Annotated in this window: 792 protein-coding genes, 2 tRNA genes and 12 pseudogenes (2 of these 806 cut by a window edge); 337 read left to right on the forward strand and 469 right to left on the reverse strand. The window is 71.9% G+C overall.

Going from position 1 to position 922746, the window contains the following annotated elements; genetic code table 11:
• The 3 genes from ACN263_RS17580 to ACN263_RS17590 all read right to left on the reverse strand — a co-directional run.
• Positions 1-227 carry the 5' portion of a YciI family protein gene (locus ACN263_RS17580; protein WP_422735419.1) on the reverse strand. It extends 127 nt beyond the left edge of the window, so only the first 227 of its 354 coding nucleotides appear in the window; it begins with the start codon at positions 225-227; the stop codon falls past the left edge of the window.
• Between the two features lie 40 nt (positions 228-267).
• A complete protein-coding gene (locus ACN263_RS17585) occupies positions 268-681 on the reverse strand; it encodes a DUF6069 family protein (protein ID WP_422735420.1) in 414 nt (137 codons plus the stop codon).
• 104 nt (positions 682-785) lie between these two features.
• The gene (locus ACN263_RS17590) at positions 786-1427 is read right to left on the reverse strand and encodes a TMEM175 family protein (RefSeq protein WP_422735421.1); all 642 of its coding nucleotides are present in this window, start codon (positions 1425-1427) and stop codon (positions 786-788) included.
• Between the two features lie 188 nt (positions 1428-1615).
• Here ACN263_RS17590 and ACN263_RS17595 point away from each other — a divergent pair, with 188 nt between their 5' ends.
• Together ACN263_RS17595 and ACN263_RS17600 are read left to right on the forward strand one after the other, a co-directional pair.
• Positions 1616-3130 (forward strand): DUF1996 domain-containing protein, encoded by a 1515-nt coding sequence (locus ACN263_RS17595; protein ID WP_422735422.1) that lies wholly within the window; start codon positions 1616-1618, stop codon positions 3128-3130.
• Positions 3131-3290: 160 nt separating this feature from the next.
• On the forward strand, positions 3291-4376 hold the full coding sequence (locus tag ACN263_RS17600; protein WP_422735423.1) for a hypothetical protein: 1086 nt from the start codon (positions 3291-3293) through the stop codon (positions 4374-4376).
• A 73-nt stretch (positions 4377-4449) separates the two neighbouring features.
• Here ACN263_RS17600 and ACN263_RS17605 read toward each other — a convergent pair whose 3' ends face one another.
• Both ACN263_RS17605 and ACN263_RS17610 read right to left on the reverse strand, forming a co-directional pair.
• Positions 4450-6012: a hypothetical protein gene (locus ACN263_RS17605; RefSeq protein ID WP_422735424.1), complete on the reverse strand. Its 1563-nt coding sequence runs from the start codon at positions 6010-6012 to the stop codon at positions 4450-4452.
• Between the two features lie 178 nt (positions 6013-6190).
• A complete protein-coding gene (locus ACN263_RS17610; RefSeq protein WP_422735425.1) occupies positions 6191-6625 on the reverse strand; it encodes a glutaredoxin domain-containing protein in 435 nt (144 codons plus the stop codon).
• Positions 6626-6813: 188 nt separating this feature from the next.
• Between ACN263_RS17610 and ACN263_RS17615 the strand changes: the two genes are divergently transcribed.
• The 3 genes from ACN263_RS17615 (at position 6814) to ACN263_RS17625 (ending at position 9486) form a co-directional block, all read left to right on the forward strand.
• The gene (locus tag ACN263_RS17615; protein ID WP_422735426.1) at positions 6814-7989 is read left to right on the forward strand and encodes a hypothetical protein; all 1176 of its coding nucleotides are present in this window, start codon (positions 6814-6816) and stop codon (positions 7987-7989) included.
• 173 nt (positions 7990-8162) lie between these two features.
• Positions 8163-8792, forward strand: a complete 630-nt coding sequence (locus ACN263_RS17620; protein WP_422735427.1) for a response regulator transcription factor — start codon at positions 8163-8165, stop codon at positions 8790-8792.
• A gap of 109 nt (positions 8793-8901) precedes the next feature.
• A complete protein-coding gene (locus tag ACN263_RS17625) occupies positions 8902-9486 on the forward strand; it encodes a response regulator transcription factor (RefSeq protein WP_422735428.1) in 585 nt (194 codons plus the stop codon).
• 10 nt (positions 9487-9496) lie between these two features.
• On the opposite strand, the gene ACN263_RS17630 is transcribed toward ACN263_RS17625, so the two are convergent.
• The 6 genes from ACN263_RS17630 to ACN263_RS17655 all read right to left on the reverse strand — a co-directional run bounded on the left by ACN263_RS17630 (position 9497) and on the right by ACN263_RS17655 (position 18259).
• Positions 9497-11257: an ATP-binding cassette domain-containing protein gene (locus ACN263_RS17630; protein WP_422735430.1), complete on the reverse strand. Its 1761-nt coding sequence runs from the start codon at positions 11255-11257 to the stop codon at positions 9497-9499.
• Positions 11254-12981 carry an ATP-binding cassette domain-containing protein gene (locus ACN263_RS17635; protein WP_422735431.1) on the reverse strand — a complete coding sequence of 576 codons (1728 nt, stop codon included), beginning with the start codon at positions 12979-12981 and terminating at the stop codon, positions 11254-11256. Before ACN263_RS17635 ends, ACN263_RS17630 begins: the two co-directional genes overlap by 4 nt.
• A gap of 76 nt (positions 12982-13057) precedes the next feature.
• Complete coding sequence (locus ACN263_RS17640) at positions 13058-13177, reverse strand: SapB/AmfS family lanthipeptide (protein WP_013734295.1); 120 nt, start codon at positions 13175-13177, stop codon at positions 13058-13060.
• Between the two features lie 5 nt (positions 13178-13182).
• Positions 13183-15759 (reverse strand): class III lanthionine synthetase LanKC, encoded by a 2577-nt coding sequence (gene lanKC / locus ACN263_RS17645; protein WP_422735432.1) that lies wholly within the window; start codon positions 15757-15759, stop codon positions 13183-13185.
• 215 nt (positions 15760-15974) lie between these two features.
• Entirely contained in the window at positions 15975-17429 is a 1455-nt protein-coding gene (locus ACN263_RS17650) for an alkaline phosphatase PhoX (RefSeq protein WP_422735433.1), read from the reverse strand.
• A 113-nt stretch (positions 17430-17542) separates the two neighbouring features.
• Positions 17543-18259, reverse strand: a complete 717-nt coding sequence (locus ACN263_RS17655) for a TetR/AcrR family transcriptional regulator (protein WP_422735434.1) — start codon at positions 18257-18259, stop codon at positions 17543-17545.
• Positions 18260-18361: 102 nt separating this feature from the next.
• Here ACN263_RS17655 and ACN263_RS17660 point away from each other — a divergent pair, with 102 nt between their 5' ends.
• Entirely contained in the window at positions 18362-19345 is a 984-nt protein-coding gene (locus ACN263_RS17660; RefSeq protein ID WP_422735436.1) for an NAD(P)-dependent alcohol dehydrogenase, read from the forward strand.
• Positions 19346-19364: 19 nt separating this feature from the next.
• Here the strand turns inward: ACN263_RS17660 and ACN263_RS17665 are convergent, their stop codons facing one another.
• The 4 genes from ACN263_RS17665 to ACN263_RS17680 form a co-directional block, all read right to left on the reverse strand.
• Entirely contained in the window at positions 19365-20468 is a 1104-nt protein-coding gene (locus ACN263_RS17665; protein ID WP_422735437.1) for a Gfo/Idh/MocA family protein, read from the reverse strand.
• The gene (locus tag ACN263_RS17670) at positions 20438-21148 is read right to left on the reverse strand and encodes a ThuA domain-containing protein (RefSeq protein WP_422735438.1); all 711 of its coding nucleotides are present in this window, start codon (positions 21146-21148) and stop codon (positions 20438-20440) included. Before ACN263_RS17670 ends, ACN263_RS17665 begins: the two co-directional genes overlap by 31 nt.
• Positions 21149-21401: 253 nt before the next feature.
• Positions 21402-22277: an endonuclease/exonuclease/phosphatase family protein gene (locus ACN263_RS17675; protein ID WP_422735439.1), complete on the reverse strand. Its 876-nt coding sequence runs from the start codon at positions 22275-22277 to the stop codon at positions 21402-21404.
• 133 nt (positions 22278-22410) lie between these two features.
• On the reverse strand, positions 22411-22596 hold the full coding sequence (locus ACN263_RS17680; protein WP_422735440.1) for a DUF1737 domain-containing protein: 186 nt from the start codon (positions 22594-22596) through the stop codon (positions 22411-22413).
• 98 nt (positions 22597-22694) lie between these two features.
• Here ACN263_RS17680 and ACN263_RS17685 point away from each other — a divergent pair, with 98 nt between their 5' ends.
• Entirely contained in the window at positions 22695-23315 is a 621-nt protein-coding gene (locus tag ACN263_RS17685) for a TetR family transcriptional regulator (RefSeq protein ID WP_422735442.1), read from the forward strand.
• A gap of 122 nt (positions 23316-23437) precedes the next feature.
• Positions 23438-24937, forward strand: a complete 1500-nt coding sequence (locus ACN263_RS17690) for an FAD-dependent monooxygenase (RefSeq protein ID WP_422735443.1) — start codon at positions 23438-23440, stop codon at positions 24935-24937.
• A gap of 57 nt (positions 24938-24994) precedes the next feature.
• Here the strand turns inward: ACN263_RS17690 and ACN263_RS17695 are convergent, their stop codons facing one another.
• From ACN263_RS17695 to ACN263_RS17715, 5 genes are all read right to left on the reverse strand, one after another.
• Positions 24995-25141, reverse strand: coding sequence for a hypothetical protein (locus ACN263_RS17695; RefSeq protein WP_422735444.1), 147 nt, complete (start codon positions 25139-25141; stop codon positions 24995-24997).
• A 42-nt stretch (positions 25142-25183) separates the two neighbouring features.
• Entirely contained in the window at positions 25184-25567 is a 384-nt protein-coding gene (locus ACN263_RS17700) for a hypothetical protein (protein WP_422735446.1), read from the reverse strand.
• Between the two features lie 115 nt (positions 25568-25682).
• Positions 25683-26252: a GerMN domain-containing protein gene (locus tag ACN263_RS17705; RefSeq protein ID WP_422735447.1), complete on the reverse strand. Its 570-nt coding sequence runs from the start codon at positions 26250-26252 to the stop codon at positions 25683-25685.
• Positions 26249-27604 carry a sensor histidine kinase gene (locus ACN263_RS17710; protein ID WP_422735448.1) on the reverse strand — a complete coding sequence of 452 codons (1356 nt, stop codon included), beginning with the start codon at positions 27602-27604 and terminating at the stop codon, positions 26249-26251. Before ACN263_RS17710 ends, ACN263_RS17705 begins: the two co-directional genes overlap by 4 nt.
• The gene (locus ACN263_RS17715; RefSeq protein WP_422735449.1) at positions 27601-28290 is read right to left on the reverse strand and encodes a response regulator transcription factor; all 690 of its coding nucleotides are present in this window, start codon (positions 28288-28290) and stop codon (positions 27601-27603) included. The genes ACN263_RS17710 and ACN263_RS17715 overlap by 4 nt, the downstream gene beginning before the upstream one ends.
• 150 nt (positions 28291-28440) lie before the next feature.
• Between ACN263_RS17715 and ACN263_RS17720 the strand changes: the two genes are divergently transcribed.
• On the forward strand, positions 28441-28851 hold the full coding sequence (locus tag ACN263_RS17720; RefSeq protein ID WP_422735450.1) for an STAS domain-containing protein: 411 nt from the start codon (positions 28441-28443) through the stop codon (positions 28849-28851).
• 52 nt (positions 28852-28903) lie between these two features.
• Positions 28904-29509, forward strand: coding sequence for an STAS domain-containing protein (locus ACN263_RS17725; protein WP_422735451.1), 606 nt, complete (start codon positions 28904-28906; stop codon positions 29507-29509).
• Positions 29510-29528: 19 nt separating this feature from the next.
• Here ACN263_RS17725 and ACN263_RS17730 read toward each other — a convergent pair whose 3' ends face one another.
• From ACN263_RS17730 to ACN263_RS17760, 7 genes are read right to left on the reverse strand one after another with little or no spacing between them, the layout of a single operon-like run.
• The gene (locus ACN263_RS17730) at positions 29529-30524 is read right to left on the reverse strand and encodes a phosphatidylglycerol lysyltransferase domain-containing protein (protein ID WP_422735452.1); all 996 of its coding nucleotides are present in this window, start codon (positions 30522-30524) and stop codon (positions 29529-29531) included.
• A gap of 18 nt (positions 30525-30542) precedes the next feature.
• Positions 30543-33446, reverse strand: coding sequence for an FAD-dependent oxidoreductase (locus tag ACN263_RS17735; RefSeq protein WP_422735453.1), 2904 nt, complete (start codon positions 33444-33446; stop codon positions 30543-30545).
• A complete protein-coding gene (locus tag ACN263_RS17740; protein ID WP_422735454.1) occupies positions 33446-33961 on the reverse strand; it encodes a hypothetical protein in 516 nt (171 codons plus the stop codon). The genes ACN263_RS17735 and ACN263_RS17740 overlap by 1 nt, the downstream gene beginning before the upstream one ends.
• A gap of 2 nt (positions 33962-33963) precedes the next feature.
• Positions 33964-34452 (reverse strand): SRPBCC family protein, encoded by a 489-nt coding sequence (locus ACN263_RS17745; protein WP_422735455.1) that lies wholly within the window; start codon positions 34450-34452, stop codon positions 33964-33966.
• Position 34453: 1 nt separating this feature from the next.
• Positions 34454-35737 (reverse strand): aspartate aminotransferase family protein, encoded by a 1284-nt coding sequence (locus ACN263_RS17750; RefSeq protein WP_422735457.1) that lies wholly within the window; start codon positions 35735-35737, stop codon positions 34454-34456.
• A gap of 8 nt (positions 35738-35745) precedes the next feature.
• A complete protein-coding gene (locus tag ACN263_RS17755; RefSeq protein ID WP_422735459.1) occupies positions 35746-36876 on the reverse strand; it encodes an acyl-CoA dehydrogenase in 1131 nt (376 codons plus the stop codon).
• The gene (locus tag ACN263_RS17760) at positions 36873-38399 is read right to left on the reverse strand and encodes an aldehyde dehydrogenase family protein (RefSeq protein WP_422735461.1); all 1527 of its coding nucleotides are present in this window, start codon (positions 38397-38399) and stop codon (positions 36873-36875) included. Before ACN263_RS17760 ends, ACN263_RS17755 begins: the two co-directional genes overlap by 4 nt.
• A 270-nt stretch (positions 38400-38669) precedes the next feature.
• Between ACN263_RS17760 and ACN263_RS17765 the strand changes: the two genes are divergently transcribed.
• Entirely contained in the window at positions 38670-39095 is a 426-nt protein-coding gene (locus ACN263_RS17765) for a hypothetical protein (RefSeq protein ID WP_422735463.1), read from the forward strand.
• 299 nt (positions 39096-39394) lie between these two features.
• On the opposite strand, the gene ACN263_RS17770 is transcribed toward ACN263_RS17765, so the two are convergent.
• From ACN263_RS17770 to larE, 5 genes are all read right to left on the reverse strand, one after another.
• Positions 39395-40321 carry a lysophospholipid acyltransferase family protein gene (locus ACN263_RS17770; RefSeq protein ID WP_422735464.1) on the reverse strand — a complete coding sequence of 309 codons (927 nt, stop codon included), beginning with the start codon at positions 40319-40321 and terminating at the stop codon, positions 39395-39397.
• Positions 40322-40334: 13 nt separating this feature from the next.
• Positions 40335-41912 carry a lactate racemase domain-containing protein gene (locus tag ACN263_RS17775; protein WP_422735466.1) on the reverse strand — a complete coding sequence of 526 codons (1578 nt, stop codon included), beginning with the start codon at positions 41910-41912 and terminating at the stop codon, positions 40335-40337.
• A 49-nt stretch (positions 41913-41961) separates the two neighbouring features.
• Complete coding sequence (locus ACN263_RS17780) at positions 41962-43215, reverse strand: zinc-dependent alcohol dehydrogenase (RefSeq protein ID WP_422735468.1); 1254 nt, start codon at positions 43213-43215, stop codon at positions 41962-41964.
• Entirely contained in the window at positions 43212-45536 is a 2325-nt protein-coding gene (locus ACN263_RS17785; protein WP_422735469.1) for an HAD-IB family hydrolase, read from the reverse strand. Before ACN263_RS17785 ends, ACN263_RS17780 begins: the two co-directional genes overlap by 4 nt.
• Before the next feature lie 68 nt (positions 45537-45604).
• Positions 45605-46498, reverse strand: a complete 894-nt coding sequence (larE, locus tag ACN263_RS17790) for an ATP-dependent sacrificial sulfur transferase LarE (protein ID WP_422735470.1) — start codon at positions 46496-46498, stop codon at positions 45605-45607.
• A 19-nt stretch (positions 46499-46517) separates the two neighbouring features.
• On the opposite strand from larE, the gene larB reads away from it, so the two are divergent.
• Genes larB through ACN263_RS17805 form a run of 3 tightly spaced genes read left to right on the forward strand, consistent with a single transcriptional unit; the run spans position 46518 to position 49754 of the window.
• Positions 46518-47174 carry a nickel pincer cofactor biosynthesis protein LarB gene (gene larB / locus ACN263_RS17795; protein WP_422735472.1) on the forward strand — a complete coding sequence of 219 codons (657 nt, stop codon included), beginning with the start codon at positions 46518-46520 and terminating at the stop codon, positions 47172-47174.
• A complete protein-coding gene (larC, locus tag ACN263_RS17800) occupies positions 47167-48459 on the forward strand; it encodes a nickel pincer cofactor biosynthesis protein LarC (protein ID WP_422735474.1) in 1293 nt (430 codons plus the stop codon). Before larB ends, larC begins: the two co-directional genes overlap by 8 nt.
• An 8-nt stretch (positions 48460-48467) precedes the next feature.
• Positions 48468-49754: a glycosyltransferase gene (locus ACN263_RS17805; protein WP_422735475.1), complete on the forward strand. Its 1287-nt coding sequence runs from the start codon at positions 48468-48470 to the stop codon at positions 49752-49754.
• A 21-nt stretch (positions 49755-49775) separates the two neighbouring features.
• On the opposite strand, the gene ACN263_RS17810 is transcribed toward ACN263_RS17805, so the two are convergent.
• The 7 genes from ACN263_RS17810 to ACN263_RS17840 form a co-directional block, all read right to left on the reverse strand.
• Positions 49776-51128, reverse strand: a complete 1353-nt coding sequence (locus tag ACN263_RS17810) for a cation:proton antiporter (RefSeq protein ID WP_422735476.1) — start codon at positions 51126-51128, stop codon at positions 49776-49778.
• Positions 51125-52447, reverse strand: a complete 1323-nt coding sequence (locus ACN263_RS17815) for a PLP-dependent aminotransferase family protein (RefSeq protein ID WP_422735478.1) — start codon at positions 52445-52447, stop codon at positions 51125-51127. Before ACN263_RS17815 ends, ACN263_RS17810 begins: the two co-directional genes overlap by 4 nt.
• Positions 52444-53607: an alpha-hydroxy acid oxidase gene (locus ACN263_RS17820; RefSeq protein ID WP_422740732.1), complete on the reverse strand. Its 1164-nt coding sequence runs from the start codon at positions 53605-53607 to the stop codon at positions 52444-52446. Before ACN263_RS17820 ends, ACN263_RS17815 begins: the two co-directional genes overlap by 4 nt.
• Before the next feature lie 5 nt (positions 53608-53612).
• Positions 53613-54692 carry a 4-hydroxyphenylpyruvate dioxygenase gene (hppD, locus tag ACN263_RS17825; RefSeq protein WP_422735480.1) on the reverse strand — a complete coding sequence of 360 codons (1080 nt, stop codon included), beginning with the start codon at positions 54690-54692 and terminating at the stop codon, positions 53613-53615.
• A gap of 45 nt (positions 54693-54737) precedes the next feature.
• Entirely contained in the window at positions 54738-56093 is a 1356-nt protein-coding gene (locus ACN263_RS17830) for an NAD(P)/FAD-dependent oxidoreductase (protein WP_422735481.1), read from the reverse strand.
• A gap of 21 nt (positions 56094-56114) precedes the next feature.
• Positions 56115-56393, reverse strand: a complete 279-nt coding sequence (locus ACN263_RS17835; RefSeq protein ID WP_355047938.1) for a phosphopantetheine-binding protein — start codon at positions 56391-56393, stop codon at positions 56115-56117.
• 207 nt (positions 56394-56600) lie between these two features.
• Positions 56601-57155, reverse strand: a complete 555-nt coding sequence (locus ACN263_RS17840; protein WP_422735482.1) for a TetR family transcriptional regulator — start codon at positions 57153-57155, stop codon at positions 56601-56603.
• A gap of 362 nt (positions 57156-57517) precedes the next feature.
• Between ACN263_RS17840 and ACN263_RS17845 the strand changes: the two genes are divergently transcribed.
• Positions 57518-57907: a methyltransferase family protein gene (locus tag ACN263_RS17845; RefSeq protein WP_422735483.1), complete on the forward strand. Its 390-nt coding sequence runs from the start codon at positions 57518-57520 to the stop codon at positions 57905-57907.
• Positions 57908-58032: 125 nt separating this feature from the next.
• Here the strand turns inward: ACN263_RS17845 and ACN263_RS17850 are convergent, their stop codons facing one another.
• The 5 genes from ACN263_RS17850 to ACN263_RS17870 form a co-directional block, all read right to left on the reverse strand.
• Positions 58033-58446, reverse strand: coding sequence for a hypothetical protein (locus ACN263_RS17850; protein ID WP_422735484.1), 414 nt, complete (start codon positions 58444-58446; stop codon positions 58033-58035).
• A gap of 513 nt (positions 58447-58959) precedes the next feature.
• Positions 58960-60393 carry a DHA2 family efflux MFS transporter permease subunit gene (locus ACN263_RS17855; RefSeq protein ID WP_422735485.1) on the reverse strand — a complete coding sequence of 478 codons (1434 nt, stop codon included), beginning with the start codon at positions 60391-60393 and terminating at the stop codon, positions 58960-58962.
• Between the two features lie 9 nt (positions 60394-60402).
• Complete coding sequence (locus ACN263_RS17860) at positions 60403-60948, reverse strand: flavin reductase family protein (RefSeq protein WP_422735486.1); 546 nt, start codon at positions 60946-60948, stop codon at positions 60403-60405.
• Positions 60949-60953: 5 nt separating this feature from the next.
• Complete coding sequence (locus ACN263_RS17865; protein WP_422735487.1) at positions 60954-62528, reverse strand: amino acid adenylation domain-containing protein; 1575 nt, start codon at positions 62526-62528, stop codon at positions 60954-60956.
• Between the two features lie 10 nt (positions 62529-62538).
• Positions 62539-63675 (reverse strand): acyl-CoA dehydrogenase family protein, encoded by a 1137-nt coding sequence (locus tag ACN263_RS17870; protein ID WP_422735488.1) that lies wholly within the window; start codon positions 63673-63675, stop codon positions 62539-62541.
• A gap of 151 nt (positions 63676-63826) precedes the next feature.
• Here ACN263_RS17870 and ACN263_RS17875 point away from each other — a divergent pair, with 151 nt between their 5' ends.
• On the forward strand, positions 63827-64417 hold the full coding sequence (locus ACN263_RS17875; RefSeq protein WP_422735489.1) for a TetR family transcriptional regulator: 591 nt from the start codon (positions 63827-63829) through the stop codon (positions 64415-64417).
• On the opposite strand, the gene ACN263_RS17880 is transcribed toward ACN263_RS17875, so the two are convergent.
• From ACN263_RS17880 to ACN263_RS17905, 6 genes are read right to left on the reverse strand one after another with little or no spacing between them, the layout of a single operon-like run.
• A complete protein-coding gene (locus ACN263_RS17880) occupies positions 64395-66137 on the reverse strand; it encodes an NAD(P)/FAD-dependent oxidoreductase (protein ID WP_422735490.1) in 1743 nt (580 codons plus the stop codon). The genes ACN263_RS17875 and ACN263_RS17880 overlap by 23 nt on opposite strands.
• A gap of 8 nt (positions 66138-66145) precedes the next feature.
• Positions 66146-67813 carry an NAD(P)/FAD-dependent oxidoreductase gene (locus ACN263_RS17885; RefSeq protein ID WP_422735492.1) on the reverse strand — a complete coding sequence of 556 codons (1668 nt, stop codon included), beginning with the start codon at positions 67811-67813 and terminating at the stop codon, positions 66146-66148.
• 22 nt (positions 67814-67835) lie between these two features.
• Positions 67836-69596 carry an NAD(P)/FAD-dependent oxidoreductase gene (locus ACN263_RS17890; protein ID WP_422735493.1) on the reverse strand — a complete coding sequence of 587 codons (1761 nt, stop codon included), beginning with the start codon at positions 69594-69596 and terminating at the stop codon, positions 67836-67838.
• A gap of 23 nt (positions 69597-69619) precedes the next feature.
• On the reverse strand, positions 69620-71359 hold the full coding sequence (locus ACN263_RS17895) for an NAD(P)/FAD-dependent oxidoreductase (RefSeq protein ID WP_422735494.1): 1740 nt from the start codon (positions 71357-71359) through the stop codon (positions 69620-69622).
• Positions 71360-71364: 5 nt separating this feature from the next.
• Positions 71365-78027, reverse strand: coding sequence for a thioester reductase domain-containing protein (locus ACN263_RS17900; protein ID WP_422735495.1), 6663 nt, complete (start codon positions 78025-78027; stop codon positions 71365-71367).
• A 1-nt stretch (position 78028) separates the two neighbouring features.
• A complete protein-coding gene (locus ACN263_RS17905; protein ID WP_422735496.1) occupies positions 78029-86242 on the reverse strand; it encodes a beta-ketoacyl synthase N-terminal-like domain-containing protein in 8214 nt (2737 codons plus the stop codon).
• 179 nt (positions 86243-86421) lie between these two features.
• On the opposite strand from ACN263_RS17905, the gene ACN263_RS17910 reads away from it, so the two are divergent.
• On the forward strand, positions 86422-87141 hold the full coding sequence (locus ACN263_RS17910) for a thioesterase II family protein (RefSeq protein WP_422735498.1): 720 nt from the start codon (positions 86422-86424) through the stop codon (positions 87139-87141).
• On the opposite strand, the gene ACN263_RS17915 is transcribed toward ACN263_RS17910, so the two are convergent.
• From ACN263_RS17915 to ACN263_RS17945, 7 genes are read right to left on the reverse strand one after another with little or no spacing between them, the layout of a single operon-like run.
• On the reverse strand, positions 87062-88069 hold the full coding sequence (locus ACN263_RS17915) for a phosphatase PAP2 family protein (protein ID WP_422735500.1): 1008 nt from the start codon (positions 88067-88069) through the stop codon (positions 87062-87064). The genes ACN263_RS17910 and ACN263_RS17915 overlap by 80 nt on opposite strands.
• 20 nt (positions 88070-88089) lie before the next feature.
• Positions 88090-89019, reverse strand: a complete 930-nt coding sequence (locus tag ACN263_RS17920; RefSeq protein WP_422735501.1) for a phytanoyl-CoA dioxygenase family protein — start codon at positions 89017-89019, stop codon at positions 88090-88092.
• Between the two features lie 10 nt (positions 89020-89029).
• Positions 89030-90331: a beta-ketoacyl-[acyl-carrier-protein] synthase family protein gene (locus ACN263_RS17925; RefSeq protein ID WP_422735502.1), complete on the reverse strand. Its 1302-nt coding sequence runs from the start codon at positions 90329-90331 to the stop codon at positions 89030-89032.
• Position 90332: 1 nt separating this feature from the next.
• Positions 90333-90890: a beta-ketoacyl synthase chain length factor gene (locus ACN263_RS17930; protein ID WP_422735503.1), complete on the reverse strand. Its 558-nt coding sequence runs from the start codon at positions 90888-90890 to the stop codon at positions 90333-90335.
• Positions 90887-92002, reverse strand: a complete 1116-nt coding sequence (locus ACN263_RS17935; protein WP_422735504.1) for a beta-ketoacyl synthase N-terminal-like domain-containing protein — start codon at positions 92000-92002, stop codon at positions 90887-90889. Before ACN263_RS17935 ends, ACN263_RS17930 begins: the two co-directional genes overlap by 4 nt.
• Entirely contained in the window at positions 91999-92241 is a 243-nt protein-coding gene (locus ACN263_RS17940) for a hypothetical protein (RefSeq protein ID WP_421471758.1), read from the reverse strand. The genes ACN263_RS17935 and ACN263_RS17940 overlap by 4 nt, the downstream gene beginning before the upstream one ends.
• 2 nt (positions 92242-92243) lie before the next feature.
• On the reverse strand, positions 92244-92531 hold the full coding sequence (locus tag ACN263_RS17945; protein ID WP_422735505.1) for an acyl carrier protein: 288 nt from the start codon (positions 92529-92531) through the stop codon (positions 92244-92246).
• Positions 92532-92546: 15 nt separating this feature from the next.
• On the opposite strand from ACN263_RS17945, the gene ACN263_RS17950 reads away from it, so the two are divergent.
• The gene (locus ACN263_RS17950) at positions 92547-93176 is read left to right on the forward strand and encodes a 4'-phosphopantetheinyl transferase family protein (protein WP_422735506.1); all 630 of its coding nucleotides are present in this window, start codon (positions 92547-92549) and stop codon (positions 93174-93176) included.
• 46 nt (positions 93177-93222) lie between these two features.
• Here ACN263_RS17950 and ACN263_RS17955 read toward each other — a convergent pair whose 3' ends face one another.
• Complete coding sequence (locus tag ACN263_RS17955) at positions 93223-94644, reverse strand: class I adenylate-forming enzyme family protein (RefSeq protein WP_422740733.1); 1422 nt, start codon at positions 94642-94644, stop codon at positions 93223-93225.
• A 164-nt stretch (positions 94645-94808) separates the two neighbouring features.
• Here ACN263_RS17955 and ACN263_RS17960 point away from each other — a divergent pair, with 164 nt between their 5' ends.
• The 3 genes from ACN263_RS17960 to ACN263_RS17970 all read left to right on the forward strand — a co-directional run bounded on the left by ACN263_RS17960 (position 94809) and on the right by ACN263_RS17970 (position 98997).
• Complete coding sequence (locus tag ACN263_RS17960) at positions 94809-95972, forward strand: MFS transporter (protein ID WP_422735507.1); 1164 nt, start codon at positions 94809-94811, stop codon at positions 95970-95972.
• Between the two features lie 93 nt (positions 95973-96065).
• Positions 96066-97319 carry an MFS transporter gene (locus tag ACN263_RS17965; protein ID WP_422735508.1) on the forward strand — a complete coding sequence of 418 codons (1254 nt, stop codon included), beginning with the start codon at positions 96066-96068 and terminating at the stop codon, positions 97317-97319.
• A 64-nt stretch (positions 97320-97383) separates the two neighbouring features.
• A complete protein-coding gene (locus tag ACN263_RS17970) occupies positions 97384-98997 on the forward strand; it encodes an FAD-dependent oxidoreductase (protein WP_422735509.1) in 1614 nt (537 codons plus the stop codon).
• A gap of 70 nt (positions 98998-99067) precedes the next feature.
• Here the strand turns inward: ACN263_RS17970 and ACN263_RS17975 are convergent, their stop codons facing one another.
• Positions 99068-99760 (reverse strand): type 1 glutamine amidotransferase domain-containing protein, encoded by a 693-nt coding sequence (locus tag ACN263_RS17975; RefSeq protein WP_422735510.1) that lies wholly within the window; start codon positions 99758-99760, stop codon positions 99068-99070.
• Positions 99761-100061: 301 nt separating this feature from the next.
• Here ACN263_RS17975 and ACN263_RS17980 point away from each other — a divergent pair, with 301 nt between their 5' ends.
• Positions 100062-102416 (forward strand): AbfB domain-containing protein, encoded by a 2355-nt coding sequence (locus ACN263_RS17980; protein WP_422735511.1) that lies wholly within the window; start codon positions 100062-100064, stop codon positions 102414-102416.
• A gap of 63 nt (positions 102417-102479) precedes the next feature.
• On the opposite strand, the gene ACN263_RS17985 is transcribed toward ACN263_RS17980, so the two are convergent.
• Positions 102480-102944: a hypothetical protein gene (locus tag ACN263_RS17985; RefSeq protein WP_422735512.1), complete on the reverse strand. Its 465-nt coding sequence runs from the start codon at positions 102942-102944 to the stop codon at positions 102480-102482.
• Positions 102945-103358: 414 nt separating this feature from the next.
• Between ACN263_RS17985 and ACN263_RS17990 the strand changes: the two genes are divergently transcribed.
• Together ACN263_RS17990 and ACN263_RS17995 are read left to right on the forward strand one after the other, a co-directional pair.
• Positions 103359-104852: an endo-1,4-beta-xylanase gene (locus ACN263_RS17990; RefSeq protein ID WP_422735513.1), complete on the forward strand. Its 1494-nt coding sequence runs from the start codon at positions 103359-103361 to the stop codon at positions 104850-104852.
• A gap of 92 nt (positions 104853-104944) precedes the next feature.
• On the forward strand, positions 104945-106351 hold the full coding sequence (locus tag ACN263_RS17995) for a ricin-type beta-trefoil lectin domain protein (protein ID WP_422735514.1): 1407 nt from the start codon (positions 104945-104947) through the stop codon (positions 106349-106351).
• Positions 106352-106412: 61 nt separating this feature from the next.
• Here the strand turns inward: ACN263_RS17995 and ACN263_RS18000 are convergent, their stop codons facing one another.
• From ACN263_RS18000 to ACN263_RS18030, 7 genes are all read right to left on the reverse strand, one after another.
• Entirely contained in the window at positions 106413-107426 is a 1014-nt protein-coding gene (locus ACN263_RS18000) for a LacI family DNA-binding transcriptional regulator (RefSeq protein ID WP_422735515.1), read from the reverse strand.
• 77 nt (positions 107427-107503) lie between these two features.
• Positions 107504-109231, reverse strand: coding sequence for an IlvD/Edd family dehydratase (locus ACN263_RS18005; protein ID WP_422735516.1), 1728 nt, complete (start codon positions 109229-109231; stop codon positions 107504-107506).
• Positions 109232-109274: 43 nt separating this feature from the next.
• Positions 109275-110159, reverse strand: coding sequence for a carbohydrate ABC transporter permease (locus ACN263_RS18010; RefSeq protein ID WP_422735517.1), 885 nt, complete (start codon positions 110157-110159; stop codon positions 109275-109277).
• Positions 110160-111101, reverse strand: a complete 942-nt coding sequence (locus tag ACN263_RS18015; RefSeq protein ID WP_422735518.1) for a carbohydrate ABC transporter permease — start codon at positions 111099-111101, stop codon at positions 110160-110162.
• A 76-nt stretch (positions 111102-111177) separates the two neighbouring features.
• A complete protein-coding gene (locus ACN263_RS18020) occupies positions 111178-112518 on the reverse strand; it encodes an ABC transporter substrate-binding protein (protein WP_422735519.1) in 1341 nt (446 codons plus the stop codon).
• Between the two features lie 106 nt (positions 112519-112624).
• A complete protein-coding gene (locus tag ACN263_RS18025; protein WP_422735520.1) occupies positions 112625-114799 on the reverse strand; it encodes an alpha/beta hydrolase in 2175 nt (724 codons plus the stop codon).
• Positions 114800-114882: 83 nt separating this feature from the next.
• The gene (locus tag ACN263_RS18030) at positions 114883-115905 is read right to left on the reverse strand and encodes a LacI family DNA-binding transcriptional regulator (RefSeq protein WP_422735521.1); all 1023 of its coding nucleotides are present in this window, start codon (positions 115903-115905) and stop codon (positions 114883-114885) included.
• Positions 115906-116394: 489 nt separating this feature from the next.
• Between ACN263_RS18030 and ACN263_RS18035 the strand changes: the two genes are divergently transcribed.
• The gene (locus ACN263_RS18035) at positions 116395-117918 is read left to right on the forward strand and encodes an alpha-N-arabinofuranosidase (protein ID WP_422735522.1); all 1524 of its coding nucleotides are present in this window, start codon (positions 116395-116397) and stop codon (positions 117916-117918) included.
• A 244-nt stretch (positions 117919-118162) separates the two neighbouring features.
• Here ACN263_RS18035 and ACN263_RS18040 read toward each other — a convergent pair whose 3' ends face one another.
• A complete protein-coding gene (locus ACN263_RS18040) occupies positions 118163-119680 on the reverse strand; it encodes an aldehyde dehydrogenase family protein (protein WP_422735523.1) in 1518 nt (505 codons plus the stop codon).
• The gene (locus ACN263_RS18045) at positions 119677-120915 is read right to left on the reverse strand and encodes a fumarylacetoacetate hydrolase family protein (RefSeq protein ID WP_422735524.1); all 1239 of its coding nucleotides are present in this window, start codon (positions 120913-120915) and stop codon (positions 119677-119679) included. Before ACN263_RS18045 ends, ACN263_RS18040 begins: the two co-directional genes overlap by 4 nt.
• Before the next feature lie 217 nt (positions 120916-121132).
• On the opposite strand from ACN263_RS18045, the gene ACN263_RS18050 reads away from it, so the two are divergent.
• Entirely contained in the window at positions 121133-121921 is a 789-nt protein-coding gene (locus tag ACN263_RS18050) for an IclR family transcriptional regulator (protein ID WP_422735525.1), read from the forward strand.
• Here ACN263_RS18050 and ACN263_RS18055 read toward each other — a convergent pair.
• Positions 121870-122409, reverse strand: a complete 540-nt coding sequence (locus ACN263_RS18055) for a MarR family winged helix-turn-helix transcriptional regulator (RefSeq protein WP_422735527.1) — start codon at positions 122407-122409, stop codon at positions 121870-121872. The two genes, ACN263_RS18050 and ACN263_RS18055, sit on opposite strands and share 52 nt — an antisense overlap.
• A gap of 8 nt (positions 122410-122417) precedes the next feature.
• Positions 122418-123665, reverse strand: a complete 1248-nt coding sequence (locus ACN263_RS18060; protein WP_422735528.1) for an FAD-dependent oxidoreductase — start codon at positions 123663-123665, stop codon at positions 122418-122420.
• A 99-nt stretch (positions 123666-123764) separates the two neighbouring features.
• Here ACN263_RS18060 and ACN263_RS18065 point away from each other — a divergent pair, with 99 nt between their 5' ends.
• From ACN263_RS18065 to ACN263_RS18075, 3 genes are all read left to right on the forward strand, one after another.
• Complete coding sequence (locus ACN263_RS18065) at positions 123765-126719, forward strand: ATP-binding protein (protein WP_422735530.1); 2955 nt, start codon at positions 123765-123767, stop codon at positions 126717-126719.
• A gap of 81 nt (positions 126720-126800) precedes the next feature.
• Positions 126801-126962 (forward strand): hypothetical protein, encoded by a 162-nt coding sequence (locus ACN263_RS18070; protein WP_422735532.1) that lies wholly within the window; start codon positions 126801-126803, stop codon positions 126960-126962.
• Between the two features lie 13 nt (positions 126963-126975).
• The gene (locus ACN263_RS18075) at positions 126976-133164 is read left to right on the forward strand and encodes a S8 family serine peptidase (protein ID WP_422735534.1); all 6189 of its coding nucleotides are present in this window, start codon (positions 126976-126978) and stop codon (positions 133162-133164) included.
• Positions 133165-133224: 60 nt separating this feature from the next.
• Here the strand turns inward: ACN263_RS18075 and ACN263_RS18080 are convergent, their stop codons facing one another.
• A complete protein-coding gene (locus ACN263_RS18080; RefSeq protein ID WP_422735535.1) occupies positions 133225-133722 on the reverse strand; it encodes a hypothetical protein in 498 nt (165 codons plus the stop codon).
• Between the two features lie 138 nt (positions 133723-133860).
• Between ACN263_RS18080 and ACN263_RS18085 the strand changes: the two genes are divergently transcribed.
• From ACN263_RS18085 to ACN263_RS18125, 9 genes are all read left to right on the forward strand, one after another.
• Positions 133861-134478, forward strand: coding sequence for a TetR/AcrR family transcriptional regulator (locus ACN263_RS18085; RefSeq protein ID WP_422735536.1), 618 nt, complete (start codon positions 133861-133863; stop codon positions 134476-134478).
• Positions 134475-135146 carry a VC0807 family protein gene (locus ACN263_RS18090; RefSeq protein WP_422735538.1) on the forward strand — a complete coding sequence of 224 codons (672 nt, stop codon included), beginning with the start codon at positions 134475-134477 and terminating at the stop codon, positions 135144-135146. Before ACN263_RS18085 ends, ACN263_RS18090 begins: the two co-directional genes overlap by 4 nt.
• Entirely contained in the window at positions 135143-135991 is an 849-nt protein-coding gene (locus tag ACN263_RS18095; RefSeq protein ID WP_422735540.1) for a helix-turn-helix domain-containing protein, read from the forward strand. Before ACN263_RS18090 ends, ACN263_RS18095 begins: the two co-directional genes overlap by 4 nt.
• Positions 135992-136044: 53 nt before the next feature.
• A complete protein-coding gene (locus tag ACN263_RS18100) occupies positions 136045-137367 on the forward strand; it encodes an FAD-binding oxidoreductase (protein WP_422735541.1) in 1323 nt (440 codons plus the stop codon).
• A 49-nt stretch (positions 137368-137416) separates the two neighbouring features.
• Positions 137417-138010, forward strand: coding sequence for a dihydrofolate reductase family protein (locus tag ACN263_RS18105; RefSeq protein ID WP_422735542.1), 594 nt, complete (start codon positions 137417-137419; stop codon positions 138008-138010).
• Positions 138007-138927, forward strand: a complete 921-nt coding sequence (locus tag ACN263_RS18110; RefSeq protein WP_422735544.1) for an NAD-dependent epimerase/dehydratase family protein — start codon at positions 138007-138009, stop codon at positions 138925-138927. The genes ACN263_RS18105 and ACN263_RS18110 overlap by 4 nt, the downstream gene beginning before the upstream one ends.
• A 25-nt stretch (positions 138928-138952) precedes the next feature.
• Positions 138953-139336 carry a PPOX class F420-dependent oxidoreductase gene (locus ACN263_RS18115; RefSeq protein ID WP_422735546.1) on the forward strand — a complete coding sequence of 128 codons (384 nt, stop codon included), beginning with the start codon at positions 138953-138955 and terminating at the stop codon, positions 139334-139336.
• A gap of 465 nt (positions 139337-139801) precedes the next feature.
• The gene (locus tag ACN263_RS18120) at positions 139802-141103 is read left to right on the forward strand and encodes a ricin-type beta-trefoil lectin domain protein (RefSeq protein ID WP_422740734.1); all 1302 of its coding nucleotides are present in this window, start codon (positions 139802-139804) and stop codon (positions 141101-141103) included.
• 108 nt (positions 141104-141211) lie between these two features.
• A complete protein-coding gene (locus ACN263_RS18125; RefSeq protein ID WP_422735547.1) occupies positions 141212-141595 on the forward strand; it encodes a hypothetical protein in 384 nt (127 codons plus the stop codon).
• Here the strand turns inward: ACN263_RS18125 and ACN263_RS18130 are convergent.
• Positions 141555-142022: a response regulator transcription factor gene (locus ACN263_RS18130; protein WP_422735548.1), complete on the reverse strand. Its 468-nt coding sequence runs from the start codon at positions 142020-142022 to the stop codon at positions 141555-141557. The two genes, ACN263_RS18125 and ACN263_RS18130, sit on opposite strands and share 41 nt — an antisense overlap.
• A 55-nt stretch (positions 142023-142077) precedes the next feature.
• Positions 142078-144951, reverse strand: coding sequence for a BTAD domain-containing putative transcriptional regulator (locus tag ACN263_RS18135; RefSeq protein WP_422735550.1), 2874 nt, complete (start codon positions 144949-144951; stop codon positions 142078-142080).
• 208 nt (positions 144952-145159) lie between these two features.
• On the opposite strand from ACN263_RS18135, the gene ACN263_RS18140 reads away from it, so the two are divergent.
• Positions 145160-145993: an alpha/beta fold hydrolase gene (locus tag ACN263_RS18140; protein WP_422735552.1), complete on the forward strand. Its 834-nt coding sequence runs from the start codon at positions 145160-145162 to the stop codon at positions 145991-145993.
• 11 nt (positions 145994-146004) lie between these two features.
• A complete protein-coding gene (locus ACN263_RS18145) occupies positions 146005-146856 on the forward strand; it encodes an alpha/beta fold hydrolase (RefSeq protein ID WP_422735554.1) in 852 nt (283 codons plus the stop codon).
• A gap of 300 nt (positions 146857-147156) precedes the next feature.
• On the opposite strand, the gene ACN263_RS18150 is transcribed toward ACN263_RS18145, so the two are convergent.
• Together ACN263_RS18150 and ACN263_RS18155 are read right to left on the reverse strand one after the other, a co-directional pair.
• Positions 147157-147696: a TetR/AcrR family transcriptional regulator gene (locus tag ACN263_RS18150; protein ID WP_422735556.1), complete on the reverse strand. Its 540-nt coding sequence runs from the start codon at positions 147694-147696 to the stop codon at positions 147157-147159.
• Positions 147693-148061 carry a hypothetical protein gene (locus ACN263_RS18155; RefSeq protein ID WP_422735558.1) on the reverse strand — a complete coding sequence of 123 codons (369 nt, stop codon included), beginning with the start codon at positions 148059-148061 and terminating at the stop codon, positions 147693-147695. The genes ACN263_RS18150 and ACN263_RS18155 overlap by 4 nt, the downstream gene beginning before the upstream one ends.
• Before the next feature lie 207 nt (positions 148062-148268).
• Between ACN263_RS18155 and ACN263_RS18160 the strand changes: the two genes are divergently transcribed.
• Positions 148269-150026, forward strand: a complete 1758-nt coding sequence (locus ACN263_RS18160; RefSeq protein WP_422735560.1) for a DUF1996 domain-containing protein — start codon at positions 148269-148271, stop codon at positions 150024-150026.
• 79 nt (positions 150027-150105) lie between these two features.
• On the opposite strand, the gene ACN263_RS18165 is transcribed toward ACN263_RS18160, so the two are convergent.
• Positions 150106-150879: a hypothetical protein gene (locus ACN263_RS18165; RefSeq protein WP_422735561.1), complete on the reverse strand. Its 774-nt coding sequence runs from the start codon at positions 150877-150879 to the stop codon at positions 150106-150108.
• Positions 150880-151008: 129 nt separating this feature from the next.
• Positions 151009-152481 carry an endo-1,4-beta-xylanase gene (locus ACN263_RS18170; RefSeq protein ID WP_422735563.1) on the reverse strand — a complete coding sequence of 491 codons (1473 nt, stop codon included), beginning with the start codon at positions 152479-152481 and terminating at the stop codon, positions 151009-151011.
• Between the two features lie 399 nt (positions 152482-152880).
• Between ACN263_RS18170 and ACN263_RS18175 the strand changes: the two genes are divergently transcribed.
• Positions 152881-154125: a PQQ-dependent sugar dehydrogenase gene (locus tag ACN263_RS18175; RefSeq protein ID WP_422735565.1), complete on the forward strand. Its 1245-nt coding sequence runs from the start codon at positions 152881-152883 to the stop codon at positions 154123-154125.
• A 97-nt stretch (positions 154126-154222) separates the two neighbouring features.
• On the opposite strand, the gene ACN263_RS18180 is transcribed toward ACN263_RS18175, so the two are convergent.
• The 3 genes from ACN263_RS18180 to ACN263_RS18190 all read right to left on the reverse strand — a co-directional run bounded on the left by ACN263_RS18180 (position 154223) and on the right by ACN263_RS18190 (position 158612).
• Positions 154223-156958, reverse strand: a complete 2736-nt coding sequence (locus tag ACN263_RS18180) for an ATP-binding protein (protein WP_422735567.1) — start codon at positions 156956-156958, stop codon at positions 154223-154225.
• Positions 156959-157030: 72 nt separating this feature from the next.
• Positions 157031-157705: a TetR family transcriptional regulator gene (locus ACN263_RS18185; RefSeq protein ID WP_422735568.1), complete on the reverse strand. Its 675-nt coding sequence runs from the start codon at positions 157703-157705 to the stop codon at positions 157031-157033.
• Positions 157706-157781: 76 nt separating this feature from the next.
• Positions 157782-158612: an oxidoreductase gene (locus tag ACN263_RS18190; protein ID WP_422735570.1), complete on the reverse strand. Its 831-nt coding sequence runs from the start codon at positions 158610-158612 to the stop codon at positions 157782-157784.
• A gap of 268 nt (positions 158613-158880) precedes the next feature.
• Here ACN263_RS18190 and ACN263_RS18195 point away from each other — a divergent pair, with 268 nt between their 5' ends.
• A complete protein-coding gene (locus tag ACN263_RS18195) occupies positions 158881-159336 on the forward strand; it encodes an SRPBCC family protein (protein WP_422735572.1) in 456 nt (151 codons plus the stop codon).
• A 179-nt stretch (positions 159337-159515) separates the two neighbouring features.
• Positions 159516-161006 (forward strand): tannase/feruloyl esterase family alpha/beta hydrolase, encoded by a 1491-nt coding sequence (locus tag ACN263_RS18200; protein ID WP_422735574.1) that lies wholly within the window; start codon positions 159516-159518, stop codon positions 161004-161006.
• Between the two features lie 105 nt (positions 161007-161111).
• Here ACN263_RS18200 and ACN263_RS18205 read toward each other — a convergent pair whose 3' ends face one another.
• Entirely contained in the window at positions 161112-161783 is a 672-nt protein-coding gene (locus ACN263_RS18205) for a TetR/AcrR family transcriptional regulator (protein WP_422735576.1), read from the reverse strand.
• Between the two features lie 121 nt (positions 161784-161904).
• Between ACN263_RS18205 and ACN263_RS18210 the strand changes: the two genes are divergently transcribed.
• The 11 genes from ACN263_RS18210 to ACN263_RS18260 all read left to right on the forward strand — a co-directional run bounded on the left by ACN263_RS18210 (position 161905) and on the right by ACN263_RS18260 (position 175216).
• Positions 161905-162822: an NADP-dependent oxidoreductase gene (locus tag ACN263_RS18210; RefSeq protein ID WP_422735578.1), complete on the forward strand. Its 918-nt coding sequence runs from the start codon at positions 161905-161907 to the stop codon at positions 162820-162822.
• Positions 162823-162967: 145 nt separating this feature from the next.
• Positions 162968-165541: a bifunctional acetaldehyde-CoA/alcohol dehydrogenase gene (gene adhE / locus ACN263_RS18215; protein ID WP_422735580.1), complete on the forward strand. Its 2574-nt coding sequence runs from the start codon at positions 162968-162970 to the stop codon at positions 165539-165541.
• Positions 165538-166491 carry an Acg family FMN-binding oxidoreductase gene (locus ACN263_RS18220; protein ID WP_422735582.1) on the forward strand — a complete coding sequence of 318 codons (954 nt, stop codon included), beginning with the start codon at positions 165538-165540 and terminating at the stop codon, positions 166489-166491. Before adhE ends, ACN263_RS18220 begins: the two co-directional genes overlap by 4 nt.
• A 94-nt stretch (positions 166492-166585) precedes the next feature.
• The gene (gene ppdK / locus ACN263_RS18225; protein ID WP_422735584.1) at positions 166586-169243 is read left to right on the forward strand and encodes a pyruvate, phosphate dikinase; all 2658 of its coding nucleotides are present in this window, start codon (positions 166586-166588) and stop codon (positions 169241-169243) included.
• Between the two features lie 114 nt (positions 169244-169357).
• Positions 169358-171598, forward strand: a complete 2241-nt coding sequence (pflB, locus tag ACN263_RS18230) for a formate C-acetyltransferase (protein WP_422735585.1) — start codon at positions 169358-169360, stop codon at positions 171596-171598.
• The gene (gene pflA / locus ACN263_RS18235; protein WP_422735587.1) at positions 171592-172344 is read left to right on the forward strand and encodes a pyruvate formate-lyase-activating protein; all 753 of its coding nucleotides are present in this window, start codon (positions 171592-171594) and stop codon (positions 172342-172344) included. The genes pflB and pflA overlap by 7 nt, the downstream gene beginning before the upstream one ends.
• Positions 172345-172395: 51 nt before the next feature.
• The gene (locus tag ACN263_RS18240; protein ID WP_422735588.1) at positions 172396-172791 is read left to right on the forward strand and encodes a GntR family transcriptional regulator; all 396 of its coding nucleotides are present in this window, start codon (positions 172396-172398) and stop codon (positions 172789-172791) included.
• Positions 172788-173687, forward strand: coding sequence for an ABC transporter ATP-binding protein (locus ACN263_RS18245; protein ID WP_422735589.1), 900 nt, complete (start codon positions 172788-172790; stop codon positions 173685-173687). Before ACN263_RS18240 ends, ACN263_RS18245 begins: the two co-directional genes overlap by 4 nt.
• On the forward strand, positions 173684-174661 hold the full coding sequence (locus ACN263_RS18250; protein WP_422735591.1) for an ABC transporter permease subunit: 978 nt from the start codon (positions 173684-173686) through the stop codon (positions 174659-174661). The genes ACN263_RS18245 and ACN263_RS18250 overlap by 4 nt, the downstream gene beginning before the upstream one ends.
• A gap of 32 nt (positions 174662-174693) precedes the next feature.
• Positions 174694-174903, forward strand: a complete 210-nt coding sequence (locus ACN263_RS18255) for a hypothetical protein (protein ID WP_422735593.1) — start codon at positions 174694-174696, stop codon at positions 174901-174903.
• A 61-nt stretch (positions 174904-174964) separates the two neighbouring features.
• Positions 174965-175216: a potassium transporter TrkA gene (locus ACN263_RS18260; protein WP_422735595.1), complete on the forward strand. Its 252-nt coding sequence runs from the start codon at positions 174965-174967 to the stop codon at positions 175214-175216.
• A gap of 48 nt (positions 175217-175264) precedes the next feature.
• On the opposite strand, the gene ACN263_RS18265 is transcribed toward ACN263_RS18260, so the two are convergent.
• The 8 genes from ACN263_RS18265 to ACN263_RS18300 form a co-directional block, all read right to left on the reverse strand.
• Positions 175265-175594 carry a TraR/DksA family transcriptional regulator gene (locus ACN263_RS18265; protein ID WP_422735597.1) on the reverse strand — a complete coding sequence of 110 codons (330 nt, stop codon included), beginning with the start codon at positions 175592-175594 and terminating at the stop codon, positions 175265-175267.
• Between the two features lie 342 nt (positions 175595-175936).
• A complete protein-coding gene (locus ACN263_RS18270) occupies positions 175937-176164 on the reverse strand; it encodes a ferredoxin (RefSeq protein ID WP_422735599.1) in 228 nt (75 codons plus the stop codon).
• On the reverse strand, positions 176161-177390 hold the full coding sequence (locus ACN263_RS18275) for a cytochrome P450 (protein WP_422735600.1): 1230 nt from the start codon (positions 177388-177390) through the stop codon (positions 176161-176163). Before ACN263_RS18275 ends, ACN263_RS18270 begins: the two co-directional genes overlap by 4 nt.
• A 173-nt stretch (positions 177391-177563) precedes the next feature.
• Positions 177564-178682, reverse strand: coding sequence for a transporter substrate-binding domain-containing protein (locus ACN263_RS18280; protein WP_422735601.1), 1119 nt, complete (start codon positions 178680-178682; stop codon positions 177564-177566).
• Between the two features lie 264 nt (positions 178683-178946).
• Positions 178947-179816 carry a PhzF family phenazine biosynthesis protein gene (locus tag ACN263_RS18285; RefSeq protein WP_422735602.1) on the reverse strand — a complete coding sequence of 290 codons (870 nt, stop codon included), beginning with the start codon at positions 179814-179816 and terminating at the stop codon, positions 178947-178949.
• 46 nt (positions 179817-179862) lie between these two features.
• Entirely contained in the window at positions 179863-180675 is an 813-nt protein-coding gene (locus ACN263_RS18290; RefSeq protein WP_422735604.1) for an alpha/beta fold hydrolase, read from the reverse strand.
• Positions 180676-180694: 19 nt separating this feature from the next.
• Positions 180695-181264, reverse strand: coding sequence for a DJ-1/PfpI family protein (locus ACN263_RS18295; RefSeq protein WP_355047859.1), 570 nt, complete (start codon positions 181262-181264; stop codon positions 180695-180697).
• 88 nt (positions 181265-181352) lie between these two features.
• On the reverse strand, positions 181353-182099 hold the full coding sequence (locus ACN263_RS18300) for a GntR family transcriptional regulator (protein ID WP_422735606.1): 747 nt from the start codon (positions 182097-182099) through the stop codon (positions 181353-181355).
• Between the two features lie 244 nt (positions 182100-182343).
• Between ACN263_RS18300 and ACN263_RS18305 the strand changes: the two genes are divergently transcribed.
• The 7 genes from ACN263_RS18305 to ACN263_RS18335 all read left to right on the forward strand — a co-directional run bounded on the left by ACN263_RS18305 (position 182344) and on the right by ACN263_RS18335 (position 190651).
• Positions 182344-183777 carry an ABC transporter substrate-binding protein gene (locus ACN263_RS18305; protein WP_422735607.1) on the forward strand — a complete coding sequence of 478 codons (1434 nt, stop codon included), beginning with the start codon at positions 182344-182346 and terminating at the stop codon, positions 183775-183777.
• A gap of 47 nt (positions 183778-183824) precedes the next feature.
• The gene (locus ACN263_RS18310) at positions 183825-184724 is read left to right on the forward strand and encodes a carbohydrate ABC transporter permease (RefSeq protein WP_422735608.1); all 900 of its coding nucleotides are present in this window, start codon (positions 183825-183827) and stop codon (positions 184722-184724) included.
• A complete protein-coding gene (locus tag ACN263_RS18315) occupies positions 184724-185635 on the forward strand; it encodes a carbohydrate ABC transporter permease (RefSeq protein ID WP_422735609.1) in 912 nt (303 codons plus the stop codon). Before ACN263_RS18310 ends, ACN263_RS18315 begins: the two co-directional genes overlap by 1 nt.
• On the forward strand, positions 185635-186702 hold the full coding sequence (locus ACN263_RS18320) for an ABC transporter ATP-binding protein (protein ID WP_422735610.1): 1068 nt from the start codon (positions 185635-185637) through the stop codon (positions 186700-186702). Before ACN263_RS18315 ends, ACN263_RS18320 begins: the two co-directional genes overlap by 1 nt.
• Entirely contained in the window at positions 186702-187778 is a 1077-nt protein-coding gene (locus tag ACN263_RS18325; protein WP_422735611.1) for an ABC transporter ATP-binding protein, read from the forward strand. The genes ACN263_RS18320 and ACN263_RS18325 overlap by 1 nt, the downstream gene beginning before the upstream one ends.
• 47 nt (positions 187779-187825) lie before the next feature.
• The gene (locus tag ACN263_RS18330; protein ID WP_422735612.1) at positions 187826-189286 is read left to right on the forward strand and encodes an NAD-dependent succinate-semialdehyde dehydrogenase; all 1461 of its coding nucleotides are present in this window, start codon (positions 187826-187828) and stop codon (positions 189284-189286) included.
• A gap of 138 nt (positions 189287-189424) precedes the next feature.
• Positions 189425-190651 carry an iron-containing alcohol dehydrogenase gene (locus tag ACN263_RS18335; protein WP_422735613.1) on the forward strand — a complete coding sequence of 409 codons (1227 nt, stop codon included), beginning with the start codon at positions 189425-189427 and terminating at the stop codon, positions 190649-190651.
• Positions 190652-190665: 14 nt separating this feature from the next.
• On the opposite strand, the gene ACN263_RS18340 is transcribed toward ACN263_RS18335, so the two are convergent.
• Positions 190666-191487: a nucleotidyltransferase domain-containing protein gene (locus ACN263_RS18340; RefSeq protein WP_422735614.1), complete on the reverse strand. Its 822-nt coding sequence runs from the start codon at positions 191485-191487 to the stop codon at positions 190666-190668.
• Positions 191484-192158, reverse strand: coding sequence for a nucleotidyltransferase domain-containing protein (locus ACN263_RS18345; RefSeq protein ID WP_422735615.1), 675 nt, complete (start codon positions 192156-192158; stop codon positions 191484-191486). Before ACN263_RS18345 ends, ACN263_RS18340 begins: the two co-directional genes overlap by 4 nt.
• A gap of 160 nt (positions 192159-192318) precedes the next feature.
• Between ACN263_RS18345 and ACN263_RS18350 the strand changes: the two genes are divergently transcribed.
• A complete protein-coding gene (locus ACN263_RS18350) occupies positions 192319-193242 on the forward strand; it encodes an AEC family transporter (protein ID WP_422735616.1) in 924 nt (307 codons plus the stop codon).
• A 174-nt stretch (positions 193243-193416) separates the two neighbouring features.
• Positions 193417-193905: a hypothetical protein gene (locus ACN263_RS18355; protein ID WP_422735617.1), complete on the forward strand. Its 489-nt coding sequence runs from the start codon at positions 193417-193419 to the stop codon at positions 193903-193905.
• Between the two features lie 186 nt (positions 193906-194091).
• Here ACN263_RS18355 and ACN263_RS18360 read toward each other — a convergent pair whose 3' ends face one another.
• The gene (locus tag ACN263_RS18360) at positions 194092-195363 is read right to left on the reverse strand and encodes a CehA/McbA family metallohydrolase (protein ID WP_422735618.1); all 1272 of its coding nucleotides are present in this window, start codon (positions 195361-195363) and stop codon (positions 194092-194094) included.
• A gap of 204 nt (positions 195364-195567) precedes the next feature.
• Here ACN263_RS18360 and ACN263_RS18365 point away from each other — a divergent pair, with 204 nt between their 5' ends.
• On the forward strand, positions 195568-196575 hold the full coding sequence (locus ACN263_RS18365; protein WP_422735619.1) for an RNA polymerase subunit sigma-70: 1008 nt from the start codon (positions 195568-195570) through the stop codon (positions 196573-196575).
• Positions 196576-196765: 190 nt separating this feature from the next.
• Here the strand turns inward: ACN263_RS18365 and ACN263_RS18370 are convergent, their stop codons facing one another.
• The gene (locus ACN263_RS18370; protein WP_422735620.1) at positions 196766-197350 is read right to left on the reverse strand and encodes a dihydrofolate reductase family protein; all 585 of its coding nucleotides are present in this window, start codon (positions 197348-197350) and stop codon (positions 196766-196768) included.
• Between the two features lie 82 nt (positions 197351-197432).
• Positions 197433-197660, reverse strand: a complete 228-nt coding sequence (locus tag ACN263_RS18375; protein WP_422735621.1) for a hypothetical protein — start codon at positions 197658-197660, stop codon at positions 197433-197435.
• A gap of 412 nt (positions 197661-198072) precedes the next feature.
• Here ACN263_RS18375 and ACN263_RS18380 point away from each other — a divergent pair, with 412 nt between their 5' ends.
• From ACN263_RS18380 to ACN263_RS18395, 4 genes are all read left to right on the forward strand, one after another.
• Positions 198073-199071: an MFS transporter gene (locus tag ACN263_RS18380; RefSeq protein WP_422735622.1), complete on the forward strand. Its 999-nt coding sequence runs from the start codon at positions 198073-198075 to the stop codon at positions 199069-199071.
• A gap of 235 nt (positions 199072-199306) precedes the next feature.
• Positions 199307-199678 carry a hypothetical protein gene (locus ACN263_RS18385; RefSeq protein WP_422735623.1) on the forward strand — a complete coding sequence of 124 codons (372 nt, stop codon included), beginning with the start codon at positions 199307-199309 and terminating at the stop codon, positions 199676-199678.
• 105 nt (positions 199679-199783) lie between these two features.
• The gene (gene nhaA, locus ACN263_RS18390; RefSeq protein WP_422740735.1) at positions 199784-201070 is read left to right on the forward strand and encodes a Na+/H+ antiporter NhaA; all 1287 of its coding nucleotides are present in this window, start codon (positions 199784-199786) and stop codon (positions 201068-201070) included.
• A 61-nt stretch (positions 201071-201131) separates the two neighbouring features.
• A complete protein-coding gene (locus ACN263_RS18395; protein ID WP_422735624.1) occupies positions 201132-201578 on the forward strand; it encodes a CBS domain-containing protein in 447 nt (148 codons plus the stop codon).
• Positions 201579-201581: 3 nt separating this feature from the next.
• On the opposite strand, the gene ACN263_RS18400 is transcribed toward ACN263_RS18395, so the two are convergent.
• Together ACN263_RS18400 and ACN263_RS18405 are read right to left on the reverse strand one after the other, a co-directional pair.
• Entirely contained in the window at positions 201582-202871 is a 1290-nt protein-coding gene (locus tag ACN263_RS18400) for an SLC13 family permease (RefSeq protein WP_422735625.1), read from the reverse strand.
• Between the two features lie 201 nt (positions 202872-203072).
• Positions 203073-204368, reverse strand: a complete 1296-nt coding sequence (locus ACN263_RS18405) for a cation:proton antiporter (protein ID WP_422735626.1) — start codon at positions 204366-204368, stop codon at positions 203073-203075.
• A 307-nt stretch (positions 204369-204675) separates the two neighbouring features.
• On the opposite strand from ACN263_RS18405, the gene ACN263_RS18410 reads away from it, so the two are divergent.
• From ACN263_RS18410 to ACN263_RS18425, 4 genes are all read left to right on the forward strand, one after another.
• Positions 204676-205383, forward strand: a complete 708-nt coding sequence (locus ACN263_RS18410) for an SDR family oxidoreductase (protein ID WP_422735627.1) — start codon at positions 204676-204678, stop codon at positions 205381-205383.
• A gap of 107 nt (positions 205384-205490) precedes the next feature.
• Positions 205491-206039 carry a DM13 domain-containing protein gene (locus ACN263_RS18415; RefSeq protein WP_422735628.1) on the forward strand — a complete coding sequence of 183 codons (549 nt, stop codon included), beginning with the start codon at positions 205491-205493 and terminating at the stop codon, positions 206037-206039.
• 291 nt (positions 206040-206330) lie between these two features.
• On the forward strand, positions 206331-207956 hold the full coding sequence (locus tag ACN263_RS18420) for a hypothetical protein (protein ID WP_422735629.1): 1626 nt from the start codon (positions 206331-206333) through the stop codon (positions 207954-207956).
• 104 nt (positions 207957-208060) lie between these two features.
• Positions 208061-208450 carry an OsmC family protein gene (locus ACN263_RS18425; RefSeq protein ID WP_422735630.1) on the forward strand — a complete coding sequence of 130 codons (390 nt, stop codon included), beginning with the start codon at positions 208061-208063 and terminating at the stop codon, positions 208448-208450.
• Positions 208451-208517: 67 nt separating this feature from the next.
• On the opposite strand, the gene ACN263_RS18430 is transcribed toward ACN263_RS18425, so the two are convergent.
• On the reverse strand, positions 208518-209576 hold the full coding sequence (locus tag ACN263_RS18430) for an aldo/keto reductase (RefSeq protein ID WP_422735631.1): 1059 nt from the start codon (positions 209574-209576) through the stop codon (positions 208518-208520).
• Between ACN263_RS18430 and ACN263_RS18435 the strand changes: the two genes are divergently transcribed.
• A complete protein-coding gene (locus ACN263_RS18435; RefSeq protein ID WP_422735632.1) occupies positions 209575-210270 on the forward strand; it encodes a TetR/AcrR family transcriptional regulator in 696 nt (231 codons plus the stop codon). The genes ACN263_RS18430 and ACN263_RS18435 overlap by 2 nt on opposite strands.
• Positions 210271-210372: 102 nt before the next feature.
• Here ACN263_RS18435 and ACN263_RS18440 read toward each other — a convergent pair whose 3' ends face one another.
• The 3 genes from ACN263_RS18440 to ACN263_RS18450 form a co-directional block, all read right to left on the reverse strand.
• Positions 210373-211755, reverse strand: a complete 1383-nt coding sequence (locus ACN263_RS18440) for a hypothetical protein (protein ID WP_422735633.1) — start codon at positions 211753-211755, stop codon at positions 210373-210375.
• A 338-nt stretch (positions 211756-212093) separates the two neighbouring features.
• On the reverse strand, positions 212094-213173 hold the full coding sequence (locus tag ACN263_RS18445; RefSeq protein WP_422735634.1) for a hypothetical protein: 1080 nt from the start codon (positions 213171-213173) through the stop codon (positions 212094-212096).
• Positions 213174-213257: 84 nt separating this feature from the next.
• A complete protein-coding gene (locus ACN263_RS18450; RefSeq protein ID WP_422735635.1) occupies positions 213258-217292 on the reverse strand; it encodes a hypothetical protein in 4035 nt (1344 codons plus the stop codon).
• Positions 217293-217307: 15 nt separating this feature from the next.
• Here ACN263_RS18450 and ACN263_RS18455 point away from each other — a divergent pair, with 15 nt between their 5' ends.
• The 6 genes and pseudogenes from ACN263_RS18455 to ACN263_RS18480 all read left to right on the forward strand — a co-directional run bounded on the left by ACN263_RS18455 (position 217308) and on the right by ACN263_RS18480 (position 225240).
• Positions 217308-218051: a hypothetical protein gene (locus ACN263_RS18455; protein ID WP_422735636.1), complete on the forward strand. Its 744-nt coding sequence runs from the start codon at positions 217308-217310 to the stop codon at positions 218049-218051.
• A 154-nt stretch (positions 218052-218205) separates the two neighbouring features.
• Positions 218206-221448, forward strand: a complete 3243-nt coding sequence (locus ACN263_RS18460) for a BTAD domain-containing putative transcriptional regulator (RefSeq protein ID WP_422735637.1) — start codon at positions 218206-218208, stop codon at positions 221446-221448.
• Between the two features lie 179 nt (positions 221449-221627).
• Positions 221628-221843 (forward strand): annotated as a pseudogene (locus ACN263_RS18465) (AfsR/SARP family transcriptional regulator); the annotation flags it as partial.
• A 61-nt stretch (positions 221844-221904) separates the two neighbouring features.
• Complete coding sequence (locus tag ACN263_RS18470; RefSeq protein WP_422735638.1) at positions 221905-222459, forward strand: AfsR/SARP family transcriptional regulator; 555 nt, start codon at positions 221905-221907, stop codon at positions 222457-222459.
• Between the two features lie 325 nt (positions 222460-222784).
• Complete coding sequence (locus tag ACN263_RS18475; protein ID WP_422735639.1) at positions 222785-224032, forward strand: ATP-grasp domain-containing protein; 1248 nt, start codon at positions 222785-222787, stop codon at positions 224030-224032.
• A gap of 20 nt (positions 224033-224052) precedes the next feature.
• Positions 224053-225240 carry a hypothetical protein gene (locus ACN263_RS18480; protein WP_422735640.1) on the forward strand — a complete coding sequence of 396 codons (1188 nt, stop codon included), beginning with the start codon at positions 224053-224055 and terminating at the stop codon, positions 225238-225240.
• 80 nt (positions 225241-225320) lie between these two features.
• On the opposite strand, the gene ACN263_RS18485 is transcribed toward ACN263_RS18480, so the two are convergent.
• Positions 225321-228146 (reverse strand): BTAD domain-containing putative transcriptional regulator, encoded by a 2826-nt coding sequence (locus tag ACN263_RS18485; protein ID WP_422735641.1) that lies wholly within the window; start codon positions 228144-228146, stop codon positions 225321-225323.
• A gap of 249 nt (positions 228147-228395) precedes the next feature.
• On the opposite strand from ACN263_RS18485, the gene gntA reads away from it, so the two are divergent.
• Genes gntA through ACN263_RS18500 form a run of 3 tightly spaced genes read left to right on the forward strand, consistent with a single transcriptional unit; the run spans position 228396 to position 230396 of the window.
• Positions 228396-229100 carry a guanitoxin biosynthesis heme-dependent pre-guanitoxin N-hydroxylase GntA gene (gene gntA, locus ACN263_RS18490; protein ID WP_422735642.1) on the forward strand — a complete coding sequence of 235 codons (705 nt, stop codon included), beginning with the start codon at positions 228396-228398 and terminating at the stop codon, positions 229098-229100.
• On the forward strand, positions 229097-229564 hold the full coding sequence (locus ACN263_RS18495) for a GNAT family N-acetyltransferase (RefSeq protein ID WP_422735643.1): 468 nt from the start codon (positions 229097-229099) through the stop codon (positions 229562-229564). Before gntA ends, ACN263_RS18495 begins: the two co-directional genes overlap by 4 nt.
• A 58-nt stretch (positions 229565-229622) precedes the next feature.
• Positions 229623-230396 (forward strand): SDR family NAD(P)-dependent oxidoreductase, encoded by a 774-nt coding sequence (locus ACN263_RS18500; protein ID WP_422735644.1) that lies wholly within the window; start codon positions 229623-229625, stop codon positions 230394-230396.
• On the opposite strand, the gene ACN263_RS18505 is transcribed toward ACN263_RS18500, so the two are convergent.
• Complete coding sequence (locus ACN263_RS18505) at positions 230380-231576, reverse strand: IS110 family transposase (protein WP_422735073.1); 1197 nt, start codon at positions 231574-231576, stop codon at positions 230380-230382. The genes ACN263_RS18500 and ACN263_RS18505 overlap by 17 nt on opposite strands.
• 232 nt (positions 231577-231808) lie before the next feature.
• Here ACN263_RS18505 and ACN263_RS18510 point away from each other — a divergent pair, with 232 nt between their 5' ends.
• The 12 genes from ACN263_RS18510 (at position 231809) to ACN263_RS18565 (ending at position 245063) form a co-directional block, all read left to right on the forward strand.
• Complete coding sequence (locus ACN263_RS18510; RefSeq protein WP_422735645.1) at positions 231809-232843, forward strand: hypothetical protein; 1035 nt, start codon at positions 231809-231811, stop codon at positions 232841-232843.
• 52 nt (positions 232844-232895) lie between these two features.
• Positions 232896-233516 carry a LysE family translocator gene (locus tag ACN263_RS18515; protein WP_422735646.1) on the forward strand — a complete coding sequence of 207 codons (621 nt, stop codon included), beginning with the start codon at positions 232896-232898 and terminating at the stop codon, positions 233514-233516.
• A 44-nt stretch (positions 233517-233560) separates the two neighbouring features.
• Positions 233561-234271, forward strand: coding sequence for an MOSC domain-containing protein (locus ACN263_RS18520; protein ID WP_422735647.1), 711 nt, complete (start codon positions 233561-233563; stop codon positions 234269-234271).
• A 109-nt stretch (positions 234272-234380) separates the two neighbouring features.
• Positions 234381-235418: a hypothetical protein gene (locus ACN263_RS18525; protein WP_422735648.1), complete on the forward strand. Its 1038-nt coding sequence runs from the start codon at positions 234381-234383 to the stop codon at positions 235416-235418.
• Positions 235419-235706: 288 nt separating this feature from the next.
• A complete protein-coding gene (locus tag ACN263_RS18530; protein ID WP_422735649.1) occupies positions 235707-236408 on the forward strand; it encodes a 2OG-Fe dioxygenase family protein in 702 nt (233 codons plus the stop codon).
• A gap of 23 nt (positions 236409-236431) precedes the next feature.
• Complete coding sequence (locus ACN263_RS18535) at positions 236432-238510, forward strand: molybdopterin-containing oxidoreductase family protein (RefSeq protein ID WP_422735650.1); 2079 nt, start codon at positions 236432-236434, stop codon at positions 238508-238510.
• On the forward strand, positions 238474-239589 hold the full coding sequence (locus ACN263_RS18540) for an iron-containing redox enzyme family protein (RefSeq protein ID WP_422735651.1): 1116 nt from the start codon (positions 238474-238476) through the stop codon (positions 239587-239589). Before ACN263_RS18535 ends, ACN263_RS18540 begins: the two co-directional genes overlap by 37 nt.
• Positions 239586-240488, forward strand: a complete 903-nt coding sequence (gene dapF / locus ACN263_RS18545; RefSeq protein ID WP_422735652.1) for a diaminopimelate epimerase — start codon at positions 239586-239588, stop codon at positions 240486-240488. Before ACN263_RS18540 ends, dapF begins: the two co-directional genes overlap by 4 nt.
• A 104-nt stretch (positions 240489-240592) precedes the next feature.
• Complete coding sequence (locus ACN263_RS18550; protein ID WP_422735653.1) at positions 240593-241375, forward strand: enoyl-CoA hydratase/isomerase family protein; 783 nt, start codon at positions 240593-240595, stop codon at positions 241373-241375.
• A complete protein-coding gene (locus ACN263_RS18555; protein WP_422735654.1) occupies positions 241372-242790 on the forward strand; it encodes an asparagine synthase C-terminal domain-containing protein in 1419 nt (472 codons plus the stop codon). Before ACN263_RS18550 ends, ACN263_RS18555 begins: the two co-directional genes overlap by 4 nt.
• 14 nt (positions 242791-242804) lie before the next feature.
• On the forward strand, positions 242805-243614 hold the full coding sequence (locus tag ACN263_RS18560; protein WP_422735655.1) for a TauD/TfdA dioxygenase family protein: 810 nt from the start codon (positions 242805-242807) through the stop codon (positions 243612-243614).
• Positions 243615-243623: 9 nt separating this feature from the next.
• The gene (locus ACN263_RS18565; protein WP_422735656.1) at positions 243624-245063 is read left to right on the forward strand and encodes a class I adenylate-forming enzyme family protein; all 1440 of its coding nucleotides are present in this window, start codon (positions 243624-243626) and stop codon (positions 245061-245063) included.
• A gap of 124 nt (positions 245064-245187) precedes the next feature.
• Here ACN263_RS18565 and argJ read toward each other — a convergent pair whose 3' ends face one another.
• The gene (gene argJ / locus ACN263_RS18570; protein ID WP_422735657.1) at positions 245188-246435 is read right to left on the reverse strand and encodes a bifunctional glutamate N-acetyltransferase/amino-acid acetyltransferase ArgJ; all 1248 of its coding nucleotides are present in this window, start codon (positions 246433-246435) and stop codon (positions 245188-245190) included.
• 382 nt (positions 246436-246817) lie between these two features.
• Between argJ and ACN263_RS18575 the strand changes: the two genes are divergently transcribed.
• Entirely contained in the window at positions 246818-247198 is a 381-nt protein-coding gene (locus ACN263_RS18575; protein ID WP_422735658.1) for a hypothetical protein, read from the forward strand.
• A 94-nt stretch (positions 247199-247292) separates the two neighbouring features.
• Complete coding sequence (locus ACN263_RS18580) at positions 247293-249731, forward strand: tetratricopeptide repeat protein (protein ID WP_422735659.1); 2439 nt, start codon at positions 247293-247295, stop codon at positions 249729-249731.
• A 102-nt stretch (positions 249732-249833) separates the two neighbouring features.
• Here ACN263_RS18580 and ACN263_RS18585 read toward each other — a convergent pair whose 3' ends face one another.
• Together ACN263_RS18585 and ACN263_RS18590 are read right to left on the reverse strand one after the other, a co-directional pair.
• Positions 249834-251009, reverse strand: coding sequence for a hypothetical protein (locus tag ACN263_RS18585; RefSeq protein ID WP_422735660.1), 1176 nt, complete (start codon positions 251007-251009; stop codon positions 249834-249836).
• On the reverse strand, positions 251006-252127 hold the full coding sequence (locus ACN263_RS18590) for a HesA/MoeB/ThiF family protein (protein ID WP_422735661.1): 1122 nt from the start codon (positions 252125-252127) through the stop codon (positions 251006-251008). The genes ACN263_RS18585 and ACN263_RS18590 overlap by 4 nt, the downstream gene beginning before the upstream one ends.
• Before the next feature lie 289 nt (positions 252128-252416).
• On the opposite strand from ACN263_RS18590, the gene ACN263_RS18595 reads away from it, so the two are divergent.
• Entirely contained in the window at positions 252417-255227 is a 2811-nt protein-coding gene (locus tag ACN263_RS18595; RefSeq protein WP_422735662.1) for a tetratricopeptide repeat protein, read from the forward strand.
• A gap of 215 nt (positions 255228-255442) precedes the next feature.
• Here ACN263_RS18595 and ACN263_RS18600 read toward each other — a convergent pair.
• The 4 genes and pseudogenes from ACN263_RS18600 to ACN263_RS18615 form a co-directional block, all read right to left on the reverse strand.
• Positions 255443-256237 (reverse strand): annotated as a pseudogene (locus tag ACN263_RS18600) (CPBP family intramembrane glutamic endopeptidase); the annotation flags it as partial.
• A 217-nt stretch (positions 256238-256454) separates the two neighbouring features.
• Entirely contained in the window at positions 256455-257357 is a 903-nt protein-coding gene (gene bla, locus ACN263_RS18605; protein WP_422740736.1) for a class A beta-lactamase, read from the reverse strand.
• A 138-nt stretch (positions 257358-257495) separates the two neighbouring features.
• Positions 257496-258098, reverse strand: a complete 603-nt coding sequence (locus ACN263_RS18610; RefSeq protein ID WP_422735663.1) for a response regulator — start codon at positions 258096-258098, stop codon at positions 257496-257498.
• Entirely contained in the window at positions 258095-259237 is a 1143-nt protein-coding gene (locus ACN263_RS18615; RefSeq protein ID WP_422735664.1) for a sensor histidine kinase, read from the reverse strand. The genes ACN263_RS18610 and ACN263_RS18615 overlap by 4 nt, the downstream gene beginning before the upstream one ends.
• A 107-nt stretch (positions 259238-259344) precedes the next feature.
• Here ACN263_RS18615 and ACN263_RS18620 point away from each other — a divergent pair, with 107 nt between their 5' ends.
• The 3 genes from ACN263_RS18620 to ACN263_RS18630 are packed head-to-tail and all read left to right on the forward strand — an operon-like array spanning position 259345 to position 261651.
• Positions 259345-260226, forward strand: coding sequence for an ABC transporter ATP-binding protein (locus ACN263_RS18620; RefSeq protein WP_422735665.1), 882 nt, complete (start codon positions 259345-259347; stop codon positions 260224-260226).
• A gap of 28 nt (positions 260227-260254) precedes the next feature.
• The gene (locus ACN263_RS18625; protein WP_422735666.1) at positions 260255-260974 is read left to right on the forward strand and encodes an ABC transporter permease; all 720 of its coding nucleotides are present in this window, start codon (positions 260255-260257) and stop codon (positions 260972-260974) included.
• Positions 260971-261651 (forward strand): GOLPH3/VPS74 family protein, encoded by a 681-nt coding sequence (locus tag ACN263_RS18630; RefSeq protein ID WP_422735667.1) that lies wholly within the window; start codon positions 260971-260973, stop codon positions 261649-261651. Before ACN263_RS18625 ends, ACN263_RS18630 begins: the two co-directional genes overlap by 4 nt.
• A 101-nt stretch (positions 261652-261752) precedes the next feature.
• Here the strand turns inward: ACN263_RS18630 and ACN263_RS18635 are convergent, their stop codons facing one another.
• Positions 261753-262826, reverse strand: a complete 1074-nt coding sequence (locus tag ACN263_RS18635; protein ID WP_422735668.1) for an alpha/beta fold hydrolase — start codon at positions 262824-262826, stop codon at positions 261753-261755.
• Between the two features lie 136 nt (positions 262827-262962).
• Here ACN263_RS18635 and ACN263_RS18640 point away from each other — a divergent pair, with 136 nt between their 5' ends.
• Both ACN263_RS18640 and ACN263_RS18645 read left to right on the forward strand, forming a co-directional pair.
• Entirely contained in the window at positions 262963-263139 is a 177-nt protein-coding gene (locus tag ACN263_RS18640) for a hypothetical protein (RefSeq protein ID WP_422735669.1), read from the forward strand.
• Between the two features lie 23 nt (positions 263140-263162).
• Positions 263163-264977, forward strand: coding sequence for an HEXXH motif domain-containing protein (locus ACN263_RS18645; RefSeq protein ID WP_422735670.1), 1815 nt, complete (start codon positions 263163-263165; stop codon positions 264975-264977).
• A 12-nt stretch (positions 264978-264989) separates the two neighbouring features.
• Here the strand turns inward: ACN263_RS18645 and fxsT are convergent, their stop codons facing one another.
• The 3 genes from fxsT to ACN263_RS18660 all read right to left on the reverse strand — a co-directional run bounded on the left by fxsT (position 264990) and on the right by ACN263_RS18660 (position 271105).
• Positions 264990-268811, reverse strand: a complete 3822-nt coding sequence (gene fxsT, locus ACN263_RS18650; RefSeq protein WP_422735671.1) for an FxSxx-COOH system tetratricopeptide repeat protein — start codon at positions 268809-268811, stop codon at positions 264990-264992.
• Positions 268808-270310 carry an effector-associated domain 2-containing protein gene (locus ACN263_RS18655; protein WP_422735672.1) on the reverse strand — a complete coding sequence of 501 codons (1503 nt, stop codon included), beginning with the start codon at positions 270308-270310 and terminating at the stop codon, positions 268808-268810. The genes fxsT and ACN263_RS18655 overlap by 4 nt, the downstream gene beginning before the upstream one ends.
• A 300-nt stretch (positions 270311-270610) precedes the next feature.
• Positions 270611-271105 (reverse strand): lanthionine synthetase LanC family protein, encoded by a 495-nt coding sequence (locus ACN263_RS18660; protein ID WP_422735673.1) that lies wholly within the window; start codon positions 271103-271105, stop codon positions 270611-270613.
• Between the two features lie 591 nt (positions 271106-271696).
• Between ACN263_RS18660 and ACN263_RS18665 the strand changes: the two genes are divergently transcribed.
• Together ACN263_RS18665 and ACN263_RS18670 are read left to right on the forward strand one after the other, a co-directional pair.
• Positions 271697-272545 carry an alpha/beta fold hydrolase gene (locus ACN263_RS18665; RefSeq protein WP_422735674.1) on the forward strand — a complete coding sequence of 283 codons (849 nt, stop codon included), beginning with the start codon at positions 271697-271699 and terminating at the stop codon, positions 272543-272545.
• Between the two features lie 104 nt (positions 272546-272649).
• A complete protein-coding gene (locus ACN263_RS18670) occupies positions 272650-273180 on the forward strand; it encodes a VOC family protein (RefSeq protein ID WP_422735675.1) in 531 nt (176 codons plus the stop codon).
• A gap of 212 nt (positions 273181-273392) precedes the next feature.
• On the opposite strand, the gene ACN263_RS18675 is transcribed toward ACN263_RS18670, so the two are convergent.
• From ACN263_RS18675 to ACN263_RS18685, 3 genes are read right to left on the reverse strand one after another with little or no spacing between them, the layout of a single operon-like run.
• A complete protein-coding gene (locus ACN263_RS18675) occupies positions 273393-273698 on the reverse strand; it encodes a hypothetical protein (RefSeq protein WP_422735676.1) in 306 nt (101 codons plus the stop codon).
• 32 nt (positions 273699-273730) lie between these two features.
• Positions 273731-275152: a dihydrolipoyl dehydrogenase family protein gene (locus ACN263_RS18680; RefSeq protein ID WP_422735677.1), complete on the reverse strand. Its 1422-nt coding sequence runs from the start codon at positions 275150-275152 to the stop codon at positions 273731-273733.
• A 1-nt stretch (position 275153) separates the two neighbouring features.
• Positions 275154-275789: a hypothetical protein gene (locus ACN263_RS18685; protein ID WP_422740737.1), complete on the reverse strand. Its 636-nt coding sequence runs from the start codon at positions 275787-275789 to the stop codon at positions 275154-275156.
• Between the two features lie 94 nt (positions 275790-275883).
• Between ACN263_RS18685 and ACN263_RS18690 the strand changes: the two genes are divergently transcribed.
• From ACN263_RS18690 to zwf (ACN263_RS18705), 4 genes are all read left to right on the forward strand, one after another.
• Entirely contained in the window at positions 275884-276492 is a 609-nt protein-coding gene (locus tag ACN263_RS18690; protein WP_422735678.1) for a TetR/AcrR family transcriptional regulator, read from the forward strand.
• Positions 276493-276865: 373 nt separating this feature from the next.
• On the forward strand, positions 276866-277435 hold the full coding sequence (locus ACN263_RS18695) for a TetR/AcrR family transcriptional regulator (RefSeq protein ID WP_422735679.1): 570 nt from the start codon (positions 276866-276868) through the stop codon (positions 277433-277435).
• A gap of 75 nt (positions 277436-277510) precedes the next feature.
• Positions 277511-278689, forward strand: a complete 1179-nt coding sequence (locus ACN263_RS18700; RefSeq protein WP_422735680.1) for a GDSL-type esterase/lipase family protein — start codon at positions 277511-277513, stop codon at positions 278687-278689.
• Between the two features lie 428 nt (positions 278690-279117).
• A complete protein-coding gene (gene zwf, locus ACN263_RS18705) occupies positions 279118-280611 on the forward strand; it encodes a glucose-6-phosphate dehydrogenase (protein ID WP_422735681.1) in 1494 nt (497 codons plus the stop codon).
• Positions 280612-280737: 126 nt separating this feature from the next.
• Here the strand turns inward: zwf (ACN263_RS18705) and ACN263_RS18710 are convergent, their stop codons facing one another.
• The gene (locus ACN263_RS18710; protein WP_422735682.1) at positions 280738-281685 is read right to left on the reverse strand and encodes a helix-turn-helix domain-containing protein; all 948 of its coding nucleotides are present in this window, start codon (positions 281683-281685) and stop codon (positions 280738-280740) included.
• Positions 281686-281788: 103 nt separating this feature from the next.
• On the opposite strand from ACN263_RS18710, the gene ACN263_RS18715 reads away from it, so the two are divergent.
• Both ACN263_RS18715 and ACN263_RS18720 read left to right on the forward strand, forming a co-directional pair.
• The gene (locus ACN263_RS18715) at positions 281789-282871 is read left to right on the forward strand and encodes a saccharopine dehydrogenase NADP-binding domain-containing protein (RefSeq protein ID WP_422735683.1); all 1083 of its coding nucleotides are present in this window, start codon (positions 281789-281791) and stop codon (positions 282869-282871) included.
• A 141-nt stretch (positions 282872-283012) separates the two neighbouring features.
• Entirely contained in the window at positions 283013-286171 is a 3159-nt protein-coding gene (locus ACN263_RS18720; protein WP_422735684.1) for a BTAD domain-containing putative transcriptional regulator, read from the forward strand.
• A 73-nt stretch (positions 286172-286244) separates the two neighbouring features.
• Here the strand turns inward: ACN263_RS18720 and ACN263_RS18725 are convergent, their stop codons facing one another.
• Complete coding sequence (locus ACN263_RS18725; protein ID WP_422735685.1) at positions 286245-287141, reverse strand: hypothetical protein; 897 nt, start codon at positions 287139-287141, stop codon at positions 286245-286247.
• 189 nt (positions 287142-287330) lie between these two features.
• On the opposite strand from ACN263_RS18725, the gene ACN263_RS18730 reads away from it, so the two are divergent.
• Positions 287331-287840 carry a hypothetical protein gene (locus tag ACN263_RS18730; protein ID WP_422735686.1) on the forward strand — a complete coding sequence of 170 codons (510 nt, stop codon included), beginning with the start codon at positions 287331-287333 and terminating at the stop codon, positions 287838-287840.
• A gap of 120 nt (positions 287841-287960) precedes the next feature.
• On the opposite strand, the gene ACN263_RS18735 is transcribed toward ACN263_RS18730, so the two are convergent.
• The 3 genes from ACN263_RS18735 to ACN263_RS18745 form a co-directional block, all read right to left on the reverse strand.
• The gene (locus tag ACN263_RS18735; protein WP_422735687.1) at positions 287961-290840 is read right to left on the reverse strand and encodes an immunoglobulin-like domain-containing protein; all 2880 of its coding nucleotides are present in this window, start codon (positions 290838-290840) and stop codon (positions 287961-287963) included.
• Between the two features lie 267 nt (positions 290841-291107).
• Positions 291108-292256 carry a hypothetical protein gene (locus ACN263_RS18740; protein WP_422735688.1) on the reverse strand — a complete coding sequence of 383 codons (1149 nt, stop codon included), beginning with the start codon at positions 292254-292256 and terminating at the stop codon, positions 291108-291110.
• On the reverse strand, positions 292253-292825 hold the full coding sequence (locus ACN263_RS18745; protein WP_422735689.1) for an RNA polymerase sigma factor: 573 nt from the start codon (positions 292823-292825) through the stop codon (positions 292253-292255). The genes ACN263_RS18740 and ACN263_RS18745 overlap by 4 nt, the downstream gene beginning before the upstream one ends.
• A 141-nt stretch (positions 292826-292966) precedes the next feature.
• Here ACN263_RS18745 and ACN263_RS18750 point away from each other — a divergent pair, with 141 nt between their 5' ends.
• On the forward strand, positions 292967-293185 hold the full coding sequence (locus ACN263_RS18750) for a hypothetical protein (protein ID WP_422735690.1): 219 nt from the start codon (positions 292967-292969) through the stop codon (positions 293183-293185).
• A 69-nt stretch (positions 293186-293254) separates the two neighbouring features.
• A complete protein-coding gene (locus ACN263_RS18755) occupies positions 293255-293752 on the forward strand; it encodes a hypothetical protein (RefSeq protein WP_422735691.1) in 498 nt (165 codons plus the stop codon).
• 37 nt (positions 293753-293789) lie between these two features.
• Here the strand turns inward: ACN263_RS18755 and ACN263_RS18760 are convergent, their stop codons facing one another.
• The 4 genes from ACN263_RS18760 to ACN263_RS18775 all read right to left on the reverse strand — a co-directional run bounded on the left by ACN263_RS18760 (position 293790) and on the right by ACN263_RS18775 (position 296444).
• Entirely contained in the window at positions 293790-294068 is a 279-nt protein-coding gene (locus ACN263_RS18760; RefSeq protein WP_422735692.1) for a hypothetical protein, read from the reverse strand.
• A 179-nt stretch (positions 294069-294247) separates the two neighbouring features.
• The gene (locus tag ACN263_RS18765; protein ID WP_422735693.1) at positions 294248-294745 is read right to left on the reverse strand and encodes a DUF3237 domain-containing protein; all 498 of its coding nucleotides are present in this window, start codon (positions 294743-294745) and stop codon (positions 294248-294250) included.
• On the reverse strand, positions 294742-295209 hold the full coding sequence (locus tag ACN263_RS18770) for a MarR family winged helix-turn-helix transcriptional regulator (RefSeq protein WP_422735694.1): 468 nt from the start codon (positions 295207-295209) through the stop codon (positions 294742-294744). Before ACN263_RS18770 ends, ACN263_RS18765 begins: the two co-directional genes overlap by 4 nt.
• A complete protein-coding gene (locus ACN263_RS18775) occupies positions 295206-296444 on the reverse strand; it encodes a flavin-dependent oxidoreductase (protein ID WP_422735695.1) in 1239 nt (412 codons plus the stop codon). The genes ACN263_RS18770 and ACN263_RS18775 overlap by 4 nt, the downstream gene beginning before the upstream one ends.
• A 238-nt stretch (positions 296445-296682) precedes the next feature.
• On the opposite strand from ACN263_RS18775, the gene ACN263_RS18780 reads away from it, so the two are divergent.
• From ACN263_RS18780 to ACN263_RS18795, 4 genes are read left to right on the forward strand one after another with little or no spacing between them, the layout of a single operon-like run.
• Positions 296683-297660, forward strand: a complete 978-nt coding sequence (locus tag ACN263_RS18780) for an ABC transporter substrate-binding protein (RefSeq protein WP_422735696.1) — start codon at positions 296683-296685, stop codon at positions 297658-297660.
• Positions 297661-297667: 7 nt separating this feature from the next.
• Positions 297668-298438: an ABC transporter permease gene (locus ACN263_RS18785; protein WP_422735697.1), complete on the forward strand. Its 771-nt coding sequence runs from the start codon at positions 297668-297670 to the stop codon at positions 298436-298438.
• The gene (locus ACN263_RS18790) at positions 298435-299250 is read left to right on the forward strand and encodes an ABC transporter permease (RefSeq protein ID WP_422735698.1); all 816 of its coding nucleotides are present in this window, start codon (positions 298435-298437) and stop codon (positions 299248-299250) included. Before ACN263_RS18785 ends, ACN263_RS18790 begins: the two co-directional genes overlap by 4 nt.
• Positions 299243-300055: an ABC transporter ATP-binding protein gene (locus tag ACN263_RS18795; RefSeq protein ID WP_422735699.1), complete on the forward strand. Its 813-nt coding sequence runs from the start codon at positions 299243-299245 to the stop codon at positions 300053-300055. Before ACN263_RS18790 ends, ACN263_RS18795 begins: the two co-directional genes overlap by 8 nt.
• 109 nt (positions 300056-300164) lie before the next feature.
• On the opposite strand, the gene ACN263_RS18800 is transcribed toward ACN263_RS18795, so the two are convergent.
• Both ACN263_RS18800 and ACN263_RS18805 read right to left on the reverse strand, forming a co-directional pair.
• Positions 300165-301184: a hypothetical protein gene (locus ACN263_RS18800; RefSeq protein ID WP_422735700.1), complete on the reverse strand. Its 1020-nt coding sequence runs from the start codon at positions 301182-301184 to the stop codon at positions 300165-300167.
• Positions 301185-301387: 203 nt separating this feature from the next.
• Positions 301388-302941 (reverse strand): chitinase, encoded by a 1554-nt coding sequence (locus tag ACN263_RS18805; protein WP_422735701.1) that lies wholly within the window; start codon positions 302939-302941, stop codon positions 301388-301390.
• Positions 302942-303212: 271 nt separating this feature from the next.
• On the opposite strand from ACN263_RS18805, the gene ACN263_RS18810 reads away from it, so the two are divergent.
• The 3 genes from ACN263_RS18810 (at position 303213) to ACN263_RS18820 (ending at position 304677) form a co-directional block, all read left to right on the forward strand.
• Positions 303213-303533 carry a PadR family transcriptional regulator gene (locus tag ACN263_RS18810; protein WP_422740738.1) on the forward strand — a complete coding sequence of 107 codons (321 nt, stop codon included), beginning with the start codon at positions 303213-303215 and terminating at the stop codon, positions 303531-303533.
• A 31-nt stretch (positions 303534-303564) separates the two neighbouring features.
• Complete coding sequence (locus ACN263_RS18815) at positions 303565-304086, forward strand: hypothetical protein (RefSeq protein ID WP_422735702.1); 522 nt, start codon at positions 303565-303567, stop codon at positions 304084-304086.
• 123 nt (positions 304087-304209) lie between these two features.
• Positions 304210-304677, forward strand: coding sequence for a hypothetical protein (locus tag ACN263_RS18820; protein WP_422735703.1), 468 nt, complete (start codon positions 304210-304212; stop codon positions 304675-304677).
• A gap of 115 nt (positions 304678-304792) precedes the next feature.
• Here ACN263_RS18820 and ACN263_RS18825 read toward each other — a convergent pair whose 3' ends face one another.
• A complete protein-coding gene (locus ACN263_RS18825; protein ID WP_422735704.1) occupies positions 304793-305875 on the reverse strand; it encodes a cellulose binding domain-containing protein in 1083 nt (360 codons plus the stop codon).
• Between the two features lie 285 nt (positions 305876-306160).
• Positions 306161-308776: a CHAT domain-containing protein gene (locus tag ACN263_RS18830; RefSeq protein ID WP_422735705.1), complete on the reverse strand. Its 2616-nt coding sequence runs from the start codon at positions 308774-308776 to the stop codon at positions 306161-306163.
• A gap of 178 nt (positions 308777-308954) precedes the next feature.
• Between ACN263_RS18830 and ACN263_RS18835 the strand changes: the two genes are divergently transcribed.
• From ACN263_RS18835 to ACN263_RS18845, 3 genes are read left to right on the forward strand one after another with little or no spacing between them, the layout of a single operon-like run.
• Positions 308955-310265, forward strand: a complete 1311-nt coding sequence (locus ACN263_RS18835) for a S8 family peptidase (RefSeq protein WP_422735706.1) — start codon at positions 308955-308957, stop codon at positions 310263-310265.
• Positions 310266-310317: 52 nt separating this feature from the next.
• Positions 310318-310953 (forward strand): RNA polymerase sigma factor, encoded by a 636-nt coding sequence (locus tag ACN263_RS18840; protein ID WP_422735707.1) that lies wholly within the window; start codon positions 310318-310320, stop codon positions 310951-310953.
• Positions 310928-311389, forward strand: coding sequence for a hypothetical protein (locus ACN263_RS18845; RefSeq protein WP_422735708.1), 462 nt, complete (start codon positions 310928-310930; stop codon positions 311387-311389). Before ACN263_RS18840 ends, ACN263_RS18845 begins: the two co-directional genes overlap by 26 nt.
• Positions 311390-311503: 114 nt before the next feature.
• Here the strand turns inward: ACN263_RS18845 and ACN263_RS18850 are convergent, their stop codons facing one another.
• Complete coding sequence (locus ACN263_RS18850; RefSeq protein WP_422735709.1) at positions 311504-312532, reverse strand: hypothetical protein; 1029 nt, start codon at positions 312530-312532, stop codon at positions 311504-311506.
• A 474-nt stretch (positions 312533-313006) separates the two neighbouring features.
• On the reverse strand, positions 313007-313486 hold the full coding sequence (locus tag ACN263_RS18855) for a hypothetical protein (protein ID WP_422735710.1): 480 nt from the start codon (positions 313484-313486) through the stop codon (positions 313007-313009).
• A gap of 827 nt (positions 313487-314313) precedes the next feature.
• Between ACN263_RS18855 and ACN263_RS18860 the strand changes: the two genes are divergently transcribed.
• The gene (locus ACN263_RS18860; RefSeq protein WP_422740739.1) at positions 314314-314658 is read left to right on the forward strand and encodes a CPCC family cysteine-rich protein; all 345 of its coding nucleotides are present in this window, start codon (positions 314314-314316) and stop codon (positions 314656-314658) included.
• Between the two features lie 215 nt (positions 314659-314873).
• Positions 314874-315611, forward strand: a complete 738-nt coding sequence (locus tag ACN263_RS18865) for a zinc ribbon domain-containing protein (protein WP_422735711.1) — start codon at positions 314874-314876, stop codon at positions 315609-315611.
• A 233-nt stretch (positions 315612-315844) separates the two neighbouring features.
• On the opposite strand, the pseudogene ACN263_RS18870 reads toward ACN263_RS18865, so the two are convergent.
• From ACN263_RS18870 to ACN263_RS18885, 4 genes and pseudogenes are all read right to left on the reverse strand, one after another.
• A pseudogene (locus tag ACN263_RS18870) lies at positions 315845-316117 on the reverse strand (IS481 family transposase); the annotation flags it as partial.
• Between the two features lie 226 nt (positions 316118-316343).
• Positions 316344-317789: an aldehyde dehydrogenase gene (locus ACN263_RS18875; RefSeq protein ID WP_422735712.1), complete on the reverse strand. Its 1446-nt coding sequence runs from the start codon at positions 317787-317789 to the stop codon at positions 316344-316346.
• 61 nt (positions 317790-317850) lie between these two features.
• Complete coding sequence (locus ACN263_RS18880; RefSeq protein WP_357105606.1) at positions 317851-318732, reverse strand: SDR family NAD(P)-dependent oxidoreductase; 882 nt, start codon at positions 318730-318732, stop codon at positions 317851-317853.
• A gap of 97 nt (positions 318733-318829) precedes the next feature.
• A complete protein-coding gene (locus ACN263_RS18885) occupies positions 318830-319669 on the reverse strand; it encodes an oxidoreductase (RefSeq protein ID WP_422735713.1) in 840 nt (279 codons plus the stop codon).
• 169 nt (positions 319670-319838) lie between these two features.
• Between ACN263_RS18885 and ACN263_RS18890 the strand changes: the two genes are divergently transcribed.
• On the forward strand, positions 319839-320384 hold the full coding sequence (locus ACN263_RS18890) for a TetR/AcrR family transcriptional regulator (RefSeq protein ID WP_422735714.1): 546 nt from the start codon (positions 319839-319841) through the stop codon (positions 320382-320384).
• 34 nt (positions 320385-320418) lie between these two features.
• Here the strand turns inward: ACN263_RS18890 and ACN263_RS18895 are convergent.
• The 4 genes and pseudogenes from ACN263_RS18895 to ACN263_RS18910 all read right to left on the reverse strand — a co-directional run bounded on the left by ACN263_RS18895 (position 320419) and on the right by ACN263_RS18910 (position 324311).
• Positions 320419-321310, reverse strand: a pseudogene (locus ACN263_RS18895) (IS110 family transposase).
• Between the two features lie 675 nt (positions 321311-321985).
• On the reverse strand, positions 321986-322420 hold the full coding sequence (locus tag ACN263_RS18900) for a hypothetical protein (protein ID WP_422735715.1): 435 nt from the start codon (positions 322418-322420) through the stop codon (positions 321986-321988).
• A 1014-nt stretch (positions 322421-323434) separates the two neighbouring features.
• A complete protein-coding gene (locus tag ACN263_RS18905) occupies positions 323435-323620 on the reverse strand; it encodes a transposase (RefSeq protein WP_422740740.1) in 186 nt (61 codons plus the stop codon).
• A complete protein-coding gene (locus ACN263_RS18910) occupies positions 323601-324311 on the reverse strand; it encodes a protein kinase domain-containing protein (protein WP_422735716.1) in 711 nt (236 codons plus the stop codon). The genes ACN263_RS18905 and ACN263_RS18910 overlap by 20 nt, the downstream gene beginning before the upstream one ends.
• 419 nt (positions 324312-324730) lie before the next feature.
• On the opposite strand from ACN263_RS18910, the gene ACN263_RS18915 reads away from it, so the two are divergent.
• A complete protein-coding gene (locus ACN263_RS18915; protein WP_422735717.1) occupies positions 324731-324991 on the forward strand; it encodes a hypothetical protein in 261 nt (86 codons plus the stop codon).
• Between the two features lie 21 nt (positions 324992-325012).
• On the opposite strand, the gene ACN263_RS18920 is transcribed toward ACN263_RS18915, so the two are convergent.
• The 3 genes from ACN263_RS18920 to ACN263_RS18930 are packed head-to-tail and all read right to left on the reverse strand — an operon-like array spanning position 325013 to position 327614.
• Positions 325013-325576: a GerMN domain-containing protein gene (locus ACN263_RS18920; protein WP_422735718.1), complete on the reverse strand. Its 564-nt coding sequence runs from the start codon at positions 325574-325576 to the stop codon at positions 325013-325015.
• On the reverse strand, positions 325573-326928 hold the full coding sequence (locus ACN263_RS18925) for a sensor histidine kinase (protein ID WP_422735719.1): 1356 nt from the start codon (positions 326926-326928) through the stop codon (positions 325573-325575). Before ACN263_RS18925 ends, ACN263_RS18920 begins: the two co-directional genes overlap by 4 nt.
• Complete coding sequence (locus ACN263_RS18930) at positions 326925-327614, reverse strand: response regulator transcription factor (RefSeq protein ID WP_422735720.1); 690 nt, start codon at positions 327612-327614, stop codon at positions 326925-326927. Before ACN263_RS18930 ends, ACN263_RS18925 begins: the two co-directional genes overlap by 4 nt.
• 155 nt (positions 327615-327769) lie before the next feature.
• Between ACN263_RS18930 and ACN263_RS18935 the strand changes: the two genes are divergently transcribed.
• From ACN263_RS18935 to ACN263_RS18945, 3 genes are all read left to right on the forward strand, one after another.
• A complete protein-coding gene (locus ACN263_RS18935; protein WP_422735721.1) occupies positions 327770-328186 on the forward strand; it encodes an STAS domain-containing protein in 417 nt (138 codons plus the stop codon).
• A gap of 126 nt (positions 328187-328312) precedes the next feature.
• Complete coding sequence (locus ACN263_RS18940) at positions 328313-328930, forward strand: STAS domain-containing protein (protein ID WP_422735722.1); 618 nt, start codon at positions 328313-328315, stop codon at positions 328928-328930.
• Between the two features lie 112 nt (positions 328931-329042).
• Positions 329043-329336: a BON domain-containing protein gene (locus ACN263_RS18945; RefSeq protein WP_422740741.1), complete on the forward strand. Its 294-nt coding sequence runs from the start codon at positions 329043-329045 to the stop codon at positions 329334-329336.
• On the opposite strand, the gene ACN263_RS18950 is transcribed toward ACN263_RS18945, so the two are convergent.
• From ACN263_RS18950 to ACN263_RS18970, 5 genes are all read right to left on the reverse strand, one after another.
• Complete coding sequence (locus tag ACN263_RS18950; RefSeq protein WP_422735723.1) at positions 329333-330376, reverse strand: PucR family transcriptional regulator; 1044 nt, start codon at positions 330374-330376, stop codon at positions 329333-329335. The genes ACN263_RS18945 and ACN263_RS18950 overlap by 4 nt on opposite strands.
• Positions 330377-330436: 60 nt before the next feature.
• Positions 330437-331225, reverse strand: coding sequence for an ABC transporter permease subunit (locus ACN263_RS18955; RefSeq protein WP_422735724.1), 789 nt, complete (start codon positions 331223-331225; stop codon positions 330437-330439).
• Positions 331203-332129 carry an ABC transporter ATP-binding protein gene (locus ACN263_RS18960; protein WP_422735725.1) on the reverse strand — a complete coding sequence of 309 codons (927 nt, stop codon included), beginning with the start codon at positions 332127-332129 and terminating at the stop codon, positions 331203-331205. Before ACN263_RS18960 ends, ACN263_RS18955 begins: the two co-directional genes overlap by 23 nt.
• 377 nt (positions 332130-332506) lie before the next feature.
• Positions 332507-332785 carry a BON domain-containing protein gene (locus tag ACN263_RS18965; RefSeq protein WP_422735726.1) on the reverse strand — a complete coding sequence of 93 codons (279 nt, stop codon included), beginning with the start codon at positions 332783-332785 and terminating at the stop codon, positions 332507-332509.
• 77 nt (positions 332786-332862) lie between these two features.
• Positions 332863-333291, reverse strand: coding sequence for a PRC-barrel domain-containing protein (locus ACN263_RS18970; RefSeq protein WP_422735727.1), 429 nt, complete (start codon positions 333289-333291; stop codon positions 332863-332865).
• Positions 333292-333527: 236 nt separating this feature from the next.
• Here ACN263_RS18970 and ACN263_RS18975 point away from each other — a divergent pair, with 236 nt between their 5' ends.
• Positions 333528-335513, forward strand: coding sequence for an acyl-CoA dehydrogenase (locus tag ACN263_RS18975; RefSeq protein WP_422735728.1), 1986 nt, complete (start codon positions 333528-333530; stop codon positions 335511-335513).
• Positions 335514-335522: 9 nt separating this feature from the next.
• Here the strand turns inward: ACN263_RS18975 and ACN263_RS18980 are convergent, their stop codons facing one another.
• The 4 genes from ACN263_RS18980 to ACN263_RS18995 form a co-directional block, all read right to left on the reverse strand.
• Complete coding sequence (locus tag ACN263_RS18980; protein WP_422735729.1) at positions 335523-337076, reverse strand: metallophosphoesterase family protein; 1554 nt, start codon at positions 337074-337076, stop codon at positions 335523-335525.
• A 42-nt stretch (positions 337077-337118) separates the two neighbouring features.
• Positions 337119-337457 carry an STAS domain-containing protein gene (locus tag ACN263_RS18985; RefSeq protein ID WP_422735730.1) on the reverse strand — a complete coding sequence of 113 codons (339 nt, stop codon included), beginning with the start codon at positions 337455-337457 and terminating at the stop codon, positions 337119-337121.
• A 126-nt stretch (positions 337458-337583) separates the two neighbouring features.
• Entirely contained in the window at positions 337584-338627 is a 1044-nt protein-coding gene (locus ACN263_RS18990) for a PP2C family protein-serine/threonine phosphatase (protein ID WP_422735731.1), read from the reverse strand.
• A gap of 61 nt (positions 338628-338688) precedes the next feature.
• Entirely contained in the window at positions 338689-339480 is a 792-nt protein-coding gene (locus ACN263_RS18995) for a potassium channel family protein (protein ID WP_422735732.1), read from the reverse strand.
• A 48-nt stretch (positions 339481-339528) separates the two neighbouring features.
• Here ACN263_RS18995 and ACN263_RS19000 point away from each other — a divergent pair, with 48 nt between their 5' ends.
• The 6 genes from ACN263_RS19000 to ACN263_RS19025 all read left to right on the forward strand — a co-directional run bounded on the left by ACN263_RS19000 (position 339529) and on the right by ACN263_RS19025 (position 345038).
• A complete protein-coding gene (locus ACN263_RS19000; RefSeq protein ID WP_422735733.1) occupies positions 339529-340077 on the forward strand; it encodes a MarR family winged helix-turn-helix transcriptional regulator in 549 nt (182 codons plus the stop codon).
• 58 nt (positions 340078-340135) lie between these two features.
• Entirely contained in the window at positions 340136-341314 is a 1179-nt protein-coding gene (locus ACN263_RS19005; protein WP_422735734.1) for an FUSC family protein, read from the forward strand.
• A 268-nt stretch (positions 341315-341582) separates the two neighbouring features.
• Positions 341583-341846 carry a hypothetical protein gene (locus ACN263_RS19010; RefSeq protein WP_422735735.1) on the forward strand — a complete coding sequence of 88 codons (264 nt, stop codon included), beginning with the start codon at positions 341583-341585 and terminating at the stop codon, positions 341844-341846.
• 324 nt (positions 341847-342170) lie between these two features.
• Positions 342171-342566 carry a hypothetical protein gene (locus ACN263_RS19015; RefSeq protein ID WP_422735736.1) on the forward strand — a complete coding sequence of 132 codons (396 nt, stop codon included), beginning with the start codon at positions 342171-342173 and terminating at the stop codon, positions 342564-342566.
• Between the two features lie 210 nt (positions 342567-342776).
• Complete coding sequence (locus ACN263_RS19020; RefSeq protein WP_422735737.1) at positions 342777-343286, forward strand: DUF421 domain-containing protein; 510 nt, start codon at positions 342777-342779, stop codon at positions 343284-343286.
• A gap of 66 nt (positions 343287-343352) precedes the next feature.
• Positions 343353-345038, forward strand: a complete 1686-nt coding sequence (locus ACN263_RS19025) for a phytoene desaturase family protein (RefSeq protein WP_422735738.1) — start codon at positions 343353-343355, stop codon at positions 345036-345038.
• Here the strand turns inward: ACN263_RS19025 and ACN263_RS19030 are convergent, their stop codons facing one another.
• Entirely contained in the window at positions 345039-346052 is a 1014-nt protein-coding gene (locus ACN263_RS19030) for an SDR family oxidoreductase (RefSeq protein ID WP_422735739.1), read from the reverse strand.
• Positions 346053-346204: 152 nt separating this feature from the next.
• Here ACN263_RS19030 and ACN263_RS19035 point away from each other — a divergent pair, with 152 nt between their 5' ends.
• The gene (locus tag ACN263_RS19035) at positions 346205-347974 is read left to right on the forward strand and encodes a glycoside hydrolase family 15 protein (RefSeq protein WP_422735740.1); all 1770 of its coding nucleotides are present in this window, start codon (positions 346205-346207) and stop codon (positions 347972-347974) included.
• Between the two features lie 5 nt (positions 347975-347979).
• Here ACN263_RS19035 and ACN263_RS19040 read toward each other — a convergent pair whose 3' ends face one another.
• The 22 genes and pseudogenes from ACN263_RS19040 to ACN263_RS19145 all read right to left on the reverse strand — a co-directional run bounded on the left by ACN263_RS19040 (position 347980) and on the right by ACN263_RS19145 (position 372398).
• Positions 347980-348420 (reverse strand): PPC domain-containing DNA-binding protein, encoded by a 441-nt coding sequence (locus tag ACN263_RS19040; protein ID WP_422735741.1) that lies wholly within the window; start codon positions 348418-348420, stop codon positions 347980-347982.
• Positions 348417-348731: a hypothetical protein gene (locus ACN263_RS19045; protein ID WP_422735742.1), complete on the reverse strand. Its 315-nt coding sequence runs from the start codon at positions 348729-348731 to the stop codon at positions 348417-348419. Before ACN263_RS19045 ends, ACN263_RS19040 begins: the two co-directional genes overlap by 4 nt.
• A 55-nt stretch (positions 348732-348786) precedes the next feature.
• Entirely contained in the window at positions 348787-349875 is a 1089-nt protein-coding gene (locus ACN263_RS19050; RefSeq protein ID WP_422735743.1) for an enolase C-terminal domain-like protein, read from the reverse strand.
• Positions 349872-352949 (reverse strand): FAD-binding and (Fe-S)-binding domain-containing protein, encoded by a 3078-nt coding sequence (locus ACN263_RS19055; protein ID WP_422735744.1) that lies wholly within the window; start codon positions 352947-352949, stop codon positions 349872-349874. The genes ACN263_RS19050 and ACN263_RS19055 overlap by 4 nt, the downstream gene beginning before the upstream one ends.
• Positions 352946-354712 (reverse strand): thiamine pyrophosphate-dependent enzyme, encoded by a 1767-nt coding sequence (locus tag ACN263_RS19060; RefSeq protein ID WP_422735745.1) that lies wholly within the window; start codon positions 354710-354712, stop codon positions 352946-352948. Before ACN263_RS19060 ends, ACN263_RS19055 begins: the two co-directional genes overlap by 4 nt.
• A gap of 147 nt (positions 354713-354859) precedes the next feature.
• On the reverse strand, positions 354860-355351 hold the full coding sequence (locus tag ACN263_RS19065; RefSeq protein WP_422735746.1) for a DUF421 domain-containing protein: 492 nt from the start codon (positions 355349-355351) through the stop codon (positions 354860-354862).
• Positions 355352-355366: 15 nt separating this feature from the next.
• Complete coding sequence (locus ACN263_RS19070; protein WP_422735747.1) at positions 355367-355549, reverse strand: hypothetical protein; 183 nt, start codon at positions 355547-355549, stop codon at positions 355367-355369.
• Between the two features lie 55 nt (positions 355550-355604).
• Positions 355605-357059: a potassium/proton antiporter gene (locus ACN263_RS19075; protein WP_422735748.1), complete on the reverse strand. Its 1455-nt coding sequence runs from the start codon at positions 357057-357059 to the stop codon at positions 355605-355607.
• A gap of 98 nt (positions 357060-357157) precedes the next feature.
• On the reverse strand, positions 357158-358561 hold the full coding sequence (locus ACN263_RS19080) for an NADH-quinone oxidoreductase subunit N (RefSeq protein WP_422735749.1): 1404 nt from the start codon (positions 358559-358561) through the stop codon (positions 357158-357160).
• Positions 358558-360039, reverse strand: coding sequence for a complex I subunit 4 family protein (locus ACN263_RS19085; RefSeq protein ID WP_422735750.1), 1482 nt, complete (start codon positions 360037-360039; stop codon positions 358558-358560). Before ACN263_RS19085 ends, ACN263_RS19080 begins: the two co-directional genes overlap by 4 nt.
• Before the next feature lie 3 nt (positions 360040-360042).
• Positions 360043-361962, reverse strand: a complete 1920-nt coding sequence (locus tag ACN263_RS19090; protein ID WP_422735751.1) for a proton-conducting transporter membrane subunit — start codon at positions 361960-361962, stop codon at positions 360043-360045.
• Positions 361959-362252: an NADH-quinone oxidoreductase subunit NuoK gene (locus ACN263_RS19095; RefSeq protein WP_422740742.1), complete on the reverse strand. Its 294-nt coding sequence runs from the start codon at positions 362250-362252 to the stop codon at positions 361959-361961. Before ACN263_RS19095 ends, ACN263_RS19090 begins: the two co-directional genes overlap by 4 nt.
• A gap of 8 nt (positions 362253-362260) precedes the next feature.
• Positions 362261-362782: an NADH-quinone oxidoreductase subunit J gene (locus tag ACN263_RS19100; RefSeq protein WP_422735752.1), complete on the reverse strand. Its 522-nt coding sequence runs from the start codon at positions 362780-362782 to the stop codon at positions 362261-362263.
• Between the two features lies 1 nt (position 362783).
• Positions 362784-363665, reverse strand: coding sequence for a complex I subunit 1 family protein (locus tag ACN263_RS19105; protein ID WP_422740743.1), 882 nt, complete (start codon positions 363663-363665; stop codon positions 362784-362786).
• 38 nt (positions 363666-363703) lie between these two features.
• Positions 363704-364966: a hypothetical protein gene (locus ACN263_RS19110; RefSeq protein WP_422735753.1), complete on the reverse strand. Its 1263-nt coding sequence runs from the start codon at positions 364964-364966 to the stop codon at positions 363704-363706.
• Positions 364957-365277 (reverse strand): NADH-quinone oxidoreductase subunit A, encoded by a 321-nt coding sequence (locus ACN263_RS19115; RefSeq protein ID WP_422740744.1) that lies wholly within the window; start codon positions 365275-365277, stop codon positions 364957-364959. Before ACN263_RS19115 ends, ACN263_RS19110 begins: the two co-directional genes overlap by 10 nt.
• 93 nt (positions 365278-365370) lie before the next feature.
• On the reverse strand, positions 365371-367050 hold the full coding sequence (gene ctaD, locus ACN263_RS19120) for a cytochrome c oxidase subunit I (RefSeq protein WP_422735754.1): 1680 nt from the start codon (positions 367048-367050) through the stop codon (positions 365371-365373).
• Positions 367051-367235: 185 nt separating this feature from the next.
• A complete protein-coding gene (locus ACN263_RS19125; protein ID WP_422735755.1) occupies positions 367236-368732 on the reverse strand; it encodes an ANTAR domain-containing protein in 1497 nt (498 codons plus the stop codon).
• A gap of 598 nt (positions 368733-369330) precedes the next feature.
• A pseudogene (locus ACN263_RS19130) lies at positions 369331-370020 on the reverse strand (sigma-70 family RNA polymerase sigma factor); the annotation flags it as partial.
• A 215-nt stretch (positions 370021-370235) separates the two neighbouring features.
• Positions 370236-371450, reverse strand: coding sequence for a cation:proton antiporter (locus ACN263_RS19135; RefSeq protein ID WP_422735756.1), 1215 nt, complete (start codon positions 371448-371450; stop codon positions 370236-370238).
• Positions 371451-371505: 55 nt separating this feature from the next.
• Positions 371506-371940 (reverse strand): ChaB family protein, encoded by a 435-nt coding sequence (locus tag ACN263_RS19140; protein WP_422735757.1) that lies wholly within the window; start codon positions 371938-371940, stop codon positions 371506-371508.
• Positions 371941-371963: 23 nt separating this feature from the next.
• Entirely contained in the window at positions 371964-372398 is a 435-nt protein-coding gene (locus tag ACN263_RS19145; protein ID WP_422735758.1) for a phage holin family protein, read from the reverse strand.
• 136 nt (positions 372399-372534) lie between these two features.
• Between ACN263_RS19145 and ACN263_RS19150 the strand changes: the two genes are divergently transcribed.
• Positions 372535-373821 (forward strand): low temperature requirement protein A, encoded by a 1287-nt coding sequence (locus ACN263_RS19150; RefSeq protein ID WP_422735759.1) that lies wholly within the window; start codon positions 372535-372537, stop codon positions 373819-373821.
• A gap of 54 nt (positions 373822-373875) precedes the next feature.
• Entirely contained in the window at positions 373876-374556 is a 681-nt protein-coding gene (locus tag ACN263_RS19155; RefSeq protein WP_422735760.1) for a hypothetical protein, read from the forward strand.
• A gap of 9 nt (positions 374557-374565) precedes the next feature.
• On the opposite strand, the gene ACN263_RS19160 is transcribed toward ACN263_RS19155, so the two are convergent.
• Positions 374566-375405, reverse strand: a complete 840-nt coding sequence (locus ACN263_RS19160; RefSeq protein ID WP_422735761.1) for a L,D-transpeptidase family protein — start codon at positions 375403-375405, stop codon at positions 374566-374568.
• Between the two features lie 116 nt (positions 375406-375521).
• Between ACN263_RS19160 and ACN263_RS19165 the strand changes: the two genes are divergently transcribed.
• The gene (locus tag ACN263_RS19165) at positions 375522-376730 is read left to right on the forward strand and encodes a DUF2254 domain-containing protein (protein WP_422735762.1); all 1209 of its coding nucleotides are present in this window, start codon (positions 375522-375524) and stop codon (positions 376728-376730) included.
• Between the two features lie 276 nt (positions 376731-377006).
• Positions 377007-377408, forward strand: a complete 402-nt coding sequence (locus ACN263_RS19170; RefSeq protein ID WP_422735763.1) for a hypothetical protein — start codon at positions 377007-377009, stop codon at positions 377406-377408.
• An 87-nt stretch (positions 377409-377495) separates the two neighbouring features.
• On the opposite strand, the gene ACN263_RS19175 is transcribed toward ACN263_RS19170, so the two are convergent.
• The 6 genes from ACN263_RS19175 to ACN263_RS19200 all read right to left on the reverse strand — a co-directional run bounded on the left by ACN263_RS19175 (position 377496) and on the right by ACN263_RS19200 (position 383432).
• On the reverse strand, positions 377496-379148 hold the full coding sequence (locus ACN263_RS19175; RefSeq protein ID WP_422735764.1) for a serine/threonine-protein kinase: 1653 nt from the start codon (positions 379146-379148) through the stop codon (positions 377496-377498).
• A gap of 99 nt (positions 379149-379247) precedes the next feature.
• Entirely contained in the window at positions 379248-379976 is a 729-nt protein-coding gene (locus tag ACN263_RS19180) for an anti-sigma factor (RefSeq protein WP_422735765.1), read from the reverse strand.
• Positions 379973-380590 (reverse strand): sigma-70 family RNA polymerase sigma factor, encoded by a 618-nt coding sequence (locus ACN263_RS19185; RefSeq protein WP_422735766.1) that lies wholly within the window; start codon positions 380588-380590, stop codon positions 379973-379975. The genes ACN263_RS19180 and ACN263_RS19185 overlap by 4 nt, the downstream gene beginning before the upstream one ends.
• Before the next feature lie 53 nt (positions 380591-380643).
• Positions 380644-381333, reverse strand: a complete 690-nt coding sequence (locus ACN263_RS19190; protein ID WP_422735767.1) for a class F sortase — start codon at positions 381331-381333, stop codon at positions 380644-380646.
• Positions 381334-381346: 13 nt separating this feature from the next.
• Positions 381347-382135: a hypothetical protein gene (locus tag ACN263_RS19195; protein ID WP_422735768.1), complete on the reverse strand. Its 789-nt coding sequence runs from the start codon at positions 382133-382135 to the stop codon at positions 381347-381349.
• Positions 382136-383348: 1213 nt separating this feature from the next.
• Positions 383349-383432 (reverse strand) — tRNA-Leu (locus ACN263_RS19200).
• Positions 383433-383641: 209 nt separating this feature from the next.
• Between ACN263_RS19200 and ACN263_RS19205 the strand changes: the two genes are divergently transcribed.
• The 8 genes from ACN263_RS19205 to ACN263_RS19240 all read left to right on the forward strand — a co-directional run bounded on the left by ACN263_RS19205 (position 383642) and on the right by ACN263_RS19240 (position 396398).
• Complete coding sequence (locus tag ACN263_RS19205; RefSeq protein WP_422735769.1) at positions 383642-386500, forward strand: tetratricopeptide repeat protein; 2859 nt, start codon at positions 383642-383644, stop codon at positions 386498-386500.
• Positions 386501-386713: 213 nt separating this feature from the next.
• The gene (locus ACN263_RS19210) at positions 386714-389338 is read left to right on the forward strand and encodes a fibronectin type III domain-containing protein (RefSeq protein WP_422735770.1); all 2625 of its coding nucleotides are present in this window, start codon (positions 386714-386716) and stop codon (positions 389336-389338) included.
• A 27-nt stretch (positions 389339-389365) separates the two neighbouring features.
• Positions 389366-390361 (forward strand): AAA family ATPase, encoded by a 996-nt coding sequence (locus tag ACN263_RS19215; RefSeq protein WP_422735771.1) that lies wholly within the window; start codon positions 389366-389368, stop codon positions 390359-390361.
• Positions 390362-390374: 13 nt separating this feature from the next.
• Positions 390375-391529, forward strand: a complete 1155-nt coding sequence (locus ACN263_RS19220) for a DUF58 domain-containing protein (protein ID WP_422735772.1) — start codon at positions 390375-390377, stop codon at positions 391527-391529.
• The gene (locus ACN263_RS19225) at positions 391505-393877 is read left to right on the forward strand and encodes a transglutaminaseTgpA domain-containing protein (RefSeq protein WP_422735773.1); all 2373 of its coding nucleotides are present in this window, start codon (positions 391505-391507) and stop codon (positions 393875-393877) included. The genes ACN263_RS19220 and ACN263_RS19225 overlap by 25 nt, the downstream gene beginning before the upstream one ends.
• Before the next feature lie 157 nt (positions 393878-394034).
• A complete protein-coding gene (locus tag ACN263_RS19230) occupies positions 394035-394832 on the forward strand; it encodes an ABC transporter ATP-binding protein (protein WP_422735774.1) in 798 nt (265 codons plus the stop codon).
• Positions 394829-395590, forward strand: coding sequence for an ABC transporter permease (locus ACN263_RS19235; RefSeq protein ID WP_422735775.1), 762 nt, complete (start codon positions 394829-394831; stop codon positions 395588-395590). The genes ACN263_RS19230 and ACN263_RS19235 overlap by 4 nt, the downstream gene beginning before the upstream one ends.
• A 34-nt stretch (positions 395591-395624) precedes the next feature.
• Positions 395625-396398, forward strand: coding sequence for a MerR family transcriptional regulator (locus ACN263_RS19240; RefSeq protein ID WP_422735776.1), 774 nt, complete (start codon positions 395625-395627; stop codon positions 396396-396398).
• 36 nt (positions 396399-396434) lie between these two features.
• Here ACN263_RS19240 and ACN263_RS19245 read toward each other — a convergent pair.
• A pseudogene (locus tag ACN263_RS19245) lies at positions 396435-397226 on the reverse strand (SDR family oxidoreductase).
• Positions 397223-398206 (reverse strand): LLM class F420-dependent oxidoreductase, encoded by a 984-nt coding sequence (locus ACN263_RS19250; RefSeq protein ID WP_422740745.1) that lies wholly within the window; start codon positions 398204-398206, stop codon positions 397223-397225. The pseudogene ACN263_RS19245 and the gene ACN263_RS19250 overlap by 4 nt, the downstream one beginning before the upstream one ends.
• 153 nt (positions 398207-398359) lie before the next feature.
• Here ACN263_RS19250 and ACN263_RS19255 point away from each other — a divergent pair, with 153 nt between their 5' ends.
• Both ACN263_RS19255 and ACN263_RS19260 read left to right on the forward strand, forming a co-directional pair.
• Complete coding sequence (locus tag ACN263_RS19255) at positions 398360-399580, forward strand: low temperature requirement protein A (RefSeq protein ID WP_422735777.1); 1221 nt, start codon at positions 398360-398362, stop codon at positions 399578-399580.
• 39 nt (positions 399581-399619) lie between these two features.
• A complete protein-coding gene (locus ACN263_RS19260; RefSeq protein ID WP_422735778.1) occupies positions 399620-400483 on the forward strand; it encodes a DUF1028 domain-containing protein in 864 nt (287 codons plus the stop codon).
• Between the two features lie 20 nt (positions 400484-400503).
• Here the strand turns inward: ACN263_RS19260 and ACN263_RS19265 are convergent, their stop codons facing one another.
• Entirely contained in the window at positions 400504-401391 is an 888-nt protein-coding gene (locus tag ACN263_RS19265) for a phosphatase PAP2 family protein (RefSeq protein WP_422740746.1), read from the reverse strand.
• A 160-nt stretch (positions 401392-401551) separates the two neighbouring features.
• Between ACN263_RS19265 and ACN263_RS19270 the strand changes: the two genes are divergently transcribed.
• The gene (locus tag ACN263_RS19270) at positions 401552-402208 is read left to right on the forward strand and encodes a DUF3159 domain-containing protein (protein WP_422740748.1); all 657 of its coding nucleotides are present in this window, start codon (positions 401552-401554) and stop codon (positions 402206-402208) included.
• Positions 402209-402494: 286 nt separating this feature from the next.
• On the opposite strand, the gene ACN263_RS19275 is transcribed toward ACN263_RS19270, so the two are convergent.
• Complete coding sequence (locus ACN263_RS19275; RefSeq protein ID WP_422740749.1) at positions 402495-405392, reverse strand: glycoside hydrolase family 48 protein; 2898 nt, start codon at positions 405390-405392, stop codon at positions 402495-402497.
• Positions 405393-406238: 846 nt separating this feature from the next.
• Here ACN263_RS19275 and ACN263_RS19280 point away from each other — a divergent pair.
• Entirely contained in the window at positions 406239-407582 is a 1344-nt protein-coding gene (locus ACN263_RS19280) for a GH1 family beta-glucosidase (protein ID WP_422735779.1), read from the forward strand.
• A gap of 77 nt (positions 407583-407659) precedes the next feature.
• Here the strand turns inward: ACN263_RS19280 and ACN263_RS19285 are convergent, their stop codons facing one another.
• From ACN263_RS19285 to ACN263_RS19295, 3 genes are all read right to left on the reverse strand, one after another.
• The gene (locus ACN263_RS19285; protein ID WP_197281421.1) at positions 407660-408073 is read right to left on the reverse strand and encodes a roadblock/LC7 domain-containing protein; all 414 of its coding nucleotides are present in this window, start codon (positions 408071-408073) and stop codon (positions 407660-407662) included.
• A 5-nt stretch (positions 408074-408078) separates the two neighbouring features.
• The gene (locus ACN263_RS19290; protein WP_422735780.1) at positions 408079-410625 is read right to left on the reverse strand and encodes a nitrate- and nitrite sensing domain-containing protein; all 2547 of its coding nucleotides are present in this window, start codon (positions 410623-410625) and stop codon (positions 408079-408081) included.
• Between the two features lie 99 nt (positions 410626-410724).
• Positions 410725-412137 carry an FGGY family carbohydrate kinase gene (locus ACN263_RS19295; protein ID WP_422735781.1) on the reverse strand — a complete coding sequence of 471 codons (1413 nt, stop codon included), beginning with the start codon at positions 412135-412137 and terminating at the stop codon, positions 410725-410727.
• 263 nt (positions 412138-412400) lie between these two features.
• Here ACN263_RS19295 and ACN263_RS19300 point away from each other — a divergent pair, with 263 nt between their 5' ends.
• Positions 412401-414314, forward strand: coding sequence for an anthranilate synthase family protein (locus ACN263_RS19300; RefSeq protein ID WP_422735782.1), 1914 nt, complete (start codon positions 412401-412403; stop codon positions 414312-414314).
• Between the two features lie 108 nt (positions 414315-414422).
• On the opposite strand, the gene wrbA is transcribed toward ACN263_RS19300, so the two are convergent.
• The 4 genes from wrbA to ACN263_RS19320 all read right to left on the reverse strand — a co-directional run bounded on the left by wrbA (position 414423) and on the right by ACN263_RS19320 (position 416904).
• Complete coding sequence (gene wrbA / locus ACN263_RS19305) at positions 414423-415040, reverse strand: NAD(P)H:quinone oxidoreductase (protein ID WP_421472050.1); 618 nt, start codon at positions 415038-415040, stop codon at positions 414423-414425.
• Positions 415041-415364: 324 nt separating this feature from the next.
• Positions 415365-415733 (reverse strand): DUF3037 domain-containing protein, encoded by a 369-nt coding sequence (locus tag ACN263_RS19310; protein ID WP_422735783.1) that lies wholly within the window; start codon positions 415731-415733, stop codon positions 415365-415367.
• On the reverse strand, positions 415730-416488 hold the full coding sequence (locus tag ACN263_RS19315) for a HipA family kinase (protein WP_422735784.1): 759 nt from the start codon (positions 416486-416488) through the stop codon (positions 415730-415732). Before ACN263_RS19315 ends, ACN263_RS19310 begins: the two co-directional genes overlap by 4 nt.
• 59 nt (positions 416489-416547) lie before the next feature.
• Positions 416548-416904 (reverse strand): DUF4190 domain-containing protein, encoded by a 357-nt coding sequence (locus tag ACN263_RS19320; RefSeq protein WP_422735785.1) that lies wholly within the window; start codon positions 416902-416904, stop codon positions 416548-416550.
• A 160-nt stretch (positions 416905-417064) separates the two neighbouring features.
• Between ACN263_RS19320 and ACN263_RS19325 the strand changes: the two genes are divergently transcribed.
• Entirely contained in the window at positions 417065-418168 is a 1104-nt protein-coding gene (locus ACN263_RS19325) for a winged helix DNA-binding domain-containing protein (RefSeq protein WP_422735786.1), read from the forward strand.
• A gap of 6 nt (positions 418169-418174) precedes the next feature.
• Here the strand turns inward: ACN263_RS19325 and malQ are convergent, their stop codons facing one another.
• The 6 genes from malQ to ACN263_RS19355 form a co-directional block, all read right to left on the reverse strand.
• A complete protein-coding gene (gene malQ, locus ACN263_RS19330) occupies positions 418175-420391 on the reverse strand; it encodes a 4-alpha-glucanotransferase (RefSeq protein WP_422735787.1) in 2217 nt (738 codons plus the stop codon).
• Between the two features lie 202 nt (positions 420392-420593).
• Positions 420594-421781: an ABC transporter ATP-binding protein gene (locus tag ACN263_RS19335; RefSeq protein WP_422735788.1), complete on the reverse strand. Its 1188-nt coding sequence runs from the start codon at positions 421779-421781 to the stop codon at positions 420594-420596.
• Between the two features lie 10 nt (positions 421782-421791).
• Complete coding sequence (locus ACN263_RS19340; RefSeq protein WP_422735789.1) at positions 421792-422628, reverse strand: carbohydrate ABC transporter permease; 837 nt, start codon at positions 422626-422628, stop codon at positions 421792-421794.
• A gap of 1 nt (position 422629) precedes the next feature.
• Positions 422630-423586 (reverse strand): carbohydrate ABC transporter permease, encoded by a 957-nt coding sequence (locus ACN263_RS19345; RefSeq protein WP_422735790.1) that lies wholly within the window; start codon positions 423584-423586, stop codon positions 422630-422632.
• Positions 423583-424869: an ABC transporter substrate-binding protein gene (locus ACN263_RS19350; protein ID WP_422735791.1), complete on the reverse strand. Its 1287-nt coding sequence runs from the start codon at positions 424867-424869 to the stop codon at positions 423583-423585. Before ACN263_RS19350 ends, ACN263_RS19345 begins: the two co-directional genes overlap by 4 nt.
• 273 nt (positions 424870-425142) lie before the next feature.
• Positions 425143-425397 carry a flavin reductase gene (locus tag ACN263_RS19355; RefSeq protein WP_422735792.1) on the reverse strand — a complete coding sequence of 85 codons (255 nt, stop codon included), beginning with the start codon at positions 425395-425397 and terminating at the stop codon, positions 425143-425145.
• A gap of 275 nt (positions 425398-425672) precedes the next feature.
• On the opposite strand from ACN263_RS19355, the gene ACN263_RS19360 reads away from it, so the two are divergent.
• The 5 genes from ACN263_RS19360 (at position 425673) to ACN263_RS19380 (ending at position 428547) form a co-directional block, all read left to right on the forward strand.
• A complete protein-coding gene (locus tag ACN263_RS19360; protein WP_422735793.1) occupies positions 425673-426473 on the forward strand; it encodes a helix-turn-helix domain-containing protein in 801 nt (266 codons plus the stop codon).
• Positions 426461-426649, forward strand: a complete 189-nt coding sequence (locus ACN263_RS19365; protein ID WP_422735794.1) for a DUF397 domain-containing protein — start codon at positions 426461-426463, stop codon at positions 426647-426649. Before ACN263_RS19360 ends, ACN263_RS19365 begins: the two co-directional genes overlap by 13 nt.
• Positions 426650-426861: 212 nt before the next feature.
• Complete coding sequence (locus ACN263_RS19370) at positions 426862-427563, forward strand: VOC family protein (RefSeq protein ID WP_422735795.1); 702 nt, start codon at positions 426862-426864, stop codon at positions 427561-427563.
• 187 nt (positions 427564-427750) lie between these two features.
• Positions 427751-428182: a hypothetical protein gene (locus ACN263_RS19375; RefSeq protein ID WP_422735796.1), complete on the forward strand. Its 432-nt coding sequence runs from the start codon at positions 427751-427753 to the stop codon at positions 428180-428182.
• 47 nt (positions 428183-428229) lie between these two features.
• Positions 428230-428547, forward strand: coding sequence for a hypothetical protein (locus tag ACN263_RS19380; RefSeq protein ID WP_422735797.1), 318 nt, complete (start codon positions 428230-428232; stop codon positions 428545-428547).
• Between the two features lie 352 nt (positions 428548-428899).
• On the opposite strand, the gene ACN263_RS19385 is transcribed toward ACN263_RS19380, so the two are convergent.
• Together ACN263_RS19385 and ACN263_RS19390 are read right to left on the reverse strand one after the other, a co-directional pair.
• The gene (locus ACN263_RS19385; protein ID WP_422735798.1) at positions 428900-429610 is read right to left on the reverse strand and encodes an HAD family hydrolase; all 711 of its coding nucleotides are present in this window, start codon (positions 429608-429610) and stop codon (positions 428900-428902) included.
• A 41-nt stretch (positions 429611-429651) separates the two neighbouring features.
• Complete coding sequence (locus ACN263_RS19390) at positions 429652-430272, reverse strand: TetR/AcrR family transcriptional regulator (protein WP_422735799.1); 621 nt, start codon at positions 430270-430272, stop codon at positions 429652-429654.
• 178 nt (positions 430273-430450) lie between these two features.
• Between ACN263_RS19390 and ACN263_RS19395 the strand changes: the two genes are divergently transcribed.
• A complete protein-coding gene (locus ACN263_RS19395) occupies positions 430451-431644 on the forward strand; it encodes a low temperature requirement protein A (RefSeq protein WP_422740750.1) in 1194 nt (397 codons plus the stop codon).
• A gap of 13 nt (positions 431645-431657) precedes the next feature.
• Here ACN263_RS19395 and ACN263_RS19400 read toward each other — a convergent pair whose 3' ends face one another.
• Positions 431658-432533, reverse strand: a complete 876-nt coding sequence (locus ACN263_RS19400) for an RNA polymerase sigma-70 factor (RefSeq protein ID WP_422735800.1) — start codon at positions 432531-432533, stop codon at positions 431658-431660.
• A 158-nt stretch (positions 432534-432691) separates the two neighbouring features.
• Between ACN263_RS19400 and ACN263_RS19405 the strand changes: the two genes are divergently transcribed.
• Positions 432692-433075, forward strand: coding sequence for a DoxX family protein (locus tag ACN263_RS19405; RefSeq protein ID WP_422735801.1), 384 nt, complete (start codon positions 432692-432694; stop codon positions 433073-433075).
• 40 nt (positions 433076-433115) lie between these two features.
• Positions 433116-433484, forward strand: coding sequence for a hypothetical protein (locus tag ACN263_RS19410; protein ID WP_422735802.1), 369 nt, complete (start codon positions 433116-433118; stop codon positions 433482-433484).
• A gap of 290 nt (positions 433485-433774) precedes the next feature.
• Here the strand turns inward: ACN263_RS19410 and ACN263_RS19415 are convergent, their stop codons facing one another.
• Both ACN263_RS19415 and ACN263_RS19420 read right to left on the reverse strand, forming a co-directional pair.
• Positions 433775-434074, reverse strand: coding sequence for a ribosomal protein L7/L12 (locus ACN263_RS19415; protein ID WP_422735803.1), 300 nt, complete (start codon positions 434072-434074; stop codon positions 433775-433777).
• Positions 434075-434428: 354 nt separating this feature from the next.
• Positions 434429-437134: an MGH1-like glycoside hydrolase domain-containing protein gene (locus ACN263_RS19420; protein ID WP_422735804.1), complete on the reverse strand. Its 2706-nt coding sequence runs from the start codon at positions 437132-437134 to the stop codon at positions 434429-434431.
• A gap of 42 nt (positions 437135-437176) precedes the next feature.
• On the opposite strand from ACN263_RS19420, the gene ACN263_RS19425 reads away from it, so the two are divergent.
• The 14 genes and pseudogenes from ACN263_RS19425 (at position 437177) to ACN263_RS19490 (ending at position 455579) form a co-directional block, all read left to right on the forward strand.
• Complete coding sequence (locus ACN263_RS19425; RefSeq protein WP_422735805.1) at positions 437177-439120, forward strand: amylo-alpha-1,6-glucosidase; 1944 nt, start codon at positions 437177-437179, stop codon at positions 439118-439120.
• Between the two features lie 137 nt (positions 439121-439257).
• Positions 439258-440592, forward strand: a complete 1335-nt coding sequence (locus tag ACN263_RS19430; protein ID WP_422735806.1) for a glycosyltransferase family 4 protein — start codon at positions 439258-439260, stop codon at positions 440590-440592.
• 249 nt (positions 440593-440841) lie between these two features.
• Entirely contained in the window at positions 440842-442584 is a 1743-nt protein-coding gene (locus ACN263_RS19435; protein WP_422735807.1) for a serine/threonine-protein kinase, read from the forward strand.
• Between the two features lie 178 nt (positions 442585-442762).
• Positions 442763-443624: pseudogene (locus tag ACN263_RS19440) on the forward strand (serine/threonine-protein kinase); the annotation flags it as partial.
• An 11-nt stretch (positions 443625-443635) separates the two neighbouring features.
• Positions 443636-444325, forward strand: a complete 690-nt coding sequence (locus ACN263_RS19445) for a hypothetical protein (RefSeq protein WP_422735808.1) — start codon at positions 443636-443638, stop codon at positions 444323-444325.
• A 103-nt stretch (positions 444326-444428) separates the two neighbouring features.
• Positions 444429-445238 (forward strand): metal-dependent hydrolase, encoded by an 810-nt coding sequence (locus tag ACN263_RS19450; protein WP_422735809.1) that lies wholly within the window; start codon positions 444429-444431, stop codon positions 445236-445238.
• A gap of 666 nt (positions 445239-445904) precedes the next feature.
• Positions 445905-446930, forward strand: coding sequence for a LacI family DNA-binding transcriptional regulator (locus ACN263_RS19455; protein ID WP_422740751.1), 1026 nt, complete (start codon positions 445905-445907; stop codon positions 446928-446930).
• A gap of 86 nt (positions 446931-447016) precedes the next feature.
• Positions 447017-448321 (forward strand): ABC transporter substrate-binding protein, encoded by a 1305-nt coding sequence (locus ACN263_RS19460; RefSeq protein WP_422735810.1) that lies wholly within the window; start codon positions 447017-447019, stop codon positions 448319-448321.
• A 67-nt stretch (positions 448322-448388) separates the two neighbouring features.
• Entirely contained in the window at positions 448389-449357 is a 969-nt protein-coding gene (locus ACN263_RS19465; RefSeq protein ID WP_422735811.1) for a carbohydrate ABC transporter permease, read from the forward strand.
• Position 449358: 1 nt separating this feature from the next.
• Positions 449359-450240 (forward strand): carbohydrate ABC transporter permease, encoded by an 882-nt coding sequence (locus ACN263_RS19470; protein WP_422735812.1) that lies wholly within the window; start codon positions 449359-449361, stop codon positions 450238-450240.
• Complete coding sequence (gene yicI, locus ACN263_RS19475; RefSeq protein WP_422735813.1) at positions 450237-452477, forward strand: alpha-xylosidase; 2241 nt, start codon at positions 450237-450239, stop codon at positions 452475-452477. The genes ACN263_RS19470 and yicI overlap by 4 nt, the downstream gene beginning before the upstream one ends.
• Positions 452474-453871: a GH1 family beta-glucosidase gene (locus ACN263_RS19480; protein WP_422735814.1), complete on the forward strand. Its 1398-nt coding sequence runs from the start codon at positions 452474-452476 to the stop codon at positions 453869-453871. The genes yicI and ACN263_RS19480 overlap by 4 nt, the downstream gene beginning before the upstream one ends.
• Before the next feature lie 72 nt (positions 453872-453943).
• On the forward strand, positions 453944-454900 hold the full coding sequence (locus ACN263_RS19485; protein WP_422735815.1) for a GlxA family transcriptional regulator: 957 nt from the start codon (positions 453944-453946) through the stop codon (positions 454898-454900).
• A gap of 31 nt (positions 454901-454931) precedes the next feature.
• On the forward strand, positions 454932-455579 hold the full coding sequence (locus ACN263_RS19490; protein WP_422735816.1) for a DJ-1/PfpI family protein: 648 nt from the start codon (positions 454932-454934) through the stop codon (positions 455577-455579).
• Positions 455580-455603: 24 nt separating this feature from the next.
• On the opposite strand, the gene ACN263_RS19495 is transcribed toward ACN263_RS19490, so the two are convergent.
• A complete protein-coding gene (locus ACN263_RS19495; protein ID WP_422740752.1) occupies positions 455604-456197 on the reverse strand; it encodes a nucleotidyltransferase family protein in 594 nt (197 codons plus the stop codon).
• A gap of 507 nt (positions 456198-456704) precedes the next feature.
• Positions 456705-458414: a bifunctional 3'-5' exonuclease/DNA polymerase gene (locus ACN263_RS19500; RefSeq protein WP_422740753.1), complete on the reverse strand. Its 1710-nt coding sequence runs from the start codon at positions 458412-458414 to the stop codon at positions 456705-456707.
• A 99-nt stretch (positions 458415-458513) separates the two neighbouring features.
• Here ACN263_RS19500 and ACN263_RS19505 point away from each other — a divergent pair, with 99 nt between their 5' ends.
• A complete protein-coding gene (locus ACN263_RS19505) occupies positions 458514-460235 on the forward strand; it encodes an ABC transporter ATP-binding protein (protein ID WP_422740754.1) in 1722 nt (573 codons plus the stop codon).
• 50 nt (positions 460236-460285) lie between these two features.
• Positions 460286-461977 (forward strand): ABC transporter ATP-binding protein, encoded by a 1692-nt coding sequence (locus tag ACN263_RS19510; protein ID WP_422735817.1) that lies wholly within the window; start codon positions 460286-460288, stop codon positions 461975-461977.
• Positions 461978-461983: 6 nt separating this feature from the next.
• Here the strand turns inward: ACN263_RS19510 and ACN263_RS19515 are convergent, their stop codons facing one another.
• The 5 genes from ACN263_RS19515 to ACN263_RS19535 are packed head-to-tail and all read right to left on the reverse strand — an operon-like array spanning position 461984 to position 467005.
• Positions 461984-462913: a carbohydrate ABC transporter permease gene (locus ACN263_RS19515; RefSeq protein WP_422735818.1), complete on the reverse strand. Its 930-nt coding sequence runs from the start codon at positions 462911-462913 to the stop codon at positions 461984-461986.
• A complete protein-coding gene (locus tag ACN263_RS19520; RefSeq protein ID WP_422735819.1) occupies positions 462913-463821 on the reverse strand; it encodes a carbohydrate ABC transporter permease in 909 nt (302 codons plus the stop codon). Before ACN263_RS19520 ends, ACN263_RS19515 begins: the two co-directional genes overlap by 1 nt.
• 18 nt (positions 463822-463839) lie before the next feature.
• A complete protein-coding gene (gene ngcE, locus ACN263_RS19525) occupies positions 463840-465279 on the reverse strand; it encodes an N-acetylglucosamine/diacetylchitobiose ABC transporter substrate-binding protein (protein WP_422735820.1) in 1440 nt (479 codons plus the stop codon).
• A gap of 26 nt (positions 465280-465305) precedes the next feature.
• Entirely contained in the window at positions 465306-466055 is a 750-nt protein-coding gene (locus ACN263_RS19530; RefSeq protein ID WP_422735821.1) for a sugar isomerase domain-containing protein, read from the reverse strand.
• Positions 466052-467005, reverse strand: coding sequence for a MurR/RpiR family transcriptional regulator (locus tag ACN263_RS19535; RefSeq protein ID WP_422735822.1), 954 nt, complete (start codon positions 467003-467005; stop codon positions 466052-466054). Before ACN263_RS19535 ends, ACN263_RS19530 begins: the two co-directional genes overlap by 4 nt.
• Positions 467006-467210: 205 nt before the next feature.
• Between ACN263_RS19535 and ACN263_RS19540 the strand changes: the two genes are divergently transcribed.
• A complete protein-coding gene (locus ACN263_RS19540) occupies positions 467211-468197 on the forward strand; it encodes an N-acetylglucosamine kinase (protein WP_422735823.1) in 987 nt (328 codons plus the stop codon).
• Between the two features lie 187 nt (positions 468198-468384).
• Here the strand turns inward: ACN263_RS19540 and ACN263_RS19545 are convergent, their stop codons facing one another.
• The 7 genes from ACN263_RS19545 to ACN263_RS19575 all read right to left on the reverse strand — a co-directional run bounded on the left by ACN263_RS19545 (position 468385) and on the right by ACN263_RS19575 (position 474081).
• Positions 468385-468813: an SRPBCC family protein gene (locus ACN263_RS19545; protein WP_422735824.1), complete on the reverse strand. Its 429-nt coding sequence runs from the start codon at positions 468811-468813 to the stop codon at positions 468385-468387.
• Positions 468806-469126, reverse strand: coding sequence for an ArsR/SmtB family transcription factor (locus ACN263_RS19550; RefSeq protein WP_422735825.1), 321 nt, complete (start codon positions 469124-469126; stop codon positions 468806-468808). Before ACN263_RS19550 ends, ACN263_RS19545 begins: the two co-directional genes overlap by 8 nt.
• Complete coding sequence (locus ACN263_RS19555; protein ID WP_422735826.1) at positions 469119-469496, reverse strand: glyoxalase superfamily protein; 378 nt, start codon at positions 469494-469496, stop codon at positions 469119-469121. Before ACN263_RS19555 ends, ACN263_RS19550 begins: the two co-directional genes overlap by 8 nt.
• Positions 469497-469572: 76 nt before the next feature.
• Complete coding sequence (locus ACN263_RS19560) at positions 469573-471060, reverse strand: CoA-acylating methylmalonate-semialdehyde dehydrogenase (protein WP_422740755.1); 1488 nt, start codon at positions 471058-471060, stop codon at positions 469573-469575.
• Between the two features lie 20 nt (positions 471061-471080).
• The gene (locus tag ACN263_RS19565) at positions 471081-472379 is read right to left on the reverse strand and encodes an aspartate aminotransferase family protein (RefSeq protein ID WP_422735827.1); all 1299 of its coding nucleotides are present in this window, start codon (positions 472377-472379) and stop codon (positions 471081-471083) included.
• 101 nt (positions 472380-472480) lie between these two features.
• Positions 472481-473200 carry a hypothetical protein gene (locus ACN263_RS19570; protein WP_422735828.1) on the reverse strand — a complete coding sequence of 240 codons (720 nt, stop codon included), beginning with the start codon at positions 473198-473200 and terminating at the stop codon, positions 472481-472483.
• Positions 473197-474081, reverse strand: coding sequence for a hypothetical protein (locus ACN263_RS19575; RefSeq protein ID WP_422735829.1), 885 nt, complete (start codon positions 474079-474081; stop codon positions 473197-473199). Before ACN263_RS19575 ends, ACN263_RS19570 begins: the two co-directional genes overlap by 4 nt.
• Before the next feature lie 72 nt (positions 474082-474153).
• On the opposite strand from ACN263_RS19575, the gene ACN263_RS19580 reads away from it, so the two are divergent.
• On the forward strand, positions 474154-475092 hold the full coding sequence (locus ACN263_RS19580) for a hypothetical protein (protein WP_422735830.1): 939 nt from the start codon (positions 474154-474156) through the stop codon (positions 475090-475092).
• Positions 475093-475118: 26 nt separating this feature from the next.
• On the opposite strand, the gene murD is transcribed toward ACN263_RS19580, so the two are convergent.
• Complete coding sequence (murD, locus tag ACN263_RS19585) at positions 475119-476465, reverse strand: UDP-N-acetylmuramoyl-L-alanine--D-glutamate ligase (protein ID WP_422735831.1); 1347 nt, start codon at positions 476463-476465, stop codon at positions 475119-475121.
• 82 nt (positions 476466-476547) lie between these two features.
• On the opposite strand from murD, the gene ACN263_RS19590 reads away from it, so the two are divergent.
• Entirely contained in the window at positions 476548-477897 is a 1350-nt protein-coding gene (locus ACN263_RS19590) for a hypothetical protein (protein ID WP_422735832.1), read from the forward strand.
• A gap of 357 nt (positions 477898-478254) precedes the next feature.
• Here ACN263_RS19590 and ACN263_RS19595 read toward each other — a convergent pair whose 3' ends face one another.
• Genes ACN263_RS19595 through ACN263_RS19605 form a run of 3 tightly spaced genes read right to left on the reverse strand, consistent with a single transcriptional unit; the run spans position 478255 to position 482348 of the window.
• Positions 478255-479937: a PucR family transcriptional regulator gene (locus tag ACN263_RS19595; protein WP_422735833.1), complete on the reverse strand. Its 1683-nt coding sequence runs from the start codon at positions 479935-479937 to the stop codon at positions 478255-478257.
• Positions 479938-479980: 43 nt separating this feature from the next.
• Positions 479981-481432, reverse strand: a complete 1452-nt coding sequence (gene argG / locus ACN263_RS19600; protein WP_422735834.1) for an argininosuccinate synthase — start codon at positions 481430-481432, stop codon at positions 479981-479983.
• Between the two features lie 28 nt (positions 481433-481460).
• Entirely contained in the window at positions 481461-482348 is an 888-nt protein-coding gene (locus tag ACN263_RS19605; protein WP_422740756.1) for a TrmH family RNA methyltransferase, read from the reverse strand.
• Between the two features lie 32 nt (positions 482349-482380).
• Between ACN263_RS19605 and ACN263_RS19610 the strand changes: the two genes are divergently transcribed.
• Complete coding sequence (locus ACN263_RS19610) at positions 482381-484228, forward strand: thiamine pyrophosphate-requiring protein (RefSeq protein WP_422735835.1); 1848 nt, start codon at positions 482381-482383, stop codon at positions 484226-484228.
• Positions 484229-484371: 143 nt separating this feature from the next.
• On the opposite strand, the gene ACN263_RS19615 is transcribed toward ACN263_RS19610, so the two are convergent.
• Positions 484372-484989, reverse strand: coding sequence for a TetR/AcrR family transcriptional regulator (locus ACN263_RS19615; RefSeq protein ID WP_422735836.1), 618 nt, complete (start codon positions 484987-484989; stop codon positions 484372-484374).
• A gap of 126 nt (positions 484990-485115) precedes the next feature.
• On the opposite strand from ACN263_RS19615, the gene ACN263_RS19620 reads away from it, so the two are divergent.
• Complete coding sequence (locus ACN263_RS19620; RefSeq protein WP_422735837.1) at positions 485116-485478, forward strand: DUF1330 domain-containing protein; 363 nt, start codon at positions 485116-485118, stop codon at positions 485476-485478.
• 133 nt (positions 485479-485611) lie between these two features.
• On the opposite strand, the gene ACN263_RS19625 is transcribed toward ACN263_RS19620, so the two are convergent.
• The 4 genes from ACN263_RS19625 to ACN263_RS19640 all read right to left on the reverse strand — a co-directional run bounded on the left by ACN263_RS19625 (position 485612) and on the right by ACN263_RS19640 (position 490581).
• Positions 485612-487810, reverse strand: coding sequence for a transglycosylase domain-containing protein (locus tag ACN263_RS19625; protein WP_422735838.1), 2199 nt, complete (start codon positions 487808-487810; stop codon positions 485612-485614).
• A 181-nt stretch (positions 487811-487991) separates the two neighbouring features.
• Positions 487992-488762 (reverse strand): hypothetical protein, encoded by a 771-nt coding sequence (locus tag ACN263_RS19630; RefSeq protein ID WP_422735839.1) that lies wholly within the window; start codon positions 488760-488762, stop codon positions 487992-487994.
• A gap of 233 nt (positions 488763-488995) precedes the next feature.
• The gene (locus ACN263_RS19635) at positions 488996-490102 is read right to left on the reverse strand and encodes an SPFH domain-containing protein (RefSeq protein WP_422735840.1); all 1107 of its coding nucleotides are present in this window, start codon (positions 490100-490102) and stop codon (positions 488996-488998) included.
• A 5-nt stretch (positions 490103-490107) separates the two neighbouring features.
• Entirely contained in the window at positions 490108-490581 is a 474-nt protein-coding gene (locus tag ACN263_RS19640) for an NfeD family protein (RefSeq protein ID WP_422735841.1), read from the reverse strand.
• A gap of 98 nt (positions 490582-490679) precedes the next feature.
• On the opposite strand from ACN263_RS19640, the gene ACN263_RS19645 reads away from it, so the two are divergent.
• Positions 490680-491981 (forward strand): serine hydrolase domain-containing protein, encoded by a 1302-nt coding sequence (locus ACN263_RS19645; protein WP_422735842.1) that lies wholly within the window; start codon positions 490680-490682, stop codon positions 491979-491981.
• A gap of 48 nt (positions 491982-492029) precedes the next feature.
• Here the strand turns inward: ACN263_RS19645 and ACN263_RS19650 are convergent, their stop codons facing one another.
• On the reverse strand, positions 492030-492842 hold the full coding sequence (locus ACN263_RS19650) for a DUF3097 domain-containing protein (protein ID WP_422735843.1): 813 nt from the start codon (positions 492840-492842) through the stop codon (positions 492030-492032).
• 299 nt (positions 492843-493141) lie between these two features.
• On the opposite strand from ACN263_RS19650, the gene ACN263_RS19655 reads away from it, so the two are divergent.
• Entirely contained in the window at positions 493142-493936 is a 795-nt protein-coding gene (locus tag ACN263_RS19655) for a hypothetical protein (RefSeq protein WP_422735844.1), read from the forward strand.
• Between the two features lie 111 nt (positions 493937-494047).
• Here ACN263_RS19655 and ACN263_RS19660 read toward each other — a convergent pair whose 3' ends face one another.
• The 4 genes from ACN263_RS19660 to fabG all read right to left on the reverse strand — a co-directional run bounded on the left by ACN263_RS19660 (position 494048) and on the right by fabG (position 497473).
• A complete protein-coding gene (locus ACN263_RS19660; RefSeq protein ID WP_421472120.1) occupies positions 494048-494827 on the reverse strand; it encodes an HAD-IIA family hydrolase in 780 nt (259 codons plus the stop codon).
• A complete protein-coding gene (locus ACN263_RS19665) occupies positions 494820-495872 on the reverse strand; it encodes a ferrochelatase (RefSeq protein WP_422735845.1) in 1053 nt (350 codons plus the stop codon). The genes ACN263_RS19660 and ACN263_RS19665 overlap by 8 nt, the downstream gene beginning before the upstream one ends.
• Before the next feature lie 100 nt (positions 495873-495972).
• Complete coding sequence (gene fabI, locus ACN263_RS19670; protein ID WP_421472122.1) at positions 495973-496740, reverse strand: enoyl-ACP reductase FabI; 768 nt, start codon at positions 496738-496740, stop codon at positions 495973-495975.
• A 28-nt stretch (positions 496741-496768) separates the two neighbouring features.
• Complete coding sequence (gene fabG / locus ACN263_RS19675) at positions 496769-497473, reverse strand: 3-oxoacyl-ACP reductase FabG (RefSeq protein ID WP_422735846.1); 705 nt, start codon at positions 497471-497473, stop codon at positions 496769-496771.
• A gap of 155 nt (positions 497474-497628) precedes the next feature.
• Between fabG and ACN263_RS19680 the strand changes: the two genes are divergently transcribed.
• From ACN263_RS19680 to ACN263_RS19695, 4 genes are all read left to right on the forward strand, one after another.
• Positions 497629-498852 (forward strand): sensor histidine kinase, encoded by a 1224-nt coding sequence (locus tag ACN263_RS19680; protein ID WP_422735847.1) that lies wholly within the window; start codon positions 497629-497631, stop codon positions 498850-498852.
• Positions 498849-499511, forward strand: coding sequence for a response regulator (locus tag ACN263_RS19685; protein ID WP_422735848.1), 663 nt, complete (start codon positions 498849-498851; stop codon positions 499509-499511). Before ACN263_RS19680 ends, ACN263_RS19685 begins: the two co-directional genes overlap by 4 nt.
• 102 nt (positions 499512-499613) lie before the next feature.
• Positions 499614-500510 carry an alpha/beta hydrolase gene (locus ACN263_RS19690; RefSeq protein WP_422735849.1) on the forward strand — a complete coding sequence of 299 codons (897 nt, stop codon included), beginning with the start codon at positions 499614-499616 and terminating at the stop codon, positions 500508-500510.
• Positions 500507-501760, forward strand: a complete 1254-nt coding sequence (locus tag ACN263_RS19695) for an acyltransferase family protein (protein ID WP_422735850.1) — start codon at positions 500507-500509, stop codon at positions 501758-501760. The genes ACN263_RS19690 and ACN263_RS19695 overlap by 4 nt, the downstream gene beginning before the upstream one ends.
• A gap of 326 nt (positions 501761-502086) precedes the next feature.
• Here ACN263_RS19695 and ACN263_RS19700 read toward each other — a convergent pair whose 3' ends face one another.
• Genes ACN263_RS19700 through ACN263_RS19710 form a run of 3 tightly spaced genes read right to left on the reverse strand, consistent with a single transcriptional unit; the run spans position 502087 to position 505120 of the window.
• Entirely contained in the window at positions 502087-503037 is a 951-nt protein-coding gene (locus ACN263_RS19700) for a VWA domain-containing protein (protein ID WP_422735851.1), read from the reverse strand.
• Entirely contained in the window at positions 503034-504035 is a 1002-nt protein-coding gene (locus tag ACN263_RS19705) for a DUF58 domain-containing protein (RefSeq protein WP_422740757.1), read from the reverse strand. The genes ACN263_RS19700 and ACN263_RS19705 overlap by 4 nt, the downstream gene beginning before the upstream one ends.
• A complete protein-coding gene (locus ACN263_RS19710) occupies positions 504014-505120 on the reverse strand; it encodes an AAA family ATPase (protein WP_422735852.1) in 1107 nt (368 codons plus the stop codon). The genes ACN263_RS19705 and ACN263_RS19710 overlap by 22 nt, the downstream gene beginning before the upstream one ends.
• Before the next feature lie 241 nt (positions 505121-505361).
• On the opposite strand from ACN263_RS19710, the gene ACN263_RS19715 reads away from it, so the two are divergent.
• The 3 genes from ACN263_RS19715 (at position 505362) to ACN263_RS19725 (ending at position 508137) form a co-directional block, all read left to right on the forward strand.
• Positions 505362-505592 carry a hypothetical protein gene (locus ACN263_RS19715; RefSeq protein ID WP_422735853.1) on the forward strand — a complete coding sequence of 77 codons (231 nt, stop codon included), beginning with the start codon at positions 505362-505364 and terminating at the stop codon, positions 505590-505592.
• A 279-nt stretch (positions 505593-505871) separates the two neighbouring features.
• Positions 505872-506462, forward strand: coding sequence for a PH domain-containing protein (locus tag ACN263_RS19720; RefSeq protein WP_422740758.1), 591 nt, complete (start codon positions 505872-505874; stop codon positions 506460-506462).
• Positions 506463-506520: 58 nt separating this feature from the next.
• Positions 506521-508137, forward strand: coding sequence for a PH domain-containing protein (locus tag ACN263_RS19725; protein ID WP_422735854.1), 1617 nt, complete (start codon positions 506521-506523; stop codon positions 508135-508137).
• 218 nt (positions 508138-508355) lie between these two features.
• Here ACN263_RS19725 and ACN263_RS19730 read toward each other — a convergent pair whose 3' ends face one another.
• Positions 508356-509405, reverse strand: a complete 1050-nt coding sequence (locus tag ACN263_RS19730; protein ID WP_422735855.1) for a phosphatase PAP2 family protein — start codon at positions 509403-509405, stop codon at positions 508356-508358.
• Between the two features lie 139 nt (positions 509406-509544).
• On the opposite strand from ACN263_RS19730, the gene ACN263_RS19735 reads away from it, so the two are divergent.
• Together ACN263_RS19735 and ACN263_RS19740 are read left to right on the forward strand one after the other, a co-directional pair.
• Positions 509545-509949, forward strand: coding sequence for a thioesterase family protein (locus ACN263_RS19735; protein ID WP_422735856.1), 405 nt, complete (start codon positions 509545-509547; stop codon positions 509947-509949).
• On the forward strand, positions 509946-510776 hold the full coding sequence (locus ACN263_RS19740; RefSeq protein ID WP_422735857.1) for an MBL fold metallo-hydrolase: 831 nt from the start codon (positions 509946-509948) through the stop codon (positions 510774-510776). The genes ACN263_RS19735 and ACN263_RS19740 overlap by 4 nt, the downstream gene beginning before the upstream one ends.
• A gap of 111 nt (positions 510777-510887) precedes the next feature.
• Here the strand turns inward: ACN263_RS19740 and ACN263_RS19745 are convergent, their stop codons facing one another.
• The 3 genes from ACN263_RS19745 to ACN263_RS19755 all read right to left on the reverse strand — a co-directional run bounded on the left by ACN263_RS19745 (position 510888) and on the right by ACN263_RS19755 (position 515012).
• Entirely contained in the window at positions 510888-512717 is a 1830-nt protein-coding gene (locus tag ACN263_RS19745) for an alpha-galactosidase (RefSeq protein WP_422735858.1), read from the reverse strand.
• Positions 512718-512784: 67 nt separating this feature from the next.
• Positions 512785-513720, reverse strand: a complete 936-nt coding sequence (locus ACN263_RS19750; protein ID WP_422735859.1) for a carbohydrate kinase family protein — start codon at positions 513718-513720, stop codon at positions 512785-512787.
• Between the two features lie 155 nt (positions 513721-513875).
• The gene (locus tag ACN263_RS19755) at positions 513876-515012 is read right to left on the reverse strand and encodes an XdhC family protein (protein WP_422735860.1); all 1137 of its coding nucleotides are present in this window, start codon (positions 515010-515012) and stop codon (positions 513876-513878) included.
• A gap of 492 nt (positions 515013-515504) precedes the next feature.
• On the opposite strand from ACN263_RS19755, the gene ACN263_RS19760 reads away from it, so the two are divergent.
• Entirely contained in the window at positions 515505-516650 is a 1146-nt protein-coding gene (locus ACN263_RS19760) for a lytic polysaccharide monooxygenase auxiliary activity family 9 protein (protein ID WP_421472134.1), read from the forward strand.
• 87 nt (positions 516651-516737) lie between these two features.
• Here ACN263_RS19760 and asnB read toward each other — a convergent pair whose 3' ends face one another.
• Entirely contained in the window at positions 516738-518699 is a 1962-nt protein-coding gene (asnB, locus tag ACN263_RS19765) for an asparagine synthase (glutamine-hydrolyzing) (RefSeq protein WP_422735861.1), read from the reverse strand.
• A gap of 133 nt (positions 518700-518832) precedes the next feature.
• On the opposite strand from asnB, the gene ACN263_RS19770 reads away from it, so the two are divergent.
• The 3 genes from ACN263_RS19770 to ACN263_RS19780 all read left to right on the forward strand — a co-directional run bounded on the left by ACN263_RS19770 (position 518833) and on the right by ACN263_RS19780 (position 524547).
• Positions 518833-520314, forward strand: a complete 1482-nt coding sequence (locus ACN263_RS19770) for an aminopeptidase P family protein (protein WP_422735862.1) — start codon at positions 518833-518835, stop codon at positions 520312-520314.
• A 346-nt stretch (positions 520315-520660) separates the two neighbouring features.
• Complete coding sequence (locus ACN263_RS19775) at positions 520661-522565, forward strand: right-handed parallel beta-helix repeat-containing protein (RefSeq protein WP_422735863.1); 1905 nt, start codon at positions 520661-520663, stop codon at positions 522563-522565.
• A gap of 335 nt (positions 522566-522900) precedes the next feature.
• The gene (locus ACN263_RS19780; RefSeq protein ID WP_422735864.1) at positions 522901-524547 is read left to right on the forward strand and encodes a hypothetical protein; all 1647 of its coding nucleotides are present in this window, start codon (positions 522901-522903) and stop codon (positions 524545-524547) included.
• A 70-nt stretch (positions 524548-524617) separates the two neighbouring features.
• On the opposite strand, the gene pulA is transcribed toward ACN263_RS19780, so the two are convergent.
• The 5 genes from pulA to ACN263_RS19805 all read right to left on the reverse strand — a co-directional run bounded on the left by pulA (position 524618) and on the right by ACN263_RS19805 (position 532996).
• Positions 524618-530119: a pullulanase-type alpha-1,6-glucosidase gene (gene pulA / locus ACN263_RS19785; RefSeq protein WP_422735865.1), complete on the reverse strand. Its 5502-nt coding sequence runs from the start codon at positions 530117-530119 to the stop codon at positions 524618-524620.
• Positions 530120-530229: 110 nt separating this feature from the next.
• Entirely contained in the window at positions 530230-530925 is a 696-nt protein-coding gene (locus tag ACN263_RS19790; protein ID WP_422735866.1) for a cellulose binding domain-containing protein, read from the reverse strand.
• A gap of 93 nt (positions 530926-531018) precedes the next feature.
• Positions 531019-531684 (reverse strand): cellulose binding domain-containing protein, encoded by a 666-nt coding sequence (locus ACN263_RS19795; protein ID WP_422735867.1) that lies wholly within the window; start codon positions 531682-531684, stop codon positions 531019-531021.
• A 135-nt stretch (positions 531685-531819) separates the two neighbouring features.
• Positions 531820-532209 carry a hypothetical protein gene (locus ACN263_RS19800; RefSeq protein ID WP_422735868.1) on the reverse strand — a complete coding sequence of 130 codons (390 nt, stop codon included), beginning with the start codon at positions 532207-532209 and terminating at the stop codon, positions 531820-531822.
• Between the two features lie 37 nt (positions 532210-532246).
• Positions 532247-532996, reverse strand: a complete 750-nt coding sequence (locus ACN263_RS19805) for a hypothetical protein (protein ID WP_422735869.1) — start codon at positions 532994-532996, stop codon at positions 532247-532249.
• A gap of 19 nt (positions 532997-533015) precedes the next feature.
• Here ACN263_RS19805 and ACN263_RS19810 point away from each other — a divergent pair, with 19 nt between their 5' ends.
• Positions 533016-533195, forward strand: a complete 180-nt coding sequence (locus ACN263_RS19810) for a hypothetical protein (protein WP_422735870.1) — start codon at positions 533016-533018, stop codon at positions 533193-533195.
• Positions 533196-533985: 790 nt separating this feature from the next.
• Here ACN263_RS19810 and ACN263_RS19815 read toward each other — a convergent pair.
• Positions 533986-534882 (reverse strand): IS5 family transposase, encoded by an 897-nt coding sequence (locus tag ACN263_RS19815; RefSeq protein WP_422735871.1) that lies wholly within the window; start codon positions 534880-534882, stop codon positions 533986-533988.
• 686 nt (positions 534883-535568) lie between these two features.
• Between ACN263_RS19815 and ACN263_RS19820 the strand changes: the two genes are divergently transcribed.
• Positions 535569-536231: a C39 family peptidase gene (locus ACN263_RS19820; RefSeq protein WP_422735872.1), complete on the forward strand. Its 663-nt coding sequence runs from the start codon at positions 535569-535571 to the stop codon at positions 536229-536231.
• Positions 536232-536319: 88 nt separating this feature from the next.
• On the opposite strand, the gene ACN263_RS19825 is transcribed toward ACN263_RS19820, so the two are convergent.
• The gene (locus ACN263_RS19825; RefSeq protein WP_422735873.1) at positions 536320-537018 is read right to left on the reverse strand and encodes a DedA family protein; all 699 of its coding nucleotides are present in this window, start codon (positions 537016-537018) and stop codon (positions 536320-536322) included.
• A gap of 261 nt (positions 537019-537279) precedes the next feature.
• Between ACN263_RS19825 and ACN263_RS19830 the strand changes: the two genes are divergently transcribed.
• Positions 537280-540132 (forward strand): aconitate hydratase, encoded by a 2853-nt coding sequence (locus tag ACN263_RS19830; protein WP_422735874.1) that lies wholly within the window; start codon positions 537280-537282, stop codon positions 540130-540132.
• Between the two features lie 578 nt (positions 540133-540710).
• On the opposite strand, the gene ACN263_RS19835 is transcribed toward ACN263_RS19830, so the two are convergent.
• The 9 genes from ACN263_RS19835 to ACN263_RS19875 all read right to left on the reverse strand — a co-directional run bounded on the left by ACN263_RS19835 (position 540711) and on the right by ACN263_RS19875 (position 550428).
• A complete protein-coding gene (locus ACN263_RS19835; RefSeq protein WP_422735875.1) occupies positions 540711-541970 on the reverse strand; it encodes an RNA polymerase sigma factor in 1260 nt (419 codons plus the stop codon).
• Between the two features lie 4 nt (positions 541971-541974).
• Positions 541975-542310 carry a YciI family protein gene (locus tag ACN263_RS19840; protein ID WP_422735876.1) on the reverse strand — a complete coding sequence of 112 codons (336 nt, stop codon included), beginning with the start codon at positions 542308-542310 and terminating at the stop codon, positions 541975-541977.
• Between the two features lie 82 nt (positions 542311-542392).
• Complete coding sequence (locus ACN263_RS19845; protein WP_422735877.1) at positions 542393-543004, reverse strand: GTP-binding protein; 612 nt, start codon at positions 543002-543004, stop codon at positions 542393-542395.
• Positions 542985-543371: a DUF742 domain-containing protein gene (locus ACN263_RS19850; RefSeq protein WP_422735878.1), complete on the reverse strand. Its 387-nt coding sequence runs from the start codon at positions 543369-543371 to the stop codon at positions 542985-542987. The genes ACN263_RS19845 and ACN263_RS19850 overlap by 20 nt, the downstream gene beginning before the upstream one ends.
• Before the next feature lie 5 nt (positions 543372-543376).
• On the reverse strand, positions 543377-543799 hold the full coding sequence (locus tag ACN263_RS19855; protein WP_422735879.1) for a roadblock/LC7 domain-containing protein: 423 nt from the start codon (positions 543797-543799) through the stop codon (positions 543377-543379).
• A 91-nt stretch (positions 543800-543890) separates the two neighbouring features.
• Positions 543891-546446 (reverse strand): nitrate- and nitrite sensing domain-containing protein, encoded by a 2556-nt coding sequence (locus ACN263_RS19860; protein WP_422735880.1) that lies wholly within the window; start codon positions 546444-546446, stop codon positions 543891-543893.
• Positions 546447-546570: 124 nt separating this feature from the next.
• Positions 546571-548184, reverse strand: a complete 1614-nt coding sequence (locus tag ACN263_RS19865; RefSeq protein ID WP_422735881.1) for a prenyltransferase — start codon at positions 548182-548184, stop codon at positions 546571-546573.
• On the reverse strand, positions 548177-549094 hold the full coding sequence (locus tag ACN263_RS19870) for a terpene synthase family protein (protein WP_422735882.1): 918 nt from the start codon (positions 549092-549094) through the stop codon (positions 548177-548179). The genes ACN263_RS19865 and ACN263_RS19870 overlap by 8 nt, the downstream gene beginning before the upstream one ends.
• Complete coding sequence (locus tag ACN263_RS19875; protein WP_422740760.1) at positions 549091-550428, reverse strand: cytochrome P450; 1338 nt, start codon at positions 550426-550428, stop codon at positions 549091-549093. The genes ACN263_RS19870 and ACN263_RS19875 overlap by 4 nt, the downstream gene beginning before the upstream one ends.
• A 465-nt stretch (positions 550429-550893) precedes the next feature.
• On the opposite strand from ACN263_RS19875, the gene ACN263_RS19880 reads away from it, so the two are divergent.
• Positions 550894-551142 (forward strand): DUF2630 family protein, encoded by a 249-nt coding sequence (locus tag ACN263_RS19880; RefSeq protein WP_422735883.1) that lies wholly within the window; start codon positions 550894-550896, stop codon positions 551140-551142.
• Positions 551143-551191: 49 nt separating this feature from the next.
• On the opposite strand, the gene ACN263_RS19885 is transcribed toward ACN263_RS19880, so the two are convergent.
• The 3 genes from ACN263_RS19885 to ACN263_RS19895 all read right to left on the reverse strand — a co-directional run bounded on the left by ACN263_RS19885 (position 551192) and on the right by ACN263_RS19895 (position 553881).
• Positions 551192-552127, reverse strand: a complete 936-nt coding sequence (locus ACN263_RS19885) for an RIO1 family regulatory kinase/ATPase (protein ID WP_422735884.1) — start codon at positions 552125-552127, stop codon at positions 551192-551194.
• A gap of 184 nt (positions 552128-552311) precedes the next feature.
• Entirely contained in the window at positions 552312-552956 is a 645-nt protein-coding gene (locus tag ACN263_RS19890) for an HAD family hydrolase (RefSeq protein WP_422735885.1), read from the reverse strand.
• A 64-nt stretch (positions 552957-553020) separates the two neighbouring features.
• Positions 553021-553881, reverse strand: a complete 861-nt coding sequence (locus tag ACN263_RS19895) for a carbon-nitrogen hydrolase family protein (RefSeq protein WP_422735886.1) — start codon at positions 553879-553881, stop codon at positions 553021-553023.
• Between the two features lie 77 nt (positions 553882-553958).
• Here ACN263_RS19895 and ACN263_RS19900 point away from each other — a divergent pair, with 77 nt between their 5' ends.
• The 7 genes from ACN263_RS19900 (at position 553959) to ACN263_RS19930 (ending at position 558841) form a co-directional block, all read left to right on the forward strand.
• Positions 553959-554531 (forward strand): TetR/AcrR family transcriptional regulator, encoded by a 573-nt coding sequence (locus ACN263_RS19900; protein WP_234591495.1) that lies wholly within the window; start codon positions 553959-553961, stop codon positions 554529-554531.
• A gap of 88 nt (positions 554532-554619) precedes the next feature.
• Positions 554620-555525 (forward strand): TIGR04222 domain-containing membrane protein, encoded by a 906-nt coding sequence (locus ACN263_RS19905; RefSeq protein ID WP_422735887.1) that lies wholly within the window; start codon positions 554620-554622, stop codon positions 555523-555525.
• On the forward strand, positions 555522-556340 hold the full coding sequence (locus tag ACN263_RS19910) for a DUF692 domain-containing protein (protein WP_422735888.1): 819 nt from the start codon (positions 555522-555524) through the stop codon (positions 556338-556340). The genes ACN263_RS19905 and ACN263_RS19910 overlap by 4 nt, the downstream gene beginning before the upstream one ends.
• Positions 556337-556888 carry a hypothetical protein gene (locus tag ACN263_RS19915; RefSeq protein WP_422735889.1) on the forward strand — a complete coding sequence of 184 codons (552 nt, stop codon included), beginning with the start codon at positions 556337-556339 and terminating at the stop codon, positions 556886-556888. The genes ACN263_RS19910 and ACN263_RS19915 overlap by 4 nt, the downstream gene beginning before the upstream one ends.
• Positions 556873-557634, forward strand: a complete 762-nt coding sequence (locus tag ACN263_RS19920; RefSeq protein ID WP_422735890.1) for an SDR family oxidoreductase — start codon at positions 556873-556875, stop codon at positions 557632-557634. The genes ACN263_RS19915 and ACN263_RS19920 overlap by 16 nt, the downstream gene beginning before the upstream one ends.
• Before the next feature lie 134 nt (positions 557635-557768).
• Entirely contained in the window at positions 557769-558395 is a 627-nt protein-coding gene (gene mug, locus ACN263_RS19925) for a G/U mismatch-specific DNA glycosylase (protein ID WP_422740761.1), read from the forward strand.
• A 176-nt stretch (positions 558396-558571) separates the two neighbouring features.
• On the forward strand, positions 558572-558841 hold the full coding sequence (locus ACN263_RS19930; protein ID WP_422735891.1) for a hypothetical protein: 270 nt from the start codon (positions 558572-558574) through the stop codon (positions 558839-558841).
• 102 nt (positions 558842-558943) lie between these two features.
• Here the strand turns inward: ACN263_RS19930 and ACN263_RS19935 are convergent, their stop codons facing one another.
• The 3 genes from ACN263_RS19935 to ACN263_RS19945 form a co-directional block, all read right to left on the reverse strand.
• Positions 558944-560920: an ABC transporter ATP-binding protein gene (locus ACN263_RS19935; protein WP_422740762.1), complete on the reverse strand. Its 1977-nt coding sequence runs from the start codon at positions 560918-560920 to the stop codon at positions 558944-558946.
• A gap of 113 nt (positions 560921-561033) precedes the next feature.
• The gene (locus ACN263_RS19940; protein ID WP_422735892.1) at positions 561034-561801 is read right to left on the reverse strand and encodes an enoyl-CoA hydratase/isomerase family protein; all 768 of its coding nucleotides are present in this window, start codon (positions 561799-561801) and stop codon (positions 561034-561036) included.
• A gap of 46 nt (positions 561802-561847) precedes the next feature.
• Positions 561848-562075: a helix-turn-helix domain-containing protein gene (locus ACN263_RS19945; RefSeq protein WP_007462679.1), complete on the reverse strand. Its 228-nt coding sequence runs from the start codon at positions 562073-562075 to the stop codon at positions 561848-561850.
• A gap of 201 nt (positions 562076-562276) precedes the next feature.
• Here ACN263_RS19945 and ACN263_RS19950 point away from each other — a divergent pair, with 201 nt between their 5' ends.
• Positions 562277-562876: a cadmium resistance transporter gene (locus tag ACN263_RS19950; RefSeq protein WP_422735893.1), complete on the forward strand. Its 600-nt coding sequence runs from the start codon at positions 562277-562279 to the stop codon at positions 562874-562876.
• A 61-nt stretch (positions 562877-562937) separates the two neighbouring features.
• Here the strand turns inward: ACN263_RS19950 and ACN263_RS19955 are convergent, their stop codons facing one another.
• A complete protein-coding gene (locus ACN263_RS19955) occupies positions 562938-564542 on the reverse strand; it encodes an ABC-F family ATP-binding cassette domain-containing protein (protein WP_422735894.1) in 1605 nt (534 codons plus the stop codon).
• A gap of 262 nt (positions 564543-564804) precedes the next feature.
• Here ACN263_RS19955 and ypfJ point away from each other — a divergent pair, with 262 nt between their 5' ends.
• On the forward strand, positions 564805-565728 hold the full coding sequence (gene ypfJ / locus ACN263_RS19960) for a KPN_02809 family neutral zinc metallopeptidase (protein WP_422735895.1): 924 nt from the start codon (positions 564805-564807) through the stop codon (positions 565726-565728).
• A gap of 62 nt (positions 565729-565790) precedes the next feature.
• Here ypfJ and ACN263_RS19965 read toward each other — a convergent pair whose 3' ends face one another.
• The 13 genes from ACN263_RS19965 to ACN263_RS20025 form a co-directional block, all read right to left on the reverse strand.
• Positions 565791-566156 (reverse strand): YybH family protein, encoded by a 366-nt coding sequence (locus tag ACN263_RS19965; RefSeq protein ID WP_422735896.1) that lies wholly within the window; start codon positions 566154-566156, stop codon positions 565791-565793.
• 2 nt (positions 566157-566158) lie between these two features.
• Positions 566159-566458 carry a muconolactone Delta-isomerase family protein gene (locus ACN263_RS19970; RefSeq protein WP_421472172.1) on the reverse strand — a complete coding sequence of 100 codons (300 nt, stop codon included), beginning with the start codon at positions 566456-566458 and terminating at the stop codon, positions 566159-566161.
• 166 nt (positions 566459-566624) lie between these two features.
• Positions 566625-567278, reverse strand: coding sequence for an acVLRF1 family peptidyl-tRNA hydrolase (locus ACN263_RS19975; protein ID WP_422735897.1), 654 nt, complete (start codon positions 567276-567278; stop codon positions 566625-566627).
• Positions 567279-567344: 66 nt separating this feature from the next.
• Positions 567345-567977, reverse strand: a complete 633-nt coding sequence (locus tag ACN263_RS19980; RefSeq protein ID WP_422735898.1) for a LysE family transporter — start codon at positions 567975-567977, stop codon at positions 567345-567347.
• Positions 567978-568709: 732 nt separating this feature from the next.
• The gene (locus ACN263_RS19985; RefSeq protein ID WP_422735899.1) at positions 568710-569318 is read right to left on the reverse strand and encodes a TIGR03086 family metal-binding protein; all 609 of its coding nucleotides are present in this window, start codon (positions 569316-569318) and stop codon (positions 568710-568712) included.
• Between the two features lie 175 nt (positions 569319-569493).
• Entirely contained in the window at positions 569494-570039 is a 546-nt protein-coding gene (locus ACN263_RS19990; protein WP_422735900.1) for a metal-sulfur cluster assembly factor, read from the reverse strand.
• Between the two features lie 76 nt (positions 570040-570115).
• On the reverse strand, positions 570116-570589 hold the full coding sequence (gene sufU / locus ACN263_RS19995; protein ID WP_422740763.1) for a Fe-S cluster assembly sulfur transfer protein SufU: 474 nt from the start codon (positions 570587-570589) through the stop codon (positions 570116-570118).
• Between the two features lie 2 nt (positions 570590-570591).
• Positions 570592-571896 (reverse strand): cysteine desulfurase, encoded by a 1305-nt coding sequence (locus ACN263_RS20000; protein ID WP_422735901.1) that lies wholly within the window; start codon positions 571894-571896, stop codon positions 570592-570594.
• A 20-nt stretch (positions 571897-571916) separates the two neighbouring features.
• Complete coding sequence (gene sufC / locus ACN263_RS20005; protein ID WP_422735902.1) at positions 571917-572690, reverse strand: Fe-S cluster assembly ATPase SufC; 774 nt, start codon at positions 572688-572690, stop codon at positions 571917-571919.
• A complete protein-coding gene (locus tag ACN263_RS20010) occupies positions 572690-573016 on the reverse strand; it encodes a non-heme iron oxygenase ferredoxin subunit (RefSeq protein WP_421472180.1) in 327 nt (108 codons plus the stop codon). Before ACN263_RS20010 ends, sufC begins: the two co-directional genes overlap by 1 nt.
• Positions 573016-574161, reverse strand: a complete 1146-nt coding sequence (gene sufD / locus ACN263_RS20015) for a Fe-S cluster assembly protein SufD (protein WP_422735903.1) — start codon at positions 574159-574161, stop codon at positions 573016-573018. The genes ACN263_RS20010 and sufD overlap by 1 nt, the downstream gene beginning before the upstream one ends.
• A 55-nt stretch (positions 574162-574216) precedes the next feature.
• On the reverse strand, positions 574217-575647 hold the full coding sequence (sufB, locus tag ACN263_RS20020; protein WP_422735904.1) for a Fe-S cluster assembly protein SufB: 1431 nt from the start codon (positions 575645-575647) through the stop codon (positions 574217-574219).
• Positions 575644-576345, reverse strand: a complete 702-nt coding sequence (locus ACN263_RS20025; protein ID WP_422740764.1) for a helix-turn-helix transcriptional regulator — start codon at positions 576343-576345, stop codon at positions 575644-575646. The genes sufB and ACN263_RS20025 overlap by 4 nt, the downstream gene beginning before the upstream one ends.
• A gap of 194 nt (positions 576346-576539) precedes the next feature.
• Here ACN263_RS20025 and ACN263_RS20030 point away from each other — a divergent pair, with 194 nt between their 5' ends.
• Positions 576540-577502, forward strand: a complete 963-nt coding sequence (locus tag ACN263_RS20030; protein WP_422735905.1) for a COX15/CtaA family protein — start codon at positions 576540-576542, stop codon at positions 577500-577502.
• A gap of 136 nt (positions 577503-577638) precedes the next feature.
• Here ACN263_RS20030 and ACN263_RS20035 read toward each other — a convergent pair whose 3' ends face one another.
• The 3 genes from ACN263_RS20035 to ACN263_RS20045 all read right to left on the reverse strand — a co-directional run bounded on the left by ACN263_RS20035 (position 577639) and on the right by ACN263_RS20045 (position 580148).
• Complete coding sequence (locus ACN263_RS20035) at positions 577639-578559, reverse strand: ATP-grasp domain-containing protein (RefSeq protein ID WP_422735906.1); 921 nt, start codon at positions 578557-578559, stop codon at positions 577639-577641.
• Positions 578560-578574: 15 nt separating this feature from the next.
• Positions 578575-578910, reverse strand: a complete 336-nt coding sequence (locus ACN263_RS20040) for a hypothetical protein (RefSeq protein WP_422735907.1) — start codon at positions 578908-578910, stop codon at positions 578575-578577.
• 284 nt (positions 578911-579194) lie between these two features.
• Positions 579195-580148, reverse strand: a complete 954-nt coding sequence (locus tag ACN263_RS20045) for a heme o synthase (RefSeq protein WP_422735908.1) — start codon at positions 580146-580148, stop codon at positions 579195-579197.
• A gap of 264 nt (positions 580149-580412) precedes the next feature.
• On the opposite strand from ACN263_RS20045, the gene tkt reads away from it, so the two are divergent.
• From tkt to pgl, 6 genes are all read left to right on the forward strand, one after another.
• The gene (gene tkt / locus ACN263_RS20050) at positions 580413-582551 is read left to right on the forward strand and encodes a transketolase (RefSeq protein ID WP_422735909.1); all 2139 of its coding nucleotides are present in this window, start codon (positions 580413-580415) and stop codon (positions 582549-582551) included.
• 15 nt (positions 582552-582566) lie between these two features.
• Positions 582567-583745: a transaldolase gene (gene tal / locus ACN263_RS20055; protein ID WP_422735910.1), complete on the forward strand. Its 1179-nt coding sequence runs from the start codon at positions 582567-582569 to the stop codon at positions 583743-583745.
• Entirely contained in the window at positions 583742-585391 is a 1650-nt protein-coding gene (locus ACN263_RS20060; RefSeq protein WP_422735911.1) for a glucose-6-phosphate isomerase, read from the forward strand. The genes tal and ACN263_RS20060 overlap by 4 nt, the downstream gene beginning before the upstream one ends.
• Positions 585392-585393: 2 nt before the next feature.
• Positions 585394-586935 carry a glucose-6-phosphate dehydrogenase gene (gene zwf, locus ACN263_RS20065; RefSeq protein ID WP_422735912.1) on the forward strand — a complete coding sequence of 514 codons (1542 nt, stop codon included), beginning with the start codon at positions 585394-585396 and terminating at the stop codon, positions 586933-586935.
• On the forward strand, positions 586932-587948 hold the full coding sequence (locus ACN263_RS20070; protein WP_422735914.1) for a glucose-6-phosphate dehydrogenase assembly protein OpcA: 1017 nt from the start codon (positions 586932-586934) through the stop codon (positions 587946-587948). Before zwf (ACN263_RS20065) ends, ACN263_RS20070 begins: the two co-directional genes overlap by 4 nt.
• Positions 587949-588071: 123 nt before the next feature.
• Complete coding sequence (pgl, locus tag ACN263_RS20075) at positions 588072-588842, forward strand: 6-phosphogluconolactonase (RefSeq protein ID WP_422735915.1); 771 nt, start codon at positions 588072-588074, stop codon at positions 588840-588842.
• Between the two features lie 92 nt (positions 588843-588934).
• On the opposite strand, the gene ACN263_RS20080 is transcribed toward pgl, so the two are convergent.
• The 10 genes from ACN263_RS20080 to ACN263_RS20125 form a co-directional block, all read right to left on the reverse strand.
• Complete coding sequence (locus tag ACN263_RS20080) at positions 588935-589276, reverse strand: RNA polymerase-binding protein RbpA (RefSeq protein WP_357134282.1); 342 nt, start codon at positions 589274-589276, stop codon at positions 588935-588937.
• A 142-nt stretch (positions 589277-589418) separates the two neighbouring features.
• The gene (gene secG / locus ACN263_RS20085) at positions 589419-589679 is read right to left on the reverse strand and encodes a preprotein translocase subunit SecG (protein WP_422735916.1); all 261 of its coding nucleotides are present in this window, start codon (positions 589677-589679) and stop codon (positions 589419-589421) included.
• 95 nt (positions 589680-589774) lie between these two features.
• Entirely contained in the window at positions 589775-590566 is a 792-nt protein-coding gene (gene tpiA / locus ACN263_RS20090) for a triose-phosphate isomerase (protein ID WP_422735917.1), read from the reverse strand.
• A gap of 2 nt (positions 590567-590568) precedes the next feature.
• On the reverse strand, positions 590569-591768 hold the full coding sequence (locus tag ACN263_RS20095; RefSeq protein ID WP_422735918.1) for a phosphoglycerate kinase: 1200 nt from the start codon (positions 591766-591768) through the stop codon (positions 590569-590571).
• A complete protein-coding gene (gene gap / locus ACN263_RS20100) occupies positions 591765-592769 on the reverse strand; it encodes a type I glyceraldehyde-3-phosphate dehydrogenase (RefSeq protein WP_422735919.1) in 1005 nt (334 codons plus the stop codon). Before gap ends, ACN263_RS20095 begins: the two co-directional genes overlap by 4 nt.
• Before the next feature lie 265 nt (positions 592770-593034).
• On the reverse strand, positions 593035-594015 hold the full coding sequence (gene whiA, locus ACN263_RS20105; protein WP_030337350.1) for a DNA-binding protein WhiA: 981 nt from the start codon (positions 594013-594015) through the stop codon (positions 593035-593037).
• Positions 594016-594069: 54 nt separating this feature from the next.
• Positions 594070-595221, reverse strand: coding sequence for a gluconeogenesis factor YvcK family protein (locus ACN263_RS20110; protein ID WP_422735920.1), 1152 nt, complete (start codon positions 595219-595221; stop codon positions 594070-594072).
• A complete protein-coding gene (gene rapZ, locus ACN263_RS20115; RefSeq protein ID WP_422735921.1) occupies positions 595218-596123 on the reverse strand; it encodes an RNase adapter RapZ in 906 nt (301 codons plus the stop codon). The genes ACN263_RS20110 and rapZ overlap by 4 nt, the downstream gene beginning before the upstream one ends.
• Positions 596124-596265: 142 nt before the next feature.
• Positions 596266-596469 carry a DUF397 domain-containing protein gene (locus tag ACN263_RS20120; RefSeq protein WP_422735922.1) on the reverse strand — a complete coding sequence of 68 codons (204 nt, stop codon included), beginning with the start codon at positions 596467-596469 and terminating at the stop codon, positions 596266-596268.
• A gap of 24 nt (positions 596470-596493) precedes the next feature.
• Positions 596494-597348: a DUF5753 domain-containing protein gene (locus ACN263_RS20125; RefSeq protein ID WP_422740765.1), complete on the reverse strand. Its 855-nt coding sequence runs from the start codon at positions 597346-597348 to the stop codon at positions 596494-596496.
• 148 nt (positions 597349-597496) lie between these two features.
• Here ACN263_RS20125 and ACN263_RS20130 point away from each other — a divergent pair, with 148 nt between their 5' ends.
• A complete protein-coding gene (locus ACN263_RS20130) occupies positions 597497-597985 on the forward strand; it encodes a hypothetical protein (protein WP_422735923.1) in 489 nt (162 codons plus the stop codon).
• Positions 597986-598057: 72 nt separating this feature from the next.
• Positions 598058-599899, forward strand: coding sequence for a DNA helicase RecQ (gene recQ, locus ACN263_RS20135; protein ID WP_422735924.1), 1842 nt, complete (start codon positions 598058-598060; stop codon positions 599897-599899).
• 58 nt (positions 599900-599957) lie between these two features.
• On the opposite strand, the gene ACN263_RS20140 is transcribed toward recQ, so the two are convergent.
• The 5 genes from ACN263_RS20140 to rsgA form a co-directional block, all read right to left on the reverse strand.
• A complete protein-coding gene (locus tag ACN263_RS20140) occupies positions 599958-600617 on the reverse strand; it encodes a C39 family peptidase (RefSeq protein WP_422735925.1) in 660 nt (219 codons plus the stop codon).
• Between the two features lie 700 nt (positions 600618-601317).
• Positions 601318-603354 carry an excinuclease ABC subunit UvrC gene (gene uvrC / locus ACN263_RS20145; protein ID WP_422735926.1) on the reverse strand — a complete coding sequence of 679 codons (2037 nt, stop codon included), beginning with the start codon at positions 603352-603354 and terminating at the stop codon, positions 601318-601320.
• A gap of 167 nt (positions 603355-603521) precedes the next feature.
• A complete protein-coding gene (locus ACN263_RS20150) occupies positions 603522-604004 on the reverse strand; it encodes a Rieske (2Fe-2S) protein (RefSeq protein WP_396799301.1) in 483 nt (160 codons plus the stop codon).
• Positions 604005-604163: 159 nt separating this feature from the next.
• Positions 604164-607109 (reverse strand): excinuclease ABC subunit UvrA, encoded by a 2946-nt coding sequence (gene uvrA, locus ACN263_RS20155; protein WP_422735927.1) that lies wholly within the window; start codon positions 607107-607109, stop codon positions 604164-604166.
• Positions 607110-607356: 247 nt separating this feature from the next.
• On the reverse strand, positions 607357-608427 hold the full coding sequence (gene rsgA, locus ACN263_RS20160) for a ribosome small subunit-dependent GTPase A (RefSeq protein WP_422735928.1): 1071 nt from the start codon (positions 608425-608427) through the stop codon (positions 607357-607359).
• Between the two features lie 269 nt (positions 608428-608696).
• Between rsgA and ACN263_RS20165 the strand changes: the two genes are divergently transcribed.
• Positions 608697-609350 carry an MBL fold metallo-hydrolase gene (locus ACN263_RS20165; RefSeq protein WP_422735929.1) on the forward strand — a complete coding sequence of 218 codons (654 nt, stop codon included), beginning with the start codon at positions 608697-608699 and terminating at the stop codon, positions 609348-609350.
• Between the two features lie 232 nt (positions 609351-609582).
• Here the strand turns inward: ACN263_RS20165 and ACN263_RS20170 are convergent, their stop codons facing one another.
• Together ACN263_RS20170 and ACN263_RS20175 are read right to left on the reverse strand one after the other, a co-directional pair.
• The gene (locus tag ACN263_RS20170) at positions 609583-610191 is read right to left on the reverse strand and encodes a DedA family protein (RefSeq protein ID WP_422735930.1); all 609 of its coding nucleotides are present in this window, start codon (positions 610189-610191) and stop codon (positions 609583-609585) included.
• A 102-nt stretch (positions 610192-610293) separates the two neighbouring features.
• A complete protein-coding gene (locus ACN263_RS20175; protein WP_422735931.1) occupies positions 610294-610989 on the reverse strand; it encodes a class I SAM-dependent methyltransferase in 696 nt (231 codons plus the stop codon).
• Between the two features lie 185 nt (positions 610990-611174).
• Here ACN263_RS20175 and ACN263_RS20180 point away from each other — a divergent pair, with 185 nt between their 5' ends.
• Positions 611175-611378: a cold-shock protein gene (locus ACN263_RS20180; protein ID WP_007072071.1), complete on the forward strand. Its 204-nt coding sequence runs from the start codon at positions 611175-611177 to the stop codon at positions 611376-611378.
• A gap of 48 nt (positions 611379-611426) precedes the next feature.
• Here the strand turns inward: ACN263_RS20180 and ACN263_RS20185 are convergent, their stop codons facing one another.
• From ACN263_RS20185 to ACN263_RS20205, 5 genes are all read right to left on the reverse strand, one after another.
• Positions 611427-612707 (reverse strand): MFS transporter, encoded by a 1281-nt coding sequence (locus ACN263_RS20185; RefSeq protein ID WP_422735932.1) that lies wholly within the window; start codon positions 612705-612707, stop codon positions 611427-611429.
• Positions 612704-613279, reverse strand: coding sequence for an ArsR/SmtB family transcription factor (locus ACN263_RS20190; protein WP_422735933.1), 576 nt, complete (start codon positions 613277-613279; stop codon positions 612704-612706). The genes ACN263_RS20185 and ACN263_RS20190 overlap by 4 nt, the downstream gene beginning before the upstream one ends.
• Before the next feature lie 111 nt (positions 613280-613390).
• Positions 613391-614263 carry a hypothetical protein gene (locus tag ACN263_RS20195; protein WP_422735934.1) on the reverse strand — a complete coding sequence of 291 codons (873 nt, stop codon included), beginning with the start codon at positions 614261-614263 and terminating at the stop codon, positions 613391-613393.
• A 159-nt stretch (positions 614264-614422) separates the two neighbouring features.
• Positions 614423-616096 carry a CocE/NonD family hydrolase gene (locus ACN263_RS20200; protein WP_422735935.1) on the reverse strand — a complete coding sequence of 558 codons (1674 nt, stop codon included), beginning with the start codon at positions 616094-616096 and terminating at the stop codon, positions 614423-614425.
• Positions 616097-616098: 2 nt separating this feature from the next.
• On the reverse strand, positions 616099-616614 hold the full coding sequence (locus ACN263_RS20205) for a MarR family winged helix-turn-helix transcriptional regulator (protein ID WP_422740766.1): 516 nt from the start codon (positions 616612-616614) through the stop codon (positions 616099-616101).
• A 123-nt stretch (positions 616615-616737) separates the two neighbouring features.
• On the opposite strand from ACN263_RS20205, the gene ACN263_RS20210 reads away from it, so the two are divergent.
• Positions 616738-618870 (forward strand): MMPL family transporter, encoded by a 2133-nt coding sequence (locus tag ACN263_RS20210; RefSeq protein ID WP_422735936.1) that lies wholly within the window; start codon positions 616738-616740, stop codon positions 618868-618870.
• Between the two features lie 45 nt (positions 618871-618915).
• Here ACN263_RS20210 and ACN263_RS20215 read toward each other — a convergent pair whose 3' ends face one another.
• Positions 618916-619800 (reverse strand): transglycosylase SLT domain-containing protein, encoded by an 885-nt coding sequence (locus tag ACN263_RS20215; protein WP_422735937.1) that lies wholly within the window; start codon positions 619798-619800, stop codon positions 618916-618918.
• 33 nt (positions 619801-619833) lie between these two features.
• Positions 619834-621246, reverse strand: coding sequence for a DedA family protein (locus ACN263_RS20220; RefSeq protein WP_422735938.1), 1413 nt, complete (start codon positions 621244-621246; stop codon positions 619834-619836).
• A 133-nt stretch (positions 621247-621379) separates the two neighbouring features.
• Here ACN263_RS20220 and typA point away from each other — a divergent pair, with 133 nt between their 5' ends.
• Both typA and ACN263_RS20230 read left to right on the forward strand, forming a co-directional pair.
• Positions 621380-623248, forward strand: coding sequence for a translational GTPase TypA (typA, locus tag ACN263_RS20225; RefSeq protein ID WP_421472215.1), 1869 nt, complete (start codon positions 621380-621382; stop codon positions 623246-623248).
• 104 nt (positions 623249-623352) lie between these two features.
• Complete coding sequence (locus ACN263_RS20230) at positions 623353-624192, forward strand: serine hydrolase (RefSeq protein WP_422735939.1); 840 nt, start codon at positions 623353-623355, stop codon at positions 624190-624192.
• 12 nt (positions 624193-624204) lie between these two features.
• Here the strand turns inward: ACN263_RS20230 and ACN263_RS20235 are convergent, their stop codons facing one another.
• Entirely contained in the window at positions 624205-625002 is a 798-nt protein-coding gene (locus ACN263_RS20235) for a tyrosine-protein phosphatase (RefSeq protein WP_422735940.1), read from the reverse strand.
• A gap of 44 nt (positions 625003-625046) precedes the next feature.
• On the opposite strand from ACN263_RS20235, the gene ACN263_RS20240 reads away from it, so the two are divergent.
• On the forward strand, positions 625047-626144 hold the full coding sequence (locus ACN263_RS20240; protein WP_422735941.1) for a mandelate racemase/muconate lactonizing enzyme family protein: 1098 nt from the start codon (positions 625047-625049) through the stop codon (positions 626142-626144).
• Positions 626145-626203: 59 nt separating this feature from the next.
• A complete protein-coding gene (locus ACN263_RS20245; protein WP_422735942.1) occupies positions 626204-627124 on the forward strand; it encodes an NlpC/P60 family protein in 921 nt (306 codons plus the stop codon).
• Between the two features lie 25 nt (positions 627125-627149).
• On the opposite strand, the gene ACN263_RS20250 is transcribed toward ACN263_RS20245, so the two are convergent.
• From ACN263_RS20250 to pnuC, 3 genes are all read right to left on the reverse strand, one after another.
• Positions 627150-628148 (reverse strand): TerC family protein, encoded by a 999-nt coding sequence (locus tag ACN263_RS20250; protein ID WP_422735943.1) that lies wholly within the window; start codon positions 628146-628148, stop codon positions 627150-627152.
• 288 nt (positions 628149-628436) lie between these two features.
• Positions 628437-629534 carry an AAA family ATPase gene (locus tag ACN263_RS20255; RefSeq protein ID WP_422735944.1) on the reverse strand — a complete coding sequence of 366 codons (1098 nt, stop codon included), beginning with the start codon at positions 629532-629534 and terminating at the stop codon, positions 628437-628439.
• Positions 629531-630187, reverse strand: coding sequence for a nicotinamide riboside transporter PnuC (gene pnuC, locus ACN263_RS20260; protein WP_422735945.1), 657 nt, complete (start codon positions 630185-630187; stop codon positions 629531-629533). Before pnuC ends, ACN263_RS20255 begins: the two co-directional genes overlap by 4 nt.
• Positions 630188-630271: 84 nt before the next feature.
• On the opposite strand from pnuC, the gene ACN263_RS20265 reads away from it, so the two are divergent.
• On the forward strand, positions 630272-630565 hold the full coding sequence (locus ACN263_RS20265; protein ID WP_422735946.1) for an antibiotic biosynthesis monooxygenase family protein: 294 nt from the start codon (positions 630272-630274) through the stop codon (positions 630563-630565).
• Positions 630566-630667: 102 nt separating this feature from the next.
• Here ACN263_RS20265 and ACN263_RS20270 read toward each other — a convergent pair whose 3' ends face one another.
• The 4 genes from ACN263_RS20270 to uvrB form a co-directional block, all read right to left on the reverse strand.
• Positions 630668-631525, reverse strand: a complete 858-nt coding sequence (locus ACN263_RS20270) for a helix-turn-helix domain-containing protein (protein WP_422735947.1) — start codon at positions 631523-631525, stop codon at positions 630668-630670.
• Positions 631526-631782: 257 nt separating this feature from the next.
• Positions 631783-632151 carry a VOC family protein gene (locus ACN263_RS20275; protein WP_422735948.1) on the reverse strand — a complete coding sequence of 123 codons (369 nt, stop codon included), beginning with the start codon at positions 632149-632151 and terminating at the stop codon, positions 631783-631785.
• A gap of 311 nt (positions 632152-632462) precedes the next feature.
• Positions 632463-633374 (reverse strand): helix-turn-helix domain-containing protein, encoded by a 912-nt coding sequence (locus tag ACN263_RS20280; RefSeq protein WP_422735949.1) that lies wholly within the window; start codon positions 633372-633374, stop codon positions 632463-632465.
• Between the two features lie 44 nt (positions 633375-633418).
• The gene (gene uvrB, locus ACN263_RS20285; RefSeq protein ID WP_422735950.1) at positions 633419-635527 is read right to left on the reverse strand and encodes an excinuclease ABC subunit UvrB; all 2109 of its coding nucleotides are present in this window, start codon (positions 635525-635527) and stop codon (positions 633419-633421) included.
• Between the two features lie 312 nt (positions 635528-635839).
• Here uvrB and ACN263_RS20290 point away from each other — a divergent pair, with 312 nt between their 5' ends.
• Positions 635840-637693: a hypothetical protein gene (locus tag ACN263_RS20290; protein WP_422735951.1), complete on the forward strand. Its 1854-nt coding sequence runs from the start codon at positions 635840-635842 to the stop codon at positions 637691-637693.
• 7 nt (positions 637694-637700) lie between these two features.
• On the opposite strand, the gene coaE is transcribed toward ACN263_RS20290, so the two are convergent.
• Both coaE and rpsA read right to left on the reverse strand, forming a co-directional pair.
• Positions 637701-638885 carry a dephospho-CoA kinase gene (gene coaE, locus ACN263_RS20295; protein ID WP_422735952.1) on the reverse strand — a complete coding sequence of 395 codons (1185 nt, stop codon included), beginning with the start codon at positions 638883-638885 and terminating at the stop codon, positions 637701-637703.
• Positions 638886-639119: 234 nt separating this feature from the next.
• Positions 639120-640619, reverse strand: a complete 1500-nt coding sequence (rpsA, locus tag ACN263_RS20300) for a 30S ribosomal protein S1 (protein ID WP_421472229.1) — start codon at positions 640617-640619, stop codon at positions 639120-639122.
• 472 nt (positions 640620-641091) lie between these two features.
• On the opposite strand from rpsA, the gene ACN263_RS20305 reads away from it, so the two are divergent.
• The 4 genes and pseudogenes from ACN263_RS20305 to ACN263_RS20320 form a co-directional block, all read left to right on the forward strand.
• Entirely contained in the window at positions 641092-641898 is an 807-nt protein-coding gene (locus ACN263_RS20305; RefSeq protein WP_422735953.1) for a class I SAM-dependent methyltransferase, read from the forward strand.
• Between the two features lie 53 nt (positions 641899-641951).
• Positions 641952-642554: a Uma2 family endonuclease gene (locus tag ACN263_RS20310; RefSeq protein ID WP_422735954.1), complete on the forward strand. Its 603-nt coding sequence runs from the start codon at positions 641952-641954 to the stop codon at positions 642552-642554.
• Between the two features lie 35 nt (positions 642555-642589).
• Complete coding sequence (locus ACN263_RS20315; RefSeq protein WP_422735955.1) at positions 642590-642808, forward strand: DUF2945 domain-containing protein; 219 nt, start codon at positions 642590-642592, stop codon at positions 642806-642808.
• Positions 642795-643142 (forward strand): annotated as a pseudogene (locus ACN263_RS20320) (DUF3140 domain-containing protein); the annotation flags it as partial. The gene ACN263_RS20315 and the pseudogene ACN263_RS20320, both read left to right, overlap by 14 nt.
• A gap of 167 nt (positions 643143-643309) precedes the next feature.
• On the opposite strand, the gene polA reads toward ACN263_RS20320, so the two are convergent.
• The 8 genes from polA to ACN263_RS20360 all read right to left on the reverse strand — a co-directional run bounded on the left by polA (position 643310) and on the right by ACN263_RS20360 (position 653357).
• Positions 643310-646009 (reverse strand): DNA polymerase I, encoded by a 2700-nt coding sequence (polA, locus tag ACN263_RS20325; RefSeq protein ID WP_422735956.1) that lies wholly within the window; start codon positions 646007-646009, stop codon positions 643310-643312.
• A 135-nt stretch (positions 646010-646144) separates the two neighbouring features.
• Positions 646145-646858: an ABC transporter ATP-binding protein gene (locus tag ACN263_RS20330; RefSeq protein ID WP_422735957.1), complete on the reverse strand. Its 714-nt coding sequence runs from the start codon at positions 646856-646858 to the stop codon at positions 646145-646147.
• Positions 646845-647786, reverse strand: coding sequence for an ABC transporter ATP-binding protein (locus ACN263_RS20335; protein ID WP_422735958.1), 942 nt, complete (start codon positions 647784-647786; stop codon positions 646845-646847). Before ACN263_RS20335 ends, ACN263_RS20330 begins: the two co-directional genes overlap by 14 nt.
• Positions 647779-648936, reverse strand: coding sequence for a branched-chain amino acid ABC transporter permease (locus ACN263_RS20340; protein WP_422735959.1), 1158 nt, complete (start codon positions 648934-648936; stop codon positions 647779-647781). Before ACN263_RS20340 ends, ACN263_RS20335 begins: the two co-directional genes overlap by 8 nt.
• The gene (locus ACN263_RS20345; RefSeq protein WP_422735960.1) at positions 648933-649916 is read right to left on the reverse strand and encodes a branched-chain amino acid ABC transporter permease; all 984 of its coding nucleotides are present in this window, start codon (positions 649914-649916) and stop codon (positions 648933-648935) included. The genes ACN263_RS20340 and ACN263_RS20345 overlap by 4 nt, the downstream gene beginning before the upstream one ends.
• A gap of 66 nt (positions 649917-649982) precedes the next feature.
• Positions 649983-651134, reverse strand: a complete 1152-nt coding sequence (locus ACN263_RS20350) for a branched-chain amino acid ABC transporter substrate-binding protein (RefSeq protein WP_422735961.1) — start codon at positions 651132-651134, stop codon at positions 649983-649985.
• 366 nt (positions 651135-651500) lie between these two features.
• A complete protein-coding gene (locus ACN263_RS20355; protein WP_422735962.1) occupies positions 651501-652688 on the reverse strand; it encodes a hypothetical protein in 1188 nt (395 codons plus the stop codon).
• A 45-nt stretch (positions 652689-652733) separates the two neighbouring features.
• Positions 652734-653357, reverse strand: a complete 624-nt coding sequence (locus ACN263_RS20360) for an ANTAR domain-containing response regulator (RefSeq protein ID WP_355049623.1) — start codon at positions 653355-653357, stop codon at positions 652734-652736.
• Positions 653358-653453: 96 nt separating this feature from the next.
• Here ACN263_RS20360 and ACN263_RS20365 point away from each other — a divergent pair.
• From ACN263_RS20365 to ACN263_RS20375, 3 genes are all read left to right on the forward strand, one after another.
• Positions 653454-653530: transfer RNA gene (locus ACN263_RS20365), tRNA-Leu, on the forward strand.
• 35 nt (positions 653531-653565) lie between these two features.
• Entirely contained in the window at positions 653566-654315 is a 750-nt protein-coding gene (locus ACN263_RS20370; RefSeq protein ID WP_422735963.1) for a transcriptional regulator, read from the forward strand.
• Between the two features lie 120 nt (positions 654316-654435).
• On the forward strand, positions 654436-655104 hold the full coding sequence (locus tag ACN263_RS20375; RefSeq protein WP_422735964.1) for an NAD-dependent epimerase/dehydratase family protein: 669 nt from the start codon (positions 654436-654438) through the stop codon (positions 655102-655104).
• On the opposite strand, the gene ACN263_RS20380 is transcribed toward ACN263_RS20375, so the two are convergent.
• Positions 655105-656283 carry a trans-sulfuration enzyme family protein gene (locus ACN263_RS20380; RefSeq protein WP_422735965.1) on the reverse strand — a complete coding sequence of 393 codons (1179 nt, stop codon included), beginning with the start codon at positions 656281-656283 and terminating at the stop codon, positions 655105-655107.
• Between the two features lie 83 nt (positions 656284-656366).
• Here ACN263_RS20380 and ACN263_RS20385 point away from each other — a divergent pair, with 83 nt between their 5' ends.
• Both ACN263_RS20385 and ACN263_RS20390 read left to right on the forward strand, forming a co-directional pair.
• Positions 656367-656846, forward strand: coding sequence for an Lrp/AsnC family transcriptional regulator (locus ACN263_RS20385; RefSeq protein ID WP_422735966.1), 480 nt, complete (start codon positions 656367-656369; stop codon positions 656844-656846).
• Between the two features lie 45 nt (positions 656847-656891).
• A complete protein-coding gene (locus tag ACN263_RS20390) occupies positions 656892-657902 on the forward strand; it encodes an LLM class flavin-dependent oxidoreductase (RefSeq protein WP_422735967.1) in 1011 nt (336 codons plus the stop codon).
• A 199-nt stretch (positions 657903-658101) separates the two neighbouring features.
• On the opposite strand, the gene ACN263_RS20395 is transcribed toward ACN263_RS20390, so the two are convergent.
• Entirely contained in the window at positions 658102-660387 is a 2286-nt protein-coding gene (locus ACN263_RS20395) for a cellulose binding domain-containing protein (protein ID WP_422735968.1), read from the reverse strand.
• A 238-nt stretch (positions 660388-660625) separates the two neighbouring features.
• Between ACN263_RS20395 and ACN263_RS20400 the strand changes: the two genes are divergently transcribed.
• Positions 660626-662065: a pyridoxal-dependent decarboxylase gene (locus ACN263_RS20400; protein ID WP_422735969.1), complete on the forward strand. Its 1440-nt coding sequence runs from the start codon at positions 660626-660628 to the stop codon at positions 662063-662065.
• A gap of 262 nt (positions 662066-662327) precedes the next feature.
• Here the strand turns inward: ACN263_RS20400 and ACN263_RS20405 are convergent, their stop codons facing one another.
• Both ACN263_RS20405 and ACN263_RS20410 read right to left on the reverse strand, forming a co-directional pair.
• Positions 662328-663347 carry a sulfite exporter TauE/SafE family protein gene (locus ACN263_RS20405; protein ID WP_422735970.1) on the reverse strand — a complete coding sequence of 340 codons (1020 nt, stop codon included), beginning with the start codon at positions 663345-663347 and terminating at the stop codon, positions 662328-662330.
• Positions 663348-663496: 149 nt separating this feature from the next.
• Positions 663497-663961: an RrF2 family transcriptional regulator gene (locus ACN263_RS20410; RefSeq protein ID WP_030334362.1), complete on the reverse strand. Its 465-nt coding sequence runs from the start codon at positions 663959-663961 to the stop codon at positions 663497-663499.
• A gap of 224 nt (positions 663962-664185) precedes the next feature.
• On the opposite strand from ACN263_RS20410, the gene ACN263_RS20415 reads away from it, so the two are divergent.
• Positions 664186-664848 (forward strand): YceI family protein, encoded by a 663-nt coding sequence (locus tag ACN263_RS20415; protein WP_422735971.1) that lies wholly within the window; start codon positions 664186-664188, stop codon positions 664846-664848.
• A gap of 9 nt (positions 664849-664857) precedes the next feature.
• Here ACN263_RS20415 and ACN263_RS20420 read toward each other — a convergent pair whose 3' ends face one another.
• The 3 genes from ACN263_RS20420 to ACN263_RS20430 all read right to left on the reverse strand — a co-directional run bounded on the left by ACN263_RS20420 (position 664858) and on the right by ACN263_RS20430 (position 667800).
• The gene (locus ACN263_RS20420; RefSeq protein ID WP_422735972.1) at positions 664858-665742 is read right to left on the reverse strand and encodes an acyl-CoA thioesterase; all 885 of its coding nucleotides are present in this window, start codon (positions 665740-665742) and stop codon (positions 664858-664860) included.
• Complete coding sequence (pyk, locus tag ACN263_RS20425) at positions 665739-667187, reverse strand: pyruvate kinase (RefSeq protein WP_422735973.1); 1449 nt, start codon at positions 667185-667187, stop codon at positions 665739-665741. Before pyk ends, ACN263_RS20420 begins: the two co-directional genes overlap by 4 nt.
• A 247-nt stretch (positions 667188-667434) precedes the next feature.
• Positions 667435-667800 carry a YciI family protein gene (locus tag ACN263_RS20430; RefSeq protein ID WP_422735974.1) on the reverse strand — a complete coding sequence of 122 codons (366 nt, stop codon included), beginning with the start codon at positions 667798-667800 and terminating at the stop codon, positions 667435-667437.
• A gap of 227 nt (positions 667801-668027) precedes the next feature.
• Between ACN263_RS20430 and ACN263_RS20435 the strand changes: the two genes are divergently transcribed.
• Together ACN263_RS20435 and ACN263_RS20440 are read left to right on the forward strand one after the other, a co-directional pair.
• Positions 668028-668342, forward strand: coding sequence for a hypothetical protein (locus ACN263_RS20435; RefSeq protein WP_422735975.1), 315 nt, complete (start codon positions 668028-668030; stop codon positions 668340-668342).
• On the forward strand, positions 668339-668797 hold the full coding sequence (locus ACN263_RS20440) for a hypothetical protein (RefSeq protein ID WP_422735976.1): 459 nt from the start codon (positions 668339-668341) through the stop codon (positions 668795-668797). The genes ACN263_RS20435 and ACN263_RS20440 overlap by 4 nt, the downstream gene beginning before the upstream one ends.
• A gap of 24 nt (positions 668798-668821) precedes the next feature.
• Here the strand turns inward: ACN263_RS20440 and ACN263_RS20445 are convergent, their stop codons facing one another.
• A complete protein-coding gene (locus tag ACN263_RS20445; protein ID WP_422735977.1) occupies positions 668822-672802 on the reverse strand; it encodes a CHAT domain-containing protein in 3981 nt (1326 codons plus the stop codon).
• Between the two features lie 190 nt (positions 672803-672992).
• Between ACN263_RS20445 and ACN263_RS20450 the strand changes: the two genes are divergently transcribed.
• Positions 672993-673865: an aldo/keto reductase gene (locus tag ACN263_RS20450; protein ID WP_422735978.1), complete on the forward strand. Its 873-nt coding sequence runs from the start codon at positions 672993-672995 to the stop codon at positions 673863-673865.
• 25 nt (positions 673866-673890) lie between these two features.
• Here ACN263_RS20450 and ACN263_RS20455 read toward each other — a convergent pair whose 3' ends face one another.
• The 3 genes from ACN263_RS20455 to ACN263_RS20465 form a co-directional block, all read right to left on the reverse strand.
• Positions 673891-674310 (reverse strand): effector-associated constant component EACC1, encoded by a 420-nt coding sequence (locus ACN263_RS20455; protein ID WP_422735979.1) that lies wholly within the window; start codon positions 674308-674310, stop codon positions 673891-673893.
• Positions 674311-674324: 14 nt separating this feature from the next.
• Entirely contained in the window at positions 674325-676547 is a 2223-nt protein-coding gene (locus ACN263_RS20460) for a M48 family metalloprotease (protein WP_422735980.1), read from the reverse strand.
• Positions 676548-676721: 174 nt separating this feature from the next.
• Positions 676722-677492: an esterase/lipase family protein gene (locus tag ACN263_RS20465; protein WP_422735981.1), complete on the reverse strand. Its 771-nt coding sequence runs from the start codon at positions 677490-677492 to the stop codon at positions 676722-676724.
• Between the two features lie 232 nt (positions 677493-677724).
• Between ACN263_RS20465 and ACN263_RS20470 the strand changes: the two genes are divergently transcribed.
• Positions 677725-679086, forward strand: a complete 1362-nt coding sequence (locus ACN263_RS20470; protein WP_422735982.1) for a pentapeptide repeat-containing protein — start codon at positions 677725-677727, stop codon at positions 679084-679086.
• Positions 679087-679092: 6 nt separating this feature from the next.
• Here ACN263_RS20470 and ACN263_RS20475 read toward each other — a convergent pair whose 3' ends face one another.
• Positions 679093-679674 (reverse strand): TetR/AcrR family transcriptional regulator, encoded by a 582-nt coding sequence (locus tag ACN263_RS20475; RefSeq protein ID WP_422735983.1) that lies wholly within the window; start codon positions 679672-679674, stop codon positions 679093-679095.
• Between the two features lie 217 nt (positions 679675-679891).
• On the opposite strand from ACN263_RS20475, the gene ACN263_RS20480 reads away from it, so the two are divergent.
• The 4 genes from ACN263_RS20480 to ACN263_RS20495 all read left to right on the forward strand — a co-directional run bounded on the left by ACN263_RS20480 (position 679892) and on the right by ACN263_RS20495 (position 683915).
• On the forward strand, positions 679892-681358 hold the full coding sequence (locus tag ACN263_RS20480; RefSeq protein WP_422735984.1) for an MFS transporter: 1467 nt from the start codon (positions 679892-679894) through the stop codon (positions 681356-681358).
• A gap of 103 nt (positions 681359-681461) precedes the next feature.
• Positions 681462-682442, forward strand: a complete 981-nt coding sequence (locus tag ACN263_RS20485; RefSeq protein ID WP_422735985.1) for an SEC-C domain-containing protein — start codon at positions 681462-681464, stop codon at positions 682440-682442.
• A 69-nt stretch (positions 682443-682511) separates the two neighbouring features.
• On the forward strand, positions 682512-683369 hold the full coding sequence (locus tag ACN263_RS20490; protein ID WP_422735986.1) for a hypothetical protein: 858 nt from the start codon (positions 682512-682514) through the stop codon (positions 683367-683369).
• A gap of 132 nt (positions 683370-683501) precedes the next feature.
• A complete protein-coding gene (locus ACN263_RS20495) occupies positions 683502-683915 on the forward strand; it encodes a hypothetical protein (RefSeq protein WP_422735987.1) in 414 nt (137 codons plus the stop codon).
• Between the two features lie 72 nt (positions 683916-683987).
• Here ACN263_RS20495 and ACN263_RS20500 read toward each other — a convergent pair whose 3' ends face one another.
• The 5 genes from ACN263_RS20500 to ACN263_RS20520 all read right to left on the reverse strand — a co-directional run bounded on the left by ACN263_RS20500 (position 683988) and on the right by ACN263_RS20520 (position 691230).
• The gene (locus ACN263_RS20500) at positions 683988-684389 is read right to left on the reverse strand and encodes a hypothetical protein (RefSeq protein ID WP_422740767.1); all 402 of its coding nucleotides are present in this window, start codon (positions 684387-684389) and stop codon (positions 683988-683990) included.
• Positions 684389-684700: a hypothetical protein gene (locus ACN263_RS20505; RefSeq protein ID WP_422735988.1), complete on the reverse strand. Its 312-nt coding sequence runs from the start codon at positions 684698-684700 to the stop codon at positions 684389-684391. The genes ACN263_RS20500 and ACN263_RS20505 overlap by 1 nt, the downstream gene beginning before the upstream one ends.
• Before the next feature lie 121 nt (positions 684701-684821).
• Entirely contained in the window at positions 684822-686321 is a 1500-nt protein-coding gene (locus ACN263_RS20510) for a type I restriction-modification system subunit M (protein WP_422735989.1), read from the reverse strand.
• Positions 686318-687745 (reverse strand): restriction endonuclease subunit S, encoded by a 1428-nt coding sequence (locus ACN263_RS20515; RefSeq protein WP_422735990.1) that lies wholly within the window; start codon positions 687743-687745, stop codon positions 686318-686320. Before ACN263_RS20515 ends, ACN263_RS20510 begins: the two co-directional genes overlap by 4 nt.
• Positions 687742-691230 (reverse strand): DEAD/DEAH box helicase family protein, encoded by a 3489-nt coding sequence (locus ACN263_RS20520; protein WP_422735991.1) that lies wholly within the window; start codon positions 691228-691230, stop codon positions 687742-687744. The genes ACN263_RS20515 and ACN263_RS20520 overlap by 4 nt, the downstream gene beginning before the upstream one ends.
• A 130-nt stretch (positions 691231-691360) precedes the next feature.
• On the opposite strand from ACN263_RS20520, the gene ACN263_RS20525 reads away from it, so the two are divergent.
• Positions 691361-691975, forward strand: coding sequence for a Panacea domain-containing protein (locus ACN263_RS20525; RefSeq protein WP_422735992.1), 615 nt, complete (start codon positions 691361-691363; stop codon positions 691973-691975).
• A 17-nt stretch (positions 691976-691992) separates the two neighbouring features.
• Here ACN263_RS20525 and ACN263_RS20530 read toward each other — a convergent pair whose 3' ends face one another.
• From ACN263_RS20530 to ACN263_RS20540, 3 genes are all read right to left on the reverse strand, one after another.
• Complete coding sequence (locus ACN263_RS20530) at positions 691993-692439, reverse strand: hypothetical protein (RefSeq protein ID WP_422735993.1); 447 nt, start codon at positions 692437-692439, stop codon at positions 691993-691995.
• A 345-nt stretch (positions 692440-692784) separates the two neighbouring features.
• Positions 692785-693048 (reverse strand): DUF6244 family protein, encoded by a 264-nt coding sequence (locus ACN263_RS20535; RefSeq protein WP_422735994.1) that lies wholly within the window; start codon positions 693046-693048, stop codon positions 692785-692787.
• 267 nt (positions 693049-693315) lie between these two features.
• On the reverse strand, positions 693316-693534 hold the full coding sequence (locus tag ACN263_RS20540) for a winged helix-turn-helix domain-containing protein (protein WP_422735995.1): 219 nt from the start codon (positions 693532-693534) through the stop codon (positions 693316-693318).
• A 231-nt stretch (positions 693535-693765) separates the two neighbouring features.
• Between ACN263_RS20540 and ACN263_RS20545 the strand changes: the two genes are divergently transcribed.
• Genes ACN263_RS20545 through ACN263_RS20560 form a run of 4 tightly spaced genes read left to right on the forward strand, consistent with a single transcriptional unit; the run spans position 693766 to position 696318 of the window.
• Positions 693766-693990 carry a hypothetical protein gene (locus ACN263_RS20545; RefSeq protein ID WP_422735996.1) on the forward strand — a complete coding sequence of 75 codons (225 nt, stop codon included), beginning with the start codon at positions 693766-693768 and terminating at the stop codon, positions 693988-693990.
• Positions 693987-694739 (forward strand): hypothetical protein, encoded by a 753-nt coding sequence (locus ACN263_RS20550; protein ID WP_422735997.1) that lies wholly within the window; start codon positions 693987-693989, stop codon positions 694737-694739. Before ACN263_RS20545 ends, ACN263_RS20550 begins: the two co-directional genes overlap by 4 nt.
• Positions 694733-695188 (forward strand): hypothetical protein, encoded by a 456-nt coding sequence (locus tag ACN263_RS20555; RefSeq protein ID WP_422735998.1) that lies wholly within the window; start codon positions 694733-694735, stop codon positions 695186-695188. The genes ACN263_RS20550 and ACN263_RS20555 overlap by 7 nt, the downstream gene beginning before the upstream one ends.
• A 59-nt stretch (positions 695189-695247) precedes the next feature.
• Positions 695248-696318 carry a phosphotransferase family protein gene (locus tag ACN263_RS20560; protein WP_422735999.1) on the forward strand — a complete coding sequence of 357 codons (1071 nt, stop codon included), beginning with the start codon at positions 695248-695250 and terminating at the stop codon, positions 696316-696318.
• On the opposite strand, the gene ACN263_RS20565 is transcribed toward ACN263_RS20560, so the two are convergent.
• Positions 696206-697450: an FAD-dependent oxidoreductase gene (locus ACN263_RS20565; protein ID WP_422736000.1), complete on the reverse strand. Its 1245-nt coding sequence runs from the start codon at positions 697448-697450 to the stop codon at positions 696206-696208. The two genes, ACN263_RS20560 and ACN263_RS20565, sit on opposite strands and share 113 nt — an antisense overlap.
• A 643-nt stretch (positions 697451-698093) precedes the next feature.
• Here ACN263_RS20565 and ACN263_RS20570 point away from each other — a divergent pair.
• Together ACN263_RS20570 and ACN263_RS20575 are read left to right on the forward strand one after the other, a co-directional pair.
• A complete protein-coding gene (locus ACN263_RS20570; RefSeq protein WP_422736001.1) occupies positions 698094-699359 on the forward strand; it encodes a condensation domain-containing protein in 1266 nt (421 codons plus the stop codon).
• The gene (locus tag ACN263_RS20575; RefSeq protein ID WP_422736002.1) at positions 699356-700642 is read left to right on the forward strand and encodes an MFS transporter; all 1287 of its coding nucleotides are present in this window, start codon (positions 699356-699358) and stop codon (positions 700640-700642) included. Before ACN263_RS20570 ends, ACN263_RS20575 begins: the two co-directional genes overlap by 4 nt.
• Before the next feature lie 28 nt (positions 700643-700670).
• Here ACN263_RS20575 and ACN263_RS20580 read toward each other — a convergent pair whose 3' ends face one another.
• From ACN263_RS20580 to ACN263_RS20610, 7 genes are all read right to left on the reverse strand, one after another.
• Positions 700671-701582 carry an NAD-dependent epimerase/dehydratase family protein gene (locus ACN263_RS20580; protein WP_422736003.1) on the reverse strand — a complete coding sequence of 304 codons (912 nt, stop codon included), beginning with the start codon at positions 701580-701582 and terminating at the stop codon, positions 700671-700673.
• Positions 701579-702664: a hypothetical protein gene (locus ACN263_RS20585; RefSeq protein ID WP_422736004.1), complete on the reverse strand. Its 1086-nt coding sequence runs from the start codon at positions 702662-702664 to the stop codon at positions 701579-701581. Before ACN263_RS20585 ends, ACN263_RS20580 begins: the two co-directional genes overlap by 4 nt.
• Positions 702665-702685: 21 nt before the next feature.
• Positions 702686-703945 (reverse strand): hypothetical protein, encoded by a 1260-nt coding sequence (locus ACN263_RS20590; RefSeq protein WP_422736005.1) that lies wholly within the window; start codon positions 703943-703945, stop codon positions 702686-702688.
• A gap of 1 nt (position 703946) precedes the next feature.
• On the reverse strand, positions 703947-704198 hold the full coding sequence (locus ACN263_RS20595; RefSeq protein WP_422736006.1) for an acyl carrier protein: 252 nt from the start codon (positions 704196-704198) through the stop codon (positions 703947-703949).
• A 5-nt stretch (positions 704199-704203) separates the two neighbouring features.
• Positions 704204-705382: a radical SAM protein gene (locus tag ACN263_RS20600; RefSeq protein ID WP_422736007.1), complete on the reverse strand. Its 1179-nt coding sequence runs from the start codon at positions 705380-705382 to the stop codon at positions 704204-704206.
• A gap of 247 nt (positions 705383-705629) precedes the next feature.
• Positions 705630-706580, reverse strand: coding sequence for a hypothetical protein (locus ACN263_RS20605; RefSeq protein ID WP_422736008.1), 951 nt, complete (start codon positions 706578-706580; stop codon positions 705630-705632).
• A 2-nt stretch (positions 706581-706582) separates the two neighbouring features.
• Entirely contained in the window at positions 706583-709162 is a 2580-nt protein-coding gene (locus tag ACN263_RS20610) for an FtsK/SpoIIIE domain-containing protein (protein WP_422736009.1), read from the reverse strand.
• Positions 709163-709346: 184 nt separating this feature from the next.
• On the opposite strand from ACN263_RS20610, the gene ACN263_RS20615 reads away from it, so the two are divergent.
• Entirely contained in the window at positions 709347-710888 is a 1542-nt protein-coding gene (locus tag ACN263_RS20615) for a M1 family metallopeptidase (RefSeq protein ID WP_422736010.1), read from the forward strand.
• Between the two features lie 305 nt (positions 710889-711193).
• On the opposite strand, the gene ACN263_RS20620 is transcribed toward ACN263_RS20615, so the two are convergent.
• The 4 genes from ACN263_RS20620 to gltB all read right to left on the reverse strand — a co-directional run bounded on the left by ACN263_RS20620 (position 711194) and on the right by gltB (position 719562).
• Complete coding sequence (locus ACN263_RS20620; protein WP_422736011.1) at positions 711194-711733, reverse strand: hypothetical protein; 540 nt, start codon at positions 711731-711733, stop codon at positions 711194-711196.
• Positions 711734-711791: 58 nt separating this feature from the next.
• Positions 711792-713177, reverse strand: coding sequence for an MFS transporter (locus tag ACN263_RS20625; protein ID WP_422736012.1), 1386 nt, complete (start codon positions 713175-713177; stop codon positions 711792-711794).
• 168 nt (positions 713178-713345) lie between these two features.
• Positions 713346-714866, reverse strand: coding sequence for a glutamate synthase subunit beta (locus tag ACN263_RS20630; protein ID WP_422736013.1), 1521 nt, complete (start codon positions 714864-714866; stop codon positions 713346-713348).
• Positions 714859-719562: a glutamate synthase large subunit gene (gene gltB / locus ACN263_RS20635; RefSeq protein WP_422736014.1), complete on the reverse strand. Its 4704-nt coding sequence runs from the start codon at positions 719560-719562 to the stop codon at positions 714859-714861. The genes ACN263_RS20630 and gltB overlap by 8 nt, the downstream gene beginning before the upstream one ends.
• 144 nt (positions 719563-719706) lie before the next feature.
• On the opposite strand from gltB, the gene ACN263_RS20640 reads away from it, so the two are divergent.
• Positions 719707-720552, forward strand: a complete 846-nt coding sequence (locus ACN263_RS20640) for a GNAT family N-acetyltransferase (protein ID WP_422736015.1) — start codon at positions 719707-719709, stop codon at positions 720550-720552.
• A 72-nt stretch (positions 720553-720624) separates the two neighbouring features.
• On the opposite strand, the gene ACN263_RS20645 is transcribed toward ACN263_RS20640, so the two are convergent.
• Together ACN263_RS20645 and lgt are read right to left on the reverse strand one after the other, a co-directional pair.
• Positions 720625-721812 (reverse strand): FAD-dependent oxidoreductase, encoded by a 1188-nt coding sequence (locus ACN263_RS20645; RefSeq protein ID WP_422736016.1) that lies wholly within the window; start codon positions 721810-721812, stop codon positions 720625-720627.
• Between the two features lie 14 nt (positions 721813-721826).
• Positions 721827-723005 carry a prolipoprotein diacylglyceryl transferase gene (gene lgt / locus ACN263_RS20650; protein ID WP_422736017.1) on the reverse strand — a complete coding sequence of 393 codons (1179 nt, stop codon included), beginning with the start codon at positions 723003-723005 and terminating at the stop codon, positions 721827-721829.
• A 101-nt stretch (positions 723006-723106) separates the two neighbouring features.
• On the opposite strand from lgt, the gene ACN263_RS20655 reads away from it, so the two are divergent.
• Positions 723107-723688, forward strand: coding sequence for an NUDIX hydrolase (locus ACN263_RS20655; protein ID WP_422736018.1), 582 nt, complete (start codon positions 723107-723109; stop codon positions 723686-723688).
• Between the two features lie 167 nt (positions 723689-723855).
• Here the strand turns inward: ACN263_RS20655 and trpA are convergent, their stop codons facing one another.
• From trpA to trpC, 3 genes are read right to left on the reverse strand one after another with little or no spacing between them, the layout of a single operon-like run.
• The gene (trpA, locus tag ACN263_RS20660) at positions 723856-724659 is read right to left on the reverse strand and encodes a tryptophan synthase subunit alpha (protein ID WP_422736019.1); all 804 of its coding nucleotides are present in this window, start codon (positions 724657-724659) and stop codon (positions 723856-723858) included.
• Position 724660: 1 nt separating this feature from the next.
• Positions 724661-725899 carry a tryptophan synthase subunit beta gene (gene trpB / locus ACN263_RS20665; RefSeq protein WP_422736020.1) on the reverse strand — a complete coding sequence of 413 codons (1239 nt, stop codon included), beginning with the start codon at positions 725897-725899 and terminating at the stop codon, positions 724661-724663.
• A gap of 37 nt (positions 725900-725936) precedes the next feature.
• A complete protein-coding gene (gene trpC / locus ACN263_RS20670) occupies positions 725937-726740 on the reverse strand; it encodes an indole-3-glycerol phosphate synthase TrpC (RefSeq protein WP_039906616.1) in 804 nt (267 codons plus the stop codon).
• Between the two features lie 487 nt (positions 726741-727227).
• Here trpC and ACN263_RS20675 point away from each other — a divergent pair, with 487 nt between their 5' ends.
• Complete coding sequence (locus ACN263_RS20675; RefSeq protein WP_422736021.1) at positions 727228-727497, forward strand: hypothetical protein; 270 nt, start codon at positions 727228-727230, stop codon at positions 727495-727497.
• Positions 727498-727507: 10 nt separating this feature from the next.
• On the opposite strand, the gene ACN263_RS20680 is transcribed toward ACN263_RS20675, so the two are convergent.
• The 4 genes and pseudogenes from ACN263_RS20680 to ACN263_RS20695 form a co-directional block, all read right to left on the reverse strand.
• Positions 727508-728107: a Trp biosynthesis-associated membrane protein gene (locus ACN263_RS20680; protein WP_422736022.1), complete on the reverse strand. Its 600-nt coding sequence runs from the start codon at positions 728105-728107 to the stop codon at positions 727508-727510.
• Between the two features lie 5 nt (positions 728108-728112).
• A complete protein-coding gene (locus ACN263_RS20685; RefSeq protein ID WP_422736023.1) occupies positions 728113-729666 on the reverse strand; it encodes an anthranilate synthase component I in 1554 nt (517 codons plus the stop codon).
• A gap of 58 nt (positions 729667-729724) precedes the next feature.
• A complete protein-coding gene (gene hisI, locus ACN263_RS20690) occupies positions 729725-730156 on the reverse strand; it encodes a phosphoribosyl-AMP cyclohydrolase (protein ID WP_422740768.1) in 432 nt (143 codons plus the stop codon).
• A 180-nt stretch (positions 730157-730336) separates the two neighbouring features.
• A pseudogene (locus ACN263_RS20695) lies at positions 730337-731023 on the reverse strand (phosphoribosyl-AMP cyclohydrolase); the annotation flags it as partial.
• 193 nt (positions 731024-731216) lie between these two features.
• Between ACN263_RS20695 and ACN263_RS20700 the strand changes: the two are divergent.
• From ACN263_RS20700 to ACN263_RS20710, 3 genes are all read left to right on the forward strand, one after another.
• Positions 731217-731957, forward strand: a complete 741-nt coding sequence (locus tag ACN263_RS20700) for an ABC transporter ATP-binding protein (RefSeq protein WP_422736024.1) — start codon at positions 731217-731219, stop codon at positions 731955-731957.
• The gene (locus ACN263_RS20705) at positions 731954-732709 is read left to right on the forward strand and encodes an ABC transporter permease (RefSeq protein ID WP_422736025.1); all 756 of its coding nucleotides are present in this window, start codon (positions 731954-731956) and stop codon (positions 732707-732709) included. The genes ACN263_RS20700 and ACN263_RS20705 overlap by 4 nt, the downstream gene beginning before the upstream one ends.
• Positions 732710-732793: 84 nt before the next feature.
• The gene (locus tag ACN263_RS20710) at positions 732794-733390 is read left to right on the forward strand and encodes a TetR family transcriptional regulator (protein ID WP_422736026.1); all 597 of its coding nucleotides are present in this window, start codon (positions 732794-732796) and stop codon (positions 733388-733390) included.
• Between the two features lie 9 nt (positions 733391-733399).
• Here ACN263_RS20710 and ACN263_RS20715 read toward each other — a convergent pair whose 3' ends face one another.
• From ACN263_RS20715 to ACN263_RS20725, 3 genes are all read right to left on the reverse strand, one after another.
• Positions 733400-734149 carry a DUF2470 domain-containing protein gene (locus tag ACN263_RS20715; RefSeq protein WP_422736027.1) on the reverse strand — a complete coding sequence of 250 codons (750 nt, stop codon included), beginning with the start codon at positions 734147-734149 and terminating at the stop codon, positions 733400-733402.
• A 94-nt stretch (positions 734150-734243) separates the two neighbouring features.
• Positions 734244-736034: an ABC transporter ATP-binding protein gene (locus ACN263_RS20720; protein ID WP_422736028.1), complete on the reverse strand. Its 1791-nt coding sequence runs from the start codon at positions 736032-736034 to the stop codon at positions 734244-734246.
• On the reverse strand, positions 736031-737914 hold the full coding sequence (locus ACN263_RS20725; protein ID WP_422736029.1) for an ABC transporter ATP-binding protein: 1884 nt from the start codon (positions 737912-737914) through the stop codon (positions 736031-736033). Before ACN263_RS20725 ends, ACN263_RS20720 begins: the two co-directional genes overlap by 4 nt.
• A gap of 170 nt (positions 737915-738084) precedes the next feature.
• Here ACN263_RS20725 and ACN263_RS20730 point away from each other — a divergent pair, with 170 nt between their 5' ends.
• The 3 genes from ACN263_RS20730 to ACN263_RS20740 all read left to right on the forward strand — a co-directional run bounded on the left by ACN263_RS20730 (position 738085) and on the right by ACN263_RS20740 (position 741755).
• A complete protein-coding gene (locus tag ACN263_RS20730) occupies positions 738085-738714 on the forward strand; it encodes a TIGR03085 family metal-binding protein (protein ID WP_422736030.1) in 630 nt (209 codons plus the stop codon).
• Between the two features lie 321 nt (positions 738715-739035).
• Positions 739036-739791, forward strand: a complete 756-nt coding sequence (locus ACN263_RS20735; protein WP_422736031.1) for a terpene synthase family protein — start codon at positions 739036-739038, stop codon at positions 739789-739791.
• Positions 739792-739928: 137 nt separating this feature from the next.
• Positions 739929-741755 (forward strand): AMP-dependent synthetase/ligase, encoded by a 1827-nt coding sequence (locus ACN263_RS20740; RefSeq protein WP_422736032.1) that lies wholly within the window; start codon positions 739929-739931, stop codon positions 741753-741755.
• Between the two features lie 58 nt (positions 741756-741813).
• Here ACN263_RS20740 and ACN263_RS20745 read toward each other — a convergent pair whose 3' ends face one another.
• Positions 741814-743271 (reverse strand): PLP-dependent aminotransferase family protein, encoded by a 1458-nt coding sequence (locus ACN263_RS20745; RefSeq protein ID WP_422736033.1) that lies wholly within the window; start codon positions 743269-743271, stop codon positions 741814-741816.
• Positions 743272-743330: 59 nt separating this feature from the next.
• On the opposite strand from ACN263_RS20745, the gene ACN263_RS20750 reads away from it, so the two are divergent.
• Complete coding sequence (locus tag ACN263_RS20750) at positions 743331-744017, forward strand: YczE/YyaS/YitT family protein (RefSeq protein ID WP_422736034.1); 687 nt, start codon at positions 743331-743333, stop codon at positions 744015-744017.
• A gap of 103 nt (positions 744018-744120) precedes the next feature.
• Positions 744121-744582 (forward strand): hypothetical protein, encoded by a 462-nt coding sequence (locus ACN263_RS20755; RefSeq protein WP_422736035.1) that lies wholly within the window; start codon positions 744121-744123, stop codon positions 744580-744582.
• Positions 744583-744620: 38 nt separating this feature from the next.
• Here ACN263_RS20755 and ACN263_RS20760 read toward each other — a convergent pair whose 3' ends face one another.
• Entirely contained in the window at positions 744621-745163 is a 543-nt protein-coding gene (locus tag ACN263_RS20760; RefSeq protein ID WP_422736036.1) for a GNAT family N-acetyltransferase, read from the reverse strand.
• A 12-nt stretch (positions 745164-745175) separates the two neighbouring features.
• The gene (locus tag ACN263_RS20765) at positions 745176-746393 is read right to left on the reverse strand and encodes a helix-turn-helix domain-containing protein (RefSeq protein ID WP_422736037.1); all 1218 of its coding nucleotides are present in this window, start codon (positions 746391-746393) and stop codon (positions 745176-745178) included.
• Positions 746394-746567: 174 nt separating this feature from the next.
• Here ACN263_RS20765 and ACN263_RS20770 point away from each other — a divergent pair, with 174 nt between their 5' ends.
• On the forward strand, positions 746568-746816 hold the full coding sequence (locus ACN263_RS20770) for a hypothetical protein (RefSeq protein WP_422736038.1): 249 nt from the start codon (positions 746568-746570) through the stop codon (positions 746814-746816).
• A gap of 334 nt (positions 746817-747150) precedes the next feature.
• Here the strand turns inward: ACN263_RS20770 and ACN263_RS20775 are convergent, their stop codons facing one another.
• The 13 genes from ACN263_RS20775 to hisD all read right to left on the reverse strand — a co-directional run bounded on the left by ACN263_RS20775 (position 747151) and on the right by hisD (position 755527).
• The gene (locus tag ACN263_RS20775; RefSeq protein ID WP_422736039.1) at positions 747151-747357 is read right to left on the reverse strand and encodes a DUF397 domain-containing protein; all 207 of its coding nucleotides are present in this window, start codon (positions 747355-747357) and stop codon (positions 747151-747153) included.
• 23 nt (positions 747358-747380) lie between these two features.
• Positions 747381-748148, reverse strand: coding sequence for an imidazole glycerol phosphate synthase subunit HisF (gene hisF, locus ACN263_RS20780; RefSeq protein ID WP_422736040.1), 768 nt, complete (start codon positions 748146-748148; stop codon positions 747381-747383).
• A gap of 73 nt (positions 748149-748221) precedes the next feature.
• Positions 748222-749220 carry an NADP-dependent oxidoreductase gene (locus tag ACN263_RS20785; protein WP_422736041.1) on the reverse strand — a complete coding sequence of 333 codons (999 nt, stop codon included), beginning with the start codon at positions 749218-749220 and terminating at the stop codon, positions 748222-748224.
• 47 nt (positions 749221-749267) lie between these two features.
• Positions 749268-749699: an organic hydroperoxide resistance protein gene (locus ACN263_RS20790; RefSeq protein WP_422736042.1), complete on the reverse strand. Its 432-nt coding sequence runs from the start codon at positions 749697-749699 to the stop codon at positions 749268-749270.
• A 5-nt stretch (positions 749700-749704) separates the two neighbouring features.
• The gene (locus ACN263_RS20795) at positions 749705-750151 is read right to left on the reverse strand and encodes a MarR family winged helix-turn-helix transcriptional regulator (RefSeq protein ID WP_422736043.1); all 447 of its coding nucleotides are present in this window, start codon (positions 750149-750151) and stop codon (positions 749705-749707) included.
• Positions 750152-750232: 81 nt separating this feature from the next.
• Complete coding sequence (locus ACN263_RS20800) at positions 750233-750622, reverse strand: RidA family protein (RefSeq protein ID WP_422736044.1); 390 nt, start codon at positions 750620-750622, stop codon at positions 750233-750235.
• The gene (gene priA, locus ACN263_RS20805; protein WP_422736045.1) at positions 750619-751344 is read right to left on the reverse strand and encodes a bifunctional 1-(5-phosphoribosyl)-5-((5-phosphoribosylamino)methylideneamino)imidazole-4-carboxamide isomerase/phosphoribosylanthranilate isomerase PriA; all 726 of its coding nucleotides are present in this window, start codon (positions 751342-751344) and stop codon (positions 750619-750621) included. Before priA ends, ACN263_RS20800 begins: the two co-directional genes overlap by 4 nt.
• 14 nt (positions 751345-751358) lie before the next feature.
• Positions 751359-751682 (reverse strand): hypothetical protein, encoded by a 324-nt coding sequence (locus tag ACN263_RS20810; RefSeq protein WP_422736046.1) that lies wholly within the window; start codon positions 751680-751682, stop codon positions 751359-751361.
• 39 nt (positions 751683-751721) lie between these two features.
• Positions 751722-752357, reverse strand: coding sequence for an imidazole glycerol phosphate synthase subunit HisH (gene hisH, locus ACN263_RS20815; RefSeq protein WP_422736047.1), 636 nt, complete (start codon positions 752355-752357; stop codon positions 751722-751724).
• A complete protein-coding gene (locus tag ACN263_RS20820; protein WP_266244462.1) occupies positions 752354-752527 on the reverse strand; it encodes a hypothetical protein in 174 nt (57 codons plus the stop codon). Before ACN263_RS20820 ends, hisH begins: the two co-directional genes overlap by 4 nt.
• Positions 752527-753138, reverse strand: a complete 612-nt coding sequence (gene hisB / locus ACN263_RS20825) for an imidazoleglycerol-phosphate dehydratase HisB (protein WP_422736048.1) — start codon at positions 753136-753138, stop codon at positions 752527-752529. The genes ACN263_RS20820 and hisB overlap by 1 nt, the downstream gene beginning before the upstream one ends.
• A complete protein-coding gene (locus ACN263_RS20830; RefSeq protein ID WP_422736049.1) occupies positions 753135-754208 on the reverse strand; it encodes a histidinol-phosphate transaminase in 1074 nt (357 codons plus the stop codon). The genes hisB and ACN263_RS20830 overlap by 4 nt, the downstream gene beginning before the upstream one ends.
• Positions 754205-755527 carry a histidinol dehydrogenase gene (gene hisD / locus ACN263_RS20835; RefSeq protein ID WP_422736050.1) on the reverse strand — a complete coding sequence of 441 codons (1323 nt, stop codon included), beginning with the start codon at positions 755525-755527 and terminating at the stop codon, positions 754205-754207. Before hisD ends, ACN263_RS20830 begins: the two co-directional genes overlap by 4 nt.
• Positions 755528-755633: 106 nt before the next feature.
• On the opposite strand from hisD, the gene ACN263_RS20840 reads away from it, so the two are divergent.
• Positions 755634-756338, forward strand: a complete 705-nt coding sequence (locus tag ACN263_RS20840; RefSeq protein WP_422736051.1) for an LON peptidase substrate-binding domain-containing protein — start codon at positions 755634-755636, stop codon at positions 756336-756338.
• On the opposite strand, the gene ACN263_RS20845 is transcribed toward ACN263_RS20840, so the two are convergent.
• From ACN263_RS20845 to mraZ, 25 genes are all read right to left on the reverse strand, one after another.
• Entirely contained in the window at positions 756253-757167 is a 915-nt protein-coding gene (locus ACN263_RS20845) for a DUF2567 domain-containing protein (protein WP_422736052.1), read from the reverse strand. The two genes, ACN263_RS20840 and ACN263_RS20845, sit on opposite strands and share 86 nt — an antisense overlap.
• Before the next feature lie 56 nt (positions 757168-757223).
• Positions 757224-758927 carry an AAA family ATPase gene (locus tag ACN263_RS20850; protein ID WP_422736053.1) on the reverse strand — a complete coding sequence of 568 codons (1704 nt, stop codon included), beginning with the start codon at positions 758925-758927 and terminating at the stop codon, positions 757224-757226.
• Between the two features lie 74 nt (positions 758928-759001).
• Positions 759002-760030, reverse strand: coding sequence for a hypothetical protein (locus tag ACN263_RS20855; RefSeq protein ID WP_422736054.1), 1029 nt, complete (start codon positions 760028-760030; stop codon positions 759002-759004).
• A 39-nt stretch (positions 760031-760069) separates the two neighbouring features.
• The gene (locus ACN263_RS20860) at positions 760070-761014 is read right to left on the reverse strand and encodes an RluA family pseudouridine synthase (protein WP_421472306.1); all 945 of its coding nucleotides are present in this window, start codon (positions 761012-761014) and stop codon (positions 760070-760072) included.
• Positions 761011-761625 carry a signal peptidase II gene (gene lspA / locus ACN263_RS20865; RefSeq protein ID WP_422736055.1) on the reverse strand — a complete coding sequence of 205 codons (615 nt, stop codon included), beginning with the start codon at positions 761623-761625 and terminating at the stop codon, positions 761011-761013. Before lspA ends, ACN263_RS20860 begins: the two co-directional genes overlap by 4 nt.
• Before the next feature lie 66 nt (positions 761626-761691).
• The gene (locus ACN263_RS20870) at positions 761692-762111 is read right to left on the reverse strand and encodes a TraR/DksA family transcriptional regulator (protein WP_007463005.1); all 420 of its coding nucleotides are present in this window, start codon (positions 762109-762111) and stop codon (positions 761692-761694) included.
• A gap of 222 nt (positions 762112-762333) precedes the next feature.
• Positions 762334-763833 (reverse strand): potassium/proton antiporter, encoded by a 1500-nt coding sequence (locus tag ACN263_RS20875; protein ID WP_422736056.1) that lies wholly within the window; start codon positions 763831-763833, stop codon positions 762334-762336.
• Positions 763834-763855: 22 nt separating this feature from the next.
• Complete coding sequence (locus tag ACN263_RS20880; protein WP_422736057.1) at positions 763856-764167, reverse strand: DUF167 domain-containing protein; 312 nt, start codon at positions 764165-764167, stop codon at positions 763856-763858.
• A 4-nt stretch (positions 764168-764171) separates the two neighbouring features.
• A complete protein-coding gene (locus tag ACN263_RS20885; protein WP_422736058.1) occupies positions 764172-764897 on the reverse strand; it encodes a hypothetical protein in 726 nt (241 codons plus the stop codon).
• 79 nt (positions 764898-764976) lie between these two features.
• Complete coding sequence (locus ACN263_RS20890) at positions 764977-765780, reverse strand: DivIVA domain-containing protein (RefSeq protein ID WP_139586062.1); 804 nt, start codon at positions 765778-765780, stop codon at positions 764977-764979.
• 44 nt (positions 765781-765824) lie between these two features.
• Positions 765825-766130 (reverse strand): YggT family protein, encoded by a 306-nt coding sequence (locus ACN263_RS20895; protein ID WP_355049471.1) that lies wholly within the window; start codon positions 766128-766130, stop codon positions 765825-765827.
• A gap of 30 nt (positions 766131-766160) precedes the next feature.
• A complete protein-coding gene (locus ACN263_RS20900) occupies positions 766161-766856 on the reverse strand; it encodes a cell division protein SepF (protein WP_422736059.1) in 696 nt (231 codons plus the stop codon).
• Positions 766857-767043: 187 nt separating this feature from the next.
• Entirely contained in the window at positions 767044-767787 is a 744-nt protein-coding gene (locus ACN263_RS20905; RefSeq protein ID WP_422736060.1) for a YggS family pyridoxal phosphate-dependent enzyme, read from the reverse strand.
• A gap of 9 nt (positions 767788-767796) precedes the next feature.
• Positions 767797-768912 (reverse strand): cell division protein FtsZ, encoded by a 1116-nt coding sequence (gene ftsZ / locus ACN263_RS20910; RefSeq protein ID WP_421472313.1) that lies wholly within the window; start codon positions 768910-768912, stop codon positions 767797-767799.
• Positions 768913-769158: 246 nt separating this feature from the next.
• Positions 769159-769977 carry a cell division protein FtsQ/DivIB gene (locus ACN263_RS20915; protein WP_422736061.1) on the reverse strand — a complete coding sequence of 273 codons (819 nt, stop codon included), beginning with the start codon at positions 769975-769977 and terminating at the stop codon, positions 769159-769161.
• Entirely contained in the window at positions 769974-771536 is a 1563-nt protein-coding gene (gene murC, locus ACN263_RS20920) for a UDP-N-acetylmuramate--L-alanine ligase (RefSeq protein ID WP_422736062.1), read from the reverse strand. The genes ACN263_RS20915 and murC overlap by 4 nt, the downstream gene beginning before the upstream one ends.
• Entirely contained in the window at positions 771533-772639 is a 1107-nt protein-coding gene (gene murG, locus ACN263_RS20925; RefSeq protein WP_422736063.1) for an undecaprenyldiphospho-muramoylpentapeptide beta-N-acetylglucosaminyltransferase, read from the reverse strand. The genes murC and murG overlap by 4 nt, the downstream gene beginning before the upstream one ends.
• Positions 772639-774051 carry an FtsW/RodA/SpoVE family cell cycle protein gene (locus ACN263_RS20930; RefSeq protein ID WP_422740769.1) on the reverse strand — a complete coding sequence of 471 codons (1413 nt, stop codon included), beginning with the start codon at positions 774049-774051 and terminating at the stop codon, positions 772639-772641. The genes murG and ACN263_RS20930 overlap by 1 nt, the downstream gene beginning before the upstream one ends.
• Before the next feature lie 489 nt (positions 774052-774540).
• The gene (gene mraY, locus ACN263_RS20935) at positions 774541-775665 is read right to left on the reverse strand and encodes a phospho-N-acetylmuramoyl-pentapeptide-transferase (protein ID WP_422736064.1); all 1125 of its coding nucleotides are present in this window, start codon (positions 775663-775665) and stop codon (positions 774541-774543) included.
• Positions 775662-777059, reverse strand: a complete 1398-nt coding sequence (locus ACN263_RS20940) for a UDP-N-acetylmuramoyl-tripeptide--D-alanyl-D-alanine ligase (RefSeq protein WP_422736065.1) — start codon at positions 777057-777059, stop codon at positions 775662-775664. Before ACN263_RS20940 ends, mraY begins: the two co-directional genes overlap by 4 nt.
• Entirely contained in the window at positions 777056-778618 is a 1563-nt protein-coding gene (locus ACN263_RS20945) for a UDP-N-acetylmuramoyl-L-alanyl-D-glutamate--2,6-diaminopimelate ligase (RefSeq protein ID WP_422736066.1), read from the reverse strand. Before ACN263_RS20945 ends, ACN263_RS20940 begins: the two co-directional genes overlap by 4 nt.
• A gap of 52 nt (positions 778619-778670) precedes the next feature.
• The gene (locus ACN263_RS20950; protein ID WP_422736067.1) at positions 778671-780899 is read right to left on the reverse strand and encodes a peptidoglycan D,D-transpeptidase FtsI family protein; all 2229 of its coding nucleotides are present in this window, start codon (positions 780897-780899) and stop codon (positions 778671-778673) included.
• A 3-nt stretch (positions 780900-780902) separates the two neighbouring features.
• Complete coding sequence (locus ACN263_RS20955) at positions 780903-781508, reverse strand: septum formation initiator family protein (protein ID WP_422736068.1); 606 nt, start codon at positions 781506-781508, stop codon at positions 780903-780905.
• Positions 781505-782611, reverse strand: coding sequence for a 16S rRNA (cytosine(1402)-N(4))-methyltransferase RsmH (rsmH, locus tag ACN263_RS20960; protein ID WP_422740770.1), 1107 nt, complete (start codon positions 782609-782611; stop codon positions 781505-781507). Before rsmH ends, ACN263_RS20955 begins: the two co-directional genes overlap by 4 nt.
• Before the next feature lie 205 nt (positions 782612-782816).
• Positions 782817-783248, reverse strand: coding sequence for a division/cell wall cluster transcriptional repressor MraZ (gene mraZ, locus ACN263_RS20965; RefSeq protein ID WP_355049459.1), 432 nt, complete (start codon positions 783246-783248; stop codon positions 782817-782819).
• 378 nt (positions 783249-783626) lie between these two features.
• On the opposite strand from mraZ, the gene ACN263_RS20970 reads away from it, so the two are divergent.
• Genes ACN263_RS20970 through ACN263_RS20980 form a run of 3 tightly spaced genes read left to right on the forward strand, consistent with a single transcriptional unit; the run spans position 783627 to position 786263 of the window.
• The gene (locus ACN263_RS20970; RefSeq protein WP_422740771.1) at positions 783627-784874 is read left to right on the forward strand and encodes a MurT ligase domain-containing protein; all 1248 of its coding nucleotides are present in this window, start codon (positions 783627-783629) and stop codon (positions 784872-784874) included.
• Complete coding sequence (locus ACN263_RS20975) at positions 784864-785583, forward strand: type 1 glutamine amidotransferase (RefSeq protein WP_422736069.1); 720 nt, start codon at positions 784864-784866, stop codon at positions 785581-785583. The genes ACN263_RS20970 and ACN263_RS20975 overlap by 11 nt, the downstream gene beginning before the upstream one ends.
• Positions 785580-786263, forward strand: a complete 684-nt coding sequence (locus ACN263_RS20980) for a TVP38/TMEM64 family protein (RefSeq protein ID WP_422736070.1) — start codon at positions 785580-785582, stop codon at positions 786261-786263. Before ACN263_RS20975 ends, ACN263_RS20980 begins: the two co-directional genes overlap by 4 nt.
• A gap of 142 nt (positions 786264-786405) precedes the next feature.
• Here the strand turns inward: ACN263_RS20980 and leuS are convergent, their stop codons facing one another.
• On the reverse strand, positions 786406-789246 hold the full coding sequence (leuS, locus tag ACN263_RS20985; protein ID WP_422736071.1) for a leucine--tRNA ligase: 2841 nt from the start codon (positions 789244-789246) through the stop codon (positions 786406-786408).
• 401 nt (positions 789247-789647) lie between these two features.
• On the opposite strand from leuS, the gene ACN263_RS20990 reads away from it, so the two are divergent.
• Genes ACN263_RS20990 through ACN263_RS21000 form a run of 3 tightly spaced genes read left to right on the forward strand, consistent with a single transcriptional unit; the run spans position 789648 to position 794491 of the window.
• Positions 789648-790700, forward strand: coding sequence for an AAA family ATPase (locus tag ACN263_RS20990; RefSeq protein ID WP_422736072.1), 1053 nt, complete (start codon positions 789648-789650; stop codon positions 790698-790700).
• A gap of 1 nt (position 790701) precedes the next feature.
• Complete coding sequence (locus ACN263_RS20995) at positions 790702-792000, forward strand: DUF58 domain-containing protein (protein ID WP_422736073.1); 1299 nt, start codon at positions 790702-790704, stop codon at positions 791998-792000.
• Between the two features lie 16 nt (positions 792001-792016).
• Positions 792017-794491, forward strand: coding sequence for a transglutaminase TgpA family protein (locus ACN263_RS21000; protein ID WP_422736074.1), 2475 nt, complete (start codon positions 792017-792019; stop codon positions 794489-794491).
• Between the two features lie 428 nt (positions 794492-794919).
• On the opposite strand, the gene ACN263_RS21005 is transcribed toward ACN263_RS21000, so the two are convergent.
• The 11 genes and pseudogenes from ACN263_RS21005 to ACN263_RS21055 form a co-directional block, all read right to left on the reverse strand.
• On the reverse strand, positions 794920-795318 hold the full coding sequence (locus ACN263_RS21005) for a DUF3040 domain-containing protein (RefSeq protein ID WP_007463044.1): 399 nt from the start codon (positions 795316-795318) through the stop codon (positions 794920-794922).
• Between the two features lie 116 nt (positions 795319-795434).
• Complete coding sequence (locus ACN263_RS21010; protein ID WP_422736075.1) at positions 795435-796694, reverse strand: DNA polymerase IV; 1260 nt, start codon at positions 796692-796694, stop codon at positions 795435-795437.
• 62 nt (positions 796695-796756) lie between these two features.
• Entirely contained in the window at positions 796757-797935 is a 1179-nt protein-coding gene (locus ACN263_RS21015; RefSeq protein WP_422736076.1) for an alkaline phosphatase family protein, read from the reverse strand.
• The gene (locus tag ACN263_RS21020) at positions 797932-798702 is read right to left on the reverse strand and encodes a methyltransferase domain-containing protein (protein WP_422740772.1); all 771 of its coding nucleotides are present in this window, start codon (positions 798700-798702) and stop codon (positions 797932-797934) included. The genes ACN263_RS21015 and ACN263_RS21020 overlap by 4 nt, the downstream gene beginning before the upstream one ends.
• Positions 798699-798878, reverse strand: coding sequence for a hypothetical protein (locus ACN263_RS21025; RefSeq protein ID WP_422736077.1), 180 nt, complete (start codon positions 798876-798878; stop codon positions 798699-798701). Before ACN263_RS21025 ends, ACN263_RS21020 begins: the two co-directional genes overlap by 4 nt.
• Before the next feature lie 93 nt (positions 798879-798971).
• Positions 798972-802337, reverse strand: a complete 3366-nt coding sequence (locus tag ACN263_RS21030) for an error-prone DNA polymerase (RefSeq protein WP_422736078.1) — start codon at positions 802335-802337, stop codon at positions 798972-798974.
• Between the two features lie 303 nt (positions 802338-802640).
• A pseudogene (locus ACN263_RS21035) lies at positions 802641-802976 on the reverse strand (DNA polymerase Y family protein); the annotation flags it as partial.
• A 105-nt stretch (positions 802977-803081) separates the two neighbouring features.
• Positions 803082-804323, reverse strand: a pseudogene (locus ACN263_RS21040) (DNA polymerase Y family protein); the annotation flags it as partial.
• Positions 804320-805045: a hypothetical protein gene (locus tag ACN263_RS21045; RefSeq protein ID WP_422736079.1), complete on the reverse strand. Its 726-nt coding sequence runs from the start codon at positions 805043-805045 to the stop codon at positions 804320-804322. The gene ACN263_RS21045 and the pseudogene ACN263_RS21040, both read right to left, overlap by 4 nt.
• A 96-nt stretch (positions 805046-805141) precedes the next feature.
• Positions 805142-805591 (reverse strand): SAV_6107 family HEPN domain-containing protein, encoded by a 450-nt coding sequence (locus tag ACN263_RS21050; protein ID WP_234589090.1) that lies wholly within the window; start codon positions 805589-805591, stop codon positions 805142-805144.
• Positions 805592-806012: 421 nt separating this feature from the next.
• Entirely contained in the window at positions 806013-807209 is a 1197-nt protein-coding gene (locus tag ACN263_RS21055) for an FAD-dependent monooxygenase (protein ID WP_422736080.1), read from the reverse strand.
• A 94-nt stretch (positions 807210-807303) separates the two neighbouring features.
• Between ACN263_RS21055 and ACN263_RS21060 the strand changes: the two genes are divergently transcribed.
• The 7 genes from ACN263_RS21060 (at position 807304) to ACN263_RS21090 (ending at position 813390) form a co-directional block, all read left to right on the forward strand.
• A complete protein-coding gene (locus ACN263_RS21060) occupies positions 807304-808038 on the forward strand; it encodes a TetR/AcrR family transcriptional regulator (RefSeq protein WP_422736081.1) in 735 nt (244 codons plus the stop codon).
• 100 nt (positions 808039-808138) lie between these two features.
• Entirely contained in the window at positions 808139-808627 is a 489-nt protein-coding gene (locus tag ACN263_RS21065; protein ID WP_422736082.1) for a YbaK/EbsC family protein, read from the forward strand.
• A complete protein-coding gene (locus ACN263_RS21070) occupies positions 808624-809361 on the forward strand; it encodes a monooxygenase (RefSeq protein WP_422736083.1) in 738 nt (245 codons plus the stop codon). The genes ACN263_RS21065 and ACN263_RS21070 overlap by 4 nt, the downstream gene beginning before the upstream one ends.
• Positions 809358-809909, forward strand: a complete 552-nt coding sequence (locus ACN263_RS21075) for a GNAT family N-acetyltransferase (RefSeq protein ID WP_422736084.1) — start codon at positions 809358-809360, stop codon at positions 809907-809909. The genes ACN263_RS21070 and ACN263_RS21075 overlap by 4 nt, the downstream gene beginning before the upstream one ends.
• Positions 809906-810766, forward strand: coding sequence for a carotenoid biosynthesis protein (locus ACN263_RS21080; RefSeq protein ID WP_422736085.1), 861 nt, complete (start codon positions 809906-809908; stop codon positions 810764-810766). Before ACN263_RS21075 ends, ACN263_RS21080 begins: the two co-directional genes overlap by 4 nt.
• The gene (locus tag ACN263_RS21085; protein WP_422736086.1) at positions 810763-811890 is read left to right on the forward strand and encodes a glycosyltransferase; all 1128 of its coding nucleotides are present in this window, start codon (positions 810763-810765) and stop codon (positions 811888-811890) included. The genes ACN263_RS21080 and ACN263_RS21085 overlap by 4 nt, the downstream gene beginning before the upstream one ends.
• 12 nt (positions 811891-811902) lie before the next feature.
• Entirely contained in the window at positions 811903-813390 is a 1488-nt protein-coding gene (locus ACN263_RS21090) for a phytoene desaturase family protein (protein ID WP_422736087.1), read from the forward strand.
• Between the two features lie 48 nt (positions 813391-813438).
• Here ACN263_RS21090 and ACN263_RS21095 read toward each other — a convergent pair whose 3' ends face one another.
• Complete coding sequence (locus tag ACN263_RS21095) at positions 813439-814152, reverse strand: CDP-alcohol phosphatidyltransferase family protein (protein WP_422736088.1); 714 nt, start codon at positions 814150-814152, stop codon at positions 813439-813441.
• 21 nt (positions 814153-814173) lie between these two features.
• Positions 814174-815091, reverse strand: a complete 918-nt coding sequence (gene metF / locus ACN263_RS21100; RefSeq protein WP_422736089.1) for a methylenetetrahydrofolate reductase [NAD(P)H] — start codon at positions 815089-815091, stop codon at positions 814174-814176.
• Between the two features lie 242 nt (positions 815092-815333).
• Between metF and ACN263_RS21105 the strand changes: the two genes are divergently transcribed.
• From ACN263_RS21105 to ACN263_RS21115, 3 genes are read left to right on the forward strand one after another with little or no spacing between them, the layout of a single operon-like run.
• On the forward strand, positions 815334-815462 hold the full coding sequence (locus tag ACN263_RS21105; protein WP_422736090.1) for a hypothetical protein: 129 nt from the start codon (positions 815334-815336) through the stop codon (positions 815460-815462).
• Positions 815459-815722 (forward strand): hypothetical protein, encoded by a 264-nt coding sequence (locus ACN263_RS21110; RefSeq protein WP_422736091.1) that lies wholly within the window; start codon positions 815459-815461, stop codon positions 815720-815722. Before ACN263_RS21105 ends, ACN263_RS21110 begins: the two co-directional genes overlap by 4 nt.
• Before the next feature lie 9 nt (positions 815723-815731).
• On the forward strand, positions 815732-816814 hold the full coding sequence (locus ACN263_RS21115; RefSeq protein WP_422736092.1) for a polyprenyl synthetase family protein: 1083 nt from the start codon (positions 815732-815734) through the stop codon (positions 816812-816814).
• Positions 816815-816969: 155 nt separating this feature from the next.
• Here ACN263_RS21115 and ACN263_RS21120 read toward each other — a convergent pair whose 3' ends face one another.
• Positions 816970-817344 (reverse strand): Rv2175c family DNA-binding protein, encoded by a 375-nt coding sequence (locus ACN263_RS21120; protein ID WP_422736093.1) that lies wholly within the window; start codon positions 817342-817344, stop codon positions 816970-816972.
• Positions 817345-817522: 178 nt separating this feature from the next.
• On the opposite strand from ACN263_RS21120, the gene pknB reads away from it, so the two are divergent.
• Positions 817523-819511 carry a Stk1 family PASTA domain-containing Ser/Thr kinase gene (gene pknB, locus ACN263_RS21125; RefSeq protein WP_422736094.1) on the forward strand — a complete coding sequence of 663 codons (1989 nt, stop codon included), beginning with the start codon at positions 817523-817525 and terminating at the stop codon, positions 819509-819511.
• Entirely contained in the window at positions 819511-820377 is an 867-nt protein-coding gene (locus ACN263_RS21130) for a deoxyribonuclease IV (protein WP_422736095.1), read from the forward strand. The genes pknB and ACN263_RS21130 overlap by 1 nt, the downstream gene beginning before the upstream one ends.
• A gap of 140 nt (positions 820378-820517) precedes the next feature.
• On the opposite strand, the gene ACN263_RS21135 is transcribed toward ACN263_RS21130, so the two are convergent.
• The 4 genes from ACN263_RS21135 to ACN263_RS21150 form a co-directional block, all read right to left on the reverse strand.
• Positions 820518-821546 carry a threonine aldolase family protein gene (locus ACN263_RS21135; protein ID WP_422736096.1) on the reverse strand — a complete coding sequence of 343 codons (1029 nt, stop codon included), beginning with the start codon at positions 821544-821546 and terminating at the stop codon, positions 820518-820520.
• Between the two features lie 83 nt (positions 821547-821629).
• A complete protein-coding gene (locus ACN263_RS21140; protein ID WP_421472349.1) occupies positions 821630-823036 on the reverse strand; it encodes a class II 3-deoxy-7-phosphoheptulonate synthase in 1407 nt (468 codons plus the stop codon).
• An 87-nt stretch (positions 823037-823123) separates the two neighbouring features.
• Complete coding sequence (locus tag ACN263_RS21145; RefSeq protein ID WP_422736097.1) at positions 823124-823615, reverse strand: nuclear transport factor 2 family protein; 492 nt, start codon at positions 823613-823615, stop codon at positions 823124-823126.
• 181 nt (positions 823616-823796) lie between these two features.
• Positions 823797-825434: a glycosyl hydrolase family 18 protein gene (locus ACN263_RS21150; protein ID WP_422736098.1), complete on the reverse strand. Its 1638-nt coding sequence runs from the start codon at positions 825432-825434 to the stop codon at positions 823797-823799.
• Between the two features lie 156 nt (positions 825435-825590).
• On the opposite strand from ACN263_RS21150, the gene ACN263_RS21155 reads away from it, so the two are divergent.
• Both ACN263_RS21155 and ACN263_RS21160 read left to right on the forward strand, forming a co-directional pair.
• Positions 825591-826073: a glutathione peroxidase gene (locus ACN263_RS21155; RefSeq protein ID WP_422736099.1), complete on the forward strand. Its 483-nt coding sequence runs from the start codon at positions 825591-825593 to the stop codon at positions 826071-826073.
• Positions 826074-826364: 291 nt separating this feature from the next.
• A complete protein-coding gene (locus ACN263_RS21160; RefSeq protein ID WP_422736100.1) occupies positions 826365-827039 on the forward strand; it encodes an NADPH-dependent F420 reductase in 675 nt (224 codons plus the stop codon).
• A 24-nt stretch (positions 827040-827063) separates the two neighbouring features.
• On the opposite strand, the gene ACN263_RS21165 is transcribed toward ACN263_RS21160, so the two are convergent.
• A complete protein-coding gene (locus ACN263_RS21165; RefSeq protein WP_422736101.1) occupies positions 827064-828665 on the reverse strand; it encodes a glycosyltransferase 87 family protein in 1602 nt (533 codons plus the stop codon).
• A 279-nt stretch (positions 828666-828944) separates the two neighbouring features.
• Here ACN263_RS21165 and ACN263_RS21170 point away from each other — a divergent pair, with 279 nt between their 5' ends.
• Positions 828945-829799, forward strand: a complete 855-nt coding sequence (locus ACN263_RS21170; protein ID WP_422736102.1) for a DUF4397 domain-containing protein — start codon at positions 828945-828947, stop codon at positions 829797-829799.
• Positions 829769-830467, forward strand: a complete 699-nt coding sequence (locus ACN263_RS21175; protein WP_422736103.1) for a class F sortase — start codon at positions 829769-829771, stop codon at positions 830465-830467. The genes ACN263_RS21170 and ACN263_RS21175 overlap by 31 nt, the downstream gene beginning before the upstream one ends.
• Positions 830468-830574: 107 nt before the next feature.
• Here the strand turns inward: ACN263_RS21175 and ACN263_RS21180 are convergent, their stop codons facing one another.
• From ACN263_RS21180 to ACN263_RS21200, 5 genes are all read right to left on the reverse strand, one after another.
• Positions 830575-830925 carry a DUF2203 domain-containing protein gene (locus ACN263_RS21180; protein WP_422736104.1) on the reverse strand — a complete coding sequence of 117 codons (351 nt, stop codon included), beginning with the start codon at positions 830923-830925 and terminating at the stop codon, positions 830575-830577.
• A 41-nt stretch (positions 830926-830966) separates the two neighbouring features.
• Entirely contained in the window at positions 830967-831785 is an 819-nt protein-coding gene (proC, locus tag ACN263_RS21185) for a pyrroline-5-carboxylate reductase (protein ID WP_422736105.1), read from the reverse strand.
• A gap of 73 nt (positions 831786-831858) precedes the next feature.
• On the reverse strand, positions 831859-832887 hold the full coding sequence (locus ACN263_RS21190; RefSeq protein WP_422740773.1) for a 6-phosphofructokinase: 1029 nt from the start codon (positions 832885-832887) through the stop codon (positions 831859-831861).
• A 158-nt stretch (positions 832888-833045) separates the two neighbouring features.
• Positions 833046-833549 carry a pyridoxamine 5'-phosphate oxidase family protein gene (locus ACN263_RS21195; protein ID WP_422736106.1) on the reverse strand — a complete coding sequence of 168 codons (504 nt, stop codon included), beginning with the start codon at positions 833547-833549 and terminating at the stop codon, positions 833046-833048.
• 111 nt (positions 833550-833660) lie between these two features.
• Positions 833661-834158, reverse strand: a complete 498-nt coding sequence (locus ACN263_RS21200) for a polyadenylate-specific 3'-exoribonuclease AS (RefSeq protein ID WP_374109293.1) — start codon at positions 834156-834158, stop codon at positions 833661-833663.
• 304 nt (positions 834159-834462) lie between these two features.
• Here ACN263_RS21200 and ACN263_RS21205 point away from each other — a divergent pair, with 304 nt between their 5' ends.
• Entirely contained in the window at positions 834463-835155 is a 693-nt protein-coding gene (locus ACN263_RS21205) for a Crp/Fnr family transcriptional regulator (protein ID WP_007463121.1), read from the forward strand.
• Between the two features lie 98 nt (positions 835156-835253).
• Here the strand turns inward: ACN263_RS21205 and ACN263_RS21210 are convergent, their stop codons facing one another.
• On the reverse strand, positions 835254-835451 hold the full coding sequence (locus ACN263_RS21210; RefSeq protein WP_422736107.1) for a hypothetical protein: 198 nt from the start codon (positions 835449-835451) through the stop codon (positions 835254-835256).
• A 180-nt stretch (positions 835452-835631) separates the two neighbouring features.
• Between ACN263_RS21210 and ACN263_RS21215 the strand changes: the two genes are divergently transcribed.
• Positions 835632-839144 carry an ATP-binding protein gene (locus ACN263_RS21215; protein WP_422740774.1) on the forward strand — a complete coding sequence of 1171 codons (3513 nt, stop codon included), beginning with the start codon at positions 835632-835634 and terminating at the stop codon, positions 839142-839144.
• A 9-nt stretch (positions 839145-839153) separates the two neighbouring features.
• On the opposite strand, the gene ACN263_RS21220 is transcribed toward ACN263_RS21215, so the two are convergent.
• The 3 genes from ACN263_RS21220 to ACN263_RS21230 form a co-directional block, all read right to left on the reverse strand.
• Positions 839154-839834 carry a lysophospholipid acyltransferase family protein gene (locus ACN263_RS21220; RefSeq protein ID WP_422736108.1) on the reverse strand — a complete coding sequence of 227 codons (681 nt, stop codon included), beginning with the start codon at positions 839832-839834 and terminating at the stop codon, positions 839154-839156.
• 91 nt (positions 839835-839925) lie between these two features.
• Positions 839926-840387, reverse strand: coding sequence for a hypothetical protein (locus tag ACN263_RS21225; RefSeq protein ID WP_422736109.1), 462 nt, complete (start codon positions 840385-840387; stop codon positions 839926-839928).
• An 8-nt stretch (positions 840388-840395) separates the two neighbouring features.
• Positions 840396-840704, reverse strand: a complete 309-nt coding sequence (locus tag ACN263_RS21230; RefSeq protein WP_422736110.1) for a hypothetical protein — start codon at positions 840702-840704, stop codon at positions 840396-840398.
• A 280-nt stretch (positions 840705-840984) separates the two neighbouring features.
• On the opposite strand from ACN263_RS21230, the gene ACN263_RS21235 reads away from it, so the two are divergent.
• The gene (locus tag ACN263_RS21235; RefSeq protein WP_422736111.1) at positions 840985-841845 is read left to right on the forward strand and encodes a DUF308 domain-containing protein; all 861 of its coding nucleotides are present in this window, start codon (positions 840985-840987) and stop codon (positions 841843-841845) included.
• 165 nt (positions 841846-842010) lie between these two features.
• Positions 842011-843483, forward strand: coding sequence for an alpha,alpha-trehalose-phosphate synthase (UDP-forming) (locus tag ACN263_RS21240; protein ID WP_422740775.1), 1473 nt, complete (start codon positions 842011-842013; stop codon positions 843481-843483).
• Positions 843484-843496: 13 nt separating this feature from the next.
• On the opposite strand, the gene ACN263_RS21245 is transcribed toward ACN263_RS21240, so the two are convergent.
• The 6 genes from ACN263_RS21245 to ACN263_RS21270 form a co-directional block, all read right to left on the reverse strand.
• Entirely contained in the window at positions 843497-844309 is an 813-nt protein-coding gene (locus ACN263_RS21245) for an alpha/beta hydrolase (protein WP_422736112.1), read from the reverse strand.
• 52 nt (positions 844310-844361) lie between these two features.
• Positions 844362-845768 (reverse strand): flavin-containing monooxygenase, encoded by a 1407-nt coding sequence (locus tag ACN263_RS21250; RefSeq protein ID WP_422736113.1) that lies wholly within the window; start codon positions 845766-845768, stop codon positions 844362-844364.
• Positions 845769-845883: 115 nt separating this feature from the next.
• Entirely contained in the window at positions 845884-846576 is a 693-nt protein-coding gene (locus ACN263_RS21255; protein ID WP_422736114.1) for an endonuclease/exonuclease/phosphatase family protein, read from the reverse strand.
• Between the two features lie 11 nt (positions 846577-846587).
• Positions 846588-847535, reverse strand: a complete 948-nt coding sequence (locus tag ACN263_RS21260) for an ROK family glucokinase (RefSeq protein WP_422736115.1) — start codon at positions 847533-847535, stop codon at positions 846588-846590.
• Between the two features lie 79 nt (positions 847536-847614).
• Complete coding sequence (locus ACN263_RS21265) at positions 847615-848307, reverse strand: hypothetical protein (RefSeq protein ID WP_422736116.1); 693 nt, start codon at positions 848305-848307, stop codon at positions 847615-847617.
• A 31-nt stretch (positions 848308-848338) separates the two neighbouring features.
• Positions 848339-848794, reverse strand: a complete 456-nt coding sequence (locus ACN263_RS21270; protein ID WP_422736117.1) for an SRPBCC family protein — start codon at positions 848792-848794, stop codon at positions 848339-848341.
• Between the two features lie 155 nt (positions 848795-848949).
• On the opposite strand from ACN263_RS21270, the gene ACN263_RS21275 reads away from it, so the two are divergent.
• The 7 genes from ACN263_RS21275 (at position 848950) to ACN263_RS21305 (ending at position 857248) form a co-directional block, all read left to right on the forward strand.
• Positions 848950-850761 carry an AMP-dependent synthetase/ligase gene (locus ACN263_RS21275; protein WP_422736118.1) on the forward strand — a complete coding sequence of 604 codons (1812 nt, stop codon included), beginning with the start codon at positions 848950-848952 and terminating at the stop codon, positions 850759-850761.
• 77 nt (positions 850762-850838) lie between these two features.
• Positions 850839-852467, forward strand: coding sequence for a GAF domain-containing sensor histidine kinase (locus ACN263_RS21280; protein WP_422740776.1), 1629 nt, complete (start codon positions 850839-850841; stop codon positions 852465-852467).
• Between the two features lie 7 nt (positions 852468-852474).
• The gene (locus tag ACN263_RS21285; RefSeq protein WP_007072219.1) at positions 852475-853143 is read left to right on the forward strand and encodes a response regulator transcription factor; all 669 of its coding nucleotides are present in this window, start codon (positions 852475-852477) and stop codon (positions 853141-853143) included.
• Between the two features lie 187 nt (positions 853144-853330).
• Positions 853331-854140 (forward strand): SAM-dependent methyltransferase, encoded by an 810-nt coding sequence (locus ACN263_RS21290; RefSeq protein ID WP_422736119.1) that lies wholly within the window; start codon positions 853331-853333, stop codon positions 854138-854140.
• Between the two features lie 79 nt (positions 854141-854219).
• On the forward strand, positions 854220-855878 hold the full coding sequence (locus tag ACN263_RS21295) for a putative bifunctional diguanylate cyclase/phosphodiesterase (protein ID WP_422740777.1): 1659 nt from the start codon (positions 854220-854222) through the stop codon (positions 855876-855878).
• 116 nt (positions 855879-855994) lie between these two features.
• Positions 855995-856579, forward strand: a complete 585-nt coding sequence (locus ACN263_RS21300; protein WP_422736120.1) for a TetR/AcrR family transcriptional regulator — start codon at positions 855995-855997, stop codon at positions 856577-856579.
• A 12-nt stretch (positions 856580-856591) separates the two neighbouring features.
• On the forward strand, positions 856592-857248 hold the full coding sequence (locus tag ACN263_RS21305) for a lysophospholipid acyltransferase family protein (protein WP_422736121.1): 657 nt from the start codon (positions 856592-856594) through the stop codon (positions 857246-857248).
• A gap of 1 nt (position 857249) precedes the next feature.
• On the opposite strand, the gene ACN263_RS21310 is transcribed toward ACN263_RS21305, so the two are convergent.
• The 7 genes from ACN263_RS21310 to ACN263_RS21340 form a co-directional block, all read right to left on the reverse strand.
• Positions 857250-858374, reverse strand: coding sequence for a glycosyltransferase family 4 protein (locus tag ACN263_RS21310; protein ID WP_422736122.1), 1125 nt, complete (start codon positions 858372-858374; stop codon positions 857250-857252).
• Entirely contained in the window at positions 858371-859630 is a 1260-nt protein-coding gene (locus ACN263_RS21315) for a M48 family metallopeptidase (protein WP_422736123.1), read from the reverse strand. The genes ACN263_RS21310 and ACN263_RS21315 overlap by 4 nt, the downstream gene beginning before the upstream one ends.
• Positions 859627-859761, reverse strand: a complete 135-nt coding sequence (locus ACN263_RS21320) for a hypothetical protein (protein WP_422736124.1) — start codon at positions 859759-859761, stop codon at positions 859627-859629. Before ACN263_RS21320 ends, ACN263_RS21315 begins: the two co-directional genes overlap by 4 nt.
• A gap of 209 nt (positions 859762-859970) precedes the next feature.
• The gene (locus ACN263_RS21325; RefSeq protein WP_422736125.1) at positions 859971-860258 is read right to left on the reverse strand and encodes a hypothetical protein; all 288 of its coding nucleotides are present in this window, start codon (positions 860256-860258) and stop codon (positions 859971-859973) included.
• A 187-nt stretch (positions 860259-860445) separates the two neighbouring features.
• A complete protein-coding gene (locus tag ACN263_RS21330) occupies positions 860446-860964 on the reverse strand; it encodes a DinB family protein (RefSeq protein WP_422736126.1) in 519 nt (172 codons plus the stop codon).
• Between the two features lie 108 nt (positions 860965-861072).
• Positions 861073-861486: a hypothetical protein gene (locus ACN263_RS21335; RefSeq protein ID WP_422736127.1), complete on the reverse strand. Its 414-nt coding sequence runs from the start codon at positions 861484-861486 to the stop codon at positions 861073-861075.
• A 136-nt stretch (positions 861487-861622) separates the two neighbouring features.
• Positions 861623-863041 carry an NYN domain-containing protein gene (locus tag ACN263_RS21340; RefSeq protein ID WP_422736128.1) on the reverse strand — a complete coding sequence of 473 codons (1419 nt, stop codon included), beginning with the start codon at positions 863039-863041 and terminating at the stop codon, positions 861623-861625.
• A 127-nt stretch (positions 863042-863168) separates the two neighbouring features.
• Here ACN263_RS21340 and ACN263_RS21345 point away from each other — a divergent pair, with 127 nt between their 5' ends.
• From ACN263_RS21345 to ACN263_RS21365, 5 genes are all read left to right on the forward strand, one after another.
• Positions 863169-864923, forward strand: coding sequence for a DEDD exonuclease domain-containing protein (locus ACN263_RS21345; protein WP_422736129.1), 1755 nt, complete (start codon positions 863169-863171; stop codon positions 864921-864923).
• A 128-nt stretch (positions 864924-865051) separates the two neighbouring features.
• Positions 865052-866845: a RelA/SpoT family protein gene (locus ACN263_RS21350; protein ID WP_422740778.1), complete on the forward strand. Its 1794-nt coding sequence runs from the start codon at positions 865052-865054 to the stop codon at positions 866843-866845.
• Positions 866846-866898: 53 nt separating this feature from the next.
• A complete protein-coding gene (locus ACN263_RS21355) occupies positions 866899-867441 on the forward strand; it encodes an NUDIX hydrolase (RefSeq protein ID WP_422736130.1) in 543 nt (180 codons plus the stop codon).
• Positions 867438-868292 (forward strand): sugar phosphate nucleotidyltransferase, encoded by an 855-nt coding sequence (locus ACN263_RS21360; RefSeq protein WP_422736131.1) that lies wholly within the window; start codon positions 867438-867440, stop codon positions 868290-868292. Before ACN263_RS21355 ends, ACN263_RS21360 begins: the two co-directional genes overlap by 4 nt.
• Before the next feature lie 36 nt (positions 868293-868328).
• Complete coding sequence (locus ACN263_RS21365) at positions 868329-868616, forward strand: Lrp/AsnC family transcriptional regulator (RefSeq protein ID WP_422736132.1); 288 nt, start codon at positions 868329-868331, stop codon at positions 868614-868616.
• 88 nt (positions 868617-868704) lie between these two features.
• On the opposite strand, the gene ACN263_RS21370 is transcribed toward ACN263_RS21365, so the two are convergent.
• The 5 genes from ACN263_RS21370 to ACN263_RS21390 form a co-directional block, all read right to left on the reverse strand.
• Positions 868705-869385 (reverse strand): DUF4142 domain-containing protein, encoded by a 681-nt coding sequence (locus ACN263_RS21370; RefSeq protein WP_422736133.1) that lies wholly within the window; start codon positions 869383-869385, stop codon positions 868705-868707.
• Positions 869386-869580: 195 nt separating this feature from the next.
• On the reverse strand, positions 869581-871212 hold the full coding sequence (locus ACN263_RS21375; protein WP_422736134.1) for a cytochrome b N-terminal domain-containing protein: 1632 nt from the start codon (positions 871210-871212) through the stop codon (positions 869581-869583).
• Positions 871209-872303, reverse strand: a complete 1095-nt coding sequence (locus tag ACN263_RS21380) for a ubiquinol-cytochrome c reductase iron-sulfur subunit (protein WP_422736135.1) — start codon at positions 872301-872303, stop codon at positions 871209-871211. The genes ACN263_RS21375 and ACN263_RS21380 overlap by 4 nt, the downstream gene beginning before the upstream one ends.
• A gap of 64 nt (positions 872304-872367) precedes the next feature.
• Positions 872368-873207 carry a cytochrome c gene (locus tag ACN263_RS21385; protein ID WP_422736136.1) on the reverse strand — a complete coding sequence of 280 codons (840 nt, stop codon included), beginning with the start codon at positions 873205-873207 and terminating at the stop codon, positions 872368-872370.
• Positions 873208-873279: 72 nt separating this feature from the next.
• Positions 873280-873879: a cytochrome c oxidase subunit 3 gene (locus tag ACN263_RS21390; protein ID WP_355236426.1), complete on the reverse strand. Its 600-nt coding sequence runs from the start codon at positions 873877-873879 to the stop codon at positions 873280-873282.
• Positions 873880-873987: 108 nt separating this feature from the next.
• On the opposite strand from ACN263_RS21390, the gene ACN263_RS21395 reads away from it, so the two are divergent.
• From ACN263_RS21395 to trpD, 3 genes are all read left to right on the forward strand, one after another.
• Positions 873988-874977: a cytochrome c oxidase assembly protein gene (locus tag ACN263_RS21395; RefSeq protein ID WP_422736137.1), complete on the forward strand. Its 990-nt coding sequence runs from the start codon at positions 873988-873990 to the stop codon at positions 874975-874977.
• A 109-nt stretch (positions 874978-875086) separates the two neighbouring features.
• Positions 875087-875482, forward strand: coding sequence for a hypothetical protein (locus tag ACN263_RS21400; RefSeq protein ID WP_422736138.1), 396 nt, complete (start codon positions 875087-875089; stop codon positions 875480-875482).
• 91 nt (positions 875483-875573) lie between these two features.
• Positions 875574-876638, forward strand: coding sequence for an anthranilate phosphoribosyltransferase (gene trpD, locus ACN263_RS21405; RefSeq protein ID WP_422736139.1), 1065 nt, complete (start codon positions 875574-875576; stop codon positions 876636-876638).
• 239 nt (positions 876639-876877) lie between these two features.
• Here trpD and ACN263_RS21410 read toward each other — a convergent pair whose 3' ends face one another.
• From ACN263_RS21410 to coxB, 3 genes are all read right to left on the reverse strand, one after another.
• The gene (locus tag ACN263_RS21410) at positions 876878-877084 is read right to left on the reverse strand and encodes a hypothetical protein (protein ID WP_421472393.1); all 207 of its coding nucleotides are present in this window, start codon (positions 877082-877084) and stop codon (positions 876878-876880) included.
• Between the two features lie 321 nt (positions 877085-877405).
• On the reverse strand, positions 877406-877831 hold the full coding sequence (locus ACN263_RS21415; protein WP_422736140.1) for a cytochrome c oxidase subunit 4: 426 nt from the start codon (positions 877829-877831) through the stop codon (positions 877406-877408).
• Positions 877832-877840: 9 nt separating this feature from the next.
• Positions 877841-878812 carry a cytochrome c oxidase subunit II gene (coxB, locus tag ACN263_RS21420; RefSeq protein ID WP_422736141.1) on the reverse strand — a complete coding sequence of 324 codons (972 nt, stop codon included), beginning with the start codon at positions 878810-878812 and terminating at the stop codon, positions 877841-877843.
• Between the two features lie 170 nt (positions 878813-878982).
• Between coxB and ACN263_RS21425 the strand changes: the two genes are divergently transcribed.
• Positions 878983-880134, forward strand: a complete 1152-nt coding sequence (locus ACN263_RS21425) for a cysteine desulfurase family protein (protein ID WP_422736142.1) — start codon at positions 878983-878985, stop codon at positions 880132-880134.
• Positions 880131-880364, forward strand: a complete 234-nt coding sequence (locus ACN263_RS21430) for a sulfurtransferase TusA family protein (RefSeq protein WP_422736143.1) — start codon at positions 880131-880133, stop codon at positions 880362-880364. The genes ACN263_RS21425 and ACN263_RS21430 overlap by 4 nt, the downstream gene beginning before the upstream one ends.
• Positions 880365-880526: 162 nt before the next feature.
• Here ACN263_RS21430 and ACN263_RS21435 read toward each other — a convergent pair whose 3' ends face one another.
• The 4 genes from ACN263_RS21435 to ACN263_RS21450 all read right to left on the reverse strand — a co-directional run bounded on the left by ACN263_RS21435 (position 880527) and on the right by ACN263_RS21450 (position 884311).
• Positions 880527-881504, reverse strand: a complete 978-nt coding sequence (locus ACN263_RS21435; RefSeq protein ID WP_422736144.1) for a carbohydrate kinase family protein — start codon at positions 881502-881504, stop codon at positions 880527-880529.
• Positions 881505-881699: 195 nt separating this feature from the next.
• Positions 881700-882593, reverse strand: coding sequence for an IS982 family transposase (locus tag ACN263_RS21440; protein WP_422736145.1), 894 nt, complete (start codon positions 882591-882593; stop codon positions 881700-881702).
• 61 nt (positions 882594-882654) lie between these two features.
• Entirely contained in the window at positions 882655-883023 is a 369-nt protein-coding gene (gene erpA / locus ACN263_RS21445; RefSeq protein WP_282257478.1) for an iron-sulfur cluster insertion protein ErpA, read from the reverse strand.
• A gap of 148 nt (positions 883024-883171) precedes the next feature.
• Positions 883172-884311 carry a glycerate kinase gene (locus ACN263_RS21450; protein ID WP_422736146.1) on the reverse strand — a complete coding sequence of 380 codons (1140 nt, stop codon included), beginning with the start codon at positions 884309-884311 and terminating at the stop codon, positions 883172-883174.
• A gap of 68 nt (positions 884312-884379) precedes the next feature.
• On the opposite strand from ACN263_RS21450, the gene nadA reads away from it, so the two are divergent.
• The 6 genes from nadA to ACN263_RS21480 all read left to right on the forward strand — a co-directional run bounded on the left by nadA (position 884380) and on the right by ACN263_RS21480 (position 895177).
• On the forward strand, positions 884380-885555 hold the full coding sequence (gene nadA / locus ACN263_RS21455) for a quinolinate synthase NadA (protein WP_422736147.1): 1176 nt from the start codon (positions 884380-884382) through the stop codon (positions 885553-885555).
• Positions 885556-885767: 212 nt separating this feature from the next.
• Complete coding sequence (gene murA / locus ACN263_RS21460) at positions 885768-887123, forward strand: UDP-N-acetylglucosamine 1-carboxyvinyltransferase (protein WP_203177790.1); 1356 nt, start codon at positions 885768-885770, stop codon at positions 887121-887123.
• A gap of 112 nt (positions 887124-887235) precedes the next feature.
• Positions 887236-887832, forward strand: a complete 597-nt coding sequence (locus tag ACN263_RS21465) for a DUF3043 domain-containing protein (protein ID WP_422736148.1) — start codon at positions 887236-887238, stop codon at positions 887830-887832.
• Between the two features lie 144 nt (positions 887833-887976).
• The gene (locus tag ACN263_RS21470) at positions 887977-888528 is read left to right on the forward strand and encodes a helix-turn-helix domain-containing protein (protein ID WP_422736149.1); all 552 of its coding nucleotides are present in this window, start codon (positions 887977-887979) and stop codon (positions 888526-888528) included.
• Positions 888529-888903: 375 nt separating this feature from the next.
• Positions 888904-894135: a WG repeat-containing protein gene (locus tag ACN263_RS21475; RefSeq protein ID WP_422736150.1), complete on the forward strand. Its 5232-nt coding sequence runs from the start codon at positions 888904-888906 to the stop codon at positions 894133-894135.
• A 43-nt stretch (positions 894136-894178) separates the two neighbouring features.
• Positions 894179-895177, forward strand: coding sequence for an aldo/keto reductase family protein (locus ACN263_RS21480; RefSeq protein ID WP_422736151.1), 999 nt, complete (start codon positions 894179-894181; stop codon positions 895175-895177).
• 54 nt (positions 895178-895231) lie between these two features.
• On the opposite strand, the gene ACN263_RS21485 is transcribed toward ACN263_RS21480, so the two are convergent.
• Together ACN263_RS21485 and ACN263_RS21490 are read right to left on the reverse strand one after the other, a co-directional pair.
• Positions 895232-896026 carry a site-2 protease family protein gene (locus ACN263_RS21485; RefSeq protein ID WP_422736152.1) on the reverse strand — a complete coding sequence of 265 codons (795 nt, stop codon included), beginning with the start codon at positions 896024-896026 and terminating at the stop codon, positions 895232-895234.
• Complete coding sequence (locus tag ACN263_RS21490) at positions 896026-896226, reverse strand: hypothetical protein (protein ID WP_422736153.1); 201 nt, start codon at positions 896224-896226, stop codon at positions 896026-896028. Before ACN263_RS21490 ends, ACN263_RS21485 begins: the two co-directional genes overlap by 1 nt.
• Positions 896227-896368: 142 nt before the next feature.
• Between ACN263_RS21490 and ACN263_RS21495 the strand changes: the two genes are divergently transcribed.
• From ACN263_RS21495 to ACN263_RS21505, 3 genes are all read left to right on the forward strand, one after another.
• On the forward strand, positions 896369-898312 hold the full coding sequence (locus ACN263_RS21495) for a bifunctional adenosylcobinamide kinase/adenosylcobinamide-phosphate guanylyltransferase (RefSeq protein WP_422736154.1): 1944 nt from the start codon (positions 896369-896371) through the stop codon (positions 898310-898312).
• On the forward strand, positions 898302-899075 hold the full coding sequence (locus tag ACN263_RS21500) for an adenosylcobinamide-GDP ribazoletransferase (protein ID WP_422736155.1): 774 nt from the start codon (positions 898302-898304) through the stop codon (positions 899073-899075). Before ACN263_RS21495 ends, ACN263_RS21500 begins: the two co-directional genes overlap by 11 nt.
• A 66-nt stretch (positions 899076-899141) precedes the next feature.
• A complete protein-coding gene (locus tag ACN263_RS21505; protein WP_422736156.1) occupies positions 899142-900431 on the forward strand; it encodes a DUF2314 domain-containing protein in 1290 nt (429 codons plus the stop codon).
• A 141-nt stretch (positions 900432-900572) separates the two neighbouring features.
• On the opposite strand, the gene gcvT is transcribed toward ACN263_RS21505, so the two are convergent.
• Complete coding sequence (gene gcvT / locus ACN263_RS21510) at positions 900573-901703, reverse strand: glycine cleavage system aminomethyltransferase GcvT (RefSeq protein ID WP_422736157.1); 1131 nt, start codon at positions 901701-901703, stop codon at positions 900573-900575.
• Positions 901704-901865: 162 nt separating this feature from the next.
• Here gcvT and ACN263_RS21515 point away from each other — a divergent pair, with 162 nt between their 5' ends.
• Complete coding sequence (locus tag ACN263_RS21515) at positions 901866-903440, forward strand: leucyl aminopeptidase (RefSeq protein ID WP_422736158.1); 1575 nt, start codon at positions 901866-901868, stop codon at positions 903438-903440.
• A gap of 45 nt (positions 903441-903485) precedes the next feature.
• Here the strand turns inward: ACN263_RS21515 and ACN263_RS21520 are convergent, their stop codons facing one another.
• Entirely contained in the window at positions 903486-903815 is a 330-nt protein-coding gene (locus ACN263_RS21520) for a hypothetical protein (RefSeq protein ID WP_422736159.1), read from the reverse strand.
• A gap of 178 nt (positions 903816-903993) precedes the next feature.
• On the opposite strand from ACN263_RS21520, the gene lpdA reads away from it, so the two are divergent.
• Both lpdA and sucB read left to right on the forward strand, forming a co-directional pair.
• Positions 903994-905385 (forward strand): dihydrolipoyl dehydrogenase, encoded by a 1392-nt coding sequence (lpdA, locus tag ACN263_RS21525; RefSeq protein WP_422736160.1) that lies wholly within the window; start codon positions 903994-903996, stop codon positions 905383-905385.
• Positions 905386-905451: 66 nt separating this feature from the next.
• Complete coding sequence (gene sucB, locus ACN263_RS21530) at positions 905452-907293, forward strand: 2-oxoglutarate dehydrogenase, E2 component, dihydrolipoamide succinyltransferase (RefSeq protein ID WP_422736161.1); 1842 nt, start codon at positions 905452-905454, stop codon at positions 907291-907293.
• A gap of 86 nt (positions 907294-907379) precedes the next feature.
• Here sucB and ACN263_RS21535 read toward each other — a convergent pair whose 3' ends face one another.
• Entirely contained in the window at positions 907380-908315 is a 936-nt protein-coding gene (locus ACN263_RS21535) for an SDR family NAD(P)-dependent oxidoreductase (protein WP_422736162.1), read from the reverse strand.
• Positions 908316-908470: 155 nt separating this feature from the next.
• Here ACN263_RS21535 and ACN263_RS21540 point away from each other — a divergent pair, with 155 nt between their 5' ends.
• Both ACN263_RS21540 and ACN263_RS21545 read left to right on the forward strand, forming a co-directional pair.
• Positions 908471-909808 carry a low temperature requirement protein A gene (locus ACN263_RS21540; protein ID WP_422736163.1) on the forward strand — a complete coding sequence of 446 codons (1338 nt, stop codon included), beginning with the start codon at positions 908471-908473 and terminating at the stop codon, positions 909806-909808.
• Between the two features lie 47 nt (positions 909809-909855).
• The gene (locus tag ACN263_RS21545; RefSeq protein WP_422736164.1) at positions 909856-910380 is read left to right on the forward strand and encodes a hemerythrin domain-containing protein; all 525 of its coding nucleotides are present in this window, start codon (positions 909856-909858) and stop codon (positions 910378-910380) included.
• A gap of 16 nt (positions 910381-910396) precedes the next feature.
• Here the strand turns inward: ACN263_RS21545 and ACN263_RS21550 are convergent, their stop codons facing one another.
• Entirely contained in the window at positions 910397-910783 is a 387-nt protein-coding gene (locus tag ACN263_RS21550) for a MerR family transcriptional regulator (protein WP_422736165.1), read from the reverse strand.
• A 60-nt stretch (positions 910784-910843) separates the two neighbouring features.
• Between ACN263_RS21550 and ACN263_RS21555 the strand changes: the two genes are divergently transcribed.
• Complete coding sequence (locus ACN263_RS21555) at positions 910844-911836, forward strand: aldo/keto reductase (protein WP_422736166.1); 993 nt, start codon at positions 910844-910846, stop codon at positions 911834-911836.
• Positions 911837-911968: 132 nt separating this feature from the next.
• Positions 911969-912868, forward strand: a complete 900-nt coding sequence (locus ACN263_RS21560) for a TIGR01777 family oxidoreductase (RefSeq protein ID WP_422736167.1) — start codon at positions 911969-911971, stop codon at positions 912866-912868.
• A gap of 98 nt (positions 912869-912966) precedes the next feature.
• Here the strand turns inward: ACN263_RS21560 and ACN263_RS21565 are convergent, their stop codons facing one another.
• Positions 912967-914205 carry a PHB depolymerase family esterase gene (locus tag ACN263_RS21565; RefSeq protein WP_422736168.1) on the reverse strand — a complete coding sequence of 413 codons (1239 nt, stop codon included), beginning with the start codon at positions 914203-914205 and terminating at the stop codon, positions 912967-912969.
• A gap of 211 nt (positions 914206-914416) precedes the next feature.
• Between ACN263_RS21565 and ACN263_RS21570 the strand changes: the two genes are divergently transcribed.
• The 4 genes from ACN263_RS21570 (at position 914417) to ACN263_RS21585 (ending at position 918676) form a co-directional block, all read left to right on the forward strand.
• Positions 914417-916243 carry a DUF2079 domain-containing protein gene (locus ACN263_RS21570; protein ID WP_422736169.1) on the forward strand — a complete coding sequence of 609 codons (1827 nt, stop codon included), beginning with the start codon at positions 914417-914419 and terminating at the stop codon, positions 916241-916243.
• 61 nt (positions 916244-916304) lie between these two features.
• A complete protein-coding gene (gene lipB, locus ACN263_RS21575; protein ID WP_422736170.1) occupies positions 916305-916946 on the forward strand; it encodes a lipoyl(octanoyl) transferase LipB in 642 nt (213 codons plus the stop codon).
• Positions 916947-917085: 139 nt separating this feature from the next.
• A complete protein-coding gene (locus ACN263_RS21580) occupies positions 917086-917430 on the forward strand; it encodes a YciI family protein (protein WP_422736171.1) in 345 nt (114 codons plus the stop codon).
• Between the two features lie 4 nt (positions 917431-917434).
• Positions 917435-918676, forward strand: a complete 1242-nt coding sequence (locus ACN263_RS21585; RefSeq protein WP_422736172.1) for an RNA polymerase sigma factor — start codon at positions 917435-917437, stop codon at positions 918674-918676.
• A gap of 74 nt (positions 918677-918750) precedes the next feature.
• Here ACN263_RS21585 and ACN263_RS21590 read toward each other — a convergent pair.
• Positions 918751-919422: pseudogene (locus tag ACN263_RS21590) on the reverse strand (amino acid--tRNA ligase-related protein); the annotation flags it as partial.
• Between the two features lie 422 nt (positions 919423-919844).
• On the opposite strand from ACN263_RS21590, the gene lipA reads away from it, so the two are divergent.
• Together lipA and ACN263_RS21600 are read left to right on the forward strand one after the other, a co-directional pair.
• Positions 919845-920840, forward strand: a complete 996-nt coding sequence (gene lipA / locus ACN263_RS21595; RefSeq protein ID WP_422736173.1) for a lipoyl synthase — start codon at positions 919845-919847, stop codon at positions 920838-920840.
• A 53-nt stretch (positions 920841-920893) separates the two neighbouring features.
• Positions 920894-922504, forward strand: coding sequence for a hypothetical protein (locus ACN263_RS21600; protein WP_422736174.1), 1611 nt, complete (start codon positions 920894-920896; stop codon positions 922502-922504).
• 13 nt (positions 922505-922517) lie between these two features.
• On the opposite strand, the gene ACN263_RS21605 is transcribed toward ACN263_RS21600, so the two are convergent.
• Positions 922518-922746, reverse strand: partial view of a helix-turn-helix transcriptional regulator gene (locus ACN263_RS21605; RefSeq protein ID WP_422736175.1) — the end only. The gene runs 2666 nt beyond the window's last position; only the last 229 of its 2895 coding nucleotides appear in the window; its start codon lies off the right edge, out of view; it ends in the stop codon at positions 922518-922520.

The following is a 922746-nucleotide window of genomic DNA, read 5'->3' on the forward strand; positions in this document are numbered from 1 at the left end:
TCCTTCGTCTCGGCGAACGGCCCGTCGCTCATGGTGGTGGCGCCGTTGTCGATCCGGACGACGGTGGCGCTCTCCGGCGACACGAGGCCGCCGGCGAAGACCCAGACGCCGGCGGCCTGCATCTCGTCGTTGATGCGGCCGGTCTCGGCGAACATGACCTGCACCTCCTCGTCGGACATGGCGGGCGCGCCCTCGACGAAATGCACGGACAACAGGTACTGCTTCATGATGATCCTCCTGTGGTGTGACGGTTCCGATGGTGGCAGTTCAGGCGGCCAGGCGGCGCGCGACGGCGGGGATCACGATCGCGGCGGCGACCAGGTGGGTGAGCATCAGCAGCGCCTTGGTGGTCGTGTCGGCGTCGGCGATGACGTCCGGCACCAGGGACAGGACCGTCAGCGCCACCGTCGTACGGACGAAGGTCCGCCGCGGTCGCCGCGCGAACCGCGACAGCAGCGCTGCGAGGACGACACCGACCAGCGAGAAGACGGTGGTCAGCACACCGAATCCGGACACCGGTATCGGAGCGCCGCTCACGTCGAGGCTGACGCCCGCAGCCTGTCCGGCGGCGGCGACGATCATGGTGGCGGCGGCCGCGGCGGCCGTGGCGATCAGGCCGGTCCGGACCAGCGCGCCGACGGTCGAACCGGTGGCGCGGGTGGTGTGCGCGGTCGTGGTCATCGTGCCCTCCAGCGGGTGGGTGGCCCGGCTCGATGCCGGGCTCTCACCAGGGCTACGAACGGACCCGGCCCCGATCGACAGCCACGTCCAAGTTTTTCGTCGAGTCAGCCCTGACGGTCGGTGGACTCGCCGTCCTCACCGCGGATGGGCAGGTAGTAGGCGGGCAGGAAGGCCGCGATGATGACCACGCCCGCGATGGGCAGGAACGCGCCGACGAGGGTGCCGGAGCCGATCCAGGCCAGGGCGAGCGCGAACCGGCGGCCGATGGCCCGGACACCGCGCGGGCCGAGGTCGGGGTCCAGGAGGTGGGCCCGACGGAGGTGGGCCCAGACGACGTTGAACAGGGCCGCCGCCACCCACAGTGTGGTGCCGTAGACGACCACCGCTGTCCGCAGCCCCTGCTCCGCGCGGAGCGCCTCGGCGAGCAGCGACGTCGAGAACGGCAGGAACGCGATGACCATCAGGAGCAACGTGTTGAGGAACAGGACCTGACGGTCGACGTGCCGGACACGGTCGAACATGACGTGGTGGTTGACCCACACCTGACCCACCAGCAGGAAGCTCAGCGCGTAGGCCAGGTACGACGGCCACAACGCGCCGAGGCCCCGCAGGAGGTGTCCGAAGTCCTTCGGCGGTTGGATCTCCAGCACGAGGAGCGTGACGGCGATGGCGAAGACGGCGTCGCTGAAGGCGACCAGCCGCCCCGGCTGACGCGTGAGGCGGGGGACGCCAGTCCTGGCAGGCATGCCATCAGTATTAATAAAAACTTAAGGATGCGAGGGCAAAAAATTGTTATCCGGAACCGACTCGGCGGCCACCAGGTCGCTTGCCAAGGACTCTCCTTAATTCTTTTTCCGCAGATTGCCGCAAGCCTCCGACGTGCACATACTTCATCCGACAGAGCGCCATCGTCGACTCGAAGGAATCACTGGTAATGCGCAATCCTCCCCCCGCGCACGTCGCACCGCCGGACCGGGCGCGCAAGCGCCGCCGCATCGCTCGCATCACGCTCGCCTCGGGGGTCGCCGCCGCCCTGGTCGGCAGCGGCATCTACATCGCCGGCGCCCAGGCCGAAGAGGTCGCCGTGCCGGGCCGGATCCAGGCGGAGGCCTTCGCGGCCCAGTCCGGCGCGCAGACCGAGAGCACCGGCGACGCCGACGGCGGCCGGAACGTCGGCTGGCTCGGCAATGGAGACTGGCTGCGGTACGACGGCGTCTCGATCACCGGCGCCGACCTGAAGGCCCGGGTCGCCGCGAACAACACCGACGGCGGCGCCGTCGAGCTGCGCCTCGGTACGCAGACCGGCGCCCTGCTGGCCAGCTTCCCGATCGCCCACACCGGCGGCTGGCAGAAGTGGACGACGGTGACCGCCACGGCGGCCAGCGTGCCGGCCGGCCCGCAGACCGTCTTCGCCGTCATGAAGAGCGCCTCCCGGTCGGACTTCGTGAACCTGAACTGGTTCACGTTCGGCTCCGCGACCGGCAGCACGCCGAGCACGCCACCCACCCCGGCTTCTCCCCCGGCGACGCCGACGACCCCGGGCACCACCCCCACCACCCCGGGCGCGACGCCCACCACGCCGGGCACCGCGCCCGTGGCGGGTTGGGTGCCGGTCGACCAGGCCCGGTGGGACAAGGAGCTGGCGGCCTTCGACAAGCTCACGCCGAAGCCCGTCACGCCGGGAACCACCCGGGTCCCCGAGTTCCACACCGACTGCGAACTCGCCAACTCCGCTCCGGACGACCCGATCGTCGTCCCCGGCCTGCCGGGCGCGTCGCACATGCACACCTTCTTCGGCCCGAAGATCGACGCCTTCACCACCACCGACAAGCTGCTCAACTCGACGACGACCTGCAACGCCCCCGGTGACCTGAGCGCGTACTGGACACCGGAGCTGCGCAAGGACGGCAAGCCGGTACCGATGAAGAGCTTCCGGGTCTACTACGGCTCGCGGGTGAAGGACCCGTCCACCGTCAAGCCCTTCCCGCCGGGCCTGCGGATGGTCGAGGGCGACGCCAAGAAGCAGGTGGACACCCCGAAGAACGCCGGCAGCAACCAGTTCTGGTGTGCCGGCAGTGCCGAGACCGGCCGCAGCTCCGACGGCAACTGGCCGGTCTGCGCCTCCGGCGGCAACCTCATCTTCCAGCTCGTCTTCAAGGACTGCTGGGACGGCAGGAACATCGACTCCCCCGACCACAAGTCGCACATGGGCGACCCGGTCAACGGCGTCTGCACCGGCAAGTACCCGGTGGCGGTGCCGAACCTCTCCTTCATGGTCAACTACCAGTCGCTGGGCGGGAACGGTCTCAGCCTCTCCTCCGGCAAACCGTCCTCCATGCACGGTGACGTCATGAACGCCTGGGACCCGACCCACCTCGGCCCCCTGGTGAAGTCCTGCCTCAACCAGAAGGCCAAGTGCGGCACCGAGGTGACCTTCGCCGGCGGCTGATCCGCACGCACCGCACCCGACCGGGCGGCCCCACGCGCAGGCGTGGGGCCGCTGTTCGGTAGCGGACACCCGACACCGGAGCGCGCAGTAGCCGACTGTCATCGCATCGTCACGGAAAGCACACTCCTCCCCGACACGTCCCTGTCGAATGGAGGAACACATGCGTCTCCGCTCGTTCGTCACCGCCGCACTGGCCGCCGTCCTGGCCGCCGGCGCGCTCGCCCCACCGACGCCGGCCGCCGCGGCCACCGCCGACCGCTGGGGTTTCGCGTTCGTCAAGGACCCCACCGTGCCGGCCTGGACCGTGCTGGACACCAGCCGGCAGTGGGGTAGCTGGAAGACGGCGTTCCCCGCCGCCTGGGCCGACGGCGTCAAGCTCGCGCCCGGCCGGTTCCAGGTCCGCTTCCCCCAGGTGGGCGCCAGCTCGCGGGGCGTGCCGCACGTGACCCCGGTGAACCGGACCGGGCACTACTGCGAGGTGGTCCGCTGGTTCCAGTCCGGCGCGGACGAGATCGTCGACGTGCAGTGCCACCGGCCCGGCGGCACCCGCGAGGACACCCCGTTCACCGTCCTCTGGACGACCAGTTCCGGCGTCCTGCCGGCCGGCACCTCCCACGCGTACGTGCAGTGGACCAGCGGCGTGATGGTGCAGTCGTACAACTCGACCGGCGCGGTGAACGCCGTCGGACCGGTGGGCGTCGGGCAGTACCTGGTACGACTCCCCGGCGTCGGACTGGCCGGCGTGCTCGCCGGCGACGTGCAGGTCACCGCCGTCCAGCCGAACGCCGGACCCCGCCGGTGCAAGGTCAACTCCTGGGGCGCGGTCGGCACCGAGGTGCAGGTGTACGTCTTCTGCTACGACCAGGCCGGGGCCGCCGTCAACACCGACTTCGTCCTCTCGTACCACCGTCGCCGGCCGGTGATCGGCTCCCTCGGCCCACCGTCGTACTTCGGCTACCTGGGTACCGCCGTCGGCGGATCCACCAACGACAACTCGGTGCTCGGCGTCGGCGCGAACACGGTGGCGGCCATCGCGCCCGCCGGCCGTTACCTGGCGACCCTCCCGCAGATCGGTCTCAAGGAGACGCACGCCCAGGTGGTGGCGCAGGGCGCCGGCGGCAACTACTGCCACCTGACCCAGCCGTGGACGTACACCACCAACGCCGACGTCGACGTGATCTGCTTCGACAACGCCGGCACGGTCACCCCGCACCGCTTCCTGGCCACCTTCACCTCCCGCCTCTGACCGCACGCGTCCGGTCCCGCCCGGACCCGATCTGGTGATCAGGTCCGGGCGGGACCGGAGACCCGCGCCTCGGTCAGCCGAAGCAGTTGGGTACGGGCGGTGCGCTGGGCGTGCAGTTGGTGGGCCGGTTGCCGGCGATGGCCGACTTGTCGTCCACCGTGACCTGACCACCGTCGTTGAAGACCCCACCCGGCGCCACGACGGAGACGTTCTCCGTGACCTTCGACGCGGTGAGGGTGAGCCTGGCGTTGTTGTAGATCCCGCCGCCGCGCGAGTTCGTGCCGAACGCCTTGTTGCGGGCCACGACGGTGTGCCGCAGGACGACCTCCCCGCTGCCGTTGTAGACGCCGCCGCCGTTCTCGATGGTGCTTCTCGTGCTGGCGGCGTTCTCACTGATCTGGCTGTCCTCGGCCACGAACTGGCCGATCTGGTTGAAGACGCCGCCGCCGCGTTGGCCGGCGTCGTTACGAACGATCTTTCCGTGCTGAAGCTGGAAGACGCCGTCGGTGAAGATCCCGCCGCCCTCGCTGCCGGTCGTGTTCTCGGTGACCTCGATGTTCCGGGCCGTGGTGGTGGCGTTGATCCCGTTGCGGATGCCGCCGCCCCGGAAGCCGGAGCTGTTGTGGTGCACCCGGACGTTGTCGAGCACGGCGACGCTGGAGTTCGACAGGCCGCCGCCCGTACCGCCGATCGGCACGATGGTGAAGGTCCCGATCGAGTTGTTGTCGCTGATCCGGGTGTTCCGCATGGTGAGGTTGCCGTTGTTGTGGACACCGCCGCCGTCGTACAGCGCGCCGTTGTCGCTGATCCGGCTCTCGTCGTCGCCGTACCGCTCCCGGTCCTTGCCGTCCTTGTCCTTGCCGCCCTGCTCGCTGCGGCCGAGGATCCTGGTGTCACCGAAGTTGGCGATGCCTCCGCCGGAGCCGTTGGAGTGGTTGAAGACGACGTCGATGTTCTCCAGGGTGGCCCGGCCGCCGACGTCGACGCGGATGCCGCCACCGCCGCCGCCGAGCCCACTCGTGTCGTCGCCGCCCTTGACGGTGGCGTCCCGGAGCTTCAGGTCACCGCCGGCCCCCACCTCGAGGATCCGGAACGGCGTGGCGTTGGCCGCGCGGACGATGGTGGAACCGTTGCCGTCGATCGTGATCGGCTGGGTGACGATCGGCAGGCCGACGGGGCCGTGGGGCACGGGTGGCTGGGGCGCGGACGCGGTGAGGGTGTACGTGCACCCCTTGGCGAGCCGGAGCTTCGCCCCGTGACCGGCGTTCGCGCGGACGATCGCCGCGATCAGCTCGTTGGCGCCGCACGGCACGTCCCAGGCGTCCCGACCGCCACCGCTCCAGTCGTCGCCCCCGCGCTCCTTGTCGCCCCCGTGCTCCTTGTCGCGACCGCCCGGGTCGTGCTTTCCGCTGTCGTCGTCCGCCCGGCTGCTGCCGGCGAGGACCTGTTTCCCGAGCAGTCCGCCGCCCGCTCCGAGGGCGCCGGTCAGCCCTGCGGGCGCGCTGACGGCCGCCAGACCGGCGACCCCGGTCAGTCCGGCCACCCCGGCGACGAGCCAACGGGCCCGGCGCTTCCTCGACGGACGGGGCTGGTCTGCCGCCGCAGCGCTGACGTTCGGGTGTCGATGGTTGGACATGTCTGGCCCTTCTCCGTACACCGTGTCTCTGACGCCTCAGTCGGCGCAGACAGCGACAAATCGGTTGTCGCTCCCACGGGGAAACGTAGTAGAGCCGAACTCACATCAACCGGACTTATGCGAATAAGTCCTACGTTCGGCGCAGAACGTCCGCGGTCCTCGACCTGCGGAGGGAGGGTCAGAGCCGGCGGAGCCGCTCGCGGAGCCAGCCGCGGTCGGGGTTCACCACGGCCTCGGCGTCGAACACGACCGTGGGCACCGTCTCGTTGCCGCCGGTGATCGCCCGAACGGCCGCGGCACCCTCCGGGTCGTGCCAGATGTCGACCCAGTGTGCCTGCCGAGCGAGCCGGCCGAGCGAGAGGCGGAGCTGGAGGCAGTAGCGGCAGCCGGGGCGCCAGTACACGATCGGGAGCCCGTCCGCCGCGCTGGCCCGCCGCGCTTCGGCGGCCCCCGTCGAGCGGGGGAAGGCCCTCGGCGACACCGCGAACGCCACCGCCAGAAAGATCAGAAACTCGACACCGCCGACCACCGGCAACCCGGCGGCCAGTTGAGACGCCAGGACCACCACGCCGAGGGTCGCCGTCAACACCGTCAGAGCCCACCGCCGCACCACGCTGCGGACACTACCGTCGACGGGCGGCCGCCCCCGCGCTGCCCCGGTGGAGACCGACCCCGCGCCAGCGTCCGTCGCACGCGCCGGGGAGCGCGTCCGGCCATTGCCGGCGTTCATCAGCGGATGCGCATACGTGATGGCATCGCTACGATGGGTCAGCAATCCAGTGGGAAGGAGGTCGTGCCCGCGTGCGAAGTCCCGTCAACGGAACCGCGCCGACGTCCGCGCCGGGTCGACCCGGGCCGGTCGTGGCCGACCGGCTGCGCCGGCTCGCCCGGCGGCTGGCGTTGGTCGCGGTCGCCATCGGGGGCGGCTTCCTCCTGGCCCTGATGTTCCAGGGGCCGGCCAGCGCCGACGGCACGCGCGGCAGTTCCGGTGACGAGCTTCATCGGCAGCTCGGGGCTCTGGTGGAGCCGGTCCGACGGGTCACCGTCAGCGCGCACGTCGACCACGACCGCCGGCCCGACGTACGCGCCGACGACCGTCGCCCGGACGGGCACCGCGCCCCGCTGACCGGCGCGATCGCCGGTGTCGTCGGCGCCCGTGACGTACCGTCCCCGGCCGTGTCCCGCCGGCCGACGGACACCGCGCGGGTGTCCGTGCCGCCGTCCCGGGCGGGCACATCCGTCCGGTCCGACGCCGCCCGGCACGAACGGTTGCGCTCCTCGACCGCGAGCCGCGCGACACATCGTCCCGCCCCGCGTGCCCGCCCACCCCGTGCGGCGGCGGATCCCGCGCGACAGTCGAGCGACGCCGGGCCCGACCACCGAGAGCTGTCTGGACCGCTCGCCGTGCCGGCCGTGGCGGACCTGCTCACCCCGGTCCTGCGGCCCGTCGTCGGCGTCGTGTGCGCACTGCCGATCGAGCCCGTCGTCACGGCGCTCCGGCACGTCGTCGACGCCGTCCTGCCACCCGTCCTCGGCGCGGTGGTCGTACCCGCGCGGCGTACACCGGGCGCTCCCCCGGCGCGTGAGCCGACCGCCGCGCCGCCGCCGCGCGCGGCACCCGCGCCGGGCCCACCGACGCCGCCGCCGGCTCCGGCGAGGCCACCGGTACCCGCCGCGGCGACGCCGCCTTTGACCGCGCCACCGCCGACAGCCGTGGCCGCGTACCGACCTCCCCCGGCCCCACCGGGCCACCACGCCGCACGCCCGGCGCCGCCGGGCTCGGCGGCCTATCCTCCAGGTCAGCCCGTCACCCCGGTCGACCAGGATGCCGCCGGCACCGACGGGGGCTCGACGCCCACGCCGGGTCTGGTCCGGCCCGCTCACCGGCAGTCACACCCCGGCATCGCCGCGCCCTGTCACCTCGTGCCGCTCTTCGTCGAGAGCCGAACTCCGTCTGCGATCGCCCGCCCGGGCTGAGGCCGGCCACCGACCCCCGGGCTGCCCGCCCGCGTGGTCGGTCCCTCCCGCTGGCCTGGCCAACGGTTCCCGCGCCCGCCCGAACGGCGTCGTGGGCCCGTGGCCGCCCGACTTTCCGCGCACGACGATCGTGGCCGACCCGTGGACACACCGGGTTCGGTGACCGTCGTGCCGTGCACCTGAGATCGGAGAACACGGTGATCCACGTTGTTGTCGCCGAGGACATGGGTTTGCTGCGCGGGGCGCTCTGCGCCGCACTCTCCCGTGAGGAGGACATGGAGGTGGTCGCCGACGTCGAGGGCGTCGGCGACCTGTTGAAGGCGGTCCGCCGGTGCCGGCCCCAGGTGGTGGTGCTGGCGCTGACACCGGAACTGCCCGATCCGGTGGAGGTGGTCGCCCGGATCAGCGCCGAGGCGCCGCACGCCGCCGTGCTGGCGATGAGCCCCCGGTGGAGCCCGGCGCTGGTGGAGGCGGCGTTGGCGGCCGGCGCACGCGGCCTGCTGGGTAAGGACAGCCCACTGGTGGAGCTGGTGCGCGCGATCCGCGCGCTCGCCGCCGGGGAGCGGGCGATCGACCCGGCCGCCGCGGTGGCCGTGCTCAGTCCCCCGGAGATGCCGTTGACGCCCCGGGAGTTGGACGTGCTGCGGATGGCTGCCGAGGGACTGCCACTCAAGGAGATCGCCGGTCGCCTCTTCCTGGCCCACGGGACGGTGCGTAACCACCTGTCGGCGATCCTGCGCAAGATCGGGGCCCGCAACCGGTTGGAGGCGGTGTGGCACGCCCGGCGCAACGGCTGGCTGTAGGCATCGGGGCGGGCCCCGGCGGACCCGCCCCGTCGCCGTGCGGCCCGGATGGAAGCGTGTTTGAATATTGACGTTGAGTGATCACTATGCAAGCGCGGGAAGGTTCGTCGTGATCCGTACCCTGCTCGCTCTGGACGGCGCCCTGGTGCTGGGCGCGCTGTCGTTCGTCCTCGCCGCCGAGGAGGACATCCACGTCGTGGCGGAACTGGATCGCGGCGACGCGGTCCCCGCCGCCGTCCGTACCCAGCGCCCGGACGTCGTGGTGGCCGACCTCGACCTCGTCGAGGAGGAGGTGCCCGGCCGCCTGGGCCTGTGCCCCGTCCTGATGCTGGTCCACCCGCAGCGGGCCCGCCGACTGCGGGGCATGCTCAGCCCGTCCCGGACGGTGGGCATCCTGCGCAACGACGCCGCTCCCCAGCGGGTGGTCGACGGGATCCGCCGGCTCGCCCGCCGGGAGCCCGTCCTCGACGCGGACCTCGTCGTCGCGGCCCTGCACTCGGACAACCCGCTCTCCGACCGGGAGCGGCAGGTGTTGACGTTGACGGCGGCGGGCGCGCCGGTCGCCGAGGTGGCGGCGACGCTCGGGCTCACCCGCGGCACGGTCCGCAACCACCTCGGCCGGATCGCCCGCAAGGTGGGTGCGCGCACCCGCGTGGAGGCGGTGCGGTTGGCGGGCGAGGCGGGCTGGATCTGACCGGCCGGTCTCAGCCCTGCCGATCCGCCACTCGCAAGGTCGTCCTCGGCTCGTCCCAGCAGCCGACGAGCGCCCGGTAGGTGGCCGAACGGGTCAGCAACTGCTCGTGCGTGCCCACGGTGGGCGCGTTGCCGTCGAGGACCAGCACCCGCTCGGCGCGCAGGGCGGAACTGATCCGGTGGGCGACCACGACGAGGCTGCCGGGTCGCCGGGCGAAGGCGGCCTCGACGGTCGCCTCCAGCGCCGGGTCGAGGTGGCAGGTGGCCTCGTCCAGGACCGCCAGCGGGGCGGGCGCGAGCCAGGCCCGCGCCGCCGCCACGAGCTGCCGCTCGCCGGCGGAGAGCAGGGCCGGTACGACCGGCGCGGCCAGGCCGCCCAGGCGGGTCGCCAGGGGACGCGCGCCGAGCGCGTCGAGGGCGGCCTCCAGGGTGTCGTCGTCGGCGTCGGGCCGCAGGTAGCGCAGGTTGTCGGCGAGCGTGCCGGTGAAGACGTACGCCTCCTGGGGCAGCAGCACCCGCAGCCGGGCCAGCGCGGCCGGCGCGGTGTCGGCGACCGGCACGCCGGCCAGGTGGACCGTGCCCTCCTGCGGTGGCACCAGACCGGCCAGCAGGGCGGCCAGAGTGGACTTGCCCGCGCCGCTCGGCCCCACCACGGCCAGGTGATCACCGTCGGCCAGCGTCAGGGAGAAGTTCCGGAGCACGGGCGCGGCACTCGGGCCGTACCGGAAGGTCAGTCCCCGGACCTCGGCGGCCGGTGCGCCGCCGACCGGCCCGGTGGGCGGGCGTGGGCCGGGCGTCGCCTCCCCGCGAGCCGGCGGCTCGGGATGGACGCGCAGGATGTTCTCCAGGGTGACCGCGTAGCGCAGCCCGCCGCCGCCGAGGCCCTGCACGAGGGTGTGCAGGGCCGGTTGCAGCCCGGTGGACACGTAGATCAGCGCCCCGAGGATCGCGCCCGCCGTCATCCCACGGTCGACCAGCCACGGGGCGGCGACCAGCAGCACCACCAACGGTGACCAGCCGCCGATACCGAGGCTGAGGCTGCGGACCACCGCCATCCGGGCGAGGGTGCGCTCGGCGGCGGCCTGCGCCGACACGCGGCGTTCCACATCGGACGTCACCCGCGCCTGGGCGCCGCAGGCCAGCACGTCCCGGTGACCGGCCAGTGCCGTCGCCGCCGACCGGCCGAGCAGCTCACCGGCAAGCACGTACGCCCGCTGGTGCGCGACCATGGCCGGCAGCGCGGCGAGGAACACGACCAGGCCGACGACCAGCGGCGCGGCGGCCAGCACCGCCGCCACCGGCGCGAGGGCGGCCAGGCCGAGCAGGGCCGCGCCGGCGGAGAAGAGGAAACCGCGCGTCACCATCAGCAGCCCGGCGAAGGTGTCCCGGACGATCTCCATCTGGTGGGTGAGCCGGGTCATCGCCGCGCTGTCCGGACGGCCGCCGGCCCGGGTGGCGTCGCGCAGCGCGCCCCGCACCACCTGGGCGGCCACCTCGTCACGGAACGGCTCGACCAGCGCGCCGAGGCTCCGGTACGTCCGACCGGTCGCCACCGCAGCGACAAGCACGGCCACCGCGAGGACCGCCAGCCAGGCCAGGCCGTCGACCAGGCGTCCGGCCAGGAAGCCGCGGTCGACGGCACGGGCGACGAGCAGGCCGGCGAGCAGCGCCGGCAGCGCCTCGACGAGCGACCACCCGCAGAGCCGGGCGAGGTCACCCCGGCGGGCCCGCAACGCCCGCCAGGTGACCTGGCGTACGGTCGGCGGGGTCACGACCCACCGCCGGCCGGCCCGAACACGGCCCGGTAGTCCGGGTCGGCCCAGAGTCGCCGGTGCGGCGCCAGCCCGCGCAGCCGACCGCCGTCCAGCCAGGCCACGAGATCGGCGCCGGCCGCCGCCGCCGTCCGGTGGGTGATGACCAGTCGGGTCCGCTCGCCGGCGCGCCCGACGACCGCCTCGGTGATCCGGTGTTCGGTCGCGGTGTCCAGGCTGGACGTGGCGTCGTCCAGGATGAGCAGCCGTTCGGCGGCGAACGCCCGGGCCAGGCCGAGGCGTTGGGTCTCCCCACCGGACAGTGGCGTGTCCACCAGCGGGGTGCGGTACCCCTGGGGCAGCCGGTCGATCACGTCGGCGACCGCCGCCAGCCGGGCCGCCCGCAGGACCGCGGTCGTGGCCGGCCGCCCGTCGGCCGGGGGTGCCGCGGCGGCATCCGGCAACGCCAGACCGATCGCGTCGTGGACGGTCGCCCCGATCAGCACCGGCTGGTCGAAGGCGTAGCCGACGGCTCGGCGCAGCACCGAGGCGTCGAGCTCGCGCAGCGGTACGCCGTCGAGGCGCACCTCGCCGTGGTCCGGGTCGTGCAGCCGTCCCGCCACCGCCGCGAGGGTCGACTTGCCGGCACCGGACGCGCCGACGACGGCCACGGTCGCGCCGGCCGGTACGTCCAGGTCGATGCCGTCCAGGACGGGCCGGCCGTCGTCGCCGTACACCCGTACGCCGCGCAGCCGCAGCGCGCCGCCGCCGGGCGGGAGGGGCCGGTCACCGCCGGTCGCGGCGGACTGTCGCAGCGGCTCGGCGACCCGGTGCGCCCCGGCACGACTGCGCACCAGGTGGTTGAGGGTGGCGAGGACCGCACCGAGCCCGGCGCCCATGGCCGCGTACCGGACGGCGGCGACCAGCTCACCGGGCGTGAGCCAGCCGGCCGTGAGGGCGTACCCGCCGACCGCGACGACGCTCAGGTGCAGCAGCGGCGCCACGGCGGAGGTACGCGCGCTGGCCCGGGCGAGCAGGTCCCAGGTCCGACGGCCGTGCCGGCCCAACTCGGGCAGGGCCGCCAGCACCCGGGCCTCCTCATGGTGGATCGTGGCGGCGGCGGCGATGGTCCGGGCCCCGGTCAGCGACTCCAGCAGGCGGCCGGCGATGACGCCGAGCACCCGTTGGTAGCCGGCGGTCGCGGTGGAGGCGTCGGCCACGAAGGCGCGCATGAGGACGGCGAGCAGGCCGAGACCGGCGAGCAGGGTGATCCCGAGGACGGGCTCCAGGACGGCGAGCGCGACGACGCTGCCGAGGGGCGGCAGCACCGCCACGGCGGTCAGAACCACGGCGTTGCCGGCCTGTCCCGCGTCGGCGGCCTGGCCGACCAACCGACCGACGAGGTCTCCCACCGGGTACCGGCGGGTGGCCCGCACGTCCAACGCGAACAGGTGGCGCAACAGGTGACGGCGTAACCCGGCGGTGGCGCGCGCCGCGCCGAATCCGCTGGCCAGGTCCGTCAGGGCGTCGACGCCGACGAGCGCGACCACCAGGGCGCAGGCGGCCACCGCCCACCAGATCGAGCCACCGGTGAGGGCGGCGTCGACGGCGCGACCCAGGGCCGCGGGAAGCAACAGTTCGGCGGCCGCGCCGACAAGCGCGACCACCGCGAGGCCGGCCGTCCAGCCGCCGCCGGCCAGGACCGTCCGCCGCAGCAGCCGGTCCCCCGCGTCGAACGTCGACATCGGACCTCCCGGTGCTACGCGGTCGCCCTGGGTGGGCACGTCTGCCCACCCAGGGCGATCACGTTGTTGCGACGGATCAGTTGCAGGTCGTGACGGAGAGCGAGCTGTCGCCGCAGAGCAGCAGGCTCGCCCGGCTACCGCCACCCGTGCGGTCGGCCGGAGCCATCTCCAGGCCCTGGAGGTCCAGAAGCGCCATGTCGTTCACCTCCCTTCCTTCCGATCGTCGATCCTGTCGCCCCCGCTGTGACGGGGGAGTCTCTGCGCGCCCGGCAGGGGCGCGAGGAAGGGCAGCGTCGGCGGGTCGTCGTGCCGCGCGCAGGTCAGCGCGTAGAGCACGCCGGCGGTGCCGGTGCCGAAGTCCATGGAGAGCCGGAGCAACTGCTCACCGGGGAACGCGGTCCCCTCCTGGTACGGCAGCGCGTGCCAGGCCAGCCGGTCCACCTGCGCGTCGAGTTCCCGGCGGTCGCCGTCCCGAACTGACGCGGCGAGGTAGGCGATGATGCCGGCCCGGCCGGCGAACAGCCCGGTCTGCGCGTAGAACGGTGACCGCGCCGCGCGGCGGATCCCCGCGCTGGCCTCGGCGAACCCGTCGTCGTCGCGGTGGCTCAGGTACGCGTCGAGGACCAGTCCGATGCCGACGCTGCCGTGTGCCAGGTACGGCATGGTCCGCCAGCCCTCGTTGACCTCCAGGGCGCCGTCCGGGCGCAGCACGCACCGGCGCAGGTCCTGACGCAACGCCGTGGCGGCGTGCGTCAACAGGTCCTCGTCGCCGCTGAGTTCGTAGAGCCGCACCAGCATCAGCGCCGGTCCGGTCCGGCCGCGCAGCAGCCCGGCGTACGGGTGCCGACCGCCGCTGATGTCCGGGCCGGGGTCGTCGGCCAGGTGCCCGATCACCCGCTCGGCGGCCCGCCACGCGGCGTCGCGCAACGACACCTCCCCGGTGCGGGCGGCCAGTTCGGCCAGGTTGAGCGCGATCCCGGACAGCCCGCTCGCCAGGCTGTGGTCGAGCCCGTCGAGCGGTTCGCGCAGGCAGATGTCGAGCACGTCCAGCGCGTCCTGGCGTCGGCCGAGGCGTTCCAGGGCGTGGGCGACACCGTGCAGGCCGTCGTAGAAGCCGCAGCGGGTGCCGGACGGGGGCGCGGTCGCCCGCCGTACCAGCCAGTCCTCGTGCTCGGGCCATCGTCCGACGCCGCTGGTGTGCAGCGCGTACAGCACTCCCGCCGCCCCGTGGGCGAGGTTGAGGCCGCCGCTGCGGAACTGCTCGATGTCGCCGGGGAAGAGCCGGTCGTCGCGCGTCGGGGTGGCGCTGGCCAGGATCGCCGTCGCCAGCCGGTCGGGCGTGACGGGCGCGTCGTGCGCTCCCGTCACCTGCGGGCCGCCGGTGATCTCCTCGACCGCCGGGTCGAGGAAGGACCTCGGCACGCCGAAGTTCGCGGCGATGACGTCGGCCAGGTGCGCCGCCTTCGCCGGGGCGAGCCGCACCAGCTGGGTCAGTGGCAGGAACAACGCCAACCGCAGGCAGGCCAGGGCGTACGTGTCGACCCCCGGCCCGGTCCGGTCCCGGGGAGCCGCGAAGCCCTGGTTGCGCAGCCCGGGTCGGCGGTGCCCGTCGATCGGGGCGGCCACCTCGAAGTCGACAAGCGCGACCCGGTCGTCCGGACGGATCATGATGTTGAACAGGTGCAGGTCGCCGTAGACCAGGCCGCGTTCGTGGATCGCCGCGACGAGGGTCTCGACCTGCTCGTGGACGTGCCGGGCCCAGCGGGCGTACGCCGCCCGGTCCTCGTCGGTCGCGTCGGCGTCGATCAGCGGGTACCTGTCGACGAGCACCTTGTTCAACGGCCGGCCCTCGATGAACTCCAGCGCGAGGAACCGGTGCTCGCCCAGGTCGAACTCGTCGTGCACCCGCGGCACCTGCGGCAGGTCGGCGAGCTGGCGCAGGGCGTCGGCCTCCCGGGCCAGCCGGGCGACCGCGTCGACGCCGTCGGCGTCCAGGCCGGCGTGCGGCCGGGCCTCCTTCAACACCACCTGGGTGTCGGTACGCAGATCCCGGCCCACGTACAGGCCACCGCCGTTGGAGAAGTGGATGACCCGTTCGATCCGGTACGGCACCTGGTCGGTGCTGGTTCCGCTGCGGGCCGCCAGGTGCGGGCCGAGGAAGTCGGGCAGGGTCACCCAGTCCGGTACGTGGAAGACGGGGTCGCGGCGGTCCGGCACCAGCGTGCCCGAGTCGTCCTCGATCGCCGGCACCACCTGACCGTCCGGCGAGTGGCAGTAGCGGGCGGCGAATCCGCCGTAACGCACGTGGACCGGGCCGGCGCCGTACCGCAGGTCGCTGAGGATGTACGGCCCGGTCTCGCCGGTCAGGAGCTCGTCGAGCTCCTTGCAGACCAGCTCCAGCTCCGCCTCGTCACGCGGGTAGACGGTGACGAACTTGCCGCTGGCGGCGCGGGAGGCGTACTTGGAGTTGCGCAGCAGCAGCGTGCGGGGTCCACGGAGGAACTTGAAGGACAGGCCCCGGGGTACGCAGTAGGCCCAGACGGCGTCCAGCACCCGCTCGGCGTTCGCCAGTCCCGCCGAAACGTGGATCTTCCAGCCCTGCTGCGGCAGGGAGCCGCCGTCGGGGGCGTAGATCAGCCAGTCGTCGAGCGGCTCGCGGCGCCAGCCGGTCGGGATCTCCCGCTCGGCGGCCGGAAAGACGGGCTGCGCGACCGCGCTGCCCAGCGAGTCGTAGAACAGGCGATCGGCGGCGCAGTAGCTGTCGTAGCGTTCGTCCACCGTCCCGCCGCCTCTCGATTCCGGCCGGCTGCTGTCATCCGGCGTTGCATCGAGTCTCATCGACGGGCCCCGGTGGCCTCCAGTGCGCTTAGTCACCGACCGTGATGCGAGGTGCACCCGAACTGGTGACAATAGTCAGGCACTGTGGAGGTTTGAAAAGACGACAGGTGGGCACCCGGCGTCGCCCGATACCCACCTGCCGGTCCGGCCGGTCGTCAGCCCAGGTACTTCTCCCACGGGCCGGTGATGGCCAGGGTCAGGCCCGGGTCCTGCATGTTGACGAACAGCACCCTGCCGTCGGCGCTGAAGGTCGGCCCGCAGAACTCCGAGTCGTTGAGCTGGTTGCGGGCGATCGCGTACGTCGGGCCGCCCGGGATGGTGCTGAGCACGTGCGAGGCGCCCTTGCCGTCCTCGGCGAGCACGAGGCTGCCCCACGGGGTGACCGTCACGTTGTCCGGCCCGTCGAAGGTGAGGTCGGTGTACCTGACCGGCGCCCCCTCCTCGGAGGCGGTCTGGTGCGGGAAGTACGTCACGAGTTGGATGGTCTGGTTCTTGAAGTGGTAGAACCAGACCATGCCGTCGTGCGGCGCCGCGTCGGCCGGCAGGTCACCCTCGTCCCAGGCGTAGGAGTTGACGACGTACACGCCCTCGTCGGTGCTCCACACGCCCTCGAACTTGCGACCCCGGGTGACCTGGCCGTCGGCGAACTGCTCGCGGACGGAGGTGTGCCGCGCGTCGCGGTCCGGCACCTCGATCCACCGCACCGGGAACGGACGGCCGAGCTGGGCGGAGGTCAGGTAGGCGACGTCCGGCAGCACGGAGCCGTCGTCCATGATGATCTGCATCGCGGCGAGGACACCGGCGTCGGGCGCGAGGCGGGTCAGCACGCCGGGGCCCAGCTTCACGCCGCGCGGAGCGGACCAGCGGTAGAAGAGTCCGTTGGGCTCGTCGGCGTCCTCGGAGAGGTAGACGTGGGTGCGGTCCTTGTCGATCGCCAGGGCCTCGTGGGAGTAGCGACCCAGGCACTTGATCGGCCGCGGGTCCGCGCTGCCGTCGGCCCAGACCTCGAAGACGTACCCGTGGTCCTTGGCGTAGACGCCGGAACGGTCACCCTCGGTCCACCTGTCGCCGGCCCGGTCCTCGGTCTCCTCGCAGGTCAGCCAGGTGCCCCACGGGGTCGGGCCACCCGCGCAGTTGGAGATGGTGCCGGAGAGGGCGACGAACTCGCCCAGGTTGCGGCCCGCGACGTCGGTCGTGATCACCGTGCATCCACCGGCGTCGACGGCGCCCGGGTCGTAGACGGTGCCCTTGACGTGCGGTACGCCGAACTCGGCGCCCGGGTCGATCTCGTGGTTCTGGATCAGGGTGTAGCGGCCACGTCCGGCGTCGTAGACGGCCATGCCGTCGTGGTCCGCCGGGGTCACGCCCTGACCTCGGTCGAGGCGGGTGACACCGGCGCGGGTGACGATCGTGTAGCGGAAGCCCTCGGGCAGGGCCAGGATTCCCTTGGGGTCGTCCACCAGCGGCGGGAAGGGGACGCGACCGCCCGGGCCCGGCGAGTGCGGTCGGGCGGGGCTGGCCTGCGCCAGGGACGGCAGGCCGCCGGCGACGGCGAGGCCCACACCGGCTGCGGCGCCGCCGGCGAGGAAGGTACGACGGGAGGAAGGCACGCGGATCAGCTCCTGATCAAGACAAGTGCGACGGCCGACAGCCAACCCCCGCCGACGGACGGCGACGCGTCACCTGTGGGGTCCACCGGTGACATCGGGGTGAAGATTCGGCGTCACCGGGGTCGTCGCGGTGCCGTCCAGCCCTGCTCGTGCAGCCGTTCGATGCCGTCCAGCAGCAGGTCCAGCGCGAACTCGAACTCGAACTGGTCGTCGCAGCCCTGCCCCACGACCGTCTCGTCGTCGTGGGACGCCGCGGTGGCGATCTCCGCCAGGTGCGGGAACCGGGCGGCGAACTCGGGCGGCAGCGCCGCGGCCGGCTCGGGGCTGGTCGGTCCGGACCGGCCGGCGCGGCGGGAGTCGTCGAACAGTTCCTGGCTGAAGCCCAGCACCCGGCTGCCCATCGTGTGCATGACGTGGTGCGCGAGGTTCGCGGAGAACCCGCCGGCCCGCAGGGTGCCGACCACCGAGTCGAGGTAGGCCAGGACGGCCGGCGTCGCCATGGTCCGCGACTCGATGGCCAGCGGCGCCCAGGGGTGCCGACGCAGCACCTCCCGCGCCGAGAGGATGCGCCGACGGATGGCGTCCTTCCAGGTGGTGTCGCGCTCGGGCGGGTCGATCTGGCCGACGATCACGTCGATCATGCCGTCGAGCAGTTCGTCCTTGTTGGCGACGTGCTTGTAGAGAGCCATCGGCACGACGCCCAGGTCGTGGGCGAGGTTGCGCATGCTGAGCGATTCGATGCCGGTCTCGTCGGCGAGCGCGACGGCCGCTCGCAGGATGCGCTCCCTGCTCAGCGGCGTGCGGCGCAGTGTCTCAGCCTGCTCGACCATCTCGTCCTCGTCCTGTCCGGCGGTTGATGAACGATAACCACCTTGACAGGTGTACGGCGTACACCTACCGTCGGTGTACACCGTACACCTCAGGGAGGCGTGATGAAGGCGATCGTGCAGAACCGCTACGGCGGCCCGGAAACCCTCGTGCTCGCCGACGTCGCCACCCCGGCGCCCGGCCCGGACGACGTACTCGTCCGGGTGGTGGCCGCCTCGCTCAACGCGTACGACTGGCATGCCATGCGCGGCGATCCCCGGATGGCGCGGTTGGCGATGGGCCTGTCGCGGCCTCGCGCCCGCATCCGCGGCCGGGACATCGCCGGCCGCGTCGAGGCGGTCGGGACCGACGTGCGCGACATCCGACCCGGCGACGCCGTCTTCGGCGACCTCGGCGACGCCAACGGCGCGTTCGCCGAGTACGCGTGCGTGCCCCGGACGCAGGTCGCGGCCCTGCCGGCCAACCTGACGCCCGAGCAGGCGGCGGCCCTGCCGCTGGCCGGCAGCACCGCGCTGATGGGCCTGTGCGACGTCGGGCGGGTCGAGCCCGGTCAACGCCTGCTCGTCAACGGCGCCTCGGGCGGCGTCGGCACCCTCGCGGTGCAACTGGGCAAGGCGCTCGGCGCGACCGTGACCGGGGTGTGCAGCACCCGCAACGTCGACCTGGTCCGCTCCCTCGGCGCCGACGACGTCGTGGACTACCGCCGGGACGACTTCGCCGACGGTCGCCACCGCCACGACGTCGTGCTCGACCTGGTCGGCAACCGCTCCCTCACCGAGCTGCGGCGGGCGCTGACCCCGACCGGGACGCTTGTGCTCTCCGGCGGCGGCGTGTACGGCGGCGGCAGCCTCGTCGGGCCGGTATGGCTGATCGCGCGCGGACGACTACTCGCGCCGCTGGTCCGGCAGCGCATCGTCACGCTCGCCACCACGCCGAGCCGACGCCACCTCGACACGCTCCGCGCCCACGTCGAGGCCGGTCGCCTCACCCCGGTCGTCGACCGGACGTACCCGCTGCACGAGGTGCCCGACGCCATCCGGTACGTCGAGGGCGAGCACGCCCGGGCCAAGGTCGTCATCACCATCTGACGCCCGCCGGCCGACCCGGTCAGCCCTTCTTCCACTCCGTTGCCGGGGTGAGCGGCACGGGGACCGGCCGCTCCGCCGCCGTCGTCAGCTCGATCCGCCGGCCCTGCGCCGCCGACTCCAGCAGCGCGGTCATCGTCTCGAGGATGTGCAGCGCGACGTCGCCGCCGGCGCGCGGCGCCCGCTGACCGTCCGCCAGCACCAGGTCGAGCAGGCCGATGCCCCGGCCGCTCTCGGCGTACCCGGCGCGCGCCGGGAGAGCACGCCACTCGGTGCCGCCCAGCGCGAAGTGGCGGACCTCGCCGTCGAAGTAGTTCGGGTCGGGTACGGCGAGGCTGCCGGTCTCTCCGTGGACCTCGATGGGCGCGGCCGTCGTCGCGGTGCCGTCGAAGCTCGTGGTGATCGTGGACAGCGCACCGTCGACGTGTTCGAGGACGCCGGTGACGTGGGTGTCCACCCCCACCGCGATGCGCTCACCGGCGCGTGGACCCGAGCCGATGACCCGCTCGGAGCGCAGCCGGCTGGCGGCACCGACCACCGCACGGACCGGGCCGAGCAGGTGCACGAGCGCGGAGAGGTAGTACGGCCCCATGTCGAACAGGGGGCCGCCGCCCGGCGCGTAGTAGAAGTCCGGGTGCGGGTGCCAGCGCTCGTGGCCGGCCGTGACCATGACCGCCGTCGCGGACATCGGGCGGCCGATCAGGCCGTCGTCGATCGCCGCACGCGCCGTCTGCGTACCCGTGCCCAGGACGGTGTCCGGCGCGCAGCCCACGTGGACGCCCGCCGAGGCGGCCCGGTCGATGATCGAACGGCCGTCCGGGAACGTCACGGCGAGCGGCTTCTCGACGTACACGTTCTTGCCGGCGTCGATCGTGGCGCGCGAGATGTCGGCGTGCGCCGCGGGGATCGTCAGGTTGAGCACCGTGTCCACGTCCGGGTGGGCGAGCAGGCGGTCGACGCTCATCGCCTCGCTGCCGGGGACGGTGGCCGCCGCCGCGGCCGACCGGGACGCGTCGAGGTCGGCCAGCGCGACGACGCGTACCGCGGGGTGGTGCGCGAGGGTTTCCAGGTAGGCGCGGGAGATGACCCCGAGACCTACGATGCCGACGCCGTGCGGGTCGCCCACACCATCCCCCTCTCGATGACGGTACGCACGGCCGGGTGCTCCAGCACGTCGAGGCTGTGGCCCGGGGTGGTCACGACGACGCGGCCAGCGCCCCAGCGTCGGGTCCAGACCGCCGGCGAGGTGACCGGCCGGTGCCACGGCTGCCACTCCCGCGTCGGGTGGGTGGTGACGGCCAGGACGTCGACGAGGTCGTCGTGCAGCACCCAGTACTGCTCGGTGACCAGGTCGAAGTCCTCGATGCCGGCGGTGATCGGGTGCTCCCGGCCGAGGTCGGTGACGCGCACGGTGTGCGGCAGGAAATTGTCCTCCTCCCCACCGTGGCGCTCGCACGGCTCCTTGCCCGGGTGGGTGGCGAACTGGCCGCCCACCAGGTGCAGGTACTCCGCCGACGCGCGGAACGCGTCCACGATGCCGCCGTGCCAGCCGGTGAAGCCCGTGCCGGCGACGACCGCCGCGCCGAGCCCGGCCACCTGGGCCGGGGTGATCTCCGACATCGTCATGCACTGCACGATCAGGTCGGTGCCGGCCAACTCGTCGGCATCGGCGTAGATCTCCGTGGACTCCTCGACCCGTACGGCGTAGCCGTTCCGTTCGAGGAAGGGGATGAACAACTCGGTCGCCTTGACCGGCTGGTGCCCCTCCCATCCGCCTCGGACCACAAGTGCTCTCGGCTGCGCCACCGCCGCTCCTCCCACCGTCCGTCGCCACCGGGCCGGCCGCTGCCGCCCCGACATGCGTCGGGTCTGCGACCAGCCGCAGTGATCACCACCATTCTGTCCAAGATCGCGCGAGGTGACAACGCGGGAACGGCGAGGGCTCGGCACGACGACAGCCCGGAGTCGAACGTGGGAAGGCCGATTGCCCAGTGAATCGCAATGCCCAGTCGCTCGGACGAGAAGCCCCAACGCCGGTGGTCGGTGCCGCGCGGGCGTGTCAGGTCTGGATGGTGAACGTGGCGACGACACCGTTGTGGTCGGACGCGGTGCCGCCGACGATGTCGTAGCCGGTCATCCACATGAGCTGGTACTCGGGCAGCCGCTTCCAGAAGTAGATGTAGTCGATGTGCCGGTTGCCGTGCGTGCCGGCGCCCTTCTCGCCGTAAAGGTTGTAGGTGGACCGCAGGTTGGGCAGCTCGTTGGCCTCGAAGACCCGCCACGGGAACTTCGCGTACCCGTAGCCGCGGTCCGCGCTGAAGTCGACGTTGAGGTCACCGCTCACGATGACCTGACCCTGGCCCTGCTTGTCGACCGCCAGGTCCTTGAGGCCCTGGAACTGCGCCTCGGCGCACCGGGTACGCGGCAGGTCCTCCGGCTGGCCGGCGTTCTCGATGCCGGCCACGGCGTGGGCGTTGATGTGTGTCACGGTGCGCCCGCTCGCCTTGTGGCGGTACGTGACCCAGTTGTTGTACCGCGCGGGCGGCACCTCGCCCGGGCCGTTGGTGTCACAGACGAAGATCGAGCCCTTGTCCCGTACGTCGAACATGCTCCGACGGGCGATCAGCGCCTCGCCGGCCTGGTTGGTGCCGCCCGGCGCGTACAACCACCAACCGTTGTCGGCGGCCCAACTCTCCAGAAAGTCCTTGCGGTTGCCGACCTCGTTCAGACCGACGAGGTCCGCCCGGGACGCGATCAGGTTCAGGTCGTGCGCGAAGTCGGCCTGGCTCAACCCGTTGTAGATGTTCAGCGTCGCCGCCCGGAAGGCCGTGGTCGCGGCGGCCGCCGGTGTGGCCGGCAGCAGGGCCGCCACCAGCGCGATGGCGGCTGCGAGAGCACCGAGGGCGCGGGCTGGGCGGCACGTTGTCGTCGACATCGACTCCCCTTCGCACGGATGAGAACCGCCGTCGGTGGCGGTCGGCGCACTCTATCGACCCCAGTCGACGGGACGCCGAACATCGGCGTACGAGGAGGCGACAGCGGGGCTCCGAGCGCCCGCCGGACGGTGCTCAGCCGTGCGGGTGGGCCAGCACCAACGCCTGTGCGGCGATGACGCGCTCGCCGTCGAAGGTGAGCGCGGGAGACCCGTACAGCCGGTAGCCCTCGGTCAGCAGGGCACTGACCCGGGCGCAGAACGCGGCGTCGTCGGGTCCGGTGATGAGCCGATAGCCGAGCGGCGGGGTGAGTTCTTCCACCGCCACATCATCTGCCCCCGGACGCGCCGGACCCAAGAGCCATTTAGTTGCGTGCCACGCATCTTTGCGTGGCACGCAACTAGTGTTAGTGTGGTGGCATGACGGGGCTACGGGAGCGCAAGAAGGCCGAGACGAGGGCGGCGCTCGGCTGGGCCGCGATCCACCTCACCGCCGAGCGCGGCTACGACAACGTCCGCGTCGAGGACATCGCCGAGGCGGCCGGCGTCTCCCCGCGTACCTTCAACAACTACTTCTCCAGCAAGGCCGAGGCCATCGCCTCGCGGCACCTCGACCGCAGCCTGCGCACCGCCGCCGCGCTGCGGGAACGGCCCGCCGACGAGCCGCTGTGGGAGGCGCTCACCCAGGCCGCGCTGGCGCAGTTCACGCGCGGGCCCGAGGTCGAGGCGATGCCCTCCCCCGCACACGCCCAGTGGGTGGCCGGCGTCCGCACCATGCTCGCCGAGCCCGCCCTACAGGGCGAACGGTTGCGCGCCGTCGCGACCGCCGAGGCCGAGTTGGCCGCCGCGGTCGCCGAGCGCACCGGGACCGACCTCGCCACCGACATGTACCCGAGACTCGTCGCGGCCGCCGCCAGCGCGGCCGTCGCCGTCGCCATGCAGCACTACCTCGACAGCGCCGACCCGCCCACCCCGATCGAACACCTCGTCGCCGACGCCTTCGCCCAGGTCGCCGCCGGCCTCCCCGCACCGCCGCGCTGACGCCCCGGCCCTGACCGGGGCATCCCCGCACATTCCTGTTCAGCCGCGTCACACACCGCGGCGGTCCGGCCGTACGCCGCGCCCGCCGTGGCGATGACGCACGCCCCGAAGGGATCACGACCGTGATCGACGTCCTCATCGTCGGCGCCGGCCCGAACGGCCTCATGCTCGCCTGCGAGCTGGCCCTCGCCGGCGTCCACCCCGTCGTCCTCGAACGCCGTCCGACACCCGGTGGCGAACCGCGCGCCAACGGCCTCGTCGGCCAGGTCGTCCGCCTCCTGGACCGGCGCGGCCTCTACGCGCGCCTCAGCGGCGACGACGGTCCCCCGTCCCCGCAACCCGCCTTCGCCTTCGGCGCGTTCCCGCTGGACCTCACGGTCCTCGCGGACAACCCGCACTACGTGCTCGGCGTACCGCAGGCCCAACTCGAAGCCGCCCTCGCCGCCCGCGCCGCCGAACTCGGCGTCGACCTGCGCCGCGGCCACGACGTGGTCGACCTCCGCCAACGGTCCGACGCGGTCGAGGTCGACCTCGCCGACGGTACGCGGCTCACCGCCCGCTTTCTCGTCGGCGCGGACGGCGGCCGCAGCCTGGTACGCCGTACCGCCGGCATCGAGTTCCCCGGCGTCACCAACGACAGGTCGGTCTCCCGGACCGCCACGGTGACCGTCCCCGCGTCGTCCCTCGACCCCGAGACGGGCGGCCTGCTCGCCCCCGGCTACGGGATCGTGCCGCCGTTCCAGCACACCCGCACCCCGCGCGGCCTGATCGCGTGGGCCCCGTTCCCCGGCCGCCCGGCGCTGCTCAGCACCACGGAGTGGCCCGACGCGCCAACCAGCGACGAGACCCCGATGACCCTGGCCGAGCTGCGCGCCAGCGTCACCCGGGTGCTCGGGGTCGACGTCCCCTTCGGTCCAGCCGACGGCCCCGGTTTGCTCCGCCGGCTGACCGGTGGCAACACCAGGATCGCCGCCCGCTACCGCGCCGGGCGGGTGCTGCTGGTCGGCGACGCCGCGCACGTGCACCCCGCGATGGGTGGTCCCGGCCTCAACCTGGGCCTCCAGGACGCCGTGAACCTGGGGTGGAAGCTCGCCGCCACCGTACGCGGCTGGGCGCCGGAGGGTCTGCTCGACACGTACGAGGCCGAGCGTCGTCCGGTCGCCGAGCGGGTCGTCATGTCCACCCAGGCGCAGTCGGCGCTGATCGGTCCCGGTGAGGAGATCACGGGACTGCGGGAACTCTTCGCCGAACTGCTCCGGATCCCGGAGGTCACCGGGCACATCGCGGCGCTGATGTCCGGCGCGGACGTCCGCTACCCCGCCGACCCCGCCGACCCGATGGCCGGCCGGTCCGCCCCCGAGGTGGTCGTCCACGGCGACCGGGGCCCCGTACGCCTCGCCGAGCTGACCCGCACCGCCCGGCCCCTGCTCCTGGACGCCACGGGCGGCTGGGCGGAGGTCGCCGCGCCCTGGCGGGACCGGGTGGACGTGGTCACCGGCCGGCTGACGGGCACCACCGCGACCGGGCTGCTCGTCCGTCCCGACTGCTTCGTGGCCTGGTCGGCCGGGAACGCCGACACGCTGCGCGCCGCGCTCACCCGCCATTTCGGTCCGCCGCGCTGAAAGCCGGTGGCCGGCAGCGCACACGCGCTCCCGGCCACCGGCTGTCGACGGCGCTGGTCAGTCGGTGATCACCGGCCAGGCGTAGGCGAGCAACGCGCAGGCGGCGCCGAGCAGCGCGAACGAGATACCCCGGGTGGGCAGGGGCAGGGCCGCGAGCACGATCAGGATGACGGCGATGACGTAGAGAAGTGCCTGAACCGACATGGGTGGTCTCCTTGTTCGAGGGGGGAGGTGCGGGGGTGGCGATCAGCCGTCCGGGGTGAAGAGCCCCTGGATGCCGACGACGATCGCGATCAGACCGAAGATCGCGAGCAGTAGGCGGACTCCGGTCGCGGCGTCCGACCGCTCGGCCCGGGGCGCGGGACGACCGGTCAGGCGGTCCCACAACAGGGCCAGGCCGACACCGATCCCGACGACCTCGAAGTGGAACACCCGAGGGCCGGACACCAGGTGGACGATCAGGTAGTAGCCACCGGTCACGAGCGCCACCAGCCCGACCACCCAGGCGATCGGCGCCGCCCGGCCGGCGAGCCGGCCCAGGTCGTCACCGACGCGCGGCAGCAGCCGCAGCACGGCCACGGCGAGCAGGAAGCCGCCGACGATGTTGGCGAGGTCGAGCAGCAAAGCCATGATCACGAGGGTCTCCGTCGATCGGACGATCAGCCGGCGGGCAGATACCCACGCACCCGTGCGGTTGAAACGACATCGGACGATCCACGTCGGACGTACCGCGCGGCGGACGGGATCACTGCGGGGTGATCAGGGGCGCGTAGTCGGTACGGCTGAGCGGCTGCTCGGACAGCAGGCCGTCGGCGCGGGGCACGCCCAGCGGCCGTCCGTCGCGCAGGAACGTCACGGTGCTGACGTCGTGTCGACTGGTGAGGGTGCAGACGATCTGCCCGAAGGCGAGCACCTCGTCGCTGCGGCCGGTGTCCTCGGCGGGTTCGTCGACCATCACCCGGACCTGGGCGTCGACCACCGTCGCGCCGGCGGCGTTGACCGCTCCCGGCAGGGCGCTGGTGAGGTCGCTGTCGCGTTCGGCCGTGGTCGGGCCGGCGAACAGGTGCCGCAGGTGCTCCTCGATGGTGGGTGGACGATCGACGCTGCGCGGCACCGGGACGATCCGGTTGTCGCGGACGAGGCAGAGGGTCTCGGTGGCCGGGCCGGCCGGCGCGGAGTCGGCGGGGGCGGTGTCGGCGGTGCTCGGGAACGGCCCGCGCGGCGGCGGCACCGGGCGGGGCGCGTCGTCGACGGGAATGCCGCAACCGGTCAGCAGCGCGACGAGTCCCAGCCCGAGGAGACGCCGCCGGCTCATGCCACGCTCTCCGGCAGGGTGACGCGGAATCGCGCACCGCCGCCGGGGTGGTCGGTGACGGTGACGGTCCCGCCGTGCGCGGCGGCGTGCTGGGCGACCAGGGCCAGGCCGAGGCCGGTGCCGTCGCCCGCGCCGCGGGTGTGGGCGGCACGTCCCCGGACGAACCGGTCGAAGATCGCCTCCCGGTCCTCGACGGGTACGCCCGGGCCGTCGTCCTCGACCTCGATCACGGCGGCGCTGCCGTCCCGGTCGAGCAGGACGGACGTCGGGCCGCCCCCGTACGTCACCGCGTTGTCCAGCAGGTTCGCCAGGATCTGCGCGACGCGCCGCCGTTCGACCCGCCACGGCACGGGCACCCCGGGCGCCAGCCGCACGATCGACGTCGGCAGGTCGAGCGCGGCGCAGGCGGCATGGGCAAGCGGCACCGGGTCCACCGGCGCGCGGTGCGCGGGCTGGTCGCTGCGGGCCAGGTCGATCAGGTCGTTGACGAGTCGCTGGAAGCGGTCGATCTCGTCGGCGACCAACCCCGCCGCGATCGCCGTCCGCTCGTCCTGGTGTTCCCGACGGCGGGCCAGCACGCTCGCCGCGGCGGCGAGGGTCTGCAACGGCGAGCGCAGTTCGTGGCTGACGTCGGCGGCGAAACGCCGGTCGCGCTCGATGCGGTGGGCGAGCCGGTCGACCATCTGGTTGAACGAGGAGGACAACCGGGTCAGGTCGGGGTCGGTGGCCGGGTCCAGGCGGGCCGTGAAGTCGCCCGCCGCGATCTTCTCCGCGGCGTCGGCGACCGCCGTCAACGGACGCAGCCCGTGCCGGGTGGCGTGCCACCCCAGCGCGGCACCGGACCCGGCGATCATGATGGCCACGGTGGTCAGCGCGAGCGCCAGCACCTGAAATGTCTGCTCCAACTCGCGCAGGGAGTTGACCTCGAAGTACGTCGCCGTCGCGGACAGCGGCACGCCGACCACCAGGACGGACTGGCCGTCCACCCGTACCCGCTGCACCGCCGGCTGCCCGGCCGCCACGACGCGCCGCAGGTCGTGGGGAATGGCGGCGGTGGGTCCGGGGTCGGCGGTGCGGGCGTACCACTCGCCGTTCAGGTGCAGCACCGGGCGACGCCCGCCACCGGTGTCCAGCGACCGCAGCACCTCCACCACGTCCGGGGTGTCCGTGTCGATCCCGGCGCGGACGACCGTCGCGTCGAAGTACGCGGCGCGCAGAGCGGTGCGTTCCCGCTCCCCGATCAGGGATCGGCGGGTCAGTTCGTAGGAGACCAGGGCCATCGAGGCGGCCAGCAGGAGCGCGCCGACGGCGAACGCGGCGGTGACCCGGGTACGGAGTCCGAGGCGTCTCATCGCTGCAACTTGTAACCCATACCCCGCAGGGTGACGAGGTGCCGGGGGGTCGCCGGATCGGGCTCGATCTTCTGTCGCAACCGACCGACGTGCACGTCCACCAGCCGCTCGTCGCCGATGTCGTAGCCCCAGACCCGTTGCAGCAACTGCTGGCGCGACAGCACCCGACCGGCGTGCTCGGCCAACTCGCACAGCAGCCGGAACTCGGTCCGGGTCACCGCGACCGGCCGGCCGGCGCGACGGACCTCGCCCGCGTCGGGGCTGATCTCCAACTCGCCGAACGCGAGCACCGGCACCGGCTCCGCCGCCGGTCCCCCGACGGCGGCACGGGCGCGGCGGCGCAGCGCCCGCAGCCGCGCGGTCAGTTCCTTGATCGCGACCGGTTTGACCAGGTAGTCGTCGGCACCGGCCTCCAGGGCGGCGACGATGTCGTGGGTGTCGTCCCGGGCGCTGACCACCACGATCGGCACGTCGTCGCTACGGCGGAGCTGCCGGATGCACTCGAAGCCGTCGAGGCCGGGCAGCATGAGGTCGACCAGCACGTAGTCCGCCGGGTCCCGGCGCTGCGCCCGCAGGCCCTCCTCGGCGGTGGCCGCGCCCACCGCGTCGTACCCCTCGTCCTGGAGGGCCAGCAGCAGCGCCAGGCGGATCCGGTCGTCGTCCTCGATCACCAGTACGGCCGTCATAACCGCATCATCCCCAGGCCACGACGGCACGGCCAATCGCGTCCGTCGGCCTGGTGATTTGTCACGCAACTGTCATAGATCCGCGCGGCGCCCGCCACGCCGGGCGGGCACGGTGGCAGACGACCAGAGCCGCCAGAAAGGGGTACGACAGTGACGGGACCACGCAAACCTCCGTCGTACGCGCTGCCGTTGGTGGAGGTCAGCATCACCCAACTGGACCTGGGCTGCCTGGCCGAGAGTGGCGCCGTGTTCGACCGGCTGTTGGCGCTGCGACCCGGGCAGGTCGTCGTCGACCTGTCGGAGTGCCGGTACATCGACGCCGCCGCCATCGGCCTGCTGCTGGACGTGCACCGACGGCTGGCCCACGCGGACGGGGTGCTGGTCGTGCGGAACCCCAACCCGCGGATCCACCGCATCCTGCAGCACGCCCGGCTGGACCAGGTCCTGCCGATCGTCACCGGGCCGGGGTCGCCCGGCGGTCCGGCGACCCCCGACGAGCCCCGCCCGGCCGAGCCGGCGCTGGTCGCCCTCGGTCGGGCGCGCGTCGCGCCCCGCCCCTGAGCGTCGCCGCACCCCGCCGGCCGGACACTCCCGGACAGGAAGGATCAGCAGCATGACCGTCGTCCCGGACGACAACCTGATGACACTCATCTGTGACGTCTGCGGCGACAGTGTCACCGCCACCGCCTGCGTGCTCCCGGACGCCGAGGTCGTCTGGACGCTCGTGGCGGAACACGGTTGGAGCGGCTCCCCGTTCGCCACCGGCCCGCACCGCTGCCCGCACTGCAGCCTGCTCCCACCCACGCGGCCCGGCCAGTCCAGCGCCGACATGCACGGCCCCGGTGGTGTCCTCGGCATCGACCACCTGGACGATGCCACCGTCGTCACCGTCAGCGGCGACATCGATCTCGCCACGGGTGACGCGCTGCGCGCCGCGCTGCGCGAGGCGGCCGACGCGGACGCGACCGTGCTTGTCGACCTGAGTCGCGTACCCACCATCGACTCCACCGGCCTCGGCCTGCTGGTGCGGGCCCACCTCGACGCCCGCGAGCGGGGTCTGACGCTCGGCCTCGCCGCGCCGTCCCGGTTCATCCGGACCGTCCTGCACACGATGCGGCTGGACGGTGTCTTCCCGATCTTCGACAGTCGGGAGGACGCCCTCGAGCGGATGGCCCGGCCGGCGCTGTCGGCGGCACCGGCCAGCGGTCCGGAGCGGTGACGGGTCGCCCGCGGAGCCGTCACACCGCCCGGGTCAGTCGCAGCAACCGCCACACGGTCCGCAGTGACACGCTCGGGTAGAAGCCGACGTACTCGGGTGTCACCCTGGGCTGCCACTTCTCCTTGAACTCGGCCTGGCTGCGGGCCGGGTAGATCCAGTCGCCGTGCTCGGCGATGAACCCGATCAGCCGGTTCGTGCCCCGGTGGCCGCCGCCGGCCGGCTCATGCCGGGCCGACAGTTCCCGGAACGGCGTGAGGCCCAGGTGCAGCCACCGCACGCCCTCGGCCTGGAAGCGCTGCAACGCCACCACGAACGCCAGGTCGACCGCGCCGGGCGGCGCGTCGGGCTCGCGGCGGGTGATGTCGTACAGCCAGCCGCCCTCCTGGCCGAACGCCGGGGAGTACGACACGTACGCCACCGGCTCACCGTCGTACATCGCGAGGAACAACCGGCGCACCCGGTCCTCGTGGCCGGCACGTTCACCGACCAGGAACTCGATCTGCTTGACGTGCCGGCCCTTGTCCGCGAGCCACCGGGCGTCCAGGGCGTCCAGCCGCGCGGCGAGCGCCGCGTCGTACGGCACGTCCCTACCGGCCTCCACCACGGTGACCCCGGCCCGTCGGGAACGCGCCAATTTGTTGCGGACCTTCTCGAACTTGCGGCCGCGCAGCGTGAAGGTCTCCAGGTCGATCGAGTACGCGGCGCCGAGCTGACTGAGCTGGTAGCCGAACTCGGTGTACAGGTCGAGGTCGTCCGGGGTGAGCTGGACCGCGCACAGCCGCCGGCCCTCCTGCTGGGCCCACCCGTGGAACGCGCCGAGCAGCCGCTTACGGTCCTCCGGGTCGGCGTAGACGCTGCCCAGTTGCACGGCGTGCCGCCGCCCGGCCGGCCGGTACGCGATGAACCCGTCGAGACCGGACACCGTGAAGTGTCGGGTGTCCCTGTTCAGCGCGAGCGCGGCACTGGAGTGCTGCGCGTGCCGGCGCAGGACGGCCAGGGCGGTCATCGTTTCCATGGCGGCGGCCTCCACCTGTCAGGGAGCGGACGGGTCGTGGCGGGCCGCCGCGCGTCGGCGCGCCCACGCGAGTTGGACAAGGTCGACGGCCTCGCGGCCGACGGCCGAGGCGGACTCACCGCCGGTGACGCGACGGGTGACGGCCCCGGCCAGCCGGGGCAGGGTGAGCAGCCGGTCGGCATCGAGCCGGTCGCCCATCACGTCGTCGAGCCGGCTGACCGCCCGGGAGTCGCGCTGGAGGCGGGCGAGGAAGGCGTGCTCCATCGTGGTGACCGGTCCGCCCCGACCGATGTCCAGGCCGTACCAGTAGTTCGGCAGCTCGGCCCGGTCCCGGTCGCGGGCCCACCGGGCCAGCCCCGCCGCCAGCGCCGACGGCTGCTCCCAGTGCGCGGTGAGCACCGCCGCGAGTGCGCGGGCGTTGCGCAGCGCGTCGTTGATCCCGTGGCCCAGGGTGGCGTCCTTGGCGTGCCCGGCGTCGCCCACCAGGGCCCACCCCGGTCCGAACGGCTGCCGGAAGAAGCACGGGTACCGCACCACCCGGTTGAGCTCCCCCACGGCGTCGCCGGACGCGGCGAGGTGAGCCACCTCCGGACTGACCGACTCGACGTGCCGCAGGAACCCGGCCACGTCGCGCCCGGCCAGCTCGCCCTGCAGGCGCTCCGGAGGCTGCGCGATGACCACGAAATCCTCCGGGCCGGTCGGCAGGATCGAGACGATGTGCACCCCGATGCGGTGCCACAGCAGTGCCGGCGGGATCCGGACGCCGGTGAAGTACCGCCACAGCAGCGCCCGTTCGCTGCGCGCCGTCAGGTACTGCCGGGCCCCGACCCACCGGGCCACCGACGAGTTGCGGCCGTCCGCGCCCACCACCAGCCGCGCCGACACGTCCCGGACCGACCCGTCGGCACGCTGCACGGTCACGCCGCGCACCGCGCCGTCGACGCCGCGCCGCAGGCCGACCACGGCGGTGCCGGTGGAGGTCTTGGCACCGGCGGCGACCGCCCGGTCCAGCAGGACCTGGTCGAGGACGTCCCGGGGCGGACACAGCCCGGGATCGTCCGGATGACGGAAGTGCAGCTTCACGTCGTCCAGCCGGACCCACACGTCGTGCAGCGGCGGCACGCCGTGCGCCACGACGGTGTCGTACACGCCCTCGATCCGTAGGTCCTCGGTGCCGTGCAGGATGTGCGTGGACAGGGTCGGCGCGGGCAGGTCACCACGGTCGAACACCGCCACCGACAGCCCGGCGGCGGCGAGCCGGGCCGCCAGCGCCGAGCCGGCCACCCGCGCCCCGACGATCACGACGTCGACCTGCTGCTCCACCGCCCGGTTCCCGACGACCGCCGCGCCGACCGGCACAGCGACCGCAGGCTCCTCGGTCGGGCCCGACCGCTGCGTGCTCCCGGAGATCAGTACCTCTCCCGCCGAAGTGGGCGGCTCCGACGCCGTGGCGACGCCGGACCCGGTCGCCGTGGCCGGCAGCTCCGTCGCCGTTGCGACCGGCGGTCGGGGCCGCAACGCGGACGCCGCCGGTTCGGCCGGCACGGCGGACGCCGTGCGGGCCGGCGGGGTCGACCTCGGCCCTGGGCGGACGGCGGCGATCCGGTCGGCCGCGTCCAGGCCGCGCAGGTAGCCGGCCAGCAGCAGGTTGCCGACCCGGCCGGTCGGCATCAGACCCGCGCTGCCGCGCAGCCAGGGCAGGTCCGGTGCGGACGCTGCCTGGTCGGGACCACCGGCGAGATCGGCCAGCCGGGGGGCGAGCAGTTCGGCCGTCAGCGCGGAGAGGGCCAGGCCGTGCCCACACCACGCGCCGGCGAACCACACGCCCGGCCGGCCCGGCACCGGACCGACGATCGGCAGCCGGTCGAACGTGGACGCCGTGACGCCGGACCAGAAGTCGGTCACCGGCACGTCCGCCAGCGCCGGGAAGGTCGCGGCGAGTTCGCGTACCAGCCGGTCCCGCACGGCGGCGACGCCGCGCTCGTCGACGCGCGGCTCCAGCAGGGCGGGACCACCGCCGAACAGCAGCCGGCCGCGGGCGGTCATCCGCAGGTAGTTGAAGAACGAGCGGCTGTCGACGGCCGCGCCGCGCCCGTCCCAGCCGGTCCGCGCCAGCAGGTCGGCGGGTACGGGTCCGGTGCGCAGGACATGGGTACGGATCACCGCGACGTTCCGGGTGAACAGCCCCAGCCCGGTGGTGAAGCCGTCCGTGGTCAGGGCCACCCGGCTGGCGCGTACCCGATGCCCCCCGGCTGTCACCGTGACCGGGTCACCGCCGGTGATCGCGGTGACCGGCGTGTCCTCGGCGATGCGCACCCCGGCCGCGAGCAGCGCCGCCCGGAGTGACTGGACCAGCAGCCACGGGTTGACCAGCGCCACGTCGGGATAACACAACGCGCCGTGGTAGCGGGCGCTGCCGATCCGTTCGGCGGTGCCCTCGCGGTCCAGGTAGGAGGCGTCGAAGCCGAGGTCACGCAGGGTCTGCGCCTGGCGTCGGAGCGATCCGGCGTGCACGGGCGCCGACGCGGCCACGAGTTGGAAGCCCTCGGTCAGCTCACAACCGTCGGGCAGGGCCCGGGCCATCCGCCGCAGCGCGGCGATCCCGTCGAGCGTGGCGGCGAACATGGTCCGCGCCCGGTCCCGTCCGTACCGGTTGACGAGCGTGGTGATCGGGCCGCCGACCCCGGGGCCGACGATGCCGGTGCTGTGCCCGCTGGCCCCCGCGCCGACCTCGGTGGCCTCCAGGACCAGGATGTCGCGCGCGGGCAGGTGGTTCGTCAGCTGGTACGCCAGCGCCAGGCCGGCCAGCCCACCGCCGACGATGACGACGGACGCCTCCGCGTCGGCGGCGAGGGCGGGCTGTCGCGCGGAGCGCGGGTCGTCGCGCTGCCAACCGCTCGCCGCGGAGCCCGGCCCGCTCATCAGGCCACCGAGGTGGGTCTCGACGTGGCCGCCGCGACCGGCGCGTCCGACCGTCCGGCAGCGGTCGGCGACGGGCGGCCGGTCACCTCACGCAGCAGCGCGTCGAAGGCGGGCAGGCGCTTCGGCTCGAACGGCACACCGAAGGGCTTGAGCTGGTTGCCGAAGAGCGAACGGTCACCGAAGAGGTGGATCGGCACGGCCAGCAGCGCCCACTCCGGCCCGATCAGCCAGGCCCAGAGCGCCACCACCAGTCCGGCGCTGAGCAGGCTGTGCATGCTGTTGTAGAGGACGTAGTACGCCTTCGAAATCCGCCCGTCGGGGCTGCGGTGGTAGGCGATCGCCCCGGGGAGGTAGCCGATCAGGTCGATGTAGAGGAACAGCCCGATCGCCGGCAGCCAGCGGATCTCGTCCCAGTGCGCGATGAACAGGCCGCTCGCCAGTGCGAGCCCGGCGAACCACTCGGCGCGGTGCAGCCGGGCGGTGGTCGGCGTGTCGAAGGTGTTGAGCTGGTCCATCGTCAGTCCTTCCCGCTGACGCCGGCCGACGCGGTCGCCAGTGCGCCGTCCGGGATGGTCACCGCCGGGAACAGTCCGCGCAGGACGTGGTGGATCGTCTCGGTGAGCACCCGCTCGGCGACCGGGTCGATGATGCTGGCGAGGCTGGGCACTCCGAAGTCGAAGCTCGCCACGAACGTCATCGCCACCCCGTCCGGTTCCTGGCGCAGCGTCCAGGCGCCGGAGAACTCGTCGAAGTCGCCGTCGATCTGGTCGAACGCGATCGTCAGGCGATCGCGGTCCAGGTCGTCGGCCTCGGTCCAGGCGAGGATCCCGTTGCGGAACAGGACCTCCCACGAGCTGACGACCCGTCGCGCGCCGGCCGGCGACTGCACCGTCACCGTCTGGACCACGTCGACCAGTTGCGGATAGCGCTCGAAGTCGACCAGTTGGTCGAACACCGCGCCGCCGTCCCCATCGGGTAGGAACGCCTGAATCTCGACCCGTCGCATGTCAGTGGACCCCCAGCCGGTCTGCTGTCGGATAGCGGTGGTCGAGCGTGCGCAGCGCGCCGTCGAACGCGTCGACCAGGAGGGCGACCTCGTCGCCGGAGAGCACCGCGGGCGGCGTGAGGCGCAGCACCGCGCTGGCGATCAACGAGTGGTTCACGATCACCCGGGCGTTGAGCAGTTCGAGGATGGCCTCGCCGGCCAGCCCCGGGCCGGTGAACTCCACCCCGATCAGCAGCCCGACGCCGCGTACCTCCCGCACCAGGTGCGGGTACCCGCCGGCCACCGCCCGCAGCCGGGCCAGCAGCTCGTCGCCGAGCGTCGCCGCGCGCTCGACCAGCCGTTCCTCGGTGACGGCGGTGATCGCCGCGCGGGTGGCGGCCATCGCTATCGGGGCGCCGGAGAACGTCGAGGTGTGCAGGAACGGGTCCTTGTCGAAGGCCTGGAACGCCTCGGCGGTGGCGACCACGGCGGAGACCGGCACGATGCCGCCGGACAGGCTCTTGCCGGCCAGCAGCACGTCCGGGGTCACGTCCTCGCGGAGGGCGCCCCACCAGTGACCGAGGCGGCCGACGCCGGTGAGGATCTCGTCGAGCACCAGGAACGCGCCGTGCTCCCGGCACAACCGGGACACCTCGCGCAGGTATCCGGGCGGTGGCACGACCACTCCGCCCTCGCCCTGCACCGGCTCCATGATCACGCAGGCCGGCGGCCCGGCGGCCAGCGCGACGCCGAGCGCCTCGGCGTCGCCGTACGGAACGTGCGTGGCGTCCGGCAACAGCGGGCGGAAGGGTCGCTGGTAGAGGTCCTGTCCGGTGACGGAGAGCGCGCCCATGGTCTTGCCGTGGTAGCCACCGACGGTCGAGATGAGCCGGCGCCGACCCTGGACCCGCGCCATCTTGATGGCCGCCTCCACGGCTTCCGCGCCGGAGCCGGCGAAGTGCACCCGGGTGAGGCCGGGCGGCGCCACCGCGACGAGCGCCGCCGCGGCCTCGGCCACCGACGGCTCCAACATCAGTCGGGTCGCGATCGGATGGCTCTGGATCTGCGCGACGACCGCGGCGACCACGGCCGGGTGCCGGGCCCCGTGCAGGAACACGCCGTAGCCGCCGACGTTGAGGAAACGGTCGCCGTCCGACGTGTGCACCCACGCACCCTCGGAACCGACCTCGACGTGTCCACCGAACATGTCGCCGAGCTTGGCGCGGCCCCGGGACAGGTACCGGCGGTAGTTGTTCCGGACCTGCTCCCGTACCTGGTGATCGATCTCCACGCTGCTGGTGGTCACCACTCCCCCTAACTCACCACGAGCGGCTGGCCGCCGAACCAGGCCGTCAGTTCCGCGGCGCTGCTCACCCGCGACGGTGGGTGGAAGGCGACCGCGTGCGACGCGGCCGCGAGATACGCCACCTCGGGCGAGGAGATGAACGCCATCCCACCGAGCAGGTCCACCGCGCCGCGCACCGCCGTGGCGATCGCGGTGGTGGCGGCGAACCGCACCACGAGCGCCCGGCCGAGGGCGTCGTTGCCGCCGTCGCCGTCGTCGAGGCTCCGTGCCGCGCCGTCCAACATGATCGCCGCGCCCTGGACCGCGGTCGCCACCTCGGCCCGCTCGGTGACCGGTCCCCGGCCGCTGGTGAGCGCGCGCTCCACCAGCGCCGACGCCACCCCCAGGTAACACGCGGTCACCAGGAGCTGGAACCAGACGAACCCGATGGTCTGCAGGTCGTCGAGCTGGCCGTCGAGCGCGACCTCCGGATAGACGAACAGGTCCGGGTGCACCTCGACGTCGTTGAGCAGCACCGCGTCGGACTCGGCGCCGGTGAGCACCGACGACGCCCAGAACGGCTCGATCGTGATGCCCGGCGACTCCGCCGGGATGAGCGCCACGCCCAGCCGGGTGCCACCGTCCTCGGTGGGCACCGCGACGCTCGCGGTCAGCAGGTCCATCGAGGCGGAGAGGCTGCACGGCCGCTTCGCGCCGGTGACCCGCCAGTTCGCGCCGTCACGCCGGGCGGTCATGGTCGGCGTCAGGATGCCGCGCCCGGCGTGCCCCTCGGCGAAGCCGGAGGCGACCAGCCGACGGTCGGTGGCCACCGCCTCCAGCAGCATCCACTCGAAGCCGACGTTCGCCCGGGCCAGGGCCACCAGGCCGGCGACCGAGAACTGGTGCATCGTGGTGGCGACCGCCAGCGAGGGTGCCTGCGCGGCCAGGGCGCGGGTCACCCGCACGGCCTGGAGCGCGGACGCGCCGAGCCCGTGGTACGTCTTCGGCACCACCAGACCCGTGCCACCGGCCTCCCGGAAGAGGGCGACGCCGGGGCCGCCCTTGCGCTCCAGCTCCATCAGCGGAACCTCGCCGAGCCTCTTGAGCAGGCCCGGAAGCAGCATCTCGCAGGTGTCCCGCTCGGTGTCGAGAAAACTCATGCGGCCAGACCCTCCCGCTCGGCACGCAGCGGGGAGGCGAGTGCCGCCCGCCGGGGTTGGACGTCGCGGCCGATGCTGATGCCCTGCAGGTGCGACGTCCGCAGCATTGGATAGTTGCTCTCGCCCAGCGGGCCGCCGGTCAGGCCGGCGCCCCCGTGGGTGGACAGGTACGGGACGAAACCGATGTGCGAATCGTTGATCTTGAGCAGGCCGCCGTTGTGCACCCGGGCCACGAACTGCTCGACGGTGGACTCGTCGCCGGTCCAGACCGAGTTACGCAGCGCGTACTCGTTGGCGTTGAGGAAGTCGATGACGTCGTCGAGCAGGCCGTCACCGTGGTCCGGGTCGGGCACCACCACCGGCAGCAGCGGGAAGAAGGTCTCCCGGGCCACCGCCCACACCGCCCGTGCGTCGGCCAGGCCGTTGACCCGCAGGACCGTCGGCTCGACGAACACCCCGGTGGACGAGACCGAGCCGTCCAGCTCCATCCGGTTGCCGCCGGCAAGCACCTCGCCGCCGCACTCGGTGGCCTGCTCGACGTACCGAGCGAACTGGTCGCTCTTGAGCACCGGCGACAACAGCACGTCCGGGTCCTCGGGATAGCCGGGCCGGATCTTGCGGGCGTGGCTGATCAGGCGGGCCAGCAGGCGGTCCGCGATGGCCGGGTGGGCCACCACGTAGTTGGGGACCATGCAGATCTGCCCGGACCCGAAGAAGCTCTCGGTGAGCGCCTCGGCGGCCCGGTCGAGATCGGCGTCGTGCCACACCACACAACCGTCGTTGCCGGCCAACTCCAGGATCGGCTTCTTGCCCCGGCGTACCGCCTCCTCGCCGAGCGGGATGCCGAGTTCGCTGCTGCCGAAGTAGAAGATGTCGTCGACGAGCGGGCTGGCCAGGAACTGGTCGAGGATCCGCTTGGGCGGCCCGCAGACCACGTTCAGCGTGCCGGGCGGCGCGCCGACCTCGTCGAGGATCGGCGCCACGATCTCACGCAGCACGAACATCACGCCGTAAGGGCTCCCGCGCGGCGCCTTCACGACGAGGGCGTTGCCGGCGGCGAGCGCGGGCACGCCGAGCAGTGAGTTGACCGCCGCCGCGTTCTGCGGTGGGCTCAGCGCGACCACGCCGTCGGGCTTGCGCACCACCAGCAGACGCCGGTTCGCGTCGTCGTACTCGCGGTGCATCTGCTCCGCGCACAACCCGATCGTCTCGGGGCTGGTGCCGTGCAGGCAGCCGGCCAGCTCCCACTCGGCGAGCGCGCGCGGGTGGCCCTCGTGGACGAGGACCTCCACCACCTCGTCGTGCCGCCGGCGCAGCTCCTCGTGGAGTCGGTGCACCACCTGGAGTCGTACCTGAAGCGGCATCGCGCCCCAGACGGGCGCCGCCGCGGCGGCGGCCTGGATGGCCCGCTCGACCACGGCGTCGTCGGCCACCGCACAGCGGGCCAGAACGCTCGCGTGCTCGTCACCGTCGTGGCGACGGCCGCGGTCCAGGTCACGCTTGAGAGAAAGCTGGGGCAGCATGTCGTCGAGCACCGCCGAGGCGCGCAGGCAATGTACCCACTTGTCCGCTGGAACGTCCTGACCTGCGATGTAGGACCCGTACGATCGCAACGTCGCAGCCCCCTCCCGTGAGCGAGTCTGTGCTACTAATTCATTGGCCGAGGAACGGTCGAACCATAGATGCCCGCGTCGAAGGGTGTCAACGAACCTTTGAGCAGAGGCAAGATGCCGACACACGAAGCGGAAGCGACGCGTAAGCACCCCACTCGGTGGATTCGGATCGGAGCGGGGGTGCTGGCCGCGCAGCTGCTCGCCCTCGGCGGGCCGGCATCCGTGGCACCGCGCTGGTTCTTCGACTGGTTCCCGTTCGGCGCGGGCTGGGTGGCCGCCGGTGGCCCGTACAACCAACACCTGCTGTCCGATCTGGGCTACGCCTACCTGGCGCTGGCGGTCGCCCTCGGGTGGGCGGCCGCACGGCCGGTGCGAGAGTTGTTGCTCGCCGCGGCGGCCGCGTCGATCGTCGCGAACACGCCACACCTGCTGTTCCACCTGGCCCACGCGCAGGCGCTGCCGGCCGTCGACAGCGTCGCGGAGAACGCCCTGCTGGCGCTCACCGTCGTGGTGGGGCTCGCGGTCTTCTTCGCCGCCTACCGTCTCCCGGCCGGCAACGCCGCCGCCGGGCCGGCACCCACCGATCTCCCGCGCGAACGACCGTAGCCCGGAACGACCGGAGACCCCCGCGAGCGGACCTGGACGAGTGGTTCCTCAATCCACGACGGGGATGGGTCCGCGGGAAACGGCGCTGGTCATCCGCTGTGGCTGCCGTTCGGATCGATGTGCTGTTGGGCGGCATACCGCAGAGGCATGAAGATGCCTCTGCGGTATGCCGCTGACGACCGTATCCGCCGCCACGGAGGTGACCGAGGGTCACCGCCGGCCGCCCGATGGGTTCGAATTCGTCCAGGGCGCGGTCGTGCTGGACTGGTCAACCTGCCTGAGCGGGCTTCGCCCGACGGTCAGGATCGGCTGGTCGGCCAGATGCGGCGGGCCGGCCGGCCGTCGGCCGCGGGCAGCGGGCGCGTCGACTCCCACATCCGCCGCCACTCGGCGGCCTGCGGACCGGCGGTGGCCGCGACCGCGGCGGCCGGCGCGGTCCGCAGCGAGCGGTACCAGCCGACCTCCTCCTCCACCCACAACCGGCCGATCGCGGCGGTCATCCGCTCGTGGAACGCCCGCGCGCCCTCGCCCTCACGCGGCCACAGCGGCCGGCCGTAGCGCACCACGACGGTGCGGCGGCCGGGCATCGGCCAGTTCCGTCCGCGCGGCATGGCACCGAACGTGCCGCGCAGCGCGACCGGCACCGCGGGCACGCCGTGGGTGCAGCACAGGTGCGCCGCGCCGAGCCGCATCCCGCTCATCCAGCCGTCGGTGGACCTGCTGCTCTCCGGGAAGAGCAGCAGGCTCCAGCCGTCGCCGAGCAGTCTCGTGGCGAGGCTGCGCAGCCGCCGGTCACCCTGCCGCTCGATCGGGAAGGCGTTGAACACCAGCGACGTCACGACCGCACGCCAGCGCGCGTCGAAGAAGTAGTCGGCGGCGGCACCGACCGCCAGCCGTCGCGCGAACCGGCGGGGCACCGAGCCCAGGATCAGCGGCGTGTCCAGATGACTCGCGTGGTTGGAGACGAAGACGGCGGGCCCCTGCAACCCGTCCAGGTATTCCGTGCCGCGGATGACCGGGTGGGTCTGGGTCCAGGCCACCGACTTGAGCACACCCCGCTGCAGGCCGAAGCGGACCGCCCCCGCCGCCCGGGTACGGGCCCAGGCGGTGGGGAACTCCGAACGCTCGCGGCGGATCTCGTACGGCTCGGCGGAGCGAGGGGTCGTCGCCCGGCCACGCCAGTCGCGGCGGCCGCGCAGCAGCCTCACCTCGTCGATCAGGCGCACGTCGCCTCCCGGGTCATCGGACGTCCGCCAGCGTCACCGGCGGGGCGTGCAGATAGGTGATGCTCGGGCTCGACCCGACGGTGTCACGCGCCATCTCCAGCGCGTCGGCGAGCGAGGACGCCGCCCGGAAGCCCATCACCGCCGCCGTCTTCCGGTCGGCGCCCACGAAGATCACGTCGCCGAGGTGCTCCATCGCGTGCGCCCCCCAGTACCACATGTAGAACGGGTGCACGCCGTGGTACGCGTAGCTGGTCCGGTACAGGTGCCGGTACCAGGGGTCCTGCGCGTACTGCTGCTCGTACTTCGCCTCGATCGCCGCCGGGTCGGTGGTCTGCGGCAGGACCTCCTCGAAGAAGTCGATGTAGCTGGGGTGGTGCACCGGGTGGAACTCCTTGGGCAGCGGGTGGTAGAAGATGCCGACTCCACCGCGCCGCACGATGGGCTGGTTGCGGTAGAGGTTGAAGAAGTAGCCCAGGCCCAGCGACATCACCAGGATCGGGTTCATGATCGAGTTGACGTTGTACGGGCAGATGAAGGGCAGGCCCCAGACGCCGATGTCGCTCTGACCCTGCACCTCGGTGAGCTGCTGACGGTGCACGTTGGCGAGGGTGAGCGGGTGGACCGAGTCCGGCCGGCCCGCGTTGACCCCGGTCACCCCGTACGGCGCGTCGTTGTTCTGCCAGACGCGCCGGCGCAGCTTGGGCGGCGTCAGGTCGTTGGCCCGCTTGGCGGCCAGGTAGGAGAGCTGGTCGCCGATCCCCCACTCCCATTCGCGCTTGTTGAGGAAGCCGACCTGGTTGGGGAACGAGTCGAGGTTGAGCGTGGTCTCGACCGTGAAGACCTTGACCGCCTCGCCCAGCACCTCGGCCATCCGGTCGTACGAGTGGTGCATGGCCGAGTTCGGCGGGTCGTTGAAGGAGCGTGAGTGCCGCAGCGTGTGGACGTTGTGGTGGTGCCGCAGACTCTTGTAGGAGCCGAGCCCCACGGTGACCGACTTGCTGCCGCCGCTCATCGCGGTGAGGTTGATGTTGGCGTACACGATGAGATCGCTCTCGGCGGCCCGCCGGTTGATCTCCACGTCCTCGCCGTGCGGCGTGGTGCCGAGGTGGACCAGACCGTCCGGGTCCTCGGCGTCGTGATTCTTCAGGTGCTTGGGGAAGAACGCCCGGAAGACCCGCTCGCCGACGATCCGCTTCAGCTCGGCCGGCGTCATCCGCCGGTGCAGCGAGTTCGCCGCGATCAGCTCGACGTCGTCCACACCGGCCTCGGCGGCGAGCTCCAGCACGTTCTCGATGACCCGCTGCCGGATGTCCGGTGGGCGCATCTGCGGCAGCGGGAGCGACAGGTCGTCGAAGACGATCGTCAGTCGCATCCCGGGTCGCAGCAGGTCGGGCAGCGGCGGGGAATCCACCGGGTGCAGCAGCGCGCGCTGGATGGCGGCGTCGACGTTGGCGATGGGCGGAAGCGAGTCCGGCGGGTACACCACCCGCGTGCCGAGCGGGAACCGCTCGAGGAGGAATCCCTCCCCCTGATGGACGAGCAGCGGCGGCGTACGCTCGTCGACCTCGAGCACGAAGCCAGGTCTGCTCATGGATTGTCCTTTCGTCGTTCCGGCTCGTGCGGTGCGTCGGGCTGCTGGATCAGTTGCGGCTGGGATCGAAGGCGACCTTGACGGCACCCAGCTGCCCGGCCTTGGCGGCATGACCGAGCGCCTCCCGCCAGCGCGACAGCGGGTAGACCGCGTCGACGTAGCCGTCCAGGGGCGCTTCGGCGGCCAGCGCCATCGCCTCGGCGAACGTGCCGCCGGTGGATTCGTCGGCCGCCTGCGGGTCGGCCTCGGCGGTCGGGCTCGCCGCCGCGCTGCCGCTGGAGGCGTACGACCCGACGAGGTTCAACTCCCGGAACCAGACGGGGGTCAGGTCGACGCCGCCGGAGGGCATCCCGGAGAGCAGCACCGTGCCACCGGCCCGGACCAGCCGCAGCGCCATGTCCAGGCCCGCCCCGGCGCCGGTGCACTCGAAGGCCACATCCGCCCCGCCGAGGAGGAAGTCGCCGCCGATCATGGGTTGCTCCAACGTGCCGCCGCAGGCACGCCGGACCGCCCGAGCCGCGCGGGACGGCTGGAACACCTCGGTGGCCCCGAGCTCCCGGGCCCGGGCGTGCTGGTGCGCGTGCTTGGCGACCACGTAGATCGGGCCGGCCTTGGTCAGGGCCCGCAACGCCAGCAGGGTCAACAGGCCGACCGTGCCGGCGCCGACGATCAGCACGGCCGCCCCGGCCGGCACCTGCGCCCGGTGGACCGAGTGGACCGCGCAGGCCAGCGGCTCGACGAGCACCGCCCGGCGGTCGTCCATCGTGTCCGGTACGGGGTGCAACTGGGCCGCGTGCGCGACCATCTGCCGACCCCAGCCGCCGCCGGTGTCGGTGCAGTATCCGGTCTGCAGGCCGGCGGAGACACGACCGGCGGTGACCCGGTCGCACCGGCTGTGCTGCCCCGCGACGCACCAGCGGCAGGGCTCGCCGCCACGGACGGCGCAGGATAGCACCGGGTCGACCACCACCCGGCTGCCCTTGGGCAGGTTGGGTAGGTCGTCCAGGGTCTCCGCGACCACCTCGTGGCCCGGCACGAACGGCATCGAGACGACCGCGCCGAAGTACGGCGACGAGCGGCCCGTCAGCAGGCTGACGTCGGAACCGCAGATGCCGGAGAGCAGCGGTCGCAGCCGGACCCAGTCGCCCGACGGCAGGCTGGGCTCGGCCCGGTGCACCAGGCGCAGCGGCGCGACGTTGCTGGCGAGCACCCCGGACATGCGGCCGCCGAGCTTGGTGGAGCTGGCGCCACGGGCGGCGAGGAAGCGGGGAGTCGACTGGCGGTACTCCAGGGCCGGCATCATCGGGCCGCTCCCCGCGCGCCGGGGCCGGCGGCCGAGGTGGTCAGCTCGACCATGGTCTCGACCGCGCCGACCGTGTGCCCACCCCACTCCTCGATGCGCCAGTTCTGGCGCTTCGCGTGGCGGTACAGCTTGGGATCGGGGTTGACGGCCACCGGATTGCCCACCCCCTCGAGAAGTGATCGGTCGGAGAAACTGTCGCCGTACGCGTACGAGCTGCGCAGATCCGCGCCGATGTCGTCGGCGTGGTGGCGGAGCCAGGCCAGGCGGGCCTCACCCACCAGCGGCGGTGAGGCCAGGAAGCCGGTCAGGACGCCGTCGCGCACGTGCAACCGGCTCGCGACCACGTCGTCGAAGAGCGGTCGCAGTGACTCGATGAGGATGTCGGCGGTGCCGGTGATCAGGATGGTGCGGTGCCCGGCCGCGCGGTGGGCGCGGATCTGCCGGATCGCCTCCGGCAGCGCCCGCCGCAGCAGCGCGTCACCCATCCGCTCCCGGATCAGATCGCGCAGCGCCTCCTCGGAGGCGCCGGCGTACCGCCGCATGAAGGTCCGGATGAACTCGCCCCGGCTGCGCTGCTCGGCGCGCAGGTAACGCGGCGCGGCACCGGCGAGCGCGGCGAGCTCTTTGGCCCAGCCGCCCTTCGGCCGGTCGGACAGGCGGGCCCAGAGGAAGGTCTCGATGAGGTTCGACGCCACCACCGTGCCCTCCAGGTCGAAGACCGCCACCGTGTCGCGGCCCTCGGGCAACGGGCCGCGCCCGCCGGAGCGGGGACGGCGGGTCACCGACTGCCGCAGCAGCGCGGTGATGGCCGGGCAGTGCACCTCCTGGAGGTAGTGCGGCCAGTCGACCTCGGCGACGTCGAAGCTGCCCCGGCTGACCATCTCCTCGGGCAACTGGCGGTGCAGCGCCAGCACGTTGCCGTCGGTGTAGATGGCCTCGACCTCGGTGTAGACGCCGTAGAGGTCGGACAGTCGACGCAGCGACTCGATCCGCTTGGTCTCCTTGTGCACCTTCGTCATCCAGTCGCGGGTGCGCGGCGAGGCCGGCAGCCGCAGCAACGCCCGTTCGGCGAAGGAGACGGCCCGCTCACCGGTACGCAACCGGCGCTCGATCTGGCTCGCGCCCGGGAAGCGCCAGGTCGGCACCGCGATGTGACCCCGACCCGCCTCGGGCAGCGGATGACGGCGGAAGTAGTTGCGGATGTTCTCGTCGAGCTGGCGCTGGGTGAGTGGATTCCGCGCGCCGGTGCCGACGTGGTAGTAGACCGGCGCGGCGGGCTCCGGCTCGACGGCCGCGACCGCCAGCAGGGCGTTGGTGACCAGGTCGATGGGGACGATGTCCACCACCGCGTCGGGCAGGCCCGGGAAGTCCGGAAGCGTGCCGCGCCCGTACGACAGGATGATCGGGTCGACCATCTTGAAGGAGTCGAACCAGCCGGGGAACGGGTGGCGCAACGCGCTCTGCACGATCGCCGGGCGCACCACGGAGAGGCGCAGCCCTTCGTCGCGGGCGTACTGCTCGGCGACCCGCTCCCCCAGCGCCTTGGTGAACGTGTAGACGTCCGGCCAGCCGACGCTGTGCGCGCGCAGCCGGCCGTAGTCGACCAGCCGCTCGGTCACCTTGCGGCGCCGCGCCTCCTCGGCGGCCCGGGCGGTCGCCTGCGGGCCGGCCTTGCCGTGCTCGGCACGGGCCTCGGCCAGCAGCGCGCGCAGCGCCTCCGGACGGCGGGACGCGCGCTCCACCTCGGCCCGGGCGGCCAGCGCGGCGGTCAGCTCGGCCTGCCAGTCGACATCGTGGTCCAGCGGCGCCTCCGGGACCACACCCTTGCGCGCTCCGGCCACGTACGCCGTGGAGACGTGGACCACGTGCGGACGCCGCGGCAGCGCGACGACCGCGTCGTAGAGGTTGACCAGACCGCCGACGTTGACCTGGAACGCCTCGTCGATCGGCGGGTCGAAGGACACCGTGGACGCGCAGTGCAGGACGGCGGTCAGGTCGTCCGGCAGCGCCGGGACCGACTCGGTCAGGTCGCCCTCGAGCACGCTGACCCGCTCGGCCAGCAGTTTCGTGAGCGCCGGCCCGCCGATCCGGCGACGCAGCGTGCGGAACACCGGCTTGCGCCCCAGTCCGGCGACGCGGTCGGCGCCCGACGTCGCGCCGCGCCCCCGCACCAGCACCGTCACCCGGGTGTTGGGGTGGTCGGCGAGGAGCCGCTCCAGAGCTGCCTGCCCGAGGAACCCGGTCACCCCGGTGAGCAGGACATGGGCACCATCGAGAGACCAGTTCGGCAGGGCGGGTCGGTCACCCGGGTTGTAATTCACCAGCTGAGGATAGCGTCAAACGGGCCCCGCGTCAGCCCACCGATTCGCGGAAAAAACGGCGCTCCCGGTCAGCGCCAACGGTCCGGATCGTCGAGCAGCTCGTTCATCGATCCGGACCGGAACGCCTCCACGGTGAGCGGCACGTCGGGGAACCCGGCCGCGCGGATGGCCGCCGCGAGCCCCTTGTCGGCACGGGCCCGCTCCACGACGGGCGCGTCGACCTCGAGGCGTACGCCGTCGCCCAGGTCACGGACCCGCAGGTCGACCACCCCGTGCGGGTCCAGCAGGCGACGGGCGGCCAGCTCGGCCAGCTCCACCCGGGCCAGTCGGGCCGGCGAGATGGGCACGCCGTACGCGATCCGGCTGGCCAGACAGGCGGCGGCCGGCTTGGCGGCCGTGTCGAGCCCCCAGAGCGCCGCGATGGCGCGTACCGCCGGCTTGTCCAACCCCAGGTCCGCGAGCGGCGTGCGGGCCGCGCGCTCGGCGGCGGCGGCGATCCCCGGCCGGAAGCCGGCGGCCAGGTCCGAGGCGTTGGTGCCGGTCACCACGGCGTCGAAGCCGAGCCGGTCGGCCAGCTCGCGGACGGTGTCGATGAGCGTGCTCTTGCAGAAGTAGCACCGTCGCGGGCCGTTCTCGCGGTAGCCCTCGACGTCCATCTCGCGGGTGCCGAGCACGTGGTGCGCCACGCCGAGCCCGGCGCAGAAGTCGCGGGCCGCGGCCACCTCCGCGGCGGGAACCGCGGCCGAAACCGCTGTCACCGCAGCGACATCGGCCGGTTCCAGTGCCCGCACCGCCGCCGCGAGAGCGACGCTGGAGTCCACGCCACCGGAGAATGCGACGAGTGTTTTGCCGTATCGTGTGAATTCTGCGACGAGCTGATCCGCGGCCCCCCAGGCCCATTCATCAGGTCTCACAGCTCGACAGTACTGGAAGGAGCGTGAGGTGTCCGCACCGGAATTCATCGACCTAGGATTCGCACGGATGGACGTGGACCGTCTGTCGCGCACCGGCGACCCCGAGGTGGTGTACGGCGCGGGCAAAACTCCTGAACAGGTGACCGGAGCGATACACGCGTTGCGCGCCGCCCACCCCGACACGCCGATCCTCGCCACCCGGCTCAGCGACGCCGCCATGGCCCGGTGCACCGACGAGTTCGGCGTCGACGTGGTGGACCCGGTCTCCCGGACCGCGGTGGTGGGCCCTGAGCGCACGCCCGTGGGCACGGTCGCCATCGCCTGCGGCGGCACCAGTGATCTGCCGGTCGCCCGGGAGTGCGCGGCCACCGTGGCCGTCTTCGGCGCGCGGGCGGACCTGGTGGTGGACGTCGGGGTGGCCGGCCTGCACCGGTTGCTGGCCGAACGGGACCGCATCGCCCGCGCCGACGTGGTGGTGGCCATCGCCGGGATGGAGGCCGCGCTGCCGTCGGTCCTCGGTGGACTGGTCGGCAGCCCGCTGATCGCGGTGCCGACCAGCGTCGGGTACGGCTGGCACCTGGACGGCCTGACGGCATGGCTCGGCATGCTGAACTCGTGCGCCCCGGGCGTGTTGACGGTCAACGTGGACAACGGCTTCGGCGCGGGCGTCGCCGCCGCCAGGATCGCCCGCCGCACGCCGAGCTGCGCAGACGCGAATGGCTGAGCCGCGGGCGACGGCCGACGGGACCAGCCCTTCGGCGTCGACCACCGCCCTGTGGGTCGACCCCGGCAACGGCGCCGCCGGCGACATGCTGCTGGCGGCGCTGCTCGACGCGGGCGCGAGCCTGTCGGTCGTCGAGCAGGGCGTGGCGCGACTCGCGGTCGAGCCGGTGACACTGAAGCTGGAGAGCGTACGCCGGCACGGCCTGCGCGCCGCCCATCTGGTCGTCACGGCGCCCGACAGCGGCACCCACCGCGACCTGGCCGCGGTGACCGCGATCATCGGTCGGGCCGCGCTCGCGCCGGCGGTGCACGAGTTCGCGGTCGCCGCCTTCACCACCCTCGCGCACGCCGAGGCGCGGGTGCACGGCGTACCCCTGGCCGACATCCACTTCCACGAGGTCGGCGCCCTCGACGCGGTGGTCGACCTGGTCGGTTGCGCCCTCGCGCTGGCCGACCTGGGGCTGCTGGACGCCTCGGTCCGGGTGGTCGGCCCGGTCGCGGTGGGCTCCGGCACGGTCCGCACCGAGCACGGTCCGATGCCGGTACCCGTGCCCGCCGTCCTGGAGATCCTCTCCCGCGCCGGGGCCCCGATCGCCGCCCATCCGGCCGCCATGGAGCTGTGCACGCCGTCGGGCGCCGCCCTGCTCGCCACGCTCGCCACCGGTTGGGGGCCGCCACCGGCGTTGGTGCCGCACGCCGTCGGGGTCGGCGCCGGCACCAGGGATCCGGCCGGCCACCCGAACATCCTGCGGGTGCTGGTGGGCGCCTCGGCGGCGCCGGACGCCGACGCCACGCCCTGGCAGGGCGAGCCGCTGCACCGGGTCGACACCACGATCGACGACGTGGACCCCCGGGTCTGGCCGGACCTGCTGGAGCAGTTGCGGGCCGTGGGCGCGGCGGACGCCTGGTGCACTCCGGTCCTGATGCGCAAGGGGCGACCGGGGCAACTGCTCAGCGTGCTGGCCGCACCGGCGCAGCTCGACCTGGTCTGTCGGCTGGTGTTCACCTACACCGGCACGCTCGGCGTGCGGGTGTCCAGCGTGCAGCGGCGCCGGCTGCGCCGCGACCAGATCGCCCTGCCGTACGGCGACACGGCCGTCCGGGTCAAACGCGGCTACCTGGGTGACCGCCTGGTCAGCGTGCAGCCGGAGTACGACGACGCCCTGGCGGTCGCCCAGCGGGCCGAGGTACCGGTCGCCCGGGTGCTCGACGAGGTCCGCGCGGTGGCCCGCGGCGTCGACCCGGCGTCGCAGGCCGGTCCACTCCCGGAGGCGACCACGCCATGATCTGTCTCATGCCGCACTGCGGTTTCCTGTCCGCCACCTCGCGCATGTTGGAGATCTACCGCGCGCTGCGCCAGCGCGGGGTGACCGCCCGCATCGCCACCCACGGCGGCACCTACGAGCACGTGCTCCGGGACGTCGGCGTCCCGTACGACATCGTCGGTGAGCGGATGACGCCGCAACGCTGCGAACGGTTCATCCGCGACGAGATCGGCATGGGGTACGTCGGTCAGAGCATGTACACCGACCGGGAGATGCGCGACTACGTCACCGCCGAGACCGAGTACTTCCGCAGACACGACATCCGCACGGTGGTCACCGGCTTCACCCTGACCACCCTGCTGTCGACCCGGCTGGCCGGCGCCCGACTGGTCACCGAGCACGCCGGCAGTTGGGTACCGCCGCTGTTCGAGCGCGGGATGCTGCCGGCGCCGAGCCAGGCGCACTTCGGCCTGCTGCCGTCGCCGCTGCTGCGGTGGTTGTCGAACACCCTGCCGCCCCGGGTCGGCTTCTACTGCGGCGGGTTCAACCGGCTCGCCGCCGACCTGGGCGTACCGCGCGTGCCCAGCCTCGCCGCGCTCGTCCTCGGCGACCTGGCGCTCATCCCGGAGGTGCCGGAGGTGCTGGGGGTGTCCGCCACCGAGGTGGCCGACTGGCGGCCGGACGGCCGGTCCGGCTACCGGGCGAGCACCCGGCTGCGCTGCGTCGGGCCGCTCTACGCCCGGCTGGACCTGCCGCTGCCGGAGCGGGTAGCCCGTTTCCTCGCCGAGCCGGGGCCGGTCGTCTACGTGGCGGTCAACTCGGCCGAGGTCGGTTTCGTGCGGCGGGTGGTGACGACCATCGCCGCCCTGCCGGTGCGCGTGCTGGTCGCCGGCACTCACCACGACCTGCACGACATGGCCGGCGACCGGGTCATGGTGGGCGGGGTGCTGCCCAGCCACCTGATCATGCCGAAGGTGGACCTGGCGATCACCGCCGGCGGGCAGGGCAGTGTGCAGACCGCGATGGCCGGCGGCGCCCCGGTGCTCGGGTTTCCGCTCCAACCGGAGCAGGACCTCAACCTCGCGCTGCTGGAACGGATCGGCGCGGCACGCCTGCTGGCACCGAGGCACGTGCCGGCGCGGCTGGCCGCGCTCGCCGCCGAGATGCTGGCCGACCGGTCCTACCGGGCGGCGGCCCAGCAGGTCCAACGCTGGTACGCGGCCACCGACGGGCCCGCGAACGCGGCCGAGGCGATCCTGGCGTTGCACGATGCCGGTGAGGCCGACCCCATCGGCCCCGCCGGCGTGCTCGGTTGACGCGGCCGGCGGACTGATCCGCTACGCGGCCGGTGGGGCGCCCGTTCCCGCCGGCCGGACGACCGGTCCGGTCGACCACTGCTCCTCGTGGTCGGCCTTGCGCAGGAGTTCGTCGGCGCTGTGCGCGACCCGGGACATCGCCAGGCGCAGCAGCGGGGGCGCCATCATCGACGTCACGATCGCGACGAGGGCGATGATGGTGAAGGTGGCGATGTCCAGGACGCCGAGCCGCAACCCCACCATGGCGACGACGATCTCGACCACGCCCCGCGCGTTCATGCCCGCCCCGACGGCCAGGGACTCCCAGTGGCCGAGCCGACTGGATCGCGCACCCAGGTAGGCGCCGGTGAACTTGCCCAGGATCGCCGCCGCGAGCACCACGACGGCGGCGATGGCCACGTCGCGGTCGAGCAGCACGCCGAGGTCCATCCGCAGGCCGGCGGAGGCCAGGAAGATCGGTGCCAGCACGGTGAGCACGATGGTCCGCAGCGGGGCCAGCACCGCCCGCCGCTCCCGGATCGCCTGTCCGACGAGGATCCCGGCGACGAACGCGCCGAACACCGCCTCCATGTGCAGCGACTGGGTGATCGCCGCCCCGGCGAGGACGATCACCACGGCCGTGACGATGGTCGGCCCGCTCTCGGCGGATCGGCCGGCGAGCCGCAACGCGCCGCGCACCAGCGGCCGACCCACGATGATCGCGGCGGTCACGAACGCCACCAGCAGCAACAGCGACAGCGCGACCTGACCGGCGCGTACGCCGACGGTCGCCATGGCCGACACAACCGACAGCAGGAACCAGCCCACCGCGTCGTCCACCATGCCGGACGTCATGATCAGCTGCCCGACGTCACGGTGGATGAGCTTCATGTCGGCAAGGGTCTTGGCGATCACGGGGATCGCCGTCACACACATGGCGACGGCGAGGAACAGCGCGAACACCGGGCGTTCGGTGGTGTCCGGTACCAGGACGGCCGGGGCCAGGTAACCGATCAGGATGCCGAAGCCGATCGGGATGAGCAGGCCGCCGAGACTGATCCGGAGAGCCGAGGTGCCGCGGCGGCGGACGATCCGGGTGTCCAACTCGATGCCGGCCACCCCCACCAGCAGCAGGACGCCGATCTGGGCGACGGCGTCCAGCAGGTGCATCTGCGCCGGGTCGGTGGGGAACAGCCAGTCGTGCACCGCCGGCACCGCGTGGCCGAGCAGCGACGGTCCGAGCACCACGCCGGCCATCAGCTCGCCCACGATGGGCGGCAGCCCGAAGCGGGCCACCAACCGACCGAGGGCCAGACCGAGCAGGAGCAGGGACGCGATCTGGACGAGCAGGATCACGACCTGCCCGCCAGCCAACGGCATGACGGGTGCGTTCATACCGGTCTCATCTCCGTGATCAGGGCCGCCAGCCGATCGAGCCCCTGCTCGATCTGCGGCGGCTGCAGCAGGCTGACCGACAGGCGCAGTTGGTGCCGTCCACCGCCGTCGGCGTAGAAGTGGTGCATCGGCGTCCACAACACACCGAAGTCGCGGGCGGAGCGCTCCAGCAGCGCGTCGTCCACCACGAACGGCACCGTCACCACGAGGAAGAAACCGCCGCCCGGGGTGTTCCAGGAGACGCCGGTACCCGGCCCGAAGCGCGCCGCCAGGCCGTCCAGCACGTGCCGCAGATTGCGCCGATACGCGCCGGCCTCCCGCTCGTTGGCGCGTACCAGGCTGCCGTCGTGCTCCAGCAGCTTGCCGGCGATGACCGCCTGCGCCAGCGGGGAGGTGTTGACGGTCACCATGCTCTTGATCTTGGATAGCTCGTCGGCCAGCAGGCCCGTTCCCCCGGGACCGGCCACCGGCTGGTCGGCGACCACGTAACCCACCCGGGCACCGGGCATCCCGGTCTTGGCGAACGAGCCCAGATAGACGACCCGCCGCTCGTCGTCCATGGCCTTCAGGGTGGCCGGGCGCTCGCCGCCCGCGTGGAACAACCCGTACGGGTTGTCCTCCAGGATCAGCAGGTCGTGTTCGGCGGCGGCGCGCAGCACCGCCACCCGGGTGTCGGTGTCCAGGCTCGCCCCGGCCGGATTGGCGAAGTCGGGCACGAGGTACAGCGCGCGGGGGCGTTGCCCCGCCGCCCGGGCGGTGCGCACCACCCGGGCGAGGTCGGCCAGATCGATCCCCCGCGCGCCGTCCCGCACCGGCAGCGCGGTCATGTCGACGAGCGACGCGGCCCCGCGGATCCCCACGTAGTTGGGCGAGACCGCCAGCAGCACGTCGCGGGGATCGGTCCGCAACGCCCGCAGCACCAGGAACATCGCCTCCTGCGCGCCCACCGTGACCACGATGGCCTCCGGGTCGACATCGATCCCCTCGTCGACCGACAGGTTGGTGGCCACCAGGTCGTGGACGATGCCCTTGGTCCGCCCGTACTGCAACAGGGTGCGGTTGACCTGACGCTCACTCAACCCGTGCTGATCACGCAGGTGGTCGCAGTAGCGGCGCAGATAGCGGTGCACCGCCTCCACCTCGAAGAACTCCTCGTAGGGCCGGCCGGCCGCGAACGACACCGCGTCCGGGAAACGACCGGCGATCTCGTTGAGGAAGGTCATCGAGTCGAGCACCGGGTCGGCCAGCGAGCCGTGCAGGTCGGCCAGCGCGATCGGCGTGCGGACACCCACCGTGGTCGTACCCGACCCGCCGGTCATCGCGACCGTCCGGCGGGGACGTCACCGGACGCCCGGCCCCGCGCCGCCGACCTCGGCCCACCGCCGGCCACCGTGGTGCCGTGCCGCAGCGCCCGCAGGTCGGCGCAGCCCATCATCGCCATCGCATCCTCCAACTCGGTCCGCAGCAACGAGAGCACCCGCCGGGCACCGGCCCGGCCACCCACCGCCAGCCCCCAGAGCGCGGGCCGGCCCACCAGCACCGCGGAGGCGCCGAGGGCCAGCGCCCGTGCCACGTCCACGCCGCTGCGGACGCCGCTGTCCAAGAGCACCGCGCACCGGTCGGCCACGGCCGCCACCACCGGTTCCAGCGCGGCGATGCTGGGCACCGCGCCGTCGAGCTGGCGCCCGCCGTGGTTGGACACCACCACCGCGTCCACTCCCAGGTCGGCCGCGCGTACCGCGTCGTCCGGGTGCAGCACACCCTTGACGACGATCGGCAGACGCGTCCGTCGCCGCAGCCAGTCCAGGTCCCGCCAGGACAGCTTCGGGTCGAACGCGAGGCCGGTGTGCACCATCAGCGCCGAGCTGTGCAGCCCGCCGGAGTGCGCCGGCGCGCCGACCTCCGGCGGCAGGTTGGCGGCCACCACGTCGTCCGGCAGCGTGAAACCGGACCGCATGTCCCGCAGGCGACGCCCCATCCGGGGCACGTCGACCGTCAACATGAGGGCCCGACAACCGGCGTTCTCGGCCCGGGTCACCAGGTCGGCGACCACCGCGCGGTCGCGCAGCCAGTAGAGCTGCATCCAGACCGCCGCCCGGGTGGCGGCGATCCGCTCGATCGGCTCGCTGCTGAGCATGCTGGCGACGAAGACCGCGCCCTCGTCCCGGGCCGCCTCGGCGAGCGCCACCTCGCCGTCCGGGTGCAGGAGCCGCTGGTAAGCCATCGGCGCCACCCCGACGGGCAGGCCCATCGGCGTGCCCAGCAGCTCCCCGCCGAGGTCGCCGGGCTCGGCACCCACCAGCACGCGCGGGACCAGATGCACCCGGTCGAACGCGTCCCGATTGTCCCGCAGCGTCGACTCGGTGCCGCTGCCCCCGGCCACGTAGTCCCAGACGGGCTCCGCCAGCACCCGCCGCGCCGCCGACGCCACGTCGTCGAGGCAGAGCAGGGCGGCGAGGTCGGTTCCCCGGTCCGCGATGGTGGTCACAGGACGTCGTGGGTCTTGGTCCGCTCCGCCTCGACCGCCTCGTAGAGCGCCCGGATGTTCCCGCTGCCGAAGGTGCGCGCACCCAGCCGCTCGATGACCTCGAAGAAGAACGTGCGGCGCGGATGGGTGGACCGGGCGAAGATCTGGAACAGCTGGCCGTCGTGGTCCTCGTCGACGAGGATGTTGCGGGACCGCAGCTGGTCCACGTCGTACCGGGCGAGGTCGAGGCGCTGGCCGAGCAGGTCGTAGTAGGTCTCCGGCGTGCGCAGGAACTCCACGCCGCGATCGGTCAACGCCGAGATCGCCGACACGATGTCCGGCGAGCAGAGCGCCACATGCTGCACCCCGGGGCCGCCGTGCCCCTTGAGGAAGTCGTCGATCTGCCCGGCGGCGGCCGAGGCGTCCGGCTCGATGAGCGTGAGCGTGACCAAGCGGGACGGGCTCTGCACCACCTTGGAGAACATCGCCTGGTTGCCAACCAGGATGTGCTCCTCGAAGGTCATGTCGAAGTCCAACACCGTGCGGTAGAACTCCACGGTCTCCTCGAGCGTGCCCGCCTCGAGACAGACGGCGAGGTGGTCGACCACGCCCAACTCCGGCCCCGGACCCGCCGGGAGCAGGTGCCCGTCCGGTAGACCGGGCGTCAGGCCGGGCAGCACCGGCCCGGCCGCGCCCTCGGGTGGCTGGACGAACGTGTGCGTCACGTCGCCGAAGCCGCCGACCGTGGCCGTGACGAACCCGTCGCGGGCGGCAGGCTCGGCCACCGCCCGCGCGCCGCGGGACACCGCGACCTCGAACGCCGCTGTCGCGTCCGGGGTACGCATCGCCAGGTCGGCGACCCCGTCGCCGTGCTGCTGCACGTACAGGCTGGCCGGGTGTGCGTCGACGAGCCCCTCGGTGACCACGAGAACCGTCGAACCCTGCCGCAGCGCCACCGACACGTGGTCCTCGGTGCGGCGTGAGCCGGCGACGGCGAAGCCGTACTGTGCGGCGAGTTCGCGTGCCGCCCAGACCGCGTCGGTCACATGGAATTCGACGTGGTGCACAGCCAGGTCGCTGAACACACTGCTGCCCACGCTCACTGATGTCCCCCCTACCGGGGCCGAGCGGCCCCCTTGTGGTCAGAAGATGGGAGCCGCCGTCGGAGCCGACAGCTCACCGAGATACGGATGCCAGAGGTGTTCGGGGTCCTGCTCAACGGCCCGGATGACGTTCCGCATCTCGACGAGCGCCTTGGGCTCGGCCTCGTCGTACATGTTGCCCTGCAACATCTTCAGCACGTCGAGGCGATACCGCGGGTCCTGGACGAACGCGGTGAACAAGATGTTGAGCCGGTAGTAGACCGAGATGAACTCGTACCAGTTCCGCACGCCGCGTCGCAGCAACATCTCGTACGTGGTGAACCGCTCGCGCTTGAAGTCGCCGGCCTCGGCGGCGGCGATGATGTCGTTGCAGGCCAGCCGGGCGCTGTTGAGGGCGATGCTAACGCCGGTGGAGAAGATGGGATCGACGAAGCGGGCGGCGTCGCCGATCATGACGAAGTTGTCGCCGCAGATCTGCTTCATCGCGTAGCTGTAGTCGCCCTCGGCCTTGAACGGCCGTACCTGCTCGGAACTGCGCAGGGCCGCCTCCAGCTCGGGCCGACTGCCCACGCACTCCCAGAAGAAGGCTTCCAGGTCTTCCTTGGCGGCCTCGGCGAACCGGGCCTTCTGGGTGACGACGCCGATCGAGGTGACCGTCTCGGTGATGGGGATCTGCCACACCCAGGTGTCGGTCAGCGGCAGGAAATGGATGAAGATGAAGTCGGACTTCGACTGCTCCGCCGAGAGCGCCTGCCGGTCGAAGCCGTCGAACCAGGTGTGGATCGCGTACTGGTTGAAGACCGGGTCGGCGACCTTCACCTTGAGCTGGCTGCCCAACGTGGTGTTCCGGCCGCTGGCGTCGACCACCAGCCGCACCGGCACCTCGCGCTGCCCGTCGGCGGAGCGGGTGTGCATGACGGGGTGCTCGCCGTCGAAGTCGACCCGGTTGACCCGTACGCCGTGGTGGACCTCGGCACCGAGGCTCGCCGCGTTCTCCAGCAGGATCTGGTCGAACTTGCCCCGGTCGACGTGGAAGGTGTAATCCCGGTCGACGCCGGCCTGGTCCCGCTCGTTGAACATGACCTCCGCGAGCCGGAAGTCGTGGGTGAGGTTGGAGAAGCCCATGTGGCTCACCGGCCGCGACTCGGCCGACGTCCACGCCGCGCCGAACTTACGCGGGAAGCCGGCGGCCTCGACGGCGGCCATCGCCCCGGTCTCCAACAGCACCGGTGTGGTGGCCGGGACCAACGACTCGCCCACGTGCTCGCGCGGGAAGTGCGCGCTCTCGAAGACCACGACGGACAGTCCCGCCTTGGCCAGGTACGCGGCGGCCGTGGACCCGGCGGGCCCGCCTCCGATGATGCCGACGTCCCACTCTGCTGGCTTGGTGTTCATGGCGCCTCCTCGGCGGGCCTGTCAGGCGCGGGGCAACGACAGGATCAGGTCGGTGATGGTGTCGAGACTGCGGAAGTGCCGTCCCGTGATGTGCGAGGGCGGCACGTCGACGTCGAGCTCCGCCCGGACGAACGCGATGAGCCGAGCCGTGTTCAGCGAGTTCAGGACGCCCCACTCCAGCAGTGGCGAGTCGGGGCGCAGGTCGACTCCGGTGACCGCCTCGTCCTGGTCGCCGATCAGTTCGTGGCGCACGTACACCATCAGTTGGCCGAGTATCTCGTCGCGTTGGTCTGTCGGCACAAACCCCTCCCAGGTCGCCGGACGTGGTCTCCCCCGTGGGGCGTCATCCGGGAAGCCGGGAAACCCACCGGCATTTCCCCCTCTGATGACATCCCTGCTCGATGAATTCTAGAAGCCCACACGGGTTCGTCAAGGGGATGCCGCACAAGGATCGACGTCAGCCACTGGCCTGACGACGGTGACGCCCGCCCGCCGAGAGCGGGCGGATCAGGCCAGGACGCCCGTGAGGTAGGTCTGGATGGCCTTGCCCGTACCCGCGGCCAGAGCGGCGGCGGTGAGCTCGGCGATCGCCGGCACGCGGAAGACGTACCGGGTGGTGGCGAGACCGATCAGGTGCGAGCCGACCATGGCGGCGCGCAGCTCCGGCTGGGAGTGACCCAGCGCCCGGGTCAGCGGGAGGATCACCTGGTCGCCGAGGAAGTTACGGACGGCGTCCGCCGCCATGTCGTTGGCCGTCATCGACCGCAGGATGCCGCCGAGCCGCGCCGCCGTGTCGGGCTCGTCCCAGTGGCTGAAGAACAGCTCGACGGCGCGTCGGCCGACCTGGCCACGCGGGCCCTTCATCGCCCGCTCCACCAGATCGGGCGGCTGCAGGGCACCCCGCACCGCCGCCTCGAACAGGCCCTCCTTGGTGAGGAAGAAGTGGTGCACCAGCGCGCTGTCGACGCCCGCCTCCTGGGCGATGGTGCGCACCGTGGTGCCCTCGTAGCCCCGCTCCGCGAACTGTCCACGAGCGATCTCGAGGATGAGCTGATGGCTCACCGTCGGCCCGACACGTCGCCCCGTCCGTCGTCGTGGAGCACCGTTCGGGGACACCTCCGCGCCCACAAGTTCACCTTTCCCAGTTCATCGCATGCCCTATTCATCGTATGGGGGCAAACGCCATAGTATCGCCTTCCTACGTGCGGAAATACGGAGGTTCTGTGGCGAGGCAACGACAACACTACGTAACGATGCCTTGACATGGTGCCCCGCACGCGCCGTAGCATGGCGCAGTGCTACGAACACGGGCCGTCGTCGGAAGTCTTGTCTTCTTTTGCGCCGCGCCGGGCGTGGTCGCCGGTCTCGTGCCGTGGTGGATATCCGATTGGGAGGTCGAAACGCCGTTCGCCTTCTACCAGCCGGTGCGAGTCGTCGGCGCGCTGATGCTGGTTGCCGCGGTGGCGTTCCTCCTGCAGTCGTTCGTGCGGTTCGTGGTGGAGGGCCTGGGCACTCCGGCCCCGGTGGCGCCGACCGAACACCTGGTGATCGGCGGACCCTACCGGTACGTCCGCAATCCCATGTACGTCGCGGTGGTGACGGCCATCCTCGGCCAGGCACTGATCTTCGGCCAGGCCGCGCTCCTGTGGTACGGGTTGGCCATCGCCCTCATCCAGGCCGCGTTCGTACGGTTCTACGAGGAACCCGGCCTGCGCCGACGGTACGGCGGGGCGTACGACACCTACCGCGCCGCGGTTCCGGCGTGGATCCCCCGCCTGCGCCCGTGGCAGGGCGCCAGCTCACCGCAAGCGTGACCCGACAACCCGCAGCACCCGGCGTCCGGCCGGTCTGTCGAGCCGCTGACCGCGAAGGGACTGTCATGTCACCTCTCCCCGAGGGCTGACCGCCCTCCGCGCCACGACGGAGGGCAGCCAGCCGGCTAGGCGACGCGCTCGTGGGTGGGCAGTTCCGCCTGCGTCACCGACGCCTGGCACCTGGCCGTCAACACCGGCAGCCGCCCGGACACCTCGGCGATCAACTCCCCCCGCAGCAGGTCGTCGCCGGCGGGTTCCCCCCAGATGATGAGCCGGCAGTTCACCTGCTCCGCTCGCACCGACGCCGAGGCCGTCCAAATAATGGGCATGCGGTGTCGTGTCGCTCCCAGCAATTCCACCGTGACAAACTCGGGTGCCGTCTTGTCGGTGCCGTCGCACTGCTGGAAGCCCACGTGCGCGGTAATCTCACCACTGCCCAGGTAACTTAATTGAAACATTACGCGGTACTCGCGCCCGCCTGCGTCAGCCGGCAATAGTCCCGCTGTCAATAACAGCCCTTCCGGCTCGTAGAAGAGCACCTGGACATCCGTAACTGCTAGCGCTGATGACTTCATATCCCTGGTGGCCCCATCCCCCATTAGCGTACCGCCAGTTCATCGATGGATGTTATCCTGCCAAGGGCCGCGCTGTCCCCCCCTAAATGGGTGGGCCATCGCGCGGCACCGGTCGGGTTGCGGACCGTTCTGGCTTGAATAGGTCTCATCGGGCACGCCGTCCCGGGCCGAGATGACGCACACGAATGCGAGCACGGCAATCAGCCGCCTCCGGCCAACCCGCCTGACGTGGGCCAACGCCGATGTCGCTCTCGAACGACCCCGCGTTCCGCGCCGTGACGTCCCGGTCCGGGCACGTCGCGCCGGTACCCGACGCCCTGCGGGCGCAACCAGCTCCCACCGTCACGCCTGCCGCCATTGCGACACCGGCTACCGGTGGTCCACCACCTCACCATCGACCGTTCCGACCGCGCCAAGCCCCCCTGGCGCGATCGAGGCCCCGACCGCACGGTCGGGGCCTCGATTCCCGTGGACCGCTCAGGTCGGAGCGCCCGCCGCCAGGACCTCCTCCTCTTCCTCGACCGCGTGGCCGTGGCCCTGAGTACGCAGGTGCGGGATGAACAGCGCGATGACCGCGCCCGCGGCGAGCGCGCAGGCGGCCACCAGGTGGGCCTCCTCCAGGCCGTTGACGAACGTCGCCACCGACTCGTAGCCGCCGTTCGCGCCGAGGATCGCGCCGCCCACCGACACACCCATCACGGTGCCGGTCTGCCGGATCGCGTTGGACACGCCGGAGGCCACCCCCTCCAGCTCGGCGGGTGCGAACCCGAAGGCCAACCGGCCGATCGGCGCGAGGAAGATGCCCAGACCGAGGCCGGTGATCACGAACGGCACCACCAGCTTCGAGTACGTCAGGTCGCCGACGACCGAGCCGATCCAGCCGACGCCGATGGCCTGCATCGTCAGGCCGAGGATCACCAGCGGCTTACCGCCGATCTTGTCGGTCAGGATGCCGGAGATCGGTGCCGCGATCATCGGCATGGCCGTCCACGGCAGGGTACGGACGCCGGCCTCCAGCGGTGAGTAGCCGAGGATGCTCTGCAGGTACTGGGTGCCGAGGAAGACGGCGCCGAAGACGCCGAACGGCATGATGATCGTCGCCACCATGGTGAGGCTGAAGCCTCGGCTGCGGAACAACGACAGCGGCACCATCGGCGTACGGGCCCGCGACTGCCAGAAGATGAACACGAGCACCAGGAGTCCGCCGATGATGAACCCGGCCAGGATGGAGGGGCTGTCCCAGCCGGCGCTGTTGCCCCGCACGAGGCTGGACACGATGCCGAGCATGCCGGCGGTGACCAGGACGACGCCGATCGGATCCAGGCGGCCGTAGCCGCCGTGGCTCTCCCGCACGCGCGTCATCACCGGCAGCAGCAGCAGACCGATGGGCACGTTGACCCAGAAGATCCACTGCCACGACCAGGCTTCGGTCACCGCGCCACCGATCACCGGCCCGAGGGCGATACCGAGACCCACCATCGCGCCCCACAGCCCGAACGCGTGACCGCGCTGGCGCGCCGGCACGACGCTGGCCAACAGCGTGAGGGTCAGCGGGAGGACGACCGCGGCGCCGAGGCCCTGCACCGCGCGAGCGGCGATCAGGAACTCGATGTTGTCGGCGAGGCCCGCCAGCGCCGACGCGATGGTGAAGACCAGCAGCGCGATGGTGAAGACCTTCCGCCGGCCGAAGCGATCACCGAGGGCGGCGCCGGTGAGCAGAAAGACGGCGAAGGTGAGCGTATAGGCGTTGACGATCCATTCGAGATCTTCAAGGCTCGCGCTGAGTTCGGTCCGGATGACCGGTAGCGTCGTCGTGACGACGAGGGTGTCGATCGCGACCATGAACACGGCGACGAGCGCCGCGATCCACGTCCATGCGGCGCTGTGGGTCGCTGGTTGGTTCTTGTCCACTCTGTTTCCCTACTCGAGATGGATTGACTGGGAAGGATCGCTGGGTCGCTGCCCGTTGCGCTCCTCTCGTCGGTAATGGGGGTGGGAGACCCGGACATACGTCCCGCGCCAATAGCCCAGCGGGAACCGGTCCGGCGCCGTCGCGCCGCCGACGAGGCGGCCGAGCACGATGACGTGGTCACCAGCGGTGATCACGTCGTGGAGCGCGCACTCGGTGAAGGCGACGGTGGGTTCCAGCCGCGGCATACCGGCCACGTCGCCGGGACGCCACGCCACGTTCGCGAACTTGTCGCTGTTGTAGCTGGCGAACAGGTCGGAGATCTCGTGGCCGTCGGCATCGAGGAAGTTGACGGCGAATCCGCCGGTCTCCCGGATGGCGTCCAGGGTGGAACTCACCTGCCGCACGCAGAACAGCAGCAGCGGTGGGTCCTTCGAGACGCTGCACACCGACGACGAGGTCAGGCCGTGCGGCCGCCCGGACGCGTCGAGTGCGGTCACCACGCTGACGCCGCTGGCCAGCGAGCCCATGATCGCCAGGAACGCACTCGGCGCCACGTTGACTAGTTCGGTGCCAGTAATGGTCCACCTCCTTCGATCGCCGCCAACAGCGCGGCTCGATCGGTCTTTCCGTTCGGGGTGAGCGGGAGGCTCGTGGCCGCCTGGACCGAGTCGACGATCATGTAGGTCGGCAGCTGTCCGGCGCACCAACGCTTGATCTCCAGCAGGCCGGGTCGGCGGTCGCCCGCCGGCACCACGACCGCGTGCAGCCGCGCGGCGAGCCCGACGCCGGCGACGACGACCGCGGCCGCGGCGACGTCCGGATGCGCGGCGAGGACGGCCTCGATCTCACCCGGTTCGACCCGGTTGCCGCGCACCTTCGCCATGTCGTCGCGGCGGCCCAGGTACTCCAGGGTGCCGTCGGACGCCAACCGCCCCAGATCACCCGTCCGGTACGGTCCACGCTGCGGCTCGCGCCCCCAGTAGCCGAGCATCACCGTCGGCCCGTCGGCCACGATCTCGCCCTCCGGGCACTCACCGGTACCAGCAGCGCCGTCGGGGTCCGGCGGGACCAGGGTCAGCACCGCGCCGCTGGCCGGACGGCCGATCGGCAGCGGGCGGTCGCGCCCCTCGTCGACGTCGGTGACCTCGTACGACGCGCACACGTTGGTCTCGGTGGGCCCGTACCAGTTGAGCAGCCGTACGCCCGGCCAGGCGGCCCGGAGTTCGTGCACGTACCGGATCGGCATCACCTCACCGGCGAAGACGCAGGCCCGCAGGGTCGGCGGCGGTGGGCCGTCGAGCAGCCCGCCGTCCCGGATCATCAGGGTCAGCGCGGACGGCACGGAGTACCAGATGGTGATGCCCTCGTCGCGGACGAACCGCGCCAACTGCACCGGCGCGTACGCCAGCTCGGCCGGGACCAGGTGCACCGACGCGCCCGCGCGGAACGCCGCGTAGAGGTCGAAGACCGACAGGTCGAAGTTGAACGGGGCGTGGTTGGCCAGCCGGTCCCGTGGCGACACGGCGAGCAGGTCGCCGGCCCACTCGACGAACGCGGCGGCGTTGCGGTGGCTCAGGCAGACGCCCTTCGGAGCCCCCGTCGACCCGGAGGTGTAGAGGATGTACGCCGGGTCGTCCGGCTCGGGTCGGTGCACCGGCGGCACGTCCGCCTCGGCCCCCCACCGCGCCAGTTCGTCCAGCGACACCATCGGCGGCCCGTCCGGGGCGCCGCCCTCGCGGGCGACCCGATCCGCGGCCGGGCCGTCCGCGATGACGACGGTCGCCGCGCAGTCGGCCGCGATGCGCCACACCCGGGCGGGTGGATTCGCCGCGGACACCGGCACGTACGGCGCGCCCAGCGACAACGCCGCCTGCATGAGGGCCACCGCGCCGGCCCGCTTGTCGGACCAGAGCACCACCCGGTCACCCGGGGACACCCCGGCGCGCGCCAGCCCCGCCGCCAGGCGCCGCGCGGCCGTCGCCAGCTCCGCGTAGGTGAGCTGCTCGTCGTCCGCGACCACCGCCGGCGCGTCCGGGGTACGTCGGGCCCACTCGGCCAGGTAGCCGTGGATCCCCACGCCACCCGTCGGGTCGGACTGGTCCACGTCCCGCACGCTGGACACCTCCCTGGTCACGCCGCCGCCCTCACAGGCCCAGTTCGCGGGCGATGAGCAGCCGCTGGACGTCCGAGGTGCCGGAGAAGATCGTGCTGGGGACGGCGTCGCGCAGCATCGTCTCGATCCCGGTGTCGCGCAGGTACCCGAGCCCGCCGAACAGGCGCACCGCGTCCAGCGCCCCGGCGACGGCCGCCTCGGAGACGGCCAGCTTCGACAACGCCACGTTGAGCTCCGAGCCGCCGCCGTTGTCCATCTCCCAGCAGCAGCGGTAGAGCAGCAGCCGCGCCGACTCCGTCCGCAGCTTCATCTCCACGATCCGGTTCGCCACCGCCTGGAAGTCGCCGATCCGCCGGCCGAACTGACGGCGCGATCGCACGTGCTCGACACAGCGCTCCACCAGGCGGTCCAGCAGGCCGACATACCCGGCGAACAGACAGGCGCGTTCCCAGCGCATCGAGTGCTGGAAGATCGCCGCGCCCTGGCCCGGCTCGCCGAGCACCCGGTTGGCCGGCACCAGGCAGTCCTGAAAGGACACCCGGCCGGCGGGCGCCGACACGAGGCCCATCTTGTCGAACGGCTCGCTGACCGTCAGGCCCGGAGTGTCCCGGTCCAGCACGAACGCGGTGACACCGAGGTGGGCGGCCGCCGGATCGGTGGTCGCGTAGGTCACCAGCACGTCGGCCACCGGCCCGTTGGTCACGAACGTCTTCTCCCCGTTGAGCAGGTAGCCGTCCGCCGTCTCCGTCGCGGTCACGGCGAGCCGCGACACGTCGGAGCCCGCGCCCGCCTCGGTCATCGCGTTGCCGGCCACCACCTCGCCCGAGCAGATCCTCGGCAGCAGGCCCTTCTTCACCTCGGGCGCGCCGAACCCGGCGATCGGCACCGCGCACGCGAACTGGTGCGCGCTGGCCGCGAACACCAGACCGGTGTCCGCGCAGCCCCGACCGAACGCCTCGACCCGCAGCGCGGTGTCCAGCGCGCCCTGACCGCCGCCGCCGTACTCTGCGGGAATGCAGAGGCCGAGCAGCCCCAGTCGACCGAGCCGCCGCCAGGCCTCCCGGTCGTGCAGCCGGCTGGCGTCGGCGATGGGCGGGAAGGCCCGCTCGGCGCTCGCGCGCACCTCGTCGTACGCGTCCCGCTGTTCAGGCGTCCAGGCGAAGTCCACGGTGCCCCCTCGACCGCGTGGTGAACCGGCGCGGCGGAATGACCGGCTTGCAGGAGCAACCCGGACCGGACTGACATATCCTCAAAGGTCTAGACTTAGGCTTTTCATCGGGCCGTGCGCTCGGGCGTACGGGAACTCGTAAGAGGTTGCCTTGACGACGCAGCAGGGATTCGACGGTGGCAGCGGCATCCGGCAGGCGATCCTCGACGTCACCCGGCGGGAAATCTCCGAGTGCGGCCTGACCGGGGTGAGCATCCGCAGCGTCGCCCGGCGCGTGGGTGTCGACCCGCGGCTCGTGCGGCACTACTACGGCTCCAAGGAGCAACTCCTGCGCCACGCGGTGCAGGTCGAGGGCAACCCCGTCGAGCTCGCCGAACAGCTGCTCGCCGGCAGTCGGCGCCGGTTGGGCCGGGCCACCGCGACCGCCCTGCTCGCCCACTGGGACAGCCCGCGTACGACGATCTCCTACCGGGCCCGGCTGTCCGCCTCGCTGACCAGTGACGAGATCGCCGAGCTGATGCGCGACGAGTTCGTCCGGGCGTTCTTCGGCACGTTGGCCGAGGGGGTCAGCCCCGACCGGCACGAACTGCGGGCGGCGCTCGCCGCGTCCCAGGTGATCGGCCTGGCCCTGTGCCGCTACCTGATCGACGGCACCGAGCTGTCCCGGCACGACCGCGACGATCTGGCCCGGATGATGGGTCGCACGATCCAGCACTACCTCACCGCCGACCTGGCTGAGTGACGCCGGGCGCGCCGGCGGCCGGGCCGTCCGCGCGCCCGACGTCGTGGGCCCGCCCGTTCTCGACCGGCACCCGCCCCCGGTTCGGCGCCGGCGCGTCGTCCCGCCGGCCGGTCACGTTGTCCTTGGTCAGCAGCCGCTTGAAGTCCGCGGGCGCCACCGTCATGACCCAGGCCACCATGAGGAGGCGACGGGGCATCGTGAAGTGGTAGTACCGCGCGCCCGGGTCGCCGAACCGGTACAGCGGCGGCACGAACCGCGCCCGGCGCAGCTCCCGGAAGATCATGTCAGCCGCCTCGGCCTGTCGCAGTCCACCGGCCCGGACCCGGGCGAAGACCTCGAAGAACCAGTCCAACAGCTGGCGCAGACCGTCCGGGGTACGAAACCACAGTCCGCCGTCGGCGAACCGCTCGACCGGATCCCAGGTCCCGGCGGCCAGGGCGTCGTTCGTGGCCCGCTTCAGCGACAGGTGGGCCAGGATCTGCCAGAGCAGCCAGACCCGGCTGTACGCGTTCCACAACGGGAAGCTGCCGGCGGCCGTACGGGCAGCGGCCAGGATCTGATCGTTGAACTCGATCAGGGCGTCCTGGAAGGCGACCACCTCGGCCAGCACCGCGCCCGTCGCCGGCTCGTCGCGCAGCGCTCGCGGCAGCGCGGCCCCGAGCGCGTGGACCATCTCCGCCGTCATCGTCACGTCCCGGGACAGGAACTCGTCGGTACGGCAGGCCGACCGTTCCATGGCGAACCACCGCGGTCCGTGGGTCACCGCCGCCCGGTGCTGCCAGTTCGGGGAGGTGGTCCAGCCCTTTGTCGCCGTGGCGGAGGCGAACTGCTCCGCCAGGCTCGGGAAGGGCGCGACCAGCGCCTGGAACGCGGCGTCCGGGTCCGCCGGCAGGTCGTCGAACCGGTCGTGGTCCAGTCCCACCGTCACGCTGCACAGGTCGTTGGCCGCGTCGTGGTGGTTGCGGAAGTCCACCACCTGGATCCAGCCGCCGTCGAAGAGGTGGTGCACGGTCCCCCGCGACCAGGTCGTCGCCCGGTGGTAGTCGGCGAGCCGACTGCACTCCTCGAACGTGCGGACGCCGCGCAGGTGGGCGTGCATCATCTTCGACCGCAACAGCAGCGGGCGCGGATCGCCGTCGGCGGTCGCCGCCCGCAGCGGTGACTCCTGGCCGCACGCGTCCACCACGAACCGGGCGGTCGCCGTCCGTCCCGAGCCGAAGGTCAGGTGTACGGCCTCGGGGGCCAGCCGGACCTCGGTGCTGGCCACCCGTTCCGGCAGCACCGACGCGCCGTACCGCACGGCCAACTCCCGGGCGTACTCGTCGACGTCCGGCCGGTAGAGGTGCCACTCGCTGTGCTCGCCCGGCACGTGGAACTGCACGGCGTGCGCCGGGTCGTGCCGGCGGCCCGCCGTGTGGTGCAGGAACGCCAGGCTCTTCTTGATCCCGCTGGTCCGGCGCACCGCGTCCGGCAGGTCCTCGAAGTGGGCGAAGGAGGCGATCTCCGGCACGTCGAACCGCTCGGCCAGCAGGTGCAGCACAGCGGTCGTGTACGGCACGGTGCTGTCGCCGGACGGCAGCACCGGGTCGTCGGGCGAGCCGACGATCAGGACCCGCAGGTCCTGCTTGGCCAGGACCGTGGCGAGCAGGCCGGTCGCCAGATGGCTGCCCAGGATCACGACGTCGTACGACACCGCGGCGTCGGGTTCGGTGGTGGTCATCCGGCCTCCTAGAAGATCTTCCGGCCCATGAGCTGCTCCTTGCCGGCCTCGCGCAGGAAGCCGAGCATCAGCCGCCGCACGTCCGGCGGCGCCTTGGTCGCGGCCCAGAGCATCGTCCGGCCGATCTTGAGCGGGGTCGGGTTGATGAACCGGAGGTGGCGGTCCTTCCAGCCCCAGTGGTCCGGCACGAAGGGCGCCCGGTTGAGGTGGTCGTAGAGCGCGTCGGCCGCCTCGTCGCCGGTGATCTTGCCGGCCTCGAAGTCGCCGCACTGCTTGACCATGTCCTCGAACAGCTCGCCGTAGCCCTCGTGGTCGGACCAGTGCAGGCCCGGGTTCTTCACCTCTTCCAGCTCGTTCAGATGCCGCTCGTCCCCGGTCGAGCGCCACCGGCGGTACGCCTCGTGGGCCCGGAACGTGCCGGCGTTCGAACCCCACGCCCAGATCCGGAAGACCGCCGTCCAGAGCGAGTAGTGCTCGAACGAGGCGTACGCGGCGTTGACCAACTTGTCGTTGCCGTCGAACAGCGCCTGCTGGCGGGTGTCCACGCCCTCGAACCGGTCGGCCGAGAAGTCGTCGTCGCCGACCGCCCGCAGGATCCGCCAGGCCAGCACGTTGACCGCCTCGCAGGTGTTCGACAGACCCCGGGAGAAGAGCGGGTCGATGAACGCCGCGGCGTGGGCCAGCAGCACCCACCGGTCACCGACGGTGGTCTTGGACGAGTACTGGACCCGGTCGGTGCCCACCCACTCCCGCATCGGCCGGGCGCCCTCGAACTGGGCGGCCATGCCCGGGAACTTCTGCATGTGCTTCCAGAAGTCCTCCTCCGGCGACATGCCGGGCGTCTTCGGGTACATCCGCGGGTCCATCGTGAGGCCCACGCTGCACAGCGGGTTCTTCGAGTCCTTGTGGTTGTTGAACGCGATCACCCACGACCAGCCGCGCGGGAACAGGTGGTGGACGGTGCCCTCGTAGAACGGCACCGGCGGCTTGTCCGCTCCGGTGCGGTTGAACACCTCGTCGGTGGTCTTGAGGTCGATCATGTGGTTCCAGACGGCCCGCGAGTGGTGCTTGTACCGGCAGGGGTCCTCACGCAGCCCGAACTTCTCGGCCAGCGGTGAGCGGTAGCCGCTGGCGTCCACCACGTAGCGGCTGCGGAACTGCTCGCCCCGGGTCGAACTCACGGTCACGCCGGAGTCGTCGAAGTCGACGTCGGCGATGGTGAAGTTCACCCGGGCCGTGCAGCCGTACTTGATCGCCGCGTGGAACAGGTACGCGTCGGTGTCCTGCCGGTACATGTGCGGCGTCTCGTGCAGCAGGCTCGGGAAGTTGAACATCGTGACCTGCTTCGGGTCCTGCGGCTTGCCCTCCTGGTGGTTGAGGAAGGCGAAGTGGTCCTTCTTGCCGTGCCAGGGCGAGATGATCTTCTGGCACGCGGTGAGCGTCGCCAGGGTCATCAACTCCGGCACCTTGTACCGCTCGGACATGGTGCGCAGCGACACCAGCATGTTGGGGATGGTGGACTCGCCGATGGCGAACTTCGGGTGCGCCTTGGCGTCGACCAGCAGCACCTTCGCCCCGTTGCGGGCCAGGATCGCGCCGAGCATCGAGCCGGCGAAACCGGCGCCGAGGATGGCGACGTCATAGGTGGCCTTCTCGGCCTCGATCAATTCACTCACCGTGCACTCCAATTTCCTCGGGTTACTTCGGCTCGGGAACGCGCAGCCGGGAGCCGACCACCGGCCAGCCGGCGAGTTTCTGCTTGATCTCCTCGACCGGTTCGAACTCGCCCCGGGCGAAGCGCTTGCGCATGAAGAGGGTCAGGCCGTCGTAGGTCAGCTCACCGATCGCCGGCGGGGCGTCCCGCTTCGCCCAGCGCAGGGTGCCGAGCACCTTGGCGGCGGAGGCGCCGGTGATCCGGATCGCCGGGTCGGCCAGGCCGAACGCCGGCGGCACGAACCGGGCGCGGGCGAGCTGGTCGCGGATCTGGTTGGCGACGTCCTTGGGCTTCGCCTCCCCCGCGTCGACGGCCCGCATCATCCGGCTGACGCCGGCCAGGAACTCGAGCACCTCGGCGTGGTCGGGGTCGTCGACCTTCGACCGGTCGAACTCGCGCAGCTCGACACGCCACCACGGCCGTTCCATCCGCCGCAGCACGGCGGGGTCACGGGTCTTGGAGTAGAGCGCGTAGCCCCGGTTGATCTCGAAGGTGGAGAGGATCTGGGTCAACGCCCACACCCGGAACCAGGCGTCCCACAGGTCCCAGTCCCGGAACGCGATGTACGCGTTGTTGACCAGATCGTCGTTGAAGTCGAGCTGACCCTGTTCGAGCTCCTGCACGTACTCGAACCGCTCGACGGCGAAGTCGTCGTCCTTGAGCGCGTCGAGCAGCCGCTGGGTCAGCGCGTTGATGATCTCCATGGTGTTCGACAGGCCACGCGAGAACAGCGCGTCGACGAAGCCCGCCGCGTGCGACATGAGGCACCAGCGGTAGCCGACCGTCTTCTTCGGCGAGTACTGCAACCGGCCGGTGCGCACCCACTCGCGCACCGGGGTGGCGTTGGTGAACTGCTGCGCGATACCCGGGTACCGGCCCAGGAACCGGCGGAACTCCTCCTCGGGCGAGCAGTCCGGTACCGGGTGCATCCGCGGGTCGAACTGCACGCCGACGCTGCACAGGTCGTTGGTGGACCGGGGGTGGTTGTCGAACGGGATCACCCACATCCAACCGCCCTCGAAGATGTGGTGCAGCGTCCCCTCGTGCCACCGGGTCGGGTTGCCGTACGTGCCGCGCGGCGCGAAGTCGTCGTACGGCCGCACGCCCACCATGTGCGTGAACAGCGACCGCGAGTGGTGTTCCAGCCGGGTCGGCTCCTCCCGCAGGTCGAACTGCTCGGCCAGCGCCGAGCGGAACCCGCTGGCGTCCACCAGGTAGCGGGCCCGCACCGGCGCGCCGGGACCGACGTCGAGCGTCACCCCGTCCTCGTCGACCTGCACGCCCGCGATGCGCGTCTGCTGCCGGATCACCGCGCCGTACTTCGCCGCGACGGTGAGCATGAAGTTGTCGATGTCCTGGCGGAAGAAGTGGTTCTCGGTGTTCAGGATCTTCGGGATCTGGAACATGTTGGACTCTTCGGGCCGCTGCTTCTCGCCCGGACGCTGGTAGACGAAGCCAAAGTTCCGCTTCACCCCGCCGGTGGTGTTGATGTGCGCGTACACCGACTCGAAGGTGCTCAGGTACTTGATCTCCGGCACGCCGTACCGCTCGCTGATCAACCGCATCGCCATCGACGTGTACGGGATCGTCGACTCGCCGACGGCGAAGCGTGGGTGCGTGCCGGCGTCGATCACCAGCGTGTGCGCGCCGTTGGCGGCCAGGCACGCCGCCAGGGTGGAGCCCGCCAGCCCGGAGCCGATCACCACCACGTCGAACATCCCGTTGTGCGCGGCCGCACCTTCCATCTTGGACTCCCTATCCATCGGATTCACTTCGGCGTCGGGACGCGGAGCCGCTTGCCGACCACGGGCCAGCGCGCGATGAGGTGCTTGAGTTCCTCGCCGACGGCGAACTCACCGGGCGAGAAGCGCTTCTTCATGAAGAGCGTCAGACCCTCGTAGGTGAGGTCGCCGACGGCCTTGGGCGCCTTCTTGCGGGCCCAACGCAGGGTCTTGCCGATCTCGAAGAAGTTGGCGTCGGTCCACTGGTTGTCCGGGTCGGCCAGTCCCCACGCGGGCGGCACGAAGTCCGCCTCGCGCAGCAGCCGCAGCAGCTCGGCGGCCGTCTCCCCGGACTCCGCCCGCCCCTCCTGCACGGCCCGGGTCATGTCGTTGACCTGCTGCAACAGACCCATGACCGCGCCGTACGGCGAGTCCTGCGGGATGACCCGCCCGCGCCACCACGGCCGCTCCAGCGGGGCCAGCACCGCCGGGTCGCGGGTGTCCAGGAAGCGGGCGTACGCCCGGTTCACCTCGAAGGTGGCGATGAACTGCCCGAGCGACCAGATGCGGAACCAGGCGTCCCAGAGTCGCCAGTCACCGAACGACGTGTACGCGTTGGCGACCAGGTCGTCGTTGAAGTCCAGCAGACCCTGCTCGAACTCCTGCATGTACTCGAACCGCTCGACCGAGAAGTCATTGTCCTCGATCGCCGAGAGCAGGCGGTGCACCAGCGCGTGCATCGTCTCCAGCGAGTTCGACAGCCCTCGGGAGAAGAGCGGGTCCAGGAAGCCCGCCGCGTGCGAGGTGAGGCACCAGCGGTAGCCGACCGTCTGCCGCGACGAGTACTGCAGCCGGCCGGTGCGCGTCCAGTCGCGTACCGACCGGGCCTGGGCGAACTGCGGCTCGATGTCCGGGTACTGCGCGATGAAGCGGCGGAACTCCTCCTCGGGGGAGCAGTCCGGCACCGGGTGGATCCGCGGGTCGAGTTGCAGGCCGACGCTGCACAGGTCGTTGGTGCCCCGCAGGTGGTTGTCGAACGGGATCACCCACATCCAGCCGCCCCGGAACAGGTGGTGCAGCGTGCCGTCGTGCCACGGGCTCGGGTGCCCGTAGCGGGACTTGGGGGCCAACTCGTCGTACGGCCGGATGCCGACCATGTGGGTGAACAGGGACCGCGACTGGTGGCGGAACCGGGTCGGCTCCTCGCGCAGGCCGAACTGCTCGGCCAGCACCGACCGGAAGCCGCTGGCGTCGACAACGAACTTGGCCCGGAAGTGGCCGCCCGTGTGGTTGAGCGTGGCACCGTCGTCGTCGATCTCCACGCCGGTGATGCGCACCTGCTGGCGGACCGTGGTGCCGTACTTGGCGGCGACCGTCAGCATCCAGTTGTCGATGTCCTGGCGGTAGAAGTGGCTCTCGGTGTGGGTGACCTTGGGGATCGGGAACATGTGGGTCTCGCGGGGGTCCTGGCGCTCCCCCGGCCGGTGGTAGACGAAGCCGAAGTTGCGCTTGACCCCCGAGGTCGTGTTGATCTTGGACTGGACGCCCTCGAAGGTGGACAGCCACTTGATCTCGGGGACCCCGTACCGCTCGCTGACCAGCCGCATCATCATCGACGTCGCCGGGATGGTCGACTCGCCGATGGCGAACCGCGGATGGGTCGTGCCGTCGACGATCAGCACCTTCGCACCGTTGCGGGCCAGGCAGGCGGCCAGCATCGTGCCGGACAGGCCGGACCCGATGATCGCGACGTCGTACTCCGGCGCGCTGCGCGGATGATCAGTCATGTCGTTCAAGCTCCTTCATCGGCAGCTGTGGGAGCGGGCAGGTAACCGGTCCGCACCATCCAGCGCAGGTAGGTGTCGAGTAGGTCGTCATCCAACGGCGGGCACCGGAGGTCGGTGCCCCGCAGTTGTTCCTCGGTGTTGTCGACGGCGTAGTGGACGGCCTCCTCACCGCCGACCACGAACTCCTGGACCACCGGCATGACCGGGTGCAGCTCGTTCGTGCCGACGGCATAGGTCGCCTTGAGCGCCTGCCACCACTCCTCGACGGGTACGACCTCGACCGCGAAGCCGTGCCGACGCAGCGCGCGCACCACGTCCGCGAAGAGTGCCTTGTACGGGCTCACCAGGTGGTACGTGCCACCCAGGGCCGGGCCGTACCGGGAGATGTGCACCAACGCGCTCGCCACGTAGTCGACGGGCGTCATCTCCACCTTGATGTCGATGTCCGGCGCCAACCCGAGCTGCACGCAGCCCTTCATCACCCGGGTGGTGAAGTGGGTGGTCAGGCTCGCGCCGGTGCGGGAGTCGCCCAGCACCCGGCCCGGCCGGTAGATGTCGGCCGGCACGCCGCGCGCGCGGGCCAGCTCGACCAGCCGCTCCGACGCCCACTTGGTCTGCACGTAGCCGGTCACCAGCCGGCCGGCCGTGCTGATGTCGTCGTCCTCGCCGACGACGTCCCGGCCGGGCGCCGGCAGGCCCCAGATGCCGTACGTCGAGACGTGGTGGACCGCGGTCGGTCGACCCCGCGCGGCCAACCGCAGGACCTCCTCGGTGCCCGTGACGTTGTCCGGCCGCAGTTGCCGGTAGTTGTAGCCGAAGTGCACCCGGGCACCGCAGTGGTAGATGCCGTCCAGCAGGTCGGCGAGTTCGTCGTACCGGTCGGCGGTCAGGCCCAGCCCGGGTCGGGCCAGGTCGCCGGGAAGCACCGTGATCCGGTCGACGGCGTTGGCCGGCAGCGGGAGATAGCGCTCCATGTTGTCCAGCAGCCGCCGCAGGCCGGTCTCCTCGTCGGCGCACCGCACCAGGCACCACACCCGGGCGCTGGTCGACTCGAGCAGGGTGTGCAGCAGGTACCCACCGACGAAGCCGGTCGCGCCGGTCAGCAGGACGTGTCGGGGGTCGCGGACCCGGGCCGGCGGGTCGCCGACCACCGTGATGTCCGGCGCGAGGGTCACGTCGCCCGCGATCCACGCCGGGTCACCGGCCTGGTCGACCGCCGGGTCGTCGCCGTCCTGGTCGCCGGGCGGGACCGCGTCGACGGCGGACGCGTCGACGGACCGGTCGGCCAGCAGCCCGGCGAACAGGTCGGCCCACTGTGCCGGGGTGGCGAGGGTGAGCAGGTCACCGGCACGCACGGTGAGGCCGAGATCGCGTCGGCAGCGCCGGACGGCGTCCATCACCATGAGCGAGTCCATGCCGCTGGCCAGCACGTCGCTCTCCTCGTCGAGGGCACCCGACGTGGCGCCCAGGACGTCCGTGGCCAACTCGACCGCGTACGCGCCGAGCGTCGCCCGCACCCGACGCGGGTCGGGCTCGGCGCGCAGCCCGGCCACCAGCGGCGCCTCCGCGACGTCGTCGGTGGCCGGTTCGTCGGCGGTGATGCCGCGCAGCATCGGCCGTTCCGTGTGGACCTGCATGACCGGCTTGAACACCGACCAGTCCACCGCGCACACCACCCGCTGCGCGGCGTCGCCGGCCGCGAGCGCCGTGAGCAACCGGATGCTCTGCTCGGCCGGCAGCGGCCGCAGTCCGGTGGCCTTCAAGAACGCCAGCACCTCGTCGCCGAAGAGCGCGGAGGGCAGGTCCCACGGGCCCCACGCGACGGACAGGGCCGGCAGGCCGGCGGCGTCCCGGTGCCCGGCCAGCGCGTCGAGGAACGCGTTGCCGGCCGCGTAGCTGGCCAGGTGCTGTGAGCCCCAGGTCGCGGCGATCGACGAGAAGCCGATGAGGAAGTCCAGCTCCACGTCCCGGGTGAGCTGGTGCAGCAGCCAGCCGCCGATCACCTTGGGCCGCCACACCCGCCGGTACGCCGCGTCGGTGGCCGTGCGGGCGAACTCGGGCTCGGACACGCCGGCCGCGTGCACGACGCCGCGCAGCGGCCGGCGGTCCCGCCCCAACGCGTCGAACACGGCGGTCATCGCCGCCTCGTCGACCACGTCGGCGGCGACCACGTCGACGGTGGTCCCCAACCGCTCCAGCCGTCGCACCGCGTCGATCCGACGCGCCTCCTCCCCGGTCGCGTCGGCCCAACCGTCCCGCTCCGGCAGCGGGGTGCGGGCCAGCAGCACCAGGCGGCCGGCGCCGGCGCGGGCCAGCCAATCCGCGACGGTCAGGCCGATCCCGCCGAACGCCCCGGTGATCAGGTACGTTGCCTCGCCGTGGACCGGCGGCCGGCGGCGCAGCGCCTCGGTCGGCAGTGGGGCGGGCGTCAGGCGCAGCGCGTACCGGCGGTCGGCGCGTACGGCCTGCTGGTCGTCGTAGCCGTCCGCGCCGTCGGCGACGCCGGACGGGTCGTCGGCGATCAGCCCGCCCGTGGTCAGCGCGGCCAGCAGCAACCGTTCCTCGCCGGGTCGGCGCTCCGGGTCCAGGTCGATCGCGCCACCCCACCGGTCCGGGTGCTCCAGCGCCAGCACCCGGCCCAGGCCCCACAGGGTGCCGGCGACCGGGGCTACCGCGTCCGGGGCGGCGGTGGACTCCGTCGGCACCCGCAGGGCGGCGCGGGTGACGAGGGTGAGCCGGGCGTCGGCGCAGTCCGGGTCGTCGAGCATCGCGGCCAGGAGGGCAAGGGTCGTCAGGTCCGCGCGCCCGGCGTACTCCTCCAGGTTGGCGGCGGCACAGTCCTTCGACGCGGGCGCGTCGAGCCCGGTCAGCACCACCGCGACGGCGGGCCGACCCGGGCCGGCGGACCAGGTGCTGACCAGCGCCCGAACCGCGTCCGGGTCGGGCCGGCACTCCGCTCCCCGACCCACCACCGGCGGCGCCGCCACCGTCACCGCGGCGTCGCGCTCGCGCAGCAGCGCGGCCAACCCGGTCACCAGCGCGGCATCCGGACCCGTCGGGTCGGCCACCAGCAGGTAGCTCCGTCCGGCCAGGTCGGCCGGCGGCTGCGGGGACGGCCCGGACAGGGGCACCCAGGTCTGCTCGTAGAGCAGGTCGGCCGGGTCGTCCCAGTGCGCCGGCGCGGGCACCGCCGCGACGGTCACGTCCCGCGCGCAGCCGATCGGGACACCGTCGACGTCGAGCAGGTCGACGGCACCGGTCAGCGCGTCGTCGACCGCGCGCACGGACCCGGCTCGGACCCGCACCGCCCGCACGCCGGCCGGCGCCACGGCACCACCCGACGTCACGGACACACCGCCGAGCGCACCGCAACCGGCCACCGTCGATTCGGCCGCCGGCTCGGCCCCGCCCGCCACGGTCACCGCGACCCGGGCCGCATCGAGCACCTCGTGCCAGCCCGCGCCGTCCGGCACCGGAACCTCGGGTGCGGTCTCGGCGTCGGCGTCCTCGTCGGGGTACGGGCGGTCGGCCGGCCACCGGCGACGCAGCACCCCACTGGCGTGCCGGATCCACGGTGCGGCCAGCGCTTCGCGGGCCGCCGTGGCCCCGAGCAGTTCCCAGGCGGCCGAGCCGTCGTCCCGGACGGTGACGGTGAGCCGCAGGTGACCCCGGTCGCCGGTGGGCACCGACGCGTGCAGGCTCAACTCCTCGGCGCACCGCCACCCGCCGCCCAGGCAGTCCGTGGCGGCCCGGATCGCCACGTCCAGCATCGCGCCGAGATCCGGCGACTCGCCGGGCAGCGCCTGGGACGTCACCTCGTACGCCGGCACCGGTCCGGGCAGGCGGCGGCCGACGCCCGGGATGTCGCCGCGCACGACGGCGACCCCGGTCTCCTCGGCGGCCGCCGGCGCGGCCACCGGCCCGACCTCGCGGAACCAGTAGTGCGCGCCGCGCCACGGCGTCGTCGGCAGCGGCACCGCGCGCACGTCCTCGCCCTGGTGGAAGGCCCGCCAGTCCGGACGGGAACCGCGCAGGCTCACCGTGCCGACCGCGCCGAGCACCGCACGCAGGTCCTCGCCACCCCGTCGCAGCGTGGGCACGAACGCGCAGTCCGGCTCGCTGGCCAGGGAACGGGCGGCCAGGGCGGTCAGCACCGGTGCGGGCCCCAGCTCCACGAACGTGCGCACACCCGCGTCGTGCAACGCGCGCACCCCGTCGCGGAAGCGGACCGCGCCGGCCGCGTGCCGCAGCCAGTAGTCCGGGCCGATGTCGTCGGGGCCGACCAGCCGGCCGGTGACGTTGGAGGCCAGCGGAATGCGCGGCGGGCGGAACGACAGCCCGGCCAGCACCGTCCGGAACGGCTCCAGCACGGGTTGGATCAGCGGCGAGTGGAACGCGTGCGACACGGCCAGCCGCCGGGTGCGGACACCGTCGGTCGCCAGCCGTTCCAGGACGGTGGCCAGGTGCGCGGCGTCACCGGAGAGCGTGACGTCCTCGGGCCCGTTGACCGCGGCGACGGCGACCGTTCCCGCGTACCCGTCGATCGCCGCGACGGCGACATCCTCCGTGCAGCCCGCGGCGGCCATCGCGCCGCCCGCCGGCAGCTCGGCCATCAGCCGCGCCCGCGCGGCCACCAGGGTGGCGGCGGCGGGCAGGTCCAGCACCCCGGCGACGACGGCGGCGACCAGCTCACCGACGCTGTGACCGGCCACCGCGGCCGGTCGCAGGCCCCAGGAGAGCCACATCTGGGCCAGGGCGTACTCGACCGCGAACAGCGCCGGCTGCGTGTACCGGGTGTCGTCGAGCGGCGTCGGGCCGTCGGCCCAGAGCACGTCCGCCAACGGGTGGGGCAGCTCGCGGTCGAAGAGCGCCGCCACCTCCTCGAACGCCGCGTGGAAGGCGGTGTTGCCGAGCAGCCCGCGGGCCATGCCCGGGTACTGGGCGCCCTGGCCGGTGAAGAGCCAGGCGACCTTGCGATCGCGGCGGCGGGGCAGCGCGGCCACCGTCAGCCCGCGTGGGTGGCGGCCCTGGGCGTACGCCGACAGGACGTCCGCCAGTTCGTCGGTGTCGGCGGCGGTGACCGCGAGGCCGTGCGCCTGGACCGCGCGACCGACGTGACTGGTGTAGCAGGCGTCGGCGAGGGACACCGTGTGCGGGCCGCGCAGCCACCGCGCGTGCCGGTCGGCCGCCTCGCGCAGTGCCTCCTCGGTACGCGCGGAGGCCAGGAACAGCCCGTACGGCGGCTGCGAACCGGCCCGGACGGTACCCGCCGGGGGTGCCGCCAGCACGACGTGCGCGTTCGTCCCGCTCGCACCGAAGCTGCTCACCCCGCCGGCGCGTGGGTGACCCCGGTCCGGCCACGGCGTGCACGCCACCGGCACCCGGACGTGCAGACCGGACCAGTCCAGGTTCGGGTTCGGCTCGTTCAGGTGCAGGTGCGGTGGGATCTCGCCGTGCGACATCGCCAGCACGACCTTGAACAGGCCGGCGATGCCGGCGGCCGGCTCCAGGTGCCCGATGTTCGTCTTGACCGAGCCCACCAGCAGCGGGTCGTCGGGGCGGCGGTGCCGGCCGATGACCGCTTCCAGCGCGCGCAGCTCGATGGGATCGCCGAGCGAGGTGCCCGTGCCGTGCGCCTCGACGTAGTCCACGCCGTCCGGCCCGACGCCGGCCTGGGCCAGAGCCGCGCCGACCACGTCCTGCTGGGCGAGCGGATTCGGCACGGTGAGGCCGCTGGAGCGACCGTCGTGGTTGACCGCAGAGCCGCGGACCACGGCGACGATCGGATCGTTGTCGGCCAGCGCCGCGGACAGCCGCTTGAGCACCACGACACCGGCGCCCTCACCACGGGCGTACCCGTCGGCCGACGCGTCGAAGGTCTTGCACCGCCCGTCGGCGGACAGCCCGCGGAACTTGCTCATCATCACGAAGCCGTACGGCGACAGCAGCAGGTTCACCCCGCCCGCCAACGCCAGGTCGCACTCCCGCAGCCGCAGCGCCTGGCACGCCTCGTGCAGGGCGACCAGCGACGACGAGCAGGAGGTGTCGACGACCTTGCTCGGCCCCCGCAGTCCGAGCAGGTACGAGATACGACCGGCCAGGAAGCTGGGCTCGCCGGTCAGCTGGTAGAAATCGACGTCGTCGATGTCGCCGACGGCCTGCCGGGAGCGTACGTAGTCGGTCGTGCTCAGCCCGAAGTAGACGCCGGTGCGCGAGCCGTCGAGCCGGTCGGGCGCGTAGCCGGCGCGCTCCAGCCCCTCCCAGCAGATCTCCAACGCGATGCGGTGCTGCGGGTCCATGCCCAGCGCCTCGCGCGGGGAGATCCCGAACGCCTCCGGCTCGAACCGGTCGACCTGGTCGAGGAAGGCGCCCCGGATGGTGTACGCCTTGCCCGGCGCCTCCGGGTCCGGGTCGTGGTACGCCCGGGCGTCGGCGCGGTCCGGCGGGAACTCCGAGGTCGTGTCCACCCCGTTGCGCAGCAGGGTCCAGAACTCCTCCGGCGAGTGCGCGCCGCCGGGGAAGCGGCACGCCATCCCGACGATCGCGATCGGTTCGTCCAGCCAGCCGGCACGGCTGTCGGCGAGGCGGCGGCGCAGGTCCTCGATGGTGCGCAGCGCGTCGGCCATGAGCCGGCGGCTGTCCGGGGTACGCGAGGCGGTCGTCGACATCTCAGCCTCCTTCCGCGAGCGCGGCCGACAGCCGCGCGATCAGCTCGTCCTCGGACATCGCCGCCAGGTCGTCGCCGGCTCCGTCGAGCACGTCGGTCGCCGGGGCCGGTGCGGTGGTCGCCGGGCTGGTCACCGCGCCCGAAACGGCCGACGCGACGGGCGGGTCGAGCAACGTCAGCAGGTGGTCGGTGAGCGCCGCCGCGTTGGGAAACTCGAACGTGAGCGTCGCCGGCAGGTCCACTCCCAGCGCGCGTTCGAGCCAGCCGCGCAGGCTCAGGGACATCACCGAGTCCATGCCGAGGTCGAAGAAGCCCTGGTGGGGCAGCACGTCCACCCCGGACGCCTCGCCCAGCACCTCGGCCACCGCGTCGAGCACCGCCTCCAGCAGGCGCTCGGACCGCTGCTCGGTCGGCAGCGCCAGCACGACGGCGGCCAGTGGTGCGACCGCCGGCCCCGCCTCCTCCGGTCGGCCGTCGCCCGGCACCGACTCGACGCCCAGCTCGGCCAGGAACGCGCGGTCGGCCCGCTCCCGGCACACCCGCACGTACCGGGGCGCGTCCACGTCCGCCACCGTGACCCGGGTCAGGCCCGCCCGCAGCGCCACCTCGAACGCCTCGCCGACCTCCGCACCGGCCAGTGGACGCAGGCCGCTGTCGACCATCACCATCCGGTCCCGGCGGGACAGCTCGGCCGGATCGTCGACGGGCATGAACCGGACCACCTGCGCGGGCAGACCGGCCCGCTCCCGGGCCGTGGTCACCGCGTCGACCGCGCCCTCGGCGGCGGCCCGCGCGGCCATCCCGGCGGCCCCCCAGACCGCGGCGGCCGCGCCGGTGACGCAGAACAGCGGCGGCGCGAGGTCACGGGTCGCCAGGTCCAGCCGGTGTACGACCTCGGCCCAGCCCATGGCCGACGACACCGCTGCCTCGTCGAGGGTGTCGAGCGGGGCGGCCGGCGCGGACATCCCGACGATCAGCACGCCGCCGAGCGGGGCGCCCAACGCGGCCGGCGTCAGGTCGGCCGCGAGATCCGCCGCCGTGCGGTCGGTCGCCGTGTGGCCTGTCGTCGTGCGGTCGGTCGCCGTATGGCCTGTCGCCCGACGGCCTGCCGCCCGGCGGCCTGCCGAGGTGAGGTCGATGTGTCGCACCTGCACGCCGGCGGCGGCCAGCTCGGCGAGCCGGTCGTCCCCGGAGGATGCGCTGTCCGATGACGTGGGGTCCGATGACGTAGCGCCCGAGGACGGTGAGCCGAGCCGCGCGGCGTCCAGGGGTGTGGCGTCCAGCGGTGTGCTCTGCCCGACGATCAGCCGGCGCAGGCCACGGCGGACGAGCACATCGACGAACGGCCGGCTGGCCGGGTGCAGCGCGTCGGTCACCAGGTACCAGGCGTCCGGGTCACAGTCGATCTCGGGCAACGCGGTCGGCAGCGGGTCCGCCGCCGACAGCCGGGCGGCGTACCAGACTCCGTGGCGCAGGCACAGTTCGTCCTCGGCCGGCCCGGTCCCGGACGCGCGCGTCGCCGTGAGCGCTCCGGCCAGGGCGGCGGCGTCACCGGCAGTCCAACCAGCGTCCCCCTGGCCCGGCCCGTCGCTCGCGTGGCCCGGCCCGTCGCTCGCGTGGCGCGGGGTGGTGCCGAGCAGGTGCGGGTCGACGTCGACCAGACCGCCCCATCCGGGTGCCGCCTCCATGGCGAGCACCCGCCCGGCGGCCCACACCGCCGCCTGGGCCGGGTCGACCTCGCCCACACCGGTCGGCTGGTACGCCCCGGCGGTGACGACGCGCAACCGCCCGGGCGGCACGTCGAGGCCGGCGCGCAGCTGACGGGCCGCCCGCAACACACGCGCCACCAGGACGTCGCCCGACACGCTGCCGGGTGCTGCCGCCGCGACCAGCACGATCCCGTGGTCCGATGGGACATCGGCCCACGGCGACAGGTCGCTCCCGCGCAGGCCGTCGGTCGGCGTGCCGCCGCGGTCGTCGTCGCGGTCGGAGCCGGCGGTCGGCGGCCGCCAGGTCACCTCGACGCCCGCGAGCCGCAGCCCGTCGAGAACCCGCTGGCCCGCCTCGGCGGACGCGTCGGAGAGCGGGACGACGAGCCACCGCCCGGCCGCCTCCGGGGCGGGCGGCACGACCCGACGCCAGCGGACGGTGAACGTACGCGCCGCACAGCGGTCCCGCACGTCGTCGGGCAGGGCGACACCGACGGATCCACTGGCCGTCGCCCCGGGTTGGACACTCGCGCCGTCCTCGGTCGCGGAGGCACCGCGCGTGGCACCGTCGGTCGAGGAGGCCACGTCGGCGGCGGCGCCAGCCGAGGAAGCCACGTTCGCGGCGGCGCCGAACGACGAAGCCACGTTCGCGGCGGCTCCGGCCGGGGCGGTGCCGCGCGGGTCAGCGGTGCCGGCCGGACCGGCCGGTGCCGCGGCCGCGGAGGTCGACCGCTCGGCAACGGACGTCGACTCGCCCACGGAATCCGGTGTGTCCGCCCAGTGCCGGCGGCGCTGCCACGGGTAGCGGGGCAGCACCGCCCGGTACGGGCGACGGCCGAACAGCCGCTCCCAGTGGATGTCGACACCGACCACATGGAGCTGGGCGATGACGTCCAGGAATCCCTCGGGCCGGCCCAGATCCGCCCTAACCGCCAGCAGGTTCGGCTCCCGTCCGGTGGCGACGGCCGCCGCGTCCGGCCCGGCGTCGACAGCGAGCAGCACCCGCTCCCCCGCCGCCGCGAGCGGCGCGGCCAGCGCGTCCCAGCCGGACGCCGCCGACCGCACGGGCACCGGATGTGGACCGGAGACCGGCCCACCCACCGAGGCCAGCCACAGCACGGGTGCCGTCGACGGTTCGGCGGGCGTCGCCGTGGTGACCGTCGTGCCGGCGCGCGCCGCACGGATCGCCTGCGCCCGGTCGAGCACACCCGCCGCGCACGCCGCCGCCAGCTCGCCGACGCCCCTGCCGACGACCGCGTCCGGCCGCAGCCCGTGGGCCTCCCAGACGGCGGTGAGCCCGAACTGGACCGCCAGTACGGCGGCCGGCTCGCCCCGTTCCGCGTCGCCGGCGGCCAGCGCCGTCCGCACCGCGCCACCGTCGTCGAGCGCGTCCACCGTGTCCCGGAAGGCGGGCTCATCGCGATCGAGGGCCCGCCAGTCGACCGGCACCCCGTCCCCGTACAGCAGGACCAGGCGCTCGGCCCCGGCGGACGCCGCGCCCTGGTGCACGCCGCCGCCACCGCCGGACAGCCCCGCGGCGAGGTCGACGATCCCGCGACCGACCACCGCCAACCGGTGCTCCAGGTGGGTACGGCGGGTCGCCGCCGCGTGGCAGATGTCGCCGATCTCCGCGCCGGCCCGCGTGGACAGTGCGTGGGCGAAGCTCTGCCGGGCGGCGGCCAGAGCGCCGTCCCCGGCGGCCGACAGGACCAGGAGGTGAGCCCGGCCGGACCTGATCGCGCCGGCCCGGGAGGACGGTGCGCCGTCCGACGTCAGGTGCCCCTTCTGCGCCGCCGGGGTGACGGGCTCACTGAGCACCACGTGGGCGTTGGTCCCGGTGAACCCGAACGCGCTCACCCCGGCGACCCGGGGTCGCCCAGCGGTGGCCGGCCATGCCGTCGTCGACGTGGTGACCCGGATCGGCAGCCGCGCCCAGTCGACCTGCGGTGTGGGGTGGGTGACGTGCAGGTGCGCGGGAAGCTCGCCGTGGCGCAGCGCCAGCGCGGTCTTGATCAGCCCGGCGATACCGGCGGCCGCCTCCAGGTGGCCGAGGTTGGTCTTGACCGACCCGACCAGCAGCGGCCGGTCCGGCTGCCGCCCGTCGCCGAGTGCCCGGGCGATGGCCCGCAGCTCCACGGCGTCACCGAGCACCGTGCCGGTGCCGTGTGCCTCCAGGTAGTCCACGTCCGACGAGGCGACCCCACCGGCCGCGAGCGCCGTGCGGATCAGCTCCTCCTGTGCCTCGCCGCCGGGCACGGTAAGGCCGCCGCTCGCGCCGTTGTGGTTGACCGCGCTGCCCCGGATCACCGCGTACACCCGGTCGCCGTCCCGCTCGGCCTGCGCGAGCGTCTTGAGCACCACCACGCCGGCGCCCTCGCCGCGCCCGTAGCCGTCGGCGCTGGCGTCGAAGGTCTTGCACCGACCGTCGGGCGACAGCGCACCCGCAGCCGACATGGCCAGGTGCACGGTGGGCCGGACCATCACGTTGACCCCACCGGCGAGCGCGACGTCGGCCTCTCCGGCGCGCAGGCTCTGCACGGCCAGGTGCACCGCGACCAACGAGGACGAGCAGGCCGTGTCGATCGCCAGGCTGGGGCCGCGAACGTCCAGGAAGTACGACAGTCGGCCGGCCGTCCCGCTGAAGGAGTTGCCGGTGCCGTAGTAGAGGTCGACGTCCCGGGCGCGCCGGGTGAGCAGTTGCTGGTAGTCGGTGGTGTTCATGCCGACGAAGACGCCGACGCGGGCGGATCGCCGGTGCTCCAGCGTGACCCCGGCATCCTCGAGCCCTTCCCAGGCCACCTCCAGGAAGAGGCGCTGCTGCGGGTCCATGGCCCGGGCCTCACGGGCCGAGATCCGGAAGAACGCGTTGTCGAACAGGTCGACCCGGTCCAGGAAGCCGCCACGGCGGGTGACCACCGTGCCGGGTGCGCCGGGCCCCGCGCCGAGCAGCGCCTCGGCGTCCCACCGGTCCGCCGGCACGTCACCGGTGGCGTCGACTCCGTCGGACAGCAGCCGCCAGAACTGCTCGGGGCCGTCCGCCCGTGGCAGCCGGCAACCGATGCCCACGATGGCGATCGGCTCGGCCGGCCCGGGTGCCACCGACGCGACGGACCCGGTCACCCCCGACGCGAGCGGCGGTGACTCGACCGGACGCGGTGACTCGACCGGACGCGCCGGCGCGGTCGCCGGTGCCGGCTCGGCAGCGGGTGGCCACCCGGCGGGGATGGCCTCGGCGACGAGGTGGTCGGTGAGGGCGTCGATGGTGGGGTGTTCGATGCCGACGGCAGCGCCGAGGACGGTACCCAGCTCGCGTTCGAGCCGACTGACGAGCGCCACCAGGGCGAGCGAGTCCATTCCCAGCTCGAAGAAGCCGCGCCCGCGCGCCAGGCGTCGGCCGGGTTCGTACCCGAGGGCCTCGGCGGCGGCGTCGTTGACCAGGGCGGCGATCCGGTCCCGCTGCACCGGAGTGCGGGCGCGGGTGCCGGCCCCGTTGGTGGCGTCGCGGCCGCCGATGCCGCCCCCGCCACCGCCGGCACCCACGCCCGCGGCATCCGGACCGCTGGCGGTCGCGCCGTTGGCCGCCGTGGCGGTCGTGCCGATGGCCGCCGAACCTCCGACACCGTCGACACCGGCGCCGTTGGCGGCCGCGCCGCTGCCGCGTCCCGCGCCGACACCCCCGCCGGTGCCGCCGTTGGGCGCGGCAGTCGTCGGCACACCGGCCCCGGTGAGGGTCTGCACGACGGTGCCGTCCGGCGCGATGAGGCGTACCTCGGCACGTAGCTCGCCCAGCGCCACCCCGGCGTCGACAGCCGGCGCGGTGCCGGCGGCGCTCACCTGCGGCGACGGCGCGGCGACGGACTCGGGGGTCGGCAGCCAGTACCGCTCGCCGGTCAGCCGGACCGGCGGCAGTGGCAGGTACCGTCGCCCGTCGCCGTGCACCGCTGCCCAGTCCACCGCGACACCGGCGGTGTACGCCTCAGCGAGAGCCCGGGTCAGGGTCTCCACCGGCGGCTGGCCCCGCACCAGGCTGCCGATCGCCGTGCCCCGACGGGAACGGGCCACGAGTGCGGCCGCCAGCGGCCCGGTCAGCACCGGGTGCGGGCCCAGTTCCAGGAAGACGGCCGGCCGCCGGGACAGCAGCCGGTCGACCGCCGGCCAGAAGAGCACCGGCTCACGCACGTTACGGCCCCAGTAGGCCGGCCCGAACTCCGCGACACCGGCGGGGTCGACGCTGGACAGCATCGGCACGCGCGGCTCGGCCGGCGTCAGCCCGTCGAGCCGGCGCGCCAACTCGTCGCCGTACGCCGCGACCGTCGGACTGTGGAACGCGTAGTCGCCGGCCAGCGGCACGCACCGCACCCCGGCGGCGCTCAGGTCGGCCAGCAGCCGATCCACGGCCGCCGCAGGGCCGGCGACCACGACCGAGCGCGGCCCGTTGACCGCGGCGATCACGACCTCGGCGTACCGCTCGACGGCGGCGGTCACCTCGTCGGCGGAGAGCGCGACGGCGGCCATCCGACCGCTGCCGGACGCCGGCTGGAGCAGTTCCCCGCGCAGCACGATGACCCGCAGCGCGTCTTCCAGCGGCAGCGCGCCGGCCGCGCAGGCCGCGGCAACCTCACCCATGCTGTGGCCGACGACCGTGTCCGGCGGGACACCCCACCGAGCCCAGAGCCGGGAGAGCCCGATCTGGATCGCGAAGATCGCCGGTTGGGCGAACCGGGTGTCGGACAACCGGCTGCCGGTACGGCGACCCAACTCCTCCAGCAGCGACCACCCGGCGATCTGCCGCGTCAACGCGTCGCACTCGTCGAGGGTGGCGCGCATGGTCGGGTCGGCGCGGTAGAGGTCGAGGCCCATGCCCGGGTACTGCGAACCCTGGCCGGAGAAGACCTGCACCACGTACGCCGGACCGTCGTGCAGCAGCTCGCCGCTGACCGTACGGGCGGACCGCTCGCCGTGCTGATGACCGGTCAACGCGGCGCGCAGGTCGGCGGCGTTCGCGCCGGTCACCGCGAGCCGGTGCGTGTGGTGACTGCGCCGGGCGGCGGCGCTGAACAGCAGGTCACCGAACTGGTCGGGCTCCGCCGTCGCGGGGTCGTCGAGCAGGTGCGCGTGCCGCGTGACCTGGTCCGCCAGGGCCGGCTCGGAGGGGCCGGACAGCACCAGCACCGGCCAGGAGACGGGTGCCGACGGCTGCGCGGCGCGCTGCTCACCGGGGGCGGCGAGCACGACGTGGACGTTGCTGCCGGACAGACCGAACGCGCTGACGCCGGTGAGGCGGTGGGGATCGGGGCGCAGCGCCGTACGGGTGGTGGGGACCACCAGCCCGGAGCCGGACCAGCCGAACCGTGGCGTCGGCTGGGCCACCTTGATCTGCGGCGGCACCACCCCGGTGCGCGCGACCAGCAGGGCCTTGAGCAGGCCGAGGATGCCGGCGGCGGAGTCGAGGTGGCCGAAGTTGGCCTTGTGCGAGCCGACGAGCAGTGGGCGCCCCGGGGCACGCTCGGGCCCGAAGACGGCGGCCAGCGCGCTGAGCTCGATCGGGTCGCCCAGCGGGGTGCCGGTGCTGTGCGCCTCGACGTACTCGATGTCCGCGGCCGACACGTCGGCGTCGCGGAGCGCGTCGCGCAGCAGCTGCTCCTGGGCGACTGCGTTGGGCGCGGTCAGGCCGGCGCTGCGGCCGTCGTGGTTCGTCGCGCTTCCCTTGATCACGCCCCAGATCCGGTCGCCGTCGGCGACGGCGTCCGCGTACCTCTTGAGGACGACCACGGCGCCGCCCTCGCCGCGCACCACGCCGTCGGCGTCCGCGTCGAACGGGCGGCAGAGCCCCTGCGGTGACAGCGCCTGGATGCGTCGCATGTAGAGGGTCAGCTCCGGGCCGACCATCAGGTTGACCCCGCCGGCCAGCGCGGTGTCGCAGTCCCCCGCCGCCAGCGCACGCGCGGCGAGGTGCACCGCCAGCAGCGACGACGCGCAGGCGGCGGTCAGCGTCATGCACGGCCCGTTCAGGCCGAAGGTGTACGCCACCCGACCCGAGCCGAAACTGAACTCCTTGCCGCTGGCGTAGTGCGACCCGACGTGGTCGACACCGAGGGTGCGGGCGTGCAGCACGGCGTAGTCCATCGCCAGGATGCCGAAGTAGACCCCGGTGTTGCTGCCGGCCCAGGCCGGCAGCGGCACGCCGCTGTGCTCCATGGCACGCCAGGCGAGGGTCAGCAGGAGACGCTGTTGCGGGTCCATCTCGCGCGCCTCGTGCGGCGAGACGCCGAAGAACTCGGCGTCGAACAGGTCGATGTCGGGCAGGAACCCGCCCACCCCGACCGTCTCGAGCGAGGCGGCGCCGGGCCGCCCGGGCGGAACGCGGCCGGTGACGTCACGACCCTCGTCCAGGACGCGCCACAGCGAGTCGAGGTCGTCCACACCGCCGGGGAACCGGCAACCGACGCCTACCACCGCGATGTCGGTGGCACCTGCCCTGGAGGGCGAGCGACGGTCGCGGCGCATCCCCACGGCACCCCCCACGTGCATCCGTCCGGTGAACTGCAGCAGCCATTCCCCGCCTGATGATTTCCCTGTACGTTGAAGTACATCGGACGAGAAGCGAGATGTCAATGCTGATAGATCACGTCCTGGTTGCCGAAGAAGGCCGGGAGAACGGCCGTTCAGGCCCACCCTCAGTGACGGTGTTCGGCTTTCCGGCCGCCGGTGGTTCGGCGTCGCATTTCACCAGGTGGAGGCGGTGGCTTCCGGCCGGGGTGGCGGTGCGGCCGGTGGAGCTGCCCGGGCACGGCGCACGCCGGCAGGAGCCGGCGATCGACGACTGGCCCCGGCTGGTGGCCGCCGGGTGCGACGCGGTGCGCGGCCGCCTGTCGGGTCCGTACGCCCTGGCCGGGCACAGCTTCGGCGCGCTGCTGGCGTACGAGGTGGCGGCGACGCTGGCGCGCACCGGCCCGGCCCCCGAACTGGTGATCGCCGCCGGCCGCAACGGACCCACCACCGGTCTCGCCCACCGCCCCCTGCACGCGTTGGACGACGACCGGTTGATCGAGTCGCTGGGGCGTCTCGGCGGCACCCCGGCCGAGGTCCTCGCCGAACCGGCGTTGATGCGGCTCGCCCTGCCGGTGCTGCGGACCGACCTGCGGTTGGCGGAGACCTACGCCCGCCCACCCCGGGCGGCGTTGGGGTGTCCGATCCTCGCCGTGGTGGGTCGCCACGATCGGATGGCCGACGCGGCGGGCGCGCTGGCCTGGCAGCAGGAGACGGTCGAGCGCTTCGACCTGACCGTCGTCGACGGCGGGCACTTCATCCTCGACCATCCGCAGGTCATCGACGCGGTGACGGCGCGAATGAGCGAGCTGCTTCGGCGGGTGGGTCGACCCGGGGCCGGTACCACCAACGGTTGACCCGCCCGGCCACCACCACCGCCAGCACCGCGAGAGCCGTACCGGCCAGCACATCGACGGCGTAGTGCTTGCGCAGGTACAGCGTGGACAGCAGCAATCCCAGGCCGATCGGCAGGTACCACCAGAACAGCCGACGGGCGTCGCGCCACAGGTAGACCATCAGCACCACCGTCATGGCGGTGTGCAGGCTGGGGAAGAGATCCCGTGCCGGGCCCTGGACGGCGGTGATGGCGTCCAGCGCGCCGCCGATCGATCCCTCGTGGCCGGGCAGCGGGTCGGCGTAGACGTCGGTCTGGTAGATGTGCGGACCCACCCCCGGCACCAGCACGTAGCCGGAGTAGCCGACGACCGCGGTGATCGAGATCGCGAGCGCGAAGTCGTGGTACTCGCGCACGTGGCCCCGCAGGTACGAGAAGATGGCGTACGCCCCCTGGGACAGGCCGTAGCTCAGGTAGCAGATCGCCATGAACAACGTCAGCGCGGGTGAGCCGAGGGTGTCGTTGAGCCAACGGCTGACGTCGCCGCCGAAGACGGCCCGGTCGAACTCGATCAACGCGGGATCGACGAGTGGGAAGTCGAGTTCGGGGGTGATGGTCCGCAGACTCGAGTAGATCACCAGGCAGGACAGGAACGGCAGCGCCGTCCTGGCCACCCCGCCGACGATCCTGGCCACCCGCGCCGGGCCGCCCGCCGACGCCGCGTCGAGCGCCAGGGCGCCCGGCGCCACGGTACGCCTGCGGCGCGCCAGCGCGAACCCGGCGACCAACGCGCCGACCAGCACGGCCGACACGGCGATCAGCGCCCAGGAGAGCGCGCCGGTGACCAGGGCGAGCCCGGCGACGAGCGTGAGGGCCACCGCGAAGAGGCACTCCTCCGGCCACAGCAGCGGGGCACGCCGGCTGTCGCCCCGGTCCCGTGTGACTGCCACGGGCCGGGGCGTGCCGACGGTCATTCCGTCTCGCCCGACGAGGGTGCGGACCGCCAGAGGACCGGGCAGAATTGCGGGTCGCTGTAGTCGGGCAGACCCGCCTCGTTCCGCCGTACCAGGGAATCGTGGTTGTAGACGACGAGGTCGCCGTCCGAGCGGTGGAACCGCCGGTACCGGTTGTCACCGTCCTGCAGGTGCAGCGAGATGGCCCGCCGGGGGCGCGGACTGCGGTTGGCGCCACTGCCGTGGTACGTGCGGCAGTGGTGGAAGCTCATGTGCCCCTTGGGGATGTGCATGGGGATCTTGTTGACCTGAGCGCCGTTGTACTCGGCATTGCTGACGAGCAGTTCCTCCAGCTCGGAACGGTCCCGCTCGGCGAAGTGCCGGGTGGTCTTGTCGTCGCCGCCGACCTCCTTCCAGGTGTGGCTGCCGTCGACCATGGTGATCGTGCCCATCTCCTCGGTGCACTCGTGCATCGGGATGAAGGCGGTCAGCATCCGCTCGGAGGTACAGCTCTGCCAGTAGTGCCGGTCGAAGTGCCACGGCACGATGTTGGTCGGCTCGCCGGGGCTCGGCGGCTTGAGGATCAGGGTGCTCTGGAACACCCGGATCTCGGCCGCCTCCGCGAGCCGCGCCGCGACCGCGCCGATGATCGGCTTACGCAGGATGGCGGCGATCTCGTCGCTCTCGTAGTGCACGTAGTCGTTGTGCCGCTGCACCTCGCCGTGTTCCGGCTCCCAGTAGGCCAGCTTCGCCGGCCGCCGGGGCAACCGCCGGTCGCGGTGCCCCGCGTAGAACCGCTCGCTGGCCTCGACGAGCGTGTCCACCTCGTCGTCGGTGAGCAGCTTCTTGCTGAGGTACCAGCCCCGCTCGGCGTACGACCGGACGTCCTCGTCGGTGGGCAGCGCGGCCCGCTCCTCGTCGGTCAGCGTGAATTCCGTCGTTGTCATCGCGCCCCTCTCATCGTTGATCCGTTGTGGTGACCGCCGCCGGGTCCGCCTCCCGCACCCGCGCCGTGCTGGGCGGGCCGAACATCAGGCTGACGTTGTGCCCGCCGAACGCGAAGGAGTTGGACAGGACCGCGCGGGGCCGGACCGGGCGGGCCTGACCCCGCACGTGGTCGAGGTCGCAGGCCGGGTCCGGATCGTCCAGGTTGTGGGTCGGCGGCAGCATCCCGTAGGTGACCGCCAGGGCGGTCGCCGCCGCCTCGACGGCCCCGGCGCTGCCCAGCAGGTGCCCGGTCACGCCCTTGGTGGAGCTGACCGCCGGTGCGTGCGAACCGAACGCGGTGTGGACGGCACGGCTCTCGGCCACGTCGCCCCGCTTGGTGCTCGTACCGTGGGCGTTGATGTAGTCGACGTCGGTGGGCGCGACGCCGGCGTCGGCGACCGCCCGGCGCATGCTCTGCGCGGCGCCGGCGCCGTCCGCCCGCGGCGACGTGGGGTGGAAGGCGTCGGTGGTGGCACCCCACCCGATGATGTCGGCGTAGCCGGCGGCCCCCCGCGCGTCCGCGTGCTCGGTCCGCTCGACCACCATGATCCCGGCGCCCTCGCCGAGCACGAACCCGTTGCGTCGCCGGTCGAACGGGCGGCTCGCCTGCGTCGGGTCGGACCAGCCGGTGGCGAGCGCCCGCGCGTTGGCGAAGCCGGCGGTGCCGGTCGGCCCGAGCGGCGACTCGGCCCCGCCGCACACGACCACGTCCGCGTCACCGGACCGGATGAGCCGCAGCGCCTCCGCCACCGCGTGGGCGCTGGCCGCGCAGGCGGTCGCAATGCACGAGCTGTAGCCCTGGATGCCGTACCTGATGGCGATGCGGGCGGCCGCCATGTTGGGCAGAAAACCCGGATAGAGGTACGCGCTCACGGCGGTACGGCCCCGCGCCTCGCGGGCCTTGGCCTGCGCCTCGTACGTGGTGAGGCCGCCCGCGCCGCTGGAGACGACGACGGCGACCCGCAGCGGGTCGACGTCACGGCCGACCTCCAGGCCGGCGTCGCGCATCGCGTCGTCGGCGGCGGCCAGGCCCATGACCAGGAACCGATCGGCGGCCAGCACCTCGTTGGCCGGCAGCACGGTGGTGGGGTCGATGTCCGGGGCGATCCCGACCACCTCCGTGGCGGCGGCCGCGCCGTGCCCCTCGGGCGGGCGCACCAGCCCGGAGCGCCCGGTGCAGATCGCCGCGAAGAAGTCCGACACGCCCCGCCCGACGGGCGTCACCAGCCCCATGCCGGTGATGGTGGCCGAGGGTCGGGTCGATCCGGTCATGTCAACCGCCTTGTCCGCCGCCGGTCGGCGGCCTGGTCGTCTCGTGGTCGGGCGTGAGCAACAGGGCCGTCGCGCCGGAGGGTCTGGCCGGGTCGGTGTCGTGCTCGACGACGATCACCAGCGCCTCCGCCGCGTCCCCGTCGGCGAACAGGCCCTCGGCCACCGCCCGGCCCTCACCGACCGGGTCACCGGCCGGGCTGAGACACACGACCGGTCCGGTCAGGGCCCACTCGGTGGCGACGTGGCCGAGGACCGAGTTCGGTACGGACTGGAAGAAGTACATCGGCGACACCCGCCGGCCGGCGTCCACCTCCCCCGCGATGGCCGCCGCGGTGGCCTGGTCGGCGTACGCGCTGACCAGCACGACGGCGGTCGGCCCGGCCGGCCCCGTACCGGTGCGCCGACGCAGACAGCGACCGGCGACGGCCACCACGAGCGGGGGGAACGGCGAGGCGACGAACCCGCGGACCGCGGGCGGCCGGCCGGCGTCACCCGGTTCGGGCCACGCCGCGCGGGCCAGCTCACGGACCGCGCCGCCGGCGGTGTCGAGGTCTGTCACGCCGCCCCCAGCACCAGCGCGGTGTTCGCCCCGCCGAAGGCGAAATTGCAGCTCAGGGCCCACCGACCCCGCATCGGGCCGGGCTCGCGCACCACCGGTACCGGGCACTGCGGGTCCGCCTCGACGAAGCCGGCGTTGACCGGCAGCCGGCCGGCGTCGAGGGCCAGCGCGGTCACCGCGAACTCCAGCAGGCCGGACGCCTCCAGGGCGTGCCCGTGCACGGACTTGGTCGAGCTCACCGGTACCGATCCCGCCGCCGCGCCGAGGCCGGCGCGCAACGCGCTGCTCTCGGCCGCGTCGGCGCGGGTGGTGCCGGTGCCGTTGGCGTTGACGTACGCCAACTCCTCCGGCGGCACACCGGCCCGGGCCAGCCCGGCCCGGATGGCCGACGCCATCCCCGCGCCACCCGGATCGGGCTGGCAGACGTGGTAGGCGTCGCCGGCCCGGGCCCAACCGGCCAGCCGGGACCGCACCCGAGCGCCCCGCCCCTGGGCGCCGGCCGCCGACTCCAGCACCACGGCGACGACCGCGTCGCCCAGCAGCATGCCGCGCCGGCCGTTGCTGAACGGGCGTACGGCGCCGTCGTCGGCCAGCGCCCGGCCGGCGTCGAAGAGGGCCTGGTGGTCGGCGTCGACCAGGAAGCCCCCGGCCACCACGGCACGGTCGCACCGACCCCGGGCGATCATCGAGGCCGCCTCGGCCAGCGCGGTGCTGCCCGCCACGCAGGCCGACGTGTAGACCCGCGCGACACCCGAGAGCCCGGTTCGCCGGGCCACGGTGGCGGCCAGCTCGGCCGGTCCGTTGCCCGACCCTCCGGCGCGGACCACGCTGGTGCCCGTGCCGGTGGCGAAGAAGAGCGGGCACCCGGCGCGGAGGCCCGCCAACCCGGCGTCGTCGCAGGCGTCCGCGACGACGGCGACCACCTCGGCGGTCAGGTCACCGGTGCCGGCGAGGGTCGCCGCCGCGCGTACCCGGCTGCGGCCCGGGTCGAAGCGACGGACCTCGCCGAACGCGGGCTTCCCGGCGAGCACCGCCGTCAACAGCGGCGCGGGGCCGCGGCCGTGCGCCGTCAGGAGACCCAGTCCGGTGACCACGACAGTCGAGTGGGTCACTCCGACTCCGCAGCCGTCAGGGTGAGGCGACCGAGGATCTCCGCCGCACCGGTCACCGTGGACATGGCGGCCAGTTCGTCGTCGTCGAGGTCGAGGTCGAGGCCGTAACGCCGCTCTATCTCGTAGACCAGCCGGGCGAGCTCCAGCGAGTCGATGCGCTCACGCGAGGCGTCGACCGTCCGGTAGCCCACATCGGCGAGGATCGACAGGATCTCGTCGCGGCGATCGCTGTCGCCCACCGTCACTCCGCCGCGGCGGCCGGTGCGACGGGGGCGCTCCGCGCCGGCTCCGCGCGCCCGGCCACCTCGGCGGCGAACCGGTCGAGGGTGTAGTCGGCCAGCTTCTCCAACTCCTCGTCGGTGAACTTGACGCCGAAGGTGTCCTCGACCCGGACGGCGAGTTCGGCGACGGCCAGCGACTCCAGGTCGAGGCCGGCGGGGCCGAGCACCGTGTCGCCGGTGACGTCGTCGACGTCGTAGTTCATCTGGGCCAGCGCATCGACGATGGACTGGCGAACCTCATCTGACATTGCTTGACTCCTCCCATGGAATGGGTCGTGGTGCGGATTGCGACGATCACCGGCGACCCCAGGGACCGGGCGTCGGAGCATCTGGTCAGCACCGCTGCTGACCTGCTCGGCGTGCCGGCCGCCGAGGTTGGCGTGGCACGGGACCAGACCGGCCGGCCGAGGCTCACCGGCGCGGCGCGCGGGTTGCACGCGAGCATCAGCCACGGACGCGCCGTGGTGGCGGTGGCCGTCTCCGCGGTGACACCGGTCGGCGTGGACGTCGAGCGCGAACGCGCGCTGCCCGGCGCGGCGCTGGCCCGGCGCTGGATGGCGCCGGCCGACGCCGACTGGCTGACCGACCAGCCGGAGTCGCTGCACACCAGCGCGTTCCTCTGGCTGTGGACCCAGAAGGAGGCCATCGGCAAGGCGCGCGGCACGGGCCTGCGCGGCGGCGGCCTCCGGCAACCGCTGCTGCTGCCGACCGTCTGGCCGGACCCGCCCGGGTCGCTGCCGATGCGCCCGGTGCCCGGCAGCCGGACCGAGGTGGCCTGCGGCACCCTCCCCGGCGGCCTGGTGCTGGCCGTCGCCGGGCAGGACCGACCGCGCCAGGTCGCCACCGACGGCATCCGGCTGCTCGTCGACCCACCGCCGGCGACCGCGCCGTGACGGCCGTTCACTGGCCGCGCCACACCCGTCCCGTCTCGGGGCGTCATCACGGCGTCGGCTCGGCCGACGCGCTGCGCAACACCGCCACGTCGCGGACCAGCTTGCCGCTGGACGTACGCGGCAGCCGTTCCAGGATCTGCCAGCGCAGCGGTCGCTTGTACGCGGCCAGGACGTCCTCCAACGCGGCGTCCAACTCCGCCCCGGTCAACGGCTTGTCGACGGCCGTGTACGCCTCGATGGCCCCGCCGTCGAACGTCACCACCGCCTCGGTGACGCCGGGCAGGTCGAGGATGGCCTGTTCGACCTCGGTGAGGTCGACCTTGAGGCCCCCGATGGACACCTGCGAGTCGAGGCGACCGCGGATGGTGACCAGCCCGGTGACCGGGTCGATGGTGGCCGCGTCCCGGGTGCGCAGCCAGCCGTCGGACCAACGACTCTCGTCGACGAGCCCCACGTACGGGGTGACGGGCCGGCGGACCTGAAGCTCACCGTCGACGACCCGTACCTCGATCCCGGGCGCCGGGCGCACCCCGGGCCGGTGCACGCCGAACAGGTCGGTGGCGATGACGCCGACCTCGGTCATCCCGTACATGTTGCCCAGCACGGTGTCGTAGCACTCCGCGAAGCGCTCCGGAACGCCGGGCCGGACCAGCTCGCCCGCCGTGGTCATCCGCACGAACTGCGGCAACGGCCCAGCGGGACGGCCGGCCATCAGCATCTCGAGGTGCACGGGCACGCCGATCACCGTGGTCGGCGTGGCCTCTCCGGCGATGACGCCCAACACGCCGCCCACCGTCATCCGCTCCGGCAGGGTGAGCGTGACCCGGGCGTGCAGGGCGTAGAGCAGGCCGCCGACCAGACCCAGCACGTGCGCCATCGACGCGAGCAGCACGAGCCGCTCGCCGGGCCGGGGCACCCCGTCGGTGAGCGTGTACCGCTCGATCTCGGCGACCAGGTCGTCGACGGTGCGGCCGATGACTTTCGACGGGCCGGTGGACCCGGAGCTGAGCTGGATGAGCGCGTGCGGTGTCGACGCCGGACGCCCGGCCGGACGCGCGACGACCGTCTCGTCGACGGTGACGAAGCCGCGCAGCGGCGGGAGCACGGTGTCCACGGGCTGGACGAGGAACTGCGCGCCGACGCGTTCGAGCGCCCGCTCGACCTCGCCGCGCGACAGCCGGTGGTCGAGCAGCGTCACCTGGGCGCCGATCCGCCAGGCGGCGAGCAGGTTGGCCACGTACGCCAGCGACGAGGGCAGTCGGAGCGCGATCGCTCCGCCCGGGCGCAGCCCGGCGTCGGTGAGCCGGGCCTGCCGGGAGGCCACCTCGGCGCGCAGCTGCGCCCGGGTGACCGGCGCACCGAGGACGAGGCAGGTCTCGTTGCCCGGGCCCGCCAGCAGGACGTCGTCGACCCAGCCGGTGCCGTGCGCGGGCAGATCGTGCCGCACCGCCGCCAGCGGCGAATCTATAGTGGACACAGGGCCTCCACGCTGCTCGAACGGCGGGCCGGCTCGACTCGACGGGTATGTACGCGCCGAACGGAGGAGTTTCCTCATCTGATGACATCCCGGTTCGATGAATTATATCGGCGCGGTCCCCACCGTCAAGCGCCCGTCGGACGGTGGCCGCGTAGGTGACGCCCGAGGTGTCGCCACCCCGGGCCAGGGCCGTGCTCGTCACGCTCGCCCTGGCCGCGTTCGCGTTCGTCACGACCGAACTGCTGCCGGTCGGCCTGTTGACACACATCGCGTCGGACCTCGACCGGTCCCACTCGCGGGTGGGCCTGCTGGTCAGCGGGTACGCCGTCGTCGTCGTGCTGGCGTCCGTGCCACTGGCCCGGCTGACCCGGCGGATCCCCCGTCGTCACCTGCTCGGCGTCACGATGCTCCTGTTCGCCGCCGCGAACGGCACCGCCGCGCTCGCGCGGTCGTACGCCGTGCTGGCCGGGGCCCGCCTCGGGACCGCTGTCGCGCAGGCGCTGTTCTGGTCCATCGCCACGGCGACCGTGATCGGGCCCTTCCCCGTCGCGGTACGGGGCCGGGTGGTGGCGCTGTTCGCGACGGGGGCGACGCTCGCGCCGGTGCTCGGCGTACCTCTGGGCACCTGGCTCGGCCAGCAGGCCGGCTGGCGTACCGCGTTCGCGGTGCTGGCGGGGGTCGGCCTGGTGATCGCCGGCGCGGTGGTCGCCCTCCTGCCCAGCTATCCCCCGGCGGCCGGCGGCGGCGCGCGGGGCACCGCGCCCGACGGACGGCGCTTCGCCGTGTTGCTGGTCGCCACCGCGCTCAGCATCGGCGGCTTCCTGACCGTGCAGACCTACATCGCGCCGTTCCTGCTCGACGTCAGCGGCTTCGCCGACGCGGCGCTCACGCCGCTGCTGTTCACCGCCGGCGTCGCGGGGGTGCTCGGCACCCTGCTCGCGGCCCGGACCCTGGACACCCGGCCGATCGCCTCGCTGTTGACGGCGCTGGGCGTCGGTACGGCCGCATTGTTCGGCCTGTACGCACTCGGTGTATTCCCGCACGGCGCGGTCGCCTCGCTCGCCGGGCTCGGCCTCGCCTACGCGGCGTTCGCGTCCGCCGTGCAGAACCGGATGCTGCACCTGGCGCCCGGCAGCACCGACATCGCGTCGGCCGCCGTCAGCACCGCCTTCAACGTCGGGATCGCCGGCGGCTCGCTGCTCGGCGGCGCTCTGCTGCCCGCGTCGGGGGCACGCGCGCTCGCACTTGTCGGTGGGCTGCTGACGCTGGCCGCTCTCGTGCTGCTCGGCCGGGACGCGAGCCGGGGGCGCGTGGGCTGAGGGCAGGCGCGGTCCGACCGACTCCAGACGTTGTCAACTGGCGGTCGTCAGCATGTCCGCGGAAAGGCAATCCCGCCCCGAGGACAAGGCTCCATGACCACAGAACACGACACCCGGCTCCAACCGGCTGACCAGGGCATCCACGACGCGCCGGCACGGTCGGCTCCCCGACCGGGGCTGACCCTCTTCGCGTTGGCGCTGGGCACCTTCGCCATCGGCACCGGCGAGTTCGGCAGCAACGGCATCCTGCAACTCTTCGCCGCCGACCTGGGCGCCTCCATCCCGGTCGCGACGTACGCGATCAGCGCCTACGCCTTCGGCGTCATGATCGGCTCACCGGCGATCACGCTGCTCGCGGCGCGCGCGAACCGCCGTACCCTCCTGCTGGGTCTGATCGCGTTGTTCCTGGTCGGCAACGTCCTGTCGGGCCTGGCCCCGAACATCGCGACCCTCGTCGTCTTCCGTTTCATCACGGGAAGCGTGCAGGGTGCCTTCTTCGGCGCGGGGGCGGTCGTCGCCGCGTACGTCTACGGTCCGGGCAGGGGCGGCCGGGCGTTCGCCACCGTGATGGGCGGCCTGACGGTGGCCACCATCGTCGGGTCGCCGCTCGGCACCCTCGTCGGCCAGCAGGTCGGCTGGCGGGCGACCTACTGGACCGTGGTCGGCCTGGGTCTGCTGGCCGGCGCGGCGCTGCTGGCCTGGCTGCCGCGCACCGACGACCTGCACGGCAGTTCGGTGGCGCACGAACTCGCCGCTCTCCGACGACGCGAGGTCTGGCTCATGGTCGCGGTCGCGGCGCTCGGCATCTCCAGCATCTTCGCCGTCTACACCTTCGTCGGGCCCTTCGTCACCGACGCGGCGCGGGAGAGTACGGCGCTCATCCCGGTCGCCCTGGCCGTCTTCGGCCTCGGCATGGCGGTCGGCAACTACTTCGGTGGTCGGGCCGCCGACCACGAGGACGGCCGACCGGTGATCTTCGGCTTCGGCTACGTGCTGGTGCTGCTCGTGGCCATCGGACTCCTCGGCCGGGAGATCCTGATCCTCCTGCCGGCGCTGTTCGGCGTCGGCGCGACCATGATGTTCGCCATCCCCGCGATCCAGGTGAAGCTGACCCAGTTCGCACCCGACGCGCCGACCCTGATGGGCGCGCTGAACCTGGCCGCGCTCAACCTCGCCAACTCGCTCGGCGCGATCGGCGGCGCCGTCGCCCTCGGCATCGGCTGGGGGACCCTCTCCACGGTCTGGGCGGGGTTCGTCCTCACCGGCGCCGGCCTGCTCCTCTACCTCACCACGGTGGGTCGACCCGGGCGAGCCGTCCCGACCACGAACAGGACCCGCGGTGAGTGACACGACCCGGCGAAAATCAGAGCCGATCCATTCCTCGTCAACACCGGGCACCTACCGTTCGACTGTGCGCACCGGAGACGCCGACGGCCCTGTCCTCGACGCTGACCAGTTCGACCGCCTCGCCGGCTACGGCACGGAGGAGGAGGTCCGTCCGGGGCAACACCTGTACGCCGCCGGCGACAGCTCGTACGACTTCTTCCTGCTGCGGACGGCGACCGCCGAGGCGGTCCGGAACGCGACGGCGCTGGAGCCGGAACGGCTGATCTACCGGCGGGGGCCGGGCGAGTTCCTCGGCGAACTGAGCCTGCTGACCGGGCAGCAGGTGTTCCTCACGGTCCGTGTCGTGACGGCCGGGACGGTCGTCCGGATCACCGCCCCCGAGCTGCGCCGCGTGCTCGCCGACCAGGTCGACATCGCCGACGTGCTGATCGAGACCTTCCAGGCCCGGCGTGAACTCATGCGGGGCGAGGCCGGCAACGCCCTGGAGATCGTCGGTCGGCCGCAGGTGGCCGAGTCGCTGGAGCTGCGGACGTACGTGAACCAGATGCTCCTCCCGCACGCCTGGCTCGACGCGGCATCGCTGCCCGGACGGGCGCTCATGCGGGCGGAGGGGGTCGGCGAGGACGACCTGCCGGTCGCGGTCACCAGCAACCACGTCCTGCGTCGCGCCACTCCCGGCACGGTCGCCCAGACGCTCGGCCTGACCTACGTCGCCACGGCGCGCGATGCCGACCTGGTCGTGGTCGGCGCCGGGCCGGCCGGGCTGGCCGCGGCGGTGTACGGCGCCTCCGAAGGGCTCGTCACGGTGCTGCTGGACGGCACCGGCATCGGCGGCCAGGCGGCCAAGAGCGCACGCATCGAGAACTATCTCGGCTTCCCCGAGGGCGTCAGCGGTGAGCAGCTGGCCCGGCTGGCGATGCTCCAGGCGCTGAAGTTCGGCGTGCAGATCTACGCGCCGTGCGCGGCGGTCGGCCTCGACGTCTCCGACGAGAACCGTCCGGTCGTAACGTTGGCGGACGGCACCCGGATCGGGACGTCCGCGGTCATCGCCGCCACCGGCGCGCGCTACCGACGCCTCGACATCGAGCGGTGGGCGGAGTTCGAGCAGAGCGGCTGCGTCCGGTACGCGGCCACCGAGCTGGACGTACGCGGCTACGAGTCGCAGCCGGTCGCCGTGCTGGGCGGCGCGAACTCGGCCGGGCAGGCGGCGCTCTCGCTGGCGGAGCGCGGCTGCGCCGTCCACCTGGTGGTCCGCGCGGCCGATCTCGGGGCGAAGATGTCGGCGTACCTGACCGACCGGATCAAGGCCAGTCCCCGGATCACCGTCCACACCGGCAGCACCCTGCGGGAGCTGCACGGCGAGGACGCGCTGACGGCGATCGTCGTGGCGAAGGAGGGTGCTTCCACCCGGCTGGACTGCCGGGGGCTGTTCTGCTTCATCGGCGCCGAACCGGAGTCCGGCTGGATGACGGGCATCGCGACGGACGACAGCGGTTTCGTGCTGACCGACAGCCGGCTGCCGTCCGGCACGCACGAGGCCCCACTGCCGTTCCAGACCAGCGCCGCCCGCGTCTTCGCGGTGGGTGACATCCGCTCCGGTTCCACCAAGCGGGTGGCGACCGCCGTCGGCGAGGGCGCCGGCGCGGTCTCCGCGGTCCACACCGTGCGCGCCCGCTGAGGTCGCGGCACAGCCACCTGACGGCTCCGTCCGGTGGGCGGTGACGCCCACCGGACGGAGGTCACTGCTGCTACCCGCCGCTGCGACCCACCAGCGAGATCAACTGATCCGCCGCCGGTCCGGAGGACGCCGGGTTCTGGCCCGTGACGAGCAGCCCGTCACTGACCACGTACGGCTCGAAGTTGCCCGCCTTGGAGAAGTCGGCGCCCTTCGCGACCAACTCGTCCTCGACGAGGAAGGGCACGACCTTCGTCAGGCCCATGTACTCCTCCTCGCTGTCGGTGAAGCCGGTGACCCGCTTGCCGGCCACCAGCGGCTCCCCGGCGGGCGTGACACAGTGCCGCAACACCCCGGGTGCGTGGCACACCAGCGCGATCGGCTTGCCCGCCGCGACCACCTGTTCGATCAGCCTGGCCGAGGTGTCGTCCTCGGCGAGGTCCCACAGGGGTCCGTGACCGCCCGGGTAGAAGACGGTGTCGTAGTCCGCGACGGAGACCGAGTCGAGCCGTACGGTGGCCCCGAGCTGGCGTTCGGCCTCGGCGTCCGCCGTGAACCGGCGGGTCTGCTCGGTCTGGGAGTCCGGCTCGTCGCTCTTCGGGTCCAGCGGCGGCCGTCCGCCCTGGGGCGAGGCGAGCGTCACCTCCCATCCCGCGTCCCGGAACCGGTAGTAGGGCGTGGCCAGCTCCTCCAGCCAGAACCCGGTCTTGCGGCCGGTGTCACCGAGCTGGTCGTGCGAGGTCAACACCATCAGAACCTTGGTCATGCTCCACTCCTTGAATCAGCAGGCCGGCACCGCCGTCCGTCGCGTCGGCGGTCATACCCACGCTCGGGCGACTCAGACGGCGACGACGACGACCGCAAGCTGGATGAGAACCCTTCGTGCTCGCTGATGACCCATGCACCTGGAGTTGTAGGCAACGCCGGTTGAGGAGCACTGGACAGAAGATGCATCGACAGTCAGCGATTGACTGGGCATCCGGGGTGGCTCTATAACCGATGTCCACCGCCCGCGCGCTGCGGGCTCAGCACGCACGGCCCGCGGCGACCCGCCCCTCGGAGACGGCATGACACGTCAGGTCCCCGCCCGCCCCGCCCTGCCCCTACTGCTCGTCCTCACCCTCGTCGTCGGCGTGTTCGCCGCACCGGCCCGACCGGTGCGGGCCGCGCCGGCCAAGACGCCGCCGCTGACCACCCCGTGGACCAGCCAGGCGCTGGCCGGGACGCCCCTGCCGGAGTACCCGCGACCACAGATGACCCGTCCGGACTGGCTCACCCTGAACGGGGAATGGCAGCTGCGTCAGTCCGCCACCGACGACGCCCCACAGTTCAACACCGACCTGCCCGAACGGGTCAACGTGCCGTTTCCCGTGGAGAGCGCGCTCTCCGGCGTCCAGCGGGCCGCCAACGACAACCGCAACTACCTGTTCTACCGACGCACCGTCACCGTGCCGCCGAACTGGTCGGGCCGGCGGACCCTGCTGCACTTCGGCGCCGTGGACTGGCAGAGCACGGTCTGGGTCAACGGCGTGCGGGTCGGCACGCACACCGGCGGCTACGACGCCTTCACCTTCGACGTGACCCCGCAGCTCAACGGCGGCGTCAACGAGATCGTGGTGAAGGTGTGGGACCCGACCGACACCCGGCAGAACGGCAGCCTGCCGCCGATCGGCAAGCAGACCAAGCAGCCCGGCGGGATCTTCTACACGCCCAGCTCGGGCATCTGGCAGACGGTGTGGCTGGAGCCGGTGCCAGCGTCGTCGATCAGCAGCGTCGACGTCTACCCGAACCTGGGCACCAACACCCTGCGGGTCCGGGTCTTCACCCGCGGCGACGTGAGCGGGCACAGCGTGCTCGCCGAGGCGTTGAACGGCAGCACCGTCGTCGGCTCCGCCACCGGCGGCTTCACCGACTTCAGCGTCCCGGTGCCCAACGCCCGCCGTTGGTCACCCGACGATCCGTTCCTCTACAACCTGCGGATTCGCCTCCGCAACGCCGGCGGCGCGACAGTCGACCAGACCGCCCACTACTTCGGCATGCGGGAGATCACCACCGGCGTGGTCAACGGGGTGCTCCGACCGAAGCTCAACGGCCAGTTCGTCTTCCAGGTGGGCACCCTCGACCAGGGCTTCTGGCCGGACGGCCTGTACACCGCACCGACCGACGCCGCCCTCGCCTTCGACCTGCAGAAGCACAAGGACCTGGGCTTCAACATGGTGCGCAAGCACATCAAGGTCGAACCGCAGCGCTGGTTCTACCACGCCGACCGGCTCGGCCTGCTGGTCTGGCAGGACATCCCGTCACTCACCGCGCAGAACATCGACCCCACCGACGCGCAACAGGCGCAGTTCGAGACCGAGGCACGCGAGATCGTCGACGAGCACCGCAGCTCCCCCGCGGTCGTCGCCTACACGCCCTACAACGAGGGCTGGGGTGAGCGCGCCCTGGCCGACACCCGCCGCGTGGCGCAGAACATCAAGAATCAGGACCCCACCCGGCTGGTCAACCCGCACAGCGGCTACAACTGCTGCCAGTCCCTCGGCAACCCCGGCAACGGCGACATCGACGACTGGCACGTCTACCTCGGCCCGGACTCACCCTCGCCGTCCAGCAGTCGGATCGCGGTACTCGGCGAGTTCGGCGGCCTCGGCCTGCGCGCACCCGGCCACGAGTACAGCCCGAACGGGCAGTTCTTCGCCTACGAGTGGCAGCCCACCTCGGATGCGCTCACCGACCGGTACGTGGGGCTGGTGCAGGGCGCGCAGAACCTGATGCTCGGCGCGGGTCTCAGCGCCTCGATCTACACGGAGATCGCCGACCAGGAGGGGGAGCTGAACGGTTTCCTCACCTACGACCGGCAGGTCGTCAAGATGGACCAGGCCCGCGTCCGCGCGGCCAACTCCGCCCTCGTCACCGCGTCCAGGACGATCGGCAGCGCCGCGCCCGTCGCCCTGCCGGTCAACACCCGGCGCTCGTTGCAGGTGACCACCCCCGGCTACACCAACCGGTACCTGCGCCACCAGAACAGCCTGGCGTACACCGAGGTGGTCGACGCGGGCAGTTCGGCGCTGCTCAAGAACGACGCGACGTACACCGTCCGACCCGGCCTGGCCGACGGCGCCTGCTACTCCTTCGAGTCGGTCAACTATCCCGGCCAGTACCTGCGGCACCAGAACTCCCGGGTCCGCAACTCGCCGAACGACGGGTCGGCGCTGCTGCGGGCGGACGCGACCTGGTGCGCCCGGGTGGGGCTGACCGGAAGCGGCGTGTCGCTGGAGTCGTACAACTTCCGTGGAAAGTACCTCCGGCACCACAACTCGGAGGTCTGGCTCAGCAACGGCGCGGGCGGCGACGCCTACAACACGCCCAGCCTCTGGGCGGCCGACAGCACCTGGAACATCGCCGCCCCCTGGGCCCCCTGACCGCGACCTAGCGTGCTCCGACCATCGGTGCGGGCCGGCCAGGAGTCGTCGGCCCGCACCGACTCACGTGTCGGCCTGCGCGTCGCAGAGCACGTCGAGATGCAGGATGCGCGACGTGCCGTCACGCACCGCCCGCTGCTGGCTGCTGTTCAGGTCGTCATCGAGGTAGTCCACGGCCTTGGCCCGGTCCCGGATCTCGTAGACGGTCACCGAGCAGGTGCCCGTGTCCGAGTCGGTGCCCCGGCCGGTGGCGAGGTAGTCGTAGAACAGGTAGGACGTGTCGATGCCGCCCGAGGTCAGGGTGAGCCCGGGGGCGGTGACCGGGGGTGTCCCTTCGCCGGCCGGCCCGAGGTAGGACCGACCTTCGCCGTTCGAGTACGTCGTCCTGACCAACGCGAATCCCTCCACCCGTACGCGGTCGGCGTACCGCTGGGTCTCGTTGCCGTCGCCGCAGCCGGCCACGGTGGCGGCCATCAGCGTGGACGTCACCGCGAGCAGGGCCCGGCGGGGCACCGAGGGCGAGAACACGTGAACACTCCGGAGCAACAGGAAGAGCCGACGGCAGGACGGTACCCGATCTTGCGTCTGACGCGGCTCACGCCCTGACGTGCTGTCTCGCAACAGCCCTGAAACTACCGGTTGATAAAGCCGGAATTTTCTGCGAGCCTGAGACATCGATCAGTGTGATCGTTAACATGATCATTTCCCGCACCGGAGGCGCCTCACCCGATCCGCCAGGCCCCATCACGAGCCATCCGACCGCGTCCACCACCGCCCCCACCGCCACCCTTCCGCCGCTGGTCAGACGGACCACAGTCGCCCGGACAACGCATGCGACCGTCGGCCCGCCCGAGCGACCCCAGCATCGCGACCGCGGCCAGCACAGCGGGCCACCCATCCGAAGAGCGACCGAGTTCTCCCACCCACCACCGGAGGATCAGCATGGTTTCCCGGCCCCGTCCCCCCGGGCGTATCCGACTACGAGCGTTCACTCTTTCCGGAACTGCCGCGATAATTGCAGCCCTTGTCGTATCGATGCTGCCCAACCTGGCGCAGGCCGCCGAGACGACTCTCGGCGCGGCAGCGGCCCAGTCCGGCCGGTACTTCGGTGCCGCCGTGGCCGCCAACAAGCTCGGCGACAGCGCGTACACGACGATCCTGAACCGCGAGTTCAACGCGATCACGCCCGAGAACGAGATGAAGATCGACGCGACCGAGCCGCAGCAGAACAACTTCACGTTCGGCAACGCGGACCGGATCGTGAACCACGCCCTCTCCCGGGGCTGGAAGGTGCGCGGTCACACCCTGGCCTGGTACTCGCAGCAGCCCGGGTGGATGCAGAGCATGGAGGGCAGCGCGCTGCGCAGCGCCATGCTGAACCACATCAACCGGGTGGCCGGCTACTACAAGGGCAAGATCTACTCCTGGGACGTGGTGAACGAGGCGTTCGAGGACGGTAACAGCGGCGCCCGTCGCAACTCGAACCTCCAGCGCACCGGCAACGACTGGATCGAGGCCGCGTTCCGCGCCGCCGACTCGGCCGACCCGGACGCGAAGCTCTGCTACAACGACTACAACACCGACAACTGGACCTGGGCCAAGACCCAGGCCGTGTACAACATGGTGCGCGACTTCAAGTCGCGCGGGGTGCCGATCGACTGCGTGGGCTTCCAGTCGCACTTCAACGCCAACTCGCCGTACAACAGCAACTACCGCACGACGCTGTCCAGCTTCGCCGCCCTCGGGGTGGACGTGCAGATCACCGAACTGGACATCGAGGGCTCCGGCAGCACGCAGGCCAACACCTACCGCAGCGTGGTCAACGACTGCCTCGCCGTGGCGCGCTGCAACGGCCTGACCGTGTGGGGCGTACGGGACTGCGACTCGTGGCGCTCCGGCGGCACGCCGCTGCTCTTCGACTGCAACGGCAACAAGAAGGCCGCGTACACGGCCACTCTGGAGGCGCTGAACAGCGCGGGCCCCGGCACCAGCCCCACGCCCACGACGCCGGGTCCGACCCCCACCGTCTCGCCCACGCCCACCGCCCCACCCGGCTCGGCCGGTGCGATCGTCGGCACGCAGTCCGGCCGGTGCGTCGACGTACCCAACGCCTCGACCACCAACGGCACCCGGGTGCAGCTCTACGACTGCAACCGGCAGGCCAACCAGTCCTGGACCTACACCTCGGGCAAGCAACTCCAGGTGTACGGCAACATGTGCCTCGACGCCGCGGGCAGCGGCAACGGCGCGGCCGTGCAGATCTACAGCTGCCACAGCCAGACCAACCAGCAGTGGAACCTCAACGCCAACGGCACCATCAGCGGAGTCCAGTCCGGACGCTGCCTGGACGTCTGGAGCACCGCCAACGGCGCCCAGATCCAGCTCTACGACTGCCACGGACAGACCAACCAGCAGTTCCGGCTCTCGTCCAGCTGACGATTCGCCACACTCCGGGGCGGGTGGGCTCAGCACCTGACGAGCCCACCCGCCCCTCGTCTTTCCACCACCACCCCCAGGAGGTACCGACAGTGCGAGGACCCGCAGACCACCCACCGCCCCCGGCGGACACCCCGGTCGACCGCAGGTCGTCCGGCATCCGGGGACGACTGCTCACGGTTGCCGCCGCCGGGATGGCCGCCGCGGTCGGGCTGCTCACCATCACCCTGGCGACCGGGTCGGCGTCAGCGGCCGACAACCCGTACCAGCGCGGCCCGGACCCCACCCGGACCAGCGTCACCGCCGTGAACGGACCGTTCGCCAACACGTCGGTCGCCGTCCCGACCGGGTACGGCTTCAACGGCGGCCGGATCTACTACCCGACCGACACCAGCCAGGGCACCTTCGGGGCCATCGCGATCTCACCGGGTTACACGGCGCTGTTCTCCGCCGAACTGGCCTGGATGGGACCGTGGCTGGCCTCGCACGGCTTCGTCGTGATCGGCATCGAGACCAACAGCCGCAACGACTTCGACACGGCGCGCGGCACCCAACTCCTCGCCGCGCTGGACTACCTGACCCAGCAGAGCCCGGTACGCGACCGTGTCGACCCGAACCGGTTGGCCGTCGCCGGCCACTCGATGGGCGGCGGTGGGGCGCTGAGCGCCGCCATGCGGCGTCCGTCGCTGAAGGCGGTCGTCGGTATCGCGCCGTACTCGCCGTCGTCGAACCTGGCCAACGACCGGGTACCCACCATGATCTTCGCCGGCCAGGCGGACACGGTGGTCACCCCGTCCTACGCCACCGGTCTCTACAACAGCATCCCGAGCACCACCGAGAGCGTTTACCTGGAGGTCGCCGGCGCTGATCACGGCTTCATGGTCGGACGGTCGAACCCGGTGATGGTCCGGACCATGTTGCCGTTCGTCAAGATGTTCATCGACAACGACGCCCGGTACAGCCAGTTCCTCTGCCCGTTGCTGGACAACAGCGGTGTGGTGACCTACCGCAGCACCTGCCCGCTGCTGCCGTCGACGCCGACCAGTCCGACGCCGACCACCACCCCGACGAGCAGTCCGACCCCGACGCCGACCAGCACACCCAGCACGCCGCCCAGCTCGGCCAGCCAGATCATCGGCGCGCAGTCGGGCCGGTGCGTCGACGTACCGAACGCGTCGCGCACCAACGGCACGCGGGTCACCCTCTACGACTGCAACCGGCAGGTCAACCAGTCCTGGACGTACACCTCGGGCAAGCAACTCCAGGTGTACGGCAACATGTGCCTCGACGCCGCGGGCAGCGGCAACGGCGCGGCCGTGCAGATCTACAGCTGTCACGGACAGACCAACCAGCAGTGGAACATCAACGCCAACGGCACCATCAGCGGAGTCCAGTCCGGACGCTGCCTGGACGTCTGGAGCACCGCCAACGGCGCCCAGATCCAGCTCTACGACTGCCACGGACAGACCAACCAGCAGTTCCGGCTCGCCGCGCTCTAGCGACCGCACCGGGCGGGCTCGGCGTCACGCCGGGCCCGCCCCGCCGTGCGGCGTCCGCGGCTCACGTACCGGTCGGCGCCGCCGTGCTCGCCCGCACCACGAGCGTGGGTACGACCAACGGCAGGGGACGCGGCACCGTGTCGTCGATGGCCTGGGTGACCGCCGTGATGGCCCGTCGCCCCACCGCGCCGAAGTCCTGCTGGATCGTGGTCAACGGCGGAATCAGGTACGCCGCCTCGGGCACGTCGTCGAACCCGATGACCGACATGTCCTGCGGCACCCGCCGGCCGCGCTCGTGCAACGCGCGCAGCACACCGATGGCCATCTGGTCGTTGGCGGCGAAGACCGCGGTGGTGCCGGGCATCTCGCAGATCCGCAGCCCGGCGAGGTAGCCGCTGTGCGCCATCCAGTCACCCTCGACGGGCTCGGGCGGGCGTACGCCGGCCGCCAGCATCGCGGTGCGCCAGCCGTCGCGGCGGGCGCGGGCCTCGGCCCAGTTGAGCGGGCCGGACACGTGCACGATCTCGGTGTGCCCGAGGCCGAGCAGGTGCTCGGTCGCCAGCCGGGCGCCGAGCACCTGGTCGACGCCGACGGTGACGCTCGCCCTGGACAGGTCGCCCTCCACCACCACGAAGGGCACCCCGGAGCGGGTCATCCGCACCACCTCGAGCGCCTCGTCGTTGCCGGCGATCATCACGACGCCCTCCACGCCGACCCGCATGAGGTGTTCGGTGGCGTCGCTGAGCGCCCGTACCGTCACCTCCTCCAGGCTGACCGAGGTGGCGAAGTAGCCGGCGGCGCGGGCCGCGTCCTCGACGCTGCGATGGATACTCGTCGGACCGAACAGCGTCCGGGCGGTGCCGATGATGCCGATCATCCCGGAGCGTCCCCGGACCAGCGCCCGGGCGGCGGTGTTGGGGCGGTAGTCGAGTCGCCGGATGGCGTCCAGGACCCGCTCCCGCGTCTCGCGCCTGATCGCGGGCGCTCCGTTGATGACTCGGGACACCGTCTGGTGTGACACGCCCGCCAGGCGGGCGACGTCCGCCATGACCGCTGGCCGGTGGGCGGTCGCCACCGCTTTCTCCGCGTGAACTGTCACTGGCGGGCCGTCCGTTCTTCCATGGGTGGTTACCTCGTACGTTCGCGTGGCCGTCAGTGTGAGTGGCGGGGCACCGCGCTGCCGCCGCCACCGACCAGGAAGTCGAGGTCCGCCCCACTGTCGGCCTGCAGGACGTGCTCGCTGTACAGCCGTACCCAACCCCGGTCGGCGACCGGCGGCGGCGGCTTCCAGTCGGACCGCCGCGCGGCGAGTTCCGCCTCGTCGACCAGGAGGTCGAGGCGGCGGGTGGCGACGTCGAGGTGGACCAGATCGCCGGTACGCACCAGCGCGAGCGGGCCGCCCACGGACGCCTCCGGCGCCACGTGCAGGACGCAGGTGCCGTAGCCGGTGCCGCTCATCCGGGCGTCCGAGATCCGCACCATGTCCGTGATGCCGTCGGTGAGCAAGCGGCGGGGCATGGGCACGTTGCCCACCTCGGGGAAGCCGGGGTAGCCGCGCGGGCCGGCGTTGCGGACGACGATCACCGTGTCCGGGGTGACGTCGAGGTCCGGGTCGTCGGCGGCGACGACGTACTCCTCGATCCGGTCGAAGACGAGCGCCGGACCGGTGTGCGTGAGCAGGTGGGGGGAGGCGGCGGAGACCTTGAGCACCGCCCCGGACGGGGCGAGCGACCCGCGCAGCACCACGGTGCCCGAGCCGGCGGCCTGGAACGGCTCCGCCATGGTGGCGATGACCTCGGAGTTCCAGCACTGCGCGCCGGCGACGTTCTCGGCCACGCTCCGGCCGCTGACCGTGACGTGGTCGGTGTGCAGCAGCGGCGCGAGTTCCTTCATCACCACCGGAAGGCCGCCCGCGTAGGCGAAGTCCTCCATCAGGTACGCCCCGGACGGCATCAGGTTGACCAGCAGTGGGACGTCGGCGGTGAGGGTGTCGAAGTCGTCGAGTGACAGGGGCACGCCGAGCCGTCCGGCGATGGCGAGCAGGTGCACGACGGCGTTCGTGGAGCCGCCGATCGCGGCGTTGACCCGGATGGCGTTCTCGAACGCCTCCCGGGTGAGCACCGAGGACAACCGCTGGTCCTCACCCACCATGGCGACGATCCGACGCCCGGCGGCCTGCGCGAGCGCGTACCGCCGGGAGTCGACGGCGGGTACGGCGGCGGCCCCGGGCAGCTGCACGCCCAGCGCCTCGGTCACGCAGGCCATGGTGGAGGCGGTCCCCATGGTCATGCAGTGCCCCCGGCTGCGGGACATGCCGACCTCCGCCTCGGCGCAGTCGGCGGCGCTCATCCGGCCGGCCCGCATCTCCTCGGTGAACCGCCAGACGACCGTGCCCGAGCCGATGTCCTGGCCCCGGAACTTGCCGTTGAGCATCGGGCCGCCGGTCAGCATCAGCGTCGGCAGGTCGACGCTCGCCGCCCCCATCAGCAGGCCCGGTGTGGTCTTGTCACAGCCGGAGAGCAGGACCACCCCGTCGAGGGGGTTGGCGCGGACGGACTCCTCCAGCTCCATCGCGAGCAGGTTGCGGTAGAGCATGGTGGTGGGACGCATGAGCGGCTCGCCGAGGCTCATCGCCGGGAACTCCAGCGGCAGGCCGCCGCTCTCCCACACGCCGCGCTTCACCGATTCGGCCAGGTCTCGCAGGTGGGCGTTGCAGGGGGTCAGCTCCGACCAGGTGGTGGCGATGCCGATCACCGGGCGACCGTCGAAGACGTCGTCCGCGAATCCCTGGTTGCGCATCCAGGACCGGTGGATGAACCCGTTGCGGCCCTCGGCGCCGAACCACTGCCCGCTGCGCAGCGGTCGATCTGTCGTCGACATCAGCACACCTCTCTGTCATGCCTCTGAGATCGCGCGACGCGACCTAGCGAAGTCCTCCGACGGATAGGCCGCCGCGCCAGTGTCGTTGGAGGCTGAAGAACGCGATGACCAGTGGGATCACCGACACCAGCGAGCCCAGGATGATGAGGCTCCACAGCGACGTGCCGCCCGAGTTGTTCGCCGAGGCGATCCCCTGCCAGAGGCCGAGACCGACGGTCACCGGGAACAGTCGGTTGTCGGAGAGCATGGCCAGGGGCAGGAAGTAGTTGTTCCAGGACGCCACGGCCGACAGGAGCAGCACGGTGACCACCGCGGGACGCATCAGCGGAAGCGCGATCTGCAGGAAGGTCCGCACCTCCCCCGCGCCGTCCACCCGCGCGGCGTCCAGCAACTCGTCCGGCACCGCGTCGCGGGCGTACACGTGCATCAGGTAGACGCCGAACGGGTTGAGCAGCGACGGCAGGATCACCGCCCAGACCGTGTTCGTCAGGCCGAGCCGGGAGAACATGATGAAGGTCGGGATGACCAGGGCCGTGGCCGGCACCATCAGCGCGCCGAGCACGACGGCGAAGCTGAAACGCCGCGCGGCGAACCGGTACTTGGCGAACCCGTAGCCGGCCATCACCGCCAGGACCGTGGCGCCGACTCCGCCGGCGATCGCGTACAGCGTGGAGTTGAGGATCCACCGCAGGTAGATGCCACCGTCGTAGGTGAAGAGCTGCCGGAGGTTGCCGACGTAGTCGACGTGGTCGGTGAACCAGAGCGTGTTGCCGCCCCCGAACAGGCCCGGCGCGTCCTTGGAGCTGTTGACGACGACCCACCAGAACGGCACCAGGAAGTAGATCACCAGGAAGCCGAGGAGGATCTGCAGAGGGAGGTAGCGCTGCGGCCGGCGGACGCCGGCGCGGACGCTGGTGCGGTCGGCCATCTAGAGGAAGCTCCTCCGCTTGCGGGTGAAGAACAGGAAGGCGTACACGCAGATGAAGACGATGCCGCCGAGCGCGAACGAGATCGCCGACCCGTAGTTGAAGTTGGCGAGCGAGAACGCCTGCTGGTACGCGTACATGTTGGGGGTGAAGTCGGACCCGATCGTGCCCGCGGCGAGGTAGCGCAGGATCTGCGGCTCGTTGAAGAACTGCAGGGTGCCGATGAGCGAGAAGACCAGGATCAGGATCAGCGCGGGCGCGATCAGCGGGATCTTGATCCGCGTCGCGATCTGCCACCGGCCGGCGCCGTCCATCCGGGCGGCCTCGTAGAGCGTCGGGTCGATGCCCTGCAACGCCGCGTACAGGATGATCATGTAGTAGCCGGCCCACTGCCAGGTGACGACGTTGAGCAGGCCGTAGAAGATCAGCTCGCTGCCCAGGAAGTCGGGCGCGGTGGCGCCGAACAGTCCGAAGATGTCGGTGAGCGGGCCGAAGCCCTTGCTGTAGAGGAACCCCCACATCACCGCACCGATGACGGTGGGGATCGCGTACGGAAGGAAGATCATGAGGCGGGAGAAGCGCGCGAACAGCGTGGTCACCGCGTCCAGGATGAGGGCCATCACGAGCGCCAGGACGATCTGCAGCGGGATGGAGACCAGCGAGAAGCGGATGACGAACCAGGCTCCGGACAGGAAGCTCGGGTCGGTGAACGCCTTCACGTAGTTGTCGAAGAGGACGAAGCTGGTGCCGCCGATCAGCTTCTTCTGAAAGAGACTGAGGTACAGCGCGTACGCCAGCGGCGCGATGAGGAACGCCAGGAAGACGAGCGCGAAGGGCCCGACGAAGAGCCACCCCATCAGGTGCTCGCGGAGGTGCACCTTGCCACGGATCTTGCGCGTCTCGCTCGGCGGACGCGGTGTGCGCTGCTCGGTCAGGACTGTCATCTGTGCTCTCCGGGACGGGGACGCGGGGATCGTGGGTGGGCCGGCCGACAGCGCCGACACGGCCCACCCAGAGCGGTCACGAAACGGTGAAACCCTGCTCCTTGGCGTACTTCGCGACGTCCTCCTGGAGCTTGTCGGCCGCCTGCGAGCCGGTGATGGACCCCTTGATGACCTCGCTGACCTGCTTCGTCATGGCGTCCAGGTAGTACTGGCCGAAGGGCGCGTAGGACACCCCCTGGTACGCCTCGGCGGCGGGGAGGTAGACCTCCTTGTTCGCCTGCTGGCCGCCGAAGAACGCCACCTTCAGGTCGACGAACGCGGGATCCTTGAGCGCCGTGAGGTTCAGCGGGAAGATGATCTGGTTGGTCCAGCCGTCGGTGAGCGACTCCTTGTCGGCGTACAGCCCGTAGGCGACCTTCGCCGCCAACTCCGGCTTCTTCGCCTGCTTGGTCACCGAGAAGGCCGACCCACCCCAGTTCACCTGCACCGGGTTGGCCGGATCCCACTGCGGCAGGGGCGCGACCGCGAACTTGCCGGTGTCCTGGCCCTTACCGACGCCCGCGCCGGTGAGGTAGCCGGGCGCCCACGCCGCCGAGATGTACGTCGCGTAGTTGCCGTTGATCACGCCGGAGATGTACTCCGGGGTGAACTGGTCCTGCGTGCCCACCAGGCCCTTCTTGGCCAGGCCGCCCCAGTAGTCCAGCACGTCCTTGGACGCCTGGTCGTTGAGCTGCACGCCGATCGACTTGGGCTGCGCCGGGTCGTAGGTGAAGGGCGACGCACCCTTCTGGATCTGCAACGCCATCAGCACCGCCGGAACGTTCGCGCCGAGATCCCCGAAGAGCGGACCGCCGGCGTCCTTCACCTTCTGCGCGGTCTGCTCGTACTCGGCCCAGGTCTTCGGTGGAGTGATCTTGTACTTGTCGAAGATGTCCTTGCGGTAGATCATGCCCATCGGGCCACCGTCGACCGGGACGCCGTAGACGGCGTCGCCCACCGACACGTCCTTCCAGGCGCCCTCGCCGTAGTTGGCCTTCACCGCGTCGTAGCCGTACTGCTTGATGTCCACGAGCGCGCCCTGGATCTGGAAGGTCGGGATCCGGTCCGCCTCAACCATGATCACGTCGGGCGCGCCGGTGCCCGCCGAGATGGCCGTCTGGAACTTGTCGTACTCGTCGCCGCCCTGACCGACGTTGGTCCAGCAGACCTGCACGTCGTCGTGGAGCTTGTTGAAGTTGTCGACGACGAGTTGGGTGTTGGGGTACCAGCCCCACATCGTCACGACCGGCACGTTCTGCTTGGTGATGGTGTTCGTGCAGTTGCTCGCGTCGCTGCCGCCGTCGTCCGAGGAGCAGGCAACCAGGCCGCTCCCGGCCGCGAGCAGGGCCACCGTGGCGAGTATGCGTCTTCTCTTCATTGAGATGGTTCCCTTCGGAGGTGGCGGTGCACAGACATCCATGCGCCGGCGGGCGCCACCGGGGCGGCTGGGACCCCGCTCCCGGTGGCGTCGCCTGGGCAGGCTCCTAGCGTTTGAACAGACGGGGCGCCAGGTCGATGAGGTTCTTCTGCCACACGTCCCAGCCGTGCGGCCCGGGGGTGACCCCGTCGAACTCGTAGCGGATACCGAGGGTGTCCAACGTGGTCAGCGACGCCATGAAGCTCGGGTACACGAAGTCGGTCTGGTCACCGACGTACAGCCGGAGCATCCTGGTGCCGTTGTTGATCGCCGCGACGTCGACACCGGCGCCGCTGCCGAAGCCGGCCGAGAACGCCGCGACGTAGGCGAACTGTCCCGGGTATGCCTTCAGCACACCGAACGCCTGCCCTCCGCCCATCGACAGTCCGGCGAGGGCCTGCTGGGACGGGTCGCTGGAGACGTGGTAGCGGGACCGGGCCGTCGGCACGATGTTCTCCAGCAGTTCCCGGTTGAAGTTCGACGAGTTGCCGTTGCCCATCACGACCACCATGGGCGTGAGGTCGCCGTCGAGGAACTGGTGGTCGAGGATCTGCTTGGCCCGGCCCATCTCGACCCAGTCCGTGTAGTTCTGCCCACCGCCGTGTTGCAGGTAGAGGACGGGATAGGGCTGCGCCCGCTGCGGGTCGTACCCGGGTGGGGTCCACACCAGCGCGGTGCGGTCCTGGCCGGCCACCGTGCTGGCGTAGGTCATGGTCTCGACCGTGCCGCCCTGCCCGGCGGGCACGTCCGTCAGCAGTCGGGCCGCAGGGCCCGGGATGAGGAAGGTGCTCCACATCGGCTCCGTGGTCACCCTCGTCGGGTTCGAGACGTCCTTGAACGGCACCCGGTCGACGATCAGCCGGTAGTAGTAGAACCAGGGCTTCAGCGGCCCCACGGTGGCCCGCCACCGGTCGTCGTCGCGCGTCAGCGGCACGCGCAGCCAACTGCCGCCCGGCGCGATGTTGGCCCACACCGTGACGTGCTGGGCGTCCGCGAAGTCCGTGGTGGTCTCGAAGGTGACGAACCCGTCCTCGGTGACGAAGGGCGTCGGGGTGGTGCCGGCCGGCGGTGGGGTGAACTCGCCCGTGAACCGCCCGTGGCCCGGGCTCGGTCCGTGGTCCGACACGTGCCCGAACAGTCGTGGCACGAAGTCGACCAGGTTCTCCTGCCAGGTGGTCCAGTTCCCGCCGCCGTCCGGGTTGACCCCGTCGAACTCGAACCGGACGCCGGCCCGGTCCAACGCCTTCGTCAGCCGGTAGGTGGTGTTGTAGGCCGGGTCGGTGACGTTCCCCGTGTAGAGCCGCAGCAGCTTGAGGTGGTGCAACGCCGTGGCGTCCCTGCGGTCGATCGTCGGCGCCGAGGTGCCGGAGAACCAGCCGACGTAGCCGAACTGGCCGGGCTTGGCGAGCGCCGCCCGGACCGCCCGCCCAGCGTCGTCGGCGACGCCGGCGATGGCCTGGTGCGCCGGATCACGAAGGACCCGATAGTGGTCGGCGACCGCCTTGCGGAGGTCCTTCAGCTCACGGTCGTCCGCGCTGTCGGCGATGACCACGACCATCGGCTGCATCGCGCCGGCCGCCGAGAGGTTGTCGAGGATCTGCTTCGTGCGACCGAGATCGAGCCAGTCGCTGGCGGCCACGCCGTCGCCCGACTCCAAAAAGAGCGTGGGGTAGCCCTTCGGCTTCTTGGCCGCGTACCCGGGTGGCGTCCAGACCAGGGCCGAGCGTTGCTCGGCGCGGACCCGGTAGGTCAGGGTCCCGACCGTACCGCCGGTGCCGGCGGGCGCGTCGGCCAGCCAGCGCGCCGACTCCCCGGCGACCAGGAAGGTGCTCAGCAGCGGGTCGGACGCCACGCTCGTGCTGTTCGTCGGATCCTTGATGGTCTTGGTGTCGTCGGCGGTCACCTGGTAGCGGTACAGCCCGGGCGTCAGCGCGCCGAGCACACCGGACCACACGTCACCGCGGCGGGTCAGCCCGAATTCCGCCCAGCTGGCGGACGGGCCGAAGTTGCCCTCGACGACGACCTGCGAGACGGTGCCCAGGTGCTCCTGGACGTACGCGGCCGGTACGGTGAACGAGGCGTAGCGGTCCGGGGAGACGTCCAGCCACGGCGTGTCCGCCGCCGCTGCCGGTTGCGGCGCGAGCAGGGACGCCGCCATGGCGATGACTCCGGCGCCCAACACCGCCGAGAGCCGGCGTACGCTGAGGCGGCGTAAGCGCCCGTGATACTGTTCGCTTGTCACGCTCCACTCCTTTCCTGTGCCGGTAGCGGATGCGACCCGCTGACCGGCTCAACCCATCGGTGGATCTCGCCGTGCGGTAGCGCTCACCTCCTTCGGTCGTTCGTCGGTGGCGCGGTCGATTCGCGGACCACGAGGCTGGTCGGCAGGACTATCTGGTGCGGCTCGTCCCACTCGCCGGTCACCAGTGACTTGAGCATCCGCGCGGCTTCGTACCCGAGCTGGTACATCGACTGGTCCACGGTGGTCAGACCGGGCTCGGTCGACGCGGCCTCCGGGATGTTGTCGAAGCCGACGACGGACAGGTCGGCCGGGACGCGCAGGCCCAACTCCCGGGCGACCTCCAACACCTTGAGGGCCATCCCGTCGCTCGCCGCGAAGACCGCCGACGGCCGGTCCGCCCGTTGCAACAGGGCACGGGCCAACGGCACCGCCGACTCGGGATTGAAGTCCCCCCGGCCGATCAACGTCGGGTCCACGGGCACGCCGGCGGCGGTGAGCGCCGCCCGGTAGCCCTCCTCCCGGGACCAGGCCGAGGCGAGGCTGTCGCGCCCGGCGATGAAGCCGATGCGGCGATGGCCCAGGTCGAGCAGGTGCTCGACCGCGGTGGTGGCGCCGGTGAGGTTGTCGGCCGTGACCGAGGGCTCCGTCGCGCCGCGTACCGGGTCGATGGCCACGACCGGCGTCCGGCTGCGCATCTCGCCCCAGGGCGTGACCACGATGCACCCGTCGGTGAGGGTGCCGGACAGGCGGGTCAGGTGCCGCTGCTCCCAGCCCTCCGAGTAGGACCCGTAGAGGTCGCTGTTGGCGTAGATGATGAGGTCGAAGCCGGAGCGGCTGAGCGCCTGCATGACTCCCTTGAGCACCTCCGCCGTGTACGACTGGAAGCTGTGCGCCACCAGGCCGAGGACGTTGGTGCGGCTGCGCCGCAGGCTCGAGGCCACCAGGCTCGACTCGTAGCCGAGCTGTTCGATGGCGGTACGGACCTGGGCGATGGTGCGGGCGCTGACGCCGTAGTGGCCGTTGACGACGCGGGAGACGGTGGCGGTGGAGACACCGGCGGCCCGGGCGACATCACTCATTGTCGCCGGCGCATTGGCTTCGATCATGCCACTCTCTCTGGACTGCAATCGTTATCGGTTACGTTTCCAGGATGTTGCCAACGTAACCGACCCCGATTGCGAACACAAGACCTTTTCATCCCGACGCGAGGGTCCCCGAAAGGTCCACCCGGGATCGTGCACGGTGGACTTCGCGCACCGCAAAACCGCGCCATTTCGCGCACGGGTGCCACCCGTTGACAACGGGGCGCCACTCTCCGTCAGGCGCCATTCCGAAACGGGGTGTTCCCTCCGGGGAGCATGATCGGTAACGTTTACATCGATCGCGAACGTAATCCATGATCATGGCGATGTCCAGAGCTCGCACCGACCCACCACCCCCGGGTCCCCGGCGCCGCGAACACCGATCTCGACGTCGGAGACCCCGTCCGAGAGGAGCCCCGCCCTGAACACCCACCTCGACGTAGCGCCGGACCCACTCCCCCGCCGCGCCGCTTCGGCCGTCCGGCCACGTCAGAGCCAGCGGGGAGGGCGGTCGTGAACACCGCACGCCTGCTCCTGGATCCGCGTCGGCGGGTCGCACCCGTGCCGCGCCGGCTCTTCGGCTCGTTCGTCGAGCACCTCGGCCGCTGTGTCTACGGAGGGATCTACCAGCCCGACCACCCCAGCGCCGACGCGGACGGTTTCCGGGGCGACGTCCTCGCGCTCGTCCGTGAGCTGGGCGTCACCACGGTCCGCTACCCGGGCGGCAACTTCGTCTCCTCCTACCGCTGGGAGGACGGCGTGGGCCCGGTCGAGCGACGACCGGCCCGGCTCGACCTCGCCTGGCACAGCCTGGAGACCAACGCCTTCGGGCTGGACGAGTTCATGCGCTGGGTCGGCAAGGCCGGCGTCGACCCGATCATGGCGGTCAACCTCGGCACCCGGGGCACGGCCGAGGCCGTCGACCTGCTGGAGTACGCCAACCACCGCGCCGGGAGCCACCTCGCCGACCAGCGCCGCGCCAACGGCGCCGCCGACCCGTACGGGATCAGGCTGTGGTGCCTGGGCAACGAGATGGACGGTCCGTGGCAGGTGGGCCAGCGCAGCGCCACCGAGTACGGGCGGCTCGCGGCGCAGACCGCGAAGGCCATGCGCCGCTTCGATCCCGACCTCGAACTGGTCGCCTGCGGCTCGTCCCACCTCGGCATGCCGACCTTCGGCAGCTGGGAGCGGGACGTGCTGACCGAGGCGTACGACGACGTCGACCTGATCTCGCTGCACGCCTACTACCAGCCGGTCGACGACGACCTGCCCAGCTTCCTCGCCTCGGCCGAGGACATGGACAGGTACATCGACGCCGTCACCGCCATCGCGGACTCGGTGGGCGCGATCCGCCGGTCCACCAAGAAGATCATGATCGCGTTCGACGAGTGGAACGTGTGGTACCAGTCGGCGGCGCCGTCCACGCCACCCAGTGGCGAGGACTGGCCGGTCGCGCCGCCGCTGCTGGAGGACCACTACAGCGTGGCCGACGCCGTCGTCGTCGGTGGCCTGCTCATCAGCCTGCTGCGGCACAGCGACCGGGTGACCGCGGCGTGCCAGGCCCAGTTGGTCAACGTCATCGCGCCGATCATGACCGAGCCGGACGGGTCGGCCTGGCGGCAGACCATCTTCCACCCGTTCGCTCGCACGGCCCGGCACGCCCGGGGCGTCGTGCTGGACGTGCTGCGCGACGGCAGCACCACGAGCACCGACCGCTACGGCGTCGTCGCCGCGGTCGACGCGGTCTCCACCTGGGACGACAGCACCGGGGAGTTGACCGTGTTCCTCGTCAACCGGTCCGTCGACACCCCGGCCGAGGTGACCGTCGACCTCGCCGGTGCCCGGGTGGGCGAGGTCATCGAGTGCGTCACCGTGGGCGGCGACGACCTCGATGCCAAGAACACCGCCGCCGGCCCGGACCACGCCGAGCCGCGCCCCACCGAGCCGGTCCGCGCCGGCGACGCCGGCGTCCGGCTGACCCTTGCGCCCGCGTCGTGGACCATGCTGCGGCTGCACGCCACCGACGTCACCCCGTGAACCACCCCGGGCCGCGCACCCCCGGTTTCACCGAGGGGTGCGCGGCCCGGGACTTCCCCACCACAGGGAGTACGGAGAATCGCGTCGACGGTCCGACCAGGACCGGAACAATTGTGTCCGGAAACAACGCCGTACGGGACCACGGAATTGATGGCCGGATGCTCTGTCGGATCAATTTGGCTAACGAATTCACGCGTGCACCACAGGTGGCGTCGGAACGCACCCGGGAGACGGTCAGGCGCAATTATTCGGCCGCTGGCGTCAACCTCCCGTCGACCCGGCGCGCAATGGCGGTGTAATCGTCGCGCAACTCCTCGGGAAGCACCCAGGCCGGGGCGTCCTGCCACGCCAACGGCCGGAGGAACCGGCGGATCGACGTCGCGCCCACAGATGTGTGCACCGCGTTCGTCGACGGCCAGGGCCCGCCGTGATGCTGGGCCCAGGACACCCGGACGCCGGTGGGATAGCCGTCGAAGACGATCCGGCCCGCGCGGGCGGAGAGCACGTCGACCAGCCGCCGGACGACGTCGGCGTCGTCCGCCGGGCCACGGTGGACCGAACCGGTCAGCGAGGGCGGGACGGTGTCCAGCGCGGCGTCGAGGTCGGCGACGTCGCCGTACCGGACCACGATCATGAGCGGGCCGAAACACTCGTCGGCGATCTCGGCGGTCAGCCCCTTCAGGTCGACCTCCAGGAGTCTCGGCGCGACGGCGAAGCCCGCTCCGGGCTCGACCTGCGGCCGGGCCGAGACCCGGGCGCCGGCCCGTTCGAACTCCGCCGCCCGGATCTCGTACGCGTCCCGGATGCGCTCGTTGAGCAGGAACGCGCCGCCCGCGCCGGCGACCCGCTCGCGCAGGCCGTCGACGAGCTGGTCGCCACCCTCACCCGCCGGGACGAACGCCAGGCCGGGCTTGGTGCAGAGCTGGCCGCCGGAGGCGGTGAAGGAGGTGAACAGGCCCTCGGCGATCCCCTCGGCCCGATCGGTGGCCGCACCGGGCAGGACGACGATCGGGTTCACGCTGCTCAGCTCGGCGTACAGCGGAATCGGATCAGGTCGTTCGTCGATGGCCGCCTGGATGGCGCGGGCGGCGTTGACCGAACCCGTGAGCGCGGCGGCACGGATCGCGGGGTGCCGCACCAGCGAACGGCCGGCCTGTTCCCCGTACACGATCCCGATGACGCCCTCGGGCCCGCCGAGGTCGCGGACCGCCGCTCCGATCGCGGCGGCGGACGCGTGCGAGGTCAGCGGGTGGGACGGATGCGCCTTCAGGACGGTGGGGCAGCCGGCGGCGAGCGCGGCGGCCGTGTCACCGCCCGCGACCGAGAAGGCGAACGGGAAGTTGCTGGCCCCGAAGACGGCGACCGGCCCGAGAGGTACGAGCATCCGCCGCACGTCCGGGCCGGGCCCGAGCGGTGTGTCGGCGGCGTGGTCGATGGCCGCCTCGACGTACGCCCCGTCGCGGAGCACGTCGCCGAACATCCGGAACTGGACCGCGGCCCGGGTGAGTTCCGAGTCCAGCCGCGCGTGGGCCAGCCCGGTCTCCGCCTCGGCGGCCGCGACCAGGTCGGCCCGTCGGGCATCGAGGGAGGCCGCGATCGCGTCCAGCAACTCCGCCCTGCCGCGTCGGCCCAGGTCGGTCAGCCAGCGCGTCGCCCGGGACGCCTGGCCGGCGATCTCGTCCACCCGGGACTCGTCGGTCTCGGTGAGCTCCGTCGCGCGACGCGTGCCGTCGCGGGGATCGACCGTGCTGACCACGTTCACAGCAGTCCTCTCCTTGCCAGATTGCCCATCAGGTCACGGACACCGAACTGCCAGGGTTCGCACTCCTGGGCGTGCCGCACCCGGTTGACCAGGGTGCCGAGCGCCGGGCAGCTGATCCGGACCACGTCGTCGACCTTGTGGGTGAAGCCCTCACCGGGGTGACCCCGGTCCTGGATGGGCGCGAACATGGTGCCGAGCATCAGGGCGGCGCCGTCGGGATAGTGGTGGTGCGGGCCGACGAGCTGGCGCACCAGGTCCTCCGGGTCACGCGACATCTGCGTCATCTCCGAGACCGCCTCCAGCCGGAAGCCGTCCACCCCGTGGACCTCCAGGCGGACCTCGAGTTCGCGCACCCGTTCCATACCGAACCGGTCGTCGAAGAGCCGGATCAGGGGGCCGAGGGCGCAGGAGGCGTTGTTGTCCTTCGCCAACGGAAGCAGCAGCGCCGAGCGGCCCTCGATGTCGCGCAGGTTCACGTCGTTGCCGAGCGTGGCGCCGACGATCCGGCCGCTGGACTGGACGATGAGCGTGATCTCGGGTTCCGGGTTGTTCCAGGTCGACGCGGCGAGCACGCCGACGTCGACGGCGGTGCCGACGGCGGAGAGGACCTGTCCCTTGGTGAAGATCTCGGCGTCCGGACCGATCCCCACCTCCAGGTACTGGCTCCACATGCCCTCGGCGACCAGCAGGATCTTGAGCCGGTCCGCCTCGACCGAGCCCGGTTCCAGGTGGTGCAGGTCGACACCGATGTCGGCGAACATCCGTTGCCGGATGTCCGCCGCGAGCGCCAGGTCGCCACGGGCCCGCTCCTCGATGACCCGCTCGATCATCGAGACGGGGAAGGTCACGCCGGCGGCCTTGAGCGCCTGGAGGTCGACCGGGGCCAGCAGCCAGGGCCGGCCATTGTCGCGGGTGGCGACCGCCGTGTTGGCCAGGATCTCCGCGAAGTCCCCGACCCGTGCCCCGTCGAGCCCGGCCACGGTGACGGCGGGGTCGGGCAGCTCGCAGATGTCCCGGACGGTCGGAAACCGTTGGCTCAGGTCGATGACCTCGCCGTCGCGGACGGCCACGGGGGTGGGACCGCCGACGGACGGGTCCCAGATCCGGCCGATCAGGACACTGTCCGCGTCGTCCGGCAACGCCTCGGCGGCGGCATCGGCCCAGTCCTCGCGTCGGGGTCCGCCGTCGCTGGTCAGCATCGGCCGCTCGTCGGTGGTCTCAGGACGCGAGGGCATGTCGGTCGCCGTCGTTCGTCGCCCCGGCGAAGCCGATACGAGCGCACCGCTTACCCATCGTCGCTCCACCGTTACGAGTCGGAGTCACGTTCATAAATTGCAACGATCGTAGCGACATGTGCAACGTTGTCAAGTGGCGGTTGCGTATCGCGTCATCTACATTGCACATGATGCAACGACAGCGGCGATGCCGCGCCGTACGAGGGGAGACAGAGCCTTGGCGCAATCGATCCGCCGCGCGATCGACCTCATCCGTCGGTCAGCCGAACGCCCGCTGTCCCTGACCGAGGCCGCGGACGTGCTCGGCGTCCACAAGTCCACGGCGCTTCGGATACTGCACACCCTGGAGTCGGCGCGCTTCGTCCGCCGTACCGGCGCGGGCACCTACGTGCTCGGCAGCGGGCTGATCGAGCTGGCGGACCTCGCGCTCGGCTCGATGGACCTGCGCCAGCCGGCCGCCGCCCACCTCCGTACGCTGCAACGCGAGACCGGCCACACCGTGCACCTGGCCCAACTGACCGGTGACGAGATCATCTACATCGACAAGGTGGACAGTCCGGCGTTCGACGCCGTCAAGCTCCCCTCCCGGGTCGGGCGCGCCGTGTCGATCTACGCGAGCGCCGTGGGCAAGACCATCCTGGCGTACCTGCCCCGCCAGGACCGCGAGCGGCTGCTCTCGCACGTCGTGTTCGAGCGGTTCACCGACACCACCTTCGCCGACCGCGACGCGCTCGACGCCGAACTCGCCGACATCCAGGAACGCGGCTGGGCCGTGGACAACGGTGAGCACGACACCTACGTGATGTGCGTGGCCGCCCCGATCAGGGATTCCCGAGGGCAGGTCATCGCCGCCGTCTCGATCACGGCGATCGAGGTCATCGCGAACCTCGACGAGCTGAAGGGCAACCTGCCGCTGCTCCTGGAGACCGCCAACCAGATCTCGTACGAGATCGGCTACCCGCGGCCCTTGGCCGACCCGGACGACGACGGCCGGTCCGCACCCTGACCTCGGGTGCGCCGCGCGGTGTCACCCTCGCGGAGGCGGTCCAACTCGGCGAGGTACATCGCCTGCATGCGGTCGTAGTGCCGGACCAGCATCGTGACCTCCTCGGCGCTGTAGCCCTCGACGAGCCGCTCGGCCCGCTCGGCGAACCGCTCGTACGGCCGCGTCAGCTCGGCCGCCCGCTCCGGACGCAGGGTGACGATCACCCGCCGTCGGTCCGCCGGATCGCGCTCGGCGGTCACGTAGCCCGCCTGCTGGAGCCGGCGCAGCATGCTGGTGACCGCCCCGGTGGTGAGGTTGGTCCGCTCGGCGACCTGCCCCGCCGTGGCGGATCCGACGTCCGCCAGGTGGTCCAGGCACTCCAGGTCGCTCACGGTCAGGCCCAGCCGCTCGGCGATGGCGTACCGGAACACCATGGACAGCCGGGACATCTCCCGTCCGGCGCGCATGAGGTCGGCGATCGCGGTCGCACGGGCCGGCACCTGGGACATGCCCGCAATCATGCCTCCGGCACGGTCACCCGGTGCAGCCGAGGTAACACCCGGGTCAGCACCCAGTGTGGTGCGGCCGCGCCCCCGGTGAGACGGCGCATCAGCCGGCCGGCGGTGTCGACGGCGCGGAAGGCGTAGGGGACCATCTCGTCCTGGTAGGCGGCGATCGCCTCCTCCACCGCCCGGCCGGTCGCCCGGGCCTCGAGCAGCCTACGGCCGAGCAGTGCGGCGTCGCGGAGCGCGGTGTTGCCGCCGTGGGCGCCGAACGGCGGCATGACGTGCACGGCATCGCCCATCATCGTGGCCCGGGGCACCGCCCAGCGCCGGGGGCGCCGGCCGGTGGCGAAGAGGTTGAGCACCGTGGCGTCCAACTCGGCGGTGGCGACCAGCCGTCGGATGAGCGGGTGGAAGTCGGTGCTCAGCCCGGCGGCCAGTCGCCAGAGCGCGAGCAGGTCGCCACGGACGCCTATGGGCACCTCCCCCTGCCCCAGCAGCAGTCCCCACATGACGTAGTCGTCGCCGGTGGGCGCGTAGCTGCCCGGCGCCAGCCGGGCGAACGCCTCCCGTGGCCGCTCACCGAACCGCATCGGGGTGAAGAAGAACGCGCGGCCGGGTCGATCGGCGATGGCCAGCACGCCGCTGCTGCGCAGCGCGTCCGGGATCATGCTCTCGCCGTTGCGGTGCAGCGGTGACCGGCCGTAGATGCCCGCCAGCGGCGCGCTCGCCGGGGCCGCGTCCGGCATGAGCTGTGCCCGTAGCGCCGAGCCGACGCCGTCCGCGCCCACCACGACGGTCGCCGCGACGGCCCCGCCGTCGGCGAACCGCAGTCGCAGCCCGGCCGGGCCGCCACTGTCCACCGCGACCGCCTGCTTGCCGTAGTGGATCCGCCCGTTCAGCCCGGTCTGCAGGATCGAGCGCAGCGTCAGCCGGTCGACCTGGCGGGTGGCGTACGGCTCGTCCTTGAAGGTGATGGTGAACGCGTCCCGCAGTCGGCTGTCGGTGAAGCGCAGGTGGCCGCCGGGCTCGTCGCCGGTGGTCAGCGCCAGGTTGTACAGCGGGCGGGGCAGGCTCTCGCGCAACGCCGCCAGCCCGTGGCGGTCGAGGATGATCCGGTAGCCCTGTCGCCGCACGAAGGGGCCGGGGTCCCGCTCGTAGACGTGCGCGTCGATGCCGGCTCGGGTGAGGTACTGGGCGAGGCAGAGACCGGAGAGGCCGGCGCCGGCGATAGCCACCGAGAAGTTCGTCGATATGCCCATGCGGATTATCTTAATGACTAAGATGATTTCCGCAAGACGGCCCGCGTCCCGCCCGACGGCGGTCTTGTGCCCGGGCACCGAAAAACGAGATCATCACGCATGCTCGACCCCTCGAACGAGGACGACGGGACCGCGCCAACCGTCTCCACCCCGCGCTTCGTGGGGCGTGACCGGGAGCTGACGGCACTACGGGGCGCCCTGGCCCAGCCACCGGCGATCGTGCTGGTGGAGGGCGAGGCGGGGATCGGCAAGAGCCGGCTGCTGCGCGAGTGGCTCAGCACGCCGGCTGAGCGCACCGCCCTGGTGTCGGTGTGCCCACCGCTGCGCGAGTCGCTGACGTTGGGGCCCATCGTCGACGCGTTCCACGGAATCGACGGTCCGGTGTCGCAGCTGCGGCTCACCGCGCTCGCCGGCGCGTTGCGGCCGCTGTTCCCCGAGTGGTCGGCGAACCTGCCGCCCGCGCTGCCGCCCCTGGACGACGCGAAGGCGGCCCGGCACCGCCTGTTCCGCGCCCTGGACGAGTTGCTGCGGGCGCTGCGGGTCGACGTCCTCGTCCTCGAGGACGCGCACTGGGCCGACGAGGTGACCCTGGAGTTCCTGCTGTTCGTCATCTCCCGACAGCAGTCGGACGGACCGAGCCTGGTCATCTCCTATCGACCCGAGGAGGTCGGCGACGGGTCGCTGTTGCTGCGGCTGACGTCCCGACTGCCCGCCGGCGTGACCCAACTGCGGATCGCCCTTGCGCCCATGCGACCCGACGACACGGCGGCGCTGGTCTCCTCGATGCTGGACGGCAACCCGATCTCGCAGGAGTTCACGACGTTCATGCACGAACGGACCGGTGGCGTTCCGCTGGCACTGGAGGAGTCGGTCCGTCTCATGTGCGATCGGGCCGACCTCGTCTTCCGCGACGGCCAGTGGGTCCGGCTGAAGCTGCGCGAGCTACAGGTGCCACCCACGGTGCGCGACTCCACCCGGGAACGGGTCAGCCGCCTGTCGCCCACGGCGCAGCAGGCGTTGCGCGCCGCGGCGACGTTGGCGGACCGGTCCTCGGTGGCGACGATCGCGCTGACCGCCGGCCTGTCACCGGGCGAGTGCCGGACCGCCATCGCCGAGGCGGCCAGTGCCGGCGTCCTGGACGGAGACGACCGCGGCAGGTGGCGGTTCCGGCACGTCCTGGCCGCCACCGCGGTCTACGAGTCGATCCCACTGACCGACCGCAGACACGTCCACCTGCTGGCCGGTCGCGCCCTGGAGCAGGTACACCCACCGCCCGTGGCACGCCTCGCCCACCACTTCCGCGAGGCCGGCGAGATCCCTTCCTGGGCGCGGTACGCCGAACAGGGCGCCGAGTTGGCCATCGCCTCGGGCGACCACACCAAGGCGGTCGACCTGCTGGTCGACCTGCTGTCGTGGGCCGTGCTGCCACCGGCGGACCGGGCGCGGGTCGCCCGCATCGCCGGGGTCGCCGCGCTGGGCCGCCGGGAACAGGTCGATCAGGTCTACCACCGGGTGGTCCGGACGCTGCGCTCGGTGCTGGAGAGCCCGGGCCTCTCCGCCCGGCAGCAGGCCGAGATCCGCAATCCCCTGGGTCGGCTCCTGATCACCGGGGGTGAGGCGCAGGCCGCCCTCGGCGAGCTGGAGCAGGCGGTGGCCAACCTCGACCACGACCCGGTCGAGGCGGCCCGCGCGATGACCTACCTCGGTTGGGCCTACGCCGGACCGTGGCCCGCCGCCACGCACCGCCGATGGCTGGACCGCGCCGCCGACCTCACCGCCCAGATCGACTCCCCCGCCGAGCGGCTGAACCTGGCCGGGAACCGCGCGGCGGCGTTGCTCATGCTGGGCGAGCAGGAGGCCTGGGACGTCGTCGCCGACCTGCCCCTGGGTGGCACGACCCCGGCCGAGCGTCTCGACGTGGCCCGCATCCACGCGAACGTCGGCACCGGCGCGCTGATCTGGGGCCGGTACGCCGACGCGGCGGAACACCTCGACGTGGCCATGCGCCTCGCCGAGGCCGAGCAGGCGTCCCGGTTGCAGCACAACGTCCGACTCGAACAGGCCAACCTGGCGTGGCTCACCGGTCGGTGGGACGGCCTGGCCCAGGCGAGCGCGGCCCTCGCCGACGCCGACCGGGACCGGCCGGCGCACTACCTGGGCAGCATCCGCCTCGCGGCCCGACTGGCGGCGGCGGCCGGACGGCGGCGGGCCGCCGAGGAGCAGTTCCGGCTGGTCCTCGAGGAGTCGGCCCGGCTCGGCGCGGCGGACGACACGATGGAGGCCGCCGCGGCGCTGGCCAGACTGTGGCTGGCGGACGGCAACAGCGGCCGGGCGCTGCGGATCACCAACGAGCCGATGGACACCGTGCGGCGCAAGGGCATCTGGATCTGGGCGACGGACCTCGTTCCCGCCCGGGTCGAGGCGCACCTCGCCGCCGGTGACCTGGCGGCCGCAACCCGCCTGACGGACCAGTTCGCCAGAGGACTGCGTGGCCGTACGGCGCCCGCGCCGCGCGCCGCGCTCACCGTGTGTCGTGCCCTGCTGCTCGCCGCGGCCGGGGACCACACGCGCGCGGCGACGGCGTACGCCCGGGCGGCGAGCGCGTGGAGCGCCCTGCCGCGCCCGTACGACGCGATGCGCGCCCGCGAGCGGCAGGCCGAGGCGATCATCGCGCAGGGCCGCACCGAGCAGGGCCGCGAACTGCTGGCGGAACAGTACGAGCAGTTGTTCCGGCTTGGCGCCCGCGGCGACGCGGACCGGGTCGCACAACGGCTCCGCGAGCACGGCGCCGAGGTGCCGCGCCTGTGGCGCGGCGGCCGACGTGGGTACGGGGACCAGCTCTCCCCTCGCGAGCTCGACGTGGTCCAACTGGTCGTCGCGGGCAAGACGAACCGGGAGATCAGCCGGATCCTGGCCAAGTCTCCGGCCACGGTGGACCAGCAGCTCCGGGCCGCCATGCGCAAGCTGAAGGTGAGCAGCCGGACCGCGCTCGCGGTCAAGGCGGTGGAGGCCGGCGTGTTTGCCGAGGACGAATCCCTCGACAACGCCTCATGAATTTTGACGTATCCACCGGATAGCTAACGTCACCCGGCTGGGCCGAGCATGACTCCATGATCCATAGCCGGTGGGCAATGCATGCCTGAGCGATCCGTCGTGCCCGACGACTCCGCCGTCGAGCACCAGCCGCCGTCCGAGCGGCTCGGCGAATCGCGCGTCACCGCGCGCGACGCCTCCGACGTACCCGACGCCGACGCCGCCGTCGACCACGCGAGCCACGACCCCTACCAACCCCTGTAGGCGAAGGACCCCCATGAGACTCACAGCCCTCGCGGCAACACTTGCCGCAGCGGTCGGCCTGAGCGTGCTCCAGCCGATACCGGCGTCCGCCGCCGAGCCGGATCCCGGCACGGCGGCCAAGATCGCACCGACCCTGAAGGACCGCTTCCGCACCCAGCCGGCCGCCGACTTCTGGATCACCTTCGACAGCAAGGCCGACCTCGCGCCGGCGAAGAAGATCGCCGACTGGACCGCCCGTGGCCAGTTCGTCTACGACGCCCTGACCGCGGCGTCGAAGAAGTCCCTGGCCGCCGTCTCCACCGACCTCGACCGCGCCAAGGTGACGTACACCCCCTACCCGATCGCCAACGCCGTACTCGTCAAGGGCGGCACCGAGAAGCTCGCCCTCGACGTGGCCGCCCGGGTGCAGGTCGCCGAGATCCACGCGACGCCGCAGGTCGCCCTGGTCCAGCCGGTGGAGAAGAAGCTCCCCGCCGACCAGGCCGCCCGACCCGCCGCCCCGAAGGCAGGCGCGGACGACACCGTCACCTGGGGTCTCGAGGCCATCCACGCCCCGCAGGCGTGGGCCATGGGCGCCACCGGCGCGGGCATCACCGTGTCCAACCTCGACTCGGGTGTCCAGTTCGACCACCCCGCCCTGGCCCGCCAGTACCGGGGCGCGAAGCCGGACGGCACCGTCGACCACAACTACAACTGGATGGCCACCCGGGGCTCGTGCGCGAGCGCACCGTGCGACGACAACGGACACGGCACGCACACCATGGGCACCATGGTCGGCGTCGACGGCGCCGACCACGTCGGCGTCGCCCCGGACGCGCAGTGGATCGCCACGAACGGCTGCTGCGACAGCACCGGCGTCGAGTCGCTGCTGCGCTCCGGCTGGTGGCTGCTCGCCCCGACCGACCTCCAGGGCAACAACCCCGACCCGTCCAAGCGCCCGCACGTTGTCAACAACTCGTGGGGCCAGACCGTCGAGCATGACTTCGACGACTTCTTCCAGGCCATCGACGAGGCCTGGACCGCCGCGGGCATGTTCAGCACCTGGTCGTCGGGGAACACCTCGCCGTACGCGGCCTGTGACACGGTCTCCTCGCCGGGTTCCGCGGCGAGCGCCTACTCGGTGGGCGCGTACGCCGAGGACGGCACGCTCGCGCTGTTCTCCCGCAAGGGCGAGGGTGAGGGCGGCCGGATCAAGCCCGAGATCTCCGCGCCGGGGGTCAACGTCCGCTCGTCCTACCCGAACAACAGCTACGTCGAGATGGCCGGTACGTCGATGGCGGCACCGCACGTCGCCGGTGCCGTGGCGGCACTCTGGAGCTACGACCCGACCCTGATCGGGCAGGTCGACGAGACCCGTCGCCTGCTCGCCGAGTCGGCCACCGACGTCGACGACACCGAGTGCGGTGGCACCGCCGAGGTCAACAACAAGTACGGCGAGGGCCGGCTCGACCTGGTCCGCCTGCTGGAGCTCGCGCCCCGCAAGGGCGGCACCCTCACCGGTGTCGTCACCGCCAACGGCGCCCCGGTCCCCGCCGCCGACGTGACGATCAGCGGGCCGTTCAGCCGGTCGATCGGCACCGACAAGGACGGCCGGTTCACCACCAACCTGCCGGTGGGCGACTACCAGCTCAGCACCAAGGTGTTCGGCTACCTGACCGCGACCGCCACCGTCACGATCGCCCAGGGCCAGAACAGCTCCGTCACGCTGCCGCTCACCGCCGCCGCGAAGCACGACATCAGCGGACGGGTCGTCGACGACAAGAAGCGGCCCGTGCCGAACGCCGACGTGGCGATCCGGGACACGCCGCTGAAGCCGGTACGCACGGACGCCACCGGCGCGTTCACGATCACCGCCGTCCCCGAGGGCACGTACAAGCTGACCGCCACTCCCAACGCCTGCTTCTCCCCCACGTCGCTTCCGCTGACGGTGGGCGCGCAGAACGAGTCACCGGAGATCCCGGTCGGGCTCGTCGTCGACAAGGGCGGCTACAGCTGCGCCGTCACCGAGGGCGAGTACCTGCGCGGCACCGAGCCGGTCACGTTCGGCAGCGGTGTGTGGGCGACGGTGCAGCTGCCGTTCCCGATCGCGCTCTACAACGGCAGCCACGACACCCTCGGCGTCGGCCTGCGCGGCATCATCGCTCCGGACGGCAGCACCGGCCCCGGCTACGGCGGCGCGGGCGCCTTCCCGTTCTACCTGGAGAGTCCCGTCGAGTTCGCCCCGGGCGGCGGTGTCTTCACGGCCGCCACGAAGGTCAACGGTGAGGACGCGTTCGTCGTCGAGTACCGCAAGACCAAGCTCTGGGCCTACCCCATCCGCTCGGAGTACACCGAACCGGTCAACTTCTCGGCCACGTTCACCCGCTCGGGCACGATCATCTTCGGGTACGGCGACGGCGTCGGCTCGGACGACCCGGTGACCGCCGGCGCGACCGGCGTCACCGGCATCCAGGGCTGGGCCGGCGTCGACGGCATCCGGTTCTCCGACCACGCCCCGGTGCTGCGCGACGGCCTGATCGTCACCTACGACCTGCCGGACTTCGGGTACCTCGACGCGACCGTCGTGGACCAGAACGACGGGCTGCCGGTGGCCGGCGCCAAGGTCTCCTTCAGCACCGAGAAGGGGCTCGTGGAGACGGTCACGACCAACGGGACGGGCATCGTGCACCGCCAGCTCCCGGTCGGTGACTACACCATGACCGTCGAGGCGCCGAACTACCCGACTCAGGCGTACCCCTTCTCGCTCGACAAGCTCTACGCGCGGGCGAAGGTCGACGCCCGGCTGACCACGGGTGTCGCCGGCCTGAAGGCCGACGGCCTCGAGACGCTGCTGGGTACCGACCAGAACGGCGTGGGTTCGCTGACGCTGACCAACACCGGCTCCGCCCCGCTCACGTACACCCTGGGTGAGGCCGCGCGGCACCCCGAGCTCGACGCCGCCGGCACCACCGCGCGCACCGGCACGGGTGCGGCCAGCACGATCGACCTCGCCGGTTGGAAGGCCGGTGCGAGCGGCGGCATGAAGCCGTCGAACGCCGATGGCGCGACGGCCGCGTCGAGCGCCGCGGAGGCGCAGGCGGCGGCCAAGGTCGGCGCGACCTCCGGCGGCGATGTGATCACCCGGATCTCCATTCCCGGCAAGGTCGGGGAGAAGGTGCCCACCGGCGTCGGCTACGACGGCGACGTCTGGGTCCACGACTACGAGGCGCGGACCAACACCGCCTACACGGTGACCGGGAAGAAGACCGGCAAGGTCTTCGACGCGGCGTGGAACCCCGACTACCGGGCCTTCGACATGACGCTGGACACCAGGACCGGTGACATGTGCCAGATGGAGGACAGCCCGGCCAGCTTCATCCACTGCTTCAACCGGGACACCGGCAAGGAGACGAGGCAGATCAAGGGTGACTTCGTCACCTCGCAGCTGACCGGTCTCGCCTACAACCCGGCCAAGGACGTCTTCTACGTCGGTGGCCGGCGGAACGGCAAGATCGGGACCGTGGCCGGTACGTCGCACGACAAGCCGGGCGCGCTGCTGTCCTACTGCACCCCGCCGCTGCCCGAGATCATCGGCCTGGCCTACAACCAGGCGTCGGACACCATCTGGTACACCGACCTCACCTCGAACCGGCCCACCCGCCTGCTGCAGGTCGACCCCGACGACTGCTCACTGGTGAACGCGTGGTGGTTCCCGGGCAGGAAGACGAACCAGGGCGGCGGCCTGGAGACCGACTCGACCGGCGCGCTGTGGGCGGTCGATCAGGTCGCCGACGACGTCGTCCTCGTCGACGTCGAGGACGACCTGCTCACCGACCTGCCGTGGCTGTCGCTCTCCTCGACCGGGGGCACCCTCGCCCCGGGGCAGTCGACGACCATCCGGGTCTCGATCTCCTCGAAGGGCGTCAAGCCCGGCGTCCAGGGCGCGAACATCGTGGTCCGCTCCGACTCCGGACGTCAGCCCAAGAGCTACGTGCCGGTGACGCTGACCACCACGAAGTACCAGGTCGGCGTCAACGCCGGCGGTGCGACGTTCACCGACGGCACCGGCTACACCTGGTCCGCCGACCAGCCGGCCAACAAGAAGGCCTGGGGGTACGAGGGCAGGACGAAGGTCACCTCCACGAAGGCCGGGATCGCCGGCACGACGGACGACCTGCTGTTCCAGTCCCAGCGCAGCACGGCGGAGCGGCAGTTGTTCTACCGCTTCCCGGACGCGCCCAAGGGCACCTACGCGATCGACTTCGGCTTCGCCGAGATCGACAAGGTGGCCAAGGGCAAGCGGGTGTTCGACGTCCTCGTGAACGGCACCCTGACGGACTACGCGTACGACCCGACCGCGGCCGTGGGGCCGAACGCCGCCGACTGGCGCAAGGCCGTGGTGCAGCACGAGGGCGGTCCGCTGACCGTGGAGCTGCGGGGCTCGAAGGGTCTGAAGGCCCCGAGCATCGCCGCGTTGCGGGTGACGCTCGACCCGCGGGCGGACGCGGTGGAGCCGGACCCCGAGCCCGAGCAGCCGGACCCGGGTCCGGTACCGGTGGCCCCCGCCGGTCGCTCGTACTCGATGAAGGTGACCGAAGGGCTCTACCGCCAGGGCACCCAGGAGTCCGGGTGGCGGGGCGACGAGCTGTGCGGTCCGCTGTTCTTCGACGCCGACTACCTCCAGCCGTTCTACGACACGGCCTGGGACGGTGTGTGCGTCACGACGAACGGCTCGCTGTCCTTCGACCGCGCCGCCGTGTGGTCCACCAACACGGAGCTGCCGTCGGCGGGCACGCCGGTCGACGCGATCTATCCGTTCTGGGACGACCTCGTCGTCGACGACGAGGCGGGCATCTACCTCGGCACCACCGAGGTGGACGGGGTGCCGGCGCAGGTCATCGAGTGGCGCAACGTCACCTTCTACAGCGACCAGACCGCGCGGGTGAGCTTCTCGGTCACCCTGGTCGCCGACGGACGGATCCAGATCGGCTACGGCGACGGCGTCGGCGGCGACAACCCCCTCACCAAGGGCTCGTCGGCAACGGTCGGCGTGGAGAGCTTGAACCGCAACCCCGCGAGCCAGTTCTCCTTCAACCAGCCGGTCCTGAAGGCCGGCGTGGGCCTGGAGTACACCCTCCCGGCCGCGGGCACGATCGAGGGAACGGTCACCGACAAGAACGACAACAAGCCGATCGAAGGAGCGATCGTCACGCTCAAGGGACCGGCCGGTGAGCGGGTCATCACCACCGACATGAAGGGCCGGTGGAAGGCCCAGGCGCTGATCGGCGGGAACACGGTGCAGGTGGAGGCGCCCAACTACGTCACCACCAGCCAGAACGTGACCATCGCCAGGAAGGACCAGGCCGAGGTGGTCGACACGGCGCTGACCACGGGCGTCGCCACCGTCTCCGGAGAGGACATCGACTGGCTGCTCGACAAGGGCCAGAAGGCGACGGCCGAGGTGACCGTCACCAACACCGGTTCCGCACCGCTCGAGGTGCGGGTCAGCGAGCAGCAGCGCACCAGCGACGGTGGGCACGAGGCCGCCGACCTGCCGTGGCTGACCCTCACAGGCCCGGCCGCGACCGGCCCGGTCACGCTCGCCGCCGGCACGTCCACCACGGTCACGGTGACGGGCGACAACGCCGGCCTCAAGCCCGGCGTGCTCGTCGGGGACGTGCTCGTGGCGTCCAACGCCGGCAAGGGCGAGAGCCAGCTCACGCCGGTCCGCCTGGCGACGTCCGCCTACCTCAAGGGCGTCGACGCGGGCGGGTCCGGGTACGTCGACGCCTCGGGCTTCTTCTGGGCACCCGACCAGGCACTCGGCTCACGGGCCTGGGGCTACGTCGGCGGTAAGGCACACACCACCAAGGCCGACATCGCCGGCACGACTGACGACGCGCTGTTCCGCACCCAGCGGACCGGCGAGACGTTCAGCTACGTGTTCAAGAACGCCCCCGCCGGGACGTACCGGATCGGCCTCGACTTCGCCGAGCTCGAGAAGGTGAAGGCCGGCAAGCGTGCCTTCGACGTGCTCGCCGACGGCAAGGTCGTGCTCTACGACCACGACGTGCAGGCGAAGGTGGGTGCGCTGACCGTCGACGCGAACACGGTCACGGTCGAGCACACCGGTGGTGACCTGACCATCCAGTTCACCCGGGAGAAGGGCGAGGGCGATCCGATCCTCAACGCTCTGAAGGTGCAGGAGGACCCGCGTATCTGAGCCGGGACGCGTAGTCGGAGCCTCCCCGGTTCGCCGGGGAGGCTCCGACCGGGTCGGGAGTCAGGGCGTCAACTGCGCGGTCAGCCGATCGAGTCCGTCCCTGATGAGCTGACCGTACGGGTCGTCGCCGAGCGCGTCGATCCGTGCCCGGGCCCGCCCGAGGTGGTCGCGGGCCCGGTCACGGTCACCGAGTCTGCGGTAGCAGTCGGCCATGCTGAGGTGCAACGACGGATACAGGCTCGCCACCGACATCGGCACCCCGGCCTGTGCCAGGCGGGCATCGGTGAGGACGTCGACCGCGACCAGGGCCCGCTGGTCCCAGATCAACTCCTGCTCGACGTCGTCCTGCACGTCGGCCATCGAGTGTGCGAGGACGCAGACGTGCAGCGGATCGCCCCGCTCCCCGTCGATCTCGTCCCAGATCCGTGTGAAGAGGTCCCGGGCCGCCACCCGCTGGCCCTGTTGATGGTGCAGCTGCACGCCTTCGTTGATCCGCGCGAGCGTCGCGTCGGCGGCCACCGCCTGCTGCCGCGCCGCTTTGTCGGGGGAAGAGGACACGGATCGTATTCTGCCCGACACCGTCGCGGCGACACGATCGACGAGACATCGAGACACTTCCACTCCACCCCGGTGCTGGAGTCGAATCCGATCTCTACACCCTTGACGGGAAGCCGGCCTTCTGCTGCTATTTTATCCGTGCAGATAACACCGGAGGTTGATCGGAAGACGCGGATTCTCGAGGCGTTCGTCGAGTTGCTGGCCGAGCACGGCTACGCGGGGGCCACGTTCGCGCGGATCGTCGTGACGGCGCGACTCAGCAGCACGCGGCTCATCACGTACCACTACGACACCAAGCAGGATTTGGTCGCCGCGGCGTTGCGCCACATCGGCGAGCGGGCGCAGCAGTACATGGTCCCGGCGATCGAGGCCGAGTCGTCGGCGCGCGGCAAGCTCGCCGCGTACCTGCGCTCGAATCTCCGCTTCCTCGGCGAACGACCGGCGTACGCCCGCGCGGCCGTCGAGATAGTCCGTAACCTGCCGAGGGACGCGGCGGATGCGGATGTTCACGAGGACGTACCGGTGCTGCTGCTGGCGCAGCTCTTCGTCACCGGCCAGGAGTCCGGGGAACTGCGCCGGTTCGACCCGGTCGTCATGGCGGCGACGGTCCGTGCCGCCGTCGATGCGGCCGTCGAGCGGTTCGCCGGCGGCGAGGGCATGGACCTGGTCGCCTACGCGGAGGAGTTGTGCGGGCTCTTCGACCGCGCGATCGCGGCGGACCCGACCCCGGGAGATCTCGGCGAGGTGCTGCCGTGAGGCCGGTCCGGAACGACGCCCGGCCGACGCCGACTGCCGCCGGGCGTCCGGGACAGGGCGCACGCCGCGCTCTGGTCGGACGAATCGTCGTCGACGTGGTCCTGCCCCTGCTCGTCTACTACGCGCTCCGCGCCCTGGGCGCCGGTGTGCTGGCCGCCACCCTCGCCGCGGGGGCGGTTCCCGCGGCGAACGCCGCCCTGGTCGCCGCCCGCAGCCGGCGGATCGACGTCGCGGGTCTCGTCGTCGTCAGCCTGTTTCTGGTGGGGGGCGCGCTGAGCGTGGTGACCGGGGACGCGCGGCTGCTGTACGTCAAGGACGGCTGGCTCACCGGCCTGCTCGGCGCGTGGGTGCTGCTGTCGCTGACCATGAAGCGGCCGTTCATGCTCCACCTCGGCACGGTCATCGCCACGGCGAAGGTCGGTGCTGCCGGCGCCGCGGCGTGGCAGCAGCGCTGGACCGACGATCCCGTCTTCCGGCGCCGACTGCGCCTGGTGAGTGTGGTGGTCGGCGTCGTGCTGATGCTGGACGCGCTGGTCCGCGTCGCGATCGCCATGGTGGTCGACCTCGACGCGGTCGCGACGCTCACCAACGTGCAGTACGTCGTCATGCTCGCCGGCCTCCTGTCCTGGTTCTTCTGGTACACGGCCCGGCACGGGCTGCGCGCGTGAGCCCGACGACGCGTACGACCGCGTCCTACGTCGAGCTCGCCCCGGCGCCGGGGCTGGTCGACCACGTTCGGACCGTGTGGGTGCAGACGACCGGGACGGTGCCCTACGTGCAGCGGCACCTGCCCACCGGTGGCGCGGAGCTGCACTGGCCGATCGGTGGACCGCCCCGGCTGCTCGGCCCGTTGACGGGTCCGCGGGTCGAAGTGATCCCTGCGGCGACGACCCTGCTGGGTGTCCGGTTCCACCCCGGGGTGCCCCTACTGACGACCGGAGGCGTCGGGGACCTGCTCGACCAGCGGGTTTCGCTCGACGAGTTCGGCCACCGGTGGGTGGACCGCCTGGGTGAGGCGATCGCCGGCGCGGCCACGCCGCGGGCGGCGCTGCGTGTCCTGCAGGACTTCCTGCTGCACCGCGTACGGACCGCCGCTCCGGATCCGCTCGTCCGCGCGGCGGTGCGGTTGCTGATGCCCTGGACGTCGCGCGACGTCGGCGCGGTCGCCGACCACCTCGGACTGTCGGCGAGCCAGTTCCGGCGTCGCTGCCGGTGGGCGGTGGGAACAGGGCCGAAGTCGTTGCAGCGGACGCTGCGGTTCCAGGGTTTCCTCGCGTTGGCGCAGGCGGGCGCGACCGCGACGGGACGCCGTGGGGCCGACGGGATGGCGGGACTCGCGGTCGACGTGGGGTACGCGGACCAGGCCCACCTGAGCCGGGAGGTACGCCGCCTCACCGGGTTGACACCGGGCGGCCTGCTCGGCGCTGACGTCGAGAGGTGCTCGTGCGGTCACGACCACACCGCGTCGTACGCGCCGTTTCTCGTGGGCCGCCGTCCACGGGTACCCCGGTGAGGGTGCGCGATTCGTTCAAGACCGGCGAGCGGGACGCTCGATAACGTCGCCCCGTGATCGACCGGTATCCACTCCGCCTGCCCGGGGACTTCGACGGTGAGGTGCTCACCCGCGACCAGGCCGGGTACGACAGTGCGCGTCGACCGGTCGGCTCTGCCGGCGCGGCACGGCGACCTCTCGTCGTACTGCGGTGCCGGTCCGTGCGTGACGTCGCCGCGGCTCTCGGGTACGCGCGTGACACCGGCATCGCCCTCGCGGTACGCGGCGGAGGGCACTGCTTCGCCGGCCGGTCGTCCACCGACGGCATCCTGATCGACGTCTCCGGGTTGCGGGGCGTCGACCTGTCCGACGACGGGACCGTGACGGTCGGCGCCGGGGTACGCCTCGGTCAGCTCTACGGCGCGCTGCACTCCCGTGGACGGACGTTACCCGCGGGGTGCGGCGCGACGGTCGGTGTCGCGGGACTCGTCCTCGGAGGCGGCATCGGGCTGCTCGGGCGGCTTCACGGCCTGACGTGCGACCGGCTGGTGGCAGCGACGGTCGTCCTCGCCGACGGCAGTGTCATCGACTGCGACGAACACCGCGACCCCGAGCTGTTCTGGGCGTTGCGCGGGGCCGGCGGTGGGCAGTTCGGCGTCGTCACCTCCCTGCGCCTCGCCACCGTCACCGAGCCGTTGACCGCCCGGGTCGTCCTCACCTGCCTCGACGGCGATCCGGCCCGGGTCGTCGCATCGTGGCAGGCGTCGGCACCGGACGCGCCGGACGACATCTCGACGGCCCTCGAACTCACCGGCGAACCGGGCCGAGGCGTCCGCGTGGTCGTGTCGGGAATCGCGGTGGACGCCGCCCGCGCCGGCGCGTGGCTGCGCGACCTTGCCCGTGACTCGGGTGCCGGCGCCCGGCTGTCCGTGGCCGATCCCGTGCCCTTCACCCTCGCCAAGTGGGCGTCGGCCGATCCCCGTCAGGACGTCGGTGACGGCCGCCTGCGGTCGGAGTACTTCGCACGGCCCCTCCCACCCGATGTCGTCACCGACCTGCTCGCGCTGCTGACCTCGGGGGACGCCGGGCACCACAGGCGACTCACGTTCACCCCGATGGGCGGCGCCTACAACCGTGTCGGCCCGGCGGACACCGCATTCGTGCACCGACGCGAGCGGTACCTGCTGGAGCATGTCGGCCATCGTGGCGACCCCTGGGTCGACGCGTCGTGGACGCTCGCCCACCCGCACTCGTCACACCGCGTCTACCCCAACTTCCCCGACCCCCTGCTCGACCGGCCGGCGGACGCCTACTGGGGTACCAATCACGCCCGGCTGGCCGTCGTCAAACAGTCCTACGACCCACAGCACCTGTTCGGCTTCCCGCAGTCCCTCTGAGGTGTCCGACAACCCTCTGAGGTGTCCGACAACCACCGAAAGGCGATCCATGAGCAAGGTCCTCGCAGCACTGTCGGTCTCGGTCGACGGGTACATCACCGGCCGCGACCCGGGCCCCCGACGCGGACTCGGCGACGGTGGCATGCTGTTCGACTGGTACTTCGACGGTGACACTCCGAGCGCGGTGATCGACGGGTTCCGGCTCAGCGCCCCCAGCGCCCGCGTCTTCGACGCGGCCGCGGCACGGGTGGGCGCGAGCCTGGCCGGGCGCAACACCTACGACGACTCCGGCTGGGACACCGGCGGCACCCCGCACCCGGACGCGCCGCTCGTGGTGCTCAGCCACCGGCCGCTGCCCGCCACGCACCCCCGTCAGAATCTGGTGACCAGCGGCATCGCCGAGGCCGTCGAGACGGCCCGCCGCCTGGCCGGCGACAAGGACGTGGCTCTCATGGGCGGCGGGGTGACCACCGCCGCGCTGGCCGCGGGTCTGGTCGACGAACTGATCCTGCACCAGCGGCCGGTGTTGCTGGGCGCCGGCCGGCCGTACTTCCAGACCCTGTCCGCGCCGGTCGAGCTTCGCCTGATCGAGGCCGTCGCCGCACCGGCCGTGACCCACCTGCACTACGAGGTGGTCCGATGATCCTCGTGACCGGCGGCCTCGGCATGATCGGCGCGCAGACCGCCCGCGCCCTGACGGACCTCGGCCACGCCGTTGTCGCGACCGCCCACCGGCGGACCGAACGCCCGACGTTCCTGCCTGATGACGTCGTCGTCGAACGACTCGACGTCACCGACCCCGCCGCGGTGTCGGCTCTCGGCGACCGGTACCGGATCACCGACATCGTCCACCTGGCCGGCAGCATCCCCGGCGAGGACCGGGTGGCGTACTTCCGGGCCGACACCGCCGGCCTGCTCACCATGCTCGACGCCGCGCGCGCCTGGCGCGTACGGCGCTTCGCCGTCGCCGGCAGCCTCGGCTCCTACCTGGGCCGCGATGACGTCCCCTGGTACGAAGACCTGGCCCTGCCCACCGCGCCGGCACCACACCCGATCATCGCGTTCAAGAAGGCGGTCGAACCACTGACCACGAACGCCCTGCAGGGCACGGGAACCGAGGCGGTCGTGCTCCGCATCGGCAGCACCTGGGGACCGCTCATGGACCCGGCGACACCGTTCAACGCGATCCCGCCCTACATCAGCGCCGTGCTGCGCGGCGAACGCCCCGCAGCCGTGCACGCCCAGGACGGCGGGGACTTCTGCTACGCGCCGGACGCCGGACGCGCGATCGCCATGCTCATCACCGCCGACACCCTCGCCCACGACGTCTACAACGTCTCGAGCGGACAGCCCTTCACCAATGGGCAGCTCGTCGACGCCGTGCGCGCGGCCGTTCCGCACGCGCGGCTCGACGTGGTCGACGGACGCCGGACCGGCCCGGGGCGCGATCCCTACCTCGACATCTCCCGGCTCCGCACCGACACCGGGTTCAACCCAACCTTCGACCTCACCACCGCAGTGGCCGACTACGTCGCCTGGCGGACCCACCACGATCGCTGACCACCACACCCGGGGAGAAACAACCGTGCTGCATCCCGACATCCGCCGCGTGCTCGACGAAGCACCGATCGCCCACCTCGCCACCGTTCTACCGGACGGCTCACCGCACGCGACTCCCGTGTACGTCGGTACGCATGGCGACCACATCGTCATATTCACCGGCCCCGGCAAGCGCAAGGCGCGCAACCTGCGCCGCGACCCGCGCCTCGCGTTGTCTGTCGCACCGGCCGACGACCCGTTCACCCCGGTCGCCGTACGTGGCCGCGTCGTCGCGTGGATCGACGGCGACGCCGGATGGTCGATCATCGACCGTATCGTCGCCAAGTACACCGACGGGACCTACCCGCGCGACCACGAACGCGTGGTCGCCGTCATCGAGCCTGATCACCAGACCATCGGCATCCGCTGACGCCCTACCGGCCGGCCCGTACGGCTGTTCCCGGCAGCCACCGGAACACCGCGCGGGCCGCTCCTGTGCTCACGGACGGACCGTCGAGCGGCCGGCCACGACATTGACACACTTCCCTGCCTGATCTAGCGTCGGGGCGAATCGATTCGACCTCGGACCGGATGCTCCGGCATCCTCCGACGGACGATCGCGTGGTGTTCGGGCGAACGTGGTGACCACCGACGATTCGACGGCAGCCCGGTCCCGCACGGCGGCGAGACCAGTGACGGGCAGCCGTGGCCCGAGCCGGCCGTCCTCGTGGGCACCTCACGTCTTCAGGGTTTCTCGGCGGCGAGCCCGTTGGACGGGGTGACCGACGGTGACGGGGCGCGCGTTCGTCGCACACCCCTTCCACCTGAACAAGGAGATCCAGCTGTGCCACTCCGCAGACTGTCCGCCCCCTGGTTGGGGGCAGCACTGGCGGCCATGCTCCTGATCGCCGTCGGCACGTACGTCGTCAGCACCGTCACTCCGGCCGCCGCGGCCACCACCGCCGGCTGCGGCAAAGCGCCGGGACTGACCAGCGGCACCCACACCATCCAGAGCGGCGGGAAGAGCCGCAGCTTCATCCTTCGGCTACCCGACAGCTACAACAACACCTACGCCCACCGGCTGGCCTTCGGCTTCCACTGGTTGGGCGGCACCGCCAGCCAGGTCGCGTCGGGTGGGACCGACGGCGCGCCGTGGGCCTACTACGGCATGCTCTCGCAGGCGAACAACACCACGATCTTCGTGGCCCCGCAGGGCCTCAACAACGGCTGGGGCAACGCCAACGGTGAGGACGTCACCTTCACCGACGACATGGTCCGCGTGATCGAGAACGCCCTCTGCGTCGACACGACACAACTCTTCTCCGTCGGGTTCAGCTACGGCGGCGCGATGAGCTACTCGTTGGCGTGTTCCCGGCCTACGGTGTTCCGCGCCGTCGCGGCCATCGCCGCCCCGGGTGCGATCAGCGGATGCAGCGGCGGCACCCAGCCCGTGGCGTACCTGGGTATCCACGGCATCAACGACAACATCCCGAACGGCCGGGCGTTGCGCGACAGGTTCGTCCGCAACAACGGCTGCGCCGCACAGAACCCGCCCGAGCCCGCGGCGGGCAGCCGGACCCACATCACCACCGCCTACTCCTGCCAGCCCGGCTACCCGGTGCTCTGGGCCGCGTTCGACGGCGGCCACCAGCAGGGCCCGGTCGACGGATGCGCCGGTTGCGAGAGCGGCGCGCGGAGCTGGGTCAAGCAGGAGGTGTGGAACTTCTTCGCCCAGTTCGGCGGCGGCACGCCGCCCACCACTCCCCCGCCCACCACTCCCCCGCCGACGACCCCGCCACCCGGCCAGCAGAACGTGCTGATCGCGGGCAGCCAGTCCGGCCGATGCGTGGACGTGCCCAACTCGAGCACGGCCAACGGCGCCCGCCCGCAGCTGTGGGACTGCCACGGTGGCACCAACCAGCGCTGGACCTTCACCGCCAACCGCACCCTGACCGTCTACGGCAACAAGTGCCTCGACGCCAGCGGCGGGGGCCGCAGCAACGGCACCGCCGTGATCATCTGGGACTGCAACGGCCAGGCCAACCAGCAGTGGAGCCTGAACGCCAACGGCACCATCACCGGGGTCCAGTCGGGCCTCTGCCTCGACGCCGTCAGCTCCGGTACGGCCAACGGCACCCAACTGCACCTCTGGTCCTGCCACGGTGGCGCCAACCAGCAGTGGAGCACGCGCAACTAGCCACGACGCCCAACGCGCGCCGCTCGGGTTCCGTCCCGGGCGGCGCGCGTCCCGCGCCGGCTGCCGACCGGGTACGCGTCGCGCGGGGCCCGGTGAAGAATGCTTCGTGTGGCGAACACCGATGCGCGCAGGCGCTGGCGGGAGCACCAGCTCGCACAGCGGCGTGACCCGTTCCATCCCGATGTCGCCCAGGGGGACCTCGAGGGATTCACGCTGGTGCGTCCGGACGGTTCCGTGACGGCCGAGGTCGTCCACGTCCAGTGGCTGGACAACCACCCGGCGGGTCCCGACACGCATGTCACCGTCTCGTTCGCGGACGGGTCGAACGTGCAGTTCGCGTTCGACACCCCGGTCGTCAAGGTGCGAGCGGCCGATCTGCGGACGTTCAATCGTGACGACCTGCGTCCGGCAGCGCCGTCCGGATGGGGAGCGGACGTCGGACGCTGGGACGTCACAGGTGAGGGCGAGCCGCCAGTTCTCGACGTGAGGTGATGTCGAGTTTGCGGAAGATCTTGCGTAGGTGGTAGTCCACCGTGCTCGGGCTGATGAACATCTGTGCCGCCACCTCCCGATTGGACGCGCCCTCCGAGACCCGGCGCGCGATGTCGCGCTCCTGGCCGGTCAGTCGGCAGCTCTGAGCGAAGCGATCGCTCGTGTCGCGGCGGTTCAGCCTGCTGCGGAGTTCGCGGCGGGATGCGACGTTCAGCCTGTGGAACACTCCACGCAGATGGTGTTTGACGGTGTGTGGGCTGATGACCAGGTGTCGTGCGACCTCGACGTTGGTGGAGCCTGCCGCCACCAGCAGGGCGATCTGTTCCTGTCGAGGGGTCAGCGTCGCACCCGGAAGAACTCGGGCGGGCTCGGCTGGGACGCGGTGCATCGTGCTCCTCGGGCGAGGGTTCGGGGTCTCGACGACCATCCGAACGCACCGCTGTGCGCGACGAGTGCAGACTGAGTGCTCGCGCCCTGACCGCTCACGACGCGCCGCTCATCAGGCTCAGCCGGGCCCGGACGTAAGCGACCATGGTTCGGTATGCCTCGGCCTCCTCGATGCCGGAGAACTCGATGAGTTCCCGGAAGCCGTTGTCGGCGATCAGGCCCTCGAACCGCTGGCAGCCCTGTTCCGCGCGCGCCCGGTCGCCCAGGTCGAATGCGGCCCGCGCGAGGATCGCCGCGATGGCGCAGCGGGGACCGTTCGACTCACTGATGTCTTCCGCCAACCCCCACTCCGAGACCGTCACCGCTCGCTCGAGCTGGCCGAGTCTCCAGGACGATTCCGCGATGAGCTGCGCGTAGCGGATGTTCAGGTGGTCGAGGTGCTGCACCATCGCGATGGCCAGCCCTTCGTCCGCGGCACGTACGGCATCGTCGAACCGACCGGATCCGAGGCACGCTCTCGTGAGTGTCAGCAGCGACACGGCGAGCAGTTCCTGACGCTCCGTACGCCGGGCAAGGGCCACGGAGCGTTCGCCGTACGCGTTGGCGGCGTCGTGCTCGCCCCGCGACAGCGAGAGCACGGCGAGGTTTCGCAGGACGTCGGCCTGCCCGGCGAGGTCTCCGGCGCCTTCGAAGATGGACAGGGCTCGACGGAGGTATTCGTCGGCCGGTGGCAGCGGGGCGAAGACCTCACCGACGGCACGAAGAAGTTCGCCCTCCATCAGCGGCTCGTCGAGCGCGCCGGCCACGTCGAGGATCGCGAGTACGGTCCGTGTCCGGCCCGCGGGGATGGAGTTGCTGCCCGGTGCCGAGGCCGCGAGGACCATGGCCGTCGCGTCGCGCTCCAGACCGTGCACGAGGGCCAGATCGATCGTCGCCCACAGCGCCGCCCGTTCGCGTGCGTACCAGGCGGCAGCCTGCGACACGCTGTCGAACGATTCAGGCGTCACGTCCGGCGGGACACCGGTGACGGTGCCGACCGGCTGCCGGTGGTGGCTCGCGTACGCGGCCCGGGCGGAGTGCAGGTAATGCAGGACGAGACGTCGCTCGTACTCCGGTCGTTCCCGGTCCTCGTCGAGCAGCTCACCCGCGTAGGCCCGCAGCAGGTCGTGCAGGACATACCGCCCGGACTGCGCCTCGTCGAGCAGGTTGGCGGTCACCAGTTCCGTGAGCAGCGCGCGGGCCCTCGTCCGACTGACCCCGACGACGCTCGCCATCGACTCCAGCGAGACCCCCGGACCCGGATGGACGGCGAGAGCACGGAACACCTGCGCCGCCGATGGATCGAGAGCGCGGAACGACCACGAGAACACCGACCGGACATCGTCGGACGAGTCCGCGCTGGACAACGCGTCGAGTCTGGCGGACGGGTCCGAGACGCCGCTCACGACAGCGCTCAGTGGCAGGGCCGGGTTGAGCGCCACGCGGGCGGCGACGATCGCCAGTGCGAGCGGCAGCCCGGCGCAGAGCGTGATGACCTTGTCCAACGAATCCGGGTCCACGGTGGCGCGGCGGACGCCGAGCCGGTTGATCAGAAGCTGCCGGGACTCGGCCCTGGTCAGCCGGTCGACCTGCAGATAGCGTGCCCCCTCCCGGGTGACGAGGCTCGTCATCCGGTGGCGGCTCGTCACGATGACCAGACAGCCCTGCGAGGCTGGCAGCAGCGGGCGGACCTGATCGGAGTCGCGGGCGTTGTCGAGGAGGATCAGGACGCGACGACCGGCGAGGCGACTGCGGTAACGAGCCGCCTGGGCGTCGACGTTCTCCTGTGGGGACGACACCGCCGGCTCGCCCAGTGACGCGAGCAACGTGGCGAGCGCCTCCTGCGATGACATGACCCGTCCGTCCGGGTCCAGGCCCCGCAGGTTGAGGAACAACTGGCCGTCGGGGAACTCGTTGGCGATCTGGTGGGCCCAGTGCACCGCGAGGGCGGTCTTGCCGATGCCACCCATGCCGCCGAGCACGGTGATCACGATCGTCGCGTCGCTGAACGCGTCGGACAGCAGGGCGTCGAGCACCGCGGCCGTGTCGTTGCGTCGGACGAAGCCCGCGACCGGCGGCGGCAGCTGCGCGGGCCGCGGGGCGTCCGGTGGGCGCAGCTCGTCCTGCGAGGTCCAGCCGCTGGCGAGCAGTTCCCGATACGCCTCGCGCAGTTCGGACCCCGGATCCACCCCCAGTTCCTCGGCGAGACGTTGACGGGTCCGCTCGAAGACCTGCACCCCCTCGGCCCGGTGGCCGGTGGCCACGTACGCGCGCATCAGGCACGCCTGCAGGGCCTCGTCCAACGGGGCCGCGGCGGCCACGCTCACCAGCGGGGTCAACGCGGCGTCGGCCATGCCGTGGGCCATCGCGGCCTCGCTGGCCGCGAGCGCCACCGCGATGCGCTCCCGTTCGATGGCAACGAACTCCGGCGAACGCAACGCGCCGGTCGGAAGGTCGGTGAACGCCGGGCTGCGGCCGAGCTCCAGTGCGGTCAGGTACGCCCGCACGCCGGCCTCGGCATCCCCGCCGGCGAGCGCCTCGCGGGCCCGCCGGACCAGCTCGCGGTACATGGCCAGATCGGATGCCTCGGTCGCGAGGATCAGGCGGTAGCCCGTACCGGCCGGTAGGAGGTAGCGACCGGTTTCGCGGACGTCCAGGTCCGGTTCCAGAATCCGCCGGAGGTTACCGACGTGCCGGTGGATCTGGTTGGCGGCGCTGGCCGGAGGTTGGTCGTCCCAGACGCTGTCCACGATGCTGTCGAGACTGACCGCGTCACCGCCGGCCGCGAGGAGCTTGGCGAGGATGATCCGCTGGCGAACCGGGCCGAGATCGACGTCCGAGCCGTCCCGCCGGCAGCCGAGACCGCCGAAGACCTTGAACTCGCAGTGGGACGGCGGCCCGTCCGGGAGCCTGCGGTCGGGCGTGGTCACGATTGACATCCTAGAGATCAAAGGGTGGCGATTTCGCTCTTCGGCCCAAGCCTGCGGCTTGTTCCGGGTCCGCCGCATCGCCCATCTCTCGTTGTCTTTCGGGCGGTCGACGAAGCCCGGGACTACGTGCTTCGGGTGATTCGCGAAACGGTCCCACATCCGTACCTTCGGCAGGGTTCCAGCGCGGAACGCAAGCCAAGGAGAGTGCATGCCCCACGTCAGCGTTGGCTCAGAGGGAGCCGACCCGATCGACATCTATTACGAGGATCACGGCGCCGGCACCCCGGTCGTTCTCAGCCACGGCTATCCGCTCAGCGGACGGGCCTGGGAGAAGCAGGTCGCCGCACTGCTCGCCGCCGGGTACCGCGTCATCACGTACGACCGGCGGGGTTGGGGCAATTCCAGCCAGCCCGCCGGTGGATACGACTACGACACGTTCGCCGGCGATCTGAATGCGCTCCTCACGACACTCGACGTACGCGACGCCATCCTCGTGGGTCATTCGATGGGAACCGGTGACGTCGCCCGGTACCTGGGTCGCTACGGCACCGGGCGCGTCGCGAAGGCCGTGCTGATGTCGCCGATCCCGCCGTTCCTGCTGAAGACGGACGACAATCCCGAAGGCGCGCCGCAGTCGTTGTTCGATGGCTTCATCGAGGCCGCGCGGGCGGACCGCAACGGGTGGCTCAAGCAGTTCCTGCAGAACTTCTACAACCTCGACGTCTACGGCGGATCACTGGTCAGCGACGAGGCTTTCCAGGCCAGTCTGGACGTGGCCGAGGCCGGATCTCCCGTCGCCGCGGTGGCCTGTATCCCGACCTGGCTCACCGACTTCCGCGAGGACCTGGCCACGATCGACGTCCCGGTACTGGTGATCCAGGGCGACCAGGACCGGGTCCTACCCATCGGGGTCACCGGCCAGCGGCTGCCCGCCTTCATCACCGATGCGCGATTGCTCGTCATCGAGGGCGGACCGCACGCGATTGCCTGGACCCACGGCGATCAGGTCAACGCCGCTCTGCTCGATTTTCTTCAGAAGTGAGAGGAACCATCGTGAAGCTGTCCTTCCGTCGCCGCCTCGTCTACGTGGGCGCGACCATCGGCGCCCTGGTCGTGACAGGTGCCGGCATCGGCACCGCGCAGGCCGCCACGAACCACGCCGTGCAGTCGCGTTCCACGGTCAAGCCGACGGTCGTGCTCGTGCACGGGGCGTGGGCGGACGGGTCCAGCTGGGACAAGGTGACGGCCAAGCTCCAGCACGACGGCTACCGGGTGGTCACCCCGCCGAACCTGCTGTCGGGCGTGGAGAAGGACGCCAAGAACCTCCGCGCGTACCTGGACACCATCAACGGACCGATCGTCCTCGTCGGGCACTCGTACGGCGGCATGGTCATCACGAACGCCGCCCTGGGCGACGAGCAGGTCAAGGCCCTGGTGTACGTGGACGCGTACATCCCGGACCAACACGACAGTGTGTACGGGCTGACCTCGGCCCTGCCGGGCTCGGTCTTCGCGGCCGAATCGTCCACCGTCTTCGACGTGGTCGCCAACCCCAACGACGAAGACCCACACAACGTCAACCTGTACGTCAAGCCGTCGGTCTACGGCAAGGCGTTCGCCGACAAGAGCATCCCCGCCAGGGACGTCGCGGTGCTCGCCGCCCGGCAACGCCCCCTTGCCTACAACGCCCTGACCGAGGAGGCCACCGAGCCGGCCTGGCGCACCATCCCCTCGTGGTCCGTGATCGGCAAGCAGGACGCCGTCATCCCGGCCGCACAGCAGGTCGTGATGTCCAAGCGCGCCAAGGCGCACACCATCGAGATCAACGCCCCGCACCTGTCCATGGTCACCGACGCGGGCGCGGTCACCAATCAGATCGAGGCTGCCGCCAAGGCGACGAGCTGACACGACGGGAGGCCGTGGCATCGCTCACCGCGATGCCACGGCCTCCCGGTCGAGGTCTCGACACCTGGTCAGGTGGTCGTACGTGCCGCCTCCAGGATGACCCTGGCCTGGTCGGGATGCGAGATCAGGCCCAGGTGAACGGCGTCGACCCGAGTGATGTCGCGTCTCGTCTGGGTTACGGCGAGCACCTCCGCCTGGCGGCGGGGCAGACCGTTGGCGAAGCCGTCGGCGACGAGCCGTCAGCCCGCCGTGGTCGGATCGGCGGCGACGCCGGGCTCGGACCTTCGCTCGTCAGCGTGGTCAGGGACGGAAGGCGGCAAGGATCAGACCCGCGTAGCGACGCCACACGGCCGGATCGCGTTCGTCCAGCAGGATGAGTTGGCGGGCCACGCCGCACAACACGACGCGGACGTCGAGGGCACCGGCGTCCGGCCGCACCGAGCCGGCCGCCTTCGCCGCATCGAACAGGCGGGCGATCAGGTCGACAAGCTCCGCGGCCGGCAGCAGACGGCCTTCGAAGAACACCGTCGCCAGGCCACGGTCGCGGGCGAGATGGCCGAGCAGATCCGGCAGGTAGTCGCGCAACGCGCGGTCGGCGTCGTCGGCGGCAAGAGCGGCGAGGGTACGCGCCCGCAGCGAATCGAAACCCTCCTGCGCGACCGCCAGCACCAGTTCGTCCTTGCTCGGATAGCTGCGGTAGACCGTCGCCCGTCCGACTCCGGCGCGCGCCGCCACCTCGGGCACGGTCACGTCCAGGCCGCGCTCGGCGAACAGTTCACGGGCCGCCGCGACGACCCGCTCGTGGTTACGCAGCGCGTCCGCGCGCCGAGGAACGTTCACTGTCGGTCTGGCTCGACGTCGAAGCCGGTCTCGTGGACCTGCTGGAACCGACCGTCCTCGGCCAGCGTGGCGAAGTGGTACACCTCCCGGTGGACCACCGTGCCGTCGGTCATGGTCATCTTGTAGCGGTGCCGCTCGGCGTAGTGCAGACCGTCGTACAGCTCGTCGAGCACGGTCACCGTGCCCTCGACGACCGTGTCGCGGATGCCGGCGACCATCTCCGCGAACTCGCCGCGATCGCGCGTCCGACCGTCGGCGGTATGGACCAGGCCGGGGGCGTAGTACTTGTCCACGGCCTCCGGCAGGGCGAGGCGCGGCTCGAAGGCCACGTCGCGGATGGCGTCACTGATACGTACCGGTGTCATCGGGCACCCCTTCCAATATCCGGACCCGCTAGTCCGGATAGCGTCGACGGTACCGGACTCGCGAGTCCGCTACCAGGTGACGCGTGACACCGACCCTTCGTCCCGGCGACTTCTTACCGAACCATGACGGGCCGGGCCAGCGTCGACCCTGGCGGTACGGCGGCCCGTACCGAGGGGAGACAGCACACCGGCTTCGAGGAGCGTCTGATGAACCGTAGGAAGAACGGGACCGCACTGGTCCAGACCCGGACGGCCCGGCTCACCATGGCCGCGCTCGTGCTGGCGGCCACCGGTGCGCTCACCGTCACCTTCGTCTCCGGCGGAGGCAAGGGCACCGCGGATGCCGCCACCAGCTTGGAGCAGTTCGTGCCGATCGAAGAGGTGCCACCGAATGTGCGGGATCCGCGGCCGACTGCCGGTGCGTCGACCGGCCGGTTCACCGTCGACTGCGGCACGAACGGCAACGGCAAGTTCAGCCCGGACAATCCGGTGGCCCAGCCCGGCATCCGCAACGGCGCCGAACACGTCCACGATTTCGTCGGCAACCTCGCCATCACCGCGAACTCCTCCGACGCCGACCTGGACGCCGCCGGCACCACCTGCCGTAACGGGGACAGGTCCTCCTACTTCTGGCCGGTCGTACGGATCGACCGAACTGTTCGCAGTGGCAGGCAGGTCCAGCAGGCCCTGGCCCAGACCCAGCCAATGGTCGTGTGCCCCTCGGTCGGCAAGCGGCTCCGCGCCGTCCCCACCGGGGCTCGCGCCACCGTCGACCGTCTGCTGGCCGAACTGGACCGGCAGCAGGCCGCCGCGAACCAGCGGATGAGCGCCAGCCGGGGCCGCATCGACGCCGCGTTCAACCGAGAGATCCTGGACCCGCTCCGGGCCCGTCGTGCCACGCTGCTCAGGGAGATCACCGCCTCGGTCATCGCGGCCGGCGGCGGCCAACCCGGCCTGGTCTCGCTTGTCGACTGTGACGTCTCCTACGACGACATGCACGCCCGAATGCCCGACAGCGCCCATCGCGCGAGCGCCACGGCGGCCCGGGCCGCGAATCCGCGGGTCCAGTGCCCCACCGTGCGGGACAGGTTGCCCGGCGTCCCCGCTGGGGCGCTCGCCGAGGTGAACCGCAACCTGGACGACCTCGACCGGCAGATCTCCGAGGCCGACGAACGCCTCGTCACCAGCGCCGGCCAGGGCGGGCCAGCGTTCGTCGACAACGCCATCCTCGGTCCGCTGCGGGCCAAACGGATCGCCGCGCTCGACCGGATCGCCATCGCGATCGGACGGCAGGCTTTCCGCCCGCAGGGTCTCGAAGCGCTCGCTCCGTGCCGGGTGGACCGGGCCCCGAACTCCCCGGCGGCGCCGAGCAGCGCGCCCACTACCGCCGCGCTCCCCGATCCGCAGGGACCCAACTTCGAACTACCGGGCAACACCGGTGGCATCGTCCGCCCGGCGCAGGTGCTGATCGAGTACCGGGGCAACCCCGCCAGCAAGGTGGTGCCGATGCCGAGGTTCCTTCGGGCCCTCACCGGAGACGCCAAGCCCACCAGCCGTGGTCCGGCCAACGCCCGCGCCACCTGGACCTGTTCGGGCTTCACCGACCGGCTCTCCGACAGGTACCCGATCTGCCCCGCCGGCAGCCGGGTGCAGCGCGTGCACGACTTCCCCGGCTGCTGGGACGGCCGGAACATCGACAGCGACAACCACCGCAACCATGTCGCGTTCGCCGACCGGGCCACCGGCGTCTGCCCGCAGGGCTTCCGGGCGATCCCGCAACTACGGATCACGGTGGCCTACGACATCCCGCGCGACGTGCAGGTCAAGGGCCAGTACGCACTCGACTCGTTCCCCGAGGAGAACCACAACCCCTTCTCCGACCACAACGACTTCGTCAACGTCAACTCGACCCGGACCATGCAACGCATCGCGGCGTGCATCAACAGGGACAAGAACTGCTCCTGAGGTGCCCCGGCGCGGGTAAGGCGACACCACTGCCGGGGTGCGGCGGCACGGCCGCACCCCGGCAGGCATGGGCTTCAGGTCAGCAGCCGAGCCGCTTGGTCGACAGGGCGATGTCGTCGATCCAGAGGTCGAACTCACCCGGCGTCGTGCCGCCCTGGTAGAGCTGCCAACCGATCTTCACCGTGTCGACGGTGGGCAGAACGAAGGGGACGTCGTTACCGCCGTGGTCGTTCGTGGCGGCGGTCAACTCCGGATTCGCCACGCCGTCGATCCACACGGCGACGCGGTTGTCCGCCGCGTCCATCTTCCACTCGAAGCACTGCCAGGTGTCCTCCACGACCGGGGCGGACTCCCGCCAGTTGGTCCAGTCGCCGGTCGGGCCGCCGTCGGCGCCGATGCCCCAGAACGTCCCGGGGACCGTGGGCGCGTACTGGCCACCGATCGGACGGACGACCTCCGCGCTGCCGCTACCGGTCGCCTCGACCAGCGTGAAGTGCGCCCAGTCCGGGGCGGTGGGGAAGGCGTCGACGCGCAGCCGCATCCGGCCGTAGAAGCGGTTGCCCGGCGCGGCGAAGTCGTCGACGCGCAGGAAGGCGCGCCCGTTGTCGACGGTGTGGACGTGCAGCACCTGGTTGCCACGGCGGGCGCGCTCGACGGTCAGCGTGCCGTGGCGGGTGTCGACACCCCAGTTCAGCGTGCTGGGCCCGCCGACGGGCAGGCGCTCGAAGTCCTCGCAGAAGAGCAGGCCACGGGGGCACGATCGCGGGGAGGTGTCCGAGGCGGCGGCCGGAACGCTGCCAGTCGCTGCGCCGAGGACCAGGGCGGCGCTGATCGCCGCGAGAAAGCTACGCATGGTCATTCTCCATATCGCCGAGTAGCGGTAGGTGACGGCGGTCCGACCACGACGGCGCCCGGGCCCGGAGCCGTTGGCTCCGGGCCCGGTCAGCGCTCGGGACGCGGTGGGACCGGTACGTGTCGCGGATCAGGGACTGGTGCAGGAGAGGTTGCCGGGCGCCGTGCTGCTGCCGTTGGCCAGGAAGCCGAAGGTGGTCGAGGCGTTCGCGCCGAGGGTCCCGTTGTAGTCGGCGTTGCGGACGCTGACCGTGCCGCTGGTGCCGGTGTTGATGCCGCTCCAGACGTTGGCGATGGTCTGCCCGCTGGCCAGCGTCAGCCGTACGGTCCAGCCGCTGAGGGTCGCGGAGCCGTTGTTGGCCACGGTGACCTCGCCCTGGAAGCCGCCGTTCCAGCTGTTGACCAGGCGGTACGTCGCACTACAGGCACCCGGTGGAGGCGTGGTCGGTGGCGGCGTCGTGGGCGGAGGCGTCGTGGGCGGAGGCGTGGTCGGCGGAGGGGTCGTCGGCGGAGGCGTGGTCGGCGGGGGCGTCGTCGGCGGCGTGCCCGGCACGGTGGTGGATGCGGCGTTGAGCGCGTTGAGGACGGCGGTGTACGCCGCCTTGGGGTTGCTGTTGCGGTCGAAGAGCAGCGGGTTCTCGCTGCCGCGCCAGGAGTCGCTGTCCCGGATGCCCCACGTCGTGATGCCGACGCAGCGGGGCACGTTCATGCAGGCCTGGGTCAGGCCCTGGTACTGGCTGGTCGAGGCGTTGGTGACGTCCGCCTCGGTCAACGCCACGTCCACATCGAGTGCGGCGAAGCTGGACAGGGTCTGCTGGAAGTTCCCCGGCAGCGAACTGCCGCCGGTGAAGTGGGTCTGCAGGCCCACGCAGTCGACCGGGACGCCACGAGCCTTGAAGTCCCTGATCATGTTGTAGACGCCCTGCGTCTTGGCGTACGTCCAGTTCTCGATGTTGTAGTCGTTGTAGCAGAGCTTCACACTCGGGTCGGCGGCGCGTGCGGTCCGGAACGCCACCTCGATCCAGTCGTTTCCGGTGGACTGCAGGTTCGACGACCGCCGGCTGCCGTTCTCGGCGAAGGCCTCGTTCACCACGTCCCAGTACGCGAACTTGCCCTTGTAGTGCGCCATCACCCCGTTGATGTGGCTGATCATCGCGTTCCGCAGGGCGCTGCCGCTCAGGCTCCCCCAGAACCTCGGCTGCTGGGCGTGCCAGGCCAGGGTGTGGCCACGGAACCGCATGCCGCGCTGGGCGGCCCAGTTGTAGATCGCGTCACCGCGCTGGAAGTTGAACTGGCCGGGGTTGGGCTCGGTCGCGTCGGGCTTCATCTCGTTGACGGCCGTCATCATGTCGAACTCACGGCTCGCGATGGCCAGGAAGCCGGAGTCGTTGAGACGGTCCGACCCCATGGCGGCGCCGAAGTAGCGGCCGCTGCGCTCGGCGGCGGCCTTCAGGGTGGTCCCGGGCGTTCCGGGGAGATCGGCCCGGGCGAAGGTCGCCAGCGCCATCGAGGACACCGTGATCGCCAGGGCGCAGGCCCCGCCCAGGAGCAGTCTGGCGGGCCCCCTGGTTCGGCGTCTGGGTCGAGCGGGTACGTCGTTCATCTGTGCTTTCTCCTCGGTGTTCGGTCCGGTCCGTTGCCCGAACCGAGGCGCGGAACGACGATCGCCGCTCGGCCGACGACCCGGAGCACGCGCTCGCCGCTGGACCAGCACGCCACAGGTGACGTCGAGCCGGCGTCAACCCCGCCGCGCCCGAAATCGGTGGCCACCGCCGGCTGCCCGGCCCGCCCGGTGGATGACGAACACTCCGCGCCCGTACGCCCCTGCGGAGTGACACTGCCCTGCCGCGATGCTATATCGAATCAGTTCGATCTGGGCAGTCGGCGGTCGACGACGTTGGCTCGGACGGCGGACGACCAGCGGCTTTGGCATCGACTTAGATCGATGTAGTGTGGAAACGCTCCCACACCACCCTCCACCCACCTGACCGAGGAGCCGAACATGCAGCGACGGCGACATCGCCCGGCCACCACGCTGGCCGGGCTGCTCATCCTGACCCTGTCCGCCCTTCTGTTGCCACAAGCCTCGGTGGCCGGCAGCGCGGCAGCCGGCACATCCCGCGCCCGCGCGGTGCCCCTCACCGAGCTGACCGTGGTGTCCGAACGGGTGGCGTTCGGTCTGCAGCGTCCCATCGCGATCACCGGCCTGCCGGACGGTCGGATGCTGATCGCGGAGAAGAACGGCACCGTCCGGGCGTACCACCCGGACACCGGCCTGGCGGCCGCGCCGGTGCTCGACCTGACCGCCCGGATCGACACGTCCGACAACGAGCGCGGCCTGCTCGGCATCACGCCCGCGCCGAACTTCGCGCGTACCGGGATGCTCTACGTGGCCTACACCAGCCTGCCGGCCGGCGCGCTGACCCTGGCGCGGGTGCCGCTCGGCGCTCCCGACCGGCTACAGGTGCTGCTCACCCAGGAGCACGCCGAATTCGGCAACCACAACGGCGGACAGGTGGCCTTCGGGCGCGACGGCTACCTCTACTGGTCCACCGGCGACGGCGGCAACGCGAACGACCCGTTCAAGAGCGGTCAGAACCTCGGCACCCTGCTCGGCAAGATCGTGCGGATCGACGTGAACCGTAGCTGCGGGGGCAAGCCCTACTGCGTACCCTTCGACAACCCGTTCGTCCGCACGGCGGGCGCGCGGCCGGAGATCTGGGTCTACGGGCTGCGCAACCCGTGGAAGTTCTCCATCGACCCGGTCGACAACTCGCTGTGGATCGGCGACGTCGGCCAGGGCCTGATCGAGGAGATCAACCACATCCGCCCGTCGCAGCGCGGCGCGAACCTCGGCTGGTCCTGCAAGGAGGGCACGCCGGTCTTCGACCAGACGCAGTGCCGGCCCGGCGTACGGCTCACCGACCCGGTCGTCGAGTACGAGCACTACCTGACGGAGAACTGCTCCATCATCGGCGGCCTGGTGTACCGGGGATCCGTCACCCCGGAGGCGCGGGGCACCTACATCGCGAGCGACTACTGCTCCACCCGCGCGTTCGCCGTGCGTCAGACGTCCACGGGTGGCTACGAGTCCGCCGAGATCGGCACCTTCCCCACCCAGCCGACCGCGTTCGGCGCCGACGTGAACGGCGAGCTGTACGTGCTCAGCGACCTCCCGGGCTGGCTGAGCAAGGTGCGGTTCGAGCGGGTCCAGCCCACCCCGACCGCCGGGGCGGCGCACCGCTGAGCCTCGGGGCGACCCCTTCGCATCCGTGACACCACCGTGGACGGCCGCGCACCCGCGGCCGTCCACGGTCGGGCGACACATACCGCAGCGCCTACCGTCAGGGGCGGGGCGAGCTGACGTCGATCGCCGCGCGGAGCGCACGTCGGGACGTGATGCCGAGCTTGGTGAAGATCTTGCGCAGGTGCCACTCGACCGTACGCGCGCTGAGGAACAGCGCGGCGCCGATCTCCCGGTTCGTCCGACCGGCCGCCGCCAGTCGCGCGATCTGCGTCTCCTGCGGGGTCAACTCCTCCGCTACGCCCGCGGCGCGCCTGCGGACCGTCTCGCCGGTGGCGGCCAGTTCCCGGCCCGCTCGCCGGGCGAACGCCTCCGCCCCCATCGCCGTGAACGCCTCGTGGGACAACCGCAGCTGGGCTCGGGCGTCGCCACGGCGGTTCGACCGGCGCAGCCACTCCCCGTACAGCAGCCGGGCCCGGGCCAGTTGCAGACCGAGTCGCGTGGTGGCGAGGCGGTCGATGGCTGTCCGGTAGCGTTCGTCCGCTTCCGCGTCCGCCCCGACGAGCGCGTCCGCGAGGGCCTGCGTACCGATCGCCCAGTCCGTCGCCACCGGACCGGTCCGTTCGGCCAGGTGGTCGCGTGCCCGCGCGGCGACGGCGTCCGCACCCGAGCGCGCCGCCGCCTCGACCAGCTCACCGAGCGCCCACTGCTGAACGGCCAGGTCATCTCGCTCGGTCGCCCACCGCACGGCATCCAGCGCCGCCGGATAGTTGCCGAGTCCGTTGAACAGCACCGCCCTGCTGTAACCGGCGACACTGAACAACCAGCCCATGCCAGCCGTACCGGCCTCCTTGGCCAGGGCGTCGATCAGCTCGACGGCCGGCTCCTGGCGACCCCGGTACGCGGCCAGGATCACCGCGGTCGCGGGGTGTGGCGACGGCCCTGCCGCGTACGCGAGGGCCTCTGCCTCGCCGAGCAGAGCGGACGCGTCGGCGAACCGACCGGCATAGATCAGCGCGGTGGCCCGGAACGTCAACGCGGTCGGCAGCAGCGACAGCCGCCCGGTCTCCCGCGCGAAGGTCACGACCCGCTCGGTGAGGGTGTGGAAGGCGACGTCGTCCCACACCTCGTGCAGGACCAGGCCGACCAGCCAGGCCAGGTCCACATCGGCCTGCACGGTGGCCGCGTGCAGCGCCCGGGCGAAGAGCGGCACGGCCGCCGCCTGCCCATCGAGGCTCCACGCCGTGAAGGCTGCCAGGAGCAGGCCGGCCGGCTCGGGACCCTCGGGCACCCGCCGGGCAGCCCGGGCGACGAGCCGCAGGTCGTTGCCGCCGAACCGCCCGGCGTTCACGGCCGCGCCGACCGCCGAGAGGTACGTCTCGCGGGCCGCGGCCGGATTTAGCGCCTCGAGCCGACGGGCGGCTTCGAGGATCGGCCGTACCGCTGCTCGGCCGGAGTTGACAGCGAACGCGACCCGCGCCCGCAGCCGTTCCACCTCAGCGCGCTGCGCCGCGTCCAGATTGCTCAGTTCGGCGGCGGCCAGCAGGCCGGCCACCTGAGCGGTGGCGCCGGAGGCGAGTCGGGCCTGCGCTGCCGCCAGGATCCGTCGTCCCCGGGCGCTGGAGTCGCCGGTGAGCTCGGCGGCCCGCTCGAGGAAGGCAGCAGCGGCAGCGCGACCGCCACGGGCGAGCGCTCGGCCGGCCGAACGTTCCAGCTCACCGGCGACCTCCTCGTCCGGCCCCACGGCGGCATGCGCCCGGTGCCAGGCGCGTCGGTCCGGGTCCTGCTGTGGGTCGGTGACGTCGGCCAGTGCCCGGTGCACCGCGCGCAGTTCGGCGGGCTCGGCCGAACGTCGGCTCGCCGAGCGCACCAGCGGATGACGCAGGCGTACCCGGGTTCCCAGCTCGACCAGGCCGGCCGCCTCGGCCGGCACCGCTGCGGCGGGACCGACCCCGAGCCGGTTCACGGCGCGCCAGAGCAGCGCCACGTCTCCGACCGGCTCCACCGCGGCGGTCAGCAGCAGCCGCCGGCTGTCGGGCGGCAGCGCCGCGATTCGGTGCTGAAAGCCCGCCTCGACCCGGCCGGCCACCGGTGTCGCGCTGTGCCCGCCGAATCCGAATGCCAGTTCCGCCGGTGACAGGCCGCGAGGCAACTCGATCAGCGCGAGGGGGTTGCCTCGCGTCTCGGCGACGATCCGATCCCGCACCTGGGTGTCGACAAGCCCCGGCAGCACCAGGTCCAGCAACGCCCGCGCGTCCGCCTCCGGAAGGCCCTCGACCCACAGTTCCGGCAGGCCGTCGAGGAGCTGCTCCTCGGTGGGGCTCTCCACGGCGAAGAGCAACGCGACCGATTCCGCGTCCAGACGGCGGGCGACGAAGGTGAGGATGACCTCGGACATGCGGTCCAGCCACTGCGCGTCGTCCACCACGCAGACCAGGGGTTGTTCGGCCGCCGCCTCGGCGAGCAGGCCGAGCACGGCGAGACCGACGAGCAGCCCCTCCGGCGGCGGGCCGGCCTGGAGGCCGAACGCGGTGGCGAGCGCGTCGCGCTGCGGTTCGGGGAGCCGATCCAGGTGGGTCAGCAGCGGAGCGCACAGAAGCTGGAGCGCCGCGTACGCCAGGTCGGTCTCCGCCTCGACACCCGCGACCCGCACGACGCGGTCGGGCCGGGTCCGCTCGGTCACGTGGTCCAGCAGCGCGGTCTTGCCGACCCCGGCCTCGCCACGCAGCACCAGCACACGGCTCTGACCGGCTCGGACGTCGTGCATCAGCCGGTCGAGCACGTCGCGCTCACGTTGTCGGCCGAGCAGATCGAAACCCATGTTGTCACTCGGCACGTTGTCTCCCAGGCGAAATTACTACACCGCGGACGGCCGCCGTGGGCGGGCGGGACAGCACGTCGGTACGGACTACACCGTCAACAGGCCGGTGACGGTGACGACGAGTGCACGGCTGAGCCGGTCGGAAAAGTCGACGCGGGAGTTGGCGAGCAGCGGGTCCCGAACAGCCTCCGCGACGGCGGGCGAGGGATTGGCGAACGGCCAGAGACCGGCGATCAGCAGGATCGACAGGGCCACGAGTTCCCGGGATGCCGGCACGGTCAACGCGGGGATGCGTTGCCTGAGCAGCCCGGCGAGGCGTACCTGCAGGTCCGTGTGGGCGAGTTTGAACGCCCGGACGGCCTCCGCGGAGATGTTGCGTTCGAGTTCCGTGCCGAGCGAGCTCCAGAGTTCGCAGATCAGCGGTCGGTCGGCCACCGAACGGGCCAGGGCGTCCACGACGGCGGCGGGCGACGGTGTGTCACTGGCCGTCGCGGGTGGCAGCTCGGCGGGAAGGTCGTCGAGCCACCCGTCGATGGCCTGGTTGAGCAGGGCGAAGAAGACCGCCTCGCGGGTCTCGAAATAGCGCACGACGTTCGTCTTCGACAACCCGACCCGTCGGGCGAGTTCACGGAGGCTGATGTCGCTCACCGGCATCTCGGCCACGAGCTGCGCCGCGTTCTCGAGGATGACGCGTCGGCGCGCTTCGCGCTGCTCGGGCCTGCGGGCGCGTTGGAAGCTCGGTGGTTGACCGCTGGTGCTCATGGCTCCACCTCTGAACGCTCCCCTGTCACCCGCGTACCTTACGCGGCCCGCCCACCGACCCCCGCGGAGACGACGGTCAGGCGTCGTAGCTGACGGACTCGCTCACCGTGCGCCACCTCGCGTCCGATGCCGCGAGAGCTGTCGCGGCGGCCTGTGCCACCGCCACCGCATCGGCGCCCAGCAGCAGACGCACCGGCGGATCCGGAACCTCGGTGAGGTCCAGGATCACCTGGGAGATTCGCGCGGGGTCCCCGGACTGGTTGCCGTCGGCGGCGCGCAGGCGGGCGACCACGGGTTCGATGACCGGCTTGTAGGGGTCGCTGATCGGCAGCGTCGTCATCGACGATCCGGCCCAGTTGGTACGCATGCCACCCGGCTCGGCCACGGTGACCTTGATCCCGAAGGGTGCCACCTCCTTGGCGAGGACCTCGGAGAATCCACCCACCGCCCACTTGGCCGACTGGTACGCGCTCAGGCCCGGGCCGCCCACCCGCCCGCCGACGGAGGAGATCTGAATGATGTGGCCGCCGCCCTGCTCACGCATGGTCGGCAACGCGGCACGGGTCACGTTGACCACCCCGTGGAAGTTGGCGTCGACCTGCGCGCGGAAATCGTCCTCGGGCATGTCCTCGATCGACGCGACGTCGGCGTAGCCAGCGTTGTTCACCACGACGTCCACGCGTCCGAAGGCCTGCACGGCGACGCCGACGGCGGCGCGCGCCGCGCTGGCGTCCGTCACGTCCAGCGCGACCGCGCGGACCCGGTCGCCGTAGGCGTCGACGAGGTCGTCGAGCTGCTCGGGACGCCGGGCGGTGGCCACCAGGCGGTGGCCTGCGCGCAGTACGGCTTCGGCGAGTTCCCGGCCCAGTCCGCGGGAACTTCCGGTGATCAACCAGGTCTTGCTCATCTCGTACCCCTCTCGGGTTGTGTGACCGGTATCGGCGGCGGCCGTCGCGGTCGGGTTCTTCCCACCCGCGCCGACCGCTCCGGCTTTAGAGGCCAGTGGACTCTTATTACGCTAGCACGGTGTCCACCGGCCGGCGGCGAGGTGTTGATCGAGGCCCGGGATCGACCAGGGGGTCGAGGCGAGAAACCAGGGTGTGACACGGGCTCACCCGACCCTGCGGTCGGCGAGCCTGGAGGGACGTCAGCCGGAAGATCCAGGAGAGCGCGCCATGTCGGTCATTCACTTCGTCGAGAACACCACCGCGACGCCGGAGCAGGTTCTTGCCGCCCTCACCGACTTCGGGCCGGGCCGGTCGGAGGTGTTCGGCAACAGCGCCGACGAATATCTGGCCGTGCACGGCCAGGGTCCCGACTGGGCTGACGTCACGGAAGGCTCGGGCGGCATCTGGGAGCGGCTGCGCTACGACTGGTCGAACCCCCGCCGCGTCACCATGACGACGACCGATTCCAACATCTGGGGCGGCCGGTCGGGCCACACCTACACGTTGACGCCGCAGCCGGACGGTACGACCGTGCTGGACGTCGTCGTGATTCGCGAGGGCAGGAACGTCAAGGGCCGTTTGACCGGCATCCTGCTGGGCTCGGTGGGTAAAGGCGTGCTGCGCAAGGCGTTGCAGAACACGCTCAGGGTCGTCGAAGCCCGCAGCACCGCCATCGGTGGTTGAGCAGGCGGTCGGCGTCGGGCTACGGACACACCCGGAAGCCACCGGGTCCCGGCCAGGGGGTCAACCAGTGCCGCACCCTGGGGTCAGGCCGACGAGGGCCGGTGAGAGTGGTGGGCATGAAGCGACGCTTGATGCTCCTGACGGCCGCAGCGGTTCCGCTCGCGGCTTCCCTATTGCCCGTGGCCGTCAACGCCGCCACGCGCGACGGCGGCCCGACCGCCGCCACCACCTGCGCCGCCGTTCCCGTCTCCGCGCCGTCCGGCACCCGGGTGGTGTCGGTCAAGGCGGCCTTCAGAACCGGGGGCGACTTCACGTTCCCCTCCACCCCGGGGCTTCCGCAGAATCCGCCGATCACGGCCGTGCCGGACTGGTGTGACATCAGCGTCGTCGTGACCCATCCGGGCGCGAACGACACTGTCACCATCAAGATCTCGCTCCCGCAGGATGCGAAGAACTGGAACGGCCGCTTCCAGGCCACCGGCGGCAGCGGTTACTCCGCCGGCGACCTCAGCGATCTGAGCGTCCCACTGATCAGCGCGGTGAAGGGCGGATATGTCGGCGCGGCCACCGATGCCGGCGTCAAGACCGGCCTGGACGCCAGTTGGGGTCTCACCGCCGACGGCAGGACCAACACCGGGCTGCTCACCAACTTCGCCTCCCGATCGGTGCACGACATGGCGGTCATCGGCAAGGACGTGGCCCAGAGGTTCTACCGGCGGGCGGTGACGTACTCGTACTTCACCGGCTGCTCGACGGGCGGCCGCCAGGGTTACGCGGAGGCGCAGAACCACCCGACGGACTTCCAGGGCATCCTGGCGAACGCGCCGGCGATCGAGTGGAACCGGTTCGAGATCGCCACGCTGTGGTCGCAGGCGGTCTACAACGAGGAGAAGGTCGCACCCTCGCAGTGCGAACTGAACGCCTTCAACACCGCGGCGGTCGCGGCCTGCGACACCCTCGACGGCGTCCGGGACGGCGTCATCGACAACCCGCAGGACTGCAGGTGGGACGCGCGTCGCCTGGTCGGCACGAAGGTCGAGTGTGACGGTGCGGAGATCACCATCACCAGGGCGGTGGCCGACGCGGTCAACAAGATCTGGGCCGGGCCGGTCGCACCGTCCGGCAAGAAGCTCTGGTACGGCCAGAACAAGGGCTCCACGTTCGCCTTCATCGCCAACCCGGGCGCACCCTTCCAGGTGCCCGACCAGTGGGCCAGGTATTTCGTGACGAAGGACCCGTCGTTCGACAGCACCACGCTGACCTACCGGACCTTCACGCAGCTCTTCACCTCGGCGACCAGGCAGTACGACGACGTCATCGCCGACAACGACCCGAACCTGTCGGCGTTCGCCAGGGCCGGCGGCAAGCTGCTCACCTGGCACGGCCAGTCCGACCAGCTGATCCCGACCGAGGGGACGGTCGACTACCGCAGGCACGTCAACGCCGTCTTCGGCGGCAACAAGCGGGTCGACGACTTCTACCGCCTCTTCCTGCTGCCCGGCGTGGACCACTGCGGAACGCCGCTGTTCAGCACCGGGCCGCTGGTGAACCCGGGCGCCGACCTCGACGCCCTGGTCAACTGGGTGGAGAAGGGGCGGGCCCCGGCGACACTTCCCACCACGTCGGTGGACGGCAAGACCACCAGGAACATCCACCACTACCCGCGGTGACGGACCGCCGCATCTCGGCCTGACCTGAACCGCACGACCGGCGGCCCCGGACCACGTCCGGGGCCGCCGCCGTCACCGGGGCCGGGCGTGATCATCGGGCTGGGGTTACCAGCGGCGCGCCTCGGTGGGTTCGTCGGGTGAGCCGCCGCCAGTTGATGTCGCGAATGTCTGCACGTAATCGATGGCGACCCAGAGGGCGTCTTTCAGCGGTGTGATGTCGCGGGCGACCTGGGCGAGAAGCATGCCGCCCTGGAAGGCGGAGAGCAGGAGGTGGGCCAGTCGGGTGGGGTCCGCCTCGACGCTGACGCGCCCGCGGCTCTGCATCCGTTCGAGCCCGGCCCGGAAGATGTCTCTCCACTGCTCGAACGCGTTGGCCAGTTCCGTGTGGACGTCGAGGTCAGTCTTGATGACCTCACTGGCGAGCGAGCCGAGGCTGCAACCTTCCTGGTAGGAGCGCTCGTAGGCGATGTAGAAGCCCGCCCACTCCCGGAGGGAGTCGAGGCTTTCGAAGTTGGCGAACCGCTCACTGCGATGGAACGTGAGAACCCGCTCGGCCTGCCACTCGATGACCGCGAGGACGAGGCTCTCCTTGGTCGGGAAGTAGTGGTTGAGCTGCGACCCGCTGATACCCGCCGCTCGGCGGAGTTGCTCGTTGTTCGTTGCGTGGACGCCCTTGCTGTAGATGAGCTCCGCAGCGTGCTCCAGGATGCGGGCCCGAGTCGCCTGCCCCTTGTTCGTGAGCTTCTGCGGCAGTCGAGCTTCCACTGTGGCTTCCATGACACCCACAATAACCGGAGTGGGCTTGACAGCCCATAGCCGCATCGGGTTGAGTGCCATTAGTGGGCTGACAGGCCCAAAATGACAGACGCCAGCGGGCACGAGAGACACGGAGGCATCCATGAAGGCAGTCGTCGCGATGGATCAAGCTGCGGAGGCGGCCGGGATCACGCTGGCGGAGCGGCCAGATCCGAAGCCGGCGATCAACGACGTCGTCGTTGAAGTCCACGCGTCGGGCTTCGTCCCCGCCGAGTGGGAGTGGCCCTCGACGTGGGTCGACCGCTCCGGTCACGATCGCAACCAACCGGTCATCGGCCACGAGTTCGCCGGAGTCGTCTCCTCCCTGGGCTACGGCACGACAGGGCTCTCGCTGGGGCAACGGGTGTTCGGGATCACGGACTGGCACCGCGATGGAACGCTGGCTGAGTACGCGGCCGTGGAGGCACGCAACCTCGCGCCTCTGCCAGGAAACATCGACTTCACGGTGGCCGCGAGTACGCCGATCTCCGGCCTGACCGCCTGGCAGGGCCTGTTCGAGCACGGCCGCCTTCGGGCGGGGCAGAGCGTGCTCGCACACGGTGCCGCCGGTGCCGTCGGGTCGATGGTGACGCAGCTCGCCCGGGAGTTCGGCGCCTACGTCATCGGCACCGGTCGGGCGGCCGACCGCCAGGCGGCGCTCGACTTCGGCGCGAACGAGTTCCTCGACCTCGGCCACGAGGATCTCAACGACATCCGCGGGGTCGATCTGGTCTTCGACGTCATCGGCGGTGATGTCCAACGGCGCTCGGCGAACATCATCCGACCCGGCGGAACACTGGTGTCGGTGGTCGGACCGGTGCAGGCTCGCCCTGCCGACGGCCTGGCGGTCGACTTCGTCGTCGAGTCCGTTCCGGGTCAGCTGGTGGAGATCGTCAACCGGGTGCGCGACGGACGCCTGCGCACGCACATCGGCACCGTCGCGAGTCTCGACGACGCCATCCCCGCGCTCAACCCGACCGAGCGGCGTAAGGGCAAGACCGTCATCCGCGTAAGCGCCTGAGCGTCCGGGAGCAGGCGCCCTGCTGAACCGGGGGCGGCGGGAGACCACCGGGCCGGTGGTCCCGTCCGCGCGAGTCCATCGGCCGTGCCGCCACCGGCCACTCCGGAAATACGGTCGACAGGACGGACCGGCGGAGGGCGGAAGCATGATCGGGACCTTGGTGGAGAACGGCCGCACGGCGTTGGCCAGGTACGACTCCTACGACCAGGAACAGGTCGACGAGATCGTGAAGAAGGCGTCGGTGGCCGCGCTGAGCCGACACGCCGAACTCGCGCTGCTGGCGATCGAGGAGACCGGTCGGGGCGTGTTCGAGGACAAGGCGGTGAAGAACATCTTCGCCTGCGAACACGTCACCAACCACATGGCCGACATCCGTACGGTCGGGGTGATCGCCCGCGACGACATCACCGGGATCACCCAGATCGCCGAGCCGGTCGGGGTGGTGGCCGCGGTGACTCCGGTGACCAACCCGACCTCGACCACCATCTTCAAGGCGCTGCTGGCCCTCAAGACCCGCAACCCGGTGATCTTCGCCTTCCACCCGGCGGCGCAGCGCTGCAGCCAGGAAGCCGCCCGCACGGTCCGCGACGCCGCCATCGCCGCCGGAGCGCCGGAGCACTGCGTCCAGTGGATCGAGCATCCCTCGGTGGCCGCGACGAACGAGTTGATGCAGCACCCGGGTGTCTCGGTGGTCCTCGCGACCGGCGGCAACGACATGGTCCGGGCCGCCTACTCGACCGGCAAACCGGCGCTCGGCGTGGGGGCCGGCAACGTCCCGGCGTACCTCGAGGCGACCGCGGACGTGGCCCGCGCGGTCAACGACGTGGTGCTGTCCAAGTCGTTCGACAACGGCATGATCTGCGCCTCCGAGCAGGCCGTCATCGTCGACGACGCGATCCGGCCCGCCGTCCTCGCCGAGTTCCGGCGACTGCACGCCCACGTCGCGACGCCGGACGAGAAATCGCTGTTGGACAAGCTGCTCTTCGGCGCCGGGAAACTCAACCCGGACGTCGTCGGGCAGTCGGCTGCCTGGATCGCCGAGCACGCCGGCTTTCCGGTCGCCCCGGACACCTCGATCATCCTGGCCCCGGTCGACCGGGTCGGCCCGGCCGAGCCGCTGACCCGGGAGAAGCTCTGCCCGGTGCTCGCCCTGCTGCCGGCCGGCGACCACGAACAGGCCCTCGGGTACGCCGAGCAGATGGTCGAGTTCGACGGCCTGGGCCACACCGCCGTCATCCACACCCGGGACGCCGAACTGGCCGAGGCGTACGGCCGCCGGATCAAGGCCGTCCGGATCATCTGGAACGCGCCGGCCTCGCAGGGCGGCATCGGCGACATGTACAACGCCCTCCTGCCGTCGCTGACCCTGGGCTGCGGCAGCTACGGCCACAACTCCGTGTCGCACAACGTCACCGCGGTCGACCTGCTCAACATCAAACGAGTCGCCCGACGGACGAACAACCTGCAGTGGTTCAAGGTGCCGCCGAAGATCTACTTCGAACCGAACGCCATCCGCTACCTCGCCGACATGCCCGACCTGCACCGGGTCACGGTGGTCACCGACCACACCATGACCAAGCTCGGGTACGTGGACCGGGTGCTGTCGGTGCTGCACCGCCGCCGCGAGCAGGTGGCGCTGCAGATCATCGACGACGTCGAGCCGGAGCCCAGCGTGGGCACCGTGGACCGGGGCGCCGAGTTGATGCGGTCGTTCCGGCCGGACACCATCATCGCCCTCGGCGGAGGTTCGGCGATGGACGCCGCCAAGGTGATGTGGCTGCGCTACGAACACCCCGAGGTCGTCTTCGCCGATCTGCGGGAGAAGTTCTTCGACATCCGCAAGCGGGCCTTCAAGTTCCCCACCCTCGGCGCCCTGGCCCAACTCGTGTGCATCCCGACCACCTCCGGCACCGGGGCTGAGGTCACCCCGTTCGCCGTCATCACCGACACCGCGTCCGGCAAGAAGTACCCGCTCGCCGACTACGCTCTCACGCCGAGCGTGGCGATCGTCGACCCGGTGCTGGCCGCCGACCTGCCCGCGGTGGTCACCGCGGACAGTGGCTTCGACGCGCTCACCCACGCCATCGAGTCGTACGTGTCCGTCTACGCCAGCGACTTCACCGACGGTCTGGCCCTGCACGCCATCCGGCTCATCTTCGGCAACCTCACCCGCGCCGTGCGGCACGGCTCCGCCGACCCGCAGGCCCGCGAGAAGATGCACAACGCCGGCACGATCGCCGGCATGGCGTTCGGCAGCGCCTTCCTCGGGATCGTGCACGCCATGTCGCACACCCTGGGCGCCACCTTCCACGTCGCACACGGGCGTACCAACGCGATCCTGCTGCCGCACGTCATCCGCTACAACGGAACGGTGCCGAGCAAGCTGACCGGCTGGCCGAAGTACGAGAGCTATCGGGCACCGCAGCGCTTCGCCGACATCGCCCGTACCCTCGGGCTGCCCGCGGCGACCGACGCCGAAGCGGTCGAAGCGCTGGCCACGGCCGTCGAGAGGCTGCGCGACGAGGTGGGCATCGAACCCTCGTTCGCGGCCGTCGGCGTCGACGAGAACGCCTTCCTCGCGGCGCTGCCCCAGCAGGCGCTCAACGCGTACGAGGACCAGTGCGCGCCGGCCAACCCCCGGATGCCGATGCTCGACGACATGCAGGAGTTGATGCGCGCCGCCTACTACGGACCGGCGACCACGGCCGGCACGTCATGAGCGTGCTCGTGCGGTGCGTGGCCGCGGCGACCCTCGCCCCTTCGCTGCACAACAGCCAGCCGTGGCGGTTCCGGATCACCGACCGTGAGGTGTGGGTGTACGCGGACCACAGCCGCCGACTCGACGCGCTCGACGCGTCCGGGCGTGAACTCCTGATCAGTGTCGGCGCGGCCGTGTTCACCCTGCGGCTGGCGCTGCGCGCGCAGGGGTGGCGGACGACGTACGTCCTCTTCCCGGAGCCGGACTCGCCCGACCTGGTGGCCCGGGTGCTCCTCGACCGCGAATCCTCACCGCCGGAGACCGTGACGACGCTGGCCGAGGCGATCGCCCGGCGGCACACCAACCGGCGGCCGTTCGCCGACTCGGTGGTACCCGCCGACGCGATCGAGGAGCTGACCCGGGCCGCCACGGACCAGGGGGCGGCCCTCGCGGTCGCCGGCCCGGTCGCCCGGAACGCCATCCTGGGGCTCGGGCAGCAGGCCGAGCGCCGGCTGCGGGCGAGCGGCCGCTACCGGGCCGAGCTGAACCGATGGACCAGACCGATCCCGGGCCGCCACGACGGCGTCCCGGCCACGGCCATCGGACCGTGGGACGCTCTCGAACGGATGCCGATCCGGGACTTCGGCCTCGTTCGGTCGCAGCCCTGGCGCACGAGTGAACTCTTCGAGGCGCACCCGACCATCGCCGTACTCGCGACGCTCGGTGACGGCCAGAACGACTGGGTCCGCGCCGGTCAGGCGTTACAGCACGTTCTGCTGGTAGCCACCCGGCTGCGGTTGGCCACCACGCCGATCAGTCAACCGGTCGAGGTGCCGGCGATCCGCGCGCTGCTCACCGACACCACAGCCGGCCGCTGGGCACAGATGATCATCCGAATCGGGTACGGGCCGCAGGCCCCGGTGACACCGCGCCGACCGCTGTCCGAAGTGCTGGAACGCGACGACCAGTGACCATCGCACGGCCCGTCGACCAGGGACGTCCGACCCTACGACGAAGCACACCTACCGGCCTACAAAGGAGAAAAGGGAAGGGGTGCCAGGTGCCATGACAACATTCGTCCACGACTTCACCGACGGCAACAAGGACCTCAAGGACCTGCTCGGCGGCAAGGGCGCCAACCTGGCCGAGATGACTCTGATGGGCCTGCCGGTGCCGCCCGGATTCACCGTCACCACCGAGGCCTGCCGCGTCTACCTGCGCACCGGCGCGATGCCCGAGGGGCTGTTCACCGAGGTCGAACAGCACCTGCGACAAATGCAGCACCGGATGGGCAAGACCTTCGGCGACGCCCGCGACCCGCTGTTGCTGTCGGTGCGGTCCGGCGCCAAGTTCTCGATGCCGGGAATGATGGAGACGATCCTGGACATCGGCCTGAACGACGCGAGCGTGGTCGGTCTCGGCCGGCAGAGCGCGGACGAGCGGTTCGCCTGGGACTCGTACCGACGCCTGATCCAGATGTTCGGCAGGACGGTCTTCGACGTTCCCGGCGACGCCTTCGAGGAGGAACTGGCGGCGGCCCGGTCGATCGCGGGCGTCGCGACGGATCCGGAACTCGACACCGCTCACCTGCGGAACCTGGTGGACGCGTACAAGAAGGTGTTCCGCGAGCACGTCGGCCGGGACTTCCCGCAGGCGCCGCACGAGCAGCTGTTCCTGGCGATCGGCGCGGTGTTCCGGTCGTGGAATGCCGAGCGTGCCGTCCTGTACCGGCGGCAGGAGCGCATCCCGCAGGACCTGGGCACAGCGGTCAACGTCATGACGATGGTCTTCGGCAACCGCGGGGAGAACTCCGGCACCGGCGTCGCCTTCACCCGGGACCCGGCCACCGGCCGGCGCGGCGTCTACGGCGACTACCTGCGCAACGCCCAGGGAGAGGACGTGGTCGCCGGAATCCGCAACACGGTGCCGCTGGCCGAGCTCGCCACCATCGATCCGACGAGCTACCGCCAGCTCCTGTCGATCATGCAGCGGCTCGAACAGCGGTACCGCGACCTGTGCGACATCGAGTTCACCATCGAGAACGGCAGGTTGTGGATGCTGCAGACCCGGGTCGGCAAGCGCACCCCGGCCGCCGCGTTCATCATCGCCGCCCAACTGGTCGACGAGGGCACCATCACCCTGGACGAGGCGCTGCAACGGGTCACCGGCGAGCAACTGGCCCAACTGATGTTCCCCAGCTTCGACACCACCGCCGCTCCCCCGCCGCTGACCACCGGCGTGCCGGCCTCTCCGGGCGCGGCCGTCGGCGCGATCGTCTTCGACTCCGCCGCCGCTGCGGCGGCGACCGAGCCGGTCATCCTGGTGCGCCGGGAGACCAACCCCGACGACCTGCCGGGCATGATCGCCGCTGCGGGTGTGCTGACCGCGCGCGGCGGCAAGACGTCACATGCCGCGGTCGTCGCCCGTGGCATGGGCAGGACGTGCGTCTGCGGTGCGGAGGAACTGCGCATCGACGGCGACTCGGTCACCGTGGCCGGCCGCACCCTGCACGCCGGTGACGTCATCTCGATCGACGGCACCACCGGAAGGGTCTATCCGGGGTCGGTCGCCGTCCGGCCTTCCGCCGTCGTGCGGTACTTCGAGGGCGAACTGCGGGCGCACGGCGACCCGCTGCTCTCCGCGGTGGAGCGACTGATGGCCCACGCCGACCACCGGGCCCGGCTCGACGTGCACGCCAACGCCGACACCGCTGCCGACGCCGCCCGGGCCCGCCGCTTCGGCGCCACCGGGGTCGGCCTGTGCCGTACCGAGCACATGTTCCTCGGCGACCGCCGACAACTGGTCGAGCGGCTGATCCTGGCCGAGGACGACGCGGCGCGCGCCGACGCTCTCCAGGCGCTGCTGCCCTTGCAGCGGGCCGACTTCGAGGAGTTGTTCGCCGCGATGGACGGGCTGCCGGTGACCGTGCGGCTCATCGACCCACCGCTGCACGAGTTCCTGCCCCCGCTGGAGGAACTTGCCGCCCGGGTGGCCCACACCCAGGCGCTCGGCGGGGATCCGGGCCACGACGGCGCACTGCTGACCGCGGTACGGCGAATGCACGAGCAGAACCCGATGCTGGGGCTGCGCGGCGTACGCCTGGGCCTGGTCGTCCCGGGTCTGTTCGCCATGCAGGTCCGCGCGATCGCGCAGGCCGCGGCCGCGCGGGTCGCCGCCGGCGGCGACCCACGGCCGGAGATCATGGTTCCGCTGGTCGGAGCGGTACAGGAACTCGAGACGGTACGCGCGGAAGCGGAGTCGGTGCTCGCGAGCGTGCCCGGTGCGCCGCAGATCCGGCTCGGCACCATGATCGAGGTGCCCCGGGCCGCCCTGACCGCCGGGCAGATCGCCGACGTCGCCGAGTTCTTCTCCTTCGGCACCAACGACCTCACCCAGATGACCTGGGGCTTCTCCCGCGACGACGTGGAAGGCGCGTTCTTCGGCCGGTACCTCGAGCTGGGCATCTTCGCGGTGTCACCGTTCGAGAGCATCGACCGCGACGGTGTGGGCGAGCTGGTCCGCACCGCCGTCGAGCGTGGCCGCGCCGTCCGGCCCGATCTGACCGTCGGCGTCTGCGGCGAGCACGGCGGCGATCCGACGTCGGTGCGGTTCTTCCACGACGCCAACCTGGATCACGTGTCCTGCTCGCCGTTCCGGGTCCCGATCGCCCGTCTCGAAGCCGGCCGTGCCGCGTGCACGGTGACCGGCTCGGACAGCCGGTAGACGGCCACGATGACACCACCCGCAGGTCCCGGATGGTCCCGGCCCGTCCGGGACCTCCGGCCCTGAATCCGGGCGACGTCCTCGGCAAGGCTGGGAGGAGACGAAGGAGGGGTCATGGCCACCACATCCCACGAGGCCTGGCACGGATTCCGCGGCACCGGTTGGCGCGAGACGATCGACGTCGGCGGGTTCGTCCACGACAACATCGAGCCGTACGCGGGCGGGCCAGAGTTCCTGACCGGGCCGACACCCCGTACCGAGCGGATCTGGCAGAAGCTGCGGCACATGTTCGTCGAGGAGCGCCGCCGTGGCATCTACGACGTGGACCTCCACACCCCGTCCACGATCACCGCACACGAGCCGGGCTACCTCGACCGGGATGACGAGCTCATCGTGGGCCTGCAGACCGACGCGCCGCTGCGTCGCGCGATCATGCCGAACGGCGGACTGCGGATGGTGCAGGCCGGCCTCGAGGCGTACGGGTACACCCTCGACCCGATGGTGGAGAAGGTCTTCACCCGGTACCGCAAGACGCACAACGACGGCGTCTTCGACGCCTACCCCGCCGACGTCAAGGCCGCCCGCCGCTCGCACATCATCACCGGACTGCCCGACGCGTACGGCCGGGGCCGGATCATCGGCGACTACCGGCGCGTGGCGTTGTACGGGGTGGACCGCCTGATCGCCGAGCGCCGTGCCGTCAAGGCGTCGCTCGACGCGCACCTGTCGTCGGAGGACGTGATCCGCGACCGGGAGGAGTTGGCCGAGCAGATTCGGGCGCTGGAGGAGCTGCGACTCATGGCCGGCCGGTACGGGTACGACATCGCCGGCCCGGCCCGCACCGGCCAGGAGGCGATCCAGTGGTTGTACTTCGCCTACCTGGCGGCCACCAAGGAGCAGAACGGCGCGGCGATGTCGCTCGGCCGGACCGCCACCTTCGTCGACGTCTACCTCCAGCGCGACATCGCCGAGGGCCGGGTCACCGAGCGGGAGGCACAGGAACTCGTCGACGACTTCGTCATCAAGCTGCGGATCGTCCGCTTCCTGCGCACGCCCGAGTACGACCAGTTGTTCTCCGGCGACCCGACCTGGGTGACCGAGACGCTCGCCGGGATCGGCTGCGACGGCCGCCCGCTGGTCACCCGCACCAGCTTCCGCTACCTGCAGACCCTGTACAACCTGGGGCCGGCGCCGGAGCCGAACCTGACCGTGCTGTGGTCGCCGGCGCTGCCCGAGCCGTTCAAGCGGTTCTGCGCCCAGGTCTCGATCGACACGAGCGCCATCCAGTACGAGAACGACGACCTGATCCGGCCCGCGTACAGCGACGACACCGCCATCGCCTGCTGCGTGTCGGCCATGCGGGTGGGCAAGGACATGCAGTTCTTCGGCGCCCGCGCCAACCTCGCCAAGGCCCTGCTGTACGCGATCAACGGCGGCCGGGACGAGCTGACCGGCGAGCAGATCTTCGTCGCCGAGCCGGTCGGCGGCGACGTGCTCGACTACGACGAGGTGGTGGCCGCGTACGACCGGACGCTCGACTGGCTGGCCGAGACCTACGTCGACGCGCTCAACGTCATCCACTACATGCACGACAGGTACGCCTACGAACGCATCGAGATGGCCCTGCACGACTACCCGGTGCACCGCTTCCTCGCCACCGGCGTCGCCGGCCTGTCGGTCGCCGTGGACAGCCTGAGCGCCATCAAACACGCCCAGGTGAAGGTGCTGCGCGACGAGCGGGGCCTGGCCGTCGACTACGCCGTGGACGGCGACTTCCCGGTCTTCGGCAACAACGACGACCGGGTCGACGCGATCGCCGTCGACCTGGTCGAACGATTCATGGCCAAGATCCGGCGGCAGCCCACCTACCGGGGCGCCGAACCCTCGCTCTCGGTGCTCACCATCACCTCCAACGTGGTCTACGGCAGGCACACCGGCAACACGCCGGACGGGCGGCGCGCGGGTGAGCCGTTCGCGCCGGGGGCGAACCCGATGAACGGCCGCGACACGCACGGCATGGTCGCCGCCGCGCTGTCGGTCGCCAAGCTGCCGTACCGCAGCGCGCGCGACGGCATCTCGTTGACGATCACCGTCACCCCGGACGGCCTCGGTCACGCCCGTGACGAACGGATCACCAACCTCGCCGGGGTGCTCGACGGCTACACCGACAGCGGCGGCTTCCACCTGAACGTCAACGTGCTGGACCGGGCGACGCTCGAGGACGCCATGGCCCACCCGGAGAAGTACCCGCAGCTGACCATCCGGGTCTCCGGGTACGCGGTGAACTTCGTCAAGCTCACGGCTGAGCAGCAGCGGGACGTCATCTCCCGGACCTTCCACGGATCGCTGTGCTGACCGTCGGCACGGCGCCGGTGACCGGCTCGGTCCACTCCTTCGACATCTCCACCGGGGTGGACGGGCCGGGCACCCGGTTCGTCGCGTTCCTGGCCGGCTGTCCGCTGCGCTGCCTCTACTGCCACAGCCCCGACACCCAGTACCGCCGGTACGGCCGACCCACCTCGGTACAGGACCTGGTGACCGAGATCCGCCGCTACGAACGCTTCCTCAAGGTCGCGCACGGCGGCGTCACCCTGAGCGGCGGCGAACCGCTGCACCAGCCCGCGTTCACCCGCGAGGTGCTTCGCCGCTGCACGGAGATGGGGCTGCACACCGCCCTGGACACCAGCGGCCTGCTCGGCGACCGCGCGGACAACGCACTGCTCGACGCCACCGACCTGGTCCTGCTCGACATCAAGTCCGGCGACCCGGCCACGTACCGGGCGGTGACCCGCACCGGGCGGCTGCAACCGACGGTACGGTTCGCGCGCCGCCTGGCCGACCGTGGCATGCCGATCTGGGTCCGTTTCGTTCTGGTGCCCGGCCTCACCGACGACCCGGGCAACGTCGAGGCCGTGGCGTCCATCGCGGCCGACCTGCCCACCGTCGAACGCGTCGAGGTGCTGCCGTTCCACCGGCTCGGCGCGCGCAAGTACGCCGCCCTCGGCCTGCCGTTTCCCCTGGAGCGCACCCCACCGCCGGACGAGGCGCTGCTGCGGCGGGTCATCGGCCAGTTCCAGGATCACGGGCTGACGGTGTACTGACCGCCCCTTTGCTGCTTTACTATGCTCCTAGTAAAGCAGCAAAGGAGCACCGTGTTCGTCTTCCGGCTCGACACCCACTCCGGGGTGCCGCCGTACCTGCAACTCGTCCAGCAGGTCCGTCAGGCGGTGCTGCTGGGCTTCCTCCAACCCGGTGACCGCCTGCCGCTCATCCGCGAGGTGGTCGAGGACCTGGCGATCAATCCGAACACGGTCGCCAAGGCGTACCGGCAGATGGAGCAGGAGCACCTGGTCACCGGCCGACCCGGCCAGGGCACGTTCGTCACCGCGCAGCAGTCGGCCGCGATGTCGGCGTCGACGTACACGTCGCTGCGCCGCGGCCTGGCGACCTGGCTGCGCCGCGCCTACGCGGCCGGCCTCGACGAACAGGCGGTCGACGCGCTCTTCACCTCCGTGCACCAGCAGACCAGGAACGAGGACGTGGCGTGACAGCGACGGAGTTCGCGCTACGCACCGACGGCGTGGGCAAGCGGTACCGCAAGGGCTGGGCGCTGCGCGACTGCACCCTGGCCCTGCCGACCGGCGGCGTGATCGCCCTGGTCGGGCCGAACGGCGCGGGCAAGACCACGCTGTTGCGCATGGTCGTCGGGTTGCTGGCGCCGAGCACCGGCACGGTGGAGGTCCTCGGCCACGACGTCACCGCCAGCACCCCGCAGACGCTGTCCCGGGTCGGGTTCCTGGCCCAGGACCACCCGCTGTACAAGCGCTTCACCGTCGCCGAGATGCTGCGCTTCGGCCGGGCCTGCAACCTGCGGTTCGACCAGGGGCTGGCCGAGCGCCGGTTGGCGAGGCTGGGCATCCCGCTCGACCGCCGGGCCGGTTCGCTCTCCGGCGGGCAGCAGGCCCAGGTCGCGCTGGCGCTCGCCCTGGCGAAGCGGCCCGACCTGCTCGTCCTCGACGAGCCGGTGGCCAGCCTCGACCCGCTGGCCCGGCACGAGTTCCTCCAGGTGCTGATGGGCGCGGTGGCCGAAGGCGGGGTGACCGTGCTGTTCTCCTCCCACGTCGTGCACGAACTGGAACGCGTCTGCGACCACCTGGTCGTGCTCAACCAGGGCCGGGTCACGCTCACCGGCGACATCGACACCCTCCTCGCCGAGCACCGGCTGCTCGTCGGCCCGCGCACGGCCACCGACCTCGACCGGTCCGGCGCCGTCGTGGAAGCCGTCCACAGCGACCGGCACACCACCCTGCTGGTACGCGACGGCGGGCTCCCGACCGCGCCCGGGTGGCAGGCCCGACCGGTCGCGCTGGAGGACCTGGTGCTGGCGTACCTGCGCCGGCCGTCCGAGCAGAGCGCCACGGTCGCGTCGGAGGTGGCCGCATGACGTGGTTGCTCTGGCGTCAGCACCGGACCGAGGTCTGCGTCCTGGGCCTGCTCGTCGGCCTGTTCGGCATCGCCCTGCTCGTGTTCGGGACGCAGGCCCACGACCTGTTCCCCGGCGGTCCGGCCCGGTGCGCGGGTGCGGACGGCGTCGACGAGGTCTGCACGGCCTCCTTCCGCCGGCTCGACGACGAGTACGGGTACGTCGAGAACCTGCTGGCGGCCTTCTACCTGGTCCCCGTCGTCATCGGCGCGTTCCTCGGCGCACCACTGCTCGCCCGCGAACTGGAGGACGGCACCTGGCAGCTCGCCTGGACGCAGGCCGTGCCGCGGCTGCGCTGGCTGGCCGCCAAGCTCGCGGCGCTCGCCGCCGTCACCGTCACGCTCACCGGGATGTTCACCGCCGTGCTCACCTGGTTCCGTCAACCGTTCGACGCGTGGGAGGGGCGGTTCCAGTACGACGCCTTCGACCTGGAGGGACTCGTCCCGGTGGCGTACGCCCTGTTCGCGTTCGGCGTCGCCACCGCCGCCGGGGCGATCCTGCGGCGCAGCCTGCCCGCGTTCGGCGTCGCGTTCGGGGCGTTCCTCGCCGCCCGGATGTCGGTGGCGCTGCTGGCCCGTCCCGCGTACGCCACGCCGCTCACCACCATGGGACCGGTTCCCGCGGGCGGCCCCACGGAGCAGGTACGGCACCGGCTCGTGCCCGGCGTCGCCGACTGGGTGATCGAACGCGGCTACGCGGACGCCACCGGGCACAGGCTGAGCAGCGTCGAGTACCACGAACTGGAGGATGCCGCCGACCGGGCCGGCACCAACCTCAACCAGTTCCTGCACGAGCGGGGCGTCCAGCAGTTCGGGGTCTACCACCCGGCCGACCGGTTCTGGACGTTCCAGCTCGTCGAGGCGTCCCTGTTCGTCGCCGCCGCGGTGGTCCTGATCGGTGTGGTGGTGTGGCGGGTCCGCCGCCGTGTGGTCTAGGGATCGCTCTGGGCGACGGCTATGGTTCGGGTATGCACGAGCGACGTGGCCCTCGGCGCGTCGGCGAGCGGACGCCGCTGCCGACGATGCTGCTGCTGGCCGTGCTCGTGCTGGTGCTCTCGGCCACCCGGTCGATCGGGCTGTGCATCGTGTTCCGTTCCGCACGGCGGGCGACCCCCGGTTGTGTGCCCGCGTGGTCGGCGGATCGCGCCCCGCCGCGCCGCGCGCTGGGCCTCGCCTGATCCGCTCGCACCGCCGTCGAACTCGCTACGCGGATGCGCCACCCTGCCCGCTGGAGCCCTCATGATTGTCGAACTGACCCCGCTGCCCGGTATCGGGGTCCGCCGCATGTTCACCACCGCCGACGGTCGGCGGGTAGGCGTGGTCACGCACCACCCGGGCGGTCGGCGGGACCTCGTCTACGAGTCCCCCGACGACCCCGATGCCACCTGCTCGCTGACCCTGACCCGCTCCGAGGCGGTGACCCTCGCCGGACTCCTGGGCATCCTCGACGTCCTGGACATCGTCACCGTGACCGAGCCCGCTCCGGCCTGACGGTCGGTGGCTGCCGTGCCCACCACGGCACGGCAGCCACACCGCCGGTCAGCCGTTCTGCTTCGCCTGGCAGGACACGCAGAACTGCGCGTGCGGAAGGATCTCGAGCCGCTCGGCCGGGATGTCCTTGCGGCACCCCGCGCAGGCCCCGTAGGTCCCGGCGCTGATCCGGCTCAGCGCACCGGTGATCTGCTCGATGTTGCGGCGGGTGGCCACCAGCAGTGCGGCCCGGTGGTGGGCCTCGCTCGGGTCGCCGGTGTCCGCGTTGAGCTCGGTCAGTTCCCGCAGCCGAGCCGTCTGCGTGGCGAAGTCTTCCGCCAGCGAGGCTCGTAGATCAGCCAACCAACCCTGGTCGACGGTTCGATGATCGACGCTCATGGTGCTACCTCTACTTTCGAAGGGAAAAAGAAAAAGGGCCGAAGCTGGATAGCTTCGCCCTGGCGGTCGTTTCGTACTGCAACGATTCCGCAGGTGGGCCTCGGCCGGTTCGCGTCGGGTTCAACAGCCGCGAGATGGGCGCGATGTGCGCCACGCGGACAACCGGCACCCGCATACCGACCATCCGGCACGCCGCCGCCAGGTGGGCAGCCCCGATTGCCGCCACACCGGTGACGGCAGAAGAGCGGAACGTCACCGGGGACATGTCTCCACCATAGGCGGCAACCGCAGCGATGCCAACGCCGGACGAAACTCGCGCTGAGGCTCGGCGTGGAGGACGGATCACTCCTCCGGCGCGAGCAGCCGGTCGTCGGTCGTGTCGCGGACGATGATCGCCTCCACCGGGCACGAGTTGGCCGCGTCGAGGACGACCTCGGCCGGCGCGACGACGTCGGCCAACGGTGCGGAGAGGCCGTCGACCAGGCGGAAATGCTCGGGCGCGGTGCCGGCGCAGATGCTCGTGCCGATGCAACGGCCCGAGTCCACCCCGATCCGCCAGGCGGCGCTCACCAGGCCACCGGCAGGCTGAGCAGACCCCGTACCAACATGCCGCGCTTCCACGTCAGCTCTGTCTCGGGTACGGCGAGCCGCAGCCTGGGCAGGCGGGTCACGAGGGTGGCGACGGCGACCTGCAACTCCATCCGGGCCAGTTGCGCGCCGACGCAGTGGTGCACGCCGTGCCCGAAGCCCAGGTGAGGTTTCTGCTCCCGCGCGAAGTCCAGCCGGTCCGGGTCGGCGAAGACGGTACCGTCACGATTCGCCGACGACAGTGAGCCGAGGACCGGTTCACCGGCCCGGACCAGCACCCCGCCGACCTCGACGTCCTCCTTGGCGTACCGGGCGAAGGAGGAACCGACGCCGAGCGGCACGTACCGCAGCAGTTCCTCGACCGCGGCCGGCACCAGCGACGGATCGGTCCGCAGCCGGGCGAGCTGGTCCGGATTGTGCAGCAGGACGTAGACGAAGTTGGGGATCTGGGTCACCGTCGTCTCGTGCCCGGCCGCGAGCAGCCCTGCGGCCAGCTCCACCAGCTCGGTCTCGCTGAGCCGGTCCTGGTTCTCGTCGCGGGCCCGCACCAACGCGCCGAGCAGGTCGTCGATCTCCGGCTCGCGGCGGCGCTCGGCGACCAGACCGCCGATGTAGCCCCAGAGGTTGTTGAGGTACTCCTGGATGGTCTCCTGCGGCAGTGAGGTGGTCGAGACGATCGCCTCGGACCAGAGGTGGAACCGGTCGCGGTCGGCGTACGGGACTCCGAGCAGCTCACAGATCACCTGGATGGGCAGCGGAGTGGCGACGTGCTCCACCAGGTCGGCCGGAGGACCGAGCCGGAGCATGTCGTCGACCAGCCCGTCGGCGATCTGCTGGGTCCGGGGGCGCAGCGCCTCCACCCGACGTGCCGTGAACGCCTTTGCCACCAGCCGACGCAGCCGGGTGTGATCGGGCGGATCCATGGTCAGCATGCCGCTGTACTGCTGGCGCGGGGTGAGCCTCGGCTCGTCGCGGTGGACGGCCGGCGCGCGGCCGAACCGCACGTCGCCGAGGACCGTACGGACGTCCTCGTACCGGGTGGCGAGCCACGCCTCCTCGCCGTACGGGAGCTGCACCCGGGTCATCGGCTCGTGCTCGCGCAGCTCGCCGTAGGTGGGATCGACGAGGAGGCGGTCCGGCACACTGAACGGGTACGGCCGGGCGGTGGGAACGGTTCGGCTCCCGGTGGTCTGCGCGCTGTCGGTCATCCGGATTCCCTTCGTCGGGACGGCGCGATCATCAGGCCGGCGTCACATTGGTAGCGACTTCGGATCGCCTACGCCCAGGGCATGGGTCAGCACATCCCTACGCATCGTTACGGTTCGATACCGGATCGTAGCGATAGGTGTCGATGATCGCCATGGAGACCGGTCGGCTCGCGCTACCGCTTGAGCCACGGCGCCGCCGGCTCGCAGGGCTCGACGGCCTGCGGTGGTGGTGAATCGGACAGGCCAACGGGTCCGAGGGTGTCGTCGAAGGTTGTCTGCCAGCCGTACTCCAGGAAGTCGGTGATCACCTTGCTGATCTCCCGGCACAGGCGCGGCATGTTGTTCGGTATGCCGACGGCGTACCTCTCCTGCCCGTACCCGAGGGAGATCGGCGGATTGACGCCTACTCTCAGCGCGTATCCGGCAAGGACCGAACGGTCACCCGACACGGCATCGACCTCATTGCTCTTGAATCTGTTGACGCACTCGGCGATGGAATGGGCCTCTACCGGATTCCAGTGAATCTGCTCCAGTTTCGCCAAAGTGGTCGAGCCTTTGATGGCACAAACCTTGCCACGTGGGATTTCCGCGATGTTCTTGGCATCGCTCCGACTGAGGAAGCCCTGGATGTCGACGAAGTAAGGGCCGGCGAAGTCGATCACCTCGGCTCGTGCCGGAGTCGAGGAGAAGTTGGAGATCACGAGTTTGACAGGTTCCTGGCGCGGGCCTCCGTCAGAAGCACGCCACTTGCCACGTAGCGCGTTGATCCGGTTGTCCAGGGTGCCCAGGTCTACCCATTTGAGACGGGCGCCCTCGAAGTGCGACTGGATCTCGTTGGCAAGGGCGACATCGAACCCGGTTTCGCCATTCTTGTCGGTGTGCCAACCCTCGTACTGGAACGCGTTGTAACCGATCCGGACCTCGCCCGACATGTAGTCGAACGGGTCGGGCTCCCGCTGGAACCACCAGAACGCGGCACTGAGGACGAGGGCACCCGCGGTGAAGTAGACAGCGACCTTCATCCTCCACGACTTGCCACGTGGCTTGCGGAGAGCGGGGGTCTTGAAGGCGCCCCGGTCGACCAGGACAGTCACCACGATGGCCGCGATGTTGATCGGAACGCTGATGATGGCCGCGGCGTTTGCACCCCACGCTTGCTTCTGAAACAGCAACACACAGATTCCGACCGAGGCCAGGGCGACGGGGAGCAGCCAGAACAACTGCCTGCTGAGCGGATGGCGGGTGGGGACGGTTTCGGTCGAGGTGGTGTCGTTCGTTGTCGCCTGAGTCATAATGATCATCCTCGTGCCACTGGTGCACTGCCCGGTCGGGTGGCCGCGGGATGCGTTGATTGTTCCGCGCGGCAAACCTCATGGCGAATGGGATTCGCGTATGTTCCATGGGAACATGTCAGCCATTGACAATCCGCACGGCGAATGAATTCTTACATGGCCAGAGTTTGGCGAACGAGACCCGCAACGAGTCCGATAGACGACCCGTTCTCCATCGAATGCGTCCCCCCGTCAGACGCGAGTGCCGGCCGCGAGCCGACCCTCTCAGCCGTTGGGTCCGGATCGTATGACGGCCATTCCGCCGACTCGGGCGGAGATGCCGTCCGCGGTGGCGCCGGCGGTGGCGAAGACCGACGAGGGACGGCCCGCGGTGTGCCCCTGCTCGACTTCGATGCTGCCGGGGCGGCCGGTCGCGAACAGGTACGCGGCGAGGCACCCGGTGCTGTTCGCGTTGACGACGTCCTCGCCGACTCCGATGGCCGGCGCGAACATGCGCGCGGTCGCCGCGGCGCCGGTCGGGGAGAGCGTGTAGACGAAACAGCCGAGATAACCGAGGCGACGGCACTCTGCCGCGAGGCGAGGAAGGTCGGGCCGCATCGAGAGCAGGGTCGGCAGCGCCGTCACCGGTACGAGCAGGCGCGGTGTTCCCGGTGAGGCGACACACGGGGCGTCCTCGGCGGGCATGTCGTCCGGTCTGATGCCCAGAGCGGCGAGGACGCGGTCGAGCCCCGCAGCGGTACCACCTTGAAGGTCCACCGTGCCCTGGTCGAACCAGACCTCGATGCCGTCGTCACGCTGGATCGCGGTCGTGTCGAAGGCGCGGCCACCCGTCCGCTGGCGAGCGCGGAGTTCCCCGGACCGGCGACGGTGCAACAGGACGGCCTGCGCGGCTATGGTGCCGTGGCCGCAGTTGGTGAGCTCGCCGTACGCGGTGAAGAACCGCACCGTCGGCGCGGTGTCCGCCTCGGTGTCGACGAACGCCGCGTGCGAGGTGCCGGCTCGCCGGACGATCTCCTGCCGAGCGCTGTCGTCGAGCGCGCTGTCATCGATCAGGACGGCGGTAGGGCTGCCCCCTGCTCCACGGCGCGTGCACGCATCGACGATCGTCACGTCGCGGTCGCCGCCTCCGGTCATGTCGAGGCTCCCGTCCCGGTGGCCGACAGGACACCTGCCCGGTGCCTCAGTCGGGGTGCAGGAAGCACGACAGCAGTCGCCCGAACTCACGCGGGTGCTCGATCGCCGGTACGTGGCCGCATCGGCCGAACACGTGCAGACGGACGTCGGTCAGGTGTTCGAGCAGGGGTCGGGCGGCCGTGTCGAGAGGGGTGAGCCGATCCTGGGCGCCGTGCACGAGCAGCACGGGCACGCGGATCCCCGCCAGCGTCTGCGCGGAGAGGGTGAGGTCGTCGACCCATCGCGCCCTCGGTGGGGGGAACAACGACGCGTACGCGGCCGCTCCGTCGCGCATCGCCGCCGCGCGGGCCTCGACGGCCGCGTCGGTCACGAGAGCCTGGTCGAGAAAAAGCCGGCTCAGCATGTCCCGGGCCCCGAGCGAGTCGGCGGGAGCGGCCCAGACCGCGTCGAGATCGGTGGACAGCGGCGCTTCGGGAGCGCCCATTGTCGAGACCGCCACGACCCGGGTGACCCGCTCGGGACGCGCGGCGGCCAACGCCAGCGCCACGGCGCCGCCCATGGAGTGACCCACCACGGCGTAGCGCTCGACACCGAGGGCATCCATCAGGCCCGCGGCCTGCTCCGTCCACAGCCGGAGACCACCCCGGGAGCCCGCCGGCACGGGGGTACCACCGAAGCCCGCCTGGTCCGGAGCAACCACGTGCCAGGACGTGCCCAGCGCCTGGGCGGTCGATGCCCAGGCGCCGGACCCGGTCGTGCCGGGTCCGGAGCCGTGCAGCATCAGCACCGCCGGCCCGGCGCCGCTCTCCAGAAGGTGGACGGGTAACCCGTCGACCGGGACGGTTCGGAGTGCGGTCACCGGGGCAGGCCAGGCGCGTTCATGCCGATGCGGAGCTGACGGACTTCGAGAAGACCTCCATCATCGCCCGGCCGAACTGCGGCATGTCCGGCCAGCCGCGGCAGGAGACGAGGTTGCCGTCCACGACGTCGGGAGCGTCGATGACCGTCGCGCCCGCGTTCTCCATGTCACCGGTGATGGGCGGGAAGCACGCCGTCTTGCGGCCCTTGAGCAGCCCGTACACCGCCGGGACCTGCGCGCCGTGGCACACCAGCGCGATCGGAAGGTTGCGGGCGAAGAAGTGCTCGGTGATCCGCCGGACGTCGGCGTCGACGCGGATCCACTCGGGAGCGCGCCCGCCGGGGATGATCAGGGCGTCGTAGCGCTCGACGTCGACCTCGGCCCAGGGCACGTCGACGGGCAGCTTGCGACCGTTCTTCTCCACGTAGGCGTCGGAGTTGGGGTCGAACTCGTGGATGACCAGTTGCACGTCGCGCAGCGTCCGTGACGAGACGTCGACGTCCCAGCCGCCCTCCTGCACGCGGTAGTAGGGATACATGGTGTCGAGTTCCTCGGCGGCGTCGCCGGTCAGGAGCAGCGCTCTGGGCACCTGCTTCTCCTCGCATCTGGGGGCGGGTGGTGGAGATCCAATCCGATCCGATCCGGTGGCGATAGCATTCCTCGGCCCAGCCCGCCCGTCAAGCCTCTACCGCCGCCATCGGGTCCGCGTCCGTGACCTCGTCGAACAATCGTCGGAAACGCTCGCCGGATCGCAGGATGTGTCGGCGCATCGCGTAGGCGGCGGCGTCGGGGTCCCGCGCGGCGATCGCGGCCACGACGGCCTCGTGCTCGGCCATGGCCAGGTGCGTGACCTGGGCGTCGTGGTGCAGCCGGAACAGGTGCACGTGGCTGTGCAGGCGAGCCAACGCCTCCCGGATCACCTGGTTCTCCGCGCTCAGGGCGACCAGGTCGTGGAACGCGGCGTCGCGGAGCCCGAAGGCGCCGTACGCCGCCGGACCGGCGCCCCCCTCCAGCTCCGCCATCTCCTCGAGCATCCGACGCAGACCGGCCACCTGTTCCACAGTGGCGCGCTCGGCGGACCGGCGCGCCGCCGCGGGCTCGAGGAGCAGGCGGACCTCGAGCATGTCCTCGAACCGGTGCCGGGTGATCTGGGGCGGGATGCGGTAGCCGGCATGGGGCACCCGTACGACCAGCCCTTCGGCCTCCATCCGGTTCAGGGCGTCTCGGATCGGCGTCTGGGAGACGCCCAACTCTCGCGCCAGGACGTCGATCGTGACGCGGGAGCCGGGCTCGATCCGTAGCGACATCAGCTGTCCGAGCAGCGTGTCGTACACCTCGTCGGCGAGCCGGCCGCCCGATCTTCCGGCCGTCGTTCCGCCCGGCCCGGCCCGGCGGCCCCGGGCGATCATCGCTGCGTCGTCCATGGTGACGTGAGGTCCCTTCTTGCGCCTTTGCGACCTGTTGACATCAGTCACAGCGCTGCGGCATGCTGACGCCCCCACCAGATCGTATAGGAAAAGTGGCGGATGATCTTCATTCTCCACCTCCTGGCGCACCCGTGACGCCGGCCCCCGCGACGGCGCGGCAGCACCTCGGAACAACCCAGCAACGGCTCGGCGAAGCACATAGCGAGGTCCTAGAAGTTCCCACCCAGAAAGCAGGCATAACATGCGCGATCAGAAGCGAATAGGAAGAATGCCCGCTACCGGTCGGAAGGTGCGGCTGGCGACGGCGGCGATGCTGCTGGTGGCCTCGACCCTGGCGGCGTGCGGCGACAGCAAGGACGACGACGCAAAGGCGAGCGCACCGAAGGCGCCGGCCGCCGTCCCGGAGCTCAGCAAGGATCCGCTGACCCTCAGCTTCATCTGGTTCGACTGGCCGCCCGCCCAGGCACTGGAAGCCTTCGCGAACGCGGAGTACAAGAAGGAACGGCCGAACGCGACCATCAAGGTCAACACCGTGCCGAACGCGAACTGGCACGACGCGATGTTCACCCAGTTCGCCGCGCGTAAGACCGACTTCGACATCGCGATCCTGGACTCGCAGCACATCGGCGAGGCCGTGACGAACGGCAACATCCTCGACCTCACCGACTTCGTCAAGAACAACATCGAGGTCTCTGCGTACGACCCGTACCTCCTGGCGGCCTACGGCCAGTTCCCCCAGGCGGAGACCGGCAAACGCGACGAGAACGCCAGCCTGTACGGGCTGCCGCTGCTCGGCGACACCTGGACGATGATCTACCGCAAGGACCTGATCGGCGACAAGCCCCCGCAGACCTGGGACGAGATGATCTCGGTCGCGACGAAGTGCCAGGCGGACAACCCCGGCGTCAGCGGGCTCGCTTTCCACCAGGCCAACGGCTCCGACGCCGCCGCCGTCACCTACAACACGGTGAACGGCGTCTACGGCGGGAACCTCTGGGACTCGAAGACGCGCAAGATCCAGGGTGTGCTGAACGACGCGGCGGGCCAGGAGGCGATGGACGTCCTGGTCAACAAGATGAAGCCGCTGACCGCCAAGGGCTCCGGCAACTGGTTCATCGACGAGGTGAACGCGGCGGTCGCCCAGGGCAAGGCGTGCATCGCGTTCAACTGGATCGCGGCGAGCGGCGGCCTGCTCGACCCCAAGCAGTCGACGCTCGGCACCACGCGCGAGCAGATCCTCGACAAGCTGGGCTTCGCCACCCTGCCGACCCAGAAGACGGACCTGGTCCCGCTCGGCGGCATGGGGATGCACGTGTCGGCCTACTCTGGCGCGGCGAACCAGGCGGAAGCCCTCAACTTCATGAAGTGGTTCGAGCGGGCTGACATCCAGAAGAAGTGGGCCGCCGCCGGTGGCGTGCCATCGCGGACGGACGCGATCCAGTCACCCGAATTCCTCAACGCCGGGCCGTTCAACAAGGTGTACGCCGACTCGGTGCCGCGGATGCGGGACATGTGGAACGTGCCCGAGTACGCGCGCCTCGTGGACATCGAGAACACCAACGTGAACGCGGCCCTCAACGGCGCGAAGAAGCCGAAGGACGCGCTCGACGACATCGCCAAGGAGCAGCAGAGCGTGCTCGACTCGAGTAACCGCAAGGGCGGCGGCGGACTGTGAGCAACCCCGCCCCTCTGACGACCGACCAGCCCGGGCAGGTGGCGTCCGTGACGCCGCCTGCACCGGGCCGGTCCCGCCGGCTGAGCGACCGTGGGCTCGCCGTGGCCTTCATCTCCCCCGCGCTGCTGCTGTTGCTCGCCATGTCGGTGTTCCCGTTGCTGTGGGCGCTGTACCTGTCCTTCACCGACTACTCGGCCACCCGTGGGGGCCCCGCCAACTTCGTCGGGTTCGGCAACTACACCGCCATCCTGACGTCGGCGCAGGTCCACACGCGGGCCGTGACGACGGTGATCTACGTGATCGGCGCGGTCGCCCTGCAGACCGTGCTCGGTTTCGGCATCGCCTACCTGATCTCCCGGCGCACGCGCGGGCGGGGAGCGCTGACCACCCTGTTCCTGGTCCCGATGATGCTGTCGCCGGTGGTGGTCGGGCTGTTCTGGCGCTTCATGCTCGACGCCCAGTTCGGCGTGGTCAACAGCATGCTCGGCTCGGTCGGCCTCGGGCAGGTGGAGTGGCTCACCCGGCAGCGTACGGCCCTGATCTCCCTGATCGTGGTCGACACCTGGCAGTGGACGCCGTTCATCATGCTCATCGCGCTCGCCGGCCTCAGCGCGGTGCCCAAGTACCTCTACGAGGCCGCCTCGATCGACCGGGCGTCCGAGTGGTTCAAGTTCCGCACCATCACTCTTCCACTGGTGTGGCCCCTGCTGCTCATCGCCGTGATGTTCCGGGCCATCGAGGCGTTCCGGCTGTTCGACCTGGTCTACATCCTCACCAACGGGGGTCCGGGCGTCTCCACCGAGACGTTGTCGTTCCACATCTACAAGGTCGCGTTCCTGGGCTTCAACACCGGGACGGCGTCGGCGTACGGAATCCTCATGGTCCTCGTGGTCATCGTCCTCACGCAGCTCTACCTGCGTTACCTGAACAAGCTCAAGGAGGACTGATGGCCGTCTCCGTCGACGAGGCCGTGTCCACCGGTCCGGCCGGGGATCACCCACCTCCCGCGCGCCGCTCCAGCGGTCGGGGCCGCTCCGCGGTGGAGGTCGTGCTGCTGACCGTGCTGGCCGCCGTGATGCTCTTCCCGGTGCTCTGGATGATCGAGACGTCCTTCAAGGAGAACCGGGACGTCTACGCCATCCCGGCGAAGTTCTTCGACTTCGCCGTCACCCTCCAGCATTACAAGGACGTGTTCGTCGCTCAGGGCGACGGCCGCACGCCCGTGTCCGTCAGCTTCCTCAACTCCTTCGTGGTCGCCGGCGCCTCCACGGTGCTGGCCACCGTGCTGGGAGTCCCGGCGGCCTGGGCCTACTCGCGCTTCGCCGTGAAGGCCAAGAAGGACCAACTGTTCTTCATCCTCTCCACCAGGTTCATGCCGCCGGTGGTGGTCGTGATCCCGATCTTCCTCATGTACCGCCAGGTCGGGCTCATCGACAACAAGATCGGCCTGATCCTCATCTACGCCGCGTTCAACGTGCCGTTCACGATCTGGATGATGAAGGGCTTCGTCGACGAGGTGCCGTCGGAGTACGAGGACGCCGCCATGCTCGACGGCTACACCCGGCTCCAGGCGTTCTGGCGGTACACGCTCCCCCAGCTCGTGCCCGGCATCGCCGCGACGGCGGTCTTCGCCCTCATCTTCTCGTGGAACGAGTTCGTGTTCGCCATCTTCCTCACCTCCAGCGACAGCGTCCGGACGGCCCCACCCGCCATCGCCGGCCTGATCGGCGGCACCACGACGGACTGGGGTCTCGTCGCAGCCGCCTCGGTGGTCTTCGCCCTGCCGGTGCTCGTCTTCGCCTACCTGGTGCGCAAGCACCTCATCGCCGGTGTGACGCTCGGGGCGGTGCGACGCTGATGGCCAGCATCGAGGTGAGCGCGCTGCACAAGCGCTACCCGGACGGCACGGTCGCCGTCGACCGGGTGGACCTGTCCATCGGCCACGGCGAGCTGTTCGTGATGCTCGGCCCGTCGGGCTGCGGCAAGACGACCACGCTGCGGGCCATCGCCGGCCTGGAGCGGCAGACGTCCGGCGACATCCGCATCGGCGACACGCTGGTCAACGACCTGCCACCCGCCGAGCGCGACATCGCCATGGTGTTCCAGTTCTACGCGCTCTACCCGCACCTGCGCACCCGCGACAACCTGGCGTTCCCGCTGCGGGCCGAGGGACTGCCCAAGCAGGAGGTGCATGCGCGGGTCGAGGAGGCGGCCCGGCTGATGCGGCTCGGTCCACTGTTGGACCGGCGACCGCGCCAGCTCTCCGGCGGCGAGCAACAGCGCGTCGCGCTCGCCCGCGCTCTGGTTCGCCGACCGCGCGCCTTCCTGATGGACGAACCGCTCACCAACCTGGACGCGGAACTGCGGGCGGACATGCGCACGGAGATCAAGCACCTCCAGGGAGAGCTGGGCGCGACCATGGTCTACGTCACCCACGACCAGGTCGAGGCGATGTCACTCGGCCACCGGATCGCCATCCTCAACAAGGGACGCGTCGAGCAGATCGGTACGCCGCTGGAGGTCTACGACCGCCCGGCGAGCCTCTTCTGCGCCGCGTTCATCGGCTCCCCGCCGATGAACCTGATCGACGTGGAGGTGGCCGACGGTGAGCTGCACGGTCAGGGCGGACTGGTCCTCACGCCACCGCCCGGCCTGTCCCGCGACCGTCGCCTGGTCGCCGGCGTCCGGCCGGAGGCGCTGGAGGTCACCGCTCCGGGCGCGGACGGCACGATCCCGGCCCGGGTGGTCTCCGCGGAATGGCTGGGCGACGAAATCATCTACGTGGTCGACCACGGCGGTCAGCGCGACGTACGGGTCCGGATGCCACCGACCGTGCGTTTCGCCGCCGACGCGAAGGTCGGGCTGCGGCACACCGGCGGAACCCCGGCGGTCTACGACGTGAGCACGGAAGAGCTGGTGGCCTGATGGGAACCGTGGCAGCGCACGGGCTGCGCAAGTCCTTCGGCAAGGTCCAGGCCCTGGACGGGGTGACGCTGGACGTGCCGGACGGCTCGTTCTTCGTCGTGCTCGGGCCCTCCGGGGCGGGCAAGACGACGACCCTGCGGGCGATCGCCGGGCTGGACAAGCTTGACGGCGGGTCGGTGCACCTGGACGGGAGAGACGCGACCGGTGACCCGCCGGCCGCACGGGACCTGGCGATGGTCTTCCAGAACTACGCCCTCTACCCGCGACACACGGCGTACGAGAACATCGCCTCACCGCTGCGGGCCCGCCGCTGTTCGCCGAGCGAGATCTCCACCGCCGTCGAGAAGATGTCGAACCTGCTGCACATCGAACGGCTGTTGCAGCGTCGTCCCGCGCAGTTGTCCGGCGGCGAGATGCAGCGCGTCGCCCTGGCCCGGGCGCTGGTCCGCAGCCCTCGGGCGTTCCTCATGGACGAGCCACTGACCAACCTCGACCTCAAACTCCGCGTGGAGATGCGCACCGAGCTCACCCGCATCCACCGGAGCCTCGGCGCGACCTTCATCTACGTGACCAACGACCAGGTCGAGGCGCTGTCCATGGCCGACCAGGTCGCGGTTCTCAAGGAGGGCAAGGTGCAGCAGGTCGGCACGCCGACCGAGGTGTACGAGCGCCCCGCCAACCAGTGGGTGGCCGGGTTCGTCGGGAGCCCGCCGATCAGCCTGCTCGCCTGCCGCGCCGAGGGAGACCGTCTGGTCGGTACGGACGGCTGGACGCTGCCACGGCCCCGCTGGACCACGGCCGAGGAGGGGCGGCCGCTGCTGCTGGGCGTACGGGCGGAGGACCTCTCCGTCGAGCAGCGCGGGCCCGCGTCGTTGGCGGGAGAGCTCTACGGACTTGAGCCGCTCGGGGACCGCACGGTGGTCGACGTCCGGGTGGGGACCGAGATCCTCAAGGTCAAGGCCCGACCCACCATCACCGGCACCCCGGGCGAGCGGCTGTCGGTGACGGTCGACCTGGACCGGGCGCACCTGTTCGATGCGGACACCGGGCTGTCGCTCTCCGAGGCGGGGCGGTAACCGCGCCGGCTCCGGACAGCACCACGAAGATCACAGGAGGCGACGCAATGAGTGACCCGATGACCGTCCTGGCCCCCGAGCACCGCCGGCTCCGGATCGGCGACGCGTGGCGCGACGCCGCGAGCGGACGCACCTTCGCCGTCGAGGACCCGGCCACCGGCACGACAATCGCCGAGGTGGCGGACGCCGGTGTCGTCGACGGGCTCGCCGCCCTGGACGCGGCGAGCACGGCGATGGCGGGGTGGGCGGCGACCCCGCCCCGCAAACGGTCAGAGTTGTTGACCGCGACGTACCGGGCGTTGATCGAGCGGTCCGAGGACATCGCCCGGCTGATCACGCTGGAGATGGGCAAGCCGCTCGCCGAGGCTCGGGCGGAGGTCGGCTACGGCGCCGAGTTCTTCCGGTGGTTCGCCGAGGAGGCGGTACGCGTCGAGGGGCGCTACAGCACCGCCCCCGCAGGTGGATACCGCGTCCTCACCGTGCCGAAGCCGGTCGGGCCGTGCGTCTTCGTGACGCCCTGGAACTTCCCGCTGGCCATGGGCGCCCGCAAGATCGCTCCCGCGCTGGCCGCGGGCTGTACGACGGTCACCAAGCCGGCGGGCCAGACGCCCCTCACCATGCTGCTCCTGGCCCGCATCATGGAGGAGGTCGGCGTTCCCCCGGGCGTCGTCAACGTGGTGACCACCAAGCGTTCCGGCGAGGTGGTCTCCGCGTTGCTGGCCGACGGTCGGACCCGCAAGCTGTCGTTCACCGGCTCGACCGAGGTCGGGCGGGTGCTGCTCCGGCAGGCCGCCGACAACGTACTGCGTACCTCGATGGAACTGGGCGGCAACGCGGCCCTGATCGTGTGTGCGGACGCCGACCTGGACGTCGCCGTCGACGGCGCGATGGTGGCCAAGATGCGCAACATCGGGGAGTCCTGCATCGCCGCCAACCGGATCTACGTCGAGGAGCCGGTACGCGAGGAGTTCACGGCGCGCTTCGCCGAGCGGATGGGCGCGCTCTCGGTCGGTCACGGTCTCGACGACGGTGTGGACGTCGGTGCGCTGATCGACGAGGCCTCGGTCACCACGATCGACGACCTCGTCGCCGACGCGGTCGACCGGGGCGCCCGGGTGCTGGTGGGCGGTAAGCGCCCGGACGGGCCGGGCCACTTCTACCCACCCACCGTCCTCGTCGACGTGCCCGACGAGGCACGGATGCTGAAGACCGAGATCTTCGGCCCGGTGGCGCCGATCATCTCCTTCACGTCCGACGACGAGGTGTTGGCGAAGGCCAACGACACCGAGCACGGTCTGGTCGGATACGTCTTCACCCGCGACCTGGCGCGGGCGCTCCGGTTCGCCGAGGGCCTGGAGACGGGGATGATCGGCATCAACCGTGGGCTGATCTCGGATCCGTCAGCTCCGTTCGGGGGCGTGAAGCAGTCCGGGATCGGCAAGGAGGGGTCGCACGAGGGCATCCTCGAATACCTCGACCTCACCTACGCGGCGATCGACCTGCCGTGACCGGCCTGCTGCTCCGGCCGCCCGGCGCGCGCACCCGCGCCACCCGGGCGGCCCGCCCTGCCGACGCGCCCCGGTCCCGCAGGTGACCTGGGCTTACGTCCCGCACATCGCCGCCGACGTTCCGAGAGAGGCACCGACATGCTTGAGACCGTCCGCGGACCACGCCAGCTGATAGTGGGCGAAGGGGTCGCGCAGAACATCCCCCGGGTGGTGGCCGAGAGTGGCTCGCGGGTCCTCGTCGTGACCGACCGGGTTCTCCTGGGCCAGCCCGGCGTGGCCGAGATCGTCGCCGCCGTCCGGGAGAAGGTCGACGCCGTCGAGGTGTTCTCCGACGCGACGTCGGACGTGCCACTGACCGATGTCGCCCTGGCCGTCTCGGCCGCCGCCGAGGTGGACGCCGACGTCATCCTCGCCATCGGGGGTGGCACGGTGATCGACCTCGCCAAGATCGTCGGCGTCATTCGGCGCCACGGTGGGACGCCGCGCGACTTCTACGGTGAGTCGAAGGTGCCCGGGCCGACGCTTCCCCTCGTCGCGGTCCCGACGACGTCCGGCACCGGCTCCGAACTCACCCCCGTCTCGGTGTTGACCGACCCGGACCGGGCGCTGAAGGTGGGCGTCTCCAGCGTCCACATCGTGCCCGACTTCGCCATCGTCGACCCCGAGCTCACCTACACCTGCCCGGCGACCGTCACCGCCCACTCCGGCATCGACGCGTTCTGTCACGCGGTGGAGAGCTACACCGCGCGACCCCGGCCCCACGGACCGCGTGACCCGGTGGAGCAGGTCTTCCTCGGCCGCAACCCGATCACCGACCACTACGCGCTGCTGGCCGCGGAGCGGATCGCCCGTAGCCTGCGCCGGGCGGTCCGGGACGGCGGCGACACGGAGGCCCGCGCGGACATGTCCTACGGGTCCATGCTCGCCGGACTCGCCTTCTCGCACGCGGGCAACGCCGCCCCGCACGCCCTCCAGTACCCCATCGGCGCAGCCACCCACACCCCGCACGGCCTGGGCGTCGGGCTGCTGCTGCCGTACGCGCTGGACGCGGCCAGAGACGCCATCGGCGAGCGGCTCGCCAACCTCGCCAGGGTGTGCGGGCTCGACGTGACCGACGCCTCGGATGCCGAGGCCGCGGACGCCTTCCTCGCCTGGCTCGACGGGCTGCTCGCCGACATCGGCATCCCACCGAGCCTGGCGGACATCGGCGTGGCCCGCGCCGACCTCCCGCGTTTCGCGGAGATGGCCGGCGGTGTCACCCGGTTGATCCAGAACCATCCGGGCCCGACGGACACCGCCAGCCTGACCGCGATCCTCGAAGCGGCCTGGACCGGGGACCGGAAGGTGTCGGTCACGCGGCACTGAATGCCGCCCGCCGTTCAGCGTCGCTGGTCGTCCCCCCTCCGCTCCCCCGGCCTCGGACCGGCAAGGGCGACGGGTCGGTGGCCCGGGTACCCCTGTAGTCGGGTGCGTACCACCAGATCGTGCAGGGCCGCCACGGCCGCCGGCGCGGCCTGCTCGGGCAACGTCGAGGCGTCCCGGGCCGCCTCCAGCTCGGCGCGCAACCGCGGCACGTCGGTGGCGAGCCGGGCCGCCGCGCCGGCGGGCAGCGGCCCGTGCTCGGCCTCCCGCTTGGCCGCGATCAGATCCGGTACGTACGGCAACTCGGTGCCGAGCACGCCGAGATCTGTCTCCACCCGGCCGGTGCGCATGAGGTGGATCCCGGTGAGCAGCACCCGCAACGTGTACAGCGCGGGCTTGAGCTGCCCGGTCTTCGCGGACAACCGCTCCTGGCCGGCCGCGAACCCGAGGTAGTGGTGCGCGTGGTGCCGGGTGACCAGGCGCGGGGCCAGCGCGACGAGTTCGGCGTGCACCGTCGTCGTCACCACCACCAACGGCGACAACACCTGCTCCAGTACGTACCCGTTGCGGCTGTTCAGCAGAGTGGCGAACTTCAGCAGGTCGTGACTGACCACGTCCAACTCGACGCCCTCGCGCACGCCCATGTGCTGCAGGGTCTGCGGACCGGTACGCAACCCGACCACCTCCTCGGCCGGGAGCAGGTGCACGGCCCGCAGGTCCAGGTCGGAGTCGACGGACGCGAATCCGTACAGATGCGCACCGCTGACGGTGGCGAACAGCACCGGACGGGGTAGCGCACGCGCCACCTCGCCGGCCCACGAGGGCACGTCGACGGTCATGACAGGTTCCTCTCCCGTACGGCCTCAAGGAGCCGATCCACCTCGGCCCGGTCAGCCTGATCGGGCAGCACGGTAGCGGCCGCCGCGTCGGCCAGGTCGTCCAGGAGTTCCGCCGCCCAGGCGTTGACCTCCGCCCAGGGCACCTCGCCGCGCCGCACCGCGAGCAACCGCTCACGCAGGTGGCGAACGTCGACCAGCACCTCCCCGGTACGCAGCACGTGCGCTCCGGCGATCAGCAACCGGATCATGTGCATGGCCTGTTTGTGATTCGTCTCGCCGGTGCGCTCGCGGCGGGCCGCCACCCGGTTGAGCTGGTCCCGGGCATAGTTGCCGTAGGTCTCGGCCACCCGTGTCGACAGGAACGCCCGCCGGGCCGCCACCAACCACTCACCGTCGACCGTGATCGACTCCACAAGCGGTGACCACAGCACCTCCAGGACCGTCGGGTTGCCCTGCAGGGCCAGCGCGCAGAAGCGCTCGAACTCCCAGGAGAACTGCTCCGGCGCCGGACCGTCGAGGTGCGTCGGCGGCTTGTCCAGGTGCCAGAAGGCCCGCGTCGGCGCCACGTACACACCCCGCCGGTCGTGGTCGGAGGCGCTGTCATGCAGTCCGTACGCCCGCGACCCGACCACGACCGCGAGCACCGTGTGCCGCTCCACAAGCTCGATCACGCCGGGCACGCTACCCAACCACCGCCGCGCAGGCGCCGCACTTTTCCGGCGGGCCGCGCCGCAGCCGTCGGGTACGCCCGGAAAGCCGTGGATGAGCCGGCTGTCTGCCCGGACCGGGCGGATGCGAGGCTGAACCTGTGACGCACCGATCGACCCCCGGATGAGCCTGGCGTCGGCGTTCGTACCGATCTGGATCCTCACCGTGGTCGGCTACGTGGCCTGCCGCCGTGGCCTACTGGGCGAGGCGGTGGCAGCGGTGCTCGGCCGGTTCGTGTTCCATCTGGCGATGCCGGCCGCCCTGTTCCTGGCACTGTCCCGAATGCCGCTGTCCGGGTTCGCCGGCCGCGCGCTGCTCGCCTTCGGGGTGAGCACCGCCGCGGTCATCGGGTTCGGCTGGGTCGGCGCGAGCCGGCTGTTCGGTCGCCGCCCCGACGAACGGCCGATCTGGGGCATGGCCGCCGGGTACGTGAACTCGGCGAACCTCGGCATCCCGATCGCCACGCAGGTGCTCGGCGACGTGTCGTTCCTGGCGGCGGTGGTGCTGCTACAGGTGCTGGTGGTGACGCCGGTGATCCTGATCGCCCTGGACCGGCACACCGACCCGGCCGGGCGGGTACGGATCCGCCGTATCGCCTCCCTGCCGGTACGCAACCCGGTGATCCTGGCGTCGCTGCTCGGTGTGGCGTGCTCGGCGGCCAGCTTCCGGCTGCCGTCGGCGGTCGAGGTGTCGCTCACCCTGCTGGCGGGTGCCGCGGTGCCGGCCGCCCTGGTCGCGCTCGGTGCGTCGCTGCACCGCACCACGCCGTCGCGGGCAGAGCCGACCGGGCCGGCCGAACTGGTCGTTATCACCGTGCTGAAGCTCGTCGCACAGCCGGTCATCGCGTACGCGGCCGGGCTGGCCCTGCGCCTGCCCGCGCCGCAGTTGCTCGCCGTGGTGGTGTGCGCGGGCCTGCCGACGGCGCAGAACACGTTCATCTTCGGTCAGGAGTACGGCGTCGGCGAGACGGTGGCCAACCGGGCGGTACTGGTGACCACGACGCTGTCGCTGGTCACCCTGGCCGCGGTGGCGGCACTGCTCGGATAGGCCCGTCGCGTCACATCGACGAGTTGCTGGGGCGCTGCCGCTCCACCAGTCCCGCCTCGCACCCAGTTGCAGGTCTGGGGATCGGTGCTCGTCGGCCCCGAAAACCGGTCCCACCCGTTCGACCACCGCTGGTAGCGTGCGCCGAACATTGAAGATCACGGGGGAGACATCGAAATGAACCGAAACCGACTCATCCTGATCGGCTTGGCCGTCACAGCGGCGATCGCAGTGTCCGGCTGCGATCCGCAGCCCGAATCCGCGGACACCGCGACCTCGCCGTCCCCGGCGGCCTCGAGCGCCGCCCCGACCGGCGGCACGGCCAGCGCGACGACCAGCACCGCGGCCAACGACGCGGCCACGGTGAAGGCCTGCGCCGACATCAGGAAGGACATCAAGGACAACGCGGCGAAGATCACCAAGGCTGAGAAGATCGGCCCGCCAGCCGGGCACTTCGCGGTCAGTGCCCAGTGGGCCGCCGGCTCCGTCGCGATCCTGGCGCACTCGATCGGCGCCAACGAGGCGGTCACCGCCGCCTCCGAGAAGATCCAGGACGAGATGATGGCTCTGAGCGACGCGTACAACAAGTCGGCCGACGCCAAGCCCAGCAAGAAGGCCCTGGACGCCGCCATCGAGGAGCTGGACGCCGCCTGCTCGGCCAGCTGACCGAATCGACCACGCAATCGGCGGCGACCCTCATCCGGACGGTCGCCGCCGATTCGCGTGTCGGCCGTGCGTAGACGCCGCCAGCAAGCAGAGCTCCGACGACGCGGAAACGCCGCAGTCCGGTCCCGGACCGGCGGGCACAGCCGACGGTGGCTGCCCCGGCCGTGCCGGCACCGGCGCGGCGGATCAGGGGCGGAGCCACCAGGGGCTGGTGTAGGCCACCGCGAAGTCGTTACACGGGTGACCGGCCGGGCCGGGGGTGCCGTTGGGCAGGGACGGATCGGAGATCCGCAGCACCACCCAGTCACCGTCGCTCACATCGAGCGGAACGGTGAAGTCGGTGACCTGACCGTTGACGGTGTCGATGACATCGACGACGGTCGGCGCCGAGGTACCGGGACGCAGCACCTGGATCCGCAACGGCTTGCCGTCCCAGGCCGAGCCGCGGTCAAGGTCCAGCAGGAACCGGACGTCGCCGGCGGTCACGTTCAGCACCCCACCCATGCGTACGCCGTTGGCGGTGGCGTCCACCCGAAGGCCCGAGACGCGGGTGGCGAAGGACCGGCGGGCGGCCATCGCCTCGAACACTGCGGCGCGGGTGTTCTCCGCGACCCACAGGCCGCTGCGGCCCTTACCCTCGTGAAAGCCCCAGGTGGTGCCGTGCTCGTCGGTGACGCCGGTCAGCGCCGGCCGCCAACCCGCGTTCAGGCACGCCAACAGCGGTGACGTCACACCCGACGACCACCCTTCGAAGAGGAAGTCGTCGGTCCGGTTGAACATCTCCAGGCCCACGAGCTGATCCCGGACCGAGGAGTTGAACGAGAAGTTGTCGAACCGGCCCGCCTCCCGACCTGGGTGGTTGAAGCTCGCCAATCCCCCGGGCCGGCCGGTGAGCCAGTTGTACAGGCTGCCGGGGCTGCTGGCGCGCAGCAGGTCGGCGAAGTCGGAGGTGTTCCAGACGTTGATGTGCCCCTGCAGAGGATGCGACCACTCGAACCCGCGGATGGCGGTGAACCGCCCCGGATCGTTGGCCGCGTTGGCCAGGTCACCAGTGGTCCGCCACTCCGACGAGCTCAGCCCGTCGATGGCGAAGAGCGTGGCGTGGTCGGTCAGCGCGGCGACGTCCAGACCGGCCTCACGCATCGAGGCGAACGCCGCTTCTGCGCTGCCGTCACCGTCCGACATGACCGTGTGGTTGTGCATGTCGGCGTGGACCAACATCGTGCCCTGGGTGATCCGGGACGACCGGCCGGCACCGACCGCCGCGGTCGGGGCGCCGGCCATCGTCGTGTCGGCTGCCCGGGCCGCGGCCGGCAGCGCCGCCAGCATCAGTGTCCCGCCGGCACCGGCCAGCAGCGTCCGCCGGGCGAAGCCGGTGGGGACCGCAACCTGACCGTACGGCACCTCGTCGTCGGATCCGTGGTCGTGGTGGCAGTGGTGCGGGTGATGTCCAGTCATGGATACATGGACACCGATGGACCTGACGGGGACGTCACGCCGAGCCGTCAGTCGGACGAACAGTGCTCGACGGTCGCCGAACCGATGCCGGTGACGGCCGCCGCCGTGACCGACGGGACGGTGTCAGTGGATGACCGATCAGAAACCCTCCGCTTCGTCGTCAGTTCTGGTGGCCCTCCTGCCCGGATGGAAGGATTCATGACCATGACCGACGCTCGACCGCGGGGCGACGACGAGGCCAGGTTCATCGCGGCGGTCCGCTCCCGGGACACGGCGCGCTTCGCACAGCTGACCGAGCGGCACCGCCGGGAGTTGCAGGTGCACTGCTACCGGATGCTTGCGAACTACGAGGACGCCCAGGACCTGACACAGGAGACGTTCCTGCGAGCGTGGCACAAGCGAGAGTCGTTCCGGGGCCACGCGGCCCTGCGGACCTGGCTGTACCGGATCGCGACAAACGCCTGCCTCGACTTCCTGGAGAAGCGCGACGACCGCACGCCCGTGACTGCCGAACTGCCGGACGAGGGCTCGGAGGTGCGCTACCTGCAGCCCTACCCGGACCGGATGCTCCCGCCGGACCCGCAGGAAGCGGTGGTGGCGCGGGAGACGATCGAGCTGGCCTTCATCGTCGCCGTCCAGCACCTGCCGCCGCGGCAACGGGCGGTGCTCATCCTGCGCGACGTTCTCGGCTGGCCGGCGTCGAAGGCCGCCGACACTCTCGAGTTGACCGTCGCCTCGGTGACCAGCGCACTGCAGCGGGCACGCGTGACGATGCGGGAGAAGCTGCCCGACCGTCGCCTCGACTGGCGGAGCCCCGCCACGCACGAACTGTCGACGGACGAGCGTGCCGTGGTGAAGTCATACATCGACGCTCATGAGCGCAATGACGTTGACGGACTGACCGCCCTGCTGCGTGACGATCTGCGCTTCGCGATGCTTCCGACGCCGGGCACCCTGGTCGTCACCGCCAAGGAGGCGGTCGACGGCTGGGTCTCCAACGGGCTCTTCCAACGCGGCTACGACGACTGGCGCTGTATCACCACGACGGTCAACCGCATGCCGGCGGCCGTGCTGTACCGCCGGACCCCCACCGACCCGAGGTACCGGCTGTTCAACATCGCGGTCCTGCACATCGTCGACGGGAAGATCGCCGAGCTCACCGGTTTCGACGCCACCGACAAGCCATGGCTGGACCTGCCCCCGACGCTCTGAACACGGCCACCCGGCGGTGATCCACACGAGGTCGCCGAACTCGGGGTATCCGGGGGCGGTTGATACCCCCGGGTCGGCGATGTCGAGTCGATCACGCCGGTCCGACCACCCCGCCGGGGTTGCCGGCGGGGCAGCGAGCACGTCGGCAGGCGGTTGGCCTGGTCGTACGAGCTGAGCACTCGGCTCGTGTCTAACGTCGTGTCTCGTATCGGGTCAGCACGACGCCGCCGGGAAAGGTTCGCGTCTCCACGAGGTTCAGGTTCACCCAGTTGTCCAGCGCGGTGAAGAACGGCGTGCCGCCACCCACCAGGACCGGATGGGTAACCAGGAGGTACTCGTCCACCAGCCCGGCCCGCATCGCCGCCGCGGCAAGCGTCGCGCCGGTGATGTCCATCGGGCCGCCGTCCTCGGCCTTGAGCCGCTTGATCTCGGTGACCGCGTCGCCGGCGACCAGGCGGGTGTTCCAGTCGACCGTGCTGATCGTCGAGGAGAACACCACCTTCGGCATGTCCCGCCAACGGCCGGCGAACTCGATCTCCGCCGCCGTGGCGCCGGGCTGCTGGTCAGCGGTCGGCCAGTGGGAGCTCATCGTCTCCCACAGCTTGCGCCCGTACAGCGCCAGGCCAGTCGCCCCCACCCGGTCGGACCACCACTGGAACAGCTCGCCGCTCGACGACGAGTCCGGTCCCTCACCCCCACTCCAGCCGAGGTCATCGCCGGGCGCGGCGATGTAGCCGTCCACCGTCACATTCATCCCGAAGGTCAATTTCCGCATGCTGCCAGCCTTCCGTGGGTTGATCTCACCGGTACAGACGGACACGGCGCCCAAACCTCATCGGTCGTAGCGCCACATTTGTTCATCTGCCCCGCCTGCGGACGATCAGCGCCAGGACGCCGAACGCGGCCGCCGTGATCGTGCCGACGGCGGCGATGCCCGACGTGGCGGTCGCGTCCGCCTCACCCCAGCTCGCGAGCACCGTCAACAGCACCACGGTCAGGAGTCCACTGCCGGCGGTGAGCCAGATCCAGCGCGCCATGACGCCCTCCCGGCCGCCCTCGTTGCCCGTGTGGTCCGGGAGATTCATCGCAGTCCCCTTGTCCGCGCTTCGCCAGTCGGTCGTCCTGACCGGGCGCTTGCCGCCACCTTCCCTGCCAAGTAGACAGTCAGCGATGAGAATATGCGAATGGGAGAGCGCCGATGAGATTCCCATGCTCATACCGACAATGCGGTCATACTCGTGAGAATCGGGCTTGGCCAGGCCCTCGATCATGATCGACCGTGACGCCGCGCTGGCAGGTGAGCAGCGACGGAACAGCCAGCTCCACTCGCGGACGCTCCCGGCCCGAAGGTGGCCTGGCATCGTCCCGGAACGCACGGAACAGCGTCGGATGAGCACGCCCGGAGACGCCGGCACGGGCACCCAACTCGTTCGAGGTGCCTCTCAACGGGGTGCGCTACGGCCATGGGTCGGAAGCGCAGCGCGGGGATAGGTCATCGTGGATGACGCGGCGGGAGCAGCGACGCTGCTGGGTGTCTTCGTGGTGGCGACCCTGCTGTCGGCGGTAGCGGTGGACTACCTGATGTTGCTGGCGGCGCGGGTCGTCGTGGCGCTCAGTCAATCGGTGTTCTGGGCGGTGGTCGGGCCGGCAGCGGCCAGCCTCTTCCCGCAGCGGGTACGCGGCCGGGCCATGTCGACGGTCTTCGGCGGCTCGGCACTCGCACCGATGCTCGGCGTACCGGCAGGGACCTGGCTGGGCCAGCAGACCGGTCGGCGGTGGACCTTCGTGGCGCTGGCTGGTTTCGGCCTGCTCGCGCTCGGGCTGGTCGTCCTCCTGATGCCAACGACACCGGTCGGAGCCACACACGCCGCGACCGGCACCGCGCCGAGCGTCCCGCGCTACTGGATCTTGGTTGCGACCACCATCCTCTCCATCACCGGGCTGTTCACCGCGTTCACCTACACCGCCCCATTCCTCACCGACGTGAGCGGCTTTCCCGCGGCGGCGATCGGCCCTCTGCTGCTGCTGCGGGGCCTCGTCAACTCCGGTGGAATCGCGGTCGCCGGCGCCGTGGTCGACCGCAGTCAGCGAGGGACCATGGTGGGCTCGCTCATCGTTCTCGTGGTCTCGCTGGTCGGCCTGTACCTGTTCTCCGGCTGGCAACCGGCTGTGGCCGTGATGCTTGCCCTGTCCGGGTTCGCGCTCGGCGCGCTGACCCCGGCCCTACAGAACCGGGTGCTGGAGGTGGCACCGGGCAGTTCGGACCTGGCGTCGGCCGGCAACTCGGCTGCCTTCAACCTCGGTATCGCCGGTGGGGCGCTCCTCGGCGGGGCCGTGCTGTCCGGATCCGGCGCCGCCGGCACCGCACTGGCGGGTGGCCTGGTCGCCGCCGCTGCGCTGCTGCTCGTACTGGCCGAGCCGCTGATCGCCCGCGACAGCCGGCGGCAGCGGGCCGTCGACCGCTCGGGTAGCGCAACTGTCACCAACGACGCGTGAAGGGGCCGTACGGCGCCCGGTCTTGCACCGCCGATGCCCACCGGTGACGTGCACGACGACGCCGGCCGCCGCGCTCATCGACGACACGTTCATCCCCGGACACGTGGGCCTGCGGCGATGTGGGCGGGGAACGCCGGTGCGGACAGCCAGAAGATCCCTGCGCGTCTATCGTTGGATCCACGCTCCCGGCCGTCTGAGTGTCGGGTCTGGATCGCCACGAGATGAGACCGAAGCCGTGAACGCTGCCGACGAAGCGGAGAACCGCAGGGTCGCGCTGATCCGGGAGCTGGCCGCGGGCGGGCTCGGTGTCGTAGCGACCTCGTTCCTCGCCGTGGTGTTGTTCCCCGCCGAGGAGCCCGTCGGGCGTGTGCTGGTGATGGCAACGGCCTGCGGTCTGCTGGCCACGTCGTTGAGGGATTGGCGCGCGGCACTGGTCACGGCGACGATCGCCGAGGGTGTCTTCCTCACTGTGCTCACTGACGGCGCTCCGCCGGCTCCTGCCCCGTTGGGCTTCACCCCGGTCTTCGTGGTGGCGGTGGTGTTGGGCGTGGGTAACAGGCACCTGCGACTGCTCGCGCGCGGTGACGAGGCCCACCGCCGGCGGTAGTCCTGGCAGTCCGGTCGAGCCCGGAAGTGCCGGTACGATGGGTCCCGGTGCGCCGGGAAGTCTGGTCGGCAGGTGGATCCGACCCGTCTTCCGGAAGCTGGCTGCATGACATCGAACCCCCAGTCGCCCCCTCGCGTCCTCGGCCGCGGATCCTGGACCGAAGCACGTCGCATTGCCGACGTGCTTCGCAAGGAGACGATCGGCGGCGCGCTGCTGCTGACCGGCGCCGTCGTCGCGCTGATCTGGGCGAACTCGCCGTGGGCACATCGCTACGAGGCAATGACGGGGCTTGTCGTCGGCCCCCACGCGCTACACCTTGACCTGTCGCTGGCGACGTGGGCCGCCGACGGGCTGCTGGCGGTCTTCTTCTTCGTCGCCGGTCTGGAACTCAAGCGTGAATTCGTGGCCGGTGACCTGCGTGATCCCCGTCGGGCTGCGGTCCCCGTCGCTGCAGCGGTCGGCGGCGTACTCGTCCCGGCCTTGCTCTATGTGATGCTGAACGCGGGTGGCGCGGTGCAGGGTTGGGCGGTCCCGACCGCCACCGACATCGCGTTCGCTCTCGCCGTGCTGGCGGTGATCGGCCGGCATCTGCCGAGCGCGCTGCGTACCTTCCTGCTGACCTTGGCGGTGGTGGACGACCTGCTGGCGATCGTGATCATCGCAGTCTTCTACACGACCCATCTCTCGGTGCTGCCGCTACTGGCCGCCGTGGTGCCGCTGGGCTTGTTCATGCTGCTGGTGCAGCGTCGGGTGCGTTCGTGGTGGCTGTTGCTGCCGTTGGCGTTCGCAACGTGGGCGCTGGTGCACGCCTCCGGCGTGCACGCCACCGTCGCCGGGGTGGTGCTCGCCTTCGCCGTCCCGGTCCTGCGCTCCAGAAGCGCCGGCCCGGGGCCCGGCTTGGCCGAGCACTTCGAGCACCGATTCCGGCCGATCTCCGCCGGCGTCGCGGTGCCGGTCTTCGCGCTGATGTCCGCCGGCGTGGCTGTCGGTGGACTCGCCGGCCTGGCGCAGGCGTTCAGCGACCCCATCGCCATGGGCATCATGCTCGGCCTGGTCGTCGGCAAGCCGCTGGGCATCCTGCTGGCAACCTGGCTCGTTGCCCGGTTCACCCGGGCTGAGCTGGACACCGGACTGGCCTGGATCGACGTGGCCGGACTGGCCGTGCTGTCGGGCATCGGGTTCACCGTCTCGCTGCTGATCGGCGAACTCGCATTCGGCATCGGTACCGACGCCGACGGCCGGGTAAAGATCGCCGTGCTGGCGGGTTCCCTGATCGCCGCGGCGCTCGCCACGATCATTCTGCGCACACGCGATCGCGCGTACCGACAGATCCTCGAGACCGAGCAGGTCGACCGCGATCATGACAACGTTCCCGACATCTACCAGCGGTAGACCGGGGCCCGGCGGCGGCGTCCACCAGATCGACGTGGCCGATCGCGCGTATGGTCGGTGCATGCGCGCGAGCGATGTGGCGACCTCGATCGAGACCGTTACCGAGGACATGCCGGCCCGGGAGGCCGCCCGGATCCTGGCGGCGCAGGACCTGCCCGGCCTCATCGTGGTCGACAGCAAGGGCCGCCCCTCGACGGTGCTGGCCGGCACGCAGGTGCTGCGGATGGCGCTGCCGTCCTACTGCCAGGACGATCCGGCCCTGGCTCGGGTGATCGACGAGGCCGCCGCCGACGTGATCCTGGAGGGCATCGGCAACCGCACGGTCGCGGACCTGCTGCCCCGCAACCGGCTGGACCTGCCGGCCGTCAGCGCCGACGCCACCCTGCTCGAGGTCGCATCGGTGATGGCCCGCTCGAACGTGCCGCTGGTCGCGGTCGTCGACCGCGACCGGGTGATGACCGGCGCGATCACCCTGGACGGGTTGCTCGACCGGATGCTCGGCACCTGAGCGTCAGAAGAAGCGCAGCCACAGGTACGGCACCGCGATCGCCACCGAGATCACCGTGACGATCAGACCGTACTTGGTGAATCCCCAGAACGTGATCTTGTGTCCGGCGCGTTCGGCGATGCCGAGCACCACCACGTTCGCCGACGCGCCAACGGCAGTGGCGTTTCCGCCGAAGTCAGCACCGATGGCGAGCGCCCACCACAGCACCTGAGCCTTGTCGAGCCCGCCTTCGGCGTTCACCAGCTCGCTCACGATCGGGCTCATCGTCGCCACGTACGGGATGTTGTCCACGATTGCCGACAATCCCGCCGACGCCCACAACAACAACGTGGTGGCCGGCCACAGCTTGCCCTCGACAGCTCCGGTCGCCGACCGAGCGATGGTGTCGATCACGCCGGTGGCGACCAGGGCGCCGACCATGATGAACAAGCCGGCGAAGAACACCAGTGTCGGCCACTCGACATCCTTGGCGACGTCCTGCGCGTCCAGCCGGGACAGTGCCAACAGCAGCAGTCCGCCCAGGATGGCCACCACCGACGGCTCCAGGTGCAGCACCGTGTGCAGACTGAACGCGAGCAGCACCGCGCCCAGCACCACCAGGCTGATCACGACGAGCCGTCGGTCGCGAATCGCATCCGCCTCCCGCAGCGCCATCACCCGGGCGGCGCGCTCGGCGTCGTACCGGAACGCGTTGCGGAACATGATCCGGCACAGACCGATGAACACGACGATCACGATCAGCACCAGCGGCGCCAGCACGTTCAGGAAGTCGGTGAAACTCAACCCCGATCGACTGGCGATGATGATGTTCGGCGGGTCGCCGACCAGGGTGGCCGCGCCACCGATGTTGGACGCCATGACCTCGGCGATCAGGAACGGGATCGGCGGCACGTCGAGCCGCTCACAGACCAGCAGGGTCACCGGCGCCACCAGCAGCACCGTGGTGACGTTGTCCAGCGCCGCCGACACCACGGCGGTCACCACGACCAGGATGACCATGATCGGGAACGGGCGACCCCGAGCCTTCTTGGCGCTCCAGATCGCCAGGTACTCGAACAGGCCGGTGCGTTTCAGCACGCCGACGATCAACATCATCCCCAGCAGGAGGAAGATGACGTTCCAGTCGATGCCGGCCTCTTCGGAGAAGAACGCGTGCTCGGCGTCGGTCGCGCCGACCGCCAGCATGATCGACGCACCGCCCAGGGCCACCGTCACCCGGTTGATCTTCTCGGTGGCGATCAGGACGTAGGCGGCGACGAATACGACCACCGCGATCCAGGCCAGGGTGCTCATGAGGCGTCTCTCCTGTTCTGGCCAGCCGTCGTCGCAACGCCGACCAGGCTTCCCGGCACACCCGAGATCAACCTATCAGCCTGGCAGGTAGACAACCGGGATGCGGGCCCTGGGCGAGGGGCTCGTCCGGTCGATGAGCTGGCCGAGCCCAGCAGGGGCTCGGGGACAAGCGTCGGTTGTCGCGGGGCCTCGTCGGCGGCGTCACCCCGTGTGCGTCTGCCCGTCCTCGGGCTCGTCGTCGACCTTGGACGCGGCAGGAGTCGCAGGCTCGCCGGCCGACCGACTCGGAACCGCTGCCCGTCGACGGACCCGACGCAGGGCGTTGTGCCAGTTGGGCGTGTCGGCGGTGTCGTCGAAGGCCCGTGCGACCACGACGTCGGTCGAGGAGTGCGCCAGGATCGAGATGACGATCGTCAACGCGACCAGGTGGAAGATCTCGTCCGCCGCGCCGATGCCAGACTCGATCACCAACAGTCCGTAGACGACCGACGCGAAGCCCTTGGGCCCGAACCACATCGCCGCCGCCTGCTCCCGCAGGCTCAGCCCAGAGCGCAGGAACGAGATCCACAACGCGATCGGCCGGGCGACCACGATGGCCAGGACGGCGAAGACCCAACCGGCCAAGGAGATGTCGCCGAGGAAGTCGACCGAGATCAGGGCCCCGAAGACCAGCAGCGCCCCCAGCTTGAGCAGTTCGGCGACATTCTCCCCGAAGTGCTCGAACGCGGCGCGCTCCCGAGGCCCGAAGGTCGCCACGGTGATACCGGCGGCGAACGCGGCGAGGAACAGGTTGCCGTGCGTGGCTTTGCCGAGCGCCAGCACCAACAGCCCGATCGCGACCCCGTTCAGCGGCGCGTACGCCGCCGAGGCGGCGAAGAAACGGGTTCGCTCCAGCGCGAGCGCCGCCAGCGGCACCACCACCCCGATCACCAGGCCGACGGCCAGTTCAGTGGTCAACTCGCCCAGGTGCAGGTCGTCGGAGCCGGCCGCGACCGCGAGCAGTACCACCACGAACGGCAACGCGAGCCCGTCGTTGACCCCGGACTCGACATTGAGCAGATGCCGCAACCGTGCGGGCACCTTGTCGTTGCCGACCAGGGCCGCCGCGAAGACCGGATCCGTGGGCGCCAGGATCGCCCCTACCAGGAGGGCCTCCGCCCAGCCCAACCCGGCCACGTAGTGCGCCAGCGCCGCCGTCACCAGCAACGTCAGGGGCAGGCCCCAGCCCAACGCTCTGCCCGGAAGTTTCCACGCGCTGCGCAGGTCGGCCCAGCCCACGCGCATCCCGTCGGTGAACAGCACCGCGAACAGGGCCAGTTCGGCCAGTTGCGCCACGATCGGCGAGTCGGCCCGTAGGTCCAACACGCCGGTGGTGCCGTCACCGAGAACGAACCCGGCGACCAGGAACAGCGCCGCGGTGGACAGGATCGTCCGGTGCGCGAGCGCCGACACGAGCACGGCGGCGAGCAGGACAGCCGCGAAGCAGAGGAGCAGCACGGAAACCTCCGGGGGGCAGGGTTCGACACGGTGCCGACCAGACTTCCCGGCGCTCCAGAGACCTCGCAGATCATAACGGCCCTTCGAGCACGCCGCTCCTGGCACGGCCACCCACGGCGCACGGGTACCACTAACCGAGGCCGGCATGACGGCCCCGGCGGTGATGCTGGCCATTGCCACGCTCCTGACCGTGCTCGGCATCGCCGGCTACCGTCGCCGAGATCTGCGTTCTTGAATCGGGGAACGCGACGTGATCCACCTCGCAGCATTTGCCTCTCACGTCAACGTGAGGTTCTAGCGTGGTGGTATGCGAATCAACGGCTCCACAGCTCTCGTGACCGGTGCCAACCGCGGCCTCGGCAAGGCCTTCGTCGAGGCACTCCTCGCCCGCGGCGCCACCGTCTACGCCACCGCCCGACGCCTGGAGAGCATCGACATCCCCGGTGCGCTGGCCCTCCAACTGGACATCACGGATCCGGCGTCCATCGAGGCCGCGGCGGCCCAGGTGGGCGACCTCGACATCCTCATCAACAACGCCGGTACCTCCACCGACGCCCCGCTGCTCGGCCCCTCCACGGAGAACGTCCGAAAGGACTTCGACACCAACTTCTGGGGCACCCTCAACGTCACCCGTGCCTTCGCGCCGAGGCTGGCCGGTGGCGCCATCCTCAACGTCATCTCGGCGCTGAGCTGGTACAACTTCGCGCCCGGCAGCAACGGCTACGCCGCCTCGAAGGCTGCGGAGTGGTCCCTGACGAACGGCGTCCGACTCGAGTTGGCCGACCAGAAGACCCTGGTCACCGCCCTGGCGCTGGCGATCGCCGACACGGACATGATGGCCGGCGTCGACATTCCCAAGCTCCCACCCCACGAGGTTGTCACGCAGGCCCTCGACGGGCTGGAGACGGGCAAGATCGAAGTCATCGCCGACAGGCCCACCGCCAACGTCAAGGCCTCCCTCTCCCGCGACCCCGCCCTCTTCTACGCCGACATCACCGGCAATCTCTTCGCGTGAATGCGCAACGGCGCACGCCTTCGGCAGGATCGCCGCTCGTGCGCCGTAAGCAATCGGTAATCCGGCCTCGCCTGGCGACGACGAGTCCCGGTGGTTTGACTTGAACCGTGACTCGCCGTCTTCTCCGCGCTCCCGTCGCCTGGATCGTCGTTGCTGTGCTGGGCATCGGCACGGCAGGAGCGCTCTACTGGTTCCAGCCGTGGCGGTTGTTCACCGACAGGGTCGTGACGGAGACCCTCTCCACCGTCCCGCAGCCGTCTCGATCCTCATCCGAACCTGCGGACACCCCGGTGGCGCCGGTCGTTCTCGCGGAGGGCACCTTCATCACCCACGAGCACGACACCAGCGGGACGGTCCGGATGGTCCGCAACCCGGACGGCAGTCACCAGCTGGAGATCGACGGGCTGGACACCAGCGACGGTCCTGACCTACGGGTCTGGTTGTCCGATCAGAAGGTTCGCGCAGGCACCGCCGGGTGGCGGGTGTTCGACGACGGCCGGTACGCGGAACTGGGCAAGCTCAAAGGCAACCACGGCGACCAGGTGTACCGGCTGGCTGCCGGGATCGACCCGGCGCAGTTCCGCAGCGTCAGCATCTGGTGCAAGCGATTCGCCGTCTCGTTCGGCGCTGCGGAACTCGCCGCCGTCCCGTCGTAGCTGACGTCGGTTGTCCAGCCAATCGGCGGATGAGGGCGCCCAGCCAACCGGCGACCGCGAAACTGACCACGCCGAGCATGAGGACCGTGGCGAGGGGCGGCCCCAGGATCGCCCAGCGAAGGCGCAGGGAGTTCGCATCGTCCGGCACCCGGAAAGAGTACGAGGAGCTCCGGTTACGGCCGTCCGGTGGCAGTGTCAGCGACATGTCCAGCATATAACCGGCCCGGACTGTTGTCAGTCGGGTGAAAAGCCCTGTTGAGCTGCGGTTTCGCCGCTATACCCTCACTTCTCGTGAGCACCGATGACTGTTGGACGGCACTCCGGACGGCCGCCGATTCCTCGACGAACGGTGGCCAGCTTCGTACCCCCGGGGTCTTCTACGTCCACGGCAACCTCTGGTTGGACGGTCCGGCCGGAGACCCCGTGACACGGGGCCTGGCGGGTAACCCAGCGGCACCGGTCGACGTGCTCCTGCGCCTGCTCGACAAGCACGCCGAGGCCGTACCGGCGGCATTTCGGCGACGGGCCGACCTACCGTCCACTGTCGTCGCGGCGGCGACGCGGCACCCCGTGGCCCGAGTACGCGGCGCGCTCGCGGCCAACCCACACGTCGACCCGGCGATCCGACTCCGCCTCCTGGACGACCCCGAGCGTCGCGTCGTCGACCTTGTCCGTGCGGATCCGGACCTGGCATTGCCGGACCGCGCGTTCCTGCCGTACCTGGATCGGCTCGTCGAGCAGTTCCGGCGTGACCTCTTGACGACCGTCGAGCTACGGGGCGAGGTGATCGAGGTGGGGATCCGCGACCAGCGATCGGTGTCGGCCATCGCCACCCACCCGGAACCTCTGGTGCGCGCCGCCGCCGTCGACCTGCTCGGCCTCGTGCACGAGACGTCCCGCAACCGGCTACGCGAGGCCCTGCTGCACGACGACGTACCGGAGGTGCGGGCGGCGACCGCTCACTTCTTCGCCGAGCGGGAACGGGTGCAGGAGCCTGCGGACCTGCCCGGCAACGGGTACGCGTACCGAGGCATGCTCAGTGAACGGCGGCTCTCGCCCGCGCTGATCGAGTACGTGCTCGCCGACCGGGACGGCTGGCAGGGCGGCGAAGCGATGGCGACCAACCCGACACTGCCGCCGGAGGTGGTCGAGGCGATGTTCGAGCACCCGTCGGCGGACGTCCGGCGCAGCCTCGCCCTGCGCGACGACCTGACCACTGCGCAGTTGGCGCGGCTCGCCGCGGACGCGGAGGCGTCCGTGCGCACCGCCGTCTCCGTCCATCCCGGACTCAGCGAAGGGGACCGCGCGGCGATCGGCATCGACCTGACCACGGCACCGTGGGACCGCCGGATCGACCTGTGCTGGCACCACCGACCAGTGTTGCCGTCCCCACCACTGCCACCGTTGACGGAGTCGGTGCGCCTCGCCACGTCGGTCAACCCGCTGCTGCGCCGGCGGGCTGCAGTCGATCCACGACTGCCCGCCGACGCCGTCACCACGCTCGCCGACGATCCCGATCCCGTCGTACGAGCCCTCCTCGCCCACCACCACCCGGCAGCGCCACCCGATCTGCTGCTGCGGGTGTTCCGCGAGCACGAGCACCGCCGCTGCGACCGCTACCGGCTGCTGGCGCTGCCGAGCTTCCCGACCGCGGCGCTGGCCCGGTTCGCCCCCGACCGGGATCCAGCGGTCCGGCGGCTCGTCGCCCGCGATCCCGAGGCTGATCCGGCACTCGTCGACCGACTCACCCACGACCCCGACGCCGCGGTACGCCACGCGATGGCGGCATGCCCCCAGCTACCGGTGGATCGAATCGTCGAACTGCTCGACGACACCGAGCTGGCCGAGTCCGCGGCGGCGAACCCGGCACTGCCCGTACCCGTGATGCGGGAACGAGTCTCCTCCCCCGCCCGCTGACGCTGCTGACGCCATGCAGGGTGGATGTCGCGGCATCTGGTGGCGGTGCCGGCAACGGGCGACAATGAGCCGATCGGTGCAGGCAAGGCGGACGGGAGCAACCGGTGGAGCAATTCGCGGTCGTGGTCGGCGCCGGCTCGTTCAGATCGAATGACGGTGCCGCGATCCGGTTCCCTCATCGCTGGACAGCCGAGGGGGTCACGGTCGAGGCGGATTTCACCGGCGCCCACCTGTTGCACCTCGCTGCGGCGGGCTGCGTCCTGAACGACATCTATCGGGAGGCGGGCGTACTCGGCATCCGGATCGACGGGGTACGCGTCACGGCCGAGGGAGGCTTCGACACGCAGACGTGGACATCGAGCGGCATCACCTACCAGGTCGAGTTGCGCTCACCCGCGTCCGGCGACGAACTTGCCGTGCTGCTGGATCGGGTCGACGATGTCGCCGAGATACCGCGGGCGATCCGGGCCGGGGCCACGGTACGACGAGGCTGACCCGCCATGCGTCGTCGTCGCGGCCAGCGGGGTCCACGGTGGCGACACGATCACCGCGTCTCGGTGTTCAGATGGCGCCGCGCTCGTTGAGCGGCCGGCGGCGCAGGTTCGGGTTCGACAGGGCCGGGGGCAGGTAGGCCTGGTCGAGTCGGGTGACATCGGTGCCGGGCGCGACGATCTCGTCGATCCGGTCGAGGATCTCGTCGGTGAGCGTGACGTCGACGCCCGCGAGCAGGTTGTCGAGGTGCTCCATCGTGCGCGGACCCAGGATTGCGCTCGTCACGCCGGGGTGAGCGATGGTGAACGCCATGGCGAGGTGGGTCAACGGCATGCCTGCCTCGTCGGCGAGCGGGATGAGTTGTTCCACGACGCCGATCCGGCGTTCGTCGGTCAGGTGCTTGGAGAAGCGGGCACGGCGCAGGTCGTTCTGCTCACCCCTGCGAACTCGGCCGGTGAGCATGCCCTGCCCGAGAGGGCCCCACACCAGAGTGCCCATCCCGTGGCGCTGCGCGGCCGGCAGCACTTCGCTCTCGATGCCCCGGTTGAGGATCGAGTAGGGCGGCTGCTCGGTGTGAAAGCGTTCCAGGCCGCGCCGCTCGGCGACCCACTGGGCTTCGACGATGTCGGACGCGGGCATCGTGGATGACCCGATCGCCCGGACCTTGCCACTGCGGATCAGGTCGGACAGCGCGGAGAGCGTCTCCTCGATGTCGGTGTCGGGGTCCGGCCGCTGGATCTGGTAGAGGTCGATGTGGTCGGTCTGCAGGCGGCGCAGCGAGTCCTCGACGGCGGTCATGATCCAGCGCCGGGAGGCGCCTCGCCGATTGGGGTCGATGGCCGTGGCCGCGCCTGGCGTCCGAGGCAGCGCGTTCAGCCGGGGAAGGCCCACCTTGGTCGCGAGGACGACGCTGTCCCGCCGCCCCTTGAGGGCTCTGCCCACGATCTCCTCCGAATCGCCGTAGGCATCGGCGGTGTCGACGACGTTGATCCCCGCGTCCAGCGCCTTGTGGATGACCTTGACCGAGTCGTCAGGGTCGGGGTTTCCGATCACCGTGGCGAACATCAACGTGCCGAGCGCGTACGGGCTGATCTTGATGCCCGTCCGGCCCAGGGTGCGGTACAGCATGAGCGTCTCCCTGCGGTATCGTGGTTATCCGGAACGCCTTTCCAGAACTATACGGAAAGGCTTTCCGGAACAGCAAGGGAGGGCAACTGTGTCCGGCAGCACGGCGGGTGCGGAGGGCCGCGAGCGCGCTCCGCGCCGGATGCGCACCGACGCGCGCCGCAACATCGATTCGTTGCTCGACGCGGCGAAGACGGTCTTCGGCACGACCGGCGTGGACGCCCCCGCCAAAGAGATCACCGATCTGGCCGGCGTCGGCGTCGGCACCCTCTACCGGCACTTCCCGCAGCGTTCCGACCTGATCAAGGCCGTCATCGAGCGCGAGATCGACGCCTGTGCCGACGCCGCCCCGGTGCTGGCCGCCGCGCACGAGCCGTGGACCGCCCTCACGAAGTGGCTCGATCGGTTCACCGCGTTCGTCGCGACAAAACGCGGATTCGCCGCAGCCCTGCACTCCGGCGATCCGGCGTTCGACGGTCTGCCCGGCTACCTCGTGCAGAAGCTGGGACCGGCCCTCGGGTCCCTGCTCGACGCCGCGGCAGCCAGCGGCGAGATCAAGGCCGACATCAGCGCCCAGGATCTGCTGTACGCGGTCGCGAAACTCTGCGCCCCCATCCCGGACGAGGAACCCGACTACGGTCAGCGCATGGTCGCGCTCCTCGTCGACGGACTACGGTCCGGCGAATCCCCGCGCTGACCGATCCACCCTCTGGCGACGCGCGGAACCCTTGTCGGCCGAAGGCCTTTCCCCACGTCGCGCGAGCGCGACGTGGGGAAAGGCCGACTCACCAGGCTGCGATCAGGTGGTGGGGCGGCACAGCGAGTTCAGATTGGCGCTGCAGTCGGTCAGTTGCAACGTGTCCACGTGCATGGTCAGGGTCGCTGGCTGCGAACCACCGGCCGGCGCCACCACGGAGATCTGCACGCTGGCCGCGTTCGGTGGTGCGACCGCCTCGTAGGACCACTCCCACCAGTTCGACGTCAGGCCGAACGAGCTGCCGGGCGACGTGGACAGCAGCGTGCCCGCGGAGTTGTACCACCGCATACGGAGCGCCGCGGTGCCGGAGTCGGCGCGTAGCCGGACGAAGAACTTGTAGGTGTGCCCGGCCGTCACCGCCGGCCTACGGCTCACGATGACCGACTTCTCGGCCGACTGCGGTGAGCTGACGAACTGCAACGAGCGACGGTTGTCGAAGTAGCGGGCCGACACGCCGGCGTACGAGCCCTGCGGTGTCACCGAGATGGCCGCCCCCGAACCGGAGGTGGAGAACCCGGTGGGGTTCGAGGTGCCCGGCGCCTGCGCCTCGATGGTCCGTTCCTGCGCGGTCAGCAGGTCGTTGTTGGCACCGACGTCGCAGCACACCGGCGGGGTGAGCAGCGGGTGAACCGCCGCGTTGTTCATCGTGGTCGACGGATAGTTGTCCACGTAGAACCGCGCGCTGGTCTCGCTCGGGTCGTAGTTCTGGCGGTAGCCCATGTCGAAGGCCCACCAGTCGCCGGCGCACATCATGATGTCGGGGCAGTACTGCTCGGCCTGCCAGTTACCGTTGGAGTCCTGCCAGACGTGCTCGCTCATGTAGGCGTGACCGGCGCCGAGCAGGTGTGACACCTCGTGCCCGACGACCCCGCTGTCCCACGCCTCGACGATCGAGACACAGCCGCTACCCCCACTGGTGGGACACCAGTACGCCGAGTTGGACGGGGCGGGGAATTCCGTCAGGACCACGTACCAGCGGTTGCTGTCGTCGTACCCCTTGGCCGAGAGCTCGTTCGCGATCGACCAGTAGTCGGTGTTCGTGGTGTCGATCTTCTCGGGTGTCACCAGGGCCTGCGCGTACTGGTTGTACGTGCTGGTGGTCGTCGACCGGCAGCTCAGCTTCACGTGCTGGTCGTAGTTGCTGGCCTGGTCGAGCAGCCAGTCGACGCGGTCCATGACACGGGCGGCATGCTCGACGTTCGTCGCGTACTGGTTCCCGGTGGAGTCGTTCCACGCATAGATCACCTGCACCGCGGCCGGGCTGCTGGCCGGCGGACTCTTCGGATCGGTGGCGGTCGTGTCGCATCCCGCTCTGGGCAGGCTGGCGTTGGTCGGCTGCGCGTAGGGCAGGGTCGGCTCGCTGCCGAGGTTGGCGGCGTGGACCGGCTGCGCGGACGACATCACCACCACCACACTCACGAGCACGGAGGCCAGCCCCAGACGGTATCCGCGCCCGGGCCGGCGTCCTTTGCCAAGCATACGAATTCTCCCTTGCGTAGGCCTTCGTCACGGCGTCTCGTCGGGTATCGATGCGCCATGTACCGACCCGATCAGCCGCGCTGATCACCAGCGTCGATGCCAACACTCCTCGTCGGGACCAATAGCGGCATCCCGGGGCGAGCGGGTTTTCGCGTCCCACCAGACGATCGATGAGAATCGAAGCTAGCCCGCTCCCCCGCCAAGCTCAATGCGACGAGTACGGTTTTCCTGTTCCGAACAGTCCCGTACGGTCCCGTACAGTTCCGGACACCTGTCAGGTCGCCTCAGGTTTTCCGCCATTGGGAGGCAATCTCTCCCAGCCACGCCCCGAGAAGAAGACCGGCGAAGAACAGGACCTGCTCGTTGATGAGCCCAAACAGAATCCGCTTCCAGCGCTCCTCGGCAGTGACAAAGTAGATGGCGGCGGATTGTTCTCCGGGCACCGACCACCGCACGGTCCGGGGCAACGGTTTGCGGTCCGGGTCCGGAAGCGCGTTGCCGATGCGGCTCTGCGGCGTCACGGCGACGTCGAGGTTCACCCGGGACAGGGAGGCGTCGAGCCCGTTGCCCGGACGCAGTGACACGGTGGGCGGGTCGAAGAAGAAACGGTCGCCGGTGAAGTACGGGACGCCCAGGTTGCGCCGGCCGAAGAACGACTTCTTCCAGCCACCGCTGTCACCCGGGTGCCACTGGAAGTCCAGCTCGAATGTCACCCCAGGTCGGGGGAAGATATCGGTGAACGTGACAGTTGCCAGGTTCGGTCGACCGGCCTCCGCGCTCACCGCATCGATGGGGGTCACCTTCAACCGCACCCCCGGGTGGGAGTGCTCCGCAAGCGTGAAGTGGTCGGAATCGTGTGGGGCGATCACCATGAGGCGCGCGTTCGTCCTGCCCGTTTGTGTGCCCATCAGCCCAGCGCGGACAACGACGGCGACGGTTTCCGGGGATGACTGATCGAGTGTGACGGACATCGTCGCCGGGCAGGTCAGGGCGCAGCGCAGTCCGGTCACCGTGCCGGGATCAGCGGCGACACCGAACGAGCCGGTGAAGAATCCCTCGAAGTCGCCGTGGGACACCACCCCGGTCGCCGACGGGTCGAACGTCCGGTACTCCTCGGGTTGGTCGAGCAGCCGTAGCCCGATGCTGGCGGAGAGGAAGAGAACGCCGACCAGCGACAGCACCGTGAACCACGTCGTGGAACGACCCACCCGACGCGGCGAGGCCGGACGAGGGGATCCGAGGTCCATGACGTGATCGTTCCCGACACCGCGCCGGTCCGCATCGCCGAAGTCGGCAGGCCGCCACAGACGGATGACGATCGGTTGCTGACGGTCGTCCTGCCCGCGAGCGTCATGCGTCTGCACCAGCTACGTCGACCAGGCTGATGCGCGGGGCCGGGAGCCCGGGCCGCCGACGGCCGCCCGGGCTCCTGGGTCGTGCAGCGTTCGTCACGGGTACATCTGCGCGACGGTGAAGTTCATCGACTGCGCGAAGAGGCTGACACCGGTCGGGCTGTTGGGGTGGAAGGACTGCGTCGACGTCGGGCCGTCCGGGGTGTCGCCCGGCGACTTGTCCGTCACGACTCCGTGGATGCCCGCCGGCGAGCCGCAGACCGCCTTGCCCGCGAACTCGTCGATCGGGTCGGAGTAGTACGCGATCGTCGCGCCGTGCGCGGTGTTGAAGTCGCGGACGACGTCCAGCTGCTCGTCACGCAGCAGCACGCTCATCTCGGTGAGCCACACCCGCTCCTCGTCGCTGAGGACGAGCTTGAGGGCGCAGGTCGGGTCGCCGCCGATCTCGACGAGCTTCGGGTATCCCATGAGCATGATCTTGGCGTTCGGCGCCTTCTTGTGGATCTCCTCCAGCACCTTCGTGTTCGACCGCGGAACCGCGTCGGAGATGCGGCGCCGGGTCGACACGTCCACGGTGTCCGTCTCGCCCGACAGTTTCGCCTTGAAGCAGTCCAGTGGGCCGGCCATCACGAGGCACTCCTTGACCACCGGGCCGAACCTCGCATCGTTGCCGCCGATCGAGATCGTGACGAGCGTGGTGTTCTCATCCAGGTAGCCCTTGTCGAGCTGGGACGCCTCCAGGTACTGACCCTTGCCCCGTTCACCGTCGGCGTTGCGGGGCTCGTTGCTGACGCTGTGCAGGGGCAGGATGTTCTCCGTTTCCGCGCCCGAGCAGGCGATCAGGTGGTAGTCCATGTTGACGTCGTGCTGTTGGCTCGTGATGTCCGCCCGCAGCCCGATCGGCGTGGACGACCCGGGCAGCACGGCCTTGCGCGACCACGCGTTCTTCGAGCGGTGGCAGCCGTTGCGGAAGGCGTTCTTGCTGTTGTTGTCGGTCTCGCGGTAGTAGTCCGAGCCGTTCACCGGCGAGGCGCCCTCGCCCGACGAGAACGAGTCGCCGAGCGCCACCACCTGGTGCTGCGGCTTGCCCGGAAGCGGAATGAACGCCGCCGCGTCGAAGGCCACGTTCTCCTGCGGCCGGCCCAGGGCGAGGTCGCCCTGCCCGCCGGCCGGCACATCGTCACGCAGCTGCGCCAGCTCCTCGGGTGTCAGGTCCGACACGATGTTGGTCAGCTCCACCTGCGGGACGTTGTTGAACTCGAACACGCCGAGCGCCACCCAACGGTTCGCGTACCCGCGCTGTTGGACCATGCGGGTCTTGACCACGCCGTTCTTCGTCGTGATCTTGTACGCCGCCTGCTGGGTGGTACCGAGGTGATCAGGAATGTGGACCATGACCCGCATCCAGCCGTTCACCGTCCGGTCCAGTGTCCACGTCCCACTGACGTAGAGGTTGCTGCCCGGCGCGCGGGTGTGCGTGAACCAGTAGTGCGCGCCGTACCCGCCGCCGACCTGGTGCAGGTCGATCTTGCCCGGGTACTGGAGCGTGCCGTTCTGCGTCTCACCCGCGAATCCGTGCGTGAACGTGCCGCTGTTCGTTCGTCTGGTGCAGAGCCAACCGGCCTCGTCACGGCGTGGGCTGATGACTTCGTTGACCACATCGTCGACCACGAGCGCGTTCGCCGGCAGGTCGGTGCCGCACTTCGGGTAGTAGCTCACCCCGGCGGCCGGATACTCCCAGCCGGGGTCGTACCTGATGGCGGCGTTACCACAGTCCAGACAGCCTGGTTTCCAGTCCGCGGACCGGTTGTACCAGCACTTGAGGTCCCGTTCGCCGATGACGTTGACGTGGTGGCACGGGCCGGCCGGCTCGTCGATCACGTCCGGCGCCGTCGGCGGGAGGTTGTTGCCGTAGTAGCAGTCGTTGGACTGGTCGCAGAACGTCTGGAGGTGCGGCTTCACCCGCGCCCGCCCGTCGTTCGTGCTCCACCACGCGTACCGGTAGCCGTCGGTGTAGGTGTCCGGCTTCTCGATCGCGTTGAGCGGGTGCCCGGCCCAACCCATGATCTTTTCCGGGTACGGCCAGTCGCTCGGATGCCGCGCGTCGTCGTAGGTCTCCTCCAGGAACGCCTTGCGGTTCGCCGGGTACCGCGGGTTGGCCGGGTTGTTCGCCCAGCCGACGCCCCACGGCCCGTCCGTGCTGCCCTGCGGCTCGTAGAACCCGGTGTTGTAGGCCCACACCGCGAAGAACCAGCTCTCGATGTACTTCGGGTCGCCGCCGTTGACCTTCATGTTGTACGCGTGGACCTGGTTCCACTTGTCCTGCAGGATCCGCAGCGACTGGGAGATGTTCGCGGCGAAGTCCACGGCGATGGCCAACTGCTGGTTGTACGGCAGCGGAACCTCGTTCGGCTTCTGGAACCCGGCCTTGCGCATACCGTCGGTGACCTGCCCGACGCCGTAGCCGCAGTCGGACTTGTCCCAGCGGATCGTCCAGTCGTCGCTCGTGTCGGCGTCGTAGATGTCGAGCCCGTAGTAGCTGCCGATGAGCGGGTTGCCGAACTCGCCGGGCAGGACGTGCGGCGACGCCTGCCACAGGTTCGACTCCTGGGCGAGGATGCCGAGCATGATCTGCGCGGGCACATGGCCGCCGCCGGTGAGGGGCCGCATCGGGAACCATTGCGCGACGTTGTAGCCGGGCAGGCCGGACTGGTTGAAGTTGTTGACCCGGTTGAGGATCAGCGAGTCCTGCACCGCCATGTCGACCACCCACTCGATCTCCCGGGCGCGCGGCTGGTACACCTGTGCCCGCACGTCGTTGCGCGGGACGGCGCACCAGGCGGCCGTGTCGACCGGGTCGTGCAGCGGTGTCGCCAGCGTCGTGGCACCCGGTGCCGACCGGGCCCGCCCCGGCGTCCTCGGGTTCGCCCGAGCGCCGGCGTCGCCCGACGTCGGCGTGGTTGGCGCGACCGCGAAGTTCACGCTGCGGCCGGTCGCCGGCACCGTGGCCCTCATGGTGAGCGACCGTCCGCGGGAGTCGTCCGTGGCCGGCGCGGCACGCGGGTCGGTCGTCCATTTGATCTCGTCCAGCAACAGGTCACCCTCGCTGGACATCTCCGCCCGCACGGTCGCGTCGAGCTTCGCGACACCCGTCGGCAGTTTGTGCATCCTGCCGGGGGTACCGGTGATGCCGACCCGACCGCCCGCTCCCCTGACCACGTTCATGTCGGTCGTGCCGCCCTCGGCCAGCGTGGCCGTCGCGCCGGACCGCACGACGGTCCGCTTGACCCGGCCGGCCTTGCTGTCGGCATCCATGTACACGACGCCGTCGCCGTTGGCCGCCAGCCGGAACGGTACGCCGGTGGTCCTCGCGACGGCCGACCGGCGGCCCTTGCGGTCGACCGTGACCAGCGCGCCACTGTCGGCGGCGATGATCTTGTCCTTGACCGGCAGCGCGGACGTGAGCTGGCCCGCCACCTGGATCGGCGCGGCCACGGTGCCGGTCGCCGCGTCGAGCTGCGTCAGGCGGGTCTTGCCCGAGCCGGTGTCGCCGCCGGTGAACGTGCTCAGCACGACGTTCTCACCGGTACCGCAGCCGGGGCTGAAGTACGCGAGGGACGCGTGTGCGGCCACCTTCCGGACGGACTGGTCCGTGAGGTCCACGACCGCCACGAAGGCGCCGCGGTCGAACAGGTCGGGCTTGTTGGTGTAGGCGCGCGGCGCGTACGTGACGACCAGCCGCCGGCCCGACTCGGTGAGGCAGCCGTTGCCGATCCACTGGTCGGTCTCCAGTCCGGGCTCGCTCAGCGTCGCCGCCGTCGTCCAGCTGTAACCGGAGGCGGCCGACGCCACGAGCACGTGCAGACCGGTCATGTCGCCGGAGAGAGTCCAGGCCCGGTCCTGCGACGTCCGCCAGCCCCGCTTGAGGGTCGAGTCCCGCTGACCGGGCGGTACCGCGGTGGACGCCACGTCCTTCGGGGGCGTATCAGGCGCCGCGGCGGCCGGCGCGGGGAGCGCCACGAGACCGCCGGCGACGAGCGCGGTGGCGGCGAGCGCGGCGGTGACGCCGCGACGGGCGGCGCCGGGAGTGAGCCCGCGCGGCAGCGCGGGGCGGGGTGGTGATGTCGACACTGCGGTTCCTCCAGGATGCTCGGGGTCGATGCAGTGTCGGAACCGCGCGCACCGTCGGCGTACCAGAACGGCATCGTGGGCGTACCGCCCCGGCATCACGGCACGGTGTACGCCGGCTGCGTCGCGGGCCCGCTCGTTCGTCGTCCGGCGGTGCACGCCGACGGTGATGGCGGTTCGACGCGGCGCGGATGGCCTGACGATGCGGCCGCGATGCGGCGACGCCGAAGGATCACCTCCACGACACGCAGCACGACTGAGGAGGACAGCATGAAGGTAGCGAAGGTCCGGACGCATCGCCTGGCACGGACGCTGATCGCCCTGGCGGCGTTCATGGGATTCGGCGTGGTCGCCGCATCGGTACCGGTGTCGCCGGCGCTGGCCGCGTGTTCGGGCACCGGCTGTCACAACGTCGATCCCAACGGCCAGTGCAGCGGCACCCGGTACGGCTGGACCGGCGGCGGCTACGACAGCGGACTCGGCATCGTCGTCGTGAAGTCGCCCGGCTGCAGGGCGGCCTGGGCCCGCCTGCAGAACGACCAGTACGTCCGCTACGCGGGCGCCACGTTCACCGTACGCATCGAGCGCCGGGTGTGGTCGTCCTACGGATACTGGTACACGGGCAGCCTCAGCAAGCAGTTCCTCTCCACCAACGGTGGGGTGTGGACCAACATGCTCGAGGATCTCGACTCCTCAGACGAGCACCAGGCCTGCTTCAACCTCAACGGCGGCGCCTGGACGTGCACTCCCTGGATCAGCTGAAGGCAGGCGGACGTCAGGGTCCCCGGCCGGCCCGGGGGCCCTGAGATCCGTCATCCGCAGCGGCTTCGGCCGACCGGGAAGCTGGCCGCCGGGTGCGTCCCACATAGACACATGGCCCTCCGTCGACGTCGGTACGCCTTGTTAGCCTGCGGCTGTGGAGCTGCGACTACTCGGCCCCGTCGAGGCTGTCATCGACGGACGGGTCGTGCCCGTCCGACGTCGTCAGGAGCGACGGCTGCTCGCCATCCTCTCGATGCGACCGGGCCAGTTCCACTCTGCGGAGCGACTCATCGACCTGCTCTGGGAAGATCAGCCTCCGGCCCAGGCACGAGCGGGCCTGCAGGCCATGATCTCGCACCTGCGGTCCACGCTGGAGCTGGGCCGGTCGAGCGAGCCCGCGTTGCTGGCCCGACCCAACAGCTACGCGTTGGAGATCCGGGCAGAGCGGGTCGACGTGCACCGCTTCACCGCTCTGGTGACGCAGAGCAGGGACGTCACCGATGCCGGTCAGCGCATCGCGATGCTCAGCACCGCGCTCGGTCTGTGGCGGGGCGCGGCCCTGGCCGACGTCTTCGACGACGCCCAGCAGGGCCGGCTCTTCCCGGAGCTCGACGAGGCACGCCTGACCGCGCAGGAAGAGCTGCTCGGCGCCCGCCTCGACGTCGGCCAGCACCGGGAGATCCTGGCGCCGCTGCACGAGCTGATCGGTGAGGCGCCGACACGCGAGCGGCCCGTCGAGCTGCTGATGCTGGCCCTGAACGGGATCGGTCGTCGCAGCGAGGCCATCGCGGCCTACGCCAGCCTCACCGAGCGGCTCACCACCGACCTCGGTGTCGCTCCCGGAGAGCAGATCCAGGCGACCTACCGGACGTTGTCCCGCGCCACCGCACCCTCGGACGGCACAGCGACCTCTCCCGACGGTCCGGCGCAACTACCGCTGCCGCCGGGACACTTCGTCGGCCGCGACGCCGAGTCGCGTCAGCTCGACCGTCTGCTCGCCGACGCGGCAGCGCCGCAGGTCCTGATCCTCTCCGCGGTCGTCGGCACGGCGGGTGTCGGGAAGACGGCGACCGCCATCCGGTGGGCGCACAGCGTCCGTGACCGCTTCCCGGACGGTCAGCTCTTCCTCAACCTGCGGGGCTACTCCGCCGGCCGGCCCATGCGCTCGGCGGAGGCGCTTGGCGCGCTGCTGCGAGGTCTGGGAGTGCCGGCGGGCCGCATTCCGGCCGACCCGGAGGAGGCGTCGGCGCTCTACCGTACCGTCGTCGCCGACCGCCGGCTGCTGATCGTTCTGGACAACGCACTCGACGCCGAGCAGGTGCGGCCGTTGCTGCCCGGCTCTGTGGACAGCCTGGTCGTGGTCACCAGCCGGGACCGCCTGACCGGGCTCGTGGCCCAGCAGGACGCCCACCGCCTGACCATCGGACTTCTTCCGGAACCTGACGCGATCGAACTGCTCACCGTCCTGCTCGGCGCCGACCCGCGAGCCGCCGATCGCGACGCGATCCGGGACCTCGCCCAGGTCTGCGGTCGGCTCCCACTGGCCCTGCGGATCGCGGCGGCACTGCTGCACGACGAGCCTGACCTCGCGGTGTCGGCGTACGTGCGGCAGTTGCGGCAGCGGAGCGTCGCCGCCCTGGCGATCGACGACGACCCGAGTGTCGCCGTACAGACGGCGTTCGACCTCTCCTACACCCGGCTTCCCGGCGAGGCCCAGCGGATGTTCCGCCTCCTCGGCACCCTTCCAGGGCTCAGGCTGTCGGTCGACGCGATCGCACACCTGGCGCAGACATCCGTGGACGCGGCCCGCCGGACGCTGGCCCGACTCTTCTCGGCGCACCTGGTGGAGTTCGACGACGATCACGTCACGCTGCACGACCTGCTGGGGCGCTACGCGGGCCAACACAGTGCGCGGCAGGCCGGCCGGCCCGAGGCGCACACCGTCCTCGCCCGCCTGTTCGCGTGGTACCTGGTCCGCGCCCAGGCCGCCGGCGACCTGTTGGCCCCGGGGCGGGTCCGCCTGGAGCTGCCGACGGGTTTGGCGGCCATCGACGCCGGCATCGGTGACCGTGACGCGTCCCTGGCCTGGCTCGAGGCCGAGGAGTCGAACATGGTGGCGCTGATAAGGGCGGCCGCCGACGGCACGTCGAGGGACGCTGCGGCCCTGCTCGCCGACCAGTTACGAACGTACTTCTGGGTCACCCGCAATTCCCTGAACTGGCTGCTCGTGGCGCAGGCGGCCCTGCACGCGTCGAGGGGGGACGCGTACCTGGCTCTGCGGGCGTCGGCACACATGAGTCTGGGCAACGTGTACCACCTCACCGGCAAACATCTGGTCGCGATCGCGCACCAGCGCCGGGCGGGTCACCTGTTCCGCAGCGCCCGGCACGCGCAGGGCCAGGCCGCCGCGACCGGCTCGCTCGGCGCGGTCTTCGGCGACCTCGGACAACTGGCGACGGCGGCGGCCTGCTTCGAGCACGCGTTGCGGCTCAACGAGCGGATCCGCCACCGTTACGGCATCGCGGTGATGTCGAGCAACCTCGGGACGATCTACGCCATGGCGGGGCGGCTGCGGCTGGCGGTCGAGCGACTCACCGCCGCCATCGTCATCCACCGGGAGGACGGCGCACGCCCCAACGAGGCGGTCATCCTCACCAACCTCGGCCTCGTGCACACCAATCGGGGTGAGTACCCGGCCGCCCTGCGGGATCTCCACGCGGCGGTGCGGACGGCCCATGAGGTCGACATGGCGTCCATCGAGGCCAATGCGCTGGCGGGGATCGGCCAGATCCACACGCTACGCGGCGACGTGCCGGAGGCGAGGTCGGCGCTCGCCGCCGCGCAGCGTCTCGCCGACCGCACCGACGACTGGCACTGCAAGGCGTCGATCGACATCGCCGAGGGCTCCCTGCTCCGGCTGACCGGCGACCTCACCGGCGCGGCGGCCCGGTACACCCGGGCCGCCGAGTGGGCCAGGTCGGCGCGCACGTTGGCGACCGAGGCCGAAGCCCTGGTGGGCCTCGCCGCGTCCGTCGCCGAACGGACGCCGCTGTTGGCCAGCTCCTCGCTGGAACGGGCGGTCACGTTGGCCCGACAGTCCGGCGCCGCAGTGATCGAGGTCGACGCGCTGGCGGCGCTGGGCGAGATCGCCCGCAAGGACGGCGACCCCGTGCAGGCGGCCCGGCTCGCCGGCGAGGCGGCACATCGCGCGGCGGCGATCGGGGCACCCCTGGTACGCGCCCGCGCGCTGATCACCCTGGGTCACCTGGAGCCTTCCTCGCGGGCCTGGCGGGAGGCGCTGGGCATCCTGGAAGCGCTCGGCACTCCCGAGGCGGACATGGTCCGGGTTTTGCTGGAGCGGCACGACGGCCGTCCGGTCGGCGTCCCGGCCGGATAGCCGATGTTCCTGTGGGGCGGGGCCGGCCTCCGGGCGAAGCGACGGTGATGGCGGGCTGAGATCGGGAATGCTCCGGCCGGTTGGCAGCGCCGTGCGCGCTGCCAAGAAAACGCCAACCCGTGCTGGGCACCCTGGTGGCCGGACCGTGCGAGGGGTGCGGTCGGCATGGAGGTCATCGCATGGATTTCCGGATCCTCGGCCCGCTGGAAGCGTCCGTCGAAGGAACGCCCCTGTCACTCGGCGGACGCCGGCAGCAGCGGATCCTGGCCGTACTGCTGCTGCGGGCCGGCCGGGTGGTTCCGGTCGACAGGCTGGTCGACTGCCTGTGGCCGCTGCGGCCGCCGGCCACTGCGGCCAATCAGATCCGTAACTGCGCCGCGGCCCTGCGCCGCCTGCTCGTCGCCGGTGGCCTGCCCGAGCGCGCGCTGGTACGGCGGCCGAGCGGTTACCTGCTGGATGTGGAGCCCGGCGAGCTGGACCGGACCCGGTTCGACGAGGAAGCCCACCAGGCTCGACGCTCGCTGGCCGCGGGTCGCGCGGCGGAGGCCGTCCGGATACTTCCTGCGGGCCGAGAACCTGTGGCGCGGACCGGCCATCGCCGGTCTCGCCGATGGTGTGCTGGAGCCGGAGGCGATGAGCCTGGAGGAGTCGCGGCTGCAGGTGATCGAGGACCGGCTGGAGGTCGAGCTGAGTCTGGGGCGGCATGCGCGGGCCGTACCGGAACTCACCGCGCTGACCCGTACCCACCCGGGGCGGGACCGTCTGCAGGCGGCCTTCATGGTCGCGCTCCACGGCAGCGGGCGGGGTGCCGACGCGCTGGCCTCCTACGACCGGCTGCGCTCGTCGCTGCGCCGTGAACTCGGCCTGGAGCCGAGCCGGCGGCTGCGGGACCTGCGCCAGGCCATCCTCACCGAGGACGAGGTCCGGCTGCCGCCGATGGGCGGGTGGGGGCCGGCGCGTGACGGCGAGCCACACCGGCAGGCATCTCCCCTTCTTCCGCAGGGGAGGTGACGAGATACTGCTCGGGCGGTCTGGACGTCGGCAGAGCATCGTCCAGTCCCCTCGCTCATCGCACCTTACGGACCCGGTGGGACGGCTTGCCGCCGCTCTTGGCGAACGAGCCTCACCCATTGGCAATCGCCGCCAAGCTGCATCGTCAACAAACCGTCAAGGTTTGTGCAAGCCCGGGCGTGCATTGTCGGTGTGGCAAGCATCAGTCACGAGAGGACGTGGTCTTGTCCACCACGAGGCGTCATCGGGGCGGTAGCCGAAGCCGTTGCCCTGGTCGGGGCTCTCGCTGCGGCCGCGATGTGCAGTACACGACTCAAGAGGAACGATGACATCAGTACTCATCGTTGAACCGGTATCTTCCGGCAACGAGCTCGTCGTCCGAGCCGCAGCCATGGGTTGGAACACCGTGGTTGCCAGCTTCGATGCCGAAGACCGGACTCTGACGGCGGCGACCAGGGATCTGGCATCCACCATCATCCAGGTGGATACGAATGACGCACACGCCATCGTCGAAGCCGTGAATCGCTCGCCAGCGGGGGCTGGGATCGACGGTGTCGTCGCCGGTTCGGAGTTCCACGTCGAGATCGCGGCCCTGGTTGCGGAGAAACTCGGCCTGCCCGGCCTGCCGACCACCGCTGTCGCGCTCGTCCGGAACAAGGCCGAGATGCGTGCGGCGCTGCAACGCGCCGGCGTCCGATCGCCCCGACACCGGAAGGTGGCCTCCCGCGCGGAGGCGGAGCTCGCGTGCGCGGCGCTGACGTTCCCGGTGGTGGTCAAACCTGTCGAGTCGGCGAGCAGCATCCACGTCTCGAAGGCGCGCGACACGGCTGAGGTGGTGCGGGCGTACGCCGCCATCGAAGCCGACGGGATGGTCGATCTCGGCAGGCCACTCGGTGACGAGGTCGTCATTGAGGAATACGTCTCCGGCGATGAATACAGCGCGGACGGATACGTGTGGCGCGGCGACGTGCGCATCGCCGCGGTGACCAGGAAGCTGCTCGGCCCCGAGCCGACCTTTGTCGAGCTCGGTCACATCACGCCCGCTCCTCTGGGACCAAGTGATCTGGGTGCGATCAAGAGGTACGTCGGCCAGGTGGTCCGGGCGGTCGGGCTGGACAACAGCGTGTTCCATTGCGAGGTACGCCTGTCCCCGAACGGACCGGTACTCATGGAGATCGCCGCACGACTGCCGGGCGACCAGATCGTGCACCTGGTAGCCGACGTCACAGGTGTGTCGATGCCGGACGCCGCCTTGTTGATGGCGGTCGGCGCGAACCCGGATACCTGTCTCGACGAACACGCGGCGTCCGGGAGGGCGGCGGGCATCCGCTTCGTAAACCCCGGCAGCATCACCGCCTATGCGCAGATCGAGGGATGGGACGACGTGCCGCGCTACGCCGATGTCGTGGAGCGAAAGGTGCTGGTCCCCGCCGGCGAACAGATTCCCTCGGCCTATGAGGCCCTTCGGCGCGTGGCCTATGTCCGCTATCGCGCTTCCGATCCGGACACCGCTTTGGCGATCAACGAGCGACTGGGCCGGGAACTGCGACCAGTTGCCGCGTATCTGCCGTGACTATCGCGCGATATTATGCGATGCGATTCGCCAGCTGGCTGTGCGACTACCTGGTCCTGTTCGCCGTACCAGTGCTCGCCTACACCGTGACCGCCGATGTGCGCTGGTCGGGCGCGGCGGTCTTCTTCCAATGGGGACCGCGACTTCTGGGACTGTCGGCAGCGATTCTGCGACTCGACAACATACCGCAGCGGACCTTGATGGTCGTGGCGGATTCGACCAGGACCGCGACCGCGCTCGCGGCCGGATTGATGATGGCGGTGTATCCCGGTGCGGTGCTGCCGGTGCTGATGATATTCGCGATGGTCGTGGGCCTCTGTTTCGAATTGACATTCGTCGGTGGCGAGAAGATCGGACTGTCCTTGGTCGGCCCCGAGGGGCAGGAGCGATTCCAATCACAGCTGACCGCCTTCGAGCAGGCGGCGATAGTCCTGGGGCCGGCGGCGGCGGGCGTGGTGCTGTCGTTCCCACCACCGGTGCTGATGTTCGTGGCGGCAGGCTTGTTCGGAGTCTCGCTGCGGATGTCGATATCGGTCCCGTCGGGCGGCACGGCACCCCCGTCGACAGCGAAGCGCACCCTGCGCGCGACCGTACGCGCCGCGCTCGAGGACCCCGTCCTGCGCCGGATCGTCCTGGTCACCATGGGCCTGAACTACGTGCTCGCGCTGATCAACGGGGCTGCGCCGCAGATCGCGTTCGGAACGTTCGGGACAAGCAGCAGTCAGCTGGGCCTGATGTACGCGGCGAGCAGCGTGCCGGCCATCGTCGGCCTGTTGACCTTCCACCGGCTGACCTCGCGCGCGTCGCTGTCGACGATCGGGATCGCGGTCGCGGTGGGGATGTGCCTGGCCGCGCTGGGCCTCGCGCTGGCGGCCCGGCTGTGGGTCTTCGCTGGATGCCTCGGTACGTTCCTGCTGCTCGACGCGTTCTTCAGCGTGTACATCCGGGTCGTCAGAGCCCGTCGGGTGCCACTGGAGAACTACGCGGCGACCGTGGGGCTCTTCGGCATGCTGCTGATTGTGCCGATGCCGCTCGCCGGGATCACACTGGCCGCCGTCGGGAAGTTCATTGACCCAACGGTGCTCATCTCGGCGTCCGCCGCGGCCGTGCTTGTCGCCGCCGTCACCACACTGCCGAGAGGGCGAGCCCTCCTGGTGGCTCCCGCACCCCTGCGGGTAGGGACGGCCCACAGCAGTCACGACTCCTGAGTCAACGACCACGGCCCTCTCCGGGCCGCCGCGAGCCCGGCCGGCCGGCCCACGTCGGGGTCGGCCGGCCGGCCGGCCGATCAGCGTCCCCAGCCGGTCCCGGATTGCGCCTGCTCGAGACCCGTCAGCCGTTCCCGCACCGTCTCGGCGTCGGGGTGGTTCAACTCGTCGAGGATGACCACGGCCTGCTGCCAGCATTCCTTGGCACCCGCGAAGTCGCCCAGTGTCAGCAGAGTGTTGCCGAGGTGGTGCTGGCTGTCGGCCTCGGCGTAACGGTTCCCCGCCTCCCGATTCAACCTGATCGCCTCGCGGTAGCACTCGATCGCCTCGGCCGAGTTGCGCAGCTGGTGGTTGATGTAGCCCAGGCTGTCCCAGGTCGCCGCCTGCCCGGACGGATCGCCGATCTCCCGCAGCACCACCAGGGCCCGGCTGCAGTGGTCCTTGGCGGCCTCGTACTGCTCCAGCATGGCCAGCGACCAGCCGACATTGTTGAGCGAGACCGCGTGCGCCAGCCGGTCGTTCGCGATCTCGGCCAGCATGAGGGCGGCCTGGTCGTGGTCGAGCGCCTCGCGGTGGCGGCCCTGCCGCTCGAAGACGCGCGCCAGGGCCAGATGCGCCTGGGCCTGGTCACGCGTCGAACCGACCTCGCAGGCGAGGTCGAGCGCACTGCGGCTGTGCGTGTACGCGTCGTCGTACTGGCCCAGCCAGGCATGGGCCACCCCGATGCCGCGGTGCGCCTGACCCATGGCGCGCCGGTCGCCGAGCCGCCGGGCCGCGTCCAGAGCGAGCCGCTGCGTGTTGATCTGGTCCCGCCAGTGGCCCTGGCGGTTGAAGTACTCCATCAGCGATCGGGCGAGGCTGCACAGGCTCGCGTCATGACCCTCGTCCCCGGCCCGGCGAACGATGTCGAGCAGCATCGCGTGCTCGGCGGTGAACCACGCCACCGCCTCCCGGGCCGTCGTGATACGGGGAAACTCGGCCTCCGGGCCCTCCGCTGCCTCCTGGGACAGATGCCGCTCGAGCAGTACGGCGGCGCGGCGTGACGAGGTCACGTAGTGGGTGAGCAGCCGGCGAACGGCGGCGGAGCGCTCCTGGGCGCTGTCCACCGCGAGGACCAGGTCCATCGCGTACCCGCGGAGCAACTCGTGCAAGGACAACCGGGTCAGCTTGTGCTCGCTGACCATCTGGGCGTCCTTCAGCTCATTGAGCAACGTCCTGGTCGTGGTCAGGTCCAGCGCCGCGAGTTGGGCCGCGGCCAGTTCGTCGATGTCCGGACCGGGCGAGAGTCCCAGCAGGCGGAACAGCCTCGCCGCGGCCGGGCTCAGCGTCCGGTAGGTCCACACGAATACGACGTGGACACCCCTCTCAGCCTCGGCCGGCACCTCGGTCGATCCGACAGCCGCGTCGAGCTCATCAGCGAACGTACGAAGGTCAAGGTCAGGGTGGGTCGCGACGCGCGCGGCGACGAGGGCCAGGGCGAGCGGCAACCCGGCACACCGGGCGATGAGCCGGTCGACCGCCGCACTGTCCGCCGCGACCCGGGCGGCGCCCAGCCGGTTGGAGAGCACCCTCCTGGCCTCGTCGTACGGCAACGGGCCGACCGCGATCGGATGAGCGCCCTCGCTCGCCACGAGGCTGGGCAGCGCACGGCGACTGGTGACCAGGACCAGGCAGTCGGGGGCGCCGGGCAACAGGGGCCGGACCTGGTCGACGTCACGCGCGTTGTCCAGAACCACGAGCATTCGGCGACCAGCGAGGTAGCTGCGGTACAACGCCGCCTGCGCCTCCAGGCTGATCGGGATGCTCTGCGGCGGCACCTGGAACGCGTCCAGGAACATGCGAATGACCTCTTCCGGCCGCACCACCACGCCGCTCGGCTCGAAGCCCCGCAGGTTGGCGTAGAGCTGCCCCTCCGGGAACTGCTGCGCCACCCGGTGTGCCCAGTGCACCGCCAGCGAGGTCTTGCCTGACCCGGCGGCACTCCAGAGGACGCACAGCGCGGGCTGCTTCTCCGCCTGGGAGCTCTCGAGGATGCCCGACAACTGGGCCATCTCCGATTCGCGGCCGGCGAACCCCCGGACGTCGATCGGCAGCTGCGCCGGAACGACCAGGTGCCGGCGCGGTGCGGGCCCGGAGGCGGCATGGATCGGCCGCGGCGTGATCCGGACCTGCGGTGCGACAACGGCGTCACGGCTGATCGCCGGAACGCTCGGTCCGATCCGGTCGCCCTGCAGGATCGCCTGCTGCACCTGCTGCAGCTCGGGACCCGGCTCGATGCCCAGCGCGTCGACCATCTGCCGACGCACGGCCGCGTAGCGGTCGAGGGCCTCGCTCGTGCGTCCCGCAGCGTACTGGGCCTGAATCAGCGTCGCCGCCAGGCTCTCCACCAGCGGAAAGTCGTAGGCCAGCACGTTCAGCTCCGCGATGACCGCCTGTGGGTCCCCGATCGCCAGCTCCGTCCGGGCCCAGGCGACCACGGCGTCCAGCCGCTCCAGCGTCCACGCGTTGCGAGTGCGTTCCGCCCAGGCGCTGGTCAGGCCGGCCAGTGGCTCGCCGCGCCACAGGGCGACGGCTTGCCGGAGCAGTACCCGCGCTTCGGCCTCGGAGCACAGTCGCCTGTCGGCCCGCTTCACCAGCCTGCGGAAGCGGTGCAGGTCGATGTCGTCGGGCGCCATGTCGAGGCGGTAGCCCCCGGAGCCCAGCAGCAACCGGGCCGGATCCCCGGATTCCGTGTCGATCATCTCCAGCGATCGACGGATGCGGGTGATGTGACTGTGCAACGTGCGCCGCGCCCGCTCGGGTGGCTCCTGGCCCCACACCCGCTCGACGAGCACGTCGGCCGGCACCGTCCGTCCAACCTCCACGGCCAGCGCGGCCAGAACCGTGCACTGCTGCGGTCGTCCCATCGACGACGGCCGACCCTGCGATCTGCCCTCCACCGGCCCAAGAACCATCAAGCCCACAATGCCCCCGTAGATACCCTAAGCCCGAAATACCCTGCGGCTCAGGTCGCACCTCACCGTGTCGACGTCGCTGTCAACTCGCCGTCAAGAAATCAGCCTACATCACTGGCGATGCTTGTCCAAGACAGATGACCGGGGGGTCATGATCGTGCCTATATCACGGTGGTGCAATCAAGTTACGGGGGAATTTCGATGGCTCGACAGGACGAGTTTGCCCAAATATCCAGACCTCTGACATCAGCATTCGAGGATTGGATTGAGGGCACCGATTTCTCTTGCCTCGGAGCACGCGCGTCGGTACGTCAGAAGCAATTGCATTGCGTCGAACTGAAGTCGATGCTCGACGTCGACAGCACTCGGGAACTGCATCGGGAGATTGTCGGATTCGTCGACCGAACCCGACTGCACGAGACCAGGTTCAGCTCCTTCGCGGCGATCTTCGAGAATCCGCGGCAGCTGAGCGAGGTGGAGTTCGAGCACACTCTGTGGACGCAGCTCGCCATGCTTCGCCAGGTGGATCGGGAGAACTACCCGTGGGCGCCGGGCGTCTCCAGTGACCCCCACGCCCTGGACTTCGCCTACAGCGTCGCCGGACATCCGTTCTTCGTCGTGGGTCTGCACGCGCAGGCGTCGAGGATCTCCCGTCGGTTCACGCACCCGGTGCTCGTCTTCAACTCCCACAAGCAGTTCGACCGGTTGAAGCAGGACGGGCTCTACGCCTCGCTCCAGGACAAGATCCGTGCCCGCGAGCTGCGGCTGCAGGGGTCGCTCAACCCGAACCTCGCGGACTTCGGGGAGCAGCCGGAGGCCCTCCAGTACTCGGGACAGCCACAGCCGGCGGAGTGGCGGTGCCCGATCTCGAACGCCTCGGCGACGTTCAACGAGATGGCTCGGTGAACACCTCCGTCAGTCCGGCTCGCCTCCTGTCGTTGCGACGAGCCCGCCGGGCGGACGCGGAGGCCCTGCACGAGCTGTCCGCTCCATTCGTAGCGCTCGGTCGGCTGCGCCATCGTGACGTCGGTGAGTTCGTCCGCCGCCACGCCGACTTCCTGGTCGTCGAGGACGACAGCCGGATAGTGGCGTGCGCCGGCGTCCAGCGTTTCGGGAACGACTGGGTCCTGGACAACCTGTGCGTCCAGAGCAGCTTCCAGGGCCGCCGGACCGGGAGCCTCCTGCTCGACAGGATCCTCCAGGAGGCGGCCCGGTCATCGGCGCGTGCGCTGTACGCGGCGTCCAGCCCGACCAACGCATGGTTCCTCGGACACGGGTTCGTTGAGGTCGAGCCCGCTGCCGGGCCTCGGCGCTGGGTGAGCCAACTGGATCCCACGCGCAATTCCGTCGTCTACCGCCGCCGGATCTGACGGTCGTCGACCTACGGGAAAGGGGTACAGAACAGTGACAAACCTGCCTTCTGCGATAGTGACCGGCGCGTCATCGGGTTTCGGCCGGGCCACCGTCGAGCGACTGGTGAAGACCGGGCGGCCGGTCGTGGCGCTGGCCCGTCGCAGCGAACGACTCACCGAGCTCGCCGACCGTCTCGGCCACGACCTGGTGCATCCGCTGACCGTCGACGTACGCGACGGAGACGCCGTCGCCCACGCTCTCAGCGACCTGCCCGCACCGTTCTCCGACGTGGGCATCCTCGTCAACAACGCCGGCCTCTCGAAGGGCTTCGGCCCGATCCAGGATGCCGAGCTGCGCCACTGGCGCGAGATGGTCGACACGAATGTGCTGGGACTCCTGCACTGCGTCCGCGCGGCCCTGCCCCTCATGCTGGCCGCCGGTCGCGGCCACGTGGTGAACATCGGCTCCATCGCCGCGGTGTACCCGTACCTCGGTGGGAACGTCTACGGCGGCACCAAGGCGTTCGTCCACCAGCTCAGTCTGAACATGCGTACCGATCTGGAGGGCCGCGGCATCCGCGTGAGCTGCATCGCCCCCGGCATGGCCCGTACGGAATTCGCTCTGACCCGGTTCGACGGGGATCAGGACCGAGCAGACGCCCTGTACGACGGCACCGACCCGCTCACCCCGCAGGACATCGCGGAGGCCGTGGAGTGGTGCATCTCCCAGCCGCAGCGAGTCAACGTGAGCCTCATCGAGCTCATGCCCACGGACCAGCCATTCGGCCTCAGCCTCCGACCGAGTCGAACCAAGGAGCTTCCCAATGCTGTTGTCAAGCCGCCGCTGTGACGGGAGGTGAGAGGTGGTAGGACTGTCCGTCACGGATCATGGCCCACAGGACGTTGACGCGGCGGCGGGAGAGAGCCAGCAGTGCTTGTTTGTGGCCTTTCCCCTCGGCCCGCTTGCGTTGGTAGAAGGCTTTCGAGGCTGGGCAGGACTTCAGGCTGGCGAACGAGGAGAGGTAGAACGCTCGCAGCAGTCCGCGGTGGAAGCGCCGGGGCCTGCGGAGGTTACCGCTGACGCGTCCGGAGTCGCGTGGGGCCGGTGCCAGCCCGGCGTATCCCGCGAGTCGATCGGCGGTGCCGAAGGCGTCCATGTCGCCGCCGGTAGCCGCCAAGAACTCGGCGCCCAGAAGCTTGCCCATGCCGGGCAGGCTGAGGATCACCGCAGCGTGCGGATGCTCACGAAACCGGGCCTCGATCAGGGCGTCGAGTTCCGCGATCTCCTGGTCGAGGGCGATCACCCCCTTGGCCAGACGCGCCACCATGGCGGCGGCCAGCTTCTCGCCGGGCAGCACGGCGTGCTGGGCCTGCGCGGCCTGCATGACAGCCGTGGTCAACGTGCCGGCTCCGCGGACCTTGCGGTGGCGAAGCCAGGTCTCGACGCGCTTCGCACCGGCCTGGCGGATGGCCGCCGGCGTCTGATAGCCGGTCAGCAGCAACACCGGTCCCTGGTTGGTCAGATCCAACACCCGCTCCAACGCCGGGCATACCTCCAGCAGCTGGGCACGAAGACGGTTGATCTGGCGAGTCCGGTCGGCCACCACATCCGTGCGGCGGGTGGTCAACGTGCGAACGTCGACGGCAATGTCGTCGCCCGGCCGCAGCAGGCCGAGATCCTTACGCATGCGGGCCTGGTCGGCGATAACGAAGGCATCCTTCGCGTCGGTCTTGCCTTCGCCGCGGTAGGTGCCCGAGGCGCGATGCACGGCCAGGCCGGTCAGGTACGCCACGGGCTGATCGCCACTGACCAGCAAACCGATCAGCAGCGCGGCCGCGCCGTGATTGACATCGACCGCCCACAGCGCGTCGTCGTCGAGAGCCAGAACGTCCCGGATCAGCTCCAGCAGAGCCGACTCATCGTTCAGAACACGACGCGACAGCAGCCGCCCACCGCTCGCGTCGATCACCACACAGTGGTGATGCTCCTTGCCGATATCCACTCCGGCCCAGATCCGGGGCACGGTCACCTCCGCCAGCTCGACACGGCTCCAACTCCCAGCAGACGACCTCGCCGACGTTGCCCTACACAGCGATCACATCGCAATTCCCAATCGGCGGTCGAGTCGTCGCGGGGCTCCGGGCGGCCAAGCTCCTTAAGCCATCTCGTGGTCTCAGCCATGACAGCCATACCCAGAGCCCCTGGGCCGCTCCGATCCTACGAATGATCAGCTCCAACCCACCCAGAAAGGTAGGGCAGTGATGACGCACACCGTCTGGAGTGTCAACGACTGGGATCCGCTGGAGGAGGTCATTCTCGGCTCCGCGACCGGTCTCACCCCGCCTCCGGTGGACGTTTCGCTGAGGCACTTCTTCGAGCCTCCGGCGGACGCCGGGGACGAGCGGATCGACGCCAGCACGCTGCAACGCGTGGTGGACGAGACCGAGGAGGACTTCGCCCAGCTGACCGAGACGCTGACGAGTGCCGGCGTACGGGTGCGCCGTCCGGACGCGACCACGGTGGGCCGGCGCTACGCCACTCCGGAGTGGGAATCCGTCGCCATGCACGCGCTGATGCCGCGGGACTGCCTGCTGGTGGTCGGCGACCGCATCATCGAGGCGCCGATGCCGATGCGTGCCCGCTACTTCGAGACCGCCCCGTTCCGGGGCCTGCTCCGGGAGTACTCCGATGCGGGCGCCTCCTGGTTCTCGGCACCCAAGCCCCTGCTGCCCGACGAGACCTACGTGTACGAACCTGGTGCCTCGGTCGTGGCGGAGCACGAGCCGTTGTTCGACGCGGCGAACATGCTGCGGTGCGGGACCGACATCTTCTTCAACGTGAGCAACACCGGCAACCGGCGGGGGGCGGCCTGGCTACGCCGGCAGCTGGGCTCGGACTTCCGGGTGCACGAGATCTCCATCTGCAGTGATCACGTCGGAACGACGTTGCACATCCTGCGGCCGGGGCTGCTGCTGGCCAACTCGGAACGCCTCACCCCGGATCGGATTCCCGCCCCGCTGCGGTCCTGGAAGACCATCTGGGTGGACACACCGGAGGACGACGGCTATGCCTTCGACTGGCCGCGCGCGTCCGTCTGGGTCGGCATGAACATCCTGGCTCTCGGCCCCGACACGGTCGTGGTGCCGGCCAACCAGACCCGGGTGATCAAGCAGCTGGAGAACGCCGGCATCACCGCGGTCCCCACCAGCTTCCGGCACGGCCGCACCTTCGGCGGCGGACTGCACTGCTGTTCGCTGGACGTCCGCCGGCGCGGCGAACTCGAGACGTACCTGTGACTCCGTCGCATCGGCGACGCATCTCCGGAGCTCAGCAGAAAGGGCCAGCCGGATGACGCTCACCATCCTTGCCTCGTTCGCTCTCAGTGCGTTCCTGCTGAACCTGAGCCCCGGGCCGTCGATCCTCTACGTGATGTCGCGCAGCGTCGTCAACGGGCGGATCGCCGGAGTGTTCGCGGCCTTCGGGCTGGCCAGCGGGAGTGCGATGTGGGCGCTCCTGACGGCGATCGGCGCGTCCGCCCTGATCGCCTCGTCCGAGATGGCCTTCACGGCGCTGCGGATCGCCGGTGCGGCGTACCTGCTCTATCTGGGCATCTCGGGGCTCCGTGACCAGCCGTTCACGGTCAGAACCGAGAGACCGGCCAGGGTATCCGGCTTGCGAAGCTACCTTCAGGGCTTCGTGGTCGAGGGTACGAATCCGAAGACGGTCACGTTCTTCCTCGCCCTGGTCCCGCAGATCATCGTCAGTCTCGACGATCCGGGTCTGCTGGTCCTGATCGGGTTCTGCTTGATCGTTCCGCTGACCGCGCTGCCCATCGATGTCACCGTCGGGGTCACCGGAGGCACCCTGGCTTCCAAGATCGCCACACGTCCCCGGGTGGGGCGTGCGCTCAACTACCTGTCGAGCGCCGTCCTCATCGCGCTGGCCAGCCTGGTGCTGTTCGACCGATGACCCGACCCGGCCAACCGTCCGGGCCTCGCGCGAAGGAGTCTCTCGTGTCCGCTGTCGAGGCGACAGTCGAAGCACTCTACCGGTACCCGTTCAAGTCCATGCAGGGCGAGACGGTCGATGACGTACGGCTCGACAGCCGCGGAGTTTCCGGCGACCGCGAGTGGGCCGCCACCTTCCCGGATGGGCGGGTGGGCAGCTGCAAGACCTGGAAGCACGTCCGTCGCCTCAACGGCCTGCTCGACTACGCGGCGCGCACACGCCACGGTCGCGTCGAGGTACACACGTCGACCGGCGCCGTGCTGGCTGCCGGCGATCCCGACCTCGACGCGGCGCTCACAGCGCTGGCCGGCGAGCCGGTGCGGGCCGCCCGGGAATCGGGCACACCGCACTTCGACATCGGCGCGGTCCACCTGATCTCACGCTCCTCCCTCACCGCGCTCGCGGCCGAGGTGCCGGGCGGAACCGTGGTCCCGGTGGCCCGCTTCCGGCCCAATATCGTCATCGCCGGGCAGTGGGGGCCGGAATTCGACGACGACTGGATCGGCCGCGAGGTGTCCATCGGGGAGACCACGAGACTCGAGATCACCGAGCAGACCGAGCGGTGCGTGACGGTCACGCTGCCGCAGCCGGGCGTGCCCCGCGACAAGGAGGTCCTCCGGGTACTGGCCGAAAAGAGAAACACCAACTTCGGGGTGTACGCGAGGGTCATCACTGCGGGTCCGGTGCGGTCCGGCGACCGTGTCCGCGTGCGGTGAGGCGGTCTCCGGCCAGGACGCGGCCTCCCGGCGGCTCTGATCCTGCTGCGCGCGACCGCAGAGGCGTGGACGTGCCCGGCTACCTGCCACCTGATCGAGGGGATTGCCTATGACCGTTAACGCTGTGTGGAGCAGTAACGACTGGGACCCGCTGGAGGAGGTCGTCCTGGGCACCGCCGTCGGCTTCACTCCCCCGCCGGTGGACCCCTCCCTCCGCCACTTCTTCGAACAGCCGGCCGAGGCGGAGGGCGAGAAGATCCCCAGCGCGCTGCTGGATCGGGTCATCGACGAGGCGGAAGAGGACTTTCGCGATCTCACCGCGGTGCTCGAGTCGCACGGTGTCACCGTGCGACGCCCCGACCCCCTGGTGCCGGGCCAGCATTACGCGTCGCCGAACTGGGCGTCCGTCGCGATGCACGCGCTCATGCCGCGAGACTGCCTGTCGGTCATCGGTGACACGCTGATCGAGGTTCCGATGCCGATGCGGTCCCGGTACTTCGAGGTCTTCCCGTACCGCGGCCTGCTGAGCGAGTACTTCGATTCCGGAGCCCGCTGGCTGTCGGCGCCGAAGCCGGCGCTGCCTGACTCCACGTACATCTACGAGACGAATGCCTCCGTCGTTGCCGACGATGAACCCTTGTTCGACGCCGCGAACCTCCTGCGGTGCGGGTACGACATTTTCTTCAACGTCAGCAGCACCGGTAACCGGCGAGGTGCGCGTTGGCTCCAGCGGGTTCTGGGGCCGGATTTCACGGTCCACGAGATGTCCATCTGCGCCGATCACGTGGACACGACACTGCACATACTTCGGCCGGGCCTGCTGTTGGCCAATGCCGCCAAAATGACACCTGAAATGATTCCGAGCGCACTGCGGAGCTGGAAGACGCTGTGGGTCGACGATATCGAGGATGACGGTTTCGCCTTCGACTGGCCACGAGCTTCCCGCTGGGTCGGGATGAACCTCCTCGCGCTCGGCCCGGATCGTGTGCTCGTCCCGTCCAACCAGGTTTCCCTCATGCGTCAGCTGGAGCAGGCCGGCGTGGAGCCGGTGCCCGTGCGGTTCCGGCACGGCCGTTCCCTCGGGGGCGGACTGCATTGCTGTTCTCTCGACATCCGGCGCCGGGGAGAGTTGACCAGGCACTTCTGATCGAGTTGGTGATGGTCCTCGATGCTGACGGCATCGAGGGTTTCCGGATGCCCATTTTCCGTAGCATATTTCGGTAGGCAACCTCTCGTACGGACGGCCTTGACGCCCACGAGGCGCACTGGATACTATTCACTCACTTCGATATAAATGCCCAGGTCACAGGGCAATTGAAGAGCCGGCGACAAATCGGGGTGACAACGATGACCCCCGAGTCTTCTCGTCGCCATCACCATTCGGCCAATCGGCACTTCTCCCGCAGACGACTGCCCAGCAGAACGGAAATCTCGAATGTCACGACTCGTCGACGGCTATGCCATCATCGATCTGCCTCCGATCTCGCCGGAGGTGTTGGACAGCTACGACAATGTCCCGCTCGACGTCTACATGGGAAACAAGACGCGCTACAAGCGCTTCTCGCAGTACAAGCTCGACTACGTCTCCGACGCCTGGACCTTCGAACTGCTCCCGCACCGCCCCTACGGCCAGTCCCGCGAGTACAACACGGTCGCGGGCGGCATCATGCGCGAGTACGAGCCCCTGGAGGCCGACTTCCTCCCCTACCTGCACGCGGTCGCCGCCGAGCTGCCACTGGACCGTTCCGAGAGCTGGCAGGTGAACGTTCACCAGAACCGCAGCCGCGCCACGGAGGCGAAACCCGGGCTGGTCACCCCGGAGGGCGTCCACAAGGACGGGCACGAGTACGTCGCGATCCTGGTCTTCAACAGGCACAACGTGACCGGGGGTGAGATGCGGCTGTGGAAGGGCCTCGACTCCTCCGAGCCGTTCTGGCGTGGCACCGTCCAGCCTGGTCACGCCGCGCTGCTCGATGATCGCGCCGTCGCACACGACGTCACGGATCTGCACCCGGACACCTCCGGCCAGGAGGGTCACCGCGACATCGTCATCGCCGCGTTCTCGCGCTGGTCCGAGCGTTGGTACGGCGAGGAGCACGACCAGGCGGTGCTCAACAGCAAACCCTTGGCGCAATGAGGACAGCGGGTAGACGTGGCACTGTGGTCGACCGTGAGGTCGCGGGTGGTTGCCCGTTGGACTGCCCGGACGCCTGTAGCTGGATAGTGGGCGTCCGGGACGGTGCGGCCGTCACGTTGCGTGGTCGCCCCGAGCACCCCTTCACCCACGGCACTCTCTGCGTGAAGGTCAACCAGTACCTCGACCACGCGGCGTCACCCAATCGGCTGCGTCATGCGCTGCGTCGCACCGGCCCGAAGGGCACCGGCAGGTTCACGAGGATCAGCCTGGACGAGGCGTTCGACGAGATCGCCGAACGGTTCGACCAGGTTCGTCGCCAGTACGGCGGCGAGTCGATCTGGCCGTACCAGGGAACGGGCAACCTGGGGTACCTCCAAGGGCTCCAGGGCCAGGCCGGCGCACGGTTGTGGAACGTGCTCGGCGCCTCCGAGCACGACATGACGATCTGCTCGGTGGCGGGGCTGGTCGGCGCGGACCTCGCCACCGGCACCCACCGGGGCATCGATCCGGAGTCGTTGGCCCACTCGCGGTTGATCGTGCTGTGGGGCGTCAACACCCTCACCACAAGCCATCACCAGTGGCGGTTCATCAACAAGGCACGCGAGCAGGGCGCGCATGTCGTCGCGATCGACCCGGTCGCCACACGGACCGCCCAGCAGGCCGACGAGCACCTGGCACCGCGACCCGGCACCGACGCCGCCCTCGCGCTGGGCCTGCTCAACGTGGTGGTCGCCGTCGGCGGGGCGGACCACGCCTACCTGGCCGACCACACCGTGGGGTGGCCCGAGTTCCGCGCCCGCATCGAGCAGTTCACTCCGGAACGGACCGCGGAGTTGACAGGCGTTTCCCGCGCGCAGATCGAGCAGCTGGGGGAACGCATCGCCACCACGAGACCCACCGGCATCCGGGCCGGCAGCGGGATGCAGCGCCACGCGGGCGGCGGCGCGGCCGTTCGCGTGCTCGCCTGTCTGCCCGGCGTCACCGGCGACTGGGGCAGGTTGGGCGGTGGCCTCACCTACTCGACGGACGGGTACTTCGGCGGTAACCGGGAGGCGCTTCTTCGCAGCGACCTGCGTGCGGCGCCGGTGCGGCGGCTCTCCATGACCCTGCTCGGCCAGAACCTCCTCGACCTGACCCCGCCGGTCAGGGCACTGTTCGTGTATGGGGCCAACCCGGTGGTCAGCAACCCGGATCAGCAACGCGTTCGCCAGGGGCTCGCCCGTGAAGACCTGTTCACGGTGGTCGCCGACCATTTCCAGACCGACACCGCCGACTACGCCGACATCGTGCTGCCCGCGACCATGCAGACCGAGCACCTCGATGTTCTCGACGGCTACGGCCACCTGTACGTCGCGTGGAACGAGCCGGCGACGGCCCCTCCGGGCGACTGCCTGTCCACGACGGAGATCTTCCGCCGAATCGCCCGGCACATGGGGTTGCCCGAGCCGAGTCTCTACGACTCGGACCACGAGCTGGCGGCCCAGTTGCTGGCGTCGGACCATCCGTCGCTGACCGGGATCGATGTCGAGTCCCTCCGCCGAGACGGCTGGGCGAGACTCAGTTATCCGGCCGATTTCGTGCCGTTCGCCGACGGCTTCCCGACACCGTCGGGCAAGTTGGAATTCCGGTCCGAGCGAGCCGTGGAAGCCGGATTCGAGCCGGTGGCGGGATACACCCCGCCACGCGAGTCGACCGACCCGGAACTGGCCGCGCGGTACCCGCTCTCGCTGATCGCCGGCGCCTCGCACTTCTTCCTCAACTCGGTATTCGCCAACAAGCCGGAACTACGGCGGCGGGCTGGTCCGCCACGGGTCGAGCTGCACCCGGACGACATGGCCGCTCGTGGGCTGACCGACGGCACACCGGTCGTGGTCTTCAACGACCGCGGTTCTTTCGTCTCCACCGCGTACGCCTCCGAACACGTCCGCGGCGGAGTCGTGGCGACCACGAAGGGCCATTGGATGAAGCTCACCGGCGGCTCGACCGTCAACGCGACGGTGAACGAGCGGGACGCCGACATGGGCGGCGGTGCCGTGTTCCACGACAACCGCGTCGAGGTCGAGGAATGGCAACCTCCGCGGCGCGCGACCGATATCAGATGACACATCATTTCCATGGGGGTACAACCGTGCAACAAACAGCTTCTGTGCAACGTACGGCGTCTGTCGTCGACGACATCTCCAATTGGCTGTCGATATCAGCGGATGAGCTTGACCGCGGGGTGCAGGGTGCGCTGCGAGAACAGGTTCTCGATCGGGTGCGAGAGCTGAACCTCCGCGCCGCCGCGGGCGACCCGGATGCATTTCTGCAGCAGCAGCAGATCCTCGCCCGGATCTATGACCTCGGGTTGCGGATCGCTCCGGGTGAACCGAGCGCCGAGGGATCGGTCGTCATTCACGAGATCGCCCGCCTGGTGGAGTCCGCCACCGGCGCCGCCGAGGACGCCCGCATCGAAGCCGGCCTGCTGGACGACATGCCGAGCGAACCGGCCGCCTACGTCTCCTGGTTGAAGGCGCTGGCCAAGCAGCACCGGGTGTACAAGCACCCCTACTACACCGATTTCATCAGCAACTTCGCGGACGCGGAGGACCTGCGTCTGTACATGATCCAGGAGTCGGTCATCGACGCGAGGTTCGACGACCTGCTCGCCCTCATGCAGGTCGGCACCGACGGTCCCGCGAAGATGGAGATCGCGGCGAACTACTGGGACGAGATGGGCAACGGCCGGCCGGACGAGGTGCACACCACGCTCTTCCGACGGATCTTCGAGGTCTTCGACGTGCGGGAGGACGAGGTCGCCGACCGGCTCACGGGCACGGCGCTGCTGTCCGGGAACCTCGCGGTGATGTTGTCGCGCTACCGGTACCGGTACGCCGAGGCGGTCGGCTACCTCGGCATGACCGAGTGGCTGGTGCCGGACCGGTTCGTGTGCGTCGTGCGCGCATGGGAGCGACTGGGGTTGCCAGAGGTCGGCATCACCTACCACCGACTGCACATCACGGTCGACTCCCAGCACGCAGCCGGGTGGTTCCACAACGTGGTGAAGCCGGCGGCGACCTCCGAGGCCATGCGCATCGGCATCGCGCGCGGAACACTGTGGCGACTCAACTCGTCCGCGCGCTACCTGGACGAGCGGCTCGCCGAGACCCGCCCACGGTGGGCTGACGGCAGCCGCAGGTGACCTCGCCACGAGGGGCCGGCCTACCGCGCTTCGCGAAGTACCAGGCGATGGGCAACGACTACCTGGTCGTGGACCCGCAGGACGGGCTACCCGCCGCGCCGGCGACAGCCGTCGCGATGTGCGACCGGCACTTCGGGATCGGCGCGGACGGGATCGTCTTCCGGGGCTCGCCCACGGGCGCGGATCAGCCCGTACCGGTCCGGTTGTTCAACCCGGACGGGAGCCCGTGCGAGCGGAGCGCGAACGGGCTGCGCATTCTCGGCCTGCACCTGTCCCGGGACGACGGTGCGGAGTTCGTGCTGGACACGGGGTTCGGCCAGACCAGGATCCAGGTACTGGACCGGTCCACGGGACTGGTGTCGATCGACCTCGGTCGGCCGGACTTCGACGCGGACGCCGTCGGCCTGGTCGGGGGTTCCGGTCCGGTCGTCGACCACGCGTTGCCCGTCGCCGGCCGGACCCTTCGGGTCACCTGCGTCCACAACGGAAACCCCCACGCGGTCGTCGTCCTACCGGCTGTCGACGAGTCGGCCGCGCGGGAGCTGGGGCCGCTGATCGGCCGGCACTCCGCGTTCCGCTCCCGGGTCAACGTGGAGTTCGCGGTGGTGCGCGATCGGAGTTCGCTCGAGGTCATGGTGTGGGAGCGCGGTGCCGGGCCGGTGCTCGCGTCCGGGAGCGGGGCGTGCGCGGCGGCAGCTGCGGCGCGGCGTCTCGGTCTGGTGGGCGACGAGGTTGACGTCCGGATGCGCGGCGGTGCCGTCACCGTGTCCATCGACGCCGGCGGCGCGATCCGGTTGACCGGACCGGTCGAGAAGGTCGCCACCGGACAGGTCTCCGCCGGCCTCGTCGCTCGAGCGGGTCGACCGACCCACCCGGCGCCGACGTCAGGCTCCTCCTGAACAAGTCACCCATGTGTTGATGAATGAGTAGTCATCGTGCTCAACCCGGGAGATGTGCGTTTCTGCGGCATCTTCCGCCCCGAAGATGATGGAGGACCAGCTCAATGAACAACGCTGTCCAGACACAACCCCGCGACACCTTCACGGTGGCAACGAAGAACGGCGTCGCACAGATCTCGTTCGACGGCTCGCACCACTCGAACGCGATGAGCAACGGCCGGATGCGCGCGCTCACCGAGATCCTCCGCGAGGTCGAGGCCGACGACGCGGTGGCCGCCGTGGTGCTGCACGGCGGCGAGGGCAACTCCTTCGCCGTGGGCGGCGATTTTCACGAGGTCAGCCACTTCTCGGGCGGTGACGAGGTGGACGAGTGGATCGACAACATCACCGAGCTCTACGTAGCCAGCCTCGAAGTCACCAAGCCCACCGTGGCCGCCGTCGAGGGTTACGCCATCGGGATCGGCCTGCAACTCCTGCTCACCTGTGACTACCGCGTCGGTGCGGACTCGTCGATCCTGCGCATGCCCGAGTTCAAGGTCGGCATCGCCTGCAATTTCGGCGCGTTCATGCTGGAACGCTCGGTCGGGCGTTCGGTGATGCAGCACATGCTCCTGTCGTGTGACGAATGGTCCGCCGAGTCCTCCCTGCGGGACGGACTGCTGCACGAAACGGTGTCCGGGGCCGAGGTGCTGCCGACCGCGCTGGCCCGCGCGGCGGCTTTCGCCGACTACAACCCGGCGGCCGTGCGCAACACCAAGCCGCAGATGAACCGCGACTACATCCAAGGGCTGCACGTCCTGCGCGACAACGCCAAGAGATCACATCGGGCAGGATTCGCCTCGGGGCGGCCGCAGCGGGAGATGCGCCGGATCGTGGGCAAGGCATGAGCGGCGGCTGGGTGGTCGTCGCCAACCGGCGCCTGACCGGACTTGAGTCGATGGGCGCGTGCTTCGAGGTCGGTGATCTGTTCGTCTACCACCGTGGCCTCGCGGCGGGGCTGCCCACGACCGTGCCGTTCGATATCGACGTCCGTACGCTGACGGCGACGCCCGCGCTCGGCGAGCTGCCCACGCAACCGGCGCAGCGGACCGTGCTGCAGGTGGCCGAGGACGCCGTGACCGCGTTCACCTCGGTGTTCAACGAGGACGCCATCTACGTTGCCGAGGACCCCGCGACCGACGGCTTCGCCCTCTTCACCGACCTGCTGCTCGCCGCGGCGATCCTGCCCGCGTGGGGCCTCGCCGCCCGGGTGCGCCCGGGTCCCGTGGGCACCGATCCGGAGGCCACGCTTGTCGACGGGATCCGACGGTTGGACCACTCGGTCCGGCAGCGCCGTGCCCGGACCGCTTCGGGCTGGCTGACCAGCACCGCCACCCGGGCCGAGGACTTCCTCGAGCAGTTCCGCAGGCCGTTCCGGGACGATCCGCTCGCTGCCGGGCAGGCGCAACTCGCCGAGCTGGAGACGGTGATCGCCGACATCGCCGCCGCCCGCCCCGACGCCACGTACGCGTCTCTGCTCTCCGGCGGGATCGACTCGGGCACCGTGACCTACCTGGCCGCGGCGCGGAACCTCGACGTGCGGCCGTACAGTGTCGGCACGCCCTGGGGAGACGAGTTCTCCGACGCCGCGGAGCTGTGCGAGGTCGCCGGCCTCAAGTTGCATCCGCTGCTGCTCGACGAGGACAGCATCATCCGTGCCGTCCCCGCCGCCGTCCGCTGGCTCGGTGTGACCACGCCGGAGGTGGTCGAGGTCGCGCTCACGGCCACGGCGTTCTACCAGTCCGGCGTGGTCGAACCGGGTCGCGTGCTGCTCACCGGGTACGGCAGCGACCTCATCAATGCCGGGCTCTTCACCCCGTTCGAGCACCCGGACGAGCTGATCGAGCAGGGCATCGCGGCGGTCGCGCGCACCCGCACCAGCGGTGAGCTGGCCAACCGGATGGCGCTGGCGTACGGCGTCGAGACGTTCCACCCGTTCTGGACGCTCCCGGTGATGCGTACCGCGTTGGAGACCACCCCCGCCTGCAAGGTCCGCGACGGGCGGGAGAAGTTCCATCTGCGGACCGCGATGGCCGCGCACGTCACCCCCGCTATCGCGTGGCGCCGCAAGATCGCCGTACACCACGGCGGGAACCTGCAGGACGGGGTACGGCGGCGGCTCAGTGCCGACTCCGGGCAGAACGACCCCTCCCGCGTATACCAAGCATGCTTCGCCGACCTTCTGGCGCTGGCCGGCCAGGGACACCTCGACGACTGGAACGCCGACGAGGTCTACGCGCGCGCGCTCGCCACGATCCGATGAACGAGGAGATGATGATGGCTGAGAACACACTGACCGATTCGGGTTTCGGCACGCTGTTGACGTCGCCGCCCGGGGAGGCCCTCGAAGAGCTGGCCCGGCGGACCCGCGAGGCGGCCCTGACCAGCGGGGTCGCGCTGACCCGCGATCTGGACCTCACCGAGAATGCCTTCCAGCGGCTCGTCCACCTCCTCGGTCAGACCGTGGATCACAAGTTCGGCGAGGGCCAGGCCGATCTGCTGCTGCTCAACGCCTCGAGGGACGAGGGGAAGGTCGTCACCGGCCGTGGCCCCCTCCCGCTGCACACCGACGGACTGTTGGTGGGCGAGCAGGTCGACCTGATCGTCCTGTACGCCAAGGACTTCGCCGACGAACCTGGTTCCGGCGAGACCACGGTGTGCGACCAGCTCAGCGCGTGGCGCGAGATGCCGGCGCACCTCGGCAAGGTTCTTGCCGACGGCCGGCTCGAATACCTCGTCGAGGAACGGGGCTACTTTCCGCAGGTACCCGCCGACTGGTACGAGATCCCGACCACCCGCGACTACGGCCGCGTACGCTCGCTGAACCTGGCACTCGGATTCCCGCCGGATGTGCCCCAGGGCTGGCAGGTGCGCGTCGCCGGCGTCAGTGCCGACGACTCCGCCGCATTCTTCGCGGAGCTGTCGGCGCACCTGCATTCGCCGCGCTACCTCTACCAGCACCGTTGGCAGACCGGTGACCTGCTGGTGATCGACAACCAGCGGACGCTGCACGGCCGCACCGCGATCGGGTCCGACGGGGTGCGGCTGCTCTATCGCGGCCAGGTCACTCTGCCGACGGCCGCCTGAGGAGGCACCGTGCTACTGAACGAGTTCCGTGCCGTGGTGGCCCGCAGGGCCGACGCCCCGGCGGTGCTGGTTCCCGACGGCGAACGCCTGAGCTACGGCGAGCTGGCGCTGCGGGTCGACCGCGCCCTCGGCTGGCTGCGGACCAGGGGCATCGGCGAGGGCCAGACGGTCGCGACCTGGCTGGACAACGGAATTGACTACGTGGCACTGGTGCTCGCCCTGGCCGGCAGCGGCGCTGTCCACGTGCCGATCAGCCGGTCCGCGACGCCGGAGCACATCGCATGGCTGGTCGAGCAGACGAAACCGACACTCGTCGTCGGCGCGGAGCCGCTGCCGGACGTCGTCGTCGAGCAGGTGACGACCGCCGAGCTGGCGACCGGCTCCGAACTGGTCGGCGCGCGGCCGTTCGCGGCGTACGAGGGCGCGTTCCGGCTGCTGGAGACGTCCGGCTCCACGGGGAAGCCCCGGCTGGTGACCTGGCGCCAGGATGACCTGCTCCACGACCGGCGACAGTGGATCGCCTACACCGGGACGACCGCCGAGGACGTGCTGTTCAACCGCCACACCCTGGACGTCGCGCACGGCTGCGACGTCCACCTGTTCCCGGCGCTGCTCTCGGGCGCCCTCCTGGTGCTGGCCGATCCGTCCGCCGCACCCGACCAACTGCTGCGGTGGCTGGAAGAGACCGGCGCCACCGTGTGCAGCGCGCTGCCGAGGCACTACGAGTTGCTGACGCAGGCGGCACGTGGCCGGTCTGTCGACCTGTCCGCGCTGCGGATGCCGCTCTGCGGCGGGGCGTACCTGAGCGGCCAGGTCGTCGCCGACGCGGCCGAGGTCCTCGGTATCCACATCCGACGCATCTACGGCTCGACCGAGTTCGGCATCGTGCTGGGGAACATGGACGATGTCGTACAGGACACCCGCGGCATGAGCCCGGTCACCGGAGTCGAGATCAGGCTCGCTCCCCTCGACGAGGCGTGGCCTTCGATCGGTGAGGTGCTGGCCCGCTCGACGCACACGAGCGTCGGCTACTTCGGTGACCTGGCGGCGACCTCCGCCACGTTCCGCGACGGCTGGTACCACACCGGGGATGTCGCCGAGTTCGACGGTGAGTACCGGATCCTCGGCCGCGTCGCCGACCTGCTCGGCGGCTCGGCCGGTCCGGTGTTCGGTCCGGGCGTCGAGGCCGCGCTGACGGCCGCGTGCCCGATCACCGAGGTCGCCGTACTGGCACCGCTGCCCGGGGAGACCGAGGGTGCGTTCGTGGTGGCGACCCCCGCGCCCGGGGTCGAGGACGAACGCGTGCGCGCGGCGATCCGTACCGTCCTCGAGGACCTGGGTGTGCGTGCGGAGAGCGTGCTCGCCGCCACCATTCCCCATACCGCCGTCGGGAAGGTGGACAAGCCCGCCCTGCGCAAGTGGCGGACGTCGAACGTGCGTCAGCACTGACCGACGACGGGCCGCGCCCGGTTCGCCCGGGTCAACGCCGACCTGGGCGCCGGGCAGCGACTCCCGCTGATACGCCTGCGGCCGATCCCGGTCGCGCGCGGTGCGCCCAGGATGCGTGGCCTGATCAGGTGGTGTAGTCGGCGTTGATGCGGATGTAGCCGTCGGTGAGGTCGCAGCCGTAGACGGTGAAGGAACCGGTGGCGATCCCGAGGTCGATGTCGATCACGACTTCCTTGCCGCGCATGTACTCCGCGGCCCGGTCCAGGATGTCGTCGAGGGAGCCCTCGGGGAACATCAGCAGATCGCCGAAGCGGATCGTCACCCGGTCCGGGTCGATGTCGGTCTCGTCCTCCAGCTTGCCGATCGCCATCGCGACCCGGCCCCAGTTCGGATCGGCGCCGTGCACGGCGGTCTTGACCAGTGGCGAGTTCACGACGCTCTTGCCGACCAGCTTCGCCTGCGCGTCGTCGCGCGCACCACTCACCCGGACCTCGATGAGCTTGCTCGCGCCTTCACCGTCGGAGGCGATGTCCCTGACCAGGTGCAGGGCCGCCTGGTGCAGCGTCCGCTCGAACTCTCCGAGGTCGACCGGGCCGGCAACGCCGTTCGCGAACACCGCGGCGGTGTCACTGGTCGAGGTGTCGGTGTCGATGCTGAGCGCGTTGAACGTGCGGTCGACCACCCGGCGGAAGATCGCGTCGAGGTCCTCCCTGTCGACCCGCGCATCGGTGAAGAAGAACGTCAGCAGCGTCGCCATGTTCGGCTCGATCATGCCGACGCCCTTGGCGATGCCGACGATCACGGCGTCTCCACAGCGCAGCCGGACCACCTTGTGGCGGGTATCCGTCGTCATGATCGCGCGCGCACTGGCGTCGAAGTCGGCGTCGGGGAACGGCCACGACAGCTCGTCGAGCCCTCGTCGGATCTGCGCCATCGGATAGGGCCGCCCGATCACCCCGGTGGAGCCGATCAAGAGCTGGTCGGCGGGGATCCCGGCGACGTCGGCGACCCTGCGCTGAAGCTCGGCGGCGTTCTCGGCCCCGACCTTCCCGGTCGCGACGTTGGCGTTGCGGGAGACCACAACCATGCCCCGGAAACTGCCGGCCGCCGCGGACTGCCGACTGATCTCGACGCTGGGCCCGGCGAACCGGGAGCGCGTGAACACCGCCGCCGATGTCGCGGGAACCTCGGACACGATGACCGTGAAATCGTCATCGACGTCCTTGAGGCCCAGGTTCCTCGTCACGCCACGAAAACCCTGTGGTACGAGAGCGGCCCGCGGCCCAAGGAGATCTTGCGATTCAGCTGTCGACGACATCCACTCACCAGTTTCATCAGTTGGCGGCATTGTCCCACAGCCGCGTCCGGCCACCTACGGACCGGAAGGTAGTACTGCTACGGCGAGTCGCGGCTTCCGGCCGTGGAGCCGCAACCACTCTGCGCCCGGGCCCTGCGCGCCCCCTACGCGGACGACGACCTTACCTGCGGGCGCTGCCCCACGCGGCCAACTCGGGCGTCGTCTACGCCCGCGCCCGGCCCGCCTGAGCCTGCCGGCAGCTGATCTGACCTGGATCGAGTCGGCGATGGTTCCTGCCCTGTCGATCGCGGTGCGGAACAGATCCGAACAGCCTCGTACACGTTGATGTCTTGATCGAATTCAGTACCGATGATTGGCTCGCCGCATGCCGTGGTGGCGTAGCAACAAATCGCTAGCCAACCGCGAATACCGAGCAGCTATGCGAAGGGGATCGACCATGACGCGCATTTTGTGGCAACGGGGGGTCGTGGTGGCGGGGGCTGGCGTGCTGGGGGCCGCAGCCTCGCTGACCGCCGTCCTGCCCGCCCAGGCGGCCTGCAGTTGGACCATCTCGACGCCGGTCAAGAGCTCGGGAAGTGCTGTCACCACGGGCACCACGTCCGGATGCGGCAGTTCCTCCGGCTGGGAGACGCAGCTCTACGTCTGGAACGGCGTGAGCTGGCGGTTGCTCAACTACTCCAGCTTCAGTGGCAACCGGAGCCGCTCCACGAGTCACCCATGCTCGGGTACGGCCAGTCACACGTTCAAGGGTGCGATCTACAACGCGGCCACCGGGACGTCCAAGACGTCGACGACCACGTTGGCCTGCGGCGTCTGACCTCGGCGACGACACAGACCGAGGGCCTCCTGGACCAGCCACCCAGACGTTAAACGCGATGGGAGGTTGAATCGAGCCAGTTACACTCCTCACCGTGCCAGATCGAGCACCGGTACCCCGCACGGCGGCCACCGCAGAGGAATATGTGGCAGCGCTCCGCCAGCTGAAAGCCTGGTCGGGGCGCTCCTTCCGGGATCTGACCCGGCTGGCTCGGCAGAAAGGGCGGATCCTGCCCGCGAGCACCCTGGCTTCGGCGCTCGCTCGACCGACACTGCCGTCCCTGGACATCGTGGTCGCCATCGCGGAGGCGTGTGATCTGCCGCCGGACGAGGTGGCCGAATGGGTACGCCGGCGTCGTCAGCTGGCTCAGTCGGAGGTCGAGGGGGAGACCGTTGGCGGTGCCACCCCCAGCAGAACGGACCTGGTCACGCCGTATCTGCTGCCGAGTGGGCCGACCTCGTTCGTGGGGCGAAAGGCGGAACTGACCCGGGCCGGGCACATTCTGCGGGCCGACGGGCAGAGCGGGCGTACGGTAGTGATCACCGGCCCGGCCGGTGTGGGTAAGACGACCCTCGCGGTCCGGCTGGCGCAACTGGCCGTCGAGCATTTTCCGGACGGACAACTGTTCGCCGACCTGCGTGGCCCGCACCCCCAGTCGGGCGTCTCCTGGCACGTACTCGGTGTCTTCCTTCGTGCCCTCGGCGTCAGCAGCCACTCCGTGCCCGCCGCGCTCGAAGAGCGCATCAACCTCTACCGCAGCCTGCTCGCCCAGCGAAGCGTGCTCGTCGTTCTCGACAACGCCGCCGCGGGCCGGGATGTCCAGGCTCTCATCGCCTCGGGGCCGAAGACCGCCACCATCGTCACCAGCCGGAGCGTCCTTCCTGGGCTGGACGGCTTCCGGGTGCCGCTGAGACTGCTCAGCGAGCCGGAAGCGCTGGAGATGGTCAAACGCATGATCGGTGAGGATCGGGTCGCCCGGGATCAATCCTCCGCCTTCCAGATCGTGAACCGCTGCGAACGGCTTCCGCTGGCCGTGTGGATTGCCGGGGCCCGCTTGGCCGCTCGCCCGGACATGCCGTTGGGCGCTCTGGCCAGAGCCCTCGCCGACGAGCATCGAAAGCTTGACGAGCTCACGGTGGGCGACGTGGCGGTACGGGCCAGCATCGAGCTGACGTACGCGGCGCTGTCCCGGAGCCAGCAGGAGGCACTGTCCTATCTGGCGCAGCTCGACACGGTGGACGTCGCCCCGTGGGCACTCGCGGCGTTGATGGACACCTCGCCGGCCGACGCGACGAAGCTCCTCGACGACCTGGCGGAGTTGCATCTGCTGTTCGTGCGCTACACCGACAACGCGGCACCGCGCTACCGGATGCACGACCTGGTCGCCGCGTTCGCACGGGACAAGACGACGCAGATCCTCACGCCGGTGCAGACGGAGCGGGCCAGACTGCGGATGCTCGGCGGGGCGTTGGGCCTGGCGAGCGTCGCCGGCATCCGGATCAACACGGACTTCGACGAGGTGCCGTTCGCGGCCCCGCCCTGGTCATTCAGCGACCAGACACGTGACGCGGTGCTGGACGACCCGCTCGCCTGGTTCCGGGACGAGTACGGCTTCCTCAAGACGCTCGCCGAAGACATGCTGCCGTCCGTGCCGCTGCCCGCGGCTGGTCTGATCGTGGCTCTCGCGCCATTCATGCAGCTGTCGGGCTACTTCGACGACTGGCTGCACCTGCACAGCCGCGCGACGGGATCGGTGGCTGACGGCCCGGTCGGGGCCAGCCTGCGGCGCAACCTGGGTGAGCTGTCGACGATCGTGGACGACTACCCGGCAGCGGAGCGCCATTACCGCGCGGCGATCGAGATGCTTGATCCCTCCGACAAGGCACGCATCGCCAGCACCTCAGCCGGATTGGCCTACCTCTACCGCCTGCAGAGCAGGTATGCCGAGGCGGAGGAACATTTCGTCAGGGCCATCCACCTCGCGGAGGCAGCCGGCAACGACAACTGCCTGATCTACGCGACGACCGGCCTCGGTGTCACGCTGATGGAGCAGGGACGCCGCGACGAGGCGGTGACGGTGTTCGACGAGAGCCTGCGGCGCAGCGTGGCCATCGGCTACCTGCCGGGGCAGGCGCAGGCGTGGCGCTGCCTCGGGCAGGTCAGCCGGCTGCGCGGCGACTACCCCGCCGCCGAACGGCACTACCGCACCGCCGAGCGGATCAGCCTGTCGCTGGGCGACCAGTTGAGCGCGACGCACGCCCGCTGCTGGCTCGGTGACGTCCTCGTCAAACAGGGCAAGGCGGTCGAGGGCCGGCGCGTACTCGCCGAATCTCTCTGGGTCTACCGTGCCGCGGCGAACCGCTGGGGCGAGGCGGCCGCGTTGCACTGCCTGGCCGAAGCCCAGTTGTCTGCCGGAAGACCGGACCTCGCCCGACGCCGTGCCGAGGCGGCGGTGGCCATCTGGACCGACGTCCATTCGCCCTACTGGCTGGCCACAGCCAAGGCCACCCTCAGCAGGGCGCGGACTTCCTGACTAGCCCGACCTGGTGGGACGGTCGAGATGGCGACGCCGTGAACCGCCCCCGGGCGGGCTCGGGCTTGGGCGGATGCCTCCGCGACGCGTGCGGCAGCGGGCTCACCGTCCCGCTCGGGTGCGCACCGCCTTGACGGCCAGCACCAGCGTCGCCAGGATCGGCGCGTAGACCAGCAGGGCCGTCGCCAAGCCCCACCACAGCCGCGCGCTGCCCGCCCCGGCGGCGAACCCGTCGGCCGCCCACCCGCCGACGTAACGGAGCAGCGGCAGATAGAACAGTACGAAGTAGCCGGCGGCGAGCAGGCACCCGGCGAGCCAGAGCCAGCGGAACCAGGTGCCCACCCGCACGTCGTGCGGGTCGGCCCGGTCCAGCTCGGCGCGGTGCCGCTCGTCGAGCCGGCCGAAGGCCCGCCGCAGCAGCAGGGACTTGACCCGCCACAGGTCACGGCAGCCGATCGCGGTGACCAGGACGGCGTACAGGTCGGTGCGCAGGAAGATCATGCACTGCCAGAGCGTGCTGGCCACCAGGACGAAGACCAGCGCCGGGAGTGGGCGTACCGGCCCGAGAACGAGCTGTCCGGCCAGCAGCGCCGCGAGCAGCACCATGTCGACGGCCAACCCGGCGAGCTGTGGGCCGTAGCGTTGGCGGCGCGGCACGCTCCACAGTTGCGACAGGTCGGTCTCGAAGACCAGGAAGAACAGCCGTCGGTCGATGCCGAAGCGGGTCCGCAGGTCCAGTGCGCGCGCGGCCAGCCAGTGCCACGCCTCGTGCACGGCCACCAGGGCGTACGTGACCGGCAGCATGATCAGCAGGCTGGTGCCGACGTCACCGGTCAGCAGGAGATCGGTCGGTCGGGGCCAGAGGTCCGGGCGTACCAGGAGGCACGCCACCACCCCGATCGCGGCGGCGGCGTAGACCACCCAGGCCGCCCGGGAGAACAGCGGCCGGACCAGTGCCACCGGGGGGCCGGCGGTCCAGGAGCGTTGCTGCACGGCGGCCGTCGGCACCGGCGTGGGCGCCTCGTCGGTGTCCACGAACCCCAGCTCGGTCAGGACGGCGACGAAGTCGTCCAGGTCCACCGGCTCGCCCGCGAGCGCCTCGCCCCGCTCGGCGGCCTCGGCGAGCGTGGCGCCGTCCAACAGAGCCCGGATGACGACGCCACCCACTGCGGGCATCGCGACGTAGGTGCCCCGTTCCGGGTCGCCGACGAGGACGTCCGTGCCCTCCTCGACGAGCGTCAGCGGGCGCAGCCGTACCGTGCTCGTCGCGTCGGTCATGACGCGGTGGCGGCGGTGCGGGCGCCGGCCACCGCGCACATGGCGCAGTCCGGGTCGCGTGGCCACGGCTCGCGATTCGGCCGGCAGCCCGCGGAGAGGTCCACCAACACCTCGGCGCCCGCCGCGTACGGCGGTTCGTAGCCGGTCAGGTAGCGCAGCGCCTCGAACGCCACGAGGGACCCGACCAGCGCGGCCGACGGCCCGTTGGCCCGGTTGACGCGGGAGATGCGGGCGCTGAGCCGCTGCGCGGTCATGGCGGCCGGCTCCAGCACCGACGCCTCGATGCCCTGGCCGTCGCCGTAGGCGCGGACCCGGCATTCGTAGCAGGCACTGCGGCCCGGGTCGACGGAGAAGTAGATGAGCTGGGAGCCGACCATGCCGCCCCGGATCCAGGGCACCCCGGCGCGCAGGCACGCCTCGTTGACCCAGTTGTCGATCCGTTCGCCCTGGTCGACGCCGGACACCACCAGGTCGACGCCGGGCAGCAGGTCCGCGATGTCGTCGGGGCCGCCGATCCAGCGGCGTACCGCCTCGACGGTGATGCCGGAGTGAAAGGCGCGCACCCAGTCGGCGGCGCGGTCGACCTTGGTGACACCGAGGTCGGCCTCCCGGTACAGGAACTGCCGGGCGAGGTTGCGCGGCTCCACCTCGTCGGCGTCCACCAGGGTGAGCCTGCCGACGCCGAGGCCGGCCAGGTTCTGCAGGACGTTGGAGCCGAGCCCGCCCGTGCCCAGTTGCAGGACATGGGCGTCGCGTACCCGCCGTTGCAGGTCGGCCTCGCTGGCGTCCAGGGTCGCGTGCAGCTCGAAGAATGCGAGGTTGCTGAAATCCCGTCCGGCCCCGGCTCGGTCGACGTGCCGGTCGAGATCCCGCAGCAACCGGAGGCCGTCGAGCGCGTCCAGCGCGCCGCTGAGGTCGTCGGTGCTGACCTCGACACCGTCGGCGGCCAGGGCGGCACGTAGCTCGGCGACCGTTCCCGGCTGGTCGGACAGCACGGAGAGCAGGCGTTCCACCTGGCCGTCCGGGTCGTCGAGCTGCACCGAGCGACTCGGGTCGCAGACGACGACGAGACCGTCGCCGACGCGCTCCCACTGGCAGGGTTTGAGGCCGACGCGCATGACAAACCTCCGGGTCCGAGGGGGGTTTCACCGGGGTGGGCGGCCGCCGGGGAACGACGGCCGCCCGCCAGGCTCGATCAGGAATCGGGGTACTGCGTGGTCTTCACCGACTCCACGGTGCGAACGACGATCTTCATGGCTGCCTCCTTCCCTCTCGGCTCGACCGAATACCTCCGGACCCCCGTGTGCCGTTTCGGTCGGGCACGAAGAGAATGACAACCGACGATGGGCCGTTCCGTTGTGGAATCGTTGCGACGCCGAAGGTGGCTGATGCTGTGCGGGTCTCGTGGTGAACGGACGGGCCGAACCGGTCGGATACCGACTGCTCGGCCCGGTGCAGGTTCTCGCCGGCGCACGACCGGTCGACCCGGGGCCGCCGCGACAGCGGGCGGTGTTGGCGGCGTTGCTGGTCGACGCGGGCCGGGTCGTCGAACAGGCCGCGCTGGTCGACCGGGTGTGGGGCGAGCAGGCCCCCGCCGACGCACGGGGCAGCCTGCGGGCGCACGTCACCCGGATCCGGCAGGTGTTGCGCGAGGCGGCCGGTGACGCCGACCCGCCGCCGCTGGTGCACCGCTCCGGCGGGTACGTGCTGGAGATCGACGAGGAACTGGTGGACCTGCACCGGTTCCGTCGATTGCTGCTGCGCGCCGGGGACACCGGTGACGACCGGGAACGGCTGGCCACCCTGCGCGCGGCGATCGGGCTCCGGCAGGGTGTACCGCTGGCCGGCATCGCCGGGGACTGGGCCGCCCGGATGCGGGAGAGCTGGATCCGCGAGCACCTGGACGCCGTGGTGGCGTGGGCGGATGCCGAGCTGGGTGCGCACAACCCGGCCGTCACCATCGGGCTGCTGGCCGAGCTGGCGGCGGAACACCCGCTCGTGGAGTCGCTCACCGCCGCGCTGATGCGGGCCCAACACGCGCTCGGGCGCACCGCCGACGCGTTGCGGGAGTACGCGGCACTGCGGACGCGGTTGGCCGAAGCGCTCGGCGTCGACCCGGAACCGAACCTCCAGACGCTCCACCAGGCGCTGTTGCAGGGTTCCTCCCCGCCACCCCGGGCAGCGCCGGCCGCCGGTACGCCGGCGCCGGTGCCGGCGGAGCTGCCCACGGACGTCCGCGGCTTCGTGGGGCGCACCGACGCCCTGACCGGCCTCGACAAGCTGCTGGCCGAGCCCACCGGGGTGGCGACGGGCGGCGTGCTCGCGGTGATCTCCGGCACCGCCGGGGTCGGCAAGACCACCCTGGCCGTGCACTGGGCGCACCAGGTGGCCCACCGGTTCCCTGACGGCCAGCTCTACGCCGACCTGCGCGGCTTCGACCCCGGCGGGGTGCCGGTCCGGCCGGCCGCCGCGCTGCGCGGCCTGCTCGAATCCCTCGGCCTACCGCCCGAGCGGATCCCCGCCGACCCCGACGTGCAGGCGGCGCGCTACCGCAGCCTGCTGGCCGGCAAGCGGATCCTCGTCGTGCTCGACAATGCCCGCGACGCCGACCAGGTCCGGCTCCTGCTGCCCGGCACGCCCACGTCGGCCGCCGTGGTCACCAGCCGCGACCGGCTCGCTCCGCTGGTGACCGTGCACGGCGCCCACGCGCTCGCCGTCGACGTCCTCGACCCCGACGAGGCCCGGCTCCTGCTGGCCCGCCGCCTGGGTGTCGACCGGGTGACCGCCGAGCCGGCCGCCGTGCAGCAGATCATCGCCGCCTGCGCGCGGCTGCCGCTCGCCCTCGCCATCGTCTGCGCCCGCGCGCAGCAGACCGCGTTCCCGCTGACTGCGATCGCCGCCGAGCTCGACGACGTGCACGGCCGCCTCGACGCCCTCGACGCCGGCGATCCGACCACCCGGGTACGCGCCGTCTTCTCCTGGTCCGAGGCCGCGCTGAGCGCCGCCGCGCGGCGGCTGTTCCACCTGGTGAGCCTGCACCCGGGCCCGGACGTCGGCGTGTACGCCGTGGCGAGCCTCGCCGGGCAACCGCTGGCCCCCACCCGCCGCCTGCTGGCCGAACTGGTCCGCGCCAACCTGGTCGCCGAGCCGGCACCCGGCCGGTACGCCCTGCACGACCTCCTGCGCGCGTACGCCGCCGAGGAGGTTGCCCCCGACGACGGGCGGGCCGCGCGGTCGCGCCTGGTCGGCCACTACACGCACGCCGCACACGCCGCGAACCGGCTCGTGCACGCCCAGCGGGATCCCATTCCGCTGGCGCTCGACCCACCGCCAGCCACCGACACTGCGGAGCACCTGGCGGACCCGCGCCAGGCGACGGCCTGGTTCCACGCCGAGCGCGCCGCCCTGCTCGCCACGCTGCGCCTGGCCGCCGCGTCCGGCCTCGACCGGGCGGCCTGGCAGCTCGCCTGGGCCCTCGACACGTACCTCGAACGACGCGGGTACTGGTACGACCGCGCCGTCGCCTGGCGGATTGCGCTGGAGTGCGCGGACCGGCTCGGCATTCCGGCCGCGCGTGCCGGCGCCCACCTCAGCCTCGCCCACACCGACCTGCGGTTGCAGCGGCTCGACGACGCGCAGGAGCACCTGCACCGAGCCCTCGACCTCTATGTGGGCAGCGACGACACGGCCGGGCAGGCGTTCATCCACCGCCTCTTCGCCTACCTGCACGAGCACCGGAAGGACTTGCCCAGCGCCCTGGAGCACGCCCGCCGGGCCGTCCTGCTCTACCGCGCGGCCGGACACGAACGCGGCGAGGCGTTCGCGCTCAACGCCGTCGGTTGGTGCCACACGCTGCTCGGCGACCACGCCACCGCCGTCGAATACTGCGAGCACGCGCTCAGCCTCCTGCGCCGGGTGGGCGACCGCGGCGGTACGGCCGCCACCTGGGACAGCCTCGGCCACGCCCGACACCACCTCGGCCAGTACGATCGGGCCGTCGACTGCTACCGGCAGGCCCTCGGACTGTTCCGAGAACTCGGCTACCGCGCCCACGAGGCGGACACCCTCTCTCACCTCGGCGACACCCACCTCAGAGCGGGGGACGCGGGCGCCGCGCGGATCGTGTGGCAGCAGGCCCTGAGCGTTCTCACCGACCTCGACCATCCAATGGGCGAGTCGGTCCGCGCCCGCCTCGACGCCCTGCCGTCCTCGGCGTGATCCGCGCTTTGGCGGGCTGGCACCCTGCCCTGGTGGGGTTGGGGCCGGTGGGTGGTCCCGGCTCGCCGCTCGCGCAGCCAGACCAGCACCACCATGGCGATGTTGACGGCGCCGAGGATCAGCAGCGTCGCGTCACCGGAGTCGGTGGACCGGTCGATCGCGTAGGGCGCGCCGTCCGCCAGGACCGTGTTGACGATCCCGAACAGGACGTTGTTGGCGACGTGGAAGGCAACCGGCGCCTCGATGCCACGGCTGATGATGGCCATCACGCCGGTGCTGATGCCAATGAACGTGTAGTAACCGAACAGCCAGGGGTCGGTCGATCCATGGACCACGGCGAAGCCCAGGCCGGAGACGACGAGCCCGACGGCCAGGGCGGGTCGGACCGCGCGCACCCAGGACGCGGCGGCGGGCAGCACGGCGCTTCGGAACATCAGCTCCTCGCCGGCGGACTGCAGCGGCGTACTCAGTATGGTGACCACCAGCACGCCGATCGTCGTGCCGGTGACACCGAAGGTGGTCCAGCCCGGGGAGTCGGGCGCGACCACCGCCACGACACCGATCCCCGCACCCACCAGCAGCGCCGCCCCGACCAGGTAGTACGCCAGGCGGCGGGCGTCGAAGGCGCGGGGGAAGCTGATCAGGCTCCGCCACGGCACCCTGGCGATCCACACCAACAGCAGGATCGCCAGGACACCCGCCGCGCCGATGCTGATGTTGATGGCCAGCAACTTCAACGGCGTGAGCGTCGGCGACATCGGGTCGTCGCTGCCCTCGATGACACCCACGGCCTGGTAGAGCACCACCTGGAGAACAAGCATCACCAACGGCGGCACCAGGATCACCACGAGCGGCTTCCACCAGCTCATGCGCAGGTGCGCGCCGAAGGGCCGGGAGCTGTCGACGGCCGGCCCGGACCGCATCGACGTCAGGAGACGGTCGCCCTCCGCAGCAGAGGGGCCTGGGCGTTCCGCCCCTACCCAGGGTCCGTCGGATCGTGGCGCGCTCATCGGGAAATTCCTTTCGAAGACGCTGGAGACCCCATTCCAGCGCGGGCCAGGTCCGACGTGCAGTGCCACCGTGTCACCAGCTCACCGTGACATTCCGGGGTACGGGTCCCGACTGCCTCACCCGGCGCGATCCGCCGGTGCGGGTCGGAAGTCGATGCGCGCTTGCCCTGCATCGCCGGTTGACGTCAGCACGCCGCGGGAGCGGGCCGACGCGCCGTCACAACGCGCTGATGGCGACCTGGGCCGCCTGGGCGATCAGGGCGTCGTCGTAGTCGGCGTCCTTCCGGTCGCGGCTGGACAGCACCGCGAGGACGATCGGCGCGCGGTTCGGAGGCCAGATCACCGCGATGTCGTTGCGGGTGCCGTAGCCGCCGGCACCGGTCTTGTCCCCCACGACCCAGCCCTCGGGCACCCCCGCGCGGATCAGCGCGCCGCCGGTGGTGTTGCCCTTCAACCAACCGTTGAGCACGTCGCGGTCCGCCGGTTCGAGGGCGTCTCCCACGGCGTACGCCCGCAGATCCTCGGCCAGGGCCGCCGCGGTGCTGGTGTCCCGCCGATCACCCGGCCTCGCCTCGTTGAGCCCGGTCTCGTAACGCGCCGGATCGGTGACCTTGTCCCCCACCCCGCGCAACTCCTTCTCGAACTTCTGCGGCCCGCCGAGCTGACGCAACAGCAGGTTGCCGGCGGTGTTGTCGCTGTACCGGACAGCCGCGTCGGCGATGGCGCGCAGCGTCATGCCCTCGGCGACGTGCTGCTCCGTGATCGGCGAGTAGGTCACCAGGTCATCCGCCGAGTACCGGACCACCCGGTCCAACTCGGCGTCGGTGCTCTCGTCCAGGACCTCGGCAGCCGCCAACGCCTTGAACGTCGAGGCGTACGCGAACCGCTCGCCGGCCCGGTACCGCACCGTGCGACCGGAGCCGGTGTCGATCGCGTAGACCCCCAGCCGCACGTCGAACCGCTCCTCCAGCCGCCGCAAATCGGGGTACGCGGCGGCGGCGGTCGACGCGGTGGCCGTCGTCGTACCGTCGGGTGCCGGCTGCCCGGCGGCGTCGGCGGGGCCGCAGGCGGCCAGGGACACCACTGCCGCGGCGGCCACCAGACGGTGTGTCGACAGCATCACGATCGCTCCTTGTCGGTGCCGTGGGTCCGGCGCGGGCGCGCCGGTCGGACAGGACTCGACAGTGGCAGGGATCCGGCATGCGGTCGAAGACGGAGACAGTGGTGTCCATGCCGAACCGGCATGGGCACCCGTTGGTCACAGCCAGTCGTGTTCGCGGGCGTAACGGGCCGCTTCGTGGCGCGTCCGCGTCTGAGTCTTGCGCATCGCGTTGGAGAGGTAGTTGCGGACGGTGCCCGGGGCGAGGTGGAGCCGCACGGCGATGTCGGCGACCGAGTAGCCCTCACCGGTGACTCGCAGCACGTCGGCTTCACGGTCGGTGAGGGGGTTGTCCTCGGTGACGGCGAGCGCGGACACGTCCGGGTCGATCCAACGTCTCCCGGCGTGCAGGGTGGCGATGACCGAGGTGATGTGCGCCGGCTCGGCGGACTTGCTGACGAAACCCTGGACGCCGAGCTTCAACGCCTTGCGCAGCACGCCCGGTCGGGCGTGCCGGGTCAGCATGAGGATCACCTGCTCGGGTCGCACGCGGCGGATCTCGGCGACCGCGCCGAGGCCGTCCACGTCCGGCATCTCCAGGTCGATGACCAGTACGTCCGGCTGGTGCCGCAGGGTGGCCTCGATGGCCGCGCGGCCGTCCTGCGCCTCGGCGAGGACGGTGATGTCGCCCTCCAGGGGCAGCAGCGCGGCCAACGCCGTGCGCAGCAGCACCTCGTCGTCGGCGAGCACGATGGTGGTCATCGGTTGTCACTCCGCTCCGCGTCGGCACCCACGGCGGGGAACGTCGCCACCGTCCGGAACCGTCCCTGCTGCTGCTCCACGGTCAGCTCCCCTCCGTCACCCGCCAGCCGCTGCCGCAGTGCCGCCAGTCCCCGCAGCTCGGGTGGCGAGGTGGCGGTCACGCCGTCGTTGACGACGGTGATGCCCGACGCGCCGAGCGTGATCTGCACCTGGGTGGCCTGTGCGTGCCGCAGGATGTTGGTGGTGGTCTCGCGGAGCACCTGCCCGAGTAGTTCGCTGACGCGGGCGTCGACCTCGCCCTCCCGGGTCACCCGAACCCGGATGCCGGCGGCCTCGAACAGGTTCTTCGCGTTCTCGATCTCCGCCGTGAGGTTGAGCCGCCGCTGGCCGTACGCGAGTTCCTTGGTCTGCGCGATGGTGTCGCTGACCAGCGCGTACGTCTCCCGCAGCTCCTTCTCCGCCCGAGCGGTGTCACTGAGCAGCAGGCGCTGAGTCAGGGCGATCTTCAGCTTGACGACGTGCAGGGTGTGGCCCTGGATGTCGTGCAGATCGCTGGCGAACCGGACGCGTTCCCGCATCACGGCGAGTTCGGCCGTCCGTTCCCGGGTCTGTTCGAGCTCCCGGATGAGATCGAAGAACCGCTCGCCCAGCACCGTGAAGATGGTCACGAGGACGGTGAGGACGGTCGGAATGAGGACGTAGGTCAGGAGGACGTGACCGATGTCGTCCCGCTGCACCAGCAGCCGCGCCGCGCCGACGACCGCGACATAGCCGAACAGCCCGGCCACCACCAGCTTCCGACGCCTGCGTACCTCCCGCAGGGTGAGGGAGCCGACGGCGCAGAACCCCCAGTAGGCGTTGGGGCTGCCGACGACCAGGACCCCCAGGGGCCACACCACCCCCGCTACGACCAGGCACGGTAGCGCCACCCGGGCCAGGTCGTTGGCCGTCCACCGTTCGAAGGCCAGCACCGCCGCCACGGCCCCGGGAGCCAGGACGACGAGATGCCACCAGGTACGCGCGTCGGTGTACAGCAGGACCACCGCGGCGAACACCACCGGCGGCAGTGAGGTCGCGAGATTGAGCCGGCGCAGCCTCCCCTGCGTCGACTCGGTGAAGCGCAGTGATCTCCCGGCCACCCCACCAGTATCGGGCCGCCAGCCGCCCCGACCAGTGACACCACGTCACATCCGGTGATGACATGACGCCACTGACCGGCCGGCCGTACCCGCGCTGTCATGGGTGCATGTCCACCACACCCGTCATCGACGTCGAACGGCTGAACCTCGCCTACGGCGACTTCCACGCCGTCAAGGACCTCACCTTCGCGGTGCGGCCCGGAGAGCTCTACGCGCTGCTGGGCACCAACGGCGCCGGGAAGACCTCGACCCTGGAGGTCGTCGAGGGACACCGGAAACCCACCTCGGGCAGCGTTCGTGTCTTCGGGCACAGCCCGGACGACCGCCGGACGGTACGTCCCCGGATGGGCGTTATGCTCCAGGAGAGCGGATTCTCCCCGGATCTCACCGTCCGTGAGTCGGTCGGCCTGGTCGGCCGACTCACCCGGCGCACCGACGACGTCGACCGGGTGATCGACCTGGTCGACCTCACCGATCGGGCCGGTCGCAAGGTGGCCCAACTGTCCGGCGGCGAGAAGCGGCGGCTGGACTTCGCCACCGCGGTCTACGGCACCCCGGAGCTGATCTTCCTGGACGAGCCGACCACCGGCCTCGACATACAGTCCCGCGACGCCGTCTGGGCGACCGTGGACCGGCTCCGGGAGAACGGTTCCACGATCGTGCTCACCACCCACTACCTGGAGGAGGCGCAGCAGCGCGCCGACCGGATCGGGCTCATGCACCAGGGCGTGCTGCACCGCGAGGGCACCGTCGCCGAGCTGACCCGCACCCTCCCCGGCGTGATTCGTTTCTCCTTCGCCGCACCGGTTGCGCCACTTCCGCTGGCGGCCGTCGTGGACGCCGACGGGAGGGTCACGGTCGAGACCTTCGAGCTGCAGAAGGACCTGCACCTCCTGCTTGCCTGGGCGCAGGACCACGCCGTGGAACTGCGCGACCTGGCGGCGGGGCCGACCCGGCTCGACGACGTGTTCCGGGCCATCAGCAACTGATCCGTCCACCCCGAAGGAGCCTCAGCGCATGTGGTCCATCGCGTCCAGCGAGCTGATCCAGATCTTCCGCAACCGACTGATACTGATCACCAGCCTCATCATCCCGGTCGCGGTCAGCGCGTTCTTCGTGCGTCAGCACGAGACGTACGCCGCGCTCGGTAGCCTCGGCTACATCGCCGCGATCGTCATGTTCACCGTGTCCGCGTTCGGCCTCTACGCCGCGGCCGTCACCACCCTGGCCTCCCGGCGACAGAACCTCTTTCTCAAGCGGCTGCGCTCCACCGCCGAGAGCGACGCCGGCATCCTCGCCGGGCTCCTGCTGCCCGTACTCGTCATCGCGGCGATGCAGGTGACCGCGATCCTGACCGCCCTGGCCGTGGTCGCCGGCGGACCGTCCAACGTCGCCCTGCTGGTGGTGGCGGCACTCGCCACCCTGGCCATGATGATCGGTCTGGCCCTGGCCACCGCGGGGCTGACGAACTCGCCGGAACACGCTCAGGTCACCACGCTGCCCGTCACGCTCGGTGTGATCGCCGTGGCCAGCTGGGTCGGTATCTCCGGCACCGAGAGCCTCGCCCTGCTCAAGCGGCTGCTGCCCGGCGGGGCGGCCACTGAGCTGATCATGAACGCCTGGAACGGCGGCGTCGCCGTGACCGACTCCCTGCCCCTGCTCGGGCCCACGCTCGGCTGGGTCGTCGCCGCCGTCACCCTCGCCACCCGACTGTTCCGCTGGGAGCCCCGCCGATGACCGCCGATCCTCGGTCGGACGCCCCGACCCTCGTGGAGGATCTGCTCCTGCTCCTGTTCCAGCCCGCATCCGGGACCATCGCCGGCGAGAACACCCTCTTCTACGTCCTCGGCGGGGCCGTCCTCGCGGACCTCACCCTCGGCGAACACCTGACCACGACGGACCGGCAGCGGGTCAGCAGCCTTGCCGGTCACCCGCCGACGGGCACCCTCCTGCGTCCGGCGTGGGACTACCTCGCCGAGAAACCGCGCGGGGTGCAGACGGCGCTGGCCGCGATCGGTCCCGCCCTGCGAGAGCCGGTTCTGGAACGGCTCATCGCGCGGGGCGACATCGACCAGGAGCCCCGTAAGGTGCTCGGCCTGTTCCGGACGACGGCGCTGCGCGACGGCCGGACCGAACGCCGGTCCCGCCTGCTCGCCGACGTGCGGCGGGTCCTGGTGGACGGTGCCGAGCCGCCGGCCCGGGTCGCCGCGCTCGGGGCGCTGCTCTCGGCGAGCGGGACCCTCCCGCAGTTCCACCGCGAGATCCCGTGGACGTCACCGGTGATCAGCCGAGCCAAGGAGTTTGAGCAGGGCGACTGGGGCGCCGACGCCGCAGGGGCAGCCGTGACTCGGACCGTGACGGCCACTGTCGTCAACAGCGTCATCGTGGCCATCTCGGTGCTTCCGCGAAGCTGACCCGACAGTGAGCCCCGCGCCTCGTACCGGCTCCCTTCTCGGGCGACAACATGAGCTCGGTCAACCCACGCGCCTGAACACCTGTCGCTCTCCGGTCCCGCTCATCGGCGCTCCGACGGATCGTGTAGTCCCGCGCCGCTCAGCGCGTCGACCACATCGGCGACCGCCGGATGGTCAGGGACGAGTGTCTCCAGCGCGGAGGCGAGCGAACCTCCGGGCGCCAGGTGCCGGTAGTGCTCGAAACTCCGCACCAGAGCGAACAGTTCCACCCGGGCCGCGGTGTCGCGCCGCAACTGGTGCACGATCACCGGCGGTAGGAGGTCGTAGACCTGTTCGCGGAATGCGGGCTCGGTCATCCGTGGGACGGCAAGCAACAGATCCACCAGCGCGCGATACTCGGCGGCCGTCACACGGGCCGGCTGCGTCGTCGGGGTGAGTCCCTCGCTGGACGGTCGCGGCGCCGGAACATCGGTCATCGGAAGGGCTTCCTTCAGGTGGCGTTTCAGGGCCACGTAGGTCCGGTGCTCGTGCGAGTCCGGCTTGATGATCGAAAAGTGGTCGCCGGGCAGCACACCCACTTCGGGGAAGACGCTCCTCGCCGAGACGGGCGTCACGACTCCGTCGCGGTCGCCGGCGTACGCGACGATCGAGATCGGACAGGTGGCGGGCGTGACCGCGGTGGCGTGGATGATCTGGTTGACGACGATCCGGTGCGCGTCGGAGATGGCCTGGTCGAGTGGCCGCAGCTCGCGCTCCTGGGGGTGTCGCCACAGGCCACCCCGGCGGAGCAGCAGAGCCAGGTCGGACCCGGAGTTGGGACAGGCGAACAGCACTATCCTGCGGATCCTGGCCAGTTCGGGCCCGCATCCAACGGCGAGGGTCCGGGCCAGCATCCGCTGCACCACAAGACCGCCTTGGCTGTGCGTCACCAGGACAATTCCGGAGTGACCGCTGCCGATTTGCGCCAGGTAGGTGCGAAGACTGTCGGCGATGTCATTGATGTCCGGAATACGGCGCAAGGGGTTCAGCGAGATGGGCGGGCTCGGGTACTCGAAGGTGTGGAGGTCGAGGAATCCGAGGTCGGCATCAGTCTCGATCAGCCGCAGCAACGGCGACCAGGTAGCCGCGGACGACAGAAATCCGTGTACGAAAACGACTCCGAGGCGCTCGGGCATAGCGACAAGCTACCGTGAGTGGGCAAATTCTGGCGGCGTCCGGAGTGGACGCACAGGGTCACCTGCCGCTTCCGGAATCGTCTCCACGTGCGACATGATGACTGCAGGAACCGCACGACGTGAGGAGAAGCCGGTAGTGAGCCGATCGATCGACGACATCGAGTCGGATCTGATAGACCTCACGGAGGTGACACTTGCCGATTTGCCGACGTACGACGAGCGGATCCTCGCTCCGACCATACGGCGACTACTGCGTCGCATTGACGATCCCGAAAGCATCACCAGTGGCTACAATCCGCAACGCGTCGACTGACAGGTGTCGCCTGGGGTTCCTGGATGGGCGGTGACGCCACCGTGAACGGGCCACCCCGCCAACACCGACTCGCCGAGCAGCACGTCGGCGCGCTCTGCTCCGGCGGCGGTGACGTGGACACGATCGCTCAGCTGCTCGCCGTCGAGCGGAGCTGGCGTCTCCTGCAGTTGCGGGCCCTGCTCGACATCGTCGGCCCCGACCATGACACCGGTCCACTCCCGCCGGTCGGGGACGCCTGGGATCTCCTCATCGAGGCCGAACGGCACGACCCCGCCAAGGTTGACGACCTGCTCCTGCATCCCCAGGTGGGAGTATGGGCGGGTTACACGTTGCGGCTTCTGCGCGGCACCGCTCCCTCCAGGGCGCCGTTCTGGGTGGACCTCGGCTATCTGCACTCTCTCGCCGCCGCGGCAGCCCTCTGCGCCGGGATCGACTTCCGCATGATCGTGCCGGTCCGCGACGGCTTCGTGGTGCTGCCGACCCTCGGTGCCGTCGCGGTGCCGGAAGCAGAGCGGTGGGACAGCACCGAGATGCACGGATCCGCCGGCCACGGGGCCGTCGGCACGCCGGCAGGCGAGGTGCGAGTCGGTGGTGACGGCTGGCAGACCATGCCCAGTGTGCGTGTCCAGGCTGACGGGCACACTCTCGTGGTGCGGCTGGACTGCCTCGACCCGTACCGGAATCTGCGGGCTCCGACGCCGCCCCGGGCGCTGAGCGAACCGGAGCTGGGTCATTGGCGCGGTCTGCTCACGCAGGCGTGGGAGTTGCTCGTCAAGACCAGCCCTGCCCTGGCACTGCCCATGACCCGGGGCCTCTTCTCGGTGGTGCCACAGCCGCCGACGGAACGGTTCCGCACGATGAGCGCCTCGGCCGGCGACGCCTTCGGATGCATGATCATGTCGGAGCCGCGGGACGCCACCGAGCTGGCGGTGACGATGGTGCACGAGTTTCAGCACATCAAGTTGGGCGCTCTCCTGCACCTGGCTCCGCTGCACACCGGCGAGCCCGCCCGGCGGCTGTACGCGCCGTGGCGAGACGATCCCCGGCCGCTGGGTGGCCTGCTGCAAGGGGTGTACGCGTTCGCGGGCATCACCGAGTTCTGGCGGTCGGCAAGCCACCGGGCCACGGACGGCGCCGGCACGTTGGCGCACTTCGAGTTCGCCCGGTGGCGTCGGCAGGTGCGCACCGTACTCGCGTTGTTGGCGCAGATGCCGCAGCTCACCGAGGTCGGTCGCCGACTCGTGGCCGGCCTCACCGCGACCGCGGACCGATGGCAGACCGACAGCGTCCCGGATCAACCACTCGCGGCCGCCCACGACGCCGTCGCCGACCATCGGGCCCGGTGGCGGCTTCACCATCTGCGGCCGCCCGCAGAGGTGGTTACCGCGTTCACGAAGTGCTGGAATGCGGGCGCCGACCGGCCGGACCTGACCGCCGTCGCACCGGCGTTGGAAGCCGACCCGAGCGCCCAGGGGCTCGACGCGCGAGCCGTCCTGGAGCTCTGGCGCCTGACCGACAGCGCCGGATTCGAGCGCCTTCGGGCGGACACGGCGCCGATCGGCACGCGGGTAACGGGTGCGGCTCCCGCCGACCTGGCGCTCGTGGCCGGTGATCGGGAAACCGCCCGGCGCGGATATCTGCACGAACTGTCGACGGATTCCGACCGGCCGGGCGCCTGGGCCGGGCTCGGGCTGATCCTGGCCGACACCCGGCCGGGCCCCGCCGCCGATGCGCTGCGCGACCGCCCTGAGCTGGTACGCGCCGTGCACCGGGCGGTACGGATGTGCGGCGGTGCGGCCGATCCGGTGCAGCTCGCCGCCTGGATCGGGTCGCGATGACCGGCTGTCCCCCTACAGCGGCTGCGGGTCCATGTCGCAGTTGGCCCGCCGGTCCAGGTCCATCGCCGCAGCCGTGGCCGGGTGATCGTCGCCGAGAACTCGCCGGAACTGTGCCACCGTTGCCGCGTGCAGCTCTGCGGCTTCCTGCTCGCGACCCAGTTTGAACAGGTCCATCGCCAGATTGCCGTAGCCCGCGAGAGTGGTCGGATGCTCCGCGCCCAAAACTCGCCGCAGCCGTTCGGTCGCGTCCACATCCCGCTCGTACGCCTGCGCGTAGTGACCCTCGGCGTAGAGGTCGCTCGCGAGGTTGAGCGCCGCGGCCAGGGTGAGCGGATGGTCGTCACCGAGTTGCTCCCGCAACTGGGCGAAACCCTCCTCGTCCATCTGCCGCGCCTGCGCCACCCGGCCGCGCAGCCGCTCGGTGACCGCCCAGTTGAGCCGGGCGGCGATGGTGTGCGGGTGCCGCTCGTTCCCCAGCAGCCGCTGGTAGCTGGCGTACACCTGCTCGCCCAGCACGGCGGCGCCGTCGAGGTCGCCGGTCTCCCGCAGGTCGATCGACAGGTTCAGGGAGGAGGCGATGGTGTCCGGGTGGTCCTGCCCGTAGCGGGTCAGGAAGCGGTCGCGGACCTCGGTGGAGACCAGGCGGGCCGCCCGGTGGTCACCGGCCTTGCGGAGCGTCAGCGCCAGCGTCCGCATCGCCCGCAGGGTCTGCGGATGACCTGGGCCGAGCTGGTGGCGCAGCTGGTCGGTGACCGCCTGCGCCTCGGTGCGGGCGCCCAGGTAGTCGCCGAGCTCCCGCCGGTCGGTGATGAGGTTGCGGGTGCTCTCCAGCGTGATCGGGTGGTCCGAGCCGAAGAGCTGGATGCGCAGCCGCTGATTCTCCTGGTCGATCTCGTAGGCCCGCTTGAGGTCACCGGCCAGCCGCAGGCTCACCGCGAGGTTGTGGTTCGCGTTGATGGTCTGCACGTCGTCCCGGCCCAGGGCCCGCACGTGCCGCTGGTAGATCTCCTCGGTGAGCTCCAGGGCACCCTGGAAGTCCCCGGCCACCCGCCGGTCGGCGGCGACGGCGCTGAGGGCACGCAGGAAATCCTCGTTGTCCTCCTCCAGAGTGGCCTGGTAGGTGGCGAGCACCTCCTGGTTGAGCCGGGCCGCCTCCTCGAATCGGCCGAGGACGAACAGCAGCCAGCCCATCCACAGACCCATCCGCAGCGTGGACGGATCGGCGACGCCCAACTGGTCGCGCCGGGACTGGTAGGCCCGCTCGGCCAGCTCGAACGCCGCCAGATGGTCGCCCCACCAGTAGAGATAGCGGGACAGGTTGTCGATCAGCTGCCGCACCGACGGGTCGGTGGACCGGAACGCCTGCGCGGTCATGGCGTGCGGGTACAGGTCGGCGTAGGTGCGCCAGCTGTCCGGTGAGTTCGGGTCGTTCGGGTCGCCGTCGGCGAGCATGAGGTGCGCGCTGTGCCGCATCGCCGCCTGCTCGGCGTCGTCGAGCCGGTCGATCAGCACCGCCTGGACCAGCCGGTGCATCTGGATCGAGTTGGTCCGATGGTCGATCTTGGCCAGGGCGTACCGGTTGATCTCGCGGATGGCCCTGCTGAGTCGCATCGGGTCGCGCCGCGCCTCGTCGAGTTCCGGGTGGACGCTGCCGGCTCGTCCACGGCTGAGCAGGTTGCGGGGAATGGGCTCGGGGGCGAGGAACGAGCACACCTGCAGGAGTTGCAGCGCCCCGGGACTGGAGCCGGCCAACCGGTCGAGGGACACGTTCCACGCGGCGGCGACCGGCAACTGGTAGTCCAGCGGCACCGACACCTCGAGCAGTTCGACGCGCTTCTCCTCGAACAGGCGCAGGTACTCGTCGGTGGGCATGCCGGTCTCGGCGAGCCAGGCCGCCGCCTGATCCAGGGCCAGCGGAAGATCGCCGAGCGCCTCGGCCAGCCGATCGGTGTCCTCTTCGCTGAGGTCCGGGCTGCGGCGACGGAGCAGATCGCCGCTCTCCTGCCGGGGGAACACGTCCACCGCGAGCTGGCGGCCGACGTTCGACCACTGCGGGTTGCGGGAGGTGACCATGATGCGGCCGGACCCACCGTTGGGGAAGTAGCGCCGCACCGCCTCCGGGCTCTCCGCATTGTCGAAGATCAAAAGCCAGTTCGCGTACGGCTGCCCCAGCCGCAGCGCCTCCCGCACGGCCGGCACCGCGGCGTTGGCTTCGAGCCCCACCGGCAGATGCAGGCGCTGGGCCAGCTCGGCCAGCGCATTGGCGATCTGAGCCGGCCGTTCCGACGGGATCCACCAGATCACGTCGTACTCGTCCAGGTGGCGGTAGACGTACTCGATCGCGAGCTGCGACTTGCCGACGCCGCCCATACCGTGCAGCGCGTGCGGCAGCACCGCCGTCACACCCTGCAGCATCTGCTCGTGCAGGTGCACCAGCAGCGACTCGCGGCCGGTGAAGTTCGGGTTGCGAGGTGGGACGTTGCCCCAGATGGCGGGCGCGCCGGCTGGGGTTCTCTGCGGTGCGACCACATCCGCCACGCTGCTCGACACGACTGATGCTCCTTCTGACGTCCGATCATCGGTGCCCACTGCCGCCGTCATTGTCACAGGGAGTGTGCTCGGCGCAGCAGTGCTCGACCATGTTTCCGCGTCCCCACCGAGCGCCTCGTGCAGATGGCGCGCGCGGGCGAGATAACGGCCGGACAGGGCGTGGAGGACGGCCTGTTCGACCCGTACGAACGGGGCGGTCTCCGGCGTCACCGGGGGCACCGGCGTAGCGTCGGGATCGTCGAGCATCCGGCTGAGCCCACGGACCGCCGGAACGGTGGGCCCCAGGTGCTCACCGACCACTCGCAACACCCGGACCGCGTCCGCACGGCGCCCGGCCGCGAGCAGCTCCTCGCGGACGCCCCGGTGGAACTCGTAGGTGACCCCGGCGCTGTCGGCCGTCGACGCCGCGACGGCCACCGGATGCAGCAACTCGCTGTTGAGGATCTCGGACAGGTGTGACGTCTGCGAATCCGGGATCAGGGCCTGCTGAACCCATCTCATCACCGCCAGGTTGAGCGGGGCGGCGGCGAGCTGCGTGGCGAGCGTGACCGCGGTCGGCGTCGCCCAGGCGGTGAACTCGCGTACCCGCGTCCGCGCGGACGGTGCCCCCTCCGGCGCGGACCAGGCGGTGGTCTCCGGGAGCCCGACGGCGGCCAGCACCGCGGGCAGGTGTGCCTCGCCGCCGGTGACCAGCCGGACCCAGGCGGCGAGCCAGCGGGGGTCGAGTTCGAGCACGGGCACCGGGACGGGATCGGTGCCTTCGTGCCCGGGATCGTCGAGGACGTCCGGGACCGGGCTGTGCACCTCCCACCTGAGGTCGGCATTGGCGGCACCGCCGCCCGCGGTCCACCGCATTCGGAGGCGACGAGGCCGGATACCGGTCCGGTACCACTGCAGTTGCGGCAGCAGGTGCAGGACGGCGACCCGCGCGCGGAGGCCCCAGAGCCGAAGCAGGGCCGACATCGTCCCGGCGTGCCAGGCCGGGCCGGCCCCGTCGGACAGCACCAGCACGATCCGTCCGTCCACCGCCACCTGCCGGGCCAGAACAGCCTGCCCCGTCTCGGCGGAGTCGAACCCGACCACCTCGATGCCGGCGAACCCCTCGTGATCGCGCAACACCGCCACCAGGCGGTCGACAGTGTCGCGCCAGACCGCCATCGAGGGGACGGCATCGACCAGCACCGTCACACCCGACCCGGCCGCCGGGGCGGGCGAGGAACCGGACAGCGGGCGCAGCGCCCGGGAGATCGCCTCCCAGGTGGCTTCCGCGTCACCTCCGGTCACCAACTGTCCCCTGTTCCTCGACCAACGGGAGCGCCCAGCGCATCGGGCCTGCGCTCCGGATCGTCCCAAAGGATCGTCAGGTGGTGGCCGATGTGGCCGTCCCGCAACGCGGGCTCGAGCTGTAGCGCCTGATGCCGCAATTCTTTAGCACGCATCGGCAGCTGTCCCAGACCTCCATCATCTACCAGACTGGAGACGACCTCCCGGAACTCGGCGCTGGTACAGTCACCCCGATGCCAGATGATCACCGGCAGCCCGGCCCGCAGGGCCGCCTCGATCTCTTGCTGACCGGTCTCGCCGTGCTGCGTCGGTGGTTCGCTGAGGACGAGTGAGACCACCCGGTCGTCGGCCTTGAGCTCCGTCTCAAGCCGGGTGAAGTAGTCGCTGCCGCTGGGTTGGCTCCAGAAGACGACGCTGTGGGCGGGAGCCGCGAGCAACTGCCGCCAACGCTGGTGCCAGGCACGGTGCCAGCGCCGGGTGCGTAGCCGTTCCAGACTACGAACCACCACGGGATAGTCCATGGCCAGGGCGGTCGGTCGCGAGCTGTCGATCTCCTTACGCCAGCGGTCCACCCCGACGTTGAGCAACTCCCACGGCAGGACGAACTCGACCACGACCGTGCCGGTCCGGTCCGACCATTCGATCTCCATCTGCTCGATCACCCGCTCCACCTCACGTTCCAGGTCGTGGAGACGGACCAGGCGGGGCTCACCCTGCCGGGAATGCCAGGAGTCTGCGCCGTACCACTGGCGGAAGTGCGACAACGCGTAGGTGTCGTCGCTGCCGTCGGGGTCCACGTGCGGCTCGACCTGGACGACCAGATACGCGGTGGTGCCCATCGGCTGTTCACCGCCGCGGTGCAGGTACGCCCGCCGATCCTCCAGCTGGGACGTCAGCTCCTGTCCGGTGGCCACCCGGCTGTTCCGCAGTCGGATCCACCGGGCGTCCTGCGCGTCGACCTGGTCTTCGAGCAACGCCAGGAAGGCCATGCTCGGCGGCAGGCCGTCGGGGCCGGCGTTCTGCCCGGCCAGGTGGACGAACGCCTGCCAGGCGTCGACGCACCACGACGGCGGTCCGGGCGACCGGTGCTCGGTGGCGCGCTGATACAACACGGTCAGGTTGACGGGCACGAGGTTGCTCAGCAGCGGGCGCAGCCGGCTCCAGTCCTCCTCGGTCAGGACATCGACCGCCTCCCACTCGTCCCGGAGACGCTGCAACCGGACGACCTCTTCGGTGCCGGGTTCCAGGTGCTCGACCGTCTCCACCAGGATCTGCAGCCCGTCGGCGCGCCTGCTGCAGGCACGCACCAGCTCGACCGTTTGCAGCCGCAACTCAGGGTGCTCACGCAGCGGGAAGGGGCCGAGCCGGTCCTGGAGTTGTTCGACGAGGAGTTGGCGGCTGGCCTGACCCCGCATCAGCCGGGTGCGTTCGAGCACACCGACGAGCACCGTCTGAATCCGGTGCCGTACCTGTTCACCGCTGGTCTGCGCAGTTTTCATGTACTCACAGGTTCAAGGGCATGGCGGTTCGGGTCCCGGCGGGCCCGGTCGTCACAGGCTACCGTCTGACCATCCCCAACGGGACCTGTGACCACGATCAGAAACGACCTGCGACAGCGACTATTCGGCTGTTCCCTTGCGACAGATCTGCTACCTCTGAGATCCGAAGGAGGCCGGGTTCCGGGAAGCTTCCACGGCGTACGGGAAAGCCGGACCGACCGCAATTGGGCTGGGGACGAGGTCGAGGGTCCCCGTTCCGGCCGGCGATGTTCCATCCGGGGCTGAATACCAGCGTTTCGGTCATGCGAGCAGCAGTGCCGCATCCCAGGTGAGCGTGGTGGCCGCCGGAGGTGTACCGCGGAGCACGAGCGCGACGCCGGCCGCACCATCGAGCACGCCGGCCCAGTGCGCTCGAACCGTTCGTACGTCGAACCTGCTCTCCGGGTCGACGAAGGTGTCCAGGTGTGCACGGACCAGCCTGATCAGCGGCTCGACGGCCGCGGGCGAGGTCGCGTCGCGGGCCACCAGACTCAGGATGTGCAGAACTCCGGCAGAGCCATGGCAGAGAGAGGCGTCGCGAATGCCGATCGTGGACCAGGGGCGGCCTGTGCCGAAGCCAGGGTGGTCAGCGCGGCCTGCTCCCAGGCTGGCTCCCCAAGGCGTGTGCCGCCAGTTGCAGCGCCCGCGCGATTCCCGGTGCCCCGTAGCACCAGGCCGCCCGGCTCGGCGGCAAGCCGCCCACCGAGCCACGCTCCTCGTGCTCCAGCGGCACCCGTCCAGCTCGTGAACCGACATGGTCGACCTCCTCTGCTCGGGCGGAGGGTGTCACCCGCCGGTCAGATCGGCCCGAACACCACTGGACAGCGTCTGGATTGCCAGTGGGTACACGGCGTCGGGGAAAGCCACCAGCAGACGTGCTCGGCCGTCCCGGGCACGACACCCCCGCGCGTTCTCACTGGTACGGCAGCCCGGCCGGCGACATCTCGCCCCCGGAGGTCAGCCCGCCACGGCGATACGCCACGCGCTGGCCGGATCGCACAGCGGTGGTCGCCGAGGGTTCCGGCCGAAGCAGTAGCAGGCAGTCAACATCGGAGGACAACGACGACCTACCAGCCGTCCGACCGCCCGGGTTGCCGCCTCGACCGCGATCTCAGTTACGTGCCCGGAACCTACCCGGTCGCGGTAGCTTGGCCTCAGACGCGTGAGGACTGGCCGATCATCTGCCGTTCAGCCCGATCGTGCACTCGATCGCCGAGCGAAAGTCGGCTGCCTCCCCGCAGCTATGTCGACGTCCGGCGCGACATCACGATCGCCACCGCTGTCAAGCAGCGCTGAGCGCCGGCCACGAGCCCCGTGTGGTCGTCAACATCTGACTGGAAAGCGATCATGACCGCAACCTTGAAGGGGTTCATCCAGCAACTGGTGCCGGCGAATGGCATCAAGATCAACGCTGTCACGGGGGGCTCCGGCCCGCCGATCCTTCTGTTTCACGGCTGGCCGGAAACATGGTGGGGATGGCACAAGGTGATGCCGCTGCTGGCCGAGCATTTCAGCGTGGTAGCCATCGACCTGCGCGGCGCGGGATTTTCCGACTGCCCGCTCGACGGCTACGACAAGGCGACGATGGCGCGCGACGCGCACGAAGTCATGGCTGCCCTGGGGCATGAACGCTACGCCGTGTGCGGACATGACATCGGCGGAATGGTCGCCCTGCCGCAGGCCGCCACCTTTCGGAAGGCTGTCACCCACCTGGCCGTCCTCGACGTTCCGCTTCCCGGCTGGACCGGATGGGAAGCGGCGGCTGCAGGACTCTGGCACTTCAGCTTCCATATGAACCGGGATCTACCCGAGCGCCTGATCCATGGCCGGGAATATGACTACATTTCGGCCTTCATGGCTGAGCGGTTCTACGATCACAGCACCTTCAATCCGGCGGACATCGAAATCTACGCCAAAGCGATGGCGCTTCCGGGCCGCACCCGCGGCGGCATGGAATGGTATCGGACCTTCACCGCCGACCACGCGGCCGCGCTCGAGTACAAGAAGCAACCGCTCGAGATGCCGGTGCTGGGTCTCGGCGGGGATCAGCGCTTCGGTGCGCAGATGGTGCCGATGCTCAGCGAGTTCGCCAGCAACGTGACGGGCGGCTCGATTGCGCGGTGCAGCCACTATGTCGCGGACGAACGGCCGGATGAAGTCGCGACCGCCCTGATCGACTTCCTCAGGGCCAAGTGAAGATCTGCGACCGCGCCGTCGTGGGGCGGGCGGATCGCGGCACTGCGGGCAGGTGGCGTCCGCACCCATCCCGGTCGACCGATCAAGAAAGATAGGAAGCTGTCATGACCGCACCTGTTATCCGCGGCGTCAACCATATCGGCATCACCGTGCCCGACATCGAAGCCGCAATAACGTTTTTCGTGGAAGCCTTCGGAGCCCAGGTGATCTACCAGTCCTTCGGACCGGAGGATCCGCCGCGGCAGGGGCCCGACTTCGAGCGGGCCGTTGGCGCTTTCCCTGGAACGGTCGTACGAGCGCAGGCGATGGTCAAGATTGGAACCGGACCCGACTTCGAGCTCTTCGAAATGCACGGCCCCGAACAAGCTCAGCCGGTTCGACCGAGTGACTTCGGCATCACGCACTTCGGTCTCTACACCGATGACATCGACGCGTCCGTTGAGCGCTTCGAACGGGCCGGAGGCACGCCACTCACGGGGCCTCGGCCTATTCCCTATACAACCGAGCAAGGCCCTGGAAACAAGGTGTGCTACTGCCGCACGCCCTGGGGCACGACGATGGAATTCATCACCACGCCGGACCGCATGCCCTACCACGACCAGACGGATCTACGCAGGTGGCAGGACGAGGACTGAGCAGGGCGCGAATAGGGATCCGCATCAGTTGAGACGCGACGACGCTGACGCTGTCGGCAGGTTTGCCGGCCGGCCAGAGGGCTACGCACGCCGGGCATGAGATGCCAACCCGGCCAGCCGGAGCCTCCCGAGAATCTCGCCCACCCCGCTGCTGAGCGGCAGCACGCCGGGCGTAGGCGTCGTTTCCGCCTACGCCCGGGAGCCTGTAGCCCTTAAGCCTGCTCGATGTCCGAGAACAGCCCCTTGAACGGGACCTGCGTCCCCACGAGGGCGCCGAAGACATCGGCGGCAACGGTTGTCGCGACCGCTGCGGAGGCGTCTTCGTAGCTGTCGAAGTAGAGGTCGAGCGTCCGGTAAGCGGGGGTAGCGGTGCCATCCTCCTTCGGCCACACCTTGGCGGACTCGAGTCGCCGCAGCTTCGGGAACTTCGCTGCGGCAGCCTTCACGTCCGCGTAGACCCGCTCGAAGTCGTCGGGGCTCGCAGGGTTGTCGATGATGATTGTGATCTTGGTAGGCAAGGGAGTCTCCTCGAAGTGGACCGAATGTTTGTTCAGCGGCCGTAGGTCTCCAGCAGCCGCAGCCACACCTCACTGACGGTCGGGTAGGCCGGAACCGCGTGCCACAGCCGGTCCAACGGGACCTCGCCAACGATGGCGATGGTCGCGGCATGGATCAGTTCCGCGACGTCCGGGCCTGCCAGGGTGAAGCCGACGATCACCTTCCGGTCCTCGTCGACGACCATGCGGGCGTGCCCCCGGTAGCCATCGGCGTGCAGAGACGCTCCGGCGACGGCCCCGAGGTCGTAGTCCACCACCCGGATCCGTAGCCCAGCCGCCTCGGCCGCAGCCGCGGTCAGGCCCACCGACGCGATCTCCGGGTCGGTGAAGACCACCTGCGGCACCGCACGTTCGTCGGCCGTCGCCACATGTCGGCCCCACCGGCCGTCCTCGACCTTCTCGCCCTTCGCCCGGGCCACGATCACATCGCCCACCGCCCGCGCCTGGTACTTGCCCTGATGGGTCAGCAGCACCCGCCGGTTCACATCGCCCGCCGCATAGAGCCACTCACCGCCGCCGACGACGCGCAGCGTGTCGTCGACCGGCAGCCAGGCACCCGGTGCCAGCCCGACCCGGTCGAGGCCGATGTCCTGGGTGTTCGGTGTGCGACCGACCGCCACCAGCACCTCGTCAGCTTCGACCCGCTCGCCGGAGGCCGTCGTGATGTGGACGGCTCCGCTGTCGTCGCGCTTGACGGCGACGGCCTCCGCGCCGAGGCGTACGGACACACCGGCCTCGCGCAACGACTCGCTGACCAGTTCACCGGCGAACGGCTCCGCCGACGGCAACAGGCCGTCGCGGGCCAGCACCGTCACCGCAGACCCCAGTGCGGCGAACGCGGTCGCCATCTCGGCTGCCACGACGCCACCACCGATGATGGCCAGTCGACCGGGGACCGAACGGGCCGAAGCGGCCTCGCGGCTGGACCACGGCGCCGATTCGCGCAGCCCCGGGATGTCCGGCAACAGGGCGCTGCTGCCGGTCGCGACGACCACGGCGTGCCGCGCGGTCAGCGTCGTCGTGACGCCGTCGACGCCGGCCACCTCGACAACGCGGGCGGAACTGATCCGCCCCTGACCGCGGTGCAGCGCGATGCCGGCCGACGCCAGCCACGAAACCTGACCGTCGTCCTGCCAGTGCGACGCGAAGGAGTCCCGCCGGCCCAGCACCGCAGCCGCGTCCAGGTCTCCCGTCACCGCCTCCCGCGCACCGGGCAGTTGGCGGGCCGCACGCAACGCGGACGCACTGCGCAGCAAAGCCTTGGTCGGCATGCAGGCCCAGTACGAGCACTCACCGCCGACCAACTCCCGCTCGACGATGGCGGCGGTCAGCCCGCCCCGCACGACCCGATCGGCCACGTTCTCCCCGACCGGACCGGCACCGATCACAACGACGTCGTACTCGATGGTGGTCATGTCACTCGCCCTTCGCGGTACGGCCGAGACGGATGGCCGCGATGAGGAAGAAGATGGCGCCGGGAATGGCGTAGCCGGCAGCGTTGGTCAGCGACGGGTTGTCCGCGGAAGCAGCGGCGATGAAGGACCCGCCAGCCAGTACCGAGATGCCACCACTGATGATCATCGGCCACTGCCCGCCCATCTTCCGACGGGTGACCCCCACGATCAACTGAACCAGACCGGCCACGATCGCCCACGCGCCCCACACCCGCAGGACAGCGGGAACACCGGAGGCGCCGGCGACACCCACGCCGACAGCCGCGACCAGGCTTACCGCGATGTTCACGTACAGCAGGGTCGGCGAGCCGGTGGCCCGCGACGACCGGAGGTCGTAGATGGCAGCGCCCACGTCGAACAGTGGGTAGAGCACGAACAGCGCCACCGCGAGCGGACCGATGTCCTTGGCGGTGGTGATCGCCACGCCGGCCCAGACGATGGCGAAGGCGAAGCGGACGAAGTACAGCCGCCGCAGCGCGGAGGCCGCCTGGGAGATACCGGGCGAAGCAGCAATGGTGGTCACGGGTGACCCTTTCACCGGAGGGGCTAGGTAGACCGATCGTTCTGTCTTGTTCAGCATGCCAGGCTCGACCGGCATCGTCAAGACCGAACGTTCTATCCACTGCCTCGTTGTCACGTCTGCGGCCGCTCGCGTCTCTCAGACCGAACGTTCTATCCGCTAGGATGGCGAGATGGCGACCACAGCACCCGGCGCCCGGCCCTCCGAGGCGCGCCAACGGCTCCTTGCCACGGCCACCAGAATCTTCTACTCGGAGGGCATCCATTCCGTGGGCGTGGACCGGATCATCGCCGAGGCGAAGGTGACCCGGGCCACCTTCTACCGGCATTTCCCCAGCAAGGACGACCTCATCCTCGCCTACCTGCGTGAGATCCACGAGATGGATCGCGGTGCGGTCGACGCGGTCATCACCACCGACTCACCGCCGGTCACCCCACTGCTGGCCATTGCCAACTTCATCGCTGAGCACATCCAGTCCCCGGGGTTCCGTGGCTGCGCGTTCCTGAACGCTGCGGCGGAGTATCCGGACACGGAACATCCCGTACGCCAGGAAATCATCGCCCACCGGCAATGGTTCCTGGACACGCTCACCATGCTGATGGCGCAGGTCCAGGAGGAGACGGCAGAGTCCGCCGCGCGTCACTTCGTCATGCTCCGCGACGGCGCCATGGCCGCCGGATGCCTCTTCGACCCCGCGTTGGTGTCCGATACCTTCCTCCGCGGCGTCGAAGGACTTCTCCGGATCACCGCCGAGCGCCCGTCGACCGAATCCGCGGGCTAGTCCGCCGTCGCGACCGCCGGATGTCGCCCGCCTGATCGGCGAGGCGCGAAACCGCGCCGCGCGACCTCGGCCCAGACAGCGTCAGCAGCTTCCCGTGGCGCAACAGCATGATCATCGGGTACGCCCAGACGCCTGGGCCGCTCCTGGCGCCCGGGATCTCGTCCCCGAGTGCTGACGCGCACCCGATCCAGCGGAACGTTGCCCTCAGCGCCACCTCACGGATGGTCATGATCAACTCGACTTCGCCGATCCGCAGGCGTCGACCGGTCCCGGATACCCCGAGTTCGCCGAACCCGTATGGATCAGCACGCGGGCCGATTTGCCTATAGGTATTAGGCGCGAGCATAATGCCTATAGGTAGATAGGGGGCGTGATGGACAGACCAGGACTGACGCCGGAGCGTCTGACCCGAGCGGGGGCGGAACTGGCCGACGAGGTCGGCTTTGACCAGGTCACCGTCTCGGCGCTCGCTCGGCGGTTCGACGTCAAGGTCCCGAGCCTGTACTCGCACCTGAAGAACTCACAGGACCTCAGGATCCGCATCGCGCTGTTCGCGCTGGAGGAACTCGCCGACCGCGTCGCCGATGCCGTCGCCGGTCGGGCCGGCAGGGACGCGCTGACCGCGTTCGCCGGCGCCTACCGCGAGTACGCCAGGGATCACCCCGGCCGTTATGCCGCCGCCCGGCTCCGGCTCGATCCGGAATCGGCGGCCACCAGCGCCGGTGTCCGGCACGCGCAGCTGGCTCGGGCGATCCTGCGGGGGTACGGGTTGGACGAGCCGGACGCGACCCATGCGGTCCGGATGCTGGGCAGCGTCTTCCACGGCTACGTCAGCTTGGAGCTGGCCGGTGGTTTCGAACACAGCGCTCCCAACGCGCTGGAATCCTGGGAATGGATCGTGGATTCGCTCGACGCGATGTTGCGCGACCGCAGCACTCGCTGACCCCGACAGGGGCCGCACCGCCGCCAGCGGTTCGCAGCGCGCAGCGCGCCGTCAACATCGAGAGGCTTTGAGGCAATGCCCACCGAACACCAGTGGATCACCACCCCGGTCACCGCGGGCCTTCTGCGCGGCTTTGTCGATCTGGAGGCGACCGCGCGCGGTCTACTGCCGCATCGGCTGACCGCCCGGGCACGCCAGCAGATCCCCGACGACCAGCTGGCCATGGCCGAGGCCCAGCCCTCCGGCGTACGGCTGGCCTTCCGTACCCGGGCCACCACCATCGAACTGGACACACTGCCCACCAAGCGGGTCTACCAAGGCTTTCCGGCCCCACCGGACGGCGTCTACGACCTGTTGGTCAACGGCCGCCTGGCCGCACAGTCCTCGGTGCCCGAAGGCAACGTCCGGACGGTCACCGACATGTTCACCCAGACCTCTGTGCTGACCGAAGGGCCGTCCGGCACCGCCCGCTTCGCGGGTCTGCCCGAGGGCGAGAAGGACATCGAGATCTGGCTGCCACACACGGAGATCACCGAGTTGATCGCGCTGCGCACTGACGCGCCCGTCGCGCAGACCCCACCCGACGGACGCAGGACGTGGCTGCACCACGGCAGCTCCATCAGCCACGGCTCGAACGCCGGTCATCCCACCGCCATCTGGCCAGCCCTGGCCGCGGCCGAGGGCGACGTGGAGTTGGTCAACCTGGGGTTCGGCGGGAGCGCGCTGCTCGACCCGTTCACCGCCCGCGCCATGCGGGACATCCCTGCGGACCTGATCAGTGTCAAGATCGGCATCAACATCGTCAACAGCGATGTGATGCGTCTCCGCGGCTTCACCCCTGCGGTCCACGGCTTCCTCGACACTGTCCGCGAGGGGCATCCGACCGCACCCCTGCTGGTCGTGTCCGCCATCCTGTGCCCGGTTCAGGAGGACACGCCCGGTCCCCTCGTGCCGGACTTCGAGGGCGGGGCTCTGCGGTTCAAGGCCACGGGCGATCCGGCCGAGCGCAGCGCCGGGCGGCTGACCCTCAACGTCATCCGTGACGAACTCGCCCGGATCGTCGAACAGCGCTCGGCCGACGACCCGAACCTGTACTACCTCGACGGACGCGACCTGTACGGCGAGGCGGACTACGCCGAACTCCCCCTTCCCGACGAGGTGCACCCCGACCCTGCCGGACATCGCCGTATCGCCGAGAACTTCGCGCGGCTCGCGTTCGGCGACGGCGGTCCCTTCGCCACCACCTCGTCCTGACCCGCACCGCACCATCCCCGCCCGACGGGACGGGGACCGCGCGAGACGCCGAGAGACACCACGCACCGTGGGGAAATCGGCGCGGTCATCGCGCCGGCGGCGACTGTCAGTCAGGCGCGTACCAGCGAGTCCACCACGAGGGCGGTGACCGTGGGGGTAGCGCGTGGTCAGCGGCGTCCGGGAGGCGACCTCCGCGAGGTTCACACCGCAGGTGTACGCCAGCAGGACGCCGGGGCAGAAGCTCACCGTCAGACAGCCGCAGGTGCGTCGGCGTAGCATCCCCGAGCGTGGCGGCAACGAACGCAAGCGAGGCTCAAGCTCCGCATCCAACGGGCCACGCCGGCCGCTACCGCCATGCCCCCACCGCCTCGGCATGACAGCACCGCACCCCCAACCCCACACCCCTTGTGTCCGGAGGATCGCAGACCATGGACCACGCATCCCAGCTCATCCAGGAGCGGAGTGCCCCGCCGGCCACGCTGGTGATCTTCGGTGCCTCCGGTGACCTGACCCGGCGCAAGCTGCTGCCCGCGGTGGAGAGCCTGGCTCGGCACGAGCGGCTCCCGGATCAGTTCGCCCTCGTCGGTGTCGCGCGCACGTCGATGACCGACGAGCAGTTCGCCGAGAGCGCCCTCGGCGAACACACCCTGGCCAGCAAACGCCAACTTCAGGGCGGCGTGCGGTACGTGACCGGCGGCTACGACGACCCGGAAACCTACAAGCGGCTCGTGGAGACCCTCGACGAGCTCGACGCACAGCGGGGCACGTCCGGTAACCGGATCTTCTACCTGTCCACCCCGGCCGGGGCCTTCGAGCCGGTGATCAACGGACTCGCCCGTGTCGGGCTCAACCAGCCCCGCGAAGGCTCATTCTCCCGCCTGGTCATCGAGAAGCCGTACGGGCGCGACCTGGTCACGGCCCGCGAACTCGACGGCGTCGTGCACAGCGCCTTCGACGAGCACCAGGTTTTTCGGATCGATCATTACCTGGGCAAGGACACCGTCCAGAACGTGCTGGCGCTGCGCTTCGCGAACTCGATCTTCCAGCCCATCTGGGACCGCTCCTGGGTCGACCACGTGCAGATCACCGTCGCCGAGACCCTCGGCGTCGGCAGCCGGGGCGGCTTCTACGAGGACGCCGGCGCGATGCGGGACATCGTGCAGAACCACGTGCTCCAGGTCCTCGCGCTGGCACTGATGGAACCACCGGCCTCGTTCGAGGCTGAGGGCCTGCGCAACGAGAAGGTGAAGCTGCTGCAGGCGATCCGCCTCCCCACCGACCGGGACATCGCCGAGGCCGCGGTCCGGGGACAGTACACCCGGGGCGGCACCCGCGAGGAGCTGATGGCCGGCTACCGCGAGGAGCCCGGCGTCGATCCCCTGTCGCGGACCGAGACCTACGCCGCCATGCGGCTCAACGTGGACAACTGGCGTTGGGCCGGGGTGCCGTTCTACGTACGCACCGGCAAGCGCCTGCCGGCCCGGCTCACCGAGGTGGCACTGCAGTTCCAGCGACCGCCGCACCTGCCGATCCCCACCGATCAGCTCACCGGCCTCGATGCTGACGCGCTGATCCTGCGGATCCAGCCGAACGAGGGGATCTCGCTGCGCTTCGGTGCGAAGGTGCCGGGCCACTCCTTCCGGGTCCGCACCGCCACGATGGAGTTCTCCTACGACCAGACGTTCGTCGAGGAGTCGCCGGAGGCGTACGAGCGTCTGCTCCTGGACGCGCTGATCGGTGACGCGTCGCTGTTCATCCGCAGCGACGAGGTGCAGCAGTGCTGGCGGATCGTCGACCCCATCATCGACCACTGGGAGAAGGACAACTCGCCGATCCCCACGTACGAGGCCGCCTCCTGGGGCCCGACCGACGCCGACCGGCTCATCGGCCGGCATGGCCGTACGTGGCGCAACTCCGCGTGAACTGCCACCACGAGTACGACCGCGCTGCTGCGCCCGATCGGCGTGGTCGCACGCTCGCCGGGAGGGGCTGCTTCGGGTAGGGGCCCGGTCAGGGCAACGCAGCCCTTTCCGGCGTACCGGTGACGGTCACGCCCTGAACGTGCGGCGGTAGGTGTCCGGCGGTACGCCGACCGAGCGTTGGAAGTGGCGACGCAGCGTTGTCGCGGTGCCCATGCCGGCGGCCGCCGCGATCGCGTCCACGCCGTCGTCGGTGGTCTCGAGCATCTCCTGCGCGCGCCGGATCCGCTGGGTCAGCAGCCACTGCAGCGGGGTGGTGCCGGTGACGGCGTGGAACTGCCGGGTCAGGTGGCGGGCGCTCAGGTTCGCCTGCCGCGCCAGGTCCTCCACGGTGAGCGGCTGGTCCAGCCGTGACATCACCCACGGGATCAGATCGGCCAGCGGATGGTCGTCCCGGACCGGCACCGGCGTGGTGACGAACTGGGCCTGGCCACCCGCCCGGTGCGGCGGCACCACCAGGCGACGGGCGACGATGTTGGCGACCGCCGAGCCATGGTCACGCCGGACCAGGTGCAGGCAGAGGTCCATCGCCGCGGCCTTGCCCGCCGAGGTCAGCACCTCGCCGTTGTCGACGTAGAGCACGTCCGGGTCGACCGTCACCCGGGGATGGCGAGCGGCCAGTTGCCCGGTGTGCGCCCAGTGCGTGGTCGCCCGCAGGCCGTTCAGCAGCCCGGCGGCGGCGAGCACGAACACCCCGGTGCACAGGGAGACGACCCGGGCGCCCGCCCGGTGGGCCACGCGTACCGCCGCGACGAGGTCGGCCGGCGGTTCGGCGTCGACGTCCGCGAGCGCGGGAACGATCACCGTGCCGGCGCGGGCCAGGTCGGTCAGGTCGCCGTCCGGCTCCAGCCGGAACCGGCCGACCCGCACCGGACTCGTGCCGCAGACGCTCACGTCGTACCAGGGGCCGGGGACGGCGTCGGGCGGTGAGCCGAAGACCTCGTAGGCCAGGGCCAGTTCGAAGTGGAGCATGCCGTCGGTGGCGGCGATGGCGACGGAGCGCGGGACGACAGCCATGTCGGGAATTGTATGGGTCGCGTCCTTCCGGACACTGGTGGCGATCATTCGACCGGACCAGGATCTCCGGCAGTGGATCACTTCGAGGCACGGGGAGCTGGACATGGCGACGGTCGGGAACATCGCGGTCCACGGCGCGTACGGGCACACCGGACGGTTCGTGGTGGCCGAGCTGCGCAGGCGCGGGCTGGTCCCGCTGCTGCTCGGCCGGGACCGGGACCGGCTGCTGGCGCTGACCCAGGGCCATCCGCATGCCGAGGTACGACCGGCGTCGGTCGACGATCCGGCCTCGCTCGACCGGGCCCTCGACGGCGCGGACGCCGTGATCAACGCCGCCGGACCGTTCGCCTCGACCGCCGGCCCGGTGGTCGAGGCAGCCCTGCGGGCCGGCATCCCCTACGTCGACGTGGCGGCGGAGATCGAGGCGAACCTCGACACCTTCGCGCACCACGCCGAGCGCGCCCACGCCGCAGGCACTCTGGTGGTGCCCGCGATGGCCTTCTTCGGCGGCCTCGGCGACCTGCTGGCCACCGCCGCCATGGGCGACTGGACGGCCGCGGACGAGGTGCATGTCGCGTACGGCCTCACGAGCTGGCACCCCACCGGCGGCACGCTGGCCTCGGGTACGGTCTCGACCCAGCGGCGCGGTGGCCGCCGCCTCCGGTTCACCGGCGGACGGTTGCATCACCACGACGACGCGCTGCCCACCCTGGAGTGGCCCTTCCCCGCCCCGCTCGGCCCACGGCCCGTCCTCGGCGAGTTCACCATGGCCGACGTCGTCACCATCTCCAGCCACCTGGCCGTGCCCGAGGTCCGCAGCTACATGACCACCCAGGCGGCCGCGGACCTGGGATCTCCCGACCCCAGCGCGCCGACCGCCGTCGACGAGCGGGGCCGCTCCGCGCAGACGTTCGTCGTCGACGTCCTCGTCCGGTCCGATGACACGGAACGCCGACTGGCCGCCAGCGGCCAGGACATCTACGCCGTCAGCGCGCCGCTCGCGGTGGAGGCCGTCGACCGCATCCGCACCGGCCGTACCCGAATGACAGGTGTCGCTTCCGCGGGCGCGGCCTTCGACGCCGTGGACTTCCTCAACGCCCTCTCCACGCACCTCACGGTGCACCGTCCGGCGGACGTCCGTGGCCGGTCGCCCCTCTCAGCCGGAAACGCAGACGGTACGCGCTGAAGCTGATGTCAGCGCGCACCGTGGATCGGGTACGCGACCAACCAGGGCCTTGCCTCCCCAGACGTCCCCGGTGAACCTTAATCCACGGGCGAGCGGCGAGCCGGTCGTCCGGATTCGCGCGGCACGGCCGGAGGGAGCGCGGTGCATCCGTTGCGGGCAGGTCACCAGCGGGGAGTCTGCTGCGTGGTGGCCGCCGCCGGCTATGGCAAGACCACCGCGTTACGCCGCTGGTTTCCTCGATCTGGCGCCCGCTGGTGCCGAGGCGACGACGCACCCGTACGCCAGCTCGTCGCCGACGCCGTCGCGGCCGGCGACCGGGTGGTCGTGGTCGACGACCTGCCGCCGACCTCGGCGGAGCAGCTGCACCAGCTGCTCGAGGAGATCGCGCGGTGGGCCGATGACGTCACCGTCGTCCTTGCCTCGCGGTGGCCGCTGTCCGCACCGTCCACACGTCTGCTCGGCAGCGGGCTCTGGACCGAGCTGGGCCCGGCCGACCTGGCGCTCTCCCCGCAACGGATCGCCGACCTGATCGCCGAGGAGTACGGCCTCTCCACACCGGACCTCGGCGAGCGGCTGTACGCGGCGACCGGCGGCTGGCCGGCGCTCGTCCATCTGTCCGCCGAGACTCTGCGGCTGGGTGGGGTGCCGCCCGGACCGCTCGCTCCGATCCTCAGCGAACCCGGTGGGCCGCTGGCGCGGTACGTCGCCGACGAGGTGCTGTCCGCGCTTCCTGCGGACGCGAACCGGCTGCTGCGTCAGGTCGGTGCGCTGGCGCCGGTGAGTGTGGGGCTGTGCCGTGCGCTCGGCCACCGCGGTGCCCCACGCGTCATCGACCGGCTACGCCGTACCGGCCTGCTGACCCGGACGACCTGGGCCGCGGCCGGGCCGGGAGCACCGGCACCCGAGGAACTCTTCGTGCCGATCGTCGTCGAGACCGCCCGGCACGGGCACCGCGCACCGACCGCCGGTCAGCTCCGCGACACGGCCACCATCGCAGCGGCCTGGTACGACGAGCACGGGCCGCCGGTCGCCGCGGCCCGGGAGTACCTGCGGGCCGGGGACCACGCGGCGGCCGCGCGGGTGCTCGACGCGTACGGCGACCGGATGATCGCCGCAGGTCGGTCCGGCGCGGTGGTCGAGCTGGTGCGCGTGCTGCCGGAACAGCATCGGAGCCGCCGGCTGCGTCTGCTGCTCGGCGACGCGTTGCGCACCCTCGGCGACCTCGGTGCGGCCACCCGCGAGTACGACGCCGTCGCCGAGCAGGCCTGGGACGCCGGCCTCGCGTGGCGGCTGGGCCGGATCCATTACCAGCGGGGGGACGCCCGGGCTGCCCTGGCGATCCTCGAACGGCCGCTCGCCGGGTCCGACCCGCTCCCCGATCGGGCGCTGCTGCTCGCCTGGACCGCGCACGCGCACCTGCTGGCCGGTGACACCGACGCCGCCACCGCATGCGCACGGCAGGCGCTCGCCGCCGCGACCAGCGCCGGTCAGGACGATGTACTGGCCGCCACCCACCTCAGCGTCGCGCTGTGCCTCAGTGTGGCCGGTGACATCGCGGGCAGCGAGGAGCACTTCGCCCTGGCACTGCCGATCGCGGAACGCATCGGCGACGTCCTGCTGCTCACCCGCATCCACACCAACCGCACCCACCAGTTCCTGCGTACCGGCCGGTTCGCCGAGGCGCTGACGATGGCCGAACGGTCGGCCCGGTACGCCGCGCTGGCCGGCGCGCCCAGCCTGCGCGCCATCGCGACCAGCAACGAGGCGGAAGCGCTGGCGATGCTCGGCCGGTACGACGAGGCGGTGCAGCGGTACGAGACGGCGCTGGGGTTCTACCAGCAGAAGGGCTCCCGACGGTTCATCCACGCGCTGCTCGGACTGGGTGAGCTGTACCGCCGGCGAGGCTGGCGCGAGCAGGCGCGCGCCGCGTACGAGGAGACGATCCGGGTCACCGAGGAGACCGGGAACGCACACGTCCTGGTGCCCGCGCTCGCGGGGCTGGCGCTGGTACGACTGGACGACGACGTGCCGGCGGCGGCGCGCTACGCCGACCGGGCCGGTCGGGACGTCGGGGACGAGATCGTGGCACCGGCGCTGCTGGCCCAGGGCTGGGTCGCGCTCCGGATGGCCGCGCCCGACCGGGCCGCCGCGCTCGCCGACGAGGCGGCCCGCATCGCACGGGGTCAGGGGGACCTGGCGGGGTTGGCCGACGCGCTCGAACTGCGGGCCGCGGCGGAGCAGGACCTCGGGCGGGCCCGCGAGGCGCTGCGTGAGGCGTACGCGATCTGGACCCGAGCCGGTGCGGCGGTCGAGGCGGCCCGGCTGCTGGTCGTACTCGGACGGTTGCCCGGGGCCGACATCGACGACCGGCTGGCCGGCCTGCTCGCGGGCGAGCAGGTCGCCCTCGCCGGCGCCCTGGTGGATCGGACCGCGAGCGGCTCCGGCGCGGGGGCGCCCGGTGCCGGGCCGGTCTACCAGCGGGTGGTGATCCGGGCCCTCGGCCGGTTCGAGGTGCATCTCGACGGCCAGCCGGTGCCAGCCTCGCAGTGGCAGTCCCGCAAGGCGCGTGATCTGGTCCGTATCCTCGTCGCGCGGCGCGGCCGGCCGGTGCCACGGGGCGAGTTGTGCGAGCTGCTCTGGCCGGACGACGACCCGGATCGCACCGGGCACCGCCTGTCGGTCCTGCTCTCGATCGTCCGGGGGGTGTTCGACCCGACGAAGACGTTCGCTCCCGATCACTTCCTCATCGCCGATCAGGCGTGCATCGCGCTCGACGTCGGTCGGTTGCGGGTGGACGTCGAGGAGTTCCTCGCGCACGTCGCGCACGCGCGCCGCCTGGTGGAGCGGGGAGCGCTGGACCAGGCGCGGACGGTGCTGCTGTCCGCCGACCGGCAGTACCGCGCCGACGCGTTCGAGGACGAGCCGTACGCCGACTGGTCCGGTCCGCTGCGCGAGGAGGCGCGGGCGGCGTACCTCGGCATGCTGCGCCTGTTGGCCCAGGTCAGCCGGGCCACGGCGGGCCCGGCTGCGGCGGTGCCGTACCTGCTGCGACTCCTGGAACGGGATCCGTACGACCAGCCGGCACACCGGGCGTTGGTGCGCGCGCTGGTCGCCGGCGGCCAGCACGGCGAGGCCCGCCGGGCTCTCGCCCGGTACCGCGAGGCGATGCGGGTCATCGGGGTGCACCCGCCGGACGAGCTCATCCTTGCCCCGGCTCGGCAGCCACCGGCCGCCGTTCGCCAGCGGTCGCCGGCCGCCGCCAACGGCCGGCGGGGTCCGGTACCCGATCGCGGGTGTTGACCGGCCGGGGCGCTGCCGGCGGCGGGACAGCGGCGCCCCGAGCGAGGTGGTCGGTCGGCGGGACGGCTACCGGTCAGTGGAAGGCGGCCATCTCCGCGGCGGACACGGCGAGCGAGCCCGCACCGTCCCCCGCGGCGTCGGCCCGGGCGGCGGCCGGCCCCGGCAACTGGCTCGCCCGGACGGCCTCGGCGCCCGCCTGGCGGAGGTTCGCGCTGGGAACGAGCGCGTTGAGGAAGAACGGTCCCGCGCCCGTCACGCTGGCGCCGACGCCGTACACGTGGGCGTCCGGACCGGCAGGCGCGGTGCCGACCGTCTTCGGCCAGGCGCCGTCGTACCCGGTGGCGGCCTCGACGCGGACGCCGGGCGGTCCGGTCGGTTGCGTGGGCTCCTTGCAGACCCCGACGGCGGTGAGGGCAGCCGGCTCGGCGGTGCCGCCCGTGTGCACCCGCACCGTCCGCAGCCCGGGACCGAACGCGACCTCGTCAACGTACGTCTGGTCCACCGCCCCTTCGACACGGAAGCCGGTGCCGACCAGCCGCGTGTCGCCGGGGCAGCTCACCTCCACCGTCGACGCCGATCCGACGGTGGCCGTCGTCCGCACCGGTGGGCTCGTCGACCAGTCGCACGTGGCATAGGCCACCACCGACCATGCGCTCGCGTGCCCCGTCCGGGCTGTCGCGGTGACGGTCACCGAGGTCAGTTCCGCGTCGGGCTCCATCGCGGTCAGCACGACACCGCCGTTCCCGTTAACGATCCGAGCGCCCGCCGCGAAGACGGATAGCCTCCCCGGGCAACTCGCGGTGACGACCTTCGTCACGCTCGCGTCGTTCTCGCTGACCTCCTCGACGCGTACCGGTGCGAGCCCGCCCGCGTGGGCGGACCGGTCCGGTGCGGCCGCCCCGGCCGCCGTACCCAGCACGACGGCGACCGCTCCCGCCCCCGTCCGTCGTGCGATGTCCATCGTGCGCATGTCGCTACCTCGCTCTCGCCGGCCCGGTCGGGCCGTTCATCGCCCATGCTCCGGTCCGACCTCAGGGTGGCGTCATGGTGCGCCGGCTCCGAGTCGCCACCCGGAGCAGATCGTGACGTGACCCTGAGGTCCCTGCCGAGACTCGATGTCGAACGCCGCAGAGGGCGCGGCGCGACCAAGGAGGAAGACATGCGTTTCAGCAGGACGGCGACCCGGCTCCTGGTACTGCCCGTGGTGTGCGCACTCGGGCTGATCGCCGCGAGCCCGGCGCAGGCCGCGGTACAGCGGACCGACCGGTTCTCCATCACCGAACGGCACTTCGACTTCGGCGACGACGACCTGGGCAACATCTCCGGAGATCCCAAGGCCGACGGCCGGCTGGAGTGGGATCTGGTCAACGGCACCTGGGCGCCTCGGCTGCTCGGACGCATCTACATCAACAACGCGTCCGGCGAGTGCGTCCGGGTCCAGATGGTCGTCACCTACCAGAACGGTGTGGTGGTGCCCTACACCGACAACGTGTCGGACTTCTGCGCCCCGAACGGGAGAACCTGGTACAACGACGTCGACTTCACCCCGGTCAGCTCGGCGTACATCGCGAACGTCGTCGTCAAGCTGCAGAGCGCGCCGGCGGGCGGATGGGCCTTCTCGACCGAGGGAGCGTCGGTGCCGTACCCCGCACCGTGGTTGCTGCCATAGGCGTACCCGGTCACCGGGCTGATACGGCGGTCAGCGACCACGGCGGGCGGGCGAGATCAACGAATCTCGCCCGCCCGCCGCTGTGGTCCGTCCCCGCACGTCCCGGGGCGCCGGTGCCGGCTAGCGCACCCGCAACTTCTGGTAGTTGGCGGCGTGCGGCCGGTAGGTCGGGTTACCGGAGTAGGCGACGTGGACCTGGTAGGTCCCGGGACGCAGGTCGGCGGTCCGCAGTTCGACGACCGCCGCACCATCCACCAGCGGTACGACCTGGGCGGTACCGCCGAAGGTGACGGTGACCTCGCCGGTCGGGGTCGGAGCGTGGTGCTTCGGTCCGCCCGCCGGCTCGACGGTCACGGCCAACCTGAACGTCTCCCCGCGAACAACCGACGCCGGCGTGGCTTTCGCCTTGACCTTGACGGCGGCCGGTCCGGAGGGCACCTCGAACGACGCCGTACCCTCCGACGCCTTCAGGTAGCCGAAGCCGAGGTACTCGGCCTTGAGCCCCCGGGTGCCCGCCGGCAGACCTGCCGGAAGCGTGACGGTGGCCGCGCCGTCCTCGAGGTGGGCGAGCGTCGACCACGAGCCGATGCTGAACCGCACCTGACCGCCGGTCTCGAACCCGTCGGCCGCCGTGACCGTCGCGGTGGCTTCGGTCGTCTGGGCCTTACTCGCGTACGGCGTGACAGCCACCTCGGTGGTGGTCGTGACGTCGTTGTTCGGGATCCCGCGGATGTCGTTCCACTCGCGGACGGTCAGTGGGATCACGGTGCCGTGCCGCGGACGGACGACACCCGCGTTGGTCATCGTGATCGCCTTGGCGTTCCACGTCGGGGCCTCGATGTTCTCGTGGCACGCGGCCTGGTATCCGCCGCCGTTCGTGTACCGGTCGCCCCAGAGGTAGAACTGGCCGGGGCAGGAGGTGTCCCCGGGGTTCGCCTTGAAGATGACCGGTCCCTCGTACCCCTGGTTGGCGACCCACGTCGTGCGCCCCAGCGCCGGCGCGACCATCGTCCAGTTGTCGAGGTTGCTGTCCAGGAAGTCGGTGTGCTTCTCCGAGAAGATGTCCGAGCCCTGGTTGCCGGCCTCGTTCTTGGTCACCCGGTAGTAGTGGTCGCCGACCCGGATCGCGGTGGTGTCGATCCGCGACAGCGGAGCGGGGTCCTGCCAGACCTGGGGGGCGGAGAAGGTCTTGAAGTCCCGCGTCGTGGCGTACCACATCTGCGCGTTGCCCTGGCCGGTGCGGTTCACCGGGTCGTTCCAGAGCGACTGGGCCCAGAACACGACGTAGGCGCCGATCTCCTCGACCCACAGCGACTCCGGGGCGAAGGCGTTGCCCGCGTTGTCGGGCGCGACCTTCACGTGCCGCTGCGGGGTCCAGTTCACCAGGTCGTGCGACTCGAACACCTCGATGTACTGGGTGTCGTTGATGGCGTATCCGCCCTGGTCGTACCAGTTGAGGTCGGTGGCGATCATGTAGAACGTGTCGCCGTCGGGGGAACGGACGATGTGCGGGTCACGAAGGCCCTGGTCGCCCAGCTGCGAGATGAGTGACGGCCGGCCACCCGTCAACCCGGTCCAGTCCAGAGCGGTGTTTCCGTTGGACGTGGCGAACATGATCTGCTCACCGTCGGCGATTCCCTCGCCCTTGAAGTACCCCATGAAGTACCGCTCGTACTCCTCGGAACGGGGCATGGCGGTGATGGTCACCGGGAACGACCTGGTCCGCGAGGCCGTACCCTTGGTGATGGTCGCCGTCAGGGTGCCGGTGACGTCCTGGTGGCCGAATGACGGGCGGGTCACCTCGCCCGTCGGCGTGACGAGTGTGGTGGTCGACCTCCAGGTGATCGTCGAGCCGAACTCGCCCTTGGCGGCGAGGTTCAGGTTCCCGCGTACGTCATCGGTGCCCGGCAGGGTCAGGTCGACGGTGTCGCGGTCGACCGCCTGCGCGTCGTCGAACTCGGCTTTGACCACGACGGGGATCTCCCGTGTGGTGACCTCCTGGGCGCCCTTGCGGACGGTCGCCGTGAGCGTGGCTGTCGCGTCGGGTTGCCCCTGTGCGGGCCGCTTGATCGTGCCGATCACCGCGACCTTGCGGGCGCTGGCGACAGCCGGCGGGGTGTGGACCTCGACGACCGAGGGGTCCGAACTCGTCCAGGTGATGGCCGAACCCGCCACGGAGCCCACCTTGGGCAGCACGATGTCGTGTACGACCGCGCTGGTCAGACCGAGGTCGATGGCGGCGGCGTCGGCGCGGACGCCCTCGGAGACGGTCCGATCCGCCCGGGTGAGCGTCTCGTCGGGACTCAGTGCCCGGTCGTAGACCCGGAAGTCCCGGATCGTGCCGCGGAACGAGTAGTGACTCGACGTCTGGGAGCGACCGAGGAAGTTGCAGTTGGTTCCGGCGGCGCTCACCGACGGTGGCGTGGTCAGGTTCGTCGACGTCGCGTGCGGTACGCCGTCGAGGTAGAGCCGGCCGGTCCAGCTCGTTCCGTCCGGGTTCAGCGACTGGGTGTACGTGACATGCGTCCACGCTCCCTCCCGCATGCGGACCCGGTTCTGTTGCAGGTTCGCCGGACCCACCGCGACGCGGAACCGTTGGGTGTTCGACGCGAAGATCGAGCCCTCGGCGCCGGTGTCGGCGTCGCACGAGCCGGACTTGCGGCCGAAGCTCCACATCTGGTGCTCGCCGACGTTCGCCGGGTCGATCCACACGTCGTAGTCGACGGTGAGGTTGGACATACCGGCGGTGATGTCGCTCGGCAGCGCCACGTACGCGCCGTCGAGGGCGCCCTGGTAGGAGTCGGGGTTGAACCTGACCCCGTCCCCGGTCAGGCTCGCCTTCCCGGGATTCACCAGGGTGGCGTTCGCCGCCGAGCCCGCGCTACCCGAGTTGACCAATGTCGTACCACTGGTCTCGTCGAGCGCGAAGTGGTGCACCAGACCCTCATCGAGCCGCTGCTCGGCAGCGTACGAGGGTGTCGCACCGATCGGAACCGACATGAGTGCCCCCAGGGTCAGGGCCACGGCCGCTCTACTCTTCCGACTCGGTCCGGGACGTGACCTTGGCTGTCGCAGTCGCAATTGGTCCTCCTTGGCGGCGTGGTGGTGGCGCGCTCCGAAGTGGACGAAGGGTGTAAACCCTAACTACGGCCCGTGGTCGAGTCAACGCGATCCGTCCCAGACGAAACGACGGTGCGGGCCGCCTCTGAGGCGGCCCGCACCGTCGTCGAGCGTCGGACGAGATGCTGGTGGGTGAGAGTTACCGGTCTACAGGTCGGCCTTCAACACGCGGGAGGATTCGTACGTCGTGGAGGCCCGCGGGAGGCCCGGCACCGTGGAGACGTCCTTGACCAGCATGCCGGTCGTGGCGTCGATGGTCAGCACCTCGCTGCCCTCGCCGCCGAACACCTCGGGACCGGCGGTGATCGTCAGCGTGGCCCTGCCGTGCGTTGTCGAGTTCTTGACGTCGACAGCGGAGATGGTGGACAGCAGACGCAGCACGCCGGCCCGGACCTGCGTGTTCCCGTCGCCGGCGGACAGCGCTTCGGTGCTGAACGTCCACAAGGCGTTGTCGAAGTGCCGCTCGACGGCCTCGGGGCTGTACGGCTTCGGCTTGGCGTTGCCGCCCTTCTGCTTGATGATCACCTGGACGTCCGCCTGCTGCTTGTCCCACACCGCCTTCTGCGCTGCGGGGTCGAGGCCCACCAGCGGATCCTCGGCTGCCTTGAGCATCTGGACACGGCCGCCGGCCGGGCTGCTGTCCGCCGCGGCGACGGCCGCCTTGAGGAGCGGAGCGTAGCCGCCGTCCTTCATCTGGTCCTGGTGACGGGCGATCGCACGCTTGATGTCCTTGACGCTGTTGCCCGTGTAGATCGCGTGCCCGTCGGTGTACAGCGTGTAGACGACCTGCATGGTCCTGGTGCCGTGGACCTGCGTCGCCTTCACCAGCCACGCGTCGCCCTCCGTTGGGGTGACCGTCTTGATGGACCCGGCCAGGGTCATCAGCGGCGCGCGCTCGGCCGACTCGTCGACGGTGGTCGGGCCCGAGGTGGTGGCGGCCGACGAATCCTTGCTGGCCTCGATGCCCCCGGTCGCCGGCGAGTTGAGCACGACAGCGACGACCGCCGCCGCGGCGACAACCCCCACCCCGGCGCCGATGCCCCATCGGCCCGCGAGGCCGATCCGGCGGCGGCGCTGAAGGGCCGGCCCGGACTCGTGGTTCCGCGTGCTTGTCGTCGTTTCCATGGTTGACGTCGCCTCCATAGTCGTGTCCCCCGCCGATATCGCGCCCACCATCCGCACGGTCCCGGAATCGGCCATAGCCGCCCGCAGCACCGCCCGCGCCCGCTGATACGCCTCGGGGCGTAGTGGTTCCGCGTTGCCCAACGCACCGACCAGATCCAGCTCGTCGGTCATCGGTGTCTCTCCTTCGCGCTGTTGCGGTCCTTCAGAAGCGCGGACACCCCCGGGGCGTCTCGCAGTGCCGTCCTGGCCTGGCTCAGGAGCCGTCGCGCGGTGCCGGCCGGTATGCCGAGTGCCCGCGCGGCGTCGGCTGCGGTCAGGTCCTCCCAGGCGACGAGCCTGAGCACCTCCCGCTCTTCGGGCTTGAGCCGCGTCAGGGCCGACCGGAGCACCGCCCGCGCGTCCACGCCGAGGTCCACCGCCGACCACGGATCCCATCCGTCAGCCACGTCCGGCACGTCCGCGACCAGGTCCTCGGCCGGCCGGGACCGCCAGTAGCGCCGCAGGCGGTTCAATGCCACCCCGTACAGCCACGGCCGCGCGTCGTTGTACGACCGGTCGTACGATCGCCGCGACTCGAACGCCGCAACCCACACCTCGCCCAGGAGGTCTTCAGCCGTGTCCCGCCCCACCCGGCGGACGAGGTACGAACCGACGGCGGCCTCATGACGCTCGACCACCTCTACGAAGGCGTCGACATCGCCACCCAGCGACCGGCCTATCAAATCCGCATCCGAAGCCATGGCCCTCCTCGGCAAAGTCCGCGCTCCACCCTGACATTGCCGATCAGGCGGGAAAGTGTTCAGACAGCGGATCTCGCCCCCGGTGTCGAGCGCACCGGTGCGGGGCCGCACCGGTGCGTGGCCCACGGCTACCCTCACGCCATGCAAGCCCTCCTGGTTGATCTGCTACCGATGACGCTGTGGCAACCCGGCAACCTCTACGCCGGAGGGCGACTGCACTTCTGCGTCGGTTGGAGCGATGAGCGGACCGTCGAGTGGCAGGGGCGTCAGATTCTGGCCGGGAAGCCCGGCGGCGCCGCACGGATCAACCAGCGCTACTTCCAGCCCGAGCACGGTGACCAAAGCCATGACCCACGCTGAGCTCGGAGACCGCGTTCGTCCGTACCGGGCCTCGCGCACGGCCCTTTCGATGACTGCGCCCGTCGGCCGATGACACGACGCTTCGGTGACCGGACCAGGTTAGCGGTGGAGATCGGCGAGGCGGAGCCGCATCAACTCCGCGTCGTCGACCTGTGGGCGGCCGGCAGGAGGCTGACCACCGGGGACAACTGCGTCTTTCTTCCGTCCTTCATCCGCGCCATGCGGTCAAGTGCGGCGCGGGTGAGCCGGCGCGACGTCGAGCCCTGTCCCTTTTCGGGCCGCACGCCGGAGGAGATCTTCCAACTGCTGGAGGCGGACGATACGGAGTTCCGGGAGCGGTTCTGGTTCCTGCAGTGGGGCGAGATCGTCGACAACGTCTCCAGGTACGCCTACCTGGACGACGACCTGGTGATCGTCTTTGCGTTCTGGCGGCCAGACCATCCTCGTCCGGATGACCTGGGCACGGTCTTCGTCGCCAGGATCCCGCCCGAGGAGTTCGTGGCCACCGTCGAGGATGCGGCCGATCTGCTGAACGCCGAGCTGGCTGACGTCGCTCCACCCCCGTGACCGGACCGCCACGCATGCCGGGCACCATCTGGTTGAGCTACGAGCGCCCACTGAGCAGCGAGTGCCCGACGGCAACCAGCATCCCCACGCCGGCCAGTGTCATCATCACCCCGAACAGCCTGTCGAACACAATGAAGAACGCCCGGCGCCGCGCGAGTTGATCGTCTTCCCAGCGCAGAGGGCTGACCGGACGAACGACCCGCATCGACAGCTCGATGTGCTTCGTCGCAATGCCGCGACAATCGCTCGCGAGGGCCACTCCGATCACGATGAAGAGCACTGCGAGCAGGAGCTCGAGCAGAACACGCCCCATCACGATGCCTCCGCCAACCGACCCCCGGGCAACCCCGCTGACACAGCGAGACTAGCGGGGCGTGCCCACCTGCGAGCGTCACGCTGGTCGGTCCCCCGGACCATCCAGTCGATCGACCGGGTGCCAGTGGCTCCCAGCGGCAAGCCCGACAAGCGCCCCCTGGCGGCCCCGGGCGGGAACAGTTACGTGACGCGGTAGGCGGTGTAGCGCACCCGGTCGGCCTCGCGGATCGCCGACGCCACGAAGACGGACTGCTCCAGGACGGCCAGCGCGGGCACCGACGTCTCCAGTCGTACACCCAGGCGGAAGTAGTACTCGGACGGGTCGACGGCGTCGCCGCGCAGCAACGCCGCGAGGATCTCCGGGCGGCCGCTGCGGACGCCGAACGTACGTAGGTAGACGTGACCGCCGTCGACGGTACGCGCCGAGTAGCGCGTGTCGATCTCGATCGCGCCGTCGGGGCGGACCACCTGCCAGTCGGCGCCGCCGGGCAAGATGTCCGCCTCGAACAGACCGGTGACCCGGCCGCCGAGGACCGGCACCACGCGACGGTGACCGGCGCGGGTCACCCCGTGGTCCTCCAGCGCGCCGAGGCGCACCTGCACCTCGAACGCGGCCTCCAGCCCGGGAACCGGCGGGGCGGTCACGGCGTCCCGACCGGCGGCTCGGCGCGTACTCATGGAGTGTCCTCGGCGTGCGCGAGGGCGTCGCGGAGGCGTTCCAGCGCGGGCACCGCGGCGGCGAGGGCCGCGCGGTCCGCCGCCGGCAGCGTCGCCGCGGCGCGGGCGACCAGGTCGCCGCTCGCGAGGTCGAAGCGGTCGAACAGGTCGAGGGCCTTCGCTGTGGCGAGGACATCGACGTGGCGGTGGTTGCCGGGACGGGGGCGACGCTCGACGAGACCGTTGCTCTCCATCGCGGTGAGCAGGTTGCTGACCGTGGATCGGCTCAGGCGCAGCCGCTCGGCCAGCTCACCGGGGCCGGACACGGTGCCCCGGGGCAACGCCCGCACGATCTCGATCTGCGCGTCCGGGATCTCCGGCAGGTGCTCGGCGGCCCGGGCGGCGGCGAGCAGCGTGCGGCGCAGCGGTGAGATCACCGAGGCCAGGCGTGCCGCGTCCAGTTCGGTCGTCTCCGGGCCGGTCACGGCAGGACACCGGAGAAGGCCGTCGGCGTCAGGGAGGCCCGTTCGTTGAGGTCGGCGGGCAGGAAGCCGGCCGCCTTCTTGTAGCCGGTGGCGATAGCGGTGAGCTCCTCGGGCGGGATGACGTCGTGGATGTGCGCGAACCCGTCCGGCGCGCGCTCGTGGGCGAGCACCATCACCTGTTCCGGGCCCTGCCGCCGGTTGCTCAGCACGAGCGCGGTGGTCGCGGGCCGCCGATCCGCCTCGTAGGCGTCGAGCGCCGCCCGGACCGTCGGCGCGGTGGCGAGGTGGAAGGCGAGGGTACGTGCGTCCAGGATCGCCTGCGACGCCCCGTTGGAACCGTTCGGATACATCGGGTGCGCCGCGTCGCCGAGCAGCGTGCTGTTGCCGTGGCTCCATGTGTCGATCGGATCGCGGTCCACCATGGGGTATTCGAGGATCTCGTCGGCGGTGGCCAGCAGTTCCGGCACGTTGAGCCACCCGAAACGCCAGTCCGCGAAGAGCGAGACGACCGGCGCGGGGTCGACCGTTCGGTTCCAGTCCGCGTTGGGCCCGGCGAAACCGGGCCCGCGCCGCTCGGCCACGACGTTGATGAGGCCGGGACCGATCGGGTACGCCACGAACTTCTGTTCCGCGTCCCCGGCCATGATCATGGTGCGTCCGTCCAGGAATCCGGGTGCCCGTGCCGTCCCCCGCCACAGCGTCAGCCCGTTCCACAGTGGCGCTCCCTCGCCGGGATGGTGTTGCCCCCGCAGCGCGGAGTGGATGCCGTCCGCTCCGACGATCAGGTCGCCGGCGACGGTCACCTCCCCCGCCGCCGTCTCGAAGTGCGCGACGCCGTCGCGGACGCCGACGAGCCGGTGCCCGGTGCGCACCGCGTCGGCGCCCAGCCGTTCCCGCACCACGGCGAGCAGTTCCATCTGGAACCGGCCGCGGTGCACGGAAAGCTGCGGCCAGCGATATCCGGCGTCCAGTCCGCGTGGCTCGCTCCAGATCTGCTGACCGTAACGGTTGTAGTAGGCAAGCGTGCCGGGTGCGGCACCCAGCCTTTCCATGCGTTCCCCGAGACCCAATTCGGTCAGCTCACGGACGGCGTGCGGGAGCAGATTGATTCCGACGCCGAGTGGGCGAAGCGCGGCGGCGCGCTCGTAGACGGTGATCTCACGGAAGCCGGCCCGGTGCAGGCTGAGCGCGGTGGTGAGGCCACCGATACCAGCGCCCACGATCACGATTGCCACGTCGTCGCCCTCTCCGCCCCGCGCCACCAACCGCACAGTTTGGTCACAAAATCGTCGGTCGTCAAGACGCGTTCTCGCCACCATCGGACCACTCGCAGCGCCATGCGATTCGCTCTTTCGGAATTCTTGACAATCAATCGCCTCTGCATGACGCTGATCGACGCGGTCGGATGCCTTTGGCACTCCGTCGACCCCACTCCTCAGGCTGCACAAGCGCTGCGCACGGAAGGGCCCGTCCATGAAGAAGGTCACTGCCCTCGCTGTTCTCGCCGGCGTCGTGATCGCCCTGACCGGCTGCACGGATTCCGATGCCACCGATCCGTCCCCCGGGTCGTCGAGCGGCGACCTGCGGAAGGTCCGCGTGGCGGCGCTGCCGATCAGCGAGACCGCCGCGCTGTGGGGCGGCATCAAGGCGGGCATCTTCCGGGAGCAGGGGCTCGACGTGGAGGTGGTGCCCGCACAGGGTGGCGCCCAGGCCATCCCGGCCATGCTCAACGGCGACATCGACTTCGCCATCGGCCAGCCGTTCGGCCCGTTCCGCGCCGATCTGCAGAACCTCGGCGTGGTGATCATCGGGAACTACGCGTCGTCCTACGCCGACGGCGACGACATCAACGCCGTGCTGGCGTCCACGAAGTCCGGTATCACCCGGCCGGCCCAGCTCGCCGGACGCAAGGTGTCGGTGAACAGCCTGGGAGCCGCCGGCGATGTCACGATCATGGCAGCGGTCGAGAAGGACGGCGGCGATCCCACCAAGGTCAAGTTCGTCGAGGTGGCCTTTCCGGACGCACCGGCCCAGCTCGCCGCCGGCAACATCGACGCCGCCTGGGTGACCGAGCCGTTCATCACCCAGATGCGCAAGCGCGGCGACGTTCTGGTGGTCGCCCCCTACCAGGCGACCGTTCCCGGGCTCACCACCCTGACCACGATCACGTCGAGCAAGCTGAAGGACTCCGACGCCTCCCTGGTCGCGGACTTCTCGGCGGCGATGAAGAAGACGCTCACCTGGGCCAACGACCCGGCGAACGAGAAGGACCTCCGCCAGGCCATCAAGGACAACCTCGAACTGCCGGAGCCGGTGGCGGACTCCGTCCGGCTCCCGGCGTTCGGGTGGGAGATCGACCGGGCCGGCCTGGAGCAACTGGCGACGCTCGCCCGGAAGTACCGCGTACTCGACCGGCAGCCCGACTTCAACCGTCTCGTCCAGCAGCAGTAGCCGGCCGATGCGCAAGATCCTGCTGGGCGCCGTCGGCCTGCTGGGGTTCCTCGCCGTCTGGCAACTGCTCCCCGCTCTGGGGCTGGTCGACCGGCACGACCTGCCGTACGCCACCGACGTGTTCGGCCGGCTGTTCCACGAGGTCCGCGACCTGGCGTTCTGGCGGCGGCTCCGGCTCACCATGACGTCATGGGCGATCGGTCTGACGCTGGCGACGCTCGCGGCGGTGACGCTGGGGACCGTGGTCGGGCTGCTGCCGTTCCTGCGTCGCGCCACGCACACGAGCGTCGAGTTCCTGCGGCCGGTGCCGTCGGTCGCGCTGATCCCCCTCGCCGTGCTGATGTTCGGACTGCAGATGCGCGCCGCACTCGTCATCATCGTCTACGCGGCGTTCTGGCAGGTGTTCGTGCAGGTGATCTACGGCGTCGCGGACGTCGACACGGTCGCCCGGGACACCGCGCGGAGCTTCGGCCTCACCCGCTACGAACGGCTGCGGTATCTCATCCTTCCGACCGCTCTGCCGTACCTGATGACCGGCCTGCGCCTCGCCGCGACGGTCGCGCTCATCCTGGCCGTCACCGCAGAGATGGTGATCGGCAACCCCGGCCTCGGACGCATGATCGAGCTGTCGCGCTCCACCGGGGACGCCGTCGGCCTGTACGGCCTCGTCGTGGTCACCGGCCTTCTCGGCGTGGTGGTGAACGTCGTGTTCCGCTTCGCCGAACGCCGCTCGTTGGCCTGGCACCAGTCGGTGCTCGCGGACGAGGCAACCCGATGACCGCCCTCGGTACGGGCAGGACCGCCCCTCGCGGCCTCGGGGTCCGGGTCGCCGAGGACGTCCTGTACGCGGTCGGGCTTCCCGTCCTGGCCGTGGGGCTCTGGGCCGTCTGGTCCACCCGGTCGGCCAACCGGTTCCTCGTCGGCCCCCGCCCGCTTTTCGACGCGTTCCGGCGGACCTGGATCGGCCCGGCGTTCGTCGACGACGTGCTGCCGAGCGTGTACCGGCTGCTGGTCGGCCTGTTCGCGTCGATCTTGATCGGTGTCGCCGTCGGCGTCCTCATCGGCCGGTTCCGCCCGCTACGCGAGATCCTCGAACCGCTGCTGGAGTTCTTCCGCGCGATTCCGCCACCGGTGCTGATCCCGGTCGCGATGCTGCTGCTCGGCATCACCGACACCATGAAGGTCGTCGTCATCACCTCCGGCGCGATCTGGCCGATCCTGCTGAACACGATCGAGGGCGTCCGGGCGACCGACAGCGTGCTGCTGGAGACCGCCGACTCGTACCGGATCTCCCGGTGGGAACGGGTGTGGTTGCTGATCCTCCCGGCGGCGAGTCCGCGCATCATGACCGGTGTACGGCAGGCGCTCTCGGTGGCCCTGATCCTCATGGTCATCTCGGAGATGTTCGCGTCCTCGGCCGGCCTCGGCTACCGGATCGCGTACTTCCAGCGGAACTACCTCATCGCCGAGATGTGGAGCGGCATCCTCCTGCTCGGCCTCATCGGCGTCCTCCTCGCCGTGGCCTTCGGCGTCGTCGAACGCCGCGTCCTGCGCTGGTACCACGGAATGAGGGAGGTCACCCGTGCCTGACGTACGTCCGCTGCTGCGGGTCGAGCACCTGCGGAAGGTCTACGCCTCCGGCCGGGGCGAGGTCGAGGCGATCGGGGATCTCAGTTTCACCATGATGCCCGGCGAACTGCTGTGCGTCGTCGGCCCCTCGGGCTGCGGCAAGACCACCCTCCTGAAATGCCTCGCCGGGCTGCTGCGGCCCACCGGCGGCCTCGTCGAGATGGACGGCTCGCCGGTGACGGGCCCGAGCCCGGCGATGGCAGTGGTGTTCCAGGAGTACGGCCGCAGCCTCTATCCCTGGTTGACGGTCCGGGGCAATGTGGAGCTTCCCCTTCGACACAAGAATCTCTCCCGCGCCGAACGCGACCGGAGGGTCGTCGACGCCCTCGACGCGGTGGGACTGCCGCAGTCGGCACGCAGCCATCCGTGGCAACTCTCCGGCGGGATGCAGCAACGGGTGGCCATCGCGCGCGCCATCGCGTACCGGCCCGAAGTGCTGATCATGGATGAGCCGTTCGCGGCGGTGGACGCGCAGACCCGCGCGGACCTGGAGGACCTCGTACGCGACCTGCACCTGAACCGCGGAATCTCCACTGTCTTCGTGACGCACGACATCGACGAGTCCGTGTATCTGGGCCAGCGCGTGCTCATTCTGTCCCACTCGCCGACCCGGGTGCAGGAAGACCTCGTGATCGACCTCCCGTCAGAGCGCGACCAGCTCACCACCCGGGCGCTGCCCCGGTTCACCGAACTGCGGACCCACGTCTACGCGCAGATCCAGCGGGCCAAGCGTGCGCCGGCCTCGGCGCCCCACCCGGCACCGTGACGCGCCTCGCCGACCCGGCGACGCCGGTAGTCGCCGGCACCCGACCGGGCCGCAGACCTCTCGCAAGGGCCGACCTCCGGTCGGAACACCGGTCGTGGTGGCGACTGTGTCAGCAGTCGGTCCAGCGCGCGGGGAGCAGTCGGGTGCCGTTGATGTAGCCGACGACAAGGCCGTCGTCGGCGATTTCCCAGCCGATGAGGGTTTGGACGCCCGGGATGACGCCGGGCAGGGTGACGAGCCGGTCGCCGTGGTCGACGACTCGGTTGCCGAGCACCGTGCCCTGACTGTTCACGTCCTGCGGCGACACCAGCGACGGGTGCAGGGTGGTGCCCACGCCAGTGCGCAGATCCCAGCGCACCAGGGTGCTGTCCTCGTCCTCGCTGCCGATGCCGAACCGGCCGATCGCCCAGTTCCCTCGGGCAGCGTAGACGTACACCCACCGGGCACCGGGGACGGTGAATCGGTCGATCGTCGCATCGGGGTGGCGTACCCAGCCGGATACGCCGGTGCCGCCGACGATGGTGCCGCCGTCGAAGATCTCCGCCGCGCCGTAGTGGGGCGGGACGTCGATCACCTCGACGGTGCCCGGCCGGTCGGCGGGCCAGAGCAGCGGCAGAGACGTCTCGGTCTCCTCGACGGCACCGGCGCCGACGATGTCACCGCGCGCGTTGATGCTGTGCACCGAGACGTTGGCGACCACCGGCGGGACGGGTAGCCACTCCAGCCGCCCCTGCACGTAGCGCCAGGGGCGGTAGACGTCACCGACATAGGCGGTGCCGATGGCAACGCCGTACCGGTTGACGCCGTAGACCTGCGGCTCCGTTTGAAACTCGACGACGGTGAGTCGGGGTTGGTTCCACACCCCGGGCCGGGTGGCCCAGAGCAGCAGCAGCGGCTGCCGATCCTCGCCATCGACTCGGTAGCCGGGGCCGGCGATGAACCGACCGGTCGGGTCGACCGCCCGAGCTTGACCATTCAGGTCCGCTGGCAGGGGCAGTGGCCGTAGCGTGCACGCCGACACGGTCCGCGCCTGCGGCCCGGCTGTGGCGACGCCGGGCAGTCCCAGAGTTGCGACGAGGATGCCAGCGGTCAGACCGGCCAGGAAACCGATCCGGGAGATCCGGGTCATCGCTGCCTCCAGTGACGCGCGGTGGTGACGTGCTCACACCAAAGCACGTCGACCCCCGTCACCGGAAGTGCTCAGCCGACGCTCGTCGAGGTTGCTGGGCCGCTCACGTCCACGGTGGAACGTGGCACGCGGGCCAGGTCGCGGCCCGGTCCGGATCGGCCGGGCCGCGACGCTGATTCCGGCTGGTTGGGCCGGCCTCGCGGTCAGGGCAGCGCCTTGAGGAACGGGCCGTGGTTCAGCCGGAACTCCCAGGAGTAGTAGCGGTCCCAGTTGATCGACCAGGTCATGAGCCCTCGGAAGTTGGGGTTGGTTCCGCTGCGCGGGGTGTACGCGCCGCAGTTCTGGCCTCGGACCAGGCAGTTCACCGCCTGTTGCACGCCGGCCGGGGCGAGGTAGCCGTTACCGGCGCTGGTGGAGGAGGGCGCGCCGAACGCGACCTGGTCCTCGCGCAGTGCGGGGAAGACCGCGTTGGCGTTGCCGGCCACGGGGAAGCCGGCCAGCAGCATGTCCGTCATCGCGATGTGGAAGTCGGCGCTGCCCATGGTGTGGTACTGACCGTCGAGCCCGACGATGGGGCCGGAGTTGTAGTCCTGGACGTGCAGGACGGTGAGGATGTCGCGCAGCGCGTAGATCACCGGCAGGTACGACCCGGCCCTGGGATCCTGACCGCCCCATGGGCCGGAGCCGTAGAACTGGTAGCCGAGCTGCACGAAGAACGTCTCCGGAGCCATCGTGAGCACGAAGCCGCTCCCGTAACGCTGCTTGAGCTCGCGGATCGCCGAGATCAGGTTCACCACGACCGGGGTGGTCGGGTTGCGGAAGTCGGTGTCGCCGGTGTTGAGGTAGAGGGAGTGGCCCTCGAAGTCGATGTCCAGGCCGTTGAGGCCGTACCGGTCGATGATCGCCGACACCGAGCGGACGAACGTGTCGCGCGCGGCGGTCGTGGTGAGTTGCACCTGCCCGTTCTGGCCACCGATGGACAGCAGCACCTTCTTGCCCTGCTGCTGCTTGGCGCGGATCGCCGCCGTGAACTGGGCCTCGGTCTCCACGGTGGGGCACTCGGCAACCGGGCAGAGTTGGAAGCGGATGTCGCCGGAGGTGACCGAGGTGGGTTCGCCGAAGGCGAGGTTGATGATGTCCCAGTCGTCGGGCACGTCGGCCATCCGCAGGTACCCGGCCCCGTTGGCGAAGCTGGCGTGCAGGTACCCGATCAGCGCGTGCTTCGCCAACCCCGTGTTCGGCGGCGGGCTGGTGGGCGGTGTCGTGGTCGGCGGCGCAGTCGTGGGGGGCGCAGTGGTCGGCGGCGCACTGGTGGGGGGCGCGGTGGTCGGTGGTGTCGTGGTGGGAGGTGTGCCACCGGCGCATGGCGCGCCGTTGAGTGTGCAGTCGACGGGCGTGCCGGAGCCGGTGGCCAGGAAGCCGAACGACGCCGACGCGCCCGGGGCCAGGGTGCCGTTCCACGAGCGGTTGGTGAAGGTGTGCCGCTGCCCGACGCTGCTGACCGTGGCGTCCCAGTACGAGCCGAGGGTGGTGCCCGTCGGCAGGGTGAAGGCGACCTGCCAGCCGGTGATCGTGCTCGACCCACCGTTGGTGATGGTGTAGCGGCCCTCCCAGCCGGTGCCCCAGTCGGACGTCTTGGTGAAGCTGGCCGTCGGGCCGGCGGCCAAGGCTGGATAAGCGAAGGTCAGGGTCGCCGCGGCGGCGGAGACCAGGGCCGCCAGAGCAGCCAGGAAGGGTGTTCGTGATCTGCGTGCCATCCGGTCCTCCCGAGGGGTGCCCGGTCGAGATATCGACGGGTGACTAATTATTAGGTTTGTTAACTGAAGATGTCCAGAGGCAGTGGTGCTGCACGAAGGCCGCCCGCCGTGAGACCACCCCGCTGAGGGACCACCGCCGGCAGCCGGACACGGCCCCTTCGTCGCCTTGGATACGCCCCTCAGATGGTGGGTCCGCCGCGCACCGACTGATCCTCAGGCAAACGCTTTGACGATAGATTGATCAACGATATATGTTGCCCCGGTGACTGAGATGCGCGAGGCCACCTTCCTGATCCTGACCGCGCTGGCTGACGAACCGCGCCACGGCTACGGGATCATCCAGGAGGTCACCGCTCTGTCGGACGGGCGCGTCACCCTGCTGCCGGGAACCCTCTACGCCGCGCTGGACCGACTGGCCGCGCAGGGCATGGTCGAGCTCAGCCACGAGCAGGTCGTCGACGGCCGGCTGCGCCGGTACTACCGGCTGCGCGCCGACGGCCGTGCCGAACTCGCACTGCAGACGGAACGGCTGCGCCAACTGGCATCCGCCGCCGAATCCCGGCTGCGCCACCTGCGGCCCAACCCCGCCTGATCCCGACTGTCGCCGCGTCCTGGGAGATCCCATGTACCGCTGGTTACTGCTGTCCTACCCGCGCGACTACCGTCGGGAGCGCGGCGCCGAAATCCTCGAGACGGTACACGACACCGCGTCCACCTACCCGGGCGTGCGGGTGGCGGCCAATCTCGTACGTCACGGTCTGCGCGCCCGCCTCGGCCGACCCGCGAGCCGTACGGTGGTCCTCTGGGCAACGGTCTTCACGGTGGCCTGCGGTCTGTTCGCCGCGTCCTTCGGCACCTGGCTCACCTGGCTCGGCTCCCGTCCGCTCGACCACGACGAGCTTGCCGTCGCGGTCAGCCAGTTGTATCCGGACAAGCCGGTGAGCCAGATCGACACGGACGACCCGCCGTCGGTGTTCGTCATCTACGGCAGTCCGCTGAGCTGGAGCTCCGCTTCAAACCTGCTGTTGGGCGACGGCGGCGAATATTCGCTGGCCGGTCTCGGCGCGTCCTTCGAGCAGCTACCGGCCGACAGCCGCCCGCAAGTCCTCGCCGAGCTTCTGCAGCGGCTGCGGGCCTCCGGATGAGAGTACACCGAACCCGTCTACTCCAACGCGTATGACTGCGTTCCCGACGACTCGCGCTGCGACCCCGCGACGATACCCTCCAACATCGCGGTCTACGCGCAGCGTGGCGACGACATTCTCGAAGTGTCCATCAACGACGACAACACGACGCCGAAGATGAGCCTCGCCCTGACCCGATCAACCCCGTGGAGCGCCTACCCCGTCGGCGTCGTCGCCTTCGTGCTCGGCGTGCTCAGTGGCTGGTGCCTGTTCGGCTGGGCCAGTCGAAGTTTGCAGGGACGCCATCCGCTGGCCCAAGGATCGACAAAGTTGCTGTTCGGCTTCGCGATGGTGCTGTGGTGGGCACCGATCCTGTTGAGTACGTCGCTGCTGCTCTCGCACCACCTGAGCGAGCCACACCCTCGCTGGCATCTGCCGTGGGAATGGCTCGGTCAGCCCGCCATGTCACTGGCGTTCATCTGCGGCTGCCTCGCGCTCGCGCTCACGCTGAGCCTTGCCGCGCTCCCCCACCGGACCGCCGCCGGTCGCCGTCGGTCTCGGGTAGCAGTGGTGGCACCGTCCTCGGCTGGCCGTCGTCGATGGCGACCATGACCAGGTGGGCGGTGGTCACGTCGGTGGGCGGAACGGCCCGATCCCACCGGTCGGCGGTGACCTGCACCGCGACCTCCATCGAGCTGCGGCCTGCCCTTAACGGAGGGTCGGGTCGCTAACGAATGGTGAAGGTCAGCGGGTTCGAGATGCCGAGGCCGCCGTGGGAATCGTGGACCCGCACGGTGAAGGTGGATGACGTGCCGGCCGACAGGGCAGCCTGGAACTGGTAGCGCTGTCCGCTGTTGGTAGGCGTCCCGGCCAGCCGGGTTGAGCCGAGGTAGAGCTCCACCCGGCTGACGAGGTCCCCGGGATCGGTGTCGGCGACGTCGGCGACCACCGTGACGGTCGTCGGTTCGAGGAAGTAGGTCTGCCCGCCGGGGGTGCTCAGCGCCACCGCCGGCGGGTGGTTGGTGCCGGTGGAGGCCGGCGTCACCACCGTGACCAGCAACGGCGGGGCTGCGCCGGACAGCGACTGGTCGGTGCCGGCCGAGACGTACAGCACGAAGGTGGTGCTGGTGCCGGGCTCCCCGATCGGCGGTGTCCACAGCGCCTCGAACCGATCACCGGTCGTCCTCACCCCCTGGGCCACCGTGACGCCGTCCACCCGGAACGACACCGAGGTGATGCTGTGTCCGCCTCCCACGGTCGCGGTCGCCGCCAACGGGACGGCGCCCGGCGTGGTGTACACCGCGCCGAAGGTCGGGCTGAGCCAGGTGACGATCGCCGGGTAGTCAGCGACCGGCGGTGTGGGCGTCCGGGTCGGCGTCGGCGTCACGCTGGGCAGGACGCCGCCGGCACACGCGACGCCGTTGAGCATGAACGACGCCGGCATGGGGTTGCTGCCCGACCAGGCACCGATGAAGCCGATGTTTGTGGAGCCATTGGTGCCCAGGGTCGCGTTCCAGCCCAGATTGGTCGCGCTGACCTGCTGGTCCGCCTGGGCCCAGGTGGCGCTCCAGGTCTGCGTGAGCCGCTGGTCGACCGCGGGGAACGCGAACCGCAGCGTCCACCCGTTGACTGGGTCACCCAAGTTGGTGATCGCGATGTCGGCGTGGAAGCCACCGGTCCACTCGCTGGTGACGACGTAGTTCACCCGACAACCGGCCGACGCGTTCGCCGCACTGGCGTGTGAGATCGCGGCCATCATCGCGACCATGGCAACAGCGATGGCGGCCACAGCAGTCAGCGACTTCCGCATGGCACACCTCGCATAAATAGTCATGCATCGATGAGTGTGTCGACTGTCCTGCTGTTCCGCCTTCCTGTCAAGGCACCGCACGGCAGCGCTGCTGCCGGCAGGACAACATCAACAACAACATGATCATCGTTGGAGTTCGTTTGCTGGGGTCCGGCATCCCCGCCCACGCACACGGTGCGCACCCCCGAGGGCCAGCTCGTACCCCGAGCCAGCGTCCGTCCGAACCAGGGGTACGTGTACGTCCGGGCGCCGCGCCGACCCGGCTCGGGACCGCTCCCGCTCCGGTCAGCCGGCCCCGAAGCAGACGAACGCCGCCGCGGTGGCCTGGGCGGGACCATCGCCCGCCGCACCGAACGCCCGCTGCGCGTCGGCGAGGGCTCGCGCCGGGCCGGCGCCAGCCCGCATCCGCGCGTGCAGGTCCAGCATCAGTGCCGTGGTGGGCTCGGCCGGCACGGGCAACACGGTCGCGATCAGGCATCGGGTGCCGAGCGCCAGGAGCACCGCGGTGAACCCCATGACCTCGTCGCCGGGGCGTAACCCGGTCAGGCCGGAGTCACAGGCGGAGAGCACCACGCAGCCGGGCGGTCGGGCGACCGCCTCCCACTCGTAGGCGAACAGCGGCCCGTCGGCCAGTTCCAAAGTGGAGAACTGCGGGTTGTCCGCGCGGAACGTGCCGTGGGCCGCGATGTGCACCAACCCCGCCCCGTCCAGCGCGGCGGTCAGCGCCGCGGTGGTGGCGTCGGGCCCGGTGAGCCGCCGCGCGCCGGGCAGGACCTGGGCGAGCCGGCATACCTCGGTGTGCCCGGCCGCCAGGCGCGGACCGGCGGCCAGGACCGGCGGCCCGGCGGGCAGCTCCCGCCGGTCCGCCCCGAGCCAGGCGGTGGCCGAGGGGGCGACGGTCACCGGACGCCCCGCACAGGTGGGCAGCGCCGACCAGGGCACCGCGTGCAGCGCCCCGACCGGGACGATCACCAGGGCCCGGTCGGCCAGCCGCCGCCGCAGCGAAGCGAACAGCAGCCGGTCCAGGGCGGTCGCGGCGTGAACGGCCCCCGCCCGCGCGGCGGCCGCGTCGCCGGTGGTGACCAGCCGGCGCAGGGCGAACCGGTGCCGGCGGGCCAGGTCCGCCGCGGCGGCGAGCGGACCCAGGTCGTGCAGGCTGGCCCGACCGTCGCGGACCAGCACCGCCCGGATCCGGTCGCCGTGGGCCACCAGCTCGACCAGCACCCGGGAGCCGAGCCGCGCGGCCAGCGCGCCCACCCCGGGCGGGGCCAGCACGGCGCCGCCACCGGGCACCCGCCGGGCCAGGTCCCGGATGCGCTGCTCCAGCCGGGCCTGCCGGCCGCGCAGGGCGGTTGCCGGGCGGCCGGCCAGCACCTCGTCTTCGAGCAGGCCGCTGACCAGTCGAAGCTCGGCGAGCACCGCCACCAGCTCGGGATCGGCCGGGGGCCGGGCAGGCCGGGCCCGCAGCGCGTTGGCCCGCCACCGCTCCGCCCAGGCCAGGACCCGCGCCGGCGCGTCCGCCCGGACCGCGATGTCGAGGCCCTCGGCCGCCAGTTCCTGACCGTACGCTCCGCTGTGGGCACGCAGCTCCGTGGCACCGAGCGACATGCGGTGCCGGTCGAGTACGGCCAGCCCGCGGCGTAGCGCCCGGGCGGCCCCGGGTTCATCCCCACCGAGCCGGCGCGACAGGGCCAGGGCGTACCAGCCCTGTGCTCGCCGGTCGGCTGTGCCGCGACGGCGGGCCCGGGCGGCTACCTCCAGCAGGTTACGGGCCCGGCCTGGCCGCCCGAGCGCGGCGGCCACCAGACCGGCCTCGATCCGGGTGGTCAGCGCCGGGCCCGGCCACCCGGTGGCGTCGAGCTGGTCGGCGGTACGCGCCATGGCGGTGAACAGGGGTGCCGAGCGGGTGCCCCGGCGGTACTCGGCGCGCAGCTCGACGTGCCGGGCGAAGACGGCCCAGGTGCGCCGGCCCTGGCGACGGAACCGGGCCCGGGCCGCGGCGGCGGCCTCGGTCGCGGTGTCCAGGTCCGCGGCGAGCAGCGCCGCGCGGGCCCGGGCCAGCAGCGCCTCGGCAAGGTCGGAGGCCATGCCCCGACGCCGCAGTTCCCGGACGGCCGCCGTCGCGACCATCACCGCCTCGTCGACAAGCGGCACCGACAGCAGCAGCTCGACGCGGTCCAGCAGCAGCGCCGGCCGGGGTACGGCGAGCCGCCGGTACTCCTCGTCGACGGTGGCGAAGCAGCGCAGCGCCCCGGCGATGTCGCCCCGCTGGCCGGCCGCGATGCCGCCGTTCCACCGGGCGTCGGCCGCCGCGAGGTCCAGGCCCAGCCGTTGGAAGGCGGCTGCCGCGCGGGACAGGTCGTCGTCGGTGCCGCCGACGGCGCCCCGGTGGGCGTTGAGCAGCCCCCGGTTGTTACGCGCCCGCGCCTCCAGCAACAGATCACCCTCGCGCAGGGCGATGTCGACGGCCAAGCCGTAGTCGCGTACCGCCTCGTCGTAGCGACCTCGGTAGTGCAGCACCACGCCCCGCTGCATCCGGGCCCGCCCCGCGTCGGCGCCGACGAGCTGCGGCAGCGCGGCGGTCACCGCGCGCAGCGCCGCAGCGGTGTAGCCGGCGTTGGCCAACACGTAGCCCAGGCTCATCCGAGCCAACGCTCGGGTCCGGGGCGTGCCGGCGGCCCGGACCGCGCGGCGCAGGTGGCGCAGCGCGCCGGGCAGGTCGTTGAGCTCCCGCAGGGCCAGGCCGACGGCCCGCTCGGCGGTGGAGCGCTCGTCGGCCCCGGCCGCGGGCCTGGCGGCCAGCACCCGCTGGGCGATCGCGATCGCCTCGCGCGGGTAGCGCTGGACGGCGTCAAGCGCCGCCTGGGCCGTGCCGGCACCGGAACCGGTGCTGTCGGGCATGCCCCACAGAGTCCCCGAACCCATGTCCAGCCGTCAATGTCTGTGCGAGCCTGTCGGGAATCTGCACACACCATTAACGGCATTGACATGCGACTATGCTTTGGAAGAATCGACGACACCCGGGAACGCGGCCACGCCGGCCAGTGGCGGGCGCTTCTGCCGACCGCATGGAGGACCCGTGTCGCCTGACCATCCCGCCGCGCCGCACCCGGCCAGCCAACTGTCCCGACGGCGACTGCTGGCCGCGTCCGCGCTTGCCGCCGTAGCGTCGTTCGCCGCCGGGTCCCGTGCGGCCCCGGCCCGCGCCGACGGGGCGGACGACGCCGCCTACCAGCGCGCCTTCGACGAGGCGTTGGCCGCCGACAAGAACGTGCGTCGGCACACCACACCGGGCCGGGAGTTCCTCTACCGGCCACGGCAGCTGCTCGCCGCCGACGCTGACGCCCAGCGGGTCACCGCCTGGCTGCGTGCCCGCGGCCACCAGGTGGCCGTGGGCGACGGTTTCGCCGGGGTCACCCGGCTGCTCTTCGACCGGGAGACCGACGTTCCCGCGCTCGTGACCAAGCTGCGCGACCCCCAACAGTGGCCGGGACGGCCGGTGCCGAAGGTGCAGCCGCACCACGTGCTGCTGGGCTGCGGCAACATCATGGGCAACCCGGGCAGCCCACCCATGACGGTCGCCGCGCTGCCGCCGCCGGACCCGGCCCGGACGGGTGAGGGCACCGGGGTGACCGTCGGGATCTGCGACACCGGGATGTGGCGGCAGGCCGGCGGCTACCACCCGCAGTGGCTCGGCGGGGCGTACCTGCCGGAGGTCGACGACGAGGACCCGCTCTACGTGCACACCGACGTGCTCGCCCTGCAGGGCGGGCACGGCACCTTCGTCGCCGGGGTGGTGCGGCAGGCTGCGCCGGGGGTCCAGGTCGACCCGGAGCAGGCGCTGACCGCCACCGGCCTCGGCGACGAGGCGTCGGTGGTGGCCGCGATGGCCCGCCTCGCGCCGGCGGTGTCGGTGGTCAACCTGTCCCTGGGCGGGTTCACCCAGGACGACAGGGCGTCGCTGCCCCTGGCCAACGCCGTGGCCGCGCTACCCACGACGAGCGCCGTGGTCGCGGCGGCGGGCAACGCCGGCACCAGCCGGCCGACCTGGCCCGCCGCGCTGGGCCAGGTCGTCGCGGTGGCGGCGGTCAGCCGGCGCGCCGGTGGCGTGGTGCCGGCCACCTACAGCGGGTACGGGCCGTGGATCGACGTCTGTGCGGTCGGCGAGCGCCACAGCACGTACGTCGAGGGGCAGCTACCGCTGCCGGGCCTGCCGACCCGGGTGTTCCACGGCTTCGCCGCCTGGGCCGGTACCTCGTTCGCCGCGGCGCACGTCTCCGGTCGGCTCGCCACCCTGATGACCGCCGGCGGCCTGAGTGCCGACGCGGCCCGGCTGGCGCTGCTCGCTGCGCCGCGCTGGCACCCCGACTACGGCGTGCTCGTCGAATGAGCGAGCGGGCCGCGAGCGAGCAGCTCCGCAACAGCGGGCGGACGGCGTCGCCGTGACCGACCCGAGCGCGACCGACCTGGTGACCGCCGCGGCGGGCGGGGACGAGTCGGCGTGGGTGGAGCTGGTCCACCGGTACACCCCGCTCGTCTACTCGGTGATCCGGTCGTACGACCTGAGCCGCGCCGACGCCGCCGACGTCAACCAGACCGTCTGGCTGCGTCTCGTCGAGCAGCTGACCCGGGTACGGGACCCGCAGGCCCTCGCCTCCTGGCTGGCGACCACCGCCCGGCGCGAGTGCTACCGGCTGTCCCGCCTCGGCCGTCGCACCCAGCTCTTCGACCCGTACGACGACGCGCTGGACGCGTACCATGGCTTCTCCCGCACGGCGGACGTGGCGGCCCCCGACGAGGAACTGCTGCGCGCGGAGCGGCGGCAGGCACTGCGGGAGGGCTTCGCGCAGCTGCCGCCGCGCTGCCAGCAGCTCCTGGCCCTGTTGACCGCCGACCCGCCGGCCAGCTACCGGGAGATCGCCGAACGGCTGAGCGTGCCGGTCGGCAGCATCGGACCGACTCAGGCCAGATGCCTGCGCCGGCTACGGGACTGCCCCGCGCTCGCCCCGTTTCTCGAAACGGCCACGACCCGGACGAACGGAGGTGAACGCGATGGAGCCGTTGCCGCCGGCCGATGACGCGGCCCTGACCGCCGAGCTGGGTGCGGCGCTGCGGGAGGTCGGGTCGGTCCCGGAGGAGTTCCTGACCGCCGCGCGGGCGGCGTTCGCCTGGCGAAACGTCGACGCGGAGGTGGCACTCGCCGAGCTGACGTTCGACTCGGCGTGCGACGCGGCGCCGGCGCTGACCCGGTCGGCCGGGTCGACGCGGACGCTGTCGTTCCGCAGTGCCGTGGTGACGCTGGAGATCGAGGTGACCGACGCCGGCATCGTCGGTCAACTCTCCCCGCCGCGGGGTGGGCGGGTGTCCGCGCAGACCGCCTCGGGCACGTACGCGGAGGCGCCGGTCGACGCGGTGGGCCTCTTCTCGCTGGACGCTCCCCCGCCCGGCCCGGTCCGGCTGCGCGCCCACACCGCCGACTACGCGGTGGCCACCACCTGGGTCTCGCTGCGCTGACCCACCGTCCACCCGGCACGGCGGCGCACCCGGGACGCCCGGACCGTCCCGGCGAGCGCGCGGCGAAGGGGGTCGCGGGCTGCCCGGGCCCACGACCCCCGCTGGTGGCCGGGGCTACTGCTTCCCGACGCTGATCAGGTACTCCACACCACCGAGGTCGGTCCGCTCCGCACCGCTGGTGTCCGGGCCGAACTGGGTCACGTCGAGCGCGAACTCCTTGTCCGACGCGACCGCGGCCGCGAAGGTGAGGGAGAACTCGACCCGCTCACCCGGTTCCAGCAGCAGGTTGCCGAGGGTGGCCTTCGCCGGTTCGACGACCTCCAGCTGGTTCTTACCGACCTCGCGTACGCCGGTGCCGACCTTGCCCCCGGCCTGCCACCGCTCGAACAGGGTCGGCCCGAGGTCGACGACGACGCGGCCGCCCACTCCCTGAATCTGCTCCCCCGGCTGCGTGAAGACCAGATCGTTCTTGGTCGCCACCCGGAGCGAGTTGCCGATGGCGAACGGCCGCACGACCGGCGTCCCGCCCGCGACGAGCCGCACCGAGTCGACGTTGCGCCAGGCGATGTTGTTGTTGTTCCGGGTGTTGGTGCTGATGTCCGGACCCTCGAAGGTCATCGGATCGGTGGCCGACACCCACCGGGCCAGCAGGCAGAAGTGGCCCGGCCCGGGCACCCCGTTCCACGGGATCGTCACGGTCGTGGTGCCGGCGAAGACGGTCACGTTCATCGCGCCGATCTGGGTCCAGTGCGTCGGCCAGACAGCACCGCCACCCGGCGTCGTCCGGTAGACCCGCAGCACGCCGCTGCTGGTGCCGGTGCCGTACGGGCCGGGATTACGCAGCTTGACGAAGATGTAGTTGGTGACGCCGACGATCGGGTTCTGGCTGACGGCACACTCGACGGCGGTCGGGCAGACCTTGATGTCGGGGCTGGCCCACAGCGGGTTGAACGAGTGGGGCTGGACGCCGACATCGGCGGCGACGTCCCGGATGTAGACGTCGGTGCGGGCCGCTGCGGCCTTGTCCTGCCGCGCCTCGACCGGCGCGGCGGCGGCCGTGGTGACCGCCAGCAGGGCGGCCAGCGCCGTGCCGGTGAGCACGGCCAGCGCCGAACGGCGGACTCGTCTTCCTACGTTGCCCATGACAGGCTTCTCCCATCGTCGGGGGACCGCCGACCCGGCGTTGTCGCCTACCGGGCCCACGCGATGACGTTGTTCAGGAGCGCGGCGCGGCGCGGTTGATACGTCCGGCGGGACCGGTCACCGTCAGATGCAGCGAGGAACGACGAATTAGACGAATGTCGATACTTTCCCCAGCCCCCCTCGTGGGCCTTCTCGAGGAACGCCTGGATACGGAGGTGCACCAGGAAACCCATCCCGCGGTGGCGGGTGAGGAGTTGCCGAGTATCCCGGTGGTCAGCTTGTCGCCGGCGCTGCTGGTACGTCGGCGAAGCCGGGTGCTCCTTGCCGAGGCTTATCAGCACATCCGAGAGACGCTGCGCCACCGGCCTGGCGTACGGCGTCGCCCTGATCACGGCGGCCGCCTCGTTTGTCGGGGTGCTTGACCGGCTTTGGTGTTGTCGGCTGAGCTGGGTCCGGGCGGGCGCCGAACGCCGGTCAGAGCAGTGTCAGCTCGAAGCACCCCCACCCGTCGCCGGCCTGCGCGACGAGCTTCCACCTTCCGGTGGCCGGCAACGGGATGCCGCTGGGGTACATTGCCTGCCCGGCGTCGTTGGTGGCCAGCGAGCCGGCAGTGTAGGTCTCGGTGCGGCCACCGGAGGTCGCGGTCACGGTGAGCGCGGCGTTGAGCTGTGGGCGGGCCGGCAACCAGAACAGCTTGCCCAGATCAGGGCCCAGGTCAGGATGCCATTGCCGGCGGTACTCCACGAAGTCCCCGGCGATGAAGTCGCCCGAGCGCACCAGCGTGGCGTCGCCGGGCACCGCGACACACTCGCGGCGGGCGCTGCCCGGCAGGCTCTGCTGGAAGGCCGGCACCGGCGGCGACGCGGTCGGCAAGGCCGGGCCGGCGGCGGGCGGGGCTGGTGCGGTACACCCGCAGAGCACCAGTGCCACGACGAACAGCGGGATTGCTCGCACAGCGTTGCCTCCCTCCTCAGGCGGCCGAGGCCCAGATCGAGACCCGGCCGCTCCAACAGGCCATGAGCGTCGCGGTCGTGATGCATTGCGTCGGCGGCGAGGCGGCCCGGCCCAGCATGTGCACCGCTCCGGTCGCGGTCGAGCGCGCCGATCAGCGGCGTCCGGTGCGGCACACCAGGCCGCCGCACCACTGGAGCTGAACACCGTCCGGCTCGGCCGGATGCCGCCACAGCTGCCGGCCGGTCGTCAGGTCGAACACGGCGCTGCCCAGCAGCTCCCCTGGTCGGACTGGTACACCAGCACCCCCTCCGCGGCAACGTCGAAGCCGTCGACCCTCCCGGGCCGCTCAAGCGTGACGGTCCGCACGAGCGCGCCGGTGTCGGCGCGATGCACCCGCAGTACCCCATCGACTACGGGTCGCCGCTCTTGAGTCGTACGAGCGCAGTCCATTGCCGGGCGATCGTGGACGAGGGGTCGAGGCCCTCGTCTGATCGTGCGCAGAACGGCAGCCACTGCCAATCTTCGGCTTCCGGACAGGCCAGGGGGATCCAGCGGATGAGCAAGTCCTCGAAGGAGGCCCTCTACCGCATCGATCTCCCGGCGAAGCCGGCGCATCCACCACCAGCGGTCGGGGGTCGAAACCCTGCGCCGCGAGAGAATCCCGGATCTCCGAGAGCCGGCCGACTGCCACCGTCGAGTTCACGAGCGAAGTGTGCCACTTCGCCGATTCCCAACACCGGTCCCCGGACCAGCGCGCGATTCGCGGCAGAAGCGGACGTCGAGGCGGCACCCGCGCCTGGCACCATGAGCTGGTGGACAGCTCACCCGTGCAGCGTCATCCGAACGACGATCCTTCTCTGTCAGACGATGAGCTGGTTCGTCGGCGAGTCGCTTGGTTCGACACCTACATTGCGCAGAAGAATGTCCTGGCCCCGGCCAGAGACGACTCTCTCTACACCTGTCCATGCTGCGGCCACGCCACCTTGTCGGAGCGCGGCGGGTACGAGATCTGCGATGAGTGCTGGTGGGAAGACGACGGCCAAGATGAGCACGACAGCGCTGTGGTGAGGGGTGGACCAAACGGGAGGCTGAGCCTCGATGCCGCGCGCGCCGGGTACATCGCCGGTGGCGGGATCAGGCAGGCTCACCGACCACCGTGTGAGCCGGTATGACGCGAAAGGACCATGTGCGCCGAGTCGGGTCGCATGAATTGCCTCTCCGCACGACCGCTCGGCGGCTTGTTGGGTCGCTAGTTGACTCCCCCAACAGACGACATGGATCGGTTTCATAAGCTGCGCAAAACCGCGGAGCACTTTGGTGTGAAGACGGTGCTCTTCTCAGCAGGTTGGCCCACCCGGGCGTGCGGCACGCCGCGCCGACAAAGTAGGTGGTCTCCAAGGACATCACCCACGAACCGCGCATCGACGACGCGACCTTCGAACGGGCCCAAGCCATCCTGCAACAGCGGGGCCGGGGGACCGGCGGACAACACGTCCGGCAGCGCACCCGCAACCCGTACGTCTTTCGCGGCCTCATCTACTGCGCCGCCTGCAACCGACGTATGCAGGGCCAGTACAACCACGGCGACGTGTACCTGCGCGAAGACGCGCTCACCGACCCGCTCGACACCTGGCTGGCCTCCGCCTTCGCACCCCACCGCATCGCGCAGACGATCATCGCGATGGCCGACGCCGAACCTCTCCACCATCCGCCCACAACGGGCAGCACAGCCCAAGCGATCATCACCGAGTGCGACGCCAAGCTGGAGCGCTACCGCGCCGCCCTCGACGCCGGCACCGACCCGGCGGTGGTCACCGGCTGGATCGCGCAAACCCAGGCCGAACGCACCCGAGCAGAAGCCGGACCTACGCGCCATCGCGGGTTCCACCCCGCGCCGGATGAGCCGAGCAGAAATCGCTGCCCTGGTGACCCCACTCGGCGACATCACCACCGTGCTCCGCGACGCCGACCCCTCCGACAAGGCCGAGGTCTACCGGCAACTCGGACTCCGGCTCAACTACCAGCCGGAAACGCAAACGGTGCGCGCCGAAGTCAATCTCAGCGCGCACCGTGGGGCAATGGTTTGTGTCCGCGGGCGACACGACCCATTGCCCACCGCCAATGACACTCGGCGCAACTTTGAAGCTCGCGCGTGTCCAGTTGCGGTGACCTCTTCGGCGACGGCTACCTACGCTCCCATGTCTGGGCCCCGCGGCCGTTGCGGTCTCGATCGGCGACGAAACTCTCGCCAAGCACCTGGCGCGCTACCAGCGATCGATGGACGCGCTCGGGGAATCGGGCCGTTATCCTGGCCGGGTTTCAGGTGGACGCCAGTGCCTGGTGCCAGCTGCGGGCGCGGCGGTAGGCCAGGGCGTTGTCGGTCATGACGCGTTCGATGCGGGGGATGCCGTGGGCGGTGAAGTGCTCGGCGGCGCGGCGCAGGAAGCCGGCGCAGATGTCGGTCTTCTCGTCGGGGTGGATCTCGGCGTAGGCGAGGCGGGTGTGGTCGTCGATGGCGCAGTGCACGTAGTCGAAGCCGACCCGGCTGGCGTAGCGGGCACGTCGGTGTTCCAGGCTGTCTCGCCCGAGGACTCGCCAGCCGCCGCCGTCGCGGACGCGGCCGAGTTTCTTGTCAGTGCACGAGGTTCACCCCCTCTTCGATGTCTGCGCTGTTCAGACAACCGACGACGGCCAAGGCAGGGTTGGAGGATCTCGCCGAGCGCACGGGGGCGAACGAGATCATGATCGCCAATATCACACACGCATACGGTAACCGGCTCAAGAGCTTCGAGCTCATTGCGGAGGCCAACCGGGCGCAGACGAGAACGCCGCTCACACGAGGCCCTCGCACACGCGATTACCGGGTGCGGGTGATCGACTTATGCTCGACGTAGCCGGTCAGGCCGACCTTGCCGTACTCGCGGCCGAGGCCGCTGGCCTTGTAGCCGCCGAAGGGTCCGTCGAAGCTGATCGGAGAGCCGTTCAGCGTGACTGTGCCCGTGCGCAGCCGGCGGGCGACGGCCAGGGCGCGGGCGGCGTCCGTGGACCAGATGCCGCCGGACAGTCCGTACTCGGAGTCGTTGGCGATCCGCACAGCATCGTCGTCGTTGTCGTAGGCGATGACGGCCAGGACCGGGCCGAAGATCTCCTCCTGCGCGATGCGCATGCGGTTGTCGACGTCGGCGAATACGGTCGGTGTGACATAGTTGCCGCTCTCCAGGCCTGCCGGGACATGCGGCCCGCCGGTCACCAGCCGTGCGCCCTCCTCGATGCCGATGTTGATGTAATCAATGACCCGCTGCTGCTGGTCGCGGCGGATCATCGGGCCGATGAAGGTGTCGGCGGCGGAGGGGTCGCCGACCTTCAGCGACTCGACCATTTCCTTCACTGCGGCCACGACCTCCTCGTAGCGGCTGCGCGGGGCCAGGATCCGAGTTTGCAGGATGCACGCCTCACCGTTGTTGCCCAGCGAACCGAACCTGAGGCCCTGCATCGCGGCCGCCAGGTCGGCGTCGTCCAGGATCAGGGCGGCGGACTTGCCGCCCAGCTCGAGACCCACACGCTTCAGCTGCTCCCCGGCGATCGCCGCGATCCGCCGTCCGGCGCGGGTCGATCCGGTGAAGGAGATCTTGTCCACGTGGGCGTGCGAGACGAGGTGCTCGCTGGTCTCACGGTCGGCCGGAAGAACACTGAGGACGCCCTCGGGCAGGCCGGCCTCGTGCCACAGGTCCGCCAGCAGCATCATGCTCAGCGAGTTCTCCGGGGAGACCTTCAGCACGACGGTGTTGCCCGCCAGCAGAGCCGGGATCAGCTTCGCGGTGGCGGCGGAGAACGGGGAGTTCCACGGGATGACCGCGGCGACCACACCGATCGCCTCGCGCCGCACGATGGTGTCGAAGGCCACCGAAGGGTCGGACGGGGTGACGATTTCCTCCCAGCCGAACTCCTCGGCTGCCTGGAGGTAGGCGTTGGTCTGACGGGTCAGGAATGGCTGACCGATCTTGGTGAACCAGCCCGCCGAGCCGTTCTCGGTCGAGATCGCCGCGGCGATGTCGTCGGCCCGAGCGGTGCGCAGCGCATCGTAGCGACGCACGACCTCCTGGCGCTCTTCGGGCGTGGTACGCGGCCACGGGCCGTGGTCGAATGCCTCACGCGCCGCAGCGACCGCCCTGTCGATGTCGGCCGGCGCGGCCTGCGCCGCACGGCCGATGACCGACTGGTCGTGGGGCGACAGGATATCGAGCATCAGCTCAGGTGCGCTGGGAGTCACCCAGGAACCACCGATGTAGAGCTTGTCGCGCACAGTCATGTCTGTCATTCCTTAGGTGAAAAGTGGTGGAGGGAAGGGGATGGTGGGGTGGGTATCAGGGCTTGGCCGGGCGGACCATCCGCGCGACCTCGGTGTCGGCGAAATCGCCGAGTCCGTCGCGGTCGGTGGATACGCTGAGTTCGCGCCACGCCGCGTCTTCCGCGGCTCGCGCCGTCGTGATCTGCGGGGCGAGCCAGGCAGCGTCGGAGCCGAGCAGAAGCCGCATCGGCGGTGCCGGCTCTTCGGTGAGCCTCAGGATCGCGGCGGCCATCTTGGCCGGGTCGCCCCGCTGCACGTCGGGGTTGTTGCTGTAGGTGCGGGCGAAGGCGCCGACCGTTTCCTCGTACTCGGGGTGGATGTCCGGCACCGTCATCGGGGCGACTGCCCACGGGGTTCGGATTCCGCCAGGTTCCACCAAGGTGACGCGGATCCCGATGGGGGCTACCTCGCGGGCGAGGATCTCGGTGAAACCGCCCAGCGCCCACTTGGATGACTGGTAGGCGCTCAGACCGGGCTGGTTGCGCCGGCCGCCGATGGTGGAGACGTTGATGATGCTGCCAGAACGACGCGGGCGCATCACCGGCAGGACGGCGCGCACCGTGTTGACCGCACCGAAGAAGTTGACGTCGACATCGCGGTGGAAATCGTCGTCGGACATGTCCTCGATCGAACCGACAGTTCGGGCACCGGCGCTGTTCACGAGCACATCGACCGCGCCGAACTCGGCGACCGCGCAGGCGACCGCAGCACGGGCGGAGTCCGGATCGGTGACGTCCATGATGCGTACGCGCAACCGGTCGCGGTACTCGTCAGGTACAGATACGCCGTGGGGCGCGAGGTCGGTCGCGACTACGTTGTGGCCGGCGGCGAGGGCGGCCTCGACGACCCGGCCGCCCAGTCCCCCCGCCGCGCCGGCTATCAAAAAGGTCTTGATCATTGCGTTCATCCCTTTGGCGAACTGGGCGCGCTCGCGGAGCGGGGCAGGTATGCGGCGCGCATTGACCGGCCCCGTTCCCCAGCCACCACGGCGTCGGTCAGGCGGTGGGGTAATCCGTGGACCGGCTCACCTTGGCCCACGAGTTGGCTTCCGCTATACGGCCTTCCTCTGAGCTGATCGCGATCCCTAGTGCGTCGCTGCCGAGCAGCAGCCGGCGCGGAGGCTCCGCGGCGCCCACAGTGTCGACGATGGTGCGGGCCATGCGGTGCGGGTCGCCGGGCTCGTTCCCGGCATACTGTGCGAATCGATCCAGCCATGCGCCAACCGTCTGCTCGTAGTCAGGCGTGATGGGACCGGAGGGTTGGGCGGCCCCGGTGGCCCAGCCGGTGCGGATACCACCCGGCTCGACGATGGTGACCTTGATGCCCAAGGGGGCCACTTCGTTGGCGAGGACCTCGGAGAAGCCCTCCACAGCAAACTTCGCCGTCTGGTAGGCACCCAGGCCGGGGGTGCCGCCTACGCGACCGCCGATCGAGGAGATCTGCACGATGTGCCCGGAGCGCTGCCCGCGCATCACGGGTAGGACCGCCCTCGTCACATTGACCACGCCGTACAGGTTCGCCTCGACCTGCGCGCGGAATTCCTCCTCGGGGAAGTCCTCGATCGAGCCGCTGGTGGCGTAGCCCGCGTTGTTGACCACCAGGTCGATGGAGCCGAACCGCTGCACCGCCGCGGCGACCACCTCTCGGGCCTGCGCCGGGGAGGTGACGTCGAGCGCGACGGTCGCGAGACGCTCGGGGTGCTCTGCCACCAGGGAAGCCAACGCTTCCGGCTTGCGGGAGGTCGCCACTACTCGGTCACCGGCCTCCAGCGCTGCGAGCACCAGTGCCTTGCCCAGGCCCTGCGAGCCACCGGTGATCAGCCAAGTTCTTGTCATCGTACGTATCCTCTCGCCTGTCATTCCTCGCCGCCCGAAGCGGGCAGCAACACAACCGTAGAGTTACGGTCGCTAAATGCAACAGCAGTGAGGCGATAATATTCTGTTCCGCTGCTCACACGTAGAAGATTGCCGGGTAGCTGAAACAGTCGAGTATGATCGCAGCACCATGAGAGCCGATGCCGCCCGTAATCTAGATGCCGTCCTCCGCGCCGGAGCTCGACTTCTGGCCGAGGACCCCGGCACCTCCATGTCAGCCGTCGCCGCTGCCGCCGGAGTGGACCGCACCACCGTGCACCGCCGCTTCGCGAACCGCGAAGCCCTGCTCAGTGCCGTCTTCCAGGCCAAGCTCGACTCCGCCGAAAACGTCCTCGACGAGGCCCGCCTGACCGAGGCCCCCGTGCCCGTCGCCCTGCACCGCTACGTGGAGGGAATCGTCCCCGTCAGCCGCGAATGGCCTCTCGACACTCGCCGCATGATGCAGAACGACCCTGCCGCCAGCATCCGCCGTCAGGAGCAGAGCGCCCGAGTCGACGCCTTCATCCGCCGATCACGAGACGAGGGATACCTCCGCGTCGACGTGGACATGACCTGGGCGCGAACGGTCCTCGACCAGCTCGTCGACGCCGCAGCCCACCAGTTCCCCACCCTGACGCCACCGCAAGCCGCCGACCTCGTCGTAGCCACCTTCATGAACGGCCTCGGCGCGGCCTGACGGGGGTCTGTGGATCTAACGGCATCTCTCTGTGTCAAGGCATCGGCAGCAGAGAGGTCTCCGTGTCTTTGATCATGGTGCGGTAGACGACGTCGGACAGGCGCCGTTTCAGGCAGCGCATGGCCTCCTTGTGGGTCTTTCCGGCGGCTCGTTTGCGCTGGTAGTAGTCCCGGCCCGGGGTCACTCGTCTGATCTGGGCCATGGCCATGACGTGCAGCGCGTAGTTCAGCTGCCTGTCCCCCGCGCGCGAGAGGCGGTGGCGTTGGACGGTCACCGGATGACACTTCTATCGGCGCGACACCGCAGTACGAGGCGAACGCGGACTCCGACCGGCACCTGTTGACGGCGCCGGAGCGGGCGAGGATCTTCGCGGCGGTGACGTCGCCGATGCTGTGCAGATCGGTCAAGGTGGTGCCAGACGCTGCGACCACGGCGGACAGAGTTGCTGTTGCCTCGGCGATGCGCCGATCGAGGCGGCGCAGCTCGCCGAGCAGGTCCACGGCGACCTGGCGCATGGTGCGGGCCAACACGGCCCGTGGGCGGATGCTGCGCTGCGCGGCCGCGGCGTTGTCGGCGGTCAGTCCGCGGGGCAGACCGGCAGGAATGAGCTGCGCCAGCAGCGCATGCAGCCGGTTGACGATCTGAGTGCGGCTGCGGACGAGGTCATCGCGGTGTTCGGTGAGGCACCGCAGGGCGGCGACCGCCTCATCCACCATGGCGGTGTTGAGTCGAGCAGCGGTGTGCGCGGCGACTCCCACCGAGAGGGCGTCGGCCTGGTCGGTCTTGCGGCCGTGCCCGGTGGACAGCAGCCGCACGCGGGCGGGCCAGCTTCGCGGGCACATCCACGACGTCCACGCCGTCGGCTGCCAGACGAGAGGTCGACGTGGCACCAAGGCCGGTCGCGCCTTCGACCGCCCAGACGGCATGCGACCAGCGGCCGGCGAAGCGACGTAACTGCCGATAGCCGTCACGGTTGACCTCGACGCGGATCGCGGCCAGAGGCTGCAGTCGGTTGTCGACCGCGACGGCGATCCAGGACGCCTTGTGAGGATCGATCGCGATGACGACCGGAGCAGTTGCTGACGGTGCGGCGGAGCGCACGGGGTCTCCTTGCAGGGCCGGGAAAAAGGGGTTCGGCGAGGAGGGCAGACCAACTTCGGGCTAAACAGACCTCTCTCGAGCCACTCCCGCCGGCGGTTATGGCCGGGGCGCAGGCTGTTCGAGGGCCAGCCCGTGGGCGGCAGGTGTTTCCCGAGCGACCCCGACCACAACCTCGAAAATCATGGCTGCAGACCCTGACCTCCGCCACCAATCCAACAAGTTGGCTCCTCTCCGACGACCGATCCCTGGTGCACACCATCGGCAAGGGCAACCTCACCACGGTCGACATCTCGGCCAACCCGAGCTGACCAGCCTTGGCTCCCAGCTGACGGCATCGAATGCGGTGGTCTGTCCACCGCGAGGGCCCTGGCCGGGACGCTAGTCCCCGCCAGGGCCTTCGATGTCCCTCACCAGGGCCACGAGCACACGGTGCGATTGGCAATAACCCGCTGCACGTGGCGGGCGTTATGCCTCACCTCTGCTGCCCGGCTCGAAGAGCGCTAGGCGGCAACCAGCCCTCTGCTCACCCCGCTGAAGTCCAGCCAGTAGTCCGTACCGTCGAGGACGTTCGTGGCAATCACCGTCCAGCTATTCCGTGCCGCCCATTTGTAACCGTTGCACGTGCCGGTGCGTCGGAAGCAGACCTGCGCGTAGATGCCACGGTCCGTGGGCTTGATATTAATGTCGGCGCATGCCGCTGTTGTTTTTGCGTACCCCGTCAAGGGCCAGTAGAAATAATCGTTGTAGGCGTCGTAGCTCTTCGCGTTGCCATAGCAGGACTGGATAACGACGCTACCGCCGTCGATCGTCGGTCCTGGCGTTCCCTGCCTTTCGGCCGAGTTCACGTCGCTGGGCGCACTGGCGTGCGCAGCGCTGATCGGCGCGATCACGGCCAGACACGTGATCACCGCCAAAATTCTGGCGAAAATGCGCACCCTGTTTGGCATTCTGGTCCTCCCCGTTTCGACCTTGCCTCTGGTTTTGCGCGAACCATGCACCGGTGCTGAATGATTGATATCAGAGTTTAGGCATTGATCGCCATCACCACCCCTGTCGCAAATGTGACAAGCTGACCGTGGTCGGCCTGCCCCAGCGAAATCATCGATTTCCCTGGCGCGTGCGTCGATCAAGCCCGCTGTACACACCGATCTTCCGGCTGGGCAGCCGAGTTAACGGATCCGGACGATGCTCGAAGTGGTCAGGCCCGACGGGCGGACGGGCGCGGGTGGGTGGCCTGAGTTCACAGCAGGTCGCCGACAGTGCGGCCCTCGCCCCGGCAGGCCGATGTTCACATCCATGTACCTGTCGGAGTTCGATCCGGTCCGGCCATCCGTCGGCCGGTACTTGCGCCCGCGTCCACCGGGCTGACCGAACCGCTTTTGCCGGTCGTCGGTCCCCGCCGGAGGACGGCGAAACGTCGGCATCGGCGTGTGGTGAACGACGGGTACCCGGACGGCGTCTGTGCGTCGATCATTGCCAGGAGATCGATGGCTCCGTACACCGGGGTCAGCTCCTTGACGGCCCGGTGCGGGCCGGGATCGCCCAGCGCAAGCTCGGCCGCGCCGACATCCCCAAGATCATGGCGGGACGCGGCGGTGACCGAACTGCGCAACTGGCTCCCTCCCCCTACGCACGTCCGCGACGCAGTCCCATCAAGGTGCAGACAGCCATTGTGAGCGCTCATGCGAAGAAGCGGCGCCCCTCTTCTGAATGACGGCACAAAGAGGGCAGGCTTGAGGTTCGCTTGGCGAGGTCCGTCTATTGCGCAGACGCCCTGCTCTTGGGGTGCTGAACTAGGGCGCGTTTCGTAAGTGAATGTTGGCCGGGTGAGGTCACGGCGTGGCGGTGGTCGATAACTGAAGAGGTCTCCAATAAGTGGGTTAGCGACCGAGCAAACCTGAATACCGGAGACCTTGTGGCCAGCCTAGCGGCGGCGGCGCGGCATGACCTTAGCGACATCCAATGGCAGCACCTGCACCCGTTGCTGCCTGCGGCTCGTTGCGCTGGTAGCAGTTGCGGCCTGGGGTCGCTCGTTTGATCTGGGCCATGGCCATCACATGCAGCGCGTAGTTCAGTTGCCGGTCGCCGGCGCGTGACAGGCGGTGGCGTTGGACGTCACCGGATGAAACTTCTATCGGCGCGACACCGCGGTACGAGGCGAACGCGGACTCCGATCTGCTGGACCAACCGCTCGCGCAGGTGCACGGCCTCGGGGATGCCTCGGAATCCGTGCGCGTGATCGGCCACCCCGGGGATGGGCAGCAGCTTGTTGACGCTGCCCGCGGCCAACACCAGCCGGTGATACGCCAACCGACCACCGCGCCCCTCCACATCGGTGTACGACACCGTGCGCCCGTCCACATCGATGCCGTCGACCTCGCCCACCACCACTCGGACGCCGGGCAGCGCGTCCGCCAGCGGCACCGCGACCCGGCGCGGGTCCAGCACACCTCTGGCGAGGGCGTCCGCGACCGCGGCGCCGATTCGGGCCGCTTCGGGCCATGCCATTGCGCCCGAGCGCTCAAGGCGGGCGGCGAGGGTTTCCCCGTCGACGAACTCCATCACCAGGAACGGCGTACGTCTCCTGCGGTGCCGCTGCTCGCCGTAGTCGTACACGGCGGCGATGTGCGGATGGTCGAGCATCGCCGCGGCGAGCGCCTCAGCACGCAGCCGCTCACGCGCCGACGGGTCGTCCAGCAACTCGGGCGAGAGCATCTTCACCGCGACCATCCGTTGGAGCCGCAGGTCGAAACCGCGCCAGACCACTGCCATGCCGCCATGACCGACCGGATCGTCGAGCCGGTAGCGCTGCTGCAGGAGTCGCATGTGTCCGTCTCTCCGGTTGTCGTCCGGCATCGGCGCTCACTCGCGGTCGGTGACGTCTCGACCGCCCGGTCGCGCCGACTTCCCCTCGACGCTCGGCCCTACCCGAGCCGAGCGGGCCAAAACTCCTGTTCAAGAAGGCTCCTGCTCGGCGGCGAAGATCGTCACACGACTGTCACGTGGCTGTTGTCGTACCGCCACATCACCTGGGCAATTCGCAGGTGCACCCTTATCTGGAGAGGAGGACGGAGATGGAGAGGTGGCACGATCGGAAGCGCATGGCGCTGGCGATTCCTCTCCTGGCGGTTCTGCTCGCCACGGGATGCACCCAGCGGTCCGCGGCTCCGCGACCCACTCCCGAGCCCATGCCCACGACCCAGGCAGGCACGGTCGCGCGAGCCGAGATAGGCGATCGTCTTACCGTGACCGCCACCGTCGAGCGGGTCATCACCGAGACTGCGTTCGTCGTACGCGACGCGGATCTGACCGACGGGACGCTGCTCGTACTGTCGGAACGTCCGTCCGAACTGGCCACGCCTCAGTTGGTGACCGTGCGAGGCACGGTGGCCTCGTTCACCCACCGTGCCCTCGCGGACCGCTACCACCTTGGGCCCGCCGGACCATACCGGGCCTTCGAAGGGGGACGGGCGCTCGTGGCGCAGGAGGTGGCGGTCTGGGACTGAGCGTCCCGGCGTGGTGATCCTTCAACGAGCCTTGATCAGTGGGGTGTAGTCGGCACGCACGAGGGGTTGGTCGGACAGCGAGCCGTCGGCGCGGGGTACGGCCAGTGGCTTGCCGTCACGCAGGAATGTGACCGAGGTGACGTCGTCGCGGCTGGTGAGGGTGCAGACGATCTGCCCGAAGGCGAGGACCTCGTCGCTGCGGCCGGCGTCGTTGCCGGGTTCGTCAACCATGACCTGGGCCTGCGTTCCGGTCACTGTCACACCGGCGGCGTTGACGGCTCCCGGCAGCGCGCTGGTGAGGTCCTTGTCGCGTTCCGCGGTGGTGGGTCCGCCGAGCAGATCCCGCAGCTGGTCTTCCACAGTGGCGGGCCGGTCGGCGCGTCGGGGCACCGGGATGAGCCGGTTGTCGCGGACCATGCAGAGCGTCTCGGTGGCGGGGCCGGCCGGCGTGGTGGCGTCGGTGGGTGTCGACCTCTCGAACGGGCCCGGCGGAGGCTGGACGGTACGGGGCGCGTCGTCGGCTGGGATGCCACAACCGGCCAGTAGCGCGACGAACGCCACCGCGACGAGATGACGTCGGTTCATGTCAGGCTCTCCGGCAGGGTGACGCGGAAGCGGGCGCCGCCGTCAGAGCGGTCCGTGACGGTGATGTGACCGCCGTGCGCGGCGGCGTGCTGCGCGACCAGGGCGAGACCAAGACCGGTGCCGTCGCCGGTGGCGCGAGTGTGGGCGGCTCGACCGCGAACGAAGCGTTCGAAGATCACTTCGCGGTCCTCGACAGGGACCCCCGGGCCTTCGTCGTCGACCTCGATCACACCAGCGCCGCCGTCATGGGTAAGCAGGACAGACGTCGGGCCTCCGCCGTAGGTCACGGCGTTGTCGAGCAGATTCGCCAGCACCTGCGCGACACGTCGCCGGTCGATCCGCCACGTCGCGGGCGTGGCCGGGGCCAGGTGAACGATCGAATCCGGCAGGTCGAGGGTGCGGCAGGCCTCGCGGGCCAGCGCCGCCACGTCCACCGGGGTGCGGTCGGCGGGCTGGTCGCTGCGCGCCAGGTCGATCAGGTCGTTGACCAGCCGCTGGAAACGGTCGATCTCGTCGGCGACGAGCCCGGCCGCGACAGCGGTTCGTTCGTCCTGGTGCTGCCTGCGGCGAGCCAGGACGCTTGCCGCTGCGGCCAGGGTCTGCAACGGCGACCGCAGCTCGTGGCTGACGTCGGCGGCGAAGCGGCGGTCGCGTTCGATACGGTGGGCGAGTCGGTCCACCATCTGGTTGAACGAGGACGACAGCCGGGTCAGGTCGGGATCCGTGGCCGGGTCGAGCCGAGCGGTGAAGTCACCGGCGGCGATCTTCTCGGCAGCGTCGGCCACCGCGGTCAACGGCCGCAGGCCATGCCGGGTGGCGTACCACCCGAGGGCGGCGCCGGACCCGGCCACCATGATCGCAACGGTGGTCAACGCGAGAGCCAGCACCTGGAACGTCTGCTCCAACTCGATCAGCGAGTTGACCTCGAAGTACGTTGCCGTCGCCGACAGGGGCACCCCGACCACCAGGGCGGTCTGGCCGTTGACGCGCACACGCTGCACCGCCGGCTCGCCGGCGGCGACGATCTGTCTCATGTCGGCCGGGATGGCGGTGGTGGTGCCCGGGTCGGCGGTGCGGGCGTACCACTCGCCGTCGAGGTGCAGCACGGGCCGCCGGCTGCCGCCGGTGTCCAACGACCGAAGCACCTCCACGACGTCGGGCGTGTCGGTGTCCAGGCCGGCGCGAACGACCGTGGCGTCGAAGTAGGCGGCGCGCAGCGCCGTGCGTTCCCGCTCGTTCATCAGGGACTGTCGGGTCAGCTCGTAGGAGACCAGGGCCATCGACGCCGCGAGCAGGAGCGCGCCGACGGCGAACGCCGCGGTGACCCGGGTCCGCAGGCCGAGGCGTCTCATCGCTGCAGCTTGTAGCCCAGACCCCGCAGGGTCACCAGGCGCTTCGGGTTCGCCGGATCCGGCTCGATCTTCTGCCGCAGCCGGCCGACGTGCACATCGACCAGCCGTTCATCACCGTTGTCGTACCCCCAGACCCGGCTGAGCAACTGCTGACGGGACAGCACCCGGCCAGCGTGTTCGGCCAGCTCGCAGAGCAGCCGAAACTCGGTGCGGGTGACCCCCACGGGCTGGCCCGCGCAACGGACCTCTCCCGCGTCGGGGCTGATTTCCAGTTCACCGAAGGCGAGCACGGGCACCGGCTCCAGCACCTGCCCCGAAGCGGCGCTGCGCGCACGGCGGCGCAGCGCGCGCAGCCGTGCCGTCAGCTCCTTGATCGCTACCGGTTTGACGACGTAGTCATCGGCGCCGGCCTCCAGGGCGGCCACGATGTCCTGGGTGTCGTCGCGGGCGCTGACCACCACGATCGGCACGTCGTCGTCCCGGCGGATCTGCCGGATGCACTCGAAGCCGTCAAGACCGGGCAGCATCAGGTCGACCAACACATAGTCGGCCGGGCTGCGGCGCTGCGCGCGCAGCCCCTCCTCGGCGGTGGCCGCACCGACGGCCTCGTAGCCCTCGTCCTCCAAGGCGAGCAGCAGCGCCAGGCGGATACGGTCGTCGTCCTCGATCAACAGTACGGCCGTCATACCCGGCATCATCCCCAGAGCAGCGGCCCGCCAGCCAACCCTGACGACCGGCCGACGGATTTGTCACGCGACTGTCATACATCCGCGCAGTGACTGCCAAGTGGACACGGCACGGTCGTAGGCGACTGGGTCCGCGACTGGGAGGGGACACGCCTGTGACAGGGCCACTGGCGCCGACGCCGTGCACGCTGCCGCTGGTCGAGGTAGACGTCACCGAACTCTCCCGGGACTGCCTGCCGGCGGCCGGAGCCGTATTCGACCAACTGCTGAACCTGCATCCCCAGCGGGTCATCATCGACCTGTCGAGGTGCCGGCACATCGACGCCGCAGCGATCGGCCTGCTGCTCGAGGTGCACCGGCGGTTGGCGCGTGCCGACGGCGTCCTCACCGTCCGTGACCCGAATCCCCGTATCGCGCGCATCCTGCACAACGCGCGTCTCGACCGGGTCCTGCAAATCATCAGCAGTCCCCCGTCGTGCACATCCGTCCCACCGACCGAGGGCCAGCAGCCTGATCCAGCACACCCGCCGCTGGTCGCTCACGGCCGGGCGTCGGTGCACGCCCCGCACTGACGAACCCGACAGCCAGCACGCCGTCGGCATCGTTCTCGCCCCAGTGATGACCGATGGCCGCACTACGCCTGAACGCTGAAGCGCGGGTTTGCGGAGCATCAGCCCGACCGTCGGAAGGACATCAGAATGACCGTCGTCCCGGACGACCACCTCATGACACTGATCTGCGACATCTGTGGCGATTCCGTCCGGGCCAGCGCGTGCGTGCTCCCCGACGCCGAGGTCGTCTGGACCTTGGTGTCCGAGCAGGGCTGGAGCGGCTCCCCTTTCGCCACCGGTCCGCACCGCTGCCCGCACTGCAGCCTGCTGCCAATCTCCGGCGGTGGCACCGCCCGAGGCGACGACCACGGTCCGGGTGGCATCCTCGGCATCGACCACCTGGACGACGTGACCGTCGTCGTCGTCACTGGCGACATCGACCTCGACACCGGTGACACGCTGCGCGCCGCCCTGCGCCACGCGGCCGACATGGGGGGACACGTCGTCGTCGACCTCACCCGGGTGCACCTCATCGACTCCACCGGTCTCGGGCTTCTCGTTCGCGCCCACTGTGACGCCCGCGACCGCGGCGTCACCCTGTGTCTGGCCGCGCCGTCGCGGTTCATCCGCACGGTCCTGCACACCATGCGCCTGGAAGCGGCGTTCCCCATCTTCGACAGCCGCACCGACGCTCTCGTTCACCTGTCCGGCGCGACGCCGTCGAGCTCAACGGCCTTCCCGGCCACGGCAACCGCTCGTTCCTGATCCCGGGCTGAACGGTAAGCCTGCCCGATGAGGCCGACATTGCCTCGACGCGGGCATGAAGATGCCAACCACGGATTCCGCATCGCCGAACACCACAAGGAGTCCCGTGTACATGCACTGGCCATCACCAGGTGAAGACTGGTTCGCCGACGACTCGGACCAGCCCCGGCCGGACCACGAGGATCTGCGGATCGAAGCGCTGGTCGCCCAACGCCTGAGCGGCGACTGGACCACCCGGCAGCAGCAGATCAGCGTCGCCGTGCAGAACCGGGTCGTCATCCTCCTGGGCCTGGTAAACGATACGAACGCGCGGCACATCGCTGGCGAACTCGCCTGGGACACACCTGGCGTCTTCGATGTCTGCAACACCCTGCGGATCATGGGACAGCGGGGCGGCCGTCGCTAGCCGGGCCAGCCGAGCAGCCGAGCACCGAGCACGGCTGCCTGAAGGGTGAAGCGTTGAGTGGGCTCCCCGGGGTGATAACCGGTGAGGTCACGGATGCGGTCGAGGCGGTAGGTGATCGCACGCACAGACAGATGCAGCTGCCGAGCGGTCGCGCTGTGGTTGCCCTGGTTGTCGAAAAGGACAGACAGGGTCTCCAGGTACGGTTCGACGCCGCCGCGGGCTGTGGCGAGTGGTCCGAGAACCGTGGTCACCAAGTCGGTGATGGCGTCGCGATCGCGCAGGAGCACCGGGAAGACCAGCAGATCGGCAGCGTTGAGTACGGGCGCGGTGAAGCCGAGCTTAGCGGCGTGATCGAGGGTGTGGCGGGCCTCGTCGAGGGACGTGGCCAGGCCGTGCACGCCGGGTTGCGTGCGGCCGACGGCGATCTGCCAGGTGCCGGCGCCGAGTTCGGTGAGGAGTAGGTGGGCGAGTTCAGCCGCGATGCCCCGCAGGCCACCGGCGCTGATGCACACCACGTCGCCGTCGCGCAGGGTCGTGAGGGTGTTCCCTTCGCCGAACCTGGCGGCCAGCGCGGCGTCAATGCGGTGGGTGATGCCGGGGGTCAGGTTGGCCGCACGGGCGATCAGGACCGTGTGGGTGGCCGAGAGTCGAATGCCGTATCGATGTGCACGCTCGGCCAGGTCGCCGGGGTCGGCGCGGCCCGTGAGCAGATCGTTGATGAACGCGAGGCGTTCCGTGTCATGGCGGTCCAACTCGGCGCGGTTCTGCCGGGTGTAGCCGTCGACCGCAGCGGCGAGTAGGACCCGGGCGGTGTCCAGCAGGGTTTCGGCGCGGGCGTGCATGGCGGTGGCGGTCTCCTCCACCGACGTGGCGCTCCACTGGGCGACGGCGGCGTCCAGCAGGCTGGTGACAAGCTCCCGCAACTTCACTCCGCCGTCGGCGGCGCGGGCACCCAGGTTGACCGCTTCCTGACGCCTGGCACCGGCCGGGACGGACAGGAGATTCTGGCAGTCGGCGACCAGCCAGGTGTGCTCGCTCATCGGTGGTTCCCTGTCGGTGCGCTGGTGACCGTCGGCGCAGGGCGACCACCAGCATCAGGCTCACGCACCGATGTCGCGGCGGTCGAACACGACGACCCCGGCGATCGTGGTCGCGGCACCGACGAGCACGAGGGTGAGAAGTTCGATCGGGTGCCAACCGGTGTGCAGCGGATCGGTGCCGATGAAGTAGTGAAATGGTGAGAGCCAGCGCACCCAGTGCCACCTGTCGAGCATGCCGCCGATGGCGTTGGTTAGGTAGGTGGCGACGGCGAGACCACCGGTGATCGCGAGGACTGCGGCCCGTTGTCCGGTGGCGGCGCCAATGAGGAAGGCGATGCCGGCGAAGCTCCACACCAGGGCGACCAGGCCGGCGGACGCGGCGGCGACGTTGGACAGGGCGATGTCCATGCCGATCCACGGAACGATGATCATCAGCAGGATCCCGGGGATGGCGGCGATCACGGTGAGCGCGCTGCCGGCGGCGGCCACCCGTTGCCCGGCGAACGCACTACGCGAAACCGGGTTCGCCAGCATCAACTCCATGCCACCGTCTTCCTCCGGCCGAGCGATCGTGCGGGCCGCCAGCGTGATGGCGCACATCAGGACCAGCAGTGGGCCGACCAGGCTGAAAATCGTCGCCTGCAGATAGCCGGCGGGCGACAGCATGTCGGCGATACCGAGGAAGTCCAGCATGCCCTGGGGCAGGGCGTCCTGCTTCAGCTCCGCGGCTCCCTGAAACTGGCTGTAGAACGAGGTGTAGATGGCGGTGAAGGCGGCGACGCCACCGGCCCACCCGATCAGTGCCAGGCGGTCGTCACGCCAGGTCTTACGCACCAGCGCGGAAACCATCGCCGGCTCCTTCCCCGTGGTAGTAGAACGACAGAAACGTCTCTTCCAGGTCGGGTTCGGCCGACAACATGTCCACCACCTGGTGACGCGCCGCCGCTTTGATCAGCGGGTCGATGCGGCCATCGACAGTGCACTTCAGCACCGGCCCGGACACCACCACGTCACTGACTCCGGGCAGTCCGGTGAACTCGGTCGGGTCCACCGGATCATCGAAGTGAATCTCGACGGCGCGGATTGCCCGCTTCCCCAGTGACTCGACCCGCTCGACCGCGGCAAGCTGGCCGTCGCGGACGATGGCGACCCGGTCAGCGGCCTGCTGCACCTCGGCCAGGACATGAGAGGACATGAAGACGGTCTGGCCCGCAACACTGGCGTCGCGGACCATGGCCAGGAACTCCTGCTGCATGAGGGGATCCAGCCCACTCGTCGGCTCGTCCAGGACCAGCACCGCCGGCCGGTGCATGAACGCCTGCACCAAGCCGACCTTCTGCTTGTTGCCCTTACTCATCGTCCGTACCGAGCGTGAGAGGTCCAGCTCGAGTCGTTCAGCGAGTTCGGTCACCTGTGCCCAGGGCACGCCGCCGCGTGCCGCGGCGAAGAAACGCAGCAGGCCTTCCGCCGTGTCCCGCCCGGGAAGGACGAGTTCGCCGGGCAGGTAGCCGATCTGACGGTGCAGTGCGGCCTTGTCCCGGCGCGGGTGGAGCCCGAGCACAGTCGCGTATCCGCGAGTGGGGCGCAGGAAGTCCAACAGCAACCGGATCGTGGTTGTCTTTCCGGCACCGTTCGGACCGAGGAATCCCACCACCTCCCCGGCGCGAACCTCCAGGCTGAGGCCCTCGATGCCGCGGCGCTGACCGTAGAACTTGGTCAGGTCCTCGGTGAGTAGGGCGATGTCGCTTGTCATGCCCACATCGTCGCTGGCCTCCCGGTCCGGCATCCAGGGCGGGATCCGGCTGACATCACCCTGGGATCGCTGCCGAACATCGGCAGTCAGTGGCCCGAATGCCAGCCGGGCGGCCTCCGTGCCGCGACCGCCGGGAGTACCCGCGCCTGGGGGCGCCGGGAAGCCTGGTCGGCAGGTCATGTCGTGCTAGGGCTCTGGAGGCTGGATCGGTGGGCTGTTCCCGTTCGGGCACCTGACCGCGGTGCCGGCCACCGCACCGACCTCGGTCGCAGCGTCGGTGATGGCCGGCATCGCCGCAGCAGGGGTGGTCGCCGACAGGACTGGCTACCGCCGCCGGGACCTGCTTGCCGGAGCGCGGTCGAGCTTGCGACCGCCGTTCACCCCTCCAACGGGCGCAGCCGGTCGTTGACGTCGTGCACTCCCGGAGTGTTCCACGCTCGGGCGTGTGCCTGCGTGCGCACATCAACGGAGGTGACCACGCCCTCCAGGATGACCACGCGGTTCTGTACTTCGATGCAGATGCGTTCGTGACGCAACCGGGGATCGCGCTGCATGCGCTCAAGCAACGTGCAGGCCAGCCGGGCATCGTCAGAGAGCGGGCCGGCCTGGATCAGCGACGGCGGGTCGCCGGGGAAGAACCAGGGGACGTAGGTCATCGTGCCTCCTCAGGGGTGCTTCGGTGGTCCGGTGACTCACGTCGGCCGCCGGAACACCGGTCGGGGGTAGCCGGAACTCAGCGTCGGGTCGGGGGCGCCGGGTACGGCGGAGCGACACCGCTCGGGTTGAAGAACGGCGCGTAGCCGTAGTACCAGTACACGTCCTCGTAGTAGCCGGTCTCCTCGACGACCTCCGGGTCGTACGTAGGGGCCTGCTCGATCTTCTCCCGGGTCAGGTCGACGCGCACGGTGTCCTCGGTGACGTCGCTGATCGCCTCGACGGGGATGAAGGTGGCGGTGGCACCGATACCGAGAAGCCCTCCATGCTCGACGCGCAGGAAGCGCACCTTGTGCTCGTCGCGATCGATCAACAGGTCGTTTACCTTGCCCAGGTCGTCGCCGTCGGCGTCGAGGACGCGCCGGCCGCGCACATCCTGCTCGGGCGCCGCGATCGTCTGCCCGGAGTCACCGAGCTTGACCAGAATCGCCGTCGTGTCGGATGGCATGAGCTGCTCCTTCCGTAGCGTCTGCTTCCTTTGCCCTACCCAAGGGACGTCCGGGACTAGACGACGAAACGATGACGGTTCCTGCCCGCTTTCGTGACGACGAACCGTGCCCCTCGTCACGTTCGACTGCGAGGGGTTGGGGCGACGGCGGCACAGCCGGCGTCAGCGTTCACCGACGCCGGTATCCTTGATCGAGTACGACCTGTGCGCATATGTCCGCTAGGTGAGGAGGCACCGTGCCCGATCAGATCAACCTCGCTCGCCTGCGGGACGTGCTCGACGGACCGTGGGCCGCAGTTCGCGACGCGCACCGGGAGCACCTCGACGCGCGTTTCCTCCCGGTGTACGGCGAGACCATTGACCAGGCACGCGAGCGGATCACCCGACTACTCACCGAACTCCCCGCCGAACTGGGTATGGCATCGGCCTTCCCCAGCGAGTACGGCGGCAGCGCCGACGTCGGCGGCTCGATCGTCGCCAGCGAGATGCTGGCGCAGGTCGACCTGTCGTTGATGGTCAAGGCGGGCGTGCAGTGGGGACTGTTCGGCGGCGCGGTCGCGGCGCTGGGCACCCGACGGCACCACGACGCCTACCTGCGGGACATCATCTCCGGCGACATTTTCGGCTGCTTCGCGATGACCGAGACCGGACACGGCTCCGATGTCCAGCAGCTGCGTACCACCTGCGCGTACGACCCACAGACCCAGACCTTCGACCTGCACACCCCACACGAGGCGGCCCGCAAGGACTACATCGGCAACGCCGCCCGGGACGGGCGGATGGCGGTGGTCTTCGCGCAGCTGATCACGAACGGCCAGCGGCACGGCGTACACGCGTGGTTGGTGCCGATCCGCGACGCGCAGGGCAACCCGATGCCCGGCGTACGTATCGGCGACGCCGGAGCCAAGGCCGGCCTTCTCGGCGTGGACAACGGACGGCTCACCTTCGACCACGTGCGGGTGCCGCGGGACATGCTGCTGGACCGCTACGGACAGGTCGCGGCGGACGGAACGTACTCCAGCCCGATCGAGAACGACTCCCGGCGCTTCTTCACCATGCTCGGCACCCTGGTCCGCGGTCGGGTGAGCGTGGGTGGCGCGGCGTCGGCGGCCACAAAGTCGGCGCTGACCATCGCGGTGCGCTACGGCGACATCCGCCGCCAGTTCGGCACGCCCGACGCGGAGCGGGAGGTGCTGCTCAACGACTACCTGGCCCACCAGCGCAAACTGCTGCCCGCCCTGGCCACCACCTACGCGTTGCACTTCGCCCAGACCCAGCTGGTCGTCGCGCTCAATGAGGTGCAGGGCGGCGACGGGCCGGTCGACGAGCACCGGCAACGGGAGCTGGAGTCTCGGGCCGCCGGTCTCAAGGCCGCGCAGACCTGGCACGCGACCCGCACCATCCAGATGTGCCGCGAGGCGTGCGGCGGCGCCGGCTACCTGGCCGAGAACCGGCTGCCCAGCCTCAAGGCCGACACCGACGTCTTCACCACCTTCGAGGGCGACAACACGGTGCTCTTGCAGCTGGTGGCCAAGGGACTGCTCACCGGCTACCGGGACGAGTTCGGCTCGCTGGACGGCTGGGGGCGCGCCTCCTTCGTCGTCGAGCAGGTCCGCGAGATGGTGCTCGAGCGCACCGCCGCCCGGTCGGTCATCGAGCGCCTGATCAGCGCCGTGCCCGGTCGCGACGAGGAGGTCGCCGTCACCGACCGCGGATGGCAGCTCAAGGCATTCGAGGACCGCGAGCGGCACCTCCTGGACGGCGCGGTCCGCCGCCTGCGCAACGGCGCCGCCACCAAGAAGGACCGACCCTTCGACATCTTCAACGACGTCCAGGACCACGTCCTGGCCGTGGCCGCCGCGCACGTCGACCGGATCACTCTCGAGGCGTTCGTCGCCGGCATCGAGGACACCGCCGACCCGGCGGTCCGGGCGCTGCTCTCCCGGGTCTGCGACCTTTACGCGCTCAGCGTCATCGAGGCCAACAAGGGATGGTTTCTGGAGCACGGCCGTCTCACGCCGGCCCGGGCCAAGGCCATCACGGGCGTGGTCAACTCCCTACTCAAGGAGCTACGCCCGCACCTGCGCACCCTCGTCGACGGGTTCGGCATCCCGGACTCGTGGCTGCACGCCGCGATCCTGCGCGAGGAACCCCTCCGGCAGGACGCCATGACCGTCCATGACGACGCCGGTGATCCGCGGTCGGTTCCGGCCTCGGCGTGAAGACAGGCGCTAGTTGTCGGCCGGTGTCGCCGACGGCGCGGCTGGATTCACCTGTGGTGTCCCGTCGATCACCTTGCGGTTGAGGCTGACCTGCGCGGTGCCGGCACCGCCGACCTGAATGTCGTCGTACGCCTGAAGCTGATGATCCGCGCCGAGGTAGAGCACCGACATGACCAGAGGCATCGGTTCGTCACCTTCCAGTCCGCGCAACCCCGCCCCGCCGGTGGAGCCCTGCACCGCCAGCCGGGTGTCGATCGCACCGATCGACGGCAGCTCCGTCACCTTTCGCTGGTGTGTGTGGCCGGCCAGGACGAGCGGTGCCACACCGTTGAGCGCTGTCGCCGATGCGGGGTCGTGCACCAGTGCGATGTCAACCGGTCGGTCCAGCGAACGGATCGTCACGGCGAGCTGCTTCCCCGTACCTTCGACCGTCGTCGCTGCCTCCTCCCACGGTCCTGCCTCGGACTCCTGTTTGTCGGGCGTGAAACGGGGGTCCCCGATGCCGGCGATCGTCACTCCGGCGATCGTGGTGACGGAGTCGTCCAGCACGACCGCGTTCGGCTGGCTGGCCACCGCCGCAGCGGTCCGCGGTGAGTCGTGGTTGCCTCGGATGTAGACGTAGGGCGCGTTGAGCTGGCTGATCATGGAGACGTACGAGGTCTCCGGTTCGCTGCCCCAGTCGGTGATGTCGCCGGTGTCGATGACGAGGTTGATGTCGTACTGCTCGACCACGCTTTTGATCATCGGCCAGGCGGCGGGGTTCAGGTGCAGGTCCGAGACGTGCAGGATCCGCGTCGTGTCGGGCGCCGCCTGGTAGATCGGCAGGGTCGACACAGTGCTGTACAGCTCGCCGACGTTGCCGACGAGCCGTTGGAGTTGCGCGGCGTACCGGCTGTAGTCGTCGGCTATCCGTTGTGCGTCACCGATCAGCGCGGGGGCGTTGACCAACAGTCCTTCGTATCGGGGTTCGGCCAGGGCTTGCGGTCGTACCGTCAGGGCGGCCGTGCCGAGGGTGCCGCCGGTGACCAGCAGCGCGAGCCCACCCGACCAGGCCATGCGGCGCACGGACCGGAACGTCACCCCGGCCAACAGCATGGACGCGAGGACCGACACACCGAGCGTACGAACGCCGAGGCGGACCAGGGCGTCGCGGAGGTCCTCCGGGGCCGTGGCGCCGGCGTGGGCCAGGCCGGCGGGGTCGTCGAGCAGAGCCTCGGTGCGTCGCTGGTCGAGCGAATCCAGGCGGACGGTCAGTCGCGCGGGGCCGTCGTGGCTGTCGAGGAAGAGCGATCCCAGCGGGGGGATGGCGATCTCCGTGCCGCCGTCCACGGACGGGGTCAGCTGGAAAGCGACCCGGAACGGCCCGACGTCACTGGCGCCTCTGGCGCCCAGAAGGGTGCCGATCGTGATGCCCCCAGCCGTGACCGCGACCAGCGCGCCCGCGGCCAGGACACGACCCACCCATGGCGAGCGCACGATCCGGCGCGACCGGGCGGCCGCGTGCCTGACGCATGCTGCCAGGCTGGTACGACGCGGAGGTGCCGCGTCCGGGGGTGAAGTCACGAGCGGGGTCCGATCTGTGGGGTGACCGAGGGGACGGCGGGGTCAATTCGAGGGGGCAGCCTGGTCGTCCGTCCCGCCGCCGAGCAGGCCGAGCAGGCCGGCGGCGAAGAGTTGCCGTCGAACGACAGGCGCCAGGTTCTCCAACCGCAGGTCGCCGCCCCGCACGGCGACGGCGCGTTGGCACGCCACGAGCGTCCCCATGCCGGTGGAGTCGATGAAGGTGAGGTCGGCGAGATCGAGGATGACGTCTCGCACCGAATCGGACGCCAACGCCGCTATGACCGCGTCGTGCACGAGTCCGCTCGTTGCGAGGTCCATCTCCCCGCCCAGTCGGATGCGGGCGACGGCTCCGACCTGCGACGTGCCGACTGTCAATTCCACGCACGCCTCCTAACCGCGGTACTGCCAGGTGAAACCTGCATGTGTGCAATGAACTGCTTTCGCAGGCAGCCTATCCACTGACCGGGCCCGATTCCAAGATCGCCAACTGCGGGACGTGGTCGTCTCTCACCCGGTCGTGGGCCGACGCTCAGCCAACAGGAGTGCGATGTCGTCGTGCGGTTCGCCGCCCACGTGCCGATGCACCGCGTCCCAGAGCGCGTCGAGACACCTGTCCGCCGTCGGTTCGGCCAGACACGCCTGGAGCGTCGGCATCGGAAAGAAGCGCCGATCGCTGTCACGTGCCTCGAGCAGGCCGTCGGTGAGCAACAGCAGTCGGTCACCGACGTCCCAACGGCCCACCGTCTCCGGCGTCCGCGGCCCACCCAGACCCAATGGCCGATCCGGCGGAGCCATCGTCAGCTCCTCCAGTTCTCCTGTACGACGTCGCAGGACCGGCGCGGGGTGACCGCAGTTGACGCTTCGGATCGCTCCCCCGTGCAGCTCGATCAGGACGGCGGTGACGAACGTCGCGCCCCGAGCCGGTGCCGGCTCCCGAGCGACGAGATCGTCCAGGTCGTGCGCCACCTGCGTCAGATCGGTCCGGACAATCGCCGACTGCCGGAACGCTCCCGCCACCGCCGACGCCAGCCGCACCGCGGCGAGCCCCTTGCCGCAGACGTCACCGACGATGATCCGCAGCCGGTCCTGGTCGGCCACCACCTCGTACAGGTCGCCGCCCACGCCGGCCTCCTCGTAGGCCGAGACGTACCGAACGGCCAGCTGCACGCCGGCCGCAAACTGCGGCGGCTGACGCAGGATCGCACCCTGGGTGATCCGCACGATCTCGGTCATCCGGCGCAGACGCTCCTGTCGTCTCGTCCGCGCCTGCGCGACGTACACCGCCATCAGGCTGACCGTGATGACCACCGCCACCCGCAGCACGTGATCGAGGCTGCCGAGCAGCCCGCCGGGCAACCCGGCCCCCACCGCTGCCGTGGTCGCGGTGGCCGACACGACGGCGGTGCGGCGTGGGCTCTCGACGGCGGCCGCGAACAGCGGGGCAAGGGCCAGAAAGCCGATGAGTACGGCGTGGGTGCCCGCCGCGACGTCGATCAGCAGGACCATCGCGATGAATCCGATGGCCAGCCGCAACCCGAGCCAGCGGGTCAACCTGCCCGACTCCTCGTCAGCGACGAAGGAACGGGCGGTCGACCCCCTGCCCGCGCTGCGCTCAACCAGAGGGCTGGGCCGCATGGCTCCGCCGATCCGGATCGCCGCCCGCGGGCGTCGTCTCTGGGTCGAGTTGTCGTCGTAGTGCCTCGATCTCCGCGCGCAGGGCGGCGATGTCGTCGGTGGTCGCCGCGGCGGCACCGCCCTTGGGGGAGACCCGATCGACGATCCAGGTCGCCAATGAGCCGGTGACGAAACCGATCAGGCCGATGCCGCCGATCATGAGCCCCAGGGCGACGAACCGCCCCGTCCCGGTGACCGGGTAGTGGTCTCCGTAGCCGACGGTCGTGATGGTCACCGTCGCCCACCAGAGGGCGTCGTCGAACGAGGCGATGTTGCTGTTCGCGGCGGACCGCTCGGCGTCCAGTACCGCCAGCGCGGACACCAGCACCAGCAGCATGGTGGTGGCACCCACGTAGACGGCGAGCCGGCCACGCGCCCACGACTCCGCGCGCCTGCTCAGACTCAACACCACGGTGATCAGCCGCAGGGCACGCAGCGGGCGCAGGACGGGAAGCGCCAGAACCGCGAGGTCGAAGAGGTGATCCCGCAGGAAACGCCGCCGGGCTCTGCTCAGACTCAGCCGCGCCACGAAGTCGACCCAGAACGTCAGCCAGATGAGGACGGTCGTCGCCTCGCACACCCGGAGCCAGGATTCCGCCAGATCGGGTCGCAGGATCGGTGCCGCGTAGACCACGAGGAACAGGACCGACAGGCCGGTCAGCGGAAGCGCCGTCAGGCGTTCCCACCGCGCAGCCCGGTCGGCGGGCGGCGCTTCAGTCCTCACCTGCATGAACAGCCCACCCGAGAATTATACGTGCACCCGTGCAATCATTTCTCGGTGAAACTGTACGGGGAAGACGGCACCACGTCGACCGCAGCCCAGGACCGGTTGGTGGACGGCCTGTCCGCGTTGGCCCGCGCCCTGGTGGGGATCACCGCCCGCACCCTCGGATCGGTGGACGCCGAGGTCACCCTGCCGCAGTACCGGACACTGGTCATTCTCGCCTCGCACGCGCCGCTGCGCACCGTGGATCTCGCGTCCCTGTTGGGGGTGCATCCGTCGACGGCGACGAGAACGTGCAACCGGTTGGTCCGGCGAGAACTGGTGGTCCGCCGCCAGCAACCCGATGACCGGCGGGTCGCCTGGTTGAGCCTCACCGAGGGCGGCAAAACGCTCGTGGGCGCTGTCATGCGACGCCGAACCTCCGAAATCCGGCGTCTGCTGACCGTCGCCGACGCCGGACGCCGACGCACGCCCGCCGAGCTGATCGAATCTCTGGTGATCGCCGCCGGGGAGCCGACGGAGGAGGTGTGGTGGCAGCACTGGGAACAGTCAGCGTCGGCACCTGACGACGCGAGCCAGCGAGCAGGTACGGGCACACCCTGACGGGTACCCGCGGTCATGCAGGTACGGTTCGGAAGTGCCGTGACGGGTAGTCCTCCGCATGTCCGCTCCGCGACCCCGACCGGCCGCGCCGGCGCCGCTCGTCGCCCTGACCAACCGGATCCGAGGGCTGGTCGGCGGCACTCACCGGCGAGGCAGCCAGGCGGCTCGACTACGACTGCGCCAGCTGGAGATCATCGGGCTGATCGCGCTACAGGCGGGACTGGCGGCGGCGCTCGCCTGGTGGCTTGCACACGACCTGTTGGGCAACCCCAACCCGGTCTTCGCGCCCACGGCGGCGGTGGGCACCATCGCGGCAGCGATCGGCCAACGCACCCGACGCACCGTTGAACTGCTGGTCGGGGTGGGACTGGGCATCGCCATCGGCGACGGACTCGTCCTCCTGATCGGCGCCGGCGCGTGGCAGACAGGCGTCATCGTCACCCTGGCCATCGCTGTCGCCCTCGGCCTCGCGGGCCGGGGCGGCACCGTGGTCAGCCAGGTGGGTGGTACGGCAGTGCTGATCGCCACGCTCTCCTCCAGTCAACAGAACCTGGAACTACCCAGGATCGTCGACGCGGTCACCGGCAGCGCCGTCGGTCTCGCGGTGGTAGGGCTGCTGCTGCCACTGCACCCCCTGCGCGTCCTCCACCGGGCTGCGGCGCCGGTCTTCGACGCACTCGAGACCCGTCTCCGTGAAATCGAGACGGCGCTGCGCTCCAACGAACCCGACCGTGCGGTGCACGCCCTGAATGGTCTACGTGCCATGGCTCCAGACAGCGAGCGGCTACGCGAAGCACTCAGTGGCGCCGAGGAGGTGGTGACAATCGCGCCGGCTCGATGGCACTGGCGGCGGCATCTCGAACGGTACGACCGAGGCGTCACACACATGATCCGCGTCATCGACGACAGCAAGGCCCTCGCGCGACGGTCCGCCACCATGATGCAGTACCAGGAGCCACTGCCGCCCGACCTCCCGGACGCCGTCGGATCCCTGGCGGATGCCGTCCGGCAACTGCGTCACGAGACGCGGACCGACAAACCCCACGACCAGACTCGGCGACACGCCCTGCGGGCGGCGGAGGCAGCCGGGCGAGCCACCGCTTCGGGGTTGCGCGACTTCGGTGTCACCACGACGACACAGATTCGCGCGACGGCCAGCGACCTGCTGCGGGCCACGGGCTGCTCCGTGGTCGACGCCAACCGGCAGGTCCGGCAGGCGGCGCGAAACGCTGCCTAGGTGAGCGCGCGATTTCGGTCTGACGGATAGCGCCGGACTGCCACCGCTTCGAGGCAGATGGCTTGTGCGGCTCGCGCCTTGGTGCGCTGTGCGGCCGCTGCCCTTACCGGCGGTGTACGCGGCGCTCGCGCCCGGCGCACATGCCCAAAGGAGGAGGCTGGGTTCAGCGGGCCGCCGCAGCGGGCGAGGCGTTGATCGACCCGGTTGTATCACCTGCCACGGGCGTAACGCGGGCGGCGTCGAGGGGCGGGGGCCGAGTCGGGTCGGGGTGGAAGCCTCGGTCGAGTTCCAGGTCGGCACGGGGCGGATGCCGCTGGCGCGGCAGGAGGCACGGGCGTTACGCAAGCCTCCGCTGTACACCGACGAGCAGGTCCGCCAACTGGCGGCCTACATCCAGGCGCTCGGCGGAGGCCCGGTGGTTCCCGACACCGTGGGGGGCCAGCAGGCCACACCGTCGCGTCGCCGAGCCGAGTTCGTCCGGCCCACGGCCGCACCCACCGTTTCCGAGAATCCGCTGACGACGGCTGCCTAAGGTGAAGCAGACGCGACAGCAACGCACCGACCGGTCGCCGCCGAGAACGATGGGCAAGCACCATGGAGCGGTTCCTGGAGGCACTCTGGGACACGAGCAGTGTGAGCGGCCGCCTCGTGACCAGCATCGTTCTGATCGTGCTTGCCCTCGTCATCGCCCTTTTGGCCGGGCGTCTTTCCACCCTGCGGGTGAAGGACACATCCAACCGCTACTACCTGCGCAAGGCTACGCACTACCTGACCGTCGTGGCGTTGCTGTTCGCGCGGGCGCTGCTGTGGAAGCCGTTCGCCGGCCGGATCGGCCTCACCGGTCTACAACAGCAGCATGGTGCTCGACCACCTGTGGGAGGAACTGACCCTGCCCGTCCCCTACGAGGCCGACTGGCACCTCGCGGAGAGCATCCTCTGCGAGGAAGCCCAGAACGTCTCCTCGACGGCCGCAGCGCGCAGTGCCATAGACGCGATGCGCCACCGCTACCCGACTGCCGAGGCGGAAGTCGATCCGCGCGTGTTCGTCCGCGCCACCTCGAACTGGAACGAGCTGTCGGCCCGGTTCGTGGTGCCGGTGCGCGGCGCCCGTCAGGTCAAGGACCAGGTCACCCGGCGGGTGCTGGAACGCTTCGCCGAAGGCGGCATCCGGGTGGCATCGGAGACCCAGGACATCACCATCCACACACCCCACCCCATGAAACCAGCCGCCGCCTCGTCCGACCATCGGTAGAGGTCGCCGCAGAGGCCACGCGTTCCGCAACCCGGAGCGCGACGACCGACGCGCGTACCAGCGACGACCCGGGCGTGGCGATGAGGCCGTACATCCCCCACGCTCGCCGCCGTTACGCCGTCAGCGTCGGAAACCTCGCCGCCGACCGATCCCGGCGGCGTGCGTCCGGGGGATCGTGGGTAGCTGACCGCAATGGTGTGGAAGAACCCGATGGACCTCCTCCGTCTGCTCGTCGTCGCGCTACTCGTCTACCCGGTGCTGGTGGTGATCCTGCGGGTGTCCGGGAAGCGGACGCTGTCCAAGCTCAACGCGTTCGACTTCGTGGTCACGGTGGCGCTGGGCTCGACGCTGGCGACGATCCTGCTGTCGCGGGACGTCTCGCTGGTCGAGGGGATCCTCGCCTTGGCTCTGCTGGTCAGCCTGCAGTACGGGGCCGCGTTGCTCGCGGTCCGCTGGCCGCCGTCACAGCGGCTACTCAAGGCCCGACCGACCCTGCTGCTGCACGACGGACGACTCCGGCACAAGAGCATGCGCAGCGTCCGGGTGGCGGAGAGCGAGATCCGGCAGGCCGCCCGTAGCCAGGGCATTGGCGACCTCGGGAGCCTCGCGGCGGTGGTGCTGGAGACCGACGGAAGCCTCAGCGTCATCACCCGCGGCCAACTCGGCGACGGCAGCAGCCTCGCCGACGTACCCGACGCAACGGCGCAGCTCGACGAGTAACCGCTCGTTTCGGCCGGTGTCGCGGGGGAACGCCGAGGACATGCGCAAGCCGACAGGAACGACCCGATGAGCACCGGCGGGTACGACGCGGTCGTCGTCGGCGCGGGGCACAACGGGCTCGTGGCCGCCAACCTGCTGGCCGACGCCGGCTGGCACGTACTCGTGCTGGAGGCGGACGACGCGCCCGGCGGTGCGGTGCGGTCCGCGGAAGTGCTCGGCCCCGGTTTCACCACTGATCTGTTCAGCGCGTTCTATCCGTTGGGCGCGGCCTCGCCGGTGCTTCGCGCGCTCGATCTGGAGCGGCACGGGCTCCGGTGGAGTCACGCTCCGGTCCCGCTGGCGCACCTCCTGCCGGACGGGCGGGCGGTCGTGCTGTCCCGGGACGTGGCAGAGACGGCGGCGTCCGTCGAGCGTTTCGCCTCGGGCGACGGCGCGGCCTGGGAGGCCCTGGCGCAGCGGTGGGACCGGTACGGCGACGACGTGCTCCAGGCACTGTTCAGTCCGTTTCCGCCGCTGCGCTCCGGGGTCCGACTGCTCACCCGGATGGGCCCGGCCGACGCCCTGCGGGCCGCCCGCTTCGCCACCCTGCCGGTCCGGCGTCTCGGGATGGAGCAGTTCCGCGGCGACGGGGCGCGACTGCTGCTGGCGGGCACCGCGCTGCACTCGGACATGTCACCGGACGAGCCGGGCAGCGGACTGTTCGGGTGGCTGATGACGATGGTCGGGCAGCGGACCGGTTTCCCGGTTCCGCGCGGCGGGTCCGGCAAGCTCGTCGAGGCGCTGGTGCGCAGACTGCGGGCGGCCGGCGGGGAGCTGCGTTGCGGTGTCCGCGTGGAAAAGATCATCGTGGTGGGTGGCCGGGCGCGGGGTGTGGTGACCAGCGCGGGTCGGATCCTGGCACGGCGGGCGGTCATCGCCGACGTCGACGTACCCACGCTCTATCTGGGTCTGGTCGGTGCGGAGCGGCTGCCCGACCGGGTTCTGTCGGACCTGCGCCGGTTCGACTGGGATCCCGCCACGTTGAAGCTGAACTGGGCACTGTCCGGGCCGGTGCCGTGGACCGCCGGGGAGGTCGCCGGCGCGGGCACGGTCCACCTCGGCGAAGGGCTCGACGGGTTGACGGACTACGCGGCGGACCTGACCGTCGGCCGTGCTCCGCGCCGGCCGTTTCTGCTGCTCGGACAGATGACCACGGCCGACGCCACCCGCTCGCCAGCGGGCACGGAGGTGGTGTGGGCGTACACGCACCTGCCACGTGGGGTGGACTTCGATCCCGGTGTGGTGCGGCGGCAGGTGGCGGCGGTGGAGAACCTGGTGGAGCGGCACGCGCCCGGCTTCCGCGAGCGGGTGCTCAACCGCGTGGTCCAGACACCCGCGAACCTGGCGGACGCGGACGGGAACCTGGTGGGCGGCGCGATCAACGGCGGTACCACCAAGATCTACCAGGAGTTGGTGTTCCGGCCGCTGCCCGGGCTGGGGCGGGCGGAGACGCCCGTCCGGGGGCTCTATCTGGGCAGTGCCGGCGCGCACCCGGGCGGCGGGGTGCACGGTGGGCCGGGGGCGAACGCGGCGAAGGCGGCGCTGCTGCACGCCGGCGGTCATCGGCTGCGGGCCGCGGCGGTGCGGGCGACGGTGCGCCGGATCAGCGGGGCGCCGGACCGTGGCCTGCTGCCGCCGCCGGTGAGTGACCTTCCCGAGGCCACCAACCGGGGTGGTGCGGTCGGTGGCGCCGGGACGACCGGCGACGACTGATCAGCTCCGGCGCCAGGCGAGGACGGCCGCCCCCGCCCCCAGCACGCCGGCGGCCACCCCCAGGCGGTGTCGGGAGAGCCAGGCCTGCGGGCTGCGGCCGTGCGCCCGGGAGGAGAAGTCACCACGGGCGCCGTAGTCGTGCCCGCCGGGCCCGTCGAGGGGATGCCAGAGGTTGTTCGGCCGGTCGTGGTCGGCGGGACGGCCGGTTTGCTGGGATTTGTAGCCGGTGTGTGCCAGGTAGCGATCCAGCATCCCGGGCGCGATGCGGTTGCCGAGGATGGTCAGCACGGTGGAGGTGCCGACCCAGTACTCGCGCCGGCGGGGCCGGTCCACGGCGCCGACGATCGAGCGGGCGGCCACCTCCGGCTCGTAGATCGGCGGTACCGGCTCCGCGCGCCGGCGTAGCCGGGACAGCAGCCACTCGAACTGCGGGGTGTTGACCGCTGGCAGGTGCACCATGGTGACCTTGACGTTGCTGCGCTCGTGCAGAAGCTCGCAGCGCAGCGACTCGGTGAACCCGACAATGGCGTGCTTCGCCCCGCAGTAGGCCGCCTGCAGGGGGATGCCCCGGTAGGCCAGCGCGGAACCGACCTGGACGATGGTGCCCCGGTCGCGGGGCGTCATGTGGGACAGTGCCACACGGGTGCCGTGCACATAGCCGAGGTAGGTGACCTCCATGGCTCGGCGGAACTCCTCGGGCCGGGTCTGCTGGAACGGCGCGAAGACGGAACTGAACGCGTCGTTGATCCACAGGTCGATCGGGCCCAGTTCCGCCTCGACCCGCCGTCCGGCGTCGACGACCTGCTCGTAATCGGCCATGTCGACCTCGATCGGCAAGGCTCGGCCGCCGGCTTCGCGTACCTCCTCGGCGGCGGCGTCGAGCCCCACCCGCCCGCGGGCCAGCAGCGCGATCGCGATGCCGCGCCGCGCCAGCAGCCGTACCGTGGCCCGGCCGACTCCCGCGCTGGCGCCGGTCACCACCGCCACCTTGACGTCCTGCCGCCGCATGCTCATCCCGCCTTCCGTCGCCGATTTCTGCTGCCCGCACTACCCGTCGTCGGTCGGCTCAGTCACCTCCGGCGCGCCTGATCCGCGCATCTGGCACGTGTCAGGTCGGGTCGGACGGGTACCGCACGCCACGGACGCCGAGGAAAGGGGCGACAGCCATGGCCGCAGCGGACGCGGACCAGGCCGCCGGCACCACGCCCGCGGTGCTGCGGGACTACGCGCTGCTCGCCGACGGGCACCGGGGCGCGCTCGTCGGCCCCGGCGGGGACGTCGCCTGGCTGTGCGCGCCCGGCTGGTCCGATCCGGCGGTGTTCAGCGCTCTGCTCGGCGGGGCGGGCAGGTTCCTGGTGGCGCCGGCGGCCGACCGGTTCGTCTGGGGAGGGCACTATGAGCCCGGCTCTCTGATCTGGCGCAGCCGGTGGGTCACCGGCGACGGGATCGTCGAGTCCCGGGACGCGCTGGCCTTTCCCGGCGAGGCCGGCCGGCTGGTGCTGCTGCGCCAGGTCCGCGCGCTGCAACAGCCGGCGCGGGTACGGATGGTGCTGAACCCGCGTGCCGACTTCGGCCGGGAACCGGTGCGCGAGGTCACCCGCGACGGCGAACGCTGGCTGGCCCGTACCGGTGGACTGCACCTGCGCGTGCAGGGCGGCGGCGAGCTGGGCCGGGACCCGCAGGGCTTCCTGGCCGGCGAGCTGACGATCCCGGCGGGCGGCCGGCACGACGTGGTGCTGGAGTTGGCCGCCGGTCCGCTCGGCCAGCCGTGCGAACCCCCGGGAGAGTTGTGGCGCACCACCGAGCACCACTGGGCGTCGGTGGTCCCGCCGCTGGCCGGTCCGGCCGCCCGGGACGCCACGCTGGCCTACGCGGTCCTGCGCGGGATGACCCGCCCGGGTGGTGGCATGGTCGCCGCCGCCACCACCGCCCTGCCGGAGCGGGCGATGGCGGGGCGCAACTACGACTACCGGTACGCATGGATCCGGGACCAGTCCTTCGCGGGCCAGGCTGCCGCGCTGGTCGGGCGGTACGACTTGCTCGACGACGCCGTCGCGTTCCTGACCGCTCGGGTACTGGCCGACGGGGACGGGCTCGCGCCGGCGTACACGGTCGGCGGGGATCCGGTGCCGCGGGAGCAGCCGCTGACCGGCCTGCCCGGGTATCCGGGCGCGGGGGCCCGCATCGGCAACTGGGTACGCGGCCAGTTCCAGCTCGACGCGTTCGGCGAGGTGCTGCTGGTGTTGGCCGCCGCGCAGCGCCACGACCGGCTCGACAGCGACGGCCGGCACGCGATGCGGATTGCCGCCGAGGTGATCGAGCGGCGCTGGGCGCAACCGGACGCCGGGATCTGGGAGCTGCCGCCCCGGCAGTGGACGCACTCGAAGCTGACGTGTGTGGCGGGACTGCGGGCGGCGGCACGTACCACGACGGCCCGCCCGTCCGCGCGCTGGTCGGCGCTGGCGGACCGGATCCTGGCCGACGCCGCCGCGCACGGGTTGACGGCGGACGGGCACTGGCGTCGCGCGTACGACGACGACCGGGTCGACGCCGCGCTGCTGCTGCCCGGCATCCGGGGCGCGCTTCCGCCGCAGGACCCACGCACCGAACGGACCCGCCAGGCGGTCGTCGCCGACCTCGCCCAGGACGGCTATCTCTACCGGTTCCGTCCGGACCGGCGACCCCTCGGCGACGCCGAGGGCGCGTTCCTGTTGTGCGGGTTCGCCGCCGCGCTGTCCGCGTGGCAGGCCGGGGACGAGGTCGGTGCCAACCGGTGGTTCGAACGCAGCCGGGCCGCCTGCGGCCCACCGGGCCTCTACACCGAGGAGTACGACGTACGGCAACGCCAGCTCCGCGGCAACGCGCCCCAGGGATTCGTGCACGCGCTGATGTTGGAGACCGCGGTGACGCTCGGCCAGGTCGACCCCTGCCGCTGACCGGTCTACCGACCGGGGCCGGCGATGAGCGCCAGCCCGGTCTCCGGGTCGACGCGCTTGGCCAGCTCGGGTGCGACCTCGGTGACGATCACCTCAAGCGTCGGCCACACCCGGGCCGAGAGCAGATGGCCGCCCACCGTGCTGCCGTCCGAGCGGCCGAGCACCGCGTGCACGTGCAGGGCCGGCTCGCCGTCGCGTGCGGCCACGTCTCCGACCAGCGACAACACCTCGACCTGCTCGCGGACCGGGATGTGCCGGTAGTCGCCCTTGTCCCGGTCGAACCAACCGACGTCGGCCTCGCGGAATCCACCCACGGCGGTCACCCGGCCGGCACGCAGGTCGTGGCGACGCAGCGCGTCGCCGATAGCGGTCACCGGCTCGTCGCCCTTGTCACAGACGACGACCAGCACCCGGCCGGTCGGCTGGTGCAGTTCATCGACCTTCACGAATCCTCCTCGTGTCGTCCCGTGGTCGCGCCCAGCACCGCCCAGACGGCAGCGACGGCCGCGTCGGCCAGCGCGGCGTGCCGCTGCCGCCGGTCGGCGGCGGCGAGACCGAGCGCGGTGAGCGTGTGCAGGCCATCGACCGCCGCGCCCGCCACGAGCACTCCCGATGCGGGCCACCGCAGGGTGAGGGCGGCCTGCGCCAGGTGTCGGGCGCCGAGCACCCGAAGCGTCGCCACGGCGGTGGGGGTCGGCGGTCCGACCGGCCGCAGCAGCGCGCCGGGGGCGAGCAGCAGCAGGCTGCCCCAGGCCACGCGGCCGGTGAGTGCCGCGCGTCGCAGAGTTCGTCCCGGGGATCGGCATCCCATGTCAGGCCACCCGGAACTGCTGGGCCTGCTCGGCGCGGAACTCCAGCCCGTTGCCGGGCTGGTCGTTCTGCACCTGCACCGCGCCGCCGGTGGCCGACCGTGCCCCGTCGAAGAGCATCGCCTCGATGCGGACGTGGTCGTGGAACCACTCCAGGTGCCGCAGGTTCGGCGTGGCAGCGGCGACGGCGAGGTGCTGATGCGGTGCGCAGTGCCCGGACACCTGGATCCCGGCGGCGTCCGCCACCGCCGCCGCGCGGAGGAACTCGCTGATCCCGCCGCACCGCGTGACGTCGATCTGGAGACAGTCGACGTACGGGGCCATCCGGTGGAAGTAGACCAGGTCGAAGCCGTACTCCCCCGCCGTCACGTCGGCCGCGACCCGGTCGCGGACGAGGGCGAGGCCGGGCAGGTCGTCGGAGCTGACCGGCTCCTCGTACCAGCGCACGTCCAGGTCCGCGGCGGCGTGCGCGACGCGGACCGCCTGCTTGCGTTGGTACGCGCCGTTGGCGTCGACGAACAGCTGCGTGTCGTCGCCGATCGTGCGACGCGCCTGCCTCATCCGCTCCAGATCGCGCTCCACCGCCGTGCCGCAGGACTCCCCAATCTTGATCTTCACGCGGGGGATGCCCTGTTCGTGCACCCAGCCGCTGAGCTGCCGGTGCTGCCGCTGGCCGTCATAGGTGGTGAAGCCGCCGCTGCCGTAGACCGGCACCTCCCGGCGGGCGACGCCGAGCAACCGGGTCAGCGGCAGGTTGTGCCGGCGTGCCTTCAGGTCCCACAGCGCGCAGTCGGCGGCCGACAGGGCGAGCCCGGCGATGCCGGGGCGGCCGGCGTTGCGCAGCCGCCGTCGCATCCGGTCCCAGGCCGCCGGCACGTCGTCCGGGTCGAGGTCGGCAAGCACCGGCGCGAGCAGGTCCGCCACCACGGCGACGACGGCGGTCGGGCCGTAGGTCCAGCCGATCCCGGTGTGCCCGTCGGCACGCGCCCGGACCAGCACCAGCGTGGTAGCGGTCCAGGCGAGGGTGCCATCGCCCTCCGGGGCGTCGGTGGGGATCCGGTACGCCTCGGCGGTGACGCCGACGCCGGTCACCGCGCCCACCGCCGGGCCAGCGCGGTGACCGCGGCCAGCCCCAGGGCGGCGACCAGGCTGACCGTCGCCCAACGGGTCATCGGGCCGGGCGACCGGGGCCGGTCCCCCCAGCTCTGTTCCGGCCGCCGGGGAACGGTGTCGTTGTACATCGCCGCGCGCAGCAGTTCGGCCAGGTGCAGCGCGGAACGACCGTCGGCGGCACCCTGCTCGACCTGGGTACGACAGCTGAACCCGTCGGCGAGGATCACGTCCGTGTCGGCGGCGTCCCGCACGGCGGGCAGCAGGACCCGCTCCGCGCACGCCTCGGACACCTCGTGGTGGCCCTGCTCGAAGCCGAAGTTGCCGGCCAGACCGCAGCAGCCGGAGTCCAGAAAATTGGCGTCGACGCCGGCCGCGGAGAGCACAGCCTGATCGGCGGCGGTGCCGAGGATCGCGTGGTGGTGGCAGTGGGTCTGGATCAGGGCATGCGCGTCCAGGCGGGGCGGCTGCCAACCGGGGCTGTGGTCGTGCAGCAGCTCCGCGAGCGTGACGGTCTGCTCCCGCAGCCGGGTCACGTCGTCGTCAGCCGGGAACAGCTCGTGCGCGTCGCTGCGGAACACCGCCGCGCAACTCGGCTCCAGCCCCACCACCCGGGTACCGGCGCGCAGGTACGGCCGCAGCACGTCCACCGTACGGCGCAGCACCCGCTTGGCGACGTCGAGCTGGCCGGTGGAGATCCAGGTCAGACCGCAGCACACCGGGCGCTCCGGTACCCGTACCCGCCAGCCGGCGGCCTCCAGCACCTCGACGGCGGCGCGGGCCACGCCCGGGTGGAAGTGGTTGCTGAAGGTGTCCGGCCAGAGCACAACCTCGCCCCGGGCGCCGTCGCCGGTCGGGGTACGACGGGCGAACCAGTGCTGGAACGACTCCGGCGCGAACAGCGGGATGTCCCGGCGTCTGTCGATCCCGCCGACGACCTTGGCCAGGCGACTGAGGCCCGGTGCGTGCGCGAGCGCGTTGACGGCGCGGGGCAGCCGGGCGGCGACGACGGCCACCAGCGGCAGCCAGCCCATCGAGTAGTGCGCGCGGGGGCGCAGCCGGCCCGCGTAGTGGTGCGACAGGAACTCGGCCTTGTACGTGGCCATGTCCACGTTGACCGGGCAGTCCGCCTTGCAGCCCTTGCAGGCCAGGCAGAGATCGAGCGCGTCGCGGACCGCGTCGGAGCGCCAGCCGTCGGCGATGGTGCCACCCCGGGCCGCGCCGTCGAGCATCTCGAACAGCAGCCGGGAGCGGCCCCGGGTCGAGTGCTCCTCCTCCCGGGTCACCATGTAGGACGGGCACATCACCCCGCCGGAGTGCCGACGGCACTTGCCGACACCCACGCACCGCAACACCGCGTCGCCGAAGCTGCCACGGTCGTCCGGATAGGCGAAGGTGGTCCGCACACCGCCGTGGTCGTAGTCGACACCGAGGCGCAGGTGACTGTCGAGGGGGTAGGGCGGCATGACCTTGCCCGGGTTCATCCGGTCGTCCGGGTCGAAGATCGCTTTGAACTGGCCGAACGCCCGAATCAGTCGCTCGCCGTACATCTTGGGCAGCAGCTCGCCGCGGGCCTGGCCGTCGCCGTGTTCGCCGGAGAACGACCCGCCGTAGGACACCACGAGGTCGGCGGCACGCTCGACGAAGGAGCGGAAGTCGCGCACGCCGTCGGCGGTGCGCAGTTGGAACGGGATCCGGGTGTGCACACAGCCCTGCCCGAAGTGCCCGTACAGCGAGGCCTGCTGGTAGCCGTACTCGCGGTAGAGCGCCTGCAGGTCGCGCAGGTAGTCCCCGAGCCGGTCCGGGGCGACCGCCGAGTCCTCCCAGCCGGGCCAGGTGTTGTCCGCGTCGGGCACGTGGGCGGTGGCGCCGAGCGCGGACTCCCGGACCCCCCACATCCGCTTGTCGTCGGCCGGGTCGGCGAACTCGTGCACGCGGGGACCGCCGTCGCGGCGCACCGCGTCGATCAGCCGGCCGGCGGCGGCCCGGGCCTGTTCGGATGTGTCGCCGCCGAGCTGCACCATCAGCCAGGCGCCGCCCTCGGGCAGCTCGTGCAGCGCGTGCGGGTGCAGGCTCTTGCGCCGCTCGAAGCTGATGAGCTTGTCGTCGATGCCCTCCAGCGCGATCGGCTGGTGCTCCAGGATCCGCGGCACGTCGTCACCGGCCGACGCGATGTCCGGGTAGCTGAGGAACACCAGCGTGTCGGCCTTGACCCGCGGGACCAGTTTCAGTCGGGCCCGCAGCACGGTGACCAGGGTGCCCTCGGAACCGACCAGAGCCTGGGCGACGTGGAAGTTCTTCTCCGGCAGCAGGCTGTCCAGGTTGTAGCCGGAGACCCGGCGGGGGATGTGCGGGTAGCGGGTACGGATGTCGGCCAGGTACTCGTCGCGCAACGCCCGCAGCCGCCGGTAGATTTCGGCCCGGCGGCCGCCGTCGCGCTGGATACTGGCGTACTCCTCGTCGCTGGTTTCCCCCACCCACAGGCGGGTGCCGTCGTACAGCAGTACCTCCAGCTCGACGATGTTGTCGACCACCTTGCCGGCGCGTTGCGCGGTGGCGCCGCAGGAGTTGTTGCCGATCATGCCGCCGAGCGTGCAGTGGTTGTGCGTGGCCGGCCGGGGCCCGTACTCCAGCCCGGTCGGCGCCAACTGGGCGTTCAGCTCGTCGAGCACGATGCCGGGTTCGACCAGGCAGGTGCGGGCCCGCTCGTCGACCTCCAGCAGGCGGTGGCAGTACTTGGACCAGTCGAGGATCACGGCGGTGTTGGTGCACTCGCCGGCCAGGCTGGTGCCGCCGCCACGCGAGGTCAGCGGCGCGCCGTGGCGGCGGCAGACGGCCACCGCGGCCACCGCGGCCTCCACGGTGCGGGGCACCACCACCCCCAGTGGCACCTGGCGGTAATTGGAGGCGTCGGTGGAGTAGGCGGCGCGGGAGCCGGCGTCGAAGCGGATCTCGCCGTCGACCTCGGCCCGCAGGTCGGCGGCGAGCGTGGCCAGGTCGACGTCGTGGGCGGGCCCGGGTGGGCGCAGGACCGGGTCGGGAAGCACCTCGGTCATGAGCGCAGCTCGTTGATCTTGTCGCGGGCGACGGACGCCACGGTGGCGACCTTGTGCGGTTGACCGCGCAGGAACGCCTCGGTGAAGTGTTTCGCCTGGTCATATTTGATCTTGCCGGGCATGGGGGGTTCGTTCGGGTTGACGTCGCAGTCCACAAGCGCCGGGCCGGGGTGCGCGAGGGCCTCCCGGATCGCGCCCGGCAGGGCCTTCGCGTCGGTCACCTTCACCCCGAACGCGCCGCAGCCGCGCGCCCAGGTGGAGAAGTCCGCCTCCGGCTGGCGGTGCCGTACCGCGTACTCGGGGTAGCCGAGGATGATCTGCTCCCAGAGGATCTGCCCGTACGAGTTGTTGTTGTTGATGACCACCTTGATCGGCAGGTCGTGCCGCACCGCGGTGAGGAACTCGGCCATCAGCATGGCGAAACCGCCATCGCCGACGAACGCGATCACCTGCCGGCCCGGGTAGGCGTGCTGTATGGCGATCGCGTACGGCAGGCCGGGCGCCATGGTGGCCAGGTTGCCCGACAGGTAGAACTCGCGGTCGCCACGAATCGTCCAGTGCCGGGCGGACCAGGTGGCGATGGTGCCCGAGTCGCAGGTCAGGATGGCGTCGTCGGCGGCGGCGTCGTCGATGCAGCCCATCAGGTACTGCGGCGCGATCGGCGAGCGCTGCGGGTCCACCAGGCTGGCCATCTCCCCGCGCCAGTCACGCATCTTGCCCTGGTACTTCTCCAGAAACGCGCGGTCCGGAGTGTGGCCGAGCAGCGGCAGCAGGTCCCGCAGCGCCAGCCGGGCGTCCGCGCAGACCGGCGCCTCGACCGGCAACCGCATGCCGATCAGGCTCGGGTCGACGTCGATCTGCACGACCTTCGCCTGCCCCGGCGCGGGAAGGTACTTCCCGTAGGGGAAGGAGGTGCCCACCATCAGCAGGGTGTCGCACTCCTCCATCAGCTCCTCGCTCGGCGCGGTGCCGAGCAGGCCGAGCCCGCCCGTGGTCAGCGGATGGTCGTCGGGCACCACCAGCTTGCCGGGCAGCGTCTTGACGATCGGACTGCCCAGGGCCTCGGCCACCGCCAGCACCTCCTCGCGGGCACCTCGGGCGCCCACGCCGACCAGCATGGCCACCTTCCGGCCGGCCTTGAGCACCTCGGCCGCCTTCGCCAGCTCCCCCGGGTCAGCGGGCAGTTGGGGGTACGACACGGTGGCCGCGCTCATCGGCGGCTTGCCCGGGCTCACGTGCCGGTACGGGTCGTCGGAGGCCGGGGCCACCTGCACGTCGTTGGGGAAGGTCAGGTGCGCCACGGTCCGCTTGCTCAGCGCGTCCCGGATCGCCAGATCCACCACCGCCGGCATCTGCTGCGGATTGGTGACCATCAGGTTGTAGGAGGCGACGTCCTGGTAGAGCTGCGTGGTGTGCACCTCCTGCTGGTAGTGCGAACCCAGCACCGACGTCTCCTGCATTCCGGTGATCGCCAGCACCGGCACGTGGTCGAGCTTGGCGTCGTAGAGCCCGTTGAGCAGGTGGATCGCCCCCGGCCCCGACGTGGCGCAGCAGACCCCCAGCCGGCCGGTGGCCTTGGCGTAGCCGGTGGCCATGAACGCCGCCGCCTCCTCGTGGTGCACCAGCACGAACCGCAGCTTCTCCCGCTGCCGGCGAAACCCCTCCATCAAGCCGTTGATGCCGTCACCGGGCAGGCCGAACACGGTGTCGACCCCCCACTCCACCAAGCGTCGGGCCAGGCTCTCGCCCACGATCTCCTGCACGTCGTCCTCCTCTTTCCGGGGGTTCACCCGTCCGCGTGAGCGGATCTGACCTGTCCCACCGGACACCGCGGACCAGGGCGGACGGGGCGGCGGCTACCCGGCCTTCCGGACCGCAAACCCACCAGGGCCACCGGTTTCGGGCCATGGTCATCGGCGCCCTTCGTGCCGGGGCAGCACCGACAGCTGTCCCCGCCCCTCCAGCACGGCGAGATGCACGGCGTCGACCTCGCCCACCCCGTGCTCCCGGAGCAGGGCATCGAGGTCGGCGCGCGTCATCCCGGCACGGTGCAGGTTGCCGGTGAGCGCCCGGCCGTGAGCGACCACCACCACCGGCCCCTTCTCGATCAGCCGGCGGCCGGCGGGCCGCAGCCGTACCCAGGTGATCAGCGCGTGGGCGGCCAGGATGGACACCAGGGTCACCGCGCCGGAGAGGTAGCTCGCGTCCGGGGCGCTGGGCAGCCGCCCGACGATCGCGCCCACCGCGACGGCGGCCACGAAGTCGTACGCGGACAGTTCGGCAAGCGTCCGGCGACCGCCGACGCGCATCGCGAGCACAGCGGTCAGGTAGAGCAGGAGCGCCTTCACCGCCACCCAGACCAGCCAGCCTGGATGGCCGACGAGAGCGCCGACGGCATCCACCGGCGACCGCCGGACTCAGGGCCGCCGCATCGACCGGGCCGCGAGATAGCCGAGCAGCGCGCCGACGGTCAGCGTCACCAACCCGCGCGCGGTGAGCGCGGAGCGCAATCGCGCCAGGCCCGCCTTCGGGTCCACCACGCTGCCGGCCACGTCGCCCGCGACCCCCACCACCACGTCACCGAGCTTGCCGCGGTCCATGGCGCACCCCCTTACCGAGAGCCGCCGGCTACCCGGCGAGACGCCCACCAAACGTTCACTCGTCCCGACCGGTGAAGACGCGCTCCGCCGCGGGCTGCTCACCGCCAGCCACCAGCACCTCGTCGCCGGCGCGCAGCACCGTCGCCCGACCGAGCCGGACCTGCTCGCCGTCGCGGCTGACCAGGCTCACCCACACCCCCTCGTCCCGGCTCAGTTCGAACAGCGGCCGCCCGTCGGCCGGGGCGCCGGATGCGACGGTGTAGTGGCGCAGCCCGACCGGCTCGCCCTGCACGCGGATGCCGACCGCCCACGGCTGCAGCGGGGTGGTCCGCATCGGAACCCGGCACCACCGGGCCACCAGGGGAACCAGTCCGCCCTGCACCACGATCGAGAACGCGACCACGGCGAAGATGATGTCGAACAACCGCAGGTCCTGTTCCAGGTCGGCGGTGAGGATGAACGTGCCCAGCAGGATCGGCACCGCGCCCTTCAGGCCGGACCAGACCACGAAGATGCGCTCACCCCACCGCAGCCGGACCGCGCTGAGCAGCCCACCGACGACGATCGGCCGGATCACGAACGTGAGCAGAACGGCCAGCGCCAGGCCGGTGAGCCAGGCGCGCTCGGTCACCATGCTGCGCAGCGACACGATCAGGCCGAGCAGACCGAACGCCAGGATCTCGCCAAGGCTGGCCAGCGCGCCCTGGAACCGCTGGATCTCCCGCTTGAACGGTGCTCGGGCGTCGCCGACGACGATGCCGGCGAGGAACACCGCGAGGAACCCGGAACCACGGGCCAGCGTCGCCGCGCCGTAGATCGACACGGCGGCGAACAACACCTGGAGCGGGTAGAGGCTCTCGTCCGGCAGGGACACCCGACGCATCAGTTGCAGGATGAGCCAGCCGCCGGCCAATCCGACCACCGACCCGACCACCAGTTGCAGCGCGAACTCTCCCGCCCCGGAGGCGACCGCGGACCAGCCGCCGGCGGTCCCGGCGGCGAGCAGGCTCGCCATCAGCGCGATCCCCACCGGGTCGTTGGCGCCCGACTCGCCCTCCAGGATCGTGCCGCTGCGTCCCACGACGGTGCGCCGCCCCAGCACGGAGAAGACGGCGGCGGGATCGGTCGGCGACAGAGCCGTGCCGACCAGCAGCGCGGCGAGCCAGTCGAATCCGAACACCCACCGCAGCACCAGAGCCAGCGCGCCGGCGGTCAGCAGGGTACCGAGCACGCCCACCAGCGCGACCGGCCCGAGCGACGGCCGAAGCCGCCGCCAGCCCATGCTCATCCCACCGCTGAACAGCACCAGCACGAGCGCGATCTCGACCAGATGCCGGACCGCGTACAGGGACAGTTCGTTGAGCTTCGGAAACAGGTCGGAGACGATCGCGGCGGCGAACAGGAACAGCGCTGGCGCGGGCAACCGCAACCGGTCGGCGAGCCGGTTGGACAGCACGGCCAGGACCGCCACCGCGCCCAGTGCGGCGACGTAGAGCGCGAATCCCGTCACCGCCACCCCATCCCGGTCCGACCCGCCGGGGTCCCGCGCGGATCTCGTGCGCGCTCCCGCTACCCGCCCACGCCCGAGTTAAGCGGACAGTCACCCGATCAGTGGGCGGGAACCTGCGGCACCAACTGAAAGAGCGGCATGGTCAACGCCGCACCTACCAACGCCGCCCCGGCCGCCACCGCAGCCGCCACGGCGCGGCTCCGGCCGCCAGGGGTCGTGCACCGCCCCGCCGGGGTGTACGCGGGCAGCAGCCAGCGCAGGTAGTAGAAGAGACTGGCCACGGTGTTGGCCGCCGCGACCACGACCAGCCAGGCCAGCCCACCGTCCCAGGCGGCGGTGAACACGGTCAGCTTGCCGGCGAAGACTGCCGTCGGCGGCGTGCCGACGAGTCCCAGCAGGCAGATCGTCAACGCCGCGGCAAGCCAGGGCCGGCGGCGCGCCAGCCCTCGATAGTCGTCGAAGGTGTCGTGCGGCTCGGCGGCCAGCACCGCGAACGCCCCCAGATTCGTCACCGCGTACCCGGTGAGGTAGACCAGCAGGGCGGGCAGCGCACGCTCGGCGCGGCCGGCGACCGCGACGGCCATCAGCAGGTAACCCACCTGCGCCACGGTGGAGTACGCGAGCAGCCGGCGCGGGTCGGTCTGACCGAACGCGGCGAAGTTGCCGAGCGTCATCGTGACAGCCGCGAGCACCGCGACCAGCAGCGGCCAGTCCACCACGTCGGCGGGCACCGCCACGGCGAACAGCCGGTACGCCGCCAGTAGACCGCCGAGCTTCGGCACGGTGGTCAACAACGCGCCCGCCGGGATCGAGGCGCCCTGCACCGCGTCGGGCACCCAGAAGTGCCCCGGAACCGCACCGATCTTGAACAGCAGGCCGGCGAGCACCCCGACCACCCCGACCGCGACGGCGGCGGACGGCGGACCGGCCAGCCCGACGGCCAGCCGGTCGTAGTCGCTCGCCCCGCCGCCGAGCGCGGTCAGCAGCGCCGCGCCGGCCAGCAGGCCGACCCCGGCCAGCGCGCCCATCAGGTAGACCTTGAGCGCCGCCTCGGCGCCCCGCCGGTCGCGGCCCCAACCGGCCAGCCCGGCCAACGGCACCGACGACAACAGGTACGCCACGGCCAGTAGCAGCAGGTCCGACGCGCCGGCGAGCAGCACCGCGCCGAGCACGGCGAGCAGCGTCAACACGTAGAACTCGGTCTCCCGCCGGCTGCCGGCGACCCGGCCGGCGGCGATCCCGACCACCAGCAGCCCCGCCAACGGAATCAACAGCCGGGCCGCGGTGGTCGCGGAATCGAGGGCGTAGCTGTGCGCGTACACGGTGGACCGCTCGCCCACGACGGGCAGGGTGGCGAGAACGGCCGCGAGCAGTGCCCCCGCGGCGACCAGCCGGGCCACCCACTGCCGGTTCCGGGGCAGGAACGCCCCGGTGAGCAGCGTGGTGACCGCGCCGAACAGCAGGAGCAGCTCCGGCAGCAGGGCGAGTGGACGCTCGTTCACCGGGCCACCAGATCGGTGACGGCCCGAGCGGCGGGATCCACCACGTCCAGCAGCAGTCGGGGGAACACGCCGAGGAGCAGCGCGAGCGCCAACAGCGGCAGCACCGCCACGGTCTCGGCGGCGGTCACGTCGGCGGTCGCCGACAGGCCGTGGCGGGCCGGGCCGAGGAAGACCCGGTGCAGCGCCCACAGGAACAGCCCGGCGGTGACCAGGATGCCGGGCAGCGCGATCGCCACCGCCACCGGCGCGGACCCCAGGCCGCCGGCGAAGATCTGGAACTCGGCGATGAACCCGGAGAAGCCGGGCAGGCCGAGGCTGGCGAACGCCGCCACCGCGGTCAGCGCGGCGAACCGGGGGGTGTCCCCGGCCAGCCCGCCGTAGGCGTCCATCCGGTAGGTGCCGCCGCGGTCGTAGAGGACGCCCGCGAGCAGGAACAACGCCGAGGTGATGAGCCCGTGGCTGACCATCTGGGTGACCGCGCCGGTCACCGCGACCGCGCGGGCCTCGACGTCCGAACCGGCCACCAGACCGGCCGCACCGACGGCCAGCACCACGTACCCCATGTGGTTGACCGACGTGTACGCGACCATCCGCTTGAAGTTGGTCTGGGCCAAGGCCACCAGCGCCCCGTAGAGCACGCTCACCACGCCGACCACGACCACTACCCCGGCGTAGCGCCGCCAGGCGTCGGGCAACATCGGCATGGCGATCCGGACGAACCCGTAGGTGCCCATCTTGAGCAGGATGCCGGCCAGCACGGCCGAACCGGCGGCCGGGGCGTCGGTGTGCGCCGGCGGCAACCAGGTGTGGAACGGGAATGTCGGCGTCTTGATCGCCAGCCCGAGCAGGACCGCCAGCAGCACCAGTGCGCCGGCCACGCCCTGCGTCGGCGGGTTGCGGGTCAGCGCCACCATGTCGAAGGTGTGCGGCCGGGCGGCGACGAAGAGGCCGATGAAGCCCAGCAGCAGCGCCAGCGAGCCGAGGAACGTGTAGAGGAAGAACGTCAACGCGGAGCGGCGGGCCTGCGGGCCGTGCCCCCAGCCGGCGATCACCGCGTACATGCCCACGATGGACAGGTCGAAGAAGACGAAGAACAGGATCAGGTCGAGCGCGACGAACAGCCCGAGGCAGGTGGTCTGCAGGGCGAGGAAGAGCGCGGCGAACTGCCGCGGCCGGTGCTGGCGGCGCAGCGAGTACACCGCGCAGGCGGCGAAGACGACGGCGGTGAGCGCGAGCAGCGGCAGCGACAGGCCGTCCACCCCGACGTGGTAGCTGGCCCCCGCGCCCGGGACCCACGGCCGGTCCACCTCGTACGCGAACCCCTCGCCCGGGTACGTCCACCACAGGCCCAGCACCGCCGCGACCTCGACGCCGGTGACCGCGATCCACAGCCACGACACCGCCCGCGCCGGTAGGCCACGCCAGAGCAGCAGGAGCACGGCCACCGCCAGCGGCGCGAAGACGATCAGGGACAGCACGACTCACCTCGCCAGCAGCAGGATCAGCACGGCGGCACCCAGCCCGAGGACCGCCTGGACGTAGTACTGGTGGATCAGGCCGGTCTGCGGCCGGCGGGCCAGCGCGCCGAGCCGGCGGGCCGCCCCGGCGAGTCGGCGCACCAGGGCGTCCACCCCGTGGTCGTCCACCCGGGCCAGGGCGTCCGCGGCCCGCACGGTCAGGGCCGGCACGGCGCGAACCGACCGGTCGAGCCCCACGTCGTCGAACCTCGCCAGCCCCCGCGACACGCCGAGGGCCCCGCGCGGCACGGCGTGCACGGCCCGGTCGAGCACCCGGTCGTCGAACCGGGCCAGCCCTCGGGCCAGCGCCAGCGTCGGCCGCACCACCAGCAGCCGAGCGGCCCGGTCGAGCCCCAACCAGGCTCGCGCCCAGCCCGGGGCCGGCAGCCGGGCCGGCGCAGCGACCGCCAGGGCGACACCGGCGACCGCGAGCAGGCCGGACAGGGCCAGCTCGGCGACCCGGACCGGGGGCGCCGCACCGGCGCCGACGGCACCGGCCACCGCCCGGGACAGCGGCGGCAGCGCCAGCACGCCGAGCACGGCCGCGCCGACCGCCAGCGGCACCAGCGGCACCCACTGCCCGGCGGTCACCTCGCGGCTGCCGTCGCGTTCGGTGTCGTACCCGGACTCGGCCCCGGGCGGGACCGGGCGCAGGACCACCGCGAGCGCCCGACCGGCGTAGAGGGCCGCGAGCAGCGCGCCGGCCAGGCCGACCAGGTAGAGCGCCGGGGACCGCTCGCGGGCGCCGGCGAGCACCTCGTCCTTGGTGGCCCACAATGCCAGCGGCGGCACCCCGGCGAGCGCCAGGGCGCCCACCGCGAACACGGCCCCCACCAGCGGGTAGCGGCGACCCGCGCCGCGCAGCGTGGACAGCCGCCGGGTGCCGAGCGCGGTCAGCCACGCCCCGGCGGCGAGGAACAGCAGCGCCTTGGTGGCCGCGTGGCCGATCAGGTGCGCAACGGCGCCGGCCGGCGCGACGGCGGCGCCCAGCACGACGTACCCCAGTTGGGCGCTGGTGGAGGCGGCCAGCAGCTGTTTCAGATCGGTCTGGGCGAGGGCGACCGCGCCCAGCGCCAGGGCGGTCAGCGCGCCGCCCCAGGCGGCCACGTCCACCGCCCAGCCGGTCGCCACGAGCAGCGGGTGCGCGCGGACGAGCAGGTAGCCGCCCATCGCCACCATGGCGGCGGAGTGCAGCAGCGCGCTGACCGGGCTCGGGCCGAGCATGGCCCGGGACAGCCAGAACGAGAACGGCAGTTGGGCCGCCTTGCCGAAGCCGGCGGCCAGCACGCCCGCGGCGGCCAGGTCCCGCCAGCCGGGCGGCAGCGCGGCGAGCCCGGTCAGGTCGAGCGTGCCGCCGGCCAGTCCGGCCCCGGCGGCCAGGTAGAGCCCGAGGTCGCCGGCGCGGGTGGTGAGGAACGCGGTGCCGCCCGCGGTGACGGCGTCGTCGCGCCGCCAGTGGTACGCGATCAGCGCGTACGACATCGCGCCCATGATCTCCCAGCCCAGCAGCAGCACCGGCAGCGTGGTCGCGGTGGCGGTGAGCAGCACCGCGGTGAGGAAGACCAGCATCAACCCGTGGAACCGGGACCGGTCGCGGTGGATCTCGACAGCGGCGTACGCCAGCACCAGCAGCGCCACGCCGGCCACCGCCGGTACGACGAGCGCGGCGAGCCCGTCGACGGCCAGGCCCCACCGGGCGCCGGCCAAAAACGGCGCGTCGACGGCCGGCCGGGTCAGGCCCACCGTCACGGCCAGGGCCGCCACCAGCGCCGCCACGGCCAGCCCCAGCGCCGGAGCGGCCCGATCCGCCCGCCGTCCACCCAGCAGCAGCGTCCCTCCTGCGACGGCCGGGAGGAGGACCAGCGCCCACAACGCCGCGCTCATCCCCGCAGTTCCCCCGCCATGTCGGTCATGTCGGCGTCGCTCGAACGGAACAGCAGGGTCACCACGGCGAAGCCCATCGCCATCTCCACGGTCATCGCGGCGATCACCACCAGGACCAGCACCTGCCCGTCCGGTTGCTGCGGAGCCAGGAACCACCACAGAGCCGCAGCGGCCACGATCACGCCGTTGATCATGAGTTCCAGGCCCATCATGACCATGACCACAGCCTGTTGGCTGAGCGCGCCGTACAGGCCGACGCTGAACAGCGCGGAGGCGAGCAGCAGGAACATCGGCAGCGTCACGGCAGCTCCGGGGAGTCCGCGCGGTCGTAGCGGCCCCGGGCCGTGGCGAGCACCAGCGCCGCGACCATGGTGGCGAACAGCACCGCCGAGACCGCCATCATGACGAGCATCTTCGAACCCATGATCGCCTCACCCAGGACCCGGGTGGGGTCGGCGGGCGGCCCCCCGCGGCGGGTCGGCCACGGCACGAGCACCGAGCCGGCGGCCAGCACGACGAAGACACCGACCGAGACCGCCAGCGCGCCCCGGCGGTTGTGCAGCATCGACATGGGCATCAGGCCGGCCGGGTTCATCATGAACATGACCATGAAGACCGCCATGATCGCCATTTCCATGACCATCATCAGCACGGTCACCACGCCCAGGTAGCCCAGGTCGAGCAGGAGCAGCTCACCACCCACCGCGACGAACGACAGCGCCAACGCGAACGTCGCCCGGGCCATCGAGTCCACCGTGAACACGGCGATGCCGGACGCCACGGCGACCAGCGCCAGCACGAGGAAGGCGACGACGGCCACCTCAGCCCCTTCCCACCACGATCACCGCCACCACCAGCACCTGCGCCAGCGTGGCGGGCAGCACCACCAGCCAGGCCACGCGCATCAGCCGGTCCGCCCGCAGCACCGGCACCCGGCCGCGCAGCGTCACCAGGGCGGCCACCACGGCCAACGTCTTCACCACGCTCCACAGCCACGCCGGCAGCAGCGGCCCCGAACCGCCGCCGAGGAACAGCGCCACCGCCGTCGCCGCGCCCGCCACCAGCAGCGCGTACCGGCCGGCGAGCAGGACCAGCCGGTCCACGCCGGACGGCTCGGCCAGCACTGCGCCGGCCGCGTCCCGCCCGTTTGGATAGGCGAACGGCCCGAACATGCTGAACGCGAGCACCGCGCCGAGGAGGACCAGGAACGCCACCGGCATCGACACCACGAACCACAGCTCCCGCTGCGCCGCCACCACGTCGGCGATCCGCAGGCTGCCGGCCGCCACCGCCGGGGCGGTCAGCGCGAACATCAGCGGCAGCTCGTAGCCGAGCGCCTGCGCCAGGAAGCGGTAACCTCCGACCAGGCCGTACGCGCTGTTGCTTCCCCAACCGGCGAGCCACATCGCCGCCCAGAGCAGCACGTCCATGGCGTTGAACCAGACCACCCCGACCGGCAGGTCGGCCACCACCCGGTCGCCCAGCGGCACCACCACGACCATGAGCAGCGCCACCACCAGCGGCCCGGCTAACCCGAGCCGCCACAGCAGGAGATCCGCCGCCACCACGCCCCGCCGGCGCTGGCGCAGCAGTCGGGCGGTCTCCCACAGCGGCCGCCCGGCCCGGTGCCCGAGCGTCGGCCCGCCGGCCGGGTCGAGCAGTCCCGCCAGCACCGCAGCGGCCAGCGCCGCGCCCAGCAGCATTCCGGCGGCGGGCAGAACCCCCCACCACGGGCCGACGCTCACAACCCCGCCCCGCAGGTCAGCAGCCCGTCCGGGTCGGGGTCGAACGAGGCCAGCACCACCCGGGCCGCGGCCAGATCCAGCCCGACCATGAGCCGCGTCGCCACTGCCAGCACCGCCGCCGCATCCGGCTCCGGCGCGGCGTCGGGTTCGCCGCCGGCCAGCAGCCGGTCCGTCTCGGCCAGCCGGTGCCGCCACCGGGCGGTCGCGTCGCCGCAGACCGCCGCCGGGACCCGCACGCCGGCGCGGGCCGCCGCCACCGGAGACAGCACCCCCAGGCCGTCGGTGGCGAGGTGCAACGCGCGCGAGCGCCGGGCCCACCGGGCGAGCGGTCGGAAGCCGGTGTACGCCACGGCGAGCGGCACATCGTCGACGAGCGCGTCGCGCAGCCGCCGAGCGGCTGTCGCGCCGGCCGGCCAGCCCACGGCCGCCCAGAGCCGGCCCAGCGAGTCGAGATGGGCCACAGCCTGTCGGCGTCGCCACAGCCCGGGGTGCTTCACGTCCGGGTACGGTCGCACGGCCGCCGGGTCGGCCGGAGGCAGTATGCGGGCGCTCGCCGACTGCACCACGTCGCCCTGCACGGCCAGCTCGACGACCAGACCGGCTGGCCAGTCCGCCAGCACCGGACCGAGCGCCAGGTGCAGCACGTCCAGCTTCAGCCCGTCGCGGTCCTCGGCCCGCTGGGCCATCATCAGCCCGCCCGGCATGGACATCCCGTCGTGGTCAGCGTGCTCGGGCCGCCCCGACCCACCACCGTGCTGCCCGTGGTCCGCGCTCCACGCGTCGCGCGTCTCCTGCCCGTGGCCCGAATGCTCCCGGTGGCACGCGGCCGGCCCGCGCCGTCCCTCCTCCTGGCCGGGCCCTTCCTCCTGGCCGCGCCTTCCATCCTGGTCGGCCGAGGAACCGTTCTCTTGCGCACACCCCGGCCCCAGGTCCGGCGGCGTGCCGCCCGCCCCGGTCAACCGGGCGACCGCAGTGCGCAGCGCGGGCGCCGCCCCGGCCGGGTCGGTGATCCGGGTCCGCGCCCGGGGTCCCGGGAACTGGTCCCACACCCGCTCGATCGCCGCCGTCAGCTCGGCACCAGGTTCCCCGGCGATCACCAGCAGGTCGGCGTCGGCCGGGGACGCCGCGAGCGGCCAGCCGGCCCGGTCGGCATGCGCCTCCACGGCCAGGCGGGCGTCGGTGGCGCCGGGTACGGCCGCGACCAGCAGGTGCGGCCGATGGGCCGCCCAACGGGCCAGGACGTCGCCGATCAGGCCCACCGCAGCGCGCCCTCCCGCCAGGCGTAGACGACGCCGGCCATCAGCAGGCCGAGGAAGACGAACATCTCCACCACGGCGCGCGTGCCGACGTCTACGACCACCACCGCCCACGGGTACATGAACAGCATCTCCACGTCGAAGGCGAGAAAGAGCAGGCTGATCGCGTACCAGCGGACGTGGAACCGGGAGACGGCGTGCTCGCGGGGCGGCAGCCCGGACCGGAACGCCGCGACGGTCGACGGCCCGGCCACCGCGGTCCGCAGGTGTGCCAGGTAGAGGGTGCCCACCAGCGCGGCGGCCAGCCCGAGCATGGCCAGCACCGGCCCGTATCGCCCCATTCGTCGGTCCCTTCCGAATCGGTGTCTTCACCCTGCCAGCCTGCCGACGTTCCCGCCCGGTAACGGTCAGTCCACCGCGCCGCGCGGGCCGGGCAGCGTCGCCGCCGCCCGCTCCTGCCGCAGGTCGTACGCGGGCCGCTCGGAGCGGATTCGCGGCATGCGGTCGAAGTTGCGCAGCGGCGGCGGCGAGGACGTGACCCACTCCAGTGAGAGACCGTGACCCCACGGGTCCGACTCGCGCACGACGGGTCCGAACCGGTAGGAGCGCCAGACGTTCCACAGGAACGGCAGCGTCGAGATGCCGAGCACGAACGATCCGATCGTGGAGATCGTGTTCAGCGTGGTGAAGCCGTCCAGGGCCAGATAGTCGGCGTACCGGCGGGGCATGCCCTCGGCGCCGAGCCAGTGCTGCACCAGGAACGTGGCGTGGAAGCCGATCATGGTGAGCCAGAAGTGCACCTTACCGAGGCGCTCGTCGAGCATCCGGCCGAACATCTTCGGGAACCAGAAATAGACGCCACCGAAGACGGCGAACACGATGGTGCCGAACAGCACGTAGTGGAAGTGCGCCACCACGAAGTACGAGTCGTGCAGGTGGAAATCCACCGGCGGGCTGGCCAGCAGCACACCCGTCAACCCACCGAGCAGGAACGTCACCAGGAAGCCGAGTGCGAACAGCATCGGCGTCTCGAACGTGATCTGCCCCCGCCACATGGTGCCGATCCAGTTGAAGAACTTGATCCCGGTCGGTACGGCGATCAGGTAACTCAGGAAACTGAAGAACGGCAGCAGCACCTGGCCGGTGGCGAACATGTGGTGCGCCCACACGCTCATCGACAGCGCGGCGATGCCCAGCGTCGCGCCGATCAGTCCCCGGTAGCCGAAGACCGGCTTGCGGGAGAACACCGGGATGATCTCGGTGATGATGCCGAAGAACGGCAACGCCACGATGTAGACCTCGGGGTGCCCGAAGAACCAGAACAGGTGCTGCCACAGCATCTGCCCCCCGGTCGCCGGGTCGTAGACGTGCGCGTCGAGTTGCCGGTCGGCGAGCGCGGCGAGCAACGCGGCGGCCAGCAGCGGGAACACCAGAATCACCAGAACGGCGGTGACCAGGATGTTCCAGGTGAGGATCGGCATCCGGAACATGGTCATGCCGGGGGCGCGCAACGTCAGCACGGTGGTGATCAGGTTGACCGCGCCGAGGATCGTGCCCAACCCGGAGACGACCAGGCCGAGCAGCCACAGGTTGGCGCCCGTCCCGGGCGAGTGTGCGGGCCCGGCGAGCGGCTGGTAGGCCGTCCAGCCGGAGTCGGCGGCGCCGCCCGGAGTGGCGAACCCGCCCAACACGAGCAGCCCGCCGAACAGGTACAGCCAGTAGGCGAATGCGTTCAGCCGGGGAAACGCCACGTCCGGCGCGCCGATCTGCAAGGGCACAAGGTAGTTCGCGAAGGCGAACACGATCGGCGTGGCGAACAGCAACAGCATGATCGTGCCGTGCATGGTGAACAGCTGGTTGTACTGCTCGGAGGAGAGCACCTGCATACCCGGCCGGGCCAACTCGGCCCGCATGACCAGCGCCAGCAGCCCGCCCACCAGGAAGAAGCCGAACGCGGTGGTCAGGTAGAGCACGCCGATCTGCTTGGCATCGGTGGTGCGCAGCAGCCGCGCCAGCGCCGAACCGCGCACCGGTCGGTGGACCGGCCCCACCACGTCGACCGACCCCGGAGCCGTCCACAGGTCCATCCGCTCCCCTTCCCCAGGTGCGGCACCCATGTCCGGCCAGGCCGGAGCGCAAACCCGGGCGGCGTCATTTCCCGCCGGTTGTCGCCGGACTCGGCAGCCGGACCATGCCCACCGCCAGGTGGAAATGTGTCACGTCCGGCGTTGCGGCTACGGTCAGCGGCGGGCCACCGCGCCGTGCACGGCGGTCACCCGGCCGTCACGATCCACGGCGGGGTCCGCGATGAGCCGAACGTGCCACGCCGCACCACGGCGGCGCACGCCGAACTCCATGTCGACCGGCTCGGCCCGTTCGATGAGGCCGCGCAGTGCCTCCTGAACCCGGGTGGCGTCCGCCGGCACCGCCCAGCGACAAAGGGCACCCAGGGGTAACGGACCGTTTGCCGGATCCCGGCCGGGATCTGGTAGGCGCCGTAGGACCAGACCATCTCACCAGCAGCGAGATCCCACTCGACCCACCCGGCGTCGCCGACCCGCTCGATGCGGGCCGATCGGTCCGCGACACGTCGCTGCTCGTCGTGGTAACACCAACTGGTGAGCAGGCCGTCGCCGAACGGGACAGCCCGGAGGCTGAGCAACGCCTGAGTCGGCCGTGCGCCGCCAGCCCGCCACACCTGGCCCGGCCCCCACCGGAAAGGACGCCCTTCGTGTAGGGCACGGGCGCAGCCGGCGACGATGCCGTCGTCGGCCGCGGACGGGTGGAGTTCGAGCAGCCGGAGGCCGGTGAGTGCGTCCCGGCCGCGGTCCGCGCCGTCGGTCGCGTCCGGGCTGCACCGGTCGAGCCGGAAGTCGACGATCGTTGCGTCGTGGTCGCGTACCGGGCACCACAGCGCCGCCGAGCCAGGCAGCGCGTCGAGCACCGCCTCCAGCCAGTGGGCTGCCGGCGCGTCGACCAGCCCCGAGGACAGCGCCGACAGCCGCCGGCCGGCGGCCTCGGCGACCGCCATCACGTACGCGCGTTCCGCGTCGCCGAGATCCCGTGGGCTGTCCCAACTGATCGCGGCCACCCCGATCGTGCGCTCGGCCCGGCGAAGCGGGAGACAGACCCGCATGGCGCCACCGCCGATGAAGCCGTAGCCCCGCCGGCGGGCCTCGTCCCGGGTCAGCCACAACGGGTTCCCGTCCACGGCCGCGCGCAGCAGCGCCATGTTGACCGTGCCCGGAGCGCGCTGCCACAGGCTCGCCACGGATCGGGGCAGTCCGTACGAGCCGACCAGCCGCACCGCGCCGTCCGGTTCCAGCAGACCGAGCAGGGTCGGGCCCGCGCCGAGGTGACACACGCCCTCCGACAGCGCCTCGGCCACGCCGTCCGCCTCGGTGGCAGCCGCCATGGCGGCTCGGGTCAGGTGGTAGCGGGCGGCGGCCTCGCCGGTCAGGGACGGCGCACCGGTGACCTCCGGTTCCGGCGACGGGGGCAGCGGGTGCAAATAGCGCTCCGGCCGGAACGGCTCGGGCGAGGACGCCGACGGCGGGGCCGAAGGCGGCGGGGCGGCGGTGCCGAGCAGCCCAGCGGCCACGTCCACCAGCCGGATGTTGGTGTGCTGGGAGATCCGTCTCAGGTGCGCGAACGCTTCCTCCGGCGAGCAGTCCAGCCGAGCGATCAGCAGACCGGTGGCCTGCTCCACCACCGCGTGCGCGCGCCGCTCCCGACGCAGCGTGTCCAGCTCGCGTTGGAGCCGCTGCACGGTTCCCACCAGGGGTGGGGGCGGAGTAGCCGCCGTTCGCCGTCGCGTCACGTCCCGTCCCCACCGTCGGCCCGTCGTCGTCGCGGCTCGACCCTATCCCCGCCGGTCGCGGCCGGCACGGTTGCGTGAGCCGCCCCGGATCGACGTCACCGGGCCGCGCCTGGACGACATGGGGGATGCCGCCCCGGGCCGGCAGGCAGGAGACCAGTCGGATCAGGCCCGTGCGCCGCAGCAGGCTCATCCCGTTCGGCGGCAGGTTGACCAGCGTGAGCCGCGCGCGCACGTGCGCGCAGGTCCCGCACAGGTCCAGGACCGTCCGGGCCAGACGGGGCGACTCGATCGACGCCCGCCGCAGGTCCACCACCAGGGCACGGGGTCGGTCGGTCACCGCCAGCCGGGTGAGCCGGTCGCGGATCAGCTCCACGCCGTCGTCGTCGAGCACACCGGTCACGGTCGCCACGGCGGTGCTGCCGGTGCGGCGGACCATCACCCGGACCCGACCGCCGTCGAAGCCGACATCGGCCGGCTGCTCGGCGGTCATCTCCCGTCGCAGCAGACCGATCGCCCGGCGCAGGAGGCGGGACACGTGCATCTGCGAGATGCCGAGCAGATCACCGATCTGCTCCTGGGTCTGGCTGCCCTGGAAGTAGCGGATCACCACGGCCCGCTCCCGTTCCGGCAACCGGCGCAGCGCCGCCAGCAGGTCGAGTCGGTCGCTCAGGCCCTCCACCCGGGAGTCCCGCTCGGCCAGCAGGTCCTCTCGCTCCCCCGAGTCGTCGTCCCCGCCGGCTGGCCGGTGCAGCGACACGTTGCGGTACGCCTGCCCGGCGGCCAACGCCTCCACCACCGCCTCGACCGGTATGCGCAGGTGCCCGGCCACCTCGTCGGCCCGCGGCACGCGCTGCGACCGGCGGGTCAGTTCGGCCTCGGCCGCGTGTACCAGCAGGTACCGCTCCTTGAGGGTGCGGGGGACCCGGACCCCCCAGCCGTGGTCGCGGAAGTGGCGTTTCAACTCACCCAGGATGGTCGGGGTGGCGTAGCCGGCGAACGGCACCCCGCGCCGCGGATCGTACGCGTCGATCGCCTTCACCAACGCGTAGCAGGCGACCTGGACGAGGTCGTCGAGTGGCTCGCCGCGGTGCGCGTACCGGCGGGCCAGGCCCACCGCGAGCGGTCGGTGCGTCTCGACCAGGCGCTCCCGGACGCGCCCGGTCGGGTCGACGGCGTCGTGCAGCATGGCGAACAGCTCGTCGACGCCGGCGTCGGAGCGCAGTGCGGACATGGTCATGGACGTCCTCCACACGAGGCAGCGGATCAGCGGTCGCGGGGCCGCCGCGGCCGCGTGACTCGCGTGCGGGCAGGGATGAGCCCCGGAGATGCGCGCTGAGCCGCCAGGGTGGACGTGGCCGTCCTGGTGCCGTTTGTCGACACCACGGCTTCGAAGCGCGAGCTACGTCGATCGCTTTCCGGGTGGGCCGTCGTCAAACGCCGAGCCGGGGACCGTTATCGCTTCGAGATCTCGGACCGTCCGGCGGCGTACCAGCGGCGGCCGGGCATCGCGGTGGTGCCGTGCACCACGACGCTGAGCGCGACGACGAGGCTGCCGGCGGTCCAGAGCATCGGGTCCCGCGCGCCCTCGTCGGCGCTGAAGGCCAGGTAAAACAGCGCGGACACGCCGATCGGGCCGAACCAGCCGAGGAAGACCAGTTCCCGCCACGGCAGGCCAAGCGGTGTCTTCAGCGCGAGCACCACCGGTAGGCGCCGCAGCAGCAGAACCGCGACGGCGAAGAGCGCCAGTCGCCAGCCGGCGTCGAGCCAGTCGCGCCACGGTAGTTCGACGCCGAGCAGGAAGAACAGTGGCAGCACCAGGTAACGGGTGAGCGAGTCGTCCAGCTTCTGCTCGGCGATGCGGGGCTGGTCGCCGATGACCCGGTTGTAGGCCAGCCCGGTGACGAACGCGGCGAGGATGCCGTCGGTGTCCAGCACCCGCGCGACCCCCAGCGCGGCGATACCGAGCAGCACCGCGAAGACCAGCAGCGACCCCTGGTCCAGCGTCTCCCTACGGCTCGCCGCACGAACGGCGTGACCGGCCAACCAACCGAGCAGGACGCCGACGACCACCGCGCCGAGCACACCCCACACCGCCGCGGTCACCTGGTCCGTCCACGGCTGCGCGCCGACAGCGGCCAGGGCGAGGACGACGAGGGGGAACGCGAGCCCGTCGTTGCCGCCGGACTCGCCGCTGATCACCTGCCGAAGTCGGTCGGGCAGTTGCCGCTCAGCCGGGCCGCCGGAGACGATGCCCGAGGCCAGCACCGGGTCGGTGGGGGTCAGACAGCTGCCGAGCAGCGCGGCCAGGCCCAGCGGCATGCCGAGTACCAGCCAGGACAGTCCGGTGCTGAGCAGCGCCATTCCGATCATGCCGGCGGAGAGCAGCACCAGGACCGGGCGGAGCACGGCCCGGTAGCCGGCGAGCGGGAAGCGCAGCGCGACGGCCATCAGCGACACCGCCAGCAGGGCCCGGCTCACCTCACGGTTGAGCTCGTCGCCGAGCCGGTCGCTGAGGTCGATCAGGCCGAGCACCGGGCCTGCCAGCGCCCCCAGCGCCAGCGCCAGCAGCGGCTCGGACAGCACGGTCCGGCGGATGGCGCTGGACCAGAACGCGAGCAGGACACCGAGCCCTCCGACGAGGGCGTACGCGAGCAGCAGCGGACTCATGCCCGCCCGCTACCCGTCGTGCCAGCGACCTCACCCGCTGCGCGCTGCTGGTACCTCACCTGTGTCGAGCGCGAGCGGTGGCCCGGGCGTTGGCCCTCTCGATCGCCTCGACCAGCTCCCCCTTGTTCATGTTCTCCGGCTCGTCGATGCCGATCTTGCGGGCCACGTCGTCCAGGTGCCCCTTGCTGGCGTTGGCATCCACCCCCTGCGCGGTCGGCCGTTCGCGGTCGCGGGACGCCGGGGTGCCCTGGGCTGCCTGCGGATCTGAGGGGCCCTTGCGTTCCTTGGGCTCCCAGTGATCGCCGACCTTCTCGTGAGTGTGCTTCAACGACGCGTACGCCGCCCGGTGCGCCCGCTCGCCGTCGCCGTAGCTGTCCTCGGCCGACTCCAGGGTCTTCTTGTACGTGCGGACCGCCTTGTCGTCCGAACGCGCGATCGTTGACGGCACGTCGTCGCGCATCTGGTCGGCCTGCTCGTGCTTGTCCGGCATCTCGCTGCCTCCCTGATCCGGTGTCACCTGTTCAGTTCGTCGCGGGCGGCGTCGACGCCCGCCGGCAACACCCGGCCGGCGGTTTCGGTGACCATGTCCCGCACGTCGTCGGCGAGCCGCGCCGAGGGTCCCCCGGCCGCCCGCAACTGCGCCAGCCCCGCCCGCCCCAGCACCACGGCCGCGACAAGGTAGCCGGCGGTGAGGCCGGCGGCGGCCAGCCGGCGCGGGAGCATCGTCTCCAGCACGCGCAACGCGGTGGTCGACGCCGCTCCCGCGCCGAACACGAGGCAGCCACCGGCGGCCGCCAGCAACACGATCCCCACGCCGGCCGGGCGGGCCGCCTCGCCCACCTGCGCGCGGACCGCCCGGACCTCCTCGCGTACGACGTCGGCCACGTCCTCGGCCAGCCGCTCGGTGGGGCTTCGCCGCCCGTCCGGTCGTACGGTCCCGTCGCTCATCGCACCTCCCACTACGCGGCCGCTTGCTCCGGGCGTACCCGGGCGAACGGTCCGCACACGCGATGCCGCAGCTTTCGACCCGCACGGGGGCGCAAAAGCCGGGACCCGCCCCGGTCGGATGCCTGAGACTGGCCGGGTGAGCAGCCCACCGCGCCTGCGCCGGTCCCGATGGCTGATACCGGTGGCGCCAGGCAGCCGGGTCACCCGGCTCGAGCTGTTCTACGACCTGATCTTCGTCTTCGCCTTCCTCAACGTCACCGGCCTCGTCTCCCATGATCTCGCAGCTGCGCAGGTCGTGAGCGGTGTCGTGGTGGTGGCGCTGCTGTGGTGGTGCTGGACCGGCTTCGTCGCGCTCGGCAACGTCGTCCGCGCCGACCATGGCATCCTGCCGGTGCTCGGCTTCGGGATCATGGCCGCGGTGTTCGTGCTGGCGATCGCGATTCCGCAGGCCTTCGTCGATCAGCCGGACGACCTGCCGGGCCCTCTGGTGTTCGCCGGGTCGTACCTGATCGTGCGTGCGCTGACCTCGGTCGGGTTCGTGTTCGTGCTCACCCGTGCCGGGCACACCCGTGTCCAGCCCGCCGCCGTCACCGTTCCGCCGCTGCTGGCCGCCGTACCGATCGGGCTGTCAGTCGCCGTGCCGTGGTGGGTGCCGGCCGATGCGGTGCTGGAGGCCCGTCTGATCCTGTGGAGCGCGGCCCTGGTCGTGGAGTACGCGGTCGGCCTGGTGCTGCCCTACGCGCACTGGTCGCTGCCGTCGGCCGGGCACTGGGCCGAGCGGCACGCGCTGATCGTGCTCATCGCCTTGGGCGAGGTGGTGATCTCGCTGGGCGTCGGCCCCGGCCGGTTCGACAGGCTGGCGCTGACCACCCGGGTTCTCACCGCGTCCGTGCTGGGCATCGCGCTGGTCGCCGCGCTGTGGTGGTTGCACTTCGACAGCCTGGCCGCCGGCGTGGAGCAGAGTCTGCACGGTGTGCGGGACGCCGTGCGGGTACCGCTGGCCCGCGACGTCTACACCTATCTGCACCTGCTGACCATTCTCGGCGTGGTGAGCACCGCCCTGGGCCTCACGTTGCTGGTGGAAGCGGTCGCCGTGCGGCACTCCCCACTGCCCGCGCCGGCGAGCGTCGCCCTGCACGGCGGCGTCGCGCTCTACCTGCTCAGTCAGGTGGCGATCGCTGGTCGGGCATTTCACCGCACGAACCGGCCCGTTCTCGGCACCGCCGTCCTGGTCGCCGCGCTGACGGTGGCCGGGGCTCACCTCGCGCCGCTGCTCGCCCTCGCGGTGCTCGTCGTGGTGTGCGGGGCACTCGCGGTGTCGCAGCGCATGACCGTCGACCGCAGACGCGTCAAAAGCCTGCTGCGTCGGGAGGAGCATGTCACTGAGGAGGCGGTCAGCGCGTGGCGGGAGCGGCACCTGTGAGACCTTGCTGTGAGTGCCGGTTTCCTAACCCAGACCCGGGTAGTCTCCCGCAGCGTGAGCGACGATCCACGCCGGCGCCGTCGCGAGGACGACGCGCGGCTCAACGGACTCGCCCACCGGCTGGACAAGCCGATGGGCGTCCTGGGGTTGCTCTTCCTCCTGCTGGTCCTCGCGCAGGCGGTCATCCACGACGAACCGCTCAGCACCACGCTCACCGTCACCAGCTGGGTCCTGTGGGCGGTCTTCGTCGCCGAATTCACGCTCCGCGCCTGGCTCGCCCGCCACCACGCGCGCGAGTTCTGGAAACACAACTGGTGGCAACTGATCTTCCTGGCGGTGCCGTTCCTGCGGTTCCTGCGGGCGGCGAGCGCGCTGCGGGCGGCCCGAGGGGGTGGGGTCGTCGCCGCCGCCATCCGCGGATCCCGCTCCGCCGGCCGCCTGCTCACCGACCGGCTGGCCTGGCTCGCGGTGGTGACCCTGGCCGTCATTCTCGCGGCCGGACGACTGCTCACGGTCACCAGCTCCTACGGCAGCCTCCCCCGGGCCCTGCACGACGCGGCCCTCACCACCATCACCGGCGAGCCGCTGCGCGCCGACGACACCTTCGCACAGGCCCTGGAGCTGGTGCTCGCCGCGTACTCGGTGGCGGTGTTCGGCACCCTGGCCGGCGCGCTCGGCGCGTTTTTCCTCAGTCGCGAACGGACCGAGGACGCACGCCGCCAACCGGACGAGTGAGCTGAACGTTCAGTACACCCACACCCGGGTCTTCTTCGGCAGCACGTCCTGCGCCCACAGCCAGTCCATCGCCGACAACGTCACCCGCACGCAACCGTGCGACGCCGGATACGGCGGGACGCTGGTGTAGCCGTGGATGGCGATCCCCTGCTCCTGGAAGTACTTCGGCCGGTACAGCCGGCCGAGCGGACCGTCGCGCCACCCGTCGACCTGCCAGTCGATGGTCCACCTGCCGCGCGGGGTGTCCGCCAGATACGTCTTGCCCTCGTGAACGTAGTGCTCGAACGTACCGGTCGAGGTGTTGAAGACCCGGCTCACCTCGCCGTCGTCGACGATCATCAGCAACTGCCGGTCCAGGTCCACCTCGGCGAGGTGACCGTCCGTGCTGCGGGCGTCCGGACGCTTGCCGTTCTCGAGCGCGGCGCGGGTCCTCGGCCCGACGACCCCGTCCGGTCGGAGACCGGCGGCCTTCTGCAGCGCGTAGACGGCCTGCTCGGTGAGCAGGCCGAAGCTGCCGTCGGGCTCGCCGATCCAGTATCCGAGCCGGTCCAGCCGCTCCTGCAACGCCTGCACCGCGTCGCCGGTGTCGCCGCGACGCAGGGCGTCCCGCGCTCCGGCCTCCGGGGTGCGCGACGGCGACGGGCTGGACGAGGGCAATGCCGTGGTGGGTGCGGGCCTGGGCGCCGCACCGGTCGTCGAGGCACTCGGTGGAAGCGGCGACGGTGTCGACGTCACCGCGTGGCTCGGGCCGGACGAGGTCGGCGCCGGCTGCCGGCCGTCGCCGCAGGCGGCTACGAGCAGCAGAACGGCGGCGGACGTGACGCGTACCGTGATGTCCCGACTGTTCATGATCAGCGTGCCGGAATCCCGACCCACTCCCTTCGTACATCCAGTCGTGCTCTTTGCCCAGGTAAACAGACCCTGTGCCAGGTATGCGGGAGGCGCGCACGGGGGATTACGGCGGGATGAGCCCTGTGCCGCGTACCCTCCGATCCCGGCTGGCGGCAGCGTGGTCGGGTTTCTGGCTGGTGCCGGCGGCCTTCGCCCTCGGGGCCGTGCTGCTGGCCCTCGGCCTGTCGGTCGCCGAGCTGCGACTGGGCCTGCCGACCGGCGGGTTCCTACCCAGCAGCGTCGCCGGCGCCCGGTCGCTGCTGTCGTCGATCATCACCGCGATGATCTCGTTCACCGCGCTGGTCTTCTCCATCACCGTGGTGGCCGTGCAACTCGCCAGCAGCCAGTACTCGCCCCGGGTGCTACGGACGTTCCTGCAGGACCGCATCACGCAGGCGGCGCTGGGCACCTTCCTGGCGACCGCACTGTTCGCCATGGTGGTGCTGGCGGCGCTGCCGGCCGGCGCCGCCACCCGACTGCCGGAACTCTCGCTGGCCGTGGCGATGGCGCTCGTGCTCGCCAGCAGCGGGCTGTTCGTCTACTACCTGCACCACGTCACCACGGTCATGCGGGTCTCGCACATCATCGCCGCGGTCGGCGCTCAGTGCCGCCGGGTGATCGAAGAGCAGTACCCGGTCGGCCCGAGCGCCGCACCCGTCACCGCGCTGACACCGCCGGTGCAGGTCATCAACGCGGTGCGACCTGGCGCCGTCGAGCACGTCGACCTCGGCCGGCTCGCCGCGCTGGCCCGCGACCACGACTGCGCCCTGTCGGTCCTGCCCGCGCCGGGCGACTTCGTTGTGGCGGGGCAACCGCTGGTCACGGTTCATCCGCTGCCCGGCGGCCCCCTCCCCACGACCGTTGCGGACGCGCGGGCGTGCGTCGCGGTGAGCCTCGGCGTCGAGCGGACCCTCGGTCAGGACGTCGAGTTCGGGTTCCGGCAACTGACCGACATCGCCGAGCGAGCCCTGTCGCCGGGCATCAACGACACCACCACCGCGGTCCGCAGCGTCCAGGAGATGCACGACCTGCTGCGTCGGCTCGCCGGCCGGCCCGCTCACCGTCTGCTCGTCGACGACCCCGACAGCACCCCACGCGTACGGGCCCGGTCACAGACGTTCGACGGTTTCCTCGCGGTCGCGGTCGACGACGTCCGGCGGTCGGGACACGAGCAGCCTCGAATCGACCGGCTCCTGGAGCATGTGCTCGCAGATCTGCGATCAGTGGCGCTACCGGAACATCTGCCCGATATCGATCGGAGGATCGAGACGCGGCAGAAGTGAGTCGACAATGACGGGTCGCGCGCAGTGTCATGGGGTTTTCGGCCGGTGCGGGCCGGAGGTACGGTGAACCACAGGTGTGCCGGGAAGCCTGGTCGGCGGTCATCGATCCATACCGACCGAAGGGCTTCGCGCCATGACCGACGTCGCGCTGCGCGCTGTCGACCTCACCAAACGGTACGGTCACCGACCGCCGAGACCGACCGGCGACTGACCCTGCTCGCGAGTCAACCGATCACCCGGGCCCGGCTGATCGGCACCGAACTGGCGGTCACCGCCGTGGCCGCGGCGGTCCTGGCCACCTGCGCCGGTCTGGCGACCTGGCTCGGCGGGGCCGCCATCGGCGGCGAGCTGGCTCCGAGCGCCGCCCTGCGCGGCGCATGGAACATTCTCCCGCTCGTGCTGCTCAGCCTCGGCGCGGCGTCGTTCGCGGTCGGCTGGATGCCGCGTTTGACGATGCTCCTCGGCGGCGTTCCCACCATCGGCGGGTTCCTGCTGCTGGTCATCGCCGAGAGCGTCGGAGCACCGGACTGGGTACGCGACATCTCACCGTTCGCTCACCTGGCACCCGTACCACTCACCAACGCCTGCATGACGGTCACGACAGTCATGCTGGCCCTCGCCACGCTTCTGACCGCGCTCGGGGTTGCCGGCTACCGCCGCCGAGACCTGCGTTGCTGAACGAGCTTCCTCGCGCCGGTCTCTGCCCGCAGAGGTAGGTGTTCGGCTCTGCTGCGCAGGCCAGGTGCGTGGTGCCGCGGTGGCTTGTCAGGTGAGACCGAAGCTGGCGAGGACCAGTCGCTGGAAGGGTTCGGTGGCGTCCCACTGACCGTCCGAGGCGATCCAGGACAGGCTGTGGGCGGTGGTCCTGTTGTCGTTGACCAGCAGCCGACGGACGTGCAGCCGCTCACCATCGGGCTGGTCGCACGTGTACTCCCACTCGGCGGCACCACCCGGGCGGATCACGGGTCCGATGCTGATCTTGCGATAGCCGGATAACGCCCCGGCCTCCAACGCCTCTCGCTCCGCCATCTCCCACTGCGTGGACGGTACCGCTGACGCCTCCGCGGCCAGGTCGACCGCGACGGCCCGCACCTGTGCGGGGTCACGGAAGCAGACCGTTCCGCCTTCGGTGTGCCGCGTCCAGCCCGCAGGCACCGCAAGCCGGAAACCGTCCGGGTCCTGGTGCCACACCCACCCGTCCGGCAGCGCTTCCGGCTGCGCCGGGGTGGGTTCATGTAGGGGTTCGGCCTCGCGGGAGGCGTCGTCGTCCAGGCAGAGGTGGGCGGGCGGCGCCGGTTCGGTCGACTCCATCGCGCCGGCTGCCGCACCGCCTGGCGCGGCAACCTGCTCGTCGTCCGAACCCCGCAGATCGTTGATCACCGTTCCGCCGGCCAGGACCACGACGGACGCGACCGCCGCCAGCCCCGCCACGGCCCCGGCGAACGCCCAGCCGGTCGTCCGGTCACGAGTGGCCGACGCCCCGACCGGAATGACCGTGGTGTCGATCTCGCCTTGTCCGATCGGCAACGTCGGGGGGTCGGGACGACGTCGGCTGGCGGGCGTGCGCCGCCAGCGGCGCGGTCGAGGCCCGGGCTCGATGGGTACGGTTGCCTCGGCCACCTGCTCAAGGAGGTCGCGTGCCTCCTGCGCAGACAGACGCTGACGCGGGTTACGCCGTAGCAGACCGGTGATCACGGGTTCGAGCGGCAGGACGGTCATCCGGTCGGGCGCCTCGGTGGCCAGCGCGGAGAGCGTAGCCAGGATTGACGACCGGCTCCACGGTGGACGTCCCTCCGCCGCCAGGTAGAGCGTCGCGCCGAGGGCCCACAGGTCGGCGGCGGGGGTGGACCTGCCGTCGCGGGCGAGCTCCGGTGCGACGTACTGAATCGTCGACAGGCTCGGCGTGGTGACGGTCGCCGGGTTGCTGCTGTCGAAGATCGACAGGCCGAACCCACCGAGCACGACCCGACCGTCGTCGGCGAGCAGCACGTTCTGCGGGCGGAGCTGCCGATGCACCACTTTCGCCGCGTGGGCGGCGCCCAGGGCGGCGAGCAGGTGCAGGCCAACCCGCGCCACCTCGGTCGGCGCCAGCGGGCCGTCGGCGGCGACCACCTCGGCGAGAGGCCGGGAGGGGATGTGCTCCATGACGAGCCACAGGTGCCCGTCGGTGCTCAGCACGTCCCACATGCCGACCACGCCCGGATGGTCCAGGCCGGCCAGGCCGCGCACCTCGCCGAGCGTGCGCTCCCGCAGCCGCGTCCGTTCGGCGTCGCTCACCCAACCGGGTACGGCGATCTGTCGGAGCGCGACGTGCCGGTCGAGCATCTCGTCGCGTGCCAGCCAGACGCGCCCCGGGCTCGCCGCGTCTCCCATCAGCAGGAGTCTGCGGTACCGCCCCGCGAGCAACTCGTCATCCATGTGAGTGATTCGGAGCGGAACGCCCCGCGGATGGGTCGGTGCTGGGGAGCGAGCGATCGGAGCGGTCAGGCCGATGTTATGGCTGTGGCCGGCCCGGGCTCAGCTCAGTTCGACCGTACCCACGATGCGGGTAGGGGCGACGGAGCCCCCCGCGGGTTCGTTGGACAGCCCGAACGTCCCCGCCTCGGCGACCGGCCCGATGACCATGGTCGACGCCCTGATCCCCTCGGCCAGTTGCCCGACCTTGCGGGGTTCCTTGCCTCGGATGAGCCAGAGTTCGTAGATCCGGCCCGGGCCGGGTTCGGGTAGGTCGCGCAGCAGCACCACCCCTCGGTCGCGATCGCGGGAGACCACCACGGTCGCGGCGCCGCCGGGCTGCAGCGACCGCTCGAACACCCGGGCGTCCGGCGCGTCCAGGACGGCGGCGATCTGCCGCGCCTGCTCGCTACGGGCCCGCTCGTCGCTGATCCGATCGTTGCCCACGGTCCAGGTGACCGCGCTCGCGCCGCCGGCAACCAGGACGGCGGCAGCGGCGGCCACGGTGAGCTGTCGCCACCTGCTGGCCGATTGTCTGGCGCTGCCCGCTGCTGCCGCCGAACGCAACTGCGGGGTGCGCGCCGCCTCGGCGAGGGTGCGCTCCCGCAACTCGGACGGTGTGGCGTCGAGGGCGGTGTCGTCGGCGAGTCGTGCGACCGTCTCCCGTAGCTCGGTCACCTCCTGACGGCACGACTCGCACTCGGCCAGGTGCCGCTCAAACGCGGCCCCCTCCAGGTCGTCGACCGCGTTCAGGGCGTACGCGCCGGCGAGGGTGTGGATGTCGGCGCTCACGCCCGTTCCCCCATCTCGATGCCCAGGCAGTCGCGCATCCGGATCAGGCCGTCGCGCATCCGTGTCTTCACCGTCGGCAGTGGTGTCTGCAACTTCTCGGCGACCTCGCGGTAGGTGTGCCCGCCGTAGTAGGCCAGGGTCACCGCCTCGCGCTGCACCGGCGTCAACCGGCCCAGGCACCGGCGGACCTGTTCCCGCTCCAGTCGGGCGGTGACGTCCTCGACGACCTCGTCGTAGGGGACGTGCGTCTCGGTCGCGGCGACCCGCTGTGCGCGGTCGGTGTGGGCCTGCTCGGAGCGCACGCGGTCCACCGCCCGGCGGTGCGCCATGGTCAGAATCCAGGCCGAGGCCGAGCCGCGACCGGCGTCGAAGCGGGCTGCGGTGCGCCACACCTCAACCATCACCTCCTGCGTCACCTCCTCCGCCTGCGCCGGATCGCGCAGCACCCGGCGGGTCAACCCCAGCACCCGGCCCGCTATAGCGTCGTACAGCGCCGCGAACGCCGCCTCGTCACCCCGCGCCACCTGCGGGAGCAGTTCGTCGGCACTCGCTGGAGTCACCTCGTCCGGCGGCACCGCCCGTAATCGCCGCGCCTGCTCCGGGTCACCCCTCATCTCGGCATGTCCTCTCTGGTGCTGGCGACGGTTCGGCGCGCCGCCGCCGCAGGCTAGGCGGGATGAGCGTGGGCAAGGCGGGCATAGGCGATGACATTGTCGCGGTAGTGCTGCGTGCTGTCGTCGAACTCGCCGCCACAGGTGATCAGGCGCAGCGCCGCGTGGTCGGTCGCCCCGTACACCTCATCGGTGGGGAACCGGTCCTTCGGATACCGCTCGACCTTCGTGACGGTGAAGATCGCGGTGCTGCCGTCCTGACGCTCGACGGTAATCCCGGCGCCGACGGCCAGCTTGCCCAGGTCGAAGAACGTTCCGCGACGGCCCTTCCAATTGACGTGCCCGGCCAGCACGGCCGGGCCGAGAGCGCCGGGCGTCGGTGCCTTGGTGAACCACCCCACGTCGGTGGCGTTGTCCGGCACCTGCATCGCACCGTCCGCCTGCAGACCCAGGGGGACCGTCGCCGCGGCGGCCTTCAGCGACGGGATCGACACCCGCGTCGGCGGTGAGCCGGCCATCAGCGGGCCCGAGGTCAACTCCCCTGCCCGGGTGGCCGGGACGGGCGACGCGTTCGCGGCTGGCGCCGAGGCGGACGCGTCGGGTTGTGGTGGGTCACCACCCGGGTCCGCGACCGCGCAACCGATCGTCACGGCCGCCGTCACGGTGAGGACGCCGGCCACCGCCAGGAGCGCGAAACGCCCCCGGCGGCGGCCGGCCGGCACTGGTACGTCGCCGGAATCCGTCATGGTTACCTCCGGCTCAGCGCTCGCCCGCGAGCCGGCGTCGCGCGACGACCGCGCCTGCTGCGCCGAGCAGGGCGAGGCCACCCACGGCGTACATCGTCATCGGCGATCCACCCGAGGTGCTGCCGTCACCGGTGGCCACTCCGCCGGCGGGTACGGAGCCGGCGGCTGCGCCGCTGACCATGCCGCAGGTCGCGGGGTCGGTGGCCTCGGCGGGGATGCCGTTGACGCCGACGGACTTGGCGAACGTCGACTCGCCGAGCGCCTCCATGTCGTACTTGCCGTTCTTGTTGGCGTCGATGCCGTGTTGCACGACGTGCAGGTCCTTGAGGTGCTCGATTGTGCCCTTGGGCAGCTCGGCAGCGGGGATGGTGCGCTCGTAGCTGAGGTTGCCCTTCGCGTCGGCCTTCGGCATCCGGTCCACCGCCAGGCCGCTGGCCTTGGTCGTGTCGCCGGTGGTGGTCAGCGAGATGAAGATGTCCCCGTACATCTTCAGACCCTCCTCGGTGCTGACGTAGCCGTTGCCGTTGGTGTCGGCGGACTTGTCCGGGCAGTGGAAGTCCATACCGTTCGCGGCACCGTGCACGTGCTGGGCGTGCGGTGAGTTCGGCGTCATGCCCTTCGACCGGATCATGACCTTCAGGTCGCCGCCGCTCGTCGCGGTCAACGTGGCGGTTCCGGTCGCGCCGGTCTCGTTGAGGTCCTGCAACTGGACCTGCACGCTCTCGTCGGCCTGCGCCACCCCGGGAAAGGCGAGGATCAGCGCGGCCGCAGGCAGGGCGAACAGGGCTCGGGACAGTCTCACAACACATCTCCGTCTCCGCCTAGGTACGGCGTTGGTACTCACGTGCGGTCAGGAGGCATTCGGGGCGTGCCGGCCGCCGGATTGGTGCCGAACGGATTCTTTTCGAGCCGAGCCGAAAAACGAGCCAGCCACCGGCAGTCCTGTTCGGCGGGGCGGCCGCGTCGCGGACAGCCGGTCAGGTGATGGTGACCATGGCGCGCCAGGGCAGGGCCTGTCGTCGGGCACAGTCGCGTGCGTGCCGTAGTCGTGCAGGCACGGGTGCAAGAGGAACGGCCGTTCGGTGGCGAGCACCGATCGGCCGTTGCGGCGCAGCTCCAGGTGCACGGGCAGTCCGGTTACGAACCTGCCGCCGGCGTCGGTGTCGCGGTCGCTTCAGCCGCCCCGAGCGGCGGGGATCAGGGATTACCGATCCGCGAGAGGGTAGGCGGATGAGTTTGACCAGCGACATGGCCGCCACCGGCAGCGCGTCGCGGCGCGCAAGGGCCGAGCTTTGACGCCCTCCTCTGTGCCAACAGGTGTGGTGTAAGGCCGAGTCCGGCGACCCATCACATCGTTGAGCTTCCGTATCGAGGTCCGTCTGTGAGCTTCGGCGTGGTGGGTCCTGATGCAGTACGCGGCGGAACGTGACGGACCCGACCTGCTCGGCTGGTGGCTACGGCAGCCGAATCGGCGAGGCCGCCTGCGGACGCGGCGCCCGACAACGCCGAAGCCGCTGGGCATCCGGTTCGCGTTCTACGGCCGGATGTCGACGCGGGAGTTCCAGGACCGGCTGTCGTCGGCGCGGTGGCAGCGCGACTTCGCCGAGCGGGCGCTACCTACTCACCGGACTGATCCGCTGCCAGCAATGCGGTCGGATCCTCGACGCACACTGGGTCAACAAGCACGCCGCCTTACCGCTGCCGCCACGGCCACCGCACCCCTATTGCAGGCGACGCACCGCAGCCCCGCAACGTCTACATCCACGAAGCAGAAGCGATCAAACAACTCGCCGAATGGCTCGACATCCCGGCCACAAACCCCCACGCCGTCACAGACGCGCTACTCGAACACGACATCGACGTCACCTGCGCAATCGGCGGAACACTGACCATCACCGAGATCCCCACCCGGGCGCAGACGCATCCACTACCAGCGGTCCCGCGCCAGCGCCGAACAGCAGAAACCCCCACCGGAGCGCTTCACCGACCGTGAAGCCTACCCGTGGGGGTTAACGTGTCCGAGGGGGGACTTGAACCCCCACGCCCTATACGGGCACTAGCACCTCAAGCTAGCGCGTCTGCCATTCCGCCACCCGGACTTGCTCGTTCAGCCTACCTCGCCGACCCAGATGATCTTGCATCCGAAGGTCGGCCCAGCGGGCCGCACGGGGAGTTACTGTACACGGCGCTCGTGGATCATGCACATCACCCTCCCGCCGCTGCTCACACCACCACCCAGGGTCACCGGAGTCGACTTGAGCGCAGGCCCGGGTAGCGTCGGCGGGCCCGGTGACGGCAGCATTGCCCTGTGTCCCATCCCTCTCCCCTGGCCGCCGTACAGCAACGGGCCCTCGCGCTGCGCGCGGCGGGTGATCATGACGCCGCCCGGCAGCTGCTCGCGGACGCCGTCGGGTCCGCCCGCCCCCCGTACGGCGAGGATCATCCCGAGACGCTGCACACCGCTCATCTGCTGGCCCGCCTGCACCGCGAGGCCGACGATCCGCTCGCCGCCCGCCGGGTGTTGGAGGAGGCCTTCGCGGCGGGCGAGCGACGCTGGGACCATGCCGAGCCGACGATGCTCGCGCTCGCCTTCGAGCTGGCGGAAGTCGCCGAGGAACTGGGCAACAGGCACGAGGCCCGTCGCAACTACACCCGGGTCGCCACCGCCGGGCCCGCCGCACTCGGCGAGAACCACCCGGTGGTACGCGCCGCCCGTGACTACCTGGGCGAGGCAAGCCCCGCTGCGGAGCAGCCGTACGTGGGGCCGTCCACCTCCGGAGCCTCGACCGATTCCGGGGCCCGGTCGGCGCTCTCCGGCCCGACACTGTCCCTGGCGACACTGGCTGCGATGCGTCCCGCGGCGGCCGGTCCGCCGGCACCCGCGTCGCCCTGGGCGCCGCCTCCGACCCCTACCGGTCCGGCGCGGCCCACGTCCGCCGTCTCCCCGACGCCGGCCGCACCGCCCATGCCGCGCCAGCGGGTCGAGCAGCAGGCGGTCACACCCCGACCAGTGGCCGCTCCCCCACCCGGGATAGCCGCCCAGCCCACGCCACCCGCGCGGCAACAGCCTCCACCCGCGCCGCCGCGTCAGCGAACAGACGAGACGCCGACCCGCCCGGCCGGGCCGCCGCCGGCTGCCGCGCCGCCCCGCACCGCGCAGCAACCCACCGCGCCGTCGGCACCGCTGCCGGCTCCGCGGTGGGCTGACCCCACGATCCAGGTACGGCAGATCGAGCCCCTGCTGGCCGAGGAGGCGGCTCGGATCGCGGCGGCGGGTCCGGGCGGCGCAGCCGGCACGACAGCGGGTGAGGCACCCGCGGGTGCGCTGCCGGCGACGGACGGACCGGCGGGCACGCCCTCGCACCACGCGTTCGGCGCGACGCCCGCCGCACCGCCGCAACCGGCCTCCGGACCACCCCTGCCTCCCGGGCCGACCTCCGGAGCAGCCGCGCAGCCGGGCCGCTCGGTATCCGCTCCTCCCGGGTACGACCACCCCGTGTCCGGGCCACCCCACCCCGTGTCCGGTCCGCCCGGCCCCGGCTATCCGGTGTCCGGACCGCCGACCCCGACGTTCCCGGTGTCCGGACCGCCGCATCCCGTCTCCAGTGCCCCGACGTTCCCGACCTCCGGCCCCCCTCAGCCCGTCTCCGGGCCCCCGGCTCAGGCGTTCCCGACCTCCGCACCCCCGCACCTTGTCTCCAGCCCGCCAGCTCAGACGTTCCCGGTGTCCGACACACCGCACCCCATGTCCGGACCGCTTCACCCGGTGTCCGGGCCGCCCGGCCCCAGCTATCCGGTGTCCGGACCGCCGACCCCGGCGTTCCCGACCTCCGCACCCCCGCACCCCGTCTCTGGGCCTCCGGGTCCGGCGTTCCCGGTGTCCGGGCCGCCCGGCTTTCCCGTGTCGGCACCACCCGGCCAGTACCACCCCGTGTCGGCGCCTCCGGTGAGCGCGCCGCCGTGGGGACTGACCGCCCCGCCCTGGAGCAGCAGCGCCCCGCCGCAACCGCTGCCCGCCGCCGGTGCCGACGCGCGGGAGTCGACGGGCGGACAGGCAGCCCCGGTGGCCGAGGTGACGCCGGGTTCGGAGGGCACGGCGGACGTGCACGAGTGGTCCGGGCCGGACGGCGGAGGCACCGAGGCGCCGGCGACCGGGCCGGCCGAGTCGTCGGGGTTCGCGTCCGCGTCGACGGAGGTGATCCCGGTCGTCGGACCGGCGACCCCTCCGCCGGGCCGGCCCGCCGCCGACGAACCGGTCACCGCTGCGGCCACGTCCACCTGGACGCCGGGCTCCGGCCCGGTCCCGACACCCGCCGCCCCGGTCCCGGGTGGACACGACGTCCCGGGAGCCGTCCCGGACAAACACGACGGCCCGGGAGCCGTCCCGGGTGGACACAGCGTCTCGGGAACCGTCCCGCAGGGGCACAGCATCCCGGGAGCCGTCCCGGGTGGACACGGCGTCCCGGGGACCGTCCCGTACGGGTACAGCGGCCCGGGACCGGTCACCGGTGGGCCTGGCGGCTCGGCGTCCACTCCGGTGGACGATCTGGTGCCGGGTCTGGGCGCGCCCTACGGTGCGCCGGTCACGCCCGGGTTCCCGGCCGCCGAGCGGTACCCGGCCGGCCAGCAGTACGCGGCGCAGCAGGTCCCGGCCAGCCATGAGGTGTACCCGGGGCAGCACTACCCGCAGGAGGCGTACGCGCCGGCGTACACCGATGGGAATGGCTCGACGGGCCGCAACCGGGCGACGGTGATCGGCGCGGCGGTGGCCGCCGGGGTTGCCCTGGTGGCGGTCGTGGGCCTGGGCGCGGTGGTGTTGAGCCGTGACGACACGCCGCCGCCGTCCGGAGCGCCGGTGACGGCGGCCCCGGCGACGAGCGGTCCGCCTCCTGGCGACCTGAAGCTGCGCGACGACGCCGTGACGATCACGCTGAGCTGGACGGATCCGTCCGGGGGTACGGTGCCGTTCATGGTCGCGGGTGGACGGGCCGGATCGGCGCTCGGCGTGATGGCCACCGTGGAGCCCGGGCGGACCAGTCACACGGTCAACGGGCTCAGCTCCCGGGTGGACTACTGCTTCACGGTGCTCGCGGTCTACTCCACCGACAGCTTCGCCACCTCCGGTCAGGTCTGCACCGACCGGGAGCGGTCCACACCGCCGAGCTGACGGACGCGAGCGACCCGCGCGTTCACCGCTGATCACGGTCGGATTGGCGATTGTGGAGCTGAGCTGGGCGTCCGCCGCGCACGCTCGGTATCCACAGGGGTGACGGTGCGGGTTCCCCCGTTCCGGCCGGGCCCATATGATGGCACCCGGCTCAGGGGAGGGGTCGCCGCGAGGCGTACGCCACCTGCCACGACTCAGGGAAGGCAGCCGGCTGTGGCCAGCATCGACGACGCCGAGCGGATCGACGCCCCCCGTTCCCGGTCCCGACTGCGCGGCGGGCTGGTGACGGTCGGCACGGTCGTCGCGCTGCTCGCGGCCATGGGGCTGACCGTCCTCGGGCTGGGCGCGGCGGACAACGCGGTGGCCAACTACGACGCGAGTTCCTGGCTGTGGAGCGGGTTGCGCAGCGAGTTGGCCCGGGTCAACGGGGTCACCGCCCGGGTGGACACCCGCACCGAGATTCCCGGTGCCCGGCGGCACCCGATGCAGGTCGCCCAGACCGACCGGTTGCTGATCCTGCGGGATCTGCAGACCGGGCAGATCAGCTCACTGGACCTGGCCACCTTGCAGCTCACGGCGACCACGCCGACCACGCCCGGCCTGGGGGTGAGCGTCGCCCTGCACGAGGACGCGGCGTTCGTCGTCGACGCGGTGCAGGGCATCGTGCGGCAGCTCGACCCCCGGTCGTTGAGCCCGGTGGGTGAGCCGGTGCGCTATCCGCCGGGCATCACCGGCGGCGCGTTCGACGGTGAGGGGCGGCTCTGGATCGCGGTGCCCAGCGAGGGGACGGTCTCGGCGGTCACCGCCGCGAAGCTGCCGTCCGCGCCGGCCTCGGCCGCGCCGGCCGGTGGCGGGCTCAGCCCGGAGCGGGTGGAGACGTACGACGTCGCCGACCCCAGCCACGAGTTGCAGGTCTCCACCCTGGACGACGGGGTGGCGGTGCTGGACCGGACGGCCGGTCGACTGGTGCGGGTACAACGCGGCGAGGTGCGCCCGACGCCGTTGACGCTGCCCGGCCGGGCGGCGGTGCCGGCCCGCACGTCGGGGCCCCGGGTGCCGGTGACGGTGCCGGCGGAGCGGCGGGTGCTGGTGGTGGGTGACGTCGGTGAGGAGCGGACGTTCACGGTGCCGGGCAGCGGCGACCGGCTGAGCCCGGCGGTGGCGTGGGCCGACCGGTTCTACTGCGCCGACGAGGCCACCGGCACCATCTACTCCTTCGACGCCGGCGGCCAGTTGGTCGACACCATCAAGGGCAAGGCGACCGGGCCGCTGGAGATGGAGGTCCGGGAGAACCATCTCTTCATCAACTCGCCCAACTCGGCGACGGCCCGGGTGGTGGACGACAAGCACCAGGTGCGTGAGGTCGACAAGTACGCCAACGACGTGTTGGGCGGTGACCCGCCGCCGGCGCCCCCGCCGCCGCCTCCGCCGAAGAAGCCCCGGGTGAGCAAGCCCAGCGCGCCGCGCAGCGTCACGGCCGCCGCCGGCAACGCCCAGGCCCGGGTGAGTTGGCGGCCGGCCGCCGCGAACGGCGCCGAGATCATCAAGTACGTCGTGGAGGGCGCCGGTCAGCGCCTGGAGGTGGGCGCCAACCAGCGCGCGGTCGAGGTGAAGGGGCTGACCAACGGCGAGACGTACCGGTTCGCGGTGCACGCCGTGAACGCCAAGGGCGACGGTCCGCCGCGCAGCAGCAACCCGGTCACCCCGACCGCCGCGGTGCCCGATCCGCCGGCCAGCGTCACGGCGCAGGAGCGGCCGGACGGCACGGTGGTGGTGAAGTGGCCGGCCGCGAACGCCCAGGGCAACAAGATCGTGAAGTACGCGGTGACGGCCACGTCGGCGGGTACGAACGCGCCGGCCGGCGAGTCGACCAAGACCGAGCTGGTGGTGCCGGCCGGTGAGCTGGAGTACGGCACCCAGTACGCGTTCACCGTCGTGGCGGTCAACGACAAGGGCGCCGGTTCGGCGGCCTCGCCGGTCAGCAACACGGTGGTGCCGTTCGCGGCGCCGGGTCGTCCGCTGGATCTGCAGGCCGGTACGGTCGCCGAGCAGCCGGGCGCGGTCACGGTGCAGTGGTCACCGGCGGAGGCGAACGGCCGGCCGGTGACGAAGTACCAGGTGGACGTGGGCGGCAAGACCAGCGAGGTGACCGAGACCCGGACGACCGTCACCGGGTTGGGCAACGGCCAGAACGTCACGGTGAAGGTGAAGGCGGTCAACGAGGCCGGGCCCGGTCCGGAGGCCACCGCCACGGCCCGTACGGTCGCCGCGCCCCGGATCACGGTCACCGGTTCGACGGCGACGGCGACGGGAGCGACCGTCACGTTCACCGTGGACGCCGGCGGCGGCAAAGCCACCTGCTCGCTGAGCACGTCGGGTGAGCCGACGAAGGCCGGACCGTGTTCCAGCATCACGATGTCCGGCCTGACGCCGGGTACGAAGTACACGTTCACCGTGACGGCGACCAACGCCGCTGGGAAGGGCACCGCGCAGCGGGCTGAGGACACGCAGCCGCTCTACGGGATCGCGACGTGCAACAACGGCCCCGACGGCGACCAGCGGACCTACTGCAACAGGGATGTCGACGGCCGCAACGGCAACGAGATCTTCAAGGTCACCCGGCAGGACAACGATCAGCAGGCTGGCTGGGCGAAGCCCGGCACGAGGCTGAAAGCGTACTGCAAGAAGTCCGGTGAGAACGTCGACTCGTGGATCTACAACGACCAGAAGCAGAGCAACTGGTGGGTGCAGGTCGAGTACAACGGGAAGAACTACATCCCCTGGGCCTGGCTCAACCTGGAGGGCGGCGACAACATCGACGTCCTGCCCACCTGCTGAAGCACCAGGCGAGGAGCACCACCGACCGTGAACACCCACGAGCCGCTCACCCAGCCGGAGGTCCAGGGCTTCGCCGCCCTGGCCGCCCGGCTGGCCGAGAACGTCAACGCGGTGGTGCTCGGCAAGCCGCAGGTGGTCCGGCTGGCCCTGACGGCGTTGTTCGCCCAGGGGCACGTGCTGCTGGAGGACGTGCCGGGGGTGGGTAAGACGACCCTGGCCCGGGCCATCGCGGCGACCGTGAAGGGTCAGTGGCGGCGCATCCAGTTCACGCCCGACCTGCTCCCGTCGGACGTCTCCGGCGTGACGATCTTCAACCAGGCGAGCCGGGAGTTCGAGTTCCATCCGGGGCCGGTGTTCGCCAACATCGTGATCGCCGACGAGATCAACCGGGCGTCGCCGAAGACCCAGTCGGCGCTGCTCGAGGTGATGGAGGAACGCACGGTCACCGTGGACGGGGTCCGGCACCCGGTGCCGGCGCCGTTCCTGGTGGTGGCGACGCAGAACCCGGTCGAGATGGACGGCACCTACCGGCTGCCCGAGGCGCAGCTCGACCGGTTCCTGGTGAAGCTGTCCGTCGGCTACCCGGACGAGGCGGTCGAGGTGGAGGTGCTGCGCGGCGCGACGGTCCGCTCTCCCGAGGCGCTCGCCGCGATCACCGACACGGCGACCGTCGGGGAGATGGTCCGGATGGCACGTCGGGTGCACATCGCCGAGCCGCTGTACGCGTACGCGGTTCGGCTGGCCGCCGCGACCCGTACCCATCCGCAGGTCCGGGTCGGGGTCAGCCCTCGGGGTGTGATCGCGTTGACGCGGGCGGCGTGCGCGTACGCGCTGATCGACGGGCGGGGCTGGATCATGCCGGAGGACCTGAAGGCGCTCGCCGAGCCGGTGTTCGCGCACCGGCTGCTGTTGACGCCGGACGCGCAGGTGCGCGGGATGACCGCCGCGGAGGTGCTGCGCCAGGCGGTCGCCTCGGTGCCGGTGCCGCTGCCGTCGGGGCAGCCGGCCCCGGTGCAGGGCTGACCGGCAGCAGCGCATGGGGATCACCGCCCGCGGGGTCGGGCTGCTCGTCGCCGCCGTCGTGTTGTTGGGTGCGGGTTTCCGGTTCGCGTACCCCGAGTTGACGTTGCTGGGCGCGGCGGCCGGCGCGGCCGTGGGCTACGCGGCGTTGACGGCGGCCTGGCGTCCCCGGCTGGTGGTCACGCGCCGGGCCGATCCGGACCGGGTGGCGCGCGGCGAGCCGGCGAGCATGACGTTGACGGTCCGCAACGCCGGCCGGCTGCGCTCGGCGAACCTGCTGGCCGAGGACCGGTGCGGCAGCCGCGCGGTGCCGGTGCCGCTGCTGCGCCTGCGTCCCGGTCGGGACACCGAGGTCCGCTACGACGTGCCGACCGACCGCCGTGGGGTGGTGGCGGTCGGTCCGCTGCGGGTGACCCGGCGCGACCCGCTGGGGCTGGTGGCGCTCGCCCGGCCGTACGGGGAGACGGCGCCGGTCTGGGTTCACCCCCGGATCCACCCGCTGTCGGCGGTGCCGACCGGCGCGGGGCGCAGCCTCGACGGCCGGGTCGACGGGGTGCCGCACGGGTCGATCACGTTCGACTCGCTGCGGGAGTACGTGGTCGGCGACGAGTTGCGGCGGGTGCACTGGCGCACGAGCGCCCGGGTCGGCGAACTGATGGTGCGGGAGAACGTGGACACCAGCCTGCCCAGCCTGGTCGTCCTGCTGGACAATCGGGGGGCCGCGCACCCGCGCCGCGCGGGCGGGGTGGCGGAGTCGTTCGAGTCCGCCTGCGAGGCGGCAGCCTCGGTGGTCACCGCCGCGCACCGGGCCGACCTGCCGGTGCTGTTGTTGCTGGTCGGCCCGGAGCAGGTGGACGGCGGGGACACCGCCCTCGGGCCGCTGGACCGGCTCGCCGCGGCCGGCCTGTCCGACGCCGACGACGCGTTGCGCGCCGTCACCACCCGGCTGCGCCAGGACCGGCTCGGCGACACGTTGATCTTTCTGACCGGCCCCGGTGGGCGGGACGGGTTGGGTGACGTGGGGGCGCTGCGCGGCGCGTACCCGTCGGTTCTGGTCGGGGTGTTCGGCGCGACCGAGCCGACGCCGGCGGGCTCGGCCGGCCTGGTGGTGGTCGACGCGGTGGACGGCGCGCAGTTCGCCGCCGAGTGGGACGGGGTACGCCGGTGGTGACGGGCATCGCGCCGCAGCGCGCCGCGCAGGAGCCGGCGGCGGACGGCCCGGGCCGCGCCGGGCGCGTGGTCCGTGCGCTGCGGGCGGCCGTCGTGCCGCTGACGCTGATCGCGCTCGTCGCGCTCGCCGGGGTGGTGCTGGGCCGGGTGTACGCGGGCGATCTGCTGACCCGGCTGGTGATCGGCGCGGCGGTGGGCTCGGTGCTGGTCAGCGTGGCCACCCGGCGGTTGCCGTCATGGCTGGTGGCGCCGGTGTCGATGGCGGCGCTGGCCGGGTGGACACTGTGGTCGCTGCGCCTGGCCGCCGCTCGCGCCGACCTGCCGGGCAGCCTGCTGGAGGTGAGCACGGACGCCGCGCGCAACGGCATTCCCCGCCTGCTCACCGCGATGATCCCGGTAGAGCCCACCCCGGACACGGTGCTGGTGCCGGTGGTGGCGGCCTGGCTGGCCGGTCTGGCCGGGGCCGAGGTGGCGTTGCGCACGGGCCGGGTGTTGCTCGGCTACCTGCCGGCGGCGGGCCTCTACGCGGCGGCCCTCTACGTGGTCGGCCCGAACGCCGAACCGGCGATCGGGGCGACGGTGGCGTTCGTCGCGGTCGCCGCGGTGGGGCTGGCCGCGCCGACCGGTTCGCCGCCGGCCGGTGGTGATCCGGCGGCCGGTCTCGCCCCCGGGGTACGCGCGGCGGTGCGACTCCGCCTGGCGGTGTCGGCGGCGCTCGGCGTCGTCCTGGTGATCGGTCTGGTCGCGCTGCTCGGCCCGGTGGTCGCCGGTCAGGTCGACGGGCGACCGGTCGACCCGCGCCGGTACGTGGAGCCGCCGCAGGTCGAGACGCTCGACGAGAACCCGCTGATCCGGATCTCGGGGTGGGCGCTGCACCCCGAGCAGAAGCTGCTCGACGTGAGCACGTCGGGCACCACCGCTCCGGCCGGCGACGCGGACGATCCGAAGACGGCCGGCGTGCGGATCCGGCTGGCGGTGCTCAGTGACTACGACGGGATCACCTGGCGGGTCGGTGCGACGTACCGCAACGCGGGGCGGATCCTGCCGGCCACCGCGCCGGCCCGGGACAGCACGGTGCAGACCGTCCAGCAGCAGATCACCGTGGCGGAGCTGACCGGACGGCTGCTCCCCGCCGTGGCGACGCCACGGGAGGTCAGCGGCGCGCGGGTGGCGTACGACCCGGCGACGGGGACGCTGATCCGGCCGGAGGGGCTGACGCCGGGGCTGCGGTACGAGGTGACGTCGGTGCGGGAGCGCCCGGACACCAACCTGCTGGCCACCGCGAACGTGCCGGCCGGCGAGGAGGTGGCCCGGGTGCTGCGGGTCGCCGACGGGGTGCCGGACCCGCTGCGCCGGCTGGCGACCCAACTCGCCGAGGACAACGGCGCCCCGTACGCGCGGGCGGCGGCGATCGAGCAGTTCCTGGGCGAGCACTACCGGGTGGTGGCGGACGCGCCGAGCGGGCACGCGTACCCGAACCTGGCCTTCTTCCTCTTCGGCCCGCGCAACGGGGGCGGCCAGCGGGGCACGTCGGAGCAGTTCGCGGCGGCGTTCGCGGTGCTCGGCCGGCTCTCCGGGCTGCCGACGCGGGTGGTGGTGGGTTTCTCCTCCGGTGGTCAGGGACCGGTGCGGGCCGGTGACGCGTACGCCTGGCCGGAGGTGCTGTTCGACGGGCTGGGCTGGGTGCCGTTCGACCCGCTGCCGCGCCCGGAGAACGAGCCGCGGCCGGTGGAGGAGGACTTCCGCCCGACACCCGAGGACCCGCCGCCGTCGGAGGTGCCCGCGCCCACCGCGGAGCCGACCGCGTCGCCGGAGCCGGTGGCCGCTCCCGACGGGCAGCCCGCGAATGGTGGCGTGTCCGCGCCGGTGCTGGTGGCGGGCGGCAGCGGGTCGCTGCTGCTGGTGGTGGGGGCGCTGCTGCTCACCCTGCTGGCGATGCGCCGCTCCCTCACCCGAAGACGGCTGGCGGGGGGCGACCCCGGCCAGCGCATCGCCGGCGCCTGGCGGGAGGTGACGGACGCGTTGCGGCTGGCCGGTCGGCCGGTCGGCGACGACCTGGCCGCCACCGAGGTGGCCGGACGCGCCCGGCAGGCTCTCGCGGACGCCCGGGACCGCCGCGCCGACGGTGCGCGGTCCGACGGGGCGGCGGGGCACGACCCGGCCGTGGACGAGCTGGCGACGCTGCTCAACCAGGTGGGCTTCGCCCCCGGCACCGCGACGGCCGACCAGGCGGCCCGCGCCGCCGAGGTGGCCACCGACTACGTGACGACGCTGCGGGCGGCCCGTCCCTGGTGGCGGCGCCTGCTCTGGTCCGTCCACCCCGCTCCCCTGCGCCGCGCCCGCCGGTGACCCACCGGCTCCGCCGCTGATCAAGAGCTTCGCGTCATCGACGGGCATCTTCTTGACGCGAACCTCTTGATCAACTCGGAGGTCACACACGAGCAGCGTGGGGGACGGCCCGGCGGGCTTGACCTTGACGCTGCGTCAACCCTCCATGCTGCCTGCCATGGACATCACGCCAACCACGCCAGGGCTCCAGGAGCCGGCGATACAGGTGCAAGGGCTGGAGAAGTCGTACAAGGAACTGCGCGTACTGCGCGGCGTCGACCTCACCGTCGCGCGAGGCAGCATCTTCGCCCTGCTCGGCTCGAACGGGGCGGGCAAGACCACCATGGTGAAGATCCTGGCGACCCTCCTGCGGGCCGACGCCGGCACCGCCCGGGTCAACGGCTTCGACGTCACGACCCGGGCCGCCGACGTCCGCGAGTCGATCAGCCTCACCGGGCAGTTCGCGGCGGTCGACGAGATCCTCACCGGGCGGGAGAACCTGGTCCTGGTCGCCCGACTGCGGCACCTGCGGGACAGCGGCGCGGTCGCGGACGACCTGCTGCGCCGGTTCTCGCTGACCGAGGCGGCCAACCGGAGGGTGGCGACGTACTCCGGCGGCATGCGCCGCCGGCTGGACATCGCGATGAGCCTCATCGGGAACCCGCCGGTCGTCTTCCTCGACGAGCCGACCACCGGGCTCGACCCGCAGGCGCGCATCGAGGTGTGGCAGGCCGTCAAGGAACTCGCCGCCGGGGGTACGACCGTCCTGCTGACCACCCAGTACCTCGACGAGGCCGAGCACCTCGCCGACCGGATCGCGATCCTGCACGAGGGCCGGATCGCCGTCGACGGCACCCTTGAGGAGCTGAAGCGGCTCCTCCCGCCGGCCGAGATCGAGTACGTCGAGAAGCAGCCGACCCTGGAGGACGTCTTCCTCGCCCTCGTCGGCACGACCGCAGACAAGGACAACCGATGAACAGGCACTTTCTCGGCGACACCGCCGTCCTGCTGGGACGTTCGCTGCGGCACATCGTCCGCAGCCCGGACACCATCATCACCACGGCCGTCATGCCGATCGCGTTCATGCTGCTCTTCGTGTACGTCTTCGGCGGCGCGATCGAGACCGGAACCGACTCGTACGTCAACTACCTGCTGCCCGGCATCCTGCTCATCACGATCGCCTCGGGCATCTCGTACACGGCGTTCCGGCTCTTCCTCGACCTGCAGGGCGGCATCTTCGAGCGCTTCCAGTCGATGCCGATCGCACGGTCGTCGGTCCTGTGGGCACATGTGCTGACCTCGCTGGTCGCCAACATGATCTCGGTCGTGGTGGTCGTCGGCGTCGCCCTCGTGATGGGCTTCCGCTCGGGCGCCGGTCCGCTGGCGTGGCTCGCGGTCGCCGGCATCCTGCTGCTGTTCACCCTGGCGTTGACCTGGATCGCCGTGGTCCCCGGCCTCACCGCGAAGTCCGTGGACGGCGCGAGCGCGTTCTCCTACCCGCTCATCTTCCTGCCGTTCGTCAGCTCGGCGTTCGTACCCACCGACAGCATGCCGGGACCGGTCCGCGCGTTCGCCGAGCACCAGCCGGTGACCGCCATCGTCAACGCGATCCGGCGGCTGTTCACCGAGCAGCCGGTGGGTACCGACATCTGGGTCGCCCTGGCCTGGTGCGTCGGCATCCTGGTGGCGGCCTTCGTGTTCGCCACCGTCACCTACCGTCGCCGGATCTCCTGAGCCGGCTCGGACGACGGACGGGCAGGATCAGGGCATGCTGACGATCAGCCAACTGGCCGGGTACGCGGGCGTCACGGTGCGCGCGGTGCGGCACTACCACCAGGTCGGACTGCTGCCCGAGCCGGAACGGGACGCGTCGGGGTACCGGCGGTACGGCGCGAAGGCGGTGGTGTCGCTGATCAGGATCCGCGTTCTCGCCAACGCCGGTGTGCCGCTGTCCCAGATCGCTCAGATGCTCGACGCCGACGCGTCGACCTTCGCCGAATCGGTGCAGCGGATCGACAGGCACCTGCTCGACGAGATCGCCCGACTCGAGGCCAGCCGTCAGCAGATCGCGCGGCTCACGGCCGGGGACAGCCTGGCGCTTCCGCCGCAGGTCGTCGGCTACCTCGATCGGCTTCGGGAGATCGGGGCGTCGCCGCGGATGGTGGAGGCGGAACGGGACGGCTGGATCCTGGTCGCGGCCCGCTGGCCCGACCTCATTGTCGAGTGGATGCCGGCGAAGCTCGCGCAGCTCGACGAGCCGCGCATCGTCCGGCTCTATCAGGTCCTCTCCGAGATCTTCGACAGCGACACGGGCGGGGACGAGTTGCTGGAGGAGGCCGCCGACATCATGGCCGACCTGGCCGAGGAGGCCCACAGTGCCGGCGACGTCATCGACGACGAGATGCAGGGCGACCTGCCCGACCTGCTGGACGCGCTCGCCGTCGAGACCGACCCCCGTGCGGAGCGGCTGCGGGCTCTGATGCGCCGGCGCGGGTGGTCCGGTTGGACGCGGATGGAGCGGCTACCCGAGCGGCCGCACTGACGGGTCGCGGCGTGCGCGGGCCGGGAGCAGGCCCGGTCAGCTGGTCAGGCGGCGGATGAGTTTGCGCATGCCGGCCTGCCAGCCGTCCGGGTCCTCGGCGCGACGGCGGGCGTAGTCGGCGACCTCCGGGTGCGGCAGGATCAGGAACCGTTCCTCGGCGAGCCCGGCGACGGCCGCGTCGGCGACCTGGGCCGGGGTGAGCACCGCACCGGAGGCGGTGATCACCCGGGCGCCGAGGTGCCCCTCGGCGATCCCGTCGGCGAGCATCGGGGTGTCCACCCCCTGCGGGCAGAGCGCGCTGACCCGGATGCCCCGGTCCCGGTAGGTGATGGCCAGCCACTCGGCGAAGCCCACCGAGGCGTGTTTCGTGGCGGTGTACGCGGCGTCGCCCACCGCCGTCAGCACCCCTGCCGCGGAGCAGGTGTGCAGCAGGTGGCCGCCACCGCGGGCGAGCATGCCGGGCAGCACGGCGCGGGCCGAGTAGACGTGGGCGAGCACGTTGACCCGCCAGGCCCGGTCTCAGCCGGCGTCGTCGACCTCCACTCCCCCGCCGGTGGTGACCCCGGCGTTGGCGCAGAACAGGTCGATGCGACCGAACCGCCGTTCGGTGTCGTCGACGAGCACCCGTACCTGCTCCTCGTCGGTGACGTCGACGGCGGCGGCGTGCGCCACCGGGCCGATGCCCTCGGCCACCGCACGGGCGGCCTCGGCGTCCAGGTCGGCGACGACCACGGCGGCAGCGCCCTCGGCGGCGAAGCGGCGCGACAGGGCGGCACCGATGCCACCGGCCCCGCCGGTGACCACCACGATCCGGTCGGTCAGGTTCACACGGACGCTCCCGCCGGCTCGGCGCCGAGTTGGGCGATGAGGGTCGTCAGCGCGGCGACGCCGCCGGCGGTCACCTCCGGGGTGGGCAGCAGCGCGAGGATCGGCACGTCCACGCCGGCCTCGGCGTAGCGACGCGCCTGGGCCCGACACCGCTCGGGCGAGCCGTGCAGCACCAGGGCGTCGACCACCTCGTCGGGTACGGCCGCACTGGCCGCGCGGCGGTCACCGGCCGCCCACGCCTGCCACATCGGCGCGAGCGTCCGGTCGCGGCCGAGCCAGCGGTGGAACTCGGCGTACGCCGGGACCGTCAGGTAGCTGGTGATCAGCCGGCGGCCGAGTGTGCGGGCGTACGCGGCGTCCTCGGTGGGGCAGACGAAGATCCGCGCGGCGACCTCGAAGCCGGCCCGGCGCTCGCCCAGCTCGTCGAGGGTCCGCGGCACGTCGTCGGCGGCGAGCCAGTTGAGGATGACGCCGTCGGCCTCGGCGCCGGCCAGCCGGAGCATCCCGGGGCGCAGCGCGGCGAGCAGGATCGGCGGTGGCGCGGTCGGCGGGCGTTCGAGGGTGAACCGGCGCACGGTGAACGTGTCGTAGACCTCGTCCACCGTCTCACCGCGCAGAGCGGCCCGCAGGAACCGCAGCATGTCCCGGGTACGGCGGAACGGCTCGTCGAACCGCACCGCGTTCCAGTCCCGCACCAGCACCGGGGAGGACGCGCCGATGCCGAGCGCGAACCGGCCCGGGGCCGCCTCGGCGAGTGCCGCCGCGCTCATCGCGAGCAGCCCGGGGCCCCGGGTGAAGACCGGGGTGATCGCGGTGCCCAGCCGAAGCTGCGGCTGCCACGCCGCGGCGAGGGCCAGCGGGGTGAACGCGTCGGTTCCGGCGACCTCGGACGACCACACGTCGGTGAACCCGGACTGCTCCAGGGTCGCGTAGATCGCCTGGTGGTCGGCCAGTGGGACCCCGCCCAACGGCACCGTCATGCCCCATCGATTCGTCACCGATCGATCGTGCCTGGTGACGGTGTCCCTGAGCAAGATCCCCTTAGTGGGCGTAATCGCCGGTTCGCCCCGCCCCGGCCTGCGGAGGTGTTACCACTGCGAGGTGGACCGGAGCACCGGCGCAGGCCGCTGACCATGGGTTCCAGGGCGGCAGGACACCTGGAGCCGGTCCCGGCGGCGGCCGCGCCCGGCCGGGCGACGTTCCTGGAACTCTTCTTCGACCTGGTGTATGTCTTCGCGCTCACCCGGATCTCCGCCCGGGCGTTCGAGGACCTGAGCCGGGAGCCGGCCCGCGACCACGCCGCCGCGGCGATCACCGGCAGCGGCAAGACGCTGCTGTTGCTGCTGGCGCTCTGGTCGGTCTGGCAGGGCACCGCGTGGACGACCAGCCGCTACGACCCGTACCGCGCGCCGTTGCAGATCGTCGTCTTGACGGCGCTGGTGAGCAGCATGGTGATGGGGGTGGCGATCCCCCGGGCGTTCTCCGCGACGTCGCTCATGTTCGCCACGGCGTACGTGATCGCGCAGGTGACCCGACCGGTGATCCTGTCGATCGCGCTGGGGCCGCATCCGTACCGCCGGCTGAAGGTGCGCATGTCGGTCGTCTTCGCCGTCACCGGGGTGCTGTGGATCACCGGGGCGCTGCTGAGCACCGACGCGCAGGTGGTGCTCTGGTCGGTGGCGCTGGCCGCCGAGTACGTGGCCGCCCGGTGCGGCTGGCCGGTGCCGGGCCTGGGCCGCTCCACGGTCTCGAAGTGGGAGATCGCCGGGGAGCACCTGGCGGAGCGGTACCAGCAGTTCTTCCTCGTGGCGCTCGGCGAGACGATCCTGGTGGCCGGGTTCGCGTACAGCAAGGGCCCGTACGAGTCGGGGCACATGTGGGCGTTCACGTTCGCGGTCGCCACGTCGATCCTGCTGTGGCGGATCTACGTGCAACGCGCCGGGCAGATCCTGGGCGAGGCGGTGCAGATGGCCCGCCACCCCGCCAACATCGGCCGCTCGGCGGCGGACACACACCTGATCATGGTGATCGGTCTGGCCGCGACGGCGGTCGGCTACGAGCTGGTCATCGAGCATCCGCTGGGCCACGCCCCGGCGCCGTGGGTGGTCATGGTGCTCGGAGGTCCCGCGCTGTTCCTGGCCGGTCGGGCCCGCTTCGAGTACGAGGTCTTCGGGCGGGTCTCGCCGTCACGGTGGATCGCCATCGGAGTGCTCGTGGTGGCAGCCGTACCGCTGCTGTTCCAGCCGGGGGTGGTCGCCACCGCCACCGGGACGGTCGTGCTCGGCGGCGTCGCGGTCGCGGACGCCCGCCGGGCGCGCGGCGCGCCGCCGGAGGCCGCCGCGACGCCCTTCTGAGCCATCGGGGTACGCCGTCGGCCCCGCTAGTCTCGGCGGGTGACCTTCTCCCTCGTCGCCCGCTCCGCCGACGGCCGCCGCCACGGCGTCGTCGTGGCCAGCAAGTTCCTCGCCGCCGGAGCGCTGGTGCCGGCCGCCGCGGCCGAGGTCGGCGCGCTCGCCACCCAGGCGCACGTCAACCTCGCCTACCGTCCGCAGGGGCTGGCGCTGTTGCGTACCGGGGTGGCCGCCGCCGACGTGGTGGCCGGCCTGGTCGCCGCCGACCCCGAGCGGCAGCACCGGCAGCTCGGTGTGGTGGGCGGCGACGGGCCGGGGGCGAGTTGGACCGGCCCGGCCTGCCACCCGTGGGCGGGCGGACGCGTCGGCGACGGCTGGGCCGCCCAGGGCAACATCCTCACCGGCCCCGAGGTGGTCGACGCGATGGGCGAGGCGTGGCAGGGCACCTCGGCGCTGCCGTTCGCGGAGCGACTGGTCGCCGCGCTGCGCGCCGGTGACGAGGCCGGCGGGGACCGGCGCGGCCGGCAGAGCGCGGGCCTGCTGGTGGTCGAGCGCGGCGGCGGGTACGGCGGCACCAGCGACGTGGTGGTCGACCTGCGGGTGGACGATCATCCGGACCCGGTCGCCGAACTCGGACGGCTGCTGGCCGTGCACATCATGCTGTTCAGTCGGCCCGACCCGGCGACCCTGCTCGACCTGAGCGGCGCGGTCGCCGACGAGGTGGCGGCGCTGCTCACCGTGCTGGGTCACCCGGTGGGCGACGCGGGGCCGGAGGCGGCGCTGGTCTCCTGGGCGGGGCTGGAGAACCTGGAGGAGCGCCTGGTGCCGGGGCGGATCGACCCGGTGGTGCTCACCCACCTGCGGGGCGTGGCCGCGCACGTCCCCGCGCCCCGCCAGGGCGCCTGATCACCGGACGCCCGCCGGGGTCAGCCCTTGACCCGGGGCACCAGCCGGTGCACGACGGTCAGCGCCAGCGCCATCACCACCGCCATCGTCCCGGCGATGCCGGCGGCGCTGCCCGCGTACCCGGCGAACAGGGGTCGGCGGGACAACTCCTCCGGGCCGATTCCGCGCAGGTCCACCAGCCAGCTCAGCGCCAGCCCGGCGGCGACCAGGGCGAGCACTCCGGCGACACCGAGCACGGCGGCGGCGACCCGGTGCGCGTCGCCGGGTTCGACCTGTGCCTGCTCCCGTTGGGTGATCAGCAGGAGCAGCCCGGCCAGCGCCGCCCAGACGCCCACCACCAGATAGGCGGCGACCGCGTCGCTGGGCCGGTGCCAACCGGCGGAGAGGGTGGCCACCCCGGCGACGGCGGCGTAGAGCGCGCCGACGAAGGCGCCCACGGCCCGCACCTTCCGGGGCAGGACGAGCATCAGCGCGACCGCCACCGAGGCGGCCACGGCGGTGTGCCCACTGGGCAGGCTGTTGCCCACCGCGGCCCGCTCCGGGTCGACGCCGAAGTCGGGTCGACTCAGCCCGTACTTGAGCAGTTGGGTGCTGACGTTGGCCCCCGCGATGAGCAGGGTCGCGGTGACGGCCAGGGCGATCCGCCCCCGGATGAGCGCGATGAAGCCGATCATCGCGGTGGCGGCGAGCAGCGACACCACCGACATCGCGTTGAGGATCCGGTCCACCGGCCCGTCGATGCGGTCGTGACCGATCTCGTTGCCGGTGAGGGCGACCGTGTCGACCCACTGACCGATCTCGGTGTGCACGGCCACCCGCCACACGGCGAGGAAGGCGGCCGCCTGGACGAGGGCCAGTACGACCAACCAGACCGCGGTCCAACCCCGTGCCGTCGCGCGCATCCGCACACCGTAGCGGCCGGACCGGGCCGGTCGGTCGGTGGCCCACCGGCTGTCGGCGGTTAGGTTGTGGCGGGGTGAGGAGGTGGCGGTGAGCGGCACACCGGAGCGGGAGTCCGGCCAGGTCGAACCCGGTCCGGAGCGACCGACCGGGAACGGGCCGGGACAGGTGACGGCCGGCCCGGCGCGGGCCGAGTCGCTGGCGGACCTGCTGGGCGGGCGGCGTGGAGCGGTCGACGCCACCCTGCCGCCGGTGGCGTTCGCGGTGGGCTGGCTGCTCGGTGGCGAGTCGGTGTGGGCCGGGGTCGGCGCGGCGCTCGCCGTCGGCGTCGGGGTGGCCGGCGTACGACTGCGCCGGGGTGACCGGCCACGTTCGGTGCTGATCGGCCTGCTCGCCGTCTGCGTCGCGGCGCTGATCGCGGTGCGTACCGGCCGGGCCGAGAACTTCTTTCTGATCCAGGTGCTGTCGAACGCGGCGAGCGCGCTGGCGTGGGCCGTCAGCATCGTCGTGCGCTGGCCGCTGCTGGGTGTGCTGGTCGGCGCGGCGCTCGGCCAGCGCGCCCGCTGGCGACGGGATCCGGCGCTGCTGCGCGGGTACGGCCGGGCCAGTTGGGTGTGGACGGCGACCTACCTGCTGCGGGTGGCGGTGTTCGTACCGCTCTACCTCAGTGGACAGGTGCTCGCGCTCGTGGTGGCGCGGGTGGCGTTGACCTGGCCGCTGGTCGCGGCGGCGCTGGCGGTGAGTTGGGTGGTGCTGCGCCGGTCGTTGCCACCGGAACACCCGGGGTTGCGTCATCCGGTCGTGGCGCCGCGATCCGGGGCATAAAAAAGTGGAGAGGCCGCCACGGGGGGAGCGGCCTCTCCGGTGACGTACGTTACTCCGTCAACGTCGTCGGTGTGATCCCGTGACAGCGGGAATTTCTGGGCTTTTTCGCGGCAGTCTTCAGTCCGGGCGGTGGGGTGGGCCGGTCGACCCGCTGCGTTGACCAGATGACCGGCCCACCCCGGCCTGACCGTGGGTGTCAGGCCGTCCGCCGGCCGGGTCCCGTCGTTCCCCCGGACCCGGCCGAACCCCGGGGTGGGCGGGGCACTCCACCCACCCCGGGTCGCTCTCAGCCGTTCGGGAACAGCGTCCCGTAGTCGGCGTACGCCATGGCCACATCGGCCTGTGCCCAGAAGCGGTGGTAGTTGAAGGTCGGCTCCGGACCGCCGTTCAGGTACGCCTGCACCTTGGGCCAGTCCGGGTCGTTCTTGTAGAACGACCGGATGTCCAGGAAGCTCTTCCCGGCGGCGATGGCGTCGCCGTTGGGCATCTTCCCGGTCCAGCCCGGCGGGACGTAGAGGCCCTGACCGGTGGAGGCGTCGTAGACGTCGTCGAAGCGCTTGTAGTCGCCCCGCGTCTCGGTGGTGGAGACACCCTTCGCGTCACTGGCCGCGTCCAGCGCGTCCAGCAGACCCTTGGCGGTGGTCTTCGCCGCCGCGTTGCCCGACTTCGCCGCGTACGCGATCAGGATCCGGGCGTAGGAGGCGGCGACGCCGACGTCCTGGCCCTTGCTGATCACCTCGACGTGCAGGTTGGTGTTGGGCTGCGGGCTGCTCGGGTTCCAGGTGGTCGGCTGGCCGGTCCACTTCATGTCCGACGGGATCGACCAGTTGGTGCCGAGCGTGGTGTTGGCGATGGCCCACGGCACCCACTTGTCCAGCAGCGCCTTGGCCTTCGTGTTGCCGGTCTGCAGGTACAGCTCGGCGATCCGCTGCATCGACCATGCCTGCATGCCGAACCACTGGTTCGACGGCGGGTCGTTGTAGACCGGGTCGACGTCGTAGAACATGCCGTAGAAGGTGCTGGTGCCCGACGGCGGCTGGGCGTAGCTACCGTCCCAGCTGTTGGTCGCGCCACCGGCGATGCCGCCCTCGGACGACTGCAGCCAGGTGTAGAACTCGAGCTGCCGGTCGAAGCTCTTGGTCCAGTCACTGGCCGCGGTCGCCGACTTCGGCGCCAGCTCCGGCGTGTTGGTCAGCGCCCAGGCCGCGAACGGGTTCTGGTAGCCGAAGTGGTTGTGGCTGGAGCCGATCCGCCAGGACCAGTTCTGGCTGGTGTCGTACGCGCCACCCCAGGCGTAGTACCAGGACAGCAGGTAGTGCGCCGAGTCCCGGCCGCTGCCGGCGGGGCAGGTGCTGGCCCCGACGCAGTTGCCGATCTTCTTGAAGTACTTGTCGAACATCGCGTACCGCAGGTAGTCACCCATCTTGGCGGCCTTGGCCACGGTGGCGGCGACGTCGGCCTGCTTGCCCTGCGCCTTGGCCCAGGTCAGCGCCCAGTAGGCGGCCTGCACCGCGCGGGCGTCGGCGTCCGGGGCGTTGGTGTACTTCCACTGCTTGGCGGGAGCGCCGGTGTCCTTGACGAACAGGTCGAGGTAGCCGTACTGACCGCCGTGCTTGAAGGTGTCGCAGGACGGCTGCGGGATGGTCTCCCACACCGACTCCTGGGTGCCCCGCTGGAAGGTGTTGATGTACGCCGGCTTGGTGGTGCCGTCGCCGCAGCGGCCGAAGCCGTACGTGTTGTCGACGTCCATCAGCCAGTGCATGCCGTAGATGTCGCCGGTGCCGTAGGTGGACTGCAGCTCCGAGCGCAGCGGGTCCTGTCCGACCGAGATGTTCGGGTTCAGGGCCGAGGGGTACTGGCTGGGCAGGTTGTACTCCGCGGCGTACTGCGGGGTGCCGGCCGAGGCCGCGGTGGGCTGGTCGGCGTGCGACGGGATGATGTACTTCTCCATCACCGTCCAGGCGTTGTTGAACGGCGCCCAGTTCTGGGTGACGCGGCCGTACTGGGCCTCCAACCAGATCCAGAAGCTGAACGCCTCCGAGGTGGTCTCGTGGCCGTGGTCGGGCGCCTCGACGATCAGCGTCTCGACCGAGTGGTACGGCACGCCCTCGGGGCTGAAGTAGCCCGAGTTCTTGATCTTGCCGTACTGGTCGAGGAACTTCTTGATGTACGCGTTGTCGCCGCCGGGGGTGTCGTTGTCGATCTCGGTGGCGGCGACCGCCAGCGAGGCGAGACCGGTGGCCGACGCGGTGATGGTGGCGCTACCGCCGACGGTGTCGGTGTCCTCGGCCGCGGCGACCGTGACGGTGACCCCGGTGCTCCAGTTGGTGGGGGTCAGCGTGACGGTGGTCGGCGAGACCGTGATGTCGCTGTCACCCGAGGGGGTCAGGGTGACCGGCACGCTGGTGGACGGCGCGGCGCTGAGCTTGAGGTTGAAGGTGGACGTGCCACCCTCGTTGACGCTCACCGCGGACGGCGTGGCGATCAGCGTCGGGCCGCTCGCGGCGCCGACGGTGAACGACTTCTCGGCGACCCCGATGCCGTTGGCGTTGTCGTACGCCTTGGCCTGCACCGTGTAGTTGCCGGCCGGCAGGTCCTCCTGCGTGTAGGAGTACGGCGCGGAGGTGTCGGTGTTGATGAGCAGGCCGTTGCGGTAGAACTCGACCTTGCTGATCGTCCCGTCCGGGTCACTCGCGGTCGCGGTCAGCGGCACGTCGGCGGGCGCGGTGAACGGCCCGGCGGGCAGGCTGAGCGAGACGGACGGCGGCTGGTTGGCCGGCGTGCCGTTGCAGGGGGTGCCGTTCAGGGTGAACGAGGTGGGCTTCGGGTTGCTGCCGGTGTGGGAGCCGTTGAAGCCGATGGTGGTGGAGGCGCCGGTGCCGAGGTTGCCGTTGTACGACTCGTTCGTCGCGGTGACCTCGCTGCCGGACTGGCTGTACCGGGCCGACCAACCCTGCGTGACCCGCTGGCCGCTGTTCGGGAACGTCCACTTGAGCGACCAGCTGCTGATCGGGTCGCCCAAGTTCTTGATGGTCACGTTGGCCGTGAAGCCGGTGTTCCAGTCGTTGGTCGCGTAGACCACGTCGCAGGCCGGTGCGGCCTGTGCGGCGCCAGCGGGCAGGGTCACCCCGCCTACGGCGAGCGCGGCGGCGGCGAGCATCGCCAACCGACGGCGTCGTGCCAGATGTCTCATGTGCGCGGTGTCTCCTCGGACCAGGCCGGGTGGTGCCCGGCGAGGCGCCTGCCCGCAGGTGGTGGTACGCGGGGGATTCGAGGCGCCGGGAAGGTGGTAGCCCCGGGCCCGGCCGGGGTGCGGCGATGCGGCCCGCGCGGGAGGGGGTCCCGCCGGCTGCACTCGGGTGCCGTGACCGGAAGTCGTGCTCCGGCTGCCCTCGGCGGTCCCGCGCCCACGCGATCTGGCTCCTGTCGCGCTGAATCGACAGTGTGCCATGGAAGCGCTCCCACAACAAGCGCGGGGCGGACCGGTTCACCCACTTGTTTCGATCTCGTTTTGGGTCTTTCACAAAGGCGTGACGGGCGTTACAGTCGCAACATCGGTCGATGGGAGCGCTTCCATCGACAAAGGTTCCAACTGGAAGATCGCCGGGACCGTCCTCGTGGCGGGCCCGGGGAACCATCCGAAGGCCGACGGCGGGCCAGCCCGGACGCCGCCGTCAGCCATCATCCCGCCACAGGGAGGGAGGTGGAACCAGAGCCACTCGCGTGGCCCGGCTCCCGCGCGACACGCACGGCAGGACCCAATTCCGCCCGTGTGTGTGCAGTTACGGTGGGGACGGGGGTTGCCCTCCCCCGTCCCCACACTAAACCCCCGTACACGATGGGAAAAGAGGCCGACGGGACAGGCGCGAAGCGCCGCCCGGTCGGCCTCGTTCGCTGTCCGGGGCCCTCACCCGCCTCGACCCGCCATCGTCGGCCGCCGTGACGGCCGGCTCACCGGGTCGAGCGCTTCTGGCCTATCCTGGGAGCGCTCCCGAACCTGGCGGTGGCCCCGTATCCACGAGGAGAATCCATGTCGATACCTACCGGGCCCGCCGGCCCGCTGCGCTTCCCCCGCGACTTCGGTTGGGGCGCGGCCACCTCCGCCTACCAGATCGAGGGCGCCGCCAAGGAGGACGGCCGTGGTGAGTCGGTCTGGGACACGTTCAGCCGGATCCCCGGGCGCACCCGCAACGGCGACACCGGTGACGTGGCCGCCGACCACTACCACCGGTACGCCGAAGACCTCGACCTGATGCGTGACCTGGGTCTGCGCAGCTACCGCTTCTCCATCTCCTGGCCCCGCATCCAGCCCGACGGCAGCGGTGCGCCCAACCAGCGGGGGCTCGACTTCTACCGTCGTCTCCTCGACGGGCTGCACGAGCGTGGCATCGCCCCGATGGCGACCCTGTTCCACTGGGACCTGCCGCAGGCGTTGCAGGACGCCGGTGGTTGGGAGTCCCGGGACACCGCCTACCGCTTCGCCGACTACGCCGACGCCGTCTTCACCGCCCTCGGCGACCGGGTGCCGGTCTGGCTCACCATCAACGAGCCCAAGACCGTCGTGCAGAACGGCTACCTCACCGGCCACCACGCGCCCGGCCGGCAGGACCCGGCCGCCGCCTACCTCGTCGCCCACCACCTCCAGCTCGCGCACGGCCTCGCGGTGCGCGCGCTACGCGCCTCGGACAGCACCGGCCGGATCGGCCCCGCGCTCAACCTGCACCCCTGCTACCCCACCGACGACTCCGCCGAGGCCACCGCCGCCGCGCACCTCTACGACGGCTACGAGAACCGCCTCTACCTCGACTCCGTGCTCAAGGGCAGCTACCCGCAGGACGTCCTGGCCGACCTGGGCCCGCAGAGCCGGATGGTCCGCGGCATCCACGACGGCGACCTGGCGGTGATCTCCTCACCGGTCGACCTGCTGGCCGTGCAGTACTACACGCCCATCTACGTCGCCGCCGACGGCAGCACCGAACACCGCTGGCCCACCTCCGAGGCCGGCTGGCAGCAGATCTACCCCGACGGGATGTACGACGTCCTGACCCGGGTCACCCGCGACTACGGTCCGATCCCGCTCACCGTGACCGAGAACGGTCTGCCCACCCCCGACACCCTGGCCGCGGACGACACCGTCGACGACAGCGGCCGGATCACCTTCCTGCGCGACCACCTGGCCGCCGCACACCGCGCCATCGCCGACGGGGTGCCGCTGGAGAGCTTCCACGTCTGGTCGATGCTCGACAACTTCGAATGGGACGAGGGCTACGAGCAGCGTTGGGGTCTGGTCTACGTGGACTACGTGACCCAACGGCGGGTGCTCAAGCGCAGCGCCCACTGGTACCGCTCCGTCATCGCCGAGGGCGGCTTCTGAACGCCTCGCCCGGACGGCCGGGCCCGGACGGCTCGGCTCGGGTGAGCCGGTGACCGTCCGGGTCACGGCCGGAAGACTCAGCGGGGCAGCGCCTGCTGCAACTCCGCTCGCAGCGCCGGGGTGAGCATCTCCCCCGCCTGCTTCGCCAACCGCGCCATCTCGTAGCCCACCACGCCGATGTCGGCGTCCCCGGCCGCGAGGGTGGCCAGGATCGATCCGTCGCGCACCTGCATCACCAGGAAGTAGCCCCGGCCCATCTCGACCACCGTCTGCTTGACGATGTCGCCGTCGAACATCTGCGCCGCACCCGCCGTGATGCTCATCAGCCCGGACGTCACCGCGGCGAGCTTGTCCGCGTGGTCGCGGGGCAGGTGGTCGGAGATCGCCACCAGCAACCCGTCGGAGGAGACCACCACCGCGTGTGCCACGCCCGGCACCCGCTCCGCGAACGCGCTCACCAGCCAGCTCAGGTCACGCGCCTCCTGGCTCAACGTCGTCACTGTCGTCGTCCTCCTTCGTCGTGCCGCCACGAGGGTGGCACCGGTATCTCGGTGGTGTCCTCGGCCTCGGCACGCCGTACCCCGCTGTAGAGCCGGGAAAGCATGCCACCGACCGCGTCCGGGTCGAGGTCGGCGCGCGGCGGCGACGACTCCGGCTGGGCGGGACGGGTGACCGCGGAGAGCTGCGCCATCGGTACGCGCACCGGCAGGCCCCGCTCGTTCGTACCGGCCGTCACCGGCGTGGCGGGTGGCGCCGGCTGGGCCGGGGCAGCCGGACCGGTCGGCCCCTGCCGGGACCACCAGCCGCCGCCGTCGCCCCCGGGGACGCCGGCCGGGGCCAACACGTCCTCGGCGCGTACCGGCACGGGGCGGGTCTGGCGCGGCACGGCGGCGGCCGGCGGACGGCCGGCCACCGGGAGGTCCAGCGGCGCGCCGGCCGGCCCGTGGACGACCGCGGCCGGGGGTACCCCCGGCCCGGGCGGCGCCGCGACGCCCCGGGCGGCGTTCGACGCGAGCATCCGGGCCGACGCGGGCGGATCCATCTCGACGGCGCCGCCGGGCGCCAGCAGCGTGGCCGGCAGCACCAGCCGCGCGACGAGGCCGCTCTGACGCCCTTCGAGCTGCACGCGCACACCGAGCCGGCTGGCCAGGTGGCTGACCACGAACAGGCCCATCCGCTCGACCGCCGCGACGTCGGCGGCCGGCGGGCTGGCCAGCACCGCGTTCGCCTCGGCCAGCGCGGACGGGCTCATGCCCAGACCGTCGTCGACGATCTCGATGAGCGCGGTGGACGCCTCGATGCGGGCGGTCACCACGACGAAGGTGTCCGGCCGGGAGAACGCGGTGGCGTTCTCCAACAGCTCGGCCAGCAGGTGCACCAGCTCGCCGACGGCGTGCCCGACCACGTTCACGGCGCCCATCGGTTCCAGTCGTACCCGCTGGTACTGCTCGATCTCGGCGGCGGCGGCCAGCAGCACGGTGCCGAGGCCCACCGGGCGGTTCCACCGGCGGGTGGAATCCGTGCCGGCCAGCACCAGCAGGCTCTCGTCGTTACGGCGCATCCGGGCGGCCAGGTGGTCGAGCTTGAAGAGGTTCTCCAGCTGGTCCGGGTCGCTCTCCTCACGCTCCAGGTCGTCGAGCAGCTCCAGCTGCCGTTCCACCAGCACCTGGCTGCGGCGCGCGAGGTTGACGAACATCGCGTTGACGTTGCGCCGCATCAGCGCCTGCTCGACGGCGACCGTCACGGCGCTGCGGTGCACCGCGACGAACGCCTCGGCCAGCTCGCCGATCTCGTCGAGCGAACGGACGACCGCCGGGGCCACGTCGATGGTCGGCACGCCACCGGTGACGGTGCGCAGCCGGTCCAGCGCGTCGGGCAGCTCCACCTGTGCGATCCGCAGCGCCTGGCTGCGCAGCAACCGCATCGACCGGGCGACCGAGCGACCGACCAACAGGGAGATCAGCAGGGCGACCAGCAGCACCGCCACGACGCCGCCGACCACCAGCAGGGTGGTGCGGAGCTGGCCGCTGCTGGCGTCGTCGGCCTGCCGTACCGCGTCGTCGAGCACACTCGCCTCGACCTGCCGCAGCAGCTCCTGGCGTTGCTGGCTCGCCGACCACCACTGCTCCGAGGGCAGCACCTCCGGCGCCGCGTCGCCGACCGGAAGGCTGCGCTCCTCCAGGCGGGTGGCGACCTGGAACCCCGGGTCCACCGAGGTCTCGTCGTACCGTCGGATCTGGTCGCTGGTGGCGGAGACCCGGAACGCGCCGAGCGCGGTGAGCTGCTGGGCGCGCAGGTCGGCGAGGATCACCCGGTCCTCGGTGCCGTACCGGCCGGCTCGGCCGGCGGCGTAGAGCTGCGCCCGGACCCGGGAGGACAGCTCCTTGACCCGGGCGATCTGGACGTAGCGCAGCACCGCGTCGCTCAACCCCGGTCGGTCCTGACCCGGTGTCGGCTCGGCGAGCAGGTCCAGCAGCGCGTCGACCGCCCGGTGGTAGTTGCTCAGGATGGTGTCGTTGCTGAGCACCGCCGGCGGGATGGCCGGTCGGATGTCGACCACCTGGTCGTACGCCTCGAGCACCTCGGAGAAGGCGACCCGCCAGGAGGCGTCGGCGTCGGCCAGCGGCTCGGCCGCCCGGCGCAAGTCATCCACGGCCCGGTCGGTGGACGACTGCAACGGCCGCAGGGCGGTGGCCGCCGCCTCCCGGTCGCCACCGCGGCGCAGCTCGCCCAGCTCGCCCGCCGAACGGTCCCGTTCCTGCTGGAGCTGGTCGACCACGGCGGTGATCTGCCGGCCGATGCCGACCTGCCGGGAGAAGTCGTTCAACGTGGCCGTCCGACCGACAAGTGCGCTGGTCTGCACGCCCGCGAGCACCAGGAACGCCATCGACGGCACCAGTAGCACGGTGGCCAGCTTGGTGCTCATCCGCCAGTCCCGCAGCCGGAACGGCGAGCGGCGTCGGTGCGGAACGACCCGGACGTCGAAGCGACGCCGGCGGTGGTTCGACACCGCACCGATCGACGGGTCGGGACCTGCCGCCACCCTGCCTCCTCCGTCCTGCCGCGTCCACCGCGACCCGGGGAGCGGAGTCCATCCAACCAGGCTCGCTGGCCCTGTCAACGGCCCGGGCAGGGCGAAAGTTCAGGAAGGATACTGCGGGTGGGAACGTCCTGTCGTGGTCGGTGAGACCAGTTCGTCCGTCCGGCCGATGTCGGCGAGCGCCGCCGCCGCTTCGAAGTGACCCAGCGCCACCAACGCCGCTCCGGTCGCGCCGATCTCCGGGTTGCGTTGGTGCGACACCGGTCGCGGCGCGAGCGCGGCGGCGAACGCCTGCCGCCACCACACCGACGCGGCCACCGCGCCGCCGCCGAGCACCACCCCGACCGGCTTGTCGACTGTGGACTCCAGTACCGCGAGATCCTCGGCGACCAGCCCACACAGTCCCTGCATCAGCCCGGCCAGGATGTCCACCGCCGTGGTGCTGAAGCTCAGGCCGCGTACCTCGCCGGTGCCCGCCGGGGCCAGCCCGGGCGCCCGGTCGCCGCCGAAACGGGGATCGGCGGGCCGGCCACCGCCCACCGGCACCAGCGCCAGCGCGGCGTCCAACTCGTCGCCCTGGGGCAGCCGCAGCTCCCGGTTGGCCCAGGCGAACAGGTTGCCACCACTGGAGTACGCCGCCCCGGTCACCACGTGGTCGTGGTCGACCCGGTAGCGCCAGAGCCGTTCGGGCAGCCGCGGCAGCGGCTCGCCGGCCGGGATGCGCTGCATCAGGCGTACGGCCGCGGAGGTGCCCACCGTGACCGCGGCCCGGCTCGGGTCGGCGCAGCCCGAGCCGACGTTCGACGCGGCGCCGTCGCCCACCGGCGGCGCCCACCGGGCCTCGGCCAGCTGCGGCCAGCGGCGGGCCCGGTCGGGGCGGAGCCGGCCGTGCCAGTCCAACTCGCCCAGTGGCGGCAGGTCGCGGGGGCGCGCCCCGGCCAGTGTCAGCGCCTCCTCGTCCCAGCGCAGGGTGCCGATGTCGAGCAGGCCCGTGCCCGAGGCCTGCGAGATCGACATGGGCGCCGTCTGGAGCAGTTCGCCCAGCACGTACTCCGGGAGGCCGACGAAACGACTGATCGACGTGCCCGACTGGTCCCGCAGCCAGGGCAGGCGCACCGGCCAGTAGGAGCGGTGCCACCAGCAGCCGGTGCGTTGGTGGAAGCCGTCCGGGTCGGCCGGGCCGGACGTGTCGCCGACCGGCGCGGGCCGGGTGTCCAACCAGGTGACGACCGGGCCCAGCGGACTGCCGTCCCGGTCGAGCGGGAGCACCGAGTGCCACTGCGCGGAGGTCGCCACCATGCCCACGTCGTGCAGGTGCCCCGCCTCGGCCAACTCGTCCAGACACTCGATGAGGCACGCGAGGTAGTCGGGGCCGGAGAGGGTACCGGTGCCGTCCTCCCCGATGGCGAGTTTGACCTTCCGCCGGGCCAGGGCGCCGGGCAGCGGCCGGGTCTCCCCGTCCAGCACCAGCCCGCGTACGGAGGAGGTGCCCAGGTCGAGCGCGAGAATGTTCATCGCCGGTCAAGTTACCCGGTGCCGGCCGCGTCGGGACGAGGGTCCGGCCCGGCACACCCGTACGCCCGAAGGGGTCCCGAGTAAGGCCGCGACCGCGTAAGGTGAACGACATGCTCGCGCACCCAACCTCCTGGTGGCCCGCCGACCCGGCGGCCACCCCCCGCGCGTAGCTTCATCCACGCGGCCGCCACCGAGGCGGCCGCCGGATCTCCGGCCCGGATGGCCGCCCCCGCTGGCGGCGCCCGGCGCCCACGGAGACCACGATGACCAGCCAGACTCCCCTGACCGACCTGCTCGCCGCCATCTCCCGCGGCGACGACCCCGGCCCCTTCGCGCTGCTGCGCCGCGAGGGCGCCGACGACCTGGAGCTGTTCACCGGCCCGGTCGCCACCGTCGACCGACTGGCGGACATCCCGCTGCCCCCGGGCGAGCCCGGTGCGCGGACGTTGGCCCTGGTGCCGTACCGGCAGATCGCCGAGCGCGGCTTCGCCTGCGTCGACGACGACGCCCCACTGGAGTGTCTCCAGGTCCGTGCGCACCGGCGGATCCCGCTGGCCGAGGCGCTGGCCGCGCTGCCCGACGAGCCGGTCCGCACCCGGGACGCCGCGTTCGACGTCAGCGACGACGAGTACGCGCGGATCGTGCAGCAGGTGCTCACCGACGAGATCGGTCGCGGCGAGGGCGCCAACTTCGTCATCCACCGCACCCTGCACGCCACCGTGCAGGGCGCGCCCCTGGTGGCCGCGCTGGCCGCGCTGCGCCGGCTGCTGGTCGCCGAGCGCGGCGCCTACTGGACGTTCGTGGTGCACACCGGCACCCGGACGATGGTCGGCGCCAGCCCGGAACGGCACGTCAGCGTCGACGACGGGCTCGTCATGATGAACCCGATCAGCGGCACCTTCCGACCCACCGGCGACGCCCCGGACCGGGCGGCGTTGCTGCGGTTCCTCGCCGATCCGAAGGAGATCGAGGAGCTGTACATGGTGCTCGACGAGGAGCTGAAGATGATGGCGACCGTCGCCGAGCACGGCGGTCAGGTCATCGGCCCGTACCTCAAGGAGATGTCGCACCTCGCGCACACCGAGTACCTGCTCGCCGGCCGGGGCACCCGCGACGTGCGGGAGGTGCTGCGCGAGACGATGTTCGCCCCCACCGTGACCGGCAGTCCGATGGAGAACGCCTGCCGGGTGATCGCCCGGCACGAGCGTCGGGGCCGCGGCTACTACGCGGGTGTGCTGGCGCTGCTCGGTCACGACGACGCCGGCCGGCAGACCCTGGACGCGCCGATCCTGATCCGGACCGCCGAGATCTCCCCGGCCGGCCGGCTGCGGGTGCCGGTCGGCGCCACCCTGGTCCGGCACTCGACGGCGGCCGGCGAGGTGGCCGAGACCCACGCCAAGGCGGCCGGGGTGCTGGCCGCGCTCGGTCTCGGCCCGGCGGCGTCCGCCGGCGAGCGCGGGCCGGTCGTGCGGCTGGCCGACGACCCGGAGGTACGCGCCGCGCTGGCCGCGCGGAACACGCCGCTGGCCCGGTTCTGGCTGGACCAGCGGGCACCGGACGCGCCCGGGTTGCCCGGGCTGAGCGGTCTGCGGGCCCTGATCGTGGACGCGGAGGACACCTTCACCGGCATGTTGGCGCACCAACTGGGGGCGTTGGGTCTCGCGGTCACGTTGCGCCCGTGGCACGCCGGCGGCCCGGTCGACGGGTACGACCTGGTGGTGGCCGGGCCCGGCCCGGGTGACCCGGGCAGCCCGGACGATCCGAAGATGGCGGCGTTGCGGGACCTGCTCGGCGAGTTGCTGGCGACCGGCCGACCCACGCTCGCGGTCTGCCTGGGGCACCAGGTGCTGGCCGGGCTGCTGGGGCTGCCCCTGCACCGCCGGGACGCGCCGTACCAGGGGCTGCAACGGGAGGTGACGCTGTTCGGCAGGTCCCGCCGGGTCGGCTTCTACTCCTCGTTCACCGCCCGCGCCGACGCGGACCGGCTGGACACCGCGTACGGGCCGGTGGAGCTGGCCCGGGACGTCCGCGACGGGTCCGTGCACGCCCTGCGCGGGCAGGGCTTCGCCGGGGTGCAGTTCCACCCCGAGTCGGTGCTCAGCCCGGACGGGGTGACCGTGCTGACCGAGGTGTTGACCGACCTGCTGCCGGCATCGCGCCCGGCCCACCACGCATAGCCCGCGCTCGTTGCGCATGGTGACCGCCGTCGCCGGGTAGGGCTGGTGCGACCGGTGGCGCGAACGGGCCGAGAGCCCCCGTCCGCGCCACCGGTCGCCCGCGAAGCGTCAGCCGCCCAGGCCCTGCTTGAGCGCGGTGCCGATGAGTACCGCCCGGCGGGCGGTGAGGGCGCACGCGCCCAGCGCCACCGCGTCCGGGGCGATCTCCCCGTTGTTGCTGGTGTGCGAGGGGCCGTACGGGTTGCCGGCGATGAACTGGCTGGAGTCGGTGTAGCCGGGCGGGACCACCACACCACCCCAGTGGTAGAAGACGTTGAAGAGGGACGTCAGCGTGGTCTCCTGCCCACCGTGGGAGGTCGCGGTGGAGGTGAAGGCCGCGTAGACCTTGTTGGCCAGCGCGCCCTGCGCCCACAGCGGGCCGGTGGTGTCGATGAACTGCTTCAACTGGGCGGCGATCATGCCGTACCGGGTGGGCGAGCCGAAGATCGTCACGTCGGCCCAGGCCAGGTCGTCGATCATCGCCTCCGGAACGTCCTGGGTCTCCAGATGGTGCGCCTGCCACCCGGAGTTCGAGCGGATCGCCTCGTCCGGCGCGAGCTCCCGCACCTTGCGCAGGCGCACGTCCGCGCCGGCCTCCCCGGCAGCCTCACACGCGGCCTGCGCCATCTGGTACGTGATGCCGGTGGCGCTGTAGTAGATCACCGCCACCTTCGTCTGGGCAGCCATCAGATGTGTCCCCTTCTCGTCTCGGGTCAGCTCCCGCGACTACCCCTGCGATGCGGAGACAAACGACAGATCACGGTGTTCCGGTCGTCCGGGCTCAAGTTTTCCGCAAGTTCCCGGACGTTCCGATCCGGCCGCCCGCGCGGACGGCGATCCTGATGCCATCCGGTGCCGGCGCGCGATCCCGCCGCCCCCCTGGCACCGGGCGCCTGAACGGGGGATCGCGCTCCGCCGGCAACGGCGCTGGCGTAGCGCGATCAGGGGTCAGCCGCCGTCGAGGACCCGCGCGCCTGCCGCCCGGGCCGCTGAGGCCGCCCGGCCGACCGCTCAGCGGACCAGCGTCGCCATCAGCCGGTCCAGCTCGGCCGCCGGGTCGGCGGTGAGGCCGGTGTGCACCGGGCCGGCCTGGATCATCGTGCTGCGAGGCGCGGCCAGCCAGTGGAAGCGCTCGCCAAGCTTCATCCGGGTGGCCGGCCCGTCCCCGGAGCAGGTCCGGTCCAGCGATTCCAGCACCGCCGCCACCGCCGGCAGGTCGACGTCGGGGGCCAGGGCGCGCACCCGGTCGGCGTCCAGGTGCGTCCGCGCGGCCAGGAAGTCACGCTGCTGGCAGTAGAGCAGCACCCCCACGTTGATCTGCTCGCCGCGCTCGACGCGGGGCACCAACCGGATGACGGCGTACTCGAAGGGGTACCTCACGCGACGCCCCCCGCCGGTAGCCAGTCGGCCGGGCGGGCGACCCGCCGCGACAGGTGCGACACGTACGCCTCCCGCGCCTGGTCGGCCGAGTCGAAGTCGGCGGCGGTCAACCACGGGGCCGGCACCAGCGCCAACACCTCCCGCAGGAGGTCCGGGGTGATGCGGGCGGCCAGCTCGTCGTTGGCCTCGACGACCCGGTCGGCGTACGGCGCGAGCACGTGGTCCTCGGCCCGGTAGGCGCGGTGCACGGCGGCGTCCGCGCGGGGCCAGTTGTGGTGGAAGTACAGCGCCGCGCCGTGGTCGATCAACCACAGCTCCCGATGCCAGACGAGCAGGTTGGGGTTGCGCCAGCTCCGGTCGACGTTCTCCACATACGCGTCGAACCACAGCACCCGGGACGCCAGCAGCGGATCGACGGGGTGCGCCACCGGGTCGAAGCCGAGCGCGCCCGGCAGGAAGTCCATCCCGAGATTGGCCCCGCCGCTGTTGCGCAGCAGCTCCTGCACCTCCTGGTCGGGCTCGGCCCGCCCGATGACCGGGTCGATGTCGAGGACGACCAGCGGCGGCACCCGCAGGTCCAGCCGGCGGGCCAGTTCGCCGCAGATCACCTCGGCGACGAGTGCCTTGGGTCCCTGCCCGGCGCCGGTGAACTTCGCCACGTACGTGCCGAGGTCGTCGGCCTCGACGACGCCCGGCAGCGAGCCACCCTCGCGCAGTGGGGTGACGTAGCGGATGGCGGTGACCTGGCGGAGCACGTCGCCCACCCTACTGGGGGGCCAGCGGCACCCCGCTGGCCCCACACCCAGGGTCGAGGTCAGTCCAGCTTGTCCCGCAGGTTGTCGACCTGGTTCTGGAGGCGGTCCACCGCGCCCTCGTTGTTGAGGAACGTGGTGATGCCCGCGCCGAGGCCCAGGGCGATCAGAACGGCCAGGATGCTCAACACCAGGCCGCCGATGGACACGCCCCGACCGGTCACACCCGGCCGGCGGGCCATCTTCAGCCCGACGATGCCGAGGACGATGCCGATGATGCCGAGCACCAGCCCGACCCAGGCGAGGATGGCGGTCAGCACGCTGATCAGGCCGGCCACCCCGAAGACCAGCGCGAAGGTGGCGGCCGCGCTGGTCTTGGCCCCGGTGGACGCCCGACGGGCCCGAGAATCAGCAGGCATGCCGGCACCCCGGGCCGGTTCGCTAGCGGCAGTCATGGGACTCCCTTCCGTACGCGCGGCGCGCGTACTTCCGGCCCGGCGCATTCCCACCGCCGCAGCGGTTAAGCGTGCGTGTCGGTGGTCTCGCCTAGGCTGCGCCAGGGCGACCGGAAGGGGTGCGATGACTGCCGACCTCGGCGCGGCCGACGCGCTGGCACTGCGGATGACCAGCCTGCTGCTGCGCCCGCCCGTCCGACCCGGCACGGTCGCCGAGGTGGTCGAGTGGTTCGGGGCGATGCAGGCACAGGATCTGGCGAGCGGGCTGTGGTCGCTGGGCACCCGGCTTCCGGGGCGCACGGTGACCGACGTGCAGGCCGCGCTGGAACGCCGCGAGGCGCTGCGCACCTGGCCGATGCGGGGCACCGTGCACCTCGTACCCCCGGCCGACGTGCGGTGGATGCTGGAGCTGACCGGCGTCCGTTCGCTGGCCGGCGTGGCGAGCCGCCGGGCGCAGCTCGGCCTCAGCGAGGCCGACGCCGACCGGGCGGTGGACGTGCTGGGCGCGGCGTTGGCCGGTGGCGGCCGGCTCACCCGGGCGCAGTGCCTCGCCACCCTGCGCGAGGCGGGCCTCGGCACCGACGGCCAGCGCGGCTACCACCTGCTCTGGTACGCGAGCGTTCGCGGGGTGACCTGCGTGGCGCCCACCGTCGGCACCGAGCAGACGTTCGCCCTGCTCGACGAGTGGGCGCCGGAGCAACGCCGCCCGGAGCGGGACGAGGCGTTGGCGCTGCTCGCCCACCGCTACGTCCGGGGCCACGGACCGGTCACCGACCGCGAGTTCGCCGGGTGGAGCGGCCTCACCCTGACCGACGCGCGGCGCGGTCTGACCGCCGCCGGCGACCTGCTGCGCACGGTACGCGTCGACGGCGAGCCGATGTACGTGGACGCGACGCTTGTCGACGCCGCGCCCACCCCGGCGGCCGGGGTGCTGGCGCTGCCGGGCTTCGACGAGTACCTCCTCGGCTACCGGGACCGCACCCTGATGCTCGACCCCGCGCACCGGTCGGCCGTGGTGCCGGGCAACAACGGCATCTTCCAGGCCACCGTGGTCCGCGCCGGGCGGGTGGTGGGCGTGTGGAGGCGCACGATCGGCCGGCGGGCCGTCACCCTGGCGGTACGGCCGCTGACGCCGATGACCGCGGGCGAACGGGCCGACGTCGAGCAGGCGCTGACCCGGTACGCCGACTTCCTCGGGCTGCCACCACGGTTCGACTGGCCGTCCTGACCCCGGTCAGGCCCGGTCTGCGTCGGGGGTGGCCCGCTGGCCGGCCGGGTCGGCGTCGGCCAGCATGTCGCCGGGGGCGGCGGTGGCCGTCGTGCCGCCGGGGGCGGCGGTGGCCGTCGTGCCGCCGGGGGCGGCGATGGCCGACGTGCCGCCGGGGGCGACGGTGGCCGACGTGCCGGCGGGGGCGGCGGTGGCCCGTCGGGGACGGGCGGTGGTGAGCAGGTCGACGATCCGGGTCACGCCCGGGTCGGTGCGGATCTGCGCCACGCTGGCCGGCAACGGCAGCCGCCAGTTCGGGTACTCGTCGACCGTGCCCGGCATGTTGGGTTGGCGCACCTCCCCCAGCACGTCGTAGAGGGACACCCCGAGCAGACGGGACGGGCTGGCCGCGAGCGCCGCGTGCATCGCCACCACCACGTCACCGTCGTCTGGCGGGCCGCCGGCCCTCGTTGCAGCGTCCGGCCGGCCGGTGGCCTTGCCTGCGGCGTCCGGCGGGCCGCCGGCCTCGGTTGCGGCGTCCAGCGACCTGGGCAGCAACGACTCAGCGCGCAGCATGGCCAGCAGCCGTTCGCGGTCGGCGGCGGCCCGGGCGCGCTCGACGGCCACGTCGGTGCCGAGCAGCTTCAACTCGTCGCGTACCCGCACGTGCTCGCCGGTCAGGAATCCCGGGGCGGTCGGCAGGTCGTGGGTGGAGATCGTGGCGAGGGCGTTGCGGGGCCAGCGGGCCGGCGGGGTGAACGCGCCGTCGTCGTCCCGGGCGAACCACAGCACCGTCGAGCCGAGCATGTTGCGTCCGCGCAGTCCCCGCGTCACTGCGGGCTGGACGGTGCCCAGGTCCTCGCCGACGACCACCGCGCCGGCCCGGTGCGCCTCCAGCGCCAGGATGCCGAGCATCGCGTCGGCGTCGTACCGCACGTAGGTGCCCTCGGCGGCCCCGGCGCCCGGCGGCACCCACCACAGTCGCCACAGACCGGCGACGTGGTCGACGCGCAGGCCGCCCGCGTGCCGCAGGGTCCGGCGCAGCATGTCCCGGTACGCCGCGTACCCGGTCTCGGCGAGCCGGTCCGGTCGCCACGCGGCGAGCCCCCAGTCCTGGCCGAGCTGGTTGAAGTCGTCCGGCGGCGCGCCGACCCGTACCCCCTGGGCCAGCACGTCGGCGAGCTGCCAGCCGTCCGCGCCGCCCGGGTCGATGCCGACGGCCAGGTCGTGCACCACGCCGACCGGCATGCCGGTCGACCGGGCCGCCGCCGTCACGGCGTCGAGCTGCTCGTCACACAGGTGTTGCAGCCAGGCGTGGAACGCCACCCGGTCGGCGAGCTGGCCGGCCTGCTCGGCGACCGCCGGGGCGTCCGGGTGGTGCAGTTCCGCCGGCCACGCCCGCCAGTCGTTGCCGTGCCGCTCGGCCAGCGCGCACCAGGTGGCGAAGTTGCGCAGCGCCGGGTCCGCGTCGAGGTCCACCGGCGGGGCGTACGGGTGCAGCAACTCCAGCGCGTGCCGTTTGGCGGTCCACACCTCGTCGTAGTCGATCAGGTCACCGCGGTCCGGACGCAGCGCGTCGACCACCGCCCGGGTCGCCGGGTCCGCCCCCGCGTACGCAGCGGTGTCACTGACCCGCAGGTAGAGCGGATTCACGAAGCGCCGGCTGGCCGGCGAGTACGGCGACGCGGCCACCGGGTGCGCCGGCCCGACCGCGTGCAGCGGGTTGAGCAGCACCAACCCGGCACCGGTCATACCTGCCCAGCCGGTGAACTCGGCGAGGTCACCGAGGTCACCCATGCCCCAGGACCGCTCCGAGCTGAGCGCGTAGAGCTGGAGCATCCAGCCCCAGGTGCGTGGGGGCGCCGGCAGCCGCCGGGGTACCACGACGAGGGTCACCTCCCGCCCGTCGCAGGTCAGCCGGTGCCAGCCCAGCGGCAGGTCCCCGGGCAGCTCGCCGTCGACCGCCCGTCGACCGCCGTCCTCCAGGGACACCACGCCCGGGCCGGGCAGCGCCCGGGTCCTGCCCTCGGTGAGCACCACGGTCGGCGGCAGCGCGGTCCGGTCCACCGCCCGGGCGGCGGCGAGCGCATCGGCGATCGCGGCGGGGCTGGTGGCGTCCACGCCGAGCAGGCCGAGCACACCCACGACGGTCTCCGGGGCGACCTCGACGCGGCGGTGCCTCCAGTCCTCGTACCAGGTGGACACCCCGTGCGCGCTGGCCAGCGCGACAAGTCCCCGATCCATCACCAACCCACCCTGCCACGCCGCCCCCGCCCCCGCACCCCGCTCCCCTCCCGCTCCCCTCCCGCTCCCTCCCCGCTCCCCTCCCCGCGATCTTGCACTTTCTGCTGCGACATAAAGGACCTTCTCCTCCATGTCGACGACACAAAGTGCAAGATCGACGGGGCGGGGAGCGGGGACGGGGGGGCGGGGACGCGGGGTGGGGTCAGGGCGTCTCGGGCAGGGTCAGGTTGCGGCCCGTGTTCGGGTCGAAGAGGTGGATCTTCTCCAGGTTGGCCCAGACTCGGCGGGAATCGCCTTCGGTGGCGCCGGACTCGGCGGAGAGCCGGGTGACCAGGTTGCCGCCCGCGCCGGCGAAGTCACCCGCACCCGCGTCCGCGGCCAACTCCTCCAGCTCGGCGGCGGTGGCCCGCTCACCCTCCACGGTGAAGTAGACGTACTTGTCCGAGCCCATCGACTCGACGATCTCCACCGGCGCCTCGAACTCCAGGCCCCGGCGGCGGGTGTCGTCGTCGACAAGTTCGGCGTCCTCGAAATGCTCGGGCCGGATGCCGAGGATCAGTTCGCGGGGCGCGTCGGCGCCCTCCAACTCCCGGCGCAGCCGGTCGCCGAGCGGGATCTCACCCAGGGCGGTACGGAGGCTGCCCTCCTGCACGGCGGCGTGCAGGAAGTTCATCGACGGTGAGCCGATGAAGCCGGCCACGAAGAGGTTGCGCGGGTGGTCGTACAACTCCTGCGGCGGACCGACCTGCTGCACCGCGCCACCCCGCATGATTACCACGCGGTCGCCGAGCGTCATCGCCTCGGTCTGGTCGTGCGTGACGTACACGGTGGTGGTGCCGAGCTGCTTCTGCAACCGGGACACCACCGTACGCATCTGCACCCGCAGCTTCGCGTCGAGGTTGGACAGCGGTTCGTCCATGAGGAACGCCTTGGGCTGGCGGACGATCGCCCGGCCCATCGCCACCCGCTGCCGCTGACCACCGGAGAGGTTCGCGGGTCTGCGGTCCAGCAGCGCGGTCAGCTCCAGCACCTTGGCGGCCTCGTCGACCTTGGAGTTGATCGTCTCCTTGTCCAGCTTCGCCAGCCGCAGCGGGAACGCCATGTTCTCCCGCACGGTCATGTTCGGATAGAGCGCGTACGACTGGAACACCATGGCGATGTCCCGGTCCCGGGGCGCCTTGTCGTTGACCCGCTGGCCGCCGATACGCAGTTCGCCGGAGCTGATGTCCTCCAGGCCGGCGATCATGTTGAGGGTGGTGGACTTTCCGCAGCCCGAGGGGCCGACCAGGATCACGAACTCACCGTCGGCGATCTCCAGGTCGACGTCCCGCACGGCGACCGTCCCGTCCGGGAAACTCTTGCTCACCTTGTCGAGCACGATGTCAGCCATGACTACTCACCTATCCCTTGACTGCGCCGGAGGTCAGGCCGGACACGATGCGGCGCTGGAAGAAGAGGACGAACAGGATGATCGGAACGGTGATCACCACGGCGGCGGCGCAGATCGCTCCGGTGGGGTCCTCGAACTGTGACGCGCCGGTGAAGAACGACAGTGCCGCCGGCACCGTGCGGGACCGCTCGGTGGAGGTCAGCGAGATGGCGAACAGGAAGTCGTTCCAGCAGAAGATGAAGACCAGGATGGCCGTGGTGAACAGGCCGGGCGCGGCCAGCGGGGCGATCACCCGCCGGAACGCCTGTGCCTGCGTGGCGCCGTCCATCTTCGCCGCCTTCTCCAGGTCCCACGGGATCTGCTTGAAGAACGCCGACAGCGTGTAGATCGCCAGCGGCAGCGCGAAGGTGATGTACGGCAGGATCAGCCCGGGCCAGGTGTCGAAGATCCCCAGCTGCCGTTCGATCTCGAACAGCGGCGACACCAGGGACACCTGCGGGAACATCGCGATCAGCAGCGAGATGCCGACCAGCAGCTGCTTGCCCGGAAAGTCCAGCCGGCTGATCGCGTACGCGGCCATCGCGCCGAGGACCACCGCGATCAGGGTGGCGATGAGCGCGATGCCGATGGAGTTGATCAGCGCCCGGACGAACTGGTCGGTGTCGAAGATCGTCCGGTAGTTGTCCAGCGTCCACTCCCGGGGGATGAACTTCCCGTCGGTGAGGGTGGCCGGAGTCTTGAACGACAGCGAGGCGATCCACAGCACCGGGACCAGCGCGAAGACGACCACGAGGACGTCCAGCAGGCCCCAGCGCAGCTTCGCCCGGGTGGTGGTGTCCGCAGCCATGTCAGCGCCTCTCCCCGTCGTCGCTACCGGGGGCAGCGGTACCGAACAGCTTCACGAAGACGAACGCGATGATCGCCACCGTGATGAAGATCAGCACCGACATCGTGGAGCCGATGCCCAGGTTGAGACCCCGCAGCAGGTTGTTGTAGGCGAGCATCGACACCGACGAGGTCTCGTTGCCCCCGGCGGTCAGGACGAAGATGTTGTCGAACACCCGGAACGCGTCAAGGGTGCGGAACAGCAGCGCGACCAGGATCGCCGGCTTCATCACCGGCAGCATCACCTTGGTGAACTTCTGCCAGGCCGTCGCGCCGTCGGTGGAGGCGGCCTTGAGCAGGTCGTCCGGCACCAGGGCCAGCCCGGCCATCAGCAGCAGCGCCATGAATGGCGTGGTCTTCCAGATCTCGGCCAGCATGATGATCGCCAGCGAGCTGGCCCGCTCGGTGAGCGGTGCGCCGTCGCTGAACAGGTCGGCCAGGTAGCCGGTGCCGGGTGTCCAGGCGTACCGCCAGGAGAAGGCGGCGACGACCGTGACGATCCCGTACGGGATCAGCGCGGAGGTCCGGACGATGCCCCGCCCGACCAGCGTACGGTGCATAATCAGCGCCAGCCCCATGCCGAGCACCAGCTCGACGGCCACGGTGACCACCGTGATCAGCGCGGTCACCCCGAACGCCGTCCACCAGAACTCGTTGGTGAGCACGGTGACGTAGTTCTCCAGCCCGACGAACTCGCGCTGGTCCGGGAAGCGCAGGTCGTAGCGCTGCAACGACAGCCAGACCGAGTAGATGATCGGGTACGCGGTCACCGCGACCATGACCAGCGCGGCGGGCGCGCAGAGCAGCCAACCGAGCCGGCGTTCGGCCTTCTTGTTCTCGCTCAGCGGCGGCTTGCGGCGGCCGCCGCGCTGCGCGGGCACGGTGGGTGTCGTGCTCTTCTCGACGGTGTCCGCGCTCATGGCAGCACCCCCTTCGACTCCAGGGCGTCGGCGATGGCACCGCGCAACTCGTCGGCGGTCTGCTGCGGGCGGATGCCGGAGGGCGGGGACAGGATCGCCGACATGACGGTGGAGATGCTCTGGTAGGCCGGGGTCAGCGGGCGGGTCGCCGGGTCCTTCAGTTCCTGGAGGATGGTGTCCTTCATCGGGTACGCCTCGGTCATCTCCGGTTCGTCGAAGACGGCCTCGATGGTCGGTGGCACCCCGTCGTTGATCGCGGAGAACTTCTGGTGCTCCGCGCTGCGCAGGCACCGCGCGGCCTCGAACGACAGCTCCGGGTGCTTCGAGTACGAGCTGACGGCCAGGTTCACCCCGCCGATGGTGACCTTGCTGGGGGTGCCCTCGTCGACGCCCGGCACGCGGGCCCAGCCGACCTGCTTGGCCAGCTCCGGGTTGGCCTCCTGTAGCGCCGGGTAGACGAACGGCCAGTTCACCTGGAACGCGCCGGCACCGGACTGGAACTCCAACCGGACCGGGTCCTCGGTGGCGTTGCTGAACGACGGTGAGGTGACGCCCGACGTGGCGAACCGCTGCAACTGCTCCAGCGCCCGGACCGTACCGTCGTCCATCACGGCCTTCTTGCCGTCGTCGGAGAGGACCTTCCCGCCCGCGCTCTCGGCCAGGGTGTTGTAGAGGACGACCAGGCCCTCGTACTGCGCGCCCATGGTGAGCACCTGGTACGGCTTGCCCTGGTCCTTGAGCTGCCGAGCCGTGGTGATCATCTGATCCCAGGTGGTCGGCGGCTGCGGCACCAGGTCCTTGCGGTACCAGAGCAGCTGCACGTTGGTGTTCTTCGGCGCGGCGAAGAGCTTGTCCTCGTACCGTGCGGTCTCCAGCGGCCCGGCGAGGGTGCCCTGCTCAACCTCGGCCTTGTCCTGGCCGGTCCACTCGCGGATCCAGTCGGCGCTGGCGAACTCCTGGGTCCAGGTGACGTCCAGGCCGAGGATGTCCATGCCGGTGTCCTCGGCGGCGAGCCGCCGCACCATCTGTACCCGCTGGTCGTCGGCCTGCCGGGGCAGCACCCGGTAGACGATCTCGTACCGCCCCTGGGCCTGGTTGTTGCAGTCGTCGACGACCTTCTGCAGGTTCTGCTCCGGCGGGTAGTACAGGTTGAGCGTCGGTGGACCGTCACCCTCGTCGGCGCCGCAGGCGGCGAGCGGCGCGACCAGCGCCAACGCGGCAGCCATCGCGCCAACCCGGACCGCCGGGTGACGCCGGTGTCGGGCCGTTGCGGGGTCCGTCATCGCCTCCCCCTCTCTTGCGCAACAGACCGGGGAGGGCATCCGTGCCCCGGCGCACGGTGAGCTGGCTCCGAGCTCAGGAGCTGCGAAAACGCCCCGCTCGGATACTCCGTGCGGCTACACTGCCCCACCCACCACGCCGCGAAACCTGCCGGCAACAGTGCGCGTCAAGCCGCCCCCTCTCAGCCCTGTTGATCAAGAGGTTTGCGTCAGGAAAGACGTCTTTCCTGACGCAAACCTCTTGATCACCGGGAGCGGGCGGGGTGGGGCGGGCGCTCAGCCCCGTGCTCGTGCCCAGGAGAGGAAGCGCTCGGTCATCCGGGCGGGCGGGTGGTCCGGGTGGAGTTGGGTGAGCTGCTGGGTCGCCTCGTTCATCAGGGTGCCGAGGTAGATCAGCAAGCCGGTCCGGTTGGTCCGGTACTCCGTCAGCAGGGCGAGCTTGGCCGGCTGGCAGGGCCACTCCCGGCCACAGTTGGGGCACCGCCACAGCGGCCGCATGGCGACGTGCGGGACGGGCGGACGGACCACCATCACCGCCACCGTGCTTCGCCGTGGTGGCCTGTCGGGCTCAGCACATCGACCTCCTCGTGGATGGAGAAGGGGCCGCTCCCGCGAAGGGGACGGGAGCGACCCCGGGGCAGAGCCCGCCACCGCCATTGCAGCCACCAGCGGACCCGCTACTGGTGACAGTCTGCGAGGACTCCACTACGGTCGATACGTGCTCGCGGCATCCGCGCAGCTCAGCGGTCGGTGCGGGCAGCCACGAAGGACACGCCGAAGCGGGTTGGGCAGAGATTGGGGAGTCGATGGGGACAGTGACCAACTACGTGCTGGAGGAACTGCGCCTGCTTCGGGCGGAGACCGGGCTCAGCCAGGACGACTTCGGCCGGGGCATCGGTTACTCGGGCTCGCACGTCAGCTCTGTTGAGACGGGCGGGCGACCGCCCACGAAGGAGTACATGCGGGCCGTCGACAACCACCTCCGGACCGGTGAACGCTTCCAGCGGATGCTGGAGCGGTTGGGCCGTCTCGACGCCGAACCGGCCTGGCTGCGCGAATGGATCGAGTTCGAGCGGGAGGCGACCACGCTGCGCTGGTTCGAGTTGGCGTACGTGCCGGGCCTGTTGCAGACCGAGCGGTACGCCCGCGCCACGCTGGCCGGCGGCCGGTTCGACGCCGAGGACGTCGACCGGATCGTCGCGTCCCGGCTGGAGCGGCAGGCGATCCTGCACCGACCGCACCCGCCGCAGCTCATCGCCGTGCTGGATGAGGCGGTGCTCCGCCGGCCGGTGCTCGACCAGCCGGGACTCATGGCCCAGCAGTGCGAGCACCTGGTGGAGCTGGCAACCCAGGAGCACATCCAGGTGCACGTCGTCCCGGTGGACGCGGGGATGTACCTGGGGTTGGCCGGTCAGTTCATCATCGCCGAGATGCCGGACGGCGAGCGGGTAGCCCATGCCGACAACCAGCTCATCGCGCAGTTCGTCGACGCGTCGACCGACGTCGCTAAGCTGGCGAAGACGTGGGAGATCGTCCGCAACGAGGCGCTCCCCCGCCGGCCGTCAATCGAGCTGATCAAGGAAGTGGCGAAGTCATGGACACCCTGACCCCACGGTGGCGCAAGTCGACCCGGTCCGGCGGCAACGGCGGCTCCTGCGTCGAGGTCGCCGACAACCTGCCGCACGTCGTGCTGGTGCGCGACACCAAGGACCGCGACGGCGGCACCCTGCACATCACCCCGACGGCCTGGAAGGCGTTCGTCGGCTACGCCAAGCAGCACTAACCACCCCCCTCACACGCCCCGAACCGGACGGACGGGTCGATCTTGCAGTTTCGGTCGTCGAAAAGCCTGGAATGCCGCCTATGCCGGCACAGAAAGTGCAAGATCGCGGCCAGGGCCTCGGTCGATCATGGAGCTGTGGTGCCCGGCTCGGTCCGCGCGGCGACACCGCGCTTGCCCCACGGTCACCCCCCACAGCGGGCATGCTGGGACCCGTGATCGCACGCTTCAAGGACCTCTGCCTGGACGCCGCCGACCCGCTCGCCCTGGGCGGCTTCTGGGCGCGGGTGCTCGACGCCGACCTGGCCGACGCCGGTGACGGCGACACCAGGGTCGACCCCCGCGACGCCCGCTCCGACGCCGAGTCGATCTGGGTGAACGGCGTTCCCGAGCCCCGGGTCGGCGCTACCCGCGTACACCTGGATCTGCGCCTTTCCGACGCGGACCCGGCGGCGCTGCTCGCGGCCGGCGCGCGCTCGGTGCGCGAGCCGGACGGCGACGTCGAGCGGTGGGTGCTGGCCGACCCGGAGGGCAACCAGTTCTGCGTGCTCCCGGCCGCCGACGGAGTCCGGCCGGGCCCGGTGGAGCTGGTGGTGGCCGCGATCGACCCGGCGGCGCAGGCGGCCTGGTGGGCCGGCCTGCTGGGCGGCACGACCGGGTCCGGGCCGAACACCGCATCGCTGCACGGCGCCACCGGTTTTCCCTGGCAGGCGTGGGTGTTCGACGGGGTCGACGAGCCCAAGACGGTCAAGAACCGGATGCACTGGGACGTCGAGATGACGGCCCCGGAGCCGACCGCGCTCCTGGCGGCGGGCGCGACGCTGCTGCGCGAGCCGGTCGACACGGCACGGTGGTGGGTGCTGGCCGACCCGGAGGGCAACGAGTTCTGTGCCTTTTCGCCGTCGACCACCGGGTGAACGACCGACTACCCAGCGCGGACGGTGTGCACTAGCGTCTTCCCCAACGCCGCAGCCAGCGCGATCGACGCCGACGTCGACTCGCCTCCGGCCGACCCAGCCTGCCCGATCGGTTGGTTATCGCGGGAACACCCCTTAGCCACTGCACCGGTTCGGCAGGATCGTCCCCGATGAGGGAGGTGCCGCCGTGCAGGACACCCGCGCTCTCGCCCTGACGTTCGAGGTGAGCGGCCTGCCACCGGTCAAGACCGAAGCGTTGTCCATCTTCGCCGCCGGGCATCGGCAGGCGACGAGGGTCCGCGCCCTGCTCCAAGCCGCCCTCGGCGCGGCCCAGCGCACCGGCTGGACGCCGTTGCCCGGGCCGATCGAGGTGGACGTGGTGCTGCGGTGCCCGCCCGGGCACCGTACGTCCGACGCCAGCACCCTGCTCGGCGGCGTCTGCGCGGTGCTTCAGGACAAGAAGCGGGTGTCCACCATCGGCCTGGCGCATCTCGGCGTCCTGGTGGACGTCGCCCTCTACGACGACGACCGGCAGATCCGCCGGTTGTCCTACCACGAGGAGCCGGCGGAGGAATTCTCCTACCAGGTGCGGGTCGCCGCCGTGCCGACCGGCGTTTGACCGACGGCCGCGGTGGGGTATCGCGGACGCCGACGAAGGGAGCACCGATGTCGGAGCCACATGTCACGCTCGACCCGCGCGGGCTCGATCCTGTGCAGCAGAAGCTGCGCGGCCCGTTGGAGGACCAGCTGACCTCGGCTCTCCAGGCGGCCACCGACCGGGTCCGCGCCAACTACGCCGGCGAGCCGGTCGAGCAGGTGTGCCAGCGGCTGTTGGACGAGACGCGCTCCGGGTTGCACCCCGACATCGCGGCCGGCTTCAACCCGGACATGGACGAGTTCTGCCGGGTGGCCATTTCGATCGTCCGCGGCAGCGCTGGTGAGTCGGACGGCCACCACGCGGGCGACGGTCGGCACCGCGCCTAACGGTTCGCCGGGTCAGGACCGGGTCCGCAACTACCCGGTCCTGACCCCCGGCCGTCCGGCGAGGGGAGCGGACAGCTCCGGCATGTCACCGCGCGCGCGGGCGCGGCACGACGCCTCGCGGCTCGGTGGGGAGGCCCGGCCGCCCTGCACTCAGCTCCACGGTGCCCACCTGTCGGACGCCGGTGCGTCCCCGGCACACCCCGAAAGGCCGCGAACGCCGGCCCAGGCTAGGCCGATCGCGACGGCCCGGACAAGCGTTGCCGGGCCGGCCGGGACGTGACTGATCTCAAGGGCAAAAAGCGGCAGGTCCGCGTAACGCGACCATGATCGCCGACGCTGTTCGGGTTCGAGGTCAGAAGTGCGCCAGCAGGTCCCGGAAGGCGGCCAGCCGCAGCACGCCGGTGTCGGTCGGGTCCAGCTCGTCGTCCTCCAACACCCAGGTGTTCTCGTTCGGAATGAACACCGCGTTCAGCCCGGCCGCCCGCGCCGGCAGGATGTCCGACTTCGGGGAGTTGCCGATCATCCACGCCCGGGCCGGCTCGAATCCGTGCTCGCGGACCAGCCACCGGTACGTGTCGACGTTCTTCTCGGCGACGATGTGCGCGGCGCCGAAGTGGTGCAGCAGGCCGCAGGCGTCCAGCTTGCGCTGCTGCTCCTCCCGGTCACCCTTGGTCAGCAGCAGCAGGTCGTGCCGCTGGGCCAACTCGTCGAGCGCCTCGGCCACCCCGGGCATCAGCTCGACCCGGTGCTCGACCAGCGCCCGGGCCAGCCGGTCGATCTCCTGGCGTTCGGCGTCGGTGGCCGGCCGTTCGCGCAGCCGTTCCAGGCACTCGCCGAGGCTGCGCAGGAACACCTTGCTGCCGTACCCGTGGGCCACCGCGTTCGCCCGCTCGATGTCGTCGAGGATCGCCCGGATCTGCGCCCGGTCCATCGTGGGATGGTCGATCCAGGCCAGGAAGTCGTCGATCACCCGCTCGAAGACGACGTTGTTCTCCCACAACGTGTCGTCCGCGTCGAAGATCAACACCTGTGCCCGTCGGCGGGCCTCCGGGTCCGCGGTCATGCCGGCCTCCCCCTCGCGATCATGATCGTGCGGACGCGACTCTAGGGCATCGCGCCCCGGGCACCCACCGGGTTTCCGTCGGATGAGCAGGGCCACCAGAGCAGCCGCTCGGTGATCATCTCCTCCCGTTCCTCCTGCGCCTCGGGGCGCAGCCGACCTCCTCGGGTGAGCATGACGACGCCGTGCAGCAGGCTCCAGCCCACCTCGGCGAGCGTGTCCGGATCGCGGCCCTGGGCCAGCGGGAGCAGGGCGGCCCGCAGCGCGGCGAAGACCGCTCGCGGCGCCGCCGGCACCCCGGCCGCGCCGAGGGCGAGGTCCGGGGTCAGCGCGAGCATCGCGTCGTAGACAGCCGGATTGGCGTACGCGAAGTCGAGATACGCGGTCGCCATCACCGCCCACGCCCGTTCCGGGCACGGGTTGTCGGCGTGCGCCGCGGTCAGCGCGGCGGCCAGATCGGCGAAGCCGTGCACCGCGACCGCGGCCAGCACCGCCTCCTGGTCGGCGAAGTGCCGGTACAGGTCGCCGAGGTCCATGTCGGCCCGTTCGGCGACCCGACGGACGCTCAGGCCGACCCAGCCCTCGGCTTCGGCCAGCTCGCGGGCGGCGGCGACGATGAGCAGGCGTCGCTCGTGTTCGATGGCCTCCTCGGCGGGTACGGACACCGGCCGAGCCTAATGAGCCGTACTGTGCGCATCCGCCTGCTGACGGAATGGTGACTGATCGACCAGGGCGCTGCCGTTCCCGCTTGTCGGTCGTTAGCGCCGATGGGGTCACCGCGACGGGAGGACACGTGGTCGTTCGACGGCGTCCGCCCACCGAGGCGGTCGGCGGGTGAGGGAGATGCCCGGTGGCGGCCTGCTGCGCGAGGCGGGCACCCGCGAGCGGGCCACCTTCCTGGAACTGTTCCTCGATCTCGTCTTCGTCTTCGCCCTCACCCGGATCTCGCTGCGGCTGATCGACGACTTCACCGAGGGCGGACGGGGTGTGTTCGCCGGTCTCGGTCAGGCGCTGGTGCTGTTCCTGGCGCTCTGGGCGGTGTGGACGTTGACGGTCTGGTCGACCAGTTGGCTCGACCCGGAGGCGATGATCGTCCAGGCCGTCATCGTCATCACGATGGCGGGCGCGATGACGATGGCGGTCGCCGTACCCGACGGATTCGGCGCGCGGGCCTCCCTCTTCGCCATCACGCTGGTGACCCTCCAGGTCGGACGGGTGGTGTACTTCTACATCGCCGCTCACGGCCGGCCGGACCCGCAGCAGACCATCCGGATCCTGTTCTGGCTCGGCCTGAGCGCGCCGTTCTGGCTCGTCGGTGGGCTCGTGAACGACGGCGACCTCCGCGGCTGGCTCTGGGCGGTCGCCGTCGTGCTGGACTACACCGGGTCGTACCTCGGTTGGCCGACGCCGCGACTCGGCGCGCAACGGCTCGGCGTGCGGGGGATCGCGGCCGAGCATCTGGCCGAGCGGTACCAGCAGTTCCTGCTCATCGCACTCGGCGAGGCCATCTTCGTGATCGGGTTGGCCTTCAGCGGCGGCAACTTCCACGCCGCGCAGACAGCCGCCTTCGTGCTCGCGTTGGCGACCACGGTCCTGCTGTGGCGGATCTACTTCCACCTGGCCGGCGGAACGCTGGACGCCGCCATCGGCACCTCCGGCGACGCCGCCCGGCTCGCCACCCAGATGGCGTTCGCGCACCTGGCGATGATCGCGGGGATCGTGCTGACCGGCGTGGGGATGGAGCTCTACATCACCGAGCCGTTCGGGCATCTCCCGGCCACCTGGCTCATCGCCATCCTCGGTGGTCCTGGGCTCTTCCTCGCCGGACGGGCAGCCCTGGAGTACCAGGTGTTCACCCGGATCTCCCGCTCCCGCACAGCCGGCCTACTCGCGCTGGCTCTGCTGGTGCCGGCGACCCTCCCGCTGCGACCGCTCATCGCCGGCACGGCCGCCACCCTGGTGCTGCTCGGCGTCGCCGTTGCGGACTTCCGGCGCTCCCGGCGCCGGCCCCGCGAGATGGCCAGGCCACCGTTCTGACCGGAGCCGTCGTTCACCGGCGCAGCGCGGTGGCCCGGCGCATGTGCGACAGCTTCTCGGGGTTGCGGACGGCGTACAGGCCACTGACGAGACCGTCGTCGACGCGCACCGTCAGGACGGTGTCGAGTTCGCCGTCGAACCGGACGATCAACGCCGGACACCCGTTGACCTCGGCCGGGTGCAGCGACAGCGTGGTGACCTCCACCTTCGGCGAGGCCAGCAGACGGGCCACCCTGTCCGCGCCGACGACGGGCCGCAGCACCGCCTGCCTGATACCACCGCCGTCACCCAGCAGGACGACGTCGGGCGCCAGGATGTCGAGCAGGCCCTGGACGTCGCCCAGCTCGACCGCCCGCTGGAACGCCGCCAACGCGCGCCGCGTCTCGGCTGCGGAGACCGGGCCGCGCGGTCGGCGCGACGCGACGTGTGCCCGCGCCCGGTGGGCGATCTGGCGGACGGCGGCAGGGGTCTTCGCCACGGTCGCGGCGATCTCGTCGTAGTCCATCTCGAACACCTCCCGCAGGACGAACACCGCCCGTTCGGTGGGACTCAGCGTCTCCAGCACGAGCAGCATCGCCATCGAGACGTGCTCCGCCAGCTCGACGTCCTCGGCGACGTCGGGCGTGGTCAGCAGCGGCTCGGGCAGCCAGGAGCCGACATAGGACTCCCTGCGCCGGCCGATCGTCCGCAGCCGGTTGAGGGACTGGCGGGTGGTGATCCGGACCAGGTAGGCGCGCGCGTCCCGCACCGCCGCGTGGTCGGCGTCCGCCCACCGCAGCCAGGTCTCCTGGAGTACGTCCTCAGCGTCGGCCGCCGAACCGAGCAGCTCGTAGGCCACGGTGAAGAGCAGGTTCCGATGCGTGACGAACGCGTCCACGAAGGGATCCATGCGCGACTCCTGTCCTCGACGTCGGTTCACCACCATCCGACACCGGTCGACAGTCACCTGTGACACCACGGGCCTGTGCGGCACATCACCCCCCCGAGGCGAGTCACAGTCGCCGGGCCGGCGGTGTCTCGTGGTCGACCCCGAACGGAGGGACTTTCATGAACATCGCACTGTGGATCGCGGCCGGGCTGCTGGCCGCGGTGGCTCTGACCGGCGGCATCACCAAGACGTTCGTACCTCGCAGGAAGCTGGCCGCGCACCGCGGCGGCGGGTGGACCGGGGACGCCAGCGACGGCTTCGTCAGGACCCTGGGGGTGCTCGAACTCCTGGCCGCCGCCGGCCTGATCCTGCCCGCCGTGCTGGACATCGCGCCGGTGCTGGTGCCGGTCACCGCCATCTGCTGGGTGCTGCTGATGGTCGGCGCGATGATCACCCACCTGCGCTACCAGGAGGCGAGGTTCGTCGCGGTGAACCTCGTGTACCTGGCCCTGGCCGCCTTCGTGGCCTGGGGCCGGCTCGGTCCCGAGACCTTCACCGGCTGACGTTCACTGGATCTCCACACCGCCTCGCTAGCCTGGCCCGATGACATCGCCTCGACGCCTTCTCGTGGCCGGGCTCGGCATCGTGGGCCTGCTGGCCTGCGGTTGGGGCCTGTGGTTCGCGTCGCTGTGGGCGTTCGGGGACGAGGGATCGTTGCCGCCGAAGTGGCGTATCCCGGACGTGCCCGCCGGGGCGACCGTCGTCGACGAGAGCGAGACGTGCGCCTCCGGCGGGTGCTCCTGGCAGCTGACCGTGGCACCTGCGGCCGGCCAGTCACCGCAGGAGCTGGCCGAGACGATGGGCCTCTCCGAGAACCGGACCGAGCCTCCCAAACTGCTCGACCCCGGGTCCGTCTACGTGGTGGCGGAACCCCGCGACGGTCAGTTGGTGATCCACGTCGGCTACGAGTAGCCCGACGGCCCGCACCCGCACCCGCACCCGCACCCGCACCCGCACCCGCATGATCGTGCTCGATCCAGGATGTAGTGGCCTCCCGCGCCGAGGACACCACTACAACAAGGATCGAGCACGATCATGCCGCGCCCCTCCCAAGATCCGCCCAGCTTCGGTGATGTTGCTGGCTCAGGCCGTCCTGACGCAGCAGCATCACTGAAGTTGTGCGGATCTTGCGGCGCAGCGGCGTTCACGGCGCAGCGTGGCACGGGTCGGAGTCAGCCGCGTGGGCCCAGGAGGGCTGAAAATCATCCCAGGCCGCGCTGCCGAGCGAGCAACTCGACGGCCTCCTTGGCCTCCCGCAAACCGACACCGGTCGCCTCCCGGTACGCCTTGATGGCCTGGATCTTGCGGCCGGCGAGCAGCTCCTGCAGGACCGCCCCGGGGGCCTCGATCTCCGGCTCGCGGATATCGAGGTGCGCCATGATCAGATCCAGCTTGCGCTCGACCACGGCGAGCCGGCGAGCCAGCTGATCCGCGTCGGAACGACGGCCACCCCCGGCGACCAGGAACACGAGCACGAGCGACAACACGACGGCGATGGGCACTGTCCACTCCATAACGCGCCATTGAACACCGGAGCGGGTCCTGACACCACGCCCGCACGCCCGCACGCCCGCACGCCCGCACGCCCGCACGCCCGCACGCCCGCACGCCCGCACGCCCGCACGCCCGCACGCCCGCACGCCCGCACGCCCGCACGCCCGCACGCCCGCACGCCCGCACGCCCGCACGCCCGCACGCCCGCACGCCCGCACGCCCGCACGCCCGCACGCCAAGATCGTCGCAACTTCGGGGATGTTGCTGCTTCCAGCCGCCGTGATGCAGCAACATCCCTGAAGTTGCGACGATCTTGCGGCACGGCTGCGCGCGGCACTGCGCGGGGCGGGGCGGGGCGGGGGTCAGCGGCGCAGGGTGAGGATCAGGTCGGCGACCAGGGCCGTCCAGCCGGTCTGGTGCCAGGCGCCCAGCCCGGCGCCGTTGTCGCCGTGGAAGTACTCCGGGAAGGCGACCAGGTCCCGCCAGTCGGGGTGGGTCTGGAACAGCCGCGCCGCGCCGTAGATCGGTCGCCGACCCCAGTCGTCCTGGGTGAAGAGCGAGATCAGTCTCCGCGACAGGTCGTCGGCGATCTCGTCCAGCGAACGCTTCACTCCCGAGCGCGTCGGATACTCCACCTGGAGGTCGTCGCCGAAGAACGCCGCGTAGTCGCGCAACGCGCTGATCAGCAGGAAATTCGTCGGCATCCAGATCGGCCCGCGCCAGTTCGAGTTGCCCCCGAACAGGCCACTCGTCGACTCGGCCGGCTCGTAGCCGACGGAGAACTCCTGCCCGCCCAGGGTGACCGAGAACGGCTTGTCCAGGTGTGCGCGGGACAGCGTGCGGAGGCCGAAGTCGGAGAGGAACTCGTCGGTGTCCAGCATCCGGGCGAGCAGCCGGACCACCTGCTCCTGGCCGACCATGGACAGCAGCCGCTGCTGCCGGCCGTCCGGGCCGAGCCGTCGGGTGCCGATCACCTTGGCGTACTCGGGGCGGTTGGTGAGGAACCAGCGCAGCCGCGCGCCCAACTCCGGCAGGTGGTGCAGGGTCTTGGCGGTGAGCCGGGTGGTGGCGGCCAGCGGCAGCAGCCCGACCACCGAGCGGACCTTCAGCGGCACCTTCGTACCGTCGGCGAGCCGCAGCTGGTCGTAGAAGAACGCGTCCTCGTCGTCCCACAGCCCCTGCTCGTACGCGGCGGCGGCGATGTAGAGGAAGTGCTCGAAGAACTTGGTGGCGGTGTCCACCCAGGTCCGGTCGTGCTCGGCCAGCACGATGGCCATGTCGAGCAGGTTGAGCGCGTACATGGCCATCCAGCCGGTGCCGTCGGACTGCTCCAGCACGCCGGCCACGGGCAGCGCCGCCGAGCGGTCGAACGGCCCGACGTTGTCCAGACCGAGGAACCCGCCCTCGAAGACGTTGTTACCGCCGGTGTCCTTGCGGTTCACCCACCAGGTGAAGTTGAGCAGCAGCTTGTGCATCACCCGGCCCAGGAACTCGAAGTCCCTGCCGCCGTCGATCTCGAACACCTTGAGCGCCGCCCAGGCGTGCACCGGCGGGTTGACGTCGCCGAACGCCCACTCGTACGCCGGGATCTGCCCGTTGGGGTGCAGGTACCACTCGCGCAGCAGGAGCAGGATCTGCTCCTTGGCGAAGCCCGGGTCGACCCGGGCGATGCTCACGCAGTGGAAGGCCAGGTCCCAGGCCGCGTACCAGGGGTACTCCCAGGGGTCCGGCATGGAGATGACGTCGAAGCTGGTCATGTGCCACCAGGCGCTGTTGCGCCCGTGTCGACGCCCGGCCGGCGGCGTCGAACCGGGGTCGCCGTCCAGCCAGCGTTTGACGTCGAAGTGGTAGAACTGCTTGCCCCACATCAGCCCGGCGATGGCCTGCCGGGCCACCAGCGCCTCGTCGGCCGTCGCGGTCTCCGGGATCACGCCGGCGAAGAACCGGTTCGCCTCGGCCCGCCGGGCCCACACCACCGACTCGAAGCCGTCGCGCAGGTCCGCCGGGGGCGGCGGGCCGGCGGCCGGCGGTGACGCGGTACGGGTCAGCCGCAGCCGGATCTGGCGCTGCCCGCCGGCCGGCACGTCGAGCACGTAGTGCAGCGCGCCCTTGGTGCCCTCGCGGGCCGGGTTGACCGTGGCCGCGCCGTTGACGACGTGGTCGTTGATGCCGTCCTTCGGGTACGGCGAGCGGCCCGGCAGGCCCCACAGCCGTTCGGCGTTGGTGTCGTTGTCGCAGAGCAGCGGCACCGGGCCGCCGTCGCCCTCCAGCAGCAGTTGGCCGAGCACCCGGTGCTCACCGACCAGCCGGGTGCCCTCACCGGTCAGCCGGGGAATCCGGTCGCCGCCGGGCAGCCCCCAGGCCCAGGTGTTGCGGAACCACAGCGTGGGCAGCACGTGCAGGGTCGCCGCCGCATCGCCCCGGTTCGCCACGGTGATCACCATGCAGAGGTCGGTCGGGGACGCCTTGGCGTAGTCGACGGTCACCGCCCAGTACCGGTCGTCGTCGAAGATGCCGGTGTCCACCAGCTCGTACTCGGTGTCGTCCCGGCCGCGCAGCGCGTTCACCGCGACGAGTTCGTCGTACGGGAAGGCGGCCTGCGGGTAGTGGTAACGCCAGCGCATCCAGGAGTGCGTCGGGGTGCTGTCGAGGTACCACCAGTACTCCTTGGCGTCCTCCCCGTGGTTGCCGCCGTCGCCGCCCAGGCCGAACATCCGCTCCTTGAGGATCGGGTCCCTACCGTTCCACAGCGCCAGCGCGAACGCGAAGGTCTGCCGGTCGTCGCAGACGCCGGCCATCCCGTCTTCATTCCACCGGTAGGCTCTGGACCGCGCATGGTCGTGTGGGAAGTAGTCCCACGCCGTACCGTGCTCGCTGTAGTCCTCCCGGACCGTCCCCCACGCCCGTTCGGACAGATAGGGACCCCATGCACGCCAATCCTGCTCACCCGAGTCCGCCTGGGCGAGCCGGAGCCGCTCAGCGTCGGGTGGCGAGGCGTCGGAGGACGATCCGTCAGTGATCACGTGCACATCTTCGACGCCGCCGCGGTACTTGACCACAGCGGCCATTCTCGCCGTGGCGTGTTACACCTCGACGGCGGTGGAGGAAAGTTGATCGACATTAACTTCGGTCCGCAGGTCTGCGGGGACCTGACCAGCGCGTCCAGCCGGGAGTGGCTGGTGCCCGACGGTCTCGGCGGGTACGCCATGGGCACGGTCGGGGGGTTGCGGACCCGCCGCTACCACGGTCTGCTGGTGGTGCCGGGTGACACTCCCGCCTCCCGCCAGGTGGGACTGGTCAGCCTCGACCCGGCGGTCACCCTGCCGTCCGGGGCACGGGTACGCCTCGGCGCGCACGAGTGGTCCTCCGGCGACGTCGATCCGCGCGGATTCGAGCTGCTGGAGCGCTTCGAGCTGGTCGACGGGCTCCCCCGCTGGCGGTGGCGCATCGGCGCGGTGGTGATCGAACGGGAACTGGCCATGCTGCCCGGCCGCTCCTGCGTGGCGGTCGTGCACCGGCTGGTCGCCGGTGGTCCGGTCCGGCTGGAGCTGTCCGCCGCGTGCACCTGGCGGGACGCGCACGGCGAGCGGCGGGCCGACGGGCCGACGCCGCAGGTCGAGGCGGTCGCCGAGGGCGCGGTGGTCGAGGGCGCGTACCGGCTCGCCGGCCCCGGCTGGGCGCCGGAGGGGCAGTGGTGGCTGGGTGTGCACCACCGCGAGGAGGCCAACCGGGGCCTGCACCCGGACGAGGACCTCTGGTACGCGGGCCGCTTCGCCGGCGAGCTGGAACGCCCCGGTGACACGGTGTCGGTGCGGGCCTGGGCGGGTCGCCTGGACGAGGAGCCGCCATCGGCCGACGAGATCGTGGCGACGGCCCGGCGACGCAACCGGCAGGTGGTGGCGACGGCGAAGCCGGCCGACGACGTGGACGCGACGCTGGCGCTGGCCGCCGACGCGTTCGTGGTCGGCACCCGGCAGGCCGCGGTCGACGTGGTGGCCGGTTATCCGTGGTTCGGGGCCTGGTCGCGGGACACGATGATCTCGTACGAGGGGTTGTTCCTCTGCACGGGCCGGGCCACCGAGGGGCGCGAGCTGCTGCGGGCGTACGCGGCGACGCTCTCCGAGGGGATGCTCGCCAACACCGCCGACACCGGCCGGGTGGAGTACAACACCGTCGACGGCACGCTGTGGTTCCTGCACGCGGTGAGCCGACATGTGACGGTCACCGGCGACACCGATCTCGGCGACGAGTTGCTGCCCGCGCTGCGTACGGTCGTCGACGCGCACGTCGCCGGCACGCGGTACGGGATCGCCGTCGACCAGGCTGACGGTCTGCTCACCCAGGGTGCCCCGGGTACCGCCCTGACCTGGATGGACGCCCGGGTCTACGGCGTGCCGGTCACCCCGCGCACGGGCAAGCCGGTCGAGGTGAACGCGTTGTGGATCAACGGGCTGGCCGGGCTCGCCGAGTTGGCCGAGCTGGCCGGACAGGACGCGGCCGAGCTGTGGCGGCTGCACGGGCGGGCCACCGCCTCGTTCCGGGAGCGGTTCCCGGCCCCGACCGGGTGGCTGCACGACGTGCTGGACGCGCCCGCGCCGGCGTACCCGCTGGGTGGTGCCGCCCTGCACGACGACGACGCGCTGCGCCCCAATCAGTTGCTGGCCTGGTCGTTGCCGTTCGCGCCGCTGGAGCCGGACGAGGCGACGCTGCGTCGGATCGCGACCGGGCTGCTCACCCCGCTCGGGCCGCGCAGCCTCGCGGAGGACGCGCCCGAGTTCGTGGGTCGCCATCGGGGCGGCCCGGCCGAGCGGGACGGCGGGTATCACCAGGGCACGGTCTGGCCGTGGCTCCTCGGGCCGTACGTCGACGCCGCCCGCCGGGGCAAGATGTCGGTCGATGACGTATTGATTGGCATTGAGTCCCATCTGACCGAATATGGGCTAGGATCGGTAAGCGAGACGGCCGACGGTGTCGCGCCGCACTCCGCGACCGGCTGCCCGTTCCAGGCGTGGTCGGTGGCCGAGTTGCTGCGGGTGCGCCGAAAGAGCCAGTAGCGCTTTACATGACCGCAACGGCGGTGTCTCCGCTGGTTATCTCGGCGCCGGCAGGATTGGCCCCGATCCAGACGCGACGGCGACACCGACTCCGGTGTCGGTCGGCGCGCGCCCGGGGACAACTCAAAGGGGGCCGCATGTCACCCGATGCCCACGTGATCGACATCAACCCCGCCCGCCAGCTACGGGTACTGATGCTGTCGTGGGAGTACCCGCCGGTGCTCGTCGGCGGCCTCGGCCGCCACGTCCACGCGCTCTCCGTGGCCCTCGCCGCCGCCGGTCACGAGGTCACTGTCGTCACCCGCCACGCCGAAGGCGCACCCCTTGAGGAGTACGCCGACGGCGTGCACATCCTGCGCGCCCCCGAAGACCCCGTCGCGTTCCCCCTGGCCACCGGCTCCCTCCTGGCCTGGACCATGGCGTTCAACCACACCCTCACCCGCACCGCCCTGCGCGCCACCCAGGCCGGCGCCTACGACGTCATCCACGCCCACGACTGGCTCGTCGCCCACACCGCGGTCACCCTCTCCGAGCACCTCGACCTGCCGCTGGTCACGACCATCCACGCCACCGAGGCGGGCCGCCACCAGGGCTGGCTGCCCGAGGAGATGAACCGCACCATCCACGGCGTCGAACACTGGCTCAGCGGCACCTCCACCCGGGTGATCACCTGTTCGGGTTACATGCGGGACCAGGTCAGCGCGCTGTTCGACGTACCGGCCGGGCTGGTCGACGTGGTCCCCAACGGGGTCGACGACCGGGCCTGGCGGGCCCGACCACGCGCGGTCGCGTCGGCCCGCGCGCGGTTCGCCGCGGACGGCCCCCTGGTCGGGTACGCCGGCCGGCTGGTCTACGAGAAGGGCGTCCAGCACCTCGTACACGCGGTGCCCCGACTGCGCGAGCGGCACCCCGGGCTGCGCGTGGTGATCGCCGGCGACGGCCCGTACCGCCCCGAACTGGAGGCCGAGGCCCGTCGACTGGCGCTCGGCTCGACCGTGCGCTTCACCGGCTTCCTCGACGCCACCCAACTGCCGGCGGTGCTCGGCGCCACCGACGCGACCGTCGTACCCAGCCTCTACGAGCCGTTCGGCATGGTGGCCCTGGAGGCCGCGGCGGCGGGAGCGCCCCTCGCGGTGGCCCGTACCGGCGGCCTCGCCGAGATCGTCGAACCCGGAGTCACCGGCGTGACCTTCCCGCACAGCGACCCGGTCGCCCTCGCCGGCGCGGTCGACCGGCTGCTCGGCGACGAGGTCTTCGCCCGGCGGGTGGCCCGACGGGCCCGGACCATGGTCGGCGAACGGTACGGGTGGGCCACCATCGCGGCCCGCACCGCCGCCAGCTACGCCGCCGCCCGCCGCGAACACGGTCCGCTCCAGGCGCGCCGGGCCGCCGCCCGACTGGCGGGCGGCCGGAACCGGATCGCCATCCCGGAGGGCAACCTGCTCGCCGCCGCCGACCACGCCGCCTGTTGAGCTAGGGCCTGTTTCATGAGGGCGGTCGAGCCGAGGCGGAGTCCGGGCGGCGATCCGGCAAGGCGCGGTGGGGTCCGGATACCGGTGTTGTATCCGGACACAACCACAACGCCGCCGGTCGTCGTCCGGGCCCGCCGCAGGCCGACCAGTTCTTATGAAACAGGCCCTGGGTCGGAAGACCTATAGGTACGTTCCGATCCGCTGGTTAGGGTGTAAACCCGGACAGCGGCTGAGAAGGAGCGTGCGCAGGTGCTGATCGCCGGTCGGTACCGGCTGCTCGACCTGGTGGGCCGCGGGGGTATGGGTCGGGTCTGGCGAGCCCACGACGAGATGCTGCACCGCGAGGTCGCCGTCAAGGAGGTCGTACCGCCCAGCTGGTTGGCCGACCACGAGCGGGCCGAGCTGCGCTCGCGCACCCTGCGCGAGGCGCGCACCGCGGCCCGGCTCAACCACCCCGCCGTGGTCCGGCTCTACGACGTCGTCCCGGTCGAGGGCAGTCCGTGGATCGTGATGGAGTACGTCCCGTCGCGCACCCTGCAGGACGTCCTCGACGCGGAGGGGCCGCTCGAGCCGGCCCGCGCCGCCCGGATCGGCCTGGCCCTGCTCGACGCCCTGGAGGCCGCGCACCAGGCCGGCGTGCTGCACCGCGACATCAAGCCGCAGAACGTGCTCGTCGCCCACGACGGGCGGGTGATGCTCACCGACTTCGGCCTGGCCACCTTCGACGGCGGGGACGGCGCGATGACCCGCCCCGGGATGGTGCTCGGCTCGCCGCAGTACGTCGCCCCGGAGCGCGCCGCCGAGGGGGTGTCCACGGTGGCCGCCGACCTGTGGTCGCTGGGTGCCACCCTGCACGCCGCCGTGGAGGGCCGCTCCCCGTACGCCCGCAGCAACGCGATGGCCACCCTCAGCGCGCTGGCCGCCGGCCCGCCGGACCCGGCGCCGCACGCCGGCCCGCTCGCGCCGGTGCTCGCCGGACTGCTGCGCCGCGATCCGCAGGATCGTCTCGGCCACGACGAGGCCCGCCGGCTGCTCACCGCCGCGGCGGAGCGGACCGACATCTCGTCCTCGACGGCCTCCACCGCCGGGGACGGTGCCGAGTCGACCCCGCCGCCCGGGCCCGGCCCTCTCGGCACCGGCGTCGACTCGCCGGAAGACGCTCCTGAGCACGACCGCCCGACGGTCGACCCGGATGGCAGGTACCCGGCGGACGCCGCCACCGCGACGGAGCGAACGGGCCGACGGCCGGTGGTACGGCGGGCGGCGTTGGCCGCCACGGCGTTGCTCGTGGCGGCGGCCGCCGGGGTGGGCACCGCGCTGGCCGTCGCCGGTGACGACCCGACCGACACGGCCGGGTCGTCCAGCACCCCGACCGCCGAGCGGGTGGACGACGGCCGAGGGCAGGACGGCGGGTACGGCGACGACCGGGGCGGCCCACCGCGTGGCGGTCCCGGCCGGCCCGGTCCGCCCGGGGGCCGCGGCGTGCCCCCACCGCCGTTTCCCTGCGTCCGCCCGGATGTCGTCGGCGCACCGGTCACGGCCGGGTCACCCGGTGCGGGCGAGCGGTTCCGGCCGCCACCGGGGTGGGTGTGGTACGCCGACACCACCGGCTTCCGGGTCTCCGTCCCGGCGACCTGGTACCACTCGCGCGACGGGGCGGTGGCCTGCTTCCAGGACCCGGCCACCGGCCGGGCGCTGAGCGTCACCGAGGGCGGCGCGGCGGACCCGATCACCCGGCTGCGCGCGGCCCGGGACGAGGCCGCCCGCGCCGGGGCGCTGCCCGGCTACGACGAGATCCGGCTCGCCACCGGCGACGCTGACGCGGAGTGGGAGTGTCGGTGGGACGCCCCGAACGGCCCCCGGCTCCACGCCCGGCAACAGATCGTTGGCGGGTCACGCTGGATGGTGGGTTGGATCACCGACGACCGGGACTGGACCACCGCCGACCGGGACTGGGCCACGGTGCGAAAGAGTTTCCGACCACCCCGCTGACCTGCGCCGTATGGACCTGCTCCGCCCTCCGTCCGGCGTGGATCGAGGCCGCTCAGCGGATGAGAAAACCGGCGACGGTGGCTATCGTGTAACTCAGGGTGACCGAGGGGGAGCGACCGTGCAGCAGTTGCTGATCGCGGGTCGGTACCGGCTGCTCGACCTGGTCGGCACCGGCGGGATGGGCCGGGTGTGGCTGGCCCGCGACGAGATGCTGCACCGGGACGTGGCGGTGAAGGAGGTCGTGCCGCCGGCCTGGCTGGCCGAGGCCGAGCGCGCGGAGCTACGACTGCGCACGCTCCGCGAGGCGCGCACCGCCGCGCGGCTCAACCACCCCAACGTCGTCCGGCTGTACGACGTGGTGCACGACGGGGAGAACCCGTGGATCGTGATGGAGTACGTGGCCTCCCGGTCGGTGCAGCAGATCATCAACGCCGAGGGTCCGCTCAGCCCCACGCGTACCGCCCAGATCGGGCTCGCGGTGCTCGCCGCGTTGCGGGCCGCGCACACCGCCGGGGTCCTGCACCGGGACGTGAAGCCGCACAACGTGCTCGTCGCCGACGACGGGCGGGTGGTGCTCACCGACTTCGGCCTGGCCACCTTCGACGGTGGCGACGGGGCGATGACCGGTCCGGGCCTGGTACTCGGCTCCCCGCAGTTCGTCGCTCCCGAGCGGGCGCGCGACGGGGTGTCGGATCCCCGTACCGACCTGTGGTCGCTGGGCGCGACGCTCTACGCCACGGTCGAGGGGCAGTCCCCGTACGCCCGGTCCAGCGCGATGGCGACGCTCAGCGCCCTGGCCACCGAGCCGCCGGACCCGATGCGTCGGGCCGGCCCCCTGCGTCCGGTGATCACCGGCCTGTTGCAGCGCGATCCCTGGCGTCGGTTGACCGCCGCCGAGGCCGAGCCGCTGTTGCGGGACGCGGCGGCGGCCGACCACGACCGGCCCTCGCCGGCCCGGTCCACGGCGGTGGCGGCGGTCCGCAGCGCGGCCCGGGCCGCCACCACCCCCCGGGTCGGCGCGGACCGTCCCAGCCACGGCGCGGCGACGCCGGTGGACCGCAAAGCGGGGCGACGCGGACGGCTGATCGCCTGGGGTGGCGCGGCGACCGCCGTGGCCCTGCTCGTCGCCGGCGGCGTCACCGCCGCGCTGCAGCACCGCCCGGACGAACGCACGCCGCCGTCCGGCTCCGGCGGCGGCGCGACCGCCGGCCGACCGGCCGCGTTCGCGTGCGCCACACCCCCGCCACCGACGGCCACGCCGGTACCCTCGACGCCACCGCCGAAGGACGCGCGGTACGGGCTGCGGGACGGCTGGACCTGGCACGACGACCCGACCGGCTTCCGCATCGCCGCGCCGGTGGGCTGGGCACGCTGGACCGAAGGGGCGGTCACCTGTTTCCGGGAGCCCAGTGGGGCGCGGGTGCTCAGCGTCGAGGCGGGACCGGCCTGGACCGACCCGCTGGCACACCTGAGGGCCGAGGAGACGCGGCTCGTCGACGCCGAGGCGCTACCCGGCTACCGCAAGGTCGACATCTCCACGCTGGACGTCTTCGACGGCGGGGCGCTCTGGGAGTGCAGTTGGGAGAACGCCGCCGGCGAGCGGGTGCACAGCATCCGGCTGCTGGCCAACACCTCAGCCGCGCGCGCCTACACCGTCTCGTGGTTGACAAAAGAGTTCGACTGGCAGGTCAACGCGGCATACTTCGTGATGATTCGGCAGAGCTTCACGCCCACCCTCTGACACTGTCCGCTGTGGACGATCAAAGTGACGCCCCTGCGACACCGGCGCTGGCTACAGTGGCGTAGTTTTGGCGCTCAAGATCCCTGGGGAGGGTGAGCCGAAGATGATGGGACCGTCGCACGCGCTGTCCGGCGCGGCGGTATGGCTGGCCGGGTCCTGGGCGCTGGACCAGTTCGCCGACTACCACCAGTCGCCGCTGGCGCTGGCGGTGGGCACCGCGGTGTGCGCGGGCGGGGCGCTCTTTCCGGACCTCGACCTGTCCGGCAAGGTGACCCGGAACCAGGGCGGCGCCACGGTCGCCCGTACGTTCGGGGTCTTCTCGCTCTTCATCGCCGAGGTGATGGAGAAGATCTCACTCGGCGTCTACTACGCGACGAAGCTCAGCAAGGATCCGCGTCGCAACAACGGGCACCGCACGCTCACCCACACGCTCCCGTTCACGCTGCTCGTCGGCTGGGGCACCACCGCGCTCTGCGCCGCGTACGGCAAGTGGGCGGTGATCACCATCCTGTTCTTCATGTTCGGCCTGGCCCTGCGCGGACTCTTCGACGAGTGGGCCGAACGGGCCGGCTGGGTGATCGTGACCCTCGCCTCCGCCGGGGCCGCCTGGTTCACCTTCGCCAACCTGCCCGGCGGACGGGGGTATCCGCTGATCGGTACGGCCGTCGGGGTGGGCTGCTTCGTGCACATCCTCGGCGACATGATCACCAAGGCCGGGGTGCCGATCCTCTGGCCGATCCCGATCCGCCGCCGCATGTGGACGATGATCGGCCTCCCGAACAACATCGCCCTGCGGACCGGCAGCAAGGCCGAGGTCGTCGTCCTGCGCGCCGTACTGACCGTGGTCGCAGCACTCGCCACCGCCGGCCTGATCGCCCCCTCAGTCCTACAACGCTTCAACATCAACGTCTAACCCCACCCCACCCCACCCCACGCCGCGCGCCGCGCCCGCGCCCGCCCCCACGCTGCGTCGATCTTGCACTTTCGGTTGCCGACCCGTCCCGTTTCGCGCCCTATGTCGCCACCGAAAGTGCAAGATCGACGGGGTGAGGTGCGTCGCCGACGTCAAGATCGTGCTCGATCCTGGATCGAGCGCGACCTTGCCCGGGCTGGCCAGGTGAGGAGCAGGGAGGACCCACCCACTCGCGCCGATCTTGCACTTTCGGTTGACGAAGTGTTGAGGTTTGCCCGCTTTGTCGGCACAGAAAGTGCAAGATCGACGCGCCTCCGTGCCCCGTGCCCCGCGCCACGCGCCACGCGCCCCGCGCCACGCGCCACGCGCCACGCGCCACGCGCCACGCGCCACGCGCCACGCGCCACGCGCCACGCGCCCAAGATCCTCACAACATCACCGATGTTGCTGCATCAGACGCGTCGGAAGCAGCAACATCCCCGAACTTGCTGCTTGCCGGGAGTCGCGCTGGCGGCGGTGCGGGCCGCCCGGACTTCTTTTCGACATCGGCTATTGACGGTGCCGTAACACGTGCCCTAGCGTCTGTCGAAACGTTTAGTCGAAACGCTTCGACGATCATTCGCAAGCGGTTCCACCGCAGGCCGGAGGAGGTGCGTGGTGGCCACGATGCACGACGTCGCCCGCCTCGCGCAGGTCTCGGTCAGCACGGTGTCGTACGTGCTCACCGGCACCCGGCCGATCTCCCAGGCCACCCGCGCCAAGGTGCTCGCGGCGATGGCCGAGCTGGACTACCAGCCCAACGCGATGGCCCGGGGGCTGGCCAGTCGGCGCAGCCGCATCCTGGGTCTGCTGATGCCGATGGACGAGCGCGGTCTGGGGGCGACCGAGACCGCGTTCGTCACCGGCGCCGCCGCCGCGGCCAGTGCGGTCGGCTATCACCTCGTGCTCTCGCCGGTCGGCGGGGGCGACCTCGACGACCTGCGCCGGCTGGCCACCCAGCGGATGCTCGACGGCGTGGTGCTGATGGAGGTGCAGCTCGCCGACGAGCGGGTCACCGTACTCCAGGAGGCGGGCGTGCCGTTGGTGCTGATCGGGCGCACCGGCGACGCCGCAGGGCTCTCCTTCGTCGACATCGACTTCGAGCAGACCGTGCGGGAGGCGGTCGCGCACCTGGTCGGCCTGGGGCACCGCCGGATCGTCTACGTCAACCACTCGGCCGCGACGCTGGCCAGCGGCTACGGGCCCGCGTTGCGTACCCGGGATGCCTTCGTCACGGCCATGACCGGCCACGGCCTGGAGCCGATCATGATCCCGGCCGAGGACAGCGCCGCCGGCGGACGGGCGGCCCTGGCCGCCGCGCTCGCCCGGGCCCCGGAGCTGACCGCCGTGCTGGCGATGAACGAGACGGCGCTGTTCGGCATCCTCGGTGAGCTGGCCGGGCGCGGGCTGTCGGTGCCCGACGACGTCTCGGTGGTCTCGATGGTCACCTCGCCGCAGGTCGCCGAGTTGGCCACGCCGGCGCTGACCGCGATGACCTCGCCCGGATCGGCCCTGGGCCGGATCGCGATCGAGGCGCTGGTACGCCACCTGGACGGCCCCGGCGACGAGCGCCACCAACAACTGCTGCCGTGCGTGCTGGAGATCCGGGGTTCGACCGCCGCACCACGACCAGACCGGCCCCATAGGGGCTGACCAGTAAAAACGGCCCGCCGCCGCGCGGCAACGCGACGACGGGCCCAGTGAGATACCGGGCTCGATACTCAACGAGGAGGATAGCAATGCAGCGATTCCGCCGGATCGTCGCGGCGATCGCCCTGGCGGCGACCGCGACGACCACCGTGGCCGCCTGCGGCGGCGGTGAGAGCGAGGACGACAGCGGGGCCAAGACCCTCAAGCTCTGGCACTACGAGAGCGAGAACAGCGCGATGGGGGTCGGCTGGAACAAGGCGATCGAGATCTTCAAGGCCGAGCACCCGGGCGTCGAGGTGCGTTTCGAGCGCAAGGCGTTCGAGCAGATCCAGCAGAACGCCGGCATGATCATCAACTCGTCCGAGGGCCCGGACATCATGGAGTACAACAAGGGCAACGCGACGGCCGGCCTGCTGTCGTCGCAGGGCCTGCTGACCGATCTGAGCGCCGAGGCGGACAAGCGCGGCTGGGCCGGCAAGCTCAGCCCCAGCCTGCAGACCACCGCCCGCTACAGCGACAAGGGCGTGATGGGGTCGGGCAACTGGTTCGGCGTACCCAACTACGGCGAGTACGTCACGGTCTACTACAACAAGGACCTGTTCGACAGTAACGGCGTCAAGGTGCCGACCACGCTGGCCGAGATGACCGCCGCGATGGACACCTTCGTCAGCAAGAAGATCACTCCGCTGGGCATGGCCGGCGCGGAGTACCCGGCCGGGCAGCTCTTCTACCAGTTGGCGCTCGCCAAGGCCGACCGGCAGTTCGTCGACAACTACCAGCTCTACAAGAACCCGGTCGACTTCAAGGCCGACCCGCTCAAGTACGGCGCGGAGACGTTCGCCGAGTGGGTGCGCAAGGGCTACGTCGCCAAGAACTCGGCGAGTCTCAAGGCCGAGGACATGGGCACCGCGTTCATCGCCGGCAAGACCCCCATGATCGTCTCGGGAAGCTGGTGGTACGGCCGGTTCAAGACCGAGATGAAGGCCAACTGGGACACGTTCCTCTTCCCCGGCAACACCCTCAACGCCGGGTCGTCGGGCAACATCTGGGTGGTCCCGTCGAACAGCAAGGCCAAGAGCCTGGCGTACGACTTCATCGACATCACCCTGCGCCCGGAGATCCAGGACCTGATCGGCAACAACGGTGGCGTTCCGATCGCGGCCGACGCCTCGAAGATCAGCGATCCGAAGGACCGCAAGCTGATCGAGGACTTCAACACGGTCAGCAAGCAGGACGGTCTGGCCTTCTACCCGGACTGGCCGGTGCCCGGCTACTACGACGTGCTGGTCGGCGGCTTCCAGGGCCTGATCAACGGCTCGAAGACCCCGGACCAGGTGCTGGACACGATCGCCAAGCCGTACGCCGATGGCGTCAAGGAGATCACCGGCAAGTGACACGGCGAGCGGCGGGCGCGACCGGCACGACCGGAGCGCCCGTCCGCACCGCCGGGAAGGATCTCCCATGGCACTCTCCGAGACCGTCGCCGGCACACCGTCGACGGCGACGCCCACCCCGCCGACACCCCGCCGCCGACCTCGCGGCCGGAACGCGGCGTACTGGCTCTACCTGCTCCCCGGGGCGGTGCTCTTCCTCCTGGTGATCGGCGCGCCGCTGGTCGGCACCGGCTACCTGTCGCTGACGAAGTGGTCCGGGATCGGCGACCCCACCTTCATCGGGTTCGACAACTACCAGCGGCTGCTGGACGACGACGTGTTCTGGGCGTCGTTCCGCAACACGGTGGCGATGATCGTCGCGATGGTGATCGTGCCCACCCTGCTCGGGCTGCTGCTCGCCTCGGTGCTCTTCGACGTGATCGGCCGCCGCTTCCAGCCGCGTACCGCCGCCGGCCTCCGGGCCGCCTTCTACCTCCCGCAGGTGCTGCCCGTGGTGGTCGCGGGCATCGTGTGGGGCTGGATCCTGCGCCCCGACGGCGCGTTCAACAGCCTGCTCGACGCGGTCGGCCTCGGCGCGCTGCGCCACGACTGGCTGGGCGACCCGGACACCGCCCTGCCGGCCGTGATGGCGGTGATGATCTGGGTGCAGATCGGCTACCCGGTGGTCGTGTTCATGGCCGCGTTGCAGCGGGTCGACCCGGAACTGTACGAGGCGGCCGAGGTCGACGGCGCGAACTGGCTGCACCGGTTCCGGGCGATCACCCTGCCGCAGATCCGGCCGGAGACCTTCGTGGTCGCCCTGACCTGCACCATCGCGGCGTTGAAGGTGTTCGGGCCGATCTTCGCGCTGACCCGGGGCGGCCCGGAGAACGCCACGAACGTGCCGTCCTACTTCGCGTACTACACCTTCTTCAAGAAGCTCCAGGTCGGCTACGGCTCGGCGATCTCCACGGTGCTCACGCTGATCATCGTCGTGGTGGCCGGGCTCCTCATCTGGTGGCAGGCGCGCACCGAGCGCCGGGACCGGGGGTTCTGACATGGCCGTGACGCTCACTGGAGCCCCCACGCCGGTCCGCCGGCCCGTGCGCGACCGGCACCACCGCGGCGCCGGCCGCTGGGTCGTGCTCGCCCTGGTCACCGCCGGCGCGCTCGTCATGCTGGTGCCGTTCGCGTTCATGCTGCTCAACGCATTCAAGTCGCCCGGTGACTATTCGTCGGCCGGCCCGCTGAGCTGGCCGAGCGAGTTCTACACCAAGGGTCTGCGGACGTACTGGAACGAGGTGAACTTCCCGCTCAAGCTCTGGAACTCGGCGCTCATCGCCGGTTCCGTGGCGGTGCTCGGCGTCCTCGTGTCGCTGCTCAACGCGTACGCCCTGGGCATCGGGCGGGTCCGCGGCCGACTGTGGATCGTCGGGCTGTTCCTGCTGGCCAACATGCTGCCGCAGGAGGCGTTGATCTACCCGCTGTACTACGTGGCGAAGGAGGTCGGCCTCTACAACACCCGGCTCGCGGTGATCATCATCTTCACCGTGATCCAGAGCGCCTTCGGCACGTACCTGCTGGCCTCGGTCCTGGGCACCTTCCCGCGCTCGCTGCTGGAGGCCGCCGCGCTGGACGGCGCGGGCAAGTGGACGGTGCTGTGGCGGGTGGTCTTCCCCAACCTGCGGCCCACCCTGGCCGTACTCCTGATCTTCTTCTTCATCTGGACCTGGAACGAGTTCCTCATCCCGCTGGTCATGCTGATCGACAACCAGACGCAGACCATCCCGGTCGCGCTCGCGTCGTTGCAGGGCGACCGGCTGATGGACGCCCCGACGACGAACGCCGGCGCGCTGATCAGCCTCGTGCCGGCCATCCTCTTCTTCCTCATCTTCCAGCGCACTCTGGCGCGCGGCATCACGGCAGGAGCCGAGAAGTGAAGTTCACCGACGGGTACTGGCAACTGCGCCCGGGGGTCAGCGTGCTGCGCCCCGGCGCGGTGGAATCGGTCGAGCCGGACGAGAGCGGCTTCACCGTCTTCGCGCCGGCCGGTCAGATCACCGGTCGGGGCGACACCCTGAACCGGCCCGTCGTCACCGTCCGGTTCTTCTCCCCCGCGCCCGGCGTCGTCGGGGTGACCATCGGTCACCACAGCGGCGGGCTCCCCCGCGAGCCGCGCTTCGCGCTGACCACCGACGACCGGCACCCGGTCACCGTCGACATCACCGGCATCACCGCGTCGCTGACCACCGGCGAACTCACCGCCCGGGTCGCGCTCGTCGACGGTTGGCGGGTCGAGTTCCGGCACGGCGACCGGGTGCTCACCGCGTCCACCGGGCGCAGCGTCGGCATCGTCACCGACGGCCAGGGCCGCCGGCACGTGCACGAGCGGCTCGCCCTCGGCGTCGGCGAGACGGTGTACGGGCTGGGCGAGCGCTTCGGCCCGTTCGTCAAGAACGGCCAGACCGTCGACATCTGGAACGCCGACGGTGGCACGGCCAGCGAGCAGGCGTACAAGAACGTGCCGTTCTACCTGAGCAGCGCCGGCTACGGCGTCTTCGTGGACCACCCGGAGCACGTGTCGTTCGAGGTCGGCTCCGAGGTCGTGGCGCAGAACCAGTTCAGCGTCGAGGGCCAGTCGCTCACCTACTACGTCATCGACGGGCCCACCCCCAAGGACGTGCTGCGCCGGTACACGGCGCTGACCGGCCGACCGGCCCGCGTGCCCGCCTGGTCGTACGGGCTGTGGCTGTCCACGTCGTTCACCACCTCGTACGACGAGAAGACGGTGACCGAGTTCGTCGACGGGATGGCCGAGCGGAACCTCCCGCTGTCGGTGTTCCACTTCGACTGCTTCTGGATGCGCCAGTTCCACTGGGTCGACTTCGTCTGGGACCCGGCGACCTTCCCCGATCCGGAGGGCATGCTGCGCCGGCTGCACGAGCGGGACCTGAAGGTGTGCGTCTGGATCAACCCGTACATCGCGCAGCGCTCGTACCTCTTCGAGGAGGGCCGCGCGGCCGGCTACCTGGTCCGCAACCCGGACGGCTCGGTCTGGCAGTGGGACAAGTGGCAGGCCGGGATGGCGCTCGTCGACTTCACCAACCCGGATGCGGTCGCCTGGTTCACCGGAAAGCTCAAGGTCCTGCTGGACATGGGCGTCGACTGCTTCAAGACCGACTTCGGTGAGCGCATCCCCACCGACGTGGTGTGGCACGACGGTTCCGACCCGCAGCGGATGCACAACTACTACTCCTACCTCTACAACAAGGCCGTCTTCGAGCTGCTGGAGACCGAGCGCGGCGAGGGCGAGGCGGTGGTGTTCGCCCGCTCCGCCACCACGGGCGGGCAGCAGTTCCCGGTGCACTGGGGCGGCGACTGCGAGGCGACGTTCGTCGCGATGGCGGAGTCGCTGCGCGGCGGGCTGTCCCTGGCGTCGTCCGGTTTCGGCTACTGGAGCCACGACATCGGCGGCTTCGAGGGCACCCCCGACCCGGCGGTGTTCAAGCGGTGGATCGCCTTCGGTCTGCTCTCGTCGCACTCCCGGCTGCACGGCTCCGGCTCGTACCGGGTGCCGTGGGCGTACGACGAGGAGGCCGTCGACGTGCTGCGGCGCTTCACCCGGCTCAAGCTCAGCCTGATGCCGTACCTGGCGGCCGCCGCGCAGGAGGCGCACCGCGACGGAATCCCCATGATGCGCCCGATGATCGTGGAGTTCCCGGACGATCCGGCCGCGGCGTACCTGGACCGGCAGTACATGCTCGGCTCCGACGTGCTGGTCGCGCCGGTGCTCAGCGCCGACGGCCAGGTCACCTTCTACGTCCCGGCCGGCACCTGGACGCACCTGCTGACCGGCGCCCAGCTCACCGGGCCGGCCTGGGTGACCGAGAAGCACGAGTTCGACAGCCTGCCGGTGCTCGTCCGGCCCGGCGCGGTCATCCCGTTCGGTGCCCGCTCCGACCGGCCCGACTACGCCTGGGCGGACGATGTCCGCCTGTGCCTCTACGCACCGGCCGAGGGGCAGCGGCGGCGGGTACGGATCCCGTCGCCCGGCGCGGGGCCCGGCGCGGAGTTCGAGGTAAGTTTCCGCGACGGCGTGGCCAGCGCGGAGCTGGTGGCGGGTGAATCGTCGGCGTACCACTGCGTGGTGGCCGGGACGGAGGTGGCGGGACAGTGACGGCAGATGCCTTTCCGGAGAGTTTCCTGTGGGGTTCGGCCACGGCGGCCTACCAGATCGAGGGCGCGGCCGCCGAGGACGGCCGGGGCCCGTCCATCTGGGACACCTACAGCCACACCCCGGGGCGGACGCTGAACGGCGACACCGGTGACGTTGCCGCCGACCACTACCACCGCTGGGCGCAGGACCTCGACCACGTCGCCGAGCTGGGCCTGGGCGCGTACCGCTTCTCGATCTCCTGGCCCCGGGTGCAGCCGGGCGGCGCCGGCCGGTTCAACCAGGCCGGGCTGGACTTCTACTCCCGGCTGGTCGACGGTCTGCTGGAGCGCGGCATCCGCCCGGTCGCCACGATGTACCACTGGGACCTGCCGCAGGAGCTGGAGGACGCCGGTGGGTGGCCGGTGCGGGACACGGCGCTGCGCTTCGAGGAGTACGCCGCGGGGATCGTCGCCGCGCTCGGCGACCGGGTGCACACCTGGACGACGCTGAACGAGCCGTGGTGCTCGGCGTACCTGGGTTACGGCTCCGGCGTCCACGCGCCGGGACGGACCGAGCCGGCGGCGGCGCTGGCGGCCGTACACCACCTGAACCTCGCGCACGGCCTGGCCGGTCGCGTGGTCCGCGAGACCGCGCCGACCGCCGAGCTGTCGGTGACGCTGAACCTGCACGTCATCCGCCCGGCCTCGGACGCGGCGGCGGACGTCGACGCGGCCCGTCGCATCGACGCGCTGGCCAACCGGGCGTTCCTCGGGCCGATGCTGAACGGGGCGTACCCGGCCGACCTGCTGGCCGACACGGCCGGCGTCACGGACTGGTCGTTCGTGCGCCACGGCGACGAGAAGGTGGCCGCCGTGCCGCTGGACGTGCTGGGCGTCAACTACTACTCCAGCACCCTGGTCCGCGCCTGGGACGGGCACTCGGCCCGCTCGGACGCCGACGGTCACGGCGCGTCGGCGCACTCGCCGTGGGTGGGCGCCGAGGACGTCGACTTCCTGCCGCAGCCCGGCCCGTACACGGCGATGGGATGGAACATCGACCCGCCGGCCCTGACGGAGCTGCTGCTGCGGCTGGGCCGGGAACACCCGGGCCAGCCCATGATGATCACCGAGAACGGCGCGGCGTTCGACGACGTGGTGTCGGCCGACGGCCGGATCCACGACGACCTGCGGATCGACTACCTGCGTCGGCACATCGCGGCGGTCGCGGACGCCCGCGCGCAGGGCGTGGACGTTCGCGGCTACTTCGTCTGGTCGTTGCTGGACAACTTCGAGTGGGGTTACGGCTACGACCGACGTTTCGGGATCATCCGGGTCGACTATGACACCCAGGAGCGCACCTGGAAGGACAGCGCGCACTGGTACCGACGCCTCGCCACCACCGGTCGCCTGGACTGACACCAGCCGGGTGTCACTATCCGTGGGTACGCCGTCATGGTGCCGCGGGGATCGCGGCGGCAGACTCGACGCATGGTCGAGCCCGTCACCGTCGTCGCCTTTCCGGGCGTGCAGTCGCTCGACGTCACCGGCCCGTGGGAGGTCCTGGCGGGAGCGAACCGGTACCGGACGACGCGCGACGAGCCGCCCGCCTACCGGCTGCGGCTCGCGGGCGCGACGGCGCAGGTGGTCTCCGAGAGCGGCCTCGCGCTGACGGTCGACGCGCTCGGTGAGCCGGTCAGCGGGGGCACCCTCGTGGTGCCGGGCGGCCGGAGCGCGGCGGCCGAGGACGGGCACGACGACCTCGTCGCCTGGCTGCGCCAGTGCCGGCCCACGCGGTTGCTCTCCGTGTGCTCCGGGGCGTTCCTGTGCGCACGGGCCGGGTTGCTCCGGGGTCACCGGGTGGTGACCCACTGGTCCCTGTCCCGGGAACTGGGCCGGCGATTCACCGACCTCACCGTCGACCACGACGCCCTGTACGTGCACGACCGGAAGGTGTGGACGTCGGGTGGCGTCACCGCCGGAATCGACCTGGCACTGGCCGTCGTGGCGGCCGACCACGGCACGCGGGTCGCCCAGGAGATCGCCCGCTGGCTCGTGATGTTCCTGCACCGCCCCGGAGCGCAGGCCCAGTTCTCCGGACCGGTCTGGCGGGAACGCGCCACCGAGCGGCGGGTGGCGGCCGCGCAGCGTGCGATCGACGCGGATCCGGCGGCCGCGCACCGCGTCGACGACCTCGCCGCGCAGCTCGCCCTGTCGCCCCGGCACTTCCAGCGTCTCTTCGTCCGGGAGACGGGGCTGACGGTCGGGCGCTACCTCACCGAGCTTCGCCTGGAGACCGCCAAACGCCTGCTGGTGCAATCCGACCTCGGTCTGGGCGCGGTGGCGACCCGGGCGGGCTTCGGGTCGGCCGAGTCGCTCCGCCGGGTGTTCGGCGAACGGCTGGGCACGACCCCGGGCGAGTACCGCGCCCGTTTCTCGATCAACTGACCGCAGGCAACGACTCCGAAGGGAACCGCCGGTGAGCCACGTCGTCATCCCGCTCTACGACCGATTCACCGCCCTGGACGTCATCGGCGTCTACCAGCCCCTGGCCCTCACACCGGGCATCGACGTGGTCCTGGTCGCCGAGCGCGCCGGTCCGGTCCGGGACGACTGCCGGATGGCCGCACTCGTCGCCGAGGCCACGCTCGACGAGGTGACGGCGGCCGATGTCGTCGTGGTTCCGGGAGGTCCCGGCACCGCGCAGGCCCTGCGCGGGCCGTTGCCGAGCTGGATCCGGCGGATCCATCCCACGACGACCTTCACCACCTCGGTCTGTTCGGGTTCGATCCTGTTGGGGGCCGCCGGTCTGCTCGACGGGCGACGGGGCACCAGCCACCACCTCGCCGCGCAGGAGCTGACGCGGTTCGGCGCCACGCCCACGGACCAACGGGTCGTCGAACAACTGGACGCCCGTGTCATCACGGCCGCCGGCGTGTCGAGCGGCATCGACATGGGGCTGCGGCTCGTCGAACTGCTCACCGATCGGACGACCGCGGAGGCCGTCCAGCTCTGGATGGAGTACGACCCGCAGCCACCGTTCGACAGCGGCCATCCGGCCCGCGCCACCCCGGAGGTGCGCGCCCGGGTGTCGGCGTATGACAGCGCCGCCCGGGCGGCCCGGTGACCCGGCGGCGGACCTGCCCGCCCGCTACACGCCCACGCGCTGGGGTGGGACGGTGAGGCCGTAGAGCTCCATCAACTCCGGGCTGTCCACCCGGCTGCCGTCGGCCACCGAGTCACAGGCGATGTCGACGATCTGGTCCTTGTGTGCCAGCAGGTACGGCCGCGCGCCCACGTCGGCGCTGGCCAGCGTGGCGATGCCGGACCAGTGTCGGCGGCCGAACAGCATCGGGTAGCCGCGCAGTCCGTCGTAGGTGGCGCAGACCAGCACGTCCGGGTAGGGCAGCGCGGCCACCCGGCGTACGGCGGCGGCGGTCAGTCCCGGCATGTCGACCGGTACCACCACCACCGCCTCGATGCCCGCGTCGTCCATGGCGGCCAGGCCGGCCCGGATGGACGAGCCGACTCCGGTGCCCCACGCCTTGTTGACCACCACGGTGGCCCTGTCCAGGTCGGCGGTCTCCCGGACCTGGTCGGCGGCGGCGCCCAGCACGACCACGATCTGCTCGCAGCCCGCCTCGGTCATCGTGTCGATCATCTGGTTGACCAGTGGCTTCTCCCCCTGGTGCAGCAGCGCCTCGGGACCGCCGATACGGCGTCCGCCGCCGGCGGCGATGATCATTCCTGCGATCCGGTTCAGCTGGGCCCCCTCAAGCACGGGACCGACCGTGACCGGTCGGCCCCTCCTACGGACACTGCAACGAGGAGGGCCGCGAACGGGTGGCGGGGCGAAAAGGGAAAATAGTGCAACCGTTACACATCGCACAGCTGCGTCGGTGGATCCATCGATCACTGGGCGCTCTCCGGGGTAGCGGAGGTGTTCGAGTCGTCCTTTGCACTGCTTCAACCGGCGCAACACGGAGGGCCCGGAAATGTTGCGTGGGTTGAAGCAGAGCAAAGGGGGCGGCGCGTGGGTGGGGCCCTCGTCCGACACCCGGTGCGGGCACGACGGCGGGGCGGCGCGTGGGTGTGGCCCTCGTCCGACACCCGGTGCGGGCACAACGGCAGGGCGGCGCGTGGGTGGGGCCCTCGTCCGACACCCGGTGCGGACACAACGGCAGGGCGGCGCGTGGGTGTGGCCCTCGTCCGACACCCGGTGCGGACACAACGGCAGAGCGGTGGCCGTCGGTCAGGCCGCGTCCGCGTAACAGTTGACGATGGACAGATCCAGCGGGAAGCGCACCGGGGTGTCGCCGAACAGCAGCGCGGTGGCTCGCTCGCCTGCCCGGCGCACCGCCGTCGCCACCGTCTCGGCCTGCGCGGCGGGGCAGTGCACCATCACCTCGTCGTGTTGGAAGAACACCAGCTCGGCGTCGGTGCCGGCCAGCTCGGCGCGCAGCGTGGCCAGCAGCGTCGCGGCCCACTCGGCGGCAGTGGCCTGGATGACGAAGTTACGGGTGAACCGGCCCCGGGACCGGGCGGCACGCGCCCGCGGGCTCTGCCGGTCGGCGGCGGCGTCCGGGTCGACCGGCCCCTCGTCCGGGTCGGCGAACCCGACCGAGCCCGGTGGGCACGTCCGCCCCAACCAGGACCGCACCAGGCCGCCCGCCTCGCCGGTACGCGCCGCCGCCTCGACGTAGCCGAATGCCGTCGGGTAGCTGTGTCTGAGCACCGCCAGCGCGGGCACCGCCGCCCCGCCGGTCTGCCCGTACATGGCGCCCAGCAACGCCACCTTGGCCCGAGGGCGGTCACCGCCGAACGACTCGCGGGCCAGCGCGGCGTAGAGGTCGCCGGCGCCACCCGCCGCCGCCAACCGCGCGTCCCCGGAGACCGCGGCCAGGACGCGGGGTTCCAACTGGCCGGCGTCGGCGACCACCAGCCGCCAGCCCGGGTCGGCCACCACCGCCCGCCGGATCACCTTGGGGATCTGCAACGCGCCGCCGCCACGGGTCGCCCAGCGGCCGGAGACCACCCCGCCGGGCACGTACTCCGGCTGGAACCGTCCGTCGCGCACCCACTGCTCACGCCAGGACCAGCCGTGCGCCGTCCAGATCCGGTACAGCTCCTTGTATTCGAGCACCAACGGCACCGCCGGATGGTCGACCCCGCGCAACACCCAGGCCCGGGTGTTCGGCAGGTCCACGCCGGCCCGGGCGAACGCCTTGAGCAACTCGGCCGGGGAGTCGGCGTGCAGCCGGCGGACGCCGAAAGCGTCGGCGATCCGGGCCGCCAGGTCGGCCAACCGGCGTGGCGGCCCGCCGACCGGGGATGGCTCACCCAGCAGCTCGGCGAGGATCTGGTCATGCACGTCGGCGCGCCAGGGCAGCCCGGCGGCGCCCATCTCGGCCGCGATCAGGGCGCCAGCCGACTCGGCGGCCACCAGCAACCGGAACCGGCCGGGGTGCTCAGTCCTGGCGACCCGGGCGAGCTGATCGGCGTACACCTGGGTCAGTGCCTCGATGCCCGGGCCCGACGGGCCGGGCAGGGTGTCGAAAAGCGCGCCCTGGCCGTGGCCGGGTGGCGCGGCGGCACGCGGCGGCGGGTCGGCCGGCACCGGGCCGCCGGTCAGGCGGGCCCAGGCGGCGGCCAGCGCGCGGGGCTCCCCCCACCGGCCGGCGTGCCCGAGCAGCAACGCCTCGGTCAACTCCACGTCGTGGCACCGCTCGACCCGCACCCCCGCCCGCAGCAGTGCCGGGTAGATCGTGGCCGCGGTCGCCCAGACCCAGCGCGGACGCTCGGCCGCCTCCCGGGCGGCCACCGCGGCCGCGAGGTCGGTGACGGTCTCGGTCGGGCCGGTGGGGCGGCCGGCGGCGTCGAGCGGGCGTAGCTCTCCCCCACCCTGTTCATCCGCCACCACCGCCACCAGCACGAATGTGATTCTGCCTGCCCCCTCCGACAGGAAAACGGGTCGGTGGGTCGACCCGGCGCTCGGTAGCGTGGTCAGGTGCCCGTCCAGATCCCGCACCCCGTTCCCGGCACCCCCGACACCCGTGGTCCGATGCGGTATCTGTGGTGGCTGGTCCGTCGCCAGCCCGGGCGGGTGCTGCGCGGCAGCCTGATCGGCACGGCCTGGATGGTCGGGCTGTCGGTCCGCCCCTACCTGATCGCCCGCGCCGTCGACGACGGGCTGCGCGAGCGCGACGCCCGCGCCCTGGTCCTGTGGGTCGCGGCGATCGTGGTGGCCGGGGTGGTGCTGTCGTACCTGGGCATCATGCGACACCGCACGATGACCTTCATCCGGGAGGACGCCAAGGCCCGCTCCGCCGAGGTGCTGCTGCGTCACCTGTCCCGAGTCGGCGCGGCGCTGCCGCGCCGCTCCGCCGCCGGTGAGGTGGCCACCGTCGGCGGGTCCGACATCGAGTGGTCGGCGCAGGTGTTGACGCTGACCGGTCCCGGGGTCGGCGCGGTCGTCGCGTACGGGGTCATCGCCGTGGTGCTCTGGTCGATCTCGCCGCTGCTCGCGCTCTGCGTGCTGGTGGGCGTGCCGGCGGTCGCGCTCGTCGTCGGACCGCTGCTGCGCCGGCTCGAACGGGCCGAATCGGTCTACCGCGGGCAGCAGGGCGCGCTGACCGCCCGATCCGGCGACATCGTGGCCGGGCTGCGGGTGCTCGCGGGGGTGGGTGGCCGGGACCTCTTCGCCCGCCGGTACGCGAGCCGGTCGCAGGCCCTGCGCGCCGAGGGCTACCGCGTCGGCGCGGTGATCAGTTGGATCGACGCGGCGACGGTGGCCATCCCCGGTCTGTTCCTCGCGGCGGTGGTGTGGCTGACCGCGCGGATGGCCGTCACCGGCGACGTCACGGTCGGCGAACTCGTCGCCGTCTACGGCTACGTGGCGACGCTGATCGTGCCGGTCTGGTTCCTGTTGGAGGGCAGTCACCAGCTCATCCGGGGGCGGGTCGCCGCCCGCCGGATCGCCGGCCTGCTCCGGCTCGCACCTGACGACGTCGGCGGGCCGGGCCGCCGGTGGGACATCGCCGTCCCCGGTGCCCGCGACCCGCACGCCGTGCCCGCGCCGACCGGCCCCGCCGACCTGCACGACCCGTCGACCGGGCTGACCGTCCCGGCCGGCCGGCTGACCGCGGTGGCCGCCGACGACCCGGCGGCGGCCGTGGCGCTGGCCGACCGGCTCGGCCGGTACGTCACCAGCGACGTCACCTGGGGTGGCGTGCCGCTGACCGCTGTCGCCCTGGACGAGGTCCGGGCCCGGATCCTGGTCGCCGACCACGACTCGTACCTGTTCGCCGGCACGCTGCGCGACGTGCTGGGCCCGAGGACCGACGACGAGATCCGCGCCGCGCTGCGGACCGCGTCGGCCGACGACATCGTCGACGCCCTGCCGTCCGGGCTGGACACCCCGCTGGACGCCCGGGCCCGGACGCTCTCCGGCGGTCAACGCCAACGGGTACGCCTGGCCCGCGCGCTGCTCGCCGAGCCGGAGGTGCTCATCCTCGTCGACCCCACCTCGGCGGTGGACGCGCACACCGAGGCCCGGATCGCCGAACGGCTCCGCGTCGCGCGGGCCGGGCGGACCACGGTGCTGCTCGCCACCTCCCCGCTGCTGCTCGGCCGCGCCGACCTGGTCGCGCACCTGAGCGGGGACCGTGTCGTCGCCGTCGGCAGCCACGACGACCTGCTCGACGGGGATCCGGGCTACCGCCACCTGGTGGCCCGTGGCAGCGACGACGAGCAGCACTCCGACGCAGAGGGGGCCTACCGGTGAGCCGGCTTCCGGTCGCGGACCGCGGCACCGTACGCCGTGCCCTGCGGGACATGATCAGCAGACATCGCCGGGCCGTCGGCGTCGTGCTGGCGCTGCACAGCGCCGCCGCGCTCGCCGGACTGGCCCCACCGTGGCTGCTGGGCACCATCGTCGACCAGGTCACGGCGGGCGCCTCCGTGGCGACGGTGGACCGGCTGGCCCTGGTGATCGCCGGCTGCGTCGTGGTGAGCGCGCTGCTCGCCCGGTACGCCCAGTACGCCGGTCACCGCTTCGGCGAACGCGCCGTCGCCGAGCTGCGCGAACAGTTCGTCGACCGCACGCTCGCCCTGCCCGTGTCGGTGGTGGAACGGGCCGGCGCCGGGGACCTGGCGACCCGCAGCTCGGTCGACGTGGCGACCGTCGGCACCACGGTCCGGGACGTGGTGCCCACCATCGTCATCGCCACGGTGCAGTTGACGATGCTGTTCGGCGCGGTGTTCCTGCTGCACCCGTTGCTCGGGCTGGCGGCGCTGGCCGGGCTGCCGTCGATCGTGACCGTGACCCGGTGGTACCTGCGGCGGGCCAGCTCCGCGTACCTCACCGAGGGCGCGGAGGCGGCCGAGCTGACCGAGGCGTTGACCACGACCGCCGAGGGCGCCCGCACGGTCGAGGCGCTCCGGCTGGCCGACGACCGGGTCCGCTACGGCACCGCCCGGGTCGCCCGGGTGTGGCGGGCCCGCCGGGCGACGCTCGCCCTGCGGACGGTGTTCTTCTCCACGGTCGAGGCCAGCTATCCCCTGCCGATCGCCCTGGTCCTGCTGGTCGGTGGCTACCTGCTCTCCGCCGACCTGGTGTCCCTCGGGTCGGTGGTCGCCGCCGCGCTCTACCTGCAACAGGCCATCGACCCGATGGACCGGCTGTTGCAGTGGACCGAGCAGGCGCAGCGTGGGTTCGCCTCGTACGCCCGGGTGCTCGGGGTCGGGCTGGTCCCGCCGGAGCAGCCCGGCGTCACGGCCACGTCGCGAGGCGAGCGGCTGGTCGTCCGCGGGGCGCGGTTCGCGTACGCCGACGGGCACGACGTGCTGCACGGCATCGACCTGGAGGTGCGGCCCGGCGAACGGCTGGCGGTCGTGGGCCCGTCGGGCGCGGGCAAGTCGACCCTCGCACGGCTGCTCGCCGGGATCGACGCGCCGCGGGAGGGCGTGGTCAGCATCGGCGGCTGCCCGGTCACCGACCTGGACCCGGCCGAACGTCGACGGCGGATCGCCCTGGTCACCCAGGAACACCACGTCTTCATCGGCTCGGTCCGCGACAACCTGGCGTTCGCCGCCCCGGACGCCACCGACGAGCAGATGCGCGCCGCGCTCGCCACGGTGGGCGCGGACTGGTTCGACGCGCTGCCGGAGGGCCTGGACACGGCGCTCGGCGACGGCGCCCGGCAGCTCGGCGCGGCCGAGGCCCAGCAGCTGGCGTTGGCCCGGTTGGTGCTCGCCGACCCGCACACGCTGATCCTGGACGAGGCGACCGCGGCTCTCGACCCGAGCACCGCCCGGCGCACCGAGCGGGCCCTCGCGGCGGTGCTCGTCGGGCGGACGGTCATCGCCATCGCGCACCGGCTGAACACCGCGCACGACGCCGACCGGGTGGCCGTGCTGGCGGACGGCCGGATCACCGAGATCGGCAGCCACCACGAGCTGGTGGCCGCCGGCGGGGCGTACGCGGCGCTCTGGCGCTCGTGGCACGCCCGCGCCGACGCGCGGTGACCGTTGTTACTTGACCGCGCCGGAGGTGAGGCCGGCCTGGATCTGCCGCTGGAAGACCGCGTACACGATGATCATCGGAAGGATGGCGATGGTCAGTGCGGCGAACAGCCCGGACCAGTCGGCCTCGTAGCCGGCGTTGACCGAGATGTCGGCGATGCCCTGGGTGAGCACCCACTTCTCCTTGGCGTTGGAGAGCAGCACCAGCGGGAGCTGGTACTGCGCCCACTGCCCGATGATGTTGAAGATCGCCACGCTGATCAGGCCCGGCTTCGCCATCGGCATCATCACCTGGAAGAACAGCCGGGTGTGGCCGCAGCCGTCGATCATCCCAGCCTCGGCGACCGAGGACGGCAGCGTCTTGAAGAACGCGGCCAGGAAGAAGATCGTGAACGGCAGCGAGTAGGCGATGTAGACCAGGATGACGCCCTGGTAGGTGTCCAGCATGCCGAGCTGCTTCACCACGAAGAAGAGCGGCACCAGGGCCAGGAACACCGGGAACGCCAGCCCCGAGACGAACAGGTAGTAGATCGCCCGGTTGCCCCAGAACTTGTACCGCGCCAGCACGTACGCGGCCATCGAGCCGAGCAGCATGGTGCCGAAGGTGCTGCACGCGACCACGAAGACGCTGTTCAGGAAGTACCGGCCGACGTTCGCCTTGGTCCACGCCCGGCCGAAGTTCTCCCAGCGCAGCTCCGCCGGCAGGGTCCACGGACTGCTGAAGATCTCACTGGTGTTCTTGAACGCGGCGAGGAACGTCCACAGGATCGGGACGATCACGATCACCGCCCAGACCGCGAGCGCGATGTGCCCCAGGCCGGCGAAGAGCCGTACCTCCGAGCGGGGGGTCCTGCCGCCCCGCGTGCCGGTCGCGGACGGATCGCCGGTCTTCGGCGGTAGTGCCGCCGGCGTCGGCGGCAGCGTCGACTGCGGGTTCATCAGTACTCCACGCTTTCCCGCTTGGTGAGCCGCAGCGTCAGCGCCGCGAACGTGAGGGTGAGGAAGAACAGCGCCACGCCCATCGCCGAGGCGTAGCCGTACTTCGAGTAGACGAACGCGTTGCGGTAGATCTCCATGGCCAGCACGGTGGTGGCGCCGTCCGGGCCGCCACCGTCCACCGAGAGCACGGCCACGATGGCGAACGCGTCGAAGGCCGCGATGCCCAGGTACACCCACGCCACCTGGAGGGTGTCCCAGAGCAGCGGCAGGGTGACCCGGAAGAACAGCGTCACCCTGCTCGCGCCGTCCATCTCCGCGGCCTCGTAGATCTCGCCCGGGATGGAGGCCATCCCGGCCGAGAAGAGCACCACGTAGAAGCCGACCGCCTGCCAGACCAGCACCGCGATGATCGACCAGAGCGCCAGGTTCGGCTTGATGAGGAAGAGGATCGGCTCCAGGCCGAACTTCATCAGCACGCCGTTGATCAGACCCGACTCGTTCGGCCGGTAGACCATCTGGAACAGCACCGCGATGATCGCCACCGCCAGGACCTGGGGGAAGAAGAACACCACCCGGTAGAACTTCGACCCCCAGACCCCCTGGCGTTGACCGCCGCTGCTCTTGCCACCCACGTTGAGCAGGAAGGCGAAGAAGAGCGCGATGGCGATCGTGATCAGCGGCAGGGCAAGCAGCAGTACGCCGTGGTGCTGGACCGCCTTCCAGAAGGCGCCGTCGTCGAGCAGCCTCCGGTAGTTGTCGAAGCCCACCCACTGCGGGGCGGAGAGCCCTCGCCAGTTGGTCATCGAGATCTGGAACGCCTGAAGGTACGGCCAGATCACGAATGTCACGTACAGCGTGACCGGGAGGAACAGGAACCCGACCACGAAGGGATACTTGCCGTGCCGCATGACCCTAGCTCCGATCGATCAGCGCTTGAACTTGGCGACCGAGCTGTCCTTCTTGATCGCGTCGGCGCGCTTCTGGATCCGCTCCACGAAGGCGTCCGCGTTGATCCGGCCGAACATCAGCTCGTTGGTGGCGCTGCGCGCCTCCGTGTCGAGCTCCTTGTACCAGCCGTCGAAGTACAGGTTGAACACGTCCTGACCGGCCGCCTTGAGCGCGGCCTGCGAGCTGGCCACACCGGGCGGGAAGGCGAAGCCCTCCGAACCGGCGGTGACCACGGTCGGGGCCTTGACCACCTCGGTGAAGCCCTTCGCGCCCGCCACGGACAGCATCTGGCGCATGTACTCCAGACCGCCCTTGGGGTTCTTGCTCTTGGCCGAGACGAAGTAGCCCTCACCCGCGGTGGCCCGCAGCGCGGTGGCCGGCAGCTTGTCCGACGCGGTGAGGCTCGGCACCGGCATGAGCTGGTAGTCGAAGCCGGCCGGGGTGTCCTGCTTCTGCTCGCCCTCCAGCCAGTCACCGCTGGGGTACAGGGCCACCTTGTACTGGTTCTGCCGCAGCTGCACGTCGGTGTGCTTGAGCCCCTCGAAGCTCTTGTCGCTGAACTTCGCCCCGACCTCGGCCCACGCCGCGGCGGCCTGCTTGACCGCGTCCTGCTTCCAGGCGCCGTCCTCCAGGTTGTCGATGTTCTTCAGCACGTCCGTGCCACCGATCTTGGCGGCCTGGGTGAGGATCACGTTCCACTGGTAGTAGGCCGCGTTCGCGCCCGCGTACCCGTACGGCGTGATGCCCTTGGCCTTGATGGCGGTGAGCAGCTTGATGAAGTCGTCCCAGGTCTTCGCGGGCGCCCAGCCGTTGTCCTTGAACAGCTTGCCCGAGTACCAGATGCCGAAGACGGTGGAGACGTAGTACAGCACGTACGGCTTGCCGTTGAACGAGCCCGCCTCGACGGTGCCCGGCACCACGGTGTCGCGGACCTTCTTGGCCGGGTCGTCGACCGACGGGGCGTCCCACAGCTCGGTGAGGTCCTGGAGCTGACCGTCGGCGACCAGCGAGCCGAAGTCGATCAGCTTCTCGCCCGAGTTGTTGACGAACTCCGGCGGGTTGCCGGACGCGAACCGCGGCTGGAGCACCGTGGAGACGGCCTGCGTGGACTGGTGCTTGATCTCCGCCTTGGGGAACGCCTTCTTGTACAGCGGCTCGTGCACGTCGGTCGCGTACTTCTCGCCGTAACCACCGTTGAAGATGATCACCTCGATCGGCGCGTCCTCCTTGACGCCCAGCGGGTTCTTCTCGCTCTTGGTGCCTTCGGCGGCCTTCTCGTTGTCCTTGTCACCGCCGCTGCTCGTCGCGCAGGCGCTGAGCAGGCCGATGGCCGGAGTGGCGAGCATGCCCACGGCGGCGGCGCGACGCAGCACCGTGCGACGGTCCAGCGGGGCCGGGTGCTCGGGGGTAATCGACATCGTCGTCTCTCCTTGTGGAATTCGGGTCAGGCGGTCCGCCGGAGACGCCCGGCGTACCGCGACTCGAGGGCGATGTTGTGCTCGTCCCCGCCGGGGACGTTGGCGGAGAGGTAGATAGGGGGTACCTCCCCGGCCTGGTGGAACCGTCGTACGACCTCGGCGGTCAGCAACTGCGCCAGCAGCGCCGTGGTGACCGAGGAGACCGCACAGACCGCGCCGCCGCCCTCGAGCGGCAGCAGTGCGTCGCCGTACGGCGCGCCGTTGTCCAGCACGACGTCGGCGAGGTCGGCGAGCCGTTGACCGGACGGGTGCCGTGGCGCCACCCGCGCGGTGTGCTCGACCGAGGTGACCGCGATCAACGGATGACCGCGCTCGGTGACCAGCGCCGCCAGCTCGACCACCGAGCCGTTGATGCCGGACTGGGACGCCACCACGAACACGTCGCGCGGCTGGGGCGCCGCGAGCGCGTAGATCTGGTGGGCGATGGAGGGATCACGTTCCAGCTTCGGGTCGGCGAGCACGTCGCGCGGGGCGTCGCCGTGCACCACCAGGTCCCGTACCGAGAGCCGGTTCGTGGGGACCAGCCCGCCGGCCCGGGCCACCAGTTCGGCGGCGAACGCCTCGGAGTGCCCGGCCCCGAACGCCTGGAGCACGCCGCCGGCGCGCAGGCTGTCGGTGATCAGGTCAGCGGCCCGGGTGAGCCCGTCGGCCTCCGAGTCGAGCAGGCGGTCGAGCACCGGGCGGACGGCGTCCGCGTACCCCTGAGCACTGATCATGAGAGGCTTCCCTTCGCTGCCTTGTGCCCGTCGACGGCCTGCGCGGTACGCCGGAAGGCCGCGTGGGCGCGGTCGTGGGTGCGCTGGGCGACGGCGATGTAGAGCAGGTCGAGCACCACCAGTTGCGGGTGTCGGGCGGAGAGCGCGTCGGGCCGGAAGGTGGTCGCCTGGCTCGCGGTGAGCAGCACGATGTCGGCCAGCTCGGCCAGCGGCGAGCGGGGAAAGCCGGTGAGGGCGAGGGTGGTGGCGCCCCGGCTGCCCGCCTCGGCGAGCATCTCGATGGTCTCCCGGGTCTGGCCGGTGTGCGAGATGCCGAGCGCGACGTCGCCGACGCCGAGCAGCGCGGCGCTCGCCAGCCCCTCGTGCACGTCGCTCCAGGCCCAGGCGGCCACCCCGATGCGGTGCAGGCTGAACTGCATCTCCTCGCCGACGAGCGCGCTGCCGCTGGCCCCGAAGATGTTCACCCGGCTCGCGCCGGCGATCGCCACCGCGGCGCGTTCCACCTCGCCGAGGTCGAGCAGCGCGGCGGTGTCGTGCATGGCCCGGGTGTCGGCGGCCATGATCTGGTCGAGGACCCGGGCGAGCGGGTCGTTCGGCTGGATCTCGCGGCCGATGTCGACGGTCCAGCCCGCCGAGCGGGCCCGGCCGGTCTCGGCGGCGATGCCGAGGCGCAGGTCGGCGTACCCCTCGAAGCCCATCGCCCGGCAGAAGCGGGTGATGGTGGCCGGCGAGGTGCCGCTGCGTTCGGCCAGCTCCACGATGGTCGAGCGCGCCGCCGCCTCGGGGTCGCTGAGCACGTGCTCGGCGACCCGGCGCAGCGCGCCGGTCAGCTCACCGAGCCCGTTGCGCACCCGGGCCAGCACCCCGTCGGAGGCCGCGCTCCTCCGGTCGATCGCGTGGGCGTCGACCACCGCGGTCCCCGCGGCGGTGTCCACCTCGTGATCAACCATGGGACGCCTCACCTTTCCGAAAAGACTGTTAACTGTTAGTGGTAAAAGTTCTTACTGAACGGCCCTCCGTGTCAAGACTGTGGGCGAAGTTTTCAAACTGTTACCTGACGCACAGCCTCTTGCGGAGCCTGGATCTTGCTGTTCGCGAGTGCGCCGACCAGCATGAACAGGCCCATGACCGCGCAGCGCAAGGAGGCCCGTGCCGATGTCCGACACCGTCGTGGTCGGTCTCGACGTCGGGGGTACGTCCACCCGGGCGACCGCCCTGACCCTCGCCGGCGAACGCCTCGGCACCGGCCGAGCCGGCGGCGGCAACCCCACCAGCCACGGCGCCGAACGTGCCGCCGCCGAGGTGCTGACCGCGCTGCGGGCCGCGCTCGCCGACGTCGACCCGACCCGGGTGGCCGCCGGCACCATCGGGCTGGCCGGGGCGGCCCGGCTGCTCGCCGACCCCGCCGGACGGGCCGCCTTCGACCAGGCCTGGCACGACGCCGGGCTGCGCTGCCCGTACGCCGTGCACGGCGACGCCCTCGTCGCGTACGCCTCCGGCACCGCCGAGCCCGACGGGACGATCCTCATCGCCGGCACCGGCGCGATCACCGCGCAGGTCGTCGACCTGCGGCTCGACCGGATCGCCGACGGCCACGGCTGGCTGCTCGGCGACGCCGGATCGGGCTTCTGGCTCGGCCGCGAAGCGGTCCGCCGGCTCCTCGCCGACCTGGACACCGGTCACGCCCCCGGTGCGCTGGGCGCGGCCGTGCTCACCGAACTGGTGGGCAGCGCCGTCGTCGCCCCCCGGCCCCGCGACACCGTGGACGCCACGATCCAGGCGGTCACCCGCCGACCGCCGATCGACCTCGCCCGGCTGGCGCCACTCGTCGTCACCGCCGCCACCGATGGCGAACCCGTCGCCACCACCCTGATCGCCGAGGCCGCCGCCCACCTGGCCGAAAGCGTCACCCGCATCCGCCCGGCGGAGTCGACGACGCCGGTCGTGCTCGGCGGCGGACTGCTCACCGCGGACACCCCGCTCGCCACGGCCGTCCGCGCCGAGATCGGTCGACGCTGGCCGCAGGCGCCCCTGCGCACCGCCGGCGACGGAGCCGCCGCAGCCGCCTGGCTCGCCGCCCGCGACCTCCCCGAGCTCACCGACCCGGCCGCCCTGCACGCCCTCCTCTTCCCCGCCCCCTAACCCGCCCTCCGCCCCGCCCCGCCCCGCCCCGCCCCAAGATCGCGTCGATCTTGCAGTTTCGGTTGTCGAAATGGGCGGGACACGGCTTATGTCGCCACCGAAAGTGCAAGATCGGCGCGGAGGGGACTACACCCAGGATCGAGCGCGATCATGGGCGTGCCGAGCCGGGCGCGAGCCGGTAGAGGGGTTAGGGCTTGAGGACGTCGAGGACGGTGGTGAGGCGGTGCCAGACGTGCGAGCGCCAGCCGCCGTCGAGCAGGGCGTGGGTGCGCTGCTGGAGTGGATCGTCGGGGTCGAAGCCGGAGTGTTCGAGGAAGAGCCGGGTGCCCCGGCCCTCGGCGGCGAGGGTCCAGGTCACCACCGTGTCCAGCGACCCGCCCCGCCAGGACCAGCGCAGCAGGCGCTGCGGATCCAGGTCGAGCACCTCGCAGTGCACGATGCCGTCGAACCCAGGGCGCGGGCCGGTGCGGAACGTGAACCGGTGGCCCACTGCCGGCACGAAGTCGGTCGGCATGAGCCAGCGCGCGATGAGGTCAGGATCGGTCAGCACCCGCCAGACCTTGGCCGGCGGGTGGGGCAGGAACTGGTCCACCCGGATGGTGCCGCGCTCACTCATCGTCGAGCTCGTCCAGCACGTCGCGCAGCGCACCGAGTCGACCCCGCCAGTACGCCTCATACGGGCTGAGCCAGTCGGCGATCTCCCGCAGCGGCTCCGGACGCAGCGCGTACAGCCGCTGCCGGCCGACCGGCCGCTCGACCACCAGGCCAGCGTCCTTGAGCACCTTCAAGTGCTCGGACAGGCTCGGCCGGCGCATGTCGAACTGGTCGGCGAGCCGCTGCACCGGCTGCTGCCCACCCTCGCGCAGCAGCCGCAACAGCTCACGACGGGTGGGGTTGGCCAGCGCCGCGAAGACGTCCGACTCAGACACGGGTGGCCTGGAGGACGATGCCGTTGCCGTCGGGGTCGTCGAAGGTGGCGTACCGGCCCCAGGGTGCGGACTGGATGCCCCCGTCGGCGAAGTCGACCCCCCGCCCCCGGAGGCGGGCGACGTCCGCGTCCAGGTCGTCGGTCTCCAGCACCAGGCCCTTGAGCGACCCGGGCGGCATGGTCGGGAACCAGGTGACCAGGGTGAGGGCGGTGGCGGCGCCCGGGGGCGCCACCTGCACCCAGCGTCCGCCGTCGGGGCCCATCGGGTTGTCCCAGACCAGGTCGAACCCGAGGACGTCGACGTAGAAGTCGCAGGCCCGATCCTGGTCGGCGACGGGCACCGAGAGTAGTTGCACATGGGTCACGCTCATGCGCACCACAATAGGTAGGAGATTTCCTACCGGTCAAGCCGAGGCTCCGACGCGTGCCGCAGGTAATCAGTATCGGTCAGGTTTGGGTGGGGAAGCCGAGGTTGACGCCGCCGTGGCGGGGGTCCAACCAGCGGCTGGTGACGACCTTGCCCCGGGTGAAGAACCGCACCCCGTCCTCGCCGTGCGCGTGCAGGTCGCCGAAGAGGCTCGACTTCCAGCCGCCGAACGAGTGGTACGCCATCGGCACCGGGATGGGCACGTTGATGCCGACCATGCCCACCTCCACCTCGTGCTGGTAGCGCCGGGCGGCGCCGCCGTCGTTGGTGAAGATGGCCGTGCCGTTGCCGTACGGGCTGGCGTTCACCAGTTCCACGGCCTCGTCGTACGAGTCGACCCGTACGACGCTGAGCACCGGCCCGAAGATCTCGTCGGTGTAGATCGACATGTCCGGGGTGACCCGGTCGAACAGGGTCGGACCGAGCCAGAAGCCGTCCGGGTCACCGTCCGGCGTCACGCCCCGCCCGTCGACGACCGGCACCGCGCCGGCGGACACCCCGGCGTCCACGTAGGAGCGCACCCGGTCGGCGTGCGCGGCGGTGACCAGCGGCCCCATGTCGCAGCCCCGCCGGCCGTCACCCGTGCGCAGCCCGGCCATCCGGGCGGCGATCCGCTCCACCAGGGCGTCCGCCACCGGCTCCACGGCCACCAGCACCGAGATGGCCATGCACCGCTCCCCCGCCGAGCCGAACCCGGCGTTGACCGCCGCGTCGGCCGCCAGGTCCAGGTCGGCGTCGGGGAGCACCACCATGTGGTTCTTCGCCCCACCGAGCGCCTGCACCCGCTTGCCGGCGGCGGTGCCGCGCCGGTAGACGTGCCGGGCGATCGGGGTGGAGCCGACGAACGACACCGCGCGCACCTCCGGATGGTCGAGCAGCGCGTCGACCGCCTCGGCGTCGCCGTTGACCACGTTGAGCACCCCGTCGGGCAGGCCCGCCTCGGCGAACCACTCGGCCAGCAGCAGCGCCGCGCTCGGGTCCTTCTCGCTCGGCTTGAGCACCACGGCGTTGCCGCAGGCCACCGCCACCGGCACGAACCACAGTGGCACCATCACCGGGAAGTTGAACGGCGAGATCACCGCCACCACGCCGAGCGGCTGCCGGATCGTGTACGAGTCGACCTCGGTGGAGACGTTCTCGCTGAACGCGCCGCGCAGCGCCGAGGGCATGCCGCAGGCGTACTCGATGACCTCCAGGCCGCGCTGCACCTCGCCGGCGGCGTCGGCGAGCACCTTGCCGTGCTCGGCGGTGATCACCTCGGCGAGCCGGTCCCGGCGGGCGTGCACCAGTTCCCGGAACGCGAACAGCACCGACGTCCGCTTCGCGAGCGACGCGTCGCGCCAGTCGCGGGCCGCGCGGGCGGCGGCCCGCACCGCGACGTCGACGTCCGCGGTCGAGGCCAGCTCGACCTCTGCGGTACGCCGACCCGTGGCCGGATCGAACACGTCGCCGCGCCGCTCGGACGTGCCGCCGACCCGCTTGCCGTCCACGAAGTGGCCGATGCTCATGCCGCCCGGACCGCCGCTGCTCATGCCGCCACCTCCGCCGACGAGCGGATCGCGTCAACGAGGATGGCCAGGCCCTCACGGGCCTCCTCCTCGGTGAGTGTCAACGGTGGACCCATCCGCAGCACGTTGCCGTACAGGCCGCCCTTGCCGGTGAGCAGACCGCCGGCACGGCACGCCTCGAAGACCCGGTTGGTCAACGCGGGGTCCGGGTCGGTGGTGCCCGGCCGGACGAACTCGACGCCGAGCATCAGCCCCTTTCCGCGTACCTCGGCGACGCAGTCGAGGCCGCCCACGGCGGACCGCAGGCCGTCGGCGAGGATCGCGCCGACGCGGGCCGCGTTCGCCTGGAGGTCGTGCGCGATCAGGTAGTCGAGCACCGCGTTGCCGGCCGCCGTGGAGATCGGGTTGCCGCCGAAGGTGGAGAAGCTGATCCCCGGCACCGCCTGCAACACCTCGGCCCGGCCGACCACCCCGGCCAGGGCGAACCCGTTGCCGATGCCCTTGGCGAAGGTGAGCAGGTCCGGAGTGACCCCGTGCGCCTGGTAGCCCCAGAAGTGCTCCCCGGTACGCCCCCAACCGGTCTGCACCTCGTCGGCGATGAACAGGATGCCGTGCTCGTCGAGGACCTTCTTCCAGGCGGCGAAGAGCCCGTCCGGCGGGTGCACGAACCCGCCCACGCCCTGGATCGGCTCGGCGATCAGCGCCGCCACGTCGCCGGAGGTCTGGGTGGCCAGCACCTCACGCAGGTCCTCCACGGCCGCGTCGATGCGCTCGTCGGCGCTCAACCGCGCCAGCAGTCCGCGTACCCGGTCACCGGAGTGCAGCCAGGCCACCTGCAACGGGTTGAGGCCGCTGGCCGACCAGGTCCGGTTGCCGGTGACGCCCATCGCCGCGTACGACCGGCCGTGGTAGCTGTTGCGCACGGCCAGCACCTGGTGCGAGCGGCGGTGGTTGGTGGCGACCAGCAGCGCCGCCTCGTTCGCCTCGGTACCCGAGTTGGTGAAGAACACCCGGGCGTCCGGGATGCCGGAGCGCTCGGCGATCTTCTCGGCGAGTTCGACCTGCTGACGGATCAGGTAGAGCGTCGAGGTGTGCACGATGCCGGTGGCGAGCTGCCGCTCGACGGCCTCCCGGATCTCCGGGATGTCGTACCCGATCATGTTGGTCAGCACGCCGCCGAAGAAGTCCAGATAGGTGCGACCCTGCGCGTCGGTGACCCGGCGGCCGGAGCCGGAGACCAGCTCGATCGGCTCGGCGTAGTACAACGGCATCCAGGGTGGGAGAACGGCCCGGTGCCGGGCCAGCAGGTCGTTGGTCATCGTGGCACCCTTCAGCGGCGTTCGTGGATACCGCACGCTCCCACCGCCGACCGGCCCGGACAACTGGCAGGGTGTAGCGCAGCGCGGCTGCGAGCTGACAGTCACGCCGCGGGCGTGCGTCGCGGCAGGTGCAGGGCGGCGGCGACCACCGCGAAGGCCGCCCAGCCGGCCCCCAGCGCGCCGGCCGTCGAGACGTCCTGGACGTAGTGGTACGCGGTGAGGAAGGCGACCAGCGCGAGGCTGTTGCGGGCGAAGTGCCCGGTGAACTCGGACAACTGGTGTCGCGCCTCGACGGCCACCAGCACCCCCGAGTACGGGAACGTCACCACCATGCCCCGCAACACCGCGCCGAGCAGCGCGGTGAGGATCGCCCCCACGAAGATGACCACCAGCTTGAGCAGCACGGGCAGTCCGTTCCGCCCCTCGGCCGAGGCCGGCGCGACGGGGAACGGTCGGGCGCGACGGCGGCGCAGCAGCATGGCTGCCACCCAGAGCACGAGGGTGCTGGCGAGGGCTGCCTCGAACGGAACGTCGACGGCCACCAGGCCGGCGCTCAGCGCCAGGTAGCCACCGATTCCCGCGCCGTCGGCGAGCAGGATCGGCCAGCGCAGCCGCTGGTGGGTGACCGCCACGGTGCCGAAGAAGAGGTTGAGCCCGAGCACACCGAGCAGCTGCGCGCCGTCGACCCGGTACCCGGTGGTGACCAGGGCGAGCGTCATCGGCACCGGAAGGCTGTAGACCAGCGCCCGGAGCCGTACCGAGCGGATCACGCTCACCGCCCAGACCACGGCCGTCACCAGCAGGACGGCGCTCCACGTCATGGCGTCGGCGTCGGGTCCTCGAAGGTCGCCATGCTCGCGCAGGCGTCGAACACCCGGGTGAGCCGCTCGACGTCGGCACGGTTGACGGAGAACTGGTTCTCGCCGATCTCCCCGTGCGCGGTCATCCGGGCCTCCCAGCAGCTCGACGAGTCCCAGAGCGTCAGGTTGACGAGCAGGTGCGAACCGACCGCGCCGAACGGCAGCAGACCCACCCGGGCCCCGGCCGCGCGTTGCCGGCCGACCAGTTCGGACAGCTCGTCGGTCAACGTGGCGTAGACGAAGACCCGGGTGACCCGTACGCCCCGCCGCAGGGCCTCGACGTTCGCCTCCCAGTAGCGGCGGCCGATCTCGCTGCGCCACCAGCTCAGCTCGCCACTGGCCCGGGGCATCACGTTGGTCAACGCGTCCAGCCGGTGTACGCAGGCCCGGGTCGCGCCGAGCAGGTCCTCGTCCTCGTCGCCGCGCCGGATGACGCGTCCCTGCGCGAACTGCTCGGCCTCCAGCCGGAACTGCTCGTAGCGGCGCTGCGCCTCCACCGCGACCCGCGTGCCGGCGTGCTGCTCGGTGGCCTGCCGCATGGACGCGGCCACCTCAGTGGCGATCTGGGCGAGCCACGGTGGACCGTCCAACAGCGTCCGCAGGTGGAACCGGCGTTCCGCGCGGGCCAACGAGTCCACCAGCAGCGAGATGGTGATGCCCATCAGTCCGGCCAGCAACGACTCCACCCCGGAGGCCGCGCCGGTGAGGTCGAGCAGGACGCTGAGGGTGATCGACAACGTGATGCCGATCAGCGCCACCGGGTCGGTGTGCGCCACCAGCCGGAGGAAACCGCTCGCGGACGTACCGCCGCGCGGTCGTGCACGGGCAACGTCACGGGTCATCGAAGTCCCCCCTTCAGCCGCTGCGACCAGGGTAAAGACCACCGACAACAGGGGGCCGGTAGCATCCGGCAGGTGCAGGGAACGCAGACGGGTACGGTCGCCGAACGGATCGAGGCCTGGGTCTGCTCCACGCCGCTGCGCGGTCTGGTCGGGCACTTCGGCGGCGACTGGCCGGCCGGCGACCTCGCCGAGGCGCTGCGGTTCCTGGACGACTTCTCCGCCCGTCACTGGGACTTCCGAGGCGGTCGGGAGCGACCCGACGCGCGCGAGCCGGACCTCGACCCGGCCACCGCGGCACTGGTCCTCGACGCCGCCGCCACGCTCGGCATGGTGCGCGCGACACCGCCGACGCGCCGCGCGTACGCCCATCTGGTCGTGCTGGGCGGCCTGGCGCACGCCTGTGTACGACGCGTCGCCTACGCCGCCCATCTGCTGCGCGCCGGCCTGCGGGTGACCGGCGAGGTCGCCGTACTGGGCAGCTTCCGACCGCTGTCCGAGTGGGAACGGGTCACCCTCGCCGACGCGGGCCTGCCGCCGGACGAGACCGAAGTGGACGTGCTGGACACGGCGGTCCGGCAGGTGTTCGGCGTGACCGCCCCGACCGAGCAGGACGGCGTCGACGCCGGCCACCCACACCACTCCTGGTCGTCGCGGACCTACCGACCGGCGGGACTACCACCGGTACGGGTGCTGGCCGCGCCGTCCAGCGAACCGGACCGCCGGCGGGCGCACACCGCCGACACGCAACGGTTCTGGGCCGGGCACGTCCAGCTCGCCCCGGGTGACCAGGTGCTGATGGTCACCGCGCCCATCTACGTGCCGTTCCAGCACTGCGACGCGCTACGTACCCTGGCCCTGCCGTACGGCTGCCACATCGACACGGTCGGGGTGGACCCGACGGTGACCGATCCGACGGTGCTGCCCGAGCAGACCCTCACCCCGGGCCGCTACCTCCAGGAGATCCGCTCGGCGATCCGCTCGATGCGCGCCCTGCACGAGAGCATGGGCTGAGCCATCGGTGTCGCGGCGCCGAGGGCTCAGCCGGCGGTGTCGCGGACGGCCTGGGCGAAGACCTCGGAGCGGTGCTCGAAGTTGCGGAACCGGCCGTAGCTCGGGGCGGCCGGCGACAGCAGCACCACCCCGCCGGCCGGGGTGACCTCCCGGGACAGCCGTACCGCCGCCACCAGGTCGTCGACCAGTTCCGTCCGCACCTTCGGCAGGTTCGCCAGCACCTCGACGATCCGGGCGCCGCTGTCCGGGATGCCGATGACGGTCAACTCCCGCTCGGCCAGGTGCTCGGCCAACGGGGTGTAGTCCAAGCCCCGGTCGTTGCCGCCGACGATCACCGTCAACGGCCGCCCGTCGTACGCGTCGATGGCGTGCATGGCCGCGTACGGACTGGTGGCCAGGGTGTCGTCGACGAAGGTCAGGCCGGACGGGTCGGTGATCTCGGTGAGCCGGTGGGCCAGCCCCTGGAACTCGGCGACGGCCACGGCGAGGTGGTCCTTGGCGGCCACCACGTCGACGCCGAGCGCCTCGAGCACGGCGAGCGCGACGCACAGGTTGCCCTCGTTGTGCCGGCCCACCAGCGGCAGCACCGCACGCGGGAAGAGCGGCTGGTCACCGACGTGGAACCAGGGCGTGCCGTCGGCGCCGGTGGCGACGTGGGTGGTGTCGGGACGGCCGGCCCGCACCGCGGGCAGGTCACCCAGTTCGGCGGCGAGCCGGGGGTCGGCCCCGTTCACCACGATCGTCTGCGGGTCGTGGGCGAGCAGGTTGAGCTTGTCCCGGTAGTACTCCCGTTCCCCGCCGTGCGCGTCCAGGTGCTCGGGGAAGAGCGCGGTGACCACGGCGACCCGGGGTGAGTCGGTGAGGTCGCTGCACTGGTAGCTGGACAGCTCCAGCACGTACAGCTCGGCGTCGGGCAGGTCGAGCGTGGGCACGCCGATGTTGCCGCCGAAGACGTTCGTACGGCCCATGGCGGTGAGCAGGTGGCTGATCAGGCTGGAGGTGGTGCTCTTGCCCTTGCTGCCGGTCACCCCGACGGTGCGGGCGGCGTGGTCGGCCATCCACAGCGCGGTGCCCTGGGTCACCGGGACGCCCCGTCGCCGCAGCTCGACCAGCCACGGGTGGGTCTGCGGCACCCCGGGCGAGCGGACCACCACGTCGGCGGCGGCCAACCGGGCGAACCCCGCCTCACCGGTCACCAGCGGGGCCGCCTCGGCGAGCGGACCGTCCCACGGCAGCGACAGGAAGTTGGCGCTGTCGTCGACGGCGACCAGCTCGGCGGGGCCGTGCGCCGCGATGGCGGTCACAGCGGCCCGGCCCTCCCGACCGGTACCCCAGACGGCGACGGTACGTCCGCGCAGGTCAGACAGGCGCACGGGGTTCTCCTCGGGGGTCACGGCGGCGGCTGGCGGGGCCCGGTCCGGACACGGCCGGACGAACCAGGGCCTAGTATGGCGTGTGCCCAACGAGCAGCTCCGGCGGATGGACGCCTTCACCTTCCCGTCCTACTCGATCGACTTCGCCACCGGCGAGGTGTTGTTCGACTACGCGCTGACCGGCCCGGCCGGCGAGCAGCGGTTCACCGAGGTGATCACCCTCCCGCTCCCGGCGGAGCCGCCCTCGGACGAGACGGTCGCCACCCTCAACCGGGTGTTGGAGGTGCTGCACCTCGTCGCCGGGGTCAGCTACTACAAGGCCGCCGCGCCGCCCCGGCTGGTGCTGCCGGCGCCGCTGGGCGCGGCCACCGTCGACTACGTCACGGCCGTCTACACCAAGGGCCTCGCCGAGTACGCGTACCGCAACGACCTGCCGTACGTGCTGGAGCTGCGTCCGGAGGTGCCGGCCGGTGAGGTGACGCCGGCCCGGGTGTACGACAACTCCGACCGTCGCCCGCTCTCGGCGGTCGGCGGTGGCAAGGACTCGATCGTGAGCTTGGAGGCGCTGCGCCGCGCCGAGTTGGACCCGGTGCCGTTCTCGGTGAACCCGAACCACGTGATCGTCTCCGTGAACGAGGCGTCCGGGCTGACCCCGCTCGCCGCCCGCCGGCGGATCGACCCGGTGCTGTTCGACCTCAACGCCGCCGGGGCGCTGAACGGCCACATCCCGGTGACCGCCATCAACTCCCTGATCGCGGTGGCGACCGCCGTGCTGCACGGGCTGGGTCCGGTGGTGATGTCCAACGAGCGCTCCGCGTCCGACCCGAACCTGATCTGGAACGGTCACGAGATCAACCACCAGTGGTCCAAGGGCGTCGAGGCCGAGGGGCTGCTGCGGGGGGCGCTGGCGGAGCACGCCGGGCTCACCGAGCCGTACTTCTCCCTGCTGCGGTCGCTGTCCGAGCTGCACATCGCCCGGCTGTTCGCCGAGTTCACCCGGTACGACGACGTGGTGACCAGTTGCAACGCCGCCTTCAAGCTGCGCGACGCGTCCGAGCGCTGGTGCCGGAACTGCCCGAAGTGCCGGTTCGTGTTCCTGGCCATGGCGCCGTTCATGCCCCGGGAGCGGGTCACCCACATCTTCGGCGGGGACATGCTCGCCGACCCGGACCAGATCCCCGGCTATCGGGAGCTGCTGGGCGTTGACGGGCACAAGCCGTTCGAGTGCGTGGGCGAGGTCGAGGAGTCGGTGGTGGCGCTCGGCCTGCTCGCCGAGCAGGACCAGTGGCGCGACGCCCCGGTGATCAAGGCCCTGGTCGAGGCCGTCCCGGAAACGGCCTGGTCCGCCGTAGCGACGTCGGACGTCTTCACTCCCGGCGGCCCCAACCACATCCCCCCAACCTACGCAAAAGCCCTAACCTCCCTCACCTAACCCCACCCATCCCCCACCCACCCCTCTGCCCCCGCCCCCCGCTTGCTCGCGGTGATCAAGAGCTTGGCGTCACGGAAGACGAGTTTCCTGACGCCAACCTCTTGATCGCCGGCTTGGGGCGGTGGCGCGGCGGGGCAGGCCCCGCAGCCCGCAGCCCGCAGCCCGTAGCCCGCAGTCCGTAGCCGGGTTGGCCACCCCTCACCCACATCCTTTGCTCTGCTTCAGCGGACGCAACAGTTCCGGAGATTTTTGTTGCCTGGGTTGAAGCAGAGCAAAGGATGCGTGTGTGGGGGATAGTCCCTGTCGCGCCACCACGCGAAGCGACCCTGACCGGGAGGAAGTAGATCTCCGTCCGAGTCAGGGGGTGCGGACTGCTTCCAGGGCCAGGAGGGCCACGTGCAGGGAGAGGCTGGCCTCCACCGAGTCGAGGTCCACGTCGAGGATGCGGGCGATCCGGGCCAGGCGTTCGTAGAAGGCCGGGCGGGACAGGTGTGCGGCGGCCGCGCCGGCGGACTTGTTGCGCCCCTGCTCCAGGTACGCGCGCAGGGTGTCCAACAGCCGTTCCCGGGGGTGCTGGGCGTCGTACTCCAGCAGCGGGCCGAGTTCCCGCTCGACGAAGGTCTGGAGCCGGGGCTCGTCGCGCAGCAGGTGCAGCAGACCGGCCAGACCCACGTGCGGCAGCCGGAACACCGGCAGGTCACGCCGGTCCCGGCGGGCGGCCTCGGCGATCTGCCGCGCCTCGACCAGCGACCGGCGGGCCTCGCGCAGGCTGCTCACCCCGGACCCGGCGGCCACGATCACGCCGGCCGACGCGAAGGACGCGGCCCGGCCCGTGGCGGCGTCGAGGCGTACCCGACGAAGGGCCTCGGCGAACGCGGACAGCGCGCGGTCCTCGGCGGCCGGGTCGGTCAGAGCCAGCAGCGCGCCCACCGAGTTGTCGTCGACGGCGCTGGTCAGCGCGGTCAGTTTGGCCTCCCGCAGCGCCTGGCCGACGGCCTCGGACAGGTCGCGGAGCCGGGCCTGGCCGGCTTCGGAGCCGCCGTCGGCGGCCGGGTCGTCGGCGCGGTGGCGGACCATCACACCGACCAGGTGCCGGCGGTCCAGCGCCACACCGAGCGCCTTGGCCCGCAACGCCACCTCGTCCACCGGCCGGGAGTGGTCGAGCAGGGCGGTGAGCAGGGTGCGGTGCAGCTGCCGCTCCAGCCCCTCGGCGTCGCGGCGGATCAGGCGACCCAGCGCGAGGGTGGACGCCGCCCGCTCGACGAGGATGCTCAGCCGGTTGGGTGGCGCGGCGTTGGGCGGGTCGCCGCTCGCCGGCCAGCGCAGCAGCAGCCGTCCCCAGTCCTGACCCCGGGCGCCGACGACGGTCACCAGCCAGCCGCTGTCCGGGTCGTACGCGGTGCGCCCGGCCGGCCGGATGCGCCGTGAGTGCTGCTCCCAGCCGTCCAGCAGCAGCTCCGCGCTCTCCCCCGCCGGGTCGTACCCGAGGACCTGCCGGGACAGGTTCTCCAGCACCACCGGGCAGCCGGACAGCTCGGCGGCCTGTCGAATCACCTCGGCCGCGTCGGCGCCCTCGACGGACAGGTCGGTGAACCGCTGGTGGATCTCCTCGGCGGCCCGCAGCTCGGTGAGCTGCGCGTCGACGATCAGCGCGTGCACCGCCTCGGTGATCCGTACGAACGGGGTGGCCCGGCGCAGCTCGACCAGCGGCAGACCGCGCCGCTCGGCGGCGGCGATCATCACCCGGGGTACGCCGCTGACGTAGCGGCGGCCCAGTTCGACGACGAGCCCGGAGACGCCGACGTCGGCGAGGTCGCCGATGAACGCGCGCAGTCCCGCGTCGTCGGCCGGCAGCCCGATGCCCGTGGTGAGCACCAGCTCACCACCGCCGAGGAGGGTGGCGATGTCCGGAACCTCGGCGACGTGCACCCAGCGGACCGGCCGGTCGAGCCCGGATTCCCCGGCCACCACGCGCGGAGCGCCGTGGCGGACGGGGTCCAGGGCCAGGACCTCACGGACGGTAGGGAACACGGCCGACACGCTACCGTCCGTGACCCTGGGCCTCGACCGGCCGGGTACCGGATCAGTCGACGCCGAACTCCATGGCTGCCCGGTCGAGCGCCTCGTCCTCGGCGGTGGCGACGCCCCGGGAGGCGATCGCCTCCGCGCCGCCCTCCGGCATCGCGCCGATCAGACCGGTGGAGGCCGCCTGCGCGGCGCCGATCATCCGCTCGCTTCCCGCGCCGCCGACCATGCCGAGGGAGGCGTACTGCTCCAGCTTGGCCCGCGAGTCGGCGATGTCGAGGTTGCGCATGGTGAGCTGGCCGATCCGGTCCGACGGGCCGAACGCCGAGTCCTCGGTACGCTCCATCGACAGCTTGTCCGGGTGGTAGCTGAACGCGGGACCGGTGGTGTCGAGGATCGAGTAGTCCTCGCCCCGGCGCAGCCGCAGCGTCACCTCACCGGTGACGGCCGTGCCGACCCAGCGCTGCAACGACTCGCGCAGCATCAGCGCCTGCGGGTCCAGCCAGCGGCCCTCGTACATCAGGCGACCGAGGCGCCGGCCCTCGTTGTGGTAGTTGGCCAGGGTGTCCTCGTTGTGGATGGCGTTGACCAGCCGCTCGTACGCGGCGTGCAGCAGTGCCATGCCGGGGGCCTCGTAGATGCCCCGGCTCTTGGCCTCGATGATCCGGTTCTCGATCTGGTCGGACATGCCCAGGCCGTGCCGGCCGCCGATGGCGTTGGCCTCCAGCACCAGGTCGACGGCGCTGCCGAACTCCTTGCCGTTGATCGTCACCGGGCGGCCCTGGTCGAAGCCGATCGTGACGTCCTCGGTGGGGATCTCCACCGACGGGTCCCAGAACCGCACGCCCATGATCGGGCTGACCGTCTCGATGCCGGTGTCGAGGTGTTCCAGGGTCTTCGCCTCGTGCGTGGCGCCCCAGATGTTGGCGTCGGTGGAGTACGCCTTCTCGGTGCTGTCCCGGTACGGCAGGCCGCGCTCGAGCAGCCACTCGGACATCTCCTTGCGCCCACCCAGCTCGGTGACGAAGTCGGTGTCCAGCCACGGCTTGTAGATGCGCAGCATCGGGTTGGCCAGCAGGCCGTACCGGTAGAAGCGCTCGATGTCGTTGCCCTTGAAGGTCGAGCCGTCGCCCCAGATCTGGACGTCGTCGGCGATCATCGCGCGGACCAGCAGGGTGCCGGTCACCGCACGACCCAGCGGGGTCGTGTTGAAGTAGGCCCGCCCGCCCGAGCGGATGTGGAAGGCGCCGCAGGTCAGCGCGGCAAGGCCCTCCTCGACCAGGGCGGCGCGGCAGTCGACGAGGCGGGCGACCTCGGCGCCGTAGCTGAGCGCACGGCCGGGGACCGAGCCGATGTCGGGCTCGTCGTACTGGCCGATGTCGGCGGTGTACGCGCAGGGAATGGCGCCCTTGTCGCGCATCCACGCGACCGCGACCGAGGTGTCGAGGCCGCCGGAGAAGGCGATGCCGACACGTTCGCCGATGGGCAGGGAGGTGAGAACCTTGGACACGGGAAAGATTATTCAACAAGACGCATGGTCATGCAAGCGGATCGCCGCGGCCCAATTCCCAGAACGCCACGGCCGCCGCCGCGGCGACGTTCAGCGAGTCCACTCCGCGTCGCATCGGCAGGACCACCCGCACGTCGCTGGCCGCCTGCGCCGCCGCCGTCAGGCCCGGACCCTCGGCGCCCAGCAGCAGCGCGGCCCGCTCGCGCTGCGCCGGAGTCAACCGCTGCATGGGTACGGCGTCCGGCGCGGGCGTCATGGCCAGCACGGTGAACCCCGCCTGGCGTACCTCGTCGAGGCCGGCCGGCCAGCGGTCGAGCTTGGCGTACGGCAGCGCGAACACCTCGCCCATGCTCACCCGTACGCTGCGCCGGTAGAGCGGGTCGGCGCAGGACGGTGACAGCAGCACCGCGTCGACGCCCAGCGCGGCGGCGCCCCGGAAGATCGCGCCCAGGTTGGTGTGGTTGTTGACGTCCTCCAGGATCACCACCCGGCGCGCGCCGGCGAGCACCTCGGCCGCCGTCGGCAGCGGACGGCGGTGGAAGGACGCCAGCACCCCCCGGTGTACGTGGAAGCCGGTGGCCTTCTCCAGCACGTCCTGGGTGGCGGCGTAGACGGGCGCGTCGCCGGTGTCCAGGTCGGCGAGCTGGTCGACGCGCTTGGCGTCGACCAGGTAGGACCGGGCCGGATAGCCGGCGCGTAACGCCCGGCGCAGCACCAGCTCGCCCTCGGCGATGAACAGGCCGTGCGGAGGCTCCCAGCGGGTGCGCAGCTCGACGTCGGTGAGCGCGCGGTAGTCGGCGATCCGGTCGTCGTCGGGGTCGGTGATCTGGTGGACGGGCACCCGACGATTCTGCCGGACGGCCCGCCGTCGCCCGGCTGGGGAGTTTTGTCCGGTCGAGAAGGGGAACGACCGCAGGAGTTCCGGACACGACGGGAAGGACCAGCCAGGTGAGCGCAGACCACACGGCAGCGGCCGAAGGGGGCACCCTGCCCCGCCGTCCCACCGTCGCGGACCACATCGTCTCCCGCCTGTTCAGTTGGGGCGTACGCCGCTACTTCGGCTATCCCGGTGACGGCATCAACGGCATCACCTCGGCCCTGCAACGCACCAACGAACGCGCCCAGTTCGTCCAGGTGCGGCACGAGGAGACCGCCGGGTTCGCCGCCTCCGCGCACGTCAAGTACGGCGGCGGGCCGCTGGGCTGCGCGCTGGTGACCAGCGGCCCCGGCGCCATCCACCTGCTCAACGGCCTGTACGACGCCAAGCTCGACCACCAACCCGTGGTCGCCCTGGTCGGGCACACCGCGGTCACCGCCGAGGGCGGTGGCTACTACCAGGAGGTCGACCTGCTCGCCCTCTACAAGGACGTCGCGGCGGCGTTCCTGGCCCAGCTCGACCACCCCGCGCAGGTACGCCACCTGGTCGACCGGGCGTGCCGGACGGCGCTGGCCCGGCGTACCGTCACCGCGCTGGTGCTCCCCTCGGACATCCAGGACGAGCCGGCCATCGTGGATCCGCCGCACGCGCACGGCTACTACCAGACCAGCAACGTGCCGAGCAGCACGCCGACCGTCCCACCGACGGCGGACCTGCGCCGCGCGGCAGAGGTGCTCCGCGGCGGCGAGCGGGTGGCGATGCTGGTCGGGCAGGGCGCGCTCGGGGCCGAGGAGGAGGTCCGCGAGATCGCCCACCGGCTCGGCGCCGGAGTGGCCACCGCGCTGCTCGGCTTCGCCACCGTCGACCACCGCGAGCCGTGGGTGACCGGCGCGATCGGACTGCTCGGCACCCGACCGAGCTGGCAGCTCATGACCGGCTGCGACCGGTTGTTGATCGTCGGCAGCAACATGCCGTACTCGGAGTTCTACCCGCCACCCGGGCAGGCCCGGGCCGTGCAGATCGACCTCGACGGCACGCAGCTCGGGCTGCGCTACCCGACCGAGGTGAACCTGACCGGCGACGCCCGCCCCACCCTGCGGGCGCTCCTTTCCGAGCTGGGCCCCGGCCCGGGCCCGACCGCCTGGCGGGCCGAGATCGCCGAGGCCACCTCCGCATGGCGACGCGCCCAGCGTGACCTGGCCGAGCAGAGCGCCGACCCGGTCAACCCGCAACTGCTGTTCAGCACCCTCAGCGACCGGCTCCCCGACGACGCGATGCTCGCCGTGGACTGCGGCACCGCGACCGCCTGGTACGCCCGGCACGTTCAGGTCCGGCCCGGGATGCTGGCCAGCCTCTCCGGCACGCTGCTGTCCATGGGCGGTGCCATGCCGTACGCGCTCAGCGCCAAGTTCGCCCACCCGGACCGGCCGCTGGTCGCGTTGATCGGTGACGGGGCGATGCAGATGAACGGCGTCAACGAGCTGATCACGGTGGCGAAGTACTGGCGCAGCTGGGCCGACCCACGGTTCGTGGTGCTGGTGCTCAACAACCGGGACCTGGCGTTCGTCAGCTGGGAGCAGCGCTCCAGCGAGGGCACGCCGATGTTCCCGGACAGCCAGCAGCTCCCGGACATCGGCTACCACCAGTGGGCACAGGTGCTCGGGCTGCACGGGGAACTCGTCGACGCCCCCGAGCAGGTCGCCGGCGTCTGGGACCGGGCGCTCGCCGCCGACCGGCCGGTGGTCATCAACGCCCTGGTCGACCCGGCCGAGCTGATGCTCCCGCCGCACTTCACCGCCGAGCAGGCCCGCAAGACCGCCGCGGCGGTGCTGCGCGGCGACACCGACTGGGCCGGCATCATCCGCCGCGGCCTACCCGCGACGATCGCCAGCTACCGCCCCCGCCGCCGCGACCGCTAACCCTGCCCTCCCCCCTACCCCCTACCCCCTACCCCCCTTATCCCCGCGATCTTGCACTTTCTGCGGCGACAAAGCGTCACAAAAGCGGCGAATCGACAACCGAAAGTGCAAGATCGCGGGGGGTAAGGGGGGGGTGGGGTTCGCTAGCTGTTGCTGTCGGGGCGGGTGCTGGGTGGGCTGGACAGGGCTTCCTGGGCGGTTTGGAGGATCTCGTCGGACAGGGGTGTCTGGGCTGTCGCGCGCGCCAGCATGAGCGCACCGACCATCGTCGCGAGATCGACGAGCGCCAGCCGGCGGGCCTCGGGCGCGTCGTCGCCGGGGGCGTCCTCGATGTCCGCCAAGCGCCTGATGGTCTCCTGCACACCCACCGCGTACGACGCGCGCAGCGGACTGTCGGCGGGTGACCGGGCGGCGTCGGCGGCCAGCGCGGTGTTGGCACAGCCGGTGCCGGGTGTGTCGCGGTGCTCGGGTGACAGGTAGTGCCGCAGCAGCGCGGCCCGCGCTTCCGAGCGGTCGGGGAGGTCGGCGGAGAGCTGGTCCAGCAGGGCCAGGAGTTCACCGAAGGCCGTCGTGGCAGCGATGCCCAACAACTCGTCCTTCGAGCTGAAGTGCTTGTAGAACCCCCCGTGGGTCAGCCCGGCGGCGCCCATGAGGTCCTGAACGCTCATGCCCGCCGCGCCGCGTTCCCGGAGCAGCCTCGAGGTGGCGGCCACCACTTCCTCGCGGTGCCGCGCCGCTTCGGCACGTGACGTCCTGCCCATCGCGCGTCCCCTCCCACCCGTCGACCTCTCAATTATAGAGGATGAGCCTAATCCAAAATTTGCCGCCGCCGCCAACCTCGGTTAGATTATGGGCGTCATCTTAATTTCGAGGGTTGGAGACACCCCATGAACACCTACCTGATCAACCACCTGCGCATCCCCGGCGGCATCCCGAACGAGGAGGGGCTGTCGTACCTGGAGCAGGTCGAGGCCACCGTGCACCCGTACGGCGGCAAGTGGCTCGCCCAGGGCGACGTGGACGTGGTCGAGGGCGCCTGGCCCGGCTCCGTCGTCCTGATGGAGTTCCCCACCCGCGCCCACGCCGAGAAGTGGTACAACTCGCCCGAGTACCGGGCGATCCTCCCGCTTCGTACGAACAATGCGGTCTCGGACATCATCCTGGTCGACAGCCTGGCCCCGGACTTCACCGTCGCCGGTTTCGCCCAGCAGGTGCGCGCCGCCATCGCGGCAGCCTCCGCCAACAGCTGAGGCTGCTCAGACGCCGGTCACTCCGAGGTCATCGCCGAGCCTGGCGGTGACCTCGGAGTGTCGTGCCCCCCGACCGGTGGACAGAGCACGGCGGCCCGGCCCGAGGTGGGCCGGGCCGCCGCTGAATCCGGGGTCAGCCCCGGCGGTTGAGCCAGCGCTCCAGCGGGGACAGGGGGTCCTCGGTCGAAGGTTGCTCACGCTGCGGGACAGCCGGGCGCTCCACCGGGCGGCGGGGCTCGCCGGCCAGCTCCTTGCTGGGAGCGGTGAACGCCTTCTCCGGCTGACCCTTGACGGCGGTGGCGATGACCCGTGCAACCGCGTCGATCACCTTGCTCTGCACCGCCGAGCCCACCGAGTCGGCCGGGTCGTCGGGGTTGGCCGCGATGCCGGCGACGGCGACCTGCGGGGTGAAGCCGACGAAGGTCTCGGTCGCGTTCTCCTCCGAGCTACCCGTCTTACCGGCCACCGGCCGACCGTCGAGGATGCCGTTCACCCCGGTGGCGGTGCCGCCGTTGCACTGCCCGTACGGCGACTGCTGACCCACCGGGCAGCGGGCGGCGTCGGTCGCGGCGCGCGCCACGTCGGCGTCGAGGACCCGCTTGCAGGACGGCTCGCCGACCGGCACCTTGGCGCCCTTCGCGTCGGTCACCGAGACCACCGGCAGCGGCGTGCAGTAGGTGCCCTCGGCGGCCACCGTGGCGTACGCGTTGGCCAGGTCGAGCGGGGTGGTGGCGGCCACGCCGAGGGTGAACGACCCCCAGTTCGCGGCGTTGTTCTTGGCGAAGGCGGCGTCGCTGTCGGCGCGGAACGTGATGCCGAGCCGCTGCGCCATCTCGACCACCTTGTCCTGGCCCACCTGCTCGGCCAGCCACACGAAGTACGTGTTCACCGAACGGCCGAAGCCGTCCCACATCATCCGGTACCCGTCCATCCAGGCCGGATTGGCGTTCGCCGGGCACCAGCGACCGTCACAACTGCCCGGCCCCTCCGCCGGGTACCGGGTGGGCAGCTTGGCGGGGGCGTCGAAGCCGGTGGAGAGGGTACGGCCCGACTCCAGCGCCGCGAGCATGGTGAACAGCTTGAACGTCGAACCCGCCTGGTACCCGTCGACGCTGGCCCCGCCCGAGATCAACGGGTTGACGGTGTTGGGGTAGTTGGCCTGCCCCTTCGGGTTGTCGGCGAGGCTGTAGTGCCGGTTGACCGCCATGGCGAGCACCCGCCCGGTGCCCGGCTGCACGGCCGCGATCGGCAGGGCGCGCTTGTTGTCGTACCCGTAGACCTTGGTGGCCTGCTGCTGCGCGGTGGCCTGGATCTTCGGGTCGAGCGACGAGACGACGGTGTAGCCGCCCGAGCGCAGGGCCTGCTCGCGCTCGGCGGGGGTGGCGCCGAAGGCCGGCTGCGCCAGCCACCACTGGCGCAGGTAGTCGCAGAAGTAACCCCAGTCGTCGTGGCCCTGGTTGACGGCGGTGCAGCCGTTGGGCTGCGCGGTGGGGTGCAGCGCCAGCGGTTCCGCCTTGGCCTGCGCGGCCTGCGCGGCGGTGATCGCCCCGGTGGCGACCATCGAGTCCAGCACGTACGACCGGCGGGCCAACGCCTGGTCCTTGTCGCCGCTGATCGGGCTGTACGCGTCCGGGGACTGCACCAGACCGGCGAGCAACGCCGACTCGGCGAGGGTCAACTGTGCGGGGGGCTTGCCGAAGTAGCGCTGGCTGGCCGCCGCGATCCCGTACGCGCCGGAGCCGAAGTAGGCGATGTTCAGGTACCGGCCGAGGATCTCGTCCTTGCCGAGGCTCTTGTCCAGCGCGCCCGCGTACCGGATCTCCTGGAGCTTGCGCCCGACGGTGGGGTCGGTGGCGGCGGCGCGCTCCTCGGGCGTCCGGGTGGGGTCGGTCTTGAGGACGTTGCGCACGTACTGCATGGTCAGCGTGGAGCCGCCCTGCTCGGTGCCGCCGCCCTTGACGTTGGCGACGAGCGCCCGGGCCAGGCCGCGCAGGTCCGCGCCGCCGTGGTCGTAGAACCGCCGGTCCTCGGCCGCCACGATCGCCTGCCGCATCACCGGGGCGATGTCGGCCAACCCGACGTCGGTGCGGTTCACGTCGTAGAACGTGGTGAGCAGCGTCTTGCCGTCGTTGGCGTAGAGGTAGGAGCGCTGCGGCGTCGTCGGGGTGCGCAGCGAGTCGGGCAGCGCGGCGTACGACCCGATCGCGGCGCGTGCGGCGAACCCGACCAGCAGGTTGCCCGGCAGCGCCGCGACGGCCAGGACGAGCCCGGCCAGCACGCCGGCGAGCAGCACGGTGAACAGCCGCGACAGCGGCGAGCGAGGGGCGGCCATGCAACCCAGGATTGCCACAAATAACGCCAACCGACCACCCCCTGTTGCGAACTTCACCACCCCCCACCCCCACCTTCAGCTCGGTGATCAAGAGGTTTGCGTCAGCTGAGGGCCGATTCTTGACGCAAACCTCTTGATCACCGGGGAGGGCGGCGGGCAGGGGGCGGCAGGCAGGGGCGGTTTAGGGGGTGGGGGTTGTGCTGACGCTTGCGGACGCGGCGTCTCTCGCGGTTTCGCGGGGCATCAGGCGGCCACTGCGGTAGCCGATGCCGATGCCGGCGATCAGGACGAAGATCGCGCCGAACGTCTGGAGCGAGCCGATCAGAGCGCCGCCGAGGCCGAGCAGGGGCGCCGCGATGATCAGCATGACCCCGTCACCGAGACTGAAGGTGCCCGAGCGGGCCACCGCCCATCCGGTGAGGAACCACCCCACGCTGTAGAACGTCGCGCCGAGCAGGACCAGCGACCGCGCGGTGGTGCCGAAGACCGGCGTCTGCTCCTCGAAGCCGGCGAACGGCAACATCAGCACCGTGCCGGCGATGCTGACCAGCAGCCCGGCGGCGGCCACCCGGCGGCTGCGGGTCGCAGCCAGCAGGCCGGTGAGGGCCAGCAGCGCGAGCAGGCCGAGCCAGACCGCCGCCACCCAGCCGATCAGGTACACCGCCTGGCCGTCCGCCGGATACGGGTCGTTGCCCACCCCGCCGTCGCTGGCCATCGCCACCGCGCCGTAGAGGATGGCGTACGCCGGCAGCAGCCACACCGCGGCCCGCGCGAACCGTCGTACCGACCAGGCCCAACTGGCGTTCGTGGCGGGCGCGAGCGGGGTGGGCTCGCCGACGAAGGGCAGGACGCCGAACCCGCCGCCGGCACGCCGGGAGCCCAGCGGCGCGACCGGATCGTGCGCGCCGGGCACCGGGGCCGAGGACCACATCCGATTCGCCGGATCCTTCATGCGTCACCTCGCTCGTCCGCGAGCGGTGCGAGACGCGCCGGGGCGCCCCGATTGCCTGGTCACCACCCGTCCTAGGACCGATCGTGGCAGGCGTCGGAGCACCCCATGAGCATTTCTCGCATTTACCCGGCCGGGCGGCCGGCGTCCGGAACCCGGCCCTGCCCGCGCCGGGCGGCCCGCGCTCAATCCGCGCCGCCGGCCGCGCTCATCCGCCGCGCGGCCCGTGTGACGGGTCAGCCGCGCTCGCGCTGGTCCGTCGGGTCGTTGACCAGGCTGTCCGGGGTGACCGGCTCCGGCGCGGGCAGCCCCTGCGGCTTGTTGCCGCCGGTGGCCTGCGCCTCGGCGACGCGTACCTCGTCGTGGATCTGCTGCGCGGCGTCGGCGGCGGCCTGCGCCGCCTCCGCGGCCTCGCGCTCGACCTGGCTCGCGTGGTCGGCGGCCTCCGGCGCGGGCACGTCCCCCACCATCTGGCTCAGCCCACCGAGCGCGCCGCCCATCCCCTCCAGAGCCTTGGTCAGCTCGGCCGGGACGATCCAGACCTTGTTCGCGCTGCCCTGGGCGATCTGCGGCAGGGCCTGCAGGTACTGGTAGGCGAGCACCTTCTGGCTCGGGTTCGCCTGGTGGATCGCGTCGAACACCGTCCGGATCGCCTTCGCCTGACCCTCGGCCTGCAGGATCCGGGCCTGCCGGTCACCGTCGGCCCGCAGCACCGCGGACTGCTTCTCACCCTCGGCGGTGAGGATCTGCGACTGCTTGTGCCCCTCGGCGGTGAGGATCGCGGCACGCCGGTCCCGCTCGGCGCGCATCTGCTTCTCCATCGAGTCGCGGATGCTGGCCGGCGGCTCGATCGCCTTGATCTCGACCCGGGTCACCTTGATGCCCCAGCGGCCCGTCGTCTCGTCGAGCACCCCGGACAGGTGCCGGTTGATCTCGTCCCGGCTGGTCAGCGCCCGCTCCAGGTCGAGCGAGCCGATCACGTTCCGCAGCGTGGTCACGGTCAACTGCTCGATGGCCTGCAGGAAGCTGGAGATCTCGTACGTGGCCCGGACCGGGTCGACCACCTTGAAGTAGAGGACCGTGTCGATCGAGACCACCAAGTTGTCCGAGGTGATCACCGGCTGGGGCGGGAAGCTGACCACCTGCTCACGCATGTCGACCTTGGTACGGACCGCGTCGATGAACGGCACCAGCAGGTTGAGACCGGGGCTGAGAGTGCGCTTGTACTTACCGAGCCGTTCCACCACGTCGTGGCGCTGCTGCGGCACGATCCGCACCGCCTTGGCCAGCGTTATCACGGCGATCAGCGCCACCGCGATCACCAGCACCCCGATTATCGTCATCCCGTTCACCCTCTCGCTTCCGGCAGCTCGCCGGCGGAAGAAACGTCGTCCTGCCAGACCAGGGCGGTCGCGCCCCGGACCTTTATCACCCGAACCCGTTGACCGGGCTCGAAACTCTGCGTCGTGTCGTACGGCCGGGCCGTCCACAACTCCCCGTCGATCTTGACGAGGCCGTGCTCGGCGTCCACCCGCTCCAGCACCAGCGCCGTGGAACCCTCGATCGCCTCCACGCCGAACGGCTGTTCGCCGTTCTCCAGCGCGGACCGGCCGTGCCGCTTGATCACCGGCCGGACCACCACCAGACTCAGTGCGGACACCACCGCGAAGACCAGCGCCTGCACGGCGACCGGCGCGCCCAGGGCCGCCGCACCCGCGGCGGCGAACGCGCCGACCCCGAACATGATCAGAAACAGGGTCGTCGTGAAGATCTCGGCGACCGCCAGCACCACACCCAGCACGATCCACAGCACGGCATCCACCCCACGATCGTGACATGCAAATGCTCGCGCGGCTTCTTCGCGAAGATCAGTAGGCTCGGCGAGACCCATCCGGCGGCGGCCCGACCCGAGGAGAACCGTTGACCCTGCTACCCGAGACCGCCCGACAGATCGACAACCAGGTCGCCCAGGCACAGGCCGAGGGCCACGTCCCGTCGCTGGTGCTCGGCGTGGTCCGCGACGGCGCGCTGGCGCACCTGGCCGTCGCCGGCGAACACCCCCGGCCGGATCTCGACCTGCAGTACCGGGTGGGCTCGATCAGCAAGACCATGACCGCGACCCTGGTCATGCAGTTGCGCGACGCCGGCCGGCTGGCCCTCGACGACCGGCTGGAGCAGCACCTGCCCGGCACCGCACTCGGCGCGCTCACCCTGCGCCAACTCCTCGGGCACGCCAGCGGGATGCAGCGCGAACCCGAGGGCGACTGGTGGGAGCGGGCCGAGGGCGTCGACCTGCCGACCCTGCTCGCCGGGGTCACCGCCGACAAGATCGCGTACCCGCCGCACACCACGTACCACTACTCCAACCTGGCGTACGGGCTGCTCGGCGGACTCCTCGAACGGCTCACCGGGACGCCCTGGGCCGAGCTGCTGGCCGACCGCGTCCTCGGTCCCCTGGGAATGCGCCGCACCACGTACGCGGCCACCGAGCCGTTCGCCCGTGGCTACGTCGTCCACCCCTGGCACCACACGTTGCGCGAGGAACCCCGGACCGACACCGGCGCGATGGCCCCCGCCGGGCAACTCTGGTCGACGATCGAGGACCTGGGCCGCTGGGCCGCGTTCCTGGCCGACCCCGACCCGTCGGTGCTGGCCGCCGAGACGCTGACCGAGATGTGCGCGCCCGTGGTGATCAGCGACCTCGACTCCTGGACCGGCGGGCACGGGCTGGGACTGGAGCTCTACCGGGACGGCGAACGCGTGTACGTCGGGCACGGCGGCTCGATGCCCGGGTACGTGGCCGCCCTCGTGGTGCACCGAGCCAGCCGTACCGCCGTGGTCGGCTTCGCCAACTCGTACGGCTTCGGAATCACCACGCTCGCCCGTCGGCTGCTGACCAGCGTGCTGGACACCGAGCCGCCGGTGCCGCAGCCGTGGCGGCCGGTCACCGCCGCGCCCGCGCCCGAGGTGGCCGAGTTGACCGGTCGCTGGTGGTGGATGGGCACCTCGCTGGACCTGCGCTGGGACGGAGGTGACCTGGTGGCCCACGTACGCGGTGAGCGGGTGAGCCGGTTCACCGCCGAGGGGACGGACCGCTGGCGGGGACGCTCCGGCCCGGAGAACGGCGAGATCCTGTCGGTGCTGCGCGACGACGACGGGCGGGCGACGGCGATCGACATCGCCACGTTCGTCTTCACCCGCAGCCCGGACGAGGCCCCCTGACCCGTGGCCGGGCGGACCGGCCGGCCCGTGGCCGGGCGGACCGGCCGGTCAGGCCGGCTCGGTGACGAAGTCGATGAGGCGCTCCATGGCGTTGATCAGGGGCGTCTCCACGTCGGCGAAGCTGTTCACCCGGGACAGGATGTGCCGCCACATGCCGGCCGGCTCGGCCACCCCGAGGGCCGCGCAGACCCCCTCCTTCCAGGGCCGCCCCGGTGGCACCACCGGCCACGCCGCGATGCCCAACGCGGCCGGCTTGACCGCCTGCCAGACGTCCACGTACGGATGCCCGGTCACCAGCACGTACGGCGAGGTCACCCGGGCCACGATCCGGCTCTCCTTGCTGCCCGGCACCAGGTGGTCGACGAGCACGCCGAGGCGTCGGGTCGGGCCCGGGGCGAAGTCACGGACCGCCGCGTCCAGGTCGTCGATGCCGTCCAGCGGCTCCACGACCACGCCCTCGATCCGCAGGTCGTCACCCCAGATGCGCTCGACCAGCGCGGCGTCGTGGATGCCCTCGACCCAGATCCGGCTGGCCTTGGCGACCTGAGCACGGACGTTCTCCGCCGCCACGGACCCGGAGGCGGTCCGCCGACGGGCCGCCGGCACCGGGGCGCGGGTCGGGCGGCGCAGCGTCACCGGCCGGCCGTCGAGCAGGAACGCCGCCGGTAGCAGCGGGAAGTTGCGCCGCTTACCGTGCCGGTCCTCCAACACCACGGCGCCGGCCTCGAAACCCACCACCGCGCCGCAGAAGCCGGAGTCGGCGTCCTCCACCACCAGATCCGGTTCGGCGTCCACCTCCGGGGTGACCTTGCGCCGTCGCCAGTCGCCCGCCAACACGTCCTCGCCGTATCGCCCCGCCATGTCGATCACGCTAACCCGCACCCCGCACCCACCCACCCCGACACACCGCGCCCGCGCCCCCGTCCCCGCGCCCGCGCCCGCGCCCGCGCCCGCGCCCGTCGATCATGGAGTTGTGGTGGTGCACGAAGCGCTGCCAACCGCACGGAATCCGGCACCACAACTCCATGATCGACGCGATTCGGGTGGGGTGCGGCGGGGCGGGGCGGTACTGGGCGGGGCGAAGGGGGCAGTTCGGGGCAGGCAGGGCGGCCGGAGCGGCAGCCGAGACAGGGCCACCGATCACCACGTACCCTTTCGGCATGTCCACCCCCGCAACGGGCGCGGCCACCCTTGCGCCGCGCCGGTCGAGCCGGTTCGTTGCCTGGGTGCGCGCGTGGCGCGCCGGGTTGGTGCCGTACGACGAGGTCGCCGACGCCATCGCCGGTGACGAGGAGCACCTCGTCGCGGACGCCCCGGGCACCTGGACCGACGTGCCGCTGGGTGCCGCGCTGCCCACCCTGGCCAAGCTGTCGCCCGACGAGATCCGGTTGGTGCTGCCCGCGCCGGGCGACCCACGGGGCCTGCCCGGTCCCGGGGACTTCGCCGGAGCGGCGCTGGTGGCGGGTGAGGCGGTGGTGGCCGGCGGGTTGGGTCTGATCCCGCAGGTACGCAGTCACACCTCCGGCTCGGGAGACTGTTTCGAGACGGTGCTGTGGCGGGTGTACCCGCTGCCGGCCGACGCGCCGGCCGCCTCGCTGTCACTGCCCGGGGCCGCCGAGGCGGAAGCCGAACTGGCCGCCGCGCTGGCCGAGACGACCGCCGCGTTGACCCGTCTCGACGTGGCCCAGTGGCGGCCCGAGCTGGCCGGCGCGCTGGCCGCGCTGCGCCGGCCCGACGGTGCCACCGACCTGCCGCCCGGCTTCGACCCACGGGCGCGCCGGCTGTTCGCCCGCGCGGCCGTGCTGGACCGGGTCCTCGCCCTGGCCGGGCACGCCGCCCCCGGTGGCGCGATCAACAACTACGAGGCCCAGCAGCGCGACGCGGCACTACGCCCCCTCACCACCGCCTGCCGCCAAGCCCTGGTAGCAGCCTGCAACGCCCCCCTACGCCCCTAGCCCCCACCCGGGACCGCGCCGATCTTGCACTTTCTGCTGCGACGTAAGGGACATAACGCCCCATACCGTCGACAGTAAGTGCAAGATCGACGAGAAAAGAGGGGCGCGGGGTTAGATCTCGTCGAGCAGGTCGGCTACGGAGTTGACGATGCGGGACGGGCGGTACGGGTAGCGCTCGGCTTCGGTACGGCTGCTGATGCCGGTGAGCACCAGGATGGTCTCCAGCCCGGCCTCCAGGCCGCAGAGGACGTCGGTGTCCATCCGGTCACCGATCATCGCGGTGGTCTCCGAGTGCGCGTTGATCGTGTTCAGCGCCGATCGCATCATCATCGGGTTGGGCTTGCCGACGAAGTACGGCTCCACCCCCGTCGCCTTGGAGATCATGGCGGCGACCGAGCCGGCGGCCGGCAACGCGCCCTCCACGGACGGGCCGGTCACGTCGGGGTTGGTGCAGATGAACCGGGCCCCGTCGTTGATCAAGCGGATCGCCTTGGTGATCGCCTCGAAGCTGTAGGTGCGGGTCTCGCCGAGCACCACGTAGTCCGGGGCGAAGTCGGTGAGCACGTACCCGACGGCGTGCAGGGCGGTGGTCAACCCGGCCTCGCCGATGACGTACGCGGTGCCACCCGGGCGCTGGTCGGCGAGGAACTGGCCGGTGGCCAGCGCCGAGGACCAGATCGACTCCTCCGGCACGTCCAGCCCCATCCGGCTCAACCGGGCCGTCAGGTCGCGCGGCGTGTAGATGGAGTTGTTGGTCAGCACCAGGAACGGCTTGCCGGAGGCGCGCAGCCGGTTGACGAACTCCGGTGCTCCGGGCACCGGCTGACCCTCGTGGACCAGCACACCGTCCATGTCGGTGAGCCAGCTCTGCACGGGTTTGCGGTCATGCATCGGAGCCCCCAGCAGGCGTCGGTCGGCGGGTCGGTACGCAGCAGACGGTGGGACAGGTGTCCCACATGGGCAGGTCGCCGAGGCGTCGGCGCAGCTGCGCGCCGTCCGGGTCGGTCCGTTCGGTGACCAGTTCCCGGACCATCGTCACGAAGCGCGGGTCGGTGCCCGGGGTGCCGGCCCGGACGAAGTCCAGACCGAGCTGCTTGGCCGTCTCCAGCGCCTCGGTGTCCAGGTCCCACACCACCTCCAGGTGGTCCGAGACGAACCCGATCGGGCTGACCACCACGCTGGTGGTGCCCCCCTCGGCGAGCGCGCCGAGGTGGTCGTTGATGTCGGGTTCCAGCCACGGCACGTGCGGGGGGCCGGACCGGCTCTGCCACACCAGGTCGTACGCCAGGTCAGGGGCGGCGGCCGCGGCCACCAGCCGGGCGGTCTCGCGCAGTTGCGCCTCGTAGCGGCCGCCGTGCGGGCCGGCGTTCGCCGCCATCGAGGTGGGGATGGAGTGGGCGGTGAACACCAGCCGGGTGGTGTCCCGCTTCGCGGGGTCGAGTTGGGCGAGGGCGGCCCGGACCGCGTCGACGTGGGGCTCGACGAACCCGGGGTGGTCCCAGAACTGCCGCAGCTTCTCGATCACCGGCGCGTCGGGTCCGACGGCGGCCCGGGCGGCGGCGATGTCCTCCTGGTACTGCCGGCAGGACGAGTAACCGCCGTACGCGCTGGTGACGAAGGCCAGCGCCCGGGTCACACCGTCGTCGCGCATCCGGGTCACGGTGTCGGCGAGCATCGGGTCCCAGTTGCGGTTGCCCCAGTAGACGGGCAGGTCCACACCGTGCGCCGCGAAGTCGGCGCGGACGGCGGCCAGCAGGTCACGGCACTGCTGGTTGATCGGGGACACCCCGCCGAAGTGCTGGTAGTGCTCGGCGACCTCGGCCAGCCGCTCGGGCGGCACGCCCCGGCCGCGGGTCACGTTCTGCAGGAACGGCATCACGTCCTCCGGCCGTTCCGGCCCACCGAAGGACACCAACACCACCGCGTCGTACGCCATGGGGTCATTCTTGCCCCTCGGCCACGACGACCCGGCGACGCCCCCTGGTGCTGACGCGGAGATCACGCGTGCGGCTCCCGGGGGCGTCGCCGAAGGAGCGTCAGGCGCCGATGGCGTGGTAGCCGCCGTCGACGTGCACGATCTCGCCGGTGGTGGCCGGGAACCAGTCGGACAGCAGCGCCAGGCAGGCCCGCGCGGCCGGCTCCTGGTCGGTGAGGTTCCAGCCGAGCGGGGCGCGCTCGCTCCAGGCGGTCTCGAACTGGTCGAAGCCGGGGATCGACTTGGCGGCGATGGTGCGCAGCGGCCCGGCGGCCACCAGGTTGCTGCGAATGCCCTGCTTGCCCAGGTGCAGCGCCAGGTAGCGGGACGCGGACTCCAGGCCGGCCTTGGCCACGCCCATCCAGTCGTACACCGGCCACGCCTTGGTGGCGTCGAAGGTCAGGCCGACCACCGCGCCACCGGCCGACATCAGCGGCAGCGCCGCCATCGCGAGGGACTTGTACGAGTAGGTCGAGACGTGCAGGGCGGTCGCCACGTCCTCCCACGGCGCGTCGAGGAAGCCACCGCCGAGGCAGCTCTGCGGGGCGAAGCCGATCGAGTGCACCACGCCGTCGAGCCCGTCGACGTGCTCGCGGACCCGGTCGGCGAGGCTGGCCAGGTGCTCGGCGTTGGTCACGTCGACCTCGATCACCGGCGCGGGCTCGGGCAGCCGCTTGGCGATCCGCTCGACCAGGGAGAGCCGGCCGAAGCCGGTGAGCACGACCTGAGCGCCGTTCTCCTGGGCGAGCTTCGCCACCGAGAAGGCGATCGAGGCGTCGGTGATGACACCGGTGACGAGCAGCCGCTTACCGGCGAGCAGTCCGGACATGCAGGGTTTCCTCCGTAGTCAGAGAAGGTCAGTGGCCCATGCCGAGGCCGCCGTCGACCGGGATCACGGCGCCGGAGACGTAACCGGCGCCGTCCGAGGCCAGCCAGGTGACCACGGCGGCCACCTCGTCCGGGCTGGCCATCCGGCCGGCGGGGATGGACTTGCGGATCTCCGCCTTGCGGTCGTCGGAGAGACCGGCGGTCATGTCGGTGTCGATGAAGCCGGGCGCCACCACGTTCGCGGTGATGTTGCGGCTGCCCAGCTCGCGGGTGATCGAGCGGGCGACGCCGACCAGGCCGGCCTTGCTGGCGGCGTAGTTGACCTGACCGGCGCCGCCGGAGAGGCCCACCACCGACGAGATGAAGATGAAGCGGCCCCACTTGGCCCGCAGCATCTTGCCGGAGGCGCGCTTGGCGACCCGGAACGCGCCGGTGAGGTTGGTGTCGACCACGCCGGTGAACTGCTCCTCGGACATCCGCAGCAGCAGCGTGTCGTCGGTCATGCCGGCGTTGGCGACGACCACCTCGACCGGGCCCAGCTCGGCCTCGACGGCGGTGAACGCGGCGTCGATCGAGGCCGCGTCGGTGACGTCGGCCCGTACGCCGAACAGCCCTTCCGGGGGCTCGCCACTGCGGTGGGTGACCGCCACCCGGTCACCCTGCTTGGCGAAGGCCTGCGCGATGGCCAGGCCGATTCCCCGGTTGCCGCCGGTCACCAGCACGGTACGGGCCACGGTTCCTCCTTGCGACTGCTCAGCATGGACGCGTCGGAGCCTAGGCGTTACCCGCAAGTAAGCGCTAACGGGTGTGGCGTCCCACCCAGGTACGACGTGCGGATCAACCTGCGGGGGCACGCCCGGTGGCACCCTCGGCCCGTAGCCTCCGGGTGGTGAACCGGCAACCTCTCGTCCTGGCTCTGGGCGCGCTGGGGCAGACCCTGTGGGGCCGGGATGCCCCATCCGATCGACCGCTGCGGACCCGCTGGCCCCGACTGGCCCGCGCCCTCACCCCGATCGGCCTGCTCGCCGCGCTCGGCTTCTTCTGGATCACGCTGAGCGTGGAGCTGGATCTGGAGCTGCCGACGCCGGTGGCGGTGCTGTTCGCGGCGATGACCACGGCACCGCTGCTGGCGCTGCCCCGGCGTCCGCTGCTGGCCTGGCGGTTGACCGTGCTGGCCCTGCTGGTGTGCACGTTCAACGCGCCGGCCGACCTGCCCGGCCCGTGGACCCCGCCGCTGGCCCTCGGGTCGGTCGCCGTGGTCGCGGTGGCCGCCGCGCGGGTCGACCGGCCGGTGCTGGCGTGGCTGGTGGCGATCACGGCGATACCGGTGCTCACCCTGGTCCGCCCGGAGAACCGCGCCGCCGTCCTGGCGCTGCTCGGCGCGCTGGCGATCGTCGGCGACCTGATCCGGCGCAACCGGCTGTCCCGCCGGGCGCTCGCGGCGCAGACCGAGCTGAGCGAGCGCGAGCAGGAGCGCCGCGCGGTGCTGGAGGAGCGCACCCGGATCGCCCGCGAGCTGCACGACGTGGTGGCACACCACATGTCGCTGATCGCCGTGCAGGCCGAGACCGCGCCGTACCGCCTCGACGACGTGCCCGCCCCGGCCGCCGCCGAGTTCGCCGCCATCGCCGGCTCGGCCCGCGACGCGCTGACCGACATGCGGCGGCTGTTGGGGGTGCTGCGCAGCGAGGTCAGCGGACCGCAGACCGCCCCGCAGCCCGACCTGGCCGACCTGGGCGCGATGGTGGACGCGGCCCGCCGCGCCGGGCTGGCCGTGACCCTGGACGCCGACCCGTCTCCTGCGGTGCCCGCGCCGGTCGGGCTGGCCGCGTACCGCATCGTCCAGGAGGGCCTGGCCAACGCGGCCCGGCACGCGCCGGGCGCCGCGGTGCGCGTCACCGTCCGCGCCGGTCCGGCCGGTCTGGGAGTACGCGTCGACAACTCCCCGCCCGACGCCCCACCGACCGCCGACGGCGGGCCGGGCCACGGGTTGACCGGTATGCGCGAGCGCGCCACCTCGCTCGGCGGTACGTTCACCGCCGGGCCGCTACCGGACGGCGGATACGCGGTGGCGGCCGAACTGCCGTACGAGGTGGGGAGCCTGGACACATGATCAAGGTGCTGATCGTCGACGACCAGGCGATGGTCCGGCAGGGCTTCGGCGCGCTGCTCGCCGCCCAGCCCGATCTGCTGGTGGTGGGCGACGCCGCCGACGGCGCGCAGGGGGTCGCCGCCGCCCGTCGCCTCGACCCGGATGTGGTGCTGATGGACGTGCGGATGCCGGTCCTGGACGGGCTGGCCGCCACCCGTCAACTGCTGGGCGACCGCTCGGCGCAGCGCCCCCGGGTGCTCATCCTCACCACGTTCGACCTGGACGACTACGTGTACGAGGCGCTGCGCGCCGGTGCGAGCGGCTTCCTGCTCAAGGACGCGCCCGCAGCCGACCTGGTGCAGGCGGTGCGGGTGGTGGCGGCCGGGGACGCGCTGCTCGCCCCGGCGGTGACCCGCCGGCTGATCGCCGAGTTCGCGGCCCGCCCGGAACGCCGCCGACCCCGCCCCACCGACCTGGCCGGGCTGACCCCACGGGAGACCGAGGTGCTGCGGTTGATCGCCCGGGGCCGCAACAACGCGGAGATCGCCAAGGACCTGGTGGTGGCGGAGCAGACCGTGAAGACGCACGTCGGGCGGATCCTGGCCAAGCTCGGCCTGCGCGACCGGGCCCAGGCGGTGGTGTTGGCGTACGAGACGGGTCTGGTCGCCGCCGGCGAGTAGCACCGGAGAGCCACCCGGAAGACGGCTCCCCGGGACGACGCCCCCGGCCCGTGCGCCCCCGCACTCTCCCTCCGGACGACATTCCGGAGGGGGAGACCACACATGCGACGACGAACTGCCGCCCGGGTGGCGGTGAGCACCCTGCTCGGTGTGAACCTGATGCTGCCCGGCGGGCCGGAACCGGTCGTGGCGGCGGGGTTCGTCGAGGCGTACCCGGTCACCGCGGCGGCGATGCGCGCGGCCGGCCCCCCGTACGCGGACTGGACGGCCGACGGACGCCGGTTTCTGACGTTCGATCCGCGCGGTGACGGCCGCGTCGTGGAGGTGGTCGGCGACCTGACCGGCGCGGACCGGATCGCGGTGCTGGTGCCGGGGGTGGGCAGTACGCTCGCCGATTTCGACCGAGGGCTGGGTGGGGTGGCCGGGCGCGCGCCGGCGGTGCAGGCCCGCCAGCTCTACGGGCGGCTGCGGTCGACCGACCCGTCGGCGCGGGTCGCGGTGCTGGCCTGGCTCGGCTACGACCCGCCCGACGGGGTGTTGGCCGCCGCCGGCGACGCCAGCGCCCGGCGCGGGGCGGTCGCGCTGGCCGGGCTGCTGCGGGAGTTGGCGGCGCGGCGTCCCACCGCGACGATCACGGTGGTCGGGCACAGCTACGGGGCGTTGGTGGTGGCGCTCGCGGCAGCGCACGCCCCGGCGCAGGTCACCGACGTGGTCAGCCTCGGTGGGGTCGGCGCGGGTGTGCAACGGGCCGACGAGTGCCGCGACGGCCTGCGGTTCTGGGCGGCCGAGGCGTCCTCCGACTGGATCCGTCGGGTGCCGGCGGTGCGCCTCGCCGGCCTCGGGCACGGACGTCGGCCGGGCGACCCGGCGTTCGGCGCCCGACCGCTGCCGGTGGACGGGGTGGCCGGACACGACGGTTACCTGACGCCGGGCAGCGCCACGCTCGACGCGGTCGCGGGGGTCGTGCTGGGCGTCGGACCGGTCGAGGACCCCCGGTGAGCCGCGACCGCGCGGTGGACGCGCTGCGGGCGTACGCCATCGGTGGCGTCGTGCTCGGGCACTGGATGGTCACCGGCCTGGTGCTGACCGGCGACGGCGGGCTGCGCCAGGCCAGCCCGCTGGCGGCGATGCCCGGGCTGGCCCCGGTGACCTGGCTGGTGCAGACGCTCGGCCTGTTCTTCTTCGCCGCCGGCTTCGGCTCGGCCCGGTCGCTGGCGCGGCACCGGGGCGGGTGGGGCGGCTGGCTGGCCCGCCGCACGCGTCGACTGCTGCTGCCCGCGGTGGCGCTGCTGGGCACGGGTGCGGCGGTGCTGCTGGCCGCCACCGTGCTGGGCGCGCCGGACGACACGCTCGCCCTGGGGCTGCGGCTCGCGGTCAGTCCGCTGTGGTTCCTGGCGCCGCTGCTGCTCCTCGTCGCGTCGAGCGGCCCGCTGCGCGCCGCCGTACGCCGATGGGGGGTGGCACGCTGCGCGCTGCCGGCGGTGGCCGTGGTGGCGGCGAGCGACGTCGCGGTCCGCCTGGCGCCGGACGGGGTGACCGTGCCGCCGGTCAGCGTGGTGGCGGCCTGGGCGGTGCCGTACCTGCTCGGCCTCGCCCACGCCGACGGGCGGCTGGCCGGCCGGCGGGCGGCGGCCCTGCTGGCGGTGGGCGGGGGCGGGACGCTCGCCGTGCTGCTGGCGCTGGGCTACCCGGCCAGCGCGGTCGGGGTGCCCGGGGTCGGGATGTCCAACCTCAACCCGCCGTCGCTGCTGGCCGTGGCGCTGGCGGCCACCCAGGTCGGGCTGGGCCTGCTGGCCCGGCTCGGGTGGGAACGGTTGCTGGCCCGGCCGCTGCCGGCCCGCGTGGTGGCCACGATGAACCGTGACGCCGTGCGGATCTACCTGTGGCACCAGCCGGTGCTGGTCGCGGTGACCGCGCTCACCGCGCGGAGCGGGATGGCCCTGCCCGGGCTGCACACCGCGCCGGACGGTCCGGCGTGGCTGCTGGCCCGGTGCTGCTGGCTGCCGCTGCTCGCCGCCACGCTGGTCACGGTGGTACGCGGAGGGCGCGGAACCGGGTCGACAGCGCGTCGGGCCAGGCCGGTACGGCCGGGCGGTGGAGCGCTCGCGGACCGGTCGGGCGAGTGCGTGCCGGGGCCGGCTCAGGTGTACGATCATCGACGTTCGGGCCGGGCCGACCTGCAGGAGGTGATCGCTGTGCGAGATAGCGATCCTCCTAGTCGTGGCCGGGCCGATGGTCAGCCCCGCTGAGCCACGACTCAGTCTGGCGAGCTGACCCCGCTCCGCTCCCCCACCACCTCGGTCGACGCCGTGGTGCGTGCCGCGCCGTCCGGTCACCGGACGGTCGCCGGGAGCCGCCCGGTCACGACTTCGTGTGCGCGTCCCCACCCCCTGCGGTCCGCCCTCACCCGCGGATCGTCCAGCCGCCACTCGGAGCCGTCCATGAGCCGCTACGTCGCCCCGCTGGGCTTCACCCTCGCCGCCGTCTGGGTGGCCGTCGTCTTCGTCCTGGCCGGCGGCGGTCACTGACCACCGCCGGCCGGTCGGGCCCGGGTCGTTTCCCGCCCGACCGCTCGTCAGATCATCCGTGACGTCCAGAGCAGGCTGAGCGCGCCGGCGCAGAGCGCCAGCAGCAGCGCCACCCCGGCGTACCACTGGGTCACCTCGCGCGGCTCGGTCCGGAACCCGATCGAGCTGCCCATGTCCTGGTAGACCTGCTTCAGCTCGCTCACCGAGGCCGCCTCGTAGAAGTAGCCCTCGGTCGTCTCGGCCAGCTCGGCGAGGGCCAGCCGGTCCACCGGCACCCGTTGGAGCTGCCCACCGATGTCGACCTGACCGGTGTCGGTGCCGAACGCGATGGTGGAGACCGGCACGTTCGCCGCCTGCGCGGCGGCTGCCGCCTCCTCCACCGACCGGCCGGAGGTGCGGAAGCCGTCCGACAGCAGCACGATGCGCGCCGGTGGGATACCGGCCGCGCCGTCGGCCGGCACCGACCGGATCGCCTCCAGGCAGGTGAACACCGCCTCGCCCGTCGCGGTCGCCTCGGCCAGCACCAGCCCGTCGATCGCGGCGGTCACCGCGTCCCGGTCCTTGCCCGGCGGCACCAGCACGTTCGCCGCCTTGGCGAAGGAGACGAGACCCAGGTTGTAGCTCTCCGGCAGCTCGCCCACGAACTGCTTGGCCGCCTCCTGCGCGGCCTCCAACCGGTTCGGCGCGACGTCGTCGGCCTGCATCGACAGGGAGACGTCGATGGCGAGCATCACGGTCGCCCGCTCCAACGGCTCCTTCGTGTCCACCGCGGGGCGGGCCAGGGCCGTGGCGAGCACCAGCAGGCAGAGCAGGAACGCGGTCGCCGGTACGTGCCGCCGCCAGCCCAGGCCCCTGGGCGCGACGGTACGCAGCAGGTCCACGTTGGTGAACCGCATCGCGTACGCCCGGCGGTGCAGCTGCCGCCAGACGTAGAACGCGGCGAGCGCGAGCACCGGCAGCACCGCCAGCAGCCACCACGGTTGCAGAAAACGGATCATCGTGTCGTCCCCCGGGTCCGCGCGTGCCGCTGCGCGGCAACGAAACGCACCATGTCCAGCAGCCAGTCTCGGTCCGTACGCAGACGCAGGTGGGCCGCGCCGGCACCGCGCAGCGCGGCGGCGATGGTGGCCCGTTGGGCGGCGGCGGCCTCCGCGTACCGCTGCCGCAGCCGGGGATCGGCGGTCTGCACCTCGTGCAGCTCACCGCTCTCCGGGTCGACCACGGGCAGCACCCCCACGTCGGGCAACTCCAACTCGCGCGGGTCGACCACCTCGATCGCCAGCACGTCGTGCCGGACGCGCAGCTTGCGCATCGGCCGGGCCCACTGCTCGGCCGGCGCCAGGAAGTCCGAGACCACCACGGCCACCCCGCGCCGCCGGGGCGGACGGTTGAGCATGTCGACGAGCGCGCCCAGGTCGCCCCGGCCGGGCTGGATCGGCGTGCCGGCGACGGCGCGCAGCAGGCCCTGCGCCTCCTTGCGGCCGGAGCGGGCCGGCAGGCGGGTGAGTACGCCCGGACCGGGTGGTGGCGGGCCACCGCGCCAACGCCGGACCGGCGCGGACGCGCCACCGCCGGTGCCGATCACCGCACCGATGCGGTTGCCGCCGCGCACGGTCAGGTGGGTGATCGCCGCGGCGGCGGCCACCACCACCTCCCGTTTGAGCCACTGCCCGGTGCCGAAGTCCAGGCTGGCCGAGAGGTCCAGGGCCAGCCAGGTCTCCAACTCCCGGTCGGCGACGGTACGGCGCACATGGGCGGTCGTGGTCCGTGCGGTCACCGGCCAGTCCATCCGGCGTACGTCGTCACCGGGGCGGTACTCCCGCGACTCGCCCGCCTCGCTGCCCGGCCCGGGGAGCAGACCGGCGTAGTCGCCCTGGAGCAGACCGTCGAGCTTGCGGGTGACCAGCAGTTGCAACCGGGACAGCACGGCCTCGCTGCGGTCACCCAGCGGGGCGGGACGAGGGGTGGGTGAGGTCACGGCCGCTGCCCGGGCCAGCCCGCGCCGGGTGGTGGGGCGCTCGACGGCGGGGTGGCCTGCTGCCGGGGCGCGACCGACGGAAGCGGGATCGTGGACATCACCCGCTGCACGATGTGGTCGGCCGGCACGTCGTCGGCGAGCGCGTCGTAGCTGAGCACCAGCCGGTGCCGCAGGATGTCCGGAGCGATGTCCTGGACGTCCTGCGGCAGCGCGTAGTCGCGTCCGCGCAGCAGCGCCAGCGCGCGGGTGGCCCGGACCAGTCCGAGCGAGGCGCGCGGGCTGGCCCCGTACTGGATCAGTTGGGCGACGTCCGGCATGCCGTGCTCAGCGGGCGTACGGGTGGCCAGCACCAGACGAACCGCGTAGTCGACAAGCGCGTTGTGCACGAACACCTGGTCGGCCTTGCGTTGCAGCGCGATCAACTCGGGGGTGTCGAAGACCGCCGTCGGTTCCGGCGCGGCCACGCCCATCCGGTAGACGATCTCCCGTTCCTCGGCGTCGGTCGGATAACCCACCACGATCTTCATGAGGAACCGGTCCCGCTGGGCCTCCGGCAGCGGGTAGACGCCCTCCTGCTCGATCGGGTTCTGGGTGGCCATCACCAGGAACGGGTCGGGCACCTGGTGGCTCTCCCCGCCGATCGACACCTGCCGTTCGCTCATCACCTCGAGCAGCGCCGACTGCACCTTCGCCGGGGCACGATTGATCTCGTCGGCGAGCAGGAAGTTGACGAAGACCGGCCCCAGCTCCACGTCGAACTTCTCGCTCGACTGCCGGTAGATCCGGGTGCCCATGATGTCGGCCGGCACCAGGTCGGGGGTGAACTGCACCCGGGCGAAGGACCCGCCGACGACCTTGGCGAGGGTCTCCACGGCCAGGGTCTTGGCCACACCGGGCACGCCTTCGAGCAGGCAGTGGCCGCGGGCGAGCAGCGCGACGAACATCCGCTCGACCATCCGGTCCTGGCCGACGATGACCCGTTTGATCTCGAACAGCGCCTTCTCCAACAGGGTGGCGTCCTGCGCGGGCGTGGTCACCGGGGCGGGCGCCGGGGGTGTCGCCCCGTTGGGCGTCGGGGCGTCGGGCGTGGTCGGCTGGGCCACCGGTCCTCCACAGCGTTTGTCGGTCGTCGCGGCTGGTGCGGTATCAAGACTCGCATGCCTTCCTGAGTGTCGAGGTGGGGAGAAGCCGATTTTCGCCGCGCCGTCCCGAGCATCGAATCGCGCGTCATGGGTGGACAGGGACCGGGCCGCCGCGTGTACGATTCATCCCGTCGCCGGGCGGCTCCCCCCGTGGCCGCCCGGCGCTCAAACTTCTCGCTGCGGCCGCCCTAGACTGGCCGGGATGAGCGTCCCCACCCCCGCCGACGAGGCCCTGGTCTGTTCGGCCCGCGGCTGCCGTGCCCCCGCCGTCTGGGCGCTGGAGTGGAACAATCCCCGCCTGCACACCGCCGATCGGCGCAAGACCTGGCTGGCCTGCGCCGAACACCGGGACACGCTCGGCGCGTTCCTGGACGCCCGGGGCTTCCTCCGTACCGTCACTCCGGTGTCCGGATCGCCTACCCTCGACGTGTGAGCGAGCGATGAGGCACAGCAGCGGCGCGGCGCGGAACGGATCTGCTCGGTGAGCGCGCAGGACCGCACCGAGCCACCGGCCACGCCGGGCCCCGACGCCACACCGGCCGCCCCGGGCCCCGACACCGCGCCAACCGTGCCCGCCCCGCCCCGGCCGACCTCCCCGGCGGCACCGCCCGGCATCGCGCCGCCGCCCGGGGCGTTCCCCGCGCCCGGCACGCTCGGCCCGGACCCGTCCCCACCGGACGTCCGGTCGCCCGCCCCGCTGCCGCCGAACGCCGTGCCGCCGAACGCTCCGCCGCCGTCCGCCGGCCACGCCGCCCCGCCCGACCTGCCGCCGCCCGGCCTCCTGCCGCCGGGGCCCGCCTCGGTGACGTCGGCCCGCGGTCCGTTGGAGCCGTGGCCGGACACCGTACGCTGGCAGCCGATCTCCACGGACCTGATCTGGGTGGAGCTGATCCGGCTCGCGGTCGTGGTGGCCATCGGCCTGGCCGTGACCGCGGTCGGCTGGGCGCTCAGCGGTCACTGGCTGTTCGGGTTGGCCCTCGCCGTCGTGCTGGTGCTCGGCGCGTGGCGGGCCACGGCCATCGTCCGGGCGGTACGCGCCTGGGGCTACGCCGAACGCGACGACGACCTGCTCGTACGACACGGGCTGCTGGTCCGGCGGCTCTCCATCGTCCCGTACTCGCGCATGCAGTTCGTCGACGTGAGCGCCGGCCCGCTGGAACGCGCCTTCGACCTGGCCACCGTGCAGTTGCACACGGCGGCGGCGGCCAGTGACGCGCGGGTGCCCGGCCTGCGCCCGGCGGAGGCGTCCCGGCTACGCGACCGACTCACCGCGCTGGGCGAGGACCGGGCGGAGGGGCTGTGACCAGCCGCGCTGTGACCACCCGCGCGGGTGACCGCCGACGTCACCGGGCACCGGCCCGATGAGCGAGATCCCCGTCGAGCCGGGCACCGTACCGCCGTCCTCCGGCAGCGACGCGCCCCCTGCCGGTCCACCGCACGCGGTCGTGCCGCCGCATGCCGGACTGCCGCCGCATCCTGCGGGGTCACCGGATGCTGGCGGGGTGCCCTACCCCGCCGGGACGCCGCATCCCGCTGGACCGCCGTATCCGGTCGGGTCGCCGCACTCGGTCGGGCCGCCGCACTCGGTCGGGCCGCCGCATCCGGCCGGGTCGCCTTATTCGGCCGGGCCGCATGAGGCGGTTCAGCCGTGGCCGGCACCGGGCAGTGGCGGTGGTGGAGAGCCGCGACAGCGGCTGCACCCGCTCAGCCCGCTGCTGCACGGCGCCAAGTCGTTGGTCGTGGTGATCGCCGGGCTGTCCTGGTCGACCCTGTCGCGGGTCGGCTTCGGTTGGTTCGCCGCGATGGTGGTGGTGCTGGCGCTCGGCGCGACCGTGCTCTCGGTGATCAGCTGGTACAACACCGGCTACCACGTGGTGGGGCGCGAGCTGCGGGTGCACGAGGGGCTGCTCTGGCGACGTACCCGGGCCATCCCGTTGGAACGGTTGCAGGCCGTGGAGGTGGTCCGGCCGCTGCTCGCCCAGCTCACCGGCTTGGCCGAGCTGCGCCTGGAGGTCGTCGGCGGCGGCAAGACCGAAGCGCCGCTGGCGTACCTCGGGGTGGCCGAGGCGACCCGGCTGCGGGAGCGGCTGCTGGCGCTCGCCGGGCGCGCCGCGCCGGTCGACGAGACCGCGCCCGCGACGCGGGTCGAGACGCCGACGGCCGTGCGGGGTCGACCGCTGCACGCGGTACGCAACCAGAACCTGCTGGTCAGCCAGTTGCTCACCCCGCAGGCGTTCCTGCTCCCCTTCGGCCTGGCCTTCGTCGTGGTGCAGTTCGTCACCGCCGGGTCGTGGTCGTTCATCGCGGTGGCGAGCACCCTGACCGCGATGGCCGGGGTGCTGCTGCAACCGATCCGCCGGGTGCTCGACGACTGGAACTTCCGGCTGGCCCGCGACGGCGACACCCTGCGGGTGCACAACGGCCTCCTGGAGACCCGCGCGCAGACCGTGCCGCTGGATCGGGTCCAGACCGTACGGGCCACCTGGCCGCTGCTGTGGCGGGTCAACGACTGGCTGCGCCTGCGGTTGGAGGTGGCCGGCTACTCGGTCGCGGAGGCCGACGACCGCAACCGCCCGGACCGGCTGCTGCCGGTGGGGGACCTGCCGACCGCCACGATGATCGTCGGCGAGGTGCTGCCCGGCGTACGCCTGGACGCGCTCACCCTGAGCCCGCCGCCGCCCCGGACCCGCTGGCTGCACCCGCTCGGGCGCGGCGCGCTCGGCGCGGGCCTGTTCGACCGGGTCTTCGCCACCCGCTCCGGGCTGCTCACCCGGCAGTTGGCGATCGTGCCGTACGCGCGGATCCAGAGCGTGCGGGTCGTGCAGGGGCCGGTGCAGCGCCGGCTGCGGCTCGCGACGGTGTACGCGGACACGGCCGGCGGCTCGGGCGCGGCAGCCCAGGACCGCGACCTCGCCGAAGCCTGGGCCCTGGCGGCCGACCTGACCCGCAGAGCCCACCAGGCCCGCCGCCCCACCTGACCCCGACCCCCACAGCTGCCGTTGATCAAGAGGTCGGCGTCAAAAATCGGGCACACGGTGACGCAAACCTCTTGATCGACAAGGACGAACCGCCCCTCTCCCCCTGGTTGATCATGAAGTTATTGCCCTCGGGCACGGCGTGTCGGGGCAATAACTTCATGATCAACGGGCCCGGCCGGGCCCGGCCGGGCCGGGGCGGGCCGGGGCGGGGCCGGGGGTCAGTGGTCGGCGGGGATCGCGTGGGGGGTTTGGGGATCGGGGTGGTCGGTCGGGGGGTCGGCGGGGTCGGGGGGCGGTTGCGTTCCCGCTTTCGGATGACGGGCGCGCCGCGACCGCCAGGCGCGCTCGGCCAGGCCGACGACCAGGTAGGTCAGCCCGACGTACGCCCAGCCGACCAGCACGTCGATCACGTAGTGCTCGCCGGAGTAGACCAGGGTGAAGGTCATCGCCAGCGGGTACGCGAGCAGCAGCGGCCACCACCGGCGGCGGGTGGTGTGCAGGAAGAACAGCACCACGAACAGCGCCCACGCGGTGTGCAGCGACGGCATCGCGGCGACCGGGTTCGAGGCGATCTGGCCGGCGTTGAGCACGTTGCCGGCGCCGTGCATGCCGAACGCCTTCCAACCCCGGGTGGAGATCCGGGCGACCTCGGTGAGCAGGCCGTTCTGCGCGGCCCACCACGGCGGGGCGGCCGGGTAGGCGAAGTAGGTCACCAGGCCGGCGGCGCAGAGGAAACCCCACCGCCGCATGTACGCGGCCCAGCGGCGCCTGTCACGCAGCCAGAGCACCGCGGCGGCGGTCAGCGCCACCACGAAGTGCGAGAAGTACACCCAGCTCGCCGCGACGTCCCACCAGTGCACCTGCGGGCGGTACAGGTGCTCCTGCAACCAGACGGTGGGCACCTCACCGCCGGTGGCCCAGCCGAACATGAACCGGTCGGCGACGATCAGCTCCATGGCGTGCGGGGTGGCCCCGTTGTCGGCGAACCCGCGCGAGAGGTTGTAGACGACGAACAGCAGCACCACCGGCACCCAGTCCCGGGCGAAGCGCAGGTGGCTGCGCCACGGGCGGTCGCTGTTCCAGGCGATGGTCCCGAGCCAGATCCACACGAAGGCGTACGCGGGGTCGGTCGGCAGCCCGATCGCGAGCCAGGCGGCGACGAAGGCGACCGCCCAGATCGTCATGGCGACGATGCGCCGACGACCCGCGTCCGGGGACGCGGGTGGGTCGGTCCGGGCGGGGGGCTGGGGGTCAGTCACGACGGCCATCGCGGTCAAGGTTAACGACGGCTACGGCATCGACCGACGGGTACCACCCGGCCAGGCGGCCCACAGGTGGGAGGGCGACCGGCGTCGGGATCGCCGGGCGCGTGCTCGGCGGGGTCGGGCAGCACCTAGGCTGACGACCATGCAGGAGCAGCCCGAGCCGGCCTTCGCGCCGGGTCTGACCGCCCAGGTCGAGCTGACCGTCACCGACGCGGACACCGCCCAGGCGGTCGGTTCGGGGGACGTACCGGTGCTGGGCACACCCCGGGCGCTCGCGCTCGCGGAGGCGGCCACCGTCGCGGCCACGGCCACCGCGATGCCGCCCGGGTCGACGACGGTAGGCACCCGCGTCGAGCTGGAACATCTCGCCCCGACGGTGGTGGGCCGCACGGTACGGGCCCAGGCGCTGCTGACGTCCGTCGACGGCCGTCGGTTGTCGTTCGAGGTGAGCGTCGCCGACGGCGACCAGACGGTGGCCCGGGGACGGGTGGACCGGCTGCTGGTGGACCGGCAGCGCTTCGTCGAGCGGGCCGGGCGGGCGTCGTGAGCGCCGGGTTCGTCGAGGTCGCCGACCGGGTGTACGTGCGTGGCGAGCCCCTGCTGCGGGTCAACGTCACGCTCGTCGTCGGCGACGACGGGGCGCTGCTGGTGGACACGCTCTCCTCGGCCGGACAGGCCACCGAGCTGGCCGAGGCCGTCCGGGCGGTCACCGACCGTCCGCTGACCCTGGTCAACACGCACCACCACTACGACCACTGCTTCGGCAACGCCGTCCTGGCCGGCGACCCGGCCCGCCCGGTGTACGCGCACGAGCGGGCCGCCGCGGCGCTGCGCGAGGACCCGGAGCGGCTGCGCCGCGAGGCGTACGAGGAGGTGCGCACCGAGCACCCGGGGCTGGCCGCCGAGCTGGCCGACACGCCGTTGCTGGCCCCGACGCACACGGTGCACACGGAGGCGACGGTCGACCTGGGCGGCCGGCGGGTGGTGCTGCGGCACCCGGGGCGTGGGCACACCGACGCCGACCTCGTGGCGTACGTGCCCGACGCGGACGTGCTGGTCGCCGGTGACCTGGTGGAGCAGAGCGGTCCGCCCGCCTTCGAGGACTCGTACCCCCTGCAGTGGCCGGACGCGGTCGCGGACCTGCTGCGGCTGACGACGCCGCGCACGGTCGTCGTGCCCGGTCACGGCGACCCGGTGGACGTCGAATTCGTCCGCGCCCAGCACGCCGAGCTGGTCCGCCTGGCCTGGCTGATCCGGGCCGCGCACACCGGCGACGCGCACCCGGAGCGGGTGGCCGCCGAGGCGCCCTTCGGTGCCCGCGCGGCGCTGATCGCCGCCCGCCGCGGCTACCGCGAACTGAACGGCGAACCCTAACCACCCCGCCCCCTTTCCCGCGCCGATCTTGCACTTTCGGTTGTCGATAAGTCCCTTGTGCGGGGCAATGTCGGCGCAGAAAGTGCAAGATCGGCGGAGAAGGGGGCTCGGCTAGACCGGGGTGCGGCGCCACTGTTGGTTTGTGGCGGTGGTGCAGGTGGACTGGACGGCGCGGGCGCCGTCGGTGGTGGCGGCGTTGAGGATGGTGAGGCACTTGTTGCTGTGCCTCGCGACCAGCTGTACTGCGCCGGCGGTGCCGACCTCCTGGACGCGCCACTGCTGGTTGGTGCCCCCGTTGCAGGTCCACTGGGTCACCCGGACGCCGTCGGCGGTGGCGCCCGCGCCGCCGTAGACGTCGAGGCACTTGCCGCTGTGCACGCTGGTGACCGTTTGGTAGCCGCCGCCCGCGTCCTGGAACCGCCACCGCTGGTTGGGCTGCCCGTTCGCGCTCCACTGCACGATGTCGGCGCCGTCGGTGGTGGCGTTGTTGGAGACGTCCAGCAGCTTCCCGCTGTGCTGGGCGGTGAGGGTGTACGCGCTCGGCACCGGCACGGTGCTTCCCGGGGTCAGCCGGTACAGCCCGGCGCCGTGGGCCGGCAGCGAGCGGGTGAGGGTCCCGGTCACCGTGCCGAGGGCCGCGCCGGACCACAGGTCGGTCACGGTGGCCGAACCGATCCCCAGGTCGGCCAGGTTGGCCGAGACGTTCGCCGTGCCGCTCTCGCGGTTGAACAGGGCGAGGTAGCGGTCGGTGCTGCCCGGCACGTCGGCGGTCCACGCCTGCCGGGTGCCTCCGGTGAGCTGACGGTTGTTGGCGCTGTTCTGGTCGACGGCCAGCACGGCGGCGTTGGTCATCAGCGCGAGTTCCTGGGCGCGGTTCTCGACCAGGTTGCCGCCCCACATCAGCGGCGCGCGGTTGATCGCCCAGAGCGTCATCAGGGTGCGCTGCTCGTCCGCGTTCAGGTTGGAGTAGCGGGGTGAGCCGACCGGCCCGTACTTCGACAGTCGGCCGATGGGGATCATGTCCGGGTCGGGCCAGGCGCCGGTGGCGCGGTACGGGGTCCAGTTGCGGAGTTGGTCGAAGAGGGCGTCGACGGACGACCAGTTGTCCCACAGGTCGTTGACGATCCGCCACATGTGCGCGTTGGCCTGGACGTGGCTCCCACTGGCCAGCGGGGTCGCGCCGGGCGACAGGCTCAGCACCATGGGACGGCCGCTGCGCTGGATCGCCAGCTTGTAGCCCTCGACCTCCGCCTGCCGGTAGGTCGGCGCGGCGATGTCGTCCACCTTCACGAAGTCGATCCCCCAGGACGCGAGCAGTTGGAACACCGAGTCCAGGTAGCTCTGCGCACAGGGGTTGGACATGTTCAGGCCCCACATGAGGTTGAGCCAGGCCGCGGTGGTGCTGTTGTTGACCTGGTTGGCGCGGCAGTTGGTGCCGAGGATCGGGACGTTGTCGGCCACCGCCTGGCGGGGAATGCCCCGCATCAGGTGGACCCCGACCTTCAGGCCCTGCGCGTGGATGTAGTCAGCGAGGGGTTTGAACCCGTTGTCACCGGCGGCGGAGGGGAACCGGGTGGTGTCCGGCAGCAGCCGCCCGTTGCCGTCCATGCGGAGCCGGGGTTGCAGGTTGGCGTCCTGGTTCGGGCTGTTGTTGTGCCGTCCGGGGTAGTACCACCCCCAGTCGATGACGATGTACTGCCAGCCGGACTGCCGCAGGTTGGTGGCCATGTAGTCGGCGTTGGCCCGGACGTCGGCCTCGGTGACGCTCCAGTTGAAGGAGTCGTAGCTGTTCCACCCCATCGGCGGGGTGTTGGCCGTTCCGTTGTCCCAGGCGTGCGCCGGCTCCGGCGCTCTGGCGGCGACGCCACCCACGGCGACCAGGGCGACGACCAGTACGGCGGCGAGGCGGCGGAATGTCGGTGGTACCAGGACGAGTCTCATCGGAGTCTCCCGGATAACACGCAGGAAATAGGCGGACGCCGATGTTAACGTTCACATAACACGAGCGTCAACCGCCGAAGCGGCGTTCGACGTCGGCACGGCTCGGCATCGCGGTGGCGCCGCCCGGCGACTCGCACACCAGACCGGCGACCCGCAGCGCGAACGCCACCGAATCGACCCAGCCCGCCGGGTCGGACGGCTCGCCGTCGCGCAGCAGGTCGGCGATGAGCGCGGCCATCACCGAGTCACCGGCCCCGGTGGCGTCGACGGCGTTCACCTTCGGCGCCGGCACCCGCACCGGATCGGCCTCGGCGGCGGCCAGCACCGCGCCCGCCGCGCCAAGCGTCACCACCACCGTGGACGCGCCCAACTCCCGCAGGTACGCCGCCACCCCCTCGACCGGCTCGCCCGGATAGAGCAGCGCGGCGTCGGCGCTGCTGAGCTTGACCAGGTGCGCGCCCGCGGCGAACTCCGCCACCACCTGCCGCAGCCCGTCCAGCGCGGCCGGCCCGTCGAGCAGTCGTGGGCGGACGTTCGGGTCGAGGACCCGCAGCCCGGTGGCGAGCGACCAGGCCCGGCGGGCGGCGGCCAGGGTGCCCGGCTCGAGCAGCACGATCGAACCGCAGTAGAGCACGTCGGCGCCCTCGGTCAGCGCCAGGTCCAGGTCGTCCGGGCCGAGCAGGCCGTAGGAGGGCGGCTCGCCGTAGAAGCGGAAGTCCGGTTCCGCGCCGGCGTACGTGACCACCGCGAGCGTGGTCGGCGCGTCGACCGTGACCGCCCCCGCCAGGCCGACGCCGACCCCGGTCAGGAAGTCGCGGATCCGCTGGCCCAGCACGTCGTCACCGAGCGAGCCGACGAACTCCGCCGCCCCGCCGAGACGGGTCACCCCCACGGCCACGTTGAGCGGACCACCACCGATGGCCTGCCGGTAGACCCGCTCCCCGTCGACGTCGCTGTCGAGCAGGTCGACGAGCGCCTCGCCGAGCACCATCGCGTACCCCATCGGAGTCCCCCTCGTCGTCACCCGGCCCGCGACGGCCGTCTGGCACCAGGCTGGCACAGCCGGCGGCCCGGCGACCGGCGAAGGCCCAGGCCGCCGCTCAGTCCGCGCGGTGGATCGGGCCGTCCACCACGGCCAGCGGCCGGCCGGTGCCGCGATCAGCTCGCGCGGTGAATCGGGCCGTCCACCACGGCCAACGGGCGGCCGGTGCCGCCCCAGCGGGCCGCGACGATCTGCGCGGCAACGCTGACCGCGGTCTCCTCGGGGGTACGACCACCGAGGTCCAGCCCGATCGGTGAGGCCAGCCGGTCGAGTTGTTCGGCGCTGAGCCCCGCCTCGCGCAGCAGCTTGTGCCGTTCGTCGTGGGTGCGCCGCGATCCCATCGCGCCGACGTACGCCAGCGGTTGGCGCAGGGCCAGCGCCAGCAGTGGCACGTCGAACCTCGGATCGTGGGTCAGCACGCAGACCACCGTGCGCCCGTCGACCCGACCGGCGTCGACCTCGTCCCGCAGGTAGCGGTGCGGCCATCGCACCACCACCTCGTGCGCCTCGGGGAAGCGCCGGCCGGTGGCGAAGACGGGCCGGGCGTCGCAGACGGTGACCCGGTAGCCGAGGAACGCGCCGATCCGGGCCACCGCCGCCGCAAAGTCGATCGCCCCGAAGACGATCATCCGGGGTGCGGTGGCGTACGCGGCCACGAAGACACTGAGGCCGCTACCCCGGCGCTGCCCCTGATAGCCGTACCGGAGCACGCCGCTGTGCCCGGCCCCGAGCAGCCCGAGCGCGTCCGCGGCCACGGCGTCGTCCAGCCGGTCGTCGCCGAGTGAGCCGGTCACCTGCCGACCGGCGAGCACCAGCCGGCGACCCAGCCGCCCGGCCGGGTCGGACGCGTCACCGGCGTCGGCGGCCACGCAGGTGACGATCGCGGCCGGCTCGCCTGCCTGCCGCGTGACGGCGACCGCGTCGAGCTGCGCCAGGGCGTCGCCGTCGATCCGCTGGACGAACACGTCGAGCATGCCGCCGCAGGTCAGACCCACGGCGTACGCCTCGTCGTCGCTGACGCCGTAGTGGACCAGCTCCGGTACACCGGTGGCGAGCACCTGGCGGGCCCGCTCGTAGAGGTCCGCCTCGACGCAGCCGCCGGAGACGCTGCCGGTGACCGTGCCGGCGGTGTCGACGAGCATCGCGGCGCCGGGCGGCTGCGGCGCGGATCGCCAGGTGGCGACCACGGTGGCCAGGGCGACCGGTTGGCCGGCGCGGCAGCGGCGGTGCAGTTCGTCGAACACGTCGGGCACGCGCACTCGTCCTCCTGTCCCGTCACCGTCCGGTCCGGGTCGCGTCACCCGCCGGTACACAGATCATCGCGGGAGAAGCGAGATCGTCGGCCCAAACGGGCAAGCACCACCCGACCCACTCGCGGGCGTGAAGCGGGAAGATCACGCACGAACATTGATGCAGTGGCCTCCCAGCGCGATCGATGCCACTACATCCTGGATCCAGTGCGATCTTGCCCGCGGGCCGCGCGACCTGGCCCTGTTTGACGCATCGAGGACCGACTATTGCGTCGGCAACCGACGACGTGATGGGATGACGCGTACCGGGTGGGGCGAGGGCTGCCGCGCCACCGGTTGCCGGGTGGGTCAGACGCGAGGGCACCGGTCCAGGACAGGACCGTCGATGGCGCGTGTCCGCCGGCCGATCTGCTGCCGGGCGCGGGCCAGGGTGATCGTCGTATCCGCTTGCGGCGGGGGTGCTCGGGCGGCACGCCTCGCGAGTCAGGAGAACCCGTGAACCGTTCCCGTACGGCCGCAGTGCTCACCGCGGCCCTGACCTTTGCGCTGGGCGCCGTCGCCCTGGCGTCCAGTCCACAACCGGCGGCCGCGCACGGCGCGGCGATGACGCCGGGCAGCCGCACCTACCTCTGCTGGCAGGACGGCCTCAGCCAGACCGGCGAGATCAGGCCGAACAACCCGGCCTGTGCCGCGGCCGTGGCGCAGAGCGGGACCAACTCGCTCTACAACTGGTTCAGCGTGCTGCGCTCGGACGCCGGTGGCCGCACCACCGGTTTCATCCCGGACGGGCAGCTGTGCAGTGGTGGCGCCACCGGTTTCCGGGGCTACGACCTGCCCCGTACCGACTGGCCGCTGACCCACCTGACCTCCGGCGCGCGGCTGGACTTCCGGTACAGCAACTGGGCGCACCACCCGGGCACGTTCTACTTCTACGTGACGAAGGACAGTTGGAGCCCGACCCGGGCGCTGGCCTGGAGCGACCTGGAGGAGCCGTTCCTGACGGTGACCAACCCGCCGCAGCGCGGCTCGGTCGGCACCGCCGACGGGCACTACTACTTCAGCGGCAACCTGCCGTCGGGCAAGAGCGGCCGGCACATCATCTACTCCCGCTGGGTGCGTTCGGACTCGCAGGAGAACTTCTTCGGCTGCTCCGACGTGACGTTCGACGGTGGCAACGGTCAGGTGACCGGTGTGGGTCCGGGCGGGTCGAACCCGACCACCCCGCCGCCCACCACCCCGCCGCCGACGACGCCGCCGCCCACCACGCCGCCGCCGACCACTCCCCCGCCCACCACGCCGCCGCCCACCACCCCGCCGCCGACCACGCCGGCGCCGACCGGTGACTGCATGGCCGTCTACAAGGTGACCAGTTCCTGGCAGGGCGGATTCCAGGGCGAAGTCACGATCATGAACCACAGCAGTGCGGCGTTCTCCGGTTGGACCGCGAGCTGGACCTGGCCCAGCGGACAAAAGATCAACCAGATCTGGAGCGCCACCCAGACGACGTCCGGCGCCTCGGTGACCGCGACGAACGTCCAGTACAACGGCACGGTCGCGCCAGAAGGCACAACCACGTTCGGATTCCTGGCGAGCAGCACAGGAACGAACACCCTCCCGACGGTCACCTGCACCGGTCGCTGAGGTCGCCCTGAAATGATCAAGAGGTTTGCGTCATCCGGAGCGCTTCCGGTGACGCAAACCTCTTGATCGACAGGGTGGGGCCGCGGGTCAGCGGACCATGGAACCGACCACCGGCTTCGTGAGCAGGGCGGACTGGTTGCGCTGGATGCCCGGGTCGAGGGTCTTGGCCACGAAGATGGCGTGCCAGATGCAGAAGATCAGCACGGTCCACACCTTGCGGGAGTGATCGAACTCCTCCCGCTTGTGCTCGTCGAGCAGCCGCAGCGCGTACGACAGGTCGAGCAGGTCACCCGCGCCGGACGTGCTCAGCACGTGGCGTGCCCACTCGTACATCTCGCCGCGCAGCCAGACCCGGGTCGGGGTCGGGAAGCCGAGCTTCTTGCGGTTGACGATCGCCGGCGGGACGACACCCTGCAACGCCTGGCGCATCGCGTACTTGGTGGCGTCGGAGCGTGGCGGCAGCTTCAGGTCCACCGGGATCTTCGCCGCGACGTCGAACACCTCGCGGTCGAGGAACGGCACCCGCACCTCCAGCGAGTGCGACATCGAGATGCGGTCGGCCTTGACCAGGATGTCGCCGCGCAGCCAGGTGTAGAGGTCGACGTACTGCATCTTGGTGACGTCGTCCAGCTCGGTGCACTCGGCGTAGATCGGGGCGGTCACGTCGGTGTAGCGCACCGAGGGGTCGTAGCGACGCAGCAGGTGCTGCTTCTCCTCCTCGGTGAACATCCGGGCGTTGCCGTAGTAGCGCTCCTCGATCGGGGTGGTGCCGCGCTCCAGGAAGCTCTTGCCCTTGACGCCCTGCGGGATCGCCTTGGAGACCGCGCGCAGGCCCTTCTGCACGCCACCGGGCAGACCGTTGACGGCGCCCAGCGACAGCGGCTCGCGGTAGATCGTGTAACCACCGAAGAACTCGTCGGCACCCTCACCGGAGAGCACCACCGTGACGTGCTCGGCGGCCTTCTTGGCCACGAAGTACAGCGGCACCAGCGCCGGGTCGGCCACCGGGTCGTCCAGGTGCCAGACGATCTTCGGCAGCGCGTCGATCATGTCCTGCGGACCGATCTTGGTGGGGATGGTGGTGACGTCCAGGTGCCGGGCCGAGTCCTGGGCGACGTCGATCTCGGAGTAGCCCGGGACGTCGTAGCCGACGGTGAAGGTCAGGATGTTCGGGTTGAACTCCCGCGCCAACGCCACCACGGCGGTCGAGTCGATGCCACTGGACAGGAACGAGCCGACCGGCACGTCCGAGCGCATGTGCATGCGTACGCTCTCGCGCAGTGTCTCGCGGATCTCGTGGTAGAGCTTCTGCTCGTCGTCGACCGGCGCGGGCCGGAACACCGGCCGGTACCACCGCCGGACGTCGATCCGCCCGCCCGGGGTCCAGGTCAGGTACTCCCCCGAACCGATCCGGCTGATGCCCTTGTGCAGCGTGCCCGGCTCCGGCACGTACTGCAGGGTCAGGTAGTGGCTCAGGTTGGCCGCGTCGACGCCCGCGTCGCCCTGGTAGTTGCTGTGCGCGAACGGCAGCAGCGCCTTCTTCTCCGAGGCCAGGTAGAGGCCGTCGGCGGTCTCCAGGTAGTGCAGCGGCTTGATGCCGAAGTAGTCCCGGGCCCCGAACGCCCGCCGCTCCTGCCGGTCCCAGATGACGAAGGCGAACATGCCGCGCAGCCGGGTGAGCACCTGCTCGCCCCAGTAGTGGTAGCCGGCGACGATCACCTCGCCGTCACCGGCGGTGGCGAACTGCGCACCGAAGTCCCGGATCAGCTCGTCGCGCAACTCGATGTAGTTGTAGATCTCACCGTTGAAGGTCAGCAGGTAACGGCCGTTCGCGTACGGCAGCGGCTCGTGACTCGACGCGACGTCGATGATGGCGAGCCGCTTGTGGGCGAACACTCCGTCCGCGTACCGGCCGGACGCGTCGCCGACCACCTCGACCCCTGTCTCGTCCGGGCCCCGGTGGTGCAGGCATTCCAATGCTCCGGCGATGTGGTCGCGGTGCGCGGCGGCGTTGCCGTTCGCGCTGAAGAAGGCCAGGAGTCCGCACATGGTCGTCATCTTTCCACGCGCTCCACCGGCCCGTCGCAGCCGTCCGCCGTTCGGGGGCGCTCCCGGCCGACACCACCGCGAACCGGGCGCGCGGTACCGTCGGGACCAGCCACGAGCGGAAGGGAGCGGCGCAATGACCGAGGAACGCACCGACGGCACGCCGACAGACGGCACGGAATCGCACGATCCGGACTTCCCGGAGGCGTTCCTGTCGTTCATGCGGCAGGGCTGGCGCGACACCGAACTCCCGGTCACGCCCCGCCCCGAGGTCCCCAACTACGCCAAGCGGCGCGCCGCGCTGTCGGCCGCCTTCCCGGGCGAGACGCTTGTCATCCCGACCGGCGGCGAGAAGGTACGCGCCAACGACACCGCCTACCCGTTCCGGCCGGGCAGCGACTTCGCCTACCTGACCGGCGACCACGACCCGGACAGCGTGCTGGTGCTGCGCCCGAACGGCTCGGGCCACGACGCCACGCTGTACATGCGGCCCCGCTCGTCGCGGGAGACCGACGAGTTCTTCCGCAGCCGGCACGGTGAGCTGTGGGTGGGCCGGCGGCACACCCTCGGCGAGAAGTCCACCGAGCTGGGTCTGCCCACCGCCGACCTGACCGGCCTGGAGGCGGCGCTGGCCGACCTCGCTCCGAGGCGTACCCGGGTGTTGCGCGGTTTCGACGCCCAGGTGGACGCGGCCGTGCGGCCCTGGGACGGGCCGCGCGCCGAGGGGCAGCCGGCCCGCGACCGGGAGCTGGCCATCGCCATCTCGGAGCTGAAGCTGGTCAAGGACGAGTGGGAGATCGGCCAACTCCAGGACGCGATCGACGCCACCGTCCGCGGCTTCGAGGACGTGGCCCGCATCCTGCCGGCCGACCGGGCCGTCTCCGAGCGGCTGCTGGAGGGCATCTTCGCGCTGCGCGCCCGGCACGACGGCAACGACGTCGGGTACGGCTCGATCGTCGGCGCCGGCGAGCACGCCACGATCCTGCACTGGGTGCACAACCACGGCGCCACCCGCCCGGGTGACCTGCTGCTGATGGACATGGGCGTCGAGGGGCGCAACCTCTACACCGCGGACGTGACCCGGGTGCTGCCGGTCGACGGCCGGTTCACCGCGCTGCAACGCCAGGTCTACGACATCGTGTACGCCTCGCAGCAGGCCGGCATCGACGCCATCCGCCCCGGCGTGAAGTTCAAGGACGTCCACCTGACCTGCATGCGGGTGCTCGCCGAGGGCCTGTCCGACCTGGGCCTGCTGCCGGTGAGCGTGGACGAGGCCATGGACGAGAAGTCCTCGATCTACCGGCGCTGGACGCTGCACGGCTTCGGTCACATGCTCGGTATCGACGTGCACGACTGCTCGAACGCCCGCAAGGAGACGTACCGCGACGGCGCGCTGGGTGAGGGCTACGTCCTCACCGTCGAGCCGGGTCTCTACTTCCAGCCCGAGGACGAGCTGGTCCCAGCCGAGCTGCGCGGCATCGGCATCCGCATCGAGGACGACGTCCTGGTCACCGCGACCGGCGCGGTCAACCTGTCGGCCGGCCTGCCGCGCACCTCTGACGAGGTGGAGACCTGGCTGGCCGAGCAGCGCGAGGCCGGCCCCCGCCTGCCCGGCTGACCCTCGGGTACGACCCTCGGCCGGGCCGGACGTCCCATCGTCCGGCCCGGCCTCTTTCGTCCGCCCGCCCGGCCCGGACTTGATCGACTCGGCTTCCGTGATGTCGGGGCATCGAGGGCGATCGGATACCGCGTCTTCCGCGAACCCGTGCCACCTTCCACGGCGTCCCGGCCCGTTAGCGGCGCGTGCCCCAACCTGAGGCATATGCGGGGTTTTCTCGGATACGTCCGCCTCGCGAAGATAGTTCTCATACGGTGGGCATCAGAGGCTGCAACCCATTTGTAGCTGGTCGTGGCGCTGCGGGCGGTGCGACCCCCTCTGGTAGCAGGAAGGGCGGAAGGCTCTGATGTCCGATGACATAACGAGTACCGAGGGCGGCGCCTCGACGGCACCGCCGCCGACACGACGACGACGGGCGCTCTGGGTCGCCGGCGTGGCCGGTCTGACCGGGGTGGTGGGTCTGGCCGCCCTCGGCGGTGTCGCCGCGCGGGACGACAAGCCCACCTCCGACCGGGTGTCCGACGCCCAGCCGTCGACGAACAGGCAGAACGTCAGCGACGCCGGCGGGAACGCCGACGAGGGCAAGGCAAGCGGCGACGAGGAGTCCAGCGGCGACGACTGGAGCGGCTTCGACGATCGCGGTGGTGCCGACAAGCGCCACGACAAGGAGCGCACCAGGCAGGTGCCCTGCGACTCGGACAAGCTGATCCAGGCGATCACCTTCGCCAACAGCGGCGATGGCGGTGTCCTGGAACTGGCGAAGGGCTGCACCTACACCCTGACCCGCAACCAGGACGGCAACGGCCTTCCGGTGATCACCGAGCCCATCACCCTCAAGGGCGAGCACACGGTCATCGGCCGCGCGGCCAACGCCGACTACTTCCGAATCCTGAACGTCGGTCCGGGCGGAAACCTCACCCTCAAGGGCCTGAGCATCAGGGGTGGGCAGACGATCCGGCAGCCGGCCATGGTGGAGGCGGCGACGGTCTGGGGTCCGTACTCGACCTCCGTCCGGACCAGCACGGCGACGAGCGCCACCGGTAAGCCGGCGACGGCGACGGGAGGGAAGCCGGCGGCGACGGCCAAGCCGGCCACGGCAGCCAAGCCGGCGGCGGCGGCCACGAAGGCGGCGGCCAAGACGGCGCAGCCGACGGCACCGGCCACGGCGGCGGCCAGGACGGCGAAGCCCACGGCGGTAGCCGGACAGGCCGCAGCGGCCACGGCGGCGGCCGAGCAGGCGGCGGTCAAGGCAGCGGCGGCCGAGCAGGCAGCGGCTACGGCAGCAGCGGCCAAGGGTGCGGCTGCCAAGCCCGCCGCCACGGTCACCGCGGCGGCCGGCACGACCCCGGCGGCCGGCACGGCGGTGCCGCTGGTGGCGGACCCCGGCGTCAACGACGGCGCCGGGGTGCTCGTCCAGCCCGGGGGTCGGGCCGAGATCCTGGACAGCGAACTGCTCTACAACCAGTCCGGCGGCAACGGCGGCGGGTTGGCGAACTTCGGTTCGACGCGGCTCGGCAAGAGCACCGTGGCGCACAACACCGCGTTCTTCTTCGGCGGCGGTGTCTTCAACGCCGGGGTGCTCCAGGTCGACGAGTCCACGGTCAAGGACAACACCGGCATCATCGGTGGCGGCGGCATCGCCAACGGTGCGGCCGACATCCGCACCGAGGGCGTCGACGGCGGCGCGGTCTGGGTCTACAAGAGCGAGATCACCGAGAACGAGACGCTCGGTTTCGGTGGCGGCGTCCTGGACGTCGAGGGCAGCACCACCCTGCACGACACGAAGGTCACCGACAACACGGCGGTCCTGGACGGCGGCGGCGTCGCCGTGGCAGACAGCCAGCTCACCCTGAAGCAGGCCACGGTGGCCAGGAACAGCGCTGGCCGCGACGGTGGTGGTCTGGCGGTCGTCTCCGACAGCACCGCGACGATCGAGAACACGGCGATCAAGGAGAACACCGCGGGGTCCGGGGGTGCCGGCCTCTTCAACGACGAGAGCCGCACGACGCTGCGCGACAGCGAGGTCGTCGGCAACCGGGCCGTCGGTCCGTTCGCCCGGGGCGGCGGCATCCTCAACACCGAGGGAAGCGAGGTCACGCTCCACCGGACGACGGTGGCGCACAACTTCGCCACCCTCGCGCCGGGGGGCATCTTCAACAGCCTCGGCGGCACGGTGACGCTGGACGACGACTCCGCGGTCACGGCGAACCGCCCGACCAACTGCTTCAACGTTCCGGACTGCTTCGCCTGACCGGTGGGGCTGAACCACATAGAGGGCACGCCCCTCCGAGCCCGTTGCGGCGCGGAGGGGCGTACCCATTTGAGCTGGTCAGGGGCTTGACGGCCCGGCTGGGGGCGGTGTGCCCGGGCGGGGCCTCCGGGCCGTCCCGCCACCAACGGCGTCGACCGTGCCCGACCGAGCCACCAGCGCCAACATGAACCGAATGTGGGGTTGTTTCGGATACGCCCGCGAGGCGAGGAACATTCTCATACGGTGTTTTTGGGAGCTACAACCGATTTGTAGCAGGGGACGACCGTCTGAGGGCGGCGACCCTGTCTGGTACGAGGAGAGGGCAGAGAGCTCCGATGTCCAACTACCTAACGAACAACGAAGCCTCCGGGCGGGCGACGGCCAAACGCCGTCGCAAGCTCTGGCTCGCCAGCGGCGTGGCCGGTCTGACGGGCGTGATCAGCATCGCGGCGGTGGGCGTCGCGGGCAGCGCCGGGGCGGTCGGCCTGAACTGGAACACCGCGCAGGTCAGCAAGGATGGCGACCAGCACGGTGACGAGGGTCGTGACTGGGACAAGGACCGGGACAAGGACAAGGGCAAGGACCGGGACAAGGACCACGAGCGTGGGAAGGAGGTGCCCTGCGACACCGACAAGCTGATCCAGGCGATCGTGTTCGCCAACAACAAGCACGGCGGTGTGCTTGAGCTGGCCAAGGGCTGCACCTACAACCTGAGCCGCAACGACTTCCAGGGCAACGGCCTGCCGGTCATCACCGAGAACATCACCCTGAAGGGCGAGCACACCACGATCGCCCGCGAGGCCACGGCCGACTACTTCCGCATCTTCAACGTCGGTGCGGGCGGTCACCTCACCATCAAGGGCCTGACCGTCAAGGGTGGTCAGACCCTGGAACTGTTCACCGCCGTCGAGCCGGCGGCCGTCTGGGCGTCCTACTCGGACTCCGAGGCGATCGCGGCGCAGGTGAAGGCCGGCACTCCGCTGGAGCAGGCCCTCACCGCGCGGCAGGCCAACCCGAAGGCGGGCCTCAAGGCCGCGCCGAAGGTGACGCCGAAGGCCGCGACGAAGGCGGCGCCGGGCGCGGTGACGCCGCTCGTGGAGTACCCGGACGACAACGACGGCGCGGGCATCCTGGTGCAGCCGGGCGGCTCGGCCGAGATCATCGAGTCCGAGGTCGTCCTCAACCAGTCCGGCGGCAACGGCGGCGGTGTGGCCAACTTCGGTACCACGAAGATCTGGCACAGCACCGTCGCGGGCAACACCGCCTTCTTCTTCGGTGGCGGTGTCTTCAACGCCGGCCTGCTCAAGGTCGAGGAGTCGAAGATCAAGGACAACACCGCGATCATCGGCGGTGGCGGCATCTCCAACGGCGCCGCGCCAATCTTCACCGACGACGTCGACGGCGGCACGGTCGAGCTGAAGAAGACCGTGATCAGCGACAACGAGACGCTGGGCTTCGGCGGCGGCTACCTCGACATCGAGGGCAACACCACCGCGTACGACACCGAGATCACCTCGAACACGGCGGTCCTCGCCGGTGGTGGTCTGGCGGCGGCGGACAGCCAGCTGAACCTGCACAAGGTGACGGTGGCGAAGAACAGCACCGCCGGGGTCGGTGGCGGTCTCGCCATCGCCTTCGACAGCGCGGTGACCGTCGAGGACAGCTGGATCAAGGAGAACACCGCCGGCTTCTTCGGCGGCGGGGTCTTCAACGCCGGCAGCGTCCTGACGCTGCGGGACAGCGAGGTCGTCGGCAACCGGGCCATCGGGCCGATCGGGGTCGGCGGCGGCATCTTCAACATCTTCGGCGAGGTCAACCTGTCGAAGACGAAGGTCGCGAACAACTTCTCGACCTTCGCGCCGGGCGGTGTGTTCACCTTCTTCGGGCCGGTGAACGTGGACGACAAGTCCGCCATCACCGCGAACCGCCCGACGAACTGCCTGGCCATTCCGGGCGGCGCCATCGAGAACTGCTTCGCCTGAGCACCACGCACCACGCACCAACAAGAGACCGGCCCCCTTCCGCACGACGCGGAAGGGGGCCGGTCCCCGCTCACTTTCGGACGAACACCGCCACGCTGCGCGCCGGCACCGTGAAGGTCCCGCCCGCCCGGTCGAACGACGCCTTGCGCAGCGCCGGGTCGGCCGAGTTCACCAGCACCGGGTGCAGCGCCACGTCCGCACCCCGCAGGCCGGGCACGGTCTGCGTCGCCGTCTTCGGGGTGCCGTTGAAGACCACGGTCAGCGACGTCCACGCCCCACCCAGGCCGCGGGCGTCCAGGGTCATGGTCAGCACACCCGGGGTCTCCGACGCGCCGGAGAGGGGGAACGCCACCCGCCGCTGCACCTGCTCCGCGCTGCTCAGCCCGAACACCGGCGACGACGCCCGGATGCGCAGCAGCTCGGCGTACCGGGCGTCGGTGGTGTCGATCGCCGCGCAGTCGGGCACCAGGGCCCGGTCCGCGAGCAGCGGCTTTGCGTACGGCCACTTGTCCTGGTTGTCCGGCGCCGGTGGCAGGCCGACACCGAACCCGTTGCCGTTGGCGCAGCCCCAGCGGATCTGGTTGAACCAGTCACCGGAGTTGAACGAGTTGCGGTCCAACGACTTCGACCGCAGCCGTTCGGTGCCGGCGGTGACGAACCCGGTGCCCTGCCCCAGCACCACCGTGCTCAACGCCAGCACCTGCATCCGGGACCGGTCCGCCGCGCTGGTGTCCTGCGGCAGCTTGTACGCCAACGCGTCGTACAGGATCTCGTTGTCGTGCGCGTCGACGTAGGTGACCGCCTCCCCCGGCGCGGCGGTGTAGCCGGCCGGCGAGGCGTTGTAGTCCACCTGGGCCCCGGTGACGGTACGCCCCGAGGTGTCGGTGAACCGGTAGTCCCGCAGGTTGCCGACCAGGCCCACCTTGATCAGGTCGTGGGCGTGCAGGAGCCGGGCCTTCTGGGTGGCCGCCGACCCGTTCACCTCATCGCCGTTGGGGTCGGTGTAGAGCCCGGAGGCGAAGCCCTGCGCACGCGGGTTCGCGTCGAACGGACCGCCGCCCCGGACCGCGTCGCGCAGCCGGTCGTTGAACGTGCCGACGCCGGTGCCGGCCATGTTGGCCTGGGTGGCCTGCTCGAACCGGGCGTCGTTGGCGACCTCGCCGAAGTTCCAGCCCTCGCCGTAGAGCATGATCGCCTTGCCGTCCACGCCGTCCCGGGCCAGGGTCAACTTGTCCAGGGCCTGACGCACGGCCAGGATGTTCGCCTTCGGGTGGTGGCCCATCAGGTCGAACCGGAAGCCGTCCACCTTGTACTTCCGGGCCCAGGTGACCAGCGAGTCGACCACCAGCTTGCCCATCATCGCGTGCTCCGGCGCCGTGTTGGCGCAGCAGGTGGAGTTGGCCACCGTGCCGTCGTCGAGCAGCCGGTGGTAGTAGCCGGGCACCACCTGGTCGAGCACCGACTTGGCGTCGACGCCGGCCGCCGCCGTGTGGTTGTAGACCACGTCCATGACCACCCGCAGGCCGGCGTCGTTCACCCCGGCCACCATGCGGCGGAACTCGGCGGTCCGCGCCGCCCCGCTCGGGTCGACCGCGTAACCCCCCTCCGGAACGGTGTAGTGCAGCGGGTCGTACCCCCAGTTGTAACCGTCGGTGTCGGCGACGGCCGCGACGCACTTCTGCTGCTGGTCCGAGTCCGGCGGCAGCGCCGCCAGGTCGCAGGCCGGCTGGCGCTGGTCGGCCCGCTTCTCGGGGATCGTGGCGAAGTCGAACGCCGGCAGCAGGTGCAGGTGGGTGACACCGGCGTCGCCGAGCGCCCGCAGGTGCCGCATGCCGGCGGTGCCCGGGTCGGTGAACGCCAGGAACGTCCCCCGCCGCTCGGCTGGCACGGTCTCGTCGGCGATGGAGAAGTCGCGCACCGACAGTTCGGAGATCTGCGCCTTCGACGCGGGCACCGGGGCCGGCTTGCGTAGCGTGCGCCACCCGGGCGGGGCCAGCGTCGGGTCGTCCAGGTCGACGAGTTGGCTGTGCGTGGAGTCGGCCGCGAGGGCCACCGAGTACGGGTCGGTGACCGAGGCGGTGACCATCCGTTGCACGGCCGGCTGCCACGCCTGCACCCGGTAGCGGTAGTACTTCCCCGTCCAGGCGTGGCTGCCGCGTACCGACCAGACGCCGGTGCGGTCGTCTCGGCGCATCGGCACGGTCTTCGGCGTGGCCGTGGGCGAGTCGAACAGGTCCAGCTCCACCGTCCGGGCGGTCGGCGCCCAGAGCGCGAGGCTGGGTGTCCGGCCGGCGAAGGTCGGACCGAGCGTGACCCGGGTGGCCGGGGCGTACACGTCGTCGAGCACGCCGGGGATCTGCACGCCGGTGGCGGCGAGCAGCGCGCCCCGGGCGTCGCGCTCGGTGACCAGGAGCTGCCCGCGCAGCGCCGCCGGCACCTTCGCCAGGTCACTCCGGTCGAGGGTGAAGGTTCGGTGGGACCACAGGTGCGGGAACGCCGCCCGCTGGGCCTCGGTGAGCCCGTTGCGCTGCGCGCGCAACGGCAGACTGGTGTACGTCCCGGACAGCTCCCCGTCGACGACGCTCACCCCACCGGTGGGGGCGGCCACCAGGGCGTACACCCGACCGTCGGTCGGCGGGGTCTGCCAGGCGATGGTGGACCTGTCGATCCAGTGCGCCTTCTGCGTGGCGATGTCGGTGTCCCCGCCGGCGCTGGTCGCGGTCGACGGCAGCAGCCGCCCCGGGGTGGCGGCGAGCAGCCACACCTCCCGGCCGGCGCTGGCGAAGTCGAGCCGCTGGTCGTCGGGCAGATCCTTGGTGTCGCCCTTGTGGATGATGTAGTTGAGCCCGGTGGCCCCGGCCGCCAGCGGCACCCGGAACACCGCGCCGAACGCGTCGATCGACGTCGGCGCGAACGGGCTGGCCCACTCGGTCGGCTTGGCCGCCCCGTCCCACAGGTGCAGGCCCCACCCGTCGTAGTTGCCGTCGGCCCGCCGGTAGTGGATGACCGCGGTGCCCTCCTCGACCGACGGATCCGGTTGACCGGTGGCCGCCTGCCGGCTCGGGTAGATCGCCGGGTCACCCTGCTTGAGCCAGACCTCACCGGTGGCCGTCACGTCGATGCTGCGGTCCTGCGCGACGTCCTTGGTGCCGTTCTTGTCGACCACCACGAAACCCACCGACTTCGCGCCCGGCGTGAGCTTCACCCAGGCGAACCGGCCGTAGGAGTCCTCCCCGGCGAACGGTTGCCCCTTCGGCCACTCGGTGACGTACGCCGGGTCGATGTCGCCCCAGGCGTACAGCCCCCAGTCGTCGTACCCACCGGCCGGACGCTGGTAGTGCACCACCGCCCACTCCCGGGACCCACCCCGCTCGGGCGTGCCCACCACGGCGACGGACCGGGCGGTGGCGGTACGGCCCCGTCCGTCCCGCACGACGGCGCGGTACTCGACGCGGGTGCCGCCGGCAAGACCGGTCAGGTCGTGGTGCACGGTGTACGGCGCGTGGTCGGCGCTGCCCAGCAAGGTCCACCGGCCGCCGCCGACCCGCGCCGCCACGGTGACGGTGGCCAGCGGGTCGCCGGTCACCTTCGCGGTGACCGCCGCGCGGGTGGCCACCGACGCGTCCGGCGCGGGGGTGGTGATGGCGATGGTCGGCGTTCCGCTCGGCCGGGCGATGGGACTGCCCGCGCGGTACACCGCCGCCGACAGCGGCGGCACCGTCAGGGTCAGCTTCCCGTCGCCGCCGGCCTTCGCGCTGGCGGATGCGCCGTAGATGCCGGTGAAGGTGGCGCCGGCCGACCAGGTGTCCACGCTGACAGTCTGCGCGGTCTCGGCGTTGTTCACGGCGACGAGGTACTCGGTCCGGTCCGCGGAGGCGACGCGGGAGGCGGCGAACACACCGGGACCGTCGGCGGCGTACCGGGTGACCTGGATGCCGTCGCGCAGCGCAGGGTGCGCCTGGCGCAGCCGACCCAGCTCGGCGATCGTCCGGTACAGCGGGTGGGCGGTGTCGAACTGGTCGCTGGCGTGGGTGCGGTCGGTGCCGAGCAGGTCGTCGTCGAGGTAGTCGGGCACCTTCGAGGCGAACATGTCCTGCCGGGCGTCCTTGTCCCCGCCGGGGCCGGTGAAGCCCTGCTCGTCACCGGAGTAGATGACCGGCTGGCCGCGGGTGAGGAACATGAGCTGGTGGGCAAGCTGGTCGCGGCGCAGGTGGCTGGCCGGGTCGGTACCGCCACCAACGATGAACGAGCCGATCCGGCCCATGTCGTGGTTGCCGAGGAAGGTCGTCAGCCGGCCGGCGTCGGTGTCCCGGGCGGCGTAGAGGTCGTCCCGGGCGTACACGTCGGCGAGAGCCTTCGCCGAACCGGCGCCCGCCGTGTAGCCCCGGGCCGCCTCCTGGAACGCGAAGTCGATGGTGGCCGGCAGACCGCCCTGCCGCACGTACGCCGACGTGACCCCCGGGTTGGCGCTGTAGACCTCGCCGAAGACGAAGAAGTCCTTCTTGCCGGCCTTCTCGGCGGCCCGCTCGACGCCCCGGGTGAACTGCGGCCAGAAGTCCATGTTGACGTGCTTGACGGTGTCCAGCCGGAACCCGTCCACGCCGGTCGCGCCGATCCAGTCGCCGTACGCCTTCGTCATCCCCCGCACCACCTCGGGACGCTCGGTCCACAGGTCGTCGAGGCCGCCGAAGTCGCCGTACTCGCTGTTCTCGCCGGAGAACGTGGAGTCGCCCCGGTTGTGGTACATGCTGGCGTCGTTGAGCCAGGCCGGCACCTTCACGGTCGCGTCGCCCGGCTCCGGGAAGACCGGCGTGTACGGTCCGGCGCCCGCGTCCACCGTCGGGAACTCCCTGCTCCCGTCGGCGTAGTTGCGGTCCTCGAAGGCCCGACCCTGCGCGTCGGTGTACGGCGAGGTGGCCTTGTCCACGTAGGCGTAGCGGTCCTCGGCGTACTTGATGACGTCCGCGGTGTGGTTGACCACCACGTCGAGGTAGACCTTGATGCCCCGCCGGTGCGCCAGCGAGACCAGCTCCTTGAGCTGCGCGTTCGTGCCGAAGTGCGGGTCGACCTGGGTGAAGTCGGTGATCCAGTAGCCGTGGTAGCCGGCCGAGATGTCGTTCCCCTTGCCCTGCACCGGACGGTTCTTGAAGATCGGGGCGAGCCAGATGGCGGTGGTGCCCAGGCCCTGGATGTAGGCCAGCTTGTCGATGACGCCCTTGAGGTCACCGCCGTGGTAGAAACCCTTGTCGGTCGGGTCGAGCCCGGTGCGCAGCCGGTCACCGGTGAGCCCACCGGAGTCGTTGCGGCGGTCGCCGTTGGCGAACCGGTCCGGCAGGACGAAGTAGAACTGCTCGGCGCGCGCGGTGTCGGTGCCGGCGGCCAGCAGCGCGTCGGCGGTCGGCTCGTCGCGCCACTGCACGGCGCCGGCCGCGGCCAGCGGGTCGGCGCTGGTCGGGCGGGGGTCGGCGTCGGCGCCGAGGGGACGCGCGGACTCCGGCGTACCGACGAGGGTGAAGGTGAGCAGGCAGGCGAGCGCGAGCAGGGCGGTACGCGGGATCGGCGGGGGTTTCATCGACGGCCTTCCTCTGGTCGTGATTGGCCGCACGCTAACCCTTGCCGAAACGATCTGCAATACCTTGCAAACAAAGTCGTAACAGAGCAGCAAACTTGCGCAAGCGTCGGTCAGAACCCGCTACAGCGCACTCCGTCGACAGTGCACCCCCGCGGCGTCGTGGCCGCCCGCTCCAGGTGGAACCGCAGCGCCACCGACCCTCCGGCCGGCACATCCACCCCACTGACGTACGTGAAGCCGCCGTCGAACTGCCGCACCGTCCCCTGGGGCACACCCTCGACCCAGGTGGTCACCAGCCGACCACCGGCGAACTCGAACCGCACCGTCCAACCCCGGTCCACACCGGACGCGTTCACGATCAGCACCTCGCCGATGAAGCCCCCGTCGAAGCTCTGCACCACCCGGTAGCGTCCACTCACCGCCGGCGGCTGCTGCGGTGGCCGGGTCGACGGCCGCGCCGACGTCGGCGCCACCGGCGGACCGACCGTCGGCGGCCGCGACGTGACCGGTGCGCTCGGTGGTAACCCACTGGCCCGCGGCGACAACCCGGGCAACAGCGCCGAGTTCTCCGCCAGCGGCGTCGGCGACAACTCGGACGGCGACGCCGGTGCCTGCGGCAACGGCAGACCCGCCGCGGGTGGCGGCCCGCCGTCCCGCGCCGGACTACGCCCCCGGTACGCGCCCAGGGCCACGAACAGCAGGACCACCATCACGACGACGCCCGCGCCCACCACGATCCACGGCGACGACGCGATGGCCGCCGGACCGTGCGACGACGGTCGCGGGGCACGACGCATGCCGGACATGTACCTCCCTCAGCGGGCCGTCCGGGCAGCCTAGCGATCGACGGCCCGCCCCGGAAAGCGCCGACGTCGCGTGCGACGCCACCCGACGCCCGGTCAGCTGAGCCGGCACTCCACCCCGTTGACCACGCACCGCACCGGACGCTGCGCCGATCCTTCCCAACTGACCCGCAACCGCAGGGTCTGCGAGTCACCCGCACCCAACGACTCTCCGCCGCTGAGCACGAACGCACCGTCACCCTGCGCCGCCACCGAGATCCCCGCCGCGCCGCTCACCCGCAGGCCCCGCGTGTCGTCGGCGAAGGCCAGCTCCACCCGCCAGTCCACCGACCGGTCCGACTCGTTCGTCACCGACAGCGTGGCGTCGGTCGCGTTCCAGCCATCCGTACCGACCTTGTACTGCGCCGACACCACCGGGTTCTTTGTCGCCAGGGCCGCGGCGCTCGTCGCGCCCGGCGACGGCGACTTCGTGGTGGCGCGCGGCGACGGCGTCCGGCTGCTGCGCGACGGGCGCGGCGACGCCGTCCGCCGCTCCAACCCACCGGGCGTCGGGGCAGACGACGCGGCAGCCGGCGTCGTCGGCAGGAACACCGGCGGCGCGGCCTGCGGCGTGCTCTCCCGCTCCCGGGTCCGGAACGACAACAGCGCGACCACCAACAGCACCGCCAGCGCGCAGACGCCCACCAGCACCACGATCCACGGCAGCGACAGCACCACTCGCGCCGTCCGCGGACCTCCCGCGCCGTCCGGCCCCACCGCCATCAGGTCTCCCCTCGTCCACCGACGCGACAGCGTAGCCAGCGCCGGCCGGACCGGAAACCCGGGCGGGTACGGATCAGACCGATAGGCCCCTCCCGCCCGGAAAACGGTTCGACGGCGGCGACGGTCCGCCGGTGGTCAGGCCGTCCGGACGACCGTGCAGATCAGCGGCCCCTCACCGGAGGTCCGCAGCAGGTAGCGGTACCGCTCCCCCGGCACCGCACGCCCCTGGCTGTCCAGGAACTCCCACTCGACCGACACCAGGGTCAGCAGCGCGGACACCGGCTGCACGTCCTCGATCCGGGCATGCGCGGCGATCAGCTCCCGGTCCTGGTAGTCGGGCGCGGCGCCCACGAAGGACAGCGCGACCGCCGCCAGTGAGGTGAACGAGAAGCTGTACGTGTCCGCCACCACCAACCCGGGCAGGGCGTAACAACCACCGAGGGACGGCAGGTCGCCCGAGGTCAACGCGGCACCGTACCGGTCGAAGAAGCCGGTCAGCGTGTCGAGATCCATGGAGGCGTTCACGGCGACAGCAATTGCCGCTCTCCGGGTGGGCCAAACCTCAGCGGGCCGGGACCCGCACCTCGATCTCCGTACCCAGTCGGGCGCCACCGGCCAGTCCCAGGTCGTCGCCACTCCAGAACCGCCCCGGGTCGTACCAGTTCGGACGCTTACCGGCGGGCAGCAGACCCATCGCCTCGTACGTCACGGCCACCACCTCGGCGCAGTACGCCGTCTCCAACGCACGCTCCTTCGCCGCCGCGCTGCTCGGCGTCGCCGGCGCGCTGCTCGGGGTGGCCGGCGCGCTGCTCGGGGTGGCCGGCATCCCCGGGACGGCTCGGGTGGCCCGGGACACCGCGCGGAGCACGGCCTGCCCGGGGCGCGGCAGCGACGGCACCCGGCCACGCGCCCAGCGCCACGCCAACTGCGCGGTGGACGGGAACGGCGTACCGTCCAACCGCGCGACGGTCCGCAGCACCGCACTTTCCATCTCGCCCTCGGCCGGCGGGTCGAGCTGCCGCAGCCAGGCCCGCTGCCCGTACCGGTTGGCCCACACGCAGACCGCGTCCCGCAGGTCATGCAACTGGACACCACGCTGGTGGGTACCCGACCACAGGTCCGGCAGGGACTTGCCCAACTCGGCGTGCCACATCAGCGGCGGCATGTCGTCCAGCACCACGGCCATCCCGACGTGGTTGACCGGACTGTTCGTGGTGAACTGAATCGCCCGGTCCGGCACGCTGCGACCCCGGAACACCCACACGTCGCCGGTACGGGTCAACTCGACGGCCTCATCCAGGCTGATGCTCATGAGGGTCTAGCCTAGGCCGATGGGGCAGCGAATGCGGTGGTGGAAGATCCTCGGCCTGGCCGGCCTCGCCGGAGTGGCAGCGTCCGGTGTGGTCATTGCCCGAGCCGAGCGGCGGCGGCGCGCGTACACCCCCGAGGAGATCCGGCAGCGACTGCGGGAACGCCACGCCCAGGCCAATGAGGCAGCGGACCCCGCCTGACCACCCCGCCGGGCAACCTGCGCACGTCCGCGCGGGACTGTGTCGTGCGGGCGTAATCGTGCTCGATCCTGGTTGCAGTGGCCCCGACCGCGCGCCGAGGGGCCTGCTTCCTGGCTCAAGCACGATCTTGCCCTCGGCTTCGTACGCGCCGTCTCAGGCTCCCGGCCGGACTGGCGCGCCCCGATCAGCGAGACAGCACTTTCGGGATGTTGCTGCCTTCGCCGGCTGTGAGGCAGCAACATCCCCGATGTTGCGCACATGATGAGCCCGCCAGGCGTGGCCCGCCGCGTCGGGTGGCGTCGGGTCGGCGTTGGGCCGGGGCTGGGTCGACGTCGGCATTGGGCCGACTCCGGGTCGGCGTCGGCGATCGGGGTCCGGGGCCGCGTCGGCGTTGGGCCGGCTCCGGGTCGGCTTCGGGTCCGGGGCCGCGTCGGGGTCCGGGGCGGCGTTGGGCCGGGTCGTCGCCGGAGCGCGATTTGTCCGGTTTATGCTGGCCAGGCGGCACCTGGGTACCAGCGGTCGGTCGCGGCAGTGCCTTGATCGACACGAGGTCGCTGATGTGGGGGCATCCCTTGTGCGGAGATACCGCCAGTTCGGCGATGTCGAGTCGATCATCGCCGGGAGGGACCAACGGTCTGTACCGTCTGGCCGGGGACGGCCCACGCTGGTCCACCGCCGGCATCACCTTCCACCCCAGCCCCGAGATCCCCTGGCCGGCGACCCCCGCCATCCCCCGCCAACACGGCGCACCCCAGGCGGACCCGACAGCCCCCTGAAGGCGCGACACCGCCTAGGCCGTGTTTCGTAGGGCGCGGAGCCATTGGTTGATGGCGGCGATGGTGAGGGTGGCTTCGTAGCGCACGGCGAGTTTGTCGTATCTGGTGGCCATGGCGCGGTGTTGTTTGAGTTGGTTGATGCCGCACTCGACGGCGTGGCGCAGGCGGTAGACGTCGGGGTCGAAGGCGGGCGGGCGTCCGCCTTGGGAGCCCTTGGCTTTGCGGTGCGCGTCCTGGTCGGCCTTGCTCGGGATGCACGCGCGGATGCCCCGGGATCGCAGGTGGGCACGGTTGGCCTTCGACGTGTACGCCTTGTCGGCCAACACCGTGTCGGGGCGGGTCCGTGGCCGGCCACCACCGGCTCGAGGAACGCGGATCTTGGCCAAGACGGGGATGAACTGGGGGCTGTCGCCGCGCTGCCCAGCGGTCACCACCAGAGCCATCAGCTTGCGGCCCTGCTCGCAGGCCAGATGGGTCTTGGTGGTCCAGCCGCCCCTCGATCGGCCAAGCCCGTGATCTGCCGGCTCGGCCTGCACACCACCAGCAGGCTCCTTCTGCGCCTGGCCGTCGCGGCGGGCTCCCGCCGCGTGCTGGTGGGCGCGGCTGATGGTCGAGTCCACGCTCACCGTCCAGTCGACCAACCCGGCGGCGTCCGCGCGGGCCTGCAACGAGGTGAGGATCCGCGCCCAGACACCGTCACGCTGCCACCGCCGAAACCATCGATACAAGGTCTGCCACGGCGGGTACTCCGCGGGCACGTCACGCCACGGCGATCCGGTTCGGACCCGCCACCGGATCCCGTCGATGATCAGTCTCATGGTCCATCTGCGCGGCCGAGCATGACCCGTTCCCGCAGGCAGCAACGGCTCCAACGCCGCCCACTGCACGTCGGTCAGGTCATGTCGCCTCACTGCCGTTACGCTCGGCACGAGGTCTCCGGTGTGAAGTTCTAGCTTGGTCGCTGAACCAACTACCGGAGACCTCTTCAATTAGCGACCACCGCCACGCCAACATCGACGCCCTACGAAACACGGCCTAAGGTCGGCTCCGCCGGCAGACGCCCAGGGTCACCGGTGGGGTCGCCTGGGCGCCTGAGGTCGCCGGCCGGGGCGTGATCGACTCGGGATCGCCGATGTCGGGGTGTCCCGCACGCCCGGATACCCCGACATCGCCGACGTCGAGTCGATCACGCGCGCAAGAGCCAGTGAGCGCCGCGCACGGCGTCGCGGATGCGAGGTCTGTCCGTTTTTGGGCCGCCGGGATGCTGTGGTCGGTGGCACCGTGCGGGCGGAATCGCGGGCCGGGCGGGGTCGTTATACCTGGCACGCCGCCGCGCCCCCGGGGCCGCCCGGCAACCCCCGGGAACACCCGCCGGGCCGGTGTCGTTACACCCCCGCACGGCCGAGCACCACCCCCGGGCCGTCCCCCGGTCCCCGGCGCGGGAATGACCTGACGCCCCGGACCGTTGCACCACCTTCCGCGCAGACCCCTCTTGTCGGGTCGCCGGAGCAGATCCCCCTCACGAACTTTCCCCGCCCGGCACACCCCCCCGTGTGCCGCGCGCGTATCCCCCGATGAAGCAGAGGAGCACGCCATCATGCGTACCGATCTGATTCGTAAGACCGCCCTGACCGCCGCCGGCCTCGCCTTCACCGGCGGCGCCATCGCCGGACCCGTCACCACCGCGTTCGCCGCCGAAAGCACCGCCAAGCCCGTGTCGCAGACCCAGACCGACCGCAAGGGTCACGGCGAGCGGCAGCTCGGCGTGCGGTACGAGGCCCAGCCGAACTTCTACTACTGCGGCCCCGCCGCGGCCCGTAACGCCCTGAGCGTGCAGGGCAAGGACATCAGCGTGGACGCCATGGCCAAGGAGATGGGCACCACCGAGGCCGGCACCAACAGCATCAACGACATCACCCCGGTCCTGAACAAGGAGACCGGCAAGACCGACGCCTACCACAGCGTCGAGATCAGCAGCCCCGACGCCGACGCCAAGCAGACCGACACGCTGCGCGCCGACATCATCCGCACCGTGGACAACGGTCGGGCCGTGGTCGCCAACATCGCCGGCACCAGCACCGACACCGACGGCAACACCCACTCCTTCGAGGGCGGGCACTACATCAGCGTCACCGGCTACCGCGACAACGGCAACATCGTCACCATCGCCGACTCCGCCGACCCGAACACCGCCTCCTACCAGATCACCGTCGAACACCTCGCCGACTGGATCGCCACCCGCGGCTACGCCACCAGCTGACCCACGCACCAGCACCACCGACAAGGGCCGGACCCCACGGGGTCCGGCCCTTGTCGCATGTCCGAAACGCGCCGGCATCGGCACCTGGTCAGGGGCTTCCGGCGGCACGCGCCGGCTTGGCGTCCGGCACCAGCGCCGACTCCGCATGACGCTCCGGCGCCACGGACGGCTCCGGCTCGACGGCCTCCAGACGATGGGCACGTCGACGCAGCCACCAGGTGCTGCCCAGGCCGGCCAGCACCGCGAGGACCAGGCCGGCCCAGGAGATGTCCTTGAGCCAGTGCTCGGCCGCCCGACCGACGCTGAACAGCAGGTACGTGGTGCCGAACGCCCAGACCAGCCCACCGGCGGCATTGGCCACCAGGAACCGCCGGTACGGCACCCGCAGGGCCCCGGCGAGCGGGCCGGCCAGGATCCGCAGCAACGCCACGAACCGACCGAAGAACACCGCCCACACGCCGTGCCGGGCGAAGCTCTGCTCGGCTCGGGCGACCTGGGCGGGGCCGAGATGGCGGGGAAAGCGCCGGCCGAGGCGGGCGAGCAGCGGACGCCCACCGCGACGACCCACCGCGTACCCGATGGAGTCGCCCACGATCGCTCCGGTGGCGGCGGCGGTCGCTACCCACTCCGGTTCCACCACTCCGGTGGCCGCGAGCAGGGCGGAGCTGACCAGGACGATCTCACCGGGCAGCGGCACGCCCATGCTCTCCACCCCGATCACCCCGGCGACCAGCAGGTAGACCGCGATCGGAGGCAGCGACACGAGCCAGTGCTGGACGTCGAACACGGGTGACCCTCCTCCGGCCGGGCCTCGAACCCTACCCGCGGCCGATGTGCCCGAGCGGCCCCTCGGCTCGCAGCGCACCATGTGTAACGCGTCCTAGGAGGCTAGGGATAAGGCGGGGGAAAGAGGGCGAGCCAGGTTGCGCAAATAGCAAGACGGACGTACGGTTTTGTTTGAGATCGCAATCGGCGGTAAGTGTTACCTAACCTCGGCGGCACCCCGGCCGGTGCGACAGACTGCTCAGGACTACTCACGGTCGCTGGTGTGAAGGAGTACGACGTGGCGAGCCTCGACACCTTCGGTGCGAAGACCCAGCTACGCGTCGGAGACGCGAGCTACGAGATTTTCAAGATCGACAAGGTGGACGGCCACGACCGGCTGCCGTACAGCCTGAAGATCCTGCTGGAGAACCTGCTGCGGACCGAGGACGGCGCGAACATCACCGCCGACCACATCCAGCAGCTCGGCGGGTGGGACCCGACCGCCGACCCGAGCGTGGAGATCCAGTTCACCCCGGCGCGGGTGCTGATGCAGGACTTCACCGGCGTGCCCTGCGTGGTCGACCTGGCCACCATGCGCGAGGCCGTACGTGACCTGGGCGGCGACGCCTCCAAGGTCAACCCCCTCGCCCCCGCCGAGCTGGTCATCGACCACTCGGTGATCGCCGACCTGTTCGGCCGCGAGGACGCCTTCGCCCGCAACGTCGAGCTGGAGTACGAGCGCAACAGGGAGCGCTACCAGTTCCTGCGCTGGGGCCAGACCGCGTTCAACGAGTTCAAGGTCGTCCCGCCGGGCACCGGCATCGTGCACCAGGTCAACATCGAGTACCTGGCTCGCACCATCATGGAACGGAACGGGCAGGCGTACCCGGACACCGTCGTCGGCACCGACTCGCACACCACCATGGTCAACGGCCTGGGCGTGCTGGGCTGGGGTGTCGGCGGCATCGAGGCCGAGGCCGCGATGCTCGGTCAGCCGGTCAGCATGCTGATCCCCCGGGTCGTCGGCTTCAAGCTCTCCGGCGAGATGCCGGCCGGCACCACCGCCACCGACCTGGTGCTGACCATCACCGAGATGCTGCGCAAGCACGGCGTGGTCGGCAAGTTCGTCGAGTTCTACGGCCCCGGCGTGAGCGCCGTGCCGCTGGCCAACCGGGCCACCATCGGCAACATGTCCCCGGAGTACGGCTCCACCGTCGCGATCTTCCCGATCGACGCGGAGACCGTCCGCTACCTGGAGCTGACCGGCCGCGACAAGCAGCAGGTCGCGCTCGTCGAGGCGTACGCCAAGGAGCAGGGCCTCTGGCACGACCCGGCGGCCGAGCCCTCCTACTCGGAGCGCTTGGAGCTGGACCTGAGCACCATCGAGCCGTCGCTCGCCGGCCCGAAGCGCCCGCAGGACCGGGTGCCGCTGGGCAGCGCCAAGACGCTGTTCCGCTCGGCGCTCACCGACTACGTCGCCGACGACTCCACCGGCGAGCGGGACCTCAAGCCGAGCGTGGCCCGCGAGGAACTGCCGCGCGGCGCGAACGGCCCGGCCGACGAGGCCAGCGCCGAGTCGTTCCCGGCCAGCGACCCGCCGGCCAACGAGTTCAGCGACCCGGCCGACGAGCCGCGCGACCTGGAGACCGCGGCCACCGGCGCCGGCGGTCGGGCCAGCAACCCGATCCGGGTCACCGGCACCGACGGCGTGGAGTACGAGCTGGACCACGGCGCCGTGGTGATCGCCGCGATCACCTCCTGCACCAACACGTCCAACCCGCAGGTGATGATCGGCGCGGCCCTGCTGGCCCGCAACGCGGTTGAGAAGGGCCTGACCCGCAAGCCGTGGGTGAAGACCACCCTGGCCCCGGGCTCGAAGGTCGTCATGGACTACTACGAGCGGGCCGGCCTCACGCCGTACCTGGACAAGCTCGGCTTCAACCTCGTCGGCTACGGCTGCACGACCTGCATCGGCAACTCGGGCCCGCTGCCCGAGGAGGTGTCCGCCGCGGTCAACGAGCACGACCTGTCGGTCGTCTCGGTGCTGTCCGGCAACCGCAACTTCGAGGGCCGGATCAACCCGGACGTCAAGATGAACTACCTGGCGTCCCCGCCGCTGGTCGTCGCGTACGCCCTCGCCGGCACGATGGACATCGACCTGGCCAACGAGCCGATCGGTGAGGACACCGAGGGCAACCCGGTCTACCTGCGGGAGATCTGGCCGAACAGCGCCGAGATCCAGGACGTCATCGCCCAGGCGATCGGCGCGACCGGCTTCAGTGCCGCGTACGCCGACGTCTTCGCCGGTGACGAGCGGTGGCAGTCACTGCCCACCCCGACCGGCGACACCTTCGCCTGGGACAGCGACTCAACCTACGTGCGCAAGCCCCCGTATTTCGAGGGCATGCAGCAGGAGCCGAGCCCGGTCGTCGACATCTCCGGCGCGCGGGTGCTGGCCAAGCTGGGTGACTCGGTGACCACCGACCACATCTCGCCGGCCGGTGCGATCAAGGCGGACTCCCCCGCCGGCACCTACCTGGCCGAGCACGGCGTGCCGCGCCACGAGTTCAACTCGTACGGCTCGCGCCGGGGCAACCACGAGGTGATGATCCGGGGCACCTTCGCCAACATCCGGCTGCGCAACCAGCTGGTGCCCGGGGTGGAGGGCGGCTTCACCGTCAACCACCTGACCGGCGAGCAGACCTCGATCTACGACGCCTCGATGGCCTACCAGGAGGCCGGCATCCCGCTGGTCATCCTGGCCGGCAAGGAGTACGGCTCCGGCTCGTCGCGGGACTGGGCGGCCAAGGGCACCATGCTGCTGGGCGTCCGGGCGGTCATCGCCGAGTCGTACGAGCGGATCCACCGCTCCAACCTCATCGGCATGGGCGTGCTGCCCCTGCAGTTCCCGGTGGACGTCACCGCCGAGTCGCTGGGCCTGACCGGCACCGAGATGTTCACCATCACCGGTGTGACCGCCCTGAACGACGGCGACACCCCACGCACGGTGACGGTCACGACCGACACGGGCGTGGAGTTCGAGGCCGTCGTGCGGATCGACACCCCGGGTGAGGCGGACTACTACCGCCACGGCGGCATCCTGCAGTACGTGCTGCGCCGCATGATCGCCAACTGACGTCGTACACCTGAAGGGCCGCTTCCCGCACTGGCGGGAGCGGCCCTTCAGCATCTCTGCCTTCCCATGCCTCGGGTTACTGTCCCGGTGCCCTTTGCTCTGCTTCACTCCGCGCAACACTGACTGTTCGGTGCCGTTGCGCCCGTTGAAGCAGAGCAAAGGGCAAGAATGAGGTACGGCCAGCGACGGATCCGGGAACAGGTCCCCGCTCAGCGCAGCCGCAGTGCGACCGCGCGGGCCTCCTCGGTGCGGAACGGGTGATCCGCGAGAACTCGGGGATCAGGGTCACCCGTCAGGCCACGTCCGCCGGTGCCGCTCGCAGTGCCGGGCGGCGCGCTGGAGTGCGCCGAGCGAGAAGATCGCGCCGATCTTGCAGTTTCTGTTGTCAACATGAGTGGGATATCCCTTTTGCCGGGACAGAAAGTGCAAGATCGCGGAGCCGGGGGCGGTACCGGCCCGGCGATCATGGAGTTGTGGTGCCTGGTTTGCGGTTGCGCGGGGTTTTGTTGCCCACCGCAACTCCATGATCGGCGGGGCGAGGGCGAGGGCGGGGCGGGGCGGGGCGGGGCGGGTGGGGCTTAGCGGGACAGTTCGGTCGCTCGCTCCAGCAGTGCGCTCCGCTCGTCGGTCGAACTCACCATCGCCGCCGCCTCCCGGAACAGGGTGGCCGCGCGGCTCCGGTCGCCCTGCTGGGCCACCAGGTCGGCCTCCACCGCCGCAGCGAGCGGGTAGCCGTCCAGCCCTCCCCCGGCACGCGCCGCGTCGAGCAGGTCCAACCCGGCGGCCGGCCCGTACGCGTAGCCGTGCGCGACCGCGCGATTGAGCGCGATCACCGGTGAGGGCCGAATGTCGGCCAGCGCGTCGTAGGCGCGCGCGATCGTCGGCCAGTCGGTGGTGTCGGTGGACGACGCGGTGGCGTGGCAGGCGGCGATCCGGGCCTGCCACGCGTACGGACCTTCGTCGCGTACCCGAGCAAGGGCGGCCTGGCCCTCGGCGATGGCGGCGCGGTCCCACTGTGCCCAGTCCTGCCGCTGGAGGGTGAGCAGATTGCCGTCCGCGTCCCGGCGGGCGTCCCGCCGGGAGTGCTGGAACAGCAGCAGCGCCCGCAGCGCGGCGACCTCGGACTGCTCCGGCATCAACCCGTCCAGCAACCGGGCCAGCCGGACGGCCTCGTCGGCGAACGCCGGTTCGCCGTCGGGGACGTAGCCGCGGGTGAACAGCAGGTACAGCACGGCGAGCACGCCGGGCAGCCGTTCGGCCAGCGCCGGCCCGGTCGGCACCCGGTACGGGATGCCGGCCTGCGCGATCCGGGTCCGGGCCCGGGTCAGCCGGCGGGTCATCGTCGACTCGCTGACCAGCAGCAGGCGGGCGATGTCGGCGGTCGGCACGCCGCAGACGGTCCGCAGGGTGAGCGCCACCCGGGCGTCGAGCGCGAGCGCCGGGTGGCAGCAGGTGAAGATGAGCCGCAACCGGTCGTCCACCACGTCCTCCCCCGCCCCGGCCTCGGGCTGCGGATCCTCCGGCGTGAGCACCGCCAGTTCGTGCAGCTTGCGCCGTTCGACGGCGGCCCGGCGCAGCACGTCGATCGCGCGGTTGCGGGCCACCGTCATCAGCCAGGCGCCCGGGTTCGTCGGCACGCCGTCGCCGGGCCAGCGTTCCAGCGCGACGGCGAGGGACTCCTGGGCGCAGTCCTCGGCCAACGTCCAGTCCCCGGTGAGTCGGATCAGGGTCGCGACGATCCTGGGGTACGCGTCCACGCCGGCGGCCGCGACGGCCCGCGCCGCCGCGGCCGAGCCGACGTCGTCGGGCACCTCGGTCGTGGTGTCGGTGCCGGTCATCCGATCAGCTGGACAGCGCCCCGTACGGGCGCAGCTCCAGCCGTCCCTCCCGGGCCATCGGATGGGCGCGCGCCACCTCGATCGCCTCGTCCAGATCCGCGCAGTCGAGCAGGTCGAAGCCGACGATCACCTCGGCGGTCTCCGCGAACGGCCCCTCGGAGACCAGCAGCTCGCCGGCACGCACCCGGACCGTGGTGGCCGCGCTGGCCGGTGCCAGCACGTTGCCGGTGAGACGGCGGCCACGGGTGTCGTTGTCGGCCACCCACTTGTGGATGTCGGGCAGCTCGGTCGGGTCGGTGTCCGGTGCGGTGTCGCTACAGACGAACATCATGAACTTCATCGGTCGCTCCTGTCTCTCGGGTCGTCGCCAGCATGACGAGCGGACCGGAGCGATCCGGACAGCCTCCCGGAAAAAACCTCGGTCAGTCTCCGCTGGCGGCGCGCCGGCGGGCCTCGCGGGTCTTCATGGCGTGCTCCATGAGGGTCACCAGCACCTCCTTGCTGGACTCCCGCTGACGCGCGTCGCAGAGCAGCACCGGTACGCCCGGGTCGAGGTTCAGCGCGGTCTGCACCTCGTCGAGCCGGTACTTACGGGCGCCCTCGAAGCAGTTCACCGCCACGACGAACGGGGTGCCCCGGCCCTCGAAGTAGTCGATCGACGGGAAGCAGTCGGCCAGCCGGCGGGTGTCGGCCAGGACCACCGCGCCGATCGCGCCCAGCGCCAGCTCGTCCCAGACGAACCAGAACCGGTCCTGCCCGGGCGTGCCGAACAGGTAGAGCACGAGGTCGTCGCTGATGGTGATCCGGCCGAAGTCCATCGCCACGGTGGTGGTGGTCTTGCTCTCCACCCCGGACAGGTCGTCGATGCCGACACCGGTCTCGGTCAGCACCTCCTCGGTGCGCAACGGCCGGGTCTCGCTCACCGCTCCGACCATGGTGGTCTTGCCCACGCCGAAGCCACCGGCGACCAGGATCTTGATCGCGGTGGGCAGTGGCGTCGCTCCCGCCGGCCGGTCAGAGTGCCCGTAGTCCATTGATTACCGCCTCGAAGATGCTGTTGTCGGGAAGGCCGGCCGTGGTGTGCGGCTCGCGTACCTGCACGAGGTTGCGGGCCGCCAGGTCGCCGAGGAGCACCCGGATGGTTCCCACCGGCAGGTCGAGGTGGGCGGCGATCTCGGCGACGGACTGTATTCGCTGGCACAGGCCGACGATCGCCAGGTGCTCGGGACCGATCCCGACCTCCGGCGTCACGTCGGCGCGGGTCGCGGTGACCAGGGAGATCAGGTCGAACGTGCCGGTGACCGGGCGGGCCCGCCCGCGCGTCACCGCGTACGGGCGCACCACCGGGCCCGCATGGTCATCCACCCACTGATGCTCTGCGGAATCCCCGTGCACCGTCATGGCCGTTACCTCTCGCCAGCCGACTGTTCGGCGCTCCGCGACGGGGAGGCCACGTACTTGCCGACGCGGGTGACGAGCATCGCCATCTCGTAGGCGATGAGACCGACGTCGGCGTCCTCGGTGGCGAGGACGGCCAGGCAGGCGTTGCGGCCGGCGGCCGTGACGAACAGGAACGACGACTGCATCTCGATGATGGTCTGCTGCACCTGCCCGCCGCCGAAGCGCTTGCCGGCGCCCCGGGCCAGGCTCTGGATGCCGGCCGCCATCGCCGCGAGGTGCTCGCCGTCGTCCCGGCTCAGCCCTTGCGAGGAAGCCATCAACAACCCGTCGGTGGAGAGCGCGACCGCATGCTCGGCCTGCTTCACCCGGCCCACCAGATCATCCAGCAACCACGTCAGGTCGGCACTCGAAGCCGTCTTCTGGGCCACTTCGTCGTCCTCTTCTCGCCCGGCAGTTGCGCCGTATTCGTCTTGGGCTTGACCGTCACACCGCGCGGGAACCCCCAGCGCTGGTGCTCGGTCAGGTCGCTTGCGGTTCCTCGTCGGTCGACTCGGGCGTCGCGCCCGACGCGCCACCGAGCAGCCGCGCCGCGTCGGTCCGCCCGCGCCGGGTGCCGGTCTGATAGGAGCTCATCATCCGGCGTACCTGCTCGGGTGGCCGTACCACGTCCTCCTCGTCGGACTCGGTCGCCGCCGCCGGGTCGTCGCGCAGCTCGGGCACGATGTTCGCCTGGCGGACCCGGACCGGCAGGCCGGAGCCGGTGCGGTCGGTCTCGGTCCGCGCGGGGACCGGCCCGCCGTCGGTGCTCGGCTCGCCGCCACCCGTCCCGGCCCGTTCCACGGCGGGCAGGCCGGTGGGCACCGTCGGGCCCTCCAGGGCCGGCTGGCCCAGGACACGCCGGGCCCGGGTGGGCAGGTCCGCCGCCGCGGTCCGCTGGCGGGTGGGGAGTACGACGTCCTTGTCGCTCCCGTCCGTCTGCTCGGTGGTGGTACTGCTCTCGGTCAGCGCCGGCGCGGCCGGGGTCACCGGCTCCGGCGCGCCCGGTGCGCTGATGTCCGTCGCCGAGGTGGCGACCGCGACCGTCGAGCGGCTGGCGGGACGACCGCCCTCGACGGGTCCGACGGCGGTCGGGCCGGCCGGCAGCGCGATGGCCGTCGGGCTGGCGGGGGTCGCGCCGGAGTCCTCCGGGTCGGTTCCGTTCGCCGTGATCAGCTCCAGCGGGATGAGGACGACGGCGGTGGTGCCGCCGTACGCCGATTCCTTGAGACGGACCCGCACGCCGTGCCGCTCGGTCAACCGGCTCACCACGTAGAGGCCGAGTCGGGCGGCGTTGGCGAGGTTCAGCTCGGACTGGTCGACGATGCGGTGGTTCGCCGCGGCCAGGTCCTCCTCGCTCATGCCGAGGCCCCGGTCCTCGATCTCGATGGCGAAACCGTTCGCCACGAGTTGGCCGCGGACCTCCACGGTGGTGTGCGGGGGCGAGAACGACAGGCCGTTCTCGATCAGCTCGGCGAGCAGGTGGATGATGTCGCCGACCGCGCGGCCGGCGAGCGAGACGGCGCCCAGCGGCAGCACGTTGACGCGGGTGTAGTCCTCCACCTCGGCCACCGCGCCGCGCACCACGTCCACCATCGGGACGTTGCGCCGCCAGGCACGGCCCGGGGTGGAGCCGGAGAGCACGATCAGGTTCTCCGCGTTGCGCCGCATCCGGGTGGCCAGGTGGTCGACGCGGAACAGGTCCTCCAGCTCCTCCGCGTCGTGTTCGCGCCGCTCCATCGCGTCGAGCAGGGTGAGCTGGCGGTGTACCAGCGCCTGGGTTCGCCGGGCCAGGCTGAGGAAGACCTCGCGGACGTTGCGACGCAGCTCGGCCTGCTCGACGGCGGTGCGCAGGGCCGTCTCCTGGACGGCGTTGAACGCCTTGCCGACCTGGCCGATCTCGTCGGTGCCGAACTCCAGCGGAGGCGCTTCGGTGGCGACGTCGACCTCCTCGCCACGGCCCAACCGGTCGACCACCCGGGGCAGTCGCTCGTCGGCGAGCTGCCAGGCGGCCTGCCGCAGCCGGTCGAGCTGGCGCAGGAGGGTACGGGCCGTGGTGATCGAGACGACGACCGAGGCGATGACGGCGAGCAGGCCCAAGCCGGTGGCGAGCACGAGCCGGACGACGACCATCACGGCCACGCCGGTGGCCCGGCCGACGATGCCCTCGCCGCCGTCGACGACGGCGTCGTTGACGTCGGCCAGGGCCGGCTCGACGGTGCCCCGCCACTGCTCGGCGCTGACCGGAAGCTGGGTCGCCGGGCGGCCCTCGCGGATGATGCTGTCCTGTACGGCGCGCAGGCGGCTGAACGCCTCGCCCTCGACGAGCTGCTGGTAGCGGCGTTGGTCGGCGTCGGCGAGTCGGGCCTGGGTCTCCTCGCCGAGGAACCGCTCGGCGCCGACCAGGCTGACGTAACGGGCATACTCGGGACCACTGATCCGGCCCGTGCCGAAGAGGCCGCTGAGCAGCGCGTCCTCCTGCGAGATCAGCTCCTTCATCCGGTTGAGCTGGATCAGGGCCGCCGCGTCGGCGGCGATCTCCTTGTCGTCGAGGCTGCCGGTGACGTCGTAGATCCGGAAGATCGATTCGATGGCGTCGGTGTAGGCGTCGGCGGCGGAGATCCGGTCGACCTTGCGGCCGAGCACGTCGGCGCGGGTCTGCTTGAGTTCGTCGATCTGTGCGATCGTGGCGTCGAGTTGGGCGTCGAGGGCCTTGCTGCCGGCCACGCCGACCTGCCAGTTGCGCGCCGACTCGGCGAAGTCGTCCGCCAGTTGGGCGGCCTTGCGCTGTTCGGTCTCCAACGCCGTACGCTGCGCGGCGTCGGGGTTGCTCAGGTACGCCTGGGTCAACCGCCGCTCGAGCTGCAACTCCTGCAACAACGGCTCGCTGGGCGCGTACACCTTGCTGTTGAGCAGCTGGACACCGAGCAGGTTGAAGCCGTCCCGCAGGGTCACCCAGGCCGCGAACATCCAGAGCGCGACCAGGGAGAGCAGCAGGGCGACAACCTTGGTGCGGATACTCGTACCGCGAGAACGCATTGAACCGTCCCAGGCAGGGCGTTGACTCAGCTCATCAACGGGTGATCATGGAGGACGACGTCCCGCCGCGGCGGGTCGTACGGGGCTGAGGCTCTGCGTACGCTAGCAGTGTCCACACAACCCCTCAAGTCGCTGTTTTTGTTGCCTGGTAACCACAATCCACCACCGAACGGTCGACACCCGTCAGGTGAACGGAGGCGAGCCGACAGGCGGCCAGGATCGCCGCGCGAACGATCGCGGTAGGACAGTACAGCTCTTTGCCGTACCACAGTGGACGGTCCGCCCGATCGGCCGGTCGGTGCAGGTAGGCGTGGCCACGCAGCACCGCCTCGTCGACCTGGGGCGCCCCGGTCGGCGCGGCCACCAGCACCTGTAGGGCGTACGCGGTCTCCTCGGCCGTGCCGCCCCACCGCCCCCACGACCCGTCGGCACGCTGACTGTCGAGCACCCAGCGGGCCGCGCGGTCGAGCGCCTCGGCCGCCCCGCCGCCGCGACCGAACTCCGCCAGCGCCAATGCGCAGCAGGCCGTGGCGTAGTACGGCGAGGCGTGCCACCGGTCCTGCCAACGGCCGTCCGGGAGCTGGTGTGCGGGCAGCACGGCGCTGAGCCGGTCGACCGTCCGGTGGTACCGCGCGTCCGCGCCGGGGTGGGCGGTCACGTGCTGGCCGAACGCGTCCAGCACGTGCGCGTTGGTGGTGACCGAAAAGCCGTCCTCGCTCCCCGGCCAGGTGCAGAACCCGTCCGTCGTCTCGTACGCCCACAGGCCGGCCGGGTCGGCCGGACGGCCGAGCCGGGCCAGCGCGTCCAGCGTGACCGAGGTGGTGTCGGCGTCGGTGGGCAGGCCCTCCCCGGTGGCGACTCCCTCGGCGGCGGTGGCGGCGGCCAGGGTGCGGAGCAGGCTCGCCGGCGGGTTGACCGAGACGCCCGCGCGGCGCAGGCCGCTGAGCACCCAGGCCCGCTCGAACACGGTGATCGGAGTCGGGCAGGGCACCGGTCCGTCAGCCTCACGGATCAGCGTCCGCAGGAAGGTGTGCGCGGCCGGGCCGGCGTCCGGGCCGACGACGCTGAGCCAGGCGGCGGTCGCGGCGGGTGACGCGCCGACGGCGGTGAGGGTCGGTCCGGCGTCGGCCGGTGTCGCGCCCAGCACCTCGTAGAAGTGGGCCAGCTTCGCCGGCAGCACCACCCCGGCGGCGAGCGCGGCGCGTACCGCGTGCAGCCGGTCGGGGCCGAGCCCGGCGGGCAGTGCCAGCGGGGAGCGCGGCAGCCGCTCGGCGGTCGCGCCGGCCACCCGGGAGAGCCGGGACAGCCGGCCGTTGATCGACTCGACGAGCGCGGGGACGATGAGGTCCAGCGCCGGGGTGTCCGGCAGTGCCCGCGCGGGCGTGGCGAGCAGCCGGTCGGTGAGCGCGTGCAGCCCGCGCGCCGCCGGGGCGAGCAGGTCCGCACCGGCCGGTACGGCGTCGGCCAGCACCGCGAGCAGCGCGTCGGTGGCGCTGAGCGTGGGCACCAGGGCGTACCCCTCGGGTGGGCCCCAGGCACCGTCCGGGCGCTGCTCGCGCAACAGGAAGTCGATCCGCTTCTCGTGACCGGGCAGCCAGGGCGCGTCGGCGACCAGCCGGCCGCTCTCGTACACCGAGGGGGCGACCTGCCCCCACGGTCGCAGCGCGAGGCCGGCGATCAGCTCGCGCGCGGCGTCGGTGGCGGGCTCGGCCAGCACCGGCCCCGGAATCTCACTCATCACGGGCCCCCCAGAAGTCCGACACCTGGTAGAAGCCGCCCGTGAAGGAGATCTGCCGGTGCAGGTAGTCCGCCTGGCGGGGGCAGCGCTCGGCGAGGGCGGCCAGGTCGCCGCGGGATCGGCTGGTCAGCTCGGCGAGCCGGGCGTGCACCCGCGCCGGGTCGTCGACCAGCAGCAGGGCGTTCAGGTCGCCCCACTCTGCGTCCCGCTCGTGCGTGGCGAGGTCGTTGACCAGGCGCAGCACCCGCTGCACGCCACGTGAGGCGTCGAGCAGGTCGGTCAACTGGGCGAGGGTCTTGGAGTCGCCGGTGGCGATCCAGTGCGTGACGTTGACGAATGAGCAGGCCAGGTTGTCGGCGTTGTCCAGGTAGCGGTCGAGGTCCGGCAGGCGCTGCCCGGTGGTCGGGTCGGTCGGCAGGTTCTTCCAGTCCCACTCGCGCGAGACGGCGGCGAGCATCCGGGCCAGCTCGTCGCGCCAGATCGGGCGCAGCCGGCGGAACGCCGGCACGGTGGCCAGTTCGTCGCGCAGGTCGGCCAGCAGCCGGGCGAGGTGGCTTCCCGGTGGCGGCGCGGCGCCGTCGGCGACCGCCAGGCAGTCGGTCACGATCGTCCGGACGTCGTCGGCCGACCGGGCGAGGTAGTCGACCTGCCAGTCGGCGGCGAAGACCCAGAGCAGGGTACGGGTGGTGATCCGCAGTTCGTCGGCGGTGTGCCACGGCGCGGTGAACGCGATCGCGGTGGCCACCGAGCTGAGCAGCGCGGCGTCGAACGGCGCGGCGTCGAAGAGTTCCGGGTGGGCGGCGGTGACCCCCTGCAGGTCGCGGACACCTCGCACGGCGAGCGCGCAGACCCGACCCTGCTCGGCGACGGCGTCGGGCCCGGCCTGCACCGGCCACGGCGTGCCGGTCACGATGCGACCGGACGCTCGACCGGGGTGACGATCAGCTCGGCCCGCTGCTTGGGTTGCAGCGAGGCGCCGAGCCGGGGTGTCAGGCCGACGGGTTCGCGCAGCCGGAACCGGTAGCGGCTCAGCACGGTGCTGACGATGAGCTGCGCCTCCAGCAGGAACAGATACTGCCCGAGGCACTGGTGCGGGCCGCCGCCGAACGGGAAGTAGGAGTAGCGGTAGCGCCGGCGGGGCTTCTCCGGCGCGAAGCGCTCCGGGTCGAACAGCGTCGGGTCGTCCCAGAAGGTCGACATCCGCTGGGTGACGTACGGGCTGACCAGTACGGTGCCACCGGCCTTGATCCGCACACCGCCCAGCACGTCGTCGCCGACCGCGGTCCGGGGGATCATCCAGCCGGCCGGGTAGAGCCGCAGCATCTCGTCGAGCACCATCCGGCCGTAGCGCAGCTGCGGCAGGTGCTCCCGGCCGACCCGCTCGGCGCCGACCACCCGCTCGATCTCGTCGGTCATCAGCTCGGCCACGTCGGGCCGGGACGCCAGCACCGGCCACAGCCAGGAGAGCAGGGCGATGGTGGTCTCGGTGGCGGTGGAGAACATCGCCACCACGTCGCCGCGGATCGCGTACTCGTCGGGCTCGCTGCCGTCGGCGCGCGGCCGGCACAGGGTGGAGATGATGTCGTCGCCGTCGGTGGGCCGGGCCCGGGCCTCCCGGATGATCGGCAGCACCACCTCGTCGATGGTGCGTACCGCCTCTGCGAAACGGCGGTCACCGGGCATCGGCACCGCGTACGGCACGAACGGCACCAGCAGGCGGGGCAGCATCGCGGTGGTGACGGTGTCCAGCGCGGCGCTGATCCGCAGCGCGTCGGGCACCGAGATGCGGTCGGCGAAGAGCACCCGCATGGTGGTCCGCAGCACGATCCGGGTCAGCTCGGCGCCGCCGTCGATCGGACGGCCGTCGCGGGCCGGCTCCAGCCACTCGTCGACGGCCTCGTTGATCGCCTCGGCCATCCGGTCGACGAGCGTCTCGGCGCGCTTGGCGGTGAACAGCGGTTGCAGGGCGCTGCGGCTGGACTCCCAGATCTCGCCCTCGGCGACCAGGATGGCGTCGCCGACGATCCGGCGGACCGGCCGCCACAGCAGACCCTCCCCGTCACGGGTGTAGTTGGCAACGTTGTCCCTCAGCACTCGTTGCAGGTGCTCGGGATGGCTGACGAGGTACGGGCGGAACGAGCCGAGGTTCAGCCGGACCACCTCGCCGCCGGCGGCGTCGGCGAAGCCGACGAGCGCGCCGAGCGGGTCGCGGACCAGCGCGGGCAGGGCACGACGGAGTGGGATCATCCGGGGTTCGGTGCTGACGGGGGCGGGGCCGGCATCGGACACCTGGGACATGCGCTGTCTCCTCGTCACCCCGACGGCCTGGGCGGTCCACTTCGGCCGGTCGGGGCTGTGAAATTTTCACCTTCTGGGCGTCGGAAGCATCTCACCAATTCCGGGACACCTCTAGATCTCTGACCGGTGAGATTTGACCAATGTCCCAGACGAGCATCGATGTCTTGGCCGCGCGACAGTCCTGAGTGGATCGTCAGGATGCGACACCGACGCAGGTCGCGCCCGTACACCGATCACCCGCCGCCGCCGGCGGGGTACGGACGACGACGGGCCGGTGGGTCGATCGGCCGCCGGACCCGCCGGACGGGTCGCGCCCGTGCGATCCCAAAGGTCGGGCAGCGCAGTGAGCAAGGACGCACCGGTACCCCCGAATCCGGGCGACGGCGGGCACCCTGTGCCAGGCTCTGTGGCATGGACGACAAGACCATCCTGAACCGGATCTCCGAGCTGGTCGACGAGGAGCACCGGCTGCGCGCGGAGGCCCAGGCCCACGAGTCGGGCACCGAGGGCGAGGCCGGCGAGCGGCTGCGCGCCCTGGAGGAGTCCCTCGACCAGTGCTGGGACCTGCTGCGCCGTCGGCGGGCCGCCCGGGCCACCCACGGCGACCCCGACTCGCAGGGCGAACGCCCCAAGCCCGAGGTGGAGCGCTACCTGCAGTGACCGACACGGACGGGTCGGGCGGCCGTCGCGGCCACCCGACCCGTTCCGGTCAGCGGATGCCCGCCTCGCGCAGCAGCTCCCCGGTCAGCGTGCCGGGGTCGACCTGCTCGGCGCCCAGCCCTCGCGCCGCGAACCAGGCGCTGACCACCCGCACGTCGCGGGCCAGGAACTCGGGCCCCTGCGGGTTCGCCACCACGTCGACCACCTGCGGCAGGTCGATCACGACCAGCCGCCCGGAGTGCACGAGCAGGTTGTACGGCGACAGGTCGCCGTGGGCGTAGCCGGCCCGGGCCAGCACGCGCAGCGCCTCGACCAGCTGGCCCCACAGGTCGCGCAGCTCGGCCGGGCCGGGCCGGAGCTGGGCCAGCCGGGGCGCGGCGAGTCCGGCCTCGGCGTCGCCGACGAACTCCAGCATCAGCTCGGTGCCCCGCAACTGCACGGGGTACGGCACGGCGATCCGGTCGTGCCCGGCGCCGATCTCCCAGAGTCGCGCCAGCGCGGCGAACTCGGCCGCCGCCCACTGCCCGGCGATCATCTGGCGGCCGAAGGCCGTCCGGCCCGCCATCGCCCGCATCTCGCGGGACCGCCGCACCCGGCGGCCCTCCAGATAGCCGGCGTCGCGGTGGAACAGCCGGTGCTCGGCGTCCCGGTACCGCTTGACCGCCAGCAGGCAGGACCGGTCCGTGTCCGGTACCGCCCGGCGGACCAGGTGGACGTCCGCCTCCTTGCCGGTCTTCAGCATGCCCAGCTCGGTGTCCTTGGCGGCCAACTCGGTGACCAGCCAGGCCGGGTGCGGCTCCGGCCCGTGCACCGCGTCGTCCCAGGACGACCAGCGCTCGCCGGTGTCGGGATCAGGCTCGGTGTCGGGATCGGCGGGCAGCTCGGTGGGCCGGGCCGCCCGCTTCAGAAACTGCGGTTCGTCGTCGTCGAAGCGGCGCTTGCCGCGGGTCCGGCGCTCCGGCGCCGGGAGGTCATGATCGCGCACTGTGGTGAGGTTCCCTTGATCGAGGCGGAGGTAGGCAGCTGGAAGCGACCTGCGAAGACGGCCATGACCGGCCTCCTCTCCTCGATCGGGCGGTACGCCCGGTGCACCATGCGCCGCCCATCCTCGTAGCGGCCCAAACGGCGGGTCAACCGAATTACGATGCGGACGCGAACAGCGAGCCGCGTCAGCTCGCGAGCACCGTCGCGACCGCCGCGATCAGCCCATCCACCGTGCGGCTCGGCGCGAACCGGACGTCCGACCAGGTCCGCCCCCGGTGCAGCCAGACGCTGGGCAGCCCGACCGCGGCGGCGCCGCCGATGTCCGCCTCCGGGCTGTCGCCGACCACCCACGCGCCGCGCAGCGGCATCCGGACCCGCTGCGCGGCGAGCGCGAAGATCCGCGGGTTGGGTTTGCTGACCCCGGCCTCCTCGGAGATCACCCAGTCGGCGACGTAGCGGTCCAGGCCGGTACGACGGATCTTGGCGTCCTCCACGCGTACCGTGCCGTTGCACACCACCACGGGCACCCACCCCGCGTCGTCGGCGATACGCAGCGCGCAGGCGGTCAGCGGATCGAGCCGGGTCTGCGCCACCACCCCGTCGTGCAACTCCTCCACCAGATCGATCGAGGGGATACGCAGCTCGTAGCGGTCCCGGATCGCGTCGGCCAGGTCCCAGCGGTCGGTCAGCCCGTCGGCGTCGATCGAGACCAGCCAGTCGATGTCGATGAGGGGCGCGCCGATGCCGTCCAGGAAGCGCTCACCCCAGCGGCGGAACGCCCCGGCCCGGTCGAGCAGGGTGTTGTCCAGGTCCAGCAGGAGCAGTGGCACTCGGGCACCCTACGGGACCGACGTGTCCGCCAACAGACCCGCGTGTTTCGACTTCACGATGGGCTTAACCGGTCAGCGACATTCGCGGGCCGCCCTGGCCCGGCAGCAGATCGGCGAGCATCGAATGGGCCGCCCGGGTGGCCGTGAGCGCGGCCGGATCGAGGGTCGCCACGAGCGTCTGCGTGCCCTCGTCGGCGCCCCGGGCGAGCGTACGTCCCTGCGGGTCGTAGATCGCCGCGCCGCCGTTGAAGCGCCACGGGTCGCTGCCGCCCACGGCGTTGGCGAAGACCACGAACATCGTGTTGTCCAGGGCCCGCGCCGCGTAGTACAGGTCCCGGCGGTGCTCCGAGCCGGTCAGGTAGCCGCTGGGGCACAGGTAGGCGTGCGCGCCGTCGAGCGCGGCGGCCCGGCCGTGCTCGGGGAAGCAGCCGTCGTAGCAGATGCCCAGCCCGAGCCGCCAGTCGTCGACGAGCAGCGTGGCACCCCGTCCGCCGGGGCTGAACAGCTCGCGTTCGTCGCCCCAGAGCTGCTGCTTGTCGTACCCGACCCGGACGACGCCGGCGCGGTCGACCACGAGGGCGGCGATGGTCCGCCGGTAGTCCGGGTGCCGGACCGCCGCGCCGACCACCACGGTGCTCCCGGCGGTCCGGGCGGCGGCGCGCAGCGGGTCGAGCCGGCCGTCGGCAACCACCCCGGCCGGGTCGGCCGCCACGTGGGTGCCGGTCGGATCGGCGGCGAGGGTCGGCGGGTGGTACGCGCACAGGTACAGCTCGGGCAGGACGACCACCCGGGCGCCCTGCCCGGCGGCCTGCCGGACCAGGTCGGCGGCGGCCGCCGCGTTGCCGGCGACGTCACCGGGCGTCGGGGTGGCCTGGACGGTGGCGACGGTCAACGGGCCGGACGGCGCGGGGTACGAGCGGGTCACCGGTGGATCGTAAACGGCACGTTACCAAGCCGTACGTACGGTTTGCACCGCCCGAGGTGACCTGCGACGATCGAGGTGTGCCCAGAGTAAGTCAGGACCAGCTCGACGCGCGCCGGCAGGAGATCCTTGCCGCGGCCCGGGCGTGTTTCGCCCGCCTCGGCTACGAGGGGGCCACCGTCCGCCGCCTCGAGGAGGCCACCGGGTTGTCCCGAGGCGCCATCTTCCACCACTTCCGGGACAAGGACTCGCTGTTCCTCGCCGTCGCGGAGGACGACGCCGCCGCCATGGTCGAGACGGTCGCCCGCAACGGTCTGGTGCAGGTGATGCGCGACCTGCTGGCCCGCGCCGTCTCGCCGGACACCACCGGCTGGCTGGGCAGTCAACTGGAGGTCTCCCGCCGGCTGCGCACCGATCCGGCGTTCGCCAAGCGCTGGGCGGAACGCTCGGCCGCGATCGCCGAGGCGACCCGGGACCGGCTGGCCCGCCAACGCGACGCCGGGGTGCTGCGCGAGGACGTACCCATCGACGTGCTGGCCCAGTTCCTCGAGCTGGCCTACGACGGCCTGGTGCTGCACCTGGCCATGGGCCGACCGGCCGGCGACCTGGGTCCGGTGCTCGACCTGGTCGAGGAGGCGGTCCGCCGCCGCTGAGCGGGCCGCCGCCCCGGCCCGGCCGGACCGGATGGCGACGGTGCTCCACAATGGGGCCGCCGAACCCCTCCGGCGACAGGAGCAGCCGATGATCGTCCACGCCGCCTCGGGCGACACCTGGGGCATCCCCGGCCCGACCTTCCTGCGGCTCTACCTCGTGGTGGCCGTCGTCCTGACCGCCCTCGCGGTGCTGCACCGGGTACGCCTCGCCACCGGCGCGGAACCCCTCGTCGCGGAATCACTCGGCGCCCAGGAGGTCGCCTACCTCAACGGTGGGCCGGCCCTCGCGGTGCACGCCGCGCTGGGCGGCCTGCGCAGCAGCGGCGCGATCGACGTCGGCCCGGATCGTCGCCTGCGCACCACCGGCCCGACCCCGACCGGGCTCACCCCGCTGGAGCAGGCGATCCACTGGGCCGCCCACCAGGGCCTCCGGGCCCGGGACCTGGCCCAGGACGAGCGGGTGGCCGCCGCACTCGACCAGCTCGGCCTCGGCCTGGAAGGACGGGGACTGCGGGTGAGCCAGGCGCAGCAGAACACCGCACGACAGTGGCGGGTCGTCCTCGCCGCCCTGCTGGTGTTCGGCGTCGTACGGCTCTTCGCCGGCCTGGCCAACGGGCGGCCGGTGGGCTTCCTGCTGCTCACCCTTATCGGCGTGCTGGTGGCGGTGCTGCTGCTCTGGCGGGTGCCGCAGGCCACCCGGGCCGGGCGCAGCGCGCTGCGCGACCTGCGGAACCGGCACCGCCACCTCGCTCCCGACTCGTCCCCCGCGTACGCCACCTACGGCGCGGCCGGCGCGGCGATGGGCGTGGCGCTGTACGGCACGGTGTCGCTCTGGGCCATCGACCCGGGCTTCGCCGAGCAGGCCGAGATCCAGCGCCAGGCGATCGCCAGCAGCGGCTGGTCGTCGGGGGCCGGCACCGGATCGTCGGGCAGCACCGGCAGCTCCTGCGGAGGCGGCAGCTCCTGCGGTGGCGGCGGTGGGTGCGGCGGATGACCGGCCCGTACGGCGTCGGCATCGGCTGGCGGCCCGAGATCGCGGGTTTCGTGGCCGAGCTGCCCGGATTGCGCTTCGTCGAGGTGGTGGCCGAGTCGTTGGCGTCGACCGGGCCCCGGGAGACCGGGCTGGCGCAGCTGCGCGAGCGCGGGGTGACAGTCGTACCCCATGGGGTGCGGCTCTCCCTCGGCGGCGCCGAGCCGGTCGACCCGGCCCGCGTCGCGCACCTGGCCGCGGTCGCCCAGCGGTGGGACGCCCCGCTGGTCAGCGAGCACATCGCGTTCGTCCGGGCCGGCGGGTTGGAGGCCGGACACCTGCTGCCGTTGCCGCGCAGCCGGGAGGCGGTCGACGTGGTCTGCGCGAACGTGACCCGCGCACAGGAGCAGCTACCGGTGCCGATCGCGCTGGAACCGATCGCCGCCCTCTTCGACTGGCCCGACGACGAGCTGGACGAGGCGGACTTCCTCACCGAGATCCTGGACCGGACCGGTGCCCTGCTGCTGCTGGACGTCGCCAACGTGCACGCCAATGCCCGCAACCGGGGTACCGACCCGCTCGCGCTGCTCGACCGGCTGCCGCTGGACCGGATCGGCTACGTGCACGTGGCCGGCGGGGCGGAGCGCGGTGGCTTCTACCACGACACGCACACCCATCCGGTGCCGCCGGAGGTGCTGGAGCTGGTCGGCGCGCTCTGCGCCCGGCAACGACCACCGGCGCTGCTGCTGGAACGCGACGGCGGGTACCCGCCGGCCGCCGAGCTGCGCGCCGAACTCGACGCCCTGGCCGCCGCGTCCGGCTTTCCGGCCGTGACATGACCGACGCTGTCGCCGACGACCGGCACCGCAGGCCGGGCGGGCACGAGTCGCCGCACCCCGGCCTCGCCGCGCGGCAGGCGGAGCTGGTCGCGGCGTTGGTCGCCGGAGGTCCGCCGCCGGCCGGATTCGCGGCCGGGCCGCTGGCCGCCGCGCGGGCGGCGCTGCTGCACAAACGCGCCGGTGAGGTGGCCCGGCACTGGCCGCTGCTCGCCGCCGGCCTCGGCGCGGCCTGGCCCGCGACCTTCGCCGACTGGGCCGCCGACCGCCCCACGGCGGGTTCGCTGCGCGACGGCTGGGAGCTGGCCCGGACCCTGCGCGGTCGGGCGGCGCTACCACCGGCCGGCGCGGAGGAGCTGGCGGTCCGGGAGGCGAGCCTGCGCTACGACGGGCGCACCCCGCCACGTCCGCGCCGGCTGCCCGCCGTGGCCCGCGCCGGCGGCGCCGTCGCGGTGCAGGTCGCCGGTCGGGTACGCCTGCTGCGCTCCGCCGCCAACGTTGGCGGGGACGCGCCGAATGGGGCACGATCGGCATTATGGATCTCGGACTGACCGACCGGGTGTACGTGCTCACCGGCGCTTCCCGCGGCCTGGGTTACGCGACGGCGCAGTGCCTGGTCGCCGACGGCGCCCGGGTGGTGCTCTCGGCACGGGACCCGGACGCGGTGGCCGCCGCCGCCGAGCATCTGGGCGGCCCGGACAAGGCGGTCGGCGTCGCCGCGGACCTGTCCGACCCGCAGACCCCGGAACGGCTCGTCGCGGCGGCCCGCACGCACTTCGGCCGGCTCGACGGCGCGCTGGTCTCGGTCGGCGGGCCGCCCGCCGGCAACGCCGCCTCGATCACCGACGAGCAGTGGCGACACTCCTTCGAGACCGTCTTCCTGGGCACCGTCCGCACGGCGCGCACCGTCGCCGGCGCGCTGCCCGAGGGAGGCGCGATCGCTCTGGTGCTGTCCACCTCGGCCCGTGGCCCGGTGCCCGGACTCGGCATCTCCAACGGTTTGCGACCCGGCCTGGTCGGCGTCGCCAAGGACATCGCCGACGATTACGGCCCGCGCGGCGTACGCGTCGTCGGTCTGCTGCCCGGCCGGATCATGACCGACCGCAACCGGGAGCTGTTCGCCGCGACCGGCGACCCGGAGCGCGCCCGCGCCGAGGCAAAGGCGAGCATCCCGTTGCGCCGCCTCGGCGATCCGGCCGAGTTCGGTCGGGTGGCCGCCTTCGTGCTCTCCCCCGCCGCGAGCTACCTGACCGGCCTCACCGTGCCGGTCGACGGCGGCGCACTGCGCGGCCTGTGACAACGAACGGCCGAGCCGACGCTCCGACACCGGGCACCGACGGTCGTGCCGGCGATACGTCCTCGACGCTGAGCGGCCGAGCCGGCGATGCGCCCTCGACGCCGGGCGACCGAGCCGGCGATGCGCCCTCGACGCTGAGCGGCCGAGCCGGCGATGCGCCCTCGACGCCGGGCGGCCGAGCCGGCGCGGGTGTTACGCATCCCCGGCCCACTCGGGCGGACCTGGCCGCGGCCGCCGACCGGACCATCCCCGACGTCCTCGCGCCGGGGTTGGCGGTGCTCTTCGTGGGCATCAACCCGGGCCTCTGGTCGGCCGCGACCGGCTGGCACTTCGCCCGACCCGGCAACCGGTTCTGGCCGGCGCTGCACCTGGGCGGGTTCACTCCCCGACTGCTGCACCCGAGCGAGCAGGACGCGTTGCCGGCCCTCGGGCTCGGCATCACCAACATGGCCGCCCGGGCCAGCGCCCGCGCCGACGAGCTGAGCCCTCAGGAACTGCTCGACGGCGCGGCGATCCTGACCGACAAGGTGACCCGGTACCGGCCACAGTGGGTGGCCGTGGTGGGGGTGACCGCGTACCGGATCGGTTTTCAGCGGCCGAAGGCCGCCTTCGGGCCGCAGCCGGAGTCGCTGGCCGGCGCGCGGCTGTGGGTGCTGCCCAACCCGAGCGGCCTCAACGCGCACTTCACGCCGGTAACGCTGGGCGCAGCGTTCGCCGAGCTGCGCGCGGCGACGGCCCTACCCGACCGCCGCCCGGCCTGACCGCCGCGCCGCACGGCCTGACCGCGTCGCGGTTGATCGACTCGGTTGCACGGACGTCGTGCTGTCAACGCGACCGGGACACCCCGACCTCCAGAAAACCGAGTCGATCAACGACATCCACCGTGGACCGGAAACGCCGCCACGTCGCCGTTGTCCGCTGTCGATACCCTGCGCGCATGGCCGGCATTCGCCTCGCGCTGCTGCTCGCACTGTCCCTGGTACTCGTCCTCGCGTCGGTCGTCGTGGTGGCCGTGCGGCGTCGGCGCAAAATCGCCCGAGCGGACTCCAGGCAGGCGGGGCTGGATGCCGCGCGTAAGGCGATCCGGCAGAGCACCCGCGAGAGCCGGCGGCGTCGCCGGGGCAGCATTCGCGGCAAGGGCGGCGGCGGTAACGAGAACCTGGCCATCGACGCCGGCGTGACGAGCGGTCCCGGCGGCATGCCGTAGCCCTGTCCGCCTGTTGATCGACTCGACATCATGGAAGTCGGGCTGTCGTAGCGGCCGGGACACCCCGACTTTCAGTAACCCGGGATCGATCAGCGGCGTCCGTCAGTTGGCGGCGGCGGGCGGCATCGCCTCGTCGGCGACGTACGTGCCCAGCGGCATGACCACCGGCTCGGGGCCGGTGGCGTCCACGAAGGGACGCGGCGAGTCGGCGACGGCGAACTGGGTGCGGTACAGCTCGGCGTAGAGGCCGCCGACCGCCACCAACTCGTCGTGCCGGCCCCGCTCGACGATCCGGCCGCCGTCGAGCACCAGGATCTGGTCGGCGTCCCGGACCGTGGAGAGCCGGTGCGCGATCACCAGGGCGGTACGTCCGGCGAGCGCCACCGACAGCGCACGCTGCACCGCGGCCTCGCTCTCCGAGTCCAGGTGTGCGGTCGCCTCGTCGAGGATGACGATCGACGGGGCCTTGAGCAGCAGCCGGGCGATGGCGATGCGCTGCTTCTCACCGCCGGAGAAGCGGTAGCCGCGCTCCCCCACCGTCGTGTCCAGCCCGTCGGGCAGTGACCGGACCAGGTCGGCGACCTGGGCACCGGCGAGCGCGGCCCAGATCTCGTCGTCGGTGGCGTCGGGCTTGGCGTAGCGCAGGTTCTCGGCGATCGTCTCGTGGAACAGGTGCGAGTCCTGGGTGACCACGCCGATCTCCTCGCGCAGCGAGGCGAGCGTCGCGTCGCGGACGTCCACTCCACCGACCAGGACCTCGCCGTCGGTGACGTCGTAGATCCGAGAGACGAGCATCGACAGCGTCGACTTGCCCGCCCCCGACGGCCCGACCAGCGCGACCATCTGCCCCGGCTCGACGCTGAACGAGACGCCCTTGAGCACCGGCTCGTTGACCGTCCGGTCGAGGGTGGCGACCTCCTCCAGCGAGGCGAGCGAGATCTCGGCGGCGCTCGGGTAGCGGAAGCGCACGTCGCGGAAGTCGACCCGGCCGGCGCCCCGGGGCACCGGCACCGCGTCGGCCTTCTCCACGATGCCGGGCTGAAGGTCCAGCACCTCGAAGACGCGGTCGAAGGAGACAAGTGCGCTCATCACGTCCACGCGGACGTTGGAGAGCGCGGTGAGCGGCCCGTACAGGCGGGTGAGCAGCAGCGCGAGGGTCACCACCGTGCCCGCGCTGACACCGCCGGTGACGGCGAGCCAGCCACCGAGACCGTAGGTGAGCGCCTGCGCCAGCGAGGCGACCAGCAGCATCGCCACGAAGAACGTGCGCGAGTACATGGCCGACTGGATGCCGATGTCGCGGACCCGCTCGGCGCGGCCGGCGAACCGGCGGGCCTCGACCTCGGGCTGCCCGAAGAGTTTCACGAGCAGCGCGCCGGCCACCCCGAACCGCTCGGTCATCGTCGCGTTCATCTTGGCGTCGAGGTTGTACGCCTCGCGCGTGATGTCGGCCAGCCGCCGACCGACTCGACGTGCCGGAATGATGAAGATCGGCAGCAGTACCAGCGAGAGGGCGGTGATCTGCCAGGACAGCGTGAACATCACCGCGGCGGTCAGCACCAGCTGGATGACGTTGCTGACCACGCCGGACAGGGTGGAGGTGAACGCCCGCTGGGCGCCGAGCACGTCGTTGTTGAGCCGGCTGACCAGAGCGCCGGTCTGGGTGCGGGTGAAGAACTGCAACGGCATCCGCTGCACGTGGTCGTAGACCCGGGTGCGCAGGTCGAGGATGATGCCCTCGCCGATGCGGGCGGAATACCACCGCTGGGCCAGGGACAGCAGAGCGTCGGCGACGGCCAGCCCGGCGATGAACAGGGCCAGCCGGATGACGAGCTGACCGGCCTCGGTGCCGCCCCGGTTGATCGCGTTGATCACGTCGCCGGCGAGCACCGGCGTGGCGACGCCGATGATGGCGGCGAGCACGACGGTGGCCAGGAAGACGACGATGTCGCGCCGGTAGGGCTGGGCGAAGGCGACGATGCGGCGGGCCACCCCACGCTTGAGCCGGTGGGCCGAGACCTCGTCGCGGTTGCGCATCGACCGGAGCATGCTCCACCCGGCCATGCCACCGCCGGACATCGGGTTGGACACCACTCACCTCCGGGTCGTCGGGCGGACCGTACCGTCAGGTCAATTCTCCCGACAGGTGTGACAACCTCGGTCGTAACCCGGATCTTCCCGGGTGGTCCTTACTATTCGCCCCGGCCGGCGAGGTCGCGGAGGCGGCGGGTCTGCGCCTCACGCTCGGCCCGCTGCTGGTCGGCGTGCGACCGCCCGGCCGCGCCGGCGAGCAGCGCCTTGATCTCCACCACCGCGTCGCGCGCGCCGGCCAGCAGGCCCGCCGTCAGGTCACGGACCGCGTCGTCCAGCTCCGCCGAGGGTACGACGAGAGTGGCCAGCCCGATCCGGTCCGCCTCGGCGGCGTCCAGCCGGCGGCCCGTCGCGCAGATCTCCAGTGCCCGGGAGTAGCCGACGAGCTCGACGAGTCGCTTCGTACCGGCCAGGTCGGGCACCAGCCCGAGCGTCACCTCGGCCATCGAGAACTTCACATCCGTGGCGAGGACGCGCAGGTCACAGGCGAGGGCGAGCTGGAAGCCGGCACCGATCGCGTGCCCCTGCACCGCCGCCACCGAGATGACGTCCGGCCGGTGCAGCCAGGTGAAGCCGCCCTGGAACTCGGCGATCCGGTCCGCGCACTCGTCCTCGGGCAGCGTGGCCAGCTCGGCGAACGACCCCGGGCCGGACGCGCCGGCCACCGCGAGGTCGAGGCCGGCAGAGAACGCACGCCCCTCACCCCGTACCACCACCACCCGCACGTCACCGGGTAGGTCGCGCGAGAATTCGCTCATCGCGCGCCACATCGCGGGCGTCTGGGCATTGAGCACGTCGGGCCGGCACAACGTCACCGTGGCAACCGGCCCGTCGCAGGTCAGCCGAACCCCGGTCGCCTCGGTGGTCACCGGACTCCCCGGGGCGCGGCGTTGGTCAACGACGCGAAGGGGCGGATCACGCCTTCTTGCGGCGCCGGGCACCGCCGCGCTGACGCAGCTGAACCCCGGACTCGGTGAGCACTCGGTGGATGAACCCGTAGGAACGGCCGGTCGAGGCCGCCAGCGCGCGGATGCTCTCCCCCGAGGTGTACCGCTTTACCAGGTCCTTGGCGAGCGTCTGACGCTCGGCTCCGACGATCCGGCGACCCTTCTCAGTGCTGGTGGCTGTGCCAGTGGCTGCCATGCTGTGTCCTCACGTCCCAGACTGTGCGGTTCGGATACGGTCCCACCTATTAGACCGCCTCGAACGATCATGCGCCAGATATCAACTCTTCGCCAACCGACACGCTATGCAATGTCAGGTTCCCGATAGAGTGATCCTTCCGAACGGTCCCGCACGAGGGCACCTCGGCGCGGTGCCGCCTCCACCCGTACGCTCCCGGGCGTGATCGACCTGTTCGGCACCGCGGCCGGCGCGGCCGTGGTCTTCGCCGCCACCGACATCGACGACATCGTCATCCTCACGCTGTTCTTCGTCGCGGCCCGGACCACCGGCCGGCCCCGCACCTGGCAGATCGTCGCCGGCCAGTACCTCGGCATCGGCGCGCTCGCGGTGGCCAGCGCGGTGGTCGCCGCCGGGCTGCTCGTCGTGCCGGACCCGTGGACCGGGCTGCTCGGTCTGCTGCCGATCGCGCTGGGCGTCCGCGCGCTGTGGAGCGCCGACGACGACGAGCCCGCCACCGTCGTCACCGGCACGCTCGGGGTGGCCGGGGTGACCATCGCCAACGGCACCGACAACGTGGCCGTCTACGTACCCGTGTTCCGGGCGCTCGGCCCCGCCGACAGCGCGGCGTTCCTGCTGGTCTTCGTGGTGCTGATCGGCCTGTGGTGCGCCGCCGCGGCCTGGCTGGGCGGCCACCGGCGGGTGGTCGCGCTGGTGGAGCGGGCCGGGCACTGGCTGGTACCGGCGATCTTCGTCGCGATCGGCGTGGTGATCCTGGTCAGCTCCGGCGTGCTGGGCCACCTGGTCGACCTGCTGGGCTGACGCCGGGCGGCCAGGCCGCCTCGACAGCCCGGCGCTCAGGCCGCCTCGACGGTCCCGGGGGTCAGGCCAGCTCGACGAGTTCGAGCAGGTCGTCGCTCCAGGCGTCCTCGTCACCGTCGGGCAGCAGGATCGCGCGGTCCGGCTTGAGCGCGAGCACCGCACCCGGATCGTGCGTGACCAGCACGATCGCGCCCGGGTAGTTGGCGATCGCGTCGAGCACCTGCTCGCGGCTGACCGGGTCGAGGTTGTTCGTCGGCTCGTCGAGCAGCAGCACGTTGGCGCCCGAGCAGACCAGCGTGGACAGGGCCAGCCGGGTCTTCTCACCACCGGAGAGCACCCCGGCCGGCTTGTTCACGTCGTCGCCGGAGAACAGGAACGCGCCGAGGATCTTGCGCAGGTCGGTGTCGGACTGCTCGATGGCGGCGGCCCGCATGTTCTCCAGCACCGTCCGCTCCACGTCCAGCGTCTCGTGCTCCTGCGCGTAGTAGCCCAACCGCAGGCCGTGACCCGCGTGCACCTCGCCGGTGTCTGGGCTGAGCAGGCCGCCGAGCATCCGCAGCAGGGTCGTCTTCCCGGCGCCGTTGAGCCCGAGGATGGCCACCCGGGAGCCCCGGTCCACCGCCACGTTGACGTCGGTGAAGATCTCCAACGAGCCGTACGACTTGGACAGGCCGGTCGCGGTCAGCGGCGTCTTGCCGCACGGGGCGGGGCTGGGGAAGCGCACCTTCGCCACCCGGTCGGCGACGCGTACCTCCTCCAGGCCCGAGATCAGCTTCTCGGCGCGGCGGGCCATGTTCTGCGCGGCGACGGTCTTGGTGGCCTTGGCCCGCATCTTGTCGGCCTGCGCCATCAGCGCGCCGGCCTTCTTCTCGGCGTTGGCCCGCTCGCGGCGGCGGCGACGCTCGTCGGTCTCGCGGGCCTCCAGGTACGCCTTCCAGCCCAGGTTGTAGACATCGATCACGGAACGGGTGGCGTCGAGGAACCAGACCTTGTTGACCACCGACTCCAGCAGCGCGCCGTCGTGGGAGATCACGATGAGCCCGCCCTTGTGGTTGGCGAGGAACCCGCGCAGCCAGGTGATCGAGTCGGCGTCCAGGTGGTTCGTCGGCTCGTCGAGCAGCAGGATGCCGCCGCCGTTCTCACCGGCGTCGCGGAAGAGGATCCGGGCCAGCTCGATGCGGCGGCGCTGACCGCCGGAGAGGGTGCCGATGGTCTGGGCAAGCGCGCGGTCCGGCAGCCCGAGGTTGGCGCAGATCCGGGCGGCCTCGGCCTCGGCGGCGTACCCACCGAGGGCGGCGAACTGGTCCTCCAGCGCGCCGTAGCGGCGGACCAGCTTCTCGTCGGCGTCCTCGGCGAGGCGTTCCTCGAGCTCCTTCATCTGGGCCATCAGCACGTCCAGGCCGCGGGCGGAGAGCACGCGGTCGCGGCCGGTGACCTCCAGGTCGCCGGTGCGCGGGTCCTGCGGGAGGTAGCCGATGGCGCTGCGCTGGTCGATCTGGCCGCCGTACGGCTGCCCCTCACCGGCGAGCACCTTGAGGGTGGTGGTCTTGCCGGCGCCGTTGCGGCCGACCAGGCCGATCCGGTCACCGGGCTGCACGCGCAGGGTGGTGTCGGACAGCAGGATCCGGGAGCCGGCGCGCAGTTCCAGGCCGGTTGCAGTGATCATGTCGTGGGACTCGCTCTCGGGGTCTGGAAGGCTGACTCAGGGCACGCGAAAGCGCCGGCGGGCGGTGGGCCCGTCGGCGCGGGGCGGTTCAGCCTTCGCAGCGCGGCACGGCGACAAGTGTACCGGGCGCCCGGGTGCGACCCGCTCGGATTACCGATCAAGATCATCGGGTACCGGAACGCCTGTCCGGACCCCGTCCGGCACTCAGGCGACGAAACGACACACACACGACATTCACCGACTTCAGGCGATCGGGGTCAGCATGGAACTCAACGAGCGGGCCGAGCTCGACACCTCCCAGGCCAACGACCTGGGCCGCGGCAGCGGCGGCGGGGGCGGGGGCATGGGCATCCCCATCCCGGGAGGCGGCGGCCGGGGCGGCATCATCGGCATCGTGGTCGCCGTCATCATCGCCCTGCTCGGCGGCGGCTTCGGTCTGAACGCGATGACCAACGGCGACGAGGGCGGCCAGGCCGGCGGTGACGACCTCGACCAGGTGTGCTCCACCGCGAACCCGGACCGTCTCCAGGACGCGCGCTGCCGCAACCTGCTCTACGTCAACAGCATCCAGGACTACTGGAAGAAGGCGTACCCGGAGCTGGGCAACGGCACCTACGAGCCGACCACCACGAACTTCTTCCAGCAGGCCGTGAACACCGGCTGCGGGCAGGCCGACTCGGGCGTCGGCCCGTTCTACTGCCCCGCCGACCAGAAGGTCTACATCGACCTGAGCTTCTACGACGAGCTGGCCACCCGGTTCGGGGCCAAGGGCGAGTTCGCCCAGCCGTACGTGCTCGCCCACGAGTACGGCCACCACGTCCAGGACCTGCTCGGCACCAACGCGAAGGCCGGCCAGGGCGACCAGAGCGGCCCCAAGTCCGCCTCGGTGCGGCTCGAGTTGCAGGCCGACTGCTACGCGGGCGCCTGGGCCAGGCACGCCACCGAGAGCAAGGACAAGAGCGGCAAGGAGCCGCTGTTCAAGTCGATCACCGAGACCGACATCAGCCAGGCCGTCGACACCGCCGAGGCGATCGGTGACGACAGCATCCAGGAGCGCTCGGGCGGGCGGGTCAACCCGGACCAGTTCACCCACGGCACGTCCGAGCAGCGCAAGCGCTGGTTCAGCCAGGGCTACGACAAGGGCGACCCGAAGACCTGCGACACCTTCGGCACCGACCAGCTCTGACACCCGTACACCTCGACCGTGGCAGGCCCTCGGCGGGCCTGCCACGGTCGTCGTTTCGGCGCTCAGTCGAGCTTCGACACCTGGTAGTGCCCGATCAACCAGGCGTCGCCGACCCGGCGAACCACCACGCCGAGGTGCACGGTCAACGCCGGCCGGTCGACGAAGCCGAACTCGACCTCCAGATAGCCGAGGACCACGTCGGCGGCGAACCGCCGGGTCTCCCGGATCTCGTACGCGGCCGTCAGGCCGAGCGGCTGCCCGGCGTAGTACTCGGCGACCCCCTCCCGGCCGACGGCGTACGGGTGCAGGCCCTGAAAAATCGCGTCATCGGTGAAGACCGACGCGACGCGGTCCGGTTCGTGGGCGTCGACCGCCGACCGCCACCGCTCCAGGACGGTCCGCAGGATCTCCTCCTCGCTGCTGGCCACGGTCACCTCCCCGGCCAGCCCGGATCGTTCGGGTGCGGCGTCAACGGCGTGACGGTCTCGCGCCGCCAGGCGCGCAGCGGCATCGACGCGAGGACCGCCTCCAACTCGTCCGCGTCGGCGGCCTCGAAGAGCCCCCAGGTACGCCACTCCCCCGGCGCCAGCGGCGGCCGCCACAGCCGCAGCAGACTGCCCTGCGCCGTCAACTCGGCCGAGCGCGCCGCCTCCCGCGCACGCATCTCGGCAACCCCGTCCTCCGACGTGCCGTCGGGCACCGTCGTCACCATGTCCACCAGGAACTCCACCCGCCCATCCTCCGACCACCCGCGCCGCACCACGCCGCGAACCCCCGATCGGGTGGCGGCCGTCTCCGCTCCGGATTCGACCGGGCGGGCGCTGGCGGGGGCCCGGCGGGGCATGGGCGGCGGTCCGGCGGGCGACCCGATCGGGCACGAGCGGCGGCCGTCGCGGTCAGTCCGGGGCCGGGTCGCGCAGCCGGATCCGTACCGCCCGAGCCGCGCCCACCGCCGCGACCAGCACCGCGTGCCGAGGCTCCGGCACGTCGAGCAGCCGCTCGGCCCGCAGCGGCACGAGCGGGGCCAGCCGCCGGTCCGCGAGCACCGTGTCCACGGCCCGCCGGTCACCGCCGCAGACGAGGGCCGCCAGGTTCGCCGCCTCCGGCAGCAGCAGCCGTACGGCCAGGTCCGCCGCGTCACCCAGCGCCGCCTTGGCCTGGTTGTCGCGCCGCCGGGCGAACCGGTGCTGCGACCAGCCACCGGCCGCGGTGCGCCCCTGCACGTACCGGGTGTCCACCTTGGAGACCACCAGCTCGGTGCCCTGCGCCACGCCGATCGCCACCGCACCCTTGCGGGCCAACAGCAGACCGATCCGGTACGAAGTGCCGGCGGCGGCCACGAAGGCGGCCACGTCGGCGCTGGCGGGCGACCCGGGCGGAGTGTGCAGTTCGGCGGTGGCTCCGTCGGGGGCGGTGAGCAGCAGCCCGTACCCCTGCACGGTGGTGGTGGGCGGGCCGTGCCGGTCGGCGAAGCCCTCGACCCAGCGACCGACGCGGGCCGGGTCGACCTCGACCCACCGGCCTCCCCCGGCGGCGGGTCGACTGGTCACCGCCCGACCGTACACGGCCGGCCCGGGTCGACGGCCAACCCGGCCTCGCCCGCGGCGGGCAGGTCGTCAGCCGGGCAGCAGCGCGGCCACCGCCAACGCGGCGATGAGGACGCTGGACAGCACACCCGTGATCAGCCGTCCCCGCGGACCGGTCAGCGCCCGGCCGACCACAGTGCCGCCACCGGCGATGAGCAGTTGCCAGCTCGCCGACGCCAGGAACACGCCGGCCACGAAGGAGACCGCCGGCAACAGTCCCGCGTCGGCCGTGTCCGGACGACCGAGCACCAGCGCGACGAAGTAGAGCACCGTCGTCGGATTCAGCAGGGTCAACCCGAGCAGCGCCGCGTAGGCCCGACCCGGAGTGCCCATGCCCCGCCCGCCCCGCGCCGTCGGCGCTTCCCGCGCCCGGTGGGCGGCCCAGGTCCGCCAGAAGCCGTGCACCGCGAGCGCGAACAGGACCACGGCGGCAATCACCCGCAGCGGACCGGCGATCGGCGCGATGACCCCCGCCAGGCTGGCGCCGCCCAAAGCGGCCACCGCCGCGTAGAGCCCGTCGGCCGTTGCCACCGCGAGCGCCGCCGCCGCGCCGACCCCGAACGAGGTACGGGCACTGAGCCCCAGGATGAGGATCGCGATCGCGCCCACCGGAATGGCGACGCCGTAGCCGGCCACCACGCCGGCGAGGAACGCCCCGCTCACGGCCGTCGGCGTCGGATCGAGGCCCGCCCCGGCACCGGCAGCTGTCGACGACCGGCAGTCGTCGCAGGGACCAGAACCCGCATCGCGTACGCCTCAATCACATCGGCATCCTCCGCGCCGACACCCACCCCCGCAACGCAGTTTCCCGCGCCCCGCCCGCGCCCCGCCCGCGCCCCGCCCGCGCCCCGCCCGCGCCCCGCCGCGCCCCGGCCGCGCCCCGGCCGCGCCCCGGCCGCGCCCCGGCCGCGCCCCGGCCGCGCCGATCTTGCACTTGCGAACGCCGACATGTCCATCTTCGCGACATAAGTCTGGGCAGAAAGTGCAAGATCGGCGTCGTGGAAGACCCCGCGCCCCGCGCCCCGCGCCCCGCGCCCCGCGCCCCGCGCCCCGCGCCCCGCGCCCCGCGCCCCGCGCCCCGCGCCCCGCGCCCCGCGCCCCGCGCCCCGCGCCCCGCGCCCCGCGCCCCGCGCCCCGCGCCCCGCGCCCCGCGCCCCGCGCCCCGCGCCCCGCGCCAAGATCCTCACAACATCACCGATGTTGCTGCCTCAGACACGCGGGAAGCAGCAACATCGGTGATGTTGCGCGGATCTTGCCGGGGCCGGTCGGCCGATGGGCCCGTCCGGGGGCGGGCGAGCCGAGTGCCGGTCTGAAGATCGTGCTCGAACCACGATGTAGTGGCCTCGGCACGTCGCCGAGGCCACTACATCAATGATCGAGCGAGATCTTGGTCGGTCAGTGCCGCGCCCCGGTCCAGCGGGGGTCGCGGCCGAGGTAGGAAAGCAGCGCCGTGACGTCGTCGGCCTCCGCGCCCGGGTCGAGCGCCGCCGCGTACGCGCCGTAGTTCCGCAGCGGCTCGACGATCTGCCGGGCGACGTCGAGCAGGGGTCGGGCCAGATCGTCGCTCAACGGGGACGGCTGGCCGATGGCCACCGCGATGTCCCAGGCGTGCACCGCCGCGTCGAGGGCGGCGGCGACGGCAGCCAGGTGGGCCGGCAGCGCGCCGTGCGGCAGCGGCGTCGGCACCTGCGGGTCGTCGTCAGCGACTCCCGCCCAGGCGCGGGCGGACGCGTCGAGGGCGGCGTACAGGCCGGTCAGCTTGTCCCCCTCGATCCGCCCGGAGGGTGCGAACGGGTCCTCCTCCGGCCCCGACCCGCCGGTGATCGCCGCGACGTAGGCCAACTGGTCGCCGGTCGCGTGCTGGAGCACCTGGGTGACCGTCCACCGCTCGCAGGGGGTGGAGAGGTCCCAGGCATCGGTCGGGATCCCCTCGGCGGTCGTCCGCAGCACCCGGTACGCCTCGTCGAGCACGATCCTCCACTGCCCCACTGCCGTCTCGTTCATTGTCCCGACCCTCTCCGCCGACCCGTCGATTCACCTCGTGAAACGGAACGTTCCGCTCCGTTCTGAGTTCAGCCTACCAGACCGGAACGATCCGTTCCAAGAGAAGATTCACCTTGAACGAAGTCGAGCGCGGCACCCGACGGGGTGCCGCGCTCGACGAGCGGTGAAGACGAGGTCAGACGTTGAAGCCGAGGGAACGGAGCTGGTCCCGACCCTCGTCGGTGATCTTGTCCGGACCCCACGGCGGCAGCCAGACCCAGTTGATCCGGATGTCGTTGACCAGGCCGCCACCGGGGCCGGTGGTCAGCGCCTGCCGGGCCTGGTCCTCGATCACGTCGGTCAGCGGGCACGCCGCCGAGGTGAGCGTCATGTCCAGGGTCGCGACGTTCTCGTCGTCGACGTGCACCCCGTACACCAGGCCCAGGTCGACCACGTTGATGCCCAGCTCCGGGTCGACGACGTCCTTCATCGCCTCCTCGATGTCGGCGATCATGGCCTTGCTGACGCCACCCGCCGGGGCGACGTCACCCGCCGGGGCAGCGCCACCCGCCGGGGCAGCGTCACCCGCCGGGGCAGCGCCACCCGCCGGGGCACCGTCGCCCGCCGGGACTGCGGCTTCGCCCGCCGGGGCGGTGGCGTCGCCACTCACCGCGCCGGTCTGCGCCGCGACGGTCTCGTCGGCCTCCGGCGTCGCCGCCGTAGCCGTGTTCTCGCTGCTCATGCCGTCTCTCCGCTTCGCTCCGTGACGCCATGAGGCACCACCGCGCCGAACCACTGATTCGCTCGCTGACGCTCGCTCATGCCTTCACCTCCGGGCTCACGCCCACACCGGCGCGTGCCGCGGCGTCCTTGAACGCCATCCACGGCAGCAGCGCGCACTTGACCCGGGCGGGATAGCGGGCCACACCCGCGAAAGCCACCCCGTCACCGAGTACGTCCTCGTCCGGCGTGACCTGGCCACGTCCGGACATCAACTCGACGAACGCCTCGTGCACCTCGAATGCTTCCCCGGCGCCCCGACCGCGCAGCAACTCGTGCAGGACGCTCGCCGACGCCTGGCTGATCGAGCAGCCCATGCCGTCGTACGAGATGTCGTGCAGGACGTCGCCGTCGGTGGCCACCCGGATGGTGACCTCGTCGCCGCAGGTCGGGTTGACGTGGTGCGCCTCCGCGACCTGGTCGGTCGGGTCGTCGGCGTCACGCAGACCACGCCCGTGCGGGTGCTTGTAGTGGTCCAGGATGATCTCCTGGTAGAGCTGGTCGAGCTGCACCATCAGTCGAACACCTTCCGTACCTGCTCCAGACCGCCCACCAGGGCGTCGATCTCCCCGGTGGTGGTGTAGAGGTAGAACGACGCCCGGGTCATCGCCGGTACGCCGAACCGGCTGCACACCGGCTTCGCGCAGTGGTGCCCCACCCGCACCTGCACACCCAGCGAGTCGAGGACCTGACCCACGTCGTGGGGGTGCACGTCGCCCAGGGCGAACGAGATGGTGCCACCCCGGCCGATCGGTACGGTCGGGCCGAAGATCCGCAGGTCGGGCACCGAGCCGAGGGCGTCCAGCGCGTACGCCGTCAGCTCCTTCTCGTGCCACTGGATGGCCGCCATGCCGATGCCGGTGAGGTAGTCGACCGCCGCGCCCAGCGCGACCGCCTCGGCGATCGGCGGGGTGCCCGCCTCGAAACGGGCCGGCGGCGCGGCGAACGTCGACCGGGCCATGGTCACCGTCTCGATCATCGAGCCGCCGCCCATCACCGGCGGCATGGCCGCCAGCAGCTCACCGCGCCCCCAGAGCACGCCGATGCCGGTCGGGCCGAGCATTTTGTGCCCGGTGAACACGATGTAGTCGGCGTCCAGGTCGACCACGTCGATGGGCAGGTGCGGCACGGACTGCGAGCAGTCCAGCAGCAGCAGCGCGCCCACCTCGCGGACCCGCGCGGTGATCCGGGAGGTGGCGTTGACGGTGCCGAGGATGTTCGACACGTGCACCAGCGAGACGATCTTCGTCCGTTCGGTGACCAGGTCTTCCAGGCCCGACTCGTCCAGCCGGCCCTGGTCGGTCACGGGGAACCAGCGCAGGGTCGCGCCGGTGCGCTCGCAGAGCAGCTGCCACGGGACGATGTTCGAGTGGTGCTCCATCTCGGAGATCACCACCTCGTCGCCGGGGCCGAGCCGGAACCGGGGGTCGCCGTCCGGACGCAGCGAGGCGTTGGAGAAGGCGTACGCCACGACGTTGATCGCCTCGGTGGAGTTCTTGGTGAACACCACCTCGTCGACGCTCGGGGCGTTGATGAACGCGGCGACCTTGGCCCGCGCCCCCTCGTACGCCTCGGTGGCCTCGGTGCCCAGCGTGTGCACCGAGCGCGACACGTTGGCGTTGTGCCGCGCGTAGTGCTCGTCGAGCACGTCGAGCACCTGCCGGGGCTTGTGCGAGGTGTTGGCGCTGTCGAGGTAGACCAGCGGATGCCCGTTGATCTCCCGATCGAGGATCGGGAAATCGGCGCGCACCCGGGCCACGTCGAAACGCGGCACGTCGTCGTACTGCGGCATCCCCTCGGGGATCGCGATGCTGGTCATCTCGGCAGTGCCTTCCCCGCTCAGGCCTTGGCCGTGCCGGCCCCGGCGGCGTACCGCTCGTAGCCCTCGGCCTCGAGCTTGTCGGCCAGCTCCGGGCCGCCCTGCTCGACGATCCGGCCGGCCACGAAGACGTGCACGAAGTCCGGCTTGATGTAGCGCAGGATCCGCGTGTAGTGGGTGATCAGCAGTACGCCGGTGTCACCGGTGTCGCGGACCCGGTTGACGCCCTCGCTGACCACGCGCAGCGCGTCCACGTCGAGACCCGAGTCGGTCTCGTCGAGGATGGCGATCTTCGGCTTGAGCAGCTCCAACTGGACGATCTCGTGCCGCTTCTTCTCACCGCCGGAGAAGCCCTCGTTGACGTTGCGCTGGGCGAACGCCGGGTCCATCTGGAGGCGCTCCATCGCGCCGCGCAGCTCGCCGCCCCAGGTGCGCAGCTTCGGCGCCTCGCCGTCGACGGCGGTCTTGGCGGTCCGCAAGAAGTTCGCCACCGAGACGCCGGGCACCTCGACCGGGTACTGCATGGCCAGGAAGAGGCCGGCGCGGGCGCGCTCGTCGACCGTCATGGCGAGAACGTCCTCGCCGTCGAGGGTCACCGTGCCGCCGGTGATCTCGTACTTGGGGTGACCGGCGATCGAGTACGCCAGGGTCGACTTGCCGGAACCGTTCGGGCCCATGATCGCGTGGGTCTCACCGGACTTCACGGTCAGGTCGACGCCGGCCAGGATCGGCTTGAGCTCACCCTCGGGCAGCTTGACCGACACCTTCAGGTCGCGGATCTCCAGGGTGCTCATTATCGGGTCACTCCATTACTCGGCGTCAGGCTCAGGTAGATGTCGCCGTCGCGGACTTCGACGGGGTAGACGGGTACGGGTTCGGTGGCCGGCAGGCCGCTGGGCGCGCCGGTGCGCAGGTCGAAGCGCGAGCCGTGCAACCAGCACTCCAGCGTGCAGCCGTCGACCTCACCCTCGGAGAGGGCGACCGCGGCGTGCGAGCACTCGTCGTAGGCGGCGTAGAACTGGCCGTCCTCGGCGTGCACCAGGGCGATCGGCGTGCCGTCGACCTCCGCGCGGATGGCGGTGCCCTTCGGCACGTCCTCGGTGGAGCAGATCCGGATCATCAGGCGCCGGCCTTGGCGAGCCGGGCCTCGATCGCGTCGCCCAGGCGCTCGCGCAGCTCCTCGACCGGGATCTTGTTGATCACCTCGGCGAAGAAGCCGCGGACCACCAGGCGCCGGGCCTCACCCTCCGGGATACCCCGGGCCATCAGGTAGAACAACTGCTCGTCGTCGAAGCGGCCGGTCGCGCTGGCATGGCCCGCGCCGGCGATCTCGCCGGTCTCGATCTCCAGATTGGGTACGGAGTCCGCGCGCGCGCCGTCGGTGAGCAGCAGGTTCCGGTTGATCTCGTACGTGTCGGTGCCGGTCGCCTCGGCCTGGATCAGCACGTCGCCGACCCAGACGGTGTGCGCGTCCGCGCCCTGCAACGCGCCCCGGTAGCCGACGTAGCTGCGGCAGTCCGGCACGTTGTGGTCGACCAACTGGCGGTGCTCCAGGTGCTGGCCGCCGTCGGCGAAGTAGACGCCGTACAGCTCGGCCTCGCCGCCCCGGCCGGTGTACTCCACCGAGGTGAACTGCCGGACCAGGTCGCCGCCCAGGGACACCTGGATGTGGATGACCTTGGCGTCCCGGCCCAGCTTGATCTTCAGGTGCTGGGCCTGGACCGCGTCGTCGGCCCAGTCGGCGACCGTGACCAGTGTCAGCTTCGCGCCGTCGGCCACGGCCACCTCGACGTTGTCGGCCAGCGTGGCCGACCCGACGTGCTCCAGCACCAGGGTCGCCTCGGCGAAGCGGCAGACCTCGACGAACGTGTGGCCGAACGCCGGCTGCTCGGCGCCCGTGCCGACCACCCGCAGGCTCACCGGCTCGCCGAGCACCACATCCTGCGCCACCCGCACCAGCAGGGCGTCGGCGGCAGCGCCGTACGCCAGCGCGCTGACCCGGTCGACCGGGGTGAGCACGCTGCCGACCCGCTCGTCGTCCCGGCCGATCCGCGTGACGGAGACGCCCTCGGGCAGGTCGCCGTACTCGTGCCGGACCGTGCCGGTCGTGGCCGGCGCCTCGGCGACCAGGCCGCGGAGGCGCTTGAGCGGGGTGAAACGCCACTCCTCCTCCAGGCCGGTGAGGGCCGGGAAGTCGGCGACGTCGTACGAGCGCAGCGCCTGCGACTTGGTGCTGGGCGGCGGCGCGGAAGCCTGGGTAGTCATCTCTTCCTTGGTCTGTTCTCTGCTGCGACGACGGTGTCTGGTGGTACGGGCGGCGTCAGCCGACCGCGCCCTCCATCTGGAGCTCGATGAGCCGGTTCAGCTCCAGCGCGTACTCCATCGGGAGCTCCTTGGCGATCGGCTCGATGAAGCCACGCACGATCATGGCCATCGCCTCGTCCTCGCTCAGACCCCGGCTCATCAGGTAGAAGAGCTGGTCATCGCTGATCTTGGAGACGGTCGCCTCGTGCCCCATCGACACGTCGTCCTCGCGGATGTCGACGTACGGGTAGGTGTCCGAGCGCGAGATGGTGTCGACCAGCAGCGCGTCGCACTTGACCGTGCTGCGGCTGTGGTGCGAGCCCTCCAGCACCTGCACCAGGCCCCGGTACGAGGTCCGGCCGCCACCACGGGCGATCGACTTCGACACGATGGTGCTGCTCGTGTGCGGTGCCGCGTGCACCATCTTGGCGCCGGCGTCCTGGTGCTGACCCTCGCCGGCCATCGCCACCGAGAGCACCTCACCCTTGGCGTGCTCGCCGGTCATGTAGACCGCCGGGTACTTCATGGTCACCTTCGAGCCGATGTTGCCGTCGACCCACTCCATGGTCGCGCCCTCGTGGCAGACGGCGCGCTTGGTGACCAGGTTGTACACGTTGTTCGACCAGTTCTGGATGGTCGTGTAGCGGCAGCGCGCGTTCTTCTTCACGATGATCTCCACGACCGCGCTGTGCAGCGAGTCCGAGGAGTAGAGCGGCGCGGTGCAGCCCTCGACGTAGTGCACGTACGCACCCTCGTCGACGATGATCAGCGTCCGCTCGAACTGGCCCATGTTCTCCGTGTTGATCCGGAAGTAGGCCTGCAGCGGGATCTCCACGTGCACGCCCTTCGGCACGTAGATGAACGATCCACCCGACCACACGGAAGTGTTCAGCGCGGCGAACTTGTTGTCGCCGACCGGGATCACCGTGCCGAAGTACTCCTTGAAGATGTCCTCGTGCTCCCGCAGCGCGGTGTCGGTGTCGAGGAAGATGACGCCCTGCTCCTCAAGGTCCTCACGGATCTTGTGGTAGACGACCTCCGACTCGTACTGCGCCGCGACACCCGCGACCAGCCGCTGCTTCTCCGCCTCCGGGATGCCCAGCCGGTCGTACGTGTTCTTGATGTCCTCGGGCAGGTCCTCCCAGCTGGTGGCCTGCTTCTCGGTGGACCGCACGAAGTACTTGATGTTGTCGAAGTCGATGCCGGTGAGGTCCGCGCCCCAGGCCGGCATCGGCTTGCGGCCGAACAGCCGCAGGCCCTTCAGGCGCAGGTCGAGCATCCAGGCCGGCTCGTTCTTCTTGGCCGAGATGTCCCGCACCACCGCCTCGTTGAGGCCGCGCTGGGCGACCGCCCCGGCGGCGTCCGGGTCGGACCAGCCGTACTCGTAGCGACCCAGGGCGGCGAGCTGCTCTTCCTGGGTCAGGGGCTGGACGATCTGCTCGGTCATCTATCTGTCCTCACAGTGGTGACGGGATTACCGGATGGAGCACGGCCCGGCTGGGTCGGGATGTGCGTCGTGCACACCCCGTCGCCGTGCGCGATGGTGGCCAGGCGCTGCACGTGGGTGCCGACCAGACGGGAGATCACCGCGGTCTCGGCCTCGCACAGCTGGGGAAACTCGGCGGCCACGTGCGCCACCGGGCAGTGGTGCTGACAGAGCTGGCCGCCGGAGGCGATCGTGGTCGCGTTGGCAGCGTAACCCTCGGCGGTCAGCGCTCCGGCGAGTGCCTCGGCCCGCGCGAGGGGGTCGTCGCCGGCGTCCTCCATGGCGGCCCGGCAGCGCGACTCGAGTGCGGAGACCTGTTCGGCGGCGAACGCCTCGACCGCGTCCGGACCACCGCTGCGGGCGATCCAGCGCAGCGCGGCGGTGGCCATGTTGTCGTAGTGGTGCGTGCCACAGCGGCCGCGAGCCGCCTCGGTCAGCACGAACACCTTGGCCGGACGGCCCCGGCCACGGCTGCCCTGCACCGCCTGCTCGCGGGCGACCACGTCACCGTCGGCGAGCATCGCGTCCAGGTGCCGGCGGATCGCCGCCGGGCTGAGGCCGAGCGCCAGACCGAGCTGCGCGGCGGTCGTCGCGCCCCGCTCCAGCAACAGCTGGGTGACCCGGTCCCGGGTGGAGGTCTCGGTCGCGGGCCCGCCCAGGACGGACGACGCGGCCCCGACGAGGGCGGACGCGGACGCGCCGACGGCCGGGACGGCCGCCGACTGGTGCCCGGAGAGCGCCGCCGCGTTTTTCACAACGCCAACGTTACGTAATTGCCCGGAGGGTGGCAAACCCGGGCCCCGGTGATCCGAACCACCGAGCCGGCGGAGTCGGACGAACCTCGATCACTACGGTGCGTAGGATTTGCGCCGTGAACCGAATCGTCCGTCCGGTATCCGGCGTCCTGCTGCGCCGCCTCGCGCTCGCCTCGATCATCGCGAACGTGGCAATCGTCGTCACCGGCGGGGCGGTCCGGCTGACCGCGTCGGGCCTCGGCTGCCCCACCTGGCCCCGGTGCACCGACGACTCGTACGTCACCACCCCCGAGATGGGCGTGTACGGGGTGATCGAGTTCAGCAACCGGATGCTGACCTTCGCGGTCGGCCTCATCGCGCTGGCCACCGTGCTGGCGGTGCTGACCCACCGGCCCCGCCGACCCGGGCTCCTCGCCCTCGCCGTCGCCGTGTTCCTGGGCATCCCCGCCCAGGCGGTGATCGGCGGCATCACGGTCCTCACCAACCTCAACCCGTGGGTGGTCGGGCTGCACTTCCTCGCCTCGATGGCGGTGATCGCCGCCGCGTACGCCCTCTGGCGGCGGATCGGCGACCCGGACGGCCCGACGGTCGCCGTGGTGCCCACTCCCCTGCGTACGCTGGCCCGGGTCACCACCGGCGTCACCGTCGCGGTACTGGTGATCGGCACCTGGGTCACCGGCAGCGGACCGCACGCCGGGGACCACGGCGCGGCCCGCAACGGCCTGGACCCGGAGTCCATCTCCCAGGTGCACGCCGACGGGGTCTTCCTGCTGATCGGCCTGTCGGTGGCGCTCGTCTTCGCGTTCCGTGCGGTGGGCGCACGACGGGCCACCCGGGCCGCAGTGGTCCTGCTGGCGGTGGAGCTGGGTCAGGGGGTCATCGGCTTCGTGCAGTACTTCACCCACGTGCCGGCGCTCCTGGTCGGCGCGCACATGCTCGGCTCGTGCCTGGTGCTCCTGGCCGCCCTAGCGGTCCAGTGGTCCACCCGTGAACGCCACCCGGCAACCCCGGCACCCCACGCCGAAGCCCACGAACCCACAGCAGTCCCCGCCCCCGCCTAACACCCCTGCGCCTGCTCAAGATCTGCACAGCATCGGGGATGTTGCTGCTTCCCGCGGCCGGGAGACAGCAACATCCGCGATATTGCGCGGATCTTGGGGCACACGCCGCCGGGCGCGCCGGCGCGACGGTGCGGGGTCAGGCCGGGCGGGCGAGGTGGGTGGCGATGGCGGTGGCGAAGCGGTCGGCGGCGCCGTCGGCGTACCCGAGGAAGAGCGACGGTTCGGTGAGCTCCACCTCGACCAGGACCGGGTCGCCGTCCGGGCCGGGGATCAGGTCCACCCGGGCGTAGAGGAGCTGCCGGGTGCCGCCGGGCAGCGCGGCGAGGGTGCGCTCCGCGACCGCCAACTGCTCGTCCCCGGCGGTACGGGGGCTGATCTCCTCGTCCTTGTACAGCTCGTCCGGGCCGAGGTCCGGGCCGGTCAGCATCGGGCCCTTGCGGATGGCGTGACTGAACGCGAGACCGTCCGGGCCGGCCAGGAAGAGCAGCGCGGTCTCACCCTCGGTGTCGACGGCGCGCAGGTACGGCTGGACCATCGTCGTCCGGCCGGCGGCCGAGAGGCGGCGTACGTGCGCCTCGGCCAGGGTGCGGTGCTCCGGGTCGGCCAGGTCGTAGCGGCCGGTGTCCTGGCTGCCCGCGCTGACCGCCGGCTTGATCACGTACTCGCCGGAGTCGGCGGGCGGGGACCAGGTCTGGCCCGGCTCGACCCAGGAGGTCGGCACGGTGGGCACTCCGGCGGCGCTCATTTCGCCGAGATAGCGCTTGTCGGTGTTCCACCGCACCACGTCGGCCGGGTTGACCAGGGTGGGCACGGTGGCGGCCCAGGCGACGAACTCGTCGCGGCGCAGCGCGTAGTCCCAGGGCGAGCGGAGCACGACCAGGTCGTACGTGGACCAGTCGACGTCCGGGTCGTCCCAGACGGCGACCTCGGCGGTGATCCCCCGCGCGGCGAGTGGGTCGAGGACGAGGCGGTCGTCGGAGTCGAGGTCGGCCAGGCGGGAGCAGGTGACGAGAGCGACCCGGGGTTTCCCCCGGGTCGACTGGTGGTGGTTGGTCAATTTCAGCTATCTATCTCAGCGGGCCATCGTGCGCCGGGCCATCGACCGCCAGAGGTCGTTGCTCGGTCGCATCTGGTCCATCAGTTCACGCTCCCAGGCGTTCTCGACGGTGACTCCCGCCGTGGCGCACGCCTCCCGGGCCGTGACGGTGTCCTCGGCGAACTGGTCGCCCCACTCACCGTCGCCGCCCACGAGGACGATCCGTGCGCCGCGCTTACCGACGTACTCGATGACGGCCTTCGCGCCGCCGTGCGCGGCGGCGAACGACTTGAGACCCGCGACCAGACCCTGCGGGGCCCGCTCGCCGGAGGTCTGCTCGGCCGTCAGCGTCGTATCGGAACCATCTGCCATGACGCGAAGCCTAAGCAGAGTTCCACTCGCGCGGGCGAGAACCATGAACCTTTTGTGATGCCAATTACCTACGGGTTTAAGGACGAGCACCGACTTTTTGTCCGATTAAATCAGGACTTTCCCGCCGTAACCGCTGGAGCAAACCAGCGCGGAAACCCCGCAGGTTGAGCCGATCCGACTCATGCCGAAAGTTACTCTGATGTGACGTTAAACCGGGACAACTCATCCACGGTGATGATTGGTCCAGAGCTCCGCCGCGACGCGAGCCGCGTCGCAGCGCCGGCTCAGATCAGCGCGTCGAGCGCGACGGCCACGAACACGATCGTCAGGTACGTCGTGGACCAGTGGAACAGCCGCATCGGCTTGACCGCCTCGCCGCGCGTCGCCCGCCGGCAGAGCTTGTGCGCCTCGAGGATGAAGATGGCGCCCACCACCAGGGTCGGCACGCCGTAGATCGCGCTCAGCCCCAGCGGCCAGACAGCGAGGGAGGTCAGCACGGTGAGCCAGGCGAAGATCAGGATCTCGGCGTTCACCCGACGGATCGACGCCACCACGGGCAGCATCGGGATACCGGCGCGGGCGTAGTCGTCCTTGTACTTCATGGCCAGCGGGTAGAAGTGCGGCATCTGCCAGAAGAAGACCACCGCGAACAGCGCCCAGGCCGCCGGGGCGAGCCCGCCGGTGACCGCCGCCCAGCCGATGAGCACCGGGGCGGCTCCGCAGGCGCCGCCCCAGAAGGTGTTCGTCGGGGTGGAGCGCTTGAGCCACATCGTGTAGATGACGTCGTAGTAGACGATCGCGGCGAGCGTCAGCCCGGCGGCGAGCAGGTTGGTGAACACCGCCATCAGCACGATCGAGACCGCCGCCAGCACCAGGCCGAAGACCAGCGCGCTCCGGGGCGACACGGTGTGCGCCGGCAGCGGACGCCGCTTGGTGCGCCGCATCAACTGGTCGATGTCCCGGTCGATGTAGCAGTTGAGGACGCTGGCCGCCCCCGCGGCGAGCGAGCCACCGATGAGCACCACGGCCATCAACCACAGCGAGGGCAGGCCGCCCTCGGCCAGCATCATCGCCGGAACGGTGGTGACCAGCAGCAGCTCGACGATGCGCGGCTTGGTCAGCGCCACGTACGCCGACACGATCGCGCGTACGTCCCGCCGCGCCACCGGACCCTCGGCCGCCCGTGCCGGGGATTGCCCGGCGGGGTTGCTCGCGGGGCGCTCGGTGATCATGCTCACGGATTGCCACCTTCCGGCATCGGCACGGGGAGATCGGACCGGCGAGGCCCGCTCGGGGACCGCACACCGACCCACACACTACGCGTTGTCGTTTTGGCTGCCCGGCCGACCCGACAACGGTGCGGGCCGTCACACCACCGGGTTGAACCACCTGGCCGACCGTCACGTACCGCACACCATGCGAGATCCCCGGGCGGACGTTTAGTCACGCTCGATAGGGTCACCAGTGAGGGTTCCGCCCATCTGCCGAGGAGCACAACCATCGTGGCTGCCAACCGACCCGAGCACTCCGCACTCAACTGGTCCGACCTCGATCGCCGGGCCGTCGACACCGTCCGCGTGCTGGCCATGGATGCCGTGGAGAAATCCGGCAACGGCCACCCGGGCACCGCGATGAGCCTCGCGCCCGCGGCCTATCTCCTGTTCAACCGGGTCATGCGGCACAACCCGGCCGACCCGAACTGGCCCGGCCGGGACCGGTTCGTGCTCTCCGCCGGCCACTCCAGCCTGACGCTCTACATCCAGCTCTTCCTGTCCGGCTACCCGCTGAGCCTGGACGACCTGAAGTCGCTGCGCCAGTGGGGCTCGATGACCCCGGGCCACCCGGAGCACGGGCACACGCCGGGCGTCGAGACCACCACCGGTCCGCTCGGACAGGGTCTGGGCAACGCCGTCGGCATGGCCATGGCGGCCCGCCGCGAGCGTGGCCTGTTCGACCCGGAGGCCGAGCCGGGCACGTCGGTCTTCGACCACAACATCTGGTGCATCGCCTCGGACGGCGACATCGAGGAGGGCATCAGCCACGAGGCCAGCGCCCTCGCCGGTCACCAGCAGCTGGGCAGCCTCACGCTGATCTACGACGACAACGAGATCTCGATCGAGGACGACACCCGGATCGCCAAGAGCGAGGACGTGGCGGCGCGCTACGAGGCGTACGGCTGGCACGTGCAGACCGTGGACTGGCGCACCGGCGACGCCGACCAGGGCGACTACCACGAGAACGTCGAGGCGCTCTACGACGCGCTCATGGCCGCCAAGGCGGAGACCACCCGCCCCTCCTTCATCGCGCTGCGCACCATCATCGGCTGGCCCGCGCCCAACAAGCAGAACACCGGCAAGATCCACGGTTCGGCGCTCGGCGCGGACGAGGTCAAGGCCACCAAGCGCATCCTCGGCTTCGACCCGGAGCAGACCTTCCAGGTCGACGAGGAGGTGCTGGGTCACGCCCGTACCGTGATGGGTCGCGGCTCGGACGCCGAGCAGGAGTGGACCGCGTCGTTCGACGCCTGGAAGAAGGCCAACCCGGAGCGCACGGCGCTCTACGAGCGGCTCGCCGGTCGGGTGCTGCCCGACGGCTGGACCGACGCGCTGCCGGTCTTCCCCGCCGACGCCAAGGGGGTCGCCACCCGGGCCGCGTCCGGCAAGGTGCTGGAGGCGCTCGCGCCGGTGCTGCCGGAGCTGTGGGGCGGCTCGGCCGACCTGGCCGAGAGCAACAACACCACCATGAAGGGCGAGCCGTCGTTCATCCCGGCCGCGCACGCCACCAAGGACTTCCCGGGTCACGAGTACGGCCGCACGCTGCACTTCGGCATCCGTGAGCACGCCATGGGCGCGATCCTGAACGGCATCGCCCTGCACGGCGGCACCCGCCCCTACGGCGGCACGTTCCTGGTGTTCAGCGACTACATGCGCCCGTCGGTACGGCTGGCCGCGCTGATGAAGCTGCCCGTGACGTACGTCTGGACGCACGACTCGATCGGCCTGGGCGAGGACGGCCCGACCCACCAGCCGGTGGAGCACCTGACCGCGCTGCGGGCCATTCCGGGCCTGGACGTGGTCCGCCCGGCGGACGCCAACGAGACGGCGTGGGCCTGGCGGCAGGCGCTGGAGCACACCGACCGGCCGACCGCGCTGGCGCTGAGCCGCCAGCCGCTGCCGACCCTGGACCGGGACGTGCTGGGTGGCGCGGAGGGGGTGGCCAAGGGTGGCTACGTGCTGGCGGAGGCGTCCAACGGCAAGCCCCAGGTGATCATCATCGGCACCGGGTCCGAGGTGCAGCTCGCGCTGACCGCCCGGGAGCGGCTGGAGGCCGACGGCACCCCGACCCGGGTCGTCTCGATGCCCTGCCAGGAGTGGTTCTACGAGCAGGATGAGGCGTACCGGGAGTCGGTGCTCCCTCGCGGGGTAAAGGCACGGGTGAGCGTGGAGGCGGGCATCGCGATGTCCTGGCGCGGCATCGTCGGTGACCTCGGCGAGAGCGTCAGTCTGGAGCACTACGGCGCGAGCGCCCCGCACACCGTGCTCTTCGAGCAGTTCGGGTTCACCCCCGACCGGATCGTGGCGGCGGCGCACGCCTCGCTGGCCCGGGTGGGCGACATCACCGGTTTCACGACCGGCAACTGAGGGAGCGTGGACGGCATGACCGACAAGCTGAATGAGCTGACCGCCGCGGGTGTGGCGGTCTGGCTCGACGATCTCTCCCGGGTGCGGCTGAGCTCCGGCGGGCTGGACCAGCTCCGCCGCGAGAAGCACGTGGCCGGGGTGACCACCAACCCGACCATCTTCGCGAAGGCGCTCAGCGACGCCGACGAGTACAACTGGCAGCTGCGCGACCTGGCCACCCGTGGCGTGGACGTGGAAGAGGCCGTCCGGATGCTCACCACGTACGACGTGCGGTGGGCCTGCGACGTGATGCGCCCGTCGTACGACGGCAGCGCCGGCGTGGACGGCCGGGTCTCGATCGAGGTGGACCCGCGCAGCGCGCACGACGCGGACAAGACGGTCGCCGAGGCCAAGGCGCTGTGGTGGCTGGTCGACCGGCCCAACCTGTTCATCAAGATCCCGGCCACCGAGGAGGGCCTGTCGGCCATCACCGACACGCTCGCCGAGGGGATCAGCGTCAACGTCACGCTGATCTTCGGTCTGGACCGCTACTCGGCGGTCATGGAGGCCTTCCTGACCGGCCTGGAGCGGGCCAAGGCCAACGGCCACGACCTGTCCACCATCGGCTCGGTCGCGTCGTTCTTCGTCTCCCGCGTCGACTCCGAGGTCGACAAGCGGCTGGAGAAGATCGGCTCGGACCAGGCCAAGGCGCTGCGCGGCAAGGCCGCCGTGGCCAACGCGCAGCTCGCGTACGAGCGCTACACCGAGGTCTTCTCCTCGGACCGGTGGAAGGCGCTGGAGGCGGCCGGGGCGCACCCGCAGCGCCCGCTGTGGGCCTCCACCTCGACGAAGAACCCGGACTACCGGGACGTCATCTACGTGGAGGAGCTGATCGCCGCGGGCACGGTCAACACCATGCCGGAGTCGGTCATCCACGCGTACGCCGATCATGGCGAGACCCGCGGTGACACCGTCACCGGGTCCTACGACGCGGCCCGCAAGGTCTTCACGGACCTGGAGTCGGTCGGGGTGGACATGGCCGACGTGATCGCCACGCTGGAGCGCGAGGGCGTGGAGAAGTTCGAGGCGAGCTGGCAGGAGCTGCTCGACGGCGTCAGCAAGTCGCTGCAGGCCGCGGCGAAGGGCACGGGCGAGCCGAACAAGGCCGCCGCGGGCAACGCCGAGGCTGCCCAGAAGGCCGGTGGTAACGCATGAGCGACGTGCTCGCCGGGCCGGCGGAGATGGCTGCCGGGCTCGCCGTCCACGGCGCGGACGCGGTCGACAAGGCCGCGCCCGCCTCGACCCGGGAGGCGCTGGTCAAGGCCGGCGTCCCCGGGCGGCTGGCCGCCAAGGACGCCACCCTGTGGGGTCCGGACGCCGAGGCCGAGGCGAAGATCCGGCTCGGTTGGGTGGACACCCACCAGCGCAGCCGGGAGTTGCTGGCGCAGCTCGCCGAGCTGAAGGCGGAGCTGGCCGACCTGGACCACGTGGTGCTCGCCGGCATGGGCGGCTCGTCGCTCGCCCCCGAGGTGATCACGCGGACCCTGGGTCGGCCGTTGACCGTGCTGGACACCACCGACCCGGGCCAGGTCCGCGCGGCCCTCGGTGACCGGCTGGAACGCACCGTCGTGGTGGTCGCCAGCAAGTCCGGCTCGACGGTGGAGACCGACAGCCACCGCCGCGCCTACTGGCAGGCATTCCTGGACGCCGGGATGACCGAGGCGGAGGCCGGCCGGCACTTCGTCATCGTCACCGACCCGGGCTCGCCGCTGGAGACGACCGCGTCGGAGATGGGCGCGTTCACCGTGCTCGCCGACCCGAACGTGGGCGGCCGGTACTCCGCGCTGACCGCGTTCGGGCTGGTGCCGTCCGCGCTGGCCGGCGTCGACGTGTCCGAGCTGATCGACCAGGCCGACGCGTTGGCCCAGTCGCTCGCCGCCGACCAGGACAACCCGGCGCTGGCGCTGGGCGCCGCCCTGGGCGCCGCCGCCACGCTGGCCCGCGACAAGGTCGCCCTGGTGTCCGACGGCACCGGCATCGACGGCCTCGGCGACTGGGCCGAGCAGCTCATCGCCGAGTCGACCGGCAAGGCCGGCGTGGGCATCCTGCCGGTGGTCGTGGAGTCACCGCAGAGCCCCGGCGCGACCGGGCCCGACGTGCTGACCGTCAGCTACGGCGGCGCGCTGGCCGCCGGTGACGTGCCGGGCGGTGGCGGCAACCCGGACGTGGCCGTCAACGGCCCGCTCGGCGCGCAGTTCCTGGCCTGGGAGTACGCCACCGCGGTGGCCGGCGTGGTGCTCGGCATCGACCCGTTCAACCAGCCGAACGTCACCGAGTCCAAGGAGAACACCAACAAGATCCTGGCGTCGGGACCGCCGGCCGAGACGCCGTCGTTCACCGAGGGCGCGATCGAGGTGTACGCGCCGCAGGGCGCTCCGGGTGACCTCACCGGCGTGCTGCGGTGGCTGCTCGACGGGCTGGGCGAGGACGGTTACCTGGCGGTCATGGCGTACCTCGACCGGTTCGCCGACGCCGACGCGGCCCGGCTGCGCCCGCTGCTGGCCGGCGCCTCCGGACGGCCGGTCACCTTCGGCTGGGGGCCGCGGTTCCTGCACTCCACCGGCCAGTACCACAAGGGTGGTCCGCAGGTCGGCAGCTACCTGCAGGTGACCGGCGCGGTCGCGGAGGACCTGGACGTGCCGGGCAAGCCGTACACCTTCGGCGAGTTGCAGGCGGCGCAGGCCGCCGGCGACCGGCAGGCCCTTGCCGGCCGGGAGCGGCCGGTGCTGCGGCTGCACCTGACCGACCGGGCAGCCGGCGTCGCCCAACTACTCGACGCGGCCGGTGAGCTGCGGGCGTGAGGATGGACGCTGTGACAGAAGGCGGCTCGACGAACCCGCTGCGTGACCCGCAGGACCGCCGGTTGCCCCGGATCCCCGAGCCGTGCGCTCTGGTGATCTTCGGGGTGACCGGCGACCTGGCCCGCAAGAAGCTGCTCCCCGCGGTCTACGACCTGGCGAACCGGGGGCTGCTGCCGCCCGGTTTCGTGGTGCTCGGCTTCGCGCGTCGTGACTGGGGCGACGGTGACTTCGAGACGCTGGCCTGCGAGGCGGCCAAGAAGCACGCCCGTACGCCGTGGCGGGACGAGGTGTGGGCGCGGCTGGCCGGCAACATCAAGTTCGTGGGCGGCTCGTTCGACGACGACGCCGCCTTCGACCAGCTCGCCTCGACCCTGGACGAGCTGCGGCAGAGCCACGGCATCGCCGGCAACGCGGCGTTCTACTTCTCCATCCCCCCGGCCGCCTTCCCGGTGGTGCTCAAGCAGTTGGCCCGCACCGGCATGGCCGACAACGAGAAGTCCGGCGGGTGGCGGCGGGTCGTGGTGGAGAAGCCGTTCGGCAACGACCTGCCGTCGGCGAAGGCGCTCAACGACCTCGTCGACGACGTGTTCACCCGCCAGGACGTCTTCCGGATCGACCACTACCTGGGCAAGGAGACGGTCCAGAACATCCTCGCCCTGCGGTTCGCCAACAACCTGTTCGAGCCGCTGTGGAACTCGAAGTACGTCGACTCGGTGCAGATCACCATGGCCGAGGACGTTGGCATCGGCACCCGGGCCGGCTTCTACGACACCGTAGGCACGGCCCGCGACGTCCTGCAGAACCACCTGCTCCAACTCCTGGCCCTGGTGGCCATGGAGGAGCCGACCAGCTTCGACGCCGACGAGATCCGCGCCGAGAAGCTGAAGGTGCTCAAGGCGATCACCCTGCCGAAGGACGTGGCCCGGGACACCGTCCGGGGCCAGTACCTGCCCGGCTGGGTGGGCGGCGAGCGCGCGGTCGGCTACCGGGAGGAGCAGGACGTCCCGGCCGACTCCACCACGGAGACGTACGTGGCGGTCCGCCTCGGCATCCAGAACCGGCGCTGGGCCGAGGTGCCGTTCTACATCCGGGCCGGCAAGCGTCTCCCCCGGCGGGTCACCGAGGTCGCCATCATGTTCAAGAAGGCGCCGCACCTGCCGTTCAACGACGCCGACATGGAGTCGCTGGGCAACAACCAGTTGGTGATCCGGGTGCAGCCGGACGAGGGCGTGGTGCTCAAGTTCGGCTCGAAGGTGCCGGGCACCACCATGGAGGTCCGCGACATCGCGATGGACTTCCAGTACGGCGAGGCGTTCACCGAGTCCAGCCCCGAGGCGTACGAGCGGCTGGTGCTGGACGTGCTGATCGGGGACCGCACCCTGTTCCCGGACGCCGCCGAGGTCGAGCAGAGCTGGCAGGTCATCGACCCGCTGGAGCACGCCTGGGTGGGCACCACGCCGGAGCCGTACCGGGCCGGCGAGTGGGGGCCGCGGGCGGCCGACGAGATGCTGGCCCGCGAGGGCCGCGCTTGGAGAAGAGCATGATCGGGCTGTGGGACACCACCGGCAACGAGGTGGTCAAGGCGCTGGCCGCCGAGCGGCGGAGCGCCGGTGGTGTGGCCAGCGGCATGGCGCTCACCCTCATCGTGGTGGTGGACGAGAAGCGGGTCCGCGAGGCGGAGGCGGCGGCGACCATCGCCGCCGCCGCCCACCCCTGCCGGCTGGTCGTCGTGGTCCGCTCGGACATCGAGCGGGACCGGAACCGGCTGGACGCGGAGATCGTCGTCGGTGGTCGGCTCGGCCCGTGCGAGGCGGTGGTCACCCGGATGTACGGGCGGCTCGCCCTGCACGCCGAGTCGGTGGTGATGCCGCTGCTGGTGCCGGACGTACCGGTGGTGACCTGGTGGCACGGTGAGCCGCCCGCGGAGATCGCCACCGACTTCCTCGGCGTGGTCGCCGACCGGCGGATCACCGACACCGCGCAGGCCGCCGACCCGGTGGAGGCGCTGCGCCAGCGGGCCCGGGACTACGCCCCGGGCGACACCGACCTGGCGTGGACCCGGATCACCCCGTGGCGGACCCTGGTGGCCGGTGCGTTCGACACCACCGAGGCGAAGGTCACCGAGGCGACAATCGTCGCGCCGCCCACCGACCCGACGGCGGCGCTGATGGCCGGCTGGCTGTCCAGCCGGCTCGGCATCACCCCGCGGCGGGTGGACAGCGACGAGTTCCCCCGCATGCGCGAGGTTCAGCTGACCTGCGCGAACGGCGACAAGCTGACGCTGACCCGCGAGGAGAGCCTGGCCGTGTTCCGGCGGACCGGCCAGGAGGACCGGACGCTGCCGCTGGTCCGTCGGCCGCTCGGTGACGAGCTGGCCGAGGAGCTGCGCCGCCTCGACGCCGACCAGGTGTACGCGGAGGCGCTGGGCGCGACCGCCGGCCTCCGGGGTCTGGAGCAGCGCCCGCCGCAGCGGGTGCACGTCTGGAAGGACCCGGCCACGGCCCAGCGCGCGGAGGCCGGCGTCACCGCGCACAGCGGCACGAGCGGCGACAGCTGAGCTGCACCACACCGGCGGGGCCGGGACGTCACGTCCCGGCCCTCGACCGCCACCTCCGGACACTCCCGTCCGGGTACGACGCGACAGCGACCGCCCCGCGGTCCGGAAACGAAGGCACAACGCATGAGTGAGGCGAGTGTCGCCGTCCACGCCGACGCCGACCTGCTGGCGCAGGCCGTGGCGGCCCGACTGCTGGTGAAGGTGCTCGACGCCCAGGCCGACCGGGGTGAGGCCGCGGTGGTCCTCACCGGTGGTCGGATCGCCGCCGCCGTGTACCGGGCGGTGGCGCAGCTGCCGGCCCGCGACGCGGTCGACTGGTCCCGGGTCGACGTGTGGTGGGGCGACGAGCGGTTCCTGCCGTCCGGCGACCCGGAGCGCAACGAGACCCAGGCCCGCGCCGCCCTGCTGGACGCGGTGCCGCTGGACCCGGCCCGGGTGCACGCCATGCCGGCCTCCGACGGCCCGGCCGGCAACGACCCCGAGGCGGCCGCCGCCGCGTACGCCGAGGAACTGGCCCGCGCCGCCCGGCCGGGGCACGCGGCGCTGCCGCACTTCGACGTCCTGATGCTCGGGGTGGGCGAGGACGGGCACGTCGCCTCGGTCTTCCCGGAGCACCCGGTGCACCACGACACCCGGCCGGTCAGCGCGGTGCGGGGCAGCCCGAAGCCGCCGCCGGTGCGGACCACCCTCACCCTGTCGGCGATCAACACCGCCGAGGAGGTCTGGCTGGTGGCCGGCGGCGCCGACAAGGCCCGCGCGGTGGGCATGGCGCTGGCCGGCGCGGGGCCGGTGCAGGTGCCGGCCGCCGGGGTGCACGGCGTGGACCGTACCCGCTGGTTGTTGGACCGTGCGGCCGCCGCCGACGTGCCGGCCCGCTTCCGCAGCCTGCGCTAGGGCGTCACCCCGCACAGCGCACGATCTCCCGCCTCAGCCTGCGCTGGACGCGACGAGCGGGCCCCTCGCCGCACGGTGCGGGGCCCGTTCGGCTATTCGCCGCGTCGGCGGCGCAGCGCGGCGAGGGCCTCGGCCAGCAACGCCTCCCCCTCCTCGGCGGTCCGCCGTTCCTTCACGTACGCCAGGTGGCTCTTGTACGGCTCGGCGCGGACCCGTCCGGGCGGGTTCTCGGCGTCCAGGCCGGCGGGGAGCCCGCAGCGCGGGCAGTCCCACAGCGGCGGCGCCGTGGCGTCGGCCGCGATCCGGATGTCGGTCTGGTGGTCGTTGCGGCACCAGTAGGTGACGGCCTGTCGGGGGGCCGGTTGGTGCCGCTCGTCCGGGCGCATGGGCGCGGACCCGACGCGGGCGCCACGGATGACGTTGCCACTGGGCACGGCTGCTCGCTCCTGTCGTCGGAGGGGACCCGCCGCCGTCGGGGGTGGGCGGCGGGCGACGCGGTGGTGCAGCGGAGAAAAGACTGCGCGCGGCCCGTCGAGTGACGGACCGCGCGCAGATTGTACGACTTGGCGGGCTCGCTCAGGTGCCGCTGCTCATCTGGAGACGGAGCCAGAGCCCCAGCCCGACGATCGCCGCGAACCAGACGACACCCACCAGAACGGTGTACCGGTCCAGGTTCTTCTCGGCCACCGAGGAGCCGGCGAGGCTGGAGCTGACACCGCCGCCGAACATGCTCGACAACCCGCCGCCCTTACCGCGGTGCAGCAGGATGAGCAGGGTGAGCAGAACGCTCGTGATGACCAGCAACACGATCAACGTGTATGCGAACCAGATCGGCATGGCTGGGGGCAGTCCTCTCGTAGCGATCCTCGCCCGGACAGGTCGGGCACTCCGGCACCGGCCGGTGGACGGGCGGTGTCCAGAATAGCGAGCGATCAGCGAGCGATGTGCTCGGGGAACCGGCAGATCTGCGCGAATTCCTCCGCGTCCAGGCTCGCGCCGCCCACCAGGGCGCCGTCCACGTCCAGCTGGGCCATGATCGAGGCGACGTTCGACGCCTTGACCGAGCCGCCGTAGAGGACCCGGACGGCGTCGGCGGTCTCGGCGTCGAAGCGCTCCGCCAACCGCTGGCGGACCGCGCCGCAGACCTCCTGGGCGTCCTCCGGGGTGGCCGTCTTGCCGGTGCCGATCGCCCAGACCGGCTCGTACGCGATGACCACCTGGCGTACCTGCTCGGGGGTGAGCCCGGCGAGGCCACCGTCGAGCTGGTCGGAGCAGTGCGCCACATGGGTGCCCTGCTCACGCACGTCCAGCCCCTCCCCCACGCAGAGGATGGGGGTCAGGCCGTGCGTCAGCGCCGCCTTCACCTTGGCGTTGACCACCGTGTCGTCCTCGTGGTGGTAGGCCCGCCGCTCGGAGTGCCCGACCACCACGTACGTGCAGCCGAGCTTGGCGAGCATCGCGCCGGAGATGTCACCGGTGTACGCGCCGGACGCGTGCGGGGAGAGGTCCTGCCCGCCGTAGCCGATCAGCAGCTTGTCGCCGTCCACCGCCGTCTGCACGGTGCGCAGGTCGGTGAAGGGCGGCAGCACGACGGTCTCCACGTCGGTGAGCTGCTTCTCGCTGAGGCTCGCGGCCAGCTTCTGCACCAGCAGGTTGGCCTCGAGGTGGTTGAGGTTCATCTTCCAGTTGCCGGCCATCAGCGGCCGACGGGTCGTGCTCGCCATGCTCAGTTCTCCAGGGCCGCGATGCCGGGGAGGGTCTTGCCCTCCAGGTACTCCAGGGAGGCGCCGCCGCCGGTGGAGATGTGACCGAAGCTCGACTCGTCCAGCCCCAACGCCCGCACGGCAGCCGCGCTGTCACCGCCGCCGACGACGCTGAACGCGTCGGCCTTGGTGATCGCCTCGGCGATGCCCCGGGTGCCCGCCGCGAAGGCGGCCATCTCGAACACGCCCATCGGCCCGTTCCAGAAGATCGTCTTGGCCTGCGACAGGGCGGCCGCGAAGCCGGCCACCGTCTCCGGGCCGACGTCCAGGCCGAGCCGGTGGCTCGGGATGCCGTCGACGCGGACCGTGTCGTGCGCGGCGTCCGGCGCGAACGCGTCCGCGACCACCACGTCGACCGGGAGCATGATCTTGCCGTTGGCCCGCTCCAGCAGGTTGCGGCAGGTCTCGACCATGTCCTTCTCGAGCAGCGAGGTGCCCACCTCCAGGCCCTGGGCCTTGAGGAAGGTGAAGCACATTCCGCCGCCGATGAGCAGCCGGTCGACCGTCGGCAGCAGCGCCTCGATCACGGCCAGCTTGTCGGAGACCTTGGACCCGCCGAGCACCACCACGTACGGCCGCTCGGGCTCGCTGGTCAGCTTGGAGAGCACCTCGACCTCGCGCAGCACCAGCCGGCCGGCGACGTGCGGCAGCCGCGCCGGCACGTCGTACACGCTGGCGTGCTTGCGGTGCACGGCGCCGAACGCGTCGTCGACGTACGCGTCACCGAACGCGGCGAGCTGGTCGGCGAACGCGCCCCGCTCGGCCTCGTCCTTGCTGGTCTCACCGGCGTTGAAGCGCAGGTTCTCCAGCAGGGCGACCTGGCCGTCGGCCAGGTCGGCGACGGTGGAGCGGGCCGACTCACCGACCGTGTCGGTGGCGAACCGCACCGGGGCGCCCAGCAGCTCACCGAGCCGCCCGGCGACCGGGCTCAGACTGAACTGCGGGTCGGGCGCGCCCTTGGGACGGCCCAGGTGCGAGCAGACGACCACCTTCGCGCCGGCCTCGACCAGCGCGCCGAGGGTCGGCAGCACCGCGCGGATGCGCCCGTCATCAGTGATCGCACCGGTCTGCTTGTCGAGCGGGACGTTCAGGTCGGCGCGCACCAGCACGCGCCGACCCGACACCCCCTCGGCGAGCAGGTCGTCGAGGGTCCGGATGCTCACAGCGACGAACCGACCAGCTTGACGAGGTCGACGAGGCGGTTCGAGTAACCCCACTCGTTGTCGTACCAGCCGACGACCTTGACCTGGTTGCCGATGACCTTGGTCAGCGGCGCGTCGAAGATGCACGACGCCGGGTCGGTGACGATGTCGGCGGAGACGATCGGGTCCTCGTTGTAGACCAGGATGCCCTTGAGCGGGCCCTCGGCGGCGGCCTTCAGCGCGGCGTTGACCTCGTCCACGGTGGTCTCCCGGCCGACCTCGACGGTCAGGTCGGTGGCCGAGCCGGTCGGGATCGGCACCCGCAGCGCGTACCCGTCGAGCTTGCCCTTCAGCTCCGGCAGCACCAGGCCGATGGCCTTCGCGGCGCCGGTGGAGGTCGGCACGATGTTCAGCGCGGCGGCGCGCGCCCGGCGCAGGTCCTTGTGCGGCGCGTCCTGCAGGTTCTGGTCCTGGGTGTACGCGTGGATCGTCGTCATCAGACCCTTGGTGATGCCGAACGTGTCCTGCAGGACCTTCGCCATCGGGGCGAGGCAGTTCGTCGTGCACGAGGCGTTGGAGATGATGGTGTGCTTCGCCGGGTCGTAGGTGTCGTGGTTGACACCCATCACCACGGTGACGTCCTCGTTCTTCGCCGGGGCGGAGATGATGACCTTCTTGGCGCCACCGTCGATGTGCGCCTTGGCCTTGGTGCCGTCGGTGAAGAAGCCCGTCGACTCGATGACGACGTCCGCGCCGACCTCGCCCCAGGGCAGCGCCGACGGGTCCTTCTCGGCGAACGCCTTGATGGTCTTGCCGCCCACGGTGATCTCGTCGGCGGTGGCCTTGACCTCGTACGGCAGGCGACCCAGGATGCTGTCGTACTTGAGCAGGTGGGCGAGCGTGCCGTTGTCGGTCAGGTCGTTGACCGCCACGACCTCGATGTCGGCGTCGGACGCCAGCACTGCCCGGAAGAAGTTACGGCCGATTCGGCCAAAGCCGTTGATGCCAACCCGGATGGTCACAGGTCCCATCTCCTCGCGTTCTGGTCCGCCGGCTGCACTCAACGGGCCGGCGGGAATGGTGTGCGCCGACCGTTGGAGCCGGCCGTCGACGGTTCATCTCGGCCACCCCGCCGCGCGGTCTGAGGACCTGACCGCCCGAGGCGGTGGGCACGACGAGAAGTGCCGATGTCGGCCCCCTTGCCGTACTCAGCGACCCTATCCGAGCGTGCGGGACCACGCTGCGCCGGGTCGTGCTCCCGGCGCACCGTACGGGCCCACCGTCCTATCAGACCACGAGCATGTCGGGCGTGACGGCTGCTTCGGTATCCGGGATGCCGAGGTCCCGGGCCCGCTTGTCGGCCAGCGCCAGCAGGCGGCGGATCCGCCCGGCGATGGCGTCCTTGGTCAGTGGCGGGTCGGCCAGCGCGCCCAGCTCCTCCAGCGACGCCTGCCGGTGCTCCAGGCGCAGCCGTCCGGCGTCGGTGAGGTGGTTGGGCGCCTCGTCGGCAAGGATCTCCAGCGCCCGGGTGACCCGGGCGGCGGCGGCCACCGCGGCGCGCGCCGAGCGGCGCAGGTTCGCGTCGTCGAAGTTGGCCAGCCGGTTGGCGGTGGCCCGCACCTCCCGGCGTACCCGACGCTCCTCCCAGGCCAGCACGCTGGAGTGCGCGCCGATGCGGGTGAGCAGCGCGGCGATCGCGTCGCCGTCCTTGACGACCACCCGGTCCACCCCGCGTACCTCACGGTTCTTGGCCGTGATGCCGATCCGGCGGGCCGCGCCGACCAGCGCGAGCGCCGACTCCGGCCCCGGGCAGGTGATCTCCAACGCGCTGGAGCGGCCGGGCTCGGTGAGCGAGCCGTGCGCCATGAACGCGCCCCGCCACGCCGAGACCGCGCAGCAGACGTTCGCCGCCACCACGTGCGGGGGCAGCCCGCGCACCGGCCGACCACGCACGTCGAGCAGGCCGGTCTGCCGGGCGAGCGCCTCGCCGTCCTTGACCACCCGGACGATGAAGTGGCTGCCCTTGCGCAGCCCGCCGGAGGCGAGCACGTGGATCTCGCTCGGGTAGCCGTACACCTCGGCGATCTCCCGGCGCAGCCGACGCGCCACCGCGCCGGTGTCCAGTTCCGCCTCCACCACCACCCGGCCGGAGACGATGTGCAGCCCTCCGGCGAAGCGGAGCAGCGCGGCCATCTCCGCCCGCCGACAGCAGGGCTTGGGCACGTCGACCCGACTCAGCTCGTCCTTGACCGCAGCCGTCATCGCCATTGTGCGTCCCCTCACGGACCTGTTCCGGCGTGTCGCCGGTGATTACGTACGTGTCTAACGATCGGCGCCCAGGACAGGCACCAGCGCGGCGCCCAGGGCAGCCGGATCATGGCGGGGAGTGCCGTCGGCGACGGCAACGGGGGCGAGGACCAGGCGGGCACCCAGCGATTCTGCCGCACGTTCGACCGGTTCCGGGTCACCCACCGCCTTGGCGTCCGCCAGCACGAGATCCACCTTTAACTCGGGCAGGTACCAGTGCAGCGCCGCCAGATGATCGGCGACCGAGAGGCCGAGGGTCTCCTTCTCCGCGGCCAGGTTCAGCGTGACCAGCCGTCGGGCCGGGCTGGACACGATCGCGTCGGCCAACTGCGGCACCAGCAGGTGCGGCAGCACGCTCGTGTACCAGCTCCCCGGACCGAAGATCAACCAGTCCGCCGCGCCGATCGCGGCGAGGGCCTCGGCGCAGGCGGCCGGGGCGACCGGGGTCAGCCGCAGCGACTCGACCCGTCCGGTGGTGACCGCCACCTGGTGCTGGCCGCGCACGGTCCGCACCTCGTCCGGGGCGTCCGGGTCCACCCCACGCACCCGCGCCTCGATGTCGACCGGCTGGCGCGACATCGGCAGCACCCGCCCGACCGCGCCGAGCATCGCCCCGGCGTGGTCCAGCGCCGCCACCGGGTCGCCGAGCAGCTCCATGAGGCCGGAGAGCACCAGGTTCCCCACCGCGTGCCCGGCCAGCCCGTCCGTCTTCTGCGCGTCGCGCGCCGCCGGGTCCGCGCCTGTCGGGTTTCCGGCACCCGGGTCCGCGTCCCTCCGCCGCGCGTCGCCCGCTGCCGGGGCCGCGTGCGCTCGGGCCGCCGGGTCCGCGTCGGGGCCGGCCGCGTCCGCCGCCGCCGGGGCCGCGTCGGTCCCGGCGTGCTGGAGTACGCGGACAGCCTCCACCGCCGCGAAGCGGTGCTGGAAGAGCCCGGCGCTGCGTCGGGTGGCCGGATGGTCGCCGGCCAGCGCGACCAGAGCCTGGCGCAGGTCGCCCGGGGGCAGGCCGCCCCGCTCGGCGCGCAACCGGCCACTGGACCCGCCGTCGTCGCCGACCGTCACCACGGCGGTGATGTCCAGGTCGAGTTCGGGGGCGCAGTGCCGCAGCGCGCGCAGCGACGCCGACAGGCCGTGCCCGCCGCCGAACGCCACCACCCGACGCGTCGTCATTCCCGCCCCAGGTCGCGGTGCTGGGCGTTGGCCGCCAGCCCCGCCTGGCGCAGCCGGCCGGCCAGCTCCTCGGCGATGGCCACGCTGCGGTGCTTGCCGCCGGTGCAGCCCACGGCCACCGTCAGGTACCGCTTGCCCTCCCGCTCGAAGCCCGTGGTGGTGGCGTTGACCAGGTCGGCGTACGAGGCGACGAAGGCGTCCGCGCCCTCCTGCCCCAGCACGTACGCGCTGACCGCCTCCTCCCGCCCGGTGTGCTCGCGCAGCTCCGGCACCCAGTACGGGTTGGGCAGGAACCGGGCGTCGAGCACGAAGTCGGCGTCCGGCGGCAGGCCGTACTTGAAGCCGAACGAGAGCACGGTCACCCGCAGCCGGCGGGCGTCCTCGCCGCCGAACAGCTCCTCGATGCGCCGGCGGAGCTGGTTGACGTTCAGGTGGCTGGTGTCGATGATCACGTCGGCCTGGTCGCGGGCCTCCTCCAGCAGCCCGCGCTCGACGGCGATACCGTCGGCGAGCCGTCCGTCCCCCTGCAACGGGTGCGACCGCCGGACGCTCTCGAACCGACGGATCAGCACCTCGTCGTCGGCGTCGACGAACACCACCCGGGGCGAGAAGCCGCGCTCCTTCAGCTCCCGGATCGCCCCGGCCAGGTCGGTGGAGAAGGCGCGCGAGCGGACGTCCAGGACCATCGCGGTACGCCGGGCGGCCCCACCGGCCTTGACCGCCAACTCGGCCATGTCGAGCATGAGCGCCTGCGGCAGGTTGTCCACGACGTAGTAGCCGACGTTCTCCAACGCGCGGGCCACGGTGCTGCGACCGCCCCCGGACAGTCCGGTGACCACCACCAGGGTCGTTTCCGACTCGGCCGTGGGCTGCCCGTCACCGGTTGTGTGCGCCTCGCTCACCCGTACCCCCAAGACGTGGCGCCGCGGCCGCCGTCGGCCGCGATTGGTCAATCAGCGACTCTATCCCGCCGTCCGGGATCGGGACGGGCGCGGATGGCGGGTCGGACGTGTGGCAGCGCCGTCAGCCTCGTGCGGGCAACGGTCAGACGCGCGGGTCGCTCCGTAGACCGGTCACGAACGACGACCACGCGTCCCGACCGAAGACGAGCGCCGGGCCGTCCGGGTCCTTGGAGTCCCGCACCGCCAGCCCGGCAGGGAGTACGGCCACCTCGACGCAGTTCGAATCGTTCGCGCCACTACGGCTGCTCTTGCGCCAGGAAACCCGTGCCAGCTTCGCGGGGGCCATCGGCAGCGCTCCAAGGTGTCGGACTCAGTCCGGGACCTCAGCAGCAACCCGCGCGAGAAGGTCCGCAGACCGGTCGGGGTCGAGCGCTTTGGCCCGGAGGTGGTCGAACATGAGTCTATATCGGGCCACCTGCCGGTCCTCCTCCAGCAACAGGGTGCTGGAGTCATTGCTGAGATACACCACGGCCGGGTCGAGCACCGGGTCGGCGTAGTCCAGCAGGGTGAAGGCTCCGGCCATCGCCGCGTGCGCGCCGGCCGAGAACGGCAGGACCTGGATTTCGACCGAGGGCATCGCGCACGCTTCGATCAGACGGGTGAGCTGCGCACGCATCACCTTCGGGCCGCCGATCACCCGTCGAACTGCGGCCTCATCCAACACCGCCCACAGGGACGGCGGCACGTCACGCGACAGTAGTGCCTTGCGGGCGAGCCTTGCCGCCACAACTCTGTCGGTCTCGTCCTGGTCGGCGGTGCTGCGGCCCGCTCTGACGATGGCGCGGACGTACTCCTCCGTCTGCAACAGGCCGGGGACGTACAGGCACTCGAACGCGCTGATCGAGGTGGCCTCCGCCTCGAAGCCGACGTAGTCGTCCGGCAGCACGTCGCCGTACGCGCTCCACCATCCCTTCTGGCGCGACTGCCGGAGCAGCGCGGTCAGCGAATCCCGCTCGTCCTCGGCTGCGTCGTAGAGGTCGAGCAGTGGAGGCAGGTCCTTGGGCATCACCCGCGAGTGTCCGAGTTCGAAGCGGATGACCTTGGTCCGGTGCCAGCCCAGGATCTTGGCGACCTCCTCGGCGGTGTGGCCGGTGCGGTCCCGCAGGCGGCGCAACTCGCGCCGCAGCCGGCGGGCCCTGATCGTCGGACTGGGCACCTGCGCCATCGCCACCGTCACCTCCACTGTGATCGATCGATTCTTGCCCAAGAGTCACTCCCGAGCAAGCATCCACGCAAAGAAATCACGACGTTGCATTTCTGGCGTGCTTCGTTCAGTCTCTTGGTGAACACCCGCTACGGAGAGGCAGGGCATCGTGACGGACAATCGATCGTCTGGCGGGGAGCGGGAGTCACGGCGACCCCGTGATGTCCAGGACGACCTGAGCGCGCTGCTCGACCGGGCCGATGTGTCCGAGCGGGTCCGGGCCGCCATCGCGTTCGCGTTGGCGAAGCCGGAGGCGCTGTCGTCGTACCTCATCTCTCTTGGTCCCACGGAGCGCGAGCGGCCGGCGGGCCGGCGCTGGACGCTGCACCTGTCCTACCTGGCGACCGACCTGATGGAGGCCCGCGACCAGGCCGTGGTCTACACGGAGGGGTTGACGACGCTGCGCCCCGAGGTGGCCGCCGGGGCCGCGCTGCTGTCCCGGGCCGACGCCTGGCAGCACGTCGAGCCGGTGTTCTGCGGCCGGAGCGGCCCCGACAACGAAGTCTGCATGGACGTCACCGGGCACCCCGGCTTCCACAGCGCGGCCGGCATCGGAGGGCTCTGCTGGGGCGACGGGGACGGCACGGCGGGGCGGTGACTGGCACGGCGCGGCGGACGCGCCGGCCGCCGCGCGGGCGGTGCTGTCGGGGACAACTCGTAGACTCCGCGGATGGCTTCCCCGACCGACCTGCGTACCGACGACGCGCTGGGGGCGCTGCGCCGGGTGTTCGGCTACGACGCCTTCCGCGGCTTCCAGCAGCAGGTCATCGACCATGTCGTCGCCGGCGGTGACGCGCTGGTGCTGATGCCCACCGGTGGCGGCAAATCGCTGTGCTACCAGATCCCGGCCCTGGTGCGCGACGGCGTCGCGGTCGTCGTGTCGCCGCTGATCGCGCTCATGCAGGACCAGGTGGACGCGCTCACCGCGGTCGGCGTACGCGCCGGCTTCCTCAACTCGACACAGACCCTCGACGCCCGCCGCCGGGTCGAGGCGGCCTTCGTCGCCGGCGAGTTGGACCTGCTCTACCTGGCGCCGGAGGCGCTCGGCGTCCGGTCCACCCTCGCCCTGCTGGACCGGGGGCGCATCGCCCTGTTCGCGATCGACGAGGCGCACTGCGTGTCCCAGTGGGGGCACGACTTCCGGCCCGACTACCTGGCCCTGTCGATGCTGCACGAGCGGTGGCCGCAGGTCCCCCGGATCGCGTTGACCGCCACCGCGACCAGCGCCACCCGCCGCGAGATCGCCACCAGGCTGGGCCTCGACGACGCGCGGCACTTCGTGGCCAGCTTCGACCGGCCCAACATCCAGTACCGGATCGCGCCCAAGCGCGAGCCGCGCAAGCAACTCCTGGCCCTGCTGCGCGACGAGCATCCGGGCGACGCGGGCATCGTGTACTGCCTGTCCCGCGCCTCGGTCGACAAGACCGCCGAGTTCCTGACCGCCAACGGCATCGCCGCGCTGCCCTACCACGCCGGCCTCGACGCGGCGACCCGCGCCGCCAACCAGCAACGCTTCCTGCGCGAGGACGGCCTCGTCATGGTGGCCACCATCGCCTTCGGCATGGGCATCGACAAGCCCGACGTCCGCTTCGTGGCCCACCTCGACCTGCCCAAGTCGGTCGAGGGCTACTACCAGGAGACCGGTCGCGCCGGCCGGGACGGGCTGCCGTCCACCGCCTGGCTGGCGTACGGCCTCCAGGACGTGGTGCAGCAGCGCAAGATGATCGAGACGTCGGACGGCGACCTCGCCCACCGCCGCAACCTCGCCGCGCACCTGGACGCCATGCTCGCGCTCTGCGAGACGGTCCGGTGCCGGCGGGTGCAGTTGCTCGAATACTTCGGCGAGACCGCCACGTCGGCCTGCGGCAACTGCGACACCTGCCTCAACCCGCCGGAGTCCTGGGACGGCACGGTCGCCGCCCAGAAGCTGCTGTCCACCGTGTTCCGCCTCGACCGCGAGCGCAACCAGCGGTTCGGCGCCGGGCACTGCGTCGACATCCTGCTCGGCAAGCAGACCGACAAGATCAGCCAGTACGGCCACGACACGCTGACCGTCTTCGGTATCGGCACCGAGTTGAGCGAGGCCGAGTGGCGGGGCGTGGTCCGGCAGCTCCTCGCCGAGGGGCTGCTCGCCGTCGAGGGCGACTACGGCACGCTCGCCCTGACCGAGGCGAGCGCCGACGTGCTGGGCCGCCGCCGTAGCGTGACGATGCGCCGCGAGCCGGAGAAGCCGGCGTCGAGCCGCTCGTCGAAGCCGCGTGGCTCGTCCACCGTCGTGGCCGAGCTGACCCCGGCCGCCGCGTCCGTCTTCGAGCGGCTGCGCGCCTGGCGGGCGGCCACCGCCAAGGAGCAGGGCGTTCCGGCGTACGTCATCTTCCACGACGCCACGCTTCGCCAGATCGCCAGCGACGGGCCCGCCTCGCTGGCCGAGCTGTCCCGCGTCAGCGGGGTCGGCGAGAACAAGCTCGCCAAGTACGGCGAGCAGATCCTGGCCGTCCTCGCCGACGAGTGACCCCCAGGCATGCCGAAAGGGCCGGACCCCGTGGGGTCCGGCCCTTGTCGGTTGGTTCTTAGCTGGTGGCGTAGCCGCGGGTGGCGATCCAGTCGGCGAGGTGCTCGACGGTGATCTGGTAGGAGGCGGTGTTCGGGTCGGCGGAGTCGGCGATGGTGACGACGTTGCCGTTGTCGCGGTAGCCGACGACGCTGATGTAGTGCCCGCCCTCGAACGAGTGCACCCCACCGTCGGTGTCGGTGCTGGTGCCGGCGATGTTGGCGACCACGGCCCGACCGTTGTCCACGGTCTTGACGATGTCGGCGCGCAGCGTGTCGGTCTGCTTGGCGTCGGCGTCGGGGCTGCTGATCTCCACCGAGTGGTAGGCGTCGCTCTTGCCGGTCTCCTTGTTCAGGACCGGGGTGATGTCGTTGATGCTGTTGGTGCCGGCCTCGGTGGTGCCCATCTCCTTGGCCATGGCGTCCACGCTGATGTCCTTGCCCTGGACGCTCAGGGCGTTACGGGCCGCGGCGGGGCCGCAGTAGTAGAAGTTCGGCTGGGCCTCGTACCGCACGCCGAGTTCCCGCTCACCGTGACCCTTACGGTCCGACTGGGTCTGGGTGGTGGGCTTGGCGTCGGCCATGGCGTACGCGGCGGTCACCGGTCCGGCGATGGCGCCACCGGTGAACGCGAGGCCAGCGGCGGTCAGAGCGGTCTTACGAATCAGATCGGTACGCATGATGGCGTGCTCCTCTGCTTCATCGGGGGATACGCACACGGCACACGGGGGGCGTGCCGAGCGGAGTTCTAGGGATTCAGCCCGGCGACCCGACGAAGGGGTCTGCGCGGGGCTGGTGCAACGGTCCGGGTCGGCGGGTCATTCCCCACCGGGGGCCGGGGACGGCCGGTGGTGCTCGGCCGTGCGGGGGGTGTAACGACGCCGGCCCGGCGGGTGTTCCCGGCCGCTGCCCTGCGCTGCCAGCCCGAGGGTCGCGGCGCCATGGCAGGTGTAACGACCCGGCCCGGCCCGCGATTCCGCCTCCACGATGACACCGGCCACAGCACACCACGCCCCTGAAAAGGACAAACCTCGCAGCGCACCACTGCCCGGCGCGCTTCGGGCGGGTGATCGTCTCGGCTTCGCCGACATGGTGGGGGCATCTCCGCGCAGGGATGCCCATCGACGACCTGGAGACGATCAGATCGAGGGATGCTGCACCGAAGCCACATATAGGGGACAAAACGTCCGCATATGACAGGCATCGCCTTCACGGGCTGGCCCATGATCTGCACAACTTCGGCCATGTTGCTGCCTCAGTCCGTCGTGAGGCAGCAACATCCCCGAAAGTGCTGCCTACCGTCCCGTGATCCACACGACTTCGGCGATATCGCGCTATCCCAGCCCGGTTGTTAGCCCGATATCGGCGAAGTCGAGTCGATCACGGCCAGGGCAACCCCTCGACCGCTGACCCAGCGGCAGAAGTCGCCCCCGCGTCGGGGGTCGGCTGGGTGCTGTCGTCGGGTCGTGGGCCCGTATCCAGGGCGGCAAGGATCGCCTCGGCGGTACGACGACCGACCCCGGGCACCTCGGTGATCTCTTCGACGGTCGCCGAGGAGAGCCGCTTGAGGGAGCCGAAGTGCCGGAGCAGCGCCTTGCGGCGTACCTCGCCCAGACCGGGGACGTTGTCGAGCGCCGACTCGGTCATCCGCTTGGAGCGACGCTGGCGGTGGAACGTGATGGCGAAGCGGTGCGCCTCGTCGCGGACGCGTTGCAGCAGGTAGAGGCCTTCGGAGGTACGCGGCAGGATGACCGGGAACTCGTCGTCGGGGAGCCACACCTCCTCCAGCCGCTTGGCGAGGCCGCACAGCGCGACGTCGTCGATGCCCAGGTCGGCGAGGGCCTGGGCGGCGGCCGCGACCTGCGGGGCGCCGCCGTCGACGACCACCAGCTGCGGCGGGTACGCGAACTTCCGGGGCCGGCCGGTGGTCGGGTCGATCAGGACGCCGACCTGCGGGTCGACCGGGTCGACCGGGGTGGCCGGATCGTCGGCCGACTCCACACCCACCTCGCCCGTCTCGGCGCGCGCGTCGAGGTAGCGGGCGAAGCGGCGGCGCAGCACCTCGGACATCGCGGACAGATCGTCGGTGGCGCCCCGGACGATGAACCGCCGGTACTCGCTCTTGCGGGGCAACCCGTCCTCGAAGACCACCATGCTGGCCACCACGTCGGTGCCCTGGATCTGGGAGATGTCGAAGCACTCGATGCGCAGCGGCGAGGTACGCATGCCCAGCGCCTCGCTGATCTCGTCGAGCGCCTTGCCACGCGTGGTCAGGTCGCCGGAGCGCTTGAGCTTGTGGCGGGCCAGCGCGTCCTTGGCGTTGCGCTCGACCGTCTCCAGGAGGGTGCGCTTGTCGCCGCGCTGCGGCACACGCAACGACACCCGGCTGCCCCGGTGGCTGGTGAGCCAGTCGGCCAGCGCGTCGGCGTCCGCCGGCAGCTCGGGCACCAGCAACTCCCGGGGTACGTCCGCTTCGCCGTGCTCGCCGCCGTACACCTGGGTGCAGAAGTGGTGGACCAGGTCGCCGGTGGTCAGGTCCTCCGTCTTCTCCACCACCCAACCGCGCTGGCCACGGACCCGGCCGTCGCGGACGTGGAAGACCTGTACGGCCGCTTCGAGCGGGTCGTCGGCGAACGCCACCACGTCGGCGTCGGTGCCGTCGCCGAGCACGACGGTCTGCTTCTCCATGGCCCGGCGCAGGGCGGCCACGTCGTCGCGCAGCCGGGCGGCCCGCTCGAACTCCAACGCCTCGCTGGCCTCGGTCATCTCGCGTTCGATCTTGCGAACCATGGTGTCGGTCTTTCCGGCCATGAAGTCGCAGAACCCGTCGACGATGGCGCGGTGCTCGTCGGCCGAGACGGTGCCGACGCACGGGGCCGAGCACTTGCCGATGTAGCCCAGCAGGCAGGGGCGGCCGACCTGACCGGCCCGCTTGAACACGCCGGCCGAGCAGGTCCGCGCCGGGAACACCCGCAGCAGCAGGTCGAGGGTCTCCCGGATGGCCCAGGCGTGCGAGTACGGCCCGAAGTAGCGCACACCCTTGCGTTTCGCGCCGCGCATCACCTGGAGTCGCGGGTACTCCTCGTCGAGGGTGACGGCCAGATAGGGGTACGACTTGTCGTCGCGGTAGCGGACGTTGAACCGGGGGTCGTACTGCTTGATCCAGGTGAACTCCTGCTGGAGCGCCTCGACCTCGGTGCCGACGGTGATCCAGTCCACCGACTCGGCGGTGGTGACCATCTGGCGGGTGCGCTCGTGCAGGTTCCAGACGTCGCCGAAGTAGGAGTTGAGCCGGCTGCGCAGGTTTTTCGCCTTGCCGACGTAGATCACTCGGCCGGTGCCGTCGCGGAAGCGGTAGACCCCCGGTGACTCCGGGATGGTGCCGGGTGCGGGACGGTAGGTCGAGGGGTCAGCCACGCCACCAAGCCTAGTCCGCACCCCCGACACCCCACCGCAGGCACGTGATCAACCCCGGCTTCCCGGAAGTCGGGGTGTCGGAGAGCCGTAGGCACCCCGACTTCCGGGAACGCGAGTTGATCAAGGGCCGGGCGGGCGCGCGGCCCAGCCGGCCAGCAGCCCAGCCGTCAGGCCAGGGAGATCTGGTCGCCGGTGACCTTGATCTCCTTCGGCGGCAGCGGCTTCTTGGCCGGACCGGCCTTCACCGAGCCGTCCTCGATCGAGAACTTGCTGCCGTGGCAGGTGCAGTTGATGGTGCCGCCGTCGACGTTCGACACGGGGCAGTTCTGGTGCGTACAGATGGGGCTGAAGCCCTTGAACTGACCGGCCGTGGGCTGGGTGATGACCACGCCCTCGGCGGCGAGGATCTTGCCGCCGCCGACCGGGATGTCGGCGGTGGTGGCCAGCGACTGGGCGTTCTGCCGGTCGCCGCCACCGGCGTCGCCGGTGCTGGGCACGGCGGGGCCACCGCTGGTGGGTGAGTCGCTGCCGCTGCCGTCGTCACTGCCGCACGCCGCCAGGACGACGGCCGCGCCGACCGCCCCGACGCCGGTGAGCAGGGTACGACGGGTCTGCGTACCCGGTCCGGTCAGCGCCTGATCGTCGCTCATGCCTCGCCTCTCTCTCGCCCAGCGCGCCGGTCCGAAAGCCGGCCACACTTCCTTCCACGCGCAACTCTGCCGGATAGTTCACGCCGGCATCCGTGCGACCCCGGCAAAAGGGGCGGGGCGGATCGTCGCCCGACCCGCCCCGCGAGAGTTGCGTAGTGGTCAGCGCGCGCCGGCCGGCACCTTGCGGGTCGTCCGCGCCTTGGTCGCGCCGTTGGCCTTGGCGGCCCGGGTGGTGGCCGCCGCCGCGCCCTTGGCCTCGCCGTCGAGCTTGAGCACTCCGCGCAGGAACTGGCCAGTGTGGCTCTCGGCCACCTCGGCGACCTCCTCCGGGGTGCCGGTGGCGAGCACCGTGCCGCCCCGGTGACCACCCTCGGGGCCCATGTCGATGAGCCAGTCGGCGGTCTTGATCACATCGAGGTTGTGCTCGATCGTGATCACCGTGTTGCCCTTGTCGACCAGGCCCTCGAGCACCATCAGCAGCTTGCGGATGTCCTCGAAGTGCAGACCGGTGGTCGGCTCGTCGAGCACGTACACCGTGCGGCCGGTGGAGCGCTTCTGCAGCTCGGAGGCGAGCTTGACCCGCTGCGCCTCACCGCCGGAGAGGGTCGGCGCGGGCTGACCGAGGCGGACGTAGCCCAGACCGACGTCGACCAGGGTCTTGAGGTGCCGGTGGATGGCCGGGATGGCGGAGAAGAACTCGGCGGCCTCCTCGATCGGCATCTCCAGCACGTCCGAGACGGTCTTGCCCTTGTAGTGCACCTCCAGGGTCTCCCGGTTGTACCGGGCGCCCTTGCAGACCTCGCAGGGGACGTACACGTCGGGCAGGAAGTTCATCTCGATCTTGATGGTGCCGTCGCCGGAGCACGCCTCGCAGCGGCCGCCCTTGACGTTGAACGAGAACCGGCCCGGCCCGTACCCCCGGACCTTGGCCTCGGTGGTCTCGGCGAAGAGCTTGCGGACGTGGTCCCAGACACCGGTGTAGGTGGCCGGGTTGGAGCGGGGCGTACGGCCGATCGGCGACTGGTCCACGCCCACGACCTTGTCCACGTGCTCCAACCCGGAGACCCGGGTGTGCCGCCCGGGCACCAGCCGGGCGCCGTTGATCTGGTTGGCCAGCACCGCGTACAGGATGTCGTTGACAAGCGTCGACTTGCCCGAGCCGCTGACGCCGGTGACCGCGATGAGCTGACCCAGCGGGAACGAGACCGTCAGGTTGCGCAGGTTGTGCTCGCGCGCGCCGTGCACCACCAACTCGCGGTCCCTGGTCTGCGGGCGACGCGTCGCGGGGGTCGGGATCGACCGCTTCCCGGACAGGTACGCCCCGGTGATCGACTCCTTGTTCTTCAGCAGCGCCGGCACCGAGCCGCTGTGCACGATCTTGCCGCCGTGCTCGCCCGCGCCGGGGCCGATGTCGACGATCCAGTCGGCGACCCGGATGGTGTCCTCGTCATGCTCCACCACGATCAGCGTGTTGCCCAGCCCGCGCAGCCGGATCAGCGTCTCGATGAGCCGGTGGTTGTCGCGCTGGTGCAGCCCGATCGACGGCTCGTCGAGCACGTAGAGCACGCCGACCAGGCCCGAGCCGATCTGGGTGGCGAGCCGGATGCGCTGCGCCTCACCGCCGGAGAGCGTGCCGGCCGGCCGGTCCAGGGAGAGGTAGTCCAGGCCGACGTCGAGCAGGAACCGCAGCCGGGCGTTGATCTCCTTGAGGACGCGCTCGGCGATCATCTTCTGCCGGTCGGTCAGCTCGATGCCGGCGAGCAGGTCGGCGCACTCCCCCACGGACAGGTTGCAGACCTCGGCGATGCTCTTGCCGGCCAGGGTGACGGCGAGCACCTCGGGCTTGAGCCGGGCGCCCCCGCACGCCGCGCACGGCACGTCGCGCATGTAGCCCTCGTACTTGTCGCGGGACCACTCGGACTCGGTGTCGGAGTGCCGGCGCTCGATCCACTGCACCACACCCTCGAAGCCGGTGTAGTAGGAGCGCTCGCGGCCGTACTTGTTGCGGTAACGCACGTGCACCTGGTCGTCGGAGCCGTGCAGGATCGTCTTCTGTGCCCGCGCCGGCAACGCCCGCCACGGGGTGTCGACGTCGAAGTGCTGGGACTCGCCGAGCGCTTCCAGCAGGCGCAGGAAGTATTCCAGGTTGTGCCCGGTGGACCAGGGCTGGATGGCGCCCTCGCGCAGGCTGCGCTCCGGGTCCGGCACCAGCAGCTCCGGGTCGACCTCCTTCTTGGTGCCCAGGCCGGTGCACTCCGGGCAGGCGCCGTACGGCGCGTTGAAGGAGAACACCCGGGGCTCGAGGTCCTCGATGGCGAGCGGGTGGTCGTTGGGGCAGGCCAGGTGCTCGGAGTAGCGGCGCTCCCGGTCCGGGTCGTCCTCCGGCAGGTCGACGAAGTCGAGCAGCACCAGGCCGCTGGACAGGCCGAGCGCGGCCTCGACCGAGTCGGTCAGCCGCTGCTTGGCGGTCGGCTTGACGGTGAGCCGGTCGATCACCACCTCGATGGTGTGCTTCTCCTGCTTCTTGAGCTTCGGCGGCTCGGTCAGCGGGTGGACCACGCCGTCGACGCGGGCCCGGGCGTACCCCTTGGCCTGCAACTCGGCGAAGAGGTCGACGTACTCGCCCTTGCGGCCCCGGATGACCGGCGCGAGCACCATGAACTTCGTGCCCTCGGCCATCGCCAGGACCCGGTCGACGATCTGCTGCGGGCTCTGCTTGGAGATCCGCTCGCCGCAGACCGGGCAGTGCGGCTCACCGATGCGGGCGAAGAGCAGCCGCAGGTAGTCGTAGACCTCGGTGATGGTGCCGACGGTCGAGCGCGGGTTACGCGAGGTGGACTTCTGGTCGATCGAGACGGCCGGGCTCAGCCCTTCGATGAAGTCGACGTCGGGCTTGTCCATCTGCCCGAGGAACTGCCGGGCGTACGACGACAGCGACTCCACGTACCGCCGCTGGCCCTCGGCGAAGATCGTGTCGAAGGCCAGGCTCGACTTGCCCGACCCGGACAGCCCGGTGAACACGATGAGAGCGTCCCGGGGCAGGTCGAGACTGACGTCACGCAGGTTGTGCTCGCGCGCGCCACGGATGATGAGTCGGTCGGCCACGGTACGTGTACTCCCGGGTGAAGGTGAAGCGGAGGGTCTGTCCCGCTCTGTGCTGATTACGAGCGGTCTCTGCTCGTTTTTGAGCGGTCGTGCGGGCGCGGAAAACACGCCTCGGCAACTCTAGCCCCGAGGTACGACAGTTTCCCCCGCCCGCACATTCCCCCAGCTCAGCACGGTTGGCCGCGCCGACCGGGCACCCTCGCCACAGGCCGCCGTCGCTTCAGTGACGCACCCGGCGACCGCCCGGTCAGTAGCCACCGGGCGACGGCGGGCGGGCCGCCCGACGCCGCGCCGAGCGCCAGCCGCCGCGTCGCTCGGCGGCCAGTCGCGCCTCGCGCCGCCGACTCTCGTGCGCCACCTCGCCCTGCAACCGCCGCCAACTCTCCCAGCGGCGGGCGGACAACTCGCCGGCACGCAGCGCATCGCGGACCGCGCAGGCCGGCTCGCCGTCGTGCCGGCAGTCGGCGTACCGGCAGCCCTCGGCCAGCCCCGCGATGTCGGCGAACGCCCGGTCCAGCCCGGCCACGCCGTCGAGCAGACCGACCGCGCGGACGCCCGGCGTGTCGATCACCGCGCCGCCGCCGGGGATCGGCACCAACGCCCGCCAGGTGGTGGTGTGCCGGCCCTTGCCGTCGACCCGGCGGATCGCCTGGGTCGGCATCATCACCGCGCCGGCGAGCGCGTTGACCAGGCTCGACTTGCCCGCGCCGGACGGCCCGAGCAACCCCAGCGTGCGACCCGGCGCGACCTCGGCGCGCAGCGGGGCCAACCCGGTGCCGCGCTCGGCGCTGACCGGCAGCACCGGCACGCCCGGTGCGACCGCGGCGAGTTGACGGGCCAGCGCGGCCGGGTCGGCCGCGAGGTCGGACTTCGTCAGCACCACGAGCGGCCGGGCCCCGGACTCGTGGACCAGGGACAGCAGCCGCTCGATGCGGCCGACGTCCGGCTCCGGGTGCACCGGCTCCACCACGGCGGCCGCGTCGAGGTTCGCGGCCAGCACCTGGCCGCTGGCGTCCTTGCCGGCGGTACGGCGGACCAGCGCGGCCCGCCGGGGCAGCACGGTCCGCACCGTGACCCGGCGGTCCGGCCAGTGTGTGAGCAACACCCAGTCCCCCGCGCAGGGCAGCGCGGAGGGGTCCTGGGCCGCGGCGGCCAGCACGGACGGGCCGAGGCTGGCGCGGACCGGGCCGTCGGTGGTGAGCACCGTGCAGACCCCCCGGTCCACCCGGGCCACCCGGCCCGGGTGGCGCTCGCCACGTCGGGCGGCGTACGACGCCCGGTCGGCGTCCCAGCCGAGGGCGGTCAGATCGATCGTCATGGCATCCTCATCGGTGTCGAGCGGGTGATGGCGGAACATGCGTGCCACGTCCGGCATGAACACCACCTCCGTCCGACGTCCGAGTGCCGCATGTGACGCCGACGGTAGGGCGCGGCGCGACGCGCCGAAAGCGATTTCCGTGACGACGGCGCAACGCGCGCCCGCTAGGGTCGACGGGTGCGCCCGGCCGCGCCGCCCGATCGGCGTGGCGTGCGGCCACCGCACGGCCGCCGAGCACCTCCCCCACCCGGAATGGATGTCGACACGTCATGACCTACAGCGGAGATGTCACCCACGGCGGCCCGCCGGCGGTACGGGAGTTGTCCGGGCTCACGATCAGCAAGCTGTCGGTCGGCCCCATGGACAACAACGCCTACCTGCTGCGCTGCTCCGGCACCGGCGACCAGGTGTTGATCGACGCCGCCAACGAGGCGCCCCGGCTGCTGGAGCTGATCGGTGACGGCGACCTGACCGCCGTGGTCACCACCCACCAGCACATGGACCACTGGGTGGCGCTGGAGGAGGTGGTCGCCAAGACCGGCGCGCGGGCCCTGGTGCACGCCGACGACGCGTCCGGTCTGCCGATCGAGGCGGAGCACCTGGCCGAGGGCGACACCGTCGCGGTGGGTGACTGCGCGCTGGAGGTCATCCACATCAAGGGGCACACCCCCGGGTCGATCGCGTTGCTCTACCGCGACCCGGCCGGCACCGCCCACCTCTTCACCGGCGACAGTCTCTTCCCCGGTGGCGTAGGGAACACGGACAAGGACCCGCAGCGCTTCGCCGCCTTGATCGACGACGTCGAGCACAAGCTGTTCGACCAACTGCCGGACGACACCTGGTTCTACCCGGGCCACGGCAAGGACAGCACCCTGGGCGCCGAGCGCCCGTCCCTCCCCCAGTGGCGAACCCGAGGCTGGTAACCCACGCCGCCCCCGGACCGGGTCACCACGAGAGCCCTACCGCGCCACTCCAGCGGGTCACCCAACGCTGACCCAGAACCACTGAAGGTCAACACCAGCACCGGCAGACCGCGACCGTGCCGGCGGACCGAGACCACCACGGGGGCGGGGGCCTGCCGTGCCCGGCGCAGGGATCAAGCCTGACCGCCCGGAGCCGGGCACGGCAGGCCCCCGCCCCCCACCGCAACAAACGTCAGCCAGCCAGAGCGGACAGCCGCCGCCGCGCCCCCAGCAACACGACCGAGGCCAGCACCAGCCCCACCCCCATGGTCACCAGCAGCGGGCTGGGCGCCCCCGGCAGCAGCGCGGCCAGCGACCGGGACGCGGTGCCCAGCGCCAGGTAGAGACCGGCCCAGGCGGCCGCGCCGACGGCCGCGCAGCCGAGGAACCGCCGGTACGACATCCGCAGCCCACCGGCGGCGAGCGGCAGCAGGGCGTTGAACACCGGCAGGAACGGCGCGACCATCACCATCCGCCCGCCGCCACGGTTGAGGATCCCCTCGGCCGCACTCCACCGGGACTCGCCGATCCAGCCACCGATGCGGCTGCGGCGCAGGGAGTCGGCGTACCGGCGGCCGATCAGGAAGCTCAGCGACCAGCCGGCCAGGCACCCGACGAGCACCGCGGCGAAGGTGGCCAGCCCGGTGGCCGGGCGGCCCACCCCGACCGCCGCCAGGATCGCCACGTCACCGGGGACGAGCACGCCCAGCAGCGGTACGGCGTCGAAGAGCATCACCAGCCCGAGTACGCCCATCAGCACCAGGATGGGCAGCTCTCCGACCTGGGCCAGCCAATGCGTCATGCCTCGTACGCTATGGCCGCCGGACCACCGCGGACATCCGGTCGCAGCCCTTACCGCCCCCTGGTGTCCACCTCGGGGTCACCCCTGAGAGGGCCGGCCGGGTCACGCCGGTCGCAGCACCCGTACCCGGCGGGGCGACGGGTCCACCGACGGCTCGGTGGTGGGCACCGGGTAGTCGGCCAGCACCAGCAACCCGTCGGCGGGCAGGTGCCCCCGCCCGGGGTCGCCGACCAGCACCTCGGCGCCGGCGGCGACGGCCCGGCGCAGGAACGGCAGCATCCTGGCGGCCATCGGGCGGCTGTAGAACACGTCCCCGGCGACCACCAGGTCCGCGTCGGGTCCGTCCCGGTCGAGCAGGTCGTCGCCGCTGGTGTCGACGGTGACCCGGTTGGCGCGGGCGTTGACCGTGACGGCCGCCACGGCGTACGGATCGATGTCGTTGGCGACGACGTCGGCGGCGCCGGCCAGCGCGGCGGCGATGCCCACCAGTCCCGACCCGGCGGCGAGGTCGAGGACGCGACGCCCCGCGGCCAGTTCCGGATGGTCCAGCAGGTGCCGGGCGAGCGCCTGGCCGCCGGCCCAGGCGGAGGCCCAGTACGGCGGCGCGAGGGCGTGCCCGGCGAGCGCCTCCATCCGGGCCCACCAGACGATCGCGTCCTCGGCGAGGTGCAGCCGCACCTCCGGGACGAACGGGGTGGGCACCAGCCGGAGCCGGTCCAGGCCGGAACCGGGCGCGTCGATTTCGCGCTCCAGCTCGGACAGCGCGACGGCTGCGGCACCCCTCATCGGCGCAAGCATGCCGCACGACGGGGTGATCGGGGCGGCTTTGGCGCGCGCGCGACGCGCAGTGTTCATCTGAGTTCGAGCGAAGACCTACGGCACTTCGGCCGGCAGATCGGGGTTTCGCCCGTTACTGTCGAACAGGTACGGGCGACCATCGGCCTCGAGGCCGGTGGTCCGCCGCTTTGAACAGGGAGAGATGCATGGCAACCGGCACGGTTAAGTGGTTCAACTCGGAAAAGGGCTTCGGCTTCATCGAGCAGGATGGCGGAGGGCCGGACGTGTTCGTCCACTACTCCGCCATCGCGACGAGCGGTTACCGGGAGCTCAACGAGGGCCAGAAGGTCGAGTTCGAGGTGACCCAGGGGCAGAAGGGCCCGCAGGCGGACAACGTCCGCCCGATGTAGCTCCGTGCCGGTGACGGCGGTCGGTTCCCGGCCGCCGTCCCAGTGCACTCACGACGCTGCCGGGGCGGCGGGCAGGTCCCGCCGCCGCCGGAGCGGCCCGATCAGCAGGATCAACGGCGTGAGCGCCAACCACGCCGTCATCACGGTGATCGCCGTGCCGACGCCGTACCGCGCCCCGAGTGCCCCGGCCAACACGGCGGCCAGCGGGATGGTGCCGTAGTTGAGCAGCTGCATGCTCACCGTCACGCGCCCGAGCAGGTGGTGCGGCGTGTACGTCTGCCGGAACGCGCCCTTGACCACGTTGCCGATGGCCACCCCGAGGCCGATCAGCACGCCGCCGAGCGCCGGCCAGACGAGCCCGACGCCGGGCGCGGCCAGCGGGATGAGCAGGGCGGGTGGGCCGGTGAGCGCCGCCCCGATGAGCAGGGCGCGGGCGCTGCCACAGCGTCGGGCGAGGGCGGTGGCCAGCAACGCGCCGATGATGCCCCCGATGCTCATCACCCCGACGAGCACGCCGACCAGGCCCGGCGCGAGCCGTAGTTCGCGGATCAGGAAGACGACCAGGACCGCCTGGTAGCCGGTCAGACCGATGTTGCTGGCCGCGCCCATCAGCGTCAGGACCCGCAGGTACGGGTCGCGCATGACGAAGCGCAGCCCCTCGGCCATGTCCCGGCGCAGTGACCGGGACCGGTTGGTCCGGTCGGGACTCGGCTCGCCGGCGCGGATGCGCGACAGCAGGGTCGCCGAGAGCAGGAACGTCAGGGCGTCCAGCAGGAGCGCGGCGACCGCGCCGACGAGTTGGGCGATCAGACCGGCGATGCCGGGTCCGACGACGTAGCTCACCGTCTTGGTGGCCTGGAGCTTCGCGTTGCCGTCGGGTAGTTGCTCAGGTCGCAGCAGCACCGGCAGGTAGACCTGGTCGGCGGTTTCGAAGAAGACCCGCGCCACGCCCGCGCCGAGGGCCACCAGCAGCAGTTGCGCGACGGTGAGGCGGCCCAGCAGGGCGGCCACCGGCACGCTGAGGAAGGCGAGCGCGCAGAACAGGTCGCAGACCACCATGAGCGGCCGGCGCGGCAGCCGGTCCACCCAGGCGCCGGCCGGCAGGCCGATCAGCAACCAGGGCAGCCAGGCCGCGGCGGTGAGGACCGCCACCTGGAAGGTGTTGGCGTCGAGCACGGCCACCGCCACCAGGGGCAGCGCGACGGTGGTGACGTCGCTGCCGATGCTGCTGACCGTCTGGGCGGCCCAGAGCAGGCGGAAGTCGCGGTGGCGCAGCAGCCCACCGGCCGGTCGGACCGGGACGGGATCGGTGCGGGTGGCCGCCGTCATGGCCGGGCCGGTACGCCGTGGACGAACACGAACACCGGTTGGCGCTCGGCGCTGTCGTCGGCCGGCGTGCGGTCCTCCCAGCGGGCCAGCAGAGCGTTGATCTCGGCGCCCAACTCGTCCAGTTCCGCGGGTGTGAGGTGCAGCCACCGGTCGGAGGAGAACGGCGCGTCGCCCCAGACGGCCTGCGCCGTCTCCTCGGCGGCGTGCCAGGCGCGGGCCAGCGCGACGTGCCGGTCCAGGTTGAGCGAGGTGGCGGCGTCGGCGACGGCGCGGTCGGCGGGATCGGTGTCGAAGTCGGTCGAGGACCAGCGGACCCCCCGGGTGACCAGTCGCCACCAGCGTTCACGGCGGTCGCGGGCCAGCTCGGGGGCTTCGGTGACCAGGTCGGCGGCGGCCAGCACCTTGAGGTGGTGGCTGACGTTCGCCGGCGCCTGGTCGGTGCGTTCGGCGAGCATGCCGACGGTCGACGGCCCGTGCACCTTGAACACGTCCATGAGTCGGCGGCGCAGCGGGTGGGCCATGGCCGCGAGGACCCGGGAGTCGGTGACCTGGCGTACGTCGGGCTTCTCCATGTCGGCAGCATGACATTCGCAAGAGTTATTGCGCAACCCTTATTGCTCAATGACTGTTGCGGAGCGACGAGCGGAAGGAGGCGGCCCGGTGGGGTCGGGCCGCCTCCCCGTTCAGGCGACGAGCCGGCGGGCCAGTTCGTCGGCGACCTGCTTGGCGATGGTGGGTGGGATGGCGGCGGCGATCTTCTCCGGCGTCAGTCCGGCCAGCACGCCCGCAACGATGGCCGCCTCGTCGGTGAAGTCCTTCCCGGCCAGCGCGTTGAGCGTGTTCTGCAGGTCGGTGAGCTGCTTCGTCATCGACTGCAGGTTCCAGTTGCCGGTGACCGGGATACCGGTCTCGTCCCGACCCTCGGCCATCCGGGTGTAGATCTGTCCGATCGGGTTGCGGCCGTCCAGCACGGTCAGGTTCTTGTGGACGGTGGCCAGCCAGTTGTGCTCTTCGGGGGTCATGTCGACGTCCTCCAGGAGTCCGATGGAGCTGAGGTAGCGACGGAACAGGGGCCGCTGGTCGCGGCCCGCCTTGATGGCGTCGCGGAAGAAGCTGAAGTGGGTGTGCCAGCGGTGCGAGCTGTCGCCGCTGGTGCGCTTGCCGAGCCGGTCCCACCGCTTCACGGTCGTACCGTCGGGGCTGTAGATGATCTCGCGGATGTCCCGGGTGTCGGCCGCGTTCGCGGCGCACTGGGCCACACACCACACCGAGAAGCTCGCCAGGGTGTGCCGACCGCCACCGGAGCGGACGTCGAACTCGCCGACGTCGATGGCCGCCGCGTCCAGAGTCAGTCCGGCCCGGTCCCGGGGTGACTCGACCACCGAGTAGTCGTTCGTGACCACCCGGTCCGAACCGCAGTGATAGCCACCCCGGTGGGCCGGGTCGCCGACGATGCCGACCTCCGCCGGATCCAGGTCGTCCGGGCCGGGGGCGTTGTCGAGGTGGTCGAGGAGCAGGCGTCGAAGGGCCAACAAATTCTCTGGGGCCCGGGTCATGGGGTCCCCCTCTCAGGTGGGGCGGGGACCGGGCACGACGTCACACCGCGTACGCGGTGTCGGGCTTTGAGCGAGCCCGGTCTGGTGGTGCACGGCGCCGGGCGTTGACCCCACCATAGCCCGCAATTCCGATGAATGCCCAGCTCAGAGGCGCTCTGTTCAGATTGGAGGCAAAGCCGGGGCAGTGTGGACGATCGGCAACACCAGCACCGAGGGGTGTGCCGGGTCATGGAGAACCTGCCGCCAACCGGCACGCAGCGTCACCGCCGTACCGAGGGGTTCCCCGGTGCCGGGGTTGCGAGCCCAGCGGGGATGGGCCCCACCGGCGATCTGCACCCGCAGCCGGTGCCCGGTGCCGAACCGGAACGCGGTCGGCCAGAGCACCACCGGGACCCGCACCACCCCGGACGGGTCGGCGGGGAACCGTTCGGGTGTCACCCGGACCAGACCGTCGCACACGTTCCACGACCGACCGCGCCGGTCCACATCGCACAGCCGGACGAAGACGTCCAGGTGTGGCAGCTCGCTCCGGACGTATAGCTCGGCGCGTACCGGGCCGATCACCTCGACCGGTGCGACGAGCGGCGCGCTGGTGTAGGTCAACACGTCGGAGCGCGCCTCCACCTGCCGGTTGTCCACCCGACCGGCGCGCTTGGCGACCAGCAACGGGCCGCCGAGCGACGGGGTGGGATCGGTCGGGTCGTACCGGAACCGGTCCGGCGTCGAGGGCGTCGGTGGGCGGACCGCCAGCTCGCCGCCCGGGTGCAGGTGCCAGCGGGTGTCGGTGGCCGGCGGGGGCCAGTCCGGCAGGTCGCGCCACCCGCCGCCGGTCCCGCCCAGGTGGAGCCGCACGGGGGCCGCGGTGGGCGGACGTCCGTCGTCCGACGGCCCGTCCAGGTGTACGTCGAACCAGGTCAACCCCTCGCGCAGCGCGGCCGCGAACAGCCCGGGGCTGCCGTGCGTCCAGGGCCCGATCACCAGGCGCGGCCGAGCGCCGGCGGCGCGCAGGGTGGCGTGGTCGTCGAGCTGCGCGGGCAGGAAGATGTCGTGCCAACCGGTCACCATGACCACCGGCGCGCGCACCCGGGCCACCCGGTCGGCGAAGACGCGCTCGCGCCAGTACGCCGCCTGCGGGGTGCGGTGGCGCAGCCACTCCTGAAAGAACGGGATGGTGACGCCGGTGGCCACCCGGTCCGCTCCGGTCAGCGGCAGGTGGTCGAGGGCCGCGGCCAGCCGGGGCTGTCCCCGCTTCAGCTCCCGCTGCCGGGCCAGCCACGGCACGGTCTGGGCGTGCAGCAGCTCAGCCCAGGTCAGCACGGTGTCGAGGGCGAACGACTCCCCCGCGTACGTCGAGTCCCGGGTGGCCGAGGCGGTCACCACGGCGACCATCGCGCGTAGCTCCTCGCCGGCGTCGGCGGCCAACGCCCACTGGGCGAAGCCCTGGTAGCTGACCCCGAACATGCCGAGCGCCCCGAACCACCAGGGCTGGCGGCGCAGCCAGTCGAGGGTGTCGATCCCGTCGGCGCGCTCGTGGACGAGGGGAGCGAACGTGCCACCGGAGCCGCCGGTGCCCCGGCAGGACTGGATCACGGCGTGCCGGCCCCGGGCGGCGAGCAACCGGCCGAGCAGCCGCAACGGACCACCCCGGCCGTACGGGGTGCGGATGAGCACGGTCGGCGCGCGGGGGCCGCTCGGCGCGTAGTGGTCGGTGCGCAGTACCACCCCGTCCCGGGTCCGGACCGGGATGTCGCGGGTGACCCGTACCGGGCCGGGACGGATCACGGGCACCCGCAGCGCGGCGGCGGCGAGGCGGGCGACGAGCCGGCCGGGCACGGTCAGTCCGTCGCCCGGCGGGGCGGCTCGGGCCGGGCCGCCCGGACCGCGTCGCGGTGCGCGCGGATGGACCCGCTCATCTCCGCCAGGAACCGGTGCACCACCTCCAGCTCGTCCTCGTCGAAGCGGTCCATCACGGTGTCGGTGCGGACGCCCAGCGGCCGGAAGAACTCCATCGCCAGGGCGGCGCCCTGGTCGGCGTAGTGCAGCAGCACCTTGCGCCGGTCGGCGGTGTCCCGATCGCGGCGGATGTGCCCGGCGCGTTCCAGGCGGTCGATCAGCGCGGTGACCGAGCCGGACGACAGGTTGAGCTGCTCACCGAGGCGGCCGGGGGTGATCGGATCACCGAAGAGTTCGGCGTCCATGACGGCGATCAGCGCGTTCAGGTCGGTCGGGTTGAGGCCGTGCAGGTTGGCGAAGGCGTGACCCACCTGCTGGGCGTCCACCGCGTACCGCCGAAGGTTGTTGGTGATCTCCGCGACCAGCTGTTCGCGGCGCGTGTCGCGCCGCCGGTACATGCCGTGAGTCGCCACCTCGCGCCGTTTCTCCCCGTCGTCGGTCCCCCGGGTTGCAGCATAGAACAGCCGCCGATAATCTCGGCCATCAAGATACTCGGCTTTCGAAAGACCTAGGGGTCAGCGATGTCCGTCTTCACCAGGGTCGCGCGGGGGCGGCTGGCCGCGTGGCTCACCGTCGCCGCCGCGCTCGTCCTCGCCGCGGTCGTCTTCGGTGTCCCCCGGCCGGACAATCCGGCGCCGGTCTCCGCGACCGGCCTGGACGCGGCCTGGCAGTCGACCCAGGTGCAACGCCTCCAGGACCAGTTGCCCACCAGCGACGTCCAACCCGCCATCGTGGTCGTCAGTCGCGCGGGCGGCGGGGCACTGAGCGAGGCCGACCGGGCCGCTCTCGCCGCCCGCTCCGGCGACCTGGGCCGGTTCGCGGTCGGCGGTCGGGTGAGCCCGGCGCAGGTCTCCCCGGACGGCACGGTCGCGCTCGTCGCCGTCCCGCTGGACACCTCCGGCGGTCAGGAGGAGGTGACCGGGACGGTGGCCGACCTGCGCGAGGCGCTGGCGGACCTGCCCGACCCGCTGACCGCCGAGGTCACCGGCGCGCCCGCCCTCACCGCCGACCTGTCGTCGGTCTTCGAGGGCGCCGACGTCACCCTGCTCGCGGTGACCGCCGCCGTGGTCGCGGTGCTGCTGCTGATCACCTACCGCAGCCCGTTCCTGTGGATCGTGCCGCTGATCGTGGTCGCCGCGACCGAACAACTCACCCTGCGCGCGGTGGACACCATCGTGCCGGCCGTCGGCATCAACCTCCAGCAGGGCCAGGTCACCGGCATCGCCAGCGTGCTGGTGTTCGGCGCCGCCACCGACTACGCCCTGCTGCTCATCGCCCGCTACCGGGAGGAGTTGCGGCGCGACCAGGACCGCTTCGCCGCCATGCGGGCGGCGCTGCGCCGGACCGCCGAGCCCATCCTGGCCAGCGGCGGCACCGTCGTGCTCGGGGTGCTCACCCTGCTGCTCAGCGAGCAGGAGACTAACCGGGCGCTCGCGGTGGCCTGCGCCACCGGCGTGGTCTTCGCCATGCTGTCGGCGCTGTTCGTGCTCCCTGCCGTGCTGGTGCTCTTCGGTCGCGGTCTGTTCTGGCCGTTCGTACCCCGGGTCGGTGGCCCGGCCCGCGAGGGCCGGCTCTGGGGCCGGCTCGGCGAGGTGGTGCGACGCCGACCGGTGGTGGTCGCGGTGCTGTCCACCGTGCTGCTCGGCGGTCTGGCCCTCGGTGGGCTCGGCATCCGCACCGGGCTGTCCGAGACCGAGCAGTTCCGGGCCGCGCCGGAGGCGGTGACCGGCGCGCAGACCCTGGCCCGGGCGTTCCCCGCCGGCAGCACCCAGCCGGTGGCCGTGCTCACCACCCCGGCGGCGGTACGGGCGGTCACCGACGCCGCCGGCGCGGTACCCGGCGTCGCCTCGGCGCGGCCGGGTGACGCCGGTCAGGCCGTCGCCCAGGTCGACGTGGTGCTGGACGCCGAACCCGGCACCCCCGCCTCGGACCGCGCCATCAAGGCGCTGCGCGACGCGGTCGCCGCCGTTCCCGACTCCGCTCCCCCGGCCGTCGCCGGCGCCGACCCGCCCGCCGGGGCGATCGTGGGCGGCTCGGTGGCCGCGACGTACGACTCCGACGAGGCCAACGGCCGGGACCTACGGCTGATCCTGCCGATCATCCTGCTGCTGGTCGGCGCGGTGCTGGTGCTGCTGCTGCGGGGCCTGGTCGCGCCGGTGCTGCTGGTGCTCACCGTGATCGCGTCGTTCTTCGCCAGCCTCGGCGCGGCGTGGCTCCTCTTCGACCACGTGCTGGACTTCCCGGCGCTGGACAGCGGCGTGCTGCTGCTCGCCTTCGTGTTCCTGGTGGCGCTCGGCGTGGACTACAACATCTTCCTGGTCACCCGGGCCCGCGAGGACGCCCGCAGCGCCGGCACCCGGGACGGCATGCTCTCCGCGCTGCGGGTCACCGGCGGTGTCATCACCAGCGCCGGGGTGCTGCTGGCCGCGGTGTTCGCCGTCCTCGGCGTGCTGCCGCTGATCACGCTGACGCAGATCGGCATCATCGTCTGCATCGGCGTACTGCTGGACACTCTGCTGGTCCGCACGGTCCTGGTGCCGGCACTGGCGTTTCTGCTCGGCGACCGCTTCTGGTGGCCGGGCCGGGTCGACGCGCACCCGGACGCGGACGCCGACGTTTCGGCGACGCCCGAGCCGGTGGCCGCGCGGGACTGACCGCCGACGGAAAGGGGCGGGGTCGACCCGCCCCTTTTTCGGTGCTCAGTAGCCCAGGCAGACGCACTCGGTCATCAGCGCCCGCACGTTGCGCACGTACGACGGGTTCGGGATGGCCAGGGGCTCGCCCTCCTGCGCCACCGCGCCGTGCCCGAAGTTGTACGCGGAGATGACCGCGTTGAGCAGGCAGGAGTCCAGTTCGGCGGTGCACAGGGCCGGATCGAGCCGGAAGTCGGACTCGAAGTACATGTCGCCGATGTACTTGGTCAGCCAGGCCAGGTAGTTGGCCCCCAGGTACGCGTTGTCCCGGTAGTCGGCGATGTCGTAGCTCTGGTCGAAGCGCTGGTTCATCCAGGTCGCGGTGCCCGGCATCACCTGCATCAGCCCGACGCCGCCGTCGCAGGCGTAGATGTTTGACTGCCAGCCGCTCTCCTGCCAGGCGGTGGCCTTGACCAGGTTGAGCGGGATCTTGAGATCGGGTGCCGAACTGGGCCAGTAGGTGCGGGCGGCGGCGTCGGTCAGCGCCGCTTTCACGTCGGCCCGGCTCGCCTGGGTGCCCTTGTAGCTGGGCTTGCAGGAGGAGGGGGCGGGCTTCGGCGGCGCCGGCGGGACCTTCGTCTCGGTGGGCGCCTTGGCGACGACGCGCGGCTTCGTGGGCGGCGACGTACGGGTCGGCTTCTTCGACGGCGTCGGGGAGGCCGACGCGCTGCGACTCGGGGCGGCGCCCATCGCGGCCACCCCACTCGGCGAAGGGCTCGCCTCGGCGGACGGTTCGTCGACCGGCTCGTCGCTCGGCGCCTCGGCGGCCGCGACGGGGGCGGCGGCCTGGTCCTGCGGACGTTCGCCCCTGCCGGCGCAACCGGCCGTGCCGCCGGCGAACAGGAGACCGGCGAGCACCAGCGCGCCCACCCGTCCGGTTCGTTGACGCATGGTGATCCTCCCCCGTCGAACAGTCGCCGCAGATTAGCAAGGTTCGACGGGCCGGCGGTGCCCCTGCGCCGGCCGGACCGGGTCGGCCGGCTGCCCCCGCCCGCCGACCGCGCGGTCCCGGGTGGCCCAGGCGACCATGAACACCACCGTCCACAGCACCCCGAGCAGCACCGCCGCCGCCGTACCGCTCGCCGTGTCCAGGCTCAGGTAGAGCCGGGCGACGCCGACCCCCAGCACACCGGCGGCGGCGACCGTCCACGCCGCCACCGCCACCGGCCAGCGCGTGCCGCGCGACACCAACCAGGCCAGGGTGCAGAGGCTCGCGGCGACCACGGCGTTCTGGGTCGGGAACGGTCCTGCCTCGTGCCCGGCCGGGCCGCCGGGTGTACCGGCCAACTCGGCCACCACGGCCAGCACCACCAACGGCACGAACGCGCCGACCGTGCCCAGCACGCTCAGCAGGTCGGTGCGCAACGGGCGGCGACGCCACGCCAGCACCGCGGCCACCATCGCCACCAGCACGATCAGCACCCACCCCCGTACCAGCGACACCACGGCCAGGGTGGCGTCGGCGGCGTCCGGGGTACGGCGGGCGGTGAACCAGGCGTCGATCGCCCCGTCCAGCGCCGCCAGTCCGCTGTTGCGCACCCCCACGGCCAACAGGCCGGCGATGGCCAGCCCGGCGGCAAAGAGCAGCAGCAGCCCGGCGGCCAGGTTGAGCAGCAGCGTCCAGGCCGGCCCGATCCGCATGGCCACCAGGAAGAACAGCACCCCGTACCGGGCGCTGAGCCAGCGCACCGGCGGCAGCGCGGCGGCCCGGGACAGCAGCGCCCGCACCGGGTCGGGGTTGCGGCCGAGCCAGCGTCCGGCGAGCACCACCCCCAGCAGCCCCGCCAGTAACGCCAGTGCCGCGCCGGTGGCCCGGCCGAGCACCCGGGAGACCGTGTCGTACGACTCACCGGCGAGGTGACCGAGCAGGATCGAGCCGCCCACCCAGGTCGCCACCCCGGCCAGGTTCCACCCGGCGAACCGCCGGTACGGCATCCCGGCCGCACCGGCCAGCCGGGGCACCAGGGTGCGGGCGAAGGCCACCCACCGCGCGGCGAGGACGCCCCGGCCACCCAGGCGGGCGAGCATCGCGTCGGCCCTGCTCCACCGCTCGGGGCCGACCCGGTGACCGAGCCCGGCGCGCAGCCGGGGGCCGTAGCGTCGGCCGGCGCGGAACGCCAGCGCGTCACCGGCCAACGCCGCAACGATCATCGCGAGCAACGCCGGCCCGAGCCGCAAGGTACCGTTGTAGGTGAGGAAGCCGACGAGCAGCAGGGTAGCCTCACCCGGCACCAGCAAACCGAAGATCACCGCGGTCTCGCCCGCCACGATCAGCGCGGCGACCAGGTAGATCCACAGGGTGGGCAGACCCTGCACCCAGGTCAGCAGGTCGTGCACTCAGGCCCCCGGGACACGGGAGCCAGCATGCCAGCCGGGGGAACCACCGGCACAGCAGTTTCACCATAGATCAGGGGCACCTGGGGGTGACCCCGACGCAGCCTGCGCGAGCGCAGGCGGAAGGATAGAGGGTATGCAGCTTCGCACCGACCTCCGCAACGTCGCCATCATCGCTCACGTCGACCACGGCAAGACCACCCTGGTCGACGCCATGTTGCGGCAGGCCGGCGCGTACGGCGCACGAGGCGAGACGACCGAGCGGGTGATGGACTCCGGTGACCTGGAGCGGGAGAAGGGCATCACGATCCTGGCCAAGAACACCGGCGTGCGGTACCTGCCCGCCGATGGTTCGGACCCGGTCACCATCAACATCATCGACACCCCCGGCCACGCCGACTTCGGCGGCGAGGTCGAGCGCGGCCTGACCATGGTCGACGGCGTGGTGCTGCTCGTCGACGCCAGCGAGGGCCCGCTCCCGCAGACCCGCTTCGTGCTGCGCAAGGCGCTGCGCGCCCGGATGCCGATCATCCTGGTGATCAACAAGGTGGACCGTCCGGACGCCCGGATCAAGGAGGTCGTGGACGACACCTACGAGCTCTTCCTCGACCTGGACGCCGACGAGGAGCAGATCGACTTCCCGATCGTCTACGCCTGCGCCCGCGACGGCATCGCCTCGCTGACCCAGCCGGCCGACGGCTCGGTGCCCGACGACAGCGACTCCCTGGAGCCGCTGTTCCGCACCCTGCTGGACACCATCCCGGCCCCCGCGTACGAGGACGACGCCCCGTTGCAGGCGCACGTCACCAACCTCGACGCGTCGCCGTTCCTGGGCCGGCTGGCGCTGTGCCGGGTCCGGCAGGGCACCATCAGCAAGGGCCAGACGGTCGCCTGGTGCCGTACCGACGGCAGCACCCAGCGGGTCCGCATCTCCGAGATGCTGATGACCGAGGGCCTGGAGCGCAAGCCGGCCGAGACCGCCGGCCCGGGCGACATCATCGCCGTCGCCGGCATCCCGGAGATCATGATCGGTGAGACGCTGGCCGACGTGGAGAACCCGGTGGCGCTGCCGCTGATCACCGTCGACGAGCCGGCCATCTCGATGACCATCGGCACCAACACCTCGCCGCTGGTCGGCAAGGTCAAGGGCTCCAAGGTCACCGCCCGGATGGTGAAGGACCGGCTCGACAAGGAGCTGATCGGCAACGTGTCGCTGCGGGTGCTGCCCACCGAGCGGCCGGACGCCTGGGAGGTGCAGGGCCGCGGCGAGCTGGCGCTGGCCATCCTGGTCGAGCAGATGCGCCGGGAGAGCTACGAGCTGACCGTCGGCAAGCCGCAGGTCGTCACCCGGGAGATCGACGGCAAGACCTGCGAGCCGGTCGAGCGGCTGACCATCGACGCCCCCGAGGAATACCTCGGCGCGATCACCCAGCTGCTGGCCACCCGCAAGGGCCGGATGGAGCAGCTGGTCAACCACGGCACCGGCTGGATCCGGATGGAGTGGCTGGTGCCGGCGCGCGGCCTGATCGGTTTCCGCACCGAGTTCCTCACCGACACCCGGGGCACCGGCATCCTGCACCACGTCTTCGAATCGTACGAGCCGTGGTTCGGCGAGCTGCGCACCCGCAACAACGGCTCGCTGGTCGCCGACCGGTCCGGCGTGGTCACCGCCTTCGCGATGATCAACCTGCAGGAGCGCGGGCAGCTCTTCGTCGAGCCGACCACCGAGGTGTACGAGGGCATGATCGTCGGGGAGAACTCCCGCTCCGACGACATGGACGTCAACATCACCAAGGAGAAGAAGCTCACCAACATGCGGGCCTCGACCTCCGACGAGACCGAGAAGCTGATCCCGCCGCGCAAGCTCTCGCTCGAGCAGGCGCTGGAGTTCTGCCGCGAGGACGAGTGCGTCGAGGTCACCCCGACCGCGGTGCGCATCCGCAAGGTGGTGCTCGACCAGCAGCAGCGTGGCCGGGCCGCCGCCCGCCGCAAGCACGCCAACTGACGCACCGACACCGGGCGCGCCGGCCGCTTGCGGCCGGCGCGCCCGTTCGTTTCCCGACCGGGGTACGTCCGCCCGGCCTCGTCGGGTCGGCTACGGTCACCGGCATGACCTGGGATGATCTCGACGCCTTCCTGGACGCGGTGCCGGGCACCGTCTCGGCGTACGTGGGTCGACTCGACGCGCCCCCGACCTGGACCCGTCACGCCCGCGCCGGTCACTACGCCGCCAGCACCATGAAGGTCGCGGTGCTGGCCGCGCTGTACCGGGCCGCCGAGGCCGGCACGCTGGACCTGGCCGCCGACGTCCCGGTGATCAACGAGTTCGACTCGGCCCAGCCCGGCGCTCCGCGCTTCTCCTGCGCCCCGCACTACGACAACGACGACGCGGTCTGGGACCGGCTCGGCGGGACGGCGACGCTGCGCTGGCTGGCCGAGCGGATGATCGTGCGGTCCAGCAACCTGGCCACCAACCTGGTCATCGGGCACGTCGGACTGCCGGCGGTGGCCGAGGTGTGGGCTCTCGCGGGCGCCCGCGACAGCGTGACCGGTCGGGGCATCGAGGACTTCGCGGCCCGCGACGCCGGCATCACCAACACCGTCACCGCCGCCGACCTGGCCGCCCTGCTGGGCGCGCTCGCCGCCGGCGCGACCACGCCCGGCCGCCTGGCCTCGCCGGCCGGCTGCGCCGCCATGCTGGACGTGCTGCTCGCCCAGGAGCACCGCGAGGACCTGGCCGCCGGTCTGCCCGAGGGCACCCGCATCGCGCTGAAGAACGGCTGGGTACGCGGGGTGCGCCACGCTGTCGGCGTGGTGCTGCCCGACGACGCCCCGCCGTACGTGATCGCCGTCTGCACCACCACGGACCTGACCGACCGCGACGACGACGCCTGCCAACTCCTCGCCCGCGTCTCGGCCCAGGCGTGGGCGGCCCGCCACCGGCTCTGAGGCCCGGCCGGCTCACTCCAACAGGTTCGCCCGCAGCGCCCCGACGACCTCGTCGGTCACCCCCAACCCGTCGCGCAGGTACGCGTCGAACGAGCCGTGTACCCGCCGTACCTCCGCATAACCCGCGTCCAGATACCCGGCGCGGACCTCCAGCACCGGCCGCACCGCGTCGACGTCCAACGCGGGCTGCCGGCGGCGCAGCGCCTCGACGAGCACCGCCCGCAGGCTCTCGGTCAGCGCGTTGTTGCGCAGGTAGTCGGCGCGGATCGCCTCCTCGTCGACCCCGAGGGCGGTGAGCAGGACGACGGTCAGCCAGCCGGTGCGGTCCTTGCCGGCCGAACAGTGGTAGACCAGCGGCAGGTTCGCCGGATCGGCGGCCAGGCGTACCGCCGCGCCGAAGTTGCGCCGGGCCGACTCACCGGTGACGAACCAGCGGTAGATCTCGGCCATCGCCCCGGCCGTGCCCTGCCGGGCCAACTCGGCGTACGCGTCGAGGTCGTGCCCGAGCAGCACCGCCGAGACGTACGTGAAGACGGGGTGCTCCGGGTCGTGCACCGGCAGGTGCGCCACCCGTGGCTCGCCGGCCAGCCGGTCGGGCGGCGCGACGTCGATCTCCGTGCCGTCGCGCAGATCGAGCACGCACGCCGGGCCCAGCTTCGCCAGCACCGGCAGGTCCTCGTCGGTGAGCCGACCCAGCGCCGGGGTGCGGATGAGCTGGCCGGCGCGGACCCGGCGACCACCGGCACCCACGAGGCCACCCAGGTCACGGGCGTTCGGCGCGCCCACCAGTTGCCAGTCCCGTACGACCATCCGGCCTACCCTCCCGCCGTGTTCCTCCGTATAGGGTGCCGCACATGACGATCTCGGCGGTACGCACCCACCGGGTTTCCGCCCCCTTACACACCCCGTTCGTCACCGCGCTGCGCCGGACCACCACGGTGGACACCCTGATCGTCGAGTTGGTCGACGCAGACGGTCGGTCCGGCTTCGGCGAGGCGCCGCAGGTGTGGCAGGTCACCGGCGCCTCGGTGGCCGGGGCGGACGCCTGCGTCCGCGAACTGCTCGGTCCGCTGCTCACCGGACGCGACCCGGACGACCTGGTGGCCCGCTGTGCCGAGGTGCAGCGGGCGGTGGTCGGCAACGAGGCGGCCAAGGCGGCGGTGGACGTGGCGCTGCACGACCTGGCGGCGCGGCGTCTGGGCGTACCCCTGGCGCGGTTGCTCGGCGGCACGACCCTGCGGGTCCCGACGGACGTCACCCTCGCCGCCGGTGACGCGGTCGACCTGGCGGCGGCCGCGCGCCAGCGGCGGGCCGACGGCTTCGGCGTGCTGAAGCTCAAGGTCGGCACGGACGCGGCCGGTGACCTGGACCGGGTACGGGCGGTGCGGGCGGCGGTCGGCGCGGACGTGCGCATCCGGCTCGACGCCAACCAGGGCTGGACGCCGCGCGAGGCGGTCCGGGTGATCCGGGGCATCGAGGACGCCGAGCTGGACGTCGAGCTGGTCGAGCAGCCGGTGGCCCGGTGGGACCTGGACGGGCTGGCGTGGGTCAGCGACCGGGTGTCGGTGCCGATCCTGGCCGACGAGGCGGTTTTCGGGGTCCGCGACCTGGTGGAGGTGATCCGTCGCCGGGCCGCCGACCTGGTGAACGTCAAGCTGGCCAAGTGCGGTGGGCTGCACCCGGCGCGCACGCTGCTGGAGTTGGCCCGCGCGCACGGGCTCGGCACGGTGGTCGGGTCGATGATGGAGAGTCAGGTCGGCATCGGCGCGGCGGCGAGTCTGGTGGCCGCGTACGGCACCACGGCGGTCGCCGACCTGGACGCGGCGTGGTGGCTGGCCTGGTCGCCGGTGCAGGGCGGGATCCGCTACGAAGGGCCGACGGTGGTCCTGCCGGACGCGCCTGGCCTGGGCATTTCCGGCCTGACTGAAGTAAAGATGCAGACTCGTGGTTGAGGATCGTCGCTTTTCTTCATAGGGTTTCCCCGGACAGCCGACACGAGCTGGGGGTCGACGTGGAGCTTCAACCGGGCCGCGAGGCCGTCGTCCGGGTCGCGGTGGCGACGCTGTGGTCATCGCCCGAGGCGGTCCGTGCGGTCGACGGTCCCGCGCTCACCGCCGGCGTCGACATCCCGACCTGGGTCTCCGGCCTGGACACCGACCAGCAGGTCGGCGACTGCGTGCTGAGTCAGCTTCTCCTCGGCGAGCGGGTGCTGATCGACGAGCTGCGCCCGGACGGCTGGGCCCGGGTGGTGGCCGTCGAACAGCCGGCCGCCAAGCTCGATCCCCGTGGCTACCCGGGCTGGCTCCCGGCTGACCAGTTGACCCCACACGACCCCGTCGTCGTCGGCGGTGACCCGCTCGTGGTGGACGCCACCGTCACCGGGCTGCACGCCGCCCCGGACGGGCCGGTGGTGCTGCCGGGAGTGGTCGTGGGCACCCGCCTCGTTGCGGCCGGTCCGGCCCGCGACGGCTGGCGGGCGGTCCACGTTCCCGGCCGGGCCGCGCCGCTCTGGCTGCCCGACGGGCACGTCGTCGCCCCGCAGAGCGGCCCACCCGGTGCCACCGACGCGCTCGCGGTGGCCCAGCGGCTGCTGGACGTGGCGTACATCTGGGGCGGGCTGTCGGCGTACGGCATCGACTGCTCGGGCCTCGTCCACCTGGCCTGGCGGCGGTTCGGCGTGTTCCTCCCCCGCGACGCCGACGACCAGGCCGTCGCGACGACCCCCCTCGACCTGGGCGCGGAACGCCCCGGCGACCTCTACTTCTTCGCCCGACCCGGCCGCAAGATCCACCACATCGGCATCGTCACCGCCGCCGCCGACGGCTCCACGGACCGACGGATGCTGCACGCCTGCTACCGGCGGCGGCGGGTGGTGGAGGAGCCCCTGCCGGCCGACCGGACGGCCACCCTGGTGGGCGTGCACCGGGTCTGAGCGGCCGGGCCCGGCCGGCAACGCGTCAGCGTCGGGCCTCGGCCAGCTCGCGACGCCGGTCCCGGGCGGACTTGATGAGGCTGGCGACGGTGGCGATGCCCAGCGTGCCGATGATGACCAGCAGGGACAGCCAGATCGGGATGTGCGGCGCCCACGCGACGTGCTTCCCGCCGTTGATGAACGGCAGGTTGTTGTCGGCCAGCGCCTCCAGCACCAGCTTGACCCCGATGAAGCCCAGGACGACCGCCAGCCCGTAGCTCAGGTAGATCAACCGGTCGAGCAGGCCACCGAGCAGGAAGTAGAGCTGACGCAGCCCCATCAGCGCGAACACGTTCGCGGTGAAGACCAGGTACGGCTCCTGGGTGATGCCGAAGATCGCCGGAATCGAGTCCAGCGCGAAGATCAGGTCGGTGGTACCGATCGCGATCATCACGATCAGCATCGGCGTGAACAGTCGCCGCCCGTTCTCGTGGGTCGTCAGCCTCGCGTCGTCGTAGCCCTTGGAGATCGGCAGCGCCCGGCGGCTCCACCGAATCAGGATGTTCTCGGAGAACTCGTCCTCGTCCGGCTCACCCTGGCGGGCCAGGTTGACCGCCGTGTAGATGAGGAACGCGCCGAAGATGTAGAAGACCCAGGAGAACTGCGAGATCAGCGCCGCGCCGGCGGCGATGAACCCGCCGCGCATCACCAACGCCAGCACGATGCCGATGAGCAGCACCTTCTGCTGGTACTGCCGGGGCACCCCGAACCGGGCCATGATGATGACGAAGACGAAGAGGTTGTCCACCGAGAGGCTGTACTCGGTGAGCCAGCCGGTGTAGAACTGCCCCGCCGAACTGGCCCCGGCGGTCAGCCAGACGCCGACGCCGAAGAGCAGGGCGAGGCCGACGTAGAAGGCGACCCAGAGGCTCGACTCGCGCACGCTCGGCTCGTGCGGGCGCCGGCCGATGATCAGCAGATCGACGAGCAGCACCGCAGACAGTGCGACGAGGGTTCCCGCCCACACCAACCCGGACACGTCCAACGTTCATTCCTCCGGCAGACACGCGGCGTCGGGCACACCGTACGCCCCTGTCGGGCCCGGCGTGCCGCTCTCGCTCGCTCTGGTGACTGTCGGAGGTCTCTTCCGCCCCCGGCCCGCGAACGGGACGGCGACCGACGGAGCCGGGTCGGTCACCGAGAATCCGGCGATCGTCCGTGCTGACGACTTCGTCGCGGGGGAATACTCCCCTCCTCGGGGACCATTGTTGCCCACCACGCGCCGTGATCACACCTGGGGCGGGCGGTGCCCCCGCACACCCCCTTAGCCGTCCTAGGAGGCTAGTGTGTCGGGTGCGGTGATCGGGTCCGCGAACGACCAGCCGGCGGCCAGCAGCTCGTCGCAGACCTGCACGGCCCGCGCCAGCCGCTCGGCGTGCGATCCGGTCAGCTCCACCACCGGCACCCCGCAGCCGGCCAACTCGGCACGGAACCGGCCGGTCATCCAGGCCCGCAGGTGCTCGCCGTCGCGCAGCCCGTCGTCGGCGAAAGGCACACCCCGGTGGTCGGTCAACAGGTAGAGCGCCGGCCGGCGGGCCGCCGCCCGCACCTGCGGCGACGCGCTGCCCAGGTAGCGCTCCTCCCAGATCGCGGTGGCCCGCGCGTCGGTGTCGCAGAACAGCAACGGCCCCGACGACCGGGCCGCCGCGTCCTCGGCCTCCTGCTGCTCGCGCACCACCTCGCGGAAGTCCTCGCGGTCCCAGCCGACGTCGAAGATCGTCGCCTCGGGCGACCGCTCCCGCAGCCGGGCGAGCTTGCGGGCCGTCAACTCCCGCCCGTACTCCGGTACCCAGAGAGTGTCGTAGTGCGCGGCGAGCGCCTCGGCCATCGTGGTGGTGCCCGTCGACTCGGCGCCGACCACCACCACCCGCCGCACCAGAGCGGCCCGCACCGGCGGACTCAGCCACCGCCAGTGAGCCGCCGGGTCCGCGCGGACCGCCGTCCCGGACACCGGCACGGTCCGCCGATCCGGATCCACCGCCACGGGTACGGCCCCGAATCGGCGGGCCAACTCCTCCCCGTACGCCTCGGAGGAGAAGACGGCGTCCACCCGCTCCGGACCGACCGCATCCCGGAACACCGCGCAGTGCGCGTCCCAGACCGCCGGGTCGGCGTAGTCCACCGGATGGTCGTCGTACCGGCCGACGAACCGGACCCACGGGGTGTCCGCGTGCGCCTCGCGCAGCCAGTCCAGCCGGGCGGTGAGGGGGATGGACTCCCGGCGCGACGGCGCCACGACCACGGTGACCGTGGCGCAGCGGGCGGCCGCCGCCGCGATCAGCGCGTGGTGCCCGGCGTGCGGCGGATAGAACTTCCCCACCACCATCCCGTGCCCGAACTCGGGGCGCCGCGCGGGCGTCGGCCCGCTCACGCGGTCACCGGGGCCGGGCCGGGCGGCGTCGGGGTCGCCCGGTCGAGCCGGCGCTCGTCGGCCCGCCAGGCCCGCAACCCGACCACGCACAGGGCGAGGAAGACCAGGTACAGCACGGCCGTCAGGTGCAGCCCCTTGTAGGCGTACAACGGGATGTAGATCAGATCGGCCGTGATCCACAGCCACCAGCTCTCCACCCGCTTGCGGGTCTGCCCGTACGTCGCCAGCAGGGACAGCGCCGTCGTCAGCGCGTCCGGCAGCGGCACCGTCGAATCGGTGGCCCGGTCCAGCAGCACCCAGAGCACGCCGGTGAGCAGCACCCCGACGACCGCCAACGCCACCCACTCGCGCCCGCCGGTCCGGCTCACCGTCAGCCGGGTCCGCTCCTCACCCCCGAACAACCAGTGCCACCAGCCGTAACAGCCGAGCGCCACGTACACGACCTGGAGCCCGGCGTCCGCGTACAGCCCGGCCGTCCAGAACAGCAGCATGAGCAGCAGCACGTTGGCGATGCCGATCGGCCAGTTGGCGACGCGCTGCCGGGCCACCAGCCACACGTTGAGCACGCCGGTGGCGAACCCCAGCAGCTCCGCCCAGGTCGTGCCGACGCCCCCCACCCGGAACGCGGTGCCGGTGAGCCAGTCGATGATCATGCAGCCACACCTTAGGGCGTGTGTCGACGCCGGAACAGACCCCACGGCACCCGTACGACCCCGGGCCGTGGGAGGCTTGCCGGCATGGTGCTCGAAGTCGCGCTGATCGACGTACTGCCCGGACACGAGGACGCGTTCGCCGCCGCGTACGCCCAGGGTCACCCGGTGCTCGCCGGGACGCCCGGCTGCCGGTCGGTGCGGATGACCCGGGGCATCGAGTCCCCCACCCGGTTCGTGCTGCTGGTGGAGTGGGACTCGGTCGAGGCGCACGAGAAGAACTTCCGGGACACCGAACGGTTCACCCAGTGGCGCGGGCTGATCGGGCCGCACTTCGCCGGGCCGCCGGTGGTCGAGCACTTCCTCGACGTACCGGCCTGAGTGGACCTGTCGTACCCCGCGGTTATCGTGCCTCCCGCACGCGCGGGTCGCCGGTCCCGACGGGCTCGGGGGCGCCGGGCCCGGTGGCCGCGCGGGTGAGCCCTACTGCCCGACGCGGCGGGCCAACGCGGTGACCGTCTCCTCCGGGGACAACGCCGCCGCCAGCAACGCCTCGGTCATCCGCTCGTACCTGTCGACGTCGAGCACGGTCGCCAGGCGCACGTCGGTGGTCAACGCCTCCAGCATCACCGTCCGCGGGTCCGCCGGGTCGGGAAAGGCATACCAGGAGTACGGCGTGAGCGGGTGCAGCCCGCCGCCGGCCAACCCGCGGGGCAGCAACCGCACCGTCACGTGGGCCAGGCCGGTCACCGCCACCAGGTGCCGCAACTGCTCCCGCCAGACGTCCAGCGGCAGGTCGCCCGGATCGCACACCGCCTCGGCCAGCACCGCCGTGTAGCGCGGCGGGTCGGCCCGGCGCAGCACCTCCTGCCGCAGCGCCCGGGCGCGCACCTCGGCCTCCACGTCGACGTCCGGGGTGAGCAGCACACCGGCGGCGACCCGCGACCGGGCGTACGCCGGCGTCTGGAGCAGCCCCGGCACCAGCGCCGGCTGGTACTCGACGATGTCGGCCGCGCCCGCCTCCAGCTCGGCGTAGACGCGCTGCCGTTCGCTCATCTCGCCGAGCGTCTTCCACCACCCGCGGCTGGTGGCCGCGTCCCGGGCGATCACGATCAACGCGTCCCGGGCCGGTGCGGGCACCTGGTAGACGTCGAGCAGATCCAGCACGTCGGCGAGATCCGGCCGGCTCTGGCCCAGCTCGATGCGGGACAGCTTGGACGTCGACGCCCAGCCCAACCGGTCGCAGACCTGCTCCAGGGTCAGCGCCTCGCGCCGGCGTAGCTGACGCAGCTCAGCGCCGAGACGCGCGCGTCGAATGACAGGACTTGTTGGCAACGGCATCCCCGCCTCCCCATCGAGGGAGCGTACGCAGCACGATCACCCAGTGCAATAGCGCGCTTGCGCACCGCAACTGAAGCGATCACGCAAGACGGGGAAATCCGTTTGGGCCGAAGCCTTCCTTGCCTGGTCACGGCCCAAGCCGGTAGGCGCGGTCGAGCCGGCACTCGACTCAGGGCCGACACGCGGCTCCGGGCGGTGCGTGGTTCAGGGCGGTTGGCTGGTTCACGGCGGTGGGTAGTTCGGAGCCGGTAGGTGGCTCACGGCCGGTAGGTGCCGAACGACCAGTGGATGCCGGCCAGGTCACGGGCGGCGTAGTCGCGGGACCCGTAGTCGGTGTCGAACGGCTCCCGGGTGATATCCGCCCCGGCGGCACGCGCTCGGGCGCAGTGGGCGTCGACGTCGGGCACGGCCACGTACACGGACCAGTCGTCCACGGCCGCCGGGGACGCCGGGCCGACCCGAGGACCCAGCATGATCATGCCGGTGTCGAGGACGAGCTCGGCGTGGGCGACCGTGCCGTCCGGCGCCTCGTGCACGGCGTGCACCTGGAAACCGAACGCGGAACAGAGCCAGTCGATCGCGGCGCGGGGATCGGGATAACGAAGGATCGGATAGACGGTTCGCATAGCGACAAGTCTCCGGCCCGGAGTCGACTCCGCGATTGGACGAATGTGACCCGGGGTAGCCCAACCCTGCGCCGGACCGCCGCGCGAGGGCGGCCCGACTCCCAGGTTCCCGCAAACCGGGCTGTCGGCGCGCTCGGGACGCCCCCACTTCCCTGAACCCGAGTCGATCGTGAACGTTGATCCACACCAGGTCGCCGACATGGCGGCATCAGGGCGGGCGGACACCGCCAGATCGGCGATCTGGAGTGGACCATGCGGCTTCGGTGGCTGCCCGTACCTGCCCGCGCCCCCACGCCCCACGACGTCTCGCTTCAGACAGGGGGGCGTGCGGCGAGCAGCGCCGCCGGTGTGGCGCCGGCGAACTGGTGGAAGTCCCGGATGAGGTGCGACTGGTCGTAGTAGCCACACCGGACGGCCACCTCGGCCCAGTCGACGGCCCGTCCACGTCCGGGCGGCGATCCGGTCACGGCGGCAACGCGCAGCGCAGCGTGCGCGTGTTGGAAGCGCAGCAACCGGGCCGCCGTCTTCGGTGCCAGGCCGACCTCCTCCCGGAAGCGGGCCGCCAGATGTCGCCGGCTCCACCCCAGCTCGGCGGCGAGCTCGCCGACACCGCCGCGCCCACCGCTCGCCGTGAGCCATCGCCAGGCCCAGTCGAGGCGGGCGTCGACGGGTGGGGACCCCGCCAGGCGGGCGGCGAGTGCCGCGTCCAGGAGCGCGAAGCGCTGCGGCCAGCCCCGGGCGTCGGCCAACTGGTGCCGTAGCTGATCGAGCCAACGGCCGGGCAGGTGCCCGAGGCCCACTGCCCGGTTCGTCAGCTCGCCGAGCGGCAGGCCGAGGACGCGCCGGGCGGTCAGCGGGGTCAGCAGCAGTTCCACGCCCTCCCCCACGCCGACCGTGCGGGTGGTGCACCAGCCGTCGAAGGTGCCGGCGACGAACGAGTCGACCCGCTCGACCCCACGCTCGGCGCTGCGCGGATCGGCCACGTCCAGCGGCGCGCCCCAACCCAGGATCAGCACCACGAAGGCACCAGCAGTCTCCCGGCGGACCAGGGGAACGTCCGCGCGTTCCCGGTAGCCGATGTACCGGTCGACGAACGGACGCAGGCGGATCTCGGGCACCCCGAGGACCATCTCGTCGTCGACCGGCGTCATCGCACCCGACCGCCCTTCCCGCTCGCCGCACGAACCGCCCAGCCGGCGCATGGTCGAGACACGCCCGCCCACGCCCACTCGTCACCGTGTCGGTCGTGCGTGGGCGGGCTCGCCTGTCACTTCACCCCGGCGGCGTCCATCCCGCGGAGCTCCTTCTTCAGGTCGGCGACCTCGTCGCGGATCCGCGCCGCCAGCTCGAACTGCAGCTCGCGGGCGGCGGCCAGCATCTGGTCGTTGAGCTCCTGGATGAGCTGGGCGAGGTCGGCGCGGGCCATCCCCTCCCGGGACGTGGTGGCGGCGGTCGACCGGCTGCGACTGCGGGTCTCCTTGACCGGCGCCTTACCCCGGGAGAGCTGGCGGACCGCGCCGCCGACCCGCGAGTTCTCGGTGTCCTCCGCCTCGCGGTAGATGTCGTCCAGGATGTCGTGGATCTTCTTGCGCAGCGGCTCCGGACTGATGCCGTGCGCCTCGTTGTGTGCGATCTGCTTGGCGCGACGCCGGTCGGTCTCGTCGATCGCCGCCGCCATCGACGGCGTGATCTTGTCGGCGTACATGTGCACCTGGCCCGACACGTTACGGGCGGCCCGTCCGATGGTCTGGATCAGGGACCGGCCGCTGCGCAGGAAGCCCTCCTTGTCGGCGTCGAGGATCGCCACCAGCGACACCTCGGGCAGGTCGAGACCCTCCCGCAGCAGGTTGATGCCGACCAGCACGTCGTACTCGCCCTTGCGCAGCTCCCGCAGCAGCTCGACCCGGCGCAGCGTGTCGACCTCGGAGTGCAGGTAACGCACCCGGACGCCGTTCTCCAACAGGTAGTCCGACAGGTCCTCGGCCATCTTCTTGGTGAGCGTCGTGACGAGCACCCGTTCGTCCCGGTCGGTCCGCAGCTTGATCTCGTGCATCAGGTCGTCGATCTGGCCCTTGGTCGGCTTGATCACGACCTCCGGGTCGACCAGCCCGGTGGGGCGGATGACCTGCTCGACGAACTCGCCCTGGGCCTGCTCCAACTCCCAGGTGCCGGGGGTGGCGGAGAGGCAGACCATCTGGCCGACCCGCTCCAGGAACTCGTCGAACCGCAGCGGCCGGTTGTCGGCGGCGCTGGGCAGCCGGAACCCGTGGTCGATGAGCATCCGCTTGCGGGAGGCGTCGCCCTCGTACATGCTGCCGATCTGCGGGATCGTCACGTGCGACTCGTCGACCACGGTGAGGAAGTCGTCCGGGAAGTAGTCGAGCAGACAGTGCGGCGGACTGCCGGGCAGCCGCCCGTCCATGTGCATCGAGTAGTTCTCGATGCCGGAGCAGAAGCCCACCTGGCGCATCATCTCGATGTCGTACGTCGTGCGCATCCGCAGCCGCTGTGCCTCCAGCAGCTTGCCCTGGCGCTCCAGCTCGGCCAGCCGCTCGGCCAGCTCCGCCTCGATGTCCCGGATGGCCCGCTCCATCCGCTCCGGACCCGCCGCGTAGTGCGTCGCCGGGAAGATCACCAACTGGTCGACCTCGCGGACCACGTCACCGGTCAACGGGTTGAGGTAGTACAGCTTCTCCACCTCGTCGCCGAACAGTTCGATGCGGACCGCCAACTCCTCGTACGCCGGGATGATCTCCAAGGTGTCACCGCGGACCCGGAACGTGCCCCGCTGGAAGGCCATGTCGTTGCGCGTGTACTGGATGTCGACCAGCCGGCGCAGCAACTGGTCGCGGTCGAGGTCCTGACCGACCTTCACCTTCACCGCCCGGTCCAGGTACTCCTCCGGGGTGCCCAGGCCGTAGATCGCCGAGACGGTGGCCACGACGATCACGTCGCGGCGGGTGAGCAGCGACATCGTCGCCGAGTGCCGCAGCCGCTCGACCTCCTCGTTGATCGAGGAGTCCTTCTCGATGTAGGTGTCGGTCTGCGGGATGTACGCCTCGGGCTGGTAGTAGTCGTAGTACGACACGAAGTATTCGACCGCGTTGTGCGGCAGCAGCTCACTGAACTCCTTGGCCAGCTGCGCGCAGAGCGTCTTGTTCGGGGCGAGCACCAGGGTGGGGCGCTGCAGCCGCTCGATGAGCCACGCAGTGGTGGCGCTCTTGCCGGTGCCGGTCGCGCCGAGGAGGACCGAGGTCCGGTCGCCGCGCCGCACCCGGCGCTCAAGGTCGTCGATGGCCGTCGGCTGGTCGCCGGCCGGCTGGTAGTCGCTGATGACCTGGAAGCGGCCGTCGAGCCGAGGAATGTCGAGCGCCATGCCATCAACGGTACGCCGCAGGTCCGACATGTTCGGCCGTCGCGCAGGGTACGTGATCGGCTTCAATATTCCCATTGTGTGGCCCATGTCACCGGGACTACCCTCTTCGTGTAGGCCGCTCGCGGCGGCCGACCGGGCCGGTGGCCAGGCTGACATCACGGCCGGCCGCCCCCGGCACAGCGGTCGCAGCACCCGGCTCGTCCGGCGTGCGCACCCGTGTGGTCGCGCTCACGGCGCAGACCGGCCGCCGCGAGCGCCCCTGCTCCTCACCCCGGCCTCGTCACCCCGTGCCGTCCCACCCGTTTCACATCCGTGGACACCTCTGGAGCCCCGGCACCCTCGCCCGACACCACCCGCGCCGGCACCACGAAGGGCAGAGCCCGGACCGACGCCACGCGCAGCACCACCCGGGCCGACGCCACGGACGCCACCACCCGCGCCGGCACCACGAAGGGCAGCGCCCGATCCGGCACCCCCAGGGCCGACGCCACGAACCGCAGCACCCGCGCCGACGCCACGGACGGCACCACCCGGGCCGGCACCAGGGACCGCAGCGCCCGAACCGGCACCACGAGACGCAACGCCCGGACCAACGCCACGGACAGCGCCGGGGACCGCAGCGCCCGACGCGGCGTCCGGGAGCGCGCCACCCGTACCGGCGTCAGGGAGCACGCCACCCGGGCCGGCGTCGACGACCACGCCCCGGGCGTCGACGGCACCGGCCACGGCGGCGGGCCGGCCCGGGCCAGCCGTCGCCGGCGTACGCTGCTGCTCCTGCTCGCCCTGACCGCCGTGACGTCGGCGGCGGCGCTGGTGCTCGGGCTGCTGAGCTGGGCGCCGGACCCGCCCGCGCCGACCCGGCCACTGACCGTCGCCGAGGCTGAGCGGCTGGCCGCCGTGCGGGTCACCAACCTGCGTGACCTGCGCGCCGGAGTGCATGTCACCGCCGGCGAGGGCGCCGCCCGTACCGAACTGGTGGGCTGGGTGGACTGGTCGCGCCCCCTGCTCTACCTGGACGTGGGCGGGCCGGGGGCGGGCAGCGACCGGGGCCTGGTGCAGCGCGCCGGCCCGGTCCTGGTGGTCCGGCCCGATCCGACCGCCGTGCCCACCCCGGCCGCGCCTCCGCTGGTACCGCCGACGGACCGCTGGCGGCTGCGGCACCTGACGCCCGGCACGAACCTGGCGTCGCTCCTCGACCTGCTCCTCGGCCTGGCCGCCGACCGCCCGGACCCGACGCCGACGGGTGACGACGCGCGCTGGATCGCCCAGGAGGTGGTCGCGGCCGGACCGGTGGACGTGTTCCAGGGGTCGCTGACCGCCGCGCCGCCCACCGCCACCGCACCGGCCGCCGGTACCGCGGCAGCGTCCGGCACGCCGGCGGCCGGCACGGACGTGTCGGCCCGCTACTGGCTCGACCGGGACGGCCGGCTGCACAAGCTGGTGACCCGGCTGCCCGGTGTCGGACCGGTCACCGTGCTGCTCGACCGGATCGACCGTCCCACCCTGCATCCGGTGGACGCGCTCGGCGGCCGACCCGGCCTGCCCCGGGCGCTCACGGCGGCCGAGCAGCGGCGGTGGGACGCCCTGCCGGCCCGGCTGCGCGGCCAGGGCGGTGCCACGCTGACGCTGGTCGCGCCGGTGGGCGTCGAGGTCAACCTGCGGGGCGCCGGCTGGTTGAGCTGGACCGGCCGTACCGCCTACCTGGCGGTCGCCGACCTGGGCGTACCCGATCGCCGGACCCTGCTGCACCGGGACGCCGCCGGCCTGTCCCGCACGGACGTACCCGCCGACGCCGGTGGTGGTGGCACGGCCGAGACGCCCGGGCGACCGCCGTTCCCGGTCCCGGCCGGGGCGTGGCGGACCACCCGCGACGCCCGCGACGACCTGGACCGGCTGGTCGACGCCGCGGTGGCCGCTGCCGGGCCGGCGGCCGGGCGGGGCGCGCCGGTGCGCGTCCGCGAGGACCTCGCCGACGGGCGGACGGTGGACGTGGTGGAGTTCCGCACCGACGTCGCGCTGCTGCGCTACTGGATCGACCGGGACGGCTCGCTGCGCCGGGTGGAGTTGCGCGGCGGCTCCGGCGCGTGGGCGCAGCTGGACCTCGCTCCCGCCGTGGTACCCCGCCTCCCGCCGCCACCGCGCGCCGCCGTTCGCCCGCGACGCTGACCAGGGGTCAGGGTCGCCAGCCGGTCTGCGCGGCCCACTGCTCGGCCCGCAGGTACTCCTCGTCGAACCAGGGGTCGCGGGCCGTGCCGGAGTCACCGACGTGCGGTGCCGAGTCCACCAGATCGCGCTTGAGCAGCAGGTACGTCGCCCGTCGATCGGGGTCGGCGCGCAGGTGGTCCCGCATCAGCAGCGCGTACCGCCAGCCGGGCGAGTCCACGGCCCGCACGTGCAGCCGCACCGGACGACCCGGGTCGGCGCTGCCGTGCAGCCGCTTCTCCCAGCGCCCCCGGCCGGCCGGACGCGGGTCGTCCCACCAGTGCCCCGGGACCCGGGGGAACCCGGCACCCGCCAGCCGCTCGGCGAGCGGCCCGTCGGCGTCCGCGAGGCTCGGCACGGCGAGCTGCACGTCGATCACGTCGTCGGTGGCGAGGCCGGGCACCGCGGTCGCGCCGATGTGGTCGATCCGCAGGTCCGCCGGGGCGAGCGCGTGGCGGATCCGGGCCGCCACCCGGGCGTACTGCTCGGGCCAGCTCGCGTCGACCTCCGCCGCGTCGCCGCGCGCGGCCGGCGACGCGACCCGCCGCTGCCGCAGATTGTGCTCGTAGGGTTGCAGCCGCCCCCGCCACAGCGCGTCCACGGCGGCGTGCAGCGCCGCCAGACTCCCGTCGTTGGTCACCACCACGTCGGCGACCGCCCGCCGGCGGGCGTCGTCGGCCTGGGCGGCGATCCGCCGCTCGGCCTCCGCGCGGTCCATCCCCCGGTCGCGGGTCAGTCGCTCCAGTCGGGTCGGCACGGCCGTCTGCACCACGACCACCAGGTGGTACGTCGGGGCGAGCCCCACCTCCACCAGCAGCGGTACGTCGTTGACGACGATGGCGTCCGGCGCCGCCGCCGCGACCAGCTCGGCGGTACGTGCCCGCACCCGGGGATGGGTGATCGCCTCCAGCCGGCGGCGGGCGGCCTCGTCGGAGAAGACCAGCGCGCCCAGCGCGGCGCGGTCCAGCGCGCCATCGGCGTCCAACACCGCCGAGGAGAAGGTGGCGACGATCTCCGCGAGACCCTCGGTCCCCGGCGCGACGACCTCCCGGGCGACCTGGTCGGCGTCGACGAGCACCGCGCCCAACTCCACCAGCCGCGCGGCCACCGCGCTCTTGCCCGACCCGATCCCGCCGGTCAATCCCACCCTCAGCACCAGGACAGTCAACCGGATCGCGGGCCACCCGCCAAACAGACCCGTCCCGAGGGGAACCCGCGAACCGCCCGGACCCGGGTCTGTCTCGCTCTCCCTCTGCTCTGGTGACCGCTGCCCCGCCAGCGCCCAGGCCATCTCGTGATCACCACCAAGCCGCGGGGCAGGCACGGCGAAGGCCCCGCCTCCGGCGATCCGAGGATCGCGGGAGACGGGGCCTGTCGTCGTGCTAGCGGGTCACTTACCGCCGGCGAGCTTCTCCCGCAGAGCGGCGAGCGCCTCGTCGGTGGCCAGGGTGCCGGCCGGCTCCTCGTTCTGCCGGCTCGGGGCCGGGCTGGACGAGGAGGTGGTGCCGCCAGTGGCAGCCGGGACGGCGGGAGCCGGGTTGGCAGCGGCCTCGGCGTCGGCGGCGCGAGAGGTCTGCACCTGCTTGGTGTGGGCCTCCCAACGCTGACGGGCCTCGGCGTACTGGTTCTCCCAGGTCTCGCGCTGCTTGTCGTACCCCTCGAGCCACTCGCCCGTCTCCGGGTCGAAGCCCTCCGGGTAGATGTAGTTGCCCTCGGCGTCGTACGTCGCGGCCATGCCGTAGAGGGTCGGGTCGAAGTGCTCCTCGCCCTCGACGAAGCCCTCGTTGGCCTGCTTGAGCGACAGCGAGATCCGGCGGCGCTCCAGGTCGATGTCGATGACCTTGACCATGACCTCGGAGCCGACCTGCACGACCTGCTCCGGGATCTCCACGTGGCGCTCGGCCAGCTCGGAGATGTGGACCAGGCCCTCGATGCCGTCGTCCACGCGGACGAACGCACCGAACGGAACCAGCTTGGTGACCTTACCCGGCACGATCTGCTGGATCGCGTGGGTACGGGCGAACTGCCGCCACGGGTCCTCCTGCGTCGCCTTCAGCGACAGGGAGACGCGCTCGCGGTCCAGGTCGACGTCCAGGACCTCGACCTCGACCTCCTGGCCCACCTCGACGACCTCGGACGGGTGGTCGATGTGCTTCCAGGACAGCTCGGAGACGTGCACCAGACCGTCGACGCCGCCGAGGTCCACGAACGCGCCGAAGTTGACGATCGAGGACACGACGCCCTTGCGGACCTGGCCCTTCTGCAGCTTGTTGAGGAACTCGGTGCGCACCTCGGACTGCGTCTGCTCGAGCCAGGCCCGGCGGGACAGCACCACGTTGTTGCGGTTCTTGTCCAGCTCGATGATCTTGGCTTCGAGCTCGCGCCCGACGTACGGCTGCAGGTCACGCACGCGCCGCATCTCGACCAGGGACGCGGGCAGGAAGCCGCGCAGGCCGATGTCGAGGATGAGACCACCCTTGACGACCTCGATGACCGAGCCGCGGACGACACCGTCCTCGTCCTTGATCTTCTCGATCGTGCCCCAGGCCCGCTCGTACTGCGCCCGCTTCTTGGAGAGGATCAGACGCCCCTCCTTGTCCTCCTTCTGGAGGACCAGGGCCTCGATGTGGTCGCCAACCGTCACAACCTCGGCGGGGTCGACGTCGTGCTTGATCGACAACTCCCGAGAGGGGATGACACCCTCGGTCTTGTAGCCGATGTCGAGCAGGACCTCGTCCCGATCGACCTTGACGACGGTGCCTTCGACAATGTCGCCGTCGTTGAAGTACTTGATGGTCTCGTCGATCGCGGCGAGGAAAGCCTCCTCGGAACCGAGATCGTCGTGGGTGACCCGGGTGGCGCTCGAGGGGGCCTCGATGCTGCTCGTCATGTGGGCGGTTGCTCCGGTCGGTGGGTTGTCACAGCAGGCTGGTGTCGCGGTGACCTGTTCGCGCCAGCGGATCCGTCGCCGGACACACCGAACGATCGCCTAGTGAGATCATGATGTGGCTCCGACGACCGCGCACCTGCTCCCTGCCGAGACACACGATCCGCGAGCGCATCGTCTAGCCTACCGTGCGCATTACCACAGCGTGCAAGCCCTCCCGTCTCCTCGCCGCGCGACGACCTGCGAAAGCCGAACAATCGCCCGGAAACGACCCCTCCTGTCTCGTACGTCACAGCGGCCCCAGGGGTCGGCTGGCCGGGGCCCGCTTGATCGACTCGGCTTCCTGGACATCGGGGCGTCCGGCCGGCCCGGACGCCCCTATTTCGTGGACGCCGAGTCGATCACGCCGCCACCGTGGCGCCGGCGGTGGTCGCCCGCCGTACCCGACGGGGTGGGTGGGGCCTAGCGTGAGCGGGTGGATGACGACAGCCGGGTGACCCGGCGCCGGGTGGGTGACGCCGAGGTCAGGCGGGCCAACCGCGGCTGGTGGGACGCCGACGCCGACGACTACCAGGCCGAGCACGGCACATTCCTCGGCGACGTGGACTTCGTCTGGTGCCCGGAGGGGCTGCGCGAGGCGGACGCCCACCTGCTCGGCGACGTGACCGGGCGGCGGGTGCTCGAGGTGGGTTGCGGTGCTGCCGCGGCCGCCCGCTGGCTCGCCACCCAGGGCGCCCGGCCGGTCGCCTTCGACCTGTCCGCCGGCATGTTGCGGCACGCCGCCAAGGCCGCCGACACCTCCGGGGTACGCGTACCGCTGGTGCAGGCCGACGCCCTCGCCCTGCCGTTCGCCGACCAGTCGTTCGACGTGGCCTGCACGGCGTTCGGGGCGATCCCGTTCGTGGACGACTCGGCGGCCCTGCTCGCCGAGGTGCACCGGGTGCTGCGCCCGGGCGGCCGGTGGGTGTTCTCGGTGACCCACCCGATGCGGTGGATCTTCCTCGACGACCCCGGCGAGGGCGGGCTGAAGGCGGTGCACTCGTACTTCGACCGGTCCCCCTACGTCGAGCAGGACGAGAACGGCGTGGCCACGTACGTGGAGCAGCACCGGACCCTCGGCGACCGGATCCGGGAACTCGTCGGCGCGGGGTTCCGGCTGCTGGACCTCGTGGAGCCGGAGTGGCCCCCGGGGCACGAGGGGATCTGGGGGCAGTGGAGCCCGCTGCGCGGACGGCTCTTCCCCGGCACCGCCATCTTCGTCACCGAACGGCCCGCCGACTGACCGCGCCGCACCCGTTGTCCGCCCGACCCGCGTCCGGCGGGCGTTGGGTGGTCGTGACCAGAGAGCCGACGCCGATCTCACCGGAACCTTGGCGGCCGGACCAAGCCCGCCAGCAGCGTGCCGACCACACGTTGGACGACCTCCTCACCCTGCCGGACGGCGCCCCACGCGTCGAACTTGTCGATGGAGTCGTTCAGGCGCCGCCCCTGCCCACCTTGGGCCACCAAGACCTTTCCAGCCTGCTGTATCTGTGGCTGCGGTCTCATGCACCGATCGGGCTCCGCGCGGCCCAGGCCATCGGGATCGCCTTCAGCCGCAACACGGTCCGCCGGCCCGATGTCCTGCTGTACCAAGCCAGCGTGCCCTCGAACCGTTATCTGCTGCGGCCGGTGGATGTCGTGCTCGCTGCGGAGATCGTGTCGCCCGGCACGCGACGGATCGACCGGTTCGCGAAGCCCGGTGAGTACGCCGCTGCCGGCATCCCCTACTACTGGAGGATCGAGCAGGACCCGGTGCACGTCTACGCGTACCGGATCGGCGACCGGGTGGGCCCGGGCGGAGAGCAACAGTACGAGCTGGTCGCCGACGGCGCCGACGTGATCGAACTGGCCGAGCCGTTCGACATCAAGCTGCCGATCGCCGAGATCACGCCGTAGCCGTTTCACCCCGGCGCGGTCGGGTAGCCCCGGGCATGGCCGAACAGCGATTCCACAAGGGCGACCACGTCTCCTGGTCGGCACACGGCAGCCGCGCGTACGGCGTGGTGCAGGGCACGATCACCGAACGGACCCGTATTCGCGGACGGGCGGTGAACGCGTCCCCGGCCGACCCGCAGTACCGGGTCCGCAGCGACGGCACGGGCCGCGACGTGGCCCACCGCCCGGAGGCGTTGCGTCATGAGCAAGGCTGACGACCAGGGCCGGGACACCTATCGGGAGTTCACCGAGGCGGTGAACATGAAGCCCGGTGAGCTGTCGACCTGGCTGGAGACCGACGAGTCGAAGCAGGTCGGCTGGCACAAGGGCGGCCGTACCGGTGGCGGCGAGTCCGTGGGCCACGAATCCGGCCGGAAGATCATCAACTTGCTCCGCCGCAAGCGCGCCGACCTCTCCGAGGCGGACTACAAGCACATGCGCAAGGTGGTGGGCTACGTCCGTCGGCACATGGCACAGCGCCCGTCCGGCGACGTGCGCGACACGAAGTGGCGCTGGTCCCTCATGAACTGGGGCCACGACCCCCTCAAGTAACCCCACCCACGAGGCATGACCACACCCAGGCGATGGCCGGGCAGCCACGCGACCAGGTCAAGCCGGTCAGGGTTCCGGGGGCAGCCCGACCCGCGCAGGGATCAAGCCTGACCGCCCGGAGCGGGTCGGGCTGCCCCCGGAACCCCCCAACCGCAACCAAAAAATCAGTGATCCGCGCTGTTCCAGTCCCGACCCTCGCCGACCGACACCTCCAGCGGCACCGACAGCGGGTACGCGCCGCCCATCTCGCGCCGTACCAGCGCTTCGAGGGCCTCGCGCTCGCCGGGCGCGACCTCGAAGACCAGCTCGTCGTGCACCTGCAACAGCATCCGGGAGCGCAGCCCGGCGTCGGCGAGCGCGGTGTCGACGTGCAGCATCGCCACCTTGATGATGTCGGCGGCCGATCCCTGGATGGGGGCGTTGAGCGCCATCCGCTCGGCGATGTCGCGGCGCTGCCGGTTGTCACTGACCAGGTCCGGCAGGTAGCGGCGGCGGCCGAGGATGGTCGAGGTGTAGCCGTCCTGGCGGGCCTTGGCGACCACCTGGTGCAGGTAGTCGCGCACCCCGCCGAAGCCGGCGAAGTAGTTCTCCATCAGCCCGCGTGCCTCTTCAGTGCTGATGGTGAGCTGCTGGGACAGGCCGAACGCGCTGAGCCCGTACGCGAGGCCGTAGTTCATGGCCTTGATCTTGCGCCGCTGGTCCGGGGTGACCTCGTCGACCGGGACGCCGAAGACCGACGAGGCGGTGGCGGCGTGGAAGTCGGCGCCGGAGTTGAACGCGTCGATGAGCGCGTCGTCCGACGAGAGGTGCGCCATGATCCGCATCTCGATCTGGCTGTAGTCGGCGGTGAGCAGGCACTCGTACCCGTCACCCACCACGAAGGCGCGGCGGATGCGCCGGCCCTCCTCGGTGCGGATCGGGATGTTCTGCAGGTTGGGCTCGGTGGAGGAGAGCCGGCCGGTGGCCGCCACCGTCTGGTTGAAGGTGGTGTGGATGCGGCCGTCGTCGGAGACGGACTTGAGCAGACCGTCCACCGTCGACTTGAGCTTGGCCACGTCGCGGTGGCGCAGCAGGTGGGCCAGCACCGGGTGGGGCTGCTGCGCGTAGAGCCACTGCAGGGCGTCGGCGTCGGTGGTGTAACCCGTCTTGATCTTCTTGGTCTTCGGCAGGCCCAGCTCGGTGAAGAGGATCTCCTGCAACTGCTTGGGCGAGCCGAGGTTGAACTCGCGGCCCACCGCCTCGTACGCGCCCTGGGCGGCGGCCTTCACCTCGGCGGCGAAGTGCGCCTCCAACTCGGACAGATAGTCGGTGTCGGCGGCGATGCCGGTGCGCTCCATGCCGGCGAGCACCCGCATCAGCGGCAGCTCGACCCCGGCCATCAGCCGCGCGGACTGCTCGCCGTCGCGGGACAGCTCGGCGTCGATCGAGTCGGCCAGGTCGAGGGTGGCACGGGCCTGGAGCATGAGGTTCTGCTCGGCCACCCCCTCGTCGCCCAGCCCGTCGAGGGTGAGCTGACCGGTCTCGGGCGCGTCCACCCGCAGCTCGCGGTGCAGGTACCGCAGGGCCAGGTCGGTCAGGTCGTAGGAGCGCTGGTCGGGGCGGGCCAGGTAGGCGGCGATCTGGGTGTCGCGGGCGATGCCGGTCAGCTCCCAGCCGTGCGCGGCGCAGGCCAGCACCGCGGGCTTGCTGTCGTGCAGCACCTTGGGCCGCTGCGGGTCGGCCAGCCAGGACGCCAGGGCGCTCTCGTCGGCGGCGTCGAGCCCGCTGGGGTCGACCCAGGCGGCCGCGCCACCGGCGCTGGCCAGCGCGAGCCCGGTGATCGAGGCGGTGTGCCGGCGGTTGGGGCCGGTGTCGAGCTTGACCGCGAGCCCGGCCGGGGTGCCGGTCGGCGCGTGGGCGTCCAGCCAGGCGGTGAGCGCGCCCGGTTCGGTGAGCACCTCGCCGGTCAGGTCGAAGCCGGACTCGGCCTCCGGCTCGACGGCCTCCAGGTACTGGTAGAGGCGGTCGCGCAGGATGCGGAACTCCAGGGTGTCGAAGACCTGGTGCACCGCCTCGCGGTCCCAACCCGCCCAGCGGGTGTCCTCCGGGCGCAGCGGCAGCTCCAGGTCGGAGACGAGGCGGTTGATCTCGTAGTTGCGGATCACGTCGGCGAGCCGCTCCCGCAGGCTGTCGCCGGCCTTGCCCTTGATCTCGTCGGCGCGGGCGATGACGCCCTCCACCCCGCCGTAGGTGGTGATCCACTTGGCGGCGGTCTTCGGCCCGACACCCGGCACGCCGGGCAGGTTGTCGCTGGTCTCGCCGACCAGCGCGGCGAGGTCCCGGTACCGCTCGGGGCCGACGCCGTACTTCGCCTCGATCGCCGCCGGGTCCATCCGGGCCAGGTCGGAGACGCCCTTGCGCGGGTAGAGCACGGTGACCTGGTCGCCGACGAGCTGGAACGCGTCCCGGTCGCCGGTGCTGATCAGCACCGTCATGCCCTGGTCGCGGGCCTGGCAGGCGAGCGTCGCGATGACGTCGTCGGCCTCGTAGCCCTCCATCTCGACGACCGGGATCTGCAACGCCGCCAGGACCTCCTTGACCAGGCTGACCTGGCCCTTGAAGTCGGTCGGGGTCTCGCTGCGGCCGGCCTTGTACTCCGCGTACTTCTCGGTGCGGAAGGACCGGCGGGAGACGTCGAACGCCACCACGATGTGGGTGGGCTGCTCGTCCCGCAGGACGTTGATCAGCATTGACGTGAAGCCGTACACCGCGTTGGTCGGCTGACCCGTCGTGGTGGAGAAGTTTTCCACCGGCAGAGCGAAGAAAGCCCGGTATGCCAGGGAATGTCCGTCGACGAGGAGCAGGCGCGGCGTCGTAGCTGTCACGGCAGCGACTCTAGTCCGTCGCACCGACATCCCCGGGTGGCGGCACCGCACCGGCGGCGGAAAACGCGCCACCGGCCCGAACGCCGGTGGCCGGCCGCCCCACCAGGGGACGACCGGCCACCGGTACGCCGTGGCTCAGGCCACGCCGAGGTACGCCTCCTTGACCGACGGGTCGTGCAGCAGGTCCTGCCCGGACCCCTCCTTCACGATCCGGCCGGTCTCCAGCACGTAGCCGCGGTGCGCCCGCGACAGGGCCTGCTGGGCGTTCTGCTCGACCAGCAGGATGGTCGTACCCTGCTGGTTGATCTCGGTGATGATGTCGAAGATCTGCCGGATCACCAGCGGGGCGAGACCCATCGACGGCTCGTCGAGCAGCAGCAGCTTCGGACGGCTCATCAGCGCCCGACCTACCGCGAGCATCTGCTGCTCGCCGCCGGAGAGGGTGCCGCCGGCCTGCTTGCGCCGTTCGGCCAGCCGCGGGAAGAGGGTCAGCACCCGGTCCAGGTCGGCGGCGATGCCGGCGGAGTCCCGCCGGGTGTACGCCCCCATGTCCAGGTTCTCCATCACCGTCATGCCGGGGAAGATCTGCCGACCCTCCGGCGACTGACACAACCCCCGCACCACCCGAAGGTCGGCCCGGAGCTTGCTGATGTCCTCGCCGTTGAACGTGATCCGCCCGCCGGCGAGCGACCGGGTCCCGGAGATGGCCCGCATGGTGGTGGTCTTGCCGGCGCCGTTCGCGCCGATCAGAGCCACCACCTCACCCTCGTCGACGGTGAGGCTGATCCCGTGCAGCGCCTCGATCCGGCCGTACGCGACGGCGACGTTCTCCAGCTCAAGCAGGCTCATCGGCGGGCTCCCCCAGGTACGCGGCGATCACCTTCGGATCGCGACTGACCTCCGCGGGCGCACCCTCGGCGATCTTGCGGCCGAACTCCAGCACCACGATCCGGTCGGTGACGCCCATGACGAGCCGCATGTCGTGCTCGATGAGCAGGACGGTCAGACCCATGTCACGGATATTGCGGATCAGGGTGAGGAGCTCCTCCTTCTCCGCCGGGTTGAAGCCGGCGGCCGGCTCGTCCAGGCAGATCAGCTTCGGCTCGGTGGCCAGCGCGCGGGCGATCTCCAACCGCCGCTGGTAGCCGTACGGCAGGTTGCGGGCCTCGTCGTTCGCCCGGTCGGCGATTCCGACGAAGCGCAACAGCTCCAGCGCCTTGGCCTCGGCGGCCCGCTCCTCCAGGATGTGCCGCGACAGCCCGAAGATCTTCGCGGCCGACAGGCGCACCTGCTGCCAGGTCCGGGCGAGCCCGGACGCGGCGGTGACCTGGGGCAGCTCCTCCGGCTTCGGCCGTACCCGGTAGAGCCGGAACAGCGCCCCGGGCACGCTCGTCTTGTGCCGCGAGTCCGTCCCGACCATCACGTTCTCCAGCGCAGTCATCTCGGGGAAGAGACGGATGTTCTGGAACGTGCGGGAGATGCCGAGCTGGCTGATCTGGTGCGGCTTGCGGCCGGTCACCTTCTGACCCCGGAACCGGACCGCCCCGGAGGTCGGCCGGTAGACGCCGGTCATCACGTTGAAGCTGGTGGTCTTGCCGGCGCCGTTCGGTCCGATGAGACCGAGGATCTCACCCTCGTAGATCTGGAAATTGATCTTGTCGAGGGCGACCACGCCGCCGAAGCGCAGCGTGACGTCGTCGACTTCCAGCAGCACCTGCCGCGGCCCCGGCTGGGTCGGGATCTTCGGCGTCACGGTGTCGGTGGTCTGGTCAGACATGAGCGGGCGCCTCCTCTGCCTCGGCCGCGCGGTCCTTGAACTCGCGGGCCCGCCGCCGACTGGGGATCAGACCCTGCGGACGCAGGATCATCACCAGCACCATGGCCAGACCGAAGACCAGCCACCGGTAGTCGGCGAAGTCGCGGAACCGCTCCGGCAGGTACGCCAGCAGCACCGCGCCGAGCGAGACACCGAGCATGTTGCCGGAGCCACCGACCACGACCATCGCGACGAAGAGGATGGACAGGTTCGCGTTGAACTGCGTCGGGTCGATGAACGCGTTCCGGCTGCCGAACAGGAAGCCCGACAGGCCGCCGAGCGCCGCGCCGATGGCGAACGCCCAGAGCTTGAACTTGAACGGGTACACGCCCATCACCGCGGCGGCGTCCTCGTCCTCGCGGACCGCGAGCCAGGCCCGGCCCACCCGGCTGTGCTCCAGCCGACGGACCAGGAACACCATGACCAGCACGAACGTGATCGCCAACCAGTACCACGGCTTCGCGTCGATCAGACCGAACACCTTGTTGTCCGGCGACGGCGCGCCCTCCGGACCGGGGATGGCCGAGATGCCGACCGGCCCGTTGGTCAGGCCGGTGGCGTTGCGGGCCACGATCCGGATGATCTCGCCGAAGCCCAGCGTCACGATGGCCAGGTAGTCACCGCGCAGCCGCAGCGTCGGCCAGCCCAGCAGCACCCCGGAGACCATCGTCAGCACGATCGCGATGAACAGACAGATCGCCCAGGTCACCGCCCACGTCGGCGGCAGGTCGAACTCCTGCTGGATCCACTTCACCACCGGGGAGTTCACCGAACCGAACAGCGCCACGCTGTACGCCCCGATGGCGAAGAAGCCGATGTAGCCGAGGTCGAGCAGGCCGGCGAGGCCGACCACCACGTTCAGGCCGATCGCGACCAGCACGTAGATGGCGCAGACGAAGAGCACACCCGCCCAGTTGTTACCGCCCTGGATCGAGTCGGTACGCAACCAGGTCAGGCCCGGGATGCCGAGCAGCGGCAGGTAGTAGAGGATCGCCACGAAGGCGACCAGCCCGAGGGCCTGCTGCCACTTGGTGAGCGCCCGCCAACGGTCGCCGATGCCGGTCAGCAGCGTCACCCGACGCTGATCTGCGGAGCGAATCTTGTCGATCATGCGCGGGCCCTCCCGAGCGACTCGCCCAACAGACCGGTGGGCCGGAACATCAGCACCACGATCAGCACCACGAAGGCGATGACGTCCTCCCAGTTGGACGCGAACAGGGTGGCGCCGTAGACCTCGACGATGCCGAGGAACAGACCGCCCAGCAGCGCGCCGCGCAGGTTACCGATACCGCCCAGGACGGCAGCGGTGAACGCCTTCAGACCGAGCACGAAGCCGATGCTGTTCTGGGTGAACCCGAACCGCATGCTCCACAGCAGAGCCGCGGCGCCGGCCATGATGCCACCGAGCACGAAGATCAGCATGATCACGCGCTCCTGGTTGACACCCATCAGCGCGGCCGTCTCCGGGTTCTGCGCCACCGCCCGTACACCCCGGCCGTACCGGGTGCGGTTGATGAACCAGTCGAGCACCGCCATCATGGCCACGGCCGCGATGAACACGATCAACTGGATGTTCGTGATCGCCGTGTTGCCGATCGTGAACAGGGTCTCCTGCTGGATGATCGTCGGCATACCGACGATCTGCCGGGGCCGGCCGAACACGTCCGGCAGCGCGCCACCGAGGAGTTCGGGCAGCACCTGTCCGAAGAGCTCCACGAACACCAGCGACAGACCGATCGCGGTGATCAGGAAGATCAGCGGCGGGGCGTTCTTGCGCCGCAGCGGCCGGTACGCGACCCGCTCCAGCGCGAGCGCCGTGCCGCCGGACGCGACCGCCGCGACGATCAGGCCGAGGACCAGGAACAGGATGGCCTGTCCGATCGGCGGGTTATTTTCCACCCCGAGCTGGTTCCACAGGATCAGCACCGCGAAGGTGCCGACCATGAAGACCTCGGAGTGCGCGAAGTTGATCAGACGAAGGACGCCGTAGACGAGGGTGTAGCCAAGGGCGATCAGGGCGTAGATGGCGCCCTTGGAAAGGCCATCGACCGTGTGCTGGCCGAGATGACCGATCAGTTCATCGAAATGCACCGGGGGTCTCCTTGAATCGAGCGCGGCCGGGGTGAGACACCCCGGCCGCACTCCATCGCCATGGCGTCAGCTGAGCTTGAGCTCCTGCAGCGGCTCGATGGCCTCGCCCTTGATCTGGTAGGCCCAGATGACGACCTTCGACGGGTCGACGTCACCCTTGGAGTCGAACTTGATGTACTTCGACACACCCTGCTTGTCGTACGACTTCACGTACGCCAGGATGTCCGCCCGGGTCTTCTTGCCGTCCTTGAAGGCGTCCAGGTAGATCTTCGCGCCGTCGAAGCCCTCAGCACCGTAGGAACCCGGCGCGATGCCGTACTCCTTCTGGTAGTCGGCCGAGAAGGTGCCGCCGGCCTTGTCGGCCGGGAGGCACGGGCAGGTGATGATCGCGCCCTCGGCGCCACCGGAGGCGCCCTTCGGGAACGCCGGGTCGTACAGACCGTCCGGGCCGACGAACTTGGCCTGGACGCCGGCGGCGCGCATCTGCTTCACCAGCGGCGCGGCCTCACGGGTGTAACCGCCGTAGAAGACGTAGTCCGCCTGCGCCGACTTGATCTTGGAGATGGTGGCGTCGAACTGCGCCTGCCGCTCCTGGATCTTGTCCTTGTTGACCACCAGCGGGCCGAGCTGCTTGCCCAGCTCGTCGGTGATGCCCGCGCCGTACGCGCTGGCGTCGTCGACCATGAAGACCTTCTGCGCGTTCTGCGCCTTCAGGTAGCTCGCCACCGCGCCGGCCTGCGTGCCGTCGTTGCCGACGACCCGGTAGAAGGACGTGTTGCCCTTCTGGGTGAGGTCCGTGCGGGTCGCCGACGGGCTGACCATCGCCAGGCCGGCCGCCTGGTAGATCGGCATGGTGGCGTCCGACTCACCGGAGAAGTGACCACCGATGACACCGAGGAACGACTGGTCGCCCGCGATCTGGTTCGCGAACGGGGTCGCGACCGCCGGGTCGCCCTGGGTGTCGAACGGGACCATCTCGACCTTGCAGTTCGGGTTCGCCTCGTTGAACTGCTTCACGGCGAGCTTCGCGCCGTTGAGCGACGGGATCACCAGACCCGCGTTGTCACCGGTGAACGCGCCGAAGATCGCGATCTTGCCACCGCAGTCACCGGACGCGGTCCCACCGTCGCCGCCACCGGAATCCTGGCAACCAGCCGCGACCACCAGGGTCGCGGCAAGCGCAACGGTGCCCAGCGCCCGTACATAGCTTCGCCTCACGGCTTCCTGACCTCCTCCAGATGCGGACGCGGCTGACCCGTCGTGACGGCGACAGCGCGCAGACCCGCAGATCCACCCACCCCGCAGGGACGCCCCCTGCGTAACGGCTCGTGATGGCGGAGCGTACCGACACCGCACACCGTCCCGGAAGGGCTGAACGTGGGGTCTGCGAAACCGTTACGAAGATGCGGGCAATCCTGTCGATGCGCGTAACAGGTGAATCCGTCGATCGGTCCTTAAGCCCGCGCCTGATGGGGGGCCATACCTACCCAGCCGGGCCCAAAAATCCCCCCGGATAGCCGGCCTGACCAGCGCAAACAACAGAGGTCCAGGTGTCCAACAGGTGAGACGACCGGGCCCCCACCGTCAGCCGCCCACCCCAGTGGACCACCACAGGCCGGACCGCGAACCGTCGTCCACCGCCACCCACCACCGGTCACCCACGGCCACCACGGCCACGTCCCGGTCGGCACCGGCTGTCACCTCCGACGGCAACGCGGCCTCCCGCCACGACCCACCCCGGTCGGTCGACACCCACACCGAGTAGCGCGCCCCGTCCGTCACCGCCGCGAACAACCGACCATCCGCCGCCACCAGCGACGCCACCTGCGGCACACCCGCGTCCGACCGCCGCCCGAACGCCCCCGCCGACACCCAGCCGGCCGCCTCCTGCCGCCACGCGCCGAACGTCGCGCCCCGCAACCCGACCGCCACCGGCACCCCGTCGGCAAGCGCCACCCGCTGCAACTCCTCGTACTCCGGGCCACCCGGCAAGACCGTGCGCTGCCACGACCGCCCGTCCGGCGACGACCACACCGCCGGATCCCGGTCGATCCGACCAGCCGGCAACAGACCACCCACCGCCAACCAGCCCGACGACGTCGCCACCGCGTCGAACGCCCAGGTCACCCCCGCGGCGTCGCTCGCCAGGCCCGGGGCGCCCTCCACCAGCGCGAAATCCGCCGCAGCCGGCGACGACACCCAGGACGCCGCACCCGCCGACCGGTTACCCACGATCAACCAACCCGACGGACCCGCCGCCAGGCGGGACACGTTCACCGCCTTCGGCCCGCCGTACGTCTCGAACGACGCCTGCACCTCGACCAGCGCGCCGTCGGCCACCTGCCGCCAGGTGCTCACCCGCGGATAACCGTGCGCCCCGCCGACCTTCGCGCCGATCACCGCCGCCCGACCGTCCCGACACGCCACCGACGACAGCACGTTCTGCTTGCCGTAGAACGAATCCGCCCGCACCGGCAGCACCGACCACGTCGTACCGTCCACACTGGTCCACGCCGCCGGACGGGTCCCACCCGACACGTCCACGACACCACCGACCAGGAACCAGAGGCCCGCGCACGCCGCCGCATCGCGTACCAGCAGGCGACCCGCGCCACCCGGCGGCGCCGGCAGCGTCACCGCCTGCCACGCCGGCCGCGACGCCGGACCGGCGGCGGCCGTCGACCCACCGCCGCTCGGCCCGGACGGACCGTCACAGCCCGCCAGCAGCAGCGCGAACAGGCCGAACACCGCGATCACCCGTCGGACGGACACCCGTCGATGCTAACCACCACCGGCCGCCCCGGCGGCCCCGCGCGGTCAGACGCTCGGCTGCTGCGCCACCTCGCCGCCAGCGGTCTCCGCGAGGATCCGCTCGGCGACCTCCTTCATGGTCATCCGGTGGTCCATCGCCGTGCGCTGGATCCACTTGAACGCCTGCGGCTCGGTCATCCCGTACGTCGTCATCAGCGCGCCCTTGGCCCGCTCCACCGTCTTACGGATCTCCAAGCGGTCGGTCAGGCTCGCGACCTCGGCCTCCAGGGCCGCGACCTCCGAGTACCGCGACAACGCGATCTCCACCGCCGGGACCAGGTCACTCTTCTGGAAAGGCTTCACGAGGTACGCCATCGCGCCCGCCGCCCGCGCCCGCTCCACCAGGTCCCGCTGACTGAACGCGGTGAGGATGATCACCGGAGCGATCCGCGCGCCCGCGATGCGCTCGGCGGCGGCCAGCCCGTCCATGATCGGCATCTTGATGTCGAGGATGACGAGGTCGGGCTTCAGCTCCTCGGCGAGGCGCACGGCGGTCTCGCCGTCGCCGGCCTCCCCCACCACCTCGTAGCCCTCTTCGACGAGCATCTCGGCGAGGTCCAGCCGGATCAGCGCCTCGTCCTCGGCGATCAGCACGCGCCTGCGCTCGGCATCCGTCGGCGTCTCAGCCACCAGCCCTACCCCCACCAGTTCGAACCCGACACCCGCCCAGCCGGGTGTCACCGCCCTCAGCGTAGTAGGTAATCTGTTGGGGCCGAATCACGGAGCGCCCTCGTAGCCCAACGGCAGGAGGCAATGGATTCAAAATCCATACAGTGTGGGTTCGAATCCCACCGAGGGCACCACAAAAGATGTCGTACGGGTGTTCGAGAATTCTCTCGTGCATCCACCCGAGATTCGCGCACGAGCACGGCAGATGCTCCTGGCCGGCAACACCATCGCCGACACCGCCCGCGCCAACGGCCTGCCGTATGAGACGGTCTGGCACTGGTGCAACGACCGCCCCGAAGCTCGCTTCGAGGGCACACAACACCGGTGTTTCCGCTGCCGGGAAGGTGTCGACAGTCCGACAGACCCTGCCGCCTACGTCTACCTGCTTGGCCTCTATCTCGGTGACGGCCACCTCGTCACGACGGCGCGGGTGCCGGTCTTGCGGATCTACTGCGCTGATGCCTGGCCCGACCTCATCGAAGCCTGCGACGTGGCGATGCGCGCGGTGCTCGCCACCAAGGTGCAACGCGTGCAGAAACAGGGCTGCGTCGGTGTGCAGAGTTACGGCACGCACTGGCCCTGCCTGCTCCCTCAGCACGGTCCCGGCAAGAAGCATGAGCGGCCGATCGTCCTGGCAGACTGGCAACGGCCGATCATCGAAGGCCACCCGGGCCACTTCGTGCGCGGGTTGTTCCACTCCGACGGCTGCCGGTTCGCCAACCGGGTGACCGTGCGGGGCAAGGAGTACGTCTACCCGCGCTACATGTTCACCAACGAATCGACCGACATCATGGGGCTCTGCCAGTGGAGCCTCGACCTGCTCGGCGTCGCCTGGCGAATGAACCGCCGCAACTCGCTGTCGGTGGCGCGACGCGACGCGGTCGCCACCCTCGACCGACACGTCGGCCCAAAATCCTGACCAGCCGGCCAGCCCGGTGATCATGAAGTTACGCCGACACGCCGATGTCGCAGGCAATACCTTCATGATCGACCGGCGTAGGGGCGGCGGCATCCGGCGTGGGAGCCTGTGGCGGGACCGATGACAGGGGTGGATCTGATGCGGGTGGTCGTCTTCGGGGCGACCGGCATGGTGGGGCAGGGCGTGCTGCGGGAGTGCCTGCTCGCCGACGACGTGCGGGAGGTGCTCACCATCGGCCGCCGGCCGACCGGCAGGCAGGACCCGAAGCTGCGCGAGGTGACCGTCGCCGACGTGGGTGACCTGGAATCGGTACGGGCGGAGCTGACCGGCATCGACGCGTGCTTCTACTGCCTGGGCGTCTCGTCGCTGGGCCTGGACGAGGCGACGTACACCCGGGTGAGCTACGACTATCCGCTCGCCGCGGCGCGGTTGCTGGCCGAGGTGAGCCCGCAGGTCACGTTCGTTTACGTCTCCGGCGTCGGCACCGACTCGACGGGGCAGGGCCGGGTGATGTGGGCGCGGGTGAAGGGCCGCGCCGAGAACGCGATCATGGAGCTGTTGCCGAACGGGTACGCGGCGCGTCCGGGGTTCATCCAGCCGACGTACGGGTCGGTGTCGCGGACGCGGGCCTACCGGATCGGTTACGCGGTGACCCGTCCGCTGTTCCCGGTGTTGCGGCGGCTGCTGCCGAACCAGGTGACGACGACGGACGGGATCGGCCGGGCGATGCTGCGGGTGGCCCGGGAGGGCGCGCCGACCCGGGTGTTGGGCAACCGCGAGCTGCGCTGATCAGGCGATCGCGGCGAGCGCCTGGGCGAGGTCGGCACGCAGGTCCTCGGGGTCTTCGAGACCGACGGAGAGGCGTAGCAGCGCGCCGGCGGGCTTGGCGTCGCCCTCGACGGGTCGGTGGGTGAGCGAGGCGGGGTGCTGGATGAGGGTGTCGACGCCGCCGAGGGACACGGCGTGGGTGATGAGCCGGCAGGCGGCGGCGACGGTGGCGGCGGCGGGCGCGCCACCGCGTACCTCGAAGGCCAGCAGGCTGCCGGGTCCGGACATCTGCCGGCCGACGAGCGCCGCCGGGTCGTACACCGAGGGGTGGTGGACCCGGTGTACGGCGGGGTGGTCGGCAAGCCAGCCGGCGAGTTTCTCGGCGGTGGCCTGTTGGGCGCGGACCCGTAGCGGCAGGGTTTGCAGGCCGCGGTGCAGGAGGTAGCCGCCGAGGGGGTGCAGGATCGCGCCGGTGACGGCGCGGACCTGGCGCAGGCGGGTGGCCCAGGTGTCGTCGCAGGCGATGACGCCGGCGAGGACGTCGCCGTGGCCGCCGATGCTCTTGGTGGCGCTGTGCAGGACGAGGGCGGCGCCGTGGCGGGCGGGTTGTTGCAGGACGGGGGTGGCGACGGTGTTGTCGACGAGCAGGGGTACGTCGCCGGCGGCGGTGGCGAGGGCGGCGATGTCGACGAGGTCGAGGGTGGGGTTGGCGGGTGTCTCGATGACGACGAGGGCGGTGTCGGGGCGGATGGCGGCGGCGACCTGGTCGGGGTGCGCCCAGGTGACGGTGGTGCCGAGCAGGCCGGTGGCGAGGACGTGGTCGGTGCCGCCGTAGAGGGGGCGGACGGCGACGATGTGGCGGTGTCCGTCGCGGGTGGCGGCGAGCAGGGTGGCGGTGAGGGCGGCCATGCCGCTGGCGAAGGCGACGGCCTGGGCGGTGCCCTCCAACTCGGCGAGGGCGGTTTCGAAGCGGGCCACGGTGGGGTTCCAGAGCCGCTGGTAGACGGCGCTGGCGTCGGCGGGGAGGGTGCCGCCGCTGGCGAGGTGTTCGTAGGCGTTGCCGCCGTCGTCGACCGAGGGCAGCGGGTTGGTGGTGGACAGGTCGATCGGTGGCACGTGTACGCCGAGCGTGCGCAGGTCGTCGCGGCCGGCGTGTACGGCCCGGGTGTCCACCGTCGTCATGCCGGTAGGGTCGAACATCTGCCGGCTTATAGGCAACGGTTTGGTGGATGATTCTGCCGGTGGCCCTGGTTTTGGTCGTCGATTCGGGGGACGATGCTCCGATGCCCCCTGAACCGAACGATGTGCGGCGGTATCCGCCGCTGGACGAGGTGGACCGCGCGATCCTCACCGAGTTGGTGGCGGACGGTCGTTTGCCGAACAACGCGCTCGCCGAGCGGGTGGGGGTGGCGCCGTCGACGTGTCTGACGCGTACCCGGGCGTTGCGTGAGCGCGGGGCGATCCGGGGTTTCCACGCGGAGGTGGACCCGGCGGCGTTGGGCCTGCCGTTGCAGGCGCTGGTGTCGGTGCGGTTGACGGCGCACGAGCGGGCGGCGGTGGACGCGTTCCGGGCGCGGTCGGTGCGGCTGCCCGGGGTGGTGTCGGTGTTCCATGTGGCGGGCGCGGAGGACTACGTGCTGCACGTACGGGCGGCGTCGGGTGACGCGTTGCGGGATTTCGTGCTGGACCATCTGGCGGTCGACCCGGTGGTGCAGCACACCCAGACCAGCCTGATCTTCGAGCAGGCGCGGGGGGTGGGCTGACCGGCGGCCGGAATGAACGGGCAGGCCGGGGAGTTGGCACAACGTGTGATCACCGTACCGTTGTCTGTTCTTGATCTTGCCCCGGTCGCTCGGGGCGCCACCGCCGGCGACGCCCTGCGGGCCACCACGGAGTTGGCCCGACGCACCGAGGAGCTGGGCTACCGCCGGTTCTGGGTGGCCGAGCACCACAACATGCCGGCGATCGCCAGCTCCGCGCCGGCGGTCCTGCTGGCGCACCTGGCGGCGAACACGTCGACGATCCGGCTGGGTTCGGGTGGGGTGATGCTGCCCAACCACGCGCCGCTGGTGGTGGCCGAGCAGTTCGGCACCCTGGAGGCGCTGCACCCGGGCCGGATCGACCTGGGTATCGGCCGGGCGCCGGGCACCGACCAGGTGGCCGCGCTGGCGTTGCGGCGCACCATGGAGGGCCTGTCGGCGGAGGGTTTCCCGCGCGAGCTGGCCGACCTGATGAACTACTTCAGCGGCGAGAAGCCGGGGCAGATCGTCGCCACCCCGGGCCGCGGTGAGCAGCCGGCCGTGTGGCTGCTGGGGTCGAGCGGCTTCAGCGCGCAGCTCGCCGGTCTGCTGGGTCTGCCGTTCTCGTTCGCGCATCACTTCAGCGCGGCGAACACGCTGCCGGCGCTGGCGCTGTACCGGCAGAACTTCCGGCCGTCGCAGTGGCTGGACGAGCCGTACGCGATGGTGGCCGTCAACGCGGTCTGCGCCGACACCGACGAGCGGGCCGAGTGGCTGGCCGGGCCGAGCGCGCTCTCGTTCCTGAAGTTGCGCTCCGGACGCCCGGAGCCGCTGTCGACGCCGGACGAGGCGGCGGCGTACCCGTACACGGAGTTCGAGCGGGAGTTCGTGCTGCAGCGGCGCGAGGGTCAGGCGATGGGTTCGCCGGAGACGGTACGGCGGCAGCTCGGCGAGTTGCAGGAGCGCACCGGCGCGGACGAGTTGATGCTCACCACGCTGGTGTACGACGTGGCCGACCGGGTGCGGTCGTACGAGTTGATCGCCGAGAAGGTCGCCGGGGGCCTGCGCCGGGACGCGTGAAACACGATCTTCACGTCAGCGTCACTCCCGCGACCCGGACGGTGCCTAATGTTGGTGCCGGTGGTGGTACGGCATTCCCGGTCGGGACGGGTCGGGAATGCCGCGGTGTGGAGCACCGGGCTGCAGCTGTGCGGATTCCGCGGCTGCGGCCCGGTGCCTGCCACCTTAGGCGAACGCGATCAGTACCGCCAGGGTCAGATCAGCGTAGGTAGATGTTCGGGGTGGGTGGACCCGACATCTGGTCGCCGATGAAGAAGCCCGGGTGTGGCGGCTGGTTGTAGGCGGTGTTCTGCCACGCGATGGCCACCCGGTACTGCGGGTCGTGCATGAGCGTGTAGATCCGGGTGCTGGTCGGGGTGGGTGTGCTGTAGATGCGCAGCGCCCGGCTGTCGGTGGTCCGCCAGATCACCTCCTCGCGCCAGTCGCCCAGGATGTCGCCGGAGAGCGACGGCGTGGACTTGGTGCCGTTGTTGGACGCGACCCCGCTGCCGTCGAGCAGTCGGGTCTCGCCGCCGGTGCCGTACTTGTCGATCTTCGTGGCGTCCAGCAGTTCGCGGACCGGGTCACCGTCCCACCAGGCGAGGAAGTTCGTCGACGACGGCTTGCGGCCGATGTTCTGCCCACGGGTGTTGGACAGCCCGGAGACCGCCGCCGACCAGGACTCCGCGCCGGGGCTGCCGGCCCAGATGTCCGCGGAGACACCCCGGCCGTTGTCGCCGGAGGCCGGCGTGGACCACAGGATCTGACCGGTACGCGCGTCCGCGAACCAGGAGCTGGGCTTGCTGCCGTCCTCGTCGACCTTGAACACCTCCAGGCCGGCGCGGCCCGGGTCGAGATCCCCGACGTGCAGGGCGTCGCCGTGCCCGTTGCCGGTGGAGTAGAGCAGCCGACCGTTGTCGTCGATGGTGGCGGCGCCGTAGACGATCTCCTGGCGGCCGTCGTTGTCGACGTCGGCCACGGAGAGCTGGTGGTTGCCCTGTCCGGCGGCCGCGCCGTTGCCGGAGGAGTTCGAGTCGAACGTCCAGCGCTTGGTCAGCGACCCGTTGCGGAAGTCCCAGGCCGCGATCACCGCCCGGGTGTAGTAGCCCCGCGCCATGATCAGTGACGGGCGCTGGCCGTCCAGGTAGGCGGTGCCGGCGAGGAACCGGTCGACCCGGTTGCCGTACGAGTCGCCCCAGGACGACACGGTGCCGCGCGGCGGGTCGTAGGTGACGGTGGACGCGATCGCGCCGGTCTGGCCGTTGAACATGGTCAGGTACTCCGGGCCGGACAGCACGTAGCCGCTGGAGTTGCGGTAGTCCGCCGACGACGAGCCGATGAGCTGGCCGGTGCCGGAGCGGGTGCCGTCGGCGGTCTTCATGGCCACCTCGGCGCGGCCGTCACCGTCGTAGTCGTACACCTGGAACTGGGTGTAGTGCGCGCCGGCCCGGATGTTGCGGCCCAGGTCGATGCGCCACAGCCGGGTGCCGGTCAGGGTGTACGCGTCGACGTAGACGTTGCCGGTGTAGCCGGACTGGGAGTTGTCCTTGGCGTTCGACGGGTCCCACTTGAGGACGATCTCGTAGCTGCCGTCGCCGTTGAGGTCGCCGACGGAGGCGTCGTTGGCGCTGTAGGTGTAGCTCTCCCCGCTGGGGGTGGTGCCGCCGGGTGGCACTTGGAGGGGCACGTCCAGGTAGCCGTTGGCGAACTGCAGGGCGGGCGCGGACGCCGCCTGCTCGGTGCCGCCCACCACGGCCCGCACGGTGTACGTCGAGCCGGCCGCCGCGCCGCTGTCGAGGTAGTTGGTGGCGCCGGTGATGGGGTTGGCGTTGACCTTGGTGGTGCCGCGGTAGAGGTTGAACGACACGCCGGAGGTCTCGGTGCCGAGCAGCCGCCAGGAGACCAGGTTGCCGTTGCCGGAGCGGACGCTGACCAGCCCTCGGTCGAGGTTCTCGAGCTGTTTCGCGCCGGCCGGCGGGTTGGTGGGCGGCGGCGTCGTCGGCGGCGGGGTGGTCGGTGGCGGAGTGGTCGGTGGCGGAGTGGTCGGTGGCGGGGTGGTCGGGGCCGGAGTCGTCGGCTCGCCCGTGGGGGGCGCGCCGGTGCAGGTGACGCCGTTGAGCGTGAAACTGGCCGGCGCCGGGTTGCTGCTCGTCCAGGAGGCGTTGAACCCGAACGAGGCGGTGCCGTTGGTGGCGAGCGCGCCGTTGTAGTCGACGTTGCGGGCGCTCACCTGCGCGCCGGACTGGCTGACGGTGGCGTTCCAGGCCTGGGAGACCTGCTGGCCGGCGGCGTACGACCAGGCCACGGTCCAGCCGTTGATCGGGTCGCCGAGGTTGGTGATGGTGACGTTGGCGCCGAAGCCGCCCTGCCACTCGTTGGTGACCTGGTAGTCGACGCGACAGCCGACGGCGGCGGCCGAGGCGACGACCGCACCTGCGGCGCCGGCCACGACGGCCGCTGCCGTCGCGGCGGCGAGCACGGTCAGCCGTTGTCTTGACGGGTGCATGAACTGCCTCCGGGGGATCCGGTGGTGACCGCTCTGGTCCACCTGCCCTGCCCGGGTGGCGCGGTGGACGGCCCGCCGCGGCGGCGGCGAACGGCGATCTGGTCGGGGGTTGACGCCCTGGTACTCGGATCCGGCTCAGCCGCATCGTAGGGCAAGCGCTTTCCGGTCCGCAATATCGACGACTGTCACGCCGTGCGGCTCTTGACCGTCCCCCACGCCACCTGATCGACTCGGCCGGGTGAACGCCCCGCACATGGACCCGGACGAGTTCCGCCGCGCCGGCCACGCCGTCGTCGACTGGATCGCCGACTACTGGACGACACTGCACCAGCGACCGGTCACCTCCGCCGACCCGCCGGGCACGGTGGCCGCTGCCCTGCCGGGCTCCCCGCCGACCGCGGGCGGTGAACCGGTCGAGGCGGTCCTCGCCGACCTGGACGCCATCGTCCTGCCGGGGCTGACGCACTGGCAGCACCCCGGCTTCTTCGGCTACTTCCCGGCCAACACCTCCGGTCCGAGCCTCCTCGGTGACCTGGTCAGCTCCGGTCTCGGGGTGCAGGGCATGATGTGGGCGACGAGCCCGGCCTGCACCGAACTCGAGACGGTCATGATGGACTGGCTGGCCGAACTGCTCGACCTGCCGCCGCGCTTCTCGTCGACCGGGTCCGGTGGCGGGGTCATCCAGGACTCGGCGTCCTCGGCGACCCTGGTGGCCACCCTCGCCGCGCTGCACCGCGCCAGCGGGGGTCGCTGGCGCGGCGCCGGCATCGACCGGCGCTACCGCGCGTACACGTCGGTGCACGGGCACTCCTCCATCGAGAAGGCCGCGCGGATCGCCGGGCTGGGCGCGGACGGTGTCCGGGCGCTCGACGTGGACCCGGACACCCAGGCGCTGCGCCCGGACGCGTTGCGCGCCGCGATCGAGGCGGATCTGGCCGTCGGGGACGTACCCGCCATCGTCGTCGCGACCATCGGCACCACCTCCACCACCGCCATCGACCCGGTGGCGGAGATTGGGGCGATCTGCGCCGAGTACGGCGTCTGGCTGCACGTGGACGCGGCCTACGCGGGGGCCGCCGCCGTCTGCCCCGAGCTGCGCTGGTCGCACGCCGGTCTGGAGTACGCCGATTCGTACTGCTTCGACCCGCACAAGTGGCTGCTCACCGGCTTCGACTGCGACGCGTTCTGGGTCGCCGACCGCAGCGAGCTGGTCGAGGCGCTGACCGTGCTCCCCGAGTACATGCGCAACGCCGCCTCGGAGTCGGGCGCGGTGCTGGACTACCGGGACTGGCAGGTACCCCTGGGTCGTCGGTTCCGGGCGCTGAAGCTGTGGTTCGTGCTGCGCTGGTACGGGGTCGAGGGGCTGCGGGCGCACATCCGTTCCGGGGTCGCCCTGGCCGCCCGGTTCGCCGATCACGTCAGCGCCGACGACCGGTTCGAGCTGACGGCGGCGCACCCGTTCTCGCTGGTCTGCTTCCGGTTGCGCGCCGACGACGACACGAACGCCGAACTGCTGGCCTCGGTCAACGCCACCGGGCGGGCGCACCTGACCCACACCCGGGTGGCCGGCCGGTACATCCTGCGGCTGGCCGTCGGCTCACCACAGACCACCGAGGCACACATCGACGAGACGTGGACGCTGCTCGCCGAGGCGGCGGACAAACTGCTCACGCGCTGACGACCCGGACGCCGCATCTCGCCCTCTGGGGCGAGCCTGCTCGATCAGCTCGTCCGGGTGCTCAAGCACACCCCCGGTCTCCCCGGGCAGCGGTGCCAGTCACACGAGCCTGATGCCTGTGAGTCATCTTGATGACTCACAGGCATCACGCTCACCGGGGTAAGGCGGCCCGCCGTGAGCACCGGCGGGTGGCCAAGGAGATTCGCCCCAGCGACGCAGCGACCACCGAGTCGACCGCCGTCACCAGCAGCCGACGCGCGGGTCAGCGCGCTCCCGGAGTTCCCGCCACGCTGAGGTCGGCCGGTGCGCTGCCGTCGGCAGCGCCGGGGATGACGGCGGCCGGCTCGGGAAGCATCGGCAGTCCAGCGGCGGGTGCCGGGGCCGTCGCGGTGGCAGCTGCGGCGGCCGCTGCGGTGGCACGGGCTCGACGGGTGCGGCGCAGGGCCCGTACGGCGAAGAGCAGCGCGGTCAGCCAGCCGGCGGCCAGCAGGGCGTAGAGGGTGGGGCGGAGCGGGCCGTCCAGCTCGGCGGAGCGGATCAGGGTGCGGGCGTTGCTCAGCACGATGACGCCGCCGACGGCCGCGCCGAGCAGTTGGGCGGGGACGATGCGGACCAGCCAGGCGGCCAGCGGAGCGGCGATGAGCCCGCCGATCAGCAGGGCCACGACGGTGGGCAGCAGGAAGCCCTCGGCGCCCAGCCCGATCAGGAAGCCCACGCTGGCCGCGCCGGCGACCACGAACTCGGCGGTGTCGACCGAGCCGATCACCTTGCGCGGCTCCATCCGGCCGGAGACCAGCAGCGCGGGGGTGGCCACCGGGCCCCAGCCCCCGCCGCCCGTCGCGTCGACGAAGCCGGCGACCAGGCCGAGCGGGCCGAGGAATCGTCCGCGCAGCGGCCCGCCGACCCGGCCGGTGCGCAGCGGCCGGGCGAAGCGCACCAGCAGGTACGTGCCCAGGGTGAAGAGGATGGCGGCCATCCACGGCGCGGCCGCCTCGGTGGAGATCGAGCTGAGCAGGGTGGCGCCGGCGAACGCGCCGATCGCGCCGGGCAGCGCGATGCGGGTCACCACCCGCCAGTCGACGTTGCCGAATCGCCAGTGCGCGACCCCGGCGGCGAGCGTGGTGCCGATCTCGGCCAGGTGCACCGACGCCGAGGCGGCGGCGGGAGCGACCCCGACGACCAGCAGCAACGTGGAGGAGGTCAGCCCGTACGCCATGCCGAGCGAACCATCGATCAACTGCGCGACGAGCCCGACCAGAGCGAGGACCAGTAGCTTGCGCACGAGCGCCCCCTGACTTTTCGGTATCTCCTATCGACTTGGTCGACAATGCGGCACGGTGGAGCCGGGGTCAAGTGTCTGATCGGTGGATGGGACGCCGGCAGGTCAGCGCCGAGGCGTCAGCCCCGGACGGCGTCAACCCCGGTGAGAGGTCAGATCCAGGCGCGGGGGTCGGCGGCCAGCTCGGTGACCCGCGCGGGCAGCGCGCCCGCGGCCACGTCGGCGACGCTGACCAGCTCCAGGATCTCGCGCTCGCTGGCGCGCAGCGCGATCCACACCTCCTGCAGGGCACGGGCCGGGCCGTGGTAGCCGAGCTGTTCGGGGCGCTGCCCACGCACGTGCGCGAGGGGCCCGTCGATCACCCGGATCACCTCGGCAAGGGAGATCTCCTCGGCCGGGCGGGCCAGCCAGTAACCGCCCTCCGGGCCGCGCTGGGCGTGCACGATGCCACCCCGGCGCAGTTGCAACAGGATGCTCTCCAGGAACTTCGGCGGAATCTCCTGCGCACGGGCGATCTGGTCGGCGGTGACCGGCCGACCCCGCCCGGGGCCGCTGGCCGTCGCGGCCAGTTCGGCGGCCGCACGGAGGGCGTAGTCGACCCGGGCGGAGAGACGCATGCCGGCAAGGTTAGCCCGCAGGTCATCCGCCGGGACCGGCGGCCCTCGGCCGATCGGTCACGCATCGACGAATAACCAATAACGAGGTACGCCTTGATCCACTACCCGGTGGGGCCCGAAAGGACGATTCCGAAGCGTCCTTATGCTGGGCGGGCAGTATGCCTGTCCGACCGGTCAGCGGGGTTCGGGCCGGACATTGAACAACCCGGGGGGAAGGCAACACGATGACCGATGTCGCCACACGCACCTGGGATGGCATGACCATCCCGATCGCCGGCACCTACCGCCTCGATCAGGCGCACAAGCGGATCGGTTTCCTGTCCCGTCACATGATGGTGAGTCCCGTTCGCGGCGAGTTCGCCGAGGCGACGGCGGAGATCACGGTGGCGGAGGATCCGCTGCGCTCCGGGGTGACCGCCACCATCGCGGCGGCGAGCATCTCCACCGGGAGCGCCGACCGGGACACCCATCTGAAAAGCGCCGACTTCCTCGATGTGGAGCGTTATCCCACGCTCGAATATCGAAGCACGGGCATCGCGTGGCAGAGCAACGACGACCCGATTTTCTACTGGGCACGCCTGCGTAGCAACCGACTCGGTGGACGAGGCAGAAGTCACAATCCCCCGCCGCAATCCGAGCCCAATCGATTTGTGCTCGCCGGTGAGTTGACGGTGAAGGGGATCACCCGCGCGGTGAACCTACAGGTGAATTTCGGCGGCGCGCGTCGTGATCCGTACGGGCAGAACATCTTCGGATTCAGCGCGACCGCGGAGATCAACCGCGAGGACTACGGCCTGCTCTGGAACGTCGCGTTGGAGAGCGGCGGCGTCCTGGTCGGCAAGACCGTGCAGATCGAGATCGCCGGCGAGGCCATCCACCAGGCGTGACCGGTCGGGTCAGGCGCCGACGCGGCGCAGCAGACCCTCCTGGACGGCGCTGGCGATCTGCCGGCCGTCCGTGGTGAACATCCGGCCGGTCGCCAAACCTCGCGCGCCGGACGCCGACGGGCTCCAGCAGTCGTAGAGGAACCACTCGTCGGCGCGGAACGGCCGGTGGAACCAGAGCGCGTGGTCCAGGCTCGCGCCGACCACGCCACCCGGCCCCCACACCTCGCCGTGCACGGAGAGCACCGAGTCCAGCAGGGTGAGGTCGGAGGCGTACGTGAGCGCGCAGGCGTGCAGCAGCGGGTCGTCGGGCAACTTGCCGTCGATGCGCATCCAGACCCGCTGGTGCGGGTCGGCCGGCCGGTCACCGGGACGGACCCAGCCGGGCTCCCCCACGTAGCGCACGTCGATGGGCCGGGGGATCTGCCCCCAAATGCCCAGCCGCTCGGGGTAGCGGGCGAGCCGGTCGGACATCGTCGGCACGTCCTGCGGCGGCGGCACGTCGAGCGGGGCGGGGGCCTGGTGGTCCAGCCCTTCCTCGGCCCGCTGGAACGACGCCGACATGAAGAAGATCGGCTTGTCGTGCTGGAGGGCGACCGCGCGGCGCACCGAGAACGACCGGCCGTCGCGGATGTTCTCCACCTGGTACTCGATGGGCTCGGCGGGGTCGCCGGGGCGGACGAAGTAGCCGTGCAGCGAGTGCACGAACCGTTCCGGGTCCACCGTGCGGCCGGCGGCGACCAGGGCCTGACCGGCAACCTGGCCGCCGTACACGCGTTGTGGGCCGACCGGAGGGCTCATCCCCCGGAAGGTCATCTCCCCGGTCGAGTCGAGGTCGAGCACCTCCAGCAGCTGGTCGACCGCCGCCTGGCCGACCGCGACCCGACCGTCGCTCACTGCAGCGCCCGCGCCGACGCCGCGTCGACCAGCGAGCCGAGCTGGTGCACGCGCAGCGTGTTGGTCGAGCCGGGGGTGCCGGGCGGGCTGCCGGCGACGATGACCACGTAGTCGCCGGGGTTGGCCCGGTTGAGCCCGAGCAGCGCCTGGTCGACCTGGCGGAACATGTCGTCGGTGTGCTGCACGAACGGCATCAGGAAGGTCTCCACGCCCCAGGTGAGGGCGAGCTGGTCGCGCACCTCGGGGACCGGCGTGAACGCGAGCAGCGGCAGGTCGCAGTGCAGGCGGGAGAGCCGCCGCACGGTGTCGCCGGTCTGCGAGAAGGCGACCAGCGCCTTGGCGTTGATGGCCCGGGCGATCGACGAGGCGGCCACGGTGAGCGCGCCGCCGTGGGTACGCGGGTCGTGCTGGAGCCGGGGCACGCCGATCGAGCCGGACTCGGTCGTCGTCACGATCTTGGCCATGGTGCTGACGGTCAGCACCGGGTACTTGCCGACGCTGGTCTCACCGGAGAGCATGACCGCGTCCGCGCCGTCGAGCACTGCGTTGGCCACGTCCGAGGCTTCCGCCCGGGTGGGCCGCGAGTTCTCGATCATGGAGTCGAGCATCTGGGTGGCCACGATGACCGGCTTGGCGTTCTCCCGGCAGAGCTGCACCGCCCGCTTCTGCACCAGCGGGACCTGGTCCAGCGGCATCTCGACGCCGAGGTCACCGCGGGCGACCATCACGCCGTCGAAGGCCAGCACGATGGCCTCCAGGTGCTCCACGGCCTCCGGCTTCTCGACCTTGGCCAGCACCGGCCGGAACACGCCCTCCTCGGCCATGATGCCGTGCACGAGCTTGATGTCCTCGGCCGAGCGGACGAAGGAGAGCGCCACCAGGTCGACACCGAGCCCCAGGGAGAAGCGCAGGTCCTCGGCGTCCTTGTCCGACATGGCGGGCACGCTGACCGCCACGTTGGGCAGCGAGACGCCCTTGTTGTTGGAGACCGGACCGCCCTCGGTGACGAGGCAGCGGATGTCGTTGCCGGTGACGTCGGTGACCTCCACGGCGACCCGACCGTCGTCGATCAGCAGGCGGTCGCCGGGCTTCACCTCCTGCGGCAGCTTCCGGTAGGTGCAGGAGACCCGCTCCTTGGTGCCGATGATGTCGTCGCTGGTGATCACGACGGAGTCGCCGGTGCGCCACTCGTGCGGGCCGTCGGCGAACTTGCCGAGGCGGATCTTGGGACCCTGCAGGTCGGCCAGGACGGCGACGGGCTTACCGGCCGCCTCGGACGCCTCCCGGACCATCCGGTAGACGGCCTCGTGGTCCTCGTGGCTGCCGTGGCTGAAGTTGAGCCTCGCCACGTTCATACCGGCCTCGACGAGGCCCCGGATGCGCTCCGGGGACGAGGTGGCGGGACCAAGAGTGCAGACGATCTTCGCGCGGCGTGTCACGCCCATCAGGCTAGTCTCTCCTTCAGGTCGGACTCGGGGCCGACCCCTTGCAGGCAGCGGAACAGGTGTCCAACGACGCGTGGCACGCGTCGGGCCGGCGGGCGCAAGCGCACCGGGAACGTGGTGGCGACGGGCAACGGCGACCGCGCGCCGGGAATCGTACGCCTCCGCGCCGAGCCGGTGTCGGCCCGCTCCCGGCGACGGCCCCCGGCGGCGTGTGCCGAGGCACCGTCACCAGCCGCCGGACCGACGCTCAGCTACCAGCCTTGACCAGGGGAAACTCCAACGAGCCGGCCGGGCAGAGGAAGGTCAACACGTCCACCCGGTAGAGGCCCGCCTGCACCGCCGGGTCGGCCTCCAGCACGCTGCGCACGTCCTCGACGCTGCCGGTGCGGGCCAGCCCGAAGCCGATCGGCGGCTCCGGGGTACGGGCCGGGCCGTCCACCGAGCCGGCGACCAGGATGATCCCGCCGCGTTGCAGCGCCCGCATGTGCTCGGCGTGTTCGGCCTGCAACCGCTGCACGGTCTCCGGGGGCAGGGCCCGTCCGGCCGCGCCGGGATAGATCACGATGCACTCGTACGTGTCGAGCGCGAAGTCGACCTGCGGCGCTCCCGCCATGGCGCTCCCTTTCGCCGTCGCCGGCACGCACCGGGCCGGCCGCCCGAGCCGGCGTCACCGGCACGCGCCCAGCCTCGCACGCCGAGGAGGGCGGCACCTGTCGCTCCGGCCAACTCCCCCTCGTCGGTCCGTCGGAGAGTCGGGACGCGGACACGGGCACGGGGGCGTGCCCGGTGGGGTCACCGGATACGGTGGACGGTCCAGACGTCGGTGGCGGGGAGGTCGGGATGCGCGACGACGAGCCGGTGTCGGGTCCACTGCCGTACGCCGAGGTGACCGACGAGGCGTACGCCGCGCGGGCGGCCGTGGACTTCCGGGCTCAGGAGTTCGAGTTCGCGGTGGTGCTCAGCGGCCCCTGTCCCCGGTGCGGCCACGCAAGCGCCACCACCCTCGTCGACGAGGTCTACCGCAAGGACGCCGCGACGCCCGACCCGGGCTACCGGACGCTGCTGTGCGAGTGCGAGGTCGAGCACCCGGGGTGCCCCGCCGGGCTGCGGGGCTGCGGGGCGTACTGGACGCTGCGGCTGGAGGTCGAGGCGTGATCCGTCTGCGTCCCGGCCCGCCCGCCACGGTGGCCGACCTGCACCGCGCGCAGCAGCTCGCCGGGCTGCTGCGGGGCGAGTTGGACCGGGTCCGCGCGGCGGCGCTGGCCTGGCGCAACGGCCTGGGTGGCCTGCTGGTGGCGCTGGTCGGGTTCAGCCTGATCCGGGGCCGCTCCGACGTGAGCACCCTCGCGCCGGGTTGGGACGTCCTGGTCGGTTTGCTGCTGCTCGCCGCGCTGGTCGCGGGCGTGACCGGGGCGCTCGCGCTGCTCCGCGCGGCGCACGGCCGGCTGACGGTGACCCCGGTGGCGGCCCTTCCGCCGGCCCCGCTCGGTGACCATCAGGAGGCGGTGGCGGCGGTCCGGTCGCTGCGTATCGGGGTGGGGCTGGTGCTGCTGTGCACCGCGCTGCTGGTCGCGGCGGTCGGCGTGACCTGGTACGCCCCCGGCCGCTGATCCCCCTGGCGGTGCACGCCACGGTCAGGGGCCCAGGTGGGCGTAGCCGGCCCAGGTGTCCGGATGGCCCGGTAGGGCGGTGCGGAGCCGGCGGACCGCCGCGTGCAGGGCCACGGCCGCGCGGTCCGGTGCGATTCCGCCGGGCACCGCGAGCCCGTCGTACAGGTCGGCGCAGAGCCGGACCGTCAGCGCGTCCGAGATGGACCAGAGCGCGCCGATGACCTGCCGGAAGCCGGCCAGTTGGAAGGCCGTGCCGAGGGTGAGCGCCTCGTCGGGCAGGGCCGCTCCACCGCGTACCGTCTCGCAGGCGGAGAGGACGGCCAGCGCGGCGGGGCGTTCCGCCGGCCGCCACAGGTCGCGGACGCTCAGCGGGCCGCCGGCCAGCTCGAGGTGACCCCGGGCCGGGGCGCGCAGGTCCTGGGTGCCGTGGCAGGACAGGTGCGCGACGGGCTGCTCGGGCAGGGCGTCGAGCACCGCGTCCGGGCTGGCCTGCGGCCCGAGCAGCGAACGTACCCGGGGTAGGTGCCGCCGGACGATCTCCTGTTCCTGCGCGACGCCGCGCAGGTCGGCCCGACCCGCCGTCTCCGGCATGCCGACGAACAGCGCCTCGTCGACCGGGTCGGGCCGCGCCGGGACGCCCCGGCGCGCGTGCGTCAGCGCCCGCAGCGACGCCGTGTACGACGGGACCACCCGGTCGAGCACCCCGTCGCCGTGATCGAGCGGGCCGGCGGCGTGCAGCGGCAGCAGCGTGAGCACGCCGGTGGGGCACCACCACAGCCGGGGCCCGGCACCGGCCGTCGGCACGGCGTCGGCGTCGGGCCGGGTGGGCAGGGCCACGTCGAGTACGGGTGCGGCGACCACCCGCCACAGCCAGTCCAGCGTCCCGGCCATCTCGGCGCGGGCCAGCGCGTGCCGACGCCGTACCTCGGGCTGCGGGACGTCCTCCGGCGAGGGCTCGGTGAGCAGCGCGATCGCGCCCAGGAATTGCGACGTCCGCACGATCAGCTCGGCCAGGGTCAGCTCCGGCAGCGGCACAACGGTGACCCGACCGTCGGCGACGACCAGCGCGTCGCAGCGCCGGTCGGCGACGTTGACCAGTACCACCGGACCGTCGGCGGCGGCCCGGGCCAGCTCGTCGAACGGTGGCGGACGGAGGAAGTCGGTGAAGCCGGGCCGGTCGCGGATCTCGGCCAGCAACCGGCGGCGGCGGGTGGCGAGGTCGTACCGCTGCTCCGGGGTCGCTCCCGCCCCGGTGGCCGCCACCCCGGCGTCGTCCCATCCGACCGGCGACATCGGCCCGGCCGACGACCGCGCCGGGAAGTCGTCGAGGGCGGCCTGGAGGTCGGCGAGCCGGGCGGCGAGGCGGGGCGCCTGCGCGCGCAGCGCGGCCAGGTCGGCACCGGCGTCGTGGGCGCGGGTGAGCAGGACGCCGCGACCGTACTCGAGCAGCTCCACCGCGCGCTCCGGGCGGTCCAGGGCGACGGCGACCGCCGCGGCGTCGCTGGCCAGTCCGGGGAAGCGGCCGAGCAGACGGGTCTGGTCGTCGGGGTCCATGCCGTGCCAGGCCACCAGGTCGATCAGCTCGATGGCGGTGGTGTACCCGTCGAGCGCGGCCGGTAGGTCGCCGGCCCGGGCGGCGTGTGCCGCGTACCGGCTGGCGGCTGTCGCCCGCAGCAGCGACGGCGCGGACTCGACATCGGCTGCGGCGCGCAGCGCGGCGGTCGCCTCGGCCGGCGCGCCGGAGCCGCCCGCGCCGGTCTCGGCGACCCGCTCCAGGGCGGTGGCCAGGTTGCTCAGGCACATGGTGCGGGCGGGGTGCTCGGGTGCCAGCGCGTCGACGGCCGCCCGGTAGGCGGCCAGCATGGCGTCGGTGTCGGCGTGACCGGCCTGGTGGCGCAGCAGGAGGGCGTTGCCGAGGTTGGTGAGGATTCGGTGCCGGTCCGCGTCGGCCACCGGCCGCCGGCTCAGCCGGTCGAGCAGCCGAACCGCCTCGTCCAGCGCCGGCAGGTCACCGCTGAGGCGGTGCCGCAGCAGGTGGGCCAGCGCGTAGGTGCCGACCGTCTGGGCGTACTCGGTGGGGTCGGCCTGCTGTTCGGCCAGCTCGGCGGCCTCGCGTAGCGCGGCCACGGCGGTGTCGGAGTCCCCGGCGACGCCGGCCGCGACCTCGTCGGCGGTCCGGCCGTCGGCGGGCAGCGCGCCCTCGACCACCAGTTCGACCCGGCGGTTCAGCGCGGAGCCGTAGTTCGTCAGCGCCGGCAGGCGGTCCGGGTGCCCGGGTGGCGTCGTGTCGACCACCCGGGCCAGCACCTGGATCGCCTCGGTCAGGGTCGCCAGGTCCTGGGTCGAGGCGAACAGCGCGTGCAGCACCAGGCCCAGGTTGGAGCGGTAGCGGGGCAGGGAGGTGTCGTCCGGCGCGGCGGCGGCCACGGCCGATCGCAGCGCGACCGCAGCCGGCTCCAGCAGCTCCGGCTCGCCGGCCAGGTCGGCGAGTTCACGCAGGGTGTTGCCGAGGTTGTTGAGGACGTGCGGGCGCAGCGGGTCGGTCCGAGGCAGCAGCCGTTCCGCCTCGGTCAACGCGTCGCGGCCCTCGCGCAGCGCGCCCACCCCGCCTAGGTCGGCGTGGCCCAGGGCGAGCGCGTGACCGAGGTCGGCGAGCCGGTGCGCCCGCTGGACCGGGTCCCGGGCGGCGGCCAGGCCGGCGCGCAGCAGCCGTACCGCCTCGACGACGTCGTCGGCCCGTCGTCGCAGCTCGTACCGGGTGATCAGGAGACCGCCCACGACGTGCCGCAGCTCGTCGCCGCCGGTCCCGTCGGGCCGCGACCCGGAGCCGGCCCGGTACGCGTCGATGGCCGCGTCGAGGTCGGCCGGGTCGGCGGCGGTCAGGTGCCGCTCGGCGAGCAGGCTGGCGAGCCCGAACTGGGCGGTGCCGGCCAGGTCCGGGGTGAGGCCGCCGAACCCGGTCAACGCCGACCGGTACGCCTCGATGGCGGCGTCCCGGTCGGCAGACGCCTGGTCGCGGGCGAACCGTTCGGCGAGCGCGGCGCCGTGCAGCGCGGCGGCCCGGGGATCGGCGCTGTCCCGGGCCGCCGCGAAGGCGTCGACGGCCTCGTCGAGGTCGCGTGGCCGCCGGTGCAGCCGCCACCGGTCGCGCAGCCGTTGACCGAGGTTCATCCGGGCCATCGTGCGCACCGGCGCGCCCGGCGCGGCGGTCCGGACCGCGTCCCGCAGCGCGGTGATCGCCTCGTCCAGCGCGGCCGGGTCGTGGTCGACGTCGTACGTGTCGCCGAGGACGTTGCCGAGGTTGAACAGCCGTACCGGACGGTCCGGGTCACCGACGCCGGTGGCCTCCAGGCTCTCCCGGTGCGCCTCGACGGCCGCCGCCAGGGCCCGCCGCCGGCCGAGGTGCTGGAACTGGTCGCGGTGCACCTTGCCGAGGGCGGACAGGTAGTGCAGCCGCTCCGGCGCTCCGGCGGGTGTGGCCGTGAGCGCCTGCCGCAGCAGCGCCTCGGCCTGGTCGGCCGCCCGGTAGTCGCGGTTGGTCTCGGCCGCCGCCATCAGCAGGACGGCCTCGACGTACCGGGCGTTCGCCGCGCCGTCGCGGGCGGTGCTGCCCGTCGGGGCGGTCCGGGGGCGCGGCGGTCGGGCCTGGTCCGCGGAAGCGGGTCGGGAGCGCAGCAGCTCCCGCAGCGGCTGCGGCACCCGTTCCGGCGCGAAGCGCAGCAGGAACTCGGTGAGCCGCAACGCCTGGTCGAGGTCGTCGGCGTCCTCGCCCGACGGCAGCAGCCGGTAGCGGTACCAGTGCAGGCTGGCCAGCAGGGACATGCCCTCGGCGACCCGCTCGGGCAGCGGCCCGTCCGTGGGCGTGGCGGTCACCAGCTCGACGACGGCCTCGGCGTCGTGGATCGCGCCGGAGTCGAGGACCGCCCGGCGGTCGCCGGTGGCCGCGAAGCGGTCCAGCCGCTCCCGCAACCGACCCACCGGGTCAGGTCTGAACCGTCGCCACATCGCGCCTCCCCCGGGCCGGCCGCGCCGACTCGACTCAGGCGTAGCAGACCGGACACGGAGAGCGCCACCCGTGTCCCGGCACACAATCGGGCGGGCCGCGGCATGACGGGCGGATCCCGGGGGACGATCACCCGGTGGCGGAGTGTCGTCCTGTCCCCGCCACGGCGTGAAGATGATGAAGGATGGGCTTATGGCGACCGACATCAGTAAGCAGCCCGCGAAGGCGTCCGGGACGTACCGGATCGGGGGTGACATCACGGTCAACCGCCTCGGCTACGGGGCGATGCAGATCACCGGCCCCGGCGTGTGGGGCGATCCGAAGGACCCCGCCGAGGCGGTCCGGGTGCTGCGTCGGGCGATCGAGCTGGGCGTGACGTTCATCGACACCGCCGACTCGTACGGGCCGTTCGTGTCCGAGCTGCTGATCCGCGAGGCGCTGCACCCGTACGCCGACGACCTGGTCATCGCGACCAAGGCCGGGTTCACCCGGGCCGGACCGGGCGACTGGCGGGTGGTGGGTCGCCCGGAGTACCTGCGTCAGCAGTGCGAGCTGAGCCTGCGTCACCTGGGCCTGGACAGCATCCCGCTGTACCAGCTGCACCGGATCGACCCGCAGGTTCCGCTCGCCGACCAGCTCGGTGAGCTGGCACTGCTGAAGCAGGAGGGCAAGATCCAGCACATCGGGCTGTCCGAGGTCAGCGTGGAGCAGATCGAGCAGGCGCGGGCGATCACCGAGATCGTCTCCGTGCAGAACCTCTACAACCTCGCCAACCGCAGCGCCGAGGACGTGCTGGACTACTGCGAGCGCAACGACCTGGCGTTCATCCCGTGGTACCCGATCGCCACCGGGGAGCTGGCCCGGCCGGGCGGTCCGCTGGACGCGATCTCCAACGCGCACGGCGCGACGCCCGCGCAGCTCGCGTTGGCCTGGTTGCTGCGTCGGTCGCCGGTGATGCTGCCCATCCCGGGCACGTCGTCGGTGGCGCACCTGGAGGAGAACGTGGGCGCCGCCGACGTACGCCTCACCGACGACGAGTTCGAGGCGCTGGCCAAGGCGAGCTGACCGCGCCGGCCCGGACGCCGTGGACTCAGCCGACGGCGTCCGGGCCGATCTCGCGGGCGGCGCGCAGCGCCTCGGTGGCCTGGGCGGCGCGTAGCGCCTCGGTGGCCTGGGCCAGCAGGCGGGCCGAGTCCGTGCGCCCACTGACCTGCAACTCCACCTCGGCGTCCCCGGACTGGATCCGGATGCTCGCCTCGGTGCGCTGCTGGTCCACCCAGGACTGCAACAGGTTGAACAGCCCCGGCAGCAGTCCCTGAGCCAGCACCGCGATGATCACGGCGTCGCTGAAGCCGGGCCGTCCCCCGCCACCGCCGGCCGCCCGGACCACCGGCCGGTACTCCGGGCGGCGGTGGATCCAGGTCAACAGGTCGACCGCCGCGGGCTGCCGTTGCCGGGGGTTGATGGTCAGCCGTACGGGCAGCCGGGCAGCGGCGTCGCTGTCGGTCACGGTGGGTCTCCCGGTCACTCGGAGGCGGGTTGGAAGGTGACGGCGTCCCCGTCGGCGGTGGCCCGACCCGTGACGGTCAACGCGTCGTCGTCGCTGAACGGCGAGCTGGTGCCGAAGTACGTGGTGGTGCCGCTGACCTGCACCCGGCCCTGACCCTCCAGCGGCGTGGACACCTGGGCGGTGCTCGGGCCGGTCAGCTCGACGGCGACCTTCGGGTACTCCAGGATCTTCCAGGTGACCTTCTGCGCCGACCCGCCGTAGTAGCGGAACGGGCATCCCGGCGGCGCGGCGACCGTCTGCTTGGCGCACTCGTCCAACCAGGCGCGTACCCGGGTCTGGACGGCCTCGACCGCCGTCGGCTTGAGCACGGGGGCCAGTTCCAGGGTCGCCGAGCCCTGCCCCGGGCCGACCAGCAGGGTCTGGGTCGGCGTCTCGCTCAGCGCGCTGGACGGGCCGGTCGCCGTGTACAGGCCGGGCAGCAGCACCAGCGGCGGACCCTCGGTGGCGACGGGCAGCTCCACCCCGTTGAGGCGTACGCCCGGCTCGGCGATCGACGAGTTGAGCGGGATCGGCCCACCGGCCAACCGCCAGCCGTGGAACAGACCGGCGGTGGTCTCCTCCTCGCGGCGCAGGGTGAGGGTTGCCGTCTGCCGCGCGTCACCCAGCCGGTACGCCACCGTGGCGGTGGCCGTGTCGCCGTCCCGCTCCAGCGAGGTGACCTCGACGTCGGTCGGTGGTTGGTAGCCCTTGCCGCGCAGCAGTTGGGCGAGCAGCTTGTGGTCGGTGCCCTCGCCGGAGTCGGCGAGGTGGTCGAGCGCGGCCTCGCTGTCGGAGTCGGCGAGCGCCGAGAAGAACCCGTCGACCGTCGCCTGGGGGCGGAAGAACGCCCACTGGATCACGCTCAGCCCGCTGGCGCCGAGGCAGGCGACGAGAGCGAGAACGCCGACCAGCAGCCAGGTACGGCGGGTGCCGACCGGACCGCTCTGGCCGAACAGCCGTTCGGCGGTGACGGACGCGGCCGCGTCGGCGGGTACGCCCGTGTGGGCGGGTGCGCCGATCATCGAGGCCCGTTCCAGCGCGTCGAGCCGCAGCTCGTGCGGCGGGTGGGTGGCGCAGACCGCCTCGTCCCAGCCGCTGCGTCCGCTCTCGAAGGAGAGCCGTCGCTCCAGGATGCGCCGCAGCCCGTCGACGTGCCCGGTCAGCACCGCGCCCAGATCGGCCCGGTACTCGGCGGCCCGGACGTCGCGGGCGTGCAGGGGCAGCACCACGTACCGCATGGTGAGCAGCACCGGCCAGAAGAACAGGAACACCACGAAGTTGGTGGCCGGGTGCGGGAACGTCCGCATCAGCCAGGTGGGCAGGGCGTGGGCGAGGGTGAGCGGCAGGCCGACGCCCCGGACGAAGGCGCTGGTGATCTCGTCCCCGGTGCGCCAGTGCACCAGCTCATGGCTGAGCAGCGCCGCGACCTCGTCGTCCGGCTCGCCGAGCACGGCGGTGGTGACCACCACGTGCCGGGCGTACGTGCGGGCGTTGCTCAGGACCGGGTCGTCCTCCATGAGCAGCCGGGGCACGCTGGGCAGGCCGAGGCGCCGGGCGCAGTCGTCCAGCACCGGACGCAGTCGCGCGTTCTCGCGGCGGCTGGGCTGGCGCGCGCCGGACACCACCAGCAGGCTCGGTTCGAGCAGCACCCGGTACAGCGTGTAGACGACGCCGATCAGCGCCGCCGCGACGACCGTGCCGATCAGGCCGGTGAGCAGCGCCAGCGGCTCGTCCGCGACGGTCAGCCAGGGCAGCACCAGCACGGCGAGGAAACCGGCGAGGAAACCGACCACGAACCCGGCCACCCCGCCCAGCATCCCGCCGGAGCGGCTGAGGAACGCGTCCAGCAGCGAGCCGATCAGCGGCGCGTCGCGCAGCACCGTGGGGATCTGGTCGTCCGCGCCGGCGCCACCGGCGAAGAGGCCGACGACGGCGAAGCTGAGGCCACCCCAGAACGCCAGGAGCAGCGCGATCGGCAGGTAGAACCAGGTGGCGACGAACGCGCCGAGCACGCCCCGCCAGTCCCGCAGGATGCCGGCGCGCAGCCAGATGAGGGCATTCGGGTAGCCCGGTGGCCGGTCGGCGAACCCGCCGGTGGCCGGCGGAGGATCGGCCGCCGGGGGTTCGGCGGCCCGGACGTCGAGCTGCGGCACTGTCGGCGGGGTGCTCTCCGGCGGCACCCGCTGCGGCTCGGTCATGCCCACTGCTCCCTCTCGACGGACCACGTCCACACTGTCGGGAGTGGACGGCCGGAGCAGGCTATCGAGGACATCTGATGTCTGCCACACCGTTTCCGAGGATCGTCACGTACCCGACAGTGGCCGTCGCGGGCGGGGTGCGGCGGTCCCCGGCGGACCGCCGCACCGACGTGCTCAGACCGCCAGGCAGTTGGGTCGCACCGGGCCGTCGACCAGGGCGCCGCGCACGATGGTGTACGCCGTGCCGTCGAGCACCAGACCCAGGTGCCCCACCACCCGCAGCGGGCAGTACGACTGGATGAGCACGTTCGTCGCGCCGTCGTTGACGGCGGCGTTGCCGGTCGGACGGACCAGTTCGTCCTGGAGCGTGCGGATGGTGGTGTAGCGCACCGACCCGGGGGTGTCGTCACCGGCGTTGAGGTCGGCGAGGAACGCCGAACCGATGGTCATCTGTTGGCAGGCGACGACGCCGGCGCAGCTGCCGAGGCCGAGGAACGACACGATGTTGGCGACGTACGTGCCGTACTGCGGGGTGCCCAGGCTGACGTACCGGCCGACGGTGGCGGTGCCGCCGAGCCGTTTGAGGTAGTAGCGGCTGACCAGGCCGCCCTCGGAGTGGGCGACGACGTCGACGGTCGTCGCGCCGGTGGTGGCGCGTACCTGCTCGACGTACCCGGCGAACGCGCGGGCCGAGGCGGGTATGTCGCCGAGGCCCAGCCCGGGCAGCTGGTAGATGAAGGTCCGGTAGCCGTCGGCGCGCAGCCGGGCGGCGATCGGCTCGTACGCGACGGCGACGCCGCTGAGCCCGCCGACCACGATGACGGGGTTCGCCGCGGCGGCGGAGACGGTGGCCGAGGCGGCGGGTGCGGCGGTCGCGGTTCCCGCCGAGGCGAGCAGGGCGGCGGTGGCCAGGGACAGGACGAGGACGGTCTTTCGGAGCAGCATGGCTGCACCTCCGGGGGGGAGGCGCCCGACGATCCGGGCAGGTGGGTGGGGGTGTCCGGTCGACCGTGCGACGATGATGCCCGCAACAATTCGGCAACGTCAATGACTTGTTACGCGCCGGTAACCCGTTGTCCCGCCGAGGGCGCAAACCGGCAAACCGGTCACGCTCCACACCGGACACCGGGGCACCGGCACACCCCCGCGCCCCGACGACCGATGGCATGCTGTGGCCGTGGCTGCCGACGAACCTCCCGAGCGTCAGTTGCGGGTGATGCCGTGGTGGCTGGTGCTGGTCGGCCTGCTGCTCGCCGCCGCGCTGGGCTGGCTGGTGCTCGACCTGCTGCTCACCGAGGCCGACCGGGCAATCCAGCCGGACACCCGGGCCACGCTGCGCATCGACGCGATCCGCACCGGCCTGAGCGTGGTGGCGGGTACCGGCGGCGGGCTCGCCCTGCTGCTGGCCGCGCGCCGGCAGTGGATCGCCGAGCGGGCGCAGCGCCACCAGGAGACCGTCGCCGCCCGCGACCAGGCGCACCGGGACCGGGTGCAGGCGCACAGCGAGTCGGTGGCCGAGGCCGCGCAGCGCCAGCAGGACCGGCAGTCCACCGCCGCCGAGCACGACGCCGCCGAACGCCGGCTCACCGAGCTCTACACCCGGGCGGTCGAGCTGCTCGGCAACGACACCGCGGCGGTACGCCTCGGCGGGCTGCACGCGCTGGAACGCCTCGGCCAGGACAACCCCTCGCAACGGTCGACGATCGTGGCGGTGCTCTGCGCGTACCTGCGGATGTCGCCGCCGGACGACGAACCGCGCGAGACGGAGGTCCGGCGCACCGCGCAGCGGGTCCTGACCCGACACCTGCGCGACCAGGACGAGACGGCGCACTGGCCGGGCGTCGTACTGGATCTGACCGGCGCGGCGCTCGTCGACTTCGACGCCACGGGCTGCACCCTCGTTGACGCGACCTTCACGGGGGCCGCGTTCACCGGCACGACCAGCTTCGCGGGCGCGACGACGACGGGGCGTCTGCTGCTACGAGCGGCGAGCTTCAGCGACCTGACCCTCGACGGCCTCACGGCCGGCGGCGAGGTCGTCCTGGACGACGCCCGCATCCAGGGCCTCGCGAGCTTCGACAGGGCCGATTTCGCCGACGGCCTGTACTGCCGGCGGTCCCTGTTCGCCGGGCAGACCTCGTTCCGCGGGGCGACGTTCGGTCAGCCCACCAGCTTCGACGCGACCCGCTTCGAGGACGCCACCACGTTCCAGGAGGCGGTCTTCGACGGCGCCCTGTCCATGGAGCACAGCGAGTTCGGCCAATCGGCCAGCTTCTCCAACGCCCGTTTCGCGAACATGGCGCTGTTCCGTTGGACGATCTTCGAAGGGGAGGCGTCGTTCGATCGGGCCCGCTTCACCGACGCCGCGAACTTCGGCCGGGCCCGGTTCCACCGCATGGCCAGCTTCCGCGACGCGCAGTTCAGCCGGCCACCCCAGGTGGAGCAGGCCCGGGCGGTGGTCGATCCCGGCCACCGGTGGCCGGCGGGGACGGTCGTCAAACGGCTCGACGACGAGTGGCTGGTGCTCGTCGACGAGTGAGCGTCGTCAGCGAGTGGCGGCCGCCGGGCGCAACCCGTCGAGGGCCACACCGAGGACGCGGTCGCGTTGCTCGGGCGACGGGAACTGGGCCATCGTGAGCCCACTGATCAGGCGCACCACGTCGTCGAAGCCGACGTCGTCGCGGACCGCACCGGCCGCCTGGGCGCGACGCATCAGCGGTTCGCCGGCGGCGTAGATCTCCGTCCGGCACGTCTTGAAAATCTCCGAGTCGTGCAGCAACTGCTCGGCGAGCGCCCGCTTGGTGGCGACGTACGCGACGAAGCGGTGCAGCCAGGCGACCAGGGCGTCCCACGGGGGCAGCTCGGCCAGGTCCTCGGCGGAGCGGCTCAGCGCCCGGACCTCCTCGACGTAGACGGCCTCGAAGAGGTGCCGCCGGGTCGGGAAGTTGCGGTAGAGCGTGCCGATGCCCACCCCGGCCCGGCGGGCCACGTCCTCCAGGGAGGCGGCAGCGCCGTTCTCGGCGAAGGCGTCGCGTGCCGCGGCGACCAGGGCGTCGTAGTTACGCCGCGCGTCGGCCCGCTTGGGCCGCTGCGCGAAGACCTCGGGCACCTGCCCCGCGGTGGTCATGACGTGCGTCACCTCGTCCTGGTTGCATCCGGAGGCAACCCTCCGATAGCTTAGTGGAGGCACCCCTCCGGAACTCCCGGAGGCCTGCCTCCGGATAGCTTACCTCGGGACCCGCCCGATCCGCCTGGCCACCCGATCGCCCGGACCCGACAACCTGCCCGCCGCCGACGACGGGTGACACACGTCTCCTTCCGTACCATTTCAGGAGTTTTCTCTCGTGGCAGTGACCTCCCGACGCGGCTCGCGTCGGCTCACCTTCACCGTGCTCGCGGCCGGCGCCGGATTCTTCGCGATGCTCCAGTCGCTGATCACCCCGGTGTTGCCGACCATCCAGCAGGACCTGCACACCTCCCAGAACACCGTGACCTGGGTGCTGACCGCCTACCTGCTCTCCGCTTCGATCTTCACGCCGATCCTCGGACGGGTCGGCGACATGGTCGGCAAGGAGCGGATGCTGGTCGTCTCGCTCGCCGCCCTCGCCCTCGGCTGCCTGGTGGCCGCCATCGCGCCGAACATCGGCGTGCTGATCGTCGCCCGGGTCGTGCAGGGCATCGGCGGCGCGGTCTTCCCGCTGTCGTTCGGCATCATCCGCGACGAGTTCCCCGCCGCACGGGTCTCCGGCGCCGTCGCCGCCATCTCGGCGATCGTCGCCGCCGGCGGTGGCCTGGGCGTCGTGCTGGCCGGCCCGATCGTCACCGCGCTGGACTACCGGTGGCTGTTCTGGATTCCGCTGGTCGTGGTGGGGCTGACCGCCGTCGCCGCGCACCTGTTCATCCCCGAGTCCCCGGTGCGTACGCCGGGCCGGATCGACTGGCGTGCCACCCTGCTGCTCTCCGGCTGGCTGGTCGCGCTGCTGCTGCCCATCAGCCAGGGCGCGGCCTGGGGCTGGACCAGCACCCGGGTACTCGGCCTGCTGGCCCTCGCCGTGGTGCTGCTGGTCAGCTGGCTGGTCGCCGAACTGCGCTCGACTAACCCGCTGATCGACATGCGGATGATGCGCCTGCCCGGCGTCTGGACCACCAACCTGGTCGCCCTGCTCTACGGCGGGTCGATGTTCTCCGTGTACGCCTTCCTGCCGCAGTTCGTGCAGACCCCGACCGCCGCCGGCTACGGCTTCGGCGCCAGCATCAGCCAGGCCGGTCTGCTCATGCTGCCGATGCTCGTCGCGATGTTCGTCGCGGGTCTGGTCGCCGGCCGGCTCCAGGCCGTGTTCAGCGCCAAGGCGCAGCTCGCCACGGGCGCGGCGTTCAACGTGGCGGCGTCCGCGATGCTCGCCGCCGCGCACGACACCCGCTGGGAGGTCGCCGTCGCCGGTGGTCTGGTCGGCCTCGGCATCGGCCTGGCCTTTGCGTCGATGGCCAACCTCATCGTCGCCAGCGTGCCCGCCAGCCAGACCGGCGTGGCGACCGGCATGAACGCCAACATCCGTACCATCGGCGGCGCGATCGGCGCGGCCGTGGTCAGCGGCGTGATCACCGCCCACCCGCAGGCCAGCGGCCTGCCCCGGGAGGCCGGTTTCACGGCCGGGTTTCTCCTCCTCACGGCGATCGCCCTCGCCGCCGCGCTCGCGGCCCTCGCCGTCCCGTCCGCCCGGCGGGCGTCGGCCGGTCGCCGGCCGTCCGCCACGGCGATCGTCGAGTCCGAGCTAGCCGGCGAGTTCGCCACCATGCCGGCGACCCGCTGAGGTCCGCGTCGCAGCCCGGGCGGTTCGCCGCCCGGGCTGCGCCCGTTCCGGGGGTACGCTGGCCGGTCGTCACCCGTCGTCGCTCGTCGCTCAGGATGTGCCCATGCCCCAGATGTTGACCACCGAGCGGATCGCCGAGATCGGCTCCCTGGGATCCGGCACCCCGGACCCGGCTGCGCTGGTCACCGAGCTGGTGAGCGCCGTGGACGAGGGCCGGGTCGCCGACCCCGCCGACACCGGGTACGCCCTGTTGGTCGCCGCCGACATCCTGGAGCAGGCCGGCGACCTGGCCGACGCGCTGGCCCTGGCCACTCGTGCCGTCGCCGAACAGCCCGACGACAACACGTACGGCCGGGCCGTGCGCGGCGGCCTGCTGCTGCGCCTCGGCCGGGTCGACGAGGGCCTGGCAGAGCTGTCCGAGCTGCGTCCGCTGCTGGAGACCGATCCCGACGCCGCCCACCTGGTCGACGAGCTGACCGAGTCCGGCCACGCCGAGACGGCGGTCGACTGGCTCACCGCGGCACTCGACGCGATGGTGGACCGCAGCCGCACCCACCAGTACGAGTCCGAGGACGCCCAGGACACGGCCGCCGCCATGATCTTCGGGTTGGCCCAGCGGCGGCACGACCTGCGCGAGGAACTGGGCCTGCCGCACGACGAGCACGACACTCTCGCCGACCGGCTGCGCGACGCGGCCAGCCACGCCGCCGACGTGCTAGACGACGGCCCGGCCACACTGCTGTTCTGGCCGAAGCCGGAGTTCGACGCGCTGCTGCTGCGCTGGCCGGCCCTGACCGAGAGCTACCCGGCCACCTGGGACGAGCATCGCGCCCAGACCGAGCGCGCCCTCGTCGACGCGTCCGGACTCGGCGGCGGCGTCGGCCTGGGCGTCGTGGCGGGCAGCGTCGAGGGTCTGGCGGCCTTCGCCGGTGCCGACCCCATCGACGAGGAAACCCTCGACGAGTACGCCGACAGCCTCGACGACGCCGGCATCACCTCCTGGCCGCCGGGCCGCAACGACGCCTGCTGGTGCGGCTCGGGCACCAAGTACAAGAAGTGCTGCCTGCCCCGCTCGCGCGCCTGACCGTACCGGCGCTTGCCCCGGCTGGGACCATCGACGTGTTGGCCTTCGTCGCTACCGGTCGGAGTTCGCATGGGTGGCTTGTTCGACGTCGTCGCCGCGTGGATCGCCGGAGAGCCCACGGACAAGCTGGAGCTTTTCGGCCTGACCATGGTCTTCTGGGGTCGCCTGGGCAAGTCGATGCTCTACCTGGCCGGGCTCACCATCCTGGTGGATCTCGCCGACGCCGGGAAACTGCGGCGACGGGGAGCGGCGTCCGCCGCGCGGGCCGGCCGGACGTTCCACCGGATGCGGCGCAAGCGCCAGGTCGGTCGGCTCGTGCTGCTGCACGAGACGGTTCGCGATGACGTCGCCCAGACGGTCCCCCGCCGTGGGTTGATCCTGGCGACGCGGCCACCGGCCACCGTCCCCAACGGCGTACACCTGTCCCTCGGCGAGTACCGCGACTTCCACGAGAGCGTGCGGGCCGCCCTGCCCGAGGAGCACACCTGTCGGGACCGGCACGAGAAAACCCTCTGTCCGGACCAGTTCGAGTACGTCGTGCGTCGAGTCAACAGCCTGCTCGCCGACCAACTGCCCGCCGACCAGCGTGACCTGATCCGCGATGCGGAGGCGACCCGCAAGAGCGTCGTCCCGTACTTTGCCGTCGTCGCCATCCTGGTGATCGCCGTCTGCATGGTGCGCGCCGACGACTGGGTGTGGGAGCGGACCTCGACATCCGTCGGCATCCTGCTCGCCCTGGTCGTTTCCGCCGCCGTCGTCCTTCCGGCCGTACGGCTGGCCCTCGCCGCCGTGGGCTACCGGCTCTGGGGGTCGGTGCTCTCGGCCTACGGCGCACTGCTCGACCAGACCCGGCCACTGCACCTGTTCCGCTGGGTGGCAGCCGGGCTCTTCCTCGTCGGCGGCGCACTCGACCTGCTGGCGTCATGACCCGGACCTGTCGGCGTCGCGGCTGCGGTCATCGGCCGCTCGGTGGGCGAACATCGCGCGTTCCATCGATATTCGCAAACGCCGAGCGGGGCTAGGGTGACCGGACCAACCACTCCCGTGAAGGAGTACGTCGTGCGCCGCATCACCACCATCACCGCGCTGCTCGGGCTGTCCCTGGTCGCGCTGCTCACGCCGACACCGGCGAGCGCGGCCAGCACCGTCGACGTCACCTCGGCGACCCTTGTCGCCCGGGGCGTCGCCGTCGACATCACCCTCACCGTGACCTGCGATCCCGGCCTGTCCGGCGCCACCGAACTGATCGTCCGGCAACGCTCCGGCGACCGGGTCGCGTACGCGAGCGGTTGGGCCCCGCTCGACTCGTGCACCGGAGAGCCGCAGGCCGTCACCGGACGCGCCTGGGTGGAGGGCGGCGGGCTGGCCCTCAACCCCGGTGTGGCGCTGATCAGCGGCGGCTTCGAACTGTGCAATCAGGACGTCTGCGACTACCCACGGTTCGAGCAGACGGTCCGCATCAAGCGGAAGTGAGCCACTTCGACGGCGCGTCGGTCGGCCGGCAGGATCGCCGGTCGGCGCGTCGTCGTCGCTGGCGCGTCTCGGCTAGCCAGGGAAGCGAATGACCGGAAGGTCGCCGCCGTCGCCGTAAGCCTTACCCTCGCTCGTCAACACCGAGGCGTCGTGCTCCAGCACAGCCATCACGACGGCCGCGAGGTCAACCCGACCGGTAACGACACGCCAGTACGCCAATTCCTGCCAGTCCTCACCCCAAGTGGGCAACACTGCACAAGCCGGACGTTCGAGCAGTCGGTGCACCAGCGCCCGATCACCCGGATCGTCCACCATCGCCAGCACTTCGGCCGCCACGACAGCCGGCACACCGAAGCGGACCCCATCGTGAGCCACCTCGTGGATAGGCTCGGCGACATCCATGGATCCGGCCAGATAGCCGAGCAACGCAGACCGGTCCAGTATCAGCCGGACCGCCGGCCCGTTCGGATCCATCACGCTGCCGGGGCCTGACTGCCGGGACCATCGAGCATTTCGGCGGCCGCGCGGCGTGAACGGTCCCGCAGCGCGGCACGTCGACCAGGCGACCACTCCTGCTCGACCGAGGCGCGTTGCGCCCTGGCCCGGGCCTGCCCCTCCGCCGTCACGGTCATGCCCCGGCGGGCCAATTCAGCGTCGAGATCCTCAGCACGCATCCGCGCCCGAATCGTGTCGACTACGTACGCGCTGGCGTTGGGCTCACGCTCCAGGCGCTCCGCCACGTCCTGCGGAAGCGAGAACGACTTCTTGCTCACCGATCCGGTCATACCGAGGAGCCTACCGAATCGCACCGCCTGGTCATCGGCGACACGCGCACGCTGCCTTAGACCTGATTGACCGCGCCCCATGCCCCAGCTTCATCGCACCCAGCACTACGAAGCGGACGCATCAGCTCGGATTCTGCCGCACCTTCGACGCGGTCAAGGCTTCCGCGATGGCCGCGAACTCCCGTAAGGCCGCCTCCAGGTCCTCGACGATCTCCTGCGCGATGACCTCCGGTGGCAGTAGGGCGTCGGCGTCCTCCAGGGAGGCGTCCTTGAGCCAGGTGATGTCGAGGTTCACCTTGTCCCGGGCAATCAACTCCTCATACGAGAAGGGCTTGAACCGTTCGGTCTCGACCCGCTCGGTGCGGTCCTTGCCCGGCAGGTAGCAGTCGACGAAGTCCTGGAGGTGTTCACGGCGCAACGGGTTCTGCTTCAGCGTGAAGTGCTGGTTGGTGCGGAAGTCGTACACCCAGAGCTTTTGGGTCCACGGCTCTTCGCGGGCGCGCTTGCGCTCGAAGAACAGCACGTTGGCCTTCACCCCGCCGGCGTAGAAGATGCCGGTGGGCAGGCGCAGCATGGTGTGCAGGTCGTACTGCTTGAGCAGCCGGCGGCGGATGGTCTCGCCCGCGCCGCCCTCGAAGAGCACGTTGTCGGGCAGGACGACTGCGGCCCGGCCGTCGATCTCCAGCAGTGACGCGATGTGCTGGACGAAGTTGAGCTGCTTGTTGGCGGTCGTGGCCCAGAAGTCGTTCCGCTCGATCTCCCGCTCCTCGCGCGTGGAGCGGCCGTCTTCGCCGACCATCCGGATCGAGGAGCTGCGGCCGAACGGCGGGTTCGCGAGGACCAGGCTGTAGCGCCGGTCCGGTTCCTTGCCGAGCGCATCTCTGATCGCGATCAGGGACTCACCGCTGGGGGTGCCGATGCCGTGCAGCAGCATGTTCATCGCGGCGAGACGGGCGGTGCCGTCGACCAGTTCGGTGCCGGTGATCGCTCCGTTGGCGAGCCGCCGCCGCTGGTCCGGCGTGAGGTCGCTGCCGTGGTGGCGCTGGATGAAGTCGAAAGCGGCGAGCAGGAAACCACCGGTGCCGCAGGCCGGGTCGGTGATCGTGTCGTCGGGGGTCGGCTGCATGCAGTCCACCATGGCGGCGGTCAACGCGCGCGGGGTGAAGTACTGCCCCGCACCCGACTTGGTGTCCTCGGCGCCCTTGGCCAGCAACTCCTCGTAGGCGTCACCCTTGACGTCGACGCCCGTCCCCGACCACTCTTCCTTGTCGATCAGGTCGACGATCAGCCGCTTCAGCTTCGCCGGATCCTGGATCTTGTTCTGCGCCTTGCGGAAGATCGTCCCGAGCGTGCCGCCCTCGCGGGCCAGCCCGGTCAGGATGTGCCGATACTGCACCTCCAAGGCATCGCCCTCGGCATCGAGCAGCGTCTGCCAACTCAGCTCGTCCGGCACGATCTGCTCGGGACGGATCTGGCGGTTGGCCCGCTCGTCGGCCATCTTGAGGAACAGCAGGAACGTCAACTGCTCCACGTAGTCGATGGTCGAGACGCCGTCGTCACGCAGCACGTCGCAGTAGTTCCAGAGCTTCTGCACCAGCCGGCGCGAATCCACAGTGCTCACAGCGGCAGTGCCTCCTGCTGATAATCGTCGCCGGTCACCCTGGTCGGCGGAGCCGCCAGCTCTTTCTGGGTACGCCGTGAGCGGGTCTTCTGTTTGGACGGTGCGGATGTAGCTGCCCGTTCGGCCTTGATGCGGCTAAGCAGCTCCGATGCTGGCTCGTCGTTGAAATCCTGCGCCCCCAACCTTCCGTTGAACGCCTCCGAAAGCAAGGAATTCCTCAACCATGCATCGCGCTGAACTAGCTGAGTCAGCGATTCCTCAACCCGTTTCAGCTCGGCGTCCACCAGCTTATAGCGAGCCACGCGCTCAGCCTGCTCCTCAACTGAAGGCAGGCTCAATTCCACCAATTTGAGGTCTCGATTTGAGATTCCCGCCTGGCCTGCCGTCGTCTTTATCATTGCTTCAATCTGCCGACGCCCACGACCAACACTGCATGCCATCGCGACATATTCGGGACATGCACGACTCCGGTCCAAAACAACTCTGATAAGCTTGTCTGGATAAGTCAACTCTCCCACGGCAGGGGGGACGACGGCGCACGCTCCGACATAGTCTCGGCTGCCATTGTATCGCGTAAAAAGAAGGTCCCCTTCACGCACCAATTGATTGATTGCCCCCAACTCGTCCGCACTTAAACCGGTATAGCGCAGATCAGAGCGGTCTAGCAGAAGCGGGCGCACGGCACCAATTCGCAGGATCGGCACCCCGTTGGGCTCAATCCCTGCCCGCGACACGAAGATGCCGTTCCGTACGACAGTCGCAAGATCACCTATTGTGACTAACGCTTCATCCGAGCCCGATCGCTCAGTCGGTTCGACAATTGCGGATACTATGCGCTGCCGAAGCCTCGCCGACCTCCGATGCGCCGCCTGCAATAGCGCTGACGCAGCACCGCTACGGGAGAGGTGATATTCAAGAGTGGCTACAATTCGCCGCTGCTCGGCGAGCGGCGGCAGTGGGAGTCGCACCGACTTCAGCTTTCCGACACTCAGCGTGTAGAGCCCGCTTGTGGAGCCTGCGACTTCACGAAGGTGGCGCGCCACCAGAGGCGAGTTCCAGACAAGCTCAAGGAAATCATGCAGGAGCGCACCAGTTGGGCGGACACGAATCAAGTGGTTCTGGTGCACGCATCTATCAATGCTGCCGTCCCAGGTCGCGGCACGGCCGATCTGGTCCGGGCTGCCGTTTCCCTCGACGACCAGAAGATCCCCACGCCGCAACTCAAAGCGCTCCAGCTCGCCATCGAATAGCTCCACCTCGTGCACGTCAGCAAGATCCAGCTTACCTCGGTGCACATTAGCCACCCGCAGGAACGGATATTTATTCAGCACCGGCCGCCGTTTGGCCTGCTTCTGGATTCCACCCTGAACGTCCGCGACATCAGCCAGGTCAACCCAGATCCAGCCTGCGGGCAGGTCGGTCACGCCGACAGCTCCTGGTTCAGCTCGTTGAGCAGCGGCTCGGCGCGCTTGCCGAACGCGCCCGCGTACCCATCGATCCCGCCACGCTCGCTGAACGGCGCGCCCTCCAGGTCGTCGGGGGTGATCTCCACGCTGACCGCTATCACGTCCTTGATCCTTTCCAGCCACCACGCCTGATCGGCAGTGAACGTAGCGCCCGACTGCTCCTGCCGGAGCAGCCACCCACGGAAGCGCTCCTCGACGAGGTTGCGGTACGGACGCAGCTCTTGATCGAGTCCCAACTCATACCGGATGAGGCTGACAAGATCCGTCACTCCCCTGCTTCCGGGGGCGTCCGAGGTGCGGCCGAGCAGCACGTACGACTTCCACAGCGACTCCGGCGTCCACGCCTGCGGCGGGCGGGCGATCCGCGCGGCCAGCTCCTTGAGTTCGGCGTACCCGACCCTCCCGCGCCCCTCGTAGAAGACCTGCAACGCGGTGATCTCGTCGCGGTGCTGCTCCAGGTAGTCGTGCCAGCTCTTCACGGTGACCTGAGCGCGCTCCTCGGGCGGCACGCCGGCCGCCGAGATCAGCTTGTCCGCGTTCACCTCGTCGATGGTGATGTCGTGCGCGCGGCGGATTTCCAGGATGCGTTCGCGCAGCGCCGGGTTCGCGGCGAGCGGGCGCAGCGCGCCGGCCAGCAGGTCGCGTACGGCGTCCGGGCCGGCTTCCTTGGCGGGGTTGAGTTGTTCGGGGGCGACCGCGTCGACCAGGCCCCGCACGATGCCGGTGAGCGGCTGGTCGGCGAGGTCGGCCAGCTCGGCGCGCTCGTCGTCGGTCAACTGCTGCTCCAGCCGCGCCAGCCGAGCGGCGAGGGTGGCTACCTCGTCCGCGTCGGCGGTCAGGGTGCCGGCCTTCTTCAGCAGGTCACGCAGGGAGATCTGCCGTTCCGAGTGGCGTTGCAGCGGCACCGCCTCGTCCAGGTCGGCTTCGGTGACACCGACCGCGTCGACGATGACGAACCGGTCCTTGACCTCGGCGTCGGGCGTGACGGCCTGGAATTCGGCAGCGTCGATGGTGCGGGCGCCACGGCCCTTCATCTGCTCGAAGTAGGTGGCGCTGCGGACCGGCCGGAGGAAGAACACGCACTCCAGCGGGCGTACGTCGGTGCCGGTGGCGATCATGTCGACGGTCACCGCGATGCGCAGCTCCGGGCTGTTGCGGAACGCCTGGATGAGGGTGTCCGGGTTGTCGCCACCCTTGCGCGAGGCGTACGTGATCTTCGCGGCGAAGTCGTTTCCCCGCCCGAAGACGAGCCGGACCATCTGCACGATCTCCTCGGCGTGGTTGTCGTCTCGCGCGAAGATCAGCGTCTTGGGCACGGTCGTACGACCGGGGAAGATCTCCGTGAACAGCTTCTCCCGGAACGTCTCCAACACCAGCTTGAGCTGCCCCTTGGAGATCACCGAACGGCCGACCTGGCTGCCGCCGTACGTGAAGTCGTCCTCCAACTCCTGGTAGCGCTCGGCCCGGGTGCGGCGGTCGCGCAGCGGCACAACCGTGCCGGCCTCGATGTCAGCGCCCTTCTCGGTGATCTCGGTCTTGATCCGGTACACGTCGAAGCCGACGTTCACCCCGTCGGCAACCGCCTGCTCATAGGTGTACTCGGAGACGAGGTTCTGCTGGAAGAACCCCAGCGTCTGCTTGACCGGCGTCGCCGTCAGCCCGACCACGAAGGCGTCGAAGTACTCGATGACACCCCGCCACTTGCCGTAGATCGAGCGGTGGCACTCGTCCACCACGATCAGGTCGAACGTCTCCGGCGGCAGCAGCCGGTTGTAGGCGACCTCGGCCGGCTCGTCCAGCTCGTAGTCGTCGAACGCCCGATCGTCGAGATCCGGATCAGGGAGGTCGTCACCGCGCAACGCGCCGTACAGCCGCTGGATGGTGGAGATGACCACGGCGGACGAGTCGAGCATCCCGGTCCCGGACAGCCGGTCGACGTTGTGCAACTCGGTGAACTTCCGCCCGTCGTCCGGGGTCTGGTAGCCCGCGTACTCCCGCAGGGTCTGCTTGCCGAGGTTGTTTCGGTCGACCAGGAAGAGGATGCGCGTGGCGCGAGCATGCTTGAGCAGTCGGTAGCTGCTGGTTACGGCGGTGAACGTCTTGCCGGCACCCGTCGCCATCTGGATCAACGAGCGCGGATGGTCCTCGGCGAGGGAGCGTTCCAACCCGTCGATGGCGTCCACCTGCGCCGGGCGCAGGCCGAGGCGGTCCAGCGCCGGCATCCGCCGCAGCCGCGCACGCAGCGTCGGCGCCGCCGGGTCGTCGTCGGCCTCCCGCATCCACCGTGCGAACGTCTCGGGTCGGTGAAAGGCAAATACCTCGCGCGTACGCGGGAACGGGTCGAGCCGGTTGACGAAGGCCGTCTCGGTACCCGTGGCGACGTAGCCGAAGGGCAGCGGATCGTCCCGACGCCAGGCGGCGAGCTTTTGCGCGGCGGTGAGCCCGTTGAGGTAGCGATCGAGTTGCGCCTCCACGCCTCGCGGCGCGGTCCCCTCCCGCTTGGCCTCGATCACGCCCACCAGACGCTGATTGACGTAGAGCAGGTAGTCGGCCCGGCCGGCCGCGAGGGTCACTTCCCGAACAGCGACACCGGTGCCCGCGTACAGGTTGATCTGGCTCTCGTCCTGGACGATCCAGCCCGCCGCGCCCAACTGCCGGTCGATCTCGACCCGGGTCTGCATCTCGTTGAGCGGTTCGTGCGAGGCCCGACGCGCGCGGGCGATGAACTCCTCCCGCCGGGCGGCCGAGACCTTCGGCGTCGCCTTGCTGTCGAGCGCCGCCTGTTCGGCCTCGGCAGACGGTGTCAAGCTGGCCACCAGGGCCGCGGCCTGGTCACGACGGGCGTCGGCATCACGAACGGCACGGTCCGCGGCGACCACCGCATCGGCCTGGGCCTGGGCCAGTGACGCCTTACCCTCCAGGAGGAGTTTGGTCTCGGCCAGCTCGTCCTTGTAGCGCTGGATCTCCGCCTGGAGGCCGTCCGCGATGCTCTGCGGCACCTGGCGGGCAGGTGGCGTCGGGGGCACGAAGCCGATCGGTGCGCGGTCGCCGGTCAGCGCCCGATGGAACCACACGCCCAGCTCGAAGCAGGTTCGCAACATGTCGAGCGCCGCGCGGACCTCACCCAGATGATCGTGTACGGCCTTGTTGCCCTGGTTACGCAGCAGGTCGAACGCGCGGTAGATCTCCGGGGTGAACGCGCCGTCCGCGTGCAGCGCCTGCACCCGCTGGAAGAAGTTCTTCTGCGGCTTCGCGCCGGTACGCCGGATCAGCTCCTTGGCAAGCTCGTCACCGAAGGTACGGCTCTTGAACATCGCGGCCTGGGCGTCGACGTAGACGAGCAGCTCGGCGCTCGCTCCGTAGTAGACCAGTAGCTTGTGATCACGGAGGAATCCGAAGTTGGCGGACTGCTCTGCCAGACGTCGTACCTGTCGAGGATCCACGACACTCCACGTCGCTAGCCGGCGGTGAACACGTCAGGATAGGGAAGATCACCGCAGAGCACAGCCCCTGACACTCGCGGTGACACCTATCTGACAGCATCACTTTCGGTAGCTCGGAGTTGGTAGGCGTATGGCTACCGCGCACGATGTCGCTGCCACGGTGCTTGGCAACCTCGGCAGCGTCACCGCCATGAAGCTGGAAAGGCTCGTCTACTACTGCCAGGGGTGGCATCTGGCGCGCGAGGGTGCCTTGCTGTTCCCCGAGCCGATCGAGGCTTGGCGGGAAGGACCGGTGGTACCGCCCCTCTACCGGCACCACCGTGGGCAACTCACGGTGTCTGACTGGCCTCGTGGGCAGGCGTCCCACCTGACCCCGGGCGAACGTAGAACCGTCCGGTGGGTCACGTATCAGTACGGGAAGTTCTCGACGAGCCAACTGTCCGTTATGACGCACGACGAGCTTCCCTGGCGGGCCGCCCGGGGCGGACTTCACGAGGCGGCCAACTCCTCGGCGAGGATCAGCACTGATCTCATGCGTACCTACTACGCCCGGCAGGTCGCAGATTCGGAAACGGCCGTCGGTCTCGCAACCGCGAACGCTGCCCTGGAAGGTGCTGAGTTCGACCAGATCTGGCAGGACAAGCTTCGCAGCGTGGCAGCGGGAATCGTCAGCGCGGACGACCTGATCTCCGAAGAGGTCGCTCGCCTCAGGGGTGGCGGGAAGCCAAGCTTCGCCGGACCCTGATCTGGGAGGTGGCCCGGCTACCCCGCGGCCTCAATCGCGGCCTCCACCCTGTCGAGGTAGTTGAACCACCACTCCCCCTCCGGCAGCGGACGTGCGGACAGCAAACTGCCCGCGACGACGAAGCCCAGGACCACAACGTCCTCCGGGGCCAGGTCCTCGGTCAAGGACCTACCGCCGACAACCGCGTTCATGAAGGCGGCGACCTCATCTGCGCTAACCGACGCCCAGGACTCCATGCGGCCGATCTCCTCGGCCAGTACGGCAACTTGCTGAGGCGTGGGCCTAGCGCCATGCAGGTCCATGAGGACGAAGCCGCAGACCGCCACCACCAACGTGAGCGCTGCTTCCCGCGTTGCCTGGTCCGGAAAGGACTTCAGTGCCGCGTCAAACCCGTCCGCGTCCCGCTTGACCACCCAGTGAAGGGTGTCACGAACGAGTTGCTCGGTGCGGTCATCAATCCTCATCCCGGCTCCTCTGTTGTCGATGCCTAGCCTGCCATGCCTTGTACGCACCCGTCGTCGCCACACCCGCGATCAGAACGCCGCCGATGGCCTTGGGCACGAGCGGCAGAAACTCGACGAAGGTAGCCCAGGCAGTCGAAGCGACCGAACCGCCGAGAGCGACAGCCTCGGGACTTACGCGCTCCCTGCGCGTCGGAGTCGGAGCCTCGGTGGCACTTCTCTCCCGGACGACGGGAGACAGGCCACTCGGGTTGGGAATGCCGGCTCGCGCCGACGGTGGAATCGCCGGTCGCAGGGTGATGTCGGCTGCTACGGGTGGTTGGTGGGTTGCGCCACCACCACCCGTGGTCAGTTTCCCAGCGCGCGGACCTTGGCGATCGTCTCCTGGACGTGCTGCTTGGCCGGCTCACCGCCCTGGGACGCCTGCGCCAATGCTTGCCGGTACGCGTCGATCATGCCGACCAGCGGCCCGGCGGCGACGCCCTCCAGCGCGCCGGCGACCAGAGTGCGCGCCTCGGCCGCGTCCTGGGCTGCCGCTGCGGTCTTGGCCTTCGCCTCTTCGAGCTTCTGCGACGCTGCCGCCAACTTCGCGATGATCTGTGCTGCGCTCACGCGCACCCTCCCCCTGGTCGACCATCGCCTCCACCACCGCACCGGCGGAGACCACAAGGGAGCGTACGAGATCCGCGCACTCAGCGCGACCATTCGATCGCGCGACCGTGAGCCGCGGGACATCGTTCACGAAGATCACTTGATGCTCACCAGTCCCCGCAGTCGCTCGACGAACTGGTAGGCATCAAGTGATCAAGAGACCCGACCCAGCCAACGGCAACTGTCCATCATCTCGAAGGATTCACCGCGACAGCGGACGCCGAACGGTCAACGATCGGCGACAAACACGCCGAGGCCGTGCACGCCCTGCACCCAGCCTTGGGTCTGAAGCACCAGGATGGCTTGCCGCACCACGGTCGTCGACACGCCGTGCTGAGTCTTGAGCTGCATCGTGGACGGCAACTTGTCGCCCGGGGCGAGTTCTCCGGACTCGATCTGACTCCGGATGTGATCCGCGAGCTGTTCCCACTTCGGTTTGACGGGCATATGGACTCCCAGGTCTGCCCCGCCATTTGATCACGCGCAACTACTCATGACAAGTAACGTGTTGTCGTGCTTGCTATCCGTGACTAGTTGTGTAAAGCTCCAATCGACCGGCTCCCAGGTCTGCAAACCGGAGTTGGTCCTTCCCCACCGCACAGGTAAGGCGCCCGGTCGGTCGGTCCCCCCGTCCGGCCGGGCGCGACCAGCGAGGAGACGACCGGACGGGAGTACCCGATGCCCGATCGACCCGACGACCAGCCCACCGACCCACCACCCGCCGCACCCCCGCCGGCCAGGCGGCTCGTGTCCGCGCAGGACGTCGAGGACGCCGACGACACACTCTTCGCCCACCCGCCGCGCGTCGTCCGCAGGTGGGTGTGCGGCTGCGGAGCGGACTACCCGTGCACCGACGTCCTCTTCGCCCGCCTGGTCAAGGCCACCGCCGAGGCCGAGCAGTGAGCCGAGCAGTGAACGGCGAACCGCCGGGTCCGTGCGACGGGCAGCAGGCCACACGGGTACGACACGACGACGCGGTGGACGACCTGCGCGACGCCTGGCTGGCCACGATCGCCGCCGCCGACCGGGCCGGGGCGCAGCTGCACGGCGCGGGTGCACCCGGCCGGCGGCTGCCCTGGCAGGAGGCGGTCACCGAGTGCTGGCGGGCACTCGGTGACGTCTACGCCGGCCTGGCCGCCGACCGGGCGTCGGCGACCACCGCGACGGCGGGCGAGCTGATCGCCGGGTTGCGCGCAGCTCGGGCCGACGCCGACCGGGCCGCCACACTGGCCGCCCGTGCCCGATGGCGGTTGGCGGCGGCCGAGGACCGGTTGCGGCGCAGCCACGTCGGGACGGTCGAGGACCGGCTGCGGGACAGCCCCGACGGGACCGCCGAGGACCCGCCGCGAAGCCGCCACACCGTGTACGCCGAGGACCGGTTGCGGCGTACCCCCAGTGCGGCGGACGTGGTCGCGGCCCGGCGGTTCGCGGCGGCCATCACCCGGTTGGACCTGGTCGTCACGCGGCTCGCGGTCGGCGGCCGCCGCATCGACCGCTCGGTGGCGGCGTTGACCGGCGTGGGCGCGGACCCCGCGCCGTCCGTGCCGAGAAGCACCGCGAGCACCAGCGAGCTCGCGCAGGGATGCCGGGTGGCGATGAGCCTGGCGGCCCGAAGGAGGCCCGCCACGATGAGCAGGAGGCGACGGTGGTGACCGACCCGCACGCGGCGCTGCGCGGTCTGCTGGCGGGACGGCTGCGCGGGTACGAGCGGCGGCTGCGCCGGTTCACCGAGGCGGACTGGCGGCGGTACGCGGACCTGCTCGCCGGGGCGCTGCTGGTGGCCGTGCGGCGGCGGTTCGTGGCCGGGCAGGACCGGGCGCCGGTGATCCGGTTCGTGGCGTCGGCGCGGGAACGCTACGACGTCACCGGGACCGACGTCGATCCGGCGCTGGCCGAGGCGGTGGTGTGGGCGGCGCTCGGCGAACGGTCCCCGGTGCCCGACGACGCGCCGGCGATCGTCGCCCGGACGGTGTTGCTGCTCGGGCTGCTCGAAGATGAGGGCTGTACCGAGCAGGAGCGGGACGGCGTCCTCGCGGCGGCCGCGCAGGTCGCCGACAACGCCGCGCCGGACGGGGACGACCGGGGCGTACCAGGACGGTAATTTTCCGACGAATCTGGCACGCTGGCGGGCGTCACGAGCGGGGAGGAAGGTACGCCGGGGTGGAAGCGCTGAGCCGCACGCAGCGGCCACTGGACCACGATCAGGTACGTCGCTACGTGGCGGCGTCCTTCGGCGCGGGCCACGGGATGGCGGACTGTGGGCCGATCACCGGGGGTGGCTTCGCGACCGTCTGGTGGGTGGCGTTAGACGACGGGCGCGAGGTGGTGCTGAAGGTGGCACCCCGGCCCGACGTGCCGCTGCTGCGCTACGAGCGGGGCCTGTGCGCGGCCGAGGCGCGGTACTTCCGGCTGGTGTCCACGCACGCGCCGCAGGTGCCCGTGCCGCCGTTGCTACACCACGGCGACCATCCGGAACTCGGCGAGTGGCTGGTCAGCGGCCTGCTTCCCGGCCGCTCGCTGCGGGAGTGGACGGAGTCCGAGCAGCACCTCGACGACACCCCGGCCCGGTACGACTTCGGGGCCGCGATCGCCGCACTGCACCGGGTGAGCGGGAACCGTTACGGGTACGACGGTCCTCGGGCGAGCGGCGCGACGTGGCGGGAGGCGTTCGCCGGCATGCTCGACGGGCTGCTGGCCGACGCGGCGGACTGGGCCGTCCCGCTGCCCGTCGCGCCGGAGCAGATCCGGGAGCTGCCCGAGCGGTACGCGTCGATGCTGGACGAGGTACGCCGGCCGGCGCTGCTGCACTTCGACGGCTGGGACGGCAACGTGCTCGCCGAACCGCAACCCGAGCCCGAAGCCGGCTCCGGACCGCCAGCCCTGCACCTGCGCGGCATCGTGGACGGTGAGCGGTTCCTCTTCGGCGACCCGCTGATGGACCTGGTGTCGCCGCTGATCTACCGACGGGTGGAGGACGAGCCGGACAACCCGTTCCTGCGGGGCTACCGGGCCGCCTCGACCGATCCGGTGGTCTTCGACGAGTCGGCCCTGCGGCGGCTCAGCCTCTACCGCCTGCACCTGTACCTGTTGATGACGGTCGAGATGCCCAGCCGGGGTATCACCCGCGAGGATCGTCCGGACCGGTTCGAGCGACTGGCCGACCTGCTGGATCACGAGCTGACCGAGTTGCGGCGGGCGAGCCCGTCGGCCCCGGCAGGCGGTATCGGCTGACCCCCTCGGACGCCGCCACGCCGGACCGGATGAACATCGCCAGTACGGCGTCGCGGGCCCGCCGCTCCCGCGCGCCGGTCGGGAACTTCAGGCTGCCGGTACGCCGGGCCAGCCCGGCGACCGTCGCCACCCGTGGCTCCCGGAGCTGCTGGAAGCTGTCGAAGGCGGCACCGACGTCGTCGGCGGTGGCGAGGCAGCGCCCGAGGACGAGGGCGTCCTCCAGCGCCATGGAGCTGCTCTGCCCGTCGTGCGGTGGCATCGCGTGCGCCGCGTCCCCGACCAGGCACACCCTCCCCCGGTGCCACCGCTGCGGCGGGTCGAGGTCGTGCACCGGCCAGCGGATGACCGGGCCGGTGCTGGCGTCGAGGATGGCGGGGATGGGCGGATGGTCGCCGCCGTGCAGCGCGACGAGCCGGTCCCGCCACCGGTCCATCGGATCGGCCCGGGGGCCCGTGGTGCCGCCGTCGGCGACCGCCATGCTCTGGAACCAGACCACCTCGCCACCCGGCAGCGCCTGGTACCCGAAGAACGCGTTGCCGCCGAAGGTCAGGCGCAGCACCCCGTCGGGCGCGACCCCGGCCACCGCGGGGGCCGACCCGCCGCCGTCGAGCACTCCGGTGAACCGTGCCGGCGGGTGCTCCGGGAACAGCCACCGACGGGTGTACGAGTGCACGCCGTCGGCGCCGACCAACAGCTCGCCGGTGTGCCGCGACCCATCGGCGAGAGCGGCGACGACCCCGTCCGGCCCGTCGTCGCCCAGCCCGACGACCCGCGCCTCCTCGACGATCCGGACACCGGCCCGGCGGGCCGCGTCACGCAGCACCCGGCCGAGCCGGTCGCGGCGGATCAGCGTACTCACCTGGTCGTTGCTGCCGATCTCCCGGCCACGGTGGTCGTGGAAGGAGATGCGGTGGGTGGGCGTGCCGGCGGCCTCGACCTCGGCGAGCAGACCCAGGTCGCGCAGCACGGCGCGGCCGTTGTCGGCGAGACTCAGGGACGAGCCGAGTGGTCGCTCGCCCGCCGGCCGGGCCTCCAGAACGGTCACCCGCCAGCCGGTGCGGCGCAGCACCAGCGCGACGGCCGTGCCGGCGATTCCCGCACCGACGACCAGGGCCTGCCCCGGCCCGGTCATGTCGGGCCGACCGTTGTCGCCGACGACCCGAAAAGGACTGTCGCACTCATTGTGACTCCCCCGTGACGGGGCGCGATGCACACGCCCGTCACCCCGACCGTAATCACGCCGGCCATACAGGTCAAGACAGCAAGATCGATCAATATGAGGGTTGACACGGGCATAGGTCACCGGAATGCTGTGGGAGTCCTGCTAACCGAGGCGGGGTCACGTATCGGGGGAATCGGTTCGCTTACTGCATTCGCCCGTGCGCGACTCCATGGCCATCACTGGAAGTCAATCCGCCACCGAATGCTCCGCTCGGACGGCCATCGTCCATGCTGGCTAGGGGCACTGCGGCGCTGCCGTGGAATGCACCCCGAATCCGACCTGGACAATTGTCTGCCGGCTCAACCATTCGTCGATCGGATTACTGCACAGCGATTCCGACCGTCATTTGACGGCGACGCGCGCCATGCACCCCTAAGCACGGCGTAGGGCCACGGCCTCACTTCCGACAACCATTCTCTCGGGAGGTGTCGCGATGAAGAACAACTCGGCCGGCTGACGCAGACCCATTTCCTTTCGGCTCGGTGAGCGTGTGTCGCGAAGCGGCACACGCTCACCGAGCAGCACAACCGTTCCCGCTCGGGAAGGACCAGGTGTGACCCCGGAAGCGACCTACCCGATGACCCTCGGCCAACTCTCCGTGTGGCGGGACATCGAGCGAATGCAGCCGGAGAAGTGGTGGGAGGGCAACCTCTGTTTCTCCTGGTCGTTGGCGGAAGGCGTGACCGTGGCGCAGGTCTGGCGGGCGGTCGGCGCGCTCGGCATGCGACACGCCTCGCTGCGCACCACCTTCGACGTCGATGATCCGAAGGACCCACGGCAGCGCGTCGCAGTGCATTCCGCCGCCGACGTGGTCGCGGCGGTGCGCCAGCCGGACGGCGAGACGACGATGTCCCGGATCGAGACCGAGGAGATCCAGCGACCGTTCACCCTCACCACCGACCTGCCCTGGCGGGTGTGGCTGGCCGAGGGCGACGACGGCCCCCGCGCGCTGATGGTCGTCATCCACCACATGGCGGCCGACGGCGCGGGCATCAACACGATGGAACGGGACTTCGCCGCGCTGCTGGCCGGCGAGGACCTGCCGCCCGCCCCGCAGCCGACCGACCTGGCCACCCGGCAACGCTCCGGGGACCTGGACGCGGCGCTGCTCGCGGCCGAGTCGTACTGGCGCAAGACCCTGTCGGCGGCGCCCCGGCGGACTCCACCCGCACCGGGTCCGGTGCTGCGGGCGACGATGCACACCGGCATCCCCGAGCCGATGCTCCGCGCCGGGGCGCGCGGCATCGGCGTCACCGTCGCGGCGGTGCTGTTGACCGCGTACTGCCGCGCCCTCATCCGGGCCGGCACGACCGACACACCGGCACTGCTCTACCCCATGTCGTCCAACCGCTTCGACCCGGCGGTCACCTCGCTCGTCACGTCGATGAACCAGTGGGTGCCGCTGCTCGCCGCGCCCGAGCCGGACGAGGCGTTCGCGCAGACCGCGCGCACCCTGTACGTGCGGAACATGCGGGCGCTCAAGCACGGCGTCTACGACCCGGACGCGGTGGCGGGCATCCGCGAGGACATCGAACGCGCGGGCGGGCCGCTCGACCCGGGTTACCACTTCACGTTCCTGCTCCCGCCCATGGTGGTCAGCCCGCCGGCCGAGATCCAGGAGTCGCGGATCGAGTGGCACGTGCCGATCCGCTCGACCGGGCCGGACTTCTACCTGATGGCCAGCGCCGACTCGACGGTCCGGCTGACCGTACGGGTGATCCGCGACGGCTATCGCCGCCAGGAGCTGGAGGCGCTGCTCGTCGCCATGCGCAACGACCTGTCGGAGCTGGTCGGGGCGGCCCCGAGGGACGTCGCATGACCACCACCGCGCCACCCACCACCGCCGGAGCGACGCCCAGCCTCTGGCGGCACCGGGACTTCATGACCCTGTGGACCGGCCAGACCCTCAGTGAGACCGGGTCCGCCGTGTCCACCCTCGCGGTCCCGCTCATCGCGGTGTCCGTGCTGAACGCGTCCACGTTCTCGGTGAGCCTGCTCCAGGCCGCCGGGATGGCCGCGTACCTGCTCGTCGCGCTGCCGGCCGGGGTGATCGTGGACCGGATGCGCAAGCGGCGACTGATGGTCCTCTGCAACCTGCTGCGGGCCGCCGCGATGGCCACCATCCCGATGGCGTTCTTCGCCGGGCAGCTCACCATGGCCCAGCTCTGGGTGGTGGCCGCCCTGTGCAGCGTCTGCTCGGTCTTCTTCGAGGTGGCCTACCAGTGCTACCTGCCGACGGTGGTGCGCTCCGACCAGCTCCTCGACGCCAACGGCAAGCTCAGCACGACGTACTCGGTGGCGCAGGTCGCCGGTATCGGCCTCGGCGGCGGCCTGGTCGCGCTCTTCGGCGCGGCGCGGACCGTGCTCATCGACGCCGCGTCGTTCGCGGTCAGCGCCGTGTCGCTGCTGCTGATCCGCAGGTCGGAACCGGAGCTGACGGCGCCGGAGGGCCCCCGGCCCCGGCTGCGCGAGGAGATCTCCGCCGGACTCGCCTTCGCGTTCCGCCACCCGGTGCTCCGCAAGATCGTGGCCGCCAGCGGCACCCTGAACGTGTTCAGCCAGGTGATCTACGCCCTATCGGTCATCTACCTGGTCCGGGTCCTGAAGCTGACGCCGGCCGAGGTGGCCGTCCAGTTGGCGCTGGGCACGGCCGGCGGCATCGCCGGTGGCCTCGCCTCCGGTCGGCTGGCCCGGCGGGTCGGCACCGCCCGGATCATCTGGGTCTCGCTGCTCGGTCTCGGCTGGACGATGCTGCTCGTGCCGTTGGCCGAGCCGGGCTGGCGGGTCGCGTTCTACACCGTCGGCATGACCGGGTTCGCCGCGCTCTGCGCGATCTACAACGCGGCGCAGATCAGCTACCGGCAGCAGATGTGTCCGCCGGAACTGCTCGGTCGGCTCACCGCCGGGGTGCGCTGGATCGTGTGGGGCGCCCTGCCGATCGGCGCGGTCCTCGGCGGCGCGCTCGGCACCTGGCTCGGCGTACGCGAGACCCTGGTGATCGCCGCGCTCGGCGTCTGGGCGTCCGGGTTGTGGGTCTACTTCTCCCCGCTGCGCGGCATGCGGGACTTCGCGCCCACCCCGGAACCGGCCCACCAGCCCTGACCACGCCCCGGTCGCGCCGGGCCGGGGCTCAGGCGTTCGGGCCGGTCAGCGCCGCCCAGGTACGCGCCACGCCGGCCCGCAGGTCGGTGCCGGGACGCCAGCCCAGCAGCGCCGCCGCCCGGCGCACGTCCAGCCACACGTCGCGTCGGTCGAAGCTCCGCCGGTCCGCGTACCGGACGGTCAACGGTCGGCCGACGGTGGCGGTCACCACCTCCAGCAGTTCGGCGAGGGAGGTGGGACGGCCGGCGCCGATGTTGAGGACCGTGCCGTCGAGCGCCGCGCGGGCGTGCGGGTCCCGGTGCCGCTCCCCGACCGCCAGCAGGGCGGCCACCACGTCGTCGATGTAGACGTAGTCGCGCCGGGTCGCCGGGTCGCCGTACACCTGGAGGGGTTGTCGGGCGGCGGCGGCCCGCAGCCAGTGGGACACCACGCCGAGACCACCTCGGGCCCGCTGGCCGGGGCCGTACACGTTGGACGGCCGCAGCACGACGGGGCACAGGTGGTCCGCGGCGTCGCTCAGGGCCCGCTCCTGGGCCAGCTTGGCCCGGCCGTAGACGCTGTCCGAACCGAGCGGGCAGGTCTCGTCCAGCGGCGCCGGCAGGTCCGGCCGGTACGCCGTTCCGCCCGATCCCAGCAGGACGAAGGTGGGACGGCGGGCACCCAGCTTGCACGCCTCCAACGCCGCGTCGAGGGCCCGCTGATCGAGGTCGATGAGTTCGGGCCGGGCGGCCGCGCGACCCGGCGTGATGGTGCCGGCGGCGTAGAAGACCACGTCGGCCCGGCGGATGGTGTCGGCGCAGCGGTGTTCGTCGGCGGTGCTGCGCGGTCGGGGCACCCGGCACGGGGGCCGGCCCCGGCGTTCGAGCGCACGGCACAGGCGCCCGCCGATGAACCCGTCGGCGCCGACGACCACCGTGGCCGGGGCGGACACCGCGCTCACCCCGGGACCTCGGCCTGGGTGGCTCGGGCGGCCAGCTCGGCGGCGTAGTCGGTGGTTCCCGCGCGGGCGGTCAGCAGGTTGCGGTGCAGCGATTCCAGCAGGTCCAGCGAGTATCCACTGTCGCGCCACTCCTGTTCGGTGACGCCGTAGCCCAGCCTGCGCCACAGGTCGGCGTTGACCTGCTCGTGCGCGCCGAAGGGCGCCAGCAGGACAATCGGCGTGGCCGACCAGAGCGAGTCGATCAGGGTGCCCCCGCCGGTCTTGCAGAGCATCGCGACGCGGTGCCGGGCCAGGTCGAACGAGTCGTGGTGGGCGTGGCCTCGGCGGTACCGCACCGTGCCGTCGGCAAGGATCTCGCCGAACGGGGGAAAGCCGCCGTCCTGCCACGCCTCCCAACCGGGATCGATCATGAAGGCCCGGCAGCCCGGCGGCAGGTCGGCCACGTCGGCCGGGTCGTGGGTCACCACGTCGACGAGCAGCCCGGCGCGGGCCAGGTCGGCGGCCCGGGACCGGTAGGTGCCCAACCCCCAGCCGCCGCCGTGCGCCAGCAGGCGGTGCTCCCGTCGCGCCCACGGCACCGGCTCCTCGTCGCCGACGCGGATGCTGGTGGGCGCGGTGCCGCGCTCGGCGTCGAACATCCAGACGTGCCGGTAGTGCTCGGTGCGCGAACGGAAGAGGTTGAACGAGGCGGTCGAGGCGGCGTCGAGGTGGCAGATGTCGACGCGGGTCGGCCCCGCCGCCGTCGCCTCGTACCGCTCGACCACCGGCACCCAGAAGCCCGAGAAGATCACCAACTGGTCGACGTCGGCGGCCCGCCACCGGTCCAGCAGCGCGTCGACAGCGGTCTCGTCGAGCGCCGGCGCCTGGTCGCGCACCATCCGCTGGGCGGCCACCGCGAGCTTGAAGTTGTCGCGGAACGCCCGCTTGGCGGTCCGCAGCCGGTCGAGTTCGTCGGCGCGCAGCAGTCGCTCGAACACGTCGACGCGCACCTCGATCCCCAGGGCGCGCAACCGGCCGGCGAGGATGAGGGCCGGCACGTGGGTGCCGAGCGTGGCACCCGACGTGAGCAGCACAATCGCCATCGATCCTCCGATCGTCGGGCGTCAGGCGACCGGACTCGGTGCGCCCGCCGCGCGGAGCAGGTCGCCCACCCGCGCATCGAGGGCCACCCGGTCCGTGTCGTCCGACGCGAACACAGCGAAGAAGAGCCGCCCTCGGGGCGGGGTGAGCGGGTGCGCGGCCAGCGGCAGCACGCCGGGCCGGTCGCCACGGAACAGCAGGCCCGCCCCGTCCAGCGCGGACACCAGCCGGGCCAGGGCGCCGTCGGCGCGCACCGGGGTCGAGCGGCACCGCAGCCAGGAGCGCAGCCCGACCGTGCGGGCCCGTCGGTCGAGGTGCAGGTTCACCAGCCCCATCGAGCGTCGCGCGTTGACCTCCAGCACGGGCACGACGGTGCCGTCCCGCAACCGCAGCCCGTCGACGCAGACCGGGCCGTGGTAGCCCTGCGCCGCCAACGCCGCGCCGACCCGCGCGATCGCCTCGGAGTGCGCGTCGGTGTCGAGGGCCGCCAGGTGGTCGGCGCGCAGCGGGCCGGAGCCCCGGTAGGCGAACCCGTCGTCGTCGACGTGCTGGACGCCCCACCAGCGCAGGACGCCGGCCGGATCGAGGGCGACGTGGGTGGAGAAGCTGGCCGCGACGTCGAACAGGTGTTGCACCAGCAGCTCCACCCGGGCCCCCCGGGCGGTCTGCCGTTCCAGGTGCCGGACGACGGTGTCCAGCATCCGGGGAGAGGTGACCCGCAGCGCGCCGCGCCCGGCGACCCCGTACGGGTCCTTGAGGACGACGTCGCCGGGCGCGTCCCGGACCAGCCGCCGCACCTGCGCGGGCGAGGTGGCGAGGGCGGCGGCACCGGGCAGGCCGGCCTCGCGGACCAGGTCGTTCGACCAGGTCTTGGAGTTGACCCGGGCCACCACGTCGACGGCGGGCACCGGGCCCGCCAGGCCGAGTCGGCGTACCGCCTCGGCGGTGTCCGGCCGGACGGCGTAGTACGCGGCTGCCCACCCGGCCACCGGGGGCAGCCCGGCGGACCCGGCCGAAGCCAGGCGCTCCTCGACGGTGGTGCCCGGCGGGCCCGGCACGGGCACGACCCGGGGGGCGATGCCGGCGGCGGCCAGCGTCTCGGCCAGGGTCTCGTCCATCGGCTCGGCGGTCAGCAGCAGGTCACCCGGCTCGCACGCGGCGGCCAGCAGGTCGTCCATGCCACGGGCGCCGGCCGCCGCCGGGCCGGCGGGCAGCCCCGCGAGATCCGCGGGCCGCCACGCCGCCTCCGCGTCGAACGAGCCGAAGTGGACGCTCCCGCTCACCTCACCGGCCATCGCCGTCGAGGGCGAAATGACAGAACGCCTTCACCGACTCGAGATGGATGGTGTCCAGCGACTCGAAGTCGATCTCGACGTCGAACTCCTCCTCGACCGCGAGCAGGAACGTGATCATGTGCAGCGAGTCGATGCCGACGTCGAGCAGGAGGTTGGTGTCCGCCGTCACGTCGTCGGCGAGCGCCGGGTCTTCCAGCACGCGCGCCAGTAGGGCCGCCATCCGGGTGATTACGTCTTCCACGCGTGTCACTCCCCGCTCAGGTAGAGAAGAATGCACTTCGAACACACCGGCATCAGGCCGCTCTCGCGCAGGATGCCGCGCACCTGGGTGAAGCGTTCGCTCTGCCAGATCTCGCTCATGGACTGCTCGCCCAGGTCACCGATGACGAACTCGGGGAAGAACTTGCACGAGCTGACCCGACCGTCCGCGTGGATCTCGATCCGATTGGACACCGCCAGGCAGCGGCTGCGCCGCTGGGCCGGGCGGGAGGTGCCCCGGATGAAGTCGTCGAGTTCGTCCTGCTCGACCTGCGGCTGGTAGCGCACCCGCAGGTCCCACACCCGGCCGGCGAGGCGGGCCATCGACTCCTTCAGCACCGGCAGGTACTGCTCGGGCAGCCGGTACGTGTACGAGTGCCAGGTCGGCTTGTCGCCCGGCTCGGGCGGGTTGAGCCACGAGAACGACTCCTCGTACAGCCGGTCCATCGCCGAGGCGGTGTCCGGGCTGATGTACCAGGGCAGCAGCCAGTAGACTGAGTTGAAGCCGGTCCGCTCGGCCCACTCGGTGAACTCGTACATCCGACCGACCATGTCCTCGCTGACCATGCACGCGACGGACAGCTCTCCCTGGTACTCGCCGCTGCGTTGCAGTTCCAGCATCGCCTCGACGTTGCGCATGGTGCGCTGGAACGACCCCTTGCCCCGCAACGCCTCGTGCTCGGCCTCGAACCCGTCGAGGCTGACCAGCAGATTCAGCCGGGGCCCGATGGTGAGCAGGTGCTCGGCGTTGCGCTGCATGAGCAGGCCGTTGGTGCACATGTTGACGACCCGGGGCACCGCGCCGAGCAGCTTGGCGATCTCGCCGAACTGGGAGTGCATCAGCGGCTCGCCACCCCAGAGGAAGACCTTCGCCGCGTGCGGCGCGGTCGTCTCCAGCACGTCCCGGACGACGTCGAGGTCGAGTTCGGCCCGCTTGCGTTTGCTGTCGTAGTTGTGGAAGAACCCCTGCTCGTTCCACTGGAAGCAGTGGTTGCAGCGCAGGTTGCACCGGTAGGTCAGCTGCATGCTGACCTCCTGCGGCAGGCTGCTGGCGTACAGGGGGTCGACGGCCAGGTTACGGCGCGTCTGCGACCGGATCGCCACCGTCCGACGGAGGTCGTGCAGCTCCCCGGGCGTGAAGACCTTCTTGGTGCGTGGGTAGGACATGCAGGCTCCCCGCTTGTCTGTCACGAGACGAGCGCCCGCCGCCGTGGGCAGGGGACAGCGCCTCGCCAGATGTCATGACTGGATCGGGGGCCGATCGCATCCCTACATGCGCCCGAACCCCCGTTACCACAGGGAACCGGCGGCGGTCGTCCGACATGGATGTGAGTGTCCTGCTCACTCCGCCACAGGTCGTTGACCACATTGACACATGCGATCGATGTTCGTAAACCCCCGGACGGTGCGGGGCTCAGCGCAGGGCGCGGAACAGCACCAGGTAGGCGCAGTACCCCAGCGGCACCAGCAGGAAGCAGATCGCGAACCCGAGTGGCAGGTAACGCGGCGGCGTACCGGCGACCATGGCGGGCTTCCCCCACCGGCCCAGCACCAGGTAGCCGGCGAAGAACGCCAGCGCCGGCAGGCCCGCGCAGATCCACGCGCCGAGGGTGAAGCCGTCGACCAGCCCGATCCCGGACGCGAGCACCAGCGTCAGCATGAGGACCCCGGCCGCCGCCCCGCAGGCCGCGTAGACGGCCACCGCCCGCGCCAGCGGCGACCACGTCGGCAGCAGCACCGGCCGCTGGGCCAGCAACTCGGCCTGCTGCCCGTGCCGGTCGGCCTCGTCGGCCATCCGCCGCGCCAACTCCAGCTCCACCACCGGATCGACCGCCGCCGCGCGCTGCGTGGGCACCCCACCGCCCGCCGGGCTCACCGCCGTCGGCAGCGCCAGCCGCGCCTGACTTGCCGGCAGCTCGGGGTACGCCCCGACACCCGCCCGCCCCGGCCCGCCGGCTGCGCCGGCGGAATCCCCGTCCCCAGGTTCGGGCGCCGAGGGTGGAGCGGACGCGGTCGGCGAGCCGGGCGCTGCCGGTGGACCGAACGCGGTCGGCGGAGGGGACGCCGCAGGCGGGCCGGATCCGGTGGGCGGGCTGGGCCAGGTGGCGGGGTCGGCCGACGAGCCGGGCGTTGCCGGTGGACCGGGCGGGGCCCAGCCGGAGGTGGCGGCCGGTGGTTGGTCGACGCCGATCGCGCGACCGAGCTGGTCCAGGCGCTGGCCCTGGGCGGTCAGCCGCTGGTGCAGGTAGTCGGCGGCGGCGTGCAGGTCGCGGCGGCGCGCGGACTCGGCGGCGGCGTCCCGCTCACCGGCGCGGCGGTGCTCGGCGAGCTGTCGGGCCAGCGCCGCGTACTCCTCGAAGGACACCGTCAGCGCTCCCCGTCCGGCTCGTGCCCGTCGCGGGCGAACGGCACGATCAACCTGGTCCGTTGGTCGTGCCGGTCGACCAGCAGCGCCCGGTCGGCGCGCGGCGTGTAGGCCAGGTCGTGCACCCCGAGGTGCAGGGCGAGTTCCGCCCCGGGCACGTTGAGCGCGACGAGGCAGGCGACGTCGTCGCGGTTCTGGGTGCCGCCGAGGTCGTCGGCGAGCCGGCGCAGGCCGCGCCACCAGCCCAGCAGGTGCACGCCCTGGGCGGGCCCCTGGCGCAGCACGGCTCGCAGGTCGTCCAGGCCGGAGCGGAACGTCACCGGGTCGGCCGCCCCGAGCACCGGCGCGGCGGCGTCCATCCCGAACACCACCAGGTATTCCCGGCCGGTCGCCTCGGCGGCCAGCGCGGCGATCCGGTCGCGCAGTCCGGCCGCGTCCAGGCGGTGCACCTGATGACCGGCGGCGCGCAGCGCGGCCTCGGTCTCGGCGGCGACCGGCTCGGCGGCGGTGACCAGGGCGGCCACCTGGAACCGGACGTCGCCGGGGGTGTGTTGACGGGCCAGGCTCAGCGTCGCCGCGCGCAGCACGTCCGCGCCGGCCGGTGCGGTGCCGACGACCGCGAGATGCCGACCGGGCGTGGCGTCCATCAGGAACAGCGCGGTGGTGCCGTGTACGTCGACCGTCCGGCCGACCAGCGCCATCGGGCGTCGACCGCCGGGGCGCAGCCCGGCGAAGGTGGGATCGTCCTCGACCCGGGCCGCCTCGTACCCCTTGAAGACCGCCGGGGCCCGCGAGCCCGGCGGGCGGGCCTGCCACAACTCGTGGCGCAGCGCGGCGAGGTCCGCGGCGGCGGCGTGCGCGTCGGGGAAGCGCACGACGGTGTCCGCGCCGACCGCGCCGGCGGCGGTGTTGACCACGGCGGTGCCGATCGGCAGCGCCCCGGCGGCATCGTTGAGCTGGTCGAGGACACCGCCGCCGCCGGGCAGCGCCACCCGCAGCGCGAACTGCCCGAAGATCGCCTCGGCCCGACCGTAGAGCGCCTCGATCCCGGTCATGCTCTGACTGGCCAGCACCAGGTGAATGCCGTACGAGCGGCCCTTGCGGGCCAACTCCTCCAGCAGGTCGACCGATTCGCGGGCCAGGGCGTCGTTGCCGGCCAGGAGTACGTGGAACTCGTCGATGACGGCCACGATGCGCGGCAGCGGACTGTCCCGCGGCAGGTCGGCGAGCTTGGTGACGCCGTGCCGCTTCAGCGCGGTGGCCCGCCGCTGTGCCTCGCGGCGCAGTTCCCGCAGCACCGCCAGACCGTACTCGCGGTCGGACTCGATGCCGACCGCGCGCGCGTGCGGCAGCCAGGACGGGTCGCGGCCGGTGGGCACGAACTCGGTGAAGCTCACGCCCTCTTTGAAGTCGAGCAGGTAGAGCTGCAACTCGGCGGGCGAGTACCGCGCGGCCAGCCCGTACAGGACGTCGAGGAGGAAGACCGTCTTGCCCGCGCCGGTCCGCCCGCCGACCAACCAGTGCGGGGTGACGTCGTCGAAGGCGACCGTCAGCAGAGTGTCGAAGGCGACCGTCAGCGCGGTGTCGAAGGCGACCGTCAGCGGCGTGGCGGCGGCGCGGCCGACGACGGTACGCAGGCCGTTGGCCGCCGACTCGGCCCAGCGTCGCTCGGGCAGCAGCGCGGCGAAGGGCAGCGCGTCGGCGCGGCGGGTGGCGGCGCCGACGTGCTCGGCGAGCGCGCGCACCGAGGCCGGCGGCGGGTCACCGTCGAGCAGCACGGGGGCGGCGAGGCCGCTGCCGTCGGCGCTGAACGGGGCGCCGGGCGGATCGCCGACGTGCGCGTACCCGTTGCCCAGCCGGATGGCGGTGGTGCTGCCCAGCGGCGGCGACGTCTCGCCGGGCAGCCGGGACGGATGGCCGGCCAGGAGCACGCAGACGGCGGCGGCCGGGCCGGCGTGGGTGAGCGCGGCGAGTCGGGCCAGCTCCCGGGGCGCGGGGGCGGCGGTGGCGACCACCAGCAGCAGCTGCCGGGTGGCGGGCTCCGCGTGCTGGGCGGCGCGGGCGTGCCGTTCGGCGGCGTCCAGCAGGGCGGTCACCTCGGCCTCGCTGGTGGCCGGCGGGTCGAGCACCCCGGCGTCGAGCAGCGGGCGCAGCGGGCCGAAGGTCGCGCCCAGCGCGGCGGTGTCGATGCCGGCGACCCGGACCCGGCCGGGCGGCGCGGTGGCCACCAGCCGCAGCACCAGCGCCCGCAGCAGCGCGGCGACCCGCCCGTCCCGGGCGTCGGTGTCCAGGGCCAGGTGGTGGCCGCCGCCGAGCGGCACGAGCACCGCGAACCCGCCGTCCTCGGTGGACGCCTCGCCGACGCGTACCGCCACCGGGTCGTCGGTCAGCGTGGCGACGCCGGGGGTCGGTGTGGCCAACGCGCCGCCGAGGCGCGCGAGCCGGGCGACGAGGTCGGCCCCACCGGCCCGGGGCGCCGGGGGCGGCGCCGCGCCGAGCACGGCCCGGGCCGCGTCCAGATGGGTACGGGCCGCCCGGTGCGCGGTGACCGCCTGCCCGTACGCCGACGCGAGCCTGCCCACGCATCGCCTCCCACGCCACGCCCGTCCGGTTCGGGCAACCCTAACGGACAGCGGTGACGCCGGGACAGTAACCGACCCGCGCGTTGGGAACGTGGCGACGAGGAGGCCCGCGCGGCGGGCCAGCGACGTTCACGGTTGTCGATTAGGTTTGCGGTGCGAAAACCCGATGGAGGGAGTGCACCTCGTGCGTCGAGTCCTCACGGCGGCCACCGCCGCCCTGACCCTCACCACCGCCGGCACCATGCTCACCGGCGTGCCCGCCGCAGCCACCCCGACGGCCTGGGGCCGACCGGTCGTCACCGCCGCACCGCAACCCGGAGCGGCCGGCCTGGGCGACACCTACTACCCCGACTACGGCAACGGTGGCTACGACGTCTCGCACTACGACGTCCGGCTGCGCTACGAACCGGCCACCGACCGGCTCACCGGCACCACCACGATCCTCGCCACCGCGACGCAGGACCTGTCGGCGTTCAACCTGGACTTCCTGCTCGACGTCGAGTCGGTGCGGGTCAACGGCTGGGAGGCGGAGACCGGCACCGCGGGCACCCACGAGCTGGTCGTCACCCCGGCCCGCACCATCACCCGGGGTCAGCAGCTCACCATCGTGGTGCGCTACGCCGGGGTGCCGTCCGAGACCCTGGTCGGCGGCTACACCGGATGGACGCGTACCGACGACGGGGCGCTCGCGGTCAATGAGCCCGAGTCGGCCTGGTGGTGGTTCCCGAGCAACGACCACCCGCTGGACAAGGCGACCTTCGACATCTCCGTGTCGGTGCCCACCGGTGTCGAGGTGATCAGCAACGGTGTGCAGCCGCGGCCGCCTCTGGCCGAGGCCGGCAACCGCACGCGCTGGATCTGGCGCACCACCTCCCCCACCGCCACCTACCTGGCGTTCATCGCCATCGGCCAGTACGACATCGTCACCGACACCACCCCGGGCGGCCAGCCGGTGGTCAACGCGTACAGCACGTCGCTGGGCGCGCTCGGGCCGGCCGCGCGGGCCAGCATCGAGCGCACCGGTGAGATCGTCGACTGGGAGAGCGGGATCTTCGGCCCGTACCCGTTCGAGGCGCAGGGTGGCGTGGCCGGGCCGGTGGACGGCATCGGCTTCGCCCTGGAGACGCAGACCCGCCCGGTGTACGGCCCGGGCTTCTGGCGGCGCGGCGCCAACACGTACGTGGTGGCCCACGAGAACGCCCACCAGTGGTTCGGCGACTCGGTCTCGGTGGCCGAGTGGCGCAACATCTGGCTCAACGAAGGCTTCGCCTCGTACGCCGAGTGGCTCTGGTCCGAGGAGCAGGGCGAGGGCACCGCGCAGGAGGTCTTCGACTTCACCTACGCCAGCTACCCCGCCGACGACGAGTTCTGGCAGGTGCTGCCGGGTAACCCGGGCGCGGACCGGGTGTTCGACAACGCGGTGTACGACCGGGGCGCGATGACCCTGCACCAGCTTCGGCTGGCCGTGGGCGATGACGCGTTCTTCGCGATCCTGCCGGCGTGGACGGCCGAGCACCGGTACGGCAACGGCACCATCGAGCAGTTCCAGGCCCTGGCCGAGCGGATCTCCGGTCTGGACCTGGACGATCTCTTCACCACCTGGCTGTTCACCGCCGGCCGCCCCGACGTGGCCAGCGCCGCGCGCAAGGCCGCCCCGCCGGCCGAGCCGAAGTCCTGGGCCAAGATCCGCGACTCCCACGAGGCGCACCGCCTGCTGTCGCACTAGCGGCAGTCGTCACCCGGAGAGGCCCGTCGCCCGTGCGACGGGCCTTTCCGCGTACCCGCTGGTCCCGCCGGAGGGATCTCACCTGCCACCGCTGCGCCCCGCCGCCTCTCCCCCACGCGTCCTTTGCTCTGCTTCAACGGACGCAACACCGGTTGTCCGACTATCGGACGTGCGGTGTTGCGTGGAGTGAAGCAGAGCAAAGGACGCGCAGAGGTGGTTGACCGCCGGGGCCGGCGTCGTCGTCAGCCGTCGGATTCGGGGTCGACCGGGTCGCGCAGGCTGTGCGGAGACGGTCGATCGGCGTCTCAGGACGCCGGCGCCACCGAACGGTCCGCGGTCGCCGCAGACCCCGCCCGCTCGGCCGTGCTCGCCTCGACGGCGCGGATGTGTCGGTAGGCGAACCAGAGCGGCGGGAACGCGCCGACCGCGAAGGACAGGTCGACGAGCGTCCAGAACCACGGGATGTCCCGGATCGGGCCGCAGATCAGCGCCAACGGGACGATGCCCGCGCAGGCGATCATGCCGACCTGCACCACCCAGACGTTGCGCACCGGGTCACGCAGCGGGCCCCAGAACGCCACCGCCAGCACCAGGTGGGCGAAGGCCAGCCAGTCGGTGCCGTAGAGCAGGAACGGGTAGTCCCGGTCCGCCGTCACCAGTCCGGTGTGGACCCGTTCGATCCAGGCGACGAGCGCCGGGAACTGACCGGCGAGCGGGTCCAGCGCGCGCAGCAGCCAGCGCACCTCGATCTCCAGTGGAAACGCGGTGGCCCCGCTCAGGAAGAGGCCGATCAGCACGATCCACAGCCACCGGCGGGTACGCCGCAACCGCTCCTCGTTGTCCATGGTCGCAGCGTAACGATGATCTTCGTGTCGCCTGGTCCCGGAAGCGGTGACCGCTGTCTCAGTGCCGCCCGGCCTCACCGGCGAGGGCCAGCTCGCCCAGCCGCAGCGGACGCGCGGCGGTGCCACCGGTGGCGACGACGCAGACCGCACCCGCGGGCCGTACGACGCGGGCCGCCCGCCACGCCACTCGACGTACCGGATGGCGCGGCCGGGGAACGACAAGCGTGAGGGAGGCGGCACGGCCGTGTTGCCGGTCCAGGGCGACCGCCGCCGCCGTGGTGGCGATCGCGGCGACCGAGCCGGCCAGCACGAGCGTCTGCCGTGGCCCGGCGTGTTCCGCCAGCCAGCCCAGCAGCGGGGCGCCGACCGCGGCCGAGACCGACCCGGTGACCGCGAGGGCGGCCAGCACCCGGCCGCGCATCGCGCCGTCGGTGTCGAGTTGGGCGCGGGTGCCGACGGTGGTGTCGATGACGACCGCGGCGGCGGCGATCGGGAGGATCACCGCGGCGAAGCTCCAGACGCCCGGGACGAGACCCGCGACGATCTGCAGTCCGCTGGCCACCAGGCCGGCGCCGACCAGCGTCCCGTAGCTGAGCGACCGTCGCCGGGCGGCGACGAGCGCGCCGACCACCGTGCCGACCGCGAACACCGTCGACAGCACGCCGTAGCCGGCCGCGCCGGCGGCCAACGGCCCGTCGCTCATCGCGGCCATCGTCACCTGGTAGTTGCGGCCCAGGCTGCCCAGTACGAACGACAGGGCGAGCGCGAGCAGCAGGATCGGTTGGCCGCGCAGGTAGGCGAACCCGGCGCGCACCCCGTGGCGGGCCGGGCCGTCGGCGGCCACCGCGCCGGCCACGGTCCCCGGTCGTACCGCGAGCAGCGCCACCACCACGGCGGCGAAGCTTGCCGCGTTCACGCCGAAGAGCAGCGCCGGGCCGACGGCGGCGACACCGACCGCCCCGAGGCTCATGCCGAGGATGCGTCCGGCCGAGTTGGTGAGCGAACCGAGCGCCAGCGCGTTGCCCAGCGTCTCGCGGTCCACCAGGGTCGAGGACCAGCGGCCCATGACCGGCCCCTCGATCGCCGAGACAGCGCCACTGGCCAGCGAGATCGCGAAGATCAGCGGCAGGCCGCCGACCCCGGTCAGGGCGACCGCCGCGAGGCTCGCGGCGAACGCGGCGTGGGCCAGTTGGGCGGCGATCAGCAGCGGACGGGCGGGCAGACGATCGGCCAGCACCCCACCCCAGACGCTCAGCAGCAGCGTGGGGGCCGCCTGGAGCAGTACGGCGAGGCCCATCGAGGTCGCCGAGCCGGTCTCCTTCAGCACGTACCAGTTGACTCCGAGGACCTGCATCCAGGTGCCGATGACGGAGACGAAACCGGCGAGCGCCCAGATCCGGTAGTTGCGGTGGCGCAGCGCGGCGAAGGTGGCACCCGTGGCCACGACGAACCTCCAGCGATCGACGACATGACGGCAGGCCGATCGCGGCGCGGTTCGGCGGTCGACAAGTCTTGCCGACTCAAACCTTTTTGCCCAGATTTGTGAATGGTTTCACCTCGGGGAATGTCCGGCCGGCCCGGCGAAACCGCCGCGCCGGCCGGACCCCCTCAGCTAGCGGGCGGCCAGCGGCTGCGCGGCCGGGCCGACCGGGGCCGGCAGCGCGCCGACACCACCCAGGTAGCCGTGGATCGCGGCGGCCGCCGCCCGCCCCTCGGCGATGGCCCAGACGATCAGCGAGGCGCCCCGGTGCATGTCACCGGCCACGAACACGCCGTCGACGGCGGTCTGCCAGTCGTCCCGAACGTCGACGGCGCCCCGGGCGTTGCGGGCCACCCCGAACTGCTCCAGCAGCGGCTGCTGCTCGGTGCCCTCGAACCCGATCGCCAGCAGCACCAGGTCCGCCGGCAACTCCCGCTCGGAGCCGGGCACCACGGTGACCACCCGCCGGCCGTCCACCTTCTCGACCGTCACCTCGGCGATCCGTACCGCCCGCACCTGGCCGGTGCCGTCGTCCACGAACTCCTGCACCGCCACGGCGAAGACCCGCTCGCCGCCCTCCTCGTGCGCCGGGTAGTTGCGCAGGACCCACGGCCAGGTCGGCCACGGGTCCCGGGCCTCGTCGCGCTCGGTCGGCGGCTGCGGGTACAGGTCGAGCTGGTGCACGCCCGCCGCGCCCTGCCGGTGCGCGACACCGAGGCAGTCCGCCGCCGTGTCGCCACCACCGATGATCACGACGTGCTTGCCGGCCGCGTCGATCGGGGTGCCGTCGGGCAGCACCGCCCGCGCCAACCGGTGCTCGGCGGCCTCGTCGGTGGTCGCCGTGGCGACCGCCCGGTTGGCCGCGACCAGGTGCGCCATCGCCTGGTGTACGCCCCGCAGCGCCCGCCCCGGTGTCTCCGGAGTGTCCCGGCCCTGCAACGCGCCGCAGGCCAGCAGCACCGCGTCGTGCTCGGCACGCAACTGCTCGGCGGTGACGTCGACGCCCACGTTCACGCCGGTGCGGAAGCGCACCCCCTCGGCGGTGAGCTGGGCCAACCGGGCGTCGATGTGCCGCTTCTCCAACTTGAAGTCGGGGATGCCGTACCGCAGCAGACCGCCGATCGCGTCGTCGCGCTCGTACACCGTCACGGCGTGACCGGCGCGGGCGAGTTGCTGGGCGGCGGCGAGACCGGCGGGTCCGGAGCCGACGACGGCCACCGACCGGCCCGACGGCGCCGGGATCGGACGCGGGGTGAACCCGCGCGCCGCCGCGGCGTCGGCGATCTCCACCTCGACCTGCTTGATCGTCACCGGCTGGCCGCCGGCGATGCCGAGCACGCACGCCGCCTCGCAGGGCGCCGGGCAGAGCCGCCCGGTGAACTCCGGAAAGTTGTTGGTGGCGTGCAGCGACTCCACGGCGGCGTCCCAGTTGCCGGTCCGCACCAGGTCGTTCCAGTCCGGGATGCGGTTGCCCAGCGGGCAGCCGTCGTGGCAGAACGGGATGCCGCAGTCCATGCACCGGGTGGCCTGCTCGCGGATCAGCTCCTCGCCGGCCGGCGGGTAGACCTCGCGCCAGTCGCTGATCCGTACCGGCACCGGCCGGCGGGCCGGCAGACGCCGGTCGTAGCGCAGGAAACCGTTCGGGTCAGGCACGGGCCACCTCCGGGGCGGCCGCCCGCGGCGCGGGCGGCACGGACGCGGCGGGCGCGCTGAGCGCGCTCATCACCGCGTCGTCGACGTCATGGCCGGCGGCTTCGGCGGCCTTCATGATCTCCAGCACCCGGCGGTAGTCGCGGGGCACCACGGCGGTGAACTCGGCCACCGCCTCCGGCCAGCGCTTGAGCAGCTCCTCGGCGACCGCCGAACCGGTCTCCGCGACGTGCCGCTGGACCAGCTCGTGCAGCAGCGTCTGCTCCTGCTCGCGCAGCGGGGCCAGGTCGACCAGCTCCGCGTTGACCCGGGCCCGGTCCAACCGGTGCACGAACGCGGTGCCGCCCGACATGCCGGCGGCGAAGTTGCGGCCGGTCGCGCCGAGCACCACCACGGTGCCGCCGGTCATGTACTCACAGCCGTGATCGCCGACGCCCTCGACGACGGCGACCGCGCCGGAGTTGCGCACCGCGAACCGCTCCCCCACCCGGCCGCGCAGGAAGACCTCGCCCGCCGTCGCGCCGTACAGGATGGTGTTGCCGGCGATGATCTGGTCCTCCGCGCGCTGCCCCGGCTCGGCGTCGGGGTCGAGGAACGGCGCGGCGGCGTCCGGGCGGACGATGAGGCGTCCGCCGGAGAGGCCCTTGCCGACGTAGTCGTTGGCGTCGCCGTGCAGCCGCAGGGTGACGCCCTTCGGCAGGAACGCGCCGAAGGACTGGCCGGCGGTGCCGTGCAGCACGAACTCGATGGTGTCCTCGGGCAGGCCGTCGCCGCCGAAGCGGCGGGTCACCTCGCCACCGAGCATCGCGCCGACGCTGCGGTGCTCGTTGCGCACCGCTACCTCGACCCGCACCGGCGCGCCCTCGCTGAACGCCGGGGCGGCCAGCGCGATCAGCTCGTTGTCCAGCGCGTGCTCCAGCCCGTGGTCCTGGGCGCGGACGCCGCGGCGGACGGTGCCGGCGGGCAGCTCCGGCAGGTGCAGGACGGGGGCCAGGTCGAGGCCGTGGGCCTTCCAGTGCGACAGCGCCGGGGCCACGTCGAGCAGCTCGCTCTGCCCGATCGCCTCCTCGATGGAGCGCAGGCCCAACTCGGCCAGGTAGCCCCGGACCTCCTCGGCGAGGAAGAGGAAGAAGTTCTCCACGAACTCCGGGGTGCCCGTGTACCGCTCGCGCAGCACCGGGTTCTGGGTGGCGATGCCGACCGGGCAGGTGTCCAGGTGACAGACCCGCATCATCACGCAGCCCGAGACGATCAGCGGCGCGGTCGCGAAGCCGAACTCCTCCGCGCCGAGCAGCGCCGCGACCAGGACGTCCCGGCCGGTCTTGAGCTGGCCGTCCACCTGCACGGTGACCCGGTCGCGCAGCTTGTTGAGCAGCAGCGTCTGCTGCGCCTCGGCCAGGCCCAGCTCCCACGGGGTGCCGGCGTGCTTGAGCGAGTTCATCGGGGACGCGCCGGTGCCGCCGTCGTGACCGGAGATCAGGATGACGTCGGCCTTGAGCTTGGCCACGCCGGCGGCGACGGTGCCGACGCCCACCTCGCTGACCAGCTTGACGTGCACCCGGGCCGCCGGGTTGACGCACTTCAGGTCGTGCACGAGCTGGGCGAGGTCCTCGATCGAGTAGATGTCGTGGTGCGGCGGCGGCGAGATGAGGCCGACGCCGGGGGTGGCGTGCCGGGTACGGGCGATCCACGGCCAGACCTTGTTGCCGGGCAGCTGGCCGCCCTCGCCGGGCTTCGCGCCCTGGGCCATCTTGATCTGGAGGTCGTCGGCGTTGACCAGGTATTCGCTGGTCACGCCGAACCGGCCGCTGGCGATCTGCTTGACCGACGAGCGGCGCAGCGGGTCGTGCAGGCGCTCGACGTCCTCGCCGCCCTCGCCGGTGTTGGACTTGCCGCCCAGGCGGTTCATCGCGACGGCGAGCGTCTCGTGGGCCTCGGCCGAGATCGAGCCGTACGACATGGCGCCGGTGGCGAACCGCTTGACGATCTCGGTGGCCGGCTCGACCTCCTCGATCGGCACCGGCGAACGCACCCCGGTACGCAGGGTGAACAGGCCCCGCAGCGAGCCGGCCTGCGCGGCGAGCGCGTCCACCTTCGACGTGTACTGGCGGAACACGTCGTACTGCCGACTGCGGGTGGCGTGTTGCAGCAGGAAGACCGTCTCCGGGTTGAACAGGTGCAGCTCACCCTCGCGGCGCCACTGGTACTCGCCGCCGACCTCCAGCCGGTCCGAGTCGGCGGTGCCCGCCGGCGGCCAGGCCAGCGCGTGCCGGGCGGCCACCTCGGCGTGCACGCCGGCCAACCCGACGCCGCCGATCCGGCTCGGGGTGCCCCGGAAGTACCTGTCGATCAGCCGGCTGTCCAGGCCGACGGCCTCGAAGACCTGCGCGCCGCAGTACGACGAGACCGTCGAGATACCCATCTTGGACATGATCTTCAGGACGCCCTTGCCGAGCGCCTTGGCGTAGTTGTGCACCGCCTTCGGCGACTCGACGCCGACGAGCGCGCCCGTGGAGATCATGTCCTCCACGGACTCGAACGCCAGGTACGGGTTGACCGCCGCCGCGCCGTACCCGATCAGGACCGCCGCGTGGTGCACCTCCCGGCAGTCGCCGGACTCCACGATCAGCGCGGCCTGCGTCCGCGTCTGCTCGCGGACCAGGTGCTGGTGCACGGCGGCGGTGAGCAGCAGCGACGGGATCGGCGCGAGATCGGCGTTGGAGTCCCGGTCGGAGAGCACCAGGATGCGTACGCCGTCCTCGATGGCCTCGGAGACGTGCCGGCAGATCTCGATCAGCCGCGCCTTGATCCCGGCCGCGCCCTCGCGGACGCGGTACAGCCCGGAGACCCGGACGGCCTTGAAGCCGGGCAGGTCACCGTCCTCGTCGATGGAGAGGATCTTCGCCAGCTCGTCGTTGTCGATGATCGGGTGCGGCAGCACGATCTGCCGGCAGCTCGCCGGGCCCGGGTCGAGCAGGTTGCCCTCCGGCCCGATCGTCGACGCCAGGCTGGTCACCAACTCCTCGCGGATCGCGTCCAACGGCGGGTTGGTGACCTGCGCGAAGAGCTGGTGGAAGTAGTCGTAGAGCAGTCGCGGCCGGGTCGACAGCGGCGCGATCGGGGTGTCCGTGCCCATCGAGCCCAGCGGCTCCGCGCCGGTACGCGCCATCGGCGCGAGCAGGACCTTCAGCTCCTCCTGCGAGTAGCCGAAGGTCTGCTGGCGGCGACGGACCGAGTCGTGGGTGTAGACGGTGTGCTCGCGGGCCGGCAGGTCGTCCAGCTCGATCAGCCCGGCGTGCAGCCACTCGGCGTACGGCTCGGCGGCGGCCAACTCGGACTTGATCTCGTCGTCGTGCACGATCCGGCCGGCCACGGTGTCGACCAGGAACATCCGGCCCGGCTGGAGCCGGCCCTTGGCCACCACGCGGGCCGGGTCGAGGTCGAGCACGCCCGCCTCGGAGCCGAGCACCACGAGACCGTCGCTGGTCTGCCACCAGCGCCCCGGGCGCAGCCCGTTGCGGTCCAGCACCGCGCCGACGATCTCGCCGTCGGTGAAGGCGACCGACGCCGGCCCGTCCCACGGCTCCATCAGGCTCGCGTGGAAGCGGTAGAACGCCCGCTTGTCCGGCTGCATGCCGGGGTCGTTCTCCCACGCCTCCGGGATCATCATCAGCACCGCGTGCGGCAGGCTCCGACCGGCCAGGTGCAGCAGCTCCAGCACCTCGTCGAAGTTCGCCGAGTCGGAGGCGGCGGGGGTGCAGACCGGGAAGACCCGGCGGATGTTGCCCGGCACGTTCGGCGAGCGCAGCAGCGCCTCGCGGGCCTGCATCCAGTTCCGGTTGCCGCGGATCGTGTTGATCTCGCCGTTGTGGGCGATGAACCGGTACGGGTGGGCCAGCGGCCACGAGGGGAACGTGTTGGTGGAGAAGCGGGAGTGCACCAGCGCGATGGCGCTGTCGACGCGCTCGTCGCGCAGGTCCGGGTAGAACGCCGGCAGCTGGTCGGGCGTGAGCATGCCCTTGTAGACCATGGTGCGGCTGGACAGCGACGGGAAGTACGCCGGCACGCCCCGCTCGGCGGTCTCCCGCTCGGCCTGCTTGCGCAGGCAGAACGCCACCCGGTCCAGTTCGATGCCGCGCAGCGGGGAGCCGGCCGGCCCGGCGGGCGAGTCGGTGAGGCGGTGCGCGGCCACGAAGACCTGCCGGACCCGGGGCATGGCCGCCAGGGCGGTCTCGCCGAGCCCGTCCGGCTCGATCGGCACGTCCCGCCAGCCCAGCAGGTCAGCGCCCTCGACCAGCGCGTACTTCTCGACCACCCGACGGGCGCGCGCCTCGGCGGCGTCGTCGTCGGGCAGGAAGACCAGGCCGGTCGCGTACTCGCCGGCCGGCGGCAGCGGAACCTCGGCGACGGCACGCAGGAACGCGTCCGGCACCTGGATCATGATGCCGGCGCCGTCGCCGGTGTTGGGCTCCGCGCCCCGGGCACCGCGGTGGTCCAGGCGGCAGAGCGCGCCGAGCCCGTTGGCGACGACGGAATGGGACCGTCGGCCGTACAGGTCCGCCACGAAGGCCACCCCGCAGGCGTCGTGCTCCTGCGCCGGGTCGTAGAGGCCCTGGGCCTCCGGGCGGGGGCCGGGCGTGGGGGACGCCTGCGGGCTGTGCGGGTGCGGCTGTGTCGAATCCGCGTACGGCTGAGCCACCGGGCCTCCTGTCGTCACTCAGGTTGGATCATGGTGGGGACGACGTCGGCCCGTGGGTCTATTGAGTCTACGTTAGGGCTGGGGGCACAAGGCCACTCAAGATTGATCACACCGTCCAGAGTCTGGGACGTGTAGTCTCGCGCGGTGGATTCGGTGCGCAAGGACATCTTCGACCGGTTGGAACGTTTCTACGACGCCGTGCCCCGGGACGTCGCCGGTGTCGAGGAACACGGCGCGCTGGTGCTGTTCGTCCGCGAGGGCGCCGGCTGGCCGTTCTACGCCCGGCCCCGGATCGACGCCACCGAGACGCCGTCGCTGGCCGACGTGACGTCCGTACGGGCCCGCCAGCGCGAGCTGGGCCTGCCGGAGGCTTTCGAGTGGGTGCACGAGACGACCCCGGAGTTCCTCGCGGTGGCCCGCTCGGCCGGGCTGTCCGTGCTGGAGGCCCCACTGATGGTCCTCGACCCGGTCGCCCTGCCCGACCCGGCGACGCTCTCCGACGTACCCGTGCGGGTGCTGGCGGCGGACTCGCCCGACTTCGCCGCGGACGTGGCCGCCCGGCGGGCCGTGGCGGCCGTGGCGTTCGGCGTCCCCGGCACCGCGCCCGGCGAGGCCGGACCGGCCGAGCGGGACGCGGCGGTCACCGAGCTGGAGCTGGCCGCGCTCGACGAGGAGCGCGCCCGCATCGCCGACGGCCGACGGATCTCCGCGCTGGCCGGCACGCCGACCGAGGGCGCGCTGGCCAGCGGCATGGCGATGCGGGTGGACGACGTCGCCGAGATCGCCGGAGTGGCCACCCTGCCGGCCGCCCGTCGACGCGGGATGGGTGCCGCGCTGACGGCCACCCTCGCCCGGGAACTGCTCGCCGCCGGTACCGGGCTCGTCTTCCTCTCCGCCGGCAGCGAGGAGATCGCCCGGGTCTACCTGCGGGCCGGCTTCCGCCGCATCGGCACCGCCTGCATCGCCGAACCCGCCGCCCTGGTCCCCTGAGCCGCCCGGCCGACGCCCAGCCGGCCGGCCCGGCACGAGCCGCTCAGGCCGGGCCGGGCCACCACGAGCCGGTCAGGCCGGGGGACGCCACTGGGCCGCGGAGGCGGCGGCGCTGGAGAGCAGCCGTGAGTTGATCGTGCCGAGCGCGGCGTCGCGGGCCCGCAGCGCCAGCCGGCCCCGGGTCTGCAACACCGCCGACATGCGCCGGGTCTGCCGGACCACGGTCGCCGCCCGGGGACGGCGTACCCGGTCGTAGGTCTGCACGGCGTCGGGAAGCCGGGCCTCGCGCAGCAGCGAGGCGAGGGTGGCGGCGTCCTCGAACGCGAGGCAGGCGCCCTGCCCGAGGTGCGGCGGCATGGCGTGCGCCGCGTCGCCGAGCAGCACGACCCCACCCGGCCCGACGCCGAAGCCGTACGCGCGGGGCAGCGGGCGAAGCTCGCGCACCTCCTGCTGGACCAGATCACTCGGGTCGGTGGCGTCGAGCAGCGCGCCGATCGGTGCGGGCCAGCCGGCGTACCAGCGGCGCAGCAGAGCGAGTTGGGTCTCCGGCGGCTCCGGGCGGGGCGCGCCGGCCGCCGTGGCCACCCAGTAGATGCCACCGCGCGTGGACCCACCCGAGGAGCCCCGCTCGCCCAGCGAGGCGGCCACGAAGCGGTAACCCGCGCCGAGCACCTCGCCGGCGATCGGCGCATCGGCGGGCAGCCGGGGTGCCCGGTACCAGGGGATGACGGCCCGCCAGGCGGCGCAGCCGGAGCTGACCACGCCGGCTTCGGGGGCCAGTTGGCGGCGGATGACGCTGTCCGTGCCGTCGGCGGCGACCACCAGGTCGGCCTCGATGGTGTGCCGGCCGTCGCTCACCCCCGGCCGTTCACCCGGATCGACGCGGACGTGCCGCACGGTCACCCCGGTACGCAGCTCGACCCGGTCGCCGAGGCCGGCGATCAGGGCGTCGTGCAGGTCCTCCCGGTGCACCACCACCGGCATCCGGTCGGCCGGCGTCGGCCGGGGCTGCACCAGCCAGTGCCCGTCCGGACGGCGTACCCCGCCGTCGGGCAGTGGCGTGGCGATGGCGGCCAGCCCGGCGCCCAGGCCGAGGGCCTGCAACGCGCGGACGCCGTTGGGCCAGAGCACCACGGCGGTCGGCTCGGGGCGGACCCGCTCGGCGCGGTCCAGGAGGGTGACCTGCCACCCGGACCGGGCCAGCGCGCCGGCGACCGCGAGGCCACCGACCCCGGCACCGACCACCACCGCGCTTCGCATCGGACCGCCCCCGCTCAGCTGTCCCGGTCGGCGGGGCGTACGCCGGTGGCGTCGGCCCGGGCCTCGTCGCGCGCCTCGGGCGTGCCGTCGGTCGAGCCGGTGACCTGGTCACCGTCGGTCGCGTCGTCGGCGGAAGGCTCCGCGTCCTCCGGGCGCACCTCGTCGGCCGCCTCCGGTGGCGCCACGCCGGTGTCCCGCCAGGTGTCGTACTGCTCCTCGCTGACCACCCGGTAGCCCTCCGGGGCGGCGGCGCGGGCGCTCGTCTCACGGGCGGAGATGTCGACCTGGGACAGGTCGGAGTCGGTGGACGGCGTGGGGGTGGCCGCCGCGCCGATCGGGATCAGGTACTCCCGGGGGCCACGGACCCGTACGAAGTAGGCCAGCGCGCCGAGGAAGACCAGGGCCGCGGTCCACACGTTGAGCCGTACGCCGAGGATCTGGTTCGCCTCGTCGGTACGCATCAACTCGATCCAGAACCGGCCGGCGGTGTAACCCATCACGTACAGCGCGAACGCCCGGCCCCGGCCGAGTCGGAAACGCCGGTCCAGCAGCAGGACCAGTCCCGCCACCCCGACGTTCCACACCAGCTCGTAGAGGAACGTCGGGTGGTAGAGGCCCGGTTCGAGGATCGGCTGGCCGGCGTCGTCGCGCAGCGCGTGCCCCGGATTGTCCGGGTCCATCCGGTGGATCTCCAGACCCCACGGCAGCGTGGTCCGGCCGCCGAACAGCTCGTTGTTGAACCAGTTGCCGAGCCGGCCGACCGCCTGGGCCAGCGGCAGTCCGGGAGCGAGCGCGTCGGCCACCACGGTGAGCGGGATGCCGAGCTGTCGGGCCGCGATCCAGGCGCCCACCGCGCCCCCCGCGACCGCGCCCCAGATGCCGAGGCCGCCCTCCCAGATGTAGAACGCCTTCAGCGGTTCACCGCCGGCGCCGAAGTACTTCTCCGGCGAGGTGATCACGTGGTAGAGCCGGGCCCCGATGATGCCCGCGGGCACCGCCCAGACGGCGATGTCGAGCACCGCACCCGGCGCGGCACCACGGCGGCGCAGCCGGCGCTCGGTCATCCAGCAGGCCAGCACGATGCCGGCGATGATGCACAGCGCGTACGCCCGCAGCGGAAACGGCCCGAGCTGCCAGACAGCGGTGCTGGGACTGGGCAGGGCCGCCTGGGGGGATAGCGAGGCGATGGTCACGGGTGCACACGCTACCGCTGCGCACCCCCGCAGCGGCACCCCGGGCCGCCGCACGCGGTTCCCGATGACTTCTGGTTTGGACCGCCGTAGGCTCTTTGTCCATGAGCGCGCTCACCTGGGCGGTCGCCGCGGTCGTCACCGACGCCGCCGGCCGGGTGCTGCTCTGCCGGCAGGGCCGGGGCGAACGCCGGTACGCGCTGCCCGGCGGCCGTCTCCGTCCGGCGGAGAGCCCGGTACGCGCGGCGCTGCGCGACATCCGCGCCGAGACCGGCCGGGAGATCAACCTCGTCGATCTGGTCGGCCTGTACCACCTCGCGGGCACGACGACGCACGCGCCGGCCGGGCGGGCCGGACCGCTGCCGGACATCCTGGTGCACGTGTTCCGCGCCCGCGCCGCCGACGACGACGGATCGACCGCCGAACCCCGGCCGGGTTGCCGGCTGACATGGCACATTCCCACGGCGCTGCCCGATACCGTCACCCCGCTCACCCGGGTGGCCGTCACCGACGCGCTCGGCGGCCGCTCCGGCGTACTCCGGGCCGTGACCCGGAGCGGGCCCACGTCCGAGGGAGAACCGGCCGCGCGGGCGTGGCCGGTCGCTGCTCGCGACGATCGGCCGGAGGCCGGTCAGCCCCCTGGACAGCGCGGCGAGACGGCGACAGACCCGTCCCTCAGGCGCTGACTCGACATACCGGCCCCCGCGCCGGGCCAACGGCCGTCGGCGAGCCTGTGCCCGGGAGCGCACCCGCCAGGGAGCCTGATGCCTGTGCGTCATCACCATGACGCACAGGCATCACGGTCTTCAGCGAACGGCAGGCCCGGCGCCCGCGCCGCGAACGGTCCGAAGGGTCAGCGGGCCGGGTTGCGGACGCCCTCGGCCAGTTCGGCGCTCAGGGTACGCAGCGCGGCCAGCCCTTCGGCCTCGGAGGAGGCGTCCAGCACACACCGGACCAGCGCGCTGCCGACGATGACGCCGTCGGCGTACCCGGCAACGGTGCTGGCCTGCGCGCCCGTGCCCACCCCCAGGCCGACCCCGACGGGCAGGTCGGTGACCCCGCGCACCCGGGACACGAGCGTCGGAGCGGCGTCCGACGTACGCGCCCGCGCGCCGGTCACCCCCATCACCGCCGTGGCGTAGACGAAGCCCCGGCAGTGTTCGACGGTCATCGCGAGGCGGGCGTCGGTGGACGACGGCGACACCAGGAAGGTGCGGTCCAGCCCGTGGGCGTCCGAGGCGGCCAGCCACTCGGCCGCCTCGTCGGGAATCAGGTCCGGCGTGATCAGGCCGGTGCCACCGGCGGCGGCCAGATCACGGGCGAACACGTCCACGCCGTACCGCTCGACGGGGTTCCAGTAGGTCATGGTGACGACCGGCGCGCCGGTCGCCGCGACGGCCTCGATGACGCGCATCGTGTCGGCCGTACGGACCCCGCCGGCCAGCGCGATGTCGCTGGCCTTCTGGATGACCGGACCGTCCATCACCGGATCGGAGTACGGGATCTCCACCTCGATGACGTCGACGCCGGCCTCGACCATCGCCGTCATGGCCGCGATGCTGCCCTGCACGGACGGGAACCCGGCCGGCATGCAACCCACCAGGACGGCCCGTCCGTCGGCCCGGGCCTTGTCGAAGGCCACCCCGATACGACTCACCTCAGCGCTCCTTGTCGAGGATGCCGAAGTAGTCCCCGGCGGTGTGCACATCCTTGTCACCCCGGCCGGAGAGGTTCACCACGATGGTGGGCTCCCGGCCCAGCTCGGCGGCGAGCTTCGGAGCCAGCGTCACGGTCCCGGCGAGCGCGTGCGAGCTCTCGATCGCCGGGATGATGCCCTCGGTGCGGCAGAGCAGTTCGAAGGCGGCCATCGCCTCCTCGTCGGTGACCGGCAGGTAGCTGGCCCGGCCGGTGTCGTGCAGCCAGGCGTGCTCGGGCCCGACGCCCGGGTAGTCCAGGCCGGCGGAGATCGAGTGCGACTCCAGGGTCTGCCCGTCGGCGTCCTGCAACACGTACGTGCGGGTGCCGTGCAGCACGCCCGCCGACCCGCCGGTGATGCTGGCCGCGTGCCGGCCGGTGGCCACCCCGTCCCCGCCGGCCTCGAAGCCGTACAGCCGGACGTCCTCGTCGCCGACGAAGGCGTGGAAGATGCCCAGCGCGTTGGAACCGCCGCCGACGCAGGCGGTGACCGCGTCCGGCAGCGCGCCGGTCAGGTCGAGGCACTGTTGGCGGGCCTCGTCACCGATGCCCCGGACGAAGTCACGCACCATCGCCGGGAACGGGTGCGGCCCGGCGGCGGTGCCGATCAGGTAGTGGGTCGCGTCGACGTTCGCCACCCAGTCACGCATCGCCTCGTTCATCGCGTCCTTGAGGGTGCGCGAGCCGGTGGTGACCGGGACGACCGTGGCGCCGAGCATCCGCATCCGGGCCACGTTGAGCGCCTGCCGCTCGGTGTCGACCTCGCCCATGTAGACCACGCACTCGAGGTCGAACAGGGCGGCGGCCGTCGCGGTGGCCACGCCGTGCTGGCCCGCCCCGGTCTCGGCGATCACCCGGGTCTTGCCCATCCGCTTGGTGAGCAGCGCCTGACCGAGCACGTTGCGGACCTTGTGCGCGCCGGTGTGGTTCAGGTCCTCCCGCTTGAGCAGCACCCGGGCGCCGACCTTCGCGGAGAACCGGCGGGCCTCGTAGAGCAGCGACGGTGTGCCGGCGTAGTCGCGCAGCAGCGCGCCGAACTCGGCCCGAAAGGACTCGTCCGCGATCGCCGTACGCCACGCCCCGTCGAGCTCGTCCAACGCGGCCACCAGGGCCTCGGGCACGAACCGGCCGCCGAAGCGACCGAAGTGACCGGCGGAGTCGGGCTGCGAACCGGCCACCGGGGCCAGCGCGTCGGCGCTCATCGGACAATCCTCTCGGTGGGGCGGCACACCGGCGCGGTCAGCGCACCGGCCGGGGCGTCGCCGGGTGGTTGCCGGCGTTGACCAGTTCGGCCACCGCCTCGCGTGGACTCTTCTGGGTGACCAGGCCCTCGCCGACCAGCACGGCGTCGGCGCCGGCCGAGGCGTACCGGATCAGGTCGTGCGGGCCGCGCACGCCGGACTCGGCGATCTTGACGACGCTGCTCGGCAGGCCGGGCGCGATCCGCTCGAACACCGACCGGTCCACCTGAAGGGTACGCAGGTCACGGGCGTTGACCCCGATCACCTGCGCGCCGGCCTCCAGCGCCCGGTCGGCCTCCTCCTCGTCGTGGACCTCGACCAGCGCGGTCATGCCCAACGACTCGATCCGCTCCAGCAGGCCCATCAGCACGTTCTGCTCGAGGGCGGCCACGATCAGCAGGACCAGGTCGGCGCCGTGCGCGCGCGCCTCGTGCACCTGGTAGCTGGAGACCACGAAGTCCTTGCGCAGCACCGGCACGGTGACCGCGGCCCGGACGGCGGCCAGGTCGTCCAGCGAGCCGCCGAACCAGCGCCCCTCGGTCAGCACGCTGATCGCCCGCGCCCCACCCGCCGCGTAGTCGACGGCGAGGTCGGCCGGATCGGCGATCTCGGCCAGCCGGCCCTTGGACGGTGAGGAGCGCTTGACCTCGGCGATGACCGCCACACCGGGCTTGCGCAGCGCCGCGTACGCGTCCAGTGGCGGCGGCGCGGCCGCGGCCAGTTCACGGATCCGTTCCAACGGAACCTGCTCCTGGCGACGGGCGACGTCCTCGCGCACGCCGGCCAGAATCTCGTCGAGCACGCTTACGGACGCCGCCTGACCGGCCTCGTCCCCCTCCGCGTGCGCATGCTCAGCAGTCACCAACGGACTCCCCTCTCCGGGTGTCATGGGCCGATGCTAGGGGCAGCCGACCGAGGCCGGGAGCCGGGGGTATGGCGCTGCTCACGAAAAGGCCTGCGGCATAATGGCCGACTTGCCGTGAACGGGATGTCACGCAGCGCCACCTCCGGTATCGACCGCCGTCACAGGACGAGAGCCCGCCGACCCCGGTCGTACCGAGCCGACCCATCGATCATGCCATCCACTCCGGGTCGCCGCCCGACGGCAGCGACGGCAGTCGATGTTGTGAGCAAGCTCAAGGCCGAACGGCCCCTCCCAGGTCGTGGGCGTGGCGAGACAGTTGACGGGGCGGTCACCCGGGCGAAACGTCGGCCGGTCAGCATCGTCCTCGGGCAGACTCGACGACGCGCCTGCCCCACCGTCGACGACTCCTCGTGCGGAGTGAGCCATGAATACTGCCGAGTCGAACTCCAGCATCGGACTGACCACCATCTCGCGGACCATGGCGTCGCTCGCCGTCGGGGTGGTGCACACCCTGGAGCGGGCCGTCGTCGGCGAGGGCCGGATGCGCACCGCCCGCGGCAACGCCTGGGAGGCGGTCTGCGCCGACCGCGCCCGCGCCGACCGACGCGCCGAACTGGACCGCCTGGTGGCCGAGCTGACCGCCGCCCGCGCCGTCGCCGGCCGCCCGCAGCGGGACCGGCAGCCGGTCGGCTGAGAACGCGCCCTCAGCCGGCCGTCGGATCCTCTCCCCGGTCCAACGCGTCCCACGCCTCGGTGGTCCGCCGACCGGCCATCGGACCCGGGCCGGCAGCCGTCGTCGACGTACTCTCCGTGACGGTCCGCGTCGGTCGCTCGTAGCGGGCACCCATCGTCGGCCACCCGCCGCCCCGCAGCGCCGTCCACCCCCCGCCCACGGCGACGAGCAGACCGCCGACCAGGCAGAGCGCCGGCCACTGCCGACTCACCACCCCGCCGAGGTCGGCGACCAGTCCGTAGCCGGCACCGGCCGCCACCGCCAGGCCCAACGCGCCGAGCAGCACACCCAGCAGCCGCCGTACCCGACCCCGGGTGGCCAGCACCGCGCCACCACCGGCCAACGCCACCACGGCCAGCGCCGGGAGCCACGGCAGCAGGGCGGCCCCACTGCGGGCCGCCCGCACCGGCGGCAGCGGCGCCGGCCGCGCGGTCACCTCGACCGACCAGCCCCGGGTCGCCGCCCACACCGCCAGGCCCGCGCCGGCAAGACAGAGCAGCATCGCGTACGCCAGCCCGCGCCGACCGGCCCCGGCCCGCCCACCCGGCTCCGGCCGCTCGTGGTCGGTCATCGCGCTCATCGGGCGGCCCGGAGCGTTTCGGCGGCGGCGATCGCGGCCAGCACGGCGGCGGCCTTGTCCCGGGTCTCCTGCTCCTCGGCGGCCGGATCCGAGTCGGCGACCACCCCGGCGCCGGCCTGCACGTACGCGCGGCCGTCACGGATCAGCGCGGTCCGGATGGCGATCGCCATGTCCAGGTCGCCGCCGAAGCCGAAGTAGCCGACCGTGCCGCCGTAGACGCCCCGGCGTACCGGCTCCAGCTCTTCGATGATCTCCATGGCGCGCACCTTGGGCGCGCCGGAGAGCGTCCCCGCCGGGAAGGTCGCGGCGAGCGCGTCGAACGCGGACCGGTCGTCACGCAGCGTGCCGGTCACGGTGGAGACGATGTGCATGACGTGGCTGTACCGCTCGATGGTCGCGAACTCGGGCACCTGGACACTGCCCGGCTCGCAGACCCGGCCCAGGTCGTTGCGGCCCAGGTCGACGAGCATGACGTGCTCGGCGCGCTCCTTGGGGTCGGCGAGCAGTTCGGCGGCCAGGCCGGCGTCGGCCGCCGGGGTGCCGCCGCGCGGCCGGGTGCCGGCGATCGGGTGCAGCAGTGCCCGCCGCCGCCCGTCCGCGCCGGCGGTGACCTTCAGGTGCGCCTCCGGGGACGAGCCGACGATGTCGAACCCGTCGAAGCGCAGCAGGTACATGTACGGGCTGGGGTTGCTGGTGCGCAGCACCCGATAGACGTCCAACGGGTCGGCGTGGGTGGCCCGCTCGAACCGCTGGGACAGCACGATCTGGAAGCACTCGCCGGCCCGGATCGCCTCCTTGGCCGCCTGCACGGCCTTGACGTAGCCCCCCTCGGGCGTACGACAGACGACCTCGCCGGCCGGGGGGCGCGCGACCGTCGAGATCATCGGCGGGATGGGCCGGGACAGCGCGGTGGTCATCGCGTCGAGGCGGCCCACCGCGTGGTGGTACGCGGCGCTGACGTGCGCGTCGCGGCCCGGGGCGTCCAGCGGCGGCAGCACCGCGTTGGCGACCAGGATCGCCGAGCCGTCGTAGTGGTCGAGCACCACCAGGTCGGTCGCCAGCATCATGCCCAGCTCCGGCACCCCGAGGTCGGACTCGGTCAGCTCGGGCAGCCGCTCGAAACGGCGGACGATGTCGTAGCCGAGGTAGCCGACCATGCCCCCGGTCAGCGGGGGCAGACCGTCGCCCGGATCGCCGGGCGGGCCGGCGAGCGCCGCGACGGTGTCCCGCAGCACCCGCACCGGGTCGCCGTCGGTGGGCAGCCCGGCCGGGGGCTGCCCGAGCCAGGTCGCCACGCCGTCCCGCTCGACGAGGGTCGCGCTGCTCCGTACGCCGATGAACGAGTACCGCGACCAGGCCATGCCCGCCGAACCGACCCCCTGCTCGGCCGATTCGAGCAGGAACGTGCCCGGCCCGCCGGCGAGCTTGCGGTAGACCCCCACCGGGGTCTCGGCGTCGGCCAGCAGCCGTCGGGTGACCGGCACGACCCGCCAGCGGGCGGCCAGTTCGGTGAAGGTGGCCAGGTCGGGGCTCACCGCGCCGTCGGTCATCCGGCGACCCGCCTCTCGTTGACGGCCGCGAGGTCGCGCCGGATCGCGCCCACGGTGGTCACCGCGCGTCCGGCGCGGTCACCGGCAGTTCGGTGAAGAAGCACGTCCGGTGCCCGGTGTGGCACGCCGCGCCGACCTGCTCGACGCTGACCAGCAGCGCGTCGCCGTCGCAGTCCAGGGCGACCGAGCGGACGTACTGGTGGTGCCCGGAGGTGGCGCCCTTGACCCAGTACTCGCGCCGGCTGCGCGACCAGTAGGTGGCCCGGCCGGTGGTCAGGGTGCGGTGCAGCGCCTCGTCGTCCATCCAGGCGACCATCAGCACCTCGCCGGAGTCGTGCGCGCGTACCACGGCGGCGACCAGGCCGTCGGGGGTGCGGCGCAGCCGGGCGGCGATGGCCGGATCGAGCCGGGACGGACGGACCGGCGGCGACGCCACCGGGCCGCTCGGTTCGCTGGGGACGCCGGTCACCGGCGCGTCAGGTACGGGCACAGTTGCCCATTGTCCCGCACGGGGCGTGGGCACCGGCGACGGCTCCCGCCCAGGGTGCGGCCGGTGCCCCGCGGGCCGCGCCAGCTGGGCCACGTACCGGTCGAGGCGGCCGTCGACCAGGGCGTCGGCCAGGTCGGCGCCGGAGGCGTCGGCGATCTCCGCGGCGTACGGGCGGATCAACGGCAGGATGCCGGCGACCAGCCGCACGGCGGCGGCCCAGAGCTGCCCGGTGGCGCCCGGACGCAGGCCGAGGCAGAGCAGCATGTCCTCGCGGTACCCGGCCGGGGCGACCGGCAGTTCCAGGGCGGCCGCGAACGCCGCGCGTCGGGACGACACCCGCACCGACGGGTTCGCCGGGCGCAGCACCGACGGGCAGAGTCGGGCCAGGTCCGCCACGGCGAGCCGGACGCCGAGGCGGTCGGCCGCGGCCCGGGCGGCGGCGGCCTTGCCGAGCAGCGCGATCAGCTCCTCCAGCCGGGGCGGCTCGGCGGGTTGGCAGAGCACCGGCAGGTCGATCCGGGGCCGCCAGTGCGGGTCCGCCCAGAGCAGCCGGGCCGGCGCGGTGACCGGCAGTCCGAACGCCCAGTCGGCCGGCTCACCGAGCCGGTGCACCCAGGAGCGGACGTCGCGCGCCGCCACCGAGACGTGGGTGACCCGCCCGGCGGTCTCGGCCAGGTACGCGCGGCGGGCGGCGTACGGCGAGCCACCGACCAGCACGTCGAGGTCGACGTCGCTGTGCGCGGTGGCCGCCCGCCGGGCGTGACTGCCGCGCAGCAGGATGCCGACGACCGGTCGTTCGGCGGCGTCCCGCAACCGCGCGGCCCAGTCCTCGAGAAATCCGCTGTGCGGTAACGGAGCGTGACCCACGGCGTCATCGTGCCGTACGTCCGATCAGCACGCAATGCCCGTTGCCGGACCCGCTGTCCGGTCCGAAGCCTACTGCCCGTTGTCACGCTGGGCGCGAGGGCGGGCACCAGCGGACAGGCCGGCCGTTGCGCGGACAGCCCACTCCGCTCTAGCGTGGAATTCAACAAACGATGAGTTTCTCGGGAGGTGCGCGATGGACGACGCGATAGGCGTCCGCGACCTGGTGGTCGATCGGGGTGGGCGACGAGTGCTGGACGGCATCACCTGCGCCGTCCCGCAGGGCGCCGTCACCGGTCTGCTCGGGCCCAGCGGCAGCGGCAAGACCACTTTCATGCGCGCGGTGGTCGGCGTGCAGGTGGTCACCTCGGGCACGGTGACCGTGCTGGGCCAGCCGGCGGGCGCACCGGCGCTGCGACACCGGGTGGGCTACCTCACCCAGGCGCCGAGCGTCTACGCCGACCTGACCGTGCGGGAGAACGCCCGCTACTTCGCGGCCCTGTACGGGCGCGGCCGGGCCGAGGCCGACGAGGCGGTCACCGCCGTCGGGCTGGCCCAGGCGGCCGGCCAGTTGGTCGCCACCCTCTCCGGCGGCCAGCGCAGTCGGGCCTCGCTGGCCTGCGCCCTGGTGGGTGACCCGGAACTGGTCATCCTGGACGAGCCGACGGTCGGTCAGGATCCGGTGCTGCGGGCCGATCTGTGGGCCCGGTTCCACGCCATGGCCGCCGCCGGCACCACCCTGCTGGTGTCCAGTCACGTGATGGACGAGGCGGCCCGCTGCGACCGGCTGCTGCTGATCCGGGAGGGACGGCTGATCGCCGACGACAGTCCGGACGCGATCCGCGCCGCCGCCGGGGTGGACGACCTCGACGAGGCGTTCCTGCGGCTGATCCGGGCCGGCGAGGCGAAGGCGTCCGCCGGAAGGGGAAACTCATGAACGGGCGGATCCTGGCGGCCACCATCGGCCGCGTCCTACGCCAGCTCCGGCACGACCGGCGGACCATCGCCCTGCTGGTGGTGGTGCCGACCGTCCTGCTCACGCTGGTCTACTACATGTACGCCGACAAGCCGACACCGCCGGGACAGCCATCGGTGTTCGACCGGGTCGCGTTGGTCATGCTGGGCACCTTCCCCTTCGTGATCATGTTTCTGGTGACCAGCATCGCGATGCTGCGCGAGCGCACCTCCGGCACCCTGGAACGGCTGCTCACCACCCCGCTGGGCAAGCTCGACCTGCTGTTCGGGTACGGCATCGCGTTCGGGCTGGCCGCCGCCGTGCAGGCCACCCTGGCGGCCGGGCTGGCGTACTGGGCCTTCGATCTGCGAACGCTCGGCAGCAGCGGTCTGGTGATCGGGATCGCGGTGCTCGACGCGGTGCTCGGGGTCGCCCTCGGCCTGCTGTGCAGCGCCTTCGCCCGCACCGAGTTCCAGGCAGTACAGTTCCTCCCGGTCGTGGTGATCCCCCAGCTCCTGCTGTGTGGACTGTTCGTGGCCCGGGACGAGATGGCCGGCTGGCTCCAGGGGCTCAGCGACGCTCTGCCCCTGACGTACGCCATCGAGGCGTTGCAGGAGGTCGGCGCCCACGCCGAGCCGACGGCGACCATGTGGCGGGACGTGGGTGTGGTGTTCGGCGCGGTGGTGTTGGCGCTGGTGCTCGCGGCGGCGACGCTGCGCCGGCGCACCGGCTGACCGACCGGCGGCGACCCGCGCGGGGCGGGTCGCCACCCGCCGCCGGGCGGACCGGCGGCGTCAGCGGATGAGCGAGGGGCGGCGATGACGCGGCGTACCGGCCGGCGACCCGGCAACCCGGACACCCGGGAGGCGATCCTCGACGCGGCGCGGGCGACGTTCGCCGAACGGGGTTTCGACGCCGCCCCGATCCGTGCCATCGCCGCCACCGCCGGGGTGGATCCGGCGCTGGTCCACCACTACTTCGGCACCAAGGACCAGCTCTTCCGGGCCGCGATGAACTTCCCGGTGGACCCCGCCGAGCTGCTGCCGGGTGTGCTGGCCGGTGACCAGGACGGCGTCGGCGAGCGGCTGGTCCGGACCTTCGTCGGCATCTGGGACTCGCCGGCCGGCAGCGCCGGGGTGGCGCTGGTGCGGTCGGTGCTGAACAGCGAGTGGACCGCGCGGCTGCTGCGGGAGTTCGTCACCACGCAGGTGCTGCGCCGGGTGCTCGACCAGCTCGACGTCGATCCGGCCGAGGTACCGATGCGGGGCTCGCTGGTCGCCACCCAGCTGATCGGGCTCGCCATGATCCGGCACGTGGTGCGGCTGGAGCCGGTCGCGTCGGCCGATCCGGAGATCCTGGTCGCCACCATCGGTCCCAGCGTCCAGCGGTACCTGACCGGGCCGCTGCCGATCTAGGGCTGCGTCTCAGCGGGGCGGGTACGCGTCGGCGGGGCGGCGCAGCGGCGGGAGCAGCCGGCCCAGCTCGTCCGGGCCGCTGAGCGGGCACGGGAACGCCAGCCGGACGCGGCGTCGCGCGCCGGGGCGTCCGAGGGCGACCACCAGCCCGTAGCGGTCGATGCGCACCACCCGCGGCGGTCCGTCCGGGGTGTGCTCGGTCAGCCCGAGTTGCCGGCGCAGGTAGTCGGTGACGGCGGCGGGGTCGTGCCGGGCGAAATCGGCCAGCAGCAGGGCTTCGCACGGGTGCATCGGGTCCGGCTCCGCCTCGGCGTACTCCCCCGGGTCGATCCGGTACACGACCCCGGCCCGCTCCCAGCGGACCTCGGCCACCTCGAAGCGGAACAGCCGGAACCGGCCGCCCACGTCGAGCAGGTCACCGGTCGGCTCGACGGCGGCGAAGTCGACCGCGGCCCGGCGTGCCTCGTCGTCGTGCAGTTCGGCGGCCCAGCCGGAGACCCAGGCCCGCCCGAGACCGGGAGCGCCGGCCGCGGGCGGCAGGTCGAGGACGTCCAGGACCACCGCGACGTCGGTGCCCCCGGCGGCCGGCTGGAGCGCGCCGCCCAGGTGGCTGGCGACCGGCACCAGCAGCAGCACCCGGCCGTCGGGGTCGGTCACGTGCCGGGCGTGGTGCGGACCCGGGCGGCGAGCCAGGTGGACGAGGCCGGGCAGGCGACCGGCGACGAGGGTACGGACGATCTCGGCGGGGCTGGGCCGCATGGCGCAACCTCCTTCAAAGGTTAGCCTTACCTAACCGGAGCGTAGAGCACCCGGACCACCCCGTCCACCAGCGGAAGCCCGTGACACCGACCCGTTACCTGGTCTGCTCCAGCCAGGAGGCGTACAGCAGCCCGTAGACCGAGTCGGCGTCGCGCACCAACTCGTCGTGCGGACCCCGCTGCACGATGCGCCCCCGGTCCACCACGATGACCTCGTCCGCCACCTGGGCGGTGGAGAGCCGGTGCGCGATGGCCAGGGTGGTCCGTCCCCGGGTGACGGCGTCCAGGGTGCGCTGCAACCGCACCTCCGTCGCCGGGTCCACCGCGCTGGTCGCCTCGTCCAGCACCAGCAGATCCGGATCGGCCACGTACGCCCGGGCCAGCGCGACGAGCTGCCGCTCCCCGACGCTCAACGCCTCACCACGCTCCCCGACCGGGGTGTTGAGGCCGGCGGGCAGACCGTCCAACCAGTCCGCCAGACCCAACTCCGTGAAGGCGGCCGCCAGCTCCTCGTCGGTCAGCTCCGGCCGGGCGAACCGCACGTTGTCCCCCACCGTCGCGTCGAAGAGGAACCCGTCCTGCGGCACCATCACCACCCGCGAGCGCAGCGAGTCGAAGCGCACCTGCGCCAGCGGCACCCCGGACAGCAGCACCGCGCCCGCCGACGGATCCATCAGTCGGGTGAGCAGCTTCGCGAAGGTGGTCTTGCCACTGCCCGTCTCGCCGACCACGGCCACCCGGCTCTTCGCCGGGATCTCCAGGTCGATGTCGTGCAGCACCGGCGGGCCGCCAGGGTAGGCGAACCGCACCCCCGAGAACCGGATGTCCAACGGACCGATCGGCAGGTCCCGGCCCTGCTCCCCGGGGTCCGCGACGTCCGGGGCGACGTCCAGCACGTCCAGCACCCGCCGCCAGCCCGCGATCGCGTTCTGCGCCTCGTTGAGCACCTCGGTGGCGATCTGCACCGGCTGGATGAACAGCGTCACCAGGAACAGGAACGCGGTGAGCTGGCCGATCGACAGCGTGCCGTCCACGCCCAGCGTCACACCGAGCACCACCACGCCGGCCAGCGCCAACCCGGCCGCCAACTCACCGACCGAGCTGCCCACGATGCTGATCCGGATGGCCCGTTGCTGGGCCACCCGCTGGGCGTCGATGGCGTCGTCCAACCGCCGCTCGGTGCGCCCCGCGATGCCGTACGCCCGGATCACCGGCGCGCCCACCACGCTCTCGCCGATCGCGCCCAGCAACGCGCCGGTGCGCTGACGCACCGTCGCGTACGCCGCGCCCAGGCGGCGCTGCAACTGGCGGATGACCAGCACCGCAGGCAGGAACGCCGCCAGCACCACCAGGGTCAACTGCCAGGAGTACGCCAGCATGACGGCCGTCGTCACCACCAACTGACCCAGGTTGACCAGCAGGATCACCCCGCCCCACTGGAGGAACTGGGTGATCTGGTCGACGTCGCTGGTCACCCGGGACACCAGCGAGCCGCGCCGCTCCGACTGCTGGTGCAGCATCGACAGGTCGTGCACGTGCCGGAACGCCCGCGTCCGCACGTTCGCCAACGCCGTCTCGCTGACCGTGAACAGCCGGCGCATCATCAGGTAGCCGCACGCGGTGGTGACCACCAGGATCGCCGCGGTGACCGCCACCACCGACCAGACGACGTCCAGCTTCAGACCGCCGACGATGCCCCGGTCGATGCCCTGCTGCACCGCCACCGGAACGGCCACCCGGCCCACCATGTAGACCAGGGCCAGGGCCAGGGTGGCGGCCAGCCCGGTCCGCAGCTCGGGCGAGAGCGCCAGCCCGCGCCGCAACGTCTGCCAGGTCGTCTCCGTCCGCGCGTCCCGCTCGTCCGTCGTCACCGTCGTCGTACTCAATGGTCCACCTCGATCTCCAGGCCCGACGGCAGCGGCGCCACCTCGTCGTCGTACGCGCGCTCCTGCGCGCGGTCGACCTCCGCCTGCTCGTACGCGGTGACCAGGTCCACGTACCCGGGCACGGTGGCCAGCAACTCGGTGTGCGTGCCCCGGGCGACCACCCGGCCCTGCTCGACGTAGATGACCTCGTCGGCCAGGGCGATGGTGGCCCGGCGGTACGCCACGACGAGGATCGACGCGGCGGGGACCCCCGGCTCACCGGCCGAGGAGCGCAGGCCGGCAAGGATGGCCGCCTCGACGCGGGGGTCCACGGCGCTCGTCGCGTCGTCGAGCACCAGCAGGCGGGGCCGGCCGGCGAGCGCGCGGGCCAGCGTGAGCCGCTGCCGCTGCCCGCCGGAGAGCGAGGTACCCCGCTCGCCGACCATCGTGTCCAGCCCGTCGGGCAGCGCCGCGACGAACCCGTCCGCCTCGGCCAGGCGCAGCGCCGCCCAGACGGCCTCGTCGTCGATGCCCGGCCGGTCCAGGGCGATGTTGGCCCGTACGGTGTCGTCGAAGACGAACGGCACCTGCGCCACCAGCGCGACCGTGCCGGCCAGCGACGCGGCGGTCAGGTCGCGGATGTCCACGCCGTCCAGCACGACGGTGCCCGAGTCCGGGTCGACCAGGCGCACGGCGAGCGAGGCGATTGTCGACTTGCCGGCGCCGGTGGGCCCGACCAGGGCAACCGTACGGCCGGCCGGGACGGTGAAGCCGACCTCGCCGAGCACCTGTGCACCGGCCTCGTGGGCCTCGGCCGGCGGGTAGGAGAAGTGCACGTCGGTGAAGGTGAGCGTGGCCGGGCCCGGGGTGGCCGGGTCGAGCACCCGCTGCCCGTACGGCATCTCGCCGGTGGCGTCGAGGACCCGGCGTACCCGGTCCCAGCCGGCGACGCTGCGCGGCAGCTCGGCCAGCACCCAGCCGATGGCCCGCACCGGGAAGGCCAGCACGGTGAAGAGGAAGGCGACGCTGACCAGCTCGGTGACGCTGATCGCGCCCTGGCGCAGCCGGAACGACCCGACCACCAGCACGGCCAGGGTGCCGAGGCTGGGCAGTGTCTCCAGCAGCGGGTCGAAGACGCCGCGCAACCGGCCGACCGCGATGAGGGCGTCGCGCAGCTCACCGGCGCGGCCGGCGAACCGGGCGGTCTCCTGCGCCTCGCGGCCCATCGTCTTGACCACCAACGCGCCGTCGAAGCTCTCGTGGGCGATGCCGCTGACCTCGGCGCGCAACCGCTGCGCGCGGGCCTGGCGGGGCGCCATCCGGCGGGAGTATACGACGTTGAGCGCGAACAGCGCCGGGAACACCGCCAGTCCGACCAGCGCGAGGGCCCAGTCGGTGGCGAACAGCGAGACGATCGCGCCGACCAGCATCACCAGCGTGCCCACCGCGAAGGGCAGCGGCGCGATCGGGTACCAGGCCGCCTCCACGTCGGAGTTGGCGTTGGACAGCAGCGTGCCGGTGGCGTTGCGGTGGTGCCAGGACAGCGGCAGGTCCAGGTAGCGGCGGGTGACCCGGCGACGGTAGGCGGCCTGGAGCCGGTACTGCATGTAACCGGCCCCGAGCCGGCGGCCGAAGATGCCGACCACCCGCAGCACGCTGATCCCGAACAGGGCGACCGCCGCCAGCGCCAGCGTGCCGACGCCGACCTCGCCGCGCGCGATCGCCGGCACCACCACGTCGCCGACCACCGCGCCCACCACGTACGCGCTGACGATGACCATCGAGCCGAACAGCACGCTGCCGACCACGGCAACCGTGAAGATCCGTGGCTGCTCGCGGATCGCCTGCCGCAGAACCCCCAGCCCTCTGCCGAGCACGTCCCGGCTTGTCCTGCTCGCCACGCTCTCCCCCGCCGTAAGCCACAATTATCTACCTCATCCTTACCGGTGCGGACCGGTGCCGCCGACCCGGACGGGATATGTCGACCATCACGTACTCCGCGCCAGGTGCAACGGGACGAGCGAGCCCGGCTCGACGCGCGGCGACGGAGGTCCGGGCCTACGATCGGCGCATGTCGCGGTACGCCCGAGCCGAGCGCGAGGCGCTGGCCGATCTCCTGCTGGCCCTCGGGCCCGACGCACCGACGATCAACGAGGGCTGGGCGACCCGCGACCTCGCCGCGCACCTGGTGCTGCGCGAACGCCGCCTGGACGCGGCCGGCGGGATCCTGCTGGCGCCGCTGCGGGGGTACGCCGAACGGGTCCGTCGCCGGCTCGCCGCCGGCCCCTACCCGGAGCTGGTGGCGCGGGTACGCCGACCGCCGGTGTGGAGCCCGATCAGCAACCCGCTGACCGACGAGTTGGTCAACACGATGGAGTTCTTCATCCACCACGAGGACGTGCGGCGCGCGGTCGCGGGTTGGCAGCCGCGCGAGCTGCCGCGTGGCCTCCAGGCCACCCTGTGGAAGCGGGCCGCCCCGATGGCCCGGCTGGCGCTGCGCCGCTTCCCGGCGGACCTCTACGTACAGGCGCCCGGGTACGGCGAGATCTCCGTCGGCCGGGGCGGCGACCGGCTGCGGGTGGTGGGCGCTCCGGCCGAACTGACCCTGTTCCTCTCCGGTCGGCAACGGGTCGCCCGGGTGCAGCTCGACGGCTCCGCCTCGTCGGCCCGGCAGTTGCGCAACGCCAGCCTGGGGATGTGACTTTCTGCGCTTAATCGGTCACAGCAATGCCGGACGAATGCCTCAGTCCCAACGATGCGCACCGATACCTCCTCCCGTACGCTTCACCGCGCCGTTCCGCGCCGGGGCGGCACGATGTGGGGGCACACGATGCGAAGTTTCGCAATCTCGGCGCTACGGGAACCCTCCTTCACGGCGGGGCGCCACAAGTTCACGGACGGGGTGGCCAGTGAGAGCGTCGAGTGGGCGCGCGCTTTCGGCTTGGTCGATTCCGGTCACATTCATCGCCTGCGACGGGCGGACGCCGCCGGTCTGGCGGGCCGAGCCTGCCCGGACGGGCCGGTGCGGGGGCTGCGCCTTCTCACCGACCTGATCTCCTGGCTCTTCGTGATGGACGACGCCTGCGACGAGGACGGCCTCGGGGACGATCCGGGCCGGCTGGCGCCGATCATCGCCACCCTGCTCGGCGTGCTGGACCGCGCCGGCGACCCGGACGCCCCGCCGCCACCGGAGGCCGGCCCGCTGGGCGCCGCGCTGCACGACCTGTGCCGCCGGACCCGGGCCGAGGGCCAGGCGCCGATGCTGCTGCGGTTCGTCAGCCAGGTCCGCCAGTACCTGCTGGCCCTGCTCTGGGAGGCCAGCAACCGGCAGCGACGCCGGGTGCCGGGGGTGACGGAGTACGTCCAACTGCGCCGGCACATCGGCGGCGTGCACCCGTGTCTCACCTTGACCGATCTCGCGTCGGAGCAGCCACCCGGGCCGGCCCGGCGGGCCGATCCGGCGCTGGCCGCCCTGGATCTGCTGGCGGTGGACCTGGTGTGCTGGTGCAACGACCTCTTCTCGTACGGCAAGGAGAGCCGGTCCGATCCGGACGCGCACAACCTGGTGACGGTCATCGCCCAGGAGCGCGGCCTCGGCGAGACGGACGCCCTCCGGGCCGCGGCGGACCGCTTCAATCAGGGGCTGCTGGCGTACCAGGCGGCGGAGGACGGCTTGCTGGCCAGCGGGGTCGAGGCACTGCACTCGCCGTTGGCCGCGCGGCGCAACTGGGTCCGGGCCACCTACGACTGGTCGGTGGTGGCTGCCCGCTACGCCTGATTCGGCGCTCCGGTCGGCGGGACGAGACCGCCGGACGATCACCGGCACTAGCCGATGCCCGGTATCAGGCAATACTCTTCGGTAACCGAAATGACGTGACGACCGTCACGCCACCACCCCCGAAGGCGGCTACAGCGATGGCTCTCGATGTACCGTACCGTTCCATCCCGGACATGTTCCTCAAGCGCGTGGCGGCCACCCCCGACCGGCACGCGTTCGCGTCCCCGACCCCTGACGACTCGGGGCCCCACTGGTTGACCTGGGAGCAGGTCGGCCAGCGCGCCAAGGCGGTCGCCGCCGGCCTGCACGCGCTCGGCGTCGGCCAGGAGAACCCGGTCGCGATCCTCGCCAACACCCGGCTGGACTGGGTGGTCGCCGACCTCGGCATCATGTGCGCCGGCGGGGCGACCACCACCGTCTACCCGACCACCGAGCCGGCGGACGCGACGTACATCATCGCTGACTCCGCCTCGCGGGTCCTCTTCGCGGAGAACCCGGCGCAGGCCGCCAAGATCGCCGGAGCGGACCTGCCGGCGCTGACCCACGTGGTGCTCTTCGACGGCACCCCCGACCCGAACGCCGCGATCCCCCAGCTCACCCTCACCGAGCTGGAAGAGCGGGGCAGCCGGGCACTGGCCGACGAGCCCGACCTGATCGACATGCTGGTGGCCGGCATCGGCCCCGATCACCTGGCCACCCTGATCTACACCTCCGGCACCACCGGCCAGCCCAAGGGCGTCGAGCTGTTGCACGGTGGGTGGTGCTGGGAGGCGGTGGCGCAGGCCGACGTCGGGCTGCTGCGCGACGACGACCTGCAGTACCTGTGGCTGCCGCTGGCGCACTCGTTCGGCAAGACGCTGCTCTGCGGCGCGATCCACGTCGGCCTGCCGACGTACGTCGACGGGCGGGTGGAGAAGCTGGTCGACCTGCTCGCGGTGATCCGACCGACGCTGATGTGCGGCGCTCCCCGGGTCTTCGAGAAGGTCTACAACCGGGCGGTGACCACCGCGCAGGGCGCCGGCGGCGCGAAGGCGAAGATCTTCGCCTGGGGCGTGCAGGTCGGCAAGGAGAAGGTCGCGCTGGAGCAGGCCGGCAAGCCGGTGCCGGCCGGGCTCAAGTTCCGGTACGGGCTGGCCGAGAAGCTGGTGTTCAGCAAACTCCAGGCCCGCCTGGGCGGTCGGATGCGGGTGCTGGTCTCCGGCGCCGCGCCACTGAGCCCGGAGATCGCCACCTTCTTCGCCGCCGCCAACCTGCCCATCTCGGAGGGCTACGGCCTGACCGAGACCAGCGCCGGCAACTTCGTCAACCCGCCGGACGGGCTGCGCATCGGCACGGTGGGCAAGGCGATGGGCGACCTGGAGTGCCGGATCGACACCGACGGCGAGATCCTGGTGCGGGGTCGGCCGGTGATGCGCGGTTACCACAACCTGCCCGAGGAGACCGCCGCCGCGTTCACCGAGGACGGCTTCTTCCGTACCGGCGACATCGGCACCCTCGACGAGCAGGGCTACCTGCGGATCACCGACCGCAAGAAGGACCTGGTCAAGACCTCGGGCGGCAAGTACATCGCGCCGTCGCACATCGAGGGCATGTTCAAGGCCATCTGCCCGTACACCTCGCAGGCGGTGGTGATCGGGCAGGCCCGCAACTTCTGCACGATGCTCGTCACGCTCGACGCGGACGCCATCCGGGGCTGGGTGGCCGGCGGCCCGCTGGAGGGCCGCGACTACACCGAGATCGTCGCCTCGCCGGAGGCGCAGGCGATGGTCGAGGAGTACGTCGCCCAGCTCAACGCCAAGCTCAACCGCTGGGAGACGATCAAGAAGGTGGCGATCCTGCCGCGTGACCTGACCATCGAGGACGGCGAGATCACCCCGTCGCTGAAGATCAAGCGTCGGGGCGTGGAGGGCAACTTCGCCGCCGAGATCGACAAGATGTACGCCGGCACCCTCGCCGAGCTGTAGCAACGGACGGTCGTGGCCCCGTACCCGCTCGGGTGCGGGGCCACCGGCGTCCTCGCGCTCAGGCGATGACGGACGGCTCCGGCCACCGTTGCCGGCCGCTGCGGTCCAGGTCGTACCGGACCGTGGCGATCCGCTCCACCGCCTCCGTCAGCTCGGCCGCCGGCAGGGTGAACGGCAACCGCAGGAAACGTTCCAGGGTGCCGTCCAGACCGAACCGGGGCCCGGGCGCGAGTCGTACGCCGACCTCCTCGGCGGCCCGGGCGAGCGCGCTGGAGACCGGGCCGTCCAGCTCGGCCCAGAGGGTCACGCCGCCGCGCGGCACGGTCACCCGCCAGTCCGGCAGTCGGTCCGCCAGCGCGCCGAGCAACGCGTCGCGCTGGGCGGCGAGCTGCGCCCGCCGGTCGGCGACGATGGCCGCCGCGTCGGCGAGCAGGTGCACCGCGACGAGCTGGTCGAGCACCGGGCTGGACATGTCCACGCCGACCCGGACGGCGGCCAGCCGCTGCACCTGCGGCGCGGAGGCGCGTACCCAGCCGATCCGCAGGCCACCCCAGTACGGCTTGCTCATTCCCCCGATGCTGACCACCCGCGAGTGCCGGTCGAACGCGGCGGTGGGCGGGGGCAGCTCGACGCCGTCCAACGGCAGGTCGACGAAGGACTCGTCGACGATCAGGTCGGTGCCCACGGCGTGGGCGGCGGCGACCACCCGCTCGCGCAACGCGGCGGGCATCAGGTGCCCGGTCGGGTTCTGGAACTCCGGGATCAGGTACGCCAGCTTGGGTCGAGTCTGCCGCAGGCTGCCCAGGAGCAGGTCGGGCTCCCAGCCACCGGCCTCGGCGGACAGACCGTGCGTGGTGATCCGGGCCCGCCGACCGGCCAGCGCGGCGAGCGCGTTGGGATAGGTCGGTGACTCGACCAGCACGCTGCCGCCGGGTGCCAGGGCCAGGCGCAGCACCAGGTCCAGGGCGTGCTGGGTGCCGCTGGTAACCATGATCTGGTCGGCCGAGGTGGGCAGTCCGCGCGCGGTGTAGCCGGCGGCCACCGCCTCGCGCAGCTCACCGATGCCGGTCGGGTGGTAACCGGCGCCGCCCAGGTAGCGGGGCAGATCCTCGACGGCGGCCCGGGCGGCCGCGGGCAACTGCGGCGGGGCCGCCAGCGCGGCGACGCCGAGGTCGATCATGTCGCGGTCGTCCAACGGGGTCCACAGGCCGGTGCTGGCGACCCGGTGGTTGCCGGGCAGCATCGTCCAACTGCCGGCGCCCCGGCGGCTGGCCAGGTGGCCGGTCTCGCGCAGCTCCCGGTACGCGGCGGTGACCGTGGTACGGCTGATCCGCAGCGCCTCGGCCAGCTCACGCTCGGCCGGCAGCCGGACTCCCAGGGGAAGCCGGGCGTCGGCGAGCAGCCCGCGTACCGCGCCGGCGAGCGCGGCGTAGTCGGGGCTGCGACGACGGCCCGGCAGGGCGTGCCACTGCCCCAGCAGCCGCGCCAATTGGACCCCTCGCACCTGACCGGTCATGGCCACTCCTCGGATATTGGCTTCTTCCTCCGGGAGGATTGGCACCTAGGGTGGCATGCATGGCACTGATTGGCAATCTGCGGGAGCGGCCGGTACGTCGGCTCAGCCAGCTCTACGCCGGGCTCGTCCTCTACGGGGTGAGCATGGCCCTGATGGTCCGCTCCGACCTCGGCCTGGACCCCTGGGACGTCTTCCACCAGGGGTTGTCCGAGCTGACCGGGCTCTCCTTCGGCACGGTCACCATCGGTGTCGGCGCGCTGGTGCTGCTGCTGTGGATCCCGCTGCGCCAGCGGCCCGGCCTCGGCACCGTCAGCAACGTGGTGGTGGTCGGCCTCGTGGTGGACGCCACCCTGGTCCTGCTACCCGCCGGTGGTCCCCTCGGCGTCCGCATCGCCCTGTTGATCACCGGGATCGTCGCCAACGGGGCGGCCACCGCGCTCTACCTCGGCGCCCGCCTCGGCCCCGGTCCCCGCGACGGGCTGATGACCGGCTTCGTCGCCCGTCGTCCCCGTTTCTCGGTGCGCCTGGTGCGTACCGTCATCGAGATCACCGTGCTCGCGCTGGGCTGGCTACTCGGCGGCACGGTCGGCGTGGGCACCGTGGCGTACGCGTTGGCCATCGGCCCGCTGGCGCAGTTCTTCATCCCGCTCGTCGCGGTGCCCCCGGCCAAGGCCGACGACACTGACGACGAATCGACGGTCACCGCCGGTGATCCGTCGCGTGCCCCGGCCACCCCGGCCGGATGAGGTGTTCACCGACCGTTCACGCACCGGCACGCCGCGCTGGTGGAAGTGGGCTCGTTGGAGGGTGGGTGTTCCCTTCCGCGTCGCTCGCCGTCATCATCTCTGCATGGGGGAGAACGGTTGGCGCTGGAGCGACGCCTGGATCTTCGTGTCGTTGGTCATCGCGAGCGGCGCCGGGCGGCACCGACGCTCCGCGACCAGCCGCCGGCCGGAAGGCGTACGTCTGACCGACGTACTGTCCACCGCCGACCACCTGAACCACGCGATTCCCGAACGGCACGAGGTGGAGGCCGCGGTCCAGCGGCTGGTCGGCGCGGGCCTGGTCACCGTCGCCGACGGGTGGTTCCGCATCACCGCCGAGGGTGAGCAGCTCTGGCGCAGCCGACCCCGTGCCGGCGTCGCCACCATGGTCGACACCGTGCAGGGCGTGCTGAGCCGCCGGCACGCCCCGGGTCACGCCGACTGGATCCTGGACGAAGCCGACCACGCGGCGGCCGTGCAGGAGTACGCGGTCCGCTCGATCCCCACCCCGCGCCGGTCGCCCGAGGGCCACTCCGGCGGCCACTGACCTCTGTCGTCGCTCAGCACGGCGGATGCGGCCGGGGGTCAGCGACGCCGGACCGGCACAGGGGGTAACGGCAGGACCAGCAGGTGCATGGGTGTGCCGTCGGGCATCGCCGATCCGCCGACCTGCTGCCACCCCGCGCGCCGGTACACGGCGCGGGCGGGTGCGGCCGGGTTGGCCGCGAGGGTCGCCCACCGTTCGGGCCGCCCGTCGAGGAGCCGGCGGATGAGTTCCGCGCCGATCCCCTCGCCGCGCCGGTCGGGACGCACGACCCACTCCATGACCGCGAACTTCTCGGCAGCGCGAAGATCGGCGGGAGGCTCGATGTCGGCACGCGTCCACCACCGGCCGGCGGCCATCGTCCACCCGTACGCCGCACCGACCAGATCGCCCGCGTCCTCGGCGGCGACGAGGGTGAACCCCGGACGTCGTGACTCGTCGGGGAGGCCGCCGGCGAAGCCGGCCACCTGCTCCGGTCCCTCGGTGTACGGCGGTTCGGCGTAGACGACCGCGTACAGACGCACCAGCGCCGGAAACACCCCGAGCGCCGATTCGGGGGTATGCACGGTGAACGTCACGGGCATCGTGGCGGGGCCTTAAGCCTGAATCCGCTCGGCGAGATCAGTGAACCCTGTCCTGGACCGTTCCACCGTGGGTACCGCGCCCGTGACCTGAGCGGCCACCGAGCGCAGCGAATGGTTGTGCAGGTGGGCTGGCAACGCGTCGAGGGTGTCGGCCGCGTGCCGCAGTCCGTCGGCAATGTGCCCGCCCCGAATCAGCCGGGCTGCCTGGTGCAGTTGGACCTGGGCACGTAGCCGCACCTGCGAGGCCGGATACAGGCCGAGGACCAGATCCTGCGCGACCTCAGCGTCCGCCAGCCGGCCGGCGTGGGTGTACACCCACGATTCGGTGTGGTGGACCCGATGTTCCGGCCACCCCCACAGCGACTCCACGTCCCGCACGATCGCGGCCGGCAACCGCTGGGCGAGATCGGCGAGTTGCCGCACCATTGCCACCGCCTCCGTATGCCGCCCGGCCAACGACAGGGCTTGCGCCCGGCCGGCGAGCAGCCCGCACGCCGCTGACGTGGACTGCCGACCCAGCAGGGGCACCACCTCGTCCGACAATGCGACGACCGCCGATGGTGGACGTCCGTCGTAGCAGCCGTTCACCACATCCCACGCCCGCACCAACACCCGGGTATCGGCGTCGCCGGACTCGTCGGCAACCCGATGGGCGGTCTGCCACCAGCGGCGGCCCATCACGACCTGGCCCGACGCGACGAGGCTCAACGCGACGATGACGGAGAGGCGGGAGGCAACTCGCAGGAGACCAAGGCGGCGCGTGCCGGCGACGACGGCGATCTGGTGTTGCAACACGGTCAAGTCAGCGCTCAGTTGGGCCATCAACGCGGGGCGAGGTTGTCGGTAGTAGCCGTGGCCGTAGTCAGCGGCGATCTGCTCCCACTCGTCATGGTCGGGAGTCGCCGCGTCGCCGAGGCCGTGGCGAAGGGCCTCCAGTCCAGCCAGAGGCGCGACGGCTGGGGCGGCGGCCAAGGCCGTCATGGCCCGCAGCATCGTACGTCTATGCAGGTCGATGGCACCGGCGTGGTCAGTGCGATACGCCTCAATGAGCGCACCGTAGGCGTTCAGTGCCCGATCGCAGGCTGTGGCCAGCGCGGCGGTGGGGCGGCGGTTGCCGCGCTCCACCTGGGAGATGTGGCTGTACTGGAAATGGATGATGGCACCGAGCTGTCGCAGGGACAGTCCGGCGCTCTCTCGATGCTGTCTGAGCAACTTCCCGAAAGCGTCCATAGTCGGCTCCCAGCGTGTGCAGGAGCGTGTGCACACCGCGCACGCCTGCCGTATGGGCAGCTTATCGGCCAGGCTCGACGTGTCAGTACAGCTGGCGCAGCAGCTTCCGGCGGGATCGGCGGACCTGTCGCTGCCGCCTCCGGTGATGTCCACCTCTTGCCCTCGGAGCCGAGCATGACCGACAGCCTTCACGTGCCTGCGGGCACCCTGCTGCACCTGCTGGCGTGGGAGATCATCCCGAATCCGACCAACCGCGACGAGCTGGTGTGGGCGGTGGTGGTGGACCATATGCCGGTCGGCGGAATGGTGCGGCTGCGAGGGCACACGTGTGCTGGCCCCATGCCGGATTGTGCCGGCGGGTGGTGCTTCGAGGCGCAAGTGTCGGTCGCGGCGATCCGCGCGAACATGGGTGGAGCGCGGTGAGTGCACCCCCGCCGAACAACTACTTACCCGCTGGTGGCGGATTCTGACCGAGCACGAACCGCGACACGGGCGATGCCCGGTCTGCGGCACACGTGCCCGATGCTGGGCATGGGCCGGAGCATTCGCAGATCTGATCGCGCATGACGCGTACCATCTGGGTCCGCCGTCACCCTGCGCCGACGGTGGGCGGTGACCCTCGGTCATCGCCGTGGGAGCGGATGCGGTCGCGCGCGTGATACCTGAGAGTCATCTTGATGCTCTGAGGTATCACCAGCACAGGGACACGGCAGGCAGCCGCAGCGGATCAGCGGCGTCGGTGTTCGAGTCGCGTGGATCAAGGCCGCGGGCTGGCGTGCTTGACCCTGTCGATGAATGCCGTCCACGCCGCCACGGTCACGACGAGGAACGGGCCGCATGGGTCCTTGGAGTCACGGATGCCGACCGCATGCGACGCCAGAGCAACTTCGACGCATTCGGCATTCCCGTTCAAGCTACGGCTGCTCTTGCGCCATGTGGTGCTGGTCAGGAAGGCACGGTTCATGTGGTCCTCCTTTGCAGGAGCCGCTAGCGCACCGGGTGGCCGCTGCGGCGCAGGGCGTCCTTGACCTCGCCCACCGTCAGCTCGCCGAAGTGGAAGACGCTGGCCGCGAGCACCGCGTCGGCTCCGGCGCCGATCGCCGGCGGGAAGTGCGCCACCTCGCCGGCTCCCCCACTGGCCACGACGGGCACGTCCACCACGGCCCGCACCGCGCCGATCAGTTCCAGGTCGAAGCCGGCCTTGGTGCCGTCGGCGTCCATCGAGTTGAGCAGGATCTCCCCCGCGCCCAGCTCGGCGACCCGCTGGGCCCAGCCCACCGCGTCGATGCCGGTGCCGCGCCGGCCCCCGTGGGTGGTGACCTCGAAACCGCTGGGCGTGTCGCCCGTGGGCGCGCGGCGTACGTCGAGGGAGAGCACGAGCACCTGCCGGCCGAACCGGTCGGCGATCTCGGCGATCAACTCCGGCCGGGCGATGGCGGCGGTGTTCACGCCGACCTTGTCGGCTCCGGCGCGCAGCAGCGTGTCGACGTCGCCGACCTGCCGGACCCCGCCCCCGACGGTCAGCGGGATGAAGACCGACTCGGCGGTGCGGCGCACCACGTCGAGCATGGTGCCCCGGTCGCTGGAGGACGCGGTGACGTCGAGGAAGGTCAGCTCGTCGGCGCCGGCCCGGTCGTACGCGGCGGCCAACTCCACCGGGTCGCCCGCGTCGCGCAGGTCGAGGAAGTTGACCCCCTTGACCACCCGCCCGGCGTCCACGTCGAGACAGGGGATCACCCGTACCGCCACCGTCATGCCGTCAGCCTATCCTCCGCGTCCGGCGCGGCGGCCGACCCGAGGGGGCCGACCGTCGCGCCGGACGCGCACGTCACACCCGGACGAGCATCTTGCCCAGGTTTTCGCCGCGCAGCAGGCCGAGGAACGCCGCCGGGGCGTTCTCGATGCCGTCGACGACCGTCTCGTCGTACGAGAGTCTGCCCTCGCCCAGCCACCCGGCGACGTCCTGGACGAACGTCGCGCGCAGGTTGTTGTGGTCGTTGACCAGGAACCCGCGCAGGGTGAGCCGCTTGCCGATGACCAGCGCCAGGTTGCGCGGGGCGGCCGGCGGCTCGGTGGCGTTGTACTGCGCGATCATGCCGCAGATGGCGACCCGGCCGTGCAGGTTCATGGCCGAGATCGCCGCCTCCAGGTGGTCGCCGCCGACGTTGTCGAAGTAGACGTCGACGCCGTCCGGGGCGGCCGCGCGCAACGAGTCACGGACCGGGCCGTCGTGGTAGTCGAACGCGGCGTCGAAGCCGAGCGCGCGCAGCCGCTCGACCTTGGCGGCCGAGCCGGCGCTGCCGATCACCCGGCCGGCGCCCTTGAGCTTGGCGATCTGACCCACCAGGCTGCCGACCGAGCCGGCCGCGGCGGAGACGAAGACCGTCTCGCCGGGCTTCATGGCGGCGACCTCCAACAGACCGGCGTACGCGGTCAGGCCGGGCATGCCGAGCACGCTCAGGTACGCGCTGGCCGGGGCGATGCTCGCGTCGACCGTGCGGGCGCGGCCGGCGTCGAGCAGCGCGTACTCCCGCCAGCCGAGCCCGTGCAGCACGGTGTCGCCCACGGCGATGTCGGGCGACTCGCTGGCGACCACCTCGCCGACGGCGGCCCCGTCCAGTGGGGCGTCGAGCGCGAACGGCGGCACGTACGACTTGACGTCGTTCATCCGTCCCCGCATGTACGGGTCGACGGAGACGTACTGGTTGCGGACCACGATCTGGCCCGGTCCGGGCGTCGGGACGTCGGTCTCGACGAGTCGGAAAATGTCCTCGGTGGGCCAGCCCTCGGGGCGGCGGGCCAGGTGGATCTCGCGGTTGCTGGTCATCAGGGGGTCGTCCTCTCGTACGCGGGTGGGGTCCGGGGCCGCGACGCTCAGGCGGCCAGGGTCTCGCGGACGGTCAGCGTGACGTCGATGTTGCCGCGGGTGGCGTTGGAGTAGGGGCAGACCTGGTGGGCCTGCTCGACGAGCTGCTCGGCGGTCTCGCGCGGAACGGCGGGCAGGTCGACGACGAGCTGCGCGGTGAGGCCGAAGGCACCGCTGCCGTTCGGACCGATGCCGACCTCGGCGGAGACGACCGAACCGGTCACGTCGGCCTTGGCGCGGCGGCCGACGATGCGCAGAGCGCTGTGGAAGCAGGCGGCGTAGCCGGCGGCGAAGAGCTGCTCGGGGTTGGCGCCGCCACCCTCGCCACCCAACTGCTTCGGCGACGCCAGGTCCAGGGCGAAGGTGCCGTCGGAGGTCTCGACGTGGCCGTCCCGGCCGTCACCCGTGGCGGTCGCGGACGCGGTGTAGAGGACCTTCATGAGTCTCACTGCTCCTTCTGTCGGTGGATGGTCTCGGTGACCCGGGTGAGGGTGTCGCGCAGCGCGACCAGCTCGTCGAGGCCCAGACCGGTGGCCTGGGCGATCCGCAGCGGGACGTCGCAGAGCCGTTCCCGCAGCGCCCGGCCCTGCTCGGTGAGGCTCACCTCGACCCGCCGTTCGTCCCGGGCCGAGCGCCGACGGGCCACCAGGCCCGCGCCCTCCAGTCGCTTGAGCAGCGGGGAGAGCGTGCCGGAGTCGAGCCGCAGCTCGGCGCCGAGTTCGGACACCGCGGGCGGATCGTCGGGGCGTTCCCAGAGGACCAGCAGCACCAGGTACTGCGGGTAGGTCAGCCCGACCTCGTCGAGGATCGGCCGGTAGACGTCGGTGAGGGCGCGCGACGCGGCGTAGAGCGCGAAGCACACCTGCCGGCGCAGCACCAGGTCATCGGACACCGTTGAACCGTAGCCCGCAATTAAGTTGTGCACAACCGATCAGCGCGGACGGCGGCCGTGACCCCGGCCACCGGGCCGGGCTCAACGGTCGCCGACGTACGCCTCCAACTCCACCTCGACCAGGTGGTCCGGATCGATGAGACCCGCCACCACCACCAGCGTCGCCACCGGTCGGACCGCGCCGAAAACGGCGTTGTGCGCCCGGCCCACCTCGTCGGCGTGCAGCCGGTCGGTCACGTACATCCGGGTGCGGACCACGTCACCCGGCTCCACGCCGACCTCGGCGAGCGCCGCCAACCCGATCCGCAGCGCCTGCGCGGTCTGCGCCGCCGCGTCCCCGACGTGCACCACCCGACCGTCCACGGTGGACGTGCAGCCGGCGGTGAGGGCCAGGTCACCGGCCCGGACCACCCGGGAGTAGCCGTAGCTCTGCTCCCACGGCCCGCCCGAACCCAACCGGGTTACGGTCACGCCTCGGCCAGGGTGCGCAGTGCCTCGGCCACCGTGAACGCGCCCGCGTACAGCGCCTTACCGGCGATCACGCCCTCCACGCCCAACGGCTCCAGGGTGGCCAGCGCCCGCAGGTCGTCCAGGGTGGACACCCCGCCGGAGGCGATCACCGGCCGGTCGGTCCGCGCGCACACGTCCCGCAGCAGGTCCAGGTTCGGCCCACGCATGGTGCCGTCCTTGGTGATGTCGGTGACCACGTACCGGCTGGCCCCCGCCTTGTCCAGGCGCTCCAGCACCTCGTACAGGTCACCGCCGTCGCGGGTCCACCCCCGCGCGGACAGCGTCTGACCGCGCACGTCCAGCCCGATGGCGACCCGGTCGCCGTACTCCCCGACGATCCGGTCGCACCACTCCGGGTCCTCCAGGGCGGCGGTGCCGATGTTCACCCGGGCCGCCCCGGTGCCCAGCGCCGCGCGCAACGACTCGTCGTCGCGGATCCCGCCGGACAACTCGACCCGCACGTCCAACTGGCGTACCACCTCGGCGAGCAGGTGCGCGTTGGTGCCCCGACCGAACGCCGCGTCCAGGTCGACCAGGTGGATCCACTCGGCGCCGTCGCGCTGCCACGCCAGCGCCGCGTCCAGCGGGTCGCCGTAGACGCTCTCGCTGCCGGCGGCGCCCTGCACGAGCCGGACGGCCCGGCCGTCGGCGACGTCCACGGCGGGTAAAAGGGTGAGGCTCAACGTCTTCTCCTCGATCAGGTACGACGGTCCAGGGCGATCACCACGATCGCCGGCAGTACGAGCAGCAACAGCACGATCAGCGCGACACGCAGCGCCAGATCGTCGACGAACGTCCAGATCAGGATCACCGCGGCGCCGGTGAGCAGCACGATGGCGGCGCGCTCGCCCCGCGTGTGCCGGGCCAGCCGACCCGAACGACCCCGCCGTACCTGCGGCGTCAACCGACGCAGCACCGCGCGGCGGCGCTGCCGACGGGCCACCCGGCGCTGCCGGACCGCCCGCTCCCGCGCCAACTCCGCCTCACGTTCCGCCCGTCGGCGGGCCCGTTCCCGACTCACCGCGAGGCCCGCAGGTCGGACGCCGGGCGGCGCCGACGCTCAGTCACCGGCGGGTAGGGTGGCGAGCCAGTTGCGCAGCAGCGCGGCACCGGTGTCGGCGGACTTCTCCGGGTGGAACTGCGCCGCCGACAGCGGCCCACGCTCCACCGCCGCCACGAAGTCGGTGTCGTGGTGGGCCGTGGTCACCACCGCGCCCGCGCCGGCCAGCGCCGCCGGGTCGCCCATCGCGTACGAGTGCACGAAGTAGAAGCGGCTCTGCGCCGGCAACCCGGCGAACAGCACCGAACCCCGGGGCGCGCGGACCGTGTTCCAACCCATGTGCGGCAGCCGGTGCGCCGCCAACCGGGTCACCCCGCCGGGCAGCAGCCCGAGGCCCTTGGACACCACCCCGTGCTCCTCGCCGTACTCGAAGAGCACCTGCATGCCCACACAGATGCCGAGCACCGGTCGGCCCGCGGCCACCCGCTCCGCGATCACCGGGCCCGCGCCGAGCGCCTCGATACCGGCCATGCACGCGGCGTACGCGCCCACCCCGGGCACCACCAGGCCGTCGGCGGCGGCCGCCGCGGCCAGATCGTCGGTCACCCGGACGGTCGCGCCGGCCGCGGCCAGCGCCCGCTCCGCCGAGCGCAGGTTGCCCGAGCCGTAGTCGAGCACCACCACCTCGGCGGTCACGATCCCGACTCCGGGATCAGCCGGAGCACCCCGGCGGCCGTGGCGAGCAGCGCCAGCAGGGCGGTGACCACGACGGCGCCACGCGGAGCGCCCTGCCGGTGCAGCGACCACGCCCCACCGACCAACACCCCGGCCAGGATCAACAACAGAGTCGGCAGCGCGGCCCCCATTAGAGAGCGCCCTTCGTGCTCGGGATCGCGCCGCCGGAACGCGGGTCGATCGCGGTGGCCTCGCGCAACGCCCGGGAGACCGCTTTGAACTGGGCCTCCACCACGTGGTGGGCGTCCGGGTGGCCACCAGGACGCGCCGCCCGCAGCACATCGACGTGCAAGGTCACCCGGGCCGCCTGACCGAACGACTCCCAGATGTGCCGCGTCATGCTCGTCGCGTAGACCGGCCCGATGTACGGCGCGAGCAGCGGCTCGTCGTGCACCACGTACGGGCGGCCGGACAGATCCACCGCGGCCCGGACCAGCACCTCGTCCATCGGGACGGTCGCCGACCCGTACCGCCGGATGCCGGCCTTGTCGCCCAGCGCCTGGTCGAACGCGGCGCCCAGCGCGAGGGCCGTGTCCTCCATCGTGTGGTGTGCGTCGATCTCCAGGTCGCCCACCGTGCGAACGGTCAGGTCATAGCCGCCGTGCCGGGCAATCTGGTTCAGCATGTGGTCGTAGAAGCCCACGCCGGTGCTGATCTCGGCCGTACCGGTGCCGTCGAGGTCGATCTCGACGAGGACCTTGGTCTCCTTGGTGATCCGCTCCACCCGGGCGGTCCGGCTCATTGCACAGTCTCCATCGCAGTCAAGAAAGCATCGGTCTCGGCGGGGGTACCGGCGGTCACCCGCAGCCAACCGGGCAGACCGACGTCACGGACCAGCACCCCCTTCTCCAGCAGGGCACGCCAGACCGTGGCCTGGTCGCCGCCGACCTCGAACAGCACGAAGTTGGCGTCGCTGTCGGCCACCCGCAGACCGCGACCGCGTAGCGTCGCCACGATCCGGTCCCGCTGCGCCATGACCGCGGTCACCGTACCGAGCAGGGCGTCACGGTGAGCCAGCGCCGCGCGGGCGGCAGCCTGGGTCAGCGCGGACAGGTGGTAGGGCAGCCGGACGAGCTGCACCGCCTCCACCACGGCCGCGTCGGCGGCCAGGTAGCCCAGGCGGCCGCCGGCGAAGCCGAACGCCTTGCTCATCGTGCGGGTCACCACCAGCCGCGGGTGGCCGGGCAGTACCGCGAGGGCGCTGACCGTGCCGGGCCGGGCGAACTCGGCGTACGCCTCGTCGACGACCACCATGCCGGGCGCGACGTCGAGCACGGCGGCGACGACCGCCGGGTCCAGCGCGGTGCCGGTCGGGTTGTTCGGCGAGCAGAGGAAGACCACGTCGGGCCGGTGCTCGCGGACCTGGGCGACCGCCTCGTCGGCGGTCAACCCGAAGTCGACGCCGCGCCGCGCGGGCACCCACCGGGTGCCGGTGCCGAGGGACAGCAGCGGGTGCATCGAGTACGACGGGACGAAGCCCAGCGCGCTGCGCCCCGGCCCGCCGAACGCCTGGAGAAGCTGCTGCTGGACCTCGTTCGAGCCGTTCGCCGCCCACACCTGGTCGACGGTCAGGCCGTGCCCCAGGTAACCGGCCAGGTCGGCGCGCAGCGCCACCGCGTCCCGATCCGGGTAGCGGTTCAGGTCGCGCAGTTCGGCGGCGAGCGCCTTGCCGATCGCCTCGACGACCGGTTCGGGCACCGCATACGAGTTCTCGTTGGTGTTGAGCCGAACCGCCACGTCGAGCTGCGGCGCCCCGTACGGCGACAGGCCCCGCAGGTCGTCGCGGATCGGCAGATCGTCGAGGCCGCTCACGCGGACTCCCCCGGGAAGCGAGCCTGCACGGCCTGGCCGTGCGCCGGCAGGTCCTCCACGGTCGCCAGGGTGACCACGTGCGGGGCGACGTCACGCAGCGCGGCCTCGGTGTACTCGATGAGGTGCACCCCCCGCAGGAACGACTGCACTGACAGGCCGGATGAGTGGCGGGCGCAGCCGCCGGTGGGCAGCACGTGGTTGGAGCCGGCGCAGTAGTCGCCGAGCGACACCGGCGACCAGGCGCCTACGAAGATCGCCCCGGCGTTGCGGACCCGCAGCGCCCACTCCCGCGCGTCGACCGTCTGGATCTCCAGGTGCTCGGCCGCGTACGCGTCGACCACCCGCAGTCCCGCCTCGAGGTCGTCGACCAGGACCACGCCACTCTGTTCGCCGGTCAGCGCCGTGGTCACCCGCTCGGCGTGCTTGGTGGCTGGCACCTGCCGGGCCAACTCCGCCTCGACCGCCTCGACGAGCGCCAGCGACGGGGTGACCAGCACGCTCGCGGCGAGCGGGTCGTGCTCCGCCTGGCTGATCAGGTCGGCGGCGACGTGCGCCGGGTCGGCGGTGTCGTCGGCCAGGATAGCGATCTCGGTCGGACCTGCCTCGGCGTCGATGCCCACCACGCCACGCAGCAACCGCTTGGCGGCGGTCACCCAGATGTTGCCCGGGCCAGTGACCAGGTCGACGGGCTCACAGCGCAGCTCACCACCCGGGTCGACGGCAGAGCCGTACGCCAGCATCGCGACCGCCTGGGCGCCGCCGACCGCGTACACCTCGTCGACGCCGAGCAGCGCGCACGCGGCGAGCACCCGGGCGTCGGGCAGGCCGCCGTTGTCCTTCTGCGGCGGGCTGACCACCACCAGCGAGCGCACGCCGGCCACCTGGGCCGGCACCACGTTCATCACCACCGTCGACGGGTACATGGCCAGGCCGCCGGGGACGTAGAGGCCGACCCGGTCGACGGGCAGCCACCGCTCGGTGACCGTGCCGCCGGGCACCACCTGGGTGACGTGGTCGGTGCGCCGCTGGTCGGCGTGTACCGTGCGGGCCCGGCTGATCGACTCCAGCAGCGCCGTACGCACCGCCGGGTCGAGCACTCCCTCGGCCTCGGTGATCGCCTCGACGGGTACCCGCAGCACCTCGGGCGAGATGCCGTCGAACCGTTCACTTGCCTCCCGGATCGCCGGGTACCCATGCTCGCGGACCGCCTCGACGAGCGGCTTGATCCGCTCGACGGCCACCGACACGTCGAGCTGGGCACGGGGCAGCAGACGGCGCGGGTCGCCGAGACCGTCGCGCAGGTCGATCCGATTCAGCACCCTTGCGAGTCTAGGCGGCCCGCCCGTCGCCCACCCCAGCCGCCCGCTCGGCGGGACGGTGAGCCGGGCCACGCCGTCGCGGACGGGATTGGTTAGGCTCGACGGCGTGACCGCACGGCTGCCGGTGTTTCCGCTCGCAACGGTGCTCTTTCCCGGGTTGGTGCTGCCACTGCACATCTTCGAGGAGCGCTACCGGGCCCTGGTCCGGCACCTCGTCGACCTGCCCGAGGGCGCGCCGCGCGAGTTCGGCGTGGTGGCCATCCAGGCCGGTTGGGAGGTGGCCGCCACCGGGTCCGACGCCCGCGCGACCAACGGCGTCGGCGACGTCACCCTGCACGAGGTGGGCTGCACCGCCGAGCTGCGCCAGGTCACCGAGCTGGCCGACGGCGGCTTCGACATCGTCACGGTCGGCCGCCGTCGATTCCGGATCGCCGACGTCGAGGACGCCTCCGCGCCGTACCTGACGGCCGCGGTGGAATGGCTGCCCGAGGCCACCGGGCCGGACGAGGTGGCCGACCTGCTGGCCGCCCGCGTGATCGCGGTGTTCCGGCAGTACCTGAGCCTGATCCGCCCCGACCCGGAGGAGATCTCCGAGCAGCTTCCGGAGGATCCGACGGTGCTGTCGCACCTGGTGGCGGCCACCGCCGCGCTGACCGTCGACGACCGGCAGCGGCTGCTCGCCATCGACGACACCGCCGCCCGGCTGCGCGCCGAGCTGCGGCTGCTCAACCGCGAGGCGGCTCTGCTGCGCCAGGTGCGGGCGGTTCCGGTGCCGTTGTCGGAGCTGGCGTCCCCGCCGACACCCAACTGAACGTCGCGGGGTCCGGCTCCGGGCGCAGCGACGGCCACCGTGACCAGCCGGCCAGCAGGGTGTACGTGACGGCGGCCCCGAACGCCGGCAGCAACAGGTTGCCGTGCGGCACCGGCAGCACGTGCCCGAGCCAGTCGATCCCGCCGGCCCGCAGGTCGGCGGGCTTGGTGAAGGCCTGCCCCGCCGGGGCGGTCGCCAACAGCCGGTCGAACGTCGCCAGCCCGATCCGCCGCCCCACCTGCCAGGCCACCGGGGCCGCGGCGAGCGTGCCCAGCACCGCGCCGAGCAGACCGACCGGGCCGCGTCGCCGACGCAGCAGGAACCACAGGGCCAGCGCGGCGAGTACGCCGAACGCCAGCCCCAGGAGGCTGAACCAGCCGTCGGCGGCGATCGGCTGCTCCGGTTGAGTTTCGGCGTAGATCGCCCCCTCGGCGGTCTTGAGGACCGGGGTGTCCGGCGCGAACGCCGCCCACAGCAACCCGAGCGGCGCGCCCAGCACGGCCAGCGCGAGGGTGACACCGAGCACCGTGGCCACCGTCCGCAGCGGCCGGCGCGGCTCGTCGAAGGCGGGCTCCACCCCGATGGGGTACGCCGTCACCGCGGAACTGTCGTCGGGAACCGACCCGAACGGCGGCCCGGCGAACTCGCTCGGCGCGGACGGATCGGCCGACCCGGACGCGGTCGACTCGTTCGGCGCGGACGGCGGCACCGCCGACCCGGCGGGCGGGGTGGACTCGTTCGGCGGCGGCGCGGCCGACGGTGGGGGCGGCGCGGGGCGGTCGTCGGAGATGTCCGCGTGCCGCTCAGGGTCGGGGTTGTCCGGGCTCACCCGATGATCCTCTCAGGCGCCGCGACGGGCCGGGGCGTCGGTGGCGGCGAACCAACTCACCGGGCGAACGGCTCCGCCATGGCCGCGGCGGCCCGCAGCCATGCCTGGCGGGTCTCCGGCTGGAGCTGGTGGTACTCGATCGACGAGCCGGTCTCCAACGCCGGGTCGTACGGCACCACGGCCACGGCGCGGGTCCGCGTGGCGAAGTGCCGTTCCAGGTCGTCCTGCAACGTCGAGCGGCCGGGGGTGGGGCAGGAGATGAGAGTGACCGCGTTGTCGGCCAGCTCGCCCATGCCCTCCTCGTGCAGCAGGTCGAGCATCCAGTCGGCGCTGAACGCGGCGTCCTCGCGGGGCACGGTGGTGACCACCAGTTGGTCGGCGGCGTGCATCACGGTGCGCCAGTTGGGGCTCTCCACGTTGTTGCCGGTGTCCACGCAGATCACGTCGTGCGTACGACGCAGCAGCTCGAGCACCCGCTTGACGGTGAACTGGTCGAGCCGCTGGGCGAAGCGCGGGCTCTCCTCGCCGGCCAGCACGTCGTACGAGCCGTCGGAGGCGTGCCGCAGGTAGTCGTCCAGCCGCTCCAGCAGGGTCGCGCCCTCCATGATCTCGATCTGGGCGAGGTCGCTGACCAGGTGCCGGATGGTACGGGCGTGCCGGGCGCTGCCGGCGCGCAGCCCGAGGGTGCCGCGCAGCTCGTTGTCGTCCCAGGCCAGTACGCCCCGCCCCCGCACGCTGCCGACGGTGGCGGCGGCGAGCACCGTGGCGGTGGTCTTGTGCACGCCGCCCTTGGGGTTGGCGAACGCGAACACCCGAGGCGTGCCCAGGTCCCGGCGGAGCACGCCGGTGGCACGCTCGGACTCCTGGTCGACGCCCTGCGCACGCCACTCGATCCGGGCCGGGTAGCCGCGCTCGGCGAGGGCCGAGCCGGGCGGGGTGACCGACGCGACCGGCGGTGGCGCGACCGGCGGGGCGGGTGGCGGCGCGACCGGCGGCGGGACGACCGGCGGCGGGGCGACCGGGGCGGCCTGCGGTGGCACCGGCGGCGCGGGGGCCGGGTAGCCGGTCTCCGGCTGGTAGCCGGTCTCCAGCAGCGCGTACCGGGACTCGCCGGCCGCATTGCCCGAGCGGTAGCCGTTGTCCAGGATGGCGTAGCGCGACTCCGGCTCGCCGCGGCGCGGCGGCTCCGGCTCGGCCGGGTAACCCGGCTCGGCCCGGTACGTCGGCTCGGCCCGGTAACCGGGCTCGGCGCGGTACGTCGGTTCGGCCCGGTAACCGGGCTCGGCACGGTACGTCGGCTCGGCGCGGTAGTCCGGCTCGGACCGGTAGGTGGGCTCCGAGCGGTACGCCGGCTCGGCCCGGTAGTCGGGCTCGGACCGGTACGCGGGCTCGGCGCGGTAGTCCGGCTCCGAGCGGTACGCCGGCTCGGCCCGGTAGTCCGGTTCGGCCCGGTAGCCCGGTTCGGCCCGGTACGCGGGATCGACCCGGTACGTCCCCTCGGCCCGGTAGCCGGGCTCCTGCCCGTACGACAGATCGGCCGGATGCCCGATGGCCGGCGCGCGCCCCGCGTAGCCGTTGGGGGCCGCGCGTCGCGGCAGTGGGTCCGGTGCCTCGTCGGCGCGGCGCTCGGGCTCGGACTGCTCCGCCGCCCGACCGCCCAGCCGGGCACGGTCGAGCAACGCCCGCCACCTCGGCGCTGGTTCGGCCGGCCGGCCCCAGCCGGTCTCACTGCCCTCCACGGCCCGCCCTCCCAGCGCCATCGATCTCTGCCTGACAGGCTACGAACCAAACCCTATTCGGACCACACCTGCGGACGCACGCCGCCCGGCCTAGATCACGGCGGGGAGGTGGCCAGCAACCCGGGGTCGGACGCGTCCGGGGAGGTGGCGACAGTCGGCGGGGCCGGTTCGGTGGCCTGCGCCGGGGTCGGCTCGGGTGACGCAATCGTTACGAGCGGTGCGGGTTCCGACGATTCGCCCATCGGCACCGGCGGTCGCGGCGTGCTCGACGTCGACCCGCCGCTCGCGCGCGGCGTCGGCGTCGGACTCGGCCCGGTGTCGGCCGGCGGGCGGACCACGTCCCGCTGCTCGGGCAGCGGCGGCGTGAAGACCGTACGGTCGAGCCGGTACACCTCGGGCGCCGGATCGACGGCCCGCACGTCCGGGCGGGTGGCCACCCGCCGCAGCGTCTCCGGCACGGCGCGCACCACCGCCGCGTAGACACAGGCGCAGCCGGCGCGGTACGCCTCGGCCTCGGCGCTGGCCACGTCGGCGTCGACGACGTACCGCTCCCGCAGCTCGCGCTCGGCGGCGCCGTCGCCGCGCACGGCGGCGGCCCGCGCCCGGTAGTCGGCGGCCTCACCGTCCTTGCGGGCGGCCACCCGCTCCATCTGGGCGACCACGTCGTCGGGCACCCGCAGGGCGGGGAGACGGACGATCTCGGTCTGCCGACCGGGCAGCGGGACCCGCCCGAAGACGGTCGAGACCGACACGTCGCCGAGCACCGTGGCCAGTCGCTGCGGCGGCAGGTACGCGTCGAGCGTGACCAGCGCGTACGTCCCGTCCCCGGTGGCCGCGGCGGCCGGGCCCAGGGCGGCCAGATCGGCCGCCGCGGAGCTGACGTAGCCGGGCACGGAGTCCCCGTCGGCCACCCCGACCCGGGTCACCTCGCCCACCGTCTGGTCGCTCACCGGGGCGTCGTCGACGGCCCAGACGGCCGTGCCCAGGACCGCCGCCGCGGAGAGCACCGCGGCCCAGGTGAGCACGCCGGACCGCGACGGGGTGTCACCGAGCCGGGCCACCGCCCGGGTCAACGGCGGCAGCAGCCGTTGGTCCAGCTGCCGCAGCAGGTCGCCGGCGCGCACGGGCGGGATCCCCTCGTCAGATCGATGGTGGTCGCCGCTCTAGTCACGCAGGATCTCAAGCGCACGTTCCAGATCGTCAGGGTAGTCGCTGACGAACCGGACCTCGTCCCCCGAACGGGGATGCAAAAAGCTCAGTTCGCGGGCGTGCAGCCACTGACGGGCCAGGCCGAGACGGGCCGAGAGGGTGGGGTCGGCGCCGTACGTCAGGTCACCCACGCAGGGGTGCCGCAGGGTGGAGAAGTGCACCCGGATCTGGTGGGTCCGGCCGGTCTCCAACCGGACGTCGACAAGGCTGGCGGCGGGGAACGCCTCCAGCGTGTCGTAGTGGGTGATGCTCGGCTTGCCGCCGGACACCACGGCCCAGCGGTAGTCGTGCGTCGGGTGCCGGTCGATCGGCGCGTCGACGGTGCCGCGCAGCGGGTCCAGGTGACCCTGGACCACGGCGTGGTAGCCCTTGTCGACCTCGCGGTACTTGAAGGCCCGCTTCAACGCGGTGTACGCCTGCTCGCTCTTGGCCACCACCATGATCCCCGTGGTGCCCACGTCGAGGCGGTGCACGACGCCCTGACGCTCGGCCGCGCCGCTGGTGGAGATGCGGTGGCCGATCGCGGCGAGCGCGCCGATCACGGTCGGGCCGGTCCAGCCCGGGCTGGGATGCGCGGCCACGCCGACCGGCTTGTCCACCACGACGATGTCGTCGTCGGCGTACACGACGCGCAGGCCCGGCACCGCCTGCGGCACCACGGTCGGCGGGGCGACCGGCGCGGGCAGCGTGACGTCCAGCCAGGAGCCGGCCTTGACCTTGTGCGAGTTGGCGCGGACAGCGCCGTCCACCAGGGCGTCACCGGCGTCGACGAGGGCGGCCGCGGCGGTCCGGGAGAGACCGAAGAGCCGGGACACCGCCTGGTCCAGGCGCATGCCGTCGAGACCGTCGGGTACGGGCAGGGAACGGTGGTCGCCGCCGGCGGCGAAGGCGGAGGTCATGCCCGCTCCCGCTGCTCGGCGTCGGCGGTGGCGTCCGCGTCCTTGGTGGCACCGACACCGCCGGCCCGTCGGCCGTCGCGCTGACGACCGGTCAGTTCGAGCAGCACGGCCAGCACCACACCGCAGACGAGCGAGCTGTCGGCCAGGTTGAACACCGGGAAGTACTCGCCGTACGGCCCGAAGACGCTAATCATGTCGACGACGTGCCCGTGGAAGGGCGCGGGCGCCCGGAAGATCCGGTCCATCAGGTTGCCCAACGCGCCGCCGAGCACCAGGCCCAGGGAGATCGCCCACGGCAGCGACCGCAGCCGCAGTGCCATCCAGACGATCCAGCCGACCACACCGATGGTGATCAGCGGGAACACCCAGGTGTAGTCCGCCCCGATGCTCCAGGCGGCGCCGCTGTTGCGGGTCAGGCTGAAGTAGACCAGCCCGCCCAGCACCCGGACCGGCTCGCGGTCGGTGAGGGTGGCCAGCGCGAGGTGCTTGGTCACCAGGTCGGCCAGCAGGGCCACCAGGGCCACCCCGGCAAGGATCGCGACAGCCCGGGGCCGGGGCTTACCGCCGTCCGGGTCGGTGCGGCCGGGTTCGGCGGGCGGTGCTGCGGTCATGCGCTCCCCATCGAGGTGTCTCGGCGGTGATCGCTCACCGTCTCGTCGCAGACGGGGACCGGGCTGTCAGCGCCGCTCCTCCAACTGCTTGCACGTCACACAGAGGGTGGCCGACGGGAAGGCGGCGAGGCGCTCGACCGGGATCGGGTTGCCGCACCGCTCGCACCAGCCGTAACCACCCTCGTCGAGGCGCTCCAGGGCGCGCTCGACCTGCGTGATCCGTTCCAGGATGCTGTTGGCGAGAGAGATCTCCTGCTCCCGCTCGAACGTCTTGGTGCCGGTGTCGGCCTGGTCGTCCCCGGCCGAGTCCGTCAACCGATCGCGCTGCAGCTCGGTGATCTCGCTCAGCGTCTGATCGTACTCGGCGCGCAGCTCGTCCCGCCGCGCCGCCAGCGCCGCCCGGATCTTCTCGGTCTCCGCCGCGCTGCGGGTGGCCTTGGCCACCGGCTTACGGCCGGCGGTCCTGGTGTCGGCTGGCTTCGCCATGGGTCGCTCCCTCGGCCGGGGAGCCGCGCGGTCGCGGCACCTGGTCAGGGACACCGATCAAGGCGTCCCTGAGTACGAAAAGGGGCGCACGGCGACAATGGCCGCGCACTCCCGAGGTTGGCAAGAATACGGAACGTACAGGCGTCCGACAACGTGGCGCACCGTCGTACCGCTCAACCGCCCCTAGCTCTGCCTAACTGGGGCAAAGGGAACGCTAGCAGATCAACCGACCGCTTCATCCCCGTACTCGCCAAACCATCGGGCCAGCCGACCCCGTCGGCTGACCGCCCGCAGCCGCCGTTCGGCGGCGTCCCGCACCCCACCGGTGGCGACGATCAGCAGGCTGTCGCCGGTCTTCAGCCGGGTGTCCGGGCCGGGCACGAAGCCCACCCCGTCGCGCAGCACCAGGGTCACCGAGGCGCCCACCGGCAGTCGTAGCTCGTCGACGTGCACGCCGGCCAGCCGGGAGCCCGGCGGCACCTCCAGCTGCAACAGGTCGGCGCGCATCCGCTCGAGCGGCGCGGTCTCCACGTGGATCTCGGTGGCCTCGGCCGGCGCGGTGGTCCCCAGCCGGCGGGCGAGCGGGCCGAGCGTGCCGGTCTGCACCAGCGTGAAGATCACCACCAGCACGAAGACCGCGTCGAAGAGTCGCTCCGCGCCCGGCACCCGCTGCGAGAGCGGGATGGTGGCCAGCACGATCGGCACCGCCCCGCGCAGCCCGGCCCAGGACAGGAACGCCTGCTCCCGCAGGCCGACCCGGAACGGCAACGCCGAGACGGCCACCGACAGCGGCCGGGCCAGCAGCACCAGCGCCAGACCGGCGACCACCGCCGGCAGCACCGCGGCGTCCAACCGGCCCGGCGCGACCAGCAACCCGAGCAGGACGAACAGCCCGATCTGCGCGAGCCAGGCCAGCCCGTCGGCGAAGCCGAGGATCGCCTGCCGGTGCGGCAGCCGGGCGTTGCCCAGCAGCACCCCCGCCACGTAGACGGCGAGGAAGCCCGAGGCGTGCAGCACGGCGCCGGCGGCGTACGCCAGGACGGTGATCCCCACCGCCGCGATCGGGTACAGCCCGGCCGAGGGCAGCGCCGCCCGGCGCAGCGCCCAGGTGCCGGCGAGGCCCGCGCCCACCCCCACCGCCGCGCCGACGCCCAGCTCGTAACAGACCAGCGCTACCTCGTACCACCACGGATGGGTCAGGCCCCGGTGCGACAGCAGCACCACCAGCAGCACCACCGGGGCGTCGTTCATGCCGGACTCGGCCTCCAGGGTGGCCACCAGCCGGGGCGGCAACCGCAGCCGCCGCAGGGTGGCGAACACCGCCGCCGCGTCGGTGGAGGAGAGCACCGCGCCGTAGAGCAGCGCCAGTCGCCAGTCCAGACCCAACAGCAGGTGTACGGCGACCCCGACCACCACGATGCTGACCACCACGCCGACCGTGGAGAGCGCGGACGCCAGCGCGAGCACCGGACGCAGCGTGCTCCACCGGGCGGTGAGGCCGCCCTCGGCGATGATCACGATCAGCGCGCAGAAGCCGAGGGTCCGGGTCAGGTCGACGTCGTCGAAGCGGATGCCGAGCCCGGCTTCGCCGATGGCCACGCCGAGCGCCAGGTAGACCAGCAGGCTGGGCACCCCGAGGCGGGTCGAGAGCCGGACCGCGCCGACCGCCACCAGCAGCACGGCCGCGCCGAGCAGCAGCGCGATGTCCAGCCCGGGCGTCACGGTAGCCGGGCCCGGGCGGTCCTCACCCCGCGGCTCCGTCGCGCAGTCGGCGCAGCACGTCGGGCAGTTCGGGGGCGGGCCGGTCGACGAGGAAGAGCTTGTCCCGGCTGGCCGCGCCGGTCCGCAGCGACACGGTGGCCGGCCGGACGCCCAGCGCGGCGGCGAGGGCGCGGCGGGCCGCCTCGGTCGCCCGACCGTCCACCGCCGGGGCGTGAACGGCGATCACCAGGGCGGGGCCGTGCGGGCCGTCGAAGCGACCACCGACGGCGTCCCGGGAGGCGCCCGGCTTCACCCGTACCGCCACGGTGAGCGCGTCCTGCGGGGGCACCGGCACGTCTTCAGATCGGCCGGGCGTCGATGAGCAGGGCGGTGGCCGGCGTGCACGCCGCGCACGGCGTGAAGCCGAGCTCGACGGCCTCGGCGACCGGGAGTGTCTCCGGAGTCCGACCGATCAGGTGCGGGCACGCGGCCAGGTGGTAGCGGGGCCGCCCGTCCACCACCTCGACGGGGTCGGGCAGCCGGGCGATGCGGGCCGCCTCGGCGGGGGTGATCGGTTGCTCGGCGGGCTCGTCGGCCAGCGCGTCGGCGGCCACGGCGTCGGCCCGGTACGCCTCGTCGGCCCGGGCCACGAACGGTGCCGGACTGACCGGCGAGGACCGTGCACCGCCGTCGGCCGTCTCCGGCTGGTACGGCACGGACACGTCGTACGCCGGCTCGGGGTCGGACGGCGGCTCGGGTGGTTGCCGCCACCCGGTGCCGCCGTCAGCGACCGTCGAAGGTACGTGCTGGACCGGCACGTCCGGCTCGGCCAGCGGTGCTCCGTACGGAACACCCGATCCGGCCGGACCGGCGGAGCGGAACGCCCCGCGGTCTCGCGGGCCGACCCGGCCGGGGTCCGCCGCGGCGCGGTTGGCGGCTGCCTGGCGGGCGCCCACCACCAACGCCACGGCGGCCAGCAGGCTGGCCGCGATGGAGATGGTCAACAAAATGCTGGAGCCCCCGGCCAGGCCGAAGACCAGCAGCACCACGGCCACGAGGATGAGCAGGAGACTCGCGACTATCACGGCTCACCCCTGCCGCGTCGTACCGTCCAGGCGGGGCCGGCGACCGTCACCATCTCGGAGAGCGATCGCCGGCCGGTGCTCAGCGTCCGGCTTCGAGGGCGCCGGAGCGCCCGCCGCCGTACGAGCCGGCGAGCCCCGCCGCGGCCAGTCCGTTGCCGCCGGCGACCCGGCCTGCCTCGGAGCGGGTCATCTCGGCTTCGAGGCCCTGGCCACGACCGTCGAGGTCCCGCAGCTGGCTCTCCAGGTACGCCTTGAGCCGGGTGCGGTACTCACGCTCGAACTGCTTGAGCTCCTCGATGTGCTTCTGCAGGGCCGTGCGCTTGGCGTCCAGGCCGCCCATGGCCTCCTGGTGCCGCTGGCGGGCGTCCCGCTCCAGGGCGTCGGCCTTCGCACGAGCCTCGCGGGTCACCTCCTCGGCCTTGCTCCGCGCCTCGGACAGGAGCTGGTCGGCCTCGCGGCGCGCGTCCGACACGTGGTCGTCGGCGGTGCGCTGGGCCATCATCAGCACCCGCAGCGCCTGCTGCTCACCGTCACCGGTGACGCCGGCCGGGCCGCCGGTCGCGCGGACCTGCTCCAGCTCGGCCTGCATGGCGCGGGCGGCCTGCTCGGCTGCGGACTTGTCGCGCTGGACCCGGTCGAGCTGGGCCTTGACGTCGTTGAGCTCCGCCGCCAGTCGGGCGTCGCCGCCGGGGCCGGCGGGGGCACCGCCACGGCCGCCGCGCTCCACCTGGGCGCGCAGCTCGTTGTTCTCCTCGATGAGACGGGCGAGCTCGCGCTCGACCTCGTCCAGGAAGGCGTCGACCTCCTCCTCGTCATACCCCCGCTTGCCGATCGGCGGCTTTTTGAAGGCGACGTTGTGGACGTCGGCCGGGGTCAGCGGCATCGAAACTCCTCGGGTCAGTTGCGGCCGCGAAAGCGCGTCGGTCATCAGGCAGATGCCCTGATCGACGGCCCTAACACGAACTCCATCAGCACGAACAGGATAACCAGGAGCACAAGGGAGGCCAGGTCGATGCTCACGGTACCAATTCGCAGCGGAGGGATCACACGCCTCAACGCGTTGAGAGGGGGATCAGTGACGCTCCACACGGATTCCAGTCCTGCGGCCGCTCCGCGCCCCGGCTGCCACCGGCGGCCGTACTGAAGCACGGCGCTCAACACGAACCGGGACAGAAGAAGAAGCAGGAAGACATAAAGGACCAGGTACAACACTTGCAGCAAGATCGACAACACGGTCAGCGACGTCCCTCGGGTCGGGCGGGGTCAACTCAGACTGAAAAAACCGCCCTCAGCGATCTTGGCCTTGTCCTCAGCGGTGACCTGGACATTGGCCGGTGAGAGCAGGAACACCCGATTGGTCACGCGCTCGATCGTACCGCGCAGCCCGAACGCCAGACCGGCCGCGAAGTCAACCAGACGGCGGGCGTCGGCCTCGTCCATCTCGGTGAGGTTGATGATCACCGGTACGCCGTCGCGGAAGTGCTCACCGATGGTGCGCGCCTCCCGGTAGGTGGTCGGGTGCAGGGTGGTGATCTGGTAGCGCTGCTCCTCCTCGGGCACGACCACGCGCTCCCGCGTCACGGCCTGCGGCGCGAGCGCCAGGTTGTCGCGCGTGTGGTACGTCAGCGCGCCCGACGTCTCGTTCGCCGTGGACCGGGTGATCGACCGTACGCTGGACCGCTCGGCCCGCTCCGGACGCTCGGTGTCACCACGGTCGGACTCGGCGGCCCGCCCGGTCGACCGCTCGGAGAGCCGGCCCCGCTCGCTCGCCCGCGGCCGGGGAGCCGGCGGCTCCTCGGTGTCGTCGTCGTCCTCGTCGGCGAACTCCTCCGCGTACCGGCTCTGCCGGTAGCGCGAGTCGCGGTAACCACCCTTGTCGTAGTCACCGTCGTCGTAGGCCCGCTCGTCGTCTTCCTCGACGAGACCGAGCCAGACCCCCGCCTTGCGCAGTGCACCCATCCCGCGCCCTTCCGTCCGCCGTGCGGCACTCGCCCCCGTGCCATGTCGCCCGTCGCGAATGGACAACCATGCCCATCGGACCGGGACGGCAATCCCCGACACGCGATTCGCGTCGCGTGTCACGACCCCCACAGGATCGGCCGCCCCTGAAACAACACTGATGTAATTTGCCTGTCTGGCGGTCAGGCTACCGCAGCGTGGGACGCATTCCGAGCAACGCGCTACCGACGCGGACATGTGTCGCGCCGTAGCGGATCGCGATTTCCAGGTCGCCGCTCATCCCGGCCGACAACGCTGTCGCTCCCGGGTGGACCGACCGGAACGCCTCGGCGATCTCGGCCAGGCGGGCGAAGGCCCGGTCCGGCGGCCAGCCCAGCGGCGCGACCGCCATGAGGCCGGCCAGCCGCAACGTGGTCGCCTCGGCGACCGCCGCGGCGACGGTGTCCAGGCCGGACTCCGGGTCGGCCGACCCGGGCAGCGCGCCGCCCCGCGCCGGGTCACCGTCGATGCTCACCTGCACCAGAGCGTCCATCGGCCGGTCCCGTTGCGCCGCCGCGCCGTCCAGCGCCCGGGCCAGCCGTACGCTGTCCACCGAGTGCACGACGTCGGCGTAGCGGACCACCGAACGGGCCTTGTTGCGCTGCAACTGCCCGATGAAGTGCCAGCGTGGACGGACTCCGGCGGCGGCCACCTCGTTCGCCTTGCCGGCGGCCTCCTGGTCGCGGTTCTCCCCCATGTCGGTCACCCCGAGGCCGGCCAACGCCACCACGTCCCCGGCCGGGTACGTCTTGGTCACGGCGATCATCGTGACGTCGGCGGGGTCCCGGCCCGCCTGGCCGCAGGCTTCGGCGATCCGGGCCCGTACCGTCGCCAGACCGGCCGCGAGTTCGGCGCGCCGGTCCGGTCGTACCGTGGCTGAGCTGTCGGTCATCGGCGGCGCTCAGGAGCCGTTCTTGAGAAAGTCGGGCACGTCGACGTCGTCGAAGAGCACCCGGCGCGGCGACTGCGTCGGTGCCGGCAGGGTGGCCGGCGGCGGCACCGGGGTGGTCTGCGGCGCCGGCTGGTTGGTGTTGGTCTTGCGGGGCGACTCGGCCGCCTTGTACGCCGGCGTGCCACCGTCGAAGCCCGCCGCGATGACGGTCACCCTCACCTCGTCACCGAGCGCGTCGTCGATGACCGCGCCGAAGATGATGTTGGCGTCCGGGTGGGCCGCGTCGGTGACCAGCTGCGCCGCGTCGTTGATCTCGAACAGGCCCAGGTCGGAGCCGCCGGCGATGGAGAGCAGCACGCCACGCGCGCCGTCCATGCTCTGCTCCAGCAGCGGGCTGGAGATGGCAGCCTCGGCGGCCTCGACCGCGCGGTTCTCGCCGCGCGCGCTGCCGATGCCCATCAACGCGCTGCCCGCGCCGCTCATCACGCTCTTGACGTCGGCGAAGTCCAGGTTGATCAGACCCGGGGTGGTGATCAGGTCGGTGATGCCCTGCACACCGGAGAGCAGCACCTGGTCGGCGGTGCGGAACGCGTCCATCATGCTGATGTTGCGGTCGCCGAGCGCCAGCAGCCGGTCGTTCGGGATGACGATCAGGGTGTCGCACTGGTTACGCAGCTCGTCTATCCCCGACTCGGCCTGCACCTGGCGGCGCTTGCCCTCGAAGGAGAACGGCCGGGTCACCACGCCGATGGTCAGCGCGCCGAGCTTGCGGGCGATGTTCGCCACCACGGGCGCGCCGCCGGTGCCGGTGCCGCCGCCCTCGCCGCAGGTCACGAAGACCATGTCGGCGCCCTTGAGGACCTCCTCGATCTCGTCGCGGTGGTCCTCGGCGGCGTTCTTGCCCACGTCCGGGTTGGCGCCCGCGCCCAGCCCGCGGGTCAGCTCGCGGCCGACGTCGAGCTTGACGTCGGCGTCACTCATCAGCAGCGCCTGGGCATCGGTGTTGATCGCGATGAACTCGACGCCCTTGAGCCCAACCTCGATCATCCGGTTGACGGCGTTGACGCCGCCGCCCCCGATGCCGACGACCTTGATGACCGCCAGGTAGTTGTGCGGAGGTGTCATCTCCGGTCCTTTCCCTTCGAGATTGGCTTCGGCCGACCGGGTACGGCGTGGCCAGCCCAGCGGCCGACGACAGCGCCACCAGCGAGGATCAGAGGTGAACCCTCACCCTCTACTAGAGGCTTACAGTTATGTCAACCACTGATCCTCTTCGGGGCAACGTAAGCGCCGCCGCGCGATGAGCCAAGGACCCGATCGGCGTGTCGCCGACCGGAGCGCGACTCGTCACGTCCCCGGCCACCCACCCGGTCAGCGGAAGGTCACCACGTCCGGCGCGCTCACGTCGATCCGCTCGCTGTCCTCACCGAGCAGAGCGGTGGCCACCCGCGCCTTGTCCGCGCTCCGCGTGGCGTCGCCCCAGACGACGGTGCGGTCACCCCGCAGCTGCAGGCTGATCCGGGCCAGACCCTCCACACTCACGTCCACCAGCTCGGCCCGCAACTGTGGTGTCAGCGCGCCGAGGACCTCCAGCGCGGCCCGGGTGTCCGGGTCGGCGGCGGCGGGCCGGACCACCCGCACCAGCGGCAGCCCGGCCGGACGGCGGGCCACCGTGTGGAACGCCACGCCGGTACGGTCGATCACGGCGAACGCGTCCGCCTGCGGCACCACCGCCACGGGCGTCCGCTCGGTCACCTTCACCACCAGCGTGCCCGGCCAGTCCCGTGACACGGTGGCCCGCTCCACCGGCGCCAACCCACCGACCCGACGGGCGGCGGCCGCGAGGTCCACCCGGGCCAGCGGCACCCCGTCGGCAACCCCCACCGCGTCGCGCACCTGCACGTCGGTGACCAGCTTGGCGCCCTGCACGGTGACCGACCGGACCCCGAACAGGCCGGTGCCGAGCACCGTCCAGGCGATAAGTCCGAGCAGCGCCAACACCCCGGCGGCCACCGCCCACGGCAACGCCGCCCGCATCCGGCGCTGCCGGGCGCGGGCCATGAACCGGCGGGTCGACGCCGGCACCGCGTCGCTGCCGGCCCGGACCAGCTGCCACCGCCGGACCGGACCGCGCCGCGGGGCGCCGCCGTCGGACGGGCTGGTCCGCCCGCGGGCGGGGCCGGGGCTCATCCGGCCGTGGGCGCCGCGCCGTCCGGTGCGGCGGCACCGAGGGCCGCCCCGTCGCCACCGGCGGTGGACCCGCCGGGCACCGGCTGGCCGATCGCCGGGGCGGTGGCCAGCTCCTCGACGGTCGCGGTCGGCGCGGAGTCGGCGGTACGCGCCCCCAGGGCGGCCAGCAGCTCGTCCCCCATCAGCGAGATCGGCGGGGCGCCCATGGTCACCACGACGTCGCCCGAACGGGCCCGACGGACCACCTCGCCCGGCACGGCCTCCCAGGAGTCGACGAACACCTTACGGTCGGCGGGCAGGTCCACCGCAGCGATCAGCGCCGCCGAACCCTCGCCGGGCTGACGCAGCTCGCCCGGCCCGAAGACCTCCAGCAGCACCACCTCGTCGGCGATGGCCAGCGCCTCGGCGATCTCCGCCTGGTTGTCGCGGGTGCGGTACAGCCGGTACGGCTGGAAGACGACGATCAGCCGCCCGTCCCCGGCCACCTCGCGCAGCGTCTGCAACGCGAGGGTGATCGAGGTCGGGTGGTAGGCGTACTCGTCGTAGACCAGCACGCCGTCCGCGACGCCCTTGCGTTCGAAGCGCCGCCGCACGCCGGGGAAGACCGCGAGCGCGGCCTCCGCCGCTTCGAGGGGAAGTTCGAGCAGGTACGCCGTCAGCACCGCCGCGGCGCTGTTGAGCCCCATGTGCCGGCCCGGCACCGGTAGCCGGAACTCGCCCAGCGACCGTCCGTCGATCGCGGCCAGGTAGCGCACCCCGCGCGCGGAGGAGGCGATCTCGGTCAGTCGCAGGTCGGCGTCCTCGGCCGCGCCGTAGGTGAACACCCGCCGTCCCTCGGCGCGCAGCGTCGCGGCCAGCCGCCGGCCACCAGGGTCGTCGGCGCAGGTGATGATGAACCCGTTCGGGTCGGTGAGGCGCGCGAACTCCGCGAACGCCGCCTCCAGCGTCGCGTAGTCGCCGTAGGTGTTCAGGTGGTCCGGCTCGACGTTGGTGATGATCGAGACGTACGGGCGGTAGATGAGGAACGAGCGGTCGCTCTCGTCGGCCTCGACCACGAAGTGCTCGCCGGTGCCGTGGTGGGCGCCCGAGCCGACCTCGGAGATCTCCCCGCCGATCACGAAGGACGGGTCCACCCCGGCCTGCTGGAGCACCATCGTCACCATCGACGTCGTGGTGGTCTTGCCGTGCGTGCCGGCGACCGCGATCGCCCGGCGGCCGGTCATCGCCGCCGCGAGCGCCTCCGAGCGGTGCAGCACCCGCAGGCCGCGACGTCGGGCCTCGACCAGTTCCAGGTGGTCCTTCGGAATGGCCGAGGAGTAGACGACGGTGTCCACCCCGTCCAGGTTGGACGCCTCGTGGCTGAGGTAGATGGTGCCGCCGAGCGCCCGCAGACCCGCCAGCGACGGCCACTCGCGCAGGTCGCTGCCGGAGACCTGGATGCCCCGGGTGAGCAGCAGCCGGGCCACGCCGAGCATGCCCACCCCGCCCACCCCGATCAGGTGCACCGCGCCCAGGTCCTCGGCGGTCAGCGTGCCGGCCGGGGTGAACTGCGCGGTCATCGGGCCACCGCCTCGAGGACGAACGAGCGAAGCGCCTCGTCACCGTCACGCCGCCCGTAAGCGGACGCGGCGGCGCCCATCGCGTACAGCCGTTGCGGGTCGCGGATCAGCGGGATGACCGCCCGCTCCAGCCAGTCCGGGGTCAGCTCCGCGTCGTCGACGAGCAGACCGCCGCCGGCCTCCACCACGGGCAGGGCGTTGCGCCGCTGCTCCTGGTTGCTGTGCGGGTACGGCACGAAGATCGTCGGCAGGCCGATCGCGGCCACCTCGGCGACCGTCATCGCCCCGCCCCGGGCCAGCATCAGGTCGGCCGCGGCGTAGCCCAGCTCCATCTCGGACAGGTACGGCAACGTCACGTACGGGACCGGCAGGTCGGTGGGGATCGGCACCGGCTCGTTGCGGGCGCCCATCACGTGCAGCACCTGCACCCCGTTGCGGGCCAGTTCCTTGGCCGCGCCGGAGACCGCCAGGTTGACCGAGCGGGCGCCGGACGAGCCACCCGCCACGAAGAGCACCGGCAGATCCGGACGGAGGCCGAACCGGGCGCGGGCGGCGTTGCGCATCGCGTACCGGTCCAGCGCGGCGATGCTGCGACGCAGCGGCACACCGACCACGGTGGCGTCCCGCAGCGACTCGGCCTGGCTCGGCTGGTGCGGGAAACCGACCGCGACGTTCTTGGTGAACTTCATGCCGAGCCGGTTGGCGACGCCCGGCGGCACGTTCACCTCGTGGATCACCATCGGCAGCTCACGCCGCCACGCGGCCAGGTAGGCCGGCACCGAGACGTACCCGCCGAAGCCGACGACGGCGTCGGCCTGCACCTCGTCGATCACCTTGCCCGCCGCGCGGGCCGCGGTCCACATCCGGCCCGGGGTGCGGACCAGGTTCATGTTCACCGAGCGGGGCAGCTGGTACGCCGGGATCTGCCGCAGGTCGTAGCCGTGCGGCGGGATCAGGTCGTTCTCCATGCCCTTGGGTGTGCCGAGACAGGTGATCCGGACGCCCGGGTCGTGTCGGCGCAGGCAGTCGGCGAAGGCGAGCAGCGGGTAGACGTGCCCACCGGTGCCACCTCCCGCGAGCACCACCGAACGCAGCGGACCCATCAGCGTCTCCTCTCGCTCGCCGTACCCTGCCGGCTCCGGCCCTGCCGGACACCGCGCGGCGCGGCCTGGTCGTCCTTCCGCCGCTCCCGCGACCGGGGCACGGGCCCTCGGGCCGCCGGTGGCGTCGCCGGTCGGCGACGCCGACCGGGAAGCGGCGGCAACGGGGCCCAGAGTAGTCGGACCCACCGGGCCGGCGGACGGGCATGCAGTGCTCTGGCCGCATCGGGTTCGGCGCGGGCGAAGGACGCCAGCATCCCGATCGCCGCCAACGTCACGACCAGGGCACTTCCGCCGTCGGAGATGAACGGCAGCGGCAGGCCGGTGATCGGCAGCAGCCCGACCACCCCACCGATGTTGATCACCGCCTGGCTCACCAACCAGGTCGTCACGGCGGCGGCGGCGAGCCGCCGGAACGGGTCGTCGACCCGCCGGGCGATCCGCAGACCGGTGTACGCGAGCACCGCGAACAGGCTCAGCACGACCACGCAGCCGATCACGCCCAACTCCTCGGCGATGATTGCGAAGATGAAGTCGTTGTGCGCCTCGGGCAGCCAGTCCCACTTGAGGCTGCTCTTGCCCAGACCGACGCCGAACCAGCCGCCGTGCTCGATGGCCAGCCGGCCCTGGTAGAGCTGGAGGCAGCCGTCGAGCTTGCACTCCTGCGGGTCGGGTGGGTTGATGAACGACGTCAGCCGCGCCAGCCGGTAGTTCTCCGCGCCGCGCTCGCCGGACCCCGCGCCCAGCGAGGCCACGGCGATGAGCAGGCCCACGCCGAGCAGGCCGACCGCGGTCAGCGCGCCGAAGACCCGCGCGCGCACCCCGGCGGCCCAGAGCAGGCCGACGACCAGCGCCAGCAGGCAGAGCATGGTGCCCGTGTCGTTGTAGCCGACCAGGACGAAGAGCAGGCCCATGACCGGGAAGAGCGGGGTGGCCAACTCCCGCCACCAGCCCAGCGCGGCCCCCTTGCGGGCGATGACGTGCGAACCCCAGAGCACCAGGGCGAACTTGGCCAACTCGGACGGCTGCACCTGGATGCCGCCGATGAACAGCCAGTTCAGCCGCGCCTCGACGGGACCGAACACGACCGACTTCTGATGGGTGAGCCGGCCGTAGGCCACCAGCAGGTTGAGCAGCAGCAGCAACGCGACCGAGGTGACCAGCAGCGGCCGACCCAGCGAACGGTAGGTGCTGGCCGGCAGGCGCTGGCACGCCCAGAACGCCACGATGCCGATCACCGCGAAGATGGCCTGCTTGGTCACCGACGCGGAGGCGTTGCCGTCCTCGGCGTAGTCCTTCACGCTGGTCGCCGAGAAGACCATGGTCAGCCCGATGAGCAGCAGCAGGCCGGCGCTGGAGAGCAGCAGGTAGTACGACGCCAGCGGTCGGTCCAGCAGACCCCGCAGCGCGGCCAGGCCACCGGCCGCGTCCAGCCCGCGCAGCGGCGACGGCGTCTCCGCTGTCACGTCCCGCCGTACCGCACCCGGCTCCGCGCCGCGGGTCTCGTCCGGCTGCTTGCCGACCTCGGTGCCGCGTCCCGCTTCCACGGTCGACGGCCGGCGCGGCCGGCCGACTGTCCTGTCCTCGATTTCTCGTTCCTCCCCCACCCGGACATCATCACCGCTCGGCGCGCCCGACAGGTCCACAACGCGGCACCGGGCGTGTCGGGCAGTGCGCGCGGCGGGCAGTGCGCGCGGCGGGGGCGGGGGGCGGCCATCCCCACCGCGTCCTTTGCTCTGCTTCAACGGACGCGACACTTGCGGGACCGAACTGTTGCGTGGGTTGAAGCAGAGCAAAGGACGTTGCGACCACCCGGGCCACCCAGCCCCTGTCCCCGCTCGTGCCCAGCAACACGCCCGCCCCGGCCTGCACCTGGGCGGGCCGGGGCGGGCGGTCAAGTCAGGTCAGGTCATGTTGGCGAGGAACTCGCTGTAGAACAGGCCCAGGGCGATGGCCACGCCGATGCCGGCGATGATCCAGAACCGGACCACGATGTTGACCTCGCTCCAACCGGCCAACTCGAAGTGGTGCTGCAGGGGGGACATTCGGAACACCCGTTTTCCGGTGGTCCGGAAGGAGATGATCTGGATCACCACGGACATCGTGATGATCACGAAGAGCCCACCGATGATCGGCAGCAGCAGGATCGTGCGGGTGGACATCGCCATGCCGGCGATCAGGCCACCCAACCCCAGCGCGCCGGTGTCGCCCATGAAGATCCGGGCCGGGGACGTGTTCCACCACAGGAAGCCCACACAGGCCCCGGCGGCGGCCCCGGCTATCAGCGCGATCTCCAACGGGTCCCGGACCTCGTAGCAGTACGGCTGGGTGTAGCTCGGGTCGGCGCACCAGTGGCGGTACTGCCAGAACGCGATCAGCGCGTACGCGGCGAGCACCATCACCGACGCGCCGGTGGCCAGACCGTCGAGGCCGTCGGTGAGGTTGACGCCGTTCGTCGCGGCCATCACCACGAAGATGAAGATGATCACCGCGCCGACCTTGCTGACCTCCAGGAAGTCGATGTCCCGGATGAAGCTCAGCGTGGTGCTGCCCACGGTCTGGGTGTTGGTGGCCTTACCCGTCGCATCGGTCATCGTGCTCGGGAACCACAGCGCGATCACCCCGAAGACCGCGCCGACCAGGATCTGGCCGAGCAGCTTGCCGCGCTTGTTGAGGCCCGCGCTGTTGCGCTTGCGCACCTTGAGGAAGTCGTCGAGGAAGCCCACCGCGCCGGAGAACACCATCAGCCCCAGCAGCACCAGCGCCGTGATGGTCGGCTCCACCTGGGCGATCTGCGCGTCCGGCAGCGTGGTGAGGGCCAGGTGGCCGGCCACGTACGCGATCACCGTGGCCAGGATGAAGACCACGCCGCCCATCGTCGGCGTGCCCTTCTTGCCCTGGTGCATGGCGGGGCCGTCGGTCCGGATCGGCTGGCCGGCCTTGAGCCGGGTGAACACCTTGATCGCGATCGGGGTGCAGAACAGCGAGACGACGAAGGCCACCCCGATGGCGACGATGATGGCCCTCATCGACTGGCCTCCCCGGCGGCGTCGGCGCGCAGGGCGTCGGCCACCTCCCAGGTCCGGTACCGCGAGCCCTTGACCAGGACGACATCGCCCGGCCCCAGCTCGCCCCGCAGCACCTCGACGGCCGCCGCCTGATCGGTGAGCAGCACCGACTCTCCTCCCCAGTTCGCTACCGCTGTCGCGCCTTCGTGGATCGGCGCGGCCGGCTCGCCCACCACGAGCAGCCGGTCGACACCCAGCTCGGCCGCGAGCCGGCCGACCTCGGCGTGGCCGTCGCGCTCGAACGGGCCCAGCTCGGCCATGTAACCGAGCACCGCGACGGTACGCCGCCCCCGACCGAGGCTGGCGAGCGCCCGGAGGGCGACCGCCATCGAGGCCGGATTGGCGTTGTACGAGTCGTCGATGACCGTGACCCCGTCGGGTCGGTCGAAGACGTCCATCCGCCGGGTGGACTTCAGCCCCAGCTCGCCGAGCGCCGTGGCCAGCTCGGCCAGCGGCATGCCCAGCTCGCGGGCGACCGCGGCGGCGGCGAGCGTGTTGCCGACCTGGTGGCGGCCGGTCAGCGCGAGCCGCACGGCGGCCCGCCCCTCCGGCGTGACCAGGGTGTACGACGGGTGCCCCCGCTCGTCGAGCGTGACGTCCTCGGCGCGCAGGTCGGCGTCCGCCGCCTCGCCGTAGCGGACCACCCGTGCCCGGGTGCGGCTCGCCATGGCGTCCACCCGGGGGTCGTCGGCGTTCAGCACCGCCAGCCCGTCGGCCGGCAGCGCCTCGACCAGCTCGCCCTTGGCCTGGGCGATGGCCTCCTGCGAGCCGAACTCGCCGATGTGCGAGGTGCCGACGTTGAGCACCACGGAGATCCGCGGCGGCACCAGCTCGCACAGGTAACGCACGTGCCCGATGCCCCGCGCGCCCTTCTCCATCACCAGGTAGCGGGTGTCCGGCCCGGCCAGCAGAGCCGTGTACGGGTGACCCAGCTCGTTGTTGAACGAGCCGGGCGGCGCGACAGTGGCGCCGAGCCGGGCGGTGAGCTGCCCGATCAGGTCCTTCGTGGTGGTCTTGCCGGACGAGCCGGTCACCCCGATCACGGTCAGTTCGGGCAGCCGGGCCACCGCCGCGCGGGCCAGCCGACCCATCGCGGTCAGGGCGTCGTCGACGAGCACCATCGGTACCCCGGGCACCTCGCGGGTGCCGAGCACGGCCACCGCGCCGGCCTCGACGGCCGTCGTCGCGTAGTCGTGCCCGTCGACCTTCTCCCCCGGGAACGCCACGAAGAGCGAACCGGGTCCGACCTTGCGCGAGTCGAACTCGACCGAGCCGGTGACGGTGCTGTCCGGGTCGGCGGCGGCGAGCCGCCCGTCGACGGCCGCGGCCACCTCGGCCAGGGTGAGCGCGATCACCGCTGACCCGCCCGGTCCGAGAAGCGGGCCCGCAGCGCGTCGGCCAGCTCGGTGCTGTCGTCGAACGGGAACACCTGGTCCGCCACCTCCTGGCCGCGCTCGTGACCCTTGCCGAGCAGCGCGATCACGTCGCCCGGCTCGGCCAGGCGGACCGCCTCGTCGATCGCGTCCCGGCGACCGGCCACCTCGATGATCCGGGTGGCCGTGCCGGCCCGGTACGCCCCGGCCAGCACCTCGGCGCGGATCTCGGCCGGGTCCTCGGTACGCGGGTTGTCGTCGGTCACCAGCACCACGTCGGCCCCCTCGGCGGCGGCGGCGCCCATCACCGGCCGCTTGCCCCGGTCCCGGTCCCCGCCGGCGCCGATCACACAGATCAGACGGCCGGCGCTCAGCTCACGCAGCGCGGCCAGCGCCGCCACGATCGCGTCCGCCTTGTGCGCGTAGTCGACGACCCCGCGTACCGGACCGGTGACGTCGACCAGCTGCAGGCGACCGGGCACGCCACCGCAGGCGGCCACACCGTCGGCGGCGGTCCGCGGGTCCACCCCCGCGCCCACCAGCGCGGCGATGGCCAGCAGCGCGTTGGCCACGTTGTGCCGGCCGGGCAGCGCCACTTTCGCGGACACCAGCACGCCATCCGGGCCGTGGGCGGTGAACCGCTGCGCGTACCCCTCGCCGTCGACGCCGTCGGCCCACCAGGTCGCGGTGGGGTCGCCGGCCGCCGAGTAGCTGACCGTCGCCGGCTTGTAGAGCGGGGTGAGCGCCGGATCGTCGCGGTTGAGCACCTCGACCGCGCACCGACCGTCGAAGAGCTGCGCCTTGGCGGCGAAGTAGTCGGCGCTGTCGGCGTGGAAGTCCAGATGGTCGGAGCCGAAGTTGGTGTACCCGCCCACGGTGAACCGCACCCCACCGACCCGACCCATGGCCAGGGCGTGGCTGGAGACCTCCATGACGACGGCGGTGACCCCACGCTCGCGGGCGGTGGCCAGCATCGCGTGCAGGTCGGTCGCCTCCGGGGTGGTCCGCACGCTGTCGATCACCAGGTCACCGAGGCGGGTCTCCACGGTGCCGATCAGCCCGGTGGTGTGTCCGGCGGCGCGCAGCCCCGACTCGACCAGGTACGCGGTGGAGGTCTTTCCGGCCGTGCCGGTGATGCCGATAACGGTCAGGTCGGCGGTCGGGTCGCCGTACACGGCCGAGGCCAGCTCGCCGAGCACCTTGCGGGGGTCGGGCACCACCAGCGCGGGCAGGCCGCTCGCCGCCGCCAGCTCCGCGCCGGCCGGGTCGGTCAGCAGGGCCACCGCACCGGCCTCGGCCGCGCCGACGGCGAACTCCGCGCCGTGCCGGCGGGCACCGGGCAGGGCCGCGTACAGGTCGCCGGGGCGGACGTCCTGACTGGCGTGGGTGGCACCCGTGACGACCACGTCGGCGGCGTCCGCCGGCAGGTCGACGGCGAGCCGGACGGCGAGGTCACCGAGCCGGACGCCGGTCACGGTACGTGGACGTGGATTGCCGGGCACGGCGTCAGACCCTACCCGGTCGTCCGGTTCCGGCCGCACAGCCGCCCCGGTGGTTCGTCGGCACTCACCGATGATGGCGCGCCTCCGCTGCTCAGCGCGGATAGACCACGAACTTCGGTGCGGAACCACTCGGAGACGGCGGCACCCGGTAGTGACGCAGCGTGAACTGCATCATCTCCCGGAAAGCCGGGTTGGCGATGGCCGCGCCGCCACCACCGGGGGCGTACACGAAGACGGCGATCACGTACCGGGGCTTCTCGGCGGGGGCCATGCCGATGAAGGAGGACACCTCACCGGGCTGCTTCTTGCCGTCGACCAGACGCCAGCCGGTGCCGGTCTTGCCGGCGACCCGGTAGCCGGGGACCGCGGCCAGGGTGCCGGTCGCCCCCTCGACGGTCGTCACCGCCTCCAGCATGGTGCGCAGCGCCGCCGCGTTCTGCGGGCTGAGCACGGGACGGGTGACGGGGGCGGGCGCGGGAGTGCGCTTGCCGTCCGGGCCGATCGTCTCCTTGACCAGGTGCGGCTGCACGTACGTGCCGTCGTTGGCGATCGCGGCGTACGCGGCGGCCATCTGCAACGGCGTGGCGTCGACGCTGTGCCCGATCGGCACCGACCCGTACGACGAACCGCTCCACTCCTCGGCCGGCAGCAGTCGACCGCTGGCCTCGCCGGGCAGGCCCTCGCGGGTGGGCTGCCCCAGCCCGAACCGCTTCTGGTAGTCGATCAGCCGGTCCCGGCCGAGCTTGTCGGCAACGGTGATCGCGCCGACGTTCGACGAGAAGGCCAGCATTCCCGGAATGCTCATCTTCTTGCCGTTGGCGGGGTGTGTGTCGGAGAACCAGGTGTCGCCCATCTTGATGCTGTTCGCGATCGGCAGCGTGGTGTCCGGCGTGATCACCCCCTCCTGGAGCGCCGCGCCGTAGGTGATCGCCTTGTGCACCGACCCGGGGTCGACCACGAAGCTCGTCGCGGCGTCCTCCCGGGCGACCGGATCGCTCGGGGTCGGCTTCGCCGCGTCGTAGGTCGGGTGGCTGGCCTGCGCCCGCACCTCGCCGGTGGCGACGTCGATGATCACGGCCGCGGCGGTCGCGCCCTTCTGCCCCGCCATCCCCGCGCTGAGGATCTGCTGGCAACGGAACTGCAGGTCCCGGTCGATGGTGAGCGTGATCGAGCTGCCCGGCTTGGCCGGAGTCGTCTTGCTGTAGCCGCCCGGGATCGGCGCGGCGAGGTCACCGAGGCCGGCCTCGTACACCCGTCGGCCGTCCTGCCCGGAGAGCAGGTCGTCGTAGCGGGCCTCCAGCCCTTCCAGCCCGTCCATGTCCTGAGTGGTGAAGCCGATGAGATTGGCCGCCAGGTCGCCGCCGGGCACCTCACGGCGCTCGTCGCGGTGCACGCCGATGCCGGGCAGGTCCAGCGCCAGCACCTGCTTGGCCGTCGGGATCTCCACCCCCCGGGCCAGGTACTCGAAGCGGGACGCGTTGCCGTTCTCCAGCTTGCGGGGCTTCATCAGCTCGACGAGCTTCGACGCCGGGATGCCGAGCAGCGGGGAGAGCGCCTTCGCGGTGGCGTCGGCGCCGATCCAGCCAGGGTTGGTCCGGTCCTCGATCAGCGTCGGGTCGGCGAACACGTACCGCGCCTCGACGCTGTGGGCCAGCGGCTCACCGCGGTAGTCGTAGATCGCGCCGCGCGGCGCGGGCAGCTCGACCGTGCGGGTCCGGTCGGCGACGCCACCACCGGCGTAGGCGGGGGTGTCGACCGCCTGCAGGAAGATCAGCCGCACCCCGATGACGACGAAGAGCGCCAGGGTGAGCACGGTGCCCAGGCGCAGCCGCAGCCGCGGGTCGGCGAGCTTCGGCGGGCGGGGCGGCTTGCGGGACGGTCGGCGGGCCGCCGGACGGTCGCCGCGACCGGGCGCGCGGGGCGTGGTGCGGCGACGCGGCGGCGGCACGTCTCCGGGCACGCCGCGCGGGGTCCGTGGCGCGACGGTGCGCACGACTCCGCCGCGACCGGCCGCCGGAGCGTCCCGCCGGCCGGACCGGGCGGCGGCCCGGCCGCCGTCGAGCACCTGCAGCGCGGGCCGGAACGGATCGCCGGACCGGGTGTTGCCCCGAGGGGTACGCCGCTGCTCGGCGTTCCCGCCGCGCGCGGGGGTGCCGCGCTCCTCACGGACCGTCCGCCCCCGCGGGGTGTACGCCCGGGCGCCGGAGATGCCGCCGATCCCCGGCTCACCGGTACGGGACTCGGCGTCGGCGGCGTCCCGCGCAGAGCCGCGCCGGGACTCCGTGGGGTCCCGGCGCGGCTCGTCCGACCTCGGTGGCACCGGTCAGCCTCCCGCACCCTGGCTGGTGACCGACTGCTCGCCGGTCGCCGGCTTGGGCACGCCGATCGGCTTGCCGTCCGGCATCCGGATGTACGCCGGCTCCCCGGACTCCACCAGACCCAGCCGACGCGCCTCGGCGGTCAGGTTCCCCGGCGCCTTGGCGTCGGCGATCTGCTTGTCGAGCTGCTGCTTCTCCAGGTCCAGTCGGGCCTGCTGCTGCTGCAGCTTCTCCAACCGGAACGCGTTCTCATTGATCTTGGTGTTGACCGCCAGGATGCCGAACACCCCGCCGACGACCAGCACCACGATCAGCGCCGCGAACGGCGCGCGCGGCACCGACACCGGTGGCGGTGGCGCCACCCGCAGCCGCGGCGGCCGGTTGCTCGCCGTGGTGCCGGACTTCTCCGCCGGGCGCAGCGCGGCGCTGCCCTGGGTCGGGAACTCGCGCGCCCCCCGGGCGCGAGCCTCCCCCTGCCGGTTGACCCGATCGATGCGTGGCGTACCGTTCCCCACGCGCGGGGCTCGCTCCGCCGCGGTCCGGCCCCCCGACCGCGGTGCGCGCTGCCCGCCGCCGGTGACGTCCCGGCGGTCGCGCTTGTCAATGTTCATGTCCCCTCCCCCTCTACATCCGTCCCTCTGCCGTCCGCCGGCGTCGCCGAATCCCCCACGGATCCTGTCGACCCCGTCCCCGGTTGGTGCATCGCCTTCACTCGTCGGCGGGACCGTTCGCGGTCGGTCCGCCCCTTTCCTGCCTCGTCCGGATCGAGCCGTTCCGCTGCCCGCAACCGCACGGAGGCGGCGCGCGGGTTCGCGGCGACCTCCGCCTCCCCGGGCAGTTCGGCGCCCCGGCTGAGCAGCCGGAACGTCGGACCGGACCCGGGCAGCTCAACCGGGAGGTCGACCGGGCCCTTACTGCGGACCCGGTCCGCGAGCGCCGCCTTGGTGAGCCGGTCCTCCAGCGAGTGGTAGGACAGGACCACCATGCGACCGCCCACGGTCAGTGCGTCGAGCGCGGACGGCAGCGCTGTCTCCAGCGCTGCCAGTTCTCTGTTTACCTCGATCCGTAAAGCCTGAAACGTTCTCTTTGCCGGGTGCCCACCCGTTCGTCGGGCTGGTGCCGGAATCGACTCCCGGACCAGCTCGGCCAGTCGCGCGGACGAGGTGATCCGGGCGCGTTCACGCTCCCGGATGATCGCCGAGGCGATCCGACCGGCGAACTTCTCCTCGCCGTACACCCGCAGCACCCGGGCCAGATCCGGATGGGCGTACGTGTTGACCACCTCTTCGGCGGTCACCCCCCGCGTCTGGTCCATCCGCATGTCCAGCGGCGCGTCCTGCGCGTACGCGAACCCGCGGTCGGGCGCGTCCAGTTGCAGCGACGAGACACCCAGGTCGAACAGGATCCCGTCGATGCCCGGATAACCCAGCCGCTGGAGCACCTCGGGCAGCTCGTCGTAGACGGCGTGCTCCAGGTGCACCCGGTCGGCGAACCGCGCCAACCGCACCCGTGCGTGGGCGAGCGCCTCGGTGTCCCGGTCGAGCCCGATCAGGACGGTCTCCGGATGCGCCTCGAGCACCGCCTCCGCGTGCCCGGCCAGGCCGAGCGTCGCGTCGACGTGCACCGTCCGGCCGCCTCGACCCAGCGCGGGGGCCAACAGCTCGAGACACCGCTCGAGCAGCACCGGCACGTGCGTGCCGCGCAACTCCCCCATGATGACCCCCACTGGTTGAAACGTCCGTTCTTCTCGCGCGCCTGCTGTGGAGACGGCGCTCCCGTCGTACCGCCAGATCCCCATCCGCTCCCGCCGGACACCGACTTCCGCCGGATTACTGGATCGTGCGCCTGGCACCGGGGAAGTGATGCCAGGAGCTCGAAAGCGGCTGGAGATCTCGCAGTACGTCGGGCGCCGTTCCGCCCTACAGACCGCCGGGCAGCACCCCCTCCTCGATGTCGGCGAAGTCGTCTTCGCTCTCGGCGAGGTAGGTCTCCCAGGCGACCTTGTCCCAGATCTCGACCCGTGTGCTCGCGCCGATGACCACCAGGTCCCGGTCGAGCGCCGCGTACTCCCGAAGGTGCGCGGGGATCGTCACGCGACCCTGCTTGTCCGGCACCTCGTCATGCGCGCTGGCGAAGAAGACCCGGCTGTAGGCCCGGGCCGCCTTGTGTGTCATCGGCTGCGCGCGCAACTGCTCCGCGATGCGCTGGAACTCGGGTGTCGGAAAGACATAGAGGCAGCGATCCTGCCCTTTGGTGACCACGACACCCCCCGCCAGCTCATCCCGGAACTTGGCCGGAAGGATCAGCCGGCCCTTCTCGTCCAGGCGCGGGGTATGGGTGCCGAGGAACATCGGCCCAACCCCCTCGCCCTTGAGCGGCGTTCGCGGCGCCGCTGACCCCCCGGGCCGGTGAGCCCTCCCGGCCTCACCATCGCGCCCCACTCTACTCCACTTCCCTCCACCTGCAACCAGATTCGCCCGCGTGGCGCGTCCCATCCACGCGCAAAACCGCACGTCACAGGGGGTGGAGCGGAGTGGAGGGCCCGAGCGCCCGCCCGGCGTGGTCCGCTTTCCGACATTGATCGACTCCGTCCGGCCGAGCGCTGACCACCCTCCCGCACGGATGCCACCGCCCTTCCCGCACGGATGCCACGGCCGAACGGTTCACCGTCGGCGGCGATCTGGCGAGGCGGGCGGTCCGGTAACCTCGCTCGCGTGACGGACGCGAAAATGCCCCTACGGGCCAAGGTGGCCAGCTCCGTGTCACGGACCGCCGCGGCGCTCTCCCGGGCCGCCGGCCGTGGCGACGGTTCGGTGATCGGCGGGTGGATCGGGTTGAAGATCGACCCGGACCTGCTGGCGCACCTGTCGGCCGGCCGCGCCATCGCGCTGGTCTCCGGCACCAACGGAAAGACGACCACCACCCGGCTGACCGCCGCCGCGGTCGGCGTGCTCGGCCGGGTCGCCACCAACTCGTTCGGCGCCAACATGCCCACCGGGCACACCTCGGCGCTGGCCAAGGCCGGCAGCACCCCGTACGCGGTGCTGGAGGTGGACGAGCACTACCTGGCCCAGGTGCTGGAGTCGACCGAGCCGCACGTGGTCGCCCTGCTGAACCTGTCCCGCGACCAGCTCGACCGCGCCAAGGAGGTCGCCATGATGGCGCAGCTCTGGCGCGCGGCCCTGGTACGGCACACCGACGTACGGGTGGTGGCCAACGCCGACGACCCGATGGTGGTCTGGGCCGCCACCCCACCGGCCGACCCGGCGCGCGGCATCAACCCGCCGCACGTGACCTGGTTCAGCGCCGGCCAGCGCTGGCACGACGACTCGTGGGTCTGCCCGGAGTGCGGCTCCACCATCGCGCGCTCGGGTGACCAGTGGTGGTGCACCGGCTGCGCGCTGCGCCGCCCGGAGCCGCAGTGGGTCGTCGAGGACGAGGGCGTGCTCGACCCCACCGGGGCCTGGCACAAGGTCTCCCTCCAGCTACCCGGCAAGGTCAACCTGGGCAACGCGGCGACCGCGCTGGCCGTGGCGGCCGAATTCGGCGTACGCCCCGTCGACGCGGTGTCCCGGCTCGGCATCGTCACCTCGGTCGCCGGCCGGTACGCGCAGGTCGACCGGGACGGCCGCAACATCCGGCTGCTGCTGGCCAAGAACCCGGCCAGCTGGCTGGAGGCGTTCGACATGGCCGACGAGGCGCCCACCCTGCTCTCCATCAACGCGCGCGACCCCGACGGGCTGGACACCTCCTGGCTCTTCGACGTCGACTTCGCCCCGCTTCGCGGCCGGCAGGTGTTGATCACCGGCGACCGGGCATACGACCTGGCGGTACGGCTGGACGTCAACGACGTGCCCTTCCAGCACGTCCGCACGTTCGACGACGCCGTCCGGTCGGTCCCGCCCGGGCGGCTCGAGGTCATCGCGAACTACACCGCGTTCCAGGACATCCGAGCGGAGTTGGACCGTGTCAACTGAGAGCCTGCGTATCGTCTGGATCTACCCCGACCTGCTGTCCACCTACGGTGACCGGGGCAACGCGCTGATCCTGGCCCGGCGGGCCCGCCAGCGCGGCATGCCGGTCGAGGTGTTGGAGGTCCGCTCCGACCAGCAACTGCCCTCAACGGCCGACATCTACCTGGTGGGCGGCGGCGAGGACGGCCCGCAGGCGCTGGGCGCGCAGCGGCTGATCGCCGACGGCGGTCTGCACCGGGCGGTCGCCCAGGGCTCGGTGGTCTTCGGTGTCTGCGCCGGTTACCAGCTGCTCGGGATGTCCTTCTTCGCCAAGGGTGTGCAGTGCCGCGGCCTGGAACTGCTGGACCTGCGCTCCGACCGGGGCGAGAGCCGGGCCGTCGGCGAGCTGGCCGGTGAGATCGACCCGCGGCTGGGCCTGCCGCCGCTGACCGGTTTCGAGAACCACGGCGGTCGTACCCACCTCGGCCCGGAGGTCGCCCCCCTGGCCCGGGTCACCGCCGGCATCGGCAACGACGGCGCCACCGAGGGCGCCTGGCGGGGCAAGCTGCTCGGCACCTACTCGCACGGTCCCGCGCTGGCGCGCAACCCGGCCCTGGCCGACCTGCTGCTGCGGTGGGCCACCGGGGCACACCAGCTCCCGCCGCTGGACGACACCTGGCCCGACCGGCTCCGTAACGAGCGCCGTTCAGCGGTGGCCGCCGCCCGGGCATGATCCGCGCTGTCCGGCGGCTGCTGCGGCAGCCGTCGGCCGCCCGGTTCGCCCTGCTCGTCGCGCTGATCGGCGGCTGCGGGCTGCTGTTACTCCTGGTGCCCCGCCCGAACCCGGAGCGGCTGCCGGTGCTCGCCGACCAGTTGGGCGACCTCGCCCCGGTGGCGGCGATCCTCGGCGGCGCGTTGCTGCTGGTCGCGCTGGTCCCCCGCACCTTCGTGACGCTCGCCGCGGGCGCGATCTTCGGCCCGGTGGAGGGCGCCGCGTACGCCCTGGGCGCCGCGTTGGTGGCCGCGGCGATCGGGTTCACCGTCGGCCGGCTGCTCGGCCGGGAGTTCGTCGCCGAACGGGTGCGCGGTCGGTTGGCCCGCCTCGACGGCTGGTTTGCCCGGCAGAGCGTGTTCGGCGTGGTCACCGTCCGGCTGCTGCCGATCGCGGGCTTCGGCCTGGTCAGCTACGGCTACGGCACGACCGGCGCGCGGGTGGTGCCGTTCCTGGCCGGCAGCGTGATCGCCTCCGCGCCGACCGCGATCGGCTACGCGGCGATCGGCGCGGCGGTCAGCACACCCGGGCACGTCAACTGGTACGCGGCCGCCCCCGCCAGCCTCGGCCTGATCGCCAGCGTGGTGCTCGTACACCAGTGGTGGCGCGCCAACCGCCCCCGCCCCCGCACCCCGGTCTAACCCCCGCACCCCGTGCTGCGCCCGCGCGCCCGGCCCGCGCGCCCGGCCCGCCGATCTTGCACTTTCTGTCCCGACAAACCCTGACGCAGGGGGCGGAACGACAACCGAAAGTGCAAGATCGACGGGCAAAGGGGGGCGTGGGTCAGACGACGACGGAGACCATGCGGCCCTTGACGACGATGACCTTGCGGGGCTCCTTGCCGGCCAGGCTCGCGGCCACCGCCTCCAGGGCCGCCGCGCGGACGGTCTCGTCGGCGGCGTCGGCGGGCACCTCGACGCGTCCCCGGACCTTGCCGTTGACCTGCACCGGGTAGGTCACCGTGTCGGCCACCAGCAGCGCCGGATCGGCGACCGGGAAGTCCGCGTACGTCAGCGAGGTGTCGTGACCCAGCTTGCGCCACAGCTCCTCGGCCAGGTGCGGGGCGAACGGCGCCACCATCAGCACCAGCGGCTCGGCCACCTCGCGGGGCGTCGCCGACAGCCCGGTCAGCCCGTTGGTCAGCTGGATCAGCTTGGCGATCGCGGTGTTGAACCGGATGCCGTCCATGTCGCCACGGACCCCGTCGATCACCGTGTGCAGCAGCCGACGGGTCTTCTCGTCCGCCGGGTCGTCGGTGACCCGCAGCTCACCCGTCTCCTCGTCGACGACCGCCCGCCACACGCGCTGCAGGAACCGGTACGAGCCGATCACCGCCCGGGTCTCCCAGGGGCGGGACACCTCCAGCGGGCCCATCGACATCTCGTACACCCGGAAGGTGTCCGCGCCGTACGCCGCGCACATCTCGTCGGGGGTCACCACGTTCTTCAGCGACTTGCCCATCTTGCCGTACTCGCGGTTGACCACCAGGTCTTCCAGGTAGTACGCGCCGTCGCGCTCGACCACGTCCTCGGCCTGCACGTAGCTGCCGCGCGAGTCGGTGTACGCGTACGCCTGGATCATGCCCTGGTTGAACAGCTTGCGGAACGGCTCGAACGACGAGACGTGGCCCAGGTCGAACAGCACCTTGTGCCAGAACCGCGCGTACAGCAGGTGCAGCACGGCGTGCTCGGCGCCGCCCACGTACAGGTCGGTGCCGCCGCAGTCACCCTCGCCGCGCGGGCCCATCCAGTAGCGCTCGTTCTCCGCGTCGACGAACCGCTCGGAGTTCGTCGGGTCCAGGTAGCGCAGCTCGTACCAGCAGGAGCCGGCCCACTGCGGCATCACGTTGGTCTCGCGGGTGTAGCGCTTCGGCCCGTCGCCCAGGTCCAGCTCCACCTCGACCCAGTCGCGCCGCCGCGACAGCGGGGTCTCCGGGTTGGAGCCGGCGTCGTCCGGGTCGAACGTCTTCGGCGAGAAGTCGTCCACCTCCGGCAGCTCGACCGGCAGCATCTCCTCCGGCAGGGCGATGGCCGCGCCGGTCTCGTCGTAGACGATCGGGAACGGCTCACCCCAGTAGCGCTGCCGGGAGAACAGCCAGTCCCGCAGCCGGTAGGTCACCGCGCCGGTGCCGTGTCCGTTCGCCTCCAGCCACGCGATGATCGCCGCCTTGGCGTCGGCCACCCCCAGGCCGTTCAGGTCCAGGCCGCGCTCGGGCGCGGCGCTGTTGATGGCCGGGCCGTCACCGGTGTACGCCTTGCCGTCGAAGCCCTCCGCCGGCTGCACGGTCCGCACGATGGGCAGCTCGAAGACCTCGGCGAACGCCCAGTCCCGCTCGTCCTGCGCGGGTACCGCCATGATCGCGCCGGTGCCGTAGCCGGCCAGCACGTAGTCCGCGATGAAGATCGGGATCTGACCGCCGGTGACCGGGTTGGTGGCGTACGCCCCGATGAAGACGCCGGTCTTCTCCTTCGAGTCGGACTGCCGCTCGACGTCGGTCTTGGCGGCGGCGGCCTTGCGGTACGCCTCGACGGCCTCGGCGGGGCTGGCGTGCCCACCGGTCCAGGCGTCCCGCGTCCCGTCCGGCCAGGCGGTCGGCGTCAGCGCGTCGACCAGCTCGTGCTCGGGCGCCAGCACCATGTAGGTGGCCCCGAAGATGGTGTCCGGCCGGGTGGTGAACACCCGGATCGGCTCCCCCGCCGTGGCGAAGTCGATGTGCGCGCCCTGCGACCGGCCGATCCAGTTGCGCTGCATCAGCTTGATCGGCTCGGGCCAGTCCAGGCTGTCCAGGTCGTCCAGCAGCCGGTCACCGTAGGCGGTGATCCGCATCATCCACTGCTTCAGGTTGCGCTTGAAGACCGGGAAGTTGCCCCGGTCGGAGCGGCCGTCGGCGGTGACCTCCTCGTTGGCCAGCACGGTGCCCAGCCCCGGGCACCAGTTCACCGGCGCCTCCGAGACGTACGCCAGCCGATGGTCGTCGACGACCTTGCGGCGCTCGGCGACGCTCAGCTCGGCCCAGGCCCGGCCGTCCGGGGTCGCCCGGTTGCCGCCCTCGAACTCGGCGATCAGCTCGGCGATCGGTCGGGCCTTCGCGGCGTCCCGGTCGTACCAGGAGTTGAAGATCTGCAGGAAGATCCACTGCGTCCAGCGGTAGAAGTCGGTGTCGATGGTCGCCACCGAGCGCCGCTCGTCGTGCGCCAGCCCCAGCCGGCGCAGCTGCGCCTTGTACCGCTCGATGTTGGCGACAGTGGTGGTCCTGGGGTGGGTGCCGGTCTGCACGGCGTACTGCTCGGCGGGCAGCCCGAACGCGTCGAACCCCATGGCGTGCAGCACGTTGTGCCCGGTCATCCGCTGGTAGCGGGCGTAGCAGTCGGTGCCGATGTACCCCAGCGGGTGGCCGACGTGCAGGCCCGCGCCCGACGGGTACGGGAACATGTCCAGCACGTACAGCTTCTCCGCGCCGGCCCGGGGGTGGCTCGGGTCGGCCAGCGGGCCGGTCGGGTTCGGCGCGTGGAAGGTGCCCTCGCGGGCCCAGGTGTCCTGCCAACGCGTCTCGATCTCGCCGGCCATGGCGGCGGTGTACCGGAACGGGGGGATGTCGCCCGCCGGTGCGGCTGCCTCGCTCATCGTCTCTCCTCGCTTCGCTTCGCTTCGTCTCGGCACCGCCGGGCCGGACCGGCGGCGGGCACAAAAAAGCCCCTCGCGCAGGAGGGGCCGCCGTGCTGTCGCGCGTTCAGCGCATCAGCACGGCCCGGTAAGAAGCAGGAAGACTCCGGCCATGCCCCGCAGTGTACCGCGCGCCCGGTTCGGGCCGCCGACCACCGGGCGTGTCCGACCCGTTCCCCCGAGCTGGCGAATATCGGGGCGTAACCGGCGGAGTACCTGCGGGGGTCGGCGATAACGACAAACATGGTTAGCCTGAGAGGCCAGTGAGATTCCTGCGGCAAACGAGGCTCGACGTCGCGAACCCAACGGCGGGTCCAGGTGCTCTCTACAGAGCTGCCGTGACGGCGACGAGGAGGAGGCCCGTGACACAACAGACCTGGGACGAGGTGGGCGGCCTGTTGCCGCACGACGAGTTCCGCGCCGCCAGCGAGGCCATCGTGGCCAACATCGAGCAGGTCATCGAGGGTAAGACCGCCACCGTGCGGCTGGCCCTGGCCGTCCTGCTCGCTGAGGGCCACCTTCTCATCGAAGACGTTCCCGGCGTCGGCAAGACCAAGCTGGCCAAGGCCCTCGCGCGGTCCATCGACTGCACGGTCCGCCGGATCCAGTTCACCCCCGACCTGCTGCCCAGCGATGTCACCGGCGTCAGTGTCTACAACCAGGAGACCCACGACTTCGAGTTCCGACCGGGTGCCGTCTTCGCCAACCTGGTGGTCGGCGACGAGATCAACCGGGCCTCGCCGAAGACCCAGTCGGCGTTGCTGGAGTGCATGGAGGAACGACAGGTCACCGTCGACGGCGTGACCTACCAGCTGCAGACCCCGTTCATGGTCATCGCCACCCAGAACCCGATCGAGATGGAGGGGACGTACCCGCTGCCCGAGGCGCAGCGGGACCGTTTCACCGCCCGGATCGCGATGGGTTACCCGGACGCCGGCGCGGAGCTGGCGATGCTCGACGGGCACGGCGCCACCGACCCGCTGCACGAGCTGCGTCCGGTCTCCGACGCCGACATCGTCCGGCAGCTGATCGCCACCGTCCGGCAGGTGCACGTCGCGGACGCGGTGAAGCAGTACGCGGTCGACCTGGTCACCGCCACCCGTGAGGCCCCGGACCTGCGCCTCGGCGCGTCCCCCCGGGCGACGCTGCAACTGCTGCGCACGGCCCGGGCGGTCGCCGCGCTGGAGGGCCGCGACTACGTCCTCCCCGACGACCTCCAGGTCCTGGCGGTGCCGGTGCTGGCGCACCGGATCATCCCGACGGCCGACGCGCAGCTCGCCCGACGCACCACCGACGCGATCGTCTCGGAGCTGGTGCACCGGCTGCCCCTGCCGCACGACCGCCAGCGCAACCCGTACGACACCCGGCCCGCCACCGGAAACGGCCGCGCGCCCTACGAGCCGCGGAGGCCGTGACGTGCGTGCCGGGCTGCGCGGGCTGACCACCCGCGGGCGCTCGTTCCTGGCCGCCGCGGTCGCCGCGGCGGTCTCGGCCGTCATCCTGGGCGAGAAGGACCTGCTCCGGGTGGCCCTGCTGTTGGCCATCCTGCCGCTGCTGGCCGCCGCCTACGTGGGTCGCAGCCGCTACAAGCTGGCCTGCAACCGCTCGCTGGATCCGCACCGGGTCCCGGTCGGCGCCAACTCGCGGGTGGTGCTGCGCCTGCAGAACCTCTCCCGGCTGCCCACCGGCACCCTGCTGTTGGAGGACCGGCTGCCCTACGCGCTGGGCAGTCGGCCCCGCGTCGTGCTGGAACGGCTCGGCGCGCAACAGGCCAGCTCCGTGGCGTACACGGTCCGCGCGGACGTGCGCGGTCGCTACGACGTGGGTCCGCTGGTGGTCCGGATGACCGACCCGTTCGGTCTCTGCGAACTCACCCGCTCCTTTCCCAGCACCGACCACCTAACGGTCATCCCGCAGGTCACCCCGCTGCCGTCGGTCCGGCTCCCCGGGGAGTACGCGGGCAGCGGCGACAGCCGGGCGCGTTCGGTGGCGGTGCACGGCGAGGACGACGCGGCGACCCGGGAGTACCGCCGGGGCGACGACCTGCGCCGGGTGCACTGGAAGTCCACGGCACGCACCGGCGAGCTGATGGTGCGCCGGGAGGAGCAGCCCTGGGAGAGCCGCGCCACGGTGGTGCTGGACACCCGGGCGTACGGCCACCGGGGTGACGGGCCGACGGCGAGTTTCGAGTGGGCGGTGTCGGCCGCCGCGAGCATCGCCGTGCACCTGCGGCAGGCCGGTTACAAGCTGCGCCTGGTCACCGGCTCGGGGGTCGACGTGGACGCCTCCGAGGGCGGTGGCGACGGCGTGCTGCTCGACCACCTGGCCGAGGTACGGCTGGATCAGCGGGCCGAGGTGGCCGGGCTGGTGCAGCGGGTCCGGCAGCGCGCCGACGGCGGGTTGATCATCGGGCTGTTCGGCGCGGTGAGCGTCGCCGAGGCCGAGCTGCTGGCCGGGCTGCGCGGCAATGGCGCGACGTGCATCGGTTTCCTGTTGGACAGTTCCACCTGGCTGAGCCTGCCCGAGAAGGCTCGCGCCGAGGCGGAGCACGCGCACGGCGCCGCCGTGCTCACCATGGTGCGCAGTGGCTGGCGCGCGGTCGGCGTCGACCACGGCAGCCGACTGCCGGCGCTGTGGCCGCAGGCGGGCCGCGGTTCCCAGGGTTTCGCCCTGCGGGCCGCGTCGGCCGAGACGGTCGCTGGCCGCGTGCGATGAACGGAAGGTCCCCCTCATGATCGCCAGCCGGAACACCGGTCTGGTGGCGGCCGCCGCGACACTGCTCGCCGCCGCGCCGCTGTCGGCCATCTTCCAGACCTGGACGTGGCTGATCCAGTGCGTGATAGCGGTCGCCGTGGTGGCCGGGGTCGCCGCGCTCACCCGGCTCGTCCGCGCGCCGCTCTGGGGTCAGGCGCTCGGCATGCTGGCCGCCCTGCTGCTCGCCCTGACCTGGCTGTTCCCCAGCGGCAGCGAGCTGCTGGGCATCCTGCCCACGCCGAGCACGATCGGGCACTTCGCCGACCTGCTCGCCGGATCGGCGCAGGACATGCGCTCGTACGGCGTCGAGGTCCCGGACACCGATCCGCTGCTGTTCATCACCGTGCTCGGCGTCGGCGGGGTGGCCGTGCTGGTGGACGTACTGGCGGTGGGGCTGCGCCGGCCGGCGCTGGCCGGGCTGCCGATGCTCGCCATCTACTCGGTGCCGGTCGCCGTCTACGTGGACAGCGTCCCCCCGGTGCCGTTCGTGGTGGGCGCCGCCGGTTTCCTGTGGCTGCTGGTGACCGACAACATCGACCGGGTGCGCCGGTTCGGACGGCGGTTCACCGGCGACGGTCGGGACGTGGACGTGTGGGAGGCGTCGCCGCTGGCGTCCGCCGGCCGCCGACTCGCCGTGGTCGGCGTGGTGCTGGCCGTGGTGCTGCCGTTGGGGGTGCCCGGCCTGAGCGGTGGACTGCTCGACCGGATCACCGAGGGCACCGGCAACGGCAGTGGAAACGGGCGCGGGGTGGGCGGCTCGTCCGGCCGGATCGACCTGTTCGCGTCGCTCGCCGGCCAGCTCAACCAGTCCGAGGTGGTGGACCTGGTCAAGGTGACCACCTCGGAGCCGAGCCCCTTCTACCTCCGCTACGCGGTCGCCGACGAGCTGCGCCCGAACGGCTTCCAGGCCCGCCCGGCGAGTGGTCGGCCGGTCAACCGCGACCTGCCCAACCCGAACGAGCGGGTCGGTCCGGGCGTGCAGCAGGCCGAGTACCGGGCGACCGTGGAGGTGACCAAGAGCCTCAGCATGTCCCTGATGCCGGTGTACGCCGAGCCGGTGCGCACCGACGATCTGAACGGCAACTGGCTCTACGACCCCAACCAGCAGATCGTGTTCTCCAACCGGGAGAGTTCGCGGGGGCGCAAGTACTCGTTCGACTACGTCCGCTCGACGTACACCCCCGCGACCCTGCGGGCCGCGAAGCCACTGCCGGCCGACCACCCGGTCCGTCGGCAGCAGACCGCCACCCCCGGGCCGGTGCCCGAGGTGGAGGAGCTGGTCCGGGGGTTGACCCAGGGCAAGCGGACCGACTACGACCGGGTGCTCGCCATCTACCAGCACTTCTCCGCGGACAACGGGTTCACCTACCGGCTCAGCACCGAGAGCGGCAGCAGCGGCCAGGACATCGTCAACTTCCTGACCAACAAGGTCGGCTACTGCCAGCAGTACGCCGCCGCGATGGCCTGGCTGGTCCGGTCGGCCGGCATCCCAGCGCGGGTGGCGTTCGGGTTCACCAACGGCAGCCGGCGCGACGGCGACACGTACACGCTGACCAACCTCAACCTGCACGCCTGGACCGAGGTCTTCTTCGACGGGGTCGGCTGGGTGCCGTTCGACGCCACCCCCGCGTACGGCGTTCCCGGTTCCACCCGTTCGGCCTGGGCGCCGGACACCGACGCCCCCGAGCCGTCCACCCCGGAGGCCGGCGCCACCGACAGCCCGAGCGGAGCGGACCCGTCGGCCGGGCCGGCCGGCCCGGACAACGCCGACCGGGACACCGACTCCGGGCTTTCTCTGGGAGGTACCGAGCCGACCCGGCAGGCGCCGGTGTGGCCGTGGTGGGTGGCGGGCGTACTCGCGCTGCTGGCCCTGCTGGCGGTGCCGGCGCTGCGCCGTCGGGCGCTGCGCCGGCGGCGGGCCGGTCGGGCGGGTGCCGCGACGCCCGCCACCGTGCCGGGCGAGGGGTCGCCGGACGACGGCGCGCGCGTGATGGTGGTCGAGGCGGACGCGGGTCGCGCCCGCGCGGACGCCCACGCCGCCTGGGCGGAACTGCTCGACACCCTTGTTGACTACAAGGTGCGGGTGGACCGGACCGAAACGCCCCGGGCGACCGCGGATCGGCTGGTCCGGGACGCTCTCGCCGACGACACCGAGGCGATCGGGGCGGCGCGGCTGCTCGGTCGGGCCGAGGAGCGGGCCCGGTACGCGCGGAGTCCGCTGACCGGTGAACCGTTGCCGTCGGCGCTGCGCACGGTCCGTGGCGCGCTCTCGTCCCGGGCGGACCGGCGGACCCGGGTGCTCGCCGCCGTGCTGCCGCCCTCGGTGCTGCTGCGCTGGCGGATCGCACTGGCGGACGCCTCCGGCCGGCTGGTGGCGCTGACCAGCCGGGTGCGCTACCGGCTGCTGCGCTGGAACCCGCGCCGGGTGCTGGCCGATCGCGCCGCCCGCTGACCAACGCTGGCCCCCGCCAGCCCCGCGCCGGGACGCCCCCACGGCGTCCCGGCGCACCCCAGCACCCCAGCACCCCAGCACCCCAGCACCCCAGCACCCCAGCACCGACACCAGCGCCGATCTTGCACTTTCTGTCGCCGCATAAGGGATATGCCACTCATTTGGCCAACAGAAAGTGCAAGATCGACGCGATCTTGAGGTGCCGCGCGGGGCGTCCGGCGCGGGGCGAGCACGGCGCGAGGCGAGCACGGCGCGAGGCGAGCACGGCGCGGCACGGCGCGAGGCGAGCACGGCGCGGCACGGCGCGAGGCGAGCACGGCGCGGAGCGAGCGCGGTGCTTGGGCATGGCGGAGCGACGGCGGCCACCGGGGGTGTACCCGGTGGCCCGCTCGTCGCGGTGGTCGGCCCGCCTCAGCGGCGGGACGCGCTCAGCGGTGCCCCTCCGGGCGCTGCCGCCATCGGTCTTCCATCCGGTCCAGGATCGACCGTCGGCGACCGGAACGGCCACCGCGGGGACGACGACGACTCGTCGTGCCACCCACCACGTGCAGGTCGGGTGACTGCGCCCGCCGGTGCGACTGCACCGCGAACGCGGCCGACGCCAGCATGACGACGAAGCCCGCCACCGCCAGCGGTGGAGTCTTGATCACCGCGCCATAGACCAGTAGGGCCAAGCCAGCGATGATCACGCCGGCAGCGACGAGCAGGCGACGCCGCGCGTGGAAGCGCGGATCGCTGGCGCGCACGGCCGAGGCGAATTTGGGGTCCTCGGCAAGCGACCGCTCGATCTGCTCGAACAGCCGCTGCTCGTGCTCCGAGAGCGGCACGGCACTCCTCCCCGGTCACGTTGGTCGGGCCCACTCGGGCCGACAGACCGTGGCAGCCAACCGGCTGCTTACCCGCAAGTCTACGAGGGGGGTCGCGCGTCGGAAAGCGGGACGACCTACGGGTGGGGTGGATTTTCCTTTCGATGAGCGTCACGGTCGCCTAACAGACTGGCCGGACCTATGACGGACCGCCCGAATCGGGCAGCGGCGGCGTCCGCGGCTGCTTCCGCCTCGCGCCAACCGCGCTCGGGCGCGCCGAGGGTGAGCTGCCGGGGCGCGCCCTGCGCCGGGCTGAGCCCCTCCACCCGCACCCCGACGAGGCGGATCCGCTCACCCGGGTCCAGTGCGGTGTAGAGCGCCCAGACCGTGTCGAACATCTCCCGGGCCGTGTCGGTGGGTACGCCGAGGGTGCGGGAGCGGTTGACGGTACGAAAGTCGGCCAGTCGGACCTTCAGGGTGACCGTGCGCCCGACGTGGCCGGCGCCGCGCAGCCGGACGCCGACCTTCGTGCTGAGCGCGAGCAGGGCCCGGCGGATCTCCACCGGGTCGGCCACGTCGGCGTCGAAGGTCATCTCGGCGCCGATCGACTTGTCGACCTGCTCGGGGCTGACCCGGCGCGGGTCGCGCCCCCACGCCAGTTCGTGCAGGTGCGCCGCGGACGCGGCGCCCACCGCTGTGCGCAGCATGCCCACCGGGGCCTCGGCGAGGTCGCCGATGGTGGCCAGACCGAGCCGGCGCAACGTCTCGGCGGCCCGCTCCCCCACCCCCCACAGCGCGTCCACCGGAAGCGGGTGCAGGAAGTCGAGGACCTGCCCGGCGGGTACGACCAGCAGACCGTCGGGCTTGGCTCGGGTGGAGCCGAGCTTGGCCACGAACTTGCTCGGCGCCACCCCGACCGAACACGTCAGCCCCTGCTCGTCGGCGACCCGCCGGCGGATCAGCCGGGCGATGGTGGCCGGCGAGCCGAACAGCTTGCGGGCGCCCGTGACGTCGAGGAACGCCTCGTCGAGCGAGAGCGGCTCGACCAGCGGGGTGACGTCCCGGAAGATCTGCATGACCGCCCGCGAGGCGTCGGAGTACGCGGCGAAGTTCGGCGGGAGGTAGACGGCGTGCGGGCAGAGGGCCCGGGCCCGGGAGGTCGGCATGGCGCTGCGCACGCCGTAGCGGCGAGCCTCGTAGCTGGCCGAGCTGACCACGCCCCGCGTGCCCACGCCGCCCACCACGACCGCGCGGCCGCGCAGCTCGGGTCGGGCGCGTACCTCCACCGCGGCGAAGAACGCGTCCATGTCGACGTGCAGGATGCCGCTGGCGGAGTCGTCGGCGTCCGGCCCGAAGCGCGGATCACCGCCTCGGGGCAACGACTGACTGCGGCCCATCGGTGCAGGTTATCCCCGCGGTACGACACCACCGCCGGCCGACCGGCCGGGCCGTGTCCGGGTCAGCCCCGCACCACCAGCAGCGGCACGGTCAGCTCGGTGGCGGTGTCCGCCCCGTGGTACGCCACCAGCCTCGACGCCATCGGCGGCTCGCTGCGGCTGGCCAGGACGGCGTACGTGCCGTTGCAGGTCACCACGACGTCGCCGATCCGGCCGAGGTGCTCCTCGGGTACCGGCCCGAACCAGCCGGTGGCCACCATCTCCTCCCGGGTGCGCACCCGGGCCGCGTCGCCGAGCACCGCCGACCAGGCGGCCACCACGTCGTCCACGGCGCCCGGCTCGGTGTGCAGGTAGCGGACCCGGGCCTCGCCGGCCACCACCCGCACGCCGGCGCGCAGCCGTGGATCGGTGTCCAGGTCGAAGCGGTGCGCGAGGGGGATGTCGAGTTGCCCGTGGTCGGCGGTGACCAGCAGCGCCGCGTCCGGCGGCAGCCCGTCGACCAGCCGGGCGAGCAGCAGGTCCACCTCGGTGGCGGCGCTGCGCCACGGCGTCGAGTCGACCCCGCTGAGGTGCCCGTGCCGGTCGAGGTCGGGGTGGTAGCCGGAGACCAGGGTCGGCCCGTCTCCGGCGGACAACGCGGCGAGCATCGCGGCGGCCACCGCGTCCGCCCCGGCGGCGCCCCGGAAGTCGCCGCCCCGGTTGGCGGCCAGGGTCAATCCGCTGCCGCCGAACTCCGGCCGACTCACCACCGTCGTCGTCACGCCGGCGGCCCGGGCCCGTTGGAGCTGGGTGGGCACCGGCTGCCAGCGCAGCGGCGACGGGTCGGCGGCCCAGTCGGTGTGGGTGAGCACCCGGTCGGTGCCGGGTACCCGCACGGTGAAACCGAGCACCCCGTGCGCGCCCGCCGCGACGCCGGTGCCCAACGTCACCAGGCTCGTCGGGGTGGTGGACGGGAAACCGGCGACGAGCGGCCGACCCACCGTCGCGGCCAGCCCGGCGAGCGTCGGCGCGTACGGCGCGGCGGTCGGCACCTGGTACCAGCCGAGCCCGTCGACGAGCAGGACGGCGATCCGGCGTACCCCGGCCAGGGTGGGCACCAGCCCGAGCGGGTCGGGCGAGCCGGGTACGCCGAGCACGGCGAGCGCGCTGGGCAGCACGTCGGCGAGCCGTCCGCCGGCCCGATCGGGCGCCAGGACCGCCAGCGGCGGGTCGACGTCGACGCGCGGGACCGGCCCGGTCATGCCGGTCGGCGGGCGAACAGGTGCAGTTGGGCGGCCAGGTCCCGGTAGGGCGGTTGGGCGGCCAGGGCCAGTTCCAGCTCGACCAGGGCCGCGGGCTGTCCGTCGGAGACGGCGGCCGGCAGCAGGTCGGCGAGCACGCGTACCCCGTGGATGTCCTCGACCTCGAGTCCCGCGGCGGTGAGCAGCGCGGCGGCCTCGGGGGCGTCGTAGCGGCGGCGCAGGGTGTCGCGCGGCCCGGCGCTGCCGGCCGGATCGGCGGCCAACGCGGTCGCGACGTCCAGGTGCCCGTTCATGGCGCGGCCCAGCACGGCGGCGGCCCGGCCGGCGACCAGCACGCTGGCCGCGCCGCCGGGGCGCAGCGCGGTGGCCAGCGCGGCGACCACCGGCGTCGGATCGTCGACGACCTCCAGGACGGCGTGGCAGAGCACCAGGTCGACCCCGGCGGGCTCGACCAGCCCGGCGAGCGCGTCGCCGTCGCCCTGCACGGCGACGACCCGGTCGGCGACCCCGGCTTCGGCGGCCCGGCGGGTGAGCGCGGCGAGCGCGTCGGGGCTGGCGTCGACCACGGTGACGCGGTGCCCGGCCCGGGCCAGCGGGACGGCGAAACCGCCGGTGCCGCCGCCGATGTCCAGCACGGTCAACTCGGCGTCGCCGCGCCGGTCCAGCTCGGCGCGCAGCACCGACCAGATCACGGCGGTACGGGGGGTCAGCGGCGGCGCGGCGAACCGGCCTCGGGTCTGCTCCACCCGGTCGAGCCTAGTGGTCAGGACTCGGTGCTCTCGACCGCGTCCTCAGCCCGGGATCGACGCTCGTTGGCCACCGGACCGTTCGTCACCTCGTACTCGCGGGGGTCGGTGAGGTGCGACGGCATCCAGCCGGCGCCCAGCCGGGTCCGTCGGACGTTGGCGATTCCGCCACCGGTGTACGTGTGGTTACCCATCACTTGTCAGTCCCCCTCACGGATCACGGGCCGCTCTGCCCGCTCAGGACGAGTGTCCCGCTCCGGCGCGACGGAAACCGTAATGTGGATCACTGCTCAGCGGAAGTCGCGGGAGGCGGGGCTGACCGGCGGCTCAATGGCGTCCAGCCGGTCGGCGACCAGGTTGGTCACCCCCTCGTGCCGTTGCAGTCGCCCCCGGACCACCAGCGCGGCGCTGGTGCGGGCCACCCGCCGGTAGCGCTGCCACAGCCCCGGTGAGCAGGTGACGTTCAGCATCCCGGTCTCGTCCTCCAGGTTGAGGAAGGTGACACCACCCGCGGTCGCCGGGCGCTGCCGGTGGGTGACGATGCCGCCGACCCGGATCCGCTGCCCGGGTTCCACCCGGCCGAGCCGGGCGATCGGCACCGCGCCCAGCACGTCGAGCTGCCCCCGGATGAACCGGGCCGGATGGCTCTCCGGCGACAAGCCGGTGGCCCACACGTCGGCGACCAGCCGGTCCACCGCCTCCATGCCGGGCAGCATGGGCGCCGCCGCGCCGGTCACCGTGCCGGGCAGCCGACCCGGTCGGTCCTGGGCCGCCGCGCCGGCGGCCCACAGCGCCTCCCGCCGGGTCAGACCGAAACAGGCGAAGGCGTCCGCGGTGGCCAGCGCCTCCAGCTGCGCGGCGGTCAGACCGACCCGCCGGGCCAGATCGGGCATGTCACGGTACGCCCCACCGGCCGTCCGCTCGGCCTCGATCCGCTCGGCCACGTCAGACCCGAGGGTACGGACGCTGGACAGCCCCAGCCGGACGGCCGGCCCGCCCAGTCCCCAGGCGTGCGGCGGCTCCCCCGGCGCGCTGCCCCACCGGGTGTCCGGGGTGGATTCCAGCACCGCCAGGGCCCCGCTGGCGTTGATGTCCGGACGGCGGACCTCCACCCCGTGCCGGCGGGCGTCGTCGACCAGGGTCTGCGGTGAGTAGAAGCCCATCGGTTGGGCGTTGAGCAGCGCCGCGAGGAACGGGGCCGGGTGGTACCGCTTGAGCCACGAGCTGGCGTACACCAGGTAGGCGAAGCTCATGGCGTGGCTCTCCGGGAAGCCGTAGCTGGCGAACGCGGTGAGCTTGCGGTAGACGTCGTCGGCCAGCTCGCCGGTGATGCCCCGCTCGGCCATCCCGGCGTAGAGCCGGTCGGCGATGCGGGTCATCCGTTCGATCGACCGTTTCGCGCCCATCGCCCGGCGCAGCTGGTCGGCCTCGGCCGCGTCGAAACCGGCCAGGTCGATGGCGAGCTGCATCAACTGCTCCTGGAACAGCGGCACCCCCAGGGTCTTCTCCAGCGCGTTGCGCATCAACGGGTGCGCGTACGTCACCGGCTCCTGGCCGTTCTTGCGGCGGATGAACGGGTGCACCGAGCCGCCCTGGATCGGGCCGGGGCGGATCAGCGCCACCTCGACGACCAGGTCGTAGAACTCGCGGGGCTTGAGCCGGGGCAGGGTGGCCATCTGGGCGCGGCTCTCCACCTGGAACACCCCGACCGAGTCGGCCCGGCAGAGCATGTCGTAGACCTCGGGATCGTCGAGCGTCATGTCGCCGAGATCCAGCCGGGACCCGATCATGTCGTAGCCGTAGTGCAGCGCGGAGAGCATGCCCAGGCCGAGCAGGTCGAACTTCACCAGGCCCACGGCCGCGCAGTCGTCCTTGTCCCACTGCAGGACGCTGCGCCCGGGCATCCGCCCCCACTCCACCGGGCAGACCTCGATCACCGGCCGGTCGCAGATCACCATGCCACCGGAGTGGATGCCCAGGTGCCGGGGGAACGTCTGGAGCTCGTTGGCGTACTCCACCACCTGCTCCGGGATGCCCTCGACGTCGACCGTGGCGACCGAGCCCCACCTGTCGATCTGCTTGCTCCAGGCGTCCTGCTGGCCGGGTGAGAAGCCGAACGCCTTCGCCACGTCCCGCACCGCCGACCGGGGCCGGTACGAGATGACGTTGGCGACCTGCGCGGCGTGCTCCCGGCCGTAGCGGGTGTAGACGTGCTGGATCACCTCCTCCCGCCGGTCGGACTCGATGTCCACGTCGATGTCCGGCGGACCGTCCCGTTCCGGGGCGAGGAACCGCTCGAAGAGCAGCCGGTGCCGGACGGCGTCCACGTTGGTGATCCGCAGCGCGTAGCAGACCGCCGAGTTGGCCGCCGATCCCCGGCCCTGGCAGTAGATGTCCTGCTGGCGGCAGAACGTGACGATGTCGTAGACCACCAGGAAGTAGCCGGGGAAGCCCAGCTCCTCGATCATGTTCAGCTCGTGGTCGAGCTGCGCGTACGCCGCCGGGTGCGCCTGCGGTGGCCCGTAGCGCTCGTGTGCCCCGTCGGCGGTCAGCTTGCGCAGCCAGCTCATCTCGGTGTGCCCCGGCGGCACCGGGTACGCCGGTAGCTGCGGCGCGACGAGCTGGAGGTCGAAGGCCAGCTCGGCGCCGAACTCGGCGGCCCGGGCCACCGCGCCCGGGTACGCGGCGAACCGGGCGGCCATCTCCGCGCCGCTGCGCAGGTGGGCGGTGGCCGCCGCGGGCAACCAGCCGTCGATCTCGTCCAGGCTGCGCCGGGCCCGCACGGCGGCGACCGTGGTGGCCAGCCGTCGCCGGCCGGGGCTGGCGTAGTGCACGTTGTTGCTGGCCACCGTCGGCAGCCCGGCCGCCGCCGCCAGGTCGGCGAGCGCGTCGTTGCGGTCGGCGTCGACCGGGTGGCCGTGGTCGGTCAGCTCCACCGCCACCGTCTCCGCGCCGAAGAGCGCGGTCAGCCGGTCCAGTTCGCGGGCCGCCGCGTCCACCCCCTCGGTGAGCAGCGCACCCGGCACGTGCCCCTTGCGACAGCCGGTCAGCACCAGCACGTGATCCTTCAGCTCGGCGGCGACCTCCTCCAGCTCCCCGTAGACCGGGCGGCCCTTCTCCCCGCCGCGCAGGTGGGCGCGGGCGATGGTGGTGGCCAGCCGGGCGTACCCCTCGTGGCCGTGCGCCAGCACCAGCAGGTGCGCGCCGTGCGGGTCCGGTTCGCCGTTCTGCGGTCCGGGCAGCCCGAGGGACAGCTCCGCGCCGAAAATGGTCGGCAGGCCCAGCGTGCGGGCCGCCTCGGCGAACCGGACCACCCCGTAGAAGCCGTCGTGGTCGGTGACGGCGAGCGCGGTGAGCCCCAGCCGGGCCGCCTCCTCGGCCAGCTCCTCCGGATGGCTGGCGCCGTCGAGGAAACTGAAGTTGGTGTGCGCGTGCAGCTCCGCGTAGGGGACCACGCCGTCGGGACGGACCAGCTCCGGCGGCTGGTACCGCTCACGGTGGCGGCTCCAGGCCGGGGAGTCTCCCCCGTCGGCGTCCACGGCGAGCGGGTCCACCACGTGCAGGTGCCGCTCGGCGCGCGGCCTCCCGCCGCCGGCCCGGCCGGAGAGCACGCTCTCCAACTCCGACCAGGGCATCTTCGGGTTGTGAAAGCTCATCCACCCGCTCCGACCGCGCTGGTCCGCCCGGCACTGGTCGGCAGAGGGGTGCGGGCCGACCGGAGGGTGGTGGCGCGACCGGCCAGCCGCATGGTGGTGGACGGCCGCGTCGACGAACACGACGGCGGTCGCCCGGCCGGCGGCGAGAGGTGCGATGAGCGTGATGACTCAGAGGCATAAATATGCCTGTGAGTCATCACGCTCATCAGGACATCCGCCTCCCGGCCGATGCCGCGGCCCGCTCGGTGGGTGCCGCACCCGCCAACACCAGATCCGCCGACGCCTGACATGTCCCCACCGGACTCAGTCATAGATGGCCTCCACCAGCCACTGTCCGGACTCCACGGCGAGCAGCAGAGCCGCACCGTCGGCGAGACTGACCTGGAACCGGGCCCGGCGGCGGGCCTCGGCCGGCGCCCACCAGCGCTCGTCCACCGGCCACGGTCCGGCCCAACCCACGATCTCCGCCGGCTGGCCGGTGCCGACCACCAACCGGGCGGGGGCGGCGCTCACCGCCAACCGCGCGCTGATCACCACCGGCTCGCCGGCGGCGTCGTGCACGGTCGCGGCGAGCGGGCTGGGCAGCACCACGGCGGGCGCGGGCGGCGGCAATCGGCCCGGCCATGGCGGGGTACCGCCACCCCGACCGGTCGCCGGACCAGCACCCCCACCGCCAGCACCCCCACCGCCAGCACCCCCACCGGCACCACCGGCACCACCGGCGCTGTCGCCCGCGCCGACGACGGCCGGTGGGCCGGGTCGGGCCGGGAGCCGCTCGTCACCCCACGGCACGAGTCGCACCTGGTCGGCCGGGGAACGCCCGCCACCGAGCACCGCCGTGACCACCGCTTCCGGGCCGAGGATGCCCTGTACCCGGCTCAATGCCCGGTGCGCCCGCTCCCGCTCCTCGCCGGTCTCCCCCCAGAGGCCGGCCTGCAGACCGGCCTGGGCGATCACACCGTCCGGGATCAGTCGCAGTCGGATGATGCCGGACGTCGGGCGGGCCGGGCGGGCACCGGCGCGACCGTTGCTGCCGGAGAGCCAGCCGTCGAGTTGCCAGCGCACCCGATCGGCGATGGCGGCGGCGGTGAGCAGACCGTCGTGCCGCCACACCCGGTGCAACTCCTGCCCGTGCTCGGTGACCGCCTCGATGCCGAGCCGGGTGCAGGCCAGCCCGTGCCCGGCGAGCCGGTCGTGCAACTGCTCGGCCAGGGCACGAGCGGCGAACGCCGCCGCGTCGACCCGGTCGATCGGCTCGTCGTACCCGGCGGTCACCGTCAGGTCGGCCGGCGGCTGCCGGACGGCGAGCGGGCGGTGGTCCCGGCCGGCGGCCAGCCGGTGGGCCAGCGCGCCGTCGAACCCGAAACGGGCCAGCACGTCGCCGGCCGGCAGCGCGGCGAAGTCACCGAGGGTCCGCACCCCCAGCCGGCGCAGCAGGTCGGCCAGCGCGGACCGGCCGAGCGCCTCGACCGGCAGCCCGGCCAGGAACTCCGGCGTCCCACCCGGCGCCACCACCCGGCCGGCGCGGGCGGCCAGCCCCGCGGCGAACACCCCGTCGGCGATGCCCACCTGGCTCTCCACCAGACACGACTGGGCGACGTGTTCGATGAGCCGTTCGGCTGCCGCCTCCTCACCGCCGAGGTAGCGACTCGGGCCCCGGGCGGCAACCGCACAGGCGCCCGGCCGGACCACCTCGACGCCGGCCACCAGCTCCTCCAGCGCGGCGACCACCGGCTCGAACGCCCGGGCGTCCCGGCCGGGGTCGTAGTCCACGACGGTGAGCTGCGGGCAACGACCCTGCGCCTCCCGCTTGCGCAGCCCTCGGCGTACGCCCTCGGCGCGGGCCCGCTCGGAGCAGGCGACCACCCGGTTGGCGTGCAGCACGGCGACCGGGCCGGTGGCGGGTATCCCGTCGACGATCTCGGCGGCGAGCACCGGCCAGTCCGGGCACCACAGCAGCAGGGTTCGGGTCGGCGAGCCGGTCACCCCGACCCGACCAGGGCGAGCGGCCGGGACGGTCGGCCCACGGTCGACCGCACCGCCCGGGGAATGACACGGGTGAGTTCGGCGTCGGGGAGCCAGACCTTGATCTCCTTGGGGCGGGCGGCTGCTCCCCGTCCGCGCGCCGACACGGTGACCTCGCGGCGACGCAGCCGCCCCCGACCCTGACCGAGCCCTTCCCAGACCCCGCGGACCACCTGCAGCGTCACGTCCGCGCCGTCCCACCGGCCGTACGGGACGAGCACGCTGCCGCGTTGCCGGGCCCGGGCGGCCAGCCGGGTGGCGACCGAGGCGGAGACCGCGGCCGGTACGGCGGTGACCACCACGTCCACCCCGTCGATCAGCGCGGCGACCACGGTGGCCCATTCGGGGCCCGGATTCGGCACCAGGGCGAGCCGGTCCAGGGAGATGCCCAGCTCGGCCGCCGCGCCCGCGCCGAACGTCGGCACCCCGACCACGGCACACCACGAGCCGGCCCGGGACGCCTCGGCCAGCAGGGCGAGCACCAGCGAGGTGCCCCCACTGCGGCGGGGCTGACCGGCGGCGACGGCGATCGTGCTGCCCCGGCGTAGGCCCCGGTTGGGCAACAGGCCGGTCAGCTCGGGCGCCACCGGTAGCACGCGGTGACCGCCGACCGGATCGGGCGCGCTCGCCGGTCGTACCAGATCGGCCAGCGCGGCGGAACCGACCACCATGCGGCCCGCCATTGGACCAACCCCCCGTCGTTGCTGTGGAACAGATCAGGCCGCACCGTGACGCCGGCCGCCCGGCTTCCCTTCCAGGCGGCCGGCGTCACGGCGGTCTCACGCCGCGAGGCCGTCCAGGGCTGGCTGGTGTGCCACGCCGAGCGCGGTCTCCACCACCGTGACGAACTGCTCGGCGGCGCGGAGCAGATCGTCGGCCTCCCGGGCGCTGACCACCCGGGGGATGCCGGCCTCGGCGGCGGCTCGCTTGCTGGCTCCGGCGGCGAAGAAGCGGGCCCACTCGTCGAGCTCGGGGGCGACGGCGCAGAGCAGGACCCAGACGCTGGTGATCCGGTTGCGCCGGCTCGGTGCGGGGCGGGCACGGGCGGCGAGCAGGGCGGCGGCCGCACGCAGCGCCGCCAGGTGGGCAGCCGCGTACCGCAGGCCGTCGGGTCGGGTCTGGCCGGCCTCGACCAGCCCGCGACGGGCCAGGGTGAGGAGTTGGGCAGGGGTGCGGTGCGGCAGCACGTGCGCCGGCACCGTCGGTGCCTGAGCCGGGTTGGTCGGCATGGACTGTCTCCTCCACATGGCCGGGGCGTCGGCCGGGGGCGATGGTGCCGCCGACGAGACGCCGAGGTCGGGTGGTGCGGAGGAAGACGCACCGGGGGTGGCCGGCCGGGTGTGGATGCTTCCCCACACCACACCCGGCCGGCGTACCGGCGGGTTCGTCGCCCGCCGCCCGGGGGTCGTGGGCGGCGGGCGACGCTCCTGCCTGACGGGACCGGGCTCGCGACTGCCCGGAAACCCAGGTGCGGCCCGCGGAGCCGCACCGGCCGGAACTGGCGCCGCGAAACACCGCGCTCCGGCTGGTTGGAACGAGCGTACGAGGCAATCGAACACTCGTTCTAACTACTGCTGACAGTACACCTCCCCTCCGACGAAAATGCAACGTGTGACGCGCCGGTCGTGCGCCGGAGCACGGTGGGGAGGGTCAGGCGACGGCCGGATAGCGGGGCAGGTCGAGGTCAGTGGCCAGGGATCGGGTGCCGCGCACCAACAGGGCCTGGACCTGCCGGTTACGCAGCAGCCGGTTGCGCGCCCAGAGTCCGCCGGCGGTGGCCGGTGCGAGGAAGGGACCGGGACTGGCGCCGCGCTGCCAGCGCATCGCATAGTCACGCAACCGTCGCTCGTACGCGGGAAGGGCGACCCGATGGTCGCCACCGGCGGCGGCCAGCTCGCCGGCGAGGACGTACCCGCCGACGACGCCGGTGCCGACCCCCATCCCACCGAGGGTGACCCCCCACGCCGCGTCGCCGAGCAGCACGGTGCGACCGGTGTGCCAGTGCGGTACGCGCACCTTGCTGATCGAGTCGAAGTACAGCTCCGGTGCGTCCCGCAGACCCGCCAGCAGGTGCGGCACGTGCCATCCGAGCCCGTCGAACGCCGTCCCGATGATCTTCTTCTGCTGGTCGAGGTCGTACCAGTCACCTCCCGGGTCGGGCGCGGTGAAGACGACGAAGACGCCGGCCCGGGCCGGATCACGCTGGTCGGCGGCGACGCTGGCCATCCGTCCCGGGACGTTGTACTGCTGCGCGACGGCTCCCACGCCCAGGTCATTGGGCATGTCCCAGCCGGCCAACTGGTAGCCGAGGTGCCGCACGTACTCCGAATCCGGGCCGAAGGCCAGCCGTCGTACGCCCGAGCGCAGCCCGTCGGCGCCGACCACCAGGTCGACGACGCGGGCGCCGGCGCGGTCGAGTTCGACGTGCACCCCGTCGGCGGTCTCGGTGAGCGCGGCGATCCGGTCTCCGAAGAGGTACTCGGCCCGGTCGGCGCTGCGCCGATGCAGGATGCCGGACAGGTCCCGGCGATAGACCTCCAGTTCACCCCCGGCGAACTCGGCGGGCAGCCGGAAGATCTCCCGGCCGCGCTCGTCCACGCAGCTCATCGCGCCACCGTGGGTCTGTACGGCACGCAGGTCGTCGAGAACACCCATCGCGGAGAGCACCCGCAGGTGGGTGGGGCCGCGAAAGTCGACCGCGAAGCCGCTGGTGCGCAGCGCGGGGGCCAACTCCACCACGGTGACCTCGGCGCCGTAGCGGGTCAACCACCAGGCAAGCGCTGGCCCGGCGACGCCCGCGCCGGACACGAGGACGCGCAGACCGCGCAGCGGAAGGGGATGCGACATGGGTTCCTCCGGATCAAAACTGTGTCCTACGGATACAGATTACTCTAGACACAGTTTCGACGACCAGGACAGCCCAGCCGACGGAAGAAGTTCGATGGAACCGGTGGACGCCGCCAGCCCGCCCCCGCGCCAACACCTCGTCGACCTGCTCTGGAGGCCACCGAGCACACCGCGGCGCGGACCCCGACCCACGCTCACCCTGGACGCCATCGCCCGGGCTGGCATCGTGATCGCCGATGCCGACGGGCTCGGGGCGGTGACCATGCAGCGGGTCGCCGAATCGCTGGGGGTGACCAAGATGGCGCTCTACCGGTACGTGCCGGGCAAGACCGAACTCGTCGCCCTCATGATCGAGACAGGGGTCGGGGAACCACCCGCGCTACCGACCGACCTCCCCTGGCGCGATCGGCTGGACGCCTGGGCACGGCAGATGTACGACCGATTCCGCCGGCACCCGTGGGCGGTGGCCGCCACCGTCGGCGTACGGGTGATGGGCCCCAACGAGCTGGGCTGGATGGAACGTGCCGTCGCCGCGCTGGAGGGCACCCGCCTGCACGGCGGCGAGAAACTCGACGTGGTGGTCCTCCTGGTCGGACACGTCCGCAACCTCGCCCAGCAGGTCGCGGCCATCGACACCGACACCCCCGAGCGAGCCATGGAACCAGGGCTGTCCGCCCTGCTGCGGGGGCATGAGCGGCGGTTCCCGGCACTGCTCGCGGCCGTGGCCTCTTCCGCCGCCCAGGACGGCCAGGACCAGGCGCTCGACTTCGGACTGTCCCGGATCCTCGACGGCGTGCAGATGCTGGTCACCGACCGGGCCGCCTCCTGACCGCCCGAACCGCTCGGCCGGCCGCGACCCGCGAGGGAGGGGTACCCACGACGGCGTGGCCGGCTGAACCGATCACCGACGGACCGGGGAGAATGACGGGATGCAGCCACACCCGAACGTACGGGCGGTGCAGGACGCGCTGGACGGCGCCGGCGCACTCGACGACGCCGGTCAGCCCAGCACGGTCCGCCTCCTGCCCGACGCGGTGCACACCGCGGCAGCCGCCGCCGAGGCGCTCGGCGTCGAGGTGGGCCAGATCGCCAACTCACTGATCTTCGACGCGGACGACGCGCCGCTGCTCGTGCTCACCTCCGGCGCGCACCGGGTGGACACCGCCGGGCTGGCCGCGTCCATCGGCGTCACCCGGCTGCGCCGGGCCACCCCGGAGTTCGTCCGCGCGCACACCGGGCAGCCGATCGGCGGGGTCGCCCCGCTCGGGCACCCACGGGCACTGCGCACCCTGGTGGACACGGCGCTGGCGGCGTACCCGCAGATCTGGGCCGCGGGCGGCGTACCGCAGGCGGTCTTCCCGACCACCTACGCCGAACTGCTGCGCGTCACCGCCGGTACCCCGGCCGAGGTGGCGTGAGTACGACTCCGGAGCTGGTCACCCTGCACGTGTGGCGGACCCCGCGCGGCGCGCTGCCCCGGGCGCTGACCCGGATGGCGGTGGATCCACGCCGGCTGCGCGCCCTGCCGGGCGTCCGGTTCGGCAAACTGCTGGGCACCGGGACGGGCACCGGCTTCGGTCCGGGCGACGCCGACCTCACCAGGTGGGCGGCGCTGACCGTCTGGGACTCCCCCGCCGCGGCGGCCGGCTTCGACGACTCGCCGGTCGGGCGGGCCTGGGCGCGCATCGCCCAGGCGCAGGTCCGGGTCGACCTGCGTCCGCTGAGCAGCCGGGGCGAGTGGTCCGGTCAGCGGCCGTTCGGCGAACCGCCGGGCGGTCGGGTGACCGGGCCGGTGCTGGCGTTGACGCGGGCCCGGCTGCGGGCACGTCGGGCGGCCACCTTCTGGCGGGCGATCCCGCCGGTGGCCGCGGCCCTGCGCGACGCGCCGGGGCTGCTCGCCCGGTTCGGCGTCGGTGAGGCCCCGCTGGGTTGGCAGGGCACGGTCAGCGTGTGGCGCGACCCGACGGACCTGGTGGCGTTCGCGTACCGTCACCCGGAGCATCGGGCGGCGATCATGCGAACCCCCACCGCGGGCTGGTACGCCGAGGAGCTGTTCGCCCGATTCGAGGTACGCGACGTCCTCGGCGACCGGACGGTCCTCGGGTGGGCCGCCGACGGCGACCAGGCGACAGTGAAGGATGGGCGGGCATGAGGTTGGTGCGCTGGACGCCGGACGATCTCGTCCGACGACTGGACGATGTGGTGGCCGTCTACGGCGAGGCGATGGGGTACCGCACCGACCTGCTGGAGGCCCGGCGCGGCTACATCGCCACCCACGTCCGCCGGCCCGGGTTCCGGGCCGTGGCCAGCCTGACCAGCGAGGGCCATCTCGCCGGCTTCGGGTACGGCTATCTGGGCAGTCCCGGCCAGTGGTGGCACGACCAGGTGCACCGGGCGCTGGACGGTCCGACCCGCAAGCGCTGGCTCACCCACTGCTTCGAGGTGGTCGAGCTGCACGTCCGCCCGCCCGCGCAGGGGCACGGCCTGGGCGCCGGCCAGTTGCGGGCGTTGCTCACGATGGCCGAGGGCGACACCACACTGCTGTCCACCCCGGAGGCGGAGGAGCAGACCTCGCGGGCCTGGCGACTGTACCGGCGCTTCGGCTTCGTCGACGTGCTGCGCGACTTCCACTTCCCCGGTGACGAGCGGCCGTTCGGCGTCCTCGGTCGGGACCTGCCGCTCGATCCCCCGGCGTCATGACCCGGCGGATCTCCTGGACGCTGCTCGGCGTCCTGGTGCTCGCCCAGATCTGCTACCCGCTCACCACCGGCGCCACCCGGGCCGGGCTGACCGTGGCCACCGTCGTGCTCGGCTGGCTGCTCTCGGTCGGTCACGCACTGCTCAGTCGGGGGCCCCGGGTGGCGGCGGCGTTGGTCGCGGTGGCCACCGGCGGTGGGTTCGCGATCGAGGCGATCGGGGTGGCCACCGGTGTGCCGTTCGGCAGCTACGACTACTCGGGCGAGCTGGGTCCCAAGCTCGCCGGGGTGCCGCTGATCATTCCGTTGGCGTGGACCTGGATGGCCTGGCCGGCCTGGCTGGCCGCGGTCCGCCTGACCGGCGGCGACCGCGCCCCGACCGGCGGTGGCAGGGCATCGGCCGCCGGACTCTGGGTACGGCGGATCGCGCTGGCCACCGTGGGTCTGGCGGCCTGGGACCTCTTCCTCGACCCGCAGATGGTCGCCGAGGGCTACTGGGTGTGGCGCGACGCCACCCCCGCGTTGCCCGGCCTGACCGGCATCCCGGTCAGCAACTACCTGGGCTGGCTGCTCTTCGCGGTGCTGCTGATGAGCGCGCTGCGTCCGCTGGCCGGCCCGACCGCCGAGCGCACCGACGCCGGGGACCACCCGATGGTCGCGCTCTACCTGTGGACGTACTTCTCCAGCATCCTGGCCCACGCCGTCTTCCTGGACCTGCCCGCCTCGGCGCTCTGGGGCGCCGCCGGCATGGCGGTCACCGCCGTGCCGCTGACGGTGACGCTGCTGCGCGCCCGCCGGGCCGGCGAGATCCGCCAGGAGGACCACCGGCCGGACCGTACCGGCGTCGACGCCACCCGATGACCGTCCTGGCCGTCCTGCTGGTCGCCGTCGCCGCGTTGACCGCGCACACCTGGGTCAACGCCACCCGCTGGCTGCGCCGGCCCACCGACGCGCCGGACGAGGTCGGCGAGCCGGTGGCCGTGCTGCTGCCGCTGCGCGACGAGGCCACCCGGGTCACGCCGTGCCTGCGCGCGCTGCTCGCCCAGCGCGGCGTACCCGGGCTGCGCGTCGTGGTCCTCGACGACGGCTCCACCGACGGCACCGCCGACGTGGTCCGCGCGGTGGCCGGCGACGACCCCCGGGTCACCGTGCTCACCGGGGTCGCCCCGCCGCCGGGCTGGCTGGGTAAGCCGCACGCCTGCTGGCAACTGGCCACCCGGGCCGACCCGGAGGCCACCGCGCTGGTCTTCGTCGACGCCGACGTGGTGCTCGCCCCGCACGCCGTGGCGGCGGCCGTCACCGAGTTGCGCGCCGCCCGCGCGACGTTGCTGTCGCCGTACCCCCGGATCGTGGTGGCGACGGCGGCCGACCGGCTGGTCCAGCCGCTGTTGCAGTGGCTCTGGCTGACCTTCCTGCCGCTGCGGACGATGGAGCGCTCGCCGCGGCCGTCGCTGGCCGCGGCGGGCGGGCAGTTCCTGGTGGTGGACCGGGCCGGCTACACCGCCGCCGGCGGGCACGCCGCGGTCGCCGACAAGATCCTGGAGGACGTCGAGCTGGCCCGGGCGGTCAAGCGGGCCGGCGGGCGGATCGCCCTGGCCGACGGCTCGCGGCTGGCCAGCTGCCGGATGTACGAGGACTGGCCGCAACTGCGCGACGGGTACTCGAAGTCGCTGTGGGCGTCGTTCGGGCATCCGGGCGCGGCGGCGGCCGTGGTGGCGGCGCTGCTGCTGCTCTACACCGCCCCGCCGCTGGTCGCGCTAACGGGTCTGGCGGTCGGGGCGCCGACGGTGGCCGCCGTGGGACTGGCCGGCTACCTGCTGGGCGTGGTCGGGCGGGTGCTCACCGCCCGCGCGACCGGGGGACGGTGGTGGCCCGACGCGCTCGCACACCCCGTGTCGGTCGTGGTCCTCGGCTGGTTGACCCTGCGGTCGTACCATCTGCGGAAGCGACACCGCCTCACCTGGCGGGGTCGCCCGGTCACCTAGGGAGGGCACGGCATGGCGCGGATCGTGGTCGTCGGCGCCGGGGTGGGTGGCCTCGCCACCGCCGCCCGGCTGGCCGCCACCGGACACCAGGTGACCGTCTTCGAGGCCGCCGACACGGTCGGCGGCAAGCTCGGCCGGTACGCGCGGGACACCCCGGCCGGCACGTTCGGATTCGACACCGGGCCGAGCCTGCTCACCCTGCCCGAGGTGTTCCACGACCTGTTCGAGGCGACCGGGGCGAAGCTCGACGAGTACCTGGACCTGGTCCCGCTGGACCCGATCGTCCGGCACGTCTTTCCCGACGGCGGCCCGGCCCTGGACTCGTGCGCCGACCCGGCGGAGTTCGCCGCGCGGATCGGGGCCGCCCTCGGTGACCGGGCGGCGGCCGACTGGCAGCGGTTGTGGCGTCGGGCCGCACGGGTGTGGGAGGCGTCCTCGCGGGACATCCTGCGCCGTACCGTCGACTCCCCCCGCGACCTGGCCTCGCTGGCCTGGCGGCTGGGCGACCTGGCCGCCATCGCGCCGGGCCGCACCCTGCGCGGCCTGGGCCGCCGGCACCTGTCCGACCCGCGGCTGCGGATGCTGCTGGACCGGTACGCCACCTACACCGGCGCCGACCCACGCCGGGCGCCGGCGGCGCTGGTCGCGGTCCCCTACGCCGAGTTGGCCTTCGGCGGCTGGTACCTGCGCGGCGGGCTGGGCACCCTGGCCGACGCCCTGTTGACCCGCTGCCTGGACCTGGGCGTGGTCGTGCAGACCGACACCCGGGTCACCCGGATCGACGCCACCGGCGGCCGGGTGCACGGGGTACGCCTCGCCGGCGTCGCCGCGCCGGTGCCCGCCGACGTGGTGGTGGCCAACGTGGACGCGCTCACCGTCTACCGTGACCTGCTGCCGCACCCGCGCCGGCTGGCCGCGCTGACCGACCGCAGCCTCGCCGGTTTCGTGCTGCTGCTCGGCGTCTCCGGCAGCACCGGGCTGGCGCACCACAACGTCTTCTTCCCGCGCGACTACGACGCCGAGTTCGACGCGGTCTTCGGCGACCCGGGTCGGGGCGTACCGGCACGGCCGGCGGCCGACCCGACGGTGTTCGTCACCGTGGCGGACGACCCGATGGTCCGTCCCGCCGGACACGAGGCGTGGTTCGTGCTGGTCAACGCCGCCCGGCAGGGCACCGCGGCGGGCGCGGTGGACTGGCGACGCCCCGGGCTGGCCGACGCGTACGCCGACCGGATCCTGGCGGTGCTGGCCGAGCGCGGCGTGGACGTACGGGACCGGCTGCTGTTCCGCGAGGTCCGCACCCCGGCCGACCTGGACACCGCGACCGGGGCGCCGGGCGGCGCGATCTACGGCACCGCCGGCGGCCTGCTCCGGCCGGCCAACCGGGGTCCGGCGCACGGGCTGTGGCTGGTGGGCGGCTCCAGCCACCCCGGCGGCGGCCTGCCGATGGTGACCCTCTCCGCGCAGATCGTCGCCGACGAGATCGGCCCCGCCTGGTAGGTGGTCGGGTCGGTCAGCCGGCGGGGTCCGTTCAGCCGGGCCGGTCGGTCAGCCGGCGTCGAGGAGCGCGCGGCGGACGGTGGAGAGCAGCTGTCCCAGCCCGAAGCCGGCGAGCAGCACCCAGACCGCGGTCGCCATGGTGATGGTGCCGGCCGCCAGGTCCGGCTCGATCAGGCCGGCCAGCCCGGCGACCACCAGACCCGCCAGCGCGACCGAGACCCGGGTGGGTCGCTCGCCGACGGTCACCGCGCCGATCTCGCGCATCCCGGCGGACACCGCGCGGGCCCGCACGTACTCGTGCAGCCAGGACAGCGCACCGCCCGCGACGACCAGCGCGCCCGGCGCGCCGACCAGCCAGAACGCCAGCAGCCACGCCACCTCGCCGAGCCGGTCGGCAAGCGAGTCGTAGACGTAGCCGAGCCGGGTGGTGCGGCCGGTGGCGACCGCCACGGCACCGTCCACGCTGTCGGCCACGGCGGCGAGCAGCACGAACAGCGCGCCGAGGAACGGGCCGTCGCCCGGCCGGGTCGCCAGCAACGGTACGCAGAAGCAGAGCAGCACCCCGACCACGGTCACCGGGGTGGGGCCGACCCGCAGCCGGCCCAGCACGTACCCGACGTGGTAGGCGAACCGCAGCCAGGCGCGCACCACCGGCGCGGCGACCCGCGGGTCGAACCCGCCGTGCAACCGCGCCCACGCCGTGGCGTACTGGTCCCAGTTCAGCTGTGTGCCCACCTGAGGATCAACCGTCGTGCCGGGCATCAGGTGTCGCCGACTCCGCGTTCACACCCGAGCGCCGGCCTTGAGGTTCTGCCAGACCTCGCGGGTGGCGGTGGACCGGTTGAGGGTGATGAAGTGGATTCCCGGGACGCCCTCGTCCAGCAGTCGGCGGCACATCTCGCTGGCCTGCTCGATGCCGAGCCGGCGCACCGCCTCGGGGTCGTCGGCCACCCGCTCGAAGCGCGCCGCCAGCGCGGGCGGGAAGGGCGCTCCGGAGAGCTGCACGGACCGCTCGATGGTGCCGATCTGGGTCACCGGCATCACCCCGGCCAGGATCGGGGTGGCGCAGCCGGCGGCGGCCACCCGGTCGCGCAGGCGCAGGTAGTCGTCGGCGTCGAAGAACATCTGGGTGATCGCGAACTCGGCCCCGGCCCGGCACTTGCGGACGAACTGCGCGGTGTCGCTGGCCACGTCGGGTGAGCGGGGGTGCTTGTACGGGAAGGCCGCCACCCCGACGCTGAAGTCGCCGGAGTCACGGACCAGCCGGACCAGGTCCTCGGCGTAGTCGACGCCCTCGGGATGCCGGACCCACTCGCCGCCCGGGTTGCCGGGCGGGTCGCCGCGGACGGCCAGCACGTTGCGCACCCCCACCCCGGCGAGCCGCCCGATGACGTGCCGCAGCTCGGCGACGGAGTGGTTGACGGCGGTCAGGTGGGCCATCGGCAGCAGGGTGGTGTCGGTGGCGATCCGCTCGGTCACCGCCACGGTGGTGTCCCGGGTCGAGCCGCCCGCGCCGTAGGTGATCGACACGAACGACGGACGCAGCGACTCCAACTCGCGGATGGCCTGCCAGAGCAGCCGCTCCCCCGCCTCGGTCTTGGGCGGGAAGAACTCGAACGAGAACGTCGGCTGATGGTCACGGATGAGCGCCCCGATCGCCGGCTGCGGATTGGGGAGTACCGAGGGAAGACCGAGCGCCACGACCCGACTCTAGCGGGCGGCGCCACCGTGACCCAGGAGCTTCCCACCGTCGTGGACGAGTTGTCCGGTCCCGGCCCCGGCGCGACCGGGCGCGGAAGTCGTCGTACCCCGGGGGTAGAAACGGGGGGCGCGGAAGGGGCGGTGGGGGCGGCCCGGTTTCCGGCGTGGGGGTCACGCAGCCGAGGTGCGCCCGGCCCGTCGCGCGGGCGGGGTGGCACCGCGTCGACCCGCCCGGAGGACCGATGATCTCGTCCGCACCGCCGTACCGCACCCAACTCGGGCCGCTGCTGGTCCGGCGCCGGCTGGCCCGGGGTGGAGCCAACGGCGGACCGCCGCCGAGTTGTGCGCTGCGGCGGGCGTTGCCACGTTGAGCCGCCACGAGGTGTCCCGGTGGGAGCGGCAGCGACGCGTACCCGGTGTGTTCTGGCTCGGCTGGCTCGCCGTCGTGCTGGACGTACCGGCGGAGGTGCTCACCGAGGCGGCCGCGCGCACCCGGCGGACCGGACCGCCCGCAGCGGCCGGGCCGGGCCGGCGCGGGTTGACGGCCACGCGGCCGGCCGGGCGGACGGGTGGCGGCCGGGCCGGCGGAACTACGCGTGGCGGTGGGGCGTGGGAAGTGGCGAAGCGCTAGCGTCGTGGCGTGACCCATGCTGCTCCCGTGTCCCCCGTCGACCGTGCCGGCCTGCGGCAGCGGGTCGACGAGGCGCTCACCGAGTTCCTGGCCGGCCAGCGGGCCCGGTTGATCCGGGTCGATCAGGCCCTCGTACCGGTGGCGGAGGCGATCGAGGCGTTCGTGCTCGGTGGCGGCAAGCGCCTCCGCCCGGCGTTCGCCTACTGGGGCTTCCGGGGCGCCGGCGGGGTGGACGGCGACGAGGTGCTCACCGCGCTCGCGGCGCTGGAGTTCGTGCAGGCCAGCGCCCTCATCCACGATGACCTGATGGACCGTTCCGACACCCGGCGCGGCGAGCCGGCGGTGCACCGGCGGTTCGCCAGTCGGCACCGGTCGGCCGGCTGGGGTGGCGACGCGGACGGGTTCGGCGACGCGGCCGCGATCCTGCTCGGCGACCTCTGCCTGGTGTGGTCCGACGAGCTGCTGCACTCGGCCGGCCTGGACCTGCGGGCGCTGGCCCGGGCCCGGCCGGTCTTCGACGAGATGCGTACCGAGGTCACCGTCGGGCAGTACCTCGACGTGCTGACCCAGGCCACCGGGGACACCTCGCTGGAACGGGCCGGCAAGGTGGCCCGGTACAAGTCGGCGAAGTACACCGTCGAGCGTCCGCTGCTGCTCGGCGCCGCGCTGGCCGACGCGAGCGAGGAGGTCCGGACGACCTACTCGGCGTACGGGTTGCCGTTGGGCGAGGCGTTCCAGCTCCGTGACGACGTGCTGGGGGTCTTCGGTGACCCGGCGCAGACCGGCAAACCGGCCGGTGACGACCTGCGCGAGGGTAAGCGCACCTATCTGGTGGCGGCGGCCGTGGAGACGACCGACGACGCGGGTCGGGAGCTGCTGCTCGGTCAGCTCGGCAACCCGGACCTGGACGAGCAGGGGGTGGCCCGCCTGCGCGAGCTGATCGACGCGAGCGGAGCCCTGACCCGCACCGAACAGCGCATCGTGACGCTCACCGACACCGCCCTGGCCGCCCTCGCCGCCGTAGACCTGGACACCGAAGCCCGCCAGGCCCTGGTAGACCTGGCCATAGCGGCAACCCGCCGCTCCGACTAACCCGCCCCCTCCCTCCCTCCCAGCCCCGACCCCCCACCCGCGTCGATCTTGCACTTTCGGTGGCGATAATTAGGGCAGACCAGCCCATCACGGCAACACAAAGTGCAAGATCGGCGCAACGTGGGCCTGCGGGCTTTCCACACCACGCAGGTCGGTTAGAAGCCCAGGGCTTGGGCTCGGCGTTTGACCTCGCGGGCCTGGTCGCCGGAGAGGGCGGCGGCGGGCGTGGTGCCGGGCAGCGTGTCGTCCCGCTCGTAGAGCCAGCGCATGGCCGCCTCGTCGTCGTAGCCGTTGTCGGCCAGCAGGGTGAGCACACCGGGCAGGTGCTTGAGAACTGTCGCGTTGGCCACCAGGTCCGCGGGGATCCGGCGGACGCCGTCGCGGCGGACCGCCAGCAGCTCCCGGTCACGGATCATCTGGTGGACCTTGCTGATCGACACGTCGAGCCGCTCGGCGACGTCGGGCAGGGTGAGCCAGCCGGACGGGTCGGTGGGGCCGGCGAGCTCGGGGTCGGGTACGGATTCGGTCACCCGATCACCCTGCCACGCCGCCGCCGGCGGGAGCCATCGGCACCCCGCACGAACCGTCGGTGAGCAGCGGATCAGGGCCGCCGCCGGGATGGCGGCCACGACGGGACGGACCGGGTGCGTCTTCGGGCTGTAGCATCCTGTTCAACTCCCACCCCCTGGACACATAGACTCCCTGCCGATGGACACACAGGTCGCCGACACGTTGCTGGGCTCGCTGATCGACGGGCGCTACCGCATTCGCGGTCGCGTGGCCCGTGGTGGCATGGCGACCGTGTACACCGCCACCGACGAACGCCTCGAGCGCACCGTCGCAGTCAAGATCATTCACCCGACCCAGGCGCCCGAGGCGCGGGCCCGGGTCGCCAACTTCGTGGCCCGGTTCACCGACGAGGCCAAGACCATCGCCCGGCTGACCCACCCGAACGTGGTCGCGGTCTACGACCAGGGCACCCACGCCGGCCTGCCGTACCTGGTGATGGAGTACGTGCGCGGCCGTACGCTGCGCGACGTGCTGGCCGAGCGACGCCGGCTCAACCCGGACGAGGCGCTGGCCATCACCGAGCAGATGCTCGCCGCGATCGCCGCCGCGCACCGCGCCGGTCTCGTGCACCGCGACGTCAAGCCGGAGAACGTGCTGGTCGCCGAGGCGCCCACCGGCGGTGTCGCCAACCTGGTGGACAGCGTCGTCAAGGTGGCCGACTTCGGGCTCGCCCGCGCGGTCGAGGCCAGCGCCGACGACGAGCAGGGCACCCAGCTCATGGCCACCGTGGCGTACGTCGCCCCGGAGTTGGTCACCGAGGGTCGGGCCGATCCGCGTACCGACGTCTACTCCGCCGGCATCGTGCTGTTCGAGATGCTGACCGGGCGGGTGCCGTACGACGGGGACCGTCCCGTGGACGTTGCCTGGCAGCACGTCGATCGGGACGTACCGGCGCCCTCGACGCTGGTGCCCGGCCTGCCGCCGGCCCTCGACGCGCTGGTGCAGCGCGCCACCCGGCGGGACCCGTCCGCCCGGCCCGCCGACGCCGGAGCACTGCTGGCCGAGGTCCAGGTCGCCCGGGACCAGTTGGGCAACGTCAACAGCAGCAGCACCGCCGTACTGCGCCGGATCACCGACGAGCCGCCGGCCTCCCAGCCGACCATGATGGTCGCCGCGATCCGCCCGGTGGAACGTCCGACCTGGGCGCGGCTGCCCGAGGGCGGCAGCCAGAGCCCGGGCCGCCGGCGGGCCGCACCGGAGCCCGCGGAGGGTCTGGCCGCGCGGTTCGCCGAGCTGCGTACCAGGATCCTGGGCAGTTCCCAGGGTCGCCTGGCCTTCGCGTCCGTGGTCGTGGCGCTGGGCCTGGTGGCCGCGCTGGCCGGCTGGTGGTTCGGCGTCGGCCGCTACACGTCCGCGCCGCAACTCGTCAGCCTGAACAAGGCCGAGGCGCAGGCCCAGGCCGAACGCGCCGGCCTGACCCTGGCGTACGGGGAACCCCGCTTCGACGAGAAGGTACCGAAGGACAGCGTGCTGGGGCAGAGCCCGGCCTCGTCGAGCAAGATCGTCAAGGGCGGCACGATCACCCTGACCCTCTCGCTGGGCCCGGAGCGCTTCCCGGTGCCGGACGTCATCGGCAAGGAGTACGAGCTGGCCGAGGCCGATCTGGTCAACGCCCAACTGGTGGTCGCCAAGGGCGCCACCCGCTACGACGACACCCTGCCGGCCGGCGTCGTCCTGGACAGCAACCCGAAGGTGGGCGCCGAGGTCAAGCCGGGCACGAAGATCACGCTCATCCTGAGCCGCGGCCGGGCGCCGGTGACGGTGCCGAACCTGGTGGGCAAGAGCCTGACCGAGGCGCGCACCAAGCTGGGCGAGCTCGGCCTGAAGCCGGTGGAGAGTTTCAAGGACTCCGACAAGCCCAAGGACGAGATCCTCGGCCAGAGCCCGGCCGACGGCGCGGGCGTGGAGAAGGGCACCGAGGTCAAGCTGGAGATCAGCAAGGGTCCGCCGCTGGTCGTGGTGCCCCGGGTGATCGACCTGCCCTGTCAGCAGGCCAAGCAGGTGCTGGAGAGCCAGGGCTACCCGGTGACGATCGTGCTCAACCCGAACGCCACGGTCCGCATCCAGGCCCCGGGCGAGAACTCGCAGGTGCCCCCGGGCACCCCGGTCACCCTCACGTGCTTCTGATGACGGCGAGCACCGCGCGGCCGGTGGGCGCGCACACGCCGACCTCCGGTGGGCTGGCCAAGGCCGCCCTGCCGTACCTCGACGCGACCGGAGCCGCCGCCGTGCAGGTGTACGTCTCCAACTCGCGGGGCTGGGCGCTGCCGCCGGGTGACCCGGCGCAGGACACGCTGTTCCGCGAGGGTTGTGCCGAGCGGGGCATTCCGGCGTTCATCCACGCCTCGCTGCTGGTCAACCTGGGCTCGCCCACCCCGGCCACGGTCGAGAAGTCGGCGCTGACGCTGGCGCACGCGCTGCGCCGGGGCGTGGCGATCGGCGCGCGGGCGGTGGTGTTCCACGCCGGCAGCTCGGTCGACGAGGGGTACGCCGAGGAGGCGCTGCGGCAGGTCCGCCGGGAGTTGCTGCCGCTGCTCGACTGGACGGCCGAGGCCGGCGGACCGATGCTGCTGGTCGAGCCGAGCGCCGGTGGCGGCCGGTCGCTCGCCTCGCGGGTGGAGCACCTCGGTCCGTACCTGGACGCGGTGGACCGGCACCCGATGCTCGGGGTCTGCTTCGACACCTGCCACGCGTGGGCGGCCGGGCACGATCTGGCCGCCGAGGGCGGCATGACGGCGACCCTCGACACGCTTGTCGCCACCGTGGGGGCCGAGCGGCTGCGGCTGGTGCACGCCAACGATTCCAAGGATCTGTGCGGTTCCACCCGGGACCGGCACGAGAACATCGGCAAGGGCACCATCGGTGAGCCGGCCTTCGCGGAGCTGATGGCCCACCCGGCGACCGCCGGAGTCCCCGTGGTGGTGGAGACCCCCACCGAGAAGCACATCGGCCACCGGGCCGACATCGAAACCCTGACCCGCCTGCACCCCTGAGGCCCCGCCCGTCAGTGTCGATCAAGAGGTTCGCGTCATCCGGAGGCCGGAATCTGACGCAAACCTCTTGATCAACGCCGTGCGGCGCCGGCAGGGCCGCGTGACGCGCGGGCGACGCGCGGTGTGCCGGAACGGCGGGGTCAGGCGGCGAGGATCCTGGTCAGGGCAGTGGCGGCGCGGGTGGCCGCGTCGTCGTCGAGGCCCAGATGGGTGACCAGGCGGGCGGTACGGGGGCCGAGCACCGAGATCAGCACGCCCTCCTCGCGCGCGGCGGCGGCCAGGGCGCGGGCGTCCAACGCGTGCTTGGTCAGGTCCAGCGGAACGAGGTTCGTACGGACCGTGGTGGCCAGCACCCCGAAGGGCGCGACCGCCCCGGCGAGCAGGGCTGCCCTCGCGTGGTCCTCGGCCAGCCGGTCGACGTGGTGCGCGAGCGCGTACCGGCCGGCGGCGGCGAGGATGCCGGCCTGACGCATCCCGCCCCCCATCCGCTTGCGGATCATCCGGGCCCGCTCGATCTTCTCCGCGCTGCCCACCACCAGCGAGCCGACCGGCGCGCCGAGCCCCTTGGAGAGGCAGACGGACAGCGTGTCGAAGAGGCGGCCGTACTCGGTCAGCGACACCCCGTCGGCGACGTGCGCGTGCCAGATCCGGGCGCCGTCGCAGTGCAGCGCCACCCCCGCGTCGTCGGCGACACCCCGCAGCTCCCGCAGTGTGGCCAGCGGGATCACGCCGCCGCCACCCCGGTTGTGGGTCTGCTCGACGGCGATCGCGCGGGTGGGCACGGCGAAGTAGCCGTCCGGACGGATCATCCGGGCGACCACCTCCGGGTCGATGTCCGCGCCGACCGCCGGCCAGGTCCGCGAGGAGATTCCGCCGTACGCGGCGGCGGCACCGATCTCGTACGTGACGACGTGCGCGTCCGCGTCGCACAGCAGTTCCTCGCCGGGCGGCACGAGCAGTTGCAGGGCGATCTGGTTGGCCATCGACCCGCTCGGGGCGAACAGCGCCGCCTCGTGGCCGAACAACGCGGCGACCTCGGCCTCCAGCGCGTTGACGGTGGGGTCCTCGCCGTAGACGTCGTCACCGACCTCGGCGGCGGCCATCGCCTCACGCATCCCGAGGGTCGGTCGGGTCACGGTGTCGGAACGCAGGTCAACAAGCTCAGTCACAGTCATCCTTTCGGTGGCCGGTCGCGGGTCTCGCGTACCTGACCACGGTCATCCTCGCCCGGCAGAGGGCCTCAGCCTCAGCCTCAGCCTCGGAGCATCTCCGCCACGAGGAAGGCCAGCTCCAGCGACTGCTGGGTGTTCAGCCGCGGGTCGCAGGCGGTCTCGTACCGGTCGGGCAGGTCGAGGTCCTCGATGCCCTGGGCGCCGCCGAGGCATTCGGTGACGTCCTCACCGGTCAACTCGACGTGGATGCCACCGGGGTGGGTGTCCAGGCCCCGGTGCACCTCGAAGTAACCGAGCACCTCGTCGACGATGCGGTCGAAGTGCCGGGTCTTGTAACCGTTGGACGACTCGTGGGTGTTGCCGTGCATCGGGTCGCACTGCCAGACCACCTTGGCGCCCGAGGCGGTGACCTTGGACACGATCGGCGGCAGGGCGTCGCGGACCCGGTGGTTACCCATCCGGCTGATCAGCGTGAGCCGGCCGGGGACATTGTCCGGGTTGAGCTTCTCGCACAGCTCGATCGCCTCGTCCGGGGAGGTCGTCGGGCCGAGCTTGACGCCGATCGGGTTGGCGATCCGGGAGATGAAGTCGATGTGCGCGCCGGTGATCTGCCGGGTGCGCTCGCCGACCCAGAGGAAGTGCCCGGACAGCCCGTACGCCCGGCGGTCGGAGACCCGGGTCAGCGCCCGGTCGTACTCCAGGGCCAGGGCCTCGTGGGAGCAGTAGAGGGTGACGGTCCGCAGCGCCTCGTCGTCGGTCATCCCGCAGGCCCGGATGAAGGCCAACGCCCGGTCGATCTCCCGGGCGATCGCCTCGTAACGCTCCCCGGCCGGGGAGGTCCGCACGAAGCCCTTGTTCCAGTCGTGCACGGCGTGCAGGTCGGCGAGCCCACCGGCGAGGTACGCCCGCAGCATGTTCATCGCGGCGGCCGAGTTCGCGTACGCCCGGATCATGCGCTGCGGGTCGGCGACCCGGGCGGCGGGATCCGCCTCCAGCGAGTTGATCATGTCGCCGCGGTACGCGGGCAGCCCGCGCGCGTCGGTGGGCAGCGAGCGGGGCTTGGTGTACTGGCCGGCGACCCGGGCGACCTTGACCACCGGCAGCGACGCGCCGTAGGTGAGCACGATCGCCATCTGCAACAGGGTCCGGGCGTTGGCCAGCAGGTGGCTCTCGGTGTTGTCGGCGAAGGTCTCGGCGCAGTCACCGCCCTGAAGCAGGAACGCCTTGCCCTCGCACACCAGCGCCAGCTTCTGCCGGAGTTGGTCCACCTCGTAGGGCGCGACGACCGACGGCACGGTGTCGAGCACCTTGCAGACCTCGGCGACGGCGGCCGGGTCGGACCACGGTGGGACCTGCTCGCGGGGCAACTCCCGCCAGCGGTCCAGGCCGAGGGCGGCGTCCTCGGCGGAGTCGACGGTCGGACGGCTGGTCTGCAGGCCCGGGCTACCCACCGCGGGATGGCTCAGCTGGTGCCACTCATGGCGCATGAGAGAAAGCGTACGGCGACCGTGCGTGTGACCGGGCAGCGAGGGGGACGGTTCCGGCAAGTGGGAGGTCGATCCCGCCGGCGGCGGTCAGGACGCGGGTGAGGGGCTGGGGGCCGGCTTGCCGCCCGGCGCCTCACCGGCGATGCACCAGTCGCCGCCGTCGCGGGTGACGGTGAACACCAGCGGGCGGGTGACCTTGCTCTTGCCGGCGGTGACCGAGACCGAGACGCTGACCTCCTGGCCGCGCTGACCAGCTCGGACGTCGGTGATGGTCGCCTGGGGCACCTGGAAGTGGTCGGCGAAGTCGCCGTTGGGACCCGTGGCCGCGGCGTCGAACCCGTCGTGCAGCAGCGCGCAGAGCTGACTGCGGCCGGCGGCGACGTCCTTGGCGGTCATCGCGTCGAGGTACGCCTGCACGCGCTCGCGGGATCGTGCGGCGGCCTCCTCGGCGGGCGCCCGCTGGGGCGTGGCGGTCTGGTCCTCGGCATCGTCGCCGTCGGCCCCGCAGCCGACGAGAGCGGCCGGGAACAGCACGAACGCGGCGGCGGTCACCGTCAGCCGGCGATGGATCGGGCGCATGACCACCTCCGTCGTACGAGAAATCGAGACCTGCCGAGCCGCGAGTCTGCCACATTCGACCCGACCCGCCCAAGGCCGGCGGCCCGGCCGACGCGTGGCGTCGACCGGGCCGCTGTGGCACGGGCGGGAAGGGGCGGTGCGGGCCCCTTCCCGCCGTGTGGGTGGTGCGTCGGCCCTCGGCTCAGCCGAGGCCGCCCTTGATGGCGCCGATGAGCTCGCCGTTGCTGGTGTCACCGGAGAGCTCCCAGAAGAACGCGCCACCGAGGCCCTGGTTCTTCGCGTACGTCATCTTGCCGTTGATGGTCGACGGGGTGTCGTAGCTCCACCAGTTGCTGCCGCACTTGGCGTACGCGGTGCCGGCGATCGTGCCGGTGGCCGGGCAGGTGTTCTTGAGGACCTTGTAGTCCTCGATGCCCGCCTCGTAGGTGCCCGGCGCGGCACCGGTGGCGCTGCCGCCCGGCGCGGCCTGCGTGACACCCGTCCAGCCCCGGCCGTAGAAGCCGATGCCGAGCAGCAGCTTGCTGGCCGGGATGCCCTTGCTCTTGAGCTTCTGGATCGCCGCGTCCGAGTTGAAGCCCTGCTGCGGGATACCGGTGTACGACGTCAGCGGCGAGTGCGGGGCCGTGGGGCCCTGCGCGTTGAACGCGCCGAAGTAGTCGTACGTCATCGGCATGAGCCAGTTGAGGTTGCCGATCGCGCCGGCGTAGTCGGTGGCGTCGATCTTGCCGCCGTTGCTGCCGTCCGCCGTGATGGCGGCGGTGACCAGGGCGTTGGAACCGAACTTCGACCGCAGCGCGCCGATCACGTTCTTGAACGCGTTCGGGCCGCTGCTGTCACAGCTCAGACCGCAGGCGTTCGGGTACTCCCAGTCGACGTCGATGCCGTCGAAGACGTCCGCCCAGCGCGGGTCCTCGACCAGGTTGTAGCAGCTGTCGGCGAACGCGGCCGGGTTCTGGGCGGCCTGGGTGAAGCCGCCGGACCAGGTCCAGCCGCCGAACGACCAGATCACCTTGAGGTGCGGGTTGAGCTGCTTGAGTTTGCGCAGCTGGTTGAAGCTGCCGCGCAGCGGCTGGTCCCAGGTGTCGGCGACGCCGTCCACGCTCTCCGCCGCCGTGTACGCCTTCTCGTAGTCGGCGTAGCTGTCGCCGATGGTGCAGCGACCGCCGGTGGTGTTGCCGAAGGCGTACAGGATGTGGGTCAGCTTGGCGGCCGAGCCGCTGGTCTGGATGTTCTTGACGTGGTAGTTGCGCCCGTAGACGCCCCACTCGGCGAAGTAGCCGACGACCTTCTTCCCGCCCGTGTTCGGCGGTGGGGTGGTGGTCGGGGGCGCGGTGGTGGGCGGCGCCGTGGTGGGCGGCGCGGTGGTCGGGGGTGCCGTGGTGGGCGGCGCGGTCGTGGTCGGCGGGGTCGTCGGGGTGCCACCGCCGCAGGGCGCGCCGTTGACGGTGCAGTTCAGCGGCGCCTTGTACGCGCCGGTGCCGTTGTAGCCCCAGCTGAACGAGGCACCGGGGGCGAGCCCGCCGGCCCAGCTCTTCTTCACCGCGACGTAGTGGTTGCCGCTGCTGGTGACGTCGGCGTCCCACGCGCTGCTGATGGTGGTGCCCGACGGCAGGTCGAACTCGATGCGCCAGGTGGCGACCGTGGCGCTGGTGCCGTTGGTCACGGTCACCTTCGTCTCGTGACCGGTCCCCCAGTCCTGCGCCTTGGCGAACGTGGTGGTGACCGTGCCGGCGCCGAACGCGGTCGTCATCGGCACCGCCGCGACGGTCACGGCGACCACGGCGCCGGCCCAGAGGGCCCGGCGGAGCGATCTTTTCATGAGGCGTCTCCCGTACTGTTAGGAAACTTTCCAAAAGAGATGGTGAGACCGTACTCACACCGTCATCACTCCGTCAAGATGCCCATGTTTCGATTTCCCCTGGTGCGGGGAACGGGCTGCCCGAGCAGCCCCGCGCCTGGCGCGTAGCCTCAGCCCATGACCGTCTTCGACATCCCGATCGGCGCCCTCAACGGCGGGCCCGCGGACCTCGCCCGCTACCGCGGCAAGGCGCTGCTGATCGTCAACGTCGCCTCCCGCTGCGGCCTCACCCCGCAGTACGCCGGCCTGCAGAGCCTCGCCGACAGCTACGCCGAGCGTGGCCTCGTCGTACTGGGCGTGCCGTGCAACCAGTTCGCCGGGCAGGAGCCGGGCAGCGCCGCCGAGATCAGCGACTTCTGCCAGGTCAACTACGGGGTGACCTTCCCGCTGACCGAGAAGGTCGACGTCAACGGACCCGACCGGCACCCGCTCTACGCGGCGCTGGTGGACACTCCGGACGCCGACGGGCACACCGGGGACATCCGCTGGAACTTCGAGAAGTTCCTGGTGGCCCCGGACGGCACGGTCGCCGGCCGCTTCGCCCCCGCGGTCCAGCCCGACGACCTCCGCACCCCCATCGAAAAGCTCCTCCCCGCCTAACCCCTCTCGGCCACCCCTTCGGCCCCCTTCGGCTTGGTGATCAAGAGGTTGGCGTCAGGAATCGGCCGATCGATGACGCGAACCTCTTGATCACCGGGGCCGGGCCGGGCCGGGGACAGGGGCCGGGCCCGGGCGGGGGTGCCACGGCCCGGGCGGGGTGGGTCACCGGAGGGTGGTAGGTGGGCGGGAGGCGGTCGGGGGGCGGCGGTCCGCAGTACGTTGGGCGCTAACCGGGGATAACTCCGCGCATCGGTCGGAATGCGTCGTGGGTGGACGGAGTTGGGAAACAGCATGACAACTGTGGGACTGATCGGCAGTGGCAACATCGGCAGCACCGTGGCCCGGCTGGCGGTGGACGCCGGCTACGACGTGGTGCTGAGCAACTCGCGCGGGCCGGAGACGCTCACCGACCTGGTCGACGAGTTGGGCGAACGGGCCAGTGCCGCCACGGCGCAGGAGGCGGCGCGGGTCGGCGACCTGGTGGTGGTGACGGTGCCGCTCAAGGCGTACCGGGCGGTGCCCGTCGAGCCGCTGGCCGGCAAGGTCGTCATCGACACCAACAACTACTACCCGGAACGTGACGGGAACTTCCCCGAGCTGGACTCGGGCGAGACCACCAGCAGCGAACTCCTGCAGCGGCACCTGCCGGAGTCGCGGGTGGTCAAGGTCTTCAACAACATCTACTTCAAGGGCCTGGCCGCGCTCGCCCGGCCGTCCGGCGCCGCCGACCGTAGCGCTCTGGCCGTCGCCGGCGACGACGCGGCCGCGAAGGCCGAGGTCACGGCCTTCCTCGACCGGATCGGGTACGACGCGGTCGACGTCGGCCCGCTCGCCGAGGGCTGGCGCTACCAGCCGGACACCCCGGCGTACGGCACGCTCTACTCCGCCACCCCGACCGACTGGGATCACCCGGCGCCGGGCGACGCCGAGAAGCTGCGCACCGCCCTGGCCGCCACCACCCGCTGAGGAGCACCGCCCTCCGGCGACCGCCTACCGGGTGGTCGCCCGGAGGGCGGCGGCCAGTTCGTCGTCGTAACTGGCGATCGGCTGGCCGGCGGCGTCGTACGCCACCAGCCGACCCTGCGCCATGCTGGCCGACCGGAACGAGAACGTCCGGGTGCCGGGGTAGGCCGCCAGCAGGGGGATGCTCCGGGGTGCGCCACCCGGGGCCGAGTAGTACTCCAGTCGGGCCACCCGGGTGGCGACCACGCCGTTGACCCGTACCTTCGTCTTCTCCGCCCGGGTGCCGAACGTGACCGGCGCGTCGCTGGCGTAGGCGGCGCACTCGGCCGGCCCCCGGCAGACGAAGAAGTATCGCGGGTTGGCCACGTCGTCGAGGGCGTACGCCTTGAACGTCGGGTCCGCCCCGGCGGGCAGCGGCTGCACGGCGAAGAAGGCCAGGGCCACGGCGGTCGTGACGCCCACCCGCAGCCAGGCCCGCCGCGCGGCCGGACGACGTCTGCCCCGAGCGGCGGCGACCGCGACACCGCCGAAGCCGGCCAGGCACAGCAGACACGTCCCGACGGTGCGGGCGTTCTCGAAGAGGAACTGCACGCCCGGCCGGGTCGACACCGGCCCGAGGACCGCCCCGAGCGAGACGACCATGGCGGCGAGCAGCGCCGTGCCGGCCACCCGCTGGGTGACGCCGGACGCGCCGACCAGCAGCATCGCGGCGAGCACCGGCCACACCTGGTGGTGGGTCCAGGACACCGGTGACGCGGCGACCGTGGCGCAGCCGACGAGCACGGCCGCGTGGCCGGGCCGACCGCGTGCGGCCAACTGCCGGGCGCGCAGCAGCGCCACCCCGCAGATCACCGCGACCAGAGCGGCCCAGAGTACGGGCAGAGTCGCCTCGTCGACCCCGACGCGCAACAGCATCCCGTGCACCGACTGGTTGCCCAGCGAGGCCAGGTTGCCGATTCGGGAGGTCTGCCGGACGGCCTCGGTCCAGTAGATCCAGCTCTCGGCGGGCAGTACGAGCGCCGCCAGCCCGGCGCAGGCCACGAAGGTCGCCGCCGCACGTCCGGCGTCGCGGTAGCGCCCGGTGGCGAGGAAGTAGACGACGAACAGCAGCGGGGTCAGCTTGATCGCCGCCGCCACCCCGACGAGCACACCCCGCAGCCGGGGCGGGACGAGACCCGTGCCGTCCAGCAGCGCCAGCAGCACGATGAAGATGCTGACCTGCCCGAACCGCAGGTTGCTCTGCACCGGCGCCGAGAGCATCAACACCGTGGCGGCGAGCGCGACGAGCAGCGGGCGGCGGGACCGGTCGTCGCTCAGCGCGACACCGACCGTCCCGGCGACGGCGACGACCGCCGCGCACGTCGCGACCAGCCAGATCCCCTGGAGTACGCCCTCGCCGACGAGGGTGATCGGCCCCAGCAGCAGAGCGGCGAACGGCGGATAGGTGAACGGCCCGCCGTTCGCGGCGCGGTACTCGTACAGCGGTCGGCCGGCGTGCAGATCGGACAGTGCGCCGTAGTAGATGTGCAGGTCGGAGAGCCGGTCGTCGCGGGTCAACACGAGCACACAGGACACCGTCGCGACGGCGACGAACGCCGCCCAGACCAGCGCCACCCGTCGATCCCGCATCGCCCGAGAATAGGCGAACCCGAGGCGGGCGACGGCCCGTCTGCCGTCAAGATCCGCGCAACTTCCCCGTAGTTGCTGTCTCGGCCTGGCCTGAGGCAGCAGTTTCCCCGAACTTGCGCGGATCTTGCTTGCGCTCCCCCTGGCACGGGCAGCCGGCACAGGCAGCATCCGCCAACGCGGCGGGGAGAAACATCGCGTGTACAACTTGCGCCAGAGTCTCACGCACGGGACTCTGTCGGTGGGTTGCCGCCCGCTCACCGAACGTGCCTCGGAGGCGACATGCACACGCTCCGTACCGCGTCCCGCCGGCTGCTGGCCGGTGCCGGCGCGCTCCTGCTCGGCACCTCCCTCGCTACCGCGATCCCGGCGACGGCCGGCGCGGCCAGCGTCGGCTATGTCCGACTCGCCCACCTCTCCCCCGACACCCCGGCGGTGGACGTCTATCTCGCCGCCCCCGACGCCGCCACGCCGAGGGTCTTTCCCGGCGTCGGCTACGGCGTCGTGTCCGACTATCTCCAGTTGCCGCCGGGCCGGTACGCGGTGGCGATGCGCGAGGCCGGCACGCCCGCCAGCGAACCGCCGGTGCTCACCACCGAGGTCGCGGTGCGAAGTGGCGGCGCGTACACGGTGGCCGGTGTCGGCCGGCACGCCGACCTGGGGCTGCGGGTGCTCACCGACGACCTGAGCGCTCCCGCGCAGGGCCGGGCCAAGGTACGCGTCGTGCAGGCGTCGGTGCGTACGCCGGTCCTCGACGTGGCCGCCGCCGACGGCCCGAGGATCGCCGACGGCGTGCAGTTCGCCACCACCACCGATTATCAGCAGGTGGAGCCGGGCTCCTGGAAGCTGCGGCTGACCGGCGCGGGCGGTCCGAGCACCGATGCCGAGGTTCGGCTCACCGGCGGCGCGGTCTACTCGCTGCTGGTGCTCGACGGCAGGCAGGGCGGGCTCACCGCCGAGCTGCGTCAGGACGCCGAGGGCGGCACCGTCGTTCCGGCCGGTGGGGTGGACACCGGCGCGGGTGGTTTGACCGGGCGCGGGCTCGGGGCGTACCCCCTGGTGGCCGGCGCGGTGGCCGCGGCGGCCGTGGTGGCGAGCCTGCTGCTGTGGCGTCGGCGGCGGCGCACCACCTGGTGAGCATCGGGCCCGCCATCCGACGGCACCGCGAGCGTCGGGTGCCGCTGGCCGCGCTGGTCGCGGCCGGCGCGGCGGTCTGCCTGGCCGCCGGCAGCGGCGTCGGGCTGGCGACGACCGGTCCGCCGCCGCCGGATGCGGCCTGGTACCCCGGCTGCGCCGACGGCTGCCCGTCGGTGGCCGCGTCGCCGCGGGCATCAGGTCCACCCAGCCGGGTACGGGTGCCCCGGATCGGCGTCGACTCGGCGCTCACCGTGCTGGGCCTGGACCGGGCCGGCGCGCTCGTGCCGCCGGCCGACTTCGACACGGCCGGCTGGTACGGGGGTGGCCCTGCCCCCGGCGACACCGGTCCGGCCGTGCTCGCCGGACACCTGGACTCGCGGCGCGGTCCGGCGGTCTTCGCCCGGCTCGGCGAACTGCGCACCGGCGATCGAGTACAGGTGTGGCGCGGTGGACAGTGGTTGTCGTTCCGGGTGACCGGGTCGCTGCGCACCCGCAAGGACCGGTTCCCGACGACCACCGTCTACGGGCCGACACCCGGTCCGGAGCTGCGCCTGGTCACCTGCGGAGGCGACTTCGACCGGCGGCGCGGGCACTACCGGGACAACGTGGTGGTATTCGCGGTCCTCGACGCCCCCGGGCCGGTCCTCCCGACGTCCGCGGCGGGCTGAGGGTTTGATCGACTCGGGTTTCAGGAAATCGTGGCATCCGACGCAAGCGGACACCGCGGTTTCCATGAACCCGAGTGGATCAACACTCCGGCGGCGCGGCGGCCGGGTCAGAGCGGGCGGCGGCCGGCGAAGCCGCACTCGGCGCGGTGGTACCAGCGCACGTCGGAGTCGCCCTCCAGCCAGCACCAGAGCACGGCGCGGCCGTCGCGTTCACCCGGGAAGTCGAGCAGCACCGGCGCGATGCCCTTGACCTGGATCTCGTGCTGGTGCAGCTCGTCGACGACGGCGTGCAGCCGGGCCTCCAGCCCCTTGACCTCGGCCAGCCCGCCGAGCGCGCTGACCCCGTGGTCGGCCAGGTCGACGCGCAGCTCGGCCAGGTCGGCGCGGACACGGATCAGCTCGTCGACACGCGGCTGCAGGGTGGCCACCAGGTGCCGGGCCTGGGCGAGAGTGAACACGCCGCCAGTATGCGGCACCCGCCGCGCCGCGGGGGACCCGGTCAGTCGGCCTGGGCGGCCAGTTCGCGGGCGCGGTCCCGGGCCGCTTCCAGCGCGGCGAGCAGCGCCGCGCGGACGCCGTGCTTCTCCAGCTCGCGGACGGCGGAGATGGTGGTGCCGGCCGGCGAGGTGACCGCCTCGCGCAGCTTGACCGGGTGTTCGCCGGAGTCGCGCAGCATGACGGCGGAGCCGATGGCGGTCTGCACGATCAGCTCGTGCGCCACCTGGCGGGGCAACCCGAGCAGGATCCCGGCGTCGATCATGGCTTCCACCAGCAGGTAGAAGTAGGCCGGGCCGGAGCCGGAGAGCGCGGTGACCGCGTCCTGCTGCGACTCGGGCACCCGGATGGTCTGCCCGAGGGGCTTGAACATCTCCTCGGCCAGGCTCAGGTGCGCCCCGGTGGCGTACGTGCCGGCGGAGATTGCCGTCATCGCCTCGTCGACAAGCGCCGGGGTGTTGGTCATGACCCGGACCACCGGCGTTCCCTCGGGCAGCCGGCGGTTGAAGAAGCTGGTGGGGAGCCCGGCACAGAGCGAGATGACCAGCTTGTCGGCGGGTACCTTCGGGCCGATCTCGTCCAGCAGCGCGGCGGCGTCCTGCGGCTTGACCGAGACGGCGAGTACGGCCGCCTCGTCGACGGCGGTCAGGTTGTCGACCACCCGCACGCCGTAGCGGTCGGTCAGCTCCTGGGCGCGGGCCGGTCGGCGGGCGGTGGCGAGCAGCCGCTCCACCGGCCATCCGGAGCGCAGCAGCCCGGAGAGCATCAGCTCGCCGATCTTGCCCGCGCCGATCACCGCGACCGTGTGCACCCCGGCTGACATCTGCGCCGTACCCCCTCGAGGTCTGGTCGCGGCGCGGCGGGCCGTGAGTGCCCGCCGCGCCGCGAACCGTCGATCAGCTGCCGAAGAAGACCTCGGCCTCCTCGTAACGCTCGATCGGCACGGTCTTCAGCTCGCGGGTGGCCTCGGCGAGGGGCACCCGGACGATGTCGGTGCTCTGCATCGCGACCATCTTGCCCCAGTCGCCGTCGTTGGCGGCGTCGATTGCCTGCAGGCCGAGGCGGGTGGCGAGGACCCGGTCGAAGGCGGTCGGGGTGCCGCCGCGCTGGATGTGACCCAGCACCACGGTGCGGGCCTCCTTGCCGGTCTTGGCCTCCAGCTGCTCGGCGAGCCACTGGCCGATGCCGCCGAGGCGGACGTGACCGAAGGCGTCCAGCTCCTGGTTGTGCAGCACCATCTGGCCGTCGAGCGGCTGGGCGCCCTCGGCGACCACGACGATCGGGGCGTACTGGTGCTGGAAGCGCTTCTCGACGTAGCCGGCCACCTGCTCGACGTCGAACTGCCGCTCGGGCAGCAGGATCACGTTGGCGCCGCCGGCCAGGCCGGCGTGCAGGGCGATCCAGCCGGCGTGCCGGCCCATGACCTCGACGACCAGGGTGCGGTGGTGGCTCTCCGCGGTGGTGTGCAGGCGGTCGATGGCCTCCATCGCGATGTTGACCGCGGTGTCGAAGCCGAAGGTGTAGTCGGTGGCGCCGAGGTCGTTGTCGATCGTCTTCGGCACGCCGATGACGTTGACGCCCAGCTCGTGCAGCTTGGTGGCGACGCCGAGGGTGTCCTCGCCGCCGATCGCGATCAGCGCGTCCACGCCCTGCGCGGCGAGGTTGTCCTTGATCCGCTCGACGCCGTTCTCGATCTTGAACGGGTTGGTCCGGGACGAGCCGAGGATGGTGCCGCCGCGGGGCAGGATGCCGCGCACGTCGGCGATGCCGAGCGGCTTCGACAGACCCTCGAGCGGGCCCTTCCAACCGTCCCGGAAGCCCACGAACTCGTGACCGTAGGTGGCGACGCCCTTGCGGACCACCGCCCGGATGACCGCGTTGAGACCCGGGCAGTCGCCGCCGCCGGTGAGCACGCCGATACGCATGATCCGCTCATCCTCCTGGAGCATCAGGTAAAGCCCGATATGCCCCAGGGTATGTGTCAGGTCAGACCATCGGCGCCGTTGCCGGCCCGGGGCGGGCCGTCACTGCGAACTGTAGTCGCACCTGCCCACGCGACGACAGCGCCCCGGGGGGCGGCGGCTCAGTAGGTCACCTCGCGGTTCTCGCCGGCCGACGGCGGACGTCCGGTGACGGCGGCCTTGGCGAAGCCGAGCAGGTTGACCACGGTGCTGCTCGGCGAGTCCCAGTACTCGGCGGAGCTGGCGTGCACCTTGATCAGGGTCAGACCGGGCGTGTCCAGCCCGTCCGGGAACCAGGTCTTGAGCAGCGGGTTCCACAGCTGCTTGGCGCGCTCGCGGTCGGAACTCTCGCTGGCGGTCCCCGAGACCGACACCCAGGAGTTGTGCTTCTGGTCGGAGAAGGCGACGTTGACCTCCGGGTTCACCCGGATCTGGCGCAGTTTGGCCGAGTCGGAGTAGGCGAAGAACCACAGGTCACCGTCGAACTCCGCCTCCTGCAGCCCCATCGGCCGGCTCACCTGCCGCCCGTCCAGCGCGATGGTGGTGAGCATGCAGATCCGGGCGGCGCGGATCAGTTCGGTGACCCGCGCCCGGGCGTCGGCGACGCTGGTCGGATCGTTGCTCATGGCAGTCTCCCTCGGCTCGGCTGTCGAAGCGTTGCCCAGGACAGAACCGGTCAAACCTACAGACGTATGACCATCGCTCACCGCACTGTCATCGCCCGCCGGCGGGCCACCTCACCGGGCAGTCATCGCCCGCCAGCGGGCCAGGTTGTGCCGGGCGTCGACCAGGGCGTCGTGCCGGGCCGCGTCCGCGTCCGGCAGGGTCGGCCGACCCCGGTCGTCCCAGAGCTGCCGCAGGTCCTTGGTGAACCGGGGGATCTCCCGGGGCAACGCCGGCATCGCGCCCCAGAGCTGGGCGAGGACCACGTGGTCGTACGCCGCGTACCAGGCCCACAGCTCCAACTGCTCCCCCGGCCGGTCCCGGACCGGCTCCATGAGGAAGTCGTACAGGTCGTCGCGGATGCGCTCGCGCGAGCGCCAGGCCCGGTCCGCCGGCGACGGCAGCCGGTCCAGCACGTTACGCCGGACCCAGGGCACGGCACGGGAGTCGTCGAACTCGGTGGAGACCGCGTAGAACTCGCGGCCGTACTCGTCGACGACACCGATCGAGACGAGGTCGACGATCCGGCCGTCCTCGATGAACTCGCAGTCGTAGAAGTAGCGGTAGACCATTCCGGACATCCTCACCCACCGCCGTCCGCCGTCGCCCGGCGGGGCCGGATGAACCCCGCCGGTCCGCGGTGGCCGGCGGCGACCCGGCGCCGCCGGTTCCGGGCCGGCGACCGGGCCAAGGGGGTACGCCGCAGCTCGCGACGGTCACGGAAGTGCTTCGAGGGGTGTACAGCAAGCGACCGGACCGTCATGATCTGATGTGTACCGCTACCGGATGCCGAACCGGTGTCAGTTCACCTCGTCAGGGCCATCAGGTTCACCCGGTGAGCGATTGTGTGGTCCATGACCGGGGAGGGGTTGGGCCGTGGAGATGCGCCTGCCGGAGCCGGGTGACGCGCTCACGGGTGTCGAGATGTTCGCCGGGCTGGAGCCCGAGGTACGCCAGCGCGTCATCGCGGCCGCCGTACCGCGCACCTACCGCAAGGGTCAGTTGCTCTTCGTCGAGAACGACCCGGGCGAGTCGTTGATCGTGCTGCGCCGCGGCGCGGTCGCCGTGTTCCGCACCGCGCCGACCGGCGAGCGGGCGGTTCTGTCGGTGATCCGTCCGCCGGACGTGCTCGGCGAGGTCTCCCTGCTGGACGCCTCCACCCGCTCGGCGTCGGCCGAGGCCATCGAGGACTGCGCGGCGCTGGCGCTCTCCCGGGGCGCGTTCATGGAGCTGGTGCACTCGAATCCCCGCATCCTGGACGCGGTGATGCGCTCGCTGGGCGGGTTGATCCGCCGGCTCACCGAGCAGAACGCCGACCACGTCTTCCTCGACCTGCCGGGTCGGGTCGCCAAGACGCTGGTCCGGCTGGCCGGCGAGAGCCAGGCCCCGATGATCACGATCGAGCTGAACCAGAGCCAGTTGGCGGAGATGGCCGGCGGTTCCCGGCAGAGCGTCAACCAGGCCATCGGCTCCTTCGCCAGCCGGGGCTGGCTGCGGACCGAGGGACGTCGGATCGTGGTCACCGACGTCGCCGCGCTGCGCCGCCGGGCCGGCATGAACGACCGCTGAGCTGACTCGACGGCGCGGCGCCGTCGACCCGTACCCGAGAAGCGGCCGGGTCGCCCGTGGGCGGCCCGGCCGTTCTCGCCGTGTCATCGACGCGGGGTTCAGACTCCGGGGCTGCCCGGGCCGGCCCACTTGTTCGGGCCCTTGCTGTCGCCGCCCGAGCCCTGGGACTGCTCGCTGACGATCCCCTCGGCCTGCAGCGTGGCGAGCGTGGCCGCGTCGACGTCCACCGATTCGCCCGCCGAGTGACTGACGCCCTTGCCGTCGGTCCAGTCACTCTCCAGCTTGACGTACACCATTGACCTGTCCCCCTCTGGTCGCTGATCGAAGATGTGGCGGACTGAATGTAGTCGCTCCGGCCGTTGGTGGACTGTCCACAAACCAACAGGCCGGTACCCGACATCTCCTCGGGGGGCGATACTCCTTACGGATGGCGGCGCTGGGGGGCGTCGGCCGACATCGCCACTGGAGGGTGTGTCATCGCCGCGCAGTGTGGGCGCTGTGGACGCACGGCCGCCGACGGTGACCGCTTCTGCGGTGGCTGCGGCGCCGAGCTGGGTGCCGTCTGCCCGCACTGCCTGCGTCCCCTCGCCTCGGACGTCGCGTTCTGCACCTCGTGCGGATCGCCCCGGCCGGGCACCGACCGGACCGCCACTGTCGCCCCGCAGGAGGACCGCCGACGGGTGAGCGTCCTCTTCGTCGACCTCATCGACTTCACTCCGTACGTCGAGCGCGCCGATCCGGAGCAGGTCCGCGGCATGCAGACCGGCTTCTTCTCGGCGGCCCGTCGGGTGGTCGGCCAGTACGGCGGGGTGGTGGAGAAGTACATCGGGGACGCCGTGATGGCGCTCTTCGGCGCGCCGATCGCCACCGAGACCGACGCGCTACGCTGCGTACGGGCGGGGCTGGAGCTGCAACGGGTGCTCACCCGCTTCGCGCCGACCGGCAGCACCGAGATGCGCTTCCGGGTGGGGGTGGCCACCGGCGAGGCCCTTGTCGACGTGGCCGCCGCCCGCGACGGCGGGCAGGCGATCGTGGCCGGCGACGTGGTCAACACCGCCTCGCGGATGCAGTCGGTCGCGCCGCCCGGCGGGGTGCTGGTCTGTGGCACCACGCACGCCCTGACCAAGGACGCGATCCGCTACGAGGAGCAGCCTCCGGTCACCCTGCGCGGCCGGTCGTCGCCCACCGAGGTGTGGCTCGCCCTGTCCCCGCTGCGCCGTCAGCCCACCGATCGGGAGCCGGACACCACGCCCCTGGTGGACCGCGAGCACGAGCTTGGGATGCTGGTCAACGCCCTGCACCGGTCGCTGCGCGACCGGCTGCCCCAGGTGGTGACGATCTTCGGTCGGGCCGGGATCGGCAAGAGCCGGCTGCTGCGCGAGCTGTACCGGCACACCGGCCGGCTGGTGGACGAGCCGCTGACGTGGCGGACGGGACGCTGCCCGCCGTTCGGCGAGAACGTCACGTTCGCCGCGCTCGCCGACATCGTCAAGTCCGAGGCCGGCATCCTGGACACCGACCCGGCCGCCAGCGCGGCCCAGCGGCTGACGGCCGCCGTCGGGGAGCTGATCGGGCCGGGCGAGCGGGACCGGGTGGTCGACGCGCTGCGTCCACTGGTCGGGCTGCCCGGTACGCCGCTGCCGGCGGAGGAGGCGGAGTCGGCGTGGCGGCGGTTCCTGCTGGCGTTGGCGGCCCGCCGCCCCACCGTGCTGGTCTTCGAGGACCTGCACTGGGCCGACGACGCGATGCTGCGCTTCGTGGAACTGCTCGGGGCGGCGGCCCGTGAGGTGCCGCTCCTGCTGCTCTGCACCGCCCGCCCGGAGCTGGTCGACCGGGACCCGAGCTGGGCCGGGACGATCACGGGCTCGGTGACCATCACCCTGCCGCCGCTGCGCGACACCGGGATCGCCGCCCTGTACGCGCACCTGTTCGGCCAGGCGGCGTTCTCCGCCGAGATGCTGACGCCGCTCATCGAGGTGGCCGGCGGCAACCCGCTCTACGCCCACGAGTACGTCCGGATGCTGATCGAGCAGGGCGCGCTGCGGCAGTCGGGGCGGGGCTGGTCGCTGGACAAGCAGCTCGAGCTGACCATGCCGGAGAGCGTGCACGCGGTCATCGCCAACCGGGTGGACCTGCTGGACGCCAAGGACCGGGCGGTACTGCTCGCCGCCTCGGTGGTCGGGGTGCAGTTCTGGCCGGGCGCGGTGGCCGCCGCGCTGGGCCAGCCGGTCGAGTCGGTCGAGCGCGCGCTGCGCCGCCTCGAACAGCGCGACTTCGTCCACGAGCAGGCCGCGTCGACGATGGCCGGGCAGGCCGAGTTCCGGTTCCGGCACGTGCTGGTGCGGGACGTCTGCTACCAGCGGCTGCCCCGCACCGAGCGGGTGGCGCGGCACGATCGGGCCGCGGACTGGCTCGACGCGCTGTCGCAGAGCCGCGACACCGACCTGGCCGAGGTCCTGGCCCACCACCGCTGGGCGGCCCACGAGATCGCGCGGTCCCTCGGCATGGAGATCCAGCGGTACGCGGGACCCGCGCGGCAGGCGCTGCACCGGGCGGCCCGCCGGGCGTACGCCCTGCACGGGCTGGAGGCGGCGGCGAGCCACGCCGGCCGGGCACTCGGCCTGGCCGACGACAGCGACCCGGTGGGCCGGCTGCAACTGGAGCTGCTGAGTACGGAGATCTCGTTCTACCGGGACGGCAACGCGTTCCTGTCCGGCGGCGGTCCGGAGCAGGTGCACGCGCTGGCCGACCGGCTGGCGGCGCACGGCGACGACGCGTGCGCCGCGCGGGCGTGGACGCTGCTCGGCCAGGCGGCGTGGCTGCGCGCCGAGCGGCGTGAGGCGTTGGCGTGTCTCGACCGCGCGGTCCAGCTCTTCGAGCCGCTGCCGGACAGCCCGCAGAAGGCCGACGCGTACGCCGAGCTGGGTCGCCTGCACATGCTCAACTACGAACGCGATCCGGCCGTCTCGGCGGCGGACACGGCGGCGGAGATCGCCGAGCGGCTGGGCCTGACCGAGACGCGCACCAACGCGCGGATCACCGCGGCCACGGCCCGGTACCAGGCCGGCGACCGGATCGGCCTGGACGAGTTGCACGCGATCGTCGAGTTCAGCCGCGCGAATCAGCTGCTCGCACTCCCCCGGGCCACCCAGAACCTGGCCTGGGCGATCCGCGAGGAGGGCGACTGGCTGCGCTCGAACGCTCTGCTCTCGGCCGCGCCGGCGCGTACGGCCAGCGGGCAGACGCTGACCACCAGCTATTCGGGTGAGGCGATGCGGGCCTGGTTCGAGGGTGACTTCGGCCGGCTGCTGGCCGCGGCGGAGGCGTTCGTGGACACGCCGACCGGTAGCTGGGACATGCAGGTGCGGGGGTTGCGCTGCTGCCTGCTCGTGCTGCGCGACGACGAGGACCCGGCCGACCTGGTCGACGCGCTGGCCACCGCCCGGCGCAGCGGCTTCCACCGGCTGCGCTGGACGATGCTGGGCATGGCCGCGCTGTGCCGGGCGTTGCAGGAGCGCCACGCCGAGGCGGCGGAGCTGATCGACGAGTTGGAACAATCCTGGTCGGCGGTGCCGGCGCTGGCCAGCGGGGAGTGGATCGCCGCGGCCGCGTACGCCGGCGCGCTGGCCGGCCGGGACGCCGCGGTGCGGGTCCGGGCGATGCTGGACCGGGTCGGACATCGGACGCCGTGGTCGGAGGCGGCGCTGCGGACGGTGACGGCGGCGGTGGCGGCGGCCGACGGCGACCACCGGCGCGCGGCCGAGCTGCACCTGGCGGCCGCCGAGACGTACGGGCGGATTCCGGACGCGAGTGACCGGGTGCTGGCGTTGGCGCTGGCCGCCGCGGAGCTGACCCGGGCGGGTGACCCGGCGGGTGCCCGGGTGCCACGCGCCGAGGTGCGCACGTTCGCGCTGCGCAACGACGCGCCGGGTCTGCTGGCGCTGACCGGGCGGCCGATCAGCCCCACCGGACCGGCCGTGGCCTGCTGAGACAGGCCCCTAGGCCGGCACCGGCGGCTTGAGTTTCTGCGCGTAGATGTCGACGTACTCGCGGCCGGAAAGCTCCATCACCTCGTACATGATCTCGTCGGTGACCGCGCGCTCGACGAACCGGTCGCCGGCCATCCCGGCGTAGCGGGAGAAGTCCAGCGGCGCGCCGAAGCGGACCCGCACCTGGCCGATCCGGGGAAGCAACCGGCCGGGCGGCTGGAGTTCGTCGGCGTTGAGCATCGCCACCGGCACCACGACCGCACCGCTTTCCAGGGCGAGCCGGGCCACGCCGGTCTTGCCCCGGTAGAGCCGCCCGTCCGGGGAGCGGGTGCCCTCGGGGTAGATGCCGGCCACCCCCTGGGCGCGCAGCACCCGCAACTGGGTGTCCAGCGCCGCGCGGGCCGCCTGCCCGCCGGAGCGGTCCACCGGGATCGTGCCGGTGCCGACGAAGAACATCTTCATGAACCAGCCCTTGATCCCCTTGCCGGTGAAGTACTCGGCCTTGGCCACGAAGGTGACCCTCCGCGAGACGATCAACGGGATGAAGATCGAGTCGAAGAAGGAGAGGTGGTTGCTGGCCAGGATCACCGGCCCGGCCGTCGGCACATGGTGCAGCCCCTGCACCTGCGGACGGAAGATCAGCTTGAGCAGCGGACCGAGGATCACGTGCTTCAACAGCCAGTAGAGCACCGGCGTCCTTTCCGAGGGGGGCCGCGACAGCGCCGGCCGTCATCCCCGACGAGCCTACGAAGCGAGCGCTCTCACCACAACGGACGGACGCTCACCACCACGTCGCGACGGACCCGGTCGCCACGACGGCCAGCACGTACTCCGGTGTCCGGGCCAGCAGCGCCGCCCGCCACAGCCGACTGCGGGGATTCCACCGGCGCTCGGGCAGATACCAGGCCACGAGCGCTCTCACGATGTGCACGGCCGCCATCCAGAAGGGGAAGAAGACCACCCACTCGCCGATGTCGAAGGCCAGATCCCGCACCGGCCGGACGGCCAGGAGGGACACCGGGAGCAGGATCAACGCGCCGAGGGCGAACGTCATACCGAAGAAGGTGGCCCAGGCCGCCCCACGGGTGATGTGCCGCAGGACGAGCTCTTCGACCTCCTCCCCCGGCAGGGCCGCGTCCTCGACCACCTCGGCGCGCCGCGCCTCGGGCGTATCGCCGTCCGCGTCGAGGAACCTCGCAACGGGCCCTGCCAGCCAACGGGTGATCTCCAGCGCCGGATCCATGTCGCCCTCTACTCGCCCCGCTCCATCTCCCACTGCTGGAACTCCTGGTACAGCTGCTCCTCCCGCCGTCGCGCGCGCCGGTGCAGCACCCGGGAGACGACGAGGAGCACGCCGCCGCCACCCAGCATCAGGTAGCCGAGCGCCCGGTCGCCGCTGACCTTCGGAGCGGTGCTGAACAGCAACCCCAGCAGGGCCGAACCCAGGCCCAGGTAGAGCGCGATCCCGGGCGGCGTCTGCCGGTAGTCGAGGTGATGACGCTGCGCGAACGTCTGCAGGTGCGGCGGGATGTTCAGTTCCTCGTGGTCTCCAGCAGCCACGTACGCCTCTCCGTTCCCGGTCGGTGGCAGGTCGGCAGGGCGGCGCTCGGCGTGGCGGGGCACCCTGCCGTCAACGATCACCGAGATCGCACGTCTCGCGCAACAACGGACAAAGAACCACCGCCGTGACCAGCGGCAGCGCACCTGACTTTCCAAGACGCGACACAACGCACTCCCGGAACCGGCCCCTGACGTGTCACGATTCAGAGCACGGCGTGCGCACGGGCGTCGAGGGGGCGCAGGTGGCCGCGCCGCAGGGCGCGTTGAGGAGGATGGCCGGGTGTCAGCGGGTGGGGCCCGCCGGGGACGGCGGGACAACGGGCTCGACGCGAGCGAGTACGCCGTCGTCGGCGACGTCGATCCGCGCGTCGGCGAGCACCTGCTCGACGTGCTGGCGGCCGGGGGGATCGCCGCCTACCTGCAACCGTCGGCCGACCTCAACCCGGTCACGCGTACCACCACCGTCCCGGCCCGGCCGGTCGACCGGCTCTACGTCGACCGTTCGCACCTGCGCACCGCCCGCGACTACCTGACCCAGCTCGCCGACGAGAGCGCCCCGGAGCAGCCGCCGGCCCGCGACGAGCCGGACATCGACGCGGAGTGGGCCCGGATCGTGGCCGGCTTCCACAGCACCTCCGCGCCCGCCGACGAACGGCCCTGGCCGGCCGCGGAGGACGTGGACGAACACGACGACCAGGACACCCGGGACGAGCCGACGGCCGGTCCGCTCGCCCGCTCCGGAGTCGACGAGGCCGGGCCGACCGCGACCGACGTACGGCGGCTGCCGTCGGCGACCGACTTCTCCGGGATCTCGGTCGGCCGGAACACCCGGGGCGACGAGCCCTCGCTGCTGGACGGTCTGGACACCTTCGGGGCCGACCTGCCGGATGACGACGAGGACACCTACCACCCGCCCCCGCCGCCACCGCTGCCCCGCATCTCCAAGTACGCGGTGGTCGGCGCGCTCGCCGTGGTCGTCGGCTTCGTGCTCTTCCTCTTCCCGTCGCTGCTCCCGATCGACCGCTCGGCGGTCACCCTGTTCGGGTTCACCGGCATCCTGGCCGGCTTCGTCACGCTGATCTGGCGACTGCGTCCCGGCGACGAGGAGGACGACGACCCGGACAACGGCGCCGTCGTCTAAGGCCTACCCCGGCCCGCATCGCGGGACGCGACCGCCCTCACCCGGGGCGTAACAGTGGTGTAACTTACTGTCAGTAGGAATACCGCTGTACGTCACTTCCCCCGCTGACTGACCGGTTTTCCCTTGCTCGTGGCGGTCAGTCCTCTGCTGATCGGAATGCCCGAGATGCGACAGAGTTCTCTCGTGGTGGTGGCCAACCGCCTCCCCATCGACGACAGCCAGGCCCCCGACGGCGCCTGCGAGTGGCGACGCAGCCCCGGCGGGCTGGTCAGCGCGCTGCACCCGCTGCTGCGGCAGACCCCGGCGATCTGGGTCGGCTGGGCCGGCGGCACCGGCCCGGCGCCCGCCCTGCCGGACGTGGACGGGGTCCACATGCACACCGTCGCCCTCAGCCACGAGGACCTGCGCGACCACTACGAGGGCTTCGCCAACGCCACCCTCTGGCCGCTCTACCACGACGCCGTCGAGCAACCCGAGCACCACCGGCGCTGGTGGGAGGCGTACCAGCGGGTCAACCAGCGGTTCGCGGAGGCGACAGCCGAGGTGGCCGAGCCCGGTGGCGTGGTCTGGATACAGGACTACCACCTGCAACTGGTACCCGGGCTGCTGCGCGCGCTCCGCCCCGACCTGCGGATCGGTTTCTTCCTGCACGTTCCGTTCCCACCGCCGGAGCTGTTCATGCAGCTACCGCGTCGCGCCGAGCTGCTGCGCGGCATGCTCGGAGCCGACCTGGTGGGCTTCCAGCGCGCCCAGGCGGCGCACAACTTCGCCCAGCTGGTCACCCGGGTGCTGGAGCTGCCGGCCACCGACCGCCGGATCGGGATCGACGACCGGGTGGTCCGCATCGGCGCGTTCCCGGTCTCGATCGACACGGCCGAGATGGCCGCCCTCGCCGCCCGCCCCGACGTGGCCGCCCGGGCCCGTCGCCTGCGGCAGGATCTCGGCGACCCCCGGCACGTCATCCTCAGTGTGGACCGGATGGACTACACCAAGGGCATCGAGCAGCGACTCAAGGCGTACAGCGAGCTGCTCGCCAGCGGCGACGTCAAGGTCCGCGACACGGTGCTCGTCCAGGTCGCCATGCCGAGCCGGGAACGCGTCGGCCAGTACCAGATCCTGCGCGAACGCATCGAGCGCGAGGTGGGCCGGATCAACGGCGAGTTCGGGCGGGTCGGCGAGCCGGCCATCCACTACCTCACCCAGCCCTTCGACCGGGCCGAGCTGGCGGCGCTCTACCGGGTCGCCGACGTGATGGCGGTGACCCCGCTGCGCGACGGGATGAACCTGGTCGCCAAGGAGTACGTCGCCGCCCGGGTGGACGACACCGGGGCGCTGCTGCTCAGCGAGTTCGCCGGCACCGCCGCCGAGCTGTCCCAGGCGTACCTGGTCAACCCGCACGACCTGGAAGGGCTCAAGCAGGCGCTCCGCACGGCGCTGCGGGCCGAGCCCGCCGACGTCACCGACCGGATGCGGGCGATGCGCGCCCACCTGCACGAGCACGACATCCGGGCCTGGGCCCGCTCCTACCTGAGCGCCCTGGACGAGACGGGCGCGCTGGTCAGTCGCCTCACCAGCACCGACGGCGCCGCCCGCGTGCCGCACCCGGCGACCCGGGCGACCCAGCACGCCGGGGGCTGACCGGGCCGCGTGCTCACCGACCGGCGGGCTCCTTCTCCAACCAGTCCAGGATCGCGTCGATCGGTTCGGCCCAGCGCGCGTCGAGCATCAGGTCGTGTCCCATGCCGGGGAAGAGCAGCGGCGCCGACCCGTACCGGCGGGCGATCCGCGTCAACGTCGACACCGGCGTCACCCGATCGTCCGGGCTGCCCAGCACCAGCACCGGGGGCTCACCCACGGCCGGCTCAGCTTGCGGCTCACCCAGCAGCGCCCACTGCGCGCGCCGACCGGCCCGGCCCAGCCGCGCGACGTGCCGGCGGGCCTCCTCGTCCGGCAGTTCCCGGCTGAACAGCTGCGCCCGGCTGAGCCGCAGCGGACCGCCGAACACCGCCGGCAGCGTCCCGGCCGGGTTGCGGCGCACCGCCGTGGCGAACATCCCCCAACCACCGAAGACCGGCGCGACCAGCACCGCGCCGCGCGCCGGGTAGCGCGCCATCGCGTGCGCCACCACGAGCGCCCCGGCGCCGTGCCCCACCAGCACCGCCTGGCGCGGCAGGCTCGCCGCCACCTGGGTCACATCATGGGCGTACGCGCGCAGCGTCGCCTCCGGCGCCGGCTCGCTGCCACCGTGCCCGCGCAGACTCAGCGCGTACGCCGGGAAGCCCCGCGACGCGGCGTGACCCAGCCAGTGCTCCGCGAACGCCCACGCGCCGTGCCCGAACCCGGGAACGAACAGCAGCGGCGGACGCCCCTGCTCCACCTCGGGTACGGCGCTGAGCACCTCACGGCGCGCCGGCCGGACCGGACGAGCCCATTCCCGGCCCCGCATGATCCGCAGCTCGGTCATTGTGCCCGCCTTTCGTTCGCGACTGCGGGGCTCGCAAGCTCACTCCTCGCGCTCACTTGCCCTCCAGGTCGACGAGGGCGCGCTGGACGGCGCGCAGGTAGTCGGCGTGCCCGACCTCGAACCAGTGCCGGCTGCTGTCCTTGACCTGCCCCGCGTACCGCTCCCCGGCCCGGTCGCGGACCCGCTGCGCGAACGCGGCGGCCCGCTCGGGTCGGTCCCGGCGGGCCCGCAGCAGCCGCGCGAAGAGCACCGTCTGCCAGTGGGACAGGGCGAACAGGCCGGAGTCCGGCTGCACCAGACCGGCGACGGCCAGGGTGGGGTGCCCCGGCGTGAAGGCGTTGAGCCAGAGCGTGGGACGACCGGTGCCGGCGCTGTCGCCGAACACCGACGCGTCCAGGAACTCGAAGCGCGGCAGGTAGCCGGTGGCGAAGATGACCAGCTCGGGGTCGATCTCGCGGCCGTCGGCCAGCTCCACGGCGTACGGCTGGAACCGGGCGATGTCCGGCACCGGGCCGATCCCGCCGTGGCCCACGTAGTAGACGAGCTGGCTGTTGGCGATCGGGTGCGTCTCGTACACCCGGTGGTCGGGCTTCGGCAGCCCGAAGCGGGTCAGCTCGCCGACGGTCAACCGCATCGTCCAGTGGTAGAGCCACTGGCGGACCCGCAGCGGCACCCGCAGGGCCAGCAGCGCGTCGTTGATCTGGTCGGCCGGACGACCCAGGACGTACTTCGGGGCGTACCAGTAGCCACGCCGGGTGGAGTGCCAGCAGCGCGACGCCTGCTGGGCGGCCTCGACGGCGATGTCACAGCCGGTGTTTCCGGCGCCGACCACGAGCACCCGCTTGCCACGCAGCTGCGCCGGGTCCTTGTAGGACGACGCGTGCATGATCTCGCCGCGGAACTCCTCCAGACCCTCGTAACGGGGCAGCTTCGGCGACCAGTTGTGCCCGTTGGCGATCACCACGGCGGCGTACCGGGAGGTGCGCTCGGGGCCGTACCCGCCGGTGGAGCGGGTCGTCACGTCCCACCGCTCCCCCGGCGCGGGTTCGACCCGGACCACCTCGGTGCCGAACCAGATGTGCGAGCGCAGGTCGAAGTGGTCGGCGTACCGCTCGAAGTACGACAGGAGCTGGCTGTGGTGCGGGTAGTCCGGCCAGGAGTCCGGCATCGGGAAGTCGGGGAACTGGGTGAACGGCTTCGACGAGATCAGGTGGGTGCTGGCGTACACCGGGCTGCGGTCGTGCCGCCAGTTCCAGGCGCCGCCGACGCCGGTCTCGCGTTCGTAGCAGTCCACCCCGAACCCGTGCTCGCGCAGGTTCTTGATGGCAGCCAGGCCGCTGGCCCCGGACCCGATGACGCAGACCGTGTCGCCCCGGTCGGAGAGCGAGCGGCCGTCGCGGCTCTGCGCGGACGGGACCGCATCCGGGTCGGGCCGACCCTGGTCGGTGGAGGTGGACACCGGAACATCTCCTTTTGTGCGGCACGGGTGCCGGTTCGCCGCGAAATCCTCTCCACATCGGAGCCGGATGTCCAGCCCCGGCGCGGACCGATCGGCGGGTCTCGACCGGTGGGGGTCAGTCCGTGGTGGGCAGCAGCAGGTCGACGAGGACCGGAAAGTGGTCACTGGCCCGGCGGGTCTGCGGGGTGTCCACCACGTCGTAGTCGACCACGGTGATCCGCGGATCGACGAAGAGCGCGTCGATCCGCCGGCGCGGGTCCGTACACGAGTAGGTGAGCCGTTCCGCCCGGTCGGCCGCGATCGCCGTGTCGGTCAGGCCACGCGCCACCGTCGCCCAGGCCGGCCCGTCCGGACCCTCGTTCAGGTCGGCGCCGGCCACCACCGGCGCGCTCGCCGCCTCCAGGCCGCGCCGGAACTCGGCGGCCTGCGCGGGCCGCTCCGCCGGGTCGGTGGACAGGTGCGAGCCGGCGAGGGTGAAGCGGGCGTCGCCGACCCGGCAGTCGGCGTACGCCGCGCCGCGCAGGTGCCGGCCCGGGGTGAGCGGGAAGCGCTGGAAACGGGGGTTGCGTACCTGCACCCGCAGGCTGGTCAGCAGCAGGTTGCCCAGGGCGGGCAGACCGCCGGCGGCCACCACCAGGCCGAACGACTCGGCCAGCGTGGCCGACTTCTGCCGCCACCGGAACCGGCGCGGCCCCTCCTGCACGATCACGACGTCCGGCTTCGCGGCCCGGACCACCGCCGCCAGCGCGGCGGTGTCGTCGCGCTGGCTGTGGATGTTGTACGACACCACGCGCAGCGGCACGCCCATCTCCGGCCGCCTCAGATCCGGCGGGCCAGGTCGGCCGCGCCGATCACCCCGGCGCTGTTGCCCAGCTCGGCGGGGAGCACCTCGGCCACCGGCAGGCGACCCCGCTGGGCCAGCGCGTCGAGGTACGAGCGGCGGGTCGGACCGAGCAGCAGGTCACCGGCGTCGATCACACCGCCGCCGACGACCAGGGTCTGCGGGTCGAGGATCTGCGCCATGTCGGCGAGGCTGGTGCCCAGCCAGCGGCCGATCTGCGCGAACGCCTCGGCGGAGACCGGGTCGCCGCCCTGCGCGGCGGCGGTCACCATGTGGCCGGTGATCGCCTCGGGCTCGCCGCCGGCCAGCTCCAGCAGCGCGGTGGCCCGCTGCGGTTCCTGTCGGGCGCCGGCCCGGGCGAAGCGGACCAGGGCGCTGCCGCTGGCGTACTGCTCGATGCAGCCGAGCCGTCCGCAGCCGCACTGGTGCCCGTCCGGCACGGCCAGCATGTGGCCCAGCTCCGCGGCGATGCCGTGCGCGCCGCGCATCAGCTCGCCGCCCAGGACGATGCCGCCGCCCACGCCGGTGCCGATGGTGAACATGATCATCGAGTCGTCGGCGGCGCGGGCCGCGCCGTAGCGGAACTCGGCCCACGCGGCCACGTTGGCGTCGTTCTCCACGATCACCGGAAGGCCGACGGCGCTGCTGACGTACTCGCGCAGCGGCTCGTCGCGCCAGGCCAGGTTGGGGGCGAACAGTACGGTCGAGCGGCTGGCGTCGATCCAACCGGCCGCGCCGATGCCGACCCCCTCGATCGTCCGACCGGCGGCCAGCTCGTCGACCAGTTCGATGATGACGTCGCGGGTCTTCGCGACGTCGTCGGCGGGGGTGTCCCGTCGGCTCTGCACGAGGACCGTGCCGGTGTCGTCCACGACACCGCCGGCCACCTTCGTGCCACCCACGTCGACTCCGATGGTCAGCGTCACCGCCGCCGCTCCCCTCTGCTGTGCTGTCCGGCTCGCGCGCGCCACAGGGCACGCCGGTCCGGATCGCGATGTCCCGCGCTCAGGCGCCGCCGCCCGGCGCGTCCGCGCCGGTGTCGTCGGACGCCCGCGAAGCGGGCACCACGGGTCGGCTGGTCGGCGCCGGCGCGGCCACCGCCCCGGCGTCGTCGACGGGTGCCGCGGTGGCCGGGGCGGAGGTGTCCGCCGACCGGGTGGCGACCGACCAGACATCCCGCTCCGGCGCCGGCTGAGAATCATGCCCGGTGCGGGTGGCATCGCGCCACACGTGCTCGTCGACGGCCTCGGCCGACCGGGCGGTCGGAGCGGCCCAGGGGGCCTCGCGGCCGTCGCTCGCGGTGGGCGCCGCCTGCGACGACGCGGACGGCTCCGGCACGGTGGTCGCGGACGGCTCCGGCGGCGCGAACGCGCGGAGCAGGCTGGCCACCCCGGCGGCGAGGTCACCCGCGCCGGTGGCGAGGCGCTCGGCGAATTCCGGACTCGGATCGCGTAACGCGGCGATGCCACGACAGACCGGGCAGACGCAGCATTCGGCCGAACCGGTGGCGAAACCACCACCGACCCGGTCGCCGCCGCCCGGAGCGGCACTGTGACCGAGGACACCGGCCACCATGCCGCCCAACGGGCCGAACGCGCCGCCCGCCGACCCGCTGGCGGCCAGCCGCGCCCCCGCGAGCAGGGCGGCCACCAGACGCTCCGCCTCTTCCCGGGCCGAACCCGGGTCCGTTCCGCCCACCTTCGGCTCCTCTACCCTGCCGCCGGACGCGTCACTGCGCCGCACCGGGTGCTTCTACCCGGCGCTTGAGCTGCTTCAACGCGGTGTCCATGATCATCTTTTCGGCCTTGCGGCGAAACATGCCGAGCATCCCCACGGACAGCTCGACCTCCAGCGTGTACGTCACCGTGGTGGTCCCGTCCGGGTTCGCCACCAGGTCGTACGAGCCACGCTGACTCTTCTGCATCTTCGAGGGGGCGACCAGGTGCCACTCGACCCGGGACAGGTCCTCGGCGTACTCGTAGGCGAGCACGTACTCGTCGGCCATCACCCCGGCGTCGATGGTGAAACGCACCTGGCTGGCGTAGCCGTCCTCGTACTCCTCGATCACCTCGGCACGACGGACCGCCTCGGTCCACTCCGGGTAGCTCAGGAAGTCGCAGATGACCGCCGCCACCCGCTCGGGTGACGCGCCGATGATGATCGACTGGGTGGAGGAGTCCGCCATGGGGGGAGGCTACCCGGCTGGCACCGCCCACACGCCGCGCCGCCCCCGCCGCGCCCTGCCTACCCCACCCGAACCAGCCGCCGGGTAGGTTTCGACAGAGCCGATGCCCCTCGGGCAGGGTTCGGCCCGGCCAGTGCGAGCACGAAGGAGTGCAAGTGCGCGAGTTCTCCGTTCCGCCGATCGTCACCGTTGGCGACGCGGCCAACCTCACCGATCCGGTCTGGGACAACGCCGACATCGCGCCGGACGCCGTCCAGTTCGCCCGCGCCACCCCCGGCGCGGAGGGCGGCACCACCTGGACCGAGGTGACCTGCCTGGCGTTCCGCGACGAGGTGGCGGCCGTGGCCCGGGGCCTGATCGCCGCCGGCATCGAGCCGGGCGCCCGGGTCGCCCTGATGAGCCGGACCCGCTACGAGTGGACGCTGATCGACTACGCGATCTGGGCGGCCGGCGCGGTCACCGTGCCGATCTACGAGACCTCCAGCGCCGAGCAGGCCGCCTGGATCATCGCCGACTCCGGCGCGGTCGCCGCCGTGGTCGAGACCGGTGCGCACGCCGACCTGGTCGCCGGTGTCCGCGACCGCCTGCCCGAGCTGGCCAACGTCTGGCAGATCGACCGCGGCGCGGTCGACGAGTTGGTCGGCGCCGGCGCGGCCGTCGACCCGGCCGAGGTGGAGCAGCGCCGCAAGGCCGTCCGCGCCGACGACCTGGCCACCATCATCTACACCAGCGGCACCACCGGCCGTCCCAAGGGCTGCGTGCTGACCCACCGCAACATGTACGCCGACATCGCCAACGCCGTGCCGGTGCTGCCGAACCTGTTCAACGCCGGCGCGAGCACCCTGCTCTTCCTGCCGCTGGCGCACGCCTTCGCCCGGCTCATCCAGATCGGCGTGGTGCAGGCGCGGGCCACCCTCGCGCACTGCGCCGACACCAAGAACCTGGTCGGCGAGTTGCAGGAGTTCCGTCCGACCTTCGTGCTCTCCGTACCCCGGGTGTTCGAGAAGGTCTACAACGCGGCCAAGCAGAAGGCCGAGGCCGACGGCAAGGGCGGCGTCTTCGCCCGCGCCGAGCAGGTCGCCATCGCGTACAGCGAGGCGCTGGAGACCCCGCGCGGGCCGGGCCTGGCGCTGCGCGCGCAGCACGCGGTCTTCGACCGGCTCGTCTACCGCAAGCTGCGCGCCGCGCTCGGCGGACGGTGCCGCGACGCCATCTCCGGCGGCGCTCCCCTGGGCGCGCGGCTCGGTCACTTCTTCCGGGGCGTCGGCGTGACGGTCCTGGAGGGGTACGGCCTGACCGAGACGTCGCCGGCCGCCGCGGCGAACCTGCCCACCGGCACCCGGATCGGCACGGTCGGCCGGCCGCTGCCCGGCGTGACCGTCCGGATCGAGGACGACGGCGAGATCCTGATCTCCGGTGAGCTCATCTTCCAGGGTTACTGGCACAACGAGGCGGCGACCGCCGAGGCGCTCAGCCCCGACGGCTGGTTCCGCACCGGCGACCTGGGCCATCTCGACGCCGACGGTTACCTGAGCATCACCGGCCGCAAGAAGGAGCTGATCGTGACCGCCGGCGGCAAGAACGTCGCCCCGGCGGTGCTGGAGGACCAGGTCCGGGCGCACCCGTTGATCAGTCAGTGCGTGGTCGTCGGGGACGCGAAGCCGTTCATCGCGGCGCTTGTCACCATCGACGAGGAGGCGCTGCCGACCTTCCTGGCGAACGCCGGGCTGCCCCCGGAGACCACGGTCGAGACGCTGCGCGAGCACGAGGGCCTGCGCGCCGAGGTGCAGTCCGCCATCGACACCGCGAACCAGGCGGTGTCGAAGGCCGAGGCGATCAAGGTCTTCCGCATCCTGCCCCGCGACTTCACCGAGGCCACCGGCGAGCTGACCCCGTCGCTCAAGGTCAAACGCCAGGTCGTGCACAAGACGTACGCGGCGGAGATCGCCGACATCTACCGCGGCTGACTACGATCCGTCACGTGCCCGCATCCGTAACCGCCGCCCCGCACCCGCATCCACTCGCCGCGGCCGCCCGCCTGGTGATGCTGGCGCTGGTCGCGATCCTGACCCTGTTCGCCACCCGCGACGTCACCCAGCTGTGGTGGATCGCGCTGCTGGCGGTCGCCGGGCTGCCGTCCCTGCTCGCTCCGCAGCACCGGCTGATCGGGCCGCTGAGCCGGGTGGCCGAGGTGGTGGTGCTGGGGCTGGCCGCGAGCCAGGTCGCCGCGGTCGCGTCGATCGGCGGCACGGTCGACGGGCTCGGCGCCTCCGCCGTGCTGCCCTACCTGGCGGTGCCGGTCACCGTCACCGCGCTGCGCCGCCGCTTCCGTGAGGGCGCGGCGCTGCTCGCGGTGACCGCCGGCACCCTGCTGGTCAGCGGCGCGCTCACCGAGGTCGACGGGGACCGCCAGCTCGGCCAGGTGGGTTACCTCGCGGTCTGCGCGCAGTGGCTGATCCTCGCCGCGCTCGGCCTCTACGCCGCCGGCACCCTGCACCGGGTGATGGCCGTCCGCGCCGACGGCAAACCCCAGCCGTACGCCGAGGCCACCCGGCTGCTGACCCAACTGCGGACGGTGGCCCGGCAACTGCCCGGGGCGACCCTGGACCCGGGGGGCATCTCCGAGCACCTGATCGAGGAGCTGCGCACGGTGGCCCGGGCGGACCGGGGCGCGGTGCTGTCGGCCAGCGGTGGGGGCCGGCTCGTGGTCCTCGCCCAGGCCGGCGCGGACCGGGTGGACTGGGAGACGACGCTGGACGCGGACTCGGCGATCGCCGACGCCTGGGCCAGTCAGCAGGCCACCACCGCCGCCCGCTCGCAATCCCGCTCGCACCGGGGCGGGGAGGTGTCCGCGCTGATCGTCCCGCTGGTCGCCGGGGTGCGCACGGTGGGGCTGGTGGTGTTGGAGGCCGACGTCGCGCAGGCGTACCCGCCGCCGGTGGTGGCCCGGGTGACCGCGTTGACCCGCCCGGCCGCGCTGCGGCTGGAGGCGGCGCTGCTGTTCGACGAGGTCCGGTCGCTGGCCACCAACGAGGAGCGCCAGCGGCTGGCCCGGGAGATCCACGACGGGGTGGCGCAGGAACTGGTGATGGTCGGCTACGGCATCGACAACGCCATGGCCACCGTCTTCGACGACGCGGACGAGACCGCCGAGGCGCTGCGGACGCTGCGCGCCGAGGTGACCCGGGTGATCCAGGAGCTGCGGTTGAGCCTCTTCGAGCTGCGCAGCGAGGTGGACCGCCAGGGCGGGCTGGCCGCGGCGATCGCCGAGTACGCCCGCACCGTCGGCGCCTCGGGCGGGTTGCGGGTGCACCTGTCGCTGGACGAGTCCACGGCCCGCCTGCCGGCCGCCACCGAGGCCGAGTTGCTGCGCATCGCGCAGGAGGCGGTGACCAACGCCCGCAAGCACGCCGGGGCGTCGAATTTGTGGGTCACCTGTGAGGTGGACCCCCCGTACGCGCAAATAGAAGTGTCGGATGACGGTCAGGGGATGGCTGACCAGCGCCCCGACGGGCGGTACGGTCTTGCGATCATGGCCGAGAGGGCGGAACGTATCCGGGGCCGGTTGGAGATCAGGCCGCGGCAACCCAGCGGCACGACCGTGGCGGTGGTTCTCGGCACCTCGTCCCGGCGCGATAACGTGCGTGACAGCGCAGCACCAGAAGGGGAGTAACCCGAGGATGACCACAAGCCCGACACCGGCCACCCGCACCAAGGTCCTCCTTGTCGACGATCATGACCTGATCCGTAAGGGCCTGCGGCACGCCTTCGAGCGCGACCGCCAGTTCGAGGTCGTCGGCGAGGCCGCGACCGCGGCAGAGGGGGTACGCCAGGCCGGCGCCCTCCAGCCGGATGTGGTGATCATGGATCTTCGGCTGCCCGACGGCAGCGGCCTGGAGGCCACCCGCGCGCTGCGGAAGTCCAGCGCGTCGATGGGCATCGTGGTGCTGACCATGTACGCCGGCGACGACCAGCTCTTCGGTGCCCTGGAGGCGGGTGCGAGCGCCTTCGTGCCCAAGACCGCCCCGGCCGACGAGGTGGTGGCCGCCGCGCGGCACGCGGCCTCGTCGCCCAGCGCGTTCACCGCCGCCGACCTGGCCGAGGCGATGAAGCGTCGGCTCGCCCCCTCCGGCCCGCAGCTCTCCCCCCGCGAGGGGCAGGTGCTGCGGCTGCTCGCCGACGGAATGAGCGTGGCGGGCATCGCCAAGCAGCTCTTCGTCAGCGAGTCCACGGCGAAGACGCACATCTCCAAGCTCTACGAGAAGCTGGGCGCCGCCAACCGGGCGCAGGCCCTGATGACCGCGCTGCGACTCGGCCTTCTCGAAGCGCCGGACGCCCCGAAGTTCTAAACGCGCCCGTTCGTCGAAGCGCAATCGCTGACCGAAGGTCCGCGCCGGCTCGTCGCCGGTGCGGACCTTCGCGTATCGACCGACGTCCGCGACGAGTGGGCGGCACGCTATGGTCTGGCGGGTACCGCGGGGGCACAATACCCGCGCGGGCGAGGACGCCCGCGTCGTGGACTCAAGGGGTGAGCGCATGCAGCGGCCGGACTGGGCGCCCGACACCATCGACATCGAGCGCCCGAGCGTCGCCCGGATGTACGACTACTACCTCGGCGGATCGCACAACTTCGCCGCCGACCGGGCCGCCGCGCAGGCGATGGTGGCGGCCGTCCCGGAGGCGCCGCTGGCGGCGCAGGCCAATCGGGCCTTCCTGCGCCGGGCCGTCCACCACCTCGCCGAGGCCGGCGTCCGCCAGTTCCTGGACATCGGCTCGGGCATCCCCACCGTCGGCAACGTGCACGAGATCGCCCAGCGGATCGACCCGGCGTCGCGGGTGGTCTACGTGGACGTCGACCCGGTCGCGGTGGCGCACAGCCGGGAGATCCTGGCCGGCAACGACCGGGCGGCCATCGTCCAGGAGGACCTGCGGCACCCGGACCGGATCCTGGCGCACCCCGACACGCGCCGGCTGCTCGACCTGAGCCAGCCGGTGGCCGTGATGATCGTGGCCGTGCTGCACTTCGTCCCCGACGACGACCGGCCGGCGGAGTTGCTGGCGACGCTTCGGGACGCGTTGGCGCCCGGCAGCTACCTGGTGCTGTCGCAGGCCAGCGACGACGGCCGCGCCAGCGAGGAGCGCGCCGAGGCCGAACGCGTCTACCGGCGTACCGACAGCCCGCTCACCATTCGCAGCCGGGCCGAACTGACCGCCCTCTTCGACGGGTTCGAGCTGGTCGACCCGGGCGTCGTCTGGGTGCCACAGTGGCGACCGGACAGTCCCGAGAGCGCGGAGGACGCCGAGCGGGCGGTCTTCATGGGCGGCGTCGGGCGACTCGGTGACTGAGTCGCCCTCGGCGGTCACCCGCCCCGGCACCTTCGCCCGCGCCTGGGCCAAGGCGGTCTCCGGTACGAGCTACCTGCCGATGACACAGGCCCAGCTCGAGGCCCTGCTCCAGAGGCTCACCGGCCAGTTGGCCCAGGCGCTGCTCGCCGAGCCGTTCGACCTGCGGGCCGGGCACCGGGTCGGCGCGGAGCTGGTCGCCGCGCACATCGCGTCCGCCGAGGGGTTGGGCCGTACCGTCGAGGTGATCCAGCTCCGGCTGGTACGGGACCTGGGACTGGTGGCCGAGGACGTCGAGGACCGGATGGCCCGACTGCTGGCCGCCGTGGCGACCGGTTACGCCCGCGCGCTGCGGGACCGTACGCTCGACGAGCAGGAGTCCATCCGGCGCGCCGCCATGATGGCCCGTACGCAGGCCGAACGGGCGCTGCGGGCCAGCGAGGCGCGGTTCCGCCACCAGGCCACCCACGACCCGCTGACCGATCTGCCCAACCGGACGCTGTTCACCGAGCGGCTCACCGCGGCGCTCAACGAGCCGGGCCGGGGCGCCCAGCGGGTCGGAGTGTGCTTTCTGGACCTGGACCGCTTCAAGGTGGTCAACGACAGTCTCGGGCACCAGGTCGGCGACCGGTTGCTGACCACGGTGGCCGACCGGCTGCGCGAGGCCCTCGGTGAGCACCTGGTGGCCCGTCTCGGTGGGGACGAGTTCGTCATCCTGGTCGAGGGCGCGGGCGGCACCGACGCGGTCGTGGAGGTGGCCGAGGCCGCGCTCGCCGCGGTCCGCACGCCGGCGGTGGTCGACGGGCACGAGCTCCAGGTCACGGCGAGCATCGGCATCGTCGAGCGGCAGGTGGCCGGTGCCAGTCCGAGTGACCTGATGCGGGCCGCCGACAGCACGCTGCACTGGGCGAAGTCGGCCGGTGGGGCGCGCTGGGCGCTCTACGACGCCGAGCGCAACCGCCGCGAGCTGGCCCGGTACGCCCTGTCGGCGGCCATCCCGGCCGCGCTGGAGCGGGGCGAGTTCTACCTCGACTACCAGCCCCTGACCTCGCTGCGCGACGGTCGGCTGCTCGGCGTGGAGGCGTTGGTCCGCTGGCGGCACCCGGAGTTGGGGGTGCTGCGGCCGGACAGCTTCATCGCGCTGGCTGAGGAGACCGGTCTGATCGTGCAACTGGGCGGCTGGGTGCTCGCCGAGGCGTGCCGGGAGGCGGAGGCGTGGTCGGCGGGCGGCGCGCAGGCGCCGTTCGTGAGCGTCAACCTGGCTGTCCGGCAGGTGCACCGGCCCGGCCTGGTGGGCGAGGTCCGTGCGCTGCTGAACCAGACCGGCCTGCCGCCCGAACGACTCCAGTTGGAGATCACCGAGAGCACCATGATGAGCAGCGCCAAGGAGCCCGTTCGGGCGCTACGGGTGCTGGCCGATCTGGGCGTCCGCATCGCCATCGACGATTTCGGCACCGGCTACAGCAACCTCGCGTACCTGCGGGATCTGCCCGTCACCGAGCTGAAGGTGGCCGGCGAGTTCGTGGCCGGCCTGCGGTCGCCGGCGGTGGGGCGTACCGACGAGCGGATCCTCGCCTCGCTGGTGTCGCTGGCGCACGCGCTCGACCTCACCGTGACGGCCGAGGGGGTGGAGACCGCCGGGCAGGCCGAACGGCTGCGGGCGATCGGCTGCGACGCCGCCCAGGGCTGGCACTTCGGCCGTCCGGCCCCCGCCGATCGCATCCTGGCCCGCATCCGCTGACGCGTCCCGCGCATCGCACGGATCGGCGACAGCGCGCATCGCCGGCACCGCGCGGCCCCGCGCATCGCCGGCACCGCGCGTAGACAGCGTCTACGGGCAGCTGGTAGACACTGTCTATGAGCGAGGAGGAGGCCGGGGTCCGGGCCCGACTGGTGGCCGCCGGGGTCGACCTGGTGCTGCGCGAGGGCCAGTCCGCGGTGTCCCTGCGGGAGATCGCCCGTAGGGCGGGCGTGTCGCACGGCGCCCCGCGCCGCTACTTCCCCACCCACGTCGACCTGCTCTCGGCCATCGCCCGGGAGGGCTTCGCCGACCTCACCGCCCGGGTGGAGCGGACGATGCACACGGCCGGCCCGGAGCCGCGTACCCGACTGGTCGCGCTGGCCCGGACGTACCTGGACTTCGCCGCGGCCCACCGCGGCATGTTCGAGCTGATGTTCCGCCACGACCTGCTGGCCAGCGGGCGACTGCGGCTACGCGAGACGAGCCTGCCGCTGTTCACCCTGCTGACCGACCTGGTTGCCCGGACCCCCCGGCCGTCCGACACGCCCGCGCCGCTGGTGGCCGGCGCGCTCTGGGCCAACCTGCACGGCATCGCCCAGCTCTGGGCCTGGGGCAGCCTCCCGCTGGCCACCGGCGTCGACGACGACCACCCCGTGCTGCGGGCCGCGCTCGACGCGCATCTCGGCCCCGCGCAGACCTGAACCGGAGAAAACGTGCCCCTGCTGTACGACCTCAGCAAACTGACCGTCGGATCGGCCCTGCGGCTGGGTTGGCGACCCCGCGTCGAAGGGCTGGAGCACCTGCCCCGCCAGGGCGGGGCGATCCTCGCCAGCAACCACCTGTCCGTCGCCGACGAGGTGTTCCTCGCCTGCCTGACGCCCCGACACGTCACCTTCTGGGCCAAGGCCGAGTACTTCACCGGCAGCTGGCTCAGCCGACAGATCGTGGCCGGCATGGGCGCCATCCGCGTCGAGCGGGCCGGCGGCCGGGCCGCCCTCACCGCCCTCGACGCCGCCGTGCCGGTGCTGCGGGCCGGCGGTCTCGTCGCCATCTACCCGGAGGGCACCCGGTCCCCCGACGGGCGGCTCTACCGAGGACGGGTCGGCATGACCCGACTGGCCCGCGACGCCGAGGTGCCGATCATCCCGGTCGGCGTGCTGGGCACCGCCGAGGTGCTGCCGGTCGACGCGCGGATCCCCCGCCGGCACCCGGTCACCCTGCGGTTCGGCCCGGCGATCCCGGTCGCCGACCGGATCACCGGGCCACGCGACATCCGGACCATCACCGACGAGGTGATGGCCGCGATCCAACGGCTCACCAACCAGGAGTACGTCCCCCGCCACGCCCCGCCCCGGCAGACGGGCCGCTGAGCTACCCGGCCAGCAGGGCCGCCATCCGCTGCGCCTGCGCCTCCCAGCGCCACTCCCGCTCCACCCACGCCCGGCCGGCCGCGCCGAGTTGCCGGGCCAGATCCCGGTCGGCGAGCAGCCGGGCGACCCGGTCGGCGAGCTGAGCGACGTCCCGGCCACGGACCACGTACCCGGTCTCGCCCTCCCGGACCGCGTCCGGCGCGCCGCCCGAGTCACCGGCCACCACCGGCAGGCCGGTCGCGGACGCCTCCAGGTAGACGATGCCCAGCCCCTCCACGTCCAGGCCGCGGTTGCGGGTGCGGCAGGGCATGGCGTAGACGTCGCCGGCCGCGTAGTGCGCGGGCAGGTCGGCCGTCGGCACCGAGCCGGTGAAGACCACGTCCCGCTCGACGCCCGTCTGGCGGGCCAGCTTCTCCAGGGTGGCCCGGTACGGTCCGCCGCCGACGATCAGCAGCGCCGCGTCGGGCACCCGGCGGCGGATCTCCGGCAGTGCCCGAATCAGCATGTCCTGGCCCTTGCGCGGCACGAGCCGGGACACACAGACCACCACCGGCCGGTCGGTCAGCCCCAACCGGGCCCGGACCGGCTCGCCGTCCACCGACGGATGGTAGGTGTCCACGTCCACGCCGGGCGCGAGCCGCCGCAGGTCGGTCACCCCGGCCAGCACCCGGGCCAACCGGGTGCGGGTGTACTCGCCGAGGTAGGTGGTCACATCGACGCCACGCCCGATACGCCGCAGCGCCGGCCGGGCGGCCGGCAGCGCCGCCCAGCCGACCTCGTGACCGTGGGTCTGCGCCACCACCCGGCGCACACCCGCCCGCCGGCGCAGACCGGCGGCGAGCAGGCCCAGCGGGGCCGCCGCGCCGAACCACACGGTGTCGCAGTCGTACGCGCGGGCGAGCCGGGCCGCCCGCCGGGCGATCAGCGGGGTGGGCAGCAGCACCCGGGTGCGTTCCCGGATCACCTCGAACGGCTGGTCGGCGTCGAACTTCTCCGCGCCGCGCCAGCTCGACGCGTAGACGACCACCGACCCGGCCGGCTGACGCACGGCGAGGTTGTGCACGAAGGACTGGATGCCACCGGGACGGGGCGGGAAGTCGTTGGTGATCAGCAACGTGCGGCTCATCGGCGGGCCTCCCGGGCGTACGCGCGGGCGGCGGCCATCCGCTCCACGGTGGACGGATGCGAGGCCGAGTAGAGGTACTCCCAGCGCGGCGGGTCGGGGTCACCCAGGTTGACCGAGCCGAGACGGCGCTGCATCGACTCGAAGGCCACCGGGTCGCCGGTGAGCGCGAGCGCGTGCGCGTCGGCCCGCGCCTCGACCCGGCGCGACACCAGCGCCTGCGCCGGAGTGGTGACCAGACCGGCCACCGTGACCAGGGCGATCACCAGCGGAAACGCGCGTGGATGGGCGATCGAGTCGACGCCGGCCAACCGCAGCAGCAGCCCCGACGAACCGAGCAGGTAGAGGGCCACCACCATGGCGGCGGCACCCAGCGCCCCGGTCAGCGTGCCCACCGCCACGTCGGAGTCCTTCGCGTGGCCCAGCTCGTGAGCCACCACGGCCGTCACCTCGGCGGGGGTGGCCTCGCGCAGCAGCGTGTCGTAGACGACCACCCGGCGGGTCGGGCCGAGACCGGAGACGTACGCGTTGACCGCCCTGGTCCGCCGCGACGCGTCGGCGACGAGCACGTCGCGCACCGGCACCCCGTCACGGGCTGCCATGCTCATCAGCTCGGTACGCAACGGGCCCTGCTCCATCGGGGTGAACTTGTTGAACACCGGCTCCACCAGCACCGGCAGGACGAACGACAGCAGCACCACCAGCAGGGCCGCGCCCGCCGCGCCGAGCGCCCACCACCAGCGTGGCGCGAGCCGGATGACGAGGTAGAAGCCGAACAGCGCCAGCGCACCGATCACGGCACTCACCGCGTACGACTTGAGCAGGTCGACGGCCCAACCGCTCCACCCGTTGGTGCTGAGCCCGTAGCGGGTCAGGACGGTCTGCCGCCAGGCGGAGAACGGGAGGGTGAGCAGGTCGGCGACGAGCACCACGGCGAGGCCGCCGAGCACCGCCTGGGCGATCCAGTGCCCACCGAACGGCCGGCCCACCAGCTCGACCAGGCGGCTGCCCAGCGGGGTGAGACCGAGCGCGAGAGCGATCAGCAATCCCACGCCGAGCGCGGCGTAACTGCCGGGGCGCAGCGCGGCGCGGAACTCACGCCCCCTGGCCACCTGCTCGGCCGGTAGGTCCCGCAGCGCGGCGAGTTGGTCGGCACGGGGCGCCGGGGGCCGGTGCCAGGGGATGAACACCGCGACGGTCACCAGCAGGGCCAGCGTCAACCCGGCCAACGTCAGCAGCGCCCAGCCACGCGGGCTCACCGCGGCACCGCCGACAGTTGAGGCTGCCGCCGCGCGGCGCTCTCCCACCGCGAGGTCCCGGGGTCCTGCCCTGCGGCGTCGCCGCGTACCGCGCCGACGGGCCCGCCGTGCTCGCGTCGCACCCCGCTCATGCCGCCGCTCCTTCTGCCGTGACCGCCCATCCTATGGCCCGCCAGAAGCCCGCATCGGCGGCGGTGTCGCCCTGCGCCGACCCGTCCCGCGAAGGGCCCGTGGCCGCCGTTCAGGCCACCCGACGGACCCGACGTGCGGGGGCCGGGCCGGGCGGCGGTGCGGTGTCGCCCTGCGCCGACCCGTCCCGCGAAGGGCCCGTGGCCGCCGTTCAGGCCACCCGACGGACCCGACGTGCGGGAGTGCCGGGTCGTGCGGCGGTCGCGGGCCGGGCGGCGGCGCCGGGTTGTGCGGCGGCCGCGGGCCGTTTGGCAGCGCCGGGTTGCGCGGGCGCGGCCAGCACCTCGACGTCGAAGCCGGCCCGGGCGAGCACCTCGATCGCCTCGACCTCGGCGGCGACCAGCCCGGCCGCTGGGGACGTCTCGTCGAACAGGGCGGTCAGCGGGCAGCCGGAGCAGCCGTCGGCCCGCTTCGCGCACCCGTCGCAGTCGATGAGCATCACGCCTCCTGATCGCTCGCGGTGCGCGATCGACACCTTGTCGTCGTCACCCGAGCACCGTCGGTCACATCGACGCTAACCACCGGGTACGACAGAACCGCCCGTTGAGGGCTAGATCGACTCCAGATCAGCGAAATCGGGGTATCCCGAACGCCCGGACACCCCGATTTCGCCGAACTCGTGTCGATCACGCCTTCCGCAGCAACCGAAGCTGGCCGATCTCGGCGGCATTCTTCATCAGCTCGGCGTTCACCCAGGCGATCATGTGGGCGACGGTGTGTACGGGGTCGTCCTGCCACGGGAACGGCGCGGTGGCGTCCAGGTCGGCGTCACTGAGCTGGTCCAACACCGCCAACCATGCGATGCGGAGGTCACGCAGCCACGCCGTCGTCCGGTCGCCGTCCCCGGGCCAGTCGATCTCGGTCCGCTCCCGTGGCGTGCGCCCCCGGGCATGGTCGATGGCGACCGTCCACCACCAGCCGATATGCCAGGTGATCCATCCGATCGTCGGGACGGGGATCGGGTCGGGTTCGGCGTCCGCCCAGTCCGGCGTCCACCTGCCGTCGGCATCCGGGCGTACCGTCCAGCAGTGCCCGGCGGGCTCCCAGAGGAAGTCCGCCGGCTCCAGGCGTTCGAGGTGGTACTCGAACAGCGACCAGGTCAGGTCGAACTGCCACCGCAGCACATCAAGACGGGATGCAGGCACCAGGCGACCTTGCCACACCCGCATTTTCGGGTCGACCGGGATTCTTACCGATCGGCAACCCGCGATCCGGCCGCCGGCGCTGGACGCGCCGACGGCCGGATCCGACGGTCACGGGTAGTACACCCGAGGGCTGGTGAAGATGCCGTGCAACGTTCCGCTGCACGTGTACACCTCGACCACCGCCACGGCGGAGCCCTTGAAGTTGTTCATCACGTTGACGTTGCGGCTGATCGGCCCGAACCGGCCGGTCCGGTTGAGGTCGTAGTAGATCCAGGAGGTGTTGCCGTTGTTCGTGGTCCGCAGCTGGAGGTACGCCACGCACCGGGACTGGTCCGGGGTGGCGTTCATGTAGAAGTCACCCACCACGGTCTGGTTGGAGCCCTGGTACGAGATGCACGAGCTGATCGGGTAGGCCCCGGTGCAGCCGCCCCCCGATGCCGCCTGGGCCGCCGTCGGGGCGACCAGGAGCGCCGCCAGTGTGACGACCGTGCCGAGGATGGTGCCCAGCAGTCGTTTTCCCATGTCGTTCGCCTGCCTTCGTCCGGTGCCCGACGGTGCCGGGCGGATGTGCACACCGTCGCCGACCGGACCTGCCGAAACCTCGCCGGATTCCTGCCCGCCCGACGATCCGCTCCCGGAGCTCGGCCCCGACGCGCGGTCAGGAACGGGCGAGGCGGCGCAGCAGCGAGTCGGCCCCCAGCGGGTACGCGCCGTGCCGGCGTACTCCGTCGGCGACCTCGCGGTCCGACGAGACCACGACCACCGGACGGCCGGCCGGCTCGGCGCGGACCAGGCGTCGGATCAGCTCGTCGGCGGTCTCGCCCTTGCGGGAGAAGAGCACCCGTACGCCGCGCGGGGCGGGTGGCAGCCCGTGCATCCGTTCGGCCCCGTCGAACACCACGGTGACCTCGTCGCCGGTCTGCGCGGCGATCCCGCCCAGCCCGGTGATCAGGCGCTTGCGCTGCTGTTCCAGCGACATCTCGCCGAAGCCGCGCTTGGTGACGTTGTAGCCGTCCACCACGAGGTGCGCCCGGGGCAGGGCGAGCAACTGGTCGAGCCGGGCCGGGTCGTCGGTGTCGCGGGCGCGGGCGGCCGGGCCGGCCGGGGCGGCGCCGGGCTGCTCGGCGAACGCGTCGGCGACGAAGTCGGCGGGGAGCTTGTCGACCGGGTCGAGCGCCAACTCCCGGCGCAGCCCGACGGCGGCCTGGCCGATGGTCTCCAGCAGCAGCCAGAGGCGGGCGTCGTCGACCGAACGGGCCTCCTTGGCGCTGGCCCGGGCCACCCCGGCGGCGGCCTCCGCCTCGGCGAGCCGGGCGCGGGCGCGGCGCAGCTCGGCGTCGACGTCCGCGCTGGCGCGGGCGGCCCGGCCGCGTTCGGTGGCGAGGAGTTCGCTGGCCTTGCGCTCGCGGGCCTGCGTCTCGCGCAGCGTACGGGCCATCTGGCGGGACTCCTCCCGGAGCTGACCCAACTCCTCGCGGACCCGGGCCAGCTCGTCGCGGAGCTTGTCGGCCTCGACCCGGGCCACCGCACGGTCGTGTTCGGCGCGGGTGGCCCGCTGCTCGGCCTCGCGGACCAGTTCGGCGACGACGGCGCTGTCCGCCTCGGCGCGGACCGCGGCGCCGCTGGCGTCGATCAGCTCCCGCCAGCCACGCGGCCGGGCCAGGTAGGCCAGCGCGGCCACCTCGACCGGGTCGGCGGCGGCCGGCGCGGTGCCCTCGACCACGGCCGCCCCGAGGTCACCGGCGTCGGCCAGCACCCGGGCGGTGACCCGCTGCCGGAACAGCGGGTCACCGGTGAGCTGGGCGGCGATGGCCGGAGCGCCGAGCCGGGCCCGCCGGTTGGGGGCGAACTTGGCCACCCGCCGCAGCGGCACCGGCACCTCGTCGGCGGGCAACCCCGGCAGCACGGCGGCGGTCAGCGCAACGATCCGCTGACGGACCGGCTCGGGCAGCGTCGGCTCCGGCTCGACGGCCGGTTCGGGGTGATCGTCACCGGCGTCCGGATCGTTCACCGCGCCGTCGCGGACGACCGGGTCCTCCTGCGGGAGGTGGTCGTCGGGCGGCTCGGTGAGGGGCATGTGGCAAGTCTCCCACCGCTGGCGGGCCCACCGCCTGGTGAGTGAGCCGATCTCTCATCCTAGCCCCATGGTGACTGCTGGGACGGCTGCGACGGGAGTGTCGGACCGGGGCGCTAGCGTGCCGCCGATGGCACAGGCGGAGTACGTCCAGGAGTCACTTGCCGGTCTCGACCCGGCGGTGGGCGGGGTGGACCCGGCCCTGCCGCTGTACGCGACCACCTTCGTGGTGGTCGACCTGGAGACCACGGGCGGCGCGCCGGACGGCGGCGGGATCACCGAGATCGGCGCGGTCAAGGTGCGCGGCGGCGAGGAGCTGGGGGTGCTGGCCACCCTGGTCAACCCGGGGCAGCCGATCCCGCCGTTCATCACCGTGCTGACCGGGATCACCCAGGCCATGCTGTTGCCGGCCCCGCCGATCGAGCAGGTGCTGCCCAGCTTCCTGGAGTTCATCGCCGACGCCGTGCTGGTGGCCCACAACGCCCCGTACGACGTGGGTTTCCTCAAGGCGGCCTGCGCCAGGCACGGTTACCGCTGGCCCAACCCCCGGGTGCTGGACACGGCGGCGCTGGCGCGGCGGGTGCTGACCCGCGACGAGGTGCCCAACCGCAAGCTGGGCACCCTGGCGGCGTACTTCCGGACCGCCACCCAGCCCACCCACCGGGCGCTTGACGACGCCAGGGCCACCGTCGACGTGCTGCACGGCCTGATCGGCCGCCTCGGTGGGCACCGCGTCGACACGGTCGGCGACGCCATCGAGTTCGCCCGGGCGGTCACCCCGACCCAGCGCCGCAAACGGCACCTGGCCGAAGGGCTGCCCAAGGTTCCGGGCGTGTACATCTTCCGGGCCGCCGACGACCGGCCGCTCTACGTCGGCACGTCGGGCGACATCGCCACCCGGGTCCGCAGCTACTTCACCGCCGGCGAGAAGCGCGCCCGGATCTCCGAGATGCTGGCCGCGGCCGAGCGGGTCGAGGCGGTGGAGTGCGCGCACTCGTTGGAGGCGGAGGTGCGCGAGCTGCGGTTGATCGCCGCGCACGCGCCGCCGTACAACAGGCGGTCGAAGTACCCGGAGCGGATGGTCTGGCTCAAGCTGACCGACGGTCCGTACCCCCGGTTGTCGATCGTGCGGGAGATCTCCCCCACCGACACCGCCTACCTCGGGCCGTTCACCTCCCGTCGGGCCGCGGAGCTGGCCGCCGCCGGCTTCCACGACGCGGTGCCGCTGCGCCAGTGCACGCACCGGCTCTCGCTGCGCACCGTCACGCCGGCCTGCGCGCTGGCCGAGCTGGGTCGCTGCCCGGCACCCTGCGAACACAAGATCACCCCCGAGGAGTACGACGACAGAGCCGTCGCGCCATTCCGGACGGCCACCGCGAGCGACCCGCAGCCGGTGGTGGACGCGCTGCTGGCCCGGATCGACGTGCTCGCGGCCGACCAGCGGTACGAGGAGGCCGCCGTGGTGCGGTCCCGGCTGGCCGCGGTGCTGCGCGCCACGGTGCGGATGCAGCGGTTGGCGGCGCTGACCGGGATCGCCGAGCTGGCGGCGGCCCGCCCGGCCGCCCGGGGCGGCTGGGAGCTGGCCCTGGTACGCCACGGTCGGCTGGCCGGCGCCGGGGTGTCCCCGCCGGGTGTCCACCCGCGACCCACGCTGACCGCCATCCGGGCCACGGCCGAGACGGTGTCGGGTGGGCACGGGCCGGTGCCGTCGGCCACCGCCGAGGAGTCCGAGCGCATCCTGTCCTGGTTGGAGCGGTCGGAGACCCGACTGGTGGAGATGTCGTCCGGTTGGTCGTCACCGGCGGGCGGGGCGGGCCGCTTCCGTGACCTGCTGGCGAAGGCCGAGGGCGGCGCGTCGCACCAACTCTCGACCGAACGCTCATGACCAACTGACCGATCGGACTACGTCGACTCGCTTAGGCTGTTAAGGAAGTGCAGTCCTGCCCGTTTCGTGGGCCTGCTCCCGTTCACCGGGTACGGTGATCGCGGAGCCGGGGTGAGGAGGTGTCCCTCGTGGACGTCGACGCCGGACACGGCGCCGCCCTGGGGGGCGCCCTGCCAACCCAGTCGGGCGAGCTGCCCCTGACCCGCCGACTGCGGTCGTTGCTCACCTGGCCGACCACCGACTCCGACCCGGTGACGCACCTGGTCCGCACCCATCGAGGCATCCACGCCGGTGCCGACCCGGCGGTGCTGCGGCGGGCGTACACGATCGCGGAGAACATGCACCGCGGTCAGTTCCGCAAGAGCGGCGAGCCGTACATCACCCATCCCCTCGCAGTGGCGCAGATCTGCGCCGAGCTGGGCATGGACACCACCACCCTGGTCGCGGCGCTGCTGCACGACACCGTCGAGGACACCCGCTACACCCTCCAGGCGCTGGCCGAGGACTTCGGCCACGAGGTGGCCCACCTGGTCGACGGGGTGACCAAGTTCGACAAGGCGTTCTACGGCAAGGCGGCCGAGGCGGAGACGATCCGCAAGATGATCGTCGCGGCCGCCAAGGACGTCCGGGTGCTGATCATCAAGCTGGCCGACCGGCTGCACAACATGCGGACGCTCGGGGTGCGCTCGGCGGCCTCCCGGGAGCGGATCGCCCGCAAGACGCAGGAGGTCCTGGTCCCGCTCTGCGACCGTCTGGGCATCCAGACCCTCAAGCGTGAGCTGGACGACGTGGTGCTGCTGCACCTGGAGCCTGACGAGCACGCCCGGCTGGCCCGGCACGTGCACGACCGGCCCGGCTGGGACACCTACCTCGACGCCGTGGTCAGCCGCGCCCGGGTCGCGCTCAAGCGCAGCCGGGTCGACGCCGAGGTGAGCCCCCGCCCGCGACACCTCTACTCGATCTGGAAGGACACCGTCGCCGGCGGCCACACCGCGCCGTACGACCTGCCCCGCATCTCGGTGGTGGTCGACGGCCCGGCCACCGACTGTTACGCGGCGCTGGGCGCGATCCACGGCACCTGGCGGCCGATACCGGGCCGCTTCAAGGACTTCATCGCCTCGCCGAAGAACAACCTCTACCGCTCGCTGCACACCAGCGTCTGCGGCCCGCAGGACCGTACGGTGGAGGTGTTGATCCGCACGGAGGAGATGCACCGCTCCGCCGAGTACGGCATCGCCGCCGACTTTCGCTTCCCGCGCTCGGGCCGCGGCAGCGCGGCGGCCCGGGCCGAGCAGTTGGACTGGCTGCGCCGGGTGCTCGACTGGGAGCCGGAGGCCGCCGACCCGGCGCAGTTCTACGAGTCGCTGCGCTGCGATCTCGCCGAGGGCCAGATCCAGGTCTTCGCCGACGGCCGTCAGGTGGTGCTGCCGGCCGGCGCCACGCCCGTCGACCTGGCGTACGAGCTGGGCAGCCATCGCGGTGACCACTGCCTGGCCGCCCGCATCAACGGCCGGCTCGCGCCGCTGAGCTCGGAGCTGGACGAGGGCGACGTGGTGGAGATCTTCACCGAGAACGACGCCGACAACGGCTTCGAGGCCGCCGCCGCGCCGCGCGGTCCGCGCAAGGAGTGGCTGGGCTTCGTCAAGTCGCCGCACGCGCAGATGCAGATCAACAGGTGGTTCGCCGAGCACACCGAGCCGGGCATCACGATCAGCGACAAGGTACGCCTCGGGCGGGCCACCATCGGTCTCGCCCTGCGCCAGCACAACCGGGGCCTCGCCAGCGACCTGCCGCTGCTGCGGCTCTCCGAGGAGTTGGGCTACCCCGACCTGGAGACCCTGCTGGTCGCGGTCTTCGATCGGGTGATCGAACCGGACGCCGTGGTACGCCAGCTCATCGACCTCGTCGACCATCGACAGTGACTCCGGCAGCCCCAGCGCGTCCGAAGGACATTCGTGACCACTAGCCTGGGGTCATGATCCCCCGTTCCCGCGCCACCGGTCGGGCCGTCTTCTACCAGGCCTTCTACCGGCTGCCGCTGCCGGTCCGCCGGCGTCTGGTCCGGCTCGCCGTCCCGAAGTACATCGTCGGCGCGGTCACCCTGGTCCGCGACAGCGAGGCGACGGGCGCGGGTCGGTTGCTGATGCTGCGCCAGCCTCCCGGCAAGGGCTGGTCGCTCCCCGCCGGCCTGCTCAACCGGGGTGAGCCTCCGGTCGTGGGCGCGGCCCGTGAGCTGTTCGAGGAGTCCGGCATCCGGCTGCCGCCGTCCCGGCTGCGTCCCGCCGTGCCGAACGCGATCGTGCACGCCAAGGGTTGGGTGGACATGGTCTTCGAGACGGAGGTGCCGGCGTCCCGCACCGAACTGGTGGTGGACGGCGGGGAGGTCTTCGAGGCCGCCTGGCACCCGCTGGACGACCTGCCCAAGCTGACCTGGCCGACCGCACGGCTGCTCGCCTACTACGACATCGGGCCGCTGGCCGGGCAGTTCCCGCCGCCGGTGCCCGACACCGCGCCATGACCGGGGCGGGCTGGCCGGCCGACCTGTGCGCGGTCGTGCTCGCCGCGGGCGAGGGCACCCGGCTGCGCCCGCTCACCGAACGGGTGCCCAAGGCGCTGTGCCCGGTCGGTAACGTGCCGCTGCTGGACCGGGCCCTGGAGCGGGTGGCCGGACTCGGCCTGAGGAGTCCCGCACGGGTCGCGGTGAACGCCTGCTACCTCGCCGACCAGGTGGTCGCGCACGTCGGCGACCGCGCCCACCTGTCGGTGGAGCCCGGCGACCCGCTCGGCACCGCCGGCGGGGTGGCGAACCTGCGGGACTGGATCGACGGCCGGCCGGTCCTGGTCGGCAACGCCGACGCGTACCTGGCCGATCCGGCCACCGCGCCGGGCCCCGACGTGGCCGCGCTGCTGGACGGCTGGGACCGGGACTCCGTACGCCTGCTCGGGCAACCCGCCGCCGACCCGGACGCGCCGGGCACCTTCGCCGGGCACTGCTTCACCGGCTTCTCCCTGCTGCCCTGGCGACTGGTCCGCGACCTGCCGGTGGTCTTCTCCGACCTGGTACGCGCGGTGTGGCGTCCGGCGGAGGCGGCCGGGGCGCTCGACGTGGTGCCGTACCCGGGCACCTTCTACGACACCGGCACGCCGGCCGACTACCTCGCCGCGAACCTGCACGCGGCGGCCGGCGGCGCCCTCGTCGACGGGTCAGCCACGGTGACCGGGAGCTGCGTCGAGTCGGTCGTCGGCGCGCACGCCCGGGTGGACGGCGACGTACGGCGCAGCGTGATCTGGCCGGGCGCGACCGTACGCGACGGCGAGCGGCTGCGGAACGTGATCCGCTTCGGCGACGACGGTACGGTGCGGGTCTAGCATGGGCGACGACGCCGACGAACGGAGAAATGTCCCGTGATCACCGCCATCGTGCTGATCGACTGCGCCACCGACGCGATCCCCGAGGTGGCCGACGCCCTGGCCAACGTCTCCGGCGTCAGCGAGGTCTACTCGGTGGCCGGGCACGTCGACCTCATCGCCATCGTCCGGGTCCGCGAGTTCGACCAGATCGCGCAGGTCATCGCGGGCAGCATCTCCAAGGTGCCGGGTGTGCTGAACACCGAGTCGCACATCGCGTTCCGGGCGTACTCGAAGCTGGACCTGGAGGAGACGTTCGCGATCGGCCTCGCGGACGCCGACTGACCCGCGGGCCGCGGGCGCGGCCGGGGCGGAACGCGACGCGGCCGGTCCACCCCGCGCGGGGTGGACCGGCCGTCGCGCTACCGCGAGATCAGCTCTCGCTGGGAGCGGGCCGCTCGGTGGTGCCGAGGCCCGGCTCCGGCGACTCGGTGATCCCACCACTCGGCGCCGGCGACTCGGTGACGCCACCCGGAGCCGGCGACGAGGTGCCCGGGCTGGGCGTGCCGCTGGCGCTGGTCTGCGGGACCGGGATGCCCAACTGGTTGGCCAGCTGGACCAGCTCGTCGTAGTGCGCCTGCAGCGTCGGCAGGGCCGTCTGGGCCAACTGGACCACCGACTGCTCGGAGCCCTGCGAGATCTCCGTCTGCGTGGCCTGGATGGCCTGGACGTGACCGGCCAACTGCGCGGTCACCCACTCACGGTCGAACTTCTCGCCGCTGGCGTTGTTCAGCTTGTCGAGGACCGCCTGCTGATCGGCCGTGGGCTCGTTCGGCAGCTGGACGTTGAGCTGCGACGCGGTCTGCTGCACCGTCTGGTCCAGCTGGGTGTGGTCGGTCTTGAACATCGCGCCCAGGTCCTTGACCCCCTGGTTCTGGCCCTTCTGCTGCGCCAGGTCACCGGCGGTGATCTCGAAAAGGTTCACCTGGTGCACCGCCTGCAGGTACTGGGTGTCCTGCGTCGACGGCTGTGCCGCTGCCTGCGCGGCCGCTGCCGGCGCGACGCCGACCAGCACCAGCGCGGCCAACAGGCCGAGGCGTTTGAGACCCAACATGCTTCCCCCCCTTGAGACGTTGGACCGCACGGATACCCGGCTCACCGGGGTTATTCCTGCGATCGCCCGACGCGCGGGGTCGACCGGTCCCGCCGTGCCCGTCCGACTCCTGCTCGGTTGGGCGGCGGGACGGCCAGAACGACGTGACGCCCGCCGGAAGTCCGGCGGGCGTCACGTCATGGTGCTGTCGGGAGGTCAGTGGCGGCTCTCGCCGCTGCCGATCTCCGCGCGCTCTGCACGGGGCTCGACCGGCGGGTGACCCGGCGAGACCGGCGCCTCGACCGGCTTCTCGATCGGGTAGAAGAAGCCCCGGACCGCCGGGCCGAGGGCCCCGAGCCGGTTCATCTTCTTCGGCACCACCCAGCCGGCGTACTCCAGCTCACCGTGACCGTCCGCGTGCCCGTTCGACGCGCTGAGCGGCTGGTGGACCTCGACGAACCGACCGTCCGGCAGCCGCCGGATGATGCCGGTCTCCACGCCGTGCGCGAGCACCTCCCGGTCGTGCTGCTGCAGACCGAGGCAGAGCCGGTAGGTGACGTAGTACGCCAGCGGCGGGACCACCAGCAGGCCGATCCGGCCGGCCCAGGTCATCGCGTTCAGGCTGATCTGGAACTTGTCGGCGATCACGTCGTTGGCGCCCGAGAGCGTCAGCACGATGTAGAAGGCGACGGCCATGGCGCCCACGGCCGTACGGGCCGGCACGTCACGGGGCCGCTGGAGCAGGTTGTGGCTCTTGCGGTCCTTGAGGTGCCGGGCCTCCAGGAACGGGTACATCGTCGACAGGCCGACCAGGATGCCGGGCAGCACGACCGTCGGCCAGAACAGCGGCGGGATGACGTACCCGTCGCCGATCGGGATGTTGATCTCCCAAGCCGGCATGAGTCGGGTCGAACCGTCGAGGAACATGACGTACCAGTCGGGCTGGCTCGCGGCCGAGACCACCCACGCCTCGTACGGGCCGAACAGCCAGATCGGGTTGATCTGGAACAGACCGCCCAGCAGCGCGATGACGCCGAAGACGACCATGAAGAAGCCGCCCTGCTTCAACGCGTAGCGGGGGAACATCCGCTCGCCGACCACGTTGTTGTTGGTCCGGCCGGGGCCGGGCCACTGGGTGTGCTTCTGCTTGAAGACCAGACCCAGGTGGACGCTGATCAGCGCGAGCAGCAGGCCCGGGATCAGCAGGACGTGGGCGATGAAGAACCGGCTGATGATGATCGTGCCGGGGAACTCGCCACCGAAGATCGACGACGTGAGCCAGGAGCCCACCACCGGGATGGACAGCATGATCGCGGAGGCGATCCGCAGACCGGTGCCGGACAGGCCGTCGTCCGGCAGCGAGTAGCCGGTGAAGCCCGCCAGGAAGCCCACCCAGAACAGCAGCGAACCGATGATCCAGTTGGTCTCGCGCGGCTTGCGGAAGGCGCCGGTGAAGAACACCCGCAGCATGTGCACGACGATCGCGGCCATGAACAGCAGCGCCGCCCAGTGGTGCATCTGCCGCATCACCAGACCGCCCCGGACGTCGAACGACAGGTCCAGGCTGGAGGCGTACGCGGCGGACATCGGGGTGCCCTGCAACGGCGCGTAGCTGCCGTCGTAGACCACCTCGGTCATCGCCGGCTCGTAGAAGAAGGTGAGGAACACACCGGTCAGCAGCAGGACGATGAACGAGAAGAGCGCGATCTCGCCCAGCAGGAACGACCAGTGGTCCGGGAAGACCTTGTTCAGCAGCTTGCGCAGCGGCGTGGCTACCGCGAAGCGGTCGTCCACCCCCGCCGCGGCCTTGCCCGGCGTGGCCGCCAGGTCAAACTTTCGACGCTTCATGGCCGCTCCCAGAAGTCAGGCCCGATGGTCTCGGTGTAGTCGGACTTCGCCACGAAGAAGCCCTCGGAGTCAACCTCGATGGGCAACTGCGGTAGCCGCCGGCTGGCGGGGCCGAAGACGGGCTTGGCGTTGTCGGTGATCAGGAACTGGGACTGGTGGCACGGGCAGAGCAGCCGGTTGGTCTGCTGCTCGTACAGGCTCGCGGGGCAGCCGGCGTGCGTGCAGATCTTGGAGAACGCCGCGTAGTTGCCCCACATGTAGTCACCGTGACCGACGTCGGGACGCGAGTTGGCCTCGCGGGACTTCTGGGCGTCCGAGTCCCGCAGGTGGATCAGCAGCGTCGGCGAGTCGGCGTGCCGGTTGCTGACGCCGTGCTCGATGCCCGGGAACACCGTCAACTGACCACCGACGCTGACGTCCGCCGGGCGTACCGGGCGGCCGTCCTCGCGGACCAGGCGGATCTTCTGCCCGTTCTCGGTCGGGGCGAACCCGGTGGTGAACATCTGGTTGTTCTTGTGCGGCTGGGAGATCAGCCCACCGACCAGCGGGGCCGCGGCGACCGCGGCGACCGGCGCGAGACCGGCCAGCAGCGAGATGCCGAGCAGCGGACGACGCTTGATGCCCATCTCGTCGGCCAGGTAGAGCATGGTCTGGCCGGTGATGGTGCGACCCTCGGAGTCGACCTGACCCTCGTGCCGGTCCTGGATCGAGACCTCCTTGGGCAGCAACTTCTTGCCCCAGGTCAGGATGCCGAAGCCGACGGCGAGCAGCGCCACGCCGAGGGTGGCGCCCAGCAGCGGCGTGTAGAACTTGTCGCCGCCGCGGCCCGGCTCGTACTGCCACGGCCACCAGATGTAGATGGCCAGGAAGGCGGTCGCGGCCAGACCGGTGATCAGGAAGAAACCGGCCACCACGCGGGTCAGCCGACGCTCCGCCTTGGTGCCCGGCAGCACCTGCGGCTCGTAGTGGACGATCTCGATGTCGTCCCGACGCGCGCCCTCACGGACGATGTCGAACCGGCTCAGCCTGGGGTCGTTCACGTCGAGCGGCTCCGGACCCCGGGGGGTCTGGTGCTCGGTGTGCGTGCTCATGCCGTCACCTCGCTACGGGTGGCGCCGAGCGGCACCACGGCGGTGAAACTGAAGATCCGCTCGGTCACGACTTACCCGCAATCCACAGGCTAGCGAACACGAGCGCCACGATGCCAACCAGGAAGATCGCCAGGCCCTCGGTGGACGGCCCGTACCGACCGAGGTTGAACCCGCCCGGGTCCTGGTCGGTCTTCAGCGTCTCCTGGATGTAGGCGATGATGTCGGCCTTCTGCTCCGGCGTGATCTGGTTGTCGCCGAACACCGGCATGTTCTGCGGGCCGCTCAGCATCGCCGCGTAGATCTGCCGGTCGGTCGCGGGGTGCAGGCTCGGGGCGAACTTGCCCGAGGAGAGCGCGCCGCCGCCACCGCCGAAGGCGTGGCACTGCGAGCAGTTGATCCGGAACAGCTCGCCGCCGGCCGCGACGTTGCCGCTCTCGTGCAGGTCCTCCTCGGTGCCCGGGACGACCGGACCGCCGCCGAGTTCCTGGATGTACTGGGCGAGCTGCCGGGTCTGCTCGTCCGTGAAGACCGGCGGCTTGCGGTGCGCCTGGGCCTCCTGGCGGGCCAGCGGCATGCGGCCCGAGCTGACCTGGAACTCGACCGAGGCCGCGCCGACGCCGATCAGGCTCGGCCCGCGGCCCTCGACGCCCTGGGCGTTGCGTCCGTGGCAGGTCACACAGCTCACGTCGAACAGCGCCTTGCCCTCGGCTGCGGCGCCGGTGAGCGGCGGATTGTCCTGCGCCTGCGCACCGGGGGCGAAGACGGTGTAGGCGCCGCCGGCGAGCATCAGCGCCGCGATCAGCCGGACCGCGGCGCCCAGCCGGCGGCGGCCCCTGCTGCGCGCGGCGGGCCGCCCGCGCAACCGCGCGAGCAGGCCGCGTCGGCGGTCGTTGTCAGAAGTCATGAGCTGTGTCCTTAACCGGTTGGACCTTGTCTCAGGGGACGGAGCAGCGGCGCGGTTCGTGACGCGCCAAGATCACTGAAGCCAGTAGATCATGGCGTACAGGCCGATCCACACGACGTCGACGAAGTGCCAGTAGTACGACACGACGATCGCCGAGGTCGCCTGCGCCGGGGTGAACCGGCCCATGGTCGTGCGGACCATGAAGATGATGAAGGCGATGAGACCGCCGGTCACGTGCAGGCCGTGGAAGCCGGTCGTCAGGTAGAACATCGAGCCGTACCCGTCGGCGTTGATCTTGACGCCGTCCTCCACCAGGTGGCGGTACTCGTTCACCTGGCCGAGCACGAAGATCAGGCCCATCACGAAGGTGACGGTGAACCAGCGACGCAGCGCGTGCACGTCACCCTTCTCCGCCGCGAAGACGCCGAGCTGGCAGGTCACCGAGGACAGCACCAGGATCACCGTAAAGGTGGTCGCGTACGGGATGTTCAGCGACTCGGTGTGCTTCTCCCACTGCTCCGGCGCAGCCGCGCGGATCGAGAAGTACATCGCGAAGAGCGCCGCGAAGAACATGAGTTCGCTGGAGAGCCACACGATCGTCCCCACGCTGACCATGTTGGGTCGCGTCAGAGAGTGGATCCGGCTCTTGTCAATGGCTGGGGCCGCAGTCACGCCGTCATTATTGCCCCTGACCGGGGCCGGCGATCAGCGGGGTGGCAAACCTGCGCCTTCCGTGGCCCGCGCGTCAGGGTCCGGTTCGCCTGGCCTAGCCTGAAAAGCGTGCTGCACGTCGATCCCATCCTCGCCGCCACCTCGGCCGTCCCGGCCGATGTGCTCGCGGCCACCTCGACGGGCCCGTCCCCGCTCGCCGCCGGGACCGAGGCGACCCCGCCACCGTTCACCATCGGCGCGGTGCTGACCGAGACCCGGCTGGACAGCTGGCTGGCCCTCGGCCTGGTGCTCGCCGCCGGTCTCTACCTGTACGGGGTGCACCGGCTGCGCATCCGCGGCGACCGCTGGCCGGTCGCCCGTACCGTCTTCTTCCTCGGCCCCGGCCTCGGCGGCATCGCGCTGGTCACGGTCAGCGGGCTGCACGCCTACGACACCGCGCTGCTGTCGGTGCACATGGTCCAGCACATGGTGCTCTCCATGGTGTCGCCGATCTTCCTGGCGCTGGGCGCGCCCATGACCCTCGCTCTGCGGACCCTGCCCGTCGGGCCGCGCAAGCGTCTCCTGGCGATCGTGCACAGCCGGATCGCCCGGATCTACACCTTCCCGCTGGTGGCGTTCGCCATCTTCGTGGTCAACCCGTTCGCCCTGTACTTCAGTGACCTGTACCGCTTCACGCTGGAGCACGCCTGGGCGCACGAGTTGGTGCACGCCCACTTCATCCTGACCGGCTGCGTGTTCTTCTGGCCGCTGCTCGGCCTGGACCCGCTGCCCGGCCGCTGGCCGTACCCGGCCCGGGCGCTGCTGATGCTGCTCTCCGTGCCGTTCCACACCGTGCTCGGGCTCACCATCATGCAGAGCACCACACTCTTCGGCGGCGACTGGTACCCGTCGCTCAACCTGAGCTGGGCCGACCCCAAGGCCGACCAGGTGGTCGCCGGCGGCATCCTCTGGGCCGGCGGCGAGTTCGTCAGCGTGACCATGCTCGCGGTGCTGGTCGTGCAGTGGGTCAAGCAGTCCGAACGGGAGGCCCGCCGCGTCGACCGCGAGCTGGACCGCCAGGAGGCCCGCGACCGCGCCGCCGACGCCGCGACCGCCTGAGCTGCGCAGACGGTACGACCAACGCCCCCCGGCCGGGCGGCGTGTCAGGTACGTCACGTCGGCCGGTACGATCGGCGGGCAGCTACGAGGTTGGAAGCGGAGTGTCGGCATGAGTGAGCGTCTGTGCACCGTCCTGCTCTACAGCGACGACCCGCAGGTCCGGGACCGGATGCGGCTCGCCGTGGGCACCCGGCCCGCGCCCGGGCTGCAGATCGAGTTCGTCGACGCGTCGACCTACGCCGAGACCATCCGGCTGGTCGACGACTACGAGATCGACCTGCTGCTGCTGGACGGCGAGGCGAGCCCCGGCGGCGGCATCGGCATCGCCCGGCAGATCAAGGACGACCGGCACGACGCGCCCCCCACCTGCCTCGTGATCGCCCGCGCCGCGGACCGATGGCTCGCCGCGTACGCCGAGGTCGACGCGACGCTGGTGCACCCGCTCGACCCGGTGACCACCGGCAGCACGGTGGCCGAGCTGCTGCGGACGCACGCACCCGCCTGACGTCCCCGCGTCAACCGGCACCGACAACGGCGCCGGCCGAGCCAGCGCCGGCTCCAGCCCACCCGCACTTCGTACGCTCGGGAGGCCCGCCATGGGCGATCGGACCTGGCCGCACCTGCTCAACTCGCTGCTGCGCGGCGAGGAGCTGACCACCGCCGACACCGCCTGGGCCATGGGCGAGATCATGGCCGGCTCGGCCACTCCGGCCCAGGTGGCGGGCTTCGCGGTGGCGCTGCGGGCCAAGGGTGAGACCTCGGCCGAGCTGGCCGGCCTGGTGGAGACGATGTTGAGCCGGGCCGTCCCGGTCGACCTCCCCGACGAGCTGCGCTCCACCGCGCTGGACGTGGTGGGCACCGGCGGTGACCTCGCCCACACGGTCAACATCTCCACCATGGCCGCCCTCGTCGTGGCGGGAGCCGGCGTCCGGGTGGTCAAGCACGGCAACCGTGCCGCGTCCTCCTCCTGCGGCACCGCCGACCTGCTGGAGTTCCTCGGCATCCCGCTCGACCTCGACCCGGACGCCATCGTGCGCTGCGTCACCGAGGCCGGCATCGGGTTCTGCTTCGCCGCCCGGTTCCACCAGGGGATGAGGCACACCGGGCCGGTCCGCCGGGAGTTGGGCGTCCCCACCGTGTTCAACTTCCTCGGCCCGCTGACCAACCCGGCCCGCCCCCGCGCCGGCGCGGTCGGCTGCTTCGACGCTCGGATGGCCTCGGTGATGGCCGACGTGTTCGCCGCCCGCGGCGACTCGGTGCTGGTGATGCGCGGCGAGGACGGGCTGGACGAGTTCACCACCGCCGCGCCGACCCGCGTCTGGGCGGCGCAGAACGGCACCGTCCGTGAGGCCGTGCTGGACGCGACCGACCTGGGCGTACCCCGGGCCACCCTCAGCGACCTGCGCGGCGGTGACGCCTCGTACAACGCCGGCGTGGCCCGTCGTCTGCTGGCCGGCGAGACCGGCCCGGTCCGCGACGCGGTGCTGGTCAACGCGGCGGCGGCGCTCGCCACCCAGGGCCCCCTCGACGGCGACCTGACCGAGGCGCTGCGCGCCGGCCTGGACCGCGCCGCCGAGTCGATCGACTCGGGCGCGGCGGCCGGCGTCCTGGAGCGCTGGATCGCGACCGCCACCGCCGCCGAGGCCACGGCCACCGCCTGACCGGCACGACCGCCCCGCACGACCAACCGCCGCGCGCGACCGACCGACCAGGTCGGCGACGTGGCGCTGTCAGCGCGGCGACACGCAGCGACATCGGCGACGTGGGGCCACCCGCGCGACAGAAGTCCCCACGCCGGCGACGTGGGGCTATCGGCGCGGCCGAAGGCCGCCACACCGGCGACGTGGGGACGGCGGCGTTGCGTGGCCGGCGATTCGCGGCCGGTCGGGGGTGGCGCGCGTCAGGCGGCGTGGCGGCGGGTGGGCTGGCGGCGACGGCGCTCGGCCAGTCGGGTGACGGGGGCGACGAACGTGGCGATCACCACGGCCGCGCCGCAGCCGGTGCAGACCAGCTCGGGACAGTCGCTGCCGTGGCCGTCGGCGCAGGGCGGCGCCTCGAACGGCGTCACGCCCTCGCAGACGTCGCAGTAGAGATCGCGGTGCGACATCGGGCGTCTCCTTCTCACTCCAGGCGACCCGCTCCGGAACGCGACAACGACGCACAACGGAAGCGGAGAACTACTCACCTGTAGTTTCCCACGCGGGTCCGACAAATCTCCGCGCCCACCGCTCGCGCCTGCTTGATCCACTCGACATCACGGGAAGCGGGGTGTCCGGGGCGGCCGGACGCCGCGACTTCCGGCAAACCGAGTCGATCACGCGGCGGCCCGCCCATCCCTAAGGCCCGCCCACCACGAAGGCCCGCTCCCCCGGTGGGGGTGCGGGCCTTCGGAGCGGTACGCGGCCGGTCGCCGGGGCGACCGGGTCGATCAGTGCTCGGCGGTGCGCCGGGTGCCGGTGTAGTACTCGAACAGCAGGCCGCAGGCGGCGAAGACGACCGCGACCAGGCCGAGACCGATCAGCCAGAACTGCCAGAACACCATGCCCAGCGCGGCGATCGCGGCGGCCAGCGCCAGACCGAACGGCCAGTAGCTGCCCGGGCTGAAGAAGCCGACCTCACCGGCGCCGTCGGAGATCTCGGCGTCGGCCCGGTCCTCGGGGCGCAGGTCGATACGCCGGGAGACGAACCAGAAGAAGCCACCGCACATCGAGCAGAGCAGGAACGACAGCGCCAGGGCTACGGTGCCCACCCACTCGATGTTGCCGGACTCACCGTGCGTCCAGGCGCCGTAGAGGATGGTGGCGCCGAAGAGGAAACCGGCGATGATCAGGAAGATACGCCACTCGGTCTTCATGCGGCTGCCTCAGCTTCCCGTGCCGGCCGGAGCGCTGTCCGGGTTGAAGTTGCTCTGCGTCCGTCGGGTGTCGAACGGCTTGGTGGTCTGCGCGTACGGCTCCTCGCCGATCTGGGCCAGCGCCTCCTGGGTGGACTTGCCGCCCTGCTTGGCCGCGAGGAACTGGTCGTACTTCTCCGGCGAGACGACCCGCAGCTCGAAGTTCATGAACGCGTGGTAGCTGCCGCACAGCTCGGCGCAGCGGCCGACGTACGCGCCCTCGGCGTCGAGGCTGGAGACCTCGAAGACGTTGCGGATCTTGCCCGGCATGACGTCCCGCTTGAACAGCAACTCCGGCACCCAGAAGGAGTGGATGACGTCGCGGCTGGTCTCCTCGAACCGGATGGACCGGTTGGTCGGCAGCACGAGCACCGGGATGACCTCGCTGGTGCCGAGCGTCGACGCGGTGGTCTTGGCCTCGGTGCCCTGCCCGTCGCGGTAGTTGAACTGCCAGTTCCACTTGAACGCGACGACCTCGACCGTCACGTCCGGGTTCTTCGACAGCTTGTCGACGTCGGTCTGCACGATCGCCGTGTAGTAGAAGAGCACGGAGACGATCAGGATCGGCGCGATGGTGTAGAGGAACTCCATCGGCAGGTTGTAGCGGGTCTGCACCGGCAGCGCGTTGCCGCGCTTGCGGTACCGCACGACGCACCAGAAGATCAGGCCCCACACGAAGACGCCGACCGCGAGCGCGGCGACGCAGGAGGCGATCCACAGGTCGTACATCCGGTGCGACTCGGGGGTGATGCCGCCCTGGGGCCAACCGAAGCCGCCGAACGTCTTGCCGACGTCACAGCCCGTGAGCAGAACCAGCAGAGCCACGCCCCCGAGACCGAGCCCGGCCAACCGACCGGCACCACGTCCCCGGCGTCCACCGACCCGTGGGGCAGCACCGTGCCGTACGGCCGTCGGCCGTACCTCCGAACTCCTTGCGACCACCTGGTCCTGCCTCCCTAGCGCGCCGCGGTGCGTCCTTCGTCAGCACCGGCGGCAAAGGCGTCACCGACGGTCGCAGATTACTCGACCATGACGGACTCGACCGTGGTGGGGTCACTGTCCGCCCCCATCGGGGGGATCCTGGGCATAACGTCGCGATAGCGTGGGGACCCGTGAGCGCATCCCCGGTCTACCTGGACGCGGCGACGGCCGCGCCGCTGCATCCGGTCGCCCGGCAGGCGCTGCTGGCGGCCCTGGAGGACGGCTGGGCGGACCCGGGAAAGCTCTACGGCCAGGCACGCCGTGCGCGACAACTGCTCGACGCCGCCCGCGAGGCCGCCGCGCAGACGCTCGGCGTCCGCGCCGACGAACTGTCCTTCACCCCCAGCGGTACGACCGCAGCCCACGGCGCGGTGCTCGGCGCGCTGGCGGGACGGCGGCGGGTCGGGGCCACCCTGGTGCACTCGGCGATCGAGCACTCCGCCGTGCTGCACGCCGCCGAGCGGCACGTCGCGGCCGGCGGCGCCGCCACCTCCGTACCCGTGGACCGGGTGGGTCGGCTGGACCTGACCGCCTGGTCGGATGCCGTCCGGGCGCCCGGGGTCGCGCTGGCCGCGCTGATCAGCGCCAGTCACGAGGTGGGCACCGTGCAGCCGGTCGCCGAGGCTGCGGCCGTGTGCGCGGAGGTCGGGGTGCCGCTGTACGTGGACGCGGCGCAGTCGGTCGGGCGGGTACCGCTGCCGGGAGGCTGGTCGGTGCTCAGCGCCAGCTCGCACAAGTGGGGTGGGCCACCCGGGGTGGGGCTGCTGGCGGTGCGCAAGGGCACCCGCTGGGAGTCGCCGTGGCCGGCCGACGAGCGGGAGGGTGGTCGTACCCCCGGGGTGGTGAACCTGCCCGCGGTGGTGGCGGCGGCGGCGAGCCTGCGCGCGGCGGCGGCCGACGCGGCCGCCGAGCAGGCCCGGCTGTCCCCGCTGGTGGACCGGATCCGGGCGCGGGTGGCGGCCCAGGTGCCCGACGTGGAGGTGGTCGGCGACCCGGTGCTGCGGCTGCCGCACCTGGTGACGTTCTCCTGCCTGTACGTCGACGGCGAGACCCTGCTGCACGCGCTGGACCGGCGCGGGTTCGCGGTGTCGTCCGGTTCGTCCTGCACGTCGTCGACGCTGCGGCCGTCGCACGTGTTGGAGGCGATGGGGGTGCTCTCGCACGGCAACGTGCGGGTCAGCCTGCACCGGGACACGACCGAGGAGGACGTCGAGCGGTTCCTCGCCGAGCTGCCCGGGATCGTCGCCGGGCTGCGGGCCGACGCCGGGGTGGTCGGGCTGTGACGATGCCGGACGAGGTGATCGACTGCCGGGGTCAGCGGTGCCCGCTCCCGGTGATCGCGGCGGCCCGGCGGATGCCCGAGGTGCCGGTCGGCACGGTCGTGCGGGTACTCGCCGACGACCCGGCCGCGGCCGTGGACATCCCGGCCTGGTGCCGAATGCGCGGCCAGGAGTTCCTGGGTGCCCTGACGGGCCCCGAAGGCCCCGCCTACGACCTCCGCCGCACCCACTAGCCCCTCTCCCCCTCCCCGCCCTCCCCTACACCCCCGCGATCTTGCACTTTCTGTCGCGACAAGAGCGGACAAGAGCCGCGAAACGTCGACACAAAGTGCAAGATCGGCGAGAGGTGTGGGGCGGGGACCGCGGGGGCGGGCGGGGGGGCGGGGGCGGGGGGGTTACGGGAGGAGGTGGGGGCGGATCTCTTCTGCTGCCTCGTCGCCGTAGGACTCGGCGAGGCGCTTGACGAACAGGTCGCGGCGGACATCGTACTCCTGGGTGCCGACCGTCTCCAGGACCAGCGTGGCCAGCAGCGAGCCGACCTGGGCGGCCCGCTCCAGGCCGAGGCCCCAGGAGAGCGCGGTGAAGAAGCCGGCCCGGAAGCCGTCGCCGACCCCGGTCGGGTCGACGGCCCGGATCTCCCGGGCGATGGGTACGTGGATGGGGTCGAAGCCCCTGCCGGCGATCTCCACACCGTCCTTGCCCAGCGTGGTGACCCGCACCTTGACCAGGTCCAGCAACTGCTCGTCGCTGAGCTGCGCCTTGCTCTGCAACAGCGACTTCTCGTAGTCGTTGGTCATCAGGTACTCGGCGCCCTCGATCAGCGCCACCACGTCCTCGCCGGGCATCCGGGCGAGCTGCTGGGACGGGTCGGCGGCGAACGCGTACCCGCGGGCGCGGCACTCGGCCGAGTGCCGCAGCATCGCCTCCGGGTCGTTCGCGCTGACCAGCACCAGGTCCAGTCCGCCGAGCCGGTCGGCGACGGGGGCCAGTTCGATGTTGCGCGCCTCGCTCATCGCGCCCGCGTAGAACGAGGCGATCTGGCACATGTCGGTGTCGGTGGTGCACACGAACCGGGCCGTGTGCGCGACCTCACTGATGTGCACCGAGTCGCAGTCCACGCCGTGCCGCTCCAGCCAGGAGCGGTAGTCGGCGAAGTCGGCCCCGACCGCTCCGAGCAGCACCGGGCGCAGCCCGAGCTGGCCCATGCCGAAGGAGATGTTCGCCGCCACCCCGCCACGGCGGAGCACCAGGTCGTCCACCAGGAAGGAGAGCGAAACCTTGTGCAGCTGATCGGCGATGAGCTGGTCGGCGAAGCGACCCGGGAAGCTCATCAGGTGATCGGTGGCGATCGAGCCGGTCACGGCGATCTTCATGTCAACCCTCAGGGTCGGGAGCAGGGCGCGGTCAGCCTACCGGCCCGGCAACCCGGGGGTGTCCGGTCGGTCAGGCAACGGCAACCGGCCGGTCACCAGCGTTGCGGGGCCAGGTACGACGACGGGGCGGTCCCGGTGGGACCGCCCCGTCGTCGGTGGCGCGTGGGCTCTAGACGAGTAAGTCCGAAGTTTGGGTCAGTGGTCGTAGGCGATCAGGGATCTGGTCACGGGCTGCCCGGTGGTCCGGTTGTGCCAGATCGCGGCGGTCATCGCGAGGAGCCGCTGGGCGACTCGGGCGGCTACCCCTTCGATACTCCGGCCGCCGTGTAACTCAAGGTCGAGTTGGCCCTTCAACGTGTCGTTGACCGACTCGATGAGCTGACGAATGGGCTTGAGTAGGTGTTCGTCCGGGCGTGGGGTGCGGTTGCGGTACGACGGTCTGAGCAATCGCACCCCACGCTCTGCCAGCCACCGGTCCAACTCGGCGGAGACGTACCCCTTGTCCGCCACGATCAGCAGGCCCGGACGGTCGGTGACGAGGTCCGGATCATGATCGAGGACCGCGGTCAGCACCTCCCGCTCGTCGACCTTCGGGGTGCCGAGCGCCCACGCGATGGGCAGACCTGACGGGGTGCAGATGAGATGCAGCCGCAGGCCCCAGAAGAACCTCGAGTGCGAGGCGCAGTAGCCGTACCCGGCCCACCCCGCCAGATCGGAGCGTTTCACCGTCGGCCTGGACCGGCCGCATTCCACCGGTGTGGAGTCGATGACCCAGGTCGTGTCGGACCACAGGTCGGTGTCCTCGGCGACCGCCCGAATGGCACGCTTGAGCAGCGGCAACGCCGCCCTCAACCGCTTGTTGTAACCGGACTGTCCAGGCAGGTACGGGAACGCCCCGGGCAGATGCCCGGGGACGAACCGAAGCCAACGGGCCTCGGAACGCACCCCGAGCAGCGCCTGCGCGACGGCCAGGGTCAGCAACTCCGCGTCGGAGAGCTTCGGTGGCCTACCCGTCCGGCGAGGACGCCCGAGCCAGTCGTCGATCTTCACGTACAGTGCGGTCAGAAGGGTGTTGAGGTCTGTCGTCACAAACGGATCTTCAACACCCTTCGTCTATACCCACACCCCGGGGTCGTTAGGACTTACTCGTCTAGTTGAACGAGTCGCCGCAGGCGCAGGAGTTGCCCGCGTTGGGGTTGTCGATGGTGAAGCCCTGGGCGTCGATCCGGTCGGCGAAGTCGATCGTCGCGCCCGCCAGGTACGGGGCACTCATCCGGTCGACGACGACCTCGACGCCGCCGAAGTCGGTGACGACGTCACCGTCGAGCGAACGCTCGTCGAAGAAGAGCTGGTACCGCAGGCCGGAGCAGCCGCCCGGCTGCACCGCGACCCGGAGCCGCAGGTCGTCGCGGCCCTCCTGCTCGATCAGGGCCTTGACCTTCTGCGCCGCGACGTCGGTGAGGACGACGGAAGTAGGGGCCTGGGCCTCGGTCGACTCGGTCTGCGCTGGCGTGGTCACGTGGAAGTCTCCCTGCGCGGTTTTGGGTCCGGACGCACTGGCCAACATCGCACGCCGTCCAGTGATTCCCGGTTGTGGTCCAGTTCCGATCGTACGCCGCTCCGGCCGGAGGTACCCGCGTGGCGGGACCCCACCCCTGGTGGGACGCTCAGCGGCTCCACTGCCGGGCCAGTCGGGCACCCAGTTCGCGCAGCCCGTCGGCGGGGCGGCTCAGCGCCGCGTCGAGGCCGCCGGCCGCCTCACCGCCGAAGTGCTCCACCAGGCTGTACGCGTCGGTCACCCCGGCCGAGGCGGCCTCCCGCCGGCCGGTGCTGACCTGGCCGGCGAGCACCACACAGGGCACCCCCCGGTCCCGGGCGGCCCCGGCCACCCCGGCGACGACCTTGCCGCGCAGCGACTGGTGGTCGAACGACCCCTCCCCGGTGATCACCAGATCGGCGGCGTCCAGGGCGGCGTCCAACCGGACGGCCCGGGTGACCAGGCCGATACCGGACTCGCAGCCGCCACCCAGCGCGAGGATGGCCGCGCCGAGGCCGCCGGCCGCCCCGCCGCCGGGCAGCACGCCCAGCCCCGCCGGGCAGCCGGGCAGGTCCCGCTCCAGCACCGCCGCGAAGCGCTCCAGGGCGGCGTCGAGCAGCAGCACGTCGGCCCGGTCGGCGCCCTTCTGCGGACCGAAGACGTTGCTCGCGCCGTGCAGGCCGAGCAGCGGGTTGTCCACGTCGGTGGCGGCGACCAGCCGGACACCCCGCAACCGGGGTACGCCGTCCAGCCCGTCGACCGCGGCCAGCGCGGCGCCCCCGTACGGCAGGGCGGCGCCGGCGGCGTCCAGCGGTGTCACGCCCAGCGCGGCCAGCATGCCGGCGCCGGCGTCGTTGGTGGCGGAGCCGCCCAGCCCGATCACCACCGTCCGGGCCCCGCTCTCCACGGCGACGGTGACCAGCAGACCCAGCCCGTACGACGTGGTGGCCTTCGGGTCGCGCTCGGCGTCGGCGAGCAGGTGCAGTCCGCATGCCTGGGCGCTCTCCAGGTAGGCGGTCGCGCCGTCGGCGGTGAGCAGGATCTCACCCGCCACCGGACGGCCCAGCGGGTCGACCGTCGACACCGGCAGGCGCCGGCCGCCGAGCGCGTCGGCGAGCACCTGGACGAAGCCCGGGCCGCCGTCGGCCAGCGGCCGGATCAGCAGGTCGTCGCCGTCGGTGACACTGCGCCAACCTTCGGCCACCGCGGCGGCGACCTCCGGTGCGGGCAGGGTGCCGGCGAACTTGTCCGGGCAGAGCAGCACGCGCATGCCGAGCAGTGTGGCAGCACACACCGAGCGGAGCTGCGGCGCGCTCGCGCTGTGGGACCATGGGCTACGTGACTTCGACCTGGGTGGAACCCTCCAACACGGCGACGGCTCTGCTGCTGCTCGGCCGGGGCAGCGACCCCGACACCGAGCGCGGCGTCGAGTGTCCGGGCGACCTGCCGGCGCCCAGCGATCCCGACCTGGTGGCCCGCGCGGCGGCGGCGAAGGCGAAGCTGGGCAGCAAGGTCTTCGTGCTGGGGCACCACTACCAGCGCGACGAGGTGATCCAGTTCGCCGACGTGACGGGTGACTCGTTCAAGCTGGCCCGGGAGGCGGCGGCCCGTCCGGAGGCGGAGTACATCGTCTTCTGCGGCGTGCACTTCATGGCCGAGAGCGCCGACATCCTCACCACCGACACCCAGCGGGTGATCCTGCCCGATCTGGCGGCCGGCTGCTCGATGGCGGACATGGCCGTGCTGGGTCAGGTCGAGGCCGCCTGGGACAGGCTGACAGAGCTGGGCATCGCGGGCGACACCGTGCCGGTGACGTACATGAACTCGTCGGCGGACATCAAGGGTTTCGTCGGCCGCAACGGCGGCGTGGTCTGCACCTCGTCCAACGCCAAGCGCGCCCTGGACTGGGCGTTCGAGCAGGGCTCGAAGGTGCTGTTCCTGCCGGACCAGCACCTGGGCCGCAACACCGCCGTGCTGGAGATGGGCCTGTCGCTCGACGACTGCGTGCTCTACGACCCGCACAAGCCCGGTGGCGGGCTCACCCCGGAGCAGCTGCGCGACGCCAAGATGATCCTGTGGCGGGGGCACTGCTCGGTGCATGGCCGGTTCACCCTGGAGAGCGTCAACGACGTGCGCGAGCGCGTGCCGGGCGTGAACGTGCTGGTCCACCCGGAGTGCCGGCACGAGGTGGTCACCGCCGCCGACTACGTGGGCTCGACGGAGTACATCATCAAGACCATCGAGGCGGCGCCGGCCGGCTCGGCGTGGGCCCTGGGCACCGAGCTGAACCTGGTCCGCCGCCTCGCGCTGGCCCACCCGGACAAGCAGATCATGTTCCTGGACAAGGCGGTCTGCTACTGCTCGACGATGAACCGGATCGACCTGCCGCACCTGGTGTGGGCCCTCGAAGAGCTGGTCGCGGGCCGGGTGGTCAACCAGATCACGGTGGACGCCGACACCGCCCACCACGCGCGGGTGGCGCTGGACCAGATGCTCGCCCTGCCCGGCGCGTGATCACGATCTGTGACGTCGTTGGTACGCAAAAGTGCCGGATCACCGATTAATGCCACACACGCCGGTGTGACCGAGTCCTTTTTCGTCACCGAGGGCTATGCTGCCGGAGCGACGACGCGAGCGGGCCGTTTCGATATGGCCGCATCCGGGGTAGCGACAAGGTTCACGCTCCCCACCATCAACACAGCAGCACCGACGCGCTGGAGGTTGCGTTGACCGACGACGTCCTGGTCGTGCACGGAGGAACTCCGCTCGAAGGGCGGATCCGCGTGCGCGGCGCGAAGAACCTGGTTTCGAAGGCGATGGTCGCCGCACTGCTGGGCGACAGCCCGAGCCGGCTGTTCGACGTGCCGAAGATCCGAGACGTCGAGGTGGTCCGGGGTCTGCTCGGCCTGCACGGCGTCAAGGTGACCGACGGCGCCGAGGACGGCGAGCTCGTCTTCGACCCGGCGAACGTGGAGAGCGCCAGCACCGACCAGATCAACGTGCACGCCGGTTCGAGCCGGATCCCGATCCTGTTCTGCGGGCCGCTGCTGCACCGCCTCGGGCACGCGTTCATCCCGGACCTGGGCGGCTGCCACATCGGCCCGCGTCCGATCGACTTCCACCTGCAGGCGCTGCGGGAGTTCGGCGCGACCGTCGACAAGCGGCCCGAAGGGCTGCACCTGTCCGCGCCGAACGGGCTGCACGGCACCAAGTTCGCCCTGCCGTACCCGAGCGTGGGCGCCACCGAGCAGGTGCTGCTGACCGCGGTCATGGCCGAGGGTGTCACCGAGCTGCGCAACGCCGCCGTCGAGCCGGAGATCATCGACCTGATCTGCATCCTGCAGAAGATGGGCGCGATCATCAAGGTCCACACCGACCGGGTGATCGAGATCCAGGGCGTGCCGAAGCTGCACGGCTACACCCACCGGCCGATCCCGGACCGGATCGAGGCCGCGAGCTGGGCCGCCGCCGCGCTGGCCACCCGTGGTCACGTCGAGGTGCTCGGCGCGCAGCAGGCCGACATGATGACCTTCCTGAACATCTTCCGGTCGGTCGGCGGCGAGTACGAGGTCACCGACGCGCGGGCGCCGAAGCTGGGCGATCCGGGCCAGGAGGGCGGCATCCGCTTCTGGCACCCGGGCGGCGAGCTGAACGCGGTGGCGCTGGAGACCGACGTGCATCCGGGCTTCATGACCGACTGGCAGCAGCCGCTGGTCGTGGCGCTGACCCAGGCCCGCGGCCTGTCGATCGTGCACGAGACGGTCTACGAGCAGCGGCTCGGCTACACCGAGGCGCTGAACTCGATGGGCGCCAACATCCAGGTCTACCGCGACTGCCTCGGCGGCACCCCGTGCCGCTTCGGCCGACGCAACTTCAAGCACTCGGCGGTGATCGCCGGGCCGAGCAAGCTGCATGCCGCCGACCTGGTCATCCCGGACTTGCGGGCCGGTTTCAGTCACCTGATCGCGGCGCTCGCGGCCGAGGGCACCTCCCGGGTGTACGGCGTCGACCTGATCAACCGGGGCTACGAGGACTTCGAGGCGAAGCTCGCCGACCTCGGCGCGCACGCCGAGCGCCCGTAACCTCCCGCACCAATCGTTCGGCCCCGACGGCTCCAGGTCGCACTGCGACCTGGAGCCGTCGCCGTAACACCGCGATGTGCACCGGGCGCGGACCGTTGGCTACCCTTGCCGCGTGCCGTCGCTCTTTCGCCGCAGCAAGTCCACCAACCTCGTCGACGAGGCCGTCACCTCGGTGACCCCCGAGGAAACCGTCGAGCGTCCCCGGGGCTACACCCCGGCCAAGGGCCGGGAGACGCCGAAGCGGCCGACGGTCGGCCGGCGTCCGGCCGGTCCGAGCCGCCCCCTCACCAAGGAGGAGGAGCGGGAGCGGCGTCGTCAACTGCGCGCGGAAGCCTCGGCCGAGTTCCGCCGCGAAGGTGGCCCCCGCGACCGGGGCCCGGAGCGGTTGCTGGCGCGCAACGTGGTCGACTCCCGTCGTACCGTCGGCACCTGGTTCTTCGGTGGCGCGCTGATCGTGCTGATCGGCTCGAACGCCGCGATGCCGCCGGTGGTCCGGTTGATCTCCAACATCCTCTGGGGCGCCCTGGCCCTGGGCGTGGTGGTCGACTCGGTACTGATCTGCCGCAAGATCAGCAAGTTGGTCCGGGAGCGCTTCCCGAAGACCGACCAGCGGATGGGCTCGCTCTACCTCTACGCCGTGATGCGCTCGATCACCTTCCGGCGGATGCGCGCTCCGGCGCCCGCGGTGCAGCTCGGCGACAAGGTCTGATTCCGGCGACGCGTCGCGCTGGGCGCTTTGCCGGCAACGGACGTCGGACGGTCGCTGTTCGTTGTACCGTGCGCGTAGTTCAGCACGGTGAACAGGTCGGCCGTTGTTCGTGACCGCGAACGTGACCCAGTGGAGCGAACACGCATGCCCGGAGAACCGTCGGCCAGCGTCGCCGCCGCCCTGCGCCGCGAGCGCGAGCGGGCCGGTCTCTCGCTGACCGAGTTGGCCGCCCGGGCGGGGCTGGCCGAGTCCACGCTCGCAACCATGGAGGCGGGGACCGGTGACCCGAGTATGGAGACGCTGTGGGCGATCGGCACGGCGCTGGGCGTACCACTCAGCCGGCTCGTGGAGCCGGCGGCCGACGACCTGCGGGTGATCCGGGCCGGCCAGGGGCCCCGGGTCCGCTCCGAGCGGGCCGACTTCACCGGGACGCTGCTCAGTGCCGGGACGGCGCGGGTACGCCGGGACATCTACCTGATCGAGTTGGAGCCGGGCGCGATCCGGGAGGCGGACGGACACACGCCGCACAGCGTGGAGCACGTGGTGGTGGCCGCCGGACGGCTGCGCGTGGGCCCCGAGAGCGAGGTGGTCGAACTCGGCCCGGGTGACTACGCGACGTTCCCCGGTGACCTGCCGCACCGGTACGAGGCGCTGGTCCCCGGGACGTTCGCCGTCCTCGTCATGGAGCATCCCTGACCCGGTGCACCGGTTCGTCGGGGGCGACGGGTGGGGTATCGTCGAAGGTCAGATTGGGTTATCGACCTAAATGTCCGGAACCATCGGATAACGTTTGCGCTCGTGGGCGGCACCACAGTGGCGGTGGGCGAGCCCGCGCCGTTACCCTCCATCCGCAGCCACGCCCTGCCGGAACGGGCGACCCGACCGGCACGCGAGGCCCCAGCGCGACAATGTGCAACGAGGTGACAACGCCGTGAGCGAGCGGACGCGAGCCGGCCACCGGAGCGTGGCAGGCGGCGACCGGACGCCCAACGGCGAGCGGGACACGAGCCCGGCCACCGCACCGTCGACGGGGAGCGGCCGAACGGTCGGGTGTGGCGACGGGCTCGACGGATGAACGGCCGCTACACCGACCGGTGGCGGGATCCGAACGAACCGTCCTGGGTGGTCGAACCGACCACCGAATGGCAACCCCAGTTCCCCGGTCAGCGCTACCCCGGCGACATCGGCGCCGCCCACCAGTCCCCGCCGCCGCGCGGACGGGCGAGCGCGGTCGGCCGGGCCGAGGTGCCGCCGCTCGCGCCCACCCGCCCGGACGGCACCTACCTCGGCCGGTCCTGGGCCGACGAACCTCCCGCCGAGCCGGACGGCCGATGGCGGGCGGACGACGAGCCGGACCAGCCCTACGGCTGGCCGCGCGGCGACGAGCGGACGTCCGACGCGTCGCGCCCCGGCCGACCCGAGACCGCGTACTACGACCATGAGCCGTACCGCCGGCCGCTCCCCGAGCCGCCCCGGCGCGAGGAGCGCCGCTCCCCCGAGTCGGACCGGCGTACCGCCTGGTCCGACCGACGCGCCAGCGACGACCGGGTCCCTGGCCGGGAGGCCGCGTGGCACCGCGACCAGCCCGCTTCCGAGGGGTACGACAGCCGCCGCCGACCCGAGCCACCCGACCGGGACCGGGCGTACCCGACGTCGCCACCGGTCTCCCCCGGCCCCTACTCCGCGACGCCCCGCGGCGACTCCGGCTGGGTGGCCGAGCCGGACGAGCCACCGCGCCGACGCGGCACGTCGGAGCGACCCGCCGCCCACGACCGGCAGCCCGGCAACGGGTACGGCGGCCGCCCGGCCCGCAGCCCCGAGAGCCGCCCGACCGACGGCTGGGCCGTCGAGGGCCCGGGCCAGTGGGCACCCGTCGACAGCCGCTCCCGCTACCGTGCCGACGGCGAGCCCGATCGCCGCCCCGACGACCTGCGCCGACCGGAGCGCCGCCCCGACGAGAACGCCCGCCGCGCGGAGCGCTGGCCCGACGACGCCCGTCGCCCGGAGCGCGGCCTGACCGACGACATGCGCCGCCCGGAGCGCGGCGTGGCCGACGACACCCGCCGACCCGAGCGCTGGCCCGACGACGCCCGCCAGGCGGAGCGGGCCGTTGTCGACGACCGGTCCCGGGTGGAGGCCGGACCGGGCGTGTCCACCGAGCGGCAGCGTCGGCCGGACGAGGTGTTCGGGCCGCCCCAGACGTCCGAGGGTGGACGGCGACGCCGCCCCGAACCGGAGGCGGAGCAGCCCCGCCGCGACGACGACCGTCGCCGTCCCGACGTCGACCCGCACCGCCCGCACCCCCGCGAGGCGGCAGCGCGCGCCGACGCGTACCCGGACCGTCGCCCGCGCGAGACGGCCCGACCGGAGCCGTACCGGGAAGAGACCCGCCGCGACGACGCCTACCGTGAGCCCCGCTCCGGCGCGGGCCTGCCCTGGCCGGCGCCCGGGCCGGTGCATCCGGACCGCACCCGGGAGCCGGGCTACCGACCCGAGCCGCGCCGTGACACCGAGCCGCGGGTCGGGGCGCGACCGCCCACCGGCCCGGCACGGCCACCGGTGGAGCCCCCTCGCTACGACGAACGGCAGGCGCGCCCCGCCGCGAGCGCGTCGCCCACCTACCGCCGGGACACCCCGGTCCCACCCACCCCCGTGTCCCCGGCGGTTCCGGTCCCGCCCACGCCGATCTCCCCGGCCGCACCGGGCGCCGACCGGGTGACTCCGGCTCGGCCGGTGTCGCCGGAGCGGCCGGTGTCGCCGGAGCGGCCGGTGTCGCCCGCCGCTCCCGGCCGGGACCGGCAAATCTCGCCCGCCGCTCCGGGCCCGGACCGGCCGATCTCGCCCGCCGCTCCGGGCCCGGACCGGCCGATCTCGCCCGCCGCTCCCGGTCGGGACCGGCCAGTCTCGCCCGCCGCCGGGTGGGCGAGGCCGGTGTCGGCGACGCCCGTCTCCCCGGCTCCCGCCGACCACGAGCGGCGACCGTCCACTCCCTACCATCGACCGCCGGACGACCGGCCGGTGTCGGGCATGCCGGTGTCGCCGGCAGCGGAGGTGCCGGTCTCCGGTCCGCCGGCCGCGCGGCTCCGGGTGGAGTTCCTGCCCGCCCCGGTGGATCCCCCGTCGTCGGACGGCCAGCCGACGCCGTCCCGGCCCGAACACCCCCGGCCCGAACACCGCCGACCCACCGACGCCGCGCCGACGACGGACACCCGGCCCACCTCGCCACCGCGCTACCCCGGCCCGGACAACCGCCCGCCCGTCGCGCCGCCGCCAACGTGGCAGCGGCCGGAGCCGCCCGCGACACACGCGACGCCGGCGTCTCCCACACCCCCCGCCGAGCCGGCACTCCCGATCGCCCCGGGCGTGCCGCGTCGCTACGTGCCTCCGACGCCCACCGAGGCGTCCACGCCACCCACGCCGGAGCCGACGACGGCGCCGACGCAGGGAGCCGATGCCTGGTTCAGCACCGCCAACCAGCCGGTCGAAGCCGAGCAGGACGCGTCGACGGCAACCGACACGCCGCCGACGGCCGACGCCACGACCGCCGGGGCGACCGAGGAACGGGCCCCCGTCGGCGTACCGGCGGAGACCGGGGACCGGCACGACACGATCGCGTCGGCCGAACCGGCCGTCGACCGCCCGGTTGACGACCCGCGGCCCGACGTCGCCGGTGAGGCCGCCGCGGCACCGGTCTCCGGGCCACCCGCCGACCTGTTCGACCCGCCACCGACCCGACCGGTGTCCGCACCACCCGCCACCGCGCGGCCCGTCTCCGCACCGCCCGTTCCGGACGCGCCGGTGTCGGTTGCACCCGTCTCGGGCCCGCCCGTCTCCGCGCCGCCGTTCGGGACGGCCGACGCCGAGCGTCCATCCTGGCCCGGCGAGTTGGTCGACCAGGGGACGTCCGCCGCCGAGCCGCCCCGGAGCGGACCGGAGCCGGTATCCGGACCCCCGGCGCACACCACTCCGGTCGCGCCGCCCGCCTGGTCGGACGACCTGAGCGAGGCGACGGACCACCGACCTGCGCCGGTCGAGGAAGCCTCCATCCCGGACCACCGTCCGGTCCCCGGCGAGACGCCGCAGTGGCCGGACGGGTCCGTCGCGGACGACCTCGACGAGGAATCCGACCCCGTCTCGGCACCGCCGGTCACACCCGTCTCGGCACCGCCCGCCGCGCCGGTGTCAGCACCGCCCACCGCGACCGGCTACGCAGCGCCCACCTCGGCACCGCCGGTCACACCCGTCTCGGCACCGCCCGCCGCGCCGGTGTCGGCACCGCCCGCCGCGACCACGACCGACTACGCCACACCCGTCTCGGCGCCGCCCACCGCGACCACGACCGACTCCGCAGCGTCCACCTCGGCAACGCCCGACGCCGCATCCGATTACCGTTCCGCGCCGGACGCCGCAGCGGAGAGCGCCGGCCCGGCACCCGCCTTCGCCGACGTCGGGCCACCCGACCCGGAACCCACCGTCGCGCCGATCGCGGCCGAACCGGTCTCCGCGCCACCCGCAGCCCTCGAACCCACCCCGGCACCACCCGCCGCCCCCGAGTCCACCTCGACGCCACCGGCCGATGCGGAACCCACGTCCCTGCCACCGGCCGAGGCGGAACCCGTCTCCGCGCCACCCGCCACCACCGAGCCTGTCGCGCCACCCGCCACCACCGAGCCTGTCGCGCCACCCGCCACCACCGAGCCCGTCGCCGCGCCGGCCGCCGAAGCCGTCGCCACGCCACCCGCCGCCACAGAATCCGTCGCTGCGGCCGCCGCCACCGAACCCGGCTCCGGGCGGTCGGCGGCAGCCCCGTCCAGCCCCGGGGCAACCGGCCCGGCAGCCGCCGTCGCGCCGATCGCGGACGAACCGGTCTCCGCGCCACCCGCTGCCGGCAAGCCCGTCTCCGCCGTACCGGCCGCCGTCATTCCCGGGCCGCGTGACCCGTCGTCCGAGGTGGACGCGCCGGTGTCGGCGCCGCCGGCCGCCGCTGCGGAGCCGGCGGGCCCGTCCCTGTCCGACGAGGGCGACCCGGAGCAGGTCCTGGCCGCGTACCGGTGGCGGCTGGACCCGGTGACCCTGCGCGAGGAGCTGACCGAGCCGGACGGCATGCGGGCCATCCGGCGGCGGCTGACCGAGAAGTTGGGTACCGCCGTCGACAACCGGGCCCGCGCGCGACTGCTCAGCCTGCGGGCGGTGACCTCGCGGATCCTCGGCGACCTCGACGACGCGTTGGCCGACGGACGCCTCGCCCTCACCTACGCGGAGGCCACCGGTGAGCTGCGCCGGACCGCGCTGGCACAGGCGCGGCTGGCGCACGTCCTGCGCTGGCGCGGCGACTTCGCCGAGGCCGACCAGCTGTTCGCCGAGGCCAACTCGGTCGAGCTGCCCGACCGGCTGCGCGCCGCGCTGCACGAGCACGCCGGGCGCTGCTGTTACGACCAGGGCCGGCTGATGGAGGCCTGCCAGCACTTCGAGCGGGCGCTCGACCTGCGCGGCGCGGCCGACGCCGAGCTGCTGGACCGGGTCCGGGTGGCCCTCGACGCGGTCACCGTGCGAGCCTCGGCGGACGGCTTCGGGCCGTACCCCCGGGGTCGGGACGAGGTGCTCGATCGGGACCGGCCCCCGCAGCCCGACCGCGACGGAGCGCTGTGGGGTTACGTCGACCAGGCCGGTGAGGTCGCCGTTCCCGCCCGGTACGCGGAGGCGCAACCGTTCCACGACGGGCTGGCCTGGGTCCGGCGGCCGGACACCGACCGGTGGTCGCTGATCAACATGTTGGGTACGACGGTGATCCCGCCGTCGTACCGGGCGGTGCGCCCGTTCAGCGACGGCCTGGCCTGGGTGGTCACCGACGGCGGGTGGACGGCGATCGACCCGACGGGCGCGGTGCAGGTTCCGCCGAACTTCGCCGACGTGCGGCCGTTCCGCCGTGGGCTGGCGGCCGTGAAGCGCGACGGCTGGGGGGCGGTCGACCGGACCGGACGGATCGTGGTGCCGACCCGCTACCACGCCTTCGTCACCGAGTTGACCGACGCGGGACCCGTCGACGGGTTCACCGACGAGGGTCTCGCGGTCGTCGACGTGGGCGGCCGGCGCGGTGTGGTGGATCGCGCGGGCACGCAGGTGGTGCCGCCGTCGTACCCGACGGTGGTCATCCATCCGGTGGCGTTCCTGGTCGGCGGCGGCGGCCGGTGGGGTGCGCTGGACCGTCGCGGCGCGCCGCTGATCGATCTGGTGCACCCCGATCGCGCCACGGTGCTGGAGGAGATCGACCGACTGTTGACCGACGCCAGCCCGGTGCTCTGAACCGCGCTCGGCGATCATGATCCACCGGAGTTAGGGTCGGGACATGGAATTCCGACACCTGGGCCGCTCCGGCCTGATGGTCAGCGAGATCTCGTACGGCAACTGGATCACCCACGGTTCTCAGGTCGAGGAGGATGCGGCGTTCGCGTGTGTGCGGGCCGCCCTCGACGCGGGGATCACCACCTTCGACACCGCCGACGTGTACGCCGGCACCCGGGCCGAGGACGTGCTCGGCCGGGCGCTGGAGAGCGAGCGTCGCGAGGGCCTGGAGATCTTCACCAAGGTCTACTGGCCGACCGGGCCGGGTCGCAACGACCGTGGCCTGTCCCGCAAGCACATCATGGAGTCGATCAACGGCTCGCTGCGTCGGCTGCGTACCGACTACGTGGACCTGTACCAGGCCCACCGGTACGACTACAGCACGCCGCTGGAGGAGACGATGGAGGCGTTCGCCGACGTCGTGCACTCCGGTAAGGCGCACTACATCGGCGTCTCCGAGTGGACCGCCGAGCAGCTGCGCGCCGCCCACCCGCTGGCCCGGGAGCTGCACGTCCCGCTGGTCTCGAACCAGCCGCAGTATTCGATGCTGTGGCGGGTCATCGAGGCCGAGGTCGTACCGGCCAGCGAGGAACTGGGCATCGGTCAGATCGTCTGGTCGCCGATGGCGCAGGGCGTGCTCTCCGGTAAGTACCTGCCGGGGCAGCCGCCGCCGGCCGGCTCCCGCGCCACCGACGAGAAGTCCGGCGCGAACTTCATCGCCCGGTTCATGAACGACGACGTGCTCACCCGGGTGCAGCAGCTCAAGCCGCTCGCCGAGCAGGCCGGCCTGAGCATGGCCCAGCTCGCCGTGGCGTGGGTGTTGCAGAACCCGAACGTGTCGTCGGCGATCATCGGGGCGTCCCGCCCCGAGCAGGTGCACGACAACGTGAAGGCGGCCGGCGTGAAGCTGGACGCCGAGCTGCTCAAGGCCATCGACGACATCGTCGAGCCGGTCACCGAGCGGGACGCGGCGAAGACCGAGTCCCCCGCGCAGCGACCCTGACGCGGGTCCGGCCCGGTCGGCGGTGCACGCCGACCGGGCCGGCGGTCCGGCGGCTCAGCTCTGCCAGAAGCGGATCAGGTCGAGGCCGGCGGCGTACAGCCAGGACGGCAGGCCGAGCAGGTCACCGACCGCGAAGACCGCGTCGAAGAACCAGCCGCCGAGGCGCGGGTTCCACAGCAGCGCGAAGAGCAGGATGAAGCCGTACGGGGCGAACAGGTCGTACATCCGGCGCCACTGTGGATTGAGCCACGGCTGGATCATGTTGCCGCCGTCCAGGCCCGGCACCGGCAGCAGGTTGAGCACGCTCGCGGTGAGTTGCAGGAACGCCAGCAGCGCCAGCCCGGCCCAGAACTCGACCCGACCACCCGAGGTCGCGCCGAGTCGGACCGCCAGCACCAGCAGCAACGTGAACAGCACGTTCGTCGCCGGGCCGGCGAGGCTCACCAGGGTGTGCCGCAGCCGTCCCGGAATCGCGTGCCGGTCCACCCACACCGCCCCGCCGGGCAGGCCGATGCCGCCGAGCAGCACCACCACCACCGGCAGCACGATCGACAGCAACGGGTGGGTGTACTTGAACGGGTTGAGCGTGAGGTAGCCACGGTGGGCGATGTCCCGGTCGCCGGCCCGGTAGGCGACCACCGCGTGGGCGTACTCGTGCAGGCAGAGGGACACCAGCCAGCCGGAGACCACGAACAGGAACACGTCGAAGCGGACGCTGCCGTAGCCGTTGAAGGCCAGCACCCCGCTGACCACGAAGAGCGCGACCAGGCCGAGGAAGACCGGGCTGGGCCGGAACGCCGCCTTCGGCACGCCGAGGACCAGCTTGTCGTCCGGCCGGTCGTACGCCATCACTCGGCCGTGGGCAGCAGGCTCATCCGGTACTCGACCCGGTCGTCCTCGACGAGCGCGACCGAGGTGACGCCGGACGAAGCGAGTTCACGCCAGGTCTGACCGATCCAGGATTCGGCGTCGGCCTGGCTGCCGAACGACTCCGCCGGTCCCTCGACCGGCTGACCGTCCGTGCCCTCGTACCGCCAGCTCCACGCCATGCCGCGTCTCCCCTCGCCGCTGAAGTCCCGGTGGGACGAACCCCCGCCAGCGTAGTCGGCCCGAGGCGGGACGGCTCCTCACCCGTCGCGTGAGCGCCGGGCCGGCAGGCAGAGCGACCCCGGGCGGCCTTAAGGTACGGGCATGTCCGTTGACGGGTGGAACACGGTCCTGGTGCTCGGCGGTATCCGGTCCGGCAAGTCCGAGTTCGCCGAGTCCCTGGTCGCCGACGCGCCGATGGTCCGCTATGTCGCCACCGCGCCGGAGGGCGACCCCGAGGACACCGAGTGGGCGACCCGACTGGCGACGCACCGCGCCCGCCGCCCGGGTAGCTGGACCACCGAGGAGACCGCCGGGGAGCCGCGCCGGTTGGCGGACGTGCTCGCGTCCGCCGAGCCGACCGAGACGCTGCTCGTGGACGACCTGGGCGGCTGGGTGACCGTGCTGCTCGACCCGGAGCACCAGCCCGCCGACGACGTGGCGACGATCGCCGAGCTGGCCGAGGCGATCCGCGGCTGCGCGGCCCGCGTGGTGCTGGTCAGCCCCGAGGTGGGGCTGTCGCTGGTGCCGACGACCCCGCTGGGGCGGGCGTTCACCGACGCGCTCGGCGCGGCCAACCGCGCGGTCGCGGACGCCTGCGACGCCGTGGTGCTGGTGGTCGCCGGTCAGCCCGCCTGGTTGAAGCCGACGACGGCCCCCGCCTCGACCCCGTCCACGCCGGTGACCGCGACCGGGAGGCACGCCGTCGCCGCCGACCAGGCCGCCCCGGGCCGGAGCGCCGCTGTGAGCCTGGGTGACGCCGAGCCGACGCCCGAGGTGCAGCTCCCCGAGGTCCTGACCCACACCCCGCCGGTCGCCCCGAACCAGGAGCCCGGCGACCCCTGGGCCGCGCCGACCATGGCGCTGCCGATGGTGGCCACCGGACTGGTCATCCAGCCGGGCATGGAGCTGCCGATGCCCGACGAGTACGCGGGCCCGCAGGCGGTGGACCGGCTGGCCACCCTTGACGTGCCGGGCGCCGGGCTGGGCGTCCTGGACCGGGTGGTCGGCTTCGCCGCCGCCACGCAGGGCACGTCGACCCCGTCCGCCTGGGGTTCGGTACGGGTGCTGCTGCTCAACGGCGACCACACGGGCGGCGCGTCCGCCGGCACCGTCGCCGGCGAGTCGGCACGCCGCGCCGCGCAGGCCCGCGCCGGTCGGGGCGCGCTGGCCCGGCTGGCCGCCGAGGCCGGCGCGAGCCTCCAGGTGGTGGACACACCGGCCGCCGCCCCGATAGAGACCGAGCCGGCGCTGGCCGGCGAGCAGGTCGAGTCGGCACTGCGCTACGGCTGGCGGCTGGCCGAGCAGGCGGCCGACGCGGGCGTACAACTGCTGGTCCTGGGCGCGTGCGGTGCCGGCACCGAGGCGGCGGCGGCGGCCGTGCTGGCGGCCACCGCGGGCGCGGAACCGCCGGCGGTGCTGGGTCGGGTGATCACCGATTCCGGCGAGATCGACGACGCGGCCTGGATGGTCCGCTGCGCGGCCGTGCGGGACGCCCTGCACCGCACCCGCCGCTCGCCGCGCTCCGCCAAGGACGTGCTGGCCGAGCTGGGCGGCGGCGACGTGGCGGTGGCCACCGGCGTGCTGCTGGGTGCGACCGCCCGGCGGGTGCCGGTGCTGCTGGACGGGCCGGTCGGCCTGGCGGCCGGGATGATCAGCCGCGACCTGGCCGGGCAGGCGCGGCACTGGTGCCTGCTGGCCGACCACGGCCAGCACCCCGCGGTGCGGCTGGCGGCCGACGTGCTCGGCCTCGAGCCCCTGCTCGACCTCCGGCTGGACCTCGGCGAGGGCGCGAACGCCCTGGTCGCACTCCCCATGCTGCGCTCGGTGCTGGCGCTGGCCGCCGCGCTGCCGGTCCACCCGTCGCTCGGCGGCGACGCCGACCCGGACGGCACCGACGAGCCGGCGCCCGACTACACCGACGACGAGCCGGCGTACCCCGGGCCCGACGACACCGACCCGGAGTTCGTCGAGCCGGAGCCGGCCGGGCCGGGCCCCACCCGCACCGGGGCCGACGAGCAGGCGGCGTCGGGCTGGCGTGCCGGCTGAGCCGCGGTTCGTCGCGGGCGTCCGGCTCGCCGTCACCACCTTCAGCACCCTGCCGGTACGCGCCGGACGGATCGACCGCCCGGTGGCGGGTACGGCGATGGCGCTCGCCCCGGCCGTCGGCGCGCTGCTCGGCGTACTCCTGGGTGGTGTCCTGCTGCTGGCCGGCCTGCTCGCTCCCCCGCTGGTCGCGGCGGGTGTGACGGTGGGGGCCGCCGCGCTGCTGACCCGGGGACTGCACCTGGACGGGCTGGCCGACACGGTGGACGCGCTCGGCTCGTACCGGCGGGGCGCGGCCGCGCTGGAGATCATGAAGAAGCCGGACGTCGGACCGTTCGGTGTGGTGGCGCTGGTGGTCGTACTCCTGGTGCAGGCCGCGGCCCTCGCGGAGCTGGCCGGGCGGGCGTGGCCGGCGTGCCTCGCGGCGGTGGTCGCGGCGACCGCCGCCGGCCGGCTGGGCGTCACGGTGGCCTGCCGGCGGGGGGTGCCCGCGGCCCGGCCGGACGGCCTGGGCGCGCTGGTGGCCGGCACGGTCGGCCCGGCGGCCCTGACCGTGGGCGCGGTCGCCGTCGTGCTGCTGGCGGCGCCCGCGGTGCCGGGCCGCCCGTGGCAGGGGCCACTCGCCGTCGTCGCGGCGCTGGCCGTCGCGGTGGCGCTGCTGACCCACGTGGTACGCCGGCTCGGCGGCATCACCGGCGACGTGCTCGGGGCCACCGTCGAGGTGGTCACCACGCTGGTCTACCTGGGTGTGGTGCTGTCCGGCTGAAGCCGGCACGGGCGGCCGGGTAGCGTTCGGCTCGACAACACCGGCGCGGCCACCGGGGGAACGAACATGCTCATCACGGACGACTTCCTGCCCGTACCGGTTCCGGAGTCGCTCAGCGCGACCTACCTGGTGCCGATGGCGGGGCTGCCGAAGGTCAGCCCGAAGACGGCGGTGGCGGCGCTGACCGGCCGGCTGGCCGAACCGGTGCACGGGCTCGCCCGACAGATGCTGGACAGCCCGCTGATGAGCGTGGACACCCGGCCGATCGCCGAGTTCCCCGCGCTGCCGCCGGATCTGCTCACCGCGTTCGGCGCCACCGAGGAGCAGTTGGCCCGGCTGGCGGCGGCGACCCACCTGGTGGTGGTGCAGGCCGAGTACCGGCCCGGTTGGCCGCCGGCGCACGAGTGGGCGGCCCGGGCGGTGGCGGCGGCGGTCGCCGAGTCCGTCGACAGCGACGTGGTGGACGTCTTCGGCCTCCAGTTCCTCGACCCGGCGACCGCGCTGCGCTCGCTCCCCGACGAGCAGGGCCGGATCCGGTTGGTCGACTGGGTGCTGGTGCCGTACTCGTCCGACGCCGAGGGGTTGTGGTTCACCACCAAGGGGCTGCGTCGCTTCGGGCTGCTGGAGTTGCAGACCCAGGGGGTGCCCGACCACCTCACCCGGGCCTGGGGAGCGGTGATGACCGGCGCGGCCCGCCGACTGCTGCGGGACTGGACCGACGGCCTCAACGGCGCGGAGGTGCCGGCGTTCGTGCAGCTACCGGTGCTCGCCACGGTGACCGGGCACGACATCGCCGTGGCGTACGGCAACCCGGAGCAGCACGGCGCGACCGCGCCGGTGCTGCTGCGCCTGGAGCTGGACCCGGCCACCGATCCGGAGGCCGACTCGTTCCTGAGCCTGCGCCCACCGGCCGGACACCCCGGCCCGGACGGGCGCTACTACGCGGCCGCCTGCGCGACGCTGTTCTCCGGCATCCAGCCGGACGTGCGCTACGCCCGCACGGGCGACGCGATGAGCCGCGCGGTCGCCACCGCCCGGGCCGCGCTGGGCGACGCCCGGGCCCGCTTCGTCGCCGGCCGGCTACCGGCCGAGTCGCAGCTGGTGGTGAAGTACGGCCTGCCGGGCGACGACGGCCCGGAGTACGTCTGGGCGGGCGTGACCTCGTGGGAGACCCCGGAGCGGATCGTCGGCGTCAGCGCCAGCGACGCGAACACCGACGAGAGCGTACGGATCGGCGCTCCGGTGGTGGTGGAGTCCACCGACGTCGTCGACTGGGCGGTCCTGGACGCGACCGGCGTCATCGAGGGCGGCTGGACCCAAGCCGTCCTGGACTCCGGCGAACCCCCCACCCCCTAAACCCCCACCCGGTCCCCACCCGGGCCCCCGGCCCACCCCCGCTTCACCCCGGTGATCATGAAGTTATTGCCACCGATGTCGGCGTGTCTCGGCAATAACTTCATGATCGACGGGGTCTTCCGGCGGGGTTAGCCGGCGGGGTTAGTGGGTTGAGGGGGTTACGAAGGGGGGTTTGGTGAGGGTTACCGGGGCGCGGCGGCCGCGGATGTCGATCTCGACCTCGGCGCCGTCGGGGAGGTTGGCGTCGGTGTTCACCAGGGCCAGGGCGATGCCCTGCTTCCTGGTGGGGCTGAATGTGCCGCTCGTCACCACGCCGACCTGCTGGTCGCCCACGTGCACGGTCATGCCGGGACGCGGGATGGCACGGTCGACGGCCACCAGACCGCGCAGCGTACGGCGAGGGCCGGCGGCCTTCTCGGCGCGCAGCGCGTCGCGGCCCCAGAACGCCGGCTTGTCCCAGCCGACCGCCCAGCCGGAGCGGGCCTGCACCGGGGTGATGTCCAGCGAGAGATCCTGCCCGTGCAGCGGGTACCCCATCTCGGTGCGCAGCGTGTCGCGGGCCGCGAGGCCGCAGGCGCGCAGCTCGAACGCCTCGCCGGCGGCGAACAGGGCGTCCCACACGGTCACCGCGTGCTCCGCCGGCACCACCAGCTCGAAGCCCAGCTCGCCGGTGTAGCCGGTACGGCAGACGGTCAGCTCCACGGCGGCCAGGCTGGCGGCGTCGAAGCTCATGTAGCCGTGTTCGGTGGGCAGGTCGAGGGCGGCCAGCAGGTCGGCCGAGCGGGGGCCCTGCACGGCCAGCACGGCGTACGCCTCGTGCTCGTCGGTGACGGTGATCCGCTCCGGCGCGGCGGCGCGCAACCGGCGTACCACCTCGGCGGTGTTCGCGGCGTTCGGGATGAGGAAGACGTGGTCGTCGGCGTGCAGGTAGGCGATGATGTCGTCGACCACACCGCCGGTGGCGTCGTCGCAGCAGAGCGTGTACTGCGCGCGGCCGGGCCCGATGCGGCCCAGGTCGTTGCTGAGGCACGAGTTGACGAATTCGGCCGCGCCGGGGCCGCTCACCCGGACCTTGCCCAGGTGTGACACGTCGAAGACCCCCACCGCCGTACGCACCGCGGTGTGCTCCTTGAGCACCCCGCCGCCGGCGTACTCCAGCGGCATCTCCCAGCCCCCGAAGGGGGCGAACTTGGCGCCGGCGGCGGTGTGCCGCTCGTGCAGCGGGGAACGGCGCAGCCGGGTCTCGGCGGCGGCGGAGGTCACGTCGGTCATGGGTGGCAACTTACCGGGGGTTACGCCGCTGGTTAGCATCGGCGGGACCCCGTTGGCGTGATCGGCGGGACAGCCCTGACGTCCGGCGGGTAGGTTCCGCCGGAGACCTTCACCGCTGGTACGCGACGACGCGACCGGCCCGGCCCGCCCGGAGTAGCTTCAGTGACAACCCCCCGCACCACCACCCTGAGCCTGGTCGACACCGACCCGGCGGAGCTCGCCGTCGACGCGATCGTGATCGGCGTGCACAGCCAGACCGGAGAGCAGGACGCCACCAGCGGCCTCGCCGGCACCCTGCTGCTCGGCAGCGGCGCGGAGAGCATCGCCGCCGCGTTCGACGGCAAGTTGACCGAGACGCTGGCGCTGCTCGGCGCGACCGGTGGCCCGGGCGAGGTGATCAAGCTGGCCACGCTGGGCACCGTCACGGCGCCGCTGGTCGTCGCGGTCGGGCTCGGCCCGGAGCCGACGGGTGCCGCCCCGGCGCCGGAGACGCTGCGTCGCGCGTCCGGCGCGGTGGTGCGGGCCCTGGCGGGCGCGCCGAAGGTGGCGCTCAGCCTGCCGTTGCCGGACGACGCGGACGCGCCGGCCGCGCTGCGCGCGGTCGCCGAGGGTGCGCTGCTCGGCGGCTACCGGTTCGCCGGTTACAAGACCCGGCCGCAGCCGACCCGGCGGGAGCCGGTGGCCGAGGTGCTCATCGCCGTCCCGGACGCGGCCGACGCGGGCGCCCAGGCGGAGATCACCCGCGCGCAGGCGGTCGCCGGCGCGGTCCGGCTCAGCCGGGACTGGGTGAACACCGCCCCGAACGAGCTGCGTCCCCCGTCGTTCGCGGACGCCGTGGCCGCCGCCGCGCGCGATGCCGGTCTCGGCGTCGAGGTGCTGGACGAAGCGGCGTTGGCCGCCGGAGGGTACGGCGGCATCATCGCGGTCGGGCAGGGCTCGGAGGCTCCGCCGCGGCTGGTGAAGCTCACGTACACGCCGCAGGACGCCGGCAACGGCAAGCGGGTCGCGCTGGTCGGCAAGGGCATCACCTTCGACACCGGCGGCATCTCGATCAAGCCGGCGCAGGGCATGTGGGAGATGAAGTCCGACATGGCGGGCGCCGCCGCGGTGGGTGCGGCGATGCTGGCGATCGCCGCGCTGAAGCCGTCCGTGGCGGTCAGCGCGTACCTGCCGATGGCCGAGAACATGCCGTCGGGCACCAGCTACCGGCCGGGCGACGTGATCAGCATGTTCAGCGGCAAGAAGGTGGAGGTGCTCAACACCGACGCCGAGGGCCGGATGGTGCTGGCCGACGCCATCGCCCGGGCCTGCGCCGACGGCACGGACTACCTGTTCGAGACCTCCACCCTGACCGGCGGTCAGGTGATCGCGCTGGGCAAGCGGGTCGCCGGTGTGATGGGTACTCCCGAGTTGTGCGAGCGGGTCCGTACGGTCGGCGACGCGGTCGGCGAGCCGGCCTGGCCGATGCCGCTGCCGGACGACGTGCGCAAGGGCATGGACTCCGACGTGGCGGACATCTCGCAGGTCAACGCCGGGATGGACCGGGCCGGGCACATGCTGCAGGGCGGCGTGTTCCTGCGTGAGTTCGTGACCGACGACGTGGCGTGGGCGCACATCGACATCGCCGGTCCGGGCTACCACTCGGGCGAGCCGACCGGCTACTGGACCAAGGGCGGCACCGGCGTGCCGGTCCGCACCCTGGTCCAGCTCGTCGAGGACGTCGCCGCCAACGGCTGACCGCGCACGGTGCAGGGCCCCCGGCCGGGGGCCCTGCACCGTTTCTCAGTACCGCTCGGGGCGGCGCTTGCGGCGCTCGTTGAAGTCGCGCATCCGCTGCGGGTAGCCCATCAGCCGGACGTCGTAGATCGGGATGCCCATCCGGTACGCGAAGCGGCGCGCGCCGTCCGGGCCGTCGATGCGGCGGCGGGTCCACTCCCCGTCGTCGGCGATCAGGATGACGGTGGTCTCGGTGACCGTGGTCCGGGGCTCGATGAACGCCTCGACGCCGCGCCGGCTCCGGATGAAGTTCTCCAGATGGGTCAGATCGCCACGATCGGCCGCACGATCGTGGCTCGCCACACGCGCCTGTTTGCGACGCCGGAACAACCCCACCGGACTTCTCCCCCACCTGACGTCATCGACAACGGTGCCAAGGGTACGTGTCGATGACGTGTCGTTGGGCACCTCACTACGCACCCTGTGCCCGGTGGTGACAAGATGACCGAGGTGGGGTGTGTCCGTGTTACACCTCCGTGACCCCCGATGCAGTGACGCGACCTGGGAGTTGGACGTGAGCGAGCCGAACGAAGCGACCTTCGACATCGTCATCCTCGGAGGTGGCAGCGGCGGTTACGCGACCGCGCTGCGCGCCGTCCAGCTGGGCCTGAAGGTCGCGCTGGTCGAGAAGGGCAAGCTCGGCGGTACCTGCCTGCACAACGGCTGCATCCCCACGAAGGCTCTGCTGCACGCGGCCGAGATCGCCGACCAGACCCGCGAGTCGGAGCAGTTCGGCGTGAAGGCCGAGCTGGTCGGCATCGACATGGCCGGGGTCAACTCGTACAAGGACGGCGTGATCGCCCGCCTGTACAAGGGCCTCCAGGGCATGTTGAAGGGCAACAAGTCGATCACCATCGTCGAGGGCCACGGCAAGCTGGTCGGCAAGAACGTGGTCGAGGTGGACGGCAAGCGCTACACCGGGCGCAACATCGTGCTGGCCTCCGGCTCGTACGCGAAGAGCCTGCCCGGCCTGGAGGTCGACGGCGAGCGGATCATCACCAGCGACCACGCGCTGACCCTGGACCGGATCCCCTCGTCGGTGATCGTGCTCGGTGGCGGCGTGATCGGCGTCGAGTTCGCCAGCGTGTGGAAGTCCTTCGGCGTGGACGTGACGATCGTCGAGGCGCTGCCCCGACTGGTCGCCGCCGAGGACGAGGAGTCGTCGAAGGCGTTGGAGCGGGCGTTCCGCAAGCGCAAGATCAACTTCAAGGTCGGCAAGCCGTTCGAGACGGTCGAGAAGACCGAGAACGGCGTCAAGCTCACCATCCAGGGCGGCGAGACCGTCGAGGCCGAGCTGCTGCTGGTCGCCGTGGGCCGCGGTCCGAACACCGCGAACCTCGGGTACGAGGAGCAGGGCGTCACGATGGACCGGGGCTACGTGCTGACCGACGAGCGGCTGCGCACCAGCGTGCCGAACGTCTACGCGGTCGGCGACATCGTGCCCGGCCTCCAGCTCGCGCACCGGGGCTTCCAGCAGGGCATCTTCGTCGCCGAGGAGATCGCCGGGCAGACCCCGGCCGTGATCGACGAGGTCGGCATCCCGCGCGTCACCTACTGCGACCCGGAGCTGGCGTCGGTGGGCCTGACCGAGGCGAAGGCCAAGGAGCAGTACGGCGCCGACAAGGTCAAGACCTACAACTACAACCTGGGTGGCAACGGCAAGAGCCAGATCCTCAAGACGACCGGCTTCGTGAAGCTGGTCCGCGTCGAGGACGGTCCCGTCGTCGGCGTCCACATGGTCGGCGCCCGGGTGGGTGAGCTGATCGGCGAGGCGCAGCTCATCTACAACTGGGAGGCCTACCCGGCGGAGGTCGCCCAGCTCGTGCACGCCCACCCGACCCAGAACGAGGCACTGGGCGAGGCGCACCTGGCCCTCGCCGGCAAGCCGCTGCACGCGCACGCCTGATCACCCAAACCGCGGCGTCCGGCGACGGGCGAAGATCCCCCAGGGGAATGAAGGAGTCTGGAGAACATGCCGGTATCGGTCACCATGCCCCGGCTCGGCGAGAGCGTCACCGAGGGCACCGTCACGCGCTGGCTCAAGCAGGAGGGTGACACGGTCGAGGTCGACGAGCCCCTGCTCGAGGTCTCGACCGACAAGGTCGACACCGAGATCCCGTCGCCCGCGGCGGGCGTGCTGAGCCGGATCGTGGTCGGCGAGGACGAGACCGCCGAGGTCGGCAGCGAGCTGGCCGTCATCGCCGGTGAGGGCGAGTCGGCCGGTGGTGGCGAGGCCGCGCCGCAGGAGCAGCAGGAGGAGGCCCCGGCCGAGGCGGTCGAGCCGGCCGCCGAGCCGACCGCCGCCGCCGAGGGCACCGCCGACCAGGTCGTGCAGGACGACGTGGCCGAGGACGCGCCGGCTCCGGCCGCCGCGTCGTCGGGCGAGGGCACCGCGGTCAAGATGCCGGCCCTGGGCGAGAGCGTCACCGAGGGTACGGTGACGCGCTGGCTCAAGCAGGTCGGCGACACCGTCGAGGTCGACGAGCCGCTGCTGGAGGTCTCCACCGACAAGGTCGACACGGAGATTCCGTCGCCGGTCGCCGGCACCGTACTGGAGATCAAGGTCGCCGAGGACGAGACCGCCGCGGTCGGCGCCGACCTCGTGGTCATCGGCGTCGCCGGTGGGGCGCCCGCCCAGCCGAAGCCCGAGCCGAAGGCGGAGGCCGCGCCGGCCCCCAAGGCCGAGCCGAAGCCGGAGCCGAAGGTCGAGGAGCCCACGTCGGGCGCGTCGTACAACGAGCCGGCCGCCGAGGCGGAGACGTCGGCGCAGCCGGCGAAGGCCGAGCAGGCCGCCCAGCCGGCCGCGCCGACCGCCGCGCCGCAGCGCCCGTCCGCGCCCGCCAAGGGTGACGGCGAGGAGGCGGCCGGGTACGTCACGCCGCTGGTGCGTAAGCTGGCCAACGAGCACGGCGTCGACCTGGCCGCGCTCAACGGCACCGGTGTGGGTGGCCGGATCCGCAAGCAGGACGTCCTCGACGCGGCCGAGAAGGCCAAGACCGCCGCGGCCGCACCGGCTCCGGCGGCACAGCCGGCCGCCGCGCCGTCGGCCGCCGCGCCCAAGCCGGCCGCCAAGCCGCAGCCGAGCGCGAAGCGGGGCACCACGGAGAAGCTGCCGCGGATCCGGGCGACCATCGCCAAGCGGATGCAGCAGTCGCTGCACGAGACGGCGCAGCTGACCACGGTCGTCGAGGTCGACGTCACCAAGGTCGCCAAGCTGCGGGCCCAGGCCAAGGACTCGTTCCTGGCCAAGCACGGCGTGAAGCTGTCCTTCCTGCCGTTCTTCGCCCTCGCCGCGATCGAGGCGTTGCAGACCCACCCGATCATCCAGGCCAGCATGGACCTGGACGGCGGCACGATCACCTACCCGGCGGCCGAGCACCTCGGCATCGCCGTGGACACCGAGCGCGGCCTGCTCGTACCGGTGATCCACAACGCCGGTGACCTCAACATGGGCGGCATCGCCAAGCGGATCGCCGACCTGGCCGAGCGCACCCGGAACAACAAGATCACCCCGGACGAGATGGCCGGGGCGACCTTCACGCTGACCAACACGGGCAGCCGGGGCGCGCTCTTCGACACGCCGATCGTGCCGTCGCCGCAGTCGGCGATGCTCGGCACCGGCGCCGTGGTGAAGCGTCCGGTCGTGGTCAACGACCCGGACCTGGGCGAGGTCATCGCGGTCCGGTCGATGGTCTACCTGGCCATGTCGTACGACCACCGTCTGATCGACGGCGCCGACGCGGCCCGCTTCCTGACCTCGGTCAAGGAGCGCCTGGAGGGCGGCAACTTCGAGTCGGAGCTGGGCCTGGCCTGATCCGCCGCGTACGCCAAGGGGCGCCCCGGTCGTCGACCGGGGCGCCCCTTCGTCTGTGCCCCTCAGCCCTTGGGCAGGTGTGCCGCTCAGCCCTTGAGCAGGTCGGTCGAGACCTTCCAGAGCCGCTCGGCCGCCTCCGGGTCCAGCGCGTAGTCCGCGACGCCGGTGCGGGTGCCGGGTCGGGCCGGCGCGGCCTGCTGGCAGTCCTCGAAGTAGCGTCCGCCGACCTCGTCGAGCAACGGGGACGCGGCCACCAGCACCGACGTGGCCGCGCCCTGCTCGACGGTCTTCCACGCCGCCGCATTGCCGGCGCGCAGCCGGTTCAGCTCCTCCTCACTGACGTAGCGCTGGAGGTTGGTGCGGATCGCGCCGGGCATCAGCGAGTTGGTGTAGATGCCGTCGTCGGACCAGCGGCGGGTCGCCTCCACGGCGAAGAGCACGTTGGCCGTCTTCGACTGCCCGTACGCCTGCCAGGGCTCGTACTCGCGGCGGTCGTACTGGATGTCCTCGAAAACCACCGGCGAGCGCAGGTGGGCGGCGGAGCTGACCGAGACGATGCGGGCCCCGTCGGCGGCGGCGAGCGCCCGGCGCAGCCCGGTGGCGAGCGCGAAGTGCCCGAGGTGGTTGGTGGCGAACTGCATCTCCCAGCCCTGCGGGGTGCGGCTCAGCGGCGCGGCCATGATGCCGGCGTTGTTGACCAGGATGTGCAGCGGGCCGTCCCAGTTGGCGACGAAGTCGGCGACCGAGCCCTGGTCGGCGAGGTCGAGCGGACCGACCAGGACGCGGTCGTTGCCGGTGGTGCCGGTGATGTCGTCGGCGGCCTTGCGGCCGGCGTCGGGGTTGCGGACGGCCAGGGTGACCTCCGCGCCGGCGCTGGCCAGGGCGCGGGCGGTCTCCACGCCGATGCCGGACGACCCGCCGGTGACGATCGCCCGCCGGCCGACCAGGTCCACGCCCCGGATCACGTCCATGGCGGTGGAGTCGTGGGCGAACGGCGTGGTGATCGGGTTGCTCGTCGTCATGATCCATCCTTGTCCAGGCTGAGGGCGGGTCGGTCGGCCCGCCGGTACTTCCCACCCCGGGCCGGAGGTAACACCCGATGCCATCGCCCGCGAGGGTCGCCACTTCCCGACCCGTTCCGTCCTCCGACCAGGCCATCCGCTGCCAGAGTGGGACCGTGGGCGGTAACCGGCGGCGCGGACAACTGGGACCTCCCGTCCCGATCGCCCCCGGCGCCCGGGTGGACAAGTTCGAGGTCTTCTTCGACCTGGTCTTCGTGTTCTCGTTCTTCATCATCACCCGCGCGACGGCCGCCAACATCTCCGGCCGCCAACTGCTGCACGCCGGCCTGGTGCTCGCCGTGCTCTGGTGGATCTGGGTGGTGCACAGCCTGGTCGCCACCCGGGTCCGACTCGGCGAGGGCTACGTCCCGGTGCTCATGGTGATCTCGATGGTCGCACTGTTCGCGTTCGCGTTGGGGCTGCCGCAGGCGTTCAGCGACCCGAAGGGCAGCGCCGCCGGCCCGATGCTGGTCGCCATCAGCTACGTCGTGGTGCGCGGCATCCACTGGATCCTCTACCAGCACGTGGTGCGGGACAGCCCGCAGGAACGACGCCAGCTCCGCCGCTTCGCCCCGGAGCTGGCGGTGAGCATCCTGCTGCTGCTGGCCGCCGCGTTGATCCCACCGCAGATCACCGATCCCGACCAGGCCGCCATGGTCCGTGACGGGCTGTGGATCGCCGTGGTGGTGGTGCAGTACGCGACCGGCTTCATCGTCGGCACCTGGGGCTGGGGGGTGACCAGCGCGGAGCACTGGACCGAGCGCTACGACCTGATCCTGATCATCGCGCTGGGCGAGTCGGTGATCTCCACCGGCGTGGGCGGCAACCTGCTCGGTAAGACGGTCACCTGGCCGGCGGTGGCCGCCGCCGCGCTCGGCATCGTGATCACCGCCGCCCTCTGGTGGGCGCACTTCGACTTCGTCGGGCCCGCCGCCCGGATCGCCCTGCACGCGGCGGAGGGCGCTCCCCGGGTGGCGATGGCCCGCGACGCGTACGCGTACCTCTACCTGCCGATGATCGCCGGGGTGATCCTCTTCTCGATCGGCAACGAGGAGATCCTGCACAAGATCACCAACCCGGCCGGCGGCATCGCGGAGAAGATCGAGGGACCGGCGGTGCCGATGCTCTTCGGCGGGTTGATCACCTACTTCGCCGTCAACATGCTGTTCCAACTGCGCACCCTGCACACCGTCACCTGGACCCGGGTGGGTGTCATCGTGGCGCTCACGGTGGCCCTGCCGATCGGCCTGTACCTCCCGGTGCTCGGCGCGCTCACCCTGGCGACCGTGATCTGCGTCGGGCTGGTCGCCGTCGAGGTGCTGGTGATGTCGGACTCCCGGCACGCGCTGCGGGCCGCCGTGTTCGAGGAACGGACGACGCACGAGGCGCACGAGGCGGCGTGGCGGGCACGCTGGCACGACCTCCGGGAGCCCGACGAGCCCACCACCCCCTGACGACGTCGGCCTAGACTGTCGGTCAGCGTCGCGGTGTACCCGGCACGATGGCCGCCGAGGGCATGGAGGCGCGGGACAGCATGGGACGCACGTTGCACCCCACCGGTTCACCGACCGACCGGCTCGCCGCCGTCGGCAATCAGATGATCGAGATCCACCTCTGGCTCCGCGCGGAACTGGCCCGCCTCCGGGCCGACCTGGACACCCCGTCGCGCGACCTACGGGCCCACTGCCTCACCTTCTGCGCCGCGCTCGGCCGGCACCACACCGGCGAGGACGCGGGCGCGTTCCGACTCCTGGCCGACGAGGTGCCCGAGCTGCGCCCGGTCCTGGCCAACCTGGTCGCGGACCACGACGTGGTGGCGGGGATCCTCGGCCGGGTCGAAGAGCTGCTCGCCGGCGACCGGCCGCTGCCGACCGCCCAGGTACGCGCCGAGCTGGACGGGTTGGCCGCCCTGCTGGAGTCACACTTCCGCTACGAGGAGAAGCGGCTGGTCAGCGCCCTGAACGCGCTCACCGGCCGACCCGGGACGGCCGAGCAGCTGCTCGGCCTGACCGCGCCGGCCGACTGAGCGGGTCCGCCCGCGATCAGCGGCTTTCGTCGCGGGCGGGCGCGCCGGGCAGCCGCTCGTAGAAGCGGATCTTCTCCCGGAGGTGGTCGTACTGGCGTTGCAGCAGGCGCATCTGCTCCTCGACCTGCGCCGCGTGCCGTTGCAGCAGCTCCCGCCGCTCGTCGACGGTGTGCTCGCCCGCGCGGGCCAGCGACGCGTACCGGCACATCTGGGCGATCGGCATCCCGGTGTCCCGCAGGCAGCGGAACAGCAGCAGCCAGCTCAGGTCGTCGTCGGTGAAGACGCGCCGGCCACCCGAGGTACGACCCACGTCGGCCAGCAGGCCGATCTTCTCGTAGTACCGCAGCGTGTCCAGGCTGAAGCCGCTGCGCCGGGCGGCCTCGGCGGGGGCGTAACCGGTCATGCCCGGCAATGCTAGTTGCCCCTTGACCTGGAGCGCACTCCAGGTTGGAGGCTGGTCCACATGACGACGACACGCACGCTGGGACGCAGCGGCATCGAGGTGAGCGCGATCGGGATGGGCTGCTGGGCGATCGGCGGCCCACTCTGGGGTGACGACGGCCAGCCGTTCGGTTGGGGCGAGGTCGACGACGACGAGTCGATCCGTACGATTCACCGGGCTCTCGACCTCGGCGTGACCCTGTTCGACACGGCCAGCAACTACGGCGCCGGGCACAGTGAGCGCGTCCTCGGCCGGGCCCTCGCCGGCCGCCGGGACGCGGCGGTGATCGCCACCAAGTTCGGCAACGTCAGCGACGAGGCCACCCGACGGGCGCTCGGCACCGACGCCAGCGGAACGTTCGCCGTCCGCAGCCTCGAGGACTCACTGCGCCGCCTTGGCACCGACCACGTCGACCTCTACCAACTGCACATCAACGACCTGTCGGCGTCCGCCGCGCTCGACCTGGTCGACACCCTGGAGGGTCTCGTCGCCCAGGGCAAGATCCGGGCGTACGGCTGGAGCACCGACAACGCGGCCTCGGCGGAGGCGTTCGCGGCCGGCGGACCGCACTGCGCGGCCATCCAGCACGACGAGTCGGTGCTGAACGACAACGCGGCGGTCCTGGCCGTCTGCGACCGGCACGACCTGGCGAGCCTCAACCGGGGGCCACTGGCGATGGGGCTGCTCACCGGCTCGACCCGGGCGCTCGGCGCGGACGACGTACGGGGCAGAGCCCCGGAGTGGTTGCGGTGGTTCACCGACGGCCGGCCGACACCGGAGTGGGCAACGCGGGTCGAGCAGGTCCGCGCGGCGCTCACCGCCGACGGTCGGACCCTCGCCCAGGGCGCGCTCGGCTGGCTGCTGGCCCGCAGCCCGCGTACGGTCCCGATCCCCGGCCTCCGCACCGTGGCCCAAGCCGACGAGAACCTGACAACCCTCAAGCTGGGCCCCCTCCCCCCAGCGGCGTTCAAGGAGGTGGAGAACCTCCTGGCAGACCTGCGCCGCACCCTCTGAACTCGCCGATCTTGCACTTTCTGTGGCGACGAAACGGGCCTTGCCCGACATAACGACGACAGAAAGTGCAAGATCGGCGAGGTGTGGAGGCGGGGCGCGTCCGGGGAAGGGGTTTTCGACGAAGATAACGACATGCGGATCCTCATGGCCGGCGCGTCCGGCTTCCTCGGCACCCGGCTGGGTGACCGGCTCGCCGCCGACGGGCACCAGGTCACCCGACTCGTACGGCGCGCGCCGCGCGATCCTCATGAGCGGCAGTGGGACCCTGCGGCCGGTCAGCTCGACCCGGCCGTGGTCGCCGAGGCGGACGCGGTGATCAACCTGGCCGGGGCGGGCGTCGGCGACAAGCGCTGGAACGACGACTACCGGCGGTTGATCCGTACCAGCCGGGTGGACAGCACCACCACGCTCGCCACGACGATCGCCGGGCTACCGGCCGGCGACCGACCCCGGGCGCTGCTCAACTCGTCCGCCGTCGGCTGGTACGGCAACACGGGCGACCGGGTGGTCGAGGAGGACGCGCCGGCCGGCGAGGGTTTCCTGGCCGACGTCTGCCGGGTGTGGGAGGCCGCGACCCGGCCGGCCGAGGACGCCGGGGTACGCGTGGTGCGGCTGCGCACCGGCCTGCCGCTGCACCGCGACGGCGGGCTGCTCAAGCCGCAGTTGCTGCCGTTCAAGCTGGGCATCGCCGGGCGGCTGGGCAGTGGCCGGCAGTGGCTGCCGTGGATCTCCATGCGGGACTGGCTGGACGCCACCCTCTTCCTGCTCGCGCACGACGAGATCGCCGGACCGGTCAACGTGGTGGGCCCGCACCCGGTGACGAACGCCGAGTTCACCCGGGAGTTGGCCCGGCAGCTGCACCGTCCGGCGATCATCCCGATCCCCGCCCTGGCGCTCAAGGTGGCCCTGGGCGGCTTCGCCCACGAGGCCCTGACCAGCACGAGAGTCCACCCCAAGGTGCTGACTGAGGCCGCCTTCCCCTACGCCCACCCCACCCTCCCCGAAGCCCTGAAGGCAGCCCTCCAGGACTGACCCCCACCGACCACCCAGTTGATCAAGAGGTTTGCGTCATCCGGAGGCCGGATTCTGACGCAAACCTCTTGATCACCGGGGCACTCGGGGTGTGCGGGTCAGCAGCCGATCACCCAGTAGTTGGGGGCGGTCTGCTTGAGGGTGCTCGTGTAGAAGGTGTTGTAGAGGCCCATGCGCTGGTTGGAGCCGTTGGCGTAGGCGTAGCCGCCGGACTGGTACGCCCGCCCGGCCGTCACGTGGGCGTAGTTGGTCGCCGTCACGCAGGTCGGCGCCGCGGTCGGGGTCGGGCTCGCCGGGGGCGTCGCGGTGGGGGTGGGCGACGGAGTCGAGGTGGCCGGCGGGGTCGTGGGCGTGCTGCCGCCGTTGTTCAGGCCGAAGAAGAGCGCGTCCCGGTACGTCGAGCAGATGGTGTCCAGGAAGTACGCGGTGGCGGTGCCGCACTGGTCCGTCCCGGAGCCCGGGTCGACCGGCGTGCCGTGGCCCATCCCGGCGACGCGGTAGAGGCGTACCTCGTCGTTGCCGTACACCTCGAGGCTGGTGTTGCCCGGCAGCGACGACGTGCTGGTCGGCGTCTGCGAGATCCCCCGCACGTTCGTCCACTGGTCGCGGGACTCGGTGCCGTTGAGCGGGGTGACCGTGGTGTCCGACGTGCCGTGCCAGATGGCGACCCGGGGGCGCGGGCCGGTGTAGCCGGCGTACGCGCCACGGACCAGGTCGCCCCAGGCGGCCGGCGTCTTGTCGGTACCCGGGTTCATGCAGCTGAACGCGTTGACCATGCTGGTGGCACAGCGGTACGGGATGCCCGCGATGATCGATCCGGCGGCGAAGACGTCCGGGTAGGTGGCGAGCATGACCGCGCTCATCGCGCCGCCCGCGGAGAGGCCGCTGACGAAGACCCGCGAGCCGTCGACGGCGTAATTGGCCTTGGCGTGGTCGACCATCTGCTTGATCGACAGCGCCTCGCCCTGGCCCCGGGCGGTGTCGCCGGTCTCGAAGAAGTTGAAGCAGGAGTTGGCGTTGTTGCCGGACGGCTGCTGGGCGACGATCAGCGTGAACTTCCACAGGTCCGCGTACTTCTGCCAGCCGGAGTTCGCGAAGTAGCCGGAGGCGTTCTGGACGCACCCGTGCAGCAGCACCACGGCCGGCGAGTTGGCCGGCAGGTTGTCCGGCCGATAGGCGTACATGGCGAGGTTGCCCGGGTTGGAGCCGAAGCCGGTGACCTGGGTGAGGGTGGCGGCCTGGGCGGGCGCGGCGAGGGTGATCGCGCCCGCGAGAGCGAGGACGAGCCCGGCGACCGCGCCGATCAGCCGGGTAAGGGTGGACGAGGAGCGGCGCACGACGGCCTCCTGACGGGGCAGACTGTGAACTGGGTCACGGTCAAGTTGCCGAGACGTTACGACGGTGTGTCGCCGACCCGACATGGGGCTCGTGCACACATTCACCGCAGCCGTTGTGTACGCCGAACTCAGCCCGCCACGACGGCACCGATGCCGACAACAACCGCCGGTCTGACCGGCTCGTCCAGGTCCGATTGGTAACGTCCGCTGCGTGCCGTCCTCCCCGTCGCTGGCCACCGGGCCCGCACCAGCGTCGTCGCCGCGTACCCGCCGGGACCGCCGGGCCGACCTGATCGTCGTGCTGGTGGCGCTCGCGCTCGCCGTCTGGGTGACCAGTGGGCTGTGGCGGGACCCGAACGTCCGCACCATCACCGTCAACTCCAGCGACCAGGCGCTCTTCGAGTGGCTGCTGGCCTTCGGTGGGCACGCGGTCACCCACGGGGAGAACCCCTTCTTCACGTACCTGATCAACGTCCCGGACGGCGTGAACCTCGCGGTCAACACCTCGATCACGGTGTACGCCGTGGTCTTCGCCCCGCTCACGTACCTCGTCGGGGCGCCGGTGACGTTCCTCGTGATCCTCACCCTGAACCTGTTCGCGACCGCGCTGGCCTGGTACTGGTTGCTCTCGCGGCACCTTGTCCGCAGCCGGCTCGCCGCCGCCGTGGGTGGCCTCTTCATCGCCTACTCCCCCGGCATGGTCTCGCACGCCAACGCACACCTGAACTGGACCGCGGGCTGGCTGGTCCCGCTGCTGATCTGGCGACTGTTCGCGCTACGGCGGCCCGGACACTGGCTGCGCGACGGGGTGATCCTCGGCGCACTGGTCGCGGTGGCCTTCTCGATCGCCGCCGAGGGCCTGTTCTTCGCCGCGCTCGCGCTCGGCGTGTTCGTGGCCGTCTGGGCGCTGCACCCGGCCCACCGGGCCGAGGCCCGCGCCGCGCTGCCCACCTTCCTGCGCGGACTCGGCGTCACCGCCGTGGTCGCCGGGGTGCTGCTGTCGTACCCGTTGTGGTTGCACTTCGCGGGGCCGCAGCGGTTCCACGGCACCGGCTTCGACCCGGTGATCCACTCCGAGGACATCGCCGCGTTCGCGGCGTTCCCGCGCCGCTCGCTCGCCGGTGAGGTCGGGCTGGGCACCTCGCTGGCGCCGAACCCCACCGAGGAGAACTCGTTCTTCGGCATCCCCCTGCTCGTGCTCACGGTGGTCTGCTTCGTCGCGCTGTGGCGCCGCGCCGACCCCGGCCGCCGGGCGGTCCTCTGGGCGCTGGGCATCGTCGCGGTGATCTTCACGGTGCTGTCCTTCGGGCCGGTGGCGAAGGTCGACGGGCGGCGTACCGACCTGCCCATGCCGTTCGACATCCTCGGCCAGTTGCCGGTGGTGAACGCCGCGCTGCCCGCCCGGCTGGCGCTGGTGGTGGCCCCGGTGATCGGGGTGCTGCTGGCGTACACCCTGGACCAGTTGCGGGCCGCGCCACCCCGGCACCGCTCGACGGAGCTGGCCTGGGCGATCGGCTTCGCGGTGGCTCTGCTGCCGCTGCTGCCCACCCCACTGTTGACCGACGAGCGGGAGCCGATCCCGGCGTTCATCACCTCGGGCACCTGGCGCGACTACGTCTCCGACGGCAACACGCTGACCCCGCTGCCGCTCACCGTGGACATCTATCCGGACGGCCAGCGCTGGCAGGCGTACGCCCTGTCGCACTCCCAGGGCGAGTTCGCCATCCCGGGCGGCTTCTTCCTGGGCCCGGGCGGGCCGGACGGGCGCGGCCGGATCGGCCCGGTACCGCGCACCCTGAGCGCGCTCATGGACCAGGCCGGCCGCACCGGGCTGGTGCCGATCATCACCGACGGCACCCGCACCGAGGTCCGCTCCGACCTGCGGCACTGGCGGATCGAGACGCTCGTCCTCGCCGACGCGGTGCACGGCGCGAAGTTCGAGGTCGACGAGGCGGCCGTCCGGCGTACCGCCACGGCCCTCTTCGGCGAACCGCAACGGGTCGACGACGTCTGGCTCTGGCGCGTCCCACCCGCCTGAGCGGGCCTGGTGAGCCGTCTCACGACGGATCGAAGCCGGATACGGGATTAGGCTGGATGCCGTGACAACGACGACCCCCGGCCTGACGGCCGTCCGCGCCGGCCTGCTCGACTACCAGGCCGCCTGGGACGAGCAGCGGCGCCTGCACGAGTCGGTGGTGGCCGGCGAGCGCGGCGACACCGTGCTGCTGCTGGAGCACCCGAGCGTCTACACCGCCGGCAAGCGCACCGAGCCGTGGGACCGTCCCATGGACGGCACCCCGGTCGTCGACGTGGACCGTGGCGGCAAGATCACCTGGCACGGCCCGGGTCAGCTGGTCGGCTACCCGATCCTGCGACTGCCCGACCCGGTGGACGTCGTGGCGTACGTCCGCCGGACGGAAGACCTGCTCATCGACGTGTGCGCCGAGTTCGGCCTGGCGGCGGGCCGGGTCGACGGGCGCAGCGGAGTCTGGGTGCCAGAGGACGACCGGGGGCCGGCCCGCAAGGTGGCCGCCATCGGCATCCGGGTCGCCCGGGGGGTCACCCTGCACGGCTTCTCGATCAACTGCGACTGCGACCTGACGTACTTCGACCGGATCGTGCCCTGCGGCATCCGCGACGCGGGCGTCACGTCGCTCACCGCCGAGTTGGGCCGCACGATCACCGTCGCCGACGTGCTGCCGGTGGTCGAGCGTCGCCTCGCCACCCTCATCGCGGTCTGAGCCCGCCCGCCGGCCAGAATTTCCGCACGGGGTGTCCCGTGGGGCGTCCGGCCGATCGTCCCTATGGTGGAGTCGGCGAGAACGCCGACTCGACAGCTGAGGCCGGCGCCCGCCGCCGGCCCGGACGCGAGGAGCGGACATGCCCACCTACATCGCGCTCACCTACACCGCGGACGTCGACTGGAGCAGCCCCGAGCAGGCTGACGAGATGGCGGAGTACCGGGAGTTCGGCGCGGCCGCCCGTGCGGTGATCCGGGGCGGCAGCGCGCTCTACCCGACCGCCACGGCGACCACCGTGCGCGTCGCCGGCGGCAAGGGCGGCGACGTGCTCACCACCGACGGCCCGTACGCCGAGACCAAGGAAGCCCTGACCGGCTTCTACCTGCTCGAATGCGCGGACCTGGACGAGGCCGTGGCAACGGTCGCGAAGATGCCGGCGGCCTGGAACGGCGCGGTCGAGGTGCGCCCCGTCATCCCGCTCTGACCCGATGCTGACCGGTGACGCGGCGACCGCCGCTGATGTGGCGGCGCGGGTCGTCCGGGCCGAACGGCCCCGCATCCTCGCCACGCTGATCCGCGTCACCGGCAGCGTCGACCTCGCCGAGGACGCCACGCAGGACGCGGTCGTCCGCGCGCTGGAGAGCTGGCCACGGGACGGCGTACCCGACAACCCGCGCGGCTGGCTGCTGGTCGTGGCCCGACGGCGGGCGGTTGACGTGATCCGCCGCGAGGCCCGCCGCGCCGGGAAGGAGGCCGAGGCCGTGGCGCTGCTCGATCCCGCGCCGGACTCCCCCGAGGCGGTCCGGGACGACCTGCTGCGGCTGATCTTCACGTGCTGCCATCCGGCGCTGTCCCTGGACGCGCAGGTGGCTCTGGCGCTGCGTACCCTCGGCGGTCTGACCACCGCCGAGGTGGCCCGCGCCCTGGTGGTGCCCGAGGCGACGATGACCAAGCGGCTCACCCGAGCCAAGCAGAAGATCGCCCGGGCGCGCATCCCTTATCGGGTACCGGCGGCCGAGGACCTGCCCGACCGGCTCTCCGGAGTCGCCGCCACCGTCTACCTGATCTTCAACGAGGGTTACGCGGCCGGCGCTGGCGACGACCTGATCCGGGTCGGGCTGGCGGACGAAGGCATCCGACTGGCACGGCTGCTGGTGGAGCTGATGCCGGACGAGCCGACCGGCCTCGGCCTGCTGGCCCTGCTGCTGTTGCAGGACTCCCGCCGGGCCGCGCGGATCGGCGACGACGGTCGACCGCTGCTGCTGAGCGAGCAGGACCGGACCCGCTGGGACCGGGCCGCGATCGCCGCCGGAGTCGACCTGGTCGGGCGAGGGCTGCGTCGCACCCCCGGCCACCCCGACCGGTACGTCGTCCAGGCCGCCATCGCGGCCTGCCACGCCCTCGCTCCGTCGTACGACCAGACGCCCTGGGATGCGGTGATCTCCTGGTACGACGTGCTGCTCACCGTGCACGACACACCCGTGGTGCGGCTGAACCGGGCGGCGGCCGTCGCCGAACGGGACGGCCCCGCCGCCGGGCTGGCTCTGGTGGACGCGATCGTCGGACTGAACGGCTACCCGTGGTTCCACGCCACCCGTGCCGAACTGCTGTACCGCCTCGGCCGTTCCGACGAGGCCGCGACGGCGTACCAGGCGGCGCTCGCGCTCGACCTCAACGGCCCGCAGGCGGCCCGGCTCCGCGACCGGCTCGCCACCCTGATCGGCGTCTGAGTCGGGCGGGTTCCGGCCGCCGAGCCAGTTGGCAAGAGCCCCTGCTCTACTTCTGGCGTTAGCGGGGCCCTTCCTCACGGCGTCAGGCGGTGCAGGTCGCGCGGGAACGCGGTGACCTCCCGGACGTTGGCCGCCCCGACCAGGCGGGCCACGAACCGTTCCAGCCCGATGGCGAAACCGCCGTGCGGCGGCATGCCGTGCCGGAACGCGTCCAGGTAGCCGGTGTACGGCTCGACCGGCTCGCCCCGGGCCGCCAACGCCGCCAGGTAGTCGGCGTGCCGGTGTAGCCGTTGCCCGCCGGTGACCAGCTCCAGACCACGAAAGAGCAGGTCAAACCCGTTGGAGCACGCGGGCCGCGCCGGGTCCGGGTGGGTGTAGAACGGTCGCTTCGCCATCGGGTAGCCGGTGACGAAAAGGAAGTCGGAGCCGTGTTCGCGGCGGGCCCACTCGCCCAGCGCCCGTTCGTGGGCCGGCGCGAGGTCCGGCTCGTCGTCGGGAGCGCCGGCGATCACCAACGCCTCGCTGAAGTGCACCGCTGGGATCTCCGCCGGTACGGCCGGCACCTCGACGCCCAGCGTCGCCAAGGCGTCGCCGGCCCGCTCGGTCACCGCGCCCAGCATGCCGGCGACGACGTCGCGCAGCACCCGCATCACGTCGCGGTGGTCGGCGACGAAGCCCAGTTCCGCGTCGAGCGACGTGTACTGCGCGAGGTGCCGGACGGTGTCGTGCGGCTCGGCCCGGAAGAGGATGCGTTGCACGGTGGTACCTCCTTGATCATCGCAACGCGACCCAGGGAGGTGTGGGCGAGCGGGAACCTCGCGGTGCCACCACACCTTCGCCCCCGCCGAAGCGGGGGCCTCGTTCGTCGCCTGGTGACCGGGGCCAGCCGGGCGGGCTCTAGTAGGCGTCGCCGCCGTTCTGCCCGCAGCTCGGGAGGGTCTTCGCGCCCCGGCGCCAGACCGCCTCGCAGCACCGGCGGCTCTCTGCGCTGGCGGGGTCGGGGTGCTACTCGGCTCCGTCGTCGCTGTTGCCGGCGACGCTAACACCCCAACCGCGAGCGTGTGACGCCGTTTTTCCGCTTGCCGGTGTCCGGCGTCACAACATCAGCGGCGTGACGCCGGTCGCCTGACGCACATAGACGGCCACCATCCGGCGTAGGCTCGTTTTCGTGACGATCGAGCACTCCGCGCCGACGACCGGCCAGGCAGCGCGTACCGCAACGGCCGCCCCCGAGGGGCGTCGCCTGCTGCGTATCGAGGCACGCAACGCCGAGACGCCGATCGAGCGCAAACCCCCGTGGATCAAGGTCAAGGCCAAGATGGGCCCGGAGTACACCCAGCTGCGCGGGCTCGTCTCGCGCGAGGGTCTGCACACCGTCTGCCAGGAGGCCGGCTGTCCCAACATCTACGAGTGTTGGGAGGACCGCGAGGCCACCTTCCTCATCGGCGGCGACCAGTGCACCCGGCGCTGCGACTTCTGCCAGATCGACACCGGCAAGCCGGCCGAGTTCGACGCCGACGAGCCGCGTCGGGTCGCCGAGTCGGTGGTCTCGATGGGCCTGCGGTACGCGACCATCACCGGTGTCGCCCGCGACGACCTGCCCGACGGCGGCGCGTGGCTCTACGCCGAGACCGTCCGGCAGATCCACGCCCTGCAGCCCGGCTGCGGTGTCGAGCTGCTGATCCCGGACTTCAACGCCGTCCCCGAGCAGCTGGCCGAGGTGTTCGGTTCCCGGCCCGAGGTGCTGGCCCACAACGTGGAGACCGTGCCGCGCATCTTCAAGCGCATCCGGCCGGCGTTCCGCTACGAGCGCTCCCTCGACGTGATCCGGCAGGCCCGCGCCGACGGCCTGGTCACCAAGAGCAATCTCATCCTGGGCATGGGCGAGGAGCGGGCCGAGGTCTCCCAGGCTCTGCGGGACCTGCACGAGGCGGGCTGCGAGCTGATCACCATCACGCAGTACCTGCGCCCCTCCCCCCGGCACCACCCGGTGACCCGTTGGGTCAAGCCGGAGGAGTTCGTGGAGCTGCGCGAGGAGGCCGAGGAGATCGGCTTCGCCGGGGTGATGAGCGGGCCGCTGGTGCGCTCGTCGTACCGTGCCGGCCGGCTCTACCAGCAGGCGCTCGACGCCCGCGCCGCCAGCACCGTCGCCACCGCCGGCTGACCCGCCGACAGCGCCGCACGGACCGTGCGGCGCCCGGGTGTCATGATCGTGCGATGACCGCCGGGGTACGCGACCAGCCGCGCGGCGCGGACCGACCGCGCCCGCGGCCCGGCGTTCGCCTCGGCCCGGTCGGCTGGCTGACCGGCCTGGCCCTGCTCGCCGGCGTGGGCTACCGGCTCTGGCTGCTGGGCCACGCCACTCCCCCGACGAACAGCGACGAGGCCACCATGGGGTTGGCCGCGCTGCACATCGCCCGGGGCGAGGGGTTCCCGGTCTGGTTCTACGGCCAGCAGTACATGGGCACGCTGGAGGCGTACCTGGCCGCGCCGGTGTTCGCGCTCGCCGGCCCGTCCCTGTTCGCGCTGCGGCTGCCCACGCTGGCGCTGTACGCGCTGTTCCTGCTGCTGGCCTGGCGGCTGACCCTGCGGCTGACCGGGGACCGCTGGTTCGGCCTGCTGGTGGTCGTCCTGCTCGCCCTCGGCGCCGACCGGATCGTCAAGAACCAGTTGATCGCCGGCGGCGGGTACCCCGAGATGAACGCCGTCGGGGTGGCGCTCGCCCTGCTCGCCGTGGACCTGGCCACCGGCCGACCCGGGTGGCGACTGGCCCGCTGGGCGACCTGGGGATTCCTGGCCGGCCTGATGCTCTGGGTCGACCCGCTGGTGCTGCCGTACGTGGTGGCGACCGGCGCGGTGCTGGTCGGGTTCCGCCACCGCGAGCTGCGCGGTCCGGCCGGCGCGCTGGTCGGGGCGGCCGTGCTGCTGGGGGCCGCCCCGCTGCTTGCGGACAGCCTGCTCACCGGCCGGAACCCGGTGCACGCGGTGCTCGCCGCCGGCGGCGCCGACGCCACCGCCGGGTGGGCCGCCCGGCTGCACGGCGGGTTGCTGGTCGGGCCACCGCTCGGCATGGGCTTCTGCGGTCCCGGCACCTGCGCCACCTGGCAACTGTGGTGGGCGTACGCGCTGCCGGTGTTGTTGGCCGTCGCGGCCGTCACCGCCTGGCGGACCCTGCGCCGCGCACCGTCCGGGGCCGGCCCGAACGGTGTGCCGCCCCGGGTCGCGGGGGCGGTACGGCTGGCACTCGTGCTGGCCGCCGTGGCGACCCTCGTCGCGTACACCATGAGCAGTTCCTCGGGCCTGACCCCGACGGAGAGCGCCCGGTACCTGTCCACCCTGCTCATCTGCGTGCCGGCACTGCTCTGGCCGGTCTGGACGCTGGCCCGGCGCGGGACGGGACGGCGGACGGCCCGGCCGGTCGCGCTCGTCGTCCTGGCCGCCACGCTGCTCACCGCCGGTTACGCCACCGTGCAGGCGGCGCGGACGGCTCCGGCGAACCGGGCCGCCGAGGCCCGGCACGCCGAGTTGGTGACCACGCTGCGCCACCTCCGTGTACGACACGTACGCGCCGGCTACTGGACCTGCAACCGCCTCACGTTCGCCAGCGCGGAGCAGGTGGTCTGCGCGGTCGTCGACGACGACCTGCGCCCCGGCTTCGACCGCTACCCCGCGTACCGCCGCGAAGTGGAGGGCGCGGCCGCGCCCGCCTGGGTGGCACCGACCGGCTCACCGCTGGCAGTCCGGCTCGACGGGCGACTCGGCCCGGGACCGGACGCGCTCGACCTGGTCACCGTGGACGGCTGGCGGATCTACCTGCCGCGCGCCTGAGGGCGGCCCGTCGTCACGCCGTGACGGCGGGCTCGGCGAGCAGGCCGAGGCGGTGGGCCAGCGCGGCGGCCTCACCCCGGTTGGTCACGTCCAGCTTGGCGATGATGCGCGAGACGTGCACGCTTGCCGTCTTCGGGGAGATGAACAACTGCTCGGCGATGCGGCTGTTGCTGTGCCCCTCGGCGACCAGCCGCAACACCTCCCGCTCCCGCGAGGTCAACAGATCGGGGCCGGCGGCGCCC

The sequence above is a fragment of the Micromonospora sp. WMMD729 genome, assembly GCF_049315225.1.
GTDB lineage: Bacteria > Actinomycetota > Actinomycetes > Mycobacteriales > Micromonosporaceae > Micromonospora.

Coding starts and splice junctions, on each gene's coding strand:
- ACN263_RS17585 (WP_422735420.1), bottom strand. CDS start 681: ATGACCACGACCGCGCACACCACCCGCGCCACCGGTTCGACCGTCGGC.
- ACN263_RS17590 (WP_422735421.1), bottom strand. CDS start 1,427: ATGCCTGCCAGGACTGGCGTCCCCCGCCTCACGCGTCAGCCGGGGCGG.
- ACN263_RS17595 (WP_422735422.1), top strand. CDS start 1,616: ATGCGCAATCCTCCCCCCGCGCACGTCGCACCGCCGGACCGGGCGCGC.
- ACN263_RS17600 (WP_422735423.1), top strand. CDS start 3,291: ATGCGTCTCCGCTCGTTCGTCACCGCCGCACTGGCCGCCGTCCTGGCC.
- ACN263_RS17605 (WP_422735424.1), bottom strand. CDS start 6,012: ATGTCCAACCATCGACACCCGAACGTCAGCGCTGCGGCGGCAGACCAG.
- ACN263_RS17635 (WP_422735431.1), bottom strand. CDS start 12,981: ATGTCGACGTTCGACGCGGGGGACCGGCTGCTGCGGCGGACGGTCCTG.
- ACN263_RS17640 (WP_013734295.1), bottom strand. CDS start 13,177: ATGGCGCTTCTGGACCTCCAGGGCCTGGAGATGGCTCCGGCCGACCGC.
- ACN263_RS17655 (WP_422735434.1), bottom strand. CDS start 18,259: ATGGTCGAGCAGGCTGAGACACTGCGCCGCACGCCGCTGAGCAGGGAG.
- ACN263_RS17660 (WP_422735436.1), top strand. CDS start 18,362: ATGAAGGCGATCGTGCAGAACCGCTACGGCGGCCCGGAAACCCTCGTG.
- ACN263_RS17675 (WP_422735439.1), bottom strand. CDS start 22,277: ATGTCGACGACAACGTGCCGCCCAGCCCGCGCCCTCGGTGCTCTCGCA.
- ACN263_RS17685 (WP_422735442.1), top strand. CDS start 22,695: ATGACGGGGCTACGGGAGCGCAAGAAGGCCGAGACGAGGGCGGCGCTC.
- ACN263_RS17695 (WP_422735444.1), bottom strand. CDS start 25,141: ATGTCGGTTCAGGCACTTCTCTACGTCATCGCCGTCATCCTGATCGTG.
- ACN263_RS17700 (WP_422735446.1), bottom strand. CDS start 25,567: ATGGCTTTGCTGCTCGACCTCGCCAACATCGTCGGCGGCTTCCTGCTC.
- ACN263_RS17705 (WP_422735447.1), bottom strand. CDS start 26,252: ATGAGCCGGCGGCGTCTCCTCGGGCTGGGACTCGTCGCGCTGCTGACC.
- ACN263_RS17710 (WP_422735448.1), bottom strand. CDS start 27,604: ATGAGACGCCTCGGACTCCGTACCCGGGTCACCGCCGCGTTCGCCGTC.
- ACN263_RS17715 (WP_422735449.1), bottom strand. CDS start 28,290: ATGACGGCCGTACTGGTGATCGAGGACGACGACCGGATCCGCCTGGCG.
- ACN263_RS17725 (WP_422735451.1), top strand. CDS start 28,904: ATGACCGTCGTCCCGGACGACAACCTGATGACACTCATCTGTGACGTC.
- ACN263_RS17730 (WP_422735452.1), bottom strand. CDS start 30,524: ATGGAAACGATGACCGCCCTGGCCGTCCTGCGCCGGCACGCGCAGCAC.
- ACN263_RS17735 (WP_422735453.1), bottom strand. CDS start 33,446: ATGAGCGGGCCGGGCTCCGCGGCGAGCGGTTGGCAGCGCGACGACCCG.
- ACN263_RS17740 (WP_422735454.1), bottom strand. CDS start 33,961: ATGGACCAGCTCAACACCTTCGACACGCCGACCACCGCCCGGCTGCAC.
- ACN263_RS17745 (WP_422735455.1), bottom strand. CDS start 34,452: ATGCGACGGGTCGAGATTCAGGCGTTCCTACCCGATGGGGACGGCGGC.
- ACN263_RS17755 (WP_422735459.1), bottom strand. CDS start 36,876: ATGAGTTTTCTCGACACCGAGCGGGACACCTGCGAGATGCTGCTTCCG.
- ACN263_RS17760 (WP_422735461.1), bottom strand. CDS start 38,399: ATGCTGCCCCAGCTTTCTCTCAAGCGTGACCTGGACCGCGGCCGTCGC.
- ACN263_RS17775 (WP_422735466.1), bottom strand. CDS start 41,912: ATGAGCAGACCTGGCTTCGTGCTCGAGGTCGACGAGCGTACGCCGCCG.
- ACN263_RS17780 (WP_422735468.1), bottom strand. CDS start 43,215: ATGATGCCGGCCCTGGAGTACCGCCAGTCGACTCCCCGCTTCCTCGCC.
- larE (WP_422735470.1), bottom strand. CDS start 46,498: ATGAATTCCGGTGCGGACACCTCACGCTCCTTCCAGTACTGTCGAGCT.
- larB (WP_422735472.1), top strand. CDS start 46,518: ATGGACGTGGACCGTCTGTCGCGCACCGGCGACCCCGAGGTGGTGTAC.
- larC (WP_422735474.1), top strand. CDS start 47,167: ATGGCTGAGCCGCGGGCGACGGCCGACGGGACCAGCCCTTCGGCGTCG.
- ACN263_RS17805 (WP_422735475.1), top strand. CDS start 48,468: ATGCCGCACTGCGGTTTCCTGTCCGCCACCTCGCGCATGTTGGAGATC.
- ACN263_RS17810 (WP_422735476.1), bottom strand. CDS start 51,128: ATGAACGCACCCGTCATGCCGTTGGCTGGCGGGCAGGTCGTGATCCTG.
- ACN263_RS17815 (WP_422735478.1), bottom strand. CDS start 52,447: ATGACCGGCGGGTCGGGTACGACCACGGTGGGTGTCCGCACGCCGATC.
- ACN263_RS17830 (WP_422735481.1), bottom strand. CDS start 56,093: ATGAACACCAAGCCAGCAGAGTGGGACGTCGGCATCATCGGAGGCGGG.
- ACN263_RS17880 (WP_422735490.1), bottom strand. CDS start 66,137: ATGACCACCACCGAACCCGACGCCGCGGTGTCGTACGACGTCGTGATC.
- ACN263_RS17890 (WP_422735493.1), bottom strand. CDS start 69,596: ATGGAAGGTGCGGCCGCGCACAACGGGATGTTCGACGTGGTGGTGATC.
- ACN263_RS17895 (WP_422735494.1), bottom strand. CDS start 71,359: ATGACTGATCATCCGCGCAGCGCGCCGGAGTACGACGTCGCGATCATC.
- ACN263_RS17900 (WP_422735495.1), bottom strand. CDS start 78,027: ATGTCGACGACCGCCTCGCGTACCCCGGACAGCCGCCGGCTCATGGCC.
- ACN263_RS17905 (WP_422735496.1), bottom strand. CDS start 86,242: ATGCGCCGCGACCGTCGCTCGCCCTCCAGGGCAGGTGCCACCGACATC.
- ACN263_RS17920 (WP_422735501.1), bottom strand. CDS start 89,019: ATGACAACGACGGAATTCACGCTGACCGACGAGGAGCGGGCCGCGCTG.
- ACN263_RS17925 (WP_422735502.1), bottom strand. CDS start 90,331: ATGACCGGATCGACCCGACCCTCGGCCACCATCACCGGCATGGGGCTG.
- ACN263_RS17945 (WP_422735505.1), bottom strand. CDS start 92,531: ATGTCAGATGAGGTTCGCCAGTCCATCGTCGATGCGCTGGCCCAGATG.
- ACN263_RS17950 (WP_422735506.1), top strand. CDS start 92,547: ATGGAATGGGTCGTGGTGCGGATTGCGACGATCACCGGCGACCCCAGG.
- ACN263_RS17965 (WP_422735508.1), top strand. CDS start 96,066: ATGACCACAGAACACGACACCCGGCTCCAACCGGCTGACCAGGGCATC.
- ACN263_RS17975 (WP_422735510.1), bottom strand. CDS start 99,760: ATGACCAAGGTTCTGATGGTGTTGACCTCGCACGACCAGCTCGGTGAC.
- ACN263_RS17980 (WP_422735511.1), top strand. CDS start 100,062: ATGACACGTCAGGTCCCCGCCCGCCCCGCCCTGCCCCTACTGCTCGTC.
- ACN263_RS17990 (WP_422735513.1), top strand. CDS start 103,359: ATGGTTTCCCGGCCCCGTCCCCCCGGGCGTATCCGACTACGAGCGTTC.
- ACN263_RS18005 (WP_422735516.1), bottom strand. CDS start 109,231: ATGTCGACGACAGATCGACCGCTGCGCAGCGGGCAGTGGTTCGGCGCC.
- ACN263_RS18010 (WP_422735517.1), bottom strand. CDS start 110,159: ATGGCCGACCGCACCAGCGTCCGCGCCGGCGTCCGCCGGCCGCAGCGC.
- ACN263_RS18015 (WP_422735518.1), bottom strand. CDS start 111,101: ATGACAGTCCTGACCGAGCAGCGCACACCGCGTCCGCCGAGCGAGACG.
- ACN263_RS18020 (WP_422735519.1), bottom strand. CDS start 112,518: ATGAAGAGAAGACGCATACTCGCCACGGTGGCCCTGCTCGCGGCCGGG.
- ACN263_RS18030 (WP_422735521.1), bottom strand. CDS start 115,905: ATGATCGAAGCCAATGCGCCGGCGACAATGAGTGATGTCGCCCGGGCC.
- ACN263_RS18045 (WP_422735524.1), bottom strand. CDS start 120,915: ATGCCCTCGCGTCCTGAGACCACCGACGAGCGGCCGATGCTGACCAGC.
- ACN263_RS18055 (WP_422735527.1), bottom strand. CDS start 122,409: ATGTCCCAGGTGCCGGCCCGTGCGACCGCGATCGCCGACCTCATGCGC.
- ACN263_RS18060 (WP_422735528.1), bottom strand. CDS start 123,665: ATGGGCATATCGACGAACTTCTCGGTGGCTATCGCCGGCGCCGGCCTC.
- ACN263_RS18065 (WP_422735530.1), top strand. CDS start 123,765: ATGCTCGACCCCTCGAACGAGGACGACGGGACCGCGCCAACCGTCTCC.
- ACN263_RS18070 (WP_422735532.1), top strand. CDS start 126,801: ATGCCTGAGCGATCCGTCGTGCCCGACGACTCCGCCGTCGAGCACCAG.
- ACN263_RS18075 (WP_422735534.1), top strand. CDS start 126,976: ATGAGACTCACAGCCCTCGCGGCAACACTTGCCGCAGCGGTCGGCCTG.
- ACN263_RS18105 (WP_422735542.1), top strand. CDS start 137,417: ATGAGCAAGGTCCTCGCAGCACTGTCGGTCTCGGTCGACGGGTACATC.
- ACN263_RS18110 (WP_422735544.1), top strand. CDS start 138,007: ATGATCCTCGTGACCGGCGGCCTCGGCATGATCGGCGCGCAGACCGCC.
- ACN263_RS18120 (WP_422740734.1), top strand. CDS start 139,802: ATGCTCCTGATCGCCGTCGGCACGTACGTCGTCAGCACCGTCACTCCG.
- ACN263_RS18130 (WP_422735548.1), bottom strand. CDS start 142,022: ATGGTCGTCGAGACCCCGAACCCTCGCCCGAGGAGCACGATGCACCGC.
- ACN263_RS18140 (WP_422735552.1), top strand. CDS start 145,160: ATGCCCCACGTCAGCGTTGGCTCAGAGGGAGCCGACCCGATCGACATC.
- ACN263_RS18155 (WP_422735558.1), bottom strand. CDS start 148,061: ATGACACCGGTACGTATCAGTGACGCCATCCGCGACGTGGCCTTCGAG.
- ACN263_RS18160 (WP_422735560.1), top strand. CDS start 148,269: ATGAACCGTAGGAAGAACGGGACCGCACTGGTCCAGACCCGGACGGCC.
- ACN263_RS18165 (WP_422735561.1), bottom strand. CDS start 150,879: ATGCGTAGCTTTCTCGCGGCGATCAGCGCCGCCCTGGTCCTCGGCGCA.
- ACN263_RS18170 (WP_422735563.1), bottom strand. CDS start 152,481: ATGAACGACGTACCCGCTCGACCCAGACGCCGAACCAGGGGGCCCGCC.
- ACN263_RS18175 (WP_422735565.1), top strand. CDS start 152,881: ATGCAGCGACGGCGACATCGCCCGGCCACCACGCTGGCCGGGCTGCTC.
- ACN263_RS18185 (WP_422735568.1), bottom strand. CDS start 157,705: ATGAGCACCAGCGGTCAACCACCGAGCTTCCAACGCGCCCGCAGGCCC.
- ACN263_RS18190 (WP_422735570.1), bottom strand. CDS start 158,612: ATGAGCAAGACCTGGTTGATCACCGGAAGTTCCCGCGGACTGGGCCGG.
- ACN263_RS18195 (WP_422735572.1), top strand. CDS start 158,881: ATGTCGGTCATTCACTTCGTCGAGAACACCACCGCGACGCCGGAGCAG.
- ACN263_RS18205 (WP_422735576.1), bottom strand. CDS start 161,783: ATGGAAGCCACAGTGGAAGCTCGACTGCCGCAGAAGCTCACGAACAAG.
- ACN263_RS18210 (WP_422735578.1), top strand. CDS start 161,905: ATGAAGGCAGTCGTCGCGATGGATCAAGCTGCGGAGGCGGCCGGGATC.
- adhE (WP_422735580.1), top strand. CDS start 162,968: ATGATCGGGACCTTGGTGGAGAACGGCCGCACGGCGTTGGCCAGGTAC.
- ACN263_RS18220 (WP_422735582.1), top strand. CDS start 165,538: ATGAGCGTGCTCGTGCGGTGCGTGGCCGCGGCGACCCTCGCCCCTTCG.
- ppdK (WP_422735584.1), top strand. CDS start 166,586: ATGACAACATTCGTCCACGACTTCACCGACGGCAACAAGGACCTCAAG.
- pflB (WP_422735585.1), top strand. CDS start 169,358: ATGGCCACCACATCCCACGAGGCCTGGCACGGATTCCGCGGCACCGGT.
- ACN263_RS18250 (WP_422735591.1), top strand. CDS start 173,684: ATGACGTGGTTGCTCTGGCGTCAGCACCGGACCGAGGTCTGCGTCCTG.
- ACN263_RS18255 (WP_422735593.1), top strand. CDS start 174,694: ATGCACGAGCGACGTGGCCCTCGGCGCGTCGGCGAGCGGACGCCGCTG.
- ACN263_RS18260 (WP_422735595.1), top strand. CDS start 174,965: ATGATTGTCGAACTGACCCCGCTGCCCGGTATCGGGGTCCGCCGCATG.
- ACN263_RS18265 (WP_422735597.1), bottom strand. CDS start 175,594: ATGAGCGTCGATCATCGAACCGTCGACCAGGGTTGGTTGGCTGATCTA.
- ACN263_RS18275 (WP_422735600.1), bottom strand. CDS start 177,390: ATGACCGACAGCGCGCAGACCACCGGGAGCCGAACCGTTCCCACCGCC.
- ACN263_RS18280 (WP_422735601.1), bottom strand. CDS start 178,682: ATGACTCAGGCGACAACGAACGACACCACCTCGACCGAAACCGTCCCC.
- ACN263_RS18285 (WP_422735602.1), bottom strand. CDS start 179,816: ATGACCGGAGGCGGCGACCGCGACGTGACGATCGTCGATGCGTGCACG.
- ACN263_RS18300 (WP_422735606.1), bottom strand. CDS start 182,099: ATGGACGACGCAGCGATGATCGCCCGGGGCCGCCGGGCCGGGCCGGGC.
- ACN263_RS18305 (WP_422735607.1), top strand. CDS start 182,344: ATGCGCGATCAGAAGCGAATAGGAAGAATGCCCGCTACCGGTCGGAAG.
- ACN263_RS18315 (WP_422735609.1), top strand. CDS start 184,724: ATGGCCGTCTCCGTCGACGAGGCCGTGTCCACCGGTCCGGCCGGGGAT.
- ACN263_RS18320 (WP_422735610.1), top strand. CDS start 185,635: ATGGCCAGCATCGAGGTGAGCGCGCTGCACAAGCGCTACCCGGACGGC.
- ACN263_RS18325 (WP_422735611.1), top strand. CDS start 186,702: ATGGGAACCGTGGCAGCGCACGGGCTGCGCAAGTCCTTCGGCAAGGTC.
- ACN263_RS18330 (WP_422735612.1), top strand. CDS start 187,826: ATGAGTGACCCGATGACCGTCCTGGCCCCCGAGCACCGCCGGCTCCGG.
- ACN263_RS18335 (WP_422735613.1), top strand. CDS start 189,425: ATGCTTGAGACCGTCCGCGGACCACGCCAGCTGATAGTGGGCGAAGGG.
- ACN263_RS18340 (WP_422735614.1), bottom strand. CDS start 191,487: ATGACCGTCGACGTGCCCTCGTGGGCCGGCGAGGTGGCGCGTGCGCTA.
- ACN263_RS18350 (WP_422735616.1), top strand. CDS start 192,319: ATGAGCCTGGCGTCGGCGTTCGTACCGATCTGGATCCTCACCGTGGTC.
- ACN263_RS18355 (WP_422735617.1), top strand. CDS start 193,417: ATGAACCGAAACCGACTCATCCTGATCGGCTTGGCCGTCACAGCGGCG.
- ACN263_RS18360 (WP_422735618.1), bottom strand. CDS start 195,363: ATGACTGGACATCACCCGCACCACTGCCACCACGACCACGGATCCGAC.
- ACN263_RS18365 (WP_422735619.1), top strand. CDS start 195,568: ATGACCGACGCTCGACCGCGGGGCGACGACGAGGCCAGGTTCATCGCG.
- ACN263_RS18370 (WP_422735620.1), bottom strand. CDS start 197,350: ATGCGGAAATTGACCTTCGGGATGAATGTGACGGTGGACGGCTACATC.
- ACN263_RS18375 (WP_422735621.1), bottom strand. CDS start 197,660: ATGAATCTCCCGGACCACACGGGCAACGAGGGCGGCCGGGAGGGCGTC.
- nhaA (WP_422740735.1), top strand. CDS start 199,784: ATGACATCGAACCCCCAGTCGCCCCCTCGCGTCCTCGGCCGCGGATCC.
- ACN263_RS18395 (WP_422735624.1), top strand. CDS start 201,132: ATGCGCGCGAGCGATGTGGCGACCTCGATCGAGACCGTTACCGAGGAC.
- ACN263_RS18400 (WP_422735625.1), bottom strand. CDS start 202,871: ATGAGCACCCTGGCCTGGATCGCGGTGGTCGTATTCGTCGCCGCCTAC.
- ACN263_RS18410 (WP_422735627.1), top strand. CDS start 204,676: ATGCGAATCAACGGCTCCACAGCTCTCGTGACCGGTGCCAACCGCGGC.
- ACN263_RS18435 (WP_422735632.1), top strand. CDS start 209,575: ATGAGCGTCTCCCTGCGGTATCGTGGTTATCCGGAACGCCTTTCCAGA.
- ACN263_RS18430 (WP_422735631.1), bottom strand. CDS start 209,576: ATGCTGTACCGCACCCTGGGCCGGACGGGCATCAAGATCAGCCCGTAC.
- ACN263_RS18455 (WP_422735636.1), top strand. CDS start 217,308: ATGCTCGGGGTCGATGCAGTGTCGGAACCGCGCGCACCGTCGGCGTAC.
- ACN263_RS18470 (WP_422735638.1), top strand. CDS start 221,905: ATGTGGAGCCCGGCGAGCTGGACCGGACCCGGTTCGACGAGGAAGCCC.
- ACN263_RS18475 (WP_422735639.1), top strand. CDS start 222,785: ATGACATCAGTACTCATCGTTGAACCGGTATCTTCCGGCAACGAGCTC.
- ACN263_RS18480 (WP_422735640.1), top strand. CDS start 224,053: ATGCGATTCGCCAGCTGGCTGTGCGACTACCTGGTCCTGTTCGCCGTA.
- ACN263_RS18485 (WP_422735641.1), bottom strand. CDS start 228,146: ATGGGACGACCGCAGCAGTGCACGGTTCTGGCCGCGCTGGCCGTGGAG.
- gntA (WP_422735642.1), top strand. CDS start 228,396: ATGGCTCGACAGGACGAGTTTGCCCAAATATCCAGACCTCTGACATCA.
- ACN263_RS18510 (WP_422735645.1), top strand. CDS start 231,809: ATGACGCACACCGTCTGGAGTGTCAACGACTGGGATCCGCTGGAGGAG.
- ACN263_RS18515 (WP_422735646.1), top strand. CDS start 232,896: ATGACGCTCACCATCCTTGCCTCGTTCGCTCTCAGTGCGTTCCTGCTG.
- ACN263_RS18525 (WP_422735648.1), top strand. CDS start 234,381: ATGACCGTTAACGCTGTGTGGAGCAGTAACGACTGGGACCCGCTGGAG.
- ACN263_RS18530 (WP_422735649.1), top strand. CDS start 235,707: ATGTCACGACTCGTCGACGGCTATGCCATCATCGATCTGCCTCCGATC.
- ACN263_RS18540 (WP_422735651.1), top strand. CDS start 238,474: ATGGCAACCTCCGCGGCGCGCGACCGATATCAGATGACACATCATTTC.
- ACN263_RS18550 (WP_422735653.1), top strand. CDS start 240,593: ATGAACAACGCTGTCCAGACACAACCCCGCGACACCTTCACGGTGGCA.
- ACN263_RS18555 (WP_422735654.1), top strand. CDS start 241,372: ATGAGCGGCGGCTGGGTGGTCGTCGCCAACCGGCGCCTGACCGGACTT.
- ACN263_RS18560 (WP_422735655.1), top strand. CDS start 242,805: ATGGCTGAGAACACACTGACCGATTCGGGTTTCGGCACGCTGTTGACG.
- ACN263_RS18575 (WP_422735658.1), top strand. CDS start 246,818: ATGACGCGCATTTTGTGGCAACGGGGGGTCGTGGTGGCGGGGGCTGGC.
- ACN263_RS18585 (WP_422735660.1), bottom strand. CDS start 251,009: ATGACCGACGCGACGAGCACGGTACGGCTGCGCCCGCTGACGCTCGTC.
- ACN263_RS18590 (WP_422735661.1), bottom strand. CDS start 252,127: ATGCGCGTCGGCCTCAAACCCTGCCAGTGGGAGCGCGTCGGCGACGGT.
- bla (WP_422740736.1), bottom strand. CDS start 257,357: ATGCTGTCGACACACCGTCTGGTGGCCGCCGCGGCAGTGGTGTCCCTG.
- ACN263_RS18610 (WP_422735663.1), bottom strand. CDS start 258,098: ATGACCACCATCGTGCTCGCCGACGACGAGGTGCTGCTGCGCACGGCG.
- ACN263_RS18620 (WP_422735665.1), top strand. CDS start 259,345: ATGTCCACCACACCCGTCATCGACGTCGAACGGCTGAACCTCGCCTAC.
- ACN263_RS18625 (WP_422735666.1), top strand. CDS start 260,255: ATGTGGTCCATCGCGTCCAGCGAGCTGATCCAGATCTTCCGCAACCGA.
- ACN263_RS18630 (WP_422735667.1), top strand. CDS start 260,971: ATGACCGCCGATCCTCGGTCGGACGCCCCGACCCTCGTGGAGGATCTG.
- ACN263_RS18635 (WP_422735668.1), bottom strand. CDS start 262,826: ATGCCCGAGCGCCTCGGAGTCGTTTTCGTACACGGATTTCTGTCGTCC.
- ACN263_RS18645 (WP_422735670.1), top strand. CDS start 263,163: ATGGGCGGTGACGCCACCGTGAACGGGCCACCCCGCCAACACCGACTC.
- ACN263_RS18655 (WP_422735672.1), bottom strand. CDS start 270,310: ATGAAAACTGCGCAGACCAGCGGTGAACAGGTACGGCACCGGATTCAG.
- ACN263_RS18660 (WP_422735673.1), bottom strand. CDS start 271,105: ATGTCGGTTCACGAGCTGGACGGGTGCCGCTGGAGCACGAGGAGCGTG.
- ACN263_RS18665 (WP_422735674.1), top strand. CDS start 271,697: ATGACCGCAACCTTGAAGGGGTTCATCCAGCAACTGGTGCCGGCGAAT.
- ACN263_RS18670 (WP_422735675.1), top strand. CDS start 272,650: ATGACCGCACCTGTTATCCGCGGCGTCAACCATATCGGCATCACCGTG.
- ACN263_RS18680 (WP_422735677.1), bottom strand. CDS start 275,152: ATGACCACCATCGAGTACGACGTCGTTGTGATCGGTGCCGGTCCGGTC.
- ACN263_RS18685 (WP_422740737.1), bottom strand. CDS start 275,789: ATGCCGGTCGAGCCTGGCATGCTGAACAAGACAGAACGATCGGTCTAC.
- ACN263_RS18690 (WP_422735678.1), top strand. CDS start 275,884: ATGGCGACCACAGCACCCGGCGCCCGGCCCTCCGAGGCGCGCCAACGG.
- ACN263_RS18695 (WP_422735679.1), top strand. CDS start 276,866: ATGGACAGACCAGGACTGACGCCGGAGCGTCTGACCCGAGCGGGGGCG.
- ACN263_RS18700 (WP_422735680.1), top strand. CDS start 277,511: ATGCCCACCGAACACCAGTGGATCACCACCCCGGTCACCGCGGGCCTT.
- zwf (WP_422735681.1), top strand. CDS start 279,118: ATGGACCACGCATCCCAGCTCATCCAGGAGCGGAGTGCCCCGCCGGCC.
- ACN263_RS18710 (WP_422735682.1), bottom strand. CDS start 281,685: ATGGCTGTCGTCCCGCGCTCCGTCGCCATCGCCGCCACCGACGGCATG.
- ACN263_RS18715 (WP_422735683.1), top strand. CDS start 281,789: ATGGCGACGGTCGGGAACATCGCGGTCCACGGCGCGTACGGGCACACC.
- ACN263_RS18725 (WP_422735685.1), bottom strand. CDS start 287,141: ATGCGCACGATGGACATCGCACGACGGACGGGGGCGGGAGCGGTCGCC.
- ACN263_RS18730 (WP_422735686.1), top strand. CDS start 287,331: ATGCGTTTCAGCAGGACGGCGACCCGGCTCCTGGTACTGCCCGTGGTG.
- ACN263_RS18735 (WP_422735687.1), bottom strand. CDS start 290,840: ATGTCGGTTCCGATCGGTGCGACACCCTCGTACGCTGCCGAGCAGCGG.
- ACN263_RS18740 (WP_422735688.1), bottom strand. CDS start 292,256: ATGACCGACGAGCTGGATCTGGTCGGTGCGTTGGGCAACGCGGAACCA.
- ACN263_RS18745 (WP_422735689.1), bottom strand. CDS start 292,825: ATGGCTTCGGATGCGGATTTGATAGGCCGGTCGCTGGGTGGCGATGTC.
- ACN263_RS18750 (WP_422735690.1), top strand. CDS start 292,967: ATGCAAGCCCTCCTGGTTGATCTGCTACCGATGACGCTGTGGCAACCC.
- ACN263_RS18755 (WP_422735691.1), top strand. CDS start 293,255: ATGACACGACGCTTCGGTGACCGGACCAGGTTAGCGGTGGAGATCGGC.
- ACN263_RS18765 (WP_422735693.1), bottom strand. CDS start 294,745: ATGAGTACGCGCCGAGCCGCCGGTCGGGACGCCGTGACCGCCCCGCCG.
- ACN263_RS18780 (WP_422735696.1), top strand. CDS start 296,683: ATGAAGAAGGTCACTGCCCTCGCTGTTCTCGCCGGCGTCGTGATCGCC.
- ACN263_RS18785 (WP_422735697.1), top strand. CDS start 297,668: ATGCGCAAGATCCTGCTGGGCGCCGTCGGCCTGCTGGGGTTCCTCGCC.
- ACN263_RS18790 (WP_422735698.1), top strand. CDS start 298,435: ATGACCGCCCTCGGTACGGGCAGGACCGCCCCTCGCGGCCTCGGGGTC.
- ACN263_RS18800 (WP_422735700.1), bottom strand. CDS start 301,184: ATGACCCGGATCTCCCGGATCGGTTTCCTGGCCGGTCTGACCGCTGGC.
- ACN263_RS18805 (WP_422735701.1), bottom strand. CDS start 302,941: ATGGCACGCAGATCACGAACACCCTTCCTGGCTGCTCTGGCGGCCCTG.
- ACN263_RS18810 (WP_422740738.1), top strand. CDS start 303,213: ATGCGCGAGGCCACCTTCCTGATCCTGACCGCGCTGGCTGACGAACCG.
- ACN263_RS18815 (WP_422735702.1), top strand. CDS start 303,565: ATGTACCGCTGGTTACTGCTGTCCTACCCGCGCGACTACCGTCGGGAG.
- ACN263_RS18825 (WP_422735704.1), bottom strand. CDS start 305,875: ATGCGGAAGTCGCTGACTGCTGTGGCCGCCATCGCTGTTGCCATGGTC.
- ACN263_RS18830 (WP_422735705.1), bottom strand. CDS start 308,776: ATGCCCGACAGCACCGGTTCCGGTGCCGGCACGGCCCAGGCGGCGCTT.
- ACN263_RS18845 (WP_422735708.1), top strand. CDS start 310,928: ATGGAGCCGTTGCCGCCGGCCGATGACGCGGCCCTGACCGCCGAGCTG.
- ACN263_RS18850 (WP_422735709.1), bottom strand. CDS start 312,532: ATGGGCAACGTAGGAAGACGAGTCCGCCGTTCGGCGCTGGCCGTGCTC.
- ACN263_RS18880 (WP_357105606.1), bottom strand. CDS start 318,732: ATGATCAAGACCTTTTTGATAGCCGGCGCGGCGGGGGGACTGGGCGGC.
- ACN263_RS18885 (WP_422735713.1), bottom strand. CDS start 319,669: ATGACAAGAACTTGGCTGATCACCGGTGGCTCGCAGGGCCTGGGCAAG.
- ACN263_RS18890 (WP_422735714.1), top strand. CDS start 319,839: ATGAGAGCCGATGCCGCCCGTAATCTAGATGCCGTCCTCCGCGCCGGA.
- ACN263_RS18910 (WP_422735716.1), bottom strand. CDS start 324,311: ATGCGACTCCTGCAGCAGCGCTACCGGCTCGACGATCCGGTCGGTCAT.
- ACN263_RS18920 (WP_422735718.1), bottom strand. CDS start 325,576: ATGAACCGACGTCATCTCGTCGCGGTGGCGTTCGTCGCGCTACTGGCC.
- ACN263_RS18925 (WP_422735719.1), bottom strand. CDS start 326,928: ATGAGACGCCTCGGCCTGCGGACCCGGGTCACCGCGGCGTTCGCCGTC.
- ACN263_RS18930 (WP_422735720.1), bottom strand. CDS start 327,614: ATGACGGCCGTACTGTTGATCGAGGACGACGACCGTATCCGCCTGGCG.
- ACN263_RS18940 (WP_422735722.1), top strand. CDS start 328,313: ATGACCGTCGTCCCGGACGACCACCTCATGACACTGATCTGCGACATC.
- ACN263_RS18945 (WP_422740741.1), top strand. CDS start 329,043: ATGCACTGGCCATCACCAGGTGAAGACTGGTTCGCCGACGACTCGGAC.
- ACN263_RS18950 (WP_422735723.1), bottom strand. CDS start 330,376: ATGAGCGAGCACACCTGGCTGGTCGCCGACTGCCAGAATCTCCTGTCC.
- ACN263_RS18955 (WP_422735724.1), bottom strand. CDS start 331,225: ATGGTTTCCGCGCTGGTGCGTAAGACCTGGCGTGACGACCGCCTGGCA.
- ACN263_RS18960 (WP_422735725.1), bottom strand. CDS start 332,129: ATGACAAGCGACATCGCCCTACTCACCGAGGACCTGACCAAGTTCTAC.
- ACN263_RS18965 (WP_422735726.1), bottom strand. CDS start 332,785: ATGACCTACGTCCCCTGGTTCTTCCCCGGCGACCCGCCGTCGCTGATC.
- ACN263_RS18970 (WP_422735727.1), bottom strand. CDS start 333,291: ATGCCATCCGACACGACGGCGATTCTGGTCAAGCTCGGTGACTCCGGG.
- ACN263_RS18995 (WP_422735732.1), bottom strand. CDS start 339,480: ATGCAGGTGAGGACTGAAGCGCCGCCCGCCGACCGGGCTGCGCGGTGG.
- ACN263_RS19005 (WP_422735734.1), top strand. CDS start 340,136: ATGTCCGCTCCGCGACCCCGACCGGCCGCGCCGGCGCCGCTCGTCGCC.
- ACN263_RS19015 (WP_422735736.1), top strand. CDS start 342,171: ATGGTGCTCGACCACCTGTGGGAGGAACTGACCCTGCCCGTCCCCTAC.
- ACN263_RS19020 (WP_422735737.1), top strand. CDS start 342,777: ATGGACCTCCTCCGTCTGCTCGTCGTCGCGCTACTCGTCTACCCGGTG.
- ACN263_RS19025 (WP_422735738.1), top strand. CDS start 343,353: ATGAGCACCGGCGGGTACGACGCGGTCGTCGTCGGCGCGGGGCACAAC.
- ACN263_RS19030 (WP_422735739.1), bottom strand. CDS start 346,052: ATGAGCATGCGGCGGCAGGACGTCAAGGTGGCGGTGGTGACCGGCGCC.
- ACN263_RS19035 (WP_422735740.1), top strand. CDS start 346,205: ATGGCCGCAGCGGACGCGGACCAGGCCGCCGGCACCACGCCCGCGGTG.
- ACN263_RS19055 (WP_422735744.1), bottom strand. CDS start 352,949: ATGACCGAGGTGCTTCCCGACCCGGTCCTGCGCCCACCCGGGCCCGCC.
- ACN263_RS19070 (WP_422735747.1), bottom strand. CDS start 355,549: ATGGACCGCGGCAAGCTCGGTGACGTGGTGGTGGGGGTCGCGGGCGAC.
- ACN263_RS19090 (WP_422735751.1), bottom strand. CDS start 361,962: ATGAGCGCGGCGTTGTGGGCGCTGGTCCTCCTCCCGGCCGTCGCAGGA.
- ACN263_RS19095 (WP_422740742.1), bottom strand. CDS start 362,252: ATGTTCCTGCTGCTCGCCTCCGCGCTGTTCAGCGTCGGCCTGTACGGC.
- ACN263_RS19105 (WP_422740743.1), bottom strand. CDS start 363,665: ATGCTGCTGGGCGCGGCGCTGGCCGCTGCGGTGCTGGCGGGACTGCTC.
- ACN263_RS19115 (WP_422740744.1), bottom strand. CDS start 365,277: ATGCTCGGGCTGGCCGCCGCGCTGGTGGGCACCCTCTACCTGGCACAC.
- ctaD (WP_422735754.1), bottom strand. CDS start 367,050: ATGGACCTGTGGACGGCTCCGGGGTCGGTCGACGTGGTGGGGCCGGTC.
- ACN263_RS19135 (WP_422735756.1), bottom strand. CDS start 371,450: ATGAGTCCGCTGCTGCTCGCGTACGCCCTCGTCGGAGGGCTCGGTGTC.
- ACN263_RS19140 (WP_422735757.1), bottom strand. CDS start 371,940: ATGCCGGACAAGCACGAGCAGGCCGACCAGATGCGCGACGACGTGCCG.
- ACN263_RS19145 (WP_422735758.1), bottom strand. CDS start 372,398: ATGAGCGACGGGACCGTACGACCGGACGGGCGGCGAAGCCCCACCGAG.
- ACN263_RS19160 (WP_422735761.1), bottom strand. CDS start 375,405: ATGAACAGTCGGGACATCACGGTACGCGTCACGTCCGCCGCCGTTCTG.
- ACN263_RS19165 (WP_422735762.1), top strand. CDS start 375,522: ATGAGCCCTGTGCCGCGTACCCTCCGATCCCGGCTGGCGGCAGCGTGG.
- ACN263_RS19175 (WP_422735764.1), bottom strand. CDS start 379,148: ATGGATGACGAGTTGCTCGCGGGGCGGTACCGCAGACTCCTGCTGATG.
- ACN263_RS19185 (WP_422735766.1), bottom strand. CDS start 380,590: ATGAGGGGTGACCCGGAGCAGGCGCGGCGATTACGGGCGGTGCCGCCG.
- ACN263_RS19190 (WP_422735767.1), bottom strand. CDS start 381,333: ATGACGGATTCCGGCGACGTACCAGTGCCGGCCGGCCGCCGCCGGGGG.
- ACN263_RS19220 (WP_422735772.1), top strand. CDS start 390,375: ATGGGGATCACCGCCCGCGGGGTCGGGCTGCTCGTCGCCGCCGTCGTG.
- ACN263_RS19230 (WP_422735774.1), top strand. CDS start 394,035: ATGGACATCACGCCAACCACGCCAGGGCTCCAGGAGCCGGCGATACAG.
- ACN263_RS19235 (WP_422735775.1), top strand. CDS start 394,829: ATGAACAGGCACTTTCTCGGCGACACCGCCGTCCTGCTGGGACGTTCG.
- ACN263_RS19240 (WP_422735776.1), top strand. CDS start 395,625: ATGCTGACGATCAGCCAACTGGCCGGGTACGCGGGCGTCACGGTGCGC.
- ACN263_RS19250 (WP_422740745.1), bottom strand. CDS start 398,206: ATGACGGTGCCGTTGGGCGGGGTCCCACTGGCCGACCACCAGGCGATC.
- ACN263_RS19255 (WP_422735777.1), top strand. CDS start 398,360: ATGGGTTCCAGGGCGGCAGGACACCTGGAGCCGGTCCCGGCGGCGGCC.
- ACN263_RS19280 (WP_422735779.1), top strand. CDS start 406,239: ATGTCGATACCTACCGGGCCCGCCGGCCCGCTGCGCTTCCCCCGCGAC.
- ACN263_RS19295 (WP_422735781.1), bottom strand. CDS start 412,137: ATGAACATTCTCGCGCTCGACCTGGGCACCTCCTCCGTACGCGGGCTG.
- ACN263_RS19300 (WP_422735782.1), top strand. CDS start 412,401: ATGACCAGCCAGACTCCCCTGACCGACCTGCTCGCCGCCATCTCCCGC.
- wrbA (WP_421472050.1), bottom strand. CDS start 415,040: ATGGCTGCCCAGACGAAGGTGGCGGTGATCTACTACAGCGCCACCGGC.
- ACN263_RS19320 (WP_422735785.1), bottom strand. CDS start 416,904: ATGCCTGCTGATTCTCGGGCCCGTCGGGCGTCCACCGGGGCCAAGACC.
- ACN263_RS19325 (WP_422735786.1), top strand. CDS start 417,065: ATGACTGCCGACCTCGGCGCGGCCGACGCGCTGGCACTGCGGATGACC.
- malQ (WP_422735787.1), bottom strand. CDS start 420,391: ATGGATCGGGGACTTGTCGCGCTGGCCAGCGCGCACGGGGTGTCCACC.
- ACN263_RS19335 (WP_422735788.1), bottom strand. CDS start 421,781: ATGGCTGACATCGTGCTCGACAAGGTGAGCAAGAGTTTCCCGGACGGG.
- ACN263_RS19340 (WP_422735789.1), bottom strand. CDS start 422,628: ATGGCTGCGGACACCACCACCCGGGCGAAGCTGCGCTGGGGCCTGCTG.
- ACN263_RS19345 (WP_422735790.1), bottom strand. CDS start 423,586: ATGAGCGCGGACACCGTCGAGAAGAGCACGACACCCACCGTGCCCGCG.
- ACN263_RS19350 (WP_422735791.1), bottom strand. CDS start 424,869: ATGACGGACCCCGCAACGGCCCGACACCGGCGTCACCCGGCGGTCCGG.
- ACN263_RS19355 (WP_422735792.1), bottom strand. CDS start 425,397: ATGGTGGTCCGTCCGCCCGTCCCGCACGTCGCCATGCGGCCGCTGTGG.
- ACN263_RS19360 (WP_422735793.1), top strand. CDS start 425,673: ATGGGGACAGTGACCAACTACGTGCTGGAGGAACTGCGCCTGCTTCGG.
- ACN263_RS19365 (WP_422735794.1), top strand. CDS start 426,461: ATGGACACCCTGACCCCACGGTGGCGCAAGTCGACCCGGTCCGGCGGC.
- ACN263_RS19380 (WP_422735797.1), top strand. CDS start 428,230: ATGTCGGAGCCACATGTCACGCTCGACCCGCGCGGGCTCGATCCTGTG.
- ACN263_RS19385 (WP_422735798.1), bottom strand. CDS start 429,610: ATGACCGCGGACCCGGAGGCCCGCCGACGGGCACAGGTGTTGATCTTC.
- ACN263_RS19395 (WP_422740750.1), top strand. CDS start 430,451: ATGCCCGGTGGCGGCCTGCTGCGCGAGGCGGGCACCCGCGAGCGGGCC.
- ACN263_RS19400 (WP_422735800.1), bottom strand. CDS start 432,533: ATGGATCCCTTCGTGGACGCGTTCGTCACGCATCGGAACCTGCTCTTC.
- ACN263_RS19405 (WP_422735801.1), top strand. CDS start 432,692: ATGAACATCGCACTGTGGATCGCGGCCGGGCTGCTGGCCGCGGTGGCT.
- ACN263_RS19410 (WP_422735802.1), top strand. CDS start 433,116: ATGACATCGCCTCGACGCCTTCTCGTGGCCGGGCTCGGCATCGTGGGC.
- ACN263_RS19420 (WP_422735804.1), bottom strand. CDS start 437,134: ATGGCCGCTGTGGTCAAGTACCGCGGCGGCGTCGAAGATGTGCACGTG.
- ACN263_RS19430 (WP_422735806.1), top strand. CDS start 439,258: ATGTCACCCGATGCCCACGTGATCGACATCAACCCCGCCCGCCAGCTA.
- ACN263_RS19450 (WP_422735809.1), top strand. CDS start 444,429: ATGATGGGACCGTCGCACGCGCTGTCCGGCGCGGCGGTATGGCTGGCC.
- ACN263_RS19455 (WP_422740751.1), top strand. CDS start 445,905: ATGCACGACGTCGCCCGCCTCGCGCAGGTCTCGGTCAGCACGGTGTCG.
- ACN263_RS19460 (WP_422735810.1), top strand. CDS start 447,017: ATGCAGCGATTCCGCCGGATCGTCGCGGCGATCGCCCTGGCGGCGACC.
- ACN263_RS19465 (WP_422735811.1), top strand. CDS start 448,389: ATGGCACTCTCCGAGACCGTCGCCGGCACACCGTCGACGGCGACGCCC.
- ACN263_RS19470 (WP_422735812.1), top strand. CDS start 449,359: ATGGCCGTGACGCTCACTGGAGCCCCCACGCCGGTCCGCCGGCCCGTG.
- ACN263_RS19485 (WP_422735815.1), top strand. CDS start 453,944: ATGGTCGAGCCCGTCACCGTCGTCGCCTTTCCGGGCGTGCAGTCGCTC.
- ACN263_RS19495 (WP_422740752.1), bottom strand. CDS start 456,197: ATGATCATCGCCGCCGGCGGCGGACGCCGTATCGGCGGTCCCGAGGCG.
- ACN263_RS19505 (WP_422740754.1), top strand. CDS start 458,514: ATGCGGTATCTGTGGTGGCTGGTCCGTCGCCAGCCCGGGCGGGTGCTG.
- ACN263_RS19510 (WP_422735817.1), top strand. CDS start 460,286: ATGATCAGCAGACATCGCCGGGCCGTCGGCGTCGTGCTGGCGCTGCAC.
- ACN263_RS19515 (WP_422735818.1), bottom strand. CDS start 462,913: ATGAACCCGCAGTCGACGCTGCCGCCGACGCCGGCGGCACTACCGCCG.
- ACN263_RS19520 (WP_422735819.1), bottom strand. CDS start 463,821: ATGCGGCACGGCAAGTATCCCTTCGTGGTCGGGTTCCTGTTCCTCCCG.
- ngcE (WP_422735820.1), bottom strand. CDS start 465,279: ATGTCGATTACCCCCGAGCACCCGGCCCCGCTGGACCGTCGCACGGTG.
- ACN263_RS19530 (WP_422735821.1), bottom strand. CDS start 466,055: ATGATCAGTGCTCAGGGGTACGCGGACGCCGTCCGCCCGGTGCTCGAC.
- ACN263_RS19535 (WP_422735822.1), bottom strand. CDS start 467,005: ATGGTTGATCACGAGGTGGACACCGCCGCGGGGACCGCGGTGGTCGAC.
- ACN263_RS19540 (WP_422735823.1), top strand. CDS start 467,211: ATGTCCGACACCGTCGTGGTCGGTCTCGACGTCGGGGGTACGTCCACC.
- ACN263_RS19545 (WP_422735824.1), bottom strand. CDS start 468,813: ATGAGTGAGCGCGGCACCATCCGGGTGGACCAGTTCCTGCCCCACCCG.
- ACN263_RS19555 (WP_422735826.1), bottom strand. CDS start 469,496: ATGAGCGTGACCCATGTGCAACTACTCTCGGTGCCCGTCGCCGACCAG.
- ACN263_RS19560 (WP_422740755.1), bottom strand. CDS start 471,060: ATGAGCATCGGCCACTTCGTGGACGGCAAGCGGGTCGGCGGCACGTCC.
- ACN263_RS19565 (WP_422735827.1), bottom strand. CDS start 472,379: ATGACCAACGACCTGCTGGCCCGGCACCGGGCCGTTCTCCCACCCTGG.
- ACN263_RS19570 (WP_422735828.1), bottom strand. CDS start 473,200: ATGACGTGGAGCGCCGTCCTGCTGGTGACGGCCGTGGTCTGGGCGGTG.
- ACN263_RS19575 (WP_422735829.1), bottom strand. CDS start 474,081: ATGACCCGTGACGTTGCCCGTGCACGACCGCGCGGCGGTACGTCCGCG.
- ACN263_RS19615 (WP_422735836.1), bottom strand. CDS start 484,989: ATGGGCAGGACGTCACGTGCCGAAGCGGCGCGGCACCGCGAGGAAGTG.
- ACN263_RS19620 (WP_422735837.1), top strand. CDS start 485,116: ATGAACACCTACCTGATCAACCACCTGCGCATCCCCGGCGGCATCCCG.
- ACN263_RS19625 (WP_422735838.1), bottom strand. CDS start 487,810: ATGGCCGCCCCTCGCTCGCCGCTGTCGCGGCTGTTCACCGTGCTGCTC.
- ACN263_RS19630 (WP_422735839.1), bottom strand. CDS start 488,762: ATGAAGGATCCGGCGAATCGGATGTGGTCCTCGGCCCCGGTGCCCGGC.
- ACN263_RS19635 (WP_422735840.1), bottom strand. CDS start 490,102: ATGACGATAATCGGGGTGCTGGTGATCGCGGTGGCGCTGATCGCCGTG.
- ACN263_RS19650 (WP_422735843.1), bottom strand. CDS start 492,842: ATGGCGGGGCGATACGGCGAGGACGTGTTGGCGGGCGACTGGCGACGG.
- ACN263_RS19655 (WP_422735844.1), top strand. CDS start 493,142: ATGTCCACCCCCGCAACGGGCGCGGCCACCCTTGCGCCGCGCCGGTCG.
- ACN263_RS19660 (WP_421472120.1), bottom strand. CDS start 494,827: ATGCATGACCGCAAACCCGTGCAGAGCTGGCTCACCGACATGGACGGT.
- ACN263_RS19665 (WP_422735845.1), bottom strand. CDS start 495,872: ATGGCGTACGACGCGGTGGTGTTGGTGTCCTTCGGTGGGCCGGAACGG.
- fabI (WP_421472122.1), bottom strand. CDS start 496,740: ATGTCCGGACTGCTCGCCGGTAAGCGGCTGCTCGTCACCGGTGTCATC.
- ACN263_RS19685 (WP_422735848.1), top strand. CDS start 498,849: ATGATCAAGGTGCTGATCGTCGACGACCAGGCGATGGTCCGGCAGGGC.
- ACN263_RS19690 (WP_422735849.1), top strand. CDS start 499,614: ATGCGACGACGAACTGCCGCCCGGGTGGCGGTGAGCACCCTGCTCGGT.
- ACN263_RS19700 (WP_422735851.1), bottom strand. CDS start 503,037: ATGATCCGTTTTCTGCAACCGTGGTGGCTGCTGGCGGTGCTGCCGGTG.
- ACN263_RS19715 (WP_422735853.1), top strand. CDS start 505,362: ATGAGCGTCCCCACCCCCGCCGACGAGGCCCTGGTCTGTTCGGCCCGC.
- ACN263_RS19725 (WP_422735854.1), top strand. CDS start 506,521: ATGAGCGAGATCCCCGTCGAGCCGGGCACCGTACCGCCGTCCTCCGGC.
- ACN263_RS19730 (WP_422735855.1), bottom strand. CDS start 509,405: ATGGCCGTCGTGACTGACCCCCAGCCCCCCGCCCGGACCGACCCACCC.
- ACN263_RS19735 (WP_422735856.1), top strand. CDS start 509,545: ATGCAGGAGCAGCCCGAGCCGGCCTTCGCGCCGGGTCTGACCGCCCAG.
- ACN263_RS19745 (WP_422735858.1), bottom strand. CDS start 512,717: ATGAGACTCGTCCTGGTACCACCGACATTCCGCCGCCTCGCCGCCGTA.
- ACN263_RS19750 (WP_422735859.1), bottom strand. CDS start 513,720: ATGGGGTACGCGATGGTGCTCGGCGAGGCGCTCGTCGACCTGCTCGAC.
- asnB (WP_422735861.1), bottom strand. CDS start 518,699: ATGTGCGGACTCCTGGCCTTCTTCAGCGCGAACGGCAACGCCGCCGCG.
- ACN263_RS19770 (WP_422735862.1), top strand. CDS start 518,833: ATGACCGAGGAACGCACCGACGGCACGCCGACAGACGGCACGGAATCG.
- ACN263_RS19775 (WP_422735863.1), top strand. CDS start 520,661: ATGTCCGATGACATAACGAGTACCGAGGGCGGCGCCTCGACGGCACCG.
- ACN263_RS19780 (WP_422735864.1), top strand. CDS start 522,901: ATGTCCAACTACCTAACGAACAACGAAGCCTCCGGGCGGGCGACGGCC.
- pulA (WP_422735865.1), bottom strand. CDS start 530,119: ATGAAACCCCCGCCGATCCCGCGTACCGCCCTGCTCGCGCTCGCCTGC.
- ACN263_RS19790 (WP_422735866.1), bottom strand. CDS start 530,925: ATGTCCGGCATGCGTCGTGCCCCGCGACCGTCGTCGCACGGTCCGGCG.
- ACN263_RS19795 (WP_422735867.1), bottom strand. CDS start 531,684: ATGGCGGTGGGGCCGGACGGCGCGGGAGGTCCGCGGACGGCGCGAGTG.
- ACN263_RS19805 (WP_422735869.1), bottom strand. CDS start 532,996: ATGAGCATCAGCCTGGATGAGGCCGTCGAGTTGACCCGTACCGGCGAC.
- ACN263_RS19810 (WP_422735870.1), top strand. CDS start 533,016: ATGGGGCAGCGAATGCGGTGGTGGAAGATCCTCGGCCTGGCCGGCCTC.
- ACN263_RS19820 (WP_422735872.1), top strand. CDS start 535,569: ATGCGTACCGATCTGATTCGTAAGACCGCCCTGACCGCCGCCGGCCTC.
- ACN263_RS19835 (WP_422735875.1), bottom strand. CDS start 541,970: ATGACCGGCACCGACACCACGACCGAGGTGCCCGACGACGTCGGCTCG.
- ACN263_RS19840 (WP_422735876.1), bottom strand. CDS start 542,310: ATGAAGTTCATGATGTTCGTCTGTAGCGACACCGCACCGGACACCGAC.
- ACN263_RS19845 (WP_422735877.1), bottom strand. CDS start 543,004: ATGGACTACGGGCACTCTGACCGGCCGGCGGGAGCGACGCCACTGCCC.
- ACN263_RS19850 (WP_422735878.1), bottom strand. CDS start 543,371: ATGACGGTGCACGGGGATTCCGCAGAGCATCAGTGGGTGGATGACCAT.
- ACN263_RS19860 (WP_422735880.1), bottom strand. CDS start 546,446: ATGCGTTCTCGCGGTACGAGTATCCGCACCAAGGTTGTCGCCCTGCTG.
- ACN263_RS19865 (WP_422735881.1), bottom strand. CDS start 548,184: ATGAGTGAGATTCCGGGGCCGGTGCTGGCCGAGCCCGCCACCGACGCC.
- ACN263_RS19880 (WP_422735883.1), top strand. CDS start 550,894: ATGGACGACAAGACCATCCTGAACCGGATCTCCGAGCTGGTCGACGAG.
- ACN263_RS19905 (WP_422735887.1), top strand. CDS start 554,620: ATGATCGTCCACGCCGCCTCGGGCGACACCTGGGGCATCCCCGGCCCG.
- ACN263_RS19910 (WP_422735888.1), top strand. CDS start 555,522: ATGACCGGCCCGTACGGCGTCGGCATCGGCTGGCGGCCCGAGATCGCG.
- ACN263_RS19915 (WP_422735889.1), top strand. CDS start 556,337: ATGACCGACGCTGTCGCCGACGACCGGCACCGCAGGCCGGGCGGGCAC.
- ACN263_RS19920 (WP_422735890.1), top strand. CDS start 556,873: ATGGATCTCGGACTGACCGACCGGGTGTACGTGCTCACCGGCGCTTCC.
- ACN263_RS19930 (WP_422735891.1), top strand. CDS start 558,572: ATGGCCGGCATTCGCCTCGCGCTGCTGCTCGCACTGTCCCTGGTACTC.
- ACN263_RS19935 (WP_422740762.1), bottom strand. CDS start 560,920: ATGTCCGGCGGTGGCATGGCCGGGTGGAGCATGCTCCGGTCGATGCGC.
- ACN263_RS19945 (WP_007462679.1), bottom strand. CDS start 562,075: ATGGCAGCCACTGGCACAGCCACCAGCACTGAGAAGGGTCGCCGGATC.
- ACN263_RS19955 (WP_422735894.1), bottom strand. CDS start 564,542: ATGATCACTGCAACCGGCCTGGAACTGCGCGCCGGCTCCCGGATCCTG.
- ypfJ (WP_422735895.1), top strand. CDS start 564,805: ATGGAACTCAACGAGCGGGCCGAGCTCGACACCTCCCAGGCCAACGAC.
- ACN263_RS19985 (WP_422735899.1), bottom strand. CDS start 569,318: ATGAACGAGACGGCAGTGGGGCAGTGGAGGATCGTGCTCGACGAGGCG.
- ACN263_RS19990 (WP_422735900.1), bottom strand. CDS start 570,039: ATGAGCAGCGAGAACACGGCTACGGCGGCGACGCCGGAGGCCGACGAG.
- ACN263_RS20000 (WP_422735901.1), bottom strand. CDS start 571,896: ATGACCAGCATCGCGATCCCCGAGGGGATGCCGCAGTACGACGACGTG.
- sufC (WP_422735902.1), bottom strand. CDS start 572,690: ATGAGCACCCTGGAGATCCGCGACCTGAAGGTGTCGGTCAAGCTGCCC.
- ACN263_RS20010 (WP_421472180.1), bottom strand. CDS start 573,016: ATGATCCGGATCTGCTCCACCGAGGACGTGCCGAAGGGCACCGCCATC.
- sufD (WP_422735903.1), bottom strand. CDS start 574,161: ATGACTACCCAGGCTTCCGCGCCGCCGCCCAGCACCAAGTCGCAGGCG.
- sufB (WP_422735904.1), bottom strand. CDS start 575,647: ATGACCGAGCAGATCGTCCAGCCCCTGACCCAGGAAGAGCAGCTCGCC.
- ACN263_RS20040 (WP_422735907.1), bottom strand. CDS start 578,910: ATGGCAGATGGTTCCGATACGACGCTGACGGCCGAGCAGACCTCCGGC.
- tal (WP_422735910.1), top strand. CDS start 582,567: ATGACCGACAAGCTGAATGAGCTGACCGCCGCGGGTGTGGCGGTCTGG.
- ACN263_RS20060 (WP_422735911.1), top strand. CDS start 583,742: ATGAGCGACGTGCTCGCCGGGCCGGCGGAGATGGCTGCCGGGCTCGCC.
- zwf (WP_422735912.1), top strand. CDS start 585,394: ATGGACGCTGTGACAGAAGGCGGCTCGACGAACCCGCTGCGTGACCCG.
- ACN263_RS20070 (WP_422735914.1), top strand. CDS start 586,932: ATGATCGGGCTGTGGGACACCACCGGCAACGAGGTGGTCAAGGCGCTG.
- pgl (WP_422735915.1), top strand. CDS start 588,072: ATGAGTGAGGCGAGTGTCGCCGTCCACGCCGACGCCGACCTGCTGGCG.
- secG (WP_422735916.1), bottom strand. CDS start 589,679: ATGCCGATCTGGTTCGCATACACGTTGATCGTGTTGCTGGTCATCACG.
- tpiA (WP_422735917.1), bottom strand. CDS start 590,566: ATGGCGAGCACGACCCGTCGGCCGCTGATGGCCGGCAACTGGAAGATG.
- whiA (WP_030337350.1), bottom strand. CDS start 594,015: ATGGCGATGACGGCTGCGGTCAAGGACGAGCTGAGTCGGGTCGACGTG.
- ACN263_RS20110 (WP_422735920.1), bottom strand. CDS start 595,221: ATGACGACGCGTCGGGTGGTGGCGTTCGGCGGCGGGCACGGCCTGTCG.
- ACN263_RS20120 (WP_422735922.1), bottom strand. CDS start 596,469: ATGGCCCCCGCGAAGCTGGCACGGGTTTCCTGGCGCAAGAGCAGCCGT.
- ACN263_RS20125 (WP_422740765.1), bottom strand. CDS start 597,348: ATGGCGCAGGTGCCCAGTCCGACGATCAGGGCCCGCCGGCTGCGGCGC.
- recQ (WP_422735924.1), top strand. CDS start 598,058: ATGGCTTCCCCGACCGACCTGCGTACCGACGACGCGCTGGGGGCGCTG.
- ACN263_RS20140 (WP_422735925.1), bottom strand. CDS start 600,617: ATGCGTACCGATCTGATTCGTAAGACCGCTCTGACCGCCGCTGGCCTC.
- ACN263_RS20150 (WP_396799301.1), bottom strand. CDS start 604,004: ATGAGCGACGATCAGGCGCTGACCGGACCGGGTACGCAGACCCGTCGT.
- rsgA (WP_422735928.1), bottom strand. CDS start 608,427: ATGACGATCGATCTGACCGCCCTCGGCTGGGACGCCGACCGGGCGTCG.
- ACN263_RS20165 (WP_422735929.1), top strand. CDS start 608,697: ATGACCTACAGCGGAGATGTCACCCACGGCGGCCCGCCGGCGGTACGG.
- ACN263_RS20170 (WP_422735930.1), bottom strand. CDS start 610,191: ATGACGCATTGGCTGGCCCAGGTCGGAGAGCTGCCCATCCTGGTGCTG.
- ACN263_RS20175 (WP_422735931.1), bottom strand. CDS start 610,989: ATGCTTGCGCCGATGAGGGGTGCCGCAGCCGTCGCGCTGTCCGAGCTG.
- ACN263_RS20180 (WP_007072071.1), top strand. CDS start 611,175: ATGGCAACCGGCACGGTTAAGTGGTTCAACTCGGAAAAGGGCTTCGGC.
- ACN263_RS20185 (WP_422735932.1), bottom strand. CDS start 612,707: ATGACGGCGGCCACCCGCACCGATCCCGTCCCGGTCCGACCGGCCGGT.
- ACN263_RS20190 (WP_422735933.1), bottom strand. CDS start 613,279: ATGGAGAAGCCCGACGTACGCCAGGTCACCGACTCCCGGGTCCTCGCG.
- ACN263_RS20195 (WP_422735934.1), bottom strand. CDS start 614,263: ATGACCCGGGCCCCAGAGAATTTGTTGGCCCTTCGACGCCTGCTCCTC.
- ACN263_RS20205 (WP_422740766.1), bottom strand. CDS start 616,614: ATGTACCGGCGGCGCGACACGCGCCGCGAACAGCTGGTCGCGGAGATC.
- ACN263_RS20210 (WP_422735936.1), top strand. CDS start 616,738: ATGTCCGTCTTCACCAGGGTCGCGCGGGGGCGGCTGGCCGCGTGGCTC.
- ACN263_RS20215 (WP_422735937.1), bottom strand. CDS start 619,800: ATGCGTCAACGAACCGGACGGGTGGGCGCGCTGGTGCTCGCCGGTCTC.
- typA (WP_421472215.1), top strand. CDS start 621,380: ATGCAGCTTCGCACCGACCTCCGCAACGTCGCCATCATCGCTCACGTC.
- ACN263_RS20230 (WP_422735939.1), top strand. CDS start 623,353: ATGACCTGGGATGATCTCGACGCCTTCCTGGACGCGGTGCCGGGCACC.
- ACN263_RS20235 (WP_422735940.1), bottom strand. CDS start 625,002: ATGGTCGTACGGGACTGGCAACTGGTGGGCGCGCCGAACGCCCGTGAC.
- ACN263_RS20240 (WP_422735941.1), top strand. CDS start 625,047: ATGACGATCTCGGCGGTACGCACCCACCGGGTTTCCGCCCCCTTACAC.
- pnuC (WP_422735945.1), bottom strand. CDS start 630,187: ATGATCATCGACTGGCTCACCGGCACCGCGTTCCGGGTGGGGGGCGTC.
- ACN263_RS20265 (WP_422735946.1), top strand. CDS start 630,272: ATGGTGCTCGAAGTCGCGCTGATCGACGTACTGCCCGGACACGAGGAC.
- ACN263_RS20270 (WP_422735947.1), bottom strand. CDS start 631,525: ATGCCGTTGCCAACAAGTCCTGTCATTCGACGCGCGCGTCTCGGCGCT.
- ACN263_RS20275 (WP_422735948.1), bottom strand. CDS start 632,151: ATGCGAACCGTCTATCCGATCCTTCGTTATCCCGATCCCCGCGCCGCG.
- uvrB (WP_422735950.1), bottom strand. CDS start 635,527: ATGGCGCTCGACATTCCTCGGCTCGACGGCCGCTTCCAGGTCATCAGC.
- rpsA (WP_421472229.1), bottom strand. CDS start 640,619: ATGACGAGCAGCATCGAGGCCCCCTCGAGCGCCACCCGGGTCACCCAC.
- ACN263_RS20315 (WP_422735955.1), top strand. CDS start 642,590: ATGGCCGAACAGCGATTCCACAAGGGCGACCACGTCTCCTGGTCGGCA.
- ACN263_RS20330 (WP_422735957.1), bottom strand. CDS start 646,858: ATGAGCCTGCTTGAGCTGGAGAACGTCGCCGTCGCGTACGGCCGGATC.
- ACN263_RS20335 (WP_422735958.1), bottom strand. CDS start 647,786: ATGTCTGACCAGACCACCGACACCGTGACGCCGAAGATCCCGACCCAG.
- ACN263_RS20340 (WP_422735959.1), bottom strand. CDS start 648,936: ATGATCGACAAGATTCGCTCCGCAGATCAGCGTCGGGTGACGCTGCTG.
- ACN263_RS20375 (WP_422735964.1), top strand. CDS start 654,436: ATGACAGGGGTGGATCTGATGCGGGTGGTCGTCTTCGGGGCGACCGGC.
- ACN263_RS20380 (WP_422735965.1), bottom strand. CDS start 656,283: ATGTTCGACCCTACCGGCATGACGACGGTGGACACCCGGGCCGTACAC.
- ACN263_RS20385 (WP_422735966.1), top strand. CDS start 656,367: ATGCCCCCTGAACCGAACGATGTGCGGCGGTATCCGCCGCTGGACGAG.
- ACN263_RS20395 (WP_422735968.1), bottom strand. CDS start 660,387: ATGCACCCGTCAAGACAACGGCTGACCGTGCTCGCCGCCGCGACGGCA.
- ACN263_RS20410 (WP_030334362.1), bottom strand. CDS start 663,961: ATGCGTCTCTCCGCCCGGGTCGACTACGCCCTCCGTGCGGCCGCCGAA.
- ACN263_RS20415 (WP_422735971.1), top strand. CDS start 664,186: ATGACCGATGTCGCCACACGCACCTGGGATGGCATGACCATCCCGATC.
- pyk (WP_422735973.1), bottom strand. CDS start 667,187: ATGGGCGTGACACGCCGCGCGAAGATCGTCTGCACTCTTGGTCCCGCC.
- ACN263_RS20430 (WP_422735974.1), bottom strand. CDS start 667,800: ATGGCGGGAGCGCCGCAGGTCGACTTCGCGCTCGACACGTACGAGTGC.
- ACN263_RS20435 (WP_422735975.1), top strand. CDS start 668,028: ATGCGCGACGACGAGCCGGTGTCGGGTCCACTGCCGTACGCCGAGGTG.
- ACN263_RS20445 (WP_422735977.1), bottom strand. CDS start 672,802: ATGTGGCGACGGTTCAGACCTGACCCGGTGGGTCGGTTGCGGGAGCGG.
- ACN263_RS20450 (WP_422735978.1), top strand. CDS start 672,993: ATGGCGACCGACATCAGTAAGCAGCCCGCGAAGGCGTCCGGGACGTAC.
- ACN263_RS20460 (WP_422735980.1), bottom strand. CDS start 676,547: ATGACCGAGCCGCAGCGGGTGCCGCCGGAGAGCACCCCGCCGACAGTG.
- ACN263_RS20465 (WP_422735981.1), bottom strand. CDS start 677,492: ATGCTGCTCCGAAAGACCGTCCTCGTCCTGTCCCTGGCCACCGCCGCC.
- ACN263_RS20475 (WP_422735983.1), bottom strand. CDS start 679,674: ATGACCACCGCGGGGCAGGTGCCCGAGGTCTTCGCGCAGCGGCCCAAG.
- ACN263_RS20485 (WP_422735985.1), top strand. CDS start 681,462: ATGCCCCAGATGTTGACCACCGAGCGGATCGCCGAGATCGGCTCCCTG.
- ACN263_RS20490 (WP_422735986.1), top strand. CDS start 682,512: ATGGGTGGCTTGTTCGACGTCGTCGCCGCGTGGATCGCCGGAGAGCCC.
- ACN263_RS20500 (WP_422740767.1), bottom strand. CDS start 684,389: ATGGATCCGAACGGGCCGGCGGTCCGGCTGATACTGGACCGGTCTGCG.
- ACN263_RS20505 (WP_422735988.1), bottom strand. CDS start 684,700: ATGACCGGATCGGTGAGCAAGAAGTCGTTCTCGCTTCCGCAGGACGTG.
- ACN263_RS20525 (WP_422735992.1), top strand. CDS start 691,361: ATGGCTACCGCGCACGATGTCGCTGCCACGGTGCTTGGCAACCTCGGC.
- ACN263_RS20530 (WP_422735993.1), bottom strand. CDS start 692,439: ATGAGGATTGATGACCGCACCGAGCAACTCGTTCGTGACACCCTTCAC.
- ACN263_RS20540 (WP_422735995.1), bottom strand. CDS start 693,534: ATGCCCGTCAAACCGAAGTGGGAACAGCTCGCGGATCACATCCGGAGT.
- ACN263_RS20545 (WP_422735996.1), top strand. CDS start 693,766: ATGCCCGATCGACCCGACGACCAGCCCACCGACCCACCACCCGCCGCA.
- ACN263_RS20565 (WP_422736000.1), bottom strand. CDS start 697,450: ATGACCGGGCCGGGGCAGGCCCTGGTCGTCGGTGCGGGAATCGCCGGC.
- ACN263_RS20575 (WP_422736002.1), top strand. CDS start 699,356: ATGACCACCACCGCGCCACCCACCACCGCCGGAGCGACGCCCAGCCTC.
- ACN263_RS20585 (WP_422736004.1), bottom strand. CDS start 702,664: ATGGCGATTGTGCTGCTCACGTCGGGTGCCACGCTCGGCACCCACGTG.
- ACN263_RS20600 (WP_422736007.1), bottom strand. CDS start 705,382: ATGTCCTACCCACGCACCAAGAAGGTCTTCACGCCCGGGGAGCTGCAC.
- ACN263_RS20620 (WP_422736011.1), bottom strand. CDS start 711,733: ATGGACAACGAGGAGCGGTTGCGGCGTACCCGCCGGTGGCTGTGGATC.
- ACN263_RS20645 (WP_422736016.1), bottom strand. CDS start 721,812: ATGCGAAGCGCGGTGGTGGTCGGTGCCGGGGTCGGTGGCCTCGCGGTC.
- ACN263_RS20655 (WP_422736018.1), top strand. CDS start 723,107: ATGAGCGCGCTCACCTGGGCGGTCGCCGCGGTCGTCACCGACGCCGCC.
- trpB (WP_422736020.1), bottom strand. CDS start 725,899: ATGAGCGCCGACGCGCTGGCCCCGGTGGCCGGTTCGCAGCCCGACTCC.
- ACN263_RS20675 (WP_422736021.1), top strand. CDS start 727,228: ATGAATACTGCCGAGTCGAACTCCAGCATCGGACTGACCACCATCTCG.
- ACN263_RS20680 (WP_422736022.1), bottom strand. CDS start 728,107: ATGACCGACCACGAGCGGCCGGAGCCGGGTGGGCGGGCCGGGGCCGGT.
- ACN263_RS20685 (WP_422736023.1), bottom strand. CDS start 729,666: ATGACCGACGGCGCGGTGAGCCCCGACCTGGCCACCTTCACCGAACTG.
- ACN263_RS20700 (WP_422736024.1), top strand. CDS start 731,217: ATGGACGACGCGATAGGCGTCCGCGACCTGGTGGTCGATCGGGGTGGG.
- ACN263_RS20705 (WP_422736025.1), top strand. CDS start 731,954: ATGAACGGGCGGATCCTGGCGGCCACCATCGGCCGCGTCCTACGCCAG.
- ACN263_RS20710 (WP_422736026.1), top strand. CDS start 732,794: ATGACGCGGCGTACCGGCCGGCGACCCGGCAACCCGGACACCCGGGAG.
- ACN263_RS20715 (WP_422736027.1), bottom strand. CDS start 734,149: ATGCGGCCCAGCCCCGCCGAGATCGTCCGTACCCTCGTCGCCGGTCGC.
- ACN263_RS20730 (WP_422736030.1), top strand. CDS start 738,085: ATGTCGCGGTACGCCCGAGCCGAGCGCGAGGCGCTGGCCGATCTCCTG.
- ACN263_RS20740 (WP_422736032.1), top strand. CDS start 739,929: ATGGCTCTCGATGTACCGTACCGTTCCATCCCGGACATGTTCCTCAAG.
- ACN263_RS20745 (WP_422736033.1), bottom strand. CDS start 743,271: ATGACCGGTCAGGTGCGAGGGGTCCAATTGGCGCGGCTGCTGGGGCAG.
- ACN263_RS20750 (WP_422736034.1), top strand. CDS start 743,331: ATGGCACTGATTGGCAATCTGCGGGAGCGGCCGGTACGTCGGCTCAGC.
- ACN263_RS20755 (WP_422736035.1), top strand. CDS start 744,121: ATGGGGGAGAACGGTTGGCGCTGGAGCGACGCCTGGATCTTCGTGTCG.
- ACN263_RS20760 (WP_422736036.1), bottom strand. CDS start 745,163: ATGCCCGTGACGTTCACCGTGCATACCCCCGAATCGGCGCTCGGGGTG.
- ACN263_RS20765 (WP_422736037.1), bottom strand. CDS start 746,393: ATGGACGCTTTCGGGAAGTTGCTCAGACAGCATCGAGAGAGCGCCGGA.
- ACN263_RS20770 (WP_422736038.1), top strand. CDS start 746,568: ATGACCGACAGCCTTCACGTGCCTGCGGGCACCCTGCTGCACCTGCTG.
- ACN263_RS20775 (WP_422736039.1), bottom strand. CDS start 747,357: ATGAACCGTGCCTTCCTGACCAGCACCACATGGCGCAAGAGCAGCCGT.
- hisF (WP_422736040.1), bottom strand. CDS start 748,148: ATGACGGTGGCGGTACGGGTGATCCCCTGTCTCGACGTGGACGCCGGG.
- ACN263_RS20785 (WP_422736041.1), bottom strand. CDS start 749,220: ATGACCAGCAACCGCGAGATCCACCTGGCCCGCCGCCCCGAGGGCTGG.
- ACN263_RS20790 (WP_422736042.1), bottom strand. CDS start 749,699: ATGAAGGTCCTCTACACCGCGTCCGCGACCGCCACGGGTGACGGCCGG.
- ACN263_RS20820 (WP_266244462.1), bottom strand. CDS start 752,527: ATGGGGGCCGCGCTGCCGACTCTGTTGTTGATCCTGGCCGGGGTGTTG.
- hisB (WP_422736048.1), bottom strand. CDS start 753,138: ATGAGCCGGACCGCCCGGGTGGAGCGGATCACCAAGGAGACCAAGGTC.
- ACN263_RS20850 (WP_422736053.1), bottom strand. CDS start 758,927: ATGGCGCTGGGAGGGCGGGCCGTGGAGGGCAGTGAGACCGGCTGGGGC.
- ACN263_RS20860 (WP_421472306.1), bottom strand. CDS start 761,014: ATGACCTCCGCCTTCGCCGCCGGCGGCGACCACCGTTCCCTGCCCGTA.
- lspA (WP_422736055.1), bottom strand. CDS start 761,625: ATGACCGCAGCACCGCCCGCCGAACCCGGCCGCACCGACCCGGACGGC.
- ACN263_RS20870 (WP_007463005.1), bottom strand. CDS start 762,111: ATGGCGAAGCCAGCCGACACCAGGACCGCCGGCCGTAAGCCGGTGGCC.
- ACN263_RS20890 (WP_139586062.1), bottom strand. CDS start 765,780: ATGCCGCTGACCCCGGCCGACGTCCACAACGTCGCCTTCAAAAAGCCG.
- ACN263_RS20900 (WP_422736059.1), bottom strand. CDS start 766,856: ATGGGTGCACTGCGCAAGGCGGGGGTCTGGCTCGGTCTCGTCGAGGAA.
- ACN263_RS20905 (WP_422736060.1), bottom strand. CDS start 767,787: ATGACCGACAGCTCAGCCACGGTACGACCGGACCGGCGCGCCGAACTC.
- ftsZ (WP_421472313.1), bottom strand. CDS start 768,912: ATGACACCTCCGCACAACTACCTGGCGGTCATCAAGGTCGTCGGCATC.
- ACN263_RS20915 (WP_422736061.1), bottom strand. CDS start 769,977: ATGAGCCCCGGCCCCGCCCGCGGGCGGACCAGCCCGTCCGACGGCGGC.
- murC (WP_422736062.1), bottom strand. CDS start 771,536: ATGACCGCGCAGTTCACCCCGGCCGGCACGCTGACCGCCGAGGACCTG.
- murG (WP_422736063.1), bottom strand. CDS start 772,639: ATGGGTCCGCTGCGTTCGGTGGTGCTCGCGGGAGGTGGCACCGGTGGG.
- mraY (WP_422736064.1), bottom strand. CDS start 775,665: ATGAGGGCCATCATCGTCGCCATCGGGGTGGCCTTCGTCGTCTCGCTG.
- ACN263_RS20955 (WP_422736068.1), bottom strand. CDS start 781,508: ATGAACATTGACAAGCGCGACCGCCGGGACGTCACCGGCGGCGGGCAG.
- rsmH (WP_422740770.1), bottom strand. CDS start 782,611: ATGGGGGAGTTGCGCGGCACGCACGTGCCGGTGCTGCTCGAGCGGTGT.
- mraZ (WP_355049459.1), bottom strand. CDS start 783,248: ATGTTCCTCGGCACCCATACCCCGCGCCTGGACGAGAAGGGCCGGCTG.
- ACN263_RS20970 (WP_422740771.1), top strand. CDS start 783,627: ATGCCCCTACGGGCCAAGGTGGCCAGCTCCGTGTCACGGACCGCCGCG.
- ACN263_RS20980 (WP_422736070.1), top strand. CDS start 785,580: ATGATCCGCGCTGTCCGGCGGCTGCTGCGGCAGCCGTCGGCCGCCCGG.
- leuS (WP_422736071.1), bottom strand. CDS start 789,246: ATGAGCGAGGCAGCCGCACCGGCGGGCGACATCCCCCCGTTCCGGTAC.
- ACN263_RS21000 (WP_422736074.1), top strand. CDS start 792,017: ATGATCGCCAGCCGGAACACCGGTCTGGTGGCGGCCGCCGCGACACTG.
- ACN263_RS21010 (WP_422736075.1), bottom strand. CDS start 796,694: ATGGGCCGCAGTCAGTCGTTGCCCCGAGGCGGTGATCCGCGCTTCGGG.
- ACN263_RS21015 (WP_422736076.1), bottom strand. CDS start 797,935: ATGACCGGGCCGGTCCCGCGCGTCGACGTCGACCCGCCGCTGGCGGTC.
- ACN263_RS21030 (WP_422736078.1), bottom strand. CDS start 802,337: ATGAGCTTTCACAACCCGAAGATGCCCTGGTCGGAGTTGGAGAGCGTG.
- ACN263_RS21045 (WP_422736079.1), bottom strand. CDS start 805,045: ATGGCGGGCCGCATGGTGGTCGGTTCCGCCGCGCTGGCCGATCTGGTA.
- ACN263_RS21050 (WP_234589090.1), bottom strand. CDS start 805,591: ATGCCGACCAACCCGGCTCAGGCACCGACGGTGCCGGCGCACGTGCTG.
- ACN263_RS21055 (WP_422736080.1), bottom strand. CDS start 807,209: ATGTCGCATCCCCTTCCGCTGCGCGGTCTGCGCGTCCTCGTGTCCGGC.
- ACN263_RS21060 (WP_422736081.1), top strand. CDS start 807,304: ATGGAACCGGTGGACGCCGCCAGCCCGCCCCCGCGCCAACACCTCGTC.
- ACN263_RS21065 (WP_422736082.1), top strand. CDS start 808,139: ATGCAGCCACACCCGAACGTACGGGCGGTGCAGGACGCGCTGGACGGC.
- ACN263_RS21075 (WP_422736084.1), top strand. CDS start 809,358: ATGAGGTTGGTGCGCTGGACGCCGGACGATCTCGTCCGACGACTGGAC.
- ACN263_RS21080 (WP_422736085.1), top strand. CDS start 809,906: ATGACCCGGCGGATCTCCTGGACGCTGCTCGGCGTCCTGGTGCTCGCC.
- ACN263_RS21085 (WP_422736086.1), top strand. CDS start 810,763: ATGACCGTCCTGGCCGTCCTGCTGGTCGCCGTCGCCGCGTTGACCGCG.
- ACN263_RS21090 (WP_422736087.1), top strand. CDS start 811,903: ATGGCGCGGATCGTGGTCGTCGGCGCCGGGGTGGGTGGCCTCGCCACC.
- ACN263_RS21095 (WP_422736088.1), bottom strand. CDS start 814,152: ATGCCCGGCACGACGGTTGATCCTCAGGTGGGCACACAGCTGAACTGG.
- ACN263_RS21105 (WP_422736090.1), top strand. CDS start 815,334: ATGATCTCGTCCGCACCGCCGTACCGCACCCAACTCGGGCCGCTGCTG.
- pknB (WP_422736094.1), top strand. CDS start 817,523: ATGGACACACAGGTCGCCGACACGTTGCTGGGCTCGCTGATCGACGGG.
- ACN263_RS21130 (WP_422736095.1), top strand. CDS start 819,511: ATGACGGCGAGCACCGCGCGGCCGGTGGGCGCGCACACGCCGACCTCC.
- ACN263_RS21140 (WP_421472349.1), bottom strand. CDS start 823,036: ATGCGCCATGAGTGGCACCAGCTGAGCCATCCCGCGGTGGGTAGCCCG.
- ACN263_RS21145 (WP_422736097.1), bottom strand. CDS start 823,615: ATGCGCCCGATCCATCGCCGGCTGACGGTGACCGCCGCCGCGTTCGTG.
- ACN263_RS21150 (WP_422736098.1), bottom strand. CDS start 825,434: ATGAAAAGATCGCTCCGCCGGGCCCTCTGGGCCGGCGCCGTGGTCGCC.
- ACN263_RS21155 (WP_422736099.1), top strand. CDS start 825,591: ATGACCGTCTTCGACATCCCGATCGGCGCCCTCAACGGCGGGCCCGCG.
- ACN263_RS21160 (WP_422736100.1), top strand. CDS start 826,365: ATGACAACTGTGGGACTGATCGGCAGTGGCAACATCGGCAGCACCGTG.
- ACN263_RS21165 (WP_422736101.1), bottom strand. CDS start 828,665: ATGCGGGATCGACGGGTGGCGCTGGTCTGGGCGGCGTTCGTCGCCGTC.
- ACN263_RS21170 (WP_422736102.1), top strand. CDS start 828,945: ATGCACACGCTCCGTACCGCGTCCCGCCGGCTGCTGGCCGGTGCCGGC.
- proC (WP_422736105.1), bottom strand. CDS start 831,785: ATGTCAGCCGGGGTGCACACGGTCGCGGTGATCGGCGCGGGCAAGATC.
- ACN263_RS21190 (WP_422740773.1), bottom strand. CDS start 832,887: ATGCGTATCGGCGTGCTCACCGGCGGCGGCGACTGCCCGGGTCTCAAC.
- ACN263_RS21195 (WP_422736106.1), bottom strand. CDS start 833,549: ATGAGCAACGATCCGACCAGCGTCGCCGACGCCCGGGCGCGGGTCACC.
- ACN263_RS21200 (WP_374109293.1), bottom strand. CDS start 834,158: ATGGTCTACCGCTACTTCTACGACTGCGAGTTCATCGAGGACGGCCGG.
- ACN263_RS21210 (WP_422736107.1), bottom strand. CDS start 835,451: ATGGTGTACGTCAAGCTGGAGAGTGACTGGACCGACGGCAAGGGCGTC.
- ACN263_RS21225 (WP_422736109.1), bottom strand. CDS start 840,387: ATGGATCCGGCGCTGGAGATCACCCGTTGGCTGGCAGGGCCCGTTGCG.
- ACN263_RS21240 (WP_422740775.1), top strand. CDS start 842,011: ATGCGACAGAGTTCTCTCGTGGTGGTGGCCAACCGCCTCCCCATCGAC.
- ACN263_RS21245 (WP_422736112.1), bottom strand. CDS start 844,309: ATGACCGAGCTGCGGATCATGCGGGGCCGGGAATGGGCTCGTCCGGTC.
- ACN263_RS21255 (WP_422736114.1), bottom strand. CDS start 846,576: ATGGGCGTGCCGCTGCGCGTGGTGTCGTACAACATCCACAGCCAGCGC.
- ACN263_RS21270 (WP_422736117.1), bottom strand. CDS start 848,794: ATGGCGGACTCCTCCACCCAGTCGATCATCATCGGCGCGTCACCCGAG.
- ACN263_RS21280 (WP_422740776.1), top strand. CDS start 850,839: ATGCTGGCGCTGGTCGCGATCCTGACCCTGTTCGCCACCCGCGACGTC.
- ACN263_RS21285 (WP_007072219.1), top strand. CDS start 852,475: ATGACCACAAGCCCGACACCGGCCACCCGCACCAAGGTCCTCCTTGTC.
- ACN263_RS21290 (WP_422736119.1), top strand. CDS start 853,331: ATGCAGCGGCCGGACTGGGCGCCCGACACCATCGACATCGAGCGCCCG.
- ACN263_RS21295 (WP_422740777.1), top strand. CDS start 854,220: ATGACACAGGCCCAGCTCGAGGCCCTGCTCCAGAGGCTCACCGGCCAG.
- ACN263_RS21300 (WP_422736120.1), top strand. CDS start 855,995: ATGAGCGAGGAGGAGGCCGGGGTCCGGGCCCGACTGGTGGCCGCCGGG.
- ACN263_RS21310 (WP_422736122.1), bottom strand. CDS start 858,374: ATGAGCCGCACGTTGCTGATCACCAACGACTTCCCGCCCCGTCCCGGT.
- ACN263_RS21320 (WP_422736124.1), bottom strand. CDS start 859,761: ATGAGCGGGGTGCGACGCGAGCACGGCGGGCCCGTCGGCGCGGTACGC.
- ACN263_RS21325 (WP_422736125.1), bottom strand. CDS start 860,258: ATGCTCATCGACTGCGACGGGTGCGCGAAGCGGGCCGACGGCTGCTCC.
- ACN263_RS21335 (WP_422736127.1), bottom strand. CDS start 861,486: ATGGGAAAACGACTGCTGGGCACCATCCTCGGCACGGTCGTCACACTG.
- ACN263_RS21340 (WP_422736128.1), bottom strand. CDS start 863,041: ATGCCCCTCACCGAGCCGCCCGACGACCACCTCCCGCAGGAGGACCCG.
- ACN263_RS21345 (WP_422736129.1), top strand. CDS start 863,169: ATGGCACAGGCGGAGTACGTCCAGGAGTCACTTGCCGGTCTCGACCCG.
- ACN263_RS21355 (WP_422736130.1), top strand. CDS start 866,899: ATGATCCCCCGTTCCCGCGCCACCGGTCGGGCCGTCTTCTACCAGGCC.
- ACN263_RS21360 (WP_422736131.1), top strand. CDS start 867,438: ATGACCGGGGCGGGCTGGCCGGCCGACCTGTGCGCGGTCGTGCTCGCC.
- ACN263_RS21370 (WP_422736133.1), bottom strand. CDS start 869,385: ATGTTGGGTCTCAAACGCCTCGGCCTGTTGGCCGCGCTGGTGCTGGTC.
- ACN263_RS21375 (WP_422736134.1), bottom strand. CDS start 871,212: ATGAAGCGTCGAAAGTTTGACCTGGCGGCCACGCCGGGCAAGGCCGCG.
- ACN263_RS21380 (WP_422736135.1), bottom strand. CDS start 872,303: ATGAGCACGCACACCGAGCACCAGACCCCCCGGGGTCCGGAGCCGCTC.
- ACN263_RS21385 (WP_422736136.1), bottom strand. CDS start 873,207: ATGACTTCTGACAACGACCGCCGACGCGGCCTGCTCGCGCGGTTGCGC.
- ACN263_RS21400 (WP_422736138.1), top strand. CDS start 875,087: ATGAGTGAGCGTCTGTGCACCGTCCTGCTCTACAGCGACGACCCGCAG.
- trpD (WP_422736139.1), top strand. CDS start 875,574: ATGGGCGATCGGACCTGGCCGCACCTGCTCAACTCGCTGCTGCGCGGC.
- ACN263_RS21410 (WP_421472393.1), bottom strand. CDS start 877,084: ATGTCGCACCGCGATCTCTACTGCGACGTCTGCGAGGGCGTGACGCCG.
- ACN263_RS21415 (WP_422736140.1), bottom strand. CDS start 877,831: ATGAAGACCGAGTGGCGTATCTTCCTGATCATCGCCGGTTTCCTCTTC.
- ACN263_RS21435 (WP_422736144.1), bottom strand. CDS start 881,504: ATGAAGATCGCCGTGACCGGCTCGATCGCCACCGATCACCTGATGAGC.
- ACN263_RS21450 (WP_422736146.1), bottom strand. CDS start 884,311: ATGCGCGTGCTGCTCTGCCCGGACAAGTTCGCCGGCACCCTGCCCGCA.
- ACN263_RS21470 (WP_422736149.1), top strand. CDS start 887,977: ATGCCCGGAGAACCGTCGGCCAGCGTCGCCGCCGCCCTGCGCCGCGAG.
- ACN263_RS21475 (WP_422736150.1), top strand. CDS start 888,904: ATGAACGGCCGCTACACCGACCGGTGGCGGGATCCGAACGAACCGTCC.
- ACN263_RS21480 (WP_422736151.1), top strand. CDS start 894,179: ATGGAATTCCGACACCTGGGCCGCTCCGGCCTGATGGTCAGCGAGATC.
- ACN263_RS21485 (WP_422736152.1), bottom strand. CDS start 896,026: ATGGCGTACGACCGGCCGGACGACAAGCTGGTCCTCGGCGTGCCGAAG.
- ACN263_RS21490 (WP_422736153.1), bottom strand. CDS start 896,226: ATGGCGTGGAGCTGGCGGTACGAGGGCACGGACGGTCAGCCGGTCGAG.
- ACN263_RS21495 (WP_422736154.1), top strand. CDS start 896,369: ATGTCCGTTGACGGGTGGAACACGGTCCTGGTGCTCGGCGGTATCCGG.
- ACN263_RS21505 (WP_422736156.1), top strand. CDS start 899,142: ATGCTCATCACGGACGACTTCCTGCCCGTACCGGTTCCGGAGTCGCTC.
- gcvT (WP_422736157.1), bottom strand. CDS start 901,703: ATGACCGACGTGACCTCCGCCGCCGCCGAGACCCGGCTGCGCCGTTCC.
- sucB (WP_422736161.1), top strand. CDS start 905,452: ATGCCGGTATCGGTCACCATGCCCCGGCTCGGCGAGAGCGTCACCGAG.
- ACN263_RS21535 (WP_422736162.1), bottom strand. CDS start 908,315: ATGACGACGAGCAACCCGATCACCACGCCGTTCGCCCACGACTCCACC.
- ACN263_RS21545 (WP_422736164.1), top strand. CDS start 909,856: ATGGCCGCCGAGGGCATGGAGGCGCGGGACAGCATGGGACGCACGTTG.
- ACN263_RS21550 (WP_422736165.1), bottom strand. CDS start 910,783: ATGACCGGTTACGCCCCCGCCGAGGCCGCCCGGCGCAGCGGCTTCAGC.
- ACN263_RS21555 (WP_422736166.1), top strand. CDS start 910,844: ATGACGACGACACGCACGCTGGGACGCAGCGGCATCGAGGTGAGCGCG.
- ACN263_RS21560 (WP_422736167.1), top strand. CDS start 911,969: ATGCGGATCCTCATGGCCGGCGCGTCCGGCTTCCTCGGCACCCGGCTG.
- ACN263_RS21580 (WP_422736171.1), top strand. CDS start 917,086: ATGCCCACCTACATCGCGCTCACCTACACCGCGGACGTCGACTGGAGC.
- ACN263_RS21585 (WP_422736172.1), top strand. CDS start 917,435: ATGCTGACCGGTGACGCGGCGACCGCCGCTGATGTGGCGGCGCGGGTC.
- ACN263_RS21600 (WP_422736174.1), top strand. CDS start 920,894: ATGACCGCCGGGGTACGCGACCAGCCGCGCGGCGCGGACCGACCGCGC.